Genomic DNA, 922,746 nt, shown 5'->3' with positions numbered 1-922,746 from the left:
GAGTTCAGCATGACCGGCGCCCTGCACCGAACCGGATCCGCCACCCTCGCGAGCACCTCGCCACCGCTATCCGGCTATCTTGTCGCAGCCACCGAGCTAAGTATCAGCGTGCGAGTCGCCGACGGCACCTGGACCTTCCATCGCGCCGATATTCTCGATATCGCGCACTGGGACGCGGCGGCCCCGGCGAGCAGCGAGGGCAAGCCGGTACTGGTGCGGGTGCGCGGCGGCGTCACCGCCGATTTCACGCAGCGCCGCCGGGTCGAGCTCACCGACCGCCCGCTGACCCTCGCCCCGGACCAGAGCCCCGCCCGCGGTGACGACGAACTGCGCCGCCTCACCGAATCCTGGGCGCGCGGACTGGAACTCACCGCCGCGCCCGGCGTCGGCGGCGCCACCATGACCTGCTGTCAGACCCGATCGCTGCACGGCAGCGACGACGGCATCGCCTGCGACAGCCTGGACTGACGAGCCGGATATGGCCGCCCGCGCCACGGGATCGGTGCTCGTCGTCACCGAAGCCGACGACCTCCACGGCGATGCGCTGGCCGCCACGCTGCGGAAGTACCACGGCCACACCCCGATTCGACTCGACATGCGCGACTTTCCGCGCGAGAACGGCACTTTCCGGCTCGGCGCCGACGGCACCTACCGCTCGCTGTCGCATCTGTTCGGGGTCGACGACGTCACCTCGGTCTGGTGGCGGCGGCCGCACCCCTGCCCCGTCCCGGGCAGCACCAGCACCGAGGACGACGCCTACCGGCAGGCCGAATGTGACGGATTCCTACAGGGTCTGCTGTGGTCGGTGCCCGCGCTGTGGGTCAACGATCCCGGCGCCGACCGCACCGCGAGCCGCAAGATCGTCCAGCTCGAGACCGCCTACCGGGCCGGATTCGCGATCCCGGACACCCTGGTGACCAACGATCCGGACGAGGCGCGCGGATTCATCGAATCCCGGCCCGGGCCGGTCGTTTACAAGCGCGTCGGAACCGGACGCGCCGCGTTCACCGAGACTCGCTTGGTGACGGCGGCCGACCGTTTGCGGCTGCCCACCATCCGCAACTCCCCCACCATCTTCCAGGACTACATCCAGGCCGAGTGCGATTTGCGCATCGTCTGGGTGGACGGGATCGAGTGGGTGGTGCGGATCGACTCGCAAGCCGGTGTGGGACGGGTGGATTCGCGCCTGGACACCTCGGTGGCCTTCACCGCGGACCGCCTGCCCGCGTCGGTGAGCAAGTCGCTGACCACGCTGATGGGCGCGCTGGGACTGGCTTTCGGCGTGCTGGACCTGCGCGTCGGCCTCGACGGCGAGTTCTACTTCCTCGAAGTGAACCCGCAGGGCCAGTTCGCCTACCTCGAAATCAAAACGGGGCTACCGATTTTCGAGAGTCTGGCCAATCTGCTGGTGCTCGGCGACGGGACCGTCACGCTCGGCTGAGCGCTCGCTTGGAGCCGTGGCCGATCCCGGGCCGGGAAGAAAATCGCAGGTGTCACCCGAAATCGCGGAAACTCGAGCGGCTTTCACCGCCCGAATCCGCGATCTCGCGTCCGGTTACTTGCCGGCCTTGGCCGTCGCCTTGCGCCGGTTGGCGCCGCCACGGCTGCGGAGTTGCACATGCGACTCCACCAGCACGTTGTGAATGAAGCCGTACGAGCGCCCGGTTTCCCGGGCGAGGGACCTGATACTGGCTCCGGCCTCGTACTGCTTCTTGAGCTGGGATTGCAAGCGATCTCGGGATTTCCCGGTGACGCGCGTGCCTTTACCCAATACGGCTTTACCCTGTGTGGGCCTGTCACTCATGGCTGATCCTCCGAGTCGCCGCGGGCGCCTCATTCCAGGTTAGAGACTCGGATGCCTGTGATCAACGAAACCTTGTGATACGAATCACTTAGTTTCACATTTCGGGCTTTTCGCCACCGTTTCGGCAGGACTCGCGGGCCCGGATTGTGCTGTGAGACGGTTGATTCCGCCGCGCGGACCCGGAAAACCGGCTCACGCCAGCTGGATGAGCTCCAGATACTCCTGCGACCAGTGGTCCTCGGTGCCGTCCGGCAGCATGATGACCCGCTCCGGATTGAGCGCCTCGGCCGCGCCCGAATCGTGGGTCACCAGCACCACCGCGCCCGCGTAACTGCGCAGCGCGTCGAGCACCTGCTCACGCGAGATCGGGTCGAGGTTGTTGGTGGGCTCGTCGAGCAGCAGCACGTTCGCGGCCGAGGAGACCAGACCTGCCAGTGCCAGACGGGTCTTCTCACCACCGGAGAGCGTGCCCGCCGGCTGCTCGAGCTGCGGGCCGGAGAACATGAACGCGCCCAGCAGACCGCGCAGATCCTGTTCCCCCGCGTCCGGGGCCGCGTGGCGGATGTTCTCCCACACGCTGGCCTGATCGTCGAGGGTGTCGTGCTCCTGCGCGAAATACCCGATCTTGAGGCCACGGCCGGTATCGATCTGCCCGGCGGTCAGCGGCTCGACCCCGGCCAGCAGCCGCAGCATGGTGGTCTTACCCGCGCCGTTGAGACCGAGGATGACGACCCGGCTGCCCTTGTCGATGGCCAGGTTCACGCCGGTGAAGATCTCGAGGGACCCGTAGAGCTTGGTCAGGTTGGTGGCCATCAGCGGTGTCTTGCCGCAGGGCGCGGGCTCGGGGAACTTGATGCGCGCCACCCGGTCGGCCACGCGGACCTCGTCGACCTCCGAGAGCATGCGCTCGGCGCGCTTGACCATCTGGTGTGCCGCAGCGGCTTTCGTCGCCTTCGCACCGAGCTTGGCGGCCTGCTGCTTGAGCGCGGACGCCTTCTTCTCGGCATTGGCGCGCTCACGGACGCGGCGCTGCTCGTCGGTGGAGCGGGCGTCGAGGTACTTCTTCCAGCCCATGTTGTAGATGTCGGCCTCGCCGCGCACCGCGTCCAGGAACCACACCTTGTTGACCACGTCGCCGAGCAGTTCGACATCGTGGGAGATGACGATCAGGCCGCCGTCGTGGCCTTGCAGGAAGCTGCGCAGCCAGGTGATGGAGTCGGCGTCGAGGTGGTTGGTGGGCTCGTCGAGCAGCAGCACGGTGTCGGACTTGCCGCCGGAGCCGTCGGAGGCGCTGAACAGGATGCGCGCCAATTCGATTCGACGACGCTGACCACCCGAGAGGGTGCGCAGCTCCTGACCGAGCACCCGGTCCGGCAGCCCCAGGCTGTTGCAGATGCGGGCCGCTTCGCTCTCCGCGACGTAACCGCCGAGCGCGGAGAACCGCTCCTCGAGCCGGCCGTACTTGCGAATCGCCTTCTCCCGCTCGGCATCATCGGCCACCTCGGCCATCAGAGCCTGCTGCTTCTCCATATCGCGCAGCAGGGCATCGAGCCCGCGCGCGGACAGCACCCGGTCCTTGGCGAGGATATCGAGGTTGCCCTCACGCGGATCCTGGGGCAAATAGCCGATTTCACCCGATCGAATCACCTTCCCGGCGTAGGGTTCCCCTTCACCGGCGAGAATGCGCAGCGTGGTGGTCTTCCCAGCGCCGTTGCGGCCCACAAGCCCGATACGATCACCGGCCTGCACCCGCAGCCCCGAGCCGGGCGCGGTCAGCAGGGTGCGGACTCCGGCCCGGACCTCCAGGTCGGTCGCGGTGATCACAAGCGTCTCCTAGGTGCATCTGGTTTGCTGATCAATAACCAATCGATTGTGCGCCCATAGACACACAAGAACCACCAATTTTACTTCAAGAGCGACCAGGTCCTGGCATCGCTACCTGCGCCGCGATCGGTCGTAGTCGCCGAATGCCTCCGGCAGCCCGCAACGGCCCAGCATGTGCGCCATTCAGCGCGGTATCGATGCAGCTCGAGCGCCATCCGGTGCATAAAACCGGCCTGCCTGTATGTCTATGATTGGGTCGGCGCAGACCAGCTGCCGAGTTCGAATCCTGATGTCCAGCGTGTTGTCACGAGTCGAGGGGTTTGTGCATGCGTCGAGGTAGGCGGTTTCTGGCGGTCGGCGGGATCGTGGTGCTGCTGATCTCGGTGATGGCGGGCAGTCTCGCGGTGTATCGGGCGCAGAAGGAGCACGGGCGGGCGATCTCCGGGTTCGGGGATATCGACCATCCCGATCGGGTCGATCTGTACGTGTGGGTGATCCGGATCGATGCGGCCGCACAGCAGGTCGCGCTGCAGATCACGCCGACGCCGCAGGGGCGGTTCGCGAACTCGGGCGGCACGTTCACCGCGGATCTTCTGGTGTACGGGTCGGGGCAGCGGGCGGATCCGATCAAAGTCGCTGCGGGAGAGCAGATTCCGAGCTTCGATCGGACCATCGCGATGGGCGGGGGCGGCATGATCACCGACTACCCGTTCGACAAATACGATGCCGATCTGGGCTTCGTCGCCGAAATCGACGGCGCGGCAGTGCCTGTCGTGGTGCAGGCCCAGAACGGGGACGCGTTCTTCACGGTCACGCCGCAGTGGCACGACACCGCTCAGCCGATCGGTCAGGTCGGGCTGATGCTGCACATCACCCGATCCCCGGCGGCCCAGATCTTCGCGATCTTCGTCATGGTGCTGATGCTCGGGCTGGCGCTGGCGGCCGCGATCGTCGGCTACTACCTGATCACCCGGCAGCGAGTGATCGTGATCCCCGCCTACACATTTCTCGCGGCCCTGCTGTTCGCTTTGATCCCGCTGCGCAACGCGGTGCCCGCGTCACCACCGATCGGGTCGATCATCGACTTCACGTCGTTCTTTCCCGCCGAGGCCATCATCGCGCTGACGCTCATCGTCGCTGTCATCCACGGCTATCGCAGCGAGGTGCGCGCGGCCGAGTCGGCGTGAGGCACTCGATGCATTCATGCTGCGCCCCACCGAATTCCCGCTCGAGGTCTGCGACCTGTGGCCGTTCCCCGGTGCGGTCCACCCGGTTACCCCCACCCGCCCACCGGGTGCCGCACCACTGCTGTTCGTCGCCCAACGCCAAGATCCGACCACCCCGGTATCGAATGCCGAACGCATGGCGCGCTACACGAACACTGCCCTCCTGGTCCTCGAAGGTGACGGTCACACACTGGTTTTCAGCGACGTGAACCGTTGCGTCGACGGCGCGGTCACCCACTACCTCCGCGATCCCGACGCCGCCCAGAGCGCAACGTGTCAGTGAAACCCGCTGCGTCGCACTGTGGGCCGCGCACGAGGCGTCGAGTCAGCAGCTCGAGTTGGGCCCCGGCGGTTTGGTGAGGCACGGGATTCCCGACCCGGTCGCATTCACGAGCTGAGCCAGGATCTGAACAATCCCGTTGGCGAAGTCAGTACTGCCGGAGTTCCCGTTCACGTTGGCCGCTGGAGCGGCGGGTTCCGTGGCCATCGCCGGGGCAGCAGCCCCGAGGACGGCGGCACTCAGCGCAACGGTGGCCACGCCCGATCGAAATACGAAATTCACCAGGAGTCCTGCTTTCTCGAATCAACAGTCGGCCGATGCTAGCCGCGCTCGAGTCCCGAAAGTACGAATATCGGACTCGGTATCCGGCCCTCAAATTCATGGGCTCGCGCGATCGGGCAACCTGACCTAGTCGTTCGAGTCGGCGGGTTCCTCGTCCAGGTCGACGTCGACCTTGTCGCGATCGGCCCATTCCAGCAGGGGGCTGATGTCGAAGACGGCGTCGTCGATTCCGGCGTGCAGGTCGCCGAGTTCGGCGTAGCGGGGTGGGACGGTGGTCATGGTGAAGTCGCGGGGGTGCAGGTCGGGGATCTCGTGCCAGTGGACCGGGGTGGAGACGGTGGCTTCGGGAACTCCGCGCACGGAGTAGGCGGCGGCGATGGTGTGGTCGCGGGCGTTCTGGTTGTAGTCGACGAAGAGTTGTTTCGGGTCGCGGTCCTTGCGCCACCAGGTGGTGGTGACGTCGGATGGGGCGCGGCGTTCGACTTCGCGGGCGAAGGCCAGCGCGGCTCGGCGCACCTCTTGGAAACCGTGGTCGGGGTTGATACGCACGTAGACGTGTAAACCCTTGCCGCCGGACGTTTTCGGCCAGCCGACCGCCCCGAGTTCGTCGAGGACCTCGTGCACCACGCCCGCCACCCGCTGTACCCGCGACCACGGGCAGTCGGGCATCGGGTCGAGGTCGATCCGCCATTCGTCGGGCGACTCGGTGTCGGCGCGGCGTGAATTCCAGGGATGGAACTCCACCGTCGACATCTGCACTGCCCAGATCACGTCGGCCAGCTTGTCGACGCACAACTCGTCCGCGGTCCGCCCGTACCGCGGAAAGAACAACTCGACGGTGGGAATCCAGTCCGGTGCGCCAGCGGGCAACCGCTTCTGATGCACCTTCGCCCCGGCCAGCCCCTTCGGAAACCGATGCAGCATGCAGGGCCGATCCCGCAGCGCGTTCACGATCCCGTCCCCCACGCTCAGGTAATACCGAGCCAAATCCAGCTTCGTAGCCCCGGTCTCGGGAAAGTACACCCGATCCGGATTCGACACCCGCACCGTATGCTCCCCCACGCTCAACTCCACCGCGGGCGACGCAGACTTAGTGGCCACCCGTCCGACAATAACGGTCAAACCCCCCACTCACACCTCACCCGGCCGGAATGTCCCCTCACCCGAGCCACGGCAACGCACGTCCCTCTCGGTGATGCTCAAGCCGCAGCCGCACAGTCGGATGCACCGGCAACCCCTCGAGCTCGTCCAACCCGATGAACCGAACCTCCGTCGACTCGTGCGACACCGCGATCTCCCCGCCCACCACCCGCCCGAAGTAGACAACCGCAAACTCTTGCCGCACTTCCCCGTCCGAATACGCGATCACATGCTCCGGATCGGTATAGATCCCCAGCAACCCCGTCACCTCGATCTCCAGCCCGGTCTCCTCCCGAGTCTCCCGAACCGCACACCCCGCCAACGTCTCCCCCACCTCCATCACCCCACCCGGCAACGACCAATTCCCCGAATCCCCCCGCCGCTGCATCAACACCCGCCCAGCCTCATCCACCACCAACGCCGAAGCCCCCGGCCTCAGCGAATTCGCCTTGGGCGCGTTGGGATCTCGGTAGTAGTCACGACGCGAACCCATCGGAAACCCCTCGCTCATAGCTGGTCATCGTGCCCCAGATCTGTTCGAACTGGTCAGCGTAAGACTCGAATATCCCGTATGGAGACAACCTACGCAGGTGCAGAGCCGTGTGCTGGTAGCCGCGAGCCCTGAACAGGTACGGGGTCACGATCATCTCCGAATCGAACCGAAACACCGAGTTGTACAGGTGAGTGGTGTGCAGCCCTACCGCGCATCCAGGGGTGTGTGCGAGCGGTCCCAGCATCGATAGGGCGTTGCGGATCCTGTCGGGAGTGTGCCTCCCATCTGCTCCAGCGTGTCCCGCTCCAGTACGTGAGAACAGTCCGGATCAGCAAAACCCAGCCGGACCACACATCCAGCACGACATTTCGCAGCGATCATCTCGGACGCGTTCGGCAGCAACTCGAACACGAACGGATACGCATACCCGATGATGTCGATTCGTTCGGTTGCTCTGTGCAGCAGGGATATCCAGAGATCATTGGGTATCTCTGCCCGATGAGCGTACGCAGCCAGGACCTCTGCGGTGGCGGGCGCCCCTTTTTGTATGTCCGGGCGCGACGATGGCCATAGCGATTCTTCGGACTCGCACAGCGCCTGAGCAACCTGGAGCCTGGTGCGCCGGTGCGGGATTCGTCCTGCCAGCCAACGGTTGACGGTCTTCACATCCACATTGACCGCACTAGCCAAACCAGCTGAATCGAATCCCGCCCTGAGCATCGCGGACTCCAAGCGTTGGGTCATATCAGAACTCTACGGCGCACTTTCGGGACGCAAGGGACGTTTTGAGTGTCTTCGGAACCGTCCTTTACACAGTTCTGGCGTCCCGGTGTCGTCCCTAACTTGTGGGGTACGGGCCTCGGTACGACTGATCTCCGGCCTGAGCTAGCTCTCCGACCAATCTAGGAGCAGCCATGTCAGACAAGCCGAATGCCGCGCCCTGCGTGTCAGGCTGAGTTGAGACCGCCACTTCACAGCAACTCGACCTGACGCGGGGCGAGAGACGGACCGATTCCCCTTGAGAACTTCCACCACCGTGCCGATGACCGACAATGGTCGGATGGATTCGACCCAGCCGCGCTCGGGCGGCGGCAAGCGCCGCAGTTTCACCCCGGCCCAGAAACTCGCGCACCTGGTCGCCTACGACCGCGCGTGTGAGGACGGGACCGGCGGCGGGGCGTACCTGCGCAGCGTGGGCCTGTATTCGTCATCGATCGTAGAATGGCGAAAACAACGCGACGCCGGTGTGCTGCAAGGCAAATCCCCCGGCGAGAAGGTCGGCAAACTCACCCCCGAACAGGCCGAGATCGCCCGCTTGAAGCGGGAGAACGACCGGTTGAACAAGCGCCTCACGACCACAGAGGCCGCGCTCGACATCATGGGAAAAGCACACGCGCTCTTGCAGACGATCTCCGAGAGCGCGGAGCACGAGCAGCGACCGAACAAACGTTGAGCTACACCTACACCACCCTCGCCGATTCCGGTGTAACCACCAGGCGAGCAAGCGATTTGACCGGACTCGTGCGCGGAACCGTGTTCCGCCGCGCCACCGCCGCGGCGGGGCCGGCCGTGGCCGTCACGGTAGCGCCGGCCGAGCCGAGCAACAAGCTCACCGATCTCGAACGCCGCCGAATCCTCGAGGTACTCAACAGCGACGAGTTCGTCGATTCCGCACCGCTGCAGGTCTACGCCCGACTACTGGACGAGGGCACCTACCTGTGTTCGGTGTCCACAATGTATCGGGTCCTGGCCGAAAACCGGCAAGTCAAAGAACGGCGGCGGCTGGCACGCCACCCGGCGAAAGCCTGCCCCGAACTGGTCGCGACCGCACCCCGGCAGGTGTACTCGTGGGACATCACCAAGCTCGCGGGACCGGTGAAGGGCACCTATTACGACGCCTACATGATGATCGACATCTACTCCCGCTACATCGTCGGAATCCACGTCCATACTCACGAATCCGGTTTGCTGGCAAAGGAATTGATGCTGCAGATCTTCGCCGTCCACGGCATCCCGCAGGTCGTGCACGCCGACCGCGGCACCTCGATGACCAGTAAAACCGTCGCCGCGCTGCTCGCCGACCTCGAAGTAACTCGCTCACACTCACGGCCCCGGGTATCGAACGACAACCCGTTCAGCGAAAGCCTGTTCAAGACCCTGAAGTACGGGCCCGAATTCCCCGAACGCTTCGGATCACTCTGGGAAGCAAGGCAATTCATGTCCGAGTTCGAGCAATGGTACAACCACGAACACCGACACACCGGCCTCGGACTGCACACCCCCGCCGACGTCCACTTCGGTTTGGCCGCCGCCAAAGCCGCCGACCGCCGCGACGTCCTGGCCGCCGCACGCGCACGACACCCGCACCGATTCGCCACCACCACAGCCCCGAAGATCCTCGACCTGCCCGACACTGTCTGGATCAACCCACCGACCGAAAAACCCACCACCAGCCAGGAGCCCGCAACCACCGCCGCTTAACACCGACTGGTCTCATACGGCTTGAAAAATTCCGCGCCACGAACGCGATTGTTCGAGGTCCCCGGCGGAATTTTCGAACTCCGGTCATACGACGACGAATCGACGGACGGGGCAGGGTTCTACCTGGAGTTTCAGGGCCGCCGCACGCTCGATGACCGGTCGCACGAGGAGGCATCGGTGAAGTACAGACCAACCGCCATCGGCTATCTGCGGACAGATGTGTCCGGGTTGAATCAGCTTCGAGATCAATCCCAAATCCGTTCGGCTGCAGAATGTCTCGGCTACGACTTCGCCGACATGGTGATCTACGACCCGAAGTTCGGTCGGCCGCCGTTGGCTCGGTTGAAGGCGCAGGCAACCCGGTTGGATGCTGAGGCGGTTATCGTCCCTGCCGCAGAGCATTTCGAAGGCGGGCTGATACCTGACACGTTGTAGTGAGCCTGGACGTGATCACCGTCAGTCCCGAAGCGACGCATCCTCGGCAAGCTGCACCGCAGCCACGGGAGGCCTATCGCTCGTAGGCGGCGTCTACTCCACGGGTCGCGATCTCGATGGTCAGGTCGAGGCCGATCTCGTAGACGATCAGGGCAATTGCGAAGGCCCAGAGGATGGATCGGGCGCGGACTACGGCGGCGCTGCCGACGTACATGCTGACCAGGCCGGCAGTGAGCCAGGACATCCATAGGCAGGCTTGTGCTGGGATCGATTTCAACGCCGCAGTGGAGAGGCGGTGCCAGTCGCCACCGCCGTATATGAAGTTCGTGTAGCTCGACACCACCCTCAGGGATATGTAGCCGGTGAAGATCGTGATCGGGAGGCCGATCACCACTGAGAGGATTGTGAAGGTGTTGGCTCGGGCGCGACTGTAGGTGGTCGCTTCTCCGGCGGAGGTCATACCGGGCATCCGCTCACCCGCACCAGGATGACGAGTTTCCCGGCGTTGCGAGCTGCGGTCAGTTGGACGGCAACTGCCGTGTGGTCGAAGCTATACCTCTTCGCGTCCGGGTTGGCGACTACCGACGCGCTGCAGTGGTCAGGGCGCGACCCGAGCGCGAGTTGTACCGAGTGGTCCGGGGCCTCTTGTACCCGGTCGACGGGCCGCAAAGCAATCGAGGGGACCTGCACGGCCGTCACCGGGTCCGGATAGGGTTGCGGGCCAGCGAAATACGCCAGACCTTCGGGCAGGTCGTCGCCCGGCGACCACGCGAATGCCGCGAGTCGATCCCATCCGGTGACGGTGACCTGCTGGGCGATCCGCACCGACTCGACCGGGCGATCCTGCCACTGGTGCAGGCGGTGCATGCCGAACATCGGAATCCCCACCAGCGCAATCACCGCGGCTATCGCGCATCCCAGGCGAACCGCCACAGCAGTGCCATACCTCGTGCCGATACGAGTCATCGATCCCCCTCCCGGTCGCCGACACTACCTCGTGGAAGCGGCTCCGAGACGGGCGTGGAGTTGGGCCAGGAGGCAGAATCGCGGGTGTGAAACTCGCGGCCACGTTGATGACCATCGCTGTGACTGCCGTGTCCATGTCGGCTTGTGCGGGTCCAGCCGCTACCGGGTCGGCGCAGCCGGGAACTCAGGTGTCGCTGGCCGGGTGGAAGTTGACGTTGCCGGTGGATTCTGGCGGGCAGTTGTCGGGGAATGCGGCGGTGGTGGATCAGGCCGAGGTTCGCGCGCCGTGGTTGACTCGGAATACCGGCGGTGGGCTGGAGTTCTGGGCACCGGCGACCGGCGCGAGAACGCCGCATTCGCAGCACTCACGGACCGAGCTGGTGAACAGCACGAATTTCGCGCTGGGCGGGGCCCGGCACACGCTGTCCGCGACCGTCGAGGTCACGCAATTGCCCAGTGCCGCACCGAATATCATCATCGGGCAGATTCACGAGCCCGGACCTGTGCCGTTTCTGCTGCTGCATTACGAGGGCGGGCGGATCTTCGCCAGCTGGCGGACCTCGCTGGACGGCTCCACGAAGGCCGGTGAGCAGCAACTCGTTTCGGGGGTGCCGCTGAATTCGGCGTTCACCTACACGATTACGGCGGAGGCCGGGAACACCCTCGGGCTCTCGGTCACCTACAACGGTGCGACGACGAGCGAAACCGTTACCGTGCCTGCGCCGTTCGTCGGGACGCAGGAGCGGTTTCAGGCGGGCGACTATCAGCAGGCGACGACATCCAGTGGACCCGGGGACGGCGGGCGGGTCGTTTTCGATGCGCTGAGTGCGGATTAGCGGTTTCAGACCCCCGGCTCGGGGCTGGATTCACCAGTACTGGTCGCGAGGGCGCGGGGTGGGACGTGGTTGAGGCACGGGCTGGCGGCGTTGCGGTGGTGGCGGTGGGACGCGGGGTTGGGCCGGAGTCGCGGACAGGCTGGCAGCCGGAAATGAACTGTCGTAGGCGGATTCGGCGTGTTCGGATTCGTCGATGCCGGTGGCTTCCGCCTCGTGGTCGACGCGGAAGCCGAAGATCTTGTGGACGATCAGAGCCAGGATCAGGGTGGCGAGGAAGGAATAGGCCATGACCGCGACGGCGGCGACGATTTGGCGTTCGAGCTGGGTGATCCCGCCGCCGTAGAACAGGCCGTTGCCGCCGCCGGGGTTCACCGAGGCGTCGGCGAAGAAGCCGATCAGCAGCGTGCCGACCAGGCCGCCGACCAGATGGACGCCGACCACGTCCAGCGAATCGTCGTAGCCGAAGGTGTATTTCAGGCTGACCGCGAGGGCGCAGCAGACCCCGGCGGCGATACCGATCGCCAGTGCGCCGATGGTTCCGACGAAACCGCACGCGGGGGTGATGGCGACCAGCCCGGCGACCGCCCCGGACGACGCGCCGATCGTGGTCGGCTTACCGTCGCGGATCTGCTCGACGATGATCCAGGCCAGCGATGCCGCGCCCGTGGCGATCGTGGTGTTGGTGAACGCGAGGGCGGCGAGATCGCCTGCGGTCAAAGCAGATCCGGCGTTGAAGCCGTACCAGCCGAACCACAGCAGGGACGCGCCCAGCAGCGTGAAGGGGACATTGTGGGGGCGGGAGATGCTGCGTGGCCAGCCGTGGCGTTTGCCGATCACCAGCGCTACCGCCAGCGCCGCCGCACCGGCGTTGATGTGCACGGCGGTGCCGCCCGCGAAGTCGAAGGCTCCCAGGCGGTTCACGATCCAGCCGCCGACGTCCGAGGACTTCCCGTTCGCATCGCTGTTCGTGAACCCGCTGGCACTGAAAACCCAGTGTGCGACAGGAAAATACACCACGGTCGCCCACAGCACCGTGAACACCAGCCAGGCCCAGAATCGGGTGCGTCCGGCGATCGCCCCGGTGATGAGCGCGGTGGTGATGACCGCGAACATCAGCTGGAACATCACGAACGCCATGGTCGGAATCTGGTGCCCGGCAGGCCCGGACACCGTGCCCTGCGTCATGCGCAGCAGCGTGTGCCCCATGCCGCCGACGAGCCCGTGAAAGGTGTCGTCGCCGAACGCCTCGCTGTAGCCGTACAGCAGCCACAGCGTCGAAAGAACACCCAGGCAGATGAAATTCATCATCAGCATGTTCAGGACGCTCTTGCCACCCACCATGCCGCCGTAGAAGAACGCCAGCCCCGGCGTCATCAACATGACCAGCGCGGCGCTGGCCAGCACCCACGCGGTATCTCCCGGATTCACACTCGTACCTCATATCCGACGGGAAGTCGCGCACAGCATCGAGAACCGCTGTTTCCCCGAGGCACCCGAGGTGTTTCGGCGCGGTGAAATCACAGCGGCCGACGACGGATTGTGAGCTCGGCACCCGCGAAGACCATGCCGCCCGCGGCCGTCCTGATCACCCGGCGCTGACCGGCAACTCCACGGTCGAGGGTGAGGTGAAGGTGACGATGCTGCCCAGCGGGGTCGAACTCTGGAACGGGATCGGGTCCTGCGAGGTGACGGTCAGGGTCAGGCGGTGCCCCGGCGGGAGCGTCCAGTAGGTGGGCTCGAGCTGCCAACTCATGTCGGTCGGGGCGAGCGGGGCCAGGTTGTGGCGGGTCAGCGGCCAGTAGGTGATGGGTTTGCCGGTGCCGTCGGGGCTTTCGTCGTAGAGGATGCCGATCAGCGTGAGATCTGCGCTCGCCGGGATGACGGTCAGGTTCAGGCGGGGACGGCCGGAGATGATGCCGCCGTTGGGGAATGGATTCGTCCGCCATACGCCCGCCGCATTGCGGTCGACGCCGCCGAGCGGGATGGCGGGGGCCAGGCCGAACTGGGCGAGGGTGCCGGTCACGTAGGGCACCGCCGCCACCGCGATGGTGGGGGCGGAAACCATTGGCTGCGACCAGGATTCGGCGGGGTCGGCACCGAGTAGACCGGCTGCGGGGGCCGACAGCGACAGGGTGTCCGGGGACTGCTGGGAGTCGGCGACCGAATCGAAGTAGGCGTAGGGCCCGGTGTCGGCGGGTTCGTAGGTGACGGTGGGCTCGCGGTCGATGCCGTTGTCCGCGCCGTTGATGTAGTGGTCGAGCCAGCGGATCGCCCTGTCCCAGATCGGATTCGGCAGGCCGACGATCTGGCCCGCACCGCCGCCGGTGGAGTGGTCACCGGGTTGCAGCCAGAGCTTCTTGGGCCCGGTGAGCTGGTCGAACAAAGCGTAGGTGGGGTCCACCGGCAGCAGGCTGTCCTGCCAGTCGTGGGCGAGGAACACGGCGGTGCCGTTGGCGTTCAGGGCCGGGATCGAGCGGGCGAGCAGTTCCCGGGACGACAGGGTGGAGAAGGCGTCGCCGTCGCCGCGCAGGATGGTGTCGATACCGCGATGCACCAGGTCGGGACTGTAGCGGTTGGTGGCGACTCCGGTGAGCGCCAGCGCGATCGGACCGCCCGTCTTGGGTGTGCCGTTGGGCGCCAGGGCTTCGCCCGGATCGCCGGGCGGCGAATCCGCCACCACCGCTTTGACTCTCGGGTCGTGGGCGGCGGCCAGGATCGCCATGCCCGCACCGTAGGAGCCGCCCGCCACCGCGATGCGATCCGGGTCGACGTTGAGATTCGCGATGGCCCAGTCGATTACGGCCGAGGCGTCGGCGGCGTCGCGGTCGCCGAGCAGATCCACCTCCCCGCCGGAGAGGTACATGCCGCGCGCGGTGTATTCGATGGAGACGAAGTTCTCGCCGGTCGATAGCTTGTAGGCCGATCCGAGACTGCCCACGGCGGGCATGCCCCACCCGGAGGGTTGCAGGACGAGCGGATTCTTGTGGGTGGCGATATCGGCGGGCGCGGTGATGACCGCGTTGAGCTGCACACCCTCCGCCCCCGGAATGAACATGGTGGTGGCCTGGCCGCCGGGCACCGGCACGGCGCGCGCGGGCGTAATGCCCAGTGCGGTGCCGCCCGCGACCAGCAGGGCTGAGGCGGCCATGGCCTGGAAGAGTCGTTTCGTCATCGAAATCCCCGCCCTCAGTGGCCCAGTAGGTCAGCGATGATCAGCCCGAGATTGTGAGCGAGGGAGTTCGGCGACATCAGCACATAGCCGACAAGGGTGCCGAGGAGATCGGGTGCTGGCAGTTCGTTCATGCGGTGTCCCAGTCGATCGAGGTCGCAGGCGCCGAGGGAAGGGCGCCTGCCACCAAGAGCGTACTGCTCGTTTGTGATTCATATGACCATAAATCAATCATGAACAATCACAACAGGAAAGAAACCGCCGCGCGGAGCCCTACGCCGAACCGCTACCGACGTCGGGCAGCCAGTTCCCGTGGAAGCCGTATGGGACGCGCCGCGGCAGCTGAATCGTGGCCAGCGGATCGGCCGCGAGATCACCCGCGTCGAGAATGACCAGATCACTGCGGTTCTCGGCCGCGTCGTAGACGTAGGTCATGAGATACCCGTCCCCGCCGGGGCTTTCATCGGCCGCCGCGAACGACGCCTCCGACGGCGTACGGCCCGGCTTGAACTCGTGCACGGCACTCGCGCCGGTGTGCAGGTCGTAGCGGATCAGCGCTCCCGTGTCCCGCGAGACCGTGACGTGCCCGTAGCGAGAGTCCAGTCCCGCCAGCCGGTCGTCGATGCGCGGGAATTCCGCCGCCCGGTCGTCGAGCTGCTCCTCCCGCACCACACCGCTGGCCAGATCGATGGTCCACCGCCACAGCGACGCCGGGTCGAACACCTTCGAATCCTCCCGCCACAGGCTCGAATACCGCATGACGTGCAGGATGATCCGGCCCGGCTCCTCGTGCGCGTTGAGCGTGTGGAAGACGTAGCAGGGGTCGATGTCGAACCACCGCACCGCGCCGTGCGGATCGTCGCGGCGCAACACGCCCAGTCGCGCCCGGTAGTCGTCGTTCCACCGGAACGGCATGCCCGCACCGGCCATCGCGGTCGGAAGATCGAAAAGCACCGGCAGATCCATGAATACGACATGCCCGGAGGTGAGCGCGAAATCGTGGTGCATGGTGGCGGCGGGCACGTCGATCACCCGGCTGACCTCGAGATTGCCCGCGGCGTCGGCACGGTGATAGGTCAGGTACGGCTCGAACACGTCGTAGCCGAAGAAGTGCAGTTCGCCGGTGGTCGGGCAGGTCTTGGGGTGCGCGGTCATGGCGGTGGTGAGCTTGCCGTCGAAGTCGTAGGGCCCGACAGTGTCCAGCTCACAGGTCAATTCGTAGGGGAACGACGCTTCGACCAGCGCGAGGGTGCGTCCGGCGTGCCGCACCACATGGGTGTTGGCGACGCCCGCGGCCAGATCCCGATTGCCGAATTCGTCGCGGCCGCGGGCGCCGTCGGTGAAGGTGGTGGTGCGCACCCAGCGATTGCGGTAGGCCACGGCCCGCCCCTGCTCCAGGCGGACGCCGTGCACCATGCCGTCACCGAGGAACCAGTGCGGTGAGGCGGCCTCGTGTGGATTGGGTCCGTTGCGCAGATACCAGCCGCTGAGTTCCTCGGGAATCGTTCCGGTAGTGGGCAGTTCGACGGCGGTGACTTCCTCGGTGACGGGTGCGTAGTTGCCGGTCAGGTACGGGATGGCGGTCATCAGCGAAACCAATCTGGAGTACGGGTCATTCCGCGGCGGGCTCGGCGAGCGAGCGGGCCTTGGCCTGGATGTGGGCGACGTAGCGCAGGGTGAAGGTGACCGGGATGGCGAAGGCCAGCACCTGCACCACCGTGCGCGCCCCGGACTGGTGCGCGAACACCACGAGCAGCACGCAGCCGATGGCGAAGCTGGCGGTCCACACCCAGGTCAGCACGTACGCCGTCCGGATGAACAGCGGCTGATCCCAGAACTCCTGCGGCGTGGTCTGTTTGGCGATCGGCAGGGTGAACGGCACCCGGATCGCCAGCGAGATCCCGGCGATCAGCGCCAGCACCCCGGAGGAGATGGCGGGCATGTACGGATGCAGGGCGGTGTGCGGATCGGTGAACGCGAGCACGGTCAGCGCCGCGAAGAACACTCCCGACCCGATATCGATGATCAGCGAGTCGATCTTCTGACCCGACCGCAGTTGCATCGCGATGCTCGTCGCCGAGATCAGGAGGGCGATCAGCGCCGACCACTGCCAGTGCTCGGAGGGAATGATCGCGTAGACGATCCAGGGGGCGAAGGTGCGGAGGTAGGTCATGTGCGGTGCTCCTCGACAGCAGACCGTGGCTGAAATTCCCCATCAAGCGTGACGTTCCAGTTTCGACATGTCAATACTGGAATGTAGACTCATGGGCATGAGCCTCCGGTACGCACTGCTGGGTCTGCTGTCGGAACGCCCGGCCGCGGGCTACGACCTGCTGCGACGATTCAAGGAGTCGCTGGGCAACGTCTGGTCGGCCACTCAGAGTCAGATCTACACCGAGCTCACCAAGCTCGCCGAGGCCGACCTGATCGAGGTCAGCGACGAGGGCCCGCGCGGCCGCAAGGAGTACACGATCACCGCGGCGGGCCTCGCCGACCTGCGCGCCTGGCTCACCGGGACCGAACCGAAACGGCAGGCGCGCAACGAAATACTGATGCGCGTGTTCTTCCTGAACCTCACTTCACCCGACTATGCCCGCACCTACCTGACCGGTATCGCGGACCGCTCCGCCGCTGCCCGCGACGAACTCGACGCACTGCGCCAGTCCGTCGACTGGGACGACAGCGAGCTGTCCCGCTACGGCCGCATCGCCATGGAGTGGGGTGAGCGCTTCCACGAGATGAACGAGCAGTGGGCGCTCTGGGCACGCGAACAGCTGCCGCCCGAGGACTGACTCACTGCAGGGTGAACGCCTTGGCCTGCCCGGTGACCACGGTGCCGCCCGAATCGACCAGGGCCACGCGCACCTGCACCTGGTCGCCGGACTGCACGGGCGTCCCATCGGCGGCCGGGCTCATCGGGATGGTGGCGCTGTGCTGCGATCCGTCGCAGGTGACCGCCATCTGGGTGCCGGTCGAGGAGGGCTTGTCGGCGTTGGTGCCGCCGACCATGGCCTGCACGCTGCTCACGCCCGCACCGGATTCGCAGGCGTAGTTCACCCCGACCGTGTCGGATCCGGCATTCTGGATGTCGATGGAGGTGGCCGCGAACGCCGATCCGGCGCACAGCACACCGACCGCGCTCAGCGCCGCGAAGGCAGTGGTGATACCGGCAGAACGCCCGCGATTTCGAGTGGTGACCATGGGTTTTCGTTCCTCCTGGGTGACGGGATACAGATCTCTGAACACACCGGGAAAGACACGCGGCCCGAATTCACCGCAACATCCATGGTCGCCCGAGCAGGTGTGATCCCGTGGGAGAACCGCTCGGTTCGGCGCGTCACCGGCCGGATGTCCCGGCCGCGCAACCCGAGGAATCCGGGAGAACGCCCACACCATGCGGCGGACACGCGTCGGGGGCGGGCCGCATGCGACCCGCCCCCGACACCCGTATCTACCTACTCCGCGTCGAGATACACCGGCAGCGCGGTGTGCCCGTTGGAGATGAAGCTGCCCAGCGGCGTCAATTCCGTTGCGTCCGTGGCCAATCGCAGGTTCGGGAAGCGCTCGAACAGAGCCGGGAGCGCGGTGGCGGCCTCCAGGCGGGCCAGCGGCGCGCCCAGGCAGTGGTGCGCGCCGTGCCCGAAGGCCACGTGCTGATCCTTGGTGCTGCGGTGGATGTCGAAGGCATCGGCGGTGTCGCCGTGGATCTTCGGATCGCGGCTGGCACCGGCGTAGGAGGCCAGGATCGCCTCACCCTTGGGGATGTGGAAGCCGTCGCCGTCGATGTCCTCGACCGCGTAGCGCAGCGGCAGGTGCGCGACGGGCGCCTGGTAGCGCAGCGTCTCCTCGATCAGATCCGACCACGGCACCCGGCCCGCGAGCAGGTCCGCGCGCTGCTCGGGATGGGTGAGCAGGGCGACGATGGCCTGATCGAGCAGGTTGACGGTGGTCTCGTGGCCGGCGTTGACCACCAGCATGAGCGTCTCGACGAGTTCCTTGTCGGTCAGCGGCGAGCCGTCCTCGTCGCGCTCGGCGATCATGGCGCTGGTGATGTCGTCGCCCGGGTGCTCGCGGCGGTAGGTGACGAGTTCGCCCACCCGCTCGTACATTTCGAGGAAGTTGGCCATCGACTGCTCGGCGGTGAACGAGCCGTCGAAGAAGCCGTCGACGCACTTGTGGATGGCCGCGTCGAGGTGTTCGGGGACGCCGAGCAGCCCGCTGATCGTCTGGATCGGCACCGGGTAGGCGTAGAGCTTGCGCAGATCGACGACCTCACCGGCGGGCACCGCGGCCAGATTGGTGAGCAGCTCCGCGACGATGCCCTCGATGCGCTCGCGCATGGCGGTGGTACGGCGGTGGGTGAAGGCCGGGGACACCAGTTTGCGCAGACGGCGGTGATCGGCGCCGTAGGCGGTGAACATGTTCTCCACCGCGATCCACGGCAGCAGCGGCCAGGCCTCGGTGATCTCACCGTTGAGGAACGCCGACCAGTGCTGACGCGGATCCTTGGAGACCCGCGAGTCCGCGAGCAGGCTCTTGAGCACCGCCTGATCGGTCACCGACCAGGCCGGCACGCCGCCGGGCAGCTCGACCAGCGCGACCGGGCCGCGCGCACGGATACGGGCCGATTCGCCCTGGATATCGGTTCCCGTGGTGTCGAGGACGATCGGATCTTGGGACATGAGTGGAGCTCCTTACACAGCCCGCAATGCGGGATTGATCGGAAAATCGACCGGCAGTGCCACCATGGCGCGGTGGAACGGGCCGGGGCGCCAAGAGATTTCGTGCTTGGGCACCGCCAGCTGAAGGTCCGGCAGCGCGTCGAGCAGCTGGTCGATCGCGGTCTGCGCGACCAGGTAGGCGACCGAGCGGGCCGGGCAGGCGTGCGGGCCGGCACTCCACGCCAGATGCGAGCGGTTGCCGGTCCGGTCGCCACCGGCGATCTCCGGGTCGTTGTTGCAGGCGGCCAGGCTGATCAGCACCGGCTGGTTGGCGGGCAGCCAGGTGTCCTCGACCAGCGTGGGCTGACGCGGATAGCTGATCGAGAAATTGGCCATCGGCGGGTCGTTGAACAGCACCTCGTCGAGGGCGTCGCGGGTGGAGAGGCTGCCGCCCAGCACATCTCCGCCGAAGCGGTCGTCGGTGAGCATCAGCAGCAGGGTGTTGGCGATCAGGTTCTGCATCGGCTCGATGCCCGCGCCGTAGAAGCTGACCAGCTGGTACAGCATCTCCTCGTCGTTGAGCGCGGCCGCGTGATGCGCCATGCGGGAGGTGACGTCGTCACCGGGTTCGGCGCGGCGCAGCGCGATGAGTTCCAGCAACGCCTCGGCGAGTGTCTGCATGCCCCAGGCGGCGTTCACGGTGTCGAACAGCGCGGCCATACCGGTGGCGACCCGCTGCCCGATATCGGCCGAGCAGCCGACCAATTGGTTGAGCGCCTCGAACACCAGCGGCAGCGCGTACTGCGACACCAGGTCGGCGGTCCCGATTCCGGCCAGCGATTCGATGATCGGGCCCGCGATGGCCTCGACGGTGGAATGCACGGCGTGCAGGTCGATTCCGTCGATACTGGCGACGTAGGCCTGCCGGTAGCGCACATGCTCGGCACCGCTGTTGCGCAGCGCGTTCGGGTACCACTGCATCATCGGCCGGATCGGCGAATCCTCCGGGATCGTCTCCTGCCAGATGCGCGGATCGGCGGGAAAGTGCTCCGGGTCGTTGAGGATTCGCAGCGCGGTCCGATAGTTGATGACCAGCGTCGCGGGCACCCCGGGCGAGAGCTCGATGGGCACCATCGCCCCGTGGTCGCGCCGCATGCCCTCGTAGGCTCCGTGCGGGTCGGCCGCGAATTCCGGTGTCCCCAGCAGCATTCGGGGTTCGTCCACCCCGGTCGGTGATCCACCCCGTACCGGGCAGCCCCCGGACATCCCTGCGTACGGTGCACGTGAGCCTGTCGTGTCCAAGAACGAAACTCCCTATCGAGGAACAGTTTTCATCGACCCGACCGGTACAACGTGGTCCGGGCCGACGCTTCGCACATTAGCAGCCGCGCAGCACACCGACGCCGTTAGTGAAACGTGCACTGGTCAAGAACGGTTCAATCGTTTGAACGGCCCGCACCGAAGGTGATCTCCCGCCGCCGTGTCCCCACCGCGGCACCGGACCCCCGATTGCTAGAGTCGAATGATCATGACGAGCACCCCAGCTACCCGCCCGCACATCGTCATCGTGATGGGTGTGTCCGGGTCCGGGAAGTCGACGGTGGCCGCCATGCTCGCCACCCGACTCGGCTGGGATCTCATCGAGGGCGACGATCTGCACCCGCCCGCCAACGTCGCCAAGATGGCCTCGGGCCACGCCCTCACCGACGCCGACCGCGAACCCTGGCTGCGCGAGATCGCCGAGCGGATATCAACCGAGGTCTCGGCCGGACGTTCGGCGCTGATCACATGCTCGGCATTGAAGCGCTCCTATCGAGACCTGCTGCGCCAGGGCGTGATCCGACACCCCGAGGCGGTGCTGATCTTCCTGTACCTGCACGGATCGCGCGCCGAACTGGAGCGCCGCCTCACCGCGCGGATCGGTCATTTCATGCCCGCGGGACTCCTGGATTCGCAGCTGGCCACGCTCGAGGAACCGGCCGGCGAGGCAGATGCGGTGACCGTGAAGATCGGTCCGCCGCCGGACGCCGTGGCAGCGACCGCGCTCGCGGCGATCCGACAACGCTGACGCGCCCGCGAGTCAACCCATCCGTCGTCTGACCACCCAGCCACTGTGATGCCAGTGCAATATCAACGCGGCCAGGCTTGCCGCGGCACGGGCCTGCTCGACCGAGGGCGCGGTCTTGGCGCCACCGCCGTGTCGATCGGGATTGGGCCACAGCAGTCGCAACATGGCAACCAGTGGAGCGACATCATGGGACTGATCGCCGCCTGGCAGGACCATCTCCCAGCGGGTCGCGCTCTGCGCGGAATTCAGTGTTCCGAGGACATCACCCAGGGTCGCCTTGGCCTTGTTCGGCACCACGACCGGGATGAGGACATCCTCGATCGCCTTGATCGAATGGTCCCAGGCATCGGAGGGATCGCCATTGCGGCCGAACGCGTTCGACCAAGCCCGACCGATCTCCGCGGCCGACGCGTCCTCCGCGCCGAGAGCGGTATCGGCGATGTCCTGCATCTGCTCACCGACGATCCGGGTCAAGCCGCTCGAATCGTCCGAAACCTTCCACACCGACGCAGACGCACGCAGCACCTCATCGAGTTCGAGCACGTGGTCGTCCTCGACGGCGAGGTCGGGAAACTCCTGATCTTCTTCCCACGCGAGCCGCAGTGTCGCATCGACCAGATCGAGCAGTAGGTCGTCGTCCTGCCCGGCGAGATCACAGAGCGCCGCCATGATCGAGCCCTCCGCGCTGTCGATCGGCAGCGCGATCCGCAACCGCATCGACAGGTTGCGGGCCTCAGAAGATCCCCACGCCTTGAACCATTGCAGCAGAGGAACTCTCAAATGGCCGGGCACACCTTCATAGGGCCCGTCGGGCGCGGCGCCGACGATCCGCTGCGACAGCGATTGCCAGATCATCACGTCACTGTAGAGCGGGCCTGCGATATCCGGCAGGTCGTTTTCCTAGCGGGCCGCAAGGCGGGCCGGACCTGGGAGAAAGCTTCAGCTCAGCTTCAGATCCGCTGCGTACGATCCGGGAGTGTGAACGCACCGAGAATCGCTGCTGGAGTACTGATTTCCGTCGCGCTGCTCACCGCGGGCTGTCAGCATCCGCTGGCCCGCGCGGCCGGCGACACCAGCGTCACCGTCGAATCCGGTGGGCAGCAGCGGCAATTCCTCGTCCATCTGCCCGCCGGGCACAGCGGTGGGGCGAAACTGCCTGCGGTGCTGGTGTTCCACGGGGGCGGCGGGACCGCGCAGGGGATGGCGGAGATGACCGGGTTCGATCGGCTCGCCGATCAGGACGGGTTCGTGGCGGTCTATCCCAGCGGGTACGAGAAGTCGTGGAACGACGGGCGGGGCGGGGATACCCGGGCGGGTGCCGCGGGGATCGACGATCTGGGATTCGTTGCCACGGTGATCGATCGGATCGTCGCCGACAACGGTGTCGACCCGGAGCGCGTCGCTGCGACCGGGCTCTCCAACGGCGCCATGTTCACCGAGTACCTCGGCTGTCGGCTGTCGGACCGGCTGGCGGCCATCGCACCGGTGGCGGGTGAGCTGCCGGTGGCCGATCAATCCGGCTGTGCGCCGAGCCATCCGATGCCGGTGCTCGAAATCCACGGTACCGCCGACCCGATCGTGCCGTACGGCGGCGGGGATGTGCGGGTGACCTCGGGGCATCTGGGCGGCGCGGGCACCAGCCCGGTGCTCTCCGTCGACGACACCCAGCAGCTGTGGCGGGGCAAGGACGGATGCGGAGCCGTCACGAGCAATCCGTTGCCCGCGCACGGCGACGACGGCACCTCGGTGACCGTGCAGAGCGCCGACTGCGCGAACAACGGCAAGGTGGAGCTGTATTCGATCACCGGCGGCGGCCACACCTGGCCCGATGGCCCGCAGTATCTGCCGAAGGCGATCGTCGGAACGGCCAGCCACCAGTTCGACGGCAGCGCGGTGATCTGGGACTTCCTGTCCGCCTACCACCGGTAGCCGCCCCGCGAACGGGACGGCTACCGAAGTCAGCGGCTAGGAGTTACTGATCCTGCTGGTAGGTGCGCTGCACCTGTTCCTGCGCCGCGGCCTTGGTGCGTTCGGCCTCGGCCTGCGCCTCGCGCTTGGCCGCCTCGCGCTGGGATTCGGCCTTCTCCTGCTGGATACGGCCCTCCTGACGTAGTTCGTCATTGCCGATGACGGCGCCGGCCGCTTCTTTGACCCGCCCCTTGATGCCCTCGGCCACGCCTTCGATGCCTTCGCGCGGTCCACTCTTGTCATGCTCGGACATGCTGTTACCTCCAGCGTCGTGATTTACCTGGACGTTTCGGAGCTACCCGGGCACATCGACGCGAAACAGCCGACGCCGCAAAGTGATTCAAGTCATCACCGCGCCCGGGCGGGGACCTGGGTCACGCCGCCGACGGGCGCTGGGTTTCGGCCGGTCACCACCGGGAATCGCGGTGAGGTAACACCTTCACGGAAGAGAGAAACTCATGATCATCCTCGGAGTGATCCTGCTGATCGTCGGCGTAGTGATCGGCCTCAAGATCCTGGTCACACTCGGCGTCATCGCCCTGGTCGCAGGCGCGATCCTGATGCTGCTCGGCGCGGTCGGACGCCCGGTCGGCGGCCGCAGGTACTACTACTAGAACGCCCCGCCCTCGGATGCCACGAAGAAGTCGTCGGGGCAGCCGCAGGAACCCCGTGTCGCCAACTCGGCTTCGAGCAGCACGACGCCGGGTTGCGGTGTGCCCCCGGCGATCTGCTTGAGCAGCATCTCCACCGCCAGCTCGCCCATGCGGCGGGTCGGCTGCACCACCGTGGTCAGCCCCGGGCGGGTGTAGCGGGCGTATTCGGTGCCGTCGAAGGCCACCACGGCCAGATCCTCGGGCACCCGCAGCCCGGCGTCGTAGGCGGCCCGCAGCATGCCCATGGCTTGTAGATCGCTGGTGACGAAGACCGCGGTGGGTCGGCGTGGACCGGTCAGCAGTTCCGGCAGCGCCCGATATCCGGCCGCACCGCCGAAATCTGTTCGCACAGTGGGTCCTTCGGGCAGGCCCGCCGCGGCCAGCGCCTCCCGATACCCCCGCACCCGATCCTCGGCGGTGGACACGTGCGGCCCGCTCAGGCAGGCGATATCCCGATGCCCGTGCCCGATGAGATGGTCGACGGCGGTGCGCGCCCCGGCCACCGAATCGCACAGCACATGCGCGCAGCGCGCCGGATCGATGACCCGGTCGAGCGCGACCAGCACCATCCCGGCCTCCTCGCAGGCATCCGCGATCCCCGCACCCCAGGATGACGAGATCGCCAGCAGCCCTTCGACTCTGCGGTCGATGAAGGTGCGCACGTACGCCTGTTCGCGCTCCTCGTCCCCGGCCGCGTTGCCGACGAACAGCGGATAGCCGCGTTCGAAGGCGGCCGCCTCGATCACCGCGGACAGTTCCGCGAAGAACGGGTTGGCCGCGTCGGGAATGACCATGCCCAGGGCGTGCCCGCGATTGGTGCGCAGGCTGCGTGCCGAAACATTGGGCCGGTAGCCGAGTTCGGCGATGGCGGCCTCGATGCGGACGCGGGTCGCGGGCGCGACCTGGCGCGGACCGCCGTTGAGCACATAGCTCACCAGTGCCGGTGACGTGCCCGCCAGCCTGGCGACATCGGCTCGTGTGACTGCCATCGCGCTCTCTCCTCGCTGTCCATGGTCATACATACACGCATCGGAATCCCTTGACAGTCGGTGACTCCCGTCACACACTACTCATCAACTCGTGTTGATCAACACGAGTTGATAGCCGAATATCGATAGGTCGAACACTATGAATGCTCGGTTCAGGCGTGCACTGACGCCGCTCGTCCTCGTCGCCGCGCTCACCGTCACCGCCGCCGCGTGCGGGCGGGGTGGCGACAGCGGGTCGGGAGAATTCCGGATCGCCGTGGTCACCCGCAACTTCACCAACCCGTACTGGGCCGCCCTGCGCGACGGGGCGATGGCCGAGGCCAGCCGCCTCGGCGTGAAGGTCAGCGTGCAGGCCGGGCAGTCCGAGACCGACGCGGACGGGGAGAACGCCCAGATCTCCACCATGGCCGCGCAGGGCTACGACTGCTTCGGCGTGGTCCCGGTCAACGGCACCAACGTGATCACGCCGCTGACGGCGGTGGCGCGCAAGCACATTCCGATCCTCAACCTCGACACCCAGATCGACCCCAAGGCCAGCGACCAGGCGGGCGTGTCCTACGCCAGCTTCATCGGCTCCGACAATCTCGAGGCCGGACGCACCGCCGGGCAGAAGATGCTCGACGCGCTCGGCGGCACCGGCAAGGTCGCCATCCTGCAAGGGATTGCGGGTGAACAGAACGGCATCAACCGCGATCAGGGCTTCAGCGACACCGTCGCGGGCAAGCTCGACATCGTGCAGAAGGCCCCCGCCGACTACGAGCAGGACAAGGGCCTACAGGTCACCGAGGCGCTGCTCAAGGCGCATCCGGATATCACCGGCATCTTCGCCGCCAACGACACCATGGGACTCGGTGCGGCACAGGCGATCAAGAACGCGGGCAAGGCCGGGCAGATCAAGGTGATCTCGGTCGACGGCATCCAGGCCGCGCTCGAAGCGGTCAAGGCGGGCACGCTCTACGGCACCGTCACCCAGTACCCGTACGCCGAAGGCCAACTCGCGGTGCAGGGCTGCCTGGCCCAGCATCAGGGCAAGACGCTGCCGGCCCGGGTGGTCTCCCCCATCGCCTTCATCGGCTCCGACAATGTGGCGCAGCAGATCTCGGCCTTCCCCAAACCGATCGTCACGTTCGACAATCCACTGGAAGGACTGCTGAACAAGTGACGGCGGCGGCAGATTTCGCGCGCGAGAAACTCCGCGTGCGTGAGGGGCATCCGGAAATCCTCGCTCGGGCAGCCGAATTCGCGGCACCGATCGCGCTGGTGGGACTGTGGGTGGCGTTCTTCATCGCCACCCCACACTTCCTGACCCTCGACAATATCGGCGACCTGCTGGTCGCCTCGACGATCCTGACGGTACTGGCGCTGGGACAGCAGTTCGCGGTCACGGTGGGCGGCATCGATCTGTCGGTCGGCGCGAATCTGCCGTGGGCCGCGGCCATCCTGGGCTACCTGGCCGGGCACGGCTACTCGGTCGCGGTCGCCATCGCCGGGGCGATCGCGGGCGGGCTGGCCGTCGGACTGATCAACGGGTTCCTGGTCGGACGGCTGCACATGACCGACTTCGTGGTGACGCTGGGCATGCTCAGCGTGCTCAACGGGTTGACGCTGCTGCTCACCCACGGCAATACCGTCGCGGTGAATTCTGGGTTCCTGCAAAAACTCGCGCTCGACGGCATCGGGCCGGTGCGCTGGTTCTGGCTGCTGGCACTGCTGGCGGCACTCGTGGTGGGCGGCATCATCTTCCGCACCCGGATCGGGACGCATCTGCTGGCCACCGGCGGCCGCTTGGAGGCGGCGCGCGACACCGGGATCGCGGTGAACCGGATTCGGTTGTTCGCCTACGCCATGTCCGGACTGCTGTGCGGCATCGCGGGCGTCATGCTGGTCGCCCGCAACGGCGGCGCGGACCCGTCCCTGCAGACCACCTACCTGCTCAGCTCGATCGCGGCGGTGGTGCTCGGCGGGTCGTCGCTGTCGGGCGGCAAGGCGTCGGTGCTCGGAACCGTCTGCGGCGCGGTGCTTTTCACCTCGCTGATCAACGGTTTCACCATTCTCGGCATCTCGCAGTACTACCAGCCGGTCGCGGTCGGCGCGGTGCTGCTGCTGGCCGCCGGTATCTCCCGCTTCCGAAAGTAGGTGTCCGACATGACGATTCCACTCTTGGAAGCCCGTGACCTGACCAAATCCTTCGACTCGGTGCGCGCGTTGGACGGCGTGAGCCTGGCCATCCCGCCGGGTGAGGTGACCGCGCTGGTCGGCGACAACGGCGCGGGCAAATCCACCCTGGTGCGCTGCCTGACCGGCGTGCAACCACCGGATTCCGGACAGATCCTGTTCCGCGGCGAACCCGCCCGCCTGCGCTCTCCCGAGGACGCGCGCAAGCTCGGCATCGAAACCGTCTACCAGGATCTCGCACTCATCGACGACCTCACCGTCTGGCAGAACCTGTTCCTCAACCGGGAACTCGCGTACCCGTTCGGAATCGTCAACCGCCGCGCCATGATCGCGCGCAGCGGCGAGATCCTGCGCGACCTCGACGTGGACGTCCCGTCCGTGCGCACCACTGTGCGCCGGATGAGCGGCGGCCAACGTCAGAGCATCGCCATCGCCCGGGCGGTGGCCTGGGGCAAGGCCATGGTGATCATGGACGAACCCACCGCCGCCCTCGGCGTCCGCGAAACCGCCGCCGTCGAAAAGCTCGTCCGCGGTCTACGCGATCGCGGCATCACCGTCCTGATCATCAGCCACGACTTGGCCCAGGTCATGCGCATCTGCGACAACGTCGTGGTGCTGCGCCGAGGCAGATCCGTTGCCACCCACCGCACCTCCGAGGTCGACGGCGACCGCCTGGTTGCGCTGATCACCGGCGCCGCAGTGGGATCCGCCCCCGAACCTATCCCCGAATCGGAGCGCGCGTCGTGACGGTGGTCGTGGTGGGGTCGGTCAATCGCGACCTGGTGTGCGAGGTGGAGCGGTTACCCGGTCCGGGTGAAACGGTGCTCGCGCGGGCCGTCCGCGCCAATCTGGGTGGGAAGGGATCGAATCAGGCGGTCGCGGCGGCCCGGGCGGGTGGCCACGTCGAGTTCGTGGCACGGATCGGGGTCGACAGCGAGGCCGAGCGAACCATGCTGCGGGAGTTCGGGATCGGAGTCGAAGCTGTGCGCGAGGTGGCGGGCGCGCGCACCGGAACGGCCTACATCTCGGTGGCCGGGGGCGAGAACCAGATCGTCGTGGACCCGGGCGCGAACTTCTGCTGGGAACCACGGAACGAACTCGACGAGCTCCCCGAGACGGATCTCCTGCGTTCCGCGACACTGGTTGTCGCCCAATGCGAGATCCCGATCCCGACCATCCGATGGGCCGCCCACCATGCGCACCGCCTCCTGCTCAACGCCGCGCCCAGCACCGTTCTCCCCCACGAAGTCCTGTTGCGCTGTGACCCACTGGTGGTCAACGAGTCCGAACTATCGGCACTCACCGCCACTACGGTGCGCACACCGGAGGACGCTTTCGAGTGCGCCGGCAGACTCTGCGACGACGGTGTGCCCGCTGTCGTCGCGACCCTCGGCGCCGCGGGATCCATCTGGACTCGGCGCGTCATCCCGGAATCCGGTTCGCGCACAAGGAACTTCACCAACCCGCAGTCGACAGCCGGTTCACCCCACGGTGAGGTGGTCGGTGGATACCAACCCGCCCCGCAGGTCACCGCTATCGATTCGACCGGTGCGGGCGATGCCTTCGTCGGAGCGCTGGCCACCGCTCTCGCCGAGGGGATGGACCTGCCCACCGGAGTCGCCTTCGCAACTGCTGCGGCGGCGCTGGCCGTCGGGGCGCCCGGTACCCACGCGGCCTATCCGGATCGGTCCGGCGTCCTCGCCGCGCTGGCAACCCTGCCCGCAGCGCGCCCGATCGAGCGTGTCTCACCGATGGCGGCCGCCGAATCATGTCGTTGAAACGGAGGGCAGACACCCGGACCCAGTCGGCGAGACCGCGTGGGCCACGCGCCAGCCGGTCTCCCGATCGACCCACCGCAATCCCCCGACAAGGATCATCATGCGTACTTCCGGCCTGATTCACGCCGGGCTGCTTTCGGCACTCACGTCCCTACGCCATACGGATCTGTTCGCGGTGAGTGATTCCGGACTGCCGGTACCCGCGCACGTACCGGTCATCGATCTCGGGGTCACCTACGGGCTGCCAGGTTTCGAGCCGGTGCTGAAGCTGATCCTGGCCGAGGTCACCGTCGAAGCGGCCTGGGGCAGTTATGACATCGAGGACGCCAATCCGCAGGCCGCGGCGCTGCTGCACGAGCGGCTCGATGCCGAACTCATCGATCACGAGGATTTCAAGCGGCGGATCGCGGAGTGCCGCTTCGTGGTCCGGACCGGGGAGGCGCGGCCGTACGCGAATGTGCTGCTCCGGGCGGGCGTGCCCTGGCTCTAGGCGACGGCGAACGCAGTCCTCTCATTTCGGTCAGCGGCGCGCGGTTGTGTGCCTATGATCACCGCAACCTTCCTGAACAGCGGTCCAGGGCGGGTGGAAACTGCTTGTCTGACAACGGGAGTCGGGATGAGTCTGCGGGGTTGTGTACTGGCAGTGCTCATCGCGGCGTGCATGACGAACGGTGGGATCGGGCCCGCGGGCGCGCAGACCTCACGGCTGCTCGCCACCGTCGACCTGCCGTGCGCGGGCTCGGTACTGCAGCAGCCCGCGAGCTGGTACCTGCCCGTCTCCGCCCCGCGCGGATTGGTCTGGCTGCAACACGGATTCGCCCGTGACGACGCGAATGTGGCGGCACTGGCCGAAAGCCTCTCCGACGCCGGGTATCTGGTGTTCGCGCCGAGCCTGCCGTTCGTGAACGTCTCCGGCTGCACGCTGCAGAATCTCGGCGACAACACCCAGTTCCTCAACGGCGTGGCGCAATTGTTCGCCACCGCAGGCGATCCCGGCGGTCCGCTGGCCCGCAGTCTCGCGACGGCGGCCGCCCGAACCGGGCGCACCGCCCCGGCCCTGCCCGCACAGTTCGTCTTCGTCGGACATTCGGCCGGAGCCGAAGCCGCCGAATACGTCGCCTACCGGCTGCACACCACGGCGGGCTGGAGCGGGCTGCGCGGCCTGGTCCTGCTCGACCCGGTCGAATCGTTCCTGGGCGACAACACCGATCGCGCCCTGACCGACCTGGACCCGACCGCGGTCCCGGTACTGACCATCTCCGGCCCGCCCGGACTGTGCAACAACTTCGGCAGCGGCACCGCCGCCCTGCAGACCCGCCTGCACCGTTCCTTCGTCGGTGTGCGCCTGCCCAGCGGCGAGCACACCGACGCCGAAGGCACGAGCACCGACATCCTCGGCCAATTGGCGTGCGGCATACCGCAGCAGGCCAACGTCACCACGCTGCAGCACCTCACCACCGGCTGGACCAGCGACTTCTTCACCGGTGCGCATACCGCGGGCCTGTACCCGGCCGCCCGGTCCGGTGTGGTCGCCGCGGCCCCCGGAGCCCAATCCCTCGGCGGCGCCTGAACTTCACCGCCGCACTAGTTTCGCGTCCCGCGCCACCGCCATAGCCGGTCCCGCGACGCTGCGACCTGCGCGACTCCGAGTTCCGCAACCGGTAGGTGAACACCGGACAACCAGTGCATACCGGTACCGTAGACAAGTGGCGGCCTTGCAGTTTGCCTGCCGGTAACTCTTTTGTGAAACAACAAATGCTGACGCACCGAGTGTCTCCTCGAGAGGTGGAACAGGACCTGATGCCGCAATCGCAGGCCGATATCGACACGGACGCGAACCCCATGCTGCGGGCCGCGCTCACGCCGCCGGCTCGCACGCTGGTCGATATCCTCGCCGCCACCGCGCAGGCCCACCCCGACGCTCCCGCCATCGACGACGGTGAAGAGGAGCTCAGCTACACCGAACTGCTCGCCGAGATCACCGTCGAGGTCGAGCGCCTGGCCGCGGCCGGAGTCCGCGCCGGAGACCGGGTCGGCGTGCGCATGCCGTCGGGCACCCGCGGCCTCTACATCACCATCCTCGCGGTCCTGCACGCCGGAGCCGCCTACGTCCCCGTCGACGCCGACGACCCGGACGAACGCGCCCGCCTGGTGTTCGGCGAGGCCAAGGTGACCGCCATCGTCACCGCCGCGGGCATCCAGACCACCGACGCCGCCACCGGAGACGACCGCGACGTCCGCGTCCCCACCCTCGCCGACGACGCCTGGATCATCTTCACCTCCGGCTCGACCGGAACCCCGAAAGGTGTTGCGGTGACTCATCGCAACGCCGCCGCCTTCGTCGACGCCGAGGCCCGGCTGTTCCTGCAGGACGCCCCCATCGGACCGGAAGACCGTGTGCTGGCCGGGCTTTCGGTGGCCTTCGACGCCTCCTGCGAGGAAATGTGGCTGGCCTGGCGGCACGGCGCGTGCCTGGTGCCCGCCCCGCGCGCGCTGGTGCGCACCGGCGCCGACCTCGGCCCCTGGCTGGTGCGCCGCGAGATCACCATCGTCTCCACCGTCCCCACCCTGGCCGCCACCTGGCCCGCCGAGGCCCTGGAACCGGTGCGGCTGCTCATCTTCGGCGGCGAGGCCGTCCCGCCCGAGCTCGCGGAACGACTAGCCGGAAACCAGGATTCCGACCGCGAGGTGTGGAACACCTACGGCCCCACCGAGGCCACCGTGGTCGCCTGCGCCGCACCGCTGGACGGCAGCTGGCCCATCCGCATCGGCCTGCCCCTCGACGGCTGGGACCTCACCGTCGTCGACGCGGCCGGAAACCCGGTGGGCGAGGGCGAAACCGGTGAACTGGTGATCGGCGGCGTCGGCCTGGCCCGCTACCTCGACCCCGCCAAGGACGCCGAGAAGTACGCGCCGCTGGAATCGGTCGGCTGGGAACGCGCCTACCGCAGTGGCGATCTGGTGCGCAACGACCGCGAGGGCCTGGTGTTCCTGGGTCGCGCCGACGACCAGATCAAGCTCGGTGGCCGCCGCATCGAACTCGGTGAGATCGACAACGCGCTGCAGCACCTGCCCGGCGTCACCGGCGCGGCCGCCGCCATCCGCAGCACCAAGGCGGGCAACAAGATCCTCGTCGGCTACCTCACCGGCCCCGGCGACGACTACGACATCGCCGCCGCCAGAGCCATTCTCGGCGAACAGCTGCCCGCACCCCTGGTGCCCCGGCTGGCCGTCGTCGCCGAACTGCCGACCCGCACCTCCGGCAAGGTCGACCGCGACGCGCTGCCCTGGCCGCTGCCCAAGGCCGCGGCCGCCACCGTCGAGGCCGGACTCTCCGACACCGAGCAATGGGTTGCGGGACTGTGGGATTCGCTGCTCGGCGCGGAGGTCAGCGACCCGAACGCCGACTTCTTCGACCTCGGCGGCGGCTCGCTGGCGGCCGCGCAACTGGTCGCCGCACTGCGCGAACGGCATCCTCGCGTCGCCGTCGCCGACCTCTACGACCATCCCCGCCTGGGTGCGCTGGCCTCTTTCCTGGACGCCTTCGCGCCCAACGATGTGGTCGAGGTACGCCATGTGCGCCCGGTTCCGTTGCGCTCGCAGTTGTTCCAGATCCTCGCGACCATCCCGCTGACCACGCTCACCGGCCTGCAGTGGCTGACCTGGCTGGCCATCTTCGGCAATGTCGCCGCCTGGAACGGCTGGCTGCCGTGGCTGCCGCACCTGTCGTGGTGGTGGACGCTGGCGGCGTTCCTGGTGTTCATCTCCCCGCCCGGCCGGATGGCGATCTGCGTGCTCGGCGCGCGGCTGCTGCTCGACGACATCGAACCGGGCAGCTACCCGCGCGGTGGCCGCACCCATCTGCGACTGTGGACCGCGGTCCGGCTCTCGGAGGCCAGCGGGGCCGAAAGCCTTTCCGGCGCACCGTGGATGGTGCCCTTCGCCCGCGCCCTGGGCGCGCAGATCGGCAAGGGCGTCGATCTGCACACACTGCCGCCGGTCACCGGCATGCTGCAACTGGGCAACGGATGCAGCGTGGAACCCGAGGTGGATCTGTCGGGCTACTGGATCGACGGCGACCTGGTGCACATCGGCCCGATCGAGATCGGGCCCGGCGCGGTGGTCGGGGCACGCTCGATCCTGCTGCCCGGCACCAAGATCGGCCGCAATGCCGAGATCGCCGCCGGTTCCGCGGTCTCCGGCAAGGTCAAGGCCGAACAGGAGTGGGCGGGCTCGCCCGCGGTGAAAGTCGGTAAGGCGCCGCATCGCTGGCCCGAACAGACACCGGCGCGCGCCCCGCACTGGGTCGGCATCTTCGGCGTCACCTCCATGCTGCTGGCCGCCGTGCCCATCCTCGCGCTGGGCACCGGTGGCGCGCTGATCGTCTGGTGGATCCGCGACACCGCCACGCTCGGTGCGGGTCTCGGCCGCGCCTTCGCCATCCTGCCGGTGGCGATGCTGCTGATCCTGTTCGTCTACGCCGCCGTCACCATCGTGTCGGTGCGACTGCTCAGCATCGGCATGACCGAGGGCTACCACCCGGTGCGCAGCCGCATCGGCTGGCAGGTCTGGGCCACCGAACGCCTTCTGGACGCCGCCCGCACCTTCCTGTTCCCGCTCTACGCCAGCCTGCTCACCCCGGTCTGGCTGCGGCTGCTGGGTGCGAAAGTCGGTCGCCACGTGGAGATCTCCACGGTGCTGCTGATACCCAAGTTCACCGTGGTCTCCGACGGCGCGTTCCTGGCCGACGACACCATGGTCGCCAGTTACGAATTGGGCGGCGGCTGGATGCGCATCGGCGAGGCCAAGGTCGGCAAGCGCGCCTTCCTCGGCAACTCCGGCATGACCGCGCCGGGCCGCCGAGTGCCGAAGAACGGTCTGGTCGCGGTGCTCTCGGCCGCGCCGAGCAAGGCCAAGGCGGGCTCCTCGTGGCTGGGCTCGCCCCCGACCAGGCTGCGGCGCGCCGCCGAATCCGGTGACACCTCACGCACTTTCAACCCGCCGCTGCGGCTGATGATCGCGCGCGGCCTGGTCGAGACCTGCCGTCTGATCCCGGTCCTGGTGACCTTCGCCATCGGCCTGGGCGTGCTGTTCGCGCTCGCCTGGATCGCCCGCAACCTCGGCCACCTGCCCGCCGCACTGCTCAGCGGCCTGGTGCTGCTGGCCGCCGGGGCCATCGCCGGAGCGGTATCGGTCGTCGCGAAGTGGCTGCTGGTCGGGCGAATCGGCGCCGAGGAGCATCCGCTGTGGAGCTCGTTCGTATGGCGCAACGAGGTCGCCGACACCTTCGTCGAAAGTGTCGCCGCGCCCTGGTTCGCCCGTGCCGCAACAGGTACCGCTGTGCTGAATGTCTGGCTGCGTGGTCTCGGCGCGAAGATCGGCCGCGGGGTATGGTGCGAATCCTATTGGCTTCCGGAGGCTGACCTGGTGACACTCGGTGACGGTGCGACAGTGGAACGCGGCTGCGTGGTGCAGACGCATCTGTTCCACGATCGAATAATGGCCATGGACACCGTGACTCTGGGCGCGGGCGCCACCCTCGGCCCGCACTGCGTGGCCCTGCCCGCCGCCAGCATCGGCGCGGGCGCGACCATCGGCCCGGCCTCCCTGGTCATGCGCGGCGACACCGTCCCGCCCTCGAGCCGCTGGTGGGGCAACCCCATCGCACCCTGGACCCGTTGATGGCGGGCGCATTCGACGAACCCATCGACGACTACCTGCCGCAGAACGGCAATCGCGGCTACCGGGTCTCGCGCTACGACCTCGACCTGGTCTACAAGATGTCGAGCAACCGGCTGGCCGCGCGCGCCGAGATCACCGCGGTGACCACCGGTGTGCGAGATCGCTTCGCGCTGGACCTCTCTCAGGCCCTGGCCGTGTCGAAGGTCTTCGTCAACGGCGTCAAACCCGCCAAATACACCCACCAGCGCGGCAAATTGGTGATCACCCCGCAGCACCGCGTTCCGGCAGGCGGCGCGGTCGTGTTCACCGTGCACTACGCGGGCCCGCCGAAACCGGTGCGCGGCCCGTGGGGCGAGGTCGGCTGGGAGGAACTCACCGACGGCGTGCTGGTGGCCAGCCAGCCCAACGGCGCGGCCTCCTGGTACCCGTGTGACGACCACCCCAGTTCCAAAGCCAGCTACCGCATTTCGATCACCACCGACTCCCCCTACTACGCGCTGGCCAACGGCACCCTGGTCCGCAAGCAGACCAAGGCCAGCCAGACCACCTGGGTCTACGAGCAGCCCGAGCCGATGGCGAGCTACCTGGCCACCATCCAGATCGGCCAGTACCGCAAGCAGCGCATCGAGGCCCCGCGCGGCGCGGTGCCCATGCAGGCGGTGCTGCCGCCGCGACTGCGCGTCGCCTTCGAACACGACTTCGCCCGGCAGGCCCAGATGATGGAGGTCTTCACCGAGAAGTTCGGGCCGTACCCGTTCGACGGCTACACCGTGGTCGTCACCGACGACGAACTCGAGATTCCCATTGAGGCCCAGGGCATCTCGGTGTTCGGGGCCAATCACTGCGACGGGCGGCGCGGCTCCGAACGCCTGGTCGCGCACGAACTGGCGCACCAGTGGTTCGGCAACAGCCTCACCATCCGGCAGTGGCGCGACATCTGGCTGCACGAGGGCTTCGCCTGCTACGCGGAATGGATCTGGTCACAGGCCTCCGGCGGACCCAGCGCCGATCAACGCGCCCGGGCGGCCCATCAGAATCTGTCGCGTCTGTCACAGGACATCGTGGTCGGTGATCCCGGACCGGAGCGCATGTTCGACGATCGCGTCTACAAGCGCGGCGCGCTCACGCTGCACGCGCTGCGCCTCACCGTCGGCGACGAATCCTTCTTCGACCTGCTGCGCGCCTGGACGAGCCGGTATCGCTACGCCTCGGTGAGCACCAGCGAGTTCACCGATCTGGCCGGTCATTACAGCGGCGGATCGCTGCGGTCGCTGTGGGACGGCTGGCTCTACGCCAAGCCGCTGCCGCAGCTTCCGGCCCTCCCCTCCTTTGGAGCCGATTCGCATACCGGGTAGACTTCCGGAGAACAAGCTGTTGATCATGGATGTGAACGTTCACATCAGCGTCGTAGATCGCTAGCAACTCTCGAGCAGCCCCCACTGCGCGGCTCAGCTTTCCTTACGGCGATCGATTTTGCCCACTGGCAATCTCGCCACCCTGTGCCCCCGGCGCGGACCTCTGTCCGCTGACGGCTCGGGCACCCCCGATGCCCGAAAGGCACTGCCCCACATATGAATTCCACCCCTGTCTCCTTCGCCGCGCTCGGCGTCCACGAACCCCTGGTCCGCGCCCTGGTCGCGGCCGGGATCAACGAGCCCTTCCCCATCCAGGCCGACACCCTGCCCGATTCGCTGGCCGGACGTGACGTGCTGGGCCGTGGCCGCACCGGCAGCGGCAAGACCCTCGCCTTCTCCATCCCGATGATCGACCGCCTCGGCGGCGAGCTCGCGGGCCGTCGTTCCCCCAGCCGCCCCGTCGGCCTGGTGCTGGCCCCCACCCGCGAACTGGCCACCCAGATCGCGGCGGCCATGGAACCCCTCGCGGCCGCCTACCGGATGAGCGTCACCACCATCTTCGGTGGCGTCTCGCAGAACCGGCAGGTCCGGGCGCTCAAGGGCGGCGTCGATATCGTCATCGCCTGCCCGGGTCGCCTGGAAGACCTGATGAAGCAGGGGCTGATCAGCCTCGACGCCGTCGAGGTCACCGTCATCGACGAGGCCGACCACATGGCCGACCTCGGCTTCCTGCCCGGCGTCACCCGCATTCTGGCGGCCACCCCCGAGCACGGGCAGCGACTGCTGTTCTCCGCGACCCTCGACAACGGGGTCAACAAGCTGGTCAAGCGCTTCCTGCCGAAGGCCGTGCTGCATTCGGTCGACGAGGCCAACTCGCCGGTCGCGGCCATGACCCACTACGTCTTCGAGGTGCAGGGCGCCGACACCAAGCGCGAGGTGCTGCAGCGCCTGGCCTCGGGCACCGGCCGTCGAATCCTGTTCACCCGCACCAAGCATCAGGCGCGCAAGCTGGCCAAGCAGCTGACGGTCTCGGGTATCCCGGCCGTCGACCTGCACGGCAACCTGGCCCAGCCCGCCCGTGACCGCAACCTGGCGACCTTCGCCTCCGGCGCGGCCAAGGTGCTCGTCGCCACCGACGTGGCCGCCCGCGGCGTGCACGTCGACGGCGTCGAACTGGTCGTGCACGTGGATCCCCCGGCCGAGCACAAGGCCTACCTGCACCGCTCGGGCCGCACCGCGCGCGCCGGAAACGCGGGCGACGTGATCACCCTGGTGCTGCCGGATCAGCGCCGCGACCTCGCGGACCTGATGCGCAAGGCCAAGATCGACGTCACCCCGCAGCGGGTCACCGCCAGCTCCCCCGTGGTCGCCGAACTGGTCGGCGATGTGGCACCGCTGGTCGCGATGTCCGCGGAGCCGATCGCCGAGCCGCAGGCCCCGCGCCGCAACGGCGGCGGCGGTCCGCGTCGACGCGGACAGGGCGGCGGCGCGCCGCAGGGCGAGAGCCGCGGCAAGCCGCGCACTCGCGCCGGTGCCGGACCGCACGCGAGCAAGAGTCCCGCGGGCAGCAAGCCCGGCGCCCGGACCACCGGAACCGCCAGCGGCAAGCCCGCCCGCGCTGGTGCCGCCGCGGGAAATGGTGAGTCGCGCAAGCGAACCGACGGCGGACAGCCCGCGGGTCGCGGTGCCGGACGCGGCGGGGCCCAGGGCTCGGGCCGCACCGGCGCGCAGAGCGCCGAGCGTGGCGCGGGTGACGGCAGCCGCAGCGGCGGCCAGGGTGCTGTCCGCGGTCGTAGCGCGGGACGCACCGGCGGCGCGGCGGCTCCGGCCGGTAGCACCGGCGGCCTGGCCGGGTTCTCCCGTGGCGGAGGCGGCGCACGCCGCCGCGGCTGATAGCTGACGACGAACAACCGATGCCCGGGCGGATCTTCCGCCCGGGCATCGTCGCGTTCAGGCCCGGGTATGCCCGTGCCGCGGCCGCATCCGAAGAATGTGACAATTGCCCATACCTGCGGATCGACGATCTTCATAGAGTTGTTTCTGAGCAAAGACATTGCCCGCGCCACGGGAATTCGCAAATCTCGGACGCTCGTCGAAAGTCGGGAGAGGGACAATGAAGTCGCACGTTCCCCTGAGCCAGCGAGCCACGGTGAAGTTCGAACGGGTCGAGGACCGCTACAAGGTCTCGGTCACGCCACTGGACCGCCTCGATTGGCGCATCGGTTACGCACCGACCATGAAGGCCGCCGTCGAACTCGCCCACGAATTGGCGAATTGATTTACAGCGACTGCGCTCCCGGTTCCAATAGGCGCTTGGGATGCATTCCGTCCACCTGACCGATGAACGGCGGGTGGATGCTGTATCCCAGCATTCGCCGAATATCCTCCGACACCGCCCGCACCGTATCGCGCGTCATCGACAACGTGAACGCCTCCTGCGGACGCAGCCAGGGTTCGCAGTACTGAGCGGTCAGCGCCAGACGCGAATTCGCCGAACGGTTCGCACCGCCACCGTGCCACAGGGTGCCGGGGAAGAAGACACACGATCCGGCACTCATCACCACCGGCTCCCGCACCGCGGTATCGTCTGGCAGCTCGTTGCCCCAGAGATGGCTTCCCGCAACGATATCCGTGGCCCCGTTGTCGGCGGTGAAGTCGTCGATGGCCCAGATGGTGGCCGCACCGAGAGCCGCCCGCGGGCGCGGCAGCGGATAGAAGCCGTCGTCGGTGTGCAGCATCTGCGCCTGCTCGCCCGGCAGGATATTGATGACCTGCAGCATGGACAGCAGATAGTTGGGCATGAACAGCCGATCCAGCAGCGCGAGCACTCGCGGATGATCGGCGATCCGGTCACAGCTGCGAGTCTTGTTCAGCACGCTGTAGATCCGCTGGGTAGAACGCCCCTCGAAGCCGTTGCGCCCGATCCGATCCAGTAGCGGCGCAACGCTTTCGCGAATGGCGTCGAGTTCGGCGGGGGTGAGCAGATCGCGCAGGATCACATAGCCGTCCCGCCGCAGCGCGGCGAGATCCGCGTCCACGACCGCGGGATCCACACCGCCGCCGCTGCTTTCGGTGCGCCGGTAGGTCCCGGCCAGGTCGCCGTCCAGATCCCGCAGTGCCGATACTTCCGTGCTCATGCCGCCATCCTCCGAACATAACCGAGTTCTGTTATCCTCCGAGGGTGGCACGCGCACCGATCGGACGTCAACAGTTGCTCGATGCCGCCCGCGACGAGCTCGTCCATGCGGGAGGCACCCTCGAATTGAGCGCCCTGACCCGTCGTACCGGCCTCAGCACCGGCGCCCTCTACCACCACTTCGGCTCGAAAGTCGGTCTGCTGGCAGCGATCTGGGACGACTTCTACGAGGGCCTGAGCCGATCCACCGCCGACGACCGCCTACCCGACGACCCCGCCTGGGCGGCCCGCGAACGCGCCCGCACCCGCTGCTTCGTCGCCTACCACTTCGAGCATCCCCTCGCCTGGCTGCTGCTCAACCGCACCGCCCCCGACCCGGGCCTGGCCGAGGTGGAGGCGCTCTACATCCGCAATCTCAGCGAAGCCGCCGCCGCGAACATCCGCCGCGGCCAGACCACCGGCGAGATTCCCCTCGACCTCGACCCCGACAGCGCCGGAGCCTTCGTCATCGGTGGCCTGCGCCACGGCATCGCGCAACAGCTACGCGCAGATCCGCGGCCCGCCCTGGACGCGACCGCGGATCGATTGTGGCGGCTCACCGCCGCCGCTCTGCACTTGCGCTAGGCCAACTCTCCGGTCTCCAGGAACTGCTCGAGCCGCCGGGCGTAGGGCGTCGGGTCGATGCCCTGCTCGGCGAGCCAGGCGTCGGAGTAGTACTTGTCGAGGTAGCGCTCGCCGGGATCGCACAGCAGGGTGACGACGCTGCCCTGTTCTCCGCGCGCGAGCATCTCGGACACGATGCGGAAGGCGGCCCAGACGCCGGTGCCGGTGGAGGCGCCGCAGCGGCGGCCCAGCAGCCGCTGCAGGGTGCGGATGGTGGCGACGCTGGCGGCGTCGGGGACGCGCATCATGCGGTCGATGGCCTGCGGCAGGAAGCTGGGTTCGACGCGTTGACGGCCGATGCCCTCGATGCGGGAACCCTTGTCGGAGCGGATGTTCCGATCCATGGTGCGCCAGCCCTCGAAGAACGCGGAGTTCTCCGGATCGGCGACGCAGATGCCGGTGGCGCGCTGGGTGTAGTGCACGTAGCGGGCCAGGGTGGCCGAGGTGCCGCCGGTGCCGGCGGTGGCCACAATCCAGGTCGGCTCCGGGAAGCGTTCCTGTTCGAGCTGACGGAAGATGGATTCCGCGATGTTGTTGTTGCCGCGCCAGTCGGTGGCGCGCTCGGCGTAGGTGAACTGGTCCATGTAGTGGCCGCCGAGCTCCTCGGCCAGCCGCGCGGCCACCTCGTATACCTCGCTCGGGTCGTCGACCAGATGGCAACGGCCGCCGTGGAATTCGATGAGGTCGACCTTCGACTGCACCGTGGTGCGGGCCATCACGGCGATGAACGGGACGCCGATCAGCTTGGCGAAGTAGGCCTCCGAGACCGCCGTCGATCCGCTGGACGCCTCGATCACCGGCGCGCCGGGCCGCAACCGGCCGTTGCACAGCGCGTACAGGAACAGCGAGCGCGCCAGGCGGTGCTTGAGACTGCCGGTGGGATGGGTCGATTCGTCCTTCAGGTAGACGTCGATACCCCATTCGGGCGGCAGCGGGATGGTGAGCAGGTGGGTGTCGGCGGAGCGGTTGCCGTCGGCCTGCACCTTGCGCACGGCCTCGCGCAGCCAGGCCCGGTAGACCGGGTCGTAGCGGTCGATATCGGTCTCGTCGATGCGGGTCTGTTCCGGGGCGATAGCCATATCATTGTCCCTTTGGTCGAGGCCTGCATCGGTACCGTATTTCCACTTCTCAAACTAGTCGCTCGAAGCACTCTCGAGTTGTGACCTGGGGCGATAAAACCCAACCATCGCTAATAGGGGGTGAAACTCCAGATAATGGACGCACCCGAATTCGAGTGCCGCGCCCGGAAACTCACGACGCGCGAATGACAGCTGACTCGAGCATGGGTGCGATTGCCTGCAACTCACCGATCACCGTGTGCACGACCGGAACCCCGTCGAGTTTGGGCAGCGTGACCGCGAGGATGCGGCGCTCCATCACCGGTTCCACCGGCAGCGAGCGGACCGGCGCCCCGGCGGGCAGACCGGCGAGCGCCAGTTCGGTGGCGAGCGCCACCCCGAGTCCCTCGGCCACCAGACCCACGACCGCGCCGAGATTCTCGGTCGAGAAGGCGATGTCGGGATGGAATCCGGCCTCGGCGCAGGCGTCGATGAGATGCCCGCGGCACTGCGGGCAGCCCGCGATCCATTTCTCCCCGGTCAGCTCGCCGAGGTGAACGGGTGCGGTGCGCGCGGTCCCGGCCAGCCGGTGCCGCGGCGGCAGCAGCACCCGCAGGCGGTCGGTGCACAGGGTTCGCACGCTGAGGTCCGAGAGGTCGGGACTGCCTGCGTCACAGGTGCTTTCGGAGTCCGGGACCCGTCCGTCGGGGTAGTCGAAGACCAGCGCGATCTCGCATTCGCCCGCGCGCACCTTGGCGATCGCCTCCGGTGGTTCGGCCTCGATGAGCGCCACTTTCACCCCTGGCCCGGCGGCCTGCGTGCGCGCGATGGCCTTGGGCACCAGTGCCGCGCAGGCGCTGGGGAACGCGGCCAGCCGTACCTTGCCGGCGCGCAGTTCGGTGAGGGCGCGAATCTCGGCCTCGGCGGCGTCGAGGCTGCCCAGCACGGTCGCCGCGTGCCGACACAGTGCCTCGCCCGCCTCGGTGAGCTGCAATTGATGCCCGGACCGGGTCACCAGGGAGGTGCCCAGCGACCGTTCCATCGCCTTGATCTGCTGACTGATCGCGGGCTGCGTATAGCCCAGATGCCGGGCGGCAGCCGAATAGGACCCGGTCCGGGCCACCGCCCGGAAGATCTTCAACTGCCTGACCTCCAGCATGTGGCCCATCCTAGACACCCCGGCAACCCAGTGGTTATCGATCCGGTGCCGGGATCAGCGCGTCCACCACCAGGCTCAGCGCGCGACGGTAGCCCGCGACGTCGAGTTCGGGCTCCCAGGCCTGCTGCAGGATGAAGCCCTGGATCAGCGCCAGCGCGAGCCGGGTGATGGACTCGGGGTCGGCGCGATCGGTCACGGTCCCGTCGTGCTGTCCGGCGCGAATGGCCTCGACGGCCAGCTCCCGCTGCGCCAGCCCCTCGTGTACCGAGGGCCACATCCGTTGATTGACAAGCGATTCCGCCCACACCAGCACGCTCACCCGGCGGCGCTGCAGTTCGGCGGGGTCGGCGAGCCATTCGAAGTACGCGTCCAGGAACGCGTGCAGCGCGCTGCGCGGATCCGTCGCCGTGAGTGCCGTGTCGAGGAGTTCGCGTTCGTGCCGGTGCCGCTCCTCGGCGACCGCGTCGATGATCGCCTCTTTGCTCGGGTACCAGCAGTAGACCGCGCCAGGACTCAACCCGCAGCCACGGCAGATGTCCTGCATGGTGGTGGCGTGCAGCCCGCGTTCGGCGAAGCAGTCGAGGGCGGCGTCGATGATGCGACGCCGCCGTTGCTGCTCGGCCGCGGCGGTCAGGCGGGGCACGAGATCCGTGCCAGCGCAACGCGATACAGCTCGGAGGCGCGATCGGCGCGACCCAGCGGCGGGAAGTAGCGGTGACCGGCAGCGGCCGTCGATTCCTCCCAGACCGGCTGGTATCCGCGCTCGGTGAGGTAGCCGGTGAGCTGGTCGGGGTCGAGTCCGAAGGTCCACGGCTCCCCCACCCGCGACACATTGCGCACCCAGCGTTCGGCCTCCGGAAACGTTGTGCTGCCGTCGATCACGCCGATGTGCACGAAGGTGAACAGCAGGGCACTGCCGGGCCCGGCGACCACGCGCAGCACGGCGAGAGTCCGATCGACGGCGTCGGCGGTCAGGTAGTTGGTGACCCCCTCCCAGACGAACAGCGTCCGCAACCCCTGCGCACCCGCGTCTCGCAATGCCGTAGCGAGGTCATCGGTTTCGAAGTCCACCGGCAGGAACCGCACGCGCTCGGTGTCGTGGCCCGCCTGCCGCACCGCGTCGGTCTTCGCCTGCTGTGTGGCGGGCTGATCGACCTCGATCACCCGCACGTTCCGCAGTTCCGTCAAACGCCAAGCGCGACTGTCGAATCCGGCCCCGAGCACCACGATCTGCCCGACCCCGTCGGCGACCTGCTCACGAATGGTGTCGTCGATGAGCCGGGTGCGGGCGATCGCCGAGGGGCGCGGCCCCGGCATCACCGTGTCGTAGAGCCGTTCCACCACCCCGCCGACGACGGGCAGCCGGGCCACCCGGGCCAGCCCGCGCAGTGGCGGTGACAGGAACGCGCCCGCCAGCGGATCGACGAAGAGCCGGGTTTCGGCCGGGCGCGCGGATTCGAGCACGCGGTGCAGGGCCATGGTCTGAGCTGTGAAGGACGCCGCCATAAACAGAATATAGATTCTGTTTATGGCGCGGTCCAGGGTTTTCGGCGAGATTCTCCCGGTCAGCGCGCGACCGAGGTGATGCCGTCGATCATGGTCGGCCACACTTCACGCGGGAACGCGCCATGCCCGACGCCCGGCATGAGCACCAGCCGCGCGCCCGGCACCGCGGCCGCCGTCGCCTCACCGCCACGCGGGCGGATGAGGATGTCGGCGTCGCCGTGCATGGCCACGGTCGGGATCGACACCTTGCGCAGCTCCGCGGTGCGGTCGGGCGCGGCCAGCATGGCGGCCTGCTGACGGAGTTTCCCGGCCGGGTCGTGGGCGCGTTCGAAACTGCGCGCGCCGACCTCGGTGAGCCACCCGGTATCCAGGGGATAGTTCGCCGCCGGAGTCCCGATGAACCCGTAGATCTCGAGCATTCGCTCACCGGCTTCCATCGCCGAGCGGATCGGCCGCTGGCTCAGTTCGCCCATCTTCATGCTGGTGCGGATGGTGGCCCGTCCGATGCGCGCCGAGGGTGAGGACATGATCGACACCAGCGAGCGCACGCGCCGCGGATGCTCGATGGCGAGGGTCTGCGCGATCATGCCGCCCAGTGAGCCACCGACGATATTGGCGCTCTCCCAACCCATGTCGTCGAGGACGGCGAGTGCGTCGGCGGCCATGTCACTGAGCGAGTACCGCGCCGCGACGCGCGGCCGCAGGATCATGTCCCACAGCTTGGGCTCCCCCAACCGTTCCAGGTGCGAGGACAGCCCGGTATCCCGATTGTCCATGCGGATCACCTGAAATCCCTTGCCCACCAGGTCATTACAGAAGTCGTCGTTCCAGAGCAGCATCTGCATGCCGAGTCCCATGATCAGCAGCAGCGGGCGGCCGGTGTCGGGCCCGAAGACTTCGTAGGCGAGTTCGACATCGCCGTTGTGCGCGGTGCGGAGAACTTCCGGACGGTTCATGGTGACCCCTGCGCTGAATCGGATTGCGTACGAAGCGGTTCGATCACCAGCGTAGCAGTATCGTTCTTATGTGAACCGTCCTATGGTGAACCGTTCTTTGAAGAACCTCCGGTACGGTGGGGCCATGCGACGTTCGAGCGAGTACTACAGCGAGATCGGCCACTACCTGCACCGGGTGGTCGCCCTGATCGACCGCCGCGGCGATGCCATGTTCCGTGGCGAATTGGGCATCAGCCTCAGCCAATTCACCCTGCTCCGCCTCTTCGAGGCCAGCGACGAGGTGCCCTCCCAGCAACTGCTCGCCGACCGCCTGGGTATCGCGAAGAGCGCGGTCAGCAGGCAGATCGACATCGCCCGCCGCAGCGGCTGGATCGACGTGGCGGTCTCCCCGAGTTCCCGCCGCCAACACACCCTCACCCTCACCCCCGAGGGCCGAAAACTCCTCGGCCGAGCCAAAACCCTGGTCGAGAACTCCGAACTGACCGGCTTCGGCGACCTCCCCGAAGCCGACGTCGAAGCCACCCTGCGCACCCTGAAAGCGCTGCACGCCAAACTCACCGAACCGAACCCGAGCTGAGCGCGTAGCGAATGTGATGGCCGGCGCGGTCCTCAGTGAGCAGCGGTGGTCAGGTCGTAGACCGTCGCGTCGCCGATCTTCGTCGCCGGATAGGTCGCCTTCACCCAGGCGGTGATCAGGTCGGCGTAGGAGTCGGTGGGTCGCATCTTCGGGTGGAAGCGGCCGGGGCGTTCGTCGAGGATCAGGTAGGCGATCCGGCCGTCTGTCACGTAGCGCTGGAACTGGGCGAGGGACGGGTAGTCGTCGCTGCCGGTGAAGCCGCCCAGGGCCATTACCGATCTGCCGGTGCGCAATTCGAGTTCGGAGGTCTCGCCCGCGCCGACCATGGCGGCCGACCAGCGCTGTGGTGCGTCACCGATCAAATGGTCGAGTTCGGTGCTCATGATGCCGCCGCCGAACATGGGCGGCATCATGCTCTTGGCCGGGCCCGAATTCGGGATGCCGCCGGTATGGGTGCGGGCGATGGTGTCGATCGTGCAGGCGGCCGGTGCGGCCAGCCCGAGCACCAGAGCCGCAGCGGCCGCCGTCGCCGCTGACCGTGCCGATCGCATCACACCCGACAGCAGTACGGCCGCGACGAGCACCGAGCCGATCAGCACCGCCCACCGCAGCCAGGGCAGCCAGTCGGGGGTGCGGTGCAGCAGCGCCCAGGCCCACACGCCGGTGGTCAGCGACATCGCGGCCATGGTGGCGCGGGCGGCGAAATGCTCTCGCCGCGACCACAGTTCGCACACCGAGAGGCCGACCAGCGCGGCGATCCCCGGTGCCAATGCCACTGTGTAGTACGAGTGGATGATGCCGCTCATGTAGGAGAACACCAGGCCCGTGCCCAGCAGCCAGCCGCCCCACAGCACGAATGCCGCACGGGTGGTGTCGGTGCGGACGGCGCGGCGGGTCAGCCACAGTCCGGCCACCAAGCCGATCAGTGCGGCGGGCAGCAGCCAGGAGATATCGGTGCCCATGTAGCCGCGGAACAGGCGGGTGATCCCGGCGTCCTCACCGAATCCGGGTCCCATCGAGAAGTCGGCGGGTTTGCTCATGCCGCTGCCGGGGTTGCCGTGCCCGCCGAGCAGTCGTCCCATCCCGTTGTATCCGATGGCCAACTGCCACAGGCTGTTCGAGGTCGAGCCGCCGATGTAGGGCCGGGAGTCGGCGGGCCACAGCGCCACCAGCGCCACGTACCAGCCGCTGGCGATCAGCAGGGCGACACCGGCGGTGAGCAGTTTGACCACCCGCGACCAGAGTCCGCCCGCACCGGCGATCAGGAACACCAGCGCGAATCCCGGCAGCACCAGGAACGCCTGCAGCATCTTGGTCAGGAACCCGAAACCCAGTGCGGCAGCGCACAACACCAGCCAGCCGGTGCTCGCCGACCACCACCCGGTCGTGCGCGCGTCCACCGCCCGCACCGCGCAGTAGGCCGCCGCGACGAGCAGGAGGGTGAGCAGCGCGTCGGGATTGTCGTACCGGAACATCAAGGCCGCGACCGGGGTCGATGCCAGGACAGCGCCCGCGACCAACGCGGCGGCGTGTCCGCCCCAGCGGCGCACGCCCGCGTACAGCAGCGCCACCGTGCCGACGCCCATCAGCGCCTGCGGCAACAGCAACGACCACACGTGAAATCCGAACAGCCGCCCCGAGATTCCCATCACCCACATGGCGGCGGGCGGCTTGTCGACGGTGATGGCATTGCCCGCGTCCAGGGACCCGAACAGCAGCGCCTTCCAGCTGCGGGTGCCCGCCTGCGCGGCGGCGGCGTAGAACTCGTTGGTCCAGCCCGCCCCGGCCAACCCCCAAAGGTAGAGCACCGCGGTGGCGACCAGCAGCCCGATCAGCGACAGCCGCTCCCGGCCGAACCGGACCGGTCGCGTGGCGAGGTCCTGTTCGTCCCCCACCACACCCGACATCGACACCATAACCGTCCCTTCGCATTCGACAATCCCGGGCAGCCTAGGCAGGCGGCCTCGCGCCAACCTCGCGTCCGTCTGGCAGGACGCTGTGAGTCGGCGCTAGGGCAGGTCCTCGGGTGCGAACAGGATCCGGAACCGGGTGCCCTCCCCCACCGCCGTGAGCAATTGGATGCGGGCCCCGTGCGCGGCCAGAATCGCACTGGCGATAGCCAGGCCGAGTCCGGAACCGCCGGCGCGGGAACGGGATTCGTCGACCCGGTAGAAGCGGTCGAAGACATGCGCGGCCTTGTCCGCCGCGATGCCGGGACCGTTGTCGCGCACTTCGATGATGATCAGCTCCGCCGCATCGGGTGTCGCCGCTCCCGCTTCGGCCGCCACGCCTTCGGACGAGGGTGCGGGCGCGCGGGCCACGCTGACCTCCACCACCGCGTCGGACGGCGTGTGTGTCAGACCGTTGCCGACGAGATTGGTCAGCACCTGCCGGATGCGGTGCCCGTCCCCGACGATCCGCACCGGGCCACCCGGAACACTGAGCCGCACAGTCCTTTCCGGCCGCCGAGCCCGCGCGTCCTGCACCACCTCGTCGGCGAGCGCGGCGAGGTCGATCCCGGCCAGATCCATCGGCCGTTCCTCGTCCAGTCGTGCCAGCAGCAGCAGGTCGTCGACGAGCAGACCCATCCGGATGGCCTCGTCCTCGATGCGCCCCATCATTCGAGCGACGTCCGCTTCGTCGTGTGCGCCGCCGTGCCGGTACAGCTCGGCGTAGCCGCGGATGGAGGTCAGCGGGGTGCGCAGTTCGTGGGAGGCGTCGGCGACGAACAACCGCATCCGCGACTCGGATTCGCCCAGACCCCGCAGCGCCGTGGACAGCCGCTCGACCATGGTGTTGAACGCCCCGCCCAACCGCCCCACCTCGGTGCGCGAATCCGTCTGCGCCACACGGCGATCGAGTTCACCCCCGGCGATGGCCTGCGCGGTGTGCTCGATACGGGTCAGCGGCCGCAATCCGATCCGCACCAGCCAGGTCGCCAGCGCGCCCAGCACCGCCAGCAGCGTCAGTCCGGCGATTACCTCGATGGTCCGCAGCTGCCGCAGCGTGGCCTGATAGGTGTCGAGAGACATGACGACCGCGACCGTGCCGCCATCGGGCTCGGCGGCCATGGGCGGCTGATAGGCGGTGCGCACCCGCCACTCGTAGCGGCCGTCCCCCGACGGCACCGTGAACGTGTGATCGCCACGGGCCCGCACGGATTCGACGTCCATAGCGGGCAATTCGGGCAGCGAGGCCGCGCTGCCGATCCGATTGCTGGGCGTCCCGGCGGTGTCGAAGAACAGCACCCGGAACGGCGAGGGCACCTGATCCTCGCTCGACGCGGCCGGTGGCGGGGGTGGTGGTGGCCGGGTCCGCGCGGACATGTCGGCGGCCACCGTCTGCAATTGTCCGTCGATGCGGGCGAGTTCGGCGCGGTCGAGCATGGTGGCGGCCAGCAGGCCCGAACCCGCCAGCCCGATCGCCGTGATGCCCAGCACCGCGACCAGCAGCCGAGTGCGCAGCGTCCAGCGGTGCCGGAGTCGGTTCACCGGCGCTCGCCGCCGCGGCGCAGCGAGTAGCCGACGCCGCGCACGGTGTGGATCAGCGCCGGACCGTCGCCCTCGACCTTGCGGCGCACCTGGCTGATGAAGGTCTCCACCACCCGATCGCCGCGCCCCTCGGCGGAGTCCCAGACCGTGTCGAGGATCTGCCGTTTGCTGACCACCTTCTCGGCATTGGTCATCAGGTAGTGCAGCAGGTTGAATTCGGTGGCGGACAACCAGATCGGCGTGCCACCGCGGTGCACGCTGTGCGAGGCGATGTCCATCTCCAGATCGGCGTACCGCAGCAGGTCACCGGGTTCCGGCGGGCCCGCGGTGCGACGCACGATGGCCTGCACGCGCAGCACCACCTCCTCGAGGCTGAACGGCTTGGTGACGTAGTCGTCGCCGCCCGCGGTGAGCCCCTCGATCCGGTCCTTGACCGCGTCGCGCGCGGTCAGGAACAGCACCGGCACCTGATTGCCCGCGTTCCGCAGCCGCCGCGCCACGGTGTACCCGTCGAGGTCGGGCAGCATCACGTCGAGCACCACCAGGTCGGGCGGATTCGCTTCGGCGGCGGCCAGCGCCGCGAGCCCGCTGTCGGCGAGCCGCACCTCGAACCCGCTCATCCGCAGGACGGATCCGAGCAGGTCCCGAATATTGGGCTCATCGTCCACCACCAGAACCGCCGGGGCCGGAGCCGAGTGTCGATCGCGCACCGATCCACCATAGGCATGCCGCCCCAGCACATTCCTGGCACCCGACGCCACCCCTCGGCGAGAATTCACACCGAACTCCCAGTTTCAGCGGTGTCTTCCCCAGACCCGAATCCGCTCGGCACAGTCGATATCGATTGCGACACAGCGGAAATCGATGCGCCCTGGGCGTCGATGAATTCGGACTCGGCTAGCTGGCCTGAAGGTCGAGGCTGTGGGCCAGCAGCGGCCAGGAGGCGTGCAGTTCGTCGGCCCAGTAACCCCAGGAGTGGGTGCCGTAGGGGCGCAGTTCCACCGTGGCCGGGATGTCGAGGTCGGCGAGGCGAGCGGCGAGATTGCGCGTGCACTGATCGACCGCGACCTCGATCATCCCGCCGACCAGGATCTGATTGGCGAGCGCGTCGCCACCGCCGACGAGGTGCCGGTCTCCGGCCTTGTCGTAGGGCCCGGGCATGCCATTGCCGCTGGAGAGGTAGATGTCCATGCCCCGCAAGCCCTCCGCGTGCGTGAAGGGATCGTTGGCGCTCCACATGGGATCTCCGGGCGGGCCGTACATGTTCCCGGCGTCGCCGCCGCTGTAGGCGGAGGTGAGGCGAACATAGGCCTGACCGAGCGCGTCCGAGATCTGCGCGCACCCGCTGTAGGAGGCGACCGAACGGTAGAGGCCGGGCTTGGCGATGGCCAATTGCAGCACCGAGGTCCCCGACATCGATACGCCCGCAATGGCATTCACCCCGGTGGTGCCGAGTGCGCTGTCGATGAGCGGGGGTAGCTCGTCGGTCAGATACGTCTTCCATTTCACGACGCCCAGGAACGGGTCCGGCGAACGCCAATCCGCGTAATAGGATCCGGCCCCGCCCAGCGGCTGCACCACGTTCACGTTCTTGCCGGTGAGGAATTCGCTCGCACCGGTCTGCCGATCCCAGGACGCCTGCCCGATCCCGCCGCTGCCACCGCTGAGCAGATACAGCACCGGCCGGGGGGCCGAAATATCCACGGGCCGATCCACTTCCACCTGTAGCTCGGTGTTCATGGCCGCCGAGAACACCGTCATCAGCAGATGCCGGTCGTCGACCACGCTGATATCGAGGATGCGGGAACCGTCGGGCGCCGTGGTGGCGGGGACCGGTGGTACCGCCTGGCCCGGTTCGGCGCGGGCGGTGGGTGGTCCCGCCGACAGCAGCGCGCCGAGGACACCCATCGCCGTCACCACTGCCGCCGCCCGACGTACAACCGAGGGGTATCGCACCGCACAATCCTTCTGCGCCGCCGACCCATTCGGGCCGCGGTCGCCGACTCGCCTGCTTGAATCCGCGCGCGGACCGGCGGGTTTCCCGTGTCGGTCCGGCGCGGCGGCGAGTCTCGCAGCCCCCGGCGAACGATGGATGTCGTGGTGGCGTCCGGCAGGGGACGGTGCCCGGTCAGGCGGGTTGGCCGAGAACCTCGGCCTGTCCGGCGACCACGCCGGTGAGAATGGCCCGAGCGACCGCGAGCAATTCGGCGACCTGCGGCGAGGTGAGCGCATAGGTTACTGATAGTCCCTCGCGGCGTGCGGTGACCAGACCGGCGCGCCGAAGGATAGACAGCTGTTGCGAAAGATTTGCTGCCTCAATGCCGATCTCGTCGAGCATTTCCGATACGGCGTGCTCGCGCAGGCTCAGCAATTCGAGAACCCGGATGCGTACGGGATGTCCCAGAGTTTTGAAGAAGTCCGCCTTCATCTGATAGAGCGGCCGCTGCATCGATGGCATGCGTCGCCACCCCTTCCGCTGAGACGGCACGACCCGGACCGATCGCACTCCCGGGTGCGGAGTTTAGCAACCATGGCGGCCGTATTCGGCCGCTCAGGCGAGGCAGATTCGTATGCGGCGCTCAGATTTCCAGTTCCGCCTCGATATCGTTGAGACGGTGGCGCGCGAGCGCGAGATTGCCGCGCTGCCGATCCAGCGCCAGGTACAGGAACAGGTGCTTGGCCCGGCGTCCGCCGCGGATCGGCCGGATCAGGTGGTACTGCCCGCCGAGGGTGATCAACATGTCCTCGATGCCCTCGTCGAGGCCCAACTGTTCGATGGTGCGCAGTTTGGCCCGCACCACTTCGGTGTTTCCCGCGGCGGCGACCTCCAGGTCCAGGTCGCGCGATCCGCCCATCACCCCGAGCGGCATCCCGCTCCCGTAATCGACGACCGCCGCGCCCAGCGCGCCGTCGAGCAACATCATTTCCTTCAAAGCAACGTCCATGTCCGCCATGACATTTCCTCTCTCCCCCGCCGCAACGGGTCTCGGTGAGCCGAGACGCTACGCCCGCTCGACGACCACTATCGCTGGTTTGCTGAAGAATTCCGCAAGGTATGCAATTCGCGATTTATGCAATCAGGCAGACACTTTCAGCCGAGCAGGCGGTCGATGCCGCCGATGAGGAAGCTGACCTGATCCTCGTGGAAGGAGTCCAATTCACCGGCGGGCAAAGGGGTTCGGTAGGGATTCCATTCGTCGGCGCGGCTCATCGCCTGCAGGAACCCCATCAGCGCGACCGCCCAGCGGGGTTCCAGCCGCGTGGGATCCGAGTGCGGGAACGCGCGGCGGACCTGGATCAGCAATTCCTCTCGGACCTGTCGCTCGGCCGCGTCCAGTGCCGGGTGCCGTTGACTGGAAAGCTGCGCGATGATCTTGATCCATCGCATTCCCCGGGTTCGCTGTCGCGCCAGTAGTTCCCGGTAAGGCACGGTCACCGCCCGCACCAGCTCCTCGGCGGTCGGCGGCTGCGGGGAGTCCGCGAGCACCGCGGTGTTCTCCCGGATCCGATCACGAACGGACGCACCCAGATCGAGCAGGACCGCGGCGAGCAGATCGTCCTTGGTGCCGAAGTGGTAGTTGACCGACGCCGGTCCCAGTCCCGCCGCCGCGTTGATCGCGCGGATCGACACGGCGTCCACGCCCTGCTCGGCGAAGAGTCGCTCGGCGGTCTTCAACAGCTTCGTCCGGGTCGCTGTCCCCTGGCGATTCTGTGTCGATGCGGTCATGCGACGAGCTTGGCATATCTGGTTCGATCGATCCAATCAATCACGGTCGACACCAGCGAATTTGCCGCCACTACAAGCTCTTAACCCGCTGATATGCCGCGTGACCACTCAGTGAGACGGTCCACTTTTGGATCACTTGATCCATGTTAGTCATGAAGCACCGGGATGTGAGCCAGCTCATAACCCACCTCTTCGGCAGGAGAACGACAGACCATGTGGACCGCCAGCTCGATGAAGTTCGGGGCCTTCCTCGCCCCCTATCACCCACTCAACGCGGACCCGGCGCTACAGCTGCGCCGCGACATCGACCTCATGGAGCACCTCGACCACCTCGGTTTCGACGAGGCGTGGATGGGCGAGCACCACTCCACCGGAGCCGAAATCGTGCCCGCCCCCGACCTTTTCATCGCCGCGGCGGCCGAACGCACCGAGCGCATCCGCTTCGGCACCGGCGTGGTGTCGCTGCCGTATCACCACCCTCTGGTCACGGCCGACCGCATCACGCAGCTGGATCTGCAGACCCGCGGACGGCTCATCTTCGGTACCGGGCCCGGCAAGATCCCCCTCGACGCGCACATGATGGGCATCGACCCGTCGGATCAGCGTCGCCGCCAGGGCGAGGCGCTCGAGGCGTTGCTGCCGCTGCTGCGCGGCGAGGTGGTGAACATGAGCACCGACTGGTTCACCCTGCGTGACGCGCGCGCCCAGCTACCCACCTACGATCCGGCGGGCATCGAGATCGCGACCGCCTCGACCATCTCCCCCAACGGTTCCGTGCTGGCCGGAACCCACGGACTGTCACTGCTGTCGCTCGCGGCCAGCTCGCCCGCGGGTTTCGACACCCTCGACCGCAACTGGGGCGTCTACGAAAAGGCTTGTGCCGAGCACGGACACACGGCCGACCGGGCGCGCTGGCGACTGGTCAATCCCATGTTCCTGGCCGAGACCCGCGCCGACGCCGAGCGCGCGGTGAGCCGTCGCATCGGTTCGATGGCGGCCTACGTGAACCGGCAGATCGGCGACAACCCGGCCTGGGCCGAGACCCCGAAGGGGATCATCGACCAGTGGCGCAATGACAATCTCGGCGAATTCGGTCAGGCCATCATCGGCACGCCCGACGAGGCCATCGCCCAGATCGAGCGGATGATCGAGAAGACCGGCGGCTTCGGCACCATGCTCGTGCTGCACGTGGACATGGCGGACTGGGCCGACACCAAACGCAGCTACGAGCTGTTCGCCTCCGAGGTCATCCCGCATTTCAAGAACCGCAATCGCGGCCGCGAGGCCAGTTTGCAATTCGCCGCGGACAATCGCGAACTGCTGATCGGTCAGCTGGTCACCGCGATCACCAAGGCTCACACCGACTACTACGGCAATGCCGTCCAGGGAGCCTGAACCATGCGCGCAGTCCAGTACGCCGACGGCGAGTTCACCCCGGCCGAGGTCGCCGAGCCGCCCGCGCTCGGTCCCGGTCAGCTGCGAATCGCGGTGCACGCCTGCGGAATCTGCGGCAGTGACCTGTCGATGTCGAAGGATCCCTGCCGGTTCGTGCACGTGGCGGAGGCGGGCGGATACCCGCTGGCCACCTTCGACACCGAGCGGCCGGTGGTGCTCGGACACGAGTACGCGGGCCTGGTCACCGAGATCGGCACGGGAGTAACCGATTTCGCCGTCGGAGACCGGGTGGCGGGCATCGGTCTGGCCACCGACACCAGCACCGGAATTCCGACGATCATCGGGTATTCGAACGAATATCACGGGGCCTTCGGCGAATCCATCGTGGTGGACGCCTACTGGGTGCGGCAGGTGCCCGCGGGGCTCTCGCTCGAGCACGCGACGCTGGCCGAGCCGCTGCACGTCGGTGAGATGCATGTGCAGCAGTCCGGGCTCACCGCCGCGGACTCGGCGCTGGTGATCGGTTGCGGCACCATCGGTCTCGGTGCCATCTTGGCGGCCAAGGCGAAGGGCGCGCGGGTGGTGATCGCGTCGGAGCCGTCGCCCAAGCGCCGGGAGCTGGCCGCGCTCATGGGTGCGGACATCGTGGTCGATCCGGCTGCGCAGGATCCGATCGCGCTGTGGAACAGCCTGGTCGCCGAGGGCAATACGCTCGTCGGGGACGCGGCGGCGGGTGTGCTCATCGCCTACGAGTGCAGCGGTCGTGCGGGGGTGCTCAACTCACTGATGCACGAGATGCCGTTCAATTCCCGCATCCAGGTGCTGGCCGCGCCGTTCGCGGACGAGACGATCATCCCGGTGGTCGGCCAATTCCGGCGCATCGCCATCAATTTCGGGCACGGGCCGTACGAGAACGCCTACGACATCACCCTGGACCGGCTGGCGCGCGGCATTGTCGACGCCGAGGCGATCATCACCGGCCGGGTCGGACTCGACGGTGTCGCAGACGCTTTCGCGACCCTGCGCGACCCGAAGGAACACGTGAAGATACTGGTGCTGCCCAACCAGGAGTGAGGGCCGGGTCGCTCGTCGCCGATGGCGATATCTCGCACCTGAATTCGGTGTCCGCGGTGCCGTGCGAGCGGCCCGTGGATCCGGTCGGGCCGGCCGGTGGCTCGGGCTCGATCTCAGCGAGCGGGCTAAGGTTGATCGAATGGATTCCTGGGTGCGAGGTCATGTCCGCCGGGTCGGGCGAGCCGATCGGGCGGTGACGCGTGCGATCGCCGGTCTGCCCGAGTCCCGTGCGGACCGCGGGCTGCTGTGGCTGACCAGCAGCGCGAATCACAGCATGCTGTGGCTGTTGTCCGCGACACTGCTGTCCACCCGGGCGGGTACGCCGCGCCGGGCGGCGGTGCGCGGGGTGATGGCGGTAGCGGGCGCGAGTTTCACGGTCAACGCCGTGCTGAAGCCGATTTTCGCGCGGCGGCGTCCGGCGGCGGATGTGCTGCCGCCGTATCGCCGGTTGGTTCCGGTGCCGTCCTCGTCGTCCTTCCCGTCCGGGCACAGTGCCGCCGCTGCCGCCTTCGTGACGGCGGTCGCTCTCGAAAGTCCGCGCACCGCAGTGGTGCTGGCTCCGGTGGCGGCGGGTGTCGCCTATTCCCGGGTACACACCGGCGCGCACTGGGGCTCGGATGTGCTGGTCGGTCTCGCGGTGGGCTCCGGGGTCGCGCTCGCGACGCGGCGCTGGTGGCCGGTGCGGGAATCCGACGAGGCGCGGGCCACCATCCGCGAGGCTCCGATGCTGCCGGACGGCAAAGGCCTTGTCATGCTGGTGAATCCGGCGTCCGGGGACGCGAACCACGATCCGATGGCCGAACTCGCCGAACTGCTGCCCGCTGCCGTCCTGGTACGCACCGAGCCCGACCGGGATCTCGGCGAGCAGCTCGAGAGCGTGCTCGCGGCGAGCACCGCACCGGTGCTGGCGCTGGGCGTCGCGGGCGGGGACGGCACGGTGGCCGCCGTGGCCGCGGCCGCGCTGCGCCACGATCTCCCATTGGCCGTCGCGCCCACCGGCACCCTCAATCATTTCGCCCGCGACCTGGGCGTATACGACCTGCGCGAGGTGTCCGACGCGACCGCGACCGGCGAGGCCGTCGGTGTCGATATCGTGCGCGTCGACTACACCGACGGCGCAACCGAACACACCCGGGTGCTGATCAACACCGCCAGCCTCGGTGCGTACCCCGATCTGGTCCGGCGGCGGGAACAGTGGCAGCGGCGCTGGGGCAAGTGGCCCGCGTTCGTCGCCGCGCTCGCGGTCACCCTGCGCCGCTCGCAGCCGCTGGAGATCGATCTCGACGGCCACCGCCGGACGGTGTGGTTCGTATTCGTCGGCAACGGCACGTATCACCCGCGTGGCGCGGTGCCCGCCTTCCGCGACAGCCTCGACAGTGGACTGCTGGACGTCCGCTGGTTGCGGGCCGATGTGGCGTTCTCACGCACCCGGGCCGCGTTCGCCCTGCTGTCCTCGACGATCGGCCGCAGCCAGGTCTACGGCGAACACCGCACCTCGGACCTGTTGGTGCGGCTGCCCACTCCGGAGCGTCTGGCCACCGACGGCGAAGTCGCCGGTGCCGCAACACGATTGCGTTTCTCGGTCGTGGGGCAGCTCACCGTCTATCGCCGCGACGAGTCCAATCCGCTGTGGGCACACCGGGTTCGCCCGCATCGTCGCCGGTCGGCGTGGTTTCCCAACGTCCTACCGTGACGTTCCCGGTGTGCCGCTGGGTCACCCCCACCGAATCCGGTATCCGGGTCACCGATGTGTGGGAGACCCCGGAGCCCCCTGAGGTCACGATCCTCCCCGTCCACAATCTCCTGACGGCGAGCTGATCGGGCGGCGGATCCGTGCGGTCTCGCATGGATCCGCCTGCGTTACGGTCGTTGCCGTGGACGAGGCGATCCGAACCCTGCGCGCAGTCCGACATTTCGGACCCGACCCGGTGCCCCGCACCACCGTCGAAGAGCTCATCGACGCCGCCCGCTGGACCGGTTCGGCTCGTAACCGCCAGCCCTGGCGTTTCATCGCGGTGACCGATCCCGCGCTGCGCGGCGACCTGTCCCGCCTCGGCTCCTTCGCGGTCCATCTGGCCGCCGCCCCACTCGTTCTCGTCCTGGCCACCCAGGACAACGGTTTCTCCGACACCGAATTCGACATGGGCCGGGTCACCCAGTCCCTGTGCCTGGCCGCCGCCAGCATCGGCCTGGGCAGTTGCCCCACCACCCTGCATCCCGCGAGCAATGTCACCCGCGCCGCCGAACTGCTCAACCTCCCGCCTGGTCTGCTTCCCCGCCACGCGATAGCCCTGGGTTACCCGGATCCCGGTAATGCACCCTCCCCCAACGCCATCCCCACCGGTCGGCTCGCACTCCCCGACCTACTGACTTGGCGCACATAGCATTTCGGCATCTCCCTCTCACCACCCGTGCCACCGCGGCAGACCTCCCGTGCCTTTCCTGGCCAACAAGGTGCGCCACGGGCCGACATGCATCAAAATAGGCCCTGATCCACTCTGGCTACACCTCAGCACACCGCATCCGGCCCCGGTATTCGCGGCACTCCGCCGGGCGACCGAGCTCCACCATCCACCCGAAAGGCGGCTCCATGCCCAGGTTCCTCATCACTACGGCAACGCTCGCAGTGATAGTGGCCGCCGCAACCAGCTGCGCCGACCACCGCAGCGCGCCCCTCACCCCACCCACCCCGGCAACCTCGGTCCCCGTCTTCGGCGGCGCCCAGGTCCCCGACGTGGTCGAAATCCCCACCACCACCCCCACTTCGACCTCCTCCAGCTCGGGCACCACAACCACGACAAAGGCCCGCTCAACCAACTGAAACACCCAGTTGCACTGCGCCGTTCGGTAGCGTCGACATTCAACGATCGGGTTGGAGGGGCGCGATGGTGCAGGTTGTCGTAGTCGGCGGCGGAATCGGCGGTTTGGCGGTGGCGGTGTTCCTCGGCCGCCGCGGTCACCGGGTAACAGTGCTGGAGAAGGATTCCCGAGGCACGGGCACCGACATGGAGTCGGACTTCTTCGACTGGCATCGCCCGCAGGTCCCACAGGCGATGCAACCCCACAATCTGCACGCGCCGGTACGCACGGTGCTGCGCAGCGAAGCCCCCGACGTCTATGCCTCGATGCTCCGATTCGGCGCGGAAGAGTGGCACGAGTTCCATCGCATGTCCCGAAGCACGCCACCCGGTCCCGACGACGCGGACCTGATCAGCATTCGCGCCCGCCGAGTCCTCCTCGAGCGCGCGCTGAGCGATGCGGCACGCGATCAGCCGGAAGTGGTGATTCGTCAAGGCGATCCAGCCACCGCGCTGATCAGCGAAACCCGCGACGGACACCACCACATCGTGGGCGTCCACTCAACGACCGGTCCACACCCGGCCGACCTCGTGATCGACGCCGCGGGTCGCCGATCACCCATCCCCGCCTGGCTCGCCCAACACGGCGGCCGAAGCCCCGTCATCGACACCCACCGAACCGGCATCGCCTACTTCTGCCGCTGGTACCGACTACGCCCCGATGCCGCCCGCACCCCGGCAACCAACACCACCGGCGGTTCCACGAGCTTCGCCCTTGGCGGCGTATTCCCGAGCGACAACGGCATTTTCGCAATCAACCTGGTCGTCTCCACCACCGACCCGACCCGCACAGCCCTACGCGATCCTCAGGTCTTCGAAGCCATTGCCCGCACCTACCCCGGCTGCGCCGAATGGCTCGCACTGCCACACGACGCTGTCGGTCCGGTCCGAGCGATGGCCGGCCTCCACAACCGCTCGACCTCACTGATCGACACCGACGGACCGATAGTCACCGGCCTCCTGGGAATCGGCGACACAGTGATGCACACCAATCCCACCCTCGGCCTGGGCATCCCGTTCGCCCTCCGAATGTCCGCCTGGGTGGCAGCCAACGTCCACCGCCCACCCGGCGCCGACCTCGTTGTCGACCAACACCATTGGATCGCCACCACCCTCACCCCCTGGTTCGACCACCAGGTCACCTCCGACCGAGAAGCCGAAACCCAACTGCGGCAAGGATGGCAATCCACACCCGCCGGCACCCACCCCCGACCCAACAACACCTCCACACCGCTCCGAGCCGCCCTGCCGTGGTGCGCCCTCGACGACCCCCACGTCATGCGCGCCCGAGCACGAGTGAGAAACCTGATGGACTTACCCGACACCGCCTACACCGCCCCGGACATCGAACGTCGAGTCACCGAGTGGCTCAACGATCACCCCACCTTCACCCCACCCCCACAAGGACCGAGCCGAGAAGCATGGGAGCAGATCACAGCGGCCCGAACCATCCAAACCACATCCGGCCCGACTCACTGAACCCGCGTGGCAACTCTGAAGGACGTCGAAATGCAAGCTGTCGGTACATCCATTGCTGCAGAGCAGCCACGCGCTACATATGGGCCTATTCCTGCAAAACGCGCGTGCTGCAGTCAGTTTCCTGACGATCGATGGGTCCGATTGCAGGCTTAGGCCCATTCAGCTCTGCGGCAGGTCACGGCTCTGTGCGAGAGTGTGGCGGTATGTCGGTCACGTGGATCACCTTCGAGCGGTATGCCAGCCCGTGGGAGCGGTGGAAGGCGATCGACGACTTCACCGCGAGCAGCGAAATCGCTGTCGTCGAGTACCGCGGTGACGAACACTCGAGCAGCCTGACTGCTTGTTTCGGGTTCGTCCGTCGGCGCGAGTACGCCGATATCGCCTTCGGCACCGTCAATTACAGGCAGGTGAGATATGCGGCCGAACGGGAGGAGGTCACCAGGGCGGACACCTTGGTTGTCTATGCCTACGGTCGGCAGGTTGGCCAGTCGTACGGGAATGCGGGGCCGCACCCGGAGGACCTCATCGAGCGAGCCCGTGAGCTGATTGCAGGGTGAAGTCGAGCGGTCCGGCGCGTCCTCGGGGTGGGCCAAATGGGTGGAAGATTCCGCTCCGGTCGCGAAAAGCGTTTGGGTATGGGCAGACTCGGTTGTATGAAGCGTAGTTTTTATGCGGGGAGTACGGCGGTTGTCACTGGGGCCGGGGGTGGGATCGGGCGGCAGTTGGCTGTGCAGTTGGCTGAGGCGGGGGCGGCGACCATCTTGGTGGATGTTGATGCCGAGAAAGCGGGTGAGACACGGGATCTGGTGGCGCGGACCGGCGGGAAGGCTGTGGCGGTCGTCGCGGATGTGACCGATGTCGGGCGGATGGCCGAGGTGGCCGCGGAGGTGGAGGCGCGGGTTGGTGGGGTTGATGTGTTGATCAACAATGCTGGGCGGCTTTACTACGGGGGTGTGGTCGAGTCGGAGCCTTCGGATTTCGATGCGGTGATGCGGGCGAATTTCGGGGCGGCCGTGGTGAGTACGAAGGCGTTTCTTCCGGCGGTGCTACGGTCGAAGCAGGGGCGGATCGCGAATCTGTCGTCCGCGTACGGGCTGATCGGGTTGGGTGGGGCGGCGCCGTATACGGCGGCCAAGTTCGCGATTCGGGGGTTCAGCGAGTCGCTGCGGTCGGAGTTGCGGTCGCATCCGAATGTTGCTGTCAGCTGCGTGTATCCGGGTGGGGTGAAGACGGGGATCGCGTGGTCGGCGTTGGCGGCGGCGGGGGTGGACGCGACCGCGGCGGCGGAGCGGTTCGATCGGCAGGTGGCGCGTACCGAGCCGGTGCAGGCGGCGCGGGTGATCTTGCGCGGAATCGCTCACGGGCACAGCCGCATTCTGATAGGACCGGATGCGCTGCTCGCGGACACTGTCGCCCGGATCGCCGGAGGTCGCTATGAGCAGTTGATTCGACTGATCGTTCGGGGATAGAGGGGAATTCAGCGCATGGCGGGTACACGATGGCTGCTCATCGAGACGTTCGGTGACGACGAGCCGACGGTGATCGGGTTGGGCAGCGCGCCGAAGAAGTTCGTGCCGTTGGCCCAGATGTTGCGGCAGCGTGAGACTCTCGCGACGATCAAGGGCGCGATCGCGGCCACGGCCGACGCGCTCGCGCCGGTGGAGATGATCAGCGAGGACGGCCGACGCCGCACCGTCACTGTCCCGCAACTGATCACGCCGGAGCGCATGCATTCGGTGCTGCTGTGGTCGGGCCCCGTCGAGGAGCCGGTGCCGCCGCGAGATCCGGTGGGCGCGTGGTATTTCAACCTGTCCACGTCGAAATCGACGCGCTCCGACGATCTCCTGGACCTCTACGGTGTCGCCCCGCACGAGCGGGCCCGCGAGCACGCCATCGCGGGCGTCTTCACCCGGGTGATCACCAACACCGACGAGTCGGATGCCCTGGCCAAGGTGGTCCGCTCCGCGCCGGGCACCGAACATCAGGCGGTATGGACGGTCCGCCGCGACGACGGCGCGCTGCGGGCCGCGCACTTCTCGTGCCGGATACTCGAAGAGCTCACGGCCGCAGGTGAATCCGAGGTCTTCATGCGCGGCGTCACCCACGACATCGGTGACGCCACCAACGTCACGGGCGCGCCTCCCCCGGTAATCCTCGAGCATCGCGTCCTGGACGCGGCCGCCGCCGACGGCGAGTTCCGCGCCATCGTCGATCTGCGCACCCTGCGCCTGATGCGCTGGATGGGCCCCGCCATGCCCGAAATCGCCTGGCAATCCCTTTCGGGCGAGCCGGATCCCGCGATCCACCCGGACGATCTGTCCATCGCCAAGACCATGAGCCGCGAGCTCGCGCACACCCGCACCAACGGCACGCTGCGCCTGCGAACGCTCGATGGCGAGTGGAAACCGGTGTACGCCAAAGCCGTTCTGATGGCCCTCGACCAGCACACCACGGCCGCGTTGGTGACCGTCCGGGACCCGGAAACCGACGAATAGGTCTAGACCTCCCCGCCTCCCAGCAAACAGACCGTCGGCAATTTTTGTCGAATATCTAACACTGAAAGGACTTCGTTCCGGACACCGCACCAGGTCAGCCCGATTCGCCCTGAATGCCGCAGTCCGGCGGTCGATTTGCTGTGGCTATAACTGCCCTCAGGCCCGCTATAGTGCGTTCCACACGCACCCGCTCCTGCGGGAATCCTGCCGGTACTCCATGGTGAGACCGCCTGGCGCGTCGTAGGTAGGCCCTGTCCGGAACGCTGTCTGCGTGCCGGTGCTTCGGGGTTGCTCGGCGTCGGGAGGGCGGCATGCTGAGACTGGACAGCGCATGGTGGGTGTGTTTTCGCGACGATCTCCGTCACCGGATCACCACCTGGCCGGTGACTCGAACCCTACGACTCGCCTGCTCCCATTCCGATACCCATCACCACGGCCCGGATTCGGCCCCCGTGGTCCGAATCCCCCTGTACCGCTTGCGTATCGATCACCGCATCCGACGTTCCGGCGAGAACATCCGCCACGTCAACACCCTCTCCGACGTAGCCGCCCTGCTCCCGCCGATAGTCGTGCACCGCTCGAACATGACGGTCATCGACGGCGCCCACCGCGTCCGCGCCGCCCACCACACCGGCGCCCAGTGGATCGACGCCGTCTACTTCGACGGCGACGAAGCCCAAGCCTTCCTGCTGGCCGTCCGCCTCAACAACACCCACGGCCTGCCCCTCTCCGCCGCCGACCGCATGGCCGCCGCCGAACAGGCCCTCACCTTCTATCCCGACTGGACCGACTACCAACTGGCCCAGGCAATAGGCCTCTCCGAACGCGCCATCGCCCTCATCCGCAAACGCGCCCTCACCTTGGCCGCCCAATCCCGCTGAGTCCTACCGGTTCCCGCCGAACCAGTCCAGCGATTGCCCGTGCCCACCGGCGACCCCGACCGGCACCCCGTCCAGGCTGACGACGAACCGGCCGCGGATATCGCTGACCGGCACGGGAAGTCGCGCCGCAACGGACTCGATCACCCCGGCCCCCTCATTGGCGATCCACCGACACGGTAGATCCCGCACGACGCCTTCGAACTCGCGCCGGGCCTCCGGCGTGAGATACGCGAGCACCGCACTGCCGAACACCACGACGGTGGTACCCGGCGCGGCCGCCTCCACCAAGCCCGCGACCTCGTCCACCAAGTCACCAGCAACGATGTGCGCAGCCTCCTTCCGCGCGACACCGACCGCAGCCCGCAACCGCCGCAACCGATCCCACTGCTCCGGCCAGACCAGACATTCCAGCCACCGCATGTCCTCGGCATCGTCGACATCCAGCGGATTCAAATCCACCCCGGCTCGCGATACGACGACCGGAAGTCGCTGCGGCAGTGGCGGTTCACCGGCGGTAGCGCACACATTCAGCACCGACGACGGCCCATCCACCGGATCGATCCTGACCAGATCGTCGTACAGGTAGCTGTAGCGATCGGGGTACAGGCACAACCCCGCCGACGCCCCCACCTCGATCAGGGACAGTGGCCCTTCCAGCCCCGCCAACACCGGCAACAGCACCGCCGCCCGCCCGGCCTCGTTGGTCTGGGTCCGCCGCCGCAACGCCACCTCGGCCACGTCACCCCAATGCTCGACCAGCCACCTCTTGAACGTCGGGTACCCCGAGATCTCGACTCCGAGGTACCGCGCGGCCCCCAGCACCAGATTCGGCTGCCGCTTGTCCATCGGCAATTGTTCGATCAGCGCGAGAACCTTTGCGTCGGCGGCGATCTCACGACACCAGTCCTCATAGCACGGCGAGATCCCGCGGACTTCGTGCTCGGCGAAGATTCGGTACCGCTCGGATGTCTCCATCGATCCCCCTTCAACGAACCCGCACCGTCAGCCGAGGCGCGGTTCATCCTCGACTGTATCCAGGTCCGCATCGACGGCTCCGCCAGAGGTCCGCAACAGCCGTTGTGCCGGGGCGAGCACTCGACGCAGTGACCGCTGCCGACCTCGATGGCCGATTTCACACGCGCTCAGCACCTCTCGCTGGACAGATCTCTCCACGATCGAAGGCGTCCCGATGGTCAAGCCTTGAAGCGACCTGCGAAGGCGCGCAGAGGAAGATCGGCGCTCGTCATGATTCCAGGCGGGGCCGCTACCACGCAGGGGATGGCGTTGAGGGCGGGGAGGCCGGTGACTGTCATACCGATGGAGGCGAAGGCGGTGGGGTCGGACAGGTCGGTGCCTCGTTTGGGGAGGATCTGGTGTTTGCTGGTGATGCAGGGGTCGCCTTTGATCTTGGTCAGGTAGCAGCCCTGGATGTTCCAGTGGGGTTCGGTGTGCGGGGTCATCTGCCATTCGACGTGGACTTCCACGCGCGGGACGCCGTCGACCATGCCCTGGTATTTGATGTAGTTGGCGCCGAGGGAGCCTTTGGGGAGTTGGTACCAGCCGAGGTCGATATCCCTTGTGCAGGCACCGAGTTCGTAGGTGAAGACGACGTCGTCGAGTTCGAGACCGAAGGCGTCGGCCATGAGGTGCACGCCGTCGGCGAAGACGCTGGTCCCCTTTTCCAGCATGGCGGGGATTTCGGGGTCGTCGACGGGGCGGCCGTAGCCGACCATCTGCCAGGAGCCGACCGAGTGATGGCAGGAGACGTCGACGGATTCGATGACGGTCACGTTCTCCAGGTCGGCGACGTCGCAGGTGTGGACGATGCCGAGAATCTGGGTGAGGCCGGGGTTCATGCCGGTGCCGTAGAAGGTGGAACCGCCGCGGCGGCAGGCGGATTCGAGGATTTCGGAGGTGGGGCGGCCGGAGGGGTGCGGGTGGTTGCGGTTGCGGTGGTGGCCGGTGATCCAGTCGGCGGTGGTGACGATGTCGATTCCGGCTTCCAGCACGCGGACGTAGAGGTCCTCGTCGGGGAAGACGCCGTGGAAGGTGACCACGTCCGGCGCGGCGGCGATGATCTCCTCGACCGTTCCGGTCACCGTCACCCCGATCGGGTCGAGTCCGGCGATCTCCCCGGCGTCGCGGCCGATCTTTTCCGGTGTGTAGCAGTGCAATCCGATCATTTCCAGATCCGGATGGTTGCGCAGGCGCGCGATCATCTCGGTGCCGACATTGCCGGAGGCCACCTGGAAGACCCGGATGGGTCGTTTCACGGAGTCGGTTGTCATGGGCCGCAGCGCCTTTCGTGATTGGTGCGGAGGGGTCAGGCGGGATAGAACTGGGCGGCCCAGGTGCGCAGGGCGGTGAACCCGTCATATTCCGAGCGGGACAGCGCGGGCGGATCGGAGTAGCGCTGATGCGACCAGATATGCACGTCGGCCTCGAATTGCTCGATCACCGCCCGCATCACGCGCTCGACCTTGGGTGGCGCGACCGACGCATCGTCCTCGGGCAACCGGCCCACCCATACGGTGAATCGCACATCGCAGGTGTCGTCGTCGACGGGCGTGATCGCGGAGATGGTCCGGTTGTCGATCATCCCCCAGCTCTTGGTGACCGCCACGCCGAGACCGGCGTTGATGGCCTCCACACCACTGGAGATCTCGTCGGCGGTCATACCCGTCGCATCACCGAAGGTGACGGTGAAGTCGACATATGACACGGGCGCGTCGAAATCGTGGCGGGTGAACTTGGGCACGAACGGCACCTTGTGCACGTATTTGAAATGCGCCGAGTCCACGCCGTTCTCGAGCACGTACTGCGGATGCAGTTCCAGGCGTTCGCGAAACAGCGTGCCCTGCGGGACGGCCGGATAGTAGTTGGCCGCACTGTTGCCGTCCCCGAAGCCTTCGAAGACGTCCGGCACCTCGAAATACGGTGCCCGCCCGTCGATGTCGTGCCACATGTAGATCGATTCATTGCGCTCCGCGACCGGATAGGTGCGGATCCGCCGCCCTCGATTGGGGTGGGATTCATAGGGAATGCACACATTGCGCCCCTCCCGATCCCATTCCCAGCCGTGGAACGGGCACACGATGTGCTCCCCCTCGACGTGCCCGCCGAATCCCAGGTGCGCGCCGAGGTGTTCACAGTAGGCGTCCATGACGGTGACTTCCCCCGCCGCGGAACGCCATCCGATCAGTTCCCGGCCGAAGTAGCGCATGCGCCGCACCGCCCCGACCGCGATCTCCGGCGACCACGCGACTTGAAACCATCCCGTGGGCTGCATCGACAGCGGCGGCTTCGCCATTGCGATTCCTCTCATGCCCGAGCGCGGCCGGAGCCGAGGCCACTCGGAAGGGCCGCTGCGGCAACAGATCTCGGCGCGCACTCAGAATGATAGTGGGTTCTGCGAAAAATGACAGTGGGTTCTGTGAAACCAATCGATAGAATTCCCGGCATGATCGACGGAGCCGACCTCACCGCCAGGCGCGTCAACCGCCGCGGCCTCGCCACCCGCGAGAACATGCTCGAGGCCGCCCTGCGCGCGCTGGCCACCGGCGACCCGGCCGCCGTCTCCGCCAACCGCATCGCCAAGGAGGTCGGCGCCACCTGGGGCGCGGTGAAATACCAGTTCGGCGATATCGACGGCCTGTGGGCGGCGGTCCTGCACCGCACCGCCGAACGCCGCGGCAGTCTGCCCGCCGCGAATCCGGCGGCCCCGCTGCGGGATCGGGTCGCCGCCACCATCGAGACCATGTTCACCGGCCTGACCGCCCGTGATTCCCGCGCCATCGAGAGCCTGCGCGCAGCCCTGCCCCGCGACCGCGGCGAACTCGAGCGACTCTACCCGCGCACCTCCGCCGAGCTGTCCTCGTGGCTGGGCAGCTGGACCGCCGCGTGCGAGCAGGCTTTCGCAGACCTGGATGTGGATCCGGACCGGGTGCGGGAGGTCGCCTCGTTCCTGCCGGGAGCGATGCGCGGCATCGTCTCCGAACAGCAGCTGGGCACCTACTCCGATCTGGAGGCCGCGCGCCGCGGCCTCACCAATGCGATCGTCGCCTACCTGGAGGGGTCGCGAAACCCTTGAGGCTCAATGCCTTCCGCCTTGATCAGGCCAGATCCCGGCGCGATCCGGGCTGCGGCGCGAAGTAGGTGGCGGCCGCGTCCCGAAACCAGCGCGTGCGTGACCGCATCGCCCGGCGACTCACCTGGGCACGGGGCACCAACCGGTCGAACCCGTGCCAGCACCCCGGGTACACCTCGAACTCCACGGGCACCCCGACCTTGCGCAGCGCCTCGGCGTAGGCGGCCGTCTCGTCCCGGAACGGCTCCAGCTCACCGACATACGTGAAGGTCGGCGGCAGCCCACGCAGATCCACGGCACGCGAGGGCGCGGCATATACGGGCACGTCGGAGCCGCCCTGAAGTTCGCGCAGGTACAGCCGCCACGCCGAAATCAGCGTGACCGTATCCAGCAGCGGTGCGTCGTTGTCGCGTGCCGACGCGGTCGAGACCCGGTCGTCGAGCATCGGATAGATCGGCATCTGGAACGCGACGTTCACCTCGCCGCGATCGCGAGCCAGCAGGGTCAGCGCCGCGGTGAGCCCACCGCCCGCACTCTCCCCCGCCACCACCAGCTGATCCTCACGAACACCCAGGCGAATCACGTTGTCCCGCAACCACAGCAGCGCGGCATAGCCGTCGTCGAGGGCCGCCGGATACGGCTGATCGACACTGAGCCGGTAATCGGGCGCGACGATGACGCATCCGGTGTCGGCGATCATTCGCCGATACACCGCCACATCCTGCTCGGGCTTGCCCAGGAAATACCCGCCGCCGTGCAGCCACAGCACCCCGGTGGTGGCCTCACCCGGCGTCAACGGCCCGTAGACCAGCACCCGCAGCGTGGTCCCGTCACCACGGTCGACGCGCATCTCCTCCACCCGCATTGTCCGCGAGGCCCCGATGCGAGCGAGCGGCGCGACCACGCCGACTACCTTGCTGAGCATCCGCAGTCGCCGCTCGCTGTGCGCGGACATCACCCGCCGAATCCACACACCGGGCCCCCGCAGTTGCGGGTCGATCATTGCGCCGCTGACCTTCATACCGTCCCTTTCGCCAGCGCCGGAGCATCGTGCACGCCGCCGGAACCCGTGACAGACAGTAGTCCAGACCGCCACGGCCGACGCAAGATCACCCGGTCACCGGGCGCGACAGGATCAGCACCGGGATCTCCCGCTGCGTCCAGGACTTGTAGGCGTCGAAGTCGGCGTAGAGCTCGGTCAGCAGCGGCCACAACCGTTGCCGTTCTTGCGGATTCGCGACCCGTGCGACAACTGCCCGATGTTCGGAGCGAATCCGGATGTGCGCGTTCGGATCCGCCACCAGATTGCGATACCACTGCGGGTGATCGGCCCGCCCGCCCTGCGAGGCGACCACGATGATGTCGTCCCCGTCCGGCAGGTACAGCAGTGGCGCGGTGAACACCTTGCCGGACTTGCGACCTCGATGCTCGAGCAGCAGCGTCGGCACCGGCCGCCGGAATCCGGCCCCGATCCGCCACGTCCCGCCGACGCGGCCACCGGTGCGCCGATACACCCAGGTCTGCACCCGCGACCCGTATCGAATGATGTGCGCCGTCATCGGCGAATTCAGGCCCTTCGGCTGTTTCACGGCCACGCCACTCCTCCTACTGGGCCCACCACCACTGCTCGGCGGTCGGCCGTATCGGCTCTCGGCGCGTCACGATAGCCGTTGTGATGGAACAGTGTCGATGATAGCGTCCAGACAGCTGTCCAGCTAGATGTCTTTCTCGGTGACCCTCCGGTCCCCGACCAGCGAATGCGAGGTATGCGTCATGACCTCGGCCTCCTTGGAGCCGTTCACCTTCGACCCCTACGACTACCTCCTGCACGACGACCCGTACCCCCTCTACCAGCGGCTGCGCACGGAATCTCCGCTGTATCACAACCCGGACCTCGGGTTCTGGGCGCTCTCGCGGCACGCCGACGTGATCGCCGGTTTCCGCGACCACGCCCGCCTCTCGAGCGCCAATGGCGTCTCCCTCGACCCGGCCGCGTGGGGACCGCACGCCCACCGCACCATGTCGTTCCTGGCCATGGACGATCCCCGGCACGTCCGCATGCGCCGACTCGTCTTCCAGGGCTTCACCCCGCGCCGCGTCAACGAGATGGATCAGCGCATCCAGGAGCTCACCGTCGAGCACCTCGCCCCGGCGCTGGAACACGAAACCTTCGACTGGATCGAGGAATTCGCGGGCAAGCTGCCCATGGACGTCATCTCCGAACTGCTGGGCGTCCCCGTCGCCGATCGCGCCGAGGTGCGTCGCCTCGCCGACCTGGTCGTGCACCGCGAGCAGGGCGTGCTCGACGTACCCATGCCCGCCATCGAGGCGGCGCTCACGCTGATCACCTACTACAGCGATCTGGTCGCCGATCGACGCCGCAGGCCCACAACGGATCTCACCTCGGCGCTGCTGGAGGCCGAGATCGACGGCGACCGCCTCACCGACGAGGAGATCATCGGCTTCATGTTCCTGATGGTCGTCGCGGGCAACGAGACCACCACCAAACTGCTGGGCAATGCCCTGTACTGGGCCGGCCGCGATCCGAGTGAGTACGCGAAAGTCGCCGCCGACGCCGACCTGGTCCCGGACTGGGTCGAGGAAACGCTGCGCTACGACACCTCGAGTCAGATCGTCGCCCGCAGCGCCGTCACCGATATCGAGTTGCACGGTGCGACCATCCCGGCCGGGGCGAAGGTGCTGCTGCTCATCGGTTCCGCCAACCGGGACGCGGCCGTGTTCGAGGACGGCGACACCTTCCGCATCGATCGCGCCGCCAAGGGCAATCTCGCCAGTTTCGGCGCGGGCGTGCACTTCTGCCTGGGCGCACACCTGGCCCGCCTGGAAACCACCATCGCCCTGCGCGAATTCCGTTCCCGCGTCCGCGAATACGACCTGATCGAGCTCGGCATCGAACGCGTGCACTCGACCAATGTCCGCGGCTTCGCCCACCTGCCCATCACCGTGCGCCTGCGCTGACGCTGACACCACATCCCCAAACCGAAAGGACAATGACCATGGCCGATTTCGACCGTGCCGAACTCGACGAGATGGTCCGCCGCTGGCTGCAGGCCAATCGCGACTGCGAGGCGACCGGCGACTGGCGTCCACTCGCCGAGTTCTACACCCCCGACGCCACCTACGGCTGGAACTACGGGCCCACCCAGGAGTTCATGGCCGTCGGCCGTGACGAAATCCGGGATATCGCCATCGGTTTGGAAATGGACGGCCTCGACGGCTGGACCTACCCGTATCAGGACTGGGTGATCGACGAGCGCTCCGGCAACCTGATCGGCCTGTGGAAGCAGGTCAGCGACCGGCAGCGTGCCGACGGCCGCCACTATTCGCCGGAGGGCATCGGCGGCAGCTGGTTTCGCTACGGTGGCGACTTCCAATGGTCCTGGCAACGCGATTTCTTCGACTTCGGCAATGTCAGCGCCCTGTTCCTGGACATGATCACCGGCAAGGCGCTCTCCGAGGGCATGACCAAGCGCATCCAGCGCGCGACCAGCGGCGAGAAGTTGCCGGGCTGGTATCCGATCGGCCAGGCGCCCGTTCCACTGTGGTGACCGCAGGTCAATTGTTCTGAACACAGTGCTGGAGTAGCATTCAGACACATGTCCGAACTCGCATCCACCGGCATCGAGGCGACCCGGCGACGCCTGACCGAGAAACAGGCCGACACCGTCGACCGCCTCACCGCGGCGGCCGTCGAGGTGCTGTCGCGGGAAGGCTTCTCCGGCACCACGATTCGACTCGTCGCCGCGGCCGCGGGAGTCGGCACCGCCACCGCCTACACCTACTTCTCCTCCAAGGAACACCTCATCACCGAGGTGTTCTGGCGGCGACTGACCGCGACCCCGCCCCCGGAGCCCGGCGACGCGGACGCCACCGGACGGGTGGTGGCGGTGCTGCGACAGGTCTCCATGCTGGTCGCCGACGAGCCCGCGCTCGCACACGCGGTCAGCAGCGCGCTGCTCGGCGACGACCCCGACGTCCAGCATCTGAGGCTGCGGATCGGCAGGGAGATCCGCCGTCGCCTGGCCGCGGCGATGAACGCGAAAGACCCTGAGGGCCTTGCCATGTTCGAACTGCTCTACGCCGGCGCACTGCTGCAGGGCGGCATGGGCCTGCTGTCCTACGAACAGGTCGCCGATCTCCTCGAGGCCTGCGTGCGCCGCCTACTGGCCGCCGACGCCTGACCCCGATCCCCCGCTGATGTCTTGTCGCACACCAACAACCGTAGTACTGTCCGGACACATGTCCATATGTGGTCTGGGCAGGTATTCCGGGAAGGATTTCCAATGACACTGGTCAAGCCGCAGCGGGTGTCCGGGGGCGAGGGCGACGAGCACGGGCACCTCGAGGAGTTCCGCACCGATCCGATCGCGCTGATGCGCCGGGTGCGCGCCGAATGCGGCGATGTCGGGTCCTTCGAACTGGCCGGGCGCGATGTGATCCTGCTGTCGGGGTCGGAGGCCAACGAGTTCTTCTTCCGCGCCAGCGACGAGGAGCTCGATCAGGCCGCGGCGTATCCGTTCATGAAGCCGATCTTCGGCGAGGGCGTGGTGTTCGACGCCCCGCCCGAGCGGCGCAAGGAGATGCTGCACAACCAGGCGTTGCGCGCCGACCATATGCGCGGGCACGCGGCGACCATCGCCCGCGAGGTGGACGCCATGCTCTCGCACTGGGACGACGAGGGTGAGATCGATCTGCTCGAATTCTTCGCCGAGCTGACCATTTACACGTCCTCGTCATGTCTGATCGGCGTGAAGTTCCGCAATCAGCTCGACGGCCGGTTCGCGCACCTCTACCACGAGCTCGAACAGGGCACCGACGCGTTGGCCTACGTGGATCCGTACGCGCCGATCGAAAGCTTCACCCGCCGTGACGAAGCCCGCGTGCAGCTGGTGGAGTTGGTGCAGGCCATCATGACTGCGCGCGAGGCCGACCCGCCGACCGGCAAGGACGAGCGCGACATGCTCGATGTGCTGATCTCGGTGAAGGACGAGCACGGCGTCTCGCGCTTCTCGGCCAGCGAGATCACCGGCATCTTCATCTCGATGATGTTCGCCGGTCACCACACCACCTCCGGCACCGCGGCCTGGACGATCATCGAGCTGCTGCGCAATCCCGAGATTCTCGGCGGTGTGGTCAGCGAACTCGACGAGTTGTATTCCGACGGTTCGGAAGTCAGTCACAACGCGCTGCGCCAGATCCCGAATCTGGAGGCCGCGTTGAAGGAGGCGCTGCGGCTGCATCCGCCGCTGATCATCCTGATGCGCATCGCCCGTGACGAGTTCGAGGTGTGCGGCCATCGCATCGCGGCCGGTGACATGGTGGCCGCCACCCCGGCCATCTCGAACCGGATCCCCGAGGACTTCCCCGATCCCGACACCTTCGATCCGGGCCGCTATCTGGATCCGCGGCAGGAGGACACCGTCAACCGGTGGACCTGGATTCCGTTCGGCGCGGGCCGTCACCGCTGTGTCGGCGCGCCGTTCGCGCTCATGCAGCTCAAGGCGATCTTCTCGATCCTTCTGCGGGACTGGGAGTTCGAGCTCGCGCAGCCGTCGGACACCTACCGCAACGACCACTCCAAGATGGTGGTGCAGCTGCAGCAGCCCTGCCGGGTCCGTTACCGCCGCCGGCAGCGCTGAATTCACCCGGTCCACAACGATGTCGGCCCCTCAGGAGGAAGCTGTGTCAGCGCCGTCCATTCCCGCCGGATTCGATTTCACCGATCCGGCACTCTGGGAAACCCGTAATCCCGTAGCGGAATTCGCCGAACTGCGCCGCACCGCGCCGGTGTGGTGGAACCCGCAGACCGATGAGAGCTCCGGCGGTTTCCGCGACGGCGGCTACTGGGTGGTCACCAGACATGAAGACATCAAGGAGATCTCGCGTAACAGCGAACTGTTCTCCTCGCAGCGCAAGGGTTCCATCATCCGCCTGCCCGGTGAGTCGACGCCCGAGCAGATCGAGGCCACCGGCGCGCTGCTGGTGAACATGGATCCGCCCAAGCACACCAAGATCCGGCGCATCATCTCCAAGGGTTTCAGCCCGCGCGCGGTGGAGAACCTGCGCGCGGCGCTGACCGAGCGGGCCGCCGCCATCGTGCACGCCGCGCAGCGCGAGGGCGGCGGCGACTTCGTCGAGCAGGTCGCGGTGGAGCTGCCGTTGCAGGCCATCGCCGAATTGCTCGGTGTGCCACAGGCCGACCGCCGCAAGCTGTTCGACTGGTCCAATCAGATGCTCAACTACGACGATCCGGAGTACGGCGACACCGCCACCACCGATTCCGCGACCAACGCCTCGGTCGAGATTCTCGGCTACTCCTGGAACCTGGCCGAGCAGCGCCGCGCCAACCCGCTCGGCGATATCGTCAGCGAACTGGTGCACGCGGACCTCGACGGCGAGTCCCTGGCGTCGGAGGAATTCGGCTTCTTCGTGATCCTGCTCGCCGTTGCGGGCAACGAAACCACCCGCAATGCCATCACACACGGCATGAAGGCCTTCGTCGATCACCCCGACCAGTGGGAGCTCTACCGCCGGCAGCGCCCCCGCACCGCTCCCGACGAGATCGTCCGCTGGGCCACCCCCGTCACCGCCTTCCAGCGCACCGCCACCGCCGACACCGAACTCGGCGGCCAGCGCATCCGCGAAGGCGATCGCCTCGGATTGTTCTACAGCTCAGCCAATTTCGACGAGAGCGCCTTCGACAACCCCTTCGACTTCAACATCCTGCGCGACCCCAACCCCCACCTCGCCTTCGGCGGCACCGGCGCCCACTACTGCGTAGGCGCAAACCTGGCCCGCCTGGAAATCGACCTCATGTTCAACGCCCTCGCCGACGCCATGCCCAACCTCACCCAGGTCTCCGAACCCGAACGCCTGCGCTCCGGCTGGATCAACGGCATCAAACACTGGAATGTCCGGTACCACTAGGCACCGCCCGAATGGGCATGCGCCAGTATGGAACCCGAGCACGTCCAAGCTAGGAGACCCGATGAAAACCAACCTCAACTGCCCCTGCGGCGAAGCCATTCGCGGAACCGACGAAGACGACCTGGTCACCAAGACCCAGGCCCATCTCGCCGAAAAGCACCCCGACCACGACTACAGCCGCGACGAAATCCTCTTCATCGCCTTCTGACCGGTTGCACCGGGCAGGTCCACTCCAGGCGGTGCCGACCGTCGTACCTCGGCACCGCCTCGGCCCCCAGCCCCCAGAACCACCGCCGCGTGAGATCAAGAACGGGGGCGGCTGGCGCACGGCGTCGGCCGAATCAGGTCCATTCGCTGCGTCACCCGAACACCGGCCGAACTCGTATGAGACGTACGGGGCGAGCCTTCTTCGGGTGGGGTGGCTGGGCGAAGCTGGCATCGATGGCGACGAGCGAGCAATATGGCCTGTCGCGGCAGACTGCCGTCACGCAGCGGTTTGCGAAGGCTGTCGAACAGCTTGGTAACAGCAGCAGCATGGACCAGATCTGGCCAGCACCAGCATGCAAGGTGCCAACTTTCTCCGCTGTGGATCTTCGTGGTGCCAGGTTCGGTGAGGGCTTCAAGATGTCCCTTTCATCGTCTCCCCTCCCGGATCTCGAGACTATGGTGGTGGATGAGCGGTCCGCGGGCGATGAGTCGGCGGCGACCGGGCCGGCGGTCGCCGAGATCAGGACCATGACGCAGGCGGCCACGCCAGCGGTTCCCAGCAGCACCGCTTGCGGGCGGATTATGCTTTACGGCAAGGGATTTCGTGACCCGATCCGTCACTTGATCATTTCGCGGGGAGCGCGTTCCGCAGGCCCCCGACATCGGTGATCTTCCACCCCGAGGCCCGGTCGATGGTCAGCGAATAGGTGACGGTGGTCTGTGCGCCGTCGGGTGTCTGGGCGCTGGTGGAGGTGACGTTCAAGTAGGCATTGACCTTGAAAACGCCGTCGGCCTCCGAAACCACGGTGGCCGAGAGCGGCGTCGCCTTCGACGTCCATTGCAGGGGCAGCAGAATCTGTTCGAGCTGCGCGGCGGTGGCGTCGAACTTCGCCGACAGCTGCGGCGTGGTGCCCGCTTGCAGGCGGCCGATCCAACCCTTCACGTCGTGGTAGTCGATGGTGGAGGCGCCCAGGGCGTAGTCGGAGGCGATCTGCTCGGCGTGCCGGTCGGTGGATTCCTTGGAATCACGGTCGGCCAGTGTGGAATTCGCCGACAGATACAGTCCCGCGAACACGAGCGTCGCGGCGGCGAGGGCCGCGATGACAATGCCCGTGAGGACGGTCGACAATCGGATCGACAACGTCCGTGGATCGCGCCCGCCGAGCCGCGGCTTCGGCCCGGCCGCTCCGGATTGCTCGACGTCCTGGGCGGTGTCGGCTGCTTCGACGACGGTACTCATATGCTCCCCTTCCGCCGGATCCCGCTGAGGCGGTGGATGATCCGGCTATTTCACTCCGATTCGGAAATGCAGTGCGCCATCGGACCCGATGCTCTGCAACGCCTGGTCGATGAGTGCGCTGATATCGAGCGCGGGCGCGCGCCGCACCGCCGCCGCGACCATCGGTTCCAGCGCGGGCCCCAGTGGCGCGATGCCGGGCCCGATCTTGTCCAGCAGGTCGGTGAGCTGTTTGAGGAACGGCACCAGGCCGTCCCCGGTGAAGTAGTCGGCGACCGGGCGCGCCTCGACCAGCTGAGAACCGTTGGCCACGATCTGGTTCAGCACGACGCCGAACTCCCCGAACTTCGGTCCGGCATCAGCCATGGACGGCCCGAGCCAGTCGATATTGCCGCCGAGCGCCTGGACGTCGGCGAAGAGCTGCCGGATCGAACCGGTCCGGCTGAGCAGGGCGGCGGCCAGCAGGGTCGTCGAGCGTTGCAGCGTGGCCATGGCGTCATCGGTGCCCGCCAGCGCCTGATCGAAGGTGCCGACGAGGCTCGAGATCGCCTCGGGGTGCAGCTGTTTCATCAACTCGACCAGTCGCGCCGACAGGGCGGTGATGGTCATCGGCATCCGCACCCGGTCCGTCGCGACGACCTGACCGTCCGTCAGATACGGCCCGGCACCGGAAGACGGCGCGAACTCCACATACGGCTCCCCCAGCGCCGAAAGCTGTTCGATGCGCACCTCACTGGACACCGGGATCCGATACCGGTTGTCGATGCGCAGCCGCACCAGCACCCCGCTGGCCTGCTTGCTCACCGATTCGGTGCGCCCGACCTGGATGCCCGACAACAACACCGGCGCATTGCGCCCCAGCCCACCGGAATCACTCAACCGCAGTTCGGCGGTCAGATAACTCCGGCGCGGATCCAGGTGCAGCACCCCGATCGACATGTACACGATGCCAAGCACCAGCACGGCCGCGATGGCCGAGAGTGAGGCGGTGGCGCGGAGATTCATCGAACCACCCCGATCATGCGCAGCGCGTCCACGATTCGCGCGGTCTGCTCCCCGGCGGGCAGCACCGGTACGTCCGCCTGCGGTGTCGCCGTCACGCCGACCAGGTTCAGCTTCGGTCCGTGTTCGGCGAAGGGCAGCAGACGATTCTCGATGAGATCGGTCAATTGCTTCATGTTCGAGGGCGAATCCGTGTCGAGGGGATGGTTGCCGAACAGCATCGGCACCACCGCGCGCATGGTGCCGTCGAGTGATGTCAGCAGCGGCCCCAGCCACTGTGCGGCGGGCGCCAGCGGGCCGAGCGAGGTGAGCACGAAGATCACGCCGATCTGGGCGTTGATCGAATCGGTGGTGTGCTGAACGCCGTAGGGCGTGAGTAGATCGTCGAGCGCGGCCTGATTGTGTTGCAGGCCATCGACAGTCGTGGCCTGCAAGCCGTCGAGCACGGCGTCCACCGAGTCGAGGTGACCGCCCAGATCGGTGAGGTCCGAGCCCAGGATGTCCGCGATGCGCGCGGTGTCGGCCGGGTCCGCAGGCATGACCGCGTTCATCTTTCGCACGATGTCCTGAATGTCGGTGACCGCCCCGCTGCCGATGAATGTGGACAGTCCGGCCAGAATGTCCTCGATCGACGGCGCCTGCGCCGTGTCGGCGATCGGGATGGTCGCGCCCGGTTGCAACTGTGCCGCAGCCGGTTTCGCCGGTTCGGTGAGAGCGATGTGCACATCGCCGAGCGGTGTCGCCTGCCGCAGTTCGGCGGTCGTCCCGACCGGTAGCCGCACCGAATCGCGCACGGCGATATCGGCGATCACGTAACCGCGGCGCGCGGGCACCGTCGGCGTCGCGAGGACCGGGTCGACGAGGGTGACCTTGGTCAGCTGGCCGACCCGCACACCGTCGGCGATCACCTTCGCACCCTGAGGCAGATTGAGCACGTCGGCGAACTCGATCCGCAACCGATAGGTCGGACCACCCACCCCGGCTCCGGGCACCGGCAGGTCGGCGGGCTGGAAATCGCATGCCGTGGCGGTCAACAGCACGGTGAGGCAGACCAGGACCCGGCGGCGCAACGGCTTCATCTCGCGCTCACCCCCGCCAGCAGCAGCGGCAGCGCGGGCACCGTGACGGCGCCGCTGCCCGAGGTCTGACACCGCTGCCCGGTCAGGGCCTGCACGGCCACGCACACCTGCGTCGTATCCTGATGGGCCAGAGCGATTTTCGGCGGCGTGTACCCGATGGTCAGCTGCCCCGACGCCGGATCCCGCGCACCCGTGAATCCGGCGGCGATGGCCGGTGCCATCGAGATCACCTGCGCCAGCGAGCCCGCCCCGGACGCGATCAGGCGCGCCAGATCCGGGATGGCGTTCAGCGAGCGCAAGGCGGGCGAACCGAACATCATGATCGCGTCGTTGGCCTGCGGCAGCACCTGCGCGAGCGCACCCACCAGTTCGATGATGGGCGGGAACGCGAGAGTGTCGATATCGCCGAAGGTCTGCGCCAACCCGGTCACCGACTGCTGCACCGTGCCCCAGTTGCCACGCGCCCGGTGGGCGAGTTCGCTGAGCGCGTCGAGCAGGCTTCCGACATGCCCGATGGCGGCGTCCGGCGCCGCCAGCGCCCGGCTCAGTTGCAGGATGATCGCATTGATCTGCGCACCCGAGCCGACGGTAGCGGTGTCGAGGGTATCGAGTCCCGAGCCCAGGGCGCTGCGCTGCGCGGGATCCCCGGCACCGTTGAGCTTGTCCATGAGACCGGCCAGCGCCTGAAAGGTCTCCGAAAGACTCTTGGGTGTCAGGGTTTTGGCGATGCAGTGCGCTGCGTCCCAGCCGGGCCCGGCCGGTTCGTCGCCGATGAGCGCGAGCTTGCGGTCGGCGACCAGGGTGTCGCTGACGGTGACCGCCCCGACGTCCAGGGGCAGCCTGCGATCCGCGCGCACGGTGAAACGCACTCGGGCCGAACCGTTCTCGGGCTCGATGCCGGTGACCGTGCCGACCGGCACGCCCATGACGGTGACGGCGCTGCCCTGATAGAGGCCGATACTGTCGGGCATGTCCGCGCAGTAGGTGTGCACCGGCGGTGTCGGTTTGCTCAGCTTCAATCCCACCGCACCGGCCAGTACCAGGGTGGCGACGACCACCGCGGACATCAGGCCGCGTGAACCCAGAATCCGATGCAGCATCAGCACCCGCCCCCGGGAACGGGCACGCACACCGTGAGCGCGGACTGATCGACGCTCACCCCGCCGCCGTCGGGCAGCAGTGGAAGCAGTCGTTGTTCGAAGGCGCGCAACGAATCCAGCAGCGTGCCCAGCCGCTGCCCCAGCTCCTGAAGTTTCGGCACCGCGTCCGCGAGCGGCTGGGCGCGCTGCTTCAGCGAGTCGTCCCAGGCCCGGCCCAGCGGCGTCAGATCGTGCAGCACCGCGGCGAGATCCTCGAGCGACTGCGCGACCTGGACCTTGTTGTTCTGCACCAGCGACTCCAGGGTGCCGAAGGTGGTGAGCAGGCGGGCCAGCACGTCGGAATTCCGGTTCAGCGCGGTGAGATATTCGTCGGCGATGGACAGGGTCCGGGAGACGTCGGCGTTCTGTTTGTTCAGCACGCCGGTCAGATCACCGGCGGCCTGAATAGCGGTCCGCAGTGAGTCCGGGCTCTTGCCCAGCGAGGTGGCCACGGCGTCGAGGTCGCGGCGGAAGGTGTCGCCGTCGATGCGCCGCACCGGTGTCACCGCGTCCTGGAAGGCCTGAGTCAGGTTGTAGGGCACGGTGACCCGCTCCTCGGGGATGACCTTGCCGCCCAGTGGCGTGGTGCCCGCCGGCTGGACCGCCACGTAGTAGCCGCCGACCACGGTCAGCATGCGGATGTCGAGGGTGGTCTGATCGCCGAGGAAGGTGTTCTCGGCGACGGTGAAGCGCATGCGGACCCGATCCGGCAGCAGTGTCAGCGCGCTGACCTTGCCGACCGGAATGCCCGCGACTCGCACGTCGTCACCGGGGCGGATCGCCCCGGCCTGGGACACGTCGGCGGAATAGGTGCGCTGCGCGGAGGTTCCGGTGAGATAGACGGCCGTGACGGCGACCAGCAGCAGGACGACCGCGCCGATCCCGGCCAGACCCCAGCGAATATCGTTGGCGGGCAGCCCCTGTCCGGTGCGGGTCGTGCGCCTCAGGAATGGCATAGCACGATCCTCTGTCCGGCGATCAGCAGGCGAAACGGCTCGGGGGCTTGGGCGTTGCCGTGCGCGCAGGTCATGGTGGCGTCGGGCCCGGTGCGCGGCACCGCGACGGTCATGGCGTCGATCAGTCCGGGCAACCGCTGGAATACGTCCACCGCCTGCTGCGGGCTCGGAAACGCCTGGCGCAGCACGGCATCGAGATCGCGGCCGCTGTCGCCGGTGACCCCGGCGACGGTCAGCATGTCCCGGATCGGTTGCAGCACCGGCGGTATCTCGATCGAGAAGCTGATCAGGCCGGGAAGCTTGTCGGTGATGGTGAGGAACAGGTCGGTCAGGTTGGTCAGCAGCGCGATCGTATTGCCGGACTTGCCACCCAGATGGTCGGCGATCTGCCCCAGATTGCCGACCAGCGTGGAGATCACCGCCTGCCGGTCGGAGGCGTAGCGGCTGAGCTTCTCGATCCCGTCCAGCGCGGGCCCCAGCCCGTTGCCGTCGCCCTGGATGACGGCGAGCATGCTGGCCGCGAACTGGTTGAGGTCATCCGGCGACAGCTGCGCCAGCACCGGCTGCAAGCCCTTGAACAGCGTGGTGATGTCGAATGCGGGAACAGTCTCGGTGACTCCGAACACCGCCTTCGGATCACGTTGGCCCGCGGGCTGATCCGGCTGCTCGATATCGAGGTAGCGGAAGCCGGTGAGGTTCTGGAAGCGAATGGCCACCTTGCTGTTGGCGAACACCGGGCGCGCACGGCTGACGGTGAAACGCACGCGCGCCTGCGCACCGTCGAGTTCGACCGTGCCCACCTTGCCGACCTGAACGCCATAGAGGCGAACATCGTCGCCCGCGCGCAGGCCGTTCGCATCGGTGAACAGCGCTGTGTAGGTGCGGGTTTCGCCGCCGACGGGACGCTCCACCACCCGGAAGACGCCGACGAGCACCACGACCATCACCGCGGTGGCGATCGAAACACGCAGTAGCAGAGCACGAGTCGTCATCAGTGCCCGCCCTGCGAAGTTGCGAGCAGATCCGCCAGTGGACCGGCCAATCCGGGTGCCACATCGAGTTCGACAGCCAGATTCAGCTCCGGACCGTCGGGGGTCTCGTGAAAGGCATCCGTGAGCCGGGTCAGCAGCTCGCTCAACTGCTGTGCGGACTGCTCGGGAGTGCTGATCGAACCCGACAACTGGTCGAGCAGCAGCGTCCCCAACGGCAGCAATCCCGCGAAATAGCCGCGCGAGAGGGCGAGCATCCCGGTGGCGACCGGCAGCAGCTGGTTCTGCACGTCGGACCACATCTGCCCGAAACGTGCCAGATGCTCGGGGGTTTGGAGATAGCTGTTCGCGTACGACGCGTGCAGCACGTCGATGCCTCCGGTCAGTATGGGCGGCAGCCCGGTCAGCACCGAGCCGAAACGGTCGAACAGCAGATCCGGTGGCAGCTGCTGGGTTTCGGCGAAGGCCCGGGCGGTCGCGCCCAGCGCCCGCAACAGCGGCGTGAACGCACTGACGTCGTGCGAGACCTTCGCGAGCACATCGGAGAGTTCGGGTGTCAGCACCTCGCCGGTGAGGCGGCCGGTCGACTTCAGCAAGGCCGCCAGGGTGGCGTCGCGTACGCCGCCGGGGTCGGCGGTGAGATCCACCGTCGTCCCGTCGGTGAGCGCGGATCCACCGGCATTCGGGTGCAGTTCGACCGCGCTGATCCCGAACAGATTGCCCGGCACGTAGTCGACGGTCATCGAGTTCGTCAGGCCGAAGAGCTGAGAACGGTTCAGGCGCAACTCGATTCGCTGCCCGGCCGCCCCGGCCGACTCGATGCCGCCGACCGACCCGACCTGGACACCGTCGAGGCGCACATCGGTTCCGGCGGCGACGCCCTCGCCCACCTGGGAAACCAGCAGTGCGACATGCAGATCCGCCGGATCCTCCCGTTCGGGCAGCACCCGCCAGGCGGTCACGCCGAGCACGGTCAGCACGATGGCGCAGGCCCCGAGCACCCGGGCGCGTCGCGGCCCGACCTCGGTGCCGGGCAGAGCATAGGCAGGCATGGCATCACCCGGTGAAAGAGATCGGAGACTGGAAGCCCCACAGCACGATGGTCGCGACCATGTCGAGGGCGATGATCGACACCAAGCTGGCGCGAATGGCCCGCCCGGACCCGATCCCGACCCCTTCGGGGCCGCCGGTCGCGAAATAGCCCTGGTAGCAATGGATCAGGACGACCGCGACCGCGAACACCATCACCTTGATGGTCGCGGCCACCACATCCCAGCCCACCACGAACTGGTCGAAGTAGTGGTTGTAGGTGCCCGTAGGGGTGCCGTGCACGGTGGTCACGATCAGCGCGCACGAGTAGTAGCTCAGGATCAGCGCCACCACGAATGCCGGCGCGACAGCGACGATTCCGGCGATCACCCGGGTGGTCACCACGAACGGCACCGAGCGGATGCCCAGCGATTCCAGCGCGTCGATCTCCTCGGAGATGCGCATGGAGCCGATCTCGGCGGTCATCCGGCAGCCGGCCTGTGCGGCGAATCCGACACCCGCCGCGATCGGCGCGAGCTCACGGGTCACCCCGAACGCGGAGATGAGACCGCTCAGCTGTCCCAGCGCGAGCAGGTTGAGCGCACTGAAAGCCTCGATGCCGATGGACGCGCCCATGGCCGCACCCAGCAGCAGCATGAGTGGCACCACGCCACCGCCGATGATCACCGACCCGCGACCCCAGGTCATATCGGTGATCACCATGATCGTCTGCCGCCGGTAGTGCACCAGCGTGTACGGCACCGACGCCACCACCTGCCACACGAAACCCAGGACGAATCCCAGCGATTCGATGGGACCCCACGGCCGCAGGCGGCCGCGGAACCGGCTCGCCCAACGGAGTCCAGCCGGGGTGTACGGGGCTGCGGCCATCACGCCATCCTGACCGGAATGAACATGGTGACCACCTGGGTGATCACGGTATTGAGCACCGCGACCGCGGCCACCGACATCACCACCGCGGCGTTCACGCCGTCGGCGACGCCGCGCGGACCGCCCTTGGCCTCGAGCCCGCGCTGACAGGCGATCACCACCACCAGGAACCCGAAGATCAGCGATTTCAGCAGCGACACCCAGATATCGAGCGGGGTGGTGAACGCGCCGAACGACTGCCAGTAGCTGCCCGGCGTGACGTTCAGGGCCGCCACCGCGACCGCGAAACCCGAGGCGATGCCGACGAAGATGATCAGCACATTGAGCAGCGGCGCCACCAGCATCATCGCCGCGATCCGCGGAACCACCAGGCGCTGAACGGGATCCACGCCCATCACGCGCATGGCGTCGACCTCCTCGCGGATGGTTCGCGCGCCCAGGTCCGCCGCGATGGCCGCCGCGCCCGCGCCACCGAGCAGCATGGCGGTCGCCATCGGCGCGCCCTGCTTGATGACACCGAGCCCACCGGCCGCGCCGATCATGGAATCCGCGCCCAGCTGGGACACGATATTGCCGACCTGCGCGGAGACGATGACGCCGAACGGAATCGCCATCAGCACACTCGGTATCGCGGTCACCCGAATCAGGAACCAGGCCTGGGCGAGGGTCTCGTGCACCTGGAATCGCAGCCGGGCGGCATCCTTCGCGCCGATGTAGACGGCATCGATTCCGATCCGCAGGGCCCGGCCCAGCGTGGCCACGCTCGACAGCACGGTCTCGGCGAAATTCCGGCGCAGGACCTGTCCCGCACCTGGTGTTCCGCTCGACGATTCGTCGCTGGCCCGTGTCACGCGGCAGAACGTATCATGACCTGAACCACATTCTGGACACTATTCCAGAAATCTGTTCGGTCTCATGCGCGACAGGTGTCAGGTTCTCGTCGTCGATGACGGATCATCAAGCGACACTGCATGTTCCTCGCCGAAGCGGTGCTTGAAGTTGCTGCGCGGACGCTGAAGACTGCCCCTATGAAAGCGCTACGCATCCATCACCGCGGCGGCCCCGAGCTGTTGGTCGTCGAAGACGCGCCTCTCCCCCGGCTCGCGACCGGCGACGTGCTCGTTCGGGTCGAGGCGGCCAGCTTCGTGCCCGACGAACTCGACTGGCCCGGCACCTGGACCGATCGCGCGGGCCGCGACCGCGCACCGTCGATCCCCGGACACGAGATCGTCGGCACCGTCACCGAAGTCGGCTACGGCAGCACCGGATTCGAGGTCGGCGACCGGGTGTGCGGGCTCACCGACTGGCACCGCGACGGGTCGATGGCCGAGTACACGGCGGTCGAAGCCCGCAACCTGGCGCTGCTGCCGAACACCCTCGACACCGACCAGGCCGCCGCCCTGCCCCTGGCCGGACTCACCGCCTGGCAGGGGCTTTTCATCCACGGCAGCCTGCGACCCGATCAGTCCGTCCTGGTGCACGGCGGCGCGGGCGGCACCGGCTCTCTCATCATCCAGCTCGCGAAACACGCAGGCGCACAGGTCATCGCCACAGGTCGCCCGAATGCCGAGAAGCTGGTCGCCGACCTGGGCGCGGACCGCTTCATCGACCTCACCGAAGACCCCGAACTGTCCACGGCGGGCACGGTGGACCTGGTCTTCGACACCATCGGCGGCCCCCTCCTCGAACACTCCGCCGCGGTGGTGAAGCCCGGCGGCACCCTGGTTTCGATCACCGCCCCGCCCCCGATCGCTCCCGCCGACGGCCGAGCCGTCTTCTTCATCGTCGAGCCCGACCGCGACCAGCTCCGCGAACTCCTCCGGCTCGCCGCCGCAGGCGACCTCCGCCCCCAGGTCGGCGCGGTGCACGACCTCGACCACGCGCGGGAAGCGTTCCTGCGCAAGCGAACCGGCCTGCCGGGCAAAGCTGTCGTACATATCGCACCGTCGAGGTAGCGTGGCCCGACCTTTTCGGCGGTAGCGGCGAGATTCCGATCGCCCTCACATCGCCGCCACTTCCGCCGGAGAGACCTGAGCGGCGGCGGGGGCCGCGGGGACGTTGAGTCGTTGGAAGAACTGGATCGCGCTCACGATCCCGACGGGGAGGCCGATCAGTACGGTGCCCGCGGCCGCGCCGAGGGCAGCGCCCGCAGCGGCTCCGGCGAGACAGCCACCGACCCAGCCCGGTACGAAGATCGGGGTCATCAGTGCGGCGGGCACGATGGCGCCCAGGACGCAGCCGCCGACGCCACCGACCAGGGTGCCGATCAGGGCTCCGACGCCGGTGGCCAGGCCGAATTGGGTGCCGGCCGCGGCCAGGGCGGAGTCGAAATCGGCCTGCTGGTCGACCGGTTGCAGCATGGTGATCGGCTTGGCCAGGGCGGCGTCGGCGCTCGGGGTGAGGGTCGCGGTATTACCGTCGATGGTTGCGGCAATCGGGAACTGCTGACCGTCGATGCCGTAGGCCAGGGGCAGAGTGGCGGCTACCGCGCCGGTGGGGTCGAGGACCTCGAATCGGCCGTCACGGGTCGAGAGGCTGCCCTGATCGGTGTGCACCACAACGGATTTGCCGACTGTCCTCGCGGTCCAGTCGATGCCGGGTGCGGGAGCCGCGGTCGCGGCGGGGATGTCGCAGACGAGTGCGCCGAGGGTGACAGCGGTGATCGCGGCGAGGGTGGTGAAGTTTCTCATCGGTGAATCAACCTTCGAATTTCGGGTTCGGTGAATTCGAATGGGGTGAAAAGGCCAGCACGAATTACACGGCCGCGCAACGGTAATGCGGACGCGTCGAGGGTCGCGAATCAACGCGACGGGAATTTCCGGTCAGGCTCGTGTGGCGTGTTTCCACCCGCAATCGGGTGAGTGGAACGAGTGACTCGGATACGGACTGTCGCCGGGGGCCATGGGTCGTCCTCACCTCCTCGCGGCCGGGGCGCACGGGGGCGCCGTCACGGATGCACACGAGGATTCCGCGCAGGCAGACGCCTCGCGCGGGCACCTCTCTCGTCAGAGCTTCGGCACTGCACGACGTATCCCGCTGCGCGGGAAGCCACTTCGGGTGACCCCTTAATCCGGGGAAACCTGTCCTAACCCTGGGCGTCTCTCGACGTCGTCGGATCAGTGGCCTGTGTTCGTACAGGAGCCTCACCTAGCGAGGTGCTGTAATTACGTCGCACAGCTTTGCATTACGAAGCCCTATTCGTCAATTTTCCGATTCACGAGAAGTCCGATTACTGCTTCGGCGCTTCGCGTGCCGGTTTCGCGGACACGCCGTGCCATACCGATCGAGAGCCGGACTCCCCGATCCGATACACCTGCACCGTGGCCGCGACACTCGCCGCGATCGCCAGCACCGCGACAGCGCCCACGAGCACCCGCGACAGCGCCCGCCCACGCGATTCGTACACGTGAACCACCGCCATCAGCACCGCCACGATCAACAACCCGGCCGCGAAGTAGATGAACGTGTCACCGAGATGAGTGTGGGTGCGCAGGTCCGGATTTCGCCCGACCCGCTTCTCCAGCCACTCGCCCGCATCCGTGGTGATCGGGGTGAGAACCGCCACGAAGGCGGCCAGCACGAGGTTGAGCCAGACCAGGCGGCGACGAGCCGCGGGCCACAGCGCGGACAGGATCACCAGCACCGCGGTCAACGGTGCCAGCACCACGATGAAGTGCACGAACAGGATGTGGGCCGGAAGGCCGTTGAGCGTCGACATCGGGAACTTTCTCTGGGCAGACCGGACGCGGCCCAACCTTGCACATATCCGCTGAGAACGCGCTGAGATCGCTGCCGAACGTCGAACGGCTTCGCGCGAAACGCCTCGGAGGGCCGACCCCAGCCCTACTGACGCGGTGCGGGCCGTACCGCGTCCACGATTTCGGTCAGCTGGGTGATGATGCCGGTCAATCCCGTGGCGTCGCCACCGATTTGGACGGACTTCAGTTCGGTGGGGGTGGGGAGGTGGTCGACGATGGCGGGGAGGGATTGGACGAGTTGGGCCTGGATGTTGGTGGCGGTGCGGCTGTTGGCGTTCTCGATGCCGAGCTTGTCGTGTTCGCGGGCGGTGCGGCGGAATTGCTCGACGGCGTCGCGGTCGAAGCGGGCGGCTTCGTTGCGGTGTTCGACGAGACCACCGCCTCCTTGATCTGCACGGTGACGATATTGAGCCCGAGCCCGCGATCGTTGCGGGCGTCGTCGCTGCCCTCGGCGACGGTGCGCAGCCGGGCGGTGAGCTCCTCGATGATGGGCTGCTTGTCACTGAGTACGTCACGCACCGCCATGGTGGAGACCTTGTCCTTGATCGCCGCCTCGGCCTGCTCGCGCAGTTGCACGTTGACCAGCCGCATCGGATCCTCGCCGTCGGAGAAGTCGAGTTTGCGGTAGGCGGTGGCGAAGTCGTCGATGATCCACTGCACATAGCCCTGGACCAGGACGCCTTGCAGTTCCTTACAGATGCAGTAGGCGTTGATCAGGATGGTTTGAATCGCGCCCGGCACCACCAGAACCCGGTGATCCGCACATCGACCGGCGCGGGCCCGGAGGCTTCGCGCACCGGCCCGATGCGCCCGGCGCGTTTGCTGACCGCACTGCGACCCGACGGGCCGTTCCCGTCGGACCATCCCCCCGAGCTCGACCGCAGATCCTCTTCCAATGCCGCCTGCTGCGCGACCACTTGATCGAGATATTTGTTCTTCGCTGCCATGCACGCACGCTACTTGCACAAATCGCTGTGGCCCAGCGGTATTCGAGGCAGGCAGCGATCAGCCCCGGCAGACGCGGGACGGTGATCCCCCGAATAATTCGGTACCGCTCGAGCGGACGCCCTGTTAGCGTTCATGTCAGCACCGACACCGGGACGACAGAAAGGCAAGGCAATGGAATACTTCACCGCTGAGCGCCTTCCGTCCGAACGGTTTTCGCCGCGGCGCGGTTATCGCCTGCTCGGCCCGTAGGGGTTGTTCCCCTGATTCCCGGGCCGTATCCCCGGCGGAGCTTCCGCCGATGGAACGGCCCTTTCTCGTTTCCTCCCAACGCCGTTCGCGGCCGGGAGTCCGAAACGCCTTCGTAGCTCAACGGATAGAGCACCTGGTTTCGAGCCAGGGTTGTTGGAGGTTCGAATCCTCTCGAAGGCTCGCTCCCTGCCGCCCCCACGACAGGCAATGGCGCAGTTGCTCTGATGGTTACGGGCAGTCCGGCTTTCACCCGGGCCTTCGTCGGTTCGATTCCGATCTGCGTCACCACCGATATATGGCAGCGCACTCCCAGTAGTGAACTGGGACACTGATGTTCACCGTGCCGGACGCGCTGCCAGCCCCGATGCCGCTGCGGTCCCCGTTTCACAAGGTTCGATAATTTGCGTAGCTGAATGCTTGCCTCGAAGCTGAGTCTGTTCCGAATGTGTTGGCGCAGTGGGTAGGTAGGCAACGATGGCAACGACTCCACCGAGACAGACGCACAAGGTTCGCGAGATCGACGTGGGCAGTCTGCCGACTCGATTCGCGCGGGGGTGGCACTGCCTCGGGCTGGCCGCCTCCTTCCGTGACGGAAAACCGCATTCCATCGAGGCTTTCGGCACCAAACTGGTGGTGTGGGCCGACCAGGCCGGTGAGCTGCAGGTGCTCGACGCCTACTGCCGTCACCTCGGCGGCGACCTGTCCATGGGCGAGGTCAAGAACGGGGATATCGCCTGCCCGTTCCACGATTGGCGCTGGAACGGGTCGGGCAAATGCTCCGAGATCCCGTACGCACGCCGCGTGCCGCCGCTGGCGCGCACCCGGGCGTGGACGACGCTCGAGCGCAATGGCCAACTGTTCGTCTGGCACGACCACGAGGGCAATCAGCCCGCACCCGAGGTCACCATTCCGCTCATCGAGGGCCCGTTCCTCGAAGACGGCAGCACCAGTCCCGAATGGACGCCGTGGACCTGGAATTCACTGCTCATCGAGGGCGCGCACTGCCGCGAGATCGTCGACAACGTCGTGGATATGGCGCACTTCTTCTACATCCACTACGCGTTCCCGATCTTCTTCAAGAACGTCTTCGAAGGTCACGTCGCCACCCAGTACCTGAAGACCAAGCCGCGCCCGGATATCGGTTTCGCCGCGGAATACGGTGACACCGTGCTGATTTCGGAGGCGTCGTACTTCGGCCCGTCGTACATGGTCAATCCGCTGACCAACAATTTCGGCGGCTTCGAGATCGAAAGCGTCCTGATCAACTGCCACTACCCGGTCAGCAACGACGCGTTCGTGCTGCAGTGGGGCATGACCCTGCACAAGCCCGCCGGGCTGCCCGACGACGCCGCGGACATGCTGGTGTCGAAGATGGAAGAGGGCATCAGCGTCGGCTTCCTACAGGACGTCGAGATCTGGAAGCACAAGTCCAAGATCGACAATCCGCTGCTGTGCGAGGAGGACGGCCCGGTCTACCACCTGCGCCGCTGGTACGAGCAGTTCTACGTCGACGTCGCCGACATCGACCCGAAGTCGGTGCAGCGCCTGGAATTCGAGGTCGACACCAGCAAGGCCAACGCGGCCTGGGAGCAGGAGGTCGCCGGCAACCTCGCCGAGCGCGCCGAACTCCAGGCCGCCACCGAGGCCGCGCAGAGCTGACCTCCCTCCGAGCACGGCCCGCCGAGGGTCATCGATTTCGGTGACCCTCGGCCCGATGCCGACATGTCTCGTCCGATTCGGGCCGATATCGCGGCGCCCGCGGCGGGCCGCTGGAAGTTAGCTGACTGTTTAGGACCGCCCACACCGGGTATTGGCCGAACGCAGCACGTTGGTTCCGGATCGTTCCCTTCCAGCAAGAGGAGAGATCATGGCGACAACCACGTTGGAATCGCTGATCGGCTGCGTCGTGCGGGATGCCGCCGGCGCGGAGATCGGCAGGGTCGAAAACTTCTACGTAGACGACGAGTCCGGTGACCCGACCTGGGCGTCGGTCTCGACCGGCGCGGGCGGCGGCCGCTCGCTCATGCCTCTGACCGGCGCGCAGTACCGAGCCGAGGACAACTCCCTGAGTGTGCGGGTCGACCGCGACCAGGTGCGCACGGCACCGCATCTCGAGCACGACGGCCACCTCGATCCGCAGGCCGAACAACAACTGCTCGCCTACTACAGCAGTGGGCAGCGCACGCACAGCGAGGCCATGGGTGATCGCCGCATCCAGCAGGCCGCGGACGCGCCGATGACCTATGGCCACGGCGAGTCCGAGGGTTTGCTGATCTCGGAGGAGCGTCTGGTGGCGGGCACGGTGCGCAAGGAGCGCATCGAGACCGAGCGCCTCGAGAATCGCGGAAACCACGAGGGTGCTTGATCTTTCGTCTTCCCATACGGCTCATGACCAGGAGGAATCATGGAATGGCTGCTGGGTCTGCTCGGCGGTGTGATCGGTGGCGGAATCGGTGGTGCGCGCAGCCCGTTCGGGCCCTTCGCGCACGGCCTGATCGGCGCGGTCGGTGGCGGGATCACCGGCGCGATCATCGAAGCCAGCACGGGTAGCGGATTGGATTTCGGTCAGATTCTCGCTCAGGTCGCCGGTGGCGGCGCGGTGGGCGCGTTGTTCTCGGCGGTGCTGGGTCTGGCGACCAGGTCCCGGGGCGGCGCGGCCAAGCCCAGGGCAGGAGCGGCGCGATGACGCACTGGAGGAAATCGTTGCGCGGCGCGGCCGTGCTCACCGGTCTGCTCCTGGCATCGGGCACCGGTCTACTGCTCGGTCCGGTCGCGACGGCGCAACCGTCCGGCGCACAGGCCGCGATCGACGCCCACTATCAGGACAAGGGCGGAGCATCGTCACCGCTCGGCCAGAAGTCCGGGGCCGCATACACATTCGGTCCCGAGGGCGCGGCCCAGGACTATCAGGGCGGCAAGATCATCTACTCCGCCGGTACCGGCGCGAAGGTGATGTACGGGGCGATCCTCGACAAGTACCTCGCACTCGGCGGCGCGGATGCCGGACTCGGTTATCCGACCAACGACGAGTCCGATGCGGCGGTCGCGGGCACCGCGCGGTTCAGCGAGTTCTCCGCACCCGACGGCGCGACCATCGAGTGGAGTCCGCAGAACGGCGCGTGGCTGGTGCGCGGCCCGATCCGCACCGCGTGGTCGCATCTGCACGCCACCGACGGGGTCATGGGTGCGCCCATGGGTGACACCACCCTCGCCAATGGCGTGTACAGCCAGATGTTCCGCGGCCAGGGCGGCGATCCCGTCCAGGTGCAGTGGAGCCAGGCCGGCGGCTTCGTGACCACCCCGTCCGATATCGCCGGACAGCTCAGCGGTCTCGACGTCGCCACGCCGGGCGCTCCTCCCGGAGCATCGGTGGCGGCAGCCGCGAGCAGCGGTTCCAGCTCGCGCGGGATGTGGTGGGCGCTGCCCATCGGCCTCGTGATCGCCGCTGCCGCAGGCGGTCTCGCCGCGCTGATCGGGAAACCTCGTTCGGCGGTGGGCACGGCACCGATGGCGGCCCCGGCCGGGGCCGGCACCCGCACCACCGGATCGCACCTAGCGACCCGCAGTGAACGGACGCACCCGTTCACGCTCGGCGGCGCTCGCTGACGCAGCCGACCCGCCCCGCGGTGGACACCTCCACCGCGGGGCAATGGTGTTCGAACCGAAAGTCGTTCAGCCGAGGCCCTGTAGGTGTGGCCAGATCGTGGTCCAGGGTGCGCGCGGGGTGCAGCGGAACAGCGGGGCGTGCTGTTCATCGTTGTGGATGCCGAGGCCGTTGTCGAGGCGGCCTATCAAGGTGGGGGCCAGGCAGATTCGGTCGACAGTCGTCTGCGGCAGCCCGATCGTGAGCACCTGGGACGATCCGGGCGGCGGACCCCAGTACCAGTACGAGTTGTGCCCGCTGTGCGGGGTCGGCAGGCCGTAGGGTGAGCCGTAGCGCTCGATCGCGCCCGCCTCGCCGTAGTTGGCGGTGAGCAGTTCGGCGGTCGGGGCGTAAGTTGTTCGGGCGTCGGCGATTTCGCGAACGTAGGTGGGCCAGCCGATGGTTTCGGCGGCGTCGTAGTTCACCGCGCGCAGCACGCTGCTGCGCTGCGCGGTGGTGGGCAGCACCGGCAAGAACAGCACCGCGGCGACCACGGCGCTCACTGTCAGTACCGAAACCGCTGCGGGCCAGTACTTCCGGTGCCCGGCCAGCCAAGCTGCCACCGGCACGGCCGCGGCAGCCTCGAGCACCGGGTACATGCCGCCGAGGTAGTAGGCCTTGCCACCGGCCGCCAGGAAACCCGCGAACAGCACCACGTAGGTCACCGCGAAGGCGCGCCAGCGCGGCTGCTTCCACAGCCGCCACCATCCGAATGCCCACAGCGGCACCAGCAGTGGTCCCATCAGGCCCAGTTGCAGCACCACGAACTGCACCCGCGTGCTCGAGGTGCCCGACGAACCACCGGCGATCGATCGGCTCAACCGCCACTGCGGCCACCCGTGCTGGCCCTGCCACCACAGGTACGGCAGCCACATCGCCACCGCGATCCCGACCGCCAGTGGAAAGTACCTGGTCACGAAGCTCTTTCGCGGCCCCACCGCCAGCAGGGCCGCCACCAGCACGGCCACCGGCAAGGCCAGCAGCGCCTTGTTCAGCAGTCCGGCACCGACGACCGGTCCCAGCGCGAGCCACCAGCGCGGATCGGCGTCCGCGCGCAGCAGCTTCAGCACCAGCAGCACGATCACCGACCAGGCGGCCAGGTCGAAGGTCGCGGTGCTCAGCAGATGCCCGGTCGCCATGACGATCTCACTGGCCGCCACCGCGCCCGCCGCCAGTGCCCGCGCGGCGCGCCCGCCACCGAACTCCCCCGCCATCCAGCCCGCGCACAGCACCACCAGGGTGGCCGCGAGGATCGACGGAACCCGCAGCAGTAGCAGCGAATTCGGGTCGATCGCCGACAGCGCCCGCGCGAGCATCGGGGTCAGCAGCGGCTGGTCGGGATAGCCCCAGGCCGGATGCCGCCCGGCCGCCAGGAAATACAGCTCGTCACGGTGATACCCGTAGCGCTGCGAGCACGCACCCAACACGCCTGCGAACACGGCCGCGATCAACCACACAGCTGGACTGTGCCATTTCCGCCCGAAACGGACAATGTGGAATTCACCCGAATTCGTGTCCCGCGTGACCAATCCACCGGCGGTCCGGTCCCGATACTCTACTGTCCGGTCCGAATGTTTTGCCGTAGTTGGCCGGGTTGCCGTCATTTTCCGACGAAGAGGAGTCGATCAGTGCCCGCTATCCTTCTCGCCATTGCCACCGTCGTTCTCGGGTTCTTCCACAGCCAAAACGACAATCCGCCCGAAATGCCCAGCCCGGTGCCGCACACCACGATCAGCTGACGCGCCGGGCCCCGGAAATGCAGTCCAGCATGGGCATTCCGCTGGTTTTCGCACGATCCCTACTACGCGGCGGCGCTCTCGTGGGCACCGCCGCACTGCTGCTCACGCTCGGTGTGGGCGCAGCGACGGGACGACCCGATCCCGTCCAGCCCGCCGACGACCCGTTCTATTCGGCTCCCACCGACCTCGCCCAGCACTCGCCCGGCGCGATCCTGAACCGGCGCGAGATCTCCATGTTCGGTCTGCCGCTTCGGATGTCGACGTGGCAGCTGCAATACCGGACCACCGGCCCCGACGACCAGCCGATCGCCGCCGTCGCCACGGTGCTTTCCGCCGCGATGCCCTGGACCGGTCCGGGCGCTCGGCCGCTGCTGTCGTATCAGATCGCCGAGGACAGCCTCGGCACCCGCTGCGCGCCGTCGTTCGCCCTGCACGGTGGCCGAGATTCCGCGATCTCCAGCACGGTGATCGAGACGCCGTTCGTGCTCGACGCACTGCGGCGCGGCTGGGCGGTGGTGGTGCCGGATTACGAAGGGCCCGAATCACGATTCTTCGACGGCGTGAACTCCGGCCGCGCCGTGCTGGACGGCATCCGCGCCGCCCGCACCTTCACTCCGGCCGGGCTGAGCACCGCGAGCCCGATCGGCGCGTTCGGGTATTCGGGCGGCGCGTTCGCCACCCTGTGGGCCGCCCAGCTGCGCCGCACCTACGCACCGGAACTCCCGATCGCGGGGATCTCCGCGGGCGGTGTTCCGGCCGACATCGCGACGATCGCCCGCAATGCCGACGGTGGCGCGCAAGCGGGGCTGAGCATGCTGATCATGCTGGCACTGATCAGAAACGCTCCCGGCTCCGAGCTGGCGGCGCTGCTGAACGAACGTGGCAGAGCCGCACTGACTTCCGAGTCCACCGCCTGCGGGATAGAGCTGCTCAGCCGGTACACCACCACGCACGTCGACGATTTCGCCAAGACACCCGAACTGCTCTCGCATCCGCTGTTCCTGGCGGCCGCGCGGCGGCAGGAACTCGGCGGCACCGCCCCGGACATGCCGCTGTACCTGTATCACGGCACCAGCGACGAGGTCGTTCCGGTCGCGGGATTCGACGCCCTGCTGCACCGGTACTGCGATGCGAAAACGACTGTCCTGGCGCGTCATTCGTCGGCGGTCGGCCACAACGGCACGGCGATAGCCGAAGCGCCGGGCGGAATGGCGTTTCTGGCAGATCGGTTCGCCGGAGAAGCTATCGAGCCCGGCTGCCGGGTGTCGTGAGCGGCAGGCCGAGGGTGGCGACCACGCCGCCGCCCTCGGCGGGTTCGATTGTCGCGGAACCATTGTGGGCGCGCGCCACCCACTGCACCAGTGAGAGCCCGATGCCGTGGCGGCCGCCCGCGCCGGTCTCGCCGCGTGCGAACGGATCGGCCAGGTTCGGGTCCAGGCCCGGCCCGTGATCGCGTACCGTGACCGCACCGTCCGCCACCGTCACCTCGATTCCGTTGCCGCCGTGCACGATCGCATTGTCGATAAGGTTTCTGACCGCCAGCGCCAGCAGGTCCGGGTCGGCCGCCACCACGGTCGGTTCGGTGCGCAGGGTCACCTCCGCGCCGGATTCGGCGACCACCCCCTCCACCAGCTGATCGAGGTGCAGGCTCTGTAGATCCAGTTCCCCGAGTCCGGATTCGGTGCGGGTGCGCGCCAGTAGCCCGGTGACCAGGCGACCCATTCGGTCGGTGAGCGCGCGGGCATCGGTCACCGCACGCCGGGTGTCGGCCGGATCGCGCAGTGCCGCATCGAGATACAGGCGCAGCGTCGCCAGTGGCGTGCGCAGTTCATGGGAGGCTTCGGACAGGAATCGCTCCTGCTCGTCGAGCATGCGCAGCGCCGGGCGCATGCTCACCCCGGACAGTAGATGCCCGGCGAGCGCGGCCAGCGCCACCAGTGTCGCGCCGCCGAGTTCCAGGGCGAGCACCAGCTTGCGGTGATCGCGCCCGCCAGGGCCGGGATCCGCGCCCGCGACCACCACCGCGCCGACCTCCCCCTTGTCGTTCCACACCGGTTCGCCGGCGACGCGGACAGCCGCACCGGCGCGATCGGTGCGGTCGTGCCACGCGGTGTCACCGTTGGCGGCGACCTCACGGGCGAGCGGGGTCATATCGGCGGGCAGTTCATTGCGCTTGTGCGTGAACGCTTCTCGCCACAGACCCGAGGCGTCCCGCACCAGCACCGTGACCGGTCGTGAGCCGTCCGAGAGGTCCTCGTCGGAGCGCACGGCCTCGAGGTCGGCGGATCCGTCCTCGGCCCAGTACACCTCACGCGCCAGACCGGTGACCACTCGATCGATGCGGCCGTCGAGCGCAGTGTCCCGCGAATTCGCGTCGATGCGCGCGGCGACCGCGCCCAGCACGATGAGACAGGCCGCGGTCAGCGCGGTGAACAGCGCGGTCAGCAGCCACCGGGTGTGGCGCAGGCGCTGTGGCGTGCCCGAGCGGCGCGACGCCGGGGTGCGAGCCGACCGGCGGAGTCGAATCATGGCCGCCCGATGGTGAAGCCGACGCCGCGCACGGTATCGATGAGGGGCGGATCGCCGAGCTTGCGGCGCAGCTGACCGATGATCACGTCGACGACATTCGAGATGGGGTCGGCCATTTCGTCCCAGCAGCATTCGATGAGTTCGCTGCGACTGACGACCGTGCCCGCGCGGGATGCGAGCAACTCCAGCACGCTGAACTCCTTGCGGGTCAAAGTGAGCAGGGTGCCCGCCCGGTGCACGCGATGGCGGGGCCGGTCCACCTCGAGGGTGCCGACCACGATCCGGGTGGGTGCGGGCGGCTCCTGGCGGCGGCACAGCGCGTTCACCCGGGCCGAGAGCTCGTCCATGGCGAACGGTTTGACCACGTAGTCGTCGGCGCCCTGCGCGAACCCACCGAGCCGATCGGCCAGCCCGTCGCGGGCGGTCAGGATCAGCACCGGTGTGCGCTGCCCGGATTCGCGGTGGGCGCGAATGAGGTCGAGCCCGTCGCCGTCGGGCAGGCCGCGGTCGATGACCAGGCAGTCGTACCTGTTCATCGCGAGCTTCAGATCCGCGTCCGCGTAGTCGCGGGCCAGATCGACCGCGAAACCGGCCGCACGCAATCCTGCGGCAACCTCGTCGCCGAGACTTCTGTCGTCCTCGCACACCAGCACCCGCACCCGCGCAATTACAGCATCCCGCCGGTTCATCCGGCCACGACACCCGGGATGGGACGGGGATGACCGGGCAGCACCTCGCTGGCGGGGATCGCGAACCAGCTCTCGGCGATGGTCGCGTAGAACTCGGACATATCGACGGTGGCGCGCAGGTTGTCGTTGCCGTCGAGGGCACGCAGCGAGGGCTGCTCGCCGAAGACGCCCGGGTTGGTCGGGCCCAGGACAAGCGCGGTACCGGCCGCGCCGTGGTCGAGGCCGGCCGCGCCGTTGTCGGGCACGCGGCGGCCGAACTCGCTGTAGGCGACGATGAGGACCTGCTCGGCGATGCCGCGGGCGGCCAGATCAACCCGCAGCGCGGCCAGTGAAGCGTCCAGGTCACGCATCAGCGCGGCATAGCGGTCCGGATGCCCGGCGTGCGTGTCGAAGTCCGCGCTCATCGGCACGTGCACCACCTTCAGACCGTGCTGGTCATCAGCCAGCAAACGAGCGGCCAGACGGAGCTGCACGCCCAGGTCACTGTCGGGATAGCCCTCGGCCGCCGGGGTGAGTTTCGCGGCCACGTCCGAGAAGCGCAGTGCCGCAGTGGTTCCCGCCCGGGCTCTCGCCACGGTCGGGGACGCGACCCGGTCCGGATGTGTCATCGCCCGCTGCGCCGTCAGCCAGGCGTCCCGCACGTTCTCATCCGCGAAGACCGGGAACAGGCCGCCCAGTTCATGATCCACCGAGAGCGTGGTGACCTGCGCACATGCCAGGGCCGGACTCGACCCGGCGCCCAGGGCGACCCCGACGGCGGGCGCACCCGCATCGCCGAGGTGATCGCAGAGCCGTCCGAGGAATCCGGTGTCCGGACGCAGGGTGCCCTCCGGATCGCCGGTCTGCCATCGGTGCAGCATCTCGAAGTGCGAGAGATCGGGTTTCGCGGTGCCGACGCCCGGGATCACGGAGACGCCCATCGCGGCGAGCTGCCGCAGTTCCGGGTGCAGTCCGAGCTTGTCGTCGAGGCGGTGCACGCGGTTGGCGTCGATGGCGGTCGTGGGGCGCAGGTCTCGATAGCGGGAATCGGTGTAGGGCACCAGCATCGACAATCCGTCACTGCCACCGGCCATTTCGATCACGAGCAGGCGCCGGCACTCGAGTGCGGCGGCCCGCACCGGCGCATTCGGATGCACGACATCGTCCGGGCCGAAGAATCCGCAGCCCGTGATCCCGCCGACTGCGGCGAGCGCGCCCACGCCCAGTCCTGCCCGCAGAGCTGTTCGTCTGTCTATTCCGAGCATCGAGGTTCCCGTCATGCGAGGATGAATTCCGGTGTGGTGAGCACGAATCCGAGTAGTGCCGCCGCCTGCGCCCGCGGGTAACGCCGGAGCGCGAAGGCCAAATCCTTTGCCGCGGTCAGCGTCTCGGTCGTCGGTTCGTAGATGCCCGCTCGCGTCAGGACAGCGGTGACCGGGTCCGGCGCATTCGCGATCGTGGGCAGGGCAGGGGCATCCACCGCCAGTTCCGCACGCAGAACGGCGGCTCCCGGGTCCAGCCATCGCATTCCCGGCGGCCAGCCCGCCACATTCGGCGGATAGAACGGGGCCTGGCCCAAAGCCGTCAATGTGTCGAAAGCCCTTGCCACATCGTTGATCTCGCAGACAGCGAACGCGGCGGTCGTCCATTCGATCGGATATCGCGGCCGCTCGTACACCGCCGTCGTGAATTCCGGATCCCGCACGATCGCCTCGACCAGCGGCCGAATCTCGAGGCGCGCGGCGGCGAACGCGGCGGCCAGCTCACCCACTCGCTGATCCGAGGCCGGACGGCCGACGAGGAACAGATACAGCTTCGCGGCGATGAACCGCGCGCATTCCGGGCGGTCACACAGCGCGTCGACCACATCGTGCGCGGTGCGCACCGGGCGGCCCAGCAGCACGGTGTCGCGTGGATTTCCCACGGCCGCATCGAAGGACGCGCGGCCGTCGTCGGTGACGGTCCAGCCCGACAGGGCCAGTGCCGCCGCCCGCACATCGCCCTGACTGTAGGGCCCGCGTCCGATGGTGAACAGTTCCATCAGCTCGCGCCCGTGGTTCTCGTTCGGCGCGGCCGCGGTGGATCCGTCGCCGTCCAGCCATTGCAGCATGGCCGCGTCCACCGTCATCGCGTGCGCGAGTTCCCGGAAATTGCCCAGCGCGTGGGTGCGCAGCACCAGATGTTGCCGCCACATGAGCGCCCATGCGTCCGCCTTGTCGTGGCTGGAGGTGAAGTGTCCGTGCCAGAACCACACCAGCTTCTCGTGCAGGCCCGCGCTCGGGTCACGCATCAGCCCCAGCCATTTGCCCACCGCCCCGTCGGTCCCGGCGGCATCGTCCTCATCGAATACCGGCTCCCCCGGAATCAGCGCAGCCGCCCCGAGTACGGTCTCGATCGCCCCCGCCGCGCCCAGCCCGGCCGCCGCTTCGACCTGCCCCGGAAACGGCCCGAACGTGGTCCGCCGCAGAACATGCGCCACCGCCGCCAACTCACTCATGCCCCGGAGCATGCCGAAGCTCGCATTAGGAACTCGTGAGGTGAACTCCGAGGGACGAAGTCGGAATCGGCTCGGTGATTCGGCCGCGGGCACCGGCGGAACCTGGCCGTTAGTATTCGGACATGCGCCGCAGGTGGTTTCGAGTTCTCGCGTGCCTGGCAGTGCTGGGCGCCACCGCGGGGTGCGTCGGCGCGGTGGACCGTGCGGACTTCGAGCACCGGATACGCACTCGCGGAGGCGGATTGGTGAGCGCGCTGCCGCAGACCGCCATCGCGGCGCTCACCGAGCGCACGGGTGCCCGCGATCTCGAGGCGAACCTCATCGTGCTGACCGCGCCCGATTCGACCGGCTTCCGGCTGGTCCTGAACGACCAGCCCGACCAGGTGACCCGCTTCATGGCCGATCACGACGACCTGTCCACCCGCGAACCCACCGTCCGGCTGCGGGTGCGTCCGCCGGATCGATCCCGGCAGCTCGACGACTACTCGTTCACCCTCGGTGACCTCGGTTCCGCACGGCCGGTGCGGGTTTCAGCCTTCGACGACCTCGACGGGGAGGACTTCACGATCAGCGAGGTGCCCGGTCTGTCGCGTATCGAAGACATCGTGGACACCGCACTCAGCCGCAGCGGACTCACGGATGGCGAGGTGACAGTCATCGTGGTGAGCCGTTTCGGCCGCGACATCCGCATCGTCACCAATGTGGTGTCGCCTCGCTCGGAGATGATCGGCGAGTTCGACGGCGACGGCGCATTCCTACGCATGCGGCAGGCCTGAGCGATGGCCCGTCTACTCGTAACCGCGGTATCGACGGTCGGCGCCGCCGGTCTGCTCAGCACGATCGTCCCCGTCGCCATCTGGCCCGGCGAGGCGAAACTCACCGCGCCCCTGTTCTGCTCACCGCCGACCACGCAACCGATGGTGGTCTCGGACACATTCCACGATTCCGAGGGGACGTCGACCAACTACACGCTCTACTGCGTCGGCGATCGTGGCACGCTCACCGACGAGGGGTACGCCCTGCCGATGTTGGTGCTGTTCGCGGCGCATGTCCTGATCCTGACAGTGCTGGTGACGCTGACGACCCTGGTCGGGTCGATCCGCCGCAAGCGGCCATCCGAGGCGCGATTCGCCATGGATATCGAACCGTCGGCTCGCGAGCTGTAAGCGCCGCGCCGGACCTCCAGGAACTGGAGCAGCAGGGGCCGTCGGCCATGGTTCAAGCACGCGCGGCGATCGACAAACTCCTGCCCACCCCGCACGAACGGATCCCGGCGACGAGCCCGGCCGAACTCTGAACCACCTACGGATGCAACAGAACTCGATCCACGTACGCACTCAGGGTGATCTTCGACCGGCTCGCTCGCCAGGCCAGGTGTGCGTCGGGGCGCACCAGCATGGGTTCGGGCACGTCGGCGACGACCGTGACGACTTCCTCCCCCAGCCGTTCGGTCGGCAAGGTCGCGGATCCTTCCGGCACGAGCAGCACCCACCGGCCATCGAGGATCCGGTGTAGCCGCGACGTCTCCCCTTCGGCCAGTACGCATTTCACGTCGGGTACCCGGTCACCGCAATGCAGTGCCGCGATACCGGTCCGGCCGCCACCCGGGAGGGCGGGCCACCGGCCGGACGGGGCGAGTGAAGCGCCCCGGTAGGACACGCCGAGTTGGCTGGCCGTCGCGACGATCCGGCGCTGGAGGACAGGCTGTCGTCCGATGGGCAGCGCGATGTGGTCGCGGGCCTTCCGCCTCACCCGGAACAGCTCCCGCGCGCCGTCACGGAAGGTCAAACCCATCGTCGCGATGCTTCGCTGCGGCAGATCCCCGAGCGCGTCGAGCCGATCCAGCACTTCAGCACCCCGCGGCTGCACCGCCAGCGCCCGAGAGGTATTCGCCGGACCCGCCGCCGCATCGATGATCCTCACCTCGATGCCACGCCGCAGCAGCCCGCACGCGAGAGCCAGGCCCGTCGGCCCCGCCCCGCAGATCAACACACTCATCGCTGTCCCCCTGGTCGACTCGGGACAGCGTAGGCACTCCGAGCCTGGCTTCGCTTCGTTTGAGCCGCACTGCGACTCATGATCCAGGGGTGCACCGGTCGGAGTCCGGCGCCGGGATCGTGAGGGTGGCCGGGGTGCTGACGTGGACGGCGCATCCGCCGGGGAAGTCGAGTTCGACGTCGGATCCGGCGGGGCTGATCGACAGGTCGTCTCCGGAGCGGGAGAGGCGGGCGAGACTGCTTGGCGGAGTGTCGAATCGGTAGTCGATGCCCCAGATCCTGCCGTGGGTGGCGATGGTGTCGCTCACCCAGGTCGTGGGGGCTTCGTCGACCGGTTGGAACATGCCCCAGGCGAGCGCGTCGCGGAGTTCGGTGCGGAATTTCGGCCAGTCGTGGACGCCATCGCCGGGGAGGTAGGTGTAGGGGATCCCGGCGGCGTTCAGTGCGGCGGCGTAGGTGTCGGAGGCGGGTCGGATCGCGGCGGCTTCGGCGAGTGGGTCGGTGTTCTCCATGGTGTACGGCTGGCCGTCCTCGGTGGGGATGCCGTTGCCCGCGGCCATGAATACGCGGGTGTGGCCGAGGTTGCGCACCAGGTTCACCGGGTCGTGGCCCAGCGAGTAGGGCTGAAAGTCCGGGCCGTACACCGCGTTCGGATCCAGTGGCTGTTTGGCCGCGTTCTCGGCGGTCAGCGAATGGTACGCACCCTGGCCGAGGGCCAGGTGGGTGTCGACGAGACCCGAAAGGATGGCGACCGAGCCGAAGTAGCCGGGTAGTCGGCCCGCGAGGTAGGCGGCGCCGAGTCCGCCCATCGACACCCCGGCGATGGCGTGCCAGCGCCGTTCGGGGCGGATCGGGAACTGTTCGGCGATTTGCGGAACAACCTCGTCGAGCAGGTAGCTCTCCCAGGCGGGATTTCCGCGTTGCCCGTTGTTCCACCAGTCCGTGTACCACCCGCTGGCACCCTCCGGCATGACGATGATGCCGTCGAAACCGGCTGCGGTGGTGACAATTTGGCCCTCACCGGTTCGCGACCAGCTGGAGTGGTTGCTGTACAGACCGTGTAGCAGGAGCAGGAGCGGGTAGGTCCTGTTCGGATCGTAATCGGCGGGAAGCAGCACCGTCGCGCGAGGCGGTCCCGCGTATGTCAGCCATTGCGAAGGGATCTCGCCATTGCGGTCCGGCAGTGTGATCTCGATGAGTCGGCTGTCACTCGGCAGGGCGGATGCCGCAGGGGCTGTTCCCAATACGAGGGCCACACTCGACAACACCGTGACCGCGAATCCGTTCCACCGACGGCGTGCCACGAAACCACTGAGGCCAATCAATTCCTCATCACCCCACCACATCTGCGATCGGACATCCGGCGAGAAGCGCAGTGAACCAGTCAGAGAAGTATCAGCCTATGGCGGCTGCTACGAGCCTTGTTTGCGCGTTCGCACCCCCGATATTCGGATGCACCGGCGCCGCCAGAGAGAACGGCGGATTCGATGACACGACAGTCAGGAATTCGACGTAGCGGGTGGTCGCGTTCGAACACACGTTGTGCCCCAGGGTGGGTGCGTAGGTGTCGACGAGTTCGGCGGACTGATTCGCCGCCGCCGTGGCCAGCGCGGCATCGAGTTGCCGGTAGGTCCCAGCGAACCAGGCCGCGTCGGCCGGCAGGATCGGGACCTCCGGATAACAGCCCGCGCCACTGTCGGGCATCGCCTCGAGGTAATCGACGATCAGAATCCGCACATCATTCGCGGCACGAGCGCGCACATCGCGGATCACGGCCTCGAGCTTCGGCTCGACCCTCGCGATGGACGCGGAAATGTCGTCCACACCATCTCGGACATGAGCGTCCATGCACGACCGGTTGGTCAATCCGTCTCTGGCACATTCCTCGACGAGTGCCTCCAGCCCGACGTCATTGCCGCCGATACCGATCGTCACCAGGTTGGTGCTGCCATCGATGCGACTGAACTGCGGTGCGTTGACACCGTCGATCGTGTGCTGCGGGTTCGTGAACGCGGTGATGGTGGCCCCACCGCACGACGCGTCGGCGAAGCTGCCCAGCCGATGCTCGCCGCCGAGCAGGCCCGCGATCTGGTGCGGATAGTCGGTGTGCGCCTGAAAGCAGCCCGGCGGCGCATAGCTACCGTCCGGCACGTCGTCGAAACCGGTTGCCGCCGTGTAGGAGTCACCGAGGGCCACATAGTTGTAGACGGGCTCGGCCGCCCCGACCGCCGCAACCGCCATGCCCGTCATCGCGGCCGCGGTGACCACCGCGCTACCGATCGCGACCCGACCGCCGACCTTCACGACGGCTACCGCTCGACGGTGCGGGCGAGTATGCCCAGGGTGGCCCGCAGCGCCGACTCCGGAATGATCGGGAAGATGTTCGCCTCCCGATACCGGGGCGCGATCTTGCTCCAGTCGTAGTACGAAGTGACCAGCGTGCCGATATCGCTGGCCGCCAGCCGATATCCGTACAGGTGCGCGATCGGCGGCTGAATAGCCCCCGAGATGGTCCATTCGATCAGCGCGTCCTGCTCGAACTCGGTGATGATCACCGTCACGTCGTACTTCCCCATCGGCAGATCGTTGAGCGCCTCACGATCCATATGCACGACGAACTCGTCGCCGACCGCACTCACGGCCTTACCCTCGGCCGACTGCAGCATCCCCGAACTGTCGATCGCCACATGCCCTTCCGGCGAGCACAGCAACGCAAAGATTTCCGAAGGCGCCGCGGCGACCTGTCGCTGGACCTCGAACCGCTCGTTCGTCATGCCCCAACCCTCGCACATTCGGCCACACTCCGACCCTCGAGATCCGGCCGAACATCGACGATCGATCGAATTGCCGGACCCTGCGCGTCCGGCACCAGCCAGCTACTATGCCCGGGTGGCCGAATCGTCGTACAGCAGAGCATATTTGGTGTGCCTATCAGTTGCTTGTAGATGTACCGACGGAAAGATCCACGCGTAGCTTTCCTGAACGGCCGCATCCGCGCACGATGATGCGGCAGGTGATCGAAAAACGTCTTTGTCCACGATTCACTCCTGCATGGGAGCTTTCTCCTTGACAATGCATCGAACCCGGATACCGGTATGAGACTGGATTCCGATGAGTTCGCCGCAGATCCACACCACGCCTACGACGAAATGCGACGGCAGCACGGGCCGCTGGTTCCGGTGGAGGTCACCGCCGGAGTCCCCGCGACGCTGGTCCTGGGGTACCGGGCGGCGCTGCGAATCCTCAGCGACCCGGCGCATTTCCCCGCCGATCCGAGAGCCTGGCAGGCCAAGATCTCCGAGCACTGCCCCGTGCTACCGCTGATGGAATGGGGACCGTCCACCTCGGAATCCGATGGCGAACAACACTATCGCCACCGCACCGCCTACCTCGCGGTCCTGGCCGACATCGATCTCTACCAGTTGCGCGGCACGGTCGAGAGCGTCGCCGTGTCGTTGATCAACGGCTTCTGCGGTGCCGGAACGGCCGATCTGCTCGACGAGTACGCGATCCCGCTGACCGTCGGAGTGCTCGAGGCCGTGCTCGGCATCCCCGAACAGGACGGCCGCGAACTGTTCGACGCCATGGCCGGACTGCGGGTCGCCGCGAACGCCCGGGATTCGGAGCTGCACGACAACCGGTTCCACACGCTGCTGTCGAACATACTGTCCGCCAAGCGATCCCAGCCGTCCACCGATGTGATCTCCCGCCTGACCCGACACCCTTCGATGCTCGACGACACCGAGATCCTGGCGCAGACCGCCGTGCTCTACGCCCTGGGCACCGAGCCGACCTGGAATCTCATCGTGAACGCGCTGCTGTTGCTGACGACCGACAGCCAGTTCCGGGCAGGGTTTCTCGGTGGGGCGCTGTCGGTCCGGGAAGCGATCGACGAGGTGCTGTTCCTGGATCCACCGCTGGCGAACGGCTGTGCCCGATACCCTCGGCAACCCCAGGCCGTCGAGGGTCTCTGGCTGACGGTGGACCAGCCGGTGCTGATCAGCATGACGGCATGCAACGCGGACCCGGCGCTGACCGGCGAGCGGCACGGCAACCGATCGCATCTCGCCTGGGGTGCGGGGGCGCAATCGTGTCCGGCGCAATCGCTCGCCTCGGTGATCGTCGAGGAAGCGCTCGAACAGCTCCTCGACGCGCTGCCCGACCTCGAATTGGCGGTGCCCGCCTCGGATCTGCGGTGGCAGCCCAGCGCCTTCCACCGCGCACCGCTCGCCGTCCCGGTGATCTTCCCGCCCTGCCCGCCACTGCCCCTTCCACAACGAGAGTCTCGTCGTTGACAACGAACACGCCCCCGTCGTCGCCGGAAACCGACAACCCGCGACAGTCGGACCACGCTGCCCTCCAACAGATTCCGGTTCCGCTGTACGGACCCGAATTCGCCGCCGACCCGCACGGTTTCTACACCGAGATGCGCCGGAAGTTCGGTTCCCTGGCCCCGGTCGAACTGTCGCCCGGCATCCCGGCCACCCTGGTGATCGGCTACCGCACCGCGGTACAGATCAACAACGATCCCGAACGCTTCCGTGCCGATCCGCGCGTCTGGGAGCAGGACATCCCACTCGACTGCCCGGTGCTGCCGATGCTGCAATATCGACCGAACGCGTTGCGCAGCGCGGGCCGTGAGCATGCCCGCTACCGCAAGGCCAGTGTCGACAGCATCGACGCCATCAACCTCTATCAGGTCGACATGACCATCGAGCAGATCGCGCTCGCACAGGTCAACGCGTTCTGCGGCGACGGCAACGCCGATCTCATCAGCCAGTACGCGCTGCCGGTCACCTTCGCCTACCTCAACGCCATGGTCGGCTGCCCGGCCGATATCGGGCAGCGGGTCGCGCAGGGCATGGCCATGATGTTCGAGGGCAACGATGCCGAGAACGGCAACGCGCTGTTCGTTCGCGCGCTGGGCGAACTGGTCGCGCTCAAGCGACACACCCCCGGCAACGACGTCACCACCCGGCTGGTCACCCACACCGCCGACCTCACCGACGACGAACTCGTCCATCAACTCGTCACCATCTACGGTGCCGGGATCGAACCGCTGACCAACCTGATCGCCAACACCCTGCTGCTGATGCTCATCGACGACCGATTCTCCGGTGTGGCGGCATTGACGACCCGAGACGCGTTGAACGAGTTGCTGTTCACCGATCCCCCACTGGCCAACTTCGGCATCACCTATCCGCCCCAACCGATGATGGTCGACAAGGTGTGGCTACCGGCCAATCAGCCGGTCGTCACCAGCATGGCGGCCTGCAACAACGATCCCGCCATCGTCGGTCAGTACAACGGCAACAACGCGCATCTGGCCTGGGGCACCGGCCCGCACGCCTGCCCGGCGCAGGACGTCGCCTACTCGGTCGCGCAGAACGCCATCGATCAGCTCTTCGACCGACTGCCGGAGATCCAACTCGCGTGCAGCCCGGATCAACTCGGTTGGCGTCCGGGCCCCTTCCACCGATCCCTGGCCCGGCTGCCGGTCGTCTTCCCGCCGGTGCGGGAGGGATTCTGACGAGACGGAGAGCGCCTCGGGAGGTAGCCCGAGACGCTCTCACTGATCCGGGGACCGCCGGGTGTCAGTCGACCTGCAGCGCCTTCGCACACTGCACGACATAGCTGTCGGCGTCGAATACCGTACGCAGCGAACCAGTTTCGAGCTCGAAGGCCGCGACCAGCTCACCGAGATGCGGGGCCAGACTGCCCTGCAGGCGAATGCGAGTGTCCCGCAGGGACTCTCGCATCTTCGGCAGTGGACCGTCGGGCAACAGATCCGCGCCGTGTGCCGTGCACTGACGAACAGCGAACAGGACGACCACCTGCTCGATCACCTGTCGTGGGCCATCGGGAAGCCGCTCGGCACGTTCGGCGAGGGTGTGCGCCGCATGCGAGGCGACATGCGCTTCGGCCGCCGCCAACGCCAGGTCATAGACCTGGTCCCAACGGGTTTGGCGGCCACCGACAGTGTTCTCGTAGCTCTGCAGAGTGCTGTGCTGCAGATAGGCCGCACGCGCCTGCAGCCAGTTCAGCCAGCCGCGGGGAGCGTCCGCGTCGCAGATCTCCTGTCCATCCCACGATCCCGGCTCCCACGGATCCGCCTCGGACAGCCGCCGGTAGGCGGCCAGCAGGGCGATGACATAGCTATCGCCTTCGGCGGTGGCCGCCGCGTCACGCAGGGCGCGGTACTCGACGATCTTGTTGTGCGCGAACGTCCCCTGTGCGCCGAGCCGGTCGCGGACTTCACCACACACCCGCAGCGCGGTGGAGGTCGCGAAATACTTTGTGAGAGAGACCAGATCGGTGAGCTTCGGGCCTTGCTCATCATCGTGTACGTCGATCGCGTCGACGAAACCCTCGATCGCGATCTCTGCGGCGATGGTGGACAGATAGGTGTCGACCACCGCGTCGACCACCGGCCCGTAGTGAGCCGGTACGTCCAGCAGCGAGACGCGCCCTCCGTCCATACTCGCGATCTCCCGCTGTGCCGAGTGCCGGACCGCGATCGTCACCGCGGCCCGCGACACCGCCGCGGCCATCGCCGAGATGCACAGCCGACCGACCCGTACCCGGCTGATCGCACGCCACACCTGGTTGTCCGACGGTATCGGCCCCACCAGCTCGCCGTCCTCGTCGATGTGGGTTCCGGTGTGCGACAACAGACTCCCGCGCGTCAGGCGCACCTGATCGAAGCGGGTCAGCGCATTGTCCATCCCGAGCCCGGGCTTCTCCGGCAGGCGACGGATCGTGACGCCCGGCCGCACCTGGCCGTCCGCGTCACACAGCCAGACCAGAAACGGATACACGCCCTTGCGCACGCCGCCGATGACCAACTGCGCGAACACGATTCCGAAGCGCGCGACACCCGCCACCGGGGGCGCGGCGGTGGTCGGCATGAACTTGATCGCCGTATCGGTGGGCGTGTGCAGGATGAACACGCCACCGTCGGCTGGATCGTAGACCGCGGTGGTCTCCAGATTGTTGAGGTCGCTGCCGTGGCCGACCTCGGTGAGCACGTAGGCACCCACCGCCCCGCCGTCGAGCAACGCCGCCAACGCGTCGGTGACCTCCTCGGAGCGGGTGTGCTGTTCGAGCAGTGTCCCGAGCACGAGGTTCACCTGCACCGTGAGCAGTGCGCCCAGGTGCGGATCGACGACGGTCGCCTGCTCGTGCAAAGTCACCAGCTCGCGCAGGTCCGCCACGGTGTCGACGGCCGACAGCCGTGGCAACAGCCGCAGGTACCGTTCGTAGGCTCGCTTCCCGGGATCCTGTGTGGCCGACCACCAATCCTGATCGAATGTCTCCTCGGCGAACAGCGCGTTGTACCGCTGAGCCGAGGTGCGACGGTTGCCGAACAATATGTCTGCGAAATTGCTGCGGTGCTCTGTAGAGACCATGACTTCGCCTTCTTTCACTCACTACAGACTCCAAGCGACCCCAGTTTCGTCACTTGGCATTGCGCCGCCTCGGGACACCGAAAATCAGGGTGACCGTTGGGGACGGATCAGAAGCTGTCGGATAACCAGGCGTCAGAGACCTGCGATGCGACCTGTCGAGAGCTCACACCACCCGCCTTCAGCAGACCTGCCGGGCAGTCCACAGTGCCACTGGCACAACCGGACTCGACAGAGTGGAATGAGAGACATCGCCGATGACGGCACCCGACGGGGACAAGGTGACAGCCGTCATCACTGCACGTCCGGTCGATGGCATCGCCGCAACCCGCGACGCTTCCGCGACGCAACATTGCAGCAGACCGAACTGGACACGAAACATATTGTGACACAAAGTGCTTGGTCTCGAGCGGTTAGACGACCGCAACCCCCGCGACCTGCGCCTCGAGTACGGCCCGCAGCCCGTCTCGCACCTGCGCGCGCAGCCACGCGTGGGCGGCGTCACCGTCGTATCGGCGATGCCACGCGACTATCAGTGGCACCGCGGGCAATTCGAAAGGCAACGGCCTGGCGCGGAGGCCGAGGCGGGTCCACCCGGGTCGGCATACCCGTTCGGGCACGCTGGTGACGACCGGCATGGTCGCGGCCAATTCCATTGCGGCGCTGCTGGAGGGTAGCGCCGCGATCACCCGCCGACGCAGCTCGAGCTCGGCGAGGCGATCGTCGATCGCGTCGTGCAACCGGCCACGGCGCGACACGGTGACATGGTCGGCGGTGACGAGCCGCTGCGGTGAGAGATCGCCTTCGGCAAGCGGATGTGTTGCCGCGCAGACGAGCACGAGGCGATCGGCGCCCAGGTGCTCGGCGGCGATCTCGGGACGGGCGGGTGCGGCGTCGCCGATCTCCAGATCGGTGTGGCCGCGCGCGAGATCGGCGACATCGCCGGAAGGCTCGGCGAGCAAGCGGATCCGGACGCCCGGCGCGGTCGATTCGATCGCGGTGGTCAGGGTGCGGGCCAGCGCGGGAACCAGGGCGTCGTGGCAGCGGACGGTGAACGTCCGCTCGAGCGTCTCGAGCCTCAGGTCCTGCACAGGTGTCAGCACCGCGGTGGCGCGGCGGACCAACTCGCGCGTCTCGTCTCGCAACTCCAGCGCTCTCGGCGTCGGAGTCATGGTGCGGCCGGTCCGGATCAGGATCTCATCGCCGGTGGCGCGCCTGATCCGAGCCAGCGTGCGGCTCATCGCGGGCGGCGACAGATGCAGCCGGTCGGCCGCCGCGGCCACGCTGCCCTCCTCGAGCAGAGCGTCCAGGGCAACGAGCAGGTTCAGGTCCACATGCACCAAAGTAACTCTTCACTTAACAAGAGTGCACTGGACGTCATATGAAAGCGCTCTTAGCGTTGTTCCCATGACCACCGCGAACGACTTGATTCCCATCGTCACCGAGGCCGCCGACCTGCTGCTCGACGTGTATTCGCCCGACGCTCGACCCGAGGGCAGGACCTATATGTTCGCGGCCGCCGAACGAAACGAGAAGCTGGTGCTCGACCGGCTGCGACCGGCATTGGAACGGCTACGGCCGAGCGCCCGGTGGCTGGACGACGAGTTGGAGACCACGCCGCTGCCGCCGGGCGAGTTCTGGGTGGTGGACGCGGTCGAGGGCAACGTCAACCACGTGCACGGCATGCCCGAATGGTGCGTGACCATCACACTGATCATCGACAGCGAGCCGGTACTGACCGTGATCCGCCAGCCGATCGGTGACCACACCTACACCGCAACTCGCGGCGAGGGCGCTTTCCACAACGGCGAACGCCTGCGCGCATCCGCCAAGACCGACCTCGACGCGGCGATCGTCAGCACCGGACAGGCTGAAACCGGTCAGCCCGGCACACATCGGCGGATCGGCGCGTCGATCACCGCGATGCTCGACAGCGCACTGGTGGTGCGGGCTTTCGTCCCCTCCACCTTCCCGATGCTGCTGCTCGCCGCCGGTCAGCACGACGTGTTCTGGCAGTTCGAACCGGTGCTGCCGGGCGTCGCCCCCGGCCTGCTGCTGGTCACCGAGGCCGGTGGCGTCGCCACCCGGATCGACGGATCACCTTGGCGGCCAGGCGCTTCGGATGTGCTCGTCGCCGCGCCCGGCCTGCACCGCGCCGCGGTCGACGTGCTCTCGGCGGTGGCGCGATGAAGCTGACCGTACTCGCCGCCACCGGCGCGACCGGCCTCGAACTCACCCGGCAGGCGCTGGCCCGCGGGCATACGGTCACCGCGATCGCCCGCGCACCGCAGCGGCTCGAACTGCCAGACTCCGACCGGTTGATCCGGGTCGCCGCCGACGTCACCGATGCCGAAGCCATCGCAAAAGCCTTGCGCGGCAGCATGATCGTGCTCTCCGGACTGGGCGGCCCCGGCGTCCTGGCCACCGGCGCACGCGCCGCCGTCGCCGCCGGGCGGGTGGTGTGGCTGGGTGCGTTCGGGACCGGCGAATCAGCCGCCCACGCCGGGGTGGTCACGCGGACGCTGCTCGGCACCTTCCTGAAATCCGAACTGCCGGACAAGATCTCATCCGACACCCTGGTGCTGCACGCCAACGGCACCGTTTTCCACGCCGGTCCCCTGTCGAACGGACCGGTGAGCCGGACCCGCCGCACAGTCGGAATCGACGGCGCGCCAAGGCCTTTGTTCCTGCCCGCTCGGGTGAGCCGTGCGACCGTCGCGGCCGCGATGCTCGACGAAGCCGAGTCGCCACGCCATCTCGGCAGCATCGCCGTTCCCCTCGAGCGATGAACCGGCTCTAGATATCGAGCAGTTCGCGCGCGACGGCCACGGAGATCTTCTTCTGCTCGTCGAAGCTCGCGTCGAGGGTGTCGCCGAGCTGCTCGCCCGTGATCGGACCGAAGATGATGGCCGCCACCGCGGTTCGGATTCGGATGCGGGCGTGCAGATCACTCGTGCTCGGCGTCATCAGGGTGATCACCTCACCGATCAGCGCCTTGAGCTCACCGGCGTCACGCACCTCCCGGTTCGGGGCGTCGGCGGCCAGGGACCGCAGCACGGGCTGATTCTGCTGGATGAGCCGCACGATGTGGTTGGCGTCGCCGAAGAACAGGTCAGCGACCCGGTCGAGCATCTCGTGCTGGAAATCCGGCGAGAAGGTCTGTTCACGACCCCAGACCACCAGCGCGTTCACCTCGTCGAACAGTTCGACGATGAGGCTGAGCAGGATCGCGTCCTTGGACCGGAAGTGGTAGTACAGTGCGGCTTTCGTGACATCGAGGCGTTCGGCGATCTCACGCAGCGAGGTGCCGTCGTAGCCACGCTCGGTGAACAGCTCCAAGGCGACCTGACGGATCTTCTCGCGCATGCTGCCGTCGGCGGATGCCATCCGTTCACGCTCCTGTCCGCTGTCGGTCGATTGACAACTCCTGCGCGGAGATTACTATACGGCCGGTAAGCTGCTAACCGGTCGGCAAGTAAATGGGTGGGACATGGTAGATCAATCGACTCCGGTCGAAACCGAGGGATTCCAGCGGCGCAGTCACCGCGAAATCATCACCGTGATGAGCGGTTTGATGATCACGATGCTGCTCGCGATGCTCGACAACACCATCGTCGGCCCGGCACTGCCGACCATCGTCGGTGACCTCGGCGGACTGAAACATCTGGCGTGGGTGCTGACCTCCTACACCCTGGCCACGGCCGTCTCCACCCCGCTGTGGGGCAAACTCGGCGACCTGTTCGGCCGCAAGTCGACCTTCCTGTCCTCGATCGTGGTGTTCCTCGCGGGCTCGGCGCTCACCGGAATGTCGCAGAACATGATGGAGCTCATCATGTTCCGCGGCCTGCAGGGGCTGGGCGCGGGCGGACTCATCGTCGGCGTCATGTCGATCCTCGGCGAGCTGATCCCGCCGGCGGAACGCGGAAAGTATCAGGGCCTGTTCATGGCCGTCATGCCGCTGGCCATGCTCGGCGGCCCGCTCATCGGCGGTTGGATCACCGACAACGCGTCCTGGCGCTGGGCCTTCTACGTGAACCTGCCCCTCGGCGCGATCGCACTGGTCACCGTCTGGTTCACGCTGCACGCGCCGCGACGCACCACCGGCAAGGTCAAGATCGACTGGTGGGGTGCGGGCACCCTCGCTGTGTGGGCGAGCGCGCTGGTGCTGCTGGGCAGCTGGGCCGGATCGCAATACGCCTGGGGCTCATGGCAGATCATCGCGGTCGTCGTCGTCGCGATCGGCGGGTTCGCGGCCTTCGTCGCCATCGAACGCCGGGTCGACGAGCCGATCATGCCGCTGCACGTCTTCACCAACCGCAACTTCGCCCTGGCCGGAGCCCTCGCGTTCATCATCGGTCTGGCCATGATGGGTTCGGCGGCCTACCTGCCGCAGTTCCAGCAGCTCGTGCAGGGTGCGTCGGCCACCAACAGCGGATTGCTGTTGCTGCCCATGATGTTCCCGATGATGTTCGCCAGCGTCACCATCGGCCAGATCACCTCGAAGACCGGCAAGATCCGCATCTTCCCGATCATCGGCTCGGTCGTCCTCGTCGGCGGCATGGTCCTGATGGCCCAGGTCCACACCGACACCACCAAACTCACCCTCGGCCTCTACATGGCCGTCCTCGGCCTCGGCGTCGGCTGCCTGATGCAGCCCTCGATGCTCATCGCGCAGAACAGCGTCGCCCTGCGCGACATGGGCGCCGGCATGGGCGCGAGCACCTTCCTTCGCACCATGGGCATGTCCCTGGGCACCGCGGTCCTCGGCACCGTCTACACCACCCGCCTCACCCACGAACTGTCGGCCAGAGCCGGAGCCGAAGGCGCCAAACTGGTCTCCGGCGGCGCCCAACTCCCACCCTCGATGGTCCACACCCTCCCCCGACCACTCCAGGACGCCCTCCACGCCGCCGTCACCCACGGCATCGTCGGCGTGTTCTGGTCGGGCGCGGCCGTAGGCGTCGTCGGCCTGATCGTGTCCTTCTTCCTCAAGGACGTGAAACTGATCGGCTTCGCCGACGCCCCGAAGGCGGAGGCTGCCGAAACCACCACGGTCGGTTAGGCGCCACAGTCGTAGGAATAGCCGTATTTGTCAGAGCACCAGAAGAACCCTTCTTGCGGACTTGTCGGGTCTGCGCCCGGATCAACGAAATGCAGTATTGTCTTTTGGTCTGACGACTTCAGCAGTGCCGCATCCCATTTCGTCCCCGGGTGTAAATCAGCCAAGCCTGCACCAGACTTCGACGTGCGTGCTACCAGACTTACCGCTATCCCAGCAGCGGTGGTTTCCCAAGTTGCCGACCAGGTTTCTCCGTCACTGGCGCCGGAGAAGATCGTGACGTCGCCGGTACCGTCGAGTTGCAGATGCATCAGCCGGGTATGGCCGGTCCAGGTCTGGGCATAGTCCGCGCGTGGTCGTTCGTTGCTGATGGTGATAATGGCGTGGTTGTCGTTGGTGAACTCGTTCCACGCCGCATTGACCAGTCCCGCCACGATCTGAGCTCCGCTGCCGAAGATGTTGAGCAGGAACGCCATCGGGCCAGGCACGACCGTGGCGAGGCAACCGACGATCGTGGCGAAGGCGCTCGAGAAATTCTCCAGGAAGGTCTTGCCAGTGGTGTCGAGCGTGTCGGCAGCACCGAGCAGGCAGTCATAGGCGCCGGGAACCTTCTCCATCTCGTCGTAGGTGCTCATGCCGGTCATATCGAAGATCGCGGTGATCTGGTAGACCAACGCCGCGGTCAGCATGAGACCGGGATCGACCTTGGCTTCGGCCCGTGTTGGGAGATTGTCGGCTGAAAAGGCATACGTCAGTGTCGTTCCCGGCATCAAGGTACCCGTCGACCGATGCTTTCCAAGACTGTAGAAGAGCTTGAAGAATCCGACTGCCGTCGCGTCACCGGACCCCGGCGCCGACAGCGCCCCGGTGCCGGCGTCGGGTTGTGATCGGGTCAGCCAAGCCCGATTTCCGTTGGCGTGCAGATCCAGTAGCAGTTGCCCGTGGTCGTATCGCAGACACGGCCAGATGGCGTCGAGATTGCCGCCACTCTCGCTCTTGGCCCGATGCGCCTTCACAGTGACGCCACCGACGTCGACGGACTTCTCCAGACAGTCAGGGGCCGTGGCGCTTTCGCCGGTCAGCAGCGTGCGGAGCGAAGCTGTCACGCCAGCGGTGAACTTCGAGATGTCCACCGTGAAGAAGTCCAGTGGAGATAGATGGACAAGGTTCGCGGTCAAGAGACCATTGGCAGCGGTGACCGGAAGGAACTCGGGATTACCGTCGTCCTGGGTAACCGCGATAATCGTCGCGGTATCTGCTTCGAACTGTCTCGGAACCGGAATCGAGACCGCGATCGGCGCCTTGGGCTGCATCTTGTCGCCCAGGACTATCTCGACCGAACGCCCGAGATACGTTAGCCCTGGAAGGTTTTCATCGTGCGGGTGTTGTTGCGGGGTGATCGTCACCAGCGTGTCCGGTGCTGCGACGCCCGCGGCGCCTTTCACCGTCAGCCCTTCCGGACCGGTGTAGGCGAACGTCGATGAGGTATCGACCCGAAGGGTGTCCACCCGAGTCTTCGAGACCGGAGAACCACACGCGGTAGTGAATGCCAGAGCACTCGCGACAGCGATCGTGAGCAGCGCGAATCGGTTTTTGCGCATCGAAAGTTCCTCACTGACAGCGAATTTCGGGTAAGCCGTCGTCGATCTCTATTTGGTCGGCGACACCGTCATCGTCGCAGTCGAGGTCAATTTGAGCTCGGAGCCCGAATTGCGCAGCAGTCTTGCCAGCGCTGCCGTGCTCTGGTCCGTGAACTTCACGCCTGAGATCTGGGTCGTGCTGGCGGTCTGGGCTTCTTGAATACTCGGCGCCGCGACGACTCGACTGTCGATGACGAAGGCAACCTGCTTGTGCAGATTGCTCGCGGTGACCTCGGCCCAGCGGTCAGTTCCAGCAGAGGTGAAAATCACGTCCACGACGGGTCCGCTGGCACTTGTTGTCGCTTCGGCGTCGGCGATCTCGATGCCGTCGATGGCACTCGGCTCCAGCACATAGGTATCGGAACCGTTGGTCGCACAGGTGACAAGTGGCAACCTGAAGTCGTCCTGACCTTGCAGTGGGTCCACTGATCCGCATGACAGCTCCAGTAGCGCGGCTCTCTGCACGGCTGGATCTCGGCTCTGCCGAACGGCTTTCGCATCCACGATGGCAGCTTCCCCGGTGGGAGATACCGACGTCGGCGAGGCGCTGCTCGGACTGCTCGACGCGGGAACCGTCGCGGCGACAGGCCGGATGCTCATCGAGGGAACCCTACCCAGGGTGTCGACCAGAGCGGTATCGACCTGGTCGACGGTGAGCACGATCGAGGACCCGTCGACGGTGAGCCGACCTGCGGTGTGATTGGCGCTCATACGATCCTCGATAACCTGCTTCATCTGATCGACCTGCTGCCCGCTCGGCACGTGGTCGTCAGCTGTTTTGTAGGCGTAGGTGACTCGTGTTGAGCAGACACCGCAGTCCGGATGAGTTGACGTCGGCGAGCCTGCGGGTGGAGCCTTCGCCGGCGCCGCATCCGGTGCCGTGGTCGAGCATGCGGTCGCAGCGACCACCGCCACGAACGCGATCGCGCGGCCGACCCGCAGTGTTCGTGGACTGCTGCTGGCATGGACAGACGACCGTTGCAGCATCGCGTTCCTCTCCATGGCTACTGCTGTATAACGCCCGGCACGTCGTAGCGCGCAACAACAGTGAGCTCACCTGCACCGGTAAGCGCGACCAACTCGCTGATGCTGACCTTCAACGAACCGGTGAGCGTTATCTTCTGGCTCACATCGATCCCCACCAGTCCGAGCCTGGTCTCCCCGACGGTCAGTGCGCTCCGGACGCCCTGCAGAGCTCGATCGAGTAATCCGGAAAGGTAGCCCTGAAGCCGTTCCTGTAGCTGCTGTTCGACGGATTCAGCCCGAGCCTTGGCTTCCCGCAGCAGGTTCTCTGCCTGATCGACAGCGGTGCGCAGGAGATCTTGCGCCTGCTCGACACCGAATTGGTACGCCTTTCGCAGTGCCGCCTCGATGTGGTCCCACACCTCCGCGACGCGATCCAGCAGGGCCGCGCCCAGCGGCGCGTTCAAACCTGAGGTCGCGGCACGACGACCGGCCTCGTGAGCGCAATTGATCGCGGCTTCGAAGTCATGCCGGCTGATCATCGAGTACAGCATCGGTCGTGTCCCTCCTTCGCAGTGGGCGGACATCCGCTGTCCCGTCCACTATTTCGACAATGGGTGAGAACAGTTCGAGATCAGCGGCCGATACGGTGTTGGATTCGACTTCCGCGATTCCGGTGCGCTGCAACAGGTCGCACAGTCGGCGCACGATTCCCGCTTCATGGGGCAGCACGCCTCGCAGACCGGTCGAAAGCAGCGGCTCGACCACCGACCGGTCATCGAAAACGGTATCGAGCAGCGCCGCGCACGATTCCCGTTGCCATGTCAGATCATTCGAATTCACACACTCGGTCGCGCGGCGCCCGATGTGCTCGATCCAATGGTCGGTGCTCGTCGGCGGGTTCGATCGATGCCATCCACCGGTCCATGCCACCGCCCGGGACGCTACACCGTCGCCGTCGCGGTAGAGCGCTTCTTCCTCGGCCACGAGGTCGAACGGTGAGATCCTCGCGATCGCCGCCTGCACCACCTCGCGGGGAATCTCGCCAGCAGAGCCGCTCATTACGCCGCATGCGCGGAGCATGAACCAATCGCCCAATCGGAGCATGAGATAGTGGCAGCCCTCAATTCGACCAGGGGTATCACCCGACGGTGTCAGATCGGCGAGGCGGTGCAACTCGAGTGGCGCGTACGGCTCCCGGATCATCGCCTGCCGCAGCGCCGCAAGATCCTGCTCGTCCAGGGGCAACGATTCGACGTTGTAGCTGGGGAGGCCGTTGTCGGCCCGGGCGACAACTGTCCGGATGACGTGAACCAGGCTCGGCAGTTTCGGGGCGATCCAGAAACAGTAAGTACTGAAGGATCCGATGGGGAGCATCCGGATCGATAGATCCCACAGGGTGAACAAGCCAATGGCGAGGTCCCGCAACTGATCGTGCCGGACGTCGCGCTGCTTGGCCAGAAAAGCCCTGGCCTCAACCAGTTGCGCGTCACGAGCCGCATCCGGCGGCGCCGCGATTCGATCGAACGGTGTCACTTCCTGGTCAGTCAGGGTTCGTGATGCTTCGAAGGCCAAGGCGACTAGGTCGTCGCTCGTGCGCTCCCGACTCCCCGACCGCTTTGGACCCATACTCTCCCAGTCGAATCCCCCCTCTGCATTGGCCACCGCCTCGAGGTCCACAGCCGACAACTTCCCCAACTCAGCGACGTACACAGTCATTGCGTCGCGCGCCCGCTCAGCGAACTGAGGCATCGGCAACGCCAGATCCGGCACTACAGCGTCTGTTCCAAATCTGGTGGCGTACAACAGAATACGAGCCGCGGCGGCACCGGACAGCTCGACACCGAGCGTCGCCCGCCATGTCGAAACCACTGCGCGGGCGGCAAGATACCCAGCGAGGTACAGCTCCCCGTTGCGCTCGAGATAGGCGTACAAACGGCCAGGACCGAGATCACGTTGCGCGGCCGCATATCGCACATCAGCCATCTCGAGGTGACGCAAAGCCGCGGCCGTCCTTTCTTCCACAGACTCCGCGGCGAGGTTGGTGGCATCCTCGAGTTGGGACAGGACCAGACTGGCGGTGTCAGTGAGCTCCGAGGACGTCGGATCCTTGTGCAGCTCGGCAAAGACCGCGATGCCTTCGAACCAGGGCGACCAGATGCCCCGCAGCGCCTGGAGTTTCGCAAGGAGTTCGATAGATCTCTCAATGCGCGCACACAGCTGCACCGTCGGAGTCGCATTGCGAACCCCACGGAATTCGAGTGTGGTCATCGCACGCAGAGACTCGGTCCCCCAGAGCGCGATCTCATTGTCCAGCAAGGCCGTTCGCAGTGCCATCGTGGCGGCACCGACGCCACTGAACATGGAGAGAATATGGGTGGTCTCATGCAGCACCATCAACTGGGTCTCACCGAACTCGCTCTCGCGAAAGATGGATTGACCGTGCGGAACCGCATGGTGGTAGCTCGGGTGCCGAAACGACCACGTCTCCCAGCTGGCATGAACATATTCCCCCGCGAGCTCGGACGCGGCGGTGAGACGAGCATTCTCCATAGGGATCAGAACGGGTGCGTCCCTCATGCCATCCGCAATGTCGCGAAGGTCGGTGTCCCACTCGGTTCGGACGGCCGACCAACCAGGCTTGCCGGAATCGCGCGAATCACGCACAAGGCTGATGAACAACGGTTCCATGACCTTGTTCACCCCGGCCTCCCTGGCGATCCCCCACACCGCGGAAGCCTTCGCCAGGTCGATCGGTTCGGAAGCTCGGATATGCCGCAGAGCCACCGCGATCGCGTCGAGCAACCGTACTCCGCGGTCGCCGATTCGATGCGCGACGAGTGAAACACGCTGACAGGAAACGCTTGCCAACGATGCTCGTTCCCCTGCCATCGAGATCTGTGCGGCAGCCCTCTCCATCGCCGCCAGCGCGATGTCGGCGTCGGCTTCCAGCTCCGCTGCGAAGAGAAACAGTTGCCCAGCTACGAGATGGTCCCGGAGGCACATCGCGTCGGCCAGGCGCGACAGGGCTGCTGAGGGCTGCGGATCGGCAGCCCTCAGCGCTGCGGCCGCCACTTCCTGCGCGCAAGCGAACGCCAAAGACACCAGCTCTACATGTTCGGTGTCTTCCCCTACGACATTCGGAGGCGGGTACAGAATCGTCAGCGATCGCGCACCCTGGTCGTCCCAGGCCCACAGATAGTAGGTCAACAGGTCGCAGACGAGTTCGACCCGCATCGGTCGACCTTCGAACAGGAATTGTGTCAGGTCTTCGCCGCCACGCCGAGGATCGAAACACGTGAGGGAATCCACGACATCGTCCACCGACCGCTGGTCCGGATTGACAATCGTCAGCAGCAAACTGACAGTGACCTTTTCGACTTCAGAACCGGCGAGGTCGGCCAGATCCATCACCCTCAGCGCCTTCCTGGCATCGAGACCACAGCCACCCCGAATCCGGAGAATCCACCACTGAATGTTAGAAGAGCAGGTGCACAGTTGACGGCCGTTTCGGGCCGCGATCAACCCGGCGGTCACGACACTGGCCGACAGCGGATCGGCACGGCCGGTCACCCCTTCCGCTCCGCCGCACCAACCAACCGCAAGATCGCTCATACGTGCACGGCCTGATTTCCTCGATCCAAGCGGCCGACCCGATCGTGACAGCGGTCGCTCCACGTTCGATGATCGCGCGGCTCGGTATCACCCGGGTCCGCACCGATGCGGTGCGGAGTAGCACCTTACGATCCCTGAATATCCTGACCGGCGAAGGCTTTCGCGCGTTTCGAGGTGCCGCACCGCGACTGATCCCGGGCGACGAGGACCGCGGTCCGGAGCAGGGCATTCGCCTCTGCCGCCGCCATGGGCACCATCGGCACCAGCCAGGAGGGTTCCCACCGCACCCTGGTGCCCCAGCTCGCGTTGAACGCCAAGGAAATCGGAGTCGACGCCCACCGCATCGGCGACGCGTTCCTGGCGGGCATCCCTGACCCCGAACTGCTGTACGACTACTTCGCCGCCATCCGCCGCCGCCACACCTGGCACCGCATGGCCAAAAACGTCCGCAAACGCGGACTTCCCTTGCCACACAGCGGTATAGAGCTGCCGCACGCGCCCGACCGCGAGAGTAGCCGGATCGGATCCGGAACGTCAGGATTGTGGCTGCGCGACCGGGGTCTGGTGCAGATTGACGACTCGCCAGCCCAGTGGCGTCCTACGGTAGACCGTGGTGGCGTACCAGGAGGTCGTGGTGTCACCGGCCGTGCTGACCAGGGTGTAGGTCACCAGTGCGCCATCCTCTCCGAGCAGCCTTACCGTCGGGTCGGTCACTCGGCTCTTGCGGTGCACGGCCGGAGTGCCGTTGGTGTACATGGCGATAACCTGCGCACGCTCGTAGACGCCGAACGAGCCGACCGCCACGAAGTCTTCCGCGCAGAATTCGTCGAAGTGATTCGCGTCGTAGGACGCGTCGGCGTCCAGGCCCCGTTGCTCGAGTTGCAGCAGTGTCGATTCGATAGGGCTGATGTCGTTCGCCGCTGTGGTCACCGTGTCGGTCATGTGGCAAGGCTAGGACCGGGAGGCCGTGCGGGAATTGAACATTTGCGACAAGGTCGGTCTGCTGCGATACGGTTCTCACCGTGACCGAAGGTCCTGCGTTCGTCCAGCTCAACCGGTATTCGGTGGGGCAGGAGTTGGATGGTGTGCTCGATCGCTATTGGACCGTCAGCTGGGACATGCCCGATGGTGTGCTCCACAGTCAGCAGCTGTTGACCCACCCTGCCGCGTATTTCAGTGTCGGCCATCGTGAGGCCGACGCCGGCCGCCGCAGCGGATGCGAGGAATCGACGAACGGGAGCGTCGATGTCATCGAAGGACGGGTCACCGGCGTCACCACCAGGCTGGGCACCAGGGTCGTAGCGGGTCGCGGCTGGACGGTCGGCGCCATGGCGAAGCCGGGCGGCATCGGCGCATTCGCGGCCGAACCCGCCGCTCAGCTGACTGATCGCGGACTCCCTCTGAGCGCCATCATCAGCGCGGCAACGGAACTGGTTACCCGGATCGCGATCGAGCCGGACGACGCGACACGGGTCGCACTTTTGGCGTCAGCCTTGGAACAATCCGTCATTTCGTCCCGGCTCGAGCCCGCAGGGGAGGTGGCTCGGATAGCCGAGATCGCGGAAACGGATGCCAGCGTCCGTTGCGTGACCGACCTGGCCGCGCGCGCCGGCATCGGCCCCCGAACCCTGCAACGGATGTTCCACGAATACGCGGGCGTGTCACCGGGCTGGGTGCTGCGCCGGTATCGACTGCTCGACGTCGCCGACATCATCCGCAAGGGCGAAAAGGTCGTCTGGGCGAAAATAGCCGCCGACCTCGGCTACGCCGACCAAGCCCACCTGATTCGCGAGTTCCGCGGCGCCACCGGCCACACCCCCGCCGCGTACGCCCGATCACGCGTTCCACTGTGCCAGGAGTAGCGGGACATGCCGCTTCCACGCCGCGTGACAGGTCACCGACGCTGGCAGCCCGCGCACCAGGTGTGCGCACCCTCCGGCGCACTTGCCTACGGGTGCGTGGTCGCCAATGGGTCGGTCGAATCGCACAGCGGGGCGATGAGGTACAGGCGTTCGGCTTGGTGCGAGTCGGGAAAGACGTGCGTTTCGAACAGGGCGCTATCCCGCATGAGGGCGCCCCGGCGGCGGGCCAGCGTCCCGAACATGGCGATCGAGACCGCGTTGTCCGCGGTGATGGTGGTCTCCAGCGCCGTAATACCCTGTCCGGCAAGGTTGTCCAGCAGTTGCTCCAGCATGGTCACGCCGAGGCCGAAGCCGCGGTAGGGATGATCGACCGCCACCTGCCAGACGAACAGGGTGTCGGGCTGCTCCGGTCGCCGGTAGCCGATCGCGAATCCGGCCACGGTGCTGCCGATTTCGGCGATCACCGAGGTGGCGGCGAAGTCCCGGCACCACATCAGGTAGGCGTAACTCGAATTGGCATCCAGCACACCGGAATCGTGCGCGATCTGCCAGATATGCGCGCCGTCCTCGACCAGGGGCGGCCGGACGACGGGCGACGGATCGGCGGAGATTTGCTCGATTGGTACGGGGAATTCGCTGAATTGTGTCTGCATGACCTCTTCACTCGACTTTCGCGGTTCTCGTTGGTTGCCGGTGGGATGCCGAGCAGGGGGCTATGCCCACGATAGTTGCCCCGTTTCCTCGCGGGGAGATCGTGCGAACGTTTGGCACAGACTACCTGGCGCCCACCTATTTGAAACGCAAACCTTTTAAAGTCTTGTGGGCCGGTCACGGCTCGACGCGTGCGACTGTACGACCCCAGAAATTGGGCGAATGCGCTGGAACGACGGGACTGAAGTAGGGTGCCCTCACATGAGTGCTGATTTGTTGGGCAAGAGCGCGTTGGTCACCGGGGCGAGCCGGGGAATCGGGTTCGCGGTGGCGGCCGAGCTGCTGGGGCGGGGGGCCGATGTGGTGATCTCGGCCCGGAAGGCGGAGCCCCTGGAGGAGGCTGCCGAGCAACTGCGGGGGCTGGGACATCCGGGGAAGGTGGTCGCCGTCGCCGGGAATTCCGGGGACGCGACGGCGCGGGCGGCGCAGGTGGCGGCTGCGGTGGAGCAGTTCGGGTCGCTGGATGTGCTGATCAACAACACCGGGATCAATCCGGTGTACGGGTCGCTCATGGACGCCGACCTCGAGGCCGTGCGCAAGATCTTCGACGTGAATGTCGTTGCGGCGCTGGGGTACGTCCAGGAGGCGTACCGGGCGTGGATGGGTGAGCACGGGGGCGCGGTGGTGAACGTGGCCAGTGTGGCGGGGCTGCGGTCGACCAATGTCATTGCGGCGTATGGGGCTTCGAAGGCGGCGTTGATCCGGCTCACCGAGGAGCTGGCCTGGCAGTTGGGGCCGACGATCCGGGTGAACGCGGTCGCGCCGGGCGTGGTGAAGACGAAGTTCGCGGACGCGCTGTATTCGGCGGACGAGGAGGCCGCGGCGGCGTTCTATCCGATGAAGCGGCTGGGCTCGCCGGAGGATGTGGCGTCGCTGATCGGGTTCCTGGCCTCGGAGAACGCGGCGTGGATCACCGGCACCACCGTGCGCGTGGACGGCGGACTGCTGGCCACCGGCGGTATTTGAGCCTTGCGGTACAGCAGCGCCCGGCACCGTGAATCGGTGCCGGGCGCAATGCTTTCCGCAGTGCGGTTCAGCGGAACGCGAGCGCCCCGAGGGTGTCGCTGTGGCGGTACTTCAGATACTTCTCGACGGTGGCCGTATCGACCGCGGCGGTCGCGGTCGCGACGGTGACCACCAGGAAGCTGCCCTGGTTGCCGTCCTTCCACTTGCCGGTTTCGAAGTCGGCGATGAAGCTGCCGTCCGGCAGCTGGACATCGCCGTCGTCGAATTGACCGTCGGCGCTGGACGCCTGGTCCGCGCTGGCCATGCCCAGGACCAGCTGGGTGAGCATGAGCCCGCCGTTCTCCGACTTCCAGACCAGTTCGGAGGCGGTCTGGCAGCCGAGGCCGGTCAGCTTGCCCGCCTTCTCGATCGGCGCGCAATTGCTGTAGTCGTGGCCTTCCACCCAGCTGGCCTGCAGGGCCACGCTGCCGAGTTTGAAGTTCCAGTCCTGCCCGTACTCGGTGTAGTGGAAACGCGCGCCCGCGGGAGCCGCCTTCGTGGTGGTCGGGGCGGTGGTGCGGGTGGTCGTCGGTGCGTCGGTGGTCGTGGTCGCCGAGGTGGTGGTCACCGCGGCCTGGTTGGTGTCGTCCTTCTTGGAGACGAATACGATCGCGCCGACCGCGACCGCCACCACCACGATCACGCCGATCACGATGCCCGCGATCAGCCCGCCGTTCGATTTCGGCGGCTGCGGCGGCGGGAATCCCGGCTGCTGCGCATACCCTTGCGGCCCAGTCCAATTCGTCTGCCCTGGCTGCTGCCAGCCCGGTGCCGGTTGTTGCGCGGGCCAGCCGGGCTGCTGCGGCTGATACTCGCCACCCGGCTGCTGGGCGGGCTGATCCCACCAGGCCGGATCCGACTGTGGCTGCTGCCCGTAGGCGTTCGGATCCCCACCGAATCCGGGACCCGACGGGGGTCCGGGCGGATATGTCATCTGCTCACCTTTCACGGCCTGCCAGACCCTCCCCGGCCCGGCATCGGTTACCGAAGCGTAGGCGGGCTACCGATCATGATCCAATCACGGGGTGACCGACGATCTGCTGATCTGCGGCGCGGGCCCCGCCGGGCGGGCCCTCGCCCATCGCGCGCTCACCGCGGGACTGTCGGTGACCGTGGTCGATCCGCAGCCGCGACGCCGCTGGACGGCCACCTACGCGGCGTGGGCGGACGAGCTGCCGAGCTGGCTGGCAGCGGACACGCTCGCGGCGGTCGTCGACCGCCCGCTGGCCTGGACCACCCGCCGCATCGAGGTCGACCGCCGCTACGCGGTACTCGATACGGCGGGCTTGCAGGACGCACTGACGTTGGACGGCGCGCGGGTGATCACCGACCGGGTCACCGCGATCACGCGCCCGACCCGCACGGGTACCGCCGGCCTGGAATTGCCGGCGGCCCGGCTCTCTTCGGCCCGGGTGCTGCCCGCGGGCCGGGTGATCGACGCCCGTGGGGTGCCGCGCTCCCCCGCCCTCGCCGAGCAGACGGCGTTCGGAGTGATCGTCGAGCGCGAACGCTGGACGGCGGAGACGTTGTTCATGGACTGGCGTGATGACAACGGCGCGGATTCGGCTGCGCCCCGGTCGTTTCTGTACGCGATTCCCCTCGACGACGACCGGGTGCTGCTGGAGGAGACCTGTCTGGCCGGACGCCCCGCGCTGTCGATCCGGGAGCTGCACGACCGGCTGATACACCGATTGCGTTCCCGGGGAATCGAACTCACCGGCGAGGAGACCGTCGAACGCGTCCGGTTCCCGGTGCAGGGCGGCATCCCGGGCACCGCGTTCGGCGCGGCGGGCGCGCTCATGCATCCCGCGACGGGATACAGCGTCGCCACCTCGCTGCGACTGGCCGACGCCGTGGTGGCGGGCGATGCCATCTGGCCCGGGTCCGCCCGCGCCGTATATCGCCTGCGGCAGGCCGGATTACGTGCGCTGCTCGCGCTGCCCCCCGCGGACCTGCCGGTGTTCTTCGACGCCTTCTTCACCCTGCCCATCGCCTCACAGCGGGCGTATCTGTCCGGCCGCGACGAGCTGCGCGCCACCGCGACGGCGATGACCGCTCTGTTCGCCGCCCTGCCGTGGCGGCTGCGTGGAATTCTCGCCCGCGCGGTCACAATGCCGTCACCGCGCCCGGGTGCCACCACAAATACCGCCTACAGCACCGATCCTGCTTGAAGTAGGTTCGGCGAGAGAACGATTCATCGAGTGGGAGCGCAGATGACGCGACGAGCGGTAGTGACCGGCGGCGGCACCGGAATCGGCAGGGCGGTGGCGCGGCGATTGGCCGCCGGAGGCGACGAGGTGACCATCGTCGGTCGCCGATCGGAGGTGTTGAAGGCCACGGCGGCCGAGCTGAACACCGAATTCGACTCCGACCGTGTGGGTTTCGCGACCGGCGACCTCGCCGACCCGGACCAGGTCACCGAGCTCGCGGCGCAGCTGGTCGCCGGTGGCCCGATCGATGTCCTGGTCAACAATGCGGGCGGCAACCCGAACCAGCCCTCCACCGATCTGACCGGTCTCGCCGACGCCTACACCGATGCCTTCCGCATCAACGTGATCACCGCCGTGCTGCTCACCGAGGCGCTGCTGCCCGACCTGTCCCGGCCCGGCGCGAGCATCGTGTCGGTCAGCTCCATCGCCGCCCTGCGCGGCGCGGGCCCCTACGGTGCGGCCAAGGCCGCGCTGCACGGCTGGGCGCTGGGTCTGGCGAGTCAGCTTGCGCCGCAAGGCATCACGGTCAATGTCGTCGCTCCGGGTTTCGTGCCGGCGACCGAATTCTGGGCTACCCGCCTCACCCCGGAGCTCGAGGCCGACCGCGTCGCGCAGATCCCGCTGGGTCGGGCGGGGACTCCCGATCAGATCGCCGCGGCCATCGCTCATCTCGCCTCGCCGGACGCCGCCTGGACCACCGGGCAGATCCTGCAGGTGAACGGTGGCACCCTGCTCGGACGTGGCTGAGGCGCAACCCGAACGCGCCCGGCAGCCCGCGGATTGACCGGCGCTGCGGCGGTTTCGTATCGTCTACCACCACAGATCGGGGACGCGTCATCCCCTCGAGGGTTCAGGAGAGTCCCATGGTCACGAGCTCTGCGGCATGAGCGCGGTCACTCGACTCACGCTCATCACCCATGCGATCACCGACGCGGTGCAGACGGCGCGTTTCGCCGCCGATGAACCGCTCAACGAGCTGGGCCTGCGCGCGGTGCAGAAGGCCGATCACAGCGCGCTGCGGGCCGACGTGGTCCAGATCGGACCGGAGGCGCGCACCGCCCAGACCGCGGCGCAGCTCGGTCTCACCGGTGACACCGAACCCGCACTGCGCGACCTCGATTGCGGGGACTGGACCGGTTCGGAGATGACCGATCTCGCCCCCGAGTCGCTGATGGGCTGGCTCGGTGATCCGGAATACCGTGGGCACCAAGGGGAGTCGATCATCCAGGTGATCGAGCGGACGCGGACGTGGATGAACGGCCTGGCCGAGCATCCGGAGCGGATCATCGCGGTCACGCATCCGGCGATCGTGCGCTCCGCCATCCTGATCGCGCTGGCGGCTCCCCCGATCTCGTTCTGGCGTCTCGATATTCCGCCGCTGTCGGCGACCACGCTGCATCAGCGCGGCGGTTCCTGGACGCTGCGCGAGGCCGCGCATTCCCTGTGACCCGTGTTTCCGTGCGCGGTCAACGGTGTTTATGCTGATTGCGCAGCTGGTTCGCTGGCGGTGTGGCATTCGGAGCCCCGAGTCCATCGTGAGCGTCGAAGCTCGCGTCCGGCGGTGACGCCGGGGGCGAGTGAGAGGGAACCCGGTGAGAATCCGGGACTGTCCCGCAGCGGTGAGCGGGAACGACCGCCGTCACACGCACTGGGCACGTTGCCCGGGAAGCGACGGCCAGTAGGTGGATCCTTCGAGATGAAGGATCGGTGCCCGCGAGTCCGAAGACCTGCCCGCTGTGCCGGATACACCGTATCCGGCGGTCGTCGCCTCGTGGATCGGGCGTATCACCACTCGGCTGCCGCGACTCGCTGTCGCGCGGCCGGTGTGTGCTCCGGTAGGGCGGCGGCTGTCCCGCACTCTGCAATGGAGTCCACCAGTGGTCACAGCGAATACCTCCACCGCCTCGGTCGTTTCACAGTCGCTCGCGGAGCTCGATCCCGAGCTCGCGGCCGCGATGGCCGGTGAACTCGCCCGCGAACGCGACACCCTCGAGATGATCGCCTCGGAGAATTTCGTGCCGCGCGCGGTGCTGCAGGCGCAGGGCAGTGTGCTCACCAACAAGTACGCCGAGGGGTATCCGGGCCGCCGCTACTACGGCGGGTGCGAGCACGTCGACGTGGTGGAGACCCTCGCCCGCGATCGGGCCAAGGAACTGTTCGGGGCCGAATTCGCCAATGTGCAACCGCATTCCGGGGCGCAGGCGAATGCCGCGGTGCTGATGGCGCTGATGAATCCGGGCGAGCGGCTGCTCGGACTGGATCTCGCGCATGGCGGGCATCTCACCCACGGCATGAAGTTGAACTTCTCCGGCAAGCTCTACAAGGCGCACACCTACGGGGTCGCCAAGCACGATCACCGCATCGATATGGACGAGGTGCGGCGGATCGCGCGCAATACCTCGCCGCGGGTGATCGTGGCGGGGTGGTCGGCGTATTCGCGGCAGCAGGATTTCGCGGCGTTCCGGGAGATCGCCGACGAGGTGGGCGCGTACCTGTGGGTGGATATGGCGCATTTCGCGGGTTTGGTTGCGGCCGGACTGCATCCGTCACCGGTCCCGCACGCCGATATCGTCTCCTCGACCGTGCACAAGACCCTCGGTGGTCCGCGCTCCGGGCTGATCCTGGCCAAGCAAGAGTTCGCGAAGAAGCTCAACAGTGCGGTGTTCCCCGGGCAGCAGGGCGGACCGCTCATGCACGCGATCGCGGCGAAAGCGGTGGCGTTCAAGATCGCCGCGGGTGCGGAGTTCGTGGCTCGGCAGCAGCGCACGCTGTCCGGTGCCCGGATTCTCGCCGAGCGGTTGAACGGCAGTGATGTGGCCGAGCGCGGGATCGGCGTGTTGACCGGCGGCACCGATGTGCATCTGGTGCTGGTCGACCTGCGAGCCTCCGAACTCGACGGGCAGCAGGGTGAAGATCTGCTGCACGAGATCGGAATCACGGTGAACCGCAACGCCGTTCCGTTCGACCCGCGCCCGCCGATGGTGACCTCCGGTCTGCGGATCGGGACCGCCGCGCTGGCCACCCGGGGTTTCGGCGACGCGGAGTTCACCGAGGTCGCCGACATCATCGCGACCGCGTTGGCGGGCAGCGCCGATCTCGACGCGCTGCGGGCTCGGGTGCGCAAGCTGGCTCAGGATCTTCCGCTGTATCAGGGTCTCGAAGACTGGCGGCTGGTCTGATCGCGGCGGCCTGCCGGGCTGTCCGGCAGGCCGATTCGTTGCGGCCATCGACCCCTGAGGAGCAGTGTCATTTTGAAAACCTTCCAATTGGTACGGTATTGCGCATGAAGACGACGACACGGCTGTTGCCGATCTTCGGCCTGATCGGCATGCTGGTCGCCGGACTCACCGCCTGCGGCAGCCCCGCGGACAAGACGACCGGCGCGGCGAGCGCCACCCCGGATCGGCCCGGACGCACCAGTTATCCCCTCACCCTGGACAACTGCGGGGTGAAGGTCACCTTCGACCAGGCCCCGATCCGGGCGGTATCGCTGTATCAGGCGTCCACCGAGATCCTGCTGTCGCTGGGGCTGGCCGATCGCATGGTGGGCACCTCGACCTGGTTCGATCCGGTGCTGCCCGCGCTCGCCGCCGACAACGCGAAGGTGCCCCGGCTGGCCGACAACGACTCGTCGCTCGAGGCGGTGCTCGGCACCAAGCCGGACCTGGTGACCTCGGCGAGCGCGCACACCTTCACGCCCGCCGTGGTGGCGGAGCGGTCGCGGTTCGCGCAGTTGGGGATTCCGACGTATCAATCCCCGGCGGTGTGCACCGGCGCGGATGTGCGGGGCGAAACCGTCACCCGCACAGCGCCGCTCGGTGTGGACACGCTTTTTCAGGAGATCACCGAGCTGGCCCGGATCTTCGATGTGCAGGATCGCGGGGCGCAGCTGGTCGAGCAGTTGAAGGGGCGGTTGCAGGCCGCGACGGCGGGCAAGTCCACCGGTAATTCACCGACGGTGGCGTTCTGGTTCTCCGGTATCAAGACGCCGTATATGGCCGGATGTTGTTCAGCCCCGGGCATGTACGCCACCGAGGTTGGGGCGCGCAATGTGTTCGCCGGCCAGCACGAGGACTGGCCGGAGATCAACTGGGAGGCCGTCGTCGCCAGTGATCCCGATGTGCTCGTGCTGGCCGATCTGAGTCGCAAGCGCATCGAGGGTGACGCGCTCGCCACCAAAACCGCATTCCTGGAATCGAATCCGGCCACCAATCGGATGCGTGCGGTGCAGGGCAAGCACTATGTGGTCATGACCGGGTCGGAACTCGACCCCGGCATTCGCGAGATCGACGCCATCGAGAAGCTGTCCACCGGCTTGGCCACGGCGCGTTGATTCGCATAGCCGAAGCGCCGGAGCCGTTTTCGGTCCGGGTGAGGCTTCTCGGGCCGGTGTTCTCTTCTGAGCAGTCGATGCCGCCCTCGGCCGGATGACAACCTCCAGTGGCAGTCAGGACAGGAGCACGCGCGGCACCTCGCTGCGAACACGTCGGGCATTGGCGATTTGCGTGTGTTGCGCTGTGCTGCTCGTCGTTTCGGTAGCGGTCACGGTGTCCATCGGCCCGGCCGATGTGTCCCTGCGCGAGGTGTACGGCATCATCGGGCAGCATCTCGGCCTCGGGACGTCGTCGGCCGGTCGGTTGGCGGACGGCATCGTGTGGCAGTTGCGACTGCCTCGGGCATTGCTAGCCGCCGTCTGCGGGGCGGGGTTGGCGCTGTGCGGGGCGATTCTCCAGTCGCTGCTGCGTAATCCGCTCGCGGATCCGTTCGTGCTCGGGGTTTCCTCGGGAGCGTCGACCGGGGCGGTGCTGGTGGCGGTGCTCGGGGTCGGTGCGGGGACGCTGTCGCTGTCCGGGGGCGCGTTCCTCGGCGCGGTGCTGTCGTTCGCGGCGATGCTGGCGCTGGCCTACGGCGCGGGTGGCACCCCGGATCGGGTGATTCTCGCGGGAGTCGCTTGTACGCAGCTGTTTTCGGCGTTGACGTCGTTGATCGTGCTGTCGTCGGCGAATGCCGAGCAGACGCGCGGCGTGCTGTTCTGGTTGCTCGGGTCGCTGGCCGGTGCGTCCTGGACCGATGTCACCGTCGCCGCCGCGGTGTTCGGCGGCGGTTGCGTTGTCTGCCTGTGGTATTCGTCGACCCTGGACGCGTTCGCGTTCGGATCCGACGCGGCGGCGGGTCTGGGGGTCGCGGTGGGTCGCACGCGCATCGTGCTGTTGCTGGTCACGGCGATCGTGACGGCCGCGCTCGTGAGTGCGGCCGGTGCGATCGGTTTCGTCGGCCTGGTGCTGCCGCATGTCGCGCGATTCCTCGTCGGACCCGGTCACGCCCGGCTGCTGCCGGTGACGGTGTTGATCGGCGCGGTCTTCATGGTGTGGGCCGATACCGTGGCGCGAAGCGTGTTCGGCGCCAGGGAGATTCCCGTCGGCGTGGTGACCGCGTTGCTCGGCGTGCCCGCCTTCGCCATCCTGCTCGCCCGCCGCCGCAGGCAGCTCGCATGATCGCGCGCGGGCGGCCCGCATGACCTTGCGCGCACAGGATATCTCCTGGACCCGCTCGGGCCGCCTGGTGCTCGACGGCGCCACCCTGGATCCGGAGCCCGGCTCGACGGTCGGCCTGCTCGGCCCCAACGGTTCGGGCAAGTCCTCCCTGCTACGTCTGATGGCCGGTCTCGATCGCGGCGACTCCGGCCGAATCACCTTGGACGACACCGACATCCACACGATCCGCCGCAGGCGACTGGCCCGCCGCATCGCCCTGGTAGGCCAGCACGCCGACACCGACCTCGATCTCACCGTCCTGGACGTGGTCGGCCTCGGCCGCATCCCCCACCGCGGCCTGTTCGGCGGCGACCCCACCGCCGACGCGGCCGCCATCGACCACGCCCTCACCGCGACAACCCTGTCGCACAAGGCATCCGACCCCTGGCACACCCTCTCCGGCGGCGAACGCCAACGCGCCCTCATCGCCAGCGCGCTCGCCCAGCAACCCCGCGAACTCCTCCTGGACGAGCCCACCAACCACCTCGACATAGCCCACCAACTCGAAATCCTCGCCCTGGTCCGCGCCCTCCCGGTGACCGCGATCCTCGCCCTGCACGACCTCAACCTCGCCGCGATGTTCTGCGATTCACTGATCGTCCTGCACGAAGGCCGGGTAGTAGCCACCGGAACTCCCGCCGACGTCCTCACCGAACAACTCATCGCCGAGGTCTACCGGGTGAGCTGCCGCATCGAACCAACCGCCGAGGGCCACACCTCGGTACGGTTCCTCTCCCCCACTCCCGGCCCTCGGTCCTTTGCCTGACGCGAGATAGATTGCCGGTAAACGGATTCGAGGAGCCGACATGCGTCGAGTTGTCATCGGCCTCGCGGCCATCGCGTCAGTCGCCACGATGGCGGGCTCCACACCCGTCGGCCAGTCACTGTCCGCGCCGGTGACTTCGATGGACGAATTGCGCGGGCTGTTCACCCGCGCCGCATCGTCGCAGCGAACCTGGACCGTGGTGTGGACCGACAGCGGCATCGATTCGGACGGACTGAGCTGCAAGGTCCAGGTGAATCCGATCAAGGCCTCGGATTGCGCCTTCGAGGGCCACTCCAACATCGCAGGCACACGCACAATCACCTTCCCGGACATCCAGTACCTCACCGGCCCGATGTCACCACACGGCGACGAACGGTGGTTCAGCTATGCGGCGCAAGACAACCCCGAGCTGAAGAATTCCTTCGAATACGCATGGGCCGACCTGGATACCGACTTCTACTTCCTGCCCGGTGTCGCCACGATCGGGGCGACCCATCCGGATCGGATCGAGGGCCGCGACACCACGCGGTACGACCTCGACATCGATATCCGTGCGCCGAGAGCACTTCCCAGCGATCTGTCCGACAGGGCCGGCGAGAACATCACGGAGACAGTCCAAATCTGGGTCGGGGCCCGGAATCTCCCCGTGCGTGTCGTCATCCGCACAACGTCCGACCACTCACTCGACGACACCACCACCACCATCACCTACAGCAACTGGCGCCAGTCCCTCGATATCCAAGCTCCGCCTGCCGACAAGGTGGTGCCCGGGGAGCACTGATCGCATCGAGTGGTGCAGCACCACTGACATTTACGCGATCGCATTCACCGGTGGACCTGGTGACAATGAGGCCGCAAGGGACTATCTCGACTGCGCCAGTGCGCGGACGGTTCCGCTACTCGACACCGCGGCTGGCGAAGTCGAAGGATCCTCCGTCGATGCCCCAGGAGATGATCCGTTCAGGATGGATCCGGATGATGGAGCGTTCCTGCGGCGGGAACGGGGGCTCCTCATCGTCGAGGGCTGCGGCGGTGCCCCGGACCTCGACGCCGCGAATCACGTACGGGTCCAACGAAACCTGCTGATCGACTACGAACGACACCCGGCTGCCCGCCTCGACATTGCGGAACTTCCGACTGCCACGCATCCGCATTCCGCCGATGTCGATGGTGCCGTCGGCGTTCACCCGGTAGCTGGTCGGATTGTTCTGCACCACACCGTCCGGCGACACCGTCGCCAGCCGCCCGATCCCTGCCTCCGCGAGAAACTGCTGCTCGTTGCTGGTGAAAGCCATATCGTTCACTCCTCGGTGATGGAAAACTAGCAGCGCTAGACTCGAGAGCAACCGTAACATTGGATCAGCGCCCTGTCTAGCATTGCTAGATCTCATCCGGATTCGACGGATTGCATCCGAATCAGCAAGCCACACACCACGATAGGCAGCCCACCGTCCCACCGCACCCGACCCACCGGTCCGCCTTCGCGATCGAGAAGCTCTCACCGTGAGAACGTTGCCGGCTCAGCACGGTGAGAATCCAGCAACGTCAGTCGATTACGCGCAGGGTTGAGAACCGGCCGCTGCCACCGGTATCCACATGTCACCGGCACTGCCGGGCAGGGGTCCTCCGTCCATGAAGATGCTGGATTGCGCCCCGGTGTCGTACAGGCTGGCCAGGTGGTGGGATCCGGCGGTGAACGCGGTCAGGGTGGAGGCGGCGGCGGTGATGCCCGCCGCGGCGAAGGTGCGGGCTGATGTACCCATAATGCGGTGATTCTCGATTCGGCAAAGCCCGGTGGAACAGGTGGATCGTTTTGCGATAGCACTGTTCACCGATCGAGAATCCGTCGCATGCCCCCTGTTTTGGGGGCACCGTTTCCCGTCCGCCAACCCGCCTGAACAGGTTGAATCGTCTGCCCCGAACCCGAACCGCCCCAACCGAATAGACTGCGGCGCACAGTATCCGCCGCAGTCGAAACCAAGCATCTCCGCTCGCCGAGAACACACGCCGCGGCGGCCGAATGCCGGCGCAGACTGGAGCCCATGGTGAAGGATCCGATAGAGCTCGAAGGCCAGCGCGAGCACTTGCTCACCCAACTGACCGAGCTCCGCCGCGCGGTCGCCGCACTACACGTCGACTACTCGGCACTACCCCAATCGGGGCTGATCATCGACACCGTCGGCACCGGAGCACTCACCACCCCCGGCTACTGCGTCGCCGGTGCGCGGGAAGTACTGGAGGAGGCCTTGATCGAGCTGGATGCGGCCAGCGACGCGATGGAGCGCGCGGCCCAGTACACCGCCCGCCTCCGCACCGTCGTCTTCGACTGATCTCAGCAGTCTTCCACCGCGCCAGGCGGATACAGGTCGAGAATCACCCGCCAGTTACTCAGCGCGCCAGTGCAGTGGAAGGCACGCCGTCGCGGCGGGCGCGATGTAGTCCCACCCGGGTGACCGCGCCTACGACGAGTCGCCAGAACGTCCGGCTCGGTGGGATGACATAGTTCAGTCTCGTATGCGGTGCGTAAGTCACTGTGCCGCCGTCATTTTCGAGCCATCCCGTCAGCGCCGTCTGCCGCTGCCCGAGCGTGCCCGCTGTGAAGGAATGACCGGTGAGTCCGGCGCGCCGACCACCGAGCGGGACCGAACCGATCGGTGCGGAGAGCGTGATTCCGCGGGTTGTCGCCGCCTCGATCCCGACCGGCACCACCACCGGGTAGCCGTCCGCGCCGACCCAGCCGAGCAGCCGGTAGTTCAATTTCCGCAGTCCCCGAACGGTTCCGGCCACCTCGACCCGCGGCTCGGTGCCCTTGGCGGGCGGTGACTGCGGAGCCGGATCCTCCACCTCGGCCGCACCCGCGAGTACCGTCGCGGCCCCGATGCACGCGGCATCGGGGAACGCGAGGATACGGTCCGCACGCACCCGGACGACGACCCGATCCCACCAGAACGGCCGCAGCCACCGATCCCACAGCCTCCCGCCGAGTTGTTCCGGCCCCAGCGCCGTGCCCGGCCGCCGATAGAACGGCGCCAGATCCTCTCGATCCGGATCCCAGGAGAAGCTCGCCCTGCCCTGCACGAGCACATAGGCATCCGTCTCGGCCACACCGTGCTCGCGGGTGTGAAATACGATGGCCACCTGCGGATTTCGCTCCAATCGCCGCAGCTTTCGGAACGCCGCCAGATCACTGGTGAAAGCGAAGATCGACGTCTCCGCATCCCATCCCGCACTGTTCACCGGTGACACCACCACACCCCGAAGCGGTGTCACTTGCGCCAGACCGACGACGAAATCGCCATCCAGCACGTCATTCAATTCATCGACAGTCACCCCGCAAACCTAGATCTCCCCGCGGTGGCACACATCCTGCCGCGAGACGACATCCACCTCCACCCACGGTCGGACTCCGCGACGTCTCCATGTGCGAGGCCGATCGACAGGTCCCGATCGCCGTTGCGGTCGGCGGTCGGGCCAAGAAATACTGACCGGCCCGGACCCACAGTGGGTCCGGGCCGGTGTTCAGGCGGTGAGGTTCCGGGAACCTAGCGGGCCAGGCCCGCTTCGATCGCCTCGATGATGCGCGGACGCAGTTCGGCGGCGCGGATGATCGCGTCGACCGAGCCGACCTTGACGGCGCGCTGGATGTTGTGGACGCCGTCGAATTCGGCGGCGACCTGACCCAGCTTCTCGGCACGCACGGAGGCGCGCAGTTCGTCGAGTTCGGCTGCGAGAGCGGCGCGTTCGGCACCGGCGGCGTTGGTTACGCCGGCCTGGACCGTGCGGACCCGCTCGTCGGCGGCGGTGCGGGCGTTGACCTCACCGGCGAAGACGACCGCGGCGGCGGGAGCGCCGCCGAGGACCGAGGCGAACGAACCCTCCAGGGCGAGGACCGTCATGTTGGGGTTGAGCGCCTTGGAGAAGACGACGAACGCGCCACCGTGGTAGCGGGAGATGACGCAGAAGACGATCGGGCCCTCGAAATTGACGATGGCTCGGCCGATTTCGGCGCCGTACTCGAGCTGCAGCTTGCGCATGGACTCCGGAGAGCCGTCGAAGCCCGACAGGTTGGCCAACACCACCAGGGGGCGGTTGCCGCTGGCCCCGTTGATCGCGCGGGCCGCCTTCTTCGAGGAACGCGGGAAAAGCGTTCCGGCGGTGTAGGTGTCGGGTCCGTCGGTGGACGGGAAGCCGCGACGCGGGACGCCGCGCGACTCGATACCCAGCAGGCACACCGGGATTCCGCCCAGGCGCGCGTCCTGCACGACGGCGGTCTCGGCGTCCGCCATGCCCGCCCAGCGCTCCAGGGTCGGGTGATCCTGGTCGGCCAGCGCGGCCATCACGGTGCGAATGTCGAAGGGCTTCTTGCGTTCCGGGTTGTGGGTCGCGGAGAAGATCTCACCGACGGTGGTGAAGTCGCTGCCCTCGATCACGTGCGGGAAGGGCGAGACGTCGCGGTCGATCGGGTCGCTGGTCTGCGCCCGGCGCGGCGACTGCTCACCGTTGACCACGTAGGTGTGCTCGTAGTGCGACATCAGCACGGCGCGGGCCGCGGTCAGGTTCGGGGCCCAGTACTGTGCCTGGCCGTTGGGGCCCATGACGCGGTCGTAGCCGCCGATGCCGAAGTTGTCCTCGGCCGACACGCCACCGGAGAAGTCCAGCGACTGCTTACCGGTGAGCACCATGGCCGAATCCGGCGTCATCACCAGGATGCCCTTGGTGTGCATGAGCATGGTGGCTTCGGCGTTCCAGTACGGCTGCGCACCGACATTGATGCCCGCGACGACGATATTGATCTCGCCACCGCCCTGGGTGAATTCGACGATCCGCTTGAGCGCGGCCGCCACCCAGTCCATGTTCTCGGTGCCCGACTCCATCGAGATGCGCGCACCCGACGACAGCGCGTACCACTCGAGCGGAACGCCCATCTGCTCGGCGAGATCCAGCGCGGCGATCACCCGGCGGCACTCCGGCTCCGACAGCGCGCCAAGGGATTTGGTCGGATCGCCCAGCAGCACCACGCGGGTGATTCCGTCGGGATGCTGCTCGGTGCGGGTCACGACCACGCCCGCCACGATCGCGGCCTTGTTGCGACCCTTGGGCCGGTCGACGGGGACCAACACGTGCTCCGCGTCGAGGTCGTGCTCGGTGAAATCGCCGAGCAGACCGGTCAATTCGTACGGGTAGACGGTGTTGCGGCTGCTGGCGCGCAGCACCTTCTGCCGGTACTCGTCGAGCGGCTCGACCGCGTCGTCGGTGCGCTCCTCGGTGCTGATCGAGGTGGCCCCCGACGCGTCGAAGGACACCCGCACGGCGATCTTGGTGAGCTCGCCGGTCGCCGCGTCACGCTGCCGCGCGATCAGCAGGATCTCCTCGAGCCCCGCGCCCGCGGTCATCGGCAGGATGTGCCCGTCGATGATCGCCTCGAGCTCCTCGCGGGTGAGCTCGACCGGCGGCCAGATGTACATGACGATGCGGTTGGTGTTGAGCCGCTTGGCCGATGGCCGCAGCGACTGCGCGCGGCGGATCGAGTCGATGCAGGTCGCCACCGCGATCTCGGCGGTGGGCAGCGCCAGCAGGCGGCCGTCGTGCTCACGCAGCGCCGCGAGGTCACGCACCTGCGCGAACGCGATGAGGCGCTCGTCGGCCGGATTCTCCTTGGCGATGGCGCGGAACAGGTACACCTCGTCGTCGTCGGAGGACGGCAGGCGAGTGAGGTCGAACTTGCGCAGCCGCTTCATCTGCATCCGCTGCGCGATGAACGGGTGCAGGCCGCGGATCAACCGCTCCTCGGCCATGCCGGTCGCCGACGGACGGAAGGTGAAGTGGTGGTGCATGACCGAGTTGCCGCTGCCCGCGACGGTGGCGGTGATGCGGTGCACCTGGTTCGGCAGTGGCTGCGCGGCAAGGATTTCCTGCAGCGCGGTGGCCATGGCGTCGAAGTCCTCGGGCTGGTTCTCCCAGCTGAGGTAGATGTCGGCCTCGATGGACGCAGCCCCGGCGGCGAGCGAGTTGAGTCCGCGCAGCACGGTGTCGAGCTCGTCGAAACGCACTGCGGCCGAGACCAGATGCAGGCCGCGACGCTCGGCGATCACGAAGGCGCTGCCGTCGACGGTGTCGGTGTGCACGCCCGCCAGACCCTTGTTGCCGTAGTAGCGGCGGGTCAGCACCTCGAGCATGGCGGTGTTGTCGACACTGCCGCGCTGCAGGCGCTGGGCCAGCAGTCGCACCAGCGGCTCGGTGCTGCGCACCATGTCGGAGATGCGCTCGGCGCGGTCGGCGCTGGCCGGGTTCGCGTCGAGGTGGCTGAGGTGCTTGCGGACATTGGTGTAGACGCGAGCGCGGTTGCGGCGCAACAGCGGCTGACCGAACCAGGCGTACACGACACCACGGGTCAGATCGGCGATCACCGGGAAACGCACCTGGGTCGCGGCGACCAGACGCTCCAGCATCAGACCGACCGGCTCACGCAGCGCGCGGTCCGGCACGGGCTCCCGCAGCCACTCGCGCAACAGCGCGGTGATGATGGTGACGGTTTCCGCCGGACGCTGCTGGGCGAGGAAGATGCGGAAGACCGCGCCCTCGAGATCGGGGGTGCGATCCAGCTCGGTGATTCCGTAATGCCCAAGGGCCTTGGACAGTTTCGCCTGGTACGACTCCGGCAGCCCGGCCCGCTCGACATCGAGGCTCTGCAGGTAGGTGTGGAAATACTCGCGGGCGCTGTGCACGTGGCTCTGCGTGCCCTCGCCGTCCCAGGAGCGGTTGTTGCTCAATTCCGCGAGGTCGGCGAACATCTGGACGAGTTCGAGTTCCTCGGCCAGCGGGCGACGGTTGTCGGCGATGGCCGCCCGGCGCACGGCCAGGTAGTCCTCGAGCACGCGACGCTCGTCGTGCGGGTCGACGTCGAAGCCGAGCAGCAGACCGCGCACATCCTGAAGAGTGCGGGCCAGACCCTCGTGCGGGCGCAGCGGGGCGGGCTCGCCGGGCAGTTCGAGTTCGACGACGGCGGCCGGTGCGGCCTCGGCGTTCTCGTCCTCATCGACGATCGGTTCCAGGCGCAGCAGCGGCGCACCGGTCTCGACCTGGGTGCCGACCGAGACCGCGCACTCCTTGAGGCGGGCCCGGAAGGGCGCGCGCAGAACGGTTTCCATCTTCATGGACTCGAGCACGAGCACGGGGGCACCGGCCTCGACCTCGTCGCCGACCGCGAGCGGGGTGGCGACCACCAGCGCGGGCGCGGGCGAGCGCACGACGCCGCCTTCGTCGCGGCTGATGCGGTGGGTGACACCGTCGACGTCGACGAGGTGGATGGTGCCGTGGGTGGCGGTGGTGACGCGGAAACGGGTGCCGTTCACCAGGAGCTGACCGGCGTGGTCGTCGTGGCGATCGAGTTCGACGTCGGCGGCGCGCATATTGCCGCCCGCCTCGATGCCGATCCTGAAGCGGTGCGCGCCAATTCGGGCAACCCGGACACGGTAGGCGACGCCGCGCAGCTTCAGATCGTGCGGGCGACCACTCTCGTGCTGCACCTGCGGGCGACCACCGGACGCGGTGGACAGCAGGCGATCCTGCTCGACGCGCTCGTCGGCCTCGTAGGCGTCGATGGCGGCGGCGGCCACCGCGACGGCCGAATGGCGCTGCGAGACAAGGCGACCCTCGCCGCGCACCCGGTCGATCCAGCCGGTGTCGGCGCTGGCGTCGATCACCTCGGGCTGGCTGAGCAGGTCGAGCACGAAGCTCTTGTTGGTCGCGCCGCCCTCGATGACCACGCGGGTCTGGGCCATGGCGCGACGCAGCCGGCCCAGCGCCTGCTCGCGGTCGCTGCCGTAGGCGATGATCTTGGCGATCATCGAGTCGAAGTCGGCCGGGATGGTGTCGCCGACGCTGACGCCGGTGTCGACGCGAATGCCCGGGCCCGCAGGCAGATCCAGGCGCGCGATGCGGCCGGGCGCGGGGGCGAAGTCGCGGTCGGGGTCTTCGGCGTTGAGGCGCGCCTCGATGGCGTGGCCACGCTCGGCCGGGGGCGTGCCCTCGAGCTTGCCGCCCGCGGCGACGTGCAGCTGCGCGCGCACCAGGTCGAATCCGGTGGTGGACTCGGTGATCGGATGTTCCACCTGCAGGCGGGTATTCACCTCGAGGAACGCGAAGAGCTGATCGCCGGGGTGGTAGAGGAATTCGACGGTCGCCGCGCCGCGGTAGCCGACCGAGACTGCCAGCCGCTCGGCCGAGGCCTTGAGGTCGGCGGTCTGCTCGGGGCTCAGCAGCGGGGAGGCGGACTCCTCGATGACCTTCTGATTGCGGCGCTGCACGGAACAGTCGCGCACGCCCAGCGCCCACGCGGTGCCCTGACCGTCGGCGATGACCTGCACCTCGACGTGGCGCGCACCGGTGACGAGGCGCTCGAGGAAGACGATGCCGGAACCGAAGGCGCGCGCGGCTTCCTGACGGGTGCGCTCGTAGGCGTCGACCAGTTCGTCGGCATTGGTGACCATGCGGATACCGCGGCCACCACCGCCCGCGGTCGCCTTCAGCATGAGCGGGTAGCCGATGTTCTCGGCGGCGGCGAGCGCCTCCTCGACGGTATCGACACCACCGCGGCTCCACGGCGCGACCGGAACACCGACCTCCTCGGCGATCAGCTTCGCGCCGATCTTGTCGCCGAGTTTGCGCATGGCGTCCGGGCTCGGGCCGATGAACGTGACGCCGATCTGCTCACACAGTTCGGCGAACGCCGGATCCTCAGCGACGAAACCCCAACCGACCCAGGCCGCGTCGGCCTTGGTGGCGATGAGCGCCTGCTCGAGCACCTTGAGATCGAGGTAGGGGCGCGCGGACGCCGGACCCAGGTCGTAGGTCACGTCGGCTTCCCGGACGAATGTCGCATTCCGGTCGACATCGGTGTGCAGCGCGATCGTTTCGATCGGGTGCCCGGTCTCTGCGGCCAAGTCTCGGACCCCGTGGATGAGGCGCATCGCTGCCTCACCCCGGTTAACGATTGCAATGCGGCTGAACACTCGCCGACTCCTTCCATTCCACTGCGATTGGCCCCGGTGGGCGACGGAGTAAGACTGTTTCTCGCGTAGTTTGCACCTGTTGCGGGTCCAGGTATACCCGGATAGGGGGTTACTGGGACGTACGTTTCGAACGGCCGGTCGGTATCACGTGATTCGGGGTCCTTCGCACTCAGTGGAACGACACCCGATAAGCTAGCGGAGCGACGTTGCAGGTTCGGGAGGTGATCTGTGTGACCGACATTCTCGATGTACTTCACGCCAGGTGTGCCGAGTTCGCCGCGAAGGCAATCCTTACCGGCGAACAGCATCCGATGTTCTCTCTCACCACCAGTGAAGCAGCCGATCTCCTCGGGCGGATGGAAGACCTCCGCAAACGCTATGAGGACATGGATCTCGCCTATCGAGATCTCGAGGACCGCAATGCCGTGCTGCGGCGCGCCACCAGCGAGGCCTCGGTGTCCCTCGAGCGGATCCGCACCGCACTCGAGCAGCGCTCCGCGCATCCCGAAGCGCTTGCGCGCCAAGCCGCGACGATCGCGCGCTGCGCCGCCCAGCATCTGGCCGAGGCCGATCTACCCTCCCAAACTTAGGCAAACCTAAGTTACTGTGGGTCATGGACGGAGCAGTTGCCCAGGGCTAGATCCATGAGACCCTGCTGATTCCTCTCAATGGCCGCGCACTCGACGCACAGGGTACGAACGATGCCGGACCGCACCCGGATACGGGCTAGCCGTCCGTCTCGACTGCCGATACGAAGTGCGCGGCAAGACGTTCGCACAGCGTGGCCAACGCTGCGGCCGGTAATCCCCGAGAACACGAACTCAGGATCCAGCTCACTCCGAAGCGCGAACGCCGCCCGACAAACCGCCCACCCGACCGCTGCGCCTTCGGCATCACTCAGATCCGCCAAAGTCGCTGCGTGCCGGGCGGTTTCGACGAACAGATACCCGGGTATCGGCATCCCCTCCGACAGCGGCCGATGCGTCACCACCACCAGCTCATCGGCATAAACCACCGGCCCCACCAAACGCCCGACGCCCCGATGCTTTTCACAGATCGAACATTGATTCCCCACCTGGCGACAGTACCCACGTCACCGAGAACGTGCTGATCGAAGACGCGCGTTCATGCTCGCTCAATGGCTCGGTGCGGTGAGAACTCTCACGGCCGAAACCCTCAGCACCACCGATAGGCTCGTGGTGGAGCCGTCCGGGAGGGGAACCCATGGCAAAAGTGTTCTCGCAGCTGGATGATTCGCTGCACCGATTCATCCAGGCACAGGCGATGTTCTTCGTGGCCACCGCGCCGTCCGAGGGCGGGCGAGTGAATCTGTCTCCCAAGGGATATCAGGACACGTTCGCGATTATCGACGATCGCACGGTGGCCTATCTGGACCTGTTCGGCAGCGGTGCGGAAACGATCGCCCACCTGCGGGACAACGGCCGCATCACCATCATGTTCTGCTCGTTCACCCGCAATTCCAGGATCCTGCGGCTGTTCGGGACGGGCCGTGTGGTCCGCCCCGACGACACCGAGTTCCTCGACCTGCGAACGCTTTTCGGACTCGACCATCCAGGCATTCGCGCGGTGATCGTCATCGATATCGAGCGCATCGCCGATGCCTGCGGATACTCGGTCCCTTACTTCGACCTCGTCGGTGAACGACCGGTCCTCGACGCTCATCACGCCAAACAGCCGGACGAGAAGTTCTCGAACCGAATCACCGGCGACAACGGCCACAGCATCGACGGCCTGCCAGCGCTCGAACCCGATCATCCGCTGCCATCCGCTGTCCCACGATCAACGTGATCACGCAGACCGAAACAGCCTGCGACTATCCCCGGATCGGGAGGCCGTCGTATCGATTGTCGCGGCTCTTGCACACCCTGCGGCCCTGGTCGTATTCGACGCGGCCGCCACGCGAGGAGTTGCATTGATCCGCACTCACCGACGAGGGGCGAGCTTGGGCGGGAGCGGAGAATGCGGGGGCGACGGCGGTGAGGGCCGCAGTCGCGAGCAGAACGGACAGAACTCGAATCGTGGTCACAATGGGCCTCCGATAGCTGAGTCGGCGTTCGAGGTGAGATCTCCGGCGCGAGACTTTGACCAGCGAAAACTGACACACTGGCTGGGCCCACTCTACCTGCCATCATTCGCCGAGCCGGGAATGGCCATGCCGACAACCGGAATCTGTCCGACCGACAGAATCGATCCAACTCGGGAAAGGCGGTTGATCAGTTGATCTGGATCACGAAGAGCGAGTTGCCGTCTGGATCCGTGAACGGGGCCTTTCGGCCCGCTGCGCCGTCGGGGCCGACGTGGATGAACGGGCCGGGTGCCAGGCCACGCGAAATGATCTGGGCCACTGCGGCATCCAGGTTCGGGACGGCGATATTCACAAGTGCGTATCCGGCTCTCGGCGGATCGACGACGATATAGATCAGAGCGGTTTCGGTCAGTTGCCACATTGATTCGATGCCCGGGGTCACGAGTACGTCGGGTTCGCGGCCGAACAGTCGGGTGTACCAGTCCATCGCGGGTGCGAAGTCCGTGACGGGTACGCCTGAGAACAAGAACTTGGTCTCCATATCTCATTAGACGGCGGGGATCGGTGGGTGCGGGCCGTCGACACGGGCTCGGGTGAGGTTCTCGACGTACGGTGAAGCCATGTTGTTGCAACGGTTCCGGCGGCCCGGGGTGGAGCGGATTTCGCGGGCCGCGGATGCGCTGGTGATACCGGAGGCCGTGTTCAAGACGTGTCCGTGGCAGCCGCGGAGTCTGGTGGAGACCGGGTTGCGGCAGTGGTTGCGGTGTTGTGGGGCGGCGATGCGTGACGGGCAGGTGATCGGGATGCCGTCGCATGCGGTGGATGAGGCGTGGCACGGGTTGATTCTGTGCACGGTCAGGTATCAGCGGTTCTGCGACAGCGCGTATGGGCGGTTCCTGCACCACTTTCCGGATGGGGAGGACAGTGGACCCGCTACGTCGATGGCGGATCAACTCGGGCGCGCCGTGGTCGCCTGGTCGATGGTGGCGCGGCCCGGCGAGGAGTGCGTGCTGTGGGATCTGGACACGGTCGTGGGAGTGGAGCAGCCGTGGGGAATTCCCCTCGAGCGAGTCCGCTCCATCGAGGCTGCCGTCCACGCCGCCGACCTGTGAGCCGCTAGCCGCCTAGCCCCCGCCGCAACTGCTACTGCTGCCGCCGCCTCCGCAACTGCTACTTCCCCCACCGCAACTGCTGCTCCCACCACCGCAGCTACTACTACCCCCACTACAGCTGCTGCCACCCCCACACCCGTGGTGACTGTGCCCGCTATGCCCGTGACCACTGCTTCCGCTGTCTCCGGACCAGCTGCCACCGCTGTCACTCCAGCCACTGCCCCCATCGTTCGAGGAGGAGATACCGCTCCCACCTACGGAACCGTATCCCCAGCTCCCACTGGGATTTCCGCGATACTGCCGCCTCGCTCTACCGCTGAGCCAGGCCAGAAGCGCGATAAAGCCGAAGCCCGTAGCGATACAGATGAGCCCACCGATCATCTTTCGTCCCTCCCCCACCCGCGATCCCGACGATCACGTGCATTCTCCGAAGGCTACGTCAGCCTCGGCTCAGCCGCGATGAAGTATTCGGGTGACGCGAGCGCAATTCACAGCCTCAGGCCGACCTGCGGTACCCGACCGGCGGCTCGCCGAATTCGAGCGAAGTAGCTCACCGCTCGATTATCTACGGACGTCACCGAAGGCCGACGAACCGAATAGGATCCCGTCGCAACGACACACCGAGATTCGCGGGAAGGCATTTCGATGGGATTTGTACAGCGTTTCGACCACATCGGCATCACCGTTTCCGATATCGATGCGGTGACAGCGTTCTTCGTCGGCCTCGGCTTGGAAGCCGGTGGGAAGATGACGGTCGAAGGCGAGTTCCTGGACACCGTGATCGGAATGACCGGTGCCGCAACCGAGATCGTCATGCTGAACGTACCCGGCGGCGGGACGACGCTGGAACTGTCGAGCTTCGCACGGCCGCAACACCTTCCGGGATCTCCGGCCGCCCCGGCCAACGAGCTGGGTCTGCGCAACGTCGCTTTCGAGGTCCAGGATCTGCACGCCGCGGTGGAGCACGCCGCCGCGGCGGGCTACGGCCTGGTCGGTGGCATCGGCGAATACGAGGGTATGTGGCGGATGGCCTACATCCGCGGGCCGGAGGGAATCATCGTCTCGCTGGCCGAGCGCATCGACAAACCCTGACGAACACATGAATGCGCGGTCGGCGCGGCTGCAAAGAGCCGCGCCGACCGCGCTGTTGGTTCGCCGGTGGGGTCAGGGTTTCTGGGCGCAGTTGGCGGGCTGGGCGAAGCCCTGGTTGGCTACGTTGTCGCCGAGCAGGACGGTGATGTTCGCTTCGACCGGGTTCTGGCCGGGGGCGGAGATTTTCACGGTGAAGGCCTGGGTCTTCTCCTGGGCGGTGGCGGTGCAGAGAGCCGACCAGGTGATGGACTTGCCGTCGTTGGCGATCGAGGCGCTGACGTAGTTCTTCTTGGGTTCGGCGCTGGTCACCAGTTCGATCTTGGGGGTGACGCCGGCGGGGGCGTCGACCAGATCGGTGATGGGGGTTTGGGCGCGGCCGAAGGTGTTGACCGAGGCGGTGTCCTGGCGGGCCACCAGCTTCGTACCGCCCTGTCCGGCATCGACTCTCGTGGTGGTGAGGGTGTTGGAGGAGGCGGTGGTGTCGAACGCGCCGTTGGGGGCGAAACCCTTGACCGAGGCGTCGCTGGAGACCGCGGTGTTGGCGGGGGTCTGGCCGTCGACCATGACGGTGAGGGTGGCGGACGCGCTGTTGGCCTTGGTGACCTGGCCCAGGTTGAACACGACCTTCTGGGCGCCCTGCTTGGTGCCGCCGGATTCGTAATCGGTGCCGTTCGGAATGGTCACTTCGGCAACGACATTGGTGAACGAGTCGTTTCCGGTGGTGCTCACGGTCAGGGTGCAGGCCACCTCGTCGCCGGGGAAGAGGGTGCCGGGCGTCTGGACGTCGCGGCATTCGTACTTGGTGGTCGGTCCGGCCACGGCGTACGCCGGAGCAATGCCGATCTGCAGCGCACCGGCGGCGAGGGCGAAGGCCGAGGCGACGAATACGGCGCCTTTCACCGCGGGCTTGGGGACACTGGTCATGGTCTTTCTCACCTTCCGAGGTGGGCGCTCGCCCCGCGCCGTTCGCGGTTCGGATCACCCTGTGCTTTGTTGCTGCACTCAGAGTCGGCGCAGTGACTCTGCATCCACCAACGAGCCACCAACGGCCGCGCGGCGCTGCGGTCGAGGGCTCACACACGCCCGCCGCTATCGTCGGAGCGACACTCGGCCACGCCGGGACTTCGAGCAGATCAGGGGAACGGAAGCAGCGATGACCGAAGCGAGTTCGACGATGCAGTCCGCGGCCGGAACCCGCCTCAACCGGCGGGGACGCGAGACCCGGCAGCGGCTGCTCGACATCGCCATCGAGTGCCTCGCGCAGGGATCCGGGGAACCGTTGTCCGCCAATCGGATTGCCAAGGAGGCCGGGGTCAGCTGGGGGACGCTGAAGCATCAGTTCGGCGATATCGACGGACTGTGGGCCGCGGTGCTCATCGAGTTGACCGATCGCAGCGGCGCCAACAATCCCGAGATCTGGCCGCAGGTCAGCGGCTCGATCCGGGACCGGGTGTGGGAGATGGTCGATGCCATGTGGACCATCCTGGGTTCGCCCGAGGGGCAGGCGGTGGAGACGCTGCGAGCCGGACTTCCCAACGGCCAGACCGAACGGCTCGAGGTGTTCCCGCTGACCGCGGCCGCCATGACCGAATACGAGGACGCCTGGCTGCGCGCCTTCGAATACTTCCTGGCCGACCTGCCGCTCGATGCCGACAAGGTGCATCGCGTCCAGGCCCTCATCCCGATGGCCATGCGCGGCATCAATAACGAGCGCCGCCTGTCCTCCACCGCCGATCTGGCCGCCGCACGCCACTGCCTCGTCGACTCGATAGCCGTCTACCTGCACTGACTCCATTCTTTGAGAACCCTCGTTGACAATTGCGATGGGGCGGTCCACTGTTACCCCCAGCTTTTCGCAATCCAGTCAGGAGTGATCCATGTCTCCGTCTCCCGATGACCAGGGCATGCGCCTGCAACGCAGCAGTCGCGACACCGCCGCCCTGATCCCCCGACTCACCGGATGGCTGGCCACCCAGCTGCCCGAGGGAGCCGATCCGGAGCTCACGCTGGGGTCCGGCATCGACAGCAACGGCATGTCGGCGGAGACCCTGACCCTCACACTGCGGTGGAGCGAGGACGGGACCGCGCAGGTAGCGGACCTGATCGCGCGAGTTGTGCCCGCGCCCGGCGACTTTCCCGTCTACGAGCACTACAACCTGCCCGAGCAGTTCGACGTCATGCGGATCGTGGCCGAATTCGGTGACGTACAGGTACCTCGCGTGCGGTTCCTCGAACCGACCGGCGAGGTGCTGGGAACGCCGTTCCTGCTGATGGACCGCGTCGACGGGCTGGTTCCGCCGGACGTCATGCCGTACACCTTCGGCGGCAACTGGCTGTTCGAGGCCGACTCGGACCAGCAGCGGCGAGTGCAGGACAGCACGATCCGGACTCTCGCGTGGGTGCACGCGATCCCCGATGCCGCAAAGACTTTCGCGTTCCTCGACCCGCGGTATCCCGGCAGCGGTCTGCTGGAACGCAACCTCGAGCGCGCCCGAGCCTGGTACGAGTTCTCGGTACGAGACACCGGTCGCTCACCTCTGGTGGAGCGCATCCTGAAGTGGCTCAGTGCCAATATTCCGGATTCGCCGGGTGACACGGTCCTGTCCTGGGGTGACGCGCGGCTCGGCAACGTCATGTACCGGGACTTCGAACCGGTCGCGGTCCTCGACTGGGAGATGGCGACCATCGGGCCCCGCGAACTCGATGTGGCGTGGATCGTGTTCGGGCACCGCGTCTTTCACGGGATCGCGAAGAACTTCGGCCTGCCCGGCATGCCGGACTTCATGCGCGAGCAGGACGTGCGCGCGACCTACGCCGAGCACTCGGGCGTCGAGCTCGCCGACCTCACCTGGTACACGATGTACGCCGCGCTCAACTACTGCGTGGTCTTCCTGCGCGCCGGTGGACGGCAGATCCACTTCGGCGAAATGGAACGTCCCGACGATATCGAGGTGCTGCTGCACCACCGCGCGATCGTCGAGGAAATGCTCACCGAACTCGACGCTTGATCTCCCCCGTTCTCGAAACCCACTGGGAAAGTTAGATTCTCGTGACTGAACAGCTCAACGAACTGGCCTACTACTGCATCACCCGGCACCCCGCCGACGCCCGCGTCCTGTTGCCCGAGGCGCGCGACGCCGAACGGATCGGCCTCGGCTCGTGCATGATCGGCGAGCGGATGACCGTCAAGGACTCCGCGGTCCTCTCCGGCGGATTGGCCGGATGCACCACCGACCTCGGAATCGCCGCTGCGGCAACCAATCACCACACTCGGCACCCCATGGTCACGGCGACGATGGGTTCGACCATGCAGGCCATCACCGGGGGCCGGTACGCCATGGCGTTCGGGCGCGGGATGGCGGCGAACTGGAAGGCGATCGGCCTGCCCGCCGTCACCGAGGCGCAACTGCGGGACTTCGTCGGCATCCTGCGTCGGCTGTGGGACGGGGAGACCATCGTGAATCACGATGGGCCCGCCGGTAAGTGGCCCGTGCTCTACCACCAGAACGGCTTGGACGACGCGCCGCCGATCGGCTTCGTCGCGGTCGGCCCGAAGACTCTCGAACTCGCGGGTGAGATCGGCGACTTCGTCGTGCTGCACACCTTCTTCTCCGACGAGGCCACCGCCAATTCCGTTGCGGCAGTGCGGCGCGGCGCGGAGCGGGCGGGCAAGGATCCCGACAGCGTCCGCATCTGGTCGTGCCTGGCGACCGCGAGCGACGCGCTCTCCGAAGAGGATCAGCTGCGTCGGCGCACCGGGCGGCTGGTGACGTATCTGCAGGCGTATGCCGACATTCTGATCAGCGCCAACGGCTGGGATCCGCAGGTGTGGGAGCGGATTCGCGCCACGCAGCTGTTCCAGGATGCGGCGGCGGCCGGGCCGATCGACGCGTCGGCCTCCGTCGATGTCCTCGAGCAGTTCAACGCACTGATCCCCGACGAATGGCTCGGCTCTGCCGCATACGGCACCCCGAAGCAGTGCGTCGAGAAGATCACCCGCGAATACGACCTCGGCTGCCACTCGGTGATCATGCACGGCGCGAGCCCGCACGAACTGGAATCGGTGGTGGACGCCTACCGCGCCAACCGGCCGACCCTGCCCCGGGCCGTTGCGGCGAATCCGGGAAAGTTCGCCTGAGACTGGAGGTTTTGTCCCCGCTCGACCGCGTCGAATGGTTGCGATTCGATCGCGGTCGAGCCGGAGGCGCCGCGACTGTGACCGGGCAGTCACCGGCGGCGGCTCCGCATTCGATCGACTTCACAGTTATGATCGGGTCCCAAGTCAATATGGCGCACGAAAAAATCTGCTGTCGAATGGTGTTTCGCGCAGCGCGTATCAACTGATACGTGACATCCACTCATGGATCCGGTGCTGCTTCGTCTCGATGCGAAGGCAGGAACATGAGTATGCGTGTGATTATTGTGGGCGCCGGCCTCAGCGGGTTGGCGTGTGCGCACGGGCTGATCGGGCTCGGTATCGACGTCGCGGTGTACGAGCGTGACGCGGCGGCTGATTCCCGGCCGCAAGGCTATCGAATCCAGTTGGATCCGCCCGGGTTGAACGGGCTGAAACGGTGTCTGCCCGAGCAGGTGTATCGACTGTGCCTGAATGCGGCAGGCGCGCCGGAACTCCCTCCGCGAGTGCTCGATTCACGATTGCGACCGGTCGCCGAACGGGCGCGGATGGTTCAGTCGTATTCGCCGCAGACCAGGGCGTACGCGTTCGATCGGGCGACATTGCGGGCCAACATGATCGAGCACCTTCCAGTGCCGGTGTCCTTCGGTAAGCAGTTCACAGCTCTTGAAACGCGATCCGACGGGCGGATCACCGTCCACTTCGCTGATGGCGATCACGATGTCGCGGACTTGCTGGTCGGAGCCGACGGCGTCGGCTCGGCCGTGCGCGGGACCGTATTGCCCGATGCCCGCGTCGACGACGCCGGAATGCGCCTCATCTACGGCAAGATCCCTGCCTCGGCAGCAAATGCATTGCCGGACTGGGTTTTCGAAGCGATCTTCACCGTCGCCACCGGCCCCGGACACGCTCATGTCGGAGTCGGACCGGTCATTCCAGGAGACCGGCCGAAACAGTCGACACAGCGTCCGTCCTCCTCTGCGGACTATGTCGCCTGCCTGGTCGGCGCACCCGCGACACATCCATCGATGAGGCCGTTCGAAGAACTGCGAGCATTGCGCGGACGCGATCTGGCGCGGCTGGCCAGGGACCTGATCGGCCCCGACTGGCATCCAGACATCCACCAGGTGCTGGACCACTGGGAACCCGACTCCCTGTTCCCCCTCCGAATCGCCAGTGCCGCACCGATAGACGGCTGGAACACCCCCGGCGTCACCCTCCTCGGCGACGCGGTCCACGCCATGAGCCCGGTTCTCGCGATGGGCGCGAACACCGCGCTGCGGGATGCGGGCGAACTCACCAACCTCCTCGGCATCGCCCTCGCCGACAACAGCCCGGTTCACGAAGCCGTAGCCGAATACCAGCGCCGCATGCTGGCCTACGCGATCCCGCTGGTGGAGGCTTCCCGCCGCATCGGCCGAGAACGAGTCGGCCAGCACTGACCTAGGCAATGGGCCTAATCCTGCAAACATGCGCGCCTGCAATCAGATTCCTGACAATCGACGGCACAGTTTGCAGGGATAGGCCCACTTCCGATCCCCGACTCGGCATCGCCGCACCATTCGCCCGAGCAGTCGACCCCGCTGATGGTTGAATCTGTTACGTGGCAACCCAGTTCGAAGCATTCACAGTCCGAAAGGCGGTGGAAGCCGACGTCGATGCCATCTATCAGGTACTCGCCGCGAACGCCGCCGACACCTCACTGTTCCAACAGTCCCCCCGCAGAATCCGCCGCGACCTGAACGACTTCATCATCGCGACAGAGGCCACCCGAACACTGGGTTGCGCAGCACTGCACCGCCATACCCCAACCAATGCCGAGATCCTCGCCGTCGCCGTCGCCCCATCCGCACAAGGCCACGGAGTCGGCACGATCCTGATGCAGGCCTGCCTGGCCAACGCAACGAACCCGAACACCGTCATCTGGCTCGCCACCCAAAAACCCGCCTACTTCGCCCGCCACGGCTTCCACCCCATATCGAAATGGCAACTGCCACCCACCGCCATCCTCCGCAAACTGACCCTCGTCTTCGAACAACCCCGAAACCGCTGGCTCCCCGCCCTGTTCGGCCGACACACCTTCATGCGTTTCGCACCAAGCAGTGAGTAGCCGCCCTCCCAGGATCCTTGGCCAAACCCAACGGGCACAAAGGGCATACGAAAACACGGTGATCTAGAAGGTGCCCCGCTAGGCTCACGGCGACGACAAGGGGGCGTATGAAGCGAATGCTCGGCGATGTGGGATGGGCCGCGTTCGGTGCGATGTCCGGATGCCTGGTCGTGGTGGGAGCGATCTGGGGGTTTCGGTAGGGGCTGCGACGATTGCCGGCGCAGGTAGTTGCGGCGATCGGTGAATGATCTTGTTAGCGTGGGGATGTGTGCGCGCCCGCGTAGGCGATGTCAGAAGAGTTCGACGATGAGGATCGTCAGCCCGATCGCTGTGGACAGGGTGCTCAGCGACAGGGGGAGAAGCCAGAGCAGGTAGCTGCCGGGCCTGCCCTCGACCCGGAAGCGAGACGGCTCGTCCGGAAGATATCTGACCTGCACGATTTCGCCGACATTCCACGACCGGCCCCCCCACTGCCCGCGCCGGGAGTTGGCGACGAATTCGCCGTTGCGGCGGGTGGCTACGGTGTGAGCTACCGCGAGAACCGCCGATGCTCGCATGTCGCGGCCGTCGGTGGTGCGGTACGCGACGACGGGTGACGAACGTTCCTCGATTGTTTCCGGGCCCACCCGGTTGTGGGTTTCGGTACGGCTCTTCTCGATGTCGACGATCTCGCCGGGAACCACGACGCCGTCACGAGCGAATCGCATGCCCAAACGACCGGCTTTGCTACTCAACGGCACACTGGCCAACCCCATCAAAAGAAACCATGACGCAATCCAGAAACCCACTGCGGTGCCCCCGAAACTCTGCCGCTACGAACACAATCACGATATCGGATCTTCCAGGGGCACAGCTCGTCGGCGCATCCTGACCACGACCACGCCGGTTGCCGCTGCCACGCCCACCGGTAGGGTCGCTCGCATGAAGGACGGGGGAATGGAATTCAGGCCGGATGCGGACGACCCCAAGCGCGTGCACATCAAAGGTGGGCTGCCGGAGGGTGTTGCGCAGGCGGAGATCACGTTCAGGGCCAGGGGCGGGTGGCCCGGGAGTCGAGCGGTGCGACGGTCGGGAGCGGAGTTCGCGCGGTTGAGTACCACGACCCTCAATTCCCAAGGGGGCTGGGAGATTACGTCGACTCAATTGGCGTTGGAGGAGGCCGCGGAGTACATCCGGCAGGTTCGACGGCGACTCGAAGCGCGAGATGCGGAGATTCGGCGGCGGCGGGAGGCTGTCGATCTGCGGTGTCCTTCGTGCGGGGCGGACCGCGCTTATATCGGGACGCTCGGGTTCATCACGGCAAATACCAGGATTCTCTCTGACGAACCCAGCCGCCTCGACCAGCACGTAGTTCAGCAGCACGCGTACCGGTGCGAATCGTGTGGATCCATGGCGTATTTCGCGGACGGCTACCTGCCGCACCCGCTGCCCGGCGGCCACCGATCATGATCAGGGAGCTCTCACCGTGAAATATTGTCCGGATCGGGACGGTGAGAGCTCCCTGATCTTGGACTAGCTGCCGGTGGGCAGGGTGCCGCTGGTGACCAGCGCGGTGAAGGTGTCCCAGGCGGCGGGGGAAACGGTCAGGGTGGGGCCGGTGGGGTTCTTGGAGTCTCGGATGCCTACCGAACCGGGGGCGAGCCATGCCACTTCGACGCAGTCCGTTTGGCCGCCGCTGTAGCTGCTCTTGAACCAGTTCGCTTCGGATGGGGCGCTATTCACGGTTCGTAACTCCTTGCTACTCGCCTGATCAGGTCACGGGTTCGGCTCTCGTCCAGCGATGAACCGCGGATGGCCGAGGCGATTTCATCGTAGCGCCGGACATCCTCGTCCTTCTCGAGGTACAGGTCGGCCTTGCCGTTGCCCTCGAAATAGACGAGGGGTGGTTCCACGGGGTTACCGCGCGCGTCGGTGCCGAAGTCCAGGATCACGAAGGGGCCGTGCGGGATACCGCGGGCGCAACCCGCAGCGAACGGCTGGATCCGCAGGGAGATGTTGGGGAGCTTGCTGATCTCGGCGAGCTGCCGCAATTGAGCGGCCATCACCTTCGGGCCGCCGATCACCCGGTGCAGGGCGGACTCGTGCAGCACCAGATCCAGGCGCACCGGGTCCGTCTTGCGCGTGACGATGGTTTGGCGCTTGAGCCGCAGCTCGACTCGGCGTTCGATGTCGGCGGGGCTGTCATCACGGTAGAAGGCGCTGATCAATGCCCGTGCGTAGTCGGCCGTTTGGACGAGGCCGAGGACGATCTCGTGATAGGCGGTGAGGTGGCGGGCCGAGGCGGACAGTCCGACGTACATGTTGAACGTGGTGTCGCTGTAGAGGCCGCCGAACGCGGTGTACCAGGAGTTGACCTGGGCTTGCTTGGCGAGCTCCACTGCACGCACACCATCGGCCGCGTCGACCTGGTAGATCTCGCACAGAGCCTGGATGTCGCGCAGGCGAAGCTTTTTCACGCCGCCGGTCTCGATGCGCTGCAACGCGGTCTTGCTCAGTTCCGCCAGCTTCGCGGCCCGATCCATCGACATGCCGCTTATCTCGCGGGAATCACGGAGGAAGCGCCCCAACTGCCTCCGGGCCAAGGTGGATGGTTCGTCATCGTTGGTCATCGTCGTCCCCCAGCGGTCGGAGTTTCGGAACGAGAACACACGCCGGTTCAAACTCTAAGCCGGATTCGGAACACGCCCAGGCAATTTCACGCAACTTGACCCGGAACGTCCGAATCCCATCGGTCCCGGCCTCCGGCGTGGTGTCCTGGAGTCCTCAGCAATCCCGAATGACGGGAGGTTCCAACGATGTTCGGACTTCCGGCGACAGGTCACCGCGCGCTACCGGTGATGACCGAGGCCGATGCCCACAGGGCAATGCGGGAGCATGCGGGGTGCCCGATCACGGTGTGCCCGGCCAAGTTACAGGCCAAGACCTATTTGGTGCGGCGGGGGAAGCCGCGGCCTTCAGGGAGGGTGTGACGTGGAAGAGAACGGCGAGATAGACATTCGGGTACTACGTGAGGTCATCGACGCGGTGGAGGACCGGTTGCGGGCCATGGAGGCACGCGGCGGAGTCGTGACGGTGACGCGAGCCGAGATCTACGCGACGGTGATCTACGCCGTGATGTCGAGTGCCCGGGAGGCGGGGCACTACGGGGCCGGAAGCCTGGTGCGCGCACCGCTGCTGGACGAGGTACTGGCCGGGGCTGACCCGGAACCGTGGGAGACCGCGCTGTACGCGGTGCTCGTCGACCGGGCACTGACGATGTGAGCGCGGGCGGGCGAACCAGCGCGGACAGGCGTTGGGCGCGAACGAAAGCCGGGAGCCGCTGACCCCTCATCGGTCGGCGACTCCCGGCTACCGCGCTGGAAGGATCAGGCCCAGCGGGCTTCGAGGGCGCGTTCACCGGCGGGCGTGAGCGAGCCGTGCACGCGCAGGCGGGCGATGCCGCCGTCGGGGAAAATATCCAAACGCAGGTGGGTGGTGGGTCGCTTGGCGTCGGGACGGACGCGGAAGCGGTGCGGAGTGTCGGCCTGGACGGGAATGCGGGGCAGCAGTTCGAACCACGCGGAGTCGTCGGGAGCCGGGACGGGCGCGCCCGCGGCCAGGTTGATGCCCAGCAGCCGAACCTCGGCGGGAGCATTGAAAACCAGGTTGGTGGTGTCGATTTCGAGGAGTTCGGGTTCGCCCTGAGCGGCCAACTGGATCAAGGCCCAGTCGTTGCCGTCGTCGCGGCGGCGTCCGGTCTCCCAACCCTCGGCCTGATTGCGGGCCAGACCGGGCGAGATCATGTTGTCGGGGGCCGAGTAGAACCAGTTGGAGCAGGCCAGAGTACGCGCGCCGTTCTCCAGAGCCGCCAGGTCGACGGTGAGACCGGTGAGCAGCACCGGATCCGGGACCACCTCACCGTGCACGCGGATGCGGGCGATACCACCGTCGGGATGCATGTAGAGGCGCACGTGGGTGAACACGCCCTCGGATTCGACCGGGAACTCGTGCTTGGCGTCACCGCCGACGGGACTCTTGGGCACGATCTCCGCCCAGTCGGCCGAATTCAGCTCTGCCACAGTCGGATAGCCCGAGACACGAGCCGCCTCGACCGAGATGTGCGGCGGGAAGTTGCCCTTGAACCAGGCGGTGTCGATCACCACGCCGCGGATGACGCCGGGCATACCCAGGCGGATGATCGCCCAGTCGCTGCCCGGATCATTGCGACGACGGCGGGTCTCCCAGCCGTCGTACTCCTGGCCCTTGGTGCCGAAGGTCTCCGGGGAGAACTTCGGTTCCCACGGCTGAATGAGGTTCTCGCGCTCCTCGAAGGACTCGTCGCTGGCGGCGACGACGGCGGCACGGAAGCTGCGCAGGGCGAGATCGGGCAGCGTGGTGAAATCTGACATGGCAACTCTCACTAGTAGTTTCGGATCAGCCGGCGACCCAAATGAGCATCGGCGATGCCGACGGCCAGCTGTTCCAGCAGTGATCCGGCCTGCGACGCGCACACGCGCGGATCGGGTTCCATATCGGTGAGCGCGAAGGCCGCCTCGACGCCGAAGCGGCGCAACAGATCCCGGTCGACCTCGCAGCGTTGCGACACCGCGACCACGGGCACCTCGGCCTTCCAGGCCGCCCGCGCCACACCGATCGGGGCTCTGCCGTAGAGGCTCTGCTCGTCGAGCGCGCCCTCCCCGGTGACGACCACGCGTGCGCCCGCCACCACCGCCCCGAAATCCAGTTCCTCCAGGATGATTTCGATGCCGGGCCGGATGGTCGCGTCCAGGAACGCCAGTGCCGCGAATCCGACACCGCCCCCGGCGCCCGCGCCACGGCGATCGGCTTCGTCCGCACCGAGTTCGCGGCGGGTGATCTCGGCGAAGCGGGCCAGCCCCGCTTCCAGCGCGTCGACCTCGCGCGGCCCCGCGCCCTTGAACGGGGCGTAGACCTGGGCCGCACCGCGCCTGCCGAGCAGCGGGTTGTCGACGGCGGAGGCCACCACCAGCGGAACCCGCAGCAGCCCACGGGTATCGATGTGGGCGAGCCTGCGCAGCGCCGCACCGCCGGGCGGCAGCGGATGGCCGTGCGCGTCGAGCAGCCGGGCCCCGAGCGCGGTGAGCAGTCCCGCTCCCCCGTCCGTGCACGCGCTGCCACCGAGCCCGAGCACGATGCGCCGCGCGCCACCGGCGACCGCGGTCCGAATGAGCTCCCCCGTGCCGGTGCTCGTGGAGTACAGCGCCGAGGCGGCATCCGGGCGGCCGCGTAACCGGCGCAGGCCCGAAGCTTCCGCGAGTTCCACCACCGCGGTCTCGGCACGCATGGCGAACGAGGCGACCACCGAATCACCCACCGGCCCGGACACATTGGTCTGCATCCGGGAGAACCCGGCGGCGACCATGGCGTCCACGGTGCCGTCCCCACCATCGGCGACCGGAATCGGCAGCACCGGAATATCGGGACGCGCCCGGCGCAATCCAGCGGTCAGATGCGCGGCGACCTGCACCGCGCTCAGCGAACCCGCGAACTCGGCCGGGGCCACGATCACGTGCCCCTCCTGCCAGCCCTTACGCAGCGCAGTGCGTCCCCGGATCACGCTGCGCGCCTGTACGACTCGCAGATCGACCGGTTCACGCAGCGCCGCACGGACATGTCAGGCACCCATCCGGCAGGTCCCGGCGGAGAAGTCCGCGGTGACGGGCAGCTGGACGGTGAACCGATCCACCACCCACCCGTCGGGCAGCACCGGAGACACCGGATGCCCGAGTCCGTCCAGGCAGCCGCAGCGCCGCTCCCGGGCGCCGGGACGCACCCGGCCTGGATTCATCACTCGTCGCTGCGCCGTAGCGGCGGTGGTGGTCGCGCCCATCAGTTCGCGCCGTCTCGATAGGTGCTCCAGCTGCCGAAATCGGTGATGTCGATCAGCTGCGGGTAGGAAATGATGGGGCGGCGCAACAGCATCGACAGCACCGAGGTGTTGTCGGCCAGCGCGATCACACCGAGCTCCAGCTCGGGCGGCTCGGCGGGCAGCAGCCGATTGCGCAGCACCTCCATCGGAACGTCGAACAGTTCACCGTCGATGGGCGCGCCACCGTAGGCGACCGGGTGCAGACCCGGGAAACGGTCACCGACCGAATAGAAGCGGTAGTGCGGCGCGGTCTTGGCCTCCCCCGCGAAGGGTGCGCCGTCGAGCAGGTAGTTGAGGGGTCCACCGCGCATGGCACCCCCGTTCAGGAAGATCAAAGGCATTGCCGTAGTACTACTTTCGATAGAAACAAACAGGTCGGGCAGTACTGGAACAGATCAGGCGGTGAGCCGCAGGGCACCCGGGGAGTCCGGGACGACCACGTCCGGCACCAGCACGGCATCACGGTGGATCGGCCCGCCGTGGACACCGAGGGGAACCCCGGATCCTCCACGGCGGACCGCCACGATCTCCGCGGCGATGGACACGGCGGTCTCCTCGGGAGTCCGCCCACCGAGATCCAAACCGATGGGCGACCGCAGCCGCGCCAGTTCGGCCTCGGTCACGCCGACCGCACGCAACCGGTCGAGCCGGTCGAGATGCGTGCGGCGCGAACCCATCGCTCCCACGAACGCCACCGGCAGGCGAAGCGCCACTTCCAGCAGCGGCACATCGAATTTGGCGTCGTGGGTGAGCACGCACAGCACGGTCCGCGAATCCACGTGGGTCCGTGCCAGATACTTGTTCGGCCATTCCACGACCACCTCGTCGGCGTCCGGGAAACGAGCGCGGGTCGCGAAGACCTCCCGCGCGTCGCACACGGTGACGTGGTAGCCGAGGAACTTGCCGATCCGGGCCACTGCCGCCGCGAAGTCGATCGCCCCGAAGACGATCATCCGCGGCGGTGGCACATGCGATTCGACGAACACCGTGACTTCGGCATCGTCACAGCCGATGGTGCGGATACCGGTGGTCCCGGCGTCCAGCATGGCCTGGGCTTCGGCCACCACCCGCTCGTCGAATTCGGCCCCGGCGGTCCACCAGGTGCCCAGCGCCATGGCGGCGCCACTGTCGAGGTCGCGGACCAATGCCACGGCCTCCCCCTCAGCTCGCAGGACCGTCTCCACCGCGATGCGGTTGGCTTCGGTCACTGGCTGGACGAACACCTCGATGGTTCCACCACAGGTCAATCCGACCGCGAAGGCGTCGGAATCGCTGTAGCCGAAGGTCTCCCGGATCGACTGCCCGGAATCCAGCGCCTCGCGGCACAACTCGTAGACCGCACCTTCCACACAGCCGCCGGAGATACTCCCGATGACGGTGCCGTCGGCGTCCACGGCCAGGGCCGCGCCGACCGGTCGGGGCGCGCTGCCGCCGATCCCGATGATGGAGGCAACGGCGTAATCCGTACCCGCCGTGTGCCATTCCAAGAGTTGTGCCGCGATGTCACGCATGTTCTTACCTTCCGAAGGCCATTTCGATGCCGTTGATGCCGAAGTAAGCGACGAACACGACGCTGACCACGGCCACCAGCCAATGGATCTCGCTGAACTTGCCGCGAGCGAGCTTGATCACGGTGTAGGCGATGAGACCGGCGCCGACGCCGTTGGTGATCGAGTACGTGAACGGCATCAGCACGATCGTGATGAAGGCCGGCACCGCGACCTCCAGATCGTTCCAATCGATCTTGCGGGCCTGCGTCATCATCAACGCGCCGACCAGCACCAGGGCGGGAGCGGCGGCCTGAATCGGCACCACCGCCGCGATGGGGGTGAAAAAGATTGCGGCGATGAACAATCCGCCGCTGACCACGCTCGCCAGACCGGTACGGGCGCCCTCACCGACACCCGTCGCCGACTCGACGTACACCGTGGAACCCGCGCCGCCGGACAGGCCGCCGATGATCTGGGCGACACCGTCGGTGGTCAGGATCTTGCCCATGCCGGGCACCTGCCCCTTCTCGTCCACCAGCCCGGCCTCGTCACAGACACCGAAAACGGTTCCCATGGCGTCGAAGAAGCCCGTCAGCACCAGCGTGAACAGCACCACCGAGGCGGTCATCGCACCCGCGGTGGCGAAACCACCGAACAGGTCGATGTGGCCGAGCAGACCGAAATCCGGTGTGGCGAACAGGGATTTGGGCTTCTCCGGGACGACGGTCCCCCACGACTTCGGATCGATCGTGGCCATCTTGTTGACGATGATCGCCAGCACGGTGGAGATCACGATGCTGATCAGGATCGCGCCGGGCACCTTGCGGATGAACAGCGCCAACATCAGCAGCAGGCCGACCGCGAAGATGACCGTGGGCCAGCCCTGCAAATGGCCGTCCACACCCAGCGTCACCGGTGGTCCGCCCGGTGAGCCGTGGCCCACCACGCCGGAGGACACCAGGCCGATCATGGCGATGAACATGCCGATGCCGACGCCGATCGCGTTCTTCATGGCGAGCGGAATGGCATTGATGATCATGGTTCGCAGGCCGGTCGCGGCCAGGATCACGATCACGATGCCCATCAGCACCACCAGGCCCATGGCCTGCGGCCAGGTCATGTGCGGTGCGGCCTGATACGCCACCACGGGTACGAGTCCGAGTCCGGCGGCCAATGCGAGGGGCACATTGCCGACCAGGCCCATCAGGACCGTGGTCAAACCGGCGGAAAACGCGGTGGTGGTGGTCAACTGAGCGATGCTGAGCTTGTCGCCGTGGACGTCCGCAACGCCGCCGAGAATTAGCGGGACCAGCAATATGACATACGCCATAGCGACGAATGTGGTGATGCCGCCGCGAATTTCACGGGTTAGAGTTGTCTTGCGCGCGGTTAGCCTGAAGAACTTTTCGAGCGCGGACTCTCGGGTCTCCGTTGTCGTGATCGGTGACTGAGTCTGGGTCATGGCTGCCCTCCTATGGGCGTAGCCGACCAGCGGCCCGGATTATCTGGTAATAGTCCGGGCCGCGGATTCGGTCTTGCTTGTTGTGGAGTCCCTATCACCGTGGGAGCGCCCCACATCGGCGCTCCCGCAGGCGATCTGCCCCTGTTAATCAACTGTTCCGGATGATGTCTTCCGGACGTACGGGCACGCGGTTGATGTTTCCGGTGCCACCCCGCTTACGGCACGCGTCGCGAATGGCTGCGGCGATAGCGGGCGTAGAAGAGAGCGTCGGAGGCTCACCGGCACCGCGCAGGCCATAGGGCGCACGCGGATCCGGGTTCTCCAGGATCTCCAGCTTCTGCGGGGGCGTATCGAGAATGGTGGGGATCAAATAGTCCGTGAAGGACGGGTTCCGCACCTTGCCGTTGGTGACCTGAATTTCCTCCATAACTGCCAGACCCAGGCCCTGAATCGAGCCTCCGTGGATCTGACCCTCCAGCGAGAGCCGGTTCATGATCTTGCCGACGTCCTGAACAGCGTCCAGGGCAACGACTTTCACGAGTCCAAGCTCCGTGTCGACCTCGACCACGGCCCGGTGCACGCAGAGCGCGAGCTGGGTGTGGCTGTCGCCTTGACCGGTCTCCGGATGCATCCGGCCGGAAGCCTGGTGGTGGTATTCGCGGGTGAGGTCGATGACCTCGTCGCCGAGCACATCGGCGATGGCGGCCACGAACTCGCCGGTCTTGGTCATCACCTTGCCGCCCTCGACCTCGAGGAAGCCGACGGGGCCGAACTTCTTGCGCGCCATCTTGAACAGCTCGTCACGCACGGCCTGGCAGGCCACCATCACCGCACCGCCGGTCATGTACGTCTGCCGGGAGGCGGACGAGGAACCGGCGCTGCCGACGGTGTTGTCGGACGGATGGATGACCACCCGCTCGAGCCCGAGCTCGGTGCGCGCGATCTGCGCCTCGACGGTCTTGAGACCCTGACCGACCTCCGCGCCCGCGGTGTGCACGAGTGCCACCGGCTCGCCGCCGATGACCTCGAGGCGCACGTGCGCGGTCGAGTAGTCGTCGAAACCCTCGGAGAAGCAGATGTTCTTGATGCCGACGCCGTATCCGATACCGCGGTACACGCCCTCACCGTGGGTGGTCTGCGACGCACCGCCGGGCAGGTTGCGGATGTCCGAAGTATCTACGGCGTCAGGAAGTTCCAGCTCGGAAGCCGTCTGCAGCATCTCCGCCATCGGCATCGGGGCCCAGATGACCTGGCCGGTGGCCAGCTTGGAACCCATCGACACGGCGTTGATCTGACGGATCGCGACCGGGGACAGGTCGAGGGCCTCGGCCAGCTTATCCATCATCGACTCGTGCGCGAAACACGCTTGCACCGCACCGAATCCGCGCATCGCGCCACAGACCGGGTTGTTGGTGTACACACCGTACACGTCGATCTCGAGGTGCGGGATCTCGTAGGGGCCGACCGCCAGCGAGGACGCGTTGCCGACCACGTTCTGGGTGGCCGAGGTGTACGCGCCACCATCGAGGACGATGAGAACCTTTGCGTAGGTGATCTTTCCGGTCGCGGTCGCGCCGTACTCGTAGCGCATCTTGGCCGGGTGGCGGTGCACGTGCCCGAAGAAGGACTCCTGGCGGTTGTACATCATCTTGACCGGCTTGCCGGTGTGCATGGCCAGCATGCCCGCGTGGATCTGCATCGAGAGGTCCTCGCGGCCGCCGAACGCGCCGCCGATTCCGCTCATGGTCATGCGGATCTGGTCTTCTTCCAGACCCAGGCACGGACCGATCTGCGAGAGGTCCCAGTGCAGCCACTGGGTGGCCACGTAGAAGTCGAGCGTGCCGTCCTCGTTGGGGATGACCAGACCGGACTCCGGACCTAGGAACGCCTGGTCCTGGATGCCGACCTCGAACTCCTCGCTGATCACCACGGTGGACAGCGTCTTGCCGATATTGATGTCGCCCATCCGGACCGGCTGGTGCCGGGCGATGCCGCCGCGGCCCTGCACGGCCAGGCCGACCGGGTCCTCGATGACGGCCATCGGATCCGTGATCGGTTCCAGGACTTCGTATTCGACCTCGATGGTCATCATGGCCCGGCGCGCGATCTCCGGGTGATCGGCCGCGACCAGCGCGATCGGCTCACCGTGGTGACGCACCTCGTCGAAGGCCAGCACCGGCTGATCCCAGGTGTGGTCGAGGCCGTAGACCTTGCGGCCCGGCACGTCCTCGTGGGTGAGGACGGCGTGCACACCGGCCATGGCCGCGGCCTTGCTGGTGTCGATGCTGACGATCTTGGCGCGCGGATGCGGGCTGCGCAGGGTCGCGCCCCACAGCATGCCGTCGATCCAGAGGTCGGAGGTGTAGGCGAACTCGCCCTTCACCTTCAGGGTGCCGTCCGGGCGGAGCGGGCTCTCGCCGACGCCACCCTTGCCCGGGACCGCCACATCCTGTGGGAACCGGGTGCTGCGTACGGTGGTCATCGGTTCTCCTGCTGCATGATTCGCTTGCGGGCGTTGACGCCGTTCTCGGCGACGACGTCCTGCGGCATGGTCTTGAGCTCGTCGTTCTCCACGACGGTGTTGCCGCCGACGAGCAGGCGCGCCAGCGGCGGCTGCGGGCCGAAGACCAGCGAGCACACCGGGTCCTCGATGGCGGCGCGGAAGCCGTCCACCTTCCAGACCGCGATATCGGCGAGCTTGCCGACCTCGAGCGAGCCGATCTCGTTGTGGCGACCCAGGTTTCGGGCACCGCCGAGGGTGCCGACCTCGAGGGCCTGGCGAGCGGTCATGGCGCGGGGGCCGTGCACGGCACGCTGGAACAGCATGGCCTGACGCATTTCTCCGGCCATCGAGGTGAGCTCCGAGGAGGCCGCACCGTCGACGCCCAGGCCGACCGGGGCACCTGCTGCGAGCAGGTCCTGCACGCGGGCGATGCCCGCGCCGAGGCGCGCGTTGGAGGTCGGGCAGTGCGCGGAACCGGTGCCGGTCTTGGCGAAGGCCGCGATGTCCTTGTCGTGCAGGTGCACCGCGTGGGCGAACCACACGTCGTCGCCGAGCCAGCCCAGCTTCTCCATGTATTCGACCGGGGTGCAACCCATCTGCTCGATGCAGTGCTCTTCCTCGTCCAGGGTCTCGGCGAGGTGGGTGTGCAGGCGGACGCCGTGCTGACGGGCCAGCGTGGCCGAATCCACCATGAGGCCCTCCGACACCGAGAACGGCGAGCAGGGGGCGACCGCGACGCGCAGCATCGAGTCGAAGGACGGGTCGTGGTACTTGCGGATGACGTCCTCGGTGTTGAGCAGGATCGCCTCGCGGTTCTCCACCACCTCGTCCGGCGGCAGCCCGCCCTGGGACTGACCGCGGTCCATGGATCCGCGGCAGGGGTGGAAGCGGATGCCCAGCTCGCGGGCGGCACGCACCTCGGCGTCGAACAGATCGCCACGGCCACTGGGGAATACGTAGTGGTGATCGGTGGAGGTGGTGGTGCCGGTCAGCGCGAGCCAGCCCAGACCGGCCGAGGCCGCGCCGTAGACGATCTCGGCATCCATGGTCGCCCACAGGCGGTACAGACCGGTCAGCCACTCGAAGAGGGTGGCGTCCTGGAACAGGCCCTGGGTGGCCCACTGGTAGAGGTGGTGGTGGGTATTCACCAGGCCCGGGGTCACCAGGCATCCGGCGCCGGAGAGGCGTTCGGCACCCACCACCAACGGCGCGGGTCCCGCGCCGAGAGCTTCGATCCGGCCGTCGTCGCCTACGACGAGGTAGCCGTTGGGGATTTCCGCACCGACAACCGGTGCGATATAAGCGTTTTCGATGACGAGCTTGCTCACTTGGCCTCTGCCTTCCGCTCGGCCGCGAGCTTCACCGCGTCCAGAATCTTCTCGTAACCGGTACAGCGGCACAGGTTTCCGGCCAGTGCCTCACGGATCTCGACATCCGAGGGGTTGGGCACCCGGTCGATGAGGTCGTGCGCCTGCACGATCAGACCCGGGGTGCAGAAACCACACTGGACCGCGCCGGCGTCCACGAACGCCTGCTGCATGGGGTCGAGCTTGTCGCCCTCGGCGAGACCCTCGACGGTGCGGACCGAACGGCCCTGCACCTGACCGGCCGCCACCAGGCAGCCACAGACCGGGGTGCCGTCGAGATACACGGTGCAGGAACCACATTCGCCCTGCTCGCACGCGTTCTTGGCGCCGGGGAGGCCGACCCGCTCACGCAGCAGGTACAGCAGGGACTCGCCCTCCCAGACATCGTCGGCGGTTTCCGGGGAGCCGTTGACGGTGAAGTTGATACGCATCAGGCCGCCCTCCTCTCTGCGGTGTAGTCGTTCCATGCCCAGCCGAGGGTCCGGCGGGCCATCACCGACAGCGCGTGCCGGCGGTAGTCGGCGGTGCCACGCACATCGTCGATGGGCTTGGCGGCCGCGCCCACGAGCCGTCCGAACTCGTGGGCGAGATCGTCGTTCAGCTTCCCGCCGTTGTCCCAGTCCAGGTTCGCGGCGAGGAAGTCCTGCGCCTCGACCGGACGGATCGGGGTCGGGCCCGCGGAGCCGATGCCCGCGCCGACGGTGCGCGTATCCGTGTGCAGCGCAACGGAGAACGAGCAGACCGCGATCACCATGGCGTTGCGGGTGCCGACCTTGGAGAAGTACTGCGGGCCGGTGGCCGGATCCAGCCAGATGGCGCGGATCAGCTCGTCGGGCTCGAGCGAGTTCTTCTTGACCCACACGTAGAAGTCGTCGATGTCGATCATGCGGGTGCCGCGGGCGGCCGACTCGACCTCGACCACCGCGTTGGTGGCCAGCAGGGCAGGGTGCGCGTCACCGGCGGGCGAGGCGCCGCCGAGGTTGCCGCCGACGGTGCCGCGATTGCGGATCTGCGGAGAACCCACAGTGCGCGACGCCTGAGCCAGACCGGGCAGCCGGTCGGAGTAGCGGTTGATGATCTTCACGAACGGCACGCCGGAGCCCAGCCGGATACGGCCGTCGGCCTGCTCCTCGACCTTGAACACGTCCCGGCAGGGGTTCAGGTCCAGAATCGCGGTGGGACGGTGCACGTCGAAGTTGAGTTCGACCATCACATCGGTGCCACCCTGGATCGGATGCGCCTCGGGGCGATCAGCCTTCAGCTGGAGGGCGTGCTCCCAGCTCTCGGGGTGTAGGAAATCCATTGCAGTCCTTCAGAAATCGAGTTCCGGATCGCCGGGGCGGCCGGAACTTCGCGAACGTCGGTGCCACACAGGGCCGTTGTGCTCAGCTGCCCCGGTACGTCGAGTACGAGTAGGGGCTCAGCAGCAGGGGCACGTGGTAGTGCTCGGTGGGGTCTTCGACGGTGAAGTCGATGGTGACCACCGGATAGAACGGGCTGACCGCGGCGGTGTCGAAGATCAGTCGGTGCGCGCCGGGACTCGGAGCGGGCAGATCCTTGATCCGGCCGTCGTCGTCGGTATGGCGCTCGGCGAGGATCTCGCCCGCGGCACTTTCCAAACGTACCGCCATGCCCGCGGCCGGTCGTCCGGTCGCGGCATTGAGTACATGAGTGGACAGGCTCACAGCGCGTCCTCCAGAAGTTTGCGGACCCGAAGTCCGGTGATGTCGGCCAGCTCACGGCGAACTACGAATTGCTCTTCGTTAGCTGTATTACTCATCCGGTGGCGTAATTGACCGAGCATCTCCTCGGCGCTACGACCGGACGCCCGAATCAGGAAGACGTGGCCGAACTGCTGTTCGTACGACAGATTGCCCGCCGCCAGCTCCTGCAGCACCCGCGCGTCGGCATCCGACGCGCCGGACTGTTCCTGCGCGGACCACTGGGCCTCACGCTCGGACTGATGCTTGGCCGCCGTGCGCTCGCCGATGCGGGGATGCGCGTCCAGCGCCTCCGTCACATCCTCCCAAGCGAGCTCCGTGACCCCTGTCACCGCGGCGGCGATCAAGCTCGACTCGTCCGCGTACGGCCGGTTCGCGACCATCTTCCGTGCCCATGTCCGGGACGCATTGCAGGTCAGCAGGTGCGCCTCGGCCTCTTCCAGGGGCAGCGAACCGAGCCATTCCAGGCGACTCGACATCCGACCTCCATCCCTCATTGGCGTGTGTCAACCACTAAACCCGCCGGGCGGTCATGCCCGAAAGGACGAGACCTCCGAACCTGTGGCCCGCGACACAGGGGCGCGTTTGTAGTTACATCCAAGTTCGGTAACCCGACGGTCACCGACTGTTAGCCTCGGACATCGTGCGGTTACGTTCCCTCTTGACCATGAAGGACCTCGGCCTACGGCTCGTCACCGGAGAGGACGAGTTGGACCGATTCGTCCGCTGGGTCGTAACCACGGACATGCTCGAGCCCAGCAGATACCTCTCCGGCGGCGAATTCGTGCTCACGGGCATGCAGTGGCGTCATACGCCCGAGGACAGTGAAACGTTCGTCGGCGCCCTCGCGAAGGCACGAGTGGCCGCGCTGGCGGCCGGAGACGCCCTCTACGGCGAAGCGCCCGAGGATCTCGTCGAGGCCTGTAAGAAACACCGAATTCCGCTGTTCCGGGTCGAGGAGCACATCGCCTTCGCGACGGTCACCGAGCAGATCAACCGGAAGCTGTCCTCCGGCCGAGCCGCCGACCTCAGCGCGATCCTCGACCGGCATCGGCAGCTGGTCTCCGGCAGCGGGCTGGATTCGGTGCTCGACCTGGTGCACCGCACCCTCGGCACCCGGTGCTGGGTGGTGTCCTCGCTGGGACGCGTGGTGGCCGGACCGCCGAAGGGGCTGCCCGAGCAGGTGCTCTCCGCCTTCCTGGGCGCGCGGCGACTACCACATGTGTTGAGCCACAACACGATTCGATACTCGCTGTTCGCGGTGGACGCCGACGGGACCTCGCGGATCGCGGACTGGTTCCTGGTGTTCGAGAGCGACTACAAGGACTGGCCCGAGGAGCGGCGGGCGCTGATCGGCGAGCTGGCCGCGGTGGTGTCGCTGGAACGCGCGCGGCAGGACGATCGGCAGAGCGCCGAAGGGCGGCTCGCGCAGGAGCTCATCGAGCTGATCATGTCGGATGCCAAACCGGCGGACATCATTTCGCGCCTGGAGCTGACCGGGCTGGGGCTGTCGGACCGCTATATCGCGGTCGCGGCCACCGCCGATTCGGGTGCGGTGCGGCCCGGTGAGCTGCGGGCGGTGCTGCGCGAAATCCTCTACGGCAAGAGCCCGGCCGTCGGCGTCGTGGACGGCGAGGTGATCCTGCTGGTCGCGCTCGGCGACAACAAGGCCCTCGACGATCACGTGCACCGGGCCATCGAGGCGCTGGAACCGGGGCTGCAACTGAGCCGGTTGTCGGTGGGCATCAGCGGCGCGGTCGACGGCGAAGGCCTGCGCGGCGCCGTGGAGGAGGCCCGGTACGCACGGCGGATGGCCGCCGAGCGGTCGGAGCCGACAAGCGTTGTGCGCCATGACGAATTGGCCACCCACATGCTGCTGCTGGCCAGCGTGCCCGATGAGGTGCGGCGCATGTTCCGGGTGCGGCTGCTGGACCCGCTGCGGGTCTACGACCAGGACAATCGCGCGGATCTGGTGCACACGCTCGAGACGTTCCTGGAGCTGTCCGGGTCCTGGACCAAATGCGCGGAACTACTGCACGTGCACGTGAACACGCTGCGCTACCGCATTCAGCGCATCGAGGAACTCACCAACCGCGACCTGTCGCGACTCGAGGACCGGGTCGACTTCTTCCTGGCGCTGGCCCTGCGCTGAATTGACCAAAGCAGTGTGGCCGTGACGTATCCGTGACGGCCACACCGCTTTTCACATCCGAGCGCTATTCCACCGTCAAGCGTGGCGGCGGATTGCCGTGCGGCAGTTCCGGGCCGACCGCGACGAGGCTGCCGGGCTTGCGCCCCTTGCCCCAGCCGATCTTCTCGCGGTAACGGCCGATGTGGGATTCGGGGATCAGCGCCGCATCGGGCAGCGGGGTCGAATCCGGGGCGACGTACAGCGCGTCGGCCGGGCAGTACGCCTCGCACATGAAGCAGGTCTGGCAGTCGGATTGCCTTGCGATGAGCGGGATTCCGCTCGCCGTTCGGTCGAAGACATTGGTGGGGCAGACATCGACGCATTTGTCGCAGGCGATGCACTCGTCTGCGAGCACCAGTTCGATCACGACGCCACCGCCAGGGTGGTGTTGGTCGCGGTGGTCGTCGAGGTCCAGACCTCGTCCAGGCCGCCGGACACGATGTGGTGGTGCTGACCCGGATCCAACTCCGGGTGATCGGCGCGCTTGCTCATGCCACGGGTCTCCTTGCGCGCCAACGTGGATCGATACATGAGACGGCCGACCGCGGTGATGGCGGCGGCCTGGCGGGCGCGCACCCGCTCCGCACCGGTGCCACCCAGCCCCAGGGCGGCACGATCCCACAGGTCGTCGAGTGCGGCCAGGGCCGGGCGGACGCGGTCGCCGTGGCGCAGGTAGTTCTTCTCGAACGGCAGCAGTTCGTGCTGCGCGTCGGCGAGAACCTCCTCCGCCGCAATCGATTCCGAGGCCTCGGGACGCAGCCCGACGCGGCCGGTGGCCCGCAGCGCGGCGGGATCGGCGTCCTCCGATGCCAGCGCGAACAGGGCCGCGCCGCGTCCCGCCCAGCTGCCCGAGGACATGGCCCACGCCGAATTGTGGCTGCCGCCACCGGTGAAACCACCGCAGATGCGTTCGCGGGTGGCGGCGTCACCGGCCGCGTACAGGCCGGGAACCGTGGTGGCACAGTGGTCGTCGACGATGTCGATGCCGCCAGTGCCGCGCACCGTGCCCTCGGCGAGCAGGTCCACCTCGAAGCGGTCGGTGAACGGGTCGATGCCGCGCCGGTCGAACTGCAGGAAGAAGTTCGGCTGCCCCAGCCGCATCTGCGCCTGCACGGTGGCGTCGGCGCGATCGAGCTGCGCGAACACCTTCTCCGACAACAGGGTCTGCGCGATGACCGAGCGCCCCTTGGTCGAGCCCGCGCCCTCGAGCACGCTGCCGTCCTCGTGGAAGAAGGTGGCGTAACCGTAGTAGGCGGTCTTGGTGATGGTCGAGCCCTTGGGCACGATGCCGTAGGCGTTGGAGAACTCCATGCCGGAGAACCGCGCACCCACCTCGGCCGCCATCAGCGCGCCGTCGCCGGTGTTCACGTTGGTGCCCAGCGCCCGCGACAGGAACGCACAACCACCGCTGGCGAGCACCACCGCACCGGCGGTGACCTGGTAGTCCTGCTCGTCCTGACGCCGGTAGCCCGCCGCGCCGCGCACCACGCCGTCGGCGTCCACCAGAAGTTCCAGGGCGGGAGCGTGATCGAGGATTCGCACCCCGAGCCGCTGCACCCAGGCGCGCATGCGGCGCATGTACTCCGGGCCCTGCACGCCGGTGCGGATCTGCTCACCGGTCTCCGGCGACACCGGGAACGGGTAGCGGCCCTCGACGGCCAGGCGGCTCATATTGGCGTAGGTCTGGTCGAGGACCCGGTCCATCCAATAATGGTCCGCCAGATGGCCACCGAGGGCTTCCCGGCTGGCCTTGGCATTGGCGCGGGCGGTCGCCTCCGGGGCGACGTACCAGACGCCGGTGCCGGAAGGCGCTGTCGCGCCGCTGGTTCCGCAGTAGCCCTTGTCCACCAGCACCACTTCGGCTCCGGCTTCCCGGGCGTGGACGGCGGCCCAGCAGGCGGCGGGTCCGCCACCGATCACCAGCACATCGGTCCTGATCTGCCATGGTTCGCTCATCGGCGTCGTCCTCCCGGGAGTTGGTGCCCGGAACCGTAAGCCGCTCAGCCATCGCGGCTGAACGATTCCGATCAGCCTGATCCTTGCGCGGCCGAATTTCCCACCCGGTGGAAACCTGTTTGGAGATTCGGCCGCACGAGCCGATGATCAGGCCTTCTCGTGGGTGGTACCCGGCCGTGGCGTGATGCTCATGAGCTCGCAGGGCTCCAGCACGCTGAGTCGATGCCACTGCCCGGGCGGCACCACGAAGCAGTCGCCGGGCGTCAGCGTCGCGTGCGGCCGCACGCCGTCCCCCTCATCGCGCAGGAAGACCGCGAGCCGCCCGCGCAGCAGGCACAGCACCTCCTCCCCTGCCGGATGTCGTTCCCACACATCGGAATGCACCGCCCGGTCGTCCTCGGCCCGGAAGGCGGCCACGGTCCACAGGCCCGGGTCCGCACCCGGATTGCCGCGCCCGGTGATGTCGACCGAGCCACCGGCGCGGAGCTGGATCAACGTGTCGAACATGTCGGCGGTCGCTGTCATGAGATGATTCCTCACACTCGTTTTCTAACGCGTTCGAAAACTAGTGTGCAGCCGATAGAGGAGACTTGTCCAGTGCCAGCCGACCACTCCGCCACCCCCGGCGCCGCGCGCACCGGCCGACCGCCGCGCACCTCCCGCGCGCAGATCCTCACCGCCGCACGCACTCTGATCGACCGCGACGGCTGGCAGACGCTGTCGATGCGGCGACTGGCCGCCGAACTCGGCACCGCGCCGACCACGCTCTACCACCACATCCGCGACAAGCAGGACCTGCTCGTGCAGCTGCTCAACGATTCGGCGGATCGACTCGAACGCCCGGTACTGCCGACGGATCCCAAGCAGCGCATCCTCGCCGCCGCGACCGTCATGCACGACGGCCTGGCCGCGGCCCCCTGGATGGTCGAGGTGCTCACCGCCGACGCGGTCCTCGGCGACTCCGCGCTGTGGATGGTCGAGGCGATGATCGACGGGGCGATCGATTGCGGGCTCACCCCCGAGGACGCGGTACACCTCTACCGCACCATCTGGTACTACACGGTGGGCGAGATCCTGGTGCGCGCCAACACCATTCGCCATCGCCCCGACCCGCAGCCGGACTACCGCCAGGCCGTCATGGGCGATACCGACCGCAATTCCGCGTGGCCGCGACTGGCCGCGTTGGCGCAGTGGTGGCCGGAGCTCACCGCGCAGGACACCTACGCGACCGGGCTACGCGCGATCGTGAACGGAATGCTGGACGCGAACTAGCGGCAGGCCTCGGCCATCCCGGACAACCACACCCGGACGGCGGCGCGCTGCGCCGGAGTGAAGGCGGCCTCCAACTCGGCCTCGCGACGATCCACCGCGATCTCGGCCCGCGCGTACAGTTCTCGGCCCGCGTCGGTGACGTAGATCTGATGGGTGCGACGGTCGGTCGGGTGCGGACGGCGCTCGATGAGGCCCTCTTTCTCGAGGCCACCGAGCATTTCATTGGCCGCTTGCCGGGAACTCGCCACCTCACGCGCGATATCGGCGACCGACATCCCGGGCCGATGCTGGGTCATCATCAACGTCGCGTACTGCGAGCTGGTGAGCCCGAAATCGGCGAGCGACTCGCCGATAGCCGAGCGCATGCTGAGCCACACCTTGCGGACCATGAACGTCAGCGAACCGCCCTCGCGCCCATCGGAACTCACCATGCGGCCACCCTTCGGAGATTGACAGGTTCTTGACGATTGTGCAGACTTCGTTCGTCAGGTTCCTACCAATCTTATCGAAGGTATCCATGACCACGCCTCCGGCACTGCCGACCTCGCGGCAGCGGCTCATTCTCACCGTCCTCCTGCTGTCCTCCCTGCTGATCTGGCTCGACAACACCATCCTCGGCACCGCGCTGGAAACCCTCGCCGACCCGGTGCGCGGCCTGGGCGCGAGCCCCGGCCAACTGCAATGGGCCACCGGCTCTTACACACTGGTCTTCGCCGCGCTGATGTTCACCGCGGGCGCCCTCGGCGACCGATTCGGCCACCGCACCGTGCTCACCACGGGTTTGGTGGTCTTCGCCGCATCCTCCGTCTGGGCGGCCTACTCCGGCAGCGCGGGCGAACTGATCGCCGCGCGCGCCGCCATGGGCATCGGCAGCGCACTCATCATGCCCGCCACCATGGCCATCCTCACCTGGACCTTCACCGGACCGGCCCGCGCCACCGCGATCGGCCTGTTCTCCACCTCCGCGGGCGTGGGCCTGGCCGCCGGGCCACTGCTGGCCGGCGTGCTGCTCGACCACTTCTGGTGGGGCTCGGTGTTTCTGGTGAACGTGCCCGTGGTGGCGGTCGCGCTCATCGGCATCGCGGCGCTGGTGCCGAACTTCCGCAGCCCGATTCCGCGGCCCCTCGATTTCGCCGGACTGCTGCTGTCGATCAGCGGGCTCGCGGCGCTGGCGTACGGCCTGATCCGGGCCGGACAGGTCGCCTCGTGGACACCGGTGCAGGTGTGGGGGCCGATCGCGGCGGGGCTGATCCTGCTCGCGAGCTTCGTCGTGGTCGAATTGCGTTCCAGCCAGCCGAGTTTCGACCCGCGACTGCTGGCGCGGCGAGTCTTCGGCGGCGGCAATGCGGCCCTGGGGCTGTTGTTCCTGGCGATGACCGCGGTCGGCTTCTACAGCGCGTTCTATCTGCAAGGGGCGCGCGGATTCTCGCCGCTCGCGGCCGGTCTCACCAATTCGCCTGCCGCACTCGGGGTGATCGTGGGCGGACCGCTCGGCGTGCGACTGGTACGACGGTGGCCGCTGTGGATCGTCACCTCCAGCGCCTTGACCATCGCGGCGCTGTGCATGGGCACCTTCGCGTTCTACGGTCTGCACACGCCGATCGCCTTGATGGTGCTGATCTCCGCGATCCAGGGGCTGACCATCGGCATGGTGATCGGATCGGTGACCGGAACCCTTATGGGCACACTGCCTTTGGACAGCGCGGGGACCGGATCGGCGGTCACCAATACGGTGCGGCAGACCGGCAGTGTGCTCGGCATCGCGATCGGCGGCACCATCATGTCGATCGTGTACCGCAACGGCATCGACGGTGCGGCGCACGATCTTCCGGCGGAGTCGGCGGATCGCGTGCGGGCGTCGGCCGAGCAGGCCCGGCACATCGCCGCGGCCATCCACCGTCCCGATCTGGCCCACGCGGCAGACCTGGCGTTCATTCACGCCATGCACGTCGGCGCGATCTGGACCATGCTGTTCGCCCTCTCGGCGGCAGCCGCCTTGATCGTCTTCCTGCGTCCGGTGCGGAAACCCGAACCCGCCCCGGTGCCGGACGGTGAAACCGTGGGCGCACGACCGTAAACCGCATATCCCGCCGCATCGACCATGCGGCGGGATACGGCTGGTTTGAGACTTCTCCCGCTATGACCTGGAATTTCCGGTCTAAGTCTCACTGGGAAGTTCAATGAGATCCTGGAACTCATGAGCATCGACGAGATCATCGAATTCATCGAAGCGCTGGGCGGGGTGCTGACCCTGCGACCCGGCCCCGGAGACGGGTTTCCGGAAATCGCCTGGGGCGACGTGTTCTTCTACTACTCCCCCAGCGGTGAGATCCCGACCGCCACACAGCCTTTCGCGACCATCGTGACCAAGGACTATCCCGACGACCGGGCCTCACGTTTGGATCGACCGGATGCCTTCCGGCTCAATATCAGCGCGGGCCGCGAGGCGTTCGCCGAACAGACGGGGTACACACCTCGCGAAGCCGCCGACCATCCGGTGGACTCGAGTCGGGCCGATGTCCTGCTCGCACATCCGGTCTACGCCGGGGCAGCCTGGCTGGCGGTGGTGAACCCCGGTCCAGGCACCGCGCGGGCAGTCGAAGGGCTGCTGGTAGCGGCACATTCCCGGGCTCGCGGCCGATTCGAGACCGCCGAGGGTTGTGTGTAACCCGCGTTAGCACTTACCTTGGAGTGTGTTGCACCGCACAGGCGCGGGAGCCGAACCTCCGCGCCTGCCGCGGCGCACGGCACGCATGACGAGGAGGCAACGATGGCTCTGACGACCACCAACAACGGTCCGGCACAGCGGGACTACGCGGATCTACTGCACACCCTGTCGGAGGGATCGGTGCAGCGGCGCTTCGATCCCTATCTGGACATCGACTGGGACGCACCGGAATTCGCGATCGACCCGAAAGATTCGCGCTGGGTGCTCGCGCCGGAGATCGATCCACTGGGCGCGACCAGCTGGTATCGGGCGCAACCGCTGGACCGGCAGATCGAGATCGGACGCTGGCGCGTCGCGAACGCCGTCAAGGTCGGCGCGGCCTTCGAGAGCATCCTGATTCGCGGAATGATGCAGTACATCATGAAGCTGCCCAACGGCTCTCCGGAATTCCGCTACTGCCTCCACGAGATGACCGAGGAGTGCAACCACATTCAGATGTTCCAGGAGCTGGTCAACCGGATCGGCGTCGACGTGCCGGGCATGCGGCCGATGTTCCGGACGCTCTCGCCGTTCATCGGCGTCGCGGGCGGATACGCCTGGGCCATTCTGTTCATCGGCATTCTGGGCGGCGAGGAACCGATCGACCACTACCAGAAGGCGATCATCCGCAATGGCGCGAACCTGCCGCCGGCGGTGGTGCGCTGCATGGAGATTCATATCGCCGAGGAAGCCCGGCACATCTCCTTCGCCAATGAATTCCTGATGGAACACGTGCCGGGCATGAACGTGCTCTACCGCAATGTCTGCGGCATCGCCTTCCCCCTCGCGATGCGCTGGCTGGCCGGCGAGATCATGGCTCCCCCGCCGGAGTTCGCGCGCCGCTTCGACATTCCGGACGCGGTGATCAAGGAGGCGTTCTGGCGCTCGCCGACCGCGGCCAAGACACTGTCGGGCTACTTCGGCGATATGCGTTCGCTCGCGGGTGATCTGGGTCTGATGAATCCGGTGACCAAGCGCCTGTGGAAGTTGCTGCGCATCGACGGCGACCAGTCCCGCTACCGCAGCGAACCCGATCGCCGGGTCATGCGCGTGGCCTGACACTGTCCGCAGCGGACTACTCCCGGCGCGTTTCGGTCACCCACCTGCGCATATCACGCTAAGTTGAGCGCATGTCCAGATTGACTGGCCGCCGGGTCCGCACCCGGTTCGAGGCGCTCGTCGCCCTCGCCGCAGTGGTCGGCATCGCGAATTCCCAGGCCATCGCGACGGCCGATGAGCCCGATCCGCTCGTGGTGATCTCCGGTTCGGATCTGCTGGCCGCCATCCAGGGCGGTCGGCTGCTCGGCGTTCCCCCGCTGCCCGCGCTGGCGGCGGGGGAAGCCGCGAAACTGGCGAACCCCGACTACTGGTCGAACTACATCCACGAGGTGCTGGCGAACAACACGGTGCTGTTGCCGCTGCCGACCGACGTCGTCAAACCCGATGCGCTGCTGCCACATGCGCCGATCGCGGCCGGAGGGTACGTCTCCGCACTGCCCAGCGCGCCGATCGACCTGCGCGATGTCACCTATCAGTGGGCCGGGCGCACCAAGACGGTCGGCGACTTCCTCGACGACACCGAGTCCGACGCACTGGAATTCGCGCACGACGGGACCGTGGTGGCCGCCTACTTCGCCAATGGATGGAGTGACGACCAGTCGCATCAGGCGTGGTCGATGACGAAATCGTTCGTCTCGACCCTGGTCGGTATCGCCTCCGACCAGCACCTGATCGACTCGCTCGACGATCCGGTCGACAAGTACGTGCCGGAGTTGAGCGGCACCGCATGGCAGGGCACCACACTGCGCAATATCCTCGAAATGCGTTCCGGCATCGAATGGGACGAGCACAGCGAGGATCTGTCACACAACACGCAGGTCACCGAATGGATCGACCTGGCGCTGGACTACTACACGAACGGGCGGACGGGCCAGACCCGCAACGGGTACCTGGCATCACTGCCGCGGGTCGAGGACCAGGGCGCGCGGTTCAACTACAACAGCGCCAATACCCAGGTGCTCGCCTGGATGCTGGAGAAGCTCTACGGCAAACCGTTCAACGAGGTGCTCTCCGAACAACTCTGGCAGCCCGCGGGCATGGAGGCTCCGGCCGACATCATGACCGACCGGGTGGGCGGAGCCATCGCCTCCGAGGAGTTGTTCGCCAGGCCAAGGGATTTCGTGCGCCTCGGTGAACTGATGCGCAATGGCGGACGCACACCCGAAGGGCGGCAGGTGGTATCGCAGCAGTGGGTCACCGCGGCCACCACCGGGATGCTGCCCGCCAGCGACGCCGGGGACACCACGCCCGGCGGGTACGGATACCAGTGGTGGAGCGGTGCGACACCGGATGGATTCCAGGCCAACGGCTTTCAGGGTCAGTACATCACCGTGAGCCCGGACGCGTGCCTCACCGGGCTGCGGCTGGCGCACACCATTCAGCTCGGCACCGACGGCACATTCGTCGGGCAGGGCAACAGCGAATGGCATGCGCTCTACCTGGCGGTGCTGGAGCGGCTCGGCGGATGCGCTCAGTGATGATCGACGAAGTCGCGCAGTAGCGGACCGGTGTCCGCGGGATCCTCGATCATGGGCGTGTGGCCGCAGTCGAGGGTTTCGAGGCGGACGCCGGAGACTCGGCGGTAGTCGTCGAAAGACGCAGGCAGCCAGCGCTTGTCGGCGGAACCGTGGATCACCATGCTGGGCAGCGCGAGTGCGGCCAGGCGGTCGGATTCCGGTTGCGCCCGCAGGTAGTCGTCCGAGGCCGCCGAGGTCGCGGTGAGGCTGCGATAGGTCATACCGTGCACATCGGCGATCACCTCGTCGGGGATCACGACATCGCGGGTGAAGGCGCTGCTCAGGGCAACTCGGATGGCGGCGTCGGGCAGCAGCGGCCACACGGCCTGGCCGAGCCCCGGCAGCGACAGCAGTGCCGAGGCCGGACCGTTGTCGGTGAAGGCGTCCAGGCGAGCGCCGGTGTCGATCAGCGCGATCGCGCTGACCAGGTCGTGGCGCTGTTCGGCGAGCGAGGTCGCCACGTACCCGCCGCTGGAATGTCCGATGAGGATCGCCCGGCCGACGCCGAGCCGGTCGAGGACGATGCCGACGCGGCGCGACTGCTCGGCAATGCTGTAGCCGCTGTCCGGTTTCGCCGACTTGCCATCCCCCAGCAGATCGACGCGTATCACGTAGCGGCCCCGCAACGCGGGCATGACCTGATCCCACCAGGCGGTCGATCCGGCCAGCCCATGGATCAACACCACCGCCTCGGTGCTGGGCGTCCCGCTGACGACGACATGCATGTCGCCGTCGGGAAGCGTCACCATCTCGTCCTGGGGGACATCGGCCCGAACCACCTGGGTGCCAATGGAATTCGCGGTGCACATGACGATGAGCACTGCGGCGCACAGGAATCCGGCGCGGCGCCGAGCTCGCGCCGCAGCGGTGGTCGTGACGGTCATGGGGGTCCTCCTCGGGATCGGTCTGGATCCCCACCCTCCACGCTGGCGACCAACCCGTATTGAACAAATGTCCGCGCCGCTCAGTGGCCGAGCAGGCGGGACTTCTCGGCGGCGAATTCGGCGTCGGTGAGCGAACCTTCGCGATGCAGCCGGGCCAGCTCCGAGAGCTGGTGGATGCGCGCGGATTCGTCGGTGTAGGAGTTGCCGAAGGGGCGGGTGGCCTCGTGGATGTGCACCTGCGATGTGCCGGTGGGCGCTTCGCCGACCCGGGGTTGTGACGCCTCGACATCGATGGTGACCCGCTTGCGATTGTGCGGGGCGGCGTAGACGACGACGTTCTGCCACTTGCGGAAGCCGCCCGCGGTGATCCGGCAGTAGGTCTCGTACGGCTTCTGGCCGGGCAGCGTGACCCGCAGGTGGTAGAGGCGCACGAAGCGTCCGAACCGACCGATGTCGGAGGCCCCGCCGATCATGGTGTTGGTCTGCTTGGCCTCGAGCACCACGGCCGTGCCACGGATCCCCCGCTTCAGCAGCCGCTTGTCGTTGTTGCCCATGCCCACCATGGACAGGTACATCCCGTAGACGAACGGCCCCCACCACACCACCACGATGATGAAGGCCGACAGTGCGAATTTCACCGGATGCGGTAGTCCCGCAATGTTGTTCACGGCCAGGATGGCGGGCAGGAACGCGACCGACATCACGACGAAGATCGTCCACGAGACCACGGACAATTTACCTACGGTCATCTGCGCACCACCTGGCCCCGTGGACCCCTATCGAACGAGCTGTCCAGGCATTATGTACCGCGCGATCGGCACTCGCAGCCGAAGGACCGGGACCCGCCGCGTGACGCGGGGATCAGCGCGAAGCCGGTGCGGACACCATGCGCAGCGCGGTCGACGTGGGCAGCCCCGGGACCGCCGTGAGCGACCCGGCGGGCAGCGGTGAGAGACCGCGGACGACCTCCGGCGGCAGAAAGTCCGGGGCGGTGGTCAGCCAGGCGCGCACATGCCCCGAGCCGGTGTGGACCAGGGCGGGGTGGCGATCGACCGCCACCTGATGCAGGACCTCAGCGGCGAGCCGACCAGCGGGGCCGGAGTCGTCGTCGGCCAGTTCCTGGCTGATGCCGTGCAGGAGCAGGCGACCGTCGGTCTGTGCGCAGCGAAAGGCGTAGCGCACCTTCATCGTTCGACCATCGGGTCGACGCATGGTCCATTCGCCGGTCCCGGCCCGATCCGGGGCGGCGGTGTCGATGGCTTCGAGGATCTCGGCCAGCTCGGGCAGCTGTGTGAAGGTGGACAGCAGGTCGGTGAGAGACGGCTCGCCGAGATCGGGCAGTCCGTAGAACTCCCCGCAGCCGGGATGACAGACCGGGCGCGGGCGGCCCGGATCGGTCACGTCCCAGGTCCAGCCCAGGGCGCGCGGTGGCGGGGGCGGGTTCTCGTCGCGGCCGCCGAGCCACACCATGACGGCGTGCACCTGGCGGCCGGGACCGAGAATCGGTCGGGCGTAGGCCAATCGGGTGCCTGGGGTGAGGTCGACCAGGGTCTGTGAGTCCTTGAGGTTGTCGACGACGACCCCCACGAGCTTCTGGACCATGGCCAGTGAGCTGCCCCGGAACACATTGCTCAGCGGTCGCCAGTTGCGGGCCCGCGATCCGGCGGCAACCACGGTGGGTGCGTCCGAGAAGGTCTCGATGACCAACCATTCCCCGTCACCCACAGCGATACCCCCGGCCGTCCATAGTTGCCGATGGTAACGAACATGACCGGGGTTCGCAGTCCAGACATCGTCGGGCAACCTCAATGCTGCTCTCCGGCCACCACCACCTGCTCCACGTCGACCCCGGTGCGGGTCCCGAACCAGAAGTTCGACGCGGCCGTAAAGCCCGGGTCCAGGCGGCCGTCCGGGGTGGTGATCGCCGCGCCCGACCAGGCCACGTAGCCGTCCGGACGGACCAGCACGGCGGCGGGGATGCCGTCCGGAAGTTGGCGCACCGCAACGAGATCCACCACCGGATGGCTGAAGCCCGCAGCGTGGGACACGCCCCCGCCGCCGTCGAGCAGCAGGATCGCGCGCCCTCGCGCCAGCAGATCGGAGACCGCGCGCGGACCCTGACCGGCGACTTCCACGGTGAGGTTCGGGAAGAATTCGCCCGCCCAGTCGCCGTCGCCGGGCGCGCTCGGGTAGCTCACGGAGTGGCCGTTGACGACATCGGCGAGCCGGTCGTGCGCGTCCGGATTGCTGAGCAGTTCGCGGATGAACGCGCGCAGCGGATCGTGTTCCGGCTTCGGGTTCATCAGCATGGCCTGCACGCGGGTGTTCTCGATGACCCGGGCCGCCACCGGCTGCCGCTCGGTCGAATAGCTGTCCAGCACAGCGGGATCCGCGCCACCACGCAGCACCGCGACCAGCTTCCAGCCGAGATTGACCGCGTCCTGCAGGCCCGCGTTGAGACCCTGCCCGCCCAGTGGATAGTGCACGTGGGCGGCGTCCCCGGCCACGAACAGTCTGCGGTCGCGGTAATCGGTGACAAGGCGGGTGAAATCGCTGAATCTGCTGGTGTATTCGAGGTTCTCCAGGTCGACGTGACGGCCGGTGATGCGGCCGAGAGCGGCCTGGAATTCCTCGGTGGTGATGGGACGGCGGCGGTCGGGTTCGGGGCCGTCGAACTCGAAGGTGATGATGCGGCTGGACCCGAACCTGTTGAGGTTCAACAGGGTCCAGCCGGTCGGGGTGGGCTGCCAGCCGGGGCGCAGCTGATCGGGATGCGGTAGTCGCGCCATGCCGAGCATGGCGCGCAGGGTGGGTGGGTATTCCAGGGTCGGGAAGGCCCCCGATTCCCGCACGATGCTGCGCGGACCGTCACAGCCGATCCCGAATTCGGCGCTCAGCGTGTAGTTCTCGGTGCCCGCCCGCACCGAGAACGTGACGCCGTCGTCGTCCTGACCGACCTCGGTGACGGTGTGGCCCCGCCGGATCACCGCGCCCAGCCCCGCCGCCCGCTCGCCGAGTGCCCGCTCCAGATCGGCCTGGGCGAGACCGATCATCACCGGGCCCTCGATCGCTCGGGTACGCAGGGTCAGCCACGGGTATCCGGCGAATTGGAATGGCTCCCGGACGATTTCGCGATAGTCGGCCTCCACGCGCGGGAAGCGCAGGATGCCGCGCCGGGCCAGGGTCTGGATGGCCCGCGCGTGGTAAGTGCCCGCCTTCGGCTGGTCGCTGACCTCGGTACGGGATTCCAGCACCAGCACCGAAACACCGTGCAGCGCCAGCTCTCCGGCGATCAGCATGCCCACCGGGCCGCCGCCGGACACCACTACCTCGAAACGCTCCGTCATCCGATGGTCCTCTCTGCCGGTCACACTCGTGGATGGTCGATCAGCTGGTCAGCGCAGCCGCACGGGCAGCGCCGACGGTCGGCGCAGGCCGATTCCGAAATCCCAGGGCACCGCGGCCGCGTCGACCGTGAGCTCGGCGGCGGGATAGCGGGTGAACAGCCGGGTCAGGATGGTGATCAATTCCAGCTGCGAGAGCGCCGAACCCATGCACCGGTGCATGCCGTACCCGTACTGGAGATGTTGGCGCACCGGACGTTCCAGGTCGATGGCCAGCGGATCGGGGAACACCTCGGGGTCGCGGTTGGCGGCGGTCACCCACGGGTAGGCGATGGCACCGACCGGCAGGGTGCCCGCGGTGGTCTCGAGCGGATTGGTCAGTTGCCGTGGGAAAGCTCCCGGGGTGCCCAGGGGCATGAGCCGCAGGATCTCGTCGATCAGCCGGGGCACGTACGTGGTCGGGTCCGCGGCGACCTGCCGGTACAGGGGCGGGTGGGCGAGCGCCGCGTAGACGGTCTTGCTGAGCATGGTGGCGATATTGTTGTCGCCGCCGAGCACGATGCCCATGACCGTGCCCTGCAACAGGCCGGTGTCGATATCGGCGTATTCGGGTTCGGCCGCGCGCCGCTTGTAGACGGCGAGCAGGCCGGTGTCGTCGTGGGTGCTGTCATCGGCCAGCAGGCGACCGACCCAGTCCCACAGCGCGATCCACGCCGTTTCGATGCCGGGGATATTGTCACGGTCCGCGAACTGCACGATGCGGCCCTGCTCGTTCATCCATTCGGCCTGCTCGACGGGAACGCCCAGCAGCCGCAGCGCGGCCTGCGCCGGGACGAGACGGAAGACATCGCGAACCAGGTCCGGCTGTCGGGCCGCCTCGAGGCGTTCGAACGCGGTATCGGTGAGTTCGGCGATGGCGGGCTCCCATTCGGCCAGCGCCCGGGCGCTGAACTCGTGGGAGACGAAGCGGCGCACGACACCGTGGACGGGGGCATCCAGGTTGATCAGGACTTCCGGAGCCCAGTTGGTCGGCATGAACGAGGGGCCGCCCTCGACATTGCAGAGTTCGCGGCTGGCGGTGCCGTCGAGCAGCAGCGCACGGACATCCGCGTAGGAGGTCAATGCGACAGCGCTGTGGCCGCTCGGCAATTCGATGCGGTCGAAGCCGTCGGACTCGCGGGGCAGGTGACGCACGAACGGTTCGGGGGTGTCGAGGTGCGGGATGTCGGTGACGCGGACGTGGACGGCGGGGATGCTGAGAGTCATTGCGGGTCCTCGGTTTCGGGCCGCAGCAGCACCGCGACCAGGACGACGAACAGCAGGGAGAGAGCGGTCAGCACCCAGAGCACGGGGTGCAGGGCATCGTTGTAGGCCTGAGCCAGCAGGGATCTGTCTACGGCGGTGCCGACGGTGGAGAGGTCACCGGCGGCGGTCGCGGTCGCGGCCCGGTCCACCACCTGACCGCCGAGTGAGGCGGGCAGCAGATCGTGGACCCGTCCGGTCACCAAAGTCGCCAGGACCGAGGCGTATACGGCGACCGCGACGGCTTCGCTGCCCAGCCGCACGGTCGAGACCAGCCCGGACACCATGCCCGCGCGGGCCGGTGACACCGACCCGATGGCCTGGCCGTCGACCAGGCCCACTCCGAGGCCGAAGCCCGCGCCGAGCAGCACCAGCGGTCCGGCGACCGACAGCACCGACCGGTCGACGCCGACCACGGTCAGCCAGGCGGTGCCCGCCGCGTACAGCGCGACGCTGACGGTGAGGATGACGCGCGGCGAAACACCTTGCTGGGCAAGCTTTCCGGCGAGAATCGGGGCGACGATCACCGGGACGGTCATGATCAGCATGACCGCGCCGACGGTCCCGGTCGGCAGGTCCCAGACCACGGTGAGGAAGGTCGGGAAGTAGGTCAGCAGCGCCACGAAACCGATCGCACCGGCCACCGGCACCAGCAGCAGGCCAACCAGGGTCGGGTTACGCAGGAGGCTCAGGTCCAGCAGGGGGTTGTCGGTATGCCGTTGCGCCACAGTGAATCCGGCCAGCACCACCAGCCCGGCGACGATCAGCGCGAGGGTGCCGAGGCCGGTCCAGCCCCAGGTGTTGGACTGCACGATTCCGGCGATCACCAGTGCCAACCCGGACGCGAACAGCACGGCCCCGCGATAGTCGATCGGCGGCCGCTGCGCATGCGCCACATCGCGCACCCCGCACGCCAGGCCGAGCCCGAAGGCGACCAGGATCAGCACCGCGTTCACCGCGAACATGCCCGGCCACCCGACCAGGCTGATCGCCGCCGCCGAGATGGAGGGCCCGAAGCCGAGCCCGACACCGGCGATGGTGCCGAACACCGCGAACACCCGGGTACGCTGCGCCCCTTCGAATTTCGAGGCGAGCAGGGCCCCGCCGCAGGCGAAGATGGTGGCCGCGCCGACACCGGCGAGCGCCCGCGCCAGGTCGAGCACCAGGATCGACGGCGCGAGCGCGCTGAGCACCGAGGCGACGAAGAACACCGCCGCACCGGCCAGGAAGCCGCGACGCAGGCCGAGGTGGTCGGCCAGGGACCCGGCCACCAGACTGAATGCCGCGAAGGTGAGGTTGAAGCCGTTGACCACCCATTGCAGGGCGGTCGGCGCACTGCCCAGATCCTCGGCGATCCGGGGCAGCGCGACACCGGTGCCGGAAACGCCGGTCGGCACCACCAGGACCGCCACCAGGACGGTGGCCAGCAGTACGCCGCGCCGCTCGGTCCGAAGCTGGTGCCCGGCAGTGGAATCGACTGCGATATCGGTCATGACCGCTCCCCCGCTCCGGCCGTCGCGACCCGCTCGGATCCGGCGAGCCAGTCGTCGAGTTCCGAAATCGACTGCGCCGCATCGAGGAACCGCACCGCATGCCAGCCGGACGCGCGAGCGGCGGCACAGTTCTCGGCCAGATCGTCGACCAGGACGCATTCCGCGGCCGGAACCCCGGCGAGATCCCGCGCGATCTCGAAGATCGCCGGATCCGGTTTGCGCACCCCGACCCGGCAGGAGTCGACGATATGGTCGGCCACCTCGTCCAAATCGACCATGCGCCGCCACGTCGGTTCCCACTCGACCACATTGTTGGTGAGGATCCCCACCTGATGGCCGCGTGTCCGCAGGTCGAAAGCGAGTTGTCGCACAACGGGATTCACCCGATGACCGTCGAACCACTGCACGCCGAAATCACGGCGGCTGCGGCTCAGGTCGATGTCCGGGTAGCGACGGCGCAGGGCGGCGTGCAGTCCGTCGACCCATTCGGTTTCCGGGAGCAGTGCGAGCTCGATCGGGGCCAGCGGTTGCACCCCGAGTTCGGCGGCGACCTGTGCCATCGCCCATTTCAGGTCCGCGGGCGCGATCCCGGTCTTGGTCTCGTAGACGGTGAACAGGTCTTCGATCGGCGGGGACAGGACGCCGCCGAAGTCCAGGTAGATCATGCTCATGCCCGGACCTCCGTCCGCACCGGCCAGCCGCTGCGACGCAGCGTGACCAGACCCTCGGTGATGATCGCGTCGCCCTGCGACATCTCGATGGCGAATTCGATGGTGCGGTCGCCGGTGGCCGGAAGTGGTTGCGCGCGAGTGCGGGTCGCCAGTTCGAGTTCGCCGAAGCGCAGGAAGGTGGCGCGGACCGCGGTCAGCACCAGCCGCTGCGGTGAGAGCCCGAACAGTTCGTGCGCGGCCGCGAGCCCGGTCTGCCGGAACGCCTCGAAGATCACCGCGCCCGGCACGTGGTCGAGGGGATGGTCGAACAGGCTCGGATGATGCTGGTCCACCACGACTTCCGCGTCCACGCCGGAACCGTCGCTGCGGACGTCGCCCAGCACGACATTGTCGAAACTGCGGCGGCCCACGAACTCGGGTACGGCACGGCGTTGCAGCGGAAAGGGATTGGAGGCGGTGAGGTCGAGTTGCGCGCGGCCCCGGGTGCGAACCTTGTCCCAGGCCGTGCCCGGCATCCACTGGATGGCCATCTCCATGGTGGCGACCGAGACCCCTTCCAGCTGGATCTCGACGGCGAGCGTGATGCCGACGATCACCTCGTCGCGACGCTTCTCCTCGACGATGACGGCATCGAGCACCCCGTAACCAGGATGCCCGCCCACCGACAGCGCCTCGATATTCGTGACGCGCAGATTGCCGGTGTTGAACACGAACTTCTGATCCATACCCGCACCGACATAGCGGTGCGCGATCAGGATCGACGCCTGCCGCGAGCATTCCAGTAGCAGCAACGGGTCGTAAACGGCACCCGCGGGTGTGGAATGCTCGCTGTAATAGCTGTGCTGACGCGGCAATTGGACGCCCAGCCGGAAACGCGGGTACTTCTCGCAGATGATGTCGGTCAGGAAGACCTCGCTGATCGCCGTGCGGTGCACGTGCTCGCGAGGTACGACGGTGGAATACGACAGTTGTGGCTCGATCACACGGGACATGGGTGCTCCGAGGTGCTTTCACGATGCCGCGGCAGCCATCGACCCCATTGCCGGGCACGCAGCGGACATTCAGCGGAAAGAATGACACCGGCCAGCGGCCTCGGGCATGGAGGGCAGGAACAGGGCCATCCAGCGACTCGCGATCGGTTACCGCAACGCTACTCCGACGGCGGCCCCGTTCAAGTTGAACTCATGTGACGTACAACTCTCGACCGCCGTACGGACACCTTCAGACCGTGTAGCCGCCATCGACATCCAAGGATTGGCCGGAGATGAAATCGGCTCGATCCGATGCGAGAAACGCGACCGCCTCGGCGATATCGTCGGCGTCCCCGAAACGACGCAGCGGGATATTGCGCCGCGCGACCTCCAACGCCGCCTCATCCAGATCGCCGGAACTGATGAGACGTTCGGCCATCCCGTCGGTCAGCATGCCCGGACCGACGCAATTGACACGGATTCCGTAGCGGCCCTCTTCGACCGCGAGACCACGGGCCACCGCCTCGACGGCCGCCTTGGGGCCGGAGGAGAGTCCGTCCCGGACCGGATAGCGGCGGGTCGCGGCGGTCGTCACCGCGACCACCGAGCCGCGCGAGCGACGCAGCAACGGAAGCGTGGCGTGCATCAGGTTGAAGAAGGCAGCGGCATCAGCGTTGAGCTGTTCTCGATACTGCTGCGGGGACACGCCGCTGAGATGGACCATCGGAACGTGTGGTCCGGCGGCGTAGACCACGGTGTGCAGAGCGCCGAAGCGCTGCTCGAATCGGGCCACGACCTCGGCGACCGCATCCGAGTCCGCGAGATCCAGCGCCCAGGCTTCACACGAACGCCCCTCCTGCACAACGTCTTTCGTGAGCGCCTCGGCGGCAGCACGGTTCGCGCGATATGTGAGCCCGATATCGCTACCCCGCTGTGCGAGGACACGAACGACTGCCGCGCCTATCCCGCCGGTGCCACCGGCTACCAGCGCGGCACCATCGCGCTTCCCGAAATCGTCGATCACAACGCCTCACTTTCACCAAGCAAATGCTTGGTGCAGCCTACTTGCATCCATTCGACCCGTTCGGTTCGCGTTCAGTCCGCGACGGGATCGAGGGGGTTGCGGCGGGTGACCAGTAGCGGGTCGGCCGGGGTGAACGGGAGTTCGGGCAGTGCGTCGAGGGCGATGCCGAAGGTCGCGGCGAGCACCTCGCGCGAGTAGGCGCTCGCCGAGGCGCGGTAGCCGATATCGGCCGGGGTCGGCTGGTCGAAGAAGATGAGGATGTGCAGCTCCGGCGCGTCGATGACCTCGATGTGATGGGGGTAGGCGCGGGGAACGAAGTAGACCTCCCCGGCCCTGACGATGTAGGTGTCCAGGGCGCCATCGGGATTCATGATCGTCATTCGCGCCGCGCCCCTGTGCACGTATCCCATTTCGGCGGTGACCGGATGCCAATGCGGTTCGCGCATACCGTCTTCGCTGACGCGCAGCGAGTACATCGAAATGTCGTGCAGCGCAGGCCAATACTGCACGCGGGCGGTTCGCGCCGATCCGGCGGCGGAGGCGACGGGCGGCGCCATCGCTTCGACCGCGAAATGGTGCGGATCGCCGAAGTGCGCCGTCGGCGGGACATCCGGACCACCTTCTCGGGCCACGATCATCTTGGCTGTGGTGCTGCGGCGAATATTCGCGAAGGACTCAGAGGGCAGGTCGTAGGTGTTGCCGAGCACCGCGTCGCTCATCGCGCCCAGCGCGGCGCTGAAACCGAAATCCTCGGGCCGCTCGTGACGGAAGGCCACGATGAACTCGGCATCGGAATCACCGATGTTCTCGACATGATGCAGAGCGCCGGATTCGATATGGAACATTTCTCCCGCGCTGACCGTGAACGAGGAGAACTCGCTGCCGGCGTCGAGCACCGAGACCAAGGCCTGCCCGGCGGTGCAGTAGGTGAGTTCGGTGGCGTTGACGTGCCAGTGCGGTTCCCGGATCGCGCCGGGAGCCAAGCGTAATCGCTTGATCGACAAACCCTTCAAGACCGGGAAGTTGTCGGCGGTGAGCCGGTGAATCGACCCGAGTTCACTGCGGTACATCTCTTCGCCGTCGAGTAGCGAGGCGACATGGATCGATGGCTTTCGCATAGGGCCCACCTTTATCGCAGGGAATCTGGCTCTTCAGGTACCGATGAATTCCGCCGTTCGAAGACAGTCTGCTCTCCCATGAGCATCGCAACCTGTACCGGTGTCCTGACCGTGGCCGTGCCGGTGACCGACCAGGACCGCAGCAAAGCCCTACTCGAACAACTCGGCTTCGAAACCCACCTGGACGCCGAATTGCAGCCGGATTCCGCTGGCTGGAAATGCGCGTGCCCAGGACCGAGACCCGCACACAGTATCGCCACCCATGAGCCCTCGGGTCGATCACGATCGTGGCGCTGACGCTGGCCTCGCGCGGTCCGAGCTCGCGCCGGCGATGTTCAGCCGCGTGTGACGCCTGGGTCGCCGATCATCCTGCGCCACAGCGGTTGTCGCGGACTCCGCCAAACCCTGTGCGACAGCCTCACCTCTACCGGTGAGCCGAATCGATCCGCGGATCATCAGCGGCTCGTCCCAGCTGCCGTCGTCATCGGAGGTGAGCAGCCCGTGCACCGCCAGCAGGCGGAGCGCCCCCGAGAGAGCTGCTGTGGGCCCCGGTACGAATCTCATCAGAAGCGCTGTTGTGCAGCCGGATTCGGACAGCAGATCGAGCATGCGGACGATGTGCTCATTGCTGGCCGTCAACGCGGCGAACAACCCTCGATCGTCGGGATCGCCGGCCATCACGAACCATCTCCTCGCTGCCCGGACATGAGATATTCCGGACCAGACATGGAAGATAGGCGGGTTCGAGCGGTGTCGACGCCGACATTGACGCACCCTTGCCGTCATCGAGCCGACTATTTGCGGGATCAATACGTTCCGAGACGCAACCGCGAGCGCTCACCGCGATGAACCAGGACACCTCGATGACCGAGTCGAGCTCAACCACAGCCACCTGAAACACCAGGTCGGCCGCACGTTACCCACCGGAATCCCCGTCCAAAGGCGGTAGCCGCAGTGGCGTGGCCAACGTGATCGGTGCCTGCTCGGCCGGTGAAGATGCTGTGTGCTCGGATAGTTCGCCGATTACCCCCTGTTGTTCGAAATCGATGCGGCGCCCGCTATTCTCGCGGGCGAGGGTTGCCGTTGTCCGCGTCGAAGTGGTAGTCGGTGAACGGGAAATGCCTGCCGCGCCAGCGTGTTTCGAGAGCACCGGCAGGCCGGAAATACGCCACGTCACCGTGCGAGTTGCGATAATAGGTTCGAGTACCCTGGTTTTGCGTCTCGACGTAGTACCGGAGAACCCGGCCGCGCCTGCGGATCTCGGCATGGTGCGCGGCGTGCGCCTGTTCGCTCACCTCGACAGTCGACGCATGGCGGCGGCGCGCCTCCATGATCGCTCGAATAGCATGCGAGGCAGTCGTTTCCACCATCCCGTGCCATCCGATATCGGCCATCGTGTACGGTCCGACCAGCATCCAGCGGTTCGGCAGACCGGGTACGGCCACACCCTCGTAGGTCTGTACTCCATGGGCTCCGAAGAACCGACCGAGATCGAATCCGTCCCGCCCGACCACGGCGCCTTCGACGTAGCTTTCCGGATCGGTGTACATCTCGTAGCCGGTAGCCAGCACGATGACGTCATATTTGCGCTCGGTGCCATCGCAGGCCAGGATGCCCTGCTCGGTGAACCGCTCGATGTCGTCGGCGACCAGGCCGACATTGTCGCGATTGAACACCGCCGGATATCCGGCCGACAGGGTGACGCGCTTCGCCATGGGGCCGTAGTCGGGTGTCAGTGCGGCGGCCGTTTCGGGGTCGTCGATGATCCGTCGGAGATACCTTCGGTAAGCCCGCTTGGCCAAGGAATCGAATGCGGCCATCATCGGTTTCGCCACAGCCAAGGGCATGATCGTGACCAGTCTGGCAATGGGTTCCAACCCCAGCAACATCATCCCGCGCAGGGCCGCAGCCACGCCCGGCACCCGCAGGGCGGCTTGGAACCAGCGCGGGACCCGCAAGTCGGGTTTGGCCATGCACCACACCGGCGTCCGCTGGTAGACATCGAGGTGAGCTACCGCAGGCGCGATCGCGGGCGTGAGTTGCACCGAACTCGCGCCGGTACCGACCACTGCCACACGCTTACCCGCCAGGTCGAGAGCATGGTCCCAGCCAGCCGGGCGTTGCACCATGCCGGTGAAATCATCGAGACCGTTTATGCCATCGGGTTTGGGGCGCAGAAAGGCACCGACCGCGCTGATCACGAACCTGGCCGTGATTATCTCGTTATCAGCGGTGTGCAACGCCCATCGACGGTGTTCCTCGTCCCATACTTCGCGGACGATCTCGGTGTGGAACCGCAGATGCCGATAGAGACCGAAGCGGCGGGCGACATCCCGGTGATACGCCTGAACCTCGGCACCTGTCGGGAACGCCGTCGGCCAATCGGCCTTGCGGGCGAACGAGTACTGGTAAACGAGCGCGGGTACGTCCACGCTGATCCCCGGGTAGGAATTGTCGCGCCAACTGCCGCCGACCTCGCCCGCCCGTTCCAGGATAGTGAACTCTTCGATCCCCGCGCGTTTGAGCAGCACACCCGCCGCGATACCGCCCGGACCCGCTCCGATCACCACGATTTCGTGATCGGGTTCTGTTGTCATTGCGCTCATTTTCACTTTCTCACTGAATAGGTTCGATGCCAGCGCTCAGCCGCGTGAGCCATTGGCCTATCAACTGTGCCGTTACCTGGACCTCGGCACCGCACAGCGCAACGTGCTCCGCAGCCACGGTCTGGACCGTCTGCGCGGTCGACCACGCTTCTATCGGCCGGTCAACGATGCCCTGCCGCAATTGCGCCGATCGCCTGAACTTGACGAAAAGCGTGGTGCATTCGAGAGGTTTGTGCTCGATCTGCATCGCCAGGTCGAACCACCAGCCGAATGCGGTCAACCGTGTGGTGGCGAGGTCAGGGATCATCGCGTCCACCTCGAGCAGGTGGTTTCCGCGGCCTTTCAATTGGTGTTCATTCGCCTCGCGGGCGATATGGCCGTCAAGGATGATCAGGCCTTGCAGCTGGCTATTTCCTTGTTCCGACAACCGAGCCGCCGCCGCGTGGGCGATATTTCCGCCCACCGAGTAACCGCCCAGGACGAATTCGTCCTGGCCCACCGTATCGAGAACCGTCTCGACAATGCTGTCGATAGCGGCATCAAGCGAGGCCGGGAGCGGCTCATCCGGAGCGTATCCCAACAGTGGGATAGCCGAAACACGGCGGTGACCACCCAAATCGGCGGCAAGCTGCGTGTACTGAATGGATTCGCCGAGGAATTCCGGGGAATTGATGAATACCAGGTGCGGCAGGACATCCCCGGCACTGTTGCGGGGCGAACCGCCACTGATTCCGATGCCAGTCGACATTCCCGCGGTGAATCGGTCGAACACCGGACGGAGTTTCCCTGCCGCTCGCAAGAACGCCAAACCGTTTCTGAGCCTATTATTTTCGATCGCTTGCCGGATGACACCGACCAAAGTCTCGTCGGGAGCCACGGGTGCTGCCGCCGGAAGGTCGGTGGCTGCGAGTTCTCGCAGCATGTATCGGGCGAGGGTGGCCGGTGTGGGATGGTCGAAGATCACGGTGGCGGGCAGTCGCAGTCCGGTGAGCGTATTGAGTCGATTGCGGGCCTCGACCGCGGCCAGCGAATCGAAGCCCAACTCCCGGAAGTTGCCGGCTGGATCGATCGCGTCGGGACCATCATGGCCGAGCACAATCGCCATCTGTTCTCGCACCACGCCCAGCAGCATCGGCAGTCGCTCGGCTTCCGCCAGCGCTGAAACCCGCTCTTGCACAACCGCTCCGGGCTCCCGCGACAGCTCCGGCACCGAACGACGTCGCGCACTCGAAACCAATCCCCGCAGCAGCGGGATCGATGTCCCAGCCCTGACCTGCGCATCCAGCACCACACGGTTCAGTGGTGCCGCGACCACGCCGGCACGATCCTGAACGATCGCAGCGTCGAACATCGCCAGACCTCGCTCGGTCGAAATGGGTGAGAGCCCAGCACGACCCAACCGAGCGGTGTCGGCAGCAACGAGGTGCCCGGTCATCCCGGTATCGGAAGCCCACCACCCCCATGCGATCGACGTCGCGGCCAGCCCACTCGCACGCCGGTGCTCGGCCAACCCGTCCAGGAACGCATTCGCCGCCGCGTAGTTGCCCTGCCCCGCATTCCCCAACACACCCGCAACCGAGGAATACAACACGAACAACCCCAGATCCAAGTCGTGGGTCAACTCGTGCAGATGCCATGCCGCAGCAGCCTTGGCCGCCAACACCGCGTCCATCCGGTCCGGTGTCAGTGACGCGATCACGCCGTCATCGAGCACAGCGGCCGCATGCACCACACCCGTCAGAGGGAACCGCTCGGGCACCGCCGACAACAGCTCGGCCACCTCATCGCGGTTTGCGACATCACAAGCCACAATCCGCACCTGAGCACCCAGCTCGCCCAACTCCGTCACCAACAGCGACGCTCCCGGCGCAGCCGCACCACGACGACTCGCCAACACCAGCGACCGCACCCCATGGTTTGTCACCAAATGCCGGGCCAACACCGCACCCAAACCACTCGTGCCGCCGGTAACCAGCACCGTCCCAGCCGACACCACGCCGGTCGTGCCCGGCCTCGACAAGTCGACGGGCGCCGTGCGGACGATCTTCCCGGCATCTGTGGCCTGAACAGGTAGCCGGATCAATCGGGCCGCATGTGCGACACCGGCACGGATCATGATCTGGGGCTCGCCCGAAACGATCACCGCCGCAAGCCCTTCGGCGGTCAGCTCGTCAGTGTCCGTATCGACCAGCACGATACGACCCGGAGCCTCCGACTGCGCCGAACGCACCAGACCCCAGACCGCAGATCCTGCCAAATCAGTGACATCGTGCCCGGCCCCGCCGACCGCACCACGAGTGACAACAACCAAAGTGCTTGCCGTGTAACGCACCTCATCGATCCAGGCCTGCAACACCCGCAACATCTCATGCGTCGCGGCGCGGACACGACTCGGCACATCCGCACCGGCGCCGACCACGCCGCGATCGAATACGACGACCGCGGGCACGGTCACTTCCTCGTTCCGCGCCCAGCTACCGAAATCCTCACCACTGGCGAAGGTTTCGGCATCGGCAGGCGAGATGACCTGCGCCGCCGCTGGCGTCCACTGCACTCCATACAACCCGTCCTGTACCGAGAAGGCGTCCAGCTCTGCGGAAGACACCTCCTGCAGTGTCAAGGACCGGGTCGTGAACACCATCCGGCCGACCGCATCGGCGACCTGGATCGACATCGCACCGATATCGCCGGGCACCGGAGCGATACGCGCCCGCGCCAGCGACGCTCCGCTCGCGTGCAAAGCCACGCCTTGCCAACGGAATGGCAACCTCACCCGCCCCGGACTGGGATCGACATCGACGAGCTGTCCGTGCAGCACCGACTCCAGCAAGGCCGGATGCAGCCCGAACCGCGACACCTCGGTCATCGGCTCGGGCAGCTCGACCTCCACGAATAGTTCGGCGCCACAACGCCATACCGATCGCAATCCCTGGAACGCCGATCCGTACTCGTCACCGGCAACAGCCAACCGGTCATACAGACCATCCACCGGCACGGCGACCGCACCAGCGGGCGGCCACACCGCCAATCCCGCGTCCAGTTCCGGCACGCCCTCGTCACCGAGCACACCCTGCGCGTGCAGCACCCACCTGCCGTCCGCGGCCTCCGCACGGGAATACACCGACACCGACCGGCAGCCGAGCTCCTCGGCAGCGTCCACCACTACCTGCAACTGCATACCGACCCCGTCGGGCAGCACGAGCGGCGTCAGCACAGTGAACTCCCGTAGCAACGCGCAACCCACTTCCGCTGCCGCACGCAACGCCAACTCCACGAAAGCGGTCCCGGGGAACAGCACACACCCGCCGACTGCGCGATCGGCCAGCCACGGATGGGTCGCCAGGCCGACTCGGCCGGTCAGCACCACACGGTCCCCGTCCGGGGACACCACCACCGCGCCCAGAAACGGATGATCGGCCGCCGAGAGCCCCAGCGACGACGGGTCCCCACTACTAGAGTCGCCATCCAGCCAATATCTGCGCCGCGCAAACGCATACGTCGGCAAAGCTATCCCGCCCGCAGGAGCAGGTCCCAGCAACGCTGCCCAATCCACCCCCAGACCCGACACCTCCAACTGCGCCGCCGACCGAAGGAAACCTTCCATGCCTTCGTCACGTCGCAGCGAACCCACTACGGTCACGGGATCGGCACCCGCCCGAAGGTCGCAGAGCTGCTCGATGCCGACCGTGAGCAGCGGATGCGGACTGACCTCGAGGAAGGTGTTGTACCCGTCCACCAGCAGGGCCTGAGCCGCGTGTTGGAAATACACCGGTTCTCGCAGGTTCCGGAACCAGTAGTCCGCGTCCAACTCGGTGCCGTCCAGTGCGCCACCGGTCACGCTCGACCAGAACGCCACCCGCGACGAACTGGGCCGAAGTTCGGCAAGCACCGTGCGCAGCGATTCGCGGAGCACATCGACCTGCGGCGAATGCGAGCCGTAGTCCACCGGGATCCGGCGGGCGTGCACGTTGTCACGTGCACAGGCTTGCAGGAAGTACTCGAGCTGCCCTGCCGCACCGGATACCACCGTTGCCTGCGGCCCGTTGATCGCGGCCACGGACAATTCGTCGTATCCGGCCAGCAGCGAGGTGACCTGATCGACAGGCAAGGACACCGTGATCATCCCGCCCCGGCCACTCACAGCGATCAAAGCGGCCGACCGCAGCACCACTACCCGAGCGGCATCCTCGAGGGACAAGGCCCCGGCCACGCACGCCGCAGCGATCTCACCCTGAGAATGGCCCACCACGGCGTCCGGAACAACACCGACCGAGCGCCACAGTTCGGCCAAGGACACCATCACCGCGAAGAGCACCGGTTGAACCACGTCGACGCGCTCCAGCGGCGGCGCACCGTCGGTACCCGCGAGCACGGCGAACAACGACCAATCCACGAGCGGCGAGAACACCGCATCACACTCGGCCATCTTCCGGGCGAACACCGGCGAACAGTCCAGCAGCTGTCTGCCCATACCCAGCCATTGAGCCCCCTGGCCAGGGAATACCAGCACGGTTCTGCGTGGCACGCCGGTAACCACGCCGGTAACCACGGCAGGACTCGGAGCCTGCTCCAGCAGCGCGGTCAGCCCCTCGAGCAGTTGGTCGCGATCCGCACCCACCACCGCGGCACGGTGGTCGAACCGCGACCGCTGAGATGCCAACGACCGCGCCACATCATGCACGTCCAGCAGCGGGTCACCGGCCACGAAATCCCGCAGCCGCCGTGCCTGCCCCGCCAACGCCGCCGGCGTCCGACCCGACACCAGCCACACCACCGGGCCATCCCCGCCGCCACCGACGTCGGTCGCCGATTCCGGCGCCTGTTCGAGAATCACGTGCGCATTGGTGCCGCTGATACCGAACGCCGACACCGCAGCACGACGCGGCCGATCGACCGTCGGCCAATCACGTTGCGCGGTCAGCAGTTCCACCCGCCCAGCAGTCCAATCGATATGCGTGGACGGCTCATCCGCATACAGCGTCTTGGGCAGCACCCCATGCCGCAGGGCCTGCACCATCTTGATCACACCGGCCACACCGGCCGCCGCCTGAGTGTGCGTGATATTGGACTTGACCGAACCCAGCCACACCGGCTCCGAATCACGATCACGCTGACCATAAGTGGCCAGCAATGCCTGCGCCTCGATCGGATCACCCAACGTGGTACCGGTCCCGTGGGCTTCCACCGCGTCAACCTCGACCGCCGACAATCCGGCATTCGCCAACGCCCGCCGAATCACCCGCTGCTGCGAAGGACCGTTCGGAGCAGTCAAACCATTCGACGCACCATCCTGATTCACCGCCGAACCACGCACCACCGCCAACACCCGATGCCCATTACGTTGAGCATCCGACAACCGTTCCAGCACAAGCACACCCGAGCCCTCACCGAAGCCGGTCCCGTCAGCCGCATCAGCGAACGGCTTACACCGACCATCCGGCGCCAACCCCCGCTGGCGGCAAAATTCCACAAACGCTTCCGCGGTCGCCATCACCGTGACCCCACCAGCCAAGGCCAGCGAACACTCCCCCGAACGCAATGCCGCCACCGCCTGATGCAACGCCACCAAGCTCGACGAACACGCCGTATCCACCGATAGCGCAGGCCCTTCCAACCCCAGCACATACGACACCCGACCTGACACCACGCTCAGTGCGGAGCCGGTCATTCGATACCCCTCCGGTCCGTGGTCAGCCCCGATGCCGGATGTCCCGCCATAGGTCTGCCCCATGACACCGGCGAACACGCCGGTGTCACTGCCACGCAGCGAATCCGGCTTGATGCCCGCCTGCTCCAACGCCTCCCACACCGTCTCCAACAGCAATCGCTGCTGCGGATCCATGGCCAGCGCCTCGCGCGGACTGACCCCGAAGAATTCCGGATCGAAATCTCCGGCGTCGTGGACGAACCCGCCCTCCCGCACATACGACCTGTCCGCCAACCGATCCCACCCACGATCGGACGGCCACTCCGAGACCGCATCCCGACCCTCGAGCACCAGACGCCACAAATCGTCCGGCGACCGCACACCTCCCGGAAAACGACACCCCATACCCACGATCGCCACCGGCTCCGAGCCCGCCTGCGTCAGCTCCCGCAGCTTGGCCCTGCTTTCCTGCAGCTCGGCCGTGACCCGTCGTAGGAGATGTTGCAGCTTTTGCTGATCGACCATTCTCGAACCTCTATTCCTGGCTCAACCATTGGTCGACCAGCTGTGCGGTCGTATGCGCCTCGGTGCTGCACAGTTCGACATGTTGCGCGTCCACGGTCCGGACGGTCTGTGCTGTCGACCAGGTTTCTACGGGCCACTCGTGGAGGTTGTGCGCCGGTGACGGTTTCGTGCACTTGATGACGAGCGCCTTACATTCGACCGGCAGGCACTCCACTCGCCGCAGCAGGTCGATCCAGCACGCGAGAGCGGTCAAACGATCGCTGGTGAAGCCGGCCAGATCGGGGATCGACGCGTCGGTGTCGACCACGGCGTCTCGCGCGGTGTCCATTTGGCGGTCATTCGCCTCGGGAGCGATGAAGGAATCGAAGATGACCAACCCCTGGAGCCGCGTATTGCCTTGTCCCAGCAGGCGAGCCGCGGTGGCGTGGGCGAGGTTCCCGCCCCCCGACATGCCACCCACGACGAATTCGTCGTCGCCCACGGTGTCGAGGACGGTCTTGGCGATACTGTCGATGGCGGCGTCGAGCGACGCGGGCAAAGGCTCGTCCGGCTCGTATCCCGACAGTGGGATAACCGAGAAACGGCGATGAGCGCCCAGGTGAGCGGCGAGAAGAATGTACTGAATGTATCCGCCGAGAAACGCCGGGGTACAGATCATGACGATGTGCGGCAAAACATCTCCGCCACTATTGCCGGGCGTGCCGCCGGTGAGTCCGATACCCTTCGGTATTCCGGCCGTGTGGTCGTCGAACATAGGGCGAAGTTGCGCGGCCGCGAGAAGCATCTCCATGCCGTCGCCGAACCTGTCGTCTGCGATCGCTTGCCTGAACATGCGTACAAGAGTTGGCTCGGCGGATCGAGCGGTCGCGGCGGGAGGGGTGTAGCCGGCCCCGTTGTGCCGCGGTACGAGCAGCACGTCTCCGCGCATGGCGAGCTGCGGTTCGGCGCTGGCGATCGCGGTGACGGTCATGTTCCGTATTGCCATGAGTCCGAACAGATCTCCGAGGCCCTTGTCGGCGGAGTCGGTGTCGACGAGCACAATCCGCCCCGGATGCTCGGATTGCGCCGACGCCACCAACTCCCATATCGCCGATCCCACCGGGTGCACGACCTCGTCGGTCGATACCGCAGTCGCGCCGCGCGTGAGAACCAGGAACGGGCTGGAATCGAAGCGTCGTTGTCCGGACCAGGACTCCAGAGCTGCTGACACCTTCTGCGCCATGGCCTGCGTATCCGTTGGCAGCGAACCTGATTCGTCTCTACGGCAGTCCAGAACCATGACCTGGGCGGTGTCGCTGTCGGGCCCGTTCAGTGCTTCTTCCCAATCGCAGGGCGCCACCTCGGGCAACGAGGTGGGAGTGGGGATCATGGACCACTCGACCCGATGCTGCTGATTCATAATCTCTGTCATTGCTCAACGCTTCCGTGTAGTCGCCGTGATCTTCAATCGATAGGGCGCGGGCCGAAAAGTTCCGTGTTCGTTGATCACCAAAGGTTCACCGTCAGTGGCCAATTCGAAATCCGACAGGATTCGAGCGATCAGCAATGTGGCTTGCTGGAGCGCGAACTGACGACCGATGCAGCTGCGCGGCCCGACACCCCAGGGCTGGAAGAATCGCTCAGGATTGGCCCGGAGACGGTCGGCTTCGAAGCGATACGGATCGAAGGCGTCGGCGTCCGGACCCCATACGTCCTTGTCGCGCTGCGCGGCCAAAGCCAGGACGAAAACCCTTTGCCCGGCAGGAATCAGGTAACCACCGAGATTCTGGTCGCTGCGAGCTTTCCGGAGGTAGCCGGGCGCCGGTGGCCACAATCTCAGGCACTCGTTGAGGACATGCCGAACCAGCCGCATCCCGGTCACTGCCTGGTAATCGAACCCTCCTCGACCGGAAATCTCGGCGCGCAGCTCCTCCTGCAACTGCCGGTCAGCGGCGATACAGTGCAATACCACCTCCAGCAAGGCTGACGTGGTCTCGGCCCCGGCGACCAGGAAGTTCAAGAATTGCGCACGCAAATTTTCCGGAGGCAACCGTTGACCGGTCTCGGGATCGCTCGCTGTGAGCATCAGGTTGAGCAGGTCTTCATCGTCCGTCGGATGCTGTAGCCGATCGGCGATGATGTCGTCGGCAAATCCGTTCAGCGTTGCGATATGGCGGCGCACCCTGGGCTCACGTTGCCACCTGCGAAGGATGCCGATCCCGGGCAGTTGACTGCTGACGTCCGCCGTCATTCGCAGCATGGCCGCCATGGAATCAAAAAACGCACGAGATGCGGAGCCGCCGGTCGCATCACCGAAAAGCCCCAGATTCCGACCGAATCCGGCACGGCCGATAGCTTCTCCCGTAGCGCGCGACATGGCCGAATGCACGTCGACGACACCACGACTGCCTGACCATTCCGCCACGAGGTCATCCGCCAGCCCCTGCATCGCCTGGTGATAGCGGCGCATCGCCGTTTGCGTGAATGCCGGAGTGAAGATGCGGTGTGCCTGTCCCCATAATGGATCACTGGAATCTGCAGTGAACAGACTGCGCGGCATGAATCGCCGAAGTTCGGTCACGGGACCGTACAACTCCCGTTCCCAGTATCGCTCGTCCGAACATTGCGCAGCGAGCCGACCGCCTGCGACGTAGATGAAGTGCAGCCCCACGACCTTGCGTTCATAAATAGGACCGAGCGATGCGGCCATTGCCATCTCGTTCTGCAATGGACGTCGGCGGTCGATACTGCGGATATCACCCAGTAGGGGCACACGGCCAGGCACATGCGGGATGTCCTGCCGAATCAGCGATGTTGTCATGAGATACCAAATTCATCCGCGAGCATGTCCAACAACGATTCGTCACTCATGGCCATAATTTCCTCCGACGAGTCCCGATCTTCATTCGCCCGACTGGCGATTCGGGTCACGTTCAACAATTTCGAGTAGAATTCATTGCTGAGCGTCTTGCTGTCGACCATCTCCATGACCTCTTTTTCCAGGCGCGCTAAAGCGTCGGAAACACCGGTGTCGGTGAGCTGGGCAAGGATGTGCGCGGTCACCGCGTCCGGTGTCGGATAGTCGAAGATCAAGGTTGCTGGCAACCGCAACCCGGTAACGGAATTCAACCGGTTGCGGGTCTCGACCGCGGTCAACGAGTCGAATCCCAGGTCCCGGAAGTTGCGGTCCGCATCGATGGCCGCACCACTGTCGTGTCCCAGCACGGCCGCGATCTGACCGCGAACCGCGTCCAGGACCACCGCTTGCTGTTCGGTCGGCGCCAGCCCCACCAGCCGCTGCCGCACACCCACCGCGCCCGGCGTGCTGCTGCGGACGGTGGCGAGCATCCCCTCCAGCAACGGAGCCAGCGTGCCCGCGCGGGCACCGGCAGCCAGCGCAGCCGTGTCCACCCTGGCGGCGACCACACCCGCACGGCGTTGGGCCAACGCGGCGTCGAACATCGCCAAGCCCTGCTCGTCCGACATCGCCAGCACCCCGATACGACCCATCCGCGCGTTATCGGCATCGCCGAGATGTCCGGTCATCCCGGTGCCGGTCGCCCACAATCCCCATGCGATCGACACCGCGGCCTGGCCACCGATACGGCGGTGCTCGGCAAGCCCGTCCAGGAACGCGTTCGCCGCCGCATAGTTGCCCTGCCCAGCGGTGCCCAACACACCCGCGACCGAGGAGAACAACACGAACAACGCCGGATCCAGCTCGCGGGTCGACTCGTGCAGATGCCATGCCGCGTCGGCCTTTGCCGCCAGCACCGCATCCACCCGATCCGGAGTCAACGACACCACCAGACCGTCGTCGAGCACACCCGCGGTGTGCACCACACCGGTCAACGGCGCCCCCTCGGGAACCGCGGCCAACAACTCCGCCACCGCCTCCCGATCCGACACATCACACGCCACCACCCGCACCCGCGCACCCGACCCGGTCAACTCCGCGACCAACTCCGCCGCCCCCGGCGCCGCCGGACCACGACGGCTGGCCAACACCAACGACCGCACCCCGTACGCGGTCACCAGATGCCGCGCCAGCATCGATCCCAACCCACCGGTACCACCGGTGATCAACACCGTGCCCGCCGACACCGCCGCCATCACACCCGAATCCACCCCGGCCTCCCCCATCGGGAGGCGGACCAGTCGAGCGGTGTGCAACACCCCGGAACGGATCATGACCTGGGGTTCACCACACGCCAATACGGCGGCCAGATCCTCGACGGGGCGGCCCGCGGGAAGGTCGGTGTCGACGAGCACGATCCTGCCCGGATCCTCCGATTGCGCCGAACGCACCAACCCCCACAGGGCCGCCCCGGCCAGATCCTCGACCTGCGCACCGTCCGCCGCGATCGCCCCACTGGTCAGCACCACCAATGTGCTTGCGGCGAAACGTGATTCGCTCAGCCAGCCCTGCATCACGACCAGCGTGTCGGACAACGCTCGACGCACTCGCCCCGGCATGTCGACATCGCCTGCGGTGCGGTCGCGCAGGTCGAACACCACAACCGGCGGTACCGATGCGGTCTCGTCCCTGATCCAGGACCGGAAGTCCGCGACACCGGCGAACACCCGCGACACCGGCACCGAGGTCGGGGTGGTGGTCCGGGTCGGGGTCCATTGCACTGCGCACAGTCGGTCGCGTGCGGTGGCTGTGCCCAACTGTCCGGCGGACAGCGGACGTGACGTCAACGATCCGACCGTCAACACGGGGTGTCCGGCGCTGTCGGTGATCTGTATCGAGACCGCACCCGTATCGGTCGGTGAGATCCGGGCCCGCACCGTGGACGCGCCGACCGCGTGCAAGGTCACCTCCGACCACGCGAACGGCAACATCACCCCGGTGTCGGCACCGGAATCGGTTTCCGCCGTAGCCAGCACCGCGGCATGCAACACCGCATCCAACAGCGCCGGATGCAACCCGAACTCCGACGCATCACTCACCGAATCCGGCAACGAGGCCTCGACGAACAACTCCTGCCCATGACGCCACAGCGACCGCAACCCCTGGAAAGTCGGACCGTAGTCATATCCCAGATCGGCCAGCACCGAATACGCGCCGTCCACCGGCACCGGCACCACACCACGCGGCGGCCACACCGCGGGCATTTCCGGCACCGGACCGGCAATCACCGAGTTCGAGGAAGATACGCCCCGATCGAGTACCGCCTCAGCATGAGTGACCCACCCCGCCTGCGGGTCCCGCGCAGCACGGGAATACACCACCACCCTGCGCGCACCTTGTCCCTGCCCATCGGGTCCATCGACCACGACCTGCAACTGCACCGGGGTCGCGGCGGTCAACACCAACGGAGTCGTCACCGTCAACTCCCGCAGCACCGGACACCCGACCTCCGCACCCGCCCGCATCGCCAACTCCACAAACCCGGTACCGGGGAACAACACCGTGCCACCGACCGCGTGATCCACCAGCCACGGTTGCATCGCCGACGACAACTGCCCGGTCAACACCACCCCACCCGAATCCGCCGACGCCAGTATCGCCCCCAGCAACGGATGGTCTGCCCCCGACAGGCCCAACGACACCGCATCGGTGACCCCCGACGAGGTCAACCAATACCGGCGGCGCGTAAACGCATAACCCGGCAACTCCACCCGCCGACCACGACCTGGCGATACCGCATCCCACACCACATCCACACCCGCCACCGCCACGCGAGCCATCGAACGCGTGAACGCGACAACACTGTCCTGGTCGCGTTGCAACGAACCGACGATCACCGCGTCATGGCCACTGTCGGACGCCGAAGCGGCACAGATCTGTTCGAGGTCGACGCCCAGCAGCGGATGCGGGCTCGCCTCGACGAACATGCGGTAGCCGTCCCGGCGCAACGCTTGCACCGCCTGCTCGAAACACACCGTGTCCCGCAGATTCCGGTACCAGTAGTCCGCATCCAACTCGGTCGGATCCAGGACCGTGCCGGTGACTGTCGAGTAGAACGCCGCCCGCGACGATGCCGGCTCGAGCAATGATCCGGTCCGGGTAGGTGATCCGGTTTCGAGTACCCGCATCAGGTGATCACGGAGCTGGTCGACCTGGGGTGAGTGCGAGGCGTAATCCACTGCCACCCGCCGGGCACGAATATCACGGCGCTCACACTCGCTCAGCAGAGACTCCAACTGCTCGAGCGCACCGGACACCACCGTCGATCCCGGGCCGTTGACCACGGCCACCGCCAGCCCGTCGAACCCTTCGATCAGCTGCTGCACCCGGTCCAAGGGCGCGAATACCGACACCATCGCACCCCGACCTGCCAACACCGTCAACGCCGCCGACCGGCCGATCACGATCCGGGCGGCATCCTCGAGCGACAAACCGCCCGCGACATGGGCTGCGGCAATCTCTCCCTGAGAATGACCCACCACCGCATCGGGTACGAGCCCGACCGAACGCCACAGCTCCGCCAGCGACACCATCACCGCGAACAACACCGGCTGCACGATCTCGACCTGCTCGAGCCACCCCGCATCATCGGTAGCGAGTACATCGAGCAGCGACCAATCCACCAGCGGCGCGAACGCCCGATCGCACTCGGCCATCTTCTGCGCGAACACCGGGAACCGGGCCGACAGTCCGCGACCCATCCCCAGCCACTGCGCACCCTGGCCCGGAAACACCAACACCGTCTTGCCGGGTCCGCGGGCGGTCCCCGACACCACATCGTCGGCGGGCAGCCCCAGGGCCACCGCGTCCAATCCATCCAACAACGCCGCCCGGTCGCCGCCCACGACCACCGCGCGCTGCTCGAACCGCGTCCGACCCGCCAACGTCACCGCCACATCGGCCGGATCCACCTCCGGACGCGCGCGCAGGTAGTGCGACAACCGACCCGCCTGCCCCGCCAACGCCTCCGAGGTCCGACCCGACACCAGCCACACCACCGGCCCGTCCCCGCAGTCACCGGCTTCGGGGACGGGGTCGGTCGCCGATTCCGGCGCCTGTTCGAGAATCACGTGCGCATTGGTGCCGCTGATACCGAACGCCGACACCGCGGCACGACGCGGCCGATCGACCGTCGGCCAATCACGTTGCGCGGTCAGCAGTTCCACCCGCCCAGCAGTCCAATCCACATGGCTGGACGGCGTATCGACATGCAGCGTCTCGGGCAAGATTCCGCGCCGCAGCGCCTGCACCATCTTGATCACACCGGCCACACCCGCAGCCGCCTGAGTGTGCCCGATATTCGACTTGACCGACCCCAGCCACACCGGCCGATCCGCAGGCCGATCCTGCCCATAGGTAGCCAGCAACGCCTGCGCCTCGATCGGATCACCCAACGTCGTACCGGTCCCATGCGCCTCCACCGCGTCAACCTCGACCGCCGACAATCCGGCATTCGCCAACGCCCGCCGAATCACCCGCTGCTGCGAAGGACCGTTCGGAGCAGTCAGACCATTCGACGCACCATCCTGATTCACCGCCGAACCACGCACCACCGCCAACACCGCATGCCCATTACGCCGAGCATCCGACAACCGTTCCAGCACAAGCACACCCGAACCCTCACCGAAACCGGTCCCGTCAGCCGCATCAGCGAACGGCTTACACCGACCATCCGGCGCCAACCCCCGCTGCCGCGAAAACTCCGCAAAGGTTCCCGCGGTCGCCATCACGGTGACCCCACCAGCCAAAGCCAGCGAACACTCCCCCGAACGCAATGCCGCCACCGCCTGATGCAACGCCACCAGACCCGACGAACACGCCGTATCCACCGATACCGCAGGCCCTTCCAACCCCAGCACATACGACACCCGACCCGACACGATAGCGCCGGCATTTTCGCTCTGTGGGTAGTCGTGATACATCGCGCCGACGTACACCCCGGTGTCGCTGCCTCGCAGCGTCCCAGGCCGAATCCCGGCGTGTTCGAGTGCCTCCCAGACGGTTTCCAGCAGTATCCGCTGCTGCGGATCCATCGAGATCGCCTCACGCGGGCTGATCCCGAAGAATTCCGCGTCGAATTCGGCTGCGTCGTAAAGGAATCCGCCCTGATCCGAGTACGACTTACCCGCCGCACCGGGCACGGGATCGAAAATCCCGCCCCAACCACGATCGGTCGGGAACGTCGAGATCACGTCACGACCGTCGACCACCAACCGCCACAACTCCTCAGGAGAGGACACCCCGCCGGGGAACCGGCAACCCATCCCCACGATTGCCACCGGCTCCGACGACAACACCGGCGACACCGATTCCGAGGTCGCCGCATCGGCGGACGGGCCCGACAACTCCCCATCGATGAACTGAATGAGCGCCGCCGGCGTCGGATGGTCGAACACCAGGGTCGCGGGCAGTCGCAAGCCGGTCCGGGCCGACAGTCTGTTGCGCAACTCCAGTGCCGTGAGGGAATCGAATCCCAGGTTCCGGAAGACGGTGTCCACATCGATGGCGGCGATCGAATCGTGCCTCAGGACCGCCACGATCTCGCGTCGAACCAGGTCTCGAATGATCCGACTCCGCTCGACTGCCGACGCCGCGCGGAGGCTGTCGGCCAGTCCGCGCTCACCTCGGGTGGAAGTGCCCGCCGCCCGGGCCGGCATCGCCACCAAGCGCCGAAACAGCGGTGCCAGCGTCCCCGCGCGAGCTTTGTCACGGAGCGAGGGCAGGTGCCAGCGCACCGGAAGGACATGGGCCCGATCCACGCCGAGCGCCAGGTCGAACAGCGCCAATCCCGCATCGGTGTCGAGCGGCGACACACCGCTATCCGCCATGCGAGCGACATCCGTGTCATCGAGCGCACCGGTCAGACCGCTGCGCTCTGCCCAGAATCCCCAGCCCAGGGAGATCGCAGGCAGCCCTTGCGCTCGACGGTGTTGTGCAAGCCCATCGAGGAAGGCATTCGCAGCCGCATAGTTACCCTGGCCGGCGCCACCGAGGACCGCAGAGACCGAGGAGAACAGCACGAAGGCCGACAGCCCGCGATCCATGGTCAACTCGTGCAGGTTCCATGCCGCGTCCGCCTTGGCGGCCAGTACATTTCGGAACCGCTCCGGAGTGAGGGATTCGATCACTCCGTCGTCCAATACCGCGGCGGCGTGAATGATCGCCGACAGTGGCTTGTCTCGCGGAACCGCAGCCAGCAGATCACTCAATGCCTGCCGGTCAGCGATGTCGCAGGCCGCCACCGTCACCGCAACACCGTGAGCGGACAGCTCCGTGACGAACTCCGCGGCACCATCGGCGGTCATGCCCCGGCGACTCACCAGCAACAGGTTTCGCACACCGTGCGCACCGGCCAGGTGCCGTGCGACCGCGCGGCCCAAGGTTCCGGTGGCGCCGGTGATCAGTACGGTGCCGTCGGCCGGGAATGGCGCGGTCTCGGTGCCGACCGTGCGGGTCAGGCGAAGCGCATGCAGAACACCATCGCGTACGGCCACGACCGGCTCACCGGTAGCGAGGATCGCGGGCACGATGTCGGTCACGGCCCCCGCTTCATCGGAGCTGTCACCGTCGACCAGGACGATCCGGTCCGGGTGCTCGGTTTGTGCGGAGCGAACCAGCCCCCACACCGCGGCTGCCGCAAGGTCTCCCGGGGCCTCCGAATCCAGGGTTGCCGCACCGCGCGTCACGACAACGAGGCGCGATTCGTTCCCTTGCTCGTTGGCCAACCACTGCTGCAGATCGCGCAGCACGCCCGACACCACATCCTGGACGCGCTCCGGCATGCCGCCCTCGCCCACCGGGCAGTGTATGACTGTCACGCTGTCCGAGGGCTGCGCCGGCGCGGCAGCCTGCACCTGTTCCCAGCAGAGCTCGAACAGGGCATCAGGACGCTGAACGCCGAGGGGCCTCAGCGTGAGCGAACCGACCGACATCACACCTCGACCGGTGCCGTCTGCGACCTCGAGTGCCACCGAATCGGTCCCCAGCGGAGTCAGCCGCACCCGAATAGCGTTGGGAGATGCGGCATTTGACCGCACGTCGCTCCAAGAGAACGGCACCATCCCACCGTTGCGCTGTCCCAGCGCATGGAGAGCCGCATCGAGCAGCACCGGATGCAGCCCGAACCATCGTGCTTGATCCATCAGTGGCCCGGGTAGGACGACTTCCGCGAACAGTTCCGCACCGCGCAGCCATACCGCCCGCAGACCGCGGAAGGCAGGGCCGTACTCCATGCCGTGGGTGGCGAGATCGTCGTACCAGTGCGACAGGTCGAGTTCCCGCGCCCCTTGCGGCGGCCACTCGGTCAGGTCGGCGACCACGCCACCGCCTGCGGCCGGGACGAGTGTCCCACTGGCATGCAAGAGCCAACCGGAATCTGCGTCATGGGAGTACAGCCGTAGCGACTGACGCCCGTTCTCGTCCGGCTGCCCCCGATGAACCTGAACCTCGACAGCGCCATCGGCGGGCAGCGTCAACGGAATGTGCAGGGTGAGTTCCTCGAGCAGACACTCCTCGCCGCAGACCATGTCGAGCAACGCCGTTCCGGGGACTACATGCTCACCCCGAACCCGGTGATCCGCCAGCCAGCCGTGCGTTCGCACCGACAGTCGTCCGCGCTGGATGCTCTCGTCGCTCGACGCGAGGGCGACGGGAGCACTCAAAAACGGCCGCGGTACTTCCAGCCAGTAGCGCCGGCGCTGGAAGGGATAAGTGGGCAAATCGACGAGGCGTGCGCCGGTGTCGTCGAAGAGCGGCCGCCAGTCGACGGGTACACCCTCGGTGTACAGGGCCGCCATGGCTTGCAGGAACTGTATGAAGTCGCTCTCGCCGCGCCGCAAGGTCCCTGGTGCGACAGCGTCGGTCACAGTTTCCTGAATCGCGGGGATGAGCACCGGATGCGGGCTCACCTCGAGAAAGGTCCGCCGACCGCCGTCGGCCAGCGCGCGGATTGTCTCGGCCAGCCGGACCGGCTGCCGAAGGTTCCGGTACCAGTACTCGGCATCCAATGCGGACCCGTCGAGACGACCGCCGGTGACTGTGGAGAAGAAGTCGATGTCGCCGGTACCCGGCGAGATGTCGCGACCGGCCGCGAGCACCTGATCACGGATCGCCTCGACGTGGACGGAATGAGAGGCATAGTCCACTGGGATGATTCGAGCCCGCACGCCCAACCGTTCACACTCGGCCACATAGGATTGCACGGCTTCCACATCACCCGAGACCACGACCGAAGTGGGACCGTTCATCGCCGCCACGCTGACCCGGTCCCAGGCGATATCCGCGGCAGCCAGACCGATCGAAGCCATGGCGCCATGGCCGGACATGCCATCTGCAATAGCCTTGCTACGCAACACAATCAAACGTAGCGAGTCTTCGAGCGACAACAGCCCAGCCACACATGCGGCAGCAATCTCCCCCTGGGAGTGACCGACAACAGCGGACGGTGTGACACCCACCGACCGCCAGAGTGCTGCCAATGACACCATCACCGCGCACAGCACCGGCTGTACGACGTCGACCCGCGCCAGCAGCTGTTCATCCGCCAATGCCTCCGCGAGAGACCAATCCACCAGCCCGGCGAATACTCGCTCACACTCAGCCATTCGAGCGCCGAACACCGGCATGGACTCCCACAGGCCGAGCGCCATGCCCACCCATTGCGAGCCTTGCCCAGGGAACACCCAGACCACCGAATCCGTCGTGGCGGCGGTCGACACCGGAATGAATCCGTCGGCGAGTGCGCGCAGCCCGGCAATGATCTCGGCGCGGCCCGAACCTTGTACTACCGCACGATATTCCAGTGCCGGTCGTCGCGCGCAGGAGTAAGCGATGTCGAGAGTTGAAACGGTTGAATCCCGCTCGATGCGATCGAGCAGCCGCACAGCCTGCGCGCGCACAGCAGCCGCCGACCGACCGGACACCACGACTGGAACGTGCGTGCGGGCAAGACCATTGGAGCCGGCCGCCGCTGCCACGGGGGCCTCTTCCAAAATGACATGTGCATTGGTCCCGCTGATGCCGAACGATGAGATCCCGGCACGGCGAAGCCGACCCTGCTCCGGCCAGGCAATCATCTCCGAGGCCAACCGCAGGGGACTCGCAGACCAATCGAGATGTGCTGTCGGCCGGTCGATGTGCAGGGTGGGCGGGATCGTGCGATTTCGCATCGCCATGACAACCTTGATCACGCCCGCGACACCGGACGCCGCCTGAGAATGGCCGATATTGGACTTCACCGATCCCAGCCACAGTGGCTGATCGGCAGCGCGACCCGCACCGTAAGCCTCATCGAGGGCGTGCAATTCGATCGGATCGCCCAGCGGAGTGCCCGTCCCGTGCGCTTCGACCAGGTCGATATCGGTGGGTCGCAGGCCCGCGGCGGAAAGCGCCGCACGGATGACCTGCACCTGGGATGGCCCGTTCGGCGCGGTGAGGCCGCTGCTTGCGCCGTCCTGATTGATGGCAGATCCTCGCAACACCGCGAGCACCGGGTGTCCGAGTCGCTGTGCATCCGAAAGCCGTTCCAGGACAAGCACACCGACGCCTTCGGCCCAGCCGGTGCCATCCGCCTCGGCCGAGAACGCCTTGCATCGGCCGTCAGGTGAGAGCCCGCCCTGGCGAGAGAACTCCAGGAATACATTGGGTGTCGACATCACGGTGACACCACCGGCCAGCGCCATGCCGCACTCCCCCGACCTCAGCGCTTGCGCAGCCATGTGCAGGCTGACCAGCGAGGACGAGCACGCGGTATCGACCGTGACCGCCGGGCCCTTCAGTCCCAGGAAATAGGAGACTCGACCGGACGCCACGCTGGGCAGGCTGCCGGTGAGGAGTTGTCCTTCGAAGTCGCCGGAGTCATCGAGAAGTCGTGAACCGTAGTCGTTGTACATGACGCCGAGGTAGACACCGGTGGGGCTGCCCGCGAGCGACAGCGGATCGACACCCGCACGCTCCAGTGCCTCCCATGACACCTCGAGCAGCAGTCGCTGCTGCGGATCCGTCGCCAACGCCTCCCGTGGGGACATGCCGAAATGGCCGGCATCGAATTCCGCTGCATCGTGGAGGAAACCGCCGGTGGTAGTGGTACTGCGCAGCAGCGCCTCGGGATCCCAGCCGCGGTCTGCGGGAAAGTGCCCGACCGCATCCGCCCGGTCGGCCACGAGCCGCCACAAATCTTCCGGCGAGTACACGCCGCCCGGATAGCGGCAGCCCATTCCGATGATGGCAATGGGCTCGGCGGCTACGGATTCCAGTTCGTGTATCCGACGCCGTGCACGTCGCAGCTCGGAGGTGGCGCGCTTGAGGTAGTCGAGGAGCTGTTCATCACTCATCAGGGCTTCTCCAGCTCTTCGTCGATCATGGCAAAGAGGTCTGCTGCTGTTACGTCGGCAAGCTCCCGGTCGTCGTCCGAACCTTCCGGATCGGACCTGGACAGGGCAGACAACATTCCCCGCAGCCTGACAGCGATCGCGGTGCGCAGCTGATCGTCGTCAACCGATCGCAGTGTGGTCTCCAGGCGGTCCAGCTGCGTGACAATCGTTGGCGGGCTGGGTGTTTCGCGGTCCGCGATCCGTTCCAGGAGATGCGCGGCCAAGGCGAACAGCGTCGGGAAGTCGAATATCACCGTGACGCTCAGCGACAGGCCGGTAGTCGCGTTGATACGGTTGCGCAGCTCGAGCGCGGTGAGCGAGTCCAGGCCCAACTCCAGGAAACCTCGGTCCTCTGGAACGGAGTCGGGCTCTCGATGTCCGAGCACCTCCGCGATCTCGGTGCGCAACAATTGCCGGACGGCCATCTCCCGTTCGTAGGTCGGCAGTGCGCTCAGGCGCTCCCGCAACGTCTGCGAACTGTCGATGGAACGGTGCTCCAGGCGCCGAACTCGCCGGGGAAGCAGGCTGTGCAGCAGGGCCGGCGCTTCTCCAATTCCCAGGCCGGCCGGGTCGAGACGCATCGGCAGCAAGTGGGGCAAGTCGGCGACGAGTCCGGCGTCGAACAGGGCCAAGCCTGCCTCGGTCCGCAGGGCTCGCAGTCCCCACCGTGAAATTCGGCACAGCTCGGTGTCGCCCAGCCGCCCGGTTATTCCACTCTGCTGCTCCCACAGACCCCAACCCAGTGAGACCGCAGGCAGTCCGTGGTATCGGCGGTGGTGAGCCAACCCATCCAAGAAAGCGTTCGCGGCGGCGTATGCGGCCTGCCCCGCAGTGCCCATCGTTGCCGCAACTGACGAAAACAGCACGAATGTCGAAAGATTCGCGTCACGAGTCAGCTCATGCAGGGTCCACGCAGCGTCCATCTTGGTGGCCAGCACCGCATGCAATCGTGCCGGTGTCAGAGCAGAGAACACCATGTCATCGACCACGCCGGCAGCATGGATCACCGCACCCAACGGGCGGTCGGCCGGGAGGGCCGACACCACCCCTTCCAGTGCTGCGCGGTCGGCGACATCACAGGCGACGACATCGACGGTGGCACCTGCTGCGGCGAGTTCCGCGGTCAGCGCAGCCACACCGGCAGCGTCCGGGCCTCGCCTGCTGAGCAGCAGCAGGTGGCGTGCCCGGTGTCGGTTCACCAGGTGCCGGGCAATTTCGGCACCGAGGCCGCCGGTTCCCCCGGTGATCATCACGGTGCCGTCAGGATCGAACACGTCCGCCTCGGGTGCGACAGCACGTGTTCGGGACAGACCAGGAGTGAACAGCTTCCCATCACGAACCGCGATCTGGTCTCGGCCGGTCGCGAGCACGGCAGCCAGGAGTGCGTTCGCATCACCCGTTTCGTCTATGTCCACCAACATGATTCGGCCGGGATTCTCGGTCTGCGCCGACCGAACCAGGCCCCAGACGGTCGCACCCGCCAGGTCTATGTCGTGATCCCGCGCTACCGCCACCGCGTGTCGGGTGAGCACAACCAAACGGTCGTCGCCCGCTGTCGCCAGAAACTGCTGGACCTGTCCCAGCACGGACTCAGCTACGTCGTGGACCATCTCGACGCCTGCCGGACGAGCCGACTCCGCCACGGAAATTAGCACCGCAGGACTCGTTTCGGCTGGTATTGCCGGGTCTATCTCCGACCAGTCGACATGGAACATCATCGATTCGAGCGGGGCCGCCGCCAGCGGTCGAAGAGTCAGCGAATCGACGGACATCCACGCGACGCCGTTGTCATCGGCAAGATTCAATGCCACCGCGTCATCGCCGAGGGCGGTGATTCGCACTCGCAACCGACGGACAGTCGTAGTCGCGGCATGCACGCCACTGAAGGAGAACGGCAGGACCGGGCCTCTCGTCACGGCCAACACATGCAGTGCCGCATCCACCAAGGCCGAGCGTGCTCCCGAGCTGCCGGTCCCTTCGCGCAGCTCTACTTCGACGAACAGCTCTGCTCCGCGGCGCCATGCGGCACGCACATTTCGGAATCCGGGCCCGTACTCCAATCCGACCGCGGCAAGTTCGTCGTACCACAGTGCGACATCCAGGGTTTCGGCCTCGGCCGGCGGCCACTGCGCGAGATCGGCGACGGCGACCTTCGGATGTGCCGCGGCCAAGAGCCCGGTGGCATGCAATTGCCACTCACTGTCGGTGCGGGCATGCAGCCGCAGCGGGCGCCGACCGAACTCGTCGGGATCCCCTACCGCGACCTGGATTTCGGTTTCGTGGCCATTCGGTACGACGACGGGGCTCAGCACGGTCAGCTCATCCACGACCTCGGCTCCGACCGCGACACCCGCCTGGAGCGCCATCTCCAGCAACGCGGTTCCCGGCACGATCACCCGGTGCTGCACTCGATGGTCGGACAGCCACGGATGCGTCCGCATCGACAATCGCCCCGTGAGAATGACACCCAGCCCCTCGGCCGGTTCCACCACAGTGGTCAACAGCGGGTGCTCGGGACTGGCATCGAGCCAGTACCGCTCACGCTCGAACGGATAGGTCGGCAGGTCCACTCGTCGAGCGCCGGTGCCGGCGAACACAGTGGACCAATCCACCTCCACACCGCTGACGTGCATTCGACCCAACGCGGAAACCAGCGCTTCGATCTCAGGTTGCCCGCGCCGCATGGTCGGTACGAGCAGCGCATCGGCGGATTCAGGCAGACATTCCTCGATCATCGGAGTGAGCACCGAATCGGGACCGACCTCGACGAACCGCGTGACGCCCGCGCCGGCCAGAAAGGCGACTGTGTCGGCCCAGCGCACGGTGTCACGCACATGGCGCACCCAGTACTCGGGCTGCTGCGGCGCTGCGGCCACCAGCGCCATGACCGGCTCAGCGAACTCGAGGTTCGCCACGATCGAACGGAACTGCGGCAGCATCGGCTCTATCAACGGAGAGTGAAAAGCATGCGAGACGCGTAACTGCCGAGTTCGGTTTCCCCGAGCCGCGACCTGGGCGGCCACCGCATGCACATGCTCCGCGATGCCTGCGACAACCACCGATGATGGGCTGTTGACCGCAGCGAGCGATATCAGGTCCTGATATCCGGCCAGAAGCGGCACTACCTCCTCTTCCGTGCCGTGGATGGCAACCATGGCACCACCGGCAGGCAACGCCTGCATCAGCCGGCCGCGCGCTGCCACCAGAGTGCAGGCGTCCGGCAGCGACAGCACACCTGCCACGTGGGCCGCGGCAATCTCACCGATCGAATGTCCGGCCACGAAGTCCGGTCGCACGCCCATGGACTCGAGCAGCCGGAACATGGCCACCTCGAACGCGAACAGGGCCGGTTGCGTCCACTCGGTCTCATCGAGCAGGTCGGCCTCCCTGGCCATGACCTCGCGAAGCGACCGGTCGAGATGCTGATCGAACTCCGCGCACACCTGATTCAGCACGCTGTCGAACACCGGGAACAGTGCCGCCAGGTCCTCGCCCATGCCCACCCGCTGCGAGCCCTGACCGGTGAAGACGAACGCGGTCTTACCCCGATCCCGCGCACCTGGCACGACAGTCGCCGCGGCCACGCCCGCCACGACCGAAATCAGTCCTTGACGCAGTTCGTCGGTATTCGCCGCGATGACGGCCGCACGATGCTCGAGATGTGACCGAGTGGTTGCGGCGGAGAACGCGACATTCACCACTGCCGACCGGTCGTCGAGGGCCGACAGCATCTGCTCCGCCTGCCTGCGCAATGCCCTGGGAGTCCGGCCGGAGAGCAGTACGGGAACCGGGATTGATGCTCGTGGCGTTTCATCCGGCTGCGGGGTGATGGTTGGTGCTTCGAGGATCACGTGCGCATTGGTGCCACTGATACCGAATGACGACACTCCCGCCCGCCAGGGCCGGTCGACGGAAGGCCAGTCGCGATCGGCTGTGAGCAGCTGCACCGCACCGGAGGACCAATCCACGTGGGGTGACGGCTCGGTCACGTGCAGTGTCTTCGGTAGACGACCGTGCGACATCGCCATGATCATCTTGATCACGCCGCCGACACCCGCAGCGGCCTGGGTGTGCCCGATGTTGGATTTGAGCGAGCCCAGCCACAGCGGTTCGCCGGCCGGGCGGTCCTGTCCGTAGGTCGCCAATATCGCCTGTGCTTCAACGGGATCGCCCAACGGCGTCCCGGTCCCGTGGGCTTCGACAGCGTCGACACCGGACGGGGACAGTCCCGCACTGCTGAGGGCTTGCCGGATCACCTGTTCCTGAGAGGGACCATGTGGTGCGGTGAGTCCGTTGCTGGATCCGTCTTGATTGACCGCGCTTCCGCGCAGGACCGCGAGGACGCGGTGTCCGTTGCGTCGCGCATCGGACATCCGCTCCACCACGAGTAGACCCACGCCCTCGGCCCAGCCGGTGCCGTCCGCAGCCGCCGAGAACGCCTTGCACCGCCCATCGACGGAAAGCGCCCGCTGCCGGGAGAACTCCACGAAGGTGGTGGGAGTGGCCATCACGGTCGCCCCACCCGCCAGGGCGAGGGTGCATTCACCCGCCCGCAGCGCCTGTGCGGCCAAATGCAGCGCCACCAGCGACGACGAGCACGCGGTGTCCACCGATACCGCCGGCCCTTTCAGACCCAGGCAATAGGCCACCCGTCCGGACGCGACACTCGGAGCGCTGCCGATGAACAGGTATCCCTCCAGGGCGCCAGGATTCTCGAGCGCTCGCGTCGCGTAATCGCTGTACATGACGCCGGTGAACACACCGGTGTCGCTACCGCGTATCGAGGTCGGCGCAATTCCCGCGTGTTCCAGTGCCTCCCAGGCTGTTTCGAGTAGCAAGCGCTGCTGTGGGTCGGTCGCCAGGGCCTCCCTCGGCGACATCCCGAAGAAGTCGGCGTCGAAGTCCGCGGCGTTGTCGAGGAATCCCCCACATCGCGTGGAGCTGCGCTCCGACGCCTCGGGGTCAGGGTCGTACAGACCATCGACATCCCAGCCACGGTCACGGGGGAACTCCGTCACTGCGTCGACACCATCGGCAACGAGCCTCCACAAATCCTCCGGCGAGGCAACGCCGCCCGGATAACGGCAGCTCATGCCGACAATCACGATCGGATCTTCGTCGTGGCGGGTCACTGTCGCCACCGCCGTCGGAGCCGGTGCCGGTGCCGCACCGAACAGCTGGCCGGTCAGAAAGGTGGCGAGTTCCTCGGGTGTCGGATGGTCGAACACGAGGGTGGGCGGCAGCCGCAGCCCGGTGGCCACGGCGAGCGCATTGCGGAGTTCCACCGCTGTCAACGAGTCGAATCCCAGGTCGCGGAACGCGCGATCCGGATCGATCCCGATCTCGTCGTCATAACCCAGCACCGTGGCGACTTGAGCCTGAACAAGACGCCGCATCTCAGCGGTCCGATCCCGTTCGGCCACGCTGTGCCACCGATCTCGAACCGTGCCCGTCGCCGGAGTCGGTGCGGACGAATGACGTTTGCCCACGGGATATTCGAGTCGCGCAGCCGAGATCCGTGCCGGAAGCACGTGTGCGCGCCCGAGCCCCAAGGCCATATCGAACAGCCGCACGCCTGCTTCCGCCGAGATCGGCCGCAGACCGCGCGCCGCCAGCCTGCGGCGGTCGGTCTCCGTCAGCGCGGCCGTCATGCCCGCGACGTCCTCCCACGGACCCCACCCCAGCGAGACCGACGCCAGCCCCCGCCCGTGCCGATACTGAGCGAGCCCGTCGAGAACCGCGTTCGCTGCGGCATAACCGGCCTGACCCGCGGTACCCAAGCTGGCCGCCACCGAGGAGAACAGCACGAAAGCTGACAGTTCCAGGTCTTTGGTCAGTTCATGGAGGTGCCAGGCGGAATCCACCTTCGCTGCCAGTACCGATTCCGCGGAGTCCATGGTCAACGCGGTGAACACGGCGTCGTCGAGGACGCCCGCGGCATGCACGACAGCCCGCAACGGTGCCTGCGCCGGGACTTCTGCCAGTACCGACGCCACCGCATCTCGGTCGGCCAGGTCCGCTGCCAACACGCTGACCGACGCGCCCGACCCGCGAAGCTCCGCGACCAATTCGTTTGCGCCCGGGGCATTACCACCACGTCGGCTCACCAACAACACACTGCGTACACCGTGCCGAGTCACCAGATGCCGGGCGAGCACGGCGCCCAGCGCACCGGTACCTCCGGTGATCAACACCGTCCCCTCCGGACCGAACACCTCGGCATCCGAATGCGATTTCGGGGCAGGGGCGAGTCGCAGCGCAGACATGCGACTCGCCCGGATCACGACCTCGGACTCACCGGTGGCGAGCACAGTGGACAGCAGGTCTTCGACCCCATCCGGATCGTCGGTGTCCACGAGAACGATCCGACCCGGATTCTCGGTCTGGGCGGAGCGCAGCATTCCCGATACCGCCGCGCCGGCCAGATCATGGCCGTCGAGGGCCTGGTTGGTGACCACCACGATCGGCGCGTCCCCCGGTGCGGCCAGATGGGATTGCACTGTGTCCAGCACCGAGCGGACGAGTCGGCGAACCGTCGCGGGGACGTCACCCGCACTATCGCCGAAGGCCTCGAGTACCACCGCGTTACCGGCACTGTGCACCGATCGGACCGCGGGCAACTGCACCCGATCGATGACGAACAGCGAGTCCTCAGCAAGTCCCGAGGCAGGCTGCGCCCGCAAGGTGACCTGGGCCGAGAACACCCGTTGGCCTCCTTCGGCTTCGCTGACCGTCACAGCGAAGCGGTCCGGGGCATTCGCGACGATGTGCGCTCGCAGGTGCCTGCTCGTCGTCGGACGGATCTGCACCTGCGCCCAGGAAAACGGGATTTTCGGCTGTCCTTGACTGTCCCCCAACGCCTTTGGCCCCACTGCATGGAGCACGGCATCAAGAATTGCGGGATGTACCAGGAAACCGGACCGAGTGGATAAGTCCTCCGGCAGCGCTACCGCCGCAACGACTTCCGCACCTTGCTCCCACACCGCACGCAGCCCTTGGAAGGCCGGCCCGTACTCCAGGCCGACCTGCGCGAGTTCGTCATACAGATGCGTGAGATCCACTGGCACAGCGTCGGCGGACGGCGGCGCCACCGGGTATGTGACCGCCTCGGTTGCCGAGCCGAGCAGACCGGAGACATGCAGCTGCCACGGTTGACCCGCTACCCGCGAGTGCAGGGCGAATGATCGCTCCCCCACCTCGGTCGGGGCGCCCACCAACGCCTGCAGTTCCACCACCGTCGTCTCGGGAACTTCCAGCGGTTGCCGCAGCGTCAGCTCAGCCACCTGCGGACAGCCGACGCGATCGGCGATCCACGCGGCCAGCTCTGCCAGTGCCGTGCCGGGCAGAACAGGCCGGTCCCACACCCGGTGGTCGAGCAGCCAGGGATCTCGCCGCGCCGACAGTCTCCCGCGGAAAAGGACGCCCCCACTGTCAGCGACAGCGATGACGTCTTCGAGGAACGGGTGCTCGAGCCGGTCCGAGCCCGTATGGCCGGACGTGACCAGCCAGTGGCGGCGGTGCTGGAACGCATACGTCGGCAGCTCGATCGGGCCGGCGTCGGTGCCTGCGAAGACTTTTCCCCAGTCCGGACCACTAGCGTTCAGGTGGAGGCTGCCCATGGCGGTGAGCAGGGCGGCATCCTCGGGGCGGTCCTGCCGCATGGTCGCCGTGACGAGCCATTCTTCGTCCGGCAACCGGCTGCTCTCCACCATTTTGGTGAGCGTCGCATCCGGACCCAGCTCGACGAAGCCAGTGACGCCGCGCTCGGCCAGGGTCCGAATCGCGTCGTGGAACCGCACCGGCTCGCAAGCGTTCCGCACCCAGTATTCCGGCGAGCCGAGCCGATCGTCATCGAGAGCACGGCCGGTGAGGGTGGAGATGACCGGGATTCGCCCTGCGCTCGACCGAAGGCCGTGCAGCGCGGTAGCCAGCTCGTGGGCGATCGGCTCCATCAACGAGGAATGGGAGGCATAGTTCACGCGCAACCACGCGGTGCTGCGACCTTGCGCAGCGAAGTGATCGACGATCCGGGCCACCGCAGCTTCGGATCCCGAAATCACCACGGAGCGTGGACCATTGACTGCCGCGAGCGAAGCTCCGGCGGTCAGCAACGGCAGCACCTCGTGCTCAGCGGCCGCTACGGCTGCCATCCTTCCGCCCGGAGGCAGCCCCTGCATCACTCGGCCGCGAGCCGCGACCAGCGCACACGCATCGGGCAGGGACAGGACATCGGCCACGTGGGCGGCGGCGATTTCACCGCTCGAATGGCCTACCACGAAATCCGGTCGCGATCCCCAGCTCTCCAGGAGCCGAAACAAGGCGACCTGGAGGGCGAACACCGCAGGTTGGGTCCACTGAGTATCGTCGAGCAGCTCGGCCTCCGGCGACCCCGGCGCGGCGAACATGATCTCGCGCAGCGGACGACCCAGGTGGTGCCGAAGTTCGTCGCATACCTCGTTCAAGGCCGTGCCGAACACGGGAAACCGTTCGCACAGTTCTCTTCCCATGCCGGGGCGCTGGCCACCCTGTCCGGTGAACACGAACGCCGTCCAGCCCTTGGACCGCTGCCCGCGGACCACGTCGGGCGCCCACGTGTCGCCTGCCACCGCTTCCAGGCTGTGCAGCAGGCCTTCGCGATTCGACACCGTCACCAGTGCCCCGTGTTCGAACACCGAGCGCCCGGTGAGCGAGGTATAGGACACGTCGGCCGGTCGCAGTTCGGGATGAGACTCCAGGTGTTTGCGGAGTCGGTAAGCCTGATCACGCAGGGCCCGCGGCGTTCGGCCGGAGATCGCGACAGGAACGACGGGCGATTCCTCCGCAGTATCGTCGTGCTCGTCGAAGGCGGGTGCTTCTTCCACGATGACGTGTGCGTTGGTACCACTGATGCCGAATGAGGAGATGCCCGCGCGACGCGGCACGCCATTCGACGGCCATTCCTGTGCTGTGGTGAGAAGTCTTACGCCGCCGGAAGACCAATCCACGTGTGGTGAGGGCGCGTTCGCATGCAAAGTCCGGGGCAGGATGCCGTGTCTCAGTGCCATCACCATCTTGATGACACCGGCGACGCCTGCGGCCGCCTGCGTGTGTCCGATATTGGACTTCAGCGAACCCAGCCACAGTGGGTTCGTCGCGTCACGGTCATGCCCGTATGTCGCGAGGACGGCGTCGGCCTCGATCGGGTCACCGAGCCGGGTGCCGGTGCCGTGCGCCTCCACCGCATCCACATCGCCGGCGGTCAGGTCGGCATTCGCCAAGGCATCACGAATTACTCGCTGCTGGGACGATCCGTTCGGTGCGGTCAGGCCGTTGCTCGCCCCGTCCTGGTTTATCGCGGTACCCCGCACTACAGCCAGCACCCGGTGGCCGTGTTGTCGTGCCGCGGACAACCGCTCCAGTACCAGGACGCCGACGCCCTCGGCCCATCCGGTGCCGTCCGCCGCGGCGGAGAATGCTTTGCACCTGCCGTCGGCCGAGAGGCCGCCCGCTCTGGCGAACTCGACGAACATACCCGGCGTGGCCATGATGGAAACTCCGCCGGCCAGAGCCAGCGAAGACTCCCCCGATCGCAGGGCGTGCACGGCGAGATGCAGTGCGACCAACGACGACGAGCATGCCGTGTCCACGGTTACCGCAGGGCCTTCGAGACCGAGCGCGTAGGCCAGACGCCCGGAGATGACGCTGGACGCGCTCCCGGTCAGCGCATGTCCCCCTAGGCTTTCCGGCACGTCCGCCAGGCGCGGGAGATAGTCCTGTGCCATCGCGCCGACGAACACGGCGGTGCGACTTCCACGCAGTACGACCGGATCGATGCCTGCTCGTTCCAATGCCTCCCACGCTGTTTCCAGCACCAGTCGCTGCTGGGGATCCGTGGCCAGCGCTTCTCGAGTGCTCATGCCGAAGAACTCGGCGTCGAAATCGCCTTGGCCGGTGAGGAAGCCGCCGAACTGTGGTACCGAGTCAGCTACCTCCCAGCCCCGATCCTCGGGAAACCCGGTAATCGCATCGGTGCCATCGGCCACCAACCGCCACAACTCATCCGGTTCGGACACTCCGCCCGGTAGTCGGCACGCCATGCCCACGATGACGATGGGATCGGAATCGGCGACCCGTGCGGAGGTGCGCCGGCGTCCGACAGACCCATCGCGCAAGTGCTGCACCACGGCGGTGATGGTGGGATAGCTGAACGGCAGACTTGTCGGCAGTGGCAGGCCGGTCGACCGTTTGAGTCGTCTCACCAATTCGACGGCGCGTGCCGAGTCGAATCCGAGGTCGCGGAAGGTCCGGTCGGGGTCCACCATGGTGGCATCGCCGTGCCCGAGCACGACCGCCGCCTGTGCGCGCACCAACGCCAGCAGCGCACCGCCCGCATCCCCGCGCTGCACATCGCTCAGCTCGAGCAGATCGACTGGCGCATAAGCTTTTTGGTCAACCTGGTCTTCGTCGAACCAGTACCGTTGCCGTTGAAACGGGTAGGTAGGCAAGTCGAACACACGGGCACGGGCACGGGCACGGGCACCATCGAAGACAGCCCGCCAGTCCACCGTCACCCCGCACGCGAAGAGCTCGCCCATCGCCAGCAGGAACCGCCGGAACTCGTCCTCACCTCGACGCAACGTACCGAGTACGACCGCGTCCGGCACCGTCTCCTGTACCGGCATCGTCAATACCGGGTGCGGACCGACCTCCACGAAAACCCGATGGCCTGCAGCAGCCAGTCCCCGGATCGCATCCTCGAGACGTACCGGCTCCCGCAGATTCCGATACCAATACTCGGCATCCATCGAAGACGGGTCCAGCCGACCGCCGGTCACCGCGGAGTAATAGGCGATGTCACTCGGTTGTGTCACGACGTCGCGCCCCGCCGCCAGCACAGCCTCCCGAATCGTGTCCACCTGAGGCGAATGAGACGCGTAGTCGACCGGGATCACCCGCGCGCTGATCCCACGGGCCGCACAGTCAGCGACATAGCCATGCACGTCGGCAACCGCACCCGACACCACGACGCTGTCGGGACCGTTGAGTGCCGCGACGGTGACACCCGCATGGCCGACCTCTCCGGCGGCCACAGCGATCGATGCCATCGCGCCATGACCCGACAGCCGATCGGCAATCGCGCGACTGCGAAATACGCTCAGCCGCAACGCATCCGGAAGCTCCAGCAGGCCCGCTGCGCACGCCGCCGCGATCTCACCTTGCGAATGACCCACCACCGCAGCCGGAACCACACCCACCGAGCGCCACAACTGCGCCAACGACACCATCACCGCGCACAACGCCGGCTGCAGGACATCCACACGCTGCAATGCCTGCTCATCACCGAGCACATCACGCAACGACCAATCCACCAACCCGTCCAACAGACGCGCACACTCGTCCATCCGCGCCCCGAAAACGGGCGACGACTCCCACAACCCCCGAGCCATCCCCACCCATTGCGAACCCTGCCCGGGGAACACCCACACCACACCAGAACCGGAAACAATCTCGCCCTCGACCACATTGGCCGCACCACCGCCGGCAGCCAACGCACGCAGACCGGCACACAGCTCACCGCGATCCGACGCCACCACCACTCCACGGTGCGCGAAGTGCGTACGCCGAAGGGCGGTCGAAGCGCCGACGTCCACCGGCACGGCAGCGGGCTCGGCCGTGACGAAGTCCAGCAGCCGTGCGGCCTGAGCACGCAACGCCTCGGCAGTTCGCCCCGACACCGGCACCGCCACCGCGGTAGTACCTTCTTCTTCTCTTTCGGCGGATCGGCCCGGATCGGGCGGAGCGGCCACCACGAGGTGACAGTTCGTGCCACCGACGCCGAAGGACGAGACACCCGCCAGCGCCCGGCCCGCGGCAGGCCACGCACGCAAACTGTCGTTGAGGCGCAGCCGCCCGGCCGCAAAGGGAATGTTCGGGTTGGGCTCGCGGTAGTGCAGGCTCGGCGGAAGCGATCCGTGCCGGATCGCGAGCGCGGCCTTGACCAGCCCGGCGATACCGGCCGCGCTTTCGAGGTGACCGATATTCGTCTTGACGGATCCGACCATCAGCGGGTTCGCGTCGTCACGACCGGGCGCGAACACCGAAGCCAGTGCCCCCGCCTCGATCGGATCCCCCACAACCGTCCCGGTCCCGTGCAATTCGACATAGTGCACGTCGGCCGGATCGACACCAGCGTCGGCGTACGCGCGACGGAGCAATTCCGTCTGCGCCTCGACAGTCGGTGTGGTCAGGCTGTCGCCGCAATCGTGATTCACGGCCCCACCGAGAATCACGCAGTAGACGGGGTCGCCCTCGGCAACGGCGTCGGCGAGCCGCTTGAGCACGACCATGGCGCCGCCCTCGCCTCGGACGAAACCATTGGCGCGCGAGTCGAAGACATGGCACCGGCCATCCGGCGAAAGCACCCCGGCACGAGCCAGCGCAAGGCCACCGTCGACCGTGAGATTCAGGTGCACCCCGCCCGCCAGCGCCAGATCGGACCGACCAGAGCACAAGCTCTCGACAGCCGACTGCACGGCGACCAGCGACGACGATTGTGCTGTATCCACCGTGACACTGGGACCGCGTAGACCCAACGCATGTGACACCCGATTGGCGATCGAGCTGCGGCTCAAACCGGCCAGCGTGTGCTCGGAAACCGCCTCGGGACCGCCGTCGTGCACAAGTGCCGCATAGTCATCGCCGGCAGCGCCGATGTAGACGGCGACCCCTTCAGCACTCAGTCGGTCCTCGACTATGCCGGCGTCTTCGATTGCTTCCCAACTCAATTCGAGGGCCAGACGCTGACGGGGATCAGCAGCTGCGGCCTCCGGACGCGACATCGCGAAGAACTCGGCATCGAAACGGTCCACTTCGGGTAGGAATCCTCCGCGGCGCAGCACAGCCGCCTCGGGAATCTCGTCGAGGCGCCACCGCCCGGCGGGCACCTCGGAGGTCGCGTCCACTCCGCCCCGCAGCACCTGCCAAAAGCCACGGGGGTCGGCAGCACCGGGGAAGCGGCAGGAAAGACCCACGATCGCGATCGGCTGGTGCATAAACCTGTCCCCTATCCAAGTCGAGCGAAGCTGGGCTGCGACAACCCACAAACGGTCATGACGGCGTCGGTCGCCGCTACGATCCGGCGCGTTGCTCGTTAACCAAAAATTTGCACCTGCATGGTCGACAGATGACCCTCATACCTGATTTCCCATCCCCGAAGCTTCAGCCGGATCGGCGAGCACAACCCGAGAGTCAGCACGGGCATCCTCGCCAGGCGACGGTCGATCCCCCGACGTCGTGTTGCGATACCCGGCCGGACCCCCAGAGCCCGCCCGAACGGCTTCCTCAAGATAGAACGTGTTCCACAATCGTGCAAGCAGCCACTGTCGCGAATCTTCTTGCTATGCACACCTTTCGGAAGCAAAGAAACGCTAGACAGTGGAACTTGTTATCGCTACAGTTCGGCGTTGAGTATCGGGACGGGGATCAAAGGGGTTGTCGGGGCGGGGATTCGGACGCGCGCGTCGTCGGCTGACCGGCTTCCGGCGGCGATCACCAACTGCGCAACGGCGAGCAGCCCACTTGGACCATTTTGGGCAAACACTCCGCTACTTCAGCTGCCGACTGCACCGGAGGCTTGGTGGCGAGCCAGGCACTCCCCGTCGATGGACTACGCATTCACCGCACGATGATCTGGATTGGGAGGGATGATGAACGGACGTACGAGGCGCGCAGGAATCGTCGGGGGCGGGGTCGGCGGGTTGGCGACTGCCATCGGCTTGCGGCAGGCCGGGTGGCACGTCACGGTGTTCGAGCAGGCGCCCGAATTCGGCCGGGCGGGGGCCGGGATCGTTCTGCCTGTCAACGGCATCGCGGCCCTCGACGCCCTCGGACTCGGGGAGCGGATTCGTGAGCATCAGGTACCTGATCGGATCTCGCAAATACAGACCGCGGCCGGTCGGACGCTGATGAGCTTTCGATTGAGTGACGCGATGGGCTACCCGGGAATGATTCTGCTCGCGCGATCAGATCTCATCGCGCTACTGGTGGATGCCTTGCCCAGCGAGTGCATTCACACGGGCGTAGCGGTGCGGGCAGTGCGCGAAAACGGTGTTGTGGAAACTGATTCCAGCACGGCGGAGTTCGACCTGGTGGTCGCGGCCGACGGGGCCAATAGTGTAGCGCGACAACAGTTGTGGCCCGATCTCTCGCTGCGGCACACCGGAGTCACCGCCTGGCGTTGGATCGTCGACGGCCTGTCGACGGAGTACGCCGGAATGGTGTGGGGTCCGGGCGGTGACGTAGGGATCTACCCCATGCCTCGTGGTCGCACCATGGCGTGGGCCGCGGGTCGACCGGGCATCGACGACCTGAACTACTTTGCCGACTGGATCGACCCGGTGCCGGAGTTGATCGCCTCCGCCGATCGGATAGTGCGCAACGACGTGGCGTACCTGCCGGTTCCTCGTTCGCTGGTTCGTGGCCGGGTGGCGCTGGTCGGCGACGCGGCGCACGCGCTGGTGCCTTACAACGGCCAGGGCACCTCCGTTGCCTTGGAAGATGCCGTCGCCCTCGCCGCATGCGCTCCCGACCTGGCGGCCTACACCGCGTCGCGGCGTCCGCGCGCGCAGTACATGAGTCTGCTGGCGCGGTACGGCATGCCCACACCCGCTACCAGCAGAGCCGCCGTGATCACCGGCCCGATGGCGGGAATGATGCCGAACCGGTTCTTGCGGTGGGCCGCGCGCACGGGACGCCGGGCGGCGACGACTTGGACCCCACCGGAAATCCGGTCGCGCGTGTCCTCGCACTGATTCTGAATCTGGAACGGAGCAACCATGAGCACGTCGACGGATACTGCCGTCGATCACGAGATTCTCATTGTCGGCGCGGGCTTTTCGGGGATGGGCACGGCGATCGAACTGGATCGGGCCGGTGTGCACGACTTCCGGATCCTCGACGCGGGCGACGGTCTCGGCGGAACTTGGCGGTGCAACACCTACCCCGGTGTCGCGGTCGACTTCCCGGTCTTCAGCTATCAATTCTCATTCGAGCAGCGATCGGACTGGTCCCGCGTCTACGCCCCCGGCTCGGAGGTACTGGAGTACGCGGAGCATTGCGCCGACAAGTACGGCCTTCGTTCACGGATGCGATTCGATACCAAGATCGACGGAATCGAATTCGAGGGCCACACGAATCGATGGCGGGTGACGACAGCCGCTGGCGACACGATGACCGCCAGGTTCGTCGTCAACGCGACCGGCAGCTTTCCCGAACCGAACATCCCGAAGTTCAACGGTATCGAGAACTTCGCGGGACCGGTCCTGCACACCGCGCGCTGGGACCCCGCGGTGGACCTGACCGGCAAGCGGGTCGGGATCGTCGGCACCGGAGCGTCCGGCGTACAGCTCGCCGCTGCCGTCGCGGCCGAGGTGGCGCAGCTGACCGTGTTCCAGCGGACTCCGGTCTGGGTGGTGCCGAAGTACGACGCGCCGCTGTCCGCGCGGCTGCACTGGATGTTCGAGCATGTCCCGTTGCTGAAGCCCGCGATCCGGGCGTTGAGCCAGGCTTATATCGAGACGGTCGTCCTGTTACCCGCCCAGTATCACAAGCTGTTCCCGTTGACCAAGCTCGCCGCAGTCGCCCTGCGGCGTGAGCTGGCCGCGCAGGTGCACGATCCAGCAGTCCGGGACAAGCTCACGCCGCGTTATGCGCTCGGCTGCAAACCGCCGGCCTATTCCAACGCGTACCTGTCCATGTTCAACCGCGAAAACGTGTACCTGGAAACAGATCCCATCGACAAGGTGACCACGGACGGCGTCCGCACGGCTGAAGGCGTCGAGCATGAGCTGGACGTGTTGATTCTCGCGACAGGGTTCAAGATGCCGTTCACATCCGGCGTGCCCTTCCGATGCGTCGGATCCGACGGGATCGATCTGCACGAATATTGGTCTCGGGAACGCACGCAGGCGTATCAGGGGGTGAGCGTGCCCGGTTTCCCCAACTATTTCTCGGTGTCCGGCCCGTACTCCTACAACGGTTCGTCCTACTTCAACCTGATCGAAGCCAGCGCCGAGCACATCGCCCGCTGCCTCGGCCATGCCCGACGGACCGGAGCGACGCGGGTGGAGGTCACGCAGCAGGCGAACACGAAGTACTTCGAGGAAATGCTGCGCCGCCGGTGGCGGCAGGTGTTCTGGCAGGACACCTGCGGCCTCGCCAACGCCTACTACGTCGACGTGAACGGCGATGTACCGCTGCGACCGACGCTCAGCCTCGAAACGGCTTGGCGCAGCGCCCGATTCCCGCTGAGTGACTACCGTTTCGAGACCACGCCCGCGAGTGAAACAGTCGAACAACATACACAGGTTTGAAGGGGAAAGATGACGGTCATAGAATTTCGTGATTCCGAGAGTTCGGCCCGCCGTACTGTGCGGTGGGTTCGCGAATGGGGGTGGCTTGCATCCTTGATTTTCGTACCCAAAATTCCCAACCGATTCAGTCTGGTGTACGACAGAGTCATCACTGCAAACAATTCGCTGGGCGAGGAGTCGCTGTTCATCAACCTGGGCTACTGGAAGGACAGTCCCCAAACCTTGGATGAAGCGGGCGCGGCGCTGGCCCGGCTGGTAGCGACCGAAGCGAGCCTCGGGTCCGATGACGTGGTAGTGGACGTCGGCTGCGGGCTGGGCGACCAAGACTTTCTCTGGGCGAAAGAATTCGGCCCAAAGCGAATTACCGGGGTAAATATATCCGCGAAACAGATTGAGGTCTCGACCGCACGGGCCGCCGCACTGGGGCTCAGTGACGTCGTCGAGTATGTGCACGGGTCGGCAAACGATCTACCTCAGCCGGATGCGTCCGCTACAAAGGTGACCGCACTCGAATCAGGGCTTCACTTTCCGTCCCGTCCACGATTTTTCGAGGAAGCATTCCGAGTCCTGGCACCCGGCGGCCGGTTGGTGAGTGCCGATGTCGTGCCACTCGCGAATAAATATGTTTCGAGCGAGGTCAGGCGGTCGCGCCTCAAGCGACTTGTGGTGCACGGCATATTCACGACTGCCCGCAAGAACAATACCGATGCGGAGGAATACCGCGCGGCGCTCCTGGCAGCCGGCTTCAAGGATGTCCGGGTCTACTCGATCCGCGATCACGTCTACCCGCAATATGCCGAATTTGTCAGCCGTAAGCGCGACCAGCCGCAAATCCGGAAAATCAATCCGTTGCTTCGGGGCTTCTTCGGCCACAAAGGCGCCGCGTTCTGGGCCCCTTGGCTGGACTATATCGTCGCAGTTGCCGACAAGGCGCCTGCCGAAGATAGCCTCTGAGGAACACCACACCGATGACCGACGCATCCCCATGACCCGAGGCAAGGTGCCGCGGCCCCGGTTCGATCAACGGGGCCGTCGCCTAGGGTTTGTGCCCGACACCACCGACGATGCAGTGCCGGACCGCGCTGAGCATTCGCATGCGTGGGCCGTCCTGCCACCAGTCGTCGCAGAGCACCAAGCCGGGATCGATCATTTCCAGATCGCCGAACATGGCCTGGATTTCGTCACGGGTGCGGAAGCGGCCGCTGCCCATCGGGCTGTGGATGAACTTGTCCTCCATGTTCGCCGCGAGCTCGCTCAGCTCGGGCTCCCGCGGGTCCTGCGGGTCGAAGAAGTGGGAGATCACCACGAACGATCCGGCGGGCAGGGCGTCGATGTAGGTCTGCATCAACGTGGGCGCGTCCGCACCGAGGTAGTGGTGCAGGGTCCCGACCTGCAGCAGCGCCACCGGACGGGTGAAATCCAAGTGCTCGAGCACCGATTCGTTCTTCAGCACTTCCAGCGGCTGGAAGATATCGCAGGTGGCGATCGTGGCTTTGTCGTTCTCGGCCAGCAGTGCTCGGCCGTGTGCGAGGACCATGGGATCGTTGTCCACGTACATCACCCGAGCGTCGGGGTTGATCCGTTGCACCACCTGATGGGTGTTCTCCGCCGTCGGCAACCCGGAACCGAGATCCAGAAATTGCTCGATGCCTGCCGAACGCGTCAGAAAACGGCACACGCGGATCAGGAAATCACGATTGGCCCACGCCAGGTCGGTGGCCTGCGGTGCGACCGACTGCACCCGGGCCAGCACTTCACGATCGACCTCGAAATTGTCCTTCCCGTTCAGAAAGGCGTCGTAGACCCGCGCGATGCTGGCCCGCGAGGTGTCCACCCCGACCGGCACCGAGCTCGGGTAGTCGGATGTGGGCATCGCTGACTCCTGGGTGTCGTACGTCCGGATCGCCCCAAGTATGCGGCAGACAGGTTGCCGGCATCGCGTGAATGCGTTGATCGCCAACAATTTTCGGCGACTACCGTCAAGGCGACCCGGTCGTCTCACCCGGCCACACCGGACAACGCGATCAGGGGCAGATGAGCGGGCTTGTCCAGTTCGGCGGCGCGTAACCTGCCACCACCCCCGGCCCGAAGTACGATCGGACCATGCGGTCCATTTGGAAGGGCTCCATCGCGTTCGGGCTGGTGAACGTCCCGGTGAAGGTCTATACCGCCACCGAGGACCATGACATCAAGTTTCACCAGGTGCACGCCGCCGACGGGGGGCGGATCCGCTATGAGCGGGTCTGCACCGTGGATGGGCAGCCGGTTCAGTATGCCGATATCGACAAGGCCTACGAGTCGCCCGATGGTGATCGGGTGATTCTCACCGATGAGGATTTCTCGAAGCTGCCCGCTGCGGAGAAGCACGAGATTCCGGTGTTGCAGTTCGTGCCGTCGGAGCAGATCGATCCGATCCTTTTCGACAAGAGCTATTACCTCGAACCGGATTCCACGACGCCGAAAGCCTATGTGCTGCTGGCGAAAACGCTGGAAACCGTGGATCGGGTGGCACTGGTGCATTTCACGCTGCGGCAGAAGACGCGGCTGGGGGCGCTGCGGGTGCGGGACGGGGTGCTCGTGTTGCAGACGCTGCTGTGGCCGGACGAGGTGCGGGCGGCGGTGTTCGAGAAGCTCGACGGTGTGCCGGCGCCGCGGCCGCAGGAATTGCAGATGGCCGAGTCGCTGGTGGATACGCTCTCCGACGATTTCGATCCGAGTCTCTACGTGGACGAATATCAGATCGAATTGAAGAAGATGCTCGACGACGCCATCGCCAATGGCAGCAACAAGGTCACCCGCGCGCCCGAACCGGCCGCGCCGGAAATGGATGCCGAGGTGGTCGACCTGGTCGCCGCGTTGCAACGCAGCCTCGAAGCCTCCGGCCGCAAGGCATCGGCTCCGGCCGCTGCCGCGAAGGCCGAGAAGCCCGCCGCGAAGAAGGCCGCGGAAAAGAAGCCCGCCAAGAAGGTCGCGAAGAAGGCTCCGGCCAAGCAGACTCGCAGGGGCGCGTGATACCACGCCGCGCCCGCGATGACGGCGCCCGGCAGGTCCCGGAGTAGCAGCACACGCCTGGCAAACTAGAAGTCATGGAATCCGACATATCCATTCCGGATATCGCTGTCGTCCCGATGGGACTCGGGCACCTGCGCCAGGTCATCGACCTCGGCTACCAGGTGTTCGACACCCACGCCAAGCCGTACACCTCGTGGTCGCTGACCTCGGTGGCCGAGCACCTCGACAGTGCCGGGCGGTCGTGCTGGGTGGCGGTGGATTCCGATCGGGTCGTCGGATTCGTGCTGGGCTCCATGGAATTCGAGCTGCGCGAGGACTGGGCATACCTGGAGTGGATCGCGGTCGCGCCGGACATGCAGGGGCGCGGCGTCGCGGGCAAACTCATGACCGCCTGCTGCGACCTGCTGTTCAAGCACGGCGCGGGACGCATCGTCACCGATGTCGAGAACCACAACATCGCCTCGGCGTCGATGATGCGCAAGAACGGTTTCACCGAGGGCACCACCGTCACCCTGTTCGTGCGACCCAACCCGGACGAGCAACTCGCCGGTGACGACGAGCAGGTCACGCTGGGTCCCGGCACCAAGCGGGATCTGATCCGCCGCGGCCGCATCGCCGGTGACGGCAGGCACGGGCGGCCCGCGCGCTAGCCCGGTGGCCGCGGCAACCTGTCGGACCCGAGGCGTACGGTCTCGGCCATGACCGCTGTCGACGAAACCATGGCCGCCATCAACGAGGCCGTAACCCTTGGCCGCCAAGGCAATCCGGGGCAGGCGCGCGAACAGCTCGCCGCCCTGTGGGTGACCATCGGGGCGGGCGGGGACGCGCTGCACCGGGTTTCGCTGGCACACTTCCTCGCCGATCTCGAGGACCATGCGGCCGACGCGCTGACCTGGGATATCCGGGCGCTGGACGCGGCCGATTCGCTGACTCAGGAACGCGCCGAACGGCATCACGCGGGGCTGAGCGTCGCAGGCTTCTATCCCTCGCTACATCTGAACCTGGCCGACAACTACCGTCGCTTGGGCGCTTTCGAGACCGCGCATCGGCACCTGGATGCCGCGCGGGCCCGGTTGGACACCCTCGACGAGGACGGTTACGGGCTCGGCGTCCGGGCCGGAATCGCCAATGTCGAAGCGGCGCTGTCGAACAACTCCACCGAGCGGCTGGCCACACATCCGGCGGTGTAGCCGCCGACGCCGTTCAGGTCGCCCGAACCGCACACCGATGCGGACAAATCCACCGGACCCGTTGGTACTGTTCGGATTCACAGCGTGCGCGGCAGGCTGCTGAGAATCGGTCACATCGGCATTGCCGGAGCAAACCGGCCGGTATAGGCTGCCCGCGATCGTCAGCAATAAAGGGGAGACCTCGATGCCGGATCCACGGCCGGAAGCAGTTGTGCGGCAATCCGATTCCCGGGTCCGACGCTGGGCCGGACTCGGGGTGGCCTGCGCGCTCGCGGCCACCGCCGTGGCGCAACTCCCCGTGACGGCCGAGGCCGCGCCGCCCGCGTGCGCACCCGCGAAATCGGCGATCGCCCTGCCGACCCGGGCACCGCTGCTGGACTGGTCGGAGAATCTGGGCTTCGACGCCGCCGGGGACCTGTGGGTGGCCCGCATCTATCGGAATGCCGTGGAGCGCTACGACCGCGACGGCCATCTCGTGTCGAGCGTGCCGGTGACCAGCCCCGGCGCGATTCGCCTCGGCCCCGACGGCCTGCTCTACGTGACGTTCGGCAATACCCCGCTGTCCGCCGCCACCCATCAGGGCGGCGTGGTCCGATTCGACCCGACAGCCGCCACACCTCGGCCCGAGGTGTTCGCCACCGGACTCGGTCAGGCCAACGGCGCGGCGTTCGATGCCGCGGGCAATCTCTATGTCGCGGATACGAGTTCGGGCGTGGAGCGCATTCGCCGCGACGGAACCGTGGACACCGACTGGACGACCCGCGCCGAACAGGCCCTCGCCGCCCAGGGTCCGGGGGCCGATGGCATCGTGGCGGTCGGCGACACCCTGTATGTGACGCTGCTGGAGTCGCCGACCGGTCGCATCGTGGCACTCCCCATCGACGATCCCACCCAGGCATCCGTCGCGATCGAACTCGGCGGGTCCGCCCTCGGCCCCGACGATCTGACGGTCGGCCGCAACGGCATCCTCTATGTGGCCACGGTGACCGGGCAGCTGGTCCGCGTCGATCCGCTGGAGCACACCTCGTGCGTCGTGCTCTCCGGCCAGCCGATCACCTCCGTCGCGGTGAATCCGGCCGACGACCTGACGCTACTGATCGGCTCCGAGGGTGGCGATGTGGTGAAAGCCCACGTGCACGAGGACTAGAACCACGTCGACTTTTCGATACTTCGAGAATTCTCCTGAGCCCCGAAAAGTGGGGGCAGCGCGCTCACTTTGAAACGCGGTCGCTTCCTTTTGTCGATGGCTAGCATCGGCACGCGGAAGTTGGTTCTGAGTGGAGGTATTCGTGAAGCGTTGTGTCGCAGGACTTGTCGTAGCAAGCGGATTGATGAGCTGCGTGCTCGCCGGGTCGGCGCATGCCGCACCGGCGGCCACGCAGGATGTCGCCGGGACCGGAAGCAGCTCGAACCTCCCACCGGAGCTCAGGCCTTCCAATTGTTTCAACTATGACCTGAGCAAGCCCTGCCCTCCGGCAACCCTCTTGCAGTTGCTCGGGGGCATCATCCTGCTCGCCGGTTCTTCCGAGTCCTAGCCCGACCTAGTCGTCATCGCCCGCGCGGGCGCGGCCTTCCCGGAAGAAGTCGAGCAGGCTCTCCACGGTCGAGACCTCGCTGCGCGGGCGCTTGGCCCCGAACGGCGCGTTCCAGAACTCGCCCTGGCGGCGGGTCCACGGGCCGACGTAGGCGTAGGGCTGGGGGTTGTCCCAATCACCCGGCGACACACCGTAGTTGACCTCGTCGACGGCCACCGACAGGTCGAAATGCTCGGGCCACAGCACCGGCGGTTCGGCGGCGAAACGCCGTAACGCGGTGTCGCCCACCGCGAACCAGTCGTGCACGGTGGCCGCGGCGTCGTCGTCGACGGTGAAGGGTTCCTCCGGGTCCATGCGGGTGCCGTCGGAGTACAGGCCCTCGGGTGGGGCTTCGGCCTCGAAACCGGCGGCCGAGCCGAGGTCGGTGTAGGTGCCGTGCAGGCGCGTGCGGCCCTGCGGCCACACCAGATCGCTGCCGGTCACCGATACCGGCCATTTGATACCGGCGAAGCCGCCCAGCACGATTCGCATGCGGATACTGCCGAAACGACGGTACTGAGGACCCGCTATCAGCAGTTCGGCAGCCGCGTGCAACGCGAACCGGGTGTCTTCGTAGGTGATGTCGTCCACTCCGAAATCATCTCCGGCCGGGTGCGGGTGTTGCTGGGAAATGGAGCCTGGCAAACAAAACAGCGCCGGACCGGACAATCCGGCACGGCGCTGAATCGGTGGATCAGGTCACTTCGCGTTGTCGGTACAGACCGACATGATGACCTTGGCTTGCCGTCCGCCGGCCGACCCCGTGCTCGGGAACTGCGTGCCCTTGTTGAGCACATCCATGGCGGCCGATTCGGCCTCCACCTTCGACTTGGCCCAGGCCCAGCCGAAGCGACTGTCGGGACCGCCCACCGCGACGGCACCGCAGGCGTTGGCGAAGTGCACCACCACCTGACAGTCACCGCCACCGCACTGGCTGACAGCGGCCGCGTCGGCACTGTCCCAGCTGGTGTAGTTGACGGCGTAGACGACGTTTCTGGTGCTCTGTGACAGCGCCAAGGCGCCGAACAGGTCACCCGAGGTAGCGACGAACACCGGCTCACCATCCGCCGCTGAGGCGGATCCGGCGGCGGCCACGGTGCCCATCGCGGCCATCGACGTAACGGCGAGGCCGATACCGGCCTTGCGCAGCAACGACATTCGATACTCCCGGTAGTGATGGGTAATAACGGGCGTCATCATGCCAGAGCGTCAAACCCGCCGCATGACCGAGACGACCTTACCGAGTACGACCGCTTCATCACCATCGATGACCGGATATGCGGGGTTGCGTGGCTCCAGGTAGACGTGCCCTTTACTACGTCGATACACCTTCACCGTAGCCTCCCCGTCGATCATCGCCGCGACAATCTCGCCGGTATGTGCTTCGTGTTGCTGCCGGACCACGACGATGTCTCCGTCACAGATGGCGGCGTCGACCATGGAATCACCGCGCACCCGCAGCCCGAACACGGTGCCGCGACCGACCAGTTCGCGCGGCAGCGACAGCACATCGTCCGGATTCTGCTCGGCCAGAATGGGCGTACCAGCGGCGATGTCACCGACCACCGGGACAGCCACCGAATCGTCGTCGCGCTGCGCGGGCGCGGAGGACTTCAGGAACAGCCGCACATCCATCGGCCGGGTGACCGACTCGCTGCGCTTGAGGAACCCGCGATCCTCGAGTTCGCGCAGATGCCGCGACACCGACGAGGCCGACTTCAATCCGACCGCGTCGCCGATCTCCCGGGTGCTCGGCGAATATCCGTGCCGCTGCGCCCAATCCCGGATGCTGCACAGGATCTGCTGCTGCCGTTCGGGCAGCGTGGAGGTGTCGAGATGCTCGAATCCGTCGAAGTCGTCGTAGGTCACCGGGGAATCCTACGGGCGCGGTCCGACAGGTAGCGGGCAGACGCGCGCCGCGGCCGCATGAATAGGCTTGTGCCGTGCAAGATCACGAGACGTTGTTCGACCGGGTGCGCGGGTCGCTGCTGGGTGGGGCGATCGGCGACGCCCTCGGCTGGCCCATCGAATTCGAGAGCCTGAACCGAATCCGCGAGCGCCACGGCGACGCCGGAGTCACCGGCTTCCTGCGCGCCCCCGACGCGACACACCCCCAGCAGATCACCGACGACACCCAGATGACCCTGTTCACCGCCGAGGGCCTGCTGCGGTGCCCGCCCGGCGCGGACCCCAACCCGGTCCTGCGCCGCGCCTACCTGCGCTGGCTGGCCACCCAGAATCAGGAGAAACCCGATCCGGAACCGGACGGCTGGCTGGCCGGACTTCCCTTCCTCTACGCCGTCCGCGCCCCCGGCAACGCCTGCATGAGCGGCCTGCGCCGCCAATCCGAGGGCTACCTCCCACCCCTCGAATTCGGCGACCCCGGCCCCGTGAACCCCAAATCCAAGGGCTGCGGCACCGTAATGCGCTCGGCCCCCTTCGGTTTGGCCGCATTCGGCCCCGACCGCGCCTTCTACACCGCCATGCGCGCCGCCCAACTCAGCCATGGCCACCCCACCGCGTACCTGGCAGCGGGTGCGTTCGCGACGATCATCGACGCCGTCCTGACCGGGACCGAACTCCCGATCGCCGTGCGCGACACCATCAACCGCCTCAGCGTCATGCCGTCCAGCGCCGAGACCGTCGCAGCCCTGTCCACTGCCCTGGCCATCGCCCACCTGGGCCCCGCCACCCCCGAACGCCTCGAACTCGTCGGTGCTGGCTGGGTAGCCGAAGAATGCCTCGCCATCGCCGTCTACAGCGCCCTGCACACCTACCGCACCGGCGACGTCCGAGCCGGACTCCTGCTGTCGGTCAACCACTCCGGCGATGCCGACTCCACCGGCGCAGTAGCAGGCAACCTCATCGGCGCCATGTACGGCCTCTCCACCCTCCCCATCGAATGGGTCTCGGTAATCGAAGGCCGTGACGAATTACTCCGAGTAGCAGACGATCTCGTCCTCAACTTCTTCTACCAGGACCGCGCCGCCCTTGCCGACCGCTACCCCCTCGACTCCGAACTCCCCCACTGACCGGGCACGAAAAAGCCCGGCAGCGAAGCATTTCGCTGCCGGGCCTTTCGAATTGTCTACGGCTACACCGTGAAGCCGAGGGCGCGGAGCTGCTCGCGGCCGTCGTCGGTGATCTTGTCGGGGCCCCACGGGGGCATCCAGACCCAGTTGATCTGGAGTTCCTCGGCGAGGCCGGAGCGGACCAGGGCGTTGCGGGTCTGGTCCTCGATGACGTCGGTCAGCGGGCAGGCCGGGGAGGTCAGGGTCATGTCGAGTTTGGCGATGCCGTCCTCGAAGGCGAGACCGTAGACGAGGCCCAGGTCGACCACGTTGATGCCGAGTTCGGGGTCGACGACGTCGCGCATCGCCTCCTCCATGTCCTCGAGGTGCTGGATTTCCTCGGGGGTCAGTTCGACGGCCTGCTGTTCGGTTTCGCTCATCTCTTACTCCCCGTTGCCCATCGTCTTCTTGACTTCCTCCGCGGAGGCTATCCGAACCACCGCGTCCTTGAACGCCATCCAGCCCAGCAGCGCGCACTTCACGCGCGCGGGATACTTCGAGACGCCCGCGAAGGCGACGCCGTCGCCGATCAGGTCCTCGTCACCCTCCAGGGTGCCGCGGCTGGTGATCATCTCGTCGAACGCCGCGACCACCTTCAGCGCCTGCTGCAGCGGCAGGCCGATGACCTGGTCGGCGAGCACCGAGGTGGAGGCCTGGCTGATCGAGCAGCCCTGGCCGTCGTAGGACACGTCGCGCACATCGCCGTCGTCGTCGATGTGGACGCGCAGGGTCACCTCGTCACCGCAGGTCGGGTTGACGTGATGCACCTCCGCGCCGAAAGGCTCGCGCAGCCCCCGGTGGTGCGGGTGCTTGTAGTGATCCAGGATGACTTCCTGGTACATCTGCTCCATGCGCATGGTCTATGCAACTCCGAAGAAGCTCTGGGCCTTCCGCACCGCGGCCAGCAGCTGATCGACCTCGTCGATCGTGTTGTACAGCGCGAAGGAGGCCCGCGCGGTCGCCGCGATGCCGAAGTGGCGGTGCAGCGGCCACGCGCAGTGGTGACCGACCCGGATGGCGACACCCTGATCGTCGAGAATCTGGCCGACGTCGTGCGCGTGCACCCCGTCCACCACGAAGGACACCGCGCCACCGCGATTCACGTTCTCGGTGGGGCCGATGATGCGCACACCGTCGATCGCGCCGAGGCCCTCGAGCGCCGCGCTCACCAGCGTGTGCTCATGTGCCGCAACGGCATCCATGCCGATCTCGCCGAGATACCGTACGGCCGCGCCCAATCCGACGACCTGCGAGATCATCTGCGATCCGGCCTCGAACCGCTGCGGCGGCGGGGCGAAGGTCGAGTGGTCCATGTAGACGGTCTCGATCATCGAACCGCCGGTGATGAACGGCGGGGTGTCCTCGAGCAGCGCCCGGCGGCCGTACAGGATGCCGACACCCGAGGGGCCCAGCATCTTGTGGCCGGAGAACGCGGCGAAGTCCACGCCCAGCTCCCGGAGGTTCACCGCCGCGTGCGGCACCGACTGGCAGGCATCGAGCACCACGATGGCGCCGACTTCCTTTGCCCGGCGCACCAATTCGGCGACATCGGCCACCGCACCGGTCACATTGGACTGGTGCGTGAACGCGACAACCTTGGTGGCGGAGGACAATTCGAGCGAATCGAGATCGATGCGCCCGTCGTCGGTGATGCCGTACCACTTCAGCGTCGCACCGGTGCGGCGCGCGAGCTCCTGCCACGGAACGAGATTCGCGTGGTGTTCGAGCTCGGTGATGACGATCTCGTCACCCGGGCCGACCCGGTACGGGAAGCGGTCGTCGGAGAAGGCGTACGCCACCACGTTCAGCGACTCGGTCGCGTTCTTGGTGTACACGATCTCGTCCGCGCCGACGCCGACGAACGCCGCGATCGCCGCGCGCGCGGCCTCGTAGGCCTCGTTGGCCTCCTCGGCGAGCTGATGCGCGCTGCGATGCACGGCCGCGTTGTGCTCGAGCAGGAATTCCCGCTCGGCGTCGAGCACCTGCAGCGGACGTTGCGACGTCGCACCGGAATCCAAGTACGCCAACGGTTTCCCGTCGCGCACCGTCCGGCTCAGGATCGGGAAATCGGCCCGGATCCTGGCGACGTCGAGAGTCCCCACAGTGCTGGTCATTTAGGCTCCTACGGATGCAGATGTGAAGCGCACGTAGCCATTCGCGTCGAGTTCCTCGGCGAGCTCAGCGCCGCCCTCGGCAACGATCTTGCCGCCCACGAACACGTGGACGAAGTCGGGCTGGATGTAGCGCAAGATGCGGGTGTAGTGGGTGATCAGCAGCACGCCGCCGTCCTCCCGCTCCTTGTAACGATTCACACCCTCGGAAACAATCCGCAGCGCATCGACATCGAGGCCGGAGTCGGTCTCGTCGAGGATGGCGATCTTCGGCTTGAGCAGGCTCAGCTGCAGGATCTCCTGGCGCTTCTTCTCGCCGCCGGAGAAGCCCTCGTTCACCGAGCGGTCGACGAAGGCCGGATCGATCTCCAGCTCCGACATCGACTCCTTGACTTCCTTGACCCAGGTGCGCAGCTTGGGGGCCTCGCCGCGGATCGCGGTGGCGGCGGTGCGCAGGAAGTTGGAAACCGAGACACCCGGAACCTCGACCGGGTACTGCATGGCCAGGAACAGACCCGCGCGCGCCCGCTCGTCGACCGACATCTCCAGCACGTCTTCACCATCGAGGGTGATGGTGCCCGAGGTGACGACGTACTTGGGGTGCCCGGCGATGGCGTATGACAGGGTCGACTTGCCGGAACCGTTGGGGCCCATGATCGCGTGGGTCTCACCCGAGCGCACGGTCAGGTTCACGCCCTTGAGGATCTTGATGGGCTCGGCGGACTCGTCCGGGTTGGCGACCTCGACGTGCAGGTCCTTGATTTCCAGGGTGGTCATCGGATTCGAATTCCTTTGCGGGATGGGAAGTATGGGTGTCAGACGCCGGCGACGGCGGGCCGTCAAACTCCGACAGCGGCGAGTTCGGCCTCGATGGCCGCCTCGAGCCGCTCCCGGACCTCCGGAACGGTGATCTTCTGGATGATCTCGAAGAAGAAGCCGCGCACGACCAGACGCCGCGCCGCCTCCTCGCTGATACCGCGCGAACGCAGGTAGAACAGCTGCTCGTCATCGAAACGACCGGTGGCCGAGGCGTGTCCGGCCCCGACGATCTCGCCGGTCTCGATCTCCAGGTTCGGCACCGAGTCGGCACGCGCGCCGTCGGTGAGCACCAGGTTGCGGTTGGCCTCGTAGGTCTCGGTGCCCTCGGCGGCCGCGCGAATGAGCACGTCGCCCACCCACACGGTGCGCGCGTCCGGCTTGCTGGAGGACGGATCGCCCTGCAGCGCACCCTTGTACAGCACGTTGGACTTGCAGTTCGGGACCGCGTGGTCGATCAGCAGGCGCTGTTCGAAGTGCTGGCCGTCGTCGGCGAAGTACACGCCGAGCAGCTCCGCGTCGCCGCCGGGGCCGTCGTAGCGGACGGTCGCGGTCAGGCGCACCAGATCGCCACCGAGGGTGACGTTGGTGTGGCGCAGGGTGGCGTCGCGGCCCAGCTTGGCGTGGTGCGCGGTGGCGTGCACGGCGTCGTCGGCCCAGTCCTGGATGACGATGACGTTCAGCTTGGCGCTGTCACCGAGCACGAATTCCACGTTCTCGGCGTAGGTTCCGCTGCCACGCTGATCCAGCACCACGTTCGCGTGGGCGAAGCTGCCCAGCCGGATCTGGGTGTGCCCGTAGGCGGTCTTGCCCTCGCCCGGACCGGTGACGGTCACGACGACCGCGTCGGCCACTTCGGTTTCCGCGCCGATCGACACGATGGTCGCCTGCTCGAAACCCGAGTACGCCTGGGCGGCAACACGATCGGTGGGGGTACCCGCGACACCGAGGCGCGCGTCGTCGCGGCCGACGGTCTCGACCGTCACGCCCTCGACACTGTTCGCCTCGACGACAGCGGACCCGTCACGCACGGCGGAGCCGTCGTGCAGGCCGCGCAGGCGGCGCAGCGGGGTGAACCGCCACGCCTCGTCGTGCGCGGAGGGCACTTCGAAAGCGTTCACGTCGTAGGACGCGAACACCTCGCCCTTGTTGATGGCAGGCACACGGCCCTCGGCCGCAACGGCAACATTCTCGACCGTCATCAGCCGACGGCTCCTTCCATCTGCAGTTCGATCAGGCGGTTGAGCTCGAGCGCGTACTCCATCGGGAGCTCCTTGGCGATGGGCTCGACGAATCCGCGCACCACCATGGCCATCGCCTCGTCCTCGGTGAGGCCGCGGCTCATCAGGTAGAACAGCTGGTCCTCGGACACCTTCGAGACGGTCGCCTCGTGGCCCATGGTCACGTCGTCCTCGCGGATGTCGACGTAGGGGTAGGTGTCGGAGCGAGAGATGTTGTCCACCAGCAGCGCATCGCACTTCACGGTCGACTTCGAGCCGTGCGCACCCTTGTTCACCTGAACCAGGCCGCGGTAGGAGGCACGACCGCCACCACGCGCCACCGACTTCGAGATGATCGTCGAGGAGGTGTGCGGGGCCAGGTGCAGCATCTTGGCACCGGTGTCCTGGTGCTGACCCGCACCGGCGAACGCGATGGAGAGCACCTCGCCCTTGGCGTGCTCACCGGTCATCCACACGGCCGGGTACTTCATGGTGACCTTGGAACCGATATTGCCGTCGACCCACTCCATGGTCGCGCCCGCCTCGGCCTTGGCCCGCTTGGTGACCAGGTTGTAGACGTTGTTCGACCAGTTCTGGATGGTGGTGTAGCGGCAGCGGCCGCCCTTCTTCACGATGATCTCCACGACCGCGGAGTGCAGCGAATCCGAGCTGTAGATCGGTGCGGTACAACCCTCGACGTAGTGCACGTAGGCGTCTTCGTCGACGATGATCAGCGTCCGCTCGAACTGACCCATGTTCTCGGTGTTGATGCGGAAGTACGCCTGCAGCGGGATGTCCACGTGCACGCCCGGCGGGACGTAGATGAACGAACCACCCGACCAGGTGGCCGAATTCAGCGCGGAGAACTTGTTGTCGCCCGACGGGATGACCGAGCCGAAGTACTTCTGGAACAGCTCCGGGTGCTCCTTGAGCGCCGTGTCGGTGTCCAGGAAGATGACGCCCTGCTTCTCGAGGTCCTCACGGATCGAGTGGTAGACGACCTCGGACTCGTACTGCGCCGCGACACCGGAGACCAGCCGCTGCTTCTCCGCCTCGGGGATGCCCAGCTTGTCGTAGGTGTTCTTGATGTCCTCGGGCAGGTCGTCCCAGGTGGCCGCCTGCTTCTCCGAGGAGCGCACGAAGTACTTGATGTTGTCGAAGTGGATGCCGTCGAGGTTGGAACCCCAATTGGGCATGGGCTTCTTGTCGAAGATGCGCAGTGCCTTCAGTCGGAAGTCGAGCATCCACTCGGGTTCGCTCTTCTTCGCCGAGATGTCGCGGACGACCTCCTCGGACAGACCGCGCTTGGCGCTGGCACCGGCGACATCCTTGTCTGCCCAGCCGTACCCGTAGTTACCCAGGGACGCGATGGTCTCTTCCTGGGTCATGGGAGCCTGGTCAGAATCCGATTCGCGGCTCGCCGCGGCAGTCGTCGTCATTCGGCACTCCTTCCGGAGTCGTGTGTAGAAGTCGTTGCGGGCTGTGCAACGGGTTTCGGAACAAGCGGTACATGGGTGGTGCAGGCGCAGTCACCGTTGGCGATGGTCGCCAGGCGCTGCACATGGGTCCCGAGAATCTCCCGGAAGGCTTCCAGTTCGGCGGCGCACAGCTCCGGGAACTCTTCTGCCACATGCGAAACCGGGCAGTGGTGCTGGCAGATCTGAACGCCCGCACCGACTTTCCGGGTGGAGGCCGCGAAACCGGCGTCGGTGAACGCGTCCGCGATCTCCTCCGCCTTGGCCTCGGTCTCGGCCACCGTGTGCCCGGCGAGCTCGTCGACTCCGGCCACGATCGTCGCCACCCGCTTGCGCGCGAAATCGACGATGGCTTGATCACCACCGATCTCCCGCAGCTGCCGCATGGCGGCACCGGCGAGGTCATCGTAGGCGTGACCCAAACGAGCACGGCCGGTGGCCGTCAACTGGAACTGCTTGGCCGGACGGCCGCGGCCCTTCTGCTGCCACGGCTGCGAACGCGCGGCCCGCGCCTCCCCCGACTCGATGAGTGCGTCGAGGTGGCGGCGCACGCCGGCCGGGCTCAGGCCGAGCCGTTCACCGATGGCGGTCGCGGTGATCGGACCGTCCTCGAGCAGCAGCCGGATCACGGCCTCCCGCGTATGCCCGTCACCCGCCGGTCCGGACGCAGCATTGGACCGGGCACCCTCTGGCTGGTGCCCGGTCTGTTGCGCATTCCGCAAACCCACGGTTTTCACAACATCAGTGTGACGGAATTCCATCCCGTGTTCCAGTAAGGGTCCCCTGACCTAACTCCCCCCGACCAGCGACGATGCTCCAACTGTGATCCGGGACACCATATATCTGGAAAATTCCGCCTTCCGGAAGCGGGTTTTCGGCGGGTGACCGACGTGCCCGAGCAGTATTTCCGGTAGCTCGACGGTCGCGGGCGCGGGGGTCGGACGCGAGCCGGGCATAAGTTCGGGCTTCGGAGGATTGTCATGTGGGAGCGGGTTCGGCCCGCGCGTGAACAGGATCCGCCGATTCCGAAAGCCGGTGTACGCATGCCCATCGCAGTGTCCCTCCTCGACCTCGCGTCGATCGCGCCCGGTCAGACCGCCCGCGACAGCTTCGCCAACAGTGTCGAGACGGCGCGGGCCGCGGAGCGCAGCGGATATCGCCGGGTCTGGTACGCCGAGCACCACAACATGTCCTCGATCGCGTCGAGCGCGACCAGCGTGCTGATCGGATATGTGGCCGCGCACACCGAATCGATCCGGCTGGGCGCGGGCGGGATCATGCTGCCCAATCATTCGCCGCTGGTGATCGCCGAACAGTTCGGCACCCTCGAGACGCTGTTCCCGGGACGCATCGACCTCGGGCTGGGGCGAGCGCCGGGCAGTGATCAGAAGACCATGCTGGCGCTGCGCCGCAATGCCAGCTCGGCGGACAGCTTCCCGCAGGACGTGCTCGAATTGCAGGGGTACTTGAGCGGGAACTCGCGGATTCCGGGCGTGAAGGCCGTGCCGCGCGCGGAAGGCATTGTGCCGCTCTACATTCTGGGTTCGTCGCTGTTCGGGGCGCAGCTGGCCGCGCATCTGGGACTGCCCTACGCGTTCGCCTCGCACTTCTCGCCCGACGCCCTGCATCAGGCGGTACGGGCCTACCGCGACGGGTTCCAGCCCTCCGAGCAGCTGGCCGAACCGTATGTGATGGCGGGCGTGAACGTCTTCGCGGCCGACGATCACGACACGGCCGCCGAGCAGAAGACCATCTCCTACCGGGCCCGCACCCGCGCGTTCATCAAGCGCGGCGGCGCGGCCGGGGCCGACTACAGCGATGAGGAGATCGACCTGTTCCTGTCCTCGCCGCAGGGTGCACAGCTGGCGTCGATGACCAAGTACACCGCGGTCGGCACGGCTGCCGAAGTTGTTGCGTACCTGCAGGATTTCGCCGATTCCATCGGGGCCGACGAGCTGATCCTGGCCCACCACGCCCAGAACATCGACGACCGCATCCACTCGGTGGAGCTCACCGGCAAGGCGGTCGCGGCGCTGGAGCCGGTGACGTCCTAGCGGGCGGCGGCCGTCAATTCCATTGTCCGAGGCCGTGTTCGAGTAGGCGGGCGGCGCGGCGCAGGTCGGCACCGACGGCGGCGCGAATCCGATCGGGCGGGTGACCGGCACCCATGTGCAGGTGCAGACCGTCCCGGTCCTAGTCGTGGAAGGGGTCGGCGTCGCGACCGGGCAGCCAGTTGCGGCCCGCTTCGGTCCAGCCGTTGACCTTGATCATCTTCTTGGCGGCGCGCTGATTGCGGCCGATCAGGCGGTCGAGGTAGAGGTGGCCGCCGAGGTGGTCGACCTCGTGCTGCAGGCAGCGGGCCAGGTAGCCGGTGCCCTCGACGGTGACGGGGTTGCCCTCGACGTCGACGCCGGTCACCTTGGCCCAGCTCGCGCGGCCCGTGGGGAAGTACTCGCCCGGGACCGACAGACAGCCCTCGATATCGTCGTCGGGGTCGGGCATGGTCTCGGGGACCTCGGAGGTCTCCAGCACCGGGTTGATCACGTAACCACGGTGGCGGCCTTCGGAATTGACCAGGTCGTAGACGAAAACCGCACGGGGGTCACCGATCTGGTTGGCGGCCAGCCCCGCGCCGCGGGCGGCGGTGTTGGTCTCGAAGAGGTCCTCGACGAAGGCCGCGAGGTCCGCGTCGAATACCGTGACGGGCTCGGCCGGGGTGGACAGTATCGGGTCACCGGCGATCAGAATCGGTCGAACAGCCATGCCCTATTTGTCCCAGAACCGCCGGGCGCGGCGACATCCGGGGTCCCCATCAGGGTCATGGCCTGGGGATATTGCGCAGATTGCTGCGGGCCATGTCGATCATGCGGCCGACACCGCCGGTGAGCACGATCTTGCCCGCGGCCAACGCGAAGCCCTTCACCTGTGCGGCGTCGATCTTGGGCGGCAGCGACAACGCGTTCGGGTCGGTGACCACATCGACCAGCACCGGGCCCGGGTCGGCGAACGCCTTGGCCAGTGCCGCACGGACTTTCGACGGGTCGGTGACGCGGATCGACGGAATGCCGACGGCCGCGGCGATATCGGCGTAGTTCACCGGCTCCTGATCGGTCCCGAAATCCGGCAGACCGTCGACGAGCATCTCGAGCTTCACCATGCCGAGGGTGGAATTGTTGAACACCACGATCTTGACCGGCAGCCGGTGTCGCCAGACGGTGAGCAACTCCCCCATCAGCATGGCGAGGCCGCCGTCGCCGGACAGCGAGATCACCTGCCGCCCAGGCGAAGCCGACTGTGCGCCGATGGCGTGCGGTAGCGCGTTGGCCATGGTGCCGTGCCGCCAGGAACCCAGGATGCGGCGGCGACCGTTGGGGGTCAGGTAGCGGGCGGCCCAGACATTGCACATGCCGGTGTCGACGGTGAAGACCGCGTCCTCGTCGGCGATATCGTCGATCAGCGCGGCCACGTACTCCGGATGGATCGGCGTGTGATGTTCGATGTCGTGGGTGTAGGCGTCGACGACGTTCTCCAGCGCGGAGGCGTGGCGGCGCAGCATGTCGTCGAGGAACGCGCGGCTGGGTTTCTGATGCAGCAGCGGCAACACCGCCTCGATGGTGGCCCCGACATCACCGTGCACAGCCACCTCGACGGGGACGCGGCGGCCGATGTGCGCGGGGTCGCGGTCGATCTGGGCGATGCGGCCGTCCTTGGGCAGGAAGGTGTCGTAGGGAAAGTCGGTACCCAGCAGGATGAGCAGGTCGGCCTCGTTGGTCGCCTCGTAAGCCGCGCCGTAGCCGAGCAGACCGCTCATGCCCACGTCATAGGGGTTGTCGAACTGGATCCACTCCTTGCCGCCGAGGGCGTGGCCGATCGGGGCGTGCAGCCGCTCGGACAGTCGCAGGACCGCCGCGTGCGCGTTGCGGACGCCCGCGCCCGCGAACAGGGTGACGGTGTCGGCGTCGTTGATCGCCTCGGCGAGCCGGTCGACCTGGGCGGCGGGCGGGACCGAGATCGCGGTCTCGGTCACCAGATCCGAACGCACGCCACGGTTTTCGGCGTCGGCGCTGAGCACGTCGCCCGGCGCGACCAGTACCGAGACGCCGTGCCGGCCGAGCGCGGTCTGCATGGCGATGTAGGCCAGGCGCGGCAGTTGCTCGGGGGTGCTCATCATTTCGCAGAAGTGGCTGCACTCCAGGAAGAGTCGTTCGGGGTGGGTTTCCTGGAAGAATCCGGTGCCGATCTCCCGGGTGGGGATGTGCGAGGCGATAGCCAGCACGGGTGCGCCATTGCGGTGCGCGTCGTAGAGGCCCTGGATCAGGTGGGTGTTGCCGGGTCCGCAGCTGGCCGCGCAGACCGCGAGGCGACCGGTCAGCAGCGCCTCGGCACCGGCGGCGAACGCCGCGCTCTCCTCGTTGTGGCAGTGCACCCATTCGATGCCCTCGGTGCGGCGCAAGGCGTCGACGAACGGGTTCAGACTGTCGCCGACCAGCCCGTACACCCGTTCTACCCCGGCGGCGACGAGTACGTCGACCAGCTGGGAAGCGACCGAATTGCGCCCCATGATCTCTCCGTTCCAGTAGTCCGGGCGGATCATGACCGAAGGCCACTTTCGCACTGTATCGGAATCGGCGAACGAACGGTTGCCGCTTGATTGCCACAGGGTCATACCGGATTCGCTGGCGGTATGCGCCGACCCGGTGGGCGTAGCGCCCAGGACACGACGGTGAGGGCCGCCAGCACCGCCAGGACTGCGACTTCGCCGCGCGCGTAGCCAACGGTCAGGTGCGAGACGATCGCGCCGCTGTCGACGAAAATGATTCCGGCGTAAGCCCATTCCTTCACCAGCGGTGCGCGGGGTACCAGCAGGGCCGCCGCGCCCAGCAGCTTCCAGACGCCCAGCAGGACCAGGAAATAGGTCGGATAGTTTAGGTGGGTGACGGTGTCGCGGACGAACGGCAGCCGGGCCACATCCCACAGACCGCCGACGATCAGTTCCGCGACCACCAGCACTGTCGCCGTCCAGTAGATGATCGCGCGGGTCGGAATTGCCCTGGTGCGATCCGAAGTCGAAGTACTCATGCCCACCATGACGTTCCGAGGGCGCAGGAAATGTCCGTGGGCATCTCGAATCCTCCGACCGCACGGTTCGAACAGCAGCGTGGGCGGTTGCGCGCCCTGGCCCGGCGCATGCTGGGCACCGCGAGCGAGGCCGACGACGCGGTGCAGGAGACCTGGATCCGGTTGTCGCGCACCGATATCGACGGCATCGAGAACCTGGACGCCTGGCTGACGACCGTGCTGTCACGCCTGTGCCTGGACCTGCTGCGGACGCGTGCCGCCCGCCGTGAAGAACCATTGCGCTGGCCGGTGGCCGAGCCGGTGCCCGCCGCCGACCCGCAGGCCCGCGCGCTCGAGGACGAGTCCCTCGAACAGGCCGCGCTCGTGGTGATGCACCGACTGGCCCCCGCCGAACGCGTCGCCTTCGTGCTCCACGACATGTTCGCCGTGCCGTTCGACGAGATCGCCACCATCCTCGATCGCACGCCGAACGCGGTGCGGCTGCTGGCAAGTCGCGCCCGCCGCCGTGTCTACGACCCGGCCGCGGATCTGCGCCCGCACGCCGTCCGCGACCGCCGCGTGGTGCGCGCCTTCCTGGCAGCGGCCCGCGCCGGTGACCTGGATGCGGTACTGGCGCTGCTCGATTCGGAGGTCACCATCGAGGCCGACAGCGCCGCCTCCCCCACGGGCCAGCCGATCAGCGTTCGAGGGGCAGACGTCATCGCCCGGCAGGCGGTGCTGTTCGCCGCCCGATCCGATTACCACGCACTGATACTCGCGGCAGGCGCGCCCGCGGCCTTGGTAGCGCGGAACGGTGGCCCCTACGCCGTCATGACCTTCACCATCGCGGCCACCGGCATCACCCGGATCGAGATGGTCGCCGACCCCGACCAGATGATGCTCCTGCGCCCGGCGCTCCCGTCCCGACTGGAACAGTCCTCGCGATAGGTCATCGACCGACGCCACCACGGAGGCGCGGCATGAAACCCGCTCGGTCGCAGCATCATCAAGACCAGATCCCGGGCAACCTCGCACCTACGACCGCGTTCGGCAGCGACCGGGCCGTCTCGATGCAGGTCGAATCCAGCTCGGGCGGAGCCTGTTTCGTCCCGGGCGGTCAGGTCAGCGCGGCCAAGGCTCCGGCGAGATCCGTGAGACGAAGGACCGGGTCGGGCAGGGTGATGGGCCAGCCGGGACCGGCGGCGAAGACCACGGCACCGGCGGTGACCGCCGTTTGCAGGGCGGAGACGTTCGCGGTGTCGGGCGACTGGGACCAGAGCACCAGTGCTGGAACGTGTTCGGGTCGGTGCAGGGCGTCGGTGAGCGCCGATACCGGGAGGTCGGGGCCCAGCGGGTGGGCGGTGCGGTCGCGTTCGGCGAGGGCGGCGCGCAGGACTTCGAGTGGGAGGCTGTGGTGTTCGCGGGGGGTGCAGGCCAGCAGCAGCGGGCGGGAGTCGGTGGCCGCCGGGGGCGGGACCGCGCGGTGCAGGCTGCCGACCAGCGTCCACGACAGCAGGTGTTCGACGTCGACGCAGCCTTCGCCGCTGTCCTGGCGGGCCACCAGGTCGGCGAAGACCGGGCGGCACAGGCGTTCCCAGGTGGCCTCCACGCCGTGGTGACGCAGCTGGGCGTCCAGCAGTTCGGCGACCGCGGTGGCGTCGAGGCGGAAGACGGCCGCGCGCAGGTCGGCGATGGCCTCGCCGGGGCCGGGTATCGGCGTGGTGGCCTGGGCGACCCGAGCGGCGGCCGCTGTGCTCACGCCGGTGCGCACCAACTCCAGCATGCGTTGCGCCACAGCGATATCGGATTCCGAGTACAGGCGGTGACTGCCGGGCGTGTGCTCCTGCGGACCGATGCCGTAGCGGCGATTCCAGCTGCGCAGCGTCGCCACCGGAATACCCAGGCGCTCGGCCACGATCCGCACCGGATAGGCGCGCAGGTGCGCGGCGGATGGCATGAGGCGGGTCTCCCGGTTCACTGGAACGACGCAGGCGTTCCGTCAGGATAACCACCGGTCGGGCAGGTATCCGGAATCCGCACCGGTTACCACCGTCAAGATCACCTTCGAAGCTGGGAAAGGACCCCGCGCCACCCTCACATGCCGTTGAATTCGATGATCGGCGCGGGGTAGTCCGGGACCAGGATGCGCCAGGGCTTGTGGACCGCGACGCCCGGGATGTCGGCGAGTTCGGGGAGCCAGCGGCGGACGTAGTCGCCGTCGGGGTCGTAGCGGTCGGCTTGGCGGATCGGGTTGAGGATGCGGTTGGGGCGGGTGTCGGTGCCGGTGCCGGCCGCCCACTGCCAGTTGAGCTGGTTGTTGGCGATATCGCCGTCGACGAGCCAGTGCATGAAGTGCGCGGCCCCGAGTCGCCAGTCCACGCCGAGGGATTTGGCCAGGAAGCTCGCGGCGATGAGCCGAGCGCGGCCGGGCATGAATCCTTCGGCCTGCAATTGCCGCATGGCGGCGTCGACGACCGGGTAGCCGGTGCGGCCGTCGCGCCAGGCGGCGAACGCCTGGGGGTCGCGGCGGCCGGGGGTGGGGCGCGGGCGGTAGTCGGTGCGGGCGAGATCCGGTCGCGCGGCGAGCATCTGGTGATGGAAGTCGCGCCAGGCGATCTGGCGGGCGAAGGCGTAGCCGCCGGGGGTGTCGAGATCGGTGCGGCGCACCACCTCCGCCGCCGAGAGGCAGCCGAAATGCAGGTAGGGCGACAGGCCGGAGGTGGCTCCGGCGAGGATGTCGTTGTCGGTGTGGTAACTCTCGACCGGGCCGGAAAGCCACTCGCGCAACAGTTTCCGCCCGGCCGTCTCACCGCCGACGGTCAGTCCCGGAGAGCCGGGGTCACTGCTCAGCTCCGAATAGGCGGGCAGTTCCACGCTCTCGATATCGACGGCACGCAGCCGGTCGGGGCGCGGAAGCGGCGCGCGCAGCGGCGTTTCCAGCCAGCGTCGCAGATAGGGCGAGAAGACCGCGAAATGATCGCGTCCGGTGGCGGGCCGCAGTTCACCGGTGTCGACGACGGTCACCGTCGCCGGATGCACGACCAGGCGGTAACCGGATTCCTGTGCGCGGCCACGCAACTCACGCTCCCGGCGGCGGCTGTAGTGGCTGACGTCCGCCGCCACGTGCACGCTCGCCGCCCCGGTCTCGACGGCGACGCGATCGACCTCCTCGACGACCGATCCCCGCCGCACGATCAGCCGCGCGCCGAGTTCGCGCAGTTCGGCGTCGAGGTCGGCGAGCGCGGCGAGCAGGAAGCGAAGCCGGTTGGCGGCCACGGGTTCTCGCCCCAGGATGCCGTCGTCGAGCACGAACAGCGGCACCACGGTGCCCGCGGCCACCGCCGCGGCGAGCACCGGATTGTCGTGCACCCGCAGATCGCGGGTGAACAGCGCGATCGCCACCGCACGCTCGGCCACATCGTTCCTTTCGCCGCACACGTTCGACACGGAAGTCCGGCACCGGCGGGGGTGGCGTCGGCGCGGAATCGGGCGGCTCATTGCCCCACTGCAAACGACGCGACCCCCGCCGGCGCCGGCGGGGATGTTTCATCGAGAGGATCTGGGCGGTGAGCCTAGCAGCAAACGATTCACATTCGATGCATCCGTGGCGAAGCTGCGTCGTGAGCACCGCGAATAACGAAGTAGCCGATGCCGAATCGATTCGGGTGCCCCTGCTGGTCAGCTCACCGCTACGAGCTTCATCGGCGTCTCGAGCAGCGCTTCCCGGGACTCGGCGAACGGCACCACCCGGGTGGTGACCAGGCCGGGATCGAAGCGGCCGGACGCGACGAGGTCGAGGACCGCAGGGATGGCGGTGCGGGCGTGGGCTCGGCCGGTGTGGAAAGTGCAGCAGCGCGAATACATTTCGAGCAGCGGCAACGCGACGTCCTGGGTCTGCACGCTGACGCTCGTGCAGACGCCGTCGTTGGCGGTCGCATTGACGGCCGCGACAAGGGCTTTCGCGCCACCCGCCGCCTCGACGGTGATGGGGAACCGGCCGACGCGTTCCTCCGGGCGGCCCTCGATCGGCTCGGCGCCGAGCTTCGCGGCAATCGCCAACCGGCCGGGATCGGTGTCGAGGTACACCACGCGCGCCGACCCCAGCGCCACGGCCAGACCGGCGGCGTAGAGCCCGATGGACGAGGCGGCCACGCCACCGAGCACCAGGACCTCGGCACCCGGATCGGCGGCCAGATGCGGCGCGACAGTGCGGTAGGCGTCCGGGATGTTGTCGCTGGCACTGGCCACCGCCACCGGATCCACCCCGGGCGGAAGCGGGACCAGCATGGCGTCGGCGTGCGGGACGAGCGTCAGGTCGGCCCACAGCCCGCCCCAGTTCAACCCGCCCATGACACCCAGTCCGAAGCTGGACATGAGCGGGTGCGACGTGCAATTGCCGGTACGCCCTCGCACACAGGAATCGCAAGTGCCACAGGAGATCTGGAAGGGGACGACCACCCGGTCACCCGGGCGGACGGTGGTGACGTCCGGGCCGACCGCGACCACCTCGGCCACACCCTCGTGGCCGAACGGGAACGGGCCAGGCAGCGGGAAGCGACCCCGCAGCACGGCCGGGTCGATGTCACAGGTGGCGAGGGCGACGGGGCGGACGAGGGCCTGGCCGGGGGCGTCGAGCACCGGTTCGGCGCATTCTTCCCAGCGCAGGGCCGAGGGGCCGTCGAGAACGAGGCGTTTCATGCTTCGATCATCCCTAGAACGATCGTTCTAGACAACCCACCCGGGGTGGCTAATGTCGGTCTGCCGCAGCCTTTTCCGCCAGGCTCAACCGGATCAGCCGGGCCATCGCCGCCGAGACCGTGTGCAGCGGCTCGTCGGAGCGCCGCACCCGCGCCAGAATCGTTGCCCCCTCGTATGAGGCGACCACCGTGGTCGCCAGCTCCCGCGCCTGGGACGGCTCCAATCCCATCTCGGTCAGCATCTCGGCGAAACCGTGGGCCATCGCGTCGAACGCGCTCACGCAGGCGGCGCGCACCGCGTCGACATCACTGCCGCCGTCGAGCGCGGGCGTGCCCACCGGACAGCCGTCGGTCCAGCCGGTATCGGCGAGTTTGGTGGCCATGAAATCGAACAGCGTTGCCGCCGTGCCGAACACATCGCCCGGAGCCTGCCGGATCATGCGCCCCACCAGCACTCCGGTGCCGGTGATCGCCGAGACCGCGATCTCCTCCTTGCCGCCGGGAAAGTGGTGATAGATCGACCCGTACGGCAGGCCCGCCGCCTCGCTGAGCTTCTTCAACCCGAATCCGTGATAGCCGTGACGGGCCAGCAACCCGGCCGCGGCCACCTCTATCCGGCGTTTCGACTCCGACACCATGCATCAAGCGTATGAGCGAGGTCCGACAGCGGCAGGGTGAATGCCGGACCTCACCGGTGGACAGCCGTCAATACGATTGCCCGCAGGGGTGTTTCGCGGCGCTCAGGCCACAGTCAGTGCGGCGATGGCGGCACGCAGCTTGGCGGTCGCGGCGTCGGCGACCTCACGCAGCGCGGGATCGCCCGCCACCTGCACCATCAGTTCCGGATTCATGGCCTCGACGATCACCGTCCCGGGCCGCGAAGAGTCCGCGCGCACAACCACATTGCACGGCAGCAGCAGTCCGATCTGACGGTCCACGGCGAGCGCCGCGTGTGCGAGCGGCGGATTGCACGCGCCGAGAATGAGGTAGTCCTCCATCTCGGCCCCGAGCTTGGCGTGCATGGTGGCGGTCACGTCGATCTCGGTGAGCACGCCGAAACCCTGGTCGGACAGGGCCTTCCGGGTGCGCTGCACCGCGTCGGCGAAATCGGTGGGCAGGGTGGTCGACAGTGCGAGGGTCATGACGATCCTTTCGATCAGGCCAGCGCCAGGAAGAGCTTCTCGAGCTCCGCTACGGTCATCGGCTCGGAGTTCTCCCCCCGCTGTCCGGTCAGGCAGTCGCGCAGTCCGGTGGCGACGATCTTGAATCCGGCGCGGTCCAGCGCCCGCGACACCGCGGCCAACTGGGTGACCACGTCTTTGCAGTCGCGCCCCTGCTCGATCATCGAGATGACGCCCGCGAGCTGCCCGTGCGCACGCCGCAGCCGATTGAGGACCTGCGCGATGCTCTCTTCGTCGCCGACCATGACCACTTCCCTTCCGGATCCCCTATCGCTCGAGTATACCCCCGGGGGTATCCAAAGATCGCGTCGGGTCCGCGCCGGCAACCCTCCGGCACACCGTGGCACGCCCGCAACGGCCATGCGAACGGGATCCGGGCCAGCCCGCCGGACTAGGCTTCGCTGCTGTGGCGGTAGTGGAAGGCGCGCGGCGCAGAGTCATAGAGATCGGACGCCGGGCCCTGGGCCTGGACGTCCCGGCCGCCGACCACACCATCGCTGTCCTGCACAGCGTGGACCACGATGTGCCCGGCCTGGACCGGCGAGAAACCCTGCAGCTGATGCGGATCCGCCTGCTCGGGGCGACCGGCGTGGTCATCATGGCCATTTCGGCACTCGGTGTGGGCGCGCAACCGGTGCATCAGAATCCGACCTCCGGGATGCGGGTGCTCGGGTTCTTCGCGCGGGCGCACACCTCGACGCTGGCCATGTGCCTGATCGGGACCGTGCTGGTGGTGATGGCCTGGCTGCTGCTGGGCCGGTTCGCGGTCGGCGGGTGGGGCGGCAATCCCAAGCATCGGTTGAGCCGCTCGCAGATGGATCGCACGCTGCTGCTGTGGATCATCCCGCTGAGCATCGCGCCGCCGATGTTCAGCAACGACGTGTACTCGTATCTGGCACAGAGCGAGATCGCCGCGCGGGGGCTGGATCCCTATCAGGTGGGTCCGGTCGACGGGCTGGGGTTGAGCAATGTGCTCACCAACAATGTGCCCAATATCTGGCGCGAGACGCCCGCGCCCTACGGACCGCTGTTCCTGTGGATCGGGCGCGGGATCGCGGAGATCACCGGCGACAACATCATTGCCGGAGTCTGGCTGCACCGGGTGCTCGCGCTCGGCGGTGTCGCGCTGATCGTGTGGGCGCTGCCGCGACTGTCGCGACGCTGCGGGGTCGCGCCGGTGAGCGCGCTGTGGCTCGGCGCGGCCAATCCGCTGGTGCTGTTCCACCTGGTCGGCGGCGTGCACAATGACGCGCTCATGCTCGGGCTGATGCTGGCGGGCGTGGAATTCTGCCTGCGCGCCATCGACGATCGCAGACCGTGGGACCGAAGGGCCTGGGCGCTACTGATATTCGGGGCCGCGGTGATCACCATGTCCTCGTCGATCAAGATCACCTCGATCATCGCGCTGGGATTCGTCGGCATGGCCCTGGCTCGACGGTGGGGCAACGGGTTCCGCGGAATTCTGTCCGCGGCAGGCGTATTGGGGCTGATAGCCGCGACGATCACCCTGTTCATCAGCACGGCCAGCGGGCTCGGGTTCGGTTGGGTCAATACCCTCAACACCGCCAGCGCGGTCCGCAGTTACCTGTCGCTGCCGACCGCGATCGGCATCATCACCGGGTTCGGGGGCGTGCTGCTGGGGCTCGGCGATCACACCACCGCGCTGCTCGACATCACCCGCCCGCTCGCCGAAATCGTGGCGGCCCTGGTCATTCTGCGCATGCTGGTCGCCGCCTGGACCGGGCGACTGCTGCCGGTCGGCGCGATGGGGGTGGCGCTGGGCGCGCTGGTGCTGCTGTTCCCAGTGGTGCAGCCCTGGTATCTGCTGTGGGCCATCGTGCCGCTGGCGGCCTGGGCCAACAGTCGCGCGTTCCGGGTGCCCGCCGTGGTCATCTCGGTCATCGTCAGCGTGCTGGTGATGCCGCGCGGTGCGGACTTCTATGTCTTCCAGATCGTCGAATCCGCGATCGCCACCGTGATCGTGTGCGGACTGCTGATCTTCCTGACTCGAAATGTGCTGCCGTGGCGCAATCAGCCGGGGGTGTCGGCTCCGTCACAGCGGCCCACGCCTTACGGTGTCTCATCGTGACCGCAGCTTCCGGACCCGCCGTACGCGTCGACGGCGTGGTGAAACGCTACGGCGAGACCCTCGCGGTCGACGGCATCAGCTTCGACCTGGAACGCGCGCAGGTGCTGGCGCTGCTCGGGCCCAACGGCGCGGGCAAGACGACCACCACCGAGATGTGCGAGGGCTTCGTCTCCCCCGACGCCGGGCGCGTGCGCGTGCTGGGGCTGGATCCGATCGCCGACTCCGAACAGCTGCGCGCCCGCATCGGCGTGATGCTGCAGGGCGGCGGCGCGTATCCGGGATCCAAGGCCGGGGAGATGCTGGATCTGGTCGCCTCCTATTCGGCGAATCCCCTCGATCCGACCTGGCTGCTGGACACGCTCGGGCTCAAAGAGGCTCGGCGCACGCCCTATCGGCGTTTGTCCGGTGGTCAGCAGCAGCGGCTGGCGCTGGCGTGCGCGCTGGTCGGGCGGCCGGAGATCGTGTTCCTCGACGAGCCGACCGCCGGATTGGACGCGCAGGCGCGGCATCTGGTGTGGGAGCTCATCGACGCGCTGCGCCGCGACGGAGTCAGCGTGCTGATGACCACACATCTGATGGACGAGGCCGAGCAGCTCGCCGATCAGCTGGTCATCATCGACCACGGCCGGGTGGTCGCGCAGGGCACGCCCAGCGAGGTCACCTCGCACGGCGCGGAGGGCCGCCTGGCCTTCACCGCACCACCGAAACTCGATCTGTCCCTGCTGGAAGCGGCGCTGCCGGAAGGCTTCACACCCACCGAGACCGCGCCCGGCTCCTACCTGCTGCAGGGCGACATCACCCCGCAGGTGCTGGCCACCATGACCGCCTGGTGTGCGCGAATCGACGTGCTGCCCACCGATATTCGCATCGACCAGCGCCGCCTGGAAGACGTGTTCCTCGAACTGACCGGGCGGGAGCTACGCGGGTGACCGAGACCATGAACCGATTCGCGCCGGGGACCTTCTCCCCCGCACCACAGCCCACGACGCGCGCCAAGATGCTGACCGCGCAGACGCGCATGGAGCTGATCCTGTTGCTGCGCAACGGGGAACAGCTGCTGCTGACCATGTTCATTCCGATCACGCTGCTGATCGGGTTGACGCTGCTGCCGGTGAGCGGGCTCGGCGACCACCGGGTGGATCGGGTGGTGCCCGCGGTGATGATGGTGGCGATCATGTCCACCGGGTTCACCGGGCAGGCCATCGCGGTGGGATTCGATCGACGCTACGGGGCCTTGAAACGGCTCGGGGCGACGCCGCTGCCGCGCTGGGGCATCGTGGCGGGCAAGTGCGCGGCCGTGCTGATCGTGGTGGTGCTGCAGTCGATTCTGCTGGGGGCCATCGGATTCGCGCTGGGCTGGCGGCCCACGCTGACCGGGCTGCTGCTGGGCGCGGTGGTGATCGCGCTGGGCACCGCGGCGTTCACCGCGCTGGGTCTGCTGCTGGGCGGGACGCTCAAGGCGGAAGTGGTGCTGGCGCTTGCCAACATCCTGTGGTTCGTCATGTTGGGGACCGCGAGCCTGGTGTTCATGTCCGACGATCTGCCGCACGCGGTGAGTCTGATCGCGCGGATCATTCCCTCCGGTGCGCTGTCGGAATGCCTGGAGCAGGCGATGCGCAACAGTGTCGACTGGTACGGGATCGCCGTCCTCGCGGGCTGGGGCGGGCTGGCCGGATGGCTGGCGACGCGGTTCTTCAAGTTCGACTGACGCGGTTTCCGAGGCGGCCGAACGCGAATCCCGGCCCTGCGCCCGGTGTTTAACGACACGTTGTAGTAGGGCCGGTGACAGGGCCGAATAGGCCACCGCTACCATCGACGCGTGCTCTCACGCGCCTTCCAGCGACTCGCCGATCTGTTCCCGATGCCATCTCTTCGGGTGCAGCGACTGATCGCCTTCCTGGTCGTCCTGTCCCAGGCCGGAATCTCGGTCACGGGGGCCGTCGTTCGCGTCACCTCCTCCGGGCTCGGCTGCCCGACCTGGCCGCAATGCTTCCCCGGCAGCTTCGTGCCGACGGCCGTCGCCGAGGTGCCGGTCGTGCATCAGCTGGTGGAGTTCAGCAACCGCATGCTGACCTTCGTGGTGACCCTCGCCGCCGCCGCGATCGTGCTCGCGGTGACCCGGGCGCGGCGACGACGCGAAGTCCAGATCTACGCGTGGCTGATGCCCGGCGGCACCGTGCTGCAGGCCGTGATCGGCGGGATCACTGTGCGCACCGGCCTGCTGTGGTGGACGGTCTCGGTGCATCTGCTGGTGTCGATGCTGATGGTGTGGCTGGCGACGCTGCTGTGGACCAAGGTCGCCGAACCCGACGACGGTGTGCAGACGGTGCAGGCTCCGAAACCGTTGCAGCTGTTGACCGGATTGAGCGGGCTGGCCCTGACCGGGACGCTCATCGCGGGCACGCTGGTCACCGGTGCGGGACCGCACGCGGGTGACAAGAGCGTCGAAAAGCCGGTCGCGCGACTGCAAGTCGAGATCGTGACGCTGGTGCATCTGCACGCCGAACTGCTCGTCGCGTATCTGGCGCTGCTGGTCGGGCTGGCGTGCGGGCTCGCGGCGGTCGGCATGAACAAGACGATCCGTACCAGGTTGATCGTGGTGATCGCGCTGGTGTGCTCGCAGGCGCTGGTCGGCATCGTGCAGTACTTCACGCACGTGCCCGCCGCACTGGTGGCCGTGCACGTCGGCGGTGCGGCGGCCTGCACGGCCGCGACCGCCGCGCTGTGGGCCGCGATGCGAACCCGCGAAACGGTGAACGTGACCGAACCTCAGCCGGTCACCCAGGCCGCCTGAGGTTTCAGACGCGGTCCGCCACCACGATTCGACCAGCGGCCAAGAACCTTTCGCGCTTCCCCACGACTTCGGCGGCAGCGGCGGCGGCCACCATGTCGATATCGCTCGTGGGAGTGAGCCCTCGTTCGGTCAGCAAGGCGGCCAACCCTTCCGGCGTCCACGACGACCGCTGAGGTTCGCGCGCCATGGGATTCGCCCGACCGGTCACCGACAGCAGCAACTCCATGGCCCGGCGGCCGTAGCGGTGCACCAGGTTCGGCGTGGTGTAGGTGACGATCAACCGGCTGCCGGGCGCACTGCGCTTGGCCACCTCGGTGACGGTGTCGGCGATCTCGGCGGGCGTCAGATAGGTCACCACGCCCTCCCAGATCCAGGTGGTGGGACGCGTCGCATCATGACCGGCAGCGGTGAGGGACGCGCCCAGCGTGTCCTTGCCGAAGTCGACCGGCACGAAATGCAGATCGGCCTCGGTGGTGCGCGCCCCCAGCCGTTCCCGCTTGAGCGCCTGGGACGCGGGATGATCCACCTCGTAGACGGTGACCCCGGCGAGTTCGGGCATGCGCCAAGCCCGGGAATCCAGCCCGGCCCCGAGAATCACCAACTGCGGGTTGGCGCTCTCCCGCACCGCGTCATCGATGACGGCCGTCCGGGCGGCGAGCAATTCAGCCGTCCCCGAAAGCAATTCGTATTCGATCCGCGCACCGACGCCCTTCGGGATATCTCCCGCGCGCACCCGATCCACGAGTTCCCGCTCCCCCGCCGTCAGCAATTCGACGGCGAGCGGGTCCGAGAACCGGCCCACCCCCAACCGCCCGTTCGCAACCGCCCGCCCCTGACACACCAGCACCGCGGTCCTGCTCGCCTCGGTATCGATCATGCAGCCATTATCGGCGCGGTCGCGCAATCCTGCCCGCCGCCCGGTCCCACTCCCGTGCCGTCGCGCGGTGCTGCTGCCACAGCGTGCTTTCCACGAAGTGATTGTCGAATCGGTCCTGTGTTTCCAGGATCTGCGCCAGGCTCGCTTCACCTCGAATGAACCGTTCGCCGAGACGGAAGTACTCGAATCGTTCGATGCCCGGGGTGAACACGATCAGTACGTCCGCGGGCGCGGTCGCCGGTGCGGCCCAGGCGTGCACCATGCCCGGAGGCACCAGCAGGAAGTCACCCGCGCCCATGATGACGACCTCTTCGCCTGCGAGCACCTGCAACGTGCCGTCGAGCAGGAAGAACAGTTCGGCTGAGGTGGCGTGAAAGTGCGGCGGCGGCCCGTCGGTTCCGGCAGGCAGCGTCGCGCGATTGGCGCTCAACGCGCCCCCGGTCGTGTCATGGTCGGCGTACAGCCGCACCCCGAGGCGATCGAGCTGCTCGGCCTCGTCGTGGCGAATGAACAGTGCCCGGCCGGAGTCGGCATGCACGGCACTGGGATTGGATACGGTCATGATGTGGCCTCCTGGGCGGCCGGAGCGTTTCCCCGGCCGAACACCACAGAGCCCGACCCGAGCCCGCGAGTGACAGCGGCACGAGTTCTTGTGACAGGGAACATATTTCGCCGAACCTGTCACACTTCCGCGCCACCGACCCTCTACGGCGGCGACAGCCGAGGAGGCCACAGATGACGACACCGCCACCGCGAACCGCGACCGACGAGGTCACCGCGCAATTCCTGGAGTACCGCGAACTGCTGTTCGCCGTCGGCTACAACATGCTGGGCACGGTCACCGACACCGAGGACGTCCTACAGGAGGCGTGGCTGGCCTGGGCGGGCCGCCACCGCGACCCCACCGCCGCCCCGATCGACAACCCCCGCGCCTACCTGGTCCGACTCACCGCCAACCAGGCACTGTCCCGCCGGACGGAAATCGGCCGCCGCCGCGAAACCTACGTCGGCCCATGGCTTCCCGAGCCCTTGATCACCGAAGAAGACTCGGTGACCGGGCCACTCGAACGCAAGCAATCCCTCTCCACGGCAGTCCTGGTCCTGCTCGAAACCCTCTCCCCCGTCGAACGCGCGGTTTTCGTGCTGCACGACGTATTCGGCTTCCCCCACCCCGAAATCGCCGAAATGCTCGACCGCTCCCCCACCTCCATCCGTCAACTCGCCAGCCGCGCCCGCAAACACCTCGACGCCCGCCGCCCCGTCCGCCACACCGACCCGATCCCCGCCGGCCTGGCCGAACGCCTGGCCGAGGCAACCCTGCGCGGCGACCTCCCCACCCTCCTGGAACTCCTCGCACCAGACGTCACGCTGCTCACCGACAGCGGCGGCCTGGGCCCCGCCCAAAGCCTCGCCCCCGTCCACGGCCGCACCGCGGTAGCCGCGATCTTCATGGCGATCGCCACCCAACTGTCCAACCGCCACGTAGCAATCCACTACCGCCGAGTCGCCGAAGACCCCTGCGTCCTCATCTTCACCGAAGACAGCCCCCTCGCCGCGGTAGTCATCGACCCCACTCCAGCCGGAGACCAGATCGAGGCCGTCTACTCGGTAACCAACCCGAACAAGCTCACTCGGATTCACTGACCCCACCCACAGCGGGAGGAGGTGTTTCGAAACGCATGGAGCGGCAACAGATCCTGTGTTGATGCTCGGACAGCTCGATCGGCTGCTCGCCATCGCGACGATGCCCAGGATCACCCTCGGTATCGTTGCGGCCCGCGCCAGGTACCGAGCGCCGGTGTCGAACTTCATCATGTTCGACGACCGCATGGTCATGGTCGAGACGATCGCGGCGGAGATGACGGTGACCCAACCGCGCGAGATCGCGCTCTACGGGCGCACGTTCGATGCGTTGGCGAATCAGGCTGTCACCGGAGACGAATCGCGGGCGCTGATTCGGAAGGCGATCGAAGTGTGGTCGGAATAGCCTTCCGGCTCAGGGCTGTTCGGGTTCCGTGGTGTCACGCACCGCGGTTACGGCGGCGGTCGTGTAGGTCATGGTGAAGGTGCCGCCGAGGGCGTCGATGGCTGCGCCGAGGGGGTCGAGGATGCGGGAGAGGGTTTGCGGGTCGAGGCGGGTGAAGATGCCCTGCGTGGGGACTTGGTCGAGCCATTCTTCTCGGGTGTAGGTGCGTTCCCAATCGAAGAGCCATTCTTCGGGGGCGGTGAAACCTCCTGCGGCGCGGAGGCTTTCGGCTGGTTTGGCCAGGATCGGGCGGTAGATGTCGCGGCTGGGCTGGTTGGGGATGGGCTGGTCGGGGATCACCTCGCGGCAGGCGGCGGTGAAGGCGTCGTTCACTGATGGGGGTGGTTGGGCGATGTGCCAGAACAGGGCGATGCGGCCGTTCGGGCGCAGGAGGTGGCGGGCTTTGGCGGCACCGGCGACGGGGTCGACCCAGTGCCACGACGTGGCGGCGATGATCGCGTCGAATTGGCGGTCGCGGGGGTCCCAGTCTTCGAAAGTGCCGGGCTCCACGGCTATTCCGGTGCTTCTGGCGAACTCGGCCATGCGGGCGTCGGGTTCGACGCCGAGGACCGTTGCGCCTGCGGCTCGGAACTGGCGGGCGGCGATGCCGGTTCCGCAGCCGACGTCGAGGACCTCAGCGCCGGGCGCGTTGGCGAGGACCCGGGTGATCAGGTCTGCGGGGTAGGGCTGGCGCGTGCGGTCGTAGCGTTCGGCGTTCACACCGAAGGATTCGGCCATCTGCCGGTGCAGATGCGGGGCCGGTTCGGTGGAGGCGGGCGGGTCCGGCGGTAGAGTGACCATGCGCCCACTTTAAGTGGGCGGTTGCCCACTTCGCAATGGAATGGGTTCGATCGGCGGAACGGAGTGTGTGGGTGCCCACCGGGGTTGCGATTCGGGATGCGCGGACGCAGTTGTTCGACGCGGCTGAGCGGATTCTGTTGCGGGAGGGGCCGAGTGGGTTGACCAGTCGGGCGGTGACCGGGGAGGCGGGGGTTGCCAAGGGGGTGCTGCATCGGCATTTCAGTGATTTCGACGGGTTTCTGGCGGAGTTGGTGGAGGATCGGATTCTGCGGATCGAGGCTCGGGGGGTGGCACTGCTCGAGGCGGCGGGCAGCGCTACGGTGGCCGAGAATCTCAGTGAGGCGCTCACCACGGTGTTCGAGACCGTGGCGGTGGCGATCGTCAGCCTGATCACCTTCCGCGATGATCTGCAGACCCGGTTGCGGGCGCGCCGTCCCGGTGGCGTTCCGATGCTCGCCGAGGCCTCGACGGTTGTCGCGGCCTACCTCAGCGCCGAGCGCGAAACCGGCCGACTCAGCGCCGCCGCCGACATCGACACGCTCGCACCGACTTTGATCGGGGCCGCCCACCTGCTGTTCGCCGATCGCACGGCCGCCCGGCCCGAACCCGAGGCGGTGCGGCGGGTGGTGCTCACCGTCATCACAGGGGCGTTGACGGCCTGATCGTTACCCGACCTCACAGGAAAGTTCGGACATATCGCCCAGTACTGGCGTTAGCCTGGGTGAATATCGGTGGGCGACAGCGAAACCGGTGGTCTTTCCAGTCGAAACGTGCACGTCATCGAGCCGGGCTACGCTCCGCGCACCATTGAGAACGCGCCAGGGTTAGCACCGTTCGGCCGCATGTATTGAGAGAGGAGCGTTGCTATAACGCTTCGAATTTGGCTGAGCAGCGCCGGGGCCGCGACTGTTCAGGTGATGCGGTTGCTGCGGGACAATCCTGATGGGCACGACGTCACCGTCTACGCCAGCAATGTGGATCCGGGCGCGGCAGCCCTGTCGGCGGCCGATGTGGCCGCGGTGGAGCCCCGCTATGTCGGCAACGACGCGTACGCGCAGTTCGCGCTGGACTTCTGTGCCAAGCACCACATCGATGTGCTGATCCCGCCGCGGCGGCTGGACGCGCTCGCGGGACGGGCCGCGGACTTCGCCGCGATCGGGACCCGGCTCATGTGCTCACCGCTGCCGTCGGTGGAGGTGCTGACCAACAAGGTGCGGACCTACGAATCCGCCGCGGCCGCAGGCATTCCCGTGCCACCGTGGCGGGCGGTCTCCGACGCCGAAGGGTTGCGGGCGGCCGTCGAGGAACTCTCGATGACGGATCCGAGACTGTGCATCAAACCCAGCGGCGAGTATTCGGCCTTCGGCTTCCGCATCCTCGACGACGGACCGCTGACCATGGCGAGCCTGCTGGCGGCCCCGGAACCGCTGGTGTCCGTCGACGCGGTCGCCAATGCCATGCGGCAGGCGGCGGAGGCGGGCGAGAAGGTTCCCGAACTGCTGGTGATGCCGTTCCTCGACGACCCGGAGATCAGCATCGACTGCCTGTCGGCACCGGGCGGCGTGCTGCTGACCTGCGTTCCGCGCGCCAAGGACGGGCGCTTCCGCACCCTGGTGGACTCCCCCGACCTGGAATCGCTGGCGCGGCACCTGGTTCAGCATTTCGAGCTGTCCTATCTGACGAATATCCAACTGCGCCAGTACAAGGACGAGCCGGTACTGCTCGAGATCAACCCCCGGCCCTCGGCGGGGCTGTTCCACACCGCGTTCGCGGGCATCAACCTGCCGTGGGCCGCGGTGCGGGTGCTGCTGCACGGCGATTCGGGCCTGACCCGTCCGCCCCGGCTCGGTGTCCATCTCGCGGTGGCCGAAGCCGTCATGGAGGTCGACCCGAACCCCGTTGTCCCGGAACCGCTCCCGCTGCCGACGCTACCGGCGGTAGCGACGATGGAACCGCAGGCCTGGGCGGTGTGACCCGACACTGGCGGGTGTGACAACAGCGCGGTTTCGTCTCACCCTGAGACGAGACTTGACACCGCCGCGGCGGGGCGGAATTTTGGCGTCTGCACGCAGGATTCGCCGAACGAAAGGTCTCCCACCGCCGTGAGCATCGACCCCACCGTCCTCGCCCCCGCCGACGTCGTCACCGCGCTGTGCGCCGAATGGCTCACCGGCACACCGGAATCCATCGCCGAGTTCTTCACCGACGACGCCATCTACCACAATGTGCCGATGGAGCCGTTCATCGGCAAGCCCGCCATCCTGGAGTTCCTGCGCGGGTTCATCGGCGCGTTCGGCGGCATCGAGTTCACCGTGCACCATCAGGCTGTCACCGGGAACATCGTGCTCAACGAGCGCACGGATCGATTCAGCCTGGGCGACAAGCAGATCGAGCTCCCGGTGACCGGCGTGTTCGAGGTGCGCGACGGACGGATCGCCGCCTGGCGCGACTACTTCGACATGGCCCCGTTCAACGCCCTGCAGCAGGAGGCCTGAGACTCGGCGACCCGAAACTCAGAAGCTCTGCCAGGCGGGCTTGTTGGCCACCGCGAAACGGTAATAGTCGACGGCCTTCAGGTTCGCCGCGGCGGCCGGATCGACGATCACGGTCGCATGCGGGTGCAGTTGCAGGATCGACGCGGGGCAGAACGCCGACAGCGGGCCCTCCACGGCGGCGGCGACGGCCTCGGCCTTGCCCTCACCGGTGGCGATCATCAGCAGGTGCCCGGCATCACCGATGGTGCCCAGCCCCTGGGTGAGGACGTGGGTCGGCACCTGCGCGAGATCGTCGTCGAAGAAGCGGGCGTTGTCCTCCCGGGTCTTGGGCGTCAACGTCTTGACGCGGGTGCGTGAGGCCAGCGACGAACCGGGCTCGTTGAACCCGATGTGCCCGTTCGCGCCGATACCGAGGATCTGCACCGCGACGGGTCCGTTCGCGGCGATGCCGTGCTCGTAATCGGCGGCGGCGGCCGGAATGTCGGCGGCATTGCCGTCGGGACTGTGCACGGCCGCGTCCTCGAAGTCGACGTGCGAGGTGAACTCGTCGCGAATGAACTGCCGGTAGGACTGCGGGTGACCCGGCGGCAGCCCGATGTACTCGTCGAGCAGGAACGCCTGCACCCCGGCGAAGCTCAGACCCTCCTCCCGATACTGGCGGATCAGCTCCCGGTACGCGCCCAACGGTGAAGAGCCCGTGGCCAATCCGATCGCCCGCGCGCCGCGGCGCACATGGTCGGCCATGATGCGACCGGCCAGCACTCCGGCCTCGGCCGCGGTATCGGTGATCACGAGTTCCATCGGGCTCCGTTCTTGTACACGGTGACAGGGTTCAGGTTCGGGTCGGTGACCAGGACATCGGCGCGCATCCCGGGATGCAGGGAACCGATCTCGTCGGCCATGCCGAGCAGCCGCGCCGGGGTGGCACACGCCGCCGTGGCGGCATCGGTGAGGTCGACACCCGCGTGGAACACGGTGCGGCGCAGCACATCCGAGGCGGTCGCGGTGCCACCGGCGATGGCGCCCTCACCGTTCGGATCGTAGAGGCGCGAAATACCGTCCTTGACCACGACATCCAGGCTACCGAGCTGGTAGCGCCCGTCGGGCTGTCCAGCAGCGGCCATCGAGTCGGTGATCAGTGCCAGGTTATCCGCGCCGATGGTGTCGAAGACCATGCGCACGGTGCCGTCGGCCAGGTGCACGCCGTCGCCGATCACCTCCGCGACCACGTCGCCGCGTCCGGCGGCGGCCATGGCGGCGGTCAGGAAGTTGGCGTCACGATGCGCGAGCTCGGGCATGGCATTGAACAGGTGGGTGATCGACACCCGCCTGCCCAGGCGCACGGCGTGCACCGAGGCGTCGTAGTCGGCGACCGTATGTCCCAGCGAGAGAATCACATTCGCGTCGGCCAGCACCTGCGCCAACGCATCGAAGTGCGCGGTCTCCGGGGCGATGGTCACCGACACGATGCGCCCGCCACCGTGATCGACGAGCCGCTCGAGCAGTTCGGCGTCCCCGGCCAGGATCCGGTCGGGATCGTGCGCACCGCGGCGGTGCGGGCTGATGAACGGCCCCTCGAGGTGGATTCCGGCCAGCAGCCCGACATCGACGATCTTGCCGAGGATGTCGATGCGTTCCCGCAGTTCGGATTCCGTCGCCGAGACCAGGGAGGCGATCAGCGTGGTGGTGCCACGGCCGCGATGGAAGTTCGCGGCCGTCACCGCCCCGGCGACATCGGTTTCCGGGAAGCCGTACCCGCCGCCGCCGTGACAGTGCACGTCGATGAGTCCGGGCAGGATCACCGGCGGCGAATCCGGCGGTTCCGGCAGCTCGCCGCCGAAACCGGTTGCCGGGCCGACATAGTCGAGTCGCGGACCGTCGAAGGACACCACGCCGTCGGCGAGTTCGCCGACCTCGGTGAGGGTGACGACCCGCCCGCGCAGGGTGGTACTCACCCCGCGCGCCCCAATGCGGTCCGGGCGGCGGCCAACGCGTCGTCGGCGGTCCGGGCGGCCAGCACCGCGGCGGCCGCCGCCTTGCACTGGTCGTGGGTCACCTCGGCGAGCCGAGCCCGCACGCCCGCCAGCGAGCGCGGGGCCATCGACAGCGTCTCGACCCCGAGACCGACCAGCACACAGGCGAATTCGGGATTGGACGCCGACTCCCCGCACACCCCGACCTTCACGTCGTGCGCCTCGGCTCCGGCCACCACCAGCGCGATGGCCGCGGCCAGGCCCGGCTGCCACGGATTCTGCAACCCGGCCAGCGTCGAGGACATGCGGTCCGCGCCGAACAGGTACTGCGAGAGGTCGTTGGTGCCGATGGAGAAGAAGTCCACCTCGGCGGCCAGGTACTCCGAACGCAGTGCGGCGGCGGGGATCTCGATCATCACCCCGCGCGCGTCCAGGCCCGCCTCGGCCGCCTTGGTGGTGAAGTAGCTCGCCTCCTCCGCGGTGGCGACCATCGGGGCCATCACCTTGACGGGTGTGCCCGCCGCGCGGCCGGCGGCCGCGATGGCGGTCAACTGGTCGAGCAGCGCCCCCTCATCGACGCTGCTCAACCGCAGTCCGCGCACGCCCAGTGCGGGATTCTCTTCCTCCGGCAGATGCAGGAAGGGAAGCGGCTTGTCCGAACCGGCATCGAGGGTGCGGACGGTGACCGGGCGATCTCCCATGACCTCGAAGATCTCGGCGTACTGCGTCGTCTGCTCGTCGACCGTGGGCGCGGATTGACGGTCCAGGAACAGGAATTCGGTGCGGAACAGGCCGACGCCCTCCGCGCCGAGCCGCACCGCCAGCTTGGCGTCCGCGGCGCTGCCGACATTGGCCAGCAGCGGGACCGCGTGCCCGTCGGCGGTGCGGCCTGGACCGGTCGGCGCGTCCGACTCTCGCGCCCGGGCGGCAGCCACTTCCTCGCGACGCGCCGCCGACGGCTCCAATTCGACTGTGCCCGTGGTGCCGTCGAGCACGACCTCGGTGTCCTCGGCGATGGACACCGCGTCCGGGCAGGCGACCACGGCCGGAATTCCGAGGGCCTTGGCCAGGATCGCGGTGTGCGAGGTCGGTCCGCCCGCGACGGTGAGCAGGCCCACCACGCGCTGCGGATCCAGCGTCGCCGTATCGGCCGGGGCGAGATCGTGCGCGAGCAGGATGAAAGGTGTTGCGCTGTCCGGGATTCCCGGCGGATCCACGCCCAGCAGCTCGGCCACCACCCGCTGGCCGACGTCACGCAGGTCGGAAACCCGTTCGGCCATCATGCCGCCCAGCGCCGAGAGCTGCGCACCGAAATGCGCGACGGCCTCGGTCACCGAATGCGCGGTGGGCTGGCCCGCCCGGATCCCGGCCCGCACCTGATCCAGCAGTGCCGGATCGGCGGCCAGCGCCGAGGTCATGAACAGGATGTCGGCGGCCGGACCGGTGACGTTCAGGGCCTGCTCGGAATAGCGGGCCGCGACGGTCTCGAAAGCGGTTTGCGCACGGGCGATCTCGGCGTCGACATCGCTGCCGGGGGCGTCGTCCGGGCTGGTGACCGGTGCGGACGCCAGCCACTTCACCGGACCGGCGACCACCCCGGGAGCGGCGGCGATACCGCGCACCTCACGCGTCAAGATCGGTCTCCAGCATGGCGACCAGCTTGTCGAGGGCCGCCTCCGCCCCGTCCTCGGCGTGCAGGGTGACGGTGTCGCCCTGCTTGGCGCCCAGTGTCATCACCTGCAGCAGGCTGTTGGCGGCGATCGGATCCTTGCCGTCCACCGAGATCTGCACGGGCACACCGGCTTCCCCGGCGGCCTTGGCGAACAGGGCCGCGGGGCGGGCGTGCAGACCGGTCTTGGACGCAACTACGGCGGTGCGAGTGATCATGCTGCGATGTTCTCCTTCTCGATGTCGTTCTCGTCGTCGTCGGGCTCCCGGCCGGGTGTCGCCAGGTTCCAGCGCTTGATGATGAAGCTGAACGTGAAGTAGTAGAGGGCCGCGTAACCGAGCCCGATCGGGATCAGCCACAGCGGATGTTGCGCCTTACCGAAGTTCAACAGGTAGTCGATGGCGCCGGCGGAGAAGGTGAAACCGTCATGGATGCCGAGCGCATTGGTCAGCGCCAGCGCCGAACCGGTGAAGACGGCGTGGATCAGCAGCAGCGGCCAGGCCACGAAGATGAACGAGAACTCCAGCGGCTCGGTGATTCCGGTGACGAACGCGGTCAGGCCCGCCGAGAGCATGATCCCGCCGACCAGCTTCTTCTGCGACGGCTTGGCGTTGCGCCAGATGGCAAGGGCCGCAGCGGGCAGGCCGAACATCATGATCGGGAAGAAGCCGGTCATGAAGGTGCCGGCCGAGGGGTCACCGGCCAGGAAGCGGGAGATGTCGCCGTGCTTGCCGTCGTAGTCACCGATGATGAACCACACCACCGAGTTCAGGATGTGGTGCAGACCCAGCGGCAACAGCAGCCGGTTCACGAAACCGAAGATGCCGCCACCGGCGACCGCGTTGTCGGCGACCGTATTGCCCAGCCAGGTCAGCCCGGAGTTGAAGGCCGGGTAGATGAACGACATGATCACGCCGATGAACACCGCCGCGACGGCGGTCAGGATCGGGATCAGGCGGCGGCCGGAGAAGAAGCCGAGGTAGTCGGGCAGCTGGACGCGGTGGTAGCGCTGCCACAGGATGGCGGCGGTCAGACCCATCACGATGCCGCCCAGGACACCGAAGTTCACCAGCGCGGGAGCACCTTTGGCGTCCACCTTGCCCGCCAGCACGACCGGGGACATGGCCTTGAAGACACCACCCAGCGCGAGGTAGCCGACAACGGCGGCCAGCGCGGTGGAGCCGTCGGCCTTCTTGGCCCAGCCGATGGCGATGCCCACCGCGAACAGCAGCGGGAGGTTGTCGATGAGTGCGCCGCCCGCGCCGCCGATGACGTCGGCGACGGTTTTGGTGGCCGTCCAGCGGCCGAGCATGTCGGCCTGTCCTAGTCGGAGCAACAGTCCAGCGGCGGGTAGCGTGGCGATCGGCAGCATCAAGCTGCGGCCGAGCTTTTGCAGTCCGGATAGATCGAGCTTCTTGCGAGAGCTCTCGACAGCATCGGCCATAGCGTTGGTCCTCGGTCTGTGAATGGCGTCACGCACAGGTATGGTGACTGGTTATAACCAGATCTATACTGGTTATAACCAGCTTTGTCTACTCGACACGCACGGAGGAAACATGTCGAAAGTTGATCAAATCGTCGCGGGCCTGGGTGGCATCGACAACATTGTCGAGGTCGAAGGCTGTATCACCAGGTTGCGCACCGAGGTCAAGGATGCGAGCAAGGTCGACGACAAGGCCCTCAAGGCCGCCGGTGCGCACGGTGTTGTCAAGGCGGGTAACGCGGTTCAGGTCGTCGTCGGGCCGACCGCCGACGCCCTCGCCGAAGACATCAACGATCTGCTCTGATCGCCGTGAGCACCCAGATCCTCGCCCCGCTCGACGGCCGCGCCATCCCCATGTCCGAGGTGCCCGACCCGGTCTTCTCGGCCGAGATGGTCGGGGCCGGCGTGGCCATCGAACCCCCCGACACCGATGACCCCACCACGGTGGTCGCACCGGTCGCCGGGGCCATCGTCAAACTGCATCCGCACGCCGCCGTCATCGTCACCGACGACGGCACCGGCGTACTGCTGCACGTCGGCATCGACACCGTCGGCAAGGCCGAACTGTTCGAGGTGCAGGCCGCCGAGGGCGACCGCGTCGCGGTCGGCGATCCGCTGATCACCTTCTCCCCCAATGCCGTTCGCCGCCTGGGCCTCAGCGCCACCGTGCCCGTCGTGGTCATGGACAGCGCACCCGGATCGGCGCGCGACGCCGCCAGCGGGCCGGTCACCACCGGTGCGGTGCTGTTCTCCGTGTGAGACAACGCGATCGGCCGCGTGCCGAACGAATCGAGCCGCCGCCCGGAATCCGGGCGGCGGCTCGATCGCGGAAAGGGTTGCGGCGCTGCGCGTTACCCCGGCTAGGCGTTGCCCTCGGCCGAGACGGTCATGTAGACCTGGTAGCGGTCGGCGCGATACCAGGATTCGGCGTGCTCGATCGGCCGGTCCCGCGAATACGAGATGCGATCGAAAGCCAGTAGCGGCGAACCGGTTTCGGTGCCCAGCCAGCCCGCGTGCCGCTCGTCGGCGGCCACCGCGCGCACGCTCTGCTCGGCACGGTCGATGGGGCAGTCGAATTCGCGTGACAGCAGCGCGTACAGCGAGGTCGTCAGATCGTGATCGAGCAGCCCGGGCAGCAGATCGGCGCGATACCAGCCGTCGTCGATCGACATCGGCAGCCCGTCGGCCAGCCGCAGGCGGACCAGATGGATCGCCTTCTCGTTGGCGGGCAACCCGAGTGCGGTCGCCGACGCGGGCGGCGGCACGGCGTGATCGGTGTGCAGCACCACGGTGCCCGGGGTACGGCCCAGGCGGCGCATATCGTCGGAGAACGACGCCATGTGCAGTCGCGAACGGGCGACCCGCTCGGCCACGAAAGTGCCCTTGCCCGGAATACGGGTGATCACGCCCTCGGATTCGAGCTGCCCCAGCACTTCCCGCACCGTCATGCGACTGACCCGATAGTCGTCGCAGAGCTGGCGTTCGCTGGGCAGCATCTCCCCCGGCCGCAGATTCGCGCACAGCGTGGTGAGCGCCGAACGGAGCTGCGCCTGCTTGGTCACACGCCCTGACACGTCAGCCGTTCCTTTCCGCCCCCACGGCAGCGGAAACGGTCACTTCTCGTTGCGCGCCTTGGGGAATCGCTTCTGATGTGCGACCCAGCCTGCCATCTTGGCCCAGTGGCCCTTGGCCGGGGTGACCTTCGAGATCAGCTCGCGGTCCCACTCCTCGGTCTCCGACAGGCCGTCGACGGTGGCGACGAGCTCCTTGGCGGTGGCCAGATCGGCGACGACGCGGTCACCGAGCACGCCGTCCTCGCCGACGAGGGTGACCCGGACACCGATGCGGCCGATGGGCTGCAGCACCGCGGTGGCGGAACCACCGTGCGCGGCCAGGAAACCCTTCACGGAATCCACGACGGACGGCGACAGCTTCTCGGATGCCGGGGCGGCGGTAGCGCTCATGCCCAGCAGTTTACCCACGAGTAAGACGGAGTCCACGAGCCGTCGATCACGTCGCATCCCGAGGGCGGGTGTAAGACTGGGGATCATGCGCGCCATTGAGGTTTCCGAGCACGGCGGTCCCGAGGTCCTGCGGTCCGCGGAGGTGGCGGACCCACAGGCCGGACCGGGGCAGCTGCTGGTCCGCACCGAGGCCATCGGGGTCAACTTCATCGACACCTACATCCGCACCGGGATGTATCCCGGCCCGGTGCCCTACATTCCGGGCGGCGAGGGCTCCGGCGTGGTCACCGCGGTCGGCGCCGAGGTCACCGAGTTCGCGGTGGGCGATCGGGTGGCGTGGGCGACCGCGCCCGCCAGCTACGCCGAACTGGTGGTTGTGCCTGCGGCCGTGGCGATTCCGGTGCCGGACGGGGTGCCCGCGCCGGTCGCCGCCTCGGCGCTGCTGCAGGGGATGACGGCGCACTATCTGATCGAATCGGTGTTCAAGCCGACACCCGACGACGCGGTGCTGGTGCACGCGGGCGCGGGCGGCGTCGGACTGCTGCTGACCCAACTGCTCTCCGCGCGCGGCGTGCGGGTGATCACCACCGTGTCGACCGATGACAAGGAGAAGCTCTCCCGCGACGCCGGCGCCGCCGAGGTGCTGCGCTACGAGGACGACATCGCCGGGCGGGTGCGCGAACTCACCGGCGGGGTGGGCGTGGCGGCCGCCTACGACGGGGTCGGCAAGACCACCTTCGAGGCCAGCCTGGCCGCGGTGCGGGTGCGCGGGACCATCGCGCTCTACGGCGCGGCCAGCGGGCCGGTTCCGCCGTTCGATCTGCAGCGGCTCAATCCGGCGGGCTCGTTGTTCGTGACCCGGCCGACGCTGGCGCACTACGTTCGCGACCGCGCCGAATTGACCTGGCGCGCAGGCGATATCATGCGGGCCATTTCCGATGGCACGCTGCACTTCCGGATCGGCGGCAGTTATCCGCTCGCGCAGGCCGAGCAGGCACACCGCGATCTGGAAGCCCGCAAGACCACCGGCTCGATCGTGCTGGTGCCCTGAGGTTTTCGTCGATTACGGGAGGTCGCGGCCGGTGAGGCCGCGATAGGCGAAGCGGGTGAGCGAGTCGATGGCCTCGTCGTCGGCGAGGCTCAGCCCGCCCTCCTGCACGACCTGCAGTAGGCCCCAGATCATCTGGAAGGTCATCGCCAGGCTGACATCGGGGGCCCCGGGCAGGCGCAGTCCGGCCGGAGCGAAGCCGTCGAGGTGGTCGGCGACCTCCTCGCGCTGCTCGGCACCCCATTGCGCTGCGACACGGGCGAATTCGTCGTTGACCAGGCCCGCCTGGTAGACCGCCCGCATCACCGGCCAGTTGCGACGGGCGAAGTGCCAGTAGTTCGCGACGTGGTAGCGCACCGCCTCCGGATCGGTGAAGTCCGCCTTGTGCTCGGCCGCCCCCGCGGACACATCACCGTCCGCGCCAACGTCTTTGAGCAGCGCCTGGAGCAGTTCTTCCTTGCTGGCGAAGTGGTTGTAGAACGAGCCCGCGGCCCGTCCGGCGGCAGCGGTGATATCGGTGATCTTGATGTTCAGGTAGCCGCGTTCGGCGAACAGTCGCCGGGCGGCGTCCTTGAGCGCCTGTTCGGTTTCGGCCGATCTCTCACTGCGGCGTCCAGCCACTTCCACACACCTCCTTGACAGCGGAAGTTACCACCCTAAATACTGAATCCACATTCAGTGAATCACTATTCAGAGTTGGAGTCACCATGAACCCGCAGGTCCTCATCGCGGGAGCCGGTCCCACCGGCTTGACCCTCGCCATCGAGCTGGCGCGTCGCGGTGTCGGTGTCCGCATCGTCGACAAGGCCGAGGAGTACTTCGCCGGATCGCGCGGCGACGGCATCCAGCCCCGCACCCTCGAGGTGTTCGACGATCTCGGCGTGCTGGACGCCGTGCTGGCGCAGGGACAGCCGCAGGCCCCGCTACAGGTGTTCATCAGCGGAGAATTCGCGATGCAACGCCGCATGAGCGAATGGCGCGAGCCCACACCCGAGGTGCCGCATCCGAATCCGTGGGTACTCGGCCAGGCCGACACCGAACGCGTACTACGCGAGCGACTGGCCGAATTCGGCGTCCGGGTCGAATTGTCCACCGCGCTGGCCGAATTCACCGCCGACGACGCGGGCGTCACCGCGGTCCTCGAGCACGACGGGCGCAGCGAGAGCCTGCGGGTCGACTACCTGGTCGGCGCGGACGGCGGGCGCAGCCTGGTGCGCAAGACCCTCGGCATCGAATTCCAGGGCAGCACCGACGAATCCATCCGCATGCTGCTGGGCGACGTGCGCGCCGACATCCTCGACCACGACCTGGGCTACTGGTTCGCCGAACCCGACCGGCCGATGGAGGGGCTCGCGCTGATGCCGCTGCCCGGCGGACGCAAGTACCAGTTCGCGGCACCGCTGTCCGGCGAGGCCGAGGCGAGCCTGGAGGTGTTGCAGGAGTACATCACCCGGCTCTCGCGCCGCGACGACATCGTGCTCAGCGATCTCACCTGGTCGACGGTGTGGCGGCCCAATATCCGCCTGGCGCAGCGGTATCGGGACGGGCGGGTGTTGCTGGCCGGGGACGCCGCGCACGTGCATCCGCCGACCGGCGGACAGGGGCTCAACACCGGTGTTCAGGACGCGCACAATCTGGGCTGGAAACTGGCTGCGGCACTGCGTGATCCGGCTGCCGACAGCGAGGCGCTGCTGGACAGCTACGAATCCGAGCGCCGCACGGTCGCCGCGCGCGTGCTGGGTTTGAGCACCGAGCTGCTCGACCGGACCGTGAAGGGCGACCCCGACGCCATGGACCGCGAGGGCACCCACCAGCTCGATATCAGCTACCGCGCGACGGACGCGGCGGCGGAGTTCGCGGCCGGGGATCGCGCGCCCGACGCGCCCCTGGTGGACTCCAACGACAAACCGGTCCGGTTGTTCGACGTGTTCCGCGGCCCGCACGCGACCCTGCTGCTGTTCGGAGACGCCCCGGCCGAGGACCCGATTCCGGCGGACACCAGGGTCGTTCGACTGCTCGCGCCCGGATCGACGGCCGCGGGTGCCGAACTCGTCGACGCCGACGCGCATGCCCGCCGCGCCTACCACGCCACCGAGGGCACACGGATTCTGATCCGACCGGATGGGTATGTCGGATTCATCCGGAATTGACCTGCCGAACCCGCGAGTAGGACTCCGGCTGCACGACAACGGCGTCGAACGTGCAGAATGATCTTGCTGCCGCGCAAGACGATTCGCCCCGACCGAACATTTTCGGCCACGCGATGTCACCGCGGCCACGTAAGGTGGTCGCGGCGACGGTTCGGGCGGCCGGCAGGTAGAAGCATCGGTCAGAGGTGGTCTGGGATGTTGGTGAAGGTCCGCAATGACGACCCGTCGCGGCTGTCGAGCACCGAACGCACGGTGGTGAACTGGCTCAAATCGTGGAGCGGTCCGCACGCGGTGCCCGGGATCGCGATCGTGCAGTGTCAGGACGCCGACGTGGTGGTGTGGACGCCGCAGACCTGCGTGGTGGTCGGCGTGCACGGGTTCACCGAACGGGTCACCGGCACCCTGAACTGCGCACAGGACGAACCCTGGACCGTCGACGGCAAACCCGCGCCCATCGACGGCGACGCCGATCCGCTCGAGCGAGTGCGCCGTCAGACCGTCGACCTGGCGGGGCAGCTGCGTTCGGCTCCCGGACGTGAGCACGTGCCCGTCAGCGGACTGGTGCTGCTGGTGCCGCAGCTCGGCAGCCGGGTGAAACTGGAAAAGGGCTCGCTCCCAGCGGGAATCGACGTGCTCATCGGCGATGGGCCGTCCTCGCTGCGCTCCTACTTCACCACCATCGCCGAGGGCGCGGCACCCTCGTGGGATGCGGCGCAGGTCGGGCAGGCGCTCGGCGCGCTCGGATTCGCCGCCGCCGCAACCTATTCCGATCTGGTGACCGAGGGCTTCCCGGTCCCGGAATCGGCACGGAACTCGCCGCTGCCGATGTCGGCCGCGCCCACCGTGGTGGTGCCGTCGGTGCCGGTCCCCGCCGCCGCTCCCCCACCCGAACAAACCGCCGCCGGTTCCGGACCGGGCGAACACCCTGTGGCCCACCAGGAATCGCACGACACCGGACGCAAGACGGGCATCGCCGCCATGGCCGGGGCGACCAGCGCGGCGGCCGCGGCCGCCGCCTACCGATCGGTCACCGCGCCGGATGAGGCGAAACAGGAATCCGGGCGCGGGAATCCGCCCTCGCCGACACCGCAGCCAGCCAGCTGGCCGGGGCAGCAGCAACCGCCGGGTGGTCAACCGCAGCCCGTCGCCGCCCGGCAGGGCGGGCAGCCGCAGCCGCAACCCCAGCCGGCGGGTTTCCGTCCGGGCGGGCAACCTCCGGGCGGGCAACCCCAGCGCCCGCAGCAGCCCGATCCGCGCACCGCGCCCTTGCCGGTGGGCTACGCCGGGGCGACCGGCCCCGATCCGCGCCAGGCGGCCTCGGCTTCCCAACCGGGCCCGGGCTTTCCGCTGTGGTCGGAGCGGCAGTCCGGCGGGCGGCCCGGCCGGGCCGCCCGCAATCCGCGTCGCCGTCGCGATCTGCCGATCATCGGCGGGCTCATCATGCTGGCGATCATCCTGGTGGTCGCGATCGCCTGCACCAGCCACAGCACCCGCACACCGAGCAAGCCGGGCACGGTCCAGCAGCAGACCAGCAGCGTCGCCACTCCGAGCGCGAGCCGCACCACCGACCCCACCATCGCCCCGACCACGGTGGCTCCGGCCTGCTTCCCGCTGATGCCCTGCAACTAATTTCCAACAAATCGGACATCGCCGATGAATTCCGGTGGTGGCCTCCGTCTTCAGTGGCATGACGACTTCGCACACACTGCAGACTCCGCAGGCCGACATCGCCTACGACGTGTACGGCCCGTTGCCGACCGCCGACGGCCGTCCGCCGCTGTTCATGATCGGACAGCCAATGACCGCCGCGGGCTTCGCCACCCTGGCCTCGCTGCTGCCCGAGCGCACCGTGGTCACCTATGACCCGCGCGGCCTCGGCCGCAGCGTCCGCAAGGACGGCAGCGCCGAGAACAAGCCGCAGGTGCAGGCCGAGGATGTGCACGCGCTGATCGCCGCGCTCGGCGACGGACCGGTCGACATGTTCGCCAGCAGCGGCGGCGCGGTGACCGCGCTGGCCCTGGTCGCCGCCTACCCCGAGGACGTGAAAACCCTGGTGGCGCACGAGCCTCCGCTGTTCGCGGTGCTGCCCGACGAGGCCGCCGCCGAACGCGCTCGCGCCGGCATTCGAGACGCCTATCAGGCCAACGGGTCCGGCGCGGGCATGGCCCAGTTCATCGCCTTCACCTCCTGGCCGGGCGAACTCACCGACGCCTACTTCGCCCAGCCCGCCGCCGATCCGGCCATGTTCGGCATGCCGCCCGGCGACGACGGCCGCCGCGACGACCCGCTGCTGTCGGAACTGTCGTGGTCGGTCACCAGCTTCCGCCCCGATTTCGACGCCCTGCGCGCCGCGCCCACCCGGGTGTTGATCGCGGTCGGCGAGGAGTCCGCGAACCTGATCACCGGCCGCGCCGCCGAGGCCGCCGCCCAGCTGCTCGGTGCGGAACAGGCCACCGAATTCCCCAGCCACCACGGCGGATTCGTCGGTGGCGACAACGGTTACGCGGGCAAGCCGGACGAGTTCGCCGTGCGCCTGCGCGAAGTGCTCGACGGCGGCGAGTAGCCCGCAACGAGAACCGCCGCCGGGGTTTTCACCCCGGCGGCGGTCTCATCGATAAAGAGGTACGGCTCAGACCCAGCCGAAGAGGATGTGGCCCAGGGTGTGCCAGCCCAGCACCGAGTCCACGGCCAGGCCGCAGAACACGACGGCCAGATAGTTGTTGGACTGCAGGAACAGTCGCAGCGGCTTGACCGATTCGCCCTTGCGGACACCGGAATACAGCTGGTGCGCCATCAGCAGGAACCAGGCACCGGCGACCAGCGCGACCGCGGCGTAGATCGCGCCCGCGGCGGGAACCAGGGCCATGGTGGCCAGCACGGTCAGCCAGGTGTAGATGACGATCTGCTTGGTCACGACCTGCTCGGTGGCCACCACCGGGAGCATCGGGACGCCCGCGGCCTTGTAGTCCTCCTTGTAGCGCATGGCCAGCGCCCAGGTGTGCGGCGGCGTCCAGAAGAAGATGACCAGGAACAGCACGATCGCGGGCCACGCGATGGTGCCGGTCGCCGCCGACCAGCCGACCAGGGCGGGCATGCAGCCCGCCGCGCCACCCCACACCACGTTCTGGGAGGTGCGGCGCTTGAGGCCGAGGGTGTAGACGAAAACGTAGAACAGGATGGTCGCCACCACCAGCGCGCCGGAGAGCAGGTTGGCCTGCCACCACAGCCACGCGAAGGACGCGACACCGAGGGTGACGCCGAAGACGAAGGCGTTGCGCGTCGGCACCGCCTCGCGTGCCAGCGGACGCTTGGAGGTCCGCTTCATCACCTTGTCGATATCGGCGTCGGCCACGCAGTTGAGCGTGTTCGCGCTCGCCGCACCCATCCAGCCGCCGAACAGCGTCACCAGGATGAGCCGGATGTCGACGTGCCCGCGATGCGCCAGCAGCATGGTGGGAATCGTTGCGACGAGCAACAACTCGATCACACGCGGCTTGGTGAGCGCGATGTAGGCGAGTACCCGCCGCACGGCCGCCGACAGCGGGCCGGTTCCGGTCACACGGTCAGCGAGCACCGTCCCGGAGGAGCCGTGAGCGCCACCCGGCTGTTGCCCAATCCCCACTGTTTCTCCTCGCACCGCGGCCACTACTACAGAGCATGGTAGACCCACGCCGACCGTGCTCCCGACCAGGTGTACCCCCGGCGCGTGGTGAGACCGGTTCGCGACGCGTACACCGGGTAGTCACGAAGCGGTCCGTGCGAGGCCACGAACCAGGGTCGCGACGGCCGGTGATTGCGGGTTCCCGCTCGGCAGCGAAACGCCGACCTTTAGGGTGGTTGGTACCTGGTGTGCCGCACTGCCTCGGATTTGGCGCACGGCGCATCGGATCCACCGCAGCGAACCAGCCGCCGCCCACAACCGCATCGTTGACGAACAGGTCAGGAGAACCTCGGTCGTGTCAGTCACAGACGACATCCGCGCGCTCACTCAGCCGAACCACCCCACCGACTGGACCGACCTGGATACGAGGGCCGTCGACACGGCCCGGATCCTCGCCGCCGATGCGGTGCAGAAGGTCGGCAACGGCCACCCCGGCACCGCGATGAGCCTTGCCCCGTTGGCGTACACGCTGTTTCAGCGCGTCATGCGGCACGACCCGACCGATCCGCAGTGGGTCGGTCGCGACCGTTTCGTGCTGTCGTGCGGTCACTCCAGCCTGACCCTCTACGTGCAGCTGTACCTGGCGGGCATGGGTCTGGAACTGGCCGATCTGGAGGCGCTGCGCACCTGGGGCGCGCTGACCCCGGGCCACCCGGAATACCGCCACACCGACCACGTCGAGATCACCACCGGTCCGCTGGGCCAGGGCCTGGCCTCCGCGGTCGGCATGGCGATGGCCGCGCGGCGCGAGCGCGGTCTGTTCGATCCCGCGGCGGCACAGGGTGATTCGGCGTTCGACCACTTCATCTACGTGATCGCCTCCGACGGTGACATGGAGGAGGGCGTCACCTCCGAGGCGTCCTCGCTGGCGGGCACCCAGCAGCTGGGCAACCTGATCCTGTTCTACGACGACAACAAGATCTCCATCGAGGACGACACCCGCATCGCCTTCACCGAGGACGTGGCCGCGCGCTACGCCGCCTACGGCTGGCACGTGCAGACCGTCGAGGGTGGCGAGAACGTGACGGCCATCGAGGCCGCCGTCGCCGCCGCGCAGGCCGTGACCGACAAGCCGTCGATCATCCTGCTGCGCACCATCATCGGTTACCCGGCCCCGACCAAGATGAACACCGGTGGCGCGCACGGCGCGGCCCTGGGCAAGGACGAGGTCGCGGCCACCAAGAAGATCCTGGGCTTCGACCCGGACAAGAGCTTCGACGTGGACGGTGCGGTGCTGGCGCATTCGCGTGGCAATGCCGCCGACCGCGCCAAGGCCGCGCGGGCCGTCTGGCAGGAGCAGTTCGACGCCTGGGCCGCCGCCAACCCGGACAACAAGGCGCTGTTCGACCGTCTGCAGACCCGCGCGCTGCCGCAGGGCTGGACCGACACGCTGCCGGTGCACGAGGCCGGTAAGGCGATGGCCACCCGTAAGGCGTCCGGTCAGGTGCTCGCGGCGCTGGCCCCGGTGCTGCCGGAGCTGTGGGGCGGCTCGGCCGACCTCGCGGAGTCCAACAACACCACCATGCCGGGTGCGGCGTCCTTCGGTCCCGAGGACATCTCCACCAGCGCGTGGAAGGCCAACCCGTACGGCCGCACTCTGCACTTCGGTGTCCGCGAGCACGCCATGGGCTCGATCCTCAACGGCATCGCCCTGCACGGCCCGACCCGCCCCTACGGCGGCACCTTCCTGGTGTTCTCCGACTACATGCGCCCGGCCGTGCGCCTGGGCGCGCTCATGCGCACCCCGGTCACCTACGTGTGGACCCACGACTCCATCGGCCTGGGCGAGGACGGCCCGACGCATCAGCCGATCGAGCACCTCGCCGCGCTGCGCGCGATCCCGGGCCTCAACGTGATCCGTCCCGGCGACGCCAACGAGACCACCTACGCGTGGCGCACCATCCTGGAACGCGACAGCGCCGAGCGCAGTTCGCACTTCCTGGTCTCCGACGCCCCGCATCAGGACGGTCCGTCCGCGCTCGCGCTGACCCGTCAGGACCTGCCGGTCCAGGAGGGCACCAGCTACGAGGGTGTCCGCAAGGGCGGCTACATCCTGGCCGAATCCTCCACCGGCACACCGCAGGTAATCCTGATCGCCACCGGTTCGGAACTGCAGCTGGCCGTGGACGCGCGCGCTACGCTCGAGGCACAGGGCATCGGCACCCGGGTGGTGTCCATGCCGTGTGTGGAGTGGTTCGACGCGCAGGAGCAGTCCTACCGCGACGAGGTCCTGCCGCCGTCGGTGCGGGCCCGGGTCACGGTGGAGGCGGGCATCGCGATGCCGTGGCACCGGTTCACCGGCGACAACGGTGAGAACGTGTCCATCGAGCATTTCGGCGCCTCGGCCGATTTCAAGACGCTGTTCCGTGAGTTCGGCATCACGACCGACGCTGTCGTCGCCGCTGCCACCCGCTCGCTTGCCAAGGTGAAGGGATAGTTTTCATGACCCAGAACGCGAACACCGCGGCTCTGTCTGCCGCCGGGGTTTCGGTGTGGCTGGACGACCTGTCGCGCGACCGCATCAAGTCCGGAAATCTGAAGGACCTGATCGATACTCGCAACGTCGTCGGTGTCACCACCAACCCGACCATCTTCCAGGGCGCCCTGTCCAAGGGGCACTCCTACGACGAGCAGGTCTCCGAGCTCGCCGCCCGCGGCGCGGACGTGGACTCCGCGATCCGCACCATCACCACCGATGATGTCCGCAACGCCTGCGATGTGTTCGCGGACGTGTTCGCGGCCAGCAAGGGTGTGGACGGCCGGGTTTCGATCGAGGTCGACCCGCGGCTGGCCTTCGACACCGACGGCACGGTGGCCCAGGCCATCGAGCTGTGGAAGATCGTGGACCGCCCGAACCTGCTGATCAAGATTCCGGCCACCGAGGCCGGTCTGCCCGCGATCACCCGGGTGATCTCCGAGGGCATCAGCGTGAACGTGACGCTGATCTTCTCGGTGCAGCGCTACGTGTCGGTGATGGGCGCCTACCTCGACGGTCTGCGCAATGCCACCACCGCCGGGCACGACATCGCCAAGATCCATTCCGTCGCTTCGTTCTTCGTCTCCCGCGTGGACACCGAGATCGACAAGCGGCTCGAGGCGATCGGCACCGATGAGGCCCTCGCGCTGCGCGGTCAGTCGGGAATCGCCAACGCGCGCTTGGCCTATGCCGCCTACCAGGATGTGTTCGACGGCGGCAAGCACACCGATGTCTACACCAAGCTGGCGTCGGCGGGCGGCAACCGCCAGCGGCCGCTGTGGGCGTCGACCGGGGTGAAGAACCCCGAGTACTCCGACACCATGTACATCACCGAGCTGACCGGTCCGAACACGGTCAACACGCTGCCGGAGAAGACCCTCGAGGCGTTCGCCGATCACGGCCAGCTCACCGGTGACACCCTCTCGGGCACCGGTGCGGCCGCGCAGCAGGTCTTCGACGCGGTCGCCGCCGCCGGAGTCGATCTGACCGAGGTGTTCGAGGTGCTCGAGACCGAAGGCGTCGACAAGTTCGTCGCCTCCTGGCAGGAGTTGCTCGACGCCACCACCGAACAGCTTCGGGTGGCGGGAGGCAACTGACAGTGGCCGCCGCGACAACACCGGCCGCGAACGAGAACCCGCTGCGCGATGATCGCGACAGCCGGGTTCCCCGTATCGCCGGGCCGTGCAGCATGGTTATTTTCGGCGTTACCGGTGACCTGTCGCGGCACAAGGTGCTGCCGGCCATCTATGACCTCGCGAACCGGGGGCTGCTGCCCCCGGGCTTCTCGCTGGTCGGATTCGCGCGCCGGGACTGGACCGACGAGGACTTCGCGAAGCTGGTCCACGATTCGGTCACGGCCTCCTCGCGCACCCCGTTCCGCGACGAGGTGTGGCAGCAGCTCAAGGAGGGATTGCGTTTCGTCCACGGCACTTTCGAGGACGACGCAGCCTTCCACAACCTGGCCTCCACGCTCAAGGATCTGGATCGCGATCGCGGGACCGGCGGCAATGTCGCCTTCTACCTGTCGATTCCACCCGGTGACTTCCCGATCGTGCTCGAGCAGCTGTCGAAGAACGATCTGGCCGAACCCGCGGATTCGCCTGCGGGGCAGGTCAAGCCGTGGCGCAAGGTGGTGATCGAGAAGCCCTTCGGCCACGATCTGAAGAGCGCACAGGATCTCAATGCCCTGGTGAACACCGTGTTCCCGGAGCGTTCGGTGTTCCGCATCGACCACTACCTGGGTAAGGAGACGGTCCAGAACATGCTGGCGCTGCGCTTCGCCAACCAGCTGTGGGATCCGATCTGGAACGCCAACTATGTCGATCACGTGCAGATCACCATGGCCGAGGACATCGGATTGGGCGGTCGCGCAGGCTATTACGACGGGATCGGCGCCGCCCGCGACGTCATCCAGAACCACCTGCTGCAGCTGCTGGCGCTGACGGCCATGGAAGAGCCGGTGAGCTTCCAGCCCAAGCAGCTGCAGAACGAGAAGATCAAGGTGCTCTCGGCGACCAAGCTGGTCGCGCCGCTGGACGAGACCACCGCGCGCGGGCAATACACCGCGGGCTGGCAGGGATCCGAGCCGGTGGTGGGCCTGTTGCAGGAGGAGGGTTTCGACCCGAACTCCAACACCGAGACCTACGCCGCCATCACCCTCGCGGTGGAGACGCGGCGCTGGGCCGGGGTGCCGTTCTATCTGCGCACCGGAAAACGCCTGGGCCGCCGCGTCACCGAGATCGCCGTCGTGTTCAAGCGCGCACCGCATCTGCCCTTCGATCAGACCATGACCGAGGAGCTGGGGCAGAACGCGCTGGTGGTGCGGGTGCAGCCGGACGAGGGCATCACCATGCGCTTCGGGTCCAAGGTGCCGGGTTCCTCCATGGAGGTCCGGGACGTGAACATGGACTTCAGCTACGGCGAGGCCTTCACCGAGGACTCCCCCGAGGCCTACGAGCGGCTCATCCTGGATGTGCTGCTGGGTGTGCCGTCGCTGTTCCCGGTCAACGAGGAGGTCGAATTGTCTTGGCGCATCCTCGATCCCGCGCTCGAGCACTGGGCCGAGACCGGTAAGCCCGACCCGTACGAGGCCGGCGGCTGGGGCCCGGAGTCGGCCGACGAGATGCTCGCGCGCAGCGGGCGGGAATGGCGGCGACCGTGATCATCGACATGCCCGACACCGACACCCGCGAGGTGTCGAAACGTCTTGTGCAGCTGCGGGAATCCAATGGCGTGGTGACCATGGGGCGGGTGCTCACCCTGGTGGTGTGCACTCTCGACAGCTCCGAGGCCGAGGACGCCATCGACGCCGCCAACGACGCCAGCCGCGAGCACCCCTGCCGGGTGATCGTGCTGGCACGCGGCGACCGGATGGCTCCGACCCGCCTGGACGCGCAGATCCGCGTCGGCGGTGACGCCGGGGCGGCCGAGGTGATAGTGCTTCGGCTGCAAGGCGATCTGGTGCCGCACGAGTCCAGCGTGGTGATCCCGTTCCTGCTGCCCGACACCCCGGTGGTGGCGTGGTGGCCGCGCGGGGCTCCGGAGTTCCCGTCCAAGGATTCGGTGGGCCGCCTGGCGACCCGCCGCATCACCGACGCCACTTTCGCCTCGGATCCGCAGACCACGATCAAGGGCCGTCGGCACGCCTACGCGCCCGGCGACACCGATCTGGCATGGAGCCGTGTCACCTACTGGCGGGCCCTGCTGGCGGCGGCGCTGGACGAGGCCCCGTTCGAACCCATTGAATCGGTGACGGTTTCGGGTTTGAAGGAGGAGCCCGCGCTGGACATGCTGGCCGGTTGGCTGGCCGCGCGGCTGGACTGCCCCGTGGTGCGCCGCACCGGCGAGCTGAAGGTGGAGATGCACCGGCCGTCGTCGGTGTCGATCTCGATCGCGCGCCCGCAGCACGGTCGCACCGCCACCCTCACCCGCACCGGCGAACCGGATCAGCGCTTCGCGCTGGCCCGCCGCGAGACCAGGGACTGCCTGGCCGAGGAGCTGCGGCACCTCGACGCGGACGAGGTCTACTCGGAGGCGCTGGCCGGACTCGAGAAGGTGACCTATGAGTAAGCCCGCCATCGAAACCTTCGCCACCACCGACGAACTGGTGGCCGCCGCGGCCGCCCGCTTCGTCGCCCAGGTGGTGGAGGCGCAGCGCCTGCGGGGTTCCGCCTCGGTCGTGCTGACCGGCGGCGGCACCGGCATCGCCCTGCTGGAACTGGTACGCCGGGCTCCGGGCGAAATCGACTGGTCCAAGCTCGACGTGTTCTGGGGCGACGAACGTTTCGTCCCCACCGGCGATCCGGACCGCAACGAACTGCAGGCCCGCGAAGCCCTCCTCGACCATGTCCCGGTCGACCCGGCCCGCGTGCACCCCACCGAAACCTCCAGCGGCGACTACCCGGACCCCCTGGAGGCAGCGGGCGAGTACGCGGCCACCGTGCACGCGCACCTGGCCGAACACGGCGCGTTCGACATCCACCTGCTCGGCATGGGCGGTGAGGGCCACATCAATTCGCTGTTCCCCCACACCGACGCCACCCGCGAGGAGCACGAACTCGTTGTCGCGGAAACGAATTCGCCCAAGCCCCCCGCGGTGCGAATCACGCTGACCCTGCCCGCGATTCGCAAGGCCCGGCACGTGACCCTGATCGTCTCCGGCGAGGCGAAGGCAGCCGCCGTCGCCGCCGCGGTGAACGGCGCGTCCCCACTGGACATTCCGGCCGCGGGCGCGATCGGCTCCGAGTCCACCACCTGGCTCCTGGACGAATCCGCCGCCGCGGATCTCCCCGCCTGACTCGCCCTGCACCGAAGCCCCCGGCCAACTCGACCGGGAGCTTCGTCATGTCACGCCCGCCGCCCGCAAGCCAGCGTTCGCCACCTTGCCGTCGATCAACTCAGACAAAGGGGACGGAATCGTGCACGCCGGACGGTCAGGCGGTGACGTGGATGGCGAATCCGTTGGGGCCCAAGGGTTCGACGGCGATGCGGGTGAGGTCCTCGACGTGGGCGGTCGGGTTGTGTACGGCGGCACGGGGACCCACGCCGATGACACGCATGCCTGCGGCTTTTCCGGCGGCGATGCCCGCGGCCGAATCCTCGAAGACCACGCAATCCTGTGGTGGGAGGCCGAGTTCGGCGGCGGCCTTGAGGAAGCCCTCGGGGTCCGGCTTGCTGAGGATGACCTCTTCGGAGGTGATGCGGAGGGCCGGGATCGGAAGGCCCGCGGCGGTCATGCGGTTGCGGGCGAGGGCTTGGCTGGCTGAGGTCACCAGGGCGTGCGGGAGGTTCGCGACAGCAGCGAGGAAGGCCGGTGCGCCGGGGATGGCGACGACGCCGTCGGTGGCCTCGACCTCTTCGGCGAGCAGGGTGGCGTTCTCGGCGTGGTTGATTTCGGCGGGCCGGTCCGGCAGCAGTTCGGCCATGGTGGACCAGCCCTGTCGGCCGTGCGCCACCGCGAGCACCTCGTCGATGGGCAATCCGTGCCGGTCGGCCCACTGCTGCCAGAGCCGTTCCACCACGGCGTCGGAGTTCACCAGGGTGCCGTCCATATCGAGCAGCAAACCTCTGGCAGTGAGCGTGTCGATTACCGTCATGTATTGGTTATAACCACTGTCGCCGAGGAGTGCCACCGGTTAGCTCCCGCACCGCCGCACCGCGGGACGGTCCGCGGCGCACGGCAACTGGACGGGGGGTCAGGCTCCACCGCCGACCGGGGCCACGCGCGGGCGGGCGATCGGTGGGCGAGCCAGCGGGGCGCTGACGGGTGGGGGCGCGGAATCGATGGGCGGCTGCCGGTACACCATGCGGGTCTCGGTGACCTCCTGACGACCGTGCGGGGCGGCCGACCCTGCGGCGTCGAGGTTCACGAACACGATCTTGTCGATGGTGAGGATGGGCTGGCCGGTGGCCTTGTCGCGGACCTCGCAGCCCAATGTGATGGAGGTGCGGCCGAATTCGCGAACCATGACGCCGAGTTCGATGACGTCACCGAGCCGGACCGGGTTGATGAAGTTGATTTCGGAGATGAATTTGGTGACCAGCCGCGAATTGTTCAATTGGCCGGAGGCGTAAATGGCGGCTTCTTCGTCGAGCCAGGCCAGCAGGGTGCCGCCGAACAATGAGCCGTTGGGGTTCAGATCCTGCGGCTTGATCCAGCGCCGGGTGTGAAAAATCATCGCACGTACCGTCCTTGTCGCTTCGGAAAAGGGAAGTCGAGCGGTACAGCCACGGGTAGATTACCTCGGTGCCACGGAATTGCGCACGGGAACGGTTTCCTGCCAGATATCGGGCGGGACCACGGCCCGCGAGCGGCCATGATGGTCGAGGACGCGGCCCAGGAGTTTCTCGTGGCGCAGGGTGATGGCGCGGTCGGTGATGGTGAGTTCGGGGTGCAGTGTCGCTATTCGATTCTCGAAACGGGCCACCTCCGCGACCGAATGCAGCCCCGCCTGCAAGACCAGGTTGTGGCTGCCGCTGACGGCGGCGCAATTGCGGGTCTGCGGGAGGCGGATCAAGCTGTGGCCGATTTCGGGGAGGGCGGCGGTGGGGGCGGTCGCGCAGTAGGTGACGGCGACGGGCCAGCCGCCGAGTGGGCGGGCGAAATCGCAACGGAAGCTGAGCATTCCGAGGCGGGTCATTTCGTCCAGACGACGTTTCACGGTGGAGACGCTGGTATCCAGGGCTGCGGCCAGGACACTGTGCGCGGCGCGGCCGTCGTGCGAAAGTTGCGCGATCAGAGCACGATCCAGCGCGGTGATCGGGCGGCGGCCGGATTCGGTGGCCGGATGCGCGGGCGGCGTGCGCAACTGGTCGCGCTGACCGGGGGCGAGGGCGTCGATGCGCCAGCTGCCACCCTCGGTGAACCAGTGCGTGACGATGCGGGTGCGGATCGCGGTGATGTGCGGCAGTGCCGGGAGCACGTCGAGGGTGTAGCGCGACATCTGCTCGAACCCGCCGGTGCCGACGGTGGCCAGGATCCGGTTGCTGCCGCCCGCGCGTTCCAGGGTGAGCATGTGCGGATGCGCGGCCAGGGCGCGCACCACGGTCGCGGTTTCGCCTGCGGCACAGTCGATATCGACGTATGCGGCGCACACGATCTCGTAGACCGCCGGGCCCGGGGACACCGACACCCAGGCTTCCCCGCGCTCGCGCAGCCGCTGCCAGCGGCGGGCCACCGTCACCGGATCCACACCGAGTACCTGACCCAGATCGGTCCAGGAGGCACGCGGCCGCAGCTGCAGCGCGTGGATCAGGGCCAGGTCGTCTTCGCTCAGCAGCCTGACATCATCCTGCACGACGGCGACACCCCCTGATCACATCCTGCGATTCGGCCTCGCTCACACCCCAGTCTTGCACAATTGGGCGGTCGGCGATGAAGACGGAGAGGCACCTCGTGGCATTCGGTGATTACCAGTTCGAGATCTATTTCAACGGCCTGCGCGGGGTGGTGCCCACGCTGCCGGTGAGTGCCGCCGAACTGGAGGCGCGCGCCCAGGCGGCGATGCCGCCGTCGGTGTGGTCGTATGTCGCCGGTGGTGCGGGCGACGAGCGCACCCAGCGCGCCAATGTCACCGCTTTCGAGCGCTGGGGACTGATCCCCCGCATGTTCGTGGGCGCGAAGGAACGTGACCTGTCGGTGGAGCTGTTCGGAATGACGCTGCCCGCACCGGTTTTCATGGCCCCCATCGGTGTGATCGGGTTGTGCTCGCAGGACGGGCACGGCGATATCGCCACCGCGAAGGCCGCCGCCCGCACGGGCGTCCCGATGGTCGCCTCCACCCTCACCGTCGACCCGCTCGAGGATGTCGCGGCCGAATTCGGTGACACCCCGGGCTTTTTCCAGCTCTACACCCCCACCGACCGCGATCTGGCCGCCAGCCTGGTCGAGCGCGCGGAGAAGGCGGGCTTCAAGGGCATCGTCGTCACCCTCGACACCTGGGTGACCGGCTGGCGTCCGCGCGATCTGGCCTCCGGCAACTTCCCGCAGCTGCGCGGGCACTGCCTGGCCAACTACTTCAGCGACCCGGTGTTCCGGGCGGGTCTGGCGCAGTCGCCGGAGCAGGATCCGCAGTCGGCGATCCTGCGCTGGGTGCAGCTGTTCGGCAATCCGCTCACCTGGGACGATCTGCCGTGGCTGCGGTCGCTGACAAACCTGCCGCTGATCGTGAAGGGCATCGGTCACCCCGACGACGCGCGCCGGGCCAAGGATCTGGGTGTGGACGGCATCTACTGCTCCAATCACGGTGGCCGCCAAGCCAATGGCGGGCTCCCGGCCCTGGACATGCTGCCCGACGTGGTGGCCGCGGCCGACGGGCTGCCGGTGCTGTTCGACTCCGGCGTGCGCACCGGCGCGGACATCGTGAAGGCCCTGGCGCTGGGTGCGACCGCCGTCGGCATCGGCCGCCCCTACGCGCACGGTCTCGCACTGGGCGGTGTGGACGGTGTCGTGCACGTGCTGCGCACCCTGCTGGCCGAGGCAGATCTGATCATGGCGGTCGACGGCTACAAGACGCTGAAAGACCTTACGCCCGAAGCGCTTCGCCCCGTGGCCGGATAACCGGAATCCGAGACGCGGTGCGGCTGCTGTTTCGGCACAGTGCACCACGATCCTCGCGATGATCGGGCAATCGGCCGAATTGCGTTGAACGGCAATAGTTACTGTTACACGGTGTCCTAGAGTCCGTGCCCACCACCGCACGGTGGTGTCACACCTGACTCAGGAATACCTATGCAAGCACGCATTTTCCGACCGTTACTGATCGCGGTCGCCGCGGTCTCGGCCCTCGTGCTCGTGCTGCCCACCACCGCGTGGGCAGCCGGGACGATCACTTTCGCCGCCAAGATCGATTCGCCCTCCGGCGGCTCCTTCCCCTCGTGGGGGCCGGGTCCCGCGCCGATCGGCACGGTGAGCGCGGACTTCAACGGCGACGGGAATCCCGACATCGTGGCCGCCGACTTCCAGGGCTCCGGCCCGATCCTCATGACCGGCAAGGGCGATGGCACCTTCAATCCCGGCACCCGGGTCGGCAGCCCGGGCATCGGGTACGGCGCGGTCGCGGTCGGCGACCTCAACGGCGACGGCAAGCCGGACATCATCGCCCAGTCCTGGACCCAGATCGCGGTCTTCCTCGGCAAGGGCGACGGCACCTTCACGGCCGGGCAGAAGTACCTGACCGTCGAGGGCGCACAGCAGGAGGTGCTCGTCGCCGACGTCAACGGGGACGGGAAAGCCGATGTGCTGAGCCTGATCCCGACCGGGGTGCAGACCTGGATCGGCAAGGGCGACGGCACCCTGAAGGCGGGCCCGGTCACGCTGTTCGGCGGCACGCCCGGCACCTTCACCACCGGAAAGTTCCATGCGGGCGGGGGTGTGGATCTCGCGATCAACAACGATGTGGCGCAGCAGGTTGAGGTGTTCTTCGGCAACGGCGACGGCAGCTTCACCCACAAGGGAGCCAGCACCAGCGGCCTGATCACCGAGGATGTGCGCGCGGCCGACTTCGACGGGGACGGCATCGACGATGTGGTGACGGCGGATTCGTTCTCCTTCAGCACCACGGTGCTGATCTCCGACGGGCAGGGCGGATTCAAGAAGACCAACCGGGTCAACCTGTCGGGGCTCGGCCCGACCAGCATCGCGGTCGGCGACTTCAACCACGACGGCAAGATGGACGCCGCCATGTCGGCGGTGGTGAGTTCGACGATCGTGGTGTTCACCGGCAACGGTGACGGCACCATCACCAAGACCGGCGAGTATCCGGTCACCTCGCAGCCGCAGACGCCGGTGCTCGCCGACTACAACAAGGACGGCAAGCTCGACATCGTGGTCGCCGGCAGCTCCAACGCGGTCAGCTTCCTGAAGAACATTTCCTGATATTCACCGAATCGGGCACCGGGGCAGGTGAATTCGCCTCGGTGCCCGCTTCGGGTTCAGTCCTGGATGCGCCGGAACGGGTGGTCGACCTCCAGCGCGAAGGCCAGTTCGAGCAGGGTGCGCTCGTCGCCGTGCGCGGCGGAGAACTGCACCCCGATCGGCAGATCCTCCGACGTGGCACCCAGCGGCAGTGAGATGGCCGGTGCGCCTACGACATTCGCGATCGGCGTGTAGGTGACATACGCGAGCAGCCGGTCGAAGACCTCGTCGAACGGCACGTTCGGGCTCAGATAGCCGAGCCGGGTCGGGGCCGAGGCCAGCACCGGCGACAGCACCACCTCGACGTCGTTGAACATCTTCGCGTAACCGTGCCGCGCCTGCGAAAGCCGGTACAGCACAGCGGGTGTGCGCCACGCCGAACCCAGGTAGCGGCCCGCCAGCCCCCGGGTGAAGGGGTCCATGCGATCGGCGCTGAACGACCAGTCGATGCCGATCTTCCCCGACAGGCCGAGCAGGAACGCCAGCATCGCCCAGTAGGTCGCGAAATCACCCGCGAAGCCCGGTGTGACGGGGTACGCCACCGGCCGCACCTCGTGTCCCTGCCGCTCCAGCAGTTTGATGGTCTCGTCGAGCGACGCCCGCACTTGCGGGTCCAGCGCCGCCCCGGTGATGGGCTCGGCCAGCACCCCGATGCGTAGTCGCCGCTGCGACGGCCCCTCCACCAGCCCGACCGGCGGCAGCGCCGGATTGCGCCAGAACCGTTCGGCGGCAGCGAAATACGTGGCGGTATCGCGCACGCTGCGGGTCAGCACGCCCTCGGAGACCAGATTGATCGGCATCGAACGCGCCTGCGGCCCGTCGACATGCCGACCCCGGGTGGGCTTGAGCCCGACCAGGCCGCAGCACGCCGCGGGAATGCGGATCGAGCCGCCACCGTCATTGCCGTGCGCGATGGGCACCACGCCGGCCGCCACCAGCGCCGCCGATCCGCCCGAGGATGCGCCGGAGGAGAATTCGGTGTTCCACGGATTGCGGGTCGGTTCCGCGTTCGCGAACTCGGTAGAGGCGTTCAACCCGAACTCCGGCAGCGTGCTCTTTCCGAGCACCGTCACCCCGGTGCTCAGGAACTGCTTGGCGAACGGCCCGTCCGCCTTGGCCGGGCGCGCGGTGAACGCCGCGCTCCCGTGCTGGGTGGGCAGCCCGCGCAGATCGGTGTTGTCCTTCACATAGGTGGGGACCCCGAACAGCAGTGCCTCCCGGTCGGTGCCGACGCGCGGCGAATCCGGCTCTACGACAATCCCGTTGAGCAGCGGATTCACGGCTTCCGCCCGAGCGTGCGCGGCCGCGGCGGCCTCGGCCGCACTCACCTCGCCGCGCTTGATCAGCGCCGCCAGCCCGACGGCGTCATGCTCGCCGAGCGCATCGTCGGTGAACGCGTGAACTCGCGTCGACATGAAATCTGCCTCCTCGAAACCGGTGAACTTCGAATTCTGCCCGCCCGACCCGAACTTGACGAGCGTTCAGTTCGCATTGCGGCTACGTCGGAATACGCCGGGCGGTCGGCACGGGTTCATCTCCTTCCGATTGCGCTATCGCGACGGCCCGATCGATTCACGCGAGCGCGGTGCGCACGAGGCTCGCCAGCGCCGCGTCGATGGGATGCGGCTGCGGTATTCCGGCCGCGTCGAGACGATTCCAGCGTTGCAGGTTGACGGCCAGGGACAGTTGGCGGTGGCCGTCGGCGGAGGTCAGCGAGATCGCGCCGCCACCCCACACCGATCCGTCGTGGCCCCAGTGGACGCCGGTGCCGGGCAGTTCGACCCGGTGCAGGCCGAGGCCGTAGTGGATGGTCTTGCCGTCGAAGGCGATGACCGGGTTGGTCTGCTGCATCTGGGTCAGCGCGGCGCAGCTGATGATCTCGCCGGACAGCAGCAGGGCGAAGTAGCGGTTCAGGTCGGCGACAGTGGAGATCAGGGAGGCGGCGGGGCCGACGAAAGACATGTCGTAGACGCTGAAGTCGCGGGGCGGCTCGAACATGCCGAGCCAGGATTCGTAGTGCCGGGAGTGCGGACCCTCGATACGGGTTCCGGTGGGAAGTTCGGTGTCGGTGAGTCCGGCCCGTTCGATGACCTCGCGGGTGATGACCTTTTCCGCCGACTCCCCCGTGACCGCCTCCAGAAGTTCGCACAGCAGCAGATAATTGGTGTTCGAGTAGATGCCCGGTGTGCTGCCCGGGGCTCCGGTGGCGGGGGCGGCGACGCCCAGCGCGATGAGTTCGAGCCGGGGGAAGTGGGTGAATCTGTTGTCCGCCAGGCTGTCCGGGGTGGTGTCGGCGACCAACGGCCACGCCGCCAGCGACGGGTAGGCGTGCGGGAGGTAGTCGGCCAGGCCGCTGGTGTGGTTGAGCAGCATGCGCACGGTGATGGCCTGCCCCCGTTCGTCGGGGACCAGGCGGGGCAGGTAGTGGCCGATCGGGGTGTCGAGATCGATTTCGTCGGCATCGAATTGGCGCAGAACCGCGGCGGCGGTGAACGCCTTGGTGATGCTGCCGACGCGGTGGCGCATATCGGGGGCGACCGGGCGGCCGGTCTCGGTGTCCGCGACTCCGGCGGCGACGGAGAAGGTGTCGCGCCCGTCACGTAATTCGGCGAAGATTCCGGGCACGCCCGCCTCGTGTACGGCATCGAGGGCGGCTTGCAGTGCAATGGGGTCGAGTCTGCCGGTCACGGTCTGTCCTTCGGTCGATAGGTGCTGGCAGACACCACTATCGACCGACCGATCCCCCATGGTCTTGGAAGAATTTTCCCCACGCGCCGTGCCGTTGCCGGGCGATATCGGGCAGGTAGTGCGCCATCAGCGCGCCCGGCGGCCGATCGGTGAAGATCGACACGTCCCGGCTCAGGTGCGCCTGATCGGTGTATCCGCAATCCACCGCGACCTCGACGGCCGGACGGCCCGCCACCAGACCGTCGATCGCGGAGCGGAAGCGCACCAGCATCGCGGCCCGCTTGGGCGTCAACCCGATCTGCGACTCGAAGCGCGCCCACAGCCGCTTGTTGCTCCAGCCCACGGAGGTGGCGAGCGCACCGATCCTGACCTGCCCGCGCGAGGCAACGATCCGATCCCACCCGGCGATCACCTCCGGATCCGGAGCCCGCATCGGCCTATCAGCCTGTGCCAGAAATGATCTCGTCAGGTCGAACCGCTCGCCCCAGGTACCCGCGGCCGCCAGCTGCTCGCGCAGTCGCTCGGCGCGGTGTCCCCACAGATCGTCCAGATCGACGACGCCGCGCCCGAATTCGCTTGCCGGGACACCGAGTAGCGCGTACGCCCGCAGCGGCGACATCCGCACTTCGACGCACTCGGGCCGGTCATGACGAATCCGCATGGCCTCCAGGGGAAGTCCCGCCACGAAGCCGCCGAGCGCATGCGGCCCGTCGGCATCATCGACGGTCATCGAGCCGTCACCGAACGCGATCAGCACCGTGACCGCCGCCGTCCCGGCGACCCGCAGATCCAGCCCGGGCCCATCCACCTGGCGATACCCGATCATGGCCGCACCCGCCGGTCCGGCCTCGGCCGAGCCCGCGAAATCCCATACCCGGCCGGACTCCCGTGCGGGTTGCACAGCTCCCACCGGTCCAGGCTACGCAATCGTCGCGGGTGTGCCCCACCGCTCGGCGAGGCACACCCGTTCGGATTTCGGCTACAGCCCGAGGCTCTTCAGCGCACCGGTGAGGAAGGTGTTGACCGCGTCGGGCCGTTCGAGCTGCACCAGGTGCCCGGCGGCCGGGATCTCCACCACCTCCCGCAGGTCGGTGAGGTTGGCTCGCAGCGTGGCCAGCGGGTCGCGACCGCTGAATCCCTCCATGTCCGGGTCCTTTTCGCCGTAGAGGAAGAAGGCGGGCACCTCGACCTTGGCGCCGGCGTAGGCGGCGGTGAGTTCCCAGTTGCGGTCCAGGTTGCGGTACCAGTTGAGCCCGCCGGTGAACCCGGTGCGCTCGAAATCGGCCACCAGCACCTCGAATTCGTCCTGCGAGAGCCACGGCCAGGGCAGCGCGGGAGCCTGCGGCAGCACGTCGAGGTAGCCGAGACCCGGCGGGTTCTTCCAGGTGTCGAGGTAGTGGTATTCGCCGGAGAGCGAGTAGTAGACGCGCGCCAGGAAACTGCGCGGGTCGGCGGCGAGTTCGGCGTCGGCGACACCGGGCTCCTGGAAGTAGGACAGGTGCAGGAAGTGCTTCTGCGAGGCCCGGGTCCAGAATTCCGAGGGCGCGCGCGGCGGCCGGGGGGCGAACGGGTTGTTCAGGACCGCGACGGCGGCCACCCGTTCGGGGGCGCGCAGCGACAGTTCCCAGACCAGTTGCGCGCCGAAGTCGAGTCCGACGAAGACCGCTTTCTCCGCGCCGATGTCGTCGAGCAGGGCCAGCAGGTCGCCGACGACGGCCTCGTTGGTGTACGCCTCGATGTCCGCGGGGGCATCCGTTCGACCGTATCCACGCAGGTCAGGAGCAATGGCGTGATATCCGGCCGCCGCGACCGCCGCGAGCTGGTGGTGCCACATGTACCAGGTGTGCGGGAACCCGTGGCAGAAGACGACCGGGAACCCTTCTCCTTGCTCCGCGACGTGCATGCGGATGCTTCCGGTGTCGATCGTCCGATGCGTCAGTTCCACTACGACTCCAATTTCTAGAACACGTTCCTATTTCAAGGTAATGTCCAGAGGTCGTGAGCGAAATACCCAAGATTCTCGCCGGAACGGTCGCCGTGGTGACCGGCGCCAGCCGTGGCATCGGCAAGGGCATCGCCCTGGAGCTGGGCGCGGCCGGGGCGACCGTGTACGTCACCGGGCGCACCGTCACGCCCGGAAACCTGCCCGGCACGGTATCGGCCACCGCCGCCGAGATCGACGAACTCGGCGGGGTCGGGGTGCCGGTGGTCTGCGATCACCGCGACGACGAGGCGGTGGAGAAACTGTTCGCGCAGATCCGCGCCGAGCAGGGCCGCCTCGACGTGCTGGTCAACAATGTCTACAACTCGCCGGCCTCGGCCCGCTGGATCGGCCGCAAGTTCTGGGAGGTGCCACCCAAGGCGTGGGACGCCGGCTTCGACATCGGCGTCCGATCCCACTATGTGGCAAGCGTTTTCGCCGCACCCCTGCTGCTGGAGTCGCGCGGCCTGATCGTGAGCGTGACCTCGCCGGGCGCGGTGCGCCAGATGCACAACGCGGTCTACGGCGTCGGCAAGGCGGCCGTCGACCGGCTCACCGCCGATATGGCCCACGACTTCGACGGCACCGGCGTCACCGCGGTCTCCATCTGGCCGGGCATCGTGAACACCGAACTGCTGCAAATGGTTCCGGCCGACGCCGACGGCCGCCGCCTGGTCACCCTGCCCGGTGAGGGCACCTACGACCTGGACGCCGCCGAGACGCCGCGCTTCCCCGGCCGCGCGGTGGTGGCGCTGGCGACCGACCCGGATCGCCTGGCGCGCACCGGAAAAGCCTGGAAGGTCGCCGACCTCGCCGAGGCGTACGGCTTCACCGATATCGACGGCCGCGTCCCGCGCGCCGACTGAACAACTCGACACACGTTCCAGCACAAGAGGAGTACAAAGACCAATGCGACGCGTTTTCGTCGTCGGCGTGAACATGACGCCGTTCGTGAAGATCGGTTCCCGCGAGTGGACCTACCCGGAGATGGTCGGTGAGGCCGTGCGCGGTGCGCTGAGCGACGCGGGCGTCACCTACGACCAGGTGCAGCGCGCCGCGGTCGGCTACGTCTTCCAGCCGTCGGCCGCCGGGCAGCGCGCCCTCTACGAGGTCGGGCTCACCGGAATCCCGATCGTCAACGTGAACAACAACTGCGCCACCGGATCCACCGCGCTGATGCTGGCGCGCGAATGGGTGGCCAGCGGCATCAGCGATATCGCGCTGGCGGTCGGCTTCGAGCAGATGACCAAGGAGGCCATGGCCGGTCCGGCCACCAAGCCCAAGGTCACCACGGTCGACTCGCACCTGAAGGTCAACCGGGAACTGTTCGAGTTCTCCGCCGCGCCCATCACCACCCAGTTCTTCGGCAACGCCGCCATCGAGCACATGAAGCGCTACGGCACCACGCCCGAGCAGCTCGCGGCCGTCGCGGTCAAGAACCACGAGCATTCGACGCGAAACCCGTTGGCGCAGTTCCAGGATGCGTACACCCTCGAGCAGGTGCTCGGTGACAAGCCGGTGCACGGCCCGCTGACCCGCTCGCAGTGCTCGCCGATGTCGGATGGCGCGGCCGCCGCGGTCGTGGTCAGCGAGGAGTACGTGAAGGCGCACGGCCTCGAGGCGCAGGCCATCGAGATCCTCGCCCAGGAGCTGGCCACCGACGACGGCAATGCGTTCTCGACCGGGTCGATGATCGACGTGGTGGGCGCGCCCATGACCCGCGCGGCCGCCTCGAAGGTGTTCGCCACCGCGGGAATCGGCGTCGCCGACGTCGACGTGATCGAGCTGCACGACTGCTTCTCGATCAACGAGCTCATCACCTACGAGGCGCTGGGCCTGTGCGGCGAGGGCGAATCCGGTGCGCTGGTGGAATCCGGTGCGACGACCTACGGCGGCACCTGGGTGGTCAACCCGTCGGGCGGTCTCATCTCCAAGGGGCACCCGCTCGGCGCGACCGGCCTGGCCCAGTGCACCGAATTGAGCTGGCAGCTGCGCGGACTCGCGGGCGAGCGCCAGGTGCCGGGCGCGCGCACCGCGCTGGCACACAACCTGGGCTTGGGTGGCGCCGTGGTCGTCACCCTCTATGCCGCGCACACGGCATGATCACCGGAACGACCCGGACGGAGTTGGAAACGCCATGACGACAATCGATCCCGACACCCTGCTGCGACTGCCCGTGCACAACGGCCACGCGCTGGTGGCCGGACTCAAGCGGCACAAGAACCGGCCCGTGCTGACCCTGGGCGACCACATCCTCACCGGCGGTGAGGTGCTCGCCGGTGTCAGCCGCTACATCTCCGCCTTCGCCGAACACGGCGTGGGCACCGGCACCCCGGTGGGTGTGCTGGCGCTCAACCGGCCCGAGGTGCTGTTCACCATCGCGGCCGGGCAGATCGTCGGCTCGCGGCGCACCGCGCTGCACCCGATCGGCGGCCTCGACGATCACGCGTATGTGCTTGCCGACGCGGGCATTTCGACGCTGATCCTGGATCCGGTACCCGCCTTCGTGCAGCGCGCGCGGGAACTCGTCGACCGGGTCGAGGGCCTCAACCGCATCCTCGTGCTGGGCCCGGTGCCCGACGAGCTCGCCGATGTCGGCATCGACCTGCTGGCCGCCGCCGACAAATACGAGCCCGGCCCGGTCGAGGCCGTGGAGCTGCTGCCCGACGACGTCATCTCCATCAGCTACACCGGTGGCACCACCGGTAAACCCAAGGGCGTCATCGGCACCGCGCAGGCCATGAACACCATGACCCAGATCCAGCTCTCGGAATGGGAATGGCCCAAGTACCCGAAGTTCCTGATCTGCACCCCGCTCTCGCACGCGGGCGCGGCGTTCTTCCTGCCGGTGGTGCTGCAGGGCGGCCAGTGTGTGGTGCTGCCGCGCTTCGAGGCCGGAGAAGTGTTGCGCGCCATCGAGGAACACAAGATCAGCGCCACCATGCTGGTGCCGTCCATGCTGTACGCGCTGCTCGATCACCCGGACTCCAAGACCCGCGACCTGTCGTCGCTCGAGACCGTGTACTACGGCGCGTCCGCGATCGACCCGAATCGGTTGCAGGAGGCCATCGATCGCTTCGGCCCGATCTTCGCGCAGTACTTCGGGCAGTCCGAGGCCCCGATGGCGATCAGCTACCTGGCCAAGGATGAGCACGACAAGGAGCGGCTCACCTCCTGCGGGCGTCCCTCCACCGCGGTCCGGGTCGCGCTGCTCGACCCCGAGGACAACGTGGTGCCGCAGGGCGAGGTCGGCGAAATCTGTGTCTCCGGGCCACTTCTCGCCGCCGGCTACCTGAACCTGCCCGAGGTCACCGCCGACACCTTCAAGAACGGCTGGCTGCGCACCGGCGACCTGGCCCGCCAGGACGAGGACGGCTTCCTGTTCATCGTCGGGCGCTCCAAGGACATGGTGGTCACCGGCGGGTTCAACGTGTTCCCGCGCGAGGTGGAAGACGTTGTCTCCGAACACCCGAAGGTGCTCTCGGTCGCCGTGGTCGGCGTGCCGGACGCGCACTGGGGTGAGGCCGTCACCGCGGTGCTGGTCGTGGACGCGGCCACCGCCGCCGATCCGGCCGCCATCGAGGTGGTCACCGTCGAGATCCAGGCGGCGGTCAAGCAGCGCAAGGGTTCCGTACAGGTCCCCAAGCACGTGCTGATCATCGAGGAACTCCCCCTCACCGGTCTCGGCAAGCCCGACAAGAAGGCCATTCGCGTCCTGGCTCAGGACCGTCTCGGCCTGGCCTGATCTCTATCAAGATCAAGGAGCTCTCACCGCGAGAATCTGTCCGATCCGCGCGGAGAGAGCTCCTTGATCTTGTGGTGACTCCGTTCAGGTGGGGTTGCCGATGGCCCGGTCCAGGCGGGACCACATGCGGGAGATCGAGGGGTCGTCGGCCAGGAAAGTGCCGAGGCGGGAACGGAACTCGGGGTACTCCCGCTGGTACATCGCCAGGTAGCGGGTGCCCGCGCTGGCTTCCACGTTGGCGATCCGATCGGCCAGTTTGACCACCACCGCCGCCGGGTGCGCGGCGATCTTGCGGTAGATGTCGGCGTTGCGCTCCTCGCGGGTGTCGCCGACACCGGTTACCGCCCAGACGAGTTCGGTGACGCCCGCGCCGAAGGTGGATTCGAGTTCGGCTCTGCTGACGGCGGTGTCCTCGAGGACGTCGTGCAGCCAGGCGGCGACCCCGAACTCGCCGCCGAATCCGAAGTCACCCAGGACGGCCCGCACCGCGCTCAGATGATCGGAGTAGGGCCCGTCGCCGTACTTCTGATTCCCGTGCGCCGCTTCAGCAAATCGACGAGCGGCATCCTCGTCCCCACCGAACTCCATGATCGAAATTTACCGGAGCCGGTACGCCGGTGTGGTCAGTACGCTCGGGGCGCGACGGCCGGTGCGGGGGCGCGGCGAGATCTGCTGCGCAGCACCAGCACCACGACGATCGCCAGGACGCCCAGCAGCAACGAGAGCCCGACGATGACGAAGGCGGTCAGGATGGTGCCCGCGATCGAGGAGCCCAGGCCGCCGCCGATCGCGACCGTGACGTCGGGGCCGCCCTCGGACTCCAGGTGATAGGCGCCGGACTGGGTGGCGTGGAAGCTGAACTCGGCGCGCCCTTCCCGGTGGCCGAACTGATAGGTCACCGATGAGCTGTAGGGCTGCCAATCGACCACCTGCCCGCTGGGGTCGGTGAGGCGGCCGCGTACCTGGCCGGGCACATCGGAGTCGGTGGCGCCGGAGTATTCGAGGTAGACGGTGTAGTCGTGGTTCGCGGTGAGCTGCACGTCGCCGGAGCCGGGGACCGCGACGCGCTGGAAGCCGTCGACGGTGTCGGACATATCGGTGAATCCGCTGATGCCGACCACGATCGCGCTGATGACACCGGCGATGATGACCAGGATTCCGGCGCCGATCCACCAGGCCGACGGGCGCGCCGGGGGCGTGGGCTGCTGCTGCACCGGCTGCTGCACCGGGTACTGCGGCGCGGCCTGCTGCCCGGGATACTGCTGCCCGGGATACTGCGGTGCGGCCTGCTGAGGTACCCAGCCCGGATACTGGGACGGGGGGACGCCCGGTTGGGACATGCTCGAATCCTGTTCTATCGCAGCCGTACCCGGTCGGCACGGGCTGCCTGTTCGAGGCTCAACCTAGCGCAGCGGACCCCAGGTTTCCCGGCGCGAGGTCGGCGTGGCTACCGGCCCGCGAGGCTTGACAGCCTCGCCGAACGTGAACGACGATGCGTTTGTGATCAGTGATCACAGACGATTCGGAGGTGATGCCGTGCCGGAGACACCCCATCAGATCGTGGAGCGACGTCTGGCCGCCTGGGCGGTAGACCTCGGCCCCGATCGGGTCGTCTACACCAATCATGTGCTGCGCGTGCTCTCGTTCTGCGACCTCCTCGCCCCGCCCGGGACACCCGCGCCGAGCACCCGCGAAGAGTTCCTGACCGCCGCGGTCTGCCACGACCTCGGCATCTGGACCGCCGGAACCTTCGACTACCTCGACCCGTCCGAGGCCCTGGCCCGCCAGTGGCTCACCGACCACGGCCACGAGACGCTGATTCCCTTGGTGGACAGCATGATCGACGACCACCACAAGATCCGCCGCTCGCGCGATCCGCGCCCGGAGGTCGAACTGTTCCGCCGTGGCGACCTGGTGGACTTCAGCGCGGGCCAGCTCCGATTCGGTATCAGCAGAAGCGATTACCGGGCCGTGGTCGACCGCTACCCCAATACCGGATTCCGCCGACTGCTCGCGCACCTCGCCACCCACCGCGTCCGCACCCACCCGCTGTCCCCGCTACCGATGGTGAAGTGGTAGTCGAGGGTCCGCCGACGCGGGAGTACCGGTGACACGCAACAACATTCACATGCCGGCGTCCGCTTGCGCGGCCGCCCGGGCGAATTCAGCGCGCCGCTGCCGGTAGGTGCTGGCTCAGGAACAACGCTGCCCGATCCAAGGCCTGATCCGCCTCGTCCAGCACCCCGGCGAAGGCCTGAAAGACATGCGGCACATCGGCGGTGACGTCGAGGATGATGTCCACTCCGGCCTCCCGGGCGCGCACGGCCAGGCGGGTCGAATCGTCCATCAGCATCTCGTTGGTGCCGACCTGGATCAGCATCGGCGGAAAGCCTTTGAGGTCGGCGCAGACCGCAGGACTGATCAGCGGCTGGTTCGGGTCCTGTCCCGCCAGGTACATGGCACCGGTGCGATGCATGGTGTCGATGTTGAACAGCGGGTCGGCTTCTCGCTTGGTGGTCACGCTCTCACCAGTGCGGGTCATGTCCAGGCCCGGTGAGAAGGCCACGATCGCCGCGGGCAGCGGTAGACCGGCGTCGCGGGCGGCCAGGCAGGTGGACACCGACAGGCCGCCGCCCGCCGAATCGCCCGCCAGGACGATCGACGACGGCGACTCGCCGCTGTCGAGCAGGGCGCGGTAGGCGGCCAGGGTGTCGTCGAGCCCGGCCGGGAACGGGTGCTCGGGGGCGAGGCGGTAGTCCAGGGAGATCGCCGGAACACCGGTGCGGGCAACCAGATTCGCCGTCAGCGACATGGCCGTGGTGGGCGAACCCATCATGAAGCTGCCGCCGTGGAAGTAGAGGATGCGCCCGGCGCGCGGGGTCCCGGTCGGTTCGACGATGACCGCCGGGCGACCGCCGAGTTCGCAATCGCGCGTGCGAATTCCGTCCGGTACCCGCATCCCGGCCATGAACGCCTCGAACCCCGCCCGCATCTGCGCCACCGAGGGGACGCCGTCGGGTTGCGGCTGCCGCAGCGCGGCGTCGATCGCGGCTCGCTGTTCCCTGCTCATAGACCCTCCATACGTCGGCCACCACTGTCGAGACTTCCGGACAGGGTTTAACACGCGGGTCCGACAGAACCGCTCAGCCAGGGCAAAGTCGCCCTACGGTGCCGACGGCGGCACGCGCAGGTGCCGACTCATATCGCCGATCAGCTGCATGTGGACATCACGCTCGGCGAAGCGCCATTGCCCGTCGACCCGCTCGAAGCGATCGCGGTACCGTCCGGCCACGATGGGCTGCAGGGGCAGCTCCGAAACCGCCTGGAACACCGTGAAATACGAGCGCGCCAAGGCCGTCTCCGCGCCCTCGAACTCGACCGCGATATTCGTGGTCACGTGATGGGTGCGCGGCGTCCCGTCCTCGTAGGTGATCACCATCCCCCGCAGCAGCTGCTCGACGGCCGCACCGCCTTTCACCGAGCCACCGCTCGCGCCGAATGCCCCGTCCGCGAAAAGTGCGCCGACTCCGGCGAAATCCCCCGCGTCGACCAACTCCGCGTACTTGGCGATCAGGTTCGTCACGGCGGTCGTATCACTAGCTGAGCTCATGAGAATCGACACTAACCAACCTCACCGGCACGAGACCGCTGTTCCTCGACCGCAACTGGTCGCCGAACTGTCAGGCGGTGGATTCGCGGGCTTCGATGTCGTCGATCTCGAACTCCTCGAGGGTGGTCATGAGTTCGTCGAGTTCGGGAATGTGGGGTGCGTAGGCGCGCAGGTAGGCCAGCACCATATGGCGTTCCGTGCGGGCGGAATGCTTGACCGCGTCGACCAGGTCGCGCAGCGCCGACGACTGCCGTTTCAGTGCGGCGACTTGCCTTTTCAGGGCCGAGGTCTGCTGTTCCAGCGCCGACACGTAGCCGTCGGAGGCGGCCGCGCGGCGGACGGCGGCGTCGCGGACGGCGACCATGGCGATCGCCAGTTCGACCACCGTCAGCGTCTGCGCGGGCGAGAGCTCGCGGCCCGTCCGCACCCGGTCCCGAAACGACTCCAGCATCATCGACAGGGAATCGGAATCCGATGAATGTGACACCTTTTCCACAGTGCCTCGCAGGCGTCCGGAATGATCGCCCGGTTATCCAGTTGGGACGCGAAATCTTCAGGCTCGCAGCAAAATACCGACAGGTCTGTCAGGCGCCGCCGGTGCTGCCCGGGGTCAGCCGGAAGTCGCGCACGGCCTGGACCGTGCGGCGGGCGCTGGCCATGGTGGCCTCGGCGACCGCCCGGGTCACGAAGTGGCCCAGCGCCGTTGCGATGAACATGGCCGCGATCAGCAGCGGCGCCCACTCCCAGGTGAGCCCGAGCATCAGGCGCTCGAAGGCGTCGCGCGGCTGTACCACCGGCTCCCAGCTGTTGAGGCGCACCCAGCGCCCCAGGAAAACGCCTATCGCGCACAGCAGATGGGTGGTGAGGGTGACCGGAACACGCCAGGCCCCCAGCCCGCGCGATTCCAGAAATCGGCCCAACTCCGAGAGCACCAGGTAGTAGGCGACGAATCCGGAGATGATGAACGCCCCGTAGACCGGCAGGATCGTGGTCACCACCGGTCCGTCGCCCGCGGCGCGAATGTCGTAGCGCAGATGCACCAGATCGGTGGCGACATAGGGCGCGTTCGGCAGGAACAGCAGCAGTAGTGCCACCCCGCCCCACCACACCGGCGAGGCCGGTAGTCGCCGGTCCTCGTGCGGCTGCCCGCGAAACACCAGCAATGCCAACGCGACCGGGATCCACGCCAGCACGCTGTTCCACAGCATCCAGAGCAAGTTACGGTTCAGCACCCCCGCGAGGCTCGGCGCGACCGTCTTCACCAAGTCCATTCGTTCATGATGCAGATCAGCGGGCGTTCCGTCACGGGTGCGGGCCCGACCGTCACAGCATCTACACAAACCGCTGACCCGGCCGTGCCGTGGCGCCGCGGGTTCGCGGGCCGCATGCCGAGCCACCGAGTTGTCAGGTATGCGCGATCAGCTGTCCTGATACGTCCTTTCGGTCAACTCTCTCGATCCCTAGCGTTGAGGACGCAGTCGCGCGACAGCACCCGACACCCAGCGAGAGATGTTCCCGCACAGGACATTCCAGTGCGGAACGAGAAGGAATGATGATGTCTTCGACAATGGAGATCCAGGCCGGGAGGCAGGTGGATGCGCGACGGCCGAGGTTGGTGCTGACCCTGGTGTGCGTCGCGGTGTTCATGCTGATGCTCGACACGACGGTGGTGACGGCCGCGCTGGCGGGCATCCGCGCGGATTTCGACTCGTCCATCGACGGCTTGCAGTGGGTGGTGGACGCCTACGCGATTCCACTGGCGGGCGTGCTGCTCACCTTCGCGACCTTCGGGGATCGCTTCGGGCGCAAGCGACTGTTCCTGATCGGGATGGCGGTGTTCACCGTGTCCTCGCTGGTCCTGGCGACCTCCGGCAGCGTCCTGGAATTGAACGTTCTGCGCGCGGTGCAGGGCGGCGGCGCGGCGATGCTGTTCGCCACCGCGATCCCGTTGCTGGCGGCCACTTTTCCCGAGGCCGAGGAGCGCGCCACCGCGATCGGCATCTACGGGGCGGTGATGGCGGCGGCCACCGTGGCCGGGCCGGTGCTGGGTGGGGCGCTGGTCACGCAGTTCGGGTGGCGGTCGATCTTCACGATCAATGTGCCGATCGGGATCGTGGTGCTGATGGTGGCGTTCGCACGGATGCCGGAGCCGCCACGCTCGGCGGGCGGGCGCACCGACTGGCTGGGATCGCTGCTGCTGGTGGGCGGTCTGACGTCCGGGGTGTTCGCGCTGACCCGGGGCAATGCGCTGGGCTGGACGTCGGCGACGGTGCTGAGCCTGGTCGCGGGTTCGGTGGTGCTGCTGGTGGCGTTCGGCGTCCGGCAGACCATCGCGAGCTATCCGCTGCTGAGGTTGTCGATGGTGCGCAAGCCCGGATTCGCCGGCACCGCAATCGTTTCCGTCGCCCATATGGGCACCCTGATCGCGGCCACCAACTATCTGGCGGTGTTCATGATCGGTAGTTTCGGGCTCACTCCCCTGCAGATGGGGTTGCGTCTGCTGCCGATCAGCTTCGCGGCGCTGATCGCCGCCCCGACAGCGGCGATCTTCGCCAAGCGGGTGCCGCTCGCCATCGCCCTGCCGATCACCATGGGCACGGTGACCGTGGCCATGTGGCTGCTGCACGGCGTCCGAACCACCAGCAGCTGGACGCATTTCATCCCCGGCCTGATCCTCGGCGGCGTCGGCCTCGGCGCGATCACCGCGCTCACCCAGGCCGCCGCCCTGACCTTCGCACCCGCCGAGCACGCCGGAATGACCAGTGCCACTTTCGGAACCCTGCGGCAGATCGGAATGGCCATGGGCATAGCCGGACTCGGCGCGCTGTTCAGCCGAACCGCTCGCACCACCGCCGAATCCGGTCTGGCCGCCATCCCCGGCGCGCACACGGTCGATCCGGCACACTCGACGGCCTTCCTCGACGCCGCCGCAGCCGGAGCGGGCGGTCAGGTCACCGGCGCGGTCCCCCACGAGTTCGCTTCCCTCACACCGACTCTCGCCGAGATCGCGAACCGTGCCGCCGTCGACGGCCTCAATGCCGCGACCATGCTGGGCACCGTGATCGGGGCGGTGGCGACCGTCCTGGCCGCGGGTGCGTTCCTGTTGGACGCGCGGCGTACTACTCGGACGTGAGCTCCGAATCGGTATCGCTCCGGCCGAAATACGCTGCCGGAGTGGTGCCGATCTCGCGTTTGAACGCGGCGATGAACGCGCTCGCTGTGCCGTAGCCGACCGCGCGAGCCACCGCGGCGACGGTCTGGTTGGCGGCGAGCAGCGGCAGGGCCTTGTTGAGTCGTTCGAAGGTGCGCCAGCTTTCGAAGCTGACGCCGGTTTCGGCGCGGAATCGGCGAGTCAGGGTGCGGGCCGAGACGCCGACGAGGCTGCCCCATGCCTCCAGTCCTTTGTCCTGCGCGGGATCGCGGCGAATCTCCAGCGCCACCCGCAACGCGTAGGGGTCGATGGGCAGCGTGGTGGGGATCATGGTCACCGCCATGGGCTGCAGCACATCCCACAGCACGGCCAGGGCGTGTGCGCGCCGATCATCCTGGTCAACGAGTTCCGCCAGATAGGTGAGCAGCGGACCGGTCAGCCCGGTGGCGTCGACGACGGTCGGCACCGACCAGTCGATCGGGCAGCGCGGCGGCTCGAAATACAGCGACAGCATCCGCCCGGCCGGACTGGGCGTCACCGCGTGCGGCACCCCGCCGGGCACCCACAGCCCGCGCGTGCGCTGCACGATCCACCGACTGTCGGCGGTCTCCACGGTCAACACCCCGTCCGGCACCCAGCTCAGCTGATGCTGCGGATGCGCGTGTGTGGTCAACCGCGTCCCGGAGTTCAGCGCGATCACGATGCTCGGCTGGTCCGGGATGTCGAAGGTCGGATGCGCGGCTGCCTCACTCATTCGGCGCGGATCCATTCGAGGCTGTTGACCAGCACCTGTCCGCCCACAGGTGTCGGCGGTGTCCGCAGTACGAGGCGGTCCCCGGCCAGCTCCACAATTCGCCGCTGCTCGGTGCCCACCCAGTTCGGGAACAGGCTCATGCGCAGCGCATGCACGACCGTGTCGCCCTCGACCCGGTATTCACCGCAGTACGCCACGTAGCTCGAATACGCCTCGGCCCGTTCGGCTTCGGTGCCGCCGAGCGCGACCGCCGTGGCCAACTCCGGACGCTTCCCGACCGCGAGCTGCCCGCTCATCCAGCCGCCCGCCGTATAGATCACGCACCCCTGCGGCTGGTCCCCGAAAGGCCGTGTCACCACCCCGGACGCAGTGGTCGCGGTCCATCCCGTCAGCTCCCACCGCCCCACCAATTCACCGGCCGTCATGCCCCGATGCTAGTCGGCCACCAATAGCTCACGGCCCCACCGAGTATCGATGAGGCCGCGGATCAGGGTGCGGCCGGAACGGTTCCGGCCCCACGAAGGACATGTTGTGTACGACGAATCGCCCGGGCGTCGCAGTTGCGACGCCCGGGCGATTGCAAACCGTGAAGCTAAGCGAACTTGATCTCGAGTCCGATGCCGAGAATCGAGATGAGCCAGATCAACCCCAGGAAGATGGTGATCCGGTCGAGGTTCTTCTCGACGACAGTGGAACCCGACAAGCTCGATTGCACACCGCCACCGAAAAGGCTGGACAGACCTCCGCCCTTGGCGCGGTGCAGCAGCACCAGCAGCACCAGCAGCACGCTGGTGATGATCAGGAGGATATCCAGGAACATCCGCATTTCAGCGAGTATAGGGGGTTGTCGGGGCGGCTTTCACCCAACCCCCTGGTGAGGGACCACCCGTCACCACCGCCCCAGTTTGTCACACGACACCGCGCGGCGTCCCGCAAAACCGTGGCACCGGCCCCGCTACGCCACACCCCGGCGAGTCCCCGCTGAACACGCCCCCAACAAGATCGTTTACCGCCTCCACGAACCACCCGAGCCCGAACGAAGGACGATCCCCAGCAATCAGCTGGCCACGATCGGCATCACGAAGAACAGGCCCTTGCACGGCGCCCGCGACGGGTCGGACAACAGGGTCGACGACGCGAGGACACACGACATCGGACAGGTGCCGAACCGGGCCGATGCGACTGACAATCACATCTCAGATCCCGACGACCCAGCAGAGCACGCGCAGGCAGGCCGGACGCGAACTCGAGCAGCCAGATCGGGCGCGATGCCCAGATAGTTCTCGGGGCAGAGCAATTCCGCGATCGCGTCCGCATCCAGGTGGGAGCGGATGATCGGGTTCTCGCTCAATACCTCAGCCAGCGCCTGACCGGTGGAATTCGCTTCGAAGGACGCGCTCTGCAGCAACTTCTTGGTGCGGACCCGACCGAGTAGCGGGGTCAGGCGGATTACCAGACGTTCCGAAGCCACTTGCCCGCGCCCGAGGGCAAGGTTGGAGGCCACGTGCTGCGAATCGATGATGAGCCCACCGGCGAGTTCCCTGGCGGTGCAGGCACTTCCGCCCGCCAGCGCAAGGCATTCTCGCAATGGCTGCCATTCCGCGTGCCACAGACCGGCGGAGCGTTCGTCCTCGGCGAGCATGGTGGTGAAGAGCGTACTGACCAGGCCGGGCATCTGAAGGGCGGCAGTGCGGATCATGGTGGCCAGGACGGGGTTTCGCTTTTGCGGCATGGCGGAGGATTCGCCGCGCCCCACGGCGCCCGGTTCGGCGAGCTCGCGGATCTCGGTCCGTGACAACGTGATCACGTCGATCGCGAACCGGCCCAGGGCCCCCGTGACCATGGCGAGGGAGCCGGCCAGGTCGGCGATCGGCGTGCGCACCGTGTGCCAAGGCATCACACCGGAGGTCAGACCGAGTTCGACGGCGAGTTCCGTATTCAGGCGGTCGTGGATGACCGCGGCCGGGGCGGTGGCCAGCTCGCCGCCACTGACACGTGCGCATTCCACGTAGGAAGCGAATGTTCCGGCAGCACCGCTCAACGCCACCGGCAGCCCGTAGGTGCGGACCTGGCACACCCGGTCCCGGGCGTCGACCACCCCCTGCGCCCACACAGCGAGCTTCGCGCCGAAGGTGGTCGGCACCGCGTGCATGGCCAGGGTCCGGGCGACCGCCGGGGTATTCCGATGTGCGCGGGCCGAATCCACCAGGGCAGCGATCGTCTCGTTCAGATCGTCGACGATCACAGACAGGGCGCGGGCGGCGATCAGCATGGTGGCCGTGTCGAAGATGTCTTGGCTGGTGGCGCCCCAATGGACGTAATCGGCGCTGGCCGAGTCGACCTGCGCGACCGTGCGCTGCAACCACTGCACCAGCGCCACCACCGGATTCGCGGCGCCACGGGCCTCCTCCGCGAGCACTCGGCCGTCGAATCGACCGGTCCGGACGGCAACAGCGACACAGTCGGGCACCTCGGCCGGAATGATCCCGAGCCGGGCCTGCACGCGCGCCAGCGCGATTTCGACCTCGAGCATGGCGCCCACCCACGCGTCGTCCGACACCAGCCGTGCCACCGCCGTGCCGGCCCGAACCGGCGCGAGCAGTCCGTAGTCAATGGTCATGGGATTCGAACCTTTCGGTGACAGCGTGCGGCCGAGCCGCCGCGATAATCGAGACAGCGATGCTGTCGCTGTCGGAGAGCGTCACCGAGTTGACACCCGGCCGTGGTCCTGCGGCGGTCACCCAGTGGACCGCCTCGGTGGGGACGCCGAACGCATAGCGGCGCGGATGCGGACGGCCGGCCCCGTCGAGCACCGCGTGCGAATGCCTGACGACCTCGAGCCCACCCGTCGAATAGCTGGTGCCGTCCGGGTTCCGAATGACGTAGGTCCGGATCTCCTGCCGCCGAATCAGATTCCCCAGCAGTGGATCCGCGGTAATGCGCAGATCAGGTCCGGGCAGCCACGCGTCGATCAGAGCGTGGCCGGCCACCTGCGAGCCGTGAACCATCGCGGATTCGGCAAGGTAGCGACCACTGTCCGGATCTACTCGGACTCGCATGCCGGGCCCGATCACCCGGACGACCCCCGCACGGATGAGGGCTGCGAGTTCCGCGATCCTTCCGGCAGGCGGGCCGATGGACAGGAAGGCGTTCAACGGCGTGTACCAACCATCGAGATCGTCGCGATATGACCGGCCGGTCACCCCCGAGTGGTCCACCACGAGTCGCACCTCGTTGCGGAGGTCGCGCAGCACATCCAGCGCAGCCTTGACGGGATCGCAGACGTTGCCCGAGCGAGCGTTGCGCACATCGTTGTCGAGATGGCGCAGCAGCCAGTCCTGGAACTCACCGGAGTCGCGGAAGCGGCGCCCGCGGGTAGGGTCGGCGATCGCGGCCCAGTCCCAGCGCTCATCGGGCGCGATACCGAATTCGCACAGGACCGCCCGCGCGGCGGTCTCGCCCGGGGCATGCAAATAGCGCTCGCGGAACCACTTCAGGTCGCGAGGTGCGGTGCGTTCCTCGATCAGCCCCCCGTAGTAGACAGCCTCGACCTCCCTGGCCACCAGGGGCCATACGTCCCGACGAAACGAGACGTCCCCGGATTCCTCTGCGCGCCTGCGTAATTCGTTGATCTGCCGAGGTCCCAGCAAAGTCGGCACGTGGCGGCCGTCGACCCCTTTCTGATTCTCGCCACGGGCGTGGTGCGGCACGCCGCGACGGCAACCCGCCACGATGAACGGTTCCCGTCCGGATGGAATGTACTCGAGCAGACCGGTGCTCCCGGAAGTCTTGAAACATCCTCCACGGCCCATCGTCAGCAGGGCCATGTAGTCGAAGAACGTCAGCCCGAGCCCGCGCAGCAGCACCACCGCGCGCTCGGGCAGCTGATCCACATCAGCATCGGCGGCGTTGACCGGCGCGATGTAGTGCAGGCCCGCGCGGGCCGCCGCTGCGGCAAGGGGCCGGGGGCGCGATGAATTCCGCACCGCCACATGACCTTGTGCGAGCACCACCGCGTGCAGAGCGCCGATCGGGCCGCCCGTGCTGAGTGAAAGCTCCTGCAGGCCGGCCGTATCGTCGCGCAGATCGGTTACGGTCGCGGTGATCTCGTGAGCGCGAACCCGGTCCGCGTACCGGTCCCGGATGTGCTCGAACGCCCACCTCAGATAGTGGCCGTAGAACGCCCGGGTCGGATACGTGTCGGAACCGATCCGGCCCGCCTCGAGATACATCTCCTCGGGCAGTCCCGCGAAATTCCCCACTTTGGCGAGGAAGTTCGCCCATTCGTACAGGCTCGGTCCCGGTTCGATTGCCCCGACCATGGCCACGCTCGGATCGGTGAATACGGTGACCTGCCCGGCGACGGTGTTCATCAACAGTTGCCGGGACTGCCCGGTTCGCCACACCGCGCCTGTTCCGACGCGGGTCGAGTCGACGAGATACACTTCCGCACCGGCGATTTCGCGATTACCCCGGAGATTCGCGCAAATCCTTTCGAACACGCTCAATCCTCGCGGGCCCACGCCGACGATCGCGATACGCAATCCGCCGCACGGATTCGAAACAGCACACATTCGAGATCACCATGTCATTCGGTTCGTTAGATGAAGCGGCGCCGCAGGAGATACCGCGAGGCCGTCTCGGGGCGGTAGCGGGTGAGTCCGCCGGGTTCTTTCCGGATCCTGTGAGCACTTGCGGAGATGCGGTCGGCCGCGAATGTGACATCATGGCGGTGTGGTCTCCGCTACCTCCGATCCGGCGTCACTGGCTGCGGCGACGCGGGATTTCGAGACCAATCGGAAACTGCTGTTCTCCCTTGCCTACAACGTCGTCGGCACCGTGTCGGATGCCGAGGACGTGGTCCAGGAGACCTGGGTGGCGTGGGCGACGACGCACCGGGACCGGGTGGCCAACCCGCGCGCCTATCTGGTGCGGATCGCGGTGAATCAGTCACTGGCCCGGCTCGATCGCGCCCGGCGCGATCGAGAGGCCTACGCCGGGCTCTGGCTGCCCGAACCACTGGACTCCGAGGCCACCGAGACCCGTTCGGAGACAGCCTCTTTCACCATGCTCGTGGTATTGGAGTCGCTCAGCCCGCTGGAACGGGCGGTTTTCGTGCTCAACGAGGGATTCGCGTTCGGACACAACGAGATCGCCGAGATCATCGGTCGTAGCCCGGCGGCCGTCCGTCAGGTCGCGAGCCGCGCCCGCGCGAACGTCCGCGAGCGACGCGATCGGTACCACATCGACGAGGCGACCCACCGGGAAGTGACCGAACGATTCCTGAAGGCGGCGCTCGGCGGCGACCTCAATGCTCTACTCGATATCCTCGCACCGGACGTGACGATGTGGACCGACGGCGGCGGCGTCGTACCGGGCGTCGCACGCCGCATCATCACGGGCATCGACCATGTCGCGCGCGTTCTGACGCTGGGCGGCGGGCAGCGCAGGGAAGGCTTGCAGGGCCGCGTCATCGCCGCCAACGGCGGTGCCGCGGCCCTGATCCTGCGGGACGATATGCCTTACGCGACAGTCGTTCTCGATCTGCGGCCGGCGGACAACCGCATCCGGACCGTGTACAACATCGCCAACCCGGACAAGCTCACGCGGTTCGCCCGCTGGTAGCGGCCCAATCTCCCGGCGGGCCGGTGACGAAACGGCTGCCGCGACAACTGCCCGCCACCGGTCATTCCCCGCTCAGCCCACCTGCACGGGGTTGTCGCGGGGCGGGGAATCGACGCTGTCACGGTGAACGGCCGCCGTCGCATAGACGCGCTGGAGGAACGGTGGCGCCCACCATGTGGCCTTGCCGAACATCTGCATGGTGGCCGGCAGCAGCACCCCCCGGATCAGCGTGGCGTCCATCAGCACCGCCAGCGGCAGTCCGATGCCGAAGGCCTTCGACAGCGAGATGCCCGACATGGCGAAGGCCAGGAAGACTATCGAAATGATCAGTGCCGCAGCGGTAACGATGCGGCCGATCCGTTCCAGGCCCACCGCGACGGCCAGCGTGCCGTCACCGCTGTGATCGTATTCCTCCCTGATTCGCGCGAGCAGGAACACCTGGTAGTCCATGGCCAGGCCGAAGGACAGACCGAACAACATCGCGGGAACCGAGGCGGACACCGTCCCGGTCGCGGTGAAATGTCCGAGCAGCCAGGACAAATGGCCGTCTTGGAAGATCCAGACCAGGGCGCCGAAGGTCGCGGTGAGGCTCAGCGCACTGAGCACCAGCGACAGGAACGGCACCAGCACGCTGCCGGTCACCAGGAACAGCAGCACCACCATGATCAGGGCCACCGATCCCAGCGCCCAGGGCAGATGACTCACGATGGCCGTGGTGGAGTCGTAGTTGACCGCACTCATACCGGTGGTCAGTGTCGGGAACGGCGCGGTCGTCTGCCGAACAGCCTTGACCAGTGAATCCGGCTGATCGACACCGTCGGGCGTCGGCAGCACCGAGAAGTAGACCGACCGGCCCGCGGCGAATCGGGCATTCGCCGGACTCGCGGGGGCCTGCTGATTGCCCGCCTGATAGCTGCCGGTCACCGTGTCGACCTGCGCCACGTTCGGTAGCGACGACAGTCGCGTGGCGAACTCGGCGACGCCTGCCCGATCGGCCGGACTGTCGGGGGCGACTACCAGGAGCGCGTTCTGCCCGCTGGTGTCGAACTGCTGGTTGATGGTGTCCGCCACCTGACGGGACGACGCCGACGGCGGCAGGATCCGTTCGTCCGGCATGCCCAGTTTGATACCCAGCGCGGGCGCACCCAACAGCAGCAGCACCGCGATCACCGCCGCGGCGATCGGCACCGGGCGACGCATCACGGCCATGGCCAATCGATGCCAGAACCCGTCGGACAGCTCACCCGCCGGGACGGCCGAACGCTTGCGAAGCAGCCGCCACCTGTCGATTCGCGGACCGAGCACGGCCAGCAGCGCGGGCAGCACGGTGACCGAGGTGAGGCCCGCGATCAACGCGGTGGCGACTCCGACGTACCCCATGGAACGGATCGCATCCAGCGGGAACCAGATCAAACCGGTGAGCGCGACCGCGACGGTGAATGCCGAGAACAGCACGGTGCGGCCGGCCGAGGACATGGTGACGCGGATGGCGTCGGCGGTGTCGCGGCCGTGGGTCAACTCCTCGCGATAGCGGTTGACGAACAGCAGGCAGTAGTCGATCGCCAGACCGAGTCCGAGCAGTGTCACCACGCTGAGCGCGAGCGAGGACAGCGTGGAGACCGAACTCAGGATCCACATGACCCCGATGCAGATCAGCATGGTCACCACGGCCACCGCCAGCGGTGTGAGCGCGGCGACCACGCTGCCGAAGATCAGCACCAGCAGCACCAGGGTGACAGGGAAGACCAGTGCCTCACCCTTTTCGGTGTCCTGCTGACCTTGCACGTTCATTTCGTGCTGCAGCACCGCATTGCCGCCGACCTGGACCGCGAGGCTGCCGAAGCTGCCCTGGTACTCGGGAAGCAGTGTGGCGATGCGCTTTTCGACGGTCGTGTCGTCCCCGGAGATCACTCCGAGCACGAGCGCGCTGTCGCCGTCCCGGCTGCGCAATTGCGGCGACTGTCCGCTGCTCCAGTACGAGGTCACGTTGGTGAGACCCGCCTCGGCCGCCAGCTTCCTGGTGAGCGCGGCGCCATCTGCGGTCGCCGCTGGCGTGCCGACGCCACCGGTCGCGGTGACCAGCAGCGTCAGGTTCGTGGTCTGTTGCCCGAAGTCGTTCTGCAACAGCTCTGCGGCCCGCGCGGATTCGGACCCCGCGACCTCGAACCCGCCCGCCGACAGCTTCGAGTAGAGGCTCGAACCCGCCGCTCCGCCGACGAGAACGAGCAGGATCGCGAATACCAGGACCCCCCTTCGATGGCGCACGACCCGCGCCGACAGCCAATTCAGCATCGTCTTCCTCTCATCGTCGGTGTGACATCCGATGGGTGTGCTTATAGGAGAGTCGGCGACCCGAAAACGTGACATCACAGCGAAACTCGTTCATGTCACGGGTGTTACAGCCTGCTCTGGACAGACCGCGACCGGTGCGGACGCCGCCGGTACCGCGGTCGTGACCCGCTGCGACAACGACCACGGAGGGATGCCGTCGTGCCGCAATTGGCGATGCAGCGCCACCGCGTAGTAGGAGTCGAGCGCGATGACAGCCACGCCCATCACCGGAATCACCAGGCTGTACGGATACAGCGAGACCGACATGAGGACACCGAGCGCCGAGCCGATCCCCTTGCTGATCGCGATGTACATGGACTGCCCCGCCGAGGACTGCCGCCGGCGCAGGGTCCGCACGAACATCAGGCTCATGATGCAGTTGAGGCCCAGACCGGTGTAAGCGCCGTAGAAGTCGTTGATCTCGATCTCCACCGCCGGTATGGCCACCGCGCCGATCGCCACAATGGTCGAGAAGAAGCGCCGGAACTCGCTGGGCGACATCTCCGAATAGTCCTTGCGCCCGAACCGCCACACCTGGCTCAGGATGAGCAGATCCAGCAGGAACCACGCGAAGTTGAATGGCCGCTGCCACGACGAGTGGTCGACGACGAACGAATCATTGAACTCCCACCCGATATTGAGCGCGCAGGCGATGGCGGGTATGCCGTTGCGGCCACTGAGACGTGCTTCCCGGATTGCCAGCACATATGCGGCAAGCCAGAATCCGCCGACGATGATCACCAGGCCGATGTAGTACCAGTTCGCCAGGTGAGTGGCGTCGCGGATGATCGGTGCGGTCGGATGCCCCGCAAGGGGCGAGGGCCACCACATCAGAAATTCTCCTTGGCTGTCGAGCGGGTGCTGTCACCGGCGTTCGGTGCTGCCGCGATCAGGTCCACTGCCCGGATCCGAGCCCGGCACCGCTGCCCAGTACCTGCTCACGCAACTCGACCCGCCGCACCTTCCAGGTCGCGGTGCGTGGAATGTCTTCCCACTGCATGACTTTCGGTGCGCCGAGCGGAATGAGGCCCGCCGCCGCGCGCTGCCAGTCCTGCGGATCGAGCTTCCCGTCGAGAGTGGCGACCACGGGTAACGGCAGTCCGTCGGGTGTCGCCAGCACCACGATCTCGGTGGCTTGCTCCAGCCGGTCGAGCAGGGTGCTCTCGATCTCGATGCAGCTGACCCCCGGCAGCAGGTCGACTTCCCGGTCGATCAGCATGATCCGCCCGTATCCCGCGTGCACGCCCAGATCGCCGGTGTTCCACCACTTTCCGTCGATCTTGGCGCGGTGCCGGTCGTCTTCGCCGAGGTAGGTGAGGCATCTGGTCCTGGTCTTGACCATGATCAGGCCCGACTCACCGCGGCGGGCAGGCTTACCGGTCTGCGGGTCGACCAGGCGGACGGTCACGAGGGTGGGCCAGCCGACGTTCGTGGCGGCGTTGCGCAGCCCGGTGCGGGGTCGTACGGTGCGGCGGGTGAAGACGTTGGCGGTGATGCCCGCGATCTCGGACTGGCCCAGGCCCCAGGCCCACACCGGAAATCGATGACGCGAGGCGGCGAGGAACTTCCGCACGGTGCGCGGGTGCACCGCGTCGAAGGTGCTGATGAAGCGCCGGACCTGTGCGAACAGGGCCGGATCGCGGTCCACCAGCTCCTCCCAGCGCTGGAAGATATTGGGCAGCGCCTCCAATGATGTCGGCCGATGTTCGGCCAGCATGCGCGCGACACTGCTGGGGTCCGGATTCGAGAGCACGACCATTGCCCGCGGTGCGATGATCAGTTGTGAGCGGACCCACGACAATGCACGCATGTGGGCGAACGAAATCCCGCTGGCCACTACATCATTCGGGCTGGAAGTGAGCAGCGGCAAGCGGCGCAGCGACTCCAGCCGGTACGGCAGAGCGCCCAGCGCGGTATACGCCGAGTGCACAACGAGTTTCGGTGTGCCCGTGGTACCCGAGGTATGGGTCACGATCATCGGCTCGAGGTCGGCATTGACCTGTACCGGTGCGGCCGGAGCACCGCGGAGATCGTCGAACCGCAGCCGGTTTGCGGCGAGCGTCTCCGTAGCCGGTGCGCCGACTTCGATCACCGTGCAACCGGGCGGGGCGAGTTCGACGTCGGCGACCGCCGCGCGAGTGAGCACGCTGCTGCCCACCACCAGCAGCGCCGGCTCGGCTCGGCGGATCATGGTGGCAATGGCCTCGATCGAGGTGATCGGCGCCATCATCACCGGCAGTGCGCCGATCCGCGCCGCCGCGGCAGCGGTGAGGACGATGTCGAAGTGATTGTCCTTCACGATCACCAGCCGCTTGCCCGCGCGCAGCCCGGCCGCGTACAGACAACTCGCGGTGTCCCGAACCAGCGCCGCCAACGCGGCGCCGTCGAGCGAGGTGCCCAAGTCAGGAGCAATGTCGAGCGGCCGGTCGAGTATAATCTTCGTCTGCCGGGTCTGTTCGGCGTGCCAGTCGAACAAGACGCCGATATTGATGGGTGCCTTGGTTTTCGCCACAGTGAGTGCCTTTCGTTTCACCATTCGAGCAACCCGATTCCCACCGACATCCCGCCGCCGAAGCCGAGCAGCAGAATCTGGTCCCCTGGTTTCAGCGCGCCGCTACGGGCGGCCCGATCGAGGGTGATGGGAATGGATGCGGCGCCGGTGTTTCCGTAGTCGATGTAGGTCCGGTGGATGTCGGCGCCGGTCAGCCCGAGTTCGGGGATCATCCGGTCCAACAGCACCCCGTTCGCCTGGTGCGGAACCAGATGAGCGATGCGGTCGGGCGATTCGTCGTTGTCATAGAGGAATTGCTTGACCAGTTCCGGTAGCCGGGTTTCCACGAAGTCGCGTACGCCACGGCCGTCCATGTGGAAGTAACCCAGACCGGCCTCCATGACCTCCGCCGAGCAGGGCAGTCGGCTGCCTCCCGCCGGGACCGTGATCAGATCCAGCTCCTCGGAGAAGGTCTGCAGCCTGCAATCCCGGATGCCGCGACCGGCCGCGACCGGCCCGAGCACCACGGCGCCCGCACCGTCACCGAACAGCACCACGGTCTTGCGGTCGCCCGGATTCAGGATGCGCGAATAGATGTCCGCGCCGATCACCAGCGCGTGACCACCGGTTTTGCAGACCAGGGCGTCGGCAACAGCCAGCGCGAAGACGAATCCGCTACAGACGGCGTTGATATCGAACGCCGCGCCCTGCGCGCCGAGGGCACGCTGGACGTAGGAGGCGGTCGGCGGCTGCGGTCGATCCGGTGTGGAGGTGGCCACCACGACTGCGGTGACGTCGGCGGCCGTGATGCCGGCGGCCTCGAGGGCCTGCTCCGCTGCCGTGACCGCCAAGTCCGACGTCGCCTGATCGCAAGCGGCCCAGCGCCGTTCGCGGATCATCGTCTTGCGCTGGATCCAGGCGTCGTCCACTCCCGCGGCGGCCCCGACTTCGGAGTTGCCGACGATCCGGTCGGGGACACAGGCTCCGGTGCCGAGCACCCCGACACGAATCTCACTGGCACCGTGGATATTTCGTACCCCAGGCTGGCTCTCACTCCAGGCGGCAGGCCGAATCGCGTTCCCTCCGCCGGGAGTGGAGAAATCCGCGACCATGCATCCGCATCGGCAGTCCCCGTGCGGGTCGTGCATTGTGGTTTCGTCGGCGGTCATGTCAACTCCTGTGGGCCCGCGCCTGGTAGATGCGTTTGTGCCCGGACAATCCGAGCAGACGGAACGGACCGGAACCCTCGACAGGCAGTTCGTGATCGCGGCCATCGGTGGGCAGTGTCTGTTCGTGCAGCGCCCGGTACCCGGCGAAGTCGATGGGCGTGCGGCGGTTCACGGCCGACCGGTTGCCGGCCGTGCGGAGGTGTTCGCGGTGGCCCGGAACCACGGTGGCACCGAAGAATTCGGCCACACTGCCGGATCCGTAACTGAACATCGCGAGCGGCCGACCGTCCAGATCGGTGCGGTGATCGAGGAGCGCCGCCAGTCCCAGGTAGAGCGACGCCGTATAGCTGTTACCGATCACCCGGTTGTAGAGAGTGGTCGGCAGTACGGCCGTGTGCAGTTCGTTGGGAGTGTCTGCGAGCGAGGCGAATTCGGCCAGGTGCCGGTGCGCCTTGTGGGCCATCTTGGTAAACGGCTGGTGATAGCAGAAGGCGCTGAACTCGTCGATGGCTCTGCCGCCCTGTTCGCCGTAGTCCTTCCACGCTCCTTCCACCGCTTGCAGATACGCCGTGATCGAGGTGCGCCCGTCGACGAGGGCAGTGCTGCGGTAGTTGGGCCGCCAGAAGTCCATGATGTCCGCGGTGAACAGTCCGGACGGCGACTCCACCCGCAGGATCGCCGGATCGGCGGCGACCAACATCGCCACTGCCGCCGCGCCCTGGGTGGACTCGCCCGGGGATTCCAAGTCGTATCGTGCGACATCGGTGGCGATCACCAGCACCCGCTGAGACGGTTCGCGCGCCACCAGCGCGGCGGCGAATTGCAGTGCGGCCGTTGCCCCGTAGCACGCCTGCTTGAGTTCCACGACTCGGGTCGCGGCGGGCAGGCCGAGCAGCGAGTGCACGTAGACACCCGCCGACTTGGCCTGATCCACCGCGGTTTCGGTGGCGAGCAGCACGGTGCGTATGTCGCCCGTGCCGTGCCGATCGACAATGGGCTGCGCGGCCGCAGCGGCCATGGTGACGATGTCCTCGTCGGCGGCGAGGACGCTCATGGCTTCCTGTCCGATGCCGAGATGGAATTTGTCGATGTCGACGCCGTACGCTCGCGCGAGTTCGGCGTGCTCCAGGACGTAGTGGCCGGTGGCGAAGGATAGGTCGTGGATGCCGATCGGCATGTCATGCTTCACGTTCTGCTCCTCAATGTCCGGAGATCGGCTCACGTTCGATCCGAACGTGAGCTCTCATGAGTTCGCCGGGATTGGTCTGGGCCGCCAGCAGCGATAGTTCGCCGCACAGCACTGTGGCGGCGACGAGCACGGCCAGTCGGCGCGCCCCATCTCCCACCTGCGCCCCATCGCGGCACCCCAGCGCGATCAGGTTGTCTTCGACGAAGTCCAGGCTCTTGCCGTTGCCGACGCTGCCCACGATCAGATTCGGCAGCGTGCAGGAGAAATACAGGTCCCCGTCGCGGTCTTCGGCCAGGGTGATGCCCTGCGAGCCCTCGACGATATTGGCCGCGTCCTGACCCGTGGCCAGGTAGAACCCGAGCAGCATGTTCGCGAAATGCGCGTTGGCGGTACGGATTCCGCCGGCCACCACGCTGCCGAGCAGGTTCTTGCGCACGTTCAGGGTGGCGACGCGCTCGGCGGTGGTTTTCAGGACGCTGGATACCAGCGCCTGCGGGACCACGAGTTCGGCGATCACGTTCTTGCCACGGCCCAGGATCCCGTTGACCGCCGAGGCCTTTTTGTCGGTGCAGTAGTTGCCCGAAATGGATCCGTAGGAGACGCCCGGGATCGTCTGCAGAATGTGTTTCATGAGCGCGTCGGCAGCCAGTGTGGCCATATTGTGGCCGGACGCGTCGCCGGTGGTGAATTCGAAACGCAGGAAGATCAGGTGACCGACCAGTTCATGGTGCAGATCGATGAGTTCCACGAAACGGCTGGTGCGCCCGGCGACTTCGCGCAGCTGGTCGAACCCCCTTCGCAGTACCCGTACCGCGTCGAAGGCCGTCGGACCGTCTTCGGCCTCCAGCAGAATCGAGCGAGTCATGCGCTCGTCCACGAGGGTGGTCACGATTCCTCGAGCAACGGCCATGGACAGTTTCGCGCCACGGGCCACCGATGGCCACAGTGGAGTCTCGAAGGTGGCCAGCGGAACGGCTGTCTCCGTCTCGGCGACATTGCCCGATATTCGTATGGGGCCAACCCATTTCATGGGGATCGCTGCCGACCTGATGGTCTCGTCCACGGCGGAACCGTCCTTCTGTGTCGATGATCAGTGATGTCAGGCGCGATGGCCGTAGCCGCGCACGTCGATGCCGCGGGCCTCGCAGAACGCGCGCAAAGTACCGGTCAGCACCAGATCGCACCGCACGCAATCTGACGGCGTACGCGCCCCGAGCACAGTGAGCAGCACGGTGATCCGGTCCAGCCACGTCGAGATGTGACGCACGAGTGCGTCCGGGCCACCATCCAGGACCGTTTTCAGGAAACAGCCGGACGATCCGACCGCGGTCGCACCGAGTGCGAGACCGCGCACGACGTCGAGGGGTGTGCGGACACCACCGGAGGCCAGGATCGGCAGGTTGGTGGCGCCCGCGCAGTCCAGCAGGGCGGCCGGCGTCGACTGGCCCCAACCGGCCAGGTAGGCGAAATCCGCGTCGTCGCGACGGCCGTTCTCGATCGCGGCGAAATCGGTCCCGCCGCGCCCGCCGACGTCGATGGCGTCGACACCGAGTTCCGCAAGGCGGCAGGCGGTTTCGCCGCTGAGCCCGAACCCGACCTCCTTGACGATGACCGGCACGTCGACCGCTGTCCGAATGCGTTCGATCTGCCCTGCCCAGGAAGCGAATTCGCGGTCGCCTTCCGGCATCACGATCTCCTGGACCGCGTTGAGGTGGATCTGCAGGGCGTCCGCCTCGAGCAGGTCGATGACCCGCCGCGCATCGGCGACCCGCGTACGGGCATTGATATTGGCCATGACGAAACCATCGGGGTGTTCCTTGCGAATCACCCGGAAGGTGTCCGCGCAGGACTCGTCCTTCAGATACGCGCTGAGCGAGCCCGCCGCGATGGCGAGACCGGTCTCGCGCGCAGCGATCGCGAGCTCGCGGTTTATCTTCCCGGTCAGCTCGCTGCCGCCGGTCATGGCATTGATGTACAACGGTGTGCCCCAGCGTATTCCGGCGAACTCGACCCCGAGGCTCACATCGCTGCGATCGATTCCGGCCAGCGCGTGATGCACGAACGCGACATCGTCGAACTCGTTGGCGGTGGTCGGCTGCCGCCACTGTTCGGAGGCCAGGCGAACGTGGTCGTCCTTACGACTGGCAGTCATCGTGCCTCCTCGGCGGTGACGGGATACTCGGGTCGGCAACACCCGTGACCGACAGGGCGAGGGGCTGGATGCCATCGGCCCGCCACCGATCACGCAACGCGTCCCGTCGGCTGGGCTCCGGATCGTTGAAGGCGGCGAGGCCGCAGTCTCCCCCGCCCGCGCCGGAAGGTTTTGCGGACCCGCCCAATTCCTCCGCGGCACGACACAGCGCCGTGAGCCGCTCGGTGAAGATCCCGGCATCCGCGATGTTGTCCGCCATTTCGAGTAGCAGCCGAAAGCGCCGGATCTGCTGCACCACACCGGCACTGTCATCGGCCGCCACCGCGGCCACCGCATCGCGAACGCATTCGTCACTGCGGGTCAGAAACAGCGGGTAGAAGGTGTTGAAACCCCGCTGCTGTCTAGGTAGTTTCGCCACCATGGCCGGTGTCGAGGACGGTGTACCGGTCCAGCCGACCTCCAGGGTGAGGTCGGTCGGCGGGCGCAGTACCCGTGCCGAGAAGCCCGGCCACTCTCGGCGAATCGTGTTGTCCGCACCGTATCGTTCGAACATGCGGGCAAGTTCACCGCGATCGGGGGCACTGTAGGCAACCCAGCCCTCCCAGGTGCTGGCCGCCAGATCGCCGCCGGAGCCTTGGGGATCGAGCCGGGCGGTGGCGAGCATGGCGAGGCGGTACCGCTCGTCTGTCGTCGGCTCCAGCCCGAGCGCGGCGGCGACCGCCGCGACGGTCGCGACCACCACCGCACCGCTGGATCCGAGTCCGATCTTCACGCCGTTCTCGTGCAACGCACTGGTGATGTGGAGCTCGAGCGGCGGCAACGCGACGCCGTGCTCCATCGCGTAGCCGTGGATCACCTCCACGGCCGACACCACATGTTCGAAACCACGGGGCACCGATGTACCGGTCGCCGGCCGCAACTGTCGATCGATCAAATCGAACCGTGCTGTGCCCGAATAGTTTTCCGAGCACACCAGCAAGTGGTGCGAAGCTCGGGGCGCCCACACCACGGTCACCGACACCTGCCGGTCCACCGACATCACGATGGAGTCCCGGCCCGGCGTCACGACCGCGTATTCGCCGAGCAGGAACAGCTTTCCGGGTGCCGTGCGGGTGATCACGACCGTTCCCCGATCAGGCGCACGCCCGCTCCTGGCCCGGCAACCAGTACCGCGCGCGTCTCCGGCAGCGAATCCAGCGCCGCCGCAACGCTGGTGGCCGCGGCCCGGCGGCACACCACCTTGACATTGGGTCCAGCGTCCACGGTCAGGTAGGCGCCGATCCCGTCCCTGCGGATCTCGGTCACCCGATCGAACACCGCCAGTGAGGCCGGCGACAGGTACCGTACCGCCGGCCGAGCGGCGAGCATGGTCGCGTGCATGCCGAGGGCATTGCGCTCGGCAATCTCGCCCAGCGCCTCCACATCACCGCGCTCGATGGCCGCGCGCATATCCGCCAGGTCGCCGCGACTCGCGCCGGACCATGCGGTGAACAGCGGCGACGTGGCAACCGTGTGGCGCATGGCGGTCCGGCTCGAGACCACCTTGGCGGCGGCATCGACCACGGCCACCACGAGTGCGATGTCGAGGGTCGCGTCCACCGGTTCGGCGTAGGACTCGGCATCGCCGGCCGCACCCTCACCGGTCCCCGCCCGCCAGATCGCGAATCCGCCGAAGACGGACCGCGACGCCGACCCTGAACCACGCCGCGCCAATCGTGAGATCGCCCGTGGCTGCGGATCCAGGCCGTAACAGGGGGTGATCGCCGCCGCCAGGGCCGCGAATCCGCTTGCCGACGAAGCCAATCCGGCTCCGGTTGGGACGGTGTTCACCGAATCCACGGCGAGGCGCTCGGTCGCCCCGGACAACGACCTCGCCAGTGCCAGAAACCGCCGAACTCGATGCAGCGGTTCCCCCTCGGTCCGGATGCCATTGAGGGTCAGTACGTCGACCGGGCCGTCCACCGGCCGCACGGTCGTCGTGGTCGGGTAGATGTCGAGGGTCAGCGAGAGGCTGTCCGAGTACGGCAGGATGTACTCCTCGTCCCGCTTGCCCCAGTATTTGATCAGAGCGATGTTCGGATTCGCGACAGCCGTGACCGTGTCGGCGCAGGTGCGTGCCATTCTTCGTTCCCTCCCCATGGTCGTCTGTTTCAGCGGGCCGACAGGTCAGCGGGAACCGTCCAGGTCGCGACGGCGCCCGCCACCCGCAGGGCCGTCTCGACCGCCTCGACCGGGTGCGCCACGTCCGCCAGCGCGACCACGCACCCGCCCAGGCCGCCGCCGCTGAGCTTGGCTCCCGCACAGCCCACGGCGACAGCCGCAGTAACCAGCCGGTCCGTCTCAGCGATACCGAGGCCGAATTCGCCCAGCAGTGCCTGGTTTTCGGTCATCCGGTGTCCGACTGCGCCGACGCGGGCGTGCGCCAGATCCTCGACCGCGGCGGCGGTGATCCGGGCGGAGCGCTCCAGAAAGCCGGCCTTGGCGGCGGGGTCACCGTCGAAACGCCGACGCAACTCCGACACGGCGACGCTGGTCGCGCTGGAGACTCCACTGTCCGCGATCACGAACACACCGTCCAAGTCCATGACCAGTTCCTTGGCAACGCCGCCTTGGAACCAGATCGGCACGGCCGACCCGGTGGCCACGGTGTCGACCCCGGAAGGCGAGCCGTGCGCTACTCGCTCCGCCGTCTGCACCAGGTCGAACGTCAATCTGGCGTCCACCGGCCGATCGAACAGATCCCCGAGCGCGTACACCACCGCACGAGCGCAGGCCGCGCTCGACCCCAGCCCACGCCCCGGTGGGATCCGGCAGTCCACCGTCAGATCAATTGCACGTGAACGGGTTTCGGTGGCCACGAAGAAGTTGGTCACCAGCTCCCGCAGGGCGGGATCGTCGGCGCCGGTGCGCGACCACCGATCCGGTACTGGAACCCCGGCTCCGGCGTCGGTGACCCGCACGCCGTTCGAACGCTCAGGTGCACATCGCGCCAGGACCGAGACCCGTAGCTGCGGAACGGGAATCGCGACGGCAGGTGCGCCGTAGACCACCGCGTGTTCACCGAACAGGATCGCTTTGGCGTGGGCCGAACCCACGCCGAACTCGTGTTCGCTCACTGGACCACCTTCGCGGGCTTCAGAATTCGGAGATCTTTTCGTTCACCTTGATGCCGACGTGCCGACCGGGCTCGGCGAGGTGCCCCAGCAGTAGGGTCCCGGGCTTGACGTCGGTCAGATTGAGCGGCTTCCCGTCGGCACTCATTACCCGTACATGCCAGTCGTCCTGCAGGAAGACATTGACGGTGACGTCGCCGTGGCGGGCCTCGATCAAGCGCAGCGGGCGCAGTTCGACCTTCACCCGGCCGACCGAAACCTCCCGGAAGCGGCCGTCCGCGGACACCGCGGCCGTCGTCTCGCCGGCGGCGAGATCTGTGATGTAGGCGGTGCGTTCGGCACCGAAGACGTAGGAGTGCACCGCGCCCGCGTTCACCCGGAAGGGCCGCAAGTTCATGTACGGCAGATAGTGCACCTCTGCGCAGACGAGAATGCCGCCGGCGGAGGTGGATCCGACGATCATGCCCTCGTCCTCGGCAAAGAGGCTGGTGGTGTCGACGCAGCCGCGGTAGCCCATGCCGACGGGTTCGGCACGGACCACCTCGAGCGGGACGAGTGTCCGGTGCTCCTCGCGGCGGTGGCGCAGCACCTGCGCCACCAGGTCCAGATCGGTCAGCCGTGCGGCGTCCACCACCAGTCCGGCCGGGCCGCTTTCCAGCACCCCGGCCACGCTGCGGGCCTCGGCGCCGGAGAGCAGCTCTTTGAAGACGCGGGTGGTGGTCGACTGCGCCTCCGCCAGTAGAAGTTCCAGCGGAATGTTGGTCTCGTCAGTGAACGCGGCGATCAGTACGTCCACCGATCCGATGACCGCGGCGGCAGCATGCATGCTGTCGCCGTCGTCGATCACCGCGCGCACTCCGATCGGGCGGCCGGCGGCAAGGGCTCGGACCTCATCCAACTCGGTAACGCTTTCCGCGACCAGCAGGTCCACCCGGCGGTCGTCCAGTCCGGCCAGCTGTGCCGCAGTGCCCAGGCAAGCGATACTGATGCGCTGCAACGGTTCCCAGTCGACCAGTTGTGACGCACGTACCAGAATCGCGTCGATTTCGGAGTTCCGGGCGTAGGCGAGCGCGACAGGCGTCGCCGCGCCGTCGAGAGCGCTGACATCGGCCCAAAGTTCGGCAGTCATTCATGTTCCCCTTGATCTCTACGTGCCGGTCACGGTCGAACGGCGGCTGCCGCGACCTCGCCGTGCACAATGGATTTCAACTGTGCGGTGGCCGCAGCCGGGTCGGCGCTGCCGAAGACATGCCGGCCCACACACAGCCCGGCCAAGCCGACGCCCATGGCGTTCTTGGCGGCGCTGACGAAGTCGTCCCAGGATCCGTCGGGCCGACCGCCCGCGACGACCACCGGAATCGGTACGCCCGCAGCCAATTCCGCGAGATACTCGTCGCCCGGGTGCGCGGTCTTGACGATGTCGGCGCCCAGTTCGGCGACGACTCGTGCGGCATGCAGTACCGACCGCCCCGGAGTGCTGCCCGCACCGGACGCGTATGTCATGGCCAGCAGTGGCAGCCCGAGTGCGTCGCAGGACCGGGCGACTGCGGCGAGATCGGCCAGGGTCGCACGGTCTTCTGTCGATCCGGCCCCCAGCGTGACGTGCACCGAGACCGCGTCCGCACCCAGCGCGGCCGCCGTTTCCGGATTGCATACCCGGATCTTCAGCTCGGGGTTCGCGCTGAGCGCCGTACTGCCAGAAAGGTGCATGACAAGCGCGGTCTCCCGCTGGACCGGCATCTGCCGACAGGCCGAACCACGGTGCGCCACTACGCCGTCCGCGCCGCCGCGCACCACCGAGCGCAGCACCGCGGCCATATCGGACAGTCCACCGGCGGCGCCCGTGGTGAGTGAATGATCGACGGCGATCAAGAGAGTTCTTCCGTCCGCGCCGAACAATCTGCGCATACGACGGTTCTTTCCGTCCATAACTACCTACCTCGATATCGCGGGTGACGGGATCGTCGGAGGCAACGCCGTCACGAATCGGTACAGCGTCGGAATTCCTATGCCGAGGAATCCCAGGTTGTAGGCGTACATCCCGAGGCGTCGGGCACCGAGCCAGTCCTTTCGGACCGGGCCCGTGTACACCTGCGCGATGTGCAGAAGCGCCGCCGGGCCGAGTGTGATCAGGGTCCACCATGGGAATCCGCCGCCGATCACGAGCCAGACGGTCGTGCCGAGCGCGGCCACGACCAATGAGCCGAGTACGGCGGTAATGAGCGTCGGACCGGAGGTGGCCGCCAAGGTGCGGCGCCCCACTCCTCGATCGCCTTCCGCGTCATTGACGTTCGAATACGAACTCACCATCACCATCCACAACCCGAGCAGGACGCCTTCGGTGACAGCGGGCGCGGTCCAATGGCCCGACACTGCGAGGAAGGGCGCGTAGAGACCGCAGGCTGTCGCGATGAACAGCAGGGTCTCGCCCCCGCCTCTGTGGTAACTCACCCGCAGTCCCGCCGAGTACTGCATGCTGAGAACGAGCCCGGCCGCGTAGAGCACAACCGCCAGCAGCGGTGCGCGCCAATCCAATTGCCAGAACGCATAGGCGCCCGCAAGGACCGCGAGCGCGGCGGCGCACCCGACGAAAATGATCGCCTGCTTCTCGGTGACTGCGCCACTGAGTAGTGGCTTGCGCCGGATATCGCGCCGGGTGTCGCCCTGCAGGTAGTTCACGGCGTCACTGCCGTTGCGGAATCCGACGATATCGTCCAATGCACATGTGGCCGCGACGATTCCGAATGAACCAACCAGGAACGCGCACATGGCCGACACCGTGGCCGACCGTCCCGCCGTGCTCGGATCCAGCAGCAGCCACGCCAGAGCCCAGCCGAAGTAATGCTGGAATACCGCTACCTTCGACAATCTGACGAACCCGAGAATCCGTGCGGCGAGGGTCGGCTCGGCAGGCCCCGGCCCGACCTCCGGCGCCCGGTCACTTGTCCCGGTAGGCGACCGCATGTGCCATCTCGATCAGTTCGTCCCGCCATTCCGGATCCAGGTCCGCATCGGTGATGACCTTGGTGCCGGTGGCGACGAGGTCGCTGATCTGCGTTTCGACCTCATCGCAGATGCCCGAATCCAGCAGGGTCGTACGCAGCCGCTCCGCACTGCCGTCCGGGGTGGTGACCAGTGCGGCCACCTCCGGATCGCGGGCGATCGCCAGCGACAGCAGCAGCGTCATCTTGTGTTGTTCGAAATCCAGGCGAGCGGGTTTCCCCAGTATTTTCGTATCGCTGATCAGGTCCAGCAGATCGTCACGCAATTGGAATGCCTCGCCGATTGCCTGGCCGTATTCGAGAAATATTTGCTGAAGGTCCGCCCGCCCCGCGGTAAGCGCGCCCAGCACGAGTGGCCTCGATATAGTGTAGTTCCCCGATTTCACTCGGGCGATAATCCTAGAGAGCGATGGATCGCTGGTGAATCGGGCCGCCGCGACCAGGTCGAGATGCTGACCGATGATCAATTCCGCCCGAAGTTCAGCCCATGCTTCGGCGACTACCGGTCCCGCCTCGGACATAAAATCGTCGGCATATATCAACGCCAGATCGCCAGCCAGGATCGCGACACCCTCACCGAATCGCCGCGATTCACCCTGCCATTGGTTGGTCCGGTGATCGGCCGCGTGCCTGACATGCGCTGTCGGCACACCACGACGCCAGGAAGAATCATCCATGACATCGTCGTGAATGAGGGCACAGGTGTGCAGGAATTCCAGTGCCACCGCGACAGCGATGACAGCGTCACTGCCTGAATCACCGCCGGCGGCCAGGTATCCACTGATACAGAACTCGGGCCGGATTCGCTTCCCGCCGGCACCTACCAGTTCAGCTACGGTTTCCACGGGCGCGGCAGACCTTTCGGCGCCCACTGCGGACCATTTGAGATGCTCCGATTCGAGAAATTCGAGTGCGGCATGTTCCGCATTGTTCATCATTGATTCGCGCATACGTCTGATCGCATCGCGCGAACTTGAAATTCGCACAGTCATAGCGTCGCCTTTATCGTTCTCCGGCATGCCGGAAGAAGATCGAAAGTCGGATGTGCATTCAACTCGTGGCTACGAGGAACAGTTCGGATCCCCTATCCGAATTCTGGGCAGCACGGCTGCCCGTTCAGCATGACAGACCAGATCACCAGAAGCCATCTATCATCGTGTGATGTAGATTACACCCCGGGTGTCTATGCGATCGTTATTAGAATCCGTAGAAGCGCGCCACCGCATCGCCGCGCAATTCATTGCCACTCGCACAGCGAATTGGAGCAACCCACGGAGGGGGACCGAGAGCATGGAAAATGAGATAGTGATTTGCCTGGGGCAACACCACGGCAAGTATCACGCGACATGTTTGCCAGGCCACAGGTTGTGCCGCCGATGCCATGACCGAACTCGTTCCGATATCAATCTGATTCAGCAGGTATACGACGCGTGCGAAGACGCGCTCACACCGCAGGCACCAGCGGGAGTACGGGAGCGGATCCGCGGGGGCGACCACCACGAAATGCCCCTACGGGAGGCCGCGTTAGCTGCCCGGCTACAGATCCACGACGTACTCACCGAATGGACCGACATGGTCGTCGACGAACGCGGGTTGCGGCACCGGCCACAGCGCGCGGTGCCCGTGCTGGCCAACTTCCTCGACAGCCACTTCGACTGGCTTTCAACGCATTTCGCGGTGGGCGACTTCGCCGACGAACTGCACGAGGCACTGTCGGTAGGCCGCTGCGCCGCCGAATCCACAGCCGGACCGCGATCAGGGGCCGTCCGCCCCTGTGCGACCCCCGGCTGTTCCGGCCACGTCGTGATGCGCCGATCCGGGCAGACGGACGCGAGCTCGGTCGAACTGTCCTGCACGGCAGGACACCTCTGGACACCCGAAACCGGGACGCACGTTGTCCCGGAAACCGTGCCGACCCGAGACGCAGCCTGGCTCGCGGGCGTCACCGAGGACACCATTCGGCAGTGGGTGCGCCGCGGCAAGCTCACCCGCTACGGCACCAGTCGCCGAGCCGAATTCGACCTCACCGAGGTATTGCGGTTGATCTCGCAATGACCGTCGCCGATGTGACGTGCGACACTCCGCGTCACATCGGCGGCGCCTCGAATCTCCCATTCCCAGAACCGATTTCCGATCGACAAGGAGACCTCGCATGTCCGCGCCGATCACACTCGGGCCCCGCACCGACGAGCTGGACCAGCGCTACCGGTACGCCGCCTTCGCGAAACGCCAGATCAACAAGGTCTTCCCGACGCATTGGTCGTTCCTTTTCGGCGAGATCGCGCTGTGGTCGTTCGTGGTACTGCTGCTCTCGGGCATCTATCTGACGCTGTTCTTCGACCCGTCCATGACGGAGACCGTCTACGACGGCGCCTATCAACCATTGCGCGGCGTCACCATGTCCCGCGCGTACGAGTCCGCCCTGAACATCTCCTTCGAAGTCCGCGGCGGCCTGTTCGTTCGCCAGGTGCACCATTGGGCGGCACTGCTGTTCGCAAGCTCGATCATCATCCACCTGTTCCGAACGTTCTTCACCGGCGCGTTCCGCAAACCCCGGGAGGCGAACTGGGTGATCGGTGCGATCCTGCTCATCCTGGCGATGTTCGAAGGCTTCTTCGGGTATTCACTGCCCGACGACCTGCTCTCGGGCACCGGTCTGCGCGCGGCCTTCTCCGGTATCACCATCGGGATTCCGTTGGTGGGCACGTGGATTCATTGGCTGATCTTCGGAGGCGACTTCCCCGGCGACATCATCATCCCGCGCCTGTACATCGCGCACGTACTACTGCTCCCCGGCCTCATCCTCGCCCTGACGGGGGCTCATGTCGCGCTGGTCTGGTACCAGAAGCACACCCAGTTCCCCGGGCCCGGCCGCACCGAGAAGAACGTCATCGGTGCGCGCATCGTGCCGGTGTTCATCGCTGATCAGGGCGCGTTCTTCGCCTTCACGGTGGCGGTGCTCGCAATCATGGGCGGCCTGCTCCAGATCAATCCCATCTGGAATCTGGGTCCGTACAACCCATCTCAGGTCTCGGCAGGTTCGCAGCCGGACTTCTACATGATGTGGACCGACGGCCTGGCCCGGCTCATGCCGCCTTGGGAGCTGTATCTCGGCCGCTACACGGTGCCCGCACCGTTCTGGGTCGCTGTGATCATGGGTCTCGTGTTCACGGTATTGATCGCCTACCCGTGGATCGAGAAGCGGCTAACAGGTGATCGCGTCGCCCGCCACAATCTCCTGCAACGGCCGCGCGACGTACCGGTACGAACTGCGATCGGTTCCATGGCCATCACCTTCTACCTGGTGCTCACCCTGGCCTGTGTGAACGACATCATCGCGTACAAGTTCGACATCTCACTCAATGCCACGACCTGGTTCTTCCGCATCGCCCTGCTGCTCATGCCACCGCTGTCCTATTTCACCGTCTACCGATTCTGTATCGGGCTGCAGCGCTCCGACCGGGCGGTGCTCGTGCACGGAATGGAAACCGGTGTGATCAGGAGGCTTTCGCACGGCGAGTACGTCGAGCTGCATCAGCACCTCGGCCCGGTCGACGCGCACGGCCACCCGGTCCCGCTGGAATACCAGGGCGCACCGCTGCCGAAGAAGATGTCCAAGCTCGGCTTTGCCGGCAAGCCCGGCACCGGTTCCTTCTTCTTCCCCGACCAGGCCACCGAGCAAGCCGAGAACGCGGCCGTCGCCCGCACCGAAGAACATCAGATTCTCGCAGCGCTGCAGCGGCGACAGGACACCCCATGACGTTTCATTGCCGCGGTGCGCCGGGACCGCCCGCCGACAGCTACGGCCTGTTGGTGGCCGCCGCCACGGTCTCCACTGAGCGCACCGCCCGTCTCGTCTGTGCTCTCTTGCAGTCCAAGGGAATTCGCTCGACGGCAGGGCTCGCCGATCCGGCCGCAGGCTGGCGGGTACTCGTCTTCCCCGAGGACTGGATCCCTGCCTTCGAGATCCTCCGTTCGCTGCCGGACTGAGCGCCGAGCCGGGCGCAGCCTGCTCCGATAATCGGTCGCGCTCACCTCGGCATGGTTGCTACCGTGCCCGCCATGAAGGTCCAGTCACCAACGGCAGCCACGGCCGCACGAGCTCTCAGCTCGCCGGTCGCTGCCGCCTGACCTTCCATTCCCCCGCCGGCGCCCGGAAACGGCTCGTCGGTGTGCGTCGGTCTTGTTGCCGCACTTACCCTTCGCGGTCGCTTCCGGTCGAATCCTCTTCGATGGAGCAATCGCCATGATCACTACCGACCAGACCGTCCGAACCTTCCTCGAGTTCTTCCGCGATCGCGGCCACGAACTCACCCCGAGCAGCTCACTGATCCCCCCACCCGGCGATCCCGTCCTGTTCACCACCTCCGGCATGCACCCCCTGACCCCATATCTGATGGGCACCCCACATCCGCTGGGCTCCCGCCTGACCGGCCTGCAACGCTGCCTGCGCACCACCGACCTCGACGAGATCGGCGACGACACCCATCTCACCGTCTTCGAGATGCTCGGATCCTGGTCGCTCGGCGACTACGACGGCCCGCGCAGCCTGCGCTGGGGATACGAACTATTGCGCGACGGCTTCAGCATCCGCCCCGACCGCATGCACGTCACCGTCTTCGGCGGCGACCACGAGGTCGACCCCGACCACCGCTCCTGGGAAACCTGGAGCGACCTCGGCGTCCCCATCGAACCCACCACCCACGACAACTGGTGGTCCAACGGCCCCATCGGCCTCTGCGGCCCCGATTCGGAGATCTTCGTCTGGACCGGCCCCGAATCCCCGCATGGCACACCGACAACCGACGATCGCTGGGTCGAAGTCTGGAACCACGTCATGCTCACCTACCTCCGCCACGAAGACGGCACCCTGCAACCCCTGCCCCGCCCCAGCATCGACACCGGCCTCGGCCTCGAACGCCTCGTCCGAATCCTCCAGAGCCAGCCCTCGGTCCACAACATCGACATCCTCCACCCTTGGCGCACCCTCCTCCCCCAAACCTGGGGCCCATTGGACGAACCGTCCCTCCGCCTACTGACCGACCACCTCCGCTCCACCATCGTCATCCTCAGCGACGGAATCACCCCGTCCCCCACCGGCCGCGGCTACGTCCTACGCCGCCTCATCCGCCGCACCCTCACCACCCTCTGGCACACCAACCCCACCCACACCCTCACCGACCTCCCCTTCGAACTTTTCGAACACACCCTCGACCGCTTCCGACAACCCTCCGACCCCACCGACATCCGCACCCTCCTGTTCGACGAGGAACGCAAGTTCACCCAGCTACTCGACCGAGGCCGAAAGGTGTTGTCCCAAAACCGTTTCAACGGCCCCCTCACCCCCGAGCAGTACCGCTACCTGCACGACACCCACGGCCTCCCCTCCGACCTCATCGGATACCTGCGAGTCGAAAACAACACGGACACAGGCGAGTCCAGCTCGCAGCCGAATCTCCGATGATTTCGATTTGCTTCCAGCCGTGTGAGCTGATGAGGTTCGACCTGCGGTAGTACGTGTGCGGGGATCAAAGGTGGGGGCAATGAAAATCCGAACGGTAATTCTGGCTGTCTCGACGCTGTTCGGAATCGTCAGTTGCTCTTCACCTTCCATCCTGACGAAGCCATCGCAGTACAACGCGTTCGACCTCTGCGACCGGTACCGGTCCTTCCTCCAAGGCGGCCTGTCGATGTCCGATGCAGCGGTCGACGCCCCTATCGGAACCGAAGCGGGAGGCACGGTCGGCTGGACGGCAATCTGCAATGGCAGACACAGCCAGACTCGGCTCATCGGCATGCTCCAGGTATCGAAACCCAGAATCGACGGGCCACTCGACACCCTCGACGCCGACTATCACCCGATCACCGGCTTCGAGGGAAAGGCATGGCTCGACACGCCCTTCCCGAATTGGACCGAGGTGCACGTGGAAGACGGAACCTGGATCGCCGAAATGAGTTTCGTCAAGGAGACCCCTGAACAGGAGCTACTGAACCCGGACGACGTTCAGCAGGTGGCCAAGTTCCTCGTCCAGGTCGCACACGACCTGCGAAACAGCTGACAGCACGCTTCGGCCCGGCATCTCAATCGTCCAGTTCGGCAAGCACTTCGAGAATCAGCGCTCTCGCGTCGCGACCGTAGACGGCCGAATGCTTCAGTACCTCGAACATCCTGGCGTACTGACGGCATTCGGCCGGTTGCGTGACCTGGATGCTTGCCGTTGGCGTCTCGAGGGCGACCAGGTTGTCGTCGAAGATCCAGAAGCCTGTCGACGCGACCGCGTCGCGTCGAGTCATCAGCGGGATGATGCCCAGCGAAATGTTGGGCAGTGCCATGAGTTCCAGGAGTCTTCCCAGTTGACCGGCTTGGATCTCGGCGTCGCCGAACCAGGTTCGCAGGGCCTGTTCCTCGAGGACTACGACGAACCGCTTGCCGCCGCGCTGCAGGATCCGTTGGCGCTCCGCTCGGACCGCCACGGCCTCCTCCATATCGTTGGGTGCGTCGAGAAATTCGATCCAGAACCGCAACATCGCGGCGGTGTATTCGGCAGTCTGGAACAGGCCGGGAATGACGTTGTGCTCGTAAATGCGGAACACGTCGGTCTGCTCGTAGCGCCGCTGGGTGTGAGCACCCAGTACGCGTTTGAGACCAGCGCGCGATTGTCGCCGGAACTCCAGATACGCGGAATCGACCGCGCGCAAGGATGCGATCAGGTCCGGGAGCTGAGCCGAGGCGTCGCAGGCCAGGCACCACTCGTGGATATCTCGATCGGTGGGCGCCTGGACTGCGTTCTCGATCTTCGAGACACGGGTGTAGTGCTGTCCGGTCGCCTCGGCCAGGTCACGGGCGGTCAGACCGGCGTCCTTGCGTATCTCACGTAAGCGTTCGCCGAGTGCTCGCCGTGCCGCCTGTGCCGAGCTAGACGGGCTGGTATTCACGATGAGGGATCGCCCGCGACCACACCGCCTCGAATGCCGTGCGGCACAGCTCTATATCGTGTGGATCGGTGGAGATGGTCTTGGCGGTGGCCAGCCCGTTGCCCGCGTAATGCAGGAACACCACCAGCCGATCATCGAACAGGTAGAAGTCGTTGCCGGGTATCGCGATCGACGACAACCGGCAACGCGGCACCCAGCGAATGTCCTCACCGGCATCGACCATCGGCAGCGCGATGCTGTACGACCACCGCTGATAATCACTCAGAGGTTCCGAAACAATCCGAGCCCGGCGCACTGAACGACCTGCCGTCACATGCGCGCGCAACGTCACACACCACCCGTGCAACCATTCGAGGTCGTCGTGCTCCCCTGCGGCCCATTTCGCCATATGCGGAAGCTCGACGGCGGTTCCGTAGGCATCACGGGTTTCGAGGTGATCGGCGGTGTGTTCGAAATCGGTTAGTAGCCGCCCGAATTCGTCGTCACTGATCGAGGTCACCGGCCGTCTTACTCCCTTCGATGTCACCGGCCGACCCGAAGAAGAACGGCACCAGCCGGTCTGGAATCTCCACGCAGGATTCACCTGCGGGGATGTCCATCTGGGCGAGGGTCTCCGGATCCGCGACATCCCATCCCTGGACCACCCAGGAGCCGCGATCAGTGCGGTACAGCGTCGGAGAGCCGGTCGGATTCGACCCGGGATCCTTGGCGATGAAGGTCAAACGCATGGTGTCCCCCTGCGTGCCGGATTGCGTATTGTTTCTCCATCTTGGCGCCTAAACCTATCTCGGGGCGGGGAATTCGCACTTCACGAAGAAATTTTCGATGATCGCAACATCTCGCAACAACCTTCCGATCGCGATCGCTCGGCTTCTACCGTCCATGTACACGACAAGGACGAACCGACGGCGAGGGACGATGATGGCCTTGACCGAGTCAGAAGCGAAAGTGCTCGGCACGCTCCCGATTTCGAGCATCGCGGCGGCCCTCACGGTCCGCGAGATCAGCCGCGAGACGGGGCTCCCGGAGACCTCGATCCGCCGGGCGCTGCTCCGGCTGGTGCGATCCGGTCTCGCGATGGCCACCCGACAGGGTCCGGCTCGATGGCGATCAACCGACCGTGGCAGACGTGCGATGCGCCGCCCCAGGCCCCAGGACTTCCTGTGATGCGGGCGATCGGATTCATCCTGCGAGAGATTTCAGGCGAGCACATCCGACAACTCGAGGACGCAATGGAGAAAACGGCCGCCGCTCTCGGTTTCGTCTGGCAGGCCACCCTTTTCGCCGACACTCGACGGGAGGGAAACTACGTGCGAATCGTCAACCAGATCGTTCGCGACGACGTCGATGCCGTATTTCTACCCGCATCCGACCATTTGGAACCGCGCGATATCGATGTCCTGCTGACACACACCGCGGTCTATTGCCTCACCGAGGGGCTGAGGCGTAAGTGTGGAAGGTTGAGGAGTTGACCCCCCGGGACTTGTTGCCCGCCTCCGGTTTTCAAGACCGGCTGGCCACCACTGGCCGGAACCTTCCGTAGCTTCCCCTGAGCGGGGGTGCGTTGCAATAACCTTCGCAAAGGGTGGGTGTTGCGGCAACCGAATTTCGTTGTGGGAGGGCCGCGAACAAAGCGCCGCTGGCCGTCAGAGGTGGGTGGGGAGGCGGGCGCCGGGGGTTACGGCTATCAGGTGCATGGTGCGGCCTTCGCCGAGGGTGAATTCTTCGACGCGTTCTTCGGCTCGGCGGTCTACCGCGGTGAGGCGGATTTGGTGTTGGTGCATGTGTTCTTCCCAGGAGCGGACCACGAAGGCTTCGATGTAGCGGTCTTCGTGGCCGACGTCTCGGAAGAGGCGCCATTCCATGGCGCCGGTGCGTTGGCGGGAGCGGCCCACTCGGGCCATGGCTTCGATGAATTCGGGGGCGTTCTCGGGTGGGACGCGGTAGGTGCTCAGGACCATGACGGGGCCGTCTTCGGGGGCGGGTTCGAAGACGAGGGCGGGTTCGGGCCAGTGGGCGGAGGGGGTGGTGTCTACGGAGGCTATTCGGACGGGCCACCACAGGACGCTCAGAGCGCAGGCGGCGAGTAGGACTGCCGCTGCGAGGAGGGCGGGGGTGGTGCCGAGGGTTTCGGCGAGCAGGCCCCAGAGCAGGGAGCCGATGGCTTGGCCGCCCATGAAGACCAGTTGGTAGACGGACAGGCCGCGGGCTCGGACCCAGCCGGGGAGCAGCAGTTGCATGGTGGCGTTCATGGTGGACATCGCGCTCATCCAGCCGAAACCGCCGATCACCAGGGCGATGAGCACCAGTGGGAGGTGGTGCAGCAGGGCCGCTCCGGCGGAGGCGATGCCGAAGGCGATGGCCGAGAAGGCCAGGATGCGGGTCGGTGACAGTACGCGGCGCAGGCGCGCGACCTGGGTGGCGCCCAGGACCGCGCCGACACCGAGCGCGCCCAGCAGCAGGCCGTAGCCGGAGGACGACAATCCCAGGCGGGCGTGCGCGACGATCGGCAGCAGTGCCCACAGCGCGCTGCCGGGGGCCACGAACAGCAAGCAGCGCAACAGGACTCGCCGGACGGCGGGAGCCGCGTGGATGAAGCGCAGACCGGCCTGCAATGCGGCGATCGGGCGTTCGGAAGGCAGGATGCGGTCTTCGGGTTCACGCCGCCAACGCAGCAGCACCACCAGGATCCCCGCGAAAGAGACGGCGTTGAGGGCGAACACCAGCGTCGGCCCGGAAGCCGCGACCAGCGCTCCGGCCAGCGCGGGGCCGACCGCGCGGCCGATGTTCATGCCCATGCTGCTCAATGCGGCGGCGGCCGGAATCTGGTTGCGCGGCACCAGGTCCGGTTGGATCGCCTGCCAGGCGGGTCCGGTCAGCGCCTGCCCGCAGCCGAGCAGGAACAGCACCAGCAGCAGTACGACGGGTGTGGTGCGCCCGGTCGCGGTGAGCACGGCGAGCAGGCCCGCGAGCACGGCCATGGCGGTCTGCGCGCCGATCAGCAGGCGGCGGCGATCCATCAGGTCGGCGAGCACGCCGGACGGGATGGACAGCAGCATGACCGGCAGCGTGGTCGCGGTCTGCACCAGCGAGACCAGGGTGGCGGCATTGGGTTGTTCGACCAGGATCCACTGCGCGCCGACGGTCTGCATCCAGGTGCCCAGGTTGGAGACCAGCTGTGCGATCCACAGCGCCCGGAACACCGTCGACGCCAGTGGCGCCCACGGCGAGGTCGCCGTGGGCGCGGGTGTCTGCGCCCGCACACTCGTCACGAGGGACAGCATATTCACCGCAAATCACCCGAAGGGGACGCCACCCGGTCCGCGCCCCGCCCGATCCTCGAACAGCGGCACCCGTAACACCGACCGACCAGCGGTGATACATACAGACAACCAATTCGGCTCGCGGCAATTCGAACGGACGGCGAATGTCGTTCCCGCTCAGCAACTGCACCCGAGGCGGCCTCGACGCGGATGTGATCCACCGCGAAGACCACCGTCGTACCGGGCTCGCCGAATACCGCAGCAGTGGAACCTCACTGTGGGAGATGCGCGAAAGCCCTGCCGGGCCCGTGGTTCACGCCCCGGCAGGGCTTTCACCTGATCCGACGCCGCCCCGATTCCGTTGCGCGCGTCGCAATTTCCGGGCCGAGTACACCGCGAGCATGTCCTCCACCAGGCTCAGCACGGCATCGTCCAGTTCCGGCCGGGGGAACACACCGCGCACCACGGCCTCGCCCGAGAACAGGTGCAGCAGCATGAAGAACAGCGGTTCACGGACTGCGACAGGGAACCCCGCGAGCAGCCCCGCGGCTTCCACGATCCGCTCGGCATCGCGGTAGAAGCCCTCGGCGACCGGGGCGATGCGATCCCGTAGTTCACTGTCCGAGCGCGCGGCCAGGTAGATCTCACGCAACGAATGGGTGAGGTTGGACTGCTGGGCCGCACGCAGGAACCGCAACGCCACGTCGAGCGGATTATCCTGCGCCCCAAGATGATCCATCGCCGCGGTGAATCCGTCGAGCTGGCGGGTGAAGACCTCCTCGGCGGTGCGCACGATCAGATCCAGGCGGGTGTCGAACTGCCGGAACATCGCCCCGGCCGAGAGCCCGGCCCGCCCGCAGATCTCCTGCACGGTGGTGCGCTGGTAGCCGACCTCGCCGATGGCCGCGATGGTGGCGTCGACCAGTTTGGCCACGGTCGCTGCCCGGCGCTGCTGTTGGGTGCGGCGCGGACGGGAATCTTCGCTCACGGACGACCATCCTGCCCTCGCGGTGTCGGCGGCAAATATCCGGCCCGCGGTGACCGTTGACACATCGCGGCGTCACCGCCTAGCGTTCTCCTAACTTAGAAACCAAGCACTTCCTTTCTTTATCGGCGGCGGTACAGAGGAGTTCGATATGACAGCGGCGACCCGGGCAATCGCCCAGGCCTGCGTGACGGTCGCGGCGGGCATGACCGTGGCCCTGTGCCCGGCGGTGAGCACCCCAGCCCTGGCCCAACCCGTCGATGTGCAACCGGCGCTGCCGTTTCCGGTCCCCCCGGCCCCGCCCTACCTGGATCCCGCGTTCTACCAACCGGATCCGGCGCGGGTCGCCGCCGCCCAGCCCGGCGAGATCCTCACCGCGCGGCAGGTGAACCTCGCCAATCTGTGGCTGCTGCCGTTGAACGTCAATGCCTGGCAGCTGTCCTACCGCAGCACCAATACTCGCGGTGAACCGATCGCGGCGGTCGCCACGGTGATCGTGCCGCATCGGCCCGCGCCCAGCGGACAGCGCGGGCTGGTCTCGTTCCAGATGGCCGAGGACTCCCTCTCGATCAACTGCGCACCCTCCTACTCGCTGCAGATGGGTTCGCTGCCCAATCCGTTGAATCCGGTGATGCAGGCCGAATTCGTCGAGGTGCAGGCGATGCTGCAACTGGGCCACGCGGTGGTTATCCCGGACCATCAGGGCCCGAACGCGGCCTACGCGGTGGGACCGCTGGGCGGGCGCATCACCCTCGACGGCATCCGCGCCACCGAGAACTTCGATCCGGCGGGCCTGTCCGGCAACGACACCCGCGTCACCCTGTGGGGCTACTCCGGCGGCGCGATCCCCACCGCTCACGCCGCCGAACTGCAACCGACCTACGCACCGGAACTGAACCTGGTCGGCTCGGCCACCGGCGGTCTGATGGCCGATATCCGCAGCGCCATCGACTACAACAACGGCACCTCCACCTTCGGCGGCGCGGTACTGGGCGGACTGTTCGGCGTCGCCCGCGAATACCCGCAGGTCGACGCGTTCATCGACCGATACATGAACCCGCTGGGCAAGGCCGTGCGCACCGTGCACGAAAACCAGTGCGTGACATTGCAGTTCGCGGCGTTCCCGTTCGTGAACATCAAGGGCCTGTTCGACTATCCGGGCGATCCGATGCGGTCACCGGAGATGCAGCCGGTGCTCGACGAACTCAGCCTCGGCCACCGCGGCACCCCGACCGCGCCGCTCTACATCTACGAGGCCCCACTCGACGAGGTGATGCCGGTCAACGCGGTCAACAATGTCTACGACATCTACTGCGCGGATCCGAACGCCCGCGTCTTCTATACCCGCGATCTGCTCAGCGAGCATGGTATCGCGGCGGTGTCGAACACCGCGAGCGCCGCGATGTGGCTCAATGACCGGCTCAACGGCGTGCCGGCCCCGGACGGCTGCCACAACCGCGACGTCTACAGCGGCATCCTGGACCCCGGTGCGGTCGGCACATTCGTGAACGCGATCGGGCAGACGCTCGCGTCGGCGCTGGGTATGCCGGTATGAGGTCCGTACCATCGGCCCTATGCCAGCAACTCGTGGATGGGCTCTGCTCGGACTGACCGCCCTGGCCGTGGCCGGATGCTCGTCGAGCGGCGGCACCGACACGCCGCCCGCCACGCTGATGGGCCGCTCGTTCGTCTCCACGGCGGTCACGGGCAGCACGATTCCGGGCGGCGGCCCGCTCACGCTGAATTTCGCCGACAGCCGCATCATCGCGAACGCGGGCTGCAATACCGCCACCGGACCCGTTGACCTGCAAGGCAATACCTTGCAGGTGGGTCAGCTGGCCAGCACTCTGATGGCGTGTCCGGGCGACCGGTCCGACGCGGACGGCTGGCAGCAGGGCCTGCTCTCCGCGCAGCCCACCTGGACCCTGGTCGGCGACACCTTCACCCTGAAGGGCAACGGGATCACGGTGACGATGCTCGACCGCAAGACCGTCAACCCGGACAAACCGCTGACGGAAACCACCTGGATCGTCACCACCCTGCTGCGCCCCGACGCCGAGGTCCGCTCGGTGACCATCGACGAGGTGCGTCCCGCCCTGACCATCACCGCCGACGGCGCGGTCTCCGGCAGCGCGGGCTGCAACAATATGACCGGCAAGGCGCAGATCGACGGCTCCGACGTGACCTTCCAGGTGGCCACCACCCGCATGATGTGCGATCCGGCGGTGATGGAGGTCGAACAGCAGGTGCTACAGGTCCTCGACGGCAAGACCACCGCCACCATCTCCGGCGACGACCTCACCCTGCACAACGCGAACGGCAATGTCGGCCTGAAACTGCACGCCGAGCAGTAGAGCGCCGAACTCGCTCACCGCATCAGGGGTGCGAACCTCGAAAACCGTTGTCGCGCGGCCGTGATGACGGACTACCGTCACGCCACATGAACGACAGATACCTCAATGTGGTGGATGTGGAGGCCACCTGCTGGGAAGGACCGAATCCGGCGGGGCAGCCGAACGAGATCATCGAGATCGGGGTCGGGGTGCTCGATCTCGAGACACGGGTGCGGGTGAGCAAGCACAGTATTCTGGTGCGTCCCGAACGCTCGACCGTCAGCGAATTCTGTACCCGGCTCACGACTCTCACGCCCGAGCAGGTCGCGGACGGGATCTCCTTCGCGCAGGCGTGTGAGCTGCTGCGCCGGGAGTTCCGGGCGGATTCGCGGGCGTGGGCCAGCTGGGGCGACTACGACCGCAAGCAGTTTCATCGGCAGTGCGAGGCGACCGGGGTGCGGTATCCGTTCGGCAGCCGCCACACCAATGCGAAGCTGGCGTTCTCGGCGGCGCGCGATACCCGGCGGCGGTTCGGGATGGCCGAGGCGCTGCAGGTGGCCGGGCTACCCCTCGAGGGCACGCATCATCGCGGCGGGGACGACGCCTGGAATATCGCGGCGCTGATCGCCGACATGGTGGAGAAGCAGACCTGGCCGGGGTGACACGCCGGTGAGCAGCAGAACTGTCCGCCGCGTCGAATCCTGCGGCAGGTAGCACTGTTTCGGATCTACGCTGACGGCGTAGACGGCATTCGACACACAGTTGGGAGGGCGTCATCACCGACCGGGAAGCGGAGCTGGACCAGTGGGTTCGCGCGCAGGTCGCCGCGACGACACCGGGTCCCGCCCGCCCAGCCAACGAACCGATTCCGCCGGGCCCCGGGCTCACCGGGGAGTACTGCCTGCAACTGTTCGACGCGCAGGCGACCTCCCGGCATCTCGACCTGGCTGCGCGGCGGCTGGGCCGCGAGGGGCGCGGGTACTACAGCATCGGATCGTCCGGGCACGAGAGCAATGTGGTGGTCGCGGCCGCGCTGCGAGCCACCGATCCGGCGCTGCTGCACTATCGTTCGGGCGCGTTCTTCGTGCAGCGGGCGCGGCAGGTGCCGGGTCAGGAACCCGTCCGCGATGTGCTGCTCGGCATCACCGCCGCCGCCTCCGACCCCATATCTGGTGGGCGGCACAAGGTTTTCGGCAGCAAACCCGCCCATGTCATCCCCCAGACCTCCACCATCGCCTCGCATCTGCCGCGCGCGGTCGGGCTGGCCTTCGCCCTCGAACGCGCCGCGCGCCTGGGTGTGCGCTGCCCGTGGCCGCAGGACTCGGTGGTGGTGTGCAGTTTCGGTGACGCCTCGGCCAACCATTCGACAGCGACCGGCGCGATCAACACCGCCCTGCACACCTCGTATCAGGGGGTGTCCATGCCGATCCTGTTCGTGTGCGAGGACAACGGGATCGGGATCAGTGTGCCGACGCCGGGCACCTGGATCCGGCAGGCCTACGGGTCGCGTCCGGGCCTGCGCTACTTCGAGGCCGACGGCGCGGACCTGCCCGCGGCCCTGGCGACAGCCGTCGAGGCCGCCGATTACGTTCGCGCACAACGCAAGCCCGCCTTCCTGCGGTTGCAGACGGTGCGGCTGCTCGGGCATGCGGGCTCCGATGTGGAATCGGCGTATCGCCGTCCCGCCGAGATCGCCGCGGACCTGCGGCGCGATCCGGTGGCCGCCACCGCGCGGCTGCTCATCACCACCGGGGTCGCGACACCCGATCAGGTGCTGCGTCGCTACGACGAGATCGGTGCGGCCGTCGCGCTGGCCGCCGAAAGCGCCGCTCGGGAAACATGTTTGGAGTCCGCCGCCGAGGTGGTGGCCGCCCTCGCGCCCGCCCGACCCGACGCGGTGCGCACCGATGCCATGCGTGAACTGCCCGACAGCACCCGCAATGGACTCGTCCCCGCCCCGAATCTTCCGCAGCGATCGGTAACAGCAGTCGAAGGATCGGATGCGACCGCGAATCACGTTCCAGCGCAGTCGAACACGGGCCGCGACGATCCGGCGGCCGACTCCCCCGACCAGTTGACGCTGGCCCAGGCCATCAATGGGACTCTCGCACAACTACTCTCCCGCGACCCCGACGTGCTGGTCTTCGGCGAGGACGTCGGCCGCAAGGGCGGCGTGTACGGCGCCACCAAGGGCTTGCAGCAACGCTTCGGTGCGCGAAGGGTTTTCGACACCCTGCTCGACGAGCAGAGCATTCTCGGCACCGCGCTCGGGGCGGGGCTGGCGGGTTTCGTGCCGATCCCGGAGATCCAGTACCTGGCCTACGTCCACAATGCCGAGGATCAACTGCGCGGCGAGGCCTCCACGCTGTCGTTCTTCTCCGGTGGCCGCTACCGCAATCCGCTGGTGGTGCGGATCGCCGGGCTGGCCTATCAGAAGGGCTTCGGCGGCCACTTCCACAACGACAATTCGATTGCGGCACTGCGCGATATCCCCGGTGTCGTGATCGCCGCCCCCGCCCGCGCCGATGACGCCGCGGCCATGCTGCGCACCTGCGTCTCGGCGGCGCGGATCGACGGGCGGGTGTGCGTGTTCCTGGAACCGATCGCGCTCTATCACGCCCGCGACCTGTATCGGGCGGGCGACGGCGGTTGGCTGGCCGCCACCGCCGGTGTCCGCCATGCCGAGATCGGCCGGGCACGGGTGTACGGCACGGGTGCGGACCTCACCATCGTGAGCTTCGCCAACGGAGTACTCATGAGCCTGCGGGTGGCACGGCGACTGGCGGAGCGAGGCGTGCACGCCCGGGTGCTGGATCTGCGCTGGCTGTCCCCGCTGCCGGTCGATGACCTGCTGCACCACGCGGGGGTCACGGGCCGGGTGCTGATCGCCGATGAAACCCGGCGCACCGGAGGCGTTTCCGAGGCGGTGTGCACCGCGCTGATCGACGGCGGTTTCACCGGGCGCATCGTGCGGGTCACCAGTGCGGACAGTTTCGTCCCCCTCGGACCCGCAGCGTCGACGGTGCTGTTGGATGAGGAGGCCATCGAGTCGGCCGCACACGAGTTGCAGGCAGCGCGGGTGTCCCGGTGACGGCGAGGGTGATCGAGCCTCTCGCGGAGACGACGACTTCCCCTCGCCATCGACGCCGGTTCCGGTCGGCGTCCCGGTGCCGCCGAGGGAACGGCACAGGCTTATCTACGTATCAACTACGTAGATAACTAGTACCCGAAACGCTCCCACCACGCAACTACCGCAGGTCCACACCCGTTGCCGCGGCACGCAATGCGGCACCGGTGCGCGAGGCCGCACAGTCGGCGAGCGCGGCGGGCGTGCCCTCGAACAGGATTCGGCCACCGTGGCGACCCGGCCCCGGCCCCAGGTCGATCACCCGGTCGGCGTGCGCGATCACCTCGAGGTTGTGCTCGACCACCACCACGGTATTGCCCGCATCCACCAGCCGGTCCAGCACGGTCAGCAGGGTGCCGATATCCGAGAGGTGCAGGCCGGTGGTGGGCTCGTCCAGCACGAACAGGGTGTGGGTGGCACGGCGGCCGAGTTCCTTCGCGATCTTCAGACGCTGGCACTCCCCACCGGACAGGGCGCTCAGGGACTGCCCGAGCCGCAGGTAGCCGAGTCCGACCTCGCGCAGCCGGCGCAGCGGCCGGGCCAGCTCGGGGTCCGGAAACCGTTGCACCGCTTCGTCTATGGTGAGCTCGTCGACATCGGCAATGGTGAGTCCGTCGACGGTGCACGCCAGTGCCCGCTCGGTGAACCGGCGACCGCCACAGGTCTCGCACACCGTCTCCTGCTCGTCCATGAACGCGAGGTCGGTCCGGATCACGCCCAGGCCACGGCACGCTGGACAGCCGCCCTCGGAATTGGCGCTGAACAGTGTGACGGGCTCTCCGGTGCGGGCGGCGAACAGCTTGCGCAGGGCCGGGGCGATGCCCGTATAGGTGAGCGGAGTGGATCGCCGGTTGGCGCCGACGGGTCGCTGATCGACCACCGTCGCGGGGTGCTGCGCCACCAGTTCGGCTACGAGACTGGACTTCCCGGCTCCGGCTACGCCGGACAGCACGGTCAGCACCCCGGCCGGGATATCGACCGACAGATCGCCGAGGTTGTTGCGGGTGGCGTGCTCGACATGCAGTTTCCCGGTCGGCAAGCGCGGGGTGCGGGCCGAACGGTGCTGTCGCAGTGCCCGCGCGGTGGGTGTGCCCGCCCGCAGCAGATCGCCGTAGGCGCCCTGAAACACCACCTCACCACCGGCGGCCCCCGCACCCGGGCCGATCTCGATGATCTGATCGGCCATCCGCATCACCGCCGGATCGTGTTCGACGACCAGCACCGTATTTCCCTTGTCCCGCAATCGCCCCAGCAGCGCGGTCATGGCGCGCACGTCGTCGGGATGCAGTCCGACGGTCGGTTCGTCGAACACATACAGCATCTCGGTGAGGCTGTTGCCCAGGTGCCGCACCGTTTTGATGCGCTGCGACTCCCCGCCCGACAACGTCGACGTCGAGCGCGCCAGGTTCAGGTAGCCCAGGCCGATGCCGCTGAGCGCGGACAGCCGCTCGCGCAGCGCCGCGACCACCGGCGCGACGCGTGGATCACGCACCGCGGCAAGGACATCGGTCAGTTCGGCGATCTCCAGGCGGCTCAATTCCGCGATACCACGTCCCTGCACCCGTGCGGCCAACGCCGCCGCGTTCAAGCGCTCGCCGTGGCATTCCGGACACCGCTGCGACCGCGTGAACCGTTCCACGACAGCCTGTTTGCGCGCCGAGAGCGTATTGGCGGTGTGCAGATACACGCGTTCGAAGCGCTGCACCACGCCCTCGTAGTCACCGGCGGGCGGCACCGCCAGGCGACCAGCCGCACTCCCCCCGCACAGCAGCGCCGCAAGCTGATCCTCGGTCCACTTTCGCAGGGGCACAGCGGGATCGAACGAGCCGATGTCCGCATACTGGCGATACCAGTACTGCCCGGGCGCGAATCCGGGCAGCAGGATCGCGCCCTGCGCCAGCGACCGCTCCGGGTCCAGCAGCCGATCCACCGCGGTCACCACCGTCTCCCCCAGCCCCGAACAAGCCGGGCACATGCCCGCGGAGTCATTGAACGAGAAGCGATTCGACTCGCCGATCCATGGTTCGCCGATGCGCGAGAACAGCAGCCGCAGATAGCTGTAGGTGTCGGTGATGGTGCCGACCGTCGAGCGGGCGTTGCCGCCGAGCCGCTTCTGGTCGATGACGATCACCGGCGACAGCCCGTCGATGGCATCCACCTCCGGGCGTCGCCGCCGCGGCAATCGATTGCGCACGAACGGCGGATAGGTCTCGTTGAGCTGATAGCCGGCCTCGGCCGCGATGGTGTCGAACACCAGCGACGACTTGCCCGAACCGGATACCCCGGCGAACACCACCACGGCATTGCGCGGCACGTCGATATCGATCCCGCGCAGGTTGTGGGTGCGTGCCGCCCGGATCTTGATCGCGGCGGCCGGGGTTCGCTGTGTGGTCATGATTCGACGCTATGGGCAGATGTGGCCGGATTCCGTCCGCAATTCGAGTCACTATGGAGACATGGCCGACGTCACCCGCCGCCTGCTCGAACTGCTGGCGCAATTGCAGACCGGCCGCCGCTTCGCCGGTCAGGAGCTGTCCGACCGGCTGGTGGTGAGTCCGCGCACGCTGCGCCGCGACGTCGAGCGCCTGCGCGAGTACGGCTATCCGGTCACGACCCGCCCCGGGCCCAGTGGCTTCTACCAACTGAGTGCCGGGCGCACCCTGCCGCCGCTGGTGCTCGATGACGACGAAGCCGTCGCCACCCTGCTCGCGCTGGCCCTGCTCGGCTCCGCGGCACCCGAACAGGCCGCCGACCACGATCTCGGCGTCGCCGCCGAACGGGCCTTCGGCAAGATCGACCAGTTCCTGCCGAAACGCCTGCGCCCCAAGGCGATCGCGCTGCGACGCACCATGGAGGCCGCGCGCACGCCCGCACCGGCGGTGGAACCGGACACCCTCGCCGCACTGGGCCTCGCCGCCACCCGCCACGAGGTGGTCACCTTCGACTACACGAGCCGCGAGGGCCGAACCTCCCGGCGGCGGGTCGAACCATATCGGCAGGTGCATGTGCGGCTGCGCTGGTATCTGCTGGCCTGGGATCTCGACCGGAGTGACTGGCGTAGCTTCCGCCTCGACCGCGTGGGCACGATCACAGCCACCGCAAGCCCTTTCACCCCGCGCCCACTGCCCGCGGACTCGGCGGCGGAGTACCTGCGTGCGGAACTGACCGCGCCTCGCGACCGGGTGATCGTCACCGTGGCGGCCTCGGCCGCCCGGATCGCGGATGCTCTGAAGCTGCGCGACGCCGAGATCGAGGCGCTGACCGCCACGAGCTGCCGGGTCACCGCGCAGGTCGACTCATTCGAATGGTTCATCCTGCTCATCGCGCTGACCGGGGCGGAGTTCGTGATCGAGGAACCACCGGAATTCCGTCGTCGCGGCCGTGAGCTGGCGCAGCGGCTGCGGGCGGCCTCGGCCGTCCCGAAGGAGTAAGCCTGCCCTCAGATTTCCCCCTTACACTCGTGCCGAATCGATTGGGAGGAGCTCGGATGCGGGCAGCGGGATCGTGGGTGCCGTCATGAGTGTCGCCGTCTGCCTGCTGTTGTACGGATTCGCCGTCGCCGTGCTGGCACCCCGGCTGCTGCACCGGGTGAGCGCGGACGGGGCCGCGCCGCATCTGGCGCTCAGCGCCTGGCTGGCCGCGATGGGATCGACCCTGCTCGCCTGGACCGTGACCTTGATTCTGTTCGTGATCGACCTCATCTCCCACCAGATCGGCACCGTGCCAGCACATTTCATGGACAGCTGTCTGGTGCACCTGCACGATGCGGCGGTCGGGCGTTACGGCGGGCCGGTGCAGTCCGGGCTGCTGGCGCTGAGTGGATTCGCCTCGCTCGCCGGGATGGTCGTGGCCGTGCGGCTGATCGCGGCACTGCTGCGCTCGCGCCGACGCACCCTCGAACACGGGCGGATGGCGCGGATGGCCGGGCGCCACAATGCGGAACTCGACGCGGTCGTGCTCGAGGTCGATCATCCGGCCGCGTATTGCGTTGCGGGCAAACCACATACGGTCGTGGTGAGCCGCGGCGTGCTGACCGCGCTCGACGACGAGCACCTCGAAGCCGTCCTGACCCATGAGCGCGCGCATCTCGCCGGACGCCACCACCTGCTGCTGGCCCTCACCCGCGGCCTGGCCACCGTGCTGCCGCGCATCGACCTGTTCACCGTGGGCGCGACCGAGGTCTCGCGGCTGCTGGAGATGATCGCCGACGAAGCGGCCGCCGACGTTCACGGCCGCCACATCGTGCATCAGGCGCTGGTGACGCTCTCGGAGATCCCCACCGAGTCCGGGCTCGCCGCGCATCCGGTCCTCACCAGCCGCATCGACCGGCTCACCCGCCCGCACACCCCGGTCGCGCTCGGCACCCGTCTCACCGCGACCGCGGCGGCCACCACCGCCACCCTGATCCCGATCGCGGCCATCATCGCGGCGTTCATCGGCATAGAAGTCTGCGCCGGTCTGGACTGAGCGGCGATACTGCCCTGATGAATCAGCCCGCCCGCGAACCCGATCCGACCACCGACCCCGCACTCAGCGAGGTCCTCGACGCCCTGATCGCCCGCGAGCCGCTGTTCCATCGACCCGAATTCGGGCTCACCCGAGCCGATTTCGAGCGACTCACCGCCCCGGACTACTGGGAGGTCGGTGCGTCCGGCAACCGCTACAGCCGGGAGTACGTGTGGTCGGTGCTCGAGCAGCGTTACGCCACCGCGGCACCCAGCTGGCCCGAACCGGATTCCGCCATCGGCGAATTCCAGGTCCGCGCCATCGCAGCGGACACCTATCTGCTCACCTATACGCTGCGCCAGCCCGGGCGGCTGACGCGACGCCTGACCGTGTGGCAGCACCGCGAGCCGGGGTGGACCGCCCTGTATCACCAGGGCACGGTCGTCAGCGAGGACTGACGCGGGGCCGATCCGAGCGTCGCGGAGGCGATTCGATCAGCGGGGCTTGGAGCGCGAGAGCTTGCGCAGCGCAGCGCGCAGGCCCTCGGAATCCTCGGCGCTCATCTGCTCGACGAAGTGCGCCAGCACCAGTTCGGAGCGGCCGCCGCTGCCGAGCGCCTCGCTCATCAGTCGCGCGCTGTACTCCTCGCGAGAGAGGGTGGGCCAGTAGCGATACGCCTTGCCGACGCGTTCGCGTTCCAGCCAGCCCTTGCGGTGCAGGTTGTCCATGGTCGACATGACTGTGGTGTACGCGATGTCGCGTTCGTTGGCCATCTCGTCGAACAACTCGCGCACCGTGGTCTTCTCGTCGCGATCCCAGATCCGTTCGATGACGACCGCTTCCAAGTCGCCGAAACCTCGCGCACTCACGTCTGACGTCTCCTCACCTCACGGCTCGGCCGATTCCGCACCGCATTTCGGCCTACAGTCCCGGTGTGCACCCCATCTTAGAGTGATCTCCGGTATGGACTCGAGCCGCACGGGGCACCGGGACGTGCCCCGTCGTACGATCTACGTACGTAGACCGTATTATCGTGCACCCGCGCGACCGTCCACGCAACCGGACCGCCCGGACGACCGAATCACAGGGCCACCTGCGTTGATTCGCGCCACAGCCGCCGGGCGCGGGAATTCACTGGGCGATGCGATGCCCCGCGTCCCGCAGGGCGTCCGAGGCTTCATCCAGGCGATGGGCCGGAACGAGGATCAGATCCGCGTGATAGGTGGAGGCCACGAGCACCGGGATCGAGGACTCGGCGAGGGGCGAAATCAACCCGGCGAGCATTCCTGCCGCGTGCAGCGCACCCTGGTCGACACCGTAGAAACCCTTCCAGGTCTCCCCCTCCGCCCACGGCGGGGCTTCACGAATCACGGTGAGGCCCTCGGGCGCTCGCACCAGGGCGATCCACTCGTCGTCCTCGGGGAAGGTCGAGTTGGGGAGATGATCCACCGCGAATTGCGACGGGACGACCCGCAAACGCTGACTCCGTGCCATGGCGTAGATCCTAGGGGGAGCCACGGTCGCCACTTCGCCACCGGAATTAGTAGTAGTGACTAAAAAGAGGGTGACCGGATGCCACCCGATCCGTAGGGTCACTGGAATGAGTACCAGCCCAAGACAAATCGCCACCGAGAACGAGCACATCGCCGAGGTCGGCGGCTACCGGATCGACGACGGCTCCCGTGTCGAGATCGGCAGCGCACTCGCCGCCGCACGCGCCGGGACCGTGTCCTACTCGCCCGCCGATCAAGTCACCGAGGGAGCGCACGGGGCGTTCACCGGGACGGTCGAGGTCACCGCCGAAGGCAGCATGCAGGCAGCCCGGCGACTCCACGAGAGCGGCGGAAAGTCGGTCGCCGTATTGAATTTCGCCTCCGCGCGCAATCCCGGGGGCGGCTATCTCCGCGGCGCTCGCGCCCAGGAGGAAGACCTGTGCCGCAGCGCATTGCTGTACAGCTGCCTGCTCGAAGCCCCCGATTACTATGCGGCGCACCGCGCGTCGGACGACCTGCGCTACAGCCACCGCGTCATCTACTCCCCCGGCGTGCCGGTGATCCGCGACGATCACCAGGCGCTGATCGCGGAGCCGTTCCAGGTGTCGTTCCTGACCTCGCCCGCCCCGAATGCCGGTCAGCTGGCGCTGCGTTCGGCGACTCCGGTCCCGGTGCGAGAGGTGCTGAACGAGCGGGCCGAACGGGTACTCGCCATCGCCGCGCGGCACGGTGTGCGCGAATTCGTGCTCGGCGCTTGGGGATGCGGGGTGTTCCGCAACGACCCGCACGAGGTCGCCGAGGCATTCGAGCGGGCGTTGACACTGCATGGTGCGGCGTTCGACCGAGTTGTGTTCGCGGTCTGGGACCGCTCTCCGGTGTCGCCGAATCGCGCTGCCTTCGAGTCCCGCTTCGGCGCGCGGAGTTCCTGAATTACGCCGGCCGCCTCCCTGGTCCTCGGCTTCCTGGTCCTTCACCTCCGCGGTCCCTGCCGGTTTCCGGCTTTGAGGACGCGCGGCATTCCATGTTTAGATTGCAATATCTACAGATTCGGATATCGCTTAACAGATCACGCTGGCGGCGTGGCGGTTTCCAGCAGGTCAGCGGGCGAGACCGGTGCGATGCGCGTAGGCGATGGCCTGCCCGCGGTCGCGGACGCCGAGCTTGCCGAACAGCGAATTGATGTACGTCTTCACCGTGCTCACGCCGATGAACAGCTCCTTGGCGATCTCGGAGTTGTTGCGGCCCTGGGCCATCAGGCGCAGCACGTCGCGCTCGCGATCGGTGAGGTCGACGGACGGTTCGGGGGCGGCGTCGAAGACCGAGACCAGGCGGCGGCCGACATCGGCGGCCAGGGTGGTGTGCCCGCTGGCGACCGAGCGGATGGCGGCGGCGATCTCGGCGCGACCGGCATCCTTGGTGAGATAGCCGCGGGCTCCCGCACGCAGTGCGCCCGCGATCGAGGCGTCGTCGGCGTAGGTGGTGAGCACCAGCACCGCGGTTTTCGGGTGCTGGGCGGTGATGGCCGCGGTGGCGGCGACGCCGTCGACGCCGGGCATGCGCAGATCCATCAGCACGACGCGCGGGGACAGGGTGCGCACCAGTTCCACCGCTTCCGCGCCGTCGCGGGCCTCCCCCACCACCCGCATGTCGGGCAGCAGCGACAGCACCGTGGTGAGGCCGTCGCGCACGGTGGTCTGATCGTCGGCCACCACGACCGTGATCACCTCCGCGGCACCAGGATTCGCACCGTCCATCGCCCCTGCTCCTTCCCTGCCGTCACCGAACCGCCGACCGCTTCGACCCGTTCCCGCATGCCGAGCAGGCCCGCGCCGGATCCGGTGGCGCTCAGCGGCATGCGATGCGCCGCAAGCGGATTGGTCACCTCGAGTTCGATATCGCCCGCCTTGTCGCGCAGGGCGAGCGTAACCGGCAGGCCGGGCGCGTGTTTGCGGGCATTGGTGAGCGCCTCCTGCGCCGCGCGGGTGAGGGCGACGGCGGCCTGCTCGTTGGCGAAGGTCGGCGTCGTCTCCAGGCGCTCCGCCAATTGTCCTCCGGCGGAACGGTGTTCATCGGCCACCCGGCGCAGTTCGGCCGTCGGGTCGAAGTTGTCCGAACGCAGCGCACCCACCACCCGCCGTGCGTCCTCGAGCCCGGAGACCGCCAATCGGTGTGAGGCCTTGACCCGTTCGGCGGCCTGTGCGGTCTCCCCCGCCTCCAGCAGCGCGTCGGCCGCATCGAGTTGCAGCACCAGGCCGCCGAGGGTGTGCGCCAGCACATCGTGGATGTCGCGGGCGATGCGTCCGCGCTCGGAGAGCGCCGCGGCCCGGTCGCGTTCGACACGGATGATCCGATTCTGTTCCACCAGTATCCGATTGCGTTCGGCGGCCAGCCGGAACTGCCGGCGACTCCAGCCCGCCATGCTCACCACCACGACGCCGGTCAGCAGGCCCAGCATCGAATCCAGATCCCGCCCGAACAGCAGCAGGGACACGCACATCAGCAACGCGGTCAGTGCGGCCAGCGCCAAGCCCTGCCACAGGGGCTGGGTGGCCTGCCCGACCGCCACGAAAACGGTGGCCAGTGCCGTGATTCCGGAACCGGCCAGCTCCGCGCTGGTCAGACCGCCGCCGATGGCCATGGCGCACAGGCAGATCCACTCGGCCCGGACCATCGTCGACGGGAGCAGCACCCACACCGTCCATCCGGCCCAGGACAGCATCGCCAGCGCCGCGACCCACGGCCGATCGAACAGCGCGTGACTCGCCGAGGACGACACCACGGCGATGAGCCCGATCAGGCGTAACAGCCTGCTCAGGCTCAACTGGGAAAGAGTGCTCGACATCGCTCTCAGTGTGCCGCAACCAGGTGCATCTGCTCGGCACGCCGGGCCAGCACCAGCCCGCGCCCCACCCGGTTCAGCGCGACGACCAGCAGGATCACCCCGACCGAGGTGACGACGGCCGCGCCTTCGATGTGCGCCACCACATCCATGCCGATCCGCACGACCAGCAGCACCAGCCACAGCACCGACCCGAGCCACCCGGTGCGCGCCTCGATGCCGTCCTGCGCCCACCGCAGTTCCGACAGCGAGCCCATGGCCAGCCCGACCCCGACGCTCACCACCGCCGTGATCGCCAGCATCACGATGGCGACGGCGTTGATCTGGATGTCCGCCATCGACTTCAACTGCACGCCCCCGACCACCGCGAGAATGATCGGCCCCCGCCACAGCCGCTGCGGATCGAGCACCGACCACCTGGTCTGCCGGTACATGATCCAGCCGACCACCACGACAATGACGAGACCCTCGACCACGGCATTCTGCATGTTCATGCCTTAGAGCCTCGCGTTTGCGCCTGCCTCCACCCACCACCCGAGGGTGGAGACCGGGTGGATTTCAGGCCGCGTAGTCCACCATCGGGACGGTGCGGGCGACCTTCTGCGGAGCGCCACCGATCACGCCGCGCCACGGGAGGTAAGGCAGCAGGCGCACATTCAGATCACGGAAGCGGATCATGGCCTTGCTGCCGGGCGCGTACCAGCCGCCGGTGCTCTCGGCGAATTTCTGGCAGGCATCGACCATGGGCCGCATCCGTCGCTCGTACGCGGGAAAGGCGATGGTGTGATCGCCCGCGGCAGCGGCCAATTCACCGGCGAGGAAGTACGCGCCGACCAGTGACAGATCCGCGCCCTGCCCGGACAACGGTGAGGCGCAGTAGCCCGCGTCGCCGACCAGTGCGACGCGACCGGCATGCCAGCCGTCCATGCGGATCTGGGTCATGGCGTCGAAGTAGAAATCCGGGGCGGCCTCCAGGTGCGAGAGCAGCCGCGGCACCTCCCAGCCCTGCCCCGTGTAGACGTCGGCGAGGATGCGCTGCCGCTGCGCGACATCGCGGTAATCGTGTTCGATCGGCTCCGACGCCCACGCGAAAATGGCCTTGGCCTCGGTGTTCTCCCGGGCGCTGTAGGCACCGGCGATCGTGCCCGGGGTGTTGTAGTCCAGTTCCCAGTGGTCGAGCCCGAGGAAGTTCGGAATCGTGTAGATGGCGATGTAGTAGCCCATGTGCCGGGCGAAGTCCGACTCTGGGCCGAATGCCAGTGCGCGCGTGTGGGAATGCACGCCGTCGGCGCCGATGACCAGATCGAAGGTGCGTGGCGCGCCGTGCTCGAAGCACACTCGCACGCCGTCCGCATCCTGCGTCATCTCGGCGATCGTGTCGCCGAAGAGGTATTCGACGTCGTCGCGGGTCGCCTCGTAGAGCACGCGGGCCAGATCGCCGCGCTGAATCTCGGTGTCGCCGTTGGCTCCGACGCCGTTGAAGACCTCGCTGCTGATGCTGGCGCGCACCTTACCGGCGGCGTCGACGTAGGAGGTGCCGCGTTTGCCGGTGCTCAGTTCGTGGACGCGCTCGAGCAGGCCCATACGGCGAACCACCTCGGTGGCGGTGCCGAGCACGTCGATGGCCTGACCACCGGCGCGCAGAGTGGACGACTTCTCGACGATCGTGGGGGTGAATCCGTAGCGCCGCAGCCAGAAGGCCAGGGCCGGTCCGGCGATGCTCGCGCCGGAGATCAGGACGGTGCGGTTGTTCGTCTGCTGCATGCCGAGAACCGTACAACCGATTTGGGCATTTGCGCAAGACAAATGTCTAAGGCGAATGCGCTACCATGTTCGGCATGGGAAACCGTGAGGATCTACTGCTCGGCGCGCGGAACTGCCTGTTCGACAAGGGCTATGCGCGGACCACGGTGCGCGATATCGCCACCGCCGCGGGCGTGAGCATGGCGGCCATCGGATACCACTTCGGCACCAAGGAGGCACTGCTCACCGCGGCACTGGCCGAGGCCACCGAGGAGTGGGGCGCGGATCTACAGCAGGCGCTGGCGGCGATCCCGGAGATCGACGCCGACCCCTGGGCACGCATCGCGCATCGCTGGGACGCGGTACTGGCCACCGTCGCCACCCACCGCGGGATGTGGTCGGCCACCTTCGACGCGCTCGCACATCCCGAGATTCGGGCCCAGCTGGCCGGCAACCTCGACGAGGCGCGGGCGGGGCTGGTGCGACTGCTCGACGATGCCGATCCCGGCGAAACATCTTCTCGCAGTACCGGAATGCTCTACCAGGCGCTGCTCATCGGCGTGGCCGCGCAGTACCTCATCGACCCCGACAACGCGCCGACCGGGCACGAGCTCGCGGAAGCATTGCGACGCATCGCAGTTCCGGTTCGATGAGACCGCGCGCCCCGACGGCACGGAATCAGTCCGGCCAGACGGGCTGGCGTTTGGCGAGGAAGGCGGCCATTCCCTCACGGGCGCCGGGTGATTGGGAGGCGGCGGCCATGACCTCGCGAGCGAGGGTGTAGGCGTCGGCTTCCGGGCGGTCGAGCTGGGCGTAGAGGGTGCGTTTGCCGAGGGCCTTGCCGGCTCGGCTGCCTCGGGTGGCGCGGGCGAGGAGGGCGGTGACGGTGGCGTCGAGGTCGGTGTCGGGGACTGCGTAGTTGATCAGGCCCCAGTCCGCGGCGGTGGCGGCGTCGACGATGTCGCCGGTGAGGGCCATTTCCATCAGGCGTTTGCGGCCGATCGAGCGGGCCACGGGGACGGCGGGGGTGTGGCAGAACCAGCCGCCCTTGCCGCCGGGGAGGGCGAAGCCCGCGGAGTCGGCGGCGACGGCGAGGTCGCAGGAGGCGACGAGTTGGCAGCCCGCGGCGGTGGCCAGGGCGTGCACGCGGGCAATGACCACCTGGGGGACGGATTCGATGGTGGTCATCACCCGTTGGCAGAGGGTGAGCAGGTCGCGGACGCCGAGGAGGTCGCGGGCGGCGACGTCGGCGAAGTCGTGGCCCGCGCTGAAGACCGGGCCCGCGGCGGCGAGCACGATGCCGGAAGCGTCGCTCTCGCCTGCGGATTCGAAGGCCGCGAGGAGTTCCGCCAAATGGTCGGCGGACAGGGCGTTGCGGCGGTCGGGGCGGTTCATGGTGACGGTGATGGTGTCGCCGTCACGTTTCACGAGCAGATGCCGGTACTCCTCGGTCATGGGATCCACGGTAGTGGTGGGCGGGGTGCAACCGGGCGGGTTCGGCGGTCAGACCGGGGCGGCCGGGTCGAGGTGGATCCAGCTGCCGGTCGACGGGAGGCCCGCGGTGTCGACGACGACCACCAGGTACCAGCCGGGCGGTGCGAGGCCGGGATCGGCGGGCAGGGTCACCTCGACGGTGCCGGGCGCGGTGCGGGTGAACGGCAGGTCGATGAGGCGCTGGTTGTTGTCGCAGGAGTGGGTGGTGGAGCTCGGGTGCATGAGGCTGGCCTCGCGCAGGTCGGCGGTGGTGGCCAGGGTGAGGGTGGCGCCGTATGCGACTGTGCCCGAGGCGATCTGGAACTCCGGTCGCGGGCCCCGGAAAAGGTATGGCGGCCAGTACATTTCGATGCGCAGCTCCTCGGTCTTGCGCAGCGGGTTGGATCCGGCGGTCACCACCTTGCCGTCTGGGGTGAGCAGCGCGACCGAGTGGTAGAGGCGGGCGACGCGTTGCGGGGCGGTGGGACTCCAGGTTCCGGCGACCGGGTCGTAGATCTCGCCGTTGGGCGGCACCATGTCCGCCATCTCCTCCATCGCCGAACCGCCCTCCGCGAGCACGGTGCGGTCGGGCAGGATCACCGCGCAGACGTGCATGCGCGCGTGGGCCATCGGCGCTCCCGCCTGGTAGGCGGGCGTGGCGGCGGTCAGATCGACGATGCGGGTGTCGGCCAGCGCGGTGCCGGGGCCGTGCGGGTCGACATCACCGCCGCCGAGCAGCATGACGCGCTGCGACTGTGCGGGCGGCAGCAGCACGCTGGTCGACTGGCTGCGTGATTCCGGATTCTCCAGGCCGGGGACCTGGACGCAGGCTCCGGTCGTGGTGTCCCAGATCGACGGGCGCATGCCGTTGTTGCCGCCGAACTGGCCGCCGGTGTAGAACAGTCGCCCATCGGTGAGCATGATCAGGTGCGCGTAGGTCGGAATCGGTCCGGGGACAGGCAGGTTCGACCAGGTCATCGACACCGGATCGAACAGTTCCGGGGTCTCCGACAGGTAGCCGTCCGCGCCGAGCCCCGAGACAGCCACCACCGCACCGTTTTTCAGGGCGGCCAGGGTCGGATACCAACGCCCGGAGACCATATCGGGCTGGGTGCTCCAGGCCAGCGTCTGTGGATCGAACAGCAGGGCGTCGCGCAGGCCGAAGAACGGGTCGTACTGTCCGGTGCCGCCCGCGGCCAGCAGGCGGCCGTCGGGCAGGTACGCCTGCCCGGAACAGAACATGTCGATGGGCGTGACCGGCGCGGCCAGCCCGGGATTCGGGTAGTGCCAGACCCGGGTGCGGTACTCGTGGGCATCGTGGCGGTCGGGGTCGTTGCCGGATCCGGCGAAGAACAGGATGTCGCCGGTGTGCAGCAGCGCGGCGTGCACCGGATTGATCTCGGTGCCGAAATCCAGTATGCGCCAGAGTCCTTCGGTGGCGGCGGTGGCCAGATCGGTGTCGAGGTCGAGCACGCGCAGGTATCCGACGTTGCCGCCCTGCGGGTGGTCGATCGCGCACACCACCAGTTGCGGCAGGCCCGGACCGGGCAGCAGTGCGACGGCCGCGCCCTCGTTCTGCCAGAAGCCCCAGCCGGGCACCTGCGACCAGCGACTCCAGCCGTCCACGCAGTGGCCGGTGCCGTCCAGGCCCCAGCCGATGGTGTAGACACCGCCGTTGCCGTTCTGCGGATGGTCGATGGTGAAGACGATGAGTTCGGGGCGGCCGTCACCGTCGAGGTCGGCGACGGTCATGCCCGCGCCCTGGTTCTCCCAGCCGTACCAGTCCGGAATCGCCAGCCACGGAGTCCATTCCGCGACCGTGCCGTCCGCGCCGAGGCCCTTCGCGAGCCGGAACTGCCCGCTGTTCTGGCCGTCCGGGTTGTCGACGGTCATGACCACCAGGGTCGGCTGCCCGTCGAGCTCGGTCAGGCAGATGTCCGCGCCCTGGTTCTCCCAGCCGAACCAGTCCGGAATCTGTTGCCACGCAGTCCATCCGCCGGTGACCGTGCCGTCGGCGGCGAGGTCGCGGCCGATGCGGTAGTAGCCCTGGTTCTGGCCGGGTGGATTGTCGACCAGGAACACCACCAGGTCCGGGCGGCCGTTGCCGTTCAGGTCGGCGAGGGCGATGCCCGCGCCCTGGTTCTCCCAGCCCCACCAGTCGGGCACCTGGAGCCAGGGACCCCAGCCCTTCACCGTGCCATCGGCCGCCAGCGCGGTGCCGATCCGGTAGTTGCCAGTGTTCTGACCTGCGGGGTTGTCGACCATGAGGACCACGATGTCGAGCGCGCCGTCGCCGGTGAGATCGTAGACCGCGATACCGCAGTCCTGGTTGTCCTGCGAGAACCAATCGGGAATCGGAACGAATTGTCCTGCCACACAGGCAATCATGGTCTTCGGCGCGGGTTCCGGCTACCGATGTCCGGATAGTCCTCGATGTCGGTTCCTGTGAGCTTCCTGGATATGACCACGGGCGACCGACCCGACCACTAACGTCCGAAATGACTACATTTCAGACACTTGAGGATATCCCGTATGCGCAAGTCACTCCTGGTGAGCGGTCTCGCTCTGTCCGCTTCCGCCGTCATGTGTTCCACCGGCACCGCAAACGCCGTGGGCACCAGCATGGGCACCGACTCCGTGTTCTCCGTCGGCACCGATGTGCAGGCGGGCACCTACACCACCACCACCGCGCTCTCGACCTGCGTGTGGGCTCGCCTCTCGGCGCTCACCCCGAGCGCCACCGCCGTCCTGCAGACCGGCGGCGCCACCAGCGGCACGGCGACCGTCACCATCGCCTCCACCGACGTCGCGTTCTTCACCAGCGGCTGCGGCACCTGGACCCTGCAGACCTCCACCGGCTCCTCGGGCCTGGGCAGCGGCAGCGGTCTGCTCAGCGGACTGACCAGCGGCTCCTAGCCGAAGACGTTGCGCGGCACCCGCTTCGGGGGAGCCGCGTAGCACACGTGGCGGGCGGGCACGCGCGGGTGACCCGTCCGCCGCGGTCAGCAATCACAGCAGGATTCCTCACAGCAGCAACAGCCTTCGCCGCAGCAGATGCAGTCGTCACAGCAGTCGCAGCAGGCACAGCACGCCATGCCCTCGCAGAACGGCACGCAGGAGCTCCGGCGGCGCGGCGCGCCACCGTAATAGCCCGGCGGCGGACCGTATCCCGGCGGCGGCGCACCCCACGGGCCCTGATCCCGATAGCCCCGACGCCGCCAGCGCGCGGTCGGCTCGGCGATGGCCACCCGGTTGGCGCACTCCTCGCGATGGCCGCCGAACGTGCGGCCCACCGAACGGCGCAGCTCGTGCTTCAGCAGCCGGTGCACCAGCCGATCATCGGTGAATTCCACTTCTTTCAAAGCCAATTCGATGCCGAGCAGCGCGTCGACGCACAGACGCTTGGCCTCATCGATCTCGGTTCCGGTGGCCACCAGCGGATTCCACTTGCCGTGCGCGAGATCCTCGCTGAGATCCTCCACCGCATCCACGAGATGCGCTATACGGCCGAACAATCGGCCCGCCTCGGTGAGCGCGAACTGATTGTTCGGACGACCGGACAGCAGCGCCGTGTGACCGAAGGCGGCGGCCGTGGCGGTCTCGGTCGGTTCGGTCAGCAGCAACAGCGGCGTGCCGAGCACCGCGGCCGCCTCCAGTTCGATCTGCCGGTCGACGGCGGTCAGCAGCACACCGGTGTCGAAACCCAGTCCGGCGGCGGTGGATTCGCCCTGGCGGGTCCAGCGTTGCGCGATCCGACGGGCAGCGGGGCGGAACGCGATCGTGCCGACCACACCGTCGCCGTCCTCGACGTGATCGCGAACCTTGGCCGCGGCCAGGACGAGCGAGACCGTAGCCGCCAGGCGCACGCAGTCACCCGTGGCGACGTCGGCGCGGCGCATACCGCGCAGGGCGCACGGTCCGGCGGCGCGCCGGGTGGGTGGCGCGGTGGACTGCGCCTCCACCAGGGCCGAAATGATCAGCCCGTCGTAATTCGTTGCCATGCGGGCACTGTGGCCGTGGTCGTCGCGTAGCGCGAGACACATCCCGCACAGTTGCGCCAACCAGGCCCGCCCGAGTTCCTCGCCCAGCCGATGACGGCAGGGGCGGATGATGCCGAACATCCTATCGACGGTAACCGCTGTTCGCGGATTCGGCCGCGAGAATCGAGATCGCCGGGGGCGACACGCCGCGATCGAATGTCACTGGGCGGCAAGGGCGGCGAACTCCGCGGCCAGCGGGTGCGGCCGCTCGGCGGACCACGCCACGCTCACCTGATTCGGCGCGATATCCGGGACCAGCGCGTACGCGATGTCCGGGCGGGTGTAGAAGGTCATCACCGACAGCGGCAGGAAGATGATGCCGTGCCCGGCGGCCACATGCTCGAGTTTCTCCTCGACCGAGTGGAACACCGGCGGCGTGGCGCGGTCGGCGACGCGGGATTCGGTTGCCAGCGCACGCCATTCGGGGACCAGGTCCGGGTCTTGCAGCAGGTGGTCGGTGGACAGGTCCGCGACGTCCACCAGCTCCTTGCCCGCGAATCGGTGCTCGGCGGAGAAGACGACGACGCGGGGTTCGGTGTGCAGCGCGAGCACCGTGAGGCCGTGGGCGTCGAAGGGTTCGCGCATGACGCTGACGTCGACGCGGCCGTCGTGGACGACTTCCGCCTGGTCGAACCAACCGGTTCGCACCAATTCGACGGTGAGCCCGGGATGCCGATCGGTCAACGCCCGCACGGCCGGAGTCACGATCAGGCCGGGCATGAATCCCACGGTGAACGTGTCGACGCCCGTGGCGGCACGAATCACCCTGCGTCGCAATGCTTCCGCGTTCGCAAGTAGCGGCCGGGCGTCGGCGAGCAACTGCTCTCCCGCCGCTGTCAGCTCGGTGCCGCGGCGATCGCGGGCGAACAGACGCGCGCCCAACTCCTCCTCGAGTGCGCGAATCTGCCGCGACAGCACCGGTTGCGCGATGTACAGCTCCTCGGCGGCCCGGCCGAAATGCAGGTGCTCGGCCACGGCGACGAAGTAGCGCAGCTTCCGCAGATCCACATCACTCATGATGCCTCCAGGGTATTACAGACGCCGCGATAGGTCTTGGACGGCAGGCACCCGCGAAACCCAAGGTGGACAGGCATACAGCGCACGGCATTCCCGCCGCGCACGGCATCCCGGAAGGAAGCTCATGTCTCTCGACGGACAGCAGATCGTCATCCTCGGCGGCACCACCGGCATCGGCTACGCGGTCGCCGCGGCCGCCGCCGGACAGGGTGCGAAGGTCACCGTGGTCTCCAGCCGCCAGGCCAATGTCGACCACGCCCTCGCCACCCTGCCCGAGGCCACCGGTCTGGTCGCCGATCTCACCGATACCGGCCGCGTCCGCGACCTCTTCGACGGATTGGGCGGCTTCGACCACCTCGTGTACACGGCGGGCGAACCCCTGCTCCTGTCCCCCGTCGCCGATCTCGACCTCGAGGCGGCCCGGAAGTTCTTCGAACTGCGCTACTTCGGCGTCCTGGCCGCCGTCCAGGCCGCCGCCCCGCACCTGCGCGTCGACGGATCGATCACCCTGACCACCGGTACGGCCAGCCCGCGCCCAGTGCCCGGCTCCTCGGTCGCCTCCAGCGTCTGCGGCGCGATCGAGGCACTCACCCGCGCCCTCGCGGTGGAACTCGCGCCGATCCGGGTCAACGCGGTCATGCCGGGCGTGGTCCGCTCCCCGCTGTGGAACTTCCCGGAGGAGCTGCGCGAACAGTTCTTCGCCGACACGGCCGCCGCCACCCCGCTGCACCGCGTCGCCGAGGTCGACGACATCGCCCAGGCCTTCCTGTTCTTCCTCACCCAGCCCCACGCGACCGCCACCATCCTGCCGTTGGACGGCGGCGCTGTGCTGGCGTGACAGCGCAACCCGCTGCCTCGCAGTCGAATCCGGACTCATCCGAAAACGGCTGCGGGGCAACCGGAACTCGATCCACGAAGGCCACGCAGGGCATCAGGCACCGACAACCGGAGCGCGCCAACGCACCGGATGCCATGTCCCCGCGAGCAAGTCCGGCCACAGTCGGATGCTCGCGGGGCGCTCGCGGGCTACTTGCCCGCGAGGTGCAGGGCGGCCAGGTAGCCGAAGACCAGGGCGGGGCCGATGGTGGCGCCGGGGCCCGCGTAGGTGTGGCCCATGACCGGGGAGCTGGCGTTGCCCGCGGCGTAGAGGCCCTCGATCACCGAATCGTCCTCGCGCAGTACGCGTCCGGAGATGTCTGTGACCAGGCCGCCCTTGGTGCCGAGGTCGCCGGGGACCAGTTTCGCGGCGTAGAAGGGGGCCTTGTCGAGGGCTCCGAGGTTGGGGTTCGGGTGGTTGCGGGGGTCGCCGTAGTAGTTGTCGTAGGCGCTCTCGCCGCGGCCGAAGTCCTCGTCACGGCCGGTGGCCGCGAAACCGTTGAGGCGGTTGATGGTCGCGGTCAACTGCTCGAGCGGGACTTCGATGCGGTCGGCGAGTTCGGTGAGGGTCTGGGCGCGGGTGAGGGCGCCGGATTTGAACCAGCGGCCGGGCAGGGGCTGGCGCGGGGGGACGCCCGCGAACTGGTAGCGGTTGCGGTAGCGCTGGTCGAAAATCAGCCAGGCGGGCAGGTTTTCGGCCGGGCCGCTGCCCTGGCCGTGCTCGCCGCCGTACATGCGGTGGGTGGCCTCCACGTAGGGCAGGCATTCGTTCATGAAGCGCTCACCGCGGGCATTGACGATGACGCTGCCGGGCAGATTGCGTTCGGCCAGGCAGAACCAGGCCTCGCGGGGCAGCGGGATGGACGGACCCCACCAGGCGTCGTCCATGAATTCGACTGCCGCGCCGACGGCTTGGCCCGCGCGGATGCCGTCACCGGTGTTGGCGGCCGCGCCGACCGTCCAGTCGGTGCCGATGGGATCGCGCTGGTACTGCTTGCGCATCACGTCGTTGTGCTCGAAACCGCCCGCGGCGATGATGACGCCGCGACGCGCGGTGATCACCTCCTCGCGGCCGTCGCGGTTGATCACCGCACCGGTCACGCGACCGTCCTGCTCGCACAGCTCGACGAGCGAAGTGTTCAGCCACACCGGCACATCCGCCGATCGCAGACCCAGGCGCAGCATGGCGCTCAGCGCCTGGCCGCGGGCCAGCAGGTGGCGCCGCAGCACCGACCCGGCCACCCAGCGGCCGAAGATGCCCGCTGCACTGGTCACGCTGCGCGGGTTGCGCAGTCCCAGGTGCAGCTGCCGGAACTCGGCCTGCGTGACCACCACGTTCTTCGGGGCCTTCGCGTAATCCGGTTCCAGATTGGCCAGCTCGTCCCCGAGTGCCCTGCCGTCGAACGGCTTCGGTTCGATCGACCGCCCGGCCGAACGTCCGCCGGGAGCCTCCGGGTAGTAGTCGGAGTAGCCGGGCACCCACCGCATGTCCAGCGGCGCGTGCGCGGCCAGGAAGTCGAAGGCCTCCGGGCCACGATCGAGGTAGGTGTCGATCCGCGCCGGGTCCACGCCGGGCCCGACGATGCCGTGGAGGTAGGTGCGGGCGGTCTCCGGATCGTCGCCCGGGGTGTCCCGGGTCAGCACCGAGTTGCCCGGAATCCACACGCCGCCACCCGAGCGGGCCGTGGAACCGCCCCAGTGCCCGGCCTTTTCGATGAGTACGGTCGAGAGTCCCTGTCGTGCCGCCGTGATGGCGGCGGCCATGCCCGCCGCACCCGAACCCACGACGATCACATCGACCGTCTCGGCGGTTGAACCGTCCTGCTGCATGTCGTACTCCATGTTCTCTTGTGTCGATCAGCCTGGCGGACCGGCGATTTCAGTCGTCGGCCCGCCAGCGTGCGCCGGCGACTGCGTCGAGTGCTCCTTCGACACAGACGGCCAGCGACATCTCCCGGTGGTGCGCCGAACGCAGCCACCGCAGGTATCCGAATTCCGCGGCCGCGAGCATCAGGTGCACCAGCAGGCCGGGGGTGCTGTCACGCTCGGGATCGCGTGACATGCGTTGTGCGACAAGCTCGACGAGGCGTTCGCGATGCTCGGGTTCGATCAGGGCGACCCGGTCGAGCAGGTGCGGGGCGGTCGCGAACGCGCTGCGCCACTGTTCCAGCTCGGTCACCGCGCGCGCGGTGGAGCGGGTCAGGATCGCCTGTGCGAGAGCGATATCCGCGGCCTCGGCGGCCGGTCGGGCCTCCAGCAGCGCCACGATGCCCTGGCCGCCCTCGCGCACCGGTTCCAGCAGCAGGTCCTCCTTGCTGCGGACGTGCCGGAAGTAGGTGCTGGCCGAGACCCCGGCCGCGGCCGCGATCTGTTCGGTCGTCACGGCGTCGAAACCGTGCTCGGCGAACAATGCGTATGCCGCGCGCTGGATTTCGTCACGGACCTGCCGACGTTGCCGCTCCCGCAAGGACATTCGAACCTCCTCTGTCCATGACAGTTTGTCCCTATATGGGAGTTACTGTCAAGACGAAAGCCGATGTCGACAAATCTGTGAAAGCGGGCGACGACCTGGCAATCCTCGGTCCCGGACACGATGAACCCCGCGCAGCCTGCTGCACGGGGTTCATCGAAACAGTCGCGGAACGCCTCCCGGCGTCCGGCTGGAAAACTATCGGTTACGACGCAGCGCCAGCACCGGAATGGTGCGGATGCCCGCGGTCTTCTCCGCGTACTCGGCGAAACCCGGGTAGCGGCTCGCCTGCTCGGTGTAGATGGTGTCGCGGTCCGCGCCGGTCACCTCGCTGACCTGCACCGGGAAGGTCTCGGTCCCGATCTCCACGGTGGTGTCACCGGCGGCGATCAGGTTGTGGTACCACTCCGGGTGCGTCGGCGCACCGGCCTTGGAGGCGAAGATGTAGTACAGGTTCGCGTCCTTGTCGTCCGCCATGTACATCAGCGGAATCTCCAGCTCGCGACCGCTCTTGCGGCCGCGGTGGTGCACCACGATCATCGGCGCGCCCTCGAACGGGCCGCCCACCCGCCCCTCATTGGCGCGGAACTCCTTGATGATGTTGGTATTCCAGTCATCGGTCATGCAGACCATTCTGTCGCAAAGGGCCGGGCATCCCGCGGATGCCCGGCCCTTTCGCTCACGATGATCGGATTACGGCTGTCACACCGATACGCCCTACGGCAGCGGACCACCGGCGGCGATCGCCGACAGGGTGGCGAATTCGTCGCCCTTGAGCGAGGCACCGCCCACCAGCGCGCCGTCGATATCGGTCTGACCGACCAGCTCGCCGACGTTCTTGGCGTTCACCGAACCGCCGTAGAGGACCCGAACACCGGCGGCCACTTCGGGATTCGCCAGTTCGGCGAGCTCCTTGCGGATCGCGCCGCAGACTTCCTGCGCGTCGGCCGGGGTGGCGACCTTGCCGGTGCCGATGGCCCAGACCGGCTCGTAGGCGATGACGACCTTGGAGATCTCCTCGGCGGTCAGGCCCTTGAGCGAGCCGCGCAGCTGCTCGAGGTTGTACTCGACGTGGGTCTTGGACTCACGAATGCCCAGGCCCTCGCCGATGCACACGATCGGCGTGATGCCGAACTTGAGCGCCTGCTTGGCCTTGGCCAGCACGGTGGCGTCGTCCTCGAGGTGGTACTGGCGACGCTCGGAGTGGCCGACCACGACGAACGAGCAGCCCAGCTTCGCGAGCATGGAACCGCTGATCTCGCCGGTGTAGGCGCCCTCGTCGTGGGTCGAAACGTCCTGTGCGCCATAGGTGAGCAGCAGCCGGTCGCCCTCGACCAGCGTCTGCACGCTGCGCAGGTCGACGAACGGCGGGATCACCGTGACGTCGACCTTGTCGAAGTACTTCTCCGGCAGGGCGAAAGCGATCTTCTGCACCAGGGAGATGGCCTCGAGGTGATTGAGGTTCATCTTCCAGTTGCCGGCGATCAAAGGCTTACGTGCCATGGTTCAGTCCTCCAGAACCGAAAGGCCCGGAAGTTCCTTGCCCTCCAGGTATTCCAGCGACGCACCGCCGCCGGTGGAGATGTGCGAGAAGCCCTCGTCCGGCAGGCCCAGCGTGCGCACGGCCGCGGCCGAATCGCCGCCGCCGACCACGGTGAACGCGCCCTTGCCGGTCGCGACCGAAATCGCTTCCGCCACAGCGCGAGTGCCGTCGGCGAACTTCTCGAACTCGAACACGCCCATCGGGCCGTTCCAGAACACCGTCTTGGCCTCGGTCAGCAGCGCCGCGAAACGCTTGGCCGACTCCGGACCGATGTCCAGGCCCATCCAGCCGTCGGGAATCTCGTTGGCGGAGACCACCTTCGAGTCCGCGTCGGCCGCGAACTTGTCCGCCACAACGAAGTCCACCGGCAGGTGGATGACGTCGGCGTACTTGTCCAGCAGACCCTTGCAGGTGTCGATCATCTCTTCCTGCAGCAGCGAGGTGCCCACCGAGAGTCCCTGCGCCGCAAGGAAGGTGAAGCACATGCCGCCACCGATGACCAGCGTGTCGACCTTCGGCGCGAGCGCCTCGATGACGGCCAGCTTGTCGGAGACCTTCGAACCACCCAGCACGACGGCGTAAGGCCGCTCGGTGTTCTCGGTGAGCTTCTTCAGCACCTCGGTCTCGGCCGCGACCAGCGTGCCCGCGTAGTGCGGGAGCAGCTTGGCCACGTCGTAGACCGACGCCTGCTTGCGGTGCACGACACCGAAACCGTCGGACACGAACGCGCCGTCGTCGCCGACCAGCTCGACCAGGGCCCGGGCGAGCTTGGCGCGCTCGGCCTCGTCCTTGCTGGTCTCGCGGGCGTCGAAGCGAATGTTCTCCAGCAGCAGCACATCACCGTCGGTGAGGCCCTCGCTGCGGGCGAGCGCGTCCTGGCCGACGACATCACCGGCGAGCTGGACGTTGCGGCCCAGTTCCTCGGCGAGGCGCGCGGCCACGGGCGCGAGGGAGAACTTCGGATCCGGCTCACCCTTGGGGCGACCCAGGTGCGCGGTGACTACCACCTTCGCGCCGGCCTCGACCAGCGCCTTGATGGTGGGAACCGACGCGATGATGCGGCCCGGATCGGTGATGGTGCCGTTATCGAGGGGAACGTTCAGGTCGGAGCGTACGAGTACGCCCCGCCCTTCGACACCCTCGTTCAGCAGATCCTGGAGTGTCTTGATCGTCATCGGCGCTTAGAGGGACTTGCCGACGAGGCCGATGAGGTCGACCAGACGGTTGGAGTAGCCCCACTCGTTGTCGTACCAGGAGGCGACCTTGACCTGGTTGTCGATGACTGCGGTCAGCGGCGCGTCGTAGATCGAGGAGTGCGGGTCGGTCACGATGTCGGAGGAGACGATCGGATCGACGTTGTACTTCAGGATGCCCTTCATCGGGCCGTCCGCGGCGGCCTTCATGGCGGCGTTGATCTCGTCGATCGACGCGGCGCGAGCCAGGTCCACGGTGAGGTCGGTGAGCGAACCGGTCGGAACCGGCACGCGCAGCGCGTAACCGTTGAGCTTGCCGAGCAGCTCGGGCAGCACCAGGCCGATGGCCTTGGCGGCACCGGTGCCGGTGGGCACGATGTTCAGCGCGGCGGCGCGGGCGCGACGCAGATCCGAGTGCGGGGCGTCCTGCAGGTTCTGGTCCTGCGTGTACGCGTGCACGGTGGTCATCAGACCACGCTCGATGCCGAAGGAGTCGTTGAGCACCTTGGCAATCGGACCCAGGCAGTTGGTGGTGCACGAGGCGTTCGAGATGATGTTCTGCGAACCGTCGTACTTGTCGTCGTTGACGCCCATCACGATGGTGATGTCCTCGCCCTTGGCGGGCGCGGAGATGATGACCTTCTTGGCGCCGGCGGCCAGGTGGCCCTTGGCCTTGGTCGCGTCGGTGAAGATACCGGTGGACTCGACGACCACGTCGACACCCAGGTCGCCCCACGGCAGGGCCGCCGGGCCCTCCTTGATGGCGAGGGCGGTGAGGCGCTGGTCGCCGACCACGATGGTCTCGTCGCCGTCGAGCGAGACGTCCTGCGGCAGACGCCCGAGGATGGAGTCGTACTTGAGCAGGGTCGCCAGCGTCTTGTTGTCGGTCAGGTCGTTGACCGCCACGATTTCGATGTCGGTGGTGCCGAGGGCTTTCTGCGCCTCGACCGCCCTGAAGAAGTTACGCCCGATGCGGCCGAAGCCGTTGATCCCTACCCGGACAGTCACGTTTTCGCTCCTCAGCTTTCAAGCGGATCGTTTCCGTTGCTCCGATAACCCTAGACCTGTTACGGAAACATCACGGACACGCCCCCGCCACGGTGAAACCTCGGACTGTTCACAAACGTCACATACGCCGAGAAGCGCCGCCACCCAGGGGGTTGCGGCGCTTCCGGACGGGATTATTCGAGGCTGCGATAGCAATCACGTACCGCTGGTGCGTGAATCAGGCCTCTTCGAGCAGCTCTGCGGTGACGGCGGATTCGGTGTCGGGGACGCCGAGTTCCTTGGCACGGCGGTCCGCCATCGACAGCAATCGCCGAATACGGCCCGCCACAGCGTCTTTGGTCATCGGCGGGTCGGCCAGCTGACCGAGTTCCTCCAGTGACGCCTGCCGGTGCAGCACGCGCAACTTGCCCGCCGCGGCCAGATGGTCGGGTACATCGTCGGCCAGTATTTCCAGCGCGCGCTCCACGCGGGCGGCCGCGGCCACCGCGGCCCGGGCCGAACGACGCAGGTTGGCGTCGTCGAAGTTGGCCAGGCGGTTGGCCGTCGCCCGGACCTCGCGCCGCATGCGGCGCTCCTCCCAGGTGAGCCGGGTGTCCTGCGCACCCATGCGGGTGAGCAGGGCGCCGATGGCCTCGCCGTCGCGCACCACCACGCGGTCGGTGCCGCGCACCTCGCGGGCCTTGGCCGAGATGCCCATCCGCCGTGCGGCGCCCACCAGGGCGAGAGCCGCCTCGGGGCCGGGGCAGCTCACCTCGAGCGCCGAGGAGCGCCCGGGTTCGGTGAGCGAGCCGTGCGCGAGAAACGCTCCGCGCCAAGCGGCTTCGGCATCACCGATGCTGCCGCCGACCACCTGCGCGGGCAACCCGCGCACCGGCCTGCCGCGCACATCGAGCAATCCGGTCTGGCGCGCGAGCGCCTCGCCTTCCTTGGAAACCCTTACTACGTACCGGGAGGTTTTACGCAGCCCACCAGCACCGAGAACATGCACGTCCGAGCCATAGCCGTACAGCTCGAAAATCTCTCGACGCAACCGACGCGCGATGGAACCCATGTCCACCTCGGCCTCGACGATCACCCGACCGCCGACGATGTGCAATCCACCGGCGAACCGCAGTAGCGCGGACAGTTCCGCCTTGCGCGAACTCACCTGTGATACAGAGAGTCGGCTCAGCTCGTCCTTCACTTCCGCTGTCATCGCCACGAGACGCGCTCCTTTCCACCCAACCCGGACCGCACGTGTTGGCCCATATGACGTCCTTCGACTCGAAGCCCTGCCAATTCCGGCCGAGGTTGCCGGATCACCTGATCCAGTGCGGCGGCAAGCTTTCCGGGGTGGTGCCGGTCCGTCCCCGCCTCGGCGACATCAGCGAAGGTTACTCGCGCTCGCAGTTGTTCGGCAGCTCTTGCCAGATGTTCGCGTTCTCTACCCTCGGGTACGGAACCGGAGTCCACCAGAACATGGTCGACTGTGAAATCCGGTGCGTGCTGGGACAATACATGCAGGTGCCGCTCCGCGGAGAATCCGGCCGTTTCGCCCGGTTCGGCAGCGAGGTTGAGCACCAGCACTTTCCGCGCTCGGGTGTGCAACAGAGCTTCGTGCAAATCGGGCACGAGCACGTGCGGAATGACGCTCGTGAACCAGCTTCCCGGACCCAGCACCACCACGTCCGCGTGCTCGATCGCCGAGGTCGCCTGGGTGCAGGCGGGTGGATCCGACGGAATCAGCCGCACCCGGCGCACCTTGCCGGGCGTGGTCGCGACTGCCACCTGACCCCGAATGCAACGGCTCACGCGCGGATCGCCTTCCAGCCCAGAGACATCCGCCTCGATGGTCAGCGCGATGGGCGACATGGGCAGTACCCGGCCGGTGATTCCGAGGATCTTGCCGGCCTCCTCGAGCGCGGCGACCGGGTCGCCCAGCTCCTCGGTGAGACCGGCCAGAATCAGATTGCCGACCGAATGCCCGGCCAGTGCGCCGGTGCCGCCGAAGCGGTGCTGCAGGGTCCGCGCCCACCTGCCGTCGGGCTCTTCGGCCAAGGCGGCCAGCGCCATTCGCAGATCGCCCGGCGGCAGCATGCCGAGCTCGGAACGTAGGCGTCCCGACGAGCCGCCGTCATCGGCGACGGTGACCACCGCGGTGATCTCGTGGGTCAGACGGCGGATCGCCGTCAATGTCGAATACAGTCCGTGCCCGCCGCCCAGTGCGACGATCGCCTGATCGGCGGTCCGGCCCGAATTCGTCTCGCGCGCGCTCATTCTCGCCCCAGATCCCGGTGCACGACGCGCACCACGTCCCCCGGCTCATCGCTCGAGCCCAGGGCGTCGCCCAGCGCTTCCGCCATCGCCACACTGCGGTGTTTACCGCCGGTGCAGCCCACTGCCACGGTCATGTATCGCTTCCCCTCTTGGCGGTAGCCTTCGGTCGTCAGGTCGACCAGATGCCGCGCGGTGCCCAGATAATCCTCGGCACCCGGGCGCGACAACACATACTCGCTGACCGGGGCATCCTGCCCGGTTTTCTCGCGAAGTTCCGGCACCCAATGCGGATTGGGCAGAAAACGCAAATCCAGCACCATATCCGCGTCCAGTGGTACGCCGTATTTGAATCCGAAGGATTGGATGGTGAGCTGCAGGACCGCCGCGGCGTCGCCGCCGTAGGCCTCCTCCAACTTGCGGTGCAGCTGATGGATCGACAGCGCGGTGGTGTCGATGACCAGATCGGCCGCGGTCTTGACGGTGTCGAGGCGACGGCGTTCGGCCGCGATACCGGCGGTCAAAGTGCCGTCGGCACTCTCGCCCTGCAGCGGATGCCGCCGCCGGGCGAATCCGAAACGCCTGATCAGGACGTCGTCGGAGGCTTCCAAAAACAGGATGCGGGTACGCACGCCCGCGGCGCGCAGCTGTTCGCTCACCGCGGCGAGATTCCCGGTGAAGAACCGATTACGCACATCCATCACGAGTGCGAGCTTGCGGACTGGTGGATCCGCGGATTCGCCGAGCTCCACCATCCGGACGATCAGCTCGGGCGGTAGGTTGTCGGCGACGTAGTAGCCGAGGTCCTCGAGGACCCGGGCGGCGGTGCCGCGGCCCGCGCCGGACAGGCCGGTCACGATGACGACTTCCACCGGGGTGGATTCGGGGGCCGGGCGCGAGCGCCGAGCCGTCGGCTGTGGGTGACCTGTGCGGTTGTCATTGCTGTTCTGGGCCGTATCAGTACTGGCTTCGACGCGCGTCATGTCCTACCGGTTCGTGTCTGGGGGTCCCTCGATCATCCTGCACCGATGGGTGAAACCACGGCAGGCACACGGCGGGAGCGCAACACAGCTGTGATTTCCGCTCCCGACCTGCACACACGGCGTGTCGCAATTTTTCCGCTCGGCGTGTCGCACTCTACCCGGTAAGTCCCGAACCGACTCGCCGAACCCGGTGGCTACCGACCCGGCAGTACGGCCGGAACGGTCTCTAAGCGCGAGCCCGCGGCGGCGCGGCCGGTCCGGCGCAACCAGGTTGCACCAGAAGCAACGACTATTGGGCCTGCAGCGCGGCGAGCACGGCCTTGGCCGTCGCCACCCCGATGCCCGGGACCTCGATGATCTGCTCCACCGTAGCCTGCTTGAGCTTGGCCACCGATCCGAAATGCGTGACCAGAGCCGTCTTTCGCGCCGACCCCAGTCCGGGCACCGAATCCAGCGCCGACTCCGTCATCCGCCGCGACCGCTTGGAGCGGTGGAAGGTGATGGCGAAGCGGTGCGCCTCGTCGCGCACCCGCTGCAGCAGGTAGAGCGCCTCGCTGGTGCGTGGCATGATCACCGGGTCCGATTCGTTGGGGACCCAGACTTCTTCCAGGCGCTTGGCCAGGCCGATCACGGCCACATCGGTGATGCCGAGTTCGTCGAGCACCTCGGCGGCGGCGTTCACCTGCGGCTGGCCGCCGTCGACCACATACAGGTTGGGCGGATAGGCGAAGCGGCGCGGCCTGCCCGTTTTAGGATCAATGCCCGGAAGGCCGGATTCGCTTGGATCCGAACCACTTTCGGCCGCCTCGAGCTCCGCGGCCTCGGCGGCGTCGAGGTCGCGGCGCAGCTTGCCGAAGCGCCGCCGGGTCACCTCGGCGATGCTGCCGACATCGTCGGAGCGGCCGTCCCCGGCGGCCTCCTTGATGGCGTAGTGCCGGTACTCCGACTTGCGGGCCAGTCCGTCCTCGAAGACGACCAGGGAGGCCACCACGTCGGTGCCCTGCACGTGCGAGATGTCCACGCACTCGATGCGCAGCGGGGCGCTGTCCAATTCCAGGGCGTCCTGGAGTTCCTGTAGCGCGGCCGAGCGCGCGGTCAGATCCCCCGCGCGGCGAAGCTTGTGCTGCGCCAAGGATTCCTGCGCGTTGCGCTGCACGGTCTCGGCGAGGGCCTTCTTGTCCCCGCGCTGCGGCACCCGCAACTGCACCGCCGATCCGCGCAGGTCCGAGAGCCACTGCTGGACCTGTTCGGCATCGTTGGGCAGCGCCGGGACCAGCACCTCGCGCGGGACCACGGCACCGGGCTGGTCTTCGCCGCTCTGCTCGGCGACCGAGGTCTGCTCGCCGTAGAACTGGGTCAGGAACTGTTCGACCAGGGCCGCCAGCTCCCCCTCCGTACCGACCGCGTCGATGGCGTCACCGGACTTGTCGACCACCCAGCCGCGCTGACCGCGTACCCGGCCGTCACGCACATGGAAGATCTGCACCGCGGTTTCCAGCTCGTCGATCGCGAAGGCGACCACGTCGGCGTCGGTGCCGGTGCCCAGCACCACGGCCTGCTTCTCGAGCGCGCGCTTGAGCGCCTGCACGTCGTCGCGCAGGCGGGCGGCCAGTTCGAAGTCCAGTTCGTCGGAGGCGTCGAGCATGCGCCGCTCGAGCTGCTTGACCAGGCGGTCGGTCTTACCGGAGAGGAAGTCGCAGAAGTCGTCGACGATCTGCCGGTGCTCGCCCGCGCTGACCCGCCCGATGCACGGCGCGGAGCACTTGTCGATGTAGCCGAGCAGGCACGGCCGCCCGATCTGACTGTGCCGCTTGAAGACTCCCGCCGAGCAGGTGCGCACCGGGAACACCCGCAGCAGCAGATCCAGGGTCTCGCGAATGGCCCAGGCGTGGGCGTAGGGGCCGAAGTAGCGCACGCCCTTCTTGCGCGCACCCCGGTAGACGAACACCCGCGGGTAGTCCTCGCCGAGGCTGACCGCCAGCACCGGATACGACTTGTCGTCGCGGTAGCGGACATTGAAGCGCGGATCGAATTCCTTGATCCAGTTGTATTCCAGCTGTAGCGCTTCCACCTCGGTGGAGACCACGGTCCACTCGACACCGGCGGCGGTGGTGACCATCTGGCGGGTGCGCGGATGCAGCGACGAGATGTCGGCGAAGTACGAGTTCAACCGGCTGCGCAGGCTTTTCGCCTTGCCGACGTAGATGACCTGCCCGAATTTGTCCCGGAACTTGTAGACGCCGGGTTCGACGGGAATGGTGCCCGGCGCGGGCCGGTACGTCGCGGGATCTGCCACCCGTCCAGGTTAGTCAGTACCTCCGACACTCGAATTCCGGACCATCCACGGCCCGCGCGGCGACGAAGTATCGACAAGATCAGTTCGAAGAAGGGAACGTCATGATCCGCCTCCGTCTGCGCCGCCGCTCGCTCGCCCTCGCGGGAGCCGTGTGCCTGGCCGCCGCCGCACTGGTCGCGCTGTCCATCCCCGCCGAGGCGGACACCGAGGCCGGGGCCACCCTCGTCACCGGCGACTATCTGAAGCACGTGTCGCCGGTGCTGGTCTGTGCTGGGCCGGTGCGGAATTCGACGGCCCGGCTGCTGGTCGCCTGACTCCCGCGCGCCGCGACGGACACGCCACGCCGGAAACCCGATCTCCGCGAGGTTCCCGGTCCCAGCGGTTCGCGCGGTCAGTATGGGGGCGAACTGTTGAAGATCTGTCCGTTGACGAGGGAGCTTGTTTGATGACGAACCATCTCCACCCGCGCAGCCGATCCTTCGCGATCGTCTCCGCACTCGGTATCGGCGCGACCACCCTGATCAGCCTGGCCGGTGCTCCGGCCGCGCACGCCGATCAGGTCTGCCGCATCGACCGGACGCTCGACACCGCCACCTTCACCTGCCCGGCGGACACCTGGTACGCCGCCGTGGTGGAGTGTGTGGGCGCCCGCAAGCTCGGCAACGGCTACCAGTCCCCCACCTACATCGTGGGTGACTCGCCGCGACCGCTGATGCCGATGACCATCGAGTGCACCGGCGACGGCAAGCAGGGCTACGTGCTCAACGCGTACACCGATGGGCCGTTCTGACCCGTCCGCCCGCTAGTCGGATCAGGCGATCTCGCGCCGCAGAAGCGTTGCGAGATCGCCTTTTTCGCCCAGTTCGACCGTCTCGAGTTCGAGCCAGTCGGCCATCTCCCGCAGTGCCCCCGCCAAGGCGTTCGCCACGCGTGCGGTGGCGTGGCCGGGCTCGGCGAACACGCCGGGAGCCAGCAGCCGCCCGGTGCCGCGTTCGGCACGCAGGTCCACCCGGGCGACCAGTTCACCGTCGAGCAGGAACGGGAAGACGTAATAGCCGTGCACGCGTTTGTGTTCCGGCGTGTAGATCTCGATGCGGTAGTGGAAGTCGAAGAGCCGCTCGGTGCGATCACGGAAGAAGATCAGCGGATCGAACGGGCACAGCAGGGCCGCGCCGCGCACGGTCCGCGGCGTCCGCGCGGAGGCGTGCCGGTAAGCGGGTTTGTCCCAGCCCGCGACCGTGACCCGCTCCAACTCCCCCGCGTCCAGCAGGTCGGCGATGGCGGGCTCGGTCTGGCTGCGATGCAGCCGGTAGTAGTCGCGCAGATCGGTTTCGGTGCCGACGCCGTGTGCCGTGGCGGCCCGGCGCACCAGCTCGCGCACCGCGTCGGCCTCATCCACCTCGCGCGACAGCACGGTGGCGGGGATGACGTTCTCGGTGCGGTCGTAATGCCGTTGGAAGCCAACCCTTTTGGGCACGGTCAGTTCCCCGGCCGCGAACAGCGCCTCGCACACCACCTTGGTGTCGCTGAAGTTCCAGCCCCAATTGTCCTTGGCGCGTGGGCGATCCAGCTCCAGATGCCGTTCGATCTCACCCGCGGTGCTCGGCCCGAATTCCTTGACCACGCCCAGTACGTCGTCGGCCAGCCCCGGATTGCGTTCCAGCACCTGGCGCATCCCGTTCCAGCGCCCGTGCCGGTACTTGGCCATCCGCCAGCGCATCAGCGGCCAGTCCTCGACCGGCAGCAGCGCGGCCTCGTGCGCCCAGTATTCGATGAGCTGTCGCGGTCGTCGCGCGGTGTCCGCCCAGGCCATCTCGTCGAGGAGTGCGCGATCGTAGGCCCCGATCCGGCTGAAAACCGGGGCGTAGTGGGCGCGCACCACCGCCGACACCGAATCCAGTTGCAGCAGCCGGGTGTGCTCGAGCACCCGCAGCAGCGTGCGTCTGGTCGGCGGGGTGGCCGGACGGGCGGCGGCGAACCCCTGGGCGGCGAGCGCGGTGCGACGCGCCGCGGCGTGTGTCATGGAACCGGTCGAGGAAATCGGCACACTCGAACCATGCCATGCCCAACCGACATCCTTTTTCGATACATTTGTGTATCGAACTTCTACGACGCAAGGAAAACGGCATGATCGACAACCCGGATGTCATCGTCGTCGGGGCCGGCCTCGCCGGTCTGGTCGCCACCCACGAGCTGGTCAAGGCCGGTAAGCGGGTCCTGATCCTGGATCAGGAGAACCGCGCCAACCTCGGCGGTCAGGCGTTCTGGTCGCTGGGCGGGCTGTTCTTCGTCGACAGCCCCGAGCAGCGCCGCCTCGGCGTGAAGGACAGTCTCGAGCTCGCCCTGCAGGACTGGATGGGCTCGGCCGGGTTCGATCGCGAGGAGGACGAGGACCTCTGGGCCAAGCAGTGGGCACGCGCCTACGTCGAGTTCGCCGCCTCCGAGAAGCGCGACTACCTGCACGAGCTCGGTCTGCGGGTGACCCCGCTGGTCGGCTGGGCGGAGCGCGGCGGTGAGAGCGCCGACGGTCACGGCAACTCGGTGCCGCGCTTCCATCTGACCTGGGGCACCGGCCCGGAGGTGGTGCGGGTGTTCCAGGAACCGGTGCTGGCCGCCGAGGCGCGCGGGCAGGTCGGCTTCGCGTTCCGCCATCGGGTCGACGAGCTCATCGTCGAGGACGATGCGGTGGTCGGCGTGCGCGGCGGGGTGCTGGAGGCCAGCGAGGCCGAGCGCGGTGTCGCGTCCTCACGAACCGTGGTGGGCGAGTTCGAGATTCGCGCCAAGGCGGTGATCGTGTCCTCCGGCGGTATCGGCCACAATCACGAACTCATTCGCCGCAACTGGCCCACCGAACGGCTGGGTCCGTGCCCGGAGCACATGATCTCGGGCGTGCCCGCGCATGTGGACGGCCGCATGCTGGGCATCACCGAGCAGGCCGGTGGGCGCATCGTGAACCGGGATCGCATGTGGCACTACACCGAGGGCATCCACAACTGGGATCCGATCTGGCCCGACCATGCCATCCGGATCATTCCGGGGCCGTCGTCGCTGTGGTTCGACGCCAATGGAAAGCGCATGACCGCACCGGCTTTCCCGGGTTTCGACACCAACGCCACCATGAAGCAGATCCTGGCGACCGGCTACGACTACTCGTGGTTCATTCTCACCCAGTCGATCATCGAGAAGGAGTTCGCGCTCTCGGGGTCGGAGCAGAATCCGGATATCACCGGCAAGGATCTGAAGCTGACCTTCAAGAGCCGGGTGGCCAAGGGCGCGCCCGGACCGATCGAGGCGTTCAAGAAGCACGGCTCCGACTTCGTGGTGGCCGACAATCTCGCCGAGCTGATCGCGGGGATGAACAAGATCTCACGCGGCCCGCAGTTGGACGCCGCCGATATCGAACGCCAGATCGTGGCGCGCGACCGCGATGTCGAGCACAAGTTCAGCAAGGACGCCCAGCTGATGGCGATCGGCAATGCCCGCCGCTACCTGGGCGACAAGCTGGGCCGGGTGGCCACGCCGCACAAGATCCTCGATCCGGCACACGGTCCGCTGATCGGCGTGCGGCTCAATATCCTGAGCCGAAAGACGTTGGGCGGCTTGCAGACCAACCTCGACTCGCAGGTGATCCGGCCCGACGGCAGCGCCTTCCCGGGCCTGTACGCCGCGGGTGAGGTGGCCGGTTTCGGCGGTGGCGGCGTGCACGGCTACAACGCGCTCGAGGGCACCTTCCTGGGCGGCTGCATCTTCTCCGGTCGCGCCGCCGGTCGCGCCCTGGGGCGCAGCCTGAAGTAGCCGGGGCCGCAACATATTTCGGTTGACACGGTTACGTTCCGCCCGGGTGAAGGCCCGGGCGGAACGGAGTCATTCGGCGGGCGCGAACCAGGTGTAGACGTCGCGGCGCAGCAGCAGACCCAGCACGCTGGCCGAGGCCATGATGGCCAGCAGGACGGTGAACGGCCCTACGCCCGCGGGCATATCGTCGGTGACCAGGGTGAAGATGCTGTGGCAGGCTTGCAAACTGGTCAAACCCAGTGCCCCGGCCCAGACCCAGCGCGAGCGCAGCGCGAACAGCAGTGCCACGCCACCGGTCGCCCAGGCCGCGAAGAAGTGACCGATGCTGCCGAGTACGCAGTTCACCCCGCCCATCGTGGACACCACGCAGTGCAGCAGCGCCAATCCCGTCGCGGCCAGCGCCGCGTACTGGGTTTCGCGCACCTTGGCGGGTACGTCGATCTCGGTTCCGTCCAGCCGACGCCCCCGGACCACCCCGAGCAGCCGCTCGAAAAGCGTGGCTGGAACAGCGTTTCCCACATCCGCCGGCGAGATATCCACCTCGTCGACCATGGCCGCGTGCGAACTCACAGCACTCCTCATCGAGTAACCCCTGTTGCGCGCCCCCTGCGAACGCGCAGCACCTGACGCTAACCAAATGTTCGGATTCCGGACAATCCGCTTGGCAAAGTTATGACCATGGCCACAACCGATAGTGCGCGGCGCAAACAGTGATCTCGAACACACAACGGCCGCACGCGATTTCGCGTGCGGCCGTAGAAAAGTGCTGGTCCGGAGACAGCTTCGCAGTCTACCTCCGGGAGCCGGAAACTACTTGTCGTCCATCGGGATCGGCGGAATCACCGGGAATTCGCCGGTATATCCCTCGCGCATTTTCGCGATGGCCAGCACTCGCGGGCTGGCAATCTTCCAGCCGATGGCCAACGCGGGCACGATGATCACCAGGCTGGCCACCGTCCAGGTGCCCACCGGATGGTCGAATGCCATCAGCACCACGACGCAGGCCAGGAAGATCAGCGTGGCGATACCGGTGTAGGGCGCGCCGAACATTCGGAACGCGGGCCGCTCGGCCTGCCCCTTGCGCCACCAGTAGTACAGCTTCAGCTGACACGCCACGATGGTCGCCCACGAGGCGAGGATGCCCAGCGAGGCCACGTTCAGCACGATCTCGAAGGCCTGCGAGGGCACCAGGTAGTTGAGCCAGATGCCGCACAGCGCGATGGCACTGGTCAGCAGGATGCCGCCGTACGGCACACCGGCACTCGACATGCGCGCGGTGAATTTCGGCGCGCTGCCGTTCATCGACATCGACCGCAGGATGCGCCCGGTGGAATACAGTCCGGCGTTCAGGCTCGACAGCGCGGCGGTCAGCACCACGAAGTTCATGATCGAACCCATGTGTGCCACACCGAGTTTGCCGAAGAAGGTGACGAAGGGGCTCTCACCGGACTTGTAGTCGCTGTAGGGCAGCAGCAGCGCCAGCAGGATCACCGAGCCGCAGTAGAACAGCGCGATCCGCATGATCACCGAGTTGATGGCGCGCGGCATGATCTTAGCCGGGTTCTCGGTCTCGCCCGCCGCGATGCCGACCATTTCGACTGCGGCGTAGGCGAATACGACGCCGGAGGTGACGGTCACCAGGGGCAGCACGCCGGTCGGGAACCAGCCGCCCGCGTCGGAGACCATGCGCAGGCCGGTGCTCTTGCCGTCGACCTCGAAGCGCCCGGCCAGGAATACGGTGCCGACGACGAGGAAGGTGACCAGGGCCAGCACCTTGATCATGGCGGCCCAGAACTCCATCTCGCCGAACCATTTCACCGAGGCCAGGTTGATGCCGAGCACGATGATCAGCGCGCCCAGCGCCAGCAGCCACTGCGCGACCGGTTGGAACGGCCCCCAGTAGTGCAGGTAGGTGGCGACGGCGGTGGTGTCCACGATGCCGGTCATCGACCAGTTCAGGAAGTACATCCACCCGGCGACGAAAGCGGCCTTCTCACCGAAGAATTCGCGCGCGTAGGAGACGAACGAGCCCGAGGACGGGCGGTGCAGCACCAGTTCGCCGAGGGCGCGCAGGATGAAGAAGACGAAGATGCCACAGATCAGGTACACCACGAACAGTGATGGCCCGGCGTTGGCGAGGCGACCTCCGGCGCCCAGGAACAGTCCGGTGCCGATGGCGCCACCGATGGCGATCATCTGCAATTGCCGTGGTTTCAGCGCTTTGTGATAGCCGCTGTCCTCGGCATTGAGGTTGGTGGCATTAGTCCGGATCTCGGTCATTCGCCGGGTTAACCCTCCGCAATCGTGAGTTGAGGCACGCTGAGGGTACCTTGCGGTTTGCTGTGCGTGGCAATGCCGCTCCGAACAGGGGAATTTTGGGCAAACAGCTCCCGGTGGAGTCGGTCATGGGATCAATTTATTGGCGATTGCCATGAAAGTGCCGATGATTCATAGGTATCCGTCGGCTCGGCATATCCGGACAATCCCCACCCGTGGCGGGTCAAAGCCGCGCTCATCACCGGGCCCGGGTTTACAGTCCGATCATGAGGCGCTTGCGACGGCAGACCGGGAGCGGCGCTGCCGCCCTGCTGCTGCTACTGGGATTGGTCACCGCCTGCTCGTCCTCGACGGACGACGCCGGGGCGTCGTGCACGGTGTCCCCCAACGGAACTCCGGTCACCTCGGGCCTGCCCAGCGGCTCGAACTCCACGAATCTGGCCGAGCATCCCGAACTGGCCACCGGGTATCGCACCGGGATGAAACCGGTGCGCACCAGCGGATTCGCGGTGTCGACCGCGAATCCCGTTGCCACCGAGGCGGCCTGCAAGGTGCTGCGCGACGGCGGTACCGCCGCGGACGCGCTGATCGTCGCGCAGACCGTGCTCAATCTGGTGGAACCGCAGGCCACCGGGATCGGCGGCGGCGCGTTCCTGATGTACTACGACGCCACGACCAAGACGGTGGACGCCTACGACGGCCGCGAGACCGCGCCCGCGGCGGCCACCGAGGACTATCTGCGCTACGTGAGCGCCACCGATCACACTGCGCCGCAACCGAAGCCGCAGGCCAGCGGGCGTTCCATCGGCGTTCCGGGGGTGCTGCGACTGTTGGAGCTGGCACACAACGAGCACGGTAAGCAGGCTTGGCGGGACCTGTTCTCCCCCGCGATCTCGCTGGCGGACAACGGATTCCAGATCTCGCCGCGAATGGCCAGTCAGATCGCGGCGTCCGCACCCGACCTGGCCCGTGACGACAACGCGCGCGGCTACTTCCTCAATGCCGACGGCAGCCCGAAGCAGGCGGGCAGCACGCTCACCGATCCGGCGCTGGCCAAGACCTTCTCGGCCATCGCCTCGGACGGCCCGAACGCCTTCTATACCGGGGCCATCGCCGCCGACATCGTGGACGCGGCGACGACGAGTTCGGGTGGTCGCACCCCGAGCTTGATCTCGACCGCGGATCTGTCCGGCTACCAGGCCAAGAAGCGCACCGCGGTGTGCTCGCCGTATCGCGGCCACGAGATCTGCGGAATGCCGAACCCCTCCTCCGGCGGCATCACGGTGGAGTCGACGCTCGGCATCCTGTCGAACTTCGATCTGGCGTCGATGAAACCCACAGGCCTGGACGGTGATTCGGATGCCGCCCGCAATGGCGGCGTCCCGACGGCGGCGGCCGTGCACCTGATCGCCGAGGCCGAGCGGCTGGCCTACGCCGATCGCGACAAGTACATCGCCGACACCGATTTCGTTCCACTGCCGGGCAATTCGCCGCAGACTCTACTGGACCCGAACTACCTGAAGCAGCGCGCGAGCCTCATCGATCCGAATCACAGCATGGGTACCGCCAAAGCCGGTGACCTGGGCCCGGTTCCGCTCGGCAACGCGCCACAGCAGCCCGAGCACGGCACCAGCCAGATCTCCATCGTCGACAAGTACGGCAACGCGGCGTCCATGACCACCACCGTCGAATCTGCCTTCGGCTCCTTCCATCTCGTCGACGGCTTCCTACTCAACAACCAGCTCACCGACTTCTCCATGCAGCCGGTCGACAAGGACAACGTCCCCATCGCCAACCGCATCGACCCCGGCAAACGCCCCCGGAGCTCCATGGCCCCCACCCTGGTCTTCGACCGCAACCCCGACGGCTCCCGCGGCCCCCTCAGCCACGTCACCGGCTCCCCCGGCGGCGCGGTCATCATCCAGTTCGTAGTGAAAACCCTGGTAGCCATGCTGGATTGGGGCCTGAACCCCCAGCAGGCGGTCTCGATGATCGACTTCGGCGCCTCCAACACCCCGATCACCGGTGTCGGCGGTGAACACCCGGCGGTGAACATCGCCGACGGCGGCAGCCACGACGCCCTGGTCCAGGGCCTACGCGCCCTGGGCGATCAGGTCTCCGTCGACGCCCAGTCCAGCGGCTTGTCGGCACTGGTCCGCGACGGCAACGGCTGGATCGGCGGCGCGGACCCGCGCCGTGAAGGCGCAGTGCTCGGCGGGCCCCGCTAGACCCGGTAGCCGCAGTGGCCCGGGCCGCATTTCAAAGGTCGATGCGGCTCGGGAAGCGCAGTATGGTCGCGGGTTTCGGTCCGAAGTCGTCCGTCAGTCGTTCCACTGCGGCCTGAACGCGGGCACATGGCGGATCGCAGTCGCGGTGACGCACCGTGGCCTCGATCGCCTCTGACTGCGTCATCGGACTCTCGTACACGGCGACGGCGTGCTGTTCGAGCATCTTCAGGCGTGGGCCGTATTGCTCCACTTCAGTGCAGTCCGGTCCGAACTCGACTATCTGCTTCGCCCAATGCCATTCATTGTGGGCGGCGATCTCGAGCAACCGTTGCAAGCGGCCGCAGCTCTTGGCGGAATGTCCAGGTCCGGCAATGCAGTTGCGATGCGGGTACAGCAGCGCTCGAACTCCGTGCGGATAGCGCAGATCCACCCGGTACGCCGAAACGGGGTGATGGTCGAGTCGTGAGGAAACGCCGGTCATCGCCGGTGCTCCCGTGCTGGGCCGCCCACACGGTGCTTGCCATGTACGGGTCGCGCTGCAACGGGATAGATGCTGCCAGTCGACAATTGGAGCCGGAACGCGGCGGGTCGAACTTGGCGTCTGCCGCTGTCTCTATCGCTGCCGCGCAGATCGGTCGCCAGCGTGCCGACCACGGCGATCAGCCCGCCGATGACAAGAATGAGGAAAGCCCAAGATTCCCAAAGCATTTGAATGTCCCCTTTGTGGTAATTGCTCTGGTTGCTGAATGGCGAAGACTCGGCCGAGGTAGTCGCCTAGCGCTATGGGTCAAGTAGACACCGAATTCCTCCAACTGGCCGCACTAAATGGCCCGGCCGTGAAATCCTGTTGGAGGTCCAGATTGTGGCGGTCCAAAAAGTGCCAACCCGGATAGCGAGGCTAATGAAATGAGCACCGTTTCCCGCAGAGCATTTGGAAAATTCCTCCGCCAGATCCGAGAGGGGGCGAAAGTCAGTGGCCTGTCAGCGGGACTGCACATCGAGACGTCCAAGCAGACCCTGCTGCGGCTGGAAGACGGGATCCCGACCAAGATTGCTACGGCGCAGATAGGTCAACTACTCGACCTGTACAAGGTGGCACCCGAAGTTCGCGCCGAGGCGCTGCGGCTCTGGGGCGAGGTGAGAGAGCAGGCGAAACAGGACAAGCTGCAAGGAAATTCAAAGGGATTCTGGCAGCCCTACTCGGACCAGCTTGCGTCACACTTCCCGCATTACCTGCGTTTAGAGGAGGCAGCCAGCCGCCTCGTCGCGCACCAGCTCGTGCTGGTTCCGGGTTTGTTGCAGACTGCCGACTACCGCCGGGCACTCGCTCGCTTGGAAGTTCCTGGGCTGTCGGCCGTGAATGTCGAACGTCGGATCGAAGTGGCTGAACGGCGACAACTCAAATTGACCAATGGTCGGTTCAGGATCGATGTGATCCTGTCCGAGGCTGTGTTGCGCCACCGGCCAGGCACACCCGCCGTCATGGCGGCCCAGATGCACTGGCTGGCGGAGGCCGGAAGCCGCGACAACATCAGCGTTCGCGTACTCCCGTTCGATGCCGGTCCGCATCAGGGGTTGGCGATCCAGTCGTTCCACATGCTCGAATTCCCGCGCCTGGAAGGCGGTTTGGTCGAGCCGACGGTTGTCTATCTCGAGGGCGCGGTCGGGGCGCTCTACCACGAGCAGGCTGAGGTTGTGGCTCGATATCAGGCAGCGATCACAGCGCTGCAAGCGGTAGCGTTGTCTGAAGACGACACCCGAGACATGGTGTTGAGAGTTGCGAAGGAGCACGCGGCGTGAACAGTCAACCGCCAGTTCGGCAGTGGTACAAGTCCAGTCGATCTTCGAACGCCGCCGATTGCGTCGAGGTTTACCAAGACGGCCTGCGCGTCGGGGTGCGCGACTCGAAGCACCCCGGCGGCCCCGAGCTTTGGTTCACCGGCGCGGCATGGGATGCCTTCCTGGACAGTGGCATTTGGCACGACTGAGACCACGAGACACCCAGCACACAGTGTTGCGTGTTGCGAAGGAGTACGCGGCGTGAACAGTCACCCGCCCGTTCAGGAGTGGTACAAATCGAGCCGATCTTCGAAGGCAAATGATTGCGTCGAAGTGTTCCAGGGTGACGCTGGCGTCGGGGTGCGCGACTCGAAGCACCCCGGCGGCCCCGAACTCTGGTTCACCGGCGCGGCATGGGATGCCTTCTTGGACAGTGACATTTGGCACGACTGATCCTCTGAGTCAGGTGCGCGGAGCCGGGGGTTCGGCGCACAGATTCGCCAGCGTGGCGGTCAATGACGTGACGATGGCATCGATCGTTGCGGGATCGAAAAGTTCGGCGGCGTACACCATTTCGCCGTGGATTCCGGTGGGTTCGCCGTCGGGGGTGTATTCCTCGCGGAGGTTGAGTAGAAGTTCCCAGGGGGTGCGGCGGGCCGGGATCGGGCGGTAGTGGATCGCGAGTTCGGTTCCGGTGGTGGTGATGTCGGTGGATCGGAGGTAGGTGACCATTACCTGGAAGAGGGGGTGGTGGGTTCGGGAGCGGGGTGGGGCGAGGAGTTCGACGAGGCTGTCGAAGGGGTAGTCCTTGTTGTCGTAGGCGGCGAGGATGCGTTCGCGGACCTGGTGGACTAGGTCGGTGGGGGTGGGGGCGGTGGTGAGGTCGGTGCGGATGATTGTGGTGTCGACCAGGCAGCCGACCAGGTTTCGTAGGTTTTCGGTGTCGCGGGCGCTGAGGGCGACGCCGATGGGGAGGTCGGAGCCTGCGCCGTGCTCGTACAGGGCGAGGGCGAGGGCGGTGTGTACCAGCATGTAGGGGCTGGCGCGGTGGGTGCGGGCGGCGTGTGTCAGGGTGCGGTGGGTGGTTGCGTCGAGGTGGATGGGGACGGCGGCTGCGATGTTTTCACGGCGTTCGGTGCGCGGACGGTCGGTCGGGAGCACCGGTTGTGGCGGTAGCCCGTCGAGGGCGGTGCGCCAGTAGCGTGCCTGGCCGGTTCGCACGCCGCCGGGCGTGGCTTGCGAGTCCAGAGACTGCCTCGACCAGAGCGTGTAGTCCGCGAACTGTGGTGCGGGAGCGGGCCATTCGGGTGCCCGGCCGGTGCGGCGCGAACGATAGGCGATGAGCAGGTCGTGCTGAAGGACCGCCAGGGACTCGCCGTCGCCTGCGGCGTGGTGGAGTATCCCGAGCAGGGTGTGGTGTTCGGGGCTCGAGCGGTACAGGCGAATGCGCAGGGGTAGTTCGGTGGTGAGGTCGAAGCCGCGCAGCAGCTCGGAATCTATTGCCTCGGTCAGGGTCTCGCCGTTGGCGGCGTCCAGCAGCTGGAAGTCGGGCTGTACGGAGTCCATGGGCAGGATGCGTTGGATCGGGCCGTCTGCGGCGTAAGGCAATACGGTGCGCAGGATTTCGTGTCGTTCGACCACATCGTCGACGGCCGCTCGCACCGCTGCCACATCCAGGGGGCCGTGCAGTTCGAGTCCGGTGGCCATCAGATAGTCGGGGCGATTGCCGCTGAGGTAGTTCACCGTCCACAGCCGCTGCTGTGCGGGTGCGAGTGGAATGGCGGCCGGGCGGGGCACGGCGGCGAGGTCGGGCCGAAGGTCTTCGGGCGCACGCTGATCGAGGGCTTGTTCGAGGGCGTCCACAGTCGGCGCTTCGAACAGATCCCGCAGTGTCACCGGGACGCCGAGTGTGGCCCGCAGCCCGGCGACGACCTGGATCGCGGACAGCGAGTTGCCGCCGAGCGCGAAGAAGTCGTCGGTCGCGCCGACGTCGGCCACCCCGAGCGCCTGGGCGAACACGGCCGCGATGACCTGCTGCCGTGGTGTGCGCACCACAACCCGCTGCCCGGCAGCCGGTTCGGGCAGCGCGGCGACATCGAGCTTGCCGATGGGGGTCAACGGCAGTTCGTCGAGGGCCACGATCGCCGACGGCACCAGGTACGAGGGCAGCGTCGCGATCAACCTGGTCCGCAGCACGGCGGTATCGACGCTGCCGTCTCCGACCACATAGGCGATGAGGGTTTGCCCGCTCGCGGCCGGGCGCGCCGTGACCGCTGCCGCGCTGAAGGCGGGCTCGCGAAGGATGGCCGCCTCGACCTCTCCGGGTTCGACGCGAAAGCCGTTGATCTTCAACTGTCGATCGGCCCGCCCGAGGAAGTGCAGTATGCCGTCGCTGTCCCAGCGTCCGAGGTCGCCGGTGCGGTACGTGCGCGCCCCGGCCGGGCCGAACGGGTCGGCGACGAAGCGTTCCGCTGTGCGGGCGGGCTCCCGGTGGTAGCCGTCGGCGAGCCCAGCACCCGACAGGTAGATCTCGCCGGTCACCCCGACGGGTACCGGCCGCAGCGCTGAATCCAGTACCGCGGCACGGGTATCGGCGGCCGGAAGGCCGATCGGGACGGCACGATCCGCTGGCATGTCGCCAGGGATCGCGAAGGTCAGCGCGAAGCTGGTGGCCTCGACGGGCCCGTACAGGTTGCGCACCACCGGCGGGTTCGGGCCCCGCCGGACGGCCGCGACGGCGCGCGGGGGCAGCACGTCACCGGCGCACGCGATCCGGCGCAGACCGGCAAGTTCCTCCGGGATCTGTTCGGCCAGCAGCTGGAACAGGCCCGGCGGCAGCATGATCGAGGTGATCCGGCCCGCGCGCAGCACCTCGGTGTAGTCGTGGACGTCCAGGACGCCGGGTCGGGCGAGGGCCACGGTGCGGCCGTTGAGCAGTGGCATCCACAGCTCCCACACCACCATGTCCCAGGTGTAGGGCAGATGCATGAGCGTCCGCTGGTGTCCGTCGCCCTGACCGATCGGGTCCGCGGCGCGCGTCACGATATTGCGGTGGGTGATCTCGACACCCTTGGCCGCGCCGGTCGATCCGGAGGTGAACATGAGGGTGGCCACCACGTCTGCGGGGACGGGTACGTCGAGGTCGCTGTCATCGAATTCGGCTGTCGTGCTGTCGAGTTCGTTCAGAACGAGTTCGGTGCCGGTGAACGCCAGCAGCCGCCGCACGTGGGCGGGCGGGTAGCGATCGCTCAGCGGTACGCACACCGCGCCCAGCTTGGCGATGGCGAGGAAGGTGACGACGAGGTCGACCGACCGTGGCAGCGCGACACCGATCGGGACACCCGCACCCGCACCTCTGCTGCGCAGCCACCGGGCGACCTGATTGGCTCGCGCGTTCAATTCGGCGTAGGTGAGCTCCGCGCCGTCACACCACAGCGCCACCTCGTGCGCGTGCGCCCGGGCGGTCGACTCGAAACACGCTCCGAGACTGCTGTTCTCGATAGAGTTGACCGCGCCACGCCCGATGGTGAGCAGTGCGGTGCGGTGCGCGGGCGGCAGCAGGTCGAGCTGCCCGGTCGGCGATTGCGGGGCGGCCAGCAGCGCCGCCGCCGCGACGAGGATCCGCGACCACAACTCGTCGATATGGGCGAGCGCGTCGATCAGTTCGAGCCGCGCACCGATGCGGAAGGTCAGTGCGCCCGCGGTGGGCTCCACGGTGACGGTCAGCGGGAAGTGTGTTCCACCACGAACATCCACCGATGTCACCCGGAATTCGGCGTCCGGATCGTCGAGCAGGGCGGTGTCGAGGGGGAAGTTCTCGAAGACCAGTGAGGTGTCGAACAGGTCGTCGGTGTTCGCCGCCGCCAGGATGTCGGGCAGTCCGAGATGGTCGTGTTCCATCAACGCCACCCGCTCGCGCTGTATCCGGATCGCGAGCTCGATCGGGGTTTCGGCCGGACGCGAGAGCACCCGCAGCGGAACGGTGTTCATGAGCAGCCCGACCGCGCCGTCCAGGTCGCCGCCCTCACGACCGGAGACGGTGATCCCGAAGACGATGTCCCGACTTCCGGTCAGGTTCGACATCACCAGCGCCCACAGCGCCTGGACCATGGAGTTGAGGGTCAGCCCGTGTGTCGCGGCCTGTGCGCGCAGTGCGGTGACCGTGGCGACGGGCAGGACGTACGTCGCCTCGTCCGGTCGCAGCCACGGCCCTCGCTCAGCGCGCGCCACCTTGCACGGTTCGGCGCCCGAGAGCGCTCCCGCCCAGGCCCGGCACGCCGCGTCCCGGTCCTGTGCCGCCAACCATTTCAGGAACGCGGTGAACGGTGACGCCGGGGGCAGTTCGAGGCCGCGATAGCTCAGCAGCATTTCGCGCAGCAGGATGCCGAGTGACCAGCCGTCGAGGAGCGCGTGGTGGTGGGTCGCCAGCAGGGTGGCGGAGTTCGCTTCGCCGCGCACGAGCGTGAGGCCGAGCAGCGGACCCGTGAGTGGATCGATCTGCGCGTTGCGGACCCTGACCCGCTCCACCGCGCCGTCGGACGACTCCTCGACATCGACTACCCGCCAGGGCAATTCGATATCCGCACGGATCTCGTAGGCCGGTGTCGCACCGTCCACGGTGAACCGGCCCAGCAGGTGTGGATGCCGCGCGAGCACCGCGCGCAGGGCAGTTTCGAGCCGCGTCACGTCGATCGGGCCGTCGACCCGCAACAGGACCTGGATGAGATAGGGGTCCTCACCTGCCCCGCCCTGATACAGGGAGTGGAACAGCAGCCCGGATTGCAGCGGTGTCGCGGGCAGGAAGGTGCGTCCGTCGCGAATGACGAGCGGGCTCGGCGAGACTCGATCCGCGCGCGCGGCGGGTAGCTCACCCATACGGGCCAGTGCGCGAATGCTCTGTTCCCGGAACACATCCCGGGGTGTGATCGCGAATCCGGCGGCGCGGGCGCGTTCGGCGAGCCGGATGGCGAGGATGCTGTCACCGCCCACCGCGAAAAAGCCGTCCTCGACACCGAAGCCCTGATGGCCGAGCACGTCCGCGAACACCGCGTGCAGCCTGGCCTCGGCCGCACCGTGCGGTGCGGCACCGGCGGCGGGCCGGCCGCCGAGACCGAGAGTCCGCAGAGCGTGTTCGTCGACCTTGCCATTGGATGTCACGGGGATGCCGTCCACCGCCACGATGGTGGACGGGACCGCATGTGCGGGAAGCCGTCCCGCGATGGCGGCGCGCACCTCGCCCACGTCGATGCCCGGGCCCGACACGTAGGCGGCCAGTCGCCGGTCACCCGGCCGAGGTTGCACCGTCAGCACCACCGCGGCCCGCACCCCGTCCAGCGCGCACAGCGCGGCTTCGATCTCACCGGGCTCGATCCGGAAGCCCCGGATCTTGACCTGCCGGTCGGCGCGCCCGAGGTATTCCAGTGTGCCGTCCTCGCTCCGGCGCGCCACGTCACCGCTGCGGTACATGACGGTCCCTGCCGGCCCGAAGGGGTCGGCGACGAAGCGAACCGCGGTATGACCGGGGCGGCGCAGATATCCGGCGGCGACGCCCGGACCGGCGATATAGAGCTCGCCCGGAATTCCGGGTGCGGCGGGGCGCAGCGCGGCGTCGAGGACGTACCCGGCCAGATCCGGTATGGCCGTGCCGATTTCGCCGGCAGTGGCAGCAGCGGTCAACGGCGTCCCGGTGGTGAACACCGTCGTCTCGGTGATGCCGTACATATTGACCAGGCGCGGGGACCGTGGATCGTGGCGCGTCCACCACTGGGCCAGCCGCCAGGGCTCGACCGGCTCACCTCCGAACAACACGTACCGCAGTGCGAGCCGGTCGCTGAGATCCGGGCGGTCGGCCTGCGCGTCGACGAGGGTACCGAATGCGGAAGGAGTCTGGTTGAGCACCGTAACCTGCTGTCCCACCAGCAGTTCGAGAAAGTCTCGCGGTGACCGCGCGGTCTCGGCGTCGACGATGACCAGCCGTCCGCCGTGCCCGAGCGCGCCCCAGATCTCCCACACCGAGAAGTCGAACGCGGTGGAGTGGAACAGCGTCCACACATCCTCGGGCCCGAATTCGAACCACGGCCGGGTGGCGGTGAGCAGCCGGACCACATTGGCATGCGTGACGACGACGCCCTTCGGACGGCCCGTCGTACCGGAGGTGTGAATCACGTAGGCAGGCAACCGCGGTGAGCACAGCGGCGCGGGCTCACGCGGTTCGATCCGCGCCGACCCGTCGAGGCGGAGTACAGGTGCGCTCGAAAGCCCCTGCGGCAGTACGACTCCCGCGCCGGTAAGCAGCAGCGCCGGTGATGCGTCATCGACGATCGCCCGCAGCCGCGCTGCCGGATAGCCCGGATCGAGCGGCACATAGGCCGCGCCCGCGCGCAACACCGCGAGGATCGCAACGACGAGCTCCGTCCCACGCGGCAGCGCCAGCCCGACGAAATCCCCTGGGCGGACCCCGGATCCGGCGATCGCCCGGGCCAGCACGCGCGCCCGCTCGTCGAGTTCGTCGTAGGTGAGACGCGTGTCGCCGTGTACGACGGCGACCGACCGGCCGTGCGCGGCCACCGCACGATCGAAGAGATCGACCAGGGTATCGGCGACGTCGGCGGTCGCGGCCGGACCGGCGGGATCCGGTGTGGGCCGCAGCATCCCGAGCGGAAGGTCCTCCGGGGCCACGGCCAGCGCGGCCATGGTCTCGGTGAGTCGCCGCGCGTGTGCGGCGAGGTCGCGCTCGGAGTAGCGCGCCGCGGACGATTCCAGCACCACCGGCAGCGCCGGGTCGCCATTGTCGTAGATGCTGATGTTCAGGTTGTCGGAGCGCCCCGCCGACAGGTGACGCAGGGACGCGGACACGCTTGCGAAGCGCAGGTCCTTCTGCATGGGCAGCACGTTCACGGTGGGGCCGAGCATGCCGACACCGCTCCCGCCCAGGTCGGCGAGCATGTCCCCGTACTGGAAATGCTGGTGGCGCAGGATGATCAGGGATTCGGCGCGCACGGCGGCGAGGAGTTCGCCAACCGTGGCGGCCGGATCGACAGCAACCCGCAGCGGCAGGATGTTCGCGGTCATGCCGAGGGCGTGCCGGGAGCGCTTGGCGGGGACGGCCAGTCCGAGCGTGACCGTGCGCGCACCCGAATCCGCGTGCAGCAGCAGCGCGATGGCGGCCAGCGTCCACACCGGCCACGCGGTCCCGGTGGCATCGGCGCGGGCGCGCAGTGTCTTCCATTCGGCCTCGGCCAGGACCCCGGCGTGCCGTAGGAACCGATCGCCGTCCGCCGCTACCGGCGCGGCCGCGAACTGCGGTGGCGGCTGGGACGCGGCGGCCGTGAGCCGTTCGCCCCAGAATGCCCGGTCGGCGGCGAATCGCGTGGAGGCCCGGAATCTCTCGTCCTCGGCGACCAGATCCGTGACCCGGTCGAAAACGGATGCCCGGACCGGGCGTCCGTCGAGCAGCGCGGTGTAGGTGTCGGCGACCCGTCGCACGAAGGCGGCCGAGGCGGCCCCGTCGAGCACCAGGTGATGCGAGCGGACGAACCACAGCGTGCCGGCCGCGCCCACGTCCAGCAGCCGGTGTTCGAACAGCGGTGCCTGCCGCAGGTCGAACGGCATCTGGAGCGCCGACGCCATGAAACGCGTTGCCGCCGCGAGCGGATCGGTGTCGTCGCGGAAGCTGTCGCGATGCAACGGCCAATCGACCGCCGCGTCCACCACCTGTACGACCGAGCCGTCGGCCTCGGTGTCGAAGCGCACCCGCAGCGACTCCGCGCCCGCGGTGACGAGGCGCAGTGCCCGCTCGAACATCGCCTCGTCGAGGCGGCCGTGGATCTGCACGTAGCCGCCGACGATCAGCGCCTGCCCGGTGTCGTCGAGTTGTTCGGCGACCCAGGCGTGTTGCTGCGCGCGGGTCAGCGGCAGGCGCGCGGTCATGGCAGCTCCTGGATGGTCGCGTGCGGGTCGCGGGCGATGGCGGTCAGCAGGTCCCGCAGAGCGGTGCCGATCCCGGTCGCCTGCGACGCGTCGAAAACGTCTCGGCGATAACCGATTCGGACCTCGAGCTGGTGGCCCGGCTCGACGGTCACCGACAGCGGATAGTCGGTGGCGTCACTGAGTTCCAGCGCGGCGTCGCCCAGGCCGTCGAGGGCGGCGACCGCAGTGGCCAGTGCACCGGGATCCACCGGATAGGACTCGAAGGCCAGCAGCGTGTCGAAGAGGATGTCACGCAGCCCCGCCGCGGCGTGGATGTCGGTCAGTCCGAGCTGGTGATGGTCCATGAGTTCGGTCTGCTCGTCCTGCACCGTGCGCAGCAGCTCGGCCACGACGGTGCGCGCGCCGAATCGCACCCGCACGGGAACGGTGTTGATGCACAGTCCGACAATGGATTCCACGCCCGCCAGCGCGGCCGGGCGGCCGGAGACAGTCGCCCCGAAGACCACGTCCTCGCGTCCGAGTCGCCGGCCCAGCAGGATCGCCCAGGCGACCTGCGTCACCGTGTTGAGGGTGACGCCGATCCGGGCGGCCGTCGCGCGCAGTGCGCCGGTGGTCTCCGCGTCCAGCGACCAGCGGTGGTCTCCGATCGTGACGGTGCCCGCCCGCATCCGGGTGACCGGTGCGACGAGTGACGGCCCGCGCACACCGTCCAGTGCCCGTCGCCACGCGCCGACGGCGGTCGCGCTGTCCCGGTTGTGGTTCCACGCGAGGTAGTCGCGGAAGGACGCCTCGGGCGCGGGCAGCGAGTCCGCGTCGGCGTAGAGCGCCACCAGCTCGCGCAGCACCAGCGGCACCGACCAGCCGTCGAGCAGCAGGTGGTGGTGGGTCACGATCAGCACCGGCTCCGCCCCCGCGACCCGCGCGAGGGTGAACCGCAGCAGCGGTGGACGAGCCGGATCGAATCGCCGGGAGCGCTCCTGCGCGGCCAGTGCCACGAGATCGTCCACGGTGTCGCAATCCACCTCACGCCAGGGCAATTCGACGCTCTCGGGGACCACCTGCACCGGAACGCCCGCCCTGTCGAAGACGAAGGCCGCACGCAAACCGGCATGGCGTTGCAGCAGTCGCTCTGCGGCCTCGCGCAGCCGGTCGCGGTCGATCGCCCCGCCGGGGCGCACCACGGTCTGCACGTTGTAGGCCTCGGCCACGCCGCTGTCGGAGGTCGTGGCCATGGAGTGGAACAGCAGTCCCGGTTGCAGCGGGGCCAGCGGCCACACGTCGGTGAGGCGGCCGTAATCCCGCTCCCAGCGGGTGATGTCGGCGCGGGTCACGTCCACCAGCGCGAAGTCCGACGGGGTGTGCCCGCCCGCGTGTGCCTTCCAGGAGTGTCCGGCAATGGCTTTGAGCGCGCTCACCCACAGCCGCGCCAGGTCGGAGACCGCCGCGCTGTCGAGAAGCGTGGTGGGATAGGCGAATCCGGCGCGCAGTCGCCGACCCGTCACGATCGCGTTCACGTCGATGACGGCGGCCGCGGCGAGGTCCGGGTCGGGATCCGCGCCCGGGGTCGTGAGCAGTTCGGTGCCGGGATCCTCGATGCGGCCCAGGTAATTGAAGGCCACCTGCCCGGGCAGCGCCGCCGGGAGCTGTTGCGCGGTCGCGGGGTTCAGGTACCGCAGCAGCCCGTAGCCGATGCCGCGGTCGGGGGTGGCGCGGAGCTGCTCCTTGACCGCGGTGAGCACCGCGCCGGTCGCGTCGCCGCCGATCAGCGCGCCGTGCAGGTCGAGGCCGTGCAGATCGAGCCCGACCGGGTACTGGGAGGTGAACCAGCCGACCGTGCGCGAGAGGTCCGCGCCCGCGACGACGTGCTCCTCACGCCCGTGGCCCTCCAGCCGCAGCAGCGTGTCCCGGGCGGGCACTCCCTGCCGGGCGCGCCACACACCGAGCGCGAGAGCAAGTGCGGCGATGAGGATCTCGTCGACGTCGATGTGGAAGCGCGCGGTGACCCGGCGCAGCAGCGTCTCGGTGATGACATCGTCCACACCGACCTCGACCACCGCCAGCACCGCACCGGTGTCGACGGCGGGATCCAGTGGGCGGGAGCCCAGCAGCGGATCCGGTGTCGCGCACGCCCGCTGCCAGAATTCGAGTTCGGCGACCCGGTCGGGTGTGTGCGCGGCCTCGAGGAGTCCGTGTGCCCAGCGGCGCATGGAGGTGGCGACCGGATCCAGTTGCGGGACAGCGCCCTTCGCATCCATGGCGAGGGCCGCGTGCAGATCGGGCAGCAGGATGCGCCAGGAGACGCCGTCCACGGCGAGGTGGTGCACGGCGATGATCAGTCGGTCCGGCACGGTGCCCCGCTCGGCTGTGAGCCGGACGAACTGTGCCATCACCCCGGCGGCCGGATCGAGGCGATCGAGTGCGGCATCGGTTTCCGCCGCGACGAGTGCTCGCAGGGCATCGGGATCGGCGGTGTCATCGAAGGTGGTGGCGTGCACCAGTGCCGAGGCGTCCAATGCGGGGGCGACATCGAATCGCCAGCTGCCGGAGTCGTCGCGGAACAGCCTGCCACGCAACATATCGTGACGTTCGATCACCGCCGAGACGGCCGTGATGAGAGCGTGCGCACTGGTGTCGGCGGGCAGTTCGACGGTGAGGGTCTGGGTGAACCGCCGGAAGCCGCCGCCGCGTTCGGTCAGCCACCGGGCCACGGGCAGCAGCGGCAGCTCGCCGACCCCGCCGCCCGGCAGTTCCGGCAGCGCGCCGTGGCCATCGCCCGCGTCCGATGTCCGTGCGACCCGGGCGATCCCGGCCACCGTGCGGTGTTCGAACACTTCGCGCGGCGTGAACCGCAGGCCGAGGGCCCGTGCGCGGGCGGACAGCTGGATGGAGATGATGCTGTCTCCGCCCAGCGTGAAGAACGAGTCGTCCAGACCCGGGCGATCGATGCCGAGTACCTCGGCGAACAGGTCGGCCACCAGGTGTTCGGCGGTGGTGTGCGGGGCGCGGTCCGAGCGCGGCGACACGACCGGGTCGGGTAGTGCGGCCACGTCCAGTTTGCCGTTGGCGGTGAGCGGCAGCGTATCGACCACCATGATGGCGGCCGGTCGCAGGTAGGCGGGAAGGCGCTGTGCCAGGTGCGTTTCCAAGGCCTCGACCTCGAGTGCACCGGCGGGTATCACGTAGGCGATCAGGCGGGTCGATCCGGATGCCGCGGCCCGGGCCACGACGATCGCGCGGGTCACCGAGTCGTGTTCGAGCAGTGCGGCTTCCACCTCGCCCGGTTCGATGCGATAGCCGCGGATCTTCACCTGTTGGTCGCCGCGTCCGAGGTATTCCAGCTGCCCGTTCTCGGTCCAGCGGGCCAGGTCACCGGTGCGCAGCATGCGCTCGCCGGGCCCACCGGACGGGTCGGCGACGTAGCGCTCGGCGGAGGTCGCGGGCCGGGCGTGGTAGCCGCGGGCGAGCTGGGTGCCGGTGAGATAGACCTCGCCGCGGACGCCGATCGGTGACGGCCGCAATCGCGAATCCAGCACCCGCACCGTCGTTCCCGGCAGGCCCCGGCCGATGACGCTGGAGCGCGCCGAGTCGGCGTACGCGCGGTCGACCGCGAAGTGGGTGGAGTAGACGGTCGCCTCGGTGATGCCGTACAGGTTCCAGAGTCGAGCCTGCCCGGCGTCCGCGTCGAACCACCCGTGCAGGCCGCGTGATTGCAGGGCTTCGCCCGCGAGGACGAGGTGCCGCAGCGCGGGCACGGCGGCCGGGCGCAGTCCGGTGTCGAGCAGCGCACCGAAGGCGGAGGGGGTCTGGCACAGCACCGTAATGCCCTCGCGGACCAGGAGTTCGGTGAATTCCTGCGGTGAGCGGGTGAGCTCGGCGTCGACGATGACGAGAGTACCGCCGCTCAGCAGCGAACCCCACATCTCCCAGACCGAGACATCGAAGGCGGGCGAGTGGAACATGGTCCACACATCGGCGTGGTCGGTATCGATCAGCGTCCGCGTCGCGGCCAGCAGGTCGACGACATTGCGATGTGTCACGCTGACGCCCTTGGGACGCCCGGTGGATCCGGAGGTGTAGAGCACGTAGGCGAGGTTGTCCGGATCCGGCACGGGCGCAACGAGTTCGGTTTTCCCGGTCAGGCCGATGTCGTCGAGTATCAGGACCGGATAGTGGTCACCGGGCAGTGCGGCCCGGTCGGCCGCCGTGGTGAGCACGCATGCCGGCTTCGTCTCGCCGAGAATGAATTCGAGGCGCTGCGGTGGGCTGCCGAGGTCGAGCGGAACATACGCCCCACCGGATTTCAGCACCGCGAGCAGCGCCACGATCAGCTCCGTGGATCGCGAAACCGCCACTGCGACGAGGGATTCCGGTCGAGCACCGGAGGCAACCAGCACGTGGGCCAGGTCATCGGATCTCTCGTCGAGGTCGCGATAAGTCAGTGTCCGGTCGCCGTATCGCACCGCGACGGCCTCCGCCTGCCGGGCCGCCTGGGTACGGAAGAGTTCGACAAGTGTCATCTCCGTCGTCGGTGCGGCCGGGCGCTGCCATTCCAGCATTCGGTCGCGCTCGACTGCACCGGCCGGGTCGATTTCGGCCGCAACGGTATTCGGGTTCGCGGCCAGCTCCATCAGCACCCGCGTCAACCGCTCCCCCAGCCGCGACACCGTCTGCTCGTCGAACAGCTCGGGCCACCAGCCCGCCATGATGTGCAGGCGATCGGTCAACCGGACGGTGAGCGTCAGCGCGTAGTGCGTCGCCTCCGCAGATCGGACGTCCCCGATCGTCAAACCGGCGTACGCGCGGGCATCCGAGCGCAGGGCGGCTTCGTCGACGGGATAGGTCTCGACGACCACGAGCGTGTCGAAGAGGTTCGGCTCGCCGATCCCGCTCTGCGCGATGATGTCCGGCAGGCCCAGGTGATGATGGGCTCGCAGCGCGAACTGCTCGCGCTGGACCCGCCGCAGCAGCGCGCCGACGGATTCCCCCGGGACCAGCCGAACGCGCACGGGGATCGTATTGATGAACAGCCCGACGATGTTCTCCACGCCCGCGAGCTCGGCGGGGCGACCGGAGACGGTGGTGCCGAACAGGACATCGTCGCGATCGGTGGTGCGCGCCAGCAGGATCGCCCAGGCCGCCTGCACGACGGTGTTCATCGTGACCTCGTGCTCGGCGGCGAGTCGGGTCAGCGCCCGGGTCTGCGCCGGATCCAGATCGAAGGCGCGCTCGCGGGGCACTCCGGTGGGGGCGTGCACCGAGACGGTGTCGGCCAGCAGCATCGGGGCGGTGATCCCGGCCAGGGTTTCGGCCCACACCGGCCGTGACCGCGAATCGTCCTGGCGGGCCAGCCATTCCAGATAGCGCCGGTAGGGCGGCGGCGGTTCGATGGTGAGCCCGGCGTATTCGGCCATGATCTCGCGCAGCAGCAGCGGGATGGACCAGCCGTCGAGGAGCAGGTGGTGACAGGTCACGGCGAAGCGGGTGCGGCCGTCGTCGAGGCGCAGCAGCAGGAAGCGCAGCAGCGGTGGCGCGGTGAGGTCGAAGGGCAGCAGCCGTTCGGCCTCGAGCGTCCGCACGTCCGCACCGGTCGCGGCGGGCAGTTCCAGCTCGCGCCAGGGCAGGACCGCCGCGGCGCTGACGATCTGCACCGGGGCTCCGGCCGCGGTCACCTCGAAGGCGGTGCGCAGGTTGGCATGTCGGGCCAGCGCGGCGTCGGCGGCCGATCGCAGCCGGGCCGTGTCGACCGTGTCGTGCAGGTCCACCACCAGCTGGATGGTGTACACGTCGACCGCGTCGGGATCGAACAGGGCGTGGAACATCATGCCCGCCTGTAGCGGCGTCGCGGGCCACACGTCGGTCAGGGCCGGATACCGCTGTTCCCAGCCGTCGATGTCGCGCTGCGCGACCGTCGCGAGCGGGAAGTCGGACGGGGTGTGCCCACCGCCGGTGTCGGGTGTGCGCGCGTGCCGCACCACCGCGTCGAGCGCGCTGCGCCACAGCTCGACGAGTTCCTCGCCCGCCGCCGTGCCGAACAGTCCACGCACATAACCGAATCCGGTCACCAGCCGCCCACCCAGCACGATGGAGTCCACCTCGACCGCGCCCAGCGCGCCGCGGCGGGCGTCGGGACGAATCGCGGGCATGCCGAATTCGGTGCTGGGCAGGAAGCCGAGTCCGGTGAGTTCCGTCGGAATGTCGAGGCCGGTGATGTGCCCGAAATAGTTGAACGAGATCTCGCCCGGTTCGTGCGGGGCCAGCGCGGCGGCGGTGTCCGCGTTCAGATATCGCAGCAGGCCGTAACCGAAGCCGTGCCGCGGCGTCACCCGCACCTGTTCCTTGACGGCCTTGAGCGCCAGCGCCATGGCCGGGCCGCCGTCGAAGGCGTCGTCGAGGTCCACGCCGGTGAGATCCAGCCGGGCCGGGACCAGGGAGGTGAACCAGCCGACGGTGCGCGACAGTTCGGCTCCGGGCACCGCATCCTGTTCGCGGCCATGGCCTTCCAGGCGCAGCAGCACCGAGCGCTCGGTCTCGCCACGCCAGGACCGCCAGCGGGTCACCGCCAGCGCGAGCGCCGTCAGCAGCGCGTCCGCGACGCCGATCCGGTAGCGCTGCGGGAGGAGGGTGAGCAGGGCGGCGGTCTCGTCCGCGCCGAGTTCGACCGAGGTGTGCGCGATATCGGCGGCCAGATCGCGGCGGGGGTCGAAGGCGCGGTCACCGAAGGCCGGGGCGGGGCCCTCGACGATCTCGCGCCAGAGCGGCAACTCGGCGGTGAGCGCGTCGCTGTGCGCGGCCTCGGCGAGCGCGTGCGCCCAGCGGCGCATGGAGGTCGCGGCCGCGGGCAGCCGCGGCGTGGCTCCGGAGGCGACCGCCGCCCACGCGGCGATGAAGTCCGGCAGCAGGATTCGCCAGGAGACGCCGTCGACGGCGATATGGTGCGCGGCGATGACGAGCAGGCCGGGGGCGGTGCCCGAATCCGGTGTCAGCCAGACGAATCGCAGGACCGCACCGGTGGCCGGGTCGATGCGATCGACGGCGGCGTTCAGCTCGGCTTCGGCCAGGGTCCGCAGGTCCGCGGCCGGGAGCTCGGCGGCGTAGCGGACCTGGTGGATGAGGGCGTCGACATCGATGCTGCCCGGTGGCGCGACCTGTAGACACCAGTCCCCCTCGACGTCGCGGCCGAGGCGTGAGCGCAGCATGTCGTGGTGATCGATGACCGCGGTCAGGGTGGAAACCAGTGCGCCACGGTCGATTCCGACCGGCAGGTGCAAGGTCATCGACTGGCAGAAGCGGTCGAATTCGCCGCCGCGCTCGACCAGGAACCGCACGATCGGGGTCAGCGGCAGATCGCCTGTCCCGCCGCCCGGCAGTTCGGCAAGCATCGGGATCTCTTGTCCGCCATCGGTTTCGGCGACGGCGGCCAGCCGGGCGACGGTGCGGTGCTCGAACACCTGCTGCGCGGTCACCGTGATGCCGTGCGCGCGGGCCCGCGACACCAGCAGGATCGACATGATGCTGTCGCCGCCGAGCGCGAAGAAGGAGTCGTCCACCCCGACCGCGTCCCGGCCGAGCACCTCGGAATAGGCGGCGGCGAGGGCGATCTCGGCGTCCGAGCGCGGGGCGCGGAAGACCCCCGTCTCGACATCGGGGGCGGGCAGGGCGTTGCGGTCCACCTTGCCGGTCCGGGTCATCGGCAGCGCGGGCAGCGCGATGATCGCCGCGGGCACCAGGTGTCGCGGCAGCAGGGTCCGCAGCCGCTGCTCCAGCGCGCCCGGATCGATGCGGTGCCCGGCGGCCGGGGCGGCGTAGGCGATCAGGCGGCCGCCGCCGCCCGCGTGCACGACGGCCACCGCCTGGGCGACGGATTCCTGTGCGGCGAGCACCGATTCGAGCTCGCCGAGTTCGATGCGCACCCCGCGCAGCTTCACCTGGAAATCGGTGCGACCCAGGTACTCCAGCTCGCCGTGGCCGGTCGAGCGCACCAGATCACCGGTGCGGTAGAGCCGCCGACCCGGTTCCCCGAACGGGTCGGCGACGAAACGTGTCGCGGTGAGGCCCGGTTGGCCCGCGTAGCCGCGCCCGAGCATCGGTCCGCCGAGATAGAGCTCCCCCGGCAGGCCCGCCGCGACCGGTCGCAGGCACGCGTCCAGGACGTGGGTGCGAACGTGCCAGCCGGGCGCACCGATCGGCACCCGGCGGGGACTGTCCGCGCCGACCGGATGCCTGGTGACGACGACCGTCACCTCGGTCGGGCCGTAGAAGTTGTCGAAGACGGCGCCGGGCGCGATGCCGGGCAGGGCTGCTGCGAGCGCGGGCGTGATCTGCTCACCGCACAGCAGCACCCGGCGCACGCTGGCCGCCATCGGTGCGGGCACCGCCTGCCGGTGCGCGGCGAGGGTGGAGGGCGTGAACTGGACCGTGGTCACCCGGTGCTCGGCGAGCACCCGGGCCAGCTCGTTCGGGTCGCCGTGCGGACCGAGGCCCTCGATCACCAGTCGTGCGCCGACGGTCAACGGCCACAGCACTTCCCACAGTGCGAGGTCGAAGGTCAGGGTGGTCTTGCGCACCACGGCGTCGGTCTCGTCGAGGCCGTGCAGGTGTTGCATCCAGGCCAGGTGGACGCAGGCCGTGGCATGCACGATGGCCACGCCCTTGGGCTGCCCGGTCGAGCCGGAGGTGAACGAGATGTACGCCAGGTTCTCCGGTCGCAGTGGTGCGCGGCGATCGGCGTCGGTGACCGGGGCGGCGGAGGCGGCGGCCGTGTCGAGGTCCTCGAGGTGGATCACCCGGATGCCCTCGGGTGCGTCGAATCCGTCCCGGCGCGTGGTCAATACGAGCAGCGGCCGCGCGATCTCGACGACGAGGGCATGGCGGGAGCGCGGATGCTCGAGATCCAGCGCCAGATACGCGCCCCCGGCGGCCAGCACCGCGTGCACCGCCACGACCTGCTCGAAGGACGAGTCGAAGGCGAGCGCGACCAGCGTCTCCGGTCCGACGCCGAGCTCGATCAGCATGCGCGCCAGCCGATTCGCGGCGGCGTGCAGTTCCGCGTAGGTCATGCGGGTGCCGTGTCCGACGAGCGCGGAGGCGGCTGGTGATCGGGCGGCCTGCTCGGCGAGCAGGTCGACAAGGGTCGTGGACGGCAGGACCGTGTCGGCGGGAGGCACGCCGAGCAGGCACTCGATCTCCTCCGGGGCGGCGAGATCGATGCGAGCGAGGGGTGTGTGCGGTGCGCGGGCCAGTTCCCCGAGCAGTCGGATCAACCGGTCGCGGTGCGAACGATGCACGCCGCCGACGGCGATCCGCCAGCCGCCGACCGCCTGATCGTCGACGCACACGGTGAACCCGTCGCCGTGCGCGAAGCGTTCGGTGACCGACGCCGAACCGAGAGTCTCGATCGCGGCACCACCGAGCATGCGCACGGCCAGCGGCCACTGCCCGTGCACCGGCGAATCCGCCCACGGCTCATCGATATCGGGGATGAAGCGGTGTCGGCGGGCCTTGCGCAGTTCCCGGCCCACCTGCTTGGCGACGGTGACGAAGTTGACCTGCGCCGTGATCGGAATCCGCAGCGGCACAGCGGTTTCACCGGTGTCCAGGGCGATCACGCACTCCCCTGCCAACGCGGTGCGAGACGTGTAGACCGCCAGGGCGGCCAGTAGCACCGCGGGCGCACCGCCACCGCAGGCGCGCGCGATCCTGGTGAGTTCCGCAGACGACTCGATCGTCGTCCACACCGCGCCGTCCGCGGGCTCGGCGAGATCGGTGGCGAGCGGTTCGGGGCGGGCCGCCTCGGCGAGGGCGTGCTCCCAGTGGTCGCGGTCCGCGGACCAGGTGCCCGATTCACGGTATCGGCGTTCGTTTTCCAGCCGCTCCGCCCGCGACTCGACCGGCGTGGTCGCGCCGGGCGTGCCGCCGAGCAGGTCACGCACGCGGGCGAGGACGAGCAGCGCGCCTGGGTGATCGTTGACCAGTCGGTGATAGCGCTGGTACCAGCCCAGTCGCCCGTCCGGGTACCGGAAGACCGCCTGCCGGTGCAGCGGGCCGCGCGCCACATCCATGGGGCGGGCGCGTTCCCGCTCGATCCACTCGGCGATGTCCTGGCCCGGATCGGTGACCTCGACGCTGGGCACGGCGGCCGGGTGCTCCCGTACCCGGAGCTGCCCCTCGTGCTCATCGAATGTGCTGTGCAGCTGCGGAAATTCGGCCACGGCGGTGTCGATCGCCGTGCGCAGGCGTTCCGCGTCCAACGGGCCGGACAGTTCGAGATACAGATCGACGTAGCGGTCACCGGCGGCCAGGGCGGCGCGCTGCGCGTCGGTCGGGGCCTGCGCCGCGACCGTCTCGGCGCGGGTGGGCTCAACGATAGTCATGGAATCCTCGTCCGGTCTTGCGGCCGAAATGGCCTGCGGCGACGAGCGTCGCGAGGGTGTTCGGGATGCGGTAGTGGTCCTCGCCGGTCTCGCGCCGCAGCACTGCGAGGGTGTCGGCGACGTTGTCCAGTCCGATCAGATCGGCGGTGCGCAGCGGGCCCATGCGGTGACCGAGGCAGCGCTCGAACAGGGCGTCCACCGTCTGCGCGTCGGTGCCGGTGTCGAGGGTGTCGGCGGCCTGCGCGATGCTCAGCATGAGCAGGCGGTTGATGACGAACCCTGCCCGGTCGCCGACGATCAGGGCTTCCTTGCCCAGCGTGGTGAGCAGGGCGAGCGCGCGGGCCATGGTGTCGTCCGAAGTGTGTTGCCCGCGTATGACTTCCACCGCGTCGGTGAGCGGAGCTGGATTCATGAAGTGCAGGCCGAGCACCCGGTCGGGGCGGGCGGTGGCGGCGGCCAGCCGCGCGATGGGGATGGCCGAGGTCGCGGAGGCCAGCACGGTGTCGGTCGGGCAGTGGCGGTCGAGTGCGGCGAAGAGCTCTTCCTTCAGTTCGATTCGCTCGACCGCGCATTCGATGACGAACTCGACCATGCCGAGGTCGTCGATGCGATCGGTCCAGCGCACCCGGCGGGCCGCTCCGAGCGCGGTGGCCCGGTCGCCGCGGCCCAGCAGCAGTGCCAGGCGCATCGCCTCGTTCAGGCCCCGGCGCGCCCGCGCCACGGCCGCCGGATCCGGTTCCACGACAACGACATCGCGGCCCGCCTGCGCCAGGCACTGTGCGATGCCCGCACCCATGGTGCCCGCGCCGATCACCGCCATCACTCCGGTCATCGGGTCACCTCCGCTTCCTCGATGCAGCGCACCGCGATATCCGGCACCGGATCGTTCGGCGTCTGCGCCGAGCCGTGCAGCAGCCCGGTCAGGTCCGACAGCATCTGTTGCGCGTTCGATTCGTCGAAAAGTTCGGTGGCATAGGTCAGTTCCAGCACCGCGGGGTCATCGGCCGACCGGCCGAGCGCCAATTCGGTTGTCTGCGGCGGGCTCTCGCCGAACCAGATGGCCGCCGTACCGGTCGCCGCCGCCGGTGCGGCCAGCGCCGAGACCGCTCGGGCGAGCAGGTCGGCGGCGGTCGGCTCGTCGGCGAGGTCCAGTCGCGCGGTGCCGCTCGCCAGCGCGACGGTGACCTCGTCGGAACCGGAGTACCAGCTCAGCAGTGCCGCCCAGGCGGTGAGCAGCTCCGCATCGCCCGGTGCGGCCGCGAGCCGCTCACACACCGTCCCCGGCGTGTACCGGACCGGGCCGGCGCCACGTGGGCGATCGGTCGGAATATCCAGTGTCGCTTGCAGTTCCGTGGTCGCGGGCGCGGTGGTCAGGAGCTCCTCGATCGAGCGATCCGATGCCGACGCCACGACCTCGGCGAGGAGCTCGAGGTAGGTGGCCGCGAATCCGGCGGCGGTGCGCCGGGTGAACAGCTCGGTGCTGTATTCGAAGCAGGCCAGCATGTCGTGGTCGTCGGTGCGGTCGTAGGTGATCAGGCTGAGGTCGAATTTCGCGGTGCCGGGCGGCAATCCGCCGAAGGCGTTGTGAATGGAGTGTTCGGTGTCGAAGAACTCCACCTCCCCGCCGGTGAGCGGGTTGGCCGAGGCGGTGCCGGTGAGGTCCTGGTGGACGTAGAGCACATCGAACAGCGGCGTGCGCGACAGGTCGCGCTGATCGTCGAGCGCGTTGACGAGGCGCTCGAAGGGCAGTTCCTGATTCTCCAACGCGCCCAGCACGATCGCGCGCACCCGTTCCAGCAGATCGCCCACGGTCGCCGGTCCGGCGAGGTTGGCGCGCAGGGCGACGGTGCTGTTGAAGTAGCCGATCAGGCCCTCCAGCTCGCGACGGGTGCGCCCGGTGGTCGGGGTGCCGACAACCAGGTCCCGCTGACCGCTGCGCCGGGCCAGCAGCAGGTAGAAGGCCGAGAGCAGCACCACGAACAGCGACACCGACTCCCGCCTGGCGACCGTGCGGGCTCCGGCCAGCAACGCCGCGGACACCGTGAACGGTTCCAGCGCACCGGCGAACGTCTTGTGCGCCGGTCGCGGGAAGTCGGTGGGCAGCCGCAGTTTCGGCGCGCCGCGCAGCAGGTGCGTCCAGTACTCGAGCTCGTGGTCGAGCGCGCCCGAGTCGAGCCGCTCGCGATGCCAGTGCGCGTAGTCGCGGTAGCGGATCGGCAGCGGCGGCAGCTCCGCGACGCGCCCCTGCTGTCGGGCGGCGTAGAGCTCGGGGATCTCACGGGCCAGGATTCCGGGCGTCTGGCCATCGGTGACACAGTGGTGGCACACCAGTTGCAGCACATGGGTATCGGCGGCGAGCTCGACCAGCAGGACCCGCAGCATGGGGTCGCGGGCGAGGTCGAAGGGCCGGACCGCGGCCGCCCGGATCAGCTCGCGGGCGCTCGCGGTCGGATCGGGCGCGCCGGAGACATCGACGACCCGGAAGAAGTCACCGAGCGCGGGCCGTACCCGCACCACCGGCAGGCCGCCGTCCTCGACCAGGTTGTAGCGCAACGGTTCGTGCCGCTGCGCGAAGTCCTCGAACGTACCCCTGATCACGTCGACGTCGATGGGCCCGCGCAGCACGTTGACGACCGGATAGTTGTAGAGCATGGTGTCCGGCACCAGCTGATGGTGAAACCACATGCGTTCCTGCCCGGGAGACATCACCAAGGCATCGGTCCGGGTGATGGCGGGCAGTCCGCGCGGGCCCCGGCTCATCTCCGAGGTCGAGCGCGCGCCTTCGCTGAGCAGTTCGGCGAACTCCGCCACCTTCGGCCGCTCGTAGAGGTCCAGGAGTCGCGGGCGGAAGCCGAACGCCTCCTCGACCCGCTCGACCAGTTGCACCGCGATGATGGAATTGCCGCCGACGTCGAAATAGTCGTCGTCCAGGCCGATTTCGGCGTCCGCGTAGAGCAGTTCGCGCAAGGTGCCGCGCAACCAGTCGGCCGCATCCGCCGGTACCGCCGGTACCGAATCCTGTGGTGTCGCGACCGGGGCGGCCGCGATCTCGGCGGGCCGGGCCGCATCGGGCAGGTCGACCCAGCAGCGGACACCGTGCATGGGGTGGCCGGGCAACCGCACCCGGCGACCCCCCTCACCGTGCACGTGAGTCCAGTCCAGGTCGACGCCGCGCTCGTAGAGTCGGCCCAGGATGCCGAGTGTTGCCGTGGAATCGGTTGGGCCGAAAAGGATTTCCGCGTCGGGGCGATCCGCGAGGTCCTCGGCGAGGTAGCGCCCGAGCATGCCGTCCGGGCTGGGGTCGACGAAGACGACCGGACCTTCCCGCAGCATCATGCCCGCCGCCGCTCGCAGCCGCGATCGATCCACCGTGGGAGTCCCTGCGGCATCGCGCAATTCGGCCGGGTCGACCTGCGCGCGCGAGCCGAGCAGATAGCGGGCCGCGAACCTCGACACGCCGCCACTGAGTACCGCCACGAACCGGATGCCTACGGCATGCAGCCGATCGTGCACCGCGAGCTGTGCCGCGAGCAGGTCGGCCGTATCCCCGGTCGCAGGCAATTGATCGGGTAGTGCGACGCGGACCTGCCCGATCGGCCGCGCATCGGGTGAAAGCAGCAGCGCCACCCGGGGCACGACCGGCGCTGCGTTGACGGGATCGGCTGCTGCCCCTCGCCTTTCGAGGTGCTCGGCGAGTTCGGCGGTGTTTCCAGCAACGACCGCGACGCGATGTCCGAAGTGGGCACGACCCCGCCCGAGGGTGAACGCCACGTCCTCGATGTCGACAGGGTTGTCCCCCAACTGCTTCGCGAGGCTGCCGCACAGTTCGGCGAGCGCGCTCGTCGTCCGCGCCGAGACCCCGATCAGCCGGGGCAGTGGTTCCGCCTCGACGGCAAGTGTTCTCACCACCGGGCCGATGTCCGGGGCCTGCTGCACGACGCAGTGCGCATTGGCCCCGCCGAGGCTGTAGGAGCTGACGCCCGCCAGGCGCGGACCCGCACCGTGCCACGGACGCCCGGCGGTGACCACCTCGAGGTGGGCGGCGGCCAGGTCCAGATCACCGGTGGGACGGTGGAAATGCAAGGAGGGGAACAGTTCTCCGCCCGCGACCGACAGGATGGCCTTCACCAGCCCGGCCACCCCGGCAGCATGGTCGAGGTGACCGATATTGGTCTTCACCGATCCGATCGGCAGGGTGCCGTCGTGGTCGGCGAACGCGGTGCGCAGGCCTTCCAGCTCCACGGCGTCACCCAGCCGGGTGGCCGAACCGTGGGCTTCGAGGTATCCGGCGGCGCGGGGATCGACGCCGGCCTTGCTCCAGGCGCGCGCGATCACCCGGGCCTGCCCGGCTGCGCTGGGCGTGCTGATGGTGACGGCGGCATGTCCGTTGTGCAGTACCGCGCTGCCGCGGATGACCGCGTGGATCGGGGCCCGGTCGGCGCGAGCCCGCGCCAGGGTGGTCAGCAGCAGCGCCGCGCCGCCCTCGCCGGGGACGGTGCCGTCGGCGTCGGCATCGAAGGCGCGGACCCGGCCGCCGGGCGAGGCGATCTCGCTCACCGTGCTCGCCGACCACGCCGGAGCACCGTGCACCCGCACGCTGACCCCGCCCGCCAGCGCGTAGTCGGCGTCACCGCCGCGCAATTCGCGGCAGGCGTGGTGCACGGCGATCAGGGAGGCGTTGCAGCCGCTGTCGACCGCGTAGCAGGGGCCGTCGAAGCCGAGCAGGTGCGCGATGCGGGCGGGAACGCCGAAGGGCAGCGTGCCCAGCATCGCGAGCGGGCCGGGATCGACGGCCATGGCGTGGTAGCTGGGCAGCGGCGCGCTGAACACCACGGCGGTAGTGGCCGCGCGCAGGGTTTCCGGTGCGTATCCGGCATCCTCGATGGCGCGATACGCCAGCTCCAGGGCGATCCGCTGCTGCGGATCCATCAGGGCCGCTTCACGTTTCGACAGGCCGAAGAACGCGTAGTCGAAGACGTCGATATCGGTCAGGTGACCCATGGGCAGGTATCGGACGCGACGGTCCAGGCCGGTCGCCTCGGCCCGGGACTCCGGCATGGCACCGATGGAATCCCTTCCGGTCGTGAGGTTCTCGCGGAACTCGGCGAGATTCGCCGCGTCCGGGAAGCGCGCGCCGATGCCGATGACGGCGATGTCGTCATCGCGTAGAGCAGGTGCGGTCACGATGTCCTTCACACTTCGAATGCCAGGGGAACGTCCGCCGCGGCGGGCCGCGCCGGATCGGCGGACAGTGCGGCCGCCTGCGCGGCCACGGTGTCCAGGTCGAACAGCAGACCCACCGAGATCGCGCCCGGCCAGCGCGCCTGCAAGCCCAGGTGCAGGCCGACGACCCGGTGCGAGTTGCCGCCGACGTCGAGAAAGCGGTCGGTGCGGTCGAATTCGTCGTGTTGCAGCACCTGCGACCAGATCTCGCCGACGGCGCGCTCGGTGTCGGTCCAGTCGGCGCGCGAGACCGGACGTCTGCCGGATCCGGTCAGCAGGGCGCGCAGGGCCGATTCGTCGAGCTTGCCGCTGCCCGGCGTCACAGGGAAAACGTCCAGTGCCACGAAGCGGGCCGGAATCGCCTCCGGCACCACATGTTCGGCACAGAAGCCGGACAGCGCGCTCACCGCCGGTGGTTCCGCGGCAGGGTCGACGGGTACCCAGAAGGCTGCCAGGTACCCGGGGCCGTCGGGATCGGCGACGAACAGCACGACGGCGGCGCGAACGGCGGGATGGTCGGTCAGGATCGCCGCGATCGCGCCACGTTCGATCCGCACGCCGCGCACCTTCACCTGATCGTCGAGGCGACCGTGGAACTCGATGTCGCCGTGGGCATCCAGGCGGGCCAGGTCGCCGGTGCGGTACATGCGCGCGCCGGGCACCACGGCGAAGGGATCAGCGACGAAGCGGGTGGCGGTCAGCCCCGGGCGGCCCGCGTAGCCGTCGGCGATCTGCCCGCCGCCGAGGTAGAGATCGCCGCGGGCGCCGCGACCGACCGGACCCAGCTTGTTGTCCAGGAGATGACTCGTGGTGCCGCGGGCGGGCTTTCCCATCGGGACGATCCGGTGCGAGGTGTCCGCGACGTACGGCCCGATACAGGTGATCGTCGCCTCGGTCGGGCCGTATTCGTTGTGCAGCGCCACACCGGGCAGCGCCGCGCGGTGCTCGTCCACCAGTCGAGGCGGGACGGCCTCACCCATCAGGATCACCGTCCGCAGCGGCGGCGACGGTCGCGTCAGCCGGGGCAGCGCCAGGCGATACAGCGACGGGGTGGCGATGAAGTGCGAAACACCTTGGCGGCGCGACAGTTCGGTGACGGCATCGATATCGCGGATCATCTCCGCGTCGGGGAACACGCTGGTGCCGCCGACAGCGAGCGGCCACACCACGCCCAGCAGGGAGCCGTCCCAGATCAGCCGCAGTGCCGAGCACACGACCGGCGGGCCGTCGAGGTGGGCATCGTCGCGAGATCCGATGCGAGCGGCGAGGTTCGCGCGCGAGACCACCACGACCTTCGGTGTGCCGGTGGAGCCCGAGGTGGTGATGGCATAGGCGGGCGCGAGGCGAGGCGGCGGACCGGGTAGCGCGAGTTCGGGCGGATTCGCCGGTGCCGCAATGTCGATGACCGCCGGACCCTGTGTGGCGTCCGCCAGTGCCACCGCCGCGTCGCCGGGGGTGAGTGGATCGCGGCCCTCGATGATCACCGCTCCGCAGTCCAGCGCCGCGAGCACCGCACCGAGCGATGACTCCCCACCGTGGCCCGGTTCGATGACGCACCAGGCCGCGGCGGCGCGCAGTGCCGCGATCATGCCGATCACCGTGTCCAGACGCTGCTGCTGATACACGACCACCGTCTGCCCGGGGCGCACTCCGGCGGCGAGTAGTCGGCGGGCGAGAGTCCTTGTCTCGGCGTCGAGTTCGCGATAGGTCAGCGACCGCTGCCCCACCACGACGGCGAGCCGATCGGGCACCCGCTCGAACTGGCGCAGCAGCCCGTCGAGCAGATCCGTCATCGGATCACCTCGACATGCCCGGTGCCGCCGATGTGCTCGGCGGGCACGGCGCAGGTCAGCAGGATGCGGTCGCCGTCCCTGTCGGCCACCTCGAATCCGGCGAACCGCAAGGTCACCAGCATGACCCGATTGCGGGGCGTGGCAATGAAATCCGCCGCCGGTCGCAATCCGGCGGCCTGCGCGCGGCGCACCACCTCGGCGATGAGGGTCGTGCCGACTCCGCGCGACATCACCCGGCAGGACATGAGCAGCAGCAACAGCACCGCGTCGTCGCCTCGCCGTTCGGTCACCGCCAACCCGATCGTGCCGTAGCCGCCGAATCGGTCGGTGAGGGACGCGACCAGCACCTCATGCCGCGCAGACGCGCACAGTGCCCGCAGTTCGTCCATGTCGAAGGTGACACCGGTGGTGTTGAGCTGATGGGTGCGTTCGGTCAACTCGTGTGCGCGCAGCAGATCCGCATCGGTGGCGGTGCGGACCGTCATGATCAGGTCCAGCGAGGCCAGGAAGTCCGCGTCCGAGCCGCTGAATTCAGCGGCCGATGTCGTGCGCTCCCGCTCCGCGCGATACAGCGCACGGCGGTGGCGCGCCTCGGAAGTCGCTGTGGCCGGGGTGAATTCGGGAAGGTCCATTAGCTCGGCGGCCTGCTCCGCCGGGTAGCAGCGGACCTCGGGGAAGGCGGCGGCCACCTCGGCGCGCTCGACCGGGTCATTGTCGATGAAGGCGATGGTGTCGCGGCCGATGCCGAGCGTCTCGGCGATGCGGCGGACGGCCTCCGACTTGGGGCCCCAGCCGATCTCGACCGCCGAGAACATGTCCTCGATGCCGTGCGTGCGCAAATGCGCTGTCGCGACGGCTTGTTCACCGCGACTCGCGACGGCATGCAGGATGCCGCGCTCATCCAGAGTTCGGATCGTGTCCAGCACTTCAGGTTTCGGGGCACCGGCGTCGGACTCCAGCACCACGCCGGGCCACACCGTGTCGTCGAGATCCCACACCAGGCACTTGATCGTCGGCACCGTCACACCCTCCGCAGCAGGGCGGCGCTCCAGGCGGCGACCGGACTGCTGTTCAGCACCAGCGCGTAGGACCCCGGCGCGTGGGCCGGGGCGGCCGCCTCCAGATTGAGCAGCACATCCATCGAGCCCAGATGGCCGTAGGCGGCGAGATTGGCCTGACAGACCTTGTCGACCGGACGGCCCAGGGCTTCGACCCAGAAGGCGAACGCGCCCACCGACAGGTTCTGCATGAGAACAGGACCCACCGCGTCCTCCGCGATATCGTTGCGGCGCAGTAGTTCCGGAATGATCGCGTCGAAACGCTTCTTGCTCTCGACCGCGAGCCGGAAGGAATAGGTGGATTCGTCCGCGCACTCCTCGACCCATTCCTCGGCATCGATGTCGCGGTAGTCGATGTGGAACAGATCCGCGTATCTGCCTTCGCTGCGCACGATCTGGTCGACGAACTCCCAGCGGCCGGGTCCGGAAGTGGAGACCAGCACTGCGGCCGCGCCATCGCCGAGCACGGTCATCGGGGCGCGGTAGCGATTGCGGGTGGGCGTCTTGGCGGCGGTGACCACCAGTGCGTGGCGGCAGTGCGGATCCGCGCGCACCAGGCCGACCGCGAGAGTCAGTGCGGCGGAAACGGATACGCAACCGAGGTCACCGGCCGCCGCCGTGAAGGCGCGGGCCGCCCCGAGCCGGTGTTGCAGCCGGGTCGCCTCCGAGGCGAGCAGGTATTGCGGCGCGCGGCCGGTGACCAGGATCAGCGCGTCCAGATCCGCGGCGGCGAGCCCGGCCTCGTCCAGTGCCAGGCGGGCGGCCTCGGCCGCCAGGTCGACCTCGGTCAGATCGTCCGCGGCGCAGACCGTGTCGATGCCCAGCGCCAGCGCGTGTTCGCGACGGTTGGCGGGCAGATAGTCCAGCTCGTCCAAGGTGGCGACCGCGACGGTCGAGTCCGGGAACCAGGTCGAAACCGGTCCCAGCAGTACGCGTTCGCTCATGCGCGGGTACCCCGCACGACGTGCTCGCCCATGGTCACCTCGGCGACCTCCTGTGCTCCCTCGATGATCTGCATGACCTTGGCGTCGCGATAGAACCGGCCGATCCGGCTGTCGGGCAGGCAACCCGCCGCGCCCAGCACCTGCACGGCCCGCTCACTGACCGCCGCCGCGACACCGGCGGCCGCGTACTTGGCGGCGATGGTGGCGATCAGCGCGTCCGGAGATTTGGCTGTGCGGGCGGCCGCGGCCCGCTCGCACAGCGCCTGCGCGCCTTCGACTTCCGCCCAGCTGCGGCCGAGCGTGGCCCGGATCAGCTGATGGTCGGCCAGGACCGTGCCGCCCTGCGTGCGGCCCGCCGCGTGGGCGGCCGCATCGTCGAGGCAGGCGCGGGCCAGCCCGACGCCGCCCCAGGCCACGGTGTAGCGGCCGTGATCCAACGCGGTGCCGATGACATGGGACAGGCCGAATCCCGGCGGCGCGATCAACCGCGCGGCGGGGATGCGCACCCGGTCGAATCGCACGGTGGCCAGCCGGGTGCCGCGCAACCCGAGACCGCTCTGCGCCGGATCCACCTCGACCCCGGGACGATCCCGGTCCACCAGTGCGGCGCACAGTCCGCCCGGCGCGCGACCGAGCACCAGATAGACGTCGGCACGCTGACCGAAGGTCACCCACAGCTTGGTGCCGGACACCAGCACGTCGGCACCCTCGGTCTCGAAAGTCGTTGTGACAGCGGATAGCTCGGTCCCCGCCCCTGCCTCGGTCGCCGCCAGCGCGGCGATGACGTCACCGGAGGTCAGCCGCGGCAGCCACGTCGCCCGCTGCGCCGCGCTCCCCCACCGGTCCACCGCCGCGGCCACCATGCCGTGCACCGTCAGCAGTGATCGCAGACCGGAGCACACCCGTCCGAGCGTCGCTGCCAAGTCTCCGAGTTCGCGTGCGTCCAGGCCCGCGCCACCGCTGCGCACCGCCCGATCCGCCGCGAGCACACCGTGTTTCGCCGCGAGCGCGATCACCTCGTCGGGCAGGCCGTCCCGATCCCAGTGCGCCGCATCGCGATCCGCGGCCCGCACCAGTTCGTCCACCTCGATCACGAGCGACTGTCCCCGCCCCGCTTGCGGGCCACGAACGCCGCGGCCCGTGCGGCGCTGCGGAAGTTGTCGAGTTCGAGGTCGTCGACGTCGACCTCGATGCCGTAGGTGCTCTCCACGTGCACGACGATCTCCAGTGCCCGCAGCGAATTCACCAGACCGAGCGCGAAGATATCGTCGTCGGCGGCCAATTCGATCTCGGCCATCGAGCCGAAATAGGCCAGCAACTCCTCGGTCAACTCCACCGACAACCCTCTCGCAGTCCCACACGGCGAGCACACAACCCGTGCCGCCGCGTAGACCACGACATCACCGCGGTGGCCCCTGAACAAGCCCCGGGTTTCACGGGCGGGAGGGTCAGGGGCGCGGCTGGTGCTTGTCGCGATAGCTCTCGATATCGGCGTTGAAGCGGGCCAGATAGCCCGCGAGCGCGGCGATGTCGGCCTCGGGCCAGGACTCCAGGATCCCGTCCAGATGCCGGATGGTCTGCGCGCGTTCGGCATCCAGCCGGGTGACGCCGTCGGCAGTGACCCGGAACTTGCGGGCGATGCCGCCGTCCGGATCCGGAATGCGCTCGGCCAGGCCGGCGCGCAACAGCGCGGCGGTCTGGCGGTTGAGGGTGGAGGCGTCCAGGCCGAGGATGTCGCTGAGCTGACCGATAGACAGCGGGCCCTCGCCCTGCAGCATGCTCAGCAGCAGGTAGGCACTGCGATCGAGGCCGTTGTCCGCGCCCTTGCGCGGGATCAGGCTGTAGCGACCGAACAGCATGGTCTCGAATTCGAGCAATTCGGTGGGCCTGGTCACTCGTCGTCCTTCCGCCGATCCGCGCTGGTCCGCGGGCCTGTCCGCATCCCCACACCTTACGGGCCGTGCATCGCACACTGAATGTGCATCATACATTCGATATGTATAGTGCACATAGTTCATGCGTGAGGAGAAGCTATGTCCACGATCGAGCCCACCGCCCGGGCCTCCGGCGACCCGAGAACACCCGACGCCGCGCACGCCCGCAGCACGCTGGCGGTGCTGGCCTACACCGGCGTCATCGCGTCACTGATGCAGACGCTGGTCGTTCCGCTACTGGGCGACCTGCCCCGAATCCTGCACTCGACGGCCGCCAACACCTCGTGGGTCGTCACCATCACCCTGCTCGTCGCCGCGGTCGCCACCCCGGTCGCCGGACGACTCGGCGACATGTACGGCAAGCGGCGCATGCTGATCATCTCGACGATTCCGATCATGATCGGGTCGGTCGTGTGCGCACTGTCCAGCTCACTGATCCCGATGGTCGTCGGGCGCGGCCTACAGGGGCTCGGCGTCGGCACCATCCCGCTGGCCATCGCACTGCTGCGCGACGTGATGCCGCCGGAGAAGCTGGGATCGGCCATCGCACTGATCAGTTCGTCGCTGGGCATCGGCGGCGCGCTGGGTCTGCCGATCGCCTCGGCGGTCACCGAATACAGCAATTGGCGCGTGATGTTCTGGGTCGCAGCCGGTCTCGTCGCCGTCGCCACCGCGCTGATCGTCTTCGTGGTGCCCGAGGGCAGCGCCGAGGGACCGGCCGGACGCTTCGACGTGCCTGGCGCACTGCTGCTGGGCGCGGCCTTGGTGGCGTTGCTGCTGCCGGTGTCCAAGGGTGCGGCGTGGGGCTGGACCAGCGGCGACACCCTCGGACTGTTCGCGACTTCGCTTGCGCTGCTGCTGATCTGGGGCTTCTGGGAGTTGCGCGCGCCGGAACCGCTGGTGGATCTGCGGATCACCGCCCGGCCGCAGGTGCTGGTCACCAATATCGCCAGCATCGCGGTCGGCGTCGGCCTCTACGCGTTGCAGCTGAGCCTGCCGCAGCTCATGCAGCTGCCGAAGTCGCTGGGCTACGGGCTGGGGCAGTCCATGGTCGCCATGGGCCTGTGGATGGCCACCGGCGGCGTCATGATGATGCTGATCTCCCCGATCGGTGCGAAACTCTCCGCCGCCCGCGGCCCGAAGGTCACCCTGGTCTCCGGCGCGCTGGTGATGGCCGTGGGTTACGGTGTCGCACTGCCGCTGATGGGCACCATCTGGGGGCTGGTGATCGTGAACATCATCTGCAGCACCGGCGTCGCGTTCGCCTACGGGGCGATGCCCGCGCTCATCATGGGTGCGGTGCCGCAGTCGGAAACCGCCGCCGCCAACAGCTTCAACACCCTGATGCGGTCGATCGGCACCTCGGTCTCCTCCGCGGTGGTCGGCGCGGTGCTGGCGCAGATGACGATTTCGGTGGGCGGGCACAGCATTCCGACCGAGCACGGCTTCCGCACGGTGTTCCTGATCGGCAGCGTCGTCTGCCTGGCGGCCGCGCTCATCGCGGCCTGCATCCCCGTCCGGCAGGCCATGCGCGGCGACCGGACCCGGCCGGAGGCGGCGAAGGCGCTGGCCTGACCGCCGAAAGCCCTGGCAGACAAACGAATCCGCCCCGGAGCATCGGCTCCGGGGCGGATCACGTGCTACGACAGGCGGTTACTTCTCGCCGGTGTATTTCGCGCCCAGCTCACGGAAGCGGTCCATGGCCTCCGCGGCGCGCATCTTGTCGTTGGAGCGGATGGCCATCATCGGCACGTACTCGTCGTGGACGAGTTCCAGCCGCGCCCAGGACTTCTTGTCCGGGAAGGAGATGCCGCGAATGTCCGGCCAGCCGAACTCGCTGTCGCCCAGGATGTTCCGCACCACCACGCCCTGCGCCCCGACCCGCACCCGGGGGCGCGCCAGCAGCAGCACCGCACCGGCCAGCAGCAGCCCGAACACCATCAGGGCGATCTGATCGGAGACCCGGAAGTTCACGCCGGTCGACCCGTGCCGCAGCACGATCCCGCCGAAGATGAAGATCGCCGCCAGCACTCCGGCCACGATCCGCACGGTGAAGATCGCGTGGTGCGGACGCACTTCGAGATCCCAGGTGCCGTCCACGGACCGCTGCTGCGCCCGCACCCGGCCCTCGGCGCTGTACGGGTCGAGAGCCACTTCGGGTTCGGATGCAGACTCGGTCATGGGGTCGGACTCCGTCTTCATCGCTTATACGGTCTGGGAGAGTTCACGCAGGGTGAGCGCGGCGTCGAGGGCGGCGGCCGCGGCCTGCTCACCCTTGTTCTCCACCGAGCCCTCGAGCCCGGCGCGATCGAGGGCCTGCTGCTCGGTGTTCACGGTGAGCACGCCATTGGTGACCGGAGTGCTCTCGTCGAGGGACACCCGGGTCAGTCCGGCGGTCACCGAATCGCACACGTACTCGAAATGCGGTGTCTCACCGCGTACTACGACACCCAACGCGACCACCGCGTCATGGCTGCGGGCCAGCGCCTGCGCGACCACCGGCAGCTCCATGGCACCGGCGACGCGGACCACGGTGATGTCGGCGACGCCGGCGTCGCGCGCGGTCTGCTCCGCGTTGGCGACCAGCGCGTCGCAGATGGTGGTGTGCCAGCGCGACGCCACGATCCCCAGCTTGAGGTTCTTGGCATCGGCGAGCTCGAAGGTCGGTACACCCGTACCGCTCATCGTATTACGCCCTCTCGGTAGTCAGTTCGCGGTTTCGCCCAGGTCGAGATCGTCGAGGCCGACCAGGTCGTGGCCCATGCGATCACGCTTGGTGCGCAGGTAGTGCAGGTTGTGCGAATTCGCGCGGACCGGCATCTGGACGCGCTCGGTGATGCTCAGGCCGTAGCCCTCGAGCCCGGCGCGCTTGTCCGGATTGTTGGTCAGCAGCCGCATGGAACGGATACCGAGGTCGGCGAGAATCTGTGCGCCCGTACCGTAGTCGCGCGCGTCGACCGGCTGGCCGATTTCCAGATTCGCGTCCACGGTGTCCAGTTTCGCCTGATCCTGCACCTGGTAGGCCTGCAACTTGTGCATCAGGCCGATGCCGCGGCCCTCGTGCCCGCGCATGTAGAGCACCACGCCGCGGCCCTCCTCGGCGATCAGCTGCATGGCGGCTTCCAGCTGCGGGCCGCAATCGCAACGCAGCGAACCGAACACGTCACCGGTGAGGCATTCCGAGTGCACGCGCACCAGCACGTTCTCACCCTTGCCGTCAGCACCGGCGAGGTCGCCCATCACCAGGGCGATGTGCTCGGTGTCGTCGTACTCGGACTTGTAGCCGATGGCCTTGAACTCGCCGTGCTCGGTGGGGATCTTGGCCTCGGCGATGCGCTCGATGTGCTTCTCGTTGCGGCGACGCCAGGCGATCATGTCGGCGATCGAGATGAGCGCCAGATCGTGTTCGTCGGCGAAGACGCGCAGCTCCTCGGTGCGCGCCATGTCACCGTCGTTCTTCTGGCTGACGATCTCGCAGATCACACCGGCGGGGCTGAGCCCGGCCATCCGAGCCAGATCCACCGCGGCCTCGGTATGACCGGGCCGGCGTAGGACGCCACCTTCCTTGGCACGCAACGGAACCACGTGCCCGGGGCGGGTCAGGTCGTCGGACTTGGAGTTCCGATCGGCGAGCACCCGCATGGTGGTGGCGCGGTCGGCCCCGGAGATACCGGTGGTGATGCCCTCGCGGGCGTCGACCGAGACGGTGTAGGCGGTGCCGTGCTTGTCCTGGTTGATCGCGTACATGGGCGGCAGGCCCAGGCGATCGCAGTCCTCACCCGTCAACGGGACACAGATGTAACCGGAGGTGTAGCGAATCATGAACGCCACCAGTTCGGGGGTGGCCTTCTCCGCGGCGAAGATGAGGTCGCCCTCGTTCTCCCGGCCCTCGTCGTCGACGACGACGACCGCCTTACCGGCGGCGATGTCGGCGACTGCGCGCTCGATGGTGTCGAACCTGGTCACGTCTGTTGTGCTCCATCTCGAATTAGGTGCCTCATTACAGTAGGCCAGCGCGCCTGTCCGTTTTGCGCGGCCTCCCGGTGATCAGCCTCGCTGCACGAGACGCTCGACGTACTTGGCGATGATGTCGACCTCGAGGTTCACGGTGGTGCCGACCGGGGCGGTGCCCAGGGTGGTGAGCTCGCGGGTGGTCGGGATGAGCGAGACCTCGAAGTAATCCTTGGCGGCGTCGGCGTAGGCCTCGTCGGCCAGGCCGACCGCGGAGACGGTCAGCGAGATGCCGTCGACGGTGATCGAGCCCTTCTCCACCACGTAGCGGGCGAGGCTGTCGGGCAACGAGATTCGCACCACCTCCCAGTTCTCGTGGGGGGTGCGCGAGACGATCGAGCCGGTGCCGTCGACGTGGCCCTGCACGATGTGGCCGCCGAGGCGGCTGTTGACGGCGGCGGCGCGCTCGAGGTTCACCCGCGAACCCGACGCCAGGCCACCGATGCTGGAGCGGTCGAGGGTTTCGGCCATCACGTCGACGGTGAAGGTGTCGCCGGTGACCTGCTGGTCGACGACGGTCAGGCAGACGCCGTTGACCGCGATGGAGTCCCCGTGTCCGGCATCGGAGGTGACCAGGGGGCCGCGGATGGTGAGCCGGGCCGAATCGTCCAGCTGTTCGGTGGCGACGATCTCGCCCAGCTCCTCGACGATGCCTGTGAACATGCCAACCTCTTCCGTACGCCTGGGCGGGTTCCCTGCCGCGCGGACCCACTGACGGGCCCGCCGCTCGAGCCAACAGCCCCGACCGCGCCCGGTATTCCCCGGGTCGGCGCGGCTGCCCCACCAGCCTAACGACGCCGAGTCGTAGGCGACATGCGGCCTTGTTCACTGGAGCGTTGGATACCCGGCGTCGTTCGAAATCGGGCATATGCCAACTTGCGATCACCTAATTGTCCGAAATATCGGAGATCGTTATTTGAAATGGTGGAATTTACCCATCACATGATCATCTTGACCAGGACAAACACGGTAGGTACCCACTTCGCGACTCACCTACACCGAAATCTTGCGCAAAGACAAAAATGGTCGCAAGATTGTTATGCAGCTGATTCCGGCAGTTCAACTTCTCAGCGAGCAGTTCGACGCAGAACCGTTCCGGCACCCAGGTCCGCTCCAGGTCCCCGGGTGATCTTCGCCAGTAATCGAACCGAAGGAAGGTTGGACCCCGCGCGGGTCGGATCCAGGTGGCAAACACAACAATTCGGAAAGATGGGGGTGCGGCGTGACCACGCTTCTCGATTCGACACTCGAAGTTCGCTGCGTGCAGTACCGGCGCGAATTTCACCTGCCGGCATCGATAGATCCGACGTCACGACACATCCTGCTCGATATAGGCAGCCGTTACGGCGCGATCACCATGCCCGCCGAACTCGGCGAACGCGTCCAGCAGGCGCTCACCCAGGCCGATCTGGCCGGACCGGTCGTACATCACCCCCGGGCCCGGCGCTGGACCTTCATCACCGGCCCCGCCCGGCCCGACAGCCTGAGCAAGTCCGTCGCGGCCGCACTGTTCCGGCTCTACGCCACCGTCGCGTGCTCGGGCGCACAGGTCGTGCTCCCCTCCGCCGACGACGAGCGCACCGGCTACCGCACCTGGGTGCACTCGCCGGAATCCCTCGACACCGTCCCACCGCTCGAATCGGTGATCGAGGCGCTGCTACGGCGCTAGCGCCACTACTCCGACGCGAGAGCTTCGGCCGCGATCACCTGCTGCCGCAAGGCTTCCACGGTCGCGGCCGGATCCGCAGTCCCGTACACCGCCGATCCGGCGACGAAGCAGTCGACGCCCGCCTCGGCGGCCTGCTCGATGGTGTCCATATTGATGCCGCCGTCGATCTCCACCACCAGGCGCAGCTCACCGGCGTCCACCAGCCGACGCACCGCACGCGCCTTGTCGAGCACGTGCGCGATGAAAGACTGTCCGCCGAAACCGGGTTCGACGCTCATCACCAGCAGGGTGTCGAAATCGCGCAGGATCTCGAGGTAGGGCTCGATCGGGGTGTTCGGCTTCACCGCGAGCCCGGCCTTCGCGCCCGCCGCCCGGATGTCGCGCGCCACCGCGATCGGATTGTCGGTCGTCTCGGCGTGGAAGGTGACGTTGTAGGCGCCCGCCTCGGCGTAGCCCGGGGCCCAGCGCTCCGGGTTCGCGATCATCAGGTGGCAGTCCACCGGAATGTCGGTGACCTTCAGAATGCTCTGCACCACCGGCAAACCCAGCGTCAGGTTGGGCACGAAGTGGTTGTCCATCACATCGACGTGCACCCAGTCGGAGCCCTCGATCGCCCGCAGCTCATCGGCGAGGTGCGCGAAGTCGGCGGAGAGGATGGACGGGGCGATCATCGGCGCGGGGCGGTGGAACGGCGCGGAAGGGGTGCACACAGGCGGCATTCTATCGGCTGTCCGACGGTGAAACTGCCACGCGGTGGGCCATTGGGCTGATTGCGGGGCACCGAAATGGGTAGCCTCTACAAGGTGATCAACATTTCGGCGGAACAAGGGCTGCGGGCCACACCGGTCGAGATCGGTGTCGCCGCCTCCGTCTCCCAGTTGCCCATCGTGCGCGGACTCGCCGAAACCCTGGTGCTACTCAGCGATTTCACCCTCGACGAGGTCGCCGACATTCGGCTCGCCGTCGACGAGGCGGCCTCCACGCTCATCGCGCTCGCCGCACCGGGCACCACCCTGCAGTGCAGATTCACCGTCGGGGAGGCCGATCTGATCGTCCGGGTCAGCGGGATCGCCACCGCCGAGGGGCTGCCGGATCAGCGCAGCTTCGGCTGGCATGTGCTGCGCACCCTCTCCGACGAGGTCACCGCCACCCAGGGCGAATACGATTCCGCGATCTCCGGATACCCGACCGCCGTGGAGTTTCGGCGGGTCCGGGGGAAAGCGTAGTGACCGACGGCGACGCCATGCTCTCACCCGACCCCGCCTCCACCGCGCCCGACTCGTCCGGTCCGACGGCCGATCTCGGCGCGGCGCAATCGGATCCGGCCCCGCAACCAGTGGCCGACGACGCCGAGACGGTCGAGGAGAACGACACCGTAGAGGTCGACGCCGAGGAGGCGGAGGAAGTCGCGGAGGAAGTCGCGCGCAGCGGCTCCGGGTACGACGACGTGGCCGGGCTGTTCGAGCGACTCGCCGCCGCCCCGCCCGGTTCCGCCCGGCGTGCCGCCCTGCGCGGGCAACTGATCAACCGCTGCATCCCGCTCGCCGACCACATCGCCCGCAAATTCAGCGGGCGCGGTGAGCCTTTCGACGACCTCACCCAGGTGGCGCGGGTCGGCCTGGTGCACGCCGTCGACCGCTTCGACGTCTCGCGCGGCTCCAACTTCCTGTCCTTCGCGGTGCCCACCATCATGGGCGAGGTGCGGCGCTACTTCCGCGACAACACCTGGGCCATGCGGGTGCCGCGGCGCGTCAAGGAAACCCACCTGCGCATCGGGGCCGCCATCGACGCGCTCTCGCAGCGACTGGGGCGCTCCCCCACCGCCAAGGAGATCGCCGCCGAACTCGGCATCGACCCCGACGAGGTGACCCAGGCCGTCATCGCCGGAAACGCCTACCAGCCCAGCAGCATCGACGCCGTCTCGGTCGGCCGCGACACCGAGGCCTCCCTGCTCGACACCCTCGGCGAAGAGGAAACCCAGTTCGACCGGGTCGAGGAATACGTCGCGATCCGCCCGCTGCTCGCGGGTCTGCCCGAACGCGAACGCCGCATCCTCACCATGCGCTTCTTCGAATCCATGACCCAGACCCAGATCGCCCAGCAGATGGGCATCTCACAGATGCACGTCTCGCGCATCCTCGCCAAAACCCTTGCCCGCCTGCGGGATCAGACCGCCCGCGAGTGACCGGGCGCGAGCCCACCGCTGTCCGCTGATCGGCACAATGACGTGCCGGACGCCGCCTCGACATTCCGTCACGTACACCCGAAGACGCCGAATCACTACCGCCGATATCCCCCGCATTGCCGCACGAGTCCGCGGCTGCTCATGCACCGGGCATGAATTCTTGTGGCGCACGAAGATCGGGAAAGTGATCGTCGCGGCTCGGCTGCGGCGCTCGAACCGAACGCCCCGGACCGACCGAAATCGGCCCGGGGCGTCAAGTGTCAGGCGTCGAGGGGTTTGCGCAGGGCCGCGAGGAACATGGCGTCGGTTCCGTGGCGGTGCGGCCACAGCTGGGCGCCGGGACCGTCGCCCAGATCCGGTACGCCCGGGACCAATTCGCGGGTGTCGAGTTGCTCGGCACCGATACTCTCGGCGACCTCCGCGACGACGGCCACCGTCTCCGACAGGTGCGGTGAGCAGGTGGAGTAGATGACCACGCCGCCGGGGCGAACCAGATCCCATGCGGCGGTGAGCAGTTCACGCTGCAGGATGACCAGGTCGGCGACGTCGGAGGGCTGGCGACGCCAGCGGGCCTCCGGGCGGCGGCGCAGCGCGCCCAGGCCGGTACAGGGGGCGTCGACCAGGACGCGATCGAAGCCCGGGGTGAGACCGCTGTCGCGGCCATCGGCGACGTGGACGTCGACCGGCAGGCCGCGGGTGGCCTGGCGGACCAGCTGGGCGCGATGTTCGGCGGGCTCGACGGCATCGACGCGGAAGCCGTCGATATCGGCGAAAGCGGCCAGCAGCGCGGTCTTTCCGCCGGGGCCGGCGCACAGGTCCAGCCAGCGGCCGCCGTCCGGGCCCTCGAGCGGCGCGCGGGTCAGGGCCAAGGCGACCAGCTGGCTGCCTTCGTCCTGCACGGCGGCCAGACCCTCGCGAACCGGTTCCAGCTTGCCCGGGTCACCGCTGTCGAGGTACACCGCGTAGGGCGACCAGCGGCCCTCCTCGCCACCGGTGACCAGTGCCAGCTCCTCGGCGGACATCTCGCCGGGGCGCGCCACCAGGTGCACGGCGGGCCGGGCGTCGTCGGCGGCCAGCACCTCCCGCAATTCCCCGTCTCGTTCGCCCAGCGCATCGGCGAACGCCTGCGCGATCCACACCGGATGCGCGTACTCGAAAGCCAAGTGCTCCAGTGGATCCGACGGCGCGAGCCGCGCCACCCACTCCTCCGGGGTGCGTTCCGCGGCCCGCCGCAGCACGGCGTTCACGAACCCGGCACGGCCCTGCCCGGCTTCCGCGCGCGCCAGCGCCACCGAGGTGTCGACCGCCGCGTGCGCGCCGATCCTGGTCCGCAGCAACTGATAGGTGCCCAGCCGCAACACATCCAGCAGCGGACCGTCGATCTCGTCGACCGATCGCCCCGCGCAATCCGCGATCACCGCGTCCAGCAGGCCCTGCGACCGTGCCGACCCGTAGGTCAGCTCGGTGGCCAGCGCCGCGTCCCGGCCGCTGATCCGCCGCTCCCGAAGCAGGCCCGGCAGTACGAGATTCGCGTAGGCGTCGCGTTCCCGCACCGCCCGCAATACATCCCGCGCGACCGCCCGCACCGGATCGACCCCGGGCTCGGCGGCAGGTCCGCCGCGATCGGCACCGGCAGCCGGGCGCGAACCGCCACCGGCCCCGCGGCCGCCGGCGCCCCGGGCGCCCTTGGCGGGTCCGGACGCTCCCCGGCCGGAAGTTCCGGCCTTGGCCCCGCCCCGATCGGCCGCATTCCGGCCCTTGCTCGAATCCCGTTCACCCGCACCGGCTCCGGTGCGGCGGGACTCATCGCCTGTCGACCGGGCGCGACGCTCGTCACCCCGGCCGCTGTCGCGCTGATAACCCGTGCCGGAGTCGCTGCGCCGGAAACCGCGCCCTTCACCGCCGTCGCCGCCGGGCGAACGCCGCTCGGCGCTCGAATCACCGGCAGGACGCCGGGCGGCGGAATCCTGAGTGCGTCCGCCCGATCGCGGCCCCGAATCACCGTCGCGGCGCGCCGAATTCGAGCGGCCGAAGCCGCCCTGACCGGCTGCGCCGTCGGAGGAATCACGGCGGAAACCGCGCCGGTCACCACCGGCGGACGAATCACCCTGTCGGCCGCCGCTTCCGGCGTCTCGGCGGAATCCACCGCCCTGGCCGCTACGGTCCGGGCGATCGCGACCGCCGGACTCGGAGTTGCGCGCGCTGCCGCCGCGGGGGCGGTCGCCGGACGCATCGCCGTCGCGGCGGTCGGCGTCGCGGGGGCCGAAGTTGTTGCCGCTGTGGGCGTCACCGTTGAAGCGGGCCGGGCGGGCGGGTTTGCCGTCGGCGCCGCCGCGGCGGAAGCCGCGGCGCGGGGACTGGTCGCCGGTGCCGTTGTCGGTCACGCGAACACCGCCCCGGCCTCGAGGCGCGCGCCACGGGCCCAGTCGAGGGCGGGCATCAGGCGTTTGCCCGGCGGCTGCACCTGGGTGAGGCGTACGGCGGTGGTGGCGGTGCCGACGTAGACGCCGGACTTTCGGACCTCGATGGTACCGATGGGGAGGGTCTCCTCGAGCAGCTCTACGGGGCCCAATTTGAGCCGCTTGTCGTCCATTTCGGTCCAGGCACCGGGTGCCGGGGTGACCGCGCGGATGCGGCGGTCGATGGCCAGGGCCGGTTCGTCCCAGCGGATGCGCCCGGCCTCCGATTCGATCTTGGGGGCGTAGGACACGCCGTCATTGGATTGCGCGACCGCCTGCACGGTGCCGTCCGCCACCGCGTCGAGCGTGGATTCCAGCAGTACCGCGCCACTTTCGGCGAGCCGCTCGAGCAGCACGCCGGAAGTGTCGGCGAGCCCGACCTTCTCGGTCATGGTGCCGAACACCGGCCCGGTGTCCAGGCCCTTCTCGATGAGAAAGGTGGACGCGCCGCTGTATTCGTCACCGGCGAGAATGGCCGCCTGCACCGGTGCCGCGCCACGCCAGGCGGGCAGCAGCGAGAAGTGCAGGTTGATCCAGCCGTGCTTCGGGATGCCGAGCACCTTCTCCGGCAGCAGTGCACCGTAGGCCACCACCGGGCAGCAGTCGGGCGCCAATTCGGTGAGCTGTTCGACGAATTCGGGCTCGGACGGGCGACCCGGCGTGAACACCGGGATGCCGTGCTCGTCGGCGAGCAGCCCGATCGGTGACCGGGTGACCTTGCGGCCGCGGCCGGCGACCGCGTCCGGCCGGGTCACCACCGCCACCACCTCGTGCCGCTGCGATTGGATGAGCCGCCGCAACGACGGCACCGCCGGTTCCGGCGTTCCCGCGAAGACCAGACGCATATCAGCGAGTCCCTTCTCGCTCGCCGGCCGAGACGCGGCGACCGCCGCCGATCTCGGAAGCCGGGAGCACTGTGATTCCCCTTGTGAACCAACCGGATTCGCGGATGGTGCGCATCGCCTCCTTGCGGGCGGCCGATTCCAGCCGCTGCAGGAACAGCACCCCGTCGAGGTGATCGGTCTCGTGCTGCACGCAGCGCGCCAGCAGTCCGTCGGCGGTGAACTCCACCGCCTTGCCGTCCTGGTCGACACCGCGGACCTGCACCGTCATCGGGCGCGTGACATCCTCGCGCACACCGGGAATCGACAGGCAGCCCTCCGGGCCGGTCTGGGTCTGCTCCCCCACCACCTCGAACACCGGGTTGATGAGATGGCCGCGCACGGTCCCGGTGTCGTACACGAACACCCGCAGCCCGACCCCGATCTGCGGAGCCGCCATCCCGACCCCGCCGCTCTCGTACATGGAGTCGGTGAGGTCGATCACCAGCTGGCGCACCTCCCGGTCGAACGTCTCGACCTCGGCCGCGCGGGCGCGCAGGATCGGATCGCCGAACAGGCGGACTGGCTGGATGGTCACGGGCAGCTCCCGATAGCGAACGAATACGGACGTCTCAGTTTACGGACGGCCGGGACCGCCCAGATCAGCCGTGCGCCGCCAGCACCACATCACCGATGCCGGTACCCAGCGCGACCGGCACGCAGGCCGGGGTCACGGCATGCGCCGGGTCGAGCAGATTCACCACCAACTGTTGCACGTACGGGTCGTAGACCATATGAAAATGCCCGGTCAGGTCGGCCGAGCAGCGATCCTGCAGGACGATGTTCGTGGCACCCGCACCGCGCAGCGCGATATTGGTGTTGGGCTGGATCATTTCATCCACGCGGCTGCCGATGGTGGTGTAAGCCACACCGGGAACCGTGTCGCCACCGGAGTTGAGGTCCTTGATGAACGGCGAACCGGCGGCCTGCTGGATCGCGGCCAGCGACGAGGCGGCCTGCGCCAGCGTGTACACGCCGGGCACCGCGTCGGCGATCGGCACCAGGCCGTAGAGGTTGCCGCCGTAGCTGGGCGAGGCCAGACCGATCCACTGACCGACCTTCGGCGCGCCACCGAGCTTGTTGACGTAGTAGCGGGTCACGCTCGCGCCCTGCGAGAAGCCGACCAGATCCACCTGGGTCGCTCCGGTCGCGGCCAGCACCTGGTCGACGAAGGTGCCGATCTGCGCGGAACTGGCCCACACGTCCTCGGTGCCGAAGCTGTCCTTGCCCACGGCGCCACCGTAATTGAGGGCGAAGACGCAGATACCGGCCTGAGCGAGTTGCGGGCTCAGGCCGGACCAGTCGGAGTAGGCGGAGGAATCGGTGCCGTGCGCGAGCACGACCGGGCGGGGATGCTCGGCGGTCGGCCGGCAGCCGAAATCGTTGGCGCCCAGGGGCGCCGCGTCGGGATGCTCTTTGAGATAGCGCGCCGCCGCCAGGTGTTCGGTCTGCTGCGGTCCCGGTACCACCGGAACCTCCAGGACCGGAGCACCCGGGTCGGCGTGCGCGATCGATATCTCGGGCATGGCGGCCGCGCCGAGCACGGCGGCCGCCAGAGCCATCACCCCCGCCGATACCACGCGGCGCAGTCGCGCTGCACGGGTCCGGCTCCTCTTTTGTCCCATGTCACAATCGGCCATGGGGCGCTGTTGTCCCATCTCACGATTTTCACCGGTGATGGCCCGAATGTCCTAGCGAGAAAGGGTGTTTCGCACCCCTCACTTTTCGGGTGTGTCGTCCTCGGCCAGGATCCGGTAGAGCGCCCGGCGCGCCTCGGTGAGCACCTCGGCGGCCTTGGTGGCCTGCTCCGGGTTGCCGACGGCGGCGACCTGAGCGACCGCGCCCATCAGCTGGCCCACCAGTCCGCGAAGATCGAGGGCCTGATCACCCACGTTGTCCTTCACGTCCTGCCAGGGATCACCCAGATCGGTGCGGTTCTCCTCGACGAAAGCCACCCCGGATTCGGTGAGCTTGGCCGTCTTTCGACCCGACACCTTCTCGATGATGACCAGGCCCTCGTCCTCGAGCTGCGCCAGTGCGGGGTAGATGGACCCCGGGCTGGGACGCCAGACATCCTCGCTGCGTTCGCGAATCTGCTGGATCAGCTCGTAGCCGTGCATGGGCCGTTCCTGCAGCAGGAGCAGGATGGCGGCGCGGACATCGCCGCGCCGACCACGACCACCCCGGCCCCGACCGCGACCGAAGTGCGGACCGGGACCGAAGCCGCCGGGACCGCCGAAGCCGGGACCGAAGTCCTGGCCGAAACCACGGCCGTGGCCGTGCCGGTGCGGGCCGCCTTCGCCGCGCGGGCCGCGAGGGCCGCCTCGATGCATCCGCGGGTGTTCGGGGCCCTGCTGCTCTTCCGCGCGCAGTCGCCGCCAGGGGCCGCGGCCCCGTTCGAATTTGTCCATGTGTTCCATGGTCGTGCCTCCTTCAAGGCTCGTCGTTGTGTTCATTGCTATCGACGATATATCGACAATCTATCCACAACAAGGGTGAGCTAGGACACAAACCGGGAAGTTGGATCTTATAAACGGCCGCTGACCAGGCCGCGAGCCCGAGGGCATCCCACAGCGCGGTCGGGCGATCGACGGTCGGCAGGGTTCGACCAGCGCGAAATCGCCGATATATCGAGTCCAGTCGCGGGAGGTGAACGCCGGGCGGATATCGAAGGCGTCGATCGCCATGCCGCCAACCTACACAGCCACCGCACCGCGATCAGGCAGGCGAATTACCTCCACTCCTCAACTTGTCTGATGAGTTTGCTACCGTGGACGGCATGACGGATGCGGTGCTGAGGGTCAGCGATGTCACGGTGGTGCGCAGCGGAAACGCCATCCTGCAAGATGTTTCGCTCACAGTGCGCACCGGTGATCACTGGGCGCTGCTCGGACCCAACGGTGCCGGCAAGACCACGCTGCTGCGCATGCTGGGCGCGTTCGAGCATCCCACCCGCGGCACCGTCGAGGTGCTCGGGCACCGGCTGGGCCGTGTCGACATGCGCGCGCTGCGGGCGGGAATCGGTCACGTCGATCCGCGGCACACGCCGAGCGGGCCACTGACCGTGCGGCAGATCGTGCTGACCGGGCTCACCAACACCGCGGCCTGGGTCCCGCGCTGGCAGCCCACCCCCGCCCAGCTCGTCGAGGCCGACCGGCTCATCGAACTGCTGGACCTCACCCACCGCCGCGACGCCGACTGGGAGATCCTGTCGCAGGGTCAGCGCGGCCGCACCCTCATCGCTCGCGCCCTCATGCCCAATCCGCGCCTGCTGCTACTGGACGAACCGGCCACCGGCCTGGATCTGGCCGGGCGCGAACAACTCCTGGAACGCATCACCCGCCTGCAGCAGGCGCATCCGGAACTGGCCTCGGTGCTGGTGACACATCACCTCGAGGATCTGCCGCCGGGCACCACGCACGCCATGCTGCTGCGCGACGGCCGCACCGTCGCCGCCGGACCGGTGGACGAGGTCATCACCACCGCCAATATCAGCACCTCGTTCGACCACCCGGTCCGCATTCGCCGCGACGAGGGCCGTTGGAGCGTGCGGCCCGCGCAGCCCCAGCTGAACTAGCCCGCCGCCAAGGCAGCGACCCAGTTCTCGAGGCGGCGACCTTCCGCCTCCATCATCGCCGGGTCGCGGAACGTGTTGGTGAGCAACGAGATTCCCTGATAAGCGGCCAGGAGGGCAACGGCCAGCTCCCGAGCGTCCGATCGGCCCATGGCGGCGAATTGGGTTTCGATCCAGTCCAGCATGCCGCGCATCACCTCGGCCAGTTCGCGATCGAGGCCGTCGGCGCGTTTGTCGAGCTCGGTGGCGAGAGTGCCCGAGGGGCAACCGAATTGGACGGCCAGCTCACGTTGATCGACCCAGCCGCGGATCAGCGCTTTCAAACGCGCTGCGGGGGTGTCGAACTGCTCCAGGGCGGCGATGATCTCCTGCCCGGTGCGGGCGTGTGCGCCGATCGCGGCCTGGACCAGCTGGTCCTTGGTCTTGAAGTAGTAGTAGACGTTGCCGACCGGAACCTCGGCGGCACGAGCGATATCGGCGATCGTGGTCTTCTCGACGCCCTGCTCATGGAAGACCTTGGCCGCGGCGTCCGCGAGCCGTTCCCGCTTGCCGGTCTTCGACGCTGAGTTAGTCATACGACTCACTATAGACAAACCCCGGTCGCGTGGTCTAAGTTCACTTTAAGTCAGCCAACTAACTCAGGAGTGAGACAGATGATCGTGGTTACCGGAGCTACCGGAAATGTCGGCACCGACCTGGTGCGCCTGCTCGCCGACGCGGGCGAGAAGGTCGTCGCGGTATCGCGCGGCGAGAAGCCGGTGAATCTGCCCGCGGGCGTCGAGCACCGGCAGGCCGATATCGGGGATCTCACCGGGCTCGCCGAGGCGGCCGCCGGGGCCTCCGCCCTGTTCCTGCTCATCACCGGACCACAGCTGGTGAGCGGGCCCGCAGCGGCGCAGGTGCTCGAAACCGTTGCGGCAGCGGGTGTTCGGCGGGTGGTGTTCCTGTCCTCACAGGGCGCGGTGACCCGTGGCGGCAGCGACGGCTACGCACGCACCCTGGAATTCGAGCAGGCGCTCGCCGCTTCGGATCTGGAGTGGACGGTGCTGCGGCCCGGCGGATTCTTCGCCAATACCTTCGCGTGGATCGAACCGGTTCGCACCGGGCGGATGATCCCCGCACCGTTCGGGGATGTCGGTCTGCCGGCGGTGGATCCGGGCGATATCGCCGCGATGGCGGCGGCCGCGCTGCGTGAGGACGGGCACGCCGGGCAGGTCTACACCCTCACCGGGCCCGCGCCGATCACCCCGCGCGAGCAGGCGCTGGCCTTGTCGGCGGCGCTGGGTGAGCCGTTGCGGTTCATGGAACTGACTCGCGCACAGGCGTTGTCGAACATGCTGCGGTTCATGCCCGAGTCCGTCGCCGAGCACACCCTCGACATCCTGGGCACGCCGACCGCAGCGGAGCAGCAGGTCAGCCCGGATATCGAGCGGGTGCTGGGCCGTCCGGCCACCAGCTATGCCGAGTGGGCGCGGCGGGTGGCTCCGGCGTTCCGCTGAAATCGACGGTTGAACATGTCGTACGCGTACGCCTATCGTAGGCATATGCGTACTACATTCTCGTTTTCCGAAGCCACCCTGCTGATGCCCTGGAGTCCGGGACCTCGCGACGACCACACCGGCCCGGTCTTCGTCAGCGTCACCGACTTCCTCGCCACCTCCGGCGAGGAAGTCCAGAGCATCTACGAAACCGGGCTGCGGCTGGGCAAGACCTGGCCCGTCATGCAGGGCGCGGTCGGACTCTGGCTGTGGGGGCGGCCCGCCGAACTGCGGGGCGGGTCCATCTCCATCTGGGAGTCCGAGCAGGACATGCGCCGGTTCGTGCGCTGGCCGGTGCACGCGAAGATCATGGGCGCCTGGCGCTCCCGGGTCCGCATCGGCCTCGACTCCTGGCAGGCCGGGCAGTTCGACCCCGACGCCGTGCTGACCCGCGCGGCCGACACACTCGAACGACCACACCGGTACGCCGCATAATCTGGACCGCATGACACAGCGCCCGGACCTGGCAGCGATGATCGTGCCCCTCGGCCGCGCCCTGATGGCGGCCGAGCAGCCCGTTCTGACGGCGCACGGCCTCACCATGTGGGCGTATGTCGTGCTGCTGCACCTCGACGAAGGCCCGGCGCGCGGGCAGGGCGTGCTCGCGCAGGAGATCGGGGCGGACAAGACCCGCATCATCGCGGTCCTCGACGACCTCCAAGAACGTGGGCTCATCGAACGCCGACCCGACCCCGCCGATCGTCGCGCCCGCCTACTGGCCTTGACTCCCGAGGGCCGCACGCTGCGTGATACGGCCCAGGCCGCCATCCAGGCCCAGGAGGACCAGCTGCTGAACAAGCTCCCGGCCGCCGAGCGCCGCGCCTTCCTCAGCGCCCTGACCACCCTGGCAGCCCTCCCCCGCGACGAGATCACCGGCGGCTGAACCACATTCGGGTCGGTTCAGCCGATATCGACGGGGTCGATCTGGACGCGCAGCGGGGCATCGGAGCGGTGCGTGCTGCGGACGGCCTGGGCGATGGTGAGGGCACGCGACAGCGCCGAGCCGTGAGCACGGTCCACGCGCAGGATCATCCGCTCGACCTCGGCGGGAGAGTCGCCGGAGGAGAACGGCTTTCGAGCACCCGGCGGCAGTGGGACGGGGCCGAGCACCTCGACCTCGGCGGGAAGCTTTGCCTCGCCGAGCAATTCGGCGATCGACTCGGTGGTGCCGTCCAGGGCGACGAAGCGGACGGCGGGCGGGAAGCGGACCTCGGTGCGTTCGCCGAGTTCGAAAGCGGCGTGCCACACCGGATCCCAGCGCACCAGCGCCTGCACGGTCGGAATGGCGGCGTCGGCCATGACGATCACCCGGCCGCCGGGGCGGACCAGGGCGGCGGCGGACATCCAGCGGCGCAACGCGTCCTCGGCCGCACGCAGATCGGCGCGACCCAGTAGCGCCCAGCCGTCCAGCAGCATGGCCACCCCATAGCCGCCCGGCACCCGGGGCTCCGCGCCGATGGTGGAGACCACCACCTGCGGACCCTCCGGCACCGTGTCGAGGATCGACGAACCACCCGAACCCCGCACCGGCACACCGGGAAACGCGCGACCGAGCTCCTCGGCGGTGCGGGCCGCACCGATCACTACGGCGCGCAGCGCGCGTGAACCGCAGGACCCGCAGCGGAACGCCGCCTCGGTGATGCCGCACCAGCGACACGACGGGCTGTGCGCCTCGGCGACACCCTCACGCCCCGAACGCAACGGCTCGGCGCGGCCGGTGTTGTCCGGCAACGACAGTGGGCCGTTGCAGTGCCGACAGCGCGCCGGAGTACGGCATTTCGCGCAGGCCAGCGCCGGAATGTAGCCGCGCCGGGGCACCTGCACCAGCACCGGCTCACCCTCTTTGAGCGCCTTGCGCGCCTCCATGAACGCGACCGCCGGAATCCGGATCGCCTGCGCGATGGGATCACGTTCGAGGGCGGCATCGGTGTCACCGGGCGCGGTGATGCGCGGCATCACGTGACGAAGCACCGCCCGATCCGCAAGTAGGTCATGGGCCCAACCGGATTCGACGATCGCCTGCACCTCGGCCGTCCGCGAGAACCCACCCGCCACGAACGCGGCACCGGTCTCGTGCGCCCGCAGCATCGCCACTTCCCGAGCATGCGGATATGGCGACCGCGGTTCCGCGAACGTGTCGTCCCCGTCATCCCAGATCGCGAGCAGCCCCAGATCCCGCACCGGCGCGAACACCGAACTCCGCGTCCCCACCACCACCCGCGCCGTCCCCCGCAACGCCGACAGCCACCGCCGATACCGCGCCGCAGGCCCCAGCCCCGCAGCCAACCCCACCGCCGACTCCCCCACCAGCGCAACACATTCCGTCAGCACCCGGTCCAGATCCCGCTGATCCGGCACCATGATCACCGCACTGCGCCCACCCCGCACCGTCACCGCCGCCAACTCCGCCAGCCGCGCCGCCCAGTCCTCCCCAGGCAACGCCTGCCACCCGGCCCGCGGCCCGCGCCCCAGCGCCAACGCGGTCAGAAACGAATGCCCGTGCAGATACCGCCCCCACGCCGGATAGTCCACCGGAACAGCCTGAGCCAGCGCCTCTTTCGCGGCCGGAGTCGCCGCGCCCGCCAAGTCCTCGCCAGCCGAGATGTCGCCGATCGCGCTGTCGGCGAGTGCGACACCGGCTTCCGCGATCTGATCGGCGGACTCCGGCTGGGCCACATCGGGTTTCGGAAGATCGGAAGCGATGCCGATGACTTCGACCGATACGGGCACGGTTGTAGTGGAATCGATATCCGGCGAAGTTGGGCCGGGCGTGTCGGCGGGGGTGTCCTCGTCGAGGTCTACGACTTCGGCGGGGGCCTTGGCCGCCTTCTTCTTGGATTTCGTAGCGCGGGCGGGCTTTTCGGTGCCTTCGGTTTCGACCTTGGCGTGGCGGGGTGGGATGGCCAGGCGCAGGACGTCGGCTCGGGTGCCGGCGTAGCGGGCGGCTACGGCGACGACGAGGCGGAGGATTTCGGGGGTCAGGACCTGTTCGGGGGAGATGACTCGTTCCAGGCGGACGAGTTTGCCGGTGTGGTCGGAGGTTTCGCGGCGCTCGAGGAGGTAGCCGTCGATGAGGCGGCCGGAGAAGCGGAGGCGGACTCGGACGCCGGGCTGGGCGATCTCGTCGAGTTCCGGGGGGACGAGATAGTCGAAATCCCGGTCCAGGTGGGCGGGTTCGAGGAGTGGGAGGACGCGCGCGATGGGGCGGGCGACGGATACGACGACGGGAGCGTCGAGCTCGGAGATGGTTTCCGTGCTCGACGCTCCCGTCGATGCTTGCCCGGTGCGGGTCAATTACAGCCCGGCGGCCGCGCGCAACTTCTCGGCGCGGTCGGTGCGCTCCCACGGCAGATCGACGTCGGTGCGGCCGAAGTGGCCGTACGCGGCGGTCGGCGCGTAGATCGGGCGCAGCAGGTCCAGGTCACGAATGATCGCACCCGGACGCAGGTCGAAGACCTCGCTGATCGCGGCGGAGATCTTGGCCGGGTCGATCAGCTCGGTGCCGAAGGTCTCCACGAACAGACCGACCGGAGCCGCCTTGCCGATGGCGTAGGCGACCTGAACCTCGGTGCGCTCGGCCAGACCGGCGGCGACGACGTTCTTGGCGACCCAGCGCATGGCGTAGGCGGCCGAACGGTCGACCTTCGACGGATCCTTGCCGGAGAACGCGCCACCACCGTGGCGGGCCATGCCGCCGTAGGTGTCGACGATGATCTTGCGACCGGTCAGGCCCGCGTCACCCATCGGGCCACCGAGCACGAACTTGCCGGTCGGGTTGACCAGCAGGCGCACGTTCGAGATGTCCAGGGGGTTGGGCAGTTTCAGCTCGGCGAGCACCGAGTCGACGACCTTCTCGCGGATGTCGGGAGCGAGCAGGTTGTCCAGGTCGATGTCGGCCGCGTGCTGGGTCGAGATGACCACGGTGTCGAGGCGCTTGGGGATGGCGCCGTCGTACTCGATGGTGACCTGGGTCTTGCCGTCCGGACGCAGGTACGGCAGCACGCCGGACTTGCGGACCTCGGTCAGACGGCGAGAGAGCTTGTGCGCCAGCGAGATCGGCAGCGGCATCAGCTCGGGGGTCTCGATGGTGGCGTAGCCGAACATCAGGCCCTGGTCGCCCGCGCCCTGGCGTGCGATGGCGTCGTCCTCGCCGCCGACACGGGCCTCGTGCGAGGTGTCGACACCCTGCGCGATATCCGGCGACTGCGCGCCGATCGCGACGTTCACGCCACAGGACGCGCCGTCGAAACCCTTTGCGGAGGAGTCGTATCCGATCTCCAGGACCTTCTCGCGGACGATGGTCGGAATGTCGGCGTAGGCCGTGGTGGTGACCTCACCGGCCACGTGCACCTGGCCGGTTGTCACCAGGGTCTCCACCGCTACCCGGCTGCGCGGATCGGCCGCGAGCAACGCGTCGAGGATGGAATCGCTGATGGCATCACAGATCTTGTCCGGGTGACCTTCCGTCACGGACTCACTGGTGAATAGGCGGCTGCCAGACGTCACAGTTGTTCCCTCTCCCTCAACGGGTTTCTCGTATCGGCCTGCGAGAGTAGCGTCTCCACTTTCCCGCACAACCCTTTGTCTCAGGTTATTCCAATATGTTCGTCACAGGGGCGTGCCGCCGCCGTGACGAACATATTGCGACTCGGCACGTCGCCGGAACAGATTCCGGCGACGTCCGAACCCTGCGGTGCCGAGGCTTCAGCGGAGCAAGGGACCGAGTGCGTCCAGCACCCGGCTAGCCAGCAGTGCCTTGGATCCATGATCCAGGGCGATCTCGGTGCCGTCGGCCCCGAGCAACCAGCCGTCGTTGGTGTCGACCTCGAAGGCCTTCCCCTCACCGACGGCGTTGACCACGAGAAAATCGCAGCCCTTACGAGCCAGTTTGGCCCGGGCGTGGGTGAGCACGTCCGCGTGCTCGTCCCCCGTCTCGGCGGCGAAGCCGACGATCGTGGTGCCCGGCAGGTGACCGTCACGACGGGCCTGCACCAAACCGGCCAGAATGTCCGGTGTTTTCGCGAGTGCGATCGAATCAGGTTCGCCCGCACCCTTTTTGATCTTAGCGGCTGCCACCGACACCGGCCGGAAGTCGGCGACCGCGGCGGCCATGATGATCGCGTCCGCGCCCAGCGCGTGCTTGTCGCACGCCACCTTCAACTGCTCGGCGGTGGTCACGTGCACCACCTCGACGGCGGCCGGAGCCTCCAGCCCGATGGTATTGCCCGCGATCAGCGTCACCTGCGCGCCGCGCTGGGCGGCCAGGCGAGCCACGGCGTAGCCCTGCTTGCCGGAACTCCGATTGCCAAGGAAGCGAACAGGATCCAGCGGTTCGCGGGTGCCGCCCGCCGACACCACGATGCGGCGACCCTCGAGATCGCGTGGCAGGGCGTCGGGGCGTTCGAGCAGCAGTCGGGCCAGACCGAAGATCTCCTCCGGCTCGGGTAACCGCCCGGGTCCGGTGTCGGTACCGGTCAGGCGGCCCGAGGCCGGCTCCATCACGATCGCGCCGTGCGCGCGCAGCGTCGCCACATTCGCCTTGGTGGCCGGGTGCTCCCACATTTCTGTGTGCATGGCCGGGGCGAAAAGGATGGGACATCGTGCGGTGAGCAGGGTCGCGGTCAGCAGGTCGTCGGCGCGGCCCTGGGCCACGCGCGCCATCAGGTCCGCGGTGGCGGGGGCGATGACGACCAGATCGGCCTCCTGGCCGAGACGCACGTGTGGCACCTCCGGCACGTCGGCGAAAACGCCGGTGTGCACGGGGTGCCCGGAGAGCGCCTCGAAGGTGGCCTTGCCGATGAATTGCAGAGCGGCTTCGGTGGGAATGACACGAACCTCGTGCCCGGTTTCGGTGAACCGGCGCACGAGGTTGCAGCTCTTGTAGGCAGCGATACCGCCGCCGACGCCGACGACGATTCGAGTCACCGCGGGTTTACTCCCCTTCGGTGTGCTCGAGCAGGTCGGCGTGGATCTCGCGCATCGCCACCGACAGCGGCTTCTCCTGCAGACCCGGCTCGACCAGCGGACCGACGTATTCGAGAATGCCGTCGCCGAGCTGGTTGTAGTAATCGTTGATCTGCCGCGCGCGCTTGGCGGCGTAGATGACCAGGGCGTACTTGGACGAAGTCCGCTCCAGCAGTTCGTCGATCGGCGGGTTGGTGAGGCCGACCGGAGTGTCGTAGGCGGGAACGGTCTTGATGTCCGTACTCACTAGGAAGGCTCCTGCGGGGTTGTTCGGAAGGATGGCACCCGGCTCACTTCGAAGACGAGCCGGGTGTGCGGGGTCTTACGATCCCGAATTTGTGCTAACGAACAACGATACCAACTGCTCGCAGGCGGTCGTCACGTGGTCGTTCACGATGACGATGTCGAACTCGTCACACGCGGCCAATTCGGTGCGTGCGGTTTGGAGCCGACGCTCGATCACCTCGGGCGATTCCGTCCCTCGGCTCTTGAGCCGGGACACCAGCTCGTCCCAGCTGGGTGGGGCCAGGAAGACCAGTTTGGCCTCCGGCATGGTCTTGCGGATCGAGCGCGCGCCTTCGAGGTCTACCTCGATCAGGACGTGATGTCCGGTCGCGAGCGCTTCCCGCACGGGTGCGGCCGGGGTGCCCGACCGCTGCAAACCACCGTGGATATCGGCCCATTCGAGTAGTTCTTCCGCCGCGATCATGGCGTCGAACTTCTCACGGGTGACGAATCGGTAGTCCTGGCCATCGACCTCCCCGGGCCGCGGAGCCCGGGTGGTGGCCGACACACTGAATACCAATTCGGGCAGTCGTTCGCGCACGCAGCGCACGACGGTGGACTTGCCGACGGCCGAGGGGCCGACCAGAACTACCAGTCGACCCTTCCGAGTGTGTTCGACCACCCTCGGATTAATCGGCGCTGAAGTCGAACCGGGCCAGCAGCGCCTTACGCTGCCGGTCGCCCAGTCCGCGCAGGCGGCGGGTGGGAGCGATTTCCAACTCGCTCATGATTTCGGCCGCCTTGACCTTGCCCACCTTCGGCAGAGCCTCGAGCAGCGCGGAAACCTTCATCTTGCCGAGAACTTCGTCCTTCTCGGCATCGGCCAGGACCGTCTTCAGATCGGTACCGCCACGCTTCAAGCGCTCCTTGAGCTCCGCCCGAGCGCGGCGAGCGGCAGCCGCCTTCTCCAAAGCAGCGGCGCGCTGCTCGTCAGTCAGCTGGGGAAGGGCCACGGTTCCTCCGTCTCATCGTTCATTGCTTGATCTACCTCCGGTAACCCGGTGGTCTCAGCGACCGTACCCACGACGCTTGCCGATTGCGAACCCACCCCCCAGGTCAGCGCGTGATTCGGCGCGCGACCGGGCCGGACGGGTGGTGGCGGGGGCCCACTCGGAGCGGCTGCGACGGCACCCGCCGGACGGGCTCGAATGTCCTTGCGGCCAGGGCTTTTTCGGTTTTCGCCGAGGCCCGTGAGAGCGCGGACGGGCGGCGGATGAAACCGTGACCGAGCTGTAATCACGCGACCTGGAAGTTCCTCGGATTTCTCGGCGTGTCGTTCGATTCCGTAGCGCGTGTCGCGCATCACTCGAGGCCGGACGGTGACCTTGAATAGCGGCAATTCAGACACCTTCCGACGCAGGTCGGGACCGGTCCGGACCACCGCGACGCCCTGCGACGGCCCGTTTCGCCCCCTCACGCGGCCGCTGACGCCCGAAACACGGCTGTCACGAACTTCCCCCGCCGAGCGGTGGGCGGCAGACGTGAGACGGGCGATCAGGACAAGCGTTCGATCAGGTCAGGGGCGTTCGCCAACAGCGAACACGCGCCACCCATCCGGATTCGCGGTCAGTCGTCGTACTGGCAGAACTCGATGAGCGTGCCCTCGGGAGCGCGCAGATGCGCCACCCGCATGCCCCAGGCGGCCTGGTCGACGGGCTCGGCGACGATCCTCACCCCGCGGGCGCGCACCGATTCGACGGCCTTGTCGACGTCCTCGACACGCAAAACCACTACGACAGAGTCGATTTCGCCGCGCGGACGATGCTCGGCGCCGATCGAGGCGTCCATGAAGGCGCGGGTGAACAGCGCCAGATCGTTGCCGCCGAGCGCGAAGCAGGCGTACGGGCCGTCGTCGGATTCCGGGACGTCGCCGGGGGTCTCGTGCTTGAGCGGCAGGCCGAGGACGTCGCGGTAGAAGCGATAGCTCGCCGCGAAATCGTCCACCAGCAGCCGGGTTTGACCGTACGAGATCAGGCCGAGCGCACCGTCGGACATGAGAAATACCACCTTTCTACCGAGCAGTCGGCTTGCAGCCTAACGCCCGGCGGAAAGGTGGTCGCGGTGAAGAAAAGCGCCGATCAGGCCTCCGGCCAGTGGCCGCGCAGCCGGGTCGCGACCTCGCCGGCCTGCCGCCACCCCGCGTCGTAGGCGGGACGCAGCGCCTCGCGAGCGAAGACGTCGGGACCGATGTCGGCCTTGGCCTGCTCGTCCGGAACCACGAACAGCACTGTGGCCGAACCCAATTGACTATCGGACGGTGCGTGCGGGAACAGGCCGGCGAGCGGTTCGACGATGAGGATCACTTCCGCGCCGGCGGCGAGCCCGGCATTGATCGGCGAGTGCACGCCGCCGTCGATGTAGTAGTCGCCGTCGATCGGAATGGGCGGGAAGATGCCCGGCACCGAGGTGCTCGAGGCGACCGCCTCGCCCAGGGTGGCCTTCCCGTCCGGGAACCAGGTCTGCAGCCCTCCGGTCGCGACGGCGGTGGCGGTGATCACGAGATCCCGGTCGGGCCAGCCGGGATCGCCGAGCAGCCGCGACATGCGCGCGATGTGATCGGCAGGATCACCGACCTTGCGCTCGAGAGCGAGTTCGCCGATGCGGCGGCGACTCTCATCGGGATCCAGGCCGAGCCCGGCCACCGCGGCGATGATCTCCCCCAGGCCCGAACCGTCGACCGCGGGCGCGTCCGGATCCGCCTCGGACAGGCCCGCCACCAGGGCGAGCAGGTCCACGTCGTTGGCCAGGTTGGCGGCGACGACCGCACCGGCCGAGGTGCCGACGAGACGATCGGCCCGCGACAGATCGATGCCCAGCTCACGCAGGCCGACCGCCAAACCGGTCATCCAGAGGATGCCGACCGCGCCACCACCACCGAGCACGAGAGCGTGGCGAATTCCATTGGGCGACAGTGCGTCAGACATGGGTCCACTGTATCCGAGCACCGATGAGCGGAGCCCGGATCGTCGTGTCCGATCCGGGCATGGTCCGCACCGAATCGACCATGATCCATGACGGTGCCCGACCTACAGCCGCCGGGTCGATCCGTGTCCGGTGGATCGGCGCAACGGCGATATCACTCGGCCGCAAGCCGGTCGCCGTGCCCGGTCATCGCAGCGCGGTTCGGGATCGCTGCTGCCGAAACGGGGTGGGCGCGGACCGTTCTCGGCCCGCGCCCACCCCGGATACGCGTGTTCAGTTCTGCAGGAAGGCGAACTCCTCGGCGAGTTCGGCAACCCGCGCCTGGAGCGCGGCGACCGACGGGCCGGACTTGAGCACCTCGCGGGACACGTTCGGCAGCACCGCGCCGAGATCGCTCTCGGGCACCAGGGCGCGGATGGAGTCCGCTCCCCCGCCCTGGGCGCCCACACCGGGCATCAGGATGGGCCCGTTGAGCTTGCTCAGGTCCGGAGCCTCGGTCAGCGTCGCACCGACCACCACGCCGACGGAACCGAAGTCGGCTCCGGCGTTGACGGCGGCCGCGTCGTCGACCATGCGCTGGGCGATGGTGCGGCCGTCGGGACCGGTGATGCGTTGCAGCTCCGCCCCTTCCGGGTTGGAGGTGGCGGCCAGTACGAAGACGCCACGGCCGTTGGCGGCCGCGAGGTCCAGAGCCGGTGCGAGGGAACCGAATCCGAGGTACGGGGACACGGTGACCGCGTCCGTGCCCAGTGGGCCGTCGGCGAGCCAGGCGTGCGCGTAGGCGTCCATGGTGGAGCCGATATCGCCGCGTTTGGCGTCGGCGAGCACCAGGGTGCCCGCCTCACGCAGCGCGGCGATGGTCTCCTCCAGCACCAGAATGCCGCCGGAGCCGTAGGTCTCGAAGAACGCGACCTGCGGCTTGACCAGCGCCACCCGGCCCGCGAACGCCTCGACACAGGCGTTCGCGAACTTGGCCAGCCCGACGGTGTCGGTGGGCAGACCCCACGCCTTCAGCAGCGGCGGATGCGGATCGATGCCCACGCACAGCGGACCGTGCTCGCGCATCGCCTCGCGCAGCCGCGCACCGAATGTCGTCACCGGGCTCAGCCCCGCAGGGTGGCGTGGAGTTCCTGCAGGGACCGCACGCCGATGCCGCCGCGAATGGTGGCCTCGATGCCCTGCACGGCGGCCGCCGCACCCTGCACGGTGGTGATGCACGGAATGTTCGCGCCCACCGCGGCGGTGCGGATCTCGTAACCGTCCACGCGCGGACCGTTGTTGCCGTACGGGGTGTTGAACACGATGTCGACGTCGCCGTCCTTGATCATGTCCACGATGCTGGGCTGATCGGTGTGCTCGTCGGAGTGCTTGCGCACCTGCTCGCAGGGAATACCGTTGCGGCGCAGCATCTCCGCGGTGCCCTCGGTGGCCAGGATCTTGAAGCCCAGGTCGTGCAGGCGCTTGACCGGGAACACCATGGCGCGCTTGTCACGGTTGGCGATCGAGACGAAGGCCGCGCCCTCGGTCGGCAGCGAACCGTAGGAAGCCGTCTGCGACTTGGCGAATGCCGTGCCGAAGTCGGCGTCGATGCCCATCACCTCACCGGTGGACTTCATCTCCGGGGACAGCAGCGAGTCGATGCCGGAGCCGTCGGGCCGCTTGAAGCGGTGGAACGGCAGCACGGCCTCCTTGACCGCGACCGGGGCGTCGATCGGCACGGTGCCGCCGTCACCCTCGGCCGGGAGCAGGCCCTCCTTGCGGAGGTCGGCGATGGTGGCGCCCAACGCGATTCGCGCCGCCGCCTTGGCCAGCGGCACCGCGGTCGCCTTGGAGACGAACGGCACGGTGCGGCTGGCGCGCGGGTTGGCCTCGAGCACGTAGAGCACATCGTCCTTGAGCGCGTACTGCACATTGAGCAGGCCCTTGACGCCGATGCCGTGCGCGAGCGCGGTCGTCGAGCGGCGGACGGCCTCGATATCGCTGCGGCCCAGGGTGATCGGGGGCAGGGCGCACGCCGAGTCACCGGAGTGGATACCGGCCTCCTCGATGTGCTCCATGACGCCGCCCAGGTACACCTCTTCGCCGTCGCACAGGGCGTCGACGTCGATCTCGATGGCGTCTTCCAGGAACCGGTCGATCAGCACCGGGCGATCGGGGCTGATATCGGTGGCGCGGGAGATGTAACCCTCGAGGGTGTCCTCGTCGTACACGATCTCCATGCCGCGGCCGCCCAGCACGTAGGACGGGCGCACCAGCACCGGGTAGCCGATCCCGGCGGCGATCTTCTTGGCCGCCGCGAAGGTGGTGGCGGTGCCGTACTTGGGAGCCGGAAGGCCCGCCGCGACAAGCACATCGCCGAATTCGGCGCGGTCCTCGGCCAGGTCGATGGCCGCGGCCGAGGTGCCGACCACGGGCACGCCCGCATCGGTCAGCTGCTGTGCCAGGCCCAGCGGAGTCTGGCCGCCGAGCTGGCAGATGACGCCCGCGACGGTGCCGGACTCGGTTTCGGCGTGGTAGACCTCGAGGACGTCCTCGAAGGTCAGCGGCTCGAAGTAGAGACGGTCGGCGGTGTCGTAGTCGGTCGACACGGTCTCCGGGTTGCAGTTGACCATGATGGTCTCGTAGCCCGCGGCCGAAAGCGTCTGTGCCGCATGCACACACGAGTAGTCGAACTCGATGCCCTGGCCGATGCGGTTGGGCCCGGAGCCCAGGATGATGACCTTGTCGCGCTCGAGCTGCGGTGCGACCTCGGACTCCGCGGCGGGATCCAGTTCGTAGGCCGAGTAGTGATACGGGGTCTTGGCCTCGAACTCGGCGGCGCAGGTGTCGACGGTCTTGAACACCGGGCGGATCTGCAGGCGGTGCCGCAGTTCGCGCACGCCCGCCTCACCGGCGAGTTCCGGTCGCAGCGCGGCGATCTGGCGATCGGACAGGCCGTAGTGCTTCGCGGTGCGCAGCAGCGGCTCGTCCAGCACGGGCGCGGCCATGATGTCGGCACGCAGGTCGACCAGGGCGGACACCTCGGCCACGAACCACGGGTCGATGCCCGAGGCCTTGGCGGTGTCCTCGATGCTCGCGCCCAGGCGCAGCGCCCGCTCCACCTGGTAGATGCGACCCTCGGTCGGCACCTTCAGATCGTCGAGAATGGCCTGGGTGTCGGTCCATTCACCGTCGGGCAGCGTCCAGAAGCCGGTGGCCTTGGTCTCCAGCGAGCGCAGCACCTTGCCCAGCGCCTCGGAGAAGTTGCGGCCCATCGACATCGCCTCGCCGACCGACTTCATGGTGGTGGTCAGCGTCGGGTCGGCGCCCGGGAACTTCTCGAAGGCGAAGCGCGGAGCCTTGACGACCACGTAGTCGAGCGTGGGCTCGAAACAGGCCGGGGTCTCCTTGGTGATGTCGTTGACGATCTCGTCGAGCGTGTAGCCGATGGCCAGCTTCGCGGCGATCTTGGCGATCGGGAAACCCGTTGCCTTGGAAGCCAATGCGGACGAGCGCGAGACGCGGGGGTTCATCTCGATGACGATGAGGCGGCCGTCGGCGGGGTCCACCGCGAACTGGATGTTGCAGCCGCCGGTGTCGACGCCGACCTCGCGCAGGATGGCGATGCCGAGATCGCGCATCTTCTGGTACTCGCGGTCGGTCAGGGTCATGGCCGGGGCGACCGTCATGGAGTCGCCGGTGTGCACGCCCATCGGGTCGACGTTCTCGATCGAGCAGACGATGACCACATTGTCGTTGCGGTCGCGCATGAGCTCGAGCTCGAATTCCTTCCAGCCCAGGATGGATTCCTCGATCAGCACGTTCGCGGTGGGCGAGGCGGCCAGGCCGCCGCCGGCGATGCGGTCGAGGTCATCGTGGTTGTAGGCCATGCCGGAACCCAGGCCGCCCATGGTGAACGACGGGCGCACGACCACCGGGAAACCCAGTTCCGCGACGGTGTCGCGGACCTCGGCCATGGTGTAGCAGACCGCGGAGCGCGCGGACTCGCCGCCGACCTTGGCGACGATGTCCTTGAACTTCTGCCGGTCCTCGCCACGCTGAATGGCCTCGAAGTCCGCGCCGATCAGCTCGACGTTGTACTTCTCCAGGATGCCGTTGTCGTGCAGGGCGACAGCGCAATTGAGCGCGGTCTGACCGCCCAGCGTCGCGAGGATCGCGTCGGGGCGCTCCTTGGCGATGACCTTCTCGACGAACTCCCAGGTGATCGGCTCGACATAGGTCGCGTCGGCGAACTCGGGGTCGGTCATGATGGTCGCGGGGTTGGAGTTGACCAGCGACACGCGCAGGCCTTCGGACCGCAGGACGCGACAGGCCTGGGTTCCCGAGTAGTCGAACTCACAGGCCTGGCCGATGACGATCGGGCCCGAGCCGATCACCAGGATGTGGTTCAGATCGGTGCGGCGTGGCATCAGGCTCCTTCCATCAGCATGGCGAAACGGTCGAACAGGTAGGCGGCGTCGTGGGGTCCGGCGGCGGCCTCGGGGTGGTACTGCACGGAGAAGGCGCGGCCGTTGACCAGCTGCACACCCTCCACGACTCCGTCGTTGGCGCAGATGTGGCTGACCTCGGCCTTGCCGAACGGGGTGTCGAAGACCTCGCCGCGCTCACCCTCGAGGGCGAAGCCGTGGTTCTGCGCGGTGATCGAGATGCGGCCCGAATGATGTTCGATGACCGGCACATTGATGCCGCGGTGGCCGAACTTCATCTTGTAGGTGCCGCGTCCCAGCGCCCGGCCCAGGATCTGGTTGCCGAAGCAGATGCCGAACAGCGGCAGGTTCTCCCCCAGCACACCCTGGGTCAAAGCGACCTGGGCGTCGGCGGTGGCCGGGTCGCCCGGACCGTTGGACAGGAACACGCCGTTGGGGTTGAGTTCCTTGATCTGGTCCAGGGTGACGTTCGAGGGCACCACGTGCACCCGGATGCCGCGCTGCGCGAACATGCGCGGGGTGTTGGACTTGATGCCGAGATCGACTGCCACGACCGTGAATCGGTGTTCGCCGACCGGTTCGATGGTGTACATCTCGTCGGTGGAGACCTCACCGGCCAGGTCCGCGCCCAGCATGGAGGGCTGACCGTTGACGCGGCCGAGCAGCTCCTCGTACTCGGCGAGCGACTCACCGGAGAAGATGCCCGCCTTCATGGAACCGGCGGTGCGCAGGTGCCGCACCAGCGCGCGGGTGTCGATGCCCGCGATGCCGACCACGTTCTGGTTCTCCAGCTCGGTCTGCAGGGTGCGGTTCGAGCGCCAGTTGGAGGCGCGGCGCGAGGGGTCGCGCACGGCGTACCCGGCGACCCAGATCTTGCTCGACTCGTCGTCCTCGTCGTTCCAGCCGGTGTTGCCGATCTGGGGCGCGGTGGCCACCACGATCTGGCGGTCGTAGCTGGGGTCGGTGAGGGTCTCCTGGTACCCGGTCATCGCGGTGCAGAACACCGCCTCACCCAAAGTCTCGCCGACGGCACCGAAGGTCGTTCCGCGGAACACGCGGCCGTCCTCGAGCACCATCACTGCGGTGTATCCGCTGCTCATGCTTCATCTCCCGTCTTCGTCGTCGTCTCGGCTCCGGTCCATGCCGGGTAAACATCCTTGTCGTCACCGCGGAAACCGGTATCCACCTCGGTCCCCGTCGGCAGCGTCCAGCGAATCACCAGCACACCATCCGCCGTCATTACCTTGCCCGCGTGCCCGCGCTCGGCGCGCACCGCGGTGATGGATTCCTGGGGAATCCAGATCGGGCCCGTGCCATCACGCTCGAGCAGGATGCCGCGCTCGAAGCGCGTCATCTCCGCCGTGGCACGGAAACCCAAGTCGCCCACCGTGACCCGCTGGATCCAGCTGGGGGCCAGGGTGCTGCCGAGGTAGAGGCCGGTGGTCGGCTCCAGCAGTTGCGCGCCGCAATCGGCCGGAACCGAGGGCAGCTCACCGATCGCGCCCGCCTGCTTCTTCGCCCGCTTGGTCCAGGCCCGATACATCAGCCACAGGCACAGCGCGAACAACACCAGCAGTCCCACGATCTGCACTGTGCGTTCCATTACGGTCCTCCTCGGTACCCCACCCGCCGGATCAACCGGCGACGATCTTGCCGTCCCGGGCGGTGATCCGGCCGCGCAGGAAGGTGGCGGTCACCTTCGCGGGCAGGGTCATCGACTGGAACGGGGTGTTGTGGGCGATCGAGGCGAGTTCCTTCGCCTCGACCGTCCATTCGGTGTCGGGATCGATCAGTGTCAGGTTGGCCGGTTCGCCCACCGCGATCGGCCGTCCCTGATCGTCGAGACCCACGATGGCCGCCGGATTCTCGCTCATCACCTTGGCGACGCCGCGCCAATCCAGCAGGCCGGGCTTGACCATGGTTTCCACGATGATCGACAGCGCGGTCTCGAGGCCCAGCATGCCGGGGCGGGCGGCGGCGAACTCGCAGCACTTGTCCTGCTCGGCGTGCGGGGCGTGATCGGTGGCGACACAGTCGATGACACCGTCGGCGAGGGCCTGGCGCAGCGCGGCCACATCGGAGGTTTCGCGCAGCGGTGGGTTGACCCGGTTGACCGCGTCGTAGGTCTCCAGGCGCGAGTCGTCGAGCAGCAGGTGGTGCGGGGTGACCTCGGCGGTGATCGAAATGCCCTGGGCCTTCGCCCATTTCAGCAGTTCGACGGTGCCAGCGGTGGAGGCGTGGCAGATGTGCACGCGGGCACCGGCATCCCGGGCCAGCAGCGCGTCGCGGGCCACGATGGACTCCTCGGCGGCGCGCGGCCAACCGGCCAGCCCCAGCCGGGCGGCGTTCGGGCCCTCGTGCGCCACAGCGCCCTTGGTGAGACGCGGCTCCTCCGCGTGCTGAGCGATCAGCACGCCGAGGGAGGTCGAGTATTCCAGCGCGCGGCGCATGATCAGCGGGTCGTAGACGCAGTGGCCGTCGTCGGAGAACATGCGCACCGCGCCGAGTCCGGCTGCCATGGTGCCCATTTCGGCGAGCTGCTTGCCCTCGAGGCCCACGGTGACCGCGCCGACCGGGTACACGTCGACCAGGCCGACCTCCTGGCCGCGCTTCCACACGTGGTCGGTGATGACCGCGTTGTCGGCGACCGGGCTGGTGTTGGCCATCGCGAACACACCGGTGTAGCCGCCCAGAGCCGCTGCGGCGGAACCGGATTCGATGGTCTCGGTGTCCTCGCGGCCCGGCTCGCGCAGATGCGTGTGCAGGTCGATGAAGCCCGGCAGCAGCACCTGACCGGTGCCGTCGACGATCTCCGCGTCCTCGACGGTCAGGCCCGCGCCGATCTCGCGAATCTCACCGTCGGCGAGCAGCACGTCGACGGGCTCGCCTTCGCCGTAGACCTTGACGTTCTTGATCAGGACATTGCTCACGCTGTTTCCTTTCGGCGCGACCGGGGGCCTTCCGTGGTTACGCAGGCTGCCGCCTCCAGGCCTGACCCGCTCACGCCACCACCTCATCGGTACCGACCAGCAGGCGGAACAGCACCGCCATGCGCATATGGACTCCGTTGTTGACCTGTTGCAGCACCGCCGCTTTCGGGGAGTCGGCCACGGAGAAGCCGATTTCCATGCCGCGCAGCATCGGACCCGGATGCAGCACGACCGCGTGCTCGTCGAGCATGTTCATCCGACGCTCGTTGAGGCCGTAGCGGATCGAGTACTCGCGCGCCGAGGGGAAGAAGCCGCCGTTCATGCGCTCGGCCTGCACCCGCAGCATCATCACCGCGTCCGCGCCCGGCAGCTCGGCGTCCAGGGAATCGGAGATCCGCACCGGCCAGGCTTCGACGCCGATCGGCAGCAGGGTGCGCGGCGCGACCAGTACCACCTCCGCGCCGAGGGTGCTGAGCAGGAAGGCATTCGAGCGCGCCACCCGGCTGTGCAGGATGTCGCCGACCAGCACGACGCGCTTGCCGTCCAGGTCGCCGAGACGCTGACGCAGGGTCAGCGCGTCCAGCAGGGCCTGGGTCGGGTGCTCGTGCATGCCGTCACCGGCATTGATGATCGCGGGGCCGGGACCGGCGTAACCGCTTGCGGCCTCGTTCATCTCGGCGAACCAGCGCGCGATCTGATGCGCCGCACCGGAGGCCGGATGCCGCACGATGAGCGCGTCCGCGCCCGCCGCGTGCAGGGTCAGCGCGGTGTCGCGCAGCGATTCACCCTTGGAGACAGAGGAACTCGACGCGCTGACATTGATGACGTCGGCGCTCATCCACTTCCCGGCCACCTCGAAGGAGACGCGGGTGCGGGTGGAGTTCTCGAAGAACGCGGTCATCACGGTGCGCCCGCGCAGGGTCGGCAGCTTCTTGACCTCGCGGCCGAGCAGGGCCTGTTCGAACCGTTCGGCCTCGTCCAGCAAATCCGTGGCGGCGTCGCGGTCGAGGTCGGTGACCGACAGCAGATGCTTCACTGGTTGCCACCCTCCTGGCGCAGGTACACCCCGTCGCGGTCGTCGTGCTCGCGCAGCAGCACCGAGATGTCCTCGGTGCGCGCGGTGGGAACGTTCTTGCCGACATAGTCGGCGCGAATGGGAAGTTCGCGATGGCCGCGATCGATGAGCACCGCCAGCTGCACCGCGCGGGGGCGACCCAGATCGCGCAGACCGTCCAGCGCGGAGCGCACGGTGCGGCCGGAGAAGAGCACATCGTCGACGAGCACCACCAGCGCGTCCTCGATGCCACCCTCGGGCACCGAGGTGCGCGAGAGCGGACGATGCGGCTTGGAGCGCAGGTCGTCGCGGTAGAGGGTGATGTCCAGGGAGCCGATCGCGGGGCGCACGCCGGAGAATTCCTCGATCCGGTTGAGCAGGCGATGAGCGAGAGTCGTTCCGCGCGTCGGGATTCCGATCAGCACCACCCGGGCAGCATCCGGATCGCCGAGATCGGTCTTCTCGATGATCTGATGCGCCATCCGCGCGATGGTGCGGCTGACGTCGGAATCAGAAAGCAGCTCACGTCCGGCCTGCACCCGCTCCGGATCATGCCGGTGCGAGTATTCGGCCGCGCTCGACTTGGCCGCCCGATCCTCGGGCACAGCCATGCCGACCTCCTTCCCCGCCTCACGGGACGGTCCGTTAAAGGATGTCTTTCAGCGGAGAACCCTACCAGCGCCGCCGTGGCGGCCACGCCCGGCACCCCCTCGGCAACTATTCCGCGGGCCACGGCCGGATGGCCGCGCCGACCTGCGGGAATCCGAAACGCCATCTCTCGCGTGTACGCGCGCGTGGCCGGGTCCGCCGAGAGACTGTGTCCGGCTTCACGTTCGAACAGGGGTTCGCATATGCGGTGCGGTCAATGGTCGGCGGGGGTGCGGCGTTCGAAGACCTGAGGGCGGGCGGTGCGCAGAGCGGTGGCGATCGCGCCGAGCAGCACGGCGTCGTCGCCGAGTTCGCTGGGGCTGACGGTCGGGCGCAGTGGGGTGGTGCGGGAGAGGGCGGCCCGGACCTGATCGAGGAGGAGGTCGGCGCTGCGTCCGAGACCGCCGCCTACGACGATGACATCGGGGTCGAGGACGGCGGTGACGGCCGCGACCACGAGGGCGATGCGTTCGCCCTCCTCGCGGACGATTTCGGTGGCGAGGGCATCGCCGGAGCGGGCGGCGTCGAAAACCCGCTTGGCGGTGAGGCGTCCGGTCATCCCGCGTTCGCGGGCGGCACGGACGACGGCGTCGGCGGTGACCGCCTCCTCGAGCGCACCGCGCCGGGAGACTCCGGCGGCCGGGTCGCCGAAGGCGGCGGGCAGGAAGCCGACCTCACCGGCCGCGCCGTGCGCACCGGTGAAAAGCTCGCCGCGGGAGACGATTCCGACGCCGAGACCGGTACCGATGAGGACGTAGACGAACAGGCGGCTGTCGCGACCGCCACCGAAGGAGTATTCGCCGAGCGCGGCCAGGTTGGCGTCATTGTGCACCGAGAGTTCGGGAACGCCCAGGGCGTCACGCAATTCGTCGAGGAGTCCGGCGCGGCCCCAGCCGGGCAGGTTGACGGCGTAGTGCATGCGCCCGTCCTGTGGGTCGAAGACGCCGGGACTGCCCAGTACGGTGTGCACCACCTGGTCGACGGAAACCGCTGCCTCGGCGAGGGTTTCACGCACGGCGTCGGCGGCGGTGCGGGCCAGCGCGGTGGCGGTGCGGGCCCGGTTCGGAATATCGGTGCGGGCGAGGACCTTTCCCGACAGATCGGCGACGGCCGCGCGCAGGAAGGCGCGGCCGATATCGAGGCCGAGCACGTAGCCCGCGGTCGGGTCCGGTTCGTAGAGCACGGCGGTGCGGCCGCGTTCGGGTGCGACGGTGCCCATCTCGCGGACGAGGCCGTGCTGTTGCAGGGCGGCAAGCGCACTGGACACGGTCGGCTTGGACAGGCCGGTGTCGCGGGCCAGCTGCGCGCGCGAGCAGGGACCGACCGTGCGCAACTGCTCGAGCAGCAACCATTCGTTGTTGCTGCGCAATCGCTGCCTGTTCCAGGGGAGTTCGTCCATGGCCGTCCGATCGTGATCCGTTGTGCAGCCGACTGTAGACAATCGGCTCTACCCCTTGACGGACATAGTAAAGGAATTTAACTTTACAAAATCCATACGCCCTCCCCGTCCTCCGGAGGCAGCCATGACCGGCCCCCGCACGCTCCCCCGAAGAATCGGCCTGTTCCAGGCCACCACCATCAATATGAGCCAGATGGTGGGCATCGGCCCCTTCGTCACCATTCCGCTCATGGTCGCCGCGTTCGGCGGACCGCACGCCGTCATCGGCTTCCTCGCCGGCGCGATCCTCGCCCTCGTCGACGGGCTGATCTGGGCCGAACTCGGCGCGGCCATGCCCGGCGCGGGAGGCACCTACGTGTACCTGCGCGAAGCTTTCCAGTACCGCAGCGGACGACTGATGCCGTTCCTGTTCGTCTGGACCGCAATCCTTTTCATTCCGCTGATCATGTCGACCGGTGTGCAGGGACTGGTCCAGTACCTGACCTATCTGTGGCCGTCGATGACCACCGGGCAGGGCGATATCGTCGGGCTGGCCGTGGTCGCGCTGGTGGTGCTGATGCTGTGGCGGCGCATCGACTCCATCGGGCGCATCACCGTGGTGATGTGGGCGGTGATGATCGTGTCGGTGGCGGCGGTGATCCTGGCCGCCTTCACGCACTTTCACCCGAGCCTGGCCTTCACCTGGCCCGCGCACGCCGTCGACCTGGGCAGCGGCACCTTCTGGCTGGGCTTCGCCTCGGGTCTCACCATCGGCATCTACGACTACCTCGGGTACAACACCAGTGCGTATCTCGGTGCGGAACTGAAGGATCCGGGCCGGGTGCTGCCGCGCTCGATCATCTTCGCGGTGCTCGCGGTGATGGTGATCTACCTGGGCATGCAGATCGGCGTGCTGGGCGTCATCGACTGGCACGACCTCCTCGACTCCAACAACGTTGCCTCGCAATCGGTCGCGTCGGCGGTGCTGGAGAAGACCTTCGGCAAGGGCGCGGCCCAGGTGGTGACGGTGCTGATCCTGGTGACCGCGTTCGCGTCGGTCTTCACCGGGCTCCTGGGCGGATCCCGGGTGCCGTTCGACGCGGCTCGCGACGGCGTGTTCTTCCGATCCTTCGGGCGGCTGCATCCACGCCACGAATTCCCGACGCTGGGACTGCTGGTGATGGGCGCGATCACCGCGGCCGGGTTCGTGTTCGCCCGCCACGTCGGCTCCTCGGCCGCGCATCCCCCACTGGCCGTGCTGATTTCACTGCTGACCACGGTCATGGTGATCGTGCAGGCTTTCGCGCAGATCGCGGCCGTGGTGGTGCTGCGACGCCGGCAGCCCGACCTGACCCGGCCGTATCGAATGCTGCTGTACCCCTTGCCCGCCGTGGTCGCGGCGATCGGCTGGGCCGTCATCTACGGGTACGCGGACAAGGCGAATCCGGGCGTCCACCCGATCGAATGGTCCCTGGCCTGGACCGCGCTGGGCATCGTGGCGTTCCTCATCTGGGCGCGCGCCGAACACACCTGGCCCTTCGGCCCCAAGCCGATCAACGAGCAATTCCTCGACCCGCAGCCCGCACCCTCGAACTGACCGGCCATCCGCGCCTGCACCGTGGAGGCATGCGCGACGCTACCGGCGAGTGTTCATACACCGTAAACTGCGGTGTGCGATGCTCGGAGGGTGAGCAACGACGCTGAATTCACCGAACCCGCCCTGGTGCGCTTCACCGGCCCCGGCGGTTTGACCATCGCCGGCGACAGCTGGGGTCCCCAGGACGGTCCACTGGTGGTGTTCCTGCACGGCGGCGGACAGACCCGCGGCTCGTGGAAGGACTCCGGCCTGGCCCTGGCCAAGGCCGGAATGCACGCCGTCCTACTGGACGCGCGCGGGCACGGCGACAGCGACTGGGATCCGGACGGCGACTACCGCCGCGACGCCATGGTCGAGGATCTGATGGCGGTGCTGCGCGAACTCGGCAAACCCGCGTTCGTGGTGGGTGCGAGCATGGGCGGTCTCACCGGGCTCATCGCCACCACCCACGCCGAGCGCGAACGCATCACCGGTCTGGTGCTCGTCGATGTGGTGCCGCGACCCGAACGTGCGGGCGTGGAACGCGTGATCGGCTTCCTGGGCAGCAACCCGGAGGGCTTCGCCAGCCTGGAGGAGGCCGCCGACGCGGTCGCCGCCTACCTGCCACACCGCCGGCGCCCGCGCAATCCCGAAGGCCTGCAACGCAATCTGCGGCTGCGCGCGGACGGGCGCTGGTACTGGCACTGGGATCCGGCCATGCTCGGCGGCCCGCGCGACGGGCGCGGCGAGGAGATCGACGTGCACACCGAGGCCCTCGAGAACGCCGCACGGCAGTTGGAGATCCCGGTGCTGCTGGTGCGCGGCCGACTCTCGGATGTGGTCAGCGACGAAGGCGTGGCCGCGTTCCAGGCTCTGGTCCCACACGCCGAATACGCCGAGATCGGCACCGCCGCGCACACCGCGGCCAGCGACGCCAACGACGAATTCACCGACGCGGTGGTCGATTTCGTGCGCGCCCACGTCACCGTGCCGGAGCACTGACCTCGATCAGCGGAGCAATACCCGGTCCAGCAGGTGGTCGAGCAGTTCGACCGCCCGCTCCCGGGTGACGCCGCCCGCCAGGATCGTCTGGGTGAGGCTGGTGACCGTCAGCACGACCATCTCCGCATCGAGTTCCGTTGCGCGCGGGTCGGATTCGGCCGGACGCTCCCGGCGCAGCTGGTCGGTGAAGCTCGTTATCAGATAGCGCGGCGCGCCCATCATCTCCTCGGAGGTGACGGTGTTGCCGGTCAGATTGGCCGCGTGGAATCCCGCGAACACCAGATTGTCCTGGTGCCGTTGCTCATCGAGGGGTAGCAGCCCCAGCGATACCGCGCGGATCACCTCGCGCGGTGTGGCGTCGGGCCCCAGCGCGCCCAGCGCCGTCGCGAACATCACGCCCCAGTCCTGGACCACCGCACGGTGCGTGGCCAGCATCAACTCCCGCTTGGTGCCGAAGTAGTACTGGATCAGCCGCACCGAGATCCCGGCCTCGGCGGCCACCGCCTGGAACGTGGCGGCATCGAGCCCACCGGCGGCGATGACCTTGCGCGCGGCGGTGGTGATCTCCCGTCGCCGCTGCTCGTGATCGACCAAACGCGGCATGAACCTGGTCTCCTGTCGTTCCGTGCGGTGGAAGTTTTTGATGGTACGCCCATACCATTTTCGTGATACGTTCATACCATCAACGATGATGAACGGGGAGGCGCAATGGCCAAGATCGGGGAATGGAAGAACCAGGCGGCACGGGACGCCTACATGCAGGCCTATGCGTCACTGTCGAAATTGTGGACCATCCCGTCCACCGAGTTCGACATCGAAACTTCTTACGGGACAACCCATGTCCGCAAGTGCGGTAGCGGCGAGGGCACGCCGCTGGTACTGATCCACCCGCTCGGCGGCAACGGGGCGTGCTGGTATCCGATCATCGAGCGACTGGCCGCCGAACGGACGGTCTACGCGCTCGACACCATCGGCGCGCCGGGACTGAGCACCCAGACCGCGCCGATCACCTCCGGGGACGACTACGGACGCTGGCTCGACGACGTGCTGACCGGACTCGAACTGCCGCACGCGCACGTCATGGGCTATTCCGACGGAGCGTGGCGCGCCTGCATGGCGGGCGTCGACGGCTCGTCGCGGCTGGCCGGACTGATCCTGATCGAACCCGGTGCGGCGATCCTGAAGCCGTCCTGGAAGCTCATGCTGCGGATGCTGAGCTACGCGATTCCGCCGTCGGAGCAGAACATGCGCAAGGCCGCGGAGTGGGTGATGCCCGGCAGCGTGGTGGTCGACGAGGAGATCGCCTGTTCACGCGCCGCACTCGGCTACCGGACGCGAACCCCGTGGCCACAGGCTCTGAAAGACGAACAGCTGCAAGCGATCACCGCACCGGTCCTGCTGATCCACGGATCCGCGACCGTTGTCACCGATCCCGAGCGGGCGGTCATGCGCGCACAGCAGCACATCCCACACTGCGAAATCGAGACCTATCCGGGCGCGACCCACGGACTGCTGTTCCAGGGCCCCGACAAACCCGCTGTGCTGCAACGGATTCTGCGTTTCGCGTCCGAGCACGACCCGGCCGAGCTCCAGCTCGCCGACTAGACGGACATACGGAAGAAAGAGGAGAACCACATGGCAGACAAGATCGGGCGCTTCAAGAACGCACAGGCCGAGGCCGACTACCTGAGCTCCTACGACGCCATCGCGACGAAGTGGCCCGTACCCGTGACCGAGCTCGACGTCGAAACCTCGTTCGGGACAACACGAGTCCAGAAATCCGGGGACGCCGCGGGCACCCCCATCGTGATGTTGCCCGGCATGCCGGGCAACGGCCTGTTCTGGATGCCGTTCATCGAGGAGCTCTCGCGCGACCACACTGTGTACACCATCGATCCGCTCGGCTGGGCCGGGCGCAGCAGGCAGCGCGCACCGATCCGGACCCAGGCCGATATCGCCCGGTGGCTGGTGGAGGTGTTCGACGGCCTCGACGCGAAACGCGTTCACCTGGCCGGATATTCGGGCGGGTCATGGCTGTCGCTGGTGTGCGGCGCGCATTATTCCGAGCGGCTGGCCAGCCTGACCATGCTCGAACCGGATGCCGCGTCGTTCATCAAGCCGCAGTGGAAGGTGCTGTTCAAATTCATGGCCGGGGGTATCAACCCGACGCGCCCGCGCATGGCGAAACTCCTGGACTGGCTCACTCCCGGCGTCGAACTCGACGAGGACCACTGGGCAATGGTGTTGGCGGCCTTGAAATACCGCATGACGCTGCCCTGGTCGCGACTGCTCACCGAGGATCAGTTCGCGAAGGTCACCGCACCGCTGATGGTGTTGTTCGGCGCGCGGACCGTGGCCAATGACGCGCGGGCGGCCTCGGCCCGGGCGCGCGAGCTGTTCCCGAAGGCCGATATCGAGGTCTATCCCGGCGTAGGCCACGAGATGCTGTGGGCGATTCCCGACCAGGTGCTGCCCCGGTTCCTCGCCTTCGTCGACAAGCACGATCACGTCACCGCCTGACCGGCGGATTTTCGCCCTGACCGTCGCGAACCCCGAAATGTGCGAACGTATGTTCGATCTTTCGTGGTAGGTTCGCTGCCATGTCAACGCCATGGCAGGGATCGCTGCTCGACGGGTTCGGGGAGGTCGAGGTCGGTGCGCTGGATCGAATCCGGCGCACCGAGCTCGGCGACGGCGCCTGGGTGGACGTCCTGCCCGGCTGGCTCAGCGGGGCCGACACCCTGTTCGAACGGCTCGTCACCGACGTACCGTGGCGAGCCGACCGCCGCAACATGTACGACCGGATGGTGGACGTGCCCCGGCTGCTGTGCTTCTACGAGGAGGGACGGCGACTGCCCGAACCGGTCCTCGACGACGCGCGAAATACGTTGAGCGCGCACTACATCGACGAACTCGGGGAACCGTTCCGCACGGCCGGGCTGTGCTACTACCGCGACGGCGACGACAGCGTGGCCTGGCACGGCGACACCATCGGGCGCGGCGCGACCCACGACACCATGGTGGCGATCGTGTCCGTCGGCGCACCCCGGGCACTACTGCTGCGACCGCGCGGCGGCGGAGCCAGCGTGCGCTACGCGCTCGGGCACGGGGATCTCATCGTGATGGGCGGCTCGTGTCAGCGCACCTGGGAGCACGCCATTCCCAAGACGCGGCGACCGGTCGGGCCGCGCATCAGCATTCAGTTCCGTCCACGCGGCGTCCGGTAACGAGGGTCCGGACGCCACGCGAACCTCTTTGCGCCGCACACTGTTACACGAACAGCGCAAGAGTCCTCAGGGGCGCCGGGCGAAATCCGGCACCGGTTCGGGATAGACGCCACGCGCGATCAGGAACGGTGGCAGGCTGCGCAGGATCGGGATGCGCGGAAGACGCGCAGGGCCAGTGGGGTTTGCGGGAGGTTCGAGATATCGAGGTCGCCGCGGACCGCGGGGGCGATGACGCGGGCGTGCGCCAGCCGCTGCATACCCTGCACGGCCGCGGTGGGCAGCGTGCGGCGACGCTGCACCTTCGCCAGGTCAGCGGTGGTGAGGGAACCCGAAAGCAGTTTCGGGCCGAGGATTCTCGCGGTGGCCACGGCGTCCTGCACCGCCAGGTTGATGCCGACACCGCCGACCGGGGACATGGCGTGGGCGGCGTCGCCGATGCAGAGCAGGCCGTCGGTGTACCAGTCGTCGAGGCGATCGAGCTTCACGTCGAGGAGTTTCACGTCATCCCAACTCGGCACGGCCTCGACGCGATCCGACAGCCACGGCACCACGACGGCCATGTCCCGCATGATGTCGCTGACCGGGCGGGACGTGCGCAACGCCGGATCGCTGCCCTTGGCGATGAGGGTGGCGCACTGCCAGTAGTCGCCGCGATCGAACAGGACCGCCGCGCGGCTGGCGCTGACCACCGGGATCAGCCCGGCCGGATCGGTGCTGCGCCGAGCTATGCGGAACCACCAGGTGTCGAACGGGGTGGCCCAGTGGTGCGCGCCCAGCCCGGCGGCCGCGCGCAACACCGAGGCGCGACCGTCGCAGGCCACCACCAGATCGGCCCGAATCTCGCTCTCCGCACCGTCTTTCGCGCGACAGCGGACACCGGCGATCCGGGCGCCCTCCCGGACCAGATCCACGGCCTCGGTGTTCATTCGCAGCCGGAACGTGGGTTCGACGTCACCTGCGCGGGCCAGCAGATCCAGCAGATCCCACTGCGGCACCATGGCCACGTATTTGTGCCGTCCCGGAATGTGACCGAAGGTCGCCAGCGTCACCATGCGGCCGCCGATCGGGATCTGCACCGTATTGAGCCGCCGCTGCGCCAGTTTCGCGAAATCCTCGCGCAGGCCCAACGCGTCGATGAGCTCCAGGGTGGTGGGATGCACGGTGTCGCCACGGAAGTCGCGCAGGAAGTCACCGTGTTTCTCCAGCACGGTGACCTCGATGCCGCTACGGGCCAGCATCAGCCCCAGGAACATGCCCGCCGGACCACCCCCGGCGATGAGACAGGTCGTACGCTCCATCGGGACCTCCCGAGTCGGACACACCGTCACCTTCGATGGTAGGCCGGGTCCGGCTCGGGGACAGTCGCTTCCGGGAGCCGGGTCAGCGGTCGCGGTAGAGAACGAAGAAGTACGGCTCGCGCAGACCGCGCTTGTCCATCACGCCGAGCAGGGTGTCGTCGTCGACGCGGCGGAAGATGTCGATGATCGGCAGGTGGTCGTAGATCATTGCGGCACTGGACTTTCCACGGAATTCCAGGTTCCGCAGCCGGGCCCGCGAGGTGCCGGTGCGCAGCAGCGGCCGCAGCGCGCCCAGCGACTGCCGCACCGGGCGCAGGGCGGTCACCGGCACCTTTCCCGCCAGGAACAGCGGGACGCGGCGCGGGTCGACCGGGAAGATCTTCCCGTCGGGGCCAGCGAACAGCAGCGGCTGCACCTCGTCGGCGCTGTCGAATTGCTTGCCGTACCAGCCGGTTTCGGCCAGCATGCCGTCCCACGGATGTCCGGTGCCGACCTCGGCTCCGCGCCAGCGGCCCGAGGTGACGTCCTCGACGCGGGCGGCGGGCAGGCTGTCGAACAGCTCCCACGCCTGATCGGCGGTGGCGTCCGCGGCGATCAGGGCCCGGAGGCGGGCGGCGGCGTCCGTCGCCGAGTCGGCGGCAACCATGGGTTCTCCTCAGTGAGAGCGTGCGACCAAATCTCTCTCACCCTAGCCCGTAGGACTGGCCACGCACGACACCGAGGGCCCGTTCGGCGCTTTTTGTCGGATCAACAAAAAGTTTCCGAAATCGCTGGCGCTCCACGTTTTAGTCATCTAGCCTAAAACAATGACGACAGTGCAGGACACCGCAGAGACCATCCAGAAGGCCCGTCGGCCCGAGGACCTTTTCGGCACTGCCGCAAGCGATTCCGCCACCCGCGACGCGGCTCGCCGCTACTACCACCAGCTCGCCGCGATCATCCACCCCGACCGGGTGGGCACCCGCGACGTCGCGGTCGCGGCCGGGGCCTTCGCCCGGCTGGCCGACCTCTACCAGCGGTGGCTCGACACCGACGACACCGCCTTCGAGGTCACCGGGGCACGCGGCCGATACCCGGTCGGCACCCTGCACGCCCGCGGCTCCATCACCGACGTCTTCCGCAGCGGCACCGACCACGTGGTGAAGATCCCGCGCCGACCGGCCGCCAACCGGCTGCTCGCCGGTGAGCGAAACGCGTTGCGGGACATCGCGACCGTCGCCGCCGAGCACGACTGGCTGCGGCCCTACTTTCCCGAACTCGTCGACACCGTAGACCACATCGACGCTGCCACCGGCGAACACCGCACCGTGAACGTGCTCGGCGCGCTCACCGACGGGTTCGTGACCTTCGAGGAGGTTCGGGCCGCCTACCCCGACGGCCTCGATCCCCGCGACTACGCCTGGATGCACCGGCGACTGCTGCGCTGCCTGGCCGGGGCCGCCCTGGCGGGCTGGGTGCACACCGCCATCAGCCCCGCCAATGTCCTGGTGCATCCGCGGCAGCACGGAATCGTGCTGGTGGGTTGGTCTTTCGCGACCCGACCCGGCAACCCGGCCGCCGCGACCATGAAATCCCTCGACTATCCACCGGAGATCCGCGACGCGGTCTCCCCCGCCACCGACATCCACCAGGCGCACCGCCTCATGCTCACCATGCTCGGCGACCGCGCCCGCGACTCCGACACGGACGCCATGCGCGCCTTCGCCGCCGGATGCCTGCAAACCGACCCCAGGCTGCGGCCCGACGCCGCCGACCTGCTGGGCGAATTCGACGACCTCCTCGATCGGCTCTACGGGAAGCGCCGCTTCCGGCCCTTCGAGCTCACGAAAGGTAAGTGATCACCATGGGTTACGGACGATGGGACGACAGCGCCTACGACGCGGCACGCACCTTCCGGGCCGCCAAGGGCCTCGACGACTTCGGCTACACCTCCGATATGCGCGCGGTCCCCTACGACCAGTGGAAGGCGCACGCCAGCCTCGACCCCAAGGGCGTGACACGGGAATGCCGCGACTCGGCCGACCACGACAACTCGCTGCCCATCGCGGTGCTCTTCGACGTCACCGGCTCGATGGGGTCGGTGCCGCGCATCATGCAGGAGAAGCTGGGCAAACTGCACGGGCTGCTGCAGCGCAAGGGCTACGCGGACGATCCGCAGATCCTGTTCGGGGCCATCGGCGACGCCGACAGCGATCGGGTCCCGTTGCAGGTCGGGCAGTTCGAATCCGACAACCGGATGGACGAGCAGCTGCGCCTGATCCTGCTGGAGGGCGGCGGAGGCGGGCAGAAGTCCGAAAGCTATGAGCTGGCAGCGTATTTCATCGCGCGGCACACCGTCACCGACGCGTGGGAGAAGCGCGGGCAGAAGGGCTACCTGTTCATCGTCGGCGACGAGCTGAACAAGCCGCGGCTGTCCTCGCGGCACATCCGGTCGGTCATCGGCGACGACGTGCGTAGCGACATCACCGTCGAGTCGGTGTACCGGGAGGTCGAGGACCGCTGGAATGTGCACTACATCCTGCCCAATCAGTCCAGCTACTACCGGGATCCGGAGATCGCCGAGCACTGGCAGCAGCTGCTGGGCGAGCGGTTCCTACGCCTCGACGACCCGGCGGCGGTGTGCGAACTCATCGCTTTGACCATCGGGATTGCCGAGGACCGCATCGATCTCGGTGCGGGACTGGCCGACCTGCGCGATATCGGCTCGACCAGTGAGGCCGACGCGGTCGGCAAGGCGCTCGCCCCGATCGGAGCCGCGCGGCGCACCCGCAGCACCGGCAGGCTGCCCGTGGCCAGCACCGGCGACGACGACGTCGACCTCTGATCAGCAGCACTCGAAAACGAAGGGACACATCATGTTCGGCGACCGGCATGTGATCGTGGTGGATCTGGGCTTCGGCGACGCCGGTAAGGGCGCGACCGTCGACTGGCTGTGCTCGCCGCAGGCCGGGCTCGACGTGGCCGCGGTGGTGCGGTTCAACGGCGGGGCGCAGGCCGCCCACAATGTGATCGCCGGTGGACGCCACCACACCTTCCGGCAGTTCGGGTCCGGCACCCTGTCGGGGGTTCCGACCCTGCTGTCGCGGCACATGCTCGTCGAACCCATCGCGCTGGCCGCGGAAGCCCGGGCGCTGAGCGCGCTCGGGGTCGCCGACCCGCTGTCGCTGCTCTACGTGGACGAGCGCGCACTGCTCACCACACCCATTCACGGAGCCGCCAACCGTTGCCGGGAGGATACGAGGGGTACCGCCCGGCACGGTTCGTGCGGCATCGGAATCGGTGAGACCGCCAGTTACGCACTCGAACACGACGCACCCCGGGTCGCCGACTGCCTGCGGCCGGATGTGCTGCGCCGCAAGCTGATCGCGCTGGCCGAGCACTACGGTCCGGTGCTGGCGGGCGGACGGCACGGCTACGACTCGATCGACGCGCTGGTCGAGATGTACACCGAATTCGCGCGGGCGGTGCGGATCCTGCCCGGCGATCAACTCGCGGCCTTCGCGCGCGCCGGACGCCTCATCTTCGAAGGCGCACAGGGGGTGCTGCTCGACGAATGGCGTGGGCTGCACCCGCACACCACCTGGTCGACCGTCGAACCGCGCAATGCCCGCGCCATGCTCGACCGGATCGGCGCACCCGGTTATGTGCTCGGCGTGACCCGCGCCTACCTGACCCGCCACGGCGCCGGCCCCTTCCCCACCGAGGATCCCGCGCTCTCGATTCCCGAGCCACACAACGGAACCGGTGAATACCAGGGCGGGTTCCGACGCGGGCACCTCGACCCGATCCTGCTGCGCTACGCGGTACAGGCCTGCGGCGGGATCGACGGGTTGGTCGTCAACCACCTCGACACGCTCGGCGACATCCGCACCGCCACCGGCTATCTCACCGCCGACGGCTGCGTGGACCGGCTCGACTGCGGCGAGTGGAAAGACCTCGATCACCAGCAGCACCTCACCGACCTGCTCACCGGCGCGGTACCCGCACTCACCGACCTGCCCGCCGACGTCCCCGGCTACCTGGAGACGGCACTCGGCACGCCGGTGGTGCTCACCGCACACGGCCCGGACCGGACCGATCGCACGATCCGCGTCCCTGCTAAGGCATGATTGTCCACTTGTGGAGCAACAATCCGCGGTATCCATCGACGTGATCACCCTGCGCTACGGCGCCGACGACCCCACCGTCGGCGTCGGCATCGCGCCCCGGCAATGGCCGCCGTTCGAAGACGCCCTGGCCCTGCCCGGCGTCCTGCTGCACCGCGGCGAACGCCTCGCCGACGCCGCCCGCCGGGCCGTGCACACCAAACTCGGTGTCCCCGAGGACGCCATCCTCGCCGTCGGGCAGATCGCCACCTTCGACGAACCCAACCGCGACCCTCGCGGCCCCACCCTCTCCATCGCCATGTGGGCCATCGTCACCGACCACAGTGCGGACATCGCCACCTGGCTGCCCTTCGACGACATGCCGCCCCTGGCCTTCGACCACAACACCATCCTCACCACCACCCGCACCCACCTGGCCGAATTGCTCTGGAAAGACCCCACATTCACCCGCGCCCTCACCGGCGACCAGTTCACCGCCACCCGCGCGGTCACCCTCACCGCCGCCCTCACCGGCGCGAAGCCCGACCCGGGCAACCTCAACCGCACCCTCGCCGCCTTCCCCGGCCTCGAGCGCACCGGCGAACGCATCAGGGTCAAGGCCACCGGGCGCCCGGCCGCCATGTGGGCATTCACCGCCTGACCTACGGGGCACGCCGATCCGGTTGGCGCAGTACTGATTCGACGAGTTGGCGGACCGCGGCGAGGAGGCGGTCGTACTCCCCGCTGCGAATCATGTGGGGCACGAGTTCGCTGCCCAGGGGGGCCAGTAGGAGGCCGCCGACAACGGGGGCGTCGAGGTCGGGGCGGACCTCGTGCAGGAGGGTCGCGATGTGGGTGGCCCAGAAGATATGGAACTCTTCGCTTCTGGGGTGCCGAGGAATTGCCTGGTAGGCGACCGAGATTTCGATGTCGTCGCCGACCAGGCGGGTGAAGGCGTCGAAGAAGGCCAGTAGGCGTTCGGCCGCCGGAGCGCCGGGGCCCAGCGGGGGTGGTCCGCTCTCGACCGCCGCCATGAGCGTGATCGCGCCCTCCGCGACGAGCTCGTGCAGCAGTCCCGCGCGGGAGCCGAAGCGGTGGAAGACCGTGCCCTTGGCGACTCCGGCGGCGGCCGCGATGCGTTCCATGGTGGCCGCCTCGGCGCCTTCCTCGAGGAAGATCGCGCGGGCGGCCAGCAGGATTGCCTCCCGATTGCGGGATGCGTCGGCGCGTTCCTTGGGCCGGTCCATGCCACCACTTTCGTTGACAACTTGACCGACGGTCAATATCTTGGCGAAGGCAAGTTGACCGTCAGTCAAGTTATGAGGTTGTGCGATGCAAGCAATCCTATTGACCGCCACCGGCGCGCCCGACGTCCTGGTCCCGGGCGAGGTCCCGACGCCCCGGCCGGGAGCCGGTGAAGTGCTCGTCCGCACCGAGGCGATTCCGGTGCTGTACCCGGAGACCATGATCCGATCCGGCGCCTTCCCGCTCCCGATCGAACTGCCGATCGTGTTCGGCGTCCAGGCCGTCGGCATCGTCTCCGAAATCGGTGCGGGCGTGGACACCGGGTGGATCGGGCGCCGAGTCTCGTTGGAGAGCAGCAGCTTCGGCACCTACGCCGAACAGGTCTGCGCCCCGGTGCAATCCCTGGTCCCGGTGCCCGGCGGGCTCACCGCCCAGCAGGCCGCCGCCGTCACCATGAGCGGCTCGGTGGCGCTTCCGCTGCTGCGCACCGCCGCGCTCACCGGCACCGAGACCGTGGTCATCGAGGCCGCGGCCACCGGCATCGGGTCCGTACTCACCCAGCTGGCCAAGGAATTCGGGGCGGCCCGGGTGATCGGGACGGCGGGTGGCTCCGAAAAGGCCGAGCAGGCCCGGGGATTCGGGGCGGACGAGGTGATCGACCACCACGATCCGCAATGGCCGCAGCGGCTGCGCGAAACCCTCGGCGGCGCAACGGTCGACGTGGTGTTCGACTCGATCGGCGGCGAATCAGCCTCCGCCCTGCTGGATCTCATGACGCCGCTGCGCGGGCGGATGCTCAGCTACGGCTGGCTGTCCGGTGCACCCGCCCAGGTGTCGGCCATGGACCTGATCATGCGCGGCCTCACCCTCACCGGCTGCTCGGGACCGCAGTGGCTGGCCGGGGTGGCGGCGGCACGCGGGGAGGCACTCGACCGCGCGGCAGCCGGGTCGATCACCCCGCTCGTCGACCGGGTACTCCCCCTCGATCAAGCCGCGCACGCCCACCGGTTGCTCGCCGATCGGGTCGCCAAGGGCACCATCGTATTGCGACCGAAACAGGCTTGACCTGGGCGCACGACCATATGAACCGCCGGAGCGGTCCCCTCGTGGAATGGGGAAAGGACCAACTCGGAGGTTACGGAAATGCAGGTCCTACTGTCTGAAGACACCGCGCTCACCGGCCGCAGCCCGGCCGCGGTGGTACTGGGGCTGTTCCGGATCCTCGTCGGATTCAGCTTCACCCTGCACGGATTGTCGGAGCTGTACGGCATCCCGGTGGCGCCCTACGGCAGCCATCACGCGGCATTTCTGAGCTGGCCGCACTGGTGGGCCGGAGCCATCGAACTCATCGCCGGGGCCTTCGTAACCCTCGGCATCGGCACCCGGATCGCGGCGCTGTTGTGTTCGGGCGCAATGGCTTACGCCTTCCTCACCGTCCACCTGCAGCACGGGATTCTGCCGATCAAGAACGGCGGCGAGACAGCCGTGCTGTTCTGCTGGTCGTTCTTCCTGATCGCGGTGATCGGACCGGGCGCACTCGCCCTCGGTCCCCCACTGCACCGGCTGCTCGGTAAACGCGCCGGGCGCTGAATCGAACGGACGCGGGGCGCGCAACCCCAAAGCGGTGCGCACCCTGCGTCTTTCGAACTGCGTCTTTCGGATTACTTGTCGTCGTCGGCCGGAGCCGGGGCGGTCGAGCGGGTCGCGTTCGCGGCCGAACGCACCTGCGGAGCCACCTGCACCACCTGGCCGAGCACACCGTTGATGAACGACGGCGAATCGTCGGTGGACAGCTCCTTGGCCAATTCCACCGCCTCGTCCACCGCCACCACCGGGGGAACATCGTTGGCGTGGAACAACTCCCACACCGCCACCCGCAGAATGGCGCGGTCCACGGCGGGCAACCGCGACAGCGTCCAATCCTGCAGGTAGGACTCGATGGTGCCGTCCACCCGATCCAGATCGTCGGCGACGCCTTCGACCAGGACACGGGTGTACGGGTTCACCGGGGCGATCGAATCGTCACGCACCGACAGTGAGACACGTTCCGACAGCAGATCCGCGGGATCGACATCGCGGGCTTCCGCCTCGAAGAGCAGGTCCACCGCGCGCCGACGCGCCTTGTGCCGCGCACCCAGCTTCTTGAATTTCTTGTCCGACTGATCGGCCACGGAAGACATTATCCGTCGCGTCAGGAGTTCACGCGGCTGATGTAGCTGCCGTCGCGGGTGTCGATGCGCAGCTTGTCACCCTGGTTGATGAACAGCGGGACCTGCACCTCGGCGCCGGTCTCCACGGTGGCGGGCTTGGTGCCGGCCGAGGAGCGGTCGCCCTGCAGGCCCGGCTCGGTGTGGGTGACGACCACGTCGATGGCGACGGGGAGCTCGACGAACAGCGCCGCGCCCTCGTGCATCGCGATCTGCACGGCCATGTTCTCCAGCAGGAAGCCGGAGTTGCGGCCCAGCAGCTCCTCGCTCAGGTGGATCTGGTCGTAGGTGTCGCCGTCCATGAAGATGTAGTCCTCACCATCGTGGTAGAGGTACGTCATGTCGCGACGGTCGACGGTCGCGGTCTCCACCTTGACGCCGGCGTTGAAGGTCTTGTCGACGACCTTGCCCGAGACCACGTTCTTGAGCTTGGTGCGCACGAAGGCGGGACCCTTACCCGGCTTCACATGCTGGAACTCGACAATCTGCTGGAGATTGTTGTCGATCTTCAGCACGAGGCCGTTCTTGAAGTCGCTGGTGTCCGCCACTGTCCTCGGATCTCCTATAGTCGGTGCGACCGCGCGTCAGTCGACGACGGTCAGGTCTTTGCTGGTGCGGGTGAGCAGTTCCGGGCCCCCCTTGCGAACCACGAGCGTGTCCTCGATCCGGACGCCACCGCGGCCGGGGAAGTACACACCTGGCTCGACGGTCACCGCCACGCCATCCAGGAGTGTACCCGTGCCGGTTTTGGCGATTCCGGGCGCTTCGTGGATCTGCAGGCCGACACCGTGTCCCAGCCCGTGCACGAACAGCTCGCCGTGACCGGCCGCTTCGATCACCGAACGCGACGCCGCGTCCACCGCCTTGGTCGACACGCCCGGGGCCAGCGCTTCGCGGCCCGCCCGCTGCGCGGCGTGGACCAGGTCGTAGACCTCGCGCTGCCAGTCCGCGGGCTGACCGAGCACGAAGGTCCGAGTCATATCCGAGTGGTAGCCGCCGACCGTCGCACCGAAGTCCAGCTTCACGAAATCACCGGTGGCCAGCACCGCCTCGGTCGGACGATGATGCGGGACAGCCGAATTCGCGCCCGCGGCGACGATGGTCTCGAAGGAGACCGCCTCCGCGCCGTGCTCGAACATCAGAAACTCCAACTCCCGGCCCACCTGGCGTTCGGTGCGACCCGGGCGCAGACCGCCGCGCTCGAGCAGGGTGGCCAGGGCGGCGTCGGCGGCATCGCAGGCGGCGCGCAACTGGGCCACCTCGTAGGCGTCCTTGACCATGCGCAGCTGCTCCACCAGCCCCGACACCGGGACCAGCTCCAGACCGGTGGACAGCGCGTCCAGGCCGCGATGCTGTTCGACGGTGACGACGTGGCTCTCGAAACCGACTCGCCCGGTCTGCCATTCGCCCGCGATCTCCACCACCCGGCGGGCACAGGCCCGGTTGATCTCCGCGCGCAGATCCGGGACCTGCTCACCGACCTGGGTGATGTAGCGGCCGTCGGTGGAGATGATGGTGCGGTGCTCGCTGGAATCCCAGGCGTAGACCAGCAGCGCGGCATTGGAACCGGTGAAGCCGGTCAGGTAGCGGATATTGATCAGATCCGTCACCAGCAGAGCGTCGATGCGGTTCTCCACCAGCAGGTCCCGCAGAGAGGCCCGGCGCAGCGCGTAGTTGGGCCGCGGGACCGGATCGTGATCAGCAGACATGGATCCACGCTACAACCGACACGCCGCAACACCGACACGCAACACGAGAATCGCCAGGTCATGGAACAGGCCCTGTTCACATACGAAGCGGTTATCCACAATTCGCGATTCCCCGCCCCACGCCCGCCCCGCCCGCGAGACAGTCGAACCATGCCCCTGCTCCCGACTCTCCTGCTGACCGCCTGGTGCGCCGCTCTGAGCTGGTTCGACCTGCGCGAGCGGCGGCTACCCAACGCCCTCACCCTCACCGGTGCCGTCGCCGTCCTGATCTACGCCATCAGCCGCGATGAATCCGCCACCGCGGTGACCGGAGGTTTGCTGCTCGCCGCGCCGTATCTGACGGTGCACCTGGGCAATCCGAATGCCCTGGGCGCGGGCGACGTGAAACTCGCGCTCGGTCTAGGGGCATCGACCGCGCTGGCGGGGCCGGAGGCCTGGACCACCGCGGCGCTCACCGCTCCCTTGCTCACCGCGACAGCCGGACTGGGCACTGTTCTGGCACGTGTGACGCCGGGTCGCAAGACCCTCCCGCACGGGCCCGCGATGTGTGTGGCGAGCCTCGTCGCGTTGCTCGCAACGCGGTGAGGAGGCCGGGCAGGCGGACCACGTGTCCGGGCAGCCCCGTTCTCATGGAAAGATGTAACTCGTGTTGCGCTGGATAACTGCCGGAGAATCCCATGGTCCCGCCCTCGTCACCATCCTCGAGGGGATGGTGGCCGGTGTCGAGGTGACCTCCGCCGAGGTCGGTGCACAGCTGGCGCGGCGTCGGCTCGGGTACGGACGCGGGGCCCGGATGAAGTTCGAGGCCGACGTGGTGACGCTGGTCGGCGGGGTGCGCCACGGCCGCACCATGGGCGGTCCGGTCGCCATCGAGGTGGCGAACTCGGAGTGGCCCAAGTGGACTCAGGTCATGTCGGCCGACCCGGTCGACGCGGCCGAACTCGCCGAACTCGCCCGCAACGCACCGCTGACCCGTCCCCGGCCCGGTCACGCCGATTACTCGGGCATGCTCAAGTACGGCTTCGACGACGCCCGCAATGTGCTCGAGCGCGCCAGCGCCCGCGAGACCGCGGCCCGCGTCGCCGCCGGCACGGTAGCCAGGAACTTCCTGCGTCAGGCGCTCGGAGTCGAGGTCATCTCGCACGTGGTGTCGATCGGCACCGCCGCCAACACCACCGGTGTCGTTCCGACCGCCACCGACCTCGCCGTCATCGACGAGAGCCCGGTGCGTTCCTTCGACAAGGACGCCGAGACCGCCATGATCGCCGAGATCGAGGCCGCCAAGAAGGACGGCGACACCCTCGGTGGCGTGGTCGAGGTCGTGGTCGAGGGCCTGCCCGTCGGACTGGGCTCCTTCACCTCCGGTGAGGCGCGCCTGGATTCGCGACTCGCCGCCGCGCTCATGGGAATTCAGGCCATCAAGGGTGTCGAGGTGGGCGACGGTTTCGAGACCGCGCGCCGCCGCGGCAGCCAGGCCCACGACGAGATGAAGCCCGGCGCCGACGGTGTGCTGCGCTCCACCAACCGCGCGGGCGGCCTCGAGGGCGGCATGACCAACGGTGAGCCGCTGCGGGTGCGCGCCGCCATGAAGCCCATCTCCACGGTGCCACGCGCCCTGTCCACCGTGGACATGTCCACCGGTGACGAGGCCGTCGCCATCCATCAGCGCTCCGACGTGTGCGCGGTGCCCGCCGCCGGTGTGGTCGCCGAGGCCATGGTGGCCCTGGTGGTCGCGCAGGCCGTGCTGGAGAAGTTCGGCGGCGATTCGCTGGCCGAGACGGTCGACAACATCACCAGCTACCTGAAGCGAATCTCGGCGCGCCCGCATCTGCCGGGCAATGCGCCACAGTGACCACTGACGGCGGCGCGGACTCCGACGCGGCCGCGCCGGACGACGAGAACACCGCTCGCACACCGGGTGTGGTGCTGGTCGGGCCGCCCGGGGCGGGAAAGTCGACGATCGGGCGCAAGCTGGCCCGTGAACTCGGCGTGGATCTCTACGACACCGACGCCGGAATCGAGGAGCGCACCGGGCGCACCATTCCGGAGATCTTCGCCGAGGACGGCGAACCGGAGTTCCGCCGCATCGAGGAAGAGGTCGTGCGCGACGCGGTGCTGGCCGGGCACGGGGTGGTCTCGCTCGGCGGCGGTTCGGTGCTCTCGGCCGCCACCCGCGAGCTGCTGCGCGATCACACCGTCGTCTACCTGGAAATCAGTGTGGGCGAAGGCTTGCGGCGCACCGGCGCCAGCACCAACCGCCCACTGCTCAACGGCGACGACCCGGCCCGCAAATACCGCGAGCTGATGAAGATCCGCCGCCCCCTCTACCGCGATGTGGCCAGCGTGCGCGTGCGCACCGACGGCCGCAGCCCCGGCCGCGTGGTGCGGATGATCCTCGCCAAGCTCGGCCTGGAATCGGTGGTGCATCCGGAGGATTCACCGGTCGAGACCATCGTCGTCGCCGAACCCAGCACCGGCAGCAGCCGCACTCGCAACCGGCGTCGACGCCGCCGCGGCCGCGGTCGTGGCGACGGCCAGACCGCCACGACCGCCGATACCACCGCGACGGAAGCGGATTCGGACAGCGACCGGCCCGGCACCGAAACCGAGGCGGGCACCGAAACCACCAAACGCGCACGGCGCGGCCGACGTTCACGCCGTTCGGGCCGCCGCCCCGCCGATGCCGCCGCCTCGACCACGACGACACCGGCCGCCGCGCCCACCGCGGCGAGCACCGCGCCCACCGAACCCGTTGCGCCCGGCACCAATTCGGGCCGTCGGCGACGCGCCTCCCGCTCGGCCGGTGCACCCACGAATTCCAGTGCGCCCGAATCCGTTTCGACGTCCTCGCCCGCATCGAGCCCCAGTGGTTCGGGCGCACAGCAGGATTCACCGAACTCCACCGGCCTGACCGCCACACCGGGCAACGGCCGTTCGCGGCGGGCACGTGCCCGCCGGGCGCGCGCCCGTGTGCGCGGCGAGCACACCGCAGACCAATCCACCCGCGCAGAACCCGCACGAACAGAATCGGAGCAGCAAGCATGAGCGAGCCGACCCGCATCGAGGTCCGCACCGCCGACCCGTACCCGGTGATCATCGGGCGCGGGCTGCTGGGCGACCTGGTCGAGGAGGTGACCGGCCGCTCCGGCGTGCGCACCGTCGCGATCTTCCATCAGCCGCCGCTCGCCGAGACCGCCGAGGTGGTCCGCAAGGCACTCGCCGATCAGGGCATCGACGCGCACCGGGTGGAGATCCCGGACGCCGAGGACGGCAAGGACCTGCAGGTCGCCGGGTTCTGCTGGGATGTGCTGGGCCGCATCGGCCTGACCCGCAAGGACGTGATCATCAGCCTGGGCGGCGGCGCGGCCACCGACCTGGCCGGTTTCGTGGCCGCCACCTGGATGCGCGGCGTCAGCATCGTGCACGTGCCGACCACGCTGCTGGCGATGGTGGACGCGGCGGTCGGCGGCAAGACCGGCATCAATACCGAGGCGGGCAAGAACCTGGTCGGCTGCTTCCACGAGCCGGCCGCGGTGCTGGTGGACCTGGCGACCCTGGAAACGGTGCCGCGCAACGAGATCGTGGCCGGGATGGCGGAGATCATCAAGGCCGGTTTCATCGCCGACCCGGTGATCCTGGAGCTGATCGAGGCCGATCCGCAGGCCGCCCTGGATCCGGCCGGTGACGTGCTGCCCGAGCTGATCCGGCGCGCGGTGCAGGTCAAGGCCGATGTGGTGGCCGCGGATCTGAAGGAATCGGATCTGCGCGAGATCCTCAACTACGGCCACACCCTCGCGCACGCCATCGAGCGCCGCGAGCGCTACCGCTGGCGTCACGGCGCGGCGGTGTCGGTCGGTCTGGTCTACGCGGCCGAATTGGGCCGTCTCGCAGGCCGTCTCGACGATGCCACCGCCGAACGCCACCGCAGCGTCCTCGAGAGCGTGGGCCTGCCCACCACCTACGACGGTGACGCGCTGCCGCAGCTGCTCGACAGCATGCAGACCGACAAGAAGACGCGTTCGGGCGTGTTGCGCTTCGTGGTCCTCGACGGTCTGGCCAAGCCGGGCCGACTGGAAGGCCCGGATCCGAGCCTGCTGGTCGCGGCCTACTCGGCGATCGCGCGCGAGGGTGGACCCGCGGGCGGAGCCATCCTGCTCTGAGGTCCCCGAGCATACGAAAAGCCCCGCGCCACAATCGAGATGGCGCGGGGCTTGCTGCTGGAATCGGGGCGTCAGACGCCGAGCGGCTCCGACGTCGGGTGCGGGGTGGCGGGCTGCTGCTTCTTGTGCTCCCGGCCGACCAGGAAGCGGCCGGTGGCCACGCCGATCATGCCCGGGATGAAGATGAGCAGGATGATGAACGACGCGCCTGCGGTGATCTCGAAGAACAGACCGTTGTCGCCGAGGTCGAACTTGGGGATGAAGTCGAGGATCCAGGCCACCAGGCCCGCGCCGAGGCCACCGGCCAGACCGGCCTTGAGCCAGCGCATGGTGAGATCCGCGCCCCGCTCCGGGTCCGGATGGGCGCGACGATCGCCGCGGCCGTCCAGCAGACCCCAGGCCAATACCGCGCCGACCAGCACGATCAGGCCGAGGATCCGCATCCAGGAGCCGTCGGTCGGCCGGTACACCATGGCGAAGCCGAGCAAGGTTCGCAGCACAACGGTCAGCGCCCCCAAGCCCACGGCGCGCAACACCCACGCATTCATGTCGATCACCTTAACCTGCGCGGCCGCCAGGCCGAACCGAATGAACTGAAACTTGTTACAGAACCATAGCGGCAACCGGGCGGGTGAGCCCAGCCGGACTCGCCGCGCTGCTAGAAATGCAGGGTGAGCATCGAAGCCGTGGCCCTGCTGCAGGATCCGGTCCGCAGACGGCTCTACGACTATGTCGCGGCCGCGGATCACGAGGTCGGGCGCGATGAGGCCGCCGAGGCCGTGGAGATCAAGCGACCGCTGGCCGCCTTCCATCTCGACAAGCTCACCGAGGCGGGGCTGCTGGACGCCGTGTTCCGCCGTCCGGAGGGGCGTGCCGGACCGGGCGCGGGCCGTCCGGCCAAGTTCTATCGGCGTTCGGACGCGGAGTTCACCGTCAGCCTGCCCGCGCGCGACTACCGCACGGTCGCAACGATTCTGGCCGAGGTGCTCGAACACGAGGGCGCCGAGGCGGCGATCGCGGCGGTGGCCGCCCGGCACACGCCCACCGGCGGCGACCTGGTCGAGACGCTCGAATCCCGCGGCTACGAGCCGTATTTCGAGGGCGACGTGGTCCGGTTGCGCAACTGCCCGTTCCATCGCCTGGCGCTGAATTTCCCGCCGCTGGTGTGCGGCTTGAACCTGGCACTGCTGGAAGGCACCGCGACGGCGGCCGGTTGGACGGCCCGGATGGATCCCGCGCCGGGTCGATGCTGCGTAAGCTTCTCTAAAACAAGCGAATCTTAGTTATAGTTTGAACATGCACCTCGCACAGCTCAACATCGGTCGCCTGATCGCGGCCGAGGGCGATCCCCGGGTCGCCGAATTCTTCGCACATCTCGACGAGATCAACGCCGTCGCCGAGGCCTCCCCCGGTTTCGTCTGGCGCATGGTCGACGGAGAAACCAACAACGCCACCGCATTACGCCCCTACCACGCGGACCCCGACATGCTCGTCAACATGAGCGTGTGGACCTCGCGCGAGGCACTGTTCGACTACGTGTACCGCAGCGGCCACATGGAATACCTGCGGCGGCGCCGGGAATGGTTCGTGCCGCTGCGCGAGGTGTTCACGGTGCTGTGGTGGCTGCCCGAAGGCGAGCTGCCCACCCTGCCCGACGCCATGCGGCGACTCGAGCACCTGCGCGAGAACGGTTCCACGCCTTACGCGTTCACCTTCCGGCAGGCCTTCGATCCGGAGCCCGCGAGCTAGCTCACCGACGACTCCCGCAGCGCCGCGGCCATTTCCGCGCGCGGCGCCGGCTCACCGGTGAACTGCTCCACCTGCCCGTACGCCTGATTCAGCAGCATCTCCAGACCGCTGACCACGGTGTTCCCGGCTCGGGCCACCGCTTCGGCGAGCGGAGTCGGCCACGGGTTGTAGATGGCGTCGAGGACGACGGGTGCGACCGCGACCGAATCCGCCACGGGCGCAGCGCCGGTCGCGGGCACCGTGCTGACCACGGCGTCGGCCCCGGTGCACACGAACAGCACCGATTCGGGGTCGAAATCGATGACCTCGGCCGACATGCCCAGGCGCTCGGCCAGTTCCAGCGTATCGGCGGCCCGGCGACGATCGCGCGCCACGATGGTGACGGTGTGCGCGCCGAGCTCGGCCAGCGCCAGCAGCGCCGGACGCGCGGTGCCACCGGCCCCGAGCACCACGGCCCGCGAAATCTCTTCGACGCCCGCGCCTTCCAGCGCGCCGCGCACCCCGTCGACGTCGGTGCAGTCGGCACGCCATCCGGTCGCGGTGCGCAGCAACGTGTTCGCGGAACCCACCAGTTCGGCGCGGTCGGTGCGCTCGTCGGCGTACGCGAGCGCGGCCACCTTGCCCGGCATGGTCACCGACAACCCGACCCACTCGGGGCCGAGACCGTCGACGAGACCGGGCAATTGCTCACCCGTGCACTCGATGCGCTCGTAGCTCCAGTCCAGGCCCAGCGCCCGGTAGGCGGCCAGATGCAGTTGCGGCGATCGCGAATGCGCGATCGGGCTGCCCAGCACGGCGGCCCGCCGCTGTTCACCGGCCACTGTCGAGAATCCCACTGGCCTGCGCCTTCGCGATATTGCGCTGATGTTCGGCATAGCTGTCGGTGAACAATGTGGTGCCTTGCTTGTCGACGGTCACGAAGTAGGTCCACGGCCCCGGCGCCGGATTCTCCATGGCGCGCATGGCATCCAGTGACGGTGCGGAGATCGGGGTCGCGGGCAGCCCGGGCGAGGCGTAGGTGTTCCACGGCGTCTTCTTGGCCCGGTCGGCGTCGGTGGTGGCGACCTCGGTCTTGTCGAGCGTGTAGTTGACGGTCGAGTCGAATTGCAGTGGCATCTGCTGGTTGAGGCGGTTCACGATCACCCGCGCCACCTTCGACATGTCCTGCGGCAGCGCCTCGCGTTCCACCAGGGACGCCGCGATCAGGGTGTCGTAGGGCGAGAGACCATTGGCGGTGCCCGACTGCACCAGTCCGGTGGCCTCGTAACTCTGCGCGCTGGACGTGACGAGCTGCTTGAGAATGTCGAGCGGGCTGGCGCCGGGATCGAAATCCCAGGTGCCGCCGGCGATCAGACCCTCGAGCTGCCGGGAGCGGTCCGGCGCCGTGCGCACCTTCTCCAGCGCCCAGGTGGGCACGCCCAGGGCCGTCGGGTCGGTGTTGGCGCCCGCCTGGTCGAGCTGTTCGTAGGTCACGCACTTGGCGGCGGTGCCGGTGCCGATGCAGCTGGCGTCGGCGATCTTGCGGTAGATGCCGTCCTTGCGGGCCCCGGTGGCCACATCGCTCGAGTCGTGCAGCTGACGGCCCTCGGAGATCACCACATTGCCGACCCGGGCGTCCTTGCTGAACAGCGCGGTCACCGTCTCCGAACCGGTGCTGTGACTGGGCACCGCGTAGAAGCCGGGCTGGATCGAGCTCATGTTCGTATTGCGCACGGCCGCTTCGTAGAACGCGCCGTTGCTGGCCACCACGCCCTTGTCGGCCATGGTCTGCGCGATCTGGGTGGAGGTGTCGCCGGGCTTGATCTGGATCACCACGAGCGGGCCCTGCGGAGCGGAGAACTCGGCCGGTGGGCTCAGCTTGCCGATGAACTTCCAGCCTGCGAAGCCGAGCGCGCCCACGAACAGCACCGCGAACACCCCGGCGATGACGAACAGGTTGCGGCGGCGGCGCTTGCGCTCGGCGGCCTTGCGCGAGGCCATGCGGGAACGCTTGGGGCGCTGCGAACCCCGGCCCGCGGCTCGCGATTCACCGCGGCCCGGTTTGGCTTTCGCCTTCGCCTTCGACTTGGCGGCGGGGCGGCGGTCGCGGTCGCCGACGCGCTGGGGGGCACTGCGGCGCGGCGGTTCCGGCTCGAGCGGGGGCTCGTCCTCGAAGTCGTCGTCGTAGTGCTCGTCGTCGTACTGGTCGTGCTCGTCATCCTCGTAGCGGGGGATGACGGTGGTGTCGTCCTCGTAATCGTCCGCTTCCGACCAGTCCAGATCGTCGCGGCGGTAACGCCGTTCGGCGCTCTGCCGGTAGCGTTCCTCGGCGCGCGTCCAGCGGTCGGTCATGCGTGATCACCGCGCGGCTTCAAAAGGGCACTCCGTTCGTCCAACCATCCTTGCAGGATCGACACGGCGGCGGCTTGATCGATGACCTGCCGCTGCCCGCGTGCTCGAACTCCACTGTCTCGCAACGCACGTGCAGCAGACACCGTAGTCAAACGTTCGTCGGAAAGTCGCACCGGGACCGGAGCGATCAGGGTCCGCAAACGCCCCGCGAAAGTGGCCGCCAGCTTAGCCGAAGACCCGCTCTCCCCGCGTAAGGTGCGCGGCAGGCCGACGATCACTTCGACGGCTTCGTACTCCCGCACAATCTCGGCAATCCGGGACAGATCGGGAGCGAGGGTGCCGGGCGCGATCTTCTTGGCGCGCGGCACCGTCTCGACCGGAGTGGCCAGCAGACCGTCCGGATCACAGGAGGCGACGCCGATGCGCACCGTGCCCACATCGACGCCGATGCGGCGGCCGCGCCCCGGATCCTGTGCCGGATCGGGGCGCTCGGACGCGAACGCGCGCCCGCCGGCCGAGATCCCGGAGGCCTCGACCGGCGTTCGCGCGAATCCGGCGGCACGATCGCCGCCGGGTGTATCGGATGTGTCCGAGTCGTCCATTTATCCGGCGAGCTCGGCGACCCGCGCACGCAGCGCGGCCAGACCCGCCTCGATGCCGGAGGCGTCGGAGCCGGAGCCCTGCGCCATCTCCGGCTTGCCGCCGCCGCGGCCCGCGATCGACGGACCGAACGCGGCCACCAGGTCACCGGCCTTGAAACCGAGGTCCTGCGCGGACTTCGACACCGCGGCCACGAACGGCACCTTGCCCTCGGCGTTGCCGAGCAGCACCACCACGGCGGGCTCGGAACCGAAGCGGCCCTTGATGTCCTGAACCAGGGTGCGCAGATCGCCCGCACCCACGCCCTCGGGCGCGGCGGCGGCCACCAGCAACACCTTGCCGACGCGCTGCGCCTGCTCCACGAAGGTGCCCGCCGAGGACAGCACGGCGGCCATCTTGGTGCGCTCGAGTTCCTTCTCGGCAACCTTGAGGCGTTCCACCAATTGCTCGATGCGCGCGGGCACCTCGTCCGAGGGCACCTTCAGCGAGGACGCGACACCGGCCAGCAGCGCGCGCTCCTTGGCCAGGTACTTGTAGGAGTCCAGGCCGACGAAGGCCTCCACGCGGCGGATGCCGGAACCGACCGACGACTCGCCGAGCACGGTGATCGGGCCGATCTGCGAGGAGTGCCGCACGTGCGTGCCACCGCAGAGCTCCATGGAGAACGGTCCGCCGATCTCCACCACGCGCACCTCGTCGCCGTAGTTCTCGCCGAACAGGGCCATCGCGCCCATCTTCTTGGCGGAGGGAAGATCGGTGACGAAGGTGTTGACCGGGAAGTCGTCGGCGACAGCGTCATTGGAGACGGCCTCGATATCGGCCTTCTGCTGCTCGGACAGCGCGCCCTGCCAGTTGAAGTCGAAGCGCAGGTAGCCCGGCTTGTTGAGCGACCCGGCCTGCACCGCGTTGGGACCGAGCACCTGACGCAGCGCCGCGTGCACCATGTGGGTGCCGGAGTGGCCCTGGGTCGAGCCGTGCCGCCACGCCGGATCCACCTGTGCCAGCACGGTATCGCCCTCGGTGAGCTGACCGGCTTCGATGGTGGACTTGTGGGTCCACACCTTCTTGGCGATCTTCTGCACGTCGTTGATGCGCACCTTCAGACCGTGCGAGGAGACCAGGGTGCCGCGGTCGGCGATCTGGCCGCCGGACTCCGCGTAGAGCGGGCTGCGGTCGAGGATGATCTCGACATCCTGCCCGACCTCGGCGACCGGCACCCGTACGCCGTCCTTGATCAGCGCGAGAACGGTTGCCTCGGTGGCCAATTCGTCGAAACCGGTGAATTCGGTCGCGCCGCGGTCGACGAACTCCTTGTAGACGGTGAGGTCGGCGTGCGCGTGCTTGCGCGCCATCGCGTCTTCCTTGGCGGTCTTGCGCTGCTCGGCCATGAGCGCGCGGAAACCGTCTTCGTCGACCTGAAGCCCGGCCTCGGAAGCCATTTCGAGGGTCAGGTCGATCGGGAAGCCGTAGGTGTCGTGCAGCTTGAACGCGTCCGCGCCGCCGATTCGCTTGCCGCCGTGCGACTTCACCTCGTCGACGGTCTCGTCGAACAGCTTGGTGCCGGTGTTGAGCGTCTTGAGGAACGCGACTTCCTCCCCGACCGCGACATTCTCGATGCGCTGGAAGTCGGTGGCCAGCTCCGGGTAGGACGGCGACATCAGCTCGGAGACGACCTTCATGAACTCGCCGATCACCGGCTGGTCGGCGCCCAGCAGGCGGGCCGAGCGCACGATGCGACGCAGCAGTCGGCGCAGCACATAGCCGCGGCCGTCGTTGCCGGGGTTCACGCCGTCGGCGATCAGCATCGCGCCGGTGCGGGCGTGGTCGGCGATGACGCGGAAGCGCACATCGTCGGTGTGGTCGACGCCGTAGGAGCGGCCGGTCAGTTCCTCGGCCTTGCTGATGATCGGGCGCAGCAGGTCGGTCTCGTAGACGTTGTCGACGCCCTGCAGCAGGAACGCGACCCGCTCGACGCCCATGCCGGTGTCGATGTTCTTCTTCGGCAGCGGGCCCAGGATCTCGAAGTCGTCCTTGCCGCGCCCCGCACCCCGCTCGTTCTGCATGAACACGAGGTTCCAGATCTCGAGGTAGCGGTCCTCGTCGGCCTCCGGACCGCCCTCGATGCCGTATTCGGGGCCGCGGTCGAAGTAGATCTCCGAGCACGGGCCGCACGGGCCGGGGATGCCCATCGACCAGTAGTTGTCGGCCATGCCGCGGCGCTGGATCCGCTCGGCGGGCACGCCCATCTCCAGCCAGATGCGCTCGGCCTCGTCGTCGTCGAGATAGACGGTGGCCCACAGCCGTTGCGGATCGAATCCGAACCCGCCGTCCTCGACGCTGTTGGTGAGCAGCGTCCACGCGAAGGTGATCGCCTCACGCTTGAAGTAGTCGCCGAAGGAGAAGTTGCCCGCCATCTGGAAGAAGGTGTTGTGGCGGGTGGTGATGCCGACGTTCTCGATATCGCCGGTGCGCACGCACTTCTGCACGCTGGTCGCGGTCGCGAAGGGCGGCGTCTGCTGACCGAGGAAGTACGGCACGAACTGGACCATGCCCGCGTTCACGAACAGCAGGTTGGGGTCGGCCAGGATCAGCGAGGCACTGGGCACCTCGGTGTGTCCGGCCTTTACGAAATGCTCCAGGAAGCGCCGTCGAATCTCGTGGGTCTGCACAGGTATCCAGCCTACCGTCCCCGGTCCAGGGGCTTTACACCCACCACCGGGCGACGAGGCGGGAGCCGGAGGCCGTCTGCGGGGACCGCGCGGACGCGCCGGTGCCGGGGACGACCGCGACCGGCCCGCGACATCGGGTCCCGACCGCCCACGACCACCGGAGGATCGCGAAGGTGACCTCGACCACCATGGCCGCCGTACTCGGTCGGCAATGTCGACCCGCGCTCTCCGGAGCCGGGACCGGGCGAGAGGCGACCGACCAGACCCGGCAGCCCGCGCCGATCAGCGACGACGGGCGAGAGTCGAGCGGACCGGGTTTCGATCGATCCGGCTACGCACCAACTGAATTCGCTGGAAGATAGCGGACCCGAATTGGCACACAATGCAATTCGGCACGTAATGCATCGCGTGCGATGAATTACTTCCCTCGGACTATGCGGCGGAGTTTGGTTACCCGCGGTCCCACTTCACGTTCGTAGCCGTGATCGGTGGGCTGGTAATAGTCGGTGCCTACCAATTCATCGGGCGGATACTGCTGTGCCAGCACGCCGTCCGGGTGATCGTGGGGGTATTTGTAGCCCTGGGCATTGCCGAGGGCGGCTGCGCCCGCGTAGTGGCCGTCGCGGAGATGGGGTGGGACCGCGCCCGCCTTGCCGGCGCGGATATCGGCGAGGGCGGCGTTGATGCCCTTGACGACCGAGCCGGATTTGGGGGCGGTGGCGATGTGAATCGTGGCCTGCGCCAAGGCGAGTTGGGCTTCGGGGAGACCGACCAGTTGGACCACCTGGGCGGCGGCGGTCGCGGTCTGCAAGGCCATCGGGTCGGCCATGCCGACCTCCTCGCTGGCCTGGATCATCAAGCGGCGGGCGATGAATCGCGGATCCTCGCCCGCGCTGATCATGCGCGCCAGGTAGTGCAGGGCGGCGTCGACATCGGAGCCGCGCAGGGATTTGATGAAGGCGCTGATCACGTCGTAGTGCTGGTCACCGTCGCGGTCGTAGCGCACGGCGGCCTTGTCGACGCTGGCCTCCACCAGCTCCACGCCGACCTTCCCGTCGAGGGAGGACTCGGCCGAGGCCTCCAGCGCGGTCAGCGAGCGGCGCGCGTCACCCCCGGCGATCCGCACGATGTGGTCGAGGGCCGCGTCGGCGACCTGGTACTCCCCCGCCAGCCCGCGCGGGTCGGCGATGGCCCGGTTCAGCACGATGCGAATGTCCTCGTCCGACAACGACTTCAGCTGCAGCACCAGCGACCGTGACAGCAGCGGCGACACCACCGAGAACGACGGATTCTCGGTGGTCGCGGCGACCAGCAGCACGATCCGGTTCTCGACCGCGGCCAGCAGCGCGTCCTGCTGGGTCTTGGAGAAGCGGTGCACCTCGTCGATGAACAGCACGGTCTGCTCGCCGGAGGCGAGGCGGCGGCGGGCCAGGTCGATGACCGCCCGCACCTCCTTGACCCCGGCCGAAAGTGCCGACAGCGCTTCGAATCTGCGCCCGGTGGCCTGCGACAGCAGTGAGGCGAGGGTGGTCTTGCCGGTGCCGGGCGGGCCGTAAAGCAGCACCGAAGCCGCCCCGGATCCTTCGACCAGACGACGTAGCGGCGAGCCGGGACCGAGTAGATGTTCCTGCCCCACGACCTCGTCGAGACTGCGCGGCCGCATGCGCACGGCCAGCGGGGCGAAGCGGTCGCTCCCACTGGGTATGCGCACCACGCTCGCCTCGAAGTCGTCGGATACGGCCTGCGTCCCCGGCGCGTCGAACAGCCCATCACTCACTCGTACGACCCTACCGAGACGCCCCGACAACTCCGGCCGCACATCACCGCGGGCCGGAATCCACCCTCGGATCCCGGCCCGCGATGGCGCGGAGGATTACTCCTCCCAGTGCTCTTCCAGGGTGGCGGAGACGTGTTCGGCGAAGTCGCCGAGCGGGTCGTCGCCGGTGCAGCGGGCGTCCTCGGCGAGGGCGGCCCAGCGGTTGATCAGCGCGGCCGAGCGCGGGATCGACAGCCCGTGTTCACGGGCGGCGGCGATGCGGGCGTGATCGGCGGGCAGGAACCAGTAGGTGGACAGCCAGACCCAGATCAGCCGGGCTTCGAGGATGCGTTCGGCGAGCACGTCGTCGTCGGCGAGGGCGGGCCAGACGGCGACCACTTCGGAGCGCCAGGCCTCGACCATCTGCCGGGCGCGTTCACGTGAGAGCTCGAAATCGCACAGGCAGCCCGGGAAGGAGACCAGGGCATAGGCGATGTCGAGGGTGGAGTCGCGGAAGCCACCCCACTCGTAGTCGAGGAACCGCGCACCCTCCTCGTTGAGGATGACGTTGTCGGGGCACAGGTCGGAAGGACTGAACGCGCGGTAGCGACCGGCGGAGAAGAGCCGGTTGCCGCGCACGATCCGCTCGGCGATCTCACCGGGCACCTCGATGCCCAGCTCACGCTGCAGCATGATCGGCACCTCGGCGACCGCGGATTCGGCCTGCTGAGCGATGCCGTCCACCCGATGCACGACATCGACACGCCGGAGCAGCGCGACGAAATCGGCTTCGCGGCCGACGGTCGCGGCATGCATGCGACCGAGAGCCTGAGCGAACGCCATCAGGGCATTGCGCCCGGTGGGTTCGGCGCCGGTCTGCAACACCGCGGTGAGCGAGGTGTTCTCGCCGAGGTCGCTGAGGATCAGCAGTCGCTCGGGCAGGCTGTAGCCGAGTAGGTAGGCCCCGGGTCTGTGGTCACGGCCCAGGGCGGTGGTGAACTGGTACGACACTGCCTCCCGTAGGAAGGCGGAGTCGATGCTGGCGACACCTGGGGCCATGCCCCCGGTGCGTCGTTGATTCGCTGCGCCCGCAACCTGCTTCACAATCAGTGTGCGTGGAAGCGAAAAGGCGTTCTCCGCAACGCGGACACGTAGGACCGTCGTTCTACCACTACCGCTGAGTTCCATCGGATCGCTCAGCTTTACCGGAGCACCCATTCGCTTTGTGAGCAACTGTTGTGCCGCGGACACGACTTCGGCGGCGCGTTCGGCCAATAGTGCGGTCATCGGAACCCAAGGTACTCCGGCCAGGTCACTTTCAGCGAGCGGTTGCGCAACCTTTCGCGCGTCGTCCGGCGTGTCTTTGTGAAGGGTTTGCCCACACGGCGCTGGTTGCTTGACACAACCGGGGCGGTCTAGTTGTCTCATGTTCAACTGCCGTGCGCCACACCGTAAACCGGGAAATGTGAAAGGCTTGCGACCATGACTGGCACGCCGCCCTCAGCACCGTACGACCCGTCCGGCGAGTACCCTGCCGCGGGCGGCGGACAACCGCATCCGCCGCATACCGGCCAGCATCAAAACCCCGAGCCCGCACCGTATTCCGCGCCGCCGGAGCCGGGTCCGGCGCACGGTCGCCATCAGCTTCCCGGACTCGCGGGCTATCCGCAATTCGACGGCCCCGGGGCCCCGCAGTACGGCAGCGAGCCCGTCGAATCGGCTCCGTCGATGCCCCCGCAGTCGGGCGCGCCGGTCGGGCCGCCGGGCTACGGCGGCCAGCCGCCGCAGCAGTTGCCGAACGGACCCGACCAGCCCGGCGCGATGCCGCCCGGCAATCTGCCTCCGCAGGGCGGATTTCCGCCAGGGGCGATGGCGCCGGGCCCGAATCAGGCACCCGCGCCCGCACCGCAGCAGCAGGCCTACGCGCCCCCGCGCGAACGCCTCGACGTGGGCGGGGCGCTCACCTACGGCTGGGATCGCTTCCGGCTCAACCCGATGCCGTGGGCGGGCATGGTGCTCATCGGCCTGATCGCCTGGCTGGTGGTCACCCTGCTGGTGAATATCGTTGACCCGCAGTCGCTGTCGGCGGTGATCATGCTGTTCGCGGTGGCCTCGCTGGTGGTGTGGCTGCTGCAGGCGGCGATGATTCGCGGCGCGCTCTACGAGACCGACGGCACCCCACCGGATTTCCCGGCCTTCTTCGGATTCGTCAACGCGGGCAACGTACTCATCACGGCGCTGATCGTGTTCGTGGCCTGTTTCATCGCCTCGATAGCGTGCGTGTTCCCGGCGGTGATCGTCGGCGTGCTGTGCATGTTCGCGCTGCACTTCGTGATCGATCAGGACCAGAATCCCCTGACCGCAATCAAATCCAGTGCGCAGCTGGTGATCGCCAATGCCCTGCACATCTCGCTGCTGGCGCTGGCGGTGCTGCTGATCACCGCGATCGGCACGCTGTTGTGCGGACTGGGTCTGCTGGTCGCGGGTCCGGTGTCGGCGATCGCGACCACCTACGCCTACCGCACGCTCACCGGCCGCCTGGTCGTGCCCGTCTAGCGTTCGGCCCGGATCACGTTCGGGCTCAGCCGCGCTCGGTCAGCCACCAGCGGTCGAGCCGGTCGAGGATGCCGCCGCGGTGCCGGTGCCGCGGCCGCAACCACAGCACGATCACGCCCGCCACCACGATGCCGACCATGTTCACCGCCAGCCGATGGTGATGAAGGTGAGAAACGACGGGGTGAGGGTGGACGCCTCACCGGTCTGCGCGATCAGCTGCTCCCACACCACCGCGTCGCTGGTGGTGGTCGGCGCGTTCTCGACCGCACGCTCGGCACTGTCGGACAGCACGGTGTCGATGTCCTCGAGCCCGACGCCGCCGGCGCGCATCACGCCGAGCCCGCGCAGGGCGTCGATCACGGCGTCCGCCGATTCGCGCGCGAGCACGCATTCGACGACATCGCCGCGAGGTTCCACCGCCGCGCCGCGCTGCACGGTGATCAGCGTCGCGCCGGGTTCGGCGCGCAGCACGCGCAGCGCGGCGTCGGTGGATTCGGCGGGACAGACCGCCCAGACGTGCAGCACCCGTAACCCCCTCGTAGCAGCGGGTTTCCGGTATCGGCCGATACCGGCGGGTGCAGCCTAGCGGTGGGTCACCCCTACTTGGCGTCTTCCTTGACCGGGTTGCCGTTCGCGTCGAGCTTGGCGTTGAGCCCGGCTTCCTGACGCTGCTGCAGGGTGATCGAGGTGGGCGCGTCGGTGAGGGGATCCACGCCGCCGCCCGACTTCGGGAAGGCGATGACCTCGCGGATGGAGTCGACCCCGGCCAGCAGCGCGGTGATGCGGTCCCAGCCGAAGGCGATGCCGCCCATGGGCGGTGCGCCGAAGGAGAAGGCGTCGAGCAGGAAGCCGAACTTGTCCTGCGCCTCCTCCTTGCCGATGCCCATCACCGTGAACACCCGCTCCTGCACGTCGCGGCGGTGGATACGGATGGAACCGCCGCCGATCTCGTTGCCGTTGCAGACGATGTCGTAGGCGTAGGCCAGCGCCGAACCCGGGTCGGTGTCGAAGGTGTCGACGTGCTCGGGCTTGGGCGAGGTGAAGGCGTGGTGCACGGCGGTCCAGGCCGAATGACCGAGGGCCACATCGCCACTCGCGGTGGCGTCGGCGGCGGGCTCGAACATCGGCGCGTCCACGATCCACACGAACGCCCAGGCGTCCTCGTCGATGAGGCCGCACTTGCGGGCGATCTCACCGCGCGCCGCGCCGAGGATGGCGCGGCTGGACTTGGCGTCACCGGCGGCGAAGAACACGCAGTCGCCGGGGTTGGCGCCGACGTGCTTGGCCAGGCCTTCGCGTTCGGCGTCGGACAGGTTCTTGGCGACCGGGCCGCCGAGCGTGCCGTCCTCGTTGAACAGGATGTAGGCCAGGCCCTTCGCGCCACGCTGCTTGGCCCAGTCCTGCCAGGCGTCGAGCTGACGCCGCGGCTGCGAGGCGCCACCGGGCATGACGACCGCGCCGACGTACGCCGACTGGAACACCCGGAACGGAGTCTCCTTGAAGTACTCCATCATCTCGGTGATCTCGACACCGAAGCGCAGGTCGGGCTTGTCGGAACCGTAGCGGCGCATGGCATCCGCGTAGGTCATGTGCGGGATCGGGGTGGTGATCTCGTGGCCGACGAGCTTCCAGAGCGCGGCGAGGATGTCCTCGGCGAGCAGGATGACGTCTTCCTGTTCGACGAAGCTCATCTCGATGTCGAGCTGGGTGAACTCGGGCTGGCGATCGGCGCGGAAGTCCTCGTCGCGGTAGCAGCGCGCGATCTGGTAGTAGCGCTCGATGCCGCCGACCATGAGCAGCTGCTTGAACAGCTGCGGCGACTGCGGCAGGGCGTAGAACTTGCCGGGCTGCAGGCGGGCCGGAACCAGGAAGTCGCGCGCGCCCTCGGGCGTCGAGCGCGTCATGGTCGGGGTCTCGACCTCGACGAAGGCGTGCTCGGCGAGCACGGCGCGGGCGGCGGCGTTGACCTTGGAGCGCAGCCGGATGGCGTGCGCCGGGCCTTCGCGGCGCAGGTCCAGGTAGCGGTAGCGCAGGCGGGCTTCCTCGCCGGGCTCGTCGTCGAGCTGGAAGGGCAGCGGCGCGGCCTCGTTGAGCACCTCGAGCTCGGTCACGTTGACCTCGATGGCGCCGGTCGGCAGGTTCGGGTTCTCGCTGCCGCCCGGGCGGTTCTCGACCACTCCGGTGACCTTCACGCAGAATTCGTTGCGCAGCTTGTGGGCCTGCTCGGCGGGCACGCCTTCGCGGAAGACGGCCTGCGAAACACCCGAGGCATCACGCAGATCGATGAAGATCACGCCACCGTGGTCTCGACGACGCGCCACCCATCCGGTGAGGGTGACGGTCTGACCGGCGTGCTCGCTTCGCAGCGAACCAGCCAAGTGGGTGCGCAGCACTGGATTCCTTTCGACGGACTCGAAGCACCGGCGAGATGTGACCAGGTGCAGACCCATCGTAGAGAGACACGTTCGGTGGATGGAAACCGATATCCGCTCGCCCGTGTCACAGTAATGGCCATGACCTTCAACGAGGGCCTTCAGATCGATCCCAACCGGGTCAGCGGAGGCGGTGGCCCGGGACTGGGCGGAGGGCTGGCCCTCGGCGGCGGCGCGCTCGGCATCATCGCGGTGATCGTGACGCTGTTGCTCGGCGGCGACCCCGGCAGTGTGCTGGGTCAGTTCACGGGCGCGGACAGCAAATCGCAGTCGGGCACCGCGACGCTGCCCGCGCACTGCAAGACGGGTGCGGACGCCAACAAGTACGTCGACTGCCGGGTGATCCTGACCGTGCAGTCCCTCGACGGGGTGTGGGGCACCGAACTGCCCAAGCAGACCAATCGCAAATACGTGCAGCCGAAGGTGACGCTGTTCTCCGGCGCGGTGAACACCGGCTGCGGTCAGGCGTCCTCGGCGGTCGGCCCGTTCTACTGCCCCGCCGACCAGACCGCCTACTTCGACACCAGCTTCTTCCAGGAACTGGTCGACCGCTTCGGTTCCAGTGGCGGCCCGCTGGCCCAGGAGTACGTGGTCGCCCACGAGTTCGGCCACCACATCCAGAACCTGCTCGGTGACATCAACCGCTCGCAGCGCGATCCCAAGGGCGCGACCTCCGCGGCGGTCCGCACCGAACTGCAGGCCGACTGCTACGCCGGCATCTGGGCCTACTTCGCCGACAAGCTCCCTGCCCCGGGCAGCAACACCCCGTTCCTGAAGCCGTTGACCGACAACGACATCCGCGACGCGCTCTCCGCGGCGTCGGCCGTCGGCGACGACCGCATCCAGAAGGCCTCCACCGGCCGCGTCAACCCGGAGGCCTGGACCCACGGCTCCTCCGACGAGCGCCAGAAGTGGTTCCTGGCCGGATACAAGTCCGGTCAGGTGAAGTCCTGCGACACCTTCTCCGCGCAGGACCTGGGTAACCCGCCCGCCCTGCGCTGACCGTCCTGTTCCCGAGGTCCCCGGCCGGGTTCGGCCGGGGACCTTCGCTTTTCGAGGGCTTCTCGGTGTGCCGTGTCTCGCATGTCACCGTCGCCCGGCGTGCCGGTGCGGGCTTGCGGAATCGGCGGGGCAGAATCCGTGGCGGCGGGCGTTGGCCCGCATGGGAATTCGGAGGGATGCGATGCGGACAGCCGGGGCAACAACACTATTCGGGACGAGGCGGGCAATCAGGGCGCAGGGGTGGCGTGGCGCTGCCGTCGTGGCACTGAGCGCGGCCCTGTTCACCGGTGCGAGCGGATTCGCCGTCGCCACACCGGCTCCGGCCCACTCGATGCCGCTGTTCACGCTGACCGCGATGCCCGCGGGCTGGCAGTCGCGCACCGATCTGCATCCGGCACTTCAGATTCAGACCGGCGGCGAAGCGATCAAATACGCCGACGACGGGTCGCAGATCAACGGCACCATCCCCGCCGACGTGCTGGGCGCGGCGACCACCGAGGTCCGCAATCTGGCCGCGGCCGACATGGGCGTGCCCGAGCAGAACGACAAGGGCATGTCCATCATCGATTTCATGCCCTCGCCGCCGGATCAGGATGTGCACCTGGTGGTGTACGGGCCGGAGGTCACCGACAAACTCACCGATGACCAGAAGGCGTCCCGCAAGCGCTTCGACGATCTGTTCCAGCGCCTGCTGAACGCCTTCACTCCGGCCTGAGCCGAAAACTCAGCCGACCGTCCAGGTTTCGCGACCGGTGAGCAGATTCTGCAGCGAATCGGCGTGCACCGGTTTGCGATCGGCGGCGACGGCGAGCTGGTTGCGCACCCCGTCGTCGTAGGTGGGTCGCGCGACGCTGCGGAAGATGCCGGTCACCACGTGCGTCAGGTCCTGGTCGGAGAGCCGGGACAGGGCGTAGGCGTATTCGGGGTGATCGGTGTAGGCGTCGTGGATCACGATGTCGCTGTCCGCGACGGTGTCGGCGCGGGTCACCCGCAGGCCGAAACCGTCTCGCACCACGCCGAATTCGTTGTCCGCGCCGAAGCGGATCGGTTCACCGTGCCGCAGCCGGATCAGATGCGATTCGGCGTTCTCGCGGCGCAGCGCGTCGAAGGATCCGTCGTTGAAGATCGGGCAGTCCTGCAGGATCTCCACGAACGAGGTGCCCCGGTGTTCGGCCGCGGCGCGCAGCACCTCGGTGAGCCCGGCGCGGTCGGAGTCCAATGCCCGCGCCGCGAAGGTGGCTTCGGCGCCGAGCGCCACCGACAGCGTGTTGAACGGGTGGTCGACCGATCCCATCGGGGTGGACTTGGTGACCTTGCCGGTCTCCGAGGTCGGCGAGTACTGCCCCTTGGTCAGGCCGTAGATCCGGTTGTTGAACAGCAGGATCGTCATGTTCACATTGCGGCGCAGCGCGTGGATGAGGTGGTTGCCGCCGATGGACAGCGCGTCGCCGTCCCCCGTCACCACCCAGACCGACAGATCCGGCCGAGTGACCGCCATGCCGGTGGCGATGGCGGGCGCGCGGCCGTGGATCGAGTGGATCCCGTACGCCTCCAGGTAATACGGGAACCGGCTCGAGCAGCCGATGCCGGAGACGAACATCAGGTTCTCGCGCTTCAACCCGAGTTCGGCGAGGAATCCGCGCACGGTGGCCAGGATGACGTAGTCGCCGCAGCCGGGACACCACCGCACCTCCTGGTCGGAGGTGAAGTCCTTGGCCTTCTGCGGTCCGGCCGCCGTGGGCACGCCGGACAGGCCGGTGAGTCCCAGATCGGCGCCCACGAGCGGGTTTTCGAGGATGGTCATCACTTTCCCCCTGGGGTGCGATAGGTGGCGCGGGCCCGCGCGGTGAACGCCTTGGCCTGCTCCATCTCGCTGATGGAGCCGTCCAGGGCCGCGTCGATGACGCCGACCAGTTCCTGGGCCTGGAACGCGGTTCCGGCGACCTTGGTCCACGGTTGCACGTCGACCAGGTAGCGGGCGCGCAACAGCATGGAGAGCTGACCGCCGTTCATCTCCGGGCAGACCACGGTGCGGTAGCGGGCGAGCACCGCACCGAGGTTGGGCGGCAAGGGATTCAGATTCCGCAGGTGCGCCTGCGCGACCGGGACGCCGCGGCGGCGGGCGCGCCGGCAGGCCTCGCCGATCGGCCCGTAGGAGCTGCCCCAGCCGATGAGCAGCAGTTCGGCGCGCTCGCCGGGATCGTCGACGACGAGTTCGGGCACCGCGATGCCGTCGATCTTGGCCTGCCGCAACCGCACCATGAGTTCGTGGTTGGCCGGTTCGTAGGAGATATTGCCGCTGCCGTCGGCCTTTTCGAGGCCGCCGATGCGGTGCGCGCGCCCGGCGGTGCCGGGTACGGCCAGCGGTCGCGCCAGGGTCTCCGGGTCCCGGGCGTAGGGCTGGAACGGATCGTCGTCCGCGCCACCGGGTTCGAAGCCCGGGTCGATCGGCGCCAGCTGTGAGACCTGCGGAATCGCCCACGGCTCGGAACCATTGGCGATCGAGCCGTCGGAGAGCAGCAGCACCGGGGTGCGATAGGTCAGCGCGATGCGCGCGGCTTCGACAGCGGTATCGAAGCAGTCGGCGGGCGAACGCGGCGCGAGCACGGGGACCGGCGATTCGCCGTTGCGGCCGTAGAGCGCCTGCAGCAGGTCGGCCTGTTCGGTCTTGGTGGGCAGACCGGTGGAGGGCCCGCCGCGCTGCACGTCGATGATGACCAGCGGCAGTTCGGTCATCACGGCCAGGCCGATGGTCTCGCTCTTGAGCGCGATGCCGGGCCCGGAGGTGCTGGTGACGCCGAGCGCCCCGGCCAGCGAAGCGCCCAGTGCCGCACCGATTCCCGCGATCTCGTCCTCGGCCTGGAAGGTGGTGACGCCGAAGTTCTTGTGCTTGCTGAGTTCGTGCAGGATGTCGGAGGCCGGGGTGATCGGGTAGGTGCCCAGGAAGACCTGCAGCCCGGACAGTTGCCCGGCGGTGACGAGACCGTAGGCCAGCGCGGTGTTTCCGGTGATCTGCCGGTAGGTGCCGGGTGGCAGCGTCGCGGGGGCTACCTCGTAGGTGGTGGCGAAGGCCTCGGTGGTTTCGCCGTAATTCCATCCCGTCCGGAATGCGAGGATATTTGCTTCGGCGACATCCGGTGTGGCGGCGAATTTCTCCCGCATGAACTGTTCGGTGCCACCGATGGGGCGTCCGTACATCCACGACAGCAAGCCGAGCGCGAACATATTCTTCGCGCGCTGTCCGTCCTTTTTGCCCACACCGGTCGGTTCGGTTGCCCCCAGCGTCAATGACGTCATAGGCACCCGGTGCACGACGAAATCGGTCAGCGTGTCATCGGTGAGCGGATCACCGGCATAGCCGACCTTCGCCAAATTGCGTTTGGTGAATTCATCAGTGTTGACGATCACCGTCGCGCCACGGGCCAGATCCTCCAGATTCGCCTTCAGCGCAGCGGGATTCATGGCGACCAGTACGTCCGGCTGGTCACCGGCGGTCAGGATGTCGTAGTCGGCGATCTGGATCTGGAACGACGAAACGCCAGGCAGGGTGCCCTGGGGTGCCCGGATCTCGGCCGGGAAGTTGGGTTGGGTGGCAAGGTCGTTGCCGAATGCGGCCGCCTCATGGGTGAACCGGTCACCGGTGAGCTGCATGCCGTCACCGGAGTCGCCCGCAAAGCGGATTACGACCCTCTCCAATTTCTCCGGTGCCAATTTCCGTGCGGCGCCGCCGTTTCCGGCGTCATCATGCTGCGAAACCATGCGCGTGAGTCACTTCCTCGTCAGCTGTGAGGTAACAACGCCAAACTACCCCGCAATATTCGCGACACACCCGCAAAGCGCAATGGTTTCGATCGACGAACCGGCGTCAGGCGAACAACGCCAGCTGTGGGTCGGGCGTGTGCGATTCGGCGGCACGCACCTCGGGCTCGGCCTGCCGATCGCGGTTCAAACGGTGTTTTTCCAGTAGCGGCTCGATACGGCCGCGTAGCCACGCAGAGTACTCCGGTGTCACCGAAGTACCGCGACCATACAGTTGCCGGTAGCGTCGCAGCAGCGCCGGGTGGGCTTCGGCGAGCCAGTTCAGGAACCAGCCGCGGGTGGATCCGCGCAGGTGCATGGGGAAGGCCGTGACGCTCCCGGCCCCGGCGTCGGCGATGGCCTCGATGAGCTCGTCGAGATGCGCCTTGGAGTCGGTGAGGTACGGAATGATCGGGGCCACCATGACATTCACGTCGAACCCGGCATCGGCGAGGGCGCGCACCAGCTCCAGCCGCGCCCGCGGCGAAGGGGTGCCCGCTTCCAGGCCCTTGTGTAGCTCGGGATCGAGAATCGCGATGGAGACCGCGAGATGCACCGGCACCTGCTCCGCGGCCGCGGTGAGCAGCGGCAGATCGCGCCGCATCAGGGTGCCCTTGGTGAGAATGGAGAATCCGGTGCCGGATTCGGTGAGCGCGCCGATGATGCCCGGCATCAGCCGGTAGCGACCCTCGGCGCGCTGATAGGGATCCGTATTGGTGCCCAGCGCAACGACTTCCCGATGCCAGGAGCGTTTGCGCAACTCGCGGCGCAGTATCGGCACCACATTGGTCTTGACCACGATCTGGGAGTCGAAGTCCTCGCCGGCGTCCAGGTCGAGGTACTCGTGCGAGCCGCGGGCGAAGCAGTAGCGGCAGGCGTGCGAACAGCCGCGCATGGGGTTGACCGTCCAGTTGAACGGCAGGCCACCCCCATCGGGCACCTTGTTCAGCGCACTCTTGCAGAGCACCTCGTGGAACGTGATGCCCTCGAAGTCGGGAGTCTGTACGCTGCGTACGAATCCGGCACGTTCGAGCCCGGGCAGCGCGCCGTCATCGGCGTCCAGGGTCTGGCTTTGCCACCGCACCACCCAAGTCGAACATTTGTTCTACCAGCTGTCAAGCGATCTTCTGCGTGTCCACATCGATCGGCTTGCCGTTGTAGAAGTCGACCAGATCCCGAATGGTCTGCTCGGCGGGCCGCGGGCGGTAGCCGAGTTCCTCGGTTGCCTTGGCGTGCTCCACGATCGGGGCCGACAACAGCGCGCCCATGGCGGCCTTGGAGATGCGGTCGCTACCGAAGGCCTTGGCCACCGGCTCCATCACCGGCATGCAGGCGCTGATCACCTTGGTCGGAATCGCGAAGGCGGGCTTCATCTTTCCGTTGACCTCGGCCGCGGTGCGGGTGGCCTGGAACATATCGGTGAAGTGTCCGCCGAGCAGGTAGTTCTCGCCGGTGCGGCCGCGCTCGCCCGCGGCGATCAGGCCCGCGGCCACATCGCGCACGTCGACGAGGTCGAAACCGCCCTTGATCATGACCGGCACCCGGCCGCGCGCGGCGTCCCACAGGGTCTTGTTGATGCGCGAGTCGCTGTGGTCGACCGGGCCGTACACACCGGTCGGGTTGCAGACCACCGCGTCCAGACCCTTGTCGATGATCTTGCGCAGCTCGATCTCGCCCTGCCACTTGGAGCGGTCGTAGACCGGCAGGTCCGGATCGATCGAACGCGGGGAGCGCTCGTTGATGCGGCCGCCACAGCTGTACTGGTTGAACGCGTGGATCGAGCTGGTGTGCACCATGCGGCGCGCGCCGACCGCGAGGGCGGCATCGGCGACCACGCGCACGCCCTCGGTGTTGATCCGCCAGGCGAGATCGTTCTTGTGGGCGAGGGTGATGAGCGCGACCAGGTGGTAGACCACCTCGGCCCCGTCCAGGGTCTGACGCATCGACGCGGGGTCGAGCACATCGCCGCTCACCCAGGTGACGCCGGATTGGCTCGCGCCCTGGATTCGATCGATGGCTGTCACCTCGTGACCGCGATCCGTAAGCAGGCGAAGCAAATTGGTGCCAAGGAACCCGGCGGCGCCGGTGACTGCGACCTTCATGAAGACGAGAATATAGAACTTGTTCTAATTTGCAACAACATCCCGGTGACGGACCGGGTGCGGACGCCACGCCGACGTGGACGCTCGGTGGGATATATTCGGCTCCGCATGTCCATGACGATAGGGGGGCACTGAAATGGCCGAACTCTCGGTCGACACCGGCGCGGTCCGCACCTTCGCCACCGCACAGGATGGCGTCGCCGCCGACATCGCCGCGCAGGGGGGACTGGACACCGTCTCGCACGTCGCGGCCATGACGCCGGTCTTCGGACTCATCGGCGCGGACTTCCTGGCCAGCTTCGCGGTGGCCGAGCTACTGCACGATCGCGACATCAATGCCCTCTCGGGCCGCTTCGCGCAGCTGGGGCAGGCCGCATTCGGTTCCGCCGCCACCTACGACGCCACCGACGCCGAGCACGCGGCGGGCCTGAACCAGGCGGCAGGGCAGATCGGAATCCAGGCGTGAGGCCGATCGATTCGGGCGTCATCGGGCATGTCCAGCCGACCGGGCCCGCCACCGGCGTGATGGGAGCAGACACCATGAACGTGATCGGCCCACTGCCCACCGTGGCACTCGGCACTCTGCCCGAGGACGTACCCGGGTTCGAACCACCCGAATTCGCGTTGGCGCGCAAGGAGCTCGAGCCGGGCGGCAACGCCGCGACACCCACCGGAATGCCGGTGGGCGACAACCACTCCGGCGTCCTCGACGGTGCGGTCTCCCCCGTCCTCGACGGCGCGCACGGTGCGGTCTCGAACGCGCAGGGCGTGCTCGGCACCGCCCAGCAGGCCCTGGCCGACGCCCATACCGCGCTGAACAATGTCCCGGGCGCGATGGCCGCCGCGCAGACCGCGCTGTCGCAGGCCGCCGCGAATCCCGCCGCGCTGCTGCCCGCGCTGTCCGCCGATCCGGTCGGCGATCTGATGAAGGGTCTCGCGGTGCCCGCGATCCCGGGGATGGACGCGCTGTTCAAGCCGTTCCTGGAGCTGATCAACAGCTTCGGCACCGGCATCCTGGGCCAGTTCAATCCGACCACGCTGCTGAGCCAGGGCTCGAAGGTCATCGAGTCGGCGGTGCAGGTGGGCGGCGGTGCGCTCAAGACGGTCGAATCACTGTGGCAGGGCAAGGCGTCGCAGAGCGCGCAGGACGCGGGTCAGCAGGCGGGCAACCACGGACAGGAGACCTCGCAGCGCGGGTTCGATCTGTCCTCGATCACCAATCAGGCCGCGGCCGTGGTGCAGCGCGGCAATGTGCAGCTGACCGCGATCGCGCAGGCGTTCGCGGCCGAGGCCACCGCGATGGCCCCGCTGGTGCTCACGCCGGTCGGGCAGACCACGCTGATCGCTTCGGCGACAAGGCATCTGGGCGAGGCCGTGACGGTCGTCAACGCCACCCACGGCGAGCTGACCGGCTACACCGCGCAGGTACAGGGCATGATCGGTCAGCTGCTGGGCCAGAGCGGCGGCCCGAATCCGGCCGAGGTGGCGCAGTCGCTGGCCCAGAATGTCGGCCAGCCGATCCTGGAGCAGGCCAAGGGGCTGCTCGAAAGCGCTACGCAGGCAACACCTTCGGGCACCGATACCGCGCGCACCGATCCGGCCGCCGGGCTGGGTCCGGACACCACCGCGGCCGGTGTCGGCGGGGGTGGTGGCGGCGGTGCCGGTGGTGGCGGGGGCGGTCTCGGTGGTGGCGGCGGTATCGCGTCGACCCCGGGCGGCCCCGGATCCTCGGTGCCGGGCGGCAAGGTGGCGGCGACAGCGAGCCCGTTCGGGGCGGGCGGGACCGGGGTGCCCGGGATGGGCGGTCCGGCCGGTTCCGGGTTCATGGGTTCCCCGGCCGCGGCGGGTGCCGGCAAGGGTGGCGGGGACGCGCAGCACGGTCGCACCGTGCAGCCGCATCAGAGTCCCGATCTGGAGAGCGAATTGACCGGCAACCTGGGCACTTTCGCGCCGGGGGTGATCGGCGGAGCCGAGCAGCCCGACGAGGCCGAGACCACCGACTCCTGAACGAAGCAATGCCGCGGTGATCAGGACGGGTACCCCGATCACCGCGGCATCGGTGGAGGCCGATGTGCGGATGTACACCCCGCGGGCCGGCCACCGTTCATGGCGCGAACTCATTGCGCCGCAGTGGGTTACACCACGGTCGGACGAGTCTGCGCGTCGATTCCGCCGTCGATGACGAACTGGGCGCCGTGGATGAAGCCCGCCTGCGGGCCGACCAGGTAGGCGATCAGCGAGGCGATCTCCTCCGGCTTGCCGTTGCGGCCGATGGGGGCCACGAAGTTGCGGATCGCGTCACCGTAGCGCGGATCGTCCAAACCGGCTTGCAGCAAAGGGGTTTCGACACTGCCGGGCGCGACGGTGTTGAGCCGGACCCCGGCCGCGCCCCAGGTGACGGCCCGTTCGCGCACGGCCACGGTGACGGCGTTCTTGGAGGACGCGTAGGCGTAGTGCCCGGCGAAATCCCCGGCCTGGGCGAAGGCCTCGGCCTCGTTGCCCTTGGCGATCGGGTTGTCCTCCCACTTGATCTGGGTGGAGGCTACCGACGAAACCACCACGGCCGCAGCGTTTTCGCCCTTCTGCAGGGCGGGCAGGAACGCGTCCAGCAGGGCGACCGCGGCCCGGTAGTTGATCTCCACCACCAGGTTGGGGTCGGGCACCTGCGGGCCGACGCCCGCGCACAGGATCAGTCCGTCGAGGGCGCCGCCGGAGCGTTCCAGCACGGCCTCGACGGCATCCGCGCGGGCGGCGGGATCGGTGAGGTCGACGGTGATGTCGGCGTTGCGCAGGTCGATGCCGATGATGTCGTGCCCGGCGGCGCGCAGTGCGGCGGCGGTGGCCGCTCCGATGCCGGAACCGGATCCGGTGATGGCGATCGTCATGACGCCGATTAGAACAAGATTCAGATCCGCGAGGCAAGCCCCTATCGAGCGCATCTCAGCCACCGGGACGGCTACACACGGGCAGTCCCGACCTTCGATGCCAGTGTTGACGGCTCGCAGCGGGATCGGGATCAATCGATATCGGATCGCCGGATGTGGTGCTTCGGAGCGAGCCTGCGGCTAGCATCACTCACAGAACTAGAATCTGTTCTAGTTTTCGCACTGCTCACTGTCGAGAGGACGATCGATGCGCTTCACCTACGCGGAGGCGATGACCAACCCGGATTACTACATCCCCCTCGCACAGGCCGCCGAGGCGGCCGGTTTCCACAGCATCACCGTTGCCGACAGCATCGCCTACCCGGCCGAGTCGGATTCGAAGTATCCGTACAACGGCGACGGCAATCGCGAGTTCCTCGAGGACAAGCCGTTCATCGAGACGTTCGTGCTCTCGGCGGCCATCGCCGCGGCCACCACCACGCTGCGCCTGACGCCGTTCGTGCTCAAGCTGCCGATCCGCCCGCCGGTGCTGGTGGCCAAGCAGGCCAGTTCCCTTGCGCGCCTGAGCAACAACCGTTTCGCCCTCGGTGTCGGCATCAGCCCGTGGCCGGAGGACTTCGACATCATGGGTGTCCCGTTCGAGCGGCGCGGCAAGCGCATCGACGAGTGCATCGAGATCGTGCGCGGCCTGTCGAGCGGCGAGTACTTCGAGTACCACGGCGAGTTCTACGACATCCAGAAGATCAAGCTCACCCCCGCCCCCACCGAGCCGCTGCCGATCCTGCTCGGCGGCCACAGCGACGCCGCCCTGCGCCGCGCGGTCCGCCTGTGCGACGGCTGGATGCACGCGGGAGGCAAGGGTGACGACCTGGACAAGTACCTGGCGCGCATCAACGAGCTGCGGGCCGAGCGAGATGCCACCGGCGAGTTCGAGATTCACGCGGTCTCCCGCGACGGCTACACCCCCGACGGTGTCAACCGCCTCGAGGAAAAGGGCATCACCGACCTGATCGTCGGCTTCCGCAACTCCTACGCCAAGGAGCACGACACGGAAACCCTCGAGGAGAAGATCGTCAAGATCAACTGGTACGGCGAGAACGTGATCAGCAAACTCAGCTGATCTTGCCGAGGGCCGGTCAGGAACGCTTGGCGAAGCCCAGGTCGATGACGGCGTCGCGTTCGGCCGCGAGTTCGGCGACGCTGAGATCGATACGGCCACGCGAGAACTCGTCGATCGCGAGATCCGGGACGATGGTGTATTCGCCGTGGGCACAGGTGACCGGGAACGAGCTGATCAGCCCCTCGGGGACGCCGTAGGAGCCGTCCGACGGCACCGCCATCGAGGTCCAGTCGCCCGGCGCGGTGCCCAGGATCCAGTCGTGGATGTGGTCGATCGCGGCGCTGGCGGCGGACGCGGCCGAGGACGCACCGCGGGCCTTGATGATCGCGGTGCCACGCTGCTGCACCGTGGGGATGAAGGTGTCTTCGATCCAGGGCTGGTCGTCGATCACCTCGAGCGCTCCGCGGCCGTCCACGGTGGCGTGCGAGAGGTCCGGGTACTGCGTGGCGGAGTGGTTGCCCCACACCGTGATCCGGGCGATGTCGGCGGCGGCCGCGCCGGTCTTCTTCGCCACCTGGGCGATCGCGCGATTGTGGTCGAGCCGGGTCAGGGCGGTGAAGCGTGCGGCCGGGACGTCGGGGGCGTTGCTCATGGTGATGTAGGCGTTGGTGTTGGCCGGGTTGCCGACCGCCAGCACCCGGATGTCCTGGGCCGCATTGGCGTTGATGGCCGCGCCCTGGTCGGTGAAGATGGGGCCGTTGGCGGCCAGCAGGTCCGAGCGCTCCATGTTCGCGGTGCGCGGCCGGGCTCCCACAAGGAGAGCGACATTCGCGCCGTCGAAGCCGATCCACGGGTCGTCGGTGATGTCGATGCCGGACAGCAGCGGGAACGCGCCGTCCTCGAGTTCCATCGCGACGCCCTCCAGCGAACCGACAGCGGCCGGAATCTCGAGCAGCCGCAAGCGGATCGGGGTGTGTGCTCCGAGCAGCGCGCCGGAGGCGATGCGGAACAGCAGCCCGTAGGCGATCTGCCCGGCGGCCCCGGTCACGGTGACGGTCACTGGTGCGGCGTTGCTCACGACGTAACTCCTCGCGGGTGGTCGGGTCGATCCCGTTCTCACCCTAGCCACGCTCACCGGGCGCGCGCTGCACCGGTGAGCCGCACGTGAGCAATCAGACAGCCGCCGAGTTTCAGTGCGAGAGTTCGGCGATGTCGGAGTCGCGCAACACGATCGGCGCGGCGGAGTCGCGTTCGCGAACCATCCGGACCGCCCGGTACAGCGGACGCTGTTCGGCGACGGCGTCGCGGGCCTCGGCCCGCAACTGCTGCACCAGCACCTCGGAGATGGCCAGCGCCGCCGCGAGCGGGCAGGACGCCAGAGCGTCCGCGAGCTTGCGCAGCCCGAGGATGTGCAATTCGCGGCCACTGCCGGAATCGGTGTAGATGGCCAGCGGCACGATGCGCGTCTCGGGCTCGGTGGTCACCCGCAGCACGATGCGGCTGACCTTGCCCGCGTACACCAGGATCTCGACCCCGACCGCCGCGGCCAGGTCCACACTGCGCTCACCGCGCCAGGTCCGGGTGCGGATCACCGTGCCCGACAGCGTGATCCGCCGTCGCCGCACGGCCATCGAGTACAGCGCGGTGGGCAGCCCCAGCACCAGTCCGGCGGCCAGCGCGATCGGCCAGTGCACGAGCAGCGTCATCAGCAGCGCGACGCCGACGCCCACCCCGACCGCCGCGAGGGTGAGTCGCCGCAGCGCCGGGGCCAGCATCTCGGGTGCGACGAGATCCAGGCCGATCTCGCCGGACCCCGGTGTCGAATCTTGGTTCACAGTGCCGGGGACACTACCAGTGCCGGGATCCGGCGTCCGGTCAATCCTGTTGTCCCGCAAGGAAGGCCGTGACCTGCGCGACCACCTCGTCGAGCGGGAGCTGGCGCTGTTCGCCGTTGCCGAGATCCTTGAGCCCGATCTCACCGTCGGCGACCTCGCGATCACCGAGCACCAATGCCAGTCGCGCGCCGGACTTGTCGGCGGCCTTCATCGCCCCCTTCATACCCCGCCCGCCGTAGGCGATATCGGTGGGAATGCCCGCGGCGCGCAGCTCCCCGGCCAGCGCCACCAGGCGCGACTTGGCGATATCGCCGAGCGGGATGCCGAAGACCTGGATGCGCGGCGCGGTGACGGCGGTCTTGCCCTCGGCCGCGAGCGCGAGCACGGTGCGGTCCACGCCGATGCCGAACCCGATGCCCGAGAGCGGTTGTCCGCCGAGCTCGGCCATCAGCCCGTCGTAGCGCCCGCCGCCGCCGATGCCGGACTGCGCGCCCAAACCGTCGTGCACGAATTCGAAGGTGGTCTTGGTGTAGTAGTCGAGTCCGCGCACCATGCGCGGGTTCACCACGTACCGCACGCCGAGCCCGTCGAGGTAGCCGAGCACCTGTTCGAAGTGCGACTTCGCCGATTCCGACAGGTGGTCGATCATCAGCGGCGCGTTCGCGGTCATCTCCTTGACCTCGGGGCGCTTGTCGTCGAGCACGCGCAGCGGGTTGATCTGCGCGCGGCGGCGGGTCTCCTCGTCCAGCGGCAGCGCGAGCAGGAATTCCTGCAGCAGTTCGCGGTACTGCGGGCGGCAGGTGTCGTCACCGAGGGAGGTGATCTCGAGCCGGAAGTCGGTCAGGCCCAGCGTGCGGAATCCGGCGTCGGCGACGGCGATCACCTCGGCGTCCAGCGCCGGATCGTCGATGCCGATGGCCTCGATGCCGACCTGCTGCAGCTGCCGGTAGCGCCCGGCCTGCGGGTTCTCGTAGCGGAAGAAGGGTCCGGCGTAGCAGAGCTTCACCGGCAGCGCGCCGCGGTCGAGGCCGTTCTGGATGACCGAGCGCATCACGCCCGCGGTGCCCTCGGGGCGCAGGGTGAAGCTGTCGCCGTTGCGGTCGGCGAAGGTCCACATTTCCTTGGAGACCACGTCGGTGGACTCGCCGACGCCGCGCTTGAACAGGGCGGTTTCCTCGAAGATCGGCAGCTCGATGTGCCCGTATCCGGCCAATCGCGCGGCGTGTACGAGGCCGTCACGGACGGCGACGAACTCCGCGGACACCGGCGGAACGTAATCGGGGACCCCCTTCGGGGCACGGAAGCTGCTGGTCTTGGTCACGCTGGCAAGTTTCCACCACGCCCGTCCGCCAAGTCCAACCGGTAACCGGCCCGCCCGGGATATGTAGGTTTTTCTCAGCCAGTACAGGTAATGTCTGCCGCGGCCGCTGGGGCTGACGGCCGCAGTCTGTACAGATGTCGGATACCGACCGTTCACGGAGGGACTAGTTAGTGCCGAGCAATGAACAGCGACGCGCTGCAGCTAAGAAGAAGCTGGAGCGCCAACTGGCCAACCGTGCCACGAAGGCGCGCAAGCGCAAGCAACTCACCATTGCCGCCTCCGCGCTGGGTGTGGCGGTCGCGGTCGCGGCCGGTGTCGGCATCTACTTCCTGACCCGTGGCGACGATGCGAGCACCGCGAAGGCGTCGGAGTCTCCCGACGCGTCGCTGACCGCCGCTCCCCCGCCGGCCGCGAAGCCCAAGCCCGCCGCGGTGAGCTGTGAGTACCGCCCGGCGACGCGTCCGGCCGACAAGCCGGTCTCCGCGCCCGGGACCGCGAACATCTCGACCGCGGGTACGCCGAAGGTCACCATGAACACCAATCAGGGCGCCATCGGCATCACCCTGAATCCGGGCGAATCCCCCTGCACGGTCAACAGTTTCGAGAGTTTGATCAAGCAGAAGTTCTTCGACAACACCAGCTGCCACCGGCTGACCACCTCGAAGGGCCTGCAGGTCTTGCAGTGTGGTGATCCGACGGGTACCGGCATGGGCGGTCCGGGCTACCAGTTCGACAACGAGTACCCGACCGATCAGTACGCGCCGACCGATCAGGCCGCGCAGTACCCGGTGGCCTACAAGCGCGGCGTGATCGCGATGGCCAATGCCGGTCCGGATCAGACCGACGGCAAGGGCACCAACGGCAGCCAGTTCTTCCTGGTCTACGGCGACTCCCAATTGCCGCCGCAGTACACGATTTTCGGCACCATCGACGACGGCGGTCTGGCCACCCTGGACAAGATCGCGAAGGCTGGTGTCACCGGTGGTTCCGGTGACGGCAAGCCGACCGCCGATGTGAACATCCAGTCGGTCCAAATCAACTGACCAGCACGGTTTTTCGGGCCCGGCGCGTTTCGCGCCGGGCCCGTTCGTTTTCCGGCATTTTTCCGGTGGAAGCGGTGCCGAACCTTCGGTGTAAGGCTTTCCTAACCAAAGAAAATCCTGACTTTCCCCTGACGTGCCGGAATTGTGCGATATATGCTGAACCGCGACGCTCACGCACGGCGGTATCCGAGTTTTCGCTGGTAACCTCGTAGAACGGAGTACCAAGGCGTAGTAAAGCCCACCGGGTCACCCCCATCCGGGCCGTCCTCCGCCCCACGTTCTCCCGGTGTCCGCGTTTGCAGGCGGGACATGGCAATTCGAACCACCGTTCGTACCGCGATGTTCATGACGAAGCACCACCACCATCCATAGTGATCACTGCAGCATCGGGGAGCAGGCAATGGCCGAGGAACTCGACGACATCGGCCGCGAAACCGCGGCGATGATGAGGCAAATGTTGCAGCTCGCGACACTTGTCGCGCTGCGAACCCGGGAACGTGGCCAGAAGGAAGCGGAAGCCCGCGTCAAGGTCACCGAAGCCCGGCAGAAGGAAGGTCGCGAGCGGGTCCTGCGGGAAGCCGCGGACGCGAAGGCGAAAGATCCGCGCAATCTCGAACTCGCGCGCATGATCGAGAAGCCGCCGCTGGAAAAGGGTGTGTCACTGGAGAAGGACCGCTTCGCCGCCCAGGCGGAGTCCACGCGAATGGCCGCCACACAGGCTGCCAAGAGCAAGGGTCTGGTCCGTCACGACTCCGTGGAACGCCGCGCGGCGCTCGCGCAGCACCTGACCCGTATGGGTATTTCGCCTGAATTGGCTTCTGTCCGAATGCTTATGGAGGTCGGCCAGGCGCAGTCCGCGGCCGACGCGGCGCGTCTGCGCGAGCAGGCGACCGAGGTCGCACAGCGTCGCGCCCGTGAGGTCGACGCCCGGGCTCGCGAACGCGAGACCATCGCCCGCACCATCAGCTGAAAGTCGTTACGGCAGTCAGTATTTCGCATCGGTGTGGCGGATCGCAATCGAATTACGGTCCGCCACAATGCGATCCTCTAGCTCATCGCGAGATACGCTGTCTCACAGCCCCAGCGGTGGTTCGCTGAACATTCCGTCCTTCGGGGACTTCAACGGCAGCGGTGTCAGCATGTCCTTGTGCCCGTTGCGCACACTGCAGTACTTGAACGGCCCCTTGGGGTCGAACAGCTTCGCCATGTGCGCGTCGGCGTGATCGAGGAACCAGATGCTCAATCCCGTTTTGCCGTCACGCCGGTAGTGTTCCCAGGCGCGCCACAGCGCGTCCAACCGCGCCACCGCTTCGGCGTGCTGCCACCATTCCGGGCACCACACAGTGTCGCTGATATCGGTCACCTGCCGGCGGTACACGAGACTCAGGTAGTTCTCCACGAACTCGACCACGCTCGCGTACACCATCGGTTGTTGCTGCTGGTCGCTCACAGCGGGCGGACCTCCTCGATCGTTCCGGCCTCGTACCCCGGGTTCTGCTGCCCGGGCTTGATGAACGGGTCGCGTTCGTTGATCAGATCTTGAATCTCGGTCTTGCGCTGCGGAACCGGGTCGTGCGCCTTGATGGAGTTGCGCACCTCTGCCTCGAAATCGCCTTCCCACCACGGCACCGTGCGCACCAGCACCGCCGGCGTGGCGGAGGAGAACACGATGGCGCGACCGCGCGGCAGGGTGGCCAGCGCGTGCACGTTGAAGGTCTTCGAGGACCCCAGCGAACGCGAATAGCTCTTGCCGCCGGAGGATTCCGACACCGACTGCGAGATCGAGTCGTACTCGCCGATGGCCTCGGAGCGGTCCTGCAGGAACTTGATGTCGTCGACGCCGCTGCCGAGCACCTTGATGTTGGCGGCGGCCCACAGCGCCTCCATGCCGTCGACGCCCCAGCAGCGCGCGCCCTGCGCCCACGACTGCAACACCGTCATCACCACGATGCCGCGCGAGCCGAAGTGGCTGTACTGCTTGGGCAGATCCTTCCAGCGCACCACGTTGGCGGCCTCGTCGAGGACTGCCAGCAGCGGAATCCCCAGTCGCCCACCGGGTGAGCGCGAGGCCTGCCGCATGGCGACGTCGATGACCGCCTCGGTCAGCGCGCTCACCAGTGGCGAGGCCGAGCCGCGGCCCTCGAGGGAGAGGCTGTAGAGGGTGCCGTTGCGTTCGATGAAGTCGAGTTCGTCGAAGGCGTAGCGGTTCTCGCCCGGCGTGATCCAGGGATGCACGTTGGACAGCTGCAGGCAGCGGATCATCTTCTTGGCGGTGCCGAAAACGCCACTGCGGGTGCGCGGGTCGACGTTGTACTGCTGGGCCAGACCCGAGGCCATGAAGTGGCGGCCGGCCGCGCGCAGCACCTCGACGGGTTCGGTGTTGCCGGGATCGGTGACCCAGTCCCAGATCTGCACGATCGGCTGGTCGGCGAGCGCGGCGGCCAGGATGAGACCGGCGAGCAGGTCCTCTGCCTCCTGGTCGAAGAACGAGTCGCTCGAACTCTGGATGGCACCGGAGCTGTCGTCGGCGTCGGCGAAGTGTCCGGCCAGCCGGGCGGCGCGCATCTCCGAGCCGTCGTGGTGCGGGGCGACCCAGGCCAGCGGATCCCAGAACCAGCTCGGCGGTTCGTCGGCGACACCCTGCGGGTCGAAGACGTAGGTGCGAGAACCCTTGTGCTCGCGCACATCCCGGGTGGCGTCGACGACGTCGCGCTTGTTGGAGGTGACCAGCACCGGTCCGATGGCGGACAGGATGGCGGGCACCACCCGCGAGGTGGTCTTGCCCTGACGCGGTCCCCAGATGTCGATGTGGAGGTCCTCGTAGGAGCCGTAGATCATCTCGTTGTCGGCCACCGACATGCCGATGGGGACACCCGGGATCAGCGGATCACCGGGCTTCATCAGCGAATTCGGGATGTAGGGCGCGCCGGAGCCGTCCTTCTCGAGCGGGACGCCGATCTGCCCGGCCTTCTCGCGCACCCCGGCCAGCTTCAGCGACTTGATGGCGTCGCCGGTGCCCATGTGGTCGGCCTTGTCGTCGACCGGCAGTCGGCCCTTGCCCGCGGCTTCCTTGCGGCGCTTGCGGATCAGCACGTAGATCGCCGCCAGCACGATGACGAGCAGCACGATGAAGGTCGCGGGCGTCGGCCAGTGCAGTTCGCCCTTGACCAGGTGCACGACGATGGAGATCGGGTTGATCGGCAACTGCTGGCGCGGCGTGGAGAGCATGTTGCCCAATTGCACGGCCACCCACAGCGTTCCGAAAATCGCGAAACCCGCGTATATGAAGTGCAGTGTGGTGTCCGGACCCGGATCAGCGGGGTCCTTCACCGGTTGCTTCGCCATCTCTATCCTCCTGGGATGACCTGAAAGTGCTTGCCGTTCAACGGAATTCGTCGAGCAGCCAACCGCCCGTCGCGCCGCGCACCACGGTGGCGACCACGGTGGACGGTGGTAACGATTCCCGCTTGCCGCCCGGGTAGACGACCGTCTGCTCGATTCCGATCTTGTACTGCTGCCGGTTGGGGTCGGTGCCCGCCGGGGCCTTCTCCCCCGACGCGAACGCGAATGCCTCGACGTGCGCACCGGCCTTGGCCCACTCGGTCCAGCGTAGCGAGGGCCGCGGCGACTCGGTCACCGTGGTGGGAACGTCCACGGTGCGGATCAGGCTGGGCCCCAGCCATTTCCGGGCCCGCTTCAAGGCGTCACCCTCGGATTCGGTGGCCGGGTACCAGGTGTAGATCTGCTCGAGCGCGGTCACGGCGACACCGTCGGGGGTGGTGGGGTCCGGCGCCGGAGCATCCTCCAGCAAACGACTGGTGGACGTAGGGGGCTGTCCGGCAGACGGATCGGAGCCGCTGCCGCTCGTCGTGCCGCCACCGCCGCACGCGGTGGCCAGCAGTGCGGCGCTCACCACCAGCATCACCATCCCACTCGCGGGCCACACGCGCCGACGGCGCGCAACCGGGCCTTTAGTCCAGGCTAGTCGCTGTGGCCGGTACCCGGGCAATACCAGGGGTTTTCCCGGGTCGGCGTGTTCGATATCGTGGCATGCCCTCATATGCCGCGTTTGGCGTCGTGGAGCGTTTCCACCAGACTGCGGTTCATCTCGGCGGCCGCCGCGAGCTGCTGCTGCAGCAGAGCGACCTTGCGGCGCAACGCGATAGCGTCCATCCGCTCCAGGCCGGGGCTCTCGGCGGCGCGCACCCAGTTGCGCACCGAATTGGTGTGCACGCCGATCAGTTCGGCGACCACCCGGCATGCCTCCGATTCGGAGCGGAGCTTGCCGGTCAGTGAGACGACCTGTTCGACTGCGGCCTGGCGGACCTCCGGAGACACTCTCCGATACGACCGGTGCGGCATCATGCGGCACTCCCCTCGTCCGAGCCGCGGCGTGCGGTCGATTCGGTGAATTCGCTGAAACGCTGGTTGGTGTCGTGGATTCCGCTCTCCCGCTCGGAGATGGTGAACTCCATGTGGAACGGGATCCCGGGGCGGCGGTCCTCACCGATCTTGAGCAGGAACTTGCCGGTGCCGGGTGCGGGCGGGCGCTGTTGCCCGGGCTTGAGCGCCTCACCGGTCAGTGCCTGCGGCGCCGACCAGCTGGTGACCATCTCCTCCTCGGCGGAGGTGAAGGGCACGGTGGAGTCCAGTCGCGAGATCTCCTCGGCCGGCAGCGCGCCGAAGATCTTGGCGCGGGCGCGTTCCAGGAAGCCGAGGGCCTTGGCGATGGCGGCCTCGGAGCCCAGCGCCTGCAGGTCCTTGATGGTGTGGCTGATCATGATCAGCGAGGTGGCGATGCCACGCTGCAGGCGGGTCAGTTCGTCGACGCGGTCCACCATGAAGTCGCCCAGGCCCAGCACCTGCCACAGCTCGTCCATCACCACCTGGAAGTAGCGCTGCGGGCCCATCTTCGCGTCGGCGAGCACGTGCGCGGCCTCGACGGAGGCGAAACCGTCTGCCCAGCAGGCCAGCATGACCGCGGCCTTGAGCTTGCGGTCGCCGTTGGGGATGTGCGAGACGTCGATGCAGACCGCAGTGGCGGTGGTGTCGATGGGAGTCGTGGTGTGCCCGTTGAAGATCGCGCCGAACGGACCCTGGGTGAGGGCGCGCAGCGAGCGCCGCAGGCCCTTGATGGCCTCGTGGTACTCCTCCGGATTGTCCGCGCCCGCATCGAGTTGCAGGGTGTCGCCGCCGGTGACCACCACTTCGAGCAGGTCCTCGAGGATCGGCGGCTGTTCCGGGCCGAACTGGTTGCCCTCGCGGTAGAGGATGCTCAGCGCGGTGGAGATGAGCGTCTCCTCGAAGTCGCGCACTCGCGCGCCGCGCACCAGTTCCACCAGACCAGCCACCAGGGTGACCTGGCGGGCGCGCATCTCCTGCACGACCTGGGTCTGCAACTCCGGCAGCCCCTCCAGCATCGGCACGATCGTGCCCAGCACACCGGCGGCGAGCGGGTTCAGCTTGCCGTGGCCGTAGCCCAGGTCGATGACCTGTCCGCCGACCAGCTCCACCAGTTTGCGGTAGTCGGGCTTGACGTCGGCGAGGATCAGCGGCGTGATGCCCTGCGCGACACCGCCGAGCACGATCCGGCGCACCAGCGAGGATTTGCCGAAACCGTTGAGGCCCAGCACGAACAGGCTGGGCGCGGTGATGAAGCTGCCACGCATGAACCAGTTCATCGGGTCGAAGCAGACCGGTGCGCCGGTGTGCAGGTGCGACCCCAGCGGCGTCCCGATCAGCGGCGCGCCCGCGCCGACCGACCACGGCCACAGCCCCGCGACCTGCGCGGTGGTGGCCCGGTACTCGACCGGGCGGCCGACCACGTTCATCCGCCCGCCACCGGGGCCGATGTAGCCGCGATCGGTGAGTTGCGCTGTGGTGCGGTCGAATTCGTCGAAATTGCCGTACTCCTGGCGTTCCGCGCGCGCCGCGAAGTTGCGCCGTCGCAGCTCGTCGGTGTGCAGCCGGAAGGTGGCGATGGCCGCCCGGGGGCCGTTGCCCTCGCGTGCGGTGATCTCCAGCTTGGCGCGGGTCGCGTCGTCGAGCAGTTTCGGACCGGACTGCTTCTTCTTCGGCGTCTTGCGGGTCCCGACATTGGCGGCCGCCGACTCCGGCGCCGACCGCCGGGATCCGCGCTCCGACTTGCCTTTTCGCTCGGAGCCACGCGGGGTGTCCCCACCCCGGCCGCGCCGCGAACGCGAGGACTCCTCGCCTTCGGGCCGGACCGGACGGGCCCGCCCCGAGGCGGTCCGACGGCCTCCGTCGTTCCCGCGCTCCGGGTCCGCCGGTCGTCCCCGACCCTCGGCGGTCCTGCCGCGCCGGGCTTCCCGCTCCGGGTCGACCGGCCGACGCCGTTCGCGCCCGGTGGCGTCGCCACGAACGCCGGATTCGCCACGGGCGGCCCGCTGTTCGGGCTCACGCCGCGGTTCCCGCACCCCCGCCTCGGCGGCGCGCGCCGCGCGGCGTCCACTCTCCCCGCGGCGCGGCTCGGGCTCGCCGGGTTCGCCGCGGCGCTCCCGTAGTCCGGTGTCGCCGCGGCGCGGGTCACCCTCGCCGCGACTTCGCTTGCCGTCCATGCGCTCCCCCTCGGTTCGTTGCGATCCGCGTGATCGCTCCGTCCGCACCTCGAGCGCCCGTTCCCCGTGCTCGGTGTGGGTGGTGGCGGGCTCACCGATCGCGGTGGACCAGCTGCCCGCGGCTTCGCGCAGCGCATCCGACGAGGACAGCTCGTCGCCGCCCCGGCTCGGTGCCGCGGCGGCCGTCGGGTCGTCCGGTTCCAGAGCGGGCAGCGCGGGCCGCTTGCGCTTGATCGGCGCGCTGTCCCGACTCGCGGTGGATTCCGCTGTGCCCGAGCCGATTACGTGCTCGCCGCCGGTGACCGGGCCGCCGGTGGGAGCAGTTTCGCCGTGTTCGAGGAACGCCGCTTCCAGGGCGCGCGCCGCCTCCGCGGCGGCGGCGCTGGCGCGGTCGAGTTCACTCAACCGCCGCGCCTCGTGCTCGGCAGCCGGGTCGCCCGGGACATTCCATCCGATGGTGGTCTCGGACGGATCGCCCGCATCCGGCACGACGGCCGGAACCGCGGCTTCGACGGGCCCGGAAAGTCCACTGCCGCTGGGCAGTTCGGGCACGGGCGCGACCGCGGCGGCCGGAAGTGCCGGTGCCGCATCGCCGGTGGTCAGCTCGAGCTGACCGCTCGACAGCTCCGGCGGCGCCGAACCGTCGGCCGGTTGCAGCTCACCGAACTCCGCCGGGTAGTCGGCCGGAGGGTCGCGGCGCAGCATGCGGCGGTCGGGCAGGGTGCCGCGGCGCGGACGGTGCTCGTCACGGGCGACGCGAGAACCCGTGGGGGGCACGGGATCCGGGTCGGCATGGCGGGCGGGATCGTCCGCTTCGACGTCGCGTCGGCCACCGCGCCGGGTGGGGGCGGCGGTGCGGTCGCGGACCGAGGGGTCGAAGTCACGTGGCATGGTGGGTTACCCCGCAAGTGCTTTCGGAATGGTGGCGTGCTCGGGCAGGATCACGCCGCAGCCCAGCGAGGCCGCGAAGGCGGCGGCCTGGTAGCGGTAGCAGCGGCGGATCTTGAGGCGGGCCTGGGTCGAGAGGTCCCGGGTGATGGCCTCGATGCGCGGCAGATCGCCGCGCAGGGGTTCGGTGATGGTGACCAGCGCACCGAAGCGGGTGACGCCGTGGCCGCGGGCCTGCTCCTCGCGGGCCTGCTGGGTCGCCCCGACGCGCAGGGTGGCCGCGGCGGAGACGACGCCACGCTCGGATTGCTGTGCCACCAGGGCGTTCTTGAAGTCGTCGTCCACGATCTGGGCGGCGTCACCGGCGGAGTGCGGCCGGTACACGATGGTGATCCGCTTGCGCGGCACCTCCGGGTTCGGGGCCAGCAGGCGCTGCAGCACCCGCTCGTCGACCGCGCCCTCGGGGGCGGTGTCCATCTCCCAGGTGACCGAGCGGCCGCCGTCGTGGATGAAGTGGTCCCAGCGCTCCTCGTGCGAGACCGGTCCGGCGTCGGCCCAATCCAGGCCGTGCCCACCGGGTTCGCCCGAGGCCACCTCGAGGTCGGCCTGCGCGGCCGGGTCGTAGCTGCGCCGGATGAAGGAGATGATCTCGTCGGCGGCCATCGGCTGCGCGCGCACGCCCGCCTCGGCGAGCGCCGCGCAGATGCCCGGCAGGCGGCGGCCGATCTCGACGGCCTCCTCCGCGGGGTTCTTGCGGCGTTCGGCGGTGGTGGCCTTGAAGGTGATGGCCACCCGCGGCAGCAGCTGCACCCGCTCCTGCGGCAGTTCGGTCGCCAGCTCGTACATCACCTGCTGCGCCAGCTCGGGCGCTTCGGGCCGGGTGATGGTGGAAACCTCGGTGAGCAGACGGTTTCCGGTCTCGGGCACGGTGTCGATGACCGGCACCACCGCCACGATGTCGGAGGTCTGCCCCAGCGACGCCAGGAAGGTGCCCCACGCGCCGACCCACCGGTCGATGACCGGCTGATCGACGGCCTCGTGGCCCTGCGGCCAGGCCCGCAGCACCACGGTGTACTGCGCGAACTGCGGTAGGTGGATCATGCCGAAGCTGTAGCCGCCCGCGTCGATGCCCTCGTAGAGCCGCGAGGGCGCCATCAGACCCGGCAGCCGGGTGACGCCACCCGGGATCCGGGAGAAGCGGCCACCGCGGTACACGTGCTCGCCGTTGGAACGGCCGCGCAACCAATGGAACATCATCAATCCGTTCTCGTAGCCGGAGCGGCCCCCCGTCCGCCACACCAGTGGAACCATCACGACCAGGCCGACCCCGGCGACCACCGCGGCCGGTTGCGGTCCGGCCACCAGCGCCGTGAGCAGCGCGGTGATCACCACGGCGAAACCGACCACAGTCTCACCCCAGCGCAGGCCGAAAAGTCCTGCGCTGCGGGGCTTCTGCCACAGGCCGTACGAGCGGCGCTCGTAGGTGTCGGTCATCGTCATCGCGGAATGGTGCTCCTGCCGAGGTCGGGTGAACGGTTGGCCCAGCTGTCACCGGCGAGGTCGCCCGCCTGGTTCTCGGCCCGGCCCAGCGACGCGGTCGCCGCCCGCACCTGGGCGACCCGGTTGGCCACGCGGGACGCGCCTGACGGTACTGCGCCGCCCCCGCCGGAAGCCGCAGGACTCGCGGCACCACCGCCGCCTCCGCCACCGGCGGGGCGTGGTGGCGGGGTGGGACGTCCGCCGCCGCCCGATCCGCCGCCCGGCGCACCGGGACCGCCGGGTCCCGGACGGCCACCGCGGCCACCGGGTCCGACGTATCCGGCCGCGCCGGTCGCGGCGCGCGGTGCGACCGCACGGGAACCGACCGCACCCAGGGCCGCGATACCGACCAGGGTGCCGGTGGTGGCGGCCAAACCCGAACCGCCGCTACCGACGATGGCCACCGCCGGGGTGACCAGGCGCATCAGCGCGGGCAGCACGAACGCCACACTGCACAGCAGCACGATGGCGACCAGCATGCGCTGGGCCTCGTCCGCGTCGGGCAGGTTGACGGTGCCGCTCAGGTCGTCGGTGTTGCCCGCGGTGGTGAAGGCGATCATGTACACGATCGCGGCCACCGGCTTGTAGAGCATGAACGCGATGATCCAGCCCAGCAGCTTCCCGTAGGAGCTGCGCCCGGTCGAGGTGCCGGAAGCGGCTGCCGCCAAGGGCAATACACCCGCCGCGACGACCAGCAGGCCCTGGCGCACGATGGCCAGCACGATCTGCGCGAGCGCGCCCAGCAGTCCGACGATGGCGATGATCAGCACCAGGCCGGGCGAGAACGCTTGCAGCTTGGAGGTTTTCACCATCAGCTCGGCGATGTTCTTGGCATTGCCGTTGGTGGAGTCGTTGATGATCCACTCGGAGAACTTGTCCGAGGCCTGGGTGGCGGCCACGATCACCGCGCCCAGCATCCACGAGCTGAACACCACTCTGGCGAACATCCAGAACGATTCGGTGGCCTCGCTGACCGCGGCTCCGCGTCTGGCCTGCGCCAATCTCATGCCCGACAGGATCACCGACACCATCAGCAGCAATATCTGTGCCTGATAGGTGTAGTCGTTGATCTTGGTGAACAGGGTGCCCGCGTCACTGACTCTGTCGTTGGGGATCTTCATCCAGAACGTCAGCGCCAGCAGCAGGGCCTCGCCCAGGCCGTTCATCAGCGAGTCCACCACCTTGCCGAAGGTGGAGTCCCACGCCTTGTCCCGCACGGCGGTCGCGGCGTCACCCGGGTGGGTGGCGACGTTACCGGCCTTGCAGGCGGCCGAGGCGGCGTCACCGAGCGAGATGCCCGGCACGCCCAGCCCGTCGAGGGAGTCGTGTAATTCGTTGCAGGCCTGATCGAATCCGTAGGTCTGCCCGTAGGCGACCGTCGGGGTCGCGATCATGACGGTGAATACGACCGCGAAGATCGTGACTATCCGCCTCAGCATGTGGTCCACCTTTCGATGGGTCGCGATGCCATGTCATCCTCTGATTCGGGGCTCGCCGCGCTGTGCTCGACCTCCGCGTGCGGATTCACCATCGGGTCCACCCCGCCAGCGAATCCACGTACTCGGTCTGCGCGGTATTCGAGGTCGAGGGCTTGAGGCGCCAATCGCCCGAGTCCCAGACCATGATCAATCTCACGGCAGCCCAGAGCTGCCGACCATCGGACGCCGGGCCCCGTGCGGCCAGCCGCACGATCGCCATGTCGTCGGCGTAGTTCTCGATCTGGAAGCCGTCGGGCGCCACCAGATATCGGGTGACCTTCTCGGGCTGCTGTTTGGGCAGCTTCTGATCGGCCAGCGCCTGGTCGTAGGCGGCGGCCTGCTGGGCTGCCACCCGTACCTGACGCACATAGAGCTCCCGGTCCGCGGGCCGGGCATTGAGTCGATAGGTGATCTGCGCGGCGGCCAGCGCCGCACCCTGCGGGGTGTGCGAGTACCCCACGGCCAGACCGTCTTCCAGGCGGGTGGGACCGTCCGAGGTGGAGAAGGGCACGGACGCGCCGTACACCCGCTGCCAGCCGTGCGGCGCGGTGGTGCCGAGCGGAGCGGCGGTCAGCCAGTCCTGGTCGGTGGCCTTGCGCTGCTTGGACGTGTCCTGCGGAAGCGGTTGCCCCGCAGGGTTGTTCGGGACATCGACGCGACGACCGAACAGGTCGACGTCGGGCGCGGCGAATCCGGTCGCGTCCGAGTCGGCCGAAACCGAGGTCGTACCGGCGCTGCTCGCGCTCGGCGTGTCACTGCGCCCGAAATACACCACCAGACCCGCGATGACGATCACCGCCACCAGGGCCGCCGAGGCGATGACGCCGAACGAGACCCGGTCGCGCTCCGGCGACTCCTTCTCGCTCATCGAACCGCCTCCGAAGTGTGTGTGCGATTGGACAATTCAGCAGCCCGTGCCCGTCAGGTCGGCAGCAGGGCCAGTGCGATGCCGCTGGCCGAACTCGCCATGATCGCGCCCAGCAGGCTCATCACCACCCCGTGCGTCGCGTCGTTGGCGGCCAGGTCGTCGCGGAACGCGTACCAGAGCCGTCCGGCCGAGAGGATCATCCAGGCCAGACAGAACAGCAGCACGCACCACAGCAGCCAGTCGATGAGCTGCATCATGGGTCGCAGCACGTCGGCCGGCATCTGCTTGTAGGACAGAACCGTCACGGTGTCGAGAGCTGGCGCCACCAGCATGGCGGACACTAGGTGATCACAGCGTTCATGATCGTGCCCGCACTCGTGGCGATGATCCCTCCGATCATGGCCCCGGCCACCATCTTCGGCGACTCCAAACCGCCTCCCGTCCACTTCTCCCAGGCGAACCGGCCGCCCGCGTAGGTGATCCCCAGAATTCCGGACAACAGAACGAACCAGGTGAAGTACCGAACCAACTTCAACAACTTGTCCGACGCGGGCGGGGCCTCGGGGGTCGGATTCCCGACCTGAGCGAGGATCTGCCCGTACGCGTCGTGTACGGCGAGGAGCATGCTCATTGTCTGTCCTTCTCCAAAAGCGAACTGCTAGTAACAATCTCGCCGATCACCGGTCCTGCCGTCCAACCGGCGCCGACTTCTCCTTCGGGAAACTGCACTTTCATTCCCCCTGACGGGGAAAACTTTGGGGCACAGCGGGATCCGCCTGTGTTCACGATCACTCCTCCGCTTCCCGGTCACCGGCGCGGGGCGCGTCGAGCGCCTCCTGCGCGGCGGCCACGATGCCGGAGCCGAGTTCGCGCACATCGGGCGTGATCTCCTGCAGCGGATCGGATTTGCGCTTGCGCTGCTGCGGCAGCGGGTCGCCGGGCGACCACACCGGCAGCTGGTCGGCCTCGACGAGGGTCCACTCCTCATGCCACGGCACCTGCCAGACCTGACCGGCCAGCGAGCCGACCACGTCGCGGTAGCGGCGGATCTCGACGGGGATGCGCCCGGGGCGCGCGGCGACGGTCACCAGGCCCAGCACCTGGCACGAACCGGCCAGTCCGGCGTGATGCTGGCGCAGCAGATCGTGGGCACGGGTGAGTCCGGCGATGGTTTCGCGTGCGACCAGCACCACGAACGGCGATTCGCGGTCGAAGACCCCGGGCCAGCGCCGGTAGGAGTCGGCGGCCGGGGCGAGCACGTGCGCCAGGGTGGTCGCGCCCGACCCGCCGTGTACGCCCAGCAGCCAGACGAGCGGGGCTCGTCCGCCGCCGGGTACGGGGCGGTCCCAGATCGGCGCCCGGCGATGCTCCGGCGGCGGCACCACACCGGCCGCCGTTGCGGCCGCTGCGGTGGATCTCTGGGCGGAGGTTCGGCGTTCCTTCATGGCTGCGGTCATGATGCCACTCCAGCAAGCAGGCGGCGATACGCCCGGCGTGTCTCGGCGGACAGGTTGCTGTGCCGCACCAATTCTCCCCGGGCGAGGTGTGGGTCATAGGGTATCTCAGTCACTTCGGCGACCCACCCGTCCAGATGCTCCCGCAAATGATCAGCGACCCGAGAATCGCTGCCCGGCAACTGATGTGACACGACAATCGTGGTGTCGCCGACGATCCCGGCGCCCTGCCCCTCGCCCTGTCCACCGAACTGATCGTCGAGCCACTCGAGCGTCACGCGCAGCCGGTTGGCGGCGTCCACGCGGGCCGGGATCGCCAGCACCAGAGCGATATCGGCGTCCTCGAGCAACGGGCGCAGATGCCGGCTGGCGATCGGATTGCCACCGTCGTACACCGGCGTATATCCGGAATCGTCGATGGCCCGAGCGACCGTGAGGTACGTTGCGCGCCTACGCAACGGCGCCGGATCGCGCCACAGCAGACCGATTCCGGAGGTGGCCCGCGAGAGGCATTCTTTGAGCGGCGCGGCCTCGTCGTCACCGCGGCCGTAGAGCCAGGCCTGCAGGCTGATCGGGCTCAGGTGCTCGTCAGCGCCGCGCAGGGCGAGATCGCTGCCCGCGAAAGTGCCGTCCACGGCGACGGTTTGGGCGCCACCGGCGGCCATCTCACCGGCGATGCCGAGGGCGGTGGTGGTGGTGCCCGCGCCGCCGCAGCCGCCCACCACGAGGATCGGGCGTGGTTGCGGTCCGGCCTCGCCGGAGTCACCGCGGCGTTTGCGCAAGCGCACCACCGGAGCCTTGGAACGCGCGGCACGGCTCGGCGATTCGCCCTCCTCGGGCACCTCGTCGAGCCAGCGGCTCCAGTCCTGATCCATGGTTCTCAGCTCTCCTCTTATCCGGCCGGAATGCCCGCAGTGGGACCATGGTCGCCGATGATCGCGATGGCCGTCATTTCGTTGTACGCCGCCACGGCTGGAACCGGGCCGGAATGTGTATGCGCCGCCGGGGTGCCGAGGGATTGCGCGCTGCCGCCGTGCGAATTCAGCACATAGAGAGCAAACCCACCGGCAATTGCTAGCAATAGGACAGCAACAACTAGGAACGCCAGCGCGAAAAGCCGTCTGCGCGCGAACACCTCGCGCCCCGGCGCAGCCTCGTCGGCGATCGCGTCGAGCAGCTCGGACGCGCGGTCCGGCGCAGCCGTGGCCGTCGAGCGAGACGTGCTCGCGGCCTTGGCCCGCGGTGCGTCATCGCCCGGCTCGTCCCCGGATTGACCACTGCCCCAGGGGAACTCGACGACGGTGGAATCACGCTCACTCGATTGCGGTGAGTACGAACCGGTCTCGCCGTCACGCATCCAGTCCGACCAGGCGCCGTTGTAGTGGCTGCGCCGCAGCACGGAGTCGGGGACGGGCGGGATCTCGAGTTCGGGTTCCTCGTCGCGAATGTAGTGCGGAAACCGCGCGGGGCCGTCCTCCTCCTCGAAAGCCGAGTCGTCGCCGGGCTGCTCAGCGGGGGTGGCATCGGCCGACGGTTCCATCGAGGGGTACCAGCGAGAGACTTTTTTGTACGACTTCAACATTCCCGGCTCGGGCACGTCGCTCTGCATCGTCTGACCCTCTCGGCGGTCGGTCGTAGCGGACGGTCTGTTGTCGTCGAAATCGGGTTGCTGCCGGGGCCTTGCCTGCGGACGGTCCCAATCGGAAATTCTCTCTCGAGAACAGGATTCCTACGACTCGACGCGCCGGACGACACTCCTACGTAAACGCGCGCGTGCGCGATAGCAGCGTTCACGCGGGGGCGTGCACACCACGCCGACGGGCCGGTCTTCCCCACAGCCCGGCAAGAATCTACATTAACAAGACCTAGATATGTGGAGGTTTTGTGAAGACAGCAGACATCGTCGCGGTAGTGACCGGCGGCGCCTCGGGACTCGGACTGGCCACGGTGCGCGAACTGCACTCGGCCGGCGCGAAGGTCGTCATCCTCGACCTTCCCTCCTCCGACGGCAAGGCCATCGCCGAGGAACTCGGTGAGCGAGCGGTGTTCTCGCCCGGTGACGTCACCAGCGAAGCGGATGTGACCGCCGCGCTGGATGCCGCCCAGACGCTGGGAACTTTGCGAATCGCGGTGAACTGCGCGGGAATCGGCAACGCGGTCAAGACGGTGGGCAAGCAGGGCGCGTTCCCGCTGGAGTCCTTCACCAAGGTCGTCACCGTCAACCTGATCGGGACGTTCAACGTGATCCGCCTGGCGGCCGAGCGCATTTCGGCCACCGAGGAGGCCGACGGCGAGCGCGGCGTCATCGTCAACACCGCCTCGGTCGCCGCCTACGACGGTCAGATCGGTCAGGCCGCGTACTCCGCGTCCAAGGGCGGCATCGTCGGACTGACCCTCCCGGTCGCTCGCGACCTGGCCTCGTACAAGATTCGCGTGATGACCATCGCGCCCGGCCTGTTCCACACGCCGCTGTTCGCGACCCTGCCGCAGCAGGCGATCGACGCCCTCGGCGCGCAGGTTCCGCACCCGTCGCGCCTCGGCGATCCGGCCGAGTACGCGTCGCTGGTCCGCCACATCGTCGAAAACCCCATGCTCAACGGTGAAGTGATCCGCCTCGACGGCGCGATCCGGATGGCTCCCCGCTAGTCTCCGGCAGCTCTGACCGAGATCGAGGAGCCCGCACCGCGCGGATCCGGGCGATTTTCCACGCCTACCGCTCCTCGATCTCGGTCGAGTGCTCGCGACCCGGTGAGTGGGACCGGGTGTAACCCCCGAGGGGTTCGGGCGCGATAGCTTGGTGCGGGGATCGGTGGTGCATCGGGGGTGCGGACTGCGGGAACGCGGGAATTTCACTCTCGGACATGACAATCCGCGCACGGAGGGTGAAGATGATCTTCGGCCTTCGGCCGGTATGGACAGTGTTGTAGCAGAGCGCCCGGTGGGTCGGGGCGCGGACAGGAGCGCCCGTGGCGACGACGCCGCTGAGCTCGGAGGCCGGATCATCGGTGACCGTGGAGACGATTCGAGACGCTCGGATCGGGACGCGGATCGCGCATCCGGTGCTTCGCACCACCGTGCAGCAGTTCCTGCGGGCCGGGGCCTGGGTCGCCGATCGCGGCGATCAGCCCGCGCGGCTGGTGTTCACCGTGACCCGGCTGTCGGAGAAGCCCGCCGCGATCCTCGGCACGCCGCGCGGCGTACGCCGCGAGCCGATGCGTTTCGAGCACTTCGACGCCGAATGGCTGTGGAGCGCACCGGTTGCCGATCCGCGGGTGGATCGCGACGCGGCCCTGCTCTACTTCCACGGCGGCGCGTTCATCGCGGGCGGGCTCAACAGCTACCGCCGCCACACCGCTCGTCTCGGCGCGCTCAGCGAGTTGCCGGTGCTGACCGTCGACTACCGCCAGCTGCCCGACGCGCACCCCAACGAGAGCCTCGCCGACGCGCTCACCGCCTACCGGCACCTGCTGGACGAGGGCTTCCCGCCCGAGAAGATCGTGGTGGCGGGCGATTCCGCGGGCGGCGGGCTGGCGCTGCGCCTGGCGCTCACGCTGCGCGACCTGGGTTTGCCGCTGCCGGTGGGACTGTCGGTGACCTCGCCGTGGGCGGATTTCGATTCCACTGCCCGCGAGGCGCATCCGAATGCCCGGCTCGACGCGGTGCTGCCCGCCCTCGGCCCCGATATGGTGGTGCGCCGCGGGATCGCGGTGGACGGCGTGCTCGATCCGAACTGGTCGGTCGTCAATCACGATTTCACCGGGCTGCCACCGATTTTCGTGCAGGTCGGCTCGCGCGAAATGCTGCTCAGCGACGCGTACGCGGTGGCTCGGCGCGCCGAGCAGGCCGGCGTCCGGCTGCATTTGCAGATCCGGCCCGACGCCCCGCACACGCTGATCCACCTGGGCGCGGACCTGCTGGCCGACGGCCGCGACGCCGCCCGTGACGCCGCCGAGTTCCATCGTGCGATGATCGGCGCAGCGGGCACCGGCCGCACCGCCGCCTGATCGCGGCGCGGGCGGTCGCGTCCGCGGCCCCGATCGCCCGAGCCGAGAGGCCCCGATGTCCGAGTCCGCCAGTCCCACCCGTCCGGCCGTGTTCATCACCGGCGCGGCAGCCGGTATCGGCCGCGCCGTCGCCGCCCGCTTCGCCCGCGCGGGCTGGACGGTCGGCCTCTACGACATCGATCCGGACGCGGTGCGCGCCACCGCATCCGAGCTCGGCGGCGACACCGTCACCGGAGCCTTCGACGTCACCGATCCGGCGGGCTGGGATCGTGCCCTGAAGGAATTCACCGGCGGCACAGGACGACTCGACCTGCTGGTCAACAATGCGGGCATCCTGTATTCGGGCCCCTTCGGCGAGATCCCGCTGGAACGCCAGCATCGCCTGATCGACGTGAACGTCAAGGGCGTCCTCAACGGCTGCCACGCCGCCCTCCCCCACCTGCGTGAAACCCCCGGCAGCCAGGTGATCAACCTGGCCTCGGCCTCGGCGCTCTACGGCCAGCCCGGCCTGGCCACCTACGGCGCGACCAAGGCCGCGGTCCGCAGCCTCACCGAGGCCCTCGATCTCGAATGGCGGCACTACGGCATCCCGGTCACCGACCTGCTCCCCCTGTTCGTCGCCACCGACATGATGACCGAGGTCGCCCGCGGCTCGAAATCCTCGACCACCCTCGGCGTGCACCTCACCCCCGACGACATCGCGGAAGCCCTGTGGCACACCGCCACCACCCCGCGCCGCCTGCGCGGCCCGCACGTCCTGATCGGCATCCAGACCAAACTCACCGCCCTGTCCGTCCGCCTCTCCCCACCCTGGCTGACCCGCGCCGTCGTCGGCTGGATCAGCAAGGCCGACTCCCTCTAGCGTTCTGAACCGAATTCGCTTCAGAGCGCGGCGAAGTCGCCGACGATGAAAATGATCAGCGCCGCCGTGAGCGTCACCGCGCCCGCGAAACCCAAGGGTGCGGTCTTGGCCTGCTGCGCGAATTCGTCTGTGACGCCGGTGAGCCAATTGACGGTGTCCTTGGCCGCGATGAAGATTCCCGACGCCGCCGCCAGCCACGCCGCGGTGAGGTTCCAGCCGCTCGAGAGATCGGACAGCCGCGCCGCCCACACCAGCCCCAGCAGGATCACGCCCTGCATCACCGCCCCGACGTGGGCGACGGTCAGGTAGCGCGGCGTCGGCGGATTACCGGTGCGCATGCGCAGGAAGGTCATCGGATACCCCAGCAGCGCGCCGTAGGTGAGGGTCAGCACCCCGCCGATGATGAGAACTTTGTCGGTTGCGGTCATGTCATACCCCTTCCGAATAACTCCACGATAGGAGCATCGCCGCCACGCCGCCGACGGTTCGCGAGATTCGAGACCCGAGCTTGATCATCGGCATGGCCGGCCGCTATCCCACCGCGGTGCGGGTTGCGGCGTCCTCCTTGGCGGCGAGGGCGAAGCGTAGTTCGCTGCGGCGGGCGACCGCGAGTTTGCAGTAGACGCGGGTCAGGTGTTGTTCGACGGTGCTGGGGGTGATGTCGAGGGTGGCGGCGATGTCGCGGTTGCGGTGGCCCTGGGCGGCGAGTTCGGCCACGCGCAGTTCGGCGCGGCTCAGCGCCTCGAACCCGTTGGCGGTCAACATATCTCGCGGCTCGATACGCTTCGGGACAGGTGCGCAGCCCGGATCGCCGGGCAGCCGGGCCAGCAGGGGTTCGGCTCCGCACGCCTGAGCCAGTCTGGTCGCCTCGCGCAGGGGTGGCCGGGCCCGGTCGATGGCCCCGAGCGCACGGTAGGCGACGCCGAGATCGGCCAGGGCCGTGGCCAATTCGAGGTCGTCGCCGCCTGCGCGGGCCAGAGCCGCGGCCCGGCGGATGAGGGTGACGCGCCGCTGCGGTTCGCTGGTCGCGGCCAGCAGGCGCAGCGAGACCCCGCCGGTGTGATGGGATTCCGCGCCGCCGATGGCGTCCAGGTGCCGGGTCGCGAAGGTCTGGGCCTGCCACTGCTGGCCGGCCGCGAGGCTGGCGGCCGCCATATCGTTGCGCCAGGGCGCGATCCAGGCGAAGTCCAGGGCCCACTCGTCCATCAACCGGCCGCAGCGCCGGAAGTGCCGCAGCGCCTCCTCGGGGCGATCGGTGGCCAGACAGTGCATGCCGTGCGCGCGCAGATAGGCCAGCGCGAAACGGGATTCGAACAGCGCGCGCGGGACCGGCCGCTCCAGCTGGGCGGCCGCCTCGGCATGCCGGCCCTGCGCGGTGAGCGCGAGCACCAGCACCGCGATCGGGCGGCCCATCCACACCCCGAGCTGTTCGGCGGGCAGCAGGTTCAATGCCACCTGCGCGTGCCCGGCGGCCTCGATGAGATTGCCCTTGCGCAGCAACGTCTCCGCGCGAGCCGAGGCGAACAGCGCCTGCCAGGTCGGGGCGCGCCGCGCGGTGGCCTCGGCCAGCAGTGCCGCGCACCAGGCGTCGGCGGCGTCGAGGCGATCGGTGTGCAGCAGGCAGTCCACCGCCGCGACCAGCACCTCGACCGTGGCCGGGGTGAGCCGGTGCTGGGCGAGGATGCGCTGGGCGGCGGCCGCGGTCTCGGCCGGTGGACGCCGTGCCGTCAACCCCGCCAGCAGCGCCGCCGCCTGCCGATGCGGCGAATCCCGTTCCGCCGGAACGGGTTCGGGCAGCGCGGTGAGCCAGTCGTGGCGTTGCGCGTGCGCCGGATGGGTGTAGCGCAGCCAGGCGGCGAGGAACTCCAGGCGACCCCCGGCTGCGGCGGCGCCGCGATCCCCCACCGCGGCGGCGCCGCGATCCCCTACCGCGGCGGCGCCGTCGATGCCGCGCCGCAGCCGCACCAGCGCGTGGTCGGCGTGCAGCACGAACCCGTGCCACAGCATGTGCAGCACGGTCGTCGGCAGATCCGGGTAGGGCACCCGGCCGGTGCGCAGGGCCGCCTTGAGCCGGGCGAAGTTGCGGGTGCGGCTCGACGGGTTGATCCGCCACTCCACCGCGACCAGCCGGGTCGCGATGGCGGCCCGTTCCTCCGCCCGCCGCCCGGCCCGGTAGGCCAGCTCCAGTAGTGCTGCGGCACTGTCCAATTCGTCGGCGGCCAGAGCCTGCTCGGCGACTTCGAGCAGGGCCTGCGCCGCCCACGAGCCGCGCGCCTCACCGGCGGCCATCAACTGTGCGGCCACGGCCGTGGCCGCACAGCCGTCCCGTGACAGCAGTTCCGCCGCCGCCAGGTGCAGCGGCCGCCGCAGCTCGTCGGGCAGGTCGCGCAGCACCCGCGCCGCGAGCTCCGGATGCGCCTCGCACTCCCCCAGCACGAGTCCCGCCTGCCGCAGATCGGCTATCGCGCCGTCGATCTCGGCGCTGCCGGTCTGCAGCAGCGCCGCGACCCGGGCCACCGTGGCGGCGTCGCCCAGCACCGCCATACCGCGCGCCACGGGCAGCCGCCACCCGTCCGCTGCGGCGGTCGCCGCGTCATCTTCCCGGTCCCGAACGACCGACCGTGCCATCTGGAGTCCCTTCACCGATCGGACGACGCCCGACTGACAGGGCAGACACGGCGAGCTTCGGTGTGCTGGGAGCGGCAACATTGCAGCGAGGGCGCGCGGGCGCGCCCAGGATCAGCCGGGGCACAGCGGTTTCCGGCGGCCACCGCCGGATGAGAATTACTTCTCAAACAGTGTATTTCACATTTGCCGCCGGGGTGTTCCCAGCGGCCGTGAGCACCTGCGGCCGATAGACCAGGCATGCCGCCGAGTTCTCGTCGGCGCCCAGGAAGATGACCGCGTGCGCGTCGTCGAGCAGTCCCTCGCTCGCCGCGCCCAGGTAGGCGTGCACCGGCGACGCCGAATACGGGTCTCCGACAAAGGGATCGATGCCCGACACCGCGGTCGAGGGGATCCCGAGCCGATAGGCCAGCCGCTCCCGGAACCCCGGTACCGGGGCGGGCGCCAGCAGCACCGCGTACCCGGTGGCGAAGTCCCCGGCACTGAGGTCCTCGCCCGCCAGACACGCGCGCACCGCCCGCTCCGCCAGCTCGAGCGGATCACCGGTGCCCGGCCCGACGGTCAGCGCATTTCGCCCCTCGAGACCAGCGCCGTCGAGATCGGCCCACGCGGTCGCGCCCGCCACACCCGCCTCGGCGGTGTGGATGCGACCGAAACCCCCTGCGGCATCGGTCGCGTGCAACAGCAGTGCCGCACCACTGGCCGTGTACGGGAAGTCCTCCCGCCCGCGCCGGGTGGACGGATGCGTGTCCCCGGCGACGATCAGCGCGTAGTCGACATCGCCCAGCCCGGTGAAGCATTGCGCGGTCAGGATCGCGTGTATCACCCCCGAGCCGCCGTTGAGCAGGTCGAAGGAGAAGGCGGGTACCCGCCCGGTGGCGTATTCGAGGCCCACCTCGAGGCGCTTCTGAATCAGCGCCGCCACCGCCGGTTCGGCGATATTGCTGTCGCGGAAGACCCCGGCGTTGATCACCAGGCCCACCCGTTCGGGAGCGACCTCGGCGGCCGCCAGCGCCTGCCGTCCGGCGCGCGCTGCCAGTTCGAAGTAGCTGCCGGTGTCGGTGTCGGTGCACACGGCCGCGGAGACGATTGCGGTGCTCATGTTCTCAGGCCTCCAGCCGGGAGATGGTCGCGGCGAGGTGACCGGAGACCACCCCGGACGCCTCGGGTACCAGCAGCACCTTGGAGCCGCGCGGAATCCTCTGCTGCGCAAGGTGTTCGCGCAGCACCAGGAAGTGCGAGGTGGAGGCGGTGTTGCCGAATTCGGCGTAGACGTTGAGCGCCTGCGGCATCGGGGTGTCGAAGTGCCGCTCGGTGAGCGAACTGATGTATTCGATGGCCGGACCGCTGAACTGGTGGTGGATCCAGTAGTCGTATTTCTCGCTCTCCCAGGCCCGTCCGGTCTCGCTGAGGAAGTCGGCTATCCGGCTGATGCCCTGCTGGAAGCGGGATTCGCTGGCCAGCGCGCGATTGTCGGTGTACATGGCGATGCCGGTGGTCTTCTCACTCGGCATGCCCAGGCAGTGCTCGGCACCGGCGGAGGTGGTCATCAGCTCGATGTAGTGGATCTCGTCGTCATCGTCGCCGCGATCGTCTACCACCACGGCGACCGCCGCGTCACCGACGGTCAGGGCCGCGAACTGCGGATCGTAGGGCTTGCTGATCTCGCGGGTCGCGGTCTCGGCGATGGGCGTGATCTGCTCACCACTGACCACCAGGCCCCGGCGCACCACCCCGGCCTTGATCAGCCGATCGAGCACCAGCACACCGGTGATCATGCCCGCGCAGGCGTTGGACAGATCGAAATGCAGTGTGCCCGTGGCCCCGACGGCGGCGCTGAGCTGGGCGGCGAAGGACGGCGCGTAGCAGAACCGGCCGGGTCCGGTGAAGCGGGTGATCGACACCGAGATGACCACATCCAGGTCCGCGGCGGCGTAGCCGGAATGCGCCAGGCAGTCCTCGACGGCGCGGCGCGCCAGTTCGAACGACGACTCGTAATTATCCGGATCGGCATTGTGCACCCGCCGATTCTTGATTCCCGTAATTCGCTCCAGGTCCAATGCCCTGGGCACGGAAAGGCTGTCGATCACGTCTTCCGTGGAACGGATCGTACTGGGTGTGTACGCACCGATCGATTCGAAGCGTGTACGCATGGCCCCCTACTCTCTGGACTGCGTGCGTCCGGTCGAATTCCGCTGCGGCGACCGTGATTCGAATGTCCCCTCGAAGTGGCGCCGCTGATATCCCATAGCCCCGATGCCGAATCGAACGGTACCGTACCCACTGGTAGCCGGACATCGCCCCGACCTCGCGAATCATGCTGGCGGACTCGCTATTTCGCCTCGAACACGCTGGAAGAGCCACCTCGCCACGAATGTTCGCGCGACGTTTCCCCGCCGCCCCCTAGGGGTGGAATAGGGGGTAGGGAGGAACCGGTGTCGGTACCCCGGGACACACTAAACCCGTTGTATATCAATGGAATACGGCGCAACACGGCTAGCGGACCCGGAGTACCCCGTGTAGCCTCATCGACACATTCATCGGCATTCCTCGACAATTATCTGGGGGAAGTGTGTCGCAATCCTCGGCTGCCATTTATTGGCGTGCACTGGATCGTTTCAGCGAGATAGTCACCGCTCATCCCGAGCGGGCGGCGGTGATATATCCCGACGGCCGCACCGAATCCGGTCTGCCGCAATACCGGCAGCTCACCTACGGCGAACTCGACGCCTGGTCCGACGTCATCGCCGAACGCTTCCTCGACGCCGGCCTCGGACGCGGCGTGCGCACCATCGTGCTGGTGCGGCCGGGCCCGGAGCTGTACGCGGTGCTGTACGGGCTGTTCAAGATCGGTGCGGTGCCGGTGGTGATCGACCCGGGCATGGGCATGTTCAAGATGCTGCGCTGCCTGCAGGCCGCCGACGCCGAGGCGTTCGTCGGGGTCCCCGAGGCACAAGCATTACGAATCGTGTTCCGCGCCTACTTCCGCAAGGTGCGCGTCGCGGTGACCGCCGGACGCTCGCTGTGGGGCGGGCCCACCCTCGACGGCTGGGGCCGCACGCCGAACGGGGCACTGCCGCAACGCGAACCGGGACCTGACGACGAGCCGCTGCTGATCGCCTACACCACCGGCAGCACCGGTCCCGCCAAGGCGGTGGTGCTCACCCACGGCAATCTCGCGGCCATGATCGAGCAGGTCGACGCGGCCCGCGACCATGTCCCGCCGGGCACCTCGCTGATCACCGCGCCGGTCGCCGGCATCCTGGAGCTGCTGCTCGGATCCCGTTGCGTACTACCGCCGTTGATCCCCTCGAAGGTGGGCGCGACGGATCCCGCGCACGTGGTGGACGCGGTCGAGCGCTTCGGAGTGCGCACCATGTTCGCCTCCCCCGCCGTCCTGATCCCGCTGCTGCACCACATCGAGCAGACCGCCGCGCCCCTGCCGACCGTCGAGAGCATCTACTCCGGCGGCGCGCCCGTACCGGACTGGTGCATCGCCGCACTGCGGCGGGTGCTGCCCGAGCAGGCGCGGGTGTACTCCGGCTACGGGGCCACCGAGGCACTGCCGATGGCGACCATCGAATCCCGGGAACTGCTGGGCGATCTCGTCGAGCAGGCGCATCACGGCCACGGCGTCTGTGTCGGGGTACCGGCACTGCACGTGCGGGCGCGGGTGATCGCCATCACCGACGATCCGCTGCCGAACTGGGCCGACGTCGAGGCGCGCTCCGCCGACCTCGCGACCTCCCGGGGCATCGGCGAGCTCGTGGTCGCCGGGCCCAATGTCAGCACCCGCTACCTGTGGCCGGTCGAGGCCAACCTGTCCGGCAAGATCACCGACGGCGACACGGTCTGGCATCGCACCGGGGATCTGGCCTGGATCGACGACGCGGGCCGAATCCGCTTCTGCGGGCGCAAGACCCAGCGTCTGGAGACCGAATCCGGGCCGATGTTCACCGTGCAGGTCGAGCAGGTGTTCAACACCGTCGACGGTGTCGCCCGCACCGCCCTGGTCGGGGTGGGCACGCGCGGGGCACAGGTGCCGGTGCTGTGCGTGGAACTCGAGCCGGACGCCGATCGCGCCGCCGTCGAGGACCGATTGCGGGGCCGCAGAGACGAATTCGAGGTCACCAAGCCGGTCACCGCGTTCCTGTTCCATCCCGCGTTCCCGGTCGACATCCGCCACAACGCCAAGATCGGTCGCGAGAAGCTGACCGTCTGGGCGGCCAAGCAGCTCGCCGACTGACGGGACAAGTCATGAAACCCGTGACACCGCAATTGATTCCACTGCTGTCCCGGCTGTATGTCGCGGCCGGGATGCTGGCCAGGATCTACCTGCTCGCCGGGCTGCTGGCCGCGCTCGCCGGGCGCGCTCCGAAAAGCCCGGCGCTGCGGGCACTCTGGTGGGCCGATGCCGCACTGTGCGCGGCCGATCCGGCCACCCGCATCCCGCTGACCATCGCCGTGGACGAACTGGCCGCCCGCCGCGACACCGTGAATTCCGGCGAAGCACACGCGGAGGCATCGTGAAGGTACTGGTGACCGGAGCCTCCGGCTTCCTGGGTGGCGCGCTCACCCGCCGCCTGGTGCGCGACGGCGAGCACGAGGTGTCGATGCTGGTGCGCCGCACCAGCAATCTGCGCGACCTGGCCTCCGTGCGCGACCGGGTGCGCCCGGTCATCGGCGATCTCGGCGACCCGGATTCCCTCGAATCGGCGGTCACCGGCGTCGATGTCGTCTTCCACAGTGCCGCGCGCGTCGACGAGCGCGGCACCCACGCCCGGTTCCTGGCCGAGAACACCACCGCCACCGCGCGCCTGCTGGCGGCCGCGCGGACCGGCGGCGCACAGCGTTTCGTGTTCATCTCGAGTCCGAGTGCCCTGATGGACCGTGACGGCGGCGACCAGATCGATATAGACGAGTCGGTTCCGTATCCGCGCCGCTACCTCAACCACTACTGCGAGACCAAGGCGGCCGCCGAACGCCTGGTGCTGGCGGCGAATACGCCCGGCTTCACCGCCTGCGCGCTGCGTCCACGCGCCATCTGGGGTGCGGGCGACCGTTCCGGGCCGATCATCCGGCTGCTGGATCGGGCCGCGGCCGGGACACTGCCGGATCTCTCCGGCGGGCGCACGGTGCTGGCCTCACTGTGCCATGTCGACAATATCGTCGAGGCCGCCATCGCGGCCGCGGCGAGCGAAAACGTCGGCGGCAAACCATATTTCATCGCCGACGCCGAGCAGACCGACGTCTGGGGCTTCCTCGCGCAGCTCGCCACCGAGCTCGGCTACCCGGCACCAGACCGCCGCCTCGATCCCCGGCTGGTCGGGCTGATCGTGACCGCGATCGAAAACCTCAGGCGGATACCGTATGTCGCCGAGCGCTGGACGCCGCCGCTGTCGCGCTATTCGGTGGCGGTGATGACCCGCTCGGGCACCTACGACACCGCGGCGGCCACTCGCGATTTCGGATACCGGCCCGTTATGGACCGCGACACCGGCATGGCCGAATTGAAATTCTGGCTGCGCAGTGCGGGGGTGATCGCCGGAACCACGCACTGACCTGCGCACGGACCCTCTCCTCCAGACTTGTGTTACGCGCGGTACCGGCTAGCATGGTGAAGTTACCGCGCCCCGGGTATGTCGATGCTGACGGCCTTCGCGGCCGGAGTTCAGTGCAGCACCGCTACTCAACGAGGAGAGCGCCCGATGCCGGTATTCGACTACCACGGCGTGTCCGTCGCGTACGAGCAGGCCGGTTCGGGTGATCCGATCCTGTTCCTGCACAATCTCGGCGGCGACCGCCATATCTGGACCAACCAGATGCGCGCGCTCTCGGCCACCAACACGGTGTACGCGCTGGACCTGTTCGGCTACGGCGACTCCGACACCCCGGCCACCGGATACACGGTCGAGAACTACGTGCGGATGGTCTCGGAATTCATCGACGCGCAGGGGATCGACCGGCTCACGCTGGTCGGCAACTGTTTCGGCAGTGCCCTGTCACTGCTGTACTCCCGCCAGGCTCCGCAGCGGGTCAACGCCCTGGTGCTGTGCAGCCCGCTGACCGCGGCCACCCTGCGCCCCACCCCCACCGGCTGGACCGCGCGCGCCGCCTCCCACCTGCCGCTGGACGCCGTCGCCGGGCTCATCCGATTGCCCGGTCTGGCAGCGCATCTGGTGGTGCGCGAACAGCTCGGCCCGCGCGGGCGGGGTATGAACGGATCGGCGTTCGCCGGACTGCGCGACCGCTGGAGCGAGCCGCGCCGCCTGCTCGCGCCCGCCGCCGTCGCGCGGGATCTGTCGAAGCTCGCCGTCCTCGACACGCTGCGTCCCGGACCGGCTTTCCCGCCGATCACCACCATCTGGGGCGCCCGCAACCACATTCTGTCCGCGGCCGCGGGCGCGAGGCTCAATGCCACGCTCAATCCGGTGCGGGCCATCGAACTGCCGGACTGCGGTCACCTGGTGATGCTCGAGGAACCCGAAACCGTCACCAGCGCAATCCGTTCCGCCGCGCGCACCGCGCTGGCGGGCTAGCACTCACACCCGGCCGGGCCAGCACTTTCCTGGCAACCGACCGGTCGTGCCAACCGGCAGACCTGCCGTGCCGCAAACGCCCGCGGCAACCCCATTCGGGAAAACACGGGTGACACTCTTTGTGACCGTGAGGGATTCGTGACTTCCACGAATTCGGCCCGGTCGGCTTCGGACGTCGTGGGGCGAGCCGTAGCACCGCATCAACCGGGCAGCACCGTCGCCGCGACTATTCAGACTCCGGTCACGGCGACACCGCCACCCGGCGCGGTCAGCGACCCGCTTGGATACGTCCACGGCGTCCGAAGCACCAAATGATCAGCCGAAGTGGCACACGTAGTGCACCGGGGTGACCGCCTCGATCACGAAGCTGGAGTCTCCCGGCACCGAGAACGACTCGCCGCCCTTGTAGGCGACCGACTCGCTCTGCCCGGCCAGCGTCACATTGGCCTCGCCCTCGATGAGCTCCATGATCTCCGGCGCACCCGTGTTGAAGGTCAGTGTGGCCGGGAGAATGACGCCCACCGACTTGCTGGTGCCATCGGCCAATTCGATGTTGTGGCTGACGCACTTGCCATCGAAGTAGACGTTGGCCTTCTTGGTGACGCTGACATTCTCGAACGCGGTCATGAACTCTCCTCTGTGAATGGGGACGAGACAGACTATCCGGCCGGTCCGCGGGCGGCCGCTACCGGAACGGCAGGATGTCGGCGAGGCGGCCCGCACGCACCTTGTTCACCCAGGCCGGGTCGGCCAGCAGCGCCCGGCCGAGCGCGACGATGTCGAACTCTCCGCGCTCGAACTGCTCCTGCAACACCCGGAAGCGCTGCGCCTGCGTCTCATCGATGCGGTCGCCGCGGAACACGCTGTCCACCCCGACCGAACCCACGGTGATCACGGGCAGTCCGGTGATCTTCTTGGTCCAGCCCGCCAGGCTCAGGTCGTCGGCGTGGTCGGTGAACTCCGGCTGCCAGTGCCGCCGCAGCGAGGTGTGGAAGACGTCGACACCGGCCTCGATCAGCGGGGTGAGCAGCTCCTCGAGCTCACCGGGCGTCTCGGCGATCCGGGCGGTGTAGTCCGCGCCCTTCCACTGCGAATACCGATAGATGATCGGGAAGCCCGGTCCGACCGCCTCCCGCACCGCGGCGACCACCCGGGCCGGGAACGCGGCCCGGGCGCGCGGTGACCCGCCGTGCTCGTCGGCACGGAGATTGGTTGCGGCCCAAAAGAATTGATCGAGCAGGTAGCCGTGCGCGCCGTGCAGCTCGAGGCCGTCGAAACCCAGCTGCCGGGCCAGCACGGCCGACTCCACATACGACTCGACGAGCGCGTCCAGGTCACCGGTCGTCAGGGCCCGGCCCACCTGCTCACCGGTGTGCTTGACCCCCGAGGGGCTCACCGACTGCAACTGCGGCTCGAATTCCGGGCTGCCGCCGCGCTCCACCCCCAGATGCCAGAGCTGCGGGACGATCGCGGCGCCCTCGGCGTGCACCGCCTCGACCACGGCCCGCCACCCCTGCCGGCGTCGTCGCCGTAGAAATGCGGCACCGTCGCGGCGGGACCGGCCGCGGGCCCGCGTACGTAGGTCCCCTCGGTGATGATCAGCCCGACACCGCCCGCGGCGTGCGCCCGGTAGTACTCGACGTTCTCCTCGTTGGGCACTCCGCCCGGGGATTTCATGCGTGTCATGGGAGCCATCGCGAACCGGTTCCGCACCCGCAACGCCCCCAGCTGGACCTCGTCGAAGAGGTCGTCCAGGCGAAACCCGCGGTCCTCGATCGATTCCTGTGACATGCAGCACATCCCTTCCAGCTCAACGGATCAGGTTCGAACGTGGACAAGAACATCGCCCGCCGTCCAACCCATTCCCGCCGGTCGGCGAATCAGCGCCGCGTGACGAGCCCGATGATCAGGTCGAGGGTGTAGTCGAACTCGCGGTCCCGGTCGAAGACCGCCAGACACGCCGCGGCACGGGTGGTTTCGGGGAACCCGGAGGATTCGAGGGCAGCACGGCGCGCGGCGATGCCGTCCGGATCCCCGGTGCCGAAGGCGGGTCCCGCGGCGGCTTCGCGCAGCAGGGTGCCGATGAGCGTCGCGAGCAGGGTGCGCAGCAGATGCACGGACTCGTCGGAAGTGTGTCCGGCACTGCGCAATACGGTGAGCATGGCCTCGATGGGGGCCAGACTGCCAAGTGAGGACAGCTGGCGGGTCAGCACCAGGGTCGCGGCCTCGGGGTGGGCGAGGGTGACACGGCGGAACTCGTGGGCCATGGCGCGCAGATCGCCGTCGACCGCGCCGCTGGGTTCGGGGACGCGCAAGCTCTGCAGCAGGTGTTCGGCGACGGCGTCGAGGAGATCGTCCTTGCCGTCGACGTGGTGATAGAGGCTCTTGGCGTCGACGCCGAGTTCTCTTGCGACCGAACGCATCCCGACGGCGGCGATGCCGTCGGTGTCGATCACCCGCAGGGCCGCCGCACGGATCGCCGCGCGGGAGAGCTGCGCGTCCGCTTTCGGGGGTCGGCCCCGGCGGGGCGGCTGGGCGCTGCTGACGGTCATGGCGTTCATTGTCGCCCACCTCTTGATTATTTCCACAGCGTGGGTTTACCGTGAACATATTCCCACACCGTGGAATTAATGCCTGGATCTGCCCCGGAGCGCGCCATGCCCGACCGTTTCGCCGTCCCGCCGACCGAGGTGCTGCACGCCCGTGAGCAGCTGGTCCTCGACCACTTCCACGACGAGGTGCGCCAGGACTGGAACGACGTGCTCGCCACCTTCCCGCACCCGCACTACGAGATCATTCCCACCCTCACCGTCCACGACGGCGACGCCGCGGTGCGCGACTACTACCACGACACCCGCGTCGCCTTCCCGGACCAGGATCACGAGATCATCGCCCTGCGCCACAGCGCCGACGCGGTCATCGTCGAATTCTGGCTGCTGGGAACACATTCCGGCCCGCTCGGCGCGATCCCGCCCACCGGTTCCAAGCACCGCACCCGCATGACGGCCTACTTCGTCTTCGACGACAACGAGAACCTGATCGCCGAACGCATCTACTTCGACACCCTCACCATGCTGCGCCAACTCCTCGGCGGGCTGAACCTGCGCGATCCCCGCAACTGGCCCCTGGTCATCCGCGCTCTGCGCGGCCTGCTCGCCATGTCGAGCACCCCGAACCCCACCCTGGTCGAGACCCTCCCCGCCGATCTCACACACCGATGAAGGTCCACCACCTCAACTGCGGCACCATGCACCCGTGGGCCACCCCCGGCGGCCTGGTCTGCCACGTCCTGCTGCTCGAAACGGATTCCGGCCTGGCCCTGATCGATTCGGGCCTCGGCCTGCACGACATCGCCGACCCCCGAAAGCGCTTCGGCCCCACCCGCTTCTACGTCCGCCCCACCTTCGACCCCGCCGAAGCCGCGATCACCCAGATCCGCAACCTCGGCTTCGACCCGCACGACGTCCGCGACATCGTGCTCACCCACTTCGACGCCGACCACGCCGGCGGCCTCTCCGACTTCCCCTGGGCCCGAGTTCACCTCACCGCCACCGAGTTTGCCGCAACCCGCCACCCGGCAACCCTGGTCGAACGCGAGCGCTACCTCCCCGCAACCCGCTCCCACGGCCCCCAACTGGTCGAGCACTCCCCCACCGCCACCGAATCCTGGCGCGACTTCCCCGGCGCCCGCGAACTCACCGACATCGCCCCCGGCATCGTCCTGATCCCCCTCCCCGGCCACACCCGAGGCCACGCCGCCATCGCCGTCGACGCCGGAACCCACTGGATCCTGCACGCCGGAGACGCCTTCTACCACCACACCCAACTCGACGGCGCCGCCCCGACCCCGAAACCCCTACTCGCCATGGAACGCGCCGTCGCCGCCGACTGGCGCAAGGTCCGGGCCAACCACCAACGCCTGAGCCAACTCTGGCACGCCGCCGACCCCGACCTCCTCCTGATCAACGCCCACGACCCACACCTCCTGGCGCGCGCTCTGGAGGTCAGCAGCCGGGCTCGGTGACCAGGCCGCGAGTGGAGATGATGCGGCAGGACGCTTTCGCCTTGCTCTCGGCGGTGGCGGCGTCGATAGCCGCCAGCAGTGCGTCCGCGCGGGCACGGCCGAGGACGGGGCGAGTTTCGATGTGGGCGGTCACCGCCGAACCAGAGGACCCGGTCACCGGACAGGAGACAATGGTGGTTCCTCGGCCGGGCATCTGCGTGACACCCGAACAGCCTGGATGTTCGGCGGGCACGCCGTCGACGGCGAAGACGACGGAGTACTCGACGAAGATATCCGGAACGGGTGGGGTGTAGTCCGGCGAAACTCCAACGAAGGGATGGGGTTTCGCGGTCACCGTGGTGATGGCGGCACAGCTCGGCGCGCAAGGTCCACTCCAGGCGGCGTCGTTCTGGAGTTCGGTCTCGAGGTCGACGGCGGTGTCGAGGGCCGAGGCGACCGGACGCAGCTCGCGATAGAACGCAGCCACGTCATCGGCGGTCATGGGTGTGACGTCACCGTCGAAGGTCCATTCGGATACTCGGAAGATGTGTCCCGAGCTCACCGAGACCGATATCCCGCCACTGTCCATCAGGGTGACGCGCCGGCCGTTCTCGACGACCGATCGGGTCAGCACCGGCAACCCCATGTCCAGACCGGGATCGAGCCGCCAGCCCAGCGCGGACGGAGTCAGGTCCGAGGCCACATCGACGTGATAGGCGTCGTCGAGCGAATTCGGTTGCAGCACCGGTCTTCCGGCGAGTGCGGTCGCCGAGACCTCGTCCATCCCGTACGCCATCCAGGCATCGTGATCGCCGCGCAGGAACGTCCTGTCCCCGATCCTTAGATACGACATGGCCTTGTCCCGCACGAGCCCCGAGCCGAAGGTCAAGGTCCCGACCGCGTCACCGAGATTGGTCACCCTCAGGTCCACCTTCGGCAGACTCCAGCTCGACTTGCGATCGTCGCTCATCCTGATGTCGCCGACGACATGCACACCCGGCTCATTGATCAGAACGAGCTGCGCCGCAGCCAGATCCGCCCGCGCCGACTCCGCCGCCGACATCCGATCACGAGGCACGAACAGCACGACCGCCACGACAACTGCCGACGCCACCACGATCGCCACCGCCACCGGCCAGGGCCAGCGACGCCGGTTGCGCGGACCGGGCATCTCGGTCCCGGACTCACCGGCAGGTTCGGTCGCCGAAGGTTCGATTGTCATTCCCGCCCCAGATCACCACTCGCATATCCGGTGATACGCCGAGACCGTCATCTGATCACGACTCTCGCAAAACCGGCAAATAGCCCAATTCAGCCTCGCGAATGGTGGATTTCGCGACCGCCGGGGTCAGCAGCCGGGGGTGGTGACCAGGCCGTGGGTGGAGGTGGTCGGGCAGCGCAATTTGGCGTGGCTCTTCGTGGTGTCGTCGTCGAAGGTGTGCAGCAGTTCGTCGGCGCGGGCACGGCCGACGATCGCGCGCACGGTGATGTCGGAGGATGCCCGTGAACCGGAGCCGGTGTTGAAAGCGCAGGACAGGTGGCCGGTTCCGGCACCCGGCATGGAGATGACCCCCGTGCAGTCCGGGGTGGGGACGGGGACGTCGTCCACCGTGACGCCGACCTGGTAGGCGACCAGGATGTCGTTCACGGGCGGCGTGTAGCCGCTGGGCAGGGTGAACGAGGTGAAGGGGTGCGGGGTACTGGTCAAGGTGGCCAGGACGCTGCAGGTCGGACCGCAGACGGAGCTCCAGCTCGATTCGGTCTTGATGACGGTCTCGGTGTCGGACGCGTCGTCCAGTGCGGCGACCGCGGGTCGCTGGTCACGGTAGAAGCTCACGACGTCGTCGGAGTTCATGGCCGCGACCTTGATATCGAAGTTGGGCATGATGATTCGATCGATCTGTCCCGAGTACACATAGGTGGCCACGGTGCCGCTCACGATCAGCGCCGATCGACGATCATCGACCATCTCCGATGCGCCGACCTGAACCGGTGCGTTCTTGTCGTCGTTCGGATCCAGGGTGGAGCCCAGGATGCCGGGTGTCAGCGTCCCGGCCAGGTCCACTCCGGAGAACCGGGCCGGTTCCAGGATCTGTCTCCCGGCGGCCGCCGTCGCGTCGACGTCGTTGAATCCGTCCGCGATCCAGGTGTCACGGTCGCCCCGCAGGAACGCCTTGCCACCGACTTCCAGAAGCGACAACAGCTTTCCCGGCGCGATCTCGATGGTCCCCGAGGCGTCACCCATATTGGTCACCCGCAGATCGAGAGTCCAGGTCTTACCACTCTGTTCGGTGTATCGGCCCGAATAGTGCGCGCCGGGCGCGTTGAGCAGGGCCACCTGCGCCGTGTGCAGGTCGTCGCGTGCCACGGCCTCCGGCGATCGGCGATCGCGTCCAAGGAATTCCCAGGCCGCGAACGCCGCCACCGCCACCACTACGGCCACGAGCGACAGTGTCAGCCACGTCTTCCGGCGGCTGCGGCGTGGCTTCTCCGCCTCGGTCACGATCTCATGGACCGTCTCGGCCGCCGAGGATTCCGACATCATTCCCACCCCTGATCACCAACGTACACAAGCGAATCCAGCGATTCGACGCGTGAACTATAAGATCACCGGACAAACACGGCAACTCGCCCGAACGACACCTAAGGTCTCGATCAGCCGAGGTCAGCGTGAGTTCGGATAGGGTGCGCCGACAATACGCAGCGCCAGGTCGACGTAGTAGTCGCCCAGATCCTCCGGAGTCCAGGAGCCGCCGTCGCGATACCAGCGGGCGATGTCGATGCCGAGGGACAGCAGGGCGGTGGCGGCCATATGGGGGTTGGGGTTGTCGAAGACGCCTTCCGCCACACCGTGTTCGATCAGGGCGCGCACTTCGGCGTCGATGGTGTGGCGCAGGGCCTTGATCTCCTGCTGGTGTTCGGGGCTCAGGGCCGCGAGTTCGTAGTTGATGACACGGGCGACGGTGTGGGCGCGGGCGTGGTGGATGGCGAAGTTGCGCATCAGCGTCATCAGCTGTTCGACCGGGTCGCCGGAGGAGGCGATGGCGTCCCGGACGGTGTCGAGGGTGTCCCGGTGACCGGTGTTCGAAATCTGGTAGAGGAGTTCCTCTTTCGAACGGTGGTGCACGTAGATGGCCGCCGTGCTCAGGCCCGCGATGGAGGTGACGTCGCGGGTGGTGGAGCCGTGGAAGCCGCGTTCGGCGAACGCGGTCACGGCGGCTTCCAGCAGCCGCGCCCTGGTCTCGTCGGCGCGGGAGCGGTCTTCTGGAACGGTCACCGGGTCAGTCTCCCATTCGGTCGAATCGGTCTCAGATCGCCAGTACCAGCTTGCCGGTGTTCGCGCCGCTGAAGAGCATGTTGAGCGCCTCACCGAAGCCGCCGACCCCGCCCTCGACGACGTGTTCGCGGCTCTGGAGCTTGCCTTCGGCCAGCCACTGCGCCAGTTGCGCGCCCGCCTCGGGGTAGCGGTCGGCGTAGTCGAAGACCACGAAACCGGTCATGGAGGCGCGGAACACCAGCAGCGACATGTACCGCGACGGTCCGGGCGGCGGCTTCTGCTCGTTGTAGGCGGAGATGGCCCCGCACAGCACGATTCGCGCGCCACGGCGCAGGTTGGCCAGGGCGGCGTCGAGGATCTCGCCGCCCACATTGTCGAAGTAGACGTCGATGCCCTTCGGCGCGGCTTCGCGCAACTGTTTCAACACGTTTCCGGCGCGGTAGTCGATGGCCGCGTCGAAACCCAGTTCCTCGGTGAGGATCCGGCACTTCTCCGCCCCGCCCGCGATCCCGATCACGGTGGCCCCCTTGGCCTTCGCGATCTGCCCGGCCACGCTGCCGACCGCACCGGCGGCCGCCGACACCACCACGGTGTCACCCGCCTGCAGCTTCCCGACTTCCAGGAGACCGAAATACGCTGTCATGCCCGGCATTCCGAGCGCACCCAGCCAGGTCGGCCCGGAGGCCGCGTTCAGATCCACGTGCTGCACGCCGCGGCCATCGCTGATCGCGTACTCGGTGACCCCGAAGGTGCCGCTGACGGTGTCACCGACCGCGAAGTCCGGGTGCCGGGATTCGACGACGGTGGCGATGTCCAAGGCGCGCATCACCTCCCCGATGCCGACGGGCGGCAGGTAGGAGCGGACGTCGTTGAGCCAGCCGCGCATGGCGGGATCCAGCGAGATGAAGGAGATCTTGACGAGGATCTCCCCGTCCTTCGGACCGGGCAGTTCGGTGGTGGTCAGGTTCCAGGTGCCGGCGTCCGGCAGCCCGGTCGGCCGCTGGGCCAGCAGCACCTGCTGGGTCTTGGTCATGCGGTACTCCTTGTCGAAAGCGGTTGCCGGTCAGGCCTTCTTGCGACCCCAGGACGGGTCGCGGCGGCGCAGTTCCATCTGCGCGATGGTGCGCTTGTGCACCTCGTCGGGTCCGTCTGCCAGCCGCAGCGTGCGCACGTGCGCGTACATGCTCGCGAGGGGGAACACGTCGGAGACACCGCCGCCGCCGTGCACCTGGATGGCCCGGTCGATGATCTGCTGCGCGATCTGTGGCGCGGCCACCTTGATGGCGGCGATCTCGGTGCGCGCGTTCTTGTTTCCGACCGTGTCCATCAGGTACGCGGCCTTGAGTGTCAGCAGCCGCACCATCTCGATGTCGATGCGGGATTCGGCGATCCAGTCCTGGATATTGGCCCGGTTGGCGACCGGTTCGCCGAAGGTGGTGCGGGACTGGGCGCGATCGATCATCAGATCCAGTGCGCGCTCGGCCATGCCGATGGCCCGCATGCAGTGGTGGATGCGTCCCGGGCCCAGCCGCGCCTGGCTGATCATGAACCCGTCGCCCTCACCGGCCAGCAGCGCGGTGCTCGGCACCCGCACGTTCTCGAAGAGGACCTCGGCGTGGCCTTCCCGATCCTGGTAGCCGAACACCGGCAGCCCGCGCACCACGGTCACCCCGGGGGTGTCGATCGGCACCACCATCATCGACTGCTGCCGGTAGGTCGGCGCGTCGAAGTCGGTCTTGCCCATCACGATGAGCACCTTGCAATTGCGGTGCAGCGCATTGGATGTCCACCACTTGCGCCCGTTGAGCACGTAGTCGTCGCCGTCGCGCACCATGCTCATCTGAATGTTGGTGGCGTCCGAACTGGCGACCGCGGGCTCGGTCATGGCGAACGCGGAGCGGATCTCGCCGTCCAGCAGCGGCCGCAACCACTCCCGCTTGTGCTCGTCGGTGCCGAACAGCGTCAGCACCTCCATGTTCCCGGTGTCGGGAGCGCTGCAGTTGGTGGCCTCGGGTGCGAGATGCGCACTGCGGCCCATGATCTCGGCCAGCGGCGCGTATTCGGAGTTGGTCAGGCCCGGACCCCATTCCGGGTGCGGGTGGAAGAGGTTCCACAGGCCGCGCTTGCGCGCCTCGGTCTTGAGCTCGTCGATGATGGGCGGCTGGAAGTGCGGGTCACCGGCTTCGGCCATCTGCGCTTCGTACACGGATTCGGCGGGGTAGATGTGCTCGTCCATGAAGGCGAGCAGATCATCGCGGTACCGTACGGCCTTCTCGGAGAGTTCGAACATTCCTGCTCCTGATCGTGGTAGTGGTTGCGGCACCGGCGAATTCACGCGCTGCCCAGCGACAGATCGACGAGCCCGGCCAGCGCGGCGCGGTGCCGGGCGGGACTGCCCAGCGCGATCTGGTCGGCCTTGGCCCGCTTCAGATACAGATGGACCGGATACTCCCAGGTCATGCCGATGCCGCCGTGCAGCTGCACGGCTTCCTCGGCGGCGTGCACCGCGATCTCCCCGCAGTAGGCGGCGGCCACGGCGGTGGCGATCTCGGCGTCCGGATCTCCGGCCGCGAGGGTGCCCGCCGCGTAACGCGCTGCGGCACGGGCGGATTCGAGTTCGACGAACAGATCGGCGAGCCGGTGCTTGAGCGACTGGAACCCGCCGACCACGCGACCGAACTGCTTGCGCAGCTTGAGGTACTGCACGGTGTTGTCCAGGCACCAGGCCGCGATCCCGGCCTGCTCGGAGGCCAGCAGCGCCGCACCGGTCGCCAAACCCGCACGCAATGCCTCAGATCCGGCCGCGGCCTCGACCACCACCCGGCCCGGTACGGCGTCCACGGTGATGTCGACCAGCGGCCGAGTCATGTCGAGGGAGACCACGGGTTCGACGGTGACGGCGTTCTTGTCGAGCGCGTGCACCTCGAGCCCCGCCGCGGTGCGCACCACCGCGAGCAGCACATCGGATTCGAGAGCCCCCGCGACACTCGTGACCCGCCCCGACAGCCGACCGTCGGAGTCCTTGTCCAGCAACGGAATCTGCTCGACGGCCGCAGCAGACCACGGCGCGAGCAATGCCGCGACGGTCTCCCCCGCGGCGAGTTCCCCGACCAGCTCCGATTCCCCGGCGAGCAGAATGGTCGCGGCGATCACACTGCTGGTCAGGAACGGCACCGGCGCGGCATACCGCCCCAGCTCCTCGAGCACGACCGCCGCCTCACGCGCGGATCCGCCTGCCCCGCCCCGGTTTTCGGGGATCAGCAGCCCGGCCAGCCCCAGTTCGGTGGCGATCGGCCGCCACAGTGCCTGCGTCAGCGTGAAATCCCCGGCATAGGCGGCCGCCACGGCCGCGGGATCGCACCGCTCGGCCAGCAGGTCGCGCACGGCCTCCCGCAGCGCCGTCTCGACATCGGTGTCGAGCAGCAGGATGTCGTCGCTCATCGGATCAGGTCCTTCCACGGAATGTCCTTGTCCGCGCGCGGTTCTCCCGGCAGCCCCAGCACGCGCTCGGAGACGATATTGCGCATGATCTCCGAGGTGCCGCCCTCGATCGAATTGCCCTTGGCCCGCAGATACCGGTAGCCCGCGTCGCGCCCGGCGAAATCGACGCGATCCGGGCGCACCATGGTCCAGTCCTCGTAGCGCAGCCCGTCCTCGCCGAGCAGTTCGAGCTCGAATCCGGTGAGCTGCTGGTTGATTCGCGCGAACGACAGCTTCAGCGCCGAGGTCTCCGGCCCGGGCTGTCCGCCCGCGACCCGCTGCCGCAGCCGGGTGCCCGCCAGCCGCGCCGCCTCGGAGTCCACCCACAGCCGCAGCAGACGGTCCTGGAGTTCAGGGGTGTGCTTGTCCGGATTCTCCCGCCAGGTGCGGGTGACCGCGCCCAGGATCCCGGATTCGCGCGGCACCGGACGCCCGCCGATGGAGACCCGCTCATTGTTGAGGGTGGTGTTGGCGACGCGCCACCCCTCACCCTCCTGCCCGAGCCGGTCGGAGTCGGGAATCCGCACATCAGTGAGGAACACCTCGTTGAACTCCGCCTCACCGGTGATCTGCCGCAGCGGCCGCACCTCCACGCCCGGCTGCCGCATATCGCAGATGAAGTAGCTCAGCCCGGCATGCTTGGACTTGCCGGTATCGGTGCGCGCCACCAGGATCGCGCGATCGGCCTTGTGCGCCACCGACGTCCAGACCTTCTGGCCGTTGACGACCCAGTCCTCACCGTCGCGCACCGCCCGGGTGGCGACCGCCGCGAGGTCGGAGCCCGCGCCCGGTTCGCTGAACAGCTGGCACCAGATCTCCTCGGCCGTCCACAGTGGTCGCAGATACCGACGCCGCTGCTCGGGCGTGCCGTAGGCCAGGATGGTCGGCGCGGCCATACCCAGGCCGATCCCGTTGAGGTCGGCATTGTTTCCCGGCGCACCGGCGTCGGCGAACAGTCCGTCCACATACGGTTGCAGCTCGCGGTCGGCCCCCAGCCCGCCGTAGCCCTCCGGGTAGTACACCCAGGCCAGGCCCGCGTCGTAGCGGGCGCGATGGAAGGTCACCGCATCGGTGGCGGCCGGATCATGTTCGGCGAGTACAGCTTCCACGCGTTTGCGCAGATCCTGTCGCACCCCGTCGAGGTCGGTCATTGCTCGTTCTCCTGCAAAGCGGCGATTCCGGCGCGCAGCAGCGGGTCGACCATGTCGCCCACCCCGGCGAATCCGGAGCCCACGGTCTGGCCGTGGAGGAAGCGGAAGTAGATGCCCTCGGCGATCACCGCGAGCTTGAACGAGGCCAGCGCGACATAGAACCCGATATGGGACAGGTCGCGGCCGGTGTGGCGGGCATACCGCTCGAGCATCATCGATTCGTCGAGGAAACCCGGCGCGGTGGACACGTCGGTGACGCCGGGAACCCGGCGCGCACCCATGCGCTGATAGACCAGCAGCAGGCCGATATCGGTGAGCGGATCACCGAGAGTGGCCATCTCCCAGTCCAATACGGCCGCCACCCGATCCCGATCGTCGACCAGCACGTTGTCCAGGCGGTAGTCACCGTGCACGATGCGCGCCGCCGACTCCGGCGGCACCCGCGCGGCCAGCAGGGCGTGCAGTTCGACGGCGGCGGGCAGCTCACGCGAGTACGAGGCATCCAGCTGCTTCTTCCACCGGCGCACCTGACGCTCCAGGAACCCTTCGGGCCGACCGAAATCCGCCAGCCCGACCGCATCCGGCTCGACCATGTGCAGCGCGGCCAGGGTGTCGATCATGCCGGTCGCGATCACTTCGGTGCGCACCGCGCCCAGCGGCTCCAGTTCGGCCGCAGTGCGATACGGCGTGCCGAGGACTCGCTCCATCAAATAGAAAGGCGCACCGAGGATCTCGGTGTCCTCGCACAGCGCGTAGGTATCCGGCACCGGCACCGCGGTATCGGCCAGCGCGCTGATCACCCGATGCTCGCGCACCATATCGTGCGCGGTGGCCAGCACATGCCCGAGCGGCGGCCGCCGCAGCACGAATGTCGTGGTGCCGTCGGTCAATTCATAGGTGAGGTTGGACTTGCCGCCCGCGATGAGCCGCCCGCTCAACGCCCCCTTGGCCAGATCCGGCCGGGTCGCGGTCAGCCACGGGGTGAGGCGTTCGAGATCCAGGCCGGGCAGTTCGCCGGTCTGCTCCACAGCACTCATCACGGCACCAGCAGCGCGACGCTCTCGGCGACGCACGCCGGTTTGGCCGCGCCCTCGATCTCCACGGTCACCTTGCTGACGGCCTGGAACCCCATGCTCGCGGGCGTCAGCGACAGCAGCTCGACCCCGGCCCGCACCCGCGAATTCACCGGCACCGGCGACGGGAAGCGAACCTTGTTGGCGCCGTAGTTGACTCCCATCGACACCCCGGTCACGGTGTAGATCTCACCGGCCAGCACCGGCAGCAGCGACAGGGTCAGGAACCCGTGCGCCACCGTCGCGCCGAACGGACCGGCCGCCGCCCGAACCGGATCGACGTGGATCCACTGGTGATCCCCCGTCGCGTCGGCGAAGCGATCGATCTGCTCCTGGGTGATGGTGTGCCACCCGCTGTAACCGAGATGGGTGCCGACCGCCTTCTCCAGCTCACCCAGGCCATCGAATGTGTGCATCGCTTCGGGTCCTTCCGTGTTCAGTTCTTCGGTCCGCCGGCCACGTAGATCACCTGACCGGAGACGAATCCCGCACCCTCACTGACGAGGAACGAGATGGTGTGCGCGATATCCTCGGGCTGTCCGGCGCGCGCGACCGGAATCGTCGACACCACAGCCTTTTTGAAGTCCTCGAACGGGACACCCATGCGGGCGGCGGTCGCGGCGGTCATCTCGGTCTCGATGAAACCGGGGGCGACCGCGTTCGCGGTGACACCGAACTTGCCCAGCTCGAAGGCGAGAGTCTTGGTGAAACCCTGCAGACCGGCCTTGGCCGCGGAGTAGTTGGCCTGCCCGCGATTACCGAGCGCCGAGGTGCTCGACAGGCTCACGATGCGGCCGAACTTCTCCTCGATCATGTGCTTCTGTACCGCGCGCGACATCAGGAACGACCCGCGTAGGTGCACGTTCATGACGGTGTCCCAGTCCTCGACGGACATCTTGAAAAGCAGATTGTCGCGCAGCACACCGGCGTTGTTGACCAGAACGGTCGGAGCGCCCAGTTCGGCGGCCACCCGCGCCACCGCGGCTTCGACCGCGGCCTCGTCGGCGACATTCGCGCCCACGGCCAGCGCCCGGCCACCGGCCTGCTCGATCTCCTTCACGACTGCGGCGCAGGCGTTTTCGTCGAGGTCCAGCACGGCCACCGCCATGCCGTCGCCGGCCAGCCGCTTGGCGACGGCCGCACCGATGCCGCGCGCCGCACCCGTGACGATCGCGATCCGCTGGGCAGTACTCATCTGTCTTCTCCTCCGAATGTGCTGTTCGAGTGGGGGTTTCGGGTTGTTCAGATGCCGCCGGTCAGTGTGAGGCCGCCGTCGACGACCAGCAGCTGACCGGTGATCCAGGCCGCGTCCGCAGAGAGCAGGAACGCCACCACGCTGCCGATGTCCTCCGGAACACCCAGGCGCTTCAGGGGATACGCGGCCGCCACCTCGTCCTCACGGCCCTCGTAGAGCGCGCCCGCGAAGCGGGTCTTCACCACGGCCGGTGCCACGGCGTTCACCCGGATGCCCGGGGCCAGCTCGACCGCGAGCTCCTGGGTGATGTGGGTCAGCATCGCCTTGCTCGACCCGTAGAACCCGATGCCCGGCGCGGGCTTGATCCCCGCGATGGAGGACACGTTCACCACCGCGCCACCGTGCGCGCCCATCCAACCCTTGTGCACCTGCTGCACCCACGACAGCGCGGCCAGGCAGTTCACCTCGACGATCTTGCGGGCGGCGGCCAGATCCAACTCGACCATCGGACCGAAGACCGGGTTGATGCCGGTGTTGTTGACCAGCAGATCCGCGCTGCCGAAGTGATCGATCGCGGCGGCGACGGTCTCGGCCTGATGCTCGGCGTCATCGGCGCGCCCGGCGACGGCCAGCGCGCGCGAGGGACCGCCCAGCGTCTCGACCGCCTCGTCGAGCGCCTCCTTCTTGCGCGCGGTGATCACGACCTTGGCGCCCTCGTCCACCAGACGCTGGGCGATGCCCAGTCCGATACCCCGGCTGGCGCCGGTGACGATGGCCGTCTTGCCGTCGAATCTGTTCACGAACTGGTCCTCTCGAAGTCCGGGCGGGGAACTTACTAAGCGCTTATTAATTCCAAGCAACCATCCGTGACAGGGCCCGCGCGGGTCAAGACCATCGCCCTGCCACCTCAGTGTGACTCGTGACACAGATCAAGTTACGCGCGGGCCCGACCAGGCAAAACCATTCGTTTGTCGAATCCGGATTCAGATTTCAGGAGTCGGCGGAACCTGCCAGCAGGCGCTGCTGGTACTGCCGCATCCCCGCCAGCCAGCGGTCGTAGTCCGCGCCCTTGCGCCGGTACATGTCCAGGACCTCCGGATGCGGGAGGATCAGGAACCGCTCGTCGTCGACCGCCGCCAGGACCAGTTCGGCGACCTCCGCCGGGGTCAGCACCGCACCGGCCGAGGTGACCGCCCGGGTCGCCGCCTCACCGAGCGCGTCCCCCGAATTCTCGCCCGCGCGCAGCAGTTTGGTCTCCACGCCCATTGGACACAGGCAGCTGACCCGAACTCCGCTGTCGCCGTAGGTGACCGACAGCCACTCGGCGAACCCGACGGCCGCGTGCTTGGTCACCGAATAGGCGGCCGAGCCGATCTGGGTGAGCAGTCCCGCGGCCGAGGCGGTGCTCACGAAGTACCCCTCACCGCGTTCCAGCCAGCCCGGCAGCAGCAACCGCGCGGCCCGGACATGTGCCTGGAGGTTCACGTCGATGGTGAGCGCCCAGTCCTTGTCGTCCACTCCGATGCCGACCGGACCGGCCACGCCCGCATTGGCGAAATACAGGTCGACCGGCCCGAACTCCGCCTCCGCGCGGGTGATCAGCGCCTCGATCTGCACGGTGTCGGACACATCCGCACCCACCGCGACCGCCGTGCCCGGATGCTCGGCATCGAGCCCCGCCACCACCTCGGTCGCCGCGGCACCATCGAGATCCGCGACCACGACCCGCGCGCCCGCGCCCACCAGCCGGGCGGCGAGCGCCGCGCCGATGCCCGCACCGCCACCGGTGACCACCGCAATCTTCCCCGCGACCTGCACGAGCACTCCTTCCGCCGATGACCCGAACCCCTCGTCGGATTCGAGTCCTGATCAGGCCTGTCTACTCGCCACCACGACGGCATTCAAGAGACTCATCCACGAGCGGCCCATTCCAGATATTCAATATGATTGCCGCACATAGCTTTTCACCGGACAGTTGAACTCGGCGTCAGTTTTGCATACCGTGGGCCCGACTCCGGACTGCGAGGGGAACCCATCGTGACCACACAGAACCTGCTCGAAGACTGGCAAAAACTGGGCAGCCGTCAGATCCCGACCAACGGCATCGAACTGCGAGTCGTGGAACACGGCGCGGGCACCCCGGTGGTGTTCTGCCACGGCTTCCCCGAACTCGGATTCTCCTGGCGGCACCAGGTTTTCGCGCTCGCAGAGGCGGGCTACCGCACCCTGACCCCGGATATGCGCGGCTACGGCGGCAGCTCCCGCCCCGCGCGCGTCGAGGACTACGACCTGCTCACCATCTGCGCGGACCTGGTCGGACTGCTGGACGCCGAGGGCCTCGAGGACGCGATCTTCGTCGGCCACGACTGGGGTGCGTCGGTGGTCTGGCAGCTCGCCCGCGCCTACCCCGACCGGGTGCGCGCGGTCGCCGGTCTCAGCGTCCCCGCCACCGGCCGCTCGGTCGCTCCCCCGGTCCCCATCCTGCGCTCGCGCCTCGGCGACGAGTTCTACATGTGCTGGTTCCAGGAGCCCGGCGTCGCCGACGCGGTGCTCAACGCGAACGTGCGCCGCACGCTGCTCCAGGACCAGGTGCTCAGCTCGCGCGACTTCCTCGACGCCGCCGAACCGGAACGCCCGCTGCCGGAGTACCTCACGGCCGACGAATTCGACTACTACGTACAGGCTTTCACCGACACCGGCTTCACCGGCGGCCTCAACTACTACCGCAACCTCGACCGCACCTGGGAGCTCACCGCGCACCTCGCCGACGCCAAGGTCACCCAGCCGTCGCTGTTCATCGCCGGATCCACCGACCCGGTCATCCAGTTCACGCCGCTGGCCAAGATGTCCGCGGTGCTCAGCGATCTGCGCGGTTCGATCGTCCTCGACGGCGCGGGCCACTGGATTCAGCAGCAGCGTCCCGCCGAGGTCAATGCCGCGCTGCTGGAATTCCTGCGCGCGGTCGCCTGATCACAGCGCGGGCGCGCCCCGCAGTTCCAGCACACCGTATTCCGGACCGATCCCGGCGGCGGTGGTGCGCGCGATGCTCTCGTCGAGCACCCGCGCCACCTCCGGCGGGAACTCCGCGGGCCGCCGCGACTCCAGATCCACGTTCACGGCCAGGAATTCGAACGAGTTCGCCACCGCGCCGGTGGTCACGTTGACCAGGTACGAGATCCCGCACAGCGCCTTCGGCGTCCGTCCCAGATGCCCGATGTGCACCGAAACTTCGTGCCCGACAAGCACTTCCCGCAGGTATCGGACGTGCTGCTCCTTCGCGAAGGTCCCGAACCTGCCCTGGTACGCCCGATATCCGAGATCCCGGTGCATCTGCCACAGGCCCTCACCGTGCAGCCCGAAGTAGTGGCTGACGTTCATATGCCCGTTGCCGTCCTCGAATTCGGCGGGAATGACCCGCCCGGAGACACGGGGCAGGGCAAGGGCCTGCTCGAAGGTGGGCAGCACGGCGGCCATGAATTCCCTCTCCCGCCGGTGGCTCCGCTGCCCCCGGCTACCCGGCCTCGCGACCGGTGTTCGAATCCGAGGATAACCCGGGCGTCAGCTGCAACCCGTTGACCCACAGCTGGGTCAGCGTCGTCACCAGCTTCTCGAAGGAGATGCGCTGATTCTGCACGAACACCAGATACGCCATCCGGCTCACCATCGACGACAGCGCGTGCGCGGTGATCATCGGATCGAGATCGGTACTGGCCTGCCCGGATTCCTGCAGCGAACGGATCAGGCGCGCATTGCGATTCGCGAACGCCCGCCCGCGCTCCACCCGCATCCGCCGGAAGTTCTCGTCCACCTGCGCGACCTGCTCGAACAGCGCCATCAACCGCGCATTGCGCTTGTAGGACAGCAGATAGTCGCGATTGGCCGCCTCGATCAGCGCCCGCACATCGGTGATACCGCTGCGCTCGCGCACATGCGGATGCAGCATCTCCTCCTGCACCTGCTCGACCAGCGCCGCGAAGATCTCTTCCTTGCTGTCGAAGTAGGTGTAGAACGATCCCGACGCCATCCCCGCGGCCTTGGCGATATCGGTGATCCGCGAATCCAGGTATCCGTCACGCTCGAAAACCGTTCGCGCGGCGGCGATCAACGCGGCCCGGGTCCGGACCCCGCGCTGGGTGCGCGGCGGGACCCGGCCGGGTTGCACTCCGGCCGATCCGGACTCCGACACCGACTATCGGCCGATCAGGCGGCCGAGGTCACGCGGTAGACGTCGTAGACGCCTTCCACATTGCGAACCACGTTGAGCAGATGCCCGAGGTGCTTGGGATCGCCCATCTCGAAGGTGAACTTCGAAATGGCCACGCGGTCACCGGAAGTGGTGACCGCCGCCGAGAGGATATTGACCTTCTCGTCGGCGAGCACCTTGGTGACATCCGACAGCAGCCGCGTGCGATCGAGCGCCTCGATCTGAATCGCGACCAGGAACACCGACGACGGCGACGGCGCCCACTTGACCTCGATGATGCGTTCCGGCTCCGCGCGCAGCGAATCCGCGTTGGTGCAGTCGGTGCGGTGCACGCTGACCGCACCGCCCCGGGTCACGAACCCCATGATCTCGTCGCCGGGCACCGGGGTGCAGCACTTGGCCAGCTTGGAGACCGTGCCGGGCGCGCCCGGGATCTCCACGCCCGCGTCCCCGGTGGTGCGCTGCCGCGCCGGAACCGTGGAAGGCGTTGAGCGCTCGGCCAATTCGTTCTCGACGTCGCTGACCCCGCCGAGCTGCGCCATCAGCCGCTGCACCACGTGATGCGCCGACACCTGGCTCTCACCGACCGCCGCGTACAGCGCCGAGATGTCGGTGTAGTGCAGCTCGTGCGCCAGCGCCGACATGGCGTCGGCACTCATCAGGCGCTGCAAAGGCAGGCCCGAACGCCGAACTTCCTTGGAGATCTGGTCTTTTCCGGCCTCGAGGGCTTCCTCGCGGCGCTCCTTGGCGAACCACTGCCGGATCTTGGCCTTGGCGCGCGGGGACACCACGAAGTTCTGCCAGTCGCGCGAGGGCCCGGCGTTCTGCGCCTTCGAGGTGAAGATCTCGACGACCTCACCGTTCTCCAGCTGCCGTTCCAGCGCGACCAGGCGTCCGTTGACGCGCGCGCCGATGCAGCGGTGCCCGACCTCGGTGTGCACCGCGTACGCGAAGTCCACCGGAGTCGACTTCTGCGGCAACGTGATCACGTCCCCCTTGGGGGTGAACACGAAGATCTCAGGCGACTTCAGGTCGAAGCGCAGCGACTCCAGGAACTCCGCCGGGTCCGCGGCTTCCCGCTGCCAGTCGAGCAGCTGACGCATCCACGCCATGTCGTCGACTTCGGTGGAGTCGTTGGAGTGCTTGCCCTTGGTCTCCTTGTACCGCCAGTGCGCGGCGATGCCGAACTCGGCGGTGCGGTGCATGTCCTGGGTGCGGATCTGCACCTCCAGGGGCTTGCCGTCGGGACCGACCACGGTGGTGTGCAGCGACTGGTACACCCCGTAGCGCGGTTGCGCGATGTAGTCCTTGAACCGGCCCGCCATCGGCTGCCACAGCGAATGCACCACGCCCACAGCCGCATAGCAGTCACGCACCTCGTCGCAGAGGATGCGGATGCCGACCAGGTCATGGATGTCGTCGAAGTCCTTACCCTTGACGATCATCTTCTGGTAGATCGACCAGTAGTGCTTGGGGCGACCCTCGACGATCGCGTTGATGCGGCTCGCGGCCAGCGTGTTGACGATCTCCGCGCGCACCTTCGCCAGGTAGGTGTCGCGCGAGGGCGCGCGGTCGGCGACCAGGCGCACGATCTCGTCGTACTTCTTGGGGTGCAGGATCGCGAACGCGAGGTCCTCGAGCTCCCACTTGACGGTGGCCATACCCAGGCGATGCGCCAGCGGCGCGATCACCTCGAGGGTTTCGCGCGCCTTCTTGGCCTGCTTCTCCGGCGGCAGGAAACGCATGGTGCGCATGTTGTGCAGCCGGTCGGCGACCTTGATCACCAGCACGCGCGGATCCCGCGCCATGGCGATGATCATCTTGCGGATGGTCTCGGCCTCGGCGGCCGCGCCCAGATTGACCTTGTCCAGCTTGGTGACGCCGTCGACCAGGTGCGCGACCTCGGTGCCGAACTCCTCGGTCAGCTCGTCGAGCGAGTAGCCGGTGTCCTCGACCGTGTCGTGCAGCAGCGCCGCGACCAGCGTGGTGGTGTCCATGCCCAGCTCGGCCAGGATATTGGCGACCGCGAGCGGGTGGGTGATGTACGGGTCGCCGGACTTGCGGAACTGGTGCGCGTGCTTCTCGTCGGCGACGTCGAAAGCCCGTTGCAGCAGAGCCAGATTCGCCTTCGGGTACAGCTCCCGATGCACGGTGGCCAGCGGCTCGAGCACCGGTTTGACGGCGGCGATGCCGCGCTGCCCGGTCATCCGCCGGGCGAGGCGGGCGCGTACGCGACGGGATGCTGAGGTCGGAACTGCGGTGGTGTTGCGAGCTGCTGCACCGGACTGCCCGTTGGCCTGCGGGGTGGCGGACGCGTCGTCGTTCGGTTGCCCGGCGTTCGCCTTCTCCAGATGCTGCGTCATGCCACCACCTCTCCCGGCCTCGATCGGATCACCCTATCGGACCGTTCAACCACCCAGATCATCCACTTTAGTCCTGGTTCCCGACAGTTATCGGGGCAGCGGCGACCCCCGGTCCGAACCGGTCCGGAGCGTTGAACGATACCCGCTCCGGACCGGTTTGCCGTCGTTGTCGCCCGATCACCGCGCCGCCGCCTCGACGAGACCATCCGCGGTGAGCTCCAGCCGCCGTGTGACACCGATCTCATCGAGAAAGCGCGGGTCGTGACTGACCACCACCAGCGCACCCTGGAAACCCGCCAGCGCCTCGCTCAGATGTCCGAGGCTGGGCAGATCCAGGTTGTTGGTCGGTTCGTCGAGCAGCAGCAGCTTCGGCGCGGGCTCGGCCAGCAGCAGCATCGCCAGCGCCGCCCGCAACCGCTCACCACCGGACAGCGCCCCGGCGAGCACGTCCGCGTCGGTGCCCCGGAACAGGAACCGCGCCAGTTGCGCGCGGATCTGCTCCGGCAACGCGTGCGGCGCACCCGCCGACACGTTCTCGAACACCGACAGCGATTCGTCGAACACGTCCAGCCGCTGCGGCAGCATCCGCCACGGCACCTTCGGACCCTGCTCGCGAATGGCATGCAGCAGCGTCGTCTTCCCGATGCCGTTGCGTCCGGTGAGCGCGATCCGCTCGGGTCCGGACACCTTCAGGCTCACCGTCGGCCCGCAGGCCAGCCGCAGCTCGGTCAGCTCGATCACATCCTGCCCCGGGTAGAGCCGGGTGCCGGGCAGCTCGACGCGGATCTCGCGATCCTCACGCACCAATTCCTCGGCCTTGGTCAAGGTTTCGCGTGCGTCCTCGACCTTGCCGATGTGGTTGTTGCGCAATTTGCCCGCCGACACCTGCGCCTGCCGTTTGCGTTCGTGCGCGATGATCTTCGGAACTCGCTTCTCCTCCTGTGCTTTATTGCCGGTCCGCAACCGTCGATCGAGTTTGATCCGGGCCTCCACCAGCTCCCGCGACTGCTTGCGCACATCGCTGCGCGCATCACGCACCGCCGCGCGCGCCGCTTCCTGCTCGATCGCGACAATGCGTTCGTACTCACTGAAATTGCCGCCGAACGAACGGATTTCGCCGTCCCGCAATTCCGCGACGACATCCACGCGTTCGAGCAGTTCACGATCATGGCTGACGGTGAGCACGGTGCCCGGGAACTGCGCGATGACCTCGTAGAGCCGGCCGCGAGCGCTCCCGTCCAGGTTGTTGGTCGGTTCGTCCAGCAACAGCACATCGGGTTCGCGCAACAGCTCGGCCACCAGCCCCAGCAGCACAGTCTCACCGCCGGACAGCGTGTCCAACCGCCGGTCCAGCTGCTCGACATCGCCTGCGACATAATGCAATCCGAGCCGGCCGAGCAGTGCCACGGCACGTTCCTCGACATCCCAGGCAGTGCCCACGATCTCGAAGTCGGCATCGGACCCGGATCCGGATTCGATGCGGTGCAACGCTTTGCGGATCTGCGCGAGACCCAGCACCTCGTCCACCCGCTGCCCGGCGGCGAGCCCGAGATCCTGACGCAGATACCCGAGCCGCCCGGGCACCGTCACCGAACCGCGCAGCGCGCGCAATTCACCGGTGATCAGGCGGAAGAGGGTGGATTTCCCGGCCCCGTTGCTGCCGACCAGGCCGATATGGCCGGGTCCGAGCTGGGTGTCGAGTCCGTCGAAGACGGGAGTGCCGTCCGGCCATGCGAAGGCCAGATCGGAAATGGAAATAACAGGCATTGACATGCGGACTCCTCGAAAAGGTAAGCGCGAAGAATGCGGCGCACGAATGCGGGCCGCTCGGCACTACCTTCAGAAGATCAACGCAATGTCCCCTATCGGACGGCAACAAGAACCCGTCCACTGTAACCAGATCCAATTAGCCGGGGCAAGTACATATCCGGGTGAGCCCGGTCTCGGCGACCGCGCTCAGCCCCCGATACGCCGAGCCCGCATGCCGTTCAGCAGCGGCACCTGCGCCACCTTGCCGCCGGGTTCCGCGTGCAGCATCCGGCCGTTGCCGAGGTAGATGCCGACGTCGGAGGGACCGCGCGCGGTGAACGATCCGAACACCAGGTCACCGGCCCGCGCCTTGAGCAGATCCACCTCGACGCCCTGCTCCCACTGCTGCTCCGCGGTGGTCGGCAGCGAGATCTTGCTACCGCTGGCCGCGAACACCGACGCCGCAGTGTATCCCGCCGCGTCGAACCCGCCGCTGGTCGGACCGCCGGGCCCGCCGCCACCGAAAACGTATGGCGTGCCGAGCCATTGCTGTCCGGCGGCCACGATCTGCGATCCGATATCGGTGTCCGGATCGGCCTGGAACCGCCCCTCGCTGCCGATACTGCGGAAGTTGGGTTCGGCGGCCAGGATTCGCGCCACATACGGCCGGGTCTCGGTGTAGTGCCGGGGAATCTGATTCGGCATGCCGCCCGAGGACAGCACCGCGCCCTCACCGGCGTTGTAGGCGGCGATGGTGAGCGCGGTCAGATCACCGGTCACCTTGCCCTGCGACATCCAGCCCTCGATGGTCTTGGCGATGGCGCACATGTAGCGCCCCTGCCCGATGATCCCGTCGGCCGGATCCAACGAGCTGGCATAGCCCTTACCGTCCACGTCGATGACGAACGGTTGTCCGTCCGGCGCCAATTCCGCGGCCGTACCCGGCATGAACTGGGCGATGCCCTGCGCACCGTCCGGCGAGACCGCGTCGGAGCGGAATCCGGATTCGGCCTGCCCCTGCGCGGCCAGCAGCGACGCGGTGATCTCCGGGCACAGCGATCCGGCCCGGCGATACCAGACCTCCAGCTCCGGCGGCACCTTCCCGGAGGCCAGATTGCCGCCCGCGGTACCGAATCCGTTCTCGCAGTTCATGATCGACACCGACGGTGTCGGCATGGAGCCGCCCGCCAGCCACGGCATCGGATCGACCTGCTTGCCACCGGTGAGCCGCCCACCGGGCACCAGCTCGAAATGCAGGTGGGGGCCCGAGGATTCGCCATTGCTGCCGACATCGGCGATGTGCTGACCCATCTGCACGATATCGCCGGTGTGCACGTAGATCCCGTTCTCATACATGTGCCCGTACACGGTCGAATACCGGCGACCGGACTCGTCGAGCGAATCGATGACCACCCAGTCCCCGAACCCCGACGCCGCCCCCGAGGCCACGACGAGGCCGTCCGCGGCGGCGTAGATCGGCGTTCCCGCGGCGGCGGCCAGGTCGACACCCATGTGGGTGCCACCGCGCGCGCCGAACACGTCGGAGACCGTGAATTGTCCTGCGGCGATGGGGTATTGGTGCCGCCCGGCACCGGTCAGCGATCCGGCCTCGTTGACCGACCCGCTGGGCATCGCGGCCATCGAGGCCCCGCCCGGTGCGAGCACCGTCGAGGTGGTCGCGGGCTCCTTGATCGTGACCTGCACCCGGTCCATATGGTTGTGCGCCGGGTCCCCGCGATCCTCCAGGGGATTCCACTGGATGGCGGTCGCCGCGTTCGGAGTCCAGCTGCGCTGCTTCCAGATCACGTAGTCGATGCGGAACGCGGCGGCGTTCTGCTGCAGGAACGACACGATGGCGTCGCCCTTGCCCTGATCGGCTCCGACGATGAAATCGACCGCGCGCCCGGCCTTGTGATCCGGATAGGTGGCGTCGGTGAGCACCCCGGTCATGTCCATCAGCCCGAAGTGCGCGACCGTGCAGCGCAGCACCCGCAGCGCACCGTCCTGCAATCCGGTCTCGGCCGGCGAACCGGTGGCGGGGCAGTTGGGTTCGGTGAGCGCCGGAGTAGCGGACACAACAGCGGGTGCGCCGGGGCCGCAACTGGTCTCGCTGGCGGGCAGAATGACGACCAGGATCAGGGTCATCATCGCCAATATCAGGGCGACGGCCCCGCCTATGAGGTATTTGGGCTTCACGCCCGAACGCTCCCGACCGCCGCGGTGATCACCCGGACATCATGCCATGGCGGACACGCGGTTTCACGAAACCGCGTGTCGTATCGACTCGCACACCGTCAGGTCTCGACTCGCCCACCGCACAGTTTTCGATTCACGTCTCGCGGGCATACCGGTGTCATGCCGTACGTTGCCCGCAACGAAGTCCACGCCGCTCGCATCATCAGCGGCGTCGGCACGCTTTTCGCCCTCATCGAGGGCGTGTACATCCTGATGCTGGTGCTCAATGCCGACCAGTCCAATAAGTTCTTCGTCTTCATCAAGGGCCTCGCCGAACCGCTCGCCCTGTTCTTCCCAGGCCTGTTCCACACCAGCAGCCACGACTTCGACATCGTGCTGGATTACGGTCTGGCGGCGATCTTCTGGCTGGTGGTCACCGGATTCGTGGCCCGGCTGGTGGCCCGCTAGAGCCCCGCGGCGGCCAGGTCCAACGCGGTCAGCGCCGCCGAGAACAGCGGCGTGTGCTCGGAGCGCCCCGGGTCGTATCCGGTCAGGGCCGCGATGCGGTTGAGCCGGTAGTTGAGCGTATTGCGGTGCACCACCAGCGACTCCGCGGCCGCGACCCGATTGTGGTCGTGGCTGAGGAAGGCGCGCAGCGCGTCCATCAGATGCTGCTGCCCGGTCAACGGTTCCAGCAGACCCAGCAGCCAGGCACGCGCCGGACCGGGCCGGGCGAACTGATACTGCAATGCGATGTCCGCCATCCGGTACACACCGGTCGGCCGCCCCAATCCCAGTGCCAGGCGCGCGATCTCGCCCGCCTCCTCCGCGCGGGCCGGAATCTCGGAAACGTTTGCGGCCGTGGCCGTTCCGGCGATCACCCGCACCTCCGCGACCGCGCCGATCCGCACCACCGCGTCCTCCAGCCGCGGCACCGGTTCGGACACCGGCACCAGCACCCAGCCCCCGGCCCGATCCAGCACGGTCAACGCCACCGGCGAGAGCCGGTCGATCTCACCGTGAATGGCCCGCATCGCCGGACGCGCGCCGTCCGCGCCGTCGGACGCCTCCGGGGTGCGCAACGCCAGCACGTGATAGCCACCCAGCGTGATCCCGTACCGCTCGGCCAGCAGTTCAGCGGGCTTGCCCTGCAGCAGCGCCTGCGCCAGTGCCCGTTTCGCCTCCCGCTGCTCCCAGCGCAGATCCTGCCGTTCGTGCAGGTACGAGGCGGCGACCCCCGGGATCACCACGCCCAGATAGCTCAGCAGCTGCGGTACCGAGGACAGCAGTTCGGCCCGCTGCTGCGGCGTCCGCGAAGCCTCGTCGAGCACCTTCCAGGCGGCCAGCGCGGCCTGATGGTAAACCGCCAGCACCGCGTCCAGCGGAACCCCTTGGCGCGCACGGCGGACCGCGACCTCGATCATCTCGTCCAGATCGCCGCGATCCGGCTGCCGCCCCTCGCCGACCAGGTCGATGAACAGCCGCAGGTTCTCCTCGGAGCGCCGGACCAGATCCTCGGCGACCACCTCCTGCGGCAGCTGCTCGTAGTCGGGCACCGAGCGGACCACGGCCGCGACCATCTCCCGGGTCACCTCCGGCATCCGCGATTGCAGCAATTCCACCAGGGGCGACGGGTCTCGGGATGCGGCACTCACCCCGACATTGTCACCGCGAACGAACCCGCGCGCATCAGGAACGCCATACGCAGGCGAAACAACCACCGCATCCTGGCACCCGACCAAACCACCCGGTCTCACCTTGTTCGGATATACAGCGGTACCGAACTACTCAGAGCTGAACGATCGAGGTCAGCGGGTAGTCCCCCTGACGCGCGCGCCCCTTGAGGAACCCGAGCTCGAGCACCACGGCCGCCGCGGCGATCTCCGCGCCCGCCGCCACGAACAGCTCCGCCGCCGCCGCGAGGGTGCCGCCGGTGGCCAGCACGTCGTCGAGCAGCAGCACCCGGCGACCCTTCAGCTCGATGCCGTCGGCCGGGATTTCCAGTGCGGCCGAACCGTATTCGAGGGTGTACTCCCGCGAGATGACCGGCGGCGGCAGCTTGCCCGCCTTGCGCACGGCGACCACCCCGGTGCCGAGCACGGCCGCGACGCCCGCGCCCAGCAGGAACCCGCGGGCGTCCACCCCGGCGACCAGGTCGGCGTCGGGGGCGCAGGCGGCGAAGCAGTCGAGCACGGTGCGGAAGCCCTCGGCCTCGGCGAAGACCGGGGTCAGGTCCGCGAAACGCACTCCCGGCGTCGGGAAGTCGTCGTGCCAGCGGGTCAGCCGCTGTACCGCCTCGGCCGCCTTGGCGGTCCGCTCCCCCGCGTTGTCGTCCCGCGCCTCATGCTTGCTCATCTGCACCCACTCCAATCCACCACGCCACCACGGTCACTCACCGTTTCAGCACCCAGCGATCCATATTCCAGCCCGCACCCGCCTTGGTGGGGCTGGCGATGCCGTCCTCCATGCCGTCACCGAACGCGACCGTGCGCGAACCGGCGAACAGCGGAATCGACGGCATATCACTCCACAGCAGGTTCTCCTGCTCGTTGAGCAGATTCAGCACCGTGGCCGAGTTGTCCTCCGCCGCAAGCTGATCCGAGATGGCATCGTAGCGGCCGTTGCCGTACCGGTTGAAATTCAGGCCCGAACCGGTGCGCAGCGCCGCGATGGCGTCGGTGGCGGCCATCGAACCCGAGGGACCCGGCATGGCGGCGGTGCCGGCCAGGACGGCGTCGACCTTGCCGTCCGACAGCTGCGAGGCCGTGAAATCCGGTGCGCCCGCGTCCACCACGGTGATCCCCGCCGCCTTGCAGGCATCGGCGATCGCCCCGACCATGGCCGCCCGGCGCTCATCGGGCTTCACGTACCCGATGCGAACGGTCTGGTTCTGCAGACCCGACGAGGACGCGGCACCGGTAGCGGTGGCGTCACCGCCCTTGTACTTGTCACCCGCACCCATGATCGACGGGTAGTAGATCGAATCCTGCTGCACGGTCCGGGAATTCAGCACTCCCGCGTCCAGGCCCGCCTTGGCGTCGATGCCCGGATGCCCGAACTTGTCGAACAGCGCCTGCCGCGGCACGCACAGCGCGAACGCCCGGCGCGCACCCGCCGCACCGAACACGCCATCGGTGCTCAACACCAGCTGCTCGACACCGCGGCCGGGCACGTTCTCCTTGGTGAACCCGTTGAGCGGGAGGTCACCCAGCGACCCCGCACCCACATCGAGCACCCCGACCGACTTGTCCGACACCTTGGACTTCAGATCAGAATGCCGGTCCCACACCACGATTCGCGGCGTGCGGGGCGCGTTGCCCCACCACTTCTCGTTCTTGACCAGGACCAGACCGTCCTTGTCGCTGAACGAGTCGATCCGGTACGGCCCCGAGGACGGCAGCGCCGTCAGATCCAGCTTGCCCGGGGTCAGCTTCCAGCCGTTGTTCCAGAAGTCGGCGATCCGCTCCAGGGTCGGCTGATCACCGGACTGCACCGGCACCACCACATTCGGCACCTTGACCGCACTGGCGGCCACGTGCGCGGGCATCAGCTCGGCCGCGTTGAACAGCGTCTTCCACGCCGAATAGTGCTTGCCCGGACGGAACACCACGGTGGCGTCCTTGGACCCCGGCGTGCAGTCCACCCGTTCGATATCGCGGTACCCGTCGGTGCTCGCGGCATCGAACATCGGCACCGGACCGCCCTGGCCCGCCTTGCTGAAGCGGCCGCTGCGCGCCGCCCAGGCCAGCACCAGATCGTCACACGAGGTGGCCACCCCGTCGGAGTAGACGCCGTCCGGACTCAGCCGGTACTGGATGGTCTGCACATCGCCGGGCACCTCCTTGGCGGTGCCTGCGTCGGTGTCGGCCACCGGCTGCCCGTCCGGACCGGTGTAGAAGAACCCGGTCAGCACGCGCGAGAACACCGCCGCCGCACCGCTGTTCGCGCCGAGCGTGCTGCCGCCGTTGTAGCTGGCGATCACCGCGTCCACGCCGTAGCCGATGGACGGCACCTGGTTCTTGCTCGAACATCCGGCCAGCGCGCCGGCCGCGAGCGCACCCGCGGCCAGCACCGCGACACCACGTGCCGCAATCGTCTTCTGTCGCATCACGCTCGCAACCCCCCGCGCGCTAGTGCCGTCGCTTCTGTCGTTTCCCACTTGGCCGGGCGCCGGGACGCGGCGCACCGGTGTTGCCCGAACCCTCGACGTACTCCCGGCTGCCACCACTGAATCCATTTGCCGTGGCGACGGATCCGGCCGTGCTCGCCCGCTGACCCGCGGCCGCACTCACCCGGCTGGTCGCCGCACCCGAACGGCGCGCGAGCACCTTCTTGGTGTGGGCGGCCACCGGACCGAAGGTCTCCTTCAGCGAAACCAGCAGCGGCACCGCGAAGAAGATCGACGAGTAACCGCCGACGATCATGCCGACCAGCTGCACCAGCGCCAGGTCCTTGAGCGTGCCGACACCCAGCAGCCACACCGCGATCACCAGCATGGCGATGATCGGCAGGATGCCGATGACGGTGGTGTTGATCGAGCGCATCAGGGTCTGGTTGGCGGCCAGGTTGGCCTTCTCACCGTAGGTGTGCTTGCTCAGATGCAGTACGCCACGCGTGTTCTCCTCGACCTTGTCGAAGACCACCACGTTGTCGTAGAGCACATAACCCAGAATCGTGAGCAGACCGATCACAGCTGCGGGCGTCACCTCGAAACCGACGAGCGAATAGATGCCCGCGGTGACGATCAGGTTGAAGAACAGCGAGCCGATGGCCGCGATCGACATATCGCGTTCGAAGCGAATCGCGATGTAGACCATGGTCAATGCCACGAACACCACCAGCGCGATCAACGCCTTCTGCGTGACCTGACCACCCCAGGTGGAGCTGATCTCCGCGACGCTGATGGCGTTGCGGTTGGGCTTGCCGCTGGAATCCTTCGGCTGGAAGGAGTTGAACAGCGCGGTCTGCAGCTTGTCGGACTGATCCTGACTCAGTGTCTCCGAACGGATCTGGAAGGTCGCGGCCGCACCGGAACCCGCCTTCTGCACGGTCACCGGATCGTGCCCGAGCACGCCGCGGTAGACCTCCTCGACCTTCGAGGTGCCGACATCACCGGAGGCGGGCAACTGGATGCGCGAGCCACCCGCGAAGTCGATACCCAGGGTGAAACCGCGAATTCCGATGCTGCCCAAGGCGATCAGCACCATCACCAGCGCGATGCCGTAGAACAGCTTGCGGCGACCGACGATCTCGAAACCACCGGTGCCGGTGTACAACCGCTCGAACAGGCTGTGCTTGGGCGCACCGGCCTCGAAGTCGAGTTCGGAATCGGTATCCATCACGGGACTGGACTTGGCCATGATCACGCCTCCTTCACCAGGACGCGGGCCGCCGCCTTGCGTTCCTGGGCAATGTCCGAAATGGCACCGAGACCGTTGACCGACGGCTTCGCCCAGAACGGCGAGCGCGACGCCAGCATCATCAGCGGCGAAGTGACCAGGTACAGCACGATGACGTCGAGCACGGTGGTCAGACCCAGCGTGAACGCGAAGCCACGCACCTGACCGGCCGCCAGCATGTACAGCACCGCGGAAGCGATCAGCGAGACGGTCTTACCGGATAGGTTGGTGCGCTGCGCGCGCGCCCAGCCACGCGGTACCGCGGACCGGAAACTGCGGCCCTCGCGCATCTCGTCCTTTATTCGTTCGAAGAAGACGACGAACGAGTCGGCGGTCATACCGATACCGATGATCAGACCGGCGATACCGGCCAGGTCGAGGGTGAACCCGATCCAGCGGCCCAGCAGCACGATCAGCGCGTACACGGCCACACCGGCCGCCAGCAGCGAGAATCCGGCCAGGAAGCCGAGCATGCGGTAGTAGAGCAGGCAGTACAGCAGCACCGCGACCAGACCGATCGCACCCGCGATCAGACCCGCGTGCAGCGAGGAGATGCCCAGGGTCGCCGACACCGTCTCGGCCTCCGAGGTCGCGAACGACAGCGGCAGCGAACCGTACTTCAGAGTGTTGGCCAGTTCCTTGGAAGTGGTGGCGTTGATGCCCGGCCCGGAAATCGCGGTGCTGCCACTGAACTGGCCGCCCTCCTTGATCTGCGGGGCGCTGACCACCTTCGAGTCCAGGGTGAACGCGATCTGCTTGCCGACGTACTTGTTGGTGAGGTTGCCCCACTCGTCGGTGCCACCGGACTTGAACGTCAGGCTGACCACCCACTGCGCCTGCTCGAGCACACCCGCCGCGTCCTTGATCTGCTGACCGTCCATGACGGACTTGTCCAGCAGGTAGACGGTGGTGCCGTCGGTGCTGCACGCGACCAGCGGCAGGTTGGGATCGTCGTTGCCCTGCAACGGATCCGGCTTCGAGCAGTCCAGGGTCGTCATGGCCTTGAGCTGAGTGGCCTGATCGGTGCTCTGCCGCAACGCCTTCGCGGCCTGGATCTCTGTCTGCGTCTGCTGCGGGGTGTCCGGCTGCGTGGCGGTCGGCGGGGCCGACGGCGTGGACGGTTCCTGCGCCGGGAACACGCGGTTCTGCGGTGCGGGCGTCTCACTCGCGGCGGGCGCGGAGGTCGGAGCCTCGGAGGTGCCGGGCGCGGGAGTCTCGGACGGAGTCTCCTGCGGTGCGACGCCGGGCGTCGACGGCTGCGGCTGTGCCGGGGCCGCCTTGCCACCCTGCGCGGCGGCGCTGTTGAGCACCGGCCGGAAGAACAGCTTCGCGGTGGTGGCCAGCGACTTCGCCTGCGCGCCATCGTCACCCGGGACCGTGATGACCAGGTTGCTGCCCTCGATGACGACCTCGGAACCGGCGACACCGAGCCCGTTGACGCGCTGCTCGATGATGCTCTGCGCCTGTTTGAGGCTGTCCTGGCTCGGCTTGCCGCCGTCCGGCGTGCGCGGCGTCAGCGTGACACGAGTGCCGCCCTGCAGATCGATGCCGAGCTTCGGGGTGTGCGCCTTGTCGCCGGTGAGGAAGATCAGGCCGAACATCAAAGCCACCAGCCCGGCGTAGACGCCGAGCAGGCGCAGCGGATGCGCCGTTCCCTGAGAAGGTGGCACAGTACTTATCTCCTAGGCGGGATCGAAGGTGAAACGTGCGGGAACACGCCGCAGCGCCACCGGCCGCCGTGGAGAGTTGGCGGCCGATGGCGCGGGGTGTGTCAGTCCTTGGTCAGGCGCGGGGCAGCGTCTTCGGCGTCGATGGTCGACGCGACGGCCTCGGTGGAGGTCTCCTCGGACGTGGCGTCCTCGGTGGTGTCAGTGGTGTCGGTGGCTTCCTCGTTGCGCACCTCGCGGACGGCGGCGCGCAACCAGGTGGTGATCACGTCTTCGGCGATCTCCAGATCGACACTGGAATCATCGAGTTCGACCACGGTGCCGTAGAGCCCCGACGTGGTGACGACCCGGTCGCCTACCTTCAGGCTGTCCTGCATGTCCGTGACCTTGGCGGCTTCGCGCTTCTGACGGCGAACACCGAGGAACATCGGAATGAGCAGGGCAACCAGCAGCAGCGGCAGCAGAAGGTCCATCGTCGAAGTCAGCTCCTGGTAAGTGGTCCGGTGGGTGAGTTTCCCACACAGTCTGCCAGTCTTACCTGAGACAGTGCGCGCCGAGGTGTGAACACAGCACTCGGCGCGTTCGGCGGGGACCGATCAGGCTCCCAGCTGCTTTTCCGCCGCCGCTGCGGCCGCACGTTTGGCCGTCTCCCGATCCCAGGCGTCGAGGCCCTTGGTTTCGAAGAGCTTGTCGACCTCGGCGGCGGCGAAACCGGCGAGCAGTTCCTTGGCCATCGCATGCGAGGCGGGTTTGCCGTTGCGGGCGCAGTGCGCCTCGTAGGCCTTCATGGCCTCGAATCCGGCCGCGCCGCCGATGAGTTCGTGCGACAGCTTCGCCTTGTGCTCAGGGTTGTTCGGATCCATGTTGTAGACGGCGTCACGCACCGAGGCGTTGTCACCGGTGAGAAAGTCGAACAGGCCCATGGTTCCTCCCGAATCCGGACGTCGCGGTCCGCAGTGGGCCGAGACCTTTCGACGGTACTCGGGCCGTGCGGGCGACGCGCCGGAATCAGGTGTGGCGCAACCTGTTTCGAACTGATCGGTCTGTGGAAGCGAGCTGCGCGGTCGACCGCCGACCTTGCCGACCGCGCAGTCCCGGCTCAGGCCGACTGCGTCCCGTAGGTGTAGTCGTCGAGCGGGAAATTCGCCGCCTCACGATGCGCGTTCAGGGTGCTGGTCGGGCGCAGCAGCGCGGCCTCACCGTGCTGATTGAAGTAGTAGCTGCGTGCCGTCGAGCACTGCCCGCCGTAGAACACCGACGAATCCAGCTTGTCGGTGACGCGATCGAGGAATTCGGTGTTCGCGTGGTCGGTGACCTCGAAAACCTGCTCCCCGCGCCGGAACATCTCACTGAACAGGCGCGCCATGTGCTTCATCTGCGCCTCGATGGTGGTGAAGTACGACAGGCCGCTGTAGGAGTACGGACTGTTGAGGCTGACGAAGTTCGGGAACTTCGGCACCGAGATGCCCTCGTAGGCCTGGAAGCGGTTGTCGCGCCAGAACTTTCCGAGATTCAGGCCGTCGCGGCCGATGATCTCGATGGCCGGGAAGTTGACGTCCCACAGGTTGAAGCCGGTGGCCAGGATGAGGGTGTCGATCTCGGTCTTGTGCCCGTCGGCGGTGACGATGCCGTCGGCCTCGACGTGATCGATCGAATTGGTCTCCAGGCGCACGTGGTCTTCGTTGAACGTCTTGAAGTAGAGGTTCGAGAAGGTCGGGCGCTTGCAGCCGAAGTCGTAGTCCGGCGTGAGCTTCTTGCGGGTTTCCTTGTCCTTCACCGAGGTTCGCAGATGCGCCTTGGCCAGCGCGGCGGCCGCCTTGTTGAGCGGCTTGGCCTGCTTGTAGTGCAGCACGCCGACGACCATCAACGCCTCCAGCATGGAGGTGTTCACCAGACGGGCGGCCTTCTGCGTCAACGGAACTCGCGCGAAGAGGCTCTGCACGGCGGGCGGGATGGGGACGTCGACCTTGGGCACCACCCAGATCGGGGTGCGCTGGAAGACGGTGAGCGCGGACGCCTTCTTGGCGACCTCCGGAATCAACTGCACGGCGGTGGCGCCGGTGCCGATGATGGCGGCCTTGCGGCCGGTGAGGTCGAAGTCGTTCTCCCACGCGGTGGTGTGGATGATCTTGCCCGCGAAGTTCTCGATACCCGGGAACGGCGGGGTGTACGGCTGCGACAGGAAGCCGGTCGCGGTCATCAGGTAACGGCCGGTGAGGGATTCACCGCCCTCGATGGCGACCACCCAGTGCTGGTGTTCCTCGTCCCAGCGCGCACCGTCGACCACGGTGCCGAAGCGCATGCGGCGACGCAGGTCGTACTTGTCGGCGACGTGCTCGGCGTACTTCTTCAACTCCGCGCCGGGGGCGAACAGCCGCGACCAGTTCGGGTTGGGCTCGAAGGAATAGGAGTAGGTGACCGAGGCGATGTCGACGGCCAGGCCCGGGTAGTGGTTGACGTGCCAGGTGCCGCCGAGGTCGTCCTCGCGCTCCAGGATCACGAAATTACTCAGACCGAGCCGATCCAGCTCGATGCCCGCGCCCATTCCACCGAAACCGGCACCGACCACGATGGCGTCGTACTGAGGTGCCACGACGAACCTCCTACCCGAGAAGTGATGCACATGTCACGGAATGACATCTCATTCCGGTTGTGATCACCGTATCATCGGGGTCGTGACGAAGCCATCCTCGAGAATCGAACGGCGCAAGGCCGAACTCCGTCAGGAGATCATCGACACCGCGTTCGCCTGCTTCGCCGAGAAGGGCTATCACGCCACCGGCATCGCCGATATCGCCGGTGTACTGGGAATCGGGCACGGCACCTTCTACCGCTACTTCACCAACAAGCGCGACATCATCGATCACGTCATCGACGACCTGGCCGCCCGCATCATCGAAACCCTGGGCACCGACAACGCGCCGGACGCCGCCGCGACGCTGGAGGAATACCGGGCGCAGTTGAACCGGATCGGCGACGCGCTCAACAGGATCTTCCTGGAAGATCGTCGCGTCGCGCAGTTGCTGCTGTTCCAGGCGACCGGCATCGACAGCGAACTGACCGCCCGCCTCTACGGGCTACTCGACACCGCCGACGCCCTGACCGCGGGCTACCTCGAGCACGGCGTCGAATTGGGTTACCTGCGAGCCGATCTGGACACCACCAACACCGCCCGCGCCGTCACCGGCATGCTCCTCGCCGCCATCGTGCACGGATTGCGCGATCCCGACCGCGGCTCGGTCGACGACCTCAGCAGGGCAATCCGGCGACTGCTCATCGACGGCGTGCGCAAAGAGTGAGCGTGCGGCACTTTGCCCGGAACATCGGATCCGCAAGGGGCGGAAGTAATTCGGACATGAACGCCTTGGCACAATGTCGCCCGTGACCCCCGACGACGTTCGCCGCAAACGATTCGGCCATGCACCGTCGGGGCATCACGGCTACCACGCCGGTCAGGTCGACGCCTTCCGCATCCGCATCGCCGACACCATGCTCGGCCTCGACCACCTCACCACCGCCGACATCCGCCTCGTCGAATTCGACAACCCGGTGCGCGGCAACCGCGGCTACGACTGCGAACAGGTCGACGACTTCCTCGACCAGGTCTGCCTCGACATCGAATACCGGGGCCGAGGCCACGGCTACTCCCCCAAACCCCGCCCCACCGAACCCCTCACCCACCACGACATCCTCCACCTCCGCTTCTCCGCACCCCCGTACGGCCACCCCGGCTACGCAGCCGAAGAAGTAGGCGCCTTCCTCGACCGCCTCGCCGCCACCCTCGCCCACCGCGGCCCCGTAGGTCTCACCTCGGAAGACATCCACCACACCACCTTCCACCTCGCCCCCCACGGCACCCCGTCCTACCACCGCGAAGAAGTAGACGCCTTCCTGGATCTGGCCGCACACCAGCTCGCCGCTGATCACGCCGAAGCTCCTCACCCGACTGCTCTTCCGTAGCCCGGAGATATCCGGGGGCGGTGGGACGCCGGGGTCGGATGAGGTGATGCTTCCGCAGCGGCGGACGTGGTAGTCGCTGGATGAGGGTCGCCCTCCTACCCCTGGATAAACCCACCACCGGTTCACAATGCAGGCTCAGAGATTTAGTTCAGCGTGGTTACCTCGCCTGCCCTACCGGACGTTCGCTGACGCGACTCGAGAGCCGCCACCCTCGGTCCCAGCCCACGGACTGCACGCATCACCTTTCAAGACCAAGACCGCCCGGACAAGAACAAGCAAGAAAAGAACCCTCGAGACAAAACCCGGAAAGACAAAAGCCCCAGACACTCTCGCCGTGGAGGCCTGCGCGGTCGCATGAGCAGTGCCAGGCTGCGCAGCGGGGCAGCCTTCAGCACGGTGAATGCTGTAGTGGATGTGCCGGGCCGAGCTGGAGGCTGCGCGCTATTCGGGTGCGCGGTGGGCGATTCGCGCTTGATACGCCAACCGTGCTCGCCGGTTGTGGCTGCGTGCCACCGATTGCGCGATCTGCTCCGCCTTATGGTGCAGATGATTCACCCGCGGAGTCTGTGTCGGATCGACCGGCAAAGGCTTGATCCACCCCGTCCGACCAGCGAACGGCGAATCCTTACCCATCACCACGGTTTTCCAGCCATTCGGGCCGTCATTCACCAACGCATGGCAGTGATCGCACGCCAAGGTCAGGTTCCGCAGGTCGGTGGGTCCGCCCTTGGCCCAATCGGTGACGTGATGCACCGCGCACATGCTCGGTGGTGCGTCGCATCCCGGTCGGGTGCAACCCTTTTCGGAAGCGATCAACGCCAAACGCTGGGCGGAGCTGGCCAGGCGGCGGGCGCGGCGCAGGTGGAGGGGCATGCCGTGACGGTCGAAGATCGCGAGGATCGGCTTGGTGCCCGCCGCCATCTTCAACGCCTCATTGATCGAAAGCTGCGTACCGGTCGCGGTGTTGGCGATACCGGCCGCGTTCTCCAAGTCTTCCAGGCTCATCGTGATGACCGCCTGGACCGGAAGGCCGCGGTGCTTGCCGAGCTTGGCCGGATCGATGTCCGGGTTCAGGACCATCGCCAGAGCATCATGAATACGCATCGCTGCGGTACGCGTGTCACGCCGCGCGGCAGCCTCGAGGACAGCCTTGTCGACCTTGCCGTAGAACAAGTTCGGGCTCTCGGGATCATCGAGGTTGCACACACCGGGGCGCGCGTACTTCGAAATGATGACGTCCCACACGGTGCGGACCGTGGGCATGATCCAGCCCTGGACCCAGGACATGCCGTCGGCGCGTTGGCGACCGATCGTGATGCCCCGCATACGCTTACGATCCGCATCAGTGGTCAGGGAACCGTCGGGGTCGAGGCGTGCGGTGATTTCACGACCGATGCGCGGCAGGTCATCCGGCCAACCCTCACGCGAGTAGTCCAGGAGTTGCGTTTCGACCTCGGTACGCGTTTCCGCGTCCACCGCGTCCGGGAGCTGGTGGAGGACTTCGATGATGTTGCGGACATGGTCGCGGGAGATCTCACCGATCTCGTACGCGTGCGCGGTAGCCGCCAACGCTGGCTCGCGCACATGTCCTGTGGGGTCACGGAATTCGCCGACCTGTTCGGTGACCTTCACTCGGCAGGTGGCGTCGTATTTGGTGAGCCGCAACGTGTCCCGCAGATACCGCACCACCCCACCCGCGCCGGAGGTCTGCGGCATGGACCGGTCGGAGATTTCGATGATCAACCGGGAATCCATCGCCGACAATTGACGGCGGCACATCTCGCTCTGCTGCATGAACTCCGTGAGCTCATCCTCGGAGAAGTGTGTGAAATCGGTGGAGGCGACGACACCCACGGCGGCGACCAGGTTGGCCATACCGCTCATGTTGGATGATTCCCCCGAATTCATAGCTCAATTCTACCGCCATTCCGTCAGTTCGAGAACCCGAATTGTCCTGTCTCACTGTCGTTTTCACACGTAGAATACAAGCGTTGAATGCCCATTCCCTTGCGGGAGTTGCAATTCAATGGCGCTGCCGAGAATTCCTGTAGTTCACGAGTGTGGAACCAACGCACGAAGGTGTGGCCACTTGTCGCGGTGCCGACGAACCCGGCACGACGACAAGCGGCCACACCCTTCGCAAATCTTCTTCAGCCCTGAGGCTTGAGTCCCTTTGCGGGGTCGATGAATTCGTTGGTGACGATGTCGGAGGCCTTCAGGTTGTCGGGAACCTGTTGGCCGCGAGCTTTCAGGAGCGGGATGACCTGGGCGATGGAGCGGTCCACCCGAGCGGGGTCGAAGTTGCCGAGGGTGTTGTCGGGGCCGTTGCCGACGATCTTCTCCGCCAGTTGGACCTTGACCGAGTCGGTGTTGCCCGCGGCGCTGATGGGCGGGCCGTCGGGGATCGTCTGCGAAATGCGCAGCAGGGCTTGGTTGGTGGGTTCGGGGTTGGTGACGTAGTCGATCTCGGATTGCTGGAGCATGGGGACGAGCTTCTGCAGGCAGGGGCGGAGTTTGTCGAGTTCGCCGGTGCGGACCGACCAGGCGTGCGGGTAGGACTCGTATCCGGACTGGGCGACGAGCAGGTGGCCGGTCGGCTTCTGCCAGCCCTTCACGTCGTGTTCCCAGCGGTAGGGCTCGTTGGAGACGTAGCCCTGCTGCATGACGCGACCGTGTTCGGCCACGAAACGGCTGGGGGTGCCGTCGTAGGAGGCGTCGAGCTGTTCCTTCTTCACGTATCCGTTGGCGACCAGATAGTCCATGTAGAGCTTGCCCTCGGAGTACAGGATCGGGGCGCCGGTGGCGGCCACGTCCTTCCACGAGTTGACGGTGTAGGTGGCCGGATCCCACATGACGATCTGCGGGTTGATGTCGAGGGAGGCGAACACGCCGGTCAGCGGGAACTTGGTCTTCGCCTGCACCTGCTCGTCGGTCGGCACCAGGCCCAGGGTGATGGAGTTGTCCTGGTACATCTGCGCGGGCACCGGCTGACCGCCGAGGAACGGACCGCCCAGGCGCACTTCGACATTCACGCCGGTGTCACCGAGCGGTCCACTGTAGGCGCCCTTCTTGACGTCGACGGTGCCGTTGGGGCCGACCAGCTGGTAGGCCGCCGCCCGTTCCGGTGTCGCGTACCAGTCCGTCTGGATGACGATGGTCGAGGGACAGACACCGGCGAGCACACCCTGCCCGGTCGGCTTCGGGGTGGAGGAGCCACCTCCGCAGGCGGTGGTGAGCAGGACACTGCCGGCCAGCGCGGCGGCGGCGAGGACGTGTTTCTTCACGAGCATTCCTAAAGGTTGAAACATTGTGCTGGAGAACAGGTCCGGTTACGCACCGGCACGTTTGCCGTGGGCGCGGTCGACGCGCCCGGCGAGGAAGTCGAAGATCCAGAACAGGACCAGTCCGACCAGTGAGGACAGCAGCAGCGCGGTGAGCAGCTGCTCGGTGGCCAGCCGCTGCCGGTAGACATCGATCATCCGGCCGATGCCGGGATCACCCTGCCGGAAGAAGAAATCCGCGACGATGGATCCGATGACGGCCATTCCCGCCGAGATCTTGAACCCGGAGATCATGGCGGGCAGTGCGGCCGGGAGCTGCAATTTCAGCAGCTGCTGCCACCGATTCGCCCCGTGCAGACTGAACAGATCATGCTCGGCGGGCTGCACCGACTTCAACCCGAACAGCGTGTTCGTGATCACCGGGAACAGCGACACCATCACACACACGATCACCCGGCTGCTGAATTCGTAGCCGAACCAGAACCCGAACAGCGGCACCACCGCCAATACCGGAATCGTCTGCAGGATCACCGCATACGGGTACAGCGAGTACTCCGCCCACCGCGCCTGGCTCATCAGCACCGCGAACGCGACGCCGACGGCGATCGCGATGACCAGCCCGACCAGGGCGATCTGCACGGTCGACCAGAGTGCCGAGAGGATCTCGGTCCGGGCCGTCGCGTCGAGCAGCCCCTTGGACACCACCGCTTCGGGTGGCGGCAACAGGAACCGGGATTCCTGCGGGATCAGGAAGTGGCTGGCGATCGTCCACAAACCCATGACGAGCAGGAAGACCAGGATCGGCGCGACCACCCGGATGGGCGCGATAGCGAAGGGCCAGTGCAGTTTTCGCGCCGGACCGGTTTCGTCGGGCACCGCACTCACCTCGACGGCTCCAATGCCGTCCGCCGCCGCGGCCGTCATGCCGCACTCCGCCGCGTCGCACCCTCGCGCTCCGCATCGTGCAGAGCCGCCGACACCTCGGCCGCGATCGCCCCGAACTCCGTCGAGTATCGAGACTCCGGCGTCCTCGGAAACTCCAGCGGCACAGCAATATCCGCCGCGACCCGACCCGGCCGCCCGGTGAGCACGACCACTCGCGTCGACATGAACACCGCCTCCGCCACCGAGTGCGTCACGAACACCCCGGTGAAGCCTTCCCGCCGATACAGCCCGCCGACCTCCTCGTTGAGCCGCTGCCGAGTGATCTCGTCGAGCGCCCCGAAGGGCTCGTCGAACAGGAACAGCTCGGGAGCCCCGGTCAGTGCGCGCGCGATCGAGGCCCGCATCCGCATGCCGCCGGAAAGCTGTGCGGGCTTGTGGTTCTCGAAGCCCGCCAGCCCGACCAGCTCCAAGGCGGCCCGCGCGGTGGCGCGGCGTTCGGCCTTCCCGGTACCCGCGAGTTCCGCGGGCAGTTCGACGTTCCGGAGCACGGACCGCCACGGCAGCAACGTCGCCTCCTGGAACACGTACCCGACCTTCGCGGTGGATACGGAAACGCTTCCGGTGGTGGGCTTTTCGAAGTCGGCGGCCAGTCGCAGCAGGGTGGACTTGCCACACCCGGACGGTCCGACCAGCGAGACGAACTCGCCGGGCCGGATGACGATGTCGATGCATTCGAGCGCGTGCGTGCCGTTCTCGAAGGTCAATCCGACATTCTGAAAGGCCAGGGCCGAAGCGGTGTATACATTGCCGCCCTCGGCGGCGTCCGTATCCCGTTCCGGGCCTTGGCCTTCGGAGCTGGTTGAGGCGGTGGTGCGCATGGAAACAGTTCTATCGGTGGCTCATTGCCGGATGCGGTCCAGGCGATTACACGCTTGTTTCGTATACGATCAGTCCGTCACGAGACGGCCGTCGCGCGCGACGATTCGCCCGCGCTTCACCACCAGTGACCGCACCGGCACCGAAACCACCGCGGCCGCAGGGGTTTCGGCGGACACCGCGAACAGGTCCGCCTGCGCGCCAACGGCCAAGCCGTAGTCGGCCACCCCGAGCAGCGCCGCGCCACCGTAGGTTCCGGCTTCCAACGCCAGTTCGATCTCGGCATCCGCGACCAGGCGGTCCCGGAACGACACCTGCATGATCCGGCGCAGCATGTCCCCGTCCCCGTACGGCGTCCACAGATCTCGGATCCCGTCGTTGCCGAACGCCAGTCCCGCACCGGCCGCGCGCATGACCCGTACAGGCACCACGGGCGCGTCCCCGACGGCACAGGTGATCATCGAAACCCCGGCCTCCGCGAGGGTTTCCGCGATCCGCCGCTGCTCGTCGGGAGCCAGCTCGCCCATTGCGTAGGCGTGACTGATCGTCACTCGTCCAGCCAGTCCGGTGGCCCGGGTTCGCGCCGCGATCAGCTCGAACTGCCAGGCCCCCAGCGCACCCCGGTCGTGCAGGTGGATATCGATCCCCGCCCCGTACTTCTCCGCCAGTCCGAAGATCACGTCCAGTTGTCCGGTCGGATCCCCGTCGTACCCGGCCGGATCCAGGCCGCCGATCACCTCGACGCCCTCGGCCAGTGCGGCTTCCAGCAGCTTGGCGGTCCCGGGCCGGGTCAGCAGGCCGCCCTGCGGGAAGGCCACCAGTTGCACGTCCACCCGGTGCGCGTGCCGGGCGGCCGCGGCCCGCACCGCCTCCACGCCGCGCAACCCCACCTCCGGGTCGATGTCGATGTGACTGCGTACGTGCGCGGTCCCCCCGGACACCATGGCCGCCAGCAGATTCGACGCGTAGTCGGCACTGGGCAGGCCGAGCTCCTCGCGCCGCCCCTCCCCGTTGGCAATGCGCCCGGCCAGCGTGCGTCCGCCGGTATTGGGCACCCAGGGACCACCGAACATGGTCTTGTCCAGATGACAGTGCGCGTCGACGAGGCCCGGAAGCACCAGCGCGCCAGCGAGATCGACCGTCTCGGCCGTGTCGGCGGTCAGCCCGGGCCCGATCTCCGCGATCCGCCCGTCCCGCACCAGAATGTCGGCGACCTCGACCGCCGCACCCGGAGTCCACGGCCTGCCGCCGCGCAACAACAGTTCGTTCATTGCTCACACCACCTGTATCGAAGAGAAACCGAAACCCTCAGGACAGCAACATCGCCGTCCCCGCCCCTACACCGAAAACGATCACCACGGCCCGGAACACCCCCGGCCGCAATCGATCGGCCAGCCGCGCACCGACCACCCCGCCGAGCAGACACGCCGGGGCCAGGACCACGACCGCCGACCACCGCACCGGTCCGAACAGCGCGACCGCGAGCATGGCCGTGGTCGAAACGGTCAGGGTCAGCAGGCTTTTCAAGCCGTTGAGGCGGGTGATGGACGCGTCGATCCCCAGTGCCAGCGCGGTCAGCAGCACGATTCCCATGCCGCCGTTGAAGTACGCGCCGTAGACGGCCCCGAGGAACACACCTCCGAACAGCCGCAACCGCGAATCCGCACCCCGCGCGGCCAGCTTCCGCGATACCGCCGGTTGCGCCGCGAACACCGCGGTGGCCGCGAGGATCAGATAGGGCACCAACGCCGCGAACACCTTCGGGGGCGCGGCGAGCAGTGCGATCACGCCGCCGACCGCCCCGGCGATCCCGGTCAGCACCAGCCCGGGCACCAGGGAGCGGTGCGAGTCGAGGTGTCGTCGCAGGGCCGCGGCCCCGCCCAGATACCCGGGCCACACCGACACCGAGTTGGTGACCGTCGCCGTCACCGGCGGCAGCCCCGTGGCCAGCAGTGCGGGAAACGACAGCAGGCTGCCGCCGCCCGCGATGGCATTGCAGACGCCCGCCCCGAAACCGGCGGTGGACAGGAGCACGAGATGCGCGGAATCCATGGAATCCTTCCGGACAGAATGGCCGCATCGTATACAAACACTTCCGGTTCGGCGAGCCGAAAGCGATGCGCGACAGCCACACCCGCGATCACACCGATGCCCCTGTACATTGGCGAGATCCCATCGCGCGCGTTCGCGATGGATCGTATGCAAACCCCCGTTCCGCCGATTTCCCCTGTGAGGCCGCAGTGACCAGCACCGCCGGACGCCTGACACCGCAGCAGCTGTGCCGCGCCATCCGCGACGACATCATCCGCGGCGCGTTCACCCCCGGCCAGCGGCTGACCGAGGAGGCGCTGGCCGAGAGCTACGGCGTCTCCCGGGTCCCGGTCCGAGAAGCACTGCGCACCTTGGAAGCCGAGGGTTTCGCCTCGTCGCGCCCCTACGCCGGGGTCTTCGTCGCCGCCCTGACCGAGGATGAGGCCGCGGACCTGCTCGAGATCCGCGCCCGGCTGGAACCCCTGTGCGCCTCCCGCGCCGCCCAGCGCCGTACCCCCGAACAGCTGGGCCGGCTCAAGGAACTCACCGCGCTGGGCCAGGATGCGGTGCGCGCGGGCCGCCTCGACGAGCTGGCCCGCCTCAACAGCCGTTTCCACGAGGTACTCGCCGAAGCCTCCGGCAGCACCATGCTCGCGCAGCTGATCACCCAGCTGAGCTGGAAGATCGCCTGGGTGTACTCGGTGGAGCTGCCCCGCCGCGCCGGTGACTCCTGGCGCGAGCACGAGGAGATCTGCGCCGCACTGGAAGCCGGTGACCCCGACCGCGCCGCCGCGGTGGTCGCCGCGCACATCGCCCATGCCGACACCGCGTACCGCTTCCGCAGCCGCTCGGAAAGCGCTGCGCGCCAGGACGGTTCACGCTCCCGGGCTTCGTAACCTCCGCGCAGCATTTCTCGCGCCGGGACGAAACACGGCTGTCGTATACAAACCGGTACGACTTTCGTTCCGGGAGGTAGCCATGACGGATCCGTTGCCACGCAGGGTGGATCTGCTGCTCCGCGCAGCCCGCATCAGCGACGACGCCGAGCCGGTGGACATCGCGGTGCAGGCCGGTGTCATCCTCGCCATCGGCCCGCACCTGCCCACCGCCAGCCGCCAGACCATCGAGTGCGCCGGGCGGGTCGTCATCCCGGGGCTCATCGAATCCCATGTGCACCTGGACAAGGCACTGCTGGACGCCGAGAAGGCCAATCCCGACGGCACCCTGGCCGGTGCCATCGCGGTCACCGCCGAACTCAAACGCGGCTTCACCGTCGCCTCCATCCGTGATCGGGCCCGCCGCGTCCTGGACATGGCGATCGTCAACGGCACCACCACCGTTCGCGCGCATCCCGACGTGGACCCGATCGTCGGTCTGCGCGGGGTGGCGGCCCTGCTGGAGCTGCGCGAGGAGTACCGCGGCATCCTGGACCTGCAGATCGTCGCCTTCCCCCAGGAGGGAATTCTGCAGGCTCCCGGCACCATCGACCTGCTGCGCGAAGCGCTCTACGCGGGTGCGGATGTCCTGGGTGGCTGCGCGTACAACGAACGTACCGTGGAGGATTCCCGCCGCCACATCGACATGATCTTCGACCTGGCCGCCGAATTCGGTGTGCCCCTGGACATCCACGCCGACTTCGCCGACGACGCCACCGACCCCCGGTACAACATGGCCGACTACATCGCCGAGGTCACCGAACGCACCGGCCGCCACGGCCGAGTCACCCTCGGGCACATGACATCCCTGGCCGCGCGCACCCCCGCCGAGCGGGCCCGCACCCTGGAACACCTGGCCGCCGCGGGTATCTCGGTGGTCCCGCTGCCCGCCACCGATATGCATCTCGGCGGGCGCACCGACACCACCAATATCCGGCGCGGGATCGCCCCGATCCGCGAACTCTGGGACGCGGGGGTCACCACGGCCTACTCCTCCAACAACATTCGCAATGCCTTCACGCCGTACGGCAATGCCGACCTGCTCGACATCGGCCTGTTCCTCGCGCAGACCTCGCACCTGTCCGGTTCGGCGGATCTCACCCGGGTACTCGGCATGGCGACGACGGAGGCTGCCCGAGCGCTCGGCATCGCCGCCACCTACGGCCTGCGCGTCGGTGCCGCCGCCGACCTGGTGGTGCTGTCCACCCACCGGCTCGCCACCGCTCTACTCGATCGCCCCGACTGCAATTACGTGATCAAGGAGGGCCGAATCACGGCCCGCACCAGCCGAACCCGGGAGCTGCTCACCTCACCGGGCGACCCGCTCACCGCGGCGTGAATCCCATCCGGCGGCTGATGGCGATGGCCGCTCGAATCACCGATCGGTCCGCGCCGGGAGCACCGAGCAGGCAGACACCGTTCGGCACCCCCTGGACCGTCGCCACCGGCATCGTCACTGCGGCACCGCCCGCGATCGAAGCCAGACAGGTCAGATGCAGTGTCCGCGTCCGGCCCGACTCCAATGTGCCTGCCGAAGCCATCCGAAGCGGGGCGACGGTCGCGGTGGTCGGCAGTATCAGGATGCTTTCCCGCAGCAGGCCGTTCAGGGTTTCGGCCGCCACCCGCAGGCGTTCTCGAGCCGCGTTCGCGCCGGCCGATGTCACGGTCGACGCGAACGTGAAGCGCTGCGCGACTTCAGGACTCAGGGCATCCGGGTGGGCGGTGATCCAGGCGCCGTGATTCGCCCAGGCTTCGAAGGCCTGCACGGTGCGGAAGGCGGCAAACCAGGAATCCAGGTCGGCATCCAGGTCCACTTGCTCGGCACCCCCTTGCTCGGCCACCGCCAGGCTCGCCGCCGCGAGCTCGTCGTCGGCGACAGCGGAGAGCAGCGGATCCACGATCAGCCGGGGAGCATTCGAATCCGGCTCGGGCAAAAGGCATTCCGCGACCGTCGCGAGGGTGTACGGGTCGCGGGCCATCCAGCCGACCGTGTCGAAAGACTGCGCCAGCGGCAGTATTCCGGCGCTCGGTACCACCCCGTGCGAGGTCCGGATCCCCCACAGGCCCTGATACGCGGCCGGGACACGAATGGAACCCGCGGTGTCGGTGCCCAATCCGATGGCCGCCTCGCCGCGTGCCACGGCGACCGCGGATCCGCTCGAGGAGCCACCCGGAATGCGTTGCGGTGCGGCCGGATTCACCGGCATCCCATAGGCCCCGTTGCCGCCCGTGATGCTGTACGCGAATTCATCCGTATGCGCGATACCGGCGATGTCGGCACCAGCGCTCAACAGTCGGGACACCACCGTCGCGTGGCTGGTTCGGGGCTCACCCAAATATTGCGGAACCCCGCCTCCGAGTGGATGACCGGCCACCTCGTACAGGTCTTTGACCGCGACCGTGTGACCGCTCAGCGGACCGGTTCCGGTCGCAGCTACCAGTGGCGTTCCGTACTGACGCCACACGCTTCGGTCGAATTCGGCTGCCCGCTCACCCATTTCCCGCACCGCCGTCATCACGCGCGCTCGAGCACACGCTTGGCCAGGTCACTGCCGGCGTGATGCGCGAAGTCCGCGACCCGCACCTCCCCGTGCACGCCGCGTACCTGATCCACCGCCTGCGAGATGGTGAAATCTGTTGCGGCACTCAGGTACAGGTACGCCTGCTTGGGATCGGCGTCGAACATCGACACCACGAGTTCGACTGCATTGCGGACGCAGGTGGCGAGTGCCCGGTCGATGTCGGCATCCAGTCCGGTGGGAATCAACAGTCCGTTGCCGATCGCGAACGGACCGACCGGGCGACCCAGTCCGGCGCGCACCTGGGCGGCGGGAATGACATCCACGGTGAGCCGTGCCCGCAGCGGCGCTTCCATCGCGGTGAGCGCGACTTCGCCGTTCCCCTGCGCGAAATGCGGGTCGCCGATATAGAACAGCGCGTCCGGCACCTGCACCGGAAGGAACAGTGTCGTGCCCGGAGTCAGCCGCCGGATGTCGATATTGCCGCCGTGCAGACCGGGCGGGACCGAGGAGAGGCGGTCTTCGGTATCGGTGGCGACACCGATGATGCCGAGGAACGGATGCAGCGGAAATGCCGCGCGGTGTGGGCGATTCGGGTGCAACGGCATGGTGCCGAACCAGCCCTCCGGCCGGGATTCGACCGCGCAGAACTGCCCGTAATCGCCGTCGAACCCGATCCGGTGGGCCAGCACGCCGCGCGCGTGCCGGGTGGACACGACACCGTAGGGCGCACGCATGGTGAGATCGTCGACGCGGATGGCGAGCAGGTCTCCGGGCTGTGCTCCCGACACCGCGATGGGTCCGGTGATGATGTGCGGTCCGGCCAGCGAGTCCCGGGTCCGGGTGGCGGTCACCTCGACGGCATCGGCCAGCACGAAATCCCGCTCGACCCCGTGCCGCCCGAAGTACGCGACCGGGTCCGAGCCTTGATCATCGAGAATGCCTTCGTGACTGACGGTGTCGACGACCACCGTGTCCCCCGCACCCATGGTCGCGATGGGCCGATCGCCCGTGCGCGGCAGTCGCCCCCACAGCACCGTCGACGGATCGGCGGGCAGATACGGCACGTCACCGCCGATCCCCGCGCTCGGTTGCAGTACCGGGAACGCCGGATCGAATCCGTGCACGATGGACGCCACGTTCACTACCTCTCCTACCCGACCGCAATTGGTCGGACCATCCGATCTGCCGACCATAGGCCCGGCGAACAATCCGGGGCAGCGGCGGAAACGGAACGTAACGGACGCTTTACCGCGCCGAAATAGCCTGACCGCGAACGGTTTTAGAGTGGGGTCGATGACGGCCTCGATCCCACCGCTCCGCCGCCGCCCGCACAGCGTCAGCGCGGAGGTCGCCGCCCACCTGGAGGGGCTGATCACCAGTGGCGAACTACGCGCCGGTGATCGCCTGCCGCCGGAACGCGAACTGGCCGCGAACATGAACGTCTCCCGCTCCTCGCTGCGGCAGGCCATGTTCGAGCTGGAATCCAAGAAGCTCATCGAACGCCGTCAGGGCCGCGGCAGCACGGTGACCGAAATCCCGCGCAGGGCCGGCGATCTCACCGAGGGCTTCGGCGACCTCGATATCGAACTCGGCTACGCCACCGAGCTGCGCGACCTGGTCGAACCGCGCATCGCCCAGCTGGCCGCCGAACGTGCCGTCGAATCCAACCTGCTGTCGCTCGAACACGTCCTGACCCGGTCCAGCGAATCCCTCTCCCCCGCCGAATCATTGCGCCTGGACATCGAATTCCACACCCTGCTGGGGCACGCCGCCCAGAACCCGCTGCTGCTGGCGCTGTGCACCATGACCACCGACTGGACCCACCGCACCCGCACCCTCTCGCACCGCACCCGCCACAGCCGCCGCCTCTCCATCGCCGGCCACCACCTCATCTATCAGGCCATCACCCGCCACGACGGCCCCGCCGCCGCGGCCGCCATGGAAACCCATCTCCGAGAGGTCCGCCACCTGAGCACCCCCGCCCCGCCAAGGTCAAGGAGCTCTCACCGTGGAATTTCCTCCGGTTCAGCGCGGTGAGAGCTCCTTGATCTTGGTGGGGAATGCTCAGGCGGGGGTCCCGGTGCGGAAGGTGCGGCGGTAGGCGGAGGGGGAGACGCCGATTGCCTCGTGGAGGTGCTGGCGAAGCGAGGTGCCGGTGGCGAAGCCGACGGCTCCGGCTATGTGGTCGACGGAAAGGTCTGTGGTTTCCAGGAGTTCGCGCGCTCGGAAGACGCGCTGCTGGATGAGCCAGCGGCCGGGGCTCAGGCCTACCTCGTCGCGGAAGCGGCGGGCGAAGGTGCGGCCGCTCATGCGGGCGTGAGTGGCGAGGTCGGACATGGTGAGGGGTTCGTGCAGGTGGGTCAGGGCCCATTCGCGGGCGGTGGCGGTGCCGGACGCGGTGGTCGCGGGGACCGGTTGTTCGATGAACTGGGCCTGGCCGCCCTCGCGCCAGGGCGGGACCACGCAGCGGCGGGCGACCATATTCGCGAGTTCGCTGCCGTGGTCGTTGCGAATCAGGTGCAGGCACAGGTCGACTCCGGCGGTGGCGCCCGCGGAGGTGAGGATGTCGCCGTCGTCGACGTAGAGGACATCCGGGTCGACCCGGACCCTCGGGAAGGCGGCGCGGAAGCGGTCGGCGAAGTTCCAGTGGGTGGTGGCGGGGCGGTCGTCGAGCAGGCCCGCGGCGGCCACCACGATCGCGCCGGTGCAGATGGAGACCAGGCGGACGCCGGGGCGGACGCGGGCCAGGGCGGCCGAAATCGATTGGGGCAGGCCGTCGTTCAGGATCGAGAGCACGTCGCAGGGCGGGATGACCACGGTATCGGCGGTGTCCAGTGCCCGCGCGTCGTGGGCCACCGCGATGTCGAAATCGGAGCTGCTGCGGACCGGCTGTCCGTCGAGTGAACAGGTCAGCACCTCGTAGCGGCCATCGGCGGTGCCGAACACCCGGTTGGGGATGCCCAGTTCGAAGGGGTAGACGCCGTCGAGTGCCAGCACGACGACTCGATGGGGGCGCTGCGACACGGACGGCATGGCGCGATTCTATCGAATAATGGCAATCGTGCCATTTCCCGGTGTGGTGCGAGCGGGCAGGATTGCCCTCATGAGCGAACAGGACAACACCGTTCCGGCCACCATGCGGGCCATCGGACAGGACGTGCTGGGCGGCCCCGAGGTGCTGCACCAGGTGGAACTGCCGGTGCCGCAACCGGGTCCGAGCGAGATCCTGGTGCGGGTGCGCGCCACCGCCCTCAACCCCACCGACTGGGGACACCGCCGCCGCGCCGGATTGTTCCTGCCCCCGCCGCCGTTCGTGCTCGGCTGGGACGTCTCCGGTGAGGTGGTGGCGACCGGCATCGGCGTCACACTGTTCAAGCCCGGCGACGAGGTGTTCGGCATGCTGCCGTATCCGCACGGGCACGGCGCGGCCGCCGAGTACGTGACCGGCCCGGCCCGCGCGTTCACCCGCAAGCCCGCCAACCTCGATCACGCGCAGTCCGCCGCCATCCCGCTGGCCGCGCTGACCGCCTACCAGTCGCTGGTCGACACCGCGAATCTGCAAGCGGGACAGCGTGTCCTGGTGCATGCCGCCGCCGGGGGCGTCGGCCACTTCGCCGTGCAGATCGCGAAGGCGCTGGGCGCGTACGTGATCGGCACCGCGAGCGCCGCCAACCACGAGTTCCTGCGCGGTATCGGCGTGGACGAGGCCCTCGACTACCGCGCCACCGATTTCGCCGAGACGGTCCGCGATATCGACGTGGTGATCGACCCGATCGACGCCGACCACGCCATCCGCTCCCTGCGCACCCTGCGCCCCGGCGGCGTCGTGGTGTCCCTGCGTGCCAACGGCGGCGCACCCCTGCTCGCCGAGGCCGAAAAGCTCGGCGTGCGAGCCGAAGTCCTGCTGGTCGAGGCCGACCACACCGGCATGAACGCACTGCGCGATCTCGCCGAATCCGGCGCACTGCGCCCGGCTATCGCGGGCACCTTCCCACTGACCGACGCCGCCAAGGCCCACGCCCTCGGCGAAACCGGCCGCACCGTCGGCAAACTCGTGCTGACGGTCGACTGAGCCCCCATCCTAGAACGCGCTGTCAGGCCGGATCGCAGATAACCACCGGGATATCCCGCGCAGTACTGCGCTGATATCCGTCGTACGGGTTGCCGGGGCCGCGGGTGATCTCGGGCCAGAGCTCGGCCTTCTCCTCCGGGGAAGCGGTGCGCGCGATGTACGGCTTGGTCTCACCGCGCACAGTGATCTCGACATCGGGATGGGCAACGAGATTCAGATACCAGGCCGGGTTGTGCGAAGCGCCGCCGAGCGAGGCGATCAGCACGATCCGCTCCGGAGTGAAAATGGGCGAGCTCAACAGCGTGGAGCGCCGCTGACCGGTCTTGCGGCCGATCGTGTGCAGCTCCAAGGCCTGCATCGAGCCGAGCCTGTGCGGCCAGCGACCGCCGGTCAGCTTCAACAACATTCGGTGTCCGTTTTCCAGCACCCACGCGCCGCTCTCCGCAACCCAATCGGGGGTCTTCTGCTTGTCGCCCATGGCCTCTCCTGTTTCAGTTGGCCGGCATCTTCTGTCGATAGCTTCGCGAGCTTTGTGACTGCATCATGTGTGGCCGCTGCGAGTCAATGACTGGAGCCGGCACGAGCCGGAACACCCTGTGTCGCCGACGAGCACGCCGCACGAGCGATCGACCAATCACCTGGTCAGTCATCTGCGAACACCGAAGGCAGTGCGATCCGGATAGCGTGAGCGCGACCCCTCGCCGGGAGACCGGCCGTCACGGTTCGAACAGGTCCAGCTGTGGCTCGCGCGGCCTGACCTCGATCGAACCGAAGACCAGATCCGGTGGCGGAACCAGGCCCAGGTGTTCCCAGGCCGCGGCGGTGGCGACGCGACCACGGGGGGTACGGGCCACCAAACCTGCTCGTACCAGGAAGGGTTCGCATACTTCCTCGACGGTGGCGGCCTCTTCGCCGACCGCGACGGCCAGGGTCGAGACGCCCACCGGACCGCCGTTGAAGCCGCGGATCAGCGCACCGAGAACGGCCCGGTCGAGGCGGTCGAGGCCCAGGACGTCCACGTCGTAGACGGCCAGGGCGGCGTGCGCGATCTTGGTGGTGACGATGCCGTCGGCCTTCACCTCGGCGTAGTCGCGGACGCGGCGCAGCAGGCGGTTGGCGATACGCGGCGTGCCACGGGAGCGGCCAGAGATTTCGGCGGCGGCGGCGGAATCCAGTCGGACGCCGAGGATTCGGGCCGAGCGTTCCAGGATGAGTTTCAGTTCGGCCGGTTCGTAGAAGTCCATGTGGCCGGTGAAACCGAAGCGGTCACGCAGGGGGCCGGTGAGCGCGCCGGAGCGGGTGGTGGCGCCGACCAGGGTGAAGGGGGCGATGTCGAGGGGGATCGAGGTCGCGCCGGGGCCCTTGCCGACGACCACGTCGACACGGAAATCCTCCATGGCCAGGTACAGCATTTCCTCTGCGGGCCTGGCCATTCGGTGAATCTCGTCGATGAACAGCACATCGCCCTCGACCAGGTTGGACAGCATGGCCGCCAGATCGCCCGCGCGTTCCAGCGCGGGTCCGGAGGTCAGGCGCAGCGCGGTGCCGAGTTCACCGGCGATGATCATGGCCATGCTGGTTTTGCCGAGGCCGGGCGGGCCGGAGAGCAGGACGTGATCGGGGGTGCCGCCGCGCAGTTTCGCGCCGCGCAGCACCAGGGCGAGCTGTTCGCGGACGCGCGGCTGGCCGATGAAGTCGTCCAGGGATTTCGGGCGCAGGCTGGCTTCGATCTCACCGTCGGACTTCAGATAGTCTGCGCTGACTGCGGATTCGTCGTCGTCCTCGGCGAAGTCGGTGAATTCCTCGGTCATGATCGCCTATCGGTTCTTGCCGAGCAGTCCCAGCGCGGTGCGCAGCGCCTGCGAGGTGCCGATGCCGGGTTCGTCGGCCAGCACCGCGTCCACCGCGCCCTCGGCCTGCCGGGCCTGGAAGCCGAGTCCGATGAGTGCCTCGACCACCTGGTCGCGGATCGGGGTGACCATGGGCGCGGGACCGGATCCGGGCGGACCGGACTGCACCGGAACCAGATTCACCTTGTCGCGCAGTTCCACCACCATGCGTTCCGCGCCGCGCTTGCCGACGCCGGGCACGCGGGTCAGGGCCGCCACATTGGATTCGGCGAGCGCCTTGCGCAGCGCCTCGGGTTCCAGCACCGACAGGATCGCCATCGCCAGTTTCGGTCCGACACCCGACACCGTCTGCAGCAGACTGAACAGTTCGCGGGACTCGGTGTCGGCGAAGCCGAACAGGGTCATCGAGTCCTCGCGCACGATCATGGTCGTATAGAGGCGCGAGTCCTCGCCACGGGTCAGTCCGGACAGGGTGGCGGGTGTGGCATTGAGCCGATACCCGACCCCGGCGGCCTCGATCACCGCATGGTCGAGCCCGATCTCGAGCACCTCACCGCGTACCGACGCGATCACCGCGTTACCGCCTTCCGTCCACACTCGTTGCCGGTCAAGCTGTTCCTCGCACCACAGACGAACAACTGTTCGAGAGTCTAACGGACCGTACCGATCCGCCCGATCACGACACGGCGCGATGCCGGTCACGCCCGCAGTGCGCGCACCATCATCCATCGGCCACCCGTAGACGCCGGTGGAAATCGCCGGAAACGCCACCGTTTCGGCCCCGAGTTCGTCTGCCACCCGCAGCGATTCGCTATAACACGAGGCCAGCAGTGCCGAATGCTCCTCGGCCGCCAACCTGCTGTTCGGTGATGTCACCGCGTACCGCGCGCAGTTCGGTCATGCGTGGATTCTCGCATCGGGACCGGGGAACTCCGAATGTGGTGCGGGGCCGGATTGTTGGATCAAGATCCGGTCGGGGGCATGTCGCCTCGCCCGTTGTCGACTGTGGCGCTGAGGAAGTCGATGCTGGTGACGGTGCCGGGCTGCCAGGTGTCCGGACCGGTGGTCATGGGGCCGGTGGTCCAGGTGCCGTCGGGGTTCATGGTCGACGGGCCGGGGCGTAGCGGGCCGGGGGTCCAGTGGCTGTCGCAGGTTGCCGGGACTCGGGTGGTGGTGTGCGGGTTCACCCGGATCGGCAGGATGTGGGTGTCGATGATGTTCAGGCACGAGACCCGGATCTGCACGCGGTAGGCGTCGTCGGTGTCGTTGACGCAGGAGCCGTTGCGGCAGGAGAGGCCGGGCGCGAGGTCCTTGGCGGCTGCCTCGGGGGCGAGGACGCCTGCGGCGGTGCCCAGTAGTGCGGCTGCTCCCAGGCCGGTCATCAACCGTAGCGACATGGTTCGATCACTCCTATCGACAAGGTTCCGACCCGTGATCAACCTTGCCGCACAGGAGCTTTCGCGACATCGGGGACAACCCCGAGATCTCCCCCGGAATACAGCGGTGGCCGCCCGCGAGGTGCGGGCGGCCACCGAATGCCGGGTAGCTCAGTCGTCGAGCTCGGCGAGCACCTCATCGGAGATATCGATGTTGGTGTAGACGTTCTGCACGTCGTCGCTGTCCTCGAGCGCGTCGATCAGCTTGAAGACCTTGCGTGCGGTGTCGGCGTCGACCGCCACCGACATCGAGGGCTGGAAGCCGGATTCGGCCGAGTCGTAGTCGATGCCCGCTGCCTGCAGGGACTTGCGGACCTCGATCAGGTCGGTCGGCTCCGAGATGACCTCGAACTGCTCGCCCAGATCGGTGACCTCTTCGGCGCCCGCGTCCAGCACCGCCATCAGCACGTCGTCCTCGGACTGGCCGTTCTTGTCCAGAGTCACGATGCCCTTGCGGTGGAACAGGTACGCCACCGAACCCGGGTCGGCCATATTGCCGCCGTTGCGGGTCATGGCCACGCGCACCTCGCCGGCGGCGCGGTTGCGGTTGTCGGTGAGGCACTCGATCAGAACGGCGACACCATTGGGGCCGTAGCCCTCGTACATGATGGTCTGCCAGTCGGCGCCGCCCGCTTCTTCACCGCCGCCGCGCTTGCGCGCGCGCTCGATGTTGTCGTTGGGCACCGACGATTTCTTCGCCTTCTGAATGGCGTCGAACAGGGTCGGATTGCCGTCCGGGTCACTACCACCGGTGCGGGCCGCCACCTCGATATTCTTGATCAACTTCGCGAAGAGCTTGCCGCGCTTCGCGTCGATCCCGGCCTTCTTGTGCTTGGTGGTGGCCCATTTGGAGTGGCCGCTCATTCCCTACTTCCTCGTTTCAGGGGGCTTCGTTCGTCAAAGTCGCAACGTACCCGCCCCGTCGGACGGACAGCCGCACCAGTCTACTCGAGTGCCCGCTCAGACACCGGCGCGCGGGCGCACCACGGTGTCGACGAACAGCTTGTGCACCCGCAGATCCCCGGTTACCTCCGGATGGAAGGAGGTGGCCATGACATTGCCCTGCCGCACCGCGACGATCTGCCCGGCCGCCGGACCCGACGGCACCCGAGCCAGCACCTCGACGCCGGCACCGGCACGTTCGACCCACGGGGCGCGGATGAAGACCGCCCGCACCGGGCCGTCGTCGAGCCCGGCGAAGTCGAGGTCGGTCTCGAAGGAATCGACCTGACGACCGAAGGCATTGCGGCGCACCGTCATATCGATGCCGTGCAGCGCCTGCATATCGGCGCGCGTGTCGAGCACCTCGGCGGCGAGCAGGATCATGCCCGCGCAGGAACCGTAGGCGGGCAAGCCATCTCGCAGCCGCTGACGCAGCGGCTCCAGGAGTTCGAAGACTTCCAGGAGTTTGCTGATGGTGGTGGATTCGCCACCGGGGATGACCAATCCGTCGATGGCGGCCAGCTCGGATTCCCGGCGCACCGGGACCGCCTGCGCCCCGCTGGCCTCGAGCGCGTGCAGGTGTTCTCGGACGTCACCCTGCAGGGCCAGCACACCAATCGTCGGTTTCACGTCGTCGAGCATACGTTCGGCAGGGTGTGTGGCCCGGCTCACCCAGGCCGTCAAGGTTTCGTCAGGGCAGGTGCTCGAGAGCGTTTGCGGGTGAACACTCCCGATGTGACTGATGTTCTTCCACACGCCCGGCCCGAGACGGGGACCGAAACCCGGCCGCGACGCGGGCTGACCGTCGCGACCGGACTTGCCGGACTATCGCTGGACGCCATGGCCTCGGTCGCCTACGGGCCCGAGGCGATCGTGCTGGTGCTGGCCGCCGCCGGTAGCGTCGGCCTCGGCTACACGCTGCCGGTGACCCTGGCCATCGTGGTGCTGCTGACCGTGTTGATCGCCTCCTATCGGCAGGTGATCGCGGCGTTCCCGAACGGCGGCGGCGCGTACGCCGTCGCGAAGGCCCGACTGGGCAGGCGCACCAGCCTGGTCGCCGCCGCCTCGCTGATCGTCGACTACGTACTGAACGTCGCGGTATCGATCGCGGCGGGCGTGGCGGCGTTGACTTCCGCTTTCCCGCAACTGTTCCCGTACACGGCGTGGATCTGCCTGGCGGTGCTGCTCGGGGTCACCGTATTGAACCTGTATGGAATCCGAGAGAGCGCCCGCGCCTTCATGGCCCCGACCGCGATCTTCGTGATCGGCATCTTCGTGGTGATCATCGCGGGGCTGCTGCGCGCCGAACCCGCGTCGGTGAGCACCGGTGCGGCCGTGGCGGAGAACGCACGCACCATCGGAATCCTGTTGCTGCTCAAGGCCTTCTCGAGCGGGTGTGCCGCACTGACCGGTGTCGAGGCGATCGCCAACGCGGTGCCCAGCTTCAGCGCGCCGAAGGTGAAGCGCGCACAGCGCGCGGAGGTGGCGCTGGGTGTGCTGCTGGGCCTGATGCTGCTGGGCCTGGCGACACTGATCGGCAAGTTCTCGATCCACCCGATCGAGGGCACCACCATCCTGTCGCAGTTGACCGAGGCCGCGCTCGGGCACGGAATCGCCTACTACGTGGTGCAATTCGCGACGGTGATCCTGCTGGCGCTGGCGGCCAACACCTCCTACGGCGGGCTGCCCACACTGACCAAGATCCTGGCCGACGACAACTGCCTGCCGCACCGATTCGCGGTGAGCTCGCCGCGCGAGGTGTACCGCTACGGCGTGCTGGCGCTGGGCGTGTCCTCGGCGGTGCTGCTGGTGGCCTCGCGCGGCGACATGAACGCGCTGGTGCCATTGTTCGCGATCGGCGTGTTCGTCGGGTTCACCATCGCGCAGGTCGGCATGGTGCGGCACTGGCTGCTGGAGCGTTCGCCCGGTTGGGGCCCGCGGGCCGCGCTCAACGGGTTCGGAGCGCTGCTGACCTTCGTGGCACTGATCGTCACCACGGCCATGAAATTCACCGAGGGCGCGTGGCTGATCGTGCTGGTGCTGCCGTTGATCGTGATCGCGATGGAGCGGGTGCGCACCGTCTACGGGCAGATCGAGGGCTGCCGCGGCTCGGGCTGTGTGCCCGCCGAGCCGCGGCCCTCCGAGACCGCCATCGTGGTGCCGGTCTCGGAGGTGTCGGAGCTGAGTCGGGAGGCGCTCTCGGCGGCGATGTCGCTGGGCCGGGACGTGATCGCGGTGCACGTGTGCCTGCCGGGCGAGAACATCACGGTCTTCACCAAGGAGTGGGAGACCTGGCATCCGGATGTGCGCCTGGTACTGCTGGAGGACGGGGATTCCACGGTCGGCGGGCCGGTGGCACGCTATGTGCGCGACCACTTCCCGGACCGCCGCAAGGTGGTGGTGATCGCGGAGATCGAACCGCCGGTGGGCTGGAATCACGTGCTGCCGAGTCATCGCAGTGATGAGCTGGAGCGGGTGCTGCGCAAGATGCCCGATACGGTCGTGTGCCATCTGCGGGTGCAGACGGCCTGAAACAGACAGCGCGCCGGGGACTTTCGTCTCCGGCGCGCTGTATTCGTTTGTGCCCTGCGTCTTTACGCCGCGCCGGGCGGGTAGGAGCCGCCGCTCTTGTCGCGGTAGTTGCGGATCAGGCCCTCCTGCACGACGACCGCGACCAGCTGCCCCTCGCGATTCCAGATCCGTCCGGCGGTGAGCGCGCGGCCCGCCCCGGCCGAGGGCGACTGCTGGTCGTAGAGCAGCCAGTCGTCGGCGCGGAACGGACGCAGGAACCACATGGCGTGATCGAGCGACGCGTTCTGGGTGGGCTCGTCGGGGTGGATGACCTTCGAGGAGCCGAGCAGCGTCATATCGCTCATGTAGGCCAGCGTGCAGACGTGGAACAGCGGATCGTCGGGCAGCGGGTGCCGGTAGCGGAACCACACCTGCTGCTGGGCGATGAGCCCTTCGCGGCGGTCCACGTCGTCCTGCGGAATGGTGCGGATGTCCCAGTGCTCCCATTCGCGCATGGCCCACAGTCGTTCCGGGCTCATGGACTCCTTGGCGTCGTCCAGTTCCAGCGGATCGGGCACGGTCGGCATCACGTCCTGATGCTCGGGGCCCTCGTCGCCGACATGGAAGGAGGCCGACATGGTGAAGATGGCCTCACCGTTCTGCACCCCGGTCACCCGGCGGGTGCAGAACGAGCGCCCGTCACGAATGCGGTCGACCAGGTAGACGGTCGGCTGCTCCGGATTGCCGGGGCGCAGGAAGTAACCGTGCAGCGAATGCACCAGGAAGTGCGGGTCCACCGTGCGCACCGCCGCCACCAGCGACTGCCCGGCGACCTGCCCGCCGAATGTGCGCGGCAGCTGCGTCTTGGTGGACGCACCGCGGAAGATGTCGCGTTCGAGCTGCTCTATCTCGAGAGCCTCTTCGATCGTGGCCATGCACTTCGTCCCTTCGCCGTGGTCGGGCTCAGGCTAACAACTCGCAGCGATTCGCCGATGCGGCGGAGCCCGTGGAGGGACCGGAAAATCCTTACGTTTTGCTTACGCCCAGCGGTGGCAGCATGTGCTGACGGGCTCACGCTCGCTGGTTTCATGGCTCGAACGGGGGATGCCGGTGTTGGCAATTGCCGAGGTCGATCAGGCCTTGGCTCGGCTGGATGCCGACCATGGGGAGATATCCGCGAATCTCGCGGAGCTGGAGCGACATCCGGGGGTGCGATTTCTCGACGAAGTGCCGCTGAGCGGGGACAGCGCGGCGCGCTGGGCGGAGGCCCGGGTTCGGCTCGACACGCTCTGGAGCCGGTTGCGACTGTTCGAATCGGTGTCCGCGCAGGCGCATCGGGTGCGGGCGCGGCGGCCCAGGCCGGGCGCGGGTGAACTCGCGGAGTTGACGACGCTGCTGTGCGACGCCTCGGTCACGCTTGCGCCACAACCGATTCCGCTGGCCCAGCGGGGACTGCTGGGTCCGGCGGCGGTCAGCCGGGCCTTGACGCTGACACAGCTGGTCGCCGAGATGACGGCCGACTATCGGGAGGTGGCGCGGCTCGCGGGGCTGGGCGACACGGTGTTCTCCGAGATCCTGCCACAGGTGGATCGGGCCGGGGACCGGCTGCGGGAACTGCGGGAACTGGCCGCCGATCCCCGGCTCACCGGGATGGCGGCCGCAGCGCTCGCGCGGTTGGATGCCGCCGAGGCGCGATTGAATGCCGAACGGGCACTGGCGATGTCGGATCCGCTGACGCTGGCCGCCCGCGAGCCCGGTGACACCCTCACGGGCGAGCTGGACGCGGTGCACCAGCTGCTGCGCGAGCTGCTGGACCGCCGCGACGAACTGCGTGGCCGGATCCGTGCGTACCGCGTCAAGGCGGCCCGGACAGGGTTGACCGAGGATCCCGGCATCGACGCCCGCTATCGACGCGCCTATGAGCTATTGCATTCCACCCCTTGCGATCTCGATGCCGCCGCGCACGCGGTGACCGAGTATCAGCAGGCGATCACCGAGAAGACGGCGACACGATGACCACATGCGCACGGCCGGGTTGCACCGGCACGATCCTCGACGGCTTCTGCGACGAATGCGGGCTCGCGCCCGCGCTCACCTCCTCGATTCGGGTGCTGCCCACGGCCTCCGGTCCGGTGGTCAACGGATCCTCGGTGCCGTTCACCCATTCCGGCACGCTCACCGGCACCTCCGGTCGCTCGGGGCGGCAGAGCAGGCGGGGATCCAGCCGCTCCTCGTCCCGCTCCACCCGTACGGCGCGGTCGAGCCGGGGACGCCTCGGTGCGGGCCTGGTGTCGATTCCGCAAGTGCCGTACCGGGATCCGTCGACGGCGGTGATGGCCGATCCGCAGGTGCCCGAACGGGAGCGGTTCTGTAGCAACTGCGGTGACGCGGTCGGGCGCGGGCGGGCGGGGTCGCCCGGGCGTACCGAGGGCTTCTGCCGCAACTGCGGCAGCGCGTACTCCTTCGCCCCCAAGCTCGCCGAGGGTGATCTGGTGGCCGGGCAGTACGAGGTGCTGGGTTGTCTCGCGCATGGCGGTCTGGGCTGGATCTATCTGGCGCGCGACCGCAATGTCAGCGACCGCTGGGTGGTGCTCAAGGGCCTGCTCGACACCGGCGACGCCGACGCGCTGGCGGCGGCGGTCGCCGAACAGCAGTTCCTGGCCTCGGTCGAGCATCCGAACATCGTGAAGATCTTCAACTTCGTCAAGCATCCCGATCCGCGCGGCGGCGAGCTGGTCGGCTACATCGTGATGGAGTACGTGGGCGGCGCGTCGATCAAAGAGCTTCGCTCGCAGCGGGATTCGACGGGGCGGCTGGAGCCGCTGCCGGTGGCGCAGGGGCTGGCCTACATTCTCGAGATCCTGCCCGCGCTGGGCTATCTGCACGGGATGGATCTGCTGTACTGCGATTTCAAGCCCGACAACATGATTCAGACCGAGGAGCAGCTCAAGCTCATCGATCTGGGCGCGGTGCGGCGGATGGACGACGAGGACAGTGCCGGGTTCAAGACCGACGGCTACTGCGCGCCGGAGCTGGAAACCGAGGGCGCGTCGGTGGAATCGGATCTGTTCACGGTGGCGCGCACGCTGGCGGTGCTGATCTTCAACTTCGACTACCGCGGCACGTACCGCTATACGCTGCCGCCGGATGCCGAAGCACCACTGCTGGGCCGGTTTCCGTCGCTGCGGCGGCTGCTCGAGCGGGCGACAGCTTCGGATCCGAACGAGCGCTTCGGGTCGGCGTCGGAGATGGCCGAGCAGGTCACCGGGGTGCTGCGCGAGGTGGTGGCCGCAGAGGACGGGCAGCCGCGACCGGCGCTGTCGAGCGTGTTCAGTGGCGAGCGCAAGGCTTTCGGCGCGGACCCGCAGCAGTGGCCCGCCGTGCCGGATCCGGCGATCGTGGCCGGGGCGCTGCCGATTCCGATGGTCGACGCCACCGATCCGGCCGCCGGATTCCTCGCCACCACCAGCATCGGTGACCCTCATCAGCTGGTCGTCGCGCTGGAGGCCGCGCCGGTCTCCTCACCCGAGGTGACCCTGGCGCTGGTGCGGGCTCGCATCGAAGCCGGTGACCACGACACGGCGCGCACCGAGCTCGCCGCGCTCGAGGAGACCGAGGACGCCGACTGGCGCATCACCTGGTATCGCGGTCTGGCAGCGCTGTCGAGCCGCGACTTCGCGAGCGCGCGAAAGCATTTCGACACCGTGTACGGCATGCTGCCGGGTGAGGCCGCCGGCAAACTGGCCCTGGCGGTCGCGCTGGAGTGCTCCGGTGAGCACGACGCCGCCTCCCGGCTGTATCGAACGGTGTGGCGGACCGACAACGGATTCCCCAGCGCGGCCTTCGGTTTGGTGCGCACCCGATTGCAGGAACGCGATATCGAGGGTGCGATCGCGGCCGCGGAATCGGTGCCCGACACCTCGAGTCATCACACCGCCGCGCAACTGGCCGCCCTCGGGGTGCAGCTGGCGGGCGGGTCGGGGCCGTATCTGGTGGCGGCGGGCAATCGACTGGGGGTGCTGCCGCTGGATCCGGAGCATCGGGCGTGGCGCAGTATCGCCGTGCTGGATGCCGCCCGTACGCTCACCGCCGCGCAGCCGGTCGAGAACGGGGCGACGGTGCTGGGCTGCCGGTTCGCCGATACCGAGCTGCGGCGGGCGCTCGAGACCCAGTACCGGTCACTGGCGCGGCTGACCACGGATCGGATCACGCGACGCGATCTGGTGAACCGGGCCAATGCAATTCGCCCACTGAGCTGGGTGTGACATGACGACTGTGCCCACCACTGAAGAGCTCACGGGCGAATGCCCGGCTTGCGGAGCCGGGTACTCCCCCGGCGATCGGTTCTGCGAGGACTGCGGGGCGTCGTTGCGTCCCGCCGATCCGGCAGTGCCGCAGTGTGTTTCGTGTGGCGCGAGCGGGCTCGACGCCGACGGGTTCTGCCGTGTCTGCGGGATCCGCTCCACCGCCGGGGATCGCTGCGAGATCGACATGGGGGTCGCGGCCGCGGTCACCGATCGCGGAAAACATCACGCGCGCAACGAAGATGCGATGGCGGTGCGGGTGCTCGAATCGTCGGGGACCGTCGTGCTCGTGATCTGCGACGGGGTGTCGAGTTCCGACCGGGCCGACGAGGCGGCCGGGCTGGCCGCGACCGCAGCGGCCGAGCATCTCGTCGGCGCGCTGCGCAGCGGCCGCGGCGCGGAGGCCGCGATCGAGGCGGCCATCGCGGTGGCCGCCGACGCGGTCGCCGACCTCGGTGACCGCGCGAACCCCGGAGACCACAGTCCCGCCTGCACCATCGTCTGCGCCGTGCTCACCGCCGACGCGGTGACCGTGTGCTCGATCGGCGACAGCCGCGCCTACTGGCTGGCGGCCGCCGTCGCGGACACCCCGGCGCAGCGGTTGACCGGCGACAATTCGGTGGCCGCCGGGCTGGTCGCGCTCGGCGTGGACGAGGCCGTGGCCATGTCGATGCCGGACGCGCACACCATCACCGCGTGGCTGGGAGCCGACGCCGACCCCCTCGCACCGGTGGTGCGAACCTTCGTTCCGGCCGGGCCCGGCGCGGTGCTGCTGTGCAGCGACGGACTGTGGAACTACTTCCCCGGTCCGGACGAACTCTCGGCCATCGTGCTGCCCCCGACCGCCACCACTCCCCTGTCCACGGCCCATCGGCTCGCCGACCTGGCGCTCGCCGCAGGCGGCAGCGACAACATCACCGTCGCCGTCGCACCGTTTCCCGCTACCCCGAGGAATAGCCGATCATGAACGCGCCATTGGGTTTCCACATCGACACCTTCCAGAACGAGTACCTGCCCGCGGGTGCCACCCGGGTCGATGCCGTGGTCACGGTGACCGCCAGCGGAGGCGGTCCGAGTCCGGCGGGCGGCGCGGCCGAGGTGATCATCCTCGACTGCTCCGGGTCGATGGATCACAGTCACGGCAAGCTCGCAGCCGCCAAGAACGCCACGGCGGCAGCGATTTCCGCGGTGCGCGACGGGGTCGAGTTCGCGGTCGTCGCCGGGACCGATACCGCGCGCATGGTGTATCCGGTGACGCCGACGCTGATCACCGCGAGCCCGAATCACAAGGCCAACGCCATCGCCGCCGTGCAGCAGTTGCGCGCGGGCGGCGGAACCGCCATCGGCAGCTGGCTGGCGTTGGCACGCAACCTGTTCGGGACGCGGGACGGTCTGCGTCACGCCATCCTGCTCACCGACGGCCGCGACGAGCATGAGACCGCCGCGCAGCTCGACGTCGAGGTGCAGGCCAGTTCCGGGGTGTTCGTGTGCGATTGCCGCGGTGTCGGAACCGATTGGGAGATAGCGGAATTGCGCAAGGTGTCCACCGGGCTGCTGGGCACCGTGGACATCGTCGCCGACCCCGCGGATCTGGTGGCCGACTTCCGGACCATGACGACGGCGGCCATGGGCAAGTCGGTCGCCGATGTTTCGCTGCGGCTGTGGACTCCGCGCGGCGCGACCGTGCGCTTCGTCAAGCAGGTCGCGCCGGAACTGCTGGATCTGACCGGTCGCAGGACCGAAACCGGTCCGCAGACAGGCGAATACCCGACCGGGTCGTGGGGTGGCGCGGAGAGCCGCGACTATCACCTGGGCCTGGAGGTCGCCGCGGGTGGACTCGGTGATGTGATGCTCGCGGGGCGGGTCGGCCTGGTGCGGGGCAGCGGTGCGACGGCGGAGGTGCTGGGGCAGGGGCTGATCAAGGCCGTCTGGACCGAGGATGTCGCCCAGTCCAGCAAGATCAGCGCCGAGGTCGCCCACTACACCGGGCAGGCCGAACTCGCCGGAGCCATCCAGGAGGGCCTCGCCGCCCGCCGCGACGGCGATCTCGACACCGCCACCCGCAAACTCGGACGGGCCGTGCAGATCGCGGCGGCGTCCGGGCATGCCGACACCGCCAAACTGCTCGAGGGGGTGGTGGATGTGCTCGATGCCCGCACCGGGACGGTCCGGCTGAAATCCGCGGTCCGCAAGGCCGACGAGATGACCCTGGACACCCGCTCCACCAAGACCTCCCGCGTGCAGAAGCGGTGAGCGCCGTGTCGACCTGTCCGGCCGGGCACGAATCGACGGCCACCGACTACTGCGACGTCTGCGGGTTGCTACTGGAGGTCACCGAGATACCCACGGGGGCAGCCGAACCCGTGGAGGTTCCGTGTCCGCAGTGCGGAGAGCCGCAGACCGGGCGCTTCTGCGAGGGCTGTAGCTACGACTTCGTCGCCGGTGTGCCCGCGGCCACTGTGGCGATGTCCGCGCCCACGGTGCTCGCGACACCGGTTCCGGTGCTGACGCAAACCTCGTGGACCGCAACGGTATCCGCGGATCGCTCCTACTTCGACACCATGCGCAGTCCGGACGACGACGTCGAATTCCCCGCTCAGTGCCCCGACCGGGTATATGTGCTGAACGGGACGCAGCAGCGGGTCGGGCGCCACAGCGCCTCGCAGCGCATCGAGCCGGAGATCGATCTCGCCGGGCCGCCGCAGGATCCGGGCATCTCGCATCTGCACGCGCTGCTGCTGCCGCATCCCGAAACCGGTTGGGCCGTGCTGGATCTCGGCTCCACCAACGGGACGCGGCTCAACGACGCCGTCGACCCGATCACGCGCGGGGTGGCGGTGCCGGTGCGATCCGGCGACCGCATCCACCTCGGCGCGTGGACCACCCTCACCGTGCACCAGGAACCGGGAATCACCTCATGACCGCGCTGCTCACCCCGACCCGGTCCACCCCGGCCCGCACCCTGCTGCCGCGGGTCCGTTCGGCGCTGCCGGGTCGCGCCGACACCCCCGACTGGATCCGGCTACTGGCCGTACTCGCCGTCGTACTGACCGGCATCACCGCGCTGGTGCTGGCCGCCGACGCGCGCTCGGCGCGGCACGGCATCGACGTGATCGGGCAGCACACCGCGCCGACGGTCACCGCCACCGAGGACCTGTACTTCGCGCTCGCAGATATGGACGCGCAGCTGGCGAATGTGCTGCTGGCGGGCAGTGATTCGACGCTCGCCACCGTGCGCGCCACGTCGCTGACCACCTACGAACAGCGCCGCACCCAGGCCGATGCCGACCTGCAGCAGGCCATGACCATCGCCACCAACGACGATGCCGCCCAGCAGATCCGCGACCTGCTCGACCGCTTCGGCAAGTACCAGGCGCTGGCCGCGGACACCCTGCAACTCGGCGACCTCGACCACGACCCGGCCGGGCAGCCCTCGGCCCGCACCCTCGACGCCTATCGGTCGGCGACCGCGCTGGTGCCCGACTTGCTCACGCGCGCACAGAAACTCGCCGACACCAACAGCGGAGTGCTCAGCCAGGCCTACCACGACACCGAGCACACCACGACCATGGCGCGGGTGCGGATCGCCGTGCTGGGCGTGCTGCTGCTCGCCACGCTGATCGGCTTGCAGGTGGTGTTGCGGGTGACGCTGCGCCGCCGGGTCAACCCGGCGCTGGCGTTGACCACCGTGCTGGCGGCGGGCCTGCTGCTCGGCGGATTTCTCGCCAACGGTACAGCGGCACAACAGCTCACGGTCGCCAAGCAGGACGCCTTCGATTCGCTGCTGGCCCTGCGGCAGGCACGGGCGGTCGGCTTCAGCGCGAATGCCGACGAGAGCCGCTATCTGCTGGACCCGGCCCACGCCGACACCTATCAGCAGGGGTTCTTCGACAAGTCGCAGCAGCTGGCCTCGGTGCCCGCGCACACGCTCGAGGAGTATCGGGCCGCCCTCGACACCGCGCTCACCGGGTACCGGCCGCCGCGGGTGCCGGTCGGGGTGGACTCGTTCCTCGGGAAGGAATTGCGCAACATCACCTTCGGCGGTGAGCAGAGCGCCGCGTCCCAGGCGCTGACCGCCTATCAGGCGTATCAGCACGACGACGGGGTGCTGCGCGATCGGTCCCACACCGATCTGCACGGCGCGATCGCCTTCGACACCGGCAAGTCCAACGACGATTTCGGGGTCTACGACAAGGCGCTGGTCGCCACCATCGAGATCAACCAGCACGCGTTCGACACCGCGATCGACAGCGGCCAGCAGGCGCTGTCGGGGTGGGGGAACTGGCTGCCCTACGGCGCGGCCGTGGTGTTCGCAGTGCTGGTGCTGCTCGGGGTGCGGCCCCGGCTCGCCGAATACCGCTGACCCGGCGCGAAGCGGGGCACGCGAACTGATCATGATGGTGGCGTGCCCCGATTCACCGCGCTGAGCCCCGACGCCCTGACCGTCCTGGTCGCCGACCGGGCGGCGGAGTCCGACGGCTACACGGTGATCGCCGTGGACGGGGCCGACGCGGCCCGGCCGGTCTCCTTCGCCGAGGGCGTCGCGGAATTGCTGCGTGGCCGGGGCCGACCGGCGGCGACGGTGTCACTGCACGATTGGGTGCGACCGGCCTCGGTGCGGCTGGAATACGACCGCGACAGCGAATTCACCTACCGCACCGGCTGGTTCGACTACGCCGCCCTGACTCGTGAAGTGCTGCAACCACTCCGGAGCAGCGGCCGCTACCTGCCCGCCCTGTGGAACGAGCACACCGATCGTTCGGCGCGCGCCCGCATCCAGGACGCGGCACCCGGCACCGTGCTGCTGGTCGCCGGTCCGATGCTGCTGGGTCGCGGGCTGAGCTTCGATTTCACCGTCGAACTGCGCATGTCCGAGGCCGCGCTGCGCCGCCACACCGATCCGGCGCAGCACTTCACCGTCGACGGTTTACTCGAATACGACCGCGAGCGTGACGAATCCGCCGATCTGCTGATCGCCTGGGATCACCCCGACCGTCCCGCGCTGCGCGTCGGCTGACGCACCGGCCACCGGACGGCACCCGGCTGAGGGGTGCCGGGTACCGCCCGGCGATCGGCGTTTCGACTACCAGCGATGGCGGGTGTCGAACGTTTCGGTCGGGTAGTCGTCGAGATTCGAATGCGCGCTGTTGCGGCGGGCGGGCCAGTAGCGGCTGGCGTACTGGCCGCGGATGCGGCTGAGATCGGGTTCGTCGATATCGGTGATCCCGACCTGGAACAGCATCAGCATGGTGAGCATGCTGACGGTGACGATCAGCGGGGCGAGCAGCTGCGCGGGCTGCGCGCCGCTGGGCGTGTGCATCTGGTCGGCCATGTGGGCGCGCATGGCGTACATGCCGGTGTAATGCATGCCGCACACCGCGATTCCCATGATCAGGGCCGCGCTGATGGTGGCGATGATGCCGTTGACATGCAGTGCGAACCACAGGGCGGCGATGGCGGCCACCACCGCGATCACGACCGACAGCAGCACCAGCCAGGGGTCGTACACCACGGCCGCATCGGTTTTCATCGCGTACATGCCCGCGTAGTGCATGCCCGCCACACCCAATCCGGTGATGGTGCCGCCGGTGACGAGCGCGAAGATCTGATCGTGCTGATGCACCACGATGTGCAGGCCCAGCCACACCACCGCGATGGCGACCGCCGCGCTGAGCAGGGTGATCGGCACGTTGTAGCGAATGGTGCTGTCCTGCACCGAGAATCCGAGCATGGCGATGAAGTGCATGACCCAGATGCCGGTTCCGCCCAGCGCCACCGCTCCGGTCACCACCCACGCGCCGCGCCCCTGCTGATGCCGGGCCCGCACCATGCAGCGCAGCGCCAGCAACGATCCGGTGACGGACATGGCGTAGGCGAGGATGGGAGTGAGCCACCCATAGGTGAACTGGTCGATCTCGAGCATGCGGGCTCCTTGCCAGAAAAGCTCAGAATGACGTTTTCACCGGTGGTTGAGCCGAACACTAGCGAGGAACCAGCAGGTCGTAAATTTGCCGTAGCGCAATACAATAAAGTTGCCGGGTTTGCTGGGCGGCATGCACGCAGGTAGCCGGTGGTATGGGGAGGGTCACGGTGATCGGGATGCTCACGTATGCGGCACTTGACGGCTAGCACCCGACCGGCAAACCAACTAGGGCCGAAAGTCCCTCGCACACAATGAATGTCCTGATACAGAAAACCGCCGGATGGTCGGGGTGACCATCCGGCGGTTCGAATCAGTTTGCGAGGCAGCCGATTACCGGCCGCGCTCGGCGGTGCTCTACCAGCCGCGCTCGGCGAGGCGGTGCGGCTGCGGGATGTCCTCGACATTGATGCCGACCATGGCCTCGCCCAGGCCGCGCGACACCTTGGCCAGCACGTCCGGGTCGTCGTGGAAGGTGGTGGCCTTCACGATGGCGGCCGCGCGCTGCGCCGGGTTGCCGGACTTGAAGATGCCCGAGCCGACGAACACGCCCTCCGCGCCGAGCTGCATCATCATGGCGGCGTCGGCGGGGGTGGCGATGCCACCGGCGGTGAACATCACGACGGGCAGCTTGCCGGTCTCGGCGACCTCGCACACCAGCTCGTAGGGGGCCTGCAGTTCCTTGGCGGCCACGTACAGCTCGTCCTTGGACAGCGAGGTCAGGCGGCGGATCTCGCCGCGGATGGTGCGCATGTGGGTGGTGGCGTTGGAGACGTCGCCGGTGCCCGCCTCGCCCTTGGAGCGAATCATGGCCGCGCCCTCGGTGATCCGGCGCAGGGCCTCGCCCAGGTTGGTGGCGCCACACACGAACGGGATGGTGAAGGCGAACTTGTCGATGTGGTTGGCGTAGTCGGCCGGGGTCAGCACCTCGGACTCGTCGATGTAGTCCACGCCGAGGGACTGCAGGATCTGCGCCTCGACGAAGTGGCCGATGCGGGCCTTGGCCATGACGGGGATGGAGACGGCCGCGATGATGCCGTCGATCATGTCGGGATCCGACATCCGGGACACGCCGCCCTGGGCGCGGATATCGGCCGGGACCCGCTCGAGCGCCATGACGGCGACCGCGCCGGCGTCCTCGGCGATCTTGGCCTGATCCGCCGTGACGACATCCATGATCACACCGCCCTTCAGCATCTCGGCCATGCCGCGCTTGACGCGGGCGGTTCCGATGGTGGGCGTGGTGTCGGGCGTGGTCACGGCAAACTCCTGGGTCATGTGGGCCAATCGGATCGCTCGGAATCGAACGCCACTGATTCTATGCTGCGGTTTCAGGCCACTTCATAGCCAGTCGGGTACGACTGGACTGCTCACCCGGCTCCCGGTGGCGCCGGTCACAGAGAATCCGGCTATCGCAAGGCAATTCGCTCGTCGACAAGCTCGAACTCCATGGTCACCGGGATCACCGCGACGCCCAGGGCGGCCCGCAGCCGGGGCAGCGCCTCACCCAGGATGCGGCGGCGCAGGGCGGTGATGTCCGCGCCCGCCGCGGCCGACACCACCAGGTACAGCTCCGGCGCGCTCCCCGGACCGGACAGCACCGCCGAGACCGAGCCGACCTCGGGATAGTTCTCGACCTCCGTGGCGACGGCGTCGGCGGCCACCGAGGAGGCCAGCGTGGTGGTTCCGGCCGTGTCCGGGGTCGCCAGTTCCCACGACACCGGGCGGGGCAGGCGATTGCGTTGCAGGGCCAGCCAGCGCAGGCACAGCAGGCCGAGCACGATCGCGGCGATCACGATCACCACCAGTACCCAGGTCGGCGGGACGGCGGTGCCGGGCACCAGGCGATCGCCGGTCTCCACCCACGGCACCCGGCCGCCGTGCGCGGCGACCGCGTATCCGCCTGCGGCCTGCAGCAGCAGGCCGATCAGGGCCAGCAGGGCCCGGTTCAGCCGAGCCGGTCGATTCGACGACGTGCTCATCGCGTACCCGCTTCCTTCCGCGCTTCGTGTATCCGGGTTCGCACCGCGGGTTCGGCGACGCCGATGCGGGACAGTGTCCGCGAAATCGAGTTCCGCACAGCTGATTCCGCATCCGGGGCATTCGGGGTAGAGCTGCGTTCCGGATCGGCCGCACCGTCGGTCGAGATCGGGTCGGCGGCGGTCGCGGAGCCCCCCGGATTCGCTGGGCCTGCCATCGGTGGCGCGATATCCATCGGATGCACGCTGGTGGCCTTCAGTCGGATCTTCTTGCGGCTCAACGCGATCCGACCGGCATCTATCCCGGGCAGTGCGTTCACCTCGCGGGCCAGCGCCGAACGGACGCTACGTCGCGCGACACCTGCTGTGCTGCCGGCTATTTCACCGAGGGGAAGCAGGACGGGGCGACCCGGCAGCACCGCGAGGCCCAGCAGGAACAGCCCGAGAACGAGCGCGACGATACCCGCGGTGAGGACGACCGGATCGGTCCAGTAGATGCCGTGCAGCCGAGTGGCGACACTGTCGTAGGACACGAGTTGGTTTCCGCCGGTGAGCTTCTGGATCAGCGAGATCGCCGCGACCAGGCACAGCGCGAATATGACCAGTGCCGCCAGCACGGCGGGCCATACCCGGCGCGGTCGCCGGATCATCGCACCCTCCGCCCGGATCGCGCTGCGGCGGTGCGGGATTCGGGGACCAGGGCGGTCACCACGATGTCGACGCCGGTCACGATCACGCCCGCCAGCTCGTGCGCGCGGTGCACGACGTGGCGGCGGCATTCCTCGGTGACCCCGGCGACGGGCAGCGGGTAGCGGATCGGCAGGCGCACAGTCAGTTCCGCGCGCTCGCCGGACATGGCGGCCTGCACGGTGACGTCGGGTTCGACCCCGGCCACCTCGCGGGCGGCCTGCGCGGCGATGCGCCGCACCGCGCGCTCGCTGACGGTGGTCGTCCCGGTGGTCTCGGTGCCGGTGTCGGGCGCGGTGATCGCGGCCGTCACCGCCGTCCTCGATCCCGGGCCGAGCGCATCAGCCCGGACAGGTCCACCTCACCGTCGAGCCAGCGGCCGATCAGCAGCCCCAGCCCGGAGAACACCAGCACGATGGCGAACGCGCCCAATCCGCCGAAGGCGGCGGCGAATCCGAGCGCGATCCCGATGGCCAGACAGATCGATGTGGCGTTCACTGCGACTCCTTCGCTCGGGCGGGACCGCTACTGGACGCGTGTCCCCGAGGACGGCTGCTGCTGTTCGTCGTCGTCCTCGGGGATGTAGACGTCGTTGACGTTGATGTTCACCTCGACCACCTCGAGCCCGGTCATCTGCTCGATGGCGGCGACCACGTTGCGGCGGATGGCGCGCGCCAATTCCGCGATGGCGACGCCGTATTCGACCACGATCTCCAGATCGACGGCGGCCTGGGTCTCGCCCACCTCCACCGAGACGCCCTGCCCGATGCTGGCCGACGCGCCCGGGATGCGGTCGCGGATGGCTCCGAAGGCGCGGGCCGCGCCGCCGCCCAGGTCGTGGACGCCGCGGACATTGCGGGCGGCCAGGCCCGCGATCTTCTGCACCACGATGTCGGCGATGGTGGTGCTGCCCTGTTCGGTCTGCAGGACGCCGGTGCGCCCGGAACCGGTACGGGTGGAATCGGATTCGGCGGGCTTGTCGGTCCCGGTCCTGCCGGTGTCGGCCTTCGCGATGTCGGTCTTCGCGGTGTTCGCCTTGGCGGTATCTGTCGCGGTCATGTCTTCCTCCTGAATCCCGTGCGGTGAAACGGATGAACGGACTTGCACCCCTTCGGACACGGCCTCCTTCCGAGCGTCACGGTCATGTGAGTCATGTCACGTCATCGAGTGCGGTGGATTCCACGTCGGTGACGATCACACGGACCGTCGTGTCGGCCCAGGCGGTGTCGGCCAGGATCGGGGCGACGGCCTCGGTCAGGCGGTCCGCCAGCGGGCGCAGCGGCAATTCGGTTGCCACCACCCGGATTTCGATCAGTCCCGGTCCGATGTCGACGGCACTGCCACGAATCGGCTTGGGCAGCCACGAGGTGTCGGTGAGGGTGGGGGCGGGCCGGACGCCGGGCACCGCGGCCATCGCGTCGGCGATCGCCTCGGCCAGGTCGGTGGCCGCGCTCATCGCGTCCCCGGTTCGATATCGACGACGGTCACCATCACCTCGTCGACGAGGACGCCGGTCTGTTCGCGCACCACCTCGATGACCGCGCGCTGCACGGCGGCCCCGACCGCGGCGACCGAACGGTCCGCGCCGATCGCGATATCCAGTTGCACACCGAGGGCATCGGAATCCCGCGATACCCGAGCACCTTCCGAGGCGGCGGTCTCGTATCCGGACCACAGCTGTTTGCCGGCGCGGGTGAGTCCGGCGACCAGGCCGCGCAGGCCGGGTTCGACGCGCACCACGCCCGATACCCGGGAGGCGGCCCAGGCGGCGATACCGGCGACCACCGCGTCGGCGACGACGAGTTCGGTGCGGACCGAGGTCACCGGCCTCCCTCCTGATAGACGTCCACGATGGTGATGTCGAGTCGTCCGACCAGTAGACCCGTCCGGGTGGACGCGGCCGCGGTGACACGCTCGCGCACCTGCGGCACGATTCCGGGGACGCCCGCGCCGTCGACGTGGACGGCAATGGTCATCGAAATGTGCACCACCGCTTCCCCGTCCGGGGCGATGCCGACCACGCGCAGGCGGCAGCGGCGGGCGCGCACGCCCGGCACCGAGTCGGCGGCGAAGCGCAGCACCACCGCGACGGCCTGCTCGCTGACCGACACCACGCCCGGATGCGGGGTCACCACGTCCATGGTCGCGCCGCGGCGCAGTTCGGAGCGGACCGCGGACATGATGCGGCCGAACAGGTCCGGCGGCACCGGGTCGGGTTCCTCGATGAGTTCCTGGGTGGCTTCGCGCAATCCGAGCAGGCTCTCGCGGGCGGTGCGGCAGTGCACGCAGCCGGTTTCGTGGGCGTCGCCGTTGCCGTTCTCGACGGTGTCCAGCCGCTCCCACACCCGTTCCAGGCCACGGCCGCAGGGCAGCAGATAGTCCTCTTCGGTGTCGGTCACCGCCATGGCTTCATCACCTCCGCCAATTGTGCTCGGGCCCGCGCGATCCGCCCCCGCACCTGGGTGGCGTTCGCGCCGACGATCTCACCGATCTCTTCATACGAGCGGCCGTGCACCTCGCGCAGCAGCCAGCAGGCCCGCTGTTCGGGCGTCAGTTGCTGCAATGCCAGGGTCAACGCCTCGAGCTGCCCGTTGACCTGGGCAGCGTGCTCGGGACGGATGTCGGCGCGCGGGGATTCGGTGGCGTCGAGATCCACGTCGGCCGCGGGCTGGCGTTTGCGCAGCACATTGAGGCACTGATTGGTGGTCATCCGATACAGCCACCCCGCGAAGGCCGCATCGTCCTGCAACTGTTCGATGCGCCGCCACGCGGTCAGGAAGACCTCCTGCACGGTGTCCTCGGCCTCGACCCGATCGGCCAGCATCCGCGACGCGAGCCGGTACATAGCGCTCTGATAGCGCAGCACCAGCTGCTCATAGGCCCGGACGTCACCGTCGCGTACCCGCCCGGCCAGGGTGGCATCGTCGGGCTCGGTCGCGAGGGCTGCTTCGGGCATGGTCACAGCACCTCCTCATCGCTTCGTCCATAAGGACACCGCCGCGCGAAGATCGTCACGCTGCATTATGAGTGACGGTTGTCTCAGCGTTAGCTACCCCGAGACGGCGCGGCCAACCAGAGCAATGAAGAGGCCTGCGAATGTGGAACCTGGTCGGCGCCGATCACGAACATGCGCGGACTGCACACCCGACCCCGGTGACGGCCACACTCCCGCCGATACGTCCTTTGGCTGAGTTCAGCCCAGGCGGTATACGTAGCGACTGGTGGGGACGAGGTCCAGGTTCTGGTGAGCGCCGATCCGGACGACGGATTCCATCAGTCGCGTGACCCGCCGCTGCAATTCGGCATCGTCACCGCCACTGCCGTAGAAGGCGTGGGCGCTGGTCATGGCTTCCATGTGGAACAGCTCTTCGACCAGGGCATCGACGTGATTGCCCGGGGTGATGGGCTCGGAGACGGTGTTCTGGACATAGCCGAAGGTGTCCTGGGTTTCGATGGCGATGGGGGTGTGCACCACGTGCCAGCGGTGCAGCCACTCCTCATGTGTGAGTTCGGCGGGGATACGCAGGATCGCGACATTGGCCAACGCTTCCGTGCGGACCCCGTCGGGCACCTCGGGCGGAACGATCGGCCGCCGCTCATCCACGATCCACCCGTTCACCGCATCGGCAACGGAACTCAGCACGGCGGTGACGGATTCATGGTCTCCGTCGGTCCACACGCTCACCACGGCATCCACCGGCGACGGGTAGGTGCTGTGCTTGACCTGCGCCGCACCGACATCCGCGTCATGAATGTTCACCTGCAACGCGGTAGCCCCCACCCCGGCCAGCTCCTTGCGCAGCTCCTCCCCCCGCAGCCGCTCCCCCAGCTCCGAGCCCCACACCACATACATCAACTTCATGCCGGAATTCCTTGCCACAGATCACCATTGATCGGCCCACGGTAACCCGGGCACCGACGGGCCGGGCAGGTTCGAACGAACCGGTCTCACCCAGCGGACGGCCCGCGGTTCAGCGGATGGAGCGGACTTCGGGGTCGATGGCTCCGTCGGCGGCGGCTATGGCTTCGGCGAGGAGTTGGTCGAGGTGGTAGGGGTAGACGGTTTCGCCGGAGTGGTCGAGTTGGGCGATGTCGGTGGGGGTGCACCATTTGTTGCCGGTGATGGAGCGGCGTTCGACGTAGTCGAGGTTGGCGGGGTCGACTTCGAAGTTCTTGGTGCGCAGGGCGAAGAAGAGTTCTTCGGAGCGGATGAGTTCGCCGTTGAAGGGGAAGACCGCGACGCGGCGCCAGAGGGGGCCGCGCAGGTGGGAGGAGTCGGCGGTCAGGCCGGTTTCTTCGTAGAGTTCGCGGATCGCGGCCTCGCGCAGGGTTTCTCCGGGGTTGACGCCGCCGCCCACGGTGAACCAGAAGGGAACGTCGGGGACCTTGGGGTCGCAGCCGCGCAGCAGGAGCATGCGGTCGGCTTCGTCGATCAGGACGACGCGGGCAGAGGTGCGCACGGTGTCGACGTCGAGGCCGGTGGAGGCCGCGGCGGTGACGCGTTCGGCGATCTCGAAATAGGTGGGCAGGGGGGCGGTACCGCCGAGGTGCAGCCAGCGGACCGGGCGGCGGGTGCGCAGGGCGAGGGTGTCGCGGACCGCGTCGTTGTGGAAGCGGCGCGCGATCAGGACGCGGGCCTCGGCATCGGCGAGTTCGGCGACCAATTGTGGTGGGAGCAGGCCGATATCGACACCCGAGAGCGCGACGGCCAGCTGGTTCTCGACGGTTTCGCGGTCGCGCCAGTTGGAGCGTTCGGCACGGTCGGCCAGGGCGGTGAGGCGGCGGGCCTGTTCGACCAGCGCCGGATCGTAGAGCCCGGCCAGGATGGTGGCCACCGCCCGACCCACCACCGCACGACGGGCCAGCGCCGCGTCCAGCGCATGGCGAGCCTGGTCGCTGCGCACGTGCAGGCGGTCGAGGCGGTTGGCGGTGGTGTAGGCCCAGACGCCCGCGGTGATGATGAACGCCGCGACGAGCGCGAGAACCAGGATGGTGGTCGCGGAGAAAGTGATCATCCGGCGGTCCGGACACGCACGTCGCCGACGGTCACGGTCTCGTAGACGCGCAGGATCTGCTCGGCCACCACCGGCCAATCATATTCGCCGACAACCTGATTGGCGGTGCGAATGAATTCCTCACGCCGCGCGTCGTCGGTCAGCATGGTGCTGATCGCCGCGGCCAGCTGCCCGGAATCTCCGACCGGCACCAGCATCCCGGCGGTGCCGTCGCGCAGCACCCGCCGGAAGGCGTCGAGATCGCTTGCCACCACGGCGGTTCCGGCGGCCATCGCCTCCACCAGCACGATGCCGAAGCTCTCACCACCGAGATTCGGGGCGACGTACACGTCGGCACTGCGCATGGCCGACGCCTTCTCCGCATCGGTCACCTGCCCCAGGAACCGCAGGTGCCCAGCGTTTTCCCCGGCCTCACGCCGCAACCGGTCCTCGTCACCGCGCCCGACGATGAGCACCTCCAACTCCGGATGCTGCGCCACCAGTTCCGGCAGCGCCCCGAGCAGGACCTCCATCCCCTTGCGCGGTTCGTCGAAGCGCCCCAGGAACAGCACCGACTTCCCGGCCCGCGGATACCCGCTCAGCAGCGGCGCGTGCGCGAACGCGGGAACGTCCACCCCATTGGGGATTTCGACCGCATCCCCGCCCAGCGCCTCCACCTGCCAGCGCCGCGCCAGCTCGCTCACCGCGATCCGGCCGCTGATCTTCTCGTGGTACGGCCGCAGCACACCCTGAAAAGTGCTGAGCACCAGCGACTTCGTGGTCGAGGTGTGGAAGGTGGCCACGATCGGCCCCTCCGCGATCTTCAACGCCAGCATCGACAGGCTCGGCGCGTTCGGTTCGTGAATGTGCAGCACATCGAAATCGTTCTCGGCGATCCAGCGCCGGATCCGCGTATAGGCGGTGGGCCCGAACGACAGTCGCGCCACCGACCCGTTGTAGGGAATCGCGACGGCCTTGCCCGCGGACACCACGAAATCCGGCAGCGGCGTGTCATCGGCGGCGGGCGCGAGCACGCTCACCTTGTGCCCGCGCTCGATGAGCACCTGCGCCAATTCCACGACATGCGACTGCACCCCGCCCGGGACATCGAACGAGTACGGGCAGACCATGCCGATTCTCATAGCGCCCCTGTCCCGGGTGACCCCTCGGAACCGGTGTCGGACACCGGTTCCCGATACCCCAGTGTCGCCTGCGCGGCGGCGATGCGCTCGAGCCGCGCGGGCGACAGGTCGCCCTTCCACACGGGCTGCAGCATGTGCCAGTCCGCCGGATAGGCGGCGATATTGGCCTCGAACACGTCGGCGAGCGCCTGCGTCGCGGCGGCGACGCCCTGCGACAGGTCGAGCGGCTCGAAGATCTCGACGCCCCAGCCCTCACGCCCGTCGGCCTCGACGGTGAACCAGCAGTGCGCGGGCAGCAGCGCCGCCCCGGTCTCCTGCGCCAGCTTGGCCGCACCGGCCGGCACCCAGGTCTGCTCACCGAACATGGTGACCGGCACACCTTTTCCGGTGAGGTCGCGCTCCCCCATCAGGCAGACGACCTTGTTGTCGCGCAGCCGGGCGGCCAGCTGCGGGAACGGCGGCTGCTCGCCACCGGTCAGCGGGAACACCTCGAAACCGAGGCTGGCCCGGTACTCGATGAACCGCTCGAACAGCGACTCCGGCTTCAAACGCTCCTGGACCGTGGAGAACGGGCCGTGGTTCTGCACCAGCCAGACCCCGGCCACATCCCAGTTGCCCGAGTGTGGCAGCACCAGCAGCACGCCTTTGCCCTCGGCCAGCGCCGCTTCCAAATTCGCGGTGCCGCGGACATCCAGCTTCCCCAGCGCCGCGTGATCCATCGACGGCAGCCGGAACGCCTCACGCCAGTAGCGGGCATAGGACCGCATGCTGGCCTCGATCAGGCTGTCGGGCACCGCATCCGGGGTGACACCCAGCACCCGGGCCAGGTTGCGTCGCAACTGATTCGGCTGGCCACGGTGCGCCTTCTTGTTGGCGCGTCGGGCCGCGAAATTGGCTCCGGCGTCGAAACCCTTGCGTGCCATGCCTTCCGGCAGCCCGCGCACGACACGCCAACCTGCCGCGTAGGCCTTGTCGGTCATCGCGGACGTGAAATCGGTGGTCACCGCTGCGGTTCCTCCGGAGCCTTCGCCACTGTGGCGATGATGTCGCGGGCCCCCGGCGAATTGCGCACGGCCAGCACGCGCTGGAAGACGGTGATGATGCTCAGCACCGCCAGGATGTACATGGCCGCGTACACCGCGTAGGACAGCCATTCGATACCGAAATATCCACCGATGCCGGTGAATCCGGCACCGACCAGTCCGATGACCAGACGGTCCGGGCGCTCGATCAGCCCACCGTCGGCCGACAACCCGCTCGCCTCGGCGCGGGCCTTGGCGTACGAGATCACCTGCGAGGTCACCAGCACCACCAGTGTCGCGACGAACAGGTGCTTGGAGTTCTCGTGGTACACCGACCACCAGGCCAGACCCGCGAAGATCGCGCCGTCGGCGACCCGGTCACAGGTCGCGTCCAGCACCGCACCGTATCTGGTGCCGCCGCCGCGCGCCCGCGCCATCGCTCCGTCCAGCATGTCGAACATGACGAACAGCCAGATCACCATCGTGCCCCAGAACAGGTGACCGCTCGGGAACAGCGTGACCGCCGCGGCGATCGAGGCCGTGGTGCCGATGAGCGTCATCGCGTCGGGGGTGAGCCCCGTGCTCACCAGCGCTTTGCCCAGGGGCGCGGTCGCTTTGGCGAATGTCTCGCGACCGAAGAAGCTCAGCACGCTACCGGGCTTCCTTTCATATGTCGGCTTCCTTCCAAGCCTGTGCCAGCAGTGCCCGGGTCTCCCTGAGCAGCTGCGGCATCACCTTCACTCCGCCGACGACGGTAATGAAGTTCGCGTCTCCGCTCCAGCGCGGCACGATATGTTGATGCAGGTGATCGGCGAGTGAACCGCCGGCGACACCACCGAGATTCAGGCCGACGTTGAAACCCTCCGGCCGCGACACCTGCTTCATCACCCGAATCGCCTGCTGGGTGAACGCCATCAGCTCGGCGCTCTCCTCCGCGGTCAGGTCCTCGAGGTTGGCGACGCGGCGATACGGCACCACCATCATGTGGCCGGGGTTGTACGGGTACAGGTTCAGCACCGCGTACACCTGTTCACCGCGCGCGATGATCAGCCCGTCCTCGTCCGACATCTCGGGGATGTCGGTGAAGGGGTGCCCGGTCTTCTTGGGCGCGTCGGTCTTTCGCTCGTCGGTGGCGCCGGTGATGTAGGACATCCGGTACGGGGTCCACAACCGCTGCAGGCGGTCGGGGTCCCCGGCACCGGTATCCACGATCTGCGACACATCCTCGGTCGGATCGCTCATCGAGCGCCTTGCACGATCTGGAAGCCCTCCGCGGTGGGAGAGGTGTTCTCGCGCCGCGAAACCCAGTCCACGATGGTGGCGATGGCGTCGGCGACGGGCACGCCGTTGACCTGGGTGCCGTCCCGGAAGCGGAAGCTGACCGCGCCGCCCTCGACGTCACGCGCGCCCGCGAGCAGCATGAACGGCACCTTCTGCGCGGTCTGGTTGAAGATCTTCTTCTGCATGCGGTCGTCGCTGCGGTCGACCTCGGCGCGAATGTTGTTGTCGCGCAGCTTCTCGATCACCGCGTCCAGGTGCTCGGCGAAGGTCTCGGCGACCGGGATGCCGACCACCTGCACCGGCGACAGCCAGGCCGGGAACGCGCCCGCGTAGTGCTCGGTGAGCACGCCGAAGAAGCGCTCGATGGAACCGAAGAGCGCGCGGTGGATCATCACCGGGCGATGCTTGGAGCCGTCGTTACCGGTGTACTCGAGCTCGAAGCGCTCGGGCAGGTTGAAGTCGAGCTGGATGGTCGACATCTGCCAGGTGCGGCCCAGCGCGTCCTTGGCCTGCACGGAGATCTTCGGGCCGTAGAAGGCCGCGCCGCCCGGGTCCGGCACCAGGTTGAGGCCGGAGTCGGTGGCCACCTTGCGCAGGGTCTCGGTGGCTTCCTCCCACAGCTCGTCGGAACCGACGAACTTCTTGGGGTCCTTGGTGGAGAGCTCGAGGTAGAAGTCGTCGAGGCCGTAGTCGCGCAGCAGCGAGAGCACGAACTGCAGCGTGGAGGTGAGCTCCGCGTGCATCTGCTCCTTGGTGCAGTAGATGTGCGCGTCGTCCTGGGTCATGCCGCGCACCCGGGTCAGGCCGTGGATGACGCCGGACTTCTCGTAGCGGTACACCGAGCCGAATTCGAACATGCGCAACGGCAATTCGCGGTAGGAGCGCCCCCGCGAACGGAAGATCAGGTTGTGCATCGGGCAGTTCATCGGCTTGACGAAGTAGTCCTGGCCAGGCTTGCGCACCGACCCGTCCTCGTTGTATTCGGCGTCGAGGTGCATGGCCGGGAACATGCCGTCGCGGTACCAGTCCAGGTGGCCGGAAACCTCGAACAGATGACCCTTGGTGATGTGCGGGGTGTTGACGAACTCGTAGCCCGCCGCGATGTGGCGGCGGCGCGAGTAGTCCTCGAGCTCCTTGCGGATGATGCCGCCCTTGGGGTGGAACACCGGCAGGCCGGAGCCCAGCTCGTCGGGGAAGGAGAACAGGTCCAGTTCCAAGCCGAGCTTGCGGTGGTCGCGCTTCTCGGCCTCCTCGAGCATGGCGAGGTGGTGGTCCTGCGCCTCCTGCGATTCCCAGGCGGTGCCGTAGATGCGCTGCAGGTCCTCGCGGCTCTGGTCACCGCGCCAGTAGGCGGCCGAGGAGCGGGTCAGCTTGAAGGCGGGGATGTACTTGGTGGTGGGCAGGTGCGGGCCGCGACACAGGTCGCCCCACAGCTTCTCGCCGGTGCGCGGGTCCAGGTTGTCGTAGATGGTCAGCTCTTTGCCGCCCACCTCCATGATCTCCGGATCGTCGATGCCGGACTTGTCGGAGATGAGCTCGAGCTTGAACGGCTCCTTCGCCAGTTCCACCCGGGCCTCGTCGATCTCGACGACGCGACGCGAAAAGCGCTGCGCGCCTTTTACGATCTTCTTCATCCGGGATTCCAGCTTGGCCAGATCCTCGGGGGTGAAGGGGCGCTCGACCTGGAAGTCGTAGTAGAAGCCGTCCTTGATGAACGGGCCGATGCCCAGCTTGGCCTCGGGGAACTCCTGCTGCACCGCCTGCGCCAGCACGTGCGCGGCGGAGTGCCGGATCACGTTGCGGCCGTCCTCGGAATCGGCGGTCACCACCTCGACCTCGGCATCGAATTCCGGGGTCCAGGTCAGGTCCTTGAGGTTGCCCTCGTCGTCCTTGACCACGATGACCGCACCGGGACCCTTGCTCGGCAGGTCTGCCTCGCGCACCGCGGCCCCGGCGGTAGTCCCAGCCGTGACCCGGACTCGGGCGGCGGGGGTCTGCTGGGGTGAGGTGGTCACGGCTGCGCACTCCTTGACGGTTGCCGGCGAACTCTCGATCCGCCGTACGGTTGGTCTGTATGGCCGGGTCACACCCGGCGGACCCACTCTATCGGCACGGTTGTGGCGTGGTGCCGATGGAGTCGCCCCGCCGCGCCACCGACCGGCCCGGACCTGCGGTCCGAGCCGGGCACGCCCGCGATGACCTGGCGATATACCGGGTTCGCAACGAATGTGACGCCGACTGACCGAAATTCTCCGGCGGCCGGCCGAGCGCGGCAAGCGATTTCGAAGGTTCGCACCCCACGCGGTGAATACCGACGCGCTCAGCCGCGTGCGGCGACCTCGCCCAGCAGTGTTTCCCGCTGTGCCGCAGGACGTTTCGGGCAGCTGGTGCACATCTCACACCCGGGCACCTCGAACACCAGGCAGCAGGAGATGCGCCGCACGAAGGTCCGCCCGCCCACATCCTGGAAGCGCGGCACCGGCAGCCGCCCGGCCACATCCCGCGCCAGCCGCGCCCCGGCCTCCTCGGCCCCGATATCGAGGGCGCGATTGCCGATTGCGTCGGCCACGATCGCCCACAGCGCGGCCACCCCGGCCCCGGAAACCTCGGCCACCACCGGGATCACCCGCGACAGCGTATAGCGCAGCGCCTGCCCGACCGGGGTTGTGGCGCAACAGGTCTCGACCCCGGCCGCCGTATCCGGTGCCCGCAACCGCGCCCCGGCCGCCAGCAGTCCCGACTCGGCGTCGAGCACCGCCGCCATCGTCTCGGTGCCGCGCGGGTCGATGACCAGCGGGGTGACGGCGACCCGATACCCGTGCGGTTGCGGAATGACGCGTTCCACGCCGCCGTCGGGCCGGATCTCCAGGCCGAGGTGCTCGAGCGCCGGATCGAAGGCGGGACCGTCCGCCGCGATGGCCGCCACGATCGGGTCGACCAGCGACGACGCCGCCATGCACCACCACAGCGTCCCCGAGACCCGGGAGTCGCTGGTGCCCCACGAGACCCCCATATCGGCGATCCGCTCGGTCAGCCACTGCGGGCTCAGCAGTTCGGTGCCCGCGACGACGGCCATCGAAACTGGGGGGTGCGCAACCATTTCCATCCGACTCCGATCCGGGCGGCGGCAATTCGCCGATCACTTCCACGATGTCACGTTCCGAGCCGCCGTGGGTACGCGTTGCGGCAACCTCCCCGCACTCCGTGCGCCGCGGCCTCCACAGAGGCGGCGCGCCCAGCGTATTCCGCGACCCGATCCCAGCACCGCAGGCGCGCCCGGATCGTCCGGCTCGCCCCGTCCGGCATCGAATCCGCCCCGCTCACAGCTCGTTCCGAGCGCTGGCAGCGGTGGCGGACCCGCACACGCAGCCGGGCGCGGGCATCCGTTGGGATGCCCGCGCCCGGCTACTCAGTTGTCCGTCAGCGGACCGCGGTCAACTCCGATAGGTGGTCGGCGGCGATCTCGTGGACGCCACCGTCGGTCACCTCCAGGACTCGGGCGGTGCCGATGTCGAAGAAGAGTCCGGAGACCTTCAGTCCGCGCGCGATCATGGCCTGGCGCACCACGGGGTGTGCCTGCAAGGTCTCCACCTGGGTGGCGACATTGACGATGGAAAGCTGGTCGGCCACACCGAATCCGGCGGCCGCGGCGGCACGGGCCACCGGGTCCTCCGGGGTGAACCGATCCAGGCTGGGGCGGGCGTGCACCAGCCAGTTGCCGAGGCCGGGCCCGGTGGGTCCGCCCGCGACCAGGGCCTTCATCGCCCCGCAGGACGAATGCCCGCACACCACCACGTTGTCGACGCCCAGTTCCTCGATGGCGAAGACCAGGGCCGCCTCCATGGAGGCGTCGCGCCCGTTGGCGGGCACCAGGTTTCCGACATTGCGGATGGTGAACAGGTCACCGGGTCCGGTGTTGGTGATGACGTTGGGCACGATCCGCGAATCCGCGCAGGTGAGGAACAGCGAGTGCGGATTCTGTCCGTCGCGCAGCTCGTCGAGGTGCGGGCGCACCACGTGGGCGTTGCGGCGGTGGAAGGCGGCCACCCCGGAGGCGATGGGGTTGTTGCCCTCGCTCTCATCCTCGGGACGCAGCACATCGTCGAGCAGGCCGCGGTGTCGGCCGCGGACCGGCGGTCCGCTGCTGGCGCCGGCCATGTTGGCGGTGCCGAGTTCCACGAATTCGACTGTGCCGCCGGTGCTCTCGTGCTGCTTGGCCCAGTCCTGGATGGCCTCGTAGGCGGCGTGGTCGATGAAGTCCACGCTCATCTCCACCAGCGCTTCGGCGCCCGCGGGCACCTTGCGCAGTTCGGCGGACAGCTTCGGCAGCGCCAGGAAGGTACAGGTGCCGTCGATGCTGATCAGCCAGCGGTCGCCACCGTTGACCTGGGTCGCGGCCACCGAGACCCGGACCACCCGCCACAGCAGCAGGCCGAAGGCCAGCGCCAGCCCGATGATGACGCCCTCGAGCAGGTTGAGGAACACCACGCCGAGGATGGTCACCAGGTAGACCAGCAGGTCGCCGGTGCGCCGGGCCAGCCGCACGTGCGCGAGCTTCACCAGCTGGATGCCGACCACGATGAGCAGACCGGCCAGCGCCGACTTCGGAATCTGCTGCACCAGGCCGACCAGCGCCACCGAGAACACCAGGATCCAGATGCCGTGCAGGAACGCCGAGGCGCGGCTGCGGGCTCCGGCGGTCACGTTGGTCGCCGAGCGCACGATGACGCCGGTGACCGGCAGGCCGCCGATCAGACCCGAAATGGTGTTGGCCGCACCCTGTCCCACGAGTTCGCGGTCGAAGTTGGTGCGTTCGCCGGTGTGCATCTTGTCGACCGCGACGGCCGAGAGCAGGCTCTCGACGCTGGCGATCAGGGCGATGGTCAGTGCCGCGAGCACCACCGCGCCCCAGTCACCGGACGGCAGTCCGGGCAGTCCGATCGCGTCGAACAGCGAGCCGTTCAACACGATTCGTTCCGGGCTGCTGCCGGGCAGCACCAGCGACAGCACGGTGCCGACCACGACCGCGACCAGCGGTCCGGGCAGCACCTTGAGCTTGCCGGGCACGTACTTCCAGCTCAGCATGATGGCGATGACGATCGCGCCGATGAGGAAGTCGTCACCGTGCAGGTTGAGCAGCTGATTGGGCAGTTCCCGCAGGTTGGCCCAGGCGGTGCTCTGCGAGGTGCCGCCGAGCAGCACGTGCACCTGCTGCAGCGCGATGGTGACGCCGATACCGGCGAGCATGGCGTGCACCACGACCGGCGCGATGGCGAGGGCCGCGCGGGCGATGCGACTGAGCCCGAACAGAATCTGCATGATTCCGGCCAGGACGGTGATGAAACAGGCTGTCTTCCAGCCGAATTCACTGATGGTGGCGGCGACCACCACGGTCAGACCGGCGGCGGGACCGCTGACCTGGAGTGGGGATCCGCCGATGAGGCCGACGACCACACCACCGACGACCGCGGCGATGAGACCGGCGGCGATGGGTGCGCCGGAGGCGACCGCGATACCCAGGGAAAGGGGTAGCGCGACCAGGAATACGACGAGGGATGCAGGTAGATCGTGACGCAGCAGATTGTCGAATCTGCTCGATCTGATACCTGGCGGTGAATCGGTGTCGCGAGACATATCGCTCCTTCTCCGGAAGCGGTGGAGCTTCGGAAGAGAACATGTGCGGGGGCATCGAAAAGCGCTGTGGACAGCTTTGGCCACAGACTCACCGGACTGAGTGAAGGTAAGGCTAAAGGTAAAGACTTAGCAAAGTCTGAGAAAAGCTGTGTATCAACGTAAAAAGGGTGTGAACCCGTTCGGGTCCACACCCCTTGATCCGCATGTCAAGCGGGTTGGGGAACCGCTCTGACCGCATCACCGATTTCCGCGATCCCATCGATGGTGACCTCGACCACGCGGGCGGTGGCTATGTCGAAGAACAGCCCCGAGACCACCACACCGCGTTCCGCCACCCCGCGCCGGACCACCGGATGCGCGTAGAGCGTCTCGAGCTGCACCGCCACGTTCACCATGCTGAGCTGATCGACCGCCGGGAAGCCCGCGAGCGCGGCCGCCGTCCGCACCGGATGCCCGAGCCGGTAGGCCTCGAGGCTGGGCCGCGCGTGCGCGAGCCAGTCGTCCAGGCGCGATCCGGTGACCAGTTCGCTGTAGAGCGCGTCCATCGCCCCGCAGCCGGAGTGCCCGCACACCACCACCGAGCGCACGTCGAGTTTGTCGAGCGCGTAGATGAGCGCGGCCTCCATCGAGGAGTCCTGGTTGTGGCGCGGAACGAGATTGCCGATATTGCGGATGGTGAACAGGTCACCCGGCCCGCTGTTGGTGATCACGTTCGGCACGATCCGCGAGTCGGCGCACGTGACGAAAAGCGAGTCCGGTTCCTGACCGTCGCGCAGCACCCCGAGGTGCGGCCGCATGACGTGCGCGTGCCCGCGGTGATAGGCGGCCACGCCCTCGACGATTCGGCCCGGCTGCCCGGCGGTGCGCACCCACGGACCCAGCGCCTCGTTCAACAGCAGCCGCGAATGTCCGCGGGCGTGCGGTCCGGCGGCGGCGTCGGCCATGCGCACCGAACCGACCTCCACGAATTCGACCGTGCCACCGCCATTTCGGTGTTCGTCGACCCATTCCTGCAGCGAGTCGTAGGCGGCGTGGTCGAGGAAGTCGACGGTCATCTCGACGACCACGTCGGCCCCGGCGGGCACCTTGGCCAGTTCGGCGGAGAGTTTCGGCAGGGCCAGGAAGGTGAAGCTGCCGTCGACGAGCACTCGCCAGCGCAGCTCGCGTCCGGGTCCGGCGCTCTCCGGCGAGGCGGTCACGGTCACCCGCACCACCCGCCACAGCAGCAGCGCGAACGACAGCCCGAGTCCGACGACCATGCCCAGCAGCAGGTTCCAGAACACCACCACGAAGATGGTGGCGCCGTAGACGACCAGATCGCCGGTGCGCTGGGCGCGGCGGATGTGGGCGAGCTTGATCAGCTGGATGCCGACCACGATGAGCAGTCCGGCCAGTGCCGCCTTGGGAATCGAGCGCACCACCCCGACCAGCGCCACCGAGAACAGCAGGATCCACAGGCCGTGCAGCATGGTGGAGGCTTTACTCTGCGCGCCCGCTTTGACATTGGTGATGCTGCGGACGATGACCGCCGCCACCGGCAGCCCGCCGATCAGTCCGGACACCATGTTGGCGGTGCCCTGTCCGATCAGTTCCCGATCGAGATCCGTTCGGCGCCCGACGTTCTGGCGCATGCGGTCGACCGCCACGGCCGATAGTAGGGTCTCCACGCTGGCGATGAGCGCGATGGTGATCGCCATCAGCGCGACCGTCGCCCAGTTGCCGTGTGGCACCGAGGGCAGTCGCAGTTCGTCGAACAGTGACCCGTTGAGCACGATGTGCTCGACGCTGACCGGCAGGATCGCCGCCAGCGCGGTGGCCACCACGACCGCGGCGAGCGGTCCGGGGATGCGGCGCACCGGTTGTGGCATGCGCTTCCACCCGACCAGCATGGCGATCACGGTCAGTCCGACGAACAGGTCGCCGGGATGCACCGAGGCCAGCTGATGCGGCAGCGCGGTGATGCTGTCCCACGAGGAGCTCAGTGAGTTGCCGCCCATCAGCACGTGCACCTGCTGCAACGCGATGACCACGCCGATGCCGGCGAGCATGGCGTGCACCACGACCGGTGCGATGGCCAGCACGCCGCGCGCGATTCGGCTGAGCCCGAACATGATCTGTAGCGCACCGGCCAGGATGGTGATGAAGCAGGTTGCCGCCCAGCCGAATTGGTTGATGGATTCGGCGACTACGACGGTGAGGCTGGCGGTCGGCCCGCTGACCTGCAGGGCCGAGCCGCCGAGTAATCCGGCGACCACGCCGCCGACGACGACGGCGATCAATCCGGCGGCGACCGGCGCACCGGTGGCGACGGCGATGCCGATGGACAGGGGTAGCGAGACGAGGAACACGACTATCGACGCTGGCAGGTCGTAGCGGATCACGGCCGCGAGGCCGGGAAACGACGTCCGTGGAGGCTGATCGGTGTCGGTGGACATATTTCTCCTTCGCCGGCACGGCTCGGCCGCCCGGTTCATCGGTCAACATGTACTGGCATCGAGAGCGAGCGACGGGCGAGGCTGGAGAACCACGACGCTGCAGAACGCGGGTAATCGTAAAGACAATGCAAAGAAGATGAAAAGCGTTTGCGGCAATTGATGAGAACCTCTACCAAACTGTGACCTACCTCACGTAGCGCGGCGCTCGCCGAAACGTCATCTGCTGTTCACCCGGCGCTCCGATCTGCGACGTCGGGGGTGCCTAGATTCCGGCCAGCTTGCTGTTGTCCCGGAGCGAGTCGGGCCGGGTCGTCGGCTTCCGTTCGTCGCCGACCAACCCCCGGAAAGGGACACTGCGAGATGTCGCTCCCCCGCCGTGCCGTCCTGCTCGCAGCCGCACTCGCCGGCGGGATGGTGGTGACCGGCTGCGGCAATGTGGTCGTGCAGCCCGCGCGGTCGACCGCCACCCCGTCCTGGACGCCGCCGCCGGGCACCACCGGCGAACTGACTCTGTATTCGGCCAATCCGGAGGATCTGACCACCGATCTGGTGGCGGCGTTCGGTCAGGTCTCGGGTGTGCGGGTACACGTGTTCAGCGGCGAAACCGGCAAGATCACCGGCAAATTGGACACCGAGTGGGCGCAGCCGAAGGCCGATGTCGTCTATCTGGCGTCGTGGACCCCGGCGGCGAAGTACTCCCTCGACGGCCGCACCGTGCCCTACACCCCGGCCGGTGCGGATCGGGTGCATTCGGGCTGGTTCGGCAAGGACCACGGTTTCATCGGCCGCGACGGCTCGGCGCTGACCATGGTGGTCAATACCAAGATCGCGCCGCGGCTGCCCAACGACTGGGCGGACCTGGCCGCACCCGAGTTCCGCGATCTGGTGACCATGCCCGATCCGCGCGAATCCGGTACCGCCCGTGACCTTCTCGCCGCCATGGTCAGCGCCTGGGGCCGCGACCGCACCTGGGGGATGTTCGATTCGCTGTTCGCCAACGGCATGACGGTGCACGGCGGCAACGGTCCCGCGCTCGACGATGTGGTCTCCGGTGCGCACGGGGTCGTGCTCGGCGGCGTCGATTACTCCGCCTACGACGCCGCGGCGCACGGTGCGCCGCTGCGGGTCATCACGCCGTCCTCCGGCACGGTGGTCACCCCGCGCCCGATCCTCATCCTGAACACCACCCGCAACCCGGTGGCCGCCAAGGCGCTGGTGGACTTCATGTTCACCCCGCAGGCGCAGCGGATCACGGCCGCCCACAAGATGATTCCGGCCCGCATCGACGTCCCGGTCGCGCCGGGCACCCGCGATTACACCGACGTCAAGCAGCTGGCGTTCTCCTGGGATCAGGTCAAGGGCGACGGTGACGCCATCCTCGCGGAGTTCACGCAGCGCTATCTGAGCTGACGGAAATCCGCTAACACGGCGGATACATTGCGCGCCTTTCGCGTTCACACCTGCTGCCCACAATCTACGCATGTTGCACCAGGGGCCCACGGTCGCGGAGATCCTCGCATCGCACGAAAGCGGTAGCGGCTCACCGATACAGACGGCCGCCCGGGTCGCGGACGCCATCGCGGCGCGCGGTGCGGACGGCACCTGGATCACCCCGGTGCCGCGGGAACGGCTGCTGGCGGACGCCGCGGAGATCGAACGGCGGCCCGGGGCGCGCATGCTGCCGCTGTACGGGGTGCCGTTCGGGGTCAAGGACAGCATCGACGTGGCGGGCTGGCCGACCACCCTGGCGTGTCCCGACTTCGCCTATGTGGCAACCGAAACCGCGCCCGCCGTACAGCGCCTGCTGGACGCGGGCGCGCTGTTCGTCGGCAAGACGAACCTGGACCAGTTCGCGACCGGGTTGAACGGCACCCGCACGCCGTATCCGATTCCGCGCAGCGTGTACGACGACGAGTTGATCTGCGGCGGTTCCAGTTCCGGGTCGGCGCGGGCGGTGGCGCTGGGGCAGGTGCCGTTCTGCGTGGCCACCGACACCGCCGGATCGGGGCGGGTTCCGGCGGCGCTCAACGGCATCGTGGGGTGGAAACCGTCGCGGGGGTTGATCAGCACGGTCGGCCTGGTTCCGGCGTGCCGGTCGCTGGACTGCATGACCCTGATGGCCACCACGGTCGAGGATCTCGACCTGGTCTTCGACGTGATCGCGGGGGTGGATCCACGGGATCCGTGGAGCCGGGTGCGCGGGCCGCGTTTCCCGGGAGGACGCCTGCGGGTCGGGCTACCGGAAGCCAAGGAGCTGGACTTCTTCGGCGACGAGGTTTTCGAGCGCGCGCATCTGGGTGTGCGCGGGCGGCTCACGCGCAGCGGATTCGATTGCGTGCCTATGACATTGGAGCCCTTCCTCGAAGCCGGGGACCTGCTCTATCAGGGACCGTGGGTGGCCGAGCGGCTGGTGGAGTTCGAAGAGTTCCTCGCCGAACACCCGGACTCGATCCTGCCGGTGATCCGCGAGATCCTCACCGGCGCTTTCCGATTCACCGCCGTGGACGTGTTCCGCGCACAGCAGACCCTGCAACAGTTGCGAGCGGTGGTCGCGCGCCTGTGGCACGAATTCGATGTGGTGGTCACCCCGACCATCGGCACCACGTTCACGGTGGCGCAGGTGCTGGCCGATCCCATCCGAACCAACACCGTGCTCGGCCACTACACACATTTCGGCAATCTGCTGGATCTCACCGCCATCTCGGTCCCGGTCGGGGCCGCGGCCGACGGCCGCCCGGTGTCGGCCATGGTCTTCGGTCCCGCGCTCGCCGACGACCTGGTCCTGGCCGCCGCCGCCCGCATTCTCGACGAGCCGCGCCGCCCGGCCGCGCACCCGAATCTCCGGCTCGCACAGAAGGAACGACCATGACCGCAGACCATCAGATTCCGGCGCAGCCCACGGCTTTCGGCTTCGACCCGAGCTCGCTGGCGCTGGTCGTCATCGATATGCAGCGCGACTTCCTGCTCCCCGGCGGGTTCGGCGAGAGCCTCGGCAACGATGTGGCCCTGCTGCGCACCGTGATCGAGCCGCTGGCCGGGCTGCTGAGCGCCGCCCGCGCCGCGGGCATCACGGTGATCCACACCCGCGAAGGCCATCTGCCCGACCTCTCGGACTGCCCGCCCGCGAAGCTCGCGCGCGGAAACCCTTCCCAGCGCATCGGTGATCGCGGCCGTTTCGGTCGCATCCTGATCCGCGGCGAGTACGGCCACGACATCGTCGACGAGCTCGCCCCGATCGCGGGTGAGGTGGTGATCGACAAGCCCGGCAAGGGCGCGTTCTACGCCACCGAGCTCTCGGATGTGCTGACGGGCAAAGGTATTCGCTCGCTGCTCGTCACCGGCGTGACCACCGAGGTGTGTGTGCACACCACGGTGCGCGAGGCCAATGACCGCGGCTACGAATGCCTGGTCGTCTCCGACTGTGTCGGTTCGTATTTTCCGGAGTTCCAGCGCGTGGGGCTCGAGATGATCGCCGCGCAGGGCGGCATCTTCGGCTGGGTCGCCGATTCCGGATCCGTCGTCGGCGCACTCGAATCCGCCGCGTCCTCCCCCGCTCCGGCTCAGTGAACAGGAACACCCATGTCCGTCTCCACCTCCGCGACTGATCAAAAGACGCCCGGCCCAACGCTTTCCCTGCCGTGGTGGACACGCGGCGACACCAATGCGTTCTTCGGACTCTCCTTCAACATCCTCGTCAATGTGCTCACCCTGACCACCCTGTCCATCGCGGTGGTGAAGATCCCCAGCAGCGATGTGCTCGGCACGGTACTGCCCGCACTGGGTGTCGCATTGGTGCTGGGCAATCTGTATTACATGGTGCTGGCACGTCGCCTGGCTCGCCGCGAGAATCGCGACACGGTGACCGCGCTGCCGTACGGACCGAGCGTGCCGCACATGTTCATCGTGGTCTTCGTGGTGATGCTGCCGATCTACCTGAAGACCGGTGATCCGCTAAAAGCCTGGTCGGCAGGGTTGGCCTGGGCGTTCATGATCGGCGTGATCGTGATGATCGGCGGCTTCGTCGGCCCGTTCATCCGCCGCATCACCCCGCGCGCGGCCATGCTGGGCACCCTGGCCGGTATCTCGATCACCTTCATCGCCATGCGGCCCGCCTCGCAGATGTTCGAGGCGGCCTGGATCGCGCTGCCGGTGCTGGCGATCATCCTGATCGGGTTCTTCACCGATGTGAAGCTGCCGGGCAATCTTCCGGTCGGCCTGGTGGCGCTGCTGGTCGGTACCGCGATCGGCTGGATCGGCGGCTACATGTCGGTGCCGGATGTGTCCAAGGCCGCGCACGATATCGCGCTCGGGCTGCCGGATCTGCGGTTGCACCTGCTCTTCGACGGGCTCGGGCATCTGGCGCCGCTGCTGGCGACCGCGATTCCGCTGGGCGTCTACAACTTCACCGAGGCGATGAGCAATGTGGAGAGCGCCGCGGCGGCGGGCGACAACTACAACCTGCGCAGTGTGCTGCTGGCCGACGGGTTCGGCGCGATCATCGGCTCCGGGTTCGGTTCGCCGTTCCCGCCCGCGGTCTACATCGGGCATCCGGGCTGGAAGGATGCGGGCGGGCGCACCGGCTACTCGCTGGCCAGCGGTGTGGTCATCGGATTGATGTGTCTACTGGGCCTTTTCGGGGTGCTGTCGACGCTGCTGCCGATTCCGGCGATCGTGCCGATCCTGCTCTACATCGGTCTGCTGATCGGCGCGCAGGCGTTCCAGGCGGTGCCGAAGCTGCACGCGGTGGCCGTGGTGGCGGCGCTGATCCCGAACCTGGCGCAGTGGTGTCAGGGTCAGATCGACAATGCGCTGTCGGCGGCGGGCACCACCGCCGACAAGGTGGGCATGGGCCCGCTCGGGCAGGCCGGTGTCGTCTACGACGGCATGAAGACGCTCGGTGAGGGCGCGGTGCTTGCCGGGCTGGTGCTGGGCACCATGGTGACCTTCGTGCTCGAAAAGCGTTTCATCGCAGCGGCTGTCGCGTCGGCGGCGGGTGCGGCGCTGGCCTTCATCGGGCTGATCCACGCCAGTGAGGTGGCGTGGGCGGCCGCGCCGAAGGTGGCGCTTGGCTACCTGTTCTTCGGGCTGGTCTGCCTGGCCTGTTCGTTCCTGCGGCCGACTCCGGCCACCGACCCGGTCGAGTCCGCGCCGGAGGCCGCGACGCCGGTGCCGGAAGCCGGTGCCGTCGAAGCCCCGAAGGCCGAGGAGGTCACCGCCTGATCGCCGCGCCGGGCCTGCCGCTTGCGCCACCAGCGGGTGGTGTTGGAGTCGAGCAGGCCCAGCGCGGTCACCAGCCACGCGACGACCGCGACGAACAGCAGTAGATGCCCGACGACACGAAACGCGGTGAGCTCCAGCGCACTTCCGGTGGACAGGGTGGCGACGGCCGTCATGCCCAGCGGGAACACCGTGGCCCAGCGTCGAATGTCGTAGTGCGGCCGGGGATTCGCTATCTCCGCGGCCACCAGCACCAGATAGATCGCCCAGTTCAGCAGCAGCAAGGTCAGGGTCGCGCTGGTGAGCGCGGTATGCATGAATCCCGTCCAGCCGGGGACCAGCACCAGTTTGGAGGCGGCCAGCGCGGAGATCGCCAGCGCGCCGGTGGCGACCCACTGATCGCCCGCACCCGACCAGATCTGACGGAAATCGAAGTGGGTCAACGCCACCGCGTACAGCACGATCCCCAGGAAGAACCAGACCAGCGCGAATACGGTCAGCGGCTTCGAATCGTGCGCCGCACCCAGTGTCGCGGCCAGTACCGCGAGCCCCTGGGTGGAGACGCAGACCAGGAACTCCGCGCCCGGCATGCGCCGGTTCCAGTGCCGGGTGACCGCACTCAGCAGCACCGGCCACCAGACGACCGCCAGGATCAGCGCGGCGAACGCCACCAGGTGCCAGCCCAGCATGGCCATGCGGGTGCCGAGCACGGTGGTGGCGGCGACCCCGATCAATCCGGGCGGGGTCGCCGCCTCACCTTCCCAGCGTTCACGCTGCCATCGCAGCCGCACCCCGAATTCGATCGCGAGCAGTATCCACACCGCTCCGGCCAGGATCAGCAGAAGTCGCGAAATCGGTTCCACGCCACTGAGATGCAGGCCGATGGAGATGATGCCCGTCGCCATGACGAAGGCGCCTGCTGCGGGTGGTAGGTCCCACCACGATCGGTTCGCCATCGGTGTATCCCTTCAGCCGGTGCTAGAAGTCGATGCGTTCCCAGCCGCGGCGCGGCGCGCGCTCACCGAGCTGCTTGGGATCGCGGAAGCGGTAAACGATGTAGGGGCGGAACAGGTATTGGATGGGGGCGCTGAACATGTGGACCAGCCGCGTGAACGGCACCAGCGCGATCAGGAGCATGCCGATGACGGCATGGATCTGGTATTCGACCGGCACGCCTTCCATCCGCTCCGGCTGCGGGTTGAGCGAGAAGATGCCGCGCGCCCACGGCGCGATGGTGTCGCGGTAGTTGTAGCCGTGGCTGATGGAGGAGTGAGACAGCTTGGCGTACATCCCCAGCAGGATCGCGGCCAGCAGGAAGACGTACATCACCTTGTCGTTGCGGGTGGTGGCCCGGAACACCGCGGCCTTGGTACGGCGGCGGTAGATGAGCATCAGGATGCCGGCCACGGTGAGCACGCCCGCCGCGGTGCCGCCGAACAGCGACAGCAGGTGGTAGGCGTGTTCGCTCAATCCCAGTGCGTCGGTCCAGGACTGGGGCACGAACAGGCCCATCAGATGGCCGACGAGCACGAACAGGATGCCGTAGTGGAACATTGGTGAGGCGATATTGAGCAGCCGCGACTCGTAGGACTCCGAGGAGCGGGTGGTCCAGCCGAACTTGTCGTAGCGGTGCCGCCAGAACAGTCCGCCGATCAGCGACACCAGGGTGATGTAAGGCAGTGCGCCCCAGAGGAATACCTGCATCAGTGCTCTCCCTTGACCAGAACGGGCAACAGGTCGAGATGCCCGTAGGGCACCAGGCCGACGTCTTCGGAGCGCGGGCCGGAGCGGGCCAGGGCGCGCGCGGCGGCCCGGTCGCGCGGTGACGCCCCGGGCAGGGTCGCGCACAGTGCGGAAACGACGGTGGCGTAGGGGGTTCCGGCGTCCTGCAGGGCGATGCGCAGCAGTTCCAGGCCGGGCCGGTGCGCCAGCAGCAGCTGCTGGTCATCGGTGGCCGCGATGAATTCCAGGACCACCGGCAGGTAGTCGGGGAGTTCGGTGGCGTTCAGGGTCATGCCGTGCTCGCGGTAGGTCTGCTTGATCTCGATGAGCGACTGTCCGCGCCGACGGGTGTCGCCGTCGAGCCACCAGGTCAGGTGCAGGCAGTGCTTGTTGTGGAAGTCGAAGACCCGCACGTACTCCTGGGCCAGCTCCGCCGGGTCGGTGGCGCGGGCGTGGTCGAGGAACGGCCGCAGCGCCGGTGCGGCCCCGGCCAGCAGCGGGATGCGGTCGTGGAACTCGGCGTCCGGATAGTCGAGGCAGTGCGCCGCGGACTGATACAGCGCCGCGTGGCGGCGAGTGCGCATCACACCTCCTCGTCGGCGGTCTGCTGTTTGCGGAGGATGTGAAAGTTCTCGATCGTCATGAGCGGCAACATCTTTCGCCCGGAGTCGTCGCCGAACGGTCCGGTCGCGCCCATACCCGGGCCGCCCTCGTAGTCGAGGCTGCACCCCTCGGGCAGCGCCGATTCCTCGAGCGAGCGGGCATCCCCGGCCGCGGCGGTCGGGATGACGTAGCGGTCCTCGTACTTGGCGATGGCCAGCAGCCGGAACATCTCGTCGAGCTCGGTGCCGGTCATGCCGACCATTTCCGCGATCGATTCGTCCTGGGGGTCACCGAGATTCACGTTGCGCTGATAGGAGCGCATAGCGGCGAGGCGGGCCAGCGCGTCCTTGACCGGCACCGTGTCACCGGCGGTGAACAGTTCGGCGAGGTATTCGACCGGGATGCGCAGCGAGTCGATGGCGCCGAACAGGTTTCCGGCGTCCTCGCCGTCGAAGCCGGTCTCGGTCAGCGCGTCCACCACCGGGGACAGCGGCGGGATGTACCAGACCATCGGCATGGTCCGGAATTCCGGATGCAGCGGCAGCGCGACTCGGTACTTGCTGATCAGCGCGTGCACGGGTGACCGGCGGGCGGCCGAGATCCACTCGGCGCTGATGCCTGCTCGCTCGGCCTCCTGGCGCACCTTCGGGTCCTCCGGATCCAGGAAGACGCCCAATTGCGCCTCGTAGAGCCCGGTTTCGTCGGTGGTGGAGGCCGCCTCGGTGACCTTGTCGGCGTCGTAGAGCATGACGCCCAGGTAGCGCAGGCGACCCACGCAGGTCTCCGAACACACGGTCGGCAGGCCGACCTCCATGCGCGGGTAGCACATGGTGCACTTCTCGGCCTTGCCGGTCTGATGGTTGAAGTAGATCTTCTTGTACGGGCACCCGGTCACGCACATGCGCCAGCCGCGGCAGCGGTCCTGATCGACGAGCACGATGCCGTCCTCGGCGCGCTTGTAGATCGCGCCCGACGGGCAGGAGGCGACGCAGGCAGGGTTGAGGCAGTGTTCGCAGATGCGCGGCAGGTAGAACATGAAGGTCTGCTCGAACTCGAAACGCACCTTGTCGGCGGCCTTTTCGCGGACCTTGCGGACCATCGGGTCGGCGTCACCGTGTTCGGTCGCGCCGCCCAGGTTGTCGTCCCAGTTGGAGCTCCACTCGATCTGCATGGGCTTGCCGGTCAGCAGGGAGCGCGGGGCGGCGACCGGATAGTCGTCGCCCAGTGGGGCATTGGTCAGCGAGCGGTAGTCGTAGGTCCACGGCTCGTAGTAGTCCTTGATCTCCGGCAGCACCGGGTTGGCGAAGATCGAGAGCAGTTTGCGTAGTCGCCCGCCGGCTTTGAGTTTGAGCCGCCCGCGCCGGTCGAGTTCCCAGCCGCCCTTCCACTTCTCCTGATCCGACCAGATCTTCGGATAGCCCAGTCCCGGACGGGTTTCCACATTGTTGAACCACACGTACTCCATGCCGGAGCGGTTGGTCCAGGTCTGTTTGCAGGTGACGCTGCAGGTGTGGCAGCCGATGCACTTGTCCAGGTTCATCACCATCGCGAGCTGTGCCATGACGCGCATCAGAACTGCACCTCCTGCGAGCGGCGACGGATGACCGTGACCTCGTCGCGCTGGTTGCCGGTGGGACCGAGATAGTTGAAAGCCCAGGACAATTGGGCATAGCCACCGATCAGGTGGGTGGGTTTGAGCAGCACCCGGGTCAAGGAGTTGTGGATGCCGCCGCGTTTGCCGGTGGTCTCGGTCTTGGGCACGTTGACGGTGCGCTCCTGGGCGTGGTTCATGTACACGGTGCCCTCGGGCATGCGGTGCGAGACGATGGCGCGGGCGACCACAACACCGTTGCGGTTGACCGCCTCGATCCAATCGTTGTCGGCGACGCCGATGGCCGCGGCGTCCTGCGGGGACATCCAGATCACCTGTCCGCCACGGGAAAGCGACAGCATGAACAGGTTGTCCTGGTATTCGGAGTGGATGGACCACTTGTTGTGCGGGGTCAGGTAGCGCACGGTGACCTGCCGGGTGCCGTCCGGCCCGAGCTCCGGTTCACCGAAGAGCCGGTGCATGTCCAGCGGGGGCCGGTACACCGGCAGTGCTTCGCCGAGTTCGTGCATCCAGTCGTGGTCGAGGAAGAAATGCTGTCGACCGGTCAGGGTGTGCCAGGGCTTGAGATGTTCGGTGTTGAGGGTGAAGGCGGTGTAGCGGCGTCCACCGGATTCACTGCCCGACCATTCCGGTGAGGTGATCACCGGCACCGGGGCGGCCTGGGTGTCGGCGTAACTGATCCGCTTGCCCTCGTGCTCGGCCGCAAGTTCGGCCATCGGCTGCCCGGTGCGCTTCTCGAGGGTGTGGAAGCCCTGGGTTGCCAAGCGGCCGTTGGTGGTTCCCGACAACGCCAGAATCGTATTGGCGGCCTGGATGGCAGTCTCGAGTTTCGGCCGTCCCCTGGCCGGTCCGGCACTCACGATGCCGTTGAGCTTGCCGAGGTACTCGACTTCCTCGTCGGGTCGGAAGGCGATGCCCTTGACCGGCAGGCCGAGCTTCTCGGTCAGCGGGCCCAGCGCGGCGAACTTCGCGCCGACGGCGGTGTAGTCGCGTTCGACCACGGCCAGATTCGGCATGGTCACACCGGGTTTCGGCTCGACGTCACCGCTCTTCCAGTCCAGTACCACGCCGCCGGGCTGGGAGATCTCGCCCGGAGTGTCGTGCTGCAAAGCGGTGGCGACCAGGTCGTGGCGGACGCCCAGGTGGTCGACGGCCAGCTCGCTGAGGCGCTCGGCGATGGCCTTGAACGCCTCGAAGTCGGTGCGCGCCTGCCATGGCGGGTCGACGGCCGGGGAGAACGAGTGCACGAACGGGTGCATATCGGTCGAGGACAGATCGTGCTTCTCGTACCAGGTGGCGGCGGGCAGCGTGATGTCCGACAGCATGGTCGAGGACGTCATGCGGAAGTCCAGGGAGACAAGCAGATCCAGCTTGCCCTGGGGTGCGTCCTCCCGCCAGGTCACGTCGCGCGGCCGAGCGCCCTCCGGGGCCTCCGCCGCCGACAGCGAGGACTGGGTGCCCAGCAGGTGTTTGGTGAAGTACTCCGCGCCCTTGGCCGAGGAACCCAGCAGGTTGGCCCGCCACAGGGTCAGTACGCGTGGCCAGTTGCGCGGGTTGTCGGGGTCCTCGATCGCGAATTTCACTTCGCCGGAACGGATCTGCTCCACCGTGCGCGCCACCGCGTCCTCGCCCTCGCCGAGTTCGAGAGGGTTGTGGTCGAAGGTCGGGTACGACGGCATCCAGCCCATGCGCGCGGACTGGGCCAGGCAGTCGATGGCGGTCATGCCTTCGAAGCGGCCGTCGCCCAGCGGGGAAGCCAGGACGTCGGCGGTGAAGGCGTCGTAGCGCCACTGGTTGGTGTTGACGAACCAGTAACCGGTGCCGATCATCTGGCGCGGCGGACGACCCCAGTCGGTCGCGCCCGCGAGGGTGGACCAGCCGGTGAACGGGCGCACCTTCTCCTGGCCGACATAGTGACCCCAGCCGCCGCCGTTGCGGCCCTGACAGCCGGTGAACTGCAGCAGGGCCAGGAAGGCGCGGTAGATGGTTTCGGAGTGGAACCAGTGGTTGGTGCCCGCGCCCATGAGAATCATGCAGCGGCCCTGGGACTTCTCGGCGGTGGTCGCGAACTCGCGGGCGATCTGGACGCAGGCGGCGGCCGGAACGGAGGTGTGGACCTCCTGCCAGGCGGGGGTGCCGGGGGCGTCGGCGTCGTCGTAGGAGTCCGGCCAGTCGCCGGGCAGGCCGTCGCGGGCGATGCCGTACTGGGCCAGCACCAGGTCGAAAACCGTTGTCACCAAAGGGCCGTCGGCGCTGAGTCGGTAGGCGGGGACGCCGCGAGTGAGGACTTCTCCGCGACCCTGGCCGTGTTCGCCGCCCTCGGTGTCGAAGCGCGGCAACAGGATCGGGACGCCGTGGCCTTCGCCGTGCAGCGTCAGGCGCGGGGAGATCTCGCCGAGGTCGAGGTTCCATTTGCCCTCACCCTCCGCGGTCCAGCGGAAGCCCAGGGAGCCGTTGGGGACCGCGAGTGCGCCCGTCTTCTCGTCCAGGACAACGGTTTTCCACTCCGCGCCAGGGGTGGTGTCACCGAGGTCGGCGGCGCGGGCGAACTTGTCGGGCACGTAGGCGCCGTCGCGTTCGGTCAGCGTCACCAGGAACGGGAGGTCGGTGAAGCGTTTGACGTAGTCGGTGAAGAACGGGACCTGACGGTCGATGAAGAACTCGCGCAGGATGACGTGGCCCATGGCCAGGGCCAGCGCGCCGTCGGTGCCGGGGTGCGGATGCAGCCACTGGTCGGCGAATTTGGCGTTGTCGGCGTAGTCGGGGGCGACGACCACGACCTTCTGCCCCCGGTAGCGGGCCTCTGCCATCCAGTGCGCGTCCGGGGTGCGGGTGACCGGGACATTGGAGCCCCACATGATGAGATACGCGGCGTCCCACCAGTCTCCGGACTCCGGGACGTCGGTCTGGTCGCCGAAGACCTGGGGTGAGGCGACGGGCAGGTCGGCGTACCAGTCGTAGAACGACAGCATCGGTGCGCCGATCAAACCCATGAACCGCGCGCCCGCGGCGTGCGAGACCATGGACATGGCCGGGATCGGGGAGAAGCCCGCGATGCGGTCGGGGCCGTAGGTCTTGATGGTGTGGACGTGGGCGGCGGCGATGATCTCGACGGCTTCGTCCCACAGCACCCGCACCAGGCCACCCTTGCCGCGCGCCCGCTGGTATTCACTGCGGCGTTCCGGGTCGTTCTGGATGTCGGCCCAGGCCAGCACCGGATCTCCGGTGCGGCGCTTGGCTTCCCGATACATCTCGAGCAGCACGCCGCGAATGTAGGGATACCGCACGCGCGTCGGCGAATACGTGTACCAGGAGAACGACGCGCCACGCGGGCAACCGCGCGGCTCGTATTCCGGGCGGTCCGGGCCGACGGACGGGTAGTCGGTGGCCTGGGTTTCCCAGGTGATGATGCCGTCCTTGACGTACACCTTCCACCGGCACGAGCCGGTGCAGTTCACCCCGTGGGTCGAGTAGACGATCTTGTCGTAGCTCCACCGGTCGCGATAGAAGGTGTCGCCCTGACGTCCGCCTCGATACGCGACGCTGTGCAGGTCGGTCGCGGTGTGACCGCGGTGGAAGTACTTACCCGTCTGCAGGATCAGTGCGTCGGGTTCCGCCATTTCGCCCCTGACTCTCGACCGTCCACGCGACTGCGCGGATTCCATCAAAACCCGGCGCGGCGACTCACCGGCCACGGCACGCCGTGGAGATTGCTGAAAGTGCGCTGAAGTGTGCCGCCGGTGCGCCCGCGAACCAATCGCGGCATCTCCCGCGCGTCGGCGGGCGGGTGCGGCCACACTCGAATGACACTGTGCAGACCACCTTCGCTCAGCTTCGCCGTTCGGTCCCCGGAGAACCCGCAGCCCGTTGAAAGGCGCACGGCCATGAGCCGCTCCACCGCTACCGCCCGGACCACGCTGGTTGCCGCATTCGTGCTCATGATCGCCGGGGCCGGAGCCGCGACCGGGCCCGCCACCCCTGGAAGACTGCACGGGCCGACCGCCTGCGTCGCCGGAAATCCGTTGCGGCCCACCGCCGATCTGTTCGCCACCGACAACACCGCCACCATCACCGATCCGGCCGACCCCCGGTTGAGCGACCAGTTGACGTTGTTCGAGCTGACGGTGAACGCGACCGCGGTGAGCGAGCTGGCGCTACCGGTCGGGTCGGAATTGCTGGACGGGGTGTTCTGGTCATCGGACTCGAACGCCACCACCTATGAGCGTTCCCGCGAATTCCACCTGGCCTGCACCGACACCAACAACCTGTTCGCGGTGGCCGACGACATCCGGGTCCGCTACCACCAGGAGTCGGTGCTGAGCTTCGAGTTCCTGCCCGCAGGTGATCCGCGCGCGAACGCGGTAACCGTCAGCGCCCGCGGCATCGACCGCACCCGATTCCACGACGCCCTGGCCTCCGACCCCCTCGTCCGCGACCATCTCGGCGGCGGCTCGATCACCCGGGACGGCACGCTGATCCTGGTCGTGGACCGCGCCGACCTGCCCCTCACCCAGTCTTTGATCGAGCGTCTCGGCGGCGATTGGGATCCCGCCGGCTTCCGCTACGGCGACCGTGAGTTCGTCGGCTCCACGAACGGGGCCGTGTTCAACCCCGCCCTAAATAGGGCATCCCGGTAGCCATCACCGTCAGAAACGGCACATTCACCGTCACCGGCAACGCGACGGTCTGCACCACCAACCGAGCCACATCCGCCGCGTCGATGGTCGGCTCCGCCCGCACACTCCCATCGGCCTGCAACGCCCCCGCCGCGATCCCCGCCGTCAATTCCGTTGCGGCATTACCGATATCGATCTGCCCCACCGCGATATCGAACGCCCGCCCCTCGAGCGCCAACGCCTTGGTCAACCCCGTAACCGCATGCTTGCTAGCCGCATAAGCAACGGTATGCGGCCGAGGCGTATGCGCCGAAATCGACCCATTGTTGATAATCCGCCCACCCCGAGGCATCTGCCCCTTCATCACCCGAAACGCCGCCTGCGCACACAAAAACGACCCCGTCAGATTGGTATCGATCACCCGCCCCCACTCCCCCACCGACACCTCGTCAACCGGCAACGTAGGCCCGAACACCCCCGCATTGTTGACCAACACATCAACCCGCCCCCACCGCCGAACCACCTCGGCGAACAACGAATCCACGGCCTCCGGCACCGTCACATCAGCCACCACCGCATGAGCCTCCCCCGGCCCACTCGCCGCCGCCACAGTCCCGTCCAACGTCGTTGCAGTCCGCCCCACAGCAATCACCTGATGCCCCGCCGCGGACAACGCCACCGTCATGGCCCGCCCCAACCCAGCCCCGGCCCCAGTCACAACAACGATCTTCGAAGTGGTCACGCGAACAAGCGTATTAGCCCCCGAACACGTCCTCGATACGACCCGCGTCCAACACCCGGGCCGTCCAGACCCGAACTTGCGCCGCATCTGCTCCGCGCACAGCTCCGTCAACCTCAGCAGGCAACGCCCCGAACTTCAACGCCAGCAACTCGAGCAATACCTCCGCACGCCCCCTGGCTTCACCGCGAGCTTCACCGCGTGCCTCGCCTTCGGCGCGGAGTCGTTCAGCGGTCGACATGATTGCCTCCTTCGCTTCGCTTCCGAGCTGGTCGAAGACCGGCTCGAGGTCAGCAAAGCTCGTTTCCCCGACAGTAAGAAATGAGTCCCAATCCACCAGCGCGGCCATGTCTTCGGATAGCACCGCCCGCAACTCGCTCGCGGCGTCATCCGGTTGGGACAGCGCCTGGCGGAAGTAGGCGTCATGAGGATTAGAGGGCGTGTCAGCCACGATCCGGCAAGCTACTACCAATTCTGATGCGACACGCAGATTTTCACCGCAAATCAAACGTCTGAATTCTCGCGTAGCCAACACCCTCCGATACGGCACAGAATCGACTAGTGAATCCTGTTGTACAGCAGCTGCTTACGATGTTCGGCGTGCTGCTGGGCGCGGTGTCGACGTTTGCGGCCGCTACCCTGGCAGAGCGTGCGAAGTGGCGGCGCGCTCGCGACATCCGGTGGGATGACAAGCGGCTGGCGGCATACGCACAGTACGCGAACGCCCTGAAGCACTATATGCAGTTGTCGTTCCGGCTGGCGGCTGCACGGGGATATCCCGCCTTAGCGGCACCGATGGATCTGGACGCGGGAGTGCAGGCGCTCGCCGAGGCGGAAGCAGATAAGACAATCAAGTGGGAAGCGGTGCTGCTGCTCGGTTCACCGCAGGCTGTGGCGGCAGCGCGGGCATGGAACCATGCCGCATGGGATCTGGGCTGGGCGGCACGTGGACATGTCATTGAGCACGACGAATATCTACGTCTCTATTCGGAGATGGGCCGCAAGCGAAACGCATTCTACGAATGCGCTCGTGCGGATCTCACCGTCGTCAGCGGCGAACTGCCGCCGGGCGACCAGCCATGGCTGCCGCCTGCGAATCCTGCCGGCCCTGGCCCGAGCGGTTCGGCAATCTGATGCCTGGAGCCACTACCGGCCTGAACCTACAATCTCCGCCGCACACGGTCGGGAAACTGACTGGCAGCAGGTGACTTTGTAGGGATAGGCCGGGTCACACTTTTGATTGACATGCTGATTCGGCTCTGACTCAGCGCGATTCATCGCGGGTGGTCGATCATCGCCAGGAGGTCGGGGGTGGGGCGGACGTCGCCGAAGGATCTGTAGATCGTGTGGAGGGTGGCGTTGTGGTCTTGGTCGCGGCGGGCGGCGTTTGCGTCGGCGATCATGATTACGCGGAGGCCGCGGGTGGCGGCGTCTCGGGCGGAGGATTCGCAGCAGACGTTGGTCACCGTTCCGGTGATGAGGACTGTGTCGATGTTGCGTTGTTCGAGCAGGGCGGGCAGCAGTGAGCGGCCGGGGAAGAAGGCGCTGAAGGCGGACTTGGTTGCGTACAGGTCGTTCGGCTCGGCCTTCAGCTCCGGCCAGAGGCGTTGCGGAAGGGGGCCGGAACCGCCTGATGCACTGTAGGTTTCGGCGGTTCGGGGGCCGAATAACTCGATCGCGGATGGTGACGGTGGGCTGGTGTCGGGTAGCGCCCAGGCTACGAGTCCACCTGCGGAACGGAGTTCCTCGGCCAAGCTGTTGATGTTGGGCACGATGCCGCGGCAGTAGGTGTTGTCGGCGACGTGGAACGGAACCATGTCGATGACCACCAGTGCGGTGGCGCGCGGGTCGAGGTTCGGGTAGGCGAAGCGGCGGCCGCGTTGGGATTCCTGGCGGGTGTACTCGCGTGGTTCTATGCGCCAGTTGTGTATTCGCGGGGCGGAAGAGGTGGTGTCGGCGTCCACAACCATCGAGTATTTCAAGTCGGTGCGGGGAGCGAATCCGGTTCTGTCAGGTCTCGTCCAGAGCGTCGATGTCGTCCCACCGGCGAAAGGCTCAGCTGAGGTCGCCGGTGGAATGTTCGATGGCGCAGACGCCGCCGACCCGGATGGTGACGACGTGGACGATTGCCCATGCTAGTTCCCAGTAGATCGGGCCGTTCGGGTTGTTCGGGGACTGCATGCCGTTCGGGCCGGCGGCCTCCACGCACGCGGTTGCGGCCGCGTCGGTTACCGCTCGGAAGTCGCGATCGAAGGCGGTGTCGATGGACTCGCCCATCGTTTGCAGACGGTCGGTCAGGTCCGCGAGTTGATCGGCCAGGTGCTGGCGGCCGATGTGCGCCATGTGGTCTCGCGCGGCCGCGAGCACCTCGGCCAGGCGGTGCAGCGAATCTTGAACTGCCGCAGGGTCCTTGGTGAGTGATCTGAGGCGGTAGCCGTTGACCATGAACGCCATTGGCTCAGTATCGCCCTTGATGACCGGCGATCCGACATGCACGCTCGTTTGAGACATTTGTCTTGCACATTTGTCTCACGCGGGCTACGTTGATGTTGTCGGACAGCGAAGGAGAATGAAATGCACGCCATGCGAGAAGGTTTCGAGATCGACGGACGCAAGCTGTCCTACTTGGACTTCGGGGGTGCCGGGCGGGCGGTGGTGGCGCTGCACGGGCATATGTCGGATGGGGAGAGTTTCGCGGGGCTGGCGGGGCGGTTGGGGGCGGGGTGGCGGGTTATCGCGCTGGATCAGCGTGGGCACGGGGATTCCGATCGGGCCGCCGAGTACACGCGGGCCGGATATGTCGCCGACATCGAGGCGCTGCTGGACCATCTCAATCTGGATAGTGTTGTGCTGGTGGGGCATTCGCTCGGCGGGATCAACGCCTATCAGTTCGCTGCGCGTCATCCCGAGCGGGTGACGGCGTTCGTCGATGCGGACGGTCCGGTCAGTCTCGGTCTGGATGGCCACAATCCGTTGCAGTTCATCGAGCAATTGCCGTACGAGGCGCCCACGCGCACGGAACTCGTCGACGCGCTGGGGCCGATGGCCGCTCACTTCGGTTCACTCGTGCGGGAGCGGGCCGACGGCAGTTGGAGTCTGCCGTTCCATCCCAGCGATATCGTCGCCTCCGAAAACCTTGTGCACGGCGATCATTGGGCCGACTGGACGGCCAGCTCCTCCCCCGCGCTGCTCATCCGCGCCGCCCACGGCGTGATCCCGCGCGAGCAGGCCGACGCCATGGTCGCGCGGCGGCCGGGCACCCGCATGGTCGAGCTCGACACCGACCATTTCGTGTACGCCGGCGACCCGGACGGTTTCGCCAAGGCGGTGGGGGAATTCCTCGACGAGCTGTGAGCAACCGCTACGGTGGGCGGGGTGAATTTCGCTAGAGGGGGATCGGTGATCGATCAGCGCCCATTGACCGGTTGGAGTCGCACGGCGGCGTCTGTCGCGCAGGTGATTTCGACACCCGCCGTCGAGACCATCGCGGAGGCGGTGCGGACGGCCGGACCGCGCGGCATCATCGCGCGAGGGCTGGGGCGCAGTTACGGGGATCCGGCGCAGAACGGCGGCGGGATCGTCGTGGACATGACGGCGCTGGACCGTATTCATCACGTGGATCCCGACAGTGGCGTGGTCGATGTCGAGGCGGGCGTCAGTCTGGACACCCTGATGCGCACGGTGCTGCCGCAGGGGCTGTGGGTGCCGGTGCTGCCGGGGACGCGGCAGGTGACCGTCGGCGGCGCGATCGCCTCCGATATCCATGGCAAGAACCATCATTCGCACGGCAGCTTCGGCAATCACGTGGTGTCGATGGACCTGCTGACGGCCGACGGAGAGGTCCGGACGCTCACGCCGGACGGTGAGCAGTCGCAATTGTTCTGGGCGACGGTCGGCGGCATGGGCCTGACCGGCATCGTGGTGCGGGCGCGAGTTCGCATGAAGCACACCGAATCCGCGTACTTCATCGTCGACAACGACCGCACGAACAACCTCGACGAGACGATGGAGCTGCTCGCGGGCGGCTCGGACGACGGCTACGAGTACTCGATGTCGGTGCCCGACACCATCAGCATCGATTCCAGGCTGGGACGCGCCGGATTCAGCCGCGGTTCGCTGGCCACCCTGGATCAGCTGCCGCCGAGGTTACGCCGAAATCCCTTGAAATTCGATGCGCCGCAGTTGCTTACGATGCCGGATATCTTCCCCAACGGGATGGTCAACGACCTCACCACCCGGATCGCATCGGAGGCCGTCTACCGCATCATTCCGCAGCGAGCGCGCGGCCGCATCCAGAACCTGACGCAGTTCTATCACCCCCTGGACCTGCTCGGGGAATGGAATCGCGCCTACGGCCGCCGGGGCTTCCTGCAGTACCAGTTCTCGATGCCGTTCGGCGCGGAAGTCCAACTGGCCCAAACTGTCAAGGCCATCGCGCACTCACCGCATCGCTCGTTCCTCAACGTGTTCAAGCGCATGGGCCCCGCCAATCCGGCGCCCCTGTCCTGGCCACAGCCGGGATTCATGCTGAGCCTGGACTTTCCGCTGAGGCCGGGCCTGGGCGAATTCTGCGCCCGCCTCGATCAGCGAGTCCTGGACGCGGGTGGCCGCCTCTACTTCGCGAAGGATTCGCGCACCACCCCGGAGATGATCCGCGCCATGTACCCGCGCCTGGACGAGTGGCGGCGCACCCGCGACGCCATCGATCCGGAAGGTGTCTTCGTCTCGGATCTTTCCCGTCGCCTCGATCTCACCGGGAACGCTTCGCGCCGCGCCGCCCGCTGACACACTGAGCGCCACAAAACGAGAACGTAGTTCGCACAGCACTACTCGCCCGGTCGCCCGAAACGGCGGCCGGGCGCGCGGCGCACCGGGCGGCGGGTCTCCGGAGCGTGGAGGACTTATCAGTGGACACTGTGCGGGTGGCGGACTTGCGGCGGTGGGTCGTGGTGGATGCGGCGAATGTGGTGGGGTCGCGACCGGATGGATGGTGGCGCGATCGCGCGGGTGCCGCCCGAAAGCTGGTGGCCGGGATGGCGGGATTGCCGGAGCGATTGGGCGCCGCCGGGGTGATCGTGGTGCTCGAGGGTGCGGCGCGGGCCGCGGTGCCCGCTCCCGGACATGTCGGCGGATTGCGCGTGGTGCTGGCCGACGGCAGTGGCGACGACGCGATCGTCGGGGTGGTGGCGGAGGTGCTGGGCTCCGGACCCATCACGGTGGTGACGGCGGATCGGGAGTTGCGGGCCCGGGTGGAGGCATTGGGCGCGGAAACGGTGGGGCCGCGCTGGTTGCGGGATTTGATCGAGTAGGGCGCGGGTCGGCAATTCGGGCACGCGCGGGTGGCGGGTTCGCTTAGCTTGATCGAGTCGAGGCGAGAGGGGTTCCCATGCGAACCGGGATGCTGAGCGTTACGGATCTGGTGCAGCGGGTCGAGGCGGGTCTGATCGACACGGTGCTGGTCGCGATGACCGATATGCAGGGCCGATTGCAGGGAAAACGCTGCTCGGCACGGTATTTCGTGGAGGAGGTGCTCGATGCGGCCACCGAGGCGTGCAACTACCTGCTCGCCGTGGACGTGGAGATGAGCACCGTCGAGGGCTACGCGATGTCGTCGTGGGACACCGGTTACGGGGATTTCGTGCTGCGACCGGACCTGAGCACGCTGCGGCTGGTGCCGTGGCAACCGGCGACCGCGCTGGTGCTCTGCGATGTGGAGCAGGTCAACGAGCACGGCCCCGGACAGCCGGTGGCCGCGTCCCCACGCCAGGTGCTGCGCGCACAGCTCGACCGCCTCGCCGCGCACGGCCTGCACGCCTACGTCGGCACCGAACTCGAATTCCTGGTGTTCGACGACAGTTACGAGTCGGCCTTCAAGGGCGGCTACCGCGAGCTGACCCCCGCCAACCAGTACAACGTCGACTATTCGATGCTCGGCACCGCCCGCATCGAACCGCTGCTGCGACGCATCCGCAACGAGATGTCCGGCGCGGGAATGTATGTCGAGTCCGCCAAGGGCGAATGCAATCCCGGCCAGCACGAGATCGCCTTCCGCTACGACGAGGCGCTGGTCACCTGCGACAACCACAGCATCTACAAGACCGGAGCCAAGGAGATCGCCGCCCAGGAGGGCCGGGCCATCACCTTCATGGCCAAATACAATGAGCGCGAGGGCAATTCCTGCCACATCCACCTGAGCCTGCGCGATTCGGCGGGTAAACCGGTGTTCGCCGGGGACGCCGCGGACGGCAGTTCCGCGCTGATGCGGCACTTCATCGCCGGGCAGCTGGACTGCCTGCGCGAGTTCACCTACCTGCTGGCTCCGAACATCAACTCCTACAAGCGCTTCCAGTCCGGCAGCTTCGCACCCACCGCGGTGGCGTGGGGCCGCGACAATCGCACCTGCGCACTGCGGACCGTCGGACACGGCCCGTCGCTGCGCTTCGAGAACCGCGTCCCCGGCGGCGACGTGAACCCGTACCTGGCGGTCGCGGCGACCATCGCGGCCGGACTGCACGGCATCGAGCAGCGCCTGCCCCTGGAACCGGAGTTCCACGGCAACGCCTACCGTTCCCAGCGCCCACGCGTCCCGCACACGCTGCGCGACGCCGCACAGCTGTTCGGGGACAGCAAGATCGCCCACAAGGCCTTCGGCGACGAAGTGGTGCGGCACTACCGCAATGCGGCGCAGGTGGAGCTGGACGCCTTCGACGCCGCCGTCACCGATTGGGAGCGCGTGCGTGGCTTCGAACGACTCTGAGACCCGGCCGCTGATCGGCCTGCCCACCTACAACGAGCGCACGCGCTTCGGACACTGGGATGTCGATGCCGCGGTGCTCTCGCGCACCTACATCGACATGACCGTGCAGGCCGGTGGCATCCCGATCCTGTTGCCCCCCACCGGCACCGCGTACCCGGAAACCATCGACCGCCTCGACGGACTGCTGCTCACCGGGGGCGCGGACCTGGACCCGGAACGCTATGGGGCCGAACGACATCCGGCGACCGGCGGCACCCGCCTGGACCGCGACGACTCCGAGTTCGGCCTGTTCCGGCTGGCGCGGGCCGCCGGACTGCCGGTGCTCGCGGTCTGCCGCGGCCTGCAACTGGTGAACGTGGCGCTCGGTGGCACGCTCGTGCAACACCTTCCGGACGTGGTCGGCCACACCGACCATTCCCGCAGTCCCGGCGTCTTCACCGTCACCACTGTGCGCACCGTCGAGGGCAGCCGGGTGGCCGAGATCGCCGGACCGGAGGTGAAGGCGCACTGCCACCACCATCAGGCCATCGACGTGCTGGCCGGGGAACTCGACGCGACAGCGCACGCCGCGGACGGCACCATCGAAGCGGTCGAGGCACGCACCGGCGCATTCCTGCTGGGCGTGCAGTGGCATCCCGAGGAGAACGCGACCGACCACCGGCTGATGCGAGCCCTGGTGGAGCAGGCGGCAACATACGGAAGGGAACGCGAGCGGTGACAACCACGCAGGTGCTCAACCCCGCGACCGAAAAGGTCGTGGCCACGGTCGAATCGGCCGACGAGGCGGCCACCGACGCCGCCATCGAGCGCGCGCAGCGGGCGCTACCCGCCTGGCGCGCCCTCGCACCCGGGGATCGGGCGCGGCTGCTGCGTCGCTTCGCCGAGGCCGTCGACGCGGATCTCGAACACCTCGCCGCCCTCGAGGTGAGCAATGCCGGGCACACCATCGGCAATGCCCGCTGGGAGGCGGGCAATGTCCGCGATGTACTGCACTACAGCGCCGGACTGCCGGAACGCCTGCTGGGCAGCCAGATTCCGGTGGCGGGCGGTGTCGACATCACCTTCTGTGAGCCGCTGGGCGTGATCGGCATCATCGTGCCGTGGAACTTCCCGATGCCGATCGCCGCCTGGGGATTCGGTCCGGCGCTGGCGGCAGGCAATACGGTGGTCCTCAAGCCCGCCGATCTGACACCGCTGACCGCCATCCGCCTCGGCGAGCTGGCACTGGAATCCGGTCTGCCGGAACACGTCTTCCAGGTGATCCCGGGCCGCGGCTCGGTGGTCGGCGCGCGCTTCGTCACCCATCCGGCGGTGCGCAAGGTGGTGTTCACCGGTTCCACCGAGGTCGGCAAGCAGATCATGGCCGGGTGCGCCGAGCAGGTGAAGCGGGTGACCCTCGAGCTCGGCGGCAAGAGCGCCAATATCGTGTTCGCGGACGCCGATCTGGAGAAGGCCGCCGCCACCGCCCCCTACGGCGTGTTCGACAATGCCGGGCAGGACTGCTGCGCGCGCTCGCGAATCCTCGTGCAGCGCAGTGTCTTCGACCGCTTCCTGGAGCTGCTGAAACCTGCCGTACAGGGTGTGCGGGTCGGCGATCCGGCCGACGCCGACACCGAGATGGGTCCACTGATCTCCGCGGCACACCGGGATCGAGTGGCGAGCTTCCTGGAACCGTCCACCAAGATCGCCTTCACCGGCACCCGGGTCGACGGACCCGGCTTCTGGTTCCCGCCCACCGTGGTACTGCCGTCGGGGCCCGGCGACCGCATTGTCACCGAGGAGGTCTTCGGACCGGTCGTCGCGGTGCTGCCGTTCGAGGACGAGGCCGACGCGCTGCGACTGGCCAACGACAGCGAATACGGGCTGTCCGGGTCGATCTGGACCAACGACGTGGGCCGCGCGCTGCGGGTCGCCCGCGGTGTCGAGGCCGGGAACCTGTCGGTGAATTCCCATTCCTCCGTGCGGTATTGGACGCCGTTCGGCGGCTACAAGCAGTCCGGTCTGGGTCGTGAGCTCGGCCCGGACGCCGCGCGCGCCTTCACCGAGACCAAGAACGTCTTCCTGGCCACCGAATAGCTCTGCCCACCGCCAGCCCCGCCCACCGATCGATCAGAAGGAGATACGTTGCAGCGCTTACAGGATCGGGTCGCCGTCGTCACCGGCGGCGGCAGCGGCATCGGCCTCGCCACCGCCAAGCGGTTCGCCCAGGAGGGCGCGAAGGTCGTCATCGCCGATATCGACGCCACCTCGGGTGAGGCCGCGGCCGCCGCGGTGGACGGACTGTTCGTGAAGGTCGACGTCACCGACGAGGACCAGGTGCGGGCGCTGTTCCAGACCGCCGTCGACACCTACGGCGGGCTCGACATCGCCTTCAACAACGCGGGAATCTCACCGCCGGACGATGATTCGATCCTCACGACCGGTCTGGAAGCCTGGCAGCGAGTGCAGCAGGTGAACCTGACCTCGGTCTTCCTGTGCAGCAAGTACGCCATCGAGCACATGCTCGAGCGCGGCAAGGGCTCGGTGATCAATACCGCGTCCTTCGTTGCCGTGATGGGCGCGGCCACCTCGCAGATCTCCTACACCGCCTCCAAGGGCGGCGTGCTGGCCATGAGCCGCGAACTCGGCGTGCAGTTCGCGCGCCAGGGCATCCGGGTCAACGCGCTGTGCCCGGGACCGGTGAACACGCCACTGCTGCAGGAACTCTTCGCCAAGGACCCCGAGCGGGCGGCGCGGCGACTGGTGCACATTCCGGTCGGCCGATTCGCCGAGCCCGAGGAGATCGCCGCCGCCGTGGCCTTCCTCGCCAGCGACGATTCCTCGTTCATCACCGCCTCACAGTTCCTGGTCGACGGCGGCATCTCCGGGGCGTACGTCACCCCGCTGTAGGTCAGGCCTCGGCGGGGGCCTTGTCCCCCGGCGCGTCCTCCACGGTGCGCTTCGGCCCGGTGAACCAGCGCCGGGCCGAGGCCAGCCACCACACCGCGATCGCACCCACCACCACGACCAGGGTGATCGGCGCGTAATTCACCGCGTCCCAGGTGAATTGGCTGTTCCACGGATACCCGCGCTCATCGGTGGGCAGGATGAACAGCAGGCTGATGAACACGATCCACAGCAGCGCGATAATGCCGACCGGCAGATACCAGCGCCCGAGTTGCCAAGGGCCGGTGCGGAATCGGCTGCCGTTGCGCAGCCGCAGCAGCACCGGGATGCCGTAGGCGATGTAGAGCCCGATGGTGGCCACCGAGGTGGCGGCGGCGTAGGCGGTCGGTGCCTTGTCGGCCGGAACCAGCATCGAGGGAATCAGCAGGATGAACGCGAACACGGAGATGAACAGCACCGCGTTCACCGGCACCCGGCGGGCCGAAAGTTTCGCCCACAGCGCCGATCCCGGCACCGCGCCGTCGCGGGAGAACGCGAACAGCATGCGCGAGGCCGCCGTCACCGAGGCGTATCCGCAGAACAGCTGGGCGACCGCCGCGATGATCAGCAGCAGCCCGGACCAGAACGTATTCAGCGAGTTCTGCAGGATGTAGACGACCGGGTAGCCGCTGTTCTTGGTCGGATCCAGGGCGTCGTCCAGGTTCGGGATCGCGAAGGTCACCGCCAGGATCAGCAGATAGCCCGCGACCGCGGACACGATGATGGTGTTGATGATGCCCTTGGCCGCCATTCGCGACGCGTCGTGGGTCTCCTCCGACATGTGCGCCGAGGCGTCGTATCCGGTGAATGTGTATTGCGCGTGCAGCAATCCGAGCAGGAAGCTGACCGCGATCCCGCCGAATCCGATGGCCGAATTGTTCACCGTCTGGGTGAACACGAACGTCACGCTCTGATGGTGATGCGCGCCGATGCCGAGCACCAGCACGAAGATCGCCACGCCGCCCACATGCCACCACGCCGACACATTGTTGATGACCGCCGAGATATGCGGCCCGATGGCGTTCAATACCGCGTGCAGCACCAGGATTCCGGCGAACACCAGGAAGATGGCGGTGCGGTCGGTGCCGATGTCCCAGCCGATCACATTCAGCACCACGGTGGTGAAAATGGCCGCGCCGTAATCGATGGCGGCAATCACCGCGATCTGCCCGATCAGGTTGAACCAGCCGGTGAACCAGCCCCACACCGGGCCGCCGAGTTCCGAGGCCCACCAGTACAGGCCGCCGGAAGTCGGGTAGGCCGAGGCCAATTCGGCCATGGCCAGGCCGACGAACAGCACCATGATCGACACCAGCGGCCAGCCCCAGGCCATGGTGATGGGGCCGCCGTTGGCCAGGCCGATGCCGTAGCTGGCCAGCCCGCCGGTGAGAATCGAGACGATGGTGAAGCTGATGGCGAAGTTGGAGAATCCCGACCACGATCGGGCGAGTTCCTGTTTGTAGCCGAGTTCCGCGAGGCGGCGTTCGTCGTCGGATTGCTGCTGGATTTCGCTCATGCGCGCTCCCGAGTGAAAACGCCGCCCTCACACGGCGTTTGCCAGGTGTTCAGTGTGCGGTAGGCGCAGGTCGAACGCGGCGCCATTGCGCAAACTGGGCGTCCGCTCAGTGTGTCTCACCCTGAGACGGACCCTGATCGGTATCCCCCACAGGTGGGATTCGGCGGCCGGGGAATTTCGGTAGCTTCGAAACAGTGTGGCAGTCACTGACCTTTCGCTCGCGAGGCGCGCGCCTGATGGCGTGCGTGCTCGGCGCGTACCTGCTCGGTCTGGTCGTGGTGACCGCCGCCCCGGCCCGCGCCGACGGGATGACCAGCGGCGGGGATCAGTCGGTGGCGCAGTCGCTGGGGGATCGTGAGCTCACGGTCATCGTGCGGCGGGCGCAACCGGTGCCGGGTCCGTTGAGCGTGGATGTGGTCACCCATGCGGGGACCGCGCCGGGCACGCTGACCCTTACGGCCGCGCCCACCGACCGCAATGGTGAAAACTCGTCCACGACGGTGCAACTCGGTGATCGACCCGGTCCGTATCCGGCGACGCTGCACGTCGATCACGCCGGGCCCTGGGAACTCACGGTGTCGGACGGGCAGCGCACCGCGCGCATCCCCTTCCTGGTCGCGGCGCAGGTTGTCACGCCCTGGGAGCGGGCGGCCTATGGCGGATTCTTCGCAGCCGGGGCGCTGCTGCTGATCGCTCTGGGCACGGCGTTGATATCGCGCCGCGGCTGGGTGACGCTGGTGCCGGTGGTGGGGTTGATCATCGCGCTCACAGTCGGGGCCACGAGTGCGGTGTTGTCCTCGCGCGCACCGCAACCACGTGCGGCCGGGAGCCTGCTGGACCCCACCTCGGGGAATATCGGCAGCCCGTATCCGGAGCGGGATCTGCCGCTGACCACGACTTATTCACGGCCACCGGCGGATCTGACCGTGCACGCCCGTGCGACCGGGCAGGCCACCGAACTGCAACTGTCGCTCACCGATTCGGCCACCGGGCGACCCGTGGACGATCTGCTGGTCGCCGACGACGCGTTGCTGCACCTGATGATCGTGGGACCCGACGGACAGTTCTGGCATCGCCACCCGATCCGGGTCGCGCCGGGCGAATTCCGACTGGAGTTCACACCCACCGCTCCCGGTGACTACGCCGTCGCCGCCGAGATCGCCCGGCGCGGTGGCGGTGTGCAGCTGCTGCGCTCGGCGATTCACCTCGATGCTGCCGCCGCGCCCGCTCCGGTCTTGCCCGCAGGGTCCGGATCCACCACTCCCCCAGCCACACTCACCGTCGACAGCCCGGTGGCGGGCACCCCCGCCACGCTCACCGCAGCACTCGGCGGACCGGCGAATCTGCAACCCTGGCTCGGCATGCTCGGTCACCTCATCGCCGTCGGCCCGCTCCCCGACAATGTCCCGACCGGCACCGCGGCAGCCACCGCCCCGATCTGGGCGCACGCGCACGCCATGGCCCCGCTCCCCTCCGTCGGCGCGCAATCCCCCGACGAGACCGTCGCCGCCTACGGCCCGAACGTGGCCTTCACCTTCACTTTCCCCCTCCCCGGCCGCTACCTGGTCTGGGCACAGGCCGAACGCGGCTACACCGTCCTGACCGTGCCCGCCACGGTCGACGTCCGACCGGAGGCACCCTGATGACCGGACCAGCACCCGTCGCGGCTACTGCCGATTCTCGACGCCCGAAACGACGGCTGGTGCCGATCGCTGCGGTTCTCGTCGTCGTTGCGGGCCTGTTGATCTGGTGGTTGTGGCCGTCCAGCGGCGGAGAGTCGGCGCAGCGGATGACCGCCGGGCCGTATCAGGTCACCCTGCGAGTCGGCGACGGCTCACCCCGCACCGGGGACAACACCGTGGATCTCGACATCACCACCAGGCAGGGGGATCCCGCTACGCCGCAGCGGGTTTCTGTGGATCCCGCGATGCCGCAGATGGGGCATGCCGTGCCCCCGATCGCCGCCACCGCCGTCACGCCGGGCCACTATCGGGCCACCGTGAACCTGCCGATGCCGGGTCAGTGGGAGGTGGCCGTGCAGTTGTCGGGGCCGCAGGGCGCCGGTACCGCCACCTTTTCCGTGCAAGCCAATTGACATGCAGTCCAACTGAATTCGAATAGAAGAGGATCACCAGCCAATGGACCTCACCGCCAATGGTCGCGGGCTCACCGCCGTCGCGACCGCACCCATCACCATCCGGCCCTGGTTACCCGCGTCGATCCTGTTCGCGGCCAGCCTGACCTTCGCCATCGGTTCCACCTGGGATATCCAGTGGCACTCCGATGTCGGGCCCGACACCTTCTTCACGCTGCCGCACCTGTTCATCTACGCCAGCGCCGCGGTGGCCGGATTCGTCAGTCTCGCGGTCATTCTCGTCACCTCCAGCGCGGGGCGGGCGGGTCGACGGGTCGACAGCGCGCTGGGCGGTCCGGGGATCGGGGTGTTCGGCCGGACCTTCACCGCACCGCTCGGGTACATGGTCGCGGCACTGGGCGCGGCATCGTTCCTGCTGTTCGGACTGTGGGATCTGTGGTGGCACAGCCTCTACGGCTTCGACGCCGTCATCGACTCGCCGCCGCACATCGGACTGTTCCTGTCCAGCACGGTGACCTCGGTGGGCACGGTGATCGTGTTCGCCGCCGTGCGTGATCGGCGCTGGGGACGGCTCGGTGCCCTGTTCTCCCTCGCCCATCTGCTGACCTCGAGCACCGTGACCGCGCTGGCCGTGCAGCGGCTCAGCACCGGAACCGTGCGCTGGACCGTGGCTGTGACCGCGTTCATGGTGATTCTGCTGCTGGTGGTAGGTGCGGGGTTCCTGCGGGGCGGGGCGACCATCGTGGCGGTGGCGGGGTCCGCGATCCAGGCGGTCTTCTGGTGGTTCGCGCCGTGGGCGGCCCGCACCTACGCCGATGCCGTGGGATTGCCCATGCGCGAACACATCCGGGCCATTCCGGCGACGCCCGCGCTGATTCCGTTCTGCCTGATACCGGTCGGCCTGGTGATCGACGCGCTGCTGCGGCGCACCGAACCCGGCACGGTCGCCGCCGGCGCGGCCCGGTTCCTGCCCGCCCTCACCGGTGCGCTGGGCGGGGCGATCGTGGCGGGTTTCGCTCCGGTGCAGAACATCCTGATCTACGACTCGCACCTGAGTCCCGCCGCGACCATCATCGCCACCACCGTCGCCGGGGCCGCGCTGGGCGCACTCGGCGGCCTCCTGGGTCAGCGCTTCGGCGCGATGCTGCGTCTGACCGCATCTCCCACGGAGGTTCCCGCATGACGAAGCGTCTGTTCACCGCCCTCACAACGGTTTTCGCGGCTATCGCGCTGCTGGCCCTGACCTCCGGCACCGCCTCGGCGTATCAGCCGGTCGATATCGTGCACACCGAGGATGTGCAGGCCGGGCCGTATCACCTGACCATCGGCTTCAGTCAATGGCCTTTGCGCGCAATGCAATCGCTCGACTTCACCTTCATCCCCGACGGCGGCATCGCCGACAAGTCGGGCACCTTGTCGGAGGTGCAGCCCGGCGGCAAGGTGCGCCGCACCGAACCGCTGTCGCGGCATCCACGCAAACGCGAGGTGTGGGGACTGGACGTCCGCTCGCTGGACAAGCAGGGCGACTGGACCTTCCGGTTCGCCATCGACGGTCCGCAGGGGCACGGTGAGGGCGAACTGCGCAATCTCGCGGTGCTACAGCAGCCCGGCCCGCCGCTGGGGGTGAGCTGGGCGATCAGCAGCCTGCCGCTGTTCGGGCTGATCGCCTTCCTCACCTACGCCTGGCGGCGCACCCGCCCGGCGCTGCGGGTCGCACAGCCGGTGTAGCGGATTGCCTTCCAGTTGCCGGATTCTCCGACGACGGGTGCGCCGGTGAGCCTAGGGTGGACAGGGTGAGCGAGGGGGCCGCGGGATACGAGATTTCCACGTGTGGGGTCGACCTGCGGGAAACCTTCGCCTACTGGGAGGCACTGGTCAGCTCGTCGGTGGTGCCGGCGTCCATCGACCCGGTCTCCGATCGCCCCTTCCACGCGAGATTGCTGACGACCGTGGCGGACTCCGATTTCACCCTCACCATCGGGGCGGGCGGGCCGCAGCTGGCGCAGCGCACGCCCCGCCACATCTCCCGCAGCGACGACCAGTTCCTGCTGGCCGTCGTCACGGTGGCGGGCTCGAGCCTCTTCGAGCACGACGGCACGGTGGTGCGGCTCGAACCCGGCTCGATCACGCTGGTGGACACCTTGCAGCCCAATCGAATGCTGGTCGGTGACTACTGCGAGAAGGTGATCGTGCAGATCCCCCGCGAGGTGGCGGTGGATCGCAGCCGATTGCCCGAGGCGGTGTTCGCCGAACGGCTGCGCTATCCGCTGAAGCTACCCACCGGTGGCTTCGGTTCGGTACTGGCGCAATACTTCTACCGATTCGCCAAGCTGCCGCCGCAGCCCGATGAAGACCTGGGTCTGCTCACCCGGCACGGCACCAATCTGTTGCTCTCCGCGATGGCGTTCGGCAGCGGGGGCGAACGGCCCAGCGCGGATCTCACCTACGAATGCGTGCTGGCTTATCTGCGTGAGCATTTCACCGAGGGCTCACTGAGCGCCGAACAGGTGGCGCGTGAATGCCTCATCTCGCGGCGCACCCTGCAGCGGGTCACCGAGCCCAGCGGCGGGGTGCGGCTGCTGGTGCGGCGACTGCGCCTCGAGCACGCGCGGCAGCTGCTGGTCGATCAGCCCGCCTGGCGCATCGGGTCCATCGCCGCCGCCTGCGGGTTCGCCAACGAGCGCACCTTCTACCGGGCCTTCCGGGCCGAAACCGGTATGGCCCCGGGCGAATTCCGGGCCACGCAGCGGCCGCCCGAGCCGGCGGTTCAGCCCAGCAGGGCGCTCGCGTACCAGTCGCGTTCGTTGGTCACACCCGGCGGCACGAAGAAGTAGCCGCCGCCGAAAGGCTGCACGTAGTCGGTCAGCGGCTCGTCGATCAGGCGGGTCTGGATGGTCTCGAACTGCCGGGCGATGTCCTGCTGATAGCAGGAGAAGATGTGCCCGGCCGCGAGATTGCCGTTGGTCTCCACGCCCTGGTCGTAGTTGTAGGAGCGGCGCAGCAGGCGCTGGCGGGCGGTGTCGTCGGTGCGCGGATTGGCCAGGCGGATATGGGAATCCAGCGGAATGACCGAGCCCTTGGGGTCGGCGGCGAAGTCGGGGGTGTCGAATTCGGCATTGCCGTCCAGGGGTGCGCCGGAGTCGCGGCGGCGGCCGAACATGTTCTGCTGCTCGTCGATCGAGACCCGATCCCAGAATTCCACCAGCATGCGGATCACCCGCACCACCTGATAGGTGCCGCCGTGCGTCCAGGCCGGTTCGGCCGGATCATCCACCCAGATCAGCGCTTCGGCATCCGAACCGGTCGGATTGGCCGTGCCGTCCTTGAACCCCAGCAGATTACGACCGGTACCGGACGGCCGCGCCGGAGAGTTGTAGCCGTCGATCTTCCACCGCAGTTGCAGCGCGCCGCGCGTCTGGCGGGTCAGGTCACGGATCGCGTGGTGCACGGTGTCGGGATGGTTGGCGCACAGCTGGATCAGCAGATCACCGTGGGTCCAGGCCGGGTTCGGGGCATCATTGGGAAACACCTTCATGGGGGTGAGGTGCTTCGGGGCGTCGGCGGCCAGTCCGAACCGGTCGTCGAAGAGACTCGCGCCCAATCCGACTGTGACAGTGAGCCCGTCGGCCGGAATGTCCGGACCCAGCACCGCACTGTCGGAGGGCGGGTAGCCCAGTCCGGCGTCCGCGGCGGGACCACCCGCGGTGAGGGCGCGGGCGCGATCGGTGAGGGTCTTCATCAGCGCGGTGAGCCCGTCACGCCCGGTAGCCGTGACGTCGAAGGCGGCGAAACAGGCCGCGCTCTGCTTCGCGGCGGGACCCGGTGTGAGAACACCGGATTGGTGCGCGCCGTGAAAGGGATGACTGGCCGCCGAGGCATCCGGACTCGTGACGGCAGCAGCGTCCACCCGTCCGCCCTCGACGAGCAGCCCCGCGGTCAAGGCGGTGCCTGCGGCCCCGGCGGCAGCGCCGGAGAGAAATCGGCGGCGGCTGACGGACATGTCGGCCCCTTCCAGCTGTCGAGCGAACAACGGTGAGTAGTGGGAGCGGGGCGGATACCGCTCGAGCAGGGTGTGGCGGCGAAAGGCAGATATCCGATGAGCATGAAATAGGGGCGGGCGATACCGGCGGGCTGTCGAGTGCGGTTGGGAAGCGAGCTCCAGGCAGTGTGTAGCGGCGGAAGTAGCTGGCGGTTGACGGTGAATATCAGTGGGCGATGGGCACTTCTAGCAGGCGGGGGACCTGGGCGAGCTGTTCGAGGGCCGCGCCGAGGGCGGCGTCGACCGCTTGGCGCAGCGGGCGGGGGGTTCGGTCGAGCGGACGCCAGGTGGTACCGGCGCGGGTGGCGAGCAGGGCGGTGGTCAAGGTGTCGAGGCGGGTGGCGAGTTGGGTGCGGAGTTGGGGTGCGCGGGCGTCGAGCAGGGGGCCGAGGGCGTCGAGTACCGCGCGGGTGACGTCGATATCGGCCATGGTCAGTGGGTAGGCCGCGCCGCCGCCCTGGTCGTCCGCGCCCGAAAGGTGGTCGCGCTGTGCGTCTTCGAGGATTTCGTGGGCGCGGAGGGACAGGTTGGTGGGGTCACCGGCGAGGTCGTCGCTGCCTAGATTCTGTTGCACCGCGGCGATATCGGTGCCGAGCTGAGTCACGACGGGCAGGAGTTCGGCGGCCGTCTGACCGTGCCAGAGCCCGTATTCGAGGCGGTGCAGGCCGGTGAACGCGGGGTCGGTGACGCCACCGGCGAGACCACCGGGCAGGCCGTCGACGGCGGTGCCCTTGTCGCCGAAGCTGTTGTAGGACGCGCCGACCCGCTCCCATTCCTGCTGCGCGGTGAGCCAATCCGCCTGCGCCGCCGGGATATTGCCCGCGCGCAGGTCGTCGCCGAGGTGACCGACAGCCGTGCTCAATCTGGTCAGAGACTGGCTCGCGTAGGTCTGATATGCGTTGTTCGGACCCGTGAGATCGTCGGCCGAGACCCGTTTCACCGCCACGGGCGCGTCGGATACCTGGCCGTTGACCGTCACGGTGCGCGAGACCGTGGCTTCCTTTCCCGACAGCAGACAGCGCACGGTGTAGTCGCCGCCGCCGAGAGTGGCGGTCAGGTCGGCGGTGGTGGCCGGACCCAGGGTCTCGATCTCCCCGACGATGGCGCCCGAGGCGTCGACGAGGGTGATCTCACCGGCCACGGTGGTCTTGTTGTGGATCGACAGGGTGTGCACGCCCGCGTGCGCCGAAGTCCATTCCGGAGCACAGGAATTCGCACTCACCGAGACCGCGTCGACCGACCCCGCCCGCTTCGAGGGCAGCAACGCGATCACCGCCGCGGCCGCCAGCACCGGGACCAGCACCAGGACGGCGGCGACCGTCGAAAGGCGTCGTCCCGCAATGCGATCCCACCAGTCCGGACCTGGATCGGCCGGTGCCGACGCCTCGGGAACCGCCGTTGCGGCGGCGGTCTTGCCTGCCCGCAGAAAGACCGGGATCACGACGGCCAGGTACACCAGCCACGCGACCACTTGCAGCACAGTCATTTTCGGCGTCAGGTTGGTGATACCGGTGATGATCGACACCCACCAGGAGTTGGGGTCCACCTGCTGCGAGATATCGAAGGCGACCCAGTGCGAGCCGGGCAGCAGGCCCGCGTCCTGTAGGTCACGCAGTCCGTAGGACAGCACGCCCGCCGCGATCACCAGCAGTAGCAGGGCGGTGCGGTTGAAGAAGACACCCAGGTTCAACCGGATCGCCTGACGGAACAGCAACCAGCACAGCGCGATCGCCGCGATCAAGCCGAGGGTGGCCCCCAGCAGCGGCGCGAGGGTCGAACCCGCCGCCTTGACCGCGGTCCACACGAACAGGGTGGCTTCCAGGCCTTCACGGCCGACGGCGAGGAACGCGGTCACCGCGAGCGCGCCCGCGCCGAAGGCTCCGGCGCGCAACACCTCTCCGCGCAGTTGCCGTGACATGGTGGCGGCAGTGCGGCGCATCCAGAACACCATGGCCGTGACCAGTCCGACGGCCAGCACGCTCAGGATGCCCCCGACCGCCTCCTGCGCCGAACTCGACAGCACCGCCGTCGAATACGTCAGCACCGCGGCGAAACTGCCTGCGACGGAGACCGCGCCGAGCAGGCCGAACCACACCGGCGCCGCGGACACCGGCCGCTCGGGGGTGGCGAGCTTGCGCACCGCGGCCAGCAGGATGGTGACCACGAGACCGGCTTCCAGGCCCTCCCGCAGACAGATCAGGAGGTTCGGTACCGCTTCAGCCCAGCTCACTCGATTAAGGTAAGGCATTCCTACATAACGGATCCAGACACCAAACGGCATCGGGCGCCGCGACTTCGGTACTCCTGCGGCGGGCAACCCTCCCAGCGCCGGAACGCGCGAATGAACGAGGCCGCCTCCGCGTAGCCCAACCGGGCCGCCACCTGCTCGGTCGTCATATCGGTGCGATCGAGAAGTTCCTCCGACAGCAACTGCCGGACTTCATCCAGCAACGCGCGAAAAGACGTGCCCTCGTCGTTGAGTCGCCGCGAGAGCGTGCGCGGGCTCATATACAGCCCGGCCGCCACGGTCGCCTGATCCGGAATCTCACCGGGATCGCGCACCAGCAGGTCCCGCACCGAACCGGCTACCCCGCTGCGAGCGTGTCTGCGCGCCAAAAGCTCACGACACAGTTGCTGGCACGCGGCGCGGACGCCCGCGTTCGCCTGCGGCAGCGGCATATCCAGGTGACCGCGGTCGAAGCTCATCTCGTTCGAGGCCGCGCCGAAGTCCGGCTCGACTCCGAAGACGCGGCGGTACGCCGTGGTATCCCGGGGCCGCTGATGGCGGAAGTTCAAGCGGCGCACCGGAATACCGGCTTCGAACAGGGCCCGCGCCAGCATCTGGATGCCGGAGAGCACCCGTTCGGTGAGGAACGCCCGCACATCCTCGGGCGTCTCCTGATCGTCGAACACCAGCCGCGCCTCGTCGCCGGTCTCCTCGAGCCGCAGGCGTCCGAATGCGAAGGCCAACTCCACATATCGCAGTGCCACCTGCACCGCGTCGCGCAGGGTGCGGCTGCTGAGCAGGGCCAGTCCCCACGGTCCGTGCAGGGAGACGCGGTAGCGGCGGCCCGCCTCGACCCCCAGCCCCGCTTCACCGCCGAAGCGGCCGACCAGATTGCGTACCACCGAAAGCTCTTGCCGCGCAGTCACCTTCGCATGCGATGCGCGTCCCGCTCCGGCGGGCAGCCCGGTTCCCGCCAGGCATTCCACCACCCCCATCCCCCGCTCCTCGGCGATTCCCGCCAAGATGTGCACGCTCGAGGTGGTTCTCGGTAGATCCCAGTCCAACATTGTGCGCAGTCCTCGTCGACTTCCAGCAAACTGGCCCAGACGGGCGCGCGCAACATATCAAGTGCAGCGCGCCCGTGGGGCACAACGCCGGTGATTCATCGACGGGACTGATCGAGGACCTCGCGGGCCAGTGCGCGGTACTCCTCCGCGCCGCGCGATTTCGGGGCCCAGGTGGTGAGCGGTTCGCCCGCGATGCTCGCGTCGGGAAAACGAACGGTGCGCGAGATGACCGTCTTGTAGAGCTTGTCGCCGAAGATCTCCGCGACCCGGGTCATCACCTGACGCGAATGCAGCAGGCGCGGATCGAACATCGTCATCACGATGCCGTACAGATCCAGGCCCGGATTGAGCCGCTCCTGCACCTTCTCCATGGTGTCGGTGAGCAGTGCCAGGCCGCGCAGTGCGAAGAATTCGCACTCCATCGGAATGATCACGCCGTCCGCGCAGGCCAGCGCGTTCACGGTGAGCAGGCTAAGCGAAGGCTGGCAGTCGATGAGGATGTAGTCGTAGCGGTCCCGGATGGGATCGAGCACCCGCCGCAGCGCGTGCTCGCGGCCGACCTCGTTGACCAGTTGGATCTCCGCGGCCGACAGGTCGATATTGCTGGGCAGCAGGTCCATGTTCTCGACGCCGCTCTTGACCAGCACCGTATCGATGGACGGGGCGTTGCGGCCCAGCAGGTCATAGACGGTGACGGTCAGATCGTGGTGTGGCACACCCAAACCGGCCGATAGCGCGCCCTGCGGATCGAGATCGACGAGCAGCACGCGCAGACCGGACTCGGCCAACGCGGCACCCAGATTGATAGTGGAGGTGGTCTTTCCGACGCCACCCTTCTGATTGCACAGCGCAACGACCTGCGCCGCGCCCTGCGAGGCGCTCGCATCGCGCGTCCCACCGCGTTCCGCATCGTTTGCCAACATGTCGCCAGGCTAGCCGCTCGAGGCCGCCGGTGATCAACACGTCACGCTGAGTCCTTGCTCACGTCGACGATTTCGGCTGTCCCTCAGTACTTCTCGGGTGAATACCGGCGACAATTCGGTTCGCGACCTTGCGCATGTCGCGACGCGGAGCGTTAGCCGCAGCTACCCTGTCCGGTCCACTCCCTCAACAGCATTCGAACCGCTCAAGACGGCCGGGGGCGCGAGATTGAAACGGCGGCAGTGCGAACAGCGCTGCGGTTCCGAGGCGGCGACCCCGACATGGTGCAGCACCGCGTGGGTGGGAACGATTTCGAGATCGTAGTCGCGCAGGGTGGCGTGCCCGTCGATGATGAGCGCGTGCTCATCGGATGCGCTCGGCGGGTACAGCAGCGTGACCGCCGGGTTGACCACGATATTGCGGCAGGTCACCGGCCCGGGTGCGGCGATGCGGAAACGATCGGATTCGAGGATCGGCTGCTGGGGCGTGGTGTGCGGTCCCAGGTCACCGACGCTGACCAGAAAGGCGAGCCGGTAGCGGCTGATCACGGCCACCAGATCGGATGGGAGCTCCTTCGCACTCATTCCCCCAGAGTAGGTACGTGCGAGACCGGTCAGTGGCCGAATCGAGCACGTTTCCGCATCTTCGGAGGTGAGTTGCGGAAATATATGATTCTGCGGACCCAGCGCAGCTCATTTTCCGAGGATGCGGATTCGAGCCCCGACCATTCGGACTACCCCGATAAGTCCCCCGCCCGCAGATAGATCGGGCTCACGCCGACCTTGATATTGCCGCAGATCAGCGGTTCGGGTTCGACGGCCGGATCCTGCGGGCGCAGCCAGCCGACCTGCCATTCGGTGCCGACCAGATCGAACAGGTAGGCATCGGGGCGGCCGGGGACCGGGATCCGGCGCACCGACTTCGCGCCGTCGAGCCGAAAGGCCAACTCGGCGAACGCCTTCGCCGCCGGATGCTTGACCGGTCGCTGCGCCTCGTCGTAGCCGAAGAGCGCGAACTTCTGAAACAGCAAGGCCAGGAACGAATACGGATCCTGCGGTTGCGGGGTCTCGGGGCTGAGTTGCCAGCAGAAGGTGCGGTCGAGTCCGGATTCCAGGGCGAGGATATTGCGGATCACCAGATCGTCGGCATTGCGGTGATGCCAGGTCGCCTCGGCCTCCGGTGGGCAGCCGACCATGAACATCTGCAGGGTGAGCGGCAATTCGGACATGCGGGCGTAGAGCCGTTCCATGGCGGCGTGCACGCCCGGCGTGATGGCGCGGCCCGATTCGACATCCGCGACGCTCACCGTGTGCCACGGTTTCATCGGGTCCGCGGCGAACACGTCCCCGAGTTCGGCGAACAGTTCGGGGTACTGCACCAGCAGCGGGCCGTTGTATTCGCCCGCGACCACAGGCTTCTCATCACCCGCGGCCCGCATGGCGGCGCGGGCGTTCTCGATCATGGTCGGCACCAGATAGGGGTCGCCGTAGAGGTGGATGTCGAAGACGTCATAGCTTTCGGCAGCCGATCCCATGACGTGCAGCATGAATTCGCGCTCCGGCTCCGGAGCGTCGAGATCGGCGAACACCCCGGGCGAACACCCACCGAGTACCACCTCGGCGCGCGGGTCGGCGCTCTTCACCGCGTCGTGGAACTCCCCCAGATGCCGTGCGTACTCCTGCGCCGAATCCGCCCAGAACAGGGCATTGGATGGTTCGTTCTCGCACTGCCAGAACCTAACCCGCCCCGCGCAGTGCGCGACCAGCGCCCGCACCATGGCGGCGAACACCTCGGGTTCGTACGGTGCCGAGGCGGGCAGCCAATCGGTCGCTCGTGTCGATCCCCATGGCGAGGACGCGGTCACCGTGAACCACACCTCGCTGCCCGCGTCCACCTGTGCGAGCGCCGCATCCACCGCCGCCCAGTCGTAGCGCCCCCGCTCCGGCTCCAATTGCGACCAGTAGAAGAACACCCGCACCCCACCGGCGCTCAGCTCCCGCACCATCGGCGCGAAAGCATCCGGCCCCGCCATCAGCCCGTACTGGATCCCCCGCACGACCCGAGCCGAATCGCTGAATTCTCTGTCATGCCAGCAATGCTCGACCACGCCGCTTGCCGCGCTCTTGCATTCGGTTACGTGCCGCATGCGCGCGGTCGATGCCCGCTACACGGATTCGTCACGGAGATAGACATTCCAGATAAACGCGGCCTGTTCATGAGTGTCGACACCGCCGAAGAACGCCCGCCCCAACCCGTCATGATCAGGGTCGGAATCCCCGGTGACCTCGAGGAACCTGGGCCGGAACACCGCGAATCCGGCATCATCCGTATGCGGTCGATAAGGCACGGCGATCCGGATCGACGAACGCCGATCGGAATAGTCCACCGCGTGCACGATCAACGCATCCGTCCGCCCCCGCTCCCCGGTCAACACCCCGTCCGCCACCAGCACAGCCCGAACCCACTCCGGCCGCCCCGCATCCAACGCCGCCTCCCCCGCCGCCACATCCCCCACATCCCCCTCCGGAAACCGCACAACCGCCCTCTCATCCCCCTCGGTCACATACCCGATCAAGGGAATCAACGGCTGCGATTCGGAGAGGCTCCAAATCCCCTGTGCGGCATAGAAGCCAGCAGTCCCGGCAAGTGCATACACAGCAACAACCCTAACGGCTGAGCCTCCCCCCACCCCCGAACCAACCCCCGCGCGGCGACCACATCGTGAGACCGAGGTCGGCTTCCCCGACCCCCGAACACTATTCGCGAGGAAGTCCCGCTCCGTAATCGATCATGGTGCAAACCCTCTGGTTCGGTTGTCCCGCATTCGGACTGGCGCGAGGAGAACTTCCACCAGTCGTCGAGGTCGTCGTTGATGATCTTGAAATCGGCCATAGTCGGCAGGTGCGGACATCACGACGGCCCCGAGATGACCCGGAGCCGCTGATCTTCCGCTAGGCCGCGTTGGTCGTCGCGGTCCGCACGATTCGGGCGGCAACAGGCGGCCGAAAGGGTTGGCGGACAGGGGATGTGACGCAGGTAACGGGTTTCGAGGCGGGTGGGGCGGGAACAGCGTCGGTTGTCGCTGTTCAGTGGTCAAGGAGCGGACAGTCGCATTACTACTGAGCGGGTGCGGGACAGAGTGCAACGGAGGCGATGATGGGTGCGGACGAGACGGTGCTCGTTCCGGGTGAGACGTGCTGGCGGATCGCTCGGGCGGATCGGCTGGGGTGCATTGTCGACGCGGCCGAATACTTCCGTCACGTCAAATCCGCGATGTTGCAGGCGCGCAAGCGGATCGTGTTGATCGGGTGGGATTTCGACACCAGGATCAGATTCGAACCGCAGGGGCAGACCCTGGAAGGGCCCGATACCCTCGGTGAGTTTCTCTCGTGGCTGCCCAAGCAGCGCCCGGACCTCGATATCTATCTGCTGAAGTGGAACATCGGGGCGATCGCGGCGATCGGACGGGGGATGACGCCGGTCTTCGTGAGCAATTGGATGACCGACCGGCGGCTGCACCTCGAGATCGACGGCGCGCATCCGCTGGGTTCGGCGCATCATCAGAAGATCGTCGTGATCGACGACGCGCTGGCGTTCTGCGGCGGCATCGACATGACCGTGGATCGCTGGGACACCGGCGATCACCGCGACGACAACCACTACCGTACCGACCCGAGTGGCAACCGCTACGGGCCCTGGCACGACGCGACCACCGCCGTGGACGGCGCGGCCGCACGTGCCATGGGCGAATTGGCCCGCGCCCGATGGCAGGCCGCGACAGGTCAAGAGCTGGAACCCGTCGGCGATATCGGCAGTGCTCCTTGGCCACAGGGGCTCGAACCGACCATGCGCGCCGTCGACGTCGGCATCGCCCGGACCCTCCCGGCCCACGCCGACCGGGTCGAAACCCGCGAGATCGAAGCCTTCTACCTGGCGGCCATCGCGGCCGCCACCCGCTCGCTCTACATCGAGAGCCAATACCTGGCTTCCCGCAAGGTCGCCGAGGCGCTGGCCGCGCGACTGCGGGAACCGGAAGGCCCGGAAATCGTCGTGGTGCTGCCGCGTCACGCCGACGGCTGGCTCGAACAGCAGGCGATGGACGGCGCCCGCCGCCGGCTACTGCACCTGCTGTGGAAGGCCGACCACGGCAACCGGCTCGGCGTCTACTACCCCGTGACCGCGGGCGGCGCGCCCGTGTACGTGCACGCGAAAGTCCTGGTGATGGACGACCGCATGCTGCGCGTCGGCTCCTCCAACCTCAACAACCGTTCCATGGGCTTCGACACCGAATGCGATCTGATCGTGGAAGTCACCGACACCACGCCCGACGCCCCACAGCTACGCGAAACCATCCTCGGCATCCGCCGCCAGCTGCTGTGCGAACACCTCGGCGTCGACCCGGCCGAGTTCGACGAAACACTCTCCAGCACAGGCTCACTCGTGAAAACCGTGGAAACCCTCCGCGGCCCCGGGCGCAGCCTCGTCCGGTTCGAGCCGGACACCGTCGAGGACGAGGACAGCCCGCTCGCGGAGAACGACCTGATGGACCCCGAGCGCACGCCACCCAGCCTCTGGGATATCTCCCTGCTGCAACGCGGACTCCGCTACTTCAAGGCCTCGACAGCGCGATAGCACCCTCGGCGGGTCAGCAGGTGATGTAGCCGCCGCTGCCGATCGTGCCCGGTACGACTCGGAGCGGCACCGCGCGGCAGTTTGATCGTGGAGGTACAGCTGACAGCGATTGTGCCATCGGACAATTCGAGACGGCACGTGCGCAAGCTCGTGGGTGGGAGCGGCTGGCGCTCCCATTCCATAGACCTCCGAACGTTATTCGAGGGGAGGTCCCGCACGGCGTCGGGTGGTGCGGGTGCGCAGGTCGGTGAGGGTGGCCACGGCCAACTCACCCACATGATGGCGGGTGTTGACCTGCGGGATACCGGTCGGATCCAAGGGCGGTGGCGCGATCCAACCGGTTCGGCCCGCATGCGGTGAATCCGGTGGCATGACAACCGTTTTCCAGCCATTGGGGGTGTCGTTGACCAGTGCGTGGCAGGCATCGCAGGCCAAAGTCAGATTCTCGATATCCGTCGGGCCACCCTTGGACCAGTCGGTGATGTGATGCACCGCAGCCAAAGTCGAAGGTGCGTTGCAGCCGGGACGGGTGCAGCCGCGTTCGGCGGCGATCAACGCCAGGCGTTGTGCCGGGTTGGCCAGGCGGTGCACCTTACCCAGGTGCAAGGGCATGCCGTTGTGGTCGAAGATCGCCAGAAACGGGGTCGACTTCTCGGCCAACCGCAACGCTTCCGGAAGAGGAACGCTGCCACCGGATGCGGTGGTCGCGACACCGGCACGGGCTTCGACCTCAGCCAGGCTCATCGTGAGAATCCTCGAGACCGGAAGACCGCGATGGTCTCCCAGGCGGGCGGGGCCGCGTTCGGGGCGCAGGAATGCCACCAACGCATCGTGATTGCGTTGCGCCGTCGAACGCCGATCGCGACTTGCCGCAGCGTCGAGGACATCGCGGTCGACGTGTTCGGGGACCCACGGGCTTTCGGGATCGCACGGGTTGCACATGCCAGGTCGGGCGAGTTTGGCGAGGACGGGTTCGAGCAACTCACGCAATGTCGTGGTGATTTCACCGCTGAGCGGCGACAGGCCGTCGACACGGCACTTACCCAGCGTGACGCCGCGCCCGCGTTGGCGGTCTTCGTCATCGGTGAGGCTGCCGTCGGGGTCGAGATAGGCCAGGATGCGGTCACCGATCTTCGGGAGATCATCCGGGGTGGTGTTCGTGGCGAACTCGGCCAACTGGAACTCGACTGTCTCGCGTTGTGAGACATCGAGTTTCACCGGCAGTCGGTCCATGATCCGCCCGATGACCCGCGCATGCTCAGCTGATACCAGTCCGACCGATTGCGCGGCCGCAGTCCATGGCAGCCAGGGCGGCAGCATCTGTCCGGACACTTCGCGCATGCCGAGCAGGGTCGCGGCCCGACACCGGGCGCGTGCGTCGGCAGCACCGAGATGCAGAGTGTGTTCGAGAAAACGCGGCATCGACTTCAACCCGGATTGCGCCGGAATGCCACGCATTTCGATCTGATTGAGCACCCGATGCTGCACTGCGGCCATCCGGCGCGTGCACGATTCCAGCTCTCGCAACAGTTCCACGATCTCGGAATCCGACATCGGATCGAGGTTGTCCCCGGCAAGGAAATCCACGTCATCGGAAAGGGCCGCCACATGAATTGCGGCAGCCGCTTCGCGAATTTCCCCTCCCCGAGTCATATCACAATTCTACGCCGAAAATATCCGCCATTGAATTGAATTACATTGCGATATCAAGGTTTTCAGAATTCGGCCGTCACATAGCGGCGCACCCGCCGGTGCTGACCGGTGTTCGGTCGGCGCTCGCGGTGTCCAGGGTCGGTCGGAGTTGGTCGAGGGTCAGGGCGAAGCCGGTGTCGGACTCGTCGGAGCCGAAGACCATGCCGAGGACTCGGCCCGCCGAGTCGATGAGGGGGCCGCCGGAGTCGCCTTCACGGACCTTGCCGCGGATGGCGTAGACCTGCCGTTCGGCGGTGCCGGTGTGGTAGATGTCGGCCCAGAATTTGGTGTCGGAGCCTCGGATTCGGGCTGCGGCGGCGGTGTAGGGGCCGTTGGCCGGGTAGCCGACCACGAGTGCGTTGGCACCGTGGGTCAGAGGGGCGGGGGCCTGGGTGAGGGGTAGTTCGGTGAGGGTGGGGACGGCCAGGACCGCGATGTCGATCTTCGGGTCGAAGGCGACGACGGTCGCGGGGAGGGTGCCCGCGACAGTATCGACCGTGACCGTGCGGGTGCCCGCTACGACATGGGCGTTGGTTATGACGCGCTGCGGGGCGATCACGAAACCGGAGCCGTGCTGGATTCGTTTGCAGTCGGGGGCGGAGCCGTGCACGCGTAGCACGCGGGCTTGGACGGCTCGCGGTGTGGAGGTGGTGAGCAGGGAGGGGTCGGGTGGGTCGACGGCTACGTCGGCGACGAAGCCGACCGGCATCACCGAATCGGTGAAGCCCGAGGTGTGCAGCAGGGCAGTCAGTTCGGCGGGTGCCTCGCGCAGCCAGTCAGGTCCGAGGTCGCCGACTCCGGCCAGGATGCGGGAGCCGCGCACAGCGTCGCCGACCGGGCCCAGCGGGGTGGACAGCGGCAGGGCCAGCAGCCAGCAGGCGCACAGGACGGCGACCATGTGCACCGCCGAGCCGGTGCACGAATCCGCGACGCGCAGCGTCGGTCCGCGCAGTCGCTTGCGGACGGCGGCCGCGAGCACGAGTGCGGCGGTCTGCCCGGCCGCCACCAGACCGACCATCACCAGCACCGCGAGCAGTAGACGGGCCAGGCCGGGCCGCAGCCACGTGACCAGGTGCGGCGCAACGAGAATCCCGATGATCGCACCGGCCGCGACGCCCAGGAAGCTCAGCCCGGCGGTGACCGCCCCGCGCCGCCAGCCCTGCCACGCGGCCAGCGCGAGTAGCACGAGCAGTATCAGGTCGATCCAGAGTGAAGCGGGCACGGCATCACCCCCGGTCCGACATTCGGGTCCGGAGGTGGTCACCGGCGCGAATGTCGTTGCCTCTAGTCGAATGTTTCTACCTGGAAATGATGGCCTTCGCGAGAGTACCGACCGGACCGCACAATTGCCATGGGTTCGCCGGTGACAACAGGATTCGCCGCCCTCGCAAGAAAGCCGCGCCCTTGCGAGAATCCGCGCGCGATCACCGCGGCAGCAGGGTGACCAGCGCGTTCCGGGCAGGACTCAGACCGGTGTGCAGACGACGCGGCGGTTCCAGCTCACCGGTCGTGGGCTGGATCCGACGCTGTTCGAGGATGGCGCGGAACAGGATTCGCGCCTCGAGCAGTGCGAACGGGGCACCGAGACAGCGGTGTGAGCCGCCGCCGAAGGGCAGCCAGGTGTGACCGTTGGGTCGTTCGTCGAGGAAGCGCTCGGGGCGGAAGGACATCGGGTCCGGATAGTGCTCGGGGGATTCGTGAATCAGCAGGATCGGCAGCACGACGATGGTGCCCTTGGGAATCCGCAGTCCGTTGATCTCGGTGTCGCGCGCGGCCCGGCGACCGGTGAACGGCGACACCGGACGCACCCGCATGGTCTCGGCGACGACCGCGTCGAGGTAGGCGTCGAAGCGGGCGTCGTCCTCAGCGAGCGAGTCGAGTTCGGCCAGCACCTTCGGATGCCCGGCGAGCATGGTGGCGATCCAGCCCACGGTGATGGCGGTGGTCTCGTAGGCGCCCAGCAGGATTCCGCGCAGGTTGCGCGCCAGCGCCACATCGTCGTGCGGATCGAGTTCGGTGCCGACGTATCGCGAGAGCATGTCCTGACGGTCGACCCCGTCACCGAGCGCGGCGCGGCGGGCCGCGATCTCCTCCACCAGCAACCGGTCGACCAGCGCCTGCCCGCGCCGCAGCGGCGGATAGGGCGGGGTGTATCCGCCCAGCAGCGGGGTGAGCATGGTGGCTACCAGGAACCCCCGGCTCTCGATCGCCTCGAACCAGTGGATCACCGCCTGCCGCAACCGGTCCCGCCGAGCCACTGGCACGTCCCCGAACACCACCTCGAGCAGCACGCCCAGCGCCAGGTCATAGCCGACGCGCACGAACTCGATCGGTTCGCCGACCGGCCAGCCGGGCAGCTCGCGCTGCACCGCCGCCACCATCACGTCCTGGTAGGAGCGCACCGCCTTGTGCTGGAACGGCGGCGAGTACAGCCGACGTTCGCGCCGGTGCGCCTCGCCCTCGAGGAACACCAGGGTTTCGCGGCCGAAGAGCCGGTCATGATTGGAGACCCGCTTCAGCAGCTGCCCCACGGAGAAGTCCTCGTGATTGGTGAAAACCTCTCGCACATCGTCCATGTCGTGGGTGATCAGCATGGTCGGGAAGCCCGGCGGTGCGACGGTGAAGCGTTTGCCCAGCGCCATCAGCGGTGAGTCGTGGGTGCCGGGGCGGATCAGGCCGCCGAGTTGCGCGAGGTCGCGGGTGCGCAGCCGGGGCAGGTGGTGCAGTGATGCGGGAGCGTGTGACACGCAGTCATCCTCACCGCTGAACCGGTTACAGGCAATCGCGAAATCCGCGCCGCCGCAATGAGTGTCGGAGGAGTTGCTGCCCCCAATATTCGGGGCGCGCAGCAGCGAATTCGATCTCGCCGACCCACTGCGCGGGTGGAAGGATGGCTATATCGTGACCCCTTTCGGCCACGACGCGCCCCGGGTTGTTCCCCGTCCCGGGTAAGCGCGATCGGCCGGAGCTCGAGTTTCATCGGTTAGAGGAAGTAGTTCGTGCACAACACTTTCGTCGACACACTGTTCGCTCAGGTCGAGAACCGGCCTACCGCACTGGTCTACCGGTTCCTGGACAGCGGTGACGTCGACGGCGTCGTCCGTGACGTGACCTACGCGGAGCTCGGCCTGCGGGTGCGGGCCATCGCAACGGCACTGCGGGATGCGCTATCACACTCGGCCGCCGACGCCCCCCGCGCACTGCTGCTCTACCCCGCGGGCCCGGAGTTTGCCGAGGCTTTCCTGGGCTGTCTGGCCGCGGGCGTGGTGGCGGTGCCCGCGCCACTGCCGGAGTGGGACAACCGGTCCCTGCGGCGGCTGCGGCGCATGGTGACGCACGCCGAGGTGGACGTGGTCCTCGCCCCGCAGCGGGTGGTCGCGGATTCGGCGGCGCTGTGCGCGGAGATTCCGGAGCTGTCGGCGGTGCGCTGGCTGGCCACCGACGAACTCGCCGACGAGCTGGCCACCGGTTGGCGCGCACCGCGATTGGGACCCGATTCGGTGGCGTTCATCCAGTACACCTCCGGTTCCACCAGCGCACCGCGCGGAGTGCTGCTCACGCACGAAAACCTGCTGCACAATCAGGCGGCGCTGGCCGACGGGCTCGGGCACGACGCCTCGATCGCCGAATCCTGGGACGGCGCGCTGTTCGCCAGCTGGCTGCCGCTCTATCACGACATGGGCCTCATCGCGCCACTGCTGCACACGGTGTACCTCGGCGCGCATTCGGTGCTGATGTCGCCGCTGCACTTCCTGCAGCGACCCGAGCGCTGGCTGCGCGCGATCTCCGAGTCCCGCGCCCACACCAGCGGCGGCCCCAACTTCGCCTACGAACTCAGCGCCCGCAAGATCACCCCCGAACACCTCGACGGACTGGATCTGTCGCGCTGGCGGGTGGCGTTCAACGGGTCCGAGCCGGTGCGGCCCGCGACAATGCGGCGCTTCACCGAACGGTTCGCGCCCGCCGGATTCCGGGCCAAAGCCCATCAGCCGGTATACGGTCTGGCCGAAGCCACGCTGATCGTGTCCGCGTCGTCGACCACGGACGCGCCGGTCATCCGGCCCGCCCAGCTCGACGGCCGACCGGCCGAACTCGCCGGTGTCGGACGGCCGGTCGCGGGGATCACCGTCGAGGTCGTCGATCCGGAGCACGGGACCGTGTGCGCCGAGGGCGTCGAGGGCGAGATCTGGGTCGCCGGAAACAGCGTCGCCGCAGGATATTTCCGCGATGAGCAGGCCACCGCCGACGTGTTCGGGGCCCGGCTGCCGGGCGACGAACGCCGGTATCTGCGCACCGGCGATCTCGGATTGCGTTCCGCCGGCGAACTTTTCGTGACCGGTCGCCACAAGGATCTGCTGATCATCGACGGCCGCAACCACTATCCGCAGGACCTGGAGGCGACGGTCGAGACCGCGCACACCGGCATCCGACCCGGCTGCACCGCGGTGTTCTCCGTCGAATTGGACGCGACCGAGCAACCGGTGGTGGTGACCGAGGTGCGCGGCGAGGATCCCGACGAACTGGTCGCCATCGAGGCCGCCGTGCGCGGCGCGGTCGCCACCGAGCACGGACTGGCCCTGGCCTCGGTGCTGCTGTTGCGTCCGGGCACCATCTTCAAGACCAGCAGTGGCAAGATCCAGCGTTCGGCGTGCCGGGCGGCCTATCACTCCGGGGAACTGCTCGAGCTGCTGGCCGGTCGCCTCGCCTCGCCCGAGGACGAGCTCTACGACTTCGAAACCCCGCCTGCCGTGGCCGAATCCGACGAGGAGCCGTCCGCCGAGGCGGTGCGCGGCTGGCTGGTGACGGCGATCGCGCAGCAGGCGTCGCTGGACCCCGAGCGCATCGACGTGCACCTGCCGATGGTCGAATTCGGTTTGGGCTCACACGATCTGGTGGAGCTGGTCGTCGACCTCTCCGATTTCGTGGGCCGCTACGTCGACACCAACATGTTCTTCGACCACCCAACCATCGACGGGGTGGCGCGCGCGCTCGCGCCCGCCGCGCCGATCATGGCCGTGCAGCCGGAGGCAGCGGCGGCACCCGAAGTCGCTGTCGCGGTGGATGACACCGACGATGACGCCATCGCGATCCTGTCCATGGCCTGCCGCTTTCCGGGTGCCGCGGACTCTCCGGAGGCGCTTTGGCAACTACTGGACTCCTACAGTGACGGTCTCAGCGAGGTGCCCGAGGGCCGCTGGGACATCGACGGCCTCTACGACCCCGACACCACCGCCGTCGGCAAGGCGTACAGCTTCCGCGGTGGATATGTCGACGGCGTCGACCGTTTCGACGCCGCGTTCTTCGGCATCGGTCCGCGCGAGGCCGCGGTGATGGATCCGCAGCAGCGCATGATGCTGCAACTGGCCTGGGAGGCCATCGAGCGTTCGGGGCGCGATCCGCGCACCCTGCACGGCAGCGCGACCGGCGTGTATCTCGGCGTGTACGGCACCGGGTACCTGGCCGATCCGGCACCCGAACAGTTGAACGGCCAGGTGGGCACGGGTCTTTCGCCGAGTGTGGCGTCCGGGCGCATCTCCTACACGCTGGGCCTGCACGGTCCGGCGATCACCCTGGACACCGCGTGCTCGTCCTCGATCGTGGCCATGCATTCGGCGATGGCCGCACTGCGCTCCGGCGAATGCGATATGGCGCTGGCGGGCGGGGCGACGCTGCTGATGTCGCCGATCGCGCACATCGAACTGTGCAAGCTGGGTGTGCTGTCGCCCTCGGGCCGCTGCGCGCCGTTCTCCGCCGAGGCCGACGGGACGGTGTGGGCCGAAGGCGCGGGGCTGGTGCTGCTCAAGCGGCTCGGCGACGCGCGCCGCGACGGTGATCGGGTGCTGGCGGTGGTGCGCGGGTCGGCGGTCAACCAGGACGGCCGCAGCCAGGGATTGAGCGCGCCCAATGGTGCTGCGCAGGAACAGGTGCTGCGGTCGGCGCTGCGGGTGTCGGGGCTGTCGCCGCACGATATCGACTATGTGGAGGCGCACGGCACCGGCACCGCGCTCGGTGATCCGATCGAGGCGCGGGCGCTGGCACGGGTATTCGGTCCGGACCGCGATCCGCTGCGGCCGTTGGGAATCGGTTCGCTGAAGTCGAACGTCGGACACACGCAGGCGGCGGCGGGCGTGGGCAGCGTCATCAAGCTGGTGCTCGCACTTCAGCACGAGCGCATTCCCGCCACCTTGAACGCGAAAACACCTTCGGAGCACGTGGATTGGGCACGCAGCGGCGTGGCGGTCGCGTCGGACACGCTGCCGTGGCCGCGCGGTGAGCGGCCCCGCCGCGCCGGAGTGAGCGCCTTCGGATTGAGCGGGACCAACGCGCACCTGATTCTCGAGGAGCCGCCGCTGAACTCCACGGTCGCGCCGGAGTCCTCGGCGACCGCCGATGGCCCACTGCTGCTGCCGATTTCGGCCCGCAGCCCGCAGTCGCTACAGGGACAGGCCGAACGCCTGCTGCACGCGGTGCTCACCGACCCCGACCTCGCACCGGGCCCGGTGGCACGCGCGCTGGCCACCCAGCGGACCCGCTTCGAGCGTCGCGCCGTCGTGGTGGCGGCCGATCGCGACGAGATGCTCGGCGCGCTGCGAGATCTGGTGGACGGCAACTCCTCCCCCAATGTCGTCACCGGTGCGGGCGCGGTGCTGACCAATGCCAAGACCGCGTTCGTCTTCCCCGGCCAGGGCACGCAGTGGGTCGGCATGGCCCGCGACCTGCTCGCCGCCGATGAGGTCTACCGCGCCGAATTCGAGCAGTGCGACAAGGCTTTCCGCGCCCATACCGGCTGGTCGCTGGTGGAGCGCCTGCACGCCATGACCTTCGAGGATCTCTACAACTTCCCGGTGGTGCAGCCGCTGCTGTTCGCGACCATGGCCTCGCTGGCCGCCTCCTGGCGAGCGGCGGGGGTGGTGCCGGACGCGGTGATCGGCCACAGCATCGGCGAGGTCGCCGCGGCCTACTGCTGCGGAGCGATCGAATTGAGCGATGCCGCACGGATCATCGTCACCCGGGCGCGCCTGCTGCAGGCCATCGAGGAACCCGCCTCGATGGCCATGATCGGGCTGCCCGCCGCCGAACTGGCCCCGCGGCTGGCCGCCTACGACGGCAAGGTGTCGATCGCGGCGATCAATGTGCTGCGGTCCTCGATGGTCGCCGGTGAGCAGGCAGCGGTCGAGCAGCTGCTGGCCGACCTCGGCGGCGAGGGCATCGTGACCCGCCTGCGGTCGGCGGGTCCCGGCCTGGCCGGGCACTGCGGGCTGCTGGATTCCACCCGGGAGCGCATGCTCGCCGAGCTGGCCGACATCACCGCCGATGCGCCTGCCACACCGTGGTATTCGACCGTCACGGGTGAGCCGGTGACCGCGGCGATCGACTCCGGGTACTGGTATCGCAATACCCGCGAGACCGTGCTGTTCGCGCCCACCGTCGAGCGCATGATCGAGGACGGCTTCCGGTTCTTCGTCGAACTGGGTGTGCATCCGGCGATGTCGGCGGCCGTGGCGCAGGTGGCCGAGGAGGTCGGGCGCGAGGTGGTCTCGGTCGGCTCGCTGGTGCGCGAGCAGGACGGCCCGCTGAGCCTGGCGCGGGCGCGGGCGGCACTGCATGTGGCCGGTCACGAACTCGACTGGGACGCACTGCTTCCCGAATACGCGCCGGTGGAGCTGCCGACGTACGCCTTCGACGAGCGCCGCTTCTGGACCGAGCGGATCAGCCGCGACACCGCCTCGCTCGGACTCGCCGACGTCGATCATCCGCTGCTGGGTGCGATTGTGCCGCAACCGGATTCGGACGGAGTGCTGCTGACCGGGCGGGTGTCGCGACGACAGCAGCCGTGGGTCAGCGAGCACGCGGGTCCGGATGCCGTACTGCTGCCCGGCACGGCGCTGGTCGAGCTGGCCATTCGCGCGGGCGATGAGGTGGACTGCCCGGCGGTACGCGAACTGGTATTGCGGGCTCCGCTGCTGATACCCGAGCGCGGCAGCGTGCAGGTGCAGGCCGTGGTCGGCGCACTCGACGCGCAGGACCGCCGCAGCGTGCGCGTGTACGCCCGCGACGAACAGGATCCGGACGCGAGCTGGACGCTGCACGCCGACGGCCTGGTGGGCGAGGACACCGATCTCACACCGCCGCAGCTGGATTCGACGGTGTGGCCGCCGCACGACGCCGAGCCCGTCGATGTCGAGGCCCTGTACGCCGAGCTGTTCACGCGCGGACATCACTACGGTCCGCTGTTCCGCTCGTTGCGTGCTGCCTGGCGGCGCGGGGACGAGATCTTCGCCGATATCGAACTGCCCGAGTCCGCGCACGGCGATGCCGCGGCCTTCGGTATTCATCCCGCGCTGCTGGATTCCGCGCTGCACGCGACCGCGCTGTTCGCCGCCGACGGCGCGCACGCGCTGCTGCCGTTCGCGTGGAACGGGGTGGCGCTGTGGGCGTCGGGTGCCACCGCGCTGCGGGTCCGGCTCAGCCGGTCGGGCGTGGACAGTGTGACGCTGTCCGCGACCGACCGGTCCGGGCGGCCGGTGGTCTCGGTGGGGTCGGTGCTGTTGCGGCCGGTCGCGGCCGCGCAGTGGGATGCCGCGGCGGTCGCGCCGGGGTATCGGCGACTGTTCGAGCTGGAGTGGATCGAGCTCGCGGTGCCGAACCCGGCGCGGGCGATCACGGTGCGCGAGTGGGATTCCGCTGAGGCCGGCACCGCCGACGTCATCACTCTCACTGTCCCCCAGGGTGATTCACCGGAGCAGGTGCACGCGACCGCGCGGCGGACATTGGCGGCATTGCAGGAGGTGCTCGCCGACAGCCGATTCGAGCGGACGACGCTGCTGGTGCGGACTCGCGGAGCGGTCTGCGCGCGGCCCGGTGAGGTCCCGGATGCCGCGGGTGCGGTGGTGTGGGGTCTGGTGCGCTCGGCGCAGTCGGAGAACCCGGACCGGATCGTGCTGCTCGACACCGTCGAGGGCGAGGCGGATATCGCCGCGCTGCTCGCCACCGGCGAGTCACAGCTGGCCGTTCGCCCTGCGGCCGTGTTGATTCCACGGCTGAGGCGGGTGGCCCAGCCCACCGTGCCACCGGGCCGAGTGCGGCTCGGTGGCACGGTGCTCATCACCGGTGCCCCCGGACGACTCGGCTCGGCGCTGGCCCGGCATCTCGCGGATGCCTACGGCGTCCGGGAGCTGGTGCTGGTCAGCCGCCGCGGCATCGACGGTCCCGGTGGTGCGATGCTGCGCGACGACCTCGAAAGCCGGGGTGTGCGGGTGCGATTCGAGGCCTGCGATATCACCGACCGTGCCGCGCTGGCCCGGTTGCTGGAGGATCTGCCGCTGGCCGGGGTGATCCACGCGGCCACCGTCCTCGAGGACACCACGCTCGGCTCGCTCACGGCCGAGTCGCTGTCGCGGGTGCTGCGGCCCAAGGTCGATGCGGCACAGCATCTCCACGACCTGACCGCCGACCGCGACCTCGAGCTGTTCGTGCTGTTCTCGGCGGGCGGCGGGCTGTTCGGCACCCCCGGGCAGGCCAATTACGCGGCGGCCAACGCCTACCTCGACACCCTCGCGCTGCGCCGCCGCGCCCAGGGGCTGCCCGCGCAGGCGCTGGCCTGGGGTCCGTGGGAGGTCGATATGCACGACCACTACGGGCAGGCCGATATCCGGCGCATCGAACGCGCCGGGATCCGCCCGTTCTCGGTGCCGCAGGGCATGGCCTGCTTCGATGCCGCGCTGCGACTCGGCGACCCGATTCTGGTTCCGCTGCTGGTGGATCCGGCCATGCTGCGCCGCACGCCGAGCGTGCCACCGCTGCTGCGCGGACTGGTGCGCCGGGCCGGTAAGCGGGCGGTCGCCGATCGGGCGACCCTCACCGCGGCGGCGGGCACCCGGTTCGCCGAGCAGCTGCGCGCACTACCGCAGTCGGAGGCCATCGCGCTCGCGGTGGCGGCACTGGGCGAATGGACCGGGCAGGTGCTCGGGCACACCGGCAGTGCGACCGTCGCGACGGAGCAGACCTTCCAGAGTCTGGGTCTGGACTCGCTGATGGCGATCGAGTTGCGCAACAAAGTGCGCGAGCACACGGGGGTCGCGGTGCCGCTGGGCACCATCCTGGCCGAACAGAACCTCACCGACCTGGCCGGATTCCTGGTCGCGGAAGTGCTGCGGCAGCCCGGAACCGGCGCGGCCGATACGGTCGCCGAGGTGCCCGAGGTCGAGGTGCTGCCGGTGACCCGCGACATGATGCGGTTGCTGCGCACCGAACAGCTCGGCATTCCCAGCGCGGCGCAGACCGGTGGCGTGGCGGTGCGATTGTCGGCGCCTGTCTCGCGGGAGCTGTTGCAACGGGCCGTGATTCGGCTCGCGCACCGGCATGCCGCGCTGCGCACCACCATTCACCCGAGCGCCGAGCACGGGCGGCAGCTCGAGGTTCGGCGCACGCCGGGTGAGCTCGCGGTGTGGCGCGAAGTGGATCGAGTCGACGATGTGGTGGTGCAGCGGCACTTCCGGGAGCTGATGGCGAAGCCGTTCGATCTGGAGACCGGTCCGCTGTGGCGGTTCGAACTGCTGTCGAGTGAATCCGATGCTCCCGTACTGCTTTTCGGCGCGCATCACAGCATGAGCGATGTGCAGTCGATGCTGCTGGTCGCGGGGGAACTCGCGGCCGAGCTGTCAGGGGTGGCGCTCGAGGACGTGGTCACCAACCGCGACATCCACCAGCTGCTCGCGGCGCAACCCACACGGGACCGCGGTGAGACGCCCGGTACGCACTGGCGGGAGGTCTTCGACGGGGCTCGGCGATTGGAGCTGACGCTCGCGAATCCGCGTCCCGCACAGCGCAGCTACGGTGCGGGCGCGGTCGCGGTGACGATGCCCGCCGGGCTGCACGATCGGGTCGCGGAACGAGCCCGTGAACTCGAGATCACCCCGGCGGCCGTGTTCCTGGGCGCGCTGAGCGTGCTGCTGGCGCGGCGGCAGCGGGTGCAGCGGTTCGCGGTCGCGGTGCCGGTGGACACCCGCATGCACGCCGACGCGACGTCTGCGGTCGGGTACTTCGGTGTGCCCGTGCCGTTCCCGGCGCGTGTCACCGGCGCCGACCTGGTCGTCGATGTGCTGCGGCGCACCGGTGAGCGGCTGCGCAACCTGCTCGCGCCCGGTGCCGGTTTCGCCGAGGCGCTGGCCGCGCTGGCCGGTGCGGGACTGCATCGGGACGACGCGCCGCTGGTGGAGGTGTACTTCAACTATCTGCGCGCCAATTCCGCTGTCGCCGCGGCCGAGATCGTGCCGGTGAGCACCGGGTATTCCGATCTGGATCTGATGGTGGCGGTGCTGCCGGATACCGGGCAGGTGTGGTTCACCTACAACAGCGACATCATCGACGCGCAGTCCTGTGTCGACTTCGGCACCGAGTATCTGGCGACCGTGGCAGCGGTGACAGCGGACCCGGGTGCGCAGGCTCGGCCCGATCTCGTTGAGCAGCAGCCGGTTGCGGGGATCCGCGCGGCACTCGGCGCAACCTTCGCGCTGGGCAGGCTGCCGGAGTTGTTGACCGCGGCGTCGGCAGACAGCACGGCGATCACCGTGGCCGAAGCGCCGTATCACCAGCTGCTGGCCGGGCTGCGCGATCCGTCCGGCGTATTCACGCAGGCATCGACGTCGCTGAGCATCGTGCTGCTGCGCGCTGCCGACCTCGAACGATTCGGTGAGCTTTCGGACGATCTGCTCACCGAACTGGCGGTCGAATATCCGGCGGCCGTGCGCGAATTGGCCGAGCGCACGCGACGGCCGGTGATCGTCGGGATACTGCCGACCGCCCAGCCGCAGAATCGGCTGGCGGAATGGGAGCGGGTCGTCACCGCGGAGCTGCGCGAGATCCCCGGGGTCGCGCTGCTCGATGCGGCGGAGTGGACGCGAATCCATCCGGTGGACACGCCTTTCGACGACCGCACCGACGTCCTCGCGCATCTGCCCTTCTCCCCCGAGTTCCAGGCGGCCGTCGCGCTCACCCTGGTCTCGGTGGTGGCGGCGGTGAGCGAGCCCGCACCGAAGGTGATCGTGGTCGACGGCGACGACACCCTGTGGGGTGGGATCGCGGGCGAAATCGGTGCCGAGGCAGTGCTGTTCGACGCGCCTCGCCTGGCATTGGCTCGACGGTTGGCGCAGTGGCGGGCGGCGGGCACCCTGCTGGTGCTGCTGACCAACAACGACCCCGACACAGTGCGTGCAGTCCTCAGGAGAGACGAGAGTCCCTTGCATGCTGAGGATTTCGCGCTGATCGATGCGGGGTGGGCCGCCAAACCGGCCCGGCTCGAAGGGGTGGCGAACACGCTGGGGCTCGGCCTGGACACCTTCAGCTATCTCGACGACAACCCGGTCGAGATCGCGCGCATGCGGGCCGAGGTGCCCGAGGTGCTGTCGGTGACCTGTCCGCCCGCCGTCGAACTGGAGTCGTTCCTGACGCGCCTGTGGCCGATGACGCCCCGGGCCGCCACCGAGGAGGACCGCTCACGCGCGGAGTTCTACCGCCGTGAACGCGACCGCGACACCGCCCGGGCCGGAATCGCATTCGAGCAGTTCCTGGCCGGGCTGGAACTCGAGGTCGGCATCGAACAGCTCACCGACGCCACTGTCGAGCGCGCCCACCAGCTGGTGCGCCGCACCACCCAGTTCACCCTGGGTGCGGTCACCACCGACGACCTCGACCGGTGGCGCGCCGCCGGTGAGGTGTGGACGGCCACCGCCCGCGACCGCTTCGGCGACTACGGCCTCATCTCCGTACTCGGCCTCGAGGCCGAGGGGGACACGCTGTGGATTCGAGGCTGGCAGCTCAGCTGCCGCGCCCTCGGCCGCGGCATCGAGGACCAGCTGCTGCACTGGGTCGCCGACCGCGCCGAAGCCCTCGGCCGCACCACGATCCGCCTCATCGTCGAGCACACCCCCCGCAACGCACCCGCCCGTCAGCTGGCAACCCGCCTGCTCGGCGGTAACGCCCCGGCCGCACCGGACGGTAACCCCGTCGAACAGCGGCTGGACGTGTCGGTGTCTCCGGACCGGCTGCGCACCTTCCGATCCTGGGACGCGCGGTCCTTCGACCAGGAGGAGACCCGGTGACCGATCTCGACGCATACATGCCAACGCCCGGCACGACAACATCCGTCGACCGCCGACGCCTGGGCGAAAGCCTCGAGCGCGGCACAACCACCATGGATGTGGCCAGTCTCCTCGCTCGCGCCGGCGCCGGAACCCGTCCGGCGCCGGATTCGCAGCCTGCCCCGAGCGTTCCAGCCGGTCATAGCGTGGAGCCAGATTCGCCCACCGCAGTTGGTGATACACCGACGGCGGGTGCTTCAGCCGGTTCAGGCGTGCCCACATCGGGTTTCGCGTCAACGCGGGCGCTGCGGCGGTGGCAGGTGGAGGAGTTGGCGGAGGCCATCGCGGCGGTGGCGGGGCGGTCGCTGCCGGGGACGATGGATGTCGATACCGACTTCTTCGATGCGGGTGGGACATCCATCGCGGCCGTCGAGTTGCTGGGGGTGCTGGATCGGGAGCTCGATATTCGGCCGGATCTGGATACCGTGTTCTTCGATGCGCGGCCTCGGCGGCTGGCCCATCGGTGGCTCGCCGACAATCCGGAAGCTGTTGCACCGCAGGCCGATCTGGCGCAGACGCTGGGCAGCGCCGTGCGGGAGGCTGCCATGCCGGCGGGAACCGCAGAGAACGATCCGACCGGTTCGTGGTTCGCCACGACCGCTGAAGGTGACGAGTTCGATGCCGCTGAGCGGTCCGAACGACCGGCGCAGACCGGCGTGCCCGAACGGCTTCCGGCGAATGTTCGCCGGATCGGTGGCAACGCCGAAGCGTTCGTCGATACCGACGATCTCGCGCAGATGTTCGCGGATCTGGGTGGGGCGGATCGACTTCCGCTCGTCGGGCCGGTGGAGCGGGTCGCGCCACAGCGGATTCTGCTGACCGGGGCGACCGGGTTCCTGGGCAGCCATCTGCTACTGGATCTGTTGCGGCACAGTGCCGCTCATGTGTTCTGCCTGGTGCGCGCCGACACCGACGAGGACGCGTTGAAGCGCCTCGAGGAGGGGCTGCGGCGGTTCTCGCTGCCGTGGTCGCGGGAGGTGGCGCGGCGGGTCACGGCGGTGGCCGGGGATCTGCGGTCGCCGCGGCTCGGGCTGGACGGGCAGCGGTGGGAGGAGCTGGCCGCTGAGGTCGATTCGATCGTGAACGCCGGTGCGGCGGTGGACTTCCTGCGCGGGTATCCCTCGCTGCGGGCCACCAATGTACTCGGTCCGCTGACCCTGGCGGAGCTGGCGGCGACGGGGCGGCCGAAGCCGATTCACCACGTGTCGTCGCTGGCGGTGTTCAACGGGTCGCGGGCGAGCCTGCTCGCCGAGGACGAGCCGACCGCGAATGTCGCGGCGCTGCCGATCGGCTACGACCGGTCCAAGTGGGCGGCGGAGGCGATGCTGCGGCGGGCCGGGGAACACGGATTGACCGTCACGGTGTTGCGTGCGGGCGGGATCGGCGCGCATCCGGACACCGGGGCGCACAATGCGCGGGATCTCAACGCCGGAATCACGGCCGCGCTCATGCGATTCCGCACCGTGCCCGGCTTCCGATACCTCAACGCCGCCCCGGTGGACTGGGTGAGCCGGGTGGCCGCCGAGATCGTGTGCACGCCCGGCGCGTGGGGTCACACCTACCATCTGACCGGCGCGCCGACCTCCCTCGAACAGCTCGTCGCCGAGACCACCGTGGGCGGACTCGGTGTGCGCGTACAGCATTGGGAGCAGTGGTGCACCGACGTGGTGCGCACCATTCGTGAGGAGCCGGTACCGGAACTGGAGTCGCTGGCACAGGTCTTGCAGAGTCCGGTCGCGCGACGGCAGCTGGCGGCCATGGTGACCGCGCCGCCCGCCTCGTCCGCACGCACCGACGCCTTCGTGGCCGCGCAGGGGCTACCCGCTCCCGCGACCGGTCTCGCGGCTCGCGGCAAACTCTTGGAGGTGGTGGCGGGTGTCGGGACCCGCGCCGACGCCGAACCGTATCTGAGGTTCAACGAAACCCTTTCCGGCACAGTGGTTTCGGTCGACGACACTATCGAGGAGCCGGTGACGATCCCCTGCGATCTACGGCTCGCGCTGTCGGTCGCCGGTAGCGCCCAGGCGTTCGCCGCCCGCACCCTCGACGTGCGCGGCGAATTGCACTGCCCGGCACTGCACCCCGAACCTCTCACCGTCGAAGGCACCGCCATCGTCCGCCCGCACGACGGTCTGCCGCTGCGCCACGAGACGCGGCATCCGATCATGCATTACCGACTGGCACTGCGGGATCCGGACGGCGGCACCTGGTGGATGGAGGGCTACAAGTTCGCCGCCGCTCGCCGCCAGCTGGTCCGCCAGCTCGGCACCCAGGCCGTCGAGATCGGCCGCACCGGCGAACCCGCCGCCTATCGCGGTGCGGTGTCGGTGCCGATGCACACCTATCTGCCCGATCAAATCGACGGCATCCAGATCGATCCCACCCTGTCCGAACGCCAGCAGCGGCTGGCGAAACTGTTGTGGCTCAGCTGGTTCGGCGGGCAGCTCGGCAAGAGCTTGCTGGAACCGATGCTGCGGGTCGGCACCGACCTGCTCGATCTGCGCCGGGCCCTGCGGAAGGACAATCGCCGATGAGCGCGTCCGGAGAATTCTCCTTCGACACCGCCGACGGCGTGGACCTGCGGCTGCGCAGCGTCGGCCCCGACGACGGCCCGGCCGTGCTGCTGGTGCACGGGCACGGGGTGTCCTCGGAGATGTTCGCGCTGCCCGAGATCCGCAATGTCACCGAGGTGCTCGCCGATGCCGGATACCAGTCCTGGCTGCTGGATTGGCGCGGGAGCTGCCGGTTGCGGCACAACGAATCCGGTCGCCCCTACACCGTCGACGATGTCGCGCTCTACGATCTGCCCGCCGCGCTCGCGCAGGTCCGTGCCCGCATCGGGGACCGGCCGCTGTTCGTGGTGTCGCACTGCATCGGCGCGCTGGCGGTCGCGCAGAGCCTCACGGCCGGACTGCTGCCCGGCCTGGCGGGCGTGGTCGCGCAGGGTGTGTTCCTGACCCCGAAGGTGAGCACCTCGGCGCGCATGCGGGTGCTGCTGGGCAGCGAACTGATGGGTTCCCGTGTCGGATACCTGGATTCGGACTTCCGCAAGGTCGGGCTGTGGTCCAAGCGCACCCTGCTCTACGCCGCGCTGTCCCGCAAGGGCGACTGCCCCGACCCCACCTGCCGCATGGTGCAGCACGGCTGGGGCATGGGGGCCAAGCTGTTCGAACACGATCACCTCGACCCGCGCACCCACGACCGCATCGCCGACCTGTTCGGGGCGATCCCGCTGTCACTGCTGCCGCATCTGCGGCAGATGGAGCTCGCGCACGCCGTGGTCCGCTGGAACGTCGACGACGACCGCTATGCCGCGCTGCCGGACAACTCGGTGGACGCCGCCGACCGCATCGACTGCCCGGTGCTGCTGTTGGCGGGCAGCCGCAACGAGGCCTGGGTCGACTCCAATCGCCTGTGCCACCAGGTGCTTTCGACCCGGTATCCCGGAATCGACGTGCGCTACACCGAGATTCCCGGCTACGGGCATCTGGACACGTTCATCGGTCGCGGCGCGGCGCTGGACGTGTTCGGACACCTCGTCGATTTCCTCGACGAGGTGTCGACGGCGGCTCAGCTCGGGACGCGCAGCGGCAGTCCGGCGGAACGGTAGATGGCGTCGATGACGGACATGGTCTCGACGGCGTCGGAGGCCGGGGTGGCGACCGGCTCACCGCGCAGCACCGCCGCGGCGAAGGCCTCGAGTTGGTAGTCGTAGGAGGCGCGCCGCCCGAAGAAGCGCACCCGCCGGCCCTGCTCGGAGTGCACGTACATGGCGTGCGCCATTTGCGGCAGGATCGGGTTGATCAAACGCATGGTGCCGCGCTCACCGAAGATGGTGGCGCTCATGCGCAGGACGTCCGAGGACCACATCGAGGCGCGCACCTGACCGGTGTGCCCGGACGGGAAGCGCAGCTCGGCGGTCATGGCGCGGTCGACGCGCGGGTCGTGCAGCAGCGCCTTCGCCGACACCACCTCGGGGGTCTCCCCGCCGAAGGTGCGCGCCATGTGAATGGCGTAGCAGCCCGCGTCCATCAGCGCGCCACCGGCGAGATCGTAGTTGTAGCGGATGTCGGAGAACTTCGGCAGCGGGAAGCACAGCGCGGTCTCGACCCGCTTCAGCGTGCCCAGTTCGCCGGAGGCGATGATCTTCTCGGCATTGGCGGTCAGCGGATGGTAGCGGTAGTGGAAGGCCTCCATGACCACCTGATCGGAGGCGTCGGCCAGGGCGGCGATCTCGCGGGCCTCGTCGGCGTTGGCGGTGAAGGGCTTCTCGCACAGCACATGCTTGCCCGCGGCCAGCGCGGCACGCACCCAGCGGCCGTGCAGGCCGTTGGGCAGCGGGATGTAGACGGCGTCCAGCTCGGGATCGTCGATCAGCGCCTGGTAGCTGTCGAAGGTCCGGGCGATGGAGTGCTTGCGGGCGAACTCCTGGGCCCGGGCGCTGTCACGGGCCGCGACCGCCGCGACGACGACCTCCGGATTCCGCGTCGCCGGGCCGATCAGCGCGGTCGGGGCGATGGCGGCCGCACCCAGGATCCCGATGCGAATTTTGTCGGTCATCCGGCGACCCTAGCACCGCCGATACACCGGCGAATCCTACCGTGGCAGGACCTCCGAACCGGTCGGGTGATGCCGAATGTCTATGAATCCCAGTGATTTACGAACGGAAGTCGAGAGTATGCGCATCGCACTGCTGACCGCGGGCACCCGCGGCGATCACCAGCCGTATCTCGCGTTGGCCGACGAATTCCGGGCCCGCGGACACCAGGTCGAACTGACCGCCACCGAGAACTACGCCGACGTGGTGCGCCGCGCGGGCTTCGAACCGCATGTGATCCCGTTCAACTCCGCGGAACTGCTGGAATCACCGGCCGCCAAACGCGGTCTGGCCTCGGGCAATCCGCTGCCGTTCCTGCAGATCATGCTCGACACGGTCAAGATCATGACCGGGGAGCGCGGCGACCAGATGCACGAGGTGTTGGCCGGGGCGTGCGAGGGCGCGGACGTGATCATCTCCTGCGCCTCGACGCTGCCGTGGGCGATGGAGCGCCGCGAGAAGACCGGGCAGCGGGTGATCGGCGGGCTGCCTTATCCGCTCGAACGGACCGCGGACTTCCCGTCCTCGTTCACCGTGAAGACGATGCTGTCCTCGCGGCGGCTGCGGCTGTTGAGCTACACCGCCTTCGAACTCGCCTACGGGATCGCGTACCGCAAGATGGATCGGCGGGTCCGCGAGCTGATGGGTCTGCCCGGCGCGCCCCGCAATCCGTTCCGCCGCATCCGCGAGGACGAGATTCCGCTGGTGCACATGGTCAGTCCGGTACTGCTGCCCAAGCCCGCGGACTGGCCGGAGCGCTCGACCGTCGTCGGCGCGCCGATCATGCCGGAGGCGCAGCGCGGCGCCTGGGGTGAGGCCGAAGTCGATCCCGCGCTCGACGATTGGCTCGACGCGGGCGAGGCGCCCGTCTACTTCTGCCTCACCGGTATGCCGATCCTGGATCCTGTCGGCTCGCTCGATCTCATCGACGGCGTGTGCCGACGTCTCGGCGTGCGCGCGCTGGTGACCGTGAAGGGCGAGGGCTACCCGCTCGGCACCGGCCACGACGGGCGGATGCATGTACTGACCTCGTTCGACTACGACCGGGTGCTGTCACGCTGCCGCGCGGTGGTGCATCACGGCGGCAGCGGCAACACCCACGATGTGCTGCGCGCAGGACTGCCCGCCGTGGTGATCGGCGTGCACAGCGACCAGTTCTTCTACGGCTGGCGGATTTCCGCGCTCGGCATCGGGGCCGACTTCCCGTACCCCTCGCTCACCGCCGACCGGTTGCACGACGGGTTGGTCAAGGCGCTGAGTCCCGATGCCGCGCGCCGGGCTGCCGACCTCGGCCGGATCGTGTCGGCCGAGAACGGCGTCAAGGCCGCCGTCGACGCGGTGGAACTTCTCGCCGCGGCCCCGGTGTGACCATGACCGATTCCCTGCATATCGCACTGTTCACCGACTTTCACCCGGCCACCCTCGGCGGCGTGCAGACCGCCATGCGGGCGCTGTGCGACAGCCTGCGCGAGCGCGGGCACCGGGTGACCGTGTTCTGCCCGCCCGCAATGGATTCCACGGGTGCCGATCCTGACATCGTCGTGCTGTCGCCGACGCCGCTGAAGATGTCCAACGGTCTGCCCCTGGTATTGCCGACGCGTGCCAATCGCCGTCTGGTCGATGCCGCGTTCGCCGAGCGCGGCCCGATCCATCTGGTGCACGCGCTCACCACGTATGGGGGTGGCATCTCAGGGCTGCGTGCCGCGCGTCGTCACGGCATCCCGGTCGTGCAGTCGATGCAGAGTCGCGACGACACCATGATCGAGAAGTATTCGCCCGCACCGTTTCCCGCCGCCCTGACCATGCGGCTGCTGCACGGCTGGTTTGTGCCGCTGGGCCACCACCCGCGCTACGCGGGCGACAGCCGCACCGCTCGGTTGGCCTGGCGACCGCTCATCGCACAGGCTCAGGCCGCCGATCACTTGATCGTGCCGACACAGCATTTTGCGCAACGGCTCACCGAGCGCGGCGTGAGCCGCCCGATTCACGTGGTGTCCAACGGCATCGACGACGCACTGCTGGACAACCTGCGCACGACAGCCGATCCCGAACCGAGCTCCGATGGCCCGCTGCGCGCCCTGTGGTGCGGTCGGCTCTCCCCCGAGAAGCGCCCACTCGAAGCGATCGAGGTGCTGCATCGAACCCCGAACTGCACCCTGGACATCTACGGCAGCGGCCCGCTCACCGACCGGGTCCGCACCGCCGCAGGCGATCCCGCGCTCGACGGCCGCGTCCGCTATCACGGCGAAGTCGATCAATCGACCTGCCTGTCCGCCATGCGCGACCACGATGTCCTGCTGCTCACCTCCGATGCCGACACCCAGGGCATGGTCCTGCTGGAGGCCGTCGCGATGGGCCTGCCCGTCGTCTACTGCGATCCGGAACTCTCCGAAACCGTTCCTGCCGAGGGCGGCCTCCGCACCGAGAACCATTCGGTAGCGGCCTTCATCTCAGCCATGAATACCCTGTCCGACAACAGGTCCCAGCTCACCCCGATGCGCACCGCCCTGTCCGCCCACGCGGACGAACCCCGGCAATCCCGCCATATCAGCGCACTGCTGGCCGTCTACACCACCGCTCTCGCCCACTCCTCCACGCTCCATCCCACCCACTGACGGCTTCGTGATCGGTCACATGAAGGTGGAATCCTTGGTGAGACCGAGGGATTCGTCGCCGCCTGTGATGATGGGCTGGCAATTGCCGTAACCCACGCCGCCGCCCACCGGGTCGGTGATGCGGACAACCGTGTCACGGATCTGGTGCAGGCGGCGGGCGTTGGCGTAGGTGGAGCAGTCGTCGATGCGCTCGCCCTCCAGATACATTCCGGGGCCGCGGTATTCGCCGTGGTAGTGGCCTTCGAAGCCGTGGTAGAGGCCCGCGCCGAGGTGGAAGCCGGTGTCGGAGACGACCTCGATCTCCAAGGTTCGGGAGACGCCTTCGACATCCACCGCGTGGATGCGGCCGCCGAGCAGGCGGCGGTTGTCCGGATCGAAGCGCAGTTCGGGGGTGAGGTCACGCCATTTGACCTCGCGGCCGTCGGGGTATTGCAGGCCGCCCATCACCGTCTTGGAGGAGTAGCCGGTGACCTCGACGATCTGATAGTGCAGATGGATGCCGTACCGGCTGCCGTCGGGGCGCTCCAATAGCGCTGGGGCCCAAACCATCCGGAAAGACACTTCGGTCGGCAGTTCCATGGCCTGCACGTCGGGGCGTGGCTGACCCACGTCGTAGCGCACACCCCAGGAGTGATCGCGGGTGGAAACCCAGGTCTCGGGGGTGATTTCGGTGCGCTCGCCGTCGACCTCGACCCAGCCGGAGGCGACGCCGATCTGGTGGTAGCGCACCAGATCGGCGGACACCCGGTAGCCCGCGCGCATATGGGTGCGGTCCTCGAGATGTGCGGGCAGTTCGGCGGTGAACAGCCAGTCGAAGGCGATGGGCTGAATATCGTTGGGCTCCAGCACGAATCGGATCTGCTTCAGCGGTTCGATCACCTCGTAGCGAACCGGGCCGATGACGGTGCGGTCGGGTTCCGGTGAGAGTTCCCGGCCCGCACGCACCGTGAGCTGTTCGACGCCGCGTGAGACGCCCGCGTAGCCGTCCATCACATTGCGGTTCAGGTACTTGCCGAGCCCGAACCCCAATTGCAGGCTGCCGTCTCGCGCGGCCGCCATCGCGCACACCTTCTCGGTCCAGGACAGTTCGCTGCTGGCGACGGTCCCGAAGGTGTCGGCGATCTGATGGTGGAAGCCTTCATCAGCGGGCAGCAGCGGACCGATCGAATTGCTCATGCGTCGGGCTTACCGGCCCCGGGCGGGGCCGGTAAACACCCACTCCCGCTCACCGGGTGCCCGGCACCGCCACCGCCGCGTCCCCGACATACGCGTCCCACAGTCGCCGATACGGGCCCTCGACGCTGAGCAGGTCGGTGTGGGAACCGGATTGGCGCACCTGCCCGCCGCCGACCACCACGATGAGGTCGGCGTCCGCGGCCGTCGCCAGCCGGTGCGCCACCACGATGGTGGTGCGGCCGGCGGTGAGCAGGTCGATGGCGGCGCGGACCCGGGCGTCGGTCGCCAGGTCCAGGGAGGCGGTGGCCTCGTCGAGGATGAGGATGTCGGGATCCACCAGTTGGGCGCGCGCCAGGGCCAGCAGCTGACGCTGCCCCGCCGAGAGGCCCGCACCGTGGGCGCCGATGGGGTGCCGGTAGCCGTGATCCAGCATGGCGATCATGTCGTGTGCGCCGACCGCCCTTGCCGCCCATTCGATTTCGGCCGGAGTGGCCTGCGGCCGACCGTAGGCGATGGCGTCCTGCACGGTGTCGCCGAACAGGAACGGTTCCTGCGGGACGACGCCGAGACGTTTGCGGTAGTCCTCCAGGCGGTAGCGGCGCAGGTCGACACCGTCGACCAGCACCGTGCCCTCCGTCGAGTCGTACAGGCGGGCAAGGAGTTTCACCAGGGTGGACTTGCCCGCGCCGGTCTCGCCGACGACCGCCACTTTGCGGCCGGGTGCGATGCGCAGGTCGATGCCCGCCAGTACCGGGGTGGGCGCGCCGTCGTAGGTGAATCCCACTGCGCGGAACTCGATGTCGCCGTCGAGCCGCTCGATCGGGAGGGCGTCGTCGCGATCCGGGGTCCACGGCTCACGCAGCAGCGTGCCGAGCCGCTCGACGCCGACCACGGCCTGCTGATAGCTGTCGAACACCTGCGACAGCTGCTGAATGGGCGCGAACAGCAGATCGATATAGAGCAGGAACGCGATCAGCGTGCCCGCGGTGAGGGCGTGCTCGCGGACCTGGTGCACACCGACGGCCAGCACGGCCGCCGTCGCGATCACCGACATGATCTCCACGAACGGGAAGAAGATCGCCATCAGGGTCTGGCTGCGCAGGCGCGCGTTGCGGTAACCCCATGACCTGCGCTCGAATTCGCGTTGATTGACCGCCTCGCGCCGGTACGCCTGCGTCACCGCGATGGTGTCCACGTTCTCCTGCAGATACGCGTTGGCGGCGCTGACCTGCTCGCGGGCCTGGTTGTAGGCGGGCACCGACGCGCGGCGGAAGGCCACGGTCGCGGCCAGCAGGATCGGCAGCAGCGCGAGTACCACCAGCGCGAGCTCGGCATCGATCACCAGCAGCGCCACCACCACACCGGCGACGGTCAGGGTGCTGGTGAGCGCCACCGACAGGCCCGTTTGCAGGAAGGTCGACAGGCCGTCGACGTCGGTGATCATCCGGGTCATGATGCGCCCGCCCAGTTCTCGCTCGTAGAACTGCAGGCCGAGGCGTTGCAGATGCGCGAACACCTTCACCCGCAGGCCGTAGAGCAGCCGCTCCCCCGCCTGCCCGGTCACCCGCACCTGCGCCACCGAGATCACCCAGTCCACCGCCACCACCAGCAGCGCGGACCCGGCGGCCGCCAGCAGCACGCCGCGCGCACCGGCCAGCACACCGCGGTCGATGCCGTAGCGGACCAGGAACGGGGTCAGGATCTGGGCGACCGCGTCCAGGAAGACCAGGCCGAGTCCGGCCAGCAGCGGCAGCGCGAACGGCCGCAGCAGGCGCGACAGCGAGAACTCCCGATCGGGAGTGTGCGAAAAGCTCTGCGGGACAACCGGTTCACCGGAGACCGGCGGCAGTTTCGCCATCAGTGCGCTGATATCGCCGCTGGGTGGTGCGCTCGACATCATGCCGCCCGCCATCGCCCCCGGGGCTCCGGCGGCGCGCTGCGCGAACGCCTTCGCCATCTGCTCGAGGGTGCGGGACTCGTCGGCATCGGTGTCGGTGTACGCCCACAGCGCGGCGGTCGGCACCGTCGCGGCGGCGATGTTCTCGGGCACGGCCACCTCGGGTGGGGTGAACAGTGAGTGGAAAACCTCTCCGCCGGTGCGCAATTCGTCGAGGGTGCCGAGTTCGGCGACCCGCCCGTTGTCGAGCACGGCGACCCGATCGGCCAGGGCCAGGGTCGAGATGCGGTGCGCCACCACGAGTGTGGTGCGACGGCGGACCTCCGCGGAGATACGCGCGAAGATGCGCTCCTCCACCTGCGCGTCGATGGCCGAGGTGGCGTCGTCGAGCACCAGCACCGGCGCGTCGGTGATCAATGCCCGCGCCAGGGCCAACCGCTGACGCTGACCGCCCGAAAGCCGCTGCCCGCGTTCACCGATCATGGTGTCGAGGCCGTCGGGCAATGCGGCCACGAATTCGTCGGCCGCGGCCAGGTAGAGCGCGTGGCGCACCCGATCGTCATCGGCGTCCGGCCGCCCGTAGGCCACGTTGGCGCGCACGGTGTCCGCCATCAGCGCGGTGTCCTCGAACACCATCGCGATCCGCTCCCGCACATCGGGCAACTGCCGAATATCGTTGCCGTCCAGCAGGATCCGCCCGGCATCGGGATCGAAGAGCCGAGGCAGCAGCTGGGTGAGAATCGACTTCCCGGATCCGGCGGCACCGGCGATCGCCACCGTCTCCCCCGCCTCTATCCGCAGGTCGAGACCCTCCAGGACCAGCGGGTGCCCCTCGAATCCGAAACTCACGCCCTCGAATTCGAGCGCGGGCGGATCAGCGGAGACATCACCGACCCAGCTGCCACGCACCAGCGCGTCGGCCTCCGCAGCCGGTGCGTCGATGACCTCGCGGACCCGGTCCAGGGAGGCTTTGCCCTGCTGGCTGACGGTGAGCAGCATGGAGAACATGCGGATCGGCGTCACGAAGGAGCCGAGGTAGGTCATGAACGCCAGAAACGTTCCCAGAGTGATGGATTGGTGCAGGGCCAGCAGGCCGCCGACCACCAGCACCAGGGCCTGACCGGCGGCGGGGACCGCCTGTAGGGCCGGGGTGAAGCGGCTGGTGAGACGGGCGATGCGCAGGCGGGAGCGGTAGAGGTCGCGGGCGGTGTCGGCGAGGCGGTCGAGTTCGTAGGACTCCTGGCCGAAGCCCTTCACCACGCGGACGCCCGCCACCGCGCCCTCGACGCGCATGGCCACCTCGGCGGCGCGCGCCTGTGCGTCCCAGTTGGCCGGGAACAGCACCCGCTGACTGCGGACAGTGATCACCCACAGCGCCGGAACCACCAGCAGCGCGATCGCGCACAGCGGCAGCGACAGGAACGCCATCAGCACCAGCGAGGCCGCGACCAGCACCAGGTTGCCGGTCACCAGCGGAACCAGTTGCAGGAACATCTGAATCAGCGTGACATCGGTGATGGCGCGACTGACCACCTGACCGGTGTAGAGCCCCGACCGTTCCCTGCCGTCGAGGCGCAGCAGCGCCGCGAACACGTCGCCGCGCAGATCGTGCTGGATATCGAGGGACAGCCGCGACGAACCGATGCGGCGGACGTATCCGGCCGCGAAACGTCCCGCGCCCAGCGCGAGCAGCAGCACCACCCAGGGCGTGACCGACGCGGCGGTCGTGCCGAGCGTGTCGACCACGTGCCGCACCAGCAGCGGCAGCACCGCGGTCAGCAGCGCCGCGACCACCGAGCCGACCGCCGCCATGACGGCGGTGCGACGGTGTACGGCGCTGCGCCGCAACAGGTATCGGATCCAGCCGACCTCGGGTTCGGCGGTGGTGGAACAGTCGGGGCCGTGGCTCATTCGGCGACCACGAGCTCGTGCTCGCCGGTGAACTGGTTGATCGGACGATCCAGGCCGTAGTGACCACGCAGGGTGGTCTCGGTGTAGTCGGTGCGGAACAGGCCGCGCGCCTGAAGAATCGGCACCACCTCGTCGACGAAGCGCTCCAGACCCGAGGGCAGCACGGCGGGCATGATGTTGAAGCCGTCGGCCGCGCCGCGGGTGAACCACTCCTCGATGGTGTCGGCGACCTGCTCGGCGGTGCCCGCGAAGGTGCGGTGGCCGCGGCCGCCGCCCAGGCGGGCGATCAGCTCACGCAGCGTGAGGTGTTCGCGCCGGGCCAGATTCACGATCAGGGTGAAGCGGCTCTTGGCGCCCTGGATGTCGTCCTCGGTGGGCAGATCGTCGGGCAGTTCGCTGTCGAGATCGAGATCCTCGACCGGGATCCCCCACTGCCGGGCGAGCTGGTTGCGGGCGTACTCGGGCGAGATCAGCCGCTCGAGTTCGGCATCCAGTTCGCGGGCGTGCTCCTCGGTGTCACCGATCACCGGCACGATGCCGGGCAGGATCTTGATGGTCTCGGGGTCACGGCCCAGTGCGACGGCACGGCGCTTGAGGTCGGCGTAGAACTCCAGGCCGTCCTCGAGGGTCTGCTGCGCGGTGAACACGGCCTCGGCGTAGCGGGCGGCGAAATCCTTGCCGTCCTCCGAGGATCCGGCCTGCACCAGCACCGGGTAGCCCTGCGGCGGACGCGGCAGGTTCAGCGGTCCCGCGACGGAGAAGAAGCGGCCTTCGTGGTGGATGGGGCGCACCCGGTCCGGGTCGGTGTGGATGCCGGATTCCTTGTCCGCCAGCACCGCGTCGTCGTCCCAGCTGTCCCAGAGCTTGGTGGCGACCTCGACGAATTCAGTGGCGCGCTCGTAGCGCAGCTTGTGGGCGGGCACGTCGTGCAGGCCGAAATTGCGGGCCGCGTCCGCGCCCGCGGTGGTGACGATGTTCCAGCCCACCCGGCCGCCGGACACCCAGTCGACCGAGGCGAAACGCCGGGCCAGGTTGAACGGTTCGTTGTAGCTGGTGGAGGCGGTGGCGATGAGCCCGATGCGGGAGGTCTGCACCGCGATGGCGGTCAGCAGCACGGTCGGCTCCAGCTTGCCCGCGGGACGACGGCCGGTGTCGCTGAACAGGACCGGGCTGTCGGCGAAGAAGATCGAGTCCAGCTTGCCGCGCTCGGCGAGCTGCGCCAGCCGCACGTAGTGCTCGATGTCGGTGTTGGCGTGCGGATCCGATTCCGGCAGCCGCCACGAGGCCTCGTGATGGCCGGTCGACATGAGAAACGCGTTGAGGTGCAACTGTTTCGGCGAGTCAGGCATGAGTGTCCTCCCAGACGGCGGCGGGCACGAAACCCGATGCCACCGACTGTCGCCGAACGCGCTACGAGCGGGCTACATTCGTTCGACTTAAAATAACTCGGAATCGAATGCGGGCGCCGCGGCGGCCGCGATCACGGCGAGCGGGTCGGTGAACAACTGTTGCAGGACCACCGCTCCGGCGGCGGTCTGTAGCACCCGGCCGGTGAACGAGGACCCGGTGACGATCTCCTCGGGCCGTTCGCACGCCGAGAATCGGCGCACCACATCCAGATACGCGGCGCGCACACCCGGCACCCGGATCAGCGCGGGGTCGACGATCACCACGGTGTCGGGATCCAGCAGGTCGATCACCACCGCCACCACACGGCCGAGCACCTCGGCGCGGCGAGTGAACAGCGTGCGCGCATCCTCCGAATGCTCCGCCGCCACAAAGAGATCCGCGATCGAGGCGACCGGCAGCCCGGCGCGGCGGGCCCGCGCCACCAGTGCGTGATCGGCGCAGTCGGCCAGATCCTGTTCCGCGCCGTCCCCGGCGACCAGCCGGGTGATGGATCCGGCAGCCGACCGTGGACCGTAGTGCACGCGGCCGTGCACCGCGAACGCCACGTCGATCACATTGCCCGCGAACAACACCACCGTCGCCGAGGCGTCGCGGCCGTGCCCGAAGAGCTGCTCGGCGTGGACCAGGGCGCGAGTGTGACTGTCCAGCACCACCTCCAGACCCACCCGCTCCGAGAGGTACTGCCGCACCGCCACATTGCGCCAGCGCAGGGTGGCATGGTCGAGGACCGCACCGGACCCGGCATCCACCCAGCCACCGATGGCGACCCCGACGCCGATCACCCGCTCGGTCAATTCGCCGCGCAGCCGCCGCACTTCGGCGGCCGCCGCGTCCAGGATCGCCTCGGGTTCGACGCCCGCATGCGGTATTCGATGCGAAAGCCGCACCGCCCCGGTCACATCCAGCACCGCAACGGTGGTGTGCCCGGCGGCGATGTGCACGCCGATCACCGCATTGCCCGCGCGATCCAGTACCAGCGGCGAATGCGGCCGCCCCATGCCCGCGGGGCTCGCGGTCTCCGGCAGCTCGATCAGCAGTCCGGCCGCGACCAGCGCGCGGACCTGGGCGGTCACCGTCGCCGGCGACAGCCCCGCACGCCGCGCGATCGCGGTCCGCGTCGCCGTCCCCTCCGCCAACACCGCTCGCAATACCGCCCCTGCACTGCTACCCCCTGTCACGGGTGTCCGATTCGATCATCAGTGCAGCGGAAAGCCCTGCGCCACCAGCTGGTCGCGCAGGCGGTCGCGCCCGTTGAGGGCGGCGGCCGAACCCAGGCGGGTCAGCACCCGGTCGGACCACGAGTGGTCGAGGTGCTGCTCGGCGTAGAACTCCGCGACGCGGCTCTCGTATTCGGCGAGCTGCGCGGGATGCGCACTGGCGTCATAGGTTTCCAGGTGCAGCACGGCGGCCTGCGGCAGGCGCGGCTTGACCCGGGCATCCTCCTCGAGATCCGGGGTGCCGACGACCAGGCCGACGACCGCGAAAACGCCGTGCGGCAGCCCCAATTCGGCGGCGACCTGCTCGGGCTTGTTGCGAATCGCCCCGATGTAGACGGTGCCCAGACCGAGGGATTCGGCCGCGACGACCGCGTTCTGCGCGGCCAGCGCCGCGTCCAGGAAGGCGACATAGCTCGACTCGAGGTAGTCCGCGCCGTCCAGCGGCACCGCCCGCTCGGCGGCCAGCCCGCGCACCCGCGCCAGATCGGCCGTCCACACCAGGAGCGCGGGGGCCTGCCGAATGTGCTCCTGATCCCCGGCCAGCGCGGCCAACCGCGCCTTGCGCTCGGGATCGCGCACCGCGATCACGCTCCACACCTGCAGATTCGAGGAGGTCGGCGCGGATTGGGCGGCCGACACCAGCAGGCTGAGCACCTCATCGGACACCGGATCCGGCAGATAGCGGCGCACCGAACGATGCTCGTGCAGCACCTGCAACACCGGATTCCATTCCGCGGGTGCGGTCGGGGCGGGGTCGCGGTAGCGGCGGGCCACCACCTCATCCGGCGACACGGCGATCTGAGTCATGCCCGCAATGGTCGCCGCCGCGACCGGATCCGTCAGCGGTTGCCCGCAGCTCGAGCCGAAACCTCCCATCCCCACGGGTCCGGCCTAACAGTTGCAATCTGCACGAATCCAATCGGCCTCACGGCGGCGGCACTCCCCTACCATTTGGCCGCGGGTGACCCGCCGGACCCGGCTCAGCGCCGGCACCGGGCAGCGTCACGCCGTTCATCGCGAGAGGAATTCCCATGAGGCCCAGCCGTTTTCGACAAGCATTGACCCTGGCCGCGCTGGCAGCGGTCGGCTGCACGACGCTGGCGGCGTGCGGCCACAGCGATTCCGCGCGCACCGAGAACGGCGCGACCGTACTGCGCTACCTCGGCTGGTCGGACCAGGTGACGCTGCCCGAAGTCGCCGAGAGCCTGGGCTTCTTCGACGGCAAGGTGAAGCTGGACTGGGTCGGCAACACCATCAGCGGCCCGCAGGAGATCCAGTCCGCCGCCACCGGCCAGGTCGACTTCGGCGGCGCGTTCGCCGGGGCGGTGGCCAAGCTGATCAGCGCGGGCGCACCCGTGACCGCGGTGGTCAACGAGTACGGGGCCGACGAGAAGTCCTTCACCGGCTACTACGTTCCCGACGGCAGCGGAGTCCACTCCGTGCTGGATCTGATCGGCAAGAAGGTCGGCGTCAACACCCTGGGCGGGCAGAACGAGGCCGACCTGCACGACGCCCTGAAGAAGGCGGGCGCGACCCTCGACCAGATCAAGTCCGTGCAGCTGGTGCCGCTGCCGCCGCCCAATACCGAGGACGCGCTGCGCAAGGGGCAGATCGACGCGGCCGCCCTCGGCGGGCAGTTCCAGCAGCGCGCGCTCGCCAACGGCGGTCTGCGCCCGGTGTTCACCGAGATCGACCAGTACGGGCCCTTCAACGGCGGGCCGTACGTGTTCCGCAACGACTTCCTCGCCAAGAACCCGGATGCGGTGCGCGCCTTCACCACCGGCATCGCCAAGGCCATCGAATGGGAGCGCACCACGCCCCGCGACCAGGCAATCGGGAAGTTCACCCAGATCATCCAGGATCGGCATCGTTCCGGGGAGAAGACCGACAGCCTGAAATACTGGCTGTCGGTGGGCATTCCGAGCAAGGGCGGCGAGATCTCCGACGCGGACTTCACCCGCTGGGAGAGCTGGCTGCAGGACACCGGCGCGATCCACGACAAACTCGATCCCGCCAAGTTCTACACCAACAAGTACAACGACCTGGTGCAGCCCAAGCCCGGCAGCTGAGATCGGAGGGGCGCATCGCCGAGTGGCGGTGCGCCCTGTTGTTTCACCGGCCGCACACGGGCTATCGCGTCACCATGACACCGGTCTGGAAGCTCGATACCCCCACTCCCCTGCGCCTGCGGGTGACCGCCGGACTGCGCTACGACGTGATCGTGATCGGCGGCGGCCTCACCGGCCTGGTCACCGCGTTGCTGCTGGCCGAGAACGGCGTCGAGGTGGCGGTGCTCGAGGCCCGGCGCATCGGCGACGGGACGACGGGTGCGAGCACCGCCAAAATCAGCCTGCTGCAAGGGGTGCGGGCGCAGCGCATCCGGCACCGGCACTCAGCCGACACGCTGCGCACCTACCTGGACGCCAACGCGGCCGGGCAGGAGTGGCTGCTCGAGTACTGTGCGAGCCACGGCGTCGCGTTCCAGCTCGCCGACGCTTTCACCTACGCGCAATCCGAACCCGAAATCCGGACCGTGCGAAGGGAATTCGCGGCGCTGCGCGAGGCCGGACTACCGGTCGAGTTCACCGACCATGTCGATACGCCGTTCCCCGCGTTGAGCGCAGTGCGGTTGCAGGCGCAGGCGCAGCTGGATCCGATGTCGCTGCTGGCGATGCTGGCCGCCGATGTCGAATCGCACGCGGTGCCGATCTACGAATCCACCCTCGTACAGGGGGTGAGCGCCGGCAGCCCCGGCGATCACGTCATCGACACCGAACACGGGCAGGTACGGGCGGGCACCGTCGTATTGGCCACCGGCACACCGATTCTCGATCGCGGCGGATTCTTCGCCCGGCTGCTGCCGCAGCGCTCCTATCTGACCGCCTACCGGATCCCGCCCGCCACCCAGCCGCGCACCATGTACCTGTCGGCGGGCGAACCCACCCGCTCGGTGCGCACCGTGCCCGACCAGGACGGCGATATCCTGCTCGTCGGCGGCAACGGCCACACCGTCGGCCGCGCGGACCACACCGTGGACCGGGTCACGGAACTCATCGAGTGGACCGAACGGTGGTATCCGGACGCACGCCCGCTGACCAGCTGGTCGGCCCAGGACTACCTGCCGATCGGTGAACTTCCCTACGCCGGTCCGCTGCTGCCGGGACGCGAGGGCATCCTGTTCGCCGCGGGCTACGCCAAATGGGGTTTCACCAATGCGGTCGCCGCGGCGCATGTCCTGGTCGGTCGTGTCACCGGCAAGGCGCCGGAGTGGGCCGGTGTGATGGACCCGTGGCGGACCGACGAGCTGCGTTCGCTGCCCGCCGCGCTGCGCTCGAACGGTGAAGTGGCGCTCCAGTTCTCGGCGGGGTGGTGGCATATCGCGCGCAGCGGCGGCACCCTCACCGCGGTACCCGAGGGCACCGGCCGCGTCGAGCGCCGCCTGCCGCGACCCACCGCCACCTGCCGGGTCGACGACACCACCCATACCGTCTCGGCGGTCTGCCCGCATCTGGCGGGCATCGTGCGCTGGAACAAGGCCGAACGTTCGTGGGACTGCCCGCTGCACGGTTCGCGGTTCGCCGCCGACGGCACCCGCATCGAGGGGCCCGCCACCGGATCGCTCACCCAGCTCGCGCCGCCACTGCGGCATCAGGACCCGGGTCCGTCGACCATCGGCTGATTCACCTGCGGGGCAACGGTTCCCGGCCTGTTGTCAACCGCGCGGGTGTCGGGTGGTCAGGTCGTCGAATCGCAGGGTCACGGTGGTGCCGTGCTGGCCGCGCTCGACGGCGACGTGATCGGCCAATCCCTTCATCAGCGGCAGACCGCGCCCGCGATCCGAATCTCGTACGCGCGCCCCGGTTTTGGCCGGCGCGCCGGAGTCGGTGACGGTGGTCAGCAAGCCCTCACCGAGACGGGCCGCCTCCACGTAGACCGTGCTGCGCGGGTCGAAGCGGCTGCCGTGCTCGATGGCATTGCTCACCGCCTCACCGACCGCCAGCAGGATGTCGTATTCCCGCACTTCCGGAATCTCGTTTGCGCGCAACCACTTTCGCAGCTCCTCGCGTGCGATCGGTAGTTGTGTGGCCACCGTAGCGAAGGCTCCGGTGTAGGTGTCGGCGGTAACGCCGGTGGGGCGCACCGCCAGCAGCACCACATCGTCGCCGTAGCCGCCGGGCGGGCGCAGCCGGTCCAGCACAGTCGCGCACAGGGCCGCGGTGGGCAGCGTCGCACACGCCTCCGCGGCGGCACGCAACCGCTCGAAACCCTGGTCGAGGGTCTGGCCGGGGTACTCGATCAGGCCGTCGGTGTAGAGCAGCACGGTGCTGCCCGGCGGGACCTCGGCCCGACCGCTGCACGGCCCGCCGTGGAAACCGGAGGTGGCCAGTGGCGGCCGCCGCCCGTCATCGAGGTAGACCGGACTGCCCTCGGCGGGGACCAGCAGCGGGTAAGGATGTCCGGCACAGCAGTATTCGACAGTCGGTCCCGCCGGATCCACCACCGCGTAAGCGGCCGTCGCACAGTGCGCACCGCCCACCGCGACCGCGTAGCGGTTCACCAGGTCCAGGACGGCTCCCGGATTCCCGTCCGAGAGCGCCGCCGCCGCGATGGCCGCACGCAGCCTGCTCATCACCACGGCCGCCGAAAGTCCGTGCCCGACAACATCACCCACCGAGACGCCGAGCCGACCATCGCGATCCAGCGGCACCGCCAGATACCAGTCGCCACCCACCCGCATGGCCTCCTCCGCGGGCTGGTACATCCCGGCCACCACCACGCTGGTCGAGCTGCGATCCAAATCCAGCAGCTGATTCTGGAATTCGAGCGCGATGCGCCGCTCGCGGCGCTGCACCTGCACGCGGTGCAGCGCCGACTGCACCTGCTGCGCGGATCCGGCGAGCAGCTCCAGCTGCGGCGCCGTGAATTCCCGGGGTTCGGGCCACCACCGCGCCAGCGCGCCGATCATGCGATAGTCCGCGTCCCGCAGCGGATGGATCACGCCGGAACGCGCACCGGGCGGCACCTCCGGCCCGGTGCACACCCCGGAGTCGGTGTCCGCCACGATGATCGGCGCACCCGTGCGGATCGCCTCCGCCATCGCCGACGGACCGCTGAGCTCCAGCAGCTGGCGGTCCGCGCGCACACCGGCCGCGCCCGTCAGGAATTCGACACGGACACCGGCCTTTCCGGTGTCGATCACGCCGATGGTCGCCGCGTGCGCGCCGTCCGAGGCGAACGGCCACGCCAGTACGGCGTCGAGGATGCCGCGGGTCGAATCGGTGGCCCGCAGGGCGGCGGCCAGTTGGGTCGAGGCGGTCTCCCGGCGCACATCGCTCTCGTGCCGGATCCGTTGGTCGCGTTCACGTTCCGCACCGGCCAACCGCGCCGCCACCCGATCCAGCAGCTCACCGGAGCTGAACGGTTTCGCGAGGTAGTCGTCGGCCCCGCTGGCATAGCCGTCACCCGAGGACTCACTACCCGAACGCGCCGAAAGCATCACCACCGGAACCCGATTCAGCAGCGGATCCGCTCGCAGCGCGGCAACCAGCTCGAACCCGTTCAGGCCCGGCATCATCACATCGGTGACGACCACGTCGGGTGGCCGGGCGCGCGCGGCGTCCAGGGCGGCGCGGCCGTCGGAGGCGAGCACGGTATCCCAGCGCCGCGACAGGATCCGGTGCAGATACCTTCGCATATCGGCGTTGTCGTCGACGACCAGGATCAGCGCGCGGCCTCGCACGCTCGTCTGTGGGCCGGTGACCTGGGCCGCGGCCACCCACTGTCCGGCCTCGGCGACATAGGGATTCTCCGCGCCGCCCGGCACGGTCGGAACCGGGGTATCCGGATCGGCGACCGCCGAGGGCAGCGTGACGATGAGCGAGGTGCCCTGTCCCACCGCGCTTTCCACCCGGATCGCACCGCCGTGCAGGTCCACCAGCCCGCGCACCAGCGCGAGACCGACGCCGGCGCCCTCGACCGAGCGGCCCCGGGTGTTGTCGCCCCGGTGGAAGCGTTCGAAGACCCGATCGACCTCGTGTGGTGCGATACCGATTCCGGTGTCGTGCACGACAATCCGGCATTCACGGTCGATCACCCGGGTCCGCACCGTGATCGCGCCGGAGAAGGTGAACTTCACCGCGTTCGACAGCAGATTGAACATGATCGTCTCCCACATGGCGGGATCGACCGCGGCGACAGCCGGTTCGCAGTCCAGCACCAGCCGCAGTCCGGCGCGGCGGCACAGCTCGCTGAACGAGGACGCGATATGCGCGGTGAGCGCGCCGACATCGGTGTTGATCGGGTCTGCGTGCGCGCGACCCGCCTCGATCCGACTGAAGTCGAGCATCGAATCAACCAGCCGCCGGAGGCGACCCGCATTGCGCCGCGCCATGGTCAGCCGTTCCACCAGCGCGGGATCGCCGGTGCCCGCGACATCGGCGAGCGCATCGTCGATCGGGCCCAGCAGCAGGGTCAGCGGGGTGCGGAATTCGTGGCTGACATTGGACAGGAACTCGGTTTTCGCCCGATCGAGGGCGGCCAGTTCGTCGGCGCGATGGCGCTGCAGCTCATAGGACGCGACCGCGGCCAACGCCGAGGACAGCTGATCGGCCAGCAGCTGACAGAACCCGCGGTACTGCTCGTCGAGCGGGCGGCGCGGGCTCAGCCCGAGCACCAGCACACCGGACGTAGCTTCCGCGCCGAGCGGCAGCACCAGCGCCCGCTCCGGCGGTGCGTCCTCGAAACCCGCTGCCAGCCCGGGCAATACCGCCGCGAGCTCCTCGATCTCCCAGGTGTCACGGGAGCCGGGCACCGGACGTCTGGAGGTGAGCTCACGCAACTCGCGCGGAAGCAGTGCCGTCACCGCCGGGCTCGCACCCCGCAGCACCGGGCCTCCGGCCTCGGCGTCCTCGGCATAGATCGCGACGAACGGCAGATCCGCCGGGTCCTGCGCGCAGACCGCGACCGCGCCCGCCACCACCGCGTCGACCGATGGCACCCCCAGTACCCGCGCGGCCACCGCGTTCAACACCGCCAGGCGGCGTTCGCCCAGCACTCGATCGGTGGTTTCGCTTACCGCACAGAAGATTCCATCGATCGCCCCGCTCGCCGCGAACATCGGGCTGTAGCTGAAGGTGAAGTAGCGTTCCACCGGGCGACCCGCCACGCTGAACACCAGCGGCAGATCATCGGACCAGGTCGCTTCGCCCGTCGCCAGCACGCCACTGAGCATCGGCTCGATATCGGCCCAGATGTCCCACCACACCTCACCGCCGCGCCCGCCCAGCGCCGCCGGATGCTTGTCGCCGAGCATCGGGATGTAGTCGTCGTTGTAGACCAGGAACAGATCCTCGGCTCCCAGCCACAGCACGATCGGGAAACGCGAGGTCAACGCGGTGGCGACCGCGGCGCAGTATTCGGCGGGCCAGTCGCGGATCGGCCCGAGCGGGTGGGTGTCCCAATCGAATTCGGCGAACCGACGGCCCATCTCACCGCTCGTCGCGACCGCCGCGGCGAGGATCGCCGGGAGGGCCGCACGCGGGGCGGGCTGGGCCCCACTCATGAGCGGGGTCCGGAGTCCTCGGACCGCAAGGCCGCCGACAGGGTCGGATACAGCCGCAGCACCGCATCCAATCCGGTCACCTCGATCGGGCGCACCACCCACGGATTCGTCGCCACCACCCGGACCTCGATCCCGCGACCGGCGCCCTGCTCATGACACAGCAGCACCGCGTTCAACCCGGCACTGCCGAAATACGTGACGCCCTCGAGGTCGATGGCCAAGACCACCGAACCACTTTGCGCCGCATCGAGAGCCGCCTCGAGCTGCGCAGCCAGTTCGTCAACGGTACTCATATCCACCACTCCACTGGCGCTCACCACCGATACGGCGGCGTCGTCGAGGGAATAGCGCTTCACGTTCAGACCGACCACAGCCAGTTCTATCATCTCTCCGGACTCCGCAGGGACACCCAGGGGCCGGTTACCCGCGAACGCCGTCCCCAATCAGCCCGGTGCGGCCGCGACGCGTAAGTGCGCGGGGACGGGGTATCCGCACCACAGGGGACTGCGGATTTCCGTGTACCCCAACCGCAGTGGAGGGAACGCTCATGTCCCAGATCGATGCCGAGCTCCGGGCGGACGCCCTGCCGGAGCCGCGATCGTGAACGCCATCGACGAGGTCACCACCGATGTATTCCGTTTCCCCACAACGCATCCCGAATCCGACGGGACACTGACCTGGGACGCCACCACCGCCGTCACGGTGAGCATCGCCGCCGGGCACGAGCGCGGGCTGGGCTGGACCTACACCTCACCCGCCGCCGCGATCATCATCGAGCAGCATCTCGCGCCGCTGCTGCGCGGTTCCTCGCCCGACGACATCACCGACACCTGGCTGCGGATGCGCAAGGCGTGCCGCAACCTCGGCGTCACCGGGGTGGTGGCGCACGCATTGAGCGCGGTCGACATCGCGCTGTGGGATCTCAAGACCCGGCTGCTGCAGGTGCCGCTGTCGGCCTGGTTCGGGAAGGTGCGCGAGGCCGCGGCCGTCTACGGGTCCGGTGGGTTCGTCAACCTCACCGATGACCAGCTCAGCGAGCAGGTCATCGGCTGGGAGGTGGCGGGCTGCACCGCGGTCAAGATCAAGATCGGGGCCGAGCCGGAACGCGACGTGGACCGAATCGCCTTGGTACACAAGCTCGTCGGCTCCCGCACCCAGGTGATGGTCGACGCCAACGGCGCGTACACCCCCGACGAGGCGCGACGCGTCGGCGCGGAACTCGACCGGCTCGGCGTGGTCTGGTTCGAGGAACCCGTCACCAGCGACGACCCGGACGGACTGCGCCGCGTGCGGGACGCCGTGCACTGCACCGTCGCCGCCGGCGAGTACATCTACACCGAGACCGACGCCACCCGCCTCATCGACGCGGTCGACTGCCTGCAACTCGACCTCACCCGCTGCGGCGGCTACACCGGCTTCCACCGCGCCGCCGTCCTCGCCGCCGCCCACCACCGCGACATCTCCACCCACGGCTCCCCCGCCCTGCACGCGGGCGTGGCCACCGCCGTCCGGCGACTACGACACCTGGAATGGTTCACCGACCACACCGAGCTCGAATCACTACTGGTGGACGGCGCACCACACGTCATCGACGGCCGCATCGGACCGCGCGGCACCGACGCCGACCCGTACGGCCACGGCATGCGCCTGGCCGCGAGCGCGGCGGCCTACCGGATCTCGCCCGCGCCGCTAGCGTGACGAGCGACGAAACCTGGTGAAGCGCACGGTCACCGGATACCCGGCCCGCTGTGGGTCGTAGGGTTCGGTGGCCGACTCCACCGCGTCGGTGAGGGCCTCGAGCATGTGCCAGCCGAGGCCGCCTTCGACGGGGCCCGCACCGGATTCGGTGAGCGCGCGCACCGCGACGCCGATCGCGTCCGCGTCGTAATGGAATTCGCAGTCGAGCGCCGAATCGGGTACCGCCGTCCCGATCAGCGCGGTGGCCACCTCGTCGAGCGCCACCCGCACGTCGGTCACCACGTCGAGGGTGAAATCGGCTGAAAGCAGGACGGTTTCGGCCACCGCCCGCAGCATGAACAGCTGGCCGGCCTCGGCCCGCACGCGGACCTCGATCTCACCCGCGCCCAGCTGCGGCTCCACCTCGGAGCTCTCTACGACCACCCTCGCCTCCAGATCGGCACCGTCGCGCGACACACCGGCGTGCGCCGCGACCACCGTCCTGAATTATCCACGGGTGGGCCGGATTCATTCACCGCACCGTGCTTGGGGGCCGGAAGCGTCGCGGCCGTCGAGCATTCCGCGACCGGGCTTCCGGCCCATCGTTCACGCGGGCTGCAGGTGCCGTTGCGGTTCCAGCGCCTGTTCGCGCAGACCGGCCAGGGTCCGATTGAGCAGCCGCGAGACATGCATCTGCGAGACACCGATCTGACGCGCGATCTCGGCCTGGGTCTTGCCCTCACCGAAACGCAGCACCAGGATCTCGCGTTCGCGTTCCGGCAGCGCCGCCAGCAGCGGACCCACGGTGATGGAGTCCTCGACCAGATCGAAGCCCGGATCCTCGACCGCCAGCTTCTCGACCAGCGAGATCGTCCGCTCGCCGTCGCCCGAGGCCGGCGCGACGTCCAGCGAATCGGTGCTGTAGCCGTTATTGGCGATCAGCGCCTGCGTCACCTCGGCCAGATCCACCTCCAGGTGGGCCGCCAGCTCCCGTGCGGTGGGCGGGTGACCCAGGTGCTGCGAGAGCTCCGAAATGGCGCCCAGCAGCCGCTGCTGCACCTCCTTGATGCGGCGCGGCACGCGCACCGCCCAGGTGCTGTCACGGAAGTAGCGCTTGACCTCGCCCATGACGGTGGGCACCGCGTACGACAGGAAGGTCGCGCCGTTGGCGGGATCGAAACGATCCACCGACAAGATCACGCCGACCGCGGCGATCTGCGCCAGGTCCTCGTAGTCGACGCCGCGACCGCTGTAGCGGTGGGCGATGTGCTCGCCCAGGGGCAGGCAGCGGGCGATGATCTCGTCGCGCAGCCGAGCGTGTGCGGTGCTGTCGGGTGGCAGCGCTGCCAGCCGAACCAGGGATGGCTCGATGTTGTCGTATGAATTGCCGCGGCCTTCGCCGTCGTTCGACGTGCGCGACGGCTTCTGGTATTCACTTGACATGTCCATTTCCTCACTGTGGAGACCGAGGATTCGGTTGTGCTGGTTTTGTACCCATCAGAGCACATCTGAAACCCCCGATGCCAAATCCACCACCGGGGAGATCGCTATTTTGCCTGGTAGAGCACCAGATTCGAGAGTCGATATTTTTCGCCGACACCAATCACGTTCAGATAACTGCGATGATCGGACCGCTACGCATCGACACACCGCCGAACCTGGTGAATACCAGCCGGATTCGCGCGTCGCACCGCCGCGCCCGCACGACAATATGGATCCGAGCGCCACACTCGGACCCGCTGCCGTGCCCATCGGATACGATCTGAAGGCCAAGCGGTCCAGCCACCGGCCGCGGGGCCGGACGTTGCGCTGTTCGCATCGAAGGTGATCGGAGTCCGTGCGTTGCCGAGCCCGGCAGGCCACGAGCCAGTGCCTACCCTGTCGAACGTGCTTCTCATCGAGGACGATCCCGGTGACGCACTATTGGTCGAGGCCCTCGTCGAAGACGTCGCCCCCGGAATTCGCCTGGACTGGGTGAAATCTCTGGCCGAGGCAGCCGACCATCTGCGGCGCGCCCGCCCCGACTGCATCCTGCTGGACCTCAATCTCTCCGACGCGCACGGCCTGCAGGCCCTCTCGCGGCTGCGGGAACTCTCCGATACCGCGATCGTGGTCCTCACCGGCCTCGACGAAAACGTCAGCGGCCTGGCCGCATTGGCCGCGGGTGCACAGGACTACCTGGTCAAGGGCCGGGTAGAACCCGATCTGCTGGGTCGCGCGGTGCGCTACGCCATCCAGCGCAAGCAGGCCGAGCGCACCAGCGTCGCACTGCACGCCAGTCAGTTGCGCGCGCAGGAGAACGCGCGCCTGGAACGCGGACTGCTCCCGACCCCGCTGATGAGCCCGGAATGCGCTGTCGCCGTGGTGCCCCGCTATCGGCCCGGACGCGATCACGCCCTGCTGGGCGGTGACTTCTACGACGTGGTCGAGGACGCCGACGGCCTGGTTCACGCCGTCGTCGGCGATGTCGCCGGACACGGCGCCGACGCCGCCGCCACCGGGGTCGCCCTGCGATTGGCCTGGCGCACACTGGTTCTCAGCGGCGTCACCGGCACCCGCCAGCTGCGACTGCTGGAGCAGGTGCTGCTGGCCGAACGCTCCGACCCCCGCACCTTCGCGACCGCCACCACCCTGACCCTCTCCCCCGCCCACCGCCGGGCCCGGGTGCTGCGCGCCGGGCATCCGGGCGCGCTGGTGGGGTCGGTGCCGAACTGGGATCTGGTCGAGACGGCGGGCGGTCCGGCACTGGGATTCCTTCCCGGCCAAGCGGACTGGCCCGAGGCCACCATCGAACTGCCGGGCCGCACGGCGATCGCGCTGTTCACCGACGGCCTGTTCGAAGGCTGCGTCAACGCCCAGCGCGACCGGCTCGGCGAACCGGGGCTGCTGGCCCTGGCGCGCGGCATCACCGCCGACACGCCGGAAGGCTTCGCGGACACCCTGATCGATCAGGTCGAGGAGCTGGCCGCCCCGGCCGGCGGCTTCGACGACGATGTCGCGCTGCTCTATCTGTACTGGAAGGAGAACGGGTGCCCGCCGCAACGGTGACACCCCGATTCCCGCGCGAACTGGTGCGGCGACTCACCATCAAGGCCTGGTTCCAGCTGGTCCTGGGCGCGATGGTGCTGGTCGTGGTGATCAGCGCAGCCCTCGTCGCGCGCGTCCTGGTCACCGCCACCGAGGCGAACAACCGGCTCATCAACCACTCCATGCCCGCCCAGCGCGACGCACTCGCCTTCCAGACCGCCCTGCTGGATCAGGAGACCGGAGTCCGCGGCTTCGCCATCACCGGCGATCCGCAATTCCTGCAGCCCTATACCGACGGCCTCACCGCCGAGCGGGCGGCGACCCAGCAGCTGCGGGAACTGTTCGGCACGAACAACACTCGGCTCGTCACCGACCTGACCGATATCGAGAACGCGGCCGGGCAGTGGCGCAGCACCTATGTCGAGCCGCTGCTCGCCGCCGGCACCACCGCCCGCGCCCAGAGCGACGCCACCGCCACGCAGGGCAAACAGATCTTCGATCACATCCGTCAGCTCTTCGACCAGCAGAACCAGCATCTGACCGATGAGGTCCGCGCCGATACCGACCGACTGGACCACGCCCGCGCCCTGCGCGACGGCACCCTCTACGGACTGCTCGCGGGATATCTGGCCACCGGGCTGGTGCTCACCGTGCTGGTGCGGCGGCTCATCGCGCGGCCACTGCGGTACCTGATGGAATCCTCGCGGCGGGTCGCCGACGGCGATTTCGCCTACCGCATCGACGTGCACGGTCCCGCCGACGTCGCCGCGGTCGCGACCTCCGTGGACGATATGCGCAGGCGCATCGTCAGCGAGCTGGAATCCTCGCGGGCGCAGCAGGCGCAGCTCGCCGAGCAGAAGGCCTTCCTCGACGCCCAGACCACCGAATTGCGGCGCTCCAACGCCGAACTCGAACAGTTCGCCTATGTGGCGTCGCACGATCTACAGGAACCGCTGCGCAAGATCGCCTCGTTCTGCCAGCTGCTCGAGAAGCGCTATTCCGGGCAGCTCGACGAACGTGCCACCCAGTACATCGAATACGCCGTCGACGGCGCGAAACGCATGCAGGTGCTGATCAACGATCTGCTCGCGTTCTCACGGGTGGGCCGGGTGAGCGACGGCGGGCAGCCGGTGGACCTGGACCGGACACTCGATCGCGCGGTGACCGATCTGGCGATCGCCATCACCGACAGCGGTGCGCGCATCAGCCGCCCCGAACACCTGCCCACCATCACCGGCGAGCCCGCCCTGCTGACGGTGCTGTGGCAGAACGTGATCGGCAACGCCATCAAATTCCACGGCGCCCAAGCACCCGACATCCGGATCACCTGCGAACCGGCGGACACCGGGTGGGAATTCTCGGTGCGGGACAACGGAATCGGCATCCAGCCCGAATTCGCCGAGAAGGTGTTCGTGATCTTCCAGCGGCTGCACAATCGCAGTGAATACAGCGGCACCGGAATCGGATTGGCGATGGCGAAGAAGATCGTCGAGTACCACGGCGGACGCATCTGGCTCGACACCGCATACACCGCAGGCACCCGGCTGTGCTTCACCCTGGTCGGTAGCGCGGAGCCACGGCCGGATACGCCGCACCCGCCGATCGACCCCGACGAAGGATCTCATTCATGACCGTGCGCTGCCATCCTATCGACATCCTGCTCGTCGAGGACGATCCGGCCGACGAACTGATCACCCGGGAAGCGTTCGCGGACAACAAGATCGGCAACACCCTGCACGTCTGCCGGGACGGCGCGGAGGCGCTGGACTTCCTGTACCGCACCGGCGCACACGCCGACGCCTGCCGCCCCGACCTGATCCTGCTGGATCTCAACCTGCCCAAATACGATGGGCGCGAGGTGCTCGCCCGGATCAAGGCCGACCCGCGGCTGGCCACCATCCCGGTGGTGGTCCTCACCACCTCCGCGGCCGACGAGGACATCCTGCGCAGCTACCAACTGCACTGCAACGCCTACGTCACCAAACCCGTGGATCTCGAACAGTTCATGTCCGCCATCAAGCGGATCGACGACTTCTTCGTCCAGGTGGTGCGGCTGCCGCCGCACCGGTGAACACCCGAAAACCTCAGCCCGGCAGGAAGCTCTCCCCGGCGGCCAACGCCTGATCGAGGGTGTCGTAGAGCGCCAGCACCTGGTCCAGCCCGGTCACCTCGATCGGGCGGCGCACCTGCGAGGACACCACCACCCGCAGCCGCTGCGGGCTGGCCTGCTCGGACGCGGCCAGCAGCACACTCAGTCCGACCGACCCCATGAACGCGACCTGCGACAGGTCCACGATCGGCGGCTGTCCGCCGTCCGGCACGGTCTCCAGCGCGGACCGCAGCTGCGGCGCGGAGGTGATGTCGATCTCCCCCTGAGCCGCCACCACCGGCATGCCGTCGACCCGGCTGTGCGCCACGGTCAACATGCGCGAGACTCCACTGTCGGTCACGGCCACTCCTTGTCTGCGCCCGGCTGCCGACTTACGGGCAGCATCGAACAACTCTGCGATGCAAGGGTATATCGACGACCGGGCGGGCGGCTCCACAACATGGCGGAAACGGCACTCGAAACCGGGGCGAACCGCCGGTCAGCGCTCGGGAACGGGCCCGCCGCCCAGTAGGCGTCGCCGCTACGCGGGGCTATGGGCGAGTGCGCGTGACCGGGAATTCACCTGTGGGCGAACGGCCGAGCATCTCGGTGAAGCGCCAGTACTCGTCGTCCGGGACGCACAGTTCCCAGCAGGCGGTGGCGGTGGCGTCCCCGGGCCAGCACTCGGCCGGAACGACCTGGGCGGCCTGCTGTTCGCGCAGTCGCCGACACAGGTAGGCCGAGCCGATACTGGGGAGATATTCCAGCGCGGAATTCCAATCGGCGCCGGGTATCTCGGCGCCGACATCGGTGGAAACCACCACCGTGTGCGGCTTTCGTAGACTCATCGCGTTCATCCGGACAACCCCCGGCCTGTCGCAGGTACGGATCGCTGCTGTGTGCGCCCCATGAATTCTATTGCGACATTCGTAGCGCCACACCGCCTTTCACATTACCGGCAAGAGAAATCCTGGACCCTCGTACCGGTTCGGATAGACGCGAGCACCGGTGGCGTCATCGACACCGGTGCGCGAGCGGTCAGGCGTTGCTGCTCTGCCACTTCCAGTCACGGAGCGTGTCGCGAATGCGGGCGAAGATCTCCATCGGCGGTCCCGCCAGCAGATTCGCACTCGGCATCGCGGTCCCACCGGGATCCGGATAGGTGGGTGTGAGGGCCTCCGCGAAACGCACGACACCCGCCAGCCGCACCCGCTCCGGCACGGAGGTGTCGATCAGCAGCGGACCGAACTCCTCTTTCTCCTCCAGTTCCGCATGCGCGACGATCGTGTCGGCGAAAGAGCGGAACGTGGAGTCGAATTCGGGATGCTCGACACCCATTTCGTAGAGCCGGGCCAGCATCCGCTCGGCCTCGCGCTCCTCGTGCAGACGGCTGTCGACGATCTCAGAGCCGACCGAATGGCGGCGTGCCGCGGGGTGGACCACTTCCGCCTCGACACTCTCGTGGACCGCGAGCAGCCGCACGAGTTCGTCGAAGCGCCGCTGTTTCTCGGCTCCGGCGCTGATCCGCACCAGCTCCAGCACTCCCTTGATCCGACCGTGCTGTGCGAGCAGCAGGTCGATCACATCCGACTGATTCCCCTGGGTCATCGACAACCGCCTTTCACCGATTCTGGTGGGAGCGCTGACGCTCTTCTTGAACCGCGGCCTCGGCGCGCTCCTTGTCGGCCTGGGCCTCGCGCTTGGCGGCTTCGCGCTGGGCGTCGGCCTTGTCCTGCTGGCTCTGGCCCTCCGCGCGCAGATCGTCCTTGCCGAAGACCGCGCCGGCGACCTCCTTGGCCTTACCCTTCACACCTTCGGCGATGCCTTCCGCGCCTTCACGGGGTCCACTCTTGTCGTGCTCGGACATGGGATGCTCCTCGAAATTCGAATTACAGAGACAAACCCGCCGTACCCCGGCCGATGGCACCGAAACAGATTCCAGCCCTTGATGTTTCAACTTCTCTCGGCGGCGTGCCCGCGTAGCTCGTTTACCGCGCGCTCCCGGTGGTATCGCCCCGGGGTCCAGACCGAACTCGAGGAGCGCACCGTGACCGGCCCGCAGCAGAGATTCGTCCACGGGCCGCACAGTTCGGCGGACCGGGACGAAACATATTCCGACACAGCCATTTACGAATCTCATACCGTGCACTCCACCCGGTCGGTGGCCGGATGAGCGACAAGGAACTCCCGCACAGCGAATGGGTCGGGCAGCCGCATCCCGATGGCGAGCCGGAACCGATCACGGCCGCCGAAGCCGATGCCAGCGAACTGACCAGTTCCCGCTTTCCACTCGGCCAGCCCGGCAAGCGCTTCGATCGGCGCTCCCCGTTCATGATGGGCCTGACCGCGGCCGCCGGTGTGCTGGTCACGGTGGGTGCGGTGAAGGTGGTGCTGGCCGCGCACCAGGCGCTGCTGCTGGTGGTGGCGGCCCTGTTCCTGGCCATCGGCATCGAACCGGCGGTGTCGTGGCTGGCACGCCATCGGGTCCGGCGCAGTGTGGCGGTGGCGCTGGTGTTCCTGGTCGTGCTGATCGCACTGGGCGGGTTCCTGGCGGCCGCGATCACGCCGCTGATCAATCAGGGTCACGCCCTGATCGGGGATACCCCGGGCAAGCTGCACCACATCGAGGACACCTATCCGGCGCTGCGGCGCGCGGCCGATCGCATCCATCTCGATCAGAAGGTGCAGGACGCGGTGAACAGCAAGACCGACGATATCGGCCACGGCCTCGTGGGCGCGGGCAAGGTGGTGTTCGGCGCGGTGACCAGCACGGTGATCGTCGCCGTACTGACCGCGTACTTCTCGGCGAACTTTCCGAGCCTGCGCGCCAACCTGTATCGACTGTTCCCGCATACGAGGCGGCCGCGCGCGATTCTGATCGGCGACGCGATCTTCGCGAAGGTCGGCGGGTACGTGCTCGGCAACCTGCTGATCTCACTGATCACCGGGGTACTGACCTTCATCTGGCTGACCGTCTTCGGGGTGCCCTTCGCTCTGGTGCTGGCGGTGCTGGTCGCGGTGTTGGACTTGATCCCGCTGATCGGCTCGACACTGGCCGGTGTGATCATCGCCCTGGTGGCGTTGACCGTCTCATTGCCCGTATGTGTGACCACGATCGGCTTCTTCCTGGTGCTGCGGCTGCTCGAGGACTATCTACTGGCCCCCCGGATCATCGGCCGCACCGTCCGGGTGCCCGCGGTGGTGACGGTGGTGGCCGTGCTGATCGGCGGCTCACTGATGGGCGTGCTGGGCGCGCTGCTGGGCATCCCGGTGGCCGCGGCGGGCCTGCTGCTGGTCCGGGAGATGCTGTTCCCCCGGCTCGACCAGGACGCAAACCCGAGCCCCGCGTGAGCGGCCCCCGAAGACCGGAGCGCCGCGGCCGTTTACCCGGCCGGTCCGGTGGTACGGCCGCTGTATCCGGTCGACCCGAGGAGAACCCCTGTGCGCACTTCCGAACGCGGCTCGGCCACCTCCGCCCTCACCGCCGTCGAATTGCTCCACCGCACGATGGAACGACAGTCGTTGCAGCGCTTGGCAACCGAGGAAACGACCGTCGGCAGATCGCGACGCACCGATTCGGTCCCGCCGATCCAACCTCCCGACCCGGTTCCGACACCCCCGATGCCCACCCCGTCGCCGCTGCCACCGGTCCCCGGACCGGCGACGCCGCAGCCGGTCCCCGCGCCCCCGGAACCGATTCCGCCGAAGCCAGATCCGCGTTGGCAACGGCCTGAACTGCGGTTGGTGACCGACAACGTGTGATACAGCACCCTGGGCACCCACCAATCGGTCGCTTCGGCCGCACCCGCCCTACACTGGCCATTGTGGGGTGAGAGCGCGCCGACGCGGTCTCGCGAACGGGCAGTAATTCGTGCGGGTGCGGTTGATACCGATTGGGGCCCATGGTCAGCAGCGCGGTGCGTCTGAAGCAGTGGTGGCACGATCCGGTGGATCACCGGTGGCTCGTCCATGTGCTCGAACGCAATTCGATGCTGAACGCCGTGCGTTTCTCGGTCGGAGCGGGCGGTCTGCTGCTGGGGGTGAACGCGGCGGCGACGACAGCCTCGCCCGCCGGTCCGTCCGGCACCGTCGGCATGGTGGTCTTCGGGGTGGTGGTCGCGATCGCGGCGGCCTGGACGCTGCGCTGGTGGCTGCTGCGCTGGCCCAGTTCGACCGAGTCGCTGGTGCTGTTCGCCGTCGCCGATGTGACCATCACGGTGGCGTGCCTGCAGGACACCGATCGGGTGTACGGGTCGCTCGGCCTCGGCGAGCTGGTGATCACCGGGTCGTATCTGACCTTCTTCCACGGCCCCAAAGTCCTTGCCGCGCATGCCGCCTGGGCGGTGCTGTCGGTGCTGCTGCTGACCTGGCGGCTGGTGTCGCACGGCGGCGATGTGTACCTGGCGGTGTCGATCGTGCTGGTCGTGACGACGGCACTGGTGGTGGCGCTGCCCTCGCTGCAGTTCATGTTCTGGCTGGTGCGCGCCGAATCGCTGGCCGACCCGCTGACCAAGCTGGTGAACCGGCGGGGCCTGGACTTCCATCTGGCCCGGCTCTTCGACACCCGTGGCCCCGACCGGATCTGCGTGATGATCGCCGATCTGGATCGTTTCAAGAGCGTCAACGACCGCTTCGGTCATTCGGTGGGCGATCAGGTCCTCATTCGCACCGCCGACCAACTGCGCGCACTCGCGGGCCCGGATCTGGTGGTGGCGCGGACCGGCGGTGAGGAATTCGTGGTGGCCGGGCCACGCTGTCTGGCCACCGCTCGTGCCGACGCCGAACATTTCCGCCGGGCCGTCGCCTCCGACCCCGATATCCCGATCACCGTCAGCATCGGCGTCGCCGTGTTCGACCCCACCCACGACGCCTTCTGCCCGGCCCCCGAAGACCTGCTGCAGCGTGCGGATCTCGCGATGTATCAGGCCAAACAGCTCGGCGGAAATCGCGTCGTCGCGGACGAGCCGCTGGCGGTCCGCGCCTACCTGAACGCCGAATAGCGGGGACCGCCACGGACGGATACAGACCGGTCTTGTTCGCACCGCGAAACAAATTCACCGTCCACCCCACCGCCATTTCCGGTGCGCCCGCCCGGAATTCGTGTAAGACCCCTGGACAGATCCGCCCCCGACACGCCGGAAAGTGATAGTTTTTGTCTATGGCCGATTAGCGCCAGGATTCATTCTTTACCGAGGGAGATGCCCGTGTCCAGGGCTGTGCAGGTGGCCGCCGCGGCGGTGTGTGGCGGTGTTCTAGGGGTGGTTGCGAGCCTGTTCGGAGTGGGCGCGGCGCAGGCGGACGCCGCGCCCGGTCCGACCGTGGTGGATGGCACGGCGTATTTCGCTCTCGGAGACTGGAACTGCTCGATCGGGGCGGACGGCGCGGTGGGTTGCGACCTCGCGGCGCCGGCGTCGACGATGAATGTGTTGATTGCCGGGGTGCAGGTGCCCATTCCGAATGTGCCTGCGATTCTTATCAATTCGGTGTCCGCTCCCGCGCTGCCCCAGTGGGGCTCGAACGGCAGCCATACGCTGCCCGGCGGAAATCCCGGATTGCCGCGGGTGGACGCGGCGAACATTCACGACCCGCAGTATTCGCTCACCTATGCTGGAGCGACCTGTCAGATCACCTTCAAAGGCGCGGCCGTGTGCACCTCGATGGGTCATGGATTCAGCCAATGGGGACCAGTGCCTTTCGGCTACTGATCCCCATGGATTCACCGATTACCGGTACCAGACGCCGGAATCCCAGTCGCCGTAGTCCCAGACGTTGAAATCGTATCGACCATGCGCGCCTCCGAAGAGGTAACCCCACCAACCGGCGGAGGTGTCGCAGATCTGGTCATCGTGATTGCAGACGGTCAGCACCGGGAAGGACCCGAACCAATCGTCAACGCCCGCAAGCGGATACCCGACGATACCGCTACCCGGAGTGGAGGACAGTCCGGCCCAACCGGGCCCGGCGTCGCGCTTGGGATCCGCCAGCAGAATGGCGTTGGCATTATCGACATCCTGGTGTGCGGTGACCCAGGCATGCAGGATGCCCGCGCCCTCACTGTGCCCGATCAACCGAATGTGGTCGGCGGGACACTCGTTGCGGTGCAACCAGAACAACCGGTCGAGTTCGTTGTACCCCGACATCGGATCGGCGGAGTTGTACCCGACGGGCTGGTTCACGTACGGAGCGAAGGTCGACGACGAGTTGTCGCCGAGTCCACCGATGCCGATGGACCAGTCGCCCGTGCAGTCGTCGGCCGAGGCCTGCGGACTGGACATGTAGGTGATGGAGAAGAGGATGGCCAACAGTAATGCGGCGAAGAGCGCCGTTGCTCTACGCATGGTCGTACTCTCATAACTTTTCGTAGCTCCGGGTCCTGCCCGGCTTGAACACCATGTACCCAGAAATTGCTGGCGCTCTTGATATCTGACGAAACAGTTACAACGACCGCGATTTTGTAGGCCGTACCGCAATATCCGGGCAGGTCAGGAGGCGTCGGCGAACGCTCCGTCGATCAGCACCGGCACTGCTTTGCTGGCTTCGAGTTCGGTTGCGACGGCGACATCCGCACCGAATCCGTTGGCCGCCAACTCCAGTCCCGAAGCACACCCGGTGACGAGTGCCCCGATGTCGGCGATGCCCTCGTAACTCGCCTTGGCCGCCGACGCTTCCGGCGAGAGCGGGCCCACGCCGAGCGCGGCCAGCGCGGAGACGACCGCGGCCGCACCGAGCCAGTCCTCGACGGCGGGCCGCATCAGGTCCTGCCCGGGCCAGTGCTCGCCCGCGGCGATGATCGCGATCGGGTATTGCGCGGTGCCCCAGCCCTGTTCGGCGATCCAGCCCGCCACCGCCCGGGCGTTGCGCAAGCAGGCGGCGAGCACGGGCACGCCCTCGACCGCCGCGGAGATGGCCGAGCCGTTCGGCGAGGGCAGCACCAGCCGCTGCGGCGCGGGCGCACTGCGCAGTGCGGCGGGCGACAGCGACCACGGCTGCCGCGCGGAGACCGCGCTGCGTCCGACGGCGAGCTCGGCGCGTTGGGCGGCAGCGAATTCCGCGGCGGTGTCGTCACGCCACGGGTAGGGCAGCACCCGGGTGCCCGCGTCGACCGCCACCGACACCGAGGTCGTGAACGACAGCACGTCGACCACGATGACGGCGGCGCTGCCCGGACCCAGCGCCCGCGCCCCCGCCAGGCCCCAGTCCAGCCGCACTCCCCACGAGCGCTGCTTCGACCAGTCCGGAATATCCGACATACCAACTCCCCTGCGAGATAACATGTTTCCCCCATCGACCGTCCGGGGAAACCTCGCACACTACAGCCGTACGAACGGCCCTCAGTGCTCGGGCAGCGGTGGGGAGGACGTGAAGGTGACGGGCAAAGCGCTCAGCGCACGGTGGAACGGGCCTGGCCGCCAGGACAATTCAGCGGCGGGCACGGCCAGGCGGATATCGGGCAGCGCGTCGAGCAGCTGGTCGACGGCCTGCTGGGCGATGAGGTAGGCGACGGTACTGGCCGGGCAGGCGTGCGGGCCCACACCCCAGGCCAGGTGCGAGCGGTTTCCGGCGGAGGTTCCGGCGCGGATGGCGGGGTCGGTGTTGCAGGCGGCCATGCTGATCAGGACCGGCTGATGCGCGGGCAGCCAGTAGTCCTCGATGAGGGTGGTCTGCGGCGGAAAGCTGATGCAGAAGTTGGCCATCGGCGGATCGTCGAAGAGCACCTCGTCGAGGGCGTCGCGGGTGGAGAGGCTGCCGCCCAGGGCGCTGCCGCCGAATCGATCGTCGACCAGCATGAGCAGCAGGGCGTTGATGATCAGGTTCTGCTGCGGTTCGATGCCCGCGCCGTAGAGGGTGGCCAGCTGGTGCACCATCTCGGTGTCGCTGAGCCCGGTGGGGTGGCGCAGCATGCGGGTGGTGACGTCGTCGCCGGGTTGGGCGCGCTTGTGCTGGGCCAGCCGCAGCAGCGCGTCGACGAGCAGTTTGTTGCCGCGTTCCGCGCCGACGCCCTCGAAGATGGCGCGGAATCCCTCGGCCGCCTGCCCGGCGATCTCGACGGGGCAACCCAGTACCTGGTTGAGCACCTGGAAGGCGAGCGGAAAGGCGTAGTGCGGACCAGGTCCGCGGTTCCGGCGGCGCAGAACGAATTGATCTGCCCGACCGCGATCCGCTCCACCGTGTCCTGCAGCTTGTACTGGTCGATGCCGGTCAGGCCCGCCGTATTGGTCTGCCGGTAGCGGGCGTGCTCGTCACCGGCGTTGCGCAGGGCATTGGGCCGCCACTGCATCATGGGCAGCACCGGGCAGTCGGCGGGCACGCCCTGCTGCCAGACGCGCGGATCGGCGGGGAAGCGGTCCGGGTCGTTGAGAATCCTTACCGCCGTGCGGTATCCGAGGACCAGCGTCGCGGGTACGCCGGGGGCCAGCTCGACCGGGGCGAAGTCCCCGTGCTTCTCGCGCATCTCCCGGTAGGCCCGGTGCGGGTCGGCGGCGAATTCGGCGGTGTACATGGGGGTCCGGGGGCCGTTGTATTCGAACGGCGCGGGGTGCGAGGTACGGGCGGGTGACTCTGTCATCGGCGGACTCCACGCGGTGCACAACACTCCGCCGCTGCCGAACACCGCAGATCCCGGACGCGGAACGAAGCAACCCTACCCAGGTGTGCGGGATCGCGCGAGGGGTCCTGGACGGGCACGGGCAGCACAGGGTTGTGCGACACGGGGTTACGAGTGATCCGCCGGATCTACGTCAGCTCTGGACGCTGCGGGCAGCCGCCAGTTCGGGGTAGTACATCGCGAAGATGCCCAGGTCCGTTGCGCGAGCGAAGTCAGGGTGGTCGGACTGTTCGCGCAGCAGGCCCAGGGATTGGCGGCCGTAATAGCCGCTGTCCTCGGTGGATTGGGGTCGCGGTGTGATGCGGCCGGTCGCGATCGCGTCGAGGTTGCGTTCGAACAGGGTGGTGCAGGCGCGCAGGCCCTTGAGCATGATGTCCTGGAAGCCGTCGGCGTCGGTGATCGGGAATTCCTCGGTGTCGAGAACCGCTCCGGTGTCGACACCGGCGTCGATCTCGTGCAGGGTCGCGCCATAGGTGGTGTCGCCGTTGAGGATCGCGTGCGCGATGGCGGCCTCCGGCAGGCCGCGATGCCGGGGCAGCAGGCCGTTGTGGATGTTGTAGATGCGCAATCCCTTGTCCAGCAGCGGTTCCCGCAGGATGGTGGGGTTGTTGATCGAGAACACGATGCTGTCGCTCGAGGCGCTCGCGATCGTGTCGGCGTCGGCGTTCGCGTCGGCGGTGGCCAGCACCGGCAGCTGCCGGTCACCGGCGGCCGCCGCGTCGGGTACGACCACCAGGTCGACGGAATGGCCTGCGGCAGCGGCGAAGTCGACCGCTCGCCACAGTAGTGATCCGTGTCCGATGAAGATCATCAGTGCTCTCCCGCTCCGGCCGCGGCGACGGCCGCGCACACCCGGTCCAACGTCAAATGGTGGATGAGGCCCTCCACCTGGGCGACGAAGGCCTGTTCGGCCGCCGAACCGACGACCTGGCGTGAGACCTGTGCGAGCATCTCGACGGTGGCCAGGGAATCGCCGCCGAGGGCGAAGAAGTCGGAGTCCGCGCCCAGCTCTGCGCTGTCGCAGCGCAGGATTCGCGCCCAGATCTCGGCCACCTGGCGTCGGATGTCGGACTCGGGGTCTTCCTCCAGCAGCGGATCCGGTTCGGGCGCAGGGGTCGTCGACGCCGGGACTGCCTGCGGGGATTCCGCTTCGACCGTCGGCTCGGTCGCGTCGGCCACACCGTCGCGCAGGTTGGCCAGTGCGAGACGGTCGGTCTTCCCGTTACTGGTCAGCGGCAGTTCCGGGAGTCGATGGAAGGCGCTCGGAATCATGTAGGTCGGCAGCCGCTGGGCCAGGAAGTCGCGCAGCGCTCGATCATCGGGCTGCCCGTCGGGTGCCGTCGAGGCGGGCACCAGGTAGGCGTCCAGGACGTGGTCGCTGTGTTCCTCGCGGCGGCGGCTGATGACGGCCGCGGCCGTGACCTCGGGATGCGATTCCAGGACACAGCGGATCTCGTCGGGTTCCACCCGATTGCCGCGGATCTTCACCTGATGGTCGACGCGACCGGTGAATTCGAGGGTGCCGTCCGCGAGGCGACGCACCAGGTCGCCGGTCCGGTAGGTGGGTTCGCCGGCGATGGTGACGAAGCGTTCGGCGGTCAGCTCCGGCCGTTCGAGGTATCCCGCCGCGACCTGCGGTCCACCTACGTACAGTTCGCCCGACTCGCCGTCTGGGACCGGTTGACCGTCGGCGTCCAGCAAGTGCACGGTCGCGCCGGGGGCGGGCAGTCCGATCGGAGTCGAAGCCGCGCCGGGTGAGCGGGTGCCGCTGAGGACATGCGAGACGCACACCAGGGTCACCTCGGTCGGACCGTAGCTGTTGACCAATCGCACTGCCGGACCGAAGAATTCGCGCACGCGGCGGGCCAGATCGAGGCTCAGTTGCTCGCCGCCCAGCACGACGGTGCGCATGCCGGTCGGTCGGATGTCCTGCCGCAGTGCGACTTCCGCGAGACTGGGTGTCAGGAAAAGGGTGTCGGCCCCGTCCGCGCCGAACATGTGCGCCAGGGTGAGGTGGTTGATCTCGCCAGGTACCAGCACCACGGTGCCGCCCGCGATGATCGGGGACACCATCGCCATGCACGCCATATCGGCTGCGGGCGTGTGGTAGTGGGCGTACCGGGTCTCAGGTGTCAGGCGGTACCAGTCGAGGGCGGCGCGCAGGTAGTGCACGACCCCGTCGTGGGTGACGCGCACGCCCTTGGGGCGACCGGTGGAGCCGGAGGTGTAGGTGACGTAGGCGACATCACCGGGGGTGATGCCGGAATCGACGGTGTCGTAGCCGCTTTCGGGGAGATCCTCGAGAATCAGCGTCGGCACGGTGTCCCCGACCAGATCGGCGTGCTCGCGTTCGACCAGGCACAGTCGGACCCCGGAGTCGAGGAGGGTTCCGGTGAGGCGCTCGCGAGGATGCTTGGGGTCGAGGGGCAGGAAGGCGGCGCCGGCCTCGAGGATTCCCCACTGTCCGGCCTGGCCGAGCAGGCTGCGGCCGGACACGATGGCGACCACATCGCCGCGCTGGACGCCGTTCGCGCGCAGGATGGCCGCGATGGCCGTCGAGCGCGCACCCAGCTGCCCGTAGGTGAGTTCACCATCGGGTCCGACGATCGCGGGCGACTCCGGTCGTGCGGCGACCTGCTCCCGCAGTACGTCGACCAGCGTCCGTGCGGAATCGTTCCCGGTCACCACCGGTGCGGCGGGTTCGGTCAGTGCGGCGGCGATGCTGTCGAGCAATCGTTCCAGTCGTTCGGCGACGCCGCGACCGTTGCGGCACGACACCGTGATTCCGGTCGAGTTCTCGGATTCGACGATCGCGAAGCTGATCGGCGCGAGTCCGGTGTGCGCCGGGATGGCGACGATGCCGGTCGGGATGAAGTCCGGTCCGGCGAAGTCCTCGAGGGTGATCTTGCCCGCGTGGGAGACGATGGCCGAGCACAGGTTTCGATCCACCTTGCGGCCGACGGCTTCGACTCCGCGGATCACTCTGCGTGCGATCGGTTCGGGAATCTGTTCCAGGCCAGGGGATTTCATTTGATTCAGTTCGTCGCGGCGCATGAGTCCGGACACCATGCGCCCGTTGATGTCGCGCCAGCTCTCCCCCGGCACGGTGTCCAGGAACAGCGGCAGAGTGAGGTTGGCGGTGGAACGCAGGGCGGGATCGTGGCGACGCAGGTCGACCGGGATCATCAGACGGGTCTGCCCGCCGATGGTGTCGGTGATGATCTGGCCGATGCGGGCCACGGTCGCGGCGCCGACGCCCGGCACGGTGCGGTGTCGCAGCAGGAAGGGCCGTCCCGCGATATCGGCGCCACGGCCGACCGGGGAGCGGAACCGGGGCACCATCGCCACCGGCTTTCCGGGAATGCCGAGCCGGTGTGCGAGTTCGTGGTCGGTGGTCGCGTCCGCCGCGCCCTCGACGGGTGCGCCGCGCAGGGCGCGGAACACGTCACCCGCCCACATCTGCAACCCTTTGGCGTCCATGACGCCGTGGAAGGCCCGGAAGATCACCGTCACCGGGTCGGCGGTGAGCAGCACGACCTCGCAGTTGGGGGCTTCGGACACGTAATCCGGCCGGGCGAGCGGTGAATTCAGGACGGCGTCGTCAGTGAGGCGGTCGTAGTCGAGGGTGGCGTTCGCCAGTACCCGCACCCGCGGGGTGCCGCCCTCGCTGACCCAATCCTTGCCGGAGCGCACCAGTCGCGCCCCGGGGTGTGCGCGCGAAGCGAGATCGACCGCCTGCCGCAGACTGTCCGGATCGAGGCTGCCCATACCTTCGACGGCGACCTGAATCAGGAAGTGCGGGTGGACCTCCCGTGCCGACAGATACAACCACTCGGTGGGCGAGATGCGGCGACGGAAGGCGCTGCTCAACTGGATCGACTCCTCTAGACGCGCGTACGGGCCCGCCGGAGCCACTCCGGCCGGAACTCGCACACAGTCTAGGGTCCGCAAACGCCAAGCTACGGTGTGTGTTTTCTCTCATCCGATTCCGCTGCACGTCGCGAAAGCAGTTCGACCACAACGGATTCCGCAATTCCACAGGCTGTCGTGAGTCTGGTTGTGCAGGTGCACATCGAGAGCGGGATCACTCCGCGGGGGCGGTGCGGACGCGGCCGTCGTCGGCGCGGTAGCCCAGGGCGTAGCTGGGGCAGCGGTCGATGACGGTGACGATCTCGTCGACGGTGGCGGCCGCGGGGTCGATCCAGGGGCGGCGGTCGCGGTCGAAGACGCTGGGCAGTCCGTGCACGCATTCGGCGGCGTGCTTACAGCGCTGCGCCTCCCAGGTGATGACGATGCCGGGCGCGGGATATTCACGGATCGCCGGACGTGGTTCAGGTTGATCTTCACGCACGATGTCGGACATGATTCGACCTACCTTCCGATGCTGGTGAGAGCATGGAAAGTCTACCCGCGACCACCACGGCATTGCCGCCGCGCTGCTTGGCCTGGTACATGGCCGTGTCGGCGGACCGGATCACCTCGCGCACCGGCTGATCGCACGGCCGCGCCGCCGGGGCGTGGAATACGGCCAGCCCGATGCTCGCGGTGACCGAGATCGACCCGATCGGTTCGGCGACCGCCCGCAGCAGGCGTTCGGCCGCCGCGCGCGCGTCCTCCACGGGCATCCGCACGATGATCGCGAATTCCTCACCGCCGAAGCGGGACACGATGCTGTGGGCGGGTGCGGCCCGGCGCAGGCGTTCGGCGGTGCGGACCAGGACATCGTCACCGGCGGAATGCCCGAAGGTGTCGTTCACGGTTTTGAAGCGATCGAGGTCGATCATCATGACGGAGACCGGGATCGGGCCGGGCCGGGCGAACATGCCCGCCGAGTGATAGTCGAGTCCGCGCCTGCTCAGCAGCATGGTGAGCGGGTCCGAGAGCATCTCGCTGCGCAGCGCCCAGTAGCAGAATTGCAGGCCCGGCGGGACCACGACGGCCGCGCCCATCCCCAGGATCAGGATCACCGCGGAGCTGATGTCGCCGCTGCTGAACATCGGGACGGCCAGCAGCACGGCGGCGGTGAGCGACCAGATCGTGTGGACCGCAAGCGCTTTCGTGCCGTGGAAGGCGCTGACGTACACGCCGACGATCAGTAGCAGCATCATGCCCACCGACCGGACCACGTATCCGGGACTCAATGCGCACACCAGGGTGATGCAGACGTCGGCGGATGCGGCCAGCAGCAACGATTCCCATTCCGAGGGCCAGCCGCCGAGCCACCAGTGCAGGGTCCACACCACGCCCAGGGCGATCAGCACCCACAGCGCGATGCGTGCCAACTGATTCTGCGGGCCCTGCGCGGACAGTACGGTCAGCATTCCGATGGTCGGTCCGGCCAGTCCGCACAGTCCGATCGCGGCTCTCAGCACGCCGAGGGTGGAGCGGGCGGCGAGTGCGCCGACGACCCATCGATAGTCGACGTCTTCGCGCCACCATCCGCCGAGCATTCGAAGCTGATCTCGCACGCATTACCCCTCTGCGCCGAACAAACCCTCCTGCACACCTGCGACCACGCATCCCGGCAACCGCCCCGACCGGATGCGCGAATCCTATTCAGCCACATAGCGGCTACCTCGCCAATGTAACCCATGTCACATCAGCGAATTATGGTGTCCGCCGCCATTACTCCTGGTCGGGTGCGGCTCGCCGGAGTTGGGCGGCGAGCCAGAGCACCACGCCATAGCCGAATGCCGCGTCGCCACCGGATACCAGTGCCGAGGTCGGGAAGATGATGGCGTGCCGCAGTCCGGCGTCCGCGAGGGCCCGTACCCGGGCGAGGATCTCGCGCGGCGTGCCGACCAGCAGCCACTCCCGCAGGATCTCCTCGGTGACCTCGGCACTGGCTTCGCGCACTTCGGCTTTGGTCAGGCGATGCGGCATGAGATCGATGAGGCCGCGGAAGTCCTCGCCGAAGGGATGTTTCACCCCGCAGCGCGCCCACACCGCCCCCGGTGCGAACAATCCGACATAGCGGACGGACGGTGTGCGCAGCAGGCGTTGTACACCGGCCGGGGTGCGCGCGGTCACGATCGAGAGCATCTGCGCCGCAACGATCGCCTCGGGATCGCGTCCCGCCGCCACCGCCGACGCCCGCACCACCCCCAGCCGTCGCGCGTACTCATCCGGCGACATGGCCTCCCACGGATACCACCCGTCGCCGTAGCGCCCCGTCAATTCCAGCATCCGCGGCCCGTGCGCCCCCACCCAGATCTGCGGCATCCGCCCCGGCGGCGCCGTCAAATCCAGTGGGGCCCCGTCCATCTGGTAGTACTTCCCCGAAAAGTCCATCGGCCCCGTGGAACTCAACGCCGCCCGTAAAATCTGCAACGCCTCCTCCAGCCGATCCACCGGCCGATTCCACTCGAACCCGTACGGCTCCAGATTCTCCCGCTCCCCCGAGCCGATCCCCAGAATCGGCGGCACCTTCGTCATATGCGCCAACGTCAAAAACGTCTGCGCCAGCAACACCGGATGCCTCCGATGCGGATCGGTGGCCCCCACCCCCAACTGCACCCGTCCGGCCCCCGCCGCCAAATGTGCCAGCAGCGGCGCGAAGTCGAACTGCTCGTCCGGACTCCCCTTGGCCTGCGGCGAGAACTCCCCGTCCCACGCCGCCTTCGGAAACACCCCGACCAAATGATCCGTGGCCAACACCGAATCCAACCGCCCCGCCCGAGCCATCCGCACCACGAACCGAGCCGCCCCGATCGGCGGATTGATCCCCGCCATCGTCCCCACCGAAAACGCCTTCACCCCAGAGCCCACCACAACAGTCTCCTCTCGCCATCCCACGCGAACCGGAACCCGTTCGATTATCCCGCCGGCAACTCCTCCCCGTCGCACCATCCATGAACCCTGTTGCAGCACAAACAATTATCCGGCCTCAACCCAGCAGGCCGACCGATCCTGTTGCGGCACTGCACTGGCCGACCTCCCGATACGGTGGCCGATTTCAACACGCGGACGGCCGACGATACTTGTCCACCGCGCTGGGCACACGAAGCGGAACTGGAAGACCGACGAGGGAGACCGACTATGCAGCAAACCGTCAGGCACGGATTCCGGCACCGCCGACTGTTCGGTCTGGTCATCGCGGCACTGCTCGTCCCGCTGGCCTCGGTAGCCGGCGCCGGACCGGCAGCCCAGGCAGCGCCAACCGCACAACTGAACAGGTACTGCGGCGATCACGGGGCAGTCGGGAGGCTTTCCAATGGCCGCACCGTCTACTGCGTTCAAGTGCAGCGCACCGATGCCTTCGTATGGTCCTACAGCAGTGATCCAATCCCGATGGACCCCAATTCGCGCGGCTACAACTGCAATTCACAGACGTGCCGCTGGCCCGACGGCTCGACGGTCCCGAACTACCAGCGGTGCGGACTTCTGTGCGGCGAACCGCCGACGAACAGCGACATCCAAAGTGGCCTCAACGACTGTTTTCAAACCGGTGCGGACTTCGAAGACTGCGAAAGCCGTATTCGCTGAACCGACCTCGGCACTCCAGACGGCCGCAACTCGCCACCGTCAGCTCATTCGAGTCCTCGGTCGGCAACCGCAGCCGTGAAGGTGTCCCAAGCCGTCGCGTCGAAAACCAGAGTCCCGCCATCAGGGTCCTTGGAGTCACGGACTCCCACTCGAGATTCGTCGAGGAAGGCGACTTCCACGCATTCCTGTCCGCCGGAGCTATGACGTGACGTGAACCAGCGCACGTCGCCGGGGTCAATATCCACTCTCGTTCTCCCTTGCCATCTCGCGGAGCAGATCTCTCGTAAGCCGCGCGTCCAATGCGGCGCATCGCACCCTCTCGAATGCTGCCTGATGCCTGTCCACATCGCTGGTCCGCTCCAGATACATACTGCCGGTGAAACTCTCAGCGAAGATGACTGTCGGCTCGATCGGTCTGCCCTTCGCGTCGATTCCGAAGTTCAGGATGACGAACGGGGGCAGTGGCATTCCCATCGGATACCCGGCGTGAAAGGGCAGAACTCGAAGGTCGATGTTCTCGCGCGTCGTCAGATCCGCGAGGTGGCGCAGTTGTGCGGCCATGACGTGCCGGTCTCCCACACGAGTGCGCACTGCCGCTTCGTGCAGCACGATCGAAGCGGCAGCGGGCTTACGGGTCCTCGAGATGATGGCCTGACGACGCATCCTCACCTCGACGCGCCGCTCGAGTTCTGTGTCGGTCTCATCCGCGAAATAGGTCCGATCCAAACAGCGTGCGTAGGCGGCGGTCTGGAGGAGACCCGGAACGATCAACGGCTGGTACACCGTCAACCGGCGGGCCGAGGCTTCCAGCCCCACATACAGATTGAAGTTCGCCGGTATGAGGTCACCATAGGCGTGCCACCACGATCTGACCGGAGCCTGCTGCGCCAGCCCGGTGAGGACGGCGCTGCGATCCTCCGCCACGCTGTACAGCTCGCACAGATCCGTGATCTCACGGACTCGCACGCGTTCTGTCTGCCCTTTTTCGAGCCGCTGCAACGTGCTTCGGCCCCACTCCATCAGCCGCGCCGCCTCATCCAAGGTGAGATTCGCGGCCTCACGTGCCTCACGCAGGTAACGCCCAAGTTGGCGGCGGGGAAGGGTGCTGCTCTCACTGTCGGACATCGGGACCACCCCGGTACGTGGATTTCAACCGTTCCGGGAACGAGTGTGCGACCGCAGCGGACATCGCGCAGGCATTTCGAGTCAATCATTCCGGACTTCCGGATCGGGCAGTTCAGAACACGCGTCCACGGTCTCCTCGATACACGCGACCTCTCGCGTGCGAGCCGAGGATCGGAGCCCACCATGACCGTGATGATCGCCTTCATTTCGACCACCATCCTGATATTGACGGCCGCAATGTCGCCCGCTGTCGACAGGCGGGAGCCGCGCCATCGAAATGGGCTGTCAGTCAGAACAATTCAGACAAGAATCAGCAGCGAGCGGACGCACACCGCCGTACCGGTCGGGAGGCTGTGATGCGATCGCAACCCACGGCGATCGGGTATCTGCGCAGCGACGTCTCCGGCATTCGGCAGACATGGGACGAGGCTCAGATCCGCAGCATGGCAAGGCGTCTGGGCTATTCGTTGACGAAGACGGTGGTGTTCAGCGAGCGGGTTGCGACGCCGGTGGACAGACTGATCAATGTGGTGCTCCGAACCGACGTCGATGCGGTTCTCACGCCCAGCCTCGAACATCTCGGGTCGACTCCCCCGGCCCCCCTGATTCAGGTGGTCGACTTGATCACCGTCGACCCGCACGCGACCTACGCACGCTGGGCCGTTTTGCCGATTACGCGGCCGGACGACCGCTAGGAAATACACGTTACCTGCTGTAGCGGAAACTTCGGTTCGTGTGACAGCCTGTAGCGGTACTGCTGAAATCACGAGAGGTGCAGGTCAATGGCGACCGATGTAACCGTTCCCCAGCCGGGCACTACCGGGCGGATTTCCGCCTTTCACCGGGGTGAATTGGTCTTCCCGGTGGTCGATTCCGGGCCGATCGACGGTGATCCGGTGCTGTTGTTGCACGGGTGGCCGCAGGATTCGCGCAGTTGGGACGAAGTGGCGGCGCTGCTCAATCAGGCTGGGTTTCGTACCTTCGCGCCGGATCTGCGCGGCACCGGAGCGGGTGCTCCTCGATGGCGGTGGCAGTACCGGCTGGACGAGTTGGCCGCGGATGTGGTGTCGATGGTCGAGGAGATCGGGCGGCCCACCCATGTGGTCGGGCACGACTGGGGTGCGGCGGCAGCGTGGGCGGCGGCGATCACGGGTTCCGATGGGGTGCGGTCACTTTCGGCACTGTCGGTGCCCCACCCCGGAGCGTTCGCCCGCTCGATCCTCACCAGCCGTCAGGGCCTGGCCTCCTGGTACATGTACTTCTTCCAGCTTCCGGTGATTCCCGAACTGGCACTACGAACCCCACTGTTCCGAGGAATGCTCCGCCAGACCGGCCAGTCCGAGGAAATGGCACGCCGGGACGGAAATCGCCTGCGTGACAGAGCAATCGCCCGAGGCGGCCTGCACTGGTACCGAGGCATGCTCTTCTCCTCCCCGCGCCTCCTGCGCGGGCGAGTCACCGCCCCGGTACTCCAAATCTGGAGCGACGCCGACACAGCAGTACTCGACACCGGCGTAAAACTGACCGACCGATACGTCGACGGCCCCTTCCACCTCGAGGTGCTCCCCGGCGTATCCCATTGGATCCCCGAGGAAGCCCCCGAACTGGTCACCCAAACTCTCCTCACCCACTTCGCGAGGACAAACGAGTAACCGGGGAGGCTGCTACTCAAAGACAGCGTCAAGGCTGTCCGAATCAAGAACCCGCACGGTCCAGAGGCGCAGCTCCGCGATATCCGCAGCACGGACCCTGCCCGATATCGCGACCGACACCGGCCCGAACCTGAGCGCCAGTTGCTCGAGCACCGTCTCTGCGCGCCCACGCATTTCGCCACGAGCTTCGCCTTCGGCGCGCAGCCGATCTGCAGTTGACACGATGACCTCCCAAGTGTGGCCTGAGCCGGTTGGCGATGAGTTCAGGTCGACGACGCGGATTCTCGACCTGATCCGGCAAGTTACTCCCAGCATTCCTGCGACACGCAGGTTTCCGATGATCGGTCACGACAGCCGCGTGAGGCGGTCCTATTCGGTTGCGGCCGTGGCGAAGCGGGTGGCTATGTCGGTGGCGCTCACCTTGGCGAGTTCGATGAGGAAAGGGAGGCGTTCGGGGATCATCAGGGTGGTGGGGCCTCGGAGGCCTAGGGCGAAGCGGCAGCGGCCGGTGGGGTCGAGGATGGGGACGCCGATCGTGCGGAAGCCGGGGTCCAGTTCTTCGTTGTTGTAGGCGTGGCCTCGGGAGCGGGTGCGGGTTAGTTCTTCGCGGAGTTCAGTGGGGCCGGAGACGGAGCGGGCGGTGCCCTCGTCGTACGGGAGCGCTTGAAGTTCTTCGTCGGAGGTGTCGGACCAGGCGAGGAGGGTTTTGCCGAGGGCGCTGGCGTGCAAGGGGAGTCGGACGCCCTGGAGGCTGTGGCCGTCGGTTTCGCGCCAGCGGCTGGTGCCGAGCAGGACCGCGTGGATGCTGTGGCGGATCGCTACCGAGGCGCTGGCGCCGGTGGTGTTGGCGAGCTGTTCCAGGCAGGGTTCGGCCAGGTAGATGCGGTGTTGGCGGTAGGCGATCTGGCCGTATTCGGCGAGGGCGCCGCCCATGCGGTAGCGGCTGGATTCCTCGTCCTTCTCCAGGAATCCGGCGGATACCAGGGCTGCGAGGAGGCGGTGGGTGGTGCTGACGGCGAGGCCCTGCTGGCGGGCGATCTCCGAGACGCCGCGCTCGTCACCGCTTCGGAAACAATCGAGCACCGACAGGGCACGGGCGACGGTTTGAACACCGGAGGCTTCCACGGCAGCGACGGTAGCACGGGGGAAAACAGCCGAACGGCGATCCTTTCCACTATTTGGAAAGCTGGGCCGCAAGGGAGTTCGCGTCGGCGTGAGCAGAACTCTTTCGTAGAGCTGCACTTTCGATAGAGACAGCAGGGTCGGAACCGACATATCCGCTGTCACCCCGACCTGTCAAGCGTTCCGATCCTCGGAAAGCATTACCTCGCCGCCGGGCATCGGAATCCCTACTGTCCCAGGGCATCGATCGACATCGCGATCGGTTCTCGACTCGGAAGAGGTGCCCCACGATGTTTCGCACGCGCCGACCGCGCCGTTGGCGTCTCGCCCTCGCGCTGGTCCCCGTCGTCGCCCTGGTCGCCGCGTGCGGGTCCGGTTCCACCGGCGACGCGGCGAAACCGGAACTGGTACTCAAGGTGGTGGACCCGGGCAATGCCGGCCCGATCGCCATCGGCAAGAAGGAAGGCACCTTCGACAAGGCCCTGGCTCCGCTGGGCGCGCGCATCGAATGGGTCAACACCACACCGGGTTTCAGCTCGATGCTGAAGCTGTTCAACACCAAGGAGCTCGACGTCTCCGGCGCCGCGTTCAGCCCGGTGGTCGGCGCGCTGTCGAAGGATGTCGCGGTTCGCATTGTGGCCGTGCAGGATCCGGCCGGGCAGGACCAGAGCGGCATCATCGCCGCAGCGAACTCCGGCATCCACTCGGTGGCCGATCTGGTGGGTAAGCGGGTGGCGGTGAACCCGGCCGCCAAGGGTGAATACATCCTGCTGAAGGCCCTCGCTCAGGCGGGCATCCCGGCCGACAAGGTGACGCGGGTTCCGTTGCAGCAGAAGGACGCCGCGTCCGCTTTCGCCACCGGCAAGGTGGACGCGTGGGCCTCGTTCCTGATCCCGTATCAGGAGGCCAAGGCCAACGGCGGCGTCGAGATCGCCACCGAGAAGAGCATCGGTTCCAAGGACAACTCGGTGGTGGTGTTCCGCACCGAAATCCTCGACAAGCATCCGGATGTCGCGGCCAAGTACCTCGAGGTGCTGCAGGGCCTCACCGCCCAGCAGCGCAGCACACCCGACCAGTCCGAGAACGTCTTCGAGACCTCGGGTCCGCGCGCCCTGAGCGGAGCCCGCCTCGCCGACGCCCTGCGCGTCGACGCGGAGTCCACTCCCCCACGCCTGCCCCGTGATTCGGATGCCGCCGACCTCGCCGACGTGGTGGAGCTGTTCGCCGACAACGGTGTCATCAGCCGCACCATCACCGCGTCGGACATCTTCTACGACCTGAAGTCCAAGCTCACCCCCGAGCAGTTGACCGCGCTGAAGGAACGCTGACATGGCCGTCCTCGTCGCCCCGGCGGACACCGTCGCCGCCACCGGCACGGTGCTCGCGCCGCCGCGTGCCCGCATCGAGAAGCGCAGGCCCGCATGGCTTTCGGTGCCGCTGCGCTTCCTGCTGCCCGCCCTGGTCTTCGCGGCCTGGTGGATCGGTTCGGCGACGGGGACGCTGTCCCCGCAGGTGCTGGCCGGGCCGCCGAAGGTGTGGTCGGCGTTCACCGAACTGGCGAGCAGCGGGCAGCTGGCGGACTTCGCGCTGGCCTCCTTCACGCGTGCCGCGCTGGGCGTGGCCCTGGGTGTCGGCACCGGCCTGATCCTCGGCTTCGCGGCCGGATTGTCCAGTCTCGGTGAGGAACTCGTCGACTCGACCATGCAGATCGTGCGGGCGGTGCCGTTCCTGGCGCTGGTGCCGCTGTTCATCGCCTGGTTCGGCATCGACGAGATGTACAAGGTACTGCTGATCGCGGTCGCCACTGTCGCGCCGATGTACGCCTACACGTATCTGGGTGTGCGCAATGTGGACCGCAAACTCGTGGAGGCGGCCCGCGGCTTCGGACTGACCGGGGTACGGCTGGTGCTGGAGGTCATCCTCCCGTCCGCGCTGCCCGGCGTGCTGATGGCGCTGCGAGTGTGCCTGTCCATCAGCATCACCGGCCTGATCGCCGCCGAACAGGTCGGCACCAACGAGGGCGTCGGCTACCTGGTGACCCTCGCCCAGGAATACAACCGCACCGACTACATGGTGCTGTGCGTGGTCCTCTACGCGGTACTGGGCCTGATCTTCGACGGTCTGGTGCGGATCGTGGAGAAGTACGCCATGCCGTGGCGGCGACAGGTGGCCATCCGATGACCGTCGTCGAGACACCGATCGCCGTCTCCATCACCGGCCTGCGAAAAGCCTTCGGCGACAAGGTGGTCCTGGACGGCATCGATCTGACCATCCGCCGCGGCGAGTTCGTGGTGCTGCTCGGACCCAGCGGCACCGGCAAGACCACCCTGCTGCGGCTGCTCACCGGCCTGGAACTGCCCGACGGCGGCGAGGTGCTGGTGCCCACCGCCCGCACCACCGTCTATCAAGAGCCCCGGCTCATCCCCTCCAAACGCGTACTGGCCAATGTGATCATCGGCCGCCGCCGCACCCGCGACAATCGCGCGGCCGGACTGCGGGCCCTGCACGAGGTGCATCTCGAGGACAAGGCCAGGCAGTGGCCCGCGACCCTGTCCGGCGGGGAGGCACAGCGCGCGGCCCTGGCCCGCGCCCCGGTCCGCGAACCCGAATTGCTGTTGCTCGACGAGCCTTTCGCGGCCCTCGACGCCCTGACCCGCTTGCAGATGCAGGATCTGGTCGGCGATCTGGTGGCCCGGCACCGCCCGGCGGTGCTCATGGTCACCCACGATGTCGACGAGGCGATCCGCCTGGCCGACCGCGTGCTGGTCCTGGACCGGGGCCGCTTCGCCGTCGACACCGTCATCGACCTGCCGCGCCCGCGTGACCGCACCGACCCCGAGGCCCTGCGCCATCAGGCGGCCCTGCTCGCCCAGCTGGGCGTCGGCCGCCACACCGAAAACCACAGGAGCACTTCATGACCGACACTCTCTGGTACACGCGCTGCCCGGTCCCGACCGCCAGCGGCCTCGCGCACAGCCTCGGCTGGCTGGGCGAGACCGCGACGGACAACGGCCTGAAATTCGGTGTGCTGCAAGACGCCGGACCGGAACTCGCGGGCTTCCACTTCTCCCACGAACTGTCCGGGCTGATCCGCGAGGGCGGCAATGTGCCCGCACTGGCGGCCCGCGCCCAGGGCTCCCCCACCCGGCTGATCGGCCTGACCTGGATCGACGAATCGCAGGCGATCCTCGTCGGCCCGCAGTCGCAGGTCACCTCGGCGGCGCAGTTGGCGGGACTGCGGATCGGCATCCCGGCCTGGGCCCAGGACCGCGCCCGCAGCTTCCCGCGCGCCATGGCACTGCACGGCTTCACCTCGGCGCTGCGCCTGGGCGGACTGACACTGGCCGACGTGCGGGTCGTCGAACTCGAGGTGGAGCGGGATCCGCAGGTGCGCACCGAGATTCAGCAGCGCCGCACCAGCATCACCTGGGGTGTCGAGGAACTGCTCAACGGGACGGTGGACGCCGTGTACGTCAAGGGCGCGCGAGCCCAGGAGGTCGCCGCGGAACACGGGTTGCGGGTCGCGATCGACCTGGACGCCACCGACACTCGGCGACTGCGCGTGAACAATGGCACGCCCCGGCCGATCACGGTGCATCAGGAACTCCTCGACACCCGCCCCGACGTGGTGATCGGCTTCCTGGCGCAGAGCCTGCGCGCCGCCGACTGGGCCGCCGGTGACCTCGACGGTGTCCGTGCCGTCCTGCAACGCGAAACGCTCTCCGGCCCAGAGGGTGTCGTGGCCGCCTACGGCGAGGACTTCCATCGCGGGCTGCACCCGTCACTGTCCGACGAGCGCATCGACCTGCTGGGCGTGCAACAGCAGTTCCTCTACACGCACGGATTCCTGGCCGCCGACTTCGACCTGCGATCCTGGGTCGCCCCCGAGCCGTTGGCGCAGGCCCGCGCGCTCGTCGCCGCCGGAGCCACGGCATGACCGAATACCTGTGGCGGCTGCCCAGCCACGGCGACGGCCGCCGCGCCCGCCCCGAACTGCGCCATCGCGGCGGCTTCGGCGATCCGGCCCCCACGCCGGCGGGCGGACGCTTCGGGCCGCGACCGGACAACCGCACCCCAACGGATCTGCGCCCCGGGCATTTCGGGCCGTTCGACGACCTGCACCAGGTCATCGACGCCGCCGAACTGGCGGGCCTGGACGGGGTGCTCGCACCCTACGACCCGCAGGGTGAGGAATCCTGGATCGTGGCCGGTGGCGCGCTGCGGGCCACCCGCCACAGCCGGATGATCGTCGAATTCCAGCCCGCCTTCGGCACTCCCGTGTACGCGGCCAAGATTTCATCGACGCTGCAACGTCTTTCGGCGGGCCGCCTGGGCTGGCGGCTCGCGGTGGATACCGACGCCGACGACAGCCGGGCACGCGGAGATCGAGTCACCGGCGACGCGCGGTATGCGCGGGCGGCGGAATTCCTGACCGTCGCCAAGGGTGTGTGGAACGAGAACCCGGTTGCCGGAGCGGGTTTCAAGGGCACCGGCTTCGATTTCGCGGGCGAGTACTACGACGTCATCGACGGCGGGTTCCGGGGCATCCTGTCCGGACTGCCGTTCCCGGACGTGTACCTGTCCGGGTCTTCCGAAGCGGCGCTGGATCTTTCGGCCGAACACGCCGACGTGCACCTGTTCCGCGAATCCGAGGACGGGCCGACCGCCGAGCTGGCGGCGCTGCGGGCCCGCACCGACGCCACCGGCCGCCGTGTGCGCGCCGGACTGGAACTGCCGGTGATCGCCCGTGAGACCGAGGACGAGGCCTGGGCGCGGGCCGAAAGACAGTGGCGGGAAGTACATCCCGACGGACCGGGCGCACGGTCGCTGAGTCTCGGCGACACCCGCTGGGCCGGATTCGCCGAGCTGGGCCACCCGCAGTCGATCGGGCTCGTCGGCAGCTACGAGCAGGTCGCCGCGCGGCTGCGCGCCTACGAGCAGGCGGGTTTCGACAGTTTCGTGCTGGCCGGGCACCCGCACATCGAGGAAGCCCACCGCATCGGTGAGCATCTGCTGTTCCTGGCCGATCCGACCGGCCGCACCCTGCAGGAGACGACGGCATGACCATCGACATCTATTGGCGCATCGGCATGGAGGGCGATCACGCCTCGCTGCGCACCCCGCGCCGCTACAACCGCGGGCACGCGGGCGAATACGGTCCCGGCAACATCACGCCCGCCATTCGCCGTGGCGCACTCGACGACTACAGCTACATCGACCATGCCGCCGCCGTGGTCAAGGCCAGCGAGTCCGCCGGATTCCTGGGCGGGCTGCTGCCCTCGTTCCCGGTGACCGAAGATCCGTGGGCGTTCGCGTCGGCCCTGGCCCGCGAGAGCAGCACCTACCGGTTCATGGTCGCCTTCCAGCCCGGATTCCTGCATCCGGTGCAGGCCGCGCGCATGTCGGCGAGCCTGCAACGCGCCACCCGCGGACGACTGGTCTACAACATCATCAGCGGCGGTGGCGGACCCGCCCAACTGTGGTGGGGCGACAAGGTTTCCCACGACGACCGCTACGCGCGCACCAGCGAATTCCTCGACGTGTTGCGCGGCGTGTGGGACGGGCAGCCGTACACCCACGACGGGCGCTTCTTCCGCACCGACGGGGCCGCGCTGCCACCGGGACTGGCCGGGCAGCCGTTCCCGGAGGTGTACTTCTCCGGATCCTCGGGGGCCGCCGTGCAGGCCGCCGGACGGCACGCCGACTACTACCTGTCCTGGCTCGAGCCCTACGCCGACCTGCGCGCCAAGATCGACGCGGTGCGCACGCACGCCGAGAAGATCGGGCGCACACCGAAATTCGCGGTCCGCATCGACATCGTGGCCCGGCACACCGAAGAGGCGGCGTGGGCGGAGATCCGCAAGGGCTGGGCCTTCGTCGACCGAGACGCCGCCAACCGGGCCGCCCAGGGCGATTCGGTCGGGGCCGCGCGCATCCAGGGCTGGGTGCCCGAAACCATCACCGGCTACCGGGATCTCGAAGTGCAACCCAATGTCTGGTGCGGGTTCAGCCTGATTCGCGGCGGACCGGCGTTCGGCCTGGTCGGCAGCTACGAGCAGGTGGCCCAACGCCTCGACGAACTCATCGACCTCGGCGTGGACGCGTTCATCCTGGCGGGCAACCCGCACCTCGAGGAGGCCTACCGGGTCGGTGAGGAAGTCCTGCCGCTGCTCGGCCGCTCCCGGCTCACCGCACCGGAACCCGCCTCCGCCCTGTCACCGGCGCACTGAGTCGTTCCCGGCTCGTGCCGACTCGCCTGCCGCAAAACGGATCTCGCTCGTCTCGCACTGAATCATTCTCGGAAGGAACTGTTCTCATGGCCATCCGCATCGGCTACTTCCCGCACAACAACTCGCTGTTCGTGCTGCGACACCGCGGCATCGTGGAACGCACCCTGCCCGACGTGGAGTGGGTGGACCTGCGCACGCTGCCGGAATCGGCGCGCGTCGACGTGAAAACCGCGCTGCCGTCGCTGCATTCGGACTGGCTGTTCACCGAGGGCGGCTACGACGTGATCGGTACCGGCTTCACCCCGCCGGTCACCGCGCTGGCCAATGGCCGCGACATCGTCTATCTCGGTATCTCCGGCCCGCGTATCGAGAACGGCCGCCTGGTCGCCAAGGCGGGCAGCGGGATCGAATCGGCCGCGGATCTGAAGGGCAAGCGGGTCGGCATCGCGCACGGCTCGTGGCAGACCACCCTGCTGCTGTTCGCGCTCGACCAGGCCGGATTGGGCTGGGCCGATATCGAACCCGTCGACACCGACGTGAACGGCGGCACCGCCCTGCTCAACGGGGAACTGGATGCCTGGGTGGGGGCCTACCCCGGCCTGGCGGCCATCGAAGCCGCCGCCGACCTGCACACCCTGGTCGACACCGAATCCGTCTTCAGCCACCCGTCGCTGTGGTTCACCCGCCGCGACTTCGCCGAAACCCAGCCCGAGGCACTGCGGACGATCCTGGCCGCCCTCCAGGAATCCGACGCCTGGATCACCGAAAACCCGCGCGCCGCAGCGCAGTACTTCGTCGACGACATCATCGCGCGCGGCGGTAGCGCCGACCTCGATGCCTGGGAAGCTGCCCTGCGTGGCCGCCCGTTCGGCATCAACCCGGTCTCGGAGTCCTTCCTCGACGAACAGCAGCATGCCGCGAACCTGCTGGCCGCCAATGGTCTGCTGCCGACCACCCCCGAGATCCGCGCGGCCGTACTCCCCTGGATCGGCGAATTCGTCGCCTCGACCCGAAACGCGCCTGTCGCAGGCTGACTCGTCCACACACCATGCCCGGCCGAACATCTTCCGTTCGGCCGGGCATGTCCGTTTCCGGCGGATCGGACCCCACCGCGTCACTCCGCCGAGTTCCGTCTCGGACAGCTTCCCGGCCCTGACGAGGGGCGGTCGGCCAGCCGTCCTATCGACGAATCCGGGTGACTAGCGGCCGAGCGAGCCGGTCCACAGGGTGTTGAAAATACCGCCGAAAGCGGCGCCGAGCGTCTTGAAGAGACCGCCGAAAGCGGCGCTACCGGTGTCGATGATGACTGGATTACTAGCGTTGCGCTAGTTTGCACACAAGATCGACCGCGCGCGTCCGCAACTCCCCATCGGGAAGCGCGAGATGAACATTCGGCCGCGGCGGGGACTTCCGGAGTCGGTGCGCGACGTTTCGCCGGGAGCCCATCCCGGCGGCCACCAACCCACCCCGAGCATCCGTGCGGCATCCGTACGCAGCCACCGAGGGCCCGGGCAGCCCGAACCGTCCCCGACAGTTGAGGTTCGAGCCCGTTGACAGGTAACCCTCAAGTCAGGCAACAGCATTCGCGAACCGTCCGCAAGGCATTGGCGCGAACATCCTCCGACGCTACGCGAGGCCATCATCGGCAAGATTGGCAACTCTGCCGTTATCTTCTTGCGTGGCACCGAATCCGGATCACGCAGTGAACCACCTCGATCAGGTCGACGAGGCCGGTCACGGCCACGGCGGCGCGTCGAGCGAATACCTCGACGCGGTCAAGCGGGTCGACACCGAGGTCGGCAAGATCGTGGCCGCGGTCGACGCGCGCGCCAAGGCCCACCCCGAGGAGAAGTGGAACATCCTGGTCACCTGCGATCACGGACATCGCCCGACCGGCGGGCACGGCGGGCAATCCGCCGACGAGACAGCCAATTTCCTGATCGCGCGCGGACCGTCGTTCAAGGCGGGCGTCACCAACAAGACCAATTCACTGGTGGACATCACCCCGACGGTGCTCGCACTGCTCGGAGTCAAGGGCAGCACCGATTTCGACGGCAAGTCGGTGATCAACGGTGGTGGCTCGACGCCGCCGAACACCGGTTCCTTCGGCATCGATCTGCCCGATACCGGCACCAGCAAGGGCTCGATCAGCGAGGGCGTCACGCCGCTGGAAGTTCCCACCGGCCAGCAGTGACCCGGACGTCGGCCCTGCCCACCTCCACGCGGATCGGGCCGACCTCCGGCCGCTCCCCCGGTGAACGAGAAATCCACTCGCGAAAGACAACTCCATGAAACCACAGCACTTCGGCGATCACTGATCCGCGCAATCGCGTCCCGGCCGCCCCGCGCGGTCGGGACCCGGTTCGCCGGACGCGAGACGCAGTGGACCGCACCGCCGGTGATCGAACTCATAGCGGCGGCAAGCGGTCGCCTCAGAAAGCGGTTGCGCCAGTGCTGCGGCACTGCCGCGCAGTCCGTGTAGCCACCCGGTAACCATGCGTTGCCCCGGCGTTCGCCACACCAGTCACATTAGTTCCACCTGGTAGCAACCATCTCGAATAGTTTCGGCAGCAATACAATTCGTCCACATAAAAGACACTGATAGCTCATAGCTATGTTTGTCCCCAGGTTGCTCAAACGGTCGAACGATGCGCTGCCGGAACAGTGCATCCGCCCTAGGGTCAGGCTTCTCCACACGACGAGAAGCCGTGCGGGCCCTCTCCGAGAAAGGCGCTCGACAATGTCGGCAGTTAGAACGACCATCCTCACCCTGGCCTGCTCGATGGCCGCGATCGGCGCGGCCGTGGCATCCGCTCAGCCAGTGCCCTTCACCGCCGACGCGACCCGGGTGCAACCCGTCGCACTCGTCGGAACCGGCAGTGCCGCAGCGGGAGTCGGGCTCGCCGGGCTACTCACCACCGGGAGCGCGGCACTCGGCACCGGCAGTGTCGCGGTCGCACCGTGGGCCGCCGGAGCGGGCACCGGGAGCGCGGCATTGGGCGCGGGCAGCGCGGCCGCCGCACCCGTCGGTGACATCCTCGGCGCGGCCGCCCTCGCGCTGGGCACCGGCAGCGCGGCGCTGGGCGCGTCCGGCAGCGCCGCCTCCGGCGGACTCGGCACTCCCTTGGCCGTGCTCGGCACCGGTAGCGCGGCCCTCGGCACCGGCAGTGCCGGACTCGCCGGGGCGGGTACGGCCCTGGCCCCGTTCGCGGCCCTGGCCGGAACCGGCAGCGCGGGGGTCGGCGCGGGCAGCGCGGCGGTCGCCCCGTTCGCCGCGGGCGCGGGCACCGGGCTGGCCGCCCTCATCGCCACCGGCAGCACCGCGCTCGGCGCGGGCAGTGCGGCCTCCCCGGTGGCGGGCGACGTCGCGCCCGACACCACCCACTACGAGCCTCTCGCCCTGGGTCCGTCGAACTGAGCGCCCGGCGATGATCCGAGCCATCGACGCCTCGGCTTCGCCCGGTGCTTGAACAGCGGATCGGTCCCGGCAATTGTGGGGTCATGGACGAAGCTGTCGCTCACTACCGAGACGAGATCGACCCCTCGCACCAGCCGCTGTTCGACCGCCTCCACAGCTTGATTCTCGACACCTTTCCCGATGCCCAGATGACGATCGCCTACGGCATGCCCACCTACCGTGTCGGTCGCCATCGACTCAACGTCGGCGCCTGGAAACATAGTCTGTCGCTGTATCTTTCGCCGCAGCGCGACGGCGGCTTCTCCGCCCGGCACCCGCGCCTGGCGTCGGGCAAGGGAACCATCAAGCTGAGTGCCGATGCCGCCGCCGACATCCCCGACGAGGAATTCCGGGAGCTGATTCGCGCAGCCCTCGGGGGCGAGTGACAGCCGTCCGGCGGCCCGTCGAGGAACAGGGCAGCCACCGGGGCTGAACTCTCGACGAATCCTGTTGCTAATTAGCGGTATTCGACTCGAGGAACCAGCGCACAGCGTCTGCGGTGCCATGAACGCCGGAGCCGTTGTGATCCACCGCGCCCAGGTCGACGATCGTGGCCTCGACGCCGCGGGCGCGCAGCGCGGTCTGACAATCGGCGCTGTTGTTCGGGGTGACATCGCGGTCCTGGCTGCCGGTGTAGAGCCGGATCGGCACCGTGGGCGTCCAGTCGGTGCAGGTGCTGTCCGCGGTGGTCAGCGCGGTGGCGAAGGGGCCGGTCGGGTTGCGCAACAGGGCAATTCCCTGAGGAGTCAGCAGATGGTCGAGGTCCGGCGGCAGGGCTGCGACGATGTCTTCGAAGGCGTGCGTGCCGTCGAAGAGTTGCTCGACGGTCGTGGCATAGAGGGTCTGGAACAGCTCGCCGGGTGACCGGTACAGGCCATGCAGGCGGTTCCAGGACACCAGCAGGTACGCGGTATAGAAGGCACCCTCGGCGGGGGCGACACGGCCGTCGAACAGTGCGGGCAGTTCCGCGTTGCGGATATCGAGCGGACCGCTGATCACGGCGACCGCCGTTGCCCGGAAGTTGTTGTCCGCGTTGGCTTGTAGCGCGCGTGCGAGTCCCATCGCGGCCGGCCCACCCTGAGAGAATCCCGCGATCGCGACGTCAACGCGGAGTTGGCGGCCGAGGGTCGCGGTCTGGGCGCGGGCGGCGCGCAGCATGTCCACCGATGCGGTGGTCTCGGACGGAATGTCCAGGTAGGGGTGCGGATTCGGATCGAGTCCCAACCCCAGGTAATCGGGTGCGACTCCGGCGAATCCGGCGGACGCGTAGGTTAGCGTCGCGGCGAGGTCGCCGCTGTCCTGCGTGGTCGAAGGGGCCTCGGACTTGGTGGGCTGGGTGCCGTGCTCGTAGACGACGGTGGACAACTCGTGCTGATCGTCGACAGGTAGTGCGAGCAGTCCGCTCGCCGTCGTGGCCTGGTTGTCGGCGCCGACGGTGCGGTAGGTCAGCCGGTAGGTGTCGACACCGAATTTCACTGCCCCGGTGTCGAATTCGTTGGCGGTGAGTTCGGCGCGAACATCGTCGGGTGAATACGTGCGCAGGTGCTGGACCTCGACCAGTCGCCCGCGCTCGTCCGCCGGTGCCGAGCCCGTCGAACTCTGGCATGCCGTCGAGAGGAGTGCGGTGCCGAGCAGCAGTGCGGTCCCGGCGATTCCCGCGCGGGCCCGGGTGCGACGGTTTCGCGGGTGGCGGTGAACCTCGATAGTCATACCGAAAGCTCACCGCCGTGCACGAAACCCGGTCAATCACTCCCTGGAGTGATCACGCCTCGAACCCTCACCCACAGGTACGAGAGGCTCAGTGCAGCCAGCCTCCGACGCCACTGACCTTGGTCAGCCGCACCCGGATCACATTGCCCTCGCCCGCGGCGGGATCGGACAGGAAGTCCGCGTCCGGTCCGATATAGGCCTTACCGAGCCGATTCAGCAGCACCCGGCCACCGCTCTCGCTGACCTCGGCCCGCCCCTCCGCCACCAGGTACTCGGCCAGCCCGTGGTCATCGATCACACCCGACTGGTAGGAGATCGACACCCGCGGATCCCGTTGCAGATTGCGGATATACCGCTTGTCCAGACTCATCGACCCGATGGTCAGCGAGTCGGCTTCGGCATGCGTCCACACACACCGCACATACGGCGCCCCGTCCTCGTCGATGGTGACCAGATGGGCGAGCAATCCGCTGTTGATCGCGTCGACAGCCTTGGTAGGCAAGCTAGTTGGCATGTACGACCCTAACCGCCCACGGTCGTCTTATGTGGCCAAGGGCGGTTCAGGGGCAGACCGCGGACACCGCGACCTGCCATCTCGACTTCCGGTGCGTCGTGCGTGAGTAAACCGCCTGGTGAGCGCCCGATTTTCGGGGAAACCGTTGACAGCGGCAGGTCGTGTCGGCAGGCTTGACGAGGCGCAATTGTCTCTACAGTTGCCGCGAAGATCCGGTTGTCGGTGACCTCGCCCCGCGGCGCGGGTCGCGACAGCGCTCGGAGACTCCGCGGACCCGGCGATAACCGGTGTCCGATTCTGCCGTTCGGACCAGAAACCTACCGATGTGAGGTTGGAATGTCTGATCGCAAGGGCCGAAAACCCGGCCAGATGGCCGCGAAGGCCAAGCAGGGCATGAAGGACCAGGGCCAGCGCATGGAAGACGACATGAACCGCGTGGCCGAGGACGCCAAGCGCGACATGGATCGCCTGGGCGCCGGCATGAAGCGCGAAGCCCAGCAGGCCCGTTCGGAGATTCAGGACATGAACAAGTCCATGAAGCAGAAAATGCAGCACCACTAGCCGGGAGGTGCGCGAACATCGACGGCCGGTTTGTCGGCAGCCCCGACAGACCGGCCGTTCCGGTTGTTTCGACTCCGTCCTCGACCCAAACCGGCTGTGCCACCCCGCTTTCCGGGCGTGCTTCGAGCGTGAGGCACACCTCGCCGCGCAACTCGATCATCGCAATGTGGTGTCGGTGCACGACTGCGGGAGCAGCGGCGGGGTGATGTGGCTGGCCATGCAGTACGTCGAGGGATCCAATGTCGCGACGCTGCTGCGGCGGCGTCCGAGCGGGCTCGATCCCGCGCAGGCGCTGGATATTCTCGCCCAGGCCGCGCGCGGGCTGGCCGCGGCTCATTCACGCGGTGTTGCACCGCTGATTCAGTCGACCGGAACATCGAGAACGGGCCGCTCGACATTCGCGCCGGGACCATCGAAATGCCACCACTCACCGCTGTACACGGTGAGCCCGCCCGCCCGCCCGCATCGCCTCACGCAACTGCGTGCGGTCGGCCTGCGCTACCGGATCGACAGCGGCGAAAGCCTCCGCGCTGGGCGAGAAGTCGTCGAAATCGGTGCCCATCTCCGCCAGGCACAACGTGTCCAGTTTCCGTGCGGCCGGGCACTGCTCGTCGGTGTGCGCGAACGTCACGTCGACCGAACGGCCGGTCTCGTGACTGCGCGCGAAGCTACCCGGCTTGGCCACCCAGGCCGGATTCGGCACCGCCTCGAACATCCGCACCTGCACCTCGTGCGGGCGGTAGCAGTCCCAGAACACCAGCACCGCACCATCTTTGCGCAGGATGTCAGCCGCTGTCGCGAGGCCCGGAGCCATGGAATCGTGAATCAAACAGCGGGCGTCCGGCGGATACAGAGCCACCCCGACGAAGTTGTTCGTCGTCGCGTAGCGCAGGTCGATCTTCGCATCGGGCACCACCGTACGAACGTCCACGAACCCGGCCGCAGCGGCCTGCGCGGAGACCGGCGGCACCACCGGACTCGGTGCGGCAGCACTGGTGGCTGTCACGCTGTGCTCGGTCGATGGCGCGGCGAATTGCCCGGTCCGCGTACCGGATCCGCAACCCGCGGTGAGTCCGATCGCGGTCAGGATCACCAGGCAACGCCGCAGATCAGCCATCGGTGCAAGCTATCAGGAGCGCGCGGCCCTCGATACCGGATCCTTCCCACGCTGCGAAAAAGGCGGCCCGCCAACCGATTCGGTAGCGTGGTGGGCAATCCGCACCCAACGGCACAGCGAGGACGAGATGGCAGACACCGCCGTGGACCCCATCGAGCAGATCGGCGATGATTTCCACGCCGATCCGCACGCCTACTACCGGCGTTGGCGGCCCAATGGGCCGGTACACCAGCTTCGCGGCAACCGAGGGGCCACGTTCTGGGTGGTCATCGGGTATGCGGAAGCGCGGACGGCGTTGACGGATCCGCGGTTTCGCAAGGGAATCGCTGGGCTACGGGAGGTGCTGGAGGCACACGGGCAGGAGCTGTTCGAGGACACCGCCGCGCTCAGTGGGCACATGCTCAATACCGATCCGCCGGATCACACTCGGTTGCGCAAGCTCGTCAATCACGCGTTCACGCCTCGGCATGTGGCGGCCATGCGTCCGCGCATCGAGGAGATCACCGCCGCGCTGCTGGACGAGCTGGCGGACCGCGACGAGGTCGATCTGCTGGCCGTGTTCGCGAATCCATTGCCCACCATCGTGATCTGCGAACTGCTCGGGGTACCCCTCGAGGATCGTGACGACTTCCGGGCCTGGAACAAGGTGCTCATCGGTGGTGCCGCCACCGCCGAGCAGGCGCAGGCCGCGGCCGCCGCGATGGGCGGCTATCTGCGCGGGCTGATCGCGGCCAAACGCGCCGCGCCCGTGGACGATCTGCTGTCCGGGCTGGTGCACGCCGTCGACGCGGGCGACAGCCTCAGCGAGGACGAACTGGTGTCGATGTCGTTCCTACTGCTGCTGGCGGGCCACGAGACGACCGTGAACCTGATCGGCAACGGGCTGTACCGGCTGCTGCAGGATCCCGCGCAATTCGAGGCACTGCGCGCCGACCCCAGCGCCATCCCCGCGGCCGTGGAGGAATTCCTGCGCTACGACGGTCCGGTCGGCTGGGCCACCCTGCGCTACACCGTCGAACCCGTGCGGCTCGGCGAAACCGAGATCCCCGCAGGCGAACTCGTGTACGTGGCGGTGTCGGCCGCCAACCGCGACCCCGCCCGCTACGCCCACCACGATCGGCTCGACGTCACCGCCGACGCCTCGGCCCACCTCGGATTCGGCCACGGTCTGCATTTCTGTGTCGGCGCTCCACTGGCCCGTCTGGAAGCCGTCACCGCCTTCACCGCGCTGCTGGCCCGCTTCCCCGAACTCCGCCTGGCCGACGAAACCTTCACCCCCCATTGGCAAACCAATGTGGTTCTGCGCGGCCTCGATCGGCTTCCCATTCGCCTGCATCCGTAATTCACAACAAACCCGATGCCGCTTCGCATCGAAATCGAAGGGTGCGCGCAAATCGTGAGGCGGCACCGGCGTATGGAGTTCTGGTTCTCCCCGGTGGAAAGGTGACCAGTCGCCGTCGCGCGCGGCCGTGGCAGCTCGCGCAGCTGCGCACCCGGGCACTCACGCGGAGTCTGCGGCGACGATTGGGTCCGGACCATCTGGTCGAGCAGGTTCGCTACCGCTATCGCGGCTGGAATGCCCCGGAGCTGGACGCGCTCGCCGACGCGGAGGCGGCGTTGCGCCGAATCAGCTCGCGCGTCGATCGCATCGCTGTGGTCGGGCACTCGATGGGCGGACGGGTCGCGGTGCATCTGGCCGCCGCGCACGATGTCGCCGCGATCGTCGCATTGGCGCCGTGGTGGCCCGCCGACGATGCGACGCTGGTGCCGACGACGTGTCGGCTGCGGGTGCTGCACGGTACCGCCGATCAGTGGACCGATCCGGAATCCTCGCGCCGCCAGGTCGATTCGGCACGCGAGCGCGGAGTGGACGCGCAGTGGACCGCTGTCGACGGGGCCGGGCATTTCATGTTGCGCAGACCGCGGCGGTGGCACCGGATGACGGCTGATTTCATTGCCGCGGTTGATGATCGATCCCCGGCGAACCCCGAACGGTCCGGCACGATCGACGGCTGACGCCCGGGAAAATCTGGGTAGCCGAATATTCGCGGACTGCGGCTTCGGTCGGCATGGCTAGTTCGGCAGACCGAACTTCAAGGGTAGGTTCACCGAATGTTCGATCCTTACAGCGGTATGCCGCTCGCCGGTCCCGGAATGTGGAAGCCACCGCAGCACGGCCCGATCGAACATCCGAACGCCGCGCTGGTGCTCACCCTGGGCGTGCTCGGACTGTTCTGCTGTGGAGTCTGCGCGCCGATCGCGTGGGTGTCGGGACTGCGGGCGCTGCGTGAGATCGACGCGTCCGGTGGGGCATTCGGTGGCCGCCACCAGGTTGTCATCGGCATGGTTCTCGGCATCCTCGGGACCATCGTGCTGATCTTCGGCGGCATCGTTTTCGGGCTGATGGCAATCGGGGGACATTGATGTCAGTTAATTCGCATGGTCTAGATAAATCCGGGCTAACGATTTCTGGATCGTAAATATTCGTAACCGTATCGAGATCTTCCACTCGAATTGATGGAGTACCGCTCATTTCAGTGAGAGGCAGACAACACTCAGCCCTCACCAGCACATCACTTACAACGAGAGCACCTGAGATGCGACACACGGGAGTGCTGTCATCATGATCACCTATCCGAGTATGCGCTGTTCAGGATCACGAAATCCGACGCGCCGAGACATTTCAGCAACAGCCACACCCGGCCCGAGCACCGACGCTCGCCCCGAATCACCCGGTCGCCTTAGTGAAATTAACTTTCCAGCCCAAATATTTAATAGCGGATAAGTACATACCGAGCGACCCGCTCGAGAAGCCCTTCGATACCAAACCGTTATTTCCATTGCCAACTCCCGCCAGATCAGAACAGGTTACATTTCAATCCCTTCCGATTACGGCGAGACTTCCCCCCGGCCACGCCGTTGCTACTCGTTTTGGAGATTGTCATGAGAACCTCTTCCCTTCTGCTGCGCGCCGGTGTCGTCACCCCGATGGCGCTCGCGACCGTCTTGTGTCTGGCCGCCCCTGCGAACGCGTCGGTCAGCGTGAACTGGAGTTGTCAGGGCACGATCTTCGGCATCAGCCAGACCTCGAGCATGTCCACCACGGTGGCCGGCACCGCGCCCGCCTCGACGACCTCGGGCTCCGCGGTGGCCATCACGCTCACCCCGGGCGCCTCCTCGGTGCCCAGTTCGGCCTCCGGATTCACCGTCACCAATATCAGCAACCTCAAGATGACGTTCCCGACTCCGGCGAACTCGACCCTGGTCTCCGCGACCGCATCCGGCGGCACGGTGGCGGGCACGGTCAGCACCTCGGGCGGAAACGTGGTGCTCACCGTGCCGGGTCCGATCGCGGGCGGCACCAGCTTCACCCCGCCCGCGGTGACCATCAATGTCACCGCCGGATCCCCCGGCACCCCGATCACCAGCAAATACGCCGGGACCAGCTATTCCAACCCCGGTATGACCATGACGACCAAGGTGAGCATCGTCGGCAATGTCGCGACCGCGTGCTACCCGAGCCCGTCACCGACCCTGACCAGCACGACCGTCAGCTGAGTCGGCGGGCAGGCGGCATGGCGATGCCCGGCTGCCACGCTGAATGAGAAATACCGGGACTGGGCTGTATCCACCAGCCCAGTCCCGGTATCAGGCGCAGCCTATCGCACGGGCGAACCGTGGCCGGTGACTTCTGTTGAGAGGTTTCATGTTTCAAGCCTTCGAGGGGAGCCTGTGCGTCCGATGTCAACCGAACCCGCCTGGATCACAGTGGAACTCAGAAAAGCCCTGGAGTTCTATCACGGCACTCTCGAGGACCTGGCTCGCGAATTGATTCGATTGCTGGGCGTGAACGAAACCGACAGGCGCGCATTGGAAATCGTCCTCCTCGAAGACGGAAACTCCACGCCCGGAATGCTCGCCGAACGCCTCGGCCTCACCGCGGCGGGCGCCACCATTCTGCTCAATCGCCTCGAGAAGCAGGGCTACATAGCCCGTTCCCTGCACCCCACCGACCGCCGCCGCGTCATCGTCGTGGCCACCGACCTGGCCACCCGCCGCGTCCAAGATCTCCTCGCCTCCCTGATCGAAGAGGGGAACAAGATGATGCAAACCTGGTACGCCCCAGCCGAACTCGAATTGATCGCGGGATTCCTCACCAAGGTCGGCGAACTGCACAGAATTCATCGCCAGCGGCTCCACGACATGGAGCCCTACCCGCGCGCATGACTCGGCGATGCCCGCCGACGGTCGGAACCGAGTTTCGGTCGCGAGGGATGGGAGGATCGTCGCGTGCGCATTCTGATTCCGCTGCCCGATTCCGACTTCGACGTGACCGAGGTTGCGGTGCCATGGCGGATGCTGACCGATGCCGGGCACCACATCACCTTCGCCGTCGAACGCGCCGGGCACGTGCCGCGGGCGGATCCGCTGCTGCTGACCGGTGTGCTGTTCGGCCAGCTGGGTGCCGAGGACGAGCCGAAAGCGTTCTACCGGCAGCTGGTCGACTCGCCCGAGTTCCGCGACGCGGTGTCATGGTCGGAGCTGAATGTCGAGGACTTCGACGGTTTGATCCTGCCGGGCGGCCACGCACCCGGCATGCGGCAGTACCTCGGTTCGGAGACGCTGCAACAGCAGGTCGCGCGGTTCTGGGCGCTGAACCGACCGGTCGGGGCTATCTGCCACGGTGTTCTGGTGCTGGCGCGAGCGCGCGACGCGGCCACCGGGCGCAGCGTGCTGGCCGAACGACGTACCACCTGCCTGCCCAAGTACATGGAACGCGGCGGGTACTACCTCACGGCGTGGCGGCGAGGGCGCTACTACCGGACCTATCCCGCGTATGTCGAAGACGAGGTGCGCGCCGCGCTGATCCAGCCGGATACCCAATTCGAGTGTGGCCCTGTCGAATTGCGCCGCGGCACGGCCACCGATGATGCCCCCGCCTTCACCGTGCTCGACGGCAACTATCTCTCGGCGCGCTGGCCCGGCGACGCGTATCTGTTCGCTCGACGGTTCGCGGATCTGCTCGCGGCGACGTAGCGGCCGCGCACGGCCTCGACCGCGCTGGATTCGGCTGATGCGAGGGACATTTGCCCATCGTTTCCGGACCGGGGCCCGGCCTACCGTGAAGTGGTGGAGATCAAGGGATTCTGCACACTGTGCAAGTCGCGGTGTGGGGCGTTGTACACCGTGTCGGACGGCCGAATCGTCGGGGTGCGGCCGGATACCGACCATCCGACCGGCGGGTCGATGTGCCCGAAGGGCCGTTCGGCCGCGGAGATCGTCCACAATTCCCGCCGGTTGACCACACCGCTGCGACGAACCCGACCCAAGGGCGATCCGGATCCGGGGTGGCAACCCATCGGCTGGGACGAGGCACTCGACGAGATCGCCGGGCGGCTGACGGCCCTGGCGGCCGAGCACGGACCCGAATCGGTCGCCTTCGCGCTCGCCACCCCGTCGGGGACCGGACTGTGCGACGGCATGGAGTGGGTGCAGCGCTTCGTACACGGATTCGGCAGCCCGAATACGGTGTTCAGCACCGAGATCTGCAACTGGCACAAGGACATTGCCCACCGCTTCACCTTCGGGACCGGGATGCCGGTGCCTGATTACGCCGAGACCGACCTGACGATCATGTGGGGCTTCAACCCCGCCAAGACCTGGCTCGCGCAGTCGAGCGCCCTGGCTGCGGCCCAGGAGCGCGGCGCGCGGGTGGCGGTGATCGACCCGCGCCGGTCCACCACCGCGCTGCGCGCCGACCATTGGCTGCGGGTGCGTCCGGGCACCGACGCCGCCCTCGCGCTCGGCCTGGCCAACCAGTTGATTCGCGGCGGCGGCCATGATGAATCGTTCGTCCGCGCGTGGACCAACGCACCGCTGCTGGTCCGCGGCGACACCGGCGCATTCCTGCGGGCCGACGAGATCTGGCCAGGCACAACGGGGTTCGTGGTGTGGGATGAGAACGCTGCCGCGCCGCGCCCGTACGACACCGAACTGCCCTGCGCCGATCCCGACGCGGCGGCCTTGGGTGGCGACTACCGCGTCCCGGTCGCGGGCGGGATCGTCGAATGTGCGCCCGCCTTCGACCATTACGAGCGGGCCTGCCGGGAATGGCCGCTCGAACGGGTGACCCGCGAAACCGGTGTCGACCGTGCGGACTTCCTCGCGCTGGCCGACGCGATCATCGCGGCCGAGTCGGTGTCCTACTACGGCTGGACCGGAGTCGGCCAGCACGCCAACGCGACCCAGACCGAACGCGCACTCGCTACCCTCTACGCCCTGACCGGGTCCTTCGACGCGCCCGGCGGCAATGTCGTGTTGCCGGGCCTGCCGTCGAACCCGATCGCCGATCGCACCGAGTTGCTGTCTGCGACGCAGGCCGCCAAGACGCTCGGGCTGGCGCAGCGCCCGCTCGGGCCGCCTGCCCAGGGCTGGATCACCGCGCGCGATCTGTCCCGCGCGATCCTCGAGCAGGATCCCTATCAGGTGCGCGCGTTGATCGGCTTCGGATCCAATCTTCTGCTTTCCCAACCTGATTCGACGCGCACGGCCAGGGCGTTGCGTGCGCTGGAGTTCCAGGTGCACATCGACCTGTTCGACAATCCGACTGCCGCCTATGCCGAGATCGTTCTGCCGGCCGGTAGCGCCTGGGAGCGTGAGGCCTTGCGGATCGGCTTCGAGGTCGACCATCGCGCCCAGCGGCATGTGCAATTGCGGCCCCGGGTGGTGGCACCGGTCGGAGCCTCCCGCTCCGATACCGAGGTGGTCTTCGACCTGGCGACCCGAATGGGCATGGGCGAGTTGTTCTTCGACGGGGACATCGACGCGGGCTGGAATCACCAGCTGCGGCCGCTCGGACTCACCGTCACCGACCTGCGCGCGCGACCCGGCGGCATCACCGTTGCCGCGCCACAGCACCACCGCAAATACCGCACCACCGGCTTCGCCACCCCGACTCGTCGCGTCGAGCTCTACAGCGCACAGCTCGCAGCCCACGACTACTCGCCGGTCCCGCGTTTCCAGGCTCCGGCCGCGCCGACACCGGCCTTCCCACTGGTGCTGACGTGCGCGAAGAACGGCTATTTCGTGCACAGCCAGCATCGTCAGATCAGTGCGCTGCGCCGCCGCTCCCCCGACCCGCGCATCGACCTGAGTCCGGTGACCGCCGCTGAGCGTGGCATCTCCGACGGGCAGTGGGTGCGCGTGGATACCCGCACCGGCAGTGTGCGGCTGCGCGCCCGCATCGACGAGAGTCTGCACCGCAACGTCGTCATCGCCGAATATGGTTGGTGGCAAGCCGATCCTGACCTCGGACTGGCGGGGCTCGATCCGCTCTCGGCCGACGGCAGCAACTTCAACCTGCTCATCGACGACGAGAATATCGATCCCATCTCCGGTTCGATCCCGTTGCGCTCGTTCACCTGTCAGGTCACCGCGGAGCCCGCCGATCATTCGTGGCAGGGGACTCGCACCTTCCTGGTCGAGGCCGCCGACACCGTCAGCCGGGATGTGCGGACCGTGCACCTGGTACCGGAAGACGGTGCGCAGGTTCCGGATTATCGTGCGGGACAGCACATCACGCTGCGGTCGACGATCCCGGGTGACGGTGAGTCCGTCGAGCGCAGCTACTCGCTGATCGGCCCGGCGCGAAAGAATGGCCGCGACGGCTATCGCCTCGCTGTCCGGCGGGCACCGCTCGGCCGGTTCTCCGGCTATGTCCACGACACCCTCGAGGTGCGGGATCGGATCGAAATCGGTTCCCCCGCTGGACTGTTCGTCGTGCCCACCGATATCGACACGCCGGTCGTGATGATGGCCGGTGGTATCGGGATCACCCCGTTCCTGTCCTATCTGGAGACCATTGCCGCCACCGGGGGGACCGTGCCCGAACTGGTGCTGCACTACGGTGTCGCGAACTCCGCCGACCATCCGTTCCGCGAGCGGCTGCGTGAACTCGCGGCGGCCATCGGGCCTCGGTTGCGCGTGGTCACCCACTATCGCGACCCGCTCGCCACCGATGTTCGCGGCCGTGACTACGACATCGACGGCCATGTCCGGGTCACCGATCTGGATCCGGGTCTGATCGGTGCCCGTGCACGCTTTTATCTGTGCGGTCCCCCGGCGATGCTCTCCACCCTCACTACCGACCTACGCGCGCAAGGTGTTCCGCGCTGGGAGATCTTCTCCGAACGTTTCCGCGCACCGGAGCGCACGGTCTCGGCATCGCCGGACACCCGCCACACGGTCCGATTCACCCGTTCCGGCCGCGAGCTCAGCTGGAGCGCGGACGACGGCACGATCCTGCAATTGGCCGAACGATCCGGGTTGCGTCTGCCCTCGGGCTGCCGGGTGGGGCAGTGTGAAAGTTGCGCGGTCACCGTCCGCACCGGGCAGGTGTCCCACTTCGTGGAGACCGATCATCTCGACGACGGGTCGTGCCTGACCTGCCAGGCGGTACCCGCGTCGGACATCGATATCGACGCCTGAGCCGAATCGCCTCAGCGCCGGTAGCCGCGTACCGCGACGAGGATTCCGGCGATGAACACGATCGGTCCGATGATCGACCAGGTCACGGTATTGCTCATCGGGCTGCCCGAGACCACACCGAAGCCCTGCAACGACCAGAGCAGGCCGGCCAGTCCGATGATCACGCCGATCGCGACGAGGATGGGGCTGCGCATGAGGCTGCCTTCTTTCAGTTGTACCGCGGGCGCGGCGAATTCTGATCTCAGCCTAGACGCCACCACGGCGGCGGTCGTGACGGAAATCGGTGGATAGTGGACATGTGCCAACCGAAAAACCTGCCGAGCGAGACCGCACCGGCGCACCCGTCGGGCGTCGCGTGGTGCTCGGCCTGCTCACCGCCGGGGTGGCGGGCGTGCTCGGGGGCGCTCAGCTCCAGAAGGGCCTCGAGGCGATACTCGGACCGATCGGCAACCATGACCCCACCGGCCTGGTCGGACTTCTGCCGGTGGGCAACACTTTTCGCTTCTACTCGGTCACCAGCGGCGCGCCCCGGCGCGACGCGAGCAACTATCGACTCGATATCACCGGCCTGGTCGACGCCCAGCGCAGTCACACCCTCGCCGACCTGCAAGCCATGCCGCAGACGACGCTGGTGCGCGACTTCCAATGCGTCACCGGCTGGCGGGTGCCCGAGGTGCACTGGAGCGGCGTGCGACTCTCCGACCTGCTCGACGAGGCCGGGGTGCAGAGTGCAGCGAAGGCGGTGCGATTCACCTCCTTCGACGGCGCCTACTCCGAGAGCCTCACTCTCGAACAGGCCCGGCGCGCCGATGTCCTTGTCGCACTGGAGATGATCGACGGACCGGTCAGCCACAACCACGGCGGACCGGTGCGGCTGTACGTCGCGCCGATGTACGGCTACAAGAGCTGCAAATGGCTTTCCGGGATCGAACTGACCAGCGAGGTGGTCCCGGGCTACTGGGAGCACCGGGGCTATTCGATCGACGGCTGGGTCGGACAATCGAACGGACGCAGTGATGACCCGACCAGCTGAGGCAATGGATCTGCACCGGTTCAGCCGCGCCGAACGCTGGGTGCACTGGTCGACCGGAGCCCTCGTCCTGATCTGCATCCTCACCGCCGCGATCCTGTACAACGGTTCCCTGGCGGTGCTCGTCGGCAACCGCGGCATCGTCGAAACCATCCACGTCTATTGCGGATTCGCCCTACCGGTCCCGATCCTGCTGGGCCTCGCATCCCGCGCCTACCGCGCCGACCTGTCCCGCCTCAACCGCTTCACCAAGCCCGACTGGCTCTGGCTCCGCTCCAAACGCCGCCGCCTGGCCGGCACAGAAGTAGGCAAATTCAACGCCGGCCAAAAACTCAACGCAGCCCTCAGCGCCGGATCGATCCTCGTCCTGCTCGGCACCGGCACCGTCATGTACTTCCCCGACTGGACCCGCCTGGCCTGGCGCACCGGCGCCACCCTCATCCACGACTGGTTCGCCCTGGCCTTCGGAATCCTGGTCGTAGGCCACCTCATGTACGCGCTACGCGACCGAGAAGCCATGCGCGGCATGCTCTCCGGGTCGGTGCGGAAATCCTGGGCGGCGGACGAACACGAACTGTGGGCAGCCGAGGAGGGCGAGAAGTCCTGAGAAGCTCGGCAAGTCGTGCTCGACTCCGGTAGAAGGATCAGCAGCGGTCGGATCTCGAATCGCCGGCGAGTTCGGCGGCGGCAGCTACCAGGCGCGCCCGGGAGCGATCCCCTGTCTCGGCCTGTACGGCAAGGTGATCCATGGCTCTGCGGTAGGGATCGAGTTCGTCGGGACGATCCAAGTAGGCCGCGCCGGTCAACCGGGGCAGGCACACGATATCGGGGAGTGCGTCTCCGGCGAACCGGAGCATTGTGAACGAAGTGCCCACGGCCGCATGGCCACTGGCGAAGAACGGCAAGACCTGGATTACGACATTCGGCCTGCTCGACATTTCCACCAAGTGCTCCAGTTGAGTACGCAACACCTGCGTCCCGCCGACCGGTCGATGCAGGACGGCTTCGTCGAGCACCGCCCAAAGGGTAGGTCCGCCGCTTGGACCGAGAATCTCCCGACGCCTGCGGCGCAACTCCACCCTGCGCAATTGCTCGGAAGGGCTCCAGTACCCGAGAGTGACGACCGCACGAGCGTAATCATCGGTTTGCAGCAGCTCAGGAACCAGCAGGCATTCGAAGGCACGGATCATCGTCGCTGCGGCCTCGAGTGCGAGATCGGCTTCGGAAAAGGGCGGCAGCACGCCACGACGCCGACGCGGTGACAACGAGTGCACACCCGGCTCGGCCGAATCCACCACCCCCCGAGCGGTTTTCCACAGCCGATGCCATGCCCTGAGATCGGACAATCCCCTCGGGATCCGGGACGGTGAACCGGCCAGTTCGATCAGAGTCAGAAGCACCGGCACCACAGATTCGAACCTGGCCGGCACGTTCCTCCCCGCCCGCCAGTCACTGATTCGCTGCACCGAAACCCGGCAGCCGGAGCCCTTGCCGCGGGCCGCCCGCATCCGAGCCGCCGCCGCTGCGGCGACACGATCCAGTGTCGGATTGTCGGCGGCTTCCCACAGCTCGGCAAGACTGACGGCGAACAGACTCCGCGGCCCGTCTCCGCCACGAGTTCCATCGTGTGAAACTCGCTGTTCAGAGTTCCTCTCCACCATGAAATCGTAGGCCTGATGCACTTGCAAATACAAGAGCAGCTACACGAAAGATGTTGCAGCGCTTAATGATTGGGAACCGCAACCGAGACGACCAGGCCCACGTCCGACACCCGCCAGCGGCGACCACGGCAGGATGCTGCCCACAACATCAAGATAGCAGTCAGCGCATACATAGAGCAATATCAAGACTTAGATACCACTAAAATTAGTCGCACCATGTGGCCTACAGTGCCCACGACAGGAGAATGGTCGACTGTTGTCCCCCTTAGTTAAGCCTTGTTACACTGCCAACCATGCCAGTCGGCCACCCGGAGCATTTCGCAGTAGTCGTGCGCGAGCGCCGTCGGCAGCTCAACCTCACTCTCGAGGCAGTGAAGACCGCCGGGGGACCCACGGTGCCGACAATGGTGCGAGTCGAAGCCGGAGGGCTGGAGGATCCACGACCGAGCACCCTCGCGAAGCTCGATCAAGCACTGCAATGGATTTCGGGCAGCGCCGCGCGAGCTTACTGGGACGGCGAGCCGCCACAGTCGGTGACGGCGCGCGTCCCACCCGTGTTGGATCCCGGCGTCGCGGAGATCGCGTTGCCGCTGGACCTCGTACTCGAATTGATGACCACACAACGCCGGCTTGCCGAACTGACCAGCGGACCCGCACTCGACCGGGATCAGGCCCGAGCCATCAGCACCGCGTTCGACTCACAGGTGAGCACCATCGTCGGGATGTTCGTCACCGATCTGCTCGAGCGCAACCACACCGAAGGCGAGCCTGCCGCCCTGCATCCCTTGCTCGCCTTCACCTTCGGCGAATTGCTGGACGTTCCCGTGGGCGGCGACGGAGAATCGGATGAGAAGCTGTACCGGCGCTGGCTGGCAGGCAAGCAGCCGGACCTGACCGGCGACCTCGAACGGGAGTTCCAGCATCGACTGGACCGCAAGCTACGGACACTCAGAACCCATGAACGGTAACGTCGTTCCACCACTCGACAGACGAATCGATCTGCTGTTCGCGACCTTTCATCGACGCTCGGAACCCGAACAGAGCAACGACGAGGTCGCACTGCGACTGCGCGACCGCGGCGTCGTATTGACCGGCGCGACGCTCGATGAGCTGCGGCGAGGCGCGCAGACGGGCGATCGAACGATACTGGCCGCGCTGGCAGAACATTTCGGCGTCGCCACCCGGTATCTGACCGACGATGGCCCCGACGTCGTCGAATTGCACTCCCAGCTCGAGCTGCTGGCCAAACTGCGCGACTTCGGAATCGGACGGATGGCCCTGCGCGGCCACCTCGTATGCGGCGACGGCCCGGCCCCGCTCGAGATGACGGCACTGCTGGACTCGCGATGAGACTTCACAAGCGCCCGAATTCCCTTGTGAAGCAGGTGCATCAGCTCATCGCCACCCTCACACTCCCGCGACCGTGGCATCTCGGAACCTTCACCCGTCAGGTCGCCGAGTTGGTGGGCAAACCGATCGAGCTCGCGCCGATTGCCGGGCTCACGGCCAAGGGATTCCCGTGTGGAGTGATGCTCGAAGGCACACAGACCATCGTCGTCGCCTACGACGCCGACAGCTCGGCCTTTCATATCGAGCACATCATCCTGCACGAACTCGGCCATCTGCTGCTCGACCACACCGGTTGCGTCTCCGAACAATCCACTCGCAATGCCGTCGAGATCCTCTTCCCGCACTTCGACCCCGACAACGTGCTGCGCGTGCTGGGACGCAGCGACTATGACAATCAGATCGAGACGCAGGCAGAACTCTTCGCCTCGCTGATCATGTACGAGGCGCGGCGGCGGCATCCGGAATCATCCTGGGAACAAGCGATTTTCCGCAGCTGAAACCATGAGGGCGTTATGCAGGCGAACTGGGCTTCCTGGATTTCGCTGTCGAGCTTGATCTTCGGATCGACTGTCATCGTCGTCCGGATGATCTGGTTTCGTTCGACCATCGTCGATCGCGCGATGAACCTCTGTCTCACGACGTCGGCGCTGCTCGCCGCATCGCGTCACCCGATCATCGAACATCTTGCCACCATCGGACATCTGCCCCCGACGACCGTCACGCAACTCGCGGCACCGGCCTACGCTTTGACCTGCGGCACAGAGATCATCGTCGCGATGAACGCCAAGGGGACCGCGTTCCCTCCGGCCGCCGCATACGGCTTGGCCGCCGTAAGTGGTTCGGTCGCACTGGGCTTCGGTACACCAGCGCGGGAACATCACGTCATGCTCGACCGGCAAGGCTGGTGGGAACTCGGCTACTGGCTGTCGGCCGCGCCGATAGCGTTGCTCGTCTGCTGGGCGTTGGGCAGTGTCAGCATCTCTCGTCTCCGCGAGACACTCCCCGCACCCGAACGACGCTTCTACACCTGGGTACTCATCGGCACGGTCGCGCAGACCGCGTACCTCTTCAGTGCGGCACTCGCCGCTGCAGGGCACGCCATGGCCGGTCACTATGCCGGATCTGTTCGCGTCCTGGACCTCACCAACCGGAGTGCGCCATATTTCCTGACCATGCTGGCCGCAATCTTGATGAGCATCCCGCTGGCCGGTCTGCTAATCGAGCGTGCCGGGCTGGATCGCTGGTCACGACACCGGAAACGACTGTTGCCGTTATGGCAAGACCTGACCGATACCTGCCCGCATGTCGTCTACACCCCGCCCGGACTACCCGAGCACAGCATGCTCCTGCTCCACCGCACCATCATCGAAATCCGCGACTGCATCCTCATCCTGACGCACTACATCACCCCCAACCCACCCGAGATCGACGCGGCGATCGAAGTCTCGGGACACAACACCCAAGCCCTGCGCCGCGCAGTTCAACTCGCCCGTGCGCTGACGACCAAGGCCGAACGAACACCGGTATCCGACCGCATCCCCGGTGCGCCCTCACCCTGCGCGGATATCGAGGACGAAGTACGCGACCTCACCGCTCTCGCAACCGAATGGAACTACGCACGCCAGCTCGCAGCCAAAAGCGTTGCACGGCAGGCAGTTGCACGCATCGGACCCGTCGGCGAGCAGTAGGGCGGGATCCGCCCGGCGGGCGGCCGATGTCAGGTTTCGACGGGCATCATCGAGGTCCGAGCGCGGCGCGGATTTCGACCGCGAATTGTTCGTGGCTGCTTCGGGTTCGATCGAGGAAGTCCCGAATCAGGATGAGCTCGGGTTCGCTGTAGGCGGCGAGACGTTCGCGGCCGCGGACGATGCGGGCCGCGAGGACCGGCGTGATCAACTCGACGATGCGGGCGGTGGGGTGGACAAGGATGCGTTTGCCGTGGGAGGGGTCGGGGCGGCGGGTGGCGTAGTCCTTGGCTTCGAGGCGGCCGAGTAGCGCGGTCACCGAGCCGGGCGTCAGGTGCAGCCGGGTGGCGAGGTACCCGGCGGATCGGGGGCCCTCGCGCATGATGACGTCCAGGCAGCGCAGATCGTTGCGGCCGATGCCGAGGTAGTCGGCCAACGCCCGGTCACTGTCGTCATGCGCGGCCTGCAAGGCCGCCAACTCGTTCGCCACCTGCGCTTCCAGCTGTGCCTTCGAATCGGATATTTGACCGTCAAACATAATCCGAGGATACTATGTTTGATGATCAAACATCTTGGGCGACGCGAACGCCACATTCTGGTGGGCGTTTTCCTCGCCATCGTGATTCCCGCGATGATCGGCTACGGGCTGACCGGGTCGCCGCTGCTGGTGGTGTTCGCCATGCCCTCGGTGGTGGCACTCGCGCTTACGGCCGCGTCGCCGAACCGTCGCTCGATCGCGGCGGGACTCGGGATCCGCCGCACTTCGGTCGGGTCGATCTGTCTGGCCATCGCCGCGGCCGTCGTGCCGATCGCGGTCGGGGTCGTCGTGCTCGTCGCCTGCCGACTGGATCGCTTGCCGGCCACCACGGACTGGCTGCTGCCGATCGGCGCGTGGCATGTACTGAGCGGCCTGCGGCAGGGCGTGTTCGAAGAAATCGGCTGGCGGGGGTTTCTGCAACCGCAGTTGACCGCGTTGTTCGACATTCGGCGGGCCGTCCTGCTCACAGGCTTGGCCTGGGCGGTATTCCACTACGGCTTGATCATCGGGGGCGGGGCGCCCGGCGGGGCTCCACTGTGGCTCTACCTGCCGATCTTCACGTTCACCCTGATCGCGGTCAGCGTCTTCGCCGGATATCTGCGGCAGATTACCGGAAGTGTTTGGCCCGCAGTCGCTTTACATGCCGCCAATAACATCGCCTCGGGCTATGTCGATCAGTTGCTGATCTCGGGGTCCCATCCCGCCGTGGCCGAGATACTCGGCGACACAACGGGATTGCTCTGCTGGCTGATTCCCGCCTGGTGGGCGTGGACGCGGCTGCGCCGGATCGACGCATCGAATGCAATGACATCCATTGAGAGGGTCGAGAATTCATGACGAAGCGTTCCCTTGCCGGTGGCTCCCCACTTCGAGTCCGCAATCACGTCTACGGACTACGAATTACTCATGTTCGAGGCGCTCCCCCTGAGCAGCAGGACGCCGGTTACGAACTCCCAGACCAGGATCGGGTAGCAGCCGCCGCGTTCCCAGGTGCCGTCCGGTAGCAGGTTGATCGAGGTGCTGGAGCGATCGATCATGAGCAGTACGAGGGACAGGATTCCCACGACGCCGGCGGTCACGGTGAACACACCGAATATGTTGTGCCCCCGGAACTTACGCAGGTACAGACCGGCGACGATGAGTGCGACGTTCCCGCTGATCGCGGCGATCGCGCCGCCGAGGACATGGAACTTGCCGGTCCCGTTCGCGGCGGCCTGCTCGGAGCCGTGGAAGGTGGCGATCAGCGTGAATCCGATGGCGTAGCCGATCGCGAGCAGTAGGAACGCCCGGCGACTCGCGCTGGGCGCGATCGCTCGCGTGAGGAGGATGGCGGCTACCAGAAACAGGATTCCCTGCGAGAGAAACATGAAGTTCGCGACGGCGGACAGGGGCGAGTCCATGGCACGCCCCTCGAAGGTGCCGGGATCGGGCACTCCGAGATCGCTGATGTAGTTGTGCGCGTAGCTGTATCGCGGACGGAAGCGTGAGGCGGCAAGCGCCTCGAGGCAGAACCACAGGATGGCCGCCACGATCAGAAGCACACCGGCGACCCGGGGCGGACGAGGACGATTCCAAGGCCTCGCCGGAGTCTGGAGGGTCTCGCTCATAGGGGTGCACACTCCTCGTGGCATAACGTCATTCTCGAACAATCAAGTGACCAGGGATTCACTTGTCGCCGCTTTGAGCCCGAACGTAGCACTAGAGGACGCTTCCCTGCGGGAGGCCCCACTGCCCGCCATTCACAAAGCGGGTAGTCGGAATCCCGCAGCCCGACTACTGGGCAGACACGCGCCGCTGGCCGATGACCTTCGAGGCAGGCAGACGACCGGCTTTGGCTGTACCGCTGAGATTCTCACCGGCGACGGTGACCGCGAAGGCGAGATTCAAACGCATGGGCTTGGTCACCGCCTGCTGCCAGGTGAGCTGGTCGCCGTCGAGCACGACATCACGCAGTGGCACCTGCTCCCCCGCGCCCTGAGCGGTTCCGGACAGCAGATCACCGTCTCGGCGCAGCTCGACTTCGGCCTTGATTTTCCCGATCGGGGTCGAGATGGTCAGGTCCCAGGTTCCTTCGACGGACATGTTCTTCCTCACTGGTGTCGGGTTCAAAAGTGTTCAGAGAGTTGCGGATTCGGGGCCGCGATTGCTCCAGACGGTGCCGCGGCGCTCGTACGCGAACAGCTTTTCCACCGCGTGCGCGATCCGCGGGCCCACTTCACGTTCGAGCAGGTAGAGGCCCAGGTCGAGTCCGGAGGTGACGCCCGCACCGGTGACGAGGTCACCGTCATCGACGACGCGTGCGTCCACGGCGTGCGCACCGGTGGCGTCGAGCATGTCCAAGCCCAGATGATGGGTGGTGGCGTAGCGGCCTTCGAGCAAGCCGGCCATCGCCAGCACCAGCGATCCGCCGCAGACGGCGGCGACGGTCACTTCGGGGTTCTTCATCGCCGCTGCCAGCAATCCGGGCAGATCCGTATTCAGGGTGCGGCCCAGCAGCACCGGAATGAACTCGTCCTGCTGCCATTCCCCGTCCCCCATCTCCTGGTCGGGGACCTCTCCCGGCTCACCGACGCGGCCCGAGGCACCCGGGATCAGGATCAGGCCGGAGCGGCCGGGGTCGAGGGTCGCGGTGGCGTGCAGCTCCAATCCCCCTGTGCCACCGATTACTTCGCGCGGCCCCTCGGCCGAGACCAGTTCGACGCTCACCATGCCCGCCGACGCGGTGCCGCCCGCGTACAGGACTTCGAAGGGGGCGATGACGTCGAGCGGGTCGAAGCCATCGAACAGGACGATCTGGACGTGCATACGCGCTCTCCTCGAGGTGACAGGCCCGGTCTGCGCCGGGTCGCCCCAGACGCTATGCGGGTGCCGAGCCGGTCCCCAGTGGCAATAGCGACATAAACCAACGGATTAGTGACATGTCGACGTTTATGCCAACTGAGCTGTATCGATCAACATATTTTGGATGGCTTCCGTGCCGCTGACACTCGGCGATCGAGTAGTTTCTTGCCATGCACACCGTCGCTGTCCTCGCGGTGGATCACGTGATCCCCTTCGATCTGTCCACGCCGATCGAAGTCTTCACCCGCACCCGCCTGCCCGACGGCCGCCCCGGGTACCGGGTCCGCGTGTGCGCCGAGAAACCGGAGATCGACGCCGGTGCGTTCACCTTGCGCGCCCCTTGGGGATTGGACGGATTCGAGGGCGCGGACACCATTTTCATCCCCGGCACCGCCAACCCCGCCACCCCGCTGTCACCGGCTGTCACGGAAGCACTTCAGGCCGCGGCACGTGCGGGTACCAGGATCGCTTCCATCTGCACCGGCGCTTTCGCCCTGGCAGGCACCGGACTCCTCGACGGTCTGCGCGCGACCACACACTGGGTCGCGGCGGCACCGATGGCTGCCGCGTACCCGCTGGTCGAAGTCGACCCGGATGTCCTCTACGTCGACAACGGCCAGTTCCTCACCTCCGCCGGCGCCGCGGCAGGACTGGATCTGTGCCTGCACATGATCCGCCGCGACTACGGTTCGGCAGTCGCCGCGGACGCCGCCCGCCTATCGGTGATGCCACTGGAACGTGAAGGCGGACAAGCACAATTCATTGTCCACAGCTATGTTCCCGCCCCGGATGGCTCAGCTCTCGAACCCCTGCTCACCTGGCTGCACGAGAACCTGCAAGCCGAACTCTCGTTGTCCGACATCGCATCCCATGCCGGGCTCAGCACCCGAACCCTCATCCGCCGATTCCGCGAGCAGACGGGCACCACTCCACTGCAATGGCTGCATCACGCCAGAATCCAACGCGCACAACACCTTCTGGAATCCACCCAGCATTCGGTCGAACGCATCGGCACCCAGGTCGGTTTCGGCTCACCGACCGCCTTCCGTGACCGCTTCAAGAAGACAACGGGCGTGAGCCCCAACAGCTATCGCCGCTCCTTCAGCTGAGTGCAAGCGCGATCAGCGAAGGCCTCCGCCGAAAGCACCACACGGCGATGACCGGGTCGCAGATGGCGCAACCCAGCGAACTGTTGTGCGCGAAGGGCAATATCGGATGGCCTTTGAGGTAGTGGGCGATATCCCACGCCGTGTGCAGCAGCCAGCCGATACCGATGAAAGTCCAGGATTCCAGCCCACGGTAGGCGACGAAGGCCATCACCGCGACGAACGGCAATTCCCAAGGGCCGAAACCACCTCCGCTCAAATACGCGGCTCCGGCTCCGGCCACCATGATCGCGTTGAAGCGCCTCCGATGCGGTTGCTTGATCAACGACATCAGCAGGCAGTAGATGATGCCGAACACGACAGGCAGGACGTAGTTCACAGGATCGTTCTCCTCCGAGGGTGCCGACCACTCGGACCAGGCGATTGCCGTTGCGCGAGATGGTCATTGACGGACACCTCGAAGTAGACCGGTGGCCACCGCGATCCCCCAGTAGCACAACCGACACGTTTCAACGGGATAGCGTCAAGCGGTTCGGGCCGAGCCTCACCACACGTGGATGGTCCCCCAGCAACCCTTGCCCGCGCTGCCCGACACCCAGGGTGTCATGAGCTCGAAAGGTATCGACCCGGTCGGCTGCGGCTCCACCGCGACTCGGGCGCGCGGGTTGAAGTAGGCGCTCGGCAGGATCACTCGAACGCCGAGGGAGGGGATCCGGAACTCGGACTCGTCGGTGAACTGGAAGCCGGTGTCGATATCGATCAGGAACGGGGTGTTCGCAGGCACGCTGACCTCGGTGGTCGAGCAGAAGCCATTGTGGAATCCGAGTTCCACGATCGGGGGCGGGTCCGCGAGGCCGGGTGCGGCGTCGACCACGATCGCCGCGAGCACCGCCACGACTCCGAGCACACCGGGCTGAATGCCCCTCATGACCGAACCCTCTCGCCGCTGATCGATAGGACCGTGTCACCGACCATACTGCCGAGGGTCAGCCAATACGCCGCAAACGCACCGACATCGAAGGTCCTCGCACGCTCAGTCTTTGAAGCGGACCCGCAGTTCGGCGAGTCCGCGGATGAGGATGTTCGGTTTGTAGGGCGGATCGGGCTGCAGCAGCTCCATCGAACCGACTCGGGTGAGGATGCCGGTGAGCAGGGTTTCCATCTCCAGCATGGCCAGCGGCGCGCCCAAGCAATAGTGGTGTCCGAGACTGAAGGCGAGGTGGCGGGATACCGGCGCGTGGCCGTCGAAGCGGGTGATGTCGAGTCGGTCGGGGTTGCCGAAGGCGCGTGGGTCGCGGTTGGCGCAGGCGAGCAGGGTGACAACGCCGTCGCCGGGTTCGAACGTCCGATCACCGACGACAGTACGAACCTTCGCTGAGCGCGTATTGAGATGCGGCGGACCGTCATAGCGCAACAGTTCGTCGATCGCGGGGCGCACCAGTTCGGGGCGCGAGCGCAGCAGCTGTAGCTGATCGGGATTGCGCAGCAAGGCGAGTAGACCGTTTCCGATGAGATTCACGGTGGTCTCGTGGCCGGCGACGATCAGGAAGATGATGGTGCCGAGCATTTCTTCCTCGGTGAGTCGGTCACCGTGCTCTTCGACGCTCGCCAGCGCGCTGACGAGATCCTCGCCGGGTTCGAGGCGTCGCTGTGCGATCAGGTCGCGCAGATAGTCCAGGAACTTCGGGGTGACTTCGGAGCGGGCATCCTTGGCCTGCTGCGGTAGCAGGTGATCCGGGTCCAATCCCCAGGACAGGATCTGCGACCACTCCTGGATGCGATCGTGATCGCGGGCCGGTATCCCGAGGATCTCGCAGATGACCGTCAATGGCAGTGGGTAGGCGATGCCGGTGATGGCATCGAATTCACCGGTGGCCAGTGCGGTGTCCAACAGCCCGTCGACGAGCTCTTCTATCCGCGGTCGGATCGACATGATCCGCCGAGGCGTGAAGGCCTTGGACACCAAGCCGCGCAGCCGGGTGTGGTCCGGCGGCTCCATCCACATGAACACCGGCGGGAAGACTTCTTCCTGCCCGGCGTGCAGGTGTTCGACTTCCTGGTCATGACCCCAGTCGGAGCTGGTGAGCACGGTGACGATCTCGTCGTAGCGGGTCAGCAGCGTCAACCCGAGCGGTGACCGGTGCGCGGCACCGAGTTCCCGCAGTTGACGGTAGAAGGGAAACGGATCGTGGCGGTTGGCCGGGCTGAAGATCTGCAACATCAGCTGCAATTCGACCGGCAGTTCCTGCGGTGCCGGATCCGATTGCGCCGACGCACTGGACGGGCTCATGGCTCAGTTCCTTCGTATGCGGAGCTTTCGCTGTTCGATCTCACCAGACCTGGGCCAGTGTGCGGGGATTCGCCGAATCGGTCAGTGGCCATTTCGTTTTCGATTCGCCCGATCGACGGCATCACGTGCCCGGATCGCACAGCCGAGGGTTGGTTGATCGTGGAATTCTCCGAAGCGATAGAAGGACTCGACGTTGCTTCGCCTATTGCTCTCGCGCACAGCAGAATTCGACGCATGAAGGGGCTGTCATGGGCATGAGAACCGAGCCCGGCACACGATCCGAGCCATCCGCGAAGAACCTGACGGTCGTCGATCTGGTGATTCTGGCGGTCGGCGCCTTCACCCTCGGCGTCGACGGCTATGTTTTGTCCGGCCTGTTGCCTGAAGTCGCGGCCGATCTGCGGGTATCGGTCGGAACAGCAGGCCAGCTGACGGCATTGTTCGCGATCGCCTACGCGGTCGGATCGCCCATCATCGCCACCTGCACCGGGAGCTGGGATCGGCGAATCCTGTTGGCCGGCGGGATGATCGTGTTCACCGTCGGCACCGTGCTGCAGGCCGCCGGCCCGGACTTCGCGACCGTGGCGGCAGGACGGGTGATAGCGGCGCTGGGTGCTGCGGCTTACCAGGCGAATGCCTTCAGCATGGCCGGCCTGCTGAGCGACCACAGCCGCCGTGCCCGGTCGCTTTCCATTGTCGCGGGCGGCGGTTCGCTGGCGCTGGTGGCGGGGCTACCGTTCGGGATTCTCGTGGGCCAGGCGTGGGGATGGCGGACCATCATGTGGATCCTGGTCGTGCCGTCGTTGGTCTCATGTCTCGCGGTGGCGCTGCTACCGGCCGCCTACAGTCCGAGTCTGGGTCTGCGGGAACGACTGCTGGTGCTCGCGAATCGGCGGGTGCGCGGCGTCCTGCTGGGACCCTGACGGTGATGCTGCCGGGGTTTCTGATCATCGCCTATCTGCCTGCGGTACTTGATACTTCGGGGCCACTCGTCGTCGCGGCCATGCTTGCTTTCGGATGCGGCCAGGTGTTCGGGACCGCTGTCGTGGCCCGGCTCATTCGGTGGAGAGGTGCGGCACTCACCCTCGTTCTTGCCGCGTGTGGGGTGACCCTCGCGGCCGGGCTGCTTTTCGTGACGCGCCGGGTCGAGTCCGGAGAGATCGCGGCGATGACCGCATTGGGTTTCGCTGTCGGTATCGCGATGGTTCCGCAGCAACATCGGATGTTCGCCCTGGTGCCCGCCGTCGCTCCGATCGCGATGGGCCTCAATGGATCTGCGGTCTACCTGTCGGTGGCACTCGCCGCCGCGTCGGGTGGCGGTGTGCTGGCGGTCGCCGGAACGGCCGGTCTCATACCCACGGCGATCATCATCGGGCTGCTCGCGGTGATCGTGAGTCTTGCCGTACGTCCCGAGCGTCGCGCGCGGCGGGAGGATCAGCTCGCGGCGTGACTGTGTCACCCTGCGGAATCTCCTATCGCGCGAGGCGATTTCCGCGATCGACGATCCGCGACCGTCGCGGAGCAGACAGGCTTCCGACTAGTCGATGCCCGACCCGATGAAAGGTGCAGTCCATGCGTCAGGCTGTCGTGCTCGGCGCGGGTATCGCCGGGCTGTTCGCGGCCCGGGTGCTCGCGGAGGCGTTCGACCGGGTGCTCATCATCGAACGTGACGCGCTGGTGGGCGCGCAGCCGCGGCGGGGTGTGCCGCAGGCCCGGCATGTGCACGGGCTGATGGATCGCGGCAGGCAGATCATGGAGGAGCTCTTCCCCGGGCTCACCGCCGAGCTGGCCGCCGCGGGTGCGCCGATCACCGATGTGCTGCGCGGATCTCGTTGGTACATCGCGGGATTGCGGGTGCACCCGACCGATACCGGGCTGACCGCGTTGCTCGCCAGCCGTCCGATGCTGGAGCACGCCATCCTCACCCGGGTGCTCGATATGCCCGGTGTGGAGTTGTGGCAGCGCCGGACGGCGGCGGGACTGGTCGGCGACCGTGCCGTCACCGGCGTCCGGCTGGCCGACGGAACGGAGGTGGCGGCCGATCTGGTCGTGGACGCCACCGGGCGCGGGTCGCGCGCCGCGGACTGGCTCGCCGCGCTCGGTCACCAGCGGCCCGCCGAGGAACGCATCGATGTCGATCTCGGCTACACGTCGCGAATGTTCCGCCGCAAGCCCGAGCATCTCGACGGCGATCTGGCCGCAGTCGTCTCGACCACGCCCGGGTTCCACGGCGGCTCCGGGATCACCCTCGAGGGCGACCGCTGGCATGTGACGCTCAGCGGCATGCTCGGCGACCACCCGCCGACCGATCCGGAGGCGTTCGAGCGGTTCGCCGCGACCCTGCCGGTGCCCGACCTGTACGACATCGTGCGTGCGGCCGAACCGCTCGACGACCCTGTCCCGCACCGCTTTCGCGGCTCGCTGCGCCGCCGCTACGACCGGCTCGCCGCCGCGCCGCGCGGGTTTCTGGTGCTGGGTGACGCGATGAGCAGTTTCAACCCGCTCTACGCGCAGGGCATGACGGTGGCCGCGCAGCAGGCTCTCGCGTTGCGGGAGTGCCTGCCCGATCCTGTACCGGCACAGTATTATCGGCGCGCCGCCGTGCCCATCGACATCGCTTGGCAGATGTCCACCCAGGCCGACCTGCGCTTCCCCGGAGTCGAAGGCCCCCGCTCACTGCGCGGCAGGATCGTGGGCGTGTACACCTCGAGGATTCCGGTCGCCGCGCATCGGGACGCCGAGGTGGCCCGCGCCTTCATGCGCACCGCGAACCTCACCGCCTCGCCGACCTCACTGCTGGCTCCCGCCATCGCCCTGCGGGTGCTGCGCGCGAGCTCCTCGGAACGGAGTGCACGATGACCTTGGTGGCCGACCCGTTCGCTCCCGAATTCCGTGCCGATCCGGCACCGGCCTACCAAATGCTGCGCGAGACCGGCAGATTGCACGAATATCGGCCCGGCATCCATCTGGTGCCGCACTATGCCGATTGCAGCGCGATCTTCGCGGACCCGGCCTTCGGGCACGGCTACTTCTCCGGCATCAATCCCTTCCGGCCCGGTGTGGATCCGCGGACACTGCCCGGCTCGTTTCTGCTGATGGATCCGCCCGACCACACCCGGATGCGGGCGATGGTCGCGCCCGCGTTCACCTCCCGGGCCATCGCGGCGTTGCGCGACCAGGTCACGCGGACGGCGATCGCACTGCTCGACAATGCCGTCGCAGCGGGCGAAGTCGACTTCGTCGCCGACATCGCATACCGGCTGCCGCTCACCACGATCTGCACGATTCTGGGGATTCCCCCGGCTGATCACGCGACGTTCGGGATCTGGGCCTCGGCGATCAGCCGCGGGCTGGATCCGGACGCGCTGTTGTCCGACAACGAGAAACAAGCCCGGACCGCCGGTGTGCTGGCTTTCGCAGAGTATTTCGCCGACCTCATCGGACGCCGACGGAGTGCACCCGGCACCGACCTGCTCTCCGGCCTCGCGATCGAAACAGATTTGACGACAAAGGAACTCGTCGACGTCGCCGTGCTCCTGCTCATCGCCGGCCACGACACCACGATGAATCTGATCGCGACCGGCTTGCTCGCCCTCGCACGCAACCCGCGGCAGCGCGAGATCCTGCGTGCCGACCCGGAATCGAGCCGGTTCGCGGTCGAGGAGTTTCTCCGCTTCGACACCCCGGTGCCGTTCCCGACCCGAGTCGCCATGCAGGACATCACTTTCGCGGGCCACACGCTACCTCGGGGAACGGGCCTGATCCTGCTGGTCGGTTCGGCGCACCGGGATCCGGCGGCGTTCACCGATCCGGACTCGCTCGACCTCACCAGATTCGCACCGGGACGGTCCACGCCACGCCATCTCGCCTTCAGCCACGGCCCTCACTTCTGCATCGGCGCGCCACTGGCCAGGCTGCAAGCCGAGGTCCTGTTCACCGAATTGATGACTCGCGCACCAGATTTCGACCTGCTGGATCCGGAACCCGCCTACCGGGCATCGGTATCCATGCGCGGCCCGCAATCCCTGCCGATTCGCCTGTCCCGCTGAGCCCTCACGGTTCTCACAGCAGTGTGTTCCCAGTCGGTGTAGACGGTCGAACACACCTCGCGGATAGCCTCGTTCGAGGCGGCGACGTCCAGGGCGACGGTGGCGACCGGGCAGCCCTTGGTCCAGCCGGATGTCTCCATTCGGTCGCCGAGCGCGCCGAACAGTAGAACGGCCGGTCATCTCGAACCCCGCGGTGACCGGCCGTTTCGATCGTCCGGCCCCCGGAATCCGCCGAGTCTTCCCTGCTCCGGGAACAGCCCTCACTACATACCTGTTCATCGTGCCGTTAAATAGCGGCACGATGTTTATTGGTATCGGCGCGAGCCGGGCTACCACCTGGAAGGGAACTGTCATGACTCCTCGCATCCGCAAGTTCGTTGTAGCGGCGGTCGCGGCCGGCGCGCTGATCACCGCACCGATGCCGTACGCCCTGGCCGACTGCCACTCCGGCGGTGGTCGCGACGGCCGCGGCAGCCTCGGGGACGGCGGGCACGGCGTATTCCTGCCCAACGGCGTGGGGCAACTCGGTTGCATTCCCGGCTCCGCGGCGCGGCCGTGCCAGGGCCACTGATCGCCGTATCGCACAGCGCGCTTCCCTCCACTGGGAAGCACGCTGTGCGCAATTGTCCACGGGTGCATAGCATGCGCCGATAACACGGGCGCCACGTTGGGAGCTACATGAGTTCGATGAACACTTCGAAGCTGGTTGCCATCCGCAGTCTCGAAATCCTCTCGACCGGCGATCGCGGGCACTTCGACGCCGTGATTCATCCCGCGGCGCACCGGGAAGGCACCCGTGAAGCCCCCGCCGCCCGACTGCCCGGCCCGCACGGCTTCTATTCCGCGGCACTGTTTCTCCGCGCCGCGGTGTACGAACTGCGCCACGACATCGTGCACGCGATCGCCGACGACGGCGTGGTCTGCCTCGAGACCGTGATGACCGGGCGCCGGGTCGGCGCGTTCACCCTTTACACCCCGACCGGCGAGATCGAACGACTCATCCCGGCCGACGGCACGAGATTCCAGGTCGCACAGACGCATTGGATGCGCGTCGCCGACAATATGGTCATCCGACACTGGGGCTTTCAGGGCTGTCTGGCCGGGATCGAGCATTCGAGCCGACTGTCCCCGGCCGTCGGCGGAGCCCAGTAGCCGATCGCCTCGATTCGCACCGCACTCACCGCGAAACCTTGCCAGCGGTGGGGATATTCGACCGCCTTCGCACGGCTGACCTCGGATATCGTTGCGCGAGGGAGCTATTGGCTCCCGACCCGAACCGTCACGATCACCGGCACGGTTCGCGATGATCCCCTCTCGTCGACTGATCGCCGTGCGGCGCATGCGCGGCGGTCACGCCGGTCGATCGTGATCACTGCCTCGGGACGCGCGGCCCGCGTCCCGAGGCAGGCCCCTTTCGTACGAGCGCTCGCCCCCCTGCCGTAGGAGCCGTTCCATGCCTGCATCCGGCCGTCGAGAAAACCTGCCGCCCACCGCGGTTCGCCTGTGCGTACACGAGGGCGCGGGGCACGGAATCGAGGTGCTGATCCCGCCGGGAACGGCGGTGGAGGTGGGCCGGGGAACAGACCGGCAGCTACCCGACGCCTTCGGCTGCCTGGGGGTGTCCCGCAGTCACGCCAGTGTCGGTGTCGATCCCGACTTCGGACTCTGGATCCGGGATGACGGGTCGCGACGCGGAACCCGGGTCAATGCCGATCGGGTCCGCCTCGGCGAGAAGGTGTTCCTGCGGATCGGGGATACGGTCGCCCTCGGCAATCTGGTTCTGGAAGTCACCTCGATCGCCTACTCACAACCGTCCGCCGACTGCTGACGAGCCGATAGACAGCGATCTGGACCGGCACCCGAGCATCCACCACGGGTGGGATGCAGGGTGCCGGTCCAGGTCGGGTCCGCGCCCGCGTCGGGCGAGCGGGTCTCAGCAGTGCTCGGAGTAGCGGCACTGGTGCGGGCCGCGGTCGGAGTTCGGGTTGGCGCGTTCGTCGGCGCCCTCGCGGTCGGGCAGGCGGGTCGGGCCGCGGTGGGCACCGTCCTCGGTGTGCACGTGACCCGGCCGGCCGGGTCCGGCACCGGTGGTGCCGTGCCGACCCGAGGAATCACCGCTGCCCGCCGACGAGGAGCCGTGCGGTGCGGCCAGCGCGCCGGGAGCGAGGGCGGCCGAGGTGAGGGTGAGGGCGGCGCCGATGAGGGTGGCGGTCACCAGTTTCCGGGCGGTGCGAGCGATGGGCATGACAGGGAGTCCTTCGAATCGGGGAGGGGTGGGACCGGCCGGACAGGTCAGGACAGCACGCCGTCGAAGCACAGGCTCGCGGTGCGGGCGGTGGGCAGCGGACGCGGTCCGCTGAGCCGGAAGTCCCACTGGTCGATGCCGGCGACGGGATGCCAGTAGAGCTGTCCGGCGGCGCCGCTCTGCAGCTCGTACACGGCCTCACCACCGTCGATCAGCTGATCGCCGACGCAGTAGTCGTTGTATTCCGATCCCGGCTGCCAGGCGCCCGGGCTGAAAACCCCACGCGGACTGCCGGTTCCGGGGCTCGAGACCGAGGCGGCCTGCCCGGGCGCCCGATCGTGCGACCAGCGTCCGACGCCGAATCCGTCATCGTGGCAGGCGAATGCCCAACCGCCGCTGTACACGGTGCTGCCCTGCCGGTGGACCGCACCGGCCCACAGACAGCCGAGGGCGCTGTCCGCCGAGGCGGGGGCGGGGTGCAGGGATCCTCCGGCCAGGGCCACGGTCGCGGCACCCGCCGCGATCGTGGCCGCCGCGCGGATCCAGCGCTGGAATCGAATGCTCATCGACGTCTCCGTCTCGGTTGCTGATCGCGCGCCGACGTCGACTTCGAGGAACGGCGCTACTAACGCCGTTTAATGTACCGCTATCCAGCGGCACGTAATTCAGGTCATTCCCACTCGCGGGAAGGCCCGATCACATCTTGTTCAGCAGCTCCGAGAGCTCCACATCGTGCCCGAGCTCACGGTCGATGAGCTGGGTGACCAGCCCGGCCGCCACCTGTCCGGGCAGCGTCCGCGCCACCCGCACCTGCTCGCTGAGCTCCACCAGATCCGCGGGTGTGCGCTCGGATCGGCGGTACGGATCCCACGCTTCCCGATGCAGCAGATCGACGGTCCGGCGCGCGATCCGGTCGCAGTCGGCGCGCATCCGCTCCAACTCCCCCAGCACCGCCTCGGCGGGCAATCCGACCGCGGTGAGCTGGTCGACGAAACCGGCGAGCAGCCGGTCGGCGACCCGGTAGGTCATGGCGTCGACCGGCTCGTAGATACCGGCCGCGACCACGCGGGCCAGCCCGTTCGGCACCTCGGCGAACCGCTCCTGCAGATCGGTGGCCGAGATCGAATCGCTCGGCGCGGCGGTCGCGGGCGCGTCCGTCTCGCCCACGCCGAGCACATCGCCGAGATCGTCGCCGCGGTCGAGAGCGGCCAGCAGTTCCTTGATCCCATTGAGCTTGATGCCGCGATCGAGCAACCGGCTGATGGTGTGCACACGCTGGAGATGCTCGGGGCTGTAGTACCCGGTCCGGCCCTTCACCTGAGGCGGCGGCAGGACGCCTCGCTCGTGGTACACGCGGACGCTGCGGACCGTGGTACCGGCCGCGCGTGCGAGCTCATCGATGGTGTATTTGGCACGAGCCGCCGAAACCACCGTGCGGAGCGTTCGCGTGTACCACGAACGCGGGCTGCTTCCGTCTCCAGAGGTACGTGGTCGTACCGGATACTACGGCCATGATCACCTCAACCGCTTGCAAACGATCAGTCGTCTGCTCAGCAGGGGCATGAAGCTCAACGGAATCCGCGAACTGCTCGAGGCCTGGGACCGCGGCGAAGGCCTGGGCGATCTGCTCGGCGTCTCCGAACAGGCCACACCCGACGAACCACCCGCCGCACCCACACCACCCTCGGCCCCCGGCGACCTCATCGATTTCGACTCCTTCGCCCCGGCCCCACCTCTCGACCCGAACCGCCGCGAACTCACCGACCGCCTGATCGACACCGGCCTCTCCCCCACGGCCGCAATGGAATTCGTGGACCGTCTCAGCTCCGACTGCGACAGCCTCGCGGCCCGCTACGCCGACTCCCTGTTCGACCACCTGGCGCGGAAAGACCAGATCCGAGCCGAACAGGATCACACCGTCCGCGCGGCCGACTCCGCGATCGCCCGCCTCATCTCCGAGCGCGCGATGTCCGCGATGCTCGATCGGGCACCGCGCCCCGCAGACTCCCCCGCCCCGCGCTGAACCACCGGTCTGGCGCGAAATAGGCAGGACTACAACACCTCTCGCCTACCCGGGCCATCTGCCCGCGTGCCGGGCCACCGCCGCCGAGGCCGATGACCCGGACGGTCTTCAGCAACTACCGAACGACCCGCTGCACAGACGCGAGCCACCCGGACCACCGAACCCGTAGGGCGGCATCATCGGCCACGGCAGCGGCCCACGCCAATCCGGCTGACTCCGCCAATCAGGCTGACTCCGCCAATCGGGCTGGCCTCGCCAATCCGGCTGGCCGGGAATCCAACTCCCCGGTCCCCCTGGACCGTGATGATGCGGCCCTTGCAATTCAACGACATTGACCGGAGCCACTGTCTCGGCAGATGCCGGAATACATACCGACACAAGAGGTATGGCAACCCCAGCGATAACGGCGAATACCCGCCCGCCGATTCGCGCAGCGGACCCACCCTGCTGATTGAACATGAATTCCCTTCCGTCCAGCCGCATTTCACGGAATACGACGTGCGGAAATTCTAGAGTCGACAACCTCAACCCCGCATCGGCGCGAATCCCCAACCACGGGAGGCCGTCGCCGTCTACGACGACATCAGCGCTGCCGTGAACACCGGAGGTTGCGATGCCACCCGCCCGATCCTCACCGATTGTTTACGGCATGTCTTTCAGGACGAACGGTTCCGCGCAGAACCGTTGTGTCAATCCTTGCTGATGTCGATCCCCACCCGGACATATCGGCGCAGTTTGGAATTCTCGATCTTGTTGAAGGAGACTTCCCCCTCACAGCAGCCGTGCTTGCATTCCGGTTCATCGGAGACTGGGGCGGATATCCCCACCAACACCAATTCCGTTGCAGCTGTGGGTCATCGAATCCTTTGGTTGGGCATGAACGCGTCGGCGGAGCACCGTGTCGAGGACCTCTCGGCGAGGACAGCGACCGTAGGGTCACGACACCGTGTAGATCCAGGAGCCATTGCATCCGTAGTCACGGCCCGAGTTGGATTCGTAGCGCCAGCTACCGTCCGGAGCATCGATGCTCCAGTCTCCGTCGGCGGTCACGATGGCGCGGTCCTCGACTGTCAGGATCGTGGTGGTGTTCGGGCCGAGCTTCCAGCTGTAGCCCTGGAACAGCTGATTGTTCACGCCGGCGATTGCGTGCCGGCCACTCCCGTGCGAGCGGCGAATGCGCTTCTCATCAAGTCCCCCTCGGTTGCACTCCTCGGGCACGAATCCCATTGGAGTAGAAGCTCTTCGGTGCCTGATGAATGCAACCGGGACGCGCTTGCGACTACCTTGCGAAATCCTTGGCCCGCCAGTGCCGTCAGTGGGATGTTCCGGCGTCGTAACCTGTTGCGGCGCTGCGGACTTGTTCGACGTAAGTGCTCGAGTGGTTGTAGGCGTAGATCGCGGTGCGCCAGCCGTGGCCGGTGGCGAGGTCTCCGCCGGAGGCGCACAGGTAACGGCCTGCCGCGAGCGCGGCGTCGTCGATATTGTCGGGACTGCCCGACAATGCGGTGGCGGTGACCGGTGTCGCGTTCTGTAGTGCGGTGGCCAAGGTTTGGTAGTCGACGTCGGCGCGGGTGCCCCAGCGCTTCCACGTGTCGGGGATGAACTGGAACGGTCCCATGGCGCGGGCGTAGACGGTGCGGCCCGAGCGGGCGGTCGCGACGGGATCGGTGATGACGGCGTTGCCTCCGGTGCCATCGAGAGCGATACCGCGGATCGGGGGCGCGACCGTGCCGTCGGCGGCGATGCGCGCCCCGCCGAATCGGGCATGGTTGCTTTCGATGCGCGCGATCCCCGCCAAGGTGGTCCAGCCCAGGTGGCAGCCCGGCTGGGCTCGGGCCATGACCACGGTCGCGTATCCGTAGGCCTGCACCGCCTGCACCGGGATCCCCGATTGGGTGGCCCGCGTCTGTGCCCAGTCGCGAAGTTGATCGATCGGGCTGCTCGCGGCGTCGAGTCGGATCGCGGGCAGCTGACCTCCCGCCCCCGGCGGCGGCGTGTCGGGGGTCTGCGCGTCGTGGTGTGGATGCACGGTGCCGACCAGGGCCACCAGAGCGAGCACCGCTGCGGTGTAGGCGAGCCGCACGCCGCGCCCGGTCGTCTGATCGGCCTTGTCGGTCATGGCCGCTCCTCGGAATTCTTTGTCGCCACCGATGTTTCGCCTACTCGCTCATCCGCACGGCCGCGGCTGGGCGGTCGTGATGGTCGGCTTCGGTGTGGTGGTCGTGCTCGGTTTGGCCGGGGTCGGCGTGCTGGTTTTGGGCGGCACTGTCGTCGGATGCGGTGCCGTCGTCGGGTGTGGTGCCGTCGTCGTCGGCGGGTGCGCGATGGTCGGTGTCGAGATCGCCGAGGGGCTCTTGACCGTCGTCGGGCAAGTCGTCGTCGTGGTCGGCGGCAACGCGGTCTTGGTCGGCGGCAACGTAGTCATGGTCGGCCGCAACGTAGTCGTGGTCGACGGCAACGTGGTTGTGGTTGACGGCAACGTGGTCGTTGTCGTCGGCAACGCAGTTGTCGTGGAAGGAACCGCGGTCGTGGTGGAGGGAACCGTGGTCACCGGTGTCGTAACCACCGTCGTGGTCGACAGTGGTGTGTCGCTCGTCGACGCGATGGTCGTCGCGGTCGCCGGGAGTTGGGTGACGGTGACGATGCTGGGATCGGCTGTCACTGTGACGGTCGAGACGGTCGTGTACGGGATCGGAGTGCCCGGGTCGGGCTGGTACGACGGGTAACTCGGCACACCTCCACCGAGGGTCGCGTTCGCGCTGGCGGTGATCGAGAAGACTGGTGGTCCGACCGTGGTGGTCGGGACGTCGGTGACCGTTGTCGTGATCGGCGTGTCGGTGGTCGTGATCGGGGTGTCTGTGGTCGTGGCGGGGTCGGTGGTCGGATCGCCGGTGCCGGTGTCCGGCGGCGGAGACGGCGCGGTGCCCGCAGTCTCGGAATCTGTTGTCGCGGTATCGGTGGGGACGGGCACGTCGCTGGGCGTGAGGGACGCGTCGGTCATATCGACGGTCTGGATCGACCCGTACTGAGCAGTCACAGCGTCGAGGGCGGAGGTTGCCTCGGTACCGGTGGAGGAGGCGACAGTGCCGACGGCGTCGTCGCCGCGCGAATCGGCGGCCACGACGACGACCACGATCAGCACCAGCAGCATGCCGGTGGCCGCGGCGTGGGGACCGCGGCGTCGAAGGTGTTCCTCCGGAACATATTTCGACAGCCACGTCACCATCGGGTCGGTGATCGTGCGTGCCCACCGCGACATCGGCGAACTCTGAGCCGCGACGACCGGCTCGTCGACGTCAGGATCGTCCGTGGCGTCGACATCGACGATATCCACTGGTACGGAAAGGATTTCGGTGTCCGGATCGGGTTCCGGAGGCGGGGTGGTGTCGGGTGTTTTCACCGGCGATCGCTTTCTACTGCACGACGAGCGTAGGTGGCGGTTGCTCGGCACGATTGCCGAGCAACCTTCGGAGCTATCGGACAGGGTTCAGCACGAGCCTCCCGGCGGGGCCGGCGTGGTGGTTGTCGTGACGGGTGCGTCGGTGACGGAGACGGTGATGGTCTGGGTGGTGCTGCCCTGGGAGGCGGTCAGGGTGTGGCTGCCCGACTTGCTGGGTGTCCAGGTGGTGGTGGCCTTGCCCTTGAGGGAGTCCGGGGTGACGCCGCCGGCCGGGCCGAGGTTCTGGCCGTTGTCGGCGAAGAAGACCGACAGGCCGATGGTGGAACCGCTGACCGTGGCGGTGATGGTGTAGGTGCGGTTGGTCTGCAGGTTCTGGTCGGAGACCGACAAGGAAACAACGTCGGCGGAGGACGGTGTGGCGAGCGCGACGGTGGCCGCGGCGACGGCCAGTCCGATGCCGAGGCGCCGGCTGTGGGTGATGCGCATGGAAATATCCCTAGAACTGATCGGTAGCGATGATTTTCTCGATATTGCGTTCGGCGAGCGCCGTGATGGTGACGAACGGATTCACTCCGACGCTGCCGGGAATCAGGGATCCGTCGGTGACATAGAGGCCCGGGTATCCCTTGAGGCGCCCGTAGTTATCGGTCGACTGATTGAGCAGGCAGCCGCCGAGCGGGTGGTAGGTGAAGAAGTCACCCCATATCCGGTTGCCGCCGAACAGGTCATATCGATAGATCGTCGCCGCACTGGCATTGATCTTGTCGAAGACGGCTTTCGCTTGATCGATCGAGGGCTGGGACATGCCCGCCGTCCAATTCAGGTCGACACCCCCGGTGGTCGAATTGAATACGAAATTGGCACGGTTCGGGTTCTTCGTGATGGCGAGGTACAGGTTGGCGAACGTTTCGATGCCCGCCGGGAACGGGGTTATCTCGGCGAATACCGAATTGGAGTCCCACGCGTCGATGCCCATGCAGGGCACCGTGGATTGGCTGGTACCGGTGGCGCCCCAGCCGGCCCGGCCGACCATCACGTTGCCGTTGTTTCCCCAGCCGGTGCCGACCGTGCAGTCCAGATGCGGCAGCTTGTTCTGGCTTTTCATCGAGACCAGCAGCTTGCTGGTGCCGACGCTGCCGGCGGCGAAGAACACCTTGTCGGCGGTGATGGTCTTGGTGGCGACCGTTTTGCCGCTGACGTCGGACTGCGTGATGGTGACGGTGTAGCCGGAGCCGCTGGCGGGGGTGACTGCGGTGACGGTGTGCAGCGGTGAGATGGACAGGTTGCCGGTGGCGGACGCGGTGGCCAGATAGGTCTTGTCGACGGATTTCTTGCCGTAGTCGTTGCCGTAGAGCAATTGCCCGCCCAGCGCCGACGCCGGCACGCTGCCCGCGTCTTCCTGTTTCATGTAGTTGAAGTCGTAGACGTTGTCGACGAAAACAGTGTTGAATCCGGCCTTCTGGGCGACATCGCGGCTGACGCGGGCGAACTGATACCACTTGGTGGAGTTGAACCAGTTCTGGTCGATGCTGTTGACCTGCAGACCGGCTTTGGCGCGGGGGTAGTACTTGGAGTACATCTCGCCCATGTCGACCGAGGGCAGGATGGTCTGGATGTAGGACTGTTTGGGGACCACGGCCATGCCGCCGTTGACCAGTGAGCCGCCGCCGACGCCGCGGCCCTGGTAGACGCGCATGGCGGCGAAGTCTTCGGCATCGAGGATGCCCGCGTCGTTGGGAATGCTCTTGTCGATCGGGAAACCCAGGACATTGCTGATGGGTTGTTCGGTCTTGGATTTGAACCAGTAGGAGCGGCCGTCGGGGTTGAGCAGGGTGGGGTGGATCTTGCCGTCGGATCCCGGGGTGACCCAGTTCTGCCCCTTCTCAACCATCGCGACCTTCTTGCCCGCCTGGGTGAGTCGTAGCGCGGTGACCGCGCCGCCGTAGCCGGAGCCGATGATCAGGTTGGGGACGTGGTCGCCGTCGCTGATCATGTTCGGTGCCGCCGAGGCCTTGGCCGTCAGCCGGGCGGGCATGGCTGCCATCGCACCTGCTGCACCTGCCGCCATGCCCGCGGCCGCCAGAAACCTCCGACGCGAAACCGACGAACCGAACTGTTTGTTATGCGGCGTGCCTTGCATAGAAATACCTTCCGAATCGAGGCCGGTGAATCTGGCCTCCGTAACGCCGCACACATTAACCATTGAATAGAACACGTTTCAACGGTGTGAAAATATTTCGGTGATATCAGAATAGGAATGGGCACGGCTCATGACCCCTTGGCCCACCCTCAATAAATACGAATCGAGTGGCGAAACTGTACTCGATCACCGCCTATCGTGTCAGCAGATTGAAAAATGTCCGGCACCAGGGGCATGGACTGACATCGGGAATCAATTCACTGACACGACGTCCCAATGGAAATGAATCGCCGATTTTCGGTGCACGCGTGAATTACTGTCGTGAACGATTCATGTGCGGTACTCAGAGGGATGCGGCATGCCCGGCGGCGCGGAACTCCCCGGGCGACATCCCGGTCTCGTCCTGGAACGCCCGGTAGAACTGCCGCTCGCTGCCGAACCCGCAGCCCGACGCGACGGCCGCGATCGTGCCCGACCCGGCCCGCAGCAGTGTGCGCGCGTGCGCCAGCCGCACCCGCCGCAAGGCCGCCACCACACCGCCGTCGGCCTCCGTCGCGCGATACAGGGTGCTGCGCGAGAGCGAGCAGGCCGCCGCGATGCCCTCCACACTCAGCCCCGAATCAGCGAAATGCTCTCGCAGATACCCGAGTACCCGTTCGCGCGCCTGCGCCATCGCGGGCCCTTCCAGGGGGCGTTCGCCGGAGATCAGGGACACGACCGAGGCGAGCAGGTCCACGGTGTGGTTGGCCATGGCGATGCGGTCGGCGGCGTAATCGTCGGGCAGCGCGGCCACCGCGCGGCAGTACCCGGCCGCGATCGCGGCCGCACCGGGACCCGGCAGCGACAGCGGCTGCTCGAACAGCTCGGCGAAGCGCGCCGGCGCGAGTCCGGTGCGCGCCAACAGCATCGACCACGGGACCTGCACGATGGCGGTGGCGCAGTAGTCCTCGATCCGGAAGATGGTCGGCAGGTCGGTCGAGATCAGCACGAACGAGCCCGCGGTCAACACCATCTCGCGCCCGTCCTCGACCACCAGCGCCGAGCCCGCGGTAGGGGCGAGGGCCACCACGTAGCGCCCCTCGGTCCGCGCGACATGGTGCGCGGTGCGGCGACCCTGTATGCCGCCGCCGCGCCCCGTCCCGATCCGCAATCCGCCCGCCGCGACCACCGAGGAGAAACTCCCGGAAAACGATCTGCCCGCTAATGGCTCCACCGCGATCGGCACCACATCCGAGCTGAGCAAGGTCGCTGACCGCGCCAAAAACGCCGCGGGAGAATAATTCTGTATGGACATGTGGTGCCGCCTGTTTCGTTCACACCCGCCCGCAGGCGGCCGGGTGGTGGAGAGAGTTGGTGCCGTCGTGCGGGATCGGCTCGCCTCGGAGCCGATCGGTGGTCGTCAAGGTGGAGGTCACCGTACCGGAGGCGGTAGCGAGTTCCGGGCGAAACGGCGCGGACAGACCTGCGGAATCCGATGGCCCTCTTCGGATCTCGACGCGGGAAACGGCGTGGGTCCCGGACGTTACCGGCCCCGCAGCGCCTCGATCGTCACCACGATCGTGACGGGCCAGTCGGTCACCACCCGTTCCCGATGATGTTGCGCGAATTGGGATGCCAGCCGGTGCTGCCGGAGGGGTCCTGTGCTCCGTCGCCGCCGTAGCCGTACCAACGGAGGTCCCCGTTTTCCTCGACACCCCACAACGTGTCATAGCCGACATCGATGGCATCGGCCCCGGCGATGGAACTGGGCCCGGCGAACAAAGAACGGAATCCGTCCCATCCTCGGCCGATCTGATTGCCGTTGTTCGCGTGTGCCCCGGTGGCTCCGGACGGATCGTTTTCACCGTCGCCGGTGTACCGGTACCAGTGCAGGGCGCCGTCGTCGCGTACCCCGTAGATCTCCGGCCCGACTCCGACGATGAATTTGAAACCGAACCAGCCGTTGCCGATGATGTTGCCCGAGTTGGGATGCCAGCCGGTCGCACCCGACGGATCGTGCTCGCCTGATCCCAGATACCGGTACCAGTGCAGGAATCCGTCCTGGTCGACCGCGTAGATCACCCGCTCCGGTACGAATCCGAGTGGTCTGACGAAGGCTGCCCGTACGAACACGTGCAGGAAGTCCTGCCAGCCGTTGCCGATGGTGTTGCCATTGTTGGCGTCCGCGCCCAGTGCGCCCGAGGGGTCCTCGGTGCCGTCGCCGGTGTAGCGGTACCAGCGCAGGTCACCATTGTTCTGGATACCCATGAGCACGCCGTCGCCCATACCGAGAATGTGCTGGAAGTCGGTCCAGCCGTGCCCGATCGTATTGCCGGAGTTGGTATCCCAGCCGGTGCTCCCCGAGTGGTCGGCGGTCCCGCCGCCGAGGTATCGGTAGTAGCGCAGATGGCCGTCGGGTTCGACCCCGAAGATGCGCCCGGCGAACGGCGCGGACAACCCCGAGCCTCCGTGGCAGATGAGCCGGAATGACATGGCGTCCTCCTTGGATCGGCCGATGGTGTCCCCGACCCTTCACATCGTGGCGCGCGGCGCCACGGTGGGCCCGAGTACCGGGCTACCCGACCTGCTCCGCATGCGCTCGGCACGACACCTTGGCATCAGCGGCATGCGGACGAGACGGCCGGCCGGCCCATGACCCAGCGGCCGAAGAAGTAACGACGCTCGCCCAGAGCACCAACAGCAGCTCCCGCGACAGCAACCGGGTGCGCGGCCGACAATGCCGCCATACAACCAAAGAAGCCGCAGGTCGATGACCTGCGGCTTCCAATGGGGTGGTTCTAGCTGGGATCGAACCAGCGACCCCTCGCGTGTGAAGCGAGTGCTCTCCCGCTGAGCTATAGAACCTCGGGTTGCCGCCGAAGCGGCTGATCGGGCGGCGTTTTTGTGCTGCTCGAACGAGAATGAAGATTACACACACCACTGGGGACACACCAAATCGCGTGCACAACGGCGTAAAACTGGGGTTCTACGGGCCGGTGTGACGGGTGAGGTTTCATCGGGGCGTTGCCGGGGGGACATATGAGTGTTGCCGGGGGCGGGTGGGATGGGGTGAGTTGTGGGTAGAGCCGATAGTGGGCGGCGGTCGACGATTGAGGTTGTCGGCGCGGCGCGGTGGGCCGGAGGCCGTTCCCAAGACGGGACGGCTGGCGGGACTACATGCCTGTAGTTCGTATTTCACACCTTCTACCAGGCGATTTGTTACCTGTGCGGAGTGTCGGCTAATGTTCTCTCTCGTCAGCCGGACAGCCGCAAGGCGCCGGGGACGGAATGCGGATGTAGCGCAGTGGTAGCGCATCACCTTGCCAAGGTGAGGGTCGCGGGTTCGAATCCCGTCATCCGCTCGAGAGGCCATACACGGCCTGCTTGGCGGTGTGGCCGAGTGGTGAGGCAACGGCCTGCAAAGCCGTGCACACGGGTTCGATTCCCGTCGCCGCCTCTTCTTCATTGAAGAGACAAGACCCGCGCGATTAGCTCAGCGGGAGAGCGCTTCCCTGACACGGAAGAGGTCACTGGTTCAATCCCAGTATCGCGCACCAACGTTCGACCAGATCAGGCCCGGTTTCCGCCGGGCCTTTCTGCTGTCATGAACTCAATGTGAACTGAGGGGCATGAACTCAATGGGAACTGAGTCGCCACTCTCAGGTTCGTCTCCGGCCGTGAACTCCGCGCCGCAGTTCCCGCAGTAGATCGGTGCGACCCCAAGTGCGGTTCTGGAGACTCGGATCTTGCGTCCACAGTCGCATGCGGCGGCAAGCCCGTTGTTGCTCGACCTGCGGCCTTCACTGCGGCTGGGTTCCCGCCGGCGGTAGGCAACGAGCGCGAAGGCAAGTTCGTCGAGCACGTCCCGATAGTGCTCACGAGTCGGCTCCGGCACCGCAGTGATCGACCACCCGAGCTTCGCGTGTTGGGTGAGAGCGAGTCCGAGCTCTTCACCGAGGACTCGATAGCGTTCGTTATGCCATCGTCCTTGTCGGCTGGTGTCCTTGATACCGCGGGCAACAGCGATCCCGTGGGCGGCTTCGTGCAGCAGCGTGCCGAGTACGTCGACGACTCCGCGCTGAAAGCCCTCGCCGCCGACGAACAGTTCGTGTAGTTCGTATTCGCCACGTATCCACCTGTGCGGCGCGAAATGCCCGAGGGTCAGGTCGCTGCTACCGGTCGAACCGGACCCGATGGCGAGCACCACCTCAGGTACGTCGGGGTGCCGGGATCGGATTGCGGCCCAAGTGTTTTCCAGGGCGGCGACGAGCAGGCCGGTGATCGTGTCGGAGTCGGTCATGATCAGCAAGGTCTTTCCGAAGGCTTTGACACGTACGTGTCAACGACAAGTGGGAGACCCGGTGAGAACGTGGATTCCCTGGGCGCGCGCCGCGCTCTCACCAGGGCAGGCCCTGCGGCCTGCCCTTGCTGCCCGCCCAGGGGCCGCAGAGGCTCCCGATCCCAGGGAACGCGCCACCGCGTGCACAACCGAATTCCCGTCACACACCGCCAGATTGGTCTCCGGGCAGCCGGTTCGGGAATTCGGTTGGGCCGGGCGCGGACCCTGGAATCGGGAGGGGCGGCACCGCACAATGCGGCGCGCACCCGGGGAATCCCCACCCGCACAGCACTTCCGGACCACACCCGGCACCGAACCGGCAAACGCGACTCTCCATGCCTGACTCGGCCACCTGCACGCAACTCATCGTCTCGGACGTCACCCCCGCGCCAGCGCTCCGGATCAGACCACCTACGTCACAGTCACGGACCTACCTCACGTCACCGAACGCCACCACCTACCCAACAGCAACGCTCACTACCCAACCCAACCAACTACTTCTCTTCTTCATACTCATTCTCTTAATTAACTACTCCCCCAACATTTTTACTTCTTCTCTCTCCTGCTCCCCTCTTCAGGATCACCAAATACACATTGATGTGGGTATTTGGTGATCCTGACGAGGGGAGCAGGCATCACCGCAGGTCGGTCTGCGTGTCGGGGGGTGCGAAACTAGGGTCTAACCAGGTGACCGATCTGACCTCGTTTCGCACACGTCCTGCATCGATGTGGCGAGCACATCACCGGTTTCACACCTCACGGGTCGCGCTAAGCCTGCGTTCGACCCCGGTTTCGGTTTCAGCCGATTAGCTTGATCAACAACAGCTTTCAGGACATTTTCCGGATAGCCGTCTCCGGCGACCGGTTCCGTCCCGAGCGCCTGTCACGTCCGGGATGGGCTGGGGGCGCGTGATTCTAACGGTGCCGCCGCCCTGTCAAGCCCGGCCCCCCGACTGCCGGCCTGGTGCCCTAGCTCACGGCCGGGTGACCGGGAGGCCGGGCTTGACACGACGGAACCGCGGCACCAACTCGGGCAGGTGTCGGGCAGGCGGGGCCTGCCCGTCTCGTTCACGCGCCCCCAACCCACCCCTCCGCAAACATTCTGTATTGCCGAGTTTCGTGCGTTCTACTGGCGCGCTTCCCTGTGGCACACGTCTCGATCCCTCGGGGCATTGACTTGCGCCTCCTCGGAGTTGGCGGCTTGCGGGTGAGGAAGTATCAAAGCGACTGTGGAACAAGGTGTTTCGCTGGAATTGCTTCCTGGAAGTGTTTTCGATGCCCGTGTGCAGGTCGTTGCCACACCCCCCGACCTCTTATTACAGTGAGACTGCAATAAGGCGATTGAAGCTACGAAAGGGCATACCGTGAACACTCCGATCATCGACCTCGGATCCGCCGCTTTGAATCTCGCCGATGTGGTGACATCGCTGGCATCGAATGTGACCTACCTACTGCAATCGTGGGGCTCGATGTAGATGGCGGGCAGTCTCGATGTTCGCGATTCGGGCGTGATCCGTGGCAGCATGTCGATAGCTGATAGTTCGCTGAATGCTTCTTGTTGTGCCGAGAAACAGGTGGTGACGATGGAGTCCGTCGAACAACCGCGCTCGACCGCGGCCGAGATGTGGGGCAAGTTCACCGCGCTCGGGGGCCCGCAACACATTCTGGACGGGGCCGCGCCCGCGATCGGGTTCTTGATCGGGTACGGGGTGTGGAACGCCAAGATCGGTGTGTTGATCGCGTTGGCGGTGGCGCTCGGGATCGGCGGCTACCGGCTGGCGCGCGGGGACTCGGTGAAGGTCGTGGCCATATCGGTGGCTCTGGTGGTGGTGTTCTCGTTGTTCGTCGGGTTCACCGGAGAAGGTCGCGCGTTCTATCTGCCCGACCTGCTGATCTGCGCGGTGTGCGCGGTCGCGTTCGGTATCACGCTGCTGCTGCCGCGACGCCCGCTCTCGCACTGGATCAGCCGCCGGATCGGCTTGGAACCGGCCGAGGCCGCGGATCCGGCTGCACGATTGCGGCTGCATAGGCGCGTCACGCTGGCGTGGTTCGTGTTCTGGGCGGTGCACCTGGTGGTGATGGTGCCGCTGTACGCGGCGAACAAGGTGGTGCTGCTCGGCTCGGTGGCCCTGGTATTGGGCAAACCCGCCCTGGTGGTGATGCTCGCCGTGACGTGGCTGTGGATCCGCCGATCCCTGCACCACAACACCCCGGCCGCCCCCGCCGGGGCCTGACCGAGCCCCTCTCGATCCGACCAACCGACACAGGGTCCGGGACTGTCCCGGCCCGCAGCAGGAAGGTGCACGATGACCTCGACCGATCCCAGCGATTTCATCTACCAGCAGCATCAGAAAGCACTGGCGGAGCTGCCGTTCGCCGACACCACCGATCAGGCCGACTGCGATCGCGGATTCGTCGCCGCGCTCGAGCCCGGAGTGGTCAAGGGCGTCGACGGGAACGTGGTGTGGGACGCGGACTCGTGGGGGTTCCTGGAAGGTTCCTGCCCCGCCTCGGTCCATCCCAGTCTGTGGCGCCAGGCAGGGTTGAACGTGCGCCAGGGCCTCTACGAGGTCACGGCGGGTATCTATCAGATTCGCGGACTTGATCTTTCGCAGATGACGATCGTCGAGGGCGAGACCGGGGTGATCGTCATCGACCCGCTGGTCTCGGCCGAGACGGCGGCCGCGGGCTTGGCGCTGTACCGCGAGCACCGCGGCGACAAGCCGGTGACCGGCTTGATCTACACGCACTCGCACATCGATCACTTCGGCGGCGCGCTCGGTGTAACCACCAATGAGGACGTCGACGCGGGCCGCTGCCCTGTCATCGCACCGGCCGGATTCCTCGAGCACGCGGTCGCGGAGAACGTCTACGCGGGCACCGCCATGACACGCCGCGCCGCCTACATGTACGGCGCCGTGCTGCCGCGCGGACCCAAAGGCACGGTGGGATCCGGTCTGGGACAGACGAATTCGCTGGGCACTTTCACCCTGATCGCGCCGACTCTGGACATTACCCACACCGGGCAGGAGGAGACCGTCGACGGGGTGCGGATCCTCTTCCAGATCACCCCCGGCACCGAAGCGCCGGCGGAGATGAACTTCTACTTCCCCGACCACCGCGCACTCTGCATGGCCGAGAACACCACCCACACCCTGCACAATCTGCTCACCCTGCGCGGCGCGCTGGTGCGCGACCCGCATGTGTGGTCGCAGTACATTACCGAATCGATCAACCTGTTCGCCCGCGAATCCGACGTCGTGTTCGCCTCGCACCACTGGCCGACCTGGGGTACCGACCGGCTGGTGGAATACATGTCCCTGCAGCGGGATCTGTATGCCTACCTCCATGATCAGACCCTGCGGCGACTCAACCAGGGGTATGTCGGCAGTGAGATCGCCGAAATGATCGAACTGCCGCCGAACATCGCCGCGGCCTGGCACACCCACGGGTACTACGGCAGCGTCAGCCACAACGTGAAGGCCATCTACCAGCGCTACATGGGCTGGTTCGACGGCAACCCGGCGCATCTGTGGGAGCACCCGCCGGTCGAGAGCGCCACGCGGCACGTGGAATTCATGGGCGGCGCGGACGAGGTACTGCGCAAGGCCCGGGTCGCCTACGACGCCGGTGACTACCGCTGGGTGGTGCAAGTGGTCAACTACGTCATCTTCGCCGATCCGACCAACGAGGCCGCGAAAACCTTGCAGGCCAGCACCTTCGAACAGCTGGGCTACGGCTCCGAGAACGCGCCCTGGCGCAACTTCTATCTCATGGGCGCCTACGAGTTGCGTAACGGCAATGTCGGCACCCCGACCGCGGCCACCTCACCGACCATGCTCGCGGCACTCACCGTCGAGCAGGTCTTCGACGCGATCTCACTACGCCTCGACGGACCCAAGGCGTGGCACGAAACCGCCACCAGCGACTGGCATTTCACCGACGAGCAGCGTGTGCGCCGCCTCGAACTGCGCAACGGTGTGCTGGTGCACTACGACCGCCCCGACGCCGCGAACCTGCCGCCCGCCGAGGTGACCTTCACACTCACCCGGGCCACCCTGATCGGTGTACTACTCGCCGGACAAGACCTGAGCGCCGCCCTGGCCTCGGGCGCGATCACCATCGACGGCGACGCTCAAAGCTTCGTCCGCCTCACCACCCTCTTCGACGAACCAGACCCCAACTTCGCCATCGTCACCCCCTGAACCGGCCACACCCGTATGAGGCTCCCGCCAAACCGAACCACCTCCCATCGACGGACGGGAGCTATACGGAAACGCACTATTCTGCCGCATACCGCGCTGATCGAACAGGCCACGGACGTCGGTGGCAACCATGTGCGGGCGGATGGCTCGCGGAGATGCCCGGCATCGATGGCTGCGGGCACCTGGTAGAAAAGGGGCGGAGCCCGTGCCAGTCTCTAGCTGGCACGGACTCCGTTTGTTCGGTATTCAGTTGGTTTTCAGTTGTGTCCGAAGGGTTCAGCCGAACAGGGTCAGCTGGTTCTGGCGAGCTCTCCGATCACAGTCGTCTCGGTAGGTTCTGGCCAGTCGCATCACCTTCGACCTCGACAAGTCGAAGTCCACGGCGATCGCGGCCCAGCTGGCACCCCGGTCGTACTGTTCCTGGATCTCCCGCCCGAGCCGTAGCTCCGTTCGGGCGCTCATCGGTTTCTTGGCTGTGGCCATGATCAGACACCACAGTTTCCGTAGGAGTCTTCTCGCTGGCATTCACCGTTGCCGATCTCGCACCCGGCCTCCGTGCAGTCATCACACAAGGTCAAGGCGTTGGCTGTTCCGACGACGATGTCGAAGCAGTCCCGGCATCCGCACCACCGGTAGCACGAGGCCGCGGTCATGACCGTGGCTCCTGCTGCTGGTCGTCCTCGGCGTCATTGCCGTGACGGCGGAGTGGCTCGGTGCCCCAGGTCTCGTAGAGACCACACTCGGCGCACCAGGCCAGCCGGAATCGACACGAATCCCATTGCGACACCGGAACATCGACCATGGCCGTACCGCACAAGCAGTTCGGCACCGTCACGTCCGGATCCATCGGGTGGGGTTCGTAGGGCTCCCAGTGACCGCATTCCGAGCAGTGCCACACCACGATGACGTAGCCCGTCTCGGAGTCATCGGCCAACCGTGTCGGGAACACCGACATCGGTTCACCGCAACACATCATCGGAGTGATCCGATCGATGCGCGTCTGCGACATCCACGCCTCCGGCAAGGCGCCGCCTCGCGACATCCACCTGTCGAGGACCTCAACGGCTTCGGTGAGATCATCCAGGATGCGGACCGCCATGTTCCGGTCGTCGTAGACCTCACCCGTGAGGGCGTGGGTCTCGCCGATCAGTCCATGGATTCGGGCTAGCGCGATGTTGGGGTTCATGCCGGAACCTCCTGGCTGTCGGTGAACTCCGTCGACCGAGCCTGAATCGCCGACACGATCTGTTCGTCCGCGACGTCGATGTCGCCGACGATCACCCCGACGTCACGCAGGTCCGCCAACACGGTCCCGATCACCGCGGACAACACTGTCCGGTCGATGATCTGAATCTCGCTCGCAGCGACCGGCACCGGGTTCCCGGTGGTGGTCGTCCAGGCTCGGGGCAGGATTCCGCCGCGGCACAGCCACCGATCGAGATCGGTGAATGATTCGGTGAGGCAGAACATCAGCCCGTCGACCTTGCTGGAGCGGTCGGGCGCGTTCTCGCGAATTTCCGTGTACCCGTGAACGAGTCTGCGGATCTCTCGCAAGGTGATGTTGGGATCCATCACGCTCTCCCGACGACCGGCCGTGGCGAGCACAGCCCGTGCTGGGTGTGCAACGCGCTCAAATCCCATTGCAGGCACTGCACCTGATCGAGCAGTTCCTTGCACTGGTCGGTGAGTTCGTCGCGTTCCTTGATCAGCTCGGCCACCCACACCGCGTGCGCTTTCGCGTCCGCGATGATCGGCTCGCTGCCGTCGACCGGTGCACTGTCCTGCAGCGCGTCGGTGATGGCTTCCAGGAGTTCCCCGAGGCTCTCGCGCGGCAGTTCGGCGGTGACCGAACGGTATTCACCGGCGAGGGCGTAGAGGAACGTGAACCGGAAAGCCGCGCCCGGTTCCATGGCGATCATCAACCGGCCGTACCGGTTCGCGTGCGCGGCGAGGGTATGACGCCCCATCACGCCACCTCCCCGATCACCGTGGTGGTCGCGGTCGCGACGATGCCGATGTGGCCGTCGTCGGGATCGACCGTGTGCGCCCACCAGACCTCGATCCCGTCGTCGACCAGATACACCGACTCGCCGCACACGGCGCAGGGGATCTTCTCGGTCTGGACGGGTTCGTGATCGTTGATCGAGTGCGGTTCGTGGGTCCACCAGTAGTCGGTCCCGTTGAACACCAACGCGATCCGGCCACCGCAGCGGTAGCAGTGCACCAGGGCGTTGTGCGGCGTCAGCACGGTGCCGTCCACGTTGACGGGTACCGCGTCGCTGACCTCGTTGTCGATGACGCCGCTGCTGGTGGTGCCGGTGAACTCGTTGATCGCCGCGATCAGCCGGTCCCGCAGGACACGGGCCTCGCTGACCGAGAGATCGGCGAGCATGCCCTCGTACTCGGGCTTCAGATACCAGCGGATCTCGATATCACCGCGGATGTCGTCGGCGGCGAGCAGTTCGACCGTGGCATCGGGCATGTTGTGCCAATGCGTCACGATCGACCCATGGCCGCCTCGCCCGTACTCGCCGTTGGAGGCAGCGTTCGCCTCGGTTCCCAGGTACGCCATGATCAGATTCCTTTCAGGTTGGTGTGGTGAATGGCGTTGTGGCACAAGGATTTGTTCATCAGAACTCCTCCAACGGCCACGCGTCCGGCCCGAAGTAGAGCGGGAACGCCGGAGCGCCATCCGGATTCGGGCTGGCTGCCCAGTCCGGGGTGATGCTGCCGGGATCGGCCTCTACCTGAGCGTGGGTGATCAGCGCCCCGGTCAGCATGTCGGCCAGGTGCTCGGTCTCGGCCAGGTGCAGGTAGACCCGCATCCCGGTCTCCGGCGTCGGCATCCACGTGATCTGCACCCGCGGGCCCTCCGACGTGATTTCGAGGAACACCTGCGCGGTGGTCTCGTGCCAGTGCACGGTGATGTCGCCGTTGCCGTCACCGGTCGCGGTCCGGCCTTCGATGCACGCCATGATCAGGCCACCTCGTCCTTGTCGGCCCGGACGTTCGCCCACGGGTCGTCATCGACGCCGGGGTTGTTGTCGGGCTGGGGATTCGGTCGCCCGGTGTTGCGGTTCTTGGAGCGGACGGGTTTGGCCACCGCGTATTTCAGTGACGTCCCCACCTCCTCGGCCACCAACTCCATGACCGTGCGCTTGATGCCTTCGCGGTCGGTGTAGTCGCGCTGCGACAGTTTCCCGACCACGATCACGCGGTCTCCCTTGTTGAGGGAGTTGGCGACGTGCTCGCCCGCCTCGCGCCACTGGGTGCAGCGCATGAACAGGGCGGGCCCGTCCTTCCACGCCTTGGTCTTCGAGTCGAAGACCCGCGGGGTGGAAGCGACCGTGAAGTTGACCACCGCGTCCCCGGTGTCGTTGAGATACCGGATGATCGGGTCGGCGGTCAGGTTGCCGATGATGGTGAGAGTCGTCTCTCCGGACATGTCATGCTCCTGAAAGTTGTTGAAATAATTCGGATTCCGAAAAACAGAGTTCTCGGTGAGGTTGTCCAAGCCTCAGGGGTTGTGATGCGTGAGCATCACGGGCGTTCAGCGATCGATAGCGGTACCTCCATTTCTGTGTTGTTGTTAAAACCCTTGGGGCACAGCCGGTTCGGGCTATGCCTCGGCCTGCATCTGCGCCGCCGACCCCGCCTGCCCGTAGCCTCGCTCCTGCGTCGGACCGGGCTGCTGGTTCACGGTGGGCTCGGCGTATTCGACCTCGGCCGCGGCTTCTGCCTGCGGGCTCGCGCCGTTGGGGTGTTGGGCCTCGGCGTGCTGTTCGGCGCGCTGGCGGGCCTTGCCGTTCTCACTCGGCACACCATGACCATTGGTCGCGGCCGTCATAACCTGTTTGGGCCGTAGTTCGCTGATGCGTTCTTCGAGTGCCGCCAGGCGTCCGGCGAGGTCGTCGAAGCGGCGCGCGTTGTCCTGGCGCAGCTGCTCGATCCCCGCGTTCTCCGGCTGGACGGCGGCCGCGGTCGTGGTCTGCGTGAGGCGTTCGCGATGCTCGGCCACTTTATGTTCGCTGGCCGCCGCCGCGTGGCGGGCACGTGTTGCCGCGGTTCCCGAGATCGGCTGGAAGACGTTGCGTGCCAATGGTTTAGACGCGTCACTGTCGACGCCGTCGAGGGCCTGTACGACCTGGCCGCGCTGTTCGGCGGTGAGCACGCTGTCATGGACGGTGTGCTCTATACCGGCCCGCAGCCCCGACAGATACGCGGTCGCCTTGGCCTGCTCCTCGGCGGGAGCACCGGCCGCGGCACGCGCTTTCGCAGCGTGGGATTCGCGTTGATAGTTCTCGGTGCGGGCCTGATACCAGGCGCGGGTGGTGGTGATCTCGTGGTTCATCACCTTCTGCGCGTCACGCAGCTCAGCAGAGAACTGCTTGTAGTCGGCGCGCGAGAGGCGGACCGAGCCATCGGCGCTGGCACGCTGAATGCGTTGCAGCAGTTGGAACATCAAGGCCGCGAGCTGTGGCCAGTTGCGGGCGAGTTCATCGACTTCGCTACCAGACATGGGAATTCGTTCCTCTCGTGGGTTCAGGCGGGGGTTTCGGCGGTGATGCGGTTGCGGGCTGCCGCGGCGCGCCAGGCTCGCCAGTGGGCACGGGCCGGGCGGGAATGCGCGAAGTAGAACCGCGACCCCGCGTGGAAGACCGTGCTGCCGAGGTCGCGGGCGGCGTGGCCGGTGATCGACCAGTCCGGGCGGCCGGTGCTGATCCACGCGCCGTATCCGATCCACCCGATCAACCAGGCGATCAACGGGATTACCGTGGCGGCCGGGGCACCGGAGGCGGCCGTCAGCCACATCAGCGGTATCGTGACCGTGATCGCGGCCGCGAAGGCGCGAGCCCCGCGGATGCGGCGGCGGGCTCGGGTAGTCCAGTTCGGGCGGGTGAGGTCGGTGAGTTCGATGCCGGAGGACTCCATGAGCGCTTGCAGCTCACCGTCCCAATCGATTCCCCGGCCCGGGTTGTTGGCGGTCATGCCGGAACTCCTTGATGGTTGTCGTGATGGTTGGTGTCGATCTCGGTCAGCCAGCCCACGGCCGACGGGCTCGGCGTGGTGTCCGCACCGTCCGGGGTGGACACCGGGGTGGCCTCGGCGCTGACCGTGTGGTCACTCGTGGCCGGTTCGGTGTCCGCGCTGGCGGACAGGTAGCGGCGGACAGTGCGTTTGCTGACTGCGAGTTCGGTCGCGATGCGGGCGTGAGTCCAGCCCTGCGCCTGCAACTCCCGCGCCCGCAGGCGGCGGCTGTCCGCCTCGATGTCCTCCCCGGTGACAGCGCCGTCGACCGTGGCGTCCGTCTGTCCGGACACCGTGGCCACCGCCTCGGCCAGGGGGCGGACAGGATCCGGGAGTGCTTCGATCTGGGCCGCCAGCGGAATCTCGCGGGTGGCCGGGACTTTCAGCGCTCGGGCCGGAACTGGCGATGTCCCAACGGAATTCGGTTCGGCCTGTTCACGCGGGCTGACCGCGGCGGGTGGTGTCATCGACAGCAACGCGAACCCGCACACCACCATGAGTCCGTCCAAGGTCAGCGGCCCGAACTCGGCGGCCGGATGCCCGTACCCCCAGGCCAGCAGTACATCTCGGACGTGGCTGTAGGAGATCACCGCCGAACCGAGTGCCACCGTGCCCGCCCCGCCGAAGCGCGCCACGGACCAGAAGGGTCCGCGTCGCCACGCCACTCGGGAAAGTACCTCGACACTGAGCAGTAGCCCGATCGGCCAGACCGCGGACCCGACCCGAGCCGCGATCGTCAAGGCCAACCCGCTGGGCATGTGAACAGTCGGGAGGAAGGTGTGCAGGACGTTGGTGGCCACCGAGGTCAGCGACCCGAACACGAACCCGGTCCACGCCACCGCGTGACCACGCGGCCTATCGATACGCGTGCTCATCGTGTCCACCCCTTGTCCGCCTGGATGTCCGGGGTGTCCTCGCCGCTGTCCGCCTGCTTGTCCGGGGTGGCCACCCGATGCGGCATGGCCTGTCCGGGGCGGTCGGTGTCGGTGCGGGAGTGGACATTCTGGGTGGCCACGTAGGCGGCCATCGAACGGAAGTAGTCGGTCATGCGACCTCACCGCCCTCGCCGTCGAACCCGAGATCCGCGCGCCGGGCCCGCCCGGAATCCAGATCACGGACCGCGCGCAGCGGCACCCGCGGCTGGGTGTTGTTCGCCCATCGCTGTGGGAACGGATCCGCCGGCAGTTCGGTGATCTCGTCCAAGTCGACCGGGATCACATGCCCCCATTGGGCTTTGAGCGCGTGCACCCACACCACGTCGCCGCGGTCGAACTCCGCCAACCGATTCGGGTCGATGAACAAGGTTTCGCGGTTGCCCAGGGTGCCTTCCTCGCCGGGCTTGCCGTTCTTGGAATGCCGGGAGTTCTCCGTGACCGGGCGCGTCCCGAACACCTCCGAAACCTTGCCCGCTCCTTCGAGAGCCATGAGCAGGGCGCCGGAAGGGCAGGCTTCGAGCAGGCGGCGGCGTTCGTCCTGGTTCTGACCGAGTCCGTACTGGTTCTGGGCGGAGAAGATCGCCACCACACCCATGCCCAAAAGGCGTTCGGCGATGGTGAATTGGTTGATGCCGCCGGTCTTGTCCGACACCGCCGACATCTCATCGATGATCAACACGATCTGCCGGTCATGCTCCCCACACGCGAACTGAGAGATCAGCGTCGTGATCGCGGCGACCTGAGCGCGGGCGTACTCGCCGCGCACGGTGCCCGGGGTGGTCGCGTAGATGACATCGAAGGAGTCCAGGGGGCGGCCGCCGTCGAAGCCTTCACCGATGGCGTTGAAGATGTTGCGGAACTTGCCCGCTACGTCCCCGATCGCGGGCGGCTTGTTCTGCTGCAAATCCTTGATCTCCGCCAAAATCGCGTCATGCCCCGCCCACGCATCCGTGAGCCAATCCAGAGTCAGGCGCTGCTGGAAATCCTCCTTGTTGATGGGCTTGCCGCCCGGCGCATTCACCGCGAGTTGCACGACGCGGATGCGGTTCTGTTTGAAATGCTCGGCACCGGCGTCGGTGGCCTGCACCGGATTGATCATCGACTCCAAGGTGGCGCACTGATCATCGACGGACATGTCCCACAGGTCGAACCGGTTCGTGATGGGCCACAACGCGATCCGCTGCGGCTGCACACCCTGACGATGCGCGATCTTGACCACCTGACGGCCCGTCGCCAGCCCGGGCTTGCCGCCCTTGCAATCCAGGAAGATCAACAGCGGACGCTTCTCACCGGTGCGCACATACCGTCGCCAATAAGCTTCGTAGAGGGCGGTGCCCAGACGGACCTGCATGGTCGTCTTACCGGCCTTCTGCGACTTGCCCAGCACGATCATGTGCCCGAGACCCTCGATCGGGATCTCCAACTTCGCCGACCGCTTCGACGTCAGCTGCGTGACCGTGGTCGGCTGCGTCGCATCCGTGCGCTCCGACAACGGACCGAGCACGATCCTGTTGTTCAACCAGCCAGTGGTCAGTGGCGCACCGTACTTCGCGGCCCGCCGCGCGGCATGCGCCTGGCCGTGCTGCTGACGGCGCAGCAACCGCCGGGTCTTCCATGGCGAATCCACACCTTCTGTGCCTAGCCGGGTCAGGAACCGCGCCCGATACAAGGCCGCGGCACCCCACGCCAACGGCAGGCACCCGGCGGTCATCGCCACCAGCGCCCCGCTACCGAGACCGGAATCAGCGAGCACGCGAGTGCCCTGCCACCACAGGCCCGGGGCCGCGAACCAGGAGTTCGTGAGCACCATCGCCCCGACCGGCAATGCCAGTGCGCCGAGTGCGTAGTTGCGGACCTGTCGGGCGTCCCAGCGCCGCCAGTTCGCGAACACATTCATGCCCACCGCCAGCACGACCAGGAAACCGAGCCCGAGCAGCAGCGTGGCACACCAGGCCAACACGTCGGTGACGCTGGAGACGTGAACGCTCCAGTTCGGGGCATGCCACCCATTCGGCAACGTCTGGTTGTCGAACCGACTTGGCGAAGGCTGTTGCGGGGCAGCCGAACTCACCAAGGTTCCCGGGGTGGGTGACGGCTCGGGTATCGGGACCGCGGTGGTGGTCGTGGGCGGGACCGTGGGATCGGTGCCGCAGTCCTGCGGGGTGATCAGGGGGACGCATCCGCTCATGACCGCACCCCCTTCTGGGTCAAAGTGGTGTCCAGGTCATGGATTTCGAGATTCGGCAGAGTGCTGAGATTCCGTTGATGCGCGACCCGCGCCGCGGCCGTTTCGACCGCACGACGCAGACCGGGCCCGCGCACGAAGTACAGAACCCCAGCCAGGTCGTTGCGCTCGGCCGCTTCCAGCGCCACCGAGATCGCCCGGGTGAGGCGGCCTTCGCCGAACTTGCGCGACAGCTCGACCTCAATGCCCCACACCTTGTCCGGATCCGCATAATCGCGGAACCAGGCATCGTGCAGGTGGACATCGATCCGGCCGGTCTCGGACTTCAGCAGCCGCCGCAACAGCCGCTCACTTGTCCACACTTGCGGATCGGTGTCCAACCCGGTCAGCGCCAGCCGCAACTCCGTGACCGCGGTCAGATGCGCGGCTGTCGAGGCTTTCGGTCGCCACTCTCCCGGGTCGAATTCCAGGTAGCCCCAAGCGATTCGGCGCTCGGAGAAGATCCAGAGCGGGCCGTGCGGGACGGTGCTGGGATCGTCGAAGTTCTGCGAGTTCCGCCACGGGCCCGGCGACCCGTAATCCACCCGCGCCACCTCCACATGGCCGACCTTCTGCAAGCGACGCGCCAACTTGTGCGCAGCCCGCGGACCCTTGCCGACCGCCTTGGCCAACGTGTCGAACGACAACCCGTACTGCTGGGCAATGAACTCATCGAGCCGGGTCTCCCACGGCTGCAACCTGATCTGCGGCTCACTCATCGCGACCCCGCCTCACGCGGGCATTCCTTCGGCCACACCGCAACCTGCGAAGTCCCCGGGGCCGGGCACGTCACGACCGTGGACGGCAACGCCTCCCGAGTGCCGAACAACAACACACCCAGATACACGCCCGCCGCGAACACAAGCCCCAACAGGATCAGCACGGCCAACGCCATCGGCGAGATCGGCACACCCGCACGATCGCGGTCGATGCTGTCGAACATGAGGTAGTCGTTCATCGCCGACCACCCCGCCGATGACCGAACGGACTCGATGCACTCCAGACCATTCCGACTACTCCGAACAGCACCATCGCCAGTAGAAGCAAAACGGCGACCTGGGGTACAAAAATGCTTACAGCCAGCGCAATTGCGAGCAGTAGCAGCGACATCCGGATCATGCCGCACCACCCACGGTAGGGATGGGGCGCAGAAGCGCCATTGCCTCGTCGCGACGCACGCGGATGCTGTTCGGGCCAACCATGTAGCCGGTCAGTCGTCCCGCCGAAATCCAGCGGCGCACAGTCACTTCATGTACGTCGAAGAGTTCAGCCACGTCTTGCAGTCGCATATACGCACTGCTAGAACGGGCCACTTCACCCCTTCGATGCCCTCTTGAGCTTGTCAATGCGATCGTTCCTTCCTGTGTCTCTCGGGAACTGAAACCCGTTGAGATACAGCAGAACTCGCGACGGCATGGGCGTAGTAGTGAGCACACGAGGCATCAGGGGTGCACACCCCTGGGCCCCTACACCCCGTGCACCCTCGCCGTACAAGCAGTGCTCTGCACGGCGCGCACGGTATGTTGGTTCGCGTGGAACATCTGCTACCGATCGCAACGTCCGCAGACGTACAAGCACAGAAGCCCACCGTCGCCGTATTGCCGATCGGGAGCTTTGAGCAGCACGGTGCCTTTCACCCTCTAGTTACTGACACGGTGATCGCATGTGCAATCGCGAAGCGGATTGCCGAAGACTATTCGCTACTACTTCTTCCGCCGATCACAGTTTCACTTTCACACGAGCATTCAAGTTTCCCCGGGTCGGTAAGCATTCGAGCTACCACCCTGATCGCATTAATTGAGGACATCACCGAATCGCTGCGCTCATCTGGGATTAGCCATATTGTCCTTGTCAATGGCCACGGAGGAAATTACGTACTACAGAACGTCGTCCAGGAAGCCAACGCAGCAGACCGATCCATGACCCTATTTCCACTGCCTGTCGACTCGAATCAGGCCCGTACAGACGCTGGCATGAAGACAAACGGCCATGAAGATATGCACGCTGGCGAACTGGAGACTTCCATACTTCTTTACGTCACGCCCGAGCTTCTTCGCGTCGGATATGAGACCGCCGATTGGCGAGCCGACGACAGAAAGTTTCTGCTCTTAGAGGGAATGTCCGAATACACGCAGAGCGGAGTTATCGGATTTCCTTCACTGGGTACAGCAGAAAAAGGTAAGCGGGCACTAGACTCACTGTCAGGGTCATTCAAGCACCACCTCGAAACTCTTCAAAGGTAGTGTTCTCTCTTCACACGACCTGCGACAATGTCGCTTTTAGTTCGCTACCAGCGTTGCCCCGTAGTGCTCCTGCGCGCTTGGATAGGTCCCGCAAGACTGACAACGATCGAGCTGACGGTGCCGACCGAAATAGAGCCGCAGCCTGTTCACCGATCCGCTTGGCCTCCTCGAACTCACCGGCACCGAGGCAGGCCGAAGCCATCCGCGCCGCGCAGAGTCCCTGATCTCGCCGCTGAGACGCCGGCCAATTCGCAAGCCCTGACCCGTAGGTCTCGATCGCGCGCATCGGTTCCCCCAGACGGACCCAGCTGTGGGCGGCCTCCATCTCGATGTACGAGGGCGTGCAGTACTTCGCCAAGTTGCCAGGGCTGTCCGAGTCGATTTCGAGTGCTTCGGCCATCGCCTTGTCCAACGCGTTGCGGCAATCGTCGACGTCACCGAGCATCGCGTGAGCGTTCGCCAACTGCCGGAGGGCAACTGCTCGAAGTTCTGGAGTGAGTTCATCCCACCGCCGCAACGCGGCGTTGGCGAGCCCCATCCCTTTTGCTGCGAATCCGCGATCGGTCGCGATGTTGCTCTTCCGCATCAGCACATAGGACGTGAGATGGGTGTCCCCGAGCTCTTCGGCATAGTCCATGGCCGTATTGGTCCAGTACATTGCCGCTTCCAGATCACCTGAGTCCTGGAAGAGCCAACCCGCGAACTCATTGAATCGCGCGCCGACTTCAAGCAACGGCTCCCGCATGCGCCCCCGAGCCTTGCCGCAGAGCTCCTCAACGAGCGTCAGCTCGCCACGCAGCGCCTCCAGGACGTAACGCGGCCCTGTGAGAGCATCCATCCGGACATGTTCAGCCAGCAGGAACTGGAGATGATCGACGATCGCGGGATCGATCGTGTCAAACCCTAGTGGCATCAGCCCTGTACGCACTCCCGCCAGTCTGGTCTGAAGACGGCCAGATCCGCGCAATTCGGAATCATCAGGCTGATACCCGATTTCTGCTAGTCCGACCGGTCGCCCAGTGAACTCACCAAGCACCGCGGCCAAGACCTCAGCGCTGCGAGTGTTCGGCCGATGCGTGCCTGACCGATACCGGCCGATCGTGCTACCGCCGGGGCTGACCGGATCGCCGCCGTCAGCCTGGCTGTACTCAACCATTTTCCGGGCAATGGTTTTGTTGCCGATACCGAGCCTGGTGATGAGTTGGTCGAGCTGCTCATTCGGTCGGGTGAGCTCCCGTCCGGTGATGTTCATTCATGCCTCCCCATGCCGCCCCAGTACAGCATGACTGGCAGACATTTTTCCAAGATTGCCAACGCATTTCGTCGTATCACGTCCTCGGCCGCCTTCGCGTCGACTTGCCGAGCGGTCGCTGTCGATGGACTGATGCCGCCTGGGCTCGCCGGTTGTCGGTCGCGGTGGTATCAACCTCGGGGTCAACGAATTTCGACAGCGCGACCGCGATGGCTGTGTCTCGGTCCTGAGCCGCATGCTGATATCTCATCGCCGCGCCGGGAGTCGAGTGTCCGAGCCGCTCCATGAGTTCCTTCAGTGTCGCACCGGTCAGCGCCGCGAGTACTGCCCCCGTATGCCGAAGATCGTGCAACGTCAGATCAGCCTTGCCTTTGTCCAGGGGATCGCTTTCCTCGACCGCGGTCCACCGCCCGGCACTACGGCAGGCCTTGTACCAATGGCGTGAAAAGGTCGATGGGGCAAGATGTCCGCCGTTGACCGCCGAGAACAGCAACGCGTTCGGCCCCGCCTCGACGTGGTCTCTCAGATGGTCCTCGATCATCGGAATAAGGTGCGGCGGGATGGAAACGTCTCGACTGCCTGCCTCGGACTTCGGGGCCTTGACCTTCCGGACTGCTACGCCCCGCACAGTGCTCTTCAGCCTCACTACGCCACGCCGGACGTACACCTTCTTGCGCGGTAGGTCGATGTCCTTACGACGCAACTCGGTCAGCTCACCGAATCTCAGAGCGCACCACGTGGCGAGCAGTGCCATCAACCGGTACCGCGACGGTAAGGCGCTCACGATCGTTTCAAGCTCCCCCAGAGTCGCGGGACGAATTACGCGCGCCCTCGTAGCGCTTCCGGCGCCCTTGATCCGGCACGGGTTTCGGTGAACTGGAATCTTCTTGTCCGCAAGGGCTGTATTGAAAATCGTTGAGCACAAGCCATATACGCGGGCGCGAAGGGTTGGCGCGCCGGGCCTCAACTTCGAGTACCACTCCCGGATCTCCTGCTCCTCGATGGACCCAATCGGGTACTCCCCGAGCACAGGCAGAATGTGTGAGTCGAGCCAGCCCTGATAGTCCTCTCGGGTGCGATCTTCCAGGTCGCGGTTCTTGATCCACCGCTCGGCGTACTCCTTGAAGGTCAGCTTCACTTCCTCTGCGACCTCAAGGCCGGGAGGCTGCCACGCTTTTCGGATGATCTCCGCATGTACGACGGAAAGCCAAGCGCGGGCATCGCCCTGCGTCAGAAAGCCCGTAGGAGCCTTGTACCTTCGACCGTCCGGCCCGAAGTACTGCGCGCGATAGCGTCCACTGGGAAGCTGGTCGACGGAACCGAACGTGCCCGCCTTTCTGTCCCTGCGCCCTTTCCCCCGAACCATGCCACCACCGCCTCGCTTCACGCGGTCTGGGGATCTCAGTTCGTTCGAGTTCACGTGAACTTGATCAGCCAGCGGCTACTATGAACTCGTTATGAACTGAGAGAAGTGTACCGATGTGTGTCGATGCCCAACAGTGCAATGAAGCTCTGGCCTGAAAGATACTGGCCCAGAGCCATTTTCGCTGTACATCGACGGTAGACCTTCGGCGCGAGGTACTGGTTCAATCCCAGTATCGCGCACCATATTTCGACCAGATCAGGCCCGGTTCACACCGGGCCTTTCTGCTGTCCTGACCCGGATTCGAGCTCGGGGCTCGACTTTCGGGGCCAACTCGGAGCCCTGCCGAATTCGTCATGGTGGACGTGCGGCCCCAGATGAACCAGGACAGTGGGCCGACGAGCGGGAACGCCAGCATCACCAGGACCCAAGACGGCCTTGCCGCCGGAGGCATAGTTGCGGGAACGTAGCACGCTCACCACGGCGGCGAGGAACAAGATCACAGCGGCGAGGGTGAACGCGATCAGCAGCCCTACGACGACCGCGTTGCCGGTGGTTTCGCTGGCGCTGGCCAGGATTGCGGCGGAGGCGAGAGTCATGGTCACAACCGTAGGCGCGCGGCGCGGAGGGGCGGCGCGGCACCTCGGATAGCGGGTCGGTTGCCCGTAGATTTCGGCTATGGCGGCTACGGAGCGCACCACCGGTCAGCGGTATCCCGAGCGCGTGACGCGGGATCGGGCTGCGGCGTATGCCATTCTCGATGAGGCGCGGGTGGCGCATGTGGGGTTCACCGGTGTGGGTGGGCCGCTGGTGATTCCGACGTTGCAGGTGCGGGACGGGGATCGGATACTGCTGCACGGGGCGGCGCACGGGCGGTTCATGGAGGGGGTGGCGTCGGGGATTCCGTTGTGCGTCACTGTGACTCTGCTGGATGGGCTCATTCTGGGGCGGGCGGCGTCGCATCATTCGGTGGCGTATCGGTCGGTGATGATCTTCGGTAGCGCGAGTGCGGTCGAGGATCGCGAGCAGCGGGCGGCGGCGCTCGAGCGGTTCGTGGAAGGCATGGTGCCGGGGCGGTTTTCGGGGCCGTATCCGGCGCGGCGGCCGGATGACGTCGAGGTGGACAACACCGCGGTGGTGTCGTTGCCGATCGTGGAGTTCTCGGTCAAGACCCGCAGCGGATTCGCGCGCGACGAGCACAAGGACGACGGGGTCGAGGCCTGGGCGGATGAAATCCCACTCGCGCTCACCCCCGCCGCGCCGATTCCCGACGCCCGCACCGGAACTCGCTTCCCCCCGCCGACCGTGCTCTGACCAGACCTACAAGATCAAGGAGCTCGCACCGTCGAAATCTGCCCGGATTCGATCGGTGGGAGCTCCTTGATCTTGGTTGGGGGTGAAGTGCTGGCGGTAGCGGTCGGGGGTGGTGGCCAGGCGGCGGGTGAAGACCCGGTGCAGGGTTTCGGGGTGGCGGTAGCCGATGGTGCGGGCTATCGCGGTGATGGTGAGGTCGGTGGATTCCAGTAGGCGGCGGGCGGCTTCTATGCGCAGGTCCTCGATGAAAGCGGCTGGGGTGGAGCCGGTTTCGGCGCGGAAGGTGCGGGCGAAGTTGCGTTCGGACATTCCGGCGCGGTGGGCGAGGGTGGCGATGGTGAGGTCCTGGGCGAGGTGGTCGGGCAGCCACTGCTGCACGGCGCGGATGGCCGGGGTACGGGCGGGGTCTGCGCGCAACTGGGCGCTGAATTGGGTCTGGCCGCCGGAGCGGCGGGTGAAGACGACGAAGGCGCGGGCCACCTCCTGGGCGAGTTCGCGACCCATGTCGTCCTCGAGGAGGGCCAGGGCGAGGTCGATGCCCGCCGATACGCCGGCGGAGGTCCAGCGGTTGCGGTCGTGGACGTAGATGCTGTCGGGTTCGACGGTGACGCGGGGGTAGGTGCGGGCCAGGTGTTCGGCGGTTCCCCAGTGGGTGGTGGCGCGGTAGCCGTCGAGGAGTCCGGAGGCGGCGAGCAGTAGCGCGCCCGCGCACACCGAGGTGACGCGGCGGGATTTGCGGGCCAGGGCGGGAAGTTCGCGCACCACGTCGGCGGAGCCTGCGCCGACCGCACCGAATCCGCCGACGACCACGAGGGTGTCGATGTCGTCGGTGGATTCGGCGAGGTCGCGCAGAGAATGTTCGACACTCAAGGTGAGCCCGCCGTCCGCTTTGATGGGCCGACCCTGCGGAGATGCGGTGATCAGCTCGTAAAGCGGTTCGCGGGCCAGCGTGTTCGCGAAGACGAAAACGTCCATCGGCCCGGCCAATTCGATCAACTGCATGCCTTCGTAGGCGACGAAGACGATGGGGCGTGGCGCGGGCATGTCGTCATCTTCGCAGCCGGGGCAGGTGGCCGCCAGGGTCAGGAACTGACCGTGACGGACCGCCCGCACCGGAAACAGGCCATACGGCCGCATCAGCGGGTGCGCCCGGTCCCGGCCTCCTTGCGGCGCGCCACGTGCTGTGCCAGGAACGGAAGCAGCACGGCGGCAACCCGATCCGCGTACTGGGCGTGCGGGTAGTGGCCGCCGTTGTCGACCAGTTCGACGCGGCCCAGACCGGGGCGCAGGGCCGCGACCACCGCGTTCGCCTCCGCGGCGGGGTCGGCGAAATCCGGGTCGGCCGCACCCATGATCACCAGGGCGGGGCACACGACATCTGCGAGGCAGGCATGCGCGTCGGCCGGGGTGGTGGCTCCGGTCTTCATGAATTCCTCCCAGCGCCCCGGCCGGCGCAGTGTGGCATCGAGGGCGGCGAGGTGACTTTCCTGGTCGGCGGGCTTGGTCGGGTAGGCGATATCCAGGTAGCGCATCCAGGCCGACCGCGATTTCGCACCCATGGTCAGGCCCAGTCGCACCTGACCGCGCCGGTAGCGGCGACTGGTGAGAAACGTTGCGACACTGAACTTCTGGGTGAGGGTGAACGGGCAGATCTCGGCGATGGCAGTGACCAGTTCCGGGGCCTGTGCCGCCGCGATGGTCGCCGCGCCGCCGGAGAGCGAATGCCCGACGATCACGGCCGGGCCGCCGAAGTGGCGGATGACGCCCAGCAGATCCTGCGCGACGTCGGTGCGGCTGATGGCGGCGGGCTTCCCGGTCACCGACGGCCAGTCCATGCTGGATTCGCCGTGCCCGCGCATATCGACGTTCACGACGCGGTACCCGGCGGCGGCCAGCGGGCCGACGAGGTGGCGGAAGTCCTGGCGGATGGTGCCCATGCCGTGCGAGAGCACGACGAGGGGGCCGTCGCCGACCACATCGCAGGCGATCCGGCCGTTTTCGAGGGTCACGTACTCGGTCATCGGTGGTTCCTTCCAGCGTTTCCAGCCGCTCGAACTGCGGCATGAGGGAATTGAACGCCGGGAAATCCGGGCGGCCGAGAGCTAAGGCCGGAGCGGTCAGGGGCCCGTCCGAATTCGTCAGTCGTTGACCGTGGAGGCCGCCGAAACGGCAGTCGGTGACCGTGGCGGACACGGCCGCGTCCGTACCGGCTGGGCCATAATGGCTCGGAAGGCGCTCATCGGGACCTACCCCTGGAGATGCGATGTCCACTCCCCCGCCCCGCCCGGAACTCGCACACCGCGACGGGCACGACGCCCCGTACGCCACGAAGGAGCCGTGGGACATTGACCGCCCCCAGCCCGCCTTCGCCGCTCTCGCCGAGCGCGGTGAATTGCGCGGCAGGGTCCTCGACATCGGTTGCGGCACCGGCGAACACGCGCTCATGGCGGCCGGTCTGGGGCATGAAGCGGTCGGCATCGACCAGTCGGCGCGGGCAGTGCAACTCGCCGCGATCAAGGCCCGCGAGCGCGGACTCGACGCCCGATTCCTGCAGCACGACGCGCTGCACCTGGCCGACCTCGGCGAAACCTTCGACACCGTCCTCGACTGCGGCCTGTTCCACACGTTCGACCCCGAGACCCGCCCGGCATACGCCGACAGTCTGGCTTCGGTCCTGCGCAGCGGCGGACGCTACGTCCTGCTCGGTTTCAGCGACCGCCAGCCCGGCGACTGGGGTCCACATCGCCTGTCCCGCAAGGACATCGAAACAACCTTCGCGGATGGCTGGCGAATCGACTCACTCGCCGAGTCCACCCTGGAAATCCTGATGACGCCAGCAACCGTGCAGGCCTGGCTGGGCAGGCTGACCCGACTATGACCGCGGGCCGCACGACGGGTTCACAGGGGCTTGAAATCGTCGACCGCCAGCGAGCCGTGGCAATAGAGCGCCGCTCCGAACGGCCCGGTGACGATGCCTCCATCGTGCGGCAGGAACACGCGTACGCTCGTCGCACGCAAGGGTTGCTCTGTACCGCAGGGAGATTCGTTACCCGCACCGTTCACGGCCGAACCGCTGGCGCCGACGACCGCACCGGCCGGGATCGCGATGACGGAGTCGGTCGACGGCACACAGTTCGTCCCACATGCCGGTTGGGCGGTACCGCTGCCGTCGTCCGGCACGACCGTGGGCGTGCCGCGCAGTACGCAATCGGATGTCGAGACATTGGCGAGCCAGACCTCTTCGCCGACGTGCCCCATGCCGTTGCCGGCCAGGCTGTGGAACGCTGCGGCCTCGAGAGCCTCAGGACTACAGTCGAGGATCCCGGCGGGGATCGCCGCGGCAGGCGAGATGACGGCGGGAGCGGTCATAGGCCTGGACGTCAAGTGGTCGTTCGCACACACGCGGACCCCGTCGTGGGCATGCGGCGCGTCCGCGAGCGCATTCAATGTCGCTGTCTCGCCGGGTAGTTCGAGATTCAAGGCGGAGGGCATCTTGCACTCCCCGACGTTGAGAACTCCGTCCGGGTGGGTCAGCTGTACCAGCGTTTCGGCCTTGCCCTTCGGGGCGACCATCACCAGTTGTGGCGGCGCCGGAGCCTGGTCGATCGTGACGGCGGGAGCGTCGCCGAATGCGAGCCCCAGGAAGCCCTGCACCGTGCACGGTCGGCCGGAGATGTTCGTCAAGGCGATCATCAGCATCCCCTTTTCACCCCAAGGAGAAGCGAACTCGGTAGTAGCCGACAGATCGGTCGGGTGGCAGTGACCGCTGGCATCCGCAGCGGCACTGGCCGCTGCGGATGCTGTTGTACTGCCGAGGTTCCCATCCCTGGATGTCGGCGACCCACACCCTGCCAGCACGGCTGTGGTCACCACCACCGTCGAGATCACCGATACGGCACGAGTTTTCAGCAACGATTCCTCCCCAGGCCCGAGCTCCCGAATCCTAGTCGAGTTCTGGCCGTCGGGAGCCGTGGGGAAATCCCAGGGATGACGTTGCGCCTCAACGAAAACCGCACGAGCGATTCCGGTCGATCCCCTCAGCGCAGGGAATTCCGAGCGGGAATCGCGCGAACCGGGGCGGACGACAGGTCCCGGTCGCGACGGACATGCCCGCCGAGTGATCGAGCGGAGGCTGACAACAACCGGCGAGCCGACCTTCCGGGTCTGGCTCGCCGTCGGACTCGTCCGCCTGAAACTGGCTTCAGCGCATCGGGATTCCCATGGGGATGGCGCGGACGAAGAGCGCGCCCTGGTCGGTGGGCAGGCGGCCGCTGCCGCCGTCGCGGCAGGTGAGGGTGGTTTTGCCGGGGGTGGCGCCGTAGGTCCAGGCGACGGTCCAGGCGGTGCCGCCGATTTCCTTGGTGGCGGCCAGTTCCGGGCTCGGCGGGTTCAGGGTGAGGGCCGCGCCGGTGGGGTCGGTGGCTTCGCAGTGCAGGCCGGCGGTGGCCTCGCCCCAGGATTGGGGGACGTAGACGCCCATGACGGCGTCGGCGGGCATGAGGATTTCGGTGGCGGTGCCGAGGGGGACGCCGTTGCCGTTGCCGGGGTTGCACGGGGGTGCGCCGTCGGGGCCGTGGCCGTTGTCGTCGACGCAGGGGGCCACGCTGGTGGTGGTCGGTTGGGCGGTGGAGCTCGAGGTGGCGTCGGAGGCCTGCTGGCTGTTGGTGCAGGCGGTGAGGGGCAGGGCCGCCAGGGCGCACAGGGCGAGCGTGCGGAGTTTCAAGTTCGCTCCCTTCGAGGTTGCGGGTGGGCTCCCGCGCGTGAGTAGCAACTTGACGGCAACCCTACTGTCAGCGCTGCCAGGAACCTCGGACGCGACCGCCAGAGAAGCGTCCCGGGGCGTCCGGCAGACTGACCCCGTGGGACATCTACCTGTGGCAGCCATGGTGTGCGCGTTCATCGGCGCGATTCTGTTCGCGGTGTCCGCGGTCGCGCAGCAGCGGGCGGCGGCGGACGTGCCGGAGGGTGATGCGCTGGTCGCCAAGCTGGTTCGCAATCCGCGCTGGCTGGCCGGGATGGTCGGGGACGCGGGCGGGTTCGCCTTCCAGGTGGCCGCGCTCGCTCTGGGTTCGGTGCTGGTGGTGCAGCCGATTCTGGTGACGGCGCTGGTGTTCGCGCTGCCGTTGGCCGCGCACTACAGCGGGCGGAAGGTGACGCCGGTGATGTGGGCGCAGGCCGGGGCGCTGTCGGTGGCGCTGGCCTGCTTCCTGATCATCGGCGAGCCGACCGAGGGGGTGGCGAACGCGCCCTGGCATCACTGGTTGTTGCCGATGGGTCTGCTGGCCGGGGTGATCGTGGCGGCGATCGTGGTGGCCACCACGGTCAAGCGGCCGACGCTGCAGGCACTGCTGCTGGGCGCTTCGGCCGGATTGCTCTTCGGTATCTCGGCCGCGCTGACCGAGCATGTGACGCAGCTGTTCCGGCACGGCATCGGCACCGCCCTGAGCAGCTGGGAACCGTATGTGCTGGTCGGGGCGGGCATGCTCGGGCTCTACATTCAGCAGCGTGGATATCAGGTGGGTCCGCTGTCGGCGTCGCTGCCCGCGTTCACGGTCGCGGAGCCGCTGGGTGCGGCCTTCCTGGGTATGACGGTGCTCGACGAGCGCCTACGCAGCGGCCCGATCGGTACCGGCTTCGTGGCCGTCGCGGTGATCGTCATGTGTATTGCGGCCGTGCGCCTTTCGCGCGCCCAGGCCGCAGTGGTCTGAGCACCGGCGTCTCCGAGCGCGATACCGCACCGGCAGTACGCAACTCGCGAGTTCTCGGCTAGCTCCCGCGAGTTCTCGGTCCGCACCCTGATGAACCGGCACGCGCGAGTTCGCGGCCGCCCATACCGCGGCTCCAGGCAACCGGATGAAAGCCCGGCACGGTTGCGACCTCGAGAATCTCCCCGCAGGGCGGCGGTCGTAGTCGGCCGCGCACAAATCCGGAGCTGAACCGACTGCGGCAGTGGCAGTGGCGGTCTCAGCAAGACTCGACAATGCGGCGGGCCGCAATAGCAGCGCCGTCGGTGCGAATCCTCGGGGCGACCTCGCGGGCGCGGGCGGCGAAATCCGGTGCCAGGACTCGGGTGAGCGCCGCTGTCAGCGACTCGGTGGTGACTTCGCCTGGGGCATGGGCGAATCCGAGGCCGAGGGTTTCGACGCGATCGGCCCAGTAGAACTGGTCGAAGCGTTGCGGGACCACTGCCTGGGGTGCGCCCGCACGGGCTACGGCCGTGGTGGTGCCCGCGCCGCCGTGGTGGACGACCGCTGCGACGCGTGGGAACAGCGCGCGGTGGTCGACTTCGCCGATGGCCAGGCAGTCGGGGGCGTCGTCGATGACGGTGAGGCCGGACCAGCCGCGCAGGATCAGGGCGCGACGGCCCAGCGCACGTGCGGCTTCGATGGCCGCGCGGCCGGTTTCGGAGGCCAGGTGCATGCTGCCGAAGCCGAAGTAGACGGGCGGTTCACCGGCGGCCAGGAAGGCTTCGAGTTCGGTGTCGAGGGTGCCGGGTTCGTCGAGCAGCCAGGCGCCGGGTTGCCACACGGTGTCGTCGGACGGGTCCGGCCACGGGCCGAGGATGGGATCGGCGGCCAGCCATGGGCGTTCGGTGAATATGTAGCTACGCACGTCGGTGACGACTGGCAGGCCGATCGCGGTGCGCTGGGTGTTGAGCGGGTCGCTCCACAGCGCGTTCCAGCGTTCGGCGTCCTGCTTCCACTGGGTGGCGACGTCGGCGGAGGCGTCGACGCCGGGGCCGAGCGGGGGCGGCGGAAGTTGTTCGGAGGGCAGGGTATTGGCGGCGTAGGCGGTGTAGATGTACGGGATGCCGTGCCGCTCGGCGAGGGAGTGGGCCGCGATCTGCAGTGCGCCGCAGCCGACGAGTACGTCGCAGTCGGTGACGGCCGCGCCGACCGCCTCGAACTGGTCGGCGACGGTAGCGGCGATCATGGCGCGGCGCTGTTCGAGGGTCGGCATGGTGCCCTGCCGGGTGGCTCCCGCCCGGCTCACCTCTGGGCCGACGGGTACGAACTCGAGCCCGAATTCGCCGATCAGGCCGCGGAAGTCGGGTGGCGCGCACAGCCGCACCTGCACGCCAGCGCCGATGAGTTCCCGGCCCAGCGCGAGCATCGGCTGTACCTCGCCTCGCGATCCGATAGTCGACAGCAGTACCCGCATGGACATTCCTCTCGTCAGGCCACCGACCAGCAGTTATAGCCGAACACCGGGGTCTTGCCGCAAGCCCGCCACCCCGTTGTACAGTGAAGTGGGAAGAAGATCCGGGACGCGCCCGATCTTCTTTTTTTCAATTCGGCGGTTTCGCGTCCGACTCGATCTGGTCGGCGGAACGTCCCGGCGCGCAACCGGTTCCGCCGCCACACCCCTCGGCCAGTCGCCCGACACGCCCGAATCCCGCCCCTATGCTGCGGATTTGCGCAATGCCCCAGGGCATAGGCTAATGTTCTGTCCCGCAAGCCGATCGGCCTTCGGGCCGGGTGAGCGTGCGGATGTAGCGCAGTGGTAGCGCATCACCTTGCCAAGGTGAGGGTCGCGGGTTCGAATCCCGTCATCCGCTCCATGGGGGATATACCCGCGCGATTAGCTCAGCGGGAGAGCGCTTCCCTGACACGGAAGAGGTCACTGGTTCAATCCCAGTATCGCGCACCATGATTCACGAAGGTCCCGGCGGTTGCCGGGGCCTTCGTTCTTGGTTCGGGTTCGAGTGTGTCAGGGGAGGTTTCGGTGCGGACGATGCTCGCGCGGGTCGGGTTGGCCGCGAGCGCGCTGTTGCTCGTCGCGGGTTGCTCCTCGGTGGAGGCGACCGTCAAGCCGACCGGACCGTTCGATCCGTGTCAGATCGACGACGGCGTCATTCGCAAGGCGGGCTTCGATCCCGGCAATCGCACCACGTCCAGCGCGGCGTCGGCGGGTCAGCGCTGTCAGTTCCGGGGTCTGAATTCCGGTGGAGTGCTGCTGCTGAGTCATCCGGCGGCGGTGCCGACCGCGACCGCGGCCTACGACCGTTCGCTGACCTCCGCGGAGTCCGAGGCCACGCAGCGCCGCGCGCAGCCGCCGGTGGTCACGAAGGTAAACGGCCGCGACGCGTTCACCACCCAGCAGGTACTCACCGCCGGGGGTGTGTCGCTGCCACTGAGCTGCGCCACCACGCTGCGCACCAAGGACAGCGTGCTCAACGTGCAGATCAGCGGTGACAACACCTGCGACCAGTCGGTGCACGCCGCGCAGATCCTGGAACCGGCGATCGGTGACCGGTAGCTGGAGGCGAAAGTCACCAGCCGGGGATTTGCCCGGATCGCCGCGGGTTTGCGATGGTGGTGGGGCGTCCCCTTCCTGGGGACCCGGACGAGGGAGCCGTACCCGGAACGCGACAAGACGGCCTCGGAGGTTCTCATGTCCTGGGTAATTCTGATCCTGTCCGGTGTGCTCGAAGCGGTCTGGGCGACCGCACTCGGCAAATCCGAAGGCTTCAGCAAACTGCTGCCATCCGTCATCTTCGGTGTCGCACTACTGGCGAGCATGGGCGGATTGGCGGTGGCCATGCGCGCCCTGCCGATCGGCACCGCCTACGCGGTGTGGGTCGGCATCGGCGCGGTGCTGACGGTCACATATTCGATGGCAACCGGTGGCGAGGCGGTGAGCGCGCTGAAGGTGCTGCTGCTCGGTGGCATCGTGGCCTGCGTCGTGGGCCTGAAAATGGTCGGCTAGAGCGGACGGATCGGACCTAAGATCTGGGGCATGGCGACTGGGCGGGATCTTCAGTTTCGAATTGTCACGGCGTTTCAGCGGCGGGTCGGGAATCCGCTTCTCGGGCGGCTGCCGACTCAGCAGCTGCTGGAGACGACGGGGCGTAAGAGTGGCGAGCCGCGGGTGACGCCGATCGGGGGGCGGCGGGTCGGCAATGAGTTCTGGCTGGTGTCGGAGTTCGGGGAGAAGTCGCAGTATGTGTTGAACATCAAGGCGGACAACCGGGTTCGAGTGCGGCTGCGGGGGGTGTGGCATGCGGGGACCGCGACGCTGCTGCCCGAGGACGATGCGATCGCGCGGTTGCGGTCGCTGCCCCGCGCCAACAGCACGGTGGTGCGGTTGGCGGGAACGCAGCTGATGACGGTACGGGTCGACCTCGCGCAGTGATCGTCCGGGTCCAGTCGAGGGACTTTCGCATCCGGCACCAGCCGGTGCGCGCTGCCACACGGTCACGGTGACGCTGGCGTCGCAATCATGGGGTCAGACAATAGCTTTGGCCATCAATGGCAAGGACGACGGCCTGTTCTGCACGGCGGCCACCGCGGCACAGGGTGGCGGGTGAACGGCAGCCCGCTACCGGCCGGCGCTTTGTGAAGCCGGAGTGAGCGCGCGCGTCAGTCGAATTTGCCCGGCCGCACGCCACTGGTGAAGGCAGACCATTCTTCGGGGCGAAGATGAAGGGCCGCACACGACAGTGGTTGGGGCAGCTGGAAATTCGCTCAGCGTGTCACCGAAAGCCTTCTGGCGTGTCTCATTACACGCGAATATCATCGAACATGTGAACGAAACCGCTGCTGACAGCCTCAGCGCCACCGAACTGGTGGCGCGGCTGCGCGCGGTGCACTCGACGATCGCTGTCGCCCAAGCCGAAGAAGTCGCGTTGATGACCGCGCTCTACCGGATGCGCCGCGAACAGCAACTCGAGCGAGGGGTGCGCGCCGTCTACGCAGGAGAGGATGCCGCCACCGAAATCGGTGTGGCCCTGCATGTTCCACAACGCCACGCCGACAACCTCATCGCCCTCGGACTGGGCCTCGAGCACCGGCTGCCGTGCACACGTACAGCATTCGAGAACGGCCGTATCGACCTGCCGCGAGTGCGCGCCCTGCACGAAGTCTTCCGCAACATCGCCCCCGAGCTCGTCGCGGCGCTCGAACCCCGAATCGTCGCCTACGCCGAAAACGCTGACCCGTCACGGGTGAAGCGCACCCTGCGCCGGTGGCTGCTCGAAATCGACCCTGCCGGTCAAGCCGAACGGCGCAAGACGGCCGAGGCCGACCGGTATGTGAATGTCACCGCCGCCGACAACGGCACCGCCATCATCGATGCTGTTTTGCCCGCCGCCGATGGGGTGGCCCTCTACGAACGCTTGCGGGAGATGGCGCAAACCCATTGCTGCGCAGCCGATCCCCGCACCAGCAACCAGCGTCGCGCCGACGCCCTCATCGCCCTCACCACCGGGACCGGTCGGCTCAGTTGCGGCTGCGGCCACCGCGACTGCCCACGCACCGCGACCCCGCCCGCACCCGCACCCGCACCCGCACGTAAAGCGCTTGTACAGGTGGGTGTTTGCGCACAAACGTTGGCCGGATTGGCTGACAACCCTGCTCTGCTGGCTGGTTTCGGTGCGATCGACGCCGACCTGGCCCGCCAGTTGGCCCGCCACGCTCGCTTCGAGATCATCGCCGAACACCCGGCCCGCATCGACCACAGTGGGCGGGCCGCCATCCACGACCAGGCACGTCCGACGGACACCGGCCGCACCACGCAGGTCACACCCGAGCCTGGGGTACTCCCGGCGGTCGCCACGCCGACCGGCACCGACGACCCCGCAGACCCGGCTGCCGCGTGCGAGACGCGCTACCGGCCCGGGACCCGCCTGGCCAACCGGATTCGCGCCCTCGACGGTGGCTGCCGCGCGCCCGGCTGCGCGATCCCTGCCGCGGCCACCGACATCGACCACCAAGACCGATATAACCACCAGTCGCCCGAATCCGGTGGCCACACAGTCGAATCCAACCTCGGCTGCCGGTGCCGACGCCACCACCGCACCAAAACCCTCGCCGACAACGGACTCAACGGATGGAAAGTCATCCATCACCCGGATCGGCGTGTGGAATGGCGTAGCCCCTCGGGTGGATCGATCACCACCACACCCGAGGGAGCGAAATTCCTGTTCCCCCGCACACCGGTACCACCGGTCACCGGCAGCGGTGTGCCGGAACCGGTTGAACCACTGTTGAATCCGGGCGGAGCGGTCAACGAACTCACCGAACTCCTCCACGTCTACCACCCACCCGCGCAACGACGACACGCACAGGCCACACGAGCCCGACGAGAATCCCGCGCCACACGAGAATCCCGCGCCACACGGGAATCCCGCGCCACACGGGAATCCCGCGCCACACGGGAATCTTGGGTCGTGCGGGAATCCTGGGCGGCGCAACAGGCGTCGAACCGACACGTCCACACCGCAATACACCGACCCACCACCGTTCTAGGTCCTGCCGCTCGATAAGTCCTTCCGATAGCGGTGTACCGCTGCCCGAGTAGCGGTACACCGCTATGCATCTCCCAGGAGACTCAGCAAGGCGTCATGTCGGCACACCGGTACTCGGAAAGGCTGAGTGAGGTGGATCGATCGGCACCATCATCGGGTCTGGTCGTGCCCCGCGTCCGTCGTGGCGACCGCGCGCGATGATCAACACCAGTTCCAGTCGCTACGGGGCAGAGTGTCGAAGGTTGCACCCGTCTGCCAGCGAGACCTGAGGTGACCTACGGAGGTGCGGTGGTTCCGTACCGAGACAAGGCGATTGCCACCTGGGAGTGAGCATGAGCGTCAGTCGAACTTGCCTTGCCGCACACCGCTGGTGAACGTGGACCATTCTTCAGAGGTGAAGACGAGGGCCGGGCCCGCGATGTTCTTGGAGTCGCGGACGCCGACCGAATCCGGGTCGGGGAAGGCGACCTCGACGCATTCGCCACCGGCTTGGCTGTAGCTGCTCTTGAACCATTGCGCGCCAGATAGATTCATGTTCACGATCCGTACTCCCTTGCCAGCCGTCTCAACAGGTTCCGAGTTGCCACCTCGTCCAGGGCGGCCTCGCGGACCTTTTCGTGGGACGAGTAATAGAACCTGACGTCGTCCTCGTATTCCAGATACATACTGCCGACCGCGCCTTCGAGGTACACCACCGGCGGTTCGGCGGGTTCGCCGGGTGGCGGGTTTCCGAAGTCGAGAATCACGAAGGGCAGCAACGCTATTCCGCCCGGGTAGCCCGCCTCGAACGGCAGGACGCGCACCGAGATATTGTCGCGCGTCGAGACGTCGGCGAGATGCCGCAACTGCGACACCATGATTCGGGGATCACCGACCGTGCGTTGCAGGGCCGCCTGCCCGATCACCACATCCAGATCCAGCGGCCGGTGACTGCGGGTGATGGCGGCCTGTCGTCGCTGTTTGATCTGCGCGCGGCGATCTCGTTCCGGCTCCGGTGCTTCCGGCCAGCGTTCACACAACAGCGCGCGGTCGTATGCCTCGATCTGGAGCAGGCCCGGAATCAACTCCGGTTGATAGGAGGTGTACCCGGACGCGGCAGCCTCGAGCCCGAGGTATACATCGAGGTTCTTGGGCATCAGGTCCGTGTACGAATGCCACCAGCTCTTCACCTTGGCCTGCTGTGCGAGCCGGATCATGCCTTCGGCGATGTCGTCGGGCACGCCGTAGATCTCGCAGGCCTGTTTGATCACAACGGTTTTGATGCGGCCCGTCTCCGCCTTCTCGATCCGTGCGAGGCTGCTCGCGCCCATTTCGAGAAGTTCGGCGGCTCGGGCCTGGCTCAACCCCGAACAGTTTCGCCACTCCAGCATCAGTCTGCCCAATTGACGGAGCGGCACGGTGGAGCCCAGATCAGACATGATCACATCCCCGTTTCGAGTGTTCACTTTCACCCGCTTCGGTGTAAGCCTCCGCCGAATTCGGTGACCGTGCTGGCATTTCGGTGAAACCGGTCCGGAGTCACCGGAACGGGGTGCCCACCGACCGCCCGGCGCGTCTCCTGGAGAGGCGTCCGGTCGAGGGGGACCTCCACTCCGAAACCCTTCCCGCCCGCTGTCTCACCCCTTTGGCGGCGGGCGGGCCGGGCGCGCCCTGAGCGCACTCTTCGGGAGGTTGCGGTGAATCTGCTTGATTGCGAGGTCGATCCCGGGCCGCTGGAATTCGCGAGTGCGCGACTGGCCTGGCGGTTGCATCTGTATTGCGACCGGGTCGCGTGCCGGGTGCGGCGGCGGGCGCGGCTGTCGCTGGAGCAATTCGCCGGTGCGGCACGGGATGTGGAGAGGCGGTGGTGAGGATGGTGGGCGAGGTGTTGGTGTCGTGGGTGGAGGATCACTGTCGCAACGGGGTTGTGGTGCCGATCAGTCGGGGTCGGGCGCTGGGGATTCTGGTTATTCACGCCTCCTGTGACCCGCCGTGCCCGCGTCAGATGCGGGCGCGAGCGTTCCTCGATGGGGACGGTGGCCGCCCGTGTGGGGCGGATCTCACCGGGTGATCGGCGGCGAACCGTGCGATTCGCGCGAACCAGACCCTCGCGTGTCGCTAGCATGCGTTATGCGGCAGGTGGATTGGGTCAGGCGATGCTGGCGGGACGACAGGTTCAGGGGCCGAGCGCTGGTCGCGGGGGTGCTGTCGAGCTGGCTCGCGGGACTGATCGTCTGTGTGCTGGCCTACCATCACGTGCTGCCGTCCTGGACCGGGTGGATCGGGATCGCGCTGTTCGCGCTGGGCTTGTTCGGCGCGCTCTGGGCTTCGGATCGTTCGAGCCAGCGGTCGGCGAAGGCGCTGATGGAGTGGCGGCAGCGCAATATCACCGAGATCTATCGATCGCTCGAGGCGGGTTCGGATCCGGCGAAGGAACTGGAGCAGGGACCGGGCACGGAATCGAGTGCCTATGACGACTTCTGGACGCGGATGAACGGGCACGTCTGAGGCGACGCGCGGGTGATCGCGGCGACGTGCCGAACGGAAGATTCCGATCGAACCCGGCGGCGTAGGGTCCGGGCCATGAAACGAATCCATGCGGGGCTGCTCTTGGCAGGTGTGGTCGGTTGGATGCTGGTGGTCGCGGGGCCGTGGGCGCAGGCGCAGGCGACCGGGTCGAGTGCGGTCGGCGGGGTCGGACAGATCGAGGTGACGGTGCAGTCCGACGGGGCCGGGGCGAATTGCCAGGTGCGCGTGGACGGGAGCGTCGTGGCGGACTCGCAGTTCCTGGTGTTCGCCGATCCGGGGACCGCGTCCAAGACCGTGACGGGGATCGCGGGCGGATCGCATCAGGTGAGCGCGTTCTGCAACGGGTCGGATCTGGACACCTTCACGGTGCAGGTGCAGGCCGCGCAGACGGGGTCCATGCAGTAGGGGCAATCGTGCGATCGGCCGGTTCGGGGCGTCCCCGGACCGGCCGAATCATGTTCGGGCCGCGTGCCCGTCGAGCTACTTCGGGGCCTCGAGTTTCACCATGTCGGCGGGGACGGCCGGAATGGATTGGACGGTGGCCGTTTTCGAGGTGGGATCGGGGAGCAGCAGCCGCCAGTCGTCGGAAACCCACAGCACGCTGACCGCCGAGGCGGTGATGCTGGCGTCGGAGTAGGTGGCGTAAACGGTGAGGTCGGCGCGGGTGGGGCTGTACGCGGTGACCTTGTAGCCGGTGATGCGGGGTGCGACCTTCGGGTCGGCGGGGGCGGTCACCGAGACCTGGGCGCGGGCCAGCACCCAGGAATCCTTGGCGGGCCCGGGGATCAGCGAGATGGCGGCCACCTGAGGCCAATTGCCGTCAGGGGCCAGTGACAGGCGAGTGCTGTGATTTATCGCCGCCAGCGCCGCGCCCTGCGGGGTGTGCGTGTACCCGGCGGCGGTGGAACCGAGCTTGCTGGGACCGTCGTGCGCGCCGATCGGTAACTGGACACCCTGATACGACTCCCAGCGCACCTCCGCCGGCGCCCGGGCGGGATCGGGTGGCGCGGTGGTGGTTGCGGGTGCGGCGGCATGATCACCGAGGCCACAGGCGGAGATCAATAAGGAACAGGCGGACAGGAGCAACGCTGCCGCCATGGCGATCAACGTTTGCGCGTGGTGTGCTGGCTTGGCGCGCATGGTGATTCCTTCGGGTAGACCGGTGGAGCCGACGAGAAGTGTTGTGGTGCACGATCATGGCGCGTACAGGCTTGGTTGGCTGATCCTACGAGGGATGTTCAATCGCGTTTAACAATTCGTCACTACTGTCACGGAACCGGTTGTGAGGCCGGGCGATCCGGGTAAGATCAGGGCCGCAACATGATCATCGCAGGTGGTGGGGATTCATGATGGATCATCGGAACTCGATTCCGGTGGCCGCCTGCGCTGTCGGCCAGTGGTGCGGAATGCCATGGCATCCGGGGGAATAGGGCTCGAGGCCCGCTGCTGTCCGTTCGGGGAAGGGGAATTGGGGATATGACCACCAAACGAACTTCGATGCTGTTGTCGATCCTGCCGATCGCGCTGGTCGCAGGTCAGGGCGTGGCCGCGGCCGCACCCGGCCAGCCGGGCCTCGTCGCGCCCGGAGACGGTCAGCCCGGCCTCAGCACCGCCCCGCAGGCGCCCACCAATTCCGCGCCCAGCCCCGCCGATTTCATTCCGGATCCGCCGATCCCGGCCCCGAATCGCCCGCGCCCGCGGCAGCAGACCACGCCGCAGCAGGACACGATTATTCAGCCGCAGGCCGCGCCACAGGCCGACACGCCGGATACGGTCAAGCCGGATGAACCGGCTGCGAATGCGCCGGAAGTAATGCCCGCGGATCCGCATCAATTGCGGCTGGGCACCAATACTGTTCAGCTTCCGGACTGGATCGACACCAAGACTCGCAACAAGGCCCAGTCATACGCCGACATGGCCGAGTGGCAGATTGCCGCCGCGTACGACCGAATGGGATTCTCCCGCGACGAATCCGATCGAATGGCTGCAACAAGTTCGATCGGCGCTCTACTCGGCGCGGGAACCATCGGCGTCGCAGCCCCGGCAGCGTTGGTACCGGTGGGCTGTGCCGTTGGCGCGGTGGTCGGGGCCGTCGCTGGTGGAGTGATCGCAGGCGTGCCGACGGCTGGAATCGGTGCTCCGGCTGGAGCAATCGTCGGCGGAATCGCGGGGTGCATCGGTGGCGGCTCACTCGGAGGGTTGGTGAGTGTCCCGCTGGTCGTTGGCGGTGGCGGCCTTGCCGCACTGGCTGGAGGCGCACTCAGCGGAGGTGACGCTACCAAGCCCGCACCAGCCGCACCGACGGCATTGACCGACACCGCAGCGCAGATACCGGGCGTCGGTCAGCCATCGACTGTGGGCAATTCACTTTTCACCTCACTCGCAATCGCGCCGATCTCCGTTCCGGCTGGCCTTCCCGAGGCTGTGACACCTGCGGCTCAGCAGGCCGTGACGGTCGTCAATCAGGTAGTGCAGACCGTCGACCAGCAGGTCGCGGTCGCCACCCAGCAGGTGCAGCAGCTGCTGGGGCAGCAGTTCACGCCTGGGGTGCAGCAGGTTTCGCAGCTGTTCGGGCAGCCCACGGTTCCGGCCTCGTTCCAGGCGGCTCCGGCGACCCTGCCGATCGCTCCCGACGCGCCGCGTACGACGCCGGACGCGCAGGCCACTCCGGTCGCGCAGCAGGACGATTCGGCTCCCCCGTCGGCCTTTACGCCGCAGCCGGTGGCGCAACCGATTGCCGAGCAGCAGCCGGTCGAGCCGGTGGCGCAGGTGGTGGCTCCCGTGGTCCAGCAGGTGCAGCAGGTCGTGGATGCGGTGAACACGCAGGTGGATTCGTTGCGGTCGGCGGTGGCGCAGATGCCGCCGTTGACGCCCGAATCCTTCCTGGCCGCACTGCAACCGGCCGCGCCGGGTGCGTGACCGGAACGGCGCGGGTGACGCCGTGAGAGACGACAACGATCCCATCGGGGCGCGGCCGCCGCTACCGGCGCTGGTGCCCGAGCAGCGGGTGCCGGTCGGCGCGGATCCGTGGACGAGCGGACCGCACGCCGAGACGGCTCCGGGGACCGCTCCGGGCTGGGCCTCGTGGCTGGCCGAGGAGACCGTTCCGCAGCGCGAGCCCGGCGAGGAACGCGAATTCGACGATCGCGCAACCGATCTGCTCGACGACGATCCGATGGCCCCGCTGGTGTACGAGGCGCGGCGGCGGGCCGAGGCCACCCGGCAGCGCCTGCGCGCTCGCAATCAGATCCTGGCCGTCACGGCCGCGACGCTGGTGGTGGCGCTGATCGCGGGTGCCGTGTGGCTCAAGTTCGCCCTCGACGGATCCGCCACGCCCGCAGCCGCTCCGACGACGGCGGCGGCCGCCCCGCAGCCCACCGGGAATCAGCCGGGGTTGAGCTCGTGGTGCCAGCACGTCGACACGCCCGACCGGGTGACAAGTGCCGGCACCGGCGATATGACCAGCGCGACCGGTGCGATCCTGCACCTCGAATACGCCTGGTACGTGTTGCGCGACGCGACGGCGGTGCGTTCGATGCTGACCCCGGACGTGATCGCCGCCTCCGAAGAGGCCACCCGCCAAGCGATCTCGGATACCCCGGTCGGCACCCAGCACTGCGTCACGATCAGCGGCATCGCCGCCGACCGGTGGACGGTGACCGTCGACGAACGGCACCCGGACGGTTCCACCAGCTCCTGGCAGCAGATCATGACGACCAGTGTTCGCAACGGTCAGGTACGGATCAGCTCCATTGTGGTGGGGAACCGGTGAACCGCGATGGACGTCGAGGATCTCATCCGGCGCGCGACCGACGCCGCCGCACAGCGTAGCGGGGACGGAACCGACACCCGCGAAACCGATCTCACCAAACCGGCCCCGGTCGGCTCCCCCACCGACGGCGTGCCACTGCACGGCGGCAAGGGGCGGCTGGTGCGCACCTCCATTCCGCCGATGCTGGTGCTCGGCGGCTCCGGTTCCTCCGGCGCGTCCACCGTCACGCTCGGCCTGGCCGCCGCGGCGGCGGTCGACAACGAGGACGATGTGTGGCCGGTGGTGGTCGACGCCACCCTCGGCGGCGGGGATGTGGCGCGCCGCGGCTGCGATACGGCCGCGGCGGTCGGCAATCTCCAGAAGTGGCTCACCGCACCGGATCCGGCGGATCCGGCCAGCGTCGGCGCGTGCTCGGGACGCACCTCCACGGGGGTGCGGATTCTGGATCGCAGTCCGGATCCGCTGCCGCGCCGCGAATCGCTGGTCTCGGTGGCCCGGCATCTCGAGAACGCCGGACTCCTCGCGGTTTTCGACGCGGGCGCGCCGGTCACCAGCAGGCTGGCCGCTCCCCTGCTGTCGGATCCCCGTGTCGGACTGGCGATCACCGTCGCCGCCCGCCCGGACGCCATCAACCGGTTGCAGCCCGCGCTGGCCTGGCTGGACGAGAACTACAGCGAGTTCGTGGTGGGTGACGCGGTCATCGTGCTCACCGAGCAGGCTCCCGGTTCGGCGGCCGCAGTGGTCGACCACGTGCGCACGCACCTCGGTTCGTGGGTGCGCGCGGTGGTGCAGATCCCGTTCGACATTCATTTGGCCGCAGGCGGACTCATCTCCTGGCATCGGCTCACCGCCGAGACCCGCGACGCGTATCTGGGACTGCTGGGGGAGATGCGATGACCGCCGCCCGCAAGACCGACCCGGAACCGCTGCCCGGCAGCGCGATCCCGGTTGCCGCGCCGACCGAAAAGGCCCCCGGCGCCCGGGCGCGCGCCGCCGGACACCTGCGTCTCGCCCCGACCACCGAGGCACCCGACCCGCACGGTCCGCTGCGGCCGAGTTCCACCACCGCGAACCCGCAGGCCGCCAAGCCGGCCCAGGTCAAACCGGTGCCGTTCGGCCACCCGCCGAGCCGGGCCATGGAAGCGCCGCCCTCGTGGGCGCCCATCACCTCGCCGACTGACGACGACGAGAACGCCGACCCGACGGCCGCGCCGCCGAAACCGCCGCGCACCATGGGCCCGCGCAAGATGGCCGAAACCAGCCGGGCACAGCATCTTTCGACCGGCCCGCTGCTCGGCGTCACCGCCAGGCCCGTGGACACCTTCGATGGCGAGCCGGGCGAGAGTCCCACTGCCACCGATGCCGACGCCCCCGCACCCGATATCTCCGCTGCCTCAGTGACAGTGGATATCCCGTTCGCGCAGCCGGAGGCAGGCACCGAGACCCCGGGCCTCTGGACACCACCGAACAACGCAACCGCCCCACCGAGCAGTGCGGCAGCTGGGGCGAGCGCCCCAGATCTTGCGACGCAGAGTGCGGCCAGGGCGAGCGCCGTCGATACCGCGACGGCGACGGCCTGGCAGCCGCCGAACTTCGCGGCGGTCGGAGCCGCGGCGGTGGCCGCGCTCGGAAACGCTGTGCAGCAACAGTTGCCGACAGTCGACAATCCACACCCCTCGGCTACCGCCATCGAGGCGATCGCGACGCTGCTCACCTCGCTCGCCGCCACGCTCGCGCGAACCCCCGAGGGACCGGCCGCGATCTCCGGCTCCGCGAATCCGGCGGGCCCGCCGCACCCCGCACCATCGGTACAGAGCGTCACCGGACCGTCGTTCACCACGGTCACCGGCCCGGCGTACACCACGATCACACTCCCGACGCTGAGCACGGTCACGCTGCCCTCCATCGGCACGGTCACCCTGCCACCGGGCAGCACCGTCACCTTGCCGCCGGGAGCCACCACCACCGGTCCCACACCGCTGGTGGCCGAATCCGCGCCGACGAACGCCACGGCGGTACCCGGGATCGCCAAATCCACAAATGGATTCGCAGGCTGGGGCGCGAGACCCGCAGACGTCGGAGCTGTCGCTTCCGGCGGGATATCCGACACCGGCGGCCATGCCGTTGTCGCTGAACCCAGGCCGTTGTGGAAGCCGCCCGAAATCCCGTCGCCCGCATCGGAGAACGAGTCCGAGGACGAGCCGGTCGGCGAACAGGCCTCGGGGCCTGCCGATTTCGACACCATGACCGACTGGAAGCCGTTCACGCTCACCGAGTTGGAGGCCGAGGCGGCGCTGGCGGCGGCGGCACCGAAGCCGGACGAGGCCACGCCTGCCGCACCGGATCGGACCGGGCCGCGCAAGCTGGTGGCACCGGTGCCCGGCCAATCACCGGATGCCGCAACGGCACCCGCGGCCGGTGGACTGGAGACGCCCGGCTCGCCGCCGGTGCCGATGTGGAATCGGGCCGTGCCCACCCGCTCGACGCGACCGCCGCTGGTGTGGCTGGTCGGTGTGCATGGTGGTGCGGGGGTGAGCAGTCTGGCGGCCAGTGTCGGGTGGGCCGGGGATGCCGGGCAGCGGTGGCCCGCGCGGATCGGCATGGGTCCGGATATGGATTCGCCGCTGGTGGTGCTGGTGGCTCGCAATCACATGCACGGGATGAACGCGCTGTATCGGGCGCTGGTGGCGTATCGGGAATCCGCGACCCCGGCGGGCAGCCAGGTGGTCGGGGTGCTGACCGTCGCGGATGCCGCACGGCCACTGTCGAATCGGGTCGCCGACCGCCGCGAGGAGGCCGAGGGCCTGGCGGTCGCGCTGGGTGCGCGCACCTGGCGGCTGGGCTGGCTGGAACAGTGGCGTGCCTTCGAACCTCATGAACTGGCGGAATGGAATCCCGCCGTCGAGCCGTCACCGGTCGACGACACCGATCCCACCCGCACTCCACCGCAACCGGTTCGGCTGCTCGCCGAGCAGATCCTCATCGCCGCCCGCACTGCGGGGCAGCAGCTCACCGATCGCGCGCACAGCGGCGCCCGAGAAGCCACCCCATGACCTGAACGAGGTGCGACGTGCATCGTAATCGCCTGCCCACCATCGGAATCCGAAACTCGGCGTTGGCCACCGCCCTGCTCTGCGTGATCGCCACGGTGGCGGTCGGGGTGGCGCGCGGCGGCCCGCCCGACACCACGGTGCCCATCGACAGCTGCCCGGCCCTGTTCGCCCTCGGCGTGCAGGGCACCGGCGAATCCTCACCCGACGCCGCCGTCACCACCGACACCGGCATGCTGTCGGAGGTGTTCCGGCCCATGATGGCCGCCGCCAGCGACGCCGGGCTCGTCGACCGCGCCTACGTGCCGTACGAGGCGTCCTTCGGCGGGGCGACCGAGGTCAGCACCGTCACCTACATCAAATCGGTGACCCAGGGCGGGGATTCGCTGCGGTCGATGGCCAAGCAGGTCGCCGACCGCTGCCCGAACACGAAGCTCGCCATCACCGGGTATTCGCAGGGCGCGCACGTGGCCTCGCAGTTCGCCGAGGAGGTGGGCGCGGGCAAGGGCGTGATTCCGGCCGACCGGATCGCCGCGGTGGCGCTGTTCGGGGACCCGAACCGCAATGCCAACGCGCCGCTGTTCCCGGGCAAACCGGATCAGACCACGCCGACCGCCGCGCCCGGCACCAACGGAACCGCGGTGTCGGCGCTGTCCGCACCACCCGCCACCAAGACCGCGTCCGGCGCGGGCATCGCACCCGACAGCGGGACGCTGGAGAACTTCGGGTCGCTGGTCGGGCGGGTCGCCGAATTCTGCACCGAGGGCGACCTGGCCTGCGACACCCCGGTCGGTGCGCCGCTGGCGCGGACGGTCGCCAATATCGCGGGGCAGGTGGAGCTTTCGGCCGGGGATCCGATCGGGTCGCTGAAGTCGATCGCGGAGGCGCTGGCGTTCACCTCGATCAAGACCGTGACCTCGGTGGTCAACAAGGACGTGTCGGGGACCTCGCTGTCGGACCTGTCGTATCAGCCGCAGCAGTCGATCTCCCAGCGCATCGCGGCGGCGTCCAATCCCAGCACCCAGGTCGACATTCCCAGCGCGTTGCAGGCGCTGGTGAAGGTCGGCACCATCGCCATCAATTCGGTGATCGCGGTGGCGAAAGACATTCTGACACCGGCCAATATCGCCGAGATCGCCACCGCCGGACTCGCGAATCCGATCGCGGGACTGGCGGTGTTCGGCACCAAGCTGCTCGGCGCGGTCACCAATCTGGTGCCGCCCACCACGATCAGCCGGTTGACCACGCAGGCGTTCAGCGCGGTCACCCAGAACGTCACCGACAACAAGGATCTGCTCGATATCACCACCTGGGTGCGCTACTGGGACACCGCGCAGAAGCACGACTACACGCACGCGCAGGGCGCGGGGTTCGGCACCAGCCCCACCGACTGGGTCGGGCAGTGGTTCGCGGCGGTCGCACACGATCTGGCCTCGACCTCGAAGCCGGGCGCGATTCCCAGCGGCGGCAGCGACAAGCCCACCCTCGGAATGGATTTCGGGGCCAGCACGGCGGTGACGCCGAGCGTCGCACCCAACGGGCAGTTCCCGCTCGGCGGTGGCGGCACTCCGGGTACCTCGGCGCCGAACAGCGGCATACCCGGGCTGAACTTCACGCCCGGCACCTCGACGACGCCGACGACCGGCAGCTATCCGCCGATGATCCCCGACCTCGGGGCGACGCAGGCGACGTCATGAGCACCACCGAATCGGGGCCGCGCACAACGGAATCCGAGTCGACGGATCCGCCCGATGAGAAGTACACCGGGCGGTGGTCTGACTGGATCGACGCCGAACCCACGCCGCGGCCGGTACGCGTCGAGGACTACGACGACGAATACCTCGGCTACGACGAGGATTTCGACGACGAGCCGTACTACGAACCCGAACCGGGCCGGGCCGCGCCACGACGACCGCTGACCACCCACCATGCGCCCGCCCGGCGCGGGTTCGCCGATTTCTCACTGGGCGAAGGGATGCGGCGGTGGGCCGTGCCCCTACTGGGCCTGCTGGCCGTGCTCGCGGTGACCGCGGCGATCGCCGTGCAGATCGCCAAGGTCAGCTCCAGCACCGACGCGCACGCCGCGCCGGGGGTCGCCACTCCCCCGCCCGCCCAGGCGACCGCCGTGCCGCAGCCCACGCAGGCGACCGACCAGCAAGCCGCCGGAACCCCGGCCGACCTGTGCCCCAACGAGACTCGCGGTGACACCGTGCGCGGCAACGGGCCCGGTAGCACCAAGACCGGTCCGGATGTGATTCTGGCACTGCAGAATCGGTACTACGTCGACCGTTCCGGCAAGTCCGTGCGGGAGATGTTCGCGCCCGATGCGTCCGTGCCGAGCGTGGAGCAGATCCAGGCCGGGATCGACAGCATTCCCCGGGGCACCACCTACTGCGTGCAGATCATGCCGGGCCCGTTCGACGGCCAGCACATCATGGTGGTCACCGAACAGCACCCGGACGCCTCCAAGCACACCTGGCCGCCGCAGCTGGTGATGACCACCAAGGTCGGCGACACCACCCTCGTCTCGGCCATCGTGCCGATGACCTCCGACACCCCGAAATAGGCGGCGACCTGGGACTACCTCGGCGTTTTGGAAGATCTGCCAGAGTCGGCTACAGTTCTCTCTCGCAGCCGGAGGGCGCGGAAACGCCCCGAGGACGCGATGCGGATGTAGCGCAGTGGTAGCGCATCACCTTGCCAAGGTGAGGGTCGCGGGTTCGAATCCCGTCATCCGCTCAACACTCGAAAGAGTCTCTCGCGCAGTAGATCTCGCGCACATTCCCGGGCATGTCTCACCGATTTCGCGCTATTTTTAACGAGTGACCCTGTTGCTCAGCGCCTTCCACGACACTGTGCTCGCCCAACACACCGTGCTCGCCCAACTCGGCAATCCCACGCCCGAGACGCCCCCGGTGGCCGACAAGCTGATGAAGCTCGTCCGCTACTTCACCTGGTTCGTCCTACTGTCGGGCGTGCTGGCCATCACCTACGCGGGTGGCCGGTTCGCGTGGGAGAAGTGGTCGGGCAGCGGCCTCGCCTCACCGAAGATGGTCGCGGGTGCCATGGTCGGCGGCATCATCGCCACCAGCGCCGGGACCATCATGAACGCTGTCATCGGGACATAGTTCTTTTATCGGGCGGCGAAGTAGTGCCCCGCGTCCAGATCTTCGATCAGGCCGGGGTGCACAGGCTTCCAGTCCAGTAGTTCCTGGGTGCGGGCACTCGAGGTCGGATTGTCGAGCGAGACCAGTGCGCCCAGGAAACCGAAATGCTCACCCGCCTGCTCCGGGTCGATCGAGACCACGGGCAGCGCGAGGTGACGACCGATGACTTCGGCGATCCCGCGAAACGGCACCCCCTCGTCACCGACGGCATGCAGGCGCGAACCGGGCGGAGCCGACTCGACCGCCAGCCGGAAAAGCTGCGCCGCGTCCAGGGTGTGGACGGCGGGCCAGCGGTTCGCGCCGTCACCGACATAGGCCGCGACGCCGCGTTCGCGGGCGGTGGCAATCAGATTCGGGATGAAACCGTGGTGATCCAGGGAGCTGTGCACCGTCGGCGTCAGCCGGATCGCGGCCGAACGCACGCCCTGCTCGGCGAAGCCGATCACCGTGTTCTCGGCGATGGCACGCGGATTCGAATCGGACACATCGGATTCCGTGCCGGTACCCGGGACGCCGACGACCGTCAGCGTGCCCGACGCGATCACCAGCGGCTTGCCCGATCCGGCCAGGGCCGCGCCGAACGTCTCGACCGTGCGCTGCTCGGTCTCGACCGCCTCCCGCAATGCGCCGGAGACCATCGCCTCGTGCTTGTAGGCCAGATGCACCACACCGTCGGAGGCGGCGGCCACCTCGGCGAGTAACCCGGAGTCGTCGAGATCGCCGCGCTGGACCTGCACACTGCGGGCCCGCAACGCTTCCGCCGACGCGTCGGAGCGGGCCAGTCCGATCACCTGGTGACCGGCGTCGAGGAGTTCGGTGACCACTGCGGAACCGATGTGGCCGGAGGCTCCGGTGACGAAAATTCGCATGAGAAAACCTTCCTGACGTGCGTTTCCCTGAGTGGGAGCACTTCTGATGTCAGTTGCTGACATCACCGACCGTACGCCTGATGTCAGTCACTGTCATCCCCTGCTACGATTTCGGCATGCGCTGGGAACCCGACGGTCGCAGCCGCCTCGAGCAGGCGGCCCTCGAGCTGTACCGCGACAACGGCTTCGAGAAGACCACCGTCACCGAGATCGCCGCTCGCGCCGGACTCACCGAACGCACGTTCTTCCGGCACTTCGCCGACAAACGCGAAGTGTTGTTCGGGGGTGCCGAGTTGTTGCGCGAGTACCTCGTGGGCCAGGTCGACGCGGCGGCTCCGTCACTCAACGCCTTCGAGGCCGTCATCACGGCACTCATCGACACCGCGGACACGATCTTCGAACCGCGCCGCGAACCCGCCCGACTGCGGCAGCGCGTCATCGAAGCCAATACCGGCCTGCGCGAACGCGAATTGGTCAAGCTCGCCGACCTCGGCATCGCGATCAGTGGGGCGCTACGCGAACGCGGCAGCACGGAACCGGAAGCAAGCCTGGCCGCCGAATCGGGAATCGCGGTGCTGCGCGTCGCCTTTCAGCGCTGGACCGAGGATCCGGGCGAACACCCACTCGCGTACTACGTCCGAGAAGCGGCCGAGGTACTCGCGAACACCGTCGCACCGCAGGGATAGCCGACCCGGAGCAGCGCAAGCAGAAGTAGTACGGCGCAGCCCGGCAAACGCGACCACCCAGGTTGACCTGGGCAAGAGCGCAATCTGCGGGCATCGGTAGGGTCGTGATCATGCTGCTGACGCTCCCGCCCAACACCGACAACCCGTTGCGCGGCAAGCTCCGGCGGATGGGAGTCACCTTGCGGCACACCCATTTCCAGCGCTGACGAGCCTGGCACCCCGACCGGCCCTCGCCTGCTAGCGGTCGGGGCCGATCGCGGGTTCGAGGATGGTGGCCGCGGCCAGGGCCTCGGTGCAGCCGTCGGAGCTCGACGAGGTGGCCGAGTCGTTGATTCGCAGCATGCCGAGCTTGGTGCGCAGGTTGACATCGCAGCCCATCGACGCTGTGCTGCCGAACACGCCCAGCACCTGGGGCGCGGTGAAGGCATCCCGGCCGTTGACGCTGACCTGCTTGACGTGATTGCCGGGGACGGACTGCTGCCGAGCCAATTCCCGGTCGAAAGTCGGTGCCGCGCCCTGGTTCGCATAGTGCTCGAGGATCAGCCCCGGGCCGCCGGAGCTGGACACGGTGCAGCGATCCGGGAACTCCGCCACCGGATGGCCCTTGGTGGCCGGATCGAACCCGGCCTTCGTGAACGCGCTGTCCCTGATGTCCTTACACGGATCGAACAATGCCGATCCGAGGGGCGCGTTCTGGTCGTCGTGCGAACCGCAACCGGCCGCGACGATCAGCACACCCATGACGACAACGATGCGGGCCAGAATCGACCGCACTATCCCTCCCCGGTGACAAGCATTCCCCGGCCGCAGCGGCGACCGCCGGGACACTGTAGCGAATCACTGCGAGCGCAGCAGCGCGGTGAGGGCGCGGACCGGGCGGTCGTGCGGGAGATGGCGTGAATGGAATCGACGACCGCATGGCAACTCGTGCGGACAACCGGGATGGGCTGCCGCCGAGAAAATCCCTGGCTGGTTCACCGACCTGGTTGCCACACTCCCCCTGTGGCAACAGTGCAGGAGGCCGAACGAGTGCGGGTCCGCGCCCGCGCAACAGCGTGGAGCCTGACCTCATGGGTGCTGTTCGCCAGCTCCGGCCCACTGGCCAAGGCGGTAATCGCAGCGGGCTGGTCCCCAGCCGCAGTGGCTTTCGTGCGGATTGCGATGGCCGCAGCCCTGCTGATCCCGGTGGTCGTGGTGTTCCGGCCCCGGGCGCTGAGATTCCGCCGCAGCGACCTGCCGTTGCTGGTCGGCTACGGACTCCTCGGTGTTGCCGGAGTACAACTGCTGTTTCTCATTGCGGTGCAGCGGATTCCGATCGGCGTGTCCATGGTGCTGGTCAACCTCGCGCCCGCACTGGTCGCGCTCTGGGTGCGGTATGTCCGGCGCACTCGGCTGCCCACAGCGGTCTGGCTCGGAATCGGACTGGCCGCAACAGGATTGACCCTGGTCGCGCAGATCTGGGACAGCACCCGGCTCGACGCGCTCGGGATCGCCGCAGGACTGGGCTCGGCGCTGTGCTCGGCCGGATACTTCCTGCTCGGCGAACACGGTGCGCGCAAACATGATCCGCTCGCATTGACCTCGGCCGGTCTGACCATCGGCGCGATAGCAGTCGCGGCGCTCGCCACACCCTGGACACTGCACGCCGGTCAATTCACCACCCCGGCGGTGCTGGGCGGTCTGCCGCTCCCCGCATGGCTCGTCCTGCTGACCCTCGCCATCGCAGGTACCGCACTCCCTTACCTCGCCGGGCTGCGCGCCTTACGCGACCTATCTTCGACCCTGGCCAGCGTGCTGTCGGTAGTGGAACCGCTGGTCGCTGCCGCACTGGCGTGGCTGCTTCTCGGCCAGTCACTCGCCCCGATACAGATCATCGGGGCCGCGATCATGCTCGTCGGCGCGATCCTGGTGCAACTGACTGTGCCCGACGATGATTCGCCCACCTCGACCGCGCGGTCAGCGTGCCGCGCCGGGGAATCCTAGGTCTCACCGACAACGATCGTCTCACGTGACGGACGCTCCCAGGTGCCGAGAAGGCGGGTGTTGGCCGCGCGCAGCAGACGGACCGCGGCCGCATCGGGTAGGGCGGATGTCGCCAGGTCACGCAGTGCCGCAACGGAAGTCGATCCGGGTGCGGTCAAACGCATTCCATGTCGGGAAACGATGCTCATCGCGGCTACTCGTCGGCGGCGAAGGGCCGAGTATCGCGCCAGATCCGGAGCGCAGTCGGCCATGACGACGGCGTCCTCCAGAGCCAAGCAGGCACCCTGACCGAGAGTGGGACGCATGGCGTGCGCGGCGTCACCGATCAGGACGACACGGCCTCGCCACAGCTGTTGCGGGACAGCGATTTCCAGGAGCTCACCGGTCACGATGCGAGCCGGGTCCACGGCGGCGATCAGGGACGGGACCGGATCCGGCCAGTCCAGGAAGTGATCCAGCGAGCGGACCGGGGGCCTCGCCGCGGCGAAGCACATGGTGCGGTCACCGGCCATGGGAACGACGCCGCACTCGGCGTGACGACCCCACACCACGCCGACATTGCCGGGGGCCGGGCGGTCCAGGATCCATCGCCACGCGGCGATGCCTGTCCGCCGCACCGGCCCCAGTCGCGGCCACAGTGCGGCGCGCACTCGACTGTGCACACCGTCGGCGGCGACTACGAGGTCGTATTGCGCAGTGCCGTCAAGTGTTTCGATCCGGCCCTGCTCGTCGACGCGAACGACCTCGGCGCCGAGGCGTACCTGTTCGTGCGGTACGGCCGCTGCGAGAATCGAGATCAGGTCGGCCCGGTGCATCGCGACGAGACCTCCAACAAAATCGTCGATCCGCGCGTTGATCAGGATGCGGCCGCGCTGATTGCGGACGGTGCCGGGGCGGTCCTCAATCAGGTGGGATCGAATCTCCGCTCCGAGACCCAGTACATCGAGTGCGCGAAGTGCGTTGGCCGAGAGGATGACTCCCGCGCCGACCTCCGTGAAGCGGTCCGCCCGCTCATAGACGGTGACCTCCCAGCCCGCCTGACTCAGTGCGATGGCGGCGCCCAGTCCGGCGATCCCACCTCCGACAATGCCTGCCCGGCCGACGCTCGTACGCATGACCACCCCCTTCTACTACAGGTGATAGTAGACGAACGAATGCGGCCCGCAAGTGGCAAATCCACGCGAGGCCGACTGCGACACACCGCTGTTCGAAGCAACTAGCTGGCCTCCGCATCGACGGCGGCCGGAACACCGACGAGTTGGGTTGCGACGGTGGTGACGTGGTGGACGAAGGCGGTGCGGTCGGTGCCGAGGTTGCCTTCGATCCATTCCACGAACAGGGAGATCAGGGCGCCGAAGAGGGCGGAGAAGCGCATTCGGGTCCGGGGGTCGTCCGGGGAGCCGGGGATCAGGTCGCCGAGGGCGGACGTGGCCAGGGCCGGGATGGTTTCGCGGACATGGCGGCGTAGGCGCATGTCGGCGACGGGTTCGACGAGCAGGATGCGGCAGAGGCGGGGGTCGGATTCCATCAGGCGGGCGGCCGCGTCGAAGACGGCGGGGAGGTCGCGGGCCGCGGCCGCGGGGGCGACTGCCTGGTGCAGTTCGGACAGGGCGGTGGCGTAGACGGCGTGCAGGAGTTCGTCTATGTCGGTGAAGCTTTCGTAGAAGAACTTCTGACTCAGGGCTGCTTCGCGACACAGGGCCCGCATACCCAGGGCGGCAACGCCTTCCGTGCCGACAATCGCCATCCCGGCCGCGATCAGTTGCGCGCGACGGTCGGCGACCCGGTCGGTGGCGCTGCGGCCGCCGTAACTCCTTGACACGCCACCAACGTATCAGGAACCATCTGCTTCAGAAAGCAGTTGCTTCCAGATGGGGTACGGCATGTTCACCGACGAACAATTCCAGCGGGCGCTCGGGCAATCCCGCCTGGCACAACCGATTCCGGCAGTCCTCACCAACCGCGCCGTCCCGGTGCCGGTCCTCGACGAGACCCAGCTCTCCGCCATGACCGAAACCTGGTTCGCCGAATACGAACAGAAGATCGCCTGGTACGAGGCGCACGGCTTCGACATCGCCTGGACCCTCGACTGGGCAAAGAAGTACTGGTGGAGTTGGCAAGCCCGCGACATGAGCTACAACCACGAGCTCTACACCCCCGACCTCCGCTACAAGGACGTCACCACCCTCGGCGCCACCATGACCGGCCTCGACGAATTCATCACCTACAACTTCGCCTTCTTCGACGCCATCCCCGACTGGCGCTACGACCCCATCCCCGGCCAGTCCTACCTCGACATCACCCCGTCGGGCGAAGTCCGCATGGTCGTCCGCTACTACGGCAGCGGCCACCTCGTCGGCCCCCTGAAACTCCACCCCTACCAAGACGATTCGCCAGCCCTCCCCGGCAACGGCGCCTTTGTCCAATGCACCGCCGTCGACCGCTACCACTTCAACCAGGACCACCTCATGTACGAGGGCGAAACCCTCTACGACCTGATCGACGCCGTCCAACTAGCAGGACTGCTCCCCGGCCCGTCCAGCAAGAGCTTCAAATGGCTGATGCGCGGTGCGGGCCTCGCCACCCGAGTATCGACCGCTCTGAATCGCTCAACGCCGTGAGATGAACCGCGCGACACCCTCGCCCGCAGCGACATGCACGTGGAGATGACGGTTGTGCTGTTCCGCCCCAAGGGTTGTCAGGACTTGGCAGCCACCGTGCTCGGCCACAACACCCGCAGCGATCTGCTGGACGACAGCCAGCAGATGCGCGGCAAGACCCGGCTCGAGCTCCAGCAAGGAGCGAACATGCACCTTCGGAACAACGATCACGTGCTCGATGCCGAATCCCGGAATCGGCGGCCGGAATGCGAGTACGCGCTCCGTCTCCACCAAGATCTCGACTTCGATCAGACGCGGAATCACCTGCGCGCAATACCAATCCGGCTCGACCATGCCTCGACTGTATGGCGTCGCAGGACATAGACGCGCGGGTGAACAGGCCCCCTCGATGGGAATCAGTGCAGGGACCGTCGCCAAGGCTTCTCATCGGCCTTGGCCGCCACTGCTCCACTCGCCGTAATGAGTCGATCGAGGGCCTCACGATGCCGCAGCCACGCCTCTTCCACCTCGGCGTCGTCAGGCAGGTCCTGCCGCCACGTTCGCCCCAGTTCATGACCCGCCGCCTGCATCCCCCGCAGCGCATCATGCAGTTCGATATCCCGGCAGGCGATCTTCAACCGCGCCTCCGCGAGGAGATACTCGGCAATCGGCCACGCGGACACCACATCTCGCAACCCGAGCCTGCGTTCCTCCCACACCCGATTCCGAAGATCTTCCTCCAACGAAATCAGCTGCGCGCACTGCTCCGACACCAGGTCGGTGTGAGCATTCCGCCGATCTACGAGGCGGACGAGGTACTGCCCGATCACCGCGATCATGCCGCCGGTCAGCGCACCGACAATCGCAAACATTCCTTGCACGACTTCAGTTTCCAGGAGCGAGGCGGTCGACGCCGGTCAATATTCGCGCTCCCGCCGCGCGATCCATCTGCTCGGCAGCCTGGCCTGGTGATGGCAGGAAGTCAGCGGAAGTCGGCTACGTGATCTCTGGCCCATTCGGCGAATGTCCTTGCGGGGCAGCCGAGGATGCTCGTGATGGGGGTTGGCGGTGGCGGCGGTGTGGTCGCGGCGACCTTCCATCCGGCCAGTACCGCCTGGGCGACAAACGGTGACATCGACTCGGCCAACTCCGCAGCGACCTCGTCGACGGACGAATGTTCGACGGTGATGTCCCGGCCGAGAGCGTCACCGATGTGCCGCACTTGGCGACTCAGGGTCAGAGCTTCGGGGCCGGATATCGCGTAGGCCCGGCCGCGATGGGTGGGATCGGTCAGTGCGGCCACCGCGAGTGCCGCTACATCCATTTCGTGGACAGGGGCGGTCATCGCGTCGGGGTACGGCAGCCGGACGGTGCGCGCTTCGCGGATGGGCCGCTGCCACGACCACAGGCTGTTGGTGGCGAACATTCCGGGTCGGATGAAAGTCCAGGCCAGAGTTGATCTCTCGAGCGCCGATTCCACTCGGCTGTGCAGCCACGCTGCCGGGCTCGAGGACGACTCGACATCCATGACGGCTATCGACGAGAGCAGCACGATATGTTGCACGCCAGCGGATTCGGCGGCCTGCACGAACTCCTCTACGCCTGTCGGCCTGGCGTAGAGGAAGACACTGTGAGCATTTCGCAGTGCGGGGGCGTGAGTTTCGGGCTTTTCGAGATCGGCGACGACGGTATCCGCGCCGACGGGAAGCCCCGCGGATGAGGGACGTCTGACTATCGAACGTACTTGCACACCAGCGGAATTCAATCCGGATACCACGTGGCGGCCGACATTCCCACCGGCCCCGAAAACGACTGTCAACATGGCCGGAACCCTAGGACCGAGGCAACACCTCGGGTAAGAACCCACCTGCGGGTAAGCTGCCGAAATGACGGTACGTTCGCAGGTCTCACACCGCGCCGCACCGGGAGCCGGTGACGCACATAACATCGAATGCTCGGCACGCGAGGTAGTTGACGTCACCAGCCGATGGGGCGGCCACATTCTGAATGCGTTGCGAGACGGAGCATTACGCTTCTCCGAACTCCATGCCGCCATCGACGGAATCAGCGACAAGATGCTGTCGCAGACCCTCCGCACCCAGATCCGCGACGGGCTGATCACCCGCAGCGTCGAACCCACCACGCCACCACGAGTCAGCTACGAACTCACCGAACTCGGCCACAGCCTCACCGAGTCACTGCAACCGTTCCTGGCATGGGTCCGCCTCCACGCCGCAGACGTAGCCGTTGCGCGACAGAGCTACGACGAACAGACGACGTGATCACGGGAACGACCCGGCAGTTCGCGGCAAGATCACCCAGGATGTCCGTGGCGTGAACGCTATCCCGGTCGGGCAATTCGGTTGAGGCGGTGCGTTTCAGCAGCGAGGATCGACTGATGGCGGGTGCGCGGTTCGTGCGGCGGGTGGACGGGTTGACCTACGAGTTCATGCGGGATGGGGATTGGGAGGGGTATCCGTCGTTCAAGCGGGTCGATCTCGACATCTGGTGTCGGCGGTTGCCGGGGTTCGGGTGGGTGGTGTGCGATGCGGGTGGAACGGTGTCGAGTCGGCCGTTCGGTGACGGCGGATGGGGTGAGGTTCCGCCGGAAGGGGTTTGGGTGAGTTTCAAGGGTGATCGGTCGTATGTGTACGACATGGTGCGGGTCGAGATCGAGGGCGGGGCGGTCGGTGGAGGTTTGTAGGGTGAGGGGATGGGGGTTCGGGGTGCGAAGCGTCTACTCAGAAAGGCCTTGATCAGGGTCGGGGTGGTGGCCATGGTCGGGGCTTTGGGGGTTGTTGTGCAATTCCACCAGGGAACGCCGAGTTCGATTCCCCCGAATCCGACGTGCGGGTCATTGTCTGAAGGTCGAGCACGAGCAGAATTGAGTCGGTATTTCAATATTGCTGTGCCCGAGCAGTTCCGGCTGGCCCGGATGGAGGATCACTGCACCGGGTCAGGGTGGATGGCCGACCCGGCGTATGAATATGTCGGGCGGTTCACCGCGCCGACTGCGGCAGTCGGTGAGCATTCCCTGTCGATTCCCTCGAACTATGTTCAGCGGGTGGGTATTTGCGCTGACACCGCGCGCGAGAAGCCAACCGGGCTCGATTGCGCCGCTGGGACTGCGATCACGCTCTATCACGAGCAGGCGGTGGACTGGAACTTGTGCTCGGTCCTGGTGGTCGAGCGTGCAAGATTCACCGATTTGTATGCCGACTGCCAGTGGGGCTACATCGGATAGGTCTCACTGTGTATCAACAGGTTTCGAAATGCCATGGGTTCTGCCCTCAGCCGAACAAATCGCGGGCAGCGGCGGGCGGATGATCTCATTCAGGGTATGACGCAGGCCGCGTACGACGAGATCGCAGAGTGGTACGAGCACACGTTTCTCGCTGATCAACATGCGTCGGCGGGAGGGCAGGGGGCGGATCCGCTGGGGATTCGGAAGGCGCTCGACGTGCTGCTGAGCGAAGGCCACGGGCCTTGTCTCGATATCGGTTGCGGGACGGGGGTTTTCGCCGGGCAGGTACGGGGGCTCGGGTGGGATCCGGTTGGGGTTGATTTGTCGGGGCAGATGTTGCGGTATGCCGTGGGGCGGCTGCCGGTGGCTCGGGCGGATGGGACGGCATTGCCGATTCGGGACGCGAGTATGGCTGCGGCGGTGGCGGTTATGGTGCACACCGATATGCCGGACTATCCGGCGGTGGTGGGTGAGGTCGCGCGGGTGTTGCGGCCGGGTGGGCGGTTTGTGCATGTCGGGGTGCATCCGTGCTTTTGTGGCGGGTTCGCCGACCGCGGGGATCCGGACGCTGTCGTGATTCGGCCGGGATACGGTGAGCCGCACTGGACTACGGCCTCGTGGACCAAACGCGGGCTGCGCGACAAGGTGGGGGCGTCGCACCTTCCGCTACCGGAACTGTTGCGGACATTCACCGAAAATGGCTTGGTGCTGGACGATTTCATGGAGGGCGGCGGCCCTACGCCTACCGTTTTCGCGGTGAGGGCTCACAGGTTGCCCGCGGCGACCTCGTAGATGAATTCGAGGCCGTCTTCGTCGTCCCATTGCTCGCCGGTTCGGGTGAAGCCGTATCGGGAGACGAGGTTGTAGGAGGGCTGGTTGTCGGGGCGGATGGAGGCTCGGACGGTTTTCACGTCGGGGTCCTGGGCCGCTCGGGACAGTAAGGCTTCCAGGGCTGCGCGGGCGTAGCCGCGGCGGCGGTGGTCGGGGTCTACGGCGTAGCCGATTTCGACCATGCCCGAATCGTCGGGGGGAGCGTGGAAACCGGCTCGGCCCACTGCTATTCGACGGTTGGTATCCCAAATGACACCGGTTACCCAGAGGGCGGTGGAGGGGTCCGTTCGGACTTGAGATGCGCGGCGGGACCAGGTTTGCCGCCAGTGGGGGTCGGTGAAGGCGTCGGTCAGGGGCACCGGGCTCACGGCATTGGCGGCAGCGAGGTCGCCTTCGGCGAGGGCTTCGAAAGCTTCGAGGGTGAGGTGGACGATGCGGACCTCGGGGCCGGCGTCACGGTCAGGCATGGCGCAGCATCTCGGTGGCGAGAGCGAGGAATTCTCGGAGGAGTTTGTCGTGGTGGTCGACGGGGACGGCCAGGCAGGTGTCGGAGCCGGGGGCGTCGGTGACCAGGCGGTGGACCAGGTCGGGGCGGACGTAGGCGCGGGCCACGCTGCGGGGGACGAGGGCCAGGCCCTGGCCGGAGGCGATGAGCTCGAACTTTTCCTCCAGGGTCGAGTTGCGGCGCTTCTCCGGGTGCAGCATGCGCTCGCCGTCGAGGTCGGCGAGGGTGAGATCGGCGCGGGCGGCCAAGGGGTGCGCGGCGGGCAGGCAGACCACGCGGGGGTCGTGGCCGACACGGATCACCTGTAGGCCGGATTCATCGAAAGGCTCTCGCAGGTAACCGATCTGGGCTCGGCCGTCCCGCAGGGGCGCGTCCGGCTCCCACCAGCGCACGGGGACGACATCGGTTTCGACATCGGGGTGGCGGGTGGTGAACTCGCGGATCACCTCGGAGACATACAGTCCCGGCGAAAAGGCGACCACGAGGCGACGCACGCTGCGGTCGACGTCGTGGACACGACGCACCACCGCGTCGACGGCGGCGAGGATGCCCTGCGACTCCTCGTAGAGCCGCTGCCCGGCGGGCGTCAACTGCACGGTGCGGGTGGTGCGCACGAACAGGGCGCAATCCAGCTCCTGCTCGAAGGCCTTGATCTGACGGCTCAGCACCGGCTGGGCGATATAGAGCTTCTCGGCGGCCCGGCCGAAGTTCCGGTGCTCGGCCACCGCGGCGAAGTAGCGGAGCTTGCGCAGATCCAGATCCATACCTTCAGGGTATCAATTGATGGAAAGGGTCTTGGACTCGGCGACGCGGCGTCAGCAGACTCGAAGCATGATCGTCATCACCGCACCGACCGGCAACATCGGCAGCCGGGTACTCGATATTCTGCTCGAAACATCTACTCGCAGTGAGGAATTGCGCGTCATCGTGCGCGATCCCGCGAAGCTTCCCGAGGCGGCGCGCGAACGCGTCGACATCATCACCGGATCACACCGCGATGCCGACGTGGTGGACCGGGCCTTCGACGGCGCGGACGCCGTCTTCTGGCTCGCCCCGCCCGACCTGCACGCGCCGAGCCTGGACTCCGTGTACACCGGATTCACCCGCGCCGCCGCGAAGGCCTTCACCACCCACCAGGTCGGGCACGTCGTCAGCGTCTCCTCGCTCGGGCGCGGTACTCCCCTCGCGGATCACGCGGGACACGTGACCGCATCCCTGGCGATGGACGACCTGATCGCGAGCACCGGCGTCGCCTACCGGACGCTGACCAACCCCAGCTTCATGGACAACCTGCTGTGGCAGGCGATTCCGATCCGGGACAACGGCGTGTTCACCGGCACCCTGGACGCCGATCACAAGAGCCCGACCGTCGCCATCCGCGATATCGCGGCGGCGGCCGCCCGTCTGCTGCTCGACCGCACCTGGACCGGAACCGGCGAGATCCCGCTGCTCGGCCCCGCGGACCTGAGCCCGAATGAAATGGCGCACACCATGTCCGAGGTACTCGGCCGACCGGTGCGATACCAGCAGCAGACGCTCGAGGACCTGCGTGCCGGATTCATCGCGCGCGGCGTCGGGGACGCGATCGCGGACGCCTACGTCGACATGATGCGCGCCAAGGGCGATGGCATCGACGACGGTTACCCGCGCACCGATCCCACCCTCAGCCCGACGAGCTTCCGCGAATGGTGCGAGCAGAGCCTGGCACCGGCAGTACGGGCGTGATGCCGGGGCGCTAGCCGCGCTCGTCCCGCTTGCGCAGCTGCCGGATCACGAACTCCCCCAGCGGAATATCGGGCCGCTTACGCCAGCCTCGCTTGAACCAGTTCGATGTCGTTGTGCCGAGTCGGTTTTCCGCCCCCTCGGACACCTCCGGCGCGACCACGCCGCGCACGGCCGCCACCGTCTGGCGGTCCTGCCGGCGGTCGGCACGATTCGGCCGCCGCTTGTTGAGACGAATGGCTTTCCGGGAACTCTTGTCGTTCTCGCCATGGGCGTTGCGGCGGTCTCGGGCGTAGCTCAGCGCCTTCTTCTCCTGCGGGCTCTTGGCGGTCACGAGACCCATCCTAAGTCGGTGGGTTGGGTTAGGTTGGGGGCGTTGTTGGGACAGGGAGTGGAGTAATGGGGATATTCTCGCGACGCAAAAATGAGCCCGAGGATGAATACGGGTTCGCACGTTCGGTGGGGGAAATCAAGACTTTCCAGGATGCGGTGCCGCTGCTGCGGTCGATCGTCATGCCCGCCACCTACGGGGACGAAATCGCCGGTGACACACCGATTTCCCGGCCCACACTGCCGTTCCTGCGGGAATACGTGGTGCTCTACTTCCCGGACGGGTACGTGCATCTGAATCGAAAGATGCTGGCGGACTGGGGATTCACCGACGACGTGGAGGTCGCGTTCGAGATCTCCCAGGCGTTCATGCGCACCATCGGCAAGCAGATGCTCACCCAGCCCGCGCCGCGAACCCGCCCGGCGCTGATCGAGGTGGGCGATCCGAGCAACAGCTTCGGAAGCAGCAACCTGATCACCCAGGGCTGGCTGGCCGCCGCCACCGAGGTGCTCGGCACGCCGACCGTGGCGTTCCTGCCCGCACCCGGAATGTGCACTCTCGCCATCGGTTTCAACGAGAGCATGATGCCGGACCTGTTCGCGCACGTGCTCGAGAAATACCAGCGGGCCGAGGTGAAGCTGTCACCGTGCTTGTACACCGCAGTCGAGGGCGAGGTCGTGGCCTACCGGGGTGAGCCGGGCAGCGCTGCGTGGAAGGCCGCGCGGTTCGCCGACGTCCGGCTGGCGATCGACTCCTACAGCCGCCAGGCCGAGCGCCTCGAACAGGCGTACGCCGACGACGACGATGTGTTCATCGCCAGCCTCACCGGATACGTCGACGACACCGACACCGCGCGCACCGTCGCGACCTGGACCCACTACATCCCGACCACCCTGCTGCCCAAGGCCGACGAGATCAACTTCGTGATCGTCGACAACGACGGCACCGGCGGAATCCTGTTCTGCGCCGACTGGGACGTGGTCGCCGCCCACGTCGACCTCACCCCGGTCGACGGCATCGACCCGCCCCGCTACGCCGTCGGAGCCCACCCCGACGCCGCCGTCATGAACCGCCTCGCCACCCTCGCCAAGCCCGAGGAGATCCCACCCCACCTGCGCTACTCCCCCACCCCGGACCAGCCCTGAATACCAAGATCAAGGAGCTCTCACCGCGGAAATTCGCCCGGCTCCGCACGGTGAGAGCTCCTTGATCTTGATCCGTGGGCTGGGGCGAGCCGGGCGGAATGCGGTCGGGTGTCGGTGGGCGCGGCTACGCTCGTCGAACAGACTGGCGAACATGGGTAGGGGCTGCCTTGACTACGAGCGAGACACGCACCACGCAGGGTGAATCGCGGGACGACCCGGGTGCGGGGGTCGACTTCGGGCTGGAGGATCTCAACGAGGTGCTGGCCGGGATGGTCGGAGAGGTCGCGCAGGAGCGGGCGCGGGATGCCGAGTTGATCACCTGCCGACTCGGACTCGACGGAGAGAGTCCGGAGACGCTGATGCTGCTGGGGGCGCGGTTCGGGGTATCGCGGGATCGGGCGCGGCAGCTGTACACCCGGGCGGTGGGGGTGATGGTGCGGCAGGCCCTGGCCACGGGGGTGCCGGATCTGAGCGTGTTCGCGCAGCGGTACCCGTACGGGCGGGGCGACGAACGGCTGGTGCGGATCCTGCTCGCGGAAACCTATGCCACCGACACCGATATCGCCGCGCAGGACTGGTCGTATCTGAAGCTGCGGCTCGCCGGACATGATCTACAGGACGCGAAACGATTGGCGGGGTTCGTGTTCCAGCGGATCGCGGGATGGCAGCAGAAGGGGCGCTGGCATCTGATGCCGACACCGCACCCGGAGGACGCGTCCGACGATGTCTGGAATCCATGGCTGAAACGGGTGGAGTGGGGCGCGGGAACCCCGGCCGAACTGCCCGCCCTGCCCGCCGGGCGCATCGACTACGACGATGACGGGCGCGGGCGGGTGTTCTCCGAAAAGCTCGGGCGCGAAGTCACTTTCGACACCGGACTACAGGCGCGGCTGCTGCGGCAGCTCGACACCAGCCCGCGGGTGCGGACCTTCCGTGAGCTGCCCGCCGCCGTCACCTACGAGGTCGACGGCACCGAACGCGTCCACTACCCCACCGTCGCCGCGCAATTCACCGACGACCGGGTGGTGCTGTTCGACGTGGCGCCGCTCGCGCACGCCGGCTTCCAGGTACAGCGCGCCCGCGCCGCCGCCGGACGGGCCTACGCGCACGCGCACGGCTGGGGCTGGCTGTCGTGGACCGGCAGCCGCCTGGGTGTGGCGGACCTGATGACCCGAAAGGTGAACGCCCGCCACGACACCGCGCTCACCAACCTCCTCGCGACCGGCCCCGTGAGCTGGCCCGAGCTACAGGCCTACCGCGACAAGTCCGGTCTGGAGATGCTGGACCTGGCCGCCCTGACCCTGCGCCACGACTGGCACTGGCACCGCGGCCCGTTCCGGCTGAGCCGTTGACCTGACACCCGCCCCATCCGCCGCGGGTACGACCCTCAGCTGCCGCGGCACAACCCCACGGATCGAAGTCGAGCCCGGCCCCTGGGACTCAGGGGCCGGGCTCGGCGAATTCGGGGCGGCCTACTTGAGCAGCAGGCCCGCGCAGATGAAGGTGACGATCACCAGGACCGCGAACCAGGTGATCAACTGCCAGTGCAGGATCGCGGACTTCTGACCGGAGACCGTGAGGCGCAGGGTGGCGTCCACGCGGTCGTGATCGGCGATGCGGCGGCGGGTCTTGGCCAGATCGTCGGCCTGCTGCTGGGCCGCCACCTCGGCGCGCTCGAGGCGGTGGTTGAGGCGCAGCAGCTGCTTGGTCTTGTCGCGAGTGGCCTTGCGGGCCAAGGCGAGCGCGGTGCGCTGGTTCTGCAACTCCTGGCGTTGGCGCGCGATCACCGCGGCCTGTGTGCGGGTGTGCCGCTCCCAATCGGTCACTGTCGCCCATCCTCCCGTGTGCTCGTCGCGGCAGCCGTACGCTATCTCCCCCGACACCCAGTCGGACAGGAACTCACGCAGTTCACAGGCAGTCTGACGCGGCACCACCACACCGCCGGGACCGGCCGCCAGCAGACCGCCCACGACCCGGTAATCGCAACCCTCGGCGGCGAAGTCGGCCAGGCCCAGGGCCGGTAGCTGCGCGGTCCAGAAGCCGGGCGGGCAGATCCACAGCACCTCGTCGGCGCCGGCGGCGCGCAGCTCGGCGGTGAACCTGCGGGCCTGCGCCAACTCCGGTGGCGCAGTGACGACCTCGATGACGCAGGTGCGATCGCCCTTGCGCCACAACACGTCCGGGTTCAGCACGCCCATGGAGACGTCCACGTGCGCCTCGTCCGCCCCGGCCGCCAGCAGGCGGCCGCGTAGCCAGAACTCGAGACGCTGCACCTCCCAGCGGCAGTCCGCGCAGTCGGTTTCACAACTGCCGCCGTCCGCACCGTGCCCGCGCGAATCTCCTTCCGCGGACTTCGGATTGGGCGTCGGGTCCGGCGTCGGTTCGGCCAGTGCCACCGCCCGTTCGCGCGGCACCTCGACTCGCCTCGTGCTCACAAGATCACCCCAGCCACCACACTCACCGCCCGGGCCGCTTCCGCTGTTTCGGAAACCACCAGCCCGAGCCGTTACTTCAAGAGTGCCGCAGCGCGACCACCCTCCGGCAGGAAAGCGACCAGATTCGTTACGCAACCGCGAGCAGCGTGTGATCAATCGCGGCGCGTATCGTAACCCCGGCCCGGGATGCCGCAACGCGCTGCCGCCGCTACTCTTTCGCCATGTTCCCCCCGCCATCCACGAAGTCCCAGCTCGGCGAGCTACCACAGCCGCTACGGGCCGCGCGAGCCGCCAATTCCGTGGCCTTCGCACTGCAGGGCTTCTTCCTGGCCGTCGTACTCACCGAATTGCCGCAGCAGAAGGACCGATTCGGGCTCACCGACGGTCTGATCGTGGCCCTGGTCGCGGTGATCTCGGTGCTGGCCGGAGCCGGCAGCGTCACCGCCGAACGGCTCGCGCTGCGCTGGTCGAGCCGCACCGCGCTGTGCATCGGACTCTGGGTGGTGGCCGCCTCGGGTGTCGCGATCGCGCTGTCGCCCAACAAGCCCATGCTGTTCGTGGCGCTCGGCGTGTACGGGGTGGGCGTCGGCATCGTCGACGCCGGAACCAATATGCAGGCGGTATTCATTCAACACGGCTATGGCCGATTCGTGCTGTCGTCGTTCTACGCGGCGTGGAGCGCGGGCTCGATCGTGGGCGCGCTGTTCGTGGCGGCGTTCGAGGGGCTGAAAGTGTCGCTGGTGGCGTCGGTGCTGACGGCCGCCGCGGTGGTCGCCATCGGCGTGCTGGTCTTCGGGCCGCGACTGCTGGGCACCGACGAGGCGGAAGCCGGTCCGGCGGAACAGAAACCGGCCACCTCGGTGCCGACACGGACCTTCCTGATCTTCGGCGGGGTGATCGCACTGGCCTTCGCCATCGACCTCGCCGTGGGCAACTGGTCGGCGCTGTACTTGAAAGACGAACTGCTGTCGTCCTCCGCGACGGCCGCGCTGGCGCTCGCCGCCTACCAGGGGGCATCACTGGTCGGACGACTCACCGGCGACCTGTGGGTGCGGCGCTGGGGGCCGCGCATGGTGGTGCGGGTGGCGGCGATCGTCGGATCGGTCGGACTGGTGATCGTGGTCGCCGCACCGGGACCCGTGGTGGCGATCCTGGGCTTCCTGATCGCCGGCATCGGACTGCCGATCATCGCGCCGCTGTGCTTCAGCGAGGCCGGACAGCTCACCAGCGGACGCGATCTCGACGCACTCATCGCCCGGCTCAACCTGTTCAACTACGCGGGCACCCTGGTCGGCGGCGCGGTGGTCGGCGCGGTCGCCGACGCCGCCGATATGCGGGCCGGTTTCGCCATCCCGCTGGCGTTCGCGATCGTGCTGATCGGGGTCGCGCGGGTGTTCCACACCCGGACCGGCGCGACCACCTCGGCCGCCGCGCCCGCACCCGAACCTGCTTGACTGGACCGGTGAGCGACACCGCAGTAATCGTCGAACGGGCCACCGCGGCCGACGCCGTCGAACTCGCCGAGGTGGCGGCCACCACCTTCCCGCTGGCCTGCCCGCCCGGATCCACGCCCGAGGACATGGCCGCGTTCATCGCGGAGGTGTTGTCGGCGGACCGATTCCGCGCATACCTGGCCGATTCGGATCGGATCGTGCTGAAAGCGGTTGCCGACGGGCACATCACGGGCTACGCGCTGTTGAACGCCATGGAGCCCGCGGATCCGGACGTGGCCGCCGTGATCACGCTGCGCCCGGTGACGGAACTCAGCAAGATGTACGTGCTGCCCGGACAGCACGGTCGCGGCGTCTCCGCGGCACTCATGCGCACCGCGATCGACCTCGCGCGAGAACACGGCAGCAAGGCGGTGTGGCTGGGCGTGAACCAGGAGAATGTCCGCGCCCAGCGCTTCTACAGCAAACACGGTTTCGGTGTCGCGGGCACCAAGACCTTCACCGTCGGAACCCAGCTGCACCACGACTACGTCATGGAACACAGGTTCTGACCGGTCACCTCGCATCGATCCGTACGCCGGCCAGACGGAAACGGTTGCGCACCAAGCATGTTCGGTGCGAAACCCTCGGATACGACGAACGCCGCACGGTGCGGACCGTCCGGCGTTCGGGAGAAACTCGCGAATCAGGCTGTCAGGACAGCATTTTCGCCTTCAGCGCGGTGACGTCGGCATCGCTGAGCTTCAGGCCGTCGTGCACGTAGTTGTCGAAACTGCCGTAGCTCTTGTTCACCTGATCGAACGCGGCGTCCAGCGCCGAGGCGGTGACGCCGTTCATCATGTCGCCGTCCTTGGCGCCACGGTAGTAGTTCGACAGCAGGTAGTCGTAGTAGACCGTGTCCTTGTCGACGCCCAGGATGGTCAGCAGCACGGCCGAGGTCCAGCCGGTGCGATCCTTGCCCGCCGAGCAGTGGAACAGCACGCCGCCGGGGTTGTAGGCGATGTCGCGCAGCACGTTCGAGAAGGCGTCGTTCGCGCCGGGCGCGGTGATGAACGCGCGGTACAGGTCCGCGCCCGCGGACAGGGTGGAAGCCATCACCTGCGGCGGGGCCTGACCGATGACGTCGTCGTGATGCTCGGCGGCACCGGCGGGGACCTTGTCGACGCCCATGAGCTGCTGCTCGTAGCTGGTGCGCAGATCGTGCACCGAGGCCACATTCAGCGAGGTGAGCTTGGCGAGGTCGGCGTCGGTGGCCTTGCTCAGGTCGCCGGTGCGGAAGACCAGACCGGTGCGGACGCTGTGACCGTCCACGGTGGTGTAGCCGCCCGCGTCGCGGGCGTTGAGGACGCCGGTCAGGCCGAGGGCCCGGTTGTCGGTGTTGACGACCACGCTGCTGGTGGCGGCGGGCGGGTCGGCGGCGAAGGCGATCGCCGTGGAACCGAGGGTGGCGGAAAGCGCGATGGTTACCACCGCGGCGGCTTCGACAGCACGTTTGCGCAAGGTACTTCTCCTTCCGGGGCCCGAAAACCGTATTCGGATCGGCTTTCGCGAACTCATCGAAACTTATTACCTAAGGGAACGATAAGAGCCACCGGGGTACCCGTGGACCGGCCGAGTTCGCTCGACCGGTCGACAGCATCAGGCCGCCGTGGGCGCTTCGAAGCGCGACAGCGCCAGCAGACGCGAGATCGCGCGCAGATACTTCTTGCGGTACCCGCCGTCGAGCATCTCCTGCGGGAAGATCTCATCGAGCTTCGCGCCCGACACCGTCACCGGCGTGCCCGCGTCGTAGAGCCGGTCGGCCAGCACCACGATCCGCAGCGCCACCGCCTGATCGGTGACCGGATGCACGCCCTCGATGAACACCGCCGACACCCCGTTGATCAGCGCGCCGTAGCGCGACGGGTGCAGCGTGCTCAGATGCTTCAGCAGCGCGTCGAAGTCGTCGAGCGTGGAATCCGGTGTGGCCTCGGCCCTTTCGACCAGCAGGTCGGCGGCCGTCGGCTCGGGAGCGGGCGGCAGATCACGGTGGCGGTAGTCCGGGCCGTCGACTCGGATCGGCTCGAACAGCGCGCCCAGCTTCTTGATCTCGCGCAGGAAGTCCTGTGCGGCGAAGCGGCCCTCACCCAGCTGACCCGGCAGCGTGTTCGAGGTCGCGACCACCGACACCCCGCGCTCGGTCAACTCGGCCAGCAGCCGCGACACCAGCATGGTGTCGCCCGGATCGTCGAGCTCGAACTCGTCGATGCACAGCACACTGTTGGCGGAGAGACGCTCGACCGCATTGTTGAAGCCCAGCGCACCAACCAGATTGGTGAGCTCACCGAAGGTGCCGAAAGACTTCGGTTCCGGCACACTGTGATAGATCGAGGCCAGCAGGTGGGTCTTGCCGACACCGAAACCGCCGTCCAGGTACAGCCCGATGCCGTGCACCGGCTTGCGCTTACCGAACAGCGACTTCTTGTCGGCGGCCTTACGCAGCTTGGTGACCTGATCCGCGAAAAGCTCGGCCTTCAGCACGGCCGCGGCCTGCGAGGGTTCCTTCGGGTCCGGAATGTAGGAACCGAAGCTCACCTCGTCGAAGGTGGGCGGCGGAACCATCTGGGCCACCAGCTGGTCTGCCGGAACCTCCGGGTGGCGATCGACGAGGCGTTGTTGCACTGCGACAGCCTAGAACCGTGATGGGATGAGTCCTTATGCAGCGTATGCCGAATGCGATTCAGCTCACAGATCTCACCCATGACGACCTGGTGAGGCTGTACACGTATCCGGCCGAAATATCCGCGCCGTTCGTGCGTGTCAACTTCGTCACCAGCATCGACGGGGCGGTCAGCGTCGACGGACGCTCCGGCGGACTCGGCACGCCCGCCGACAAGACGGTCTTCGGACTGCTGCGCGACCTCGCCGACGTGGTGCTGGTCGGGGCGGGCACCGCGCGCACCGAGAACTACGGGGCCGCCCGCACCGACGCCGGACTGCGAACCCGCCTGCACCACCACGGTTTCGGCGGCGACGCCCAGGGCACCCCGCCGCGCGTCGCCGTGGTCACCGCCAGCGCCGACCTCGACCCCAACAGCCGGTTGTTCACCGACACCGGGGCCCGGCCCATCGTGCTCACCAGCACCGAGGCGGCCACCGACCGCAAGCAGCGACTGCGCGACGCGGGCGCGGAAGTCATCGAGGCGGGCGAGCACACCCTGGGCGCGAACGACATCCGCGAGGCGCTCGGCGGGCTCGGACTACCCCGCGTGCTGTGCGAGGGCGGCCCCGGACTGTTCGGCGAATTCATCGCCGCCGGAGCCGTCGACGAACTGTGCCTGACCGTATCGCCGCTGCTGGTGGGCGGCAGCGCGGGACGAATCTCGCACTCGCCCACCGGCTTTCCGACCCCCATGCGATGCCGACACCTCATCTCCGCCAGCGACGGCACCCTGCTCACCCGCTGGGAGCGACTACACGGACACGAGTGAACGCGCGCACACCCGAGGCTGAAACCGCGTGCGGGACCTGGCAGGCTGTATCGCATGCGCTGGACTCGGGCCGCTCTGCTGGCGTCGACACTGTCGATATTGGTGACCACCGCCTGCGGGGCGGGGCCGTCGAATCGGCCGGGTGTCGCGGTGGAACGCCCGCACGAGGCCGGGTCCGTGCAGACCACCGCGCCCGGTGAACCCGCGCCGCCCGCACCCGAGGTCCCCAAGGCCGACCTGGCCTGGCACGACTGCACCGCGCCCACCTTCAGCCTGCTGTCACTCGGCGCGATGCCGCAGGGACTGGTGCTCGAATGCGCCGAATACACCACGCAGGTCGATATCGGCGGCAATGTGTCGGGCAACTTCCGCAACGCGGCCATGCGCGCCCGCTACGACCGCACCCCCAAGGATGTCGCGCCACTCATCCTGACCTCGGGCGCGGACCGGTCCTCGACCGCGACGCTGGCCGGACTGGCCGCCGGACCCGCGAGCGCGCTGCTGGCGGCGCGGCCCATCATCGCCGTCGATCGACGCGGGGTCGGCAGCTCGCAGCCGATCACCTGCATGACCGACCCGCTCCGCAAGACCCTCGCCGATCAGGCGCAATTCACGCGTGGCGCAACCGATCCGGTGGACGCGGTCAGCACGGCGGCCCGCGACGCCACCGTCGCCTGCCTCGACTTCCTGGCTCCCGCGCAGGCCGTCTTCGACTCGCCGCACGCCGCCGACGACATCGAGCAGCTGCGCAAGCAGTTGCAGGTCGATCACCTGGCGCTGCTGGGTTCCGGCACCGGGGCGACCGTGGCGCTCAACTACGCGCGCAAGTACGGCGATCACGTCGGACGGCTGGTGCTGGATTCGCCGCAGGCGGTCGGCCTCGACGCCAACGGGCGCACCGAGCAGCGGGTCAAGGGCCAGGAGGCGGCGCTGACCGCGTACGCGCAGCGCTGTGCCTCACTCAACTGCTCGCTCGGCGCGGACCCCCGCGCCGCGATCATCGACCTGATGAACCGGGCCGGGGCCGGGCAACTCGGCGACCTGTCCGCCGCCGCACTGGTGACCACCCTCAACGGGTACCTGGGTGACTCACGCGCACAGGGCAATCCGCAGCTCACCGAATTCGCCGACGCGCTCTCCGCGCTCGGACGCGGCGACCACGGACCCATCACGCCGTTCGTGCTGCGTGCCGCCGCCGCGATCGCCAACGACGGCCAATTCGTCAACCGTTGCAGCGACAACCACGAACCCTCCACCCCCGACAAGGCCCGCGGCCTCGAAACCACCTGGGGCACGCAGTATCCGATCTTCGGCAAGGTCGCGGCCATCGACCTGATGCTCTGCTCGGCCTGGCCCGCCGCCACCCCGCTGACCCAGCCCGACAAGTTCAACCAGCCGGTTCTGGTCCTCGGCGGCAGCGCCGACCCCGTGACCGGTGAAGACGGCCGCCCGACCGTCACCGGCGCCCTCAACGCCGCCGGAGCCCGCACCGCCACCGTCGTCTGGCAGGGCTGGGGCCACCCCACCTTCGCCCACTCCGGTTGCGCCCAACAGGCACTCGCCGACTACCTCACCGACGCCAAACTCCCCGAGGACGGAACCGCCTGCCCGGCATAGCCGCCCGACGCCTACACGGACCCGCACCTGCCGGGCTCGACAACGAGTGCACTACCTTTGGCGAAACCACTCGCGAAGCGCGATAAACGTGCACCGGACAACTGATCTCGCAAGGATCGGGGTAACTCACCGGGTACGTCCGAGATGGTGTCCGTGTCATATCGTTAGCCCGGGTCGGGAAGTTCAACGGCACCAAAGCCGCCCGCTGAAGGCTCGGGGAGGCGGGACAGCGGGTCGGCGCATCGGTAGCGGGGGGTTTCGGTGTACCGTGCCCGAGTGTTCCTTCGACAGCTCGAGCCCCGCACCGCTCGCACCACCGCCGAGGTACTGAACTTCGCACTGTGGCCATTCGCGGTCCTGACCGTCGTGCATCGGGTGTTCATCAATGCTGTCAACTATCACGTCACCAATGACTTCACGCCCGTGTACAACGCGTCGCTGGCGTTCCTCAATCACCGGGCCGTGTACAACGCCAACTTCAACTCGACCGACCCGGCGTACCTGTACCCGCCCAGCGGCACGCTGCTGATCTCGCCGCTGGCGATCATCGATCCCGAGAAGTCCAAGTGGGGCTTCATCCTGATCAATGCGATCGCGCTGCTGCTGGCCTGGTACCTGCTGCTGAAGCTGTTCAACTTCACGCTGAACTCGGTGGCCGCGCCCGCACTGCTGCTGGCCATGTTCGCCTCCGAAACGGTCACCAACACACTGGCTTTCACCAATATCAACGGCTGCCTGTTCCTGGCCGTGGTCGCCTACATCCACTTGCTGATCAAGCGCAAAGACCTGTGGGCCGGTGTGGCTCTGGGGTTGAGCATCGCGGTGAAGGGGCCACTCACGGCTCCGCTCCTACTGATTCCGCTGGTGCGCGGGCAGTGGAAGGTGTTCATCACCGCACTCGGCATTCCGGTGATCCTGAACCTGGCGGCCTGGCCGTTGATCACGGACTACAAGCAGTTCTGGACGCACACGCTGCCCTACCTGTCGGCACCGCGGGACTACTTCAACTCCGCGATCGTCGGCAACGCCGGGTACTACGGGGTCGCGGACTGGCTGACCTGGACCATCCGCATCGTGCTCGGTGTGATGGTGCTGATCTCGCTGTGGCTGCTGTACCGGTACTACCGCGACGACGAGGTGTTCTTCATCTGCAACGTCTCCGGCATCGTGATCACCGCGGCGATGCTGCTGGGTCCGTTGGGCCAGATGTACTACTCGATGTTCCTGTTCCCGATGCTGCTGACCGTGGTGCGGCCGAACTCGCTGGTCCGCAACTGGCCCGCCTGGCTGGCCATCTTCGGATTCATGTCCTACGACAAGTGGCTCTCCGATCGCTGGCAGAGCATCGGCCGCGACCTCGAGTACCTGCGCACCACCTTCGGTTGGGGGCTGCTGCTCATCGTGGCGTTCTGCGTGCTCGGCGACCGCTACCTGGCCGCCCGCCGCGAAGGCCGCCTCGAGGTCGGCAAATCCCTCGACCCGGCCTGGATGCACCCGGAATGGGACACCGCCGCCGAGGTCGGCGCCTCCGCCGAAACCCCCGCGCCCCGGACGAAGGCCGCCGCCACGTATTAGCGTGGGGGCATGAGTTCCGACGCTGAAACCTCGCTGCCCGCACCGCGCATCCAGCTGACGCCGCAGCAGTGGCGGGCCAAGCTCACCCCGAACGAGTACCAGGTGCTGCGCGAAGCGGGCACCGAACGGGCCTTCACCGGCGAATACACCGACACCGAGACCGAGGGTGTCTACGACTGCCGGGCCTGCGGGGCCGAATTGTTCCGCAGCGGTGAGAAATTCCATTCGCATTGCGGCTGGCCGTCGTTCTTCGACCCGGCCAAATCCGATGCCGTCATCCTGCGCACCGACGACTCCCTGGGGCAGCGGCGCGTCGAGGTGCTGTGCGCCAACTGCCACAGCCACCTCGGGCACGTGTTCGAGGGCGAGGGTTACCCCACGCCCACGGACAAGCGCTACTGCATCAACTCCATCTCGCTGCGTTTGCACCCATCCGAGGGTTCTACCAGCTGAAACACCGGCGCTCGTTCGCCCACAGACGCCGTGTGAACGCTTTGCGAACGTTTTCATCCGGCGTCCGCGAAGTCGACCACCGGTCGTTGCAGACTCACGTACGCCTGCGTGGTGATAGCCGAGTTCTCATCGTGTCCCAGGATCAGCCGTGCGGCCGGGACTCCGTGGACCTCAGCAACCCGAGTGGCACGGGTGCTGCGCAGTGTTTTGAGCGTCGACCATGACAGCTCGGTGTCCTTGACGATCGAGTGCCACACGGTCGACAGCTTGTTGGTGCGCAAGATCTTTCCGACCCGGCTCGGAAAGACCAACGCCTGCCCCGGCGCCGCTGCAAGCTTCCGCTCACGCAACATGGCGAGACACTCCGCGTCGACCTTTATCGTTCGCATGGAACCACGAGTCTTGGTGAACGGTTGCCGGAAGGCCACCGTCACCACGGCCTGATCATCGAGTTCGTGCCAGTCACCGCGGACAACGATCTCGTGTCCGGCGAGCTCATAATCGTGGATGACCTTGCGGACCTGCCACACTCGCAGCGAGCAATCAACGATCGTGCCGGCGATGGTCACCGTTCCAATTGCGAAGTCGACATCGTCCCACCGCACCGCCACCGCTTCGCTGGGACGCGCTGCCAGCGCGTATGCCAGCATCGTGTAGTCCCGGTACCGTTTCGGCCTTCGGTTGGCGGGATCGGCGAATCGCGCCGCTTCCAGCTCCCAGTACCGGCGCATCTCGTCGGGTGTCAGAGGTTGCGGCTCGTCCGGGAAGTACGGGTTGACCGCCCCGGCCCGTCCAGCCTTTCGTCGAGCCCCAACTCGCCCATGGATTTTCACCATGACAACAGGGTTGAAATCCAGCAACCCGTCTTCTACCAGCATCTGGAACGTCATGCGCAGGAGCGCTTTGTGGACCGCTTGTTTCGTGGTGCTCCAGTTCAATTGCTCGAGATGGAGCCGAATGTGATACGGCTTGACCTCGACGGCTCTCATGCGCCCGAGCGTCGAACCGACGATCACGAACTTGTCCTTCTTGGCCCGAGCGCTCGTCGATCGCTCAATCTCGTTGCGGTAGGACCGGCCGTTCTGCGGCCGCTTCCCGGGGTGCTTCTCGTACGACGTGAGCCACGCGCGAGCCACCTCGGCGACCGTGCACTTCTCGTCGTAACTACCAGCCCACGTAGCTTTCGGTTTCCACTCGCCACAACGCTCTTTGAGCGCGTCCTTGGCTTGCCGTTTGGTCTTGCCTGACGCTCGCACCAGGCTCGGCTTGAATGGCTTGGGTTCACCAATCCGGCAATGGGTTTCAAAAACCTGCCGAGCTTCGTTCCACTCCGGCTCACTCGGATCGCCCGGCTCCCCCGGTTTCAACGCCCTTCGAGGCATACGCATAACCCCTTCCATCCACCCGATCGCTCAATCGCGACGGAACCATCGCTCGGCTTATGCCGTGCGGCGAAGAGCGTATGAAATCCATTGAATGAGCGGAAGACACAAAATGTAGCTACACAATTGCCAGTGAGCTGACTGTGCCTGATTACGGACCGCAGACCGTATGTTCATCTACGAACGCGCGTAAGCATTTCCATGGATACAGCACACGGCGGCCATACTTCACATAGCGAGGACCGACTCCCATGTACCGGTCGTTAGCAAGCTTGGCTACGGTCGTCCGCAAGAATTCGGCCGCTTCTGCCGGAGTTGCCAACTCACACAAGTCCGTTCGTGCAGCCGGCCCGCTTTCGGCTCCAAGTCTCCTCCGAGAACCCTGGCTAATGCCTTCAATATCGACATCCATCGGTACGCCCTCTCCCGCCAGACTTCGCTGGACCTCGCGAAGTTGGCACTAAATCAAAATCACTCGAAAAGGTATGCGGCAATACATCGTTCAAGGATTCCAAGAGCACGGACGAGCACGCAAGCTGATTCAGCACACTCCATATGGGGGATACAAAGTCAAATTCGGTCGTCGAGCTCTAATTGCGATTCGCGCCGGATCGGAAGTCCGGTGCTGCCAGGTCTTACCAGCCGAGCCGCGTACACCTACATGTTGCGATTCTCGCTGGACCCGGAAGTCCGGCGCTGCCCGGAGCAAGCGAGGCTATGGCTTCACCCGAAAGTGTTGCGATTCTCGCTGGACCCGAAGGTCCCGCGCTGCTCGGTCCCGTCGATCTCGGTGCGCGGCACCACCAGGTTGCGATTCTCGCTGAGCCCGAAGGTCCGGCGCTGCGCACGATGGTCGCGGTACCGACCTTGTTGCGTTTGTTGAGATTCTCGCTGGACCCGGAGGTCCGGCGCTGCCCCGACGTCGCCCGCATACCAGGAGTCCCAGATGTGGTTGCGATTCTCGCTAGACCCGAAGGTCCGGCGCTGCCCGAGTGGTAAAGCGTCTACATCTGGGAGTACCTGTTGCGATTCTCGCTAGACCCGAAGGCCCGGCGCTGCCCTCGACATCCTGATCATCTACCTCGTCTACCGGCCATTGCGATTCTCGCCGGACCCGGAGGTCCGACGCCGCCATCCGCAGGCGCCGCCAGCGTAACCTGCTCTACATTGCGATTCTCGCTGGACCCGAAGGTCCGACGCTGCTTCCCCCGCTGGGCGCTACGCCTGCAATGGGGTGTTGCGATTCTCGCCAGGCCCGGAGGTCCGGCGCTGCCGCCCGGCAGAAAGACGGCCTGTTCGGTACCGCTAAGTTGCGATTCTCGCCAAGCCCGGAGATTCGGCGCTGCGGACGCAGGGTGTCGAACTGCTTCCCGGTCCGACGTTGTGATTCTCGCCGGACCCGAAGGTCCAGCGCTGCCTGGATCAGCACCTGCACGCCTGCCGGGACAGGCCCGTTGCGATTCTCGCCAGACCCCAGGTCCGGCGCTGCACCTCACCCATCTCAGAGGGGGCTAAGTAGGTGTAGTTGCGATTCTCGCGGGACCCGAATGCCCGGCGCTGCGCACGATGGTCGCGGTAGCGACGTTGTTGCTTTTGTTGCGATTCTCGCTGGACCCGGAGGCCCGGCGCTGCGGCACTACCGCGTGCAGTGAGCCCGTGAAGTCTTGGTTGCGATTCTCGCTGGACCCGGAGGTCCGGCGCTGCAGTTGTGGTGGTGTGGCGGTGAGCAGTTCAGCGACACCACCGAGCCCGACACCGATCTCGACAATGGCGTCGTCGGGATCGAACGGTCGGGGTGCGTCGGGATGGTTGTGCGCCCACAACAGGTCCTCGACGAACTGTTGCCCACCGCGCCCGCGGCCGAACACACAGCGGAACCGGGCATCCCATTCGCCGATCATCTGCCGCAGCGCCTTCGGCAATGGTTTGCCCGCACGGGTTTGCAGGGTGGCCTGCTGGGCGAGCTTGTACTGGGTGACCTTGCTCGGGGTGCGGCCGTGGCTGCTGCGGTAGTCGGCGACGAGGTCCTCGAAGCGCACGAGAATGTCCTCGCGACGGGAGAATTCGGCGACCATCTCCTCGCCGACACCGACCACTTCCAGGACAGGTTGTTTGCCTCGGACGCGGGTGCGTTCCTCGAACCGTAACCCCATGCGCCGCTTCAATTTCCCGACGATGGTCGCGTTGTAGCGGCACGAGAGCGACACTGTCGCCGCGTACAACGCGCGCGCATCGAGGGCCGACCATTTGCCGTCGGAGCCGAGAACCTTTCCCGAGATCACCGCATGCGTGTGGGGATTCATGTCCCCGGCGCGGTTGTCGTAGTGGGTGAACGCGGCGATGATCAGCCCGGTCGCATCGATCTGCCTGACTCCGTTCGTGCCGCGGCGGGTCACCGCATACCGGGATTCGGCGAATTCCAGGACCTCCCGCACGGCCTCGAGGTGGCATTGCCAGATCTCGCGGCGCACCGCATCCGACCCGAGTCCCCACAGGATGCTGATGGACTTCTGCGGGGTGAACACACAATCGAACCCGGCCACCGCCTTGCGGGTCTCGGCTTTCTCGGTGGTGAGTGCGTGGTCGATCTCGGCGCGTCTGGGAGCGCGGCCGAGCACGCTGGTGAGGTGTTCGCGGGCGGCATCGGTGCGCAGGATCGTGCGCTCGTCCCAGTCCGGGCGCCGCCGCCATGCGAAAGTGAACTCGGCCAATTTGCGGTCGAGAATGTCGCGAATCGGTGAGGGTTCGGTGGAGAATTCGTAGAACATTCGGCCGATCTGCGCGGCCTCGATAGCCTGCTTCACGGTCTTTCCGTCCGCTATTGCAGCGGCGATGATGGTATCGGCGTCCGGATGCAAACCCTCGCTGAAGAGCGCTTTCATCTGCGCCTCGGTCACCATTCCCGACAGGCCGAGTTCGGCCGCGCCCCGGCCCATCCATATTCCGGGCGGAGTGCCGTGCTCGGTGTAATAGTCGGTGAGGTCGCGGGTGCGGTCACGCAGGCGATCACCGCTGGCCACTTGCCTGGTCAGGTACTCGTAGCCGTCTCCGGCGTGTAAGCGGTGAAGGGTCATCACATGATCGAAGATAGCGCGGAATGTAAACTTAAATGAGACATTACCCGTGAGTAGAATTGGAAATGCAAGAGGTGTGTAGGAATGAGGAAAAGAACCCATATGGGATCTGATGGAATGGTATTTGGAGGGTTGCGGAGAATGGTGTGGGGAGGGAATCTTGGGAAGTGGAAGAGAGGGTGATGGAAGAAAGGTGAATGCGCGAGGGGTGCGAGGTCCGGGCTGCCGGACGGCCGGACGGAAAGGGGTATGCGATGGCAGAGAAGCCGAATGCGCGCAAGTGGGCGCGAGAGGTGACAGCGCGGCTGATGGCCGAGCAAGCGTGCGCGCTGCGGGAGAACGAAACCGATCTGACGGAATTCCGCAAGCAGCACAGCCGATGGGAACGGGCCAGGCAACGGCGAGAGACCGCGATCGCCGCAGCCGATGCGCGCTACCGCCAGAGCGAAGCCGACGCCGAAGCGGGCGCGGCCGCCGCACTGCGGCGGCTGCACGCGCGGGGGATGGCGGAATCGCAATTGTGTGAGATCACCGGGTTGAGCCTGACGCGGGTGCGGCGACTGCTGCACCTGGGCCAGCGGTCCGGCTCCGTGGGGACCGGCAACGAAAGGTCGGTCGTATCAACGGGAGTCGGCGTCGAAGTAGATGAGTGTGGAGCGGGGGATGAGGTGGCGCAACCCGGGCAGGGAGAACACGCGCAGCGCCACCCGCGAGTCCCAGATCCCGTGCTTGAACGCCCACGCCCAATGCCCGACAAGCCAGATCAGGACACCCAGAGCGAGCCAGGGCAGTCGGGCGGGGATCGCCCTGGCAGGGGTCAGGACGATCGCGAGCAGTGAGTCGAAAATGATGAAGAATCCGACCAGGCGGGCGAGGAACGGAAACACCCACCACAAGAGCATGGCCGCCAGGATGGCAATGGCGGCAAGCCAGATCAGGCCCATGGGAACACTCCTAACTGTGTGGCAGGTGGGGAGCGAGCTACTTGTGTTGCACGCCGATACCTGCCGGTAGACACCGGAATTGGCAGAACTGGATCGATCAACCGCGGGTGGCACGCGGAGCGCGATCGTAGAAGCGAGCCCGGCCGATCAGTCGCTCCTCGTGCGCGCACAGGGCGTGGATATCGGCGGCATCGAGCAGGTCATCACGGACCTGTGTCAGCTCTTGCACCTGCCGTGTCAGTGCGCGGGTGTCGAGTTCGGCCGTCCGCAGGCGCGTGGCGAGCATCATGAGCAGCACGGGCCACACAGCGAGATCGCCGTGGGAAATTCGGGGGACACGATCATGCGGGGTGTCGTGGGCGGGCATCGAAGCCACCTCCGAACTGATTCGAGACGAAAGCGAGTCCGCCCCACCGGCAAACGGTGAGGCGGACTCGGTGCTGAGCTGCGCCGGTACAGCTTGCAAGGCGGGGCGCACCGCCGCCGATGATCGATCGGTTAGAAGTCGGGCTGGTCCCCGGCTCCTGCGGTAACGAGGGTGCGCTTGCCGCGCCGAGCGGGTTGCTCCTGCGGCTCGGCCTCCTCAGTGGTCTGGACTACCACGGTGGTGAATTTCAATGACACCGCGATTTCGTCGACCATGAGCTCCGTGATCCACTGGGTGACGCCGTTGCGGTCCTCGTAGCTGCGCTGACGCAGCCGCCCGGTCACGCTCACACGCATGCCCTTGGTCAGGCTCGCCGCGACGTTGTCGGCCATCTCGTTCCACACGACGCAGCGCATGAACAGGGCTGCGCCGTCACGCCATTCGCCGGAGGCGCGATCGTAGATACGGGAATTCTGGGCGACAGTGAGGTTCGCGACGACCTGACCGCCGGCCAACGTGCGGTGGTCCGGATCTGCGGTGAGGTTGCCGATCACGGTGAGGGTTGCTTCTCCAGCCATGACAATGCACTCCTTGATGGGAAGGGATGAATAACAGCCAGACCGCCGTGTCCTCCGAAACCCCGATACGGATAAATCCGTGATCGGGTAGTGCCCCGGAGGCTGGGCGATCTGCGGCTTCGCCATCAGGGGTGGGCCGGGCCGGCGGGGGTTCTGCGGCGCGGGATGGGGATCGCCGCGCTCTTTGCGGCGACCGGAGCGTCAGCGGAGGCTCGTCCCCATCCCGTGACGCAGGTTCATCGGTGGTGCCCGGCTCACCCCTGATCCCCTTGGGGCAGATCGCCGGGACTCCGGGAGACACCCGACTAACTCACTTGCTTGCCCTTTTCCTGCTGCTTCGGGGGAGACGCCACGAACAGGGAGTTGTTCTGGGCAGCGGGGTTGCGGGTGGCTGGTACCGGATCTAGGTGATGGGCCTGATTCGGCGCGGGTGATCGGGGTCGTGGAGCTCCCAGTCGCCGTGGCTGTCGCAATAGGCGGTAGAGAGCCAGCGCCGGATTCCCCAGCGCTCCATATCGATCCACCGGGTCGCCGGATCAGTGCATCCCAGGTGGTAGCAACCGAGGGTGCCGTCCGGCAATCGGTCGAAATGTTGCACGGTGCTCTTGCTGGTGCCTTTTCCCATGAGGTTCCTAACGGCTGTTGGTCGCGGTCGGCAAGTGCCGGGGTCGGCGCGCGCCGATGGTGAGACCGCTGGTGATGGTTCGCTCGAGCTCGCGGGCAGTGAACTCGTAGTGGCCGATGTGTACTGCTGCGGCCGCGGCGAGACCGTCATGAACGAGGCGCTGGTCGAGCTCTCCGCCACCGACAAGACGGCCGAGCCTGAACGCCGCCCAGAACAAGGCTGTATTGCGGGTGCCGTGCACGGCGGCAGTGACCTTGCGGGTCTCGGCATCGACGATGGCGCGCAAATAAGCGCCTGGATGGGATAACGGCGCACCGGGGTTCGCCGCCGGGGCGTGCGATCGTGGCGGTGTGAGCAACCGCAGGAGCCACGGGGGCAGCTCGCTGGGCGGCCGTGGGGTGAGGACTCGGTAATCACCGTCGCCGGTCTGCGAGCCGGCGGCGAGGACGTATCCGCCATGGCCGCGCGAATCGATCCCCGGTGCGATGAGGCCAGCAGTATTGGGCAGGTGCAGCCCGTCGGGAACCTGGTAGTAGAGATGGCGGCCGTTGTTCGGGGTGGCGACGGAGTAGGTGAGCAGCGTTGCTCGTGCACCGGTCTGGGTGGCGAGCCGATAGAGGGCAGCGGGGCCGTCGAGTCCGTGGTGGGTGTCGAGATCGATGACGTGCAGGCCGCTGGGGCCGGTAGCGATTCCGACGTTCTTCCGCGATTTCGGAGGCCAGAACTCTTTGATACGTGTCTCGTCGGTAGTTGCTTCTTGGGGCCAGTTTTTGATCGCGGGGATTTTCGAGTGGGGTTGCAGGGGAAAGACAGACCAGCCTCGCGCTGCCGCGGCCAGGGCGGCGCCGAGGAATCGATTGGAAGACAACGGAACTCCTTCGCGAATAGCAGGGGCAGGCAGGCTTCGGGTACGACCGGGGCCTGCCCGCCTGTGTGGGGTCAGTGGTTCAGGAGTCGATGTCGATGGTGCCGGGATCGATATCGCCGGCGGCGGCCTGCTCGACCGGGGCCAGGTGGTGGCCGTTGTCGGCGAGGAAGTGCAGGTATCGGCGCACCCCACGGTCGGTGTAGCGCCAGGCGTCCTTGCCGGTGCGCTTCTCGTACCCGCCGAGCACCAGACCCAGCGTGATCACCTGGCAGCGTGCGGGTTTCGCGGTGCTGATCGCGGTGAGCAGTTCGCTGCGCCCCCCGGTGATACCGAGCAACTCGTGCGCGGTGCGGTCGGCGTTGTACTCGCTGAGCAGACCCGGTTCGTCGGCCAGAGACTCCGCGATGAACATCGCCGCGAGCGGCGGCAGGGTCTTGCGGGCGAGGTAGCCGGTGACGTACTCACGCCGGGCCTCGAGCGCGGCCTGGCCCTGCTTGTTGAGCTCCCGCACCCGCCGAGCGGCCTCGCGTTCCTGCTCACGACGTTCGGCCGCGACACGTTCGGCTTCGACACGCTGCTGCGCGGCGACACGTTCGGCCTCGGCACGCCGCTGCGCGGCGGCCTGCGCGGCTTCCTCCCGTCGTTTGATGTCCTCGTCGGTTTCGGCCGCGTGTGGCACGTCATCGAGGGCCCGGGTGTCGTCGGGTTCCTCGTAGTGGGCGGGAATCTCCTCGGCTTCCACCGTGCCGGAGACGTCGCTGTCAGGGACAGTGATGTCGTGATCGAAGCCGGTTGCGAGCGCGAACCTGGAATCGTCCAACCGGTCGGCACGCAGATAGCAGGTCGGTTCCCACACCGGCTGGCGGTGCACGGTGTCGGCATGACGTTTGCCCCCGATGGGCTTGGCCTCGGGCCGGTCCTGTGTGTCCCAGTCGACGGTGTCGGGATCTACGCTCGCGCCGGTATCGCGATCGACGAGGGTTTCCTGGTCGGCGGGAAACATGTACACCACCCAGTCGGCGGCGGTGGCGGCCAGGTCGTCGGCGGTGATGTCGCGGTCGTCGGCGGTGCGCAGCAGCTCGTAGTTGATGAACCGGTCGTTGTCGGCGGCGGGTTCGCTGGTGAGCACCCCGAAGCCGTGCGCGGCATAGGACAGCGATTCGAGGAACCGTTGCCGCGCTTCGCCGCGCTCACCGGCGATCAGCTTGGCCTCGTAGGCGAACATCGACCGGGAGGTGGCCAGTAGACGCGTGACTGCGTCGGTGTCACCGACCTTTTCGTACTCGGCGAGGATCACGGCCTGCTCGAAGTCGAGTTGCCCGGAATCGACTGCACGGCACGCGGTATCGCTCGCACCGACGGTCACCGCGAGCTTGACGTGATCGCGTTTGCGGCCGATCTCCTGACTGATACGCGTGAGCGACGCGCCGAATTCGAACATCTGCGTCATCCCGGCTGCACGGTCACCATCGGTCAACGGGATGCGGTAGTCGTTGGCATTGATCTGCTCGGCGATGCGGTTGATCGCACGCTCGGCGGGCGATACCTCCGGGGCGGGGGTGATCCAGACCGGGACTTCCGGCAGGTCGAAGGCCAGGGCGGTGAGAACTCGGACCTGCCCTTCGATGACGGTGATGGTGCCATCGAGTTCCCGGTATGCCTTGACCGGTGCCTTGACCCCGTGGCGCCGGATCGAATCGGTGACATCGGGGTGGTCGCCGAGGTCGAAGTTCTTTCGGACATTGTCATCGATGACCAGTTCGCCGGGCGGCAGCATCAACGCTTGCGGCGCGGGCGCGGCGGGATCGGGGGGCGTTTGCGCGGTTGCGGGCGGCTCGACTACCTCGAGTGTGTCGAGGGCAGCGTCGTGGAGGTCGGGGGTTGGATCGGAGGTGACAGCGGTGTCGATGGCAGTGGACATGAACCTGAGTCCTTTCGAAACAGAAAGGGCGGGTACCGGATTCGTGAAGATTCCGATACCCGCCCGTGAAGGATGAGCCGAGTGAAGAGATGGCCGGTGGCGTCGTATTCCGGCTGGAAAAACAGCCGAGTCCGGCATGGATGCGGCCTGCGGGAGGTGTGTGTCAGGTGCGTTTGCGGTTGGTGACGTTGAGCGGGCGCAACGCCCAGATGCCGTCGTCGGTGGGTGAGTACAGCCAGTGCTTGCCCGACCACCCGTCAGCCTCGCGCCGCCAGGTGGTGACCACCTGTTCGTCCAGACGCGCCGCGGGACCGGCGGTCCCGAAATGCGCCGCCTGCTGGTACTCCTCACGGGACATGGTGTCGATCATGGAAACGAACCTCCTCGGAAACAGAAAACGGGTGAGACACCGAACGCATGCCGGTGCCTCACCCGAGGGAAACTGGTTGAACTGGAATGAATTGCAGCGTTTGCCAATTGAAACTGCCCTTGTGGCAGGGGGATCGGACTCAGACCAGACTCATCGCCTAGACCCTCTACGAGCGTCGATAGAGTCCGCGCATGCCGACCATCGAAGCCAACGGCATCACCCTCGGCTACACCGACACTGGAGAACCACCTGGCCGGCCGCAGGCACAGACCATCGTCTTCGGGCACGGAACGCTGTTCGGCGGATGGATGTTTCGGCAACAAATCGACGCACTGCGCGATCGCTTCCGCTGCATCGCCATCGACTGGCGCGCACATGGAGATACCCCAGCACCTCGCACGGGCTACGACATGGACACCCTCACCTCCGACGCAGCCGCGTTGATCACCACGCTCGAAACCTCCCCCGTCCACTGGGTGGGGCTATCCAGCGGTGGATTCGTCGGACAGCGCTTGGCCATTCGGCACAGCGATCTTCTACGGTCCCTGGCCCTGCTCGATACCTGCGCCATTGCCGCATCCACACGCGTGGTACGCCGAAATGAGTTACAGGCCAGCCTCTTCCGTGTCATGGGACCCCGAATACTGCGACACACCATCGCACCGCTTATGTTCAGTCCCGCCTACCTCTCCCGCACGGAAGGCAAAGCGGCAGTCGACGAATGGCTCGATCGACTCGGCCAATGCAGTCGGCATGGCATAGCGCAGGCGATGCGCGCCGCGATGATCCGCCCCTCGGTAGAAGACGAGCTCAATCGCATCACCCTGCCGACCCTTGTCGTCGTCGGCGCGAACGACACGATGACACCACCCCCACTCGCACGGCAAATGGCCAACTTGATCCCGGGCGCCCAGCTAGAGGAGATCCCCGGTTCAGGGCACTGCTCGGTACTCGAACAGCCGACTGACATAACCCGGATACTCGAGCAGTTCTTCAATCCAAGCTAGAACTGTGGAACTCCTCGGTCTACACGGTAGCCGCGACCGAGGAGCAATCCGATCCCATGAGCGACGAGGTACGAGTGGCAACAGGCCCACGGCCCACGCAGGCGCTGAGCCGAACACTGATGCGACTGCGCCGATTTGACCGTCGCCAGCTGAACCAGGCGAAGTCAGTCCGTTCCATTCATACTCGCGGCCATCGCGGTTGAGGGTGATGGGCGACACCGCGGTGATCGTGGCAGTCAAGCGCTATGGCAGTCGGCTCAGTCCCGGACGACAACGGCTACTTCCTCGCGTTGTGATACGCCGAAACGATGCCCGCCTGGATCCTTCCCCTGCTCGAGACCTCATGGCCGTTCTTGCGAGCCCACTCCCGAATGGCGGCACTCTGCTCACGGTCGACGGCCGCGCGGGCCGGTCCACCCTTACCACGCGGCGTCCGTCCCACCTTGCGCGCGTTCGTGGTCCACTGCTCGAGTTCGCTTCGCAACCGGCTGGCGTTCGGACCCGACAGATCGATCTCGTATTCGGCGCCGTCGAGCGCGAACAGCACGGTCTCCTCAGCCTCGGACTTTCCATCGAAATCGTCAACGAGAGTCACAACGACCTTGCGTGCCATGGACAGCGTTCCCTTCGGGGTATGTGAAGACGTCGGGTGAATGCTACTGACCCTCGACTCCACCGTTCGTAACAGCGAGCTGGTCGCGGCTATTCACCTGCTCCGGACGTGCCCTTGCCACTCGCGGATTGGCCGAAGAAGAACCCCAGGATCAGCAGGAGCATGCTGTCCGGAACTGGCGTGTGGATGATCCAGTGCGGTGGTGAGAACGCCGAGGAGGACGGCTCCAATCAGGACGGCGGCGGGTTCGCGGTCGAGCAGTGATTTCCGCACTTGCCACCTCCGTCCGCGAAGCTCGAGATCCCGCAGTGCCTGAACAGTCTCGTCATCTCGTCCGCCAGCTGGGCTGCGAGATTACGTTGGTGCGTTGCGACTTCGGCGACAAGACCGGCCAGCTCCTGCCGAACCGCGGGGTCCTCGACCCTCAGCTCGACAGCTCCCCTGATCTTCTCCAACTGCTCCTGACCGGAGAGCATCAGGTGCACATCGGCGAGTTCTCGTCGCCGGCGCCCGATGAGGGTCACGAGGACGTTTGTGGTCTCGACGCTCGAGGGATGAGAACGAATCACACCCAGTCTGGTGGAGTCGTCGCGTGGATCCTTTCGTCCGCTCATTACGTCCTCGTAGAGGCGATCGAGACTCTCGACATCCGATAGCGCGTCGCCAACGGATGTCGGATCGTCGCGGACTGGTATTCCGCTCTTCGCCAGCAGCATTGGGAAGACCGCAGCGGCCGCGGACTCTACGTCCCCCGTTCGCCAGATGCTCTTGCACACTCGGCACAGATTCCCCGCAAGACTGATCTCGCCATTGCACAGCAGACCAAGGCTACGGTGGGGACTGCCCCCGGTTTGGTTGACTCCTGACCTGTGAGGACCTCCTCGCAGTGGAAGGATCACCGACATGCCCAAGCCCTATCCCGAGGAGTTCCGCCGCGACGTAGTCGCGGTCGCCCGCAAGGGCGAGATCCCGTTGACCCAGATCGCGAAGGACTTCGGGATCTCGCAAAGCTGCGTGAAGAACTGGGTGAAACAGGCCGACATCGAGGATGGACATCGCCCCGGCGTCACCGGTGATGAGTCGGCCGAGCTTCGCGAGGCCCGCAAACGGATCCGGCAACTCGAACAAGAAGCCGAGGTCATGCGCCGTGCGGTCGCCTACTTCTCGCGCGATGTGAACCCAAAATGATGTACCCGCTGGTCCTGGACCTGGCCGCAGACAAGATTCCTGTCGCGGTGACCTGTCGGGTACTCGGATTCTCCACCCAAGCATTCTTCAAATGGAAGAAGAACCCTGTCTCGCAACGGGATTGGGACGATGCGCATCTGATCAATGCCGCCTACGACATCCATGCCGACGACCCTGCGTTCGGCTACCGGTTCATCGCCGATGAGTTGCCCGCCCGCGGCATCCGCGCGGGTGAGAACCGAGTCGCCAGATTGTGTTCACAGCAACGGATCTGGAGCGTATTCGCCAAGAAACGCGGGGTGAACCGCAAGTCCGGCCCACCGGTCCACGACGACCTCGTCGACCGCAAATTCACCGCCGACGCCCCGGATGCCGTGTGGCTGACCGATATCACCGAGCACGCCACCGGCGAGGGCAAGCTCTATCTGTGCGCGATCAAGGACGTGTTCTCCAACCGGATCGTGGGCTACTCGATCGATTCTCGGATGAAGGCATCGATCGCGGTATCGGCGCTGCATCACGCCGTCGCGTTCCGCTCACCAGACGCGACGGTCGTTCACTCTGACAGGGGCAGTCAGTTTCGTTCCCGAAAGTTCGTGAATGCATTGTCAGTCAACGGTTTACGAGGCTCGATGGGCCGCGTCGGGGCGTGTGGTGACAATGCGGCCATGGAGTCGTTCTTCGCGCTGCTGCAGAAGAATGTCCTCGACCGGCAGCGCTGGGCGACCCGCGCGGAACTGCGGTTGGCGATCGTGGTCTGGATCGAGAAGACCTACCACCGCACTCGTCGGCAACGCCGACTCGGCCGGCTCACCCCGATCGAGTTTGAGACAATAAACCGGCCCGCGCTCGCGGCCTGAACCACTACACCCGCGAGTCAACCAAACTCGGGGCAGTCCCGTGTTCTCGATCGCTTCGTTGGGCTTGTCCAGGCTCTGCGCCGTTCGTCTCGTGTGGCATTCAACGCCGGATTGTCCTGTAGCCCTTACCGAGTAGGTTCACCTCCAACCTAACCAGCACCGGTCAAACGTCACCCTTAGCACTAGCTACAGAATCGGTCGCACAGCACATTCTGCGCTACTCTTTTGCGGCTTAACGGGTTTCGCAAGTATTCGCCGATGACCTAGGGACAAGCGTTTAGTCGACTCCACGCTCCGATCGCAGTACAACCAACTGCTCAACCGTGATCGTCATGATCGAGCTTGAGCCACTCGACGCGAACCCCTTCTATGCCAAGCACGCTCACCCATTCTGCCGCGAGGGTGCTGGTGCCGGACCCTACAGGCGCGTGAATCGGCACCAGGGCTTTGGCCTTTGCGCAGCCGGTCATCGTGCGAGCACCGTCGCCGCGTCGGCCACCGCGTAGAAAGAGCCGGAGACGATCACCGGCATACTGCGTCCGGCCAGCGCGATCGCAGCGTTCAAGGCCTTTTCCAGCGACGGTTCGGTGAGCGCTGGAGCGATGCCCGCGCGGCGCGCGGCCGCAGCTACCTCGATCGCGGGAAGGCCTCGCCCTCGTCCCGCGTCGATGCCGACGGTGCCGTATTCGGTCGCGACCACTGCAGCGGCGGTCGGGGCGACCACCTCCATCGCATCATCAACATCCTTGTCCGCCTTGAACAACAGTACCCACACGACTTTGCTCCCCGGCCAGTTCTCGCCAACCGCCTCGGTGAGTGCCGCGAGCTTGACGCGGTTGTGGGCTCCGTCGAGAACCAGATCGTGGCCTTGCCAGCGGCACCGTTCGAACCTGCCTGGGAGCCGTACCTCGCGCAGCGCAGCGCTGGTCTTGGCCGGATTTAGCGCCCATCCGTCGCGCCGCGCCAGATGAGTCGCCCCGGCCAGAGCCAAGCCTGCGTTGATTCGCTGATACGGCCCGGCCGGTCCTACGACTGTGTCGGTACACAGGGCTTGAGCCTGCTCGTCGCTGAGCTGGTCCAAGGCGCATCGGCGGTGCGCGGCGACATCGGCGATGGTCCGGTCGGCCTGCGCGCCGCTTCGAATTGCTACCGCCGCGCCACCAACCGGCAGGATCCCCGCTTTCTGCGAAGCGATTTCCTGCAGTGTTTCGCCGAGGATGGCAGTGTGGTCGAGCCCGATCCTTGTCAGGACTGCCAGCTTGTCGGCACGGGTGACAGTGTTGGTGGCGTCGTGAAGGCCGCCAAGTCCTGTCTCGATTACCGCATATTCGACCTGCCGATCGCGAAACCACTCGAACGCCGTCGCGGTCGCCGCTTCGAACATCGTCACCGGCCCCAGCGGCCCGGCGCTGAGTTCCACCTCCTGGGTCCGCACTGCCGCAACCGCAGGTGCCAACTCCATCGCCGAGCTCAGCCGACCGTCGAGCTGGAACCGCTCGAACCACGAATACACGTGCGGCGACAGATAGGTTCCTACCCGCCAACCGTGGGCGGCTAGAATCGCGGAGATCAGTACCGACACCGATCCCTTGCCCGCAGTACCGGCGACATGTATGACACGCAAGGCGTCTTGGGGGTTCCCCAATCGGGCCAGGAGCTCGGCGGAACGCATGCGCCCGACACCCTCTACCCCCACAACGGTGTTAGCGGACGGCGACAGTGCCGAGAAATACTGCTCGACGTCGGCTGCCTGGTCCTTGGCCACCGCCAGGGATCGGTCGTTTCTCACAGAAATCAGTCGTTTCTCACTAGGTTCACGCCGTCCTCGGGCACGAACTGCGGAATGGACGGTGAACTCGGGCACCGGTTGCGGCACGGACATCGCCAATCTTGATTCGGGGCACGATCTATACAAGGGCCAGACCGACCGCGGCGCCGTCGACGAATGCCAGCTTCGGTGACGAAGCTATGCAGACGCCCAGGCCCGGTCAGCGGTAATGTGCAGTACTGCAAGATCTTCGGATTGCGCTGTGACAAGAGATCCATCTCGCGCTACCCATGCCCTCGAACATCGCCCCGCGGGATCATCCGTTCGCCAGGTCTTTCTGGACACTGACATGCATCGCGCCGAGCACCGCGAGATCGAACCGACTGCCGCAGATCACCGCCAACCAGTGCGCCGAATCCAGGAAAGGCGACCGAACCCTCGGGGTCGTGACCGGCCTCACCCACTTAGAACTTGAGATCCAGTTCGATACCCATTTCACGAAGCATTCGCTCGGTCGCACCGGCGTCGCGAACAAGGCGGCGACGGTCGGCACCACTGCGAGACTCCTCCACTATCTCCTCGGCACTCCTGTAGCCAGCGCGCTTCAACACCAGAGGCCACACTCTGAAATCCTGCGCGGTAAAGGCATCGAGTGCTTGCGGGATGGACGAGTTGAAGAATTCGCGCTCTGCACGGTTAAGTTTTGCGTAGATAATCTTCGCTACTTCGATAAGAACCGACCTGTGTGCCGATTCGTCGCGAGAGTGCAGGCGAGCGACTAATGAATGCATCGGCTGTATCGTCTCGTCGCGTGACAGCAAATCCAGGTACGCATTTACATTGACCTCCGTCAAGACAGTCCATACCAGTCCCAGAATATCCTTCTGCCATTGCTGGTCAACCCCCGCCTGAGCCGAAATAAGCTCTCGATAGGTTACCGTCGGAGGATATAGCGGCTCGTTGGTGATGCCTCGACTTTCTCGAGTCCGCTGCATTGCAAGCATATGCATATAGGTGTGCCAGGTCTCATCGATGTGAGTCTGCTGGATCGAATTCTTTACAGCAAAACTGTCCGTGCCCGGAAACACGCCATGGGCAAGCTTCGTTAAGGTGGGGTTCGTGACGAACTCCTCGACCTGAATTACTCGCTCATTGTAGATCAACCAGCCCATGGTCAGAACCAGATGCTGCTGCTCCTCTGAACCGGCTAGAAAATCCGGATGATCACCGAAAGGCAGAAAACGCAGCGGATAGTCCGGCAACTCAGGGTCATAGATTTCGCATCCTTTATCCTCTGCATAATCCATGTTCGTTCGCAATGTTGCCCGCCGAGGCCAGACTTCCGCCAGTCGGCGCAATGTCTCTGCGTTTATACCGTCCAGGTTCGCTTCTTCGAAAATTTCAACCATGTTGAATCACCTTGCTCCGCACTGCTACTACAGTAGCGGCTGAAATCGATTACCTTGTCCATCCCGTAGCCTTCGAGCCCGCACGAACGCTAAAGCCTCACCCCACCCCGCCAGGAGTTTCAGTCCATAACAGATGACGAACTCACCGCGGATCCAGGTTCGGGGCCAACAAAATTGGCACCTAAGGCGCCACTCGGCCTTGTTCTTGAAAGGCTTGGTGCGTCAACGGCATGAGCGTGGACCAGTGGTTTTCCATCGCAACTGCCACTTGCTGGATCTCTTGCTGCGGGAAGGAAGGGAATTTGCTCGTCGGATCCGCCACCCGCAGCGAAAGAAAGTTCATCAGCGCCCGGGCATTCATGGTGACATACATAGTCGAATAGATATTGAGAGGCAGTACACTGCGCGCGAGTTCTCGCGCGATTCCCGAATCTAGCATCCGCCGATACGAGGCGTATGCCATCGTGCAGGTCTCCCGCACTTCCTTTTCGATCAGCGAGAATTGATCACTCGTACCCGGGACCAATCGATACGCTCCAGGCTTACCGATCTGCACGAGTGGTCGATCCGACGAAGGGGTATAGAATAGCGGCTTCAGCTCCCTATACCGGCCGCTCTCCTCGTTATATGAAGCAATTCTGTGCCGCATAAATTCTCGGAAAACAAAAATCGGGGCGCATATCGAATCGGCATGAAAGTCTGTGGCCTTCCGTCTAACGCTCGGGTGCACTCACGAGGACGAAACTCCGCCGGAGCTCGAGGTGCTGAGAGAGTTGCATCTGCCAAAACGTTGCTGATAGTGCACGAGCGGGCGGACGAACCAACACTCGACACGCCGCACTCGAGCGACCGGCGAGGGTCGAGGAGTGGGTGGCATAGTTCGTGCCGCGCCCGTGCCCTCTTGCGCGTTCCACCGCCGTACTCCACCCCGGTTCCCGCACGTAAGGAGCACTTATGAAGCTTCGCCGCATGATTCGCGTAGGTTGCCGGATGCTGGGCCTGGTCATCACGCTCGCGCTGTCCGCCGCGCCGGTTCCCGGGCACGCGCTGTGGCCACTGCCGGGAGACGACCCGTTCTATCGGTACACCGAGCCGCTGAACCAGGTGGCTGCGGGGACCGTGCTCCGCACCCGTCCGGTCACAGTGAAACTCGTCGATGTGGCGATCCCCGTTACCGCAACCCAGGTCCTGTACCGCACCACCGGGCAGTTGGGACAGCCCACCGTCACGGTAGCGACCGTCATGAAACCGGTTGCCGCGCAGAGCATCTCGAGGATCTTGTCCTATCAGACCGCCTACGACACCTTGGGCGCACAATGCGATCCCTCCTATACCTTGGTCGCCGGACGTTTCGGAAGCTACCTGGGTGACGCCACGGTGATGAGCGCCGCGCTCACGGCCGGGTACACCGTCGTCACCTCCGACTACGAGGGCACCGAACACAAGTACGGTGCCGGCCAGGAGTCCGGTTACGGCACACTCGACGGAATCCGTGCGGCGGAGCAGGCACTCGGCGCCGACCCCGCCACCCCGGTCGCCATGCTCGGATTCTCCGGCGGCGCAATCGCCACCGAATTCGCGGCCGAACTCGCACCCGCCTATGCCCCGGAACTGCGCCTGGCCGGTGCCGCGGCGGGCGGCCTGCCGGTGAATATGCTGCACAATGTCGACTACATCGACGGCAGCCCAAGCTGGTCGAAGGTGACCCCGATCATCATGGTCGGCGTGAGCCGCGCCTACGGTCTCGACCTCGCTCCCTACCTCTCCGACTACGGCAAACAGGTGTTCGGCGCGGTCGCGGACTCCTGCGGCGTCGACGCCGGTCTGCCGTCGGGATTGACTGTGCGGCAACTGCTCCGGCCCGAATACGCCGACATCCGCACCGTGACGCCATTGCGCGATGCCTTCGACGACATGATCATGGGTTCCGCCGGTTCCCCGCACGCACCACTACTGCTCGGGGCAGGCAATTCCGACGGCGTCGGCGACGGGGTGATGATCACGAAGGACATCGCCGATTTGGCGCGAACCTACTGCGCCCGTGGGGTCCCCGTGTCCTACCGCGAATACAGCGGCGCGGATCACGGTGTCGCCGGGGTGAGATTCATCGGTGAGGGCATGGCGTACCTGACCCAGCGGCTGGACGGCATTCCCGCACCGAACGACTGCGCCACGATGGCCGTCGCTAACTGACTCGAATGGTCGGCGACCGAATCAGGATGATGGCACACGACCCCCGGTTCAGCCGCGCTCACCGCTACCGCACCCGCGGATTCCGCGTAGACAGGACATCAGGGTGCCAGAGGCCGCTGGGAGCCGCGGCGGGAGCCGGCAGGACGATGCGGTCGGCCACACCGCCGATTCGGCGAATCAGTGCGCTCGCGATCCCCGCGGGATCGGCTCGGACGGCGATCTCCTCGAGTAGCGCGTCACCGATGGATTCACCCATGCGATCCCATCTGTTCTGGTCGCTGGACATGCTCATCTCGGCCAATTCGTCTGCGAGAGAACCATATCCGTGGAAGTCGAGGGCCGTGCGATAGGCGGGTGTGCTCGCGAAGAAAGCGATGGTTTTGCGGACGGTTCTCGCCACGGCCGCGTACTCGTCCGCGTCGCGACCGGTAACCAGGAACGGGCGGTAGACGACGGTGAAGGATTCGCGTGATCGGCCCGATCTCGCCAAGCCCTTCTCCGCCGCCGGAACGAGGATCTCGGCGACATAGCGCGGGCTCAGGATCTGGTGTGCGGTAATGCCATCGGCGATTTCACCGGCGAGTTCGGCCATACGCGGTCCCACGGCCGCGAGGATTATCTTGGGCGGGCCGTAGGGGTTGGGGTCCGGCGCGAAGAATGGTGTCATCAGCGTGTGCGTGTAATACCTGCCCTGAAAGTGCAAGGGACGCTGCTCGTTCCAGGCTTCCCAGATCGCGCGCAAGGCTTCGGTGAATTCCCGTATTCGGGCGCGGCGGTGATCACCGGGCATCGAATAGCGCCGGGCGAGGTGGATGCCGATCTGGGTACCCAGGCCCAGCACGAATCGTCCCCCCGAGCGTGCGTGCAGGTCGTTGGCCGCACGGGCAACGGTCATCGGGTTGTGTGCCAGCGCGACCATGATGTTGGTGCCGAGCCCGATCGCGGGGCTTCCCGCCGCCGCGGCGGCGAGGGTCAATAACGGATCATGTTTGTGTTCTTCGACCCACAGCATGCCGTAACCGGCCGCGGCGCAGGCCTGGGCGGCTTGGGCGGCGCCGTCGGAGCATTCGTGAAACGACTGCGGATTGATCACGCCGTCGAAGACAACCGCGCGGCGATCATCTCGGCGGCCCTGCACCGCCCTACCGTTCTGATGACCACGTCCCTGTTCGGTGGGGACGGGCGCGGACCTCCTACCTTCGGCAGCGGGCAGGATCCCCGCGAGTTGGGCCACCAGCCGGTCGAAGTACTCCGGTTCCCAGCGGGTCGGGCTCAGACCTCGACTCGAGAGCGCGGACCAGGTTGCGGCACAACCGAAGCGCGGCAGCGGCCGAGTTTCGTCGATCGGAACGATGCGCGTATAGACCTCACGCATGGCCAGTACGGGCCGCAGACCGGGATTGCTGTCGGCGCGGTCGATCCGCCGCCACCACTCTGCCGGATCGATGTTCTCCAACGGGTAGCCTGCCCGACGCAAGGCCGCGAACGCGTCGGGAAGGAGCAGCGGCTGTCCGGAAATCAGGTGGAAGACCTGATCGGTGTCGCCGTCATGGCGGCAGAGCATCCGGATGGCACGCGCGACGATATCGATGGTGGCCGCAGGGGCTTCCCCGTAGGCGGGGGCGGCTCGCAGCGCGACCGCGGCCTGGAGCAGTGGCCGCAGCAGATCGGTCGTCGCGCACCGGCCGGTGCGGGAGTGTCCGGCAACCATCCCGGGTCGCATGATCGTGACAGGCACCCCGATACGCGCCGCGGTGGAGCGCAATTCGGCCTCCGCAGCCGCCTTGCTGCGGGCATAGCCCCAGCTGCCCGCCGTGCCCGGCGACGAGGGCGTCGTCTCGTCCACGTCGGTCAGCCCGGTGGTGTAGGCGTCGACGAAGGTCGCCAGGGTCGAGACATAATTGAACCGCGGTGCGTGCCCGGTGCGGGCGGCCCGATGTTCGGCCAGCGCCAGCACATTTCGCGCCCCAGCCACATTCGGTGACTCGAGCTCCTGATATGTGCCGGCGAGATTCACCGATGCCGCGCAATGGATTATCGTGTCGACCGTCTCGGCGAGCATGTCGTACTGCCGTGGGGGCACGCCGAGCCCGCGCTGTTCGACATCGCCCGCCAGCACCACCAGTCGACTGCCCGGGTCCGGGGCGTCATCCAATTCGCTCAAATGCCGCAGCAGGCGTTGCTGCGCCGAATTCGATGCCGAATTCCGGGCCAGGCAGTACACCATATGCACTGTGTGACTGAGCAATTCGGCGCACAGTTGTCCGCCGAGGCTGCCGGTCGCGCCGGTCAGCAGGATCGCGCGCGGGCGCTGGGGGGTGGTCATGGCTACTCCGCACCCGCGTGTGCGGCGACGCTGCCGAGCCGTCGCGCGAGCTCACGGACCGTGCTGGTTCCGAGCAATTCGGGCACGGTGACCTTGCAGTCCTGATCGCGCTGCAACCGAGCTCGGATGTCGGCGGCCATGAGGGAATCCAGCCCCAGGCGATTCATAGCGCGATTGTGATCCACCTGCTCGGGCGGCCAGCCCAGAGCGTGGGCGACTTGCGTGGCCAGATACTCCTCCAGTGTGCCGACACGGTCATCGGCAGCGGCCGGTGCCGGCATGCTCGGTACCGGAGTCGGAGGTGGTGGAGGTGTTGGCGGAGTGACGGTTTGGACCGCGGGCGCGGGCGCGGCGACCGGCTCCGGCGCAGGCTGCGTGTTGCCGGGCGACTGCTCACCGGGGCTGTGCGCCGCCAGCTCACGCAGGATCGGTGTCTCGGCGTCGGCGGGATAGGCGTCGAGGTAGCCGGCCCAGTCGACCGGCACGTGGATCATTCTGCCCGAGGCGCTGAGCATTCGGTCGAACAGTTCACCGGCCCGCGCGGGCAGGATCGGCTTCATACCGGGTGGGCGAACCTCGTGTCCGGTCTCGGCGCTCAGACGGGCCGCGAGTCCTACCTCGGACCAGTAGCCCCAATTGACCACCGTCGCAGGCAGACCCAGCCCCCGACGATGCTCGGCGAGGGCATCGAGGAAGGCATTGCCGGCCGCATAGGCACCGAGTTGGTGCGAGAGGCTCGTGTCGGCCAGCACCGAGACCGCCGACGAGAACAGCACGAAGAAGTCGAGCGGCCGTTCGGCGAATACCGCATGCAGCGCCCAGCCGCCGGCGACCTTCGGGTGCAAGGTCTGATCGATGATCTCCGTTGTCAGATCGCCGACGCCGGTGGGGACCAGCACCGCGGCGGAGTGCACTACTCCGGCGAAGCGCGGAAAGCCTTGGCGCTCTTGCATATCGGTCACCAATTCGGCCATCGCATCGGTGTCCCCGACGTCTGTCGCGGCGTAGTGGACCTGCGCGCCGCCCGCCCGCAATCGCCGCAGCATCTCGGCTCGCGGATCGGTGCTATACGAGGCAGGGTCGATCTCCCTACGACCGGTGAGCACGAGATATCGACAGCCGCGGCCGATCAGCCACTGCGCACAGAGCGCCCCTACCCCGCTCAGACCCCCGGTGACCAGGTATGTCGCATCCGGTCGAACAGCCGGGTCACCTTCCCCGACAACGGCATCCGCCGGGCTTGGAACACCGCGGTCGGTGCTGGGCATCGCGAGAACGAGTTTGCCGACGTGCCCCGAGCGCAGCATCAGGCCGAATGCCTCGGACGCGTCTTCCATCGGGAAGACCCGGTGCAACGGTGGCGGCAGTTCCTCGCGCGCCACCAGATCGGTGACCGCGCGCAACACCTCCCCCAGTCGCTGGGGGTCGAGGTTGTAGTAATCATGCAGGCGCACATGCAGATAGCTGCGGCTGTCCACGAACAGATTGCTGGAGAGCATCTGCTCGTCGCCGGTCTCGCGCACGGTCACATCGAGATAGCGGCCGAAGGGCCGCAGAATCGAGAAGTTCGCCTCGACGGCCGCGCCGGTCAGAGTATTGAGAATGACATCGACGCCATCTCCGAAATCCTCGGCGAACTGTAGCGACCGGGAGTCCGAAACTTTTGCGGCGCCGAGCTTTCGGAGCATGTCACGTTTGGTCTCGGTACCGGCGGTGGCGTAGACGACCGCGCCGAGACGGCGCGCGATGTGCAGCGCCGCCATACCGAGGCCACCGGTCGCGGAGTGGATGAGTATGCGTTCACCGGCCCGCAGCTGTGCTCGCTCGACCAGCGCGTGGTAGGCGGTGCCGTAGACCACGGGGATCGCCGCCGCTTCGGCGGGCGTGAGATTCTCGGGTCGGGGCAAGACCAGGCGGGCATCGACGACGACATGGGAGCGCATGGTTCCCCAGGCGTACGCGAAGACCTCCGCACCCACGGCCAGATCGTGTACATCCGAGCCGAGCCGGCTCACCACACCCGCGCATTCCGCGCCGAAGGGATCGGGAGCGCCGACTCCGTAGACGGCGACGAGCAGATCATGGAAGTTCAGGCCCGCGTGCGATATCGCGATCTCCACCTGTCCCGGTCCCGGCGCGGGGCGTGGGCCCGCGGTCAGTGCCAGGCCCTCGATACCGGAGTCCGTCCGCAGTATTCGTGCCGCATCGTCCCGGCTGCTCGGCTGCGACACATTTCGTGGGACATGTAGCGCAGCAGCGGAATTCATCTCGGCCGTCGGCGTCAGCCGAGGAGCCAGCCAGTGATCACCCCGCCGGGCCAGCCGACTCTCGGACCCGTTACTCAGCAGCACGGCGGTCACCGCGGCGGCATCAGCGACCGGATCCGCTGATTCGCTGTCGAGATCGAGAGTGATTGTTCGGCAGTCGTTTTCACGTCCCATCACGAGCTCGAATTCGGCCCGTGCGGCCTGCCACGGTGCGGTGCATGCCGCTCCCGCGACGGGAGCCGCGCCCCGCGTGAGAACGAACAGCGACGGACGCGTCCGAGCGGATGCCACGGCGCGGGCCACCGTCAACGACTCCGAGCACAGGTCGGTGGCGGCCCATTGCACTTCTCGGGCGGATGCCGTGCGGTCGGTAGCGCACGAGAGTGCGGACAGGTTCACCACGGCCGCCGGGCCGGGATGCGACCCGAGCGCGCGGGTGAGAGCCGAGGAGTCGCCACCGGCGGCGAGTCGGACGACGGAACAGCCTGCGGTGGTGAGGTTTCGGGTGAGTTCCTCGTCGAAATCCGTGCCGCTGTCGAGCAATAACCAATCCCCGGACGGCACGGGGCCTGGAGTAATGGTGGCATCGCGCCACGCCACGGCGTAATCGTCGTGCGACCTCGGTGGTGCTTCGGTCGCGGGCGCGGGCGCACACCGGATTCCGGTGATATCGGCGACCACGGCCCCGGAGTCGTCGAAGACTGTGACGTCGGCGCGCTGCGCCGCGGCGGCCCGGCGGACGTGACACCACAGTGTTCCCGTCACCGGCCGGCGCGCGAGCCGGAGGCCGTCGATTCCGGCCAGCAGCAGGCCGGTGCGGGACTCAGGTTCGGCGAGGACCGTGAAGGCGCTTTGTAAGCAGGCGTCCAGCGCGGCCGGATGGAAACGGAATCCGTCGGCGGGAACCGCCCGGATCTTGGTGACCGCCTCGTCCGAACCTGTCCATATCTCCGCGATTCCGCGGAACGCACCGCGCCAGTCATTTCCCCGCCGGGCATGATCACGATAGAACTGCGCACCGGCCTGCCACCGCGTGCACCGCCGCCGGGCCGATTCGAGGCCGGGCGAATCGCCCACTGCCGAACCGGATTCCGCGTCGATGCCGAGCGGGCATGAATTGTCCAGTCGTCGGATCCGTTTCGGCTGGACACCTCGAACCGCCGGGCCGCGTCCGCACCGAGCGTCACGCGGAATTCGGTGGCGGCCAGGGTTTCCGCGGTGATCGGCAGCATCGCGGTGAACCGGATATCGCCGAGCACGATCTCCTGTGCCGCGCTCTCGGCAGCCCCGAGCAGCAGATCGATCAGAGCGGCGCCGGGCAGCACCGGATGACCATCGACCTGATGATCGAGCAGGAAGCGGTGCCGGTGCTGATCCAAGCGAATTCGCGGTCGTTCGGCTCCGTTCGATGCGGATTCGGTCACGGCCGCCTCGCGGGTGGGTGCTGTCGCCGGAGTGGAGGTGGAAGCCATGACGTCCTTCGGGGGGTCGGCGGAGTGGGACCGCGCACCGAATGGCGGCCATGGGCAATTGGCGCTCTGATGCCAGAATTCGCCGCGCTGCCACGGGTATCGGGGCAGCTCGAACGCGCGGGCGGTATCGGCGTAGATTTCCGCCCAGTTCAACTGGCGGCCTTGGGCGTACAGGACGGCCAGTGTGTCGAGCAGGGTGGCGCGTTCGGGGCGACCCCGGCGCAGCGACGCCAGCGCGGTAGCCCGGCCGCCGCACTCGGTTGCGGTTTCCTCGATCGCCGCGGTCAGCAGTGGATGCGGCGATACCTGGATGAACGTCGCGGCCCCGGCCTCCAGTACGGCCCGCAATGTCGGGGCCAGCAGGACGGGTTCGCGCAGGTTTCGCCACCAGTAGTCGAGGTCGAGTTCATCGCCGCGGATCGGCGCGCCTGTGACGGTCGACCACATCGGCACCGTGGTGGCGGTTGGGCGAAAGGGGTTGAGCCGGTGCAGCAATGGCTCGCGAACCGGGTCGACCATCGAGCTGTGCGCGGCATAGTCCACCGAAATTCGCTGGCAGTCGATGCGCCGGAGTTCACAGCTGCGCTCGATGCGTTCGATCTCCTGTCGCGATCCCGCCAGCACGGTGGAGCTCGGGCTGTTGTGGACCGCGATCTGCGCATGACTCTGTGATTCGGCGAGCAGCGCGGGGATCTGATCCACGGGCAGCTCCACCCGTGCCATCGCTCCCGGCGGGCACAGCTCGGTGGCGAGTTCGGCTCGCGTACAGACCAGTAACCCGGATTGCTCGAGAGTCAGCGCGCCGGCGATATGCGCGGCGGCGATCTCGCCCTGACTCTGCCCGAGTACGGCGTCCGGAGTGATGCCCCACGCCTGCCAGGTGCGGGTCAGCGCAATGGCCATGGCCCAGAGCGCGGGCTGCACGAGCCGGGTGCTCGAGGTCCAGGTCGGGTCGTCGCCCTCGATCGCCGATCGCACCGACCAGCCGATGCGATCGATCAGCACCTCATCGCAGGCTTGCAGCGCCGCTCGGAAGGGTTCGCAGTCCGCCAGCAGCTCACGCCCCATAGCGGGCCACTGCGAACCCTGTCCGGGCACGACGAAGACGGTGCGCGGTGCCGTGTCGGAATCCTTTGCGGTGGAATGGGTTCGGACCGTACTGCCACCCTCGATGAAGGCCGACAGATCCTTCGCCATATGCTCGGCGGACTCGGCGGTCACCGCCAGCCGATACTCCCAATGCTGTCGGCCGCGAGCGGCTCCGGCGCACAAGCCGGCGACCTCCTGGTCGGCGAGACGGCTTTCGGTCAACACGCCTCGATAGGTACCGGCCAGCTCGCGCAGCGCCTGTTCGGTGCGGGCGGACAGGGTGAGCACTTCGGTTCGGCCGGCGGCAGGTCCGGTCCCGAGCGGGGCGGGGGGTGGGGCGGAGGACACGACCAGATGAACATTCGAGCCGGCGGCTCCGAACCCGTTGACCCCGGCGATAATCGGGTCGTCACCACTCGGCAGCGGAGTGTTCGTCACGGGTATCGTGATCGGGGCGGTACTCCAGTCGATGGACGTATTGAGTTCTCGCACATGCAAACTCGGCGGAACCGTCCGATTCTCCAGGCACAGGATCGTTTTGATGAGACCGGTGATACCCGCTGCGCCCTCGGTGTGACCGAGATTGGATTTCGCCGAACCGACCGGAACCGGCGGCGCTCCCGCCGGTCGTCCGGCGAGCACCGTGGCCAGCGCACCCAGTTCCGCGGCGTCGCCCGCGACGGTACCGGTTCCGTGCGCCTCCACGAAATGCACCGCGCGAGGGTCGATTCCGGCATCGGCATAGGCCGCCCGCAGGGTTTGCTCCTGACGGCTCAGGCTGGGCGCCACGATACCCAGACCGGTGAATCCATTGTTGGTACTGGCGCTGCCGAGGATGACCGCCCTGATGCGGTCTCCATCGGCAACAGCCCGGGCGAGCGGCTTGAGCAAGACCAGCCCGACGGCGTCGCCACGCACATAGCCGTCGGCCCGCGTATCACCGAATTTGCAGCGGCCGTCGCCGGAGTGCGCTCCTGCCGAGGAGAACGTAATCGTGTTGTAGGGGGCCAGAATCAGATTGCTGCCACCCGCCAGCGCCAGGTCGCTCTCGCCCATCCGCAGGCTCTGGCACGCCAGATGCACGGCCGCCAGCGAGGACGAGCAAGCGGTGTCGAGGGTGATCGAGGGTCCGCGCAGATCGAAGACATAGGACAGCCGGCCGGACAGGAAAGCGCGGCTGTTGCCGACCTCGGAGTACATATCGAGGCCGTCGAGGTCTCCGAGTTGTCGAGTCCAATAATCGCTGTAGGCCGAGCCGACGAACACCCCGACCGTCTCCGTGGCGGCCAGATCGGGCGGCACACCGGCGTTTTCCATTGCCTCATAGGCAGTTTCGAGCAGTGCTCGGATCTGCGGATCCATCCGATGCGCTTCGCGCGGTGAGAGACCGAAGAATCCGGCATCGAACATCTCGATGCCGGACAGTGCGCCGAGCCGATTGCTGGCCACCTTGCCCGGACTGCGCACCGGGCCATGCAGATCGTGCAACCAGCCTCGATCGGCGGGCGCTTCGGCGACCGCCTCACGCCCTTCACGCAGCAGCCGCCACAGCGCCGCGGGATCGGGCGCCCCCGGGAAACGGCCACTCATCCCGATCACGGCGATCTCATCACCTGGGTCGCTGACTCGCTTCGCACGAGATGAATTCACACCAGTCCGCATCGCATACCCTCCAGATCTCATCGGCTCGACCGAGGGCGGCCCGCCGCGGCAATTCGGAAAGCGGTCGAAAGCACTTGTCGCGTACGAGAAGTGGCCACCGATATGGGTACATCCTCCGAAAACCGCCGAGCAGGTGCCGTGCAACCAATGATGTGACCGGAAACGACGGTCATGCCCCAGACAGGTTGGATTCATCACGCCCAACTTTCGTTGGATCGCTGCCGGGTGCCGATAGCGAAGCTGTTGCTTTCGTCAAACCGCGATCACCGAACTTAGGCGCGCCTACCATGGAACTCGAGCAGTCCATCGGATCAGCACCAGGCGATTGGGGTCCTCGCCATGTTCGACACACTCGCTCCCGAACCCGCCGGTATCGGCACCGGCGCCCGCATCACCCTTCGCAGACAGCAACGCGGCCTCTCACGCAAAGTCCTGGCACAATTGGTCGGCCGCAGTGAGGAGTGGCTTCGCCTGGTCGAATCAGGCCGGCGCCGCCTCGATAGCATCGAAACGCTCATGCGTCTCGCCGATGCGCTGCGCATCGACGATGTCAACGAGCTCATCGATTTTCCGGATTCCAGGACAGCTCACGATCTCCTGCCCGGGCAGGAGATCGTGAGCGCCTTCCAGCAGGTCATGCTCGATCGCTCCTTCGTCACCGCCGGCGCCGCCATGCCCGCGGAGCCGACGAGTACCGGTGGCCTGCTCCCCGAACTCGAGGAGTGCCAGCAGATCTGGCACAGGTCGCCACATCGCTACGATCAACTGCATCACCGGCTACCCGGCCTCCTGGGGTCGGTCCGGCGCACCCAGTGGCGGAGCCGCACAACGGCGAACGACGAATTGCTCATGCGCACTTATCATCTGAGTCATCACATGCTGGGCGCGCTGGGCGCCTACAGCCTGGGCTGGACCGCCGCGGATCGAGCCATGGGTTGTGCGTGCCGACTCGATCGGCCGGAGACGCTGGCAGCAAGTGCGTGGCACATCGGGTGGGCGCTACTGCACCTCGGACAGCCCGCCGATTGCTACCGCAGCGCGCTCGACCAAATCGCCCACCTCGGGAAGACCGCGAACTCGGCCGACGCGAACACCCTGCGGGGTGCGTTGTATCTCCTGGCCGCCGACGCGGCCGCGCACAACGCCGAATCGGCTGCGGCAGCCGAGCTATTGGACCGCGCCGCGCGGATTGCCCAGGACATGAATAGAGATAGCCAGGCGTACGGAATCGTCTTCGGCCCCACGACGATAAATCTCGCGCGAATCGATATCGCGTTGCGGCGCAACCATATCGCCGACGCCCTGCGCATCGCGACCGGAACCACGCTCACCGGCGGCTACCACCTCACCGGCCGCATCGAGTTCTTCGTGACGCTGGCCTCGATCTATGAGCGACACGGCGACGACGTCGCCGCGACCTTCGCGCTCGCACGCGCCGCTGACCTCGCACCGCACGACATCGCCCTCGATCGGGCCGCCCATACGCTCCTACAGCAACTCGTCCAACACGGCAACCCGCTCATCACACCGGAGCTTCACCGGTTGGTCGCCCTCTGCCGCCCCCGCGCTCGACGTTGGAACCGCCGGACCGGACCGACAATCAGCCTGGCCACGCACGACTCGTGAGACAGTGCGACCGGCCGCGCGCACGGAATCTGCGACGCACCTCCGATCCCGGTAGACCGAGACCGTCCCACCAACAGTCAGATCGAGGTAGGCGGTCAGCACCGGAGGCATCCGCCTGTACAGCAGCGTCGCCTCCGGCACCTTCCGCCAGGCCGACCCCGCGTCCACGATGACACGGTTCTCGCTCACCTGACGCACGCCAGTCATGCCGCGCAGAGCGAGAGCGATCCCATCGGTCAATCCCATCGGGTGGAATGCCGCACAACCCCGCACCACAACCGACACGGCCCCGTCGGCCGCGGCGTGTCGAATGACACCCGCGACCTCCAGCGCGGAATTCGGGCGCGCCACCAACAACGGAGTGCGGCAGACCATTCCACCGTAATCACCTCGTCGGGTCCAAGGACGTGACATCAGCTCCCCGGACCACATGGCTACGGCTGGACTGTGTTCGCGGCGGTCTCGATGACCTTGGTTACCTCGTCGGGCTGGGAGAGGGTGACGGCGTGACTGGCCGACACCTCTGTGATGGTCGCGTGGGCGCGCGTGGCCATCGCCCGCTGTCCATCCGGCGGGATCATCTTGTCGTCGCGAGTGATCAGATCCCAGGTGGGCAGCGTCTTCCAGGCCGGGACACCGGAGGCTTGCGCGAACGCACTCGCCGCGATCGGCCGCTGGGCGGCGGCCAGTACGGCGGCCTTGTCGGCCGGGAGATCCGGGGCGAAGTATTCGTGGAACTTGGCCGGATCGACGCTCAGTTCGACGCCTGGTTCGGTCTCGGACTTCTGCGTCCCCGCCGGGAGGGGGTACTCGCGTGGCACGCCGATCTTGCTGGCCGGGCCGTTGTAGCGCTGATCTATCGCGCCGAGCGCCTCCCCTTCGTCCGGTACGAATGCCGCCACGTATACCAGCCCGGCTGCCTTGGGCGAGCCGGTGGCCGCGTTGGTGATGACCGCGCCGCCGTAGGAGTGCCCGACCAGGATGGTCTTGCGCGGCATTGTGTCGAGCAGGCTCTTGACGTAGGCCGAGTCGTAGGTGAGTCCACGCAACGGCACAGCCGCGACTGTCACGTCATAGCCATCGCGCTGCAGCTTGGCGGCGACGTCGTGCCAACTCGAGCCGTCCACGAACGCGCCGTGGACCAGCAGGATCGAGGGCTTCTCCCGGGCGGGCTGATCGGCGTGGGAGGAACCCGCGGACGTACAGGCACTCGTGGCTGCCAGGCCCGCGGTCAATGCGAGGGCGCCGAGCACCGCACCGACCCGCGGGAAGTTCGGCCGCCGCATTTTTCGGGCAACGCTGTGGTTCATGAAATGTCCTCCGTTGATCCGGCTTTCGCCGTCGGGTTGCTGGTTCGACGTGCAGCCTGTGCACGGGTTCTCGAGGTTCGCTCGAGGTTCGCCGAACGACCTGCTCGAGGGCAATGCGCGCAGATTGGCTCAGCCATTGCCGAGGGATATCGCGGCGACCGGGGAGCGTCCCCCCGAGACGCGGGAGGGCTTTCGGTTTACGCTTGCGGCGCTACATTTCAGCTAATGGTCGTGGGGGAACGAGTGGATGACAGGGCCCATGGTGGGCACGCCGCCGCACAGTTGCGGTTGACGCTGCTCAATGGTGTAGAGGTGCATCGCGCCGGGGAACTGCTGCCACTCGGAGCACCGCAGCGCGGAGCGGTGTTGTGCGCCTTGGCTTTTCATCGCCGCCGTTGGGTTTCGGCGCAGAGTTTGCTCGACGCGCTCTACGACGAGGAGCCCCCCGCCAGCGGTGTTGCGGTCATACACACGTATGTGTCGGCGCTGCGGCGGATCCTGGAGCAGGATTGGGTTCCACGGACACCGTCTGCGCTACTTCAGTCCGGGCACGGTGGGTATCGGCTCGTCATCGATGACGATCAGCTCGATCTGGGCATCTTCGATCGATTGGTGGCCGAGGCCGTCCAGGCTCGCGAAGCCGGTGCCTGGGAGCGCGCGCAGCACTGCTACGAGCGCGCGTTGCAGCTGTATTCCGGTGCCGCGCTGAGTGGTATTCCCGGTCCCCATGCGGCACGGCAGCGGGATGCGCTGACCGAGCGCAGGCTCGCGGTGCTCGAGGACAGCCTCGATGTCGGCATCCGGATGGGACGAGCCGAGCAGGTGGTCGACCAGCTGCGGGTGTTGATCGCCGAGCATCCACTGCGTGAGCGTCCCCGCGGACTGTTGATGAGAGCGCTGCACGCGGGCGGACGCCAATCCGATGCGCTGGAGTTGTATTCGAAGACTCGGCGCGTGCTGGTCACCGAACTGGGTGTGGAGCCCGGACCCGAGCTACGTGAGCTGCACGACGGCATCCTTTCCGGCGATCTGGAAGGTGTCACCTACTCGGAGACGACCAAAACTCCCGCTTCGCACGGCACGGAGTACGCGACGTTGCACGACCGAGAACGGGAGCTCGCACGGATGCTCGCCGCGGCGAAGGCGGCGGTCGCATCGCACGGTGGGATGGTGGTGATTTCCGGTCACCCCGGTTACGGCAAAACCGCACTGGCGCAAGAACTTATACGACGCACACCAGCGATGCGCTGTGTCCTGCTCGAAGTGTCCCCGAGCCGGGCGGATATTCGATTCAGTCTTGCCGCAGACATTGTCAGCGCTCTGGGAACCCCTCGCACTACCGGTCCCGCAGTAAACACCGCGCACGAAGACCGACGAGCGGCCACACAACTCACCGATGTGCTGACAACCCTCGGCGAACCCGTGCTGGTGGTGATCGACGACGCGGACAAGGCCGACCCTGAGTCTTTGCGACTGCTGATCGAGTTGGCGCCGCAATTGCGGGCGACCCGCACTCTGGTCGTGCTGACTCTCGACGATCGTCCGTGGGACGCGCAGCAGGTGGAACCGCACACCGCGCTCGAGCGCGCGGCGGGCACTGTGTTGCGCCTCGGTGTGCTCGGCCCGGCGGCCGTCGCCGCCGCTGTCGCCCGGGTGACAGGCAAAGACTGCCCGGACGCACTCGCCGCGCAGATCCTGGATGCGACGGCCGGTGTGCCACGGCTGGTCGATGCGTTGATCACCGATATGGCTACCTTCCCGGACCCGCAGGGGGTACCGGACTATCTTCCCGACGGGTGCTATGCGCGCGCTCTGCGCCGTCAATTGAGCCGGAATTCGACGCCGATGCGTACCACGTTGCACGCGCTCGCGGCCTTGGATGGAAGCTTGCCAACCGTGGCCGAGCTTGCCGCCGCCATCGGCGAGCCCGAGAGCCAGACCCGGCATCGATGCGAATTACTCACCACCGCTGGGATCTTCGCCACCTCGGATCCGCCGGCCTATCGACATGGCTTGGCGGCCAGCACGATCCAACGGCAATGCGAACCTGATGCGCTCTCCCGCATGCGCGTGGCGGCGGCCGCTCGAGCGCTGGTGTCGGGTGCCGGTGCACGCCGGGTCGCGACATACCTGCGGGATCTGACCGGCACGGCATGGTCTCGCTGGGTCCCGGTCCTGCTCGAGGCCGCTGAGGAATGCTTGCGCCGCAACGCGGTTTCCGAGGCCATCGGGAATCTGGAGATCGCCCTGCGCATCGCTGCCGCGACCGATCGCGACCAGATTCTGATACGACTCGGACGACTCGAACAGTTGACGAATCCAATTGCGGCACAGTCTCATCTGCACGAGGCGCTGTCTGATCAGCGGGCTCGCGGCGTCGCGCCGACCGCATTGATTCCCCTGGTCTGGACCATGGTGTCGCGGCGACACATCGACGCGGCCACCGTCCTGCTGAACGAGGTACTCGCGGAAACCGAGGCGCGCGATCCGGCAACTGCCCGAACCTTGCACGCATCGACGTGGATGGTGGCCATCCTGGCCCCGGAAACGTGGGCCGCGTTCACGCGGCAACTGCGGTCGAGCGACACTCCGGAGCTGGATCCGATCCGGCGGATCGTGCTCGCCACGGCCGATGCGAACGTGGTGTGCCGGAGCGCACGCGAAACATTCGAACTCTTCCCAAGGGAATGGCACGACGATCGGACATGGCACGGACTGCCCCGCGAAATGGTCGGCGGCATCGCACAACTCGCGCTGTGGGCGGGTGACAACGAATTGGTGTGGCAACTGAGCACCGAAGCGGACGACCGGCATTTCGGCGCCGTCGATGTGTACCGGCGGATATTCCGCACCGCGGTACTGCGACGCCGAGGACAGTATCGGGAAGCATTGCGGGAGAGCGGGATCGAGATCGAATCACCACCCGGAGCCACCGCCGGGAGCCCCGCCGCGCTCATTTCCCAGTACTCCCAATGCCTGCTCGGTCTCGGCCGGGTCGAGGAGGCCGAACGCTGGCTCGACCACGCCGTCCACAACGCCAACCCGCAAACCTGGGAATGGCTCATGGTTCAGAATGTGCGCGGGCTGATCAGCTCCGCCCGCGGCGATGCCGCCACAGCTGCGGCGCATTTCCTCGATTGCGGCCGCCGCGCCGCGGCCTGGGGTGGCGTCAATCCCGGGTCGATTCCCTGGCGCAGCTCGGCAGCGATGGAACTGGCCAGAATCGGTGACTACGAGCGGGCAATGCCGTTGGCGCACACCGAACTCGAGCTGGCACAGCGGTGGGACACGCCCGCCACTCTCGGGCGAGCCTGGCGGGCGGTGGCCCTGGCCTCGCCCGAACATGACCGAGTCCGCTTGCTACACAAGGCAGTCGAGTTCCTGTCCCAGAGCGACGCCCGCGACGAACTGCTACCAGCCCTGATCGACCAGGCGGCAGCCTGCTCCCGCGCTGGTGATCGGCAACGCGCCGAGGACGTGCGCGTCAGAGCGCAGGCACTGGCCGATGCCTGCGGCGCACACCTCGGTCCAGCGCTCGTGTGACCGGCACGCATCTGCGTTGAGTGGATCTCGAGATCGGCTTCAGTCCGATCGGTGATCGTTTGGTGACTCCGGGCCAGAGTGGCCCCACCTTACGAAAGAGAGCACATGAGCAGCCACGAACACACAGGTCGTACCTCCGCTATCGCAGCTTCGATCGCAGCGGCGCTGACCTCCCTGGTGCCGGGCACACACGCCGAAGAGCGAGACACCGACGGGCAGCCGAAGCCGACGATCGTGCTGGTGCACGGCGCGTTCGCCGACGCGTCGGGCTGGGCGGCGGTCTCGGCGCGGCTGCACCGGCGAGGCTTCCCAGTCATCGCGGTACCCAACCCGCTGCGTGGGCTGGCCTACGACACCGCCTATCTGCAGGGCCTCCTGGCGGGCATCGAGGGCCCGAAGATCCTGGTCGGGCACTCCTACGCCGGTGCGGTCATCACCAACGCCGCCTCCGCGATCGCGCAGGTGAAGGCACTGGTTTATATCGCCGCCTTCGCTCCCGACGAGGGTGAAGCGCTGGGTGGACTGCTCGAGCAGTATCCGGATGCCTCGGTGCCGCCGCTGCCGCAGCAGGTGTTCCAGTACACCCGCCCCGACGGCTCCACCGGCACCGAGGTGTGGCTGGACCACGCCCAGTTCGCGACCGCCTTCGCCGCCGACGTGGACGCTTCCACCGCCGCATTCATGGCGATCTCACAGCGGCCGGTGGCCGCCGAAGCATTCGGGGAGCCGGCCACGACGGCCGGATGGAAGACTCTCCCGTCCTGGGCACTGGTCGCGACCAAGGACCACGCCATCGCACCCAGCCTGGAACGTTTCATGGCCGAGCGAGCCGGTGCCCACATCAGCGAGGTCGATTCCTCCCACGCGATCATGATCAGCCACCCCGATGTGGTCGTCGACCTCATCGAGCAGGCATACCAGGGCACCTGCTGACCCGCAGGCCGCACCAGTAGGCCGGGCAGGAGGGATCCTGCCCGGCAACATCCATTCACTCAGATCCGGTTCGTTGTTCCTGGCCATGGACGGCAGCTGCTGCACAGCGCCGATCGATACGTGCCCGGCGCTGTGCGCGCGAGGACAACGACCTGGACCCCTTCATACCTGATCCGAGGAGACCAAATGTCCGCACTGCATGCCACGGGCGACCAACCAGAGACGCCGACCGCCATACCGGTGCCTGGCGGCGCGGTAGTCATGGTGGCCGAAAACGGGGAGGGCCCATATGGGCAGCTCATCCGAGTCGGTGACCACACACTGATCGCCGATGAGCCCGCACCCGCTGGCGGCGGCGCAGGTCCCGGCCCCTACGAACTGCTGCTGGCCGCCCTCGGCGCGTGCACGTCGATGACGGTCCGCATGTACGCCGACCGCAAACGCTGGCCGCTCGAGCAGGTCACCGTCAGCCTGCGCCACCACCGAGATACCGCCGCCACCGGCCAGCACAGCCGAGTCGATCAGATCAGCCGAGACATTCGACTCGACGGCGACCTTGACACCATGCAGCGCCAGCGGCTGATCGAGATCGCCAATGGATGCCCGGTCCACCGCACCCTCACCGCAGGTGCGGACATCATCACTACCGAGTCGACGCCCCTCGACCACACATCCTGACCGAATGCGCCGATAGCCGCAGCACTCGCTCGCGCGGCCCTCGGACACCGACAAACTTAGGGAAAACCCTTGGAGCACAATACTGTTCCACCGTTCACTGTCCTACGCCCCGGAGAGGGCCGCCATGTGCCGATCCCCGGATTCGGGGCCGACTTCAAGTTCGACAGCCGCCTCACCGGCGGTGCGGTATCGATGGTGGAGCACCCCTTCGCCGTCGGCGTGATCACCCCGCCGCACCTGCACAGCCGCGAGGACGAGTACTCCATCGTGCTCGAGGGGGAAATCGGGTTCCGTTCCGGCGACGACGAAACCGTCCTCGGACCCGGCGGCTACGTGCTCAAGCCACGCGGGCACATGCACGCGATGTGGAACGCCGGAGACACCCCCGGCCGGATCGTCGAGGTCATCATTCCCGGTGGTTTCGAGCAGTACTTCGCCGAACTCGGCGGACTGATAGTGGCCGAGCAGACCGATCCCGCGGCCTTCGACAACCTGGCCGCCCATTACGGGCTGAGGTATGGCCATCCCGACTGGCTCGACGATGTCATCGCCCGCTACGACCTCCAACCGCCAACCCACGGCACCATGTCCGGATCAACACAGAAAACGGCGGAACGATGAGTGCCTTCGACGTGGCAGTGCTGGGGTTGCGGGCCGGGTTGGGAGCGGTATTGGTCGCCCACGGATATCACAAGATCTTCCTCGGCAGCCGCCTGACCGGGAACGCCGCCTGGTTCGAAGCGCTGGGAATGCGTCCGGGCCTGCTGCATGCGAGGCTGGCCGCCGCGACCGAGATCAGCGCGGGGATCGGCATGGCGATAGGGCTGTTCACCGCACCGGCGGCCGCGGCGTTCGTGGCCCTGATGCTGGTAGCGGTGGTCACAGTGCATCGCCGCAACGGGTTCTTCATCATGAACTCCGGCTGGGAATACAACTTCCTCATCGCACTCGGAGCCGTCGTAGTCGCCACCCTCGGCGCAGGGCGGATCAGTGCCGAACAACTACTGTTCGGTCAGCCATTGCTCACCGGCTGGACCGGCCTGACCATCGCCGCGGCGGTGGGCCTCGCCGGTGGTGCGGCGCAACTCGTGCTGTTCTACCGGCCCACACCCGCAGCAGGCGTCGATGTAGCCGGATCGATTACACGCCAGAAGGATTCGTGAGGCCAACCATGAAGATCGAAATTGTCTCCGATATCTCCTGCCCCTGGTGCTTTATCGCCAAGGCGCGGTTGCGGCGGGCGCTCGCGACGTTCCCGCACCCGGATCGCATCGCGGTGGAATACCTTCCTTTTCAACTCAATCCGGCACTGCCTGAAACGCCGCAACCGTTGTTGAAGTACTGGCTGCACCGGGGCGGTCCGCGATTTCGTGACGAGCACGCCGCCGTCGCCGAGGTCGCCGGCGCGGAGGGCCTATTGATGCGGCTGGATCGGGCGCTGGCGGTAAACACCTTTGACGCACACCGCCTCGTCTGGCTGGCCGGACGCGACGGCGGCCCCGCCGCCCAGGCCGCCGTCGACGAGGCTCTCGAACGCGCCTACTTCACCGAAGGCGAAAATATCGCTGATTCACGCACCCTCATCGCGATCGCCGCGGCGGCGGGCCTGGATCCCGACCGGGTCGCCGCCGTCCTGGCCGGGACCACCGGAGCCGCGCAGGTGCGCGCAGGAATCGACCGAGCACATCGAACAGGGATTCGCGCTGTCCCGACCTTCATCGTCGACGGGCGCTACGCCGCCGCAGGTGCCCGGACCGAGGCGGAATTCACCGCACTGCTCGACAATTCCTCGACCGAACCAACCACCACCGTGGCCTGCCGTCGCGATACCGGGTGCACCGGCTGACACCGTGCGGCACACCCCGCCGCGCAACTGAACCCCATTACCGCGCAGGCGATTCCGCGTGAACAAATCCGGAGAGGTGGCCTCTGCCACGCACTAGCAGGGATTCGCCCGCTGTCTTTGCTTGCAGAACTGCGGTGCGGCATCCGACACGCAGGGCGGCGCGCAGAACGGCAATGCGTCCGAGCTCCCATACCCCCGGGATCGCGGGGTTGACACCCCAGCGATCTCACCGTCCCGCTCCGTTCCGCTGGGTCCACCGAGACTCACCTGGTAGCAATGCATTTCGCAGTTCTCATACACCGGGCGGGCCCAGATCTATCGCCGAGTTGCCAAATCCGTTGCCAAGAACCTCGACAAAAGTTGAGGGCGGTCCTGAAACCTACCGTTCAGGACCGCTCTCGTTAGTAGCGGGGACAGGATTTGAACCTGCGACCTCTGGGTTATGAGCCCACAAGGACCCGTCCCGCACTGTCCCCCAGCGTTCCTCGAGAAAAATTCTGTGCTGGTCAACGGGGTTTTGATCGTCCGCCTTGTCCACGACGTATCAGCCAGACCGCTGGATTTCGCCGTGTCCGGTTGCCGAAACCGTTGCCAATTCCTGCGGATTCATGGATGAATCCGAATGCTGCGCTGCTGCCGCCGTTGCAGAAGCCAGACGGTCCGACTGACGGGTCACTTTCCCGGTAGCGCGCCATCCAGACCGCCGACGTCGGTGATCTTCCAGCCCGAGTTCTTATCGACGGTGAGCGCGTAGGTCACTGTCGTTTGTGTGCCCGCGGGTGTTTGCGCGCTGGTCGAGGTCACGGTGAGGAATGCGTTGACCTTGTAGATGCCGTTCGATTCGGAAGTGACTGCCGCGCTGATCGGGACGGCCTTCGACGTCCATTGCAGTGGCAACAGCAATTGCTCGAGTTGTGGTGCGGTGGCGGCGAACTTGGCGGCCAACTGCGGGGTGGTGTTGGCCGCGAGTGTGTCGAACCATGCCTTCGCGTTGCGGTAGTCGATGGTGGAGGCACCGACCGCGTAATCGAGGGCGGTCTGCTCGGCATGGTCGGCATCGGCGACGCGGGCGTCGCGCTCGGACAGTTTGCCGTCGGCCGAGAAGTACAGACCAGCGAACAAGCAGGCGACCGCGACCAGACCCGTGATCGTCAGGCCGGTGATCAGCGTCGAGAGCTTGATCGCCAAGCTAGGTGATTGCATGGCGTCCGGGACCGACTCCTGAATCTCCGATTGCGTCGCGATAGTGTCTTTTTCGGTCCCTTTTTTGATGACCACGGTGCTCATGTTCGACCCTTCCGGGTGGCTGTCGATCGAGGATCTCTCGGCGGGTGGCTATTTGATTTCGACTTGCAGGTGCAGTGCCCCGTCGTCGCCGACGGTGTTGAGCGCTTGAGTAATGAGTGCGCTGATGTCGAGGCGGTGCACCGAGGTGGTGGCATCACGCAGCAGCGGTTGCAGCGCGGGCCCCAGTGGAGTCAGATCGGGTCCAAGCCTGCCGAGGAAGTCGTCGAGATTGCCGAGGAAGGGAACAACGCCGTCTCCGGTGGTGTACGCCAGTGGATCTCGTCGATCGGCCAGTTGCGATACCTCAGTGATCGCTTCGTCGGCGCGCTGGCCGAAGAACGCCAGGAATGGACCGCTGTCGTTCAGGGATTGTCCGGCCCAGTCGAGATCGCCGCCCATGGTCTGCAGATCAGTGAATAGTTGCCGGATCGCGGTCGTGCGGCTCAGGATGGTCGCGGCGAGCAGTTGGGTCGAGCGTTGCAGTTGCGGCATTACCGATTCGGTGCCGATGAGGGCGGTGCTCACGGTACCGACCAGGGACTGAACGATGGCGGGGTCGACCCCGTTGAGCAATTCGACGACTCGGACGGCCATCCGAGGGATCGTCATGGGTGCCTTGATGTTTCGCAGATCGAGAACCTGATGGTCGGCAATGAACGGTCCGCCGGTACCGGTGGGTGCGAACTGGAGGTAGGCCTCGCCGAGCGCGGAGAGGTTCTCGATCGCCACGGTGCTGGCTACGGGGACTTGGTATGCGTTGTCGAGACGAATGTCGGTTTCGACCCCGATGGCCGCTTTACGGACCGCGGTGACTTTGCCGACCGGTATTCCGGCGAGCAAGATCGGTGAATTCACTACCAGGCCACCGGAACTAGGCAGTCGAACGGTCGCGTTTGTGTAGTCCTTCAGGGGATCGAATCTGAGCACACCGAAGGTCAAATAGCCGAGGCCGATGATCAATACGAGCAGGATCGCACCCAGGGATACCGCGGAACGGGGTTTCATCGCACCACACCGATCATGCGCATCATGCGGATGAGCTGCTCGGTTTGCTCAGCCGCCGAGATGGATTCGGTTCCCGAGCCGGAAACCCGCACACCGGTGATATCGATTTTCGCTCCGGTCTGTGTGAAAGGGATGAGTTTGTGTTGCAGAAGGTCGATGAGTTTGTTCAGATTCGAGGGCGTGCTCGTGTCCAGGGGGGATTCGGTGAACAACACCGGCACAACAGCTTTGGCCGCATCATCGAGGGACTGGACCATCGGGGACAGCCACAGCGCATGATGTGAGAGCGGTCCCAGTCCGGCCAGTACGAGAATGATCTGGATGACCGAGCCGAAGACATCGGTCACGTGCTGCACGCCGTAGTCGGTGAGCAACTTGCCGAGGATGTCCTTGTCATCGACAATCTGCCGCGCATTGAGTTCCAGCCCGTCGAGCACGGAATCGACACTCCCGAGATTGGCTGCGACGTCGGTGAGATTCGCGCCCAGCACGCCGAATACGCGTGCGATTTCGTTCGGATCCCGGGGCAGCACGTCATTGAGTTGACGGATGATGTCCTGGAAGTTGGTGACCAGGCCGCTGCCTGTGGCGGTCGCGAGCCCGGCCATGATGCCCTCCACCTGTGGTGGCTGCGAGGTGTGCGCGATCGGGATGGTCGCGTCGGAGGCCAGCATCGGGCCCGGGTTGCCGGGTGGTGTGATCAGTGCGATGTGAACATCACCCAGCGGGGTGTCCTGACGCAATTCCGCGGTGGTGCTCGTCGGCAACTGCACGGCGCTCTGGACCGTGATGTCCGCGACGACGTAGCCGGTCTTGACGGCGTCCCCGGGTCCGTGCACTCGCACGCCGGTGAGGTCGCCGACCTGAACACCGTTGGCGATAACCTTCGCGCCAGGTGGCAGGTTCAGCACATTCGCGAATTGGATGTGCAGCGGATAGGTCTGGCCAGAGACGGTCGTCCCCGGAACGGGGATCGAGGACGGGTCGAATCCGCAGCCGCCGATAATCAGTGCGGTCGAGAGAACTGCGATAGTCGGTGCGGCGGACCGACCTCGCCGTGAGTTTTGATCCTTCACCGCGTACCCACCGATCCGAGCAGTAATTGCGCGAGCGGGACGTGAACCAGCCCATCGCCGGTGTCGGTGCAACTACCGGGGGTGATGGCGTTGATCGCCGAACATAGTTGCGGCGCTTGGGTTTGCGGGATGGCGACCCGTGGGGGCGCGTAGGTCAGCGCTGCCCGCTGGGTCGCGGGGTCGACGATGCTGGTGAAGGCTGCGGTTATGACGGGGACCATATCGATGGCTTCTTTCAGGGACCCGACGCCGGCGATCATCATCTCGGGCAAATTCGGTACCGCGTCGAGGCGGCGCAGCAGTGGTCCGCCGAACATGGTGGTGAGGTCGTTGAACGGCGGCAGGACATCGCGCAGTTTTTCGAAGATGGTGATGATCGGTGGCAGCGTGACGTCCTTGACCTGGCTCAGCGCTTCGGCCAGGCGGATCACAGTGGACTTGATATCGCCCCAGCCGTTGGCGGCGCTGTGCGCGAGGGCCGCGAGGGCATCGAGCAATGCTCCGATGTGTCCGACCGCGGCGTCGGGAGAGTTCAGCGCCGTACCGAGCTGTCGAATGATCGCATTGATCTGATCGCCGGTTCCCACGGTCGCTGCGTCGAGCGCGGCCAGGCCGCCGGTGCCGGGGTGTGCGGGATCCTTCGCGCCGTTCAGTTGGTCCGCGAGATCGGCTATGGCGGTGAATGTTCGGGTCAAACTCTTGGGAGTCACGGTCTTGGTGATGCATTCCGCGGAGTCGCGGCCCGGGCCCGTGGGCTCGGCGCCGATGAGCGCCAGGCGGCGGTCCGCGACGAGGGTGTCCGCCACTGTGGTCGCTCCGACATCGAGTGGCAGCTTGCGGGAAGCGGGTATTTCGAAATCCACTCGCGCGGACTTGGTGCCACTCAGCGTGATGGCGGTGATCTTGCCCTGCGGGATGCCCATTATGGTGACGGCGCTGTCTTTGTACAGGCCGATGCTGTCGGGCATGACCGCGCAGTAGGCGCGCATCTTCGGTGTCGGTCTCACCAGTTGGTAGCTCACCATCACCGCGGCGGCCAGCGCGATGATCAAGGTGAGCGACAGGAATCCACGGGATCCGAGCAGTCGATTGATCATCAGCAATCCCTCCCCGGTACCGGAACACACAGGCCCGCAGTCGAAATCGTGATGCTCGACTGATCGATGGTCATCCCGCCAGGCTCGGTGGTCAGCGGCTGGAGCGCGGTACCGAGTGCTTTGACCGAACCGAGCAGAGCGCTGAGTTTGGCTCCGATGTCGTCGAGCTTCGGGATCGCGTCGGCCAGGCCCTGTGCCATCGGTTGCAGCGTCGGATCCCACGCCCGCCCGAGCGGCGCGATCCGCGAGAGGACATCGGCGAGTGTGCGCAGCGTGAGACCGACTTCAGCATTGTGATCGGCGATGATCGTCTCCAGCAGATTCAGTGAGGTGAGCAGCCGCCAAACCACTGATTTGCTCGTGTTGAGCGCGGTCAGATAGTCATCGGCAACGGCGAGGGTCCGGGAGATATCGGCGTTCTGGGCGTTCAGGATGTCGACGACATCGCCTGCCGCGGTGACGAGTTCGCGCAGGGAGGCGGGGCTGTCCTCGACCGATGCCGCGATCGCATCGACGTTGCGGCGCACGGTGTTCCCGTCGATCGCCTGAAGTGGGGTGATCGCGTCCTGGAACAGGGTCGGCAGATTGTAGGGCAGCACAACGCGTGTTACCGGAATGGCTGCGGTGCCGAGTGATTGGGTTCCGGCCGGATGCAACGCCACGTAGTGGCCGCCGACGACGGTCAGCATTCGAATGTCGAGGCTGGACTGCGCCCCGACGAAGACCTCTCGGTCGACGGTGAAGGTCATCTCGACCCGATCTGCCAGCAGCGACAGGGATTTCACCGCGCCGACGGTCATTCCGGCGACGCGCACGTCATCACCGGCGCGTACGGCCCCCGCGTCCGGCAGTTGCGCGGTGTAGGTAGTGGCGCGTCCATCGAGGACGTACACCAATCCGCACGCGGCGAGGACGATGATCACCCCGATCATCCCGGCAATACCCCAGCGCATGTCCGACCGTGCTTGTGCGACAGCATCTTTGGGTGCACGCGGCCCGAAGGACGATGTCAGTGCGCGCAGTTTGTGACTCAGTGATTGCACAGGGTGATCCTTTGTCCGCCGATGAGCACGCGCAGTGGCGCGGGTGTGGGTGCGACGCCGCGCGAGCAGACCGGAGTCAGGTTCGAGGTGGTCGACGGGATCAGGTTCGCGAACGATTGCAGCAGTGCCGGAAGCTGATTCATCACCTCGATGGATTGCTTGGGATCGGGAAAGGCGTTGCGCAATGCGTTGTCCAGGTCGGGATTCGGGTCACCGCTGAGCCCGAACTGGGCGAGTAGATCCTCCAGCGGTGACAACACCGGCGGAATGGTCACCGCGAAGTCGACGAGCCCGTCGATCTTCTCCTGCAAGTTCTGGAACAGTCCGGTCAACTGGGTCAGCAGGGCGATCGTGTTGCCGGACTTCCCGCCGATCTGGTCGGAGACCGCCGCGAGGTTGTGAATCAGCGTCGAGATCACCTGTTGACGATCGCTGGTGTATCGGCTGAGCTTCTCGATGGCGTCCAGGGCGGGGCCGATCCCGGTTCCTCGACCTTCGATCACGGCCAGCAGGCTGGTGGTGAACTGGTTGACATCGGCCGGGGCCAATTCGGCCAACACCGGTTGCAACCCGTTGAACAGTCGCGTGATATCGAATGACGGCACGGTTCGATCGGTGCCGATCGTCTGTGTCGGGTTGCACGGGTTGCCCGGGGCAGTGGGCTGCTGGACGTCGAGATAGCGCTGCCCGGAGAGGTTTTGGTACCGGATGGCCAGCACCGTGTTGTCGAAGAGCGGGTGTGCGCGCTGCACGGTGAACTCGACCTCGGCCGTTGCACCAGCCAAGCGCAAGTCGACGATCTTGCCGACCGAAGCGCCGTACATGCGCACGTCGTCGCCAGTCTTGAGCCCATTCATATCGGTGAACACCGCAGTGAAGGTGTCGGTATCGCCCTCGACGGGTCTGGCAATGGTCTGGAACACCCCGACTAGCAGCACGATCATCGCCGAGGCGAAGAGAGTGAGCCGTAGCAGCAGCGAGCGCGTGGACGTCATCGGCCACCCACCGTCGCCGGCACCGGCAGCCCCGCCAAGAGTGGAACAGCCAGACCCGGCACTCCGCGCAGCTCGACAGCGATATCGAGTACCGGGCCATCGGGGGTGTCACGGAAGGACTTTCCGAGCCGGTCGAGCAATTGGCTCAGCTCCTGGCCAGAACGCTGCGGCGTGCCGACTGACGCGGCGATCGCCCCCAGCAGCGGAGCCAGTGGACCGGTGAGTCCGGCGTAGTATTTTTCGCCGGTGGCCAGGACACTGTCGACAGCGGGTACGAGGCCGTTCCTGATCGCCGCGATGGTCGCGTCGAAGCGTGCCCGGTTCGCGTCGGAGGCCATATATTGGTTGGTGTACGGGTAGTACAAGAGCCGGAGCCCACCGTCCACGGTTGCAGGCAGCCCGCTGAGGGTTTGCCCCAGTTGCCCCAGCAGAAACGACGCGGGAAGGTTCTGGGTGTCCGCCATCGCACGGATCGTCACCACGATCGACTGCAGTAGCGGCACGAATCCCTTTATGTCCCCTGATAATTGAGACAGCACTGTCGCTAGCTGGGGGGTGAGTACATCGCCGGTCAACGTACCGACCGAGGCCAGCACCGTTGAGAGGGTCGCGTCCCGGGTTCGGGAGGACTTCTCGTCGCTGAGATCGACGACCGTGCCGTCGTGCAGCGCGGCGCCGCCCCCGCCTGGCTGCAACTCGATCTCGCTGATGCCGAACAGATTTCCCGGTGCGAAGTCGATCCCCAAGGCGTCGGTGAGTCCGAAAAGCTGGGAACTGTCCAGGCGCAATGTGATTCGCTGACGGCCGCCGGTGATCGGGGCGATGTCCGCGACCGCTCCGACCTTGACCCCGTCCAGACGGACATCGGCGCCGGATTTCAGGCCCGCGCCGAGCTGGCGGGTCAGCACATCGACCGACATATCGCCTGGTTGCCTTTCCGGTGCCAGTACCTGCCATCCGGCCGTCACCACCAGGGTGATCGCGAGCGCGCAGACACCGAACAGCCGTGCCCGACCTTGGCTGACCGCCACCCCGGGCATTTCGAATACAGACATCAGCTCACCCCGTAAATGTCAGGGGCGTACTGAAACCCCACAGCAGAATCGTCATCACCATGTCGAGGGCGATGATCGTGACCAGGCTCGCGCGGATGGCGCGTCCGGAAGCGATGCCGACGCCCTCGGGACCGCCGGTGGCGAAAAACCCTTGGTAGCAGTGGATCAGGATGACCGCGACAGCGAACACCACCACCTTGATGACCGCTGCGGCGATGTCCCACGCCACCACGAATTGGAAGAAGTAGTGGTCATAGACCCCCTGCGGTGCACCATGGACTGCGGTGATCACCGTGCCGCAAGCGAGATAGCTCAGGATCAGCGCGATCAAGAACGAGGGCACGATCGAGACGACACCGGCAATCACTCGGGTCGTGACGACGAACGGTACCGACCGGACTCCCAGCGCTTCGACGGCGTCGATTTCCTCGGAGATCCGCATCGACCCGATCTCCGCGGTCATCCGGCATCCGGCCTGTGCCGCGAACCCGACCCCGGCTGCGATCGGAGCCAGTTCGCGGGTGTTCGCGAATGCGGAGATGACGCCGGTGACCTGACCCAGCGCAACCAGATTCAGGGTGCTGTACGCCTCGATGCCGATCGACGCGCCGACCGCGCCGCCCATCACGATCATCACCGCGGCTGTGCCACCGCCGACGATCACCGACCCGCGACCCCACATCATGTCGGTGATCGTCAGCATCGTCTGGGCGCGATAGTGCCTGAACGTCAATGGAATCGACGACAGCACCTGCCAGGAGAAACCCAGCACCAAACCGAGCTTCTCGATCCCCGACCACGGCCGCACCTTGCGCCCCAGCCGGGACAGCGGACGCACGACCAGCGGAACATACGACGTCGCGGTCATTACGCGAGCCTGGTCGGGAAGAACATGGTCACCAATTGAGTGATGACCACATTGACCAATGCGATGGACACCACCGACAAGATCACCGCGGCGTTGACGCCATCGGCCACGCCACGCGGGCCGCCCCTGGCTTCGAGCCCCCGCTGGCAACCGATCACCACGACCAGGTAGCCGAAGATGACCGACTTGCCAAGGGACACCCACACATCGATCGAGGTGGTGAACGCACCGAACGAGGCCCAATAACTTCCCGGAGTCACCCCCAATGCGGCGATCGCGACGATGTAGCCCGCAGCGATACCGACGACGATGATCAGGATATTGAGCAGCGGCGCGACGATGAGCATCGCGATCATGCGGGGCACCACGAGCCGCTGCACCGGATCTATGCCCATGACCTCGAGTGCGTCGATCTCCTCGCGGATCGTGCGTGCGCCGAGATCAGCGGCGATCGCCGCCGCCCCCGCACCACCCAGCAACAGGCCGGTCGCCAACGGCGCACCCTGCTTGATGACACCCAGCCCGCCCGCAGCACCGATCAGCGAATCAGCGCCGAGCTGATGAACCAGATTGCCCACCTGCGCGGACACGATGACCCCGAACGGAATCGCCATCAACACACCAGGAATCGCGGTGACCGTGATCAAAAACCAGGCTTGCGCGAGCGTTTCGCGCATCTGCAAACGGACCCGCAGCACATCGACCACAGCGACCTTGCTCGCCTGGGCACCTGTGCGCATCGCACGGCCGAAGGTCCCGGCACCGGAGAGCACGGTCGCGGAGAAATTGGCACGCAGGATGTCTGCTGATGACTCGCGTGGCCTGTCTTGTGGCGTATCCACCTGCGGTGCCTCACCCACGGCGAGCGTCCGGTAGACGAATTGCGAGCCAGTCAGCTGGGCCCGCGAAATTCCCGCTGTGGTTGATATCGATGCTGGTAGCAGACATGTAGCCCCACCTATTGTTAGTCTGTGGAGCAGACTGTAACAGTCTAACTAAGTGGTGGGTAGCGTTCTGCCAACTCCGGCTTCATCGATGTGATCGGGCCGGCCGAGAGGCGTTGCCGCGCGGTCGCGGCGAGGCGTCGGCTCTACGCCATCAGCCCAGCAACAATGGAACGAGAATCCGCCGGGCATAGCGGCGTGCGGCGTCTTCGGAGTCGAGCGGGTCGTTCAAGCGCGGAGTCAGAATGAGCGACTGACAGATTCGCACGGCTACTTCGGCGGTCTCCTGCGGATCGAGCGCCCGGGCTCCGTCCGATACCTGATGCATGCGGATGTGTTCGGCCAGATATGCCTGCGCCCAAGTGATTCCGAGTGTGGCACCGGTGGTCACGGCGGGCAGAATCGTCTCAGCCTCGGTGTCGAGCAGCAACCCCAACAGCGGATGCGTGTGGAAGAACCAGTAGATGGTGACGAAACCCTCGACGAGCTTGTCCTCGGCGGAGTCGATTTCCGCGACCCGCTCGTCGAGCTCATCGAAGAGCCGTTGCCCCTCGCGCATCCACACCGCGAGCAAGAGATCGTCTTTGCGCCGCCAGCGGCGGTAGACCGTCATATGGGAAACGCCCGCTTCGCGAGCGATGGACTCCATCGTCGTGCGCTTGACGCCGAACCGCAGCAGCGTCGCCATCGCCGCGTCGAGAATTCTTGCACCGGTGCCATCTACTTCGGCAAAGGCGGGCGACGAGGTCCCGGTTTCTCCCATGAGCACTAGACTGCCACATCATTGATGTGAGAGTGTTGATTGATTCCTAACACTCTAACCACGAAGAGGTCGGCCATGTCGCCTGCAGCGTCGCACGACAGCCATGTTCACCAGCCCGCCCCGTCGAGAACGATCAGCGCGCACGACCGGGCGCGATTCCAGCGGTACACGGGCACAACCATGTTCGCGTTATTCGCGGGCGCCTTCTTCGATCAGGTCATGTTGCCCGAGGTCGCCGCAGGCGTGGAATGGACCGGGCGAATTCGCAACACGCCCTTCGAACGCGCGATACGTACGGCTGCGGCAGACCAACTCGTGCTCGTCGCGGACGACGCCACACGCAAGGCCGAGAGCGAACGCCTACTGGCAGCGCACCGGGACGTCAAAGGTGTCGGGTTCAACGGGGTTCGATTCAGCGCGCTGAACCCAGAATCCTGGAACTGGATCCTAATCAGTGGCATTGTGGCGTTTCAAAACGCCTATACCCCGATCACCGGCGAGAAACTCTCCGGCACAGAGCAACAGGTGTTCTACGAGTTCCTGCTCGAGAAGTTCGCACACATGCAGTTGCCGGGCAAGAACTCACGACTGCCTGCCCAGTATTCCGAGCTGCTCCGCTATTACGACGAGCTGATCAAGCGCAAGGGCGAAACGAATATCGCGGTCCAGAGCGCGGTGGACACCCTGCTGAACGCACCGCTACCGCCAGGCTTGCCCGCCGCCGCGAAACCGGTTTGGACTCCGCTGGCTCGAATCGTCGGCCAGGTGGGAGCGGTGTGCTCGTTCGGGATCATGCACCCACATGCTCGCGAACTCACCCGATTCCGGTGGACCCGCCGCCACGACATCGCCTTCCGCGTCATCACCGGCGGTCTGCCCATCGCCTACAACCGATTTCCGAAGCGGCTCACCATGAGCCCGCTGGCGTATCACCGGTGGCACTACGAGAAGCACATAGAACGATGCGCCGGCGTCGCTCTGACCTCCTTCGCCCCCGATCCGGCCTGACCCACCACACGAACGCCACCTCACGACCGAACCGACTGCTGGACAACGCAACTCGGCTCACCAAGCCCGGCGCACACCGAACCCGGCAAGAATCCCGTACGGCCGATCGGACCTATTCAGCGACCGATGGTCTCAGCTGAGCCGGGAATTCGCCGTCCTACAGTCGGGTCGCGAGGGCGCTGTCCGCACGCTGATTCACGTCGCACTTCGGAGACTCAGGAAGCAGTAATGGATTTCGACTACGACGTCATCATCATCGGTTCTGGATTCGGCGGCAGCGTTTCCGCGTTGCGACTCACAGAGAAGGGCTACCGCGTCGCGGTGGTCGAATCGGGCAGGCGCTGGGAAGCTGCGGACCTGCCCAAGTCCAATTGGAATCTGCGCAAGTCGATCTGGGCACCGCGACTCGGTCTCACCGGAACGCAGCGCATCAGCCTGCTCGGCAAAGTGACCTTGTTCAGCGGCGCAGGGGTGGGCGGTGGATCGATCATCTACGGCAACACCCTGTACGAACCGCTGCCGGGCTTCTACCAGGACCCCTCGTGGTCGCATATCACCGACTGGCGTGCGGAATTGGCACCGTACTACGACCAGGCACAACGCATGCTCGGCGTCGCGACGAACCCGCGCGTAACCGGAGCCGATCACGCACTGGGTGCAGTAGCCGAGGAGTTGGGGGTGGCCGATACCCACCACCCCACAGAGGTTGGTGTGTACTTCGGCGAGCCCGGGAAGACCGTCGCCGACCCATATTTCGGCGGCGTCGGCCCGGATCGGACCGGTTGCGTGCACTGCGCGCGATGTATGACCGGCTGCCCGCACGGCGCCAAGAACACCACCACGACCAACTACCTGTATCTCGCCGAACAAGCTGGCGCCCAGGTACTTCCGATGACAACGGTCACCGACCTGCACGCCCGCGCCGATGGCGGTTACATGGTCACGACGCAGCGCTCCGGCCGACTGCTACGCAAACAGACGCGAACGATCACCGCCGAGCAGGTGGTGTTCTCCGCTGCGGCCCGCGGGACCCAGCAGCTGCTGCACCAATTGAAGGACACCGGGCGGCTGCCGAATGTCTCGCCGCGGCTCGGCGAGCTCACCCGCACCAACTCCGAGGCGGTACTCACCGCGACCAGCCGTACCCGGCACGACCTCTCGGACGGTGTCGCCATCACTTCGTCGATCCACCCCGAGCCCAATACCCACATCGAAGTATGCCGCTACGGCAAGGGCCAGAACGTGTTGTTTCCTATGACCGCACCCATGATCGACGGTGGCCCGTGGCGATTCCTGCGGTTCCTGCTCCTGGTGCTACGTCATCCACTCGCATTCGCCCGCTCGCAGAGCAACTATCGCGCCTCCGAGAAGTCGACAATCCTGCTCGTCATGCAGTCGCTGGACAATTCTCTGACCTCGTTCGGCAAGAAGTCGATATTCGGCTACCGGCTCTCCACCCGGCAGGGTCAAGGTGACCCGAACCCGAGCTGGATTCCGGTGGGCCACAAAGCCAACCGACTCTTCGCCGAGAAGATCGGGGGCGATGCACTGGGCATGTACATGGACGTGTTCAACATCCCGTCGACCGCGCACTACATCGGCGGCTGCCCTATGGGTGATTCGGCTACCGAGGGAGTCATCGACCCGTACCACCGGCTGCACGGCCATCCCGGACTGCACGTCGTGGACGGCTCCGCGGTCTCGGCCAATCTGGGAGTGAACCCCTCACTGACCATCACCGCCATGTCCGAACGCGCAATCGCCCTGTGGCCCAACAAAGGTGAGCTCGATCCACGACCTATCCTCGGCACGGCCTATCGCCGCGTCGCTCCGGTCTCCCCCACCACCCCCGCAGTGCCGACCGCGGCCCCCGCCGCCCTACGTTTACCGTTGTTCATCGCCGAATCATGACCACGTGAGTCTCGAGCCGACGTGACTGCTCGTCACCGATCGGGTCGAATTGGGTAGCCCCTGGCTCAGATCGATGTCCACACCAGAATATTGCTGTCACATCCTGCGTTCGCTGGGCTGGCACCCCAGCGATTTTCCCGTCCAACGGGTTCCATTGCGTCCATCGGAGAACACCTGGTAGCAATGGATTTCGCAGTGTTCATCGCTCTACTCGGCACAGACATACCGGACGGTTGCCACTTTCGTTGCCACAAACCTCGACAAAGATTGAGGGCGGTCCTGAAACCTACCGGTCAGGACCGCCCTCGTAAGTAGCGGGGACAGGATTTGAACCTGCGACCTCTGGGTTATGAGCCCAGCAGTTTCGGCGCTCGACACTCAACAACATCGATTTGCCAAAAGGTTGCCTACCTCTCAACGCCTTCGGCGTGCCGCGAAACGACACGCCAAAGGCTGCTCGATCGTCGCGAACGTTTTCGCGAACGTATTCAGGCTGATCTGTCGTGATCGGTTCAAAAGCCCAGTGATTCAGCAACCGACTCACTGAACGTCAAAACCTGCCCTCACCAGTCGAAAAGCCCGTTCTACCCGACTGATCGGCGGGTAGATCTTCGAGCGCTACTGCATCAACTCCATCTCACTGCGGCTGCAGCCCAGCGAGGGTTCGCCCAGCTGAGCGCGCGTCGCCGATATCGTCGAAATCGATATCGGCAACGGGTCTTCCCATCGTTGTTCGATCGCGCCGCCGGACACCTCGATCACGGTTTCAGCGAGGCGTTCGGCCAGCGCGGTGTCGTCCTCGTACATCGCGAGGATCGAGATTCCGAGGGTGCCGGTGACGCTGCCCGACGCGGGGGCGCCGACGGTGCCCTCGGAGATCACCGTCACCGGGCATCCCGACGACAGCATGATGGCGGCCGCGAGCGACGCGACCGGCGCCGAAGCGGCGCAGTCCAACCCGCACACCGCCGCACTGATCAGGCGGTAGGGCGTCACCCCGTCCACCGACTGCACCGACGCCGCGACCGATCTCCAACGATGCAGCGGCGGAAACAATTCGAAGTCGGAGCGTCCCCGCCAGCGGTGGCAGCAGGACCGCACGACCCGCTGCGAAACCGCCCCGAGGCGGGCCGGTTCGGCATGGAATCCCAAGCGAATTCGCCTGCCCCAGATCAGATCGGTGCAGAGTCGCTCGGCGGCAATCGTGGTCATAACGGCCCCTCCGTGGACAGCGAAATCACTACTGGCGCACCGACGATGCGGCGGGTCGGCGGCTGCTCCGCCGCGCGGTGCCAAGCGCCAGCGCCGAGGCGGCGAGCAGGGCGACCAGCACCAGCAGAGCAGTCAACGGCAGTACCGCGGCGTCGGCATCCGCACCGCCGCGCAGCCAATTCATCGACACCGCGAGTATCGGCCCACCCGAAAGGAGCGCGGACAAAAGAGCCAGCAGACCGGCAGGAACCAGAAAATGAATCGGCGGCGGCCACTCGTCGACAGCCGCTACTACGAAGCCGGTCAAGGGATTACGAGTCTGCTGCGTAACTTCTTCGAACACGCGCACACCTCCAGCACTCCGGGGAAATGCGGATCGCCTGCAACCATCGCGAAACTACCCTATTGAAAAGCAGGTGCCGGTCGAAATTTACCGAACAGCAATCAAACGGCTGCCGGTAAATAGGCGGGCCAGCTCACGGTGCCGAAAAGCCGAACCCGGTCACGAAACTCAGTGGGCCGTGGGTGCGATGCGTGGCCGTGCCAGGACGGTGGGCTCGATCCGTCCACGCAACGTCACCGATTCACCGAGTCGCCAGTGCGCGGCCTCCGCCGCTTCTGCGGCGGTGACGATCGCGGCGGAGGCCAGTAGGCGGCTGGTGTCATGTTTGGCCAGTTCACACAGGCGTGCGGCCTCGTTGACCGCGTCACCGATCACCGTGAACTCGTAGCGGCGCCGGGCGCCGATATTGCCGGCCACCACCCGTCCGGCGGCGACGCCGATACCCGTGGCGACATCCGGCGCGGCCGCGCTCAACCGCTGCTGGATCGCACGAGCGCAGCTCAGTGCCGCGCTTTCGGCGCACGGCAGCGAAACAGGCGCACCGAAGACAGCAAGGGCCGCATCACCTTCGAATTTGTTGAGCAGTCCGCCATGCCGTTCGACTTCATCGACGACGAGGTCGAAAAAGCGATTCAGGATTTCGACGATCTCGGATGCGGGGCGAGTCGCGGTCATGGTGGTCGACCCGATGATGTCGATGAACAGTGCGGCCGCCGAGCATTCCTCACCGCCGAGCTCGGAATCCTGGGTAATGGCCGCCTCGGCGACATCGTGTCCGACGTGCCTGCCGAACAGTTCCTGTATTCGATCCCGCTCGCGAACCTGCCGCACCATCCGATTGAATCCGTTCTGGAGCTCGCCCAGTTCGGTGCCGTCGTAGACGGTGACCCGTGCTTCGAGGTCGCCGTCCTCGACCTGCCGCAGTGCTCGGCGTACGCCCCGGATCGGCGCCAGCGCGGCCGACAGCGCCTGAGTCATCAGCAGCATGCCGAAGGCGAGCGTCGCGGCGCCGAGGGCGAGCACACAGGCGGCGAGCCGGGCGGTGCTCACCGTCGGATCGAGCAGCGCCAGCACCGCCACGGTCATCGACAGCGTCACCGGCGCGCCGGTGCCCAGTATCCAGGCCAGGACCGAGCGTCCGAAGACGCCGATTCCCTGATGCCGCCGGGACACCGCCGCGCCCAGCACCCGGGCGGTCACCGGTCGCAGCGCGAACTCGGCGGCCAGAAAGGTGTTGGCGCACACGACGATCGCGCTGAAACCGATGCCGAGCACCACCTTCGCGATCAGTCCCCGGTCGATGTGCCCGTACAGGGGCGTCATCACGACCAGGCAACCGAGCCACAGCACCGCCTCCACGATCACCAGGTGCATCGGCACCGTTGTCGTCGCGGCCTGTTCGAGCTCGTCGGGAACCCGATCGGGATCGATCGCCCACCGCAGTGTTCGCAGGCACCAGGTGGTGCCCCAGCAGATCCCGATCACGACCGCGAGGACCGCGTAGAGCGGAAAGACCAAGAAATTCACGGCCAGCAACTCATCAGTGAATAACGGCGGCCCAGGCAGTACGAACCCGACCAGAGCAACGACCATTGCGATGCCGAAACAGTTCGTGACCACGACGGAGCCGGTCAGCAACAGTTGAATTCGGATGCGCCGGACGCCGGACTGCTCTGCCGTCGTTCCCAGCAGTCGCGAGCCCCACGGTGTCGGATCCAGTGCCGCGGGGGCGACGTCGAGATCGACCATGGAGTGCAGCGTACGCCTGGCTACTTTCGGGGCAGTACTCGAGTGACGCGAGGCAGGCTTCGGCGTGCCGCCCTGCGACACGCCGAACACCGCTCGAACTTCGTGAACGTTCCGACGAACGGATTCGGCCACGGCGTCGACTCCACCTCACTGCGGCTGCACCCCTCGGGCAACGCAGCAGGCTGAGTCGCAGAAACTCTATGGGGCATATGCGAATTCGCGCATGCCCCAAATTCCTCGGGCAACGGTTCCGCGAGTCGCACGCCATCCATGCATGTCGACTGTGGCGCACGGGTATCCGGTCTGATCCAGGGCAGATACGAACGAGCCCGGCCACATTCGGTGGCCGGGCTCGTCCCGATTCGAAGTCTCGCTACCTCACGGCAGGGAGGCGATCAGCTTGTCGATCGCCACCCGCGGGCCGGTGAAGAACGGAATCTCCTCGCGCACATGGCGACGCGCCTCGGTGGCGCGCAGATCGCGCATCAGGTCGACGATGCGGTGCAGTTCCGGGGCCTCGAAGGCGAGGATCCACTCGTAGTCGCCGAGCGCGAACGAGGACACCGTGTTGGCCCGTACGTCCGGGTAGTCGCGGGCGGCCTTGCCGTGATCGACGAGCATCTTGCGACGGTCCTCGTCGGGCAGCAGGTACCAGTCGTAGGAGCGCACGAACGGGTAGACGCAGATGTAGTTGCCCGGCTCCTCACCGGCCAGGAAGGCCGGGATGTGGGACTTGTTGAACTCGGCCGGGCGATGCAGGGCGGCGTTGCTCCACACCGGGTTCGACAGCGAACCCAGCTCGGTGGTGCGACGGAAGTCGGCGTAAGCGGCCTGCAGTTCCTCGATCTGCTCGGCGTGCCACCAGATCATGTAGTCGGCGTCGGCGCGCAACCCGGCGACGTCGTATACACCGCGCACCACCACGCCACGCTCCTCGAGCGAATCGAAGAACGCCTGCGCCTCCTTGATCGCGGCCTTGCGATCGTCGCCCAGCACTCCGGGCTCCACCTGGAACACCGAGAACATCAGGTAGCGGAGGGTGTCGTTGAGAGCCTTGTAGTCGAGTCGCGCCATGACCCCCATCGTGCCACTGGGGCGAATCAGGCACGCAGCCGCGTCCGCGGGAGCGGGTGCCGAGTGCTCGTCAAGTCCGGTCAACACCCGATACCGATGGATACCCGTCCCAGCGCACCCTGAGAACGACAAATGGTTCACCGACCCGGACGACCTCGTCCGCTCTGGATCGAAACCTGTTCCGGGAAGTCCTGATTCGAGGAGGCAACAATGGCGGCGGGATTCAAATGCTGGTGCTTCAAGGCGGTCTACGCGTGTTCGGTGTGCAAGGGGGTACGCGGAAAAACCTGCAATCAGTGCAAGGGGACCGGATATCACTGCGCTGACCACGGCGGTTCTTGGCAATCCAAGACCCACGCGTGGTAACGCCGGATACCTTTACTGCCAAACTCATTCGACTGTAGAGCGAAGCGAATCGATGATAGCCACATTCTTCATTGCCCTGTTCGTCTATCTGATGGTCGGCACCTTCGTGGCGAACAACAACTTCGAGAAGAAGCACGGACTGCGCAAACGCATGTTCCACGGCAACACCGACCCGATCGGCTTGGGCTTCTCCATCATGCCGCGCGCCTTCGTCTGGCCGCTGCTCCTGCTGGTTCCCGCGCTGGCCAATCCCCAACTATGCGGGCACGCAAGGCATATCGAAGGCCGCGAACGCGGCCTGCGGTACGTCGAAGATGTCTGACGCGCCGACAAGGTGAGCGAGACGACAACCTCGGCCGCCAGGGCCGGGAACGACCTCGTGGTCGCGGGCAACGCGACCACGAGCGGCGTGCTGGCCGAGGCGGCATCGCTCGCCCTACTGATGCGGCACATTCCATATCTGTGGATAGCCGTCGTCTATCTGCTGCAACCGAACCGGTCGAGACTCGGGACGCTTCTCGATCTCCTGCTGGCCGGGTGGGCGCTGGGCCGACTGGCTACCCGACGCGGCGGAATCCGTTGGACCGCAGCAGATCTGCTGGTCGCCCTCGGCTATTTGGCGGCCACCGCGGCGATCCTGCCGGTGCAACCGGGACTCGACCCCAACGCTCCGATACCGCCGCAAATCGTGGCGGCACAGACGGTCATCTCGATCGCCATCGAGTGGCCTCCACACCTCTCGATTCCTGCGACTGCGCTGATCATGGCAGCCGACGCGTACGGCTACGCCCAGCTCATGGGCCCGGCGCAGGCGCGAAGTGTATTCGGAATCTATTTTTTGGCAATCCAGTGTGGGATGGCACTGCTGGTGCGAGCCCTGGTCGTCGGCTCGGCTCGGCTCATCGATGCGGCAGAGGCTGCGGGAAATCGGGTCCGGGTAGCAGCCGAGGTCGATGACGCCCGTCGCGGCTACCAGCGCGAGCAGTGGCGGATTCTGCACGACACGGCCGCATCCACGCTGCTCATGATCGCGCAGGGGGCGCCTTTGACCGCGCACCGGCTGGCCCGCCAGGCCCGCCGCGACCTTGCGGCCCTGGCGGCCGTGCCGGAGGTGGACGATGATCCGGTCGACCTGGCGGCAATGCTCCGCCCCATATGCGCTGAAGCGACGACTCCGGTTCAGCTGAATGAGCCCATGGCACAGTGGGTTCCGGCGACTATCGCACGAGCCGTAGCCGGTGCGGTGCGGGAGGCGCTGACAAATGTGGATCGGCACGCGCGGGCCGGATCAGTATCGATCGCGCTGGCACCGGATCGGCTGCGCGTCCGAGACGATGGCGCGGGGTTCCCGGTGGACTTGCTGCCGGGCGACCGGCACGGTATCCGGAATTCGATCATCGATCGCATGCGGCAGATCGGTGGCGACGCGGTGATCACCAGTCGGCCGGGCGAGACCACCGTTGAGATATCCTGGCAGGTCACCGATGTCGAGCCCAGCGCGGGATCCGGGCCTGCCTTGGCACGAACCGATCGGATGGTCCGCCGATTCGCGTACGGAATGGCGGCTGTCGCGGTGATCCTGACGCTCACCGCATTCGGCCGGTACTGGTTCACCCCGTCCGATAACCCGATTCAGCTGGCGCTGATGGCAGCGAACATCGGGTGCGCGGTCGCCGCATGTACACCGGTCCGGAGATCGACCACGTCCCGCAGGCTACTGCTCGCTGTCGCGCTGTCGATCGCCCCGGTTCTCGCGTCGATCTTGCCCTCGAACGAGGCTTTCGGTGGCGCGAATTGGGCGCTCGCCGACACCGGTTGGACGGTCGCCGTCATCATGTATCGCAGCACGCTGCGCTGCTCCATCCCGGTGCTCACCCTGTCCTGGCTGCTGTCGGGCGTGGTCATCCTCGCTCGCGACCACACCCTGAGCATCCTCGTCTCGATCGGCTACTTGTTACCGGGATCCCTTGTTCTGCAAGCCCTTTCATTGGCATTCACCGCTTTCCTCGATCGAGCGGCCCGGACTGCGACGGCACTCGACGACGAAGCACGCAGACTCACCGCGGCACGCGCCGTCGCCACGGCACTGCAGCGCGATTATCAGAATCGCTACCACGACATCTCCGCTGATCTGGTACCGCTGCTGAGTGGATTCGCGTGCCTCACACTCGATCCGGGAGACCCGGACGTGCGCCGGGTGGCTGGACTGGAATACAGCCGTCTGCGCCTGCTGTTCGCGCAATCGGACACCTACGAGCATCAGTTGCTCCAGGACCTGCGCCCGAGCATCGATCATGCGGAACAGCGCGGCGTCTCGGTCACTCTGGAGGTCAGTGGCGCATTGCCCACGCTGACGGATTCGGACTGCTGTCGGTTGCTGACGGCGCCGGCCCTGCTGCTGTCCGACGCCGCAACCCGAGCGCGAGTCGTGATCTTGGCCGAACCGGATTGCGTAATGCTCAGCGTGCGCTGTGACTACGATCCGACCGGCCTGCAACGAATCGGGAAATGTTCCGGCATACCGTCGTTCCAACTCACCACCACCGAGGAGGACGCATGGTTGCAGGTGCGCCATTTCATCGGCTCACCTGCGAAGGGAATGCCATGCCGGACGAATTCACCGTCCGTGTAGCGGTCATCGATGACCACGACATCATTCACGACGGTATCCGGGGCTGGTGTGCCCTCTCCGATCCTCCGGTCCAACTGGTCTCCGCTTACACGAGTCCCGATGAATTTCTGGCAGCCACAGCCGAGGACACCATCGACGCCGTAGTCCTCGATCTGCAGTTCCCGGACCGGGTGGTCGACCTGCGCGCTCTCACCGACGTCTGTGAGCGCGGATTCCGAGTTGTCGTCTATAGCCACTACACCGATACCCACCTGGTACTGGAATGCCTGGATCGCGGGGCGGTCACCTATCTCTCGAAAACCGAAGGGCGGCAGCACCTGCTGCCCGCGCTGCGAGCGGCCGCGGCCGAGCTCCCCTACCTGACCCCGACAATGGCGAAGGCGATGACCGCGGACCAGGCCGACACCCGACCCCACCTGAGCAACCGCGAACGAGAGATCCTGATCAACTGGTTCCAGACCGAATCGAAGACGCTGGTCGCCAAGAGCCTGTACATATCGGTGAAGACCATCGACACCCACCTCGATCGGATCCGAACCAAATACGCCGCGGTGGGCAGGCCGGCCAAGACCAAGGCCGCTCTGGTGGTGCGAGCCATTCAGGACGGCATCGTCAGCACCGATGACCTGTGAAGCCGACTCTCGGGAGGGCGGCGAAATCGGCACCGCCCTTGCGCACCGCAGTGGTGTGCAAGACTTGCGGGTAGGTAGCGATGGCACGAAATCTCCGTTCGGCCGCGCCACTCGACAGGGTTCCGGCGCGGTATGTCCCATCGGCCGTACAGCTCGCCCCGCGGTCGGTGACCATCCCGAGGAAAGCGAAGGAAGCGCAGTGCATCCGAGTTATGCCGACGTGACCGCGGCAGCCGACCGCATCTCCGGACAGATCCGACCGGTCGTGATGGCGCGAGCCGATGCCGACACCGTGCCGGTCGACGGGCAGGTGTGGCTCGCACTCGAACACATGCAGCACACCGGCAGTTTCAAGGCGCGCGGGGCCGCGAATTTCACACTCGCACACCGGGAACAGGGGCAACTGCCGAAGGTGGGTGTCACCATCGCCTCCGGCGGCAACGCCGGAGTGGCGTGCGCGTGGGCGACGCGGCTGGTGGACTCCGCCGCCACCGTGTTCCTGCCGGACTCCGCACCCGTGGTGAAAGTGAACCGGTTGAAAGCGTTGGGAGCACAGGTGCTTTCGGGCGGGGCGAGCTATGCCGACGCGGCCGCCGACTGCCAGCGCTACGCCGACGTCACCGGCGCGCTGCGTTCGCATGCCTACGACGACCCCTACATCGCGGCCGGCGCTGGCACGCTGCTCGATGAAATCGCCGACCAGTTGCCGAATCTCGACACGGTCGTCGTCTCCGTCGGCGGCGGTGGACTGCTGACCGGAATCACCGTGGCCGCCAACCATCACGGCGTGCGCGTGGTCGCGGTCGAACCCGAGAACTGTCGGGCGTTCAATGCCGCACTGGAAGCAGGGCACCCGGTGGACGTCGAAATCGACTCCGTCGCAGCCGACTCCCTCGGGGCCCGCCGCGCCACCGCCATGGCCCTGTCGGCGGCCGCCGAAGGCGAAGTGCGCTCCGTCCTCGTCAGCGACGCCGACATCATCGCCGCCCGGCAATCCCTGTGGGACACACGCCGTCTCGCGGTCGAACACGCCGCCGCCACCGCCCTGGCCGCACTCCACTCAGGCGCCTACGTGCCCGCCCACGACGAGCGCACCGCCGTCATCGTCTGCGGCGCCAACACCGACCCCAGCGACCTCGTCGGAAACTGACCCGCCCTGAACCCGCTGCCGCCGAACGATTTCGGCGGCAGCGGCTCGGTCAGGACAGGTCGGTGGTGATTCGGGCTGCGGCGGCGGTGCCGGAGGCCGCGCAGGCCGGGACGCCGACGCCGTTCAGATAGGACCCGGCCAGGGCGAGACCCCGGAGATCCGCTGTGGCGGAACGCAGGTCGGCGATGCGGGTGAGATGGCCCGGGGCGTACTGGGGAAGGCCGCCGCGCCAGCGTTGGACCACGGCGTGCAACGGGCGAATGTCGAGGCCGGTGACTGTGGTGAGGTCTTCGGCGGCGGCTCGGATCAGGTCGGCGTCGGACCAGTACAGCAGGGTGTCGTCGCCGAAGCGGCCGAAAGAGGCGCGGACCAGGGCGACGTCGCGGGCGGCCAGGTGCGGCCACTTGCGGCTGGAGAGGGTGAACGCCTTGGCGCGCAATGATTCATCGGTGGCGACCAGGATTCCGGAGTTCTCCGGGAGGGCGGTGTCCGGTGCGAGTGCCAGCGCGACCACCGCGGAGGAGGCCAGCTCGATTCCGGCCGCCAGGTCGGCAGCCTCCGGAGCGATCCCACGCAGCAGCCGGGCGGTCACCGGGGCCGGGGTCGCCAGCACCACGCCATCCACCGCACCGATCGGATCGAGATGCCAGCCCGTCGCGGTGCGGGTGAGACCGGTTACCGCCGTGCCGGTTTCGACCTTGACGTCGGCGGCGGCACGCAGCGCGTCCAACAGCGCCCGATAGCCGTCGCGGATACCGCCGAACACCGGAGCGGTACTGGGCGCGGGCAACGCCTGCGCCACCGCCCGCGTCAAACTCGTCGCGCCCCGATCCAGCGCGGCCGCCAGCGTCGGCAACGCCGCCCGCACCCCGATCGAATCCGCCAGTCCCGCATACACTCCGCCGAGCAGCGGGTCGACGCTACGCCGCACCACCTGCTCCCCGAACCGCTCCCGCACCAGTTCCCCCACCGACACATCCGAGCCCGGCTCCCACCGCAACGGCCGCTCCGGCTCCGCGGCCACAGCGGCCATCGTCGCCGCGTCCACCAGCCCCGCAACCGATTCCGCCCCGCCCGGAATCCCCATCAGCGTGCCCGCCGGCAGCGGATGCCCCACCCCCTCCGACCACACCAGCGGCCGCCGCCCCGCCGGGTAGACCAGCTGATCCTCGATCCCCAACTCCCGCATCAACTCCGGAATCTCCGGCCGCCGCCCCACGAACGCCTCGGCCCCCAAATCAACCGGTTCACCCGCGATATCGACCGTCCGCAAAATCCCGCCGACCCGATCCCGCTGTTCGATCAGCACCAGTTCAGCGTTCTCCCCCAACGCCCTCCGCAACCGATACGCGGCAACCAGCCCACTGATCCCGCCCCCGACCACCGCGATCCGCATCGACCACTCCTCGTCACCTAGCGCCAGCCGCGCCCCACACCGATGGCAAGCCCGCGACCGCGACGGCACCGGTCCGCCGCCGCTTCTCCCGCAAACCTACTCCCGCCGCTCCCCCCGACCCGCGCCCGCCCGCCGACCCCCGCACCCATCACCCCACGTCAAAGCACATCGACCGAAGCCGTCCGCAGGTGCGTGTTCGACACCACACCCCCGGACCAACAGCACAACAGCGACAGCCGGATCAGGCTCAGGGCCCGGCGGTGAGCTCGGCTCGAAGGTCGGCGGCGGCGCGCAGGACTCGCGACCATTCCTCGTCGGTGGGATCGACCGGCTCATGCTCGGTGAAGTGGGGGTTGAGTTGGACTTCGGAGTCGGAGTACAGCTCGGTCACCCGGTCGAGCATGGACTCGACCCGGTTGCGGCCCAACCTTTTTCGCAGCCACTCCAGCACAGTGTCGAGGGTCTCGATCGGGTCGGGGGTCTCGATGCGGACGGCACCGCCGCAGCGGGCCAGCTGCTCCTGGTAGCGGTCCTCCCAGAACTCGATGCGCCAGCCGGGCCACAGCTCGTGCAGCGCCGAGAGCAGGCCGGGCTCGGTGAAACCGATCCAGACGCCGATGGTCCGGGTCACGGTGTCCACGTGCAGACCACCGGTCGGCGTCCTGAACAGCTCCAGGTCCGCGACATCGCCCGCGGGCAGCAGATCCAGCAGGGTGGGGCCGTGCCACGCGGTGTGATCGGTTTCGCCCAGCGGGTACACGCGCAGCCCGGCGACGGACTCGACGGTGAGGAGATGCTCCACGTACTCGAAGTCGTCGAGCACTGCGGTGTCGACAAGTCGGCTGCCTGCCAGAAAGCGGACGTGAGCGCGATCGACACCTACCGCCGCGGCGAGATCGCCGATGCCGTCGTAGGCCCACCGCAGCCGCCAGCCCGGCCAGGTACGGGCGAGCAGCGCGGCGAAAACCTGCTTCCTCTCGACCTTCCAGAGCAGCTGATCGCCGTAGTAGATGAGCTGCCGGTCGACCAGATCCAGGACCGCGCCACCCTCGGCCCAGGCGTCGTCGAGCCATTCGTGGACCGGGTCGCACAGCCGTTGCGCATCGATGAAACGCCCGGCTGCCTCGGGACCGGCGACCAGCACCGAGGCGATGGTGTCGGCGGCCCAGTGCGAGTAGTGCAGCCGCCAGCCATCGCGGTCGATCAGGACGAAATTGGCTCTGGCACCCATGCGGGGACGGTAGCGCGCCCGAACCCCTATCCCCGCATGGTTTTTCGGTCAGAGCGGGCTGGGGAGGCTGTGGATGAGGGCGACCGTGTCGGTGATGACGGTGGGGTCGGTGTTGGGGAGGACGCCGTGGCCGAGGTTGAAGATGTGGCCCTTGGCGCCGAGGGTGAGGGCCTTGTCGGCCTCGTGCGCGATGCGGCGGACCTCGGATTCGACGGCGGCGGGGCCGGCGAACAGGACGGCGGGATCGAGGTTGCCCTGCAAGGCTTTTCCGGGGCCGACGCGACGGGCGGCCTCGTCGAGGGGGATGCGCCAGTCGACGCCCACGACGTCCGCGCCCACTTCGCCCATGGCGTGCAGCAGTTCTCCGGTGCCGACACCGAAGTGGATGCGCGGGATGCCCGCGTCGGCGATCTCGGTGAAGACCCGTTCCGAGTGCGGCATAACGTATTCGCGGTACTGGGCCAGCGACAGGGCGCCCGCCCAGGAGTCGAACAGCTGCACGGCGTCGACGCCCGCGGCGATCTGGGCGCGCAGGAATTCGATGGTGATGTCGGTGAGCACGCCCAGCAGCTGATGCCAGGTCTCCGGGTCGGCGAGCATCATCGCCTTGGTGCGCTCGTGGTTCTTGCTGGGCCCGCCCTCGACGAGGTAGGACGCCAAAGTGAACGGGGCACCGGCGAATCCGATCAGCGGGACCTGATCGAGCGCGTCCAGCAGCAGCTTCACTCCGGACGTGACCGCACCCACCTCCTCGGCGCGCAGCCGCGGCAGTGCGCGCACGTCGGCGACGGTGCGCACCGGGTTCGCCACCACCGGGCCGACTCCCGGCACGATGTCCAGGTCGATGCCCGCGGCCTTGAGCGGAACGACGATGTCGGAGAACAGGATTGCCGCGTCCACGTCGTGGCGGCGGACCGGCTGCATGGTGATCTCACACACCAGCTCCGGATCGAAACAGGATTCCAGCATGCCGACCCCGACACGGAGTTCACGGTATTCCGGAAGGGACCGACCGGCCTGTCGCATGAACCACACCGGACGCCGATGCGGCACGCCGCCGTTGGCGGCGACGAGGAAGGGGGCATCGGTCAAGTGGCGTCGACTGTGAGTGCTCATCACGGTCATCGTAAAGGGGACCCGGCGGCGCGCCTCGCACTACTCGGCCCCCCGTGGGTCTACCGTGCCATTCGTGACACCGCTCGACTTCCGCGACGGCGCCGCCCCGACCCCGGAGCCCGAAGAACCCGCCAGGTTCCGCGCCGCGGTCGAGGCCATGGGAACCGCATCAGTGCATCCTCGAATCGAGCTCGCACCGATCCGGCCGCCACAGCGCCTGGCCCCCTATTCCTACGCACTCGGCGCGGAAGTCACCCGACCCGACACCAATGTGGTGCCCGTCGACGCCGACGGTGACGCGTTCGGCCGGTTGATCCTGCTGCACGATCCGGCCGGGCAGGAAGCCTGGCACGGCGTCTTCCGGCTGGTCGCCTACGTCCAGGCCGACATCGACTCCGCGCTCGCCGCCGACCCGCTGCTGCCCGAGGTGGCGTGGAGCTGGCTGGTCGACGCCCTCGATTCGCGGACGCCGTTCACCGCGCTCGGCGGCACGGTCACCGCCACCAGTTCGGTCCGCTACGGCGACATCGCCGGACCGCCGCGCGCACACCAGCTCGAGGTGCGGGCGTCCTGGACGGTCGGTGACACCGAACTGCGGCCACACGTCGAGGCCTTCTGCGAGGTGCTCGCCTACGCGGCCGGACTGCCGCCCGCCGGGGTAACCCGGCTGGACGTCAGCCGCGACGACCATCCCGGATAGCCACCATCGCGAAAATCCGCACTGTAGCGCGGAAATAGCCCTTTGCCTGCGAGAACGTCTGTACTACAACGAAATCGACAGGTGACCCGTACGATTCCCAATGGCCCGACGCAGTGTCAAGGCCGGCCGTTTCACCGACGTGACGCGGCTCGCCACTGCCCTACCCGTAAAGTTCAAGACCATGTCCGTACCAGATGAACCCGAAGCCACTGCCGCGGTACCGCTGCTCGCGCCAGTGGACGGTGTGCCGCCGGTATTGGACACCGCCGCCGAGATCGCCGCCGCCGCCGCCCGCCTCGCCGCCGGTAGCGGTCCGCTCGCCGTCGACGCCGAACGCGCCTCCGGCTTCCGCTACTCCAATCGCGCCTACCTGATCCAATTGCGGCGCGCCGGAGCCGGCAGCTTCCTCATCGACCCGATCCCCGTGGACGGCGACCTGCAACCGCTCGCCGACGCCATCAACGGCCTGGAATGGGTGCTGCACTCCGCCGATCAGGACCTACCCGGACTGGCCGAACTCGGGCTGTACCCCGCGCGGCTCTTCGACACCGAACTCGGCGGTCGCCTGGCCGGATACGAGCGGGTCGGGCTGGCCGCCATGGTGGAACGCCTACTCGGGCGGGAACTCAAGAAGGGCCACGGCGCGGCCGACTGGTCCACCCGCCCGCTGCCCGACGACTGGCTCAACTACGCCGCCCTCGATGTGGAGCTGCTCCTGGAGCTGCGTGACGGCGTCGCCCTCGAACTCGACGAGCAGGGCAAATCCGATTGGGCGGCACAGGAATTCGAACACGTCCGCAACGCCGAACCCTCCGCTCCCAAGGCGGACCGCTGGCGGCGCACCTCCGGCATCCACACCCTGCGCCGCACCCGCCAGCTCGGGATCGTGCGCGAACTGTGGACCACCCGCGATCGGCTGGCCCGGCTGCGTGATGTCGCGCCCGCCCGCATCCTGCCGGACTCCGCGATCGTCGCGGCCGCCACCAACGAGCCCAAGACCATCGCCGGACTGCGCGCCCTGCCGATCTTCGGCGGCCCGCGTCAGCGCCGCTACTCCCGCGAGTGGCTGGGCGCGGTCGAACGCGCCCGCGCCCTGCCCGACAACGAGCTGCCGCCGCTCACCCAGCCCTTCGACGGACCGCCCCCGGTCAACCGCTGGGAACGCCGCGACCCGGCCGCCGCGGCGCGTTTGCAGGCGGCTCGCTCGGCCATGACGGATCTCTCCGGCGAGGTGTCGATCCCGGTCGAGAATCTGCTCACCCCCGACCTGTTGCGGCGGATGTGCTGGGACGGTCTACCCAAGACCGTCACCGATGGTGAAGCGCCCGGACTCATCGACGACTATCTGACCGCGGGCGGCGCTCGGCCCTGGCAACGCGGACTGGTCGTGCCTCGTCTGGCCGCCGCGCTGTACCCCGTCGCGGACTGACCAGGGTTTCGGTGCCCCCGTAGTTCGGGGGTCACCCCTTTTTTGCATCACATGTATTTCACTCTGACTGGGAGCAGGATTCCGCTCGACCAGCACCCAGATAGCGGACCCGGCAGCTCTGACCTGCTCGGATCCGGCAGCCGGCATTGACGAAACGGCTGCCGCGCTTCGGCTTTCGTACCCGACTCAGTCCAGGAACTCGGGAGGGCGGCGGTCGCGGCGAGCGCGGATGGCCTCGTCGAAGTTGTCGGTGGTGAGGCGGACGTAGAGCTGGGCCAGACCCTCGCTCTGCATGTGGGATTCGAAACTGCCCGCCTCCAAACCACTCCAGAGCAGGCGTTTGGTGAGTTCGCCGCCGACCCGGCTCCAGCGGATGATCTGGTCGGCGGTGTCGTAGGCGGATTCGAGCAGCTTGTCGCCGGGGACCACACGGGAGACGATGCCGATGCGTTCGGCCTCGGTGGCGTCGACATCACGACCGGTGAGCATGATCTCGAAGGCGCGAGTCGAGCCGATGGCCCGCGGCAGGGTGTAGCTGATGCCGAGTTCGGCGGAGGTCAGGCCGTTGTTGATGCCCGCGGCACGGAAGTAGGCGTCCTCGGCGGCGATTCGAATATCGGTGCCCATGGCCAGACAGAACCCGCCGCCGATGGCCGCGCCGTTGATGGCGCTGATCACCGGCTGATGCATGCGCCGGATGGTCAGCATCACGTTGTCGAGCAGTGCCATCGAGCGCCGCGCGATGCTGGTGCGGCTCAACCCTTCCACCCCGGGCACCTTGCCCGCGTGGGTCAGATCCGCGCCCGAGCAGAATCCGTGTCCCGCGCCGGTGAGCACCACCGCGCGCACATCGTTGTCGGCGGCCACCGCCTCGAGGGTCTCCCGCAGCGGCACCATCACGTCGAACGCCATGGCGTTCATCCGATCCGGGCGGTTGAGGGTGACCAGCGCGATGTGTGGACGGGGCTTGTCCACGAGCACGAACGACATGCGAACTCCTGACCGGAAAACTGAAACCTGTTTCAGAATCTACGCCAGGAGTTCGCTCGCGCACACCACAATCACCTCGGGACCGCGACCGGCGGCGGGAACATTCTTCCAATCTTCCAGGCGGGTGGCGGGTCGATAGTGGGTGTTGCCCCACTCATCGACTGCGACAGGACACCTCGTGCGGATTCTCATTTCCGGTGCCGGTATCGCCGGACCCGTGCTGGCGTATTGGCTCACCCGACAGGGCTTTTCGGTGACGGTGGTCGAGCGTGAGCCCGCGCCACGCAAGACCGGCGGGCACGCGGTCGACCTGTTCCGACCTGCGATGGACATCTCGGAGAAGATGGGCGTGCTGCCGCGGATCGAGGCGCACGCCACCGGCACCAGCCGCCTCACCCTGTGCCCGGAAGGCACCCTGCGACCCGCCCGGGCCGACCTGGCGAGAATCTTCGGGGCCACCTCCGACCGGCACGCCGAGATCATGCGCGACGACCTCAGCGAGATCTACTACGACGTCACCCGTGCCGATGTCGAGTATCTGTTCGGCGATTCGATCACCGAGCTCTCCCCCGACGGCGCGGTGCGCTTCGCCCATGCCGCACCGCGCGAGTTCGACCTGGTGGTCGGCGCGGACGGACTGCATTCCACGGTGCGCCGCTTGATCTTCGGCGACGAATCCCGCCACACCGCCTACATCGGCGCGTACCTCGGGGTGCTGACCCTGCCGGATACCGCCGTCGACGACGGCGAACTGCGCATTCACGTCGGCGTCGGCCGCACCGCCGGAATCTACAACGCGCGCGCGGGTGCGGCGCGGGCACTGTTGCTGTTCCGCAGTGCGCGCGAACTCGACTGCCATCACCACGACACCGCACGGCAGAAAGAGTTGCTGCGCACCGCGTTCGACGGGATGGACACCGAGGTGGACGGCTGGCTCCAGGCGCTCGATCGCACTCCGGCGTTCTACTTCGACTCCATCACCCAGGTCCGCATGGACACCTGGTCGCGCGGGCGGGTGACGCTGGTCGGCGACGCGGGCTACTCCCCTGGCCCGGCCGTCGGCGGCAGCACCACGCTGTCCGTGGTCGGCGCGTACGTGCTGGCCGGGGAGCTGGCGCGGGCGGGCGGTGACCCCGAGCGCGCCTTCCCCGCCTACGAGCGGGCGATGGCCGCGCACGTGCTCGTCAGTCGCGCGATGGCGTTGCGGGCGGCCAAAACCCTGATCCCCACCTCGCGCCTCGCCGTGTCCGGCCTGGTCCAGGCCACCCGGCTGCTCTCGGTCCTGCCCGCAGGACCCAGCCGCGCCTTCCTGCGCCTGACCACCAAGAGCGCACGCGTCTACAACGCCATGACCGTCGCCGATTACGCGGTGCCACCGGCACTCTCCCGTCCGTCCGACGCCCGGGCTTCGACGGGCGTGGACACGGAAAGCTGAACAGCCCTGAACCAACAGTGCCCCCGATCTCTACCGATCGCGGGGCACTGAAGTGTTCGGGCTATTCCGCCGAGAGCAGGGATTCCGCCATGGCCGAATGGGTTCGGTCGTTCGCACCCAGCCATACGTGTACGCGGCTGGCGACCTCGCCGGGGGTGAGGCCCAGTTCCTGATGGATCTTGCCGCGCGCGGCGTGGTCCAGGAACTGTTGCGGGACACCGAGATCGCGAGTGGGAACATCCACCCCGGCGTCGCGCAGGCGGGCGGAGACGGTGGACCCGATGCCGCCGTGCAGGCCGCTGTCCTCCAGCGTCACCACCAGGCGGTGGTTTCCGGCCAGCTTGGCGATGGTGTCGGAGACCGGCAGCACCCAGCGCGGGTCGATCACCGTCACCGAAACACCCTCGGCCGTCAGCAGATCCGCGACCTTGAGCGCCAGTTCGGCGAACGCGCCGACCGCGATCAGCAGGACGTCGGCGTGCACCGAGTACGAGGTGGCGTCCGGAATGTCCGGCAGGCGAAGCACATCCACGCCCTCGAAGCGCTCGACCGCCGGAATCTCCTGCACGGCAGCGCCCTTGGGGAAGCGGATGGCCGTCGGGCCGTCGCTGATGTGCAGGGCCTCGGCCAATTCCTCACGCAGCGTGGCCGCGTCGCGCGGAGCGGCGACCCGGATGCCGGGCACGATGCCCAGCACCGAGAAGTCCCACATGCCGTTGTGCGACGCGCCGTCGTCGCCGGTGATGCCCGCCCGGTCCAGCACCAGGGTGACCGGCAGTTTCAGCAGCGCCACATCCATCAGCAGCTGATCGAAGGCCCGATTCAGGAAGGTCGAGTAGATCGCGACCACCGGGTGCATGCCGCCCAGCGCCAGTCCGGCCGCCGAGGTCATGGCGTGCTGCTCGGCGATGCCGACGTCGAACATGCGCTCCGGGAAGCGGTTCGCGAACGCGGACAGCCCCGTCGGACCCGCCATGGCGGCGGTGATCGCGACGATGTCGTCACGCTGCTCGGCCTGCGCGATCAGCTCGTTGGAGAACACCGACGTCCAGCTCTGCGCGGACGAACCGCCCAGCGGCTCACCGGTTTCCGGATCGATCTGATTGATGGCGTGCATCTGATCGGCCACATGGTCTTCGGCGGGCTTGTAGCCGCGCCCCTTCTGGGTGACCGCGTGCACGATGACCGGACCGCCGAAATCCTTGGCGCGCCGCAGCGCCGCCTCCAGCGCGACCTGATCGTGCCCGTCGACCGGGCCCACATACTTCATCCCGAGATCGCTGAACAGCTCCTGCGGAGCCACCGCGTCCTTTATCCCGGTCTTGATGGCATGCAGCATCGAATACGCCGAATCACCCACGCGCGGAATGCTCTGCACGATCCGCTTGGTGGCGTCGAGGGCGTGCTCGTAGGCGGGCTGGGTGCGCAGACCGGCGAGCCGCTCGGCGAGACCGCCGATGGTCGGCGCGTAGGAGCGGCCATTGTCGTTGACCACCACGATGACCGAGCGATCCTGCCCGGCGGCGATATTGTTCAACGCCTCCCAGCACATGCCGCCGGTGAGCGCGCCGTCGCCGACGACCGCGATCACGTGCCGCTTCTGCCGGGTCAGCGCGAACGCCTTGGCCATGCCGTCGGCGTACGACAGCGCGGCCGAGGCGTGCGAGGACTCCACCCAGTCATGAGCGCTCTCCGCCCGGCACGGGTAGCCCGAGAGGCCACCCTCCTTGCGTAGCGTCTCGAACCCGCCCTTACGGCCGGTGAGGATCTTGTGCACGTACGACTGGTGGCCCGTATCGAAGAGGATCGGGTCGGCGGGCGAGTCGAAGACCCGATGCAGAGCGATGGTCAGTTCCACCACCCCGAGATTCGGTCCCAGGTGCCCGCCGGTGACGGCGACCTTCCGCACCAGGAACTCGCGAATCTCCTCCGCCAGCTCGTGCAGCTCCGGTACCGACAGCCCGCGCAGATCCTCGGGCATGTCGACCCGGGAAAGCACTCCCACGGCTATTGCTCCCTCCGGCTGTCTCCTGTGTTTGCAACAGTCTACGGAGACCTTTCCGGCCCCCGATGCCAGGAACGAAACGCCACCTGCGACATCCGTTACGGATGTGAGGCTGCACACACATTACCCCGGTTAGAGTGGCCCGGTGGTCCCCTCCGGCGGCGTCGTGGCCCGCATCATCGACGAAGTGTACGAGCTGTGCCGGGCCGACACGTCGGGAACGCTGGCCGACTACATTCCCGAACTCGCGGCGGTGCAACCCGATTCGTTCGGCATCTGCCTGGCTACCGCCGATGGGCGGGTGTACGGCAGCGGCGATCTGGACACCGCGTTCACCATTCAGTCGATCTCGAAACCGTTCACATACGCGCTGGCCCTGGCCGATCGGGGGCTGGCGGAGGTGGCGCGGCGCATCGATGTGGAGCCGTCCGGGGAGCCGTTCTTCGAAATCAGTCTGGACCCCAAGACACAGCGGCCCCGCAACCCGATGATCAACGCGGGTGCGATCGCGGCCGCGTCACTCGTCAAGGGGCGTGACGCCGCCGACCGATTCGACCGAATTCGACAGAGCTACAGTCGATTCGCCGGACGTGATCTTCGACTCAACGAGGCCGTGTACGCCTCCGAGGCGCGCACCGGATACCGCAATCGGGCCATCGGGTACCTGCTGCGCGGCGCGGGCATCATCGACATCGATCCGGACGAAGCGGTCGACCGGTACTTCCGGCAGTGCTCGATCGACGTCACCTGCCGCGACCTCGCCGTCATGGCCGCCACCCTGGCGAACAACGGCGTCAACCCGCTGACCCGCGAACGCGCGCTGAGCCGTCCGCTGGTCGAGCAGGTGCTGTCGGTGATGACCACCTGCGGCATGTACGACGCGGCGGGCGACTGGGTGACCACCGTGGGCCTGCCCGCGAAAAGCGGTGTGGGCGGCGGGATTCTGGCGGTGCTACCCGGGCAGATCGGCATCGCCGTCTACTCCCCTCGCCTGGACGCGCACGGATCCAGCGCCCGCGGGGTGAAGGGCTGCCGGGAACTCTCGCACCGCCTCGGACTGCACTTCCTGCACGTCACCCGGGCGGCGCACACCGCGATCCGCACCTCCTACTCGGTGACCGAAGCACCCTCGCGGCTGCGACGCGATCCGGAGGAACTGGCGGTGCTGCGCGAATTCGGCGAACACGCTCGCATCTTCGAATTGCACGGTGACCTGCTGTTCGCGGGAGCCGAGACCACCGTGCGCGCGGTCGAGGACACGCCCGGTGAGCTCGAGGCCCTGGTCCTGGATCTGCGCGAGGTCGGCGACGTGAGCCCGATCGCCATCCGCATGCTCGACGACCTGCAAAGGGAACTGGCGGCCACCGGTGCCCGGGTCGCGCTGGTCGACCCCGAAGCCAAACTAGGCCATCTGACCTCCAGCCTCGACCCCGCCGACCCGCGCGGCCGGGTCTTCGCCGACCGCGACTCCGCCACCGAATGGTGCGAGCAACTGATCCTCGAACGCCATCAACCCGCCGGCTACGACGCGCCCGTCGCGCTCACCATCGACCGGCATCCGGCGCTGGCCGATATGCCCGAGGACGAACGCGACAGGCTCGCAAAGGAATTCGAGACCCGGACCGTCGCTCGCGGCGAATGCATCGTGGTGCGCGACAGCCCGCGCTGCGGATTGTTCCTGGTCCTCGACGGCCGGGTCCGCCTCACCTTCACCGACGCCTCCGGGCGACGTCACCGGCTGGTGACGCTCACCCCCGGCATGTCCTTCGGTGAGACCTCCATGCTGGCGGGCGTCCCGTACGCCAACGACGTGTACGCCGAAACCACTGTGCGCCTGGCGGTTCTACCGGTGAACAGGTTCGACCAGCTCACCAGCGACGCACCGCTGATCAAGCTCGCGCTGCTGGAACGGCTGGCGGCAGCCGCGTACACCCAGGCGGACGCCGCCATCCGCGCGGTCGCCGCACACGGCAATATCTGATCGCGCACTGCGATATTCGATTCGGACGGGCGGGCATCGCCGAAGACCCCTCGTCATCGGCAACGCCCGACGCTGTCCCACCCCGGCCGCCGAACTCGCCGAATCGTTTCCGCAGGAGAGTGATTCGGTTGAGTCCGGTGGGCAGATCCTGCGTGGCCCGCAGTGTCAGCGGTAGCCGTACTTCTCCCAGTTGGCCAGCACCCGCTCCTGGATCTCCACCGGCCAGCCGTTCTCGAAACTGCCCTTGACCGGTGCGCGCCCGGCGGGGAACAGGTCGGCGAGCAGGCAGTTGTAGATCACCTTGCCCGCCAGGAAGGAGTGCGCCTCCTCCGGCGAGAGGTAGACCGCGAGCTGGTCGGATACTGCTGCGGGATAGTGGAATTCGCCGCGATTCACATCCGGATGCGAGCGGGTGGCGAAGGCCCACACCACCTCGTCGAGGCTGGTGATGTCGACGTCGTCCTCGACCACCAGGATCTTGGGCGCGTTGACCGAGGTCTTGCCGGTGAAGATCACCTTGGCGATCAGATCGATCAGCTCGTGCGAACCCAGCCCGGTGGTCTCGTGCCAGTCCTGGCGCACGGCCAGGGTCAGCCAGTGCACGGCGGCCTCGAAGTTGTACCAGGCCGAGGAGATCGGCAGGCCCGCCTCGCGCAGCAGGTACAGGATCTCGGCGGCACTGGTGGTGCCGATGATGGTGTGGTCCTCCTCCACCGGCGGGCCCGCGGCCACGGTCGGCTGGATCGCGCCGTCGCGGTAGGTGATCGCGGAGACGTGGAAGACCGCCTTGGGGCTGGCCTCGGTGGCGTTGTAGCCGGGGAACTCGTTGAACGGACCCTCCGACACGGTCTCGTCCACGGCGATATGGCCCTCGATCACCATCTCGGCGGTGGCGGGCACCAGCAGATCGATGGTCTCGGCGGGCACCAACTCCAGACCCTCACCGAAAAGCGCTCCCAGGTAATGACTTTCGTCCTCACCCTCCGGAATCGGCATGCCGCCCACCCAGGGCAGGCCCGGCTCGACGCCGATGGCCAGCGCGATCGGCATCGGCTCACCGAGCTCGGTCCACTTGGCGCGGATGACACCCAGGTGCTGCGGTGCGGGGATCAGGCAGGCCAGAGTGTTCTTGTCGGAGATCATCATTCGGTTGATCGACCAGTTGGTCCAGGAACCGTCCGGGGTCTTGACGATGTTCATGCCGTAGGTCTGGATGTAGCGGCCGCCGTCGTTGCCGTGCAGCTTCGGGGTCGGGAACGCGAACAGGTCGATGTCCTCGCCCAGCATGACGTTCTGCTTGCAGGGCGCGTCGGCACGCTCGACCACCACGGGTGGAATGCCCGGCTTGGTGCGCGCGGCGGCGAGCATCTCGACGATCTGCTGACCGGTCGCGTCGGCGGGCAGCCCCAGCGCCAGCGCGATGCGCGCCAGCCGATGTGTCGGCGCCGACAGCGCGCCGGGCGCACCCAGCACCTGGAAGCCGGTGTCCTGGTAGCCGGTGATATTCGTGAACAGTGGTGCGGGCGCGCGCAAGTCGTAGGAGCGGCGGATGATCGCGCCGATCTCCAGGTTCCAGTCGACCTCGGTGTCGATGCGCTGGATCTCGCCGATCTCGGTGAGCGCGTCGATGAATTCGCGCAGGCTCTTCAGGTGGGCCACGGTGTGGTCACGTCCTTCGTCTCGGATTACTCGCCCCAGCGGGGCAGGTCGGGGACGTCGACACCCAGCAGGTCGAGGGCGCGACCGGCGGTGTGATCGACGATCTCGGCCACCGACTCCGGGTTCAGATAGAACGCGGGCACCGGCGGCATCACCACGCCGCCCATCTCGGTGACCGCGGTCATGGCGCGCAGATGTGCCAGGGTGAGCGGGGTTTCGCGCACCATGAGCACCAGGCGGCGACGCTCCTTGAGGGTGACGTCGGCGGCGCGGGTGAGCAGATTGTCGTTGTTGGCGTAGGCGACCGCGGACAGCGTGCGAATCGAGCAGGGGGCCACGATCATGCCCGCGGTCCGGAACGAACCCGACGCGATGGCCGCACCGATATCGGCGGGACGGTAGACCACATCGGCCATGGCGGCCAGATCGTTTGCGCTCAAATCGGTTTCGTAGGCTCGCGTCTGCTGTCCGGCCGGGGTCACCACCAGGTGCGTCTCCACTCCGGCCTTGCGCGCCAACTCCAGCACCCGCACCCCGTAGGCGATACCCGTCGCCCCACTGATCCCCACCACCAAACGCCGCACTCCACTCACCGCATCAGCTTCGGCGATTCCCACAGTGGCGATCAAAGGGCAAAAGGGCGAGGATCGATAAGAAATGCTGATAGATGAGAACTCGCCACGCGAAACCCGGGTCGATCCCGCCGAATTGGAAGCCTTCCTGGTGTTGGCCGAGGAACTGCACTTCGGGCGCACCGCCGAACGACTCGGACTGTCACAGCCCCGGGTCAGTCAGCTCATCCGCAGCCTGGAGCGGCGCATCGGCCGCAGGCTCGTGGACCGCACCAGCCGCCGGGTGACGCTCAACCCACTCGGCGAGCATCTGCTCGAGCGGGTGCGTCCCGCCTTCGCCGATCTGCGCCGCGCCTTCACCGACACCCGCACCGCCGCACGGGGTTTGCGCGTCGGCTTCCTCGGGCCCTACAGCAGCACCCTGGATGCGCCGCTGGCGCGGTTCCGGGTTCGGCATCCCGAATGCGAGGTCTCGCTGATCCAGTTGCAGTGGACCGATATCTTCGGTCCGCTGCGGCGCGGGGCGGTCGACGTGCAGGTGTGCCTGGCCCCGGTCGAGCAGCCGGATGTGGTGGTGGGTCCGCAATTGGCGGTGTTCGGGCGGCTGCTGGCCATCGCCCGCGCGCACCCGTGGTCGAGTCGCGACAGCATCGATCTGGAGGAGCTGGCCGACCTGCGAGTCATCGGATCGCACGCGGATGTCGCGCCGGAATTCGCACGCACCTTCTGGCCGCCGGACCTCACGCCCGGTGGACGCCGGATCACCAAGATCACCGCCGCGCGCACCGAACCCGAGATGCTCTCCGCGGTCGCGCACAACAACGCGGTGTTCGCGACCACCACGGCCATGCCCACGTATTTCACCCACCCCGATGTGGTGTTCGTCCCACTCACCGGCCTGCCCGACGCCCGCGTCATGCTGGCCTGGCGGATCGACACCGACCATCCGAAGGTCGCCGAACTCGCCGCCCTGGCCGGTGGACAACCCTGAGGCGGTATACGCCCACCGGCGTAGCTGTGATTACGTCGACCGGCGCAGGCGTGTCGCTGCGAAGCGGCCTACGCTGGCGGACAACGAGATTCCTTCCCAACCGAGGCGAGTGCCATGACCGGATTCGATCCCGCGGTCTTCGGACCGCCCAGCGTGCGCGTCGGCACGTCCGAACGCGAACAGGCCGCCGCGGCCCTCGGCGAACACTTCGCCGCCGGACGCCTCGACGTCACCGAATACGACGACCGGGTGGGCCGCGCCTACACCGCGAAAACCGTCGCGGAACTGACGCCGCTGTTCGCCGACCTGCCCCGCCCGCAACCAGCGGCCGGGCGACTCACCTCGCCGGGCTCCCGCTCCTGGCCGCCGATGGCCGTCCTGATCATGGGCGCGGTGCTGCTGTTCGCGATCGTGTCCGCGGTGACCACGCACTTCTTCCCGTTCTTCCTGTTCCCGCTGATCATCATCGGGATCTTCCGGGCCCGGCGCGGCGGCGGCTACCGGCGCTCTCCCCGGTACCACCGGATGTGAGAGCTACCCTGGATTCGTGGGTGTCATAGGCGAACTCTTTCCCGGCAAGAAGCTGGAAGACGAAGGCAGCGGCGACAGCGACGGCCAGTCGCACCGCCCGCGCCTGGCCGTCGACCTCGACGCCGGAGTGATCCGGCTGTCCCCCACCCGCCCCACCGAACCCGACGAGCAGCCCGAAGCGCCCACCTCGCCGATGTAGTGCCCACCCGCTAGGGTGATCCGGTGCCGCGAGGGCTGCGGTAGTGCCGGTGGGCCCGCGGGGCCGGAGTAGGGGCGGAAACAGCGTGACCGACAACCAGGATGGCCGCTCGGACGCCCACGGAAACCCGAACCCCGGTGTGCCGGGCGGGTATCCGCAGCAGCCCTACGGACATCAGGACGCCTGGCAGCAACAGCCCGAATACGCCGAGACCCAGCGGGGATACGCCTGGGGTGGGCAGCCGGAGCAGCAAGCATGGGGCGCGCCCGAGCACGCGGGCTACGGCGCACAACCGCAGGCCGCGTACCCGGGATATGTTGCGGGACAGCAGCAACCGGAGCAGGCGGGATACGGCCAGCCGCAGTTCGCGGGCTACGCACCCGGCTTCTCGGGATACGGTGCCGGGCAGCAGCAGGCCGGTTATGGCACCGGGCAGCCCGGATACCCGGTCGGGGCCACACCGCCGCCGTATTACGGTGATCCACAACAGGTTTCGGGCTACGGTCAGCCGCCGACACCGCCGCCGGGGAACAAGCGACTATGGGTGATCCTCGCCGCCGTGGCCGCGGTGATCGTCCTGATCGGCAGCGGCATCACGGCTTTCGTGCTGACCCGCGACTCCTCCGACGGCTCCACCACCGCCGCCCCGGCCAGCACCGGCACCACCGCGCCCACCGGCACCAAGGCCGGGAGCGCGCCCACCAGCGGCGCGGCCCCGAAGAGCGGGTTGAAGACCGTGACCGCCCCGACCATGGGCATCGCCTACGACGTGCCCGCCGGGTTCACCGTCTCACCGGTCGCGACGACGTCCGCGCTCACCGGCAACGACGGCATGGTCATCGGCTACGGCCGTGCCACCGAGGGCGACGGCTACTGCCCCGGCTCCGCCTACCGCACCCTCGCCTTCGTCGCCCCGTCGATGCTCACCGACCCCGCCGCGGCGGCCACCAACGTGACGAAAATCGGTGTGGAGGGCGGGTATTCGGACCCGACCGGCGGCAAGCCCGGCGCACCCACCGCGGTCACCACCACCTCCGGCATCACCGGGCAGCAGGTCGAGGCCTCCGGTGCCTGGAAGCCCACCATCTCCGGTTGCACCACGTCGAGCTACTCGATCTACACCTTCGCCTTCACCGGTCCGCAGAAGACCACGCTGGCGCTGAGCATCCTCGTCGACCGCGGCACCCCGGGCGAGTTGCCCGCCGATCAGGCCAAGGCGATCATCGCCAGCCTGCGCACCGCCTCCTGAACGGGCGGCCCGCCGGTCCATAGACTGGCCGGGTGCCGCTCGTAGAGGTGACCCATCGCCCGGATCTGCCGGAGGCCGTGCTGCTGGAACTCGGTGCGCGACTGCCGCATCTGGTGTCGGTGGCCGTCGAATGCCCCGAGGAACCCTACGACCACGAGCTGCGACCCGGCGATGTGGAGGTGCGGTTCCGGCCGTGGGGTCGCTTCGATCGCTGCGGCGTGGACGTGGTGATCGAGGTCCGCTCCAAGTACTTCGATTCGCGCGCGGGCAACCGGCAGGAACGCTGTGACGAGCTGCTCACCGAGCTCGAGAAGTTCATTGACGCCGAGATCGGCATCTATCTGTCACTGCCCGTCGCGGCCTGGGCGCAGAGCGAATAGTCAAGCCGCGGGCGGGGTTTCGGCCACCTGCTCCGCACCCGCGCGGCGGTGCTGCCGCCACTTCCAGTAGGCCAGCGCCAGGAGTGCCACGACCGGGATCACGAACACCAGGTCGGAGTCGATGCGCCGGGCGATGACCGTGAACGACTGGCCCACCAGGTATCCGGCCAGCACCAGCGCCGAGCCCCACAGGATCGCGCCCGCCGTGCTGGCGAGCAGGAAGGTGCGGAAAGGCATGGGCGACATGCCGACCAGTTGCGGGAGCATGGTGCGGAAGAAGGCGCTGAAGCGGCCGATCAGGATCGCCCATGCCCCGCGGCGGCGCAGGAACTCCCCCGCGCTGTCGATGTCGGTGCGGTAGCGGTCGAAGATCGACCACCGCAGCATGCGGGTGCCGTAGCGGCGCCCCAGCCAGTAGCCGATGCTCGCGCCGACGATCGCGGACACGATGACCAGCGCGAGGGTGACCGGGATGCCCAGGTGCCCCTGACTGGCGGCCACGCCCGCGAGGATCGCGGCGGTGTCGCCGGGGACCAGCAGTCCCAGCACCATCGACTCCTCGGCGACCACCAGCAGCCCGACCACCACATAGGTCCAGACGGCGGGGAAGCCGAGTATTCGCTGTAGCAGCGAGTCCATAGCCAGGGACGCTAACCGGCGCGTGCCCGAGATCGGCGCAGCCACGCACTGTTCCGCCGATTCAATCACTGATTGAATTACTGATTGAAACGTGTTTCACTCGATGGCATGGTCGAGAAGGTCACGGTGACGGGAACCCGCGAACGGCTGCTGGCCGCCGCCGAGCAGTTGCTGCTCACCGAGCCCTACGACGAGGTGTCCGTGCGCGCCATCTGCGCGGCGGCGGGCGCGAATCCGGCTGCCGTGCACTATCACTACGGCTGCAAGGAGGCGCTGGTCGGCGCACTCATCGAGGACCGGCTCGGACCGCTGTGGGCCACCGGGCTGGCGGAGGCGACCGCCGGACGCGATTCGGTGCCCGCGGTGGTGGACACCATCCTCGCGCCGTTCCGGGAACTCGCCCTGGATCCGCTGGGCCGCCTGCACCTTCGGCTGCTGGCGCGCTTCGTGATCGGCAGGCACCTGACGCAGTGGCAGGGGCCGTGGTTCCGGATGGACTCGTGGGCGGCGCTGCTGCCCGAACTGCGACCCAGCCTGGCGCGGCGGCGCTGGATGCTCGCCTTCGACCTCATCATCATGCGGTTCGGCAGTCCCGAGATCGAGGATTCCGGGATGTCCGACGCCGCCGTGACGGCCCTGCGAGATTTCGTGGTGGCCGGACTCACCGCACCGGGAGAACACTCGTGACCGATATCTTCACCCCCGCCCGCCTCGGGCCGATCACCTTGCGCAACAGGGTGATCAAGGCCGCCACCTTCGAAGGACGCACCCCCGACGCGCTGGTCACCGACGACCTCGTCGAATTCCATCGCGAAGTGGCCGCGGGCGGGGTCGGCATGACCACGGTCGCGTACTGCGCCGTCGCGCCGGGCGGGCGCACCGATCACCATCAGCTGTGGATGCGACCGGAAGCCGTTGCGGGACTGCGGAAACTGACCGACGCCGTGCACGGCGAAGGGGCGGCGGCGAGCGCGCAGATCGGGCACGCCGGGCCGGTGGCCAACGCGGCGTCCAACCGGGTGCCCGCGCTCGCGCCGACGCGGATGTTCAGCCCGCTCAGCATGAAGGTGATGCGGTCGCCCGACGAGGCCGGGATCCGGGAAGTCATTGCCGCGCACGCGAATGCGGCGCGGCTGGCCGAGGAGTCGGGCTTCGACGCGATCGAGATCCACTTCGGCCACAACTATCTGGTCAGCTCGTTTCTGAGCCCGCTGCTCAATCATCGCCGGGACCGGTGGGGCGGATCGCTGGACAATCGGGCACGGATGGCTCGCGAAATCGCCCGCGCGGTAAGGGAAGCCGTCGGTGATCGGCTGGCGGTCACCGCCAAGCTGAACATGGAGGACGGTCGGCGCGGCGGGCTCACCGTGCCCGAGAGTCTCCAGGTGGCGGCCTGGCTGGAGGTCGATGGAGCGCTCGACGCCCTCGAACTCACCGCGGGCAGTTCACTGCTCAATCCGATGCTGCTGTTCCACGGCGACGCGCCCCGGCGCGAATTCGCGAAAGTGCTGCCGGGACCGGCACGCTGGGGTTTCCGGCTCGTCGGCCGCGCCTTCCTGAAGGAATACCCGTATCAGGAGGCGTTCCTGCTCGAACGCGCCCGGCACTTCCGGCGTGAGCTGAGCATGCCGCTGATCCTGCTGGGCGGCATCACCAACCTCGACACCATGAACATCGCGCGGGCCGAGGGCTTCGAGTTCGTCGCCATGGGCCGCGCCCTGCTGCGCGAGCCGAACCTGTTGCGGCGCATCCAATCCGATGCGAGCACCCGTTCGGCGTGCGTGCACTGCAATGCCTGCATGCCCACCATCTACACCCGCACCCGCTGCGTCTTCCGGCCCGACCGGACGATGCTCACGCTCGAGGAGACACCCCAGCTATGAGTGCTCGACTGTCCGGCCGCGTCGCATTGATCAGCGGAGCGGCCTCCGGCATGGGCGCGTCCCATGCGCGCGCCTTCGTCGCCGAGGGCGCGTCCGTGGTGATCGGTGACATCGCCGACGAGGCGGGTGCGAAGCTCGCCGCCGAACTCGGTGACGCGGCGGTATTCACCCACCTGGACGTGACCCGCGGCGCGGACTGGGATCTCGCGGTCGCCACCGCGGTGGAGCGCTTCGGCAAGCTCGACGTGCTGGTCAACAATGCGGGCATCCTCGACGCCGGGCCGATCGGCACCTACACCGAGAAGCAGTGGCAGCACACGCTTTCCATCAATCTCACCGGGCCGTTCCTGGGATTGACCGCCGCCCGGGACGCGCTGGTGTCGGCGCGGCCGTCCTCGGTGGTCAATATCTCCTCGGCGGCCGGGATCCAGGGCGTGCCCGGCGTGCACGCCTACACGGCATCGAAATTCGGGCTGCGCGGACTCACCAAATCGGCCGCACTGGAACTGGCTCCGCACGGGGTGCGGGTGAATTCGGTGCATCCGGGCGGGATTCTGACCCCGATGCTCGGCGCGCCCGAGGGCACCACGCTCGATCGGGGTGCGAACACGCTCAAAAGGCTCGGGCTGCCGGAGGAGGTCACCTCGCTGGTGGTGTACCTCGCCAGCACCGAATCCAGCTACTGCAACGGCGCGGAGTACGTCGTCGACGGTGGCATGACGGCCGGACGGGCCTGAAAACGCCGGGTGCGCCGGATGATTCCGGCGCGCCCTGTCACGTCACTGCTTGTAGGTCGCCAGGAAGCGGCCAATGCGTTCGATGATCGCCTCCAGTTCGTCGGCGTGCGGCAGCGTCACGATCCGGAAGTGGTCGGGCTTGGGCCAATTGAAGCCGGTGCCCTGCACGATGTGGATCTTCTCGCGCAGCAGCAGATCCAGCACGAAGCGCTCGTCGTCGTGGATCGGATACACGTCGAGGTCGATGCGCGGGAAGGCGTACAGCGCGCCCTTCGGCTTCACGCACGAGATGCCCGGAATCGCGTTGAGCGACTCCCACGCCCGATCCCGCTGCTCGTGCAGTCGACCACCCGGCAGGGTCAGATCGTAGATGCTCTGATGCCCGCCGAGCGCGGCCTGAATCGCCTGCTGCGCAGGGACATTCGCGCACAGCCGCAGGCCCGCGAGCATGGTGAGACCCTCGAGATAGCTCTGCGCGTGCTCGGTCGGGCCCGACACCACCAGCCAGCCCGAACGGAAACCGGCGGCGCGGTAGGACTTCGAGAGCCCGGAGAAGGTGAGGCACAACAGATCCGGGGCCAGTGACGCGGTCGCGGTGTGGGTCAGGTCGTCGTAGTAGATCTTGTCGTAGATCTCGTCGGAGAAGACCACCAGATTGTGGCGGCGGGCCACCTCCAGGATGTCGCGCAGCACATCGTCCGAATACACCGCGCCCGTCGGGTTGTTCGGGTTGATGAGCACGATGGCGCGGGTGCGGTCGGTGATCTTGGATTCGATATCGGCGACATCGGGGAACCAGTCCGCGCCCTCATCGCAGATGTAGTGCACCGGGCGGCCGCCGTTGAGGGCGGTGGCGGCGGTCCACAGCGGGAAATCCGGTGCGGGAACCAGGACTTCGTCGCCGTTCTCCAGCAGCGCCGTCATCGCCATCATGATGAGTTCGGAGACGCCGTTGCCGAGGAACACCTCCTCCACGTCGACATCCGCGAGGCCGAGGGTCTGGTAGTAGTTCACCACCGCGCGCCGGGCCGAGAGCAGACCCTTCGAGGAGGAGTAGCCGCTCGACAGCGGCAGGTTGCGGATCATGTCCTGCAGCAGTTCCGGGGGCGCTTCGAAACCGAAGGGCAGCGGGTTGCCGGTGTTGAGCTTCACGACGTGGTGCCCCTCGGCCTCCAGGCGAGCCGCCTCCTCTGCGACCGGTCCGCGGATCTCGTAGGACACGCCCGCCAGCTTGCTCGACTGCTTGACCTGCATGAAACAACCCCTTCTCGTGTGGTTGCCGCACACTCTACTTGGAAAATCCAAGTTTGCACTTGGTATTTCCAAGTTGTTGGTTACAGTGGGGTCGTGTCACGCCGAAGCTATGACCACTACTGCACCGTCAGCCGCGCCCTCGATATCGTCGGCGACCGGTGGAACCTGCTGGTGGTCCGCGAATTGTGTTCCGGCCCGCGCCGATACAGCGACCTGTTCGCCGACCTGCCCGGCATCAGCACCGATGTGCTGGCCGCGCGCCTCAAGGACCTCGAACGCGACGGCATCCTCACCAAACGCCGCATCGGACCCCGCGCGGGCACCACGCTCTACGAACTCACCCCCGAGGGCGCGGCACTGCGACCGGTGCTGGACTCGCTGTCGACCTGGGGTTCGGGGTTGCTCGGCGAACGACGACCCACCGACGCCGTCCGCGCCCACTGGTTCGCGCTGCCGCTCGGCAACGCCGTCGCCGCGCACATCGGCACCGGCACCGTCACCGTGCACATCGGCGACACCAGCTTCCACTACGTGATCGACGACACCGGGATCACCCATCACGACGGGCCCGCCGACAGCGCCGACCTCGAACTGCGCCTCGACCTCACCGAAGCCACCGAAATCGCCACCGGGGCACGCCCACTCGTCACCACCGCGGACCCCGCCGCCTGAGCGCGGCGCGGGTTGCCGCTCCGCGCGCATCGGTAGCATCGGCGGGGTCCCATCCGCATCCGAGCCCGGAGGAACCCGTGACCAGCAGCGACAACGCCCTCGGCACGATCACGACGATCGGATCCGGCAGCGCCTACGGCACACCCGACACCATGCGGGTATCGCTGTCGATCGAGACCCGCGCCGACACCGTCGCCCGCGCCTACAGCCGGGCCGGAGAACGCGCGGACGCGGTGATCGGCGTGCTGCGCGGGGACGGCGTGCCCACCCGCGACATCAACACCAGCGGACTGACCGTGCGCGCCGACACCGTGTGGACGGACGGCAACCGGGAGAAGCTGATCGGCTACATCGCCGGAACCTCGCTGACCATCACGCTGCGCGATATCGCGAATTCGCAGGGCGAGACCAAGAACGGGGACGGCGGGCCCGCCGCGATCATCGCCCACGCGGTCGACGCGGGCGGTGACGACGTGCGCCTCGGCGGACTCACCCTCACCGTCGCCGACGAGGAAGCCCTGATGGCCGGCGCCCGCGACGCGGCCTGGGATCACGCGCTCGCCAAGGCCGAACAGTACGTCCGCCGCGCCGGCGGCACCCTCGGCCCGGTGATCGAAATCACCGAGGACACCAGCGTTTCCGCGCCCTCCCCGCGCATCGCCTTCGCCGCGAGCAAGATGGCGGCCCCGGGCGAAGCGATTCCGGTCCAACTCGGCGAGAGCCAACTCAGCGCCGACATCCGCGTCACCTGGAAGCTGAACTGAGCGCACTTCTTTCCCGCTGACAGACCGGTTGCTGTCCGCCGGATTCGCGAGAGCTGCGGCGTCAGGCCTCGAGCTGCGCCAATAGGGCCGTTGCCCGAACCAGGGTGAGCTGCACGCGAAACCTGGTGGCGTCGGCGCGATTTCGATGCGGGTACGGGTCCTCGGAGGTGAGGCCGCGCAGGTCGTGCAGCAGCCGGGTGCCGTCGGCGATGGTGAGGCGACCGGTGTCGACCAGATGGCGCACGTTGCGGGTGGCGTCGAGGTCGCCGGTTCCCGCCGCGTACGCGGTGAGCTGAGTGAGCGCGGCTCGAAGTCGCTTCTCGCAGGCGGAGAATCGCTCGCGCGGATAGTGCGCGAGCGCCTTGCGCAGGTGATCCAGCGCGGTCTGCAACCCGCGCACCTCCAACTCGGTCTCCAGCAGCGCCATCCGCTCAGCGAGCCGAACCGGCAGCTGCGCAGTAGGTTTCAGCCGACATCGCGTCGCCGCCTCCAACCCTCCGCTGCCCGCCCGCGACACCGTCATCCGGTACCCGTCCACCAGCAGCGCCTTGCGCAGTCTCGGAAACCATTGCGGCAGACTCTTCTTCGCCAGCGACTCCCCCGCCAGGAACCGCTCCACCGTCGCCTCCACCAGATCCAACAGCGCCCGATCCGCCTGCGCGTCTCCCCGCGCCGCCGCGATCCGCGCCCCATAAACCGGCACCACCAGCCGCCCCCAATAGCTGTCGGCATTCACCCACAACGGCGCGCTGTACTCCGCCCGCTTGAGATCCACCCCCAACAGCAACGCCTCCAGGGAATGGAACCGCGACTGATCCCCATAGATCAGCTCGACCACCGACGCCAACGTCGGATCCGACAACGTAGTCACGCCCCCATCTTCACCCACCCCCACCCTCCCGTCCCCCCAACGCATCCCACTCCCCGAGATCCCCCGCCCAAACCAGACAAACCCACCGCTCCGGGGTCAGGCGGGTTCGAGGAGGGTTATGCACTCCACGTGGTGGGTGCCGGGGAAGGCGTCGAAGACTCGGAGGGCTGCGGGTTCGTAGCCTGCTGCTCGGTAGAGACCGAGGTCTCGGGCGAAAGCAGCTGGGTCGCAGCCGATGTGGACGATGCGGCGGGGGGTGCGGGCCGCGAGGGCGGCGATCACGTCCTTGCCCGCACCGGCTCGGGGCGGGTCGAGGACGACGACATCCGGTGGGGTGGAGGGTTGTTCGGTGATCCAGCGTTCGACTCGGTCGGCGGTCAGTTCCACCCAGGGGAGGTCGCGGAGGGAGGAGCGGCCCTCGGTGATGGCGGTGCGAGCGGATTCGATGCCGTGGACCTGCCCGGTGGGGCCGGTCTGGGTGGCCAGGCGGGCGGCGAAAACGCCTACGCCGCAATAGAGATCCCAGGTCAGGGCGCCGGTGGCGGCCTGGGACCATTCGGCGATCACGTCCGAATAGCATTGGGCGGCACCGTAGTGCGGCTGCCAGAAGCCGGTGGCGGACAGTTCCCAGCGGCGGCCCGCCACGTACTGGGCGGTGCGGCCACTGCCTTCGACGGCGTGCTCGGCGCGGGCACTGTGCGCGGCCGCGCGCCGGGCGTTGGTGCTGCGGCGATCACCACCGTTGCGGCCACGGCCGTTTCGAGTGTCGACGGGGGCCGGGGCCAGTTCGACGATGTGGCGCAGGCCGTCACCGTCCATGGCGACCACCAGGTCCGCGCCCGGCGTCCACTTCTTCTCGGCGATCCCGCTCATGGCTCCGGGCATGGGCTGCGGGCAGCGCAGATCGGTGATCACCTCGGTGCTGCGGTAACCGTGCACTCCGGCGCGACCATCGGCATCGACGACCAGCCGCATCCGGCTGCGCCATCCGGCCGGGTAGCCCGCCACCGCATCGTCGATGGATGCGACTGCCGCACCGGCCGATTCGGCCCGAGACACGGTGGAATCGCTGGACGGTGTGACGACATCGGGCCGCGCGAGCAACCCGTCGGCCAGGTGCGTGGCCACCGAACCGACCCGGCCCGGCGCTCCCACCCGAGCCGAACCATGCTGCGCGACACCGGCACCGAGAACTGCGAGCGGCACCGCGGCGGGCACCGGAATCGGTTCCACCGTGAACTCCGGTTCCCAGTTCGCGAGCCGGCGCAGCTGTTCGACGACGACGAGACGCTTGAGCTCACGCTGGTACTGCGGTGTGGCGAAGCTGAAGTCGCAGCAGCCCGCGCCACCGGGCCCGGAGACCGGGCAGGTGGCGGGGACGCGGTCGGCGGAGGGTTCCAGGATCTCGACGGCGTCGGCGCGGCAGAACGAGCCGCCGCGATCCTCGGTGACCAGGGCGCGAACCAGTTCGCCGGGCAGGCCGTGGCGCACGAACAACACCCGGCCCTCATGACGGGCGACGCAGAAGCCGCCGTGACCGGGCGCACCCAGCCGGACCTCGAAAACCGATCCCTGCCAATCCGTTCCGGCGCTCACAGCTCGTCTCCGAAACCGCGGCGCACCGAACCGGGCGCGTTGACGACGCGGCCGGGACGGGCCTTACCGGCCGAGGAGGACAGCTGCCAGGGCACGCTGGTCACCATCACGCCCGGCTCGAACAGCAGACGGCCCTTCAGCCGCAGCGCACTCTGGTTGTGCAGCAACTGTTCCCACCAGTGGCCGACCACGTATTCGGGAATGAACACGGTGACGATGTCACGCGGCGCGTCCTTGCGAACCCGCTTCACGTAATCGACCACCGGCTTGGTGATCTCACGGTACGGGGATTCGATCACCTTGAGCGGCACCGAGATATCGCTGGTCTCCCACTCCCGCACCAGGGTGCGGGTGTCGGGCTCGTCCACGTTCACGGTGATCGCCTCCAGAGTGTCGGGCCGGGTGGCGCGCGCGTAAGCCAGCGCCCGCTTGGTCGGCAGGTGCAGCTTGGACACCAGCACGATGGAATGCGTGCGACTGGGCAGCACCCCGTCCCACTCGGACTCCTCGAGCTCCCGCGACACCGTGTCGTAGTGGCGGCGAATGAGTTTCATCAGCCCGAAGATGGCCAGCATGGTGACGATCGCGATCCAGGCACCGGCCAGGAACTTGGTCACCAGCACGATGATCAGCACGGTGGCGGTCATGGTCAGGCCGATGGCGTTGATCACCCGCGACCGCTTCATCCGCGACCGCTGCGCCGGATCGGTCTCGGTGCGCAGCAGCCGCGTCCAATGCCGCAGCATGCCGGTCTGACTCAGCACGAACGACACGAACACGCCCACGATGTAGAGCTGGATGAGCCGCGTCACCTCCGCCCCGAACAGCACCACGAACGCGATCGCCGCACCGGCCAGGAAGATGATCCCGTTGCTGAACGCCAACCGGTCACCGCGAGTGTGCAACTGGCGCGGCAGGAATCGGTCCTGCGCCAGAATCGAACCCAGCACCGGGAAACCGTTGAACGCGGTGTTGGCGGCCAGCACCAGGATCAGCGCGGTGACGATGGTGATGAAGTAGAACCCGAACGGGAATCCGGCGAACACCGCCCCGGCCAGCTGCGCGACCAGCGTCTTCTGCTCGTATCCGGCGGGCGCGCCGATCAGGTCGGCGGTGTTGTGCGCGTACACCACACCGATCTTCTGGGTCAGCACGATCATGCCCATGAACAGCGAGATCGCGATGACACCGAGCAGCAGCAGCGTGGTCGCGGCATTGCGGGACTTCGGTTTCCGGAAAGCGGGCACACCGTTGCTGATGGCCTCGACACCGGTCAGCGCGGCACAGCCGGAGGAGAAGGCGCGCGCGATCAGGAACACGAACGCCAACCCGAACAGATGCTCGTCCTCGGCCTTGAGCCCGAACCCGTAGGACTCGGCGTGCACCGACTGCCCGAGCACCCCGATCCGGAAGAACCCCCAGACCAGCATGATGAACATGCCGACCATGAACGCGTAGGTCGGAATCGCGAACGCGGTGCCCGATTCTCGGACACCGCGCAGATTGATGGCGGTGAGAATCACAATCGCCGCGACCGCGAACAACACCTTGTGCGTGGAGACGAACGGCACGGCCGACCCGATATTCGAGGCCGCCGACGAAATCGACACCGCGACGGTGAGCACGTAATCCACCAGCAGCGCACTGCCGACCGTCAATCCCGCGGTGGGCCCGAGGTTCTTGGTCGCCACCTCGTAGTCACCGCCACCGGACGGATAGGCGTGCACGTTCTGCCGGTAGCTGGCCACCACCACCGCCATCACCAGCGCGACCGCGAGGCCCACCCAGGGCGCGTACGCGTACGCCGACAGGCCGGAGACCGAGAGCACCAGGAAGATCTCCTCCGGTGCGTATGCCACCGAAGACAGGGCGTCGGAAGCGAAAACCGGGAGGGCGATTCGCTTGGGCAGCAGCGTATGCCCCAGTGAGTCGCTGCGGAAAGGGCGGCCGACCAGCATGCGCTTGGCGGCCGTCGTCAACTTCGACACTCGAGGCAGCATAGGGCAGCCGGGGCGGGCCCGCGTCCACGGCGCGACGAGCCGGGTCACGGGGTCGTAGTGTTGCCTGCGACCACCGGGGTGTCGCGGGTGCGTCCTGTGACGTTTTCGCGGTTCCGGTTTGAACAACTTCCGGAGGGGGAAAGTGCCTCGGGAAAAACTCGAGCGGTACGGTTGCGACCCGGCGGTTGATTCGGGCAAAGCAGGGCAACCAGACCGCACATCACGGTTTTCGGGAATGGGGTTCGTACGGTGTACGTCGTGATCATGGGGTGTGGGCGAGTCGGCTCCTCGCTCGCCCGCGCCCTCGTCCGCATCGGCCACGAGGTCGCGGTGATCGATCAGAACTCCAGTGCCTTCCTGCGCCTGGGCCGTGACTTCCCCGGACTGTGCCTCACCGGCGTCGGCTTCGACCGGGATGTGTTGACCCGGGCCGGAATCGAACGCGCCGGCGCCTTCGCCGCCGTGTCCTCCGGTGACAACTCCAACATCATCTCCGCGCGCGTCGCCCGGGAGACCTTCGGCGTGGAGCGCGTCGTCGCCCGCATCTACGACGCCAAACGCGCCGCCGTCTACGAACGCCTCGGCATCCCCACCATCGCCACCGTGCCGTGGACCACCGACCGCTTCCTGCGCAGCCTGGTCGCCGACCAGTCCACCACCACCTGGCGCGACCCCACCGGCACCGTCGCCGTCACCGAACTCGTGCTGCACGAGGAGTGGTACGGCCGCACCGTGAAATCGCTGGAGGAGACCATCGGCGCCCGCGTCGCCTTCCTCATCCGCTTCGGCCAGGGCGTGCTGCCCGACGGCAAGACCATGCTGCAGGCCGACGACACCGTCTACATCGCCGCCACCTCCGGCACCGTCGGCGAGGCCGTCGCGCTGGCAGGCAACGCACCCGCGAGCGAGGATTAGTCAATGAAGGTTGCCATTGC

834 protein-coding genes, 11 tRNA genes, 11 pseudogenes and 3 riboswitches (1 of these 859 running past the window's edge) are annotated in these 922,746 nt (G+C 67.5%); of the genes and pseudogenes, 354 read left to right on the top strand and 502 right to left on the bottom strand.

Features of this window, described 5'->3' with window-relative positions:
• The first annotated feature begins 9 nt into the window (after positions 1–9).
• Both OG300_RS09510 and OG300_RS09505 read left to right on the top strand, forming a co-directional pair.
• Positions 10–468: a hypothetical protein gene (locus OG300_RS09510; RefSeq protein WP_405494261.1), complete on the top strand. Its 459-nt coding sequence runs from the start codon at positions 10–12 to the stop codon at positions 466–468.
• 10 nt (positions 469–478) lie between these two features.
• Positions 479–1,441, top strand: coding sequence for a hypothetical protein (locus tag OG300_RS09505; RefSeq protein ID WP_405494259.1), 963 nt, complete (start codon positions 479–481; stop codon positions 1,439–1,441).
• A gap of 114 nt (positions 1,442–1,555) precedes the next feature.
• On the opposite strand, the gene OG300_RS09500 is transcribed toward OG300_RS09505, so the two are convergent.
• Positions 1,556–1,804, bottom strand: a complete 249-nt coding sequence (locus tag OG300_RS09500) for a helix-turn-helix domain-containing protein (RefSeq protein WP_405494257.1) — start codon at positions 1,802–1,804, stop codon at positions 1,556–1,558.
• 192 nt (positions 1,805–1,996) lie between these two features.
• Positions 1,997–3,628, bottom strand: coding sequence for an ABC-F family ATP-binding cassette domain-containing protein (locus tag OG300_RS09495; RefSeq protein ID WP_405494255.1), 1,632 nt, complete (start codon positions 3,626–3,628; stop codon positions 1,997–1,999).
• Positions 3,629–3,954: 326 nt separating this feature from the next.
• Between OG300_RS09495 and OG300_RS09490 the strand changes: the two genes are divergently transcribed.
• Positions 3,955–4,815, top strand: coding sequence for a DUF4436 family protein (locus OG300_RS09490; RefSeq protein ID WP_405494253.1), 861 nt, complete (start codon positions 3,955–3,957; stop codon positions 4,813–4,815).
• Positions 4,816–4,831: 16 nt separating this feature from the next.
• Positions 4,832–5,137 carry an alpha/beta hydrolase gene (locus tag OG300_RS09485; protein ID WP_405494251.1) on the top strand — a complete coding sequence of 102 codons (306 nt, stop codon included), beginning with the start codon at positions 4,832–4,834 and terminating at the stop codon, positions 5,135–5,137.
• Positions 5,138–5,542: 405 nt separating this feature from the next.
• Here OG300_RS09485 and ligD read toward each other — a convergent pair whose 3' ends face one another.
• The 3 genes from ligD to OG300_RS09470 all read right to left on the bottom strand — a co-directional run bounded on the left by ligD (position 5,543) and on the right by OG300_RS09470 (position 7,793).
• Positions 5,543–6,517, bottom strand: coding sequence for a non-homologous end-joining DNA ligase (ligD, locus tag OG300_RS09480; RefSeq protein WP_405494249.1), 975 nt, complete (start codon positions 6,515–6,517; stop codon positions 5,543–5,545).
• A gap of 58 nt (positions 6,518–6,575) precedes the next feature.
• Positions 6,576–7,049, bottom strand: coding sequence for an NUDIX domain-containing protein (locus OG300_RS09475; RefSeq protein WP_405498512.1), 474 nt, complete (start codon positions 7,047–7,049; stop codon positions 6,576–6,578).
• Positions 7,050–7,253: 204 nt separating this feature from the next.
• Entirely contained in the window at positions 7,254–7,793 is a 540-nt protein-coding gene (locus OG300_RS09470; protein WP_405494247.1) for a hypothetical protein, read from the bottom strand.
• 316 nt (positions 7,794–8,109) lie between these two features.
• On the opposite strand from OG300_RS09470, the gene OG300_RS09465 reads away from it, so the two are divergent.
• Both OG300_RS09465 and OG300_RS09460 read left to right on the top strand, forming a co-directional pair.
• Positions 8,110–9,530 (top strand): IS3 family transposase gene (locus OG300_RS09465; protein ID WP_405485256.1). Its coding sequence is split into 2 segments (ribosomal slippage): positions 8,110–8,470 and positions 8,470–9,530, totalling 1,422 coding nucleotides; the frame shifts between segments, so codons are not numbered across the junction.
• Between the two features lie 48 nt (positions 9,531–9,578).
• On the top strand, positions 9,579–9,965 hold the full coding sequence (locus OG300_RS09460) for a hypothetical protein (protein ID WP_405494246.1): 387 nt from the start codon (positions 9,579–9,581) through the stop codon (positions 9,963–9,965).
• Between the two features lie 73 nt (positions 9,966–10,038).
• On the opposite strand, the gene OG300_RS09455 is transcribed toward OG300_RS09460, so the two are convergent.
• Together OG300_RS09455 and OG300_RS09450 are read right to left on the bottom strand one after the other, a co-directional pair.
• Positions 10,039–10,425, bottom strand: coding sequence for a hypothetical protein (locus OG300_RS09455; protein WP_405494244.1), 387 nt, complete (start codon positions 10,423–10,425; stop codon positions 10,039–10,041).
• The gene (locus OG300_RS09450; protein ID WP_405494242.1) at positions 10,422–10,898 is read right to left on the bottom strand and encodes a hypothetical protein; all 477 of its coding nucleotides are present in this window, start codon (positions 10,896–10,898) and stop codon (positions 10,422–10,424) included. The genes OG300_RS09455 and OG300_RS09450 overlap by 4 nt, the downstream gene beginning before the upstream one ends.
• Before the next feature lie 119 nt (positions 10,899–11,017).
• Here OG300_RS09450 and OG300_RS09445 point away from each other — a divergent pair, with 119 nt between their 5' ends.
• Positions 11,018–11,767 carry a polysaccharide lyase family 7 protein gene (locus OG300_RS09445; RefSeq protein WP_405494241.1) on the top strand — a complete coding sequence of 250 codons (750 nt, stop codon included), beginning with the start codon at positions 11,018–11,020 and terminating at the stop codon, positions 11,765–11,767.
• A gap of 30 nt (positions 11,768–11,797) precedes the next feature.
• Here OG300_RS09445 and OG300_RS09440 read toward each other — a convergent pair whose 3' ends face one another.
• From OG300_RS09440 to OG300_RS09425, 4 genes are all read right to left on the bottom strand, one after another.
• On the bottom strand, positions 11,798–13,195 hold the full coding sequence (locus OG300_RS09440) for an ammonium transporter (RefSeq protein ID WP_405494239.1): 1,398 nt from the start codon (positions 13,193–13,195) through the stop codon (positions 11,798–11,800).
• Between the two features lie 157 nt (positions 13,196–13,352).
• Positions 13,353–14,939: a CocE/NonD family hydrolase gene (locus OG300_RS09435; protein WP_405494237.1), complete on the bottom strand. Its 1,587-nt coding sequence runs from the start codon at positions 14,937–14,939 to the stop codon at positions 13,353–13,355.
• A gap of 270 nt (positions 14,940–15,209) precedes the next feature.
• Entirely contained in the window at positions 15,210–16,523 is a 1,314-nt protein-coding gene (locus OG300_RS09430; protein WP_405494235.1) for a carotenoid oxygenase family protein, read from the bottom strand.
• Between the two features lie 25 nt (positions 16,524–16,548).
• Positions 16,549–17,109, bottom strand: coding sequence for a hypothetical protein (locus OG300_RS09425; protein WP_405494233.1), 561 nt, complete (start codon positions 17,107–17,109; stop codon positions 16,549–16,551).
• A gap of 97 nt (positions 17,110–17,206) precedes the next feature.
• Here OG300_RS09425 and OG300_RS09420 point away from each other — a divergent pair, with 97 nt between their 5' ends.
• On the top strand, positions 17,207–17,728 hold the full coding sequence (locus OG300_RS09420) for a PadR family transcriptional regulator (protein ID WP_405494231.1): 522 nt from the start codon (positions 17,207–17,209) through the stop codon (positions 17,726–17,728).
• Between the two features lies 1 nt (position 17,729).
• Here OG300_RS09420 and OG300_RS09415 read toward each other — a convergent pair whose 3' ends face one another.
• From OG300_RS09415 to OG300_RS09405, 3 genes are all read right to left on the bottom strand, one after another.
• A complete protein-coding gene (locus tag OG300_RS09415; protein ID WP_405494229.1) occupies positions 17,730–18,137 on the bottom strand; it encodes a hypothetical protein in 408 nt (135 codons plus the stop codon).
• A gap of 254 nt (positions 18,138–18,391) precedes the next feature.
• Positions 18,392–19,618, bottom strand: a complete 1,227-nt coding sequence (locus tag OG300_RS09410) for a cytochrome P450 (RefSeq protein ID WP_405494227.1) — start codon at positions 19,616–19,618, stop codon at positions 18,392–18,394.
• Between the two features lie 12 nt (positions 19,619–19,630).
• Entirely contained in the window at positions 19,631–20,863 is a 1,233-nt protein-coding gene (locus tag OG300_RS09405; RefSeq protein ID WP_405494225.1) for a cytochrome P450, read from the bottom strand.
• Between the two features lie 262 nt (positions 20,864–21,125).
• Between OG300_RS09405 and OG300_RS09400 the strand changes: the two genes are divergently transcribed.
• Positions 21,126–21,665, top strand: coding sequence for a gluconokinase (locus OG300_RS09400; protein ID WP_405494223.1), 540 nt, complete (start codon positions 21,126–21,128; stop codon positions 21,663–21,665).
• Between the two features lie 12 nt (positions 21,666–21,677).
• On the opposite strand, the gene OG300_RS09395 is transcribed toward OG300_RS09400, so the two are convergent.
• A complete protein-coding gene (locus OG300_RS09395) occupies positions 21,678–22,520 on the bottom strand; it encodes a hypothetical protein (RefSeq protein WP_405494221.1) in 843 nt (280 codons plus the stop codon).
• A gap of 123 nt (positions 22,521–22,643) precedes the next feature.
• On the opposite strand from OG300_RS09395, the gene OG300_RS09390 reads away from it, so the two are divergent.
• Entirely contained in the window at positions 22,644–23,594 is a 951-nt protein-coding gene (locus OG300_RS09390; RefSeq protein ID WP_405494219.1) for an alpha/beta hydrolase family esterase, read from the top strand.
• Between the two features lie 43 nt (positions 23,595–23,637).
• Here the strand turns inward: OG300_RS09390 and OG300_RS09385 are convergent, their stop codons facing one another.
• Positions 23,638–23,886 (bottom strand): CsbD family protein, encoded by a 249-nt coding sequence (locus OG300_RS09385; protein WP_405494217.1) that lies wholly within the window; start codon positions 23,884–23,886, stop codon positions 23,638–23,640.
• A gap of 205 nt (positions 23,887–24,091) precedes the next feature.
• On the opposite strand from OG300_RS09385, the gene OG300_RS09380 reads away from it, so the two are divergent.
• Positions 24,092–24,247, top strand: coding sequence for a hypothetical protein (locus OG300_RS09380; protein WP_405494215.1), 156 nt, complete (start codon positions 24,092–24,094; stop codon positions 24,245–24,247).
• On the opposite strand, the gene OG300_RS09375 is transcribed toward OG300_RS09380, so the two are convergent.
• Positions 24,244–25,275 carry a LacI family DNA-binding transcriptional regulator gene (locus OG300_RS09375; RefSeq protein WP_405494214.1) on the bottom strand — a complete coding sequence of 344 codons (1,032 nt, stop codon included), beginning with the start codon at positions 25,273–25,275 and terminating at the stop codon, positions 24,244–24,246. The genes OG300_RS09380 and OG300_RS09375 overlap by 4 nt on opposite strands.
• Positions 25,276–25,414: 139 nt before the next feature.
• Here OG300_RS09375 and OG300_RS09370 point away from each other — a divergent pair, with 139 nt between their 5' ends.
• The 10 genes from OG300_RS09370 to OG300_RS09325 all read left to right on the top strand — a co-directional run bounded on the left by OG300_RS09370 (position 25,415) and on the right by OG300_RS09325 (position 38,543).
• A complete protein-coding gene (locus tag OG300_RS09370) occupies positions 25,415–26,437 on the top strand; it encodes a substrate-binding domain-containing protein (protein ID WP_405494212.1) in 1,023 nt (340 codons plus the stop codon).
• Positions 26,434–27,411 carry an ABC transporter permease gene (locus tag OG300_RS09365; protein WP_405494210.1) on the top strand — a complete coding sequence of 326 codons (978 nt, stop codon included), beginning with the start codon at positions 26,434–26,436 and terminating at the stop codon, positions 27,409–27,411. The genes OG300_RS09370 and OG300_RS09365 overlap by 4 nt, the downstream gene beginning before the upstream one ends.
• Positions 27,412–27,420: 9 nt before the next feature.
• Entirely contained in the window at positions 27,421–28,197 is a 777-nt protein-coding gene (locus OG300_RS09360) for an ATP-binding cassette domain-containing protein (protein ID WP_405494208.1), read from the top strand.
• Entirely contained in the window at positions 28,194–29,228 is a 1,035-nt protein-coding gene (locus OG300_RS09355; protein WP_405494206.1) for a ribokinase, read from the top strand. The genes OG300_RS09360 and OG300_RS09355 overlap by 4 nt, the downstream gene beginning before the upstream one ends.
• A gap of 100 nt (positions 29,229–29,328) precedes the next feature.
• Positions 29,329–29,718 (top strand): D-ribose pyranase, encoded by a 390-nt coding sequence (gene rbsD, locus OG300_RS09350; RefSeq protein WP_405494204.1) that lies wholly within the window; start codon positions 29,329–29,331, stop codon positions 29,716–29,718.
• 126 nt (positions 29,719–29,844) lie between these two features.
• Positions 29,845–30,798: an alpha/beta hydrolase gene (locus tag OG300_RS09345; RefSeq protein WP_405494202.1), complete on the top strand. Its 954-nt coding sequence runs from the start codon at positions 29,845–29,847 to the stop codon at positions 30,796–30,798.
• Between the two features lie 227 nt (positions 30,799–31,025).
• Complete coding sequence (locus tag OG300_RS09340) at positions 31,026–34,910, top strand: Pls/PosA family non-ribosomal peptide synthetase (RefSeq protein WP_405498511.1); 3,885 nt, start codon at positions 31,026–31,028, stop codon at positions 34,908–34,910.
• Positions 34,910–36,265: a M1 family metallopeptidase gene (locus OG300_RS09335; RefSeq protein ID WP_405498510.1), complete on the top strand. Its 1,356-nt coding sequence runs from the start codon at positions 34,910–34,912 to the stop codon at positions 36,263–36,265. Before OG300_RS09340 ends, OG300_RS09335 begins: the two co-directional genes overlap by 1 nt.
• 216 nt (positions 36,266–36,481) lie before the next feature.
• On the top strand, positions 36,482–38,158 hold the full coding sequence (locus OG300_RS09330) for a DEAD/DEAH box helicase (protein ID WP_405494200.1): 1,677 nt from the start codon (positions 36,482–36,484) through the stop codon (positions 38,156–38,158).
• 220 nt (positions 38,159–38,378) lie between these two features.
• Positions 38,379–38,543: a hypothetical protein gene (locus OG300_RS09325; RefSeq protein ID WP_405494198.1), complete on the top strand. Its 165-nt coding sequence runs from the start codon at positions 38,379–38,381 to the stop codon at positions 38,541–38,543.
• 1 nt (position 38,544) lies between these two features.
• Here the strand turns inward: OG300_RS09325 and OG300_RS09320 are convergent, their stop codons facing one another.
• On the bottom strand, positions 38,545–39,402 hold the full coding sequence (locus OG300_RS09320; protein ID WP_405494196.1) for a phytanoyl-CoA dioxygenase family protein: 858 nt from the start codon (positions 39,400–39,402) through the stop codon (positions 38,545–38,547).
• A 44-nt stretch (positions 39,403–39,446) separates the two neighbouring features.
• On the opposite strand from OG300_RS09320, the gene OG300_RS09315 reads away from it, so the two are divergent.
• Positions 39,447–40,025, top strand: coding sequence for a TetR/AcrR family transcriptional regulator (locus OG300_RS09315; RefSeq protein ID WP_405494194.1), 579 nt, complete (start codon positions 39,447–39,449; stop codon positions 40,023–40,025).
• Here OG300_RS09315 and OG300_RS09310 read toward each other — a convergent pair.
• From OG300_RS09310 to OG300_RS09290, 5 genes are all read right to left on the bottom strand, one after another.
• Positions 40,022–41,143: a PLP-dependent cysteine synthase family protein gene (locus OG300_RS09310; protein WP_405494192.1), complete on the bottom strand. Its 1,122-nt coding sequence runs from the start codon at positions 41,141–41,143 to the stop codon at positions 40,022–40,024. The two genes, OG300_RS09315 and OG300_RS09310, sit on opposite strands and share 4 nt — an antisense overlap.
• A gap of 172 nt (positions 41,144–41,315) precedes the next feature.
• Positions 41,316–42,281, bottom strand: coding sequence for a LysR family transcriptional regulator (locus tag OG300_RS09305; RefSeq protein ID WP_405494190.1), 966 nt, complete (start codon positions 42,279–42,281; stop codon positions 41,316–41,318).
• A gap of 34 nt (positions 42,282–42,315) precedes the next feature.
• Positions 42,316–42,924 (bottom strand): TetR/AcrR family transcriptional regulator, encoded by a 609-nt coding sequence (locus tag OG300_RS09300; RefSeq protein WP_405494188.1) that lies wholly within the window; start codon positions 42,922–42,924, stop codon positions 42,316–42,318.
• Positions 42,912–43,787, bottom strand: coding sequence for a class I SAM-dependent methyltransferase (locus OG300_RS09295; protein ID WP_405494186.1), 876 nt, complete (start codon positions 43,785–43,787; stop codon positions 42,912–42,914). Before OG300_RS09295 ends, OG300_RS09300 begins: the two co-directional genes overlap by 13 nt.
• A gap of 59 nt (positions 43,788–43,846) precedes the next feature.
• Entirely contained in the window at positions 43,847–44,743 is an 897-nt protein-coding gene (locus tag OG300_RS09290) for an alpha/beta fold hydrolase (RefSeq protein ID WP_405494184.1), read from the bottom strand.
• Between the two features lie 124 nt (positions 44,744–44,867).
• Here OG300_RS09290 and OG300_RS09285 point away from each other — a divergent pair, with 124 nt between their 5' ends.
• Positions 44,868–45,320 carry a MarR family winged helix-turn-helix transcriptional regulator gene (locus tag OG300_RS09285; protein WP_405494182.1) on the top strand — a complete coding sequence of 151 codons (453 nt, stop codon included), beginning with the start codon at positions 44,868–44,870 and terminating at the stop codon, positions 45,318–45,320.
• A 32-nt stretch (positions 45,321–45,352) separates the two neighbouring features.
• Here OG300_RS09285 and OG300_RS09280 read toward each other — a convergent pair whose 3' ends face one another.
• The 7 genes from OG300_RS09280 to OG300_RS09250 form a co-directional block, all read right to left on the bottom strand.
• A complete protein-coding gene (locus tag OG300_RS09280; RefSeq protein ID WP_405494180.1) occupies positions 45,353–47,236 on the bottom strand; it encodes an ArnT family glycosyltransferase in 1,884 nt (627 codons plus the stop codon).
• 93 nt (positions 47,237–47,329) lie between these two features.
• Complete coding sequence (locus OG300_RS09275; protein ID WP_405494178.1) at positions 47,330–48,811, bottom strand: sensor histidine kinase; 1,482 nt, start codon at positions 48,809–48,811, stop codon at positions 47,330–47,332.
• Positions 48,808–49,521 carry a response regulator transcription factor gene (locus tag OG300_RS09270; RefSeq protein WP_405494176.1) on the bottom strand — a complete coding sequence of 238 codons (714 nt, stop codon included), beginning with the start codon at positions 49,519–49,521 and terminating at the stop codon, positions 48,808–48,810. The genes OG300_RS09275 and OG300_RS09270 overlap by 4 nt, the downstream gene beginning before the upstream one ends.
• 187 nt (positions 49,522–49,708) lie before the next feature.
• Entirely contained in the window at positions 49,709–50,767 is a 1,059-nt protein-coding gene (locus tag OG300_RS09265; RefSeq protein ID WP_405494174.1) for an alpha/beta hydrolase, read from the bottom strand.
• Between the two features lie 172 nt (positions 50,768–50,939).
• Complete coding sequence (locus OG300_RS09260; RefSeq protein WP_405494172.1) at positions 50,940–51,269, bottom strand: ArsR/SmtB family transcription factor; 330 nt, start codon at positions 51,267–51,269, stop codon at positions 50,940–50,942.
• A 121-nt stretch (positions 51,270–51,390) separates the two neighbouring features.
• Positions 51,391–51,765, bottom strand: a complete 375-nt coding sequence (locus tag OG300_RS09255) for a hypothetical protein (protein ID WP_405494171.1) — start codon at positions 51,763–51,765, stop codon at positions 51,391–51,393.
• Positions 51,766–51,902: 137 nt separating this feature from the next.
• Entirely contained in the window at positions 51,903–52,538 is a 636-nt protein-coding gene (locus OG300_RS09250) for a TetR/AcrR family transcriptional regulator (RefSeq protein WP_405494169.1), read from the bottom strand.
• Positions 52,539–52,751: 213 nt separating this feature from the next.
• Here OG300_RS09250 and OG300_RS09245 point away from each other — a divergent pair, with 213 nt between their 5' ends.
• From OG300_RS09245 to OG300_RS09195, 11 genes are all read left to right on the top strand, one after another.
• Positions 52,752–53,933, top strand: coding sequence for an LLM class flavin-dependent oxidoreductase (locus OG300_RS09245; RefSeq protein ID WP_405494167.1), 1,182 nt, complete (start codon positions 52,752–52,754; stop codon positions 53,931–53,933).
• A gap of 3 nt (positions 53,934–53,936) precedes the next feature.
• The gene (locus OG300_RS09240; RefSeq protein ID WP_405494165.1) at positions 53,937–55,007 is read left to right on the top strand and encodes an alcohol dehydrogenase catalytic domain-containing protein; all 1,071 of its coding nucleotides are present in this window, start codon (positions 53,937–53,939) and stop codon (positions 55,005–55,007) included.
• 139 nt (positions 55,008–55,146) lie between these two features.
• Positions 55,147–56,700: a bifunctional phosphatase PAP2/diacylglycerol kinase family protein gene (locus OG300_RS09235; protein WP_405494163.1), complete on the top strand. Its 1,554-nt coding sequence runs from the start codon at positions 55,147–55,149 to the stop codon at positions 56,698–56,700.
• Positions 56,697–56,825, top strand: a complete 129-nt coding sequence (locus OG300_RS09230; RefSeq protein ID WP_405494161.1) for a hypothetical protein — start codon at positions 56,697–56,699, stop codon at positions 56,823–56,825. Before OG300_RS09235 ends, OG300_RS09230 begins: the two co-directional genes overlap by 4 nt.
• 56 nt (positions 56,826–56,881) lie before the next feature.
• Entirely contained in the window at positions 56,882–57,391 is a 510-nt protein-coding gene (locus OG300_RS09225; protein ID WP_405494159.1) for a nitroreductase family protein, read from the top strand.
• Positions 57,392–57,597: 206 nt separating this feature from the next.
• Positions 57,598–57,828, top strand: a complete 231-nt coding sequence (locus tag OG300_RS09220; protein WP_405494157.1) for a hypothetical protein — start codon at positions 57,598–57,600, stop codon at positions 57,826–57,828.
• A gap of 64 nt (positions 57,829–57,892) precedes the next feature.
• Positions 57,893–59,344: an NAD(P)/FAD-dependent oxidoreductase gene (locus OG300_RS09215; protein WP_405494155.1), complete on the top strand. Its 1,452-nt coding sequence runs from the start codon at positions 57,893–57,895 to the stop codon at positions 59,342–59,344.
• Between the two features lie 203 nt (positions 59,345–59,547).
• Positions 59,548–59,901 carry a hypothetical protein gene (locus tag OG300_RS09210; RefSeq protein ID WP_405494153.1) on the top strand — a complete coding sequence of 118 codons (354 nt, stop codon included), beginning with the start codon at positions 59,548–59,550 and terminating at the stop codon, positions 59,899–59,901.
• Between the two features lie 96 nt (positions 59,902–59,997).
• Positions 59,998–60,813: an SDR family NAD(P)-dependent oxidoreductase gene (locus OG300_RS09205; protein ID WP_405494151.1), complete on the top strand. Its 816-nt coding sequence runs from the start codon at positions 59,998–60,000 to the stop codon at positions 60,811–60,813.
• Between the two features lie 15 nt (positions 60,814–60,828).
• Positions 60,829–61,839 carry a GAF domain-containing protein gene (locus OG300_RS09200; RefSeq protein ID WP_405494149.1) on the top strand — a complete coding sequence of 337 codons (1,011 nt, stop codon included), beginning with the start codon at positions 60,829–60,831 and terminating at the stop codon, positions 61,837–61,839.
• A 476-nt stretch (positions 61,840–62,315) separates the two neighbouring features.
• Complete coding sequence (locus tag OG300_RS09195; RefSeq protein WP_405494147.1) at positions 62,316–62,720, top strand: ParB N-terminal domain-containing protein; 405 nt, start codon at positions 62,316–62,318, stop codon at positions 62,718–62,720.
• A 3-nt stretch (positions 62,721–62,723) separates the two neighbouring features.
• Here OG300_RS09195 and OG300_RS09190 read toward each other — a convergent pair whose 3' ends face one another.
• The 3 genes from OG300_RS09190 to OG300_RS09180 all read right to left on the bottom strand — a co-directional run bounded on the left by OG300_RS09190 (position 62,724) and on the right by OG300_RS09180 (position 66,030).
• Positions 62,724–63,695 carry a DUF2332 domain-containing protein gene (locus OG300_RS09190; RefSeq protein WP_405494145.1) on the bottom strand — a complete coding sequence of 324 codons (972 nt, stop codon included), beginning with the start codon at positions 63,693–63,695 and terminating at the stop codon, positions 62,724–62,726.
• 218 nt (positions 63,696–63,913) lie between these two features.
• Complete coding sequence (locus OG300_RS09185) at positions 63,914–65,008, bottom strand: dihydrodipicolinate reductase (protein WP_405494143.1); 1,095 nt, start codon at positions 65,006–65,008, stop codon at positions 63,914–63,916.
• Between the two features lie 35 nt (positions 65,009–65,043).
• On the bottom strand, positions 65,044–66,030 hold the full coding sequence (locus tag OG300_RS09180; RefSeq protein ID WP_405494141.1) for a Rieske 2Fe-2S domain-containing protein: 987 nt from the start codon (positions 66,028–66,030) through the stop codon (positions 65,044–65,046).
• A gap of 150 nt (positions 66,031–66,180) precedes the next feature.
• Here OG300_RS09180 and OG300_RS09175 point away from each other — a divergent pair, with 150 nt between their 5' ends.
• Positions 66,181–66,810 (top strand): TetR/AcrR family transcriptional regulator, encoded by a 630-nt coding sequence (locus OG300_RS09175; RefSeq protein ID WP_405494139.1) that lies wholly within the window; start codon positions 66,181–66,183, stop codon positions 66,808–66,810.
• A gap of 22 nt (positions 66,811–66,832) precedes the next feature.
• Here OG300_RS09175 and OG300_RS09170 read toward each other — a convergent pair whose 3' ends face one another.
• Together OG300_RS09170 and OG300_RS09165 are read right to left on the bottom strand one after the other, a co-directional pair.
• A complete protein-coding gene (locus OG300_RS09170; RefSeq protein ID WP_405494137.1) occupies positions 66,833–67,810 on the bottom strand; it encodes an alpha/beta hydrolase in 978 nt (325 codons plus the stop codon).
• A 106-nt stretch (positions 67,811–67,916) separates the two neighbouring features.
• The gene (locus OG300_RS09165) at positions 67,917–68,366 is read right to left on the bottom strand and encodes a nitroreductase family deazaflavin-dependent oxidoreductase (protein WP_405498509.1); all 450 of its coding nucleotides are present in this window, start codon (positions 68,364–68,366) and stop codon (positions 67,917–67,919) included.
• Positions 68,367–68,580: 214 nt separating this feature from the next.
• On the opposite strand from OG300_RS09165, the gene OG300_RS09160 reads away from it, so the two are divergent.
• The 6 genes from OG300_RS09160 (at position 68,581) to OG300_RS09135 (ending at position 73,963) form a co-directional block, all read left to right on the top strand.
• Positions 68,581–69,786 carry a cytochrome P450 gene (locus tag OG300_RS09160; protein ID WP_405494135.1) on the top strand — a complete coding sequence of 402 codons (1,206 nt, stop codon included), beginning with the start codon at positions 68,581–68,583 and terminating at the stop codon, positions 69,784–69,786.
• 38 nt (positions 69,787–69,824) lie between these two features.
• On the top strand, positions 69,825–70,376 hold the full coding sequence (locus tag OG300_RS09155) for a nuclear transport factor 2 family protein (RefSeq protein WP_405494133.1): 552 nt from the start codon (positions 69,825–69,827) through the stop codon (positions 70,374–70,376).
• Positions 70,377–70,424: 48 nt separating this feature from the next.
• Positions 70,425–71,009, top strand: coding sequence for a TetR/AcrR family transcriptional regulator (locus OG300_RS09150; protein WP_405494131.1), 585 nt, complete (start codon positions 70,425–70,427; stop codon positions 71,007–71,009).
• Positions 71,010–71,111: 102 nt separating this feature from the next.
• Complete coding sequence (locus OG300_RS09145; protein ID WP_405494129.1) at positions 71,112–72,467, top strand: cytochrome P450; 1,356 nt, start codon at positions 71,112–71,114, stop codon at positions 72,465–72,467.
• Positions 72,468–72,510: 43 nt separating this feature from the next.
• Complete coding sequence (locus tag OG300_RS09140; protein ID WP_405494128.1) at positions 72,511–73,755, top strand: cytochrome P450; 1,245 nt, start codon at positions 72,511–72,513, stop codon at positions 73,753–73,755.
• A gap of 61 nt (positions 73,756–73,816) precedes the next feature.
• Positions 73,817–73,963, top strand: coding sequence for a DUF1059 domain-containing protein (locus OG300_RS09135; protein ID WP_405494126.1), 147 nt, complete (start codon positions 73,817–73,819; stop codon positions 73,961–73,963).
• 624 nt (positions 73,964–74,587) lie between these two features.
• Here the strand turns inward: OG300_RS09135 and OG300_RS09130 are convergent.
• Genes OG300_RS09130 through OG300_RS09090 form a run of 9 tightly spaced genes read right to left on the bottom strand, consistent with a single transcriptional unit; the run spans position 74,588 to position 83,135 of the window.
• Positions 74,588–75,202 (bottom strand): hypothetical protein, encoded by a 615-nt coding sequence (locus OG300_RS09130; protein WP_405494124.1) that lies wholly within the window; start codon positions 75,200–75,202, stop codon positions 74,588–74,590.
• 45 nt (positions 75,203–75,247) lie between these two features.
• Positions 75,248–76,204, bottom strand: coding sequence for an MlaD family protein (locus tag OG300_RS09125; RefSeq protein WP_405494122.1), 957 nt, complete (start codon positions 76,202–76,204; stop codon positions 75,248–75,250).
• On the bottom strand, positions 76,201–77,280 hold the full coding sequence (locus tag OG300_RS09120; RefSeq protein WP_405494120.1) for an MlaD family protein: 1,080 nt from the start codon (positions 77,278–77,280) through the stop codon (positions 76,201–76,203). Before OG300_RS09120 ends, OG300_RS09125 begins: the two co-directional genes overlap by 4 nt.
• Entirely contained in the window at positions 77,277–78,380 is a 1,104-nt protein-coding gene (locus OG300_RS09115; RefSeq protein WP_405494118.1) for an MlaD family protein, read from the bottom strand. The genes OG300_RS09120 and OG300_RS09115 overlap by 4 nt, the downstream gene beginning before the upstream one ends.
• Positions 78,380–79,375, bottom strand: coding sequence for an MlaD family protein (locus OG300_RS09110; RefSeq protein ID WP_405494116.1), 996 nt, complete (start codon positions 79,373–79,375; stop codon positions 78,380–78,382). Before OG300_RS09110 ends, OG300_RS09115 begins: the two co-directional genes overlap by 1 nt.
• Positions 79,363–80,367, bottom strand: a complete 1,005-nt coding sequence (locus tag OG300_RS09105) for an MlaD family protein (RefSeq protein ID WP_405494114.1) — start codon at positions 80,365–80,367, stop codon at positions 79,363–79,365. The genes OG300_RS09110 and OG300_RS09105 overlap by 13 nt, the downstream gene beginning before the upstream one ends.
• The gene (locus tag OG300_RS09100; protein WP_405494112.1) at positions 80,367–81,416 is read right to left on the bottom strand and encodes an MlaD family protein; all 1,050 of its coding nucleotides are present in this window, start codon (positions 81,414–81,416) and stop codon (positions 80,367–80,369) included. Before OG300_RS09100 ends, OG300_RS09105 begins: the two co-directional genes overlap by 1 nt.
• 4 nt (positions 81,417–81,420) lie before the next feature.
• Positions 81,421–82,284 (bottom strand): ABC transporter permease, encoded by an 864-nt coding sequence (locus tag OG300_RS09095; protein WP_405494110.1) that lies wholly within the window; start codon positions 82,282–82,284, stop codon positions 81,421–81,423.
• On the bottom strand, positions 82,284–83,135 hold the full coding sequence (locus OG300_RS09090) for an ABC transporter permease (RefSeq protein ID WP_405494108.1): 852 nt from the start codon (positions 83,133–83,135) through the stop codon (positions 82,284–82,286). The genes OG300_RS09095 and OG300_RS09090 overlap by 1 nt, the downstream gene beginning before the upstream one ends.
• Before the next feature lie 177 nt (positions 83,136–83,312).
• Here OG300_RS09090 and OG300_RS09085 point away from each other — a divergent pair, with 177 nt between their 5' ends.
• Positions 83,313–84,239 carry an NADP-dependent oxidoreductase gene (locus tag OG300_RS09085; protein ID WP_405494106.1) on the top strand — a complete coding sequence of 309 codons (927 nt, stop codon included), beginning with the start codon at positions 83,313–83,315 and terminating at the stop codon, positions 84,237–84,239.
• 45 nt (positions 84,240–84,284) lie between these two features.
• Here the strand turns inward: OG300_RS09085 and OG300_RS09080 are convergent, their stop codons facing one another.
• From OG300_RS09080 to OG300_RS09065, 4 genes are all read right to left on the bottom strand, one after another.
• Complete coding sequence (locus OG300_RS09080) at positions 84,285–84,974, bottom strand: hypothetical protein (protein ID WP_405494104.1); 690 nt, start codon at positions 84,972–84,974, stop codon at positions 84,285–84,287.
• Positions 84,975–85,274: 300 nt separating this feature from the next.
• Positions 85,275–85,446: riboswitch (M-box (ykoK) riboswitch) on the bottom strand.
• Between the two features lie 67 nt (positions 85,447–85,513).
• Complete coding sequence (locus OG300_RS09075; protein ID WP_405494102.1) at positions 85,514–86,002, bottom strand: DUF2231 domain-containing protein; 489 nt, start codon at positions 86,000–86,002, stop codon at positions 85,514–85,516.
• Positions 86,003–86,225: 223 nt separating this feature from the next.
• Positions 86,226–86,783 carry an SPFH domain-containing protein gene (locus tag OG300_RS09070; RefSeq protein WP_405494100.1) on the bottom strand — a complete coding sequence of 186 codons (558 nt, stop codon included), beginning with the start codon at positions 86,781–86,783 and terminating at the stop codon, positions 86,226–86,228.
• Entirely contained in the window at positions 86,756–86,989 is a 234-nt protein-coding gene (locus tag OG300_RS09065) for a hypothetical protein (RefSeq protein WP_405494098.1), read from the bottom strand. Before OG300_RS09065 ends, OG300_RS09070 begins: the two co-directional genes overlap by 28 nt.
• Positions 86,990–87,345: 356 nt before the next feature.
• On the opposite strand from OG300_RS09065, the gene OG300_RS09060 reads away from it, so the two are divergent.
• From OG300_RS09060 to OG300_RS09035, 6 genes are all read left to right on the top strand, one after another.
• Positions 87,346–87,419 (top strand) — tRNA-Arg (locus OG300_RS09060).
• 29 nt (positions 87,420–87,448) lie between these two features.
• Positions 87,449–87,527 (top strand) — tRNA-Glu (locus OG300_RS09055).
• Between the two features lie 186 nt (positions 87,528–87,713).
• Positions 87,714–88,898 (top strand): Rieske 2Fe-2S domain-containing protein, encoded by a 1,185-nt coding sequence (locus tag OG300_RS09050; RefSeq protein ID WP_405494096.1) that lies wholly within the window; start codon positions 87,714–87,716, stop codon positions 88,896–88,898.
• 208 nt (positions 88,899–89,106) lie between these two features.
• Positions 89,107–89,604 (top strand): PRC-barrel domain-containing protein, encoded by a 498-nt coding sequence (locus tag OG300_RS09045; RefSeq protein ID WP_405494094.1) that lies wholly within the window; start codon positions 89,107–89,109, stop codon positions 89,602–89,604.
• A 39-nt stretch (positions 89,605–89,643) separates the two neighbouring features.
• Positions 89,644–89,925, top strand: a complete 282-nt coding sequence (locus tag OG300_RS09040) for a hypothetical protein (RefSeq protein WP_405494092.1) — start codon at positions 89,644–89,646, stop codon at positions 89,923–89,925.
• Positions 89,922–90,845, top strand: a complete 924-nt coding sequence (locus OG300_RS09035; RefSeq protein ID WP_405494090.1) for an LGFP repeat-containing protein — start codon at positions 89,922–89,924, stop codon at positions 90,843–90,845. Before OG300_RS09040 ends, OG300_RS09035 begins: the two co-directional genes overlap by 4 nt.
• Before the next feature lie 66 nt (positions 90,846–90,911).
• On the opposite strand, the gene OG300_RS09030 is transcribed toward OG300_RS09035, so the two are convergent.
• Positions 90,912–92,339, bottom strand: a complete 1,428-nt coding sequence (locus OG300_RS09030) for a glycosyltransferase family 39 protein (protein ID WP_405494088.1) — start codon at positions 92,337–92,339, stop codon at positions 90,912–90,914.
• 311 nt (positions 92,340–92,650) lie between these two features.
• Between OG300_RS09030 and OG300_RS09025 the strand changes: the two genes are divergently transcribed.
• Positions 92,651–93,892, top strand: a complete 1,242-nt coding sequence (locus OG300_RS09025; RefSeq protein WP_405494086.1) for a lipase family protein — start codon at positions 92,651–92,653, stop codon at positions 93,890–93,892.
• Here the strand turns inward: OG300_RS09025 and OG300_RS09020 are convergent.
• From OG300_RS09020 to OG300_RS09005, 4 genes are read right to left on the bottom strand one after another with little or no spacing between them, the layout of a single operon-like run.
• Positions 93,864–95,150 (bottom strand): sensor histidine kinase, encoded by a 1,287-nt coding sequence (locus tag OG300_RS09020; protein WP_405494084.1) that lies wholly within the window; start codon positions 95,148–95,150, stop codon positions 93,864–93,866. The genes OG300_RS09025 and OG300_RS09020 overlap by 29 nt on opposite strands.
• Complete coding sequence (locus OG300_RS09015) at positions 95,147–95,839, bottom strand: response regulator transcription factor (RefSeq protein WP_405494082.1); 693 nt, start codon at positions 95,837–95,839, stop codon at positions 95,147–95,149. The genes OG300_RS09020 and OG300_RS09015 overlap by 4 nt, the downstream gene beginning before the upstream one ends.
• Positions 95,836–97,038: a DUF1501 domain-containing protein gene (locus tag OG300_RS09010; protein ID WP_405494080.1), complete on the bottom strand. Its 1,203-nt coding sequence runs from the start codon at positions 97,036–97,038 to the stop codon at positions 95,836–95,838. Before OG300_RS09010 ends, OG300_RS09015 begins: the two co-directional genes overlap by 4 nt.
• Before the next feature lie 56 nt (positions 97,039–97,094).
• The gene (locus OG300_RS09005) at positions 97,095–98,315 is read right to left on the bottom strand and encodes a DUF1800 family protein (RefSeq protein ID WP_405494078.1); all 1,221 of its coding nucleotides are present in this window, start codon (positions 98,313–98,315) and stop codon (positions 97,095–97,097) included.
• Positions 98,316–98,437: 122 nt separating this feature from the next.
• On the opposite strand from OG300_RS09005, the gene OG300_RS09000 reads away from it, so the two are divergent.
• Both OG300_RS09000 and OG300_RS08995 read left to right on the top strand, forming a co-directional pair.
• Positions 98,438–99,091: a hypothetical protein gene (locus tag OG300_RS09000; protein ID WP_405494076.1), complete on the top strand. Its 654-nt coding sequence runs from the start codon at positions 98,438–98,440 to the stop codon at positions 99,089–99,091.
• Between the two features lie 3 nt (positions 99,092–99,094).
• Entirely contained in the window at positions 99,095–99,481 is a 387-nt protein-coding gene (locus OG300_RS08995; protein WP_405494074.1) for a hypothetical protein, read from the top strand.
• A 136-nt stretch (positions 99,482–99,617) separates the two neighbouring features.
• Here OG300_RS08995 and OG300_RS08990 read toward each other — a convergent pair whose 3' ends face one another.
• The 4 genes from OG300_RS08990 to OG300_RS08975 all read right to left on the bottom strand — a co-directional run bounded on the left by OG300_RS08990 (position 99,618) and on the right by OG300_RS08975 (position 103,086).
• A complete protein-coding gene (locus tag OG300_RS08990) occupies positions 99,618–100,313 on the bottom strand; it encodes an FAD-dependent monooxygenase (RefSeq protein WP_405494072.1) in 696 nt (231 codons plus the stop codon).
• A 76-nt stretch (positions 100,314–100,389) separates the two neighbouring features.
• Positions 100,390–101,616, bottom strand: coding sequence for an alpha/beta hydrolase (locus OG300_RS08985; protein WP_405494070.1), 1,227 nt, complete (start codon positions 101,614–101,616; stop codon positions 100,390–100,392).
• A 91-nt stretch (positions 101,617–101,707) separates the two neighbouring features.
• A complete protein-coding gene (locus tag OG300_RS08980; RefSeq protein ID WP_405494068.1) occupies positions 101,708–102,616 on the bottom strand; it encodes an SGNH/GDSL hydrolase family protein in 909 nt (302 codons plus the stop codon).
• A 5-nt stretch (positions 102,617–102,621) separates the two neighbouring features.
• Positions 102,622–103,086, bottom strand: a complete 465-nt coding sequence (locus tag OG300_RS08975; protein ID WP_405494066.1) for a polyketide cyclase — start codon at positions 103,084–103,086, stop codon at positions 102,622–102,624.
• Between the two features lie 321 nt (positions 103,087–103,407).
• On the opposite strand from OG300_RS08975, the gene OG300_RS08970 reads away from it, so the two are divergent.
• Both OG300_RS08970 and OG300_RS08965 read left to right on the top strand, forming a co-directional pair.
• A complete protein-coding gene (locus OG300_RS08970) occupies positions 103,408–104,607 on the top strand; it encodes a cytochrome P450 (protein ID WP_405494064.1) in 1,200 nt (399 codons plus the stop codon).
• Positions 104,604–105,842 carry a cytochrome P450 gene (locus OG300_RS08965; RefSeq protein ID WP_405494062.1) on the top strand — a complete coding sequence of 413 codons (1,239 nt, stop codon included), beginning with the start codon at positions 104,604–104,606 and terminating at the stop codon, positions 105,840–105,842. The genes OG300_RS08970 and OG300_RS08965 overlap by 4 nt, the downstream gene beginning before the upstream one ends.
• Positions 105,843–105,906: 64 nt before the next feature.
• Here OG300_RS08965 and OG300_RS08960 read toward each other — a convergent pair whose 3' ends face one another.
• Positions 105,907–107,721 (bottom strand): acyl-CoA dehydrogenase, encoded by a 1,815-nt coding sequence (locus tag OG300_RS08960; RefSeq protein ID WP_405494060.1) that lies wholly within the window; start codon positions 107,719–107,721, stop codon positions 105,907–105,909.
• Positions 107,722–108,131: 410 nt separating this feature from the next.
• Entirely contained in the window at positions 108,132–109,052 is a 921-nt protein-coding gene (locus OG300_RS08955) for a LysR family transcriptional regulator (RefSeq protein ID WP_405494058.1), read from the bottom strand.
• Between the two features lie 73 nt (positions 109,053–109,125).
• On the opposite strand from OG300_RS08955, the gene OG300_RS08950 reads away from it, so the two are divergent.
• Together OG300_RS08950 and OG300_RS08945 are read left to right on the top strand one after the other, a co-directional pair.
• Positions 109,126–109,908 carry an inositol monophosphatase family protein gene (locus tag OG300_RS08950; RefSeq protein WP_405494056.1) on the top strand — a complete coding sequence of 261 codons (783 nt, stop codon included), beginning with the start codon at positions 109,126–109,128 and terminating at the stop codon, positions 109,906–109,908.
• Entirely contained in the window at positions 109,905–110,507 is a 603-nt protein-coding gene (locus OG300_RS08945; RefSeq protein WP_405494054.1) for an NAD(P)-dependent oxidoreductase, read from the top strand. Before OG300_RS08950 ends, OG300_RS08945 begins: the two co-directional genes overlap by 4 nt.
• Before the next feature lie 7 nt (positions 110,508–110,514).
• On the opposite strand, the gene OG300_RS08940 is transcribed toward OG300_RS08945, so the two are convergent.
• A complete protein-coding gene (locus tag OG300_RS08940; protein ID WP_405494052.1) occupies positions 110,515–111,105 on the bottom strand; it encodes a TetR/AcrR family transcriptional regulator in 591 nt (196 codons plus the stop codon).
• A 175-nt stretch (positions 111,106–111,280) separates the two neighbouring features.
• On the opposite strand from OG300_RS08940, the gene OG300_RS08935 reads away from it, so the two are divergent.
• On the top strand, positions 111,281–112,780 hold the full coding sequence (locus OG300_RS08935) for an MDR family MFS transporter (RefSeq protein WP_405494050.1): 1,500 nt from the start codon (positions 111,281–111,283) through the stop codon (positions 112,778–112,780).
• Here the strand turns inward: OG300_RS08935 and OG300_RS08930 are convergent.
• The 5 genes from OG300_RS08930 to OG300_RS08910 all read right to left on the bottom strand — a co-directional run bounded on the left by OG300_RS08930 (position 112,777) and on the right by OG300_RS08910 (position 119,937).
• Positions 112,777–114,378, bottom strand: coding sequence for a hypothetical protein (locus OG300_RS08930; RefSeq protein WP_405494048.1), 1,602 nt, complete (start codon positions 114,376–114,378; stop codon positions 112,777–112,779). The genes OG300_RS08935 and OG300_RS08930 overlap by 4 nt on opposite strands.
• Positions 114,379–114,426: 48 nt before the next feature.
• Positions 114,427–115,419 (bottom strand): SecDF P1 head subdomain-containing protein, encoded by a 993-nt coding sequence (locus OG300_RS08925; RefSeq protein ID WP_405494046.1) that lies wholly within the window; start codon positions 115,417–115,419, stop codon positions 114,427–114,429.
• A 2-nt stretch (positions 115,420–115,421) separates the two neighbouring features.
• Entirely contained in the window at positions 115,422–115,934 is a 513-nt protein-coding gene (locus OG300_RS08920; RefSeq protein WP_405494044.1) for a hypothetical protein, read from the bottom strand.
• Complete coding sequence (locus tag OG300_RS08915) at positions 115,906–118,995, bottom strand: hypothetical protein (protein WP_405494042.1); 3,090 nt, start codon at positions 118,993–118,995, stop codon at positions 115,906–115,908. The genes OG300_RS08920 and OG300_RS08915 overlap by 29 nt, the downstream gene beginning before the upstream one ends.
• 534 nt (positions 118,996–119,529) lie before the next feature.
• Positions 119,530–119,937: a DUF4440 domain-containing protein gene (locus tag OG300_RS08910; RefSeq protein ID WP_405494040.1), complete on the bottom strand. Its 408-nt coding sequence runs from the start codon at positions 119,935–119,937 to the stop codon at positions 119,530–119,532.
• An 80-nt stretch (positions 119,938–120,017) separates the two neighbouring features.
• Here OG300_RS08910 and OG300_RS08905 point away from each other — a divergent pair, with 80 nt between their 5' ends.
• Positions 120,018–120,857 (top strand): helix-turn-helix domain-containing protein, encoded by an 840-nt coding sequence (locus OG300_RS08905; RefSeq protein ID WP_405494038.1) that lies wholly within the window; start codon positions 120,018–120,020, stop codon positions 120,855–120,857.
• 86 nt (positions 120,858–120,943) lie between these two features.
• Here the strand turns inward: OG300_RS08905 and ectA are convergent, their stop codons facing one another.
• A complete protein-coding gene (gene ectA, locus OG300_RS08900) occupies positions 120,944–121,510 on the bottom strand; it encodes a diaminobutyrate acetyltransferase (RefSeq protein WP_405494036.1) in 567 nt (188 codons plus the stop codon).
• 259 nt (positions 121,511–121,769) lie between these two features.
• On the opposite strand from ectA, the gene OG300_RS08895 reads away from it, so the two are divergent.
• Positions 121,770–122,534: an SDR family oxidoreductase gene (locus OG300_RS08895; protein ID WP_405494034.1), complete on the top strand. Its 765-nt coding sequence runs from the start codon at positions 121,770–121,772 to the stop codon at positions 122,532–122,534.
• Positions 122,535–122,601: 67 nt separating this feature from the next.
• Here the strand turns inward: OG300_RS08895 and OG300_RS08890 are convergent, their stop codons facing one another.
• On the bottom strand, positions 122,602–123,507 hold the full coding sequence (locus OG300_RS08890) for a hypothetical protein (protein ID WP_405494032.1): 906 nt from the start codon (positions 123,505–123,507) through the stop codon (positions 122,602–122,604).
• A gap of 91 nt (positions 123,508–123,598) precedes the next feature.
• Here OG300_RS08890 and OG300_RS08885 point away from each other — a divergent pair, with 91 nt between their 5' ends.
• The 8 genes from OG300_RS08885 to OG300_RS08850 all read left to right on the top strand — a co-directional run bounded on the left by OG300_RS08885 (position 123,599) and on the right by OG300_RS08850 (position 131,864).
• Positions 123,599–124,744: a lycopene cyclase family protein gene (locus OG300_RS08885; protein ID WP_405494030.1), complete on the top strand. Its 1,146-nt coding sequence runs from the start codon at positions 123,599–123,601 to the stop codon at positions 124,742–124,744.
• Positions 124,745–124,786: 42 nt separating this feature from the next.
• Entirely contained in the window at positions 124,787–125,530 is a 744-nt protein-coding gene (locus OG300_RS08880) for an SDR family NAD(P)-dependent oxidoreductase (RefSeq protein ID WP_405494028.1), read from the top strand.
• A 136-nt stretch (positions 125,531–125,666) separates the two neighbouring features.
• On the top strand, positions 125,667–126,230 hold the full coding sequence (locus tag OG300_RS08875) for a histidine phosphatase family protein (RefSeq protein ID WP_405494026.1): 564 nt from the start codon (positions 125,667–125,669) through the stop codon (positions 126,228–126,230).
• A 95-nt stretch (positions 126,231–126,325) separates the two neighbouring features.
• Positions 126,326–126,533: riboswitch (cobalamin riboswitch) on the top strand.
• 127 nt (positions 126,534–126,660) lie between these two features.
• The gene (gene glyA, locus OG300_RS08870) at positions 126,661–127,962 is read left to right on the top strand and encodes a serine hydroxymethyltransferase (RefSeq protein ID WP_405494024.1); all 1,302 of its coding nucleotides are present in this window, start codon (positions 126,661–126,663) and stop codon (positions 127,960–127,962) included.
• A gap of 104 nt (positions 127,963–128,066) precedes the next feature.
• Entirely contained in the window at positions 128,067–129,116 is a 1,050-nt protein-coding gene (locus tag OG300_RS08865; RefSeq protein WP_405494022.1) for an ABC transporter substrate-binding protein, read from the top strand.
• 94 nt (positions 129,117–129,210) lie between these two features.
• The gene (locus OG300_RS08860; RefSeq protein WP_405494020.1) at positions 129,211–130,278 is read left to right on the top strand and encodes a FecCD family ABC transporter permease; all 1,068 of its coding nucleotides are present in this window, start codon (positions 129,211–129,213) and stop codon (positions 130,276–130,278) included.
• A 19-nt stretch (positions 130,279–130,297) separates the two neighbouring features.
• Entirely contained in the window at positions 130,298–131,083 is a 786-nt protein-coding gene (locus tag OG300_RS08855) for an ABC transporter ATP-binding protein (protein ID WP_405494019.1), read from the top strand.
• Between the two features lie 40 nt (positions 131,084–131,123).
• Complete coding sequence (locus OG300_RS08850) at positions 131,124–131,864, top strand: hypothetical protein (RefSeq protein WP_405494017.1); 741 nt, start codon at positions 131,124–131,126, stop codon at positions 131,862–131,864.
• A 115-nt stretch (positions 131,865–131,979) separates the two neighbouring features.
• Here OG300_RS08850 and OG300_RS08845 read toward each other — a convergent pair whose 3' ends face one another.
• Positions 131,980–132,378 (bottom strand): PPOX class F420-dependent oxidoreductase, encoded by a 399-nt coding sequence (locus tag OG300_RS08845; protein WP_405494015.1) that lies wholly within the window; start codon positions 132,376–132,378, stop codon positions 131,980–131,982.
• 258 nt (positions 132,379–132,636) lie between these two features.
• Positions 132,637–132,846: a hypothetical protein gene (locus OG300_RS08840; RefSeq protein WP_405494013.1), complete on the bottom strand. Its 210-nt coding sequence runs from the start codon at positions 132,844–132,846 to the stop codon at positions 132,637–132,639.
• A gap of 279 nt (positions 132,847–133,125) precedes the next feature.
• On the opposite strand from OG300_RS08840, the gene OG300_RS08835 reads away from it, so the two are divergent.
• The gene (locus OG300_RS08835) at positions 133,126–133,413 is read left to right on the top strand and encodes a hypothetical protein (protein WP_405494011.1); all 288 of its coding nucleotides are present in this window, start codon (positions 133,126–133,128) and stop codon (positions 133,411–133,413) included.
• A 58-nt stretch (positions 133,414–133,471) separates the two neighbouring features.
• Here OG300_RS08835 and OG300_RS08830 read toward each other — a convergent pair whose 3' ends face one another.
• Together OG300_RS08830 and OG300_RS08825 are read right to left on the bottom strand one after the other, a co-directional pair.
• The gene (locus tag OG300_RS08830; protein WP_405494009.1) at positions 133,472–134,413 is read right to left on the bottom strand and encodes a pyridoxamine 5'-phosphate oxidase family protein; all 942 of its coding nucleotides are present in this window, start codon (positions 134,411–134,413) and stop codon (positions 133,472–133,474) included.
• Between the two features lie 212 nt (positions 134,414–134,625).
• Positions 134,626–140,094: a carboxyl transferase domain-containing protein gene (locus OG300_RS08825; RefSeq protein ID WP_405494007.1), complete on the bottom strand. Its 5,469-nt coding sequence runs from the start codon at positions 140,092–140,094 to the stop codon at positions 134,626–134,628.
• A 230-nt stretch (positions 140,095–140,324) separates the two neighbouring features.
• Between OG300_RS08825 and OG300_RS08820 the strand changes: the two genes are divergently transcribed.
• Entirely contained in the window at positions 140,325–140,684 is a 360-nt protein-coding gene (locus OG300_RS08820; RefSeq protein WP_405494005.1) for a hypothetical protein, read from the top strand.
• 634 nt (positions 140,685–141,318) lie between these two features.
• A complete protein-coding gene (locus OG300_RS08815; protein ID WP_405494003.1) occupies positions 141,319–141,903 on the top strand; it encodes a pyridoxamine 5'-phosphate oxidase family protein in 585 nt (194 codons plus the stop codon).
• A gap of 425 nt (positions 141,904–142,328) precedes the next feature.
• On the opposite strand, the gene OG300_RS08810 is transcribed toward OG300_RS08815, so the two are convergent.
• Positions 142,329–142,682, bottom strand: a complete 354-nt coding sequence (locus OG300_RS08810; RefSeq protein ID WP_405494001.1) for a VOC family protein — start codon at positions 142,680–142,682, stop codon at positions 142,329–142,331.
• 79 nt (positions 142,683–142,761) lie between these two features.
• Here OG300_RS08810 and OG300_RS08805 point away from each other — a divergent pair, with 79 nt between their 5' ends.
• Both OG300_RS08805 and OG300_RS08800 read left to right on the top strand, forming a co-directional pair.
• Entirely contained in the window at positions 142,762–143,253 is a 492-nt protein-coding gene (locus OG300_RS08805) for a hypothetical protein (RefSeq protein WP_405493999.1), read from the top strand.
• A gap of 645 nt (positions 143,254–143,898) precedes the next feature.
• Positions 143,899–144,345 carry a VOC family protein gene (locus tag OG300_RS08800; RefSeq protein WP_405493997.1) on the top strand — a complete coding sequence of 149 codons (447 nt, stop codon included), beginning with the start codon at positions 143,899–143,901 and terminating at the stop codon, positions 144,343–144,345.
• A 72-nt stretch (positions 144,346–144,417) separates the two neighbouring features.
• On the opposite strand, the gene OG300_RS08795 is transcribed toward OG300_RS08800, so the two are convergent.
• The gene (locus OG300_RS08795) at positions 144,418–145,269 is read right to left on the bottom strand and encodes a hypothetical protein (protein WP_405493995.1); all 852 of its coding nucleotides are present in this window, start codon (positions 145,267–145,269) and stop codon (positions 144,418–144,420) included.
• Positions 145,270–145,498: 229 nt separating this feature from the next.
• Between OG300_RS08795 and OG300_RS08790 the strand changes: the two genes are divergently transcribed.
• From OG300_RS08790 to OG300_RS08770, 5 genes are all read left to right on the top strand, one after another.
• Entirely contained in the window at positions 145,499–146,134 is a 636-nt protein-coding gene (locus tag OG300_RS08790) for a TetR/AcrR family transcriptional regulator (protein ID WP_405493993.1), read from the top strand.
• An 88-nt stretch (positions 146,135–146,222) separates the two neighbouring features.
• Positions 146,223–147,353, top strand: a complete 1,131-nt coding sequence (locus OG300_RS08785; RefSeq protein WP_405493991.1) for a phosphotransferase family protein — start codon at positions 146,223–146,225, stop codon at positions 147,351–147,353.
• A gap of 41 nt (positions 147,354–147,394) precedes the next feature.
• Positions 147,395–148,483, top strand: a complete 1,089-nt coding sequence (locus tag OG300_RS08780) for a TIGR03857 family LLM class F420-dependent oxidoreductase (RefSeq protein ID WP_405493989.1) — start codon at positions 147,395–147,397, stop codon at positions 148,481–148,483.
• Positions 148,484–148,752: 269 nt separating this feature from the next.
• Positions 148,753–149,922, top strand: a complete 1,170-nt coding sequence (locus OG300_RS08775; protein ID WP_405493987.1) for an FAD-dependent oxidoreductase — start codon at positions 148,753–148,755, stop codon at positions 149,920–149,922.
• 200 nt (positions 149,923–150,122) lie between these two features.
• Positions 150,123–150,590 (top strand): GNAT family N-acetyltransferase, encoded by a 468-nt coding sequence (locus tag OG300_RS08770; protein ID WP_405493985.1) that lies wholly within the window; start codon positions 150,123–150,125, stop codon positions 150,588–150,590.
• A 290-nt stretch (positions 150,591–150,880) separates the two neighbouring features.
• Here the strand turns inward: OG300_RS08770 and OG300_RS08765 are convergent, their stop codons facing one another.
• Positions 150,881–151,378, bottom strand: coding sequence for a DUF3592 domain-containing protein (locus OG300_RS08765; RefSeq protein ID WP_405493983.1), 498 nt, complete (start codon positions 151,376–151,378; stop codon positions 150,881–150,883).
• Positions 151,379–151,511: 133 nt separating this feature from the next.
• On the opposite strand from OG300_RS08765, the gene OG300_RS08760 reads away from it, so the two are divergent.
• On the top strand, positions 151,512–152,039 hold the full coding sequence (locus OG300_RS08760) for a hypothetical protein (RefSeq protein ID WP_405493981.1): 528 nt from the start codon (positions 151,512–151,514) through the stop codon (positions 152,037–152,039).
• A gap of 63 nt (positions 152,040–152,102) precedes the next feature.
• Here the strand turns inward: OG300_RS08760 and OG300_RS08755 are convergent, their stop codons facing one another.
• Positions 152,103–152,312, bottom strand: a complete 210-nt coding sequence (locus OG300_RS08755) for a DUF397 domain-containing protein (protein ID WP_405493979.1) — start codon at positions 152,310–152,312, stop codon at positions 152,103–152,105.
• Positions 152,309–153,199 (bottom strand): helix-turn-helix domain-containing protein, encoded by an 891-nt coding sequence (locus OG300_RS08750; RefSeq protein ID WP_405493977.1) that lies wholly within the window; start codon positions 153,197–153,199, stop codon positions 152,309–152,311. The genes OG300_RS08755 and OG300_RS08750 overlap by 4 nt, the downstream gene beginning before the upstream one ends.
• 361 nt (positions 153,200–153,560) lie before the next feature.
• On the opposite strand from OG300_RS08750, the gene OG300_RS08745 reads away from it, so the two are divergent.
• The gene (locus tag OG300_RS08745) at positions 153,561–153,851 is read left to right on the top strand and encodes a hypothetical protein (protein ID WP_405493975.1); all 291 of its coding nucleotides are present in this window, start codon (positions 153,561–153,563) and stop codon (positions 153,849–153,851) included.
• Between the two features lie 104 nt (positions 153,852–153,955).
• On the opposite strand, the gene alc is transcribed toward OG300_RS08745, so the two are convergent.
• The 12 genes from alc to uraD all read right to left on the bottom strand — a co-directional run bounded on the left by alc (position 153,956) and on the right by uraD (position 165,499).
• Positions 153,956–154,978: an allantoicase gene (gene alc, locus OG300_RS08740; RefSeq protein ID WP_405493973.1), complete on the bottom strand. Its 1,023-nt coding sequence runs from the start codon at positions 154,976–154,978 to the stop codon at positions 153,956–153,958.
• Between the two features lie 11 nt (positions 154,979–154,989).
• Positions 154,990–156,165: a glycerate kinase gene (locus OG300_RS08735; protein WP_405493971.1), complete on the bottom strand. Its 1,176-nt coding sequence runs from the start codon at positions 156,163–156,165 to the stop codon at positions 154,990–154,992.
• 57 nt (positions 156,166–156,222) lie between these two features.
• Positions 156,223–156,438 (bottom strand): hypothetical protein, encoded by a 216-nt coding sequence (locus tag OG300_RS08730; protein WP_405493969.1) that lies wholly within the window; start codon positions 156,436–156,438, stop codon positions 156,223–156,225.
• Entirely contained in the window at positions 156,438–156,818 is a 381-nt protein-coding gene (locus OG300_RS08725) for a gamma-glutamylcyclotransferase (RefSeq protein WP_405493967.1), read from the bottom strand. Before OG300_RS08725 ends, OG300_RS08730 begins: the two co-directional genes overlap by 1 nt.
• A gap of 54 nt (positions 156,819–156,872) precedes the next feature.
• Complete coding sequence (locus OG300_RS08720; RefSeq protein WP_405493965.1) at positions 156,873–157,988, bottom strand: XdhC family protein; 1,116 nt, start codon at positions 157,986–157,988, stop codon at positions 156,873–156,875.
• Positions 157,989–157,992: 4 nt separating this feature from the next.
• Entirely contained in the window at positions 157,993–159,429 is a 1,437-nt protein-coding gene (locus tag OG300_RS08715) for an NCS2 family permease (protein ID WP_405493963.1), read from the bottom strand.
• 148 nt (positions 159,430–159,577) lie between these two features.
• Positions 159,578–161,911, bottom strand: a complete 2,334-nt coding sequence (locus tag OG300_RS08710) for a xanthine dehydrogenase family protein molybdopterin-binding subunit (protein ID WP_405493961.1) — start codon at positions 161,909–161,911, stop codon at positions 159,578–159,580.
• Positions 161,908–163,260, bottom strand: a complete 1,353-nt coding sequence (locus OG300_RS08705) for an 8-oxoguanine deaminase (RefSeq protein ID WP_405493959.1) — start codon at positions 163,258–163,260, stop codon at positions 161,908–161,910. Before OG300_RS08705 ends, OG300_RS08710 begins: the two co-directional genes overlap by 4 nt.
• Positions 163,257–163,730, bottom strand: a complete 474-nt coding sequence (locus OG300_RS08700; protein WP_405493957.1) for a (2Fe-2S)-binding protein — start codon at positions 163,728–163,730, stop codon at positions 163,257–163,259. Before OG300_RS08700 ends, OG300_RS08705 begins: the two co-directional genes overlap by 4 nt.
• A complete protein-coding gene (locus OG300_RS08695; protein ID WP_405493955.1) occupies positions 163,730–164,602 on the bottom strand; it encodes an FAD binding domain-containing protein in 873 nt (290 codons plus the stop codon). Before OG300_RS08695 ends, OG300_RS08700 begins: the two co-directional genes overlap by 1 nt.
• 82 nt (positions 164,603–164,684) lie before the next feature.
• Positions 164,685–164,984: a hydroxyisourate hydrolase gene (uraH, locus tag OG300_RS08690; protein WP_405493953.1), complete on the bottom strand. Its 300-nt coding sequence runs from the start codon at positions 164,982–164,984 to the stop codon at positions 164,685–164,687.
• Positions 164,981–165,499 (bottom strand): 2-oxo-4-hydroxy-4-carboxy-5-ureidoimidazoline decarboxylase, encoded by a 519-nt coding sequence (uraD, locus tag OG300_RS08685; RefSeq protein ID WP_405493951.1) that lies wholly within the window; start codon positions 165,497–165,499, stop codon positions 164,981–164,983. Before uraD ends, uraH begins: the two co-directional genes overlap by 4 nt.
• A 164-nt stretch (positions 165,500–165,663) precedes the next feature.
• On the opposite strand from uraD, the gene OG300_RS08680 reads away from it, so the two are divergent.
• Entirely contained in the window at positions 165,664–167,172 is a 1,509-nt protein-coding gene (locus OG300_RS08680) for a PucR family transcriptional regulator (RefSeq protein ID WP_405493949.1), read from the top strand.
• 64 nt (positions 167,173–167,236) lie between these two features.
• Here OG300_RS08680 and OG300_RS08675 read toward each other — a convergent pair whose 3' ends face one another.
• From OG300_RS08675 to OG300_RS08665, 3 genes are all read right to left on the bottom strand, one after another.
• Positions 167,237–167,578: a 4Fe-4S binding protein gene (locus OG300_RS08675; RefSeq protein WP_405493947.1), complete on the bottom strand. Its 342-nt coding sequence runs from the start codon at positions 167,576–167,578 to the stop codon at positions 167,237–167,239.
• Positions 167,575–169,167: an FAD-binding protein gene (locus tag OG300_RS08670; RefSeq protein WP_405493945.1), complete on the bottom strand. Its 1,593-nt coding sequence runs from the start codon at positions 169,165–169,167 to the stop codon at positions 167,575–167,577. Before OG300_RS08670 ends, OG300_RS08675 begins: the two co-directional genes overlap by 4 nt.
• Before the next feature lie 147 nt (positions 169,168–169,314).
• Complete coding sequence (locus OG300_RS08665) at positions 169,315–169,692, bottom strand: cupin domain-containing protein (RefSeq protein WP_405493943.1); 378 nt, start codon at positions 169,690–169,692, stop codon at positions 169,315–169,317.
• A gap of 72 nt (positions 169,693–169,764) precedes the next feature.
• Between OG300_RS08665 and OG300_RS08660 the strand changes: the two genes are divergently transcribed.
• On the top strand, positions 169,765–170,439 hold the full coding sequence (locus tag OG300_RS08660) for a TetR/AcrR family transcriptional regulator (RefSeq protein WP_405493941.1): 675 nt from the start codon (positions 169,765–169,767) through the stop codon (positions 170,437–170,439).
• Here the strand turns inward: OG300_RS08660 and OG300_RS08655 are convergent.
• Complete coding sequence (locus OG300_RS08655; protein ID WP_405493939.1) at positions 170,436–170,870, bottom strand: MarR family winged helix-turn-helix transcriptional regulator; 435 nt, start codon at positions 170,868–170,870, stop codon at positions 170,436–170,438. The two genes, OG300_RS08660 and OG300_RS08655, sit on opposite strands and share 4 nt — an antisense overlap.
• An 86-nt stretch (positions 170,871–170,956) precedes the next feature.
• Between OG300_RS08655 and OG300_RS08650 the strand changes: the two genes are divergently transcribed.
• The 4 genes from OG300_RS08650 to OG300_RS08635 all read left to right on the top strand — a co-directional run bounded on the left by OG300_RS08650 (position 170,957) and on the right by OG300_RS08635 (position 175,683).
• The gene (locus tag OG300_RS08650; RefSeq protein ID WP_405493937.1) at positions 170,957–172,516 is read left to right on the top strand and encodes an MFS transporter; all 1,560 of its coding nucleotides are present in this window, start codon (positions 170,957–170,959) and stop codon (positions 172,514–172,516) included.
• 120 nt (positions 172,517–172,636) lie between these two features.
• Positions 172,637–173,107: a DUF6194 family protein gene (locus tag OG300_RS08645; protein WP_405493935.1), complete on the top strand. Its 471-nt coding sequence runs from the start codon at positions 172,637–172,639 to the stop codon at positions 173,105–173,107.
• A 102-nt stretch (positions 173,108–173,209) separates the two neighbouring features.
• The gene (locus OG300_RS08640) at positions 173,210–174,205 is read left to right on the top strand and encodes a diiron oxygenase (protein WP_405493934.1); all 996 of its coding nucleotides are present in this window, start codon (positions 173,210–173,212) and stop codon (positions 174,203–174,205) included.
• A gap of 71 nt (positions 174,206–174,276) precedes the next feature.
• Complete coding sequence (locus OG300_RS08635) at positions 174,277–175,683, top strand: serine hydrolase domain-containing protein (protein ID WP_405493932.1); 1,407 nt, start codon at positions 174,277–174,279, stop codon at positions 175,681–175,683.
• Here the strand turns inward: OG300_RS08635 and OG300_RS08630 are convergent.
• The 16 genes from OG300_RS08630 to OG300_RS08555 form a co-directional block, all read right to left on the bottom strand.
• Entirely contained in the window at positions 175,677–176,606 is a 930-nt protein-coding gene (locus OG300_RS08630) for an alpha/beta fold hydrolase (RefSeq protein ID WP_405493930.1), read from the bottom strand. The two genes, OG300_RS08635 and OG300_RS08630, sit on opposite strands and share 7 nt — an antisense overlap.
• An 80-nt stretch (positions 176,607–176,686) precedes the next feature.
• Positions 176,687–177,355: an SHOCT domain-containing protein gene (locus tag OG300_RS08625; RefSeq protein WP_405493928.1), complete on the bottom strand. Its 669-nt coding sequence runs from the start codon at positions 177,353–177,355 to the stop codon at positions 176,687–176,689.
• A 112-nt stretch (positions 177,356–177,467) separates the two neighbouring features.
• Positions 177,468–178,331 carry a GAF domain-containing protein gene (locus tag OG300_RS08620; protein ID WP_405493926.1) on the bottom strand — a complete coding sequence of 288 codons (864 nt, stop codon included), beginning with the start codon at positions 178,329–178,331 and terminating at the stop codon, positions 177,468–177,470.
• 80 nt (positions 178,332–178,411) lie between these two features.
• The gene (locus tag OG300_RS08615; RefSeq protein ID WP_405493924.1) at positions 178,412–179,953 is read right to left on the bottom strand and encodes an FAD-dependent monooxygenase; all 1,542 of its coding nucleotides are present in this window, start codon (positions 179,951–179,953) and stop codon (positions 178,412–178,414) included.
• Positions 179,954–180,001: 48 nt separating this feature from the next.
• Positions 180,002–181,216, bottom strand: coding sequence for a cytochrome P450 (locus OG300_RS08610; RefSeq protein ID WP_405493922.1), 1,215 nt, complete (start codon positions 181,214–181,216; stop codon positions 180,002–180,004).
• Entirely contained in the window at positions 181,213–182,745 is a 1,533-nt protein-coding gene (locus OG300_RS08605) for an MFS transporter (RefSeq protein ID WP_405493920.1), read from the bottom strand. Before OG300_RS08605 ends, OG300_RS08610 begins: the two co-directional genes overlap by 4 nt.
• A complete protein-coding gene (locus OG300_RS08600; RefSeq protein WP_405493918.1) occupies positions 182,742–183,416 on the bottom strand; it encodes an HAD family hydrolase in 675 nt (224 codons plus the stop codon). Before OG300_RS08600 ends, OG300_RS08605 begins: the two co-directional genes overlap by 4 nt.
• A complete protein-coding gene (locus OG300_RS08595) occupies positions 183,413–184,408 on the bottom strand; it encodes a ScbA/BarX family gamma-butyrolactone biosynthesis protein (protein WP_405493916.1) in 996 nt (331 codons plus the stop codon). The genes OG300_RS08600 and OG300_RS08595 overlap by 4 nt, the downstream gene beginning before the upstream one ends.
• Before the next feature lie 229 nt (positions 184,409–184,637).
• Positions 184,638–185,408 (bottom strand): SDR family NAD(P)-dependent oxidoreductase, encoded by a 771-nt coding sequence (locus tag OG300_RS08590; protein ID WP_405498508.1) that lies wholly within the window; start codon positions 185,406–185,408, stop codon positions 184,638–184,640.
• 74 nt (positions 185,409–185,482) lie between these two features.
• Positions 185,483–186,529: a cupin domain-containing protein gene (locus OG300_RS08585; protein ID WP_405493914.1), complete on the bottom strand. Its 1,047-nt coding sequence runs from the start codon at positions 186,527–186,529 to the stop codon at positions 185,483–185,485.
• 1,058 nt (positions 186,530–187,587) lie between these two features.
• Positions 187,588–189,126, bottom strand: coding sequence for a flavin-containing monooxygenase (locus tag OG300_RS08580; RefSeq protein WP_405493912.1), 1,539 nt, complete (start codon positions 189,124–189,126; stop codon positions 187,588–187,590).
• A gap of 19 nt (positions 189,127–189,145) precedes the next feature.
• Positions 189,146–195,307: an SDR family NAD(P)-dependent oxidoreductase gene (locus tag OG300_RS08575; protein ID WP_405493910.1), complete on the bottom strand. Its 6,162-nt coding sequence runs from the start codon at positions 195,305–195,307 to the stop codon at positions 189,146–189,148.
• Between the two features lie 10 nt (positions 195,308–195,317).
• Positions 195,318–196,646 carry a thioesterase domain-containing protein gene (locus OG300_RS08570; protein WP_405498507.1) on the bottom strand — a complete coding sequence of 443 codons (1,329 nt, stop codon included), beginning with the start codon at positions 196,644–196,646 and terminating at the stop codon, positions 195,318–195,320.
• A gap of 75 nt (positions 196,647–196,721) precedes the next feature.
• Positions 196,722–198,107 carry a cytochrome P450 gene (locus OG300_RS08565; RefSeq protein WP_405493908.1) on the bottom strand — a complete coding sequence of 462 codons (1,386 nt, stop codon included), beginning with the start codon at positions 198,105–198,107 and terminating at the stop codon, positions 196,722–196,724.
• Positions 198,104–208,534 (bottom strand): SDR family NAD(P)-dependent oxidoreductase, encoded by a 10,431-nt coding sequence (locus OG300_RS08560; RefSeq protein ID WP_405493906.1) that lies wholly within the window; start codon positions 208,532–208,534, stop codon positions 198,104–198,106. Before OG300_RS08560 ends, OG300_RS08565 begins: the two co-directional genes overlap by 4 nt.
• On the bottom strand, positions 208,534–221,604 hold the full coding sequence (locus tag OG300_RS08555) for an SDR family NAD(P)-dependent oxidoreductase (protein ID WP_405493902.1): 13,071 nt from the start codon (positions 221,602–221,604) through the stop codon (positions 208,534–208,536). Before OG300_RS08555 ends, OG300_RS08560 begins: the two co-directional genes overlap by 1 nt.
• Positions 221,605–222,255: 651 nt before the next feature.
• Here OG300_RS08555 and OG300_RS08550 point away from each other — a divergent pair.
• The 3 genes from OG300_RS08550 to OG300_RS08540 are packed head-to-tail and all read left to right on the top strand — an operon-like array spanning position 222,256 to position 225,876.
• Positions 222,256–223,362: an FAD-dependent monooxygenase gene (locus OG300_RS08550; protein ID WP_405493900.1), complete on the top strand. Its 1,107-nt coding sequence runs from the start codon at positions 222,256–222,258 to the stop codon at positions 223,360–223,362.
• Between the two features lie 24 nt (positions 223,363–223,386).
• A complete protein-coding gene (locus OG300_RS08545; protein ID WP_405493898.1) occupies positions 223,387–224,922 on the top strand; it encodes a flavin-containing monooxygenase in 1,536 nt (511 codons plus the stop codon).
• 9 nt (positions 224,923–224,931) lie between these two features.
• On the top strand, positions 224,932–225,876 hold the full coding sequence (locus OG300_RS08540; RefSeq protein ID WP_405493896.1) for a methyltransferase domain-containing protein: 945 nt from the start codon (positions 224,932–224,934) through the stop codon (positions 225,874–225,876).
• Between the two features lie 82 nt (positions 225,877–225,958).
• Here OG300_RS08540 and OG300_RS08535 read toward each other — a convergent pair whose 3' ends face one another.
• Positions 225,959–226,795 (bottom strand): SAM-dependent methyltransferase, encoded by an 837-nt coding sequence (locus OG300_RS08535; protein ID WP_405493894.1) that lies wholly within the window; start codon positions 226,793–226,795, stop codon positions 225,959–225,961.
• Between the two features lie 230 nt (positions 226,796–227,025).
• Between OG300_RS08535 and OG300_RS08530 the strand changes: the two genes are divergently transcribed.
• The 4 genes from OG300_RS08530 to OG300_RS08515 all read left to right on the top strand — a co-directional run bounded on the left by OG300_RS08530 (position 227,026) and on the right by OG300_RS08515 (position 230,271).
• Positions 227,026–227,934 (top strand): Ku protein, encoded by a 909-nt coding sequence (locus OG300_RS08530; protein ID WP_405493892.1) that lies wholly within the window; start codon positions 227,026–227,028, stop codon positions 227,932–227,934.
• 74 nt (positions 227,935–228,008) lie between these two features.
• On the top strand, positions 228,009–228,584 hold the full coding sequence (locus tag OG300_RS08525; protein WP_405493890.1) for a GNAT family N-acetyltransferase: 576 nt from the start codon (positions 228,009–228,011) through the stop codon (positions 228,582–228,584).
• A 48-nt stretch (positions 228,585–228,632) separates the two neighbouring features.
• Positions 228,633–229,124, top strand: a complete 492-nt coding sequence (locus tag OG300_RS08520; protein WP_405493888.1) for a hypothetical protein — start codon at positions 228,633–228,635, stop codon at positions 229,122–229,124.
• A gap of 184 nt (positions 229,125–229,308) precedes the next feature.
• Positions 229,309–230,271, top strand: coding sequence for an SMP-30/gluconolactonase/LRE family protein (locus OG300_RS08515; protein ID WP_405493886.1), 963 nt, complete (start codon positions 229,309–229,311; stop codon positions 230,269–230,271).
• Between the two features lie 394 nt (positions 230,272–230,665).
• Here OG300_RS08515 and OG300_RS08510 read toward each other — a convergent pair whose 3' ends face one another.
• The 3 genes from OG300_RS08510 to lexA all read right to left on the bottom strand — a co-directional run bounded on the left by OG300_RS08510 (position 230,666) and on the right by lexA (position 232,567).
• Positions 230,666–231,289: a hypothetical protein gene (locus OG300_RS08510; protein ID WP_405493884.1), complete on the bottom strand. Its 624-nt coding sequence runs from the start codon at positions 231,287–231,289 to the stop codon at positions 230,666–230,668.
• Between the two features lie 108 nt (positions 231,290–231,397).
• Complete coding sequence (locus OG300_RS08505; RefSeq protein ID WP_405493882.1) at positions 231,398–231,856, bottom strand: DUF4189 domain-containing protein; 459 nt, start codon at positions 231,854–231,856, stop codon at positions 231,398–231,400.
• A 51-nt stretch (positions 231,857–231,907) separates the two neighbouring features.
• Complete coding sequence (gene lexA, locus OG300_RS08500; RefSeq protein ID WP_405493880.1) at positions 231,908–232,567, bottom strand: transcriptional repressor LexA; 660 nt, start codon at positions 232,565–232,567, stop codon at positions 231,908–231,910.
• A gap of 74 nt (positions 232,568–232,641) precedes the next feature.
• Here lexA and OG300_RS08495 point away from each other — a divergent pair, with 74 nt between their 5' ends.
• The gene (locus OG300_RS08495) at positions 232,642–233,730 is read left to right on the top strand and encodes an ADP-ribosylglycohydrolase family protein (protein ID WP_405493878.1); all 1,089 of its coding nucleotides are present in this window, start codon (positions 232,642–232,644) and stop codon (positions 233,728–233,730) included.
• A gap of 62 nt (positions 233,731–233,792) precedes the next feature.
• On the opposite strand, the gene OG300_RS08490 is transcribed toward OG300_RS08495, so the two are convergent.
• The 7 genes from OG300_RS08490 to OG300_RS08460 all read right to left on the bottom strand — a co-directional run bounded on the left by OG300_RS08490 (position 233,793) and on the right by OG300_RS08460 (position 240,152).
• Entirely contained in the window at positions 233,793–234,149 is a 357-nt protein-coding gene (locus OG300_RS08490; RefSeq protein WP_405493876.1) for a metal-sulfur cluster assembly factor, read from the bottom strand.
• A 3-nt stretch (positions 234,150–234,152) separates the two neighbouring features.
• Complete coding sequence (sufU, locus tag OG300_RS08485; protein WP_405493874.1) at positions 234,153–234,626, bottom strand: Fe-S cluster assembly sulfur transfer protein SufU; 474 nt, start codon at positions 234,624–234,626, stop codon at positions 234,153–234,155.
• A 3-nt stretch (positions 234,627–234,629) separates the two neighbouring features.
• Complete coding sequence (locus OG300_RS08480; RefSeq protein ID WP_405493872.1) at positions 234,630–235,883, bottom strand: SufS family cysteine desulfurase; 1,254 nt, start codon at positions 235,881–235,883, stop codon at positions 234,630–234,632.
• The gene (sufC, locus tag OG300_RS08475; RefSeq protein WP_405493870.1) at positions 235,884–236,657 is read right to left on the bottom strand and encodes a Fe-S cluster assembly ATPase SufC; all 774 of its coding nucleotides are present in this window, start codon (positions 236,655–236,657) and stop codon (positions 235,884–235,886) included.
• 62 nt (positions 236,658–236,719) lie between these two features.
• Complete coding sequence (sufD, locus tag OG300_RS08470; RefSeq protein WP_405493868.1) at positions 236,720–237,898, bottom strand: Fe-S cluster assembly protein SufD; 1,179 nt, start codon at positions 237,896–237,898, stop codon at positions 236,720–236,722.
• Positions 237,898–239,304: a Fe-S cluster assembly protein SufB gene (sufB, locus tag OG300_RS08465; protein WP_405498506.1), complete on the bottom strand. Its 1,407-nt coding sequence runs from the start codon at positions 239,302–239,304 to the stop codon at positions 237,898–237,900. Before sufB ends, sufD begins: the two co-directional genes overlap by 1 nt.
• A 47-nt stretch (positions 239,305–239,351) precedes the next feature.
• A complete protein-coding gene (locus OG300_RS08460) occupies positions 239,352–240,152 on the bottom strand; it encodes a helix-turn-helix transcriptional regulator (RefSeq protein ID WP_405493866.1) in 801 nt (266 codons plus the stop codon).
• Between the two features lie 282 nt (positions 240,153–240,434).
• Between OG300_RS08460 and OG300_RS08455 the strand changes: the two genes are divergently transcribed.
• Entirely contained in the window at positions 240,435–241,445 is a 1,011-nt protein-coding gene (locus tag OG300_RS08455) for an LLM class flavin-dependent oxidoreductase (protein ID WP_405493864.1), read from the top strand.
• 139 nt (positions 241,446–241,584) lie between these two features.
• On the opposite strand, the gene OG300_RS08450 is transcribed toward OG300_RS08455, so the two are convergent.
• From OG300_RS08450 to OG300_RS08440, 3 genes are all read right to left on the bottom strand, one after another.
• Positions 241,585–242,154: a peptide deformylase gene (locus OG300_RS08450; protein WP_405493862.1), complete on the bottom strand. Its 570-nt coding sequence runs from the start codon at positions 242,152–242,154 to the stop codon at positions 241,585–241,587.
• Positions 242,155–242,209: 55 nt separating this feature from the next.
• Entirely contained in the window at positions 242,210–243,952 is a 1,743-nt protein-coding gene (locus tag OG300_RS08445; protein ID WP_405493860.1) for a pyruvate dehydrogenase, read from the bottom strand.
• 101 nt (positions 243,953–244,053) lie between these two features.
• A complete protein-coding gene (locus OG300_RS08440; protein WP_405493858.1) occupies positions 244,054–244,470 on the bottom strand; it encodes a DoxX family protein in 417 nt (138 codons plus the stop codon).
• 30 nt (positions 244,471–244,500) lie between these two features.
• Here OG300_RS08440 and OG300_RS08435 point away from each other — a divergent pair, with 30 nt between their 5' ends.
• Positions 244,501–245,397, top strand: coding sequence for a sigma-70 family RNA polymerase sigma factor (locus OG300_RS08435; protein WP_405493856.1), 897 nt, complete (start codon positions 244,501–244,503; stop codon positions 245,395–245,397).
• A 169-nt stretch (positions 245,398–245,566) separates the two neighbouring features.
• Here the strand turns inward: OG300_RS08435 and OG300_RS08430 are convergent, their stop codons facing one another.
• From OG300_RS08430 to OG300_RS08405, 6 genes are all read right to left on the bottom strand, one after another.
• Positions 245,567–246,406, bottom strand: a complete 840-nt coding sequence (locus tag OG300_RS08430) for a MerR family transcriptional regulator (RefSeq protein WP_405493854.1) — start codon at positions 246,404–246,406, stop codon at positions 245,567–245,569.
• Between the two features lie 137 nt (positions 246,407–246,543).
• On the bottom strand, positions 246,544–247,866 hold the full coding sequence (locus OG300_RS08425) for a cryptochrome/photolyase family protein (RefSeq protein ID WP_405493852.1): 1,323 nt from the start codon (positions 247,864–247,866) through the stop codon (positions 246,544–246,546).
• Between the two features lie 261 nt (positions 247,867–248,127).
• Positions 248,128–249,147, bottom strand: coding sequence for a zinc-binding dehydrogenase (locus OG300_RS08420; RefSeq protein WP_405493850.1), 1,020 nt, complete (start codon positions 249,145–249,147; stop codon positions 248,128–248,130).
• 49 nt (positions 249,148–249,196) lie between these two features.
• Positions 249,197–249,784, bottom strand: coding sequence for a TetR/AcrR family transcriptional regulator (locus OG300_RS08415; protein WP_405493849.1), 588 nt, complete (start codon positions 249,782–249,784; stop codon positions 249,197–249,199).
• 102 nt (positions 249,785–249,886) lie between these two features.
• Complete coding sequence (locus tag OG300_RS08410) at positions 249,887–250,288, bottom strand: DUF302 domain-containing protein (RefSeq protein ID WP_405493847.1); 402 nt, start codon at positions 250,286–250,288, stop codon at positions 249,887–249,889.
• A 14-nt stretch (positions 250,289–250,302) separates the two neighbouring features.
• On the bottom strand, positions 250,303–250,572 hold the full coding sequence (locus OG300_RS08405) for a metal-sensitive transcriptional regulator (protein WP_405493846.1): 270 nt from the start codon (positions 250,570–250,572) through the stop codon (positions 250,303–250,305).
• A 161-nt stretch (positions 250,573–250,733) separates the two neighbouring features.
• Between OG300_RS08405 and mptB the strand changes: the two genes are divergently transcribed.
• The 4 genes from mptB (at position 250,734) to OG300_RS08385 (ending at position 255,210) form a co-directional block, all read left to right on the top strand.
• Positions 250,734–252,416 carry a polyprenol phosphomannose-dependent alpha 1,6 mannosyltransferase MptB gene (gene mptB / locus OG300_RS08400; RefSeq protein WP_405493844.1) on the top strand — a complete coding sequence of 561 codons (1,683 nt, stop codon included), beginning with the start codon at positions 250,734–250,736 and terminating at the stop codon, positions 252,414–252,416.
• Positions 252,413–253,345, top strand: a complete 933-nt coding sequence (locus tag OG300_RS08395) for an ABC transporter ATP-binding protein (RefSeq protein ID WP_405493842.1) — start codon at positions 252,413–252,415, stop codon at positions 253,343–253,345. The genes mptB and OG300_RS08395 overlap by 4 nt, the downstream gene beginning before the upstream one ends.
• Positions 253,346–253,353: 8 nt before the next feature.
• Positions 253,354–254,124, top strand: a complete 771-nt coding sequence (locus OG300_RS08390; RefSeq protein ID WP_405498505.1) for an ABC transporter permease — start codon at positions 253,354–253,356, stop codon at positions 254,122–254,124.
• A gap of 111 nt (positions 254,125–254,235) precedes the next feature.
• Positions 254,236–255,210, top strand: coding sequence for a COX15/CtaA family protein (locus OG300_RS08385; RefSeq protein ID WP_405493840.1), 975 nt, complete (start codon positions 254,236–254,238; stop codon positions 255,208–255,210).
• Between the two features lie 4 nt (positions 255,211–255,214).
• On the opposite strand, the gene OG300_RS08380 is transcribed toward OG300_RS08385, so the two are convergent.
• Positions 255,215–256,087, bottom strand: coding sequence for a class I SAM-dependent methyltransferase (locus tag OG300_RS08380; RefSeq protein ID WP_405493838.1), 873 nt, complete (start codon positions 256,085–256,087; stop codon positions 255,215–255,217).
• Positions 256,088–256,094: 7 nt separating this feature from the next.
• Complete coding sequence (locus OG300_RS08375; protein ID WP_405493836.1) at positions 256,095–256,649, bottom strand: cupin domain-containing protein; 555 nt, start codon at positions 256,647–256,649, stop codon at positions 256,095–256,097.
• 173 nt (positions 256,650–256,822) lie between these two features.
• Between OG300_RS08375 and OG300_RS08370 the strand changes: the two genes are divergently transcribed.
• Positions 256,823–257,731, top strand: coding sequence for a sigma-70 family RNA polymerase sigma factor (locus OG300_RS08370; protein ID WP_405493834.1), 909 nt, complete (start codon positions 256,823–256,825; stop codon positions 257,729–257,731).
• Positions 257,732–257,786: 55 nt separating this feature from the next.
• A complete protein-coding gene (locus OG300_RS08365; protein WP_405493832.1) occupies positions 257,787–258,074 on the top strand; it encodes a Scr1 family TA system antitoxin-like transcriptional regulator in 288 nt (95 codons plus the stop codon).
• A 9-nt stretch (positions 258,075–258,083) separates the two neighbouring features.
• Here the strand turns inward: OG300_RS08365 and OG300_RS08360 are convergent, their stop codons facing one another.
• Complete coding sequence (locus OG300_RS08360) at positions 258,084–258,914, bottom strand: class I SAM-dependent methyltransferase (RefSeq protein ID WP_405493830.1); 831 nt, start codon at positions 258,912–258,914, stop codon at positions 258,084–258,086.
• Between the two features lie 71 nt (positions 258,915–258,985).
• Between OG300_RS08360 and OG300_RS08355 the strand changes: the two genes are divergently transcribed.
• From OG300_RS08355 to OG300_RS08345, 3 genes are all read left to right on the top strand, one after another.
• A complete protein-coding gene (locus OG300_RS08355) occupies positions 258,986–259,576 on the top strand; it encodes a TetR/AcrR family transcriptional regulator (protein WP_405493828.1) in 591 nt (196 codons plus the stop codon).
• 204 nt (positions 259,577–259,780) lie between these two features.
• On the top strand, positions 259,781–260,887 hold the full coding sequence (locus OG300_RS08350; RefSeq protein WP_405498504.1) for an ATP-grasp domain-containing protein: 1,107 nt from the start codon (positions 259,781–259,783) through the stop codon (positions 260,885–260,887).
• A 129-nt stretch (positions 260,888–261,016) separates the two neighbouring features.
• Positions 261,017–261,409, top strand: coding sequence for a limonene-1,2-epoxide hydrolase family protein (locus OG300_RS08345; protein ID WP_405493826.1), 393 nt, complete (start codon positions 261,017–261,019; stop codon positions 261,407–261,409).
• A gap of 18 nt (positions 261,410–261,427) precedes the next feature.
• Here the strand turns inward: OG300_RS08345 and nagB are convergent, their stop codons facing one another.
• Genes nagB through OG300_RS08320 form a run of 5 tightly spaced genes read right to left on the bottom strand, consistent with a single transcriptional unit; the run spans position 261,428 to position 266,495 of the window.
• Positions 261,428–262,210, bottom strand: a complete 783-nt coding sequence (nagB, locus tag OG300_RS08340; protein WP_405493824.1) for a glucosamine-6-phosphate deaminase — start codon at positions 262,208–262,210, stop codon at positions 261,428–261,430.
• Positions 262,198–263,364: an N-acetylglucosamine-6-phosphate deacetylase gene (locus tag OG300_RS08335; protein ID WP_405493822.1), complete on the bottom strand. Its 1,167-nt coding sequence runs from the start codon at positions 263,362–263,364 to the stop codon at positions 262,198–262,200. The genes nagB and OG300_RS08335 overlap by 13 nt, the downstream gene beginning before the upstream one ends.
• Positions 263,361–265,016: a phosphoenolpyruvate--protein phosphotransferase gene (gene ptsP / locus OG300_RS08330; RefSeq protein WP_405493820.1), complete on the bottom strand. Its 1,656-nt coding sequence runs from the start codon at positions 265,014–265,016 to the stop codon at positions 263,361–263,363. Before ptsP ends, OG300_RS08335 begins: the two co-directional genes overlap by 4 nt.
• A complete protein-coding gene (locus OG300_RS08325) occupies positions 265,006–265,269 on the bottom strand; it encodes an HPr family phosphocarrier protein (protein WP_405493818.1) in 264 nt (87 codons plus the stop codon). Before OG300_RS08325 ends, ptsP begins: the two co-directional genes overlap by 11 nt.
• Complete coding sequence (locus tag OG300_RS08320) at positions 265,266–266,495, bottom strand: PTS transporter subunit EIIC (protein ID WP_405493816.1); 1,230 nt, start codon at positions 266,493–266,495, stop codon at positions 265,266–265,268. The genes OG300_RS08325 and OG300_RS08320 overlap by 4 nt, the downstream gene beginning before the upstream one ends.
• 112 nt (positions 266,496–266,607) lie before the next feature.
• Here OG300_RS08320 and OG300_RS08315 point away from each other — a divergent pair, with 112 nt between their 5' ends.
• Together OG300_RS08315 and OG300_RS08310 are read left to right on the top strand one after the other, a co-directional pair.
• The gene (locus OG300_RS08315) at positions 266,608–266,838 is read left to right on the top strand and encodes a glucose PTS transporter subunit EIIB (protein WP_405493814.1); all 231 of its coding nucleotides are present in this window, start codon (positions 266,608–266,610) and stop codon (positions 266,836–266,838) included.
• Between the two features lie 5 nt (positions 266,839–266,843).
• Positions 266,844–267,293, top strand: coding sequence for a PTS glucose transporter subunit IIA (locus tag OG300_RS08310; RefSeq protein WP_405493812.1), 450 nt, complete (start codon positions 266,844–266,846; stop codon positions 267,291–267,293).
• Positions 267,294–267,394: 101 nt separating this feature from the next.
• On the opposite strand, the gene OG300_RS08305 is transcribed toward OG300_RS08310, so the two are convergent.
• Positions 267,395–268,108 (bottom strand): GntR family transcriptional regulator, encoded by a 714-nt coding sequence (locus OG300_RS08305; RefSeq protein WP_405493810.1) that lies wholly within the window; start codon positions 268,106–268,108, stop codon positions 267,395–267,397.
• Positions 268,109–268,147: 39 nt separating this feature from the next.
• On the bottom strand, positions 268,148–268,498 hold the full coding sequence (locus OG300_RS08300) for a hypothetical protein (RefSeq protein ID WP_405493808.1): 351 nt from the start codon (positions 268,496–268,498) through the stop codon (positions 268,148–268,150).
• Positions 268,499–268,583: 85 nt separating this feature from the next.
• On the opposite strand from OG300_RS08300, the gene OG300_RS08295 reads away from it, so the two are divergent.
• Positions 268,584–269,549, top strand: coding sequence for a quinone oxidoreductase family protein (locus OG300_RS08295; RefSeq protein ID WP_405493806.1), 966 nt, complete (start codon positions 268,584–268,586; stop codon positions 269,547–269,549).
• Positions 269,550–269,561: 12 nt separating this feature from the next.
• On the opposite strand, the gene OG300_RS08290 is transcribed toward OG300_RS08295, so the two are convergent.
• Complete coding sequence (locus OG300_RS08290) at positions 269,562–270,173, bottom strand: TetR/AcrR family transcriptional regulator (protein ID WP_405493804.1); 612 nt, start codon at positions 270,171–270,173, stop codon at positions 269,562–269,564.
• A gap of 80 nt (positions 270,174–270,253) precedes the next feature.
• On the opposite strand from OG300_RS08290, the gene OG300_RS08285 reads away from it, so the two are divergent.
• The 3 genes from OG300_RS08285 (at position 270,254) to OG300_RS08275 (ending at position 274,259) form a co-directional block, all read left to right on the top strand.
• A complete protein-coding gene (locus tag OG300_RS08285) occupies positions 270,254–271,696 on the top strand; it encodes an FAD-dependent monooxygenase (RefSeq protein ID WP_405493802.1) in 1,443 nt (480 codons plus the stop codon).
• A gap of 195 nt (positions 271,697–271,891) precedes the next feature.
• Positions 271,892–273,325, top strand: coding sequence for a hypothetical protein (locus OG300_RS08280; RefSeq protein ID WP_405493800.1), 1,434 nt, complete (start codon positions 271,892–271,894; stop codon positions 273,323–273,325).
• A gap of 58 nt (positions 273,326–273,383) precedes the next feature.
• Positions 273,384–274,259, top strand: coding sequence for an alpha/beta fold hydrolase (locus OG300_RS08275; protein ID WP_405493798.1), 876 nt, complete (start codon positions 273,384–273,386; stop codon positions 274,257–274,259).
• Positions 274,260–274,325: 66 nt separating this feature from the next.
• Here OG300_RS08275 and OG300_RS08270 read toward each other — a convergent pair whose 3' ends face one another.
• Positions 274,326–275,318 (bottom strand): heme o synthase, encoded by a 993-nt coding sequence (locus OG300_RS08270; RefSeq protein WP_405493796.1) that lies wholly within the window; start codon positions 275,316–275,318, stop codon positions 274,326–274,328.
• A 334-nt stretch (positions 275,319–275,652) separates the two neighbouring features.
• On the opposite strand from OG300_RS08270, the gene tkt reads away from it, so the two are divergent.
• The 5 genes from tkt to pgl are packed head-to-tail and all read left to right on the top strand — an operon-like array spanning position 275,653 to position 282,130.
• Entirely contained in the window at positions 275,653–277,794 is a 2,142-nt protein-coding gene (tkt, locus tag OG300_RS08265; RefSeq protein ID WP_405493794.1) for a transketolase, read from the top strand.
• A 5-nt stretch (positions 277,795–277,799) separates the two neighbouring features.
• Positions 277,800–278,930, top strand: a complete 1,131-nt coding sequence (gene tal / locus OG300_RS08260) for a transaldolase (protein WP_405493792.1) — start codon at positions 277,800–277,802, stop codon at positions 278,928–278,930.
• A gap of 2 nt (positions 278,931–278,932) precedes the next feature.
• The gene (zwf, locus tag OG300_RS08255) at positions 278,933–280,495 is read left to right on the top strand and encodes a glucose-6-phosphate dehydrogenase (protein WP_405493790.1); all 1,563 of its coding nucleotides are present in this window, start codon (positions 278,933–278,935) and stop codon (positions 280,493–280,495) included.
• A complete protein-coding gene (gene opcA / locus OG300_RS08250; protein ID WP_405493788.1) occupies positions 280,492–281,403 on the top strand; it encodes a glucose-6-phosphate dehydrogenase assembly protein OpcA in 912 nt (303 codons plus the stop codon). The genes zwf and opcA overlap by 4 nt, the downstream gene beginning before the upstream one ends.
• Positions 281,396–282,130: a 6-phosphogluconolactonase gene (gene pgl / locus OG300_RS08245; protein ID WP_405493786.1), complete on the top strand. Its 735-nt coding sequence runs from the start codon at positions 281,396–281,398 to the stop codon at positions 282,128–282,130. Before opcA ends, pgl begins: the two co-directional genes overlap by 8 nt.
• A gap of 136 nt (positions 282,131–282,266) precedes the next feature.
• On the opposite strand, the gene OG300_RS08240 is transcribed toward pgl, so the two are convergent.
• The 3 genes from OG300_RS08240 to OG300_RS08230 form a co-directional block, all read right to left on the bottom strand.
• Complete coding sequence (locus tag OG300_RS08240) at positions 282,267–282,929, bottom strand: HAD-IA family hydrolase (protein ID WP_405493784.1); 663 nt, start codon at positions 282,927–282,929, stop codon at positions 282,267–282,269.
• Between the two features lie 99 nt (positions 282,930–283,028).
• Positions 283,029–283,511: an acyl-CoA thioesterase gene (locus OG300_RS08235; RefSeq protein WP_405493782.1), complete on the bottom strand. Its 483-nt coding sequence runs from the start codon at positions 283,509–283,511 to the stop codon at positions 283,029–283,031.
• 60 nt (positions 283,512–283,571) lie between these two features.
• Positions 283,572–284,630 (bottom strand): Lrp/AsnC family transcriptional regulator, encoded by a 1,059-nt coding sequence (locus OG300_RS08230; RefSeq protein ID WP_405493780.1) that lies wholly within the window; start codon positions 284,628–284,630, stop codon positions 283,572–283,574.
• Between the two features lie 98 nt (positions 284,631–284,728).
• On the opposite strand from OG300_RS08230, the gene OG300_RS08225 reads away from it, so the two are divergent.
• Positions 284,729–285,892 (top strand): lactate 2-monooxygenase, encoded by a 1,164-nt coding sequence (locus OG300_RS08225; RefSeq protein WP_405493778.1) that lies wholly within the window; start codon positions 284,729–284,731, stop codon positions 285,890–285,892.
• A gap of 171 nt (positions 285,893–286,063) precedes the next feature.
• Positions 286,064–287,209, top strand: a complete 1,146-nt coding sequence (locus OG300_RS08220; protein WP_405493776.1) for an FG-GAP repeat domain-containing protein — start codon at positions 286,064–286,066, stop codon at positions 287,207–287,209.
• A 56-nt stretch (positions 287,210–287,265) separates the two neighbouring features.
• On the opposite strand, the gene OG300_RS08215 is transcribed toward OG300_RS08220, so the two are convergent.
• From OG300_RS08215 to OG300_RS08200, 4 genes are all read right to left on the bottom strand, one after another.
• Positions 287,266–288,663: an amidase gene (locus tag OG300_RS08215; RefSeq protein WP_405493774.1), complete on the bottom strand. Its 1,398-nt coding sequence runs from the start codon at positions 288,661–288,663 to the stop codon at positions 287,266–287,268.
• 157 nt (positions 288,664–288,820) lie between these two features.
• A complete protein-coding gene (locus OG300_RS08210; protein ID WP_405493772.1) occupies positions 288,821–289,936 on the bottom strand; it encodes a serine hydrolase domain-containing protein in 1,116 nt (371 codons plus the stop codon).
• A gap of 37 nt (positions 289,937–289,973) precedes the next feature.
• The gene (locus tag OG300_RS08205; protein WP_405493770.1) at positions 289,974–290,846 is read right to left on the bottom strand and encodes a helix-turn-helix domain-containing protein; all 873 of its coding nucleotides are present in this window, start codon (positions 290,844–290,846) and stop codon (positions 289,974–289,976) included.
• A 69-nt stretch (positions 290,847–290,915) separates the two neighbouring features.
• Positions 290,916–291,881, bottom strand: a complete 966-nt coding sequence (locus tag OG300_RS08200) for an alpha/beta fold hydrolase (protein ID WP_405493768.1) — start codon at positions 291,879–291,881, stop codon at positions 290,916–290,918.
• A 53-nt stretch (positions 291,882–291,934) separates the two neighbouring features.
• Here OG300_RS08200 and OG300_RS08195 point away from each other — a divergent pair, with 53 nt between their 5' ends.
• The 3 genes from OG300_RS08195 to fadD8 are packed head-to-tail and all read left to right on the top strand — an operon-like array spanning position 291,935 to position 295,662.
• Positions 291,935–292,783 (top strand): SDR family NAD(P)-dependent oxidoreductase, encoded by an 849-nt coding sequence (locus OG300_RS08195; protein WP_405493766.1) that lies wholly within the window; start codon positions 291,935–291,937, stop codon positions 292,781–292,783.
• 43 nt (positions 292,784–292,826) lie between these two features.
• Positions 292,827–294,020 carry a thiolase C-terminal domain-containing protein gene (locus OG300_RS08190; RefSeq protein ID WP_405493764.1) on the top strand — a complete coding sequence of 398 codons (1,194 nt, stop codon included), beginning with the start codon at positions 292,827–292,829 and terminating at the stop codon, positions 294,018–294,020.
• Between the two features lie 34 nt (positions 294,021–294,054).
• Positions 294,055–295,662: a fatty-acid--CoA ligase FadD8 gene (gene fadD8, locus OG300_RS08185; protein WP_405493762.1), complete on the top strand. Its 1,608-nt coding sequence runs from the start codon at positions 294,055–294,057 to the stop codon at positions 295,660–295,662.
• An 84-nt stretch (positions 295,663–295,746) separates the two neighbouring features.
• On the opposite strand, the gene OG300_RS08180 is transcribed toward fadD8, so the two are convergent.
• Together OG300_RS08180 and OG300_RS08175 are read right to left on the bottom strand one after the other, a co-directional pair.
• The gene (locus tag OG300_RS08180; protein ID WP_405493760.1) at positions 295,747–296,250 is read right to left on the bottom strand and encodes an HD domain-containing protein; all 504 of its coding nucleotides are present in this window, start codon (positions 296,248–296,250) and stop codon (positions 295,747–295,749) included.
• 35 nt (positions 296,251–296,285) lie between these two features.
• Entirely contained in the window at positions 296,286–297,002 is a 717-nt protein-coding gene (locus OG300_RS08175) for a hypothetical protein (protein WP_405493758.1), read from the bottom strand.
• Positions 297,003–297,198: 196 nt separating this feature from the next.
• On the opposite strand from OG300_RS08175, the gene OG300_RS08170 reads away from it, so the two are divergent.
• On the top strand, positions 297,199–297,741 hold the full coding sequence (locus OG300_RS08170; protein WP_405493756.1) for a hypothetical protein: 543 nt from the start codon (positions 297,199–297,201) through the stop codon (positions 297,739–297,741).
• Between the two features lie 85 nt (positions 297,742–297,826).
• Here OG300_RS08170 and OG300_RS08165 read toward each other — a convergent pair whose 3' ends face one another.
• The 4 genes from OG300_RS08165 to OG300_RS08150 form a co-directional block, all read right to left on the bottom strand.
• Positions 297,827–298,732, bottom strand: coding sequence for an alpha/beta hydrolase (locus OG300_RS08165; protein ID WP_405493754.1), 906 nt, complete (start codon positions 298,730–298,732; stop codon positions 297,827–297,829).
• A gap of 93 nt (positions 298,733–298,825) precedes the next feature.
• Complete coding sequence (locus OG300_RS08160; RefSeq protein ID WP_405493752.1) at positions 298,826–299,272, bottom strand: nuclear transport factor 2 family protein; 447 nt, start codon at positions 299,270–299,272, stop codon at positions 298,826–298,828.
• 70 nt (positions 299,273–299,342) lie between these two features.
• On the bottom strand, positions 299,343–299,759 hold the full coding sequence (locus tag OG300_RS08155; protein ID WP_405493750.1) for a hypothetical protein: 417 nt from the start codon (positions 299,757–299,759) through the stop codon (positions 299,343–299,345).
• A 97-nt stretch (positions 299,760–299,856) separates the two neighbouring features.
• Entirely contained in the window at positions 299,857–300,543 is a 687-nt protein-coding gene (locus OG300_RS08150; protein WP_405493748.1) for a DUF1361 domain-containing protein, read from the bottom strand.
• Between the two features lie 284 nt (positions 300,544–300,827).
• On the opposite strand from OG300_RS08150, the gene OG300_RS08145 reads away from it, so the two are divergent.
• Positions 300,828–302,405: an MFS transporter gene (locus OG300_RS08145; protein ID WP_405493746.1), complete on the top strand. Its 1,578-nt coding sequence runs from the start codon at positions 300,828–300,830 to the stop codon at positions 302,403–302,405.
• Here OG300_RS08145 and OG300_RS08140 read toward each other — a convergent pair.
• From OG300_RS08140 to OG300_RS08120, 5 genes are all read right to left on the bottom strand, one after another.
• A complete protein-coding gene (locus OG300_RS08140) occupies positions 302,392–303,177 on the bottom strand; it encodes a helix-turn-helix domain-containing protein (protein ID WP_405493744.1) in 786 nt (261 codons plus the stop codon). The genes OG300_RS08145 and OG300_RS08140 overlap by 14 nt on opposite strands.
• Positions 303,174–303,602 (bottom strand): lipocalin-like domain-containing protein, encoded by a 429-nt coding sequence (locus OG300_RS08135; RefSeq protein WP_405493742.1) that lies wholly within the window; start codon positions 303,600–303,602, stop codon positions 303,174–303,176. The genes OG300_RS08140 and OG300_RS08135 overlap by 4 nt, the downstream gene beginning before the upstream one ends.
• A gap of 167 nt (positions 303,603–303,769) precedes the next feature.
• Positions 303,770–304,003, bottom strand: a complete 234-nt coding sequence (gene secG / locus OG300_RS08130; protein WP_067814258.1) for a preprotein translocase subunit SecG — start codon at positions 304,001–304,003, stop codon at positions 303,770–303,772.
• Positions 304,004–304,366: 363 nt separating this feature from the next.
• Positions 304,367–305,797, bottom strand: a complete 1,431-nt coding sequence (locus OG300_RS08125) for an adenylosuccinate lyase family protein (protein ID WP_405493740.1) — start codon at positions 305,795–305,797, stop codon at positions 304,367–304,369.
• Positions 305,787–307,751, bottom strand: coding sequence for an FAD/NAD(P)-binding protein (locus OG300_RS08120; protein WP_405493738.1), 1,965 nt, complete (start codon positions 307,749–307,751; stop codon positions 305,787–305,789). Before OG300_RS08120 ends, OG300_RS08125 begins: the two co-directional genes overlap by 11 nt.
• Positions 307,752–307,911: 160 nt before the next feature.
• On the opposite strand from OG300_RS08120, the gene OG300_RS08115 reads away from it, so the two are divergent.
• Positions 307,912–308,802 (top strand): sigma-70 family RNA polymerase sigma factor, encoded by an 891-nt coding sequence (locus OG300_RS08115; RefSeq protein ID WP_405493736.1) that lies wholly within the window; start codon positions 307,912–307,914, stop codon positions 308,800–308,802.
• Positions 308,803–308,874: 72 nt separating this feature from the next.
• On the opposite strand, the gene OG300_RS08110 is transcribed toward OG300_RS08115, so the two are convergent.
• The 14 genes from OG300_RS08110 to OG300_RS08045 form a co-directional block, all read right to left on the bottom strand.
• Positions 308,875–311,094, bottom strand: a complete 2,220-nt coding sequence (locus tag OG300_RS08110) for an MMPL family transporter (protein ID WP_405493734.1) — start codon at positions 311,092–311,094, stop codon at positions 308,875–308,877.
• Between the two features lie 90 nt (positions 311,095–311,184).
• Entirely contained in the window at positions 311,185–311,964 is a 780-nt protein-coding gene (locus OG300_RS08105; RefSeq protein ID WP_405493732.1) for a hypothetical protein, read from the bottom strand.
• A 58-nt stretch (positions 311,965–312,022) separates the two neighbouring features.
• Positions 312,023–313,645 carry a class I adenylate-forming enzyme family protein gene (locus tag OG300_RS08100; protein ID WP_405493730.1) on the bottom strand — a complete coding sequence of 541 codons (1,623 nt, stop codon included), beginning with the start codon at positions 313,643–313,645 and terminating at the stop codon, positions 312,023–312,025.
• A gap of 17 nt (positions 313,646–313,662) precedes the next feature.
• Positions 313,663–314,622 (bottom strand): 3-oxoacyl-ACP synthase III family protein, encoded by a 960-nt coding sequence (locus tag OG300_RS08095; protein ID WP_405493728.1) that lies wholly within the window; start codon positions 314,620–314,622, stop codon positions 313,663–313,665.
• A gap of 172 nt (positions 314,623–314,794) precedes the next feature.
• On the bottom strand, positions 314,795–315,970 hold the full coding sequence (locus OG300_RS08090) for a hydroxymethylglutaryl-CoA synthase (RefSeq protein ID WP_405498503.1): 1,176 nt from the start codon (positions 315,968–315,970) through the stop codon (positions 314,795–314,797).
• Positions 315,971–315,992: 22 nt separating this feature from the next.
• Complete coding sequence (locus tag OG300_RS08085) at positions 315,993–317,012, bottom strand: hydroxymethylglutaryl-CoA reductase (protein ID WP_405498502.1); 1,020 nt, start codon at positions 317,010–317,012, stop codon at positions 315,993–315,995.
• 69 nt (positions 317,013–317,081) lie between these two features.
• The gene (gene fni, locus OG300_RS08080) at positions 317,082–318,134 is read right to left on the bottom strand and encodes a type 2 isopentenyl-diphosphate Delta-isomerase (RefSeq protein ID WP_405493726.1); all 1,053 of its coding nucleotides are present in this window, start codon (positions 318,132–318,134) and stop codon (positions 317,082–317,084) included.
• On the bottom strand, positions 318,118–319,254 hold the full coding sequence (locus OG300_RS08075) for a phosphomevalonate kinase (protein ID WP_405493724.1): 1,137 nt from the start codon (positions 319,252–319,254) through the stop codon (positions 318,118–318,120). Before OG300_RS08075 ends, fni begins: the two co-directional genes overlap by 17 nt.
• Complete coding sequence (gene mvaD, locus OG300_RS08070; protein WP_405493722.1) at positions 319,251–320,255, bottom strand: diphosphomevalonate decarboxylase; 1,005 nt, start codon at positions 320,253–320,255, stop codon at positions 319,251–319,253. The genes OG300_RS08075 and mvaD overlap by 4 nt, the downstream gene beginning before the upstream one ends.
• A 29-nt stretch (positions 320,256–320,284) precedes the next feature.
• Positions 320,285–321,250: a mevalonate kinase gene (gene mvk / locus OG300_RS08065; protein WP_405493720.1), complete on the bottom strand. Its 966-nt coding sequence runs from the start codon at positions 321,248–321,250 to the stop codon at positions 320,285–320,287.
• Between the two features lie 19 nt (positions 321,251–321,269).
• Positions 321,270–322,376, bottom strand: a complete 1,107-nt coding sequence (locus OG300_RS08060) for a 3-dehydroquinate synthase II (RefSeq protein WP_405493718.1) — start codon at positions 322,374–322,376, stop codon at positions 321,270–321,272.
• A gap of 29 nt (positions 322,377–322,405) precedes the next feature.
• Complete coding sequence (locus OG300_RS08055) at positions 322,406–323,119, bottom strand: transaldolase (protein WP_405493716.1); 714 nt, start codon at positions 323,117–323,119, stop codon at positions 322,406–322,408.
• Positions 323,120–323,182: 63 nt separating this feature from the next.
• The gene (locus OG300_RS08050) at positions 323,183–324,115 is read right to left on the bottom strand and encodes a UbiA family prenyltransferase (RefSeq protein WP_405493714.1); all 933 of its coding nucleotides are present in this window, start codon (positions 324,113–324,115) and stop codon (positions 323,183–323,185) included.
• A gap of 70 nt (positions 324,116–324,185) precedes the next feature.
• A complete protein-coding gene (locus OG300_RS08045; protein WP_405493712.1) occupies positions 324,186–325,268 on the bottom strand; it encodes a polyprenyl synthetase family protein in 1,083 nt (360 codons plus the stop codon).
• A 484-nt stretch (positions 325,269–325,752) separates the two neighbouring features.
• Here OG300_RS08045 and OG300_RS08040 point away from each other — a divergent pair, with 484 nt between their 5' ends.
• From OG300_RS08040 to OG300_RS08020, 5 genes are all read left to right on the top strand, one after another.
• Complete coding sequence (locus OG300_RS08040) at positions 325,753–326,304, top strand: hypothetical protein (RefSeq protein ID WP_405493711.1); 552 nt, start codon at positions 325,753–325,755, stop codon at positions 326,302–326,304.
• A gap of 97 nt (positions 326,305–326,401) precedes the next feature.
• Positions 326,402–328,009 carry a cytochrome bc complex cytochrome b subunit gene (locus OG300_RS08035; protein ID WP_405493709.1) on the top strand — a complete coding sequence of 536 codons (1,608 nt, stop codon included), beginning with the start codon at positions 326,402–326,404 and terminating at the stop codon, positions 328,007–328,009.
• The gene (locus OG300_RS08030) at positions 328,006–328,239 is read left to right on the top strand and encodes a hypothetical protein (RefSeq protein WP_405493707.1); all 234 of its coding nucleotides are present in this window, start codon (positions 328,006–328,008) and stop codon (positions 328,237–328,239) included. The genes OG300_RS08035 and OG300_RS08030 overlap by 4 nt, the downstream gene beginning before the upstream one ends.
• A 256-nt stretch (positions 328,240–328,495) precedes the next feature.
• Positions 328,496–329,713: an alanine--tRNA ligase-related protein gene (locus OG300_RS08025; RefSeq protein WP_405493705.1), complete on the top strand. Its 1,218-nt coding sequence runs from the start codon at positions 328,496–328,498 to the stop codon at positions 329,711–329,713.
• Between the two features lie 79 nt (positions 329,714–329,792).
• A complete protein-coding gene (locus OG300_RS08020; protein ID WP_405493703.1) occupies positions 329,793–330,308 on the top strand; it encodes a hypothetical protein in 516 nt (171 codons plus the stop codon).
• A 22-nt stretch (positions 330,309–330,330) separates the two neighbouring features.
• Here the strand turns inward: OG300_RS08020 and OG300_RS08015 are convergent, their stop codons facing one another.
• From OG300_RS08015 to OG300_RS08005, 3 genes are read right to left on the bottom strand one after another with little or no spacing between them, the layout of a single operon-like run.
• Positions 330,331–331,185, bottom strand: coding sequence for a helix-turn-helix domain-containing protein (locus OG300_RS08015; protein WP_405493701.1), 855 nt, complete (start codon positions 331,183–331,185; stop codon positions 330,331–330,333).
• The gene (locus OG300_RS08010; RefSeq protein ID WP_405493699.1) at positions 331,166–331,684 is read right to left on the bottom strand and encodes a DUF6879 family protein; all 519 of its coding nucleotides are present in this window, start codon (positions 331,682–331,684) and stop codon (positions 331,166–331,168) included. Before OG300_RS08010 ends, OG300_RS08015 begins: the two co-directional genes overlap by 20 nt.
• Positions 331,668–331,913, bottom strand: coding sequence for a hypothetical protein (locus tag OG300_RS08005; protein WP_405493697.1), 246 nt, complete (start codon positions 331,911–331,913; stop codon positions 331,668–331,670). Before OG300_RS08005 ends, OG300_RS08010 begins: the two co-directional genes overlap by 17 nt.
• 97 nt (positions 331,914–332,010) lie before the next feature.
• Between OG300_RS08005 and OG300_RS08000 the strand changes: the two genes are divergently transcribed.
• Positions 332,011–332,352 (top strand): helix-turn-helix domain-containing protein, encoded by a 342-nt coding sequence (locus tag OG300_RS08000; protein WP_405493695.1) that lies wholly within the window; start codon positions 332,011–332,013, stop codon positions 332,350–332,352.
• Entirely contained in the window at positions 332,289–332,657 is a 369-nt protein-coding gene (locus OG300_RS07995; protein ID WP_405498883.1) for a hypothetical protein, read from the top strand. The genes OG300_RS08000 and OG300_RS07995 overlap by 64 nt, the downstream gene beginning before the upstream one ends.
• Here OG300_RS07995 and OG300_RS07990 read toward each other — a convergent pair.
• The 3 genes from OG300_RS07990 to OG300_RS07980 form a co-directional block, all read right to left on the bottom strand.
• A tRNA-Ser gene (locus OG300_RS07990) sits at positions 332,639–332,724 on the bottom strand. The genes OG300_RS07995 and OG300_RS07990 overlap by 19 nt on opposite strands.
• A 107-nt stretch (positions 332,725–332,831) precedes the next feature.
• Complete coding sequence (locus OG300_RS07985) at positions 332,832–334,469, bottom strand: MFS transporter (RefSeq protein WP_405498501.1); 1,638 nt, start codon at positions 334,467–334,469, stop codon at positions 332,832–332,834.
• A 292-nt stretch (positions 334,470–334,761) separates the two neighbouring features.
• On the bottom strand, positions 334,762–335,436 hold the full coding sequence (locus tag OG300_RS07980) for a TetR/AcrR family transcriptional regulator (protein WP_405493693.1): 675 nt from the start codon (positions 335,434–335,436) through the stop codon (positions 334,762–334,764).
• 148 nt (positions 335,437–335,584) lie between these two features.
• Between OG300_RS07980 and OG300_RS07975 the strand changes: the two genes are divergently transcribed.
• The 4 genes from OG300_RS07975 to OG300_RS07960 all read left to right on the top strand — a co-directional run bounded on the left by OG300_RS07975 (position 335,585) and on the right by OG300_RS07960 (position 340,857).
• Complete coding sequence (locus tag OG300_RS07975) at positions 335,585–336,988, top strand: lipase family protein (protein WP_405493691.1); 1,404 nt, start codon at positions 335,585–335,587, stop codon at positions 336,986–336,988.
• Positions 336,989–337,007: 19 nt separating this feature from the next.
• Positions 337,008–337,787 (top strand): META domain-containing protein, encoded by a 780-nt coding sequence (locus OG300_RS07970; RefSeq protein WP_405493689.1) that lies wholly within the window; start codon positions 337,008–337,010, stop codon positions 337,785–337,787.
• A gap of 86 nt (positions 337,788–337,873) precedes the next feature.
• Complete coding sequence (locus OG300_RS07965; protein ID WP_405493687.1) at positions 337,874–338,428, top strand: exonuclease domain-containing protein; 555 nt, start codon at positions 337,874–337,876, stop codon at positions 338,426–338,428.
• 113 nt (positions 338,429–338,541) lie between these two features.
• Entirely contained in the window at positions 338,542–340,857 is a 2,316-nt protein-coding gene (locus OG300_RS07960) for a thiamine pyrophosphate-dependent enzyme (protein WP_405498500.1), read from the top strand.
• Positions 340,858–341,014: 157 nt separating this feature from the next.
• Here the strand turns inward: OG300_RS07960 and OG300_RS07955 are convergent, their stop codons facing one another.
• The gene (locus OG300_RS07955) at positions 341,015–343,288 is read right to left on the bottom strand and encodes an ATP-binding cassette domain-containing protein (protein ID WP_405493685.1); all 2,274 of its coding nucleotides are present in this window, start codon (positions 343,286–343,288) and stop codon (positions 341,015–341,017) included.
• A 61-nt stretch (positions 343,289–343,349) separates the two neighbouring features.
• On the opposite strand from OG300_RS07955, the gene OG300_RS07950 reads away from it, so the two are divergent.
• From OG300_RS07950 to OG300_RS07940, 3 genes are all read left to right on the top strand, one after another.
• Complete coding sequence (locus tag OG300_RS07950; protein ID WP_405493683.1) at positions 343,350–344,324, top strand: helix-turn-helix transcriptional regulator; 975 nt, start codon at positions 343,350–343,352, stop codon at positions 344,322–344,324.
• Positions 344,325–344,409: 85 nt separating this feature from the next.
• Positions 344,410–345,360: a M56 family metallopeptidase gene (locus tag OG300_RS07945; RefSeq protein WP_405493681.1), complete on the top strand. Its 951-nt coding sequence runs from the start codon at positions 344,410–344,412 to the stop codon at positions 345,358–345,360.
• Positions 345,361–345,377: 17 nt separating this feature from the next.
• Positions 345,378–345,797 (top strand): DUF4440 domain-containing protein, encoded by a 420-nt coding sequence (locus OG300_RS07940; protein ID WP_405493679.1) that lies wholly within the window; start codon positions 345,378–345,380, stop codon positions 345,795–345,797.
• Between the two features lie 36 nt (positions 345,798–345,833).
• Here the strand turns inward: OG300_RS07940 and OG300_RS07935 are convergent, their stop codons facing one another.
• Positions 345,834–346,208 carry a BlaI/MecI/CopY family transcriptional regulator gene (locus OG300_RS07935; RefSeq protein WP_405493677.1) on the bottom strand — a complete coding sequence of 125 codons (375 nt, stop codon included), beginning with the start codon at positions 346,206–346,208 and terminating at the stop codon, positions 345,834–345,836.
• A gap of 262 nt (positions 346,209–346,470) precedes the next feature.
• Positions 346,471–346,833 carry an ACT domain-containing protein gene (locus tag OG300_RS07930; protein WP_405493675.1) on the bottom strand — a complete coding sequence of 121 codons (363 nt, stop codon included), beginning with the start codon at positions 346,831–346,833 and terminating at the stop codon, positions 346,471–346,473.
• 106 nt (positions 346,834–346,939) lie between these two features.
• On the opposite strand from OG300_RS07930, the gene OG300_RS07925 reads away from it, so the two are divergent.
• Positions 346,940–347,761 (top strand): TIGR02452 family protein, encoded by an 822-nt coding sequence (locus OG300_RS07925; RefSeq protein ID WP_405493673.1) that lies wholly within the window; start codon positions 346,940–346,942, stop codon positions 347,759–347,761.
• A 168-nt stretch (positions 347,762–347,929) separates the two neighbouring features.
• On the opposite strand, the gene OG300_RS07920 is transcribed toward OG300_RS07925, so the two are convergent.
• From OG300_RS07920 to OG300_RS07905, 4 genes are all read right to left on the bottom strand, one after another.
• Positions 347,930–348,586, bottom strand: coding sequence for a response regulator (locus OG300_RS07920; protein WP_405493671.1), 657 nt, complete (start codon positions 348,584–348,586; stop codon positions 347,930–347,932).
• Positions 348,553–349,674, bottom strand: a complete 1,122-nt coding sequence (locus OG300_RS07915; protein WP_405493669.1) for a sensor histidine kinase — start codon at positions 349,672–349,674, stop codon at positions 348,553–348,555. Before OG300_RS07915 ends, OG300_RS07920 begins: the two co-directional genes overlap by 34 nt.
• A gap of 5 nt (positions 349,675–349,679) precedes the next feature.
• Positions 349,680–350,165 (bottom strand): hypothetical protein, encoded by a 486-nt coding sequence (locus OG300_RS07910; protein ID WP_405493667.1) that lies wholly within the window; start codon positions 350,163–350,165, stop codon positions 349,680–349,682.
• Between the two features lie 64 nt (positions 350,166–350,229).
• Positions 350,230–351,435 (bottom strand): FAD-dependent monooxygenase, encoded by a 1,206-nt coding sequence (locus OG300_RS07905; RefSeq protein ID WP_405493665.1) that lies wholly within the window; start codon positions 351,433–351,435, stop codon positions 350,230–350,232.
• Positions 351,436–351,509: 74 nt separating this feature from the next.
• Between OG300_RS07905 and OG300_RS07900 the strand changes: the two genes are divergently transcribed.
• Entirely contained in the window at positions 351,510–352,067 is a 558-nt protein-coding gene (locus OG300_RS07900) for a TetR/AcrR family transcriptional regulator (RefSeq protein WP_405493663.1), read from the top strand.
• A 25-nt stretch (positions 352,068–352,092) separates the two neighbouring features.
• On the opposite strand, the gene OG300_RS07895 is transcribed toward OG300_RS07900, so the two are convergent.
• A complete protein-coding gene (locus OG300_RS07895; RefSeq protein WP_405493661.1) occupies positions 352,093–352,869 on the bottom strand; it encodes an enoyl-CoA hydratase-related protein in 777 nt (258 codons plus the stop codon).
• A 48-nt stretch (positions 352,870–352,917) separates the two neighbouring features.
• Entirely contained in the window at positions 352,918–355,263 is a 2,346-nt protein-coding gene (locus tag OG300_RS07890) for a galactose oxidase-like domain-containing protein (protein ID WP_405493659.1), read from the bottom strand.
• Positions 355,264–355,419: 156 nt separating this feature from the next.
• Here OG300_RS07890 and OG300_RS07885 point away from each other — a divergent pair, with 156 nt between their 5' ends.
• Positions 355,420–355,803 carry a hypothetical protein gene (locus OG300_RS07885; RefSeq protein ID WP_405493657.1) on the top strand — a complete coding sequence of 128 codons (384 nt, stop codon included), beginning with the start codon at positions 355,420–355,422 and terminating at the stop codon, positions 355,801–355,803.
• Between the two features lie 86 nt (positions 355,804–355,889).
• Here the strand turns inward: OG300_RS07885 and OG300_RS07880 are convergent, their stop codons facing one another.
• Entirely contained in the window at positions 355,890–357,008 is a 1,119-nt protein-coding gene (locus OG300_RS07880) for a DUF5685 family protein (protein ID WP_405493655.1), read from the bottom strand.
• 78 nt (positions 357,009–357,086) lie between these two features.
• Positions 357,087–357,944: a LysR family transcriptional regulator gene (locus OG300_RS07875; protein WP_405493653.1), complete on the bottom strand. Its 858-nt coding sequence runs from the start codon at positions 357,942–357,944 to the stop codon at positions 357,087–357,089.
• Between the two features lie 124 nt (positions 357,945–358,068).
• On the opposite strand from OG300_RS07875, the gene OG300_RS07870 reads away from it, so the two are divergent.
• Positions 358,069–358,782: an SDR family oxidoreductase gene (locus OG300_RS07870; protein ID WP_405493651.1), complete on the top strand. Its 714-nt coding sequence runs from the start codon at positions 358,069–358,071 to the stop codon at positions 358,780–358,782.
• 188 nt (positions 358,783–358,970) lie between these two features.
• On the opposite strand, the gene kstD is transcribed toward OG300_RS07870, so the two are convergent.
• From kstD to uvrC, 10 genes are all read right to left on the bottom strand, one after another.
• Positions 358,971–360,650 (bottom strand): 3-oxosteroid 1-dehydrogenase, encoded by a 1,680-nt coding sequence (gene kstD / locus OG300_RS07865; RefSeq protein WP_405493649.1) that lies wholly within the window; start codon positions 360,648–360,650, stop codon positions 358,971–358,973.
• A gap of 49 nt (positions 360,651–360,699) precedes the next feature.
• Complete coding sequence (locus OG300_RS07860; protein WP_405493647.1) at positions 360,700–361,293, bottom strand: TetR/AcrR family transcriptional regulator; 594 nt, start codon at positions 361,291–361,293, stop codon at positions 360,700–360,702.
• Between the two features lie 195 nt (positions 361,294–361,488).
• Positions 361,489–361,914: a nitroreductase/quinone reductase family protein gene (locus OG300_RS07855; RefSeq protein ID WP_405493645.1), complete on the bottom strand. Its 426-nt coding sequence runs from the start codon at positions 361,912–361,914 to the stop codon at positions 361,489–361,491.
• Between the two features lie 93 nt (positions 361,915–362,007).
• The gene (gene tpiA / locus OG300_RS07850; RefSeq protein ID WP_405493643.1) at positions 362,008–362,793 is read right to left on the bottom strand and encodes a triose-phosphate isomerase; all 786 of its coding nucleotides are present in this window, start codon (positions 362,791–362,793) and stop codon (positions 362,008–362,010) included.
• Between the two features lie 3 nt (positions 362,794–362,796).
• Entirely contained in the window at positions 362,797–364,008 is a 1,212-nt protein-coding gene (locus OG300_RS07845) for a phosphoglycerate kinase (RefSeq protein ID WP_405493641.1), read from the bottom strand.
• A 6-nt stretch (positions 364,009–364,014) separates the two neighbouring features.
• Positions 364,015–365,034, bottom strand: a complete 1,020-nt coding sequence (gene gap / locus OG300_RS07840; protein ID WP_405493639.1) for a type I glyceraldehyde-3-phosphate dehydrogenase — start codon at positions 365,032–365,034, stop codon at positions 364,015–364,017.
• Positions 365,035–365,251: 217 nt separating this feature from the next.
• The gene (gene whiA / locus OG300_RS07835; protein WP_405493637.1) at positions 365,252–366,235 is read right to left on the bottom strand and encodes a DNA-binding protein WhiA; all 984 of its coding nucleotides are present in this window, start codon (positions 366,233–366,235) and stop codon (positions 365,252–365,254) included.
• Positions 366,226–367,290: a uridine diphosphate-N-acetylglucosamine-binding protein YvcK gene (gene yvcK, locus OG300_RS07830; RefSeq protein ID WP_405493635.1), complete on the bottom strand. Its 1,065-nt coding sequence runs from the start codon at positions 367,288–367,290 to the stop codon at positions 366,226–366,228. Before yvcK ends, whiA begins: the two co-directional genes overlap by 10 nt.
• Positions 367,287–368,270, bottom strand: a complete 984-nt coding sequence (rapZ, locus tag OG300_RS07825; protein ID WP_405493633.1) for an RNase adapter RapZ — start codon at positions 368,268–368,270, stop codon at positions 367,287–367,289. The genes yvcK and rapZ overlap by 4 nt, the downstream gene beginning before the upstream one ends.
• Positions 368,271–368,559: 289 nt before the next feature.
• Positions 368,560–370,566, bottom strand: coding sequence for an excinuclease ABC subunit UvrC (uvrC, locus tag OG300_RS07820; protein WP_405493631.1), 2,007 nt, complete (start codon positions 370,564–370,566; stop codon positions 368,560–368,562).
• A 101-nt stretch (positions 370,567–370,667) separates the two neighbouring features.
• Here uvrC and OG300_RS07815 point away from each other — a divergent pair, with 101 nt between their 5' ends.
• Positions 370,668–370,880 (top strand): hypothetical protein, encoded by a 213-nt coding sequence (locus tag OG300_RS07815; RefSeq protein ID WP_405493629.1) that lies wholly within the window; start codon positions 370,668–370,670, stop codon positions 370,878–370,880.
• 131 nt (positions 370,881–371,011) lie between these two features.
• Entirely contained in the window at positions 371,012–371,356 is a 345-nt protein-coding gene (locus tag OG300_RS07810; protein ID WP_405493627.1) for a hypothetical protein, read from the top strand.
• Positions 371,357–371,377: 21 nt separating this feature from the next.
• On the opposite strand, the gene OG300_RS07805 is transcribed toward OG300_RS07810, so the two are convergent.
• Positions 371,378–372,589: a winged helix-turn-helix domain-containing protein gene (locus tag OG300_RS07805; protein WP_405498499.1), complete on the bottom strand. Its 1,212-nt coding sequence runs from the start codon at positions 372,587–372,589 to the stop codon at positions 371,378–371,380.
• A gap of 104 nt (positions 372,590–372,693) precedes the next feature.
• On the opposite strand from OG300_RS07805, the gene OG300_RS07800 reads away from it, so the two are divergent.
• Positions 372,694–374,361, top strand: coding sequence for an FAD-binding dehydrogenase (locus OG300_RS07800; protein ID WP_405493625.1), 1,668 nt, complete (start codon positions 372,694–372,696; stop codon positions 374,359–374,361).
• A 69-nt stretch (positions 374,362–374,430) separates the two neighbouring features.
• On the opposite strand, the gene OG300_RS07795 is transcribed toward OG300_RS07800, so the two are convergent.
• On the bottom strand, positions 374,431–374,931 hold the full coding sequence (locus OG300_RS07795; RefSeq protein ID WP_405493623.1) for a hypothetical protein: 501 nt from the start codon (positions 374,929–374,931) through the stop codon (positions 374,431–374,433).
• A 240-nt stretch (positions 374,932–375,171) separates the two neighbouring features.
• A complete protein-coding gene (locus tag OG300_RS07790) occupies positions 375,172–376,641 on the bottom strand; it encodes an amino acid permease (protein ID WP_405493621.1) in 1,470 nt (489 codons plus the stop codon).
• 263 nt (positions 376,642–376,904) lie between these two features.
• Between OG300_RS07790 and OG300_RS07785 the strand changes: the two genes are divergently transcribed.
• Positions 376,905–378,866 (top strand): gamma-glutamyltransferase family protein, encoded by a 1,962-nt coding sequence (locus OG300_RS07785; protein WP_405493619.1) that lies wholly within the window; start codon positions 376,905–376,907, stop codon positions 378,864–378,866.
• Positions 378,867–378,897: 31 nt separating this feature from the next.
• On the opposite strand, the gene OG300_RS07780 is transcribed toward OG300_RS07785, so the two are convergent.
• The gene (locus OG300_RS07780; protein ID WP_405493617.1) at positions 378,898–379,296 is read right to left on the bottom strand and encodes a hypothetical protein; all 399 of its coding nucleotides are present in this window, start codon (positions 379,294–379,296) and stop codon (positions 378,898–378,900) included.
• A gap of 476 nt (positions 379,297–379,772) precedes the next feature.
• Here OG300_RS07780 and OG300_RS07775 point away from each other — a divergent pair, with 476 nt between their 5' ends.
• Genes OG300_RS07775 through OG300_RS07765 form a run of 3 tightly spaced genes read left to right on the top strand, consistent with a single transcriptional unit; the run spans position 379,773 to position 381,098 of the window.
• The gene (locus OG300_RS07775; RefSeq protein WP_405493615.1) at positions 379,773–380,666 is read left to right on the top strand and encodes a helix-turn-helix domain-containing protein; all 894 of its coding nucleotides are present in this window, start codon (positions 379,773–379,775) and stop codon (positions 380,664–380,666) included.
• A complete protein-coding gene (locus OG300_RS07770) occupies positions 380,663–380,854 on the top strand; it encodes a DUF397 domain-containing protein (RefSeq protein ID WP_405493613.1) in 192 nt (63 codons plus the stop codon). Before OG300_RS07775 ends, OG300_RS07770 begins: the two co-directional genes overlap by 4 nt.
• A complete protein-coding gene (locus tag OG300_RS07765; protein WP_405493611.1) occupies positions 380,820–381,098 on the top strand; it encodes a DUF397 domain-containing protein in 279 nt (92 codons plus the stop codon). The genes OG300_RS07770 and OG300_RS07765 overlap by 35 nt, the downstream gene beginning before the upstream one ends.
• A 9-nt stretch (positions 381,099–381,107) precedes the next feature.
• Here the strand turns inward: OG300_RS07765 and OG300_RS07760 are convergent, their stop codons facing one another.
• The 10 genes from OG300_RS07760 to OG300_RS07715 all read right to left on the bottom strand — a co-directional run bounded on the left by OG300_RS07760 (position 381,108) and on the right by OG300_RS07715 (position 409,857).
• A complete protein-coding gene (locus tag OG300_RS07760; RefSeq protein ID WP_405493609.1) occupies positions 381,108–388,574 on the bottom strand; it encodes an amino acid adenylation domain-containing protein in 7,467 nt (2,488 codons plus the stop codon).
• Positions 388,571–398,944: an amino acid adenylation domain-containing protein gene (locus tag OG300_RS07755; RefSeq protein ID WP_405493607.1), complete on the bottom strand. Its 10,374-nt coding sequence runs from the start codon at positions 398,942–398,944 to the stop codon at positions 388,571–388,573. The genes OG300_RS07760 and OG300_RS07755 overlap by 4 nt, the downstream gene beginning before the upstream one ends.
• A complete protein-coding gene (locus tag OG300_RS07750; protein ID WP_405493605.1) occupies positions 398,931–399,776 on the bottom strand; it encodes a 3-hydroxyacyl-CoA dehydrogenase family protein in 846 nt (281 codons plus the stop codon). Before OG300_RS07750 ends, OG300_RS07755 begins: the two co-directional genes overlap by 14 nt.
• On the bottom strand, positions 399,773–404,128 hold the full coding sequence (locus tag OG300_RS07745) for a condensation domain-containing protein (RefSeq protein WP_405493603.1): 4,356 nt from the start codon (positions 404,126–404,128) through the stop codon (positions 399,773–399,775). The genes OG300_RS07750 and OG300_RS07745 overlap by 4 nt, the downstream gene beginning before the upstream one ends.
• A gap of 8 nt (positions 404,129–404,136) precedes the next feature.
• Entirely contained in the window at positions 404,137–405,960 is a 1,824-nt protein-coding gene (locus OG300_RS07740; RefSeq protein ID WP_405493601.1) for an amino acid adenylation domain-containing protein, read from the bottom strand.
• Positions 405,957–406,979: an HAD-IIIC family phosphatase gene (locus tag OG300_RS07735; protein WP_405493599.1), complete on the bottom strand. Its 1,023-nt coding sequence runs from the start codon at positions 406,977–406,979 to the stop codon at positions 405,957–405,959. Before OG300_RS07735 ends, OG300_RS07740 begins: the two co-directional genes overlap by 4 nt.
• A 2-nt stretch (positions 406,980–406,981) precedes the next feature.
• Positions 406,982–407,962, bottom strand: coding sequence for a 3-oxoacyl-ACP synthase (locus tag OG300_RS07730; protein ID WP_405493597.1), 981 nt, complete (start codon positions 407,960–407,962; stop codon positions 406,982–406,984).
• Positions 407,959–409,056: an acyl-CoA dehydrogenase family protein gene (locus tag OG300_RS07725; protein ID WP_405493595.1), complete on the bottom strand. Its 1,098-nt coding sequence runs from the start codon at positions 409,054–409,056 to the stop codon at positions 407,959–407,961. The genes OG300_RS07730 and OG300_RS07725 overlap by 4 nt, the downstream gene beginning before the upstream one ends.
• Positions 409,053–409,298: an acyl carrier protein gene (locus OG300_RS07720; RefSeq protein ID WP_405493593.1), complete on the bottom strand. Its 246-nt coding sequence runs from the start codon at positions 409,296–409,298 to the stop codon at positions 409,053–409,055. The genes OG300_RS07725 and OG300_RS07720 overlap by 4 nt, the downstream gene beginning before the upstream one ends.
• Positions 409,299–409,410: 112 nt before the next feature.
• The gene (locus tag OG300_RS07715) at positions 409,411–409,857 is read right to left on the bottom strand and encodes a MarR family winged helix-turn-helix transcriptional regulator (RefSeq protein WP_405493591.1); all 447 of its coding nucleotides are present in this window, start codon (positions 409,855–409,857) and stop codon (positions 409,411–409,413) included.
• 138 nt (positions 409,858–409,995) lie between these two features.
• On the opposite strand from OG300_RS07715, the gene OG300_RS07710 reads away from it, so the two are divergent.
• Positions 409,996–411,471 (top strand): MFS transporter, encoded by a 1,476-nt coding sequence (locus tag OG300_RS07710; RefSeq protein WP_405493589.1) that lies wholly within the window; start codon positions 409,996–409,998, stop codon positions 411,469–411,471.
• 78 nt (positions 411,472–411,549) lie between these two features.
• On the opposite strand, the gene OG300_RS07705 is transcribed toward OG300_RS07710, so the two are convergent.
• The 4 genes from OG300_RS07705 to OG300_RS07690 all read right to left on the bottom strand — a co-directional run bounded on the left by OG300_RS07705 (position 411,550) and on the right by OG300_RS07690 (position 414,570).
• The gene (locus OG300_RS07705) at positions 411,550–412,077 is read right to left on the bottom strand and encodes a PH domain-containing protein (protein ID WP_405493587.1); all 528 of its coding nucleotides are present in this window, start codon (positions 412,075–412,077) and stop codon (positions 411,550–411,552) included.
• Between the two features lie 24 nt (positions 412,078–412,101).
• Positions 412,102–412,581 carry a 6,7-dimethyl-8-ribityllumazine synthase gene (gene ribH, locus OG300_RS07700; RefSeq protein ID WP_405493585.1) on the bottom strand — a complete coding sequence of 160 codons (480 nt, stop codon included), beginning with the start codon at positions 412,579–412,581 and terminating at the stop codon, positions 412,102–412,104.
• Positions 412,582–412,602: 21 nt separating this feature from the next.
• Entirely contained in the window at positions 412,603–413,862 is a 1,260-nt protein-coding gene (locus tag OG300_RS07695; protein ID WP_405493583.1) for a bifunctional 3,4-dihydroxy-2-butanone-4-phosphate synthase/GTP cyclohydrolase II, read from the bottom strand.
• 81 nt (positions 413,863–413,943) lie between these two features.
• Positions 413,944–414,570: a riboflavin synthase gene (locus OG300_RS07690; protein ID WP_405493581.1), complete on the bottom strand. Its 627-nt coding sequence runs from the start codon at positions 414,568–414,570 to the stop codon at positions 413,944–413,946.
• Positions 414,571–415,129: 559 nt separating this feature from the next.
• On the opposite strand from OG300_RS07690, the gene OG300_RS07685 reads away from it, so the two are divergent.
• Positions 415,130–415,576: a hypothetical protein gene (locus OG300_RS07685; RefSeq protein ID WP_405493579.1), complete on the top strand. Its 447-nt coding sequence runs from the start codon at positions 415,130–415,132 to the stop codon at positions 415,574–415,576.
• A 5-nt stretch (positions 415,577–415,581) separates the two neighbouring features.
• Here the strand turns inward: OG300_RS07685 and rpe are convergent, their stop codons facing one another.
• A complete protein-coding gene (gene rpe, locus OG300_RS07680; protein ID WP_405498498.1) occupies positions 415,582–416,247 on the bottom strand; it encodes a ribulose-phosphate 3-epimerase in 666 nt (221 codons plus the stop codon).
• A 132-nt stretch (positions 416,248–416,379) separates the two neighbouring features.
• Between rpe and OG300_RS07675 the strand changes: the two genes are divergently transcribed.
• Complete coding sequence (locus OG300_RS07675) at positions 416,380–416,802, top strand: anti-sigma factor (RefSeq protein ID WP_405493577.1); 423 nt, start codon at positions 416,380–416,382, stop codon at positions 416,800–416,802.
• Positions 416,802–417,761, top strand: coding sequence for an RNA polymerase sigma factor SigF (locus tag OG300_RS07670; protein ID WP_405493575.1), 960 nt, complete (start codon positions 416,802–416,804; stop codon positions 417,759–417,761). Before OG300_RS07675 ends, OG300_RS07670 begins: the two co-directional genes overlap by 1 nt.
• A 260-nt stretch (positions 417,762–418,021) precedes the next feature.
• On the opposite strand, the gene OG300_RS07665 is transcribed toward OG300_RS07670, so the two are convergent.
• The 5 genes from OG300_RS07665 to OG300_RS07645 all read right to left on the bottom strand — a co-directional run bounded on the left by OG300_RS07665 (position 418,022) and on the right by OG300_RS07645 (position 423,512).
• Positions 418,022–419,347 (bottom strand): RsmB/NOP family class I SAM-dependent RNA methyltransferase, encoded by a 1,326-nt coding sequence (locus OG300_RS07665; protein WP_405498497.1) that lies wholly within the window; start codon positions 419,345–419,347, stop codon positions 418,022–418,024.
• A gap of 794 nt (positions 419,348–420,141) precedes the next feature.
• Complete coding sequence (gene fmt, locus OG300_RS07660) at positions 420,142–421,065, bottom strand: methionyl-tRNA formyltransferase (RefSeq protein WP_405493573.1); 924 nt, start codon at positions 421,063–421,065, stop codon at positions 420,142–420,144.
• Position 421,066: 1 nt separating this feature from the next.
• Complete coding sequence (gene def / locus OG300_RS07655; protein WP_405493571.1) at positions 421,067–421,639, bottom strand: peptide deformylase; 573 nt, start codon at positions 421,637–421,639, stop codon at positions 421,067–421,069.
• Between the two features lie 64 nt (positions 421,640–421,703).
• On the bottom strand, positions 421,704–422,663 hold the full coding sequence (locus OG300_RS07650; protein WP_405493569.1) for a lipase family alpha/beta hydrolase: 960 nt from the start codon (positions 422,661–422,663) through the stop codon (positions 421,704–421,706).
• Between the two features lie 156 nt (positions 422,664–422,819).
• Complete coding sequence (locus OG300_RS07645; protein ID WP_405498496.1) at positions 422,820–423,512, bottom strand: PadR family transcriptional regulator; 693 nt, start codon at positions 423,510–423,512, stop codon at positions 422,820–422,822.
• Between the two features lie 368 nt (positions 423,513–423,880).
• Between OG300_RS07645 and OG300_RS07640 the strand changes: the two genes are divergently transcribed.
• On the top strand, positions 423,881–424,678 hold the full coding sequence (locus OG300_RS07640; RefSeq protein WP_405493567.1) for an ABC transporter ATP-binding protein: 798 nt from the start codon (positions 423,881–423,883) through the stop codon (positions 424,676–424,678).
• Here OG300_RS07640 and OG300_RS07635 read toward each other — a convergent pair.
• The gene (locus OG300_RS07635; protein WP_405493565.1) at positions 424,675–425,250 is read right to left on the bottom strand and encodes a TetR/AcrR family transcriptional regulator; all 576 of its coding nucleotides are present in this window, start codon (positions 425,248–425,250) and stop codon (positions 424,675–424,677) included. The two genes, OG300_RS07640 and OG300_RS07635, sit on opposite strands and share 4 nt — an antisense overlap.
• Before the next feature lie 78 nt (positions 425,251–425,328).
• Here OG300_RS07635 and OG300_RS07630 point away from each other — a divergent pair, with 78 nt between their 5' ends.
• Genes OG300_RS07630 through OG300_RS07620 form a run of 3 tightly spaced genes read left to right on the top strand, consistent with a single transcriptional unit; the run spans position 425,329 to position 427,096 of the window.
• A complete protein-coding gene (locus OG300_RS07630) occupies positions 425,329–426,174 on the top strand; it encodes an NAD(P)H-binding protein (RefSeq protein ID WP_405493563.1) in 846 nt (281 codons plus the stop codon).
• A 45-nt stretch (positions 426,175–426,219) separates the two neighbouring features.
• Positions 426,220–426,648, top strand: coding sequence for a hypothetical protein (locus tag OG300_RS07625; protein ID WP_405493561.1), 429 nt, complete (start codon positions 426,220–426,222; stop codon positions 426,646–426,648).
• A 10-nt stretch (positions 426,649–426,658) separates the two neighbouring features.
• A complete protein-coding gene (locus tag OG300_RS07620) occupies positions 426,659–427,096 on the top strand; it encodes a MarR family winged helix-turn-helix transcriptional regulator (protein ID WP_405493559.1) in 438 nt (145 codons plus the stop codon).
• Positions 427,097–427,113: 17 nt separating this feature from the next.
• On the opposite strand, the gene OG300_RS07615 is transcribed toward OG300_RS07620, so the two are convergent.
• The 16 genes from OG300_RS07615 to OG300_RS07540 all read right to left on the bottom strand — a co-directional run bounded on the left by OG300_RS07615 (position 427,114) and on the right by OG300_RS07540 (position 445,842).
• Positions 427,114–429,414 (bottom strand): primosomal protein N', encoded by a 2,301-nt coding sequence (locus OG300_RS07615; protein WP_405498495.1) that lies wholly within the window; start codon positions 429,412–429,414, stop codon positions 427,114–427,116.
• A gap of 93 nt (positions 429,415–429,507) precedes the next feature.
• A complete protein-coding gene (gene metK, locus OG300_RS07610; RefSeq protein ID WP_405493557.1) occupies positions 429,508–430,719 on the bottom strand; it encodes a methionine adenosyltransferase in 1,212 nt (403 codons plus the stop codon).
• Positions 430,720–430,917: 198 nt separating this feature from the next.
• Positions 430,918–432,138, bottom strand: coding sequence for a bifunctional phosphopantothenoylcysteine decarboxylase/phosphopantothenate--cysteine ligase CoaBC (gene coaBC, locus OG300_RS07605; RefSeq protein ID WP_405493555.1), 1,221 nt, complete (start codon positions 432,136–432,138; stop codon positions 430,918–430,920).
• 7 nt (positions 432,139–432,145) lie between these two features.
• The gene (rpoZ, locus tag OG300_RS07600; protein WP_400355079.1) at positions 432,146–432,424 is read right to left on the bottom strand and encodes a DNA-directed RNA polymerase subunit omega; all 279 of its coding nucleotides are present in this window, start codon (positions 432,422–432,424) and stop codon (positions 432,146–432,148) included.
• A 75-nt stretch (positions 432,425–432,499) separates the two neighbouring features.
• A complete protein-coding gene (gene gmk, locus OG300_RS07595) occupies positions 432,500–433,084 on the bottom strand; it encodes a guanylate kinase (protein ID WP_405493552.1) in 585 nt (194 codons plus the stop codon).
• Positions 433,085–433,091: 7 nt separating this feature from the next.
• Entirely contained in the window at positions 433,092–433,415 is a 324-nt protein-coding gene (gene mihF, locus OG300_RS07590) for an integration host factor, actinobacterial type (RefSeq protein ID WP_213556273.1), read from the bottom strand.
• 613 nt (positions 433,416–434,028) lie between these two features.
• Positions 434,029–434,457 carry a VOC family protein gene (locus OG300_RS07585; RefSeq protein ID WP_405493550.1) on the bottom strand — a complete coding sequence of 143 codons (429 nt, stop codon included), beginning with the start codon at positions 434,455–434,457 and terminating at the stop codon, positions 434,029–434,031.
• An 83-nt stretch (positions 434,458–434,540) separates the two neighbouring features.
• Complete coding sequence (locus tag OG300_RS07580) at positions 434,541–435,386, bottom strand: patatin-like phospholipase family protein (RefSeq protein ID WP_405493548.1); 846 nt, start codon at positions 435,384–435,386, stop codon at positions 434,541–434,543.
• Positions 435,387–435,657: 271 nt separating this feature from the next.
• Positions 435,658–436,482, bottom strand: a complete 825-nt coding sequence (pyrF, locus tag OG300_RS07575) for an orotidine-5'-phosphate decarboxylase (protein WP_405493546.1) — start codon at positions 436,480–436,482, stop codon at positions 435,658–435,660.
• Positions 436,483–436,487: 5 nt separating this feature from the next.
• Positions 436,488–439,793, bottom strand: coding sequence for a carbamoyl-phosphate synthase large subunit (gene carB / locus OG300_RS07570; RefSeq protein ID WP_405493544.1), 3,306 nt, complete (start codon positions 439,791–439,793; stop codon positions 436,488–436,490).
• Positions 439,793–440,911: a glutamine-hydrolyzing carbamoyl-phosphate synthase small subunit gene (carA, locus tag OG300_RS07565; protein WP_405493542.1), complete on the bottom strand. Its 1,119-nt coding sequence runs from the start codon at positions 440,909–440,911 to the stop codon at positions 439,793–439,795. The genes carB and carA overlap by 1 nt, the downstream gene beginning before the upstream one ends.
• Positions 440,908–441,414 (bottom strand): transporter, encoded by a 507-nt coding sequence (locus tag OG300_RS07560; RefSeq protein WP_405493540.1) that lies wholly within the window; start codon positions 441,412–441,414, stop codon positions 440,908–440,910. Before OG300_RS07560 ends, carA begins: the two co-directional genes overlap by 4 nt.
• A 31-nt stretch (positions 441,415–441,445) precedes the next feature.
• On the bottom strand, positions 441,446–442,741 hold the full coding sequence (locus tag OG300_RS07555) for a dihydroorotase (RefSeq protein ID WP_405493538.1): 1,296 nt from the start codon (positions 442,739–442,741) through the stop codon (positions 441,446–441,448).
• Positions 442,742–442,811: 70 nt separating this feature from the next.
• Entirely contained in the window at positions 442,812–443,777 is a 966-nt protein-coding gene (locus OG300_RS07550; protein WP_405493536.1) for an aspartate carbamoyltransferase catalytic subunit, read from the bottom strand.
• Positions 443,774–444,406 carry a bifunctional pyr operon transcriptional regulator/uracil phosphoribosyltransferase PyrR gene (gene pyrR / locus OG300_RS07545; protein WP_405493534.1) on the bottom strand — a complete coding sequence of 211 codons (633 nt, stop codon included), beginning with the start codon at positions 444,404–444,406 and terminating at the stop codon, positions 443,774–443,776. The genes OG300_RS07550 and pyrR overlap by 4 nt, the downstream gene beginning before the upstream one ends.
• Before the next feature lie 251 nt (positions 444,407–444,657).
• Entirely contained in the window at positions 444,658–445,842 is a 1,185-nt protein-coding gene (locus OG300_RS07540; protein WP_405493532.1) for an ROK family protein, read from the bottom strand.
• Positions 445,843–445,966: 124 nt separating this feature from the next.
• Here OG300_RS07540 and OG300_RS07535 point away from each other — a divergent pair, with 124 nt between their 5' ends.
• Together OG300_RS07535 and OG300_RS07530 are read left to right on the top strand one after the other, a co-directional pair.
• On the top strand, positions 445,967–447,418 hold the full coding sequence (locus OG300_RS07535; RefSeq protein WP_405493530.1) for an APC family permease: 1,452 nt from the start codon (positions 445,967–445,969) through the stop codon (positions 447,416–447,418).
• A 90-nt stretch (positions 447,419–447,508) separates the two neighbouring features.
• Positions 447,509–448,399, top strand: coding sequence for an alpha/beta fold hydrolase (locus OG300_RS07530; RefSeq protein WP_405493528.1), 891 nt, complete (start codon positions 447,509–447,511; stop codon positions 448,397–448,399).
• Positions 448,400–448,405: 6 nt separating this feature from the next.
• Here OG300_RS07530 and OG300_RS07525 read toward each other — a convergent pair whose 3' ends face one another.
• Positions 448,406–449,002, bottom strand: coding sequence for a TetR/AcrR family transcriptional regulator (locus OG300_RS07525; RefSeq protein WP_405493526.1), 597 nt, complete (start codon positions 449,000–449,002; stop codon positions 448,406–448,408).
• A 105-nt stretch (positions 449,003–449,107) separates the two neighbouring features.
• Between OG300_RS07525 and OG300_RS07520 the strand changes: the two genes are divergently transcribed.
• The 3 genes from OG300_RS07520 to OG300_RS07510 all read left to right on the top strand — a co-directional run bounded on the left by OG300_RS07520 (position 449,108) and on the right by OG300_RS07510 (position 451,626).
• Positions 449,108–450,004 carry an alpha/beta fold hydrolase gene (locus tag OG300_RS07520; RefSeq protein ID WP_405493524.1) on the top strand — a complete coding sequence of 299 codons (897 nt, stop codon included), beginning with the start codon at positions 449,108–449,110 and terminating at the stop codon, positions 450,002–450,004.
• Between the two features lie 30 nt (positions 450,005–450,034).
• Positions 450,035–450,919 carry an alpha/beta fold hydrolase gene (locus OG300_RS07515; RefSeq protein WP_405493523.1) on the top strand — a complete coding sequence of 295 codons (885 nt, stop codon included), beginning with the start codon at positions 450,035–450,037 and terminating at the stop codon, positions 450,917–450,919.
• Between the two features lie 80 nt (positions 450,920–450,999).
• Positions 451,000–451,626 carry an alpha-ketoglutarate-dependent dioxygenase AlkB gene (locus OG300_RS07510; RefSeq protein ID WP_405493521.1) on the top strand — a complete coding sequence of 209 codons (627 nt, stop codon included), beginning with the start codon at positions 451,000–451,002 and terminating at the stop codon, positions 451,624–451,626.
• Between the two features lie 66 nt (positions 451,627–451,692).
• Here OG300_RS07510 and OG300_RS07505 read toward each other — a convergent pair.
• Both OG300_RS07505 and OG300_RS07500 read right to left on the bottom strand, forming a co-directional pair.
• Positions 451,693–452,924: pseudogene (locus OG300_RS07505) on the bottom strand (FAD-dependent oxidoreductase).
• An 82-nt stretch (positions 452,925–453,006) separates the two neighbouring features.
• On the bottom strand, positions 453,007–453,570 hold the full coding sequence (locus tag OG300_RS07500) for a DUF4334 domain-containing protein (RefSeq protein ID WP_405493519.1): 564 nt from the start codon (positions 453,568–453,570) through the stop codon (positions 453,007–453,009).
• Positions 453,571–453,730: 160 nt separating this feature from the next.
• On the opposite strand from OG300_RS07500, the gene OG300_RS07495 reads away from it, so the two are divergent.
• Genes OG300_RS07495 through OG300_RS07480 form a run of 4 tightly spaced genes read left to right on the top strand, consistent with a single transcriptional unit; the run spans position 453,731 to position 457,670 of the window.
• A complete protein-coding gene (locus tag OG300_RS07495) occupies positions 453,731–454,762 on the top strand; it encodes a hypothetical protein (protein ID WP_405493517.1) in 1,032 nt (343 codons plus the stop codon).
• A gap of 5 nt (positions 454,763–454,767) precedes the next feature.
• Positions 454,768–455,748 (top strand): hypothetical protein, encoded by a 981-nt coding sequence (locus tag OG300_RS07490; RefSeq protein ID WP_405493515.1) that lies wholly within the window; start codon positions 454,768–454,770, stop codon positions 455,746–455,748.
• Between the two features lie 31 nt (positions 455,749–455,779).
• Positions 455,780–457,033, top strand: a complete 1,254-nt coding sequence (locus tag OG300_RS07485; protein WP_405493513.1) for an adenylosuccinate synthetase — start codon at positions 455,780–455,782, stop codon at positions 457,031–457,033.
• A 10-nt stretch (positions 457,034–457,043) separates the two neighbouring features.
• Positions 457,044–457,670: an NUDIX hydrolase gene (locus OG300_RS07480; RefSeq protein ID WP_405493511.1), complete on the top strand. Its 627-nt coding sequence runs from the start codon at positions 457,044–457,046 to the stop codon at positions 457,668–457,670.
• 1 nt (position 457,671) lies between these two features.
• On the opposite strand, the gene OG300_RS07475 is transcribed toward OG300_RS07480, so the two are convergent.
• On the bottom strand, positions 457,672–458,256 hold the full coding sequence (locus OG300_RS07475) for a TetR/AcrR family transcriptional regulator (RefSeq protein ID WP_405493509.1): 585 nt from the start codon (positions 458,254–458,256) through the stop codon (positions 457,672–457,674).
• 85 nt (positions 458,257–458,341) lie between these two features.
• Here OG300_RS07475 and OG300_RS07470 point away from each other — a divergent pair, with 85 nt between their 5' ends.
• Both OG300_RS07470 and OG300_RS07465 read left to right on the top strand, forming a co-directional pair.
• Positions 458,342–459,319 carry a zinc-binding alcohol dehydrogenase family protein gene (locus OG300_RS07470; RefSeq protein ID WP_405493507.1) on the top strand — a complete coding sequence of 326 codons (978 nt, stop codon included), beginning with the start codon at positions 458,342–458,344 and terminating at the stop codon, positions 459,317–459,319.
• Between the two features lie 78 nt (positions 459,320–459,397).
• Positions 459,398–459,844, top strand: a complete 447-nt coding sequence (locus tag OG300_RS07465) for a DoxX family protein (protein WP_405493505.1) — start codon at positions 459,398–459,400, stop codon at positions 459,842–459,844.
• Positions 459,845–459,915: 71 nt separating this feature from the next.
• Here the strand turns inward: OG300_RS07465 and nusB are convergent, their stop codons facing one another.
• The 3 genes from nusB to OG300_RS07450 are packed head-to-tail and all read right to left on the bottom strand — an operon-like array spanning position 459,916 to position 462,170.
• Entirely contained in the window at positions 459,916–460,425 is a 510-nt protein-coding gene (gene nusB, locus OG300_RS07460) for a transcription antitermination factor NusB (protein ID WP_405493503.1), read from the bottom strand.
• 20 nt (positions 460,426–460,445) lie between these two features.
• Complete coding sequence (gene efp / locus OG300_RS07455; RefSeq protein WP_405493501.1) at positions 460,446–461,009, bottom strand: elongation factor P; 564 nt, start codon at positions 461,007–461,009, stop codon at positions 460,446–460,448.
• Positions 461,010–461,045: 36 nt separating this feature from the next.
• Entirely contained in the window at positions 461,046–462,170 is a 1,125-nt protein-coding gene (locus OG300_RS07450) for a M24 family metallopeptidase (RefSeq protein ID WP_405493499.1), read from the bottom strand.
• Between the two features lie 150 nt (positions 462,171–462,320).
• Here OG300_RS07450 and OG300_RS07445 point away from each other — a divergent pair, with 150 nt between their 5' ends.
• From OG300_RS07445 to aroB, 4 genes and pseudogenes are all read left to right on the top strand, one after another.
• Entirely contained in the window at positions 462,321–462,755 is a 435-nt protein-coding gene (locus OG300_RS07445) for a prepilin peptidase (RefSeq protein ID WP_405493497.1), read from the top strand.
• Between the two features lie 61 nt (positions 462,756–462,816).
• Positions 462,817–464,022, top strand: coding sequence for a chorismate synthase (gene aroC / locus OG300_RS07440; RefSeq protein ID WP_405493495.1), 1,206 nt, complete (start codon positions 462,817–462,819; stop codon positions 464,020–464,022).
• A gap of 68 nt (positions 464,023–464,090) precedes the next feature.
• Positions 464,091–464,576: pseudogene (locus OG300_RS07435) on the top strand (shikimate kinase); the annotation flags it as partial.
• A 635-nt stretch (positions 464,577–465,211) separates the two neighbouring features.
• Positions 465,212–466,330, top strand: a complete 1,119-nt coding sequence (gene aroB, locus OG300_RS07430; RefSeq protein WP_405493493.1) for a 3-dehydroquinate synthase — start codon at positions 465,212–465,214, stop codon at positions 466,328–466,330.
• 71 nt (positions 466,331–466,401) lie between these two features.
• Here the strand turns inward: aroB and OG300_RS07425 are convergent, their stop codons facing one another.
• On the bottom strand, positions 466,402–466,878 hold the full coding sequence (locus OG300_RS07425; protein ID WP_405493491.1) for a B-4DMT family transporter: 477 nt from the start codon (positions 466,876–466,878) through the stop codon (positions 466,402–466,404).
• A 123-nt stretch (positions 466,879–467,001) separates the two neighbouring features.
• Between OG300_RS07425 and OG300_RS07420 the strand changes: the two genes are divergently transcribed.
• Together OG300_RS07420 and OG300_RS07415 are read left to right on the top strand one after the other, a co-directional pair.
• Positions 467,002–467,613 carry a helix-turn-helix transcriptional regulator gene (locus OG300_RS07420; protein ID WP_405493489.1) on the top strand — a complete coding sequence of 204 codons (612 nt, stop codon included), beginning with the start codon at positions 467,002–467,004 and terminating at the stop codon, positions 467,611–467,613.
• Positions 467,614–467,626: 13 nt separating this feature from the next.
• Positions 467,627–468,079 carry a DUF3291 domain-containing protein gene (locus OG300_RS07415; RefSeq protein ID WP_405493487.1) on the top strand — a complete coding sequence of 151 codons (453 nt, stop codon included), beginning with the start codon at positions 467,627–467,629 and terminating at the stop codon, positions 468,077–468,079.
• On the opposite strand, the gene OG300_RS07410 is transcribed toward OG300_RS07415, so the two are convergent.
• From OG300_RS07410 to OG300_RS07385, 6 genes are all read right to left on the bottom strand, one after another.
• On the bottom strand, positions 468,076–468,915 hold the full coding sequence (locus OG300_RS07410) for a shikimate dehydrogenase (RefSeq protein WP_405493485.1): 840 nt from the start codon (positions 468,913–468,915) through the stop codon (positions 468,076–468,078). The two genes, OG300_RS07415 and OG300_RS07410, sit on opposite strands and share 4 nt — an antisense overlap.
• On the bottom strand, positions 468,890–470,410 hold the full coding sequence (gene mltG, locus OG300_RS07405) for an endolytic transglycosylase MltG (protein ID WP_405493483.1): 1,521 nt from the start codon (positions 470,408–470,410) through the stop codon (positions 468,890–468,892). The genes OG300_RS07410 and mltG overlap by 26 nt, the downstream gene beginning before the upstream one ends.
• Positions 470,407–471,012: a Holliday junction resolvase RuvX gene (gene ruvX, locus OG300_RS07400; protein ID WP_405493481.1), complete on the bottom strand. Its 606-nt coding sequence runs from the start codon at positions 471,010–471,012 to the stop codon at positions 470,407–470,409. The genes mltG and ruvX overlap by 4 nt, the downstream gene beginning before the upstream one ends.
• Positions 471,013–473,679, bottom strand: coding sequence for an alanine--tRNA ligase (gene alaS / locus OG300_RS07395; RefSeq protein WP_405493479.1), 2,667 nt, complete (start codon positions 473,677–473,679; stop codon positions 471,013–471,015). It abuts the gene before it with no gap.
• A 418-nt stretch (positions 473,680–474,097) separates the two neighbouring features.
• Positions 474,098–475,456, bottom strand: a complete 1,359-nt coding sequence (locus OG300_RS07390) for a replication-associated recombination protein A (RefSeq protein WP_405493477.1) — start codon at positions 475,454–475,456, stop codon at positions 474,098–474,100.
• A gap of 96 nt (positions 475,457–475,552) precedes the next feature.
• Positions 475,553–476,722, bottom strand: a complete 1,170-nt coding sequence (locus OG300_RS07385; RefSeq protein WP_405493475.1) for a phosphotransferase family protein — start codon at positions 476,720–476,722, stop codon at positions 475,553–475,555.
• Between the two features lie 195 nt (positions 476,723–476,917).
• On the opposite strand from OG300_RS07385, the gene OG300_RS07380 reads away from it, so the two are divergent.
• Positions 476,918–477,991 carry a hypothetical protein gene (locus OG300_RS07380; RefSeq protein WP_405493473.1) on the top strand — a complete coding sequence of 358 codons (1,074 nt, stop codon included), beginning with the start codon at positions 476,918–476,920 and terminating at the stop codon, positions 477,989–477,991.
• A gap of 141 nt (positions 477,992–478,132) precedes the next feature.
• On the opposite strand, the gene OG300_RS07375 is transcribed toward OG300_RS07380, so the two are convergent.
• Positions 478,133–478,516 carry a hypothetical protein gene (locus OG300_RS07375; protein ID WP_405493471.1) on the bottom strand — a complete coding sequence of 128 codons (384 nt, stop codon included), beginning with the start codon at positions 478,514–478,516 and terminating at the stop codon, positions 478,133–478,135.
• Between the two features lie 74 nt (positions 478,517–478,590).
• A complete protein-coding gene (gene aspS, locus OG300_RS07370; protein ID WP_405493469.1) occupies positions 478,591–480,384 on the bottom strand; it encodes an aspartate--tRNA ligase in 1,794 nt (597 codons plus the stop codon).
• Positions 480,385–480,504: 120 nt separating this feature from the next.
• On the opposite strand from aspS, the gene OG300_RS07365 reads away from it, so the two are divergent.
• Entirely contained in the window at positions 480,505–481,425 is a 921-nt protein-coding gene (locus OG300_RS07365; protein WP_405493467.1) for a neutral zinc metallopeptidase, read from the top strand.
• Positions 481,426–481,684: 259 nt separating this feature from the next.
• Positions 481,685–482,140, top strand: coding sequence for a hypothetical protein (locus tag OG300_RS07360; protein WP_405493465.1), 456 nt, complete (start codon positions 481,685–481,687; stop codon positions 482,138–482,140).
• Between the two features lie 9 nt (positions 482,141–482,149).
• On the opposite strand, the gene OG300_RS07355 is transcribed toward OG300_RS07360, so the two are convergent.
• From OG300_RS07355 to OG300_RS07340, 4 genes are all read right to left on the bottom strand, one after another.
• Positions 482,150–483,229, bottom strand: a complete 1,080-nt coding sequence (locus OG300_RS07355) for a 2-oxoacid:ferredoxin oxidoreductase subunit beta (protein WP_405493463.1) — start codon at positions 483,227–483,229, stop codon at positions 482,150–482,152.
• Positions 483,229–485,184: a 2-oxoacid:acceptor oxidoreductase subunit alpha gene (locus tag OG300_RS07350; protein WP_405493461.1), complete on the bottom strand. Its 1,956-nt coding sequence runs from the start codon at positions 485,182–485,184 to the stop codon at positions 483,229–483,231. The genes OG300_RS07355 and OG300_RS07350 overlap by 1 nt, the downstream gene beginning before the upstream one ends.
• A gap of 106 nt (positions 485,185–485,290) precedes the next feature.
• The gene (locus OG300_RS07345) at positions 485,291–486,307 is read right to left on the bottom strand and encodes an Rv2578c family radical SAM protein (protein WP_405493459.1); all 1,017 of its coding nucleotides are present in this window, start codon (positions 486,305–486,307) and stop codon (positions 485,291–485,293) included.
• Between the two features lie 31 nt (positions 486,308–486,338).
• Positions 486,339–487,325 carry an NAD-dependent epimerase/dehydratase family protein gene (locus OG300_RS07340; RefSeq protein WP_405493457.1) on the bottom strand — a complete coding sequence of 329 codons (987 nt, stop codon included), beginning with the start codon at positions 487,323–487,325 and terminating at the stop codon, positions 486,339–486,341.
• Between the two features lie 136 nt (positions 487,326–487,461).
• Between OG300_RS07340 and OG300_RS07335 the strand changes: the two genes are divergently transcribed.
• Both OG300_RS07335 and OG300_RS07330 read left to right on the top strand, forming a co-directional pair.
• Positions 487,462–487,791 carry a type VII secretion target gene (locus OG300_RS07335; RefSeq protein ID WP_405493455.1) on the top strand — a complete coding sequence of 110 codons (330 nt, stop codon included), beginning with the start codon at positions 487,462–487,464 and terminating at the stop codon, positions 487,789–487,791.
• Complete coding sequence (locus OG300_RS07330; protein ID WP_405493453.1) at positions 487,788–489,332, top strand: hypothetical protein; 1,545 nt, start codon at positions 487,788–487,790, stop codon at positions 489,330–489,332. Before OG300_RS07335 ends, OG300_RS07330 begins: the two co-directional genes overlap by 4 nt.
• Positions 489,333–489,460: 128 nt before the next feature.
• Here OG300_RS07330 and OG300_RS07325 read toward each other — a convergent pair whose 3' ends face one another.
• Complete coding sequence (locus OG300_RS07325; protein WP_405493451.1) at positions 489,461–490,210, bottom strand: SDR family oxidoreductase; 750 nt, start codon at positions 490,208–490,210, stop codon at positions 489,461–489,463.
• Between the two features lie 247 nt (positions 490,211–490,457).
• Here OG300_RS07325 and OG300_RS07320 point away from each other — a divergent pair, with 247 nt between their 5' ends.
• On the top strand, positions 490,458–491,330 hold the full coding sequence (locus tag OG300_RS07320; RefSeq protein ID WP_405493449.1) for a TIGR03619 family F420-dependent LLM class oxidoreductase: 873 nt from the start codon (positions 490,458–490,460) through the stop codon (positions 491,328–491,330).
• A 16-nt stretch (positions 491,331–491,346) separates the two neighbouring features.
• Here OG300_RS07320 and OG300_RS07315 read toward each other — a convergent pair whose 3' ends face one another.
• The 3 genes from OG300_RS07315 to hisS all read right to left on the bottom strand — a co-directional run bounded on the left by OG300_RS07315 (position 491,347) and on the right by hisS (position 494,426).
• Complete coding sequence (locus tag OG300_RS07315; RefSeq protein WP_405493447.1) at positions 491,347–492,348, bottom strand: malate dehydrogenase; 1,002 nt, start codon at positions 492,346–492,348, stop codon at positions 491,347–491,349.
• 112 nt (positions 492,349–492,460) lie between these two features.
• Positions 492,461–493,105 carry a hypothetical protein gene (locus OG300_RS07310; RefSeq protein ID WP_405493445.1) on the bottom strand — a complete coding sequence of 215 codons (645 nt, stop codon included), beginning with the start codon at positions 493,103–493,105 and terminating at the stop codon, positions 492,461–492,463.
• 40 nt (positions 493,106–493,145) lie between these two features.
• Positions 493,146–494,426, bottom strand: coding sequence for a histidine--tRNA ligase (gene hisS / locus OG300_RS07305; RefSeq protein WP_405493443.1), 1,281 nt, complete (start codon positions 494,424–494,426; stop codon positions 493,146–493,148).
• Between the two features lie 170 nt (positions 494,427–494,596).
• Here hisS and OG300_RS07300 point away from each other — a divergent pair, with 170 nt between their 5' ends.
• Both OG300_RS07300 and OG300_RS07295 read left to right on the top strand, forming a co-directional pair.
• Positions 494,597–495,469, top strand: a complete 873-nt coding sequence (locus OG300_RS07300) for a peptidylprolyl isomerase (RefSeq protein WP_405493441.1) — start codon at positions 494,597–494,599, stop codon at positions 495,467–495,469.
• 400 nt (positions 495,470–495,869) lie between these two features.
• Entirely contained in the window at positions 495,870–496,439 is a 570-nt protein-coding gene (locus OG300_RS07295; protein ID WP_405493439.1) for a hypothetical protein, read from the top strand.
• 102 nt (positions 496,440–496,541) lie between these two features.
• Here the strand turns inward: OG300_RS07295 and OG300_RS07290 are convergent, their stop codons facing one another.
• From OG300_RS07290 to OG300_RS07230, 13 genes are all read right to left on the bottom strand, one after another.
• Positions 496,542–496,919, bottom strand: a complete 378-nt coding sequence (locus OG300_RS07290; RefSeq protein WP_405493437.1) for a DUF4913 domain-containing protein — start codon at positions 496,917–496,919, stop codon at positions 496,542–496,544.
• Complete coding sequence (locus tag OG300_RS07285; RefSeq protein WP_405493435.1) at positions 496,916–498,814, bottom strand: TraM recognition domain-containing protein; 1,899 nt, start codon at positions 498,812–498,814, stop codon at positions 496,916–496,918. The genes OG300_RS07290 and OG300_RS07285 overlap by 4 nt, the downstream gene beginning before the upstream one ends.
• Positions 498,815–498,851: 37 nt before the next feature.
• Entirely contained in the window at positions 498,852–499,391 is a 540-nt protein-coding gene (locus OG300_RS07280; protein WP_405493433.1) for a hypothetical protein, read from the bottom strand.
• Positions 499,392–499,525: 134 nt separating this feature from the next.
• On the bottom strand, positions 499,526–499,807 hold the full coding sequence (locus OG300_RS07275; protein WP_405493431.1) for a transposase: 282 nt from the start codon (positions 499,805–499,807) through the stop codon (positions 499,526–499,528).
• 23 nt (positions 499,808–499,830) lie between these two features.
• Positions 499,831–502,938, bottom strand: a complete 3,108-nt coding sequence (locus OG300_RS07270) for a hypothetical protein (protein WP_405493429.1) — start codon at positions 502,936–502,938, stop codon at positions 499,831–499,833.
• Between the two features lie 6 nt (positions 502,939–502,944).
• On the bottom strand, positions 502,945–504,435 hold the full coding sequence (locus tag OG300_RS07265) for an SCO6880 family protein (RefSeq protein ID WP_405493427.1): 1,491 nt from the start codon (positions 504,433–504,435) through the stop codon (positions 502,945–502,947).
• The gene (locus tag OG300_RS07260; protein WP_405493425.1) at positions 504,432–505,913 is read right to left on the bottom strand and encodes a hypothetical protein; all 1,482 of its coding nucleotides are present in this window, start codon (positions 505,911–505,913) and stop codon (positions 504,432–504,434) included. The genes OG300_RS07265 and OG300_RS07260 overlap by 4 nt, the downstream gene beginning before the upstream one ends.
• 85 nt (positions 505,914–505,998) lie before the next feature.
• Complete coding sequence (locus tag OG300_RS07255) at positions 505,999–506,820, bottom strand: hypothetical protein (RefSeq protein ID WP_405493424.1); 822 nt, start codon at positions 506,818–506,820, stop codon at positions 505,999–506,001.
• 53 nt (positions 506,821–506,873) lie between these two features.
• On the bottom strand, positions 506,874–507,152 hold the full coding sequence (locus OG300_RS07250; protein WP_405493422.1) for a hypothetical protein: 279 nt from the start codon (positions 507,150–507,152) through the stop codon (positions 506,874–506,876).
• Between the two features lie 8 nt (positions 507,153–507,160).
• Positions 507,161–507,451: a hypothetical protein gene (locus OG300_RS07245; protein ID WP_405493420.1), complete on the bottom strand. Its 291-nt coding sequence runs from the start codon at positions 507,449–507,451 to the stop codon at positions 507,161–507,163.
• Positions 507,452–507,608: 157 nt separating this feature from the next.
• Positions 507,609–508,277: a hypothetical protein gene (locus OG300_RS07240; protein WP_405493418.1), complete on the bottom strand. Its 669-nt coding sequence runs from the start codon at positions 508,275–508,277 to the stop codon at positions 507,609–507,611.
• A complete protein-coding gene (locus OG300_RS07235; protein WP_405493416.1) occupies positions 508,274–509,149 on the bottom strand; it encodes a MinD/ParA family protein in 876 nt (291 codons plus the stop codon). The genes OG300_RS07240 and OG300_RS07235 overlap by 4 nt, the downstream gene beginning before the upstream one ends.
• Positions 509,150–509,166: 17 nt before the next feature.
• Positions 509,167–509,814, bottom strand: coding sequence for a hypothetical protein (locus OG300_RS07230; RefSeq protein WP_405493414.1), 648 nt, complete (start codon positions 509,812–509,814; stop codon positions 509,167–509,169).
• A gap of 344 nt (positions 509,815–510,158) precedes the next feature.
• Between OG300_RS07230 and OG300_RS07225 the strand changes: the two genes are divergently transcribed.
• From OG300_RS07225 to OG300_RS07215, 3 genes are all read left to right on the top strand, one after another.
• Positions 510,159–510,920: a 3-hydroxyacyl-CoA dehydrogenase gene (locus tag OG300_RS07225; protein ID WP_405493412.1), complete on the top strand. Its 762-nt coding sequence runs from the start codon at positions 510,159–510,161 to the stop codon at positions 510,918–510,920.
• Between the two features lie 320 nt (positions 510,921–511,240).
• Entirely contained in the window at positions 511,241–512,278 is a 1,038-nt protein-coding gene (locus tag OG300_RS07220; RefSeq protein ID WP_405493410.1) for an alpha/beta hydrolase, read from the top strand.
• A 55-nt stretch (positions 512,279–512,333) separates the two neighbouring features.
• Positions 512,334–513,140, top strand: coding sequence for an SDR family oxidoreductase (locus tag OG300_RS07215; RefSeq protein ID WP_405493408.1), 807 nt, complete (start codon positions 512,334–512,336; stop codon positions 513,138–513,140).
• Between the two features lie 20 nt (positions 513,141–513,160).
• Here OG300_RS07215 and OG300_RS07210 read toward each other — a convergent pair whose 3' ends face one another.
• The 4 genes from OG300_RS07210 to OG300_RS07195 all read right to left on the bottom strand — a co-directional run bounded on the left by OG300_RS07210 (position 513,161) and on the right by OG300_RS07195 (position 517,918).
• Positions 513,161–513,568 (bottom strand): hypothetical protein, encoded by a 408-nt coding sequence (locus tag OG300_RS07210; RefSeq protein WP_405493406.1) that lies wholly within the window; start codon positions 513,566–513,568, stop codon positions 513,161–513,163.
• A gap of 103 nt (positions 513,569–513,671) precedes the next feature.
• Positions 513,672–515,768, bottom strand: a complete 2,097-nt coding sequence (locus OG300_RS07205) for a LuxR C-terminal-related transcriptional regulator (RefSeq protein WP_405493404.1) — start codon at positions 515,766–515,768, stop codon at positions 513,672–513,674.
• Positions 515,769–515,931: 163 nt separating this feature from the next.
• Entirely contained in the window at positions 515,932–516,867 is a 936-nt protein-coding gene (locus OG300_RS07200; protein WP_405493402.1) for a hypothetical protein, read from the bottom strand.
• A 4-nt stretch (positions 516,868–516,871) separates the two neighbouring features.
• A complete protein-coding gene (locus OG300_RS07195; RefSeq protein WP_405493400.1) occupies positions 516,872–517,918 on the bottom strand; it encodes a 3-oxoacyl-ACP synthase III family protein in 1,047 nt (348 codons plus the stop codon).
• A 419-nt stretch (positions 517,919–518,337) separates the two neighbouring features.
• On the opposite strand from OG300_RS07195, the gene OG300_RS07190 reads away from it, so the two are divergent.
• From OG300_RS07190 to OG300_RS07175, 4 genes are all read left to right on the top strand, one after another.
• Complete coding sequence (locus OG300_RS07190) at positions 518,338–520,011, top strand: fatty acid CoA ligase family protein (RefSeq protein WP_405493398.1); 1,674 nt, start codon at positions 518,338–518,340, stop codon at positions 520,009–520,011.
• A gap of 11 nt (positions 520,012–520,022) precedes the next feature.
• Positions 520,023–520,295, top strand: a complete 273-nt coding sequence (locus OG300_RS07185) for a hypothetical protein (RefSeq protein WP_405493396.1) — start codon at positions 520,023–520,025, stop codon at positions 520,293–520,295.
• Positions 520,292–521,326 (top strand): NAD-dependent epimerase/dehydratase family protein, encoded by a 1,035-nt coding sequence (locus tag OG300_RS07180; protein WP_405493394.1) that lies wholly within the window; start codon positions 520,292–520,294, stop codon positions 521,324–521,326. Before OG300_RS07185 ends, OG300_RS07180 begins: the two co-directional genes overlap by 4 nt.
• Before the next feature lie 147 nt (positions 521,327–521,473).
• Positions 521,474–522,304 carry an alpha/beta fold hydrolase gene (locus OG300_RS07175; protein ID WP_405493392.1) on the top strand — a complete coding sequence of 277 codons (831 nt, stop codon included), beginning with the start codon at positions 521,474–521,476 and terminating at the stop codon, positions 522,302–522,304.
• A 315-nt stretch (positions 522,305–522,619) separates the two neighbouring features.
• On the opposite strand, the gene OG300_RS07170 is transcribed toward OG300_RS07175, so the two are convergent.
• The 3 genes and pseudogenes from OG300_RS07170 to OG300_RS07160 form a co-directional block, all read right to left on the bottom strand.
• Positions 522,620–522,931 (bottom strand): pyrimidine/purine nucleoside phosphorylase, encoded by a 312-nt coding sequence (locus OG300_RS07170; protein ID WP_405493390.1) that lies wholly within the window; start codon positions 522,929–522,931, stop codon positions 522,620–522,622.
• Positions 522,932–522,989: 58 nt separating this feature from the next.
• A pseudogene (locus OG300_RS07165) lies at positions 522,990–524,095 on the bottom strand (NADH:flavin oxidoreductase).
• A gap of 89 nt (positions 524,096–524,184) precedes the next feature.
• Positions 524,185–524,856, bottom strand: a complete 672-nt coding sequence (locus tag OG300_RS07160) for a TetR/AcrR family transcriptional regulator (RefSeq protein WP_405493388.1) — start codon at positions 524,854–524,856, stop codon at positions 524,185–524,187.
• 105 nt (positions 524,857–524,961) lie between these two features.
• Here OG300_RS07160 and OG300_RS07155 point away from each other — a divergent pair, with 105 nt between their 5' ends.
• Both OG300_RS07155 and OG300_RS07150 read left to right on the top strand, forming a co-directional pair.
• Positions 524,962–525,525: an ester cyclase gene (locus OG300_RS07155; RefSeq protein WP_405498494.1), complete on the top strand. Its 564-nt coding sequence runs from the start codon at positions 524,962–524,964 to the stop codon at positions 525,523–525,525.
• Positions 525,522–526,328 (top strand): MBL fold metallo-hydrolase, encoded by an 807-nt coding sequence (locus OG300_RS07150; RefSeq protein WP_405493386.1) that lies wholly within the window; start codon positions 525,522–525,524, stop codon positions 526,326–526,328. Before OG300_RS07155 ends, OG300_RS07150 begins: the two co-directional genes overlap by 4 nt.
• On the opposite strand, the gene OG300_RS07145 is transcribed toward OG300_RS07150, so the two are convergent.
• The 12 genes from OG300_RS07145 to OG300_RS07090 form a co-directional block, all read right to left on the bottom strand.
• Positions 526,309–527,529 (bottom strand): hypothetical protein, encoded by a 1,221-nt coding sequence (locus OG300_RS07145; RefSeq protein WP_405493384.1) that lies wholly within the window; start codon positions 527,527–527,529, stop codon positions 526,309–526,311. The two genes, OG300_RS07150 and OG300_RS07145, sit on opposite strands and share 20 nt — an antisense overlap.
• A gap of 126 nt (positions 527,530–527,655) precedes the next feature.
• Entirely contained in the window at positions 527,656–528,849 is a 1,194-nt protein-coding gene (locus OG300_RS07140) for a hypothetical protein (protein ID WP_405493382.1), read from the bottom strand.
• Between the two features lie 123 nt (positions 528,850–528,972).
• On the bottom strand, positions 528,973–529,584 hold the full coding sequence (locus OG300_RS07135) for a TetR family transcriptional regulator (RefSeq protein ID WP_405493380.1): 612 nt from the start codon (positions 529,582–529,584) through the stop codon (positions 528,973–528,975).
• A 31-nt stretch (positions 529,585–529,615) separates the two neighbouring features.
• Positions 529,616–530,617 (bottom strand): NADP-dependent oxidoreductase, encoded by a 1,002-nt coding sequence (locus tag OG300_RS07130; protein WP_405493378.1) that lies wholly within the window; start codon positions 530,615–530,617, stop codon positions 529,616–529,618.
• A gap of 30 nt (positions 530,618–530,647) precedes the next feature.
• Entirely contained in the window at positions 530,648–531,874 is a 1,227-nt protein-coding gene (locus tag OG300_RS07125) for an acyl-CoA dehydrogenase family protein (RefSeq protein ID WP_405493376.1), read from the bottom strand.
• Between the two features lie 41 nt (positions 531,875–531,915).
• The gene (locus OG300_RS07120) at positions 531,916–533,025 is read right to left on the bottom strand and encodes an acyl-CoA dehydrogenase family protein (RefSeq protein WP_405493374.1); all 1,110 of its coding nucleotides are present in this window, start codon (positions 533,023–533,025) and stop codon (positions 531,916–531,918) included.
• Positions 533,022–534,215, bottom strand: coding sequence for an acyl-CoA dehydrogenase family protein (locus tag OG300_RS07115; protein WP_405493372.1), 1,194 nt, complete (start codon positions 534,213–534,215; stop codon positions 533,022–533,024). Before OG300_RS07115 ends, OG300_RS07120 begins: the two co-directional genes overlap by 4 nt.
• Entirely contained in the window at positions 534,212–535,252 is a 1,041-nt protein-coding gene (locus tag OG300_RS07110) for a phosphotransferase family protein (RefSeq protein ID WP_405493370.1), read from the bottom strand. The genes OG300_RS07115 and OG300_RS07110 overlap by 4 nt, the downstream gene beginning before the upstream one ends.
• Complete coding sequence (locus OG300_RS07105) at positions 535,252–535,704, bottom strand: MaoC family dehydratase (protein ID WP_405493368.1); 453 nt, start codon at positions 535,702–535,704, stop codon at positions 535,252–535,254. Before OG300_RS07105 ends, OG300_RS07110 begins: the two co-directional genes overlap by 1 nt.
• A 20-nt stretch (positions 535,705–535,724) precedes the next feature.
• On the bottom strand, positions 535,725–536,483 hold the full coding sequence (fabG, locus tag OG300_RS07100; RefSeq protein ID WP_405493366.1) for a 3-oxoacyl-ACP reductase FabG: 759 nt from the start codon (positions 536,481–536,483) through the stop codon (positions 535,725–535,727).
• A gap of 47 nt (positions 536,484–536,530) precedes the next feature.
• Complete coding sequence (locus tag OG300_RS07095; RefSeq protein ID WP_405493364.1) at positions 536,531–537,283, bottom strand: SDR family oxidoreductase; 753 nt, start codon at positions 537,281–537,283, stop codon at positions 536,531–536,533.
• A 190-nt stretch (positions 537,284–537,473) separates the two neighbouring features.
• Positions 537,474–538,301 carry an SDR family oxidoreductase gene (locus OG300_RS07090; protein ID WP_405493362.1) on the bottom strand — a complete coding sequence of 276 codons (828 nt, stop codon included), beginning with the start codon at positions 538,299–538,301 and terminating at the stop codon, positions 537,474–537,476.
• A gap of 219 nt (positions 538,302–538,520) precedes the next feature.
• Between OG300_RS07090 and OG300_RS07085 the strand changes: the two genes are divergently transcribed.
• The gene (locus OG300_RS07085) at positions 538,521–539,453 is read left to right on the top strand and encodes an alpha/beta fold hydrolase (RefSeq protein WP_405493360.1); all 933 of its coding nucleotides are present in this window, start codon (positions 538,521–538,523) and stop codon (positions 539,451–539,453) included.
• On the opposite strand, the gene OG300_RS07080 is transcribed toward OG300_RS07085, so the two are convergent.
• The 5 genes from OG300_RS07080 to OG300_RS07060 form a co-directional block, all read right to left on the bottom strand.
• The gene (locus OG300_RS07080) at positions 539,454–539,957 is read right to left on the bottom strand and encodes a thioesterase family protein (protein WP_405493358.1); all 504 of its coding nucleotides are present in this window, start codon (positions 539,955–539,957) and stop codon (positions 539,454–539,456) included.
• 37 nt (positions 539,958–539,994) lie between these two features.
• Positions 539,995–540,669 (bottom strand): TetR/AcrR family transcriptional regulator, encoded by a 675-nt coding sequence (locus OG300_RS07075; RefSeq protein WP_405493356.1) that lies wholly within the window; start codon positions 540,667–540,669, stop codon positions 539,995–539,997.
• A gap of 14 nt (positions 540,670–540,683) precedes the next feature.
• Positions 540,684–543,050 (bottom strand): RelA/SpoT family protein, encoded by a 2,367-nt coding sequence (locus OG300_RS07070; protein ID WP_405493354.1) that lies wholly within the window; start codon positions 543,048–543,050, stop codon positions 540,684–540,686.
• Positions 543,051–543,227: 177 nt separating this feature from the next.
• On the bottom strand, positions 543,228–544,823 hold the full coding sequence (locus tag OG300_RS07065) for an ABC-F family ATP-binding cassette domain-containing protein (protein WP_405493353.1): 1,596 nt from the start codon (positions 544,821–544,823) through the stop codon (positions 543,228–543,230).
• Between the two features lie 183 nt (positions 544,824–545,006).
• On the bottom strand, positions 545,007–546,995 hold the full coding sequence (locus tag OG300_RS07060; protein ID WP_405493351.1) for a peptidoglycan DD-metalloendopeptidase family protein: 1,989 nt from the start codon (positions 546,993–546,995) through the stop codon (positions 545,007–545,009).
• 159 nt (positions 546,996–547,154) lie between these two features.
• On the opposite strand from OG300_RS07060, the gene OG300_RS07055 reads away from it, so the two are divergent.
• Complete coding sequence (locus OG300_RS07055; RefSeq protein WP_405493349.1) at positions 547,155–547,442, top strand: hypothetical protein; 288 nt, start codon at positions 547,155–547,157, stop codon at positions 547,440–547,442.
• Here the strand turns inward: OG300_RS07055 and OG300_RS07050 are convergent.
• From OG300_RS07050 to OG300_RS07015, 8 genes are all read right to left on the bottom strand, one after another.
• Positions 547,439–548,629, bottom strand: a complete 1,191-nt coding sequence (locus OG300_RS07050) for a PucR family transcriptional regulator (protein WP_405493347.1) — start codon at positions 548,627–548,629, stop codon at positions 547,439–547,441. The two genes, OG300_RS07055 and OG300_RS07050, sit on opposite strands and share 4 nt — an antisense overlap.
• 133 nt (positions 548,630–548,762) lie before the next feature.
• The gene (locus tag OG300_RS07045; protein WP_405493345.1) at positions 548,763–549,329 is read right to left on the bottom strand and encodes an adenine phosphoribosyltransferase; all 567 of its coding nucleotides are present in this window, start codon (positions 549,327–549,329) and stop codon (positions 548,763–548,765) included.
• 37 nt (positions 549,330–549,366) lie between these two features.
• Positions 549,367–551,082 (bottom strand): ABC transporter substrate-binding protein, encoded by a 1,716-nt coding sequence (locus OG300_RS07040; RefSeq protein WP_405498493.1) that lies wholly within the window; start codon positions 551,080–551,082, stop codon positions 549,367–549,369.
• Between the two features lie 22 nt (positions 551,083–551,104).
• Complete coding sequence (gene secF / locus OG300_RS07035; protein WP_405493343.1) at positions 551,105–552,334, bottom strand: protein translocase subunit SecF; 1,230 nt, start codon at positions 552,332–552,334, stop codon at positions 551,105–551,107.
• Between the two features lie 2 nt (positions 552,335–552,336).
• Positions 552,337–554,043: a protein translocase subunit SecD gene (gene secD / locus OG300_RS07030; protein WP_405493341.1), complete on the bottom strand. Its 1,707-nt coding sequence runs from the start codon at positions 554,041–554,043 to the stop codon at positions 552,337–552,339.
• Between the two features lie 101 nt (positions 554,044–554,144).
• Entirely contained in the window at positions 554,145–554,513 is a 369-nt protein-coding gene (gene yajC, locus OG300_RS07025) for a preprotein translocase subunit YajC (RefSeq protein WP_405493339.1), read from the bottom strand.
• Positions 554,514–554,636: 123 nt separating this feature from the next.
• On the bottom strand, positions 554,637–554,963 hold the full coding sequence (locus OG300_RS07020; protein WP_405493338.1) for a DUF3759 domain-containing protein: 327 nt from the start codon (positions 554,961–554,963) through the stop codon (positions 554,637–554,639).
• Between the two features lie 176 nt (positions 554,964–555,139).
• Complete coding sequence (locus OG300_RS07015) at positions 555,140–556,633, bottom strand: flavin-containing monooxygenase (RefSeq protein ID WP_405493336.1); 1,494 nt, start codon at positions 556,631–556,633, stop codon at positions 555,140–555,142.
• A gap of 40 nt (positions 556,634–556,673) precedes the next feature.
• Between OG300_RS07015 and OG300_RS07010 the strand changes: the two genes are divergently transcribed.
• Both OG300_RS07010 and OG300_RS07005 read left to right on the top strand, forming a co-directional pair.
• Positions 556,674–557,339 (top strand): TetR/AcrR family transcriptional regulator, encoded by a 666-nt coding sequence (locus OG300_RS07010; RefSeq protein ID WP_405493334.1) that lies wholly within the window; start codon positions 556,674–556,676, stop codon positions 557,337–557,339.
• An 82-nt stretch (positions 557,340–557,421) separates the two neighbouring features.
• Positions 557,422–558,000 (top strand): DivIVA domain-containing protein, encoded by a 579-nt coding sequence (locus OG300_RS07005; protein WP_405493332.1) that lies wholly within the window; start codon positions 557,422–557,424, stop codon positions 557,998–558,000.
• A gap of 441 nt (positions 558,001–558,441) precedes the next feature.
• Here the strand turns inward: OG300_RS07005 and OG300_RS07000 are convergent, their stop codons facing one another.
• The 6 genes from OG300_RS07000 to OG300_RS06975 form a co-directional block, all read right to left on the bottom strand.
• Positions 558,442–559,908, bottom strand: coding sequence for a DUF222 domain-containing protein (locus tag OG300_RS07000; protein WP_405493330.1), 1,467 nt, complete (start codon positions 559,906–559,908; stop codon positions 558,442–558,444).
• 242 nt (positions 559,909–560,150) lie between these two features.
• Positions 560,151–561,284 carry an ABC transporter substrate-binding protein gene (locus tag OG300_RS06995; protein ID WP_405493328.1) on the bottom strand — a complete coding sequence of 378 codons (1,134 nt, stop codon included), beginning with the start codon at positions 561,282–561,284 and terminating at the stop codon, positions 560,151–560,153.
• 45 nt (positions 561,285–561,329) lie between these two features.
• On the bottom strand, positions 561,330–562,205 hold the full coding sequence (locus OG300_RS06990; RefSeq protein WP_405493326.1) for an ABC transporter permease: 876 nt from the start codon (positions 562,203–562,205) through the stop codon (positions 561,330–561,332).
• Positions 562,202–563,044, bottom strand: a complete 843-nt coding sequence (locus OG300_RS06985; protein WP_405493324.1) for an ABC transporter ATP-binding protein — start codon at positions 563,042–563,044, stop codon at positions 562,202–562,204. Before OG300_RS06985 ends, OG300_RS06990 begins: the two co-directional genes overlap by 4 nt.
• A 69-nt stretch (positions 563,045–563,113) precedes the next feature.
• Positions 563,114–564,313 (bottom strand): amidohydrolase, encoded by a 1,200-nt coding sequence (locus OG300_RS06980; RefSeq protein WP_405493322.1) that lies wholly within the window; start codon positions 564,311–564,313, stop codon positions 563,114–563,116.
• A gap of 37 nt (positions 564,314–564,350) precedes the next feature.
• On the bottom strand, positions 564,351–565,094 hold the full coding sequence (locus OG300_RS06975) for a sulfite exporter TauE/SafE family protein (RefSeq protein WP_405493320.1): 744 nt from the start codon (positions 565,092–565,094) through the stop codon (positions 564,351–564,353).
• Positions 565,095–565,282: 188 nt separating this feature from the next.
• On the opposite strand from OG300_RS06975, the gene OG300_RS06970 reads away from it, so the two are divergent.
• The gene (locus tag OG300_RS06970; RefSeq protein ID WP_405493318.1) at positions 565,283–565,969 is read left to right on the top strand and encodes a GntR family transcriptional regulator; all 687 of its coding nucleotides are present in this window, start codon (positions 565,283–565,285) and stop codon (positions 565,967–565,969) included.
• A gap of 82 nt (positions 565,970–566,051) precedes the next feature.
• Positions 566,052–567,347 (top strand): amidohydrolase family protein, encoded by a 1,296-nt coding sequence (locus OG300_RS06965; RefSeq protein ID WP_405493316.1) that lies wholly within the window; start codon positions 566,052–566,054, stop codon positions 567,345–567,347.
• Here the strand turns inward: OG300_RS06965 and OG300_RS06960 are convergent.
• A complete protein-coding gene (locus tag OG300_RS06960; RefSeq protein ID WP_405493314.1) occupies positions 567,334–568,506 on the bottom strand; it encodes an amidase family protein in 1,173 nt (390 codons plus the stop codon). The genes OG300_RS06965 and OG300_RS06960 overlap by 14 nt on opposite strands.
• 17 nt (positions 568,507–568,523) lie before the next feature.
• Positions 568,524–569,672, bottom strand: coding sequence for an acetamidase/formamidase family protein (locus OG300_RS06955; RefSeq protein WP_405493312.1), 1,149 nt, complete (start codon positions 569,670–569,672; stop codon positions 568,524–568,526).
• A 151-nt stretch (positions 569,673–569,823) separates the two neighbouring features.
• Here OG300_RS06955 and OG300_RS06950 point away from each other — a divergent pair, with 151 nt between their 5' ends.
• Positions 569,824–570,567, top strand: coding sequence for a FadR/GntR family transcriptional regulator (locus OG300_RS06950; protein WP_405493310.1), 744 nt, complete (start codon positions 569,824–569,826; stop codon positions 570,565–570,567).
• A 27-nt stretch (positions 570,568–570,594) separates the two neighbouring features.
• Here the strand turns inward: OG300_RS06950 and OG300_RS06945 are convergent, their stop codons facing one another.
• On the bottom strand, positions 570,595–571,563 hold the full coding sequence (locus tag OG300_RS06945) for a GlxA family transcriptional regulator (protein WP_405493308.1): 969 nt from the start codon (positions 571,561–571,563) through the stop codon (positions 570,595–570,597).
• 70 nt (positions 571,564–571,633) lie between these two features.
• Here OG300_RS06945 and OG300_RS06940 point away from each other — a divergent pair, with 70 nt between their 5' ends.
• Entirely contained in the window at positions 571,634–572,602 is a 969-nt protein-coding gene (locus OG300_RS06940; protein ID WP_405493306.1) for an NADP-dependent oxidoreductase, read from the top strand.
• 22 nt (positions 572,603–572,624) lie between these two features.
• Here the strand turns inward: OG300_RS06940 and OG300_RS06935 are convergent, their stop codons facing one another.
• The 7 genes and pseudogenes from OG300_RS06935 to pdxT form a co-directional block, all read right to left on the bottom strand.
• On the bottom strand, positions 572,625–573,080 hold the full coding sequence (locus tag OG300_RS06935; protein ID WP_405493304.1) for a nitroreductase/quinone reductase family protein: 456 nt from the start codon (positions 573,078–573,080) through the stop codon (positions 572,625–572,627).
• A 238-nt stretch (positions 573,081–573,318) separates the two neighbouring features.
• Positions 573,319–574,413 (bottom strand): Holliday junction branch migration DNA helicase RuvB, encoded by a 1,095-nt coding sequence (gene ruvB / locus OG300_RS06930; protein ID WP_405493302.1) that lies wholly within the window; start codon positions 574,411–574,413, stop codon positions 573,319–573,321.
• A 6-nt stretch (positions 574,414–574,419) separates the two neighbouring features.
• Positions 574,420–575,025, bottom strand: coding sequence for a Holliday junction branch migration protein RuvA (gene ruvA, locus OG300_RS06925; RefSeq protein WP_405498492.1), 606 nt, complete (start codon positions 575,023–575,025; stop codon positions 574,420–574,422).
• A 144-nt stretch (positions 575,026–575,169) separates the two neighbouring features.
• Positions 575,170–575,328: pseudogene (locus tag OG300_RS06920) on the bottom strand (macro domain-containing protein); the annotation flags it as partial.
• 86 nt (positions 575,329–575,414) lie between these two features.
• Positions 575,415–575,849 carry a hypothetical protein gene (locus OG300_RS06915; RefSeq protein WP_405493300.1) on the bottom strand — a complete coding sequence of 145 codons (435 nt, stop codon included), beginning with the start codon at positions 575,847–575,849 and terminating at the stop codon, positions 575,415–575,417.
• Positions 575,850–575,999: 150 nt separating this feature from the next.
• On the bottom strand, positions 576,000–576,752 hold the full coding sequence (locus OG300_RS06910) for a YebC/PmpR family DNA-binding transcriptional regulator (protein ID WP_405493298.1): 753 nt from the start codon (positions 576,750–576,752) through the stop codon (positions 576,000–576,002).
• 96 nt (positions 576,753–576,848) lie between these two features.
• Positions 576,849–577,472: a pyridoxal 5'-phosphate synthase glutaminase subunit PdxT gene (gene pdxT / locus OG300_RS06905; RefSeq protein WP_405493296.1), complete on the bottom strand. Its 624-nt coding sequence runs from the start codon at positions 577,470–577,472 to the stop codon at positions 576,849–576,851.
• Between the two features lie 198 nt (positions 577,473–577,670).
• Between pdxT and OG300_RS06900 the strand changes: the two genes are divergently transcribed.
• Entirely contained in the window at positions 577,671–579,362 is a 1,692-nt protein-coding gene (locus OG300_RS06900) for an APC family permease (protein ID WP_405498491.1), read from the top strand.
• Positions 579,363–579,424: 62 nt separating this feature from the next.
• On the opposite strand, the gene OG300_RS06895 is transcribed toward OG300_RS06900, so the two are convergent.
• Positions 579,425–580,276, bottom strand: coding sequence for an acyl-CoA thioesterase (locus tag OG300_RS06895; RefSeq protein ID WP_405493294.1), 852 nt, complete (start codon positions 580,274–580,276; stop codon positions 579,425–579,427).
• Between the two features lie 178 nt (positions 580,277–580,454).
• Between OG300_RS06895 and OG300_RS06890 the strand changes: the two genes are divergently transcribed.
• The 7 genes from OG300_RS06890 to OG300_RS06860 are packed head-to-tail and all read left to right on the top strand — an operon-like array spanning position 580,455 to position 588,662.
• Complete coding sequence (locus OG300_RS06890) at positions 580,455–581,357, top strand: hypothetical protein (RefSeq protein ID WP_405493292.1); 903 nt, start codon at positions 580,455–580,457, stop codon at positions 581,355–581,357.
• The gene (locus OG300_RS06885) at positions 581,354–583,606 is read left to right on the top strand and encodes a tetratricopeptide repeat protein (protein ID WP_405493290.1); all 2,253 of its coding nucleotides are present in this window, start codon (positions 581,354–581,356) and stop codon (positions 583,604–583,606) included. The genes OG300_RS06890 and OG300_RS06885 overlap by 4 nt, the downstream gene beginning before the upstream one ends.
• A gap of 1 nt (position 583,607) precedes the next feature.
• Positions 583,608–584,612: a PP2C family serine/threonine-protein phosphatase gene (locus OG300_RS06880; RefSeq protein ID WP_405493288.1), complete on the top strand. Its 1,005-nt coding sequence runs from the start codon at positions 583,608–583,610 to the stop codon at positions 584,610–584,612.
• Positions 584,609–585,898, top strand: a complete 1,290-nt coding sequence (locus OG300_RS06875) for a VWA domain-containing protein (protein WP_405493286.1) — start codon at positions 584,609–584,611, stop codon at positions 585,896–585,898. Before OG300_RS06880 ends, OG300_RS06875 begins: the two co-directional genes overlap by 4 nt.
• The gene (locus OG300_RS06870; protein ID WP_405493284.1) at positions 585,895–586,566 is read left to right on the top strand and encodes an FHA domain-containing protein; all 672 of its coding nucleotides are present in this window, start codon (positions 585,895–585,897) and stop codon (positions 586,564–586,566) included. Before OG300_RS06875 ends, OG300_RS06870 begins: the two co-directional genes overlap by 4 nt.
• Positions 586,563–588,008, top strand: coding sequence for a hypothetical protein (locus OG300_RS06865; protein ID WP_405493282.1), 1,446 nt, complete (start codon positions 586,563–586,565; stop codon positions 588,006–588,008). Before OG300_RS06870 ends, OG300_RS06865 begins: the two co-directional genes overlap by 4 nt.
• Before the next feature lie 42 nt (positions 588,009–588,050).
• The gene (locus tag OG300_RS06860) at positions 588,051–588,662 is read left to right on the top strand and encodes a hypothetical protein (protein ID WP_405493280.1); all 612 of its coding nucleotides are present in this window, start codon (positions 588,051–588,053) and stop codon (positions 588,660–588,662) included.
• A 66-nt stretch (positions 588,663–588,728) separates the two neighbouring features.
• Here OG300_RS06860 and OG300_RS06855 read toward each other — a convergent pair whose 3' ends face one another.
• The 21 genes from OG300_RS06855 to OG300_RS06755 all read right to left on the bottom strand — a co-directional run bounded on the left by OG300_RS06855 (position 588,729) and on the right by OG300_RS06755 (position 608,739).
• A complete protein-coding gene (locus OG300_RS06855; protein WP_405493278.1) occupies positions 588,729–589,568 on the bottom strand; it encodes an MHYT domain-containing protein in 840 nt (279 codons plus the stop codon).
• Positions 589,569–589,922: 354 nt separating this feature from the next.
• A complete protein-coding gene (gene pdxS, locus OG300_RS06850) occupies positions 589,923–590,825 on the bottom strand; it encodes a pyridoxal 5'-phosphate synthase lyase subunit PdxS (protein WP_405493276.1) in 903 nt (300 codons plus the stop codon).
• Between the two features lie 149 nt (positions 590,826–590,974).
• Entirely contained in the window at positions 590,975–591,547 is a 573-nt protein-coding gene (locus OG300_RS06845; protein ID WP_405493274.1) for an alkaline shock response membrane anchor protein AmaP, read from the bottom strand.
• On the bottom strand, positions 591,544–592,194 hold the full coding sequence (locus OG300_RS06840; RefSeq protein WP_405493272.1) for a DUF6286 domain-containing protein: 651 nt from the start codon (positions 592,192–592,194) through the stop codon (positions 591,544–591,546). The genes OG300_RS06845 and OG300_RS06840 overlap by 4 nt, the downstream gene beginning before the upstream one ends.
• The gene (locus OG300_RS06835; protein ID WP_405493270.1) at positions 592,191–592,544 is read right to left on the bottom strand and encodes an Asp23/Gls24 family envelope stress response protein; all 354 of its coding nucleotides are present in this window, start codon (positions 592,542–592,544) and stop codon (positions 592,191–592,193) included. The genes OG300_RS06840 and OG300_RS06835 overlap by 4 nt, the downstream gene beginning before the upstream one ends.
• Positions 592,541–592,729, bottom strand: coding sequence for a hypothetical protein (locus tag OG300_RS06830; protein ID WP_405493268.1), 189 nt, complete (start codon positions 592,727–592,729; stop codon positions 592,541–592,543). The genes OG300_RS06835 and OG300_RS06830 overlap by 4 nt, the downstream gene beginning before the upstream one ends.
• Before the next feature lie 27 nt (positions 592,730–592,756).
• Positions 592,757–593,290, bottom strand: coding sequence for an Asp23/Gls24 family envelope stress response protein (locus OG300_RS06825; protein WP_405493267.1), 534 nt, complete (start codon positions 593,288–593,290; stop codon positions 592,757–592,759).
• Between the two features lie 91 nt (positions 593,291–593,381).
• Complete coding sequence (locus OG300_RS06820; protein WP_405493265.1) at positions 593,382–593,687, bottom strand: hypothetical protein; 306 nt, start codon at positions 593,685–593,687, stop codon at positions 593,382–593,384.
• Positions 593,684–594,055, bottom strand: coding sequence for an Asp23/Gls24 family envelope stress response protein (locus OG300_RS06815; protein WP_405493263.1), 372 nt, complete (start codon positions 594,053–594,055; stop codon positions 593,684–593,686). Before OG300_RS06815 ends, OG300_RS06820 begins: the two co-directional genes overlap by 4 nt.
• The gene (locus OG300_RS06810) at positions 594,052–594,636 is read right to left on the bottom strand and encodes an Asp23/Gls24 family envelope stress response protein (protein ID WP_405493261.1); all 585 of its coding nucleotides are present in this window, start codon (positions 594,634–594,636) and stop codon (positions 594,052–594,054) included. The genes OG300_RS06815 and OG300_RS06810 overlap by 4 nt, the downstream gene beginning before the upstream one ends.
• Positions 594,627–595,187 carry an RNA polymerase sigma factor gene (locus tag OG300_RS06805; RefSeq protein WP_405498490.1) on the bottom strand — a complete coding sequence of 187 codons (561 nt, stop codon included), beginning with the start codon at positions 595,185–595,187 and terminating at the stop codon, positions 594,627–594,629. The genes OG300_RS06810 and OG300_RS06805 overlap by 10 nt, the downstream gene beginning before the upstream one ends.
• A gap of 237 nt (positions 595,188–595,424) precedes the next feature.
• Positions 595,425–596,093: a hypothetical protein gene (locus OG300_RS06800; protein WP_405493259.1), complete on the bottom strand. Its 669-nt coding sequence runs from the start codon at positions 596,091–596,093 to the stop codon at positions 595,425–595,427.
• A gap of 109 nt (positions 596,094–596,202) precedes the next feature.
• Positions 596,203–597,243, bottom strand: coding sequence for an NUDIX domain-containing protein (locus OG300_RS06795; RefSeq protein ID WP_405498489.1), 1,041 nt, complete (start codon positions 597,241–597,243; stop codon positions 596,203–596,205).
• The gene (locus OG300_RS06790; RefSeq protein WP_405493257.1) at positions 597,243–598,367 is read right to left on the bottom strand and encodes a glycosyltransferase family 4 protein; all 1,125 of its coding nucleotides are present in this window, start codon (positions 598,365–598,367) and stop codon (positions 597,243–597,245) included. The genes OG300_RS06795 and OG300_RS06790 overlap by 1 nt, the downstream gene beginning before the upstream one ends.
• Positions 598,364–599,347 carry a phosphatidylinositol mannoside acyltransferase gene (locus OG300_RS06785; protein ID WP_405498488.1) on the bottom strand — a complete coding sequence of 328 codons (984 nt, stop codon included), beginning with the start codon at positions 599,345–599,347 and terminating at the stop codon, positions 598,364–598,366. Before OG300_RS06785 ends, OG300_RS06790 begins: the two co-directional genes overlap by 4 nt.
• Positions 599,348–599,367: 20 nt before the next feature.
• Positions 599,368–600,039, bottom strand: a complete 672-nt coding sequence (gene pgsA / locus OG300_RS06780) for a phosphatidylinositol phosphate synthase (RefSeq protein WP_405493255.1) — start codon at positions 600,037–600,039, stop codon at positions 599,368–599,370.
• Positions 600,040–600,055: 16 nt separating this feature from the next.
• Positions 600,056–600,631, bottom strand: a complete 576-nt coding sequence (locus tag OG300_RS06775; RefSeq protein WP_405493253.1) for an HIT family protein — start codon at positions 600,629–600,631, stop codon at positions 600,056–600,058.
• Positions 600,628–602,685 carry a threonine--tRNA ligase gene (gene thrS / locus OG300_RS06770; protein ID WP_405493251.1) on the bottom strand — a complete coding sequence of 686 codons (2,058 nt, stop codon included), beginning with the start codon at positions 602,683–602,685 and terminating at the stop codon, positions 600,628–600,630. Before thrS ends, OG300_RS06775 begins: the two co-directional genes overlap by 4 nt.
• 305 nt (positions 602,686–602,990) lie before the next feature.
• Positions 602,991–603,770: a (2Fe-2S)-binding protein gene (locus tag OG300_RS06765; protein WP_405493249.1), complete on the bottom strand. Its 780-nt coding sequence runs from the start codon at positions 603,768–603,770 to the stop codon at positions 602,991–602,993.
• A 320-nt stretch (positions 603,771–604,090) separates the two neighbouring features.
• Positions 604,091–606,304 carry a SulP family inorganic anion transporter gene (locus tag OG300_RS06760; protein ID WP_405493247.1) on the bottom strand — a complete coding sequence of 738 codons (2,214 nt, stop codon included), beginning with the start codon at positions 606,302–606,304 and terminating at the stop codon, positions 604,091–604,093.
• Positions 606,305–606,510: 206 nt separating this feature from the next.
• Positions 606,511–608,739 carry a SulP family inorganic anion transporter gene (locus OG300_RS06755; RefSeq protein ID WP_405493245.1) on the bottom strand — a complete coding sequence of 743 codons (2,229 nt, stop codon included), beginning with the start codon at positions 608,737–608,739 and terminating at the stop codon, positions 606,511–606,513.
• Between the two features lie 360 nt (positions 608,740–609,099).
• On the opposite strand from OG300_RS06755, the gene OG300_RS06750 reads away from it, so the two are divergent.
• The 4 genes from OG300_RS06750 (at position 609,100) to OG300_RS06735 (ending at position 613,959) form a co-directional block, all read left to right on the top strand.
• A complete protein-coding gene (locus OG300_RS06750) occupies positions 609,100–610,149 on the top strand; it encodes an extracellular solute-binding protein (RefSeq protein ID WP_405493243.1) in 1,050 nt (349 codons plus the stop codon).
• A gap of 70 nt (positions 610,150–610,219) precedes the next feature.
• Positions 610,220–611,608: an allophanate hydrolase gene (locus OG300_RS06745; protein WP_405493241.1), complete on the top strand. Its 1,389-nt coding sequence runs from the start codon at positions 610,220–610,222 to the stop codon at positions 611,606–611,608.
• Positions 611,605–612,306, top strand: a complete 702-nt coding sequence (locus OG300_RS06740; protein ID WP_405493239.1) for a cysteine hydrolase family protein — start codon at positions 611,605–611,607, stop codon at positions 612,304–612,306. Before OG300_RS06745 ends, OG300_RS06740 begins: the two co-directional genes overlap by 4 nt.
• 12 nt (positions 612,307–612,318) lie before the next feature.
• The gene (locus OG300_RS06735) at positions 612,319–613,959 is read left to right on the top strand and encodes a regulator (RefSeq protein ID WP_405493237.1); all 1,641 of its coding nucleotides are present in this window, start codon (positions 612,319–612,321) and stop codon (positions 613,957–613,959) included.
• 65 nt (positions 613,960–614,024) lie between these two features.
• On the opposite strand, the pseudogene OG300_RS06730 reads toward OG300_RS06735, so the two are convergent.
• From OG300_RS06730 to OG300_RS06710, 5 genes and pseudogenes are all read right to left on the bottom strand, one after another.
• Positions 614,025–614,912 (bottom strand): annotated as a pseudogene (locus OG300_RS06730) (tellurite resistance/C4-dicarboxylate transporter family protein); the annotation flags it as partial.
• 22 nt (positions 614,913–614,934) lie between these two features.
• The gene (narI, locus tag OG300_RS06725; RefSeq protein WP_405493235.1) at positions 614,935–615,660 is read right to left on the bottom strand and encodes a respiratory nitrate reductase subunit gamma; all 726 of its coding nucleotides are present in this window, start codon (positions 615,658–615,660) and stop codon (positions 614,935–614,937) included.
• On the bottom strand, positions 615,660–616,262 hold the full coding sequence (narJ, locus tag OG300_RS06720) for a nitrate reductase molybdenum cofactor assembly chaperone (RefSeq protein WP_405493233.1): 603 nt from the start codon (positions 616,260–616,262) through the stop codon (positions 615,660–615,662). The genes narI and narJ overlap by 1 nt, the downstream gene beginning before the upstream one ends.
• A complete protein-coding gene (narH, locus tag OG300_RS06715; RefSeq protein ID WP_405493231.1) occupies positions 616,262–617,851 on the bottom strand; it encodes a nitrate reductase subunit beta in 1,590 nt (529 codons plus the stop codon). The genes narJ and narH overlap by 1 nt, the downstream gene beginning before the upstream one ends.
• Positions 617,851–621,513, bottom strand: a complete 3,663-nt coding sequence (locus OG300_RS06710) for a nitrate reductase subunit alpha (RefSeq protein ID WP_405493229.1) — start codon at positions 621,511–621,513, stop codon at positions 617,851–617,853. The genes narH and OG300_RS06710 overlap by 1 nt, the downstream gene beginning before the upstream one ends.
• 264 nt (positions 621,514–621,777) lie before the next feature.
• Between OG300_RS06710 and OG300_RS06705 the strand changes: the two genes are divergently transcribed.
• Entirely contained in the window at positions 621,778–622,530 is a 753-nt protein-coding gene (locus tag OG300_RS06705; RefSeq protein WP_405493227.1) for a hypothetical protein, read from the top strand.
• Here the strand turns inward: OG300_RS06705 and OG300_RS06700 are convergent.
• On the bottom strand, positions 622,499–623,251 hold the full coding sequence (locus tag OG300_RS06700; protein WP_405493225.1) for an SDR family oxidoreductase: 753 nt from the start codon (positions 623,249–623,251) through the stop codon (positions 622,499–622,501). The two genes, OG300_RS06705 and OG300_RS06700, sit on opposite strands and share 32 nt — an antisense overlap.
• 13 nt (positions 623,252–623,264) lie before the next feature.
• The gene (locus OG300_RS06695; RefSeq protein WP_405493223.1) at positions 623,265–623,699 is read right to left on the bottom strand and encodes an Rpn family recombination-promoting nuclease/putative transposase; all 435 of its coding nucleotides are present in this window, start codon (positions 623,697–623,699) and stop codon (positions 623,265–623,267) included.
• A 110-nt stretch (positions 623,700–623,809) separates the two neighbouring features.
• Here OG300_RS06695 and OG300_RS06690 point away from each other — a divergent pair, with 110 nt between their 5' ends.
• Complete coding sequence (locus tag OG300_RS06690; protein ID WP_405493221.1) at positions 623,810–624,382, top strand: hypothetical protein; 573 nt, start codon at positions 623,810–623,812, stop codon at positions 624,380–624,382.
• A 140-nt stretch (positions 624,383–624,522) separates the two neighbouring features.
• Here OG300_RS06690 and OG300_RS06685 read toward each other — a convergent pair whose 3' ends face one another.
• Both OG300_RS06685 and OG300_RS06680 read right to left on the bottom strand, forming a co-directional pair.
• On the bottom strand, positions 624,523–625,218 hold the full coding sequence (locus OG300_RS06685; protein ID WP_405493219.1) for an isochorismatase family protein: 696 nt from the start codon (positions 625,216–625,218) through the stop codon (positions 624,523–624,525).
• Between the two features lie 85 nt (positions 625,219–625,303).
• Complete coding sequence (locus OG300_RS06680) at positions 625,304–625,702, bottom strand: hypothetical protein (protein ID WP_405493217.1); 399 nt, start codon at positions 625,700–625,702, stop codon at positions 625,304–625,306.
• Between the two features lie 120 nt (positions 625,703–625,822).
• Here OG300_RS06680 and OG300_RS06675 point away from each other — a divergent pair, with 120 nt between their 5' ends.
• From OG300_RS06675 to OG300_RS06645, 7 genes are all read left to right on the top strand, one after another.
• Positions 625,823–626,602 (top strand): alpha/beta fold hydrolase, encoded by a 780-nt coding sequence (locus OG300_RS06675; protein ID WP_405493215.1) that lies wholly within the window; start codon positions 625,823–625,825, stop codon positions 626,600–626,602.
• Between the two features lie 45 nt (positions 626,603–626,647).
• Positions 626,648–628,033 (top strand): FAD-binding protein, encoded by a 1,386-nt coding sequence (locus OG300_RS06670; protein WP_405493213.1) that lies wholly within the window; start codon positions 626,648–626,650, stop codon positions 628,031–628,033.
• A 137-nt stretch (positions 628,034–628,170) separates the two neighbouring features.
• Positions 628,171–628,557 (top strand): hypothetical protein, encoded by a 387-nt coding sequence (locus tag OG300_RS06665; protein ID WP_405498487.1) that lies wholly within the window; start codon positions 628,171–628,173, stop codon positions 628,555–628,557.
• 77 nt (positions 628,558–628,634) lie between these two features.
• The gene (locus OG300_RS06660; RefSeq protein ID WP_405493211.1) at positions 628,635–630,005 is read left to right on the top strand and encodes a glutamine synthetase family protein; all 1,371 of its coding nucleotides are present in this window, start codon (positions 628,635–628,637) and stop codon (positions 630,003–630,005) included.
• A complete protein-coding gene (locus OG300_RS06655; RefSeq protein ID WP_405493209.1) occupies positions 629,986–630,723 on the top strand; it encodes a gamma-glutamyl-gamma-aminobutyrate hydrolase family protein in 738 nt (245 codons plus the stop codon). Before OG300_RS06660 ends, OG300_RS06655 begins: the two co-directional genes overlap by 20 nt.
• The gene (locus tag OG300_RS06650; protein ID WP_405493207.1) at positions 630,720–632,081 is read left to right on the top strand and encodes an aldehyde dehydrogenase family protein; all 1,362 of its coding nucleotides are present in this window, start codon (positions 630,720–630,722) and stop codon (positions 632,079–632,081) included. The genes OG300_RS06655 and OG300_RS06650 overlap by 4 nt, the downstream gene beginning before the upstream one ends.
• Before the next feature lie 48 nt (positions 632,082–632,129).
• Positions 632,130–632,894: a 3-oxoacyl-ACP reductase gene (locus OG300_RS06645; RefSeq protein WP_405493205.1), complete on the top strand. Its 765-nt coding sequence runs from the start codon at positions 632,130–632,132 to the stop codon at positions 632,892–632,894.
• A 1-nt stretch (position 632,895) separates the two neighbouring features.
• On the opposite strand, the gene OG300_RS06640 is transcribed toward OG300_RS06645, so the two are convergent.
• On the bottom strand, positions 632,896–634,446 hold the full coding sequence (locus OG300_RS06640) for an amino acid permease (RefSeq protein WP_405493203.1): 1,551 nt from the start codon (positions 634,444–634,446) through the stop codon (positions 632,896–632,898).
• 194 nt (positions 634,447–634,640) lie between these two features.
• On the opposite strand from OG300_RS06640, the gene OG300_RS06635 reads away from it, so the two are divergent.
• From OG300_RS06635 to OG300_RS06615, 5 genes are all read left to right on the top strand, one after another.
• The gene (locus OG300_RS06635; RefSeq protein ID WP_405493201.1) at positions 634,641–636,089 is read left to right on the top strand and encodes a hypothetical protein; all 1,449 of its coding nucleotides are present in this window, start codon (positions 634,641–634,643) and stop codon (positions 636,087–636,089) included.
• Positions 636,089–636,541: a FixH family protein gene (locus OG300_RS06630; protein WP_405493199.1), complete on the top strand. Its 453-nt coding sequence runs from the start codon at positions 636,089–636,091 to the stop codon at positions 636,539–636,541. The genes OG300_RS06635 and OG300_RS06630 overlap by 1 nt, the downstream gene beginning before the upstream one ends.
• A gap of 43 nt (positions 636,542–636,584) precedes the next feature.
• Positions 636,585–637,724 carry a hypothetical protein gene (locus OG300_RS06625; RefSeq protein ID WP_405493197.1) on the top strand — a complete coding sequence of 380 codons (1,140 nt, stop codon included), beginning with the start codon at positions 636,585–636,587 and terminating at the stop codon, positions 637,722–637,724.
• Positions 637,721–638,269: a hypothetical protein gene (locus tag OG300_RS06620; RefSeq protein ID WP_405493195.1), complete on the top strand. Its 549-nt coding sequence runs from the start codon at positions 637,721–637,723 to the stop codon at positions 638,267–638,269. The genes OG300_RS06625 and OG300_RS06620 overlap by 4 nt, the downstream gene beginning before the upstream one ends.
• A 65-nt stretch (positions 638,270–638,334) precedes the next feature.
• Positions 638,335–639,375, top strand: a complete 1,041-nt coding sequence (locus tag OG300_RS06615) for a helix-turn-helix domain-containing protein (RefSeq protein ID WP_405493193.1) — start codon at positions 638,335–638,337, stop codon at positions 639,373–639,375.
• Here OG300_RS06615 and efeB read toward each other — a convergent pair.
• The 7 genes from efeB to OG300_RS06580 form a co-directional block, all read right to left on the bottom strand.
• Positions 639,309–640,541, bottom strand: coding sequence for an iron uptake transporter deferrochelatase/peroxidase subunit (efeB, locus tag OG300_RS06610; protein WP_405493191.1), 1,233 nt, complete (start codon positions 640,539–640,541; stop codon positions 639,309–639,311). The two genes, OG300_RS06615 and efeB, sit on opposite strands and share 67 nt — an antisense overlap.
• Positions 640,542–640,746: 205 nt before the next feature.
• Positions 640,747–642,810: an iron uptake transporter permease EfeU gene (gene efeU, locus OG300_RS06605; RefSeq protein WP_405493189.1), complete on the bottom strand. Its 2,064-nt coding sequence runs from the start codon at positions 642,808–642,810 to the stop codon at positions 640,747–640,749.
• A 20-nt stretch (positions 642,811–642,830) separates the two neighbouring features.
• A complete protein-coding gene (locus OG300_RS06600) occupies positions 642,831–643,874 on the bottom strand; it encodes an AraC family transcriptional regulator (protein WP_405493187.1) in 1,044 nt (347 codons plus the stop codon).
• A gap of 95 nt (positions 643,875–643,969) precedes the next feature.
• Complete coding sequence (locus tag OG300_RS06595; protein WP_405493185.1) at positions 643,970–644,797, bottom strand: ParA family protein; 828 nt, start codon at positions 644,795–644,797, stop codon at positions 643,970–643,972.
• Between the two features lie 162 nt (positions 644,798–644,959).
• Positions 644,960–645,379 (bottom strand): hypothetical protein, encoded by a 420-nt coding sequence (locus OG300_RS06590; RefSeq protein WP_405493183.1) that lies wholly within the window; start codon positions 645,377–645,379, stop codon positions 644,960–644,962.
• Between the two features lie 149 nt (positions 645,380–645,528).
• Complete coding sequence (locus tag OG300_RS06585; protein ID WP_405493181.1) at positions 645,529–646,851, bottom strand: hypothetical protein; 1,323 nt, start codon at positions 646,849–646,851, stop codon at positions 645,529–645,531.
• 108 nt (positions 646,852–646,959) lie between these two features.
• Positions 646,960–647,331: a hypothetical protein gene (locus tag OG300_RS06580; protein WP_405493179.1), complete on the bottom strand. Its 372-nt coding sequence runs from the start codon at positions 647,329–647,331 to the stop codon at positions 646,960–646,962.
• Between the two features lie 620 nt (positions 647,332–647,951).
• On the opposite strand from OG300_RS06580, the gene OG300_RS06575 reads away from it, so the two are divergent.
• Positions 647,952–649,427: a phospholipase D-like domain-containing protein gene (locus tag OG300_RS06575; protein ID WP_405493177.1), complete on the top strand. Its 1,476-nt coding sequence runs from the start codon at positions 647,952–647,954 to the stop codon at positions 649,425–649,427.
• Between the two features lie 195 nt (positions 649,428–649,622).
• Here the strand turns inward: OG300_RS06575 and OG300_RS06570 are convergent, their stop codons facing one another.
• From OG300_RS06570 to OG300_RS06560, 3 genes are all read right to left on the bottom strand, one after another.
• On the bottom strand, positions 649,623–651,080 hold the full coding sequence (locus OG300_RS06570; RefSeq protein WP_405493175.1) for a DUF222 domain-containing protein: 1,458 nt from the start codon (positions 651,078–651,080) through the stop codon (positions 649,623–649,625).
• 76 nt (positions 651,081–651,156) lie between these two features.
• The gene (locus tag OG300_RS06565) at positions 651,157–652,341 is read right to left on the bottom strand and encodes a MarP family serine protease (RefSeq protein ID WP_405493173.1); all 1,185 of its coding nucleotides are present in this window, start codon (positions 652,339–652,341) and stop codon (positions 651,157–651,159) included.
• Positions 652,342–652,543: 202 nt separating this feature from the next.
• Entirely contained in the window at positions 652,544–653,866 is a 1,323-nt protein-coding gene (locus OG300_RS06560; RefSeq protein WP_405493171.1) for a cytochrome P450, read from the bottom strand.
• 252 nt (positions 653,867–654,118) lie between these two features.
• On the opposite strand from OG300_RS06560, the gene OG300_RS06555 reads away from it, so the two are divergent.
• From OG300_RS06555 to OG300_RS06545, 3 genes are all read left to right on the top strand, one after another.
• Positions 654,119–664,219, top strand: a complete 10,101-nt coding sequence (locus OG300_RS06555; protein ID WP_405493168.1) for an HAD-IIIC family phosphatase — start codon at positions 654,119–654,121, stop codon at positions 664,217–664,219.
• A 251-nt stretch (positions 664,220–664,470) separates the two neighbouring features.
• A complete protein-coding gene (locus OG300_RS06550) occupies positions 664,471–666,792 on the top strand; it encodes a thioester reductase domain-containing protein (RefSeq protein WP_405493165.1) in 2,322 nt (773 codons plus the stop codon).
• The gene (locus OG300_RS06545; RefSeq protein WP_405493162.1) at positions 666,789–667,868 is read left to right on the top strand and encodes an alpha/beta hydrolase; all 1,080 of its coding nucleotides are present in this window, start codon (positions 666,789–666,791) and stop codon (positions 667,866–667,868) included. Before OG300_RS06550 ends, OG300_RS06545 begins: the two co-directional genes overlap by 4 nt.
• On the opposite strand, the gene OG300_RS06540 is transcribed toward OG300_RS06545, so the two are convergent.
• Complete coding sequence (locus OG300_RS06540; protein WP_405493160.1) at positions 667,829–668,818, bottom strand: Gfo/Idh/MocA family protein; 990 nt, start codon at positions 668,816–668,818, stop codon at positions 667,829–667,831. The two genes, OG300_RS06545 and OG300_RS06540, sit on opposite strands and share 40 nt — an antisense overlap.
• Before the next feature lie 118 nt (positions 668,819–668,936).
• Between OG300_RS06540 and OG300_RS06535 the strand changes: the two genes are divergently transcribed.
• Positions 668,937–670,223, top strand: coding sequence for a glycosyltransferase (locus OG300_RS06535; RefSeq protein ID WP_405493158.1), 1,287 nt, complete (start codon positions 668,937–668,939; stop codon positions 670,221–670,223).
• 2 nt (positions 670,224–670,225) lie between these two features.
• Positions 670,226–671,470: a glycosyltransferase gene (locus OG300_RS06530; protein WP_405493156.1), complete on the top strand. Its 1,245-nt coding sequence runs from the start codon at positions 670,226–670,228 to the stop codon at positions 671,468–671,470.
• A 15-nt stretch (positions 671,471–671,485) separates the two neighbouring features.
• Here the strand turns inward: OG300_RS06530 and OG300_RS06525 are convergent, their stop codons facing one another.
• The 5 genes from OG300_RS06525 to OG300_RS06505 all read right to left on the bottom strand — a co-directional run bounded on the left by OG300_RS06525 (position 671,486) and on the right by OG300_RS06505 (position 679,888).
• Complete coding sequence (locus OG300_RS06525) at positions 671,486–672,646, bottom strand: hypothetical protein (RefSeq protein WP_405493154.1); 1,161 nt, start codon at positions 672,644–672,646, stop codon at positions 671,486–671,488.
• 49 nt (positions 672,647–672,695) lie between these two features.
• Positions 672,696–676,454, bottom strand: a complete 3,759-nt coding sequence (locus OG300_RS06520) for an ABC transporter ATP-binding protein (protein WP_405493152.1) — start codon at positions 676,452–676,454, stop codon at positions 672,696–672,698.
• Positions 676,451–677,803, bottom strand: a complete 1,353-nt coding sequence (locus OG300_RS06515) for an LLM class flavin-dependent oxidoreductase (protein ID WP_405493150.1) — start codon at positions 677,801–677,803, stop codon at positions 676,451–676,453. The genes OG300_RS06520 and OG300_RS06515 overlap by 4 nt, the downstream gene beginning before the upstream one ends.
• A gap of 87 nt (positions 677,804–677,890) precedes the next feature.
• Positions 677,891–679,012, bottom strand: a complete 1,122-nt coding sequence (locus tag OG300_RS06510) for an ROK family protein (protein WP_405493148.1) — start codon at positions 679,010–679,012, stop codon at positions 677,891–677,893.
• 48 nt (positions 679,013–679,060) lie between these two features.
• Complete coding sequence (locus tag OG300_RS06505) at positions 679,061–679,888, bottom strand: NADPH-dependent oxidoreductase (RefSeq protein ID WP_405493146.1); 828 nt, start codon at positions 679,886–679,888, stop codon at positions 679,061–679,063.
• A gap of 224 nt (positions 679,889–680,112) precedes the next feature.
• Between OG300_RS06505 and OG300_RS06500 the strand changes: the two genes are divergently transcribed.
• Positions 680,113–681,150 (top strand): ABC transporter substrate-binding protein, encoded by a 1,038-nt coding sequence (locus OG300_RS06500; RefSeq protein ID WP_405493144.1) that lies wholly within the window; start codon positions 680,113–680,115, stop codon positions 681,148–681,150.
• Positions 681,151–681,224: 74 nt separating this feature from the next.
• A complete protein-coding gene (locus tag OG300_RS06495; RefSeq protein WP_405493142.1) occupies positions 681,225–682,760 on the top strand; it encodes an FAD-dependent oxidoreductase in 1,536 nt (511 codons plus the stop codon).
• A 33-nt stretch (positions 682,761–682,793) separates the two neighbouring features.
• On the opposite strand, the gene OG300_RS06490 is transcribed toward OG300_RS06495, so the two are convergent.
• Together OG300_RS06490 and OG300_RS06485 are read right to left on the bottom strand one after the other, a co-directional pair.
• Positions 682,794–686,642: a SpoIIE family protein phosphatase gene (locus tag OG300_RS06490; protein ID WP_405493140.1), complete on the bottom strand. Its 3,849-nt coding sequence runs from the start codon at positions 686,640–686,642 to the stop codon at positions 682,794–682,796.
• Entirely contained in the window at positions 686,639–687,028 is a 390-nt protein-coding gene (locus OG300_RS06485; RefSeq protein ID WP_405493138.1) for an STAS domain-containing protein, read from the bottom strand. The genes OG300_RS06490 and OG300_RS06485 overlap by 4 nt, the downstream gene beginning before the upstream one ends.
• 214 nt (positions 687,029–687,242) lie before the next feature.
• Between OG300_RS06485 and OG300_RS06480 the strand changes: the two genes are divergently transcribed.
• Positions 687,243–688,340 carry an enolase C-terminal domain-like protein gene (locus OG300_RS06480; protein ID WP_405493136.1) on the top strand — a complete coding sequence of 366 codons (1,098 nt, stop codon included), beginning with the start codon at positions 687,243–687,245 and terminating at the stop codon, positions 688,338–688,340.
• On the opposite strand, the gene OG300_RS06475 is transcribed toward OG300_RS06480, so the two are convergent.
• The gene (locus tag OG300_RS06475; protein WP_405493134.1) at positions 688,332–688,817 is read right to left on the bottom strand and encodes an anti-sigma factor; all 486 of its coding nucleotides are present in this window, start codon (positions 688,815–688,817) and stop codon (positions 688,332–688,334) included. The two genes, OG300_RS06480 and OG300_RS06475, sit on opposite strands and share 9 nt — an antisense overlap.
• A gap of 108 nt (positions 688,818–688,925) precedes the next feature.
• Positions 688,926–689,762: a SigB/SigF/SigG family RNA polymerase sigma factor gene (locus OG300_RS06470; protein WP_405493132.1), complete on the bottom strand. Its 837-nt coding sequence runs from the start codon at positions 689,760–689,762 to the stop codon at positions 688,926–688,928.
• A 444-nt stretch (positions 689,763–690,206) separates the two neighbouring features.
• Here OG300_RS06470 and OG300_RS06465 point away from each other — a divergent pair, with 444 nt between their 5' ends.
• The 3 genes from OG300_RS06465 to OG300_RS06455 are packed head-to-tail and all read left to right on the top strand — an operon-like array spanning position 690,207 to position 693,417.
• Positions 690,207–691,367: a PP2C family protein-serine/threonine phosphatase gene (locus tag OG300_RS06465; RefSeq protein ID WP_405493130.1), complete on the top strand. Its 1,161-nt coding sequence runs from the start codon at positions 690,207–690,209 to the stop codon at positions 691,365–691,367.
• Entirely contained in the window at positions 691,349–692,977 is a 1,629-nt protein-coding gene (locus OG300_RS06460; RefSeq protein ID WP_405493128.1) for a CHASE3 domain-containing protein, read from the top strand. The genes OG300_RS06465 and OG300_RS06460 overlap by 19 nt, the downstream gene beginning before the upstream one ends.
• Positions 692,974–693,417, top strand: coding sequence for a response regulator (locus OG300_RS06455; RefSeq protein WP_405493126.1), 444 nt, complete (start codon positions 692,974–692,976; stop codon positions 693,415–693,417). The genes OG300_RS06460 and OG300_RS06455 overlap by 4 nt, the downstream gene beginning before the upstream one ends.
• 13 nt (positions 693,418–693,430) lie before the next feature.
• On the opposite strand, the gene OG300_RS06450 is transcribed toward OG300_RS06455, so the two are convergent.
• The 4 genes from OG300_RS06450 to OG300_RS06435 all read right to left on the bottom strand — a co-directional run bounded on the left by OG300_RS06450 (position 693,431) and on the right by OG300_RS06435 (position 695,302).
• Complete coding sequence (locus OG300_RS06450) at positions 693,431–693,796, bottom strand: STAS domain-containing protein (RefSeq protein ID WP_405493124.1); 366 nt, start codon at positions 693,794–693,796, stop codon at positions 693,431–693,433.
• A 190-nt stretch (positions 693,797–693,986) separates the two neighbouring features.
• Positions 693,987–694,283, bottom strand: coding sequence for a hypothetical protein (locus OG300_RS06445; protein ID WP_405493122.1), 297 nt, complete (start codon positions 694,281–694,283; stop codon positions 693,987–693,989).
• A gap of 190 nt (positions 694,284–694,473) precedes the next feature.
• Positions 694,474–695,043: a hemerythrin domain-containing protein gene (locus tag OG300_RS06440; RefSeq protein ID WP_405493120.1), complete on the bottom strand. Its 570-nt coding sequence runs from the start codon at positions 695,041–695,043 to the stop codon at positions 694,474–694,476.
• Between the two features lie 13 nt (positions 695,044–695,056).
• Positions 695,057–695,302 (bottom strand): CsbD family protein, encoded by a 246-nt coding sequence (locus OG300_RS06435; RefSeq protein ID WP_405493118.1) that lies wholly within the window; start codon positions 695,300–695,302, stop codon positions 695,057–695,059.
• Between the two features lie 302 nt (positions 695,303–695,604).
• On the opposite strand from OG300_RS06435, the gene OG300_RS06430 reads away from it, so the two are divergent.
• From OG300_RS06430 to OG300_RS06420, 3 genes are all read left to right on the top strand, one after another.
• Positions 695,605–696,786, top strand: a complete 1,182-nt coding sequence (locus OG300_RS06430) for an AI-2E family transporter (protein ID WP_405493116.1) — start codon at positions 695,605–695,607, stop codon at positions 696,784–696,786.
• A gap of 551 nt (positions 696,787–697,337) precedes the next feature.
• Positions 697,338–698,435, top strand: coding sequence for a diguanylate cyclase domain-containing protein (locus OG300_RS06425; protein ID WP_405493114.1), 1,098 nt, complete (start codon positions 697,338–697,340; stop codon positions 698,433–698,435).
• A gap of 222 nt (positions 698,436–698,657) precedes the next feature.
• Complete coding sequence (locus OG300_RS06420) at positions 698,658–699,140, top strand: hypothetical protein (RefSeq protein ID WP_405493112.1); 483 nt, start codon at positions 698,658–698,660, stop codon at positions 699,138–699,140.
• Positions 699,141–699,158: 18 nt separating this feature from the next.
• On the opposite strand, the gene OG300_RS06415 is transcribed toward OG300_RS06420, so the two are convergent.
• From OG300_RS06415 to OG300_RS06380, 8 genes and pseudogenes are all read right to left on the bottom strand, one after another.
• Entirely contained in the window at positions 699,159–699,773 is a 615-nt protein-coding gene (locus OG300_RS06415; RefSeq protein ID WP_405493110.1) for a hypothetical protein, read from the bottom strand.
• Positions 699,774–699,917: 144 nt separating this feature from the next.
• Entirely contained in the window at positions 699,918–700,685 is a 768-nt protein-coding gene (locus OG300_RS06410) for a 2-phosphosulfolactate phosphatase (RefSeq protein ID WP_405493108.1), read from the bottom strand.
• 81 nt (positions 700,686–700,766) lie between these two features.
• Positions 700,767–702,001, bottom strand: a pseudogene (locus tag OG300_RS06405) (cytochrome P450).
• A 172-nt stretch (positions 702,002–702,173) separates the two neighbouring features.
• The gene (locus OG300_RS06400) at positions 702,174–702,851 is read right to left on the bottom strand and encodes a formyltransferase family protein (protein ID WP_405493106.1); all 678 of its coding nucleotides are present in this window, start codon (positions 702,849–702,851) and stop codon (positions 702,174–702,176) included.
• Complete coding sequence (locus OG300_RS06395; RefSeq protein ID WP_405493104.1) at positions 702,851–705,910, bottom strand: non-ribosomal peptide synthetase; 3,060 nt, start codon at positions 705,908–705,910, stop codon at positions 702,851–702,853. Before OG300_RS06395 ends, OG300_RS06400 begins: the two co-directional genes overlap by 1 nt.
• A gap of 214 nt (positions 705,911–706,124) precedes the next feature.
• On the bottom strand, positions 706,125–706,403 hold the full coding sequence (locus OG300_RS06390) for a (4Fe-4S)-binding protein (protein ID WP_405493102.1): 279 nt from the start codon (positions 706,401–706,403) through the stop codon (positions 706,125–706,127).
• Entirely contained in the window at positions 706,384–707,508 is a 1,125-nt protein-coding gene (locus OG300_RS06385) for a GGDEF domain-containing protein (protein ID WP_405493100.1), read from the bottom strand. Before OG300_RS06385 ends, OG300_RS06390 begins: the two co-directional genes overlap by 20 nt.
• A gap of 157 nt (positions 707,509–707,665) precedes the next feature.
• Positions 707,666–708,811: an LLM class flavin-dependent oxidoreductase gene (locus tag OG300_RS06380; protein WP_405493098.1), complete on the bottom strand. Its 1,146-nt coding sequence runs from the start codon at positions 708,809–708,811 to the stop codon at positions 707,666–707,668.
• A gap of 267 nt (positions 708,812–709,078) precedes the next feature.
• Between OG300_RS06380 and OG300_RS06375 the strand changes: the two genes are divergently transcribed.
• Positions 709,079–709,525 carry a hypothetical protein gene (locus OG300_RS06375; RefSeq protein ID WP_405493096.1) on the top strand — a complete coding sequence of 149 codons (447 nt, stop codon included), beginning with the start codon at positions 709,079–709,081 and terminating at the stop codon, positions 709,523–709,525.
• Between the two features lie 44 nt (positions 709,526–709,569).
• On the opposite strand, the gene OG300_RS06370 is transcribed toward OG300_RS06375, so the two are convergent.
• Positions 709,570–709,872, bottom strand: a complete 303-nt coding sequence (locus OG300_RS06370) for a DUF397 domain-containing protein (protein ID WP_405493094.1) — start codon at positions 709,870–709,872, stop codon at positions 709,570–709,572.
• A complete protein-coding gene (locus OG300_RS06365; protein WP_405493092.1) occupies positions 709,760–710,650 on the bottom strand; it encodes a helix-turn-helix domain-containing protein in 891 nt (296 codons plus the stop codon). The genes OG300_RS06370 and OG300_RS06365 overlap by 113 nt, the downstream gene beginning before the upstream one ends.
• 356 nt (positions 710,651–711,006) lie before the next feature.
• Between OG300_RS06365 and OG300_RS06360 the strand changes: the two genes are divergently transcribed.
• Positions 711,007–711,345 carry a hypothetical protein gene (locus OG300_RS06360; RefSeq protein WP_405493090.1) on the top strand — a complete coding sequence of 113 codons (339 nt, stop codon included), beginning with the start codon at positions 711,007–711,009 and terminating at the stop codon, positions 711,343–711,345.
• 87 nt (positions 711,346–711,432) lie between these two features.
• Positions 711,433–712,302 (top strand): alpha/beta fold hydrolase, encoded by an 870-nt coding sequence (locus OG300_RS06355; protein ID WP_405493088.1) that lies wholly within the window; start codon positions 711,433–711,435, stop codon positions 712,300–712,302.
• Between the two features lie 12 nt (positions 712,303–712,314).
• On the opposite strand, the gene OG300_RS06350 is transcribed toward OG300_RS06355, so the two are convergent.
• A complete protein-coding gene (locus OG300_RS06350) occupies positions 712,315–712,524 on the bottom strand; it encodes a hypothetical protein (protein ID WP_405493086.1) in 210 nt (69 codons plus the stop codon).
• Positions 712,525–712,671: 147 nt separating this feature from the next.
• Positions 712,672–713,427, bottom strand: a complete 756-nt coding sequence (locus OG300_RS06345; RefSeq protein ID WP_405493084.1) for an IclR family transcriptional regulator — start codon at positions 713,425–713,427, stop codon at positions 712,672–712,674.
• A gap of 287 nt (positions 713,428–713,714) precedes the next feature.
• On the opposite strand from OG300_RS06345, the gene OG300_RS06340 reads away from it, so the two are divergent.
• From OG300_RS06340 to OG300_RS06295, 10 genes are all read left to right on the top strand, one after another.
• Positions 713,715–714,752: an NrtA/SsuA/CpmA family ABC transporter substrate-binding protein gene (locus tag OG300_RS06340; protein WP_405493082.1), complete on the top strand. Its 1,038-nt coding sequence runs from the start codon at positions 713,715–713,717 to the stop codon at positions 714,750–714,752.
• Between the two features lies 1 nt (position 714,753).
• Complete coding sequence (locus OG300_RS06335; protein ID WP_405493080.1) at positions 714,754–715,605, top strand: ABC transporter permease; 852 nt, start codon at positions 714,754–714,756, stop codon at positions 715,603–715,605.
• The gene (locus OG300_RS06330) at positions 715,602–716,342 is read left to right on the top strand and encodes an ABC transporter ATP-binding protein (RefSeq protein WP_405493078.1); all 741 of its coding nucleotides are present in this window, start codon (positions 715,602–715,604) and stop codon (positions 716,340–716,342) included. The genes OG300_RS06335 and OG300_RS06330 overlap by 4 nt, the downstream gene beginning before the upstream one ends.
• The gene (locus OG300_RS06325; protein WP_405493076.1) at positions 716,339–717,361 is read left to right on the top strand and encodes an ABC transporter substrate-binding protein; all 1,023 of its coding nucleotides are present in this window, start codon (positions 716,339–716,341) and stop codon (positions 717,359–717,361) included. Before OG300_RS06330 ends, OG300_RS06325 begins: the two co-directional genes overlap by 4 nt.
• Positions 717,358–718,488, top strand: a complete 1,131-nt coding sequence (locus tag OG300_RS06320; protein WP_405493074.1) for an LLM class flavin-dependent oxidoreductase — start codon at positions 717,358–717,360, stop codon at positions 718,486–718,488. Before OG300_RS06325 ends, OG300_RS06320 begins: the two co-directional genes overlap by 4 nt.
• Positions 718,485–719,654 (top strand): LLM class flavin-dependent oxidoreductase, encoded by a 1,170-nt coding sequence (locus tag OG300_RS06315; RefSeq protein ID WP_405493072.1) that lies wholly within the window; start codon positions 718,485–718,487, stop codon positions 719,652–719,654. The genes OG300_RS06320 and OG300_RS06315 overlap by 4 nt, the downstream gene beginning before the upstream one ends.
• A gap of 86 nt (positions 719,655–719,740) precedes the next feature.
• Positions 719,741–720,688: an ABC transporter substrate-binding protein gene (locus tag OG300_RS06310; RefSeq protein WP_405493070.1), complete on the top strand. Its 948-nt coding sequence runs from the start codon at positions 719,741–719,743 to the stop codon at positions 720,686–720,688.
• Between the two features lie 644 nt (positions 720,689–721,332).
• Positions 721,333–721,848: an alkaline phosphatase family protein gene (locus OG300_RS06305; protein ID WP_405493068.1), complete on the top strand. Its 516-nt coding sequence runs from the start codon at positions 721,333–721,335 to the stop codon at positions 721,846–721,848.
• Between the two features lie 546 nt (positions 721,849–722,394).
• Positions 722,395–723,072, top strand: a complete 678-nt coding sequence (locus OG300_RS06300; protein ID WP_405493066.1) for a hypothetical protein — start codon at positions 722,395–722,397, stop codon at positions 723,070–723,072.
• An 83-nt stretch (positions 723,073–723,155) separates the two neighbouring features.
• Positions 723,156–723,497, top strand: coding sequence for an iron chaperone (locus OG300_RS06295; protein WP_405493064.1), 342 nt, complete (start codon positions 723,156–723,158; stop codon positions 723,495–723,497).
• A gap of 67 nt (positions 723,498–723,564) precedes the next feature.
• On the opposite strand, the gene OG300_RS06290 is transcribed toward OG300_RS06295, so the two are convergent.
• Positions 723,565–724,821 carry an alpha/beta hydrolase family protein gene (locus OG300_RS06290; protein ID WP_405493062.1) on the bottom strand — a complete coding sequence of 419 codons (1,257 nt, stop codon included), beginning with the start codon at positions 724,819–724,821 and terminating at the stop codon, positions 723,565–723,567.
• Positions 724,822–724,909: 88 nt separating this feature from the next.
• Positions 724,910–725,335 (bottom strand): pyridoxamine 5'-phosphate oxidase family protein, encoded by a 426-nt coding sequence (locus OG300_RS06285; RefSeq protein WP_405493060.1) that lies wholly within the window; start codon positions 725,333–725,335, stop codon positions 724,910–724,912.
• 336 nt (positions 725,336–725,671) lie between these two features.
• Between OG300_RS06285 and OG300_RS06280 the strand changes: the two genes are divergently transcribed.
• Both OG300_RS06280 and OG300_RS06275 read left to right on the top strand, forming a co-directional pair.
• Positions 725,672–725,896, top strand: coding sequence for a hypothetical protein (locus OG300_RS06280; protein WP_405493058.1), 225 nt, complete (start codon positions 725,672–725,674; stop codon positions 725,894–725,896).
• Positions 725,897–725,903: 7 nt separating this feature from the next.
• Positions 725,904–726,215, top strand: a pseudogene (locus OG300_RS06275) (protein kinase); the annotation flags it as partial.
• A 41-nt stretch (positions 726,216–726,256) separates the two neighbouring features.
• Here the strand turns inward: OG300_RS06275 and OG300_RS06270 are convergent.
• Positions 726,257–727,013: pseudogene (locus OG300_RS06270) on the bottom strand (M15 family metallopeptidase).
• A gap of 127 nt (positions 727,014–727,140) precedes the next feature.
• Here OG300_RS06270 and OG300_RS06265 point away from each other — a divergent pair.
• The 7 genes from OG300_RS06265 (at position 727,141) to OG300_RS06235 (ending at position 735,500) form a co-directional block, all read left to right on the top strand.
• A complete protein-coding gene (locus OG300_RS06265; RefSeq protein WP_405493056.1) occupies positions 727,141–728,355 on the top strand; it encodes a cytochrome P450 in 1,215 nt (404 codons plus the stop codon).
• Between the two features lie 101 nt (positions 728,356–728,456).
• Positions 728,457–729,029, top strand: a complete 573-nt coding sequence (locus OG300_RS06260) for a dienelactone hydrolase family protein (protein ID WP_405493054.1) — start codon at positions 728,457–728,459, stop codon at positions 729,027–729,029.
• 96 nt (positions 729,030–729,125) lie between these two features.
• Positions 729,126–729,437, top strand: coding sequence for a DUF4190 domain-containing protein (locus OG300_RS06255; RefSeq protein ID WP_405493052.1), 312 nt, complete (start codon positions 729,126–729,128; stop codon positions 729,435–729,437).
• Between the two features lie 519 nt (positions 729,438–729,956).
• Positions 729,957–730,571 carry a hypothetical protein gene (locus tag OG300_RS06250; protein WP_405493050.1) on the top strand — a complete coding sequence of 205 codons (615 nt, stop codon included), beginning with the start codon at positions 729,957–729,959 and terminating at the stop codon, positions 730,569–730,571.
• A 183-nt stretch (positions 730,572–730,754) separates the two neighbouring features.
• Entirely contained in the window at positions 730,755–731,240 is a 486-nt protein-coding gene (locus OG300_RS06245; protein WP_405493049.1) for a MarR family winged helix-turn-helix transcriptional regulator, read from the top strand.
• Between the two features lie 63 nt (positions 731,241–731,303).
• Positions 731,304–732,050, top strand: coding sequence for a type 1 glutamine amidotransferase domain-containing protein (locus OG300_RS06240; RefSeq protein WP_405493047.1), 747 nt, complete (start codon positions 731,304–731,306; stop codon positions 732,048–732,050).
• A gap of 93 nt (positions 732,051–732,143) precedes the next feature.
• A complete protein-coding gene (locus OG300_RS06235) occupies positions 732,144–735,500 on the top strand; it encodes a molybdopterin-dependent oxidoreductase (protein ID WP_405493045.1) in 3,357 nt (1,118 codons plus the stop codon).
• Positions 735,501–735,511: 11 nt separating this feature from the next.
• On the opposite strand, the gene OG300_RS06230 is transcribed toward OG300_RS06235, so the two are convergent.
• Positions 735,512–735,694: a hypothetical protein gene (locus OG300_RS06230; RefSeq protein ID WP_405493043.1), complete on the bottom strand. Its 183-nt coding sequence runs from the start codon at positions 735,692–735,694 to the stop codon at positions 735,512–735,514.
• 104 nt (positions 735,695–735,798) lie between these two features.
• Here OG300_RS06230 and OG300_RS06225 point away from each other — a divergent pair, with 104 nt between their 5' ends.
• Both OG300_RS06225 and OG300_RS06220 read left to right on the top strand, forming a co-directional pair.
• The gene (locus OG300_RS06225; protein ID WP_405493041.1) at positions 735,799–736,533 is read left to right on the top strand and encodes a molybdopterin-dependent oxidoreductase; all 735 of its coding nucleotides are present in this window, start codon (positions 735,799–735,801) and stop codon (positions 736,531–736,533) included.
• Entirely contained in the window at positions 736,517–737,137 is a 621-nt protein-coding gene (locus OG300_RS06220; protein WP_405493039.1) for a cytochrome b/b6 domain-containing protein, read from the top strand. The genes OG300_RS06225 and OG300_RS06220 overlap by 17 nt, the downstream gene beginning before the upstream one ends.
• Positions 737,138–737,174: 37 nt before the next feature.
• Here OG300_RS06220 and OG300_RS06215 read toward each other — a convergent pair whose 3' ends face one another.
• Positions 737,175–738,212 (bottom strand): DUF5753 domain-containing protein, encoded by a 1,038-nt coding sequence (locus tag OG300_RS06215; protein ID WP_405493037.1) that lies wholly within the window; start codon positions 738,210–738,212, stop codon positions 737,175–737,177.
• Between the two features lie 272 nt (positions 738,213–738,484).
• On the opposite strand from OG300_RS06215, the gene OG300_RS06210 reads away from it, so the two are divergent.
• From OG300_RS06210 to OG300_RS06195, 4 genes are read left to right on the top strand one after another with little or no spacing between them, the layout of a single operon-like run.
• Positions 738,485–739,159 carry a hypothetical protein gene (locus OG300_RS06210; RefSeq protein WP_405493035.1) on the top strand — a complete coding sequence of 225 codons (675 nt, stop codon included), beginning with the start codon at positions 738,485–738,487 and terminating at the stop codon, positions 739,157–739,159.
• Complete coding sequence (locus tag OG300_RS06205) at positions 739,149–739,541, top strand: hypothetical protein (RefSeq protein WP_405493033.1); 393 nt, start codon at positions 739,149–739,151, stop codon at positions 739,539–739,541. The genes OG300_RS06210 and OG300_RS06205 overlap by 11 nt, the downstream gene beginning before the upstream one ends.
• Positions 739,538–740,038 carry a hypothetical protein gene (locus tag OG300_RS06200; protein WP_405493031.1) on the top strand — a complete coding sequence of 167 codons (501 nt, stop codon included), beginning with the start codon at positions 739,538–739,540 and terminating at the stop codon, positions 740,036–740,038. Before OG300_RS06205 ends, OG300_RS06200 begins: the two co-directional genes overlap by 4 nt.
• A gap of 15 nt (positions 740,039–740,053) precedes the next feature.
• Positions 740,054–741,229, top strand: coding sequence for a DUF6545 domain-containing protein (locus tag OG300_RS06195; protein ID WP_405493029.1), 1,176 nt, complete (start codon positions 740,054–740,056; stop codon positions 741,227–741,229).
• A gap of 46 nt (positions 741,230–741,275) precedes the next feature.
• Here the strand turns inward: OG300_RS06195 and OG300_RS06190 are convergent, their stop codons facing one another.
• Complete coding sequence (locus OG300_RS06190; protein ID WP_405493027.1) at positions 741,276–741,764, bottom strand: MarR family winged helix-turn-helix transcriptional regulator; 489 nt, start codon at positions 741,762–741,764, stop codon at positions 741,276–741,278.
• A 21-nt stretch (positions 741,765–741,785) separates the two neighbouring features.
• Between OG300_RS06190 and OG300_RS06185 the strand changes: the two genes are divergently transcribed.
• Entirely contained in the window at positions 741,786–742,601 is an 816-nt protein-coding gene (locus tag OG300_RS06185; RefSeq protein WP_405498486.1) for a CPBP family intramembrane glutamic endopeptidase, read from the top strand.
• Positions 742,602–742,657: 56 nt separating this feature from the next.
• On the opposite strand, the gene OG300_RS06180 is transcribed toward OG300_RS06185, so the two are convergent.
• The 3 genes from OG300_RS06180 to OG300_RS06170 all read right to left on the bottom strand — a co-directional run bounded on the left by OG300_RS06180 (position 742,658) and on the right by OG300_RS06170 (position 744,569).
• On the bottom strand, positions 742,658–743,371 hold the full coding sequence (locus OG300_RS06180; protein WP_405493025.1) for a DUF998 domain-containing protein: 714 nt from the start codon (positions 743,369–743,371) through the stop codon (positions 742,658–742,660).
• A gap of 166 nt (positions 743,372–743,537) precedes the next feature.
• Positions 743,538–743,846 carry a hypothetical protein gene (locus OG300_RS06175; protein WP_405493023.1) on the bottom strand — a complete coding sequence of 103 codons (309 nt, stop codon included), beginning with the start codon at positions 743,844–743,846 and terminating at the stop codon, positions 743,538–743,540.
• Positions 743,847–743,879: 33 nt separating this feature from the next.
• Complete coding sequence (locus OG300_RS06170; protein WP_405493021.1) at positions 743,880–744,569, bottom strand: DJ-1/PfpI family protein; 690 nt, start codon at positions 744,567–744,569, stop codon at positions 743,880–743,882.
• 206 nt (positions 744,570–744,775) lie between these two features.
• On the opposite strand from OG300_RS06170, the gene OG300_RS06165 reads away from it, so the two are divergent.
• A complete protein-coding gene (locus OG300_RS06165; protein WP_405493019.1) occupies positions 744,776–745,714 on the top strand; it encodes a GlxA family transcriptional regulator in 939 nt (312 codons plus the stop codon).
• On the opposite strand, the gene OG300_RS06160 is transcribed toward OG300_RS06165, so the two are convergent.
• The 3 genes from OG300_RS06160 to OG300_RS06150 all read right to left on the bottom strand — a co-directional run bounded on the left by OG300_RS06160 (position 745,707) and on the right by OG300_RS06150 (position 748,001).
• Positions 745,707–746,090: a DUF6010 family protein gene (locus OG300_RS06160; RefSeq protein WP_405493017.1), complete on the bottom strand. Its 384-nt coding sequence runs from the start codon at positions 746,088–746,090 to the stop codon at positions 745,707–745,709. The two genes, OG300_RS06165 and OG300_RS06160, sit on opposite strands and share 8 nt — an antisense overlap.
• Positions 746,091–746,255: 165 nt before the next feature.
• Entirely contained in the window at positions 746,256–746,639 is a 384-nt protein-coding gene (locus tag OG300_RS06155) for a hypothetical protein (RefSeq protein ID WP_405493015.1), read from the bottom strand.
• A gap of 105 nt (positions 746,640–746,744) precedes the next feature.
• Positions 746,745–748,001: a cytochrome P450 gene (locus OG300_RS06150; protein WP_405493013.1), complete on the bottom strand. Its 1,257-nt coding sequence runs from the start codon at positions 747,999–748,001 to the stop codon at positions 746,745–746,747.
• 248 nt (positions 748,002–748,249) lie between these two features.
• Here OG300_RS06150 and OG300_RS06145 point away from each other — a divergent pair, with 248 nt between their 5' ends.
• The 4 genes from OG300_RS06145 (at position 748,250) to OG300_RS06130 (ending at position 752,050) form a co-directional block, all read left to right on the top strand.
• On the top strand, positions 748,250–748,924 hold the full coding sequence (locus OG300_RS06145) for an MFS transporter (RefSeq protein WP_405493011.1): 675 nt from the start codon (positions 748,250–748,252) through the stop codon (positions 748,922–748,924).
• A 5-nt stretch (positions 748,925–748,929) separates the two neighbouring features.
• Entirely contained in the window at positions 748,930–749,451 is a 522-nt protein-coding gene (locus tag OG300_RS06140; RefSeq protein WP_405493009.1) for a hypothetical protein, read from the top strand.
• 122 nt (positions 749,452–749,573) lie between these two features.
• On the top strand, positions 749,574–750,860 hold the full coding sequence (locus tag OG300_RS06135) for an NAD(P)/FAD-dependent oxidoreductase (RefSeq protein WP_405493007.1): 1,287 nt from the start codon (positions 749,574–749,576) through the stop codon (positions 750,858–750,860).
• Positions 750,857–752,050 (top strand): cytochrome P450, encoded by a 1,194-nt coding sequence (locus tag OG300_RS06130; protein ID WP_405493005.1) that lies wholly within the window; start codon positions 750,857–750,859, stop codon positions 752,048–752,050. Before OG300_RS06135 ends, OG300_RS06130 begins: the two co-directional genes overlap by 4 nt.
• Here OG300_RS06130 and OG300_RS06125 read toward each other — a convergent pair.
• Positions 751,990–752,214, bottom strand: a complete 225-nt coding sequence (locus OG300_RS06125) for a TetR family transcriptional regulator C-terminal domain-containing protein (protein WP_405498485.1) — start codon at positions 752,212–752,214, stop codon at positions 751,990–751,992. The genes OG300_RS06130 and OG300_RS06125 overlap by 61 nt on opposite strands.
• A 188-nt stretch (positions 752,215–752,402) precedes the next feature.
• Here OG300_RS06125 and OG300_RS06120 point away from each other — a divergent pair, with 188 nt between their 5' ends.
• From OG300_RS06120 to OG300_RS06110, 3 genes are all read left to right on the top strand, one after another.
• Positions 752,403–752,621: a hypothetical protein gene (locus OG300_RS06120; protein ID WP_405493003.1), complete on the top strand. Its 219-nt coding sequence runs from the start codon at positions 752,403–752,405 to the stop codon at positions 752,619–752,621.
• A gap of 116 nt (positions 752,622–752,737) precedes the next feature.
• The gene (locus OG300_RS06115; protein WP_405493001.1) at positions 752,738–753,202 is read left to right on the top strand and encodes an ester cyclase; all 465 of its coding nucleotides are present in this window, start codon (positions 752,738–752,740) and stop codon (positions 753,200–753,202) included.
• A gap of 301 nt (positions 753,203–753,503) precedes the next feature.
• A complete protein-coding gene (locus OG300_RS06110) occupies positions 753,504–753,878 on the top strand; it encodes an FHA domain-containing protein (protein ID WP_405492999.1) in 375 nt (124 codons plus the stop codon).
• Between the two features lie 105 nt (positions 753,879–753,983).
• Here OG300_RS06110 and OG300_RS06105 read toward each other — a convergent pair whose 3' ends face one another.
• The 3 genes from OG300_RS06105 to OG300_RS06095 form a co-directional block, all read right to left on the bottom strand.
• Positions 753,984–754,295: a hypothetical protein gene (locus OG300_RS06105; protein ID WP_405492997.1), complete on the bottom strand. Its 312-nt coding sequence runs from the start codon at positions 754,293–754,295 to the stop codon at positions 753,984–753,986.
• Between the two features lie 47 nt (positions 754,296–754,342).
• Positions 754,343–754,861: a hypothetical protein gene (locus tag OG300_RS06100; RefSeq protein WP_405492995.1), complete on the bottom strand. Its 519-nt coding sequence runs from the start codon at positions 754,859–754,861 to the stop codon at positions 754,343–754,345.
• 130 nt (positions 754,862–754,991) lie between these two features.
• Complete coding sequence (locus OG300_RS06095; RefSeq protein WP_405492993.1) at positions 754,992–755,726, bottom strand: MerR family transcriptional regulator; 735 nt, start codon at positions 755,724–755,726, stop codon at positions 754,992–754,994.
• On the opposite strand from OG300_RS06095, the pseudogene OG300_RS06090 reads away from it, so the two are divergent.
• A pseudogene (locus OG300_RS06090) lies at positions 755,695–755,832 on the top strand (MerR family transcriptional regulator); the annotation flags it as partial. The gene OG300_RS06095 and the pseudogene OG300_RS06090 overlap by 32 nt on opposite strands.
• A 24-nt stretch (positions 755,833–755,856) precedes the next feature.
• Entirely contained in the window at positions 755,857–756,318 is a 462-nt protein-coding gene (locus tag OG300_RS06085) for a hypothetical protein (protein WP_405498882.1), read from the top strand.
• Between the two features lie 936 nt (positions 756,319–757,254).
• On the opposite strand, the gene OG300_RS06080 is transcribed toward OG300_RS06085, so the two are convergent.
• Positions 757,255–757,452 (bottom strand): hypothetical protein, encoded by a 198-nt coding sequence (locus OG300_RS06080; protein ID WP_405492991.1) that lies wholly within the window; start codon positions 757,450–757,452, stop codon positions 757,255–757,257.
• A gap of 178 nt (positions 757,453–757,630) precedes the next feature.
• A complete protein-coding gene (locus OG300_RS06075) occupies positions 757,631–758,437 on the bottom strand; it encodes a murein transglycosylase (protein ID WP_405492989.1) in 807 nt (268 codons plus the stop codon).
• A 79-nt stretch (positions 758,438–758,516) separates the two neighbouring features.
• Between OG300_RS06075 and OG300_RS06070 the strand changes: the two genes are divergently transcribed.
• From OG300_RS06070 to OG300_RS06060, 3 genes are read left to right on the top strand one after another with little or no spacing between them, the layout of a single operon-like run.
• Positions 758,517–759,044 carry a hypothetical protein gene (locus tag OG300_RS06070; RefSeq protein WP_405492987.1) on the top strand — a complete coding sequence of 176 codons (528 nt, stop codon included), beginning with the start codon at positions 758,517–758,519 and terminating at the stop codon, positions 759,042–759,044.
• 39 nt (positions 759,045–759,083) lie between these two features.
• On the top strand, positions 759,084–759,347 hold the full coding sequence (locus OG300_RS06065) for a hypothetical protein (RefSeq protein ID WP_405492985.1): 264 nt from the start codon (positions 759,084–759,086) through the stop codon (positions 759,345–759,347).
• 54 nt (positions 759,348–759,401) lie between these two features.
• Positions 759,402–759,590: a hypothetical protein gene (locus tag OG300_RS06060; protein ID WP_405492983.1), complete on the top strand. Its 189-nt coding sequence runs from the start codon at positions 759,402–759,404 to the stop codon at positions 759,588–759,590.
• A gap of 215 nt (positions 759,591–759,805) precedes the next feature.
• Here OG300_RS06060 and OG300_RS06055 read toward each other — a convergent pair whose 3' ends face one another.
• From OG300_RS06055 to OG300_RS06035, 5 genes are all read right to left on the bottom strand, one after another.
• Positions 759,806–760,204 carry a hypothetical protein gene (locus OG300_RS06055; RefSeq protein WP_405492981.1) on the bottom strand — a complete coding sequence of 133 codons (399 nt, stop codon included), beginning with the start codon at positions 760,202–760,204 and terminating at the stop codon, positions 759,806–759,808.
• Between the two features lie 10 nt (positions 760,205–760,214).
• Positions 760,215–761,762, bottom strand: a complete 1,548-nt coding sequence (locus tag OG300_RS06050) for a GMC family oxidoreductase N-terminal domain-containing protein (RefSeq protein ID WP_405492979.1) — start codon at positions 761,760–761,762, stop codon at positions 760,215–760,217.
• A gap of 439 nt (positions 761,763–762,201) precedes the next feature.
• Positions 762,202–763,152: an AraC family transcriptional regulator gene (locus OG300_RS06045; RefSeq protein WP_405492977.1), complete on the bottom strand. Its 951-nt coding sequence runs from the start codon at positions 763,150–763,152 to the stop codon at positions 762,202–762,204.
• A 281-nt stretch (positions 763,153–763,433) separates the two neighbouring features.
• Complete coding sequence (locus tag OG300_RS06040) at positions 763,434–764,330, bottom strand: tachylectin-related carbohydrate-binding protein (protein ID WP_405492975.1); 897 nt, start codon at positions 764,328–764,330, stop codon at positions 763,434–763,436.
• A 300-nt stretch (positions 764,331–764,630) separates the two neighbouring features.
• A tRNA-Val gene (locus tag OG300_RS06035) sits at positions 764,631–764,702 on the bottom strand.
• A 425-nt stretch (positions 764,703–765,127) separates the two neighbouring features.
• Here OG300_RS06035 and OG300_RS06030 point away from each other — a divergent pair.
• The 3 genes from OG300_RS06030 to OG300_RS06020 all read left to right on the top strand — a co-directional run bounded on the left by OG300_RS06030 (position 765,128) and on the right by OG300_RS06020 (position 765,394).
• Positions 765,128–765,199: transfer RNA gene (locus OG300_RS06030), tRNA-Gly, on the top strand.
• Positions 765,200–765,223: 24 nt separating this feature from the next.
• Positions 765,224–765,294, top strand: a tRNA-Cys gene (locus OG300_RS06025).
• A 25-nt stretch (positions 765,295–765,319) separates the two neighbouring features.
• Positions 765,320–765,394: transfer RNA gene (locus tag OG300_RS06020), tRNA-Val, on the top strand.
• A 53-nt stretch (positions 765,395–765,447) separates the two neighbouring features.
• Here OG300_RS06020 and OG300_RS06015 read toward each other — a convergent pair.
• Positions 765,448–766,137, bottom strand: a complete 690-nt coding sequence (locus tag OG300_RS06015; RefSeq protein ID WP_405492973.1) for a hypothetical protein — start codon at positions 766,135–766,137, stop codon at positions 765,448–765,450.
• Positions 766,138–767,759: 1,622 nt separating this feature from the next.
• On the opposite strand from OG300_RS06015, the gene OG300_RS06010 reads away from it, so the two are divergent.
• Positions 767,760–768,410, top strand: coding sequence for a DUF3159 domain-containing protein (locus OG300_RS06010; protein WP_405492971.1), 651 nt, complete (start codon positions 767,760–767,762; stop codon positions 768,408–768,410).
• 72 nt (positions 768,411–768,482) lie between these two features.
• Complete coding sequence (locus OG300_RS06005) at positions 768,483–770,381, top strand: alkyl/aryl-sulfatase (protein ID WP_405492969.1); 1,899 nt, start codon at positions 768,483–768,485, stop codon at positions 770,379–770,381.
• 276 nt (positions 770,382–770,657) lie between these two features.
• Here the strand turns inward: OG300_RS06005 and OG300_RS06000 are convergent, their stop codons facing one another.
• From OG300_RS06000 to OG300_RS05930, 15 genes are all read right to left on the bottom strand, one after another.
• On the bottom strand, positions 770,658–770,864 hold the full coding sequence (locus OG300_RS06000) for a hypothetical protein (protein ID WP_405492967.1): 207 nt from the start codon (positions 770,862–770,864) through the stop codon (positions 770,658–770,660).
• A 166-nt stretch (positions 770,865–771,030) separates the two neighbouring features.
• Positions 771,031–771,567, bottom strand: coding sequence for a hypothetical protein (locus OG300_RS05995; RefSeq protein WP_405492965.1), 537 nt, complete (start codon positions 771,565–771,567; stop codon positions 771,031–771,033).
• The gene (locus tag OG300_RS05990) at positions 771,564–771,953 is read right to left on the bottom strand and encodes a hypothetical protein (RefSeq protein WP_405492963.1); all 390 of its coding nucleotides are present in this window, start codon (positions 771,951–771,953) and stop codon (positions 771,564–771,566) included. Before OG300_RS05990 ends, OG300_RS05995 begins: the two co-directional genes overlap by 4 nt.
• Positions 771,953–772,348, bottom strand: a complete 396-nt coding sequence (locus OG300_RS05985) for a hypothetical protein (protein ID WP_405492962.1) — start codon at positions 772,346–772,348, stop codon at positions 771,953–771,955. The genes OG300_RS05990 and OG300_RS05985 overlap by 1 nt, the downstream gene beginning before the upstream one ends.
• Entirely contained in the window at positions 772,348–772,953 is a 606-nt protein-coding gene (locus tag OG300_RS05980; RefSeq protein WP_405492960.1) for a hypothetical protein, read from the bottom strand. The genes OG300_RS05985 and OG300_RS05980 overlap by 1 nt, the downstream gene beginning before the upstream one ends.
• Before the next feature lie 58 nt (positions 772,954–773,011).
• Entirely contained in the window at positions 773,012–773,356 is a 345-nt protein-coding gene (locus tag OG300_RS05975; RefSeq protein WP_405492959.1) for a hypothetical protein, read from the bottom strand.
• Between the two features lie 2 nt (positions 773,357–773,358).
• Positions 773,359–773,826 (bottom strand): single-stranded DNA-binding protein, encoded by a 468-nt coding sequence (ssb, locus tag OG300_RS05970; RefSeq protein ID WP_405492957.1) that lies wholly within the window; start codon positions 773,824–773,826, stop codon positions 773,359–773,361.
• A gap of 174 nt (positions 773,827–774,000) precedes the next feature.
• Positions 774,001–774,900 carry a hypothetical protein gene (locus OG300_RS05965; protein ID WP_405492955.1) on the bottom strand — a complete coding sequence of 300 codons (900 nt, stop codon included), beginning with the start codon at positions 774,898–774,900 and terminating at the stop codon, positions 774,001–774,003.
• A 23-nt stretch (positions 774,901–774,923) separates the two neighbouring features.
• A complete protein-coding gene (locus OG300_RS05960) occupies positions 774,924–775,370 on the bottom strand; it encodes a hypothetical protein (protein ID WP_405492953.1) in 447 nt (148 codons plus the stop codon).
• Positions 775,367–776,284, bottom strand: a complete 918-nt coding sequence (locus OG300_RS05955; protein WP_405492951.1) for a terminase gpP N-terminus-related DNA-binding protein — start codon at positions 776,282–776,284, stop codon at positions 775,367–775,369. The genes OG300_RS05960 and OG300_RS05955 overlap by 4 nt, the downstream gene beginning before the upstream one ends.
• Complete coding sequence (locus OG300_RS05950) at positions 776,281–776,457, bottom strand: hypothetical protein (protein WP_405492949.1); 177 nt, start codon at positions 776,455–776,457, stop codon at positions 776,281–776,283. Before OG300_RS05950 ends, OG300_RS05955 begins: the two co-directional genes overlap by 4 nt.
• Positions 776,454–778,532 (bottom strand): hypothetical protein, encoded by a 2,079-nt coding sequence (locus tag OG300_RS05945; RefSeq protein WP_405492947.1) that lies wholly within the window; start codon positions 778,530–778,532, stop codon positions 776,454–776,456. Before OG300_RS05945 ends, OG300_RS05950 begins: the two co-directional genes overlap by 4 nt.
• Positions 778,529–779,287 (bottom strand): hypothetical protein, encoded by a 759-nt coding sequence (locus OG300_RS05940; RefSeq protein ID WP_405492945.1) that lies wholly within the window; start codon positions 779,285–779,287, stop codon positions 778,529–778,531. The genes OG300_RS05945 and OG300_RS05940 overlap by 4 nt, the downstream gene beginning before the upstream one ends.
• Positions 779,284–779,526, bottom strand: coding sequence for a hypothetical protein (locus tag OG300_RS05935; protein WP_405492943.1), 243 nt, complete (start codon positions 779,524–779,526; stop codon positions 779,284–779,286). Before OG300_RS05935 ends, OG300_RS05940 begins: the two co-directional genes overlap by 4 nt.
• 157 nt (positions 779,527–779,683) lie before the next feature.
• Positions 779,684–779,857 carry an excisionase family DNA-binding protein gene (locus tag OG300_RS05930; RefSeq protein ID WP_405492941.1) on the bottom strand — a complete coding sequence of 58 codons (174 nt, stop codon included), beginning with the start codon at positions 779,855–779,857 and terminating at the stop codon, positions 779,684–779,686.
• Positions 779,858–780,100: 243 nt separating this feature from the next.
• Between OG300_RS05930 and OG300_RS05925 the strand changes: the two genes are divergently transcribed.
• Positions 780,101–780,811 carry a creatininase family protein gene (locus tag OG300_RS05925; protein WP_405492939.1) on the top strand — a complete coding sequence of 237 codons (711 nt, stop codon included), beginning with the start codon at positions 780,101–780,103 and terminating at the stop codon, positions 780,809–780,811.
• A 10-nt stretch (positions 780,812–780,821) separates the two neighbouring features.
• Here OG300_RS05925 and OG300_RS05920 read toward each other — a convergent pair whose 3' ends face one another.
• From OG300_RS05920 to OG300_RS05910, 3 genes are all read right to left on the bottom strand, one after another.
• Positions 780,822–782,063 (bottom strand): hypothetical protein, encoded by a 1,242-nt coding sequence (locus OG300_RS05920; protein ID WP_405492937.1) that lies wholly within the window; start codon positions 782,061–782,063, stop codon positions 780,822–780,824.
• A gap of 76 nt (positions 782,064–782,139) precedes the next feature.
• Positions 782,140–783,429, bottom strand: a complete 1,290-nt coding sequence (locus tag OG300_RS05915; RefSeq protein ID WP_405492935.1) for a tyrosine-type recombinase/integrase — start codon at positions 783,427–783,429, stop codon at positions 782,140–782,142.
• Positions 783,430–783,649: 220 nt separating this feature from the next.
• Positions 783,650–783,844, bottom strand: a complete 195-nt coding sequence (locus tag OG300_RS05910) for a hypothetical protein (RefSeq protein ID WP_405492934.1) — start codon at positions 783,842–783,844, stop codon at positions 783,650–783,652.
• A gap of 260 nt (positions 783,845–784,104) precedes the next feature.
• Here OG300_RS05910 and OG300_RS05905 point away from each other — a divergent pair, with 260 nt between their 5' ends.
• On the top strand, positions 784,105–784,740 hold the full coding sequence (locus tag OG300_RS05905) for a pyridoxamine 5'-phosphate oxidase family protein (protein WP_405492932.1): 636 nt from the start codon (positions 784,105–784,107) through the stop codon (positions 784,738–784,740).
• A 6-nt stretch (positions 784,741–784,746) separates the two neighbouring features.
• Here the strand turns inward: OG300_RS05905 and OG300_RS05900 are convergent, their stop codons facing one another.
• Together OG300_RS05900 and OG300_RS05895 are read right to left on the bottom strand one after the other, a co-directional pair.
• Positions 784,747–785,784 carry a GlxA family transcriptional regulator gene (locus tag OG300_RS05900; protein WP_405492930.1) on the bottom strand — a complete coding sequence of 346 codons (1,038 nt, stop codon included), beginning with the start codon at positions 785,782–785,784 and terminating at the stop codon, positions 784,747–784,749.
• A gap of 92 nt (positions 785,785–785,876) precedes the next feature.
• Entirely contained in the window at positions 785,877–786,761 is an 885-nt protein-coding gene (locus OG300_RS05895) for an alpha/beta fold hydrolase (RefSeq protein WP_405492928.1), read from the bottom strand.
• A 242-nt stretch (positions 786,762–787,003) separates the two neighbouring features.
• Here OG300_RS05895 and OG300_RS05890 point away from each other — a divergent pair, with 242 nt between their 5' ends.
• The gene (locus OG300_RS05890; protein WP_405492926.1) at positions 787,004–787,618 is read left to right on the top strand and encodes a class I SAM-dependent methyltransferase; all 615 of its coding nucleotides are present in this window, start codon (positions 787,004–787,006) and stop codon (positions 787,616–787,618) included.
• A gap of 20 nt (positions 787,619–787,638) precedes the next feature.
• Here the strand turns inward: OG300_RS05890 and OG300_RS05885 are convergent, their stop codons facing one another.
• Positions 787,639–788,652, bottom strand: a complete 1,014-nt coding sequence (locus tag OG300_RS05885) for a DUF4232 domain-containing protein (protein ID WP_405492924.1) — start codon at positions 788,650–788,652, stop codon at positions 787,639–787,641.
• Positions 788,653–788,941: 289 nt separating this feature from the next.
• Positions 788,942–789,463 (bottom strand): hypothetical protein, encoded by a 522-nt coding sequence (locus OG300_RS05880; RefSeq protein ID WP_405492922.1) that lies wholly within the window; start codon positions 789,461–789,463, stop codon positions 788,942–788,944.
• Between the two features lie 136 nt (positions 789,464–789,599).
• On the opposite strand from OG300_RS05880, the gene OG300_RS05875 reads away from it, so the two are divergent.
• Positions 789,600–790,448 (top strand): DMT family transporter, encoded by an 849-nt coding sequence (locus OG300_RS05875; protein WP_405492920.1) that lies wholly within the window; start codon positions 789,600–789,602, stop codon positions 790,446–790,448.
• Positions 790,449–790,704: 256 nt separating this feature from the next.
• On the opposite strand, the gene OG300_RS05870 is transcribed toward OG300_RS05875, so the two are convergent.
• Positions 790,705–791,901 (bottom strand): glycosyltransferase, encoded by a 1,197-nt coding sequence (locus tag OG300_RS05870; RefSeq protein ID WP_405492918.1) that lies wholly within the window; start codon positions 791,899–791,901, stop codon positions 790,705–790,707.
• Between the two features lie 325 nt (positions 791,902–792,226).
• On the opposite strand from OG300_RS05870, the gene OG300_RS05865 reads away from it, so the two are divergent.
• From OG300_RS05865 to OG300_RS05840, 6 genes are all read left to right on the top strand, one after another.
• Positions 792,227–792,301, top strand: a tRNA-Gly gene (locus tag OG300_RS05865).
• Positions 792,302–792,315: 14 nt separating this feature from the next.
• Positions 792,316–792,390, top strand: a tRNA-Val gene (locus OG300_RS05860).
• Positions 792,391–792,465: 75 nt separating this feature from the next.
• On the top strand, positions 792,466–792,999 hold the full coding sequence (locus tag OG300_RS05855) for a hypothetical protein (protein ID WP_405492916.1): 534 nt from the start codon (positions 792,466–792,468) through the stop codon (positions 792,997–792,999).
• A gap of 63 nt (positions 793,000–793,062) precedes the next feature.
• A riboswitch (guanidine-III (ykkC-III) riboswitch) is annotated at positions 793,063–793,127 on the top strand.
• A gap of 7 nt (positions 793,128–793,134) precedes the next feature.
• Positions 793,135–793,449 carry a DMT family transporter gene (locus OG300_RS05850; RefSeq protein ID WP_405492914.1) on the top strand — a complete coding sequence of 105 codons (315 nt, stop codon included), beginning with the start codon at positions 793,135–793,137 and terminating at the stop codon, positions 793,447–793,449.
• 30 nt (positions 793,450–793,479) lie between these two features.
• Positions 793,480–793,875 carry a nitroreductase/quinone reductase family protein gene (locus OG300_RS05845; RefSeq protein WP_405492912.1) on the top strand — a complete coding sequence of 132 codons (396 nt, stop codon included), beginning with the start codon at positions 793,480–793,482 and terminating at the stop codon, positions 793,873–793,875.
• A 391-nt stretch (positions 793,876–794,266) separates the two neighbouring features.
• Entirely contained in the window at positions 794,267–796,006 is a 1,740-nt protein-coding gene (locus OG300_RS05840; protein ID WP_405492910.1) for a DUF222 domain-containing protein, read from the top strand.
• A 321-nt stretch (positions 796,007–796,327) separates the two neighbouring features.
• On the opposite strand, the gene OG300_RS05835 is transcribed toward OG300_RS05840, so the two are convergent.
• Positions 796,328–796,522: a DUF397 domain-containing protein gene (locus tag OG300_RS05835; protein WP_405492908.1), complete on the bottom strand. Its 195-nt coding sequence runs from the start codon at positions 796,520–796,522 to the stop codon at positions 796,328–796,330.
• A gap of 2 nt (positions 796,523–796,524) precedes the next feature.
• The gene (locus tag OG300_RS05830; RefSeq protein ID WP_405492906.1) at positions 796,525–797,406 is read right to left on the bottom strand and encodes a helix-turn-helix domain-containing protein; all 882 of its coding nucleotides are present in this window, start codon (positions 797,404–797,406) and stop codon (positions 796,525–796,527) included.
• A gap of 258 nt (positions 797,407–797,664) precedes the next feature.
• Between OG300_RS05830 and OG300_RS05825 the strand changes: the two genes are divergently transcribed.
• The 3 genes from OG300_RS05825 to OG300_RS05815 all read left to right on the top strand — a co-directional run bounded on the left by OG300_RS05825 (position 797,665) and on the right by OG300_RS05815 (position 798,901).
• Positions 797,665–797,838, top strand: a complete 174-nt coding sequence (locus OG300_RS05825; RefSeq protein WP_405492904.1) for a hypothetical protein — start codon at positions 797,665–797,667, stop codon at positions 797,836–797,838.
• A gap of 331 nt (positions 797,839–798,169) precedes the next feature.
• Entirely contained in the window at positions 798,170–798,475 is a 306-nt protein-coding gene (locus OG300_RS05820) for a hypothetical protein (protein ID WP_405492902.1), read from the top strand.
• A gap of 75 nt (positions 798,476–798,550) precedes the next feature.
• Positions 798,551–798,901: a hypothetical protein gene (locus OG300_RS05815; protein WP_405492900.1), complete on the top strand. Its 351-nt coding sequence runs from the start codon at positions 798,551–798,553 to the stop codon at positions 798,899–798,901.
• A 75-nt stretch (positions 798,902–798,976) separates the two neighbouring features.
• On the opposite strand, the gene OG300_RS05810 is transcribed toward OG300_RS05815, so the two are convergent.
• Positions 798,977–799,636, bottom strand: coding sequence for a hypothetical protein (locus OG300_RS05810; RefSeq protein ID WP_405492898.1), 660 nt, complete (start codon positions 799,634–799,636; stop codon positions 798,977–798,979).
• Between the two features lie 336 nt (positions 799,637–799,972).
• On the opposite strand from OG300_RS05810, the gene OG300_RS05805 reads away from it, so the two are divergent.
• The 8 genes from OG300_RS05805 to OG300_RS05770 all read left to right on the top strand — a co-directional run bounded on the left by OG300_RS05805 (position 799,973) and on the right by OG300_RS05770 (position 808,446).
• Positions 799,973–801,415, top strand: a complete 1,443-nt coding sequence (locus OG300_RS05805; RefSeq protein ID WP_405492896.1) for a hypothetical protein — start codon at positions 799,973–799,975, stop codon at positions 801,413–801,415.
• Between the two features lie 22 nt (positions 801,416–801,437).
• The gene (locus OG300_RS05800; RefSeq protein ID WP_405492894.1) at positions 801,438–802,268 is read left to right on the top strand and encodes a hypothetical protein; all 831 of its coding nucleotides are present in this window, start codon (positions 801,438–801,440) and stop codon (positions 802,266–802,268) included.
• A 6-nt stretch (positions 802,269–802,274) separates the two neighbouring features.
• Positions 802,275–803,165 carry a MinD/ParA family protein gene (locus OG300_RS05795; protein ID WP_405492892.1) on the top strand — a complete coding sequence of 297 codons (891 nt, stop codon included), beginning with the start codon at positions 802,275–802,277 and terminating at the stop codon, positions 803,163–803,165.
• Complete coding sequence (locus tag OG300_RS05790) at positions 803,162–805,321, top strand: hypothetical protein (RefSeq protein WP_405492890.1); 2,160 nt, start codon at positions 803,162–803,164, stop codon at positions 805,319–805,321. Before OG300_RS05795 ends, OG300_RS05790 begins: the two co-directional genes overlap by 4 nt.
• Before the next feature lie 17 nt (positions 805,322–805,338).
• Entirely contained in the window at positions 805,339–807,015 is a 1,677-nt protein-coding gene (locus OG300_RS05785; protein WP_405492888.1) for a cutinase family protein, read from the top strand.
• Positions 807,012–807,884, top strand: a complete 873-nt coding sequence (locus OG300_RS05780) for a hypothetical protein (protein ID WP_405492886.1) — start codon at positions 807,012–807,014, stop codon at positions 807,882–807,884. The genes OG300_RS05785 and OG300_RS05780 overlap by 4 nt, the downstream gene beginning before the upstream one ends.
• 101 nt (positions 807,885–807,985) lie before the next feature.
• Positions 807,986–808,057: transfer RNA gene (locus OG300_RS05775), tRNA-Gly, on the top strand.
• 83 nt (positions 808,058–808,140) lie between these two features.
• Positions 808,141–808,446 (top strand): hypothetical protein, encoded by a 306-nt coding sequence (locus OG300_RS05770; protein ID WP_405492884.1) that lies wholly within the window; start codon positions 808,141–808,143, stop codon positions 808,444–808,446.
• Positions 808,447–808,451: 5 nt separating this feature from the next.
• Here OG300_RS05770 and OG300_RS05765 read toward each other — a convergent pair whose 3' ends face one another.
• Positions 808,452–809,354, bottom strand: coding sequence for an SDR family oxidoreductase (locus OG300_RS05765; RefSeq protein WP_405492882.1), 903 nt, complete (start codon positions 809,352–809,354; stop codon positions 808,452–808,454).
• Positions 809,355–809,434: 80 nt separating this feature from the next.
• Between OG300_RS05765 and OG300_RS05760 the strand changes: the two genes are divergently transcribed.
• Positions 809,435–810,040, top strand: coding sequence for a TetR/AcrR family transcriptional regulator (locus OG300_RS05760; RefSeq protein WP_405492880.1), 606 nt, complete (start codon positions 809,435–809,437; stop codon positions 810,038–810,040).
• 237 nt (positions 810,041–810,277) lie between these two features.
• On the opposite strand, the gene OG300_RS05755 is transcribed toward OG300_RS05760, so the two are convergent.
• Complete coding sequence (locus OG300_RS05755) at positions 810,278–810,814, bottom strand: hypothetical protein (RefSeq protein ID WP_405492878.1); 537 nt, start codon at positions 810,812–810,814, stop codon at positions 810,278–810,280.
• A 228-nt stretch (positions 810,815–811,042) separates the two neighbouring features.
• Here OG300_RS05755 and OG300_RS05750 point away from each other — a divergent pair, with 228 nt between their 5' ends.
• Positions 811,043–812,023, top strand: a complete 981-nt coding sequence (locus OG300_RS05750) for an EamA family transporter (RefSeq protein WP_405492876.1) — start codon at positions 811,043–811,045, stop codon at positions 812,021–812,023.
• Here the strand turns inward: OG300_RS05750 and OG300_RS05745 are convergent.
• Together OG300_RS05745 and OG300_RS05740 are read right to left on the bottom strand one after the other, a co-directional pair.
• Complete coding sequence (locus tag OG300_RS05745; RefSeq protein ID WP_405492874.1) at positions 812,020–813,138, bottom strand: FAD-dependent oxidoreductase; 1,119 nt, start codon at positions 813,136–813,138, stop codon at positions 812,020–812,022. The genes OG300_RS05750 and OG300_RS05745 overlap by 4 nt on opposite strands.
• A 101-nt stretch (positions 813,139–813,239) precedes the next feature.
• Positions 813,240–813,845 carry a TetR/AcrR family transcriptional regulator gene (locus OG300_RS05740; protein ID WP_405492872.1) on the bottom strand — a complete coding sequence of 202 codons (606 nt, stop codon included), beginning with the start codon at positions 813,843–813,845 and terminating at the stop codon, positions 813,240–813,242.
• 61 nt (positions 813,846–813,906) lie between these two features.
• Between OG300_RS05740 and OG300_RS05735 the strand changes: the two genes are divergently transcribed.
• Positions 813,907–814,644 (top strand): nuclear transport factor 2 family protein, encoded by a 738-nt coding sequence (locus tag OG300_RS05735; RefSeq protein WP_405492870.1) that lies wholly within the window; start codon positions 813,907–813,909, stop codon positions 814,642–814,644.
• On the opposite strand, the gene OG300_RS05730 is transcribed toward OG300_RS05735, so the two are convergent.
• The 3 genes from OG300_RS05730 to OG300_RS05720 form a co-directional block, all read right to left on the bottom strand.
• Positions 814,633–814,977 (bottom strand): HIT family protein, encoded by a 345-nt coding sequence (locus tag OG300_RS05730; RefSeq protein WP_405492868.1) that lies wholly within the window; start codon positions 814,975–814,977, stop codon positions 814,633–814,635. The two genes, OG300_RS05735 and OG300_RS05730, sit on opposite strands and share 12 nt — an antisense overlap.
• A gap of 62 nt (positions 814,978–815,039) precedes the next feature.
• Entirely contained in the window at positions 815,040–815,462 is a 423-nt protein-coding gene (locus OG300_RS05725; protein ID WP_405492866.1) for a hypothetical protein, read from the bottom strand.
• 143 nt (positions 815,463–815,605) lie between these two features.
• The gene (locus OG300_RS05720) at positions 815,606–816,445 is read right to left on the bottom strand and encodes an SDR family oxidoreductase (protein ID WP_405492864.1); all 840 of its coding nucleotides are present in this window, start codon (positions 816,443–816,445) and stop codon (positions 815,606–815,608) included.
• Between the two features lie 64 nt (positions 816,446–816,509).
• On the opposite strand from OG300_RS05720, the gene OG300_RS05715 reads away from it, so the two are divergent.
• From OG300_RS05715 to OG300_RS05700, 4 genes are all read left to right on the top strand, one after another.
• Positions 816,510–816,905 (top strand): winged helix-turn-helix transcriptional regulator, encoded by a 396-nt coding sequence (locus OG300_RS05715; protein ID WP_405492862.1) that lies wholly within the window; start codon positions 816,510–816,512, stop codon positions 816,903–816,905.
• 116 nt (positions 816,906–817,021) lie between these two features.
• Positions 817,022–817,327 carry a hypothetical protein gene (locus OG300_RS05710; protein WP_405492860.1) on the top strand — a complete coding sequence of 102 codons (306 nt, stop codon included), beginning with the start codon at positions 817,022–817,024 and terminating at the stop codon, positions 817,325–817,327.
• A 204-nt stretch (positions 817,328–817,531) separates the two neighbouring features.
• A complete protein-coding gene (locus OG300_RS05705) occupies positions 817,532–817,867 on the top strand; it encodes a hypothetical protein (RefSeq protein WP_405492858.1) in 336 nt (111 codons plus the stop codon).
• Between the two features lie 33 nt (positions 817,868–817,900).
• On the top strand, positions 817,901–818,659 hold the full coding sequence (locus OG300_RS05700; protein WP_405492856.1) for a class I SAM-dependent methyltransferase: 759 nt from the start codon (positions 817,901–817,903) through the stop codon (positions 818,657–818,659).
• Here the strand turns inward: OG300_RS05700 and OG300_RS05695 are convergent.
• Positions 818,632–819,165, bottom strand: coding sequence for a GNAT family N-acetyltransferase (locus OG300_RS05695; RefSeq protein WP_405492854.1), 534 nt, complete (start codon positions 819,163–819,165; stop codon positions 818,632–818,634). The genes OG300_RS05700 and OG300_RS05695 overlap by 28 nt on opposite strands.
• Positions 819,158–819,967, bottom strand: coding sequence for a LysR family transcriptional regulator (locus tag OG300_RS05690; protein WP_405492852.1), 810 nt, complete (start codon positions 819,965–819,967; stop codon positions 819,158–819,160). The genes OG300_RS05695 and OG300_RS05690 overlap by 8 nt, the downstream gene beginning before the upstream one ends.
• 67 nt (positions 819,968–820,034) lie before the next feature.
• On the opposite strand from OG300_RS05690, the gene OG300_RS05685 reads away from it, so the two are divergent.
• Positions 820,035–820,928 carry an NAD(P)H-binding protein gene (locus OG300_RS05685; protein WP_405492850.1) on the top strand — a complete coding sequence of 298 codons (894 nt, stop codon included), beginning with the start codon at positions 820,035–820,037 and terminating at the stop codon, positions 820,926–820,928.
• A 10-nt stretch (positions 820,929–820,938) separates the two neighbouring features.
• Here the strand turns inward: OG300_RS05685 and OG300_RS05680 are convergent, their stop codons facing one another.
• Complete coding sequence (locus OG300_RS05680) at positions 820,939–821,259, bottom strand: hypothetical protein (protein ID WP_405492848.1); 321 nt, start codon at positions 821,257–821,259, stop codon at positions 820,939–820,941.
• Between the two features lie 125 nt (positions 821,260–821,384).
• Between OG300_RS05680 and OG300_RS05675 the strand changes: the two genes are divergently transcribed.
• Together OG300_RS05675 and OG300_RS05670 are read left to right on the top strand one after the other, a co-directional pair.
• A complete protein-coding gene (locus tag OG300_RS05675; protein ID WP_405492846.1) occupies positions 821,385–822,401 on the top strand; it encodes a hypothetical protein in 1,017 nt (338 codons plus the stop codon).
• 167 nt (positions 822,402–822,568) lie between these two features.
• Entirely contained in the window at positions 822,569–823,753 is a 1,185-nt protein-coding gene (locus OG300_RS05670; protein WP_405492844.1) for a hypothetical protein, read from the top strand.
• A 120-nt stretch (positions 823,754–823,873) separates the two neighbouring features.
• Here the strand turns inward: OG300_RS05670 and OG300_RS05665 are convergent, their stop codons facing one another.
• On the bottom strand, positions 823,874–824,836 hold the full coding sequence (locus tag OG300_RS05665; protein ID WP_405492842.1) for a hypothetical protein: 963 nt from the start codon (positions 824,834–824,836) through the stop codon (positions 823,874–823,876).
• A gap of 221 nt (positions 824,837–825,057) precedes the next feature.
• Between OG300_RS05665 and OG300_RS05660 the strand changes: the two genes are divergently transcribed.
• The gene (locus OG300_RS05660; RefSeq protein ID WP_405492840.1) at positions 825,058–826,290 is read left to right on the top strand and encodes an MFS transporter; all 1,233 of its coding nucleotides are present in this window, start codon (positions 825,058–825,060) and stop codon (positions 826,288–826,290) included.
• An 8-nt stretch (positions 826,291–826,298) separates the two neighbouring features.
• Entirely contained in the window at positions 826,299–826,838 is a 540-nt protein-coding gene (locus OG300_RS05655) for a GNAT family N-acetyltransferase (protein ID WP_405492838.1), read from the top strand.
• A 142-nt stretch (positions 826,839–826,980) separates the two neighbouring features.
• On the opposite strand, the gene OG300_RS05650 is transcribed toward OG300_RS05655, so the two are convergent.
• Positions 826,981–827,787: a tyrosine-protein phosphatase gene (locus OG300_RS05650; protein WP_405492836.1), complete on the bottom strand. Its 807-nt coding sequence runs from the start codon at positions 827,785–827,787 to the stop codon at positions 826,981–826,983.
• 138 nt (positions 827,788–827,925) lie between these two features.
• The gene (zapE, locus tag OG300_RS05645; RefSeq protein ID WP_405492834.1) at positions 827,926–828,948 is read right to left on the bottom strand and encodes a cell division protein ZapE; all 1,023 of its coding nucleotides are present in this window, start codon (positions 828,946–828,948) and stop codon (positions 827,926–827,928) included.
• 35 nt (positions 828,949–828,983) lie between these two features.
• Between zapE and OG300_RS05640 the strand changes: the two genes are divergently transcribed.
• From OG300_RS05640 to msrB, 4 genes are all read left to right on the top strand, one after another.
• A complete protein-coding gene (locus OG300_RS05640; RefSeq protein ID WP_405492832.1) occupies positions 828,984–829,757 on the top strand; it encodes a pyrimidine reductase family protein in 774 nt (257 codons plus the stop codon).
• A gap of 54 nt (positions 829,758–829,811) precedes the next feature.
• On the top strand, positions 829,812–831,374 hold the full coding sequence (locus tag OG300_RS05635; RefSeq protein ID WP_405492830.1) for an alpha/beta fold hydrolase: 1,563 nt from the start codon (positions 829,812–829,814) through the stop codon (positions 831,372–831,374).
• 276 nt (positions 831,375–831,650) lie between these two features.
• On the top strand, positions 831,651–832,949 hold the full coding sequence (locus tag OG300_RS05630; RefSeq protein WP_405492828.1) for a glycosyltransferase family 87 protein: 1,299 nt from the start codon (positions 831,651–831,653) through the stop codon (positions 832,947–832,949).
• A gap of 9 nt (positions 832,950–832,958) precedes the next feature.
• Positions 832,959–833,402, top strand: a complete 444-nt coding sequence (gene msrB / locus OG300_RS05625; protein WP_405492826.1) for a peptide-methionine (R)-S-oxide reductase MsrB — start codon at positions 832,959–832,961, stop codon at positions 833,400–833,402.
• Between the two features lie 53 nt (positions 833,403–833,455).
• Here the strand turns inward: msrB and OG300_RS05620 are convergent, their stop codons facing one another.
• The 9 genes from OG300_RS05620 to OG300_RS05580 form a co-directional block, all read right to left on the bottom strand.
• Positions 833,456–834,790, bottom strand: a complete 1,335-nt coding sequence (locus tag OG300_RS05620) for a tyrosine-type recombinase/integrase (protein WP_405492824.1) — start codon at positions 834,788–834,790, stop codon at positions 833,456–833,458.
• 1,505 nt (positions 834,791–836,295) lie between these two features.
• Positions 836,296–837,960 (bottom strand): MobF family relaxase, encoded by a 1,665-nt coding sequence (gene mobF / locus OG300_RS05615; protein ID WP_405492822.1) that lies wholly within the window; start codon positions 837,958–837,960, stop codon positions 836,296–836,298.
• Between the two features lie 518 nt (positions 837,961–838,478).
• On the bottom strand, positions 838,479–838,802 hold the full coding sequence (locus tag OG300_RS05610) for a hypothetical protein (RefSeq protein ID WP_405492820.1): 324 nt from the start codon (positions 838,800–838,802) through the stop codon (positions 838,479–838,481).
• A gap of 97 nt (positions 838,803–838,899) precedes the next feature.
• Entirely contained in the window at positions 838,900–839,169 is a 270-nt protein-coding gene (locus OG300_RS05605) for a hypothetical protein (RefSeq protein ID WP_405492818.1), read from the bottom strand.
• Positions 839,170–839,300: 131 nt separating this feature from the next.
• Positions 839,301–839,747, bottom strand: a complete 447-nt coding sequence (gene ssb, locus OG300_RS05600) for a single-stranded DNA-binding protein (RefSeq protein WP_405492816.1) — start codon at positions 839,745–839,747, stop codon at positions 839,301–839,303.
• 403 nt (positions 839,748–840,150) lie between these two features.
• On the bottom strand, positions 840,151–840,372 hold the full coding sequence (locus OG300_RS05595) for a hypothetical protein (protein WP_405492814.1): 222 nt from the start codon (positions 840,370–840,372) through the stop codon (positions 840,151–840,153).
• Positions 840,373–840,379: 7 nt separating this feature from the next.
• A complete protein-coding gene (locus tag OG300_RS05590) occupies positions 840,380–841,240 on the bottom strand; it encodes a bifunctional DNA primase/polymerase (RefSeq protein ID WP_405492812.1) in 861 nt (286 codons plus the stop codon).
• Between the two features lie 79 nt (positions 841,241–841,319).
• Entirely contained in the window at positions 841,320–843,161 is a 1,842-nt protein-coding gene (locus OG300_RS05585; protein WP_405492810.1) for a ParB/RepB/Spo0J family partition protein, read from the bottom strand.
• A gap of 163 nt (positions 843,162–843,324) precedes the next feature.
• Positions 843,325–843,531: a hypothetical protein gene (locus OG300_RS05580; RefSeq protein WP_405492808.1), complete on the bottom strand. Its 207-nt coding sequence runs from the start codon at positions 843,529–843,531 to the stop codon at positions 843,325–843,327.
• A 191-nt stretch (positions 843,532–843,722) separates the two neighbouring features.
• Between OG300_RS05580 and OG300_RS05575 the strand changes: the two genes are divergently transcribed.
• A complete protein-coding gene (locus OG300_RS05575; protein WP_405492806.1) occupies positions 843,723–844,538 on the top strand; it encodes an alpha/beta fold hydrolase in 816 nt (271 codons plus the stop codon).
• Between the two features lie 277 nt (positions 844,539–844,815).
• On the opposite strand, the gene OG300_RS05570 is transcribed toward OG300_RS05575, so the two are convergent.
• Positions 844,816–845,151: an Lsr2 family protein gene (locus OG300_RS05570; protein WP_405492804.1), complete on the bottom strand. Its 336-nt coding sequence runs from the start codon at positions 845,149–845,151 to the stop codon at positions 844,816–844,818.
• 230 nt (positions 845,152–845,381) lie between these two features.
• On the bottom strand, positions 845,382–845,867 hold the full coding sequence (locus OG300_RS05565; RefSeq protein WP_405492802.1) for a hypothetical protein: 486 nt from the start codon (positions 845,865–845,867) through the stop codon (positions 845,382–845,384).
• A gap of 187 nt (positions 845,868–846,054) precedes the next feature.
• On the opposite strand from OG300_RS05565, the gene OG300_RS05560 reads away from it, so the two are divergent.
• Positions 846,055–847,199, top strand: a protein-coding gene (locus OG300_RS05560) for an IS3 family transposase (protein ID WP_331722933.1) whose coding sequence is annotated in 2 segments (ribosomal slippage) — positions 846,055–846,334 and positions 846,334–847,199 — 1,146 coding nt in all. Because the reading frame shifts where the segments join, the coding sequence is not laid out codon by codon here.
• Positions 847,200–847,665: 466 nt separating this feature from the next.
• Here the strand turns inward: OG300_RS05560 and OG300_RS05555 are convergent.
• The 3 genes from OG300_RS05555 to thyX all read right to left on the bottom strand — a co-directional run bounded on the left by OG300_RS05555 (position 847,666) and on the right by thyX (position 851,106).
• On the bottom strand, positions 847,666–848,964 hold the full coding sequence (locus tag OG300_RS05555) for a bifunctional folylpolyglutamate synthase/dihydrofolate synthase (protein WP_405492800.1): 1,299 nt from the start codon (positions 848,962–848,964) through the stop codon (positions 847,666–847,668).
• A 467-nt stretch (positions 848,965–849,431) separates the two neighbouring features.
• A complete protein-coding gene (locus OG300_RS05550; RefSeq protein ID WP_405492798.1) occupies positions 849,432–850,376 on the bottom strand; it encodes a diiron oxygenase in 945 nt (314 codons plus the stop codon).
• 181 nt (positions 850,377–850,557) lie between these two features.
• Positions 850,558–851,106 (bottom strand): FAD-dependent thymidylate synthase, encoded by a 549-nt coding sequence (gene thyX, locus OG300_RS05545; RefSeq protein WP_405492796.1) that lies wholly within the window; start codon positions 851,104–851,106, stop codon positions 850,558–850,560.
• Positions 851,107–851,330: 224 nt separating this feature from the next.
• Here thyX and OG300_RS05540 point away from each other — a divergent pair, with 224 nt between their 5' ends.
• The gene (locus tag OG300_RS05540) at positions 851,331–852,569 is read left to right on the top strand and encodes a lipase family protein (RefSeq protein ID WP_405492794.1); all 1,239 of its coding nucleotides are present in this window, start codon (positions 851,331–851,333) and stop codon (positions 852,567–852,569) included.
• Positions 852,570–852,633: 64 nt separating this feature from the next.
• Here the strand turns inward: OG300_RS05540 and OG300_RS05535 are convergent, their stop codons facing one another.
• The 3 genes and pseudogenes from OG300_RS05535 to OG300_RS05525 form a co-directional block, all read right to left on the bottom strand.
• The gene (locus tag OG300_RS05535) at positions 852,634–854,895 is read right to left on the bottom strand and encodes a TIGR03617 family F420-dependent LLM class oxidoreductase (protein WP_405492792.1); all 2,262 of its coding nucleotides are present in this window, start codon (positions 854,893–854,895) and stop codon (positions 852,634–852,636) included.
• 2 nt (positions 854,896–854,897) lie between these two features.
• Positions 854,898–858,239: an SDR family NAD(P)-dependent oxidoreductase gene (locus OG300_RS05530; protein ID WP_405492790.1), complete on the bottom strand. Its 3,342-nt coding sequence runs from the start codon at positions 858,237–858,239 to the stop codon at positions 854,898–854,900.
• A 74-nt stretch (positions 858,240–858,313) separates the two neighbouring features.
• A pseudogene (locus tag OG300_RS05525) lies at positions 858,314–861,385 on the bottom strand (type I polyketide synthase); the annotation flags it as partial.
• Between the two features lie 339 nt (positions 861,386–861,724).
• Here OG300_RS05525 and OG300_RS05520 point away from each other — a divergent pair.
• Positions 861,725–861,925, top strand: a pseudogene (locus OG300_RS05520) (multiprotein-bridging factor 1 family protein); the annotation flags it as partial.
• A 948-nt stretch (positions 861,926–862,873) separates the two neighbouring features.
• On the opposite strand, the gene OG300_RS05515 reads toward OG300_RS05520, so the two are convergent.
• Complete coding sequence (locus OG300_RS05515) at positions 862,874–863,386, bottom strand: FAD-binding protein (protein WP_405498484.1); 513 nt, start codon at positions 863,384–863,386, stop codon at positions 862,874–862,876.
• A gap of 59 nt (positions 863,387–863,445) precedes the next feature.
• Positions 863,446–864,321, bottom strand: a complete 876-nt coding sequence (locus OG300_RS05510) for an alpha/beta fold hydrolase (RefSeq protein ID WP_405492788.1) — start codon at positions 864,319–864,321, stop codon at positions 863,446–863,448.
• Between the two features lie 243 nt (positions 864,322–864,564).
• Between OG300_RS05510 and OG300_RS05505 the strand changes: the two genes are divergently transcribed.
• The 6 genes from OG300_RS05505 to OG300_RS05480 all read left to right on the top strand — a co-directional run bounded on the left by OG300_RS05505 (position 864,565) and on the right by OG300_RS05480 (position 871,321).
• Positions 864,565–867,864: a BTAD domain-containing putative transcriptional regulator gene (locus tag OG300_RS05505; RefSeq protein WP_405492786.1), complete on the top strand. Its 3,300-nt coding sequence runs from the start codon at positions 864,565–864,567 to the stop codon at positions 867,862–867,864.
• 105 nt (positions 867,865–867,969) lie between these two features.
• The gene (locus OG300_RS05500; protein ID WP_405492784.1) at positions 867,970–868,797 is read left to right on the top strand and encodes an alpha/beta fold hydrolase; all 828 of its coding nucleotides are present in this window, start codon (positions 867,970–867,972) and stop codon (positions 868,795–868,797) included.
• 186 nt (positions 868,798–868,983) lie between these two features.
• Positions 868,984–869,475, top strand: a complete 492-nt coding sequence (locus OG300_RS05495) for an OsmC family protein (protein ID WP_405492782.1) — start codon at positions 868,984–868,986, stop codon at positions 869,473–869,475.
• 126 nt (positions 869,476–869,601) lie between these two features.
• A complete protein-coding gene (locus tag OG300_RS05490) occupies positions 869,602–870,096 on the top strand; it encodes a cupin domain-containing protein (RefSeq protein WP_405492780.1) in 495 nt (164 codons plus the stop codon).
• On the top strand, positions 870,093–870,638 hold the full coding sequence (locus OG300_RS05485; RefSeq protein ID WP_405492778.1) for a DoxX family protein: 546 nt from the start codon (positions 870,093–870,095) through the stop codon (positions 870,636–870,638). Before OG300_RS05490 ends, OG300_RS05485 begins: the two co-directional genes overlap by 4 nt.
• An 8-nt stretch (positions 870,639–870,646) precedes the next feature.
• The gene (locus OG300_RS05480; RefSeq protein ID WP_405492776.1) at positions 870,647–871,321 is read left to right on the top strand and encodes a DsbA family oxidoreductase; all 675 of its coding nucleotides are present in this window, start codon (positions 870,647–870,649) and stop codon (positions 871,319–871,321) included.
• A gap of 672 nt (positions 871,322–871,993) precedes the next feature.
• On the opposite strand, the gene OG300_RS05475 is transcribed toward OG300_RS05480, so the two are convergent.
• From OG300_RS05475 to OG300_RS05430, 10 genes are all read right to left on the bottom strand, one after another.
• Positions 871,994–872,608 (bottom strand): hypothetical protein, encoded by a 615-nt coding sequence (locus OG300_RS05475; RefSeq protein WP_405492774.1) that lies wholly within the window; start codon positions 872,606–872,608, stop codon positions 871,994–871,996.
• 48 nt (positions 872,609–872,656) lie between these two features.
• Positions 872,657–873,613 carry an MlaD family protein gene (locus tag OG300_RS05470; RefSeq protein ID WP_405492772.1) on the bottom strand — a complete coding sequence of 319 codons (957 nt, stop codon included), beginning with the start codon at positions 873,611–873,613 and terminating at the stop codon, positions 872,657–872,659.
• Positions 873,610–874,689, bottom strand: a complete 1,080-nt coding sequence (locus OG300_RS05465; RefSeq protein WP_405492770.1) for an MlaD family protein — start codon at positions 874,687–874,689, stop codon at positions 873,610–873,612. The genes OG300_RS05470 and OG300_RS05465 overlap by 4 nt, the downstream gene beginning before the upstream one ends.
• Entirely contained in the window at positions 874,686–875,786 is a 1,101-nt protein-coding gene (locus OG300_RS05460; protein ID WP_405492768.1) for an MlaD family protein, read from the bottom strand. The genes OG300_RS05465 and OG300_RS05460 overlap by 4 nt, the downstream gene beginning before the upstream one ends.
• Positions 875,786–876,739 (bottom strand): MlaD family protein, encoded by a 954-nt coding sequence (locus OG300_RS05455; protein ID WP_405492766.1) that lies wholly within the window; start codon positions 876,737–876,739, stop codon positions 875,786–875,788. The genes OG300_RS05460 and OG300_RS05455 overlap by 1 nt, the downstream gene beginning before the upstream one ends.
• 77 nt (positions 876,740–876,816) lie before the next feature.
• The gene (locus OG300_RS05450) at positions 876,817–877,824 is read right to left on the bottom strand and encodes an MlaD family protein (RefSeq protein WP_405492764.1); all 1,008 of its coding nucleotides are present in this window, start codon (positions 877,822–877,824) and stop codon (positions 876,817–876,819) included.
• Positions 877,821–878,744 (bottom strand): MlaD family protein, encoded by a 924-nt coding sequence (locus OG300_RS05445; RefSeq protein ID WP_405492762.1) that lies wholly within the window; start codon positions 878,742–878,744, stop codon positions 877,821–877,823. Before OG300_RS05445 ends, OG300_RS05450 begins: the two co-directional genes overlap by 4 nt.
• Positions 878,745–878,883: 139 nt before the next feature.
• Positions 878,884–879,747 carry an ABC transporter permease gene (locus OG300_RS05440; RefSeq protein ID WP_405492760.1) on the bottom strand — a complete coding sequence of 288 codons (864 nt, stop codon included), beginning with the start codon at positions 879,745–879,747 and terminating at the stop codon, positions 878,884–878,886.
• Positions 879,747–880,607, bottom strand: coding sequence for an ABC transporter permease (locus tag OG300_RS05435; RefSeq protein ID WP_405492758.1), 861 nt, complete (start codon positions 880,605–880,607; stop codon positions 879,747–879,749). Before OG300_RS05435 ends, OG300_RS05440 begins: the two co-directional genes overlap by 1 nt.
• A 238-nt stretch (positions 880,608–880,845) precedes the next feature.
• A complete protein-coding gene (locus OG300_RS05430; protein ID WP_405492756.1) occupies positions 880,846–881,454 on the bottom strand; it encodes a TetR/AcrR family transcriptional regulator in 609 nt (202 codons plus the stop codon).
• Between the two features lie 75 nt (positions 881,455–881,529).
• On the opposite strand from OG300_RS05430, the gene OG300_RS05425 reads away from it, so the two are divergent.
• Together OG300_RS05425 and OG300_RS05420 are read left to right on the top strand one after the other, a co-directional pair.
• The gene (locus OG300_RS05425; protein ID WP_405492754.1) at positions 881,530–882,462 is read left to right on the top strand and encodes an oxygenase MpaB family protein; all 933 of its coding nucleotides are present in this window, start codon (positions 881,530–881,532) and stop codon (positions 882,460–882,462) included.
• A gap of 228 nt (positions 882,463–882,690) precedes the next feature.
• A complete protein-coding gene (locus tag OG300_RS05420) occupies positions 882,691–884,373 on the top strand; it encodes a GMC oxidoreductase (RefSeq protein ID WP_405492752.1) in 1,683 nt (560 codons plus the stop codon).
• A gap of 312 nt (positions 884,374–884,685) precedes the next feature.
• On the opposite strand, the gene OG300_RS05415 is transcribed toward OG300_RS05420, so the two are convergent.
• From OG300_RS05415 to hemQ, 5 genes are all read right to left on the bottom strand, one after another.
• Positions 884,686–884,765 (bottom strand) — tRNA-Met (locus tag OG300_RS05415).
• A gap of 226 nt (positions 884,766–884,991) precedes the next feature.
• Entirely contained in the window at positions 884,992–885,585 is a 594-nt protein-coding gene (locus OG300_RS05410) for a hypothetical protein (RefSeq protein WP_405492751.1), read from the bottom strand.
• A gap of 28 nt (positions 885,586–885,613) precedes the next feature.
• The gene (locus tag OG300_RS05405; RefSeq protein ID WP_405492749.1) at positions 885,614–885,928 is read right to left on the bottom strand and encodes a hypothetical protein; all 315 of its coding nucleotides are present in this window, start codon (positions 885,926–885,928) and stop codon (positions 885,614–885,616) included.
• A gap of 168 nt (positions 885,929–886,096) precedes the next feature.
• Complete coding sequence (locus OG300_RS05400) at positions 886,097–887,677, bottom strand: adenylate/guanylate cyclase domain-containing protein (RefSeq protein ID WP_405492747.1); 1,581 nt, start codon at positions 887,675–887,677, stop codon at positions 886,097–886,099.
• A 378-nt stretch (positions 887,678–888,055) separates the two neighbouring features.
• Positions 888,056–888,751: a hydrogen peroxide-dependent heme synthase gene (gene hemQ, locus OG300_RS05395; RefSeq protein ID WP_405492745.1), complete on the bottom strand. Its 696-nt coding sequence runs from the start codon at positions 888,749–888,751 to the stop codon at positions 888,056–888,058.
• Between the two features lie 418 nt (positions 888,752–889,169).
• Here hemQ and OG300_RS05390 point away from each other — a divergent pair, with 418 nt between their 5' ends.
• The 4 genes from OG300_RS05390 (at position 889,170) to OG300_RS05375 (ending at position 893,531) form a co-directional block, all read left to right on the top strand.
• Positions 889,170–889,439 carry a hypothetical protein gene (locus tag OG300_RS05390; protein ID WP_405492743.1) on the top strand — a complete coding sequence of 90 codons (270 nt, stop codon included), beginning with the start codon at positions 889,170–889,172 and terminating at the stop codon, positions 889,437–889,439.
• A gap of 12 nt (positions 889,440–889,451) precedes the next feature.
• A complete protein-coding gene (locus tag OG300_RS05385; RefSeq protein ID WP_405492741.1) occupies positions 889,452–891,749 on the top strand; it encodes a sensor histidine kinase in 2,298 nt (765 codons plus the stop codon).
• Positions 891,722–892,381: a response regulator gene (locus tag OG300_RS05380; protein WP_405492739.1), complete on the top strand. Its 660-nt coding sequence runs from the start codon at positions 891,722–891,724 to the stop codon at positions 892,379–892,381. Before OG300_RS05385 ends, OG300_RS05380 begins: the two co-directional genes overlap by 28 nt.
• Positions 892,382–892,580: 199 nt before the next feature.
• The gene (locus tag OG300_RS05375) at positions 892,581–893,531 is read left to right on the top strand and encodes a serine/threonine dehydratase (protein WP_405492737.1); all 951 of its coding nucleotides are present in this window, start codon (positions 892,581–892,583) and stop codon (positions 893,529–893,531) included.
• 49 nt (positions 893,532–893,580) lie between these two features.
• On the opposite strand, the gene OG300_RS05370 is transcribed toward OG300_RS05375, so the two are convergent.
• From OG300_RS05370 to hemE, 3 genes are all read right to left on the bottom strand, one after another.
• A complete protein-coding gene (locus tag OG300_RS05370) occupies positions 893,581–894,927 on the bottom strand; it encodes a protoporphyrinogen oxidase (RefSeq protein ID WP_405492735.1) in 1,347 nt (448 codons plus the stop codon).
• Positions 894,928–895,174: 247 nt separating this feature from the next.
• Positions 895,175–896,158 carry a hypothetical protein gene (locus OG300_RS05365; RefSeq protein ID WP_405492733.1) on the bottom strand — a complete coding sequence of 328 codons (984 nt, stop codon included), beginning with the start codon at positions 896,156–896,158 and terminating at the stop codon, positions 895,175–895,177.
• Between the two features lie 48 nt (positions 896,159–896,206).
• Entirely contained in the window at positions 896,207–897,283 is a 1,077-nt protein-coding gene (gene hemE, locus OG300_RS05360) for a uroporphyrinogen decarboxylase (protein ID WP_405492731.1), read from the bottom strand.
• A gap of 64 nt (positions 897,284–897,347) precedes the next feature.
• Between hemE and OG300_RS05355 the strand changes: the two genes are divergently transcribed.
• Together OG300_RS05355 and OG300_RS05350 are read left to right on the top strand one after the other, a co-directional pair.
• Positions 897,348–897,974 carry a DUF3000 domain-containing protein gene (locus tag OG300_RS05355; protein WP_405492729.1) on the top strand — a complete coding sequence of 209 codons (627 nt, stop codon included), beginning with the start codon at positions 897,348–897,350 and terminating at the stop codon, positions 897,972–897,974.
• Positions 897,975–898,155: 181 nt separating this feature from the next.
• Positions 898,156–899,403, top strand: coding sequence for an HRDC domain-containing protein (locus tag OG300_RS05350; RefSeq protein ID WP_405492727.1), 1,248 nt, complete (start codon positions 898,156–898,158; stop codon positions 899,401–899,403).
• A 186-nt stretch (positions 899,404–899,589) separates the two neighbouring features.
• Here the strand turns inward: OG300_RS05350 and OG300_RS05345 are convergent, their stop codons facing one another.
• Complete coding sequence (locus OG300_RS05345) at positions 899,590–900,393, bottom strand: enoyl-CoA hydratase (protein ID WP_405492725.1); 804 nt, start codon at positions 900,391–900,393, stop codon at positions 899,590–899,592.
• A 178-nt stretch (positions 900,394–900,571) separates the two neighbouring features.
• Between OG300_RS05345 and OG300_RS05340 the strand changes: the two genes are divergently transcribed.
• Entirely contained in the window at positions 900,572–901,828 is a 1,257-nt protein-coding gene (locus OG300_RS05340) for an FAD-dependent oxidoreductase (RefSeq protein WP_405492723.1), read from the top strand.
• Between the two features lie 61 nt (positions 901,829–901,889).
• Here the strand turns inward: OG300_RS05340 and dxs are convergent, their stop codons facing one another.
• Positions 901,890–903,833 carry a 1-deoxy-D-xylulose-5-phosphate synthase gene (gene dxs / locus OG300_RS05335; protein WP_405492721.1) on the bottom strand — a complete coding sequence of 648 codons (1,944 nt, stop codon included), beginning with the start codon at positions 903,831–903,833 and terminating at the stop codon, positions 901,890–901,892.
• Between the two features lie 145 nt (positions 903,834–903,978).
• On the opposite strand from dxs, the gene glsA reads away from it, so the two are divergent.
• On the top strand, positions 903,979–905,814 hold the full coding sequence (gene glsA / locus OG300_RS05330) for a glutaminase A (protein WP_405492719.1): 1,836 nt from the start codon (positions 903,979–903,981) through the stop codon (positions 905,812–905,814).
• Positions 905,815–905,979: 165 nt separating this feature from the next.
• Here glsA and OG300_RS05325 read toward each other — a convergent pair whose 3' ends face one another.
• Positions 905,980–907,473 (bottom strand): UbiD family decarboxylase, encoded by a 1,494-nt coding sequence (locus tag OG300_RS05325; protein ID WP_405492717.1) that lies wholly within the window; start codon positions 907,471–907,473, stop codon positions 905,980–905,982.
• A 26-nt stretch (positions 907,474–907,499) separates the two neighbouring features.
• Positions 907,500–908,066 carry a UbiX family flavin prenyltransferase gene (locus OG300_RS05320; protein WP_405492715.1) on the bottom strand — a complete coding sequence of 189 codons (567 nt, stop codon included), beginning with the start codon at positions 908,064–908,066 and terminating at the stop codon, positions 907,500–907,502.
• Between the two features lie 64 nt (positions 908,067–908,130).
• Here OG300_RS05320 and OG300_RS05315 point away from each other — a divergent pair, with 64 nt between their 5' ends.
• The 5 genes from OG300_RS05315 (at position 908,131) to OG300_RS05295 (ending at position 911,395) form a co-directional block, all read left to right on the top strand.
• Entirely contained in the window at positions 908,131–909,036 is a 906-nt protein-coding gene (locus OG300_RS05315; RefSeq protein WP_405492713.1) for a LysR family transcriptional regulator, read from the top strand.
• A 114-nt stretch (positions 909,037–909,150) separates the two neighbouring features.
• Positions 909,151–909,567, top strand: a complete 417-nt coding sequence (locus OG300_RS05310; protein ID WP_405492711.1) for a DUF1707 domain-containing protein — start codon at positions 909,151–909,153, stop codon at positions 909,565–909,567.
• 16 nt (positions 909,568–909,583) lie between these two features.
• Positions 909,584–909,766 carry a hypothetical protein gene (locus OG300_RS05305; protein WP_405492709.1) on the top strand — a complete coding sequence of 61 codons (183 nt, stop codon included), beginning with the start codon at positions 909,584–909,586 and terminating at the stop codon, positions 909,764–909,766.
• Positions 909,767–909,851: 85 nt separating this feature from the next.
• A complete protein-coding gene (locus OG300_RS05300; RefSeq protein WP_405492707.1) occupies positions 909,852–911,015 on the top strand; it encodes a hypothetical protein in 1,164 nt (387 codons plus the stop codon).
• A 32-nt stretch (positions 911,016–911,047) separates the two neighbouring features.
• The gene (locus tag OG300_RS05295) at positions 911,048–911,395 is read left to right on the top strand and encodes a hypothetical protein (protein ID WP_405492705.1); all 348 of its coding nucleotides are present in this window, start codon (positions 911,048–911,050) and stop codon (positions 911,393–911,395) included.
• Here the strand turns inward: OG300_RS05295 and OG300_RS05290 are convergent, their stop codons facing one another.
• Positions 911,396–912,034, bottom strand: coding sequence for a DedA family protein (locus tag OG300_RS05290; RefSeq protein WP_405492704.1), 639 nt, complete (start codon positions 912,032–912,034; stop codon positions 911,396–911,398).
• A gap of 108 nt (positions 912,035–912,142) precedes the next feature.
• Here OG300_RS05290 and OG300_RS05285 point away from each other — a divergent pair, with 108 nt between their 5' ends.
• The 3 genes from OG300_RS05285 to OG300_RS05275 are packed head-to-tail and all read left to right on the top strand — an operon-like array spanning position 912,143 to position 914,654.
• The gene (locus tag OG300_RS05285; protein ID WP_405492702.1) at positions 912,143–912,721 is read left to right on the top strand and encodes a TetR family transcriptional regulator; all 579 of its coding nucleotides are present in this window, start codon (positions 912,143–912,145) and stop codon (positions 912,719–912,721) included.
• Positions 912,718–913,917, top strand: a complete 1,200-nt coding sequence (locus OG300_RS05280) for an NADH:flavin oxidoreductase (protein ID WP_405492700.1) — start codon at positions 912,718–912,720, stop codon at positions 913,915–913,917. Before OG300_RS05285 ends, OG300_RS05280 begins: the two co-directional genes overlap by 4 nt.
• Positions 913,914–914,654, top strand: coding sequence for an SDR family oxidoreductase (locus OG300_RS05275; protein ID WP_405492698.1), 741 nt, complete (start codon positions 913,914–913,916; stop codon positions 914,652–914,654). Before OG300_RS05280 ends, OG300_RS05275 begins: the two co-directional genes overlap by 4 nt.
• Positions 914,655–914,696: 42 nt before the next feature.
• Here OG300_RS05275 and OG300_RS05270 read toward each other — a convergent pair whose 3' ends face one another.
• Positions 914,697–915,908: a pyridoxal phosphate-dependent aminotransferase gene (locus OG300_RS05270; RefSeq protein WP_405492696.1), complete on the bottom strand. Its 1,212-nt coding sequence runs from the start codon at positions 915,906–915,908 to the stop codon at positions 914,697–914,699.
• 93 nt (positions 915,909–916,001) lie between these two features.
• Here OG300_RS05270 and OG300_RS05265 point away from each other — a divergent pair, with 93 nt between their 5' ends.
• Both OG300_RS05265 and OG300_RS05260 read left to right on the top strand, forming a co-directional pair.
• Positions 916,002–916,580 carry a winged helix-turn-helix transcriptional regulator gene (locus OG300_RS05265; protein ID WP_405492694.1) on the top strand — a complete coding sequence of 193 codons (579 nt, stop codon included), beginning with the start codon at positions 916,002–916,004 and terminating at the stop codon, positions 916,578–916,580.
• 77 nt (positions 916,581–916,657) lie between these two features.
• Positions 916,658–917,344, top strand: coding sequence for an SIMPL domain-containing protein (locus tag OG300_RS05260; RefSeq protein WP_405492692.1), 687 nt, complete (start codon positions 916,658–916,660; stop codon positions 917,342–917,344).
• A gap of 61 nt (positions 917,345–917,405) precedes the next feature.
• On the opposite strand, the gene OG300_RS05255 is transcribed toward OG300_RS05260, so the two are convergent.
• From OG300_RS05255 to OG300_RS05245, 3 genes are all read right to left on the bottom strand, one after another.
• On the bottom strand, positions 917,406–918,215 hold the full coding sequence (locus tag OG300_RS05255; protein ID WP_405492690.1) for a hypothetical protein: 810 nt from the start codon (positions 918,213–918,215) through the stop codon (positions 917,406–917,408).
• Between the two features lie 96 nt (positions 918,216–918,311).
• Complete coding sequence (locus tag OG300_RS05250) at positions 918,312–919,811, bottom strand: class I SAM-dependent RNA methyltransferase (RefSeq protein WP_405492688.1); 1,500 nt, start codon at positions 919,809–919,811, stop codon at positions 918,312–918,314.
• On the bottom strand, positions 919,808–921,799 hold the full coding sequence (locus tag OG300_RS05245) for an APC family permease (protein WP_405492686.1): 1,992 nt from the start codon (positions 921,797–921,799) through the stop codon (positions 919,808–919,810). The genes OG300_RS05250 and OG300_RS05245 overlap by 4 nt, the downstream gene beginning before the upstream one ends.
• A gap of 261 nt (positions 921,800–922,060) precedes the next feature.
• Between OG300_RS05245 and OG300_RS05240 the strand changes: the two genes are divergently transcribed.
• Entirely contained in the window at positions 922,061–922,726 is a 666-nt protein-coding gene (locus OG300_RS05240; RefSeq protein WP_405492684.1) for a potassium channel family protein, read from the top strand.
• Between the two features lie 3 nt (positions 922,727–922,729).
• Positions 922,730–922,746, top strand: partial view of a potassium channel family protein gene (locus OG300_RS05235; protein ID WP_405492682.1) — the 5' end (the start) only. Its footprint extends 682 nt past the window's final position; 17 of the gene's 699 nt are visible here — the first part of the coding sequence; the start codon lies at positions 922,730–922,732; the stop codon falls past the right edge of the window.

This window comes from Nocardia sp. NBC_00511 (assembly GCF_045161165.1).
In the GTDB taxonomy this organism is placed as follows: Bacteria; Actinomycetota; Actinomycetes; order Mycobacteriales; family Mycobacteriaceae; genus Nocardia.
Note: the sequence above shows the minus strand (reverse complement) of the source record. Positions and strands in the feature narration are given on the sequence as shown.

Bases quoted from the DNA above. Each gene is read 5' to 3' on its own strand.
- OG300_RS09435 (WP_405494237.1), bottom strand. From the start codon at position 14,939: ATGACGAAACGACTCTTCCAGGCCATGGCCGCCTCAGCCCTGCTGGTC.
- OG300_RS06000 (WP_405492967.1), bottom strand. From the start codon at position 770,864: ATGGCCACAGCCAAGAAACCGATGAGCGCCCGAACGGAGCTACGGCTC.
- OG300_RS06600 (WP_405493187.1), bottom strand. From the start codon at position 643,874: ATGTTGGACTGGGATCTACCGAGAACCACCTCGAGCGTGCACATCTTG.
- OG300_RS09155 (WP_405494133.1), top strand. From the start codon at position 69,825: ATGGCCGATTTCGACCGTGCCGAACTCGACGAGATGGTCCGCCGCTGG.
- OG300_RS06415 (WP_405493110.1), bottom strand. From the start codon at position 699,773: ATGCGTAGAGCAACGGCGCTCTTCGCCGCATTACTGTTGGCCATCCTC.
- OG300_RS08525 (WP_405493890.1), top strand. From the start codon at position 228,009: ATGGAATCCGACATATCCATTCCGGATATCGCTGTCGTCCCGATGGGA.
- OG300_RS08085 (WP_405498502.1), bottom strand. From the start codon at position 317,012: ATGAAATGGGTTGGCCCCATACGAATATCGGGCAATGTCGCCGAGACG.
- OG300_RS08295 (WP_405493806.1), top strand. From the start codon at position 268,584: ATGCGCGCCATTGAGGTTTCCGAGCACGGCGGTCCCGAGGTCCTGCGG.
- OG300_RS06505 (WP_405493146.1), bottom strand. From the start codon at position 679,888: ATGACTCAGATCGCCGTGTCGCCGGATGAGGTGGTGGCCCGCCGCTAC.
- OG300_RS06880 (WP_405493288.1), top strand. From the start codon at position 583,608: ATGACGACTGTGCCCACCACTGAAGAGCTCACGGGCGAATGCCCGGCT.
- OG300_RS08360 (WP_405493830.1), bottom strand. From the start codon at position 258,914: ATGGTCACTCTACCGCCGGACCCGCCCGCCTCCACCGAACCGGCCCCG.
- OG300_RS06425 (WP_405493114.1), top strand. From the start codon at position 697,338: ATGGTCAGCAGCGCGGTGCGTCTGAAGCAGTGGTGGCACGATCCGGTG.
- OG300_RS08275 (WP_405493798.1), top strand. From the start codon at position 273,384: ATGACGACTTCGCACACACTGCAGACTCCGCAGGCCGACATCGCCTAC.
- OG300_RS08855 (WP_405494019.1), top strand. From the start codon at position 130,298: ATGACCTTGCGCGCACAGGATATCTCCTGGACCCGCTCGGGCCGCCTG.
- OG300_RS06865 (WP_405493282.1), top strand. From the start codon at position 586,563: ATGACCGCGCTGCTCACCCCGACCCGGTCCACCCCGGCCCGCACCCTG.
- OG300_RS09190 (WP_405494145.1), bottom strand. From the start codon at position 63,695: ATGGAGACATCCGAGCGGTACCGAATCTTCGCCGAGCACGAAGTCCGC.
- OG300_RS06750 (WP_405493243.1), top strand. From the start codon at position 609,100: ATGTCGCTCCCCCGCCGTGCCGTCCTGCTCGCAGCCGCACTCGCCGGC.
- OG300_RS09335 (WP_405498510.1), top strand. From the start codon at position 34,910: ATGGCGGGCGCATTCGACGAACCCATCGACGACTACCTGCCGCAGAAC.
- OG300_RS06255 (WP_405493052.1), top strand. From the start codon at position 729,126: ATGTTCGATCCTTACAGCGGTATGCCGCTCGCCGGTCCCGGAATGTGG.
- mobF (WP_405492822.1), bottom strand. From the start codon at position 837,960: ATGGGTTCTTTTCCTCATTCCTACACACCTCTTGCATTTCCAATTCTA.
- OG300_RS07245 (WP_405493420.1), bottom strand. From the start codon at position 507,451: ATGAGCATGCTCCTCGCCGTACACGACGCGTACGGGCAGATCCTCGCT.
- OG300_RS09220 (WP_405494157.1), top strand. From the start codon at position 57,598: ATGCCCAGGTTCCTCATCACTACGGCAACGCTCGCAGTGATAGTGGCC.
- tal (WP_405493792.1), top strand. From the start codon at position 277,800: ATGACCCAGAACGCGAACACCGCGGCTCTGTCTGCCGCCGGGGTTTCG.
- OG300_RS05565 (WP_405492802.1), bottom strand. From the start codon at position 845,867: ATGCTGCTGGCGAAGAGCGGAATACCAGTCCGCGACGATCCGACATCC.
- OG300_RS07115 (WP_405493372.1), bottom strand. From the start codon at position 534,215: ATGACCGACCTCGACGGGGTGCGACAGGATCTGCGCAAACGCGTGGAA.
- OG300_RS07525 (WP_405493526.1), bottom strand. From the start codon at position 449,002: ATGCCGCGTTTGGTCGATCACGAGCAGCGGCGACGGGAGATCACCACC.
- OG300_RS08110 (WP_405493734.1), bottom strand. From the start codon at position 311,094: ATGCTGAATTGGCTGTCGGCGCGGGTCGTGCGCCATCGAAGGGGGGTC.
- OG300_RS05810 (WP_405492898.1), bottom strand. From the start codon at position 799,636: ATGCGCGCCAAGCCAGCACACCACGCGCAAACGTTGATCGCCATGGCG.
- OG300_RS06630 (WP_405493199.1), top strand. From the start codon at position 636,089: ATGACCGGACCAGCACCCGTCGCGGCTACTGCCGATTCTCGACGCCCG.
- OG300_RS06175 (WP_405493023.1), bottom strand. From the start codon at position 743,846: ATGTCCGTCGAAGGAACCTGGGACCTGACCATCTCGACCCCGATCGGG.
- OG300_RS05870 (WP_405492918.1), bottom strand. From the start codon at position 791,901: ATGCGGGTACTGCTGTCGACTATCGGATCGCGAGGCGAGGTACAGCCG.
- OG300_RS08640 (WP_405493934.1), top strand. From the start codon at position 173,210: ATGGCTCTGACGACCACCAACAACGGTCCGGCACAGCGGGACTACGCG.
- OG300_RS06070 (WP_405492987.1), top strand. From the start codon at position 758,517: ATGGTCGGCTTCGGTGTGGTGGTCGTGCTCGGTTTGGCCGGGGTCGGC.
- OG300_RS07805 (WP_405498499.1), bottom strand. From the start codon at position 372,589: ATGACACACGCCGCGGCGCGTCGCACCGCGCTCGCCGCCCAGGGGTTC.
- OG300_RS05445 (WP_405492762.1), bottom strand. From the start codon at position 878,744: ATGTCGGTCGATGTGCTGACCCGCCAGCTCGGCGCGGGCCTGAAATCC.
- OG300_RS09405 (WP_405494225.1), bottom strand. From the start codon at position 20,863: ATGTCCGGGGGCTGCCCGGTACGGGGTGGATCACCGACCGGGGTGGAC.
- OG300_RS09025 (WP_405494086.1), top strand. From the start codon at position 92,651: ATGGGCATTCCGCTGGTTTTCGCACGATCCCTACTACGCGGCGGCGCT.
- OG300_RS06330 (WP_405493078.1), top strand. From the start codon at position 715,602: ATGACCGTCGTCGAGACACCGATCGCCGTCTCCATCACCGGCCTGCGA.
- OG300_RS06595 (WP_405493185.1), bottom strand. From the start codon at position 644,797: ATGTTGGCAAACGATGCGGAACGCGGTGGGACGCGCGATGCGAGCGCC.
- OG300_RS06185 (WP_405498486.1), top strand. From the start codon at position 741,786: ATGATCAAACATCTTGGGCGACGCGAACGCCACATTCTGGTGGGCGTT.
- mvaD (WP_405493722.1), bottom strand. From the start codon at position 320,255: ATGGCACGCACCTGCGCCGACACGGTCACGGCTGTCGCGAATCCGAAC.
- OG300_RS07640 (WP_405493567.1), top strand. From the start codon at position 423,881: ATGACGGATGCGGTGCTGAGGGTCAGCGATGTCACGGTGGTGCGCAGC.
- OG300_RS08845 (WP_405494015.1), bottom strand. From the start codon at position 132,378: ATGGCTTTCACCAGCAACGAGCAGCAGTTTCTCGCGGAGGCAGGGATC.
- OG300_RS09160 (WP_405494135.1), top strand. From the start codon at position 68,581: ATGACCTCGGCCTCCTTGGAGCCGTTCACCTTCGACCCCTACGACTAC.
- OG300_RS05660 (WP_405492840.1), top strand. From the start codon at position 825,058: ATGTTCCCCCCGCCATCCACGAAGTCCCAGCTCGGCGAGCTACCACAG.
- OG300_RS08800 (WP_405493997.1), top strand. From the start codon at position 143,899: ATGGGATTTGTACAGCGTTTCGACCACATCGGCATCACCGTTTCCGAT.
- OG300_RS07650 (WP_405493569.1), bottom strand. From the start codon at position 422,663: ATGGCTCTGGCGGCCGCCGTGCTCGGCGCGGCCGCCATGCCCGAGATA.
- OG300_RS05900 (WP_405492930.1), bottom strand. From the start codon at position 785,784: ATGCCCGCGCCACGCCCCATCGTCTTCGTCGCCTACGAAGGCATGCAG.
- OG300_RS07320 (WP_405493449.1), top strand. From the start codon at position 490,458: ATGCGCTTCACCTACGCGGAGGCGATGACCAACCCGGATTACTACATC.
- OG300_RS06290 (WP_405493062.1), bottom strand. From the start codon at position 724,821: ATGACTATCGAGGTTCACCGCCACCCGCGAAACCGTCGCACCCGGGCC.
- OG300_RS05835 (WP_405492908.1), bottom strand. From the start codon at position 796,522: ATGAATCTATCTGGCGCGCAATGGTTCAAGAGCAGCTACAGCCAAGCC.
- OG300_RS08655 (WP_405493939.1), bottom strand. From the start codon at position 170,870: ATGGTGAGTTCCGATGGGCGCGAGGGCGGTTCGCTGACGTTCATGGTC.
- OG300_RS08665 (WP_405493943.1), bottom strand. From the start codon at position 169,692: ATGACAGCGACCGCCGACATGTTCGACACGTTGATCCAGCTCCGCGCC.
- OG300_RS08730 (WP_405493969.1), bottom strand. From the start codon at position 156,438: ATGGGCGCGACCACCACCGCCGCTACGGCGCAGCGACGAGTGATGAAT.
- OG300_RS09200 (WP_405494149.1), top strand. From the start codon at position 60,829: ATGGCGGGTACACGATGGCTGCTCATCGAGACGTTCGGTGACGACGAG.
- OG300_RS05990 (WP_405492963.1), bottom strand. From the start codon at position 771,953: ATGGATCCCAACATCACCTTGCGAGAGATCCGCAGACTCGTTCACGGG.
- OG300_RS07510 (WP_405493521.1), top strand. From the start codon at position 451,000: ATGTCAACGCCATGGCAGGGATCGCTGCTCGACGGGTTCGGGGAGGTC.
- OG300_RS06500 (WP_405493144.1), top strand. From the start codon at position 680,113: ATGAGGCCCAGCCGTTTTCGACAAGCATTGACCCTGGCCGCGCTGGCA.
- OG300_RS08850 (WP_405494017.1), top strand. From the start codon at position 131,124: ATGCGTCGAGTTGTCATCGGCCTCGCGGCCATCGCGTCAGTCGCCACG.
- OG300_RS06360 (WP_405493090.1), top strand. From the start codon at position 711,007: ATGCGATCGCAACCCACGGCGATCGGGTATCTGCGCAGCGACGTCTCC.
- OG300_RS05960 (WP_405492953.1), bottom strand. From the start codon at position 775,370: ATGACCGCCAACAACCCGGGCCGGGGAATCGATTGGGACGGTGAGCTG.
- OG300_RS08940 (WP_405494052.1), bottom strand. From the start codon at position 111,105: ATGGCATCCGCCGACGGCAGCATGCGCGAGAAGATCCGTCAGGTCGCC.
- OG300_RS08725 (WP_405493967.1), bottom strand. From the start codon at position 156,818: ATGCCTTTGATCTTCCTGAACGGGGGTGCCATGCGCGGTGGACCCCTC.
- OG300_RS06335 (WP_405493080.1), top strand. From the start codon at position 714,754: ATGGCCGTCCTCGTCGCCCCGGCGGACACCGTCGCCGCCACCGGCACG.
- OG300_RS09015 (WP_405494082.1), bottom strand. From the start codon at position 95,839: ATGAACCGGCGGGATGCTGTAATTGCGCGGGTGCGGGTGCTGGTGTGC.
- OG300_RS06625 (WP_405493197.1), top strand. From the start codon at position 636,585: ATGGACCTCACCGCCAATGGTCGCGGGCTCACCGCCGTCGCGACCGCA.
- OG300_RS08610 (WP_405493922.1), bottom strand. From the start codon at position 181,216: ATGACTCTCAGCATCCCCGCCGTCCACGTCCGCGTCACCGACATCCCG.
- OG300_RS06170 (WP_405493021.1), bottom strand. From the start codon at position 744,569: ATGCACGTCCAGATCGTCCTGTTCGATGGCTTCGACCCGCTCGACGTC.
- OG300_RS09470 (WP_405494247.1), bottom strand. From the start codon at position 7,793: ATGACCCAACGCTTGGAGTCCGCGATGCTCAGGGCGGGATTCGATTCA.
- OG300_RS06680 (WP_405493217.1), bottom strand. From the start codon at position 625,702: ATGGCGTTCATGGTCAACGGCTACCGCCTCAGATCACTCACCAAGGAC.
- OG300_RS05735 (WP_405492870.1), top strand. From the start codon at position 813,907: ATGTTCACCGACGAACAATTCCAGCGGGCGCTCGGGCAATCCCGCCTG.
- OG300_RS07145 (WP_405493384.1), bottom strand. From the start codon at position 527,529: ATGACAATCGAACCTTCGGCGACCGAACCTGCCGGTGAGTCCGGGACC.
- OG300_RS05455 (WP_405492766.1), bottom strand. From the start codon at position 876,739: ATGCGCTGGGGTATTGCCGGGATGATCGGGGTGATCATCGTCCTCGCC.
- OG300_RS08560 (WP_405493906.1), bottom strand. From the start codon at position 208,534: ATGAGTGATGAACAGCTCCTCGACTACCTCAAGCGCGCCACCTCCGAG.
- OG300_RS08960 (WP_405494060.1), bottom strand. From the start codon at position 107,721: ATGGTCTCTACAGAGCACCGCAGCAATTTCGCAGACATATTGTTCGGC.
- OG300_RS05270 (WP_405492696.1), bottom strand. From the start codon at position 915,908: ATGCAGGTCAAGCAGTCGAGCAAGCTGGCGGGCGTGTCCTACGAGATC.
- OG300_RS07905 (WP_405493665.1), bottom strand. From the start codon at position 351,435: ATGCAGCAGACGAACAACCGCACCGTCCTGATCTCCGGCGCGAGCATC.
- OG300_RS07470 (WP_405493507.1), top strand. From the start codon at position 458,342: ATGCAAGCAATCCTATTGACCGCCACCGGCGCGCCCGACGTCCTGGTC.
- OG300_RS09370 (WP_405494212.1), top strand. From the start codon at position 25,415: ATGAATGCTCGGTTCAGGCGTGCACTGACGCCGCTCGTCCTCGTCGCC.
- OG300_RS05700 (WP_405492856.1), top strand. From the start codon at position 817,901: ATGGGTTCTGCCCTCAGCCGAACAAATCGCGGGCAGCGGCGGGCGGAT.
- OG300_RS07155 (WP_405498494.1), top strand. From the start codon at position 524,962: ATGCCCGACCGTTTCGCCGTCCCGCCGACCGAGGTGCTGCACGCCCGT.
- OG300_RS07940 (WP_405493679.1), top strand. From the start codon at position 345,378: ATGAATCAGCCCGCCCGCGAACCCGATCCGACCACCGACCCCGCACTC.
- OG300_RS08650 (WP_405493937.1), top strand. From the start codon at position 170,957: ATGACCACGCCTCCGGCACTGCCGACCTCGCGGCAGCGGCTCATTCTC.
- OG300_RS07870 (WP_405493651.1), top strand. From the start codon at position 358,069: ATGTCTCTCGACGGACAGCAGATCGTCATCCTCGGCGGCACCACCGGC.
- ribH (WP_405493585.1), bottom strand. From the start codon at position 412,581: ATGAGCGGTACGGGTGTACCGACCTTCGAGCTCGCCGATGCCAAGAAC.
- OG300_RS08160 (WP_405493752.1), bottom strand. From the start codon at position 299,272: ATGAGCTCAGCTAGTGATACGACCGCCGTGACGAACCTGATCGCCAAG.
- OG300_RS07425 (WP_405493491.1), bottom strand. From the start codon at position 466,878: ATGAATGCGTGGGTGTTGCGCGCCGTGGGCTTGGGGGCGCTGACCGTT.
- OG300_RS05430 (WP_405492756.1), bottom strand. From the start codon at position 881,454: ATGGGAGAAACCGGGACCTCGTCGCCCGCCTTTGCCGAAGTAGATGGC.
- OG300_RS06310 (WP_405493070.1), top strand. From the start codon at position 719,741: ATGGCCATCCGCATCGGCTACTTCCCGCACAACAACTCGCTGTTCGTG.
- OG300_RS06265 (WP_405493056.1), top strand. From the start codon at position 727,141: ATGGCAGACACCGCCGTGGACCCCATCGAGCAGATCGGCGATGATTTC.
- OG300_RS07930 (WP_405493675.1), bottom strand. From the start codon at position 346,833: ATGGCACGGAGTCAGCGTTTGCGGGTCGTCCCGTCGCAATTCGCGGTG.
- OG300_RS07630 (WP_405493563.1), top strand. From the start codon at position 425,329: ATGATCGTGGTTACCGGAGCTACCGGAAATGTCGGCACCGACCTGGTG.
- OG300_RS09260 (WP_405494172.1), bottom strand. From the start codon at position 51,269: ATGCCATCGATGCAGCGGCCGCTCTATCAGATGAAGGCGGACTTCTTC.
- OG300_RS06075 (WP_405492989.1), bottom strand. From the start codon at position 758,437: ATGACCGACAAGGCCGATCAGACGACCGGGCGCGGCGTGCGGCTCGCC.
- OG300_RS09135 (WP_405494126.1), top strand. From the start codon at position 73,817: ATGAAAACCAACCTCAACTGCCCCTGCGGCGAAGCCATTCGCGGAACC.
- OG300_RS07945 (WP_405493681.1), top strand. From the start codon at position 344,410: ATGAGTGTCGCCGTCTGCCTGCTGTTGTACGGATTCGCCGTCGCCGTG.
- OG300_RS07495 (WP_405493517.1), top strand. From the start codon at position 453,731: ATGACGACAGTGCAGGACACCGCAGAGACCATCCAGAAGGCCCGTCGG.
- OG300_RS08635 (WP_405493932.1), top strand. From the start codon at position 174,277: ATGTCCAGATTGACTGGCCGCCGGGTCCGCACCCGGTTCGAGGCGCTC.
- OG300_RS07325 (WP_405493451.1), bottom strand. From the start codon at position 490,210: ATGACGATCGCCATCACCGGATCCGGTTCCGGCATCGGAGCGGCCACC.
- OG300_RS08595 (WP_405493916.1), bottom strand. From the start codon at position 184,408: ATGTCCCGTGTGATCGAGCCACAACTGTCGTATTCCACCGTCGTACCT.
- OG300_RS08430 (WP_405493854.1), bottom strand. From the start codon at position 246,406: ATGCCATCCGCCGCGCACCTGCGCGCCTATCCGGTGCGGATCGTGGCC.
- yvcK (WP_405493635.1), bottom strand. From the start codon at position 367,290: ATGAGCGCGCGCGAGACGAATTCGGGCCGGACCGCCGATCAGGCGATC.
- OG300_RS06525 (WP_405493154.1), bottom strand. From the start codon at position 672,646: ATGAGCAATTCGATCGGTCCGCTGCTGCCCGCTGATGAAGGCTTCCAC.
- OG300_RS05845 (WP_405492912.1), top strand. From the start codon at position 793,480: ATGGCGACTGGGCGGGATCTTCAGTTTCGAATTGTCACGGCGTTTCAG.
- OG300_RS07160 (WP_405493388.1), bottom strand. From the start codon at position 524,856: ATGACCGTCAGCAGCGCCCAGCCGCCCCGCCGGGGCCGACCCCCGAAA.
- OG300_RS08490 (WP_405493876.1), bottom strand. From the start codon at position 234,149: ATGAGCGAAACCGAACAGCAGGCCGTCGAACTGACCCCCGAGGAAATC.
- OG300_RS06145 (WP_405493011.1), top strand. From the start codon at position 748,250: ATGGGCATGAGAACCGAGCCCGGCACACGATCCGAGCCATCCGCGAAG.
- ruvX (WP_405493481.1), bottom strand. From the start codon at position 471,012: ATGGACGACTCGGACACATCCGATACACCCGGCGGCGATCGTGCCGCC.
- OG300_RS07120 (WP_405493374.1), bottom strand. From the start codon at position 533,025: ATGAGCGACGACATCCTGCTGCTCGACACCGATGTCGAGACGGCGCTG.
- OG300_RS06785 (WP_405498488.1), bottom strand. From the start codon at position 599,347: ATGACCGACAAGGCCTACGCGGCAGGTTGGCGTGTCGTGCGCGGGCTG.
- OG300_RS08865 (WP_405494022.1), top strand. From the start codon at position 128,067: ATGAAGACGACGACACGGCTGTTGCCGATCTTCGGCCTGATCGGCATG.
- OG300_RS07925 (WP_405493673.1), top strand. From the start codon at position 346,940: ATGAGTACCAGCCCAAGACAAATCGCCACCGAGAACGAGCACATCGCC.
- OG300_RS08600 (WP_405493918.1), bottom strand. From the start codon at position 183,416: ATGAGCATGATCTACCTGGACTTCGGCGGCGTCCTGTCCCCGCCGATC.
- OG300_RS06980 (WP_405493322.1), bottom strand. From the start codon at position 564,313: ATGAACGAACTGTTGTTGCGCGGCGGCAGGCCGTGGACTCCGGGTGCG.
- OG300_RS06195 (WP_405493029.1), top strand. From the start codon at position 740,054: ATGCAGGCGAACTGGGCTTCCTGGATTTCGCTGTCGAGCTTGATCTTC.
- efeB (WP_405493191.1), bottom strand. From the start codon at position 640,541: ATGTCCGTCAGCCGCCGCCGATTTCTCTCCGGCGCTGCCGCCGGGGCC.
- kstD (WP_405493649.1), bottom strand. From the start codon at position 360,650: ATGCAGCAGGACGGTTCAACCGCCGAGACGGTCGATGTGATCGTCGTG.
- OG300_RS05710 (WP_405492860.1), top strand. From the start codon at position 817,022: ATGGCGGGTGCGCGGTTCGTGCGGCGGGTGGACGGGTTGACCTACGAG.
- OG300_RS06400 (WP_405493106.1), bottom strand. From the start codon at position 702,851: ATGATCTTCATCGGACACGGATCACTACTGTGGCGAGCGGTCGACTTC.
- OG300_RS08025 (WP_405493705.1), top strand. From the start codon at position 328,496: ATGATCACTACCGACCAGACCGTCCGAACCTTCCTCGAGTTCTTCCGC.
- OG300_RS07385 (WP_405493475.1), bottom strand. From the start codon at position 476,722: ATGACCGCACTATTGGCCGAACGCGCCGCCGAAGTCGTGTCCGCGGCA.
- secG (WP_067814258.1), bottom strand. From the start codon at position 304,003: ATGCGGATGTTCCTGGATATCCTCCTGATCATCACCAGCGTGCTGCTG.
- OG300_RS08325 (WP_405493818.1), bottom strand. From the start codon at position 265,269: ATGATCACTCGCACCGCCGTAGTTGCGTCCAAGACCGGTCTGCACGCC.
- OG300_RS05950 (WP_405492949.1), bottom strand. From the start codon at position 776,457: ATGACCGACTACTTCCGTTCGATGGCCGCCTACGTGGCCACCCAGAAT.
- OG300_RS08775 (WP_405493987.1), top strand. From the start codon at position 148,753: ATGCGTGTGATTATTGTGGGCGCCGGCCTCAGCGGGTTGGCGTGTGCG.
- OG300_RS07350 (WP_405493461.1), bottom strand. From the start codon at position 485,184: ATGGTTTCGCAGCATGATGACGCCGGAAACGGCGGCGCCGCACGGAAA.
- OG300_RS09130 (WP_405494124.1), bottom strand. From the start codon at position 75,202: ATGAGTACCGTCGTCGAAGCAGCCGACACCGCCCAGGACGTCGAGCAA.
- OG300_RS07765 (WP_405493611.1), top strand. From the start codon at position 380,820: ATGCCTTCCTGGACAGTGGCATTTGGCACGACTGAGACCACGAGACAC.
- OG300_RS07445 (WP_405493497.1), top strand. From the start codon at position 462,321: ATGCCCCTGCTCCCGACTCTCCTGCTGACCGCCTGGTGCGCCGCTCTG.
- OG300_RS08175 (WP_405493758.1), bottom strand. From the start codon at position 297,002: ATGTCCCAACCGGGCGTCCCCCCGTCCCAGTATCCGGGCTGGGTACCT.
- secF (WP_405493343.1), bottom strand. From the start codon at position 552,334: ATGGCCAAGTCCAGTCCCGTGATGGATACCGATTCCGAACTCGACTTC.
- OG300_RS05460 (WP_405492768.1), bottom strand. From the start codon at position 875,786: ATGATCAATCGACTGCTCGGATCCCGTGGATTCCTGTCGCTCACCTTG.
- OG300_RS09075 (WP_405494102.1), bottom strand. From the start codon at position 86,002: ATGTCGACGCTCAACGGCCTTCCGGCCCACATCCTGTTCGTGCACTTC.
- OG300_RS07250 (WP_405493422.1), bottom strand. From the start codon at position 507,152: ATGCTGGTGGCGCCAGCTCTCGACACCGTGACGGTTCTGTCCTACAAG.
- OG300_RS08875 (WP_405494026.1), top strand. From the start codon at position 125,667: ATGAGCGCGGTCACTCGACTCACGCTCATCACCCATGCGATCACCGAC.
- OG300_RS09020 (WP_405494084.1), bottom strand. From the start codon at position 95,150: ATGATTCGACTCCGCCGGTCGGCTCGCACCCCGGCGTCGCGCCGCTCG.
- OG300_RS05575 (WP_405492806.1), top strand. From the start codon at position 843,723: ATGCCGACCATCGAAGCCAACGGCATCACCCTCGGCTACACCGACACT.
- OG300_RS07150 (WP_405493386.1), top strand. From the start codon at position 525,522: ATGAAGGTCCACCACCTCAACTGCGGCACCATGCACCCGTGGGCCACC.
- OG300_RS07950 (WP_405493683.1), top strand. From the start codon at position 343,350: ATGGCCGACGTCACCCGCCGCCTGCTCGAACTGCTGGCGCAATTGCAG.
- OG300_RS09170 (WP_405494137.1), bottom strand. From the start codon at position 67,810: ATGATCGACCCGCAACTGCGGGGGCCCGGTGTGTGGATTCGGCGGGTG.
- OG300_RS09250 (WP_405494169.1), bottom strand. From the start codon at position 52,538: ATGACCGCATCGACACAGAATCGCCAGGGGACAGCGACCCGGACGAAG.
- OG300_RS08950 (WP_405494056.1), top strand. From the start codon at position 109,126: ATGACCACCGCGAACGACTTGATTCCCATCGTCACCGAGGCCGCCGAC.
- OG300_RS09420 (WP_405494231.1), top strand. From the start codon at position 17,207: ATGAGCCTCCGGTACGCACTGCTGGGTCTGCTGTCGGAACGCCCGGCC.
- pdxT (WP_405493296.1), bottom strand. From the start codon at position 577,472: ATGCTCGACGACGTGAAACCGACGATTGGTGTGCTGGCCCTGCAGGGT.
- OG300_RS09215 (WP_405494155.1), top strand. From the start codon at position 57,893: ATGGTGCAGGTTGTCGTAGTCGGCGGCGGAATCGGCGGTTTGGCGGTG.
- OG300_RS07625 (WP_405493561.1), top strand. From the start codon at position 426,220: ATGCGTACTACATTCTCGTTTTCCGAAGCCACCCTGCTGATGCCCTGG.
- OG300_RS07380 (WP_405493473.1), top strand. From the start codon at position 476,918: ATGACTGGCACGCCGCCCTCAGCACCGTACGACCCGTCCGGCGAGTAC.
- OG300_RS07230 (WP_405493414.1), bottom strand. From the start codon at position 509,814: ATGGAACCGTCGGCCGATGCCACCCCCGCTGAGCAGCCCGGCGACGAC.
- OG300_RS07730 (WP_405493597.1), bottom strand. From the start codon at position 407,962: ATGAGCGAACGCGTACTGCTGGGACCGGTTTCGACCTGGTTCCCGGAC.
- OG300_RS06050 (WP_405492979.1), bottom strand. From the start codon at position 761,762: ATGGCAGCCATGCCCGCCCGGCTGACGGCCAAGGCCTCGGCGGCACCG.
- OG300_RS08040 (WP_405493711.1), top strand. From the start codon at position 325,753: ATGCCCCTACGGGAGGCCGCGTTAGCTGCCCGGCTACAGATCCACGAC.
- OG300_RS08180 (WP_405493760.1), bottom strand. From the start codon at position 296,250: ATGGAGTTCGGTGGGGACGAGGATGCCGCTCGTCGATTTGCTGAAGCG.
- OG300_RS06915 (WP_405493300.1), bottom strand. From the start codon at position 575,849: ATGTCGCTACGGTTGATGACCGGCCTGGGAGCAGCCGCACTACTGGGC.
- OG300_RS07885 (WP_405493657.1), top strand. From the start codon at position 355,420: ATGCGCAAGTCACTCCTGGTGAGCGGTCTCGCTCTGTCCGCTTCCGCC.
- OG300_RS08785 (WP_405493991.1), top strand. From the start codon at position 146,223: ATGTCTCCGTCTCCCGATGACCAGGGCATGCGCCTGCAACGCAGCAGT.
- OG300_RS05980 (WP_405492960.1), bottom strand. From the start codon at position 772,953: ATGGCGTACCTGGGAACCGAGGCGAACGCTGCCTCCAACGGCGAGTAC.
- OG300_RS05420 (WP_405492752.1), top strand. From the start codon at position 882,691: ATGGATTTCGACTACGACGTCATCATCATCGGTTCTGGATTCGGCGGC.
- OG300_RS07520 (WP_405493524.1), top strand. From the start codon at position 449,108: ATGGCCAAGATCGGGGAATGGAAGAACCAGGCGGCACGGGACGCCTAC.
- OG300_RS06515 (WP_405493150.1), bottom strand. From the start codon at position 677,803: ATGCCTGACTCGCCGAAACAGTTGCACCTCAACGCGTTTCTCATGTCG.
- OG300_RS08405 (WP_405493846.1), bottom strand. From the start codon at position 250,572: ATGGTCGGCGACGAAGAGAGCATCGCGCAGGTCCTCAATCGGCTGCGG.
- OG300_RS07690 (WP_405493581.1), bottom strand. From the start codon at position 414,570: ATGTTCACAGGCATCGTCGAGGAGCTGGGCGAGATCGTCGCCACCGAA.
- OG300_RS08505 (WP_405493882.1), bottom strand. From the start codon at position 231,856: ATGTCGTTGCTGCGCAAGGCCGGTATCGGCCTCGCCGTTACGTCGATG.
- OG300_RS06520 (WP_405493152.1), bottom strand. From the start codon at position 676,454: ATGAGCCACGGCCCCGACTGTTCCACCACCGCCGAACCCGAGGTCGGC.
- OG300_RS06155 (WP_405493015.1), bottom strand. From the start codon at position 746,639: ATGAGGGGCATTCAGCCCGGTGTGCTCGGAGTCGTGGCGGTGCTCGCG.
- OG300_RS07105 (WP_405493368.1), bottom strand. From the start codon at position 535,704: ATGCACACATTCGATGGCCTGGGTGAGCTGGAGAAGGCGGTCGGCACC.
- hemQ (WP_405492745.1), bottom strand. From the start codon at position 888,751: ATGGCGCGACTCGACTACAAGGCTCTCAACGACACCCTCCGCTACCTG.
- OG300_RS06775 (WP_405493253.1), bottom strand. From the start codon at position 600,631: ATGAGCGATCCGACCGAGGATGTGTCGCAGATCGTGGATACCGGTGCC.
- OG300_RS07010 (WP_405493334.1), top strand. From the start codon at position 556,674: ATGACATCTCATTCCGGTTGTGATCACCGTATCATCGGGGTCGTGACG.
- OG300_RS08995 (WP_405494074.1), top strand. From the start codon at position 99,095: ATGGCCCGTCTACTCGTAACCGCGGTATCGACGGTCGGCGCCGCCGGT.
- OG300_RS09485 (WP_405494251.1), top strand. From the start codon at position 4,832: ATGCTGCGCCCCACCGAATTCCCGCTCGAGGTCTGCGACCTGTGGCCG.
- OG300_RS08420 (WP_405493850.1), bottom strand. From the start codon at position 249,147: ATGAAACGCCTCGTTCTCGACGGCCCCTCGGCCCTGCGCTGGGAAGAA.
- OG300_RS09255 (WP_405494171.1), bottom strand. From the start codon at position 51,765: ATGGCGGACATGGACGTTGCTTTGAAGGAAATGATGTTGCTCGACGGC.
- OG300_RS05495 (WP_405492782.1), top strand. From the start codon at position 868,984: ATGTCCGCACTGCATGCCACGGGCGACCAACCAGAGACGCCGACCGCC.
- OG300_RS07740 (WP_405493601.1), bottom strand. From the start codon at position 405,960: ATGACGGATCTGCTCGACGGGCTGCTGCGCCAGTTCGAGCGGGTGCCC.
- OG300_RS06990 (WP_405493326.1), bottom strand. From the start codon at position 562,205: ATGACGGCCGCGGCGGCGGACGGCATTGGAGCCGTCGAGGTGAGTGCG.
- OG300_RS05535 (WP_405492792.1), bottom strand. From the start codon at position 854,895: ATGACCACCCCCCAGCGCCCGCGCGCGATCCTGCTGACCGGCGCGACC.
- OG300_RS06760 (WP_405493247.1), bottom strand. From the start codon at position 606,304: ATGTCTCGCGACACCGATTCACCGCCAGGTATCAGATCGAGCAGATTC.
- OG300_RS06900 (WP_405498491.1), top strand. From the start codon at position 577,671: ATGGCCTCGGTCGCCTACGGGCCCGAGGCGATCGTGCTGGTGCTGGCC.
- OG300_RS06765 (WP_405493249.1), bottom strand. From the start codon at position 603,770: ATGGTTGCGCACCCCCCAGTTTCGATGGCCGTCGTCGCGGGCACCGAA.
- OG300_RS06985 (WP_405493324.1), bottom strand. From the start codon at position 563,044: ATGCGCACCACCGCCTCAACCAGCTCCGAAGGCCAAGGCCCGGAACGG.
- OG300_RS09410 (WP_405494227.1), bottom strand. From the start codon at position 19,618: ATGTCCCAAGATCCGATCGTCCTCGACACCACGGGAACCGATATCCAG.
- OG300_RS05765 (WP_405492882.1), bottom strand. From the start codon at position 809,354: ATGCGAATTTTCGTCACCGGAGCCTCCGGCCACATCGGTTCCGCAGTG.
- OG300_RS06940 (WP_405493306.1), top strand. From the start codon at position 571,634: ATGAGCGAACAGGACAACACCGTTCCGGCCACCATGCGGGCCATCGGA.
- OG300_RS08645 (WP_405493935.1), top strand. From the start codon at position 172,637: ATGAGCATCGACGAGATCATCGAATTCATCGAAGCGCTGGGCGGGGTG.
- OG300_RS08795 (WP_405493995.1), bottom strand. From the start codon at position 145,269: ATGACCAGTGTCCCCAAGCCCGCGGTGAAAGGCGCCGTATTCGTCGCC.
- OG300_RS07855 (WP_405493645.1), bottom strand. From the start codon at position 361,914: ATGACCGATGACTGGAATACCAACATCATCAAGGAGTTCCGCGCCAAT.
- OG300_RS09165 (WP_405498509.1), bottom strand. From the start codon at position 68,366: ATGACGGCGCACATCATTCGATACGGGTCGCGGGTGCAGACCTGGGTG.
- OG300_RS06200 (WP_405493031.1), top strand. From the start codon at position 739,538: ATGAGACTTCACAAGCGCCCGAATTCCCTTGTGAAGCAGGTGCATCAG.
- fni (WP_405493726.1), bottom strand. From the start codon at position 318,134: ATGACTGCCAGTCGTAAGGACGACCACGTTCGCCTGGCCTCCGAACAG.
- OG300_RS05540 (WP_405492794.1), top strand. From the start codon at position 851,331: ATGAAGCTTCGCCGCATGATTCGCGTAGGTTGCCGGATGCTGGGCCTG.
- sufB (WP_405498506.1), bottom strand. From the start codon at position 239,304: ATGACCCAGGAAGAGACCATCGCGTCCCTGGGTAACTACGGGTACGGC.
- OG300_RS06135 (WP_405493007.1), top strand. From the start codon at position 749,574: ATGCGTCAGGCTGTCGTGCTCGGCGCGGGTATCGCCGGGCTGTTCGCG.
- OG300_RS07185 (WP_405493396.1), top strand. From the start codon at position 520,023: ATGAAACCCGTGACACCGCAATTGATTCCACTGCTGTCCCGGCTGTAT.
- OG300_RS08550 (WP_405493900.1), top strand. From the start codon at position 222,256: ATGATGAACGGACGTACGAGGCGCGCAGGAATCGTCGGGGGCGGGGTC.
- OG300_RS07620 (WP_405493559.1), top strand. From the start codon at position 426,659: ATGACACAGCGCCCGGACCTGGCAGCGATGATCGTGCCCCTCGGCCGC.
- OG300_RS06455 (WP_405493126.1), top strand. From the start codon at position 692,974: ATGACCGTGCGCTGCCATCCTATCGACATCCTGCTCGTCGAGGACGAT.
- OG300_RS06935 (WP_405493304.1), bottom strand. From the start codon at position 573,080: ATGGGCGACAAGCAGAAGACCCCCGATTGGGTTGCGGAGAGCGGCGCG.
- OG300_RS06675 (WP_405493215.1), top strand. From the start codon at position 625,823: ATGCACGCCATGCGAGAAGGTTTCGAGATCGACGGACGCAAGCTGTCC.
- OG300_RS08145 (WP_405493746.1), top strand. From the start codon at position 300,828: ATGTCTTCGACAATGGAGATCCAGGCCGGGAGGCAGGTGGATGCGCGA.
- pgl (WP_405493786.1), top strand. From the start codon at position 281,396: ATGAGTAAGCCCGCCATCGAAACCTTCGCCACCACCGACGAACTGGTG.
- OG300_RS08435 (WP_405493856.1), top strand. From the start codon at position 244,501: ATGTCCGTGGGCATCTCGAATCCTCCGACCGCACGGTTCGAACAGCAG.
- OG300_RS08125 (WP_405493740.1), bottom strand. From the start codon at position 305,797: ATGACCATTGACTACGGACTGCTCGCGCCGGTTCGGGCCGGCACGGCG.
- OG300_RS06130 (WP_405493005.1), top strand. From the start codon at position 750,857: ATGACCTTGGTGGCCGACCCGTTCGCTCCCGAATTCCGTGCCGATCCG.
- OG300_RS08315 (WP_405493814.1), top strand. From the start codon at position 266,608: ATGTCGAAAGTTGATCAAATCGTCGCGGGCCTGGGTGGCATCGACAAC.
- OG300_RS07125 (WP_405493376.1), bottom strand. From the start codon at position 531,874: ATGTTCGAACTCTCCGAGAAGGCCGTACGGTACCGCGATGATCTGCTC.
- OG300_RS06055 (WP_405492981.1), bottom strand. From the start codon at position 760,204: ATGCGCATCACCCACAGCCGGCGCCTCGGCATCGGACTGGCCGTCGCC.
- OG300_RS05955 (WP_405492951.1), bottom strand. From the start codon at position 776,284: ATGAGCACGCGTATCGATAGGCCGCGTGGTCACGCGGTGGCGTGGACC.
- carB (WP_405493544.1), bottom strand. From the start codon at position 439,793: ATGCCACGCCGCACCGATCTGAACCACATCCTGGTGATCGGCTCGGGC.
- OG300_RS06105 (WP_405492997.1), bottom strand. From the start codon at position 754,295: ATGCCCATCGCTCGCACCGCCCGGAAACTGGTGACCGCCACCCTCATC.
- OG300_RS06325 (WP_405493076.1), top strand. From the start codon at position 716,339: ATGACCGACACTCTCTGGTACACGCGCTGCCCGGTCCCGACCGCCAGC.
- OG300_RS06755 (WP_405493245.1), bottom strand. From the start codon at position 608,739: ATGTCCACCGACACCGATCAGCCTCCACGGACGTCGTTTCCCGGCCTC.
- OG300_RS06435 (WP_405493118.1), bottom strand. From the start codon at position 695,302: ATGTCCGAGCACGACAAGAGTGGACCCCGTGAAGGCGCGGAAGGCATC.
- OG300_RS06210 (WP_405493035.1), top strand. From the start codon at position 738,485: ATGCCAGTCGGCCACCCGGAGCATTTCGCAGTAGTCGTGCGCGAGCGC.
- OG300_RS07500 (WP_405493519.1), bottom strand. From the start codon at position 453,570: ATGGTTGCCGCCGACTCGGCGACGGACGCCGCCGCCCGCCTCCGGGCC.
- OG300_RS05745 (WP_405492874.1), bottom strand. From the start codon at position 813,138: ATGCGTACGAGCGTCGGCCGGGCAGGCATTGTCGGAGGTGGGATCGCC.
- OG300_RS06875 (WP_405493286.1), top strand. From the start codon at position 584,609: ATGAACGCGCCATTGGGTTTCCACATCGACACCTTCCAGAACGAGTAC.
- OG300_RS06800 (WP_405493259.1), bottom strand. From the start codon at position 596,093: ATGAAGTTGATGTATGTGGTGTGGGGCTCGGAGCTGGGGGAGCGGCTG.
- OG300_RS08450 (WP_405493862.1), bottom strand. From the start codon at position 242,154: ATGGCTGTTCGACCGATTCTGATCGCCGGTGACCCGATACTGTCCACC.
- OG300_RS07070 (WP_405493354.1), bottom strand. From the start codon at position 543,050: ATGACGCAGCATCTGGAGAAGGCGAACGCCGGGCAACCGAACGACGAC.
- OG300_RS08410 (WP_405493847.1), bottom strand. From the start codon at position 250,288: ATGACCCTCGCACTGTCGACCACCCTGCCCACCGATTTCGCCGACGCG.
- OG300_RS08515 (WP_405493886.1), top strand. From the start codon at position 229,309: ATGCCGGATCCACGGCCGGAAGCAGTTGTGCGGCAATCCGATTCCCGG.
- OG300_RS06250 (WP_405493050.1), top strand. From the start codon at position 729,957: ATGAGAACCTCTTCCCTTCTGCTGCGCGCCGGTGTCGTCACCCCGATG.
- rbsD (WP_405494204.1), top strand. From the start codon at position 29,329: ATGCGTACTTCCGGCCTGATTCACGCCGGGCTGCTTTCGGCACTCACG.
- OG300_RS08235 (WP_405493782.1), bottom strand. From the start codon at position 283,511: ATGATTTTTCACACCCGGCGCTGGATCAAGCCGCAGGATCTGAACCCC.
- OG300_RS06825 (WP_405493267.1), bottom strand. From the start codon at position 593,290: ATGACCGCGACAGATACCGCCAAGGCGAACACCGCGAAGACCGACATC.
- OG300_RS07845 (WP_405493641.1), bottom strand. From the start codon at position 364,008: ATGACGATCAAGACACTCCAGGATCTGCTGAACGAGGGTGTCGAAGGG.
- OG300_RS05620 (WP_405492824.1), bottom strand. From the start codon at position 834,790: ATGCGTATGCCTCGAAGGGCGTTGAAACCGGGGGAGCCGGGCGATCCG.
- OG300_RS09330 (WP_405494200.1), top strand. From the start codon at position 36,482: ATGAATTCCACCCCTGTCTCCTTCGCCGCGCTCGGCGTCCACGAACCC.
- OG300_RS08935 (WP_405494050.1), top strand. From the start codon at position 111,281: ATGAGCGGTTTGATGATCACGATGCTGCTCGCGATGCTCGACAACACC.
- OG300_RS05975 (WP_405492959.1), bottom strand. From the start codon at position 773,356: ATGGCGTGCATCGAAGGCCGGACCGCGACCGGTGACGGCAACGGCGAC.
- OG300_RS09145 (WP_405494129.1), top strand. From the start codon at position 71,112: ATGACACTGGTCAAGCCGCAGCGGGTGTCCGGGGGCGAGGGCGACGAG.
- OG300_RS06705 (WP_405493227.1), top strand. From the start codon at position 621,778: ATGAGCCGCTCCACCGCTACCGCCCGGACCACGCTGGTTGCCGCATTC.
- OG300_RS08715 (WP_405493963.1), bottom strand. From the start codon at position 159,429: ATGACCCAGACTCAGTCACCGATCACGACAACGGAGACCCGAGAGTCC.
- OG300_RS07800 (WP_405493625.1), top strand. From the start codon at position 372,694: ATGATCGACAACCCGGATGTCATCGTCGTCGGGGCCGGCCTCGCCGGT.
- OG300_RS07705 (WP_405493587.1), bottom strand. From the start codon at position 412,077: ATGACCGAGTCTGCATCCGAACCCGAAGTGGCTCTCGACCCGTACAGC.
- fabG (WP_405493366.1), bottom strand. From the start codon at position 536,483: ATGAGTACTGCCCAGCGGATCGCGATCGTCACGGGTGCGGCGCGCGGC.
- OG300_RS06015 (WP_405492973.1), bottom strand. From the start codon at position 766,137: ATGACCGACTCCGACACGATCACCGGCCTGCTCGTCGCCGCCCTGGAA.
- OG300_RS07140 (WP_405493382.1), bottom strand. From the start codon at position 528,849: ATGTCGGAATCCTCGGCGGCCGAGACGGTCCATGAGATCGTGACCGAG.
- OG300_RS05345 (WP_405492725.1), bottom strand. From the start codon at position 900,393: ATGTCGTTCGTGCTCGTGGACAAGCCCCGTCCACACATCGCGCTGGTC.
- OG300_RS05635 (WP_405492830.1), top strand. From the start codon at position 829,812: ATGCGCTGGACTCGGGCCGCTCTGCTGGCGTCGACACTGTCGATATTG.
- tpiA (WP_405493643.1), bottom strand. From the start codon at position 362,793: ATGGCACGTAAGCCTTTGATCGCCGGCAACTGGAAGATGAACCTCAAT.
- OG300_RS06040 (WP_405492975.1), bottom strand. From the start codon at position 764,330: ATGTCATTCCGGCTCATCTGCCACGGAGGCTCGGGGTTGTCCGCGCCG.
- OG300_RS07515 (WP_405493523.1), top strand. From the start codon at position 450,035: ATGGCAGACAAGATCGGGCGCTTCAAGAACGCACAGGCCGAGGCCGAC.
- OG300_RS06180 (WP_405493025.1), bottom strand. From the start codon at position 743,371: ATGAGCGAGACCCTCCAGACTCCGGCGAGGCCTTGGAATCGTCCTCGT.
- OG300_RS09105 (WP_405494114.1), bottom strand. From the start codon at position 80,367: ATGACGACTCGTGCTCTGCTACTGCGTGTTTCGATCGCCACCGCGGTG.
- OG300_RS06150 (WP_405493013.1), bottom strand. From the start codon at position 748,001: ATGAGCCCGTCCAGTGCGTCGGCGCAATCGGATCCGGCACCGCAGGAA.
- pyrR (WP_405493534.1), bottom strand. From the start codon at position 444,406: ATGGCTGTGCCCGAGGATCGGGCGGCCAAGTCGAGCGCGGCCGAATAC.
- OG300_RS06340 (WP_405493082.1), top strand. From the start codon at position 713,715: ATGTTTCGCACGCGCCGACCGCGCCGTTGGCGTCTCGCCCTCGCGCTG.
- OG300_RS06495 (WP_405493142.1), top strand. From the start codon at position 681,225: ATGACACCGGTCTGGAAGCTCGATACCCCCACTCCCCTGCGCCTGCGG.
- OG300_RS06710 (WP_405493229.1), bottom strand. From the start codon at position 621,513: ATGGCGGAACCCGACGCACTGATCCTGCAGACGGGTAAGTACTTCCAC.
- OG300_RS06810 (WP_405493261.1), bottom strand. From the start codon at position 594,636: ATGGCGGTGACCGACACCGAAGAGGACTATCTGCTGCCCTGCGGCCGT.
- OG300_RS07810 (WP_405493627.1), top strand. From the start codon at position 371,012: ATGACGAACCATCTCCACCCGCGCAGCCGATCCTTCGCGATCGTCTCC.
- OG300_RS09035 (WP_405494090.1), top strand. From the start codon at position 89,922: ATGACGCACTGGAGGAAATCGTTGCGCGGCGCGGCCGTGCTCACCGGT.
- OG300_RS06440 (WP_405493120.1), bottom strand. From the start codon at position 695,043: ATGACCCAGGGGAATCAGTCGGATGTGATCGACCTGCTGCTCGCACAG.
- alc (WP_405493973.1), bottom strand. From the start codon at position 154,978: ATGTCAGATTTCACCACGCTGCCCGATCTCGCCCTGCGCAGCTTCCGT.
- OG300_RS06975 (WP_405493320.1), bottom strand. From the start codon at position 565,094: ATGGATTCCGCGCATCTCGTGCTCCTGTCCACCGCCGGTTTCGGGGCG.
- OG300_RS08565 (WP_405493908.1), bottom strand. From the start codon at position 198,107: ATGACAACATCGCTGATTCGGCAGGACATCCCGCATGTGCCTGGCCGT.
- OG300_RS07000 (WP_405493330.1), bottom strand. From the start codon at position 559,908: ATGAATTCGGGGGAATCATCCAACATGAGCGGTATGGCCAACCTGGTC.
- OG300_RS06485 (WP_405493138.1), bottom strand. From the start codon at position 687,028: ATGATAGAACTGGCTGTGGTCGGTCTGAACGTGAAGCGCTATTCCCTC.
- OG300_RS05485 (WP_405492778.1), top strand. From the start codon at position 870,093: ATGAGTGCCTTCGACGTGGCAGTGCTGGGGTTGCGGGCCGGGTTGGGA.
- OG300_RS08300 (WP_405493808.1), bottom strand. From the start codon at position 268,498: ATGAGCGCTACCGCCGCCCCGGCATCCGAGAAGCTGTCGCCGTCCGTC.
- OG300_RS05730 (WP_405492868.1), bottom strand. From the start codon at position 814,977: ATGGTCGAGCCGGATTGGTATTGCGCGCAGGTGATTCCGCGTCTGATC.
- OG300_RS08790 (WP_405493993.1), top strand. From the start codon at position 145,499: ATGACCGAAGCGAGTTCGACGATGCAGTCCGCGGCCGGAACCCGCCTC.
- OG300_RS07475 (WP_405493509.1), bottom strand. From the start codon at position 458,256: ATGGACCGGCCCAAGGAACGCGCCGACGCATCCCGCAATCGGGAGGCA.
- OG300_RS05510 (WP_405492788.1), bottom strand. From the start codon at position 864,321: ATGAACCACAGCGTTGCCCGAAAAATGCGGCGGCCGAACTTCCCGCGG.
- OG300_RS05930 (WP_405492941.1), bottom strand. From the start codon at position 779,857: ATGCGACTGCAAGACGTGGCTGAACTCTTCGACGTACATGAAGTGACT.
- OG300_RS08020 (WP_405493703.1), top strand. From the start codon at position 329,793: ATGAAAATCCGAACGGTAATTCTGGCTGTCTCGACGCTGTTCGGAATC.
- OG300_RS07335 (WP_405493455.1), top strand. From the start codon at position 487,462: ATGGCCGAACTCTCGGTCGACACCGGCGCGGTCCGCACCTTCGCCACC.
- OG300_RS05440 (WP_405492760.1), bottom strand. From the start codon at position 879,747: ATGACCGCGACGTCGTATGTTCCGCTGGTCGTGCGTCCGCTGTCCCGG.
- OG300_RS08030 (WP_405493707.1), top strand. From the start codon at position 328,006: ATGACGTTTCATTGCCGCGGTGCGCCGGGACCGCCCGCCGACAGCTAC.
- OG300_RS08165 (WP_405493754.1), bottom strand. From the start codon at position 298,732: ATGAGCAGGGAACAGCGAGCCGCGATCGACGCCGCGCTGCGGCAGCCG.
- OG300_RS08910 (WP_405494040.1), bottom strand. From the start codon at position 119,937: ATGACCGACACGGTGACCACAGCGGCGAACGACATCAGCCCTATCGAA.
- OG300_RS05610 (WP_405492820.1), bottom strand. From the start codon at position 838,802: ATGGGCCTGATCTGGCTTGCCGCCATTGCCATCCTGGCGGCCATGCTC.
- OG300_RS06045 (WP_405492977.1), bottom strand. From the start codon at position 763,152: ATGTCCATACAGAATTATTCTCCCGCGGCGTTTTTGGCGCGGTCAGCG.
- OG300_RS07340 (WP_405493457.1), bottom strand. From the start codon at position 487,325: ATGAAGGTCGCAGTCACCGGCGCCGCCGGGTTCCTTGGCACCAATTTG.
- OG300_RS07465 (WP_405493505.1), top strand. From the start codon at position 459,398: ATGCAGGTCCTACTGTCTGAAGACACCGCGCTCACCGGCCGCAGCCCG.
- OG300_RS05515 (WP_405498484.1), bottom strand. From the start codon at position 863,386: ATGGTCTGCCGCACTCCGTTGTTGGTGGCGCGCCCGAATTCCGCGCTG.
- OG300_RS07415 (WP_405493487.1), top strand. From the start codon at position 467,627: ATGCACCTCGCACAGCTCAACATCGGTCGCCTGATCGCGGCCGAGGGC.
- OG300_RS06685 (WP_405493219.1), bottom strand. From the start codon at position 625,218: ATGGTTGTGGACGCCGACACCACCTCTTCCGCCCCGCGAATACACAAC.
- OG300_RS08190 (WP_405493764.1), top strand. From the start codon at position 292,827: ATGCGACGCGTTTTCGTCGTCGGCGTGAACATGACGCCGTTCGTGAAG.
- OG300_RS07535 (WP_405493530.1), top strand. From the start codon at position 445,967: ATGACCGGCCCCCGCACGCTCCCCCGAAGAATCGGCCTGTTCCAGGCC.
- OG300_RS05480 (WP_405492776.1), top strand. From the start codon at position 870,647: ATGAAGATCGAAATTGTCTCCGATATCTCCTGCCCCTGGTGCTTTATC.
- OG300_RS07895 (WP_405493661.1), bottom strand. From the start codon at position 352,869: ATGACCGAGGAGTACCGGCATCTGCTCGTGAAACGTGACGGCGACACC.
- OG300_RS07635 (WP_405493565.1), bottom strand. From the start codon at position 425,250: ATGACTAACTCAGCGTCGAAGACCGGCAAGCGGGAACGGCTCGCGGAC.
- OG300_RS07485 (WP_405493513.1), top strand. From the start codon at position 455,780: ATGTTCGGCGACCGGCATGTGATCGTGGTGGATCTGGGCTTCGGCGAC.
- OG300_RS07985 (WP_405498501.1), bottom strand. From the start codon at position 334,469: ATGCTGTCCCTCGTGACGAGTGTGCGGGCGCAGACACCCGCGCCCACG.
- OG300_RS08105 (WP_405493732.1), bottom strand. From the start codon at position 311,964: ATGTGGTGGCCCTCGCCCCTTGCGGGGCATCCGACCGCACCGATCATC.
- OG300_RS08535 (WP_405493894.1), bottom strand. From the start codon at position 226,795: ATGCCCACATCCGACTACCCGAGCTCGGTGCCGGTCGGGGTGGACACC.
- OG300_RS08970 (WP_405494064.1), top strand. From the start codon at position 103,408: ATGAGACTGGATTCCGATGAGTTCGCCGCAGATCCACACCACGCCTAC.
- OG300_RS05570 (WP_405492804.1), bottom strand. From the start codon at position 845,151: ATGGCACGCAAGGTCGTTGTGACTCTCGTTGACGATTTCGATGGAAAG.
- OG300_RS09310 (WP_405494192.1), bottom strand. From the start codon at position 41,143: ATGGCTATCGCCCCGGAACAGACCCGCATCGACGAGACCGATATCGAC.
- OG300_RS09045 (WP_405494094.1), top strand. From the start codon at position 89,107: ATGGCGACAACCACGTTGGAATCGCTGATCGGCTGCGTCGTGCGGGAT.
- OG300_RS09400 (WP_405494223.1), top strand. From the start codon at position 21,126: ATGACGAGCACCCCAGCTACCCGCCCGCACATCGTCATCGTGATGGGT.
- OG300_RS09205 (WP_405494151.1), top strand. From the start codon at position 59,998: ATGAAGCGTAGTTTTTATGCGGGGAGTACGGCGGTTGTCACTGGGGCC.
- OG300_RS06355 (WP_405493088.1), top strand. From the start codon at position 711,433: ATGGCGACCGATGTAACCGTTCCCCAGCCGGGCACTACCGGGCGGATT.
- OG300_RS09245 (WP_405494167.1), top strand. From the start codon at position 52,752: ATGTGGACCGCCAGCTCGATGAAGTTCGGGGCCTTCCTCGCCCCCTAT.
- OG300_RS06205 (WP_405493033.1), top strand. From the start codon at position 739,149: ATGAACGGTAACGTCGTTCCACCACTCGACAGACGAATCGATCTGCTG.
- rapZ (WP_405493633.1), bottom strand. From the start codon at position 368,270: ATGACGCGCGTCGAAGCCAGTACTGATACGGCCCAGAACAGCAATGAC.
- OG300_RS05640 (WP_405492832.1), top strand. From the start codon at position 828,984: ATGCAGCGTATGCCGAATGCGATTCAGCTCACAGATCTCACCCATGAC.
- OG300_RS08945 (WP_405494054.1), top strand. From the start codon at position 109,905: ATGAAGCTGACCGTACTCGCCGCCACCGGCGCGACCGGCCTCGAACTC.
- OG300_RS09005 (WP_405494078.1), bottom strand. From the start codon at position 98,315: ATGAGTGAGTTGGCGGCGGTGGCGCATGTTCTGCGGCGGACCACGTTC.
- OG300_RS06885 (WP_405493290.1), top strand. From the start codon at position 581,354: ATGACCACATGCGCACGGCCGGGTTGCACCGGCACGATCCTCGACGGC.
- carA (WP_405493542.1), bottom strand. From the start codon at position 440,911: ATGAGCAGCGGATACACCGCAGTGATGGTGCTCGAGGACGGCCGCGTG.
- OG300_RS05790 (WP_405492890.1), top strand. From the start codon at position 803,162: ATGACCGCCGCCCGCAAGACCGACCCGGAACCGCTGCCCGGCAGCGCG.
- OG300_RS06895 (WP_405493294.1), bottom strand. From the start codon at position 580,276: ATGGCCACGATCGAAGAGGCTCTCGAGATAGAGCAGCTCGAACGCGAC.
- OG300_RS07080 (WP_405493358.1), bottom strand. From the start codon at position 539,957: ATGGCCGCCGTGCTGCCCACCTTCGAGCAGGCCCTTGCCCTGCCCCGT.
- OG300_RS06965 (WP_405493316.1), top strand. From the start codon at position 566,052: ATGACGGATCCGTTGCCACGCAGGGTGGATCTGCTGCTCCGCGCAGCC.
- OG300_RS08580 (WP_405493912.1), bottom strand. From the start codon at position 189,126: ATGACAACAGAACCCGATCACGAAATCGTGGTGATCGGAGCGGGTCCG.
- OG300_RS05945 (WP_405492947.1), bottom strand. From the start codon at position 778,532: ATGAGCGGATGCGTCCCCCTGATCACCCCGCAGGACTGCGGCACCGAT.
- msrB (WP_405492826.1), top strand. From the start codon at position 832,959: ATGAGTTCCGACGCTGAAACCTCGCTGCCCGCACCGCGCATCCAGCTG.
- OG300_RS07110 (WP_405493370.1), bottom strand. From the start codon at position 535,252: ATGAGTGCTGTGGAGCAGACCGGCGAACTGCCCGGCCTGGATCTCGAA.
- OG300_RS06140 (WP_405493009.1), top strand. From the start codon at position 748,930: ATGCTGCCGGGGTTTCTGATCATCGCCTATCTGCCTGCGGTACTTGAT.
- OG300_RS08060 (WP_405493718.1), bottom strand. From the start codon at position 322,376: ATGACTGCCGAACTTTGGGCCGATGTCAGCGCTCTCGACGGCGCGGCG.
- OG300_RS06790 (WP_405493257.1), bottom strand. From the start codon at position 598,367: ATGAGAATCGGCATGGTCTGCCCGTACTCGTTCGATGTCCCGGGCGGG.
- mltG (WP_405493483.1), bottom strand. From the start codon at position 470,410: ATGACCGACCGCTGGACGCGCGCCGAGGAACGCTACCGGCAGAGCGCC.
- OG300_RS09150 (WP_405494131.1), top strand. From the start codon at position 70,425: ATGTCCGAACTCGCATCCACCGGCATCGAGGCGACCCGGCGACGCCTG.
- OG300_RS05475 (WP_405492774.1), bottom strand. From the start codon at position 872,608: ATGAGCACCGTGGTCATCAAAAAAGGGACCGAAAAAGACACTATCGCG.
- OG300_RS05400 (WP_405492747.1), bottom strand. From the start codon at position 887,677: ATGGTCGATCTCGACGTCGCCCCCGCGGCACTGGATCCGACACCGTGG.
- OG300_RS08895 (WP_405494034.1), top strand. From the start codon at position 121,770: ATGAGTGCTGATTTGTTGGGCAAGAGCGCGTTGGTCACCGGGGCGAGC.
- OG300_RS07365 (WP_405493467.1), top strand. From the start codon at position 480,505: ATGACCTTCAACGAGGGCCTTCAGATCGATCCCAACCGGGTCAGCGGA.
- OG300_RS07580 (WP_405493548.1), bottom strand. From the start codon at position 435,386: ATGTCTGACGCACTGTCGCCCAATGGAATTCGCCACGCTCTCGTGCTC.
- OG300_RS06535 (WP_405493158.1), top strand. From the start codon at position 668,937: ATGCGCATCGCACTGCTGACCGCGGGCACCCGCGGCGATCACCAGCCG.
- sufD (WP_405493868.1), bottom strand. From the start codon at position 237,898: ATGACGGTCGAGAATGTTGCCGTTGCGGCCGAGGGCCGTGTGCCTGCC.
- OG300_RS07920 (WP_405493671.1), bottom strand. From the start codon at position 348,586: ATGGACGGTGCGAATCCTGGTGCCGCGGAGGTGATCACGGTCGTGGTG.
- OG300_RS08555 (WP_405493902.1), bottom strand. From the start codon at position 221,604: ATGCACCAGCCGATCGCGATCGTGGGTCTTTCCTGCCGCTTCCCCGGT.
- OG300_RS08930 (WP_405494048.1), bottom strand. From the start codon at position 114,378: ATGCGCAAAAACCGATTCGCGCTGCTCACGATCGCTGTCGCGAGTGCT.
- OG300_RS07540 (WP_405493532.1), bottom strand. From the start codon at position 445,842: ATGGACGAACTCCCCTGGAACAGGCAGCGATTGCGCAGCAACAACGAA.
- OG300_RS09500 (WP_405494257.1), bottom strand. From the start codon at position 1,804: ATGAGTGACAGGCCCACACAGGGTAAAGCCGTATTGGGTAAAGGCACG.
- OG300_RS05805 (WP_405492896.1), top strand. From the start codon at position 799,973: ATGACCACCAAACGAACTTCGATGCTGTTGTCGATCCTGCCGATCGCG.
- OG300_RS08810 (WP_405494001.1), bottom strand. From the start codon at position 142,682: ATGGAGACCAAGTTCTTGTTCTCAGGCGTACCCGTCACGGACTTCGCA.
- OG300_RS07355 (WP_405493463.1), bottom strand. From the start codon at position 483,229: ATGACCATCCTCGAAAACCCGCTCGTGGGCGCCGATCTGGGACTCACC.
- OG300_RS08860 (WP_405494020.1), top strand. From the start codon at position 129,211: ATGACAACCTCCAGTGGCAGTCAGGACAGGAGCACGCGCGGCACCTCG.
- OG300_RS08575 (WP_405493910.1), bottom strand. From the start codon at position 195,307: ATGGTCGATCAGCAAAAGCTGCAACATCTCCTACGACGGGTCACGGCC.
- OG300_RS09285 (WP_405494182.1), top strand. From the start codon at position 44,868: ATGCGACGTTCGAGCGAGTACTACAGCGAGATCGGCCACTACCTGCAC.
- OG300_RS07775 (WP_405493615.1), top strand. From the start codon at position 379,773: ATGAGCACCGTTTCCCGCAGAGCATTTGGAAAATTCCTCCGCCAGATC.
- OG300_RS06390 (WP_405493102.1), bottom strand. From the start codon at position 706,403: ATGTCCGACATCGTGCGTGAAGATCAACCTGAACCACGTCCGGCGATC.
- OG300_RS06445 (WP_405493122.1), bottom strand. From the start codon at position 694,283: ATGAGTCTACGAAAGCCGCACACGGTGGTGGTTTCCACCGATGTCGGC.
- OG300_RS08370 (WP_405493834.1), top strand. From the start codon at position 256,823: ATGACGACACCGCCACCGCGAACCGCGACCGACGAGGTCACCGCGCAA.
- OG300_RS07040 (WP_405498493.1), bottom strand. From the start codon at position 551,082: ATGCGACAGAAGACGATTGCGGCACGTGGTGTCGCGGTGCTGGCCGCG.
- OG300_RS06855 (WP_405493278.1), bottom strand. From the start codon at position 589,568: ATGCTCGAGATCGACCAGTTCACCTATGGGTGGCTCACTCCCATCCTC.
- OG300_RS08920 (WP_405494044.1), bottom strand. From the start codon at position 115,934: ATGCTGTACTCGATGATCAGCCGGCATGACTTCGAAGCCGCGATCAAT.
- OG300_RS07995 (WP_405498883.1), top strand. From the start codon at position 332,289: ATGGCGATCAACCGACCGTGGCAGACGTGCGATGCGCCGCCCCAGGCC.
- OG300_RS05940 (WP_405492945.1), bottom strand. From the start codon at position 779,287: ATGAGTGAGCCGCAGATCAGGTTGCAGCCGTGGGAGACCCGGCTCGAT.
- OG300_RS08285 (WP_405493802.1), top strand. From the start codon at position 270,254: ATGAACCCGCAGGTCCTCATCGCGGGAGCCGGTCCCACCGGCTTGACC.
- OG300_RS09320 (WP_405494196.1), bottom strand. From the start codon at position 39,402: ATGAGCACGGAAGTATCGGCACTGCGGGATCTGGACGGCGACCTGGCC.
- OG300_RS06640 (WP_405493203.1), bottom strand. From the start codon at position 634,446: ATGAGCGAAATCCAGCAGCAATCCGACGACGAACGCCGCCTCGCGGAA.
- OG300_RS07045 (WP_405493345.1), bottom strand. From the start codon at position 549,329: ATGAGCAAGCATGAGGCGCGGGACGACAACGCGGGGGAGCGGACCGCC.
- OG300_RS09125 (WP_405494122.1), bottom strand. From the start codon at position 76,204: ATGAATCTCCGCGCCACCGCCTCACTCTCGGCCATCGCGGCCGTGCTG.
- OG300_RS06575 (WP_405493177.1), top strand. From the start codon at position 647,952: ATGGGTGCGGACGAGACGGTGCTCGTTCCGGGTGAGACGTGCTGGCGG.
- OG300_RS08915 (WP_405494042.1), bottom strand. From the start codon at position 118,995: ATGAGCGATCTTGCGGTTGGTTGGTGCGGCGGAGCGGAAGGGGTGACC.
- OG300_RS08815 (WP_405494003.1), top strand. From the start codon at position 141,319: ATGGCAAAAGTGTTCTCGCAGCTGGATGATTCGCTGCACCGATTCATC.
- OG300_RS05725 (WP_405492866.1), bottom strand. From the start codon at position 815,462: ATGATCGCGGTGATCGGGCAGTACCTCGTCCGCCTCGTAGATCGGCGG.
- OG300_RS05720 (WP_405492864.1), bottom strand. From the start codon at position 816,445: ATGTTGACAGTCGTTTTCGGGGCCGGTGGGAATGTCGGCCGCCACGTG.
- OG300_RS06470 (WP_405493132.1), bottom strand. From the start codon at position 689,762: ATGTCAAGTGAATACCAGAAGCCGTCGCGCACGTCGAACGACGGCGAA.
- OG300_RS08925 (WP_405494046.1), bottom strand. From the start codon at position 115,419: ATGGAGAGGAACGCGATGCTGCAACGGTCGTCTGTCCATGCCAGCAGC.
- OG300_RS09240 (WP_405494165.1), top strand. From the start codon at position 53,937: ATGCGCGCAGTCCAGTACGCCGACGGCGAGTTCACCCCGGCCGAGGTC.
- OG300_RS05390 (WP_405492743.1), top strand. From the start codon at position 889,170: ATGATAGCCACATTCTTCATTGCCCTGTTCGTCTATCTGATGGTCGGC.
- OG300_RS06745 (WP_405493241.1), top strand. From the start codon at position 610,220: ATGTTGCACCAGGGGCCCACGGTCGCGGAGATCCTCGCATCGCACGAA.
- OG300_RS07970 (WP_405493689.1), top strand. From the start codon at position 337,008: ATGCCAGCAACTCGTGGATGGGCTCTGCTCGGACTGACCGCCCTGGCC.
- yajC (WP_405493339.1), bottom strand. From the start codon at position 554,513: ATGGACCTTCTGCTGCCGCTGCTGCTGGTTGCCCTGCTCATTCCGATG.
- OG300_RS07560 (WP_405493540.1), bottom strand. From the start codon at position 441,414: ATGGAACGCACAGTGCAGATCGTGGGACTGCTGGTGTTGTTCGCGCTG.
- OG300_RS08540 (WP_405493896.1), top strand. From the start codon at position 224,932: ATGACGGTCATAGAATTTCGTGATTCCGAGAGTTCGGCCCGCCGTACT.
- OG300_RS05310 (WP_405492711.1), top strand. From the start codon at position 909,151: ATGACCGGATTCGATCCCGCGGTCTTCGGACCGCCCAGCGTGCGCGTC.
- OG300_RS08415 (WP_405493849.1), bottom strand. From the start codon at position 249,784: ATGGTGTCGGAGTCGAAACGCCGGATAGAGGTGGCCGCGGCCGGGTTG.
- OG300_RS07280 (WP_405493433.1), bottom strand. From the start codon at position 499,391: ATGCTGGTGGTGAGCGCCGCACTGCTGGCCACCGCGTGCGGCGGTGGC.
- sufC (WP_405493870.1), bottom strand. From the start codon at position 236,657: ATGACCACCCTGGAAATCAAGGACCTGCACGTCGAGGTCGCCAACCCG.
- OG300_RS07260 (WP_405493425.1), bottom strand. From the start codon at position 505,913: ATGCTGAGGCGGATAGTCACGATCTTCGCGGTCGTATTCACCGTCATG.
- OG300_RS08975 (WP_405494066.1), bottom strand. From the start codon at position 103,086: ATGACGAACGAGCGGTTCGAGGTCCAGCGACAGGTCGCCGCGGCGCCT.
- OG300_RS07205 (WP_405493404.1), bottom strand. From the start codon at position 515,768: ATGGCACGGTCGGTCGTTCGGGACCGGGAAGATGACGCGGCGACCGCC.
- OG300_RS09305 (WP_405494190.1), bottom strand. From the start codon at position 42,281: ATGCTGGAGGTCAGGCAGTTGAAGATCTTCCGGGCGGTGGCCCGGACC.
- OG300_RS06115 (WP_405493001.1), top strand. From the start codon at position 752,738: ATGAACACTTCGAAGCTGGTTGCCATCCGCAGTCTCGAAATCCTCTCG.
- OG300_RS08280 (WP_405493800.1), top strand. From the start codon at position 271,892: ATGTTGGTGAAGGTCCGCAATGACGACCCGTCGCGGCTGTCGAGCACC.
- OG300_RS07880 (WP_405493655.1), bottom strand. From the start codon at position 357,008: ATGTTCGGCATCATCCGCCCCTGCCGTCATCGGCTGGGCGAGGAACTC.
- OG300_RS06820 (WP_405493265.1), bottom strand. From the start codon at position 593,687: ATGAGCGCGGCCACCGACCTGGCCGAGGCGATCGCCGACGCGATGGCC.
- fmt (WP_405493573.1), bottom strand. From the start codon at position 421,065: ATGCGTCTGGTCTTCGCGGGAACGCCGGAACCGGCGGTGCCGTCGTTG.
- OG300_RS05695 (WP_405492854.1), bottom strand. From the start codon at position 819,165: ATGCCTGACCGTGACGCCGGCCCCGAGGTCCGCATCGTCCACCTCACC.
- OG300_RS09505 (WP_405494259.1), top strand. From the start codon at position 479: ATGGCCGCCCGCGCCACGGGATCGGTGCTCGTCGTCACCGAAGCCGAC.
- OG300_RS07790 (WP_405493621.1), bottom strand. From the start codon at position 376,641: ATGACCGAGATCCGGACTAATGCCACCAACCTCAATGCCGAGGACAGC.
- OG300_RS08615 (WP_405493924.1), bottom strand. From the start codon at position 179,953: ATGACGGAGCGTTTCGAGGTAGTGGTGTCCGGCGGCGGCCCGGTGGGC.
- OG300_RS05275 (WP_405492698.1), top strand. From the start codon at position 913,914: ATGAGTGCTCGACTGTCCGGCCGCGTCGCATTGATCAGCGGAGCGGCC.
- OG300_RS09085 (WP_405494106.1), top strand. From the start codon at position 83,313: ATGAAAGCGCTACGCATCCATCACCGCGGCGGCCCCGAGCTGTTGGTC.
- OG300_RS05910 (WP_405492934.1), bottom strand. From the start codon at position 783,844: ATGCTGGCGTTCCCGCTCGTCGGCCCACTGTCCTGGTTCATCTGGGGC.
- OG300_RS09115 (WP_405494118.1), bottom strand. From the start codon at position 78,380: ATGCTGCATCGGATTCTGGGTTCACGCGGCCTGATGTCCGCGGTGGTC.
- OG300_RS06280 (WP_405493058.1), top strand. From the start codon at position 725,672: ATGTCTGATCGCAAGGGCCGAAAACCCGGCCAGATGGCCGCGAAGGCC.
- OG300_RS06245 (WP_405493049.1), top strand. From the start codon at position 730,755: ATGTCAACCGAACCCGCCTGGATCACAGTGGAACTCAGAAAAGCCCTG.
- OG300_RS08720 (WP_405493965.1), bottom strand. From the start codon at position 157,988: ATGCGTGACATCGCGGCACAACTCTTGGAATGGCACACGGCGGGTACG.
- OG300_RS05715 (WP_405492862.1), top strand. From the start codon at position 816,510: ATGACGGTACGTTCGCAGGTCTCACACCGCGCCGCACCGGGAGCCGGT.
- OG300_RS07195 (WP_405493400.1), bottom strand. From the start codon at position 517,918: ATGCGTACACGCTTCGAATCGATCGGTGCGTACACACCCAGTACGATC.
- OG300_RS08520 (WP_405493888.1), top strand. From the start codon at position 228,633: ATGACCGCTGTCGACGAAACCATGGCCGCCATCAACGAGGCCGTAACC.
- OG300_RS08220 (WP_405493776.1), top strand. From the start codon at position 286,064: ATGCAAGCACGCATTTTCCGACCGTTACTGATCGCGGTCGCCGCGGTC.
- OG300_RS07645 (WP_405498496.1), bottom strand. From the start codon at position 423,512: ATGGACAAATTCGAACGGGGCCGCGGCCCCTGGCGGCGACTGCGCGCG.
- OG300_RS06660 (WP_405493211.1), top strand. From the start codon at position 628,635: ATGCGAACCGGGATGCTGAGCGTTACGGATCTGGTGCAGCGGGTCGAG.
- OG300_RS05895 (WP_405492928.1), bottom strand. From the start codon at position 786,761: ATGACCGAGTACGTGACCCTCGAAAACGGCCGGATCGCCTGCGATGTG.
- OG300_RS07755 (WP_405493607.1), bottom strand. From the start codon at position 398,944: ATGACTATCGTTGAGCCCACCCGCGCCGAGACGGTCGCGGCGCAGGCC.
- OG300_RS06165 (WP_405493019.1), top strand. From the start codon at position 744,776: ATGCACACCGTCGCTGTCCTCGCGGTGGATCACGTGATCCCCTTCGAT.
- OG300_RS06910 (WP_405493298.1), bottom strand. From the start codon at position 576,752: ATGAGCGGCCACTCCAAATGGGCCACCACCAAGCACAAGAAGGCCGGG.
- OG300_RS08890 (WP_405494032.1), bottom strand. From the start codon at position 123,507: ATGACATATCCGCCCGGACCCCCGTCGGGTCCCGGATTCGGTGGGGAT.
- OG300_RS07055 (WP_405493349.1), top strand. From the start codon at position 547,155: ATGCCGTACGTTGCCCGCAACGAAGTCCACGCCGCTCGCATCATCAGC.
- OG300_RS06300 (WP_405493066.1), top strand. From the start codon at position 722,395: ATGTCGGCAGTTAGAACGACCATCCTCACCCTGGCCTGCTCGATGGCC.
- OG300_RS09290 (WP_405494184.1), bottom strand. From the start codon at position 44,743: ATGAACCGTCCGGAAGTTCTCCGCACCGCGCACAACGGCGATGTCGAA.
- OG300_RS08605 (WP_405493920.1), bottom strand. From the start codon at position 182,745: ATGACCGATATCGCAGTCGATTCCACTGCCGGGCACCAGCTTCGGACC.
- OG300_RS05365 (WP_405492733.1), bottom strand. From the start codon at position 896,158: ATGGGTGCCAGAGCCAATTTCGTCCTGATCGACCGCGATGGCTGGCGG.
- OG300_RS06590 (WP_405493183.1), bottom strand. From the start codon at position 645,379: ATGAGTGCGAAGGAGCTCCCATCCGATCTGGTGGCCGTGATCAGCCGC.
- OG300_RS09295 (WP_405494186.1), bottom strand. From the start codon at position 43,787: ATGGCGGCGTCCTTCACAGCTCAGACCATGGCCCTGCACCGCGTGCTC.
- OG300_RS08460 (WP_405493866.1), bottom strand. From the start codon at position 240,152: ATGGAATTCCGTCACACTGATGTTGTGAAAACCGTGGGTTTGCGGAAT.
- OG300_RS07200 (WP_405493402.1), bottom strand. From the start codon at position 516,867: ATGAGCACCGCAATCGTCTCCGCGGCCGTGTGCACCGACACCGACACC.
- OG300_RS09120 (WP_405494120.1), bottom strand. From the start codon at position 77,280: ATGAAGCCGTTGCGCCGCCGGGTCCTGGTCTGCCTCACCGTGCTGTTG.
- OG300_RS09235 (WP_405494163.1), top strand. From the start codon at position 55,147: ATGGATTCCTGGGTGCGAGGTCATGTCCGCCGGGTCGGGCGAGCCGAT.
- OG300_RS05760 (WP_405492880.1), top strand. From the start codon at position 809,435: ATGTCAGTCACTGTCATCCCCTGCTACGATTTCGGCATGCGCTGGGAA.
- OG300_RS05605 (WP_405492818.1), bottom strand. From the start codon at position 839,169: ATGCCCGCCCACGACACCCCGCATGATCGTGTCCCCCGAATTTCCCAC.
- OG300_RS06570 (WP_405493175.1), bottom strand. From the start codon at position 651,080: ATGACTCGGGGAGGGGAAATTCGCGAAGCGGCTGCCGCAATTCATGTG.
- OG300_RS05410 (WP_405492751.1), bottom strand. From the start codon at position 885,585: ATGACCACGATTGCCGCCGAGCGACTCTGCACCGATCTGATCTGGGGC.
- OG300_RS05380 (WP_405492739.1), top strand. From the start codon at position 891,722: ATGCCGGACGAATTCACCGTCCGTGTAGCGGTCATCGATGACCACGAC.
- OG300_RS06740 (WP_405493239.1), top strand. From the start codon at position 611,605: ATGACCGCAGACCATCAGATTCCGGCGCAGCCCACGGCTTTCGGCTTC.
- OG300_RS08670 (WP_405493945.1), bottom strand. From the start codon at position 169,167: ATGAGCGAACCATGGCAGATCAGGACCGATGTGCTGGTGATCGGTGGC.
- OG300_RS07210 (WP_405493406.1), bottom strand. From the start codon at position 513,568: ATGACCGCAACCGACAAAGTTCTCATCATCGGCGGGGTGCTGACCCTC.
- OG300_RS09210 (WP_405494153.1), top strand. From the start codon at position 59,548: ATGTCGGTCACGTGGATCACCTTCGAGCGGTATGCCAGCCCGTGGGAG.
- OG300_RS09425 (WP_405494233.1), bottom strand. From the start codon at position 17,109: ATGACCTACCTCCGCACCTTCGCCCCCTGGATCGTCTACGCGATCATT.
- OG300_RS05795 (WP_405492892.1), top strand. From the start codon at position 802,275: ATGGACGTCGAGGATCTCATCCGGCGCGCGACCGACGCCGCCGCACAG.
- OG300_RS09345 (WP_405494202.1), top strand. From the start codon at position 29,845: ATGAGTCTGCGGGGTTGTGTACTGGCAGTGCTCATCGCGGCGTGCATG.
- OG300_RS08045 (WP_405493712.1), bottom strand. From the start codon at position 325,268: ATGCCGGAGAACGATAAAGGCGACGCTATGACTGTGCGAATTTCAAGT.
- OG300_RS08455 (WP_405493864.1), top strand. From the start codon at position 240,435: ATGCCCATCGCAGTGTCCCTCCTCGACCTCGCGTCGATCGCGCCCGGT.
- OG300_RS07900 (WP_405493663.1), top strand. From the start codon at position 351,510: ATGGGAAACCGTGAGGATCTACTGCTCGGCGCGCGGAACTGCCTGTTC.
- OG300_RS08530 (WP_405493892.1), top strand. From the start codon at position 227,026: ATGCGGTCCATTTGGAAGGGCTCCATCGCGTTCGGGCTGGTGAACGTC.
- OG300_RS05425 (WP_405492754.1), top strand. From the start codon at position 881,530: ATGTCGCCTGCAGCGTCGCACGACAGCCATGTTCACCAGCCCGCCCCG.
- OG300_RS07490 (WP_405493515.1), top strand. From the start codon at position 454,768: ATGGGTTACGGACGATGGGACGACAGCGCCTACGACGCGGCACGCACC.
- OG300_RS06320 (WP_405493074.1), top strand. From the start codon at position 717,358: ATGACCGAATACCTGTGGCGGCTGCCCAGCCACGGCGACGGCCGCCGC.
- OG300_RS09050 (WP_405494096.1), top strand. From the start codon at position 87,714: ATGGCAACGACTCCACCGAGACAGACGCACAAGGTTCGCGAGATCGAC.
- OG300_RS05935 (WP_405492943.1), bottom strand. From the start codon at position 779,526: ATGAACGACTACCTCATGTTCGACAGCATCGACCGCGATCGTGCGGGT.
- OG300_RS08760 (WP_405493981.1), top strand. From the start codon at position 151,512: ATGAAGGACGGGGGAATGGAATTCAGGCCGGATGCGGACGACCCCAAG.
- OG300_RS06005 (WP_405492969.1), top strand. From the start codon at position 768,483: ATGACCTCGACCGATCCCAGCGATTTCATCTACCAGCAGCATCAGAAA.
- OG300_RS05890 (WP_405492926.1), top strand. From the start codon at position 787,004: ATGTCCACTCCCCCGCCCCGCCCGGAACTCGCACACCGCGACGGGCAC.
- OG300_RS05350 (WP_405492727.1), top strand. From the start codon at position 898,156: ATGTCCGTACCAGATGAACCCGAAGCCACTGCCGCGGTACCGCTGCTC.
- OG300_RS09510 (WP_405494261.1), top strand. From the start codon at position 10: ATGACCGGCGCCCTGCACCGAACCGGATCCGCCACCCTCGCGAGCACC.
- OG300_RS05470 (WP_405492772.1), bottom strand. From the start codon at position 873,613: ATGAAACCCCGTTCCGCGGTATCCCTGGGTGCGATCCTGCTCGTATTG.
- OG300_RS06805 (WP_405498490.1), bottom strand. From the start codon at position 595,187: ATGCCCGAAGCAGCCCTCGCGACCGAGCCCGACGATGCCACCCTGGCC.
- OG300_RS07975 (WP_405493691.1), top strand. From the start codon at position 335,585: ATGACAGCGGCGACCCGGGCAATCGCCCAGGCCTGCGTGACGGTCGCG.
- OG300_RS06370 (WP_405493094.1), bottom strand. From the start codon at position 709,872: ATGTGGACAGGCATCAGGCAGCATTCGAGAGGGTGCGATGCGCCGCAT.
- OG300_RS08480 (WP_405493872.1), bottom strand. From the start codon at position 235,883: ATGACCAGCACTGTGGGGACTCTCGACGTCGCCAGGATCCGGGCCGAT.
- OG300_RS08990 (WP_405494072.1), bottom strand. From the start codon at position 100,313: ATGAGTGTGTTGATCTGCGGGGCGGGGCCGACGGGCCTGGCTCTCGCG.
- OG300_RS07270 (WP_405493429.1), bottom strand. From the start codon at position 502,938: ATGCCACGTGACTTCGACCCCTCGGTCCGCGACCGCACCGCCGCCCCC.
- OG300_RS06375 (WP_405493096.1), top strand. From the start codon at position 709,079: ATGCAGCAAACCGTCAGGCACGGATTCCGGCACCGCCGACTGTTCGGT.
- OG300_RS08215 (WP_405493774.1), bottom strand. From the start codon at position 288,663: ATGTCGACGCGAGTTCACGCGTTCACCGACGATGCGCTCGGCGAGCAT.
- OG300_RS09110 (WP_405494116.1), bottom strand. From the start codon at position 79,375: ATGCCATTCCTGAGGCGCACGACCCGCACCGGACAGGGGCTGCCCGCC.
- hemE (WP_405492731.1), bottom strand. From the start codon at position 897,283: ATGACCGTGATGAGCACTCACAGTCGACGCCACTTGACCGATGCCCCC.
- OG300_RS06540 (WP_405493160.1), bottom strand. From the start codon at position 668,818: ATGACCGACAAAATTCGCATCGGGATCCTGGGTGCGGCCGCCATCGCC.
- OG300_RS08090 (WP_405498503.1), bottom strand. From the start codon at position 315,970: ATGCCGATCGGCATCCACGACCTATCCTTCGCCACCGGCCACTACGTC.
- OG300_RS08000 (WP_405493695.1), top strand. From the start codon at position 332,011: ATGATCGCAACATCTCGCAACAACCTTCCGATCGCGATCGCTCGGCTT.
- OG300_RS09430 (WP_405494235.1), bottom strand. From the start codon at position 16,523: ATGACCGCCATCCCGTACCTGACCGGCAACTACGCACCCGTCACCGAG.
- OG300_RS09395 (WP_405494221.1), bottom strand. From the start codon at position 22,520: ATGATCTGGCAATCGCTGTCGCAGCGGATCGTCGGCGCCGCGCCCGAC.
- fadD8 (WP_405493762.1), top strand. From the start codon at position 294,055: ATGACGACAATCGATCCCGACACCCTGCTGCGACTGCCCGTGCACAAC.
- OG300_RS05450 (WP_405492764.1), bottom strand. From the start codon at position 877,824: ATGACGTCCACGCGCTCGCTGCTGCTACGGCTCACTCTCTTCGCCTCG.
- OG300_RS08880 (WP_405494028.1), top strand. From the start codon at position 124,787: ATGACGCGACGAGCGGTAGTGACCGGCGGCGGCACCGGAATCGGCAGG.
- OG300_RS07450 (WP_405493499.1), bottom strand. From the start codon at position 462,170: ATGTCTGCTGATCACGATCCGGTCCCGCGGCCCAACTACGCGCTGCGC.
- OG300_RS08710 (WP_405493961.1), bottom strand. From the start codon at position 161,911: ATGACCACCGTACGCAGCACCCGGTTCCCACAGGATGTGGCGGTCCCG.
- OG300_RS06220 (WP_405493039.1), top strand. From the start codon at position 736,517: ATGACCCGACCAGCTGAGGCAATGGATCTGCACCGGTTCAGCCGCGCC.
- OG300_RS08390 (WP_405498505.1), top strand. From the start codon at position 253,354: ATGAACCGATTCGCGCCGGGGACCTTCTCCCCCGCACCACAGCCCACG.
- OG300_RS06840 (WP_405493272.1), bottom strand. From the start codon at position 592,194: ATGATCCGGCGACCGCGCCGGGTATGGCCCGCCGTGCTGGCGGCACTG.
- OG300_RS09175 (WP_405494139.1), top strand. From the start codon at position 66,181: ATGATCGACGGAGCCGACCTCACCGCCAGGCGCGTCAACCGCCGCGGC.
- OG300_RS09185 (WP_405494143.1), bottom strand. From the start codon at position 65,008: ATGACAACCGACTCCGTGAAACGACCCATCCGGGTCTTCCAGGTGGCC.
- OG300_RS08375 (WP_405493836.1), bottom strand. From the start codon at position 256,649: ATGACCGTATCCAATCCCAGTGCCGTGCATGCCGACTCCGGCCGGGCA.
- OG300_RS05685 (WP_405492850.1), top strand. From the start codon at position 820,035: ATGATCGTCATCACCGCACCGACCGGCAACATCGGCAGCCGGGTACTC.
- OG300_RS06545 (WP_405493162.1), top strand. From the start codon at position 666,789: ATGAGCGCGTCCGGAGAATTCTCCTTCGACACCGCCGACGGCGTGGAC.
- OG300_RS09065 (WP_405494098.1), bottom strand. From the start codon at position 86,989: ATGGCAGCGAAGAACAAATATCTCGATCAAGTGGTCGCGCAGCAGGCG.
- OG300_RS07955 (WP_405493685.1), bottom strand. From the start codon at position 343,288: ATGACCACACAGCGAACCCCGGCCGCCGCGATCAAGATCCGGGCGGCA.
- narH (WP_405493231.1), bottom strand. From the start codon at position 617,851: ATGCGCGTCATGGCACAGCTCGCGATGGTGATGAACCTGGACAAGTGC.
- OG300_RS08630 (WP_405493930.1), bottom strand. From the start codon at position 176,606: ATGACCGTCACGACCACCGCTGCGGCGCGAGCTCGGCGCCGCGCCGGA.
- OG300_RS08150 (WP_405493748.1), bottom strand. From the start codon at position 300,543: ATGGACTTGGTGAAGACGGTCGCGCCGAGCCTCGCGGGGGTGCTGAAC.
- narI (WP_405493235.1), bottom strand. From the start codon at position 615,660: ATGCAGGTATTCCTCTGGGGCGCACTGCCTTACATCACCCTGGTGTCG.
- OG300_RS05780 (WP_405492886.1), top strand. From the start codon at position 807,012: ATGAGCACCACCGAATCGGGGCCGCGCACAACGGAATCCGAGTCGACG.
- narJ (WP_405493233.1), bottom strand. From the start codon at position 616,262: ATGCGCACTCGCCGCCACGCGGCGCTGTATCAGTCCGCGGCGCACTGC.
- OG300_RS05850 (WP_405492914.1), top strand. From the start codon at position 793,135: ATGTCCTGGGTAATTCTGATCCTGTCCGGTGTGCTCGAAGCGGTCTGG.
- OG300_RS06410 (WP_405493108.1), bottom strand. From the start codon at position 700,685: ATGTCGGATATTCCGGACTGGTCGAAGCAGCGCTCGTGGGGAGTGCGG.
- OG300_RS08585 (WP_405493914.1), bottom strand. From the start codon at position 186,529: ATGCGAAAGCCATCGATCCATGTCGCCTCGCTACTCGACGGCGAAGAG.
- OG300_RS09490 (WP_405494253.1), top strand. From the start codon at position 3,955: ATGCGTCGAGGTAGGCGGTTTCTGGCGGTCGGCGGGATCGTGGTGCTG.
- OG300_RS05585 (WP_405492810.1), bottom strand. From the start codon at position 843,161: ATGTCCACTGCCATCGACACCGCTGTCACCTCCGATCCAACCCCCGAC.
- OG300_RS05915 (WP_405492935.1), bottom strand. From the start codon at position 783,429: ATGGTTCGGGGGAAAGGGCGCAGGGACAGAAAGGCGGGCACGTTCGGT.
- sufU (WP_405493874.1), bottom strand. From the start codon at position 234,626: ATGCGCATGGAGCAGATGTACCAGGAAGTCATCCTGGATCACTACAAG.
- OG300_RS05690 (WP_405492852.1), bottom strand. From the start codon at position 819,967: ATGGATCTGGATCTGCGCAAGCTCCGCTACTTCGCCGCGGTGGCCGAG.
- OG300_RS08445 (WP_405493860.1), bottom strand. From the start codon at position 243,952: ATGGGGCGCAATTCGGTCGCTTCCCAGCTGGTCGACGTACTCGTCGCC.
- OG300_RS06315 (WP_405493072.1), top strand. From the start codon at position 718,485: ATGACCATCGACATCTATTGGCGCATCGGCATGGAGGGCGATCACGCC.
- OG300_RS09080 (WP_405494104.1), bottom strand. From the start codon at position 84,974: ATGAGAAACTTCACCACCCTCGCCGCGATCACCGCTGTCACCCTCGGC.
- OG300_RS06945 (WP_405493308.1), bottom strand. From the start codon at position 571,563: ATGCCGTCCGTGTCGCAGCGCCCCCATCGAGTCGTCGTGCTGGCACTC.
- OG300_RS08545 (WP_405493898.1), top strand. From the start codon at position 223,387: ATGAGCACGTCGACGGATACTGCCGTCGATCACGAGATTCTCATTGTC.
- OG300_RS09475 (WP_405498512.1), bottom strand. From the start codon at position 7,049: ATGGGTTCGCGTCGTGACTACTACCGAGATCCCAACGCGCCCAAGGCG.
- ruvB (WP_405493302.1), bottom strand. From the start codon at position 574,413: ATGACCGAGGAATTCACCGACTTCGCCGAGGACGACGACGAATCCGCA.
- OG300_RS06190 (WP_405493027.1), bottom strand. From the start codon at position 741,764: ATGTTTGACGGTCAAATATCCGATTCGAAGGCACAGCTGGAAGCGCAG.
- OG300_RS06230 (WP_405493043.1), bottom strand. From the start codon at position 735,694: ATGCGCAGCCCCATCCTCGTCGCGATCGGCGTGATCATCGGACTGGCC.
- OG300_RS09360 (WP_405494208.1), top strand. From the start codon at position 27,421: ATGACGATTCCACTCTTGGAAGCCCGTGACCTGACCAAATCCTTCGAC.
- OG300_RS08320 (WP_405493816.1), bottom strand. From the start codon at position 266,495: ATGGCCGATGCTGTCGAGAGCTCTCGCAAGAAGCTCGATCTATCCGGA.
- OG300_RS06430 (WP_405493116.1), top strand. From the start codon at position 695,605: ATGAGCGACAAGGAACTCCCGCACAGCGAATGGGTCGGGCAGCCGCAT.
- OG300_RS08805 (WP_405493999.1), top strand. From the start codon at position 142,762: ATGTTGTTGCAACGGTTCCGGCGGCCCGGGGTGGAGCGGATTTCGCGG.
- OG300_RS07760 (WP_405493609.1), bottom strand. From the start codon at position 388,574: ATGACCGCGCGCCTGCCGCTGACCCGCGCGCAGCAACACGCCTGGGTC.
- OG300_RS08135 (WP_405493742.1), bottom strand. From the start codon at position 303,602: ATGACGGCCGGTGAATTGGTGGGGCGGTGGGAGCTGACGGGATGGACC.
- OG300_RS08835 (WP_405494011.1), top strand. From the start codon at position 133,126: ATGGTGAAGGATCCGATAGAGCTCGAAGGCCAGCGCGAGCACTTGCTC.
- OG300_RS06950 (WP_405493310.1), top strand. From the start codon at position 569,824: ATGACGGCCTCGATCCCACCGCTCCGCCGCCGCCCGCACAGCGTCAGC.
- OG300_RS05500 (WP_405492784.1), top strand. From the start codon at position 867,970: ATGAGCAGCCACGAACACACAGGTCGTACCTCCGCTATCGCAGCTTCG.
- OG300_RS07285 (WP_405493435.1), bottom strand. From the start codon at position 498,814: ATGGCGAAGCAACCGGTGAAGGACCCCGCTGATCCGGGTCCGGACACC.
- OG300_RS09380 (WP_405494215.1), top strand. From the start codon at position 24,092: ATGATCATCCTCGGAGTGATCCTGCTGATCGTCGGCGTAGTGATCGGC.
- OG300_RS05550 (WP_405492798.1), bottom strand. From the start codon at position 850,376: ATGGTTGAAATTTTCGAAGAAGCGAACCTGGACGGTATAAACGCAGAG.
- OG300_RS06960 (WP_405493314.1), bottom strand. From the start codon at position 568,506: ATGGGTGAGCGGGCAGCCGAATTCGACCGAAGCGTGTGGCGTCAGTAC.
- OG300_RS07130 (WP_405493378.1), bottom strand. From the start codon at position 530,617: ATGACCAAGACCCAGCAGGTGCTGCTGGCCCAGCGGCCGACCGGGCTG.
- OG300_RS07170 (WP_405493390.1), bottom strand. From the start codon at position 522,931: ATGACCGCGTTCGAGAATGTCAGCGTCACCAAGAAGGCCAACGTCTAC.
- OG300_RS05815 (WP_405492900.1), top strand. From the start codon at position 798,551: ATGAAACGAATCCATGCGGGGCTGCTCTTGGCAGGTGTGGTCGGTTGG.
- OG300_RS08120 (WP_405493738.1), bottom strand. From the start codon at position 307,751: ATGTGTGCTGTTTCGAATCCGTGCGGCGGATTGCGTATCGCGATCGTC.
- OG300_RS07255 (WP_405493424.1), bottom strand. From the start codon at position 506,820: ATGAGCGAGAAGGAGTCGCCGGAGCGCGACCGGGTCTCGTTCGGCGTC.
- OG300_RS07910 (WP_405493667.1), bottom strand. From the start codon at position 350,165: ATGAACATGCAGAATGCCGTGGTCGAGGGTCTCGTCATTGTCGTGGTG.
- OG300_RS06100 (WP_405492995.1), bottom strand. From the start codon at position 754,861: ATGAGCATTCGATTCCAGCGCTGGATCCGCGCGGCGGCCACGATCGCG.
- OG300_RS08440 (WP_405493858.1), bottom strand. From the start codon at position 244,470: ATGAGTACTTCGACTTCGGATCGCACCAGGGCAATTCCGACCCGCGCG.
- OG300_RS07215 (WP_405493408.1), top strand. From the start codon at position 512,334: ATGTCCGAGTCCGCCAGTCCCACCCGTCCGGCCGTGTTCATCACCGGC.
- OG300_RS09040 (WP_405494092.1), top strand. From the start codon at position 89,644: ATGGAATGGCTGCTGGGTCTGCTCGGCGGTGTGATCGGTGGCGGAATC.
- OG300_RS06365 (WP_405493092.1), bottom strand. From the start codon at position 710,650: ATGTCCGACAGTGAGAGCAGCACCCTTCCCCGCCGCCAACTTGGGCGT.
- OG300_RS09375 (WP_405494214.1), bottom strand. From the start codon at position 25,275: ATGGCAGTCACACGAGCCGATGTCGCCAGGCTGGCGGGCACGTCACCG.
- OG300_RS09385 (WP_405494217.1), bottom strand. From the start codon at position 23,886: ATGTCCGAGCATGACAAGAGTGGACCGCGCGAAGGCATCGAAGGCGTG.
- OG300_RS05580 (WP_405492808.1), bottom strand. From the start codon at position 843,531: ATGATCGACACCATGTCCCGTGAGGAGTACCAGCAGGCGGCGCATTTC.
- OG300_RS06735 (WP_405493237.1), top strand. From the start codon at position 612,319: ATGTCCGTCTCCACCTCCGCGACTGATCAAAAGACGCCCGGCCCAACG.
- OG300_RS05985 (WP_405492962.1), bottom strand. From the start codon at position 772,348: ATGGGGCGTCATACCCTCGCCGCGCACGCGAACCGGTACGGCCGGTTG.
- OG300_RS09095 (WP_405494110.1), bottom strand. From the start codon at position 82,284: ATGGCCGCAGCCCCGTACACCCCGGCTGGACTCCGTTGGGCGAGCCGG.
- OG300_RS07020 (WP_405493338.1), bottom strand. From the start codon at position 554,963: ATGGGCCTGTTCGACTTTCTCACCGGTGACAACGCCTCGGTGCGTGAC.
- OG300_RS09280 (WP_405494180.1), bottom strand. From the start codon at position 47,236: ATGGTGTCGATGTCGGGTGTGGTGGGGGACGAACAGGACCTCGCCACG.
- OG300_RS09415 (WP_405494229.1), bottom strand. From the start codon at position 18,137: ATGGTCACCACTCGAAATCGCGGGCGTTCTGCCGGTATCACCACTGCC.
- OG300_RS06010 (WP_405492971.1), top strand. From the start codon at position 767,760: ATGGAGTCCGTCGAACAACCGCGCTCGACCGCGGCCGAGATGTGGGGC.
- OG300_RS08005 (WP_405493697.1), bottom strand. From the start codon at position 331,913: ATGCGTTTGACCTTCATCGCCAAGGATCCCGGGTCGAATCCGACCGGC.
- ectA (WP_405494036.1), bottom strand. From the start codon at position 121,510: ATGCAGACACAATTCAGCGAATTCCCCGTACCAATCGAGCAAATCTCC.
- OG300_RS07175 (WP_405493392.1), top strand. From the start codon at position 521,474: ATGCCGGTATTCGACTACCACGGCGTGTCCGTCGCGTACGAGCAGGCC.
- OG300_RS08840 (WP_405494013.1), bottom strand. From the start codon at position 132,846: ATGGGTACATCAGCCCGCACCTTCGCCGCGGCGGGCATCACCGCCGCC.
- OG300_RS05290 (WP_405492704.1), bottom strand. From the start codon at position 912,034: ATGGACTCGCTGCTACAGCGAATACTCGGCTTCCCCGCCGTCTGGACC.
- ssb (WP_405492816.1), bottom strand. From the start codon at position 839,747: ATGGCTGGAGAAGCAACCCTCACCGTGATCGGCAACCTCACCGCAGAT.
- OG300_RS07965 (WP_405493687.1), top strand. From the start codon at position 337,874: ATGAACGACAGATACCTCAATGTGGTGGATGTGGAGGCCACCTGCTGG.
- ssb (WP_405492957.1), bottom strand. From the start codon at position 773,826: ATGTCCGGAGAGACGACTCTCACCATCATCGGCAACCTGACCGCCGAC.
- OG300_RS08140 (WP_405493744.1), bottom strand. From the start codon at position 303,177: ATGAGTGAGGCAGCCGCGCATCCGACCTTCGACATCCCGGACCAGCCG.
- OG300_RS09180 (WP_405494141.1), bottom strand. From the start codon at position 66,030: ATGGCGAAGCCGCCGCTGTCGATGCAGCCCACGGGATGGTTTCAAGTC.
- OG300_RS05905 (WP_405492932.1), top strand. From the start codon at position 784,105: ATGGCGGCTACGGAGCGCACCACCGGTCAGCGGTATCCCGAGCGCGTG.
- OG300_RS06120 (WP_405493003.1), top strand. From the start codon at position 752,403: ATGACTCCTCGCATCCGCAAGTTCGTTGTAGCGGCGGTCGCGGCCGGC.
- aroB (WP_405493493.1), top strand. From the start codon at position 465,212: ATGAGCGAGCCGACCCGCATCGAGGTCCGCACCGCCGACCCGTACCCG.
- OG300_RS07295 (WP_405493439.1), top strand. From the start codon at position 495,870: ATGGCCGAGGAACTCGACGACATCGGCCGCGAAACCGCGGCGATGATG.
- OG300_RS08380 (WP_405493838.1), bottom strand. From the start codon at position 256,087: ATGATCGATACCGAGGCGAGCAGGACCGCGGTGCTGGTGTGTCAGGGG.
- OG300_RS06295 (WP_405493064.1), top strand. From the start codon at position 723,156: ATGGACGAAGCTGTCGCTCACTACCGAGACGAGATCGACCCCTCGCAC.
- OG300_RS07875 (WP_405493653.1), bottom strand. From the start codon at position 357,944: ATGAGTGATGTGGATCTGCGGAAGCTGCGCTACTTCGTCGCCGTGGCC.
- OG300_RS06620 (WP_405493195.1), top strand. From the start codon at position 637,721: ATGACGAAGCGTCTGTTCACCGCCCTCACAACGGTTTTCGCGGCTATC.
- OG300_RS05285 (WP_405492702.1), top strand. From the start codon at position 912,143: ATGGTCGAGAAGGTCACGGTGACGGGAACCCGCGAACGGCTGCTGGCC.
- OG300_RS05595 (WP_405492814.1), bottom strand. From the start codon at position 840,372: ATGGGAAAAGGCACCAGCAAGAGCACCGTGCAACATTTCGACCGATTG.
- OG300_RS06490 (WP_405493140.1), bottom strand. From the start codon at position 686,642: ATGAGTGGGGCCCAGCCCGCCCCGCGTGCGGCCCTCCCGGCGATCCTC.
- OG300_RS07265 (WP_405493427.1), bottom strand. From the start codon at position 504,435: ATGACGATGACCGACACCTACGAGCGCCGCTCGTACGGCCTGTGGCAG.
- OG300_RS06285 (WP_405493060.1), bottom strand. From the start codon at position 725,335: ATGCCAACTAGCTTGCCTACCAAGGCTGTCGACGCGATCAACAGCGGA.
- OG300_RS09325 (WP_405494198.1), top strand. From the start codon at position 38,379: ATGAAGTCGCACGTTCCCCTGAGCCAGCGAGCCACGGTGAAGTTCGAA.
- nagB (WP_405493824.1), bottom strand. From the start codon at position 262,210: ATGGAACTCGTGATCACCGATACCGCGGCCGAGGCCGGAGTGCTGGCC.
- OG300_RS08240 (WP_405493784.1), bottom strand. From the start codon at position 282,929: ATGACGGTAATCGACACGCTCACTGCCAGAGGTTTGCTGCTCGATATG.
- OG300_RS05830 (WP_405492906.1), bottom strand. From the start codon at position 797,406: ATGTCTGATCTGGGCTCCACCGTGCCGCTCCGTCAATTGGGCAGACTG.
- uraD (WP_405493951.1), bottom strand. From the start codon at position 165,499: ATGTCGAGTCGCCTGGAATGGCTCGGTTCGCTGCCCCTGGAAGAGGCC.
- OG300_RS07710 (WP_405493589.1), top strand. From the start codon at position 409,996: ATGTCCACGATCGAGCCCACCGCCCGGGCCTCCGGCGACCCGAGAACA.
- OG300_RS08750 (WP_405493977.1), bottom strand. From the start codon at position 153,199: ATGACCAACGATGACGAACCATCCACCTTGGCCCGGAGGCAGTTGGGG.
- OG300_RS07750 (WP_405493605.1), bottom strand. From the start codon at position 399,776: ATGACCGGAGTGATGGCGGTGATCGGCGCGGGCACCATGGGTGCGGGC.
- OG300_RS07785 (WP_405493619.1), top strand. From the start codon at position 376,905: ATGAGGCGCTTGCGACGGCAGACCGGGAGCGGCGCTGCCGCCCTGCTG.
- OG300_RS07240 (WP_405493418.1), bottom strand. From the start codon at position 508,277: ATGACCGCAGCCATGAAGGAACGCCGAACCTCCGCCCAGAGATCCACC.
- OG300_RS09100 (WP_405494112.1), bottom strand. From the start codon at position 81,416: ATGCCTGCCTATGCTCTGCCCGGCACCGAGGTCGGGCCGCGACGCGCC.
- OG300_RS05315 (WP_405492713.1), top strand. From the start codon at position 908,131: ATGCTGATAGATGAGAACTCGCCACGCGAAACCCGGGTCGATCCCGCC.
- OG300_RS09000 (WP_405494076.1), top strand. From the start codon at position 98,438: ATGCGCCGCAGGTGGTTTCGAGTTCTCGCGTGCCTGGCAGTGCTGGGC.
- OG300_RS07815 (WP_405493629.1), top strand. From the start codon at position 370,668: ATGATCCGCCTCCGTCTGCGCCGCCGCTCGCTCGCCCTCGCGGGAGCC.
- OG300_RS05370 (WP_405492735.1), bottom strand. From the start codon at position 894,927: ATGCGGATCGCGGTGGTCGGGGGCGGGATCAGTGGGCTGGTTGCCGCG.
- OG300_RS06110 (WP_405492999.1), top strand. From the start codon at position 753,504: ATGCCTGCATCCGGCCGTCGAGAAAACCTGCCGCCCACCGCGGTTCGC.
- OG300_RS07860 (WP_405493647.1), bottom strand. From the start codon at position 361,293: ATGTCCTTGCGGGAGCGGCAACGTCGGCAGGTCCGTGACGAAATCCAG.
- OG300_RS06530 (WP_405493156.1), top strand. From the start codon at position 670,226: ATGACCGATTCCCTGCATATCGCACTGTTCACCGACTTTCACCCGGCC.
- rpe (WP_405498498.1), bottom strand. From the start codon at position 416,247: ATGATCGCCCCGTCCATCCTCTCCGCCGACTTCGCGCACCTCGCCGAT.
- OG300_RS05995 (WP_405492965.1), bottom strand. From the start codon at position 771,567: ATGAACCCCAACATCGCGCTAGCCCGAATCCATGGACTGATCGGCGAG.
- OG300_RS05920 (WP_405492937.1), bottom strand. From the start codon at position 782,063: ATGAACATCACCGGACGGGAGCTCACCCGACCGAATGAGCAGCTCGAC.
- OG300_RS07065 (WP_405493353.1), bottom strand. From the start codon at position 544,823: ATGTCAATGCCTGTTATTTCCATTTCCGATCTGGCCTTCGCATGGCCG.
- OG300_RS08700 (WP_405493957.1), bottom strand. From the start codon at position 163,730: ATGCGTATCAACTTCACCGTCAACGGCTCCCCGGAAACCGCCGACGAT.
- OG300_RS08695 (WP_405493955.1), bottom strand. From the start codon at position 164,602: ATGGATTTCCTACACCCCGAGAGCTGGGAGCACGCCCTCCAGCTGAAG.
- OG300_RS07585 (WP_405493550.1), bottom strand. From the start codon at position 434,457: ATGTCCGACGGTGCGCTCGGCCTGATCTCGTACGGTCAAACCCGGCTG.
- OG300_RS08035 (WP_405493709.1), top strand. From the start codon at position 326,402: ATGTCCGCGCCGATCACACTCGGGCCCCGCACCGACGAGCTGGACCAG.
- OG300_RS07235 (WP_405493416.1), bottom strand. From the start codon at position 509,149: ATGGATCAGGACTGGAGCCGCTGGCTCGACGAGGTGCCCGAGGAGGGC.
- OG300_RS09455 (WP_405494244.1), bottom strand. From the start codon at position 10,425: ATGACCTCCGCCGGAGAAGCGACCACCTACAGTCGCGCCCGAGCCAAC.
- OG300_RS07915 (WP_405493669.1), bottom strand. From the start codon at position 349,674: ATGTCGAGCACTCTTTCCCAGTTGAGCCTGAGCAGGCTGTTACGCCTG.
- OG300_RS06845 (WP_405493274.1), bottom strand. From the start codon at position 591,547: ATGAGCACGTCGTCGAATCGACCGGCTCGGCTGAACCGGGCCCTGCTG.
- OG300_RS05965 (WP_405492955.1), bottom strand. From the start codon at position 774,900: ATGTCTGGTAGCGAAGTCGATGAACTCGCCCGCAACTGGCCACAGCTC.
- OG300_RS06085 (WP_405498882.1), top strand. From the start codon at position 755,857: ATGAAGCTCAACGGAATCCGCGAACTGCTCGAGGCCTGGGACCGCGGC.
- OG300_RS08625 (WP_405493928.1), bottom strand. From the start codon at position 177,355: ATGACCGTAGGTAAATTGTCCGTGGTCTCGTGGACGATCTTCGTCGTG.